The organism is Polaribacter butkevichii (assembly GCF_038024105.1).
In the GTDB taxonomy this organism is placed as follows: Bacteria; Bacteroidota; Bacteroidia; order Flavobacteriales; family Flavobacteriaceae; genus Polaribacter; species Polaribacter butkevichii.
Genome location: NZ_CP150661.1, coordinates 346,029 through 1,132,500, shown reverse-complemented (window position 1 = coordinate 1,132,500; position 786,472 = coordinate 346,029). Strand labels below are relative to the sequence as shown.

At 29.9% G+C, this 786,472-nt stretch carries 688 protein-coding genes, 5 tRNA genes, 1 rRNA gene, 1 other RNA gene, 2 pseudogenes and 3 riboswitches (1 of these 700 running past the window's edge); of the genes and pseudogenes, 409 read left to right on the top strand and 288 right to left on the bottom strand.

The genetic code is table 11. The features are described from left to right. Positions 1–174: 174 nt before the first annotated feature. A 5S ribosomal RNA gene (gene rrf / locus WG951_RS04565) occupies positions 175–284 on the top strand. Positions 285–1,170: 886 nt separating this feature from the next. Here the strand turns inward: rrf and WG951_RS04560 are convergent. The 10 genes from WG951_RS04560 to WG951_RS04515 form a co-directional block, all read right to left on the bottom strand. Then, a complete protein-coding gene (locus tag WG951_RS04560; RefSeq protein ID WP_245893507.1) occupies positions 1,171–3,315 on the bottom strand; it encodes a beta-glucosidase family protein in 2,145 nt (714 codons plus the stop codon). A 165-nt stretch (positions 3,316–3,480) separates the two neighbouring features. Then, complete coding sequence (locus WG951_RS04555; protein ID WP_105049016.1) at positions 3,481–6,111, bottom strand: glycoside hydrolase family 3 protein; 2,631 nt, start codon at positions 6,109–6,111, stop codon at positions 3,481–3,483. 30 nt (positions 6,112–6,141) lie between these two features. Continuing rightward, positions 6,142–7,521, bottom strand: a complete 1,380-nt coding sequence (locus WG951_RS04550) for an endo-1,4-beta-xylanase (RefSeq protein ID WP_105049015.1) — start codon at positions 7,519–7,521, stop codon at positions 6,142–6,144. Between the two features lie 69 nt (positions 7,522–7,590). Beyond that, the gene (locus WG951_RS04545; RefSeq protein WP_105049014.1) at positions 7,591–9,198 is read right to left on the bottom strand and encodes a carbohydrate binding domain-containing protein; all 1,608 of its coding nucleotides are present in this window, start codon (positions 9,196–9,198) and stop codon (positions 7,591–7,593) included. Positions 9,199–9,208: 10 nt separating this feature from the next. Next, on the bottom strand, positions 9,209–10,735 hold the full coding sequence (locus WG951_RS04540) for a RagB/SusD family nutrient uptake outer membrane protein (protein ID WP_105049013.1): 1,527 nt from the start codon (positions 10,733–10,735) through the stop codon (positions 9,209–9,211). Positions 10,736–10,754: 19 nt separating this feature from the next. After that, positions 10,755–13,838: a SusC/RagA family TonB-linked outer membrane protein gene (locus WG951_RS04535; RefSeq protein WP_245893506.1), complete on the bottom strand. Its 3,084-nt coding sequence runs from the start codon at positions 13,836–13,838 to the stop codon at positions 10,755–10,757. A gap of 260 nt (positions 13,839–14,098) precedes the next feature. After that, positions 14,099–18,214: a hybrid sensor histidine kinase/response regulator gene (locus WG951_RS04530; protein ID WP_105049012.1), complete on the bottom strand. Its 4,116-nt coding sequence runs from the start codon at positions 18,212–18,214 to the stop codon at positions 14,099–14,101. A gap of 373 nt (positions 18,215–18,587) precedes the next feature. Next, positions 18,588–20,363: an AMP-dependent synthetase/ligase gene (locus tag WG951_RS04525; protein ID WP_105049011.1), complete on the bottom strand. Its 1,776-nt coding sequence runs from the start codon at positions 20,361–20,363 to the stop codon at positions 18,588–18,590. Positions 20,364–21,079: 716 nt separating this feature from the next. Beyond that, a complete protein-coding gene (locus WG951_RS04520; RefSeq protein ID WP_105049010.1) occupies positions 21,080–21,874 on the bottom strand; it encodes a pentapeptide repeat-containing protein in 795 nt (264 codons plus the stop codon). A gap of 254 nt (positions 21,875–22,128) precedes the next feature. After that, positions 22,129–22,938 (bottom strand): helix-turn-helix domain-containing protein, encoded by an 810-nt coding sequence (locus tag WG951_RS04515; protein WP_105049009.1) that lies wholly within the window; start codon positions 22,936–22,938, stop codon positions 22,129–22,131. Positions 22,939–23,216: 278 nt separating this feature from the next. On the opposite strand from WG951_RS04515, the gene WG951_RS04510 reads away from it, so the two are divergent. The 5 genes from WG951_RS04510 to WG951_RS04490 all read left to right on the top strand — a co-directional run bounded on the left by WG951_RS04510 (position 23,217) and on the right by WG951_RS04490 (position 27,450). Then, complete coding sequence (locus WG951_RS04510; protein WP_105049008.1) at positions 23,217–23,960, top strand: head GIN domain-containing protein; 744 nt, start codon at positions 23,217–23,219, stop codon at positions 23,958–23,960. 235 nt (positions 23,961–24,195) lie between these two features. Next, positions 24,196–24,447, top strand: a complete 252-nt coding sequence (locus WG951_RS04505) for a carboxypeptidase-like regulatory domain-containing protein (RefSeq protein ID WP_105049007.1) — start codon at positions 24,196–24,198, stop codon at positions 24,445–24,447. Then, entirely contained in the window at positions 24,395–24,700 is a 306-nt protein-coding gene (locus tag WG951_RS04500; RefSeq protein WP_105049006.1) for a SusD/RagB family nutrient-binding outer membrane lipoprotein, read from the top strand. Before WG951_RS04505 ends, WG951_RS04500 begins: the two co-directional genes overlap by 53 nt. A 57-nt stretch (positions 24,701–24,757) precedes the next feature. Continuing rightward, a complete protein-coding gene (locus tag WG951_RS04495; protein WP_105049005.1) occupies positions 24,758–26,344 on the top strand; it encodes a purple acid phosphatase family protein in 1,587 nt (528 codons plus the stop codon). Beyond that, entirely contained in the window at positions 26,344–27,450 is a 1,107-nt protein-coding gene (locus WG951_RS04490) for an alkaline phosphatase family protein (protein ID WP_105049004.1), read from the top strand. The genes WG951_RS04495 and WG951_RS04490 overlap by 1 nt, the downstream gene beginning before the upstream one ends. A 60-nt stretch (positions 27,451–27,510) precedes the next feature. On the opposite strand, the gene xerD is transcribed toward WG951_RS04490, so the two are convergent. After that, the gene (xerD, locus tag WG951_RS04485; RefSeq protein ID WP_105049003.1) at positions 27,511–28,407 is read right to left on the bottom strand and encodes a site-specific tyrosine recombinase XerD; all 897 of its coding nucleotides are present in this window, start codon (positions 28,405–28,407) and stop codon (positions 27,511–27,513) included. 172 nt (positions 28,408–28,579) lie between these two features. Here xerD and WG951_RS04480 point away from each other — a divergent pair, with 172 nt between their 5' ends. From WG951_RS04480 to WG951_RS04300, 37 genes are all read left to right on the top strand, one after another. Continuing rightward, positions 28,580–29,083, top strand: a complete 504-nt coding sequence (locus tag WG951_RS04480; protein ID WP_105049002.1) for a hypothetical protein — start codon at positions 28,580–28,582, stop codon at positions 29,081–29,083. 78 nt (positions 29,084–29,161) lie between these two features. Then, positions 29,162–29,575: a type II 3-dehydroquinate dehydratase gene (gene aroQ, locus WG951_RS04475; RefSeq protein ID WP_105049001.1), complete on the top strand. Its 414-nt coding sequence runs from the start codon at positions 29,162–29,164 to the stop codon at positions 29,573–29,575. Next, positions 29,576–30,508 (top strand): glycosyltransferase family 2 protein, encoded by a 933-nt coding sequence (locus WG951_RS04470; protein ID WP_105049000.1) that lies wholly within the window; start codon positions 29,576–29,578, stop codon positions 30,506–30,508. After that, complete coding sequence (locus WG951_RS04465) at positions 30,505–31,176, top strand: GNAT family N-acetyltransferase (protein WP_105048999.1); 672 nt, start codon at positions 30,505–30,507, stop codon at positions 31,174–31,176. The genes WG951_RS04470 and WG951_RS04465 overlap by 4 nt, the downstream gene beginning before the upstream one ends. Continuing rightward, positions 31,167–32,288 carry a dTDP-4-amino-4,6-dideoxygalactose transaminase gene (rffA, locus tag WG951_RS04460; RefSeq protein ID WP_105048998.1) on the top strand — a complete coding sequence of 374 codons (1,122 nt, stop codon included), beginning with the start codon at positions 31,167–31,169 and terminating at the stop codon, positions 32,286–32,288. The genes WG951_RS04465 and rffA overlap by 10 nt, the downstream gene beginning before the upstream one ends. 1 nt (position 32,289) lies before the next feature. After that, positions 32,290–33,501, top strand: a complete 1,212-nt coding sequence (locus tag WG951_RS04455) for a hypothetical protein (RefSeq protein WP_105048997.1) — start codon at positions 32,290–32,292, stop codon at positions 33,499–33,501. Between the two features lie 288 nt (positions 33,502–33,789). Beyond that, complete coding sequence (locus WG951_RS04450) at positions 33,790–34,644, top strand: ABC transporter permease (protein WP_105048996.1); 855 nt, start codon at positions 33,790–33,792, stop codon at positions 34,642–34,644. 83 nt (positions 34,645–34,727) lie between these two features. Beyond that, entirely contained in the window at positions 34,728–36,008 is a 1,281-nt protein-coding gene (locus WG951_RS04445) for an ABC transporter ATP-binding protein (protein WP_105048995.1), read from the top strand. A gap of 19 nt (positions 36,009–36,027) precedes the next feature. Further along, positions 36,028–36,678 (top strand): acyltransferase, encoded by a 651-nt coding sequence (locus tag WG951_RS04440; protein ID WP_105048994.1) that lies wholly within the window; start codon positions 36,028–36,030, stop codon positions 36,676–36,678. After that, the gene (locus WG951_RS04435) at positions 36,668–37,546 is read left to right on the top strand and encodes a class I SAM-dependent methyltransferase (RefSeq protein WP_105048993.1); all 879 of its coding nucleotides are present in this window, start codon (positions 36,668–36,670) and stop codon (positions 37,544–37,546) included. Before WG951_RS04440 ends, WG951_RS04435 begins: the two co-directional genes overlap by 11 nt. Continuing rightward, complete coding sequence (locus WG951_RS04430; protein ID WP_105048992.1) at positions 37,543–38,439, top strand: NAD-dependent epimerase/dehydratase family protein; 897 nt, start codon at positions 37,543–37,545, stop codon at positions 38,437–38,439. The genes WG951_RS04435 and WG951_RS04430 overlap by 4 nt, the downstream gene beginning before the upstream one ends. Next, a complete protein-coding gene (locus WG951_RS04425) occupies positions 38,418–39,569 on the top strand; it encodes a glycosyltransferase (RefSeq protein WP_105048991.1) in 1,152 nt (383 codons plus the stop codon). Before WG951_RS04430 ends, WG951_RS04425 begins: the two co-directional genes overlap by 22 nt. Positions 39,570–39,574: 5 nt before the next feature. Beyond that, on the top strand, positions 39,575–40,459 hold the full coding sequence (locus WG951_RS04420) for a glycosyltransferase family 2 protein (protein WP_105048990.1): 885 nt from the start codon (positions 39,575–39,577) through the stop codon (positions 40,457–40,459). 16 nt (positions 40,460–40,475) lie between these two features. Then, positions 40,476–41,324, top strand: coding sequence for a glycosyltransferase family 2 protein (locus WG951_RS04415; RefSeq protein ID WP_105048989.1), 849 nt, complete (start codon positions 40,476–40,478; stop codon positions 41,322–41,324). After that, positions 41,302–42,303, top strand: coding sequence for a glycosyltransferase family 2 protein (locus WG951_RS04410; protein WP_105048988.1), 1,002 nt, complete (start codon positions 41,302–41,304; stop codon positions 42,301–42,303). Before WG951_RS04415 ends, WG951_RS04410 begins: the two co-directional genes overlap by 23 nt. A 70-nt stretch (positions 42,304–42,373) precedes the next feature. Further along, a complete protein-coding gene (locus tag WG951_RS04405) occupies positions 42,374–43,627 on the top strand; it encodes a glycosyltransferase (protein ID WP_105048987.1) in 1,254 nt (417 codons plus the stop codon). Next, positions 43,620–44,579, top strand: coding sequence for a glycosyltransferase family 2 protein (locus WG951_RS04400; RefSeq protein WP_340915608.1), 960 nt, complete (start codon positions 43,620–43,622; stop codon positions 44,577–44,579). The genes WG951_RS04405 and WG951_RS04400 overlap by 8 nt, the downstream gene beginning before the upstream one ends. A 4-nt stretch (positions 44,580–44,583) precedes the next feature. Continuing rightward, positions 44,584–45,747, top strand: coding sequence for a glycosyltransferase family 4 protein (locus tag WG951_RS04395; RefSeq protein ID WP_105048985.1), 1,164 nt, complete (start codon positions 44,584–44,586; stop codon positions 45,745–45,747). A 214-nt stretch (positions 45,748–45,961) separates the two neighbouring features. Beyond that, the gene (locus WG951_RS04390) at positions 45,962–47,122 is read left to right on the top strand and encodes a glycosyltransferase family 4 protein (protein WP_105048984.1); all 1,161 of its coding nucleotides are present in this window, start codon (positions 45,962–45,964) and stop codon (positions 47,120–47,122) included. 3 nt (positions 47,123–47,125) lie between these two features. Next, positions 47,126–48,292: a glycosyltransferase gene (locus WG951_RS04385; protein ID WP_105048983.1), complete on the top strand. Its 1,167-nt coding sequence runs from the start codon at positions 47,126–47,128 to the stop codon at positions 48,290–48,292. Beyond that, the gene (locus WG951_RS04380) at positions 48,289–49,509 is read left to right on the top strand and encodes a glycosyltransferase (RefSeq protein ID WP_105048982.1); all 1,221 of its coding nucleotides are present in this window, start codon (positions 48,289–48,291) and stop codon (positions 49,507–49,509) included. Before WG951_RS04385 ends, WG951_RS04380 begins: the two co-directional genes overlap by 4 nt. After that, positions 49,509–51,044: a glycosyltransferase family 2 protein gene (locus WG951_RS04375; RefSeq protein ID WP_105048981.1), complete on the top strand. Its 1,536-nt coding sequence runs from the start codon at positions 49,509–49,511 to the stop codon at positions 51,042–51,044. Before WG951_RS04380 ends, WG951_RS04375 begins: the two co-directional genes overlap by 1 nt. Positions 51,045–51,056: 12 nt before the next feature. Further along, positions 51,057–52,055 (top strand): N-acetylneuraminate synthase family protein, encoded by a 999-nt coding sequence (locus WG951_RS04370; RefSeq protein WP_105048980.1) that lies wholly within the window; start codon positions 51,057–51,059, stop codon positions 52,053–52,055. Then, the gene (neuC, locus tag WG951_RS04365) at positions 52,052–53,212 is read left to right on the top strand and encodes a UDP-N-acetylglucosamine 2-epimerase (RefSeq protein ID WP_105048979.1); all 1,161 of its coding nucleotides are present in this window, start codon (positions 52,052–52,054) and stop codon (positions 53,210–53,212) included. The genes WG951_RS04370 and neuC overlap by 4 nt, the downstream gene beginning before the upstream one ends. Next, a complete protein-coding gene (locus WG951_RS04360) occupies positions 53,212–53,907 on the top strand; it encodes a cytidylyltransferase domain-containing protein (protein ID WP_105048978.1) in 696 nt (231 codons plus the stop codon). Before neuC ends, WG951_RS04360 begins: the two co-directional genes overlap by 1 nt. A gap of 3 nt (positions 53,908–53,910) precedes the next feature. Next, positions 53,911–55,335 (top strand): MBOAT family O-acyltransferase, encoded by a 1,425-nt coding sequence (locus tag WG951_RS04355; RefSeq protein ID WP_105048977.1) that lies wholly within the window; start codon positions 53,911–53,913, stop codon positions 55,333–55,335. Positions 55,336–55,351: 16 nt separating this feature from the next. Beyond that, positions 55,352–56,299, top strand: coding sequence for a hypothetical protein (locus WG951_RS04350; protein ID WP_105048976.1), 948 nt, complete (start codon positions 55,352–55,354; stop codon positions 56,297–56,299). Further along, positions 56,300–58,003 carry an asparagine synthase (glutamine-hydrolyzing) gene (gene asnB, locus WG951_RS04345; RefSeq protein WP_105048975.1) on the top strand — a complete coding sequence of 568 codons (1,704 nt, stop codon included), beginning with the start codon at positions 56,300–56,302 and terminating at the stop codon, positions 58,001–58,003. A gap of 423 nt (positions 58,004–58,426) precedes the next feature. Next, the gene (locus WG951_RS04340) at positions 58,427–59,821 is read left to right on the top strand and encodes a hypothetical protein (RefSeq protein WP_105048973.1); all 1,395 of its coding nucleotides are present in this window, start codon (positions 58,427–58,429) and stop codon (positions 59,819–59,821) included. Further along, entirely contained in the window at positions 59,811–60,809 is a 999-nt protein-coding gene (locus WG951_RS04335) for a glycosyltransferase family 2 protein (RefSeq protein ID WP_105048972.1), read from the top strand. The genes WG951_RS04340 and WG951_RS04335 overlap by 11 nt, the downstream gene beginning before the upstream one ends. After that, on the top strand, positions 60,806–61,933 hold the full coding sequence (locus WG951_RS04330) for a glycosyltransferase (protein WP_105048971.1): 1,128 nt from the start codon (positions 60,806–60,808) through the stop codon (positions 61,931–61,933). Before WG951_RS04335 ends, WG951_RS04330 begins: the two co-directional genes overlap by 4 nt. Then, positions 61,926–63,002: a glycosyltransferase gene (locus WG951_RS04325; protein WP_105048970.1), complete on the top strand. Its 1,077-nt coding sequence runs from the start codon at positions 61,926–61,928 to the stop codon at positions 63,000–63,002. The genes WG951_RS04330 and WG951_RS04325 overlap by 8 nt, the downstream gene beginning before the upstream one ends. A 1-nt stretch (position 63,003) precedes the next feature. Continuing rightward, positions 63,004–64,347, top strand: a complete 1,344-nt coding sequence (locus WG951_RS04320) for an O-antigen ligase family protein (RefSeq protein WP_105048969.1) — start codon at positions 63,004–63,006, stop codon at positions 64,345–64,347. After that, a complete protein-coding gene (locus tag WG951_RS04315; protein ID WP_105048968.1) occupies positions 64,337–65,350 on the top strand; it encodes a glycosyltransferase family 4 protein in 1,014 nt (337 codons plus the stop codon). Before WG951_RS04320 ends, WG951_RS04315 begins: the two co-directional genes overlap by 11 nt. Beyond that, positions 65,347–66,675, top strand: coding sequence for an AMP-binding protein (locus WG951_RS04310; protein WP_105048967.1), 1,329 nt, complete (start codon positions 65,347–65,349; stop codon positions 66,673–66,675). Before WG951_RS04315 ends, WG951_RS04310 begins: the two co-directional genes overlap by 4 nt. A 9-nt stretch (positions 66,676–66,684) precedes the next feature. Continuing rightward, complete coding sequence (locus WG951_RS04305; RefSeq protein WP_105048966.1) at positions 66,685–67,857, top strand: glycosyltransferase family 4 protein; 1,173 nt, start codon at positions 66,685–66,687, stop codon at positions 67,855–67,857. A gap of 377 nt (positions 67,858–68,234) precedes the next feature. Next, complete coding sequence (locus tag WG951_RS04300; RefSeq protein ID WP_170062894.1) at positions 68,235–69,617, top strand: exopolysaccharide biosynthesis polyprenyl glycosylphosphotransferase; 1,383 nt, start codon at positions 68,235–68,237, stop codon at positions 69,615–69,617. Here WG951_RS04300 and WG951_RS04295 read toward each other — a convergent pair. The 3 genes from WG951_RS04295 to WG951_RS04285 form a co-directional block, all read right to left on the bottom strand. Beyond that, on the bottom strand, positions 69,597–70,778 hold the full coding sequence (locus WG951_RS04295) for a DUF4105 domain-containing protein (RefSeq protein WP_105048964.1): 1,182 nt from the start codon (positions 70,776–70,778) through the stop codon (positions 69,597–69,599). The two genes, WG951_RS04300 and WG951_RS04295, sit on opposite strands and share 21 nt — an antisense overlap. Before the next feature lie 5 nt (positions 70,779–70,783). After that, positions 70,784–71,854, bottom strand: a complete 1,071-nt coding sequence (locus WG951_RS04290) for a PorV/PorQ family protein (RefSeq protein WP_146105267.1) — start codon at positions 71,852–71,854, stop codon at positions 70,784–70,786. A 70-nt stretch (positions 71,855–71,924) separates the two neighbouring features. Continuing rightward, the gene (locus WG951_RS04285; RefSeq protein WP_105048962.1) at positions 71,925–72,908 is read right to left on the bottom strand and encodes a YheT family hydrolase; all 984 of its coding nucleotides are present in this window, start codon (positions 72,906–72,908) and stop codon (positions 71,925–71,927) included. A 235-nt stretch (positions 72,909–73,143) separates the two neighbouring features. Here WG951_RS04285 and WG951_RS04280 point away from each other — a divergent pair, with 235 nt between their 5' ends. Together WG951_RS04280 and WG951_RS04275 are read left to right on the top strand one after the other, a co-directional pair. Continuing rightward, complete coding sequence (locus tag WG951_RS04280; RefSeq protein WP_105048961.1) at positions 73,144–73,887, top strand: CDP-alcohol phosphatidyltransferase family protein; 744 nt, start codon at positions 73,144–73,146, stop codon at positions 73,885–73,887. Next, the gene (locus WG951_RS04275; protein ID WP_105048960.1) at positions 73,859–75,088 is read left to right on the top strand and encodes a sensor histidine kinase; all 1,230 of its coding nucleotides are present in this window, start codon (positions 73,859–73,861) and stop codon (positions 75,086–75,088) included. Before WG951_RS04280 ends, WG951_RS04275 begins: the two co-directional genes overlap by 29 nt. On the opposite strand, the gene lptB is transcribed toward WG951_RS04275, so the two are convergent. The 4 genes from lptB to WG951_RS04255 form a co-directional block, all read right to left on the bottom strand. Then, on the bottom strand, positions 75,085–75,822 hold the full coding sequence (gene lptB / locus WG951_RS04270) for an LPS export ABC transporter ATP-binding protein (RefSeq protein WP_105048959.1): 738 nt from the start codon (positions 75,820–75,822) through the stop codon (positions 75,085–75,087). The two genes, WG951_RS04275 and lptB, sit on opposite strands and share 4 nt — an antisense overlap. Before the next feature lie 138 nt (positions 75,823–75,960). Beyond that, the gene (locus WG951_RS04265) at positions 75,961–76,305 is read right to left on the bottom strand and encodes a carboxymuconolactone decarboxylase family protein (RefSeq protein ID WP_105048958.1); all 345 of its coding nucleotides are present in this window, start codon (positions 76,303–76,305) and stop codon (positions 75,961–75,963) included. Next, the gene (tatC, locus tag WG951_RS04260; protein WP_105048957.1) at positions 76,289–77,107 is read right to left on the bottom strand and encodes a twin-arginine translocase subunit TatC; all 819 of its coding nucleotides are present in this window, start codon (positions 77,105–77,107) and stop codon (positions 76,289–76,291) included. The genes WG951_RS04265 and tatC overlap by 17 nt, the downstream gene beginning before the upstream one ends. After that, positions 77,107–78,075 (bottom strand): KpsF/GutQ family sugar-phosphate isomerase, encoded by a 969-nt coding sequence (locus WG951_RS04255; protein ID WP_105048956.1) that lies wholly within the window; start codon positions 78,073–78,075, stop codon positions 77,107–77,109. The genes tatC and WG951_RS04255 overlap by 1 nt, the downstream gene beginning before the upstream one ends. A gap of 139 nt (positions 78,076–78,214) precedes the next feature. Here WG951_RS04255 and WG951_RS04250 point away from each other — a divergent pair, with 139 nt between their 5' ends. From WG951_RS04250 to WG951_RS04240, 3 genes are all read left to right on the top strand, one after another. After that, positions 78,215–80,398 carry an ATP-dependent DNA helicase RecQ gene (locus tag WG951_RS04250; RefSeq protein ID WP_105048955.1) on the top strand — a complete coding sequence of 728 codons (2,184 nt, stop codon included), beginning with the start codon at positions 78,215–78,217 and terminating at the stop codon, positions 80,396–80,398. A 108-nt stretch (positions 80,399–80,506) separates the two neighbouring features. Further along, complete coding sequence (locus tag WG951_RS04245) at positions 80,507–80,875, top strand: cupin domain-containing protein (protein ID WP_105049388.1); 369 nt, start codon at positions 80,507–80,509, stop codon at positions 80,873–80,875. An 80-nt stretch (positions 80,876–80,955) separates the two neighbouring features. After that, positions 80,956–81,975 (top strand): AI-2E family transporter, encoded by a 1,020-nt coding sequence (locus tag WG951_RS04240; RefSeq protein ID WP_105048954.1) that lies wholly within the window; start codon positions 80,956–80,958, stop codon positions 81,973–81,975. 66 nt (positions 81,976–82,041) lie between these two features. Here the strand turns inward: WG951_RS04240 and folD are convergent, their stop codons facing one another. From folD to msrB, 10 genes are all read right to left on the bottom strand, one after another. Further along, positions 82,042–82,917 carry a bifunctional methylenetetrahydrofolate dehydrogenase/methenyltetrahydrofolate cyclohydrolase FolD gene (gene folD, locus WG951_RS04235; protein ID WP_105048953.1) on the bottom strand — a complete coding sequence of 292 codons (876 nt, stop codon included), beginning with the start codon at positions 82,915–82,917 and terminating at the stop codon, positions 82,042–82,044. Next, entirely contained in the window at positions 82,914–84,335 is a 1,422-nt protein-coding gene (locus WG951_RS04230) for a hypothetical protein (protein WP_105048952.1), read from the bottom strand. The genes folD and WG951_RS04230 overlap by 4 nt, the downstream gene beginning before the upstream one ends. A gap of 61 nt (positions 84,336–84,396) precedes the next feature. Then, on the bottom strand, positions 84,397–85,725 hold the full coding sequence (ffh, locus tag WG951_RS04225; protein WP_105048951.1) for a signal recognition particle protein: 1,329 nt from the start codon (positions 85,723–85,725) through the stop codon (positions 84,397–84,399). Positions 85,726–85,886: 161 nt separating this feature from the next. Continuing rightward, positions 85,887–87,335 (bottom strand): hypothetical protein, encoded by a 1,449-nt coding sequence (locus WG951_RS04220; protein ID WP_105048950.1) that lies wholly within the window; start codon positions 87,333–87,335, stop codon positions 85,887–85,889. A gap of 337 nt (positions 87,336–87,672) precedes the next feature. Further along, complete coding sequence (locus WG951_RS04215) at positions 87,673–89,964, bottom strand: hypothetical protein (RefSeq protein WP_105048949.1); 2,292 nt, start codon at positions 89,962–89,964, stop codon at positions 87,673–87,675. A gap of 193 nt (positions 89,965–90,157) precedes the next feature. Further along, on the bottom strand, positions 90,158–90,886 hold the full coding sequence (locus WG951_RS04210) for a hypothetical protein (protein WP_146105266.1): 729 nt from the start codon (positions 90,884–90,886) through the stop codon (positions 90,158–90,160). Positions 90,887–91,008: 122 nt separating this feature from the next. After that, positions 91,009–92,142, bottom strand: coding sequence for a hypothetical protein (locus tag WG951_RS04205; RefSeq protein WP_105048947.1), 1,134 nt, complete (start codon positions 92,140–92,142; stop codon positions 91,009–91,011). A 3-nt stretch (positions 92,143–92,145) separates the two neighbouring features. Next, complete coding sequence (locus tag WG951_RS04200; RefSeq protein ID WP_105048946.1) at positions 92,146–92,856, bottom strand: hypothetical protein; 711 nt, start codon at positions 92,854–92,856, stop codon at positions 92,146–92,148. A 5-nt stretch (positions 92,857–92,861) separates the two neighbouring features. Beyond that, positions 92,862–93,380 (bottom strand): T9SS type A sorting domain-containing protein, encoded by a 519-nt coding sequence (locus tag WG951_RS04195; protein ID WP_105048945.1) that lies wholly within the window; start codon positions 93,378–93,380, stop codon positions 92,862–92,864. Positions 93,381–93,818: 438 nt separating this feature from the next. Continuing rightward, the gene (gene msrB, locus WG951_RS04190; protein ID WP_105048944.1) at positions 93,819–94,298 is read right to left on the bottom strand and encodes a peptide-methionine (R)-S-oxide reductase MsrB; all 480 of its coding nucleotides are present in this window, start codon (positions 94,296–94,298) and stop codon (positions 93,819–93,821) included. Between the two features lie 188 nt (positions 94,299–94,486). On the opposite strand from msrB, the gene WG951_RS04185 reads away from it, so the two are divergent. Both WG951_RS04185 and WG951_RS04180 read left to right on the top strand, forming a co-directional pair. After that, positions 94,487–95,299, top strand: a complete 813-nt coding sequence (locus WG951_RS04185) for a M48 family metallopeptidase (protein WP_105048943.1) — start codon at positions 94,487–94,489, stop codon at positions 95,297–95,299. A gap of 89 nt (positions 95,300–95,388) precedes the next feature. Continuing rightward, the gene (locus WG951_RS04180; protein ID WP_105048942.1) at positions 95,389–96,696 is read left to right on the top strand and encodes an MFS transporter; all 1,308 of its coding nucleotides are present in this window, start codon (positions 95,389–95,391) and stop codon (positions 96,694–96,696) included. A 105-nt stretch (positions 96,697–96,801) separates the two neighbouring features. Here the strand turns inward: WG951_RS04180 and WG951_RS04175 are convergent, their stop codons facing one another. The 6 genes from WG951_RS04175 to WG951_RS04150 are packed head-to-tail and all read right to left on the bottom strand — an operon-like array spanning position 96,802 to position 102,657. Continuing rightward, positions 96,802–99,084 carry a TonB-dependent receptor gene (locus WG951_RS04175; protein WP_105048941.1) on the bottom strand — a complete coding sequence of 761 codons (2,283 nt, stop codon included), beginning with the start codon at positions 99,082–99,084 and terminating at the stop codon, positions 96,802–96,804. 58 nt (positions 99,085–99,142) lie between these two features. Continuing rightward, positions 99,143–99,415: a hypothetical protein gene (locus tag WG951_RS04170; RefSeq protein WP_105048940.1), complete on the bottom strand. Its 273-nt coding sequence runs from the start codon at positions 99,413–99,415 to the stop codon at positions 99,143–99,145. 47 nt (positions 99,416–99,462) lie between these two features. Beyond that, the gene (locus tag WG951_RS04165; RefSeq protein WP_105048939.1) at positions 99,463–100,227 is read right to left on the bottom strand and encodes a TerC family protein; all 765 of its coding nucleotides are present in this window, start codon (positions 100,225–100,227) and stop codon (positions 99,463–99,465) included. Between the two features lies 1 nt (position 100,228). Beyond that, entirely contained in the window at positions 100,229–100,696 is a 468-nt protein-coding gene (locus WG951_RS04160; protein WP_245893505.1) for a hypothetical protein, read from the bottom strand. Positions 100,697–100,716: 20 nt separating this feature from the next. Continuing rightward, complete coding sequence (purB, locus tag WG951_RS04155) at positions 100,717–102,060, bottom strand: adenylosuccinate lyase (RefSeq protein WP_105048938.1); 1,344 nt, start codon at positions 102,058–102,060, stop codon at positions 100,717–100,719. Between the two features lie 45 nt (positions 102,061–102,105). Next, positions 102,106–102,657 (bottom strand): adenylosuccinate lyase, encoded by a 552-nt coding sequence (locus tag WG951_RS04150; protein WP_105048937.1) that lies wholly within the window; start codon positions 102,655–102,657, stop codon positions 102,106–102,108. 79 nt (positions 102,658–102,736) lie between these two features. Between WG951_RS04150 and WG951_RS04145 the strand changes: the two genes are divergently transcribed. The 7 genes from WG951_RS04145 to WG951_RS04115 all read left to right on the top strand — a co-directional run bounded on the left by WG951_RS04145 (position 102,737) and on the right by WG951_RS04115 (position 108,541). After that, complete coding sequence (locus tag WG951_RS04145; RefSeq protein ID WP_105048936.1) at positions 102,737–103,450, top strand: toxin-antitoxin system YwqK family antitoxin; 714 nt, start codon at positions 102,737–102,739, stop codon at positions 103,448–103,450. Between the two features lie 207 nt (positions 103,451–103,657). Beyond that, entirely contained in the window at positions 103,658–104,845 is a 1,188-nt protein-coding gene (gene mnmA, locus WG951_RS04140; protein WP_105048935.1) for a tRNA 2-thiouridine(34) synthase MnmA, read from the top strand. 40 nt (positions 104,846–104,885) lie between these two features. Beyond that, positions 104,886–106,544, top strand: a complete 1,659-nt coding sequence (locus tag WG951_RS04135) for a S8 family serine peptidase (RefSeq protein WP_105048934.1) — start codon at positions 104,886–104,888, stop codon at positions 106,542–106,544. After that, positions 106,544–107,485: an NAD(P)H-dependent flavin oxidoreductase gene (locus WG951_RS04130; RefSeq protein ID WP_105048933.1), complete on the top strand. Its 942-nt coding sequence runs from the start codon at positions 106,544–106,546 to the stop codon at positions 107,483–107,485. Before WG951_RS04135 ends, WG951_RS04130 begins: the two co-directional genes overlap by 1 nt. A 116-nt stretch (positions 107,486–107,601) precedes the next feature. After that, the gene (locus WG951_RS04125; RefSeq protein ID WP_105049386.1) at positions 107,602–107,793 is read left to right on the top strand and encodes a cold-shock protein; all 192 of its coding nucleotides are present in this window, start codon (positions 107,602–107,604) and stop codon (positions 107,791–107,793) included. A gap of 271 nt (positions 107,794–108,064) precedes the next feature. Next, a complete protein-coding gene (locus tag WG951_RS04120; protein ID WP_018943662.1) occupies positions 108,065–108,256 on the top strand; it encodes a cold-shock protein in 192 nt (63 codons plus the stop codon). A gap of 87 nt (positions 108,257–108,343) precedes the next feature. Further along, entirely contained in the window at positions 108,344–108,541 is a 198-nt protein-coding gene (locus tag WG951_RS04115) for a YwbE family protein (protein WP_105048932.1), read from the top strand. 8 nt (positions 108,542–108,549) lie between these two features. On the opposite strand, the gene WG951_RS04110 is transcribed toward WG951_RS04115, so the two are convergent. The 3 genes from WG951_RS04110 to mtaB are packed head-to-tail and all read right to left on the bottom strand — an operon-like array spanning position 108,550 to position 111,524. After that, positions 108,550–109,452 carry a lytic transglycosylase domain-containing protein gene (locus WG951_RS04110; RefSeq protein ID WP_105048931.1) on the bottom strand — a complete coding sequence of 301 codons (903 nt, stop codon included), beginning with the start codon at positions 109,450–109,452 and terminating at the stop codon, positions 108,550–108,552. Between the two features lie 45 nt (positions 109,453–109,497). Beyond that, positions 109,498–110,157 carry an alpha/beta hydrolase gene (locus WG951_RS04105; RefSeq protein ID WP_105048930.1) on the bottom strand — a complete coding sequence of 220 codons (660 nt, stop codon included), beginning with the start codon at positions 110,155–110,157 and terminating at the stop codon, positions 109,498–109,500. 32 nt (positions 110,158–110,189) lie between these two features. Beyond that, positions 110,190–111,524: a tRNA (N(6)-L-threonylcarbamoyladenosine(37)-C(2))-methylthiotransferase MtaB gene (mtaB, locus tag WG951_RS04100; RefSeq protein WP_105048929.1), complete on the bottom strand. Its 1,335-nt coding sequence runs from the start codon at positions 111,522–111,524 to the stop codon at positions 110,190–110,192. A 39-nt stretch (positions 111,525–111,563) separates the two neighbouring features. On the opposite strand from mtaB, the gene WG951_RS04095 reads away from it, so the two are divergent. Both WG951_RS04095 and WG951_RS04090 read left to right on the top strand, forming a co-directional pair. Next, a complete protein-coding gene (locus WG951_RS04095; RefSeq protein ID WP_105048928.1) occupies positions 111,564–112,058 on the top strand; it encodes a GNAT family N-acetyltransferase in 495 nt (164 codons plus the stop codon). Positions 112,059–112,111: 53 nt separating this feature from the next. Beyond that, a complete protein-coding gene (locus tag WG951_RS04090) occupies positions 112,112–113,281 on the top strand; it encodes an NAD(P)/FAD-dependent oxidoreductase (RefSeq protein ID WP_105048927.1) in 1,170 nt (389 codons plus the stop codon). Between the two features lie 5 nt (positions 113,282–113,286). Here WG951_RS04090 and WG951_RS04085 read toward each other — a convergent pair whose 3' ends face one another. From WG951_RS04085 to WG951_RS04055, 7 genes are all read right to left on the bottom strand, one after another. Beyond that, on the bottom strand, positions 113,287–114,294 hold the full coding sequence (locus WG951_RS04085) for an endonuclease/exonuclease/phosphatase family protein (protein WP_105048926.1): 1,008 nt from the start codon (positions 114,292–114,294) through the stop codon (positions 113,287–113,289). Between the two features lies 1 nt (position 114,295). Further along, the gene (locus WG951_RS04080; RefSeq protein WP_105048925.1) at positions 114,296–115,150 is read right to left on the bottom strand and encodes a rhomboid family intramembrane serine protease; all 855 of its coding nucleotides are present in this window, start codon (positions 115,148–115,150) and stop codon (positions 114,296–114,298) included. After that, positions 115,150–115,878, bottom strand: coding sequence for a rhomboid family intramembrane serine protease (locus tag WG951_RS04075; RefSeq protein ID WP_105048924.1), 729 nt, complete (start codon positions 115,876–115,878; stop codon positions 115,150–115,152). The genes WG951_RS04080 and WG951_RS04075 overlap by 1 nt, the downstream gene beginning before the upstream one ends. A gap of 2 nt (positions 115,879–115,880) precedes the next feature. Continuing rightward, the gene (mutL, locus tag WG951_RS04070; RefSeq protein ID WP_105048923.1) at positions 115,881–117,698 is read right to left on the bottom strand and encodes a DNA mismatch repair endonuclease MutL; all 1,818 of its coding nucleotides are present in this window, start codon (positions 117,696–117,698) and stop codon (positions 115,881–115,883) included. Beyond that, a complete protein-coding gene (locus WG951_RS04065) occupies positions 117,698–117,973 on the bottom strand; it encodes a riboflavin synthase subunit beta (protein ID WP_105048922.1) in 276 nt (91 codons plus the stop codon). The genes mutL and WG951_RS04065 overlap by 1 nt, the downstream gene beginning before the upstream one ends. A gap of 235 nt (positions 117,974–118,208) precedes the next feature. Next, the gene (gene ribH / locus WG951_RS04060) at positions 118,209–118,715 is read right to left on the bottom strand and encodes a 6,7-dimethyl-8-ribityllumazine synthase (RefSeq protein WP_105048921.1); all 507 of its coding nucleotides are present in this window, start codon (positions 118,713–118,715) and stop codon (positions 118,209–118,211) included. Positions 118,716–118,795: 80 nt separating this feature from the next. Next, positions 118,796–119,587: a tetratricopeptide repeat protein gene (locus tag WG951_RS04055; protein WP_317044721.1), complete on the bottom strand. Its 792-nt coding sequence runs from the start codon at positions 119,585–119,587 to the stop codon at positions 118,796–118,798. Between the two features lie 88 nt (positions 119,588–119,675). Between WG951_RS04055 and recF the strand changes: the two genes are divergently transcribed. The 3 genes from recF to WG951_RS04040 are packed head-to-tail and all read left to right on the top strand — an operon-like array spanning position 119,676 to position 122,247. Then, on the top strand, positions 119,676–120,755 hold the full coding sequence (recF, locus tag WG951_RS04050) for a DNA replication/repair protein RecF (protein ID WP_105048919.1): 1,080 nt from the start codon (positions 119,676–119,678) through the stop codon (positions 120,753–120,755). A gap of 59 nt (positions 120,756–120,814) precedes the next feature. Continuing rightward, positions 120,815–121,111 carry a DUF721 domain-containing protein gene (locus WG951_RS04045; protein ID WP_105048918.1) on the top strand — a complete coding sequence of 99 codons (297 nt, stop codon included), beginning with the start codon at positions 120,815–120,817 and terminating at the stop codon, positions 121,109–121,111. Between the two features lie 17 nt (positions 121,112–121,128). Further along, positions 121,129–122,247 carry a tetratricopeptide repeat protein gene (locus tag WG951_RS04040; RefSeq protein ID WP_105048917.1) on the top strand — a complete coding sequence of 373 codons (1,119 nt, stop codon included), beginning with the start codon at positions 121,129–121,131 and terminating at the stop codon, positions 122,245–122,247. Between the two features lie 76 nt (positions 122,248–122,323). Here WG951_RS04040 and WG951_RS04035 read toward each other — a convergent pair whose 3' ends face one another. Then, entirely contained in the window at positions 122,324–122,743 is a 420-nt protein-coding gene (locus tag WG951_RS04035; protein WP_105048916.1) for a nucleoside-diphosphate kinase, read from the bottom strand. 466 nt (positions 122,744–123,209) lie between these two features. On the opposite strand from WG951_RS04035, the gene WG951_RS04030 reads away from it, so the two are divergent. The 5 genes from WG951_RS04030 to WG951_RS04010 are packed head-to-tail and all read left to right on the top strand — an operon-like array spanning position 123,210 to position 127,232. Continuing rightward, a complete protein-coding gene (locus tag WG951_RS04030) occupies positions 123,210–124,238 on the top strand; it encodes a DHH family phosphoesterase (protein ID WP_105048915.1) in 1,029 nt (342 codons plus the stop codon). After that, the gene (gene gldI / locus WG951_RS04025) at positions 124,228–124,764 is read left to right on the top strand and encodes a gliding motility-associated peptidyl-prolyl isomerase GldI (protein ID WP_105048914.1); all 537 of its coding nucleotides are present in this window, start codon (positions 124,228–124,230) and stop codon (positions 124,762–124,764) included. The genes WG951_RS04030 and gldI overlap by 11 nt, the downstream gene beginning before the upstream one ends. 2 nt (positions 124,765–124,766) lie before the next feature. Beyond that, positions 124,767–125,492, top strand: coding sequence for an FKBP-type peptidyl-prolyl cis-trans isomerase (locus WG951_RS04020; RefSeq protein WP_105048913.1), 726 nt, complete (start codon positions 124,767–124,769; stop codon positions 125,490–125,492). A gap of 11 nt (positions 125,493–125,503) precedes the next feature. Further along, entirely contained in the window at positions 125,504–126,667 is a 1,164-nt protein-coding gene (locus WG951_RS04015; protein WP_105048912.1) for a peptidylprolyl isomerase, read from the top strand. Beyond that, a complete protein-coding gene (locus WG951_RS04010) occupies positions 126,657–127,232 on the top strand; it encodes a phosphatase PAP2 family protein (RefSeq protein WP_105048911.1) in 576 nt (191 codons plus the stop codon). Before WG951_RS04015 ends, WG951_RS04010 begins: the two co-directional genes overlap by 11 nt. Before the next feature lie 137 nt (positions 127,233–127,369). On the opposite strand, the gene WG951_RS04005 is transcribed toward WG951_RS04010, so the two are convergent. Then, positions 127,370–129,370: an LTA synthase family protein gene (locus WG951_RS04005; protein ID WP_105048910.1), complete on the bottom strand. Its 2,001-nt coding sequence runs from the start codon at positions 129,368–129,370 to the stop codon at positions 127,370–127,372. Between the two features lie 130 nt (positions 129,371–129,500). On the opposite strand from WG951_RS04005, the gene pheT reads away from it, so the two are divergent. Continuing rightward, positions 129,501–131,927, top strand: coding sequence for a phenylalanine--tRNA ligase subunit beta (gene pheT / locus WG951_RS04000; RefSeq protein WP_105048909.1), 2,427 nt, complete (start codon positions 129,501–129,503; stop codon positions 131,925–131,927). A 290-nt stretch (positions 131,928–132,217) separates the two neighbouring features. Here the strand turns inward: pheT and lipA are convergent, their stop codons facing one another. The 5 genes from lipA to WG951_RS03975 are packed head-to-tail and all read right to left on the bottom strand — an operon-like array spanning position 132,218 to position 136,228. Further along, positions 132,218–133,087, bottom strand: a complete 870-nt coding sequence (lipA, locus tag WG951_RS03995; RefSeq protein ID WP_105048908.1) for a lipoyl synthase — start codon at positions 133,085–133,087, stop codon at positions 132,218–132,220. Positions 133,088–133,112: 25 nt separating this feature from the next. Then, complete coding sequence (locus WG951_RS03990; protein WP_105048907.1) at positions 133,113–134,348, bottom strand: Nramp family divalent metal transporter; 1,236 nt, start codon at positions 134,346–134,348, stop codon at positions 133,113–133,115. Between the two features lie 3 nt (positions 134,349–134,351). Continuing rightward, positions 134,352–134,915 carry an RNA polymerase sigma factor gene (locus WG951_RS03985; RefSeq protein ID WP_105048906.1) on the bottom strand — a complete coding sequence of 188 codons (564 nt, stop codon included), beginning with the start codon at positions 134,913–134,915 and terminating at the stop codon, positions 134,352–134,354. Next, positions 134,906–136,009: a glycosyltransferase gene (locus tag WG951_RS03980; protein ID WP_211296712.1), complete on the bottom strand. Its 1,104-nt coding sequence runs from the start codon at positions 136,007–136,009 to the stop codon at positions 134,906–134,908. The genes WG951_RS03985 and WG951_RS03980 overlap by 10 nt, the downstream gene beginning before the upstream one ends. A gap of 15 nt (positions 136,010–136,024) precedes the next feature. Continuing rightward, positions 136,025–136,228: a membrane or secreted protein gene (locus WG951_RS03975; RefSeq protein WP_105048905.1), complete on the bottom strand. Its 204-nt coding sequence runs from the start codon at positions 136,226–136,228 to the stop codon at positions 136,025–136,027. Positions 136,229–136,368: 140 nt separating this feature from the next. Here WG951_RS03975 and WG951_RS03970 point away from each other — a divergent pair, with 140 nt between their 5' ends. From WG951_RS03970 to WG951_RS03925, 10 genes are all read left to right on the top strand, one after another. Next, positions 136,369–137,199, top strand: coding sequence for a mechanosensitive ion channel family protein (locus WG951_RS03970; RefSeq protein WP_105048904.1), 831 nt, complete (start codon positions 136,369–136,371; stop codon positions 137,197–137,199). 83 nt (positions 137,200–137,282) lie between these two features. Beyond that, positions 137,283–137,861 carry an RNA polymerase sigma factor gene (locus WG951_RS03965; RefSeq protein WP_105048903.1) on the top strand — a complete coding sequence of 193 codons (579 nt, stop codon included), beginning with the start codon at positions 137,283–137,285 and terminating at the stop codon, positions 137,859–137,861. Positions 137,862–137,921: 60 nt separating this feature from the next. Continuing rightward, complete coding sequence (locus tag WG951_RS03960) at positions 137,922–138,245, top strand: hypothetical protein (RefSeq protein WP_105048902.1); 324 nt, start codon at positions 137,922–137,924, stop codon at positions 138,243–138,245. 5 nt (positions 138,246–138,250) lie between these two features. Beyond that, a complete protein-coding gene (locus WG951_RS03955) occupies positions 138,251–138,739 on the top strand; it encodes a Spy/CpxP family protein refolding chaperone (RefSeq protein WP_105048901.1) in 489 nt (162 codons plus the stop codon). A gap of 229 nt (positions 138,740–138,968) precedes the next feature. Beyond that, a complete protein-coding gene (locus WG951_RS03950) occupies positions 138,969–139,262 on the top strand; it encodes an EF-hand domain-containing protein (protein ID WP_105048900.1) in 294 nt (97 codons plus the stop codon). Between the two features lie 43 nt (positions 139,263–139,305). Then, positions 139,306–140,772 (top strand): CotH kinase family protein, encoded by a 1,467-nt coding sequence (locus WG951_RS03945; protein WP_105049384.1) that lies wholly within the window; start codon positions 139,306–139,308, stop codon positions 140,770–140,772. A gap of 135 nt (positions 140,773–140,907) precedes the next feature. After that, a complete protein-coding gene (locus tag WG951_RS03940) occupies positions 140,908–141,993 on the top strand; it encodes a YHYH protein (RefSeq protein WP_105048899.1) in 1,086 nt (361 codons plus the stop codon). A gap of 60 nt (positions 141,994–142,053) precedes the next feature. Beyond that, positions 142,054–142,821 carry a YHYH protein gene (locus WG951_RS03935; RefSeq protein ID WP_105048898.1) on the top strand — a complete coding sequence of 256 codons (768 nt, stop codon included), beginning with the start codon at positions 142,054–142,056 and terminating at the stop codon, positions 142,819–142,821. A gap of 1 nt (position 142,822) precedes the next feature. After that, complete coding sequence (locus WG951_RS03930) at positions 142,823–143,443, top strand: toxin-antitoxin system YwqK family antitoxin (protein WP_105048897.1); 621 nt, start codon at positions 142,823–142,825, stop codon at positions 143,441–143,443. Then, a complete protein-coding gene (locus WG951_RS03925; RefSeq protein ID WP_105048896.1) occupies positions 143,412–144,086 on the top strand; it encodes an SCO family protein in 675 nt (224 codons plus the stop codon). Before WG951_RS03930 ends, WG951_RS03925 begins: the two co-directional genes overlap by 32 nt. 58 nt (positions 144,087–144,144) lie before the next feature. On the opposite strand, the gene murB is transcribed toward WG951_RS03925, so the two are convergent. The 6 genes from murB to WG951_RS03895 form a co-directional block, all read right to left on the bottom strand. After that, the gene (gene murB / locus WG951_RS03920) at positions 144,145–145,155 is read right to left on the bottom strand and encodes a UDP-N-acetylmuramate dehydrogenase (protein WP_105048895.1); all 1,011 of its coding nucleotides are present in this window, start codon (positions 145,153–145,155) and stop codon (positions 144,145–144,147) included. Positions 145,156–145,266: 111 nt separating this feature from the next. Further along, entirely contained in the window at positions 145,267–145,854 is a 588-nt protein-coding gene (locus tag WG951_RS03915) for a hypothetical protein (RefSeq protein ID WP_146105265.1), read from the bottom strand. 30 nt (positions 145,855–145,884) lie between these two features. Further along, on the bottom strand, positions 145,885–146,286 hold the full coding sequence (locus tag WG951_RS03910) for an ACT domain-containing protein (protein ID WP_105048893.1): 402 nt from the start codon (positions 146,284–146,286) through the stop codon (positions 145,885–145,887). A 107-nt stretch (positions 146,287–146,393) separates the two neighbouring features. Next, on the bottom strand, positions 146,394–146,813 hold the full coding sequence (locus WG951_RS03905) for a MoaF-related domain-containing protein (RefSeq protein WP_146105264.1): 420 nt from the start codon (positions 146,811–146,813) through the stop codon (positions 146,394–146,396). 23 nt (positions 146,814–146,836) lie between these two features. Further along, the gene (locus WG951_RS03900; protein WP_245893504.1) at positions 146,837–147,373 is read right to left on the bottom strand and encodes a GNAT family N-acetyltransferase; all 537 of its coding nucleotides are present in this window, start codon (positions 147,371–147,373) and stop codon (positions 146,837–146,839) included. A 64-nt stretch (positions 147,374–147,437) separates the two neighbouring features. Beyond that, on the bottom strand, positions 147,438–148,628 hold the full coding sequence (locus WG951_RS03895; RefSeq protein ID WP_105048891.1) for a pyridoxal phosphate-dependent aminotransferase: 1,191 nt from the start codon (positions 148,626–148,628) through the stop codon (positions 147,438–147,440). 140 nt (positions 148,629–148,768) lie between these two features. Between WG951_RS03895 and WG951_RS03890 the strand changes: the two genes are divergently transcribed. Further along, entirely contained in the window at positions 148,769–150,103 is a 1,335-nt protein-coding gene (locus WG951_RS03890; RefSeq protein WP_245893503.1) for an aspartyl protease family protein, read from the top strand. Here WG951_RS03890 and WG951_RS03885 read toward each other — a convergent pair. Beyond that, a complete protein-coding gene (locus WG951_RS03885; protein ID WP_105048889.1) occupies positions 150,100–150,504 on the bottom strand; it encodes a DUF1573 domain-containing protein in 405 nt (134 codons plus the stop codon). The genes WG951_RS03890 and WG951_RS03885 overlap by 4 nt on opposite strands. Positions 150,505–150,627: 123 nt before the next feature. Here WG951_RS03885 and WG951_RS03880 point away from each other — a divergent pair, with 123 nt between their 5' ends. Next, positions 150,628–153,264 (top strand): valine--tRNA ligase, encoded by a 2,637-nt coding sequence (locus WG951_RS03880; protein ID WP_105048888.1) that lies wholly within the window; start codon positions 150,628–150,630, stop codon positions 153,262–153,264. A 167-nt stretch (positions 153,265–153,431) separates the two neighbouring features. Further along, complete coding sequence (locus WG951_RS03875) at positions 153,432–154,298, top strand: OmpA/MotB family protein (protein WP_105048887.1); 867 nt, start codon at positions 153,432–153,434, stop codon at positions 154,296–154,298. A 60-nt stretch (positions 154,299–154,358) separates the two neighbouring features. Here WG951_RS03875 and WG951_RS03870 read toward each other — a convergent pair whose 3' ends face one another. Then, on the bottom strand, positions 154,359–155,345 hold the full coding sequence (locus tag WG951_RS03870) for an aldo/keto reductase (protein ID WP_211296711.1): 987 nt from the start codon (positions 155,343–155,345) through the stop codon (positions 154,359–154,361). Further along, positions 155,345–158,242: an FAD-binding and (Fe-S)-binding domain-containing protein gene (locus tag WG951_RS03865; protein ID WP_105048885.1), complete on the bottom strand. Its 2,898-nt coding sequence runs from the start codon at positions 158,240–158,242 to the stop codon at positions 155,345–155,347. The genes WG951_RS03870 and WG951_RS03865 overlap by 1 nt, the downstream gene beginning before the upstream one ends. Before the next feature lie 328 nt (positions 158,243–158,570). Between WG951_RS03865 and WG951_RS03860 the strand changes: the two genes are divergently transcribed. Beyond that, positions 158,571–159,638 (top strand): methyltransferase, encoded by a 1,068-nt coding sequence (locus tag WG951_RS03860; RefSeq protein ID WP_105048884.1) that lies wholly within the window; start codon positions 158,571–158,573, stop codon positions 159,636–159,638. Positions 159,639–159,951: 313 nt separating this feature from the next. On the opposite strand, the gene WG951_RS03855 is transcribed toward WG951_RS03860, so the two are convergent. Next, on the bottom strand, positions 159,952–161,127 hold the full coding sequence (locus WG951_RS03855; RefSeq protein WP_105049382.1) for an MFS transporter: 1,176 nt from the start codon (positions 161,125–161,127) through the stop codon (positions 159,952–159,954). An 85-nt stretch (positions 161,128–161,212) separates the two neighbouring features. Here WG951_RS03855 and WG951_RS03850 point away from each other — a divergent pair, with 85 nt between their 5' ends. From WG951_RS03850 to WG951_RS03820, 7 genes are all read left to right on the top strand, one after another. Then, entirely contained in the window at positions 161,213–162,070 is an 858-nt protein-coding gene (locus WG951_RS03850; RefSeq protein WP_170062893.1) for a hydroxymethylglutaryl-CoA lyase, read from the top strand. Positions 162,071–162,193: 123 nt separating this feature from the next. Next, positions 162,194–163,699, top strand: coding sequence for a bifunctional metallophosphatase/5'-nucleotidase (locus WG951_RS03845; protein ID WP_105048883.1), 1,506 nt, complete (start codon positions 162,194–162,196; stop codon positions 163,697–163,699). A 114-nt stretch (positions 163,700–163,813) separates the two neighbouring features. Next, positions 163,814–165,001, top strand: coding sequence for a porin (locus WG951_RS03840; RefSeq protein ID WP_105048882.1), 1,188 nt, complete (start codon positions 163,814–163,816; stop codon positions 164,999–165,001). Positions 165,002–165,187: 186 nt separating this feature from the next. Continuing rightward, positions 165,188–165,634: an FMN-binding protein gene (locus WG951_RS03835; protein WP_245893502.1), complete on the top strand. Its 447-nt coding sequence runs from the start codon at positions 165,188–165,190 to the stop codon at positions 165,632–165,634. After that, positions 165,634–166,125, top strand: coding sequence for a hypothetical protein (locus WG951_RS03830; protein WP_105048880.1), 492 nt, complete (start codon positions 165,634–165,636; stop codon positions 166,123–166,125). The genes WG951_RS03835 and WG951_RS03830 overlap by 1 nt, the downstream gene beginning before the upstream one ends. 224 nt (positions 166,126–166,349) lie before the next feature. Beyond that, positions 166,350–167,825 carry an IMP dehydrogenase gene (gene guaB / locus WG951_RS03825; RefSeq protein WP_105048879.1) on the top strand — a complete coding sequence of 492 codons (1,476 nt, stop codon included), beginning with the start codon at positions 166,350–166,352 and terminating at the stop codon, positions 167,823–167,825. A gap of 34 nt (positions 167,826–167,859) precedes the next feature. Then, positions 167,860–168,741, top strand: coding sequence for a hypothetical protein (locus tag WG951_RS03820; protein WP_105048878.1), 882 nt, complete (start codon positions 167,860–167,862; stop codon positions 168,739–168,741). Between the two features lie 117 nt (positions 168,742–168,858). On the opposite strand, the gene WG951_RS03815 is transcribed toward WG951_RS03820, so the two are convergent. Continuing rightward, the gene (locus WG951_RS03815) at positions 168,859–169,407 is read right to left on the bottom strand and encodes an acyl-CoA thioesterase (protein WP_105048877.1); all 549 of its coding nucleotides are present in this window, start codon (positions 169,405–169,407) and stop codon (positions 168,859–168,861) included. Between the two features lie 296 nt (positions 169,408–169,703). On the opposite strand from WG951_RS03815, the gene WG951_RS03810 reads away from it, so the two are divergent. Further along, a complete protein-coding gene (locus WG951_RS03810) occupies positions 169,704–170,879 on the top strand; it encodes a GlmU family protein (protein WP_105048876.1) in 1,176 nt (391 codons plus the stop codon). Between the two features lie 300 nt (positions 170,880–171,179). On the opposite strand, the gene priA is transcribed toward WG951_RS03810, so the two are convergent. Beyond that, entirely contained in the window at positions 171,180–173,624 is a 2,445-nt protein-coding gene (priA, locus tag WG951_RS03805) for a replication restart helicase PriA (protein WP_211296710.1), read from the bottom strand. Positions 173,625–174,013: 389 nt separating this feature from the next. Here priA and WG951_RS03800 point away from each other — a divergent pair, with 389 nt between their 5' ends. The 10 genes from WG951_RS03800 to WG951_RS03755 all read left to right on the top strand — a co-directional run bounded on the left by WG951_RS03800 (position 174,014) and on the right by WG951_RS03755 (position 186,115). Further along, positions 174,014–175,774: an APC family permease gene (locus WG951_RS03800; RefSeq protein ID WP_105048874.1), complete on the top strand. Its 1,761-nt coding sequence runs from the start codon at positions 174,014–174,016 to the stop codon at positions 175,772–175,774. A gap of 140 nt (positions 175,775–175,914) precedes the next feature. Next, positions 175,915–177,663: a TrkH family potassium uptake protein gene (locus tag WG951_RS03795; RefSeq protein ID WP_105048873.1), complete on the top strand. Its 1,749-nt coding sequence runs from the start codon at positions 175,915–175,917 to the stop codon at positions 177,661–177,663. Between the two features lie 4 nt (positions 177,664–177,667). Continuing rightward, positions 177,668–178,351: a potassium channel family protein gene (locus tag WG951_RS03790; protein WP_105048872.1), complete on the top strand. Its 684-nt coding sequence runs from the start codon at positions 177,668–177,670 to the stop codon at positions 178,349–178,351. Positions 178,352–178,394: 43 nt separating this feature from the next. Continuing rightward, positions 178,395–178,964 carry a helix-turn-helix domain-containing protein gene (locus WG951_RS03785; protein WP_105048871.1) on the top strand — a complete coding sequence of 190 codons (570 nt, stop codon included), beginning with the start codon at positions 178,395–178,397 and terminating at the stop codon, positions 178,962–178,964. 101 nt (positions 178,965–179,065) lie between these two features. Continuing rightward, complete coding sequence (locus tag WG951_RS03780; protein WP_211296709.1) at positions 179,066–181,279, top strand: heavy metal translocating P-type ATPase; 2,214 nt, start codon at positions 179,066–179,068, stop codon at positions 181,277–181,279. Positions 181,280–181,291: 12 nt separating this feature from the next. Continuing rightward, positions 181,292–181,504, top strand: coding sequence for a heavy-metal-associated domain-containing protein (locus WG951_RS03775; protein WP_105048870.1), 213 nt, complete (start codon positions 181,292–181,294; stop codon positions 181,502–181,504). Between the two features lie 342 nt (positions 181,505–181,846). Further along, complete coding sequence (locus tag WG951_RS03770) at positions 181,847–183,124, top strand: APC family permease (RefSeq protein WP_105048869.1); 1,278 nt, start codon at positions 181,847–181,849, stop codon at positions 183,122–183,124. Then, positions 183,125–183,742 carry a MarC family protein gene (locus WG951_RS03765; protein ID WP_105048868.1) on the top strand — a complete coding sequence of 206 codons (618 nt, stop codon included), beginning with the start codon at positions 183,125–183,127 and terminating at the stop codon, positions 183,740–183,742. It abuts the gene before it with no gap. Between the two features lie 404 nt (positions 183,743–184,146). Next, a complete protein-coding gene (locus tag WG951_RS03760) occupies positions 184,147–185,472 on the top strand; it encodes an AAA family ATPase (RefSeq protein WP_170062892.1) in 1,326 nt (441 codons plus the stop codon). Continuing rightward, a complete protein-coding gene (locus WG951_RS03755) occupies positions 185,456–186,115 on the top strand; it encodes an RloB family protein (RefSeq protein WP_105048866.1) in 660 nt (219 codons plus the stop codon). Before WG951_RS03760 ends, WG951_RS03755 begins: the two co-directional genes overlap by 17 nt. Positions 186,116–186,404: 289 nt before the next feature. On the opposite strand, the gene WG951_RS03750 is transcribed toward WG951_RS03755, so the two are convergent. Further along, positions 186,405–187,196: a sugar phosphate nucleotidyltransferase gene (locus WG951_RS03750; RefSeq protein WP_105048865.1), complete on the bottom strand. Its 792-nt coding sequence runs from the start codon at positions 187,194–187,196 to the stop codon at positions 186,405–186,407. Positions 187,197–187,496: 300 nt separating this feature from the next. Continuing rightward, positions 187,497–189,950, bottom strand: a complete 2,454-nt coding sequence (gene lon, locus WG951_RS03745; protein WP_105048864.1) for an endopeptidase La — start codon at positions 189,948–189,950, stop codon at positions 187,497–187,499. 237 nt (positions 189,951–190,187) lie between these two features. Between lon and WG951_RS03740 the strand changes: the two genes are divergently transcribed. Both WG951_RS03740 and WG951_RS03735 read left to right on the top strand, forming a co-directional pair. Beyond that, the gene (locus WG951_RS03740) at positions 190,188–190,481 is read left to right on the top strand and encodes a type II toxin-antitoxin system HigB family toxin (protein ID WP_105048863.1); all 294 of its coding nucleotides are present in this window, start codon (positions 190,188–190,190) and stop codon (positions 190,479–190,481) included. Position 190,482: 1 nt separating this feature from the next. Continuing rightward, complete coding sequence (locus WG951_RS03735; protein WP_105048862.1) at positions 190,483–190,839, top strand: helix-turn-helix domain-containing protein; 357 nt, start codon at positions 190,483–190,485, stop codon at positions 190,837–190,839. 1 nt (position 190,840) lies between these two features. On the opposite strand, the gene WG951_RS03730 is transcribed toward WG951_RS03735, so the two are convergent. Beyond that, positions 190,841–191,500, bottom strand: coding sequence for a class I SAM-dependent methyltransferase (locus WG951_RS03730; RefSeq protein WP_105048861.1), 660 nt, complete (start codon positions 191,498–191,500; stop codon positions 190,841–190,843). 125 nt (positions 191,501–191,625) lie between these two features. On the opposite strand from WG951_RS03730, the gene WG951_RS03725 reads away from it, so the two are divergent. From WG951_RS03725 to WG951_RS03705, 5 genes are all read left to right on the top strand, one after another. Then, complete coding sequence (locus tag WG951_RS03725; RefSeq protein WP_105048860.1) at positions 191,626–192,573, top strand: hypothetical protein; 948 nt, start codon at positions 191,626–191,628, stop codon at positions 192,571–192,573. An 88-nt stretch (positions 192,574–192,661) separates the two neighbouring features. Beyond that, entirely contained in the window at positions 192,662–193,228 is a 567-nt protein-coding gene (locus WG951_RS03720) for an RNA polymerase sigma factor (protein WP_105048859.1), read from the top strand. Then, positions 193,218–193,742 carry a hypothetical protein gene (locus WG951_RS03715; protein WP_105048858.1) on the top strand — a complete coding sequence of 175 codons (525 nt, stop codon included), beginning with the start codon at positions 193,218–193,220 and terminating at the stop codon, positions 193,740–193,742. The genes WG951_RS03720 and WG951_RS03715 overlap by 11 nt, the downstream gene beginning before the upstream one ends. Next, positions 193,723–194,799, top strand: coding sequence for a DUF4097 domain-containing protein (locus WG951_RS03710; RefSeq protein WP_146105263.1), 1,077 nt, complete (start codon positions 193,723–193,725; stop codon positions 194,797–194,799). Before WG951_RS03715 ends, WG951_RS03710 begins: the two co-directional genes overlap by 20 nt. A 33-nt stretch (positions 194,800–194,832) precedes the next feature. Then, positions 194,833–195,567 (top strand): head GIN domain-containing protein, encoded by a 735-nt coding sequence (locus tag WG951_RS03705; protein WP_105048856.1) that lies wholly within the window; start codon positions 194,833–194,835, stop codon positions 195,565–195,567. A gap of 16 nt (positions 195,568–195,583) precedes the next feature. Here the strand turns inward: WG951_RS03705 and WG951_RS03700 are convergent, their stop codons facing one another. Then, positions 195,584–196,399: a DUF1853 family protein gene (locus tag WG951_RS03700; RefSeq protein WP_105048855.1), complete on the bottom strand. Its 816-nt coding sequence runs from the start codon at positions 196,397–196,399 to the stop codon at positions 195,584–195,586. Between the two features lie 82 nt (positions 196,400–196,481). On the opposite strand from WG951_RS03700, the gene WG951_RS03695 reads away from it, so the two are divergent. Then, positions 196,482–197,153: a DUF2461 domain-containing protein gene (locus tag WG951_RS03695; protein WP_105048854.1), complete on the top strand. Its 672-nt coding sequence runs from the start codon at positions 196,482–196,484 to the stop codon at positions 197,151–197,153. A 111-nt stretch (positions 197,154–197,264) separates the two neighbouring features. On the opposite strand, the gene WG951_RS03690 is transcribed toward WG951_RS03695, so the two are convergent. Further along, positions 197,265–198,602, bottom strand: a complete 1,338-nt coding sequence (locus WG951_RS03690; protein ID WP_105048853.1) for an MATE family efflux transporter — start codon at positions 198,600–198,602, stop codon at positions 197,265–197,267. Positions 198,603–198,707: 105 nt separating this feature from the next. Here WG951_RS03690 and WG951_RS03685 point away from each other — a divergent pair, with 105 nt between their 5' ends. The 4 genes from WG951_RS03685 to WG951_RS03670 all read left to right on the top strand — a co-directional run bounded on the left by WG951_RS03685 (position 198,708) and on the right by WG951_RS03670 (position 201,423). Beyond that, complete coding sequence (locus WG951_RS03685) at positions 198,708–199,103, top strand: acyl-CoA thioesterase (RefSeq protein ID WP_105048852.1); 396 nt, start codon at positions 198,708–198,710, stop codon at positions 199,101–199,103. A gap of 30 nt (positions 199,104–199,133) precedes the next feature. Further along, positions 199,134–200,255 (top strand): DEAD/DEAH box helicase, encoded by a 1,122-nt coding sequence (locus tag WG951_RS03680; RefSeq protein ID WP_105048851.1) that lies wholly within the window; start codon positions 199,134–199,136, stop codon positions 200,253–200,255. 76 nt (positions 200,256–200,331) lie between these two features. Further along, positions 200,332–200,955 carry a trimeric intracellular cation channel family protein gene (locus WG951_RS03675; RefSeq protein ID WP_105048850.1) on the top strand — a complete coding sequence of 208 codons (624 nt, stop codon included), beginning with the start codon at positions 200,332–200,334 and terminating at the stop codon, positions 200,953–200,955. Between the two features lie 3 nt (positions 200,956–200,958). After that, positions 200,959–201,423 carry a MaoC family dehydratase gene (locus WG951_RS03670; protein ID WP_105048849.1) on the top strand — a complete coding sequence of 155 codons (465 nt, stop codon included), beginning with the start codon at positions 200,959–200,961 and terminating at the stop codon, positions 201,421–201,423. 46 nt (positions 201,424–201,469) lie between these two features. On the opposite strand, the gene WG951_RS03665 is transcribed toward WG951_RS03670, so the two are convergent. The 5 genes from WG951_RS03665 to WG951_RS03645 all read right to left on the bottom strand — a co-directional run bounded on the left by WG951_RS03665 (position 201,470) and on the right by WG951_RS03645 (position 207,099). After that, the gene (locus WG951_RS03665; RefSeq protein ID WP_105048848.1) at positions 201,470–201,904 is read right to left on the bottom strand and encodes a hypothetical protein; all 435 of its coding nucleotides are present in this window, start codon (positions 201,902–201,904) and stop codon (positions 201,470–201,472) included. Positions 201,905–201,973: 69 nt separating this feature from the next. Next, entirely contained in the window at positions 201,974–203,374 is a 1,401-nt protein-coding gene (locus WG951_RS03660) for a TolC family protein (RefSeq protein WP_105048847.1), read from the bottom strand. A 27-nt stretch (positions 203,375–203,401) separates the two neighbouring features. Further along, the gene (locus WG951_RS03655) at positions 203,402–204,754 is read right to left on the bottom strand and encodes an HlyD family secretion protein (protein ID WP_105048846.1); all 1,353 of its coding nucleotides are present in this window, start codon (positions 204,752–204,754) and stop codon (positions 203,402–203,404) included. A 6-nt stretch (positions 204,755–204,760) separates the two neighbouring features. Next, complete coding sequence (locus WG951_RS03650; protein WP_105048845.1) at positions 204,761–206,425, bottom strand: peptidase domain-containing ABC transporter; 1,665 nt, start codon at positions 206,423–206,425, stop codon at positions 204,761–204,763. A 2-nt stretch (positions 206,426–206,427) separates the two neighbouring features. Next, positions 206,428–207,099 (bottom strand): TetR/AcrR family transcriptional regulator, encoded by a 672-nt coding sequence (locus WG951_RS03645; RefSeq protein ID WP_105048844.1) that lies wholly within the window; start codon positions 207,097–207,099, stop codon positions 206,428–206,430. 301 nt (positions 207,100–207,400) lie between these two features. On the opposite strand from WG951_RS03645, the gene WG951_RS03640 reads away from it, so the two are divergent. From WG951_RS03640 to WG951_RS03625, 4 genes are all read left to right on the top strand, one after another. Beyond that, a complete protein-coding gene (locus tag WG951_RS03640; protein WP_105048843.1) occupies positions 207,401–207,853 on the top strand; it encodes a cold-shock protein in 453 nt (150 codons plus the stop codon). Positions 207,854–207,941: 88 nt separating this feature from the next. After that, a complete protein-coding gene (locus tag WG951_RS03635; protein WP_105048842.1) occupies positions 207,942–208,757 on the top strand; it encodes an AraC family transcriptional regulator in 816 nt (271 codons plus the stop codon). A gap of 193 nt (positions 208,758–208,950) precedes the next feature. Next, positions 208,951–211,491, top strand: coding sequence for an outer membrane beta-barrel protein (locus tag WG951_RS03630; protein ID WP_105048841.1), 2,541 nt, complete (start codon positions 208,951–208,953; stop codon positions 211,489–211,491). Positions 211,492–211,620: 129 nt separating this feature from the next. After that, entirely contained in the window at positions 211,621–211,824 is a 204-nt protein-coding gene (locus tag WG951_RS03625; protein WP_105048840.1) for a hypothetical protein, read from the top strand. A 177-nt stretch (positions 211,825–212,001) separates the two neighbouring features. On the opposite strand, the gene aroB is transcribed toward WG951_RS03625, so the two are convergent. Beyond that, entirely contained in the window at positions 212,002–213,060 is a 1,059-nt protein-coding gene (gene aroB / locus WG951_RS03620) for a 3-dehydroquinate synthase (RefSeq protein ID WP_105048839.1), read from the bottom strand. 89 nt (positions 213,061–213,149) lie between these two features. On the opposite strand from aroB, the gene WG951_RS03615 reads away from it, so the two are divergent. The 13 genes from WG951_RS03615 (at position 213,150) to WG951_RS03555 (ending at position 227,059) form a co-directional block, all read left to right on the top strand. After that, on the top strand, positions 213,150–214,313 hold the full coding sequence (locus WG951_RS03615; protein ID WP_105048838.1) for a proline dehydrogenase family protein: 1,164 nt from the start codon (positions 213,150–213,152) through the stop codon (positions 214,311–214,313). Beyond that, complete coding sequence (locus WG951_RS03610; RefSeq protein WP_105048837.1) at positions 214,313–214,615, top strand: LETM1 domain-containing protein; 303 nt, start codon at positions 214,313–214,315, stop codon at positions 214,613–214,615. Before WG951_RS03615 ends, WG951_RS03610 begins: the two co-directional genes overlap by 1 nt. A 78-nt stretch (positions 214,616–214,693) precedes the next feature. After that, positions 214,694–214,788, top strand: a riboswitch (TPP riboswitch). A 48-nt stretch (positions 214,789–214,836) separates the two neighbouring features. Next, a complete protein-coding gene (gene thiS, locus WG951_RS03605; RefSeq protein ID WP_100945111.1) occupies positions 214,837–215,040 on the top strand; it encodes a sulfur carrier protein ThiS in 204 nt (67 codons plus the stop codon). A 48-nt stretch (positions 215,041–215,088) separates the two neighbouring features. Then, complete coding sequence (gene thiC, locus WG951_RS03600) at positions 215,089–216,948, top strand: phosphomethylpyrimidine synthase ThiC (RefSeq protein WP_105048836.1); 1,860 nt, start codon at positions 215,089–215,091, stop codon at positions 216,946–216,948. A gap of 240 nt (positions 216,949–217,188) precedes the next feature. Further along, positions 217,189–217,785 carry a thiamine phosphate synthase gene (locus tag WG951_RS03595; RefSeq protein WP_105048835.1) on the top strand — a complete coding sequence of 199 codons (597 nt, stop codon included), beginning with the start codon at positions 217,189–217,191 and terminating at the stop codon, positions 217,783–217,785. A gap of 1,159 nt (positions 217,786–218,944) precedes the next feature. Further along, complete coding sequence (locus tag WG951_RS03590) at positions 218,945–219,709, top strand: hydroxymethylpyrimidine/phosphomethylpyrimidine kinase (protein ID WP_105048834.1); 765 nt, start codon at positions 218,945–218,947, stop codon at positions 219,707–219,709. Next, complete coding sequence (thiE, locus tag WG951_RS03585) at positions 219,706–220,311, top strand: thiamine phosphate synthase (protein ID WP_105048833.1); 606 nt, start codon at positions 219,706–219,708, stop codon at positions 220,309–220,311. The genes WG951_RS03590 and thiE overlap by 4 nt, the downstream gene beginning before the upstream one ends. Positions 220,312–220,461: 150 nt before the next feature. Continuing rightward, the gene (locus tag WG951_RS03580; RefSeq protein WP_105048832.1) at positions 220,462–221,232 is read left to right on the top strand and encodes a thiazole synthase; all 771 of its coding nucleotides are present in this window, start codon (positions 220,462–220,464) and stop codon (positions 221,230–221,232) included. A gap of 3 nt (positions 221,233–221,235) precedes the next feature. Beyond that, positions 221,236–222,345, top strand: a complete 1,110-nt coding sequence (gene thiH, locus WG951_RS03575; protein WP_105048831.1) for a 2-iminoacetate synthase ThiH — start codon at positions 221,236–221,238, stop codon at positions 222,343–222,345. A gap of 74 nt (positions 222,346–222,419) precedes the next feature. After that, on the top strand, positions 222,420–223,472 hold the full coding sequence (moeB, locus tag WG951_RS03570) for a molybdopterin-synthase adenylyltransferase MoeB (RefSeq protein WP_105048830.1): 1,053 nt from the start codon (positions 222,420–222,422) through the stop codon (positions 223,470–223,472). A 123-nt stretch (positions 223,473–223,595) separates the two neighbouring features. Next, positions 223,596–225,368 (top strand): translational GTPase TypA, encoded by a 1,773-nt coding sequence (gene typA / locus WG951_RS03565; RefSeq protein WP_105048829.1) that lies wholly within the window; start codon positions 223,596–223,598, stop codon positions 225,366–225,368. 109 nt (positions 225,369–225,477) lie between these two features. Further along, positions 225,478–225,855 (top strand): hypothetical protein, encoded by a 378-nt coding sequence (locus WG951_RS03560; protein ID WP_105048828.1) that lies wholly within the window; start codon positions 225,478–225,480, stop codon positions 225,853–225,855. A 403-nt stretch (positions 225,856–226,258) separates the two neighbouring features. Next, complete coding sequence (locus WG951_RS03555; RefSeq protein WP_105048827.1) at positions 226,259–227,059, top strand: SHOCT domain-containing protein; 801 nt, start codon at positions 226,259–226,261, stop codon at positions 227,057–227,059. 96 nt (positions 227,060–227,155) lie between these two features. Here WG951_RS03555 and WG951_RS03550 read toward each other — a convergent pair whose 3' ends face one another. From WG951_RS03550 to WG951_RS03525, 6 genes are all read right to left on the bottom strand, one after another. Then, entirely contained in the window at positions 227,156–227,551 is a 396-nt protein-coding gene (locus WG951_RS03550) for a hypothetical protein (protein ID WP_105048826.1), read from the bottom strand. A 40-nt stretch (positions 227,552–227,591) separates the two neighbouring features. Continuing rightward, entirely contained in the window at positions 227,592–231,245 is a 3,654-nt protein-coding gene (locus tag WG951_RS03545) for an AAA family ATPase (protein WP_105048825.1), read from the bottom strand. An 11-nt stretch (positions 231,246–231,256) separates the two neighbouring features. Further along, positions 231,257–232,459 carry an exonuclease subunit SbcD gene (gene sbcD, locus WG951_RS03540; protein WP_105048824.1) on the bottom strand — a complete coding sequence of 401 codons (1,203 nt, stop codon included), beginning with the start codon at positions 232,457–232,459 and terminating at the stop codon, positions 231,257–231,259. Between the two features lie 285 nt (positions 232,460–232,744). Next, positions 232,745–233,593, bottom strand: coding sequence for an SDR family oxidoreductase (locus tag WG951_RS03535; RefSeq protein ID WP_105048823.1), 849 nt, complete (start codon positions 233,591–233,593; stop codon positions 232,745–232,747). A 302-nt stretch (positions 233,594–233,895) separates the two neighbouring features. Beyond that, positions 233,896–234,426, bottom strand: coding sequence for a hypothetical protein (locus WG951_RS03530; protein WP_146105262.1), 531 nt, complete (start codon positions 234,424–234,426; stop codon positions 233,896–233,898). 103 nt (positions 234,427–234,529) lie between these two features. Beyond that, positions 234,530–235,390, bottom strand: a complete 861-nt coding sequence (locus tag WG951_RS03525; protein WP_105048821.1) for a helix-turn-helix domain-containing protein — start codon at positions 235,388–235,390, stop codon at positions 234,530–234,532. Between the two features lie 418 nt (positions 235,391–235,808). On the opposite strand from WG951_RS03525, the gene WG951_RS03520 reads away from it, so the two are divergent. Together WG951_RS03520 and WG951_RS03515 are read left to right on the top strand one after the other, a co-directional pair. Beyond that, positions 235,809–236,762, top strand: a complete 954-nt coding sequence (locus WG951_RS03520; RefSeq protein ID WP_105048820.1) for a carboxypeptidase-like regulatory domain-containing protein — start codon at positions 235,809–235,811, stop codon at positions 236,760–236,762. Positions 236,763–236,766: 4 nt separating this feature from the next. Continuing rightward, complete coding sequence (locus WG951_RS03515) at positions 236,767–237,291, top strand: hypothetical protein (RefSeq protein WP_105048819.1); 525 nt, start codon at positions 236,767–236,769, stop codon at positions 237,289–237,291. Positions 237,292–237,420: 129 nt separating this feature from the next. Here the strand turns inward: WG951_RS03515 and WG951_RS03510 are convergent, their stop codons facing one another. After that, complete coding sequence (locus tag WG951_RS03510; RefSeq protein ID WP_105048818.1) at positions 237,421–238,404, bottom strand: endonuclease/exonuclease/phosphatase family protein; 984 nt, start codon at positions 238,402–238,404, stop codon at positions 237,421–237,423. Between the two features lie 524 nt (positions 238,405–238,928). On the opposite strand from WG951_RS03510, the gene WG951_RS03505 reads away from it, so the two are divergent. After that, positions 238,929–239,834 (top strand): hypothetical protein, encoded by a 906-nt coding sequence (locus WG951_RS03505; RefSeq protein ID WP_105048817.1) that lies wholly within the window; start codon positions 238,929–238,931, stop codon positions 239,832–239,834. A 275-nt stretch (positions 239,835–240,109) separates the two neighbouring features. Here the strand turns inward: WG951_RS03505 and WG951_RS03500 are convergent, their stop codons facing one another. Further along, entirely contained in the window at positions 240,110–242,671 is a 2,562-nt protein-coding gene (locus WG951_RS03500; RefSeq protein WP_211296708.1) for a reprolysin-like metallopeptidase, read from the bottom strand. A gap of 725 nt (positions 242,672–243,396) precedes the next feature. On the opposite strand from WG951_RS03500, the gene WG951_RS03495 reads away from it, so the two are divergent. Then, entirely contained in the window at positions 243,397–243,825 is a 429-nt protein-coding gene (locus WG951_RS03495; protein ID WP_105049379.1) for an FKBP-type peptidyl-prolyl cis-trans isomerase, read from the top strand. A 135-nt stretch (positions 243,826–243,960) separates the two neighbouring features. On the opposite strand, the gene WG951_RS03490 is transcribed toward WG951_RS03495, so the two are convergent. The 22 genes from WG951_RS03490 to WG951_RS03385 form a co-directional block, all read right to left on the bottom strand. Then, a complete protein-coding gene (locus tag WG951_RS03490; RefSeq protein WP_394365379.1) occupies positions 243,961–245,274 on the bottom strand; it encodes a DUF3570 domain-containing protein in 1,314 nt (437 codons plus the stop codon). Between the two features lie 75 nt (positions 245,275–245,349). Continuing rightward, positions 245,350–245,562, bottom strand: a complete 213-nt coding sequence (locus WG951_RS03485) for a DUF4266 domain-containing protein (RefSeq protein WP_105048815.1) — start codon at positions 245,560–245,562, stop codon at positions 245,350–245,352. After that, entirely contained in the window at positions 245,559–246,539 is a 981-nt protein-coding gene (locus tag WG951_RS03480; RefSeq protein ID WP_245893501.1) for an FAD:protein FMN transferase, read from the bottom strand. The genes WG951_RS03485 and WG951_RS03480 overlap by 4 nt, the downstream gene beginning before the upstream one ends. Before the next feature lies 1 nt (position 246,540). After that, positions 246,541–246,981: a thioredoxin family protein gene (locus tag WG951_RS03475; protein WP_105048813.1), complete on the bottom strand. Its 441-nt coding sequence runs from the start codon at positions 246,979–246,981 to the stop codon at positions 246,541–246,543. A gap of 175 nt (positions 246,982–247,156) precedes the next feature. After that, positions 247,157–247,843, bottom strand: coding sequence for a haloacid dehalogenase type II (locus WG951_RS03470; protein ID WP_105048812.1), 687 nt, complete (start codon positions 247,841–247,843; stop codon positions 247,157–247,159). 7 nt (positions 247,844–247,850) lie between these two features. Further along, positions 247,851–248,510 (bottom strand): peroxiredoxin-like family protein, encoded by a 660-nt coding sequence (locus tag WG951_RS03465; protein ID WP_105048811.1) that lies wholly within the window; start codon positions 248,508–248,510, stop codon positions 247,851–247,853. A gap of 33 nt (positions 248,511–248,543) precedes the next feature. Beyond that, the gene (locus WG951_RS03460; protein ID WP_105048810.1) at positions 248,544–249,200 is read right to left on the bottom strand and encodes a DsbA family oxidoreductase; all 657 of its coding nucleotides are present in this window, start codon (positions 249,198–249,200) and stop codon (positions 248,544–248,546) included. A 3-nt stretch (positions 249,201–249,203) separates the two neighbouring features. Then, entirely contained in the window at positions 249,204–249,518 is a 315-nt protein-coding gene (locus WG951_RS03455) for an EthD family reductase (protein ID WP_105048809.1), read from the bottom strand. Positions 249,519–249,601: 83 nt separating this feature from the next. Beyond that, complete coding sequence (locus WG951_RS03450; RefSeq protein ID WP_105048808.1) at positions 249,602–250,153, bottom strand: carboxymuconolactone decarboxylase family protein; 552 nt, start codon at positions 250,151–250,153, stop codon at positions 249,602–249,604. Between the two features lie 74 nt (positions 250,154–250,227). Next, positions 250,228–250,791, bottom strand: coding sequence for a TetR/AcrR family transcriptional regulator (locus tag WG951_RS03445; protein WP_105048807.1), 564 nt, complete (start codon positions 250,789–250,791; stop codon positions 250,228–250,230). Between the two features lie 142 nt (positions 250,792–250,933). Then, positions 250,934–251,731 carry a tRNA 2-thiocytidine(32) synthetase TtcA gene (ttcA, locus tag WG951_RS03440; protein WP_105048806.1) on the bottom strand — a complete coding sequence of 266 codons (798 nt, stop codon included), beginning with the start codon at positions 251,729–251,731 and terminating at the stop codon, positions 250,934–250,936. 115 nt (positions 251,732–251,846) lie between these two features. After that, positions 251,847–252,536, bottom strand: coding sequence for a M949_RS01915 family surface polysaccharide biosynthesis protein (locus WG951_RS03435; protein WP_105048805.1), 690 nt, complete (start codon positions 252,534–252,536; stop codon positions 251,847–251,849). Between the two features lie 124 nt (positions 252,537–252,660). After that, positions 252,661–253,632: a tetratricopeptide repeat protein gene (locus WG951_RS03430; protein WP_105048804.1), complete on the bottom strand. Its 972-nt coding sequence runs from the start codon at positions 253,630–253,632 to the stop codon at positions 252,661–252,663. Positions 253,633–253,960: 328 nt separating this feature from the next. Continuing rightward, the gene (locus WG951_RS03425; protein ID WP_105048803.1) at positions 253,961–256,126 is read right to left on the bottom strand and encodes a peptidase domain-containing ABC transporter; all 2,166 of its coding nucleotides are present in this window, start codon (positions 256,124–256,126) and stop codon (positions 253,961–253,963) included. A 75-nt stretch (positions 256,127–256,201) separates the two neighbouring features. Then, on the bottom strand, positions 256,202–258,109 hold the full coding sequence (locus tag WG951_RS03420) for a prolyl oligopeptidase family serine peptidase (protein WP_105048802.1): 1,908 nt from the start codon (positions 258,107–258,109) through the stop codon (positions 256,202–256,204). Between the two features lie 60 nt (positions 258,110–258,169). Next, the gene (locus tag WG951_RS03415) at positions 258,170–258,364 is read right to left on the bottom strand and encodes a hypothetical protein (protein ID WP_105048801.1); all 195 of its coding nucleotides are present in this window, start codon (positions 258,362–258,364) and stop codon (positions 258,170–258,172) included. A gap of 98 nt (positions 258,365–258,462) precedes the next feature. Then, positions 258,463–258,798: an HTH domain-containing protein gene (locus tag WG951_RS03410; protein ID WP_105048800.1), complete on the bottom strand. Its 336-nt coding sequence runs from the start codon at positions 258,796–258,798 to the stop codon at positions 258,463–258,465. Between the two features lie 8 nt (positions 258,799–258,806). Continuing rightward, a complete protein-coding gene (locus tag WG951_RS03405) occupies positions 258,807–259,691 on the bottom strand; it encodes an HlyD family secretion protein (protein WP_170062891.1) in 885 nt (294 codons plus the stop codon). A gap of 30 nt (positions 259,692–259,721) precedes the next feature. Then, the gene (locus WG951_RS03400; protein ID WP_105048798.1) at positions 259,722–259,967 is read right to left on the bottom strand and encodes a hypothetical protein; all 246 of its coding nucleotides are present in this window, start codon (positions 259,965–259,967) and stop codon (positions 259,722–259,724) included. 350 nt (positions 259,968–260,317) lie between these two features. Continuing rightward, the gene (locus tag WG951_RS03395; protein ID WP_317044718.1) at positions 260,318–260,560 is read right to left on the bottom strand and encodes a hypothetical protein; all 243 of its coding nucleotides are present in this window, start codon (positions 260,558–260,560) and stop codon (positions 260,318–260,320) included. Between the two features lie 5 nt (positions 260,561–260,565). Then, on the bottom strand, positions 260,566–261,522 hold the full coding sequence (locus tag WG951_RS03390) for an alpha/beta hydrolase family protein (RefSeq protein ID WP_105048797.1): 957 nt from the start codon (positions 261,520–261,522) through the stop codon (positions 260,566–260,568). Positions 261,523–261,684: 162 nt separating this feature from the next. Beyond that, positions 261,685–262,215 (bottom strand): hypothetical protein, encoded by a 531-nt coding sequence (locus WG951_RS03385; RefSeq protein WP_105048796.1) that lies wholly within the window; start codon positions 262,213–262,215, stop codon positions 261,685–261,687. Positions 262,216–262,996: 781 nt separating this feature from the next. Here WG951_RS03385 and hisG point away from each other — a divergent pair. From hisG to WG951_RS03335, 10 genes are all read left to right on the top strand, one after another. Then, complete coding sequence (hisG, locus tag WG951_RS03380) at positions 262,997–263,854, top strand: ATP phosphoribosyltransferase (protein WP_105048795.1); 858 nt, start codon at positions 262,997–262,999, stop codon at positions 263,852–263,854. 292 nt (positions 263,855–264,146) lie between these two features. Beyond that, on the top strand, positions 264,147–265,430 hold the full coding sequence (hisD, locus tag WG951_RS03375; RefSeq protein WP_105048794.1) for a histidinol dehydrogenase: 1,284 nt from the start codon (positions 264,147–264,149) through the stop codon (positions 265,428–265,430). A 41-nt stretch (positions 265,431–265,471) separates the two neighbouring features. Then, positions 265,472–266,533 (top strand): histidinol-phosphate transaminase, encoded by a 1,062-nt coding sequence (hisC, locus tag WG951_RS03370; protein WP_105049377.1) that lies wholly within the window; start codon positions 265,472–265,474, stop codon positions 266,531–266,533. A gap of 95 nt (positions 266,534–266,628) precedes the next feature. Continuing rightward, positions 266,629–267,768 (top strand): bifunctional histidinol-phosphatase/imidazoleglycerol-phosphate dehydratase HisB, encoded by a 1,140-nt coding sequence (gene hisB, locus WG951_RS03365; protein ID WP_105048793.1) that lies wholly within the window; start codon positions 266,629–266,631, stop codon positions 267,766–267,768. 76 nt (positions 267,769–267,844) lie between these two features. Then, a complete protein-coding gene (gene hisH / locus WG951_RS03360; RefSeq protein WP_105048792.1) occupies positions 267,845–268,426 on the top strand; it encodes an imidazole glycerol phosphate synthase subunit HisH in 582 nt (193 codons plus the stop codon). Between the two features lie 154 nt (positions 268,427–268,580). Beyond that, positions 268,581–268,961, top strand: coding sequence for a RidA family protein (locus WG951_RS03355; RefSeq protein ID WP_105048791.1), 381 nt, complete (start codon positions 268,581–268,583; stop codon positions 268,959–268,961). A gap of 3 nt (positions 268,962–268,964) precedes the next feature. Next, the gene (hisA, locus tag WG951_RS03350) at positions 268,965–269,702 is read left to right on the top strand and encodes a 1-(5-phosphoribosyl)-5-[(5-phosphoribosylamino)methylideneamino]imidazole-4-carboxamide isomerase (RefSeq protein WP_105048790.1); all 738 of its coding nucleotides are present in this window, start codon (positions 268,965–268,967) and stop codon (positions 269,700–269,702) included. 79 nt (positions 269,703–269,781) lie between these two features. Then, positions 269,782–270,537 (top strand): imidazole glycerol phosphate synthase subunit HisF, encoded by a 756-nt coding sequence (hisF, locus tag WG951_RS03345; protein WP_105048789.1) that lies wholly within the window; start codon positions 269,782–269,784, stop codon positions 270,535–270,537. A gap of 171 nt (positions 270,538–270,708) precedes the next feature. After that, on the top strand, positions 270,709–271,308 hold the full coding sequence (gene hisIE / locus WG951_RS03340; RefSeq protein ID WP_105048788.1) for a bifunctional phosphoribosyl-AMP cyclohydrolase/phosphoribosyl-ATP diphosphatase HisIE: 600 nt from the start codon (positions 270,709–270,711) through the stop codon (positions 271,306–271,308). A 36-nt stretch (positions 271,309–271,344) separates the two neighbouring features. After that, the gene (locus WG951_RS03335; RefSeq protein ID WP_105048787.1) at positions 271,345–272,241 is read left to right on the top strand and encodes a polysaccharide lyase family 7 protein; all 897 of its coding nucleotides are present in this window, start codon (positions 271,345–271,347) and stop codon (positions 272,239–272,241) included. Between the two features lie 14 nt (positions 272,242–272,255). Here WG951_RS03335 and WG951_RS03330 read toward each other — a convergent pair whose 3' ends face one another. Then, positions 272,256–273,752, bottom strand: coding sequence for a hypothetical protein (locus tag WG951_RS03330; RefSeq protein WP_105048786.1), 1,497 nt, complete (start codon positions 273,750–273,752; stop codon positions 272,256–272,258). Positions 273,753–273,902: 150 nt separating this feature from the next. Between WG951_RS03330 and yiaA the strand changes: the two genes are divergently transcribed. From yiaA to WG951_RS03295, 7 genes are all read left to right on the top strand, one after another. After that, positions 273,903–274,388 carry an inner membrane protein YiaA gene (gene yiaA, locus WG951_RS03325; protein WP_105048785.1) on the top strand — a complete coding sequence of 162 codons (486 nt, stop codon included), beginning with the start codon at positions 273,903–273,905 and terminating at the stop codon, positions 274,386–274,388. A gap of 163 nt (positions 274,389–274,551) precedes the next feature. Next, positions 274,552–275,472, top strand: coding sequence for an EamA family transporter (locus tag WG951_RS03320; RefSeq protein WP_105048784.1), 921 nt, complete (start codon positions 274,552–274,554; stop codon positions 275,470–275,472). A 10-nt stretch (positions 275,473–275,482) separates the two neighbouring features. Then, positions 275,483–276,787, top strand: a complete 1,305-nt coding sequence (locus WG951_RS03315) for an MFS transporter (protein ID WP_105048783.1) — start codon at positions 275,483–275,485, stop codon at positions 276,785–276,787. Between the two features lie 79 nt (positions 276,788–276,866). After that, entirely contained in the window at positions 276,867–277,715 is an 849-nt protein-coding gene (locus tag WG951_RS03310; RefSeq protein ID WP_262510176.1) for a DMT family transporter, read from the top strand. A gap of 70 nt (positions 277,716–277,785) precedes the next feature. Beyond that, positions 277,786–279,813 (top strand): VWA domain-containing protein, encoded by a 2,028-nt coding sequence (locus WG951_RS03305; RefSeq protein ID WP_245893499.1) that lies wholly within the window; start codon positions 277,786–277,788, stop codon positions 279,811–279,813. Between the two features lie 14 nt (positions 279,814–279,827). Then, positions 279,828–280,214, top strand: coding sequence for an acyl-CoA thioesterase (locus WG951_RS03300; protein ID WP_105048781.1), 387 nt, complete (start codon positions 279,828–279,830; stop codon positions 280,212–280,214). A gap of 132 nt (positions 280,215–280,346) precedes the next feature. Next, positions 280,347–281,177 carry a prohibitin family protein gene (locus WG951_RS03295; protein ID WP_105048780.1) on the top strand — a complete coding sequence of 277 codons (831 nt, stop codon included), beginning with the start codon at positions 280,347–280,349 and terminating at the stop codon, positions 281,175–281,177. 445 nt (positions 281,178–281,622) lie between these two features. On the opposite strand, the gene WG951_RS03290 is transcribed toward WG951_RS03295, so the two are convergent. The 3 genes from WG951_RS03290 to WG951_RS03280 form a co-directional block, all read right to left on the bottom strand. After that, positions 281,623–282,426: a carboxypeptidase-like regulatory domain-containing protein gene (locus tag WG951_RS03290; RefSeq protein ID WP_105048779.1), complete on the bottom strand. Its 804-nt coding sequence runs from the start codon at positions 282,424–282,426 to the stop codon at positions 281,623–281,625. A gap of 167 nt (positions 282,427–282,593) precedes the next feature. Then, positions 282,594–282,677 (bottom strand) — tRNA-Leu (locus tag WG951_RS03285). Between the two features lie 48 nt (positions 282,678–282,725). Next, positions 282,726–282,798, bottom strand: a tRNA-Lys gene (locus WG951_RS03280). A gap of 97 nt (positions 282,799–282,895) precedes the next feature. Between WG951_RS03280 and WG951_RS03275 the strand changes: the two genes are divergently transcribed. Then, positions 282,896–283,411, top strand: a complete 516-nt coding sequence (locus WG951_RS03275) for a shikimate kinase (RefSeq protein ID WP_105048778.1) — start codon at positions 282,896–282,898, stop codon at positions 283,409–283,411. On the opposite strand, the gene WG951_RS03270 is transcribed toward WG951_RS03275, so the two are convergent. Next, a complete protein-coding gene (locus tag WG951_RS03270) occupies positions 283,403–283,912 on the bottom strand; it encodes a phosphoribosyltransferase family protein (protein WP_105048777.1) in 510 nt (169 codons plus the stop codon). The genes WG951_RS03275 and WG951_RS03270 overlap by 9 nt on opposite strands. Next, positions 283,909–284,289 carry an RNA-binding S4 domain-containing protein gene (locus WG951_RS03265; protein ID WP_105048776.1) on the bottom strand — a complete coding sequence of 127 codons (381 nt, stop codon included), beginning with the start codon at positions 284,287–284,289 and terminating at the stop codon, positions 283,909–283,911. The genes WG951_RS03270 and WG951_RS03265 overlap by 4 nt, the downstream gene beginning before the upstream one ends. Positions 284,290–284,368: 79 nt before the next feature. On the opposite strand from WG951_RS03265, the gene WG951_RS03260 reads away from it, so the two are divergent. After that, positions 284,369–285,241 (top strand): FKBP-type peptidyl-prolyl cis-trans isomerase, encoded by an 873-nt coding sequence (locus WG951_RS03260; protein ID WP_105048775.1) that lies wholly within the window; start codon positions 284,369–284,371, stop codon positions 285,239–285,241. A 515-nt stretch (positions 285,242–285,756) separates the two neighbouring features. Next, the gene (locus WG951_RS03255) at positions 285,757–286,653 is read left to right on the top strand and encodes a M12 family metallopeptidase (RefSeq protein WP_105048774.1); all 897 of its coding nucleotides are present in this window, start codon (positions 285,757–285,759) and stop codon (positions 286,651–286,653) included. A gap of 340 nt (positions 286,654–286,993) precedes the next feature. On the opposite strand, the gene WG951_RS03250 is transcribed toward WG951_RS03255, so the two are convergent. The 5 genes from WG951_RS03250 to smpB all read right to left on the bottom strand — a co-directional run bounded on the left by WG951_RS03250 (position 286,994) and on the right by smpB (position 291,154). Further along, positions 286,994–287,587: an outer membrane beta-barrel protein gene (locus tag WG951_RS03250; protein ID WP_105048773.1), complete on the bottom strand. Its 594-nt coding sequence runs from the start codon at positions 287,585–287,587 to the stop codon at positions 286,994–286,996. A gap of 51 nt (positions 287,588–287,638) precedes the next feature. Then, complete coding sequence (locus WG951_RS03245) at positions 287,639–288,592, bottom strand: transketolase family protein (protein WP_105048772.1); 954 nt, start codon at positions 288,590–288,592, stop codon at positions 287,639–287,641. A 504-nt stretch (positions 288,593–289,096) separates the two neighbouring features. Next, positions 289,097–289,675: a Maf-like protein gene (locus WG951_RS03240; protein WP_105048771.1), complete on the bottom strand. Its 579-nt coding sequence runs from the start codon at positions 289,673–289,675 to the stop codon at positions 289,097–289,099. Between the two features lie 43 nt (positions 289,676–289,718). Continuing rightward, positions 289,719–290,648, bottom strand: coding sequence for a geranylgeranylglycerol-phosphate geranylgeranyltransferase (locus WG951_RS03235; RefSeq protein ID WP_170062890.1), 930 nt, complete (start codon positions 290,646–290,648; stop codon positions 289,719–289,721). A gap of 38 nt (positions 290,649–290,686) precedes the next feature. Next, positions 290,687–291,154 (bottom strand): SsrA-binding protein SmpB, encoded by a 468-nt coding sequence (gene smpB, locus WG951_RS03230; RefSeq protein ID WP_105048769.1) that lies wholly within the window; start codon positions 291,152–291,154, stop codon positions 290,687–290,689. 101 nt (positions 291,155–291,255) lie between these two features. Here smpB and WG951_RS03225 point away from each other — a divergent pair, with 101 nt between their 5' ends. Next, positions 291,256–291,984 carry a DUF6503 family protein gene (locus WG951_RS03225; RefSeq protein ID WP_105049375.1) on the top strand — a complete coding sequence of 243 codons (729 nt, stop codon included), beginning with the start codon at positions 291,256–291,258 and terminating at the stop codon, positions 291,982–291,984. A 382-nt stretch (positions 291,985–292,366) separates the two neighbouring features. Here WG951_RS03225 and WG951_RS03220 read toward each other — a convergent pair whose 3' ends face one another. Together WG951_RS03220 and clpB are read right to left on the bottom strand one after the other, a co-directional pair. Continuing rightward, complete coding sequence (locus WG951_RS03220) at positions 292,367–292,864, bottom strand: SixA phosphatase family protein (RefSeq protein WP_105048768.1); 498 nt, start codon at positions 292,862–292,864, stop codon at positions 292,367–292,369. A 152-nt stretch (positions 292,865–293,016) separates the two neighbouring features. Further along, positions 293,017–295,626, bottom strand: a complete 2,610-nt coding sequence (gene clpB / locus WG951_RS03215; RefSeq protein WP_105048767.1) for an ATP-dependent chaperone ClpB — start codon at positions 295,624–295,626, stop codon at positions 293,017–293,019. 163 nt (positions 295,627–295,789) lie between these two features. Between clpB and ytxJ the strand changes: the two genes are divergently transcribed. From ytxJ to WG951_RS03180, 7 genes are all read left to right on the top strand, one after another. Beyond that, a complete protein-coding gene (gene ytxJ, locus WG951_RS03210; protein ID WP_105048766.1) occupies positions 295,790–296,191 on the top strand; it encodes a bacillithiol system redox-active protein YtxJ in 402 nt (133 codons plus the stop codon). Between the two features lie 60 nt (positions 296,192–296,251). Continuing rightward, positions 296,252–297,802 (top strand): DEAD/DEAH box helicase, encoded by a 1,551-nt coding sequence (locus WG951_RS03205; protein ID WP_105048765.1) that lies wholly within the window; start codon positions 296,252–296,254, stop codon positions 297,800–297,802. 526 nt (positions 297,803–298,328) lie between these two features. Then, positions 298,329–299,777 (top strand): arginine decarboxylase, encoded by a 1,449-nt coding sequence (locus WG951_RS03200; RefSeq protein ID WP_105048764.1) that lies wholly within the window; start codon positions 298,329–298,331, stop codon positions 299,775–299,777. 18 nt (positions 299,778–299,795) lie between these two features. Continuing rightward, positions 299,796–300,743, top strand: coding sequence for an agmatinase (gene speB / locus WG951_RS03195; RefSeq protein WP_105048763.1), 948 nt, complete (start codon positions 299,796–299,798; stop codon positions 300,741–300,743). 9 nt (positions 300,744–300,752) lie between these two features. After that, positions 300,753–302,285 carry a carbon-nitrogen hydrolase family protein gene (locus tag WG951_RS03190; protein WP_105048762.1) on the top strand — a complete coding sequence of 511 codons (1,533 nt, stop codon included), beginning with the start codon at positions 300,753–300,755 and terminating at the stop codon, positions 302,283–302,285. A 192-nt stretch (positions 302,286–302,477) separates the two neighbouring features. Further along, on the top strand, positions 302,478–303,446 hold the full coding sequence (locus WG951_RS03185; RefSeq protein ID WP_105048761.1) for a deoxyhypusine synthase family protein: 969 nt from the start codon (positions 302,478–302,480) through the stop codon (positions 303,444–303,446). A gap of 145 nt (positions 303,447–303,591) precedes the next feature. After that, positions 303,592–303,870, top strand: coding sequence for a hypothetical protein (locus WG951_RS03180; protein WP_105048760.1), 279 nt, complete (start codon positions 303,592–303,594; stop codon positions 303,868–303,870). 62 nt (positions 303,871–303,932) lie between these two features. Here the strand turns inward: WG951_RS03180 and blaOXA are convergent, their stop codons facing one another. Further along, positions 303,933–304,757: a class D beta-lactamase gene (gene blaOXA, locus WG951_RS03175; protein ID WP_105048759.1), complete on the bottom strand. Its 825-nt coding sequence runs from the start codon at positions 304,755–304,757 to the stop codon at positions 303,933–303,935. 31 nt (positions 304,758–304,788) lie between these two features. Then, on the bottom strand, positions 304,789–305,661 hold the full coding sequence (locus WG951_RS03170) for a LysR substrate-binding domain-containing protein (RefSeq protein ID WP_105048758.1): 873 nt from the start codon (positions 305,659–305,661) through the stop codon (positions 304,789–304,791). Between the two features lie 110 nt (positions 305,662–305,771). Between WG951_RS03170 and WG951_RS03165 the strand changes: the two genes are divergently transcribed. From WG951_RS03165 to WG951_RS03080, 18 genes are all read left to right on the top strand, one after another. Beyond that, positions 305,772–306,395 (top strand): LysE family translocator, encoded by a 624-nt coding sequence (locus tag WG951_RS03165; RefSeq protein WP_105048757.1) that lies wholly within the window; start codon positions 305,772–305,774, stop codon positions 306,393–306,395. Between the two features lie 544 nt (positions 306,396–306,939). Continuing rightward, positions 306,940–307,467 (top strand): UpxY family transcription antiterminator, encoded by a 528-nt coding sequence (locus WG951_RS03160; RefSeq protein WP_105048756.1) that lies wholly within the window; start codon positions 306,940–306,942, stop codon positions 307,465–307,467. Between the two features lie 375 nt (positions 307,468–307,842). Beyond that, positions 307,843–309,300, top strand: coding sequence for a lipopolysaccharide biosynthesis protein (locus WG951_RS03155; protein ID WP_105048755.1), 1,458 nt, complete (start codon positions 307,843–307,845; stop codon positions 309,298–309,300). After that, on the top strand, positions 309,293–309,859 hold the full coding sequence (locus WG951_RS03150; protein WP_105048754.1) for a serine O-acetyltransferase: 567 nt from the start codon (positions 309,293–309,295) through the stop codon (positions 309,857–309,859). The genes WG951_RS03155 and WG951_RS03150 overlap by 8 nt, the downstream gene beginning before the upstream one ends. After that, positions 309,849–311,171, top strand: a complete 1,323-nt coding sequence (locus WG951_RS03145) for a glycosyltransferase family 4 protein (protein ID WP_105048753.1) — start codon at positions 309,849–309,851, stop codon at positions 311,169–311,171. The genes WG951_RS03150 and WG951_RS03145 overlap by 11 nt, the downstream gene beginning before the upstream one ends. A 4-nt stretch (positions 311,172–311,175) precedes the next feature. Beyond that, complete coding sequence (locus WG951_RS03140) at positions 311,176–312,168, top strand: acyltransferase family protein (protein WP_105048752.1); 993 nt, start codon at positions 311,176–311,178, stop codon at positions 312,166–312,168. Positions 312,169–312,174: 6 nt separating this feature from the next. Further along, entirely contained in the window at positions 312,175–313,314 is a 1,140-nt protein-coding gene (locus WG951_RS03135) for a glycosyltransferase family 4 protein (RefSeq protein WP_105048751.1), read from the top strand. 4 nt (positions 313,315–313,318) lie between these two features. After that, positions 313,319–314,452 carry a glycosyltransferase family 4 protein gene (locus tag WG951_RS03130; RefSeq protein WP_105048750.1) on the top strand — a complete coding sequence of 378 codons (1,134 nt, stop codon included), beginning with the start codon at positions 313,319–313,321 and terminating at the stop codon, positions 314,450–314,452. Positions 314,453–314,538: 86 nt separating this feature from the next. Next, the gene (locus WG951_RS03125) at positions 314,539–315,831 is read left to right on the top strand and encodes an O-antigen ligase family protein (protein WP_105048749.1); all 1,293 of its coding nucleotides are present in this window, start codon (positions 314,539–314,541) and stop codon (positions 315,829–315,831) included. A 7-nt stretch (positions 315,832–315,838) separates the two neighbouring features. After that, a complete protein-coding gene (locus WG951_RS03120) occupies positions 315,839–316,765 on the top strand; it encodes a glycosyltransferase family 2 protein (protein WP_105048748.1) in 927 nt (308 codons plus the stop codon). A 4-nt stretch (positions 316,766–316,769) separates the two neighbouring features. Continuing rightward, positions 316,770–317,873: a glycosyltransferase gene (locus WG951_RS03115; RefSeq protein WP_340915403.1), complete on the top strand. Its 1,104-nt coding sequence runs from the start codon at positions 316,770–316,772 to the stop codon at positions 317,871–317,873. 208 nt (positions 317,874–318,081) lie between these two features. After that, a complete protein-coding gene (locus WG951_RS03110) occupies positions 318,082–319,347 on the top strand; it encodes an MBOAT family O-acyltransferase (protein WP_245893497.1) in 1,266 nt (421 codons plus the stop codon). 4 nt (positions 319,348–319,351) lie between these two features. Beyond that, positions 319,352–320,278, top strand: coding sequence for a hypothetical protein (locus WG951_RS03105; protein WP_146105260.1), 927 nt, complete (start codon positions 319,352–319,354; stop codon positions 320,276–320,278). 258 nt (positions 320,279–320,536) lie between these two features. Next, positions 320,537–321,643, top strand: a complete 1,107-nt coding sequence (locus WG951_RS03100; protein ID WP_245893496.1) for a glycosyltransferase family 4 protein — start codon at positions 320,537–320,539, stop codon at positions 321,641–321,643. Then, complete coding sequence (locus WG951_RS03095; RefSeq protein ID WP_105048744.1) at positions 321,640–322,359, top strand: WecB/TagA/CpsF family glycosyltransferase; 720 nt, start codon at positions 321,640–321,642, stop codon at positions 322,357–322,359. Before WG951_RS03100 ends, WG951_RS03095 begins: the two co-directional genes overlap by 4 nt. 43 nt (positions 322,360–322,402) lie before the next feature. Next, complete coding sequence (locus tag WG951_RS03090; RefSeq protein ID WP_105048743.1) at positions 322,403–323,503, top strand: MraY family glycosyltransferase; 1,101 nt, start codon at positions 322,403–322,405, stop codon at positions 323,501–323,503. Positions 323,504–323,620: 117 nt separating this feature from the next. After that, complete coding sequence (locus WG951_RS03085; RefSeq protein ID WP_105048742.1) at positions 323,621–324,379, top strand: polysaccharide biosynthesis/export family protein; 759 nt, start codon at positions 323,621–323,623, stop codon at positions 324,377–324,379. A 14-nt stretch (positions 324,380–324,393) separates the two neighbouring features. After that, on the top strand, positions 324,394–326,730 hold the full coding sequence (locus tag WG951_RS03080) for a GumC family protein (RefSeq protein WP_105048741.1): 2,337 nt from the start codon (positions 324,394–324,396) through the stop codon (positions 326,728–326,730). A gap of 111 nt (positions 326,731–326,841) precedes the next feature. On the opposite strand, the gene WG951_RS03075 is transcribed toward WG951_RS03080, so the two are convergent. Both WG951_RS03075 and WG951_RS03070 read right to left on the bottom strand, forming a co-directional pair. Continuing rightward, complete coding sequence (locus tag WG951_RS03075) at positions 326,842–327,507, bottom strand: HAD family hydrolase (RefSeq protein WP_105048740.1); 666 nt, start codon at positions 327,505–327,507, stop codon at positions 326,842–326,844. Between the two features lie 44 nt (positions 327,508–327,551). Then, positions 327,552–327,968, bottom strand: coding sequence for a thiol-disulfide oxidoreductase DCC family protein (locus WG951_RS03070; protein WP_105048739.1), 417 nt, complete (start codon positions 327,966–327,968; stop codon positions 327,552–327,554). Between the two features lie 284 nt (positions 327,969–328,252). Between WG951_RS03070 and WG951_RS03065 the strand changes: the two genes are divergently transcribed. Genes WG951_RS03065 through WG951_RS03050 form a run of 4 tightly spaced genes read left to right on the top strand, consistent with a single transcriptional unit; the run spans position 328,253 to position 332,536 of the window. Continuing rightward, positions 328,253–328,945, top strand: coding sequence for an ABC transporter ATP-binding protein (locus tag WG951_RS03065; protein ID WP_105048738.1), 693 nt, complete (start codon positions 328,253–328,255; stop codon positions 328,943–328,945). Between the two features lie 2 nt (positions 328,946–328,947). Next, a complete protein-coding gene (locus tag WG951_RS03060; RefSeq protein ID WP_105048737.1) occupies positions 328,948–330,177 on the top strand; it encodes an ABC transporter permease in 1,230 nt (409 codons plus the stop codon). A gap of 2 nt (positions 330,178–330,179) precedes the next feature. Then, the gene (locus WG951_RS03055) at positions 330,180–331,397 is read left to right on the top strand and encodes an ABC transporter permease (RefSeq protein ID WP_105048736.1); all 1,218 of its coding nucleotides are present in this window, start codon (positions 330,180–330,182) and stop codon (positions 331,395–331,397) included. A gap of 32 nt (positions 331,398–331,429) precedes the next feature. After that, positions 331,430–332,536 carry an efflux RND transporter periplasmic adaptor subunit gene (locus WG951_RS03050; protein ID WP_105048735.1) on the top strand — a complete coding sequence of 369 codons (1,107 nt, stop codon included), beginning with the start codon at positions 331,430–331,432 and terminating at the stop codon, positions 332,534–332,536. 114 nt (positions 332,537–332,650) lie between these two features. On the opposite strand, the gene WG951_RS03045 is transcribed toward WG951_RS03050, so the two are convergent. After that, positions 332,651–332,983, bottom strand: a complete 333-nt coding sequence (locus tag WG951_RS03045) for a DUF6508 domain-containing protein (RefSeq protein ID WP_105048734.1) — start codon at positions 332,981–332,983, stop codon at positions 332,651–332,653. A gap of 146 nt (positions 332,984–333,129) precedes the next feature. Between WG951_RS03045 and WG951_RS03040 the strand changes: the two genes are divergently transcribed. The 10 genes from WG951_RS03040 to WG951_RS02995 all read left to right on the top strand — a co-directional run bounded on the left by WG951_RS03040 (position 333,130) and on the right by WG951_RS02995 (position 344,374). Beyond that, positions 333,130–333,690, top strand: coding sequence for an RNA polymerase sigma factor (locus tag WG951_RS03040; RefSeq protein WP_105048733.1), 561 nt, complete (start codon positions 333,130–333,132; stop codon positions 333,688–333,690). After that, positions 333,677–334,480 carry a hypothetical protein gene (locus tag WG951_RS03035; protein WP_105048732.1) on the top strand — a complete coding sequence of 268 codons (804 nt, stop codon included), beginning with the start codon at positions 333,677–333,679 and terminating at the stop codon, positions 334,478–334,480. Before WG951_RS03040 ends, WG951_RS03035 begins: the two co-directional genes overlap by 14 nt. A 122-nt stretch (positions 334,481–334,602) precedes the next feature. Further along, complete coding sequence (locus tag WG951_RS03030) at positions 334,603–335,703, top strand: hypothetical protein (RefSeq protein WP_105048731.1); 1,101 nt, start codon at positions 334,603–334,605, stop codon at positions 335,701–335,703. Between the two features lie 206 nt (positions 335,704–335,909). Next, positions 335,910–337,010, top strand: a complete 1,101-nt coding sequence (ald, locus tag WG951_RS03025; protein ID WP_105048730.1) for an alanine dehydrogenase — start codon at positions 335,910–335,912, stop codon at positions 337,008–337,010. A 293-nt stretch (positions 337,011–337,303) separates the two neighbouring features. After that, a complete protein-coding gene (rpsF, locus tag WG951_RS03020) occupies positions 337,304–337,645 on the top strand; it encodes a 30S ribosomal protein S6 (RefSeq protein ID WP_105048729.1) in 342 nt (113 codons plus the stop codon). 3 nt (positions 337,646–337,648) lie between these two features. After that, the gene (rpsR, locus tag WG951_RS03015; RefSeq protein ID WP_068452452.1) at positions 337,649–337,945 is read left to right on the top strand and encodes a 30S ribosomal protein S18; all 297 of its coding nucleotides are present in this window, start codon (positions 337,649–337,651) and stop codon (positions 337,943–337,945) included. A gap of 14 nt (positions 337,946–337,959) precedes the next feature. After that, positions 337,960–338,406 (top strand): 50S ribosomal protein L9, encoded by a 447-nt coding sequence (gene rplI, locus WG951_RS03010; protein WP_105048728.1) that lies wholly within the window; start codon positions 337,960–337,962, stop codon positions 338,404–338,406. 98 nt (positions 338,407–338,504) lie between these two features. After that, complete coding sequence (locus WG951_RS03005; protein ID WP_105048727.1) at positions 338,505–341,678, top strand: TonB-dependent receptor; 3,174 nt, start codon at positions 338,505–338,507, stop codon at positions 341,676–341,678. Between the two features lie 62 nt (positions 341,679–341,740). Beyond that, positions 341,741–342,208 carry a DUF6495 family protein gene (locus WG951_RS03000; protein ID WP_105048726.1) on the top strand — a complete coding sequence of 156 codons (468 nt, stop codon included), beginning with the start codon at positions 341,741–341,743 and terminating at the stop codon, positions 342,206–342,208. 366 nt (positions 342,209–342,574) lie between these two features. Next, entirely contained in the window at positions 342,575–344,374 is a 1,800-nt protein-coding gene (locus tag WG951_RS02995) for an AMP-dependent synthetase/ligase (protein WP_105048725.1), read from the top strand. Between the two features lie 356 nt (positions 344,375–344,730). Here WG951_RS02995 and WG951_RS02990 read toward each other — a convergent pair whose 3' ends face one another. The 7 genes from WG951_RS02990 to lysA form a co-directional block, all read right to left on the bottom strand. Continuing rightward, complete coding sequence (locus tag WG951_RS02990; protein WP_105048724.1) at positions 344,731–347,106, bottom strand: type IA DNA topoisomerase; 2,376 nt, start codon at positions 347,104–347,106, stop codon at positions 344,731–344,733. A 57-nt stretch (positions 347,107–347,163) separates the two neighbouring features. Then, positions 347,164–348,441 (bottom strand): AbiH family protein, encoded by a 1,278-nt coding sequence (locus tag WG951_RS02985; protein ID WP_105048723.1) that lies wholly within the window; start codon positions 348,439–348,441, stop codon positions 347,164–347,166. Further along, positions 348,434–348,577 carry a hypothetical protein gene (locus WG951_RS02980; protein ID WP_170062888.1) on the bottom strand — a complete coding sequence of 48 codons (144 nt, stop codon included), beginning with the start codon at positions 348,575–348,577 and terminating at the stop codon, positions 348,434–348,436. Before WG951_RS02980 ends, WG951_RS02985 begins: the two co-directional genes overlap by 8 nt. Positions 348,578–348,595: 18 nt before the next feature. After that, positions 348,596–350,719 carry a Tex family protein gene (locus WG951_RS02975; protein WP_105048722.1) on the bottom strand — a complete coding sequence of 708 codons (2,124 nt, stop codon included), beginning with the start codon at positions 350,717–350,719 and terminating at the stop codon, positions 348,596–348,598. Between the two features lie 233 nt (positions 350,720–350,952). Then, entirely contained in the window at positions 350,953–351,465 is a 513-nt protein-coding gene (locus WG951_RS02970) for a GNAT family N-acetyltransferase (protein WP_105048721.1), read from the bottom strand. Positions 351,466–351,475: 10 nt separating this feature from the next. Then, on the bottom strand, positions 351,476–352,087 hold the full coding sequence (locus tag WG951_RS02965; RefSeq protein WP_105048720.1) for a fumarylacetoacetate hydrolase family protein: 612 nt from the start codon (positions 352,085–352,087) through the stop codon (positions 351,476–351,478). A gap of 96 nt (positions 352,088–352,183) precedes the next feature. After that, on the bottom strand, positions 352,184–353,440 hold the full coding sequence (gene lysA, locus WG951_RS02960) for a diaminopimelate decarboxylase (RefSeq protein ID WP_105048719.1): 1,257 nt from the start codon (positions 353,438–353,440) through the stop codon (positions 352,184–352,186). Between the two features lie 212 nt (positions 353,441–353,652). On the opposite strand from lysA, the gene WG951_RS02955 reads away from it, so the two are divergent. The 6 genes from WG951_RS02955 (at position 353,653) to WG951_RS02930 (ending at position 361,470) form a co-directional block, all read left to right on the top strand. Next, positions 353,653–355,515 carry a DNA topoisomerase IV subunit B gene (locus WG951_RS02955; protein ID WP_105048718.1) on the top strand — a complete coding sequence of 621 codons (1,863 nt, stop codon included), beginning with the start codon at positions 353,653–353,655 and terminating at the stop codon, positions 355,513–355,515. Then, complete coding sequence (locus WG951_RS02950) at positions 355,505–355,696, top strand: hypothetical protein (RefSeq protein ID WP_105048717.1); 192 nt, start codon at positions 355,505–355,507, stop codon at positions 355,694–355,696. Before WG951_RS02955 ends, WG951_RS02950 begins: the two co-directional genes overlap by 11 nt. A 643-nt stretch (positions 355,697–356,339) precedes the next feature. Then, positions 356,340–359,072, top strand: coding sequence for a DNA gyrase/topoisomerase IV subunit A (locus tag WG951_RS02945; protein ID WP_105048716.1), 2,733 nt, complete (start codon positions 356,340–356,342; stop codon positions 359,070–359,072). Between the two features lie 3 nt (positions 359,073–359,075). Beyond that, positions 359,076–359,405 carry a DUF2834 domain-containing protein gene (locus tag WG951_RS02940; RefSeq protein WP_105048715.1) on the top strand — a complete coding sequence of 110 codons (330 nt, stop codon included), beginning with the start codon at positions 359,076–359,078 and terminating at the stop codon, positions 359,403–359,405. Next, positions 359,402–360,133 carry an aspartate/glutamate racemase family protein gene (locus WG951_RS02935; RefSeq protein WP_105048714.1) on the top strand — a complete coding sequence of 244 codons (732 nt, stop codon included), beginning with the start codon at positions 359,402–359,404 and terminating at the stop codon, positions 360,131–360,133. Before WG951_RS02940 ends, WG951_RS02935 begins: the two co-directional genes overlap by 4 nt. A gap of 8 nt (positions 360,134–360,141) precedes the next feature. Continuing rightward, complete coding sequence (locus tag WG951_RS02930; RefSeq protein WP_105048713.1) at positions 360,142–361,470, top strand: LuxR C-terminal-related transcriptional regulator; 1,329 nt, start codon at positions 360,142–360,144, stop codon at positions 361,468–361,470. Between the two features lie 185 nt (positions 361,471–361,655). Here WG951_RS02930 and WG951_RS02925 read toward each other — a convergent pair whose 3' ends face one another. The 8 genes from WG951_RS02925 to WG951_RS02890 form a co-directional block, all read right to left on the bottom strand. Next, complete coding sequence (locus WG951_RS02925) at positions 361,656–362,216, bottom strand: cobalamin adenosyltransferase (RefSeq protein ID WP_105048712.1); 561 nt, start codon at positions 362,214–362,216, stop codon at positions 361,656–361,658. Between the two features lie 9 nt (positions 362,217–362,225). After that, a complete protein-coding gene (locus WG951_RS02920; RefSeq protein ID WP_105048711.1) occupies positions 362,226–363,356 on the bottom strand; it encodes an ABC transporter substrate-binding protein in 1,131 nt (376 codons plus the stop codon). After that, positions 363,353–364,393: a GMP reductase gene (locus WG951_RS02915; RefSeq protein ID WP_105048710.1), complete on the bottom strand. Its 1,041-nt coding sequence runs from the start codon at positions 364,391–364,393 to the stop codon at positions 363,353–363,355. Before WG951_RS02915 ends, WG951_RS02920 begins: the two co-directional genes overlap by 4 nt. A 350-nt stretch (positions 364,394–364,743) precedes the next feature. Continuing rightward, the gene (locus WG951_RS02910; protein ID WP_105048709.1) at positions 364,744–365,856 is read right to left on the bottom strand and encodes an ABC transporter substrate-binding protein; all 1,113 of its coding nucleotides are present in this window, start codon (positions 365,854–365,856) and stop codon (positions 364,744–364,746) included. 1 nt (position 365,857) lies between these two features. Next, positions 365,858–366,385 carry an alpha-ribazole phosphatase gene (cobC, locus tag WG951_RS02905; RefSeq protein ID WP_170062887.1) on the bottom strand — a complete coding sequence of 176 codons (528 nt, stop codon included), beginning with the start codon at positions 366,383–366,385 and terminating at the stop codon, positions 365,858–365,860. Further along, a complete protein-coding gene (locus WG951_RS02900) occupies positions 366,370–367,137 on the bottom strand; it encodes an adenosylcobinamide-GDP ribazoletransferase (protein WP_105048707.1) in 768 nt (255 codons plus the stop codon). The genes cobC and WG951_RS02900 overlap by 16 nt, the downstream gene beginning before the upstream one ends. Before the next feature lie 4 nt (positions 367,138–367,141). Next, positions 367,142–368,176 (bottom strand): nicotinate-nucleotide--dimethylbenzimidazole phosphoribosyltransferase, encoded by a 1,035-nt coding sequence (gene cobT, locus WG951_RS02895; protein WP_105048706.1) that lies wholly within the window; start codon positions 368,174–368,176, stop codon positions 367,142–367,144. A gap of 6 nt (positions 368,177–368,182) precedes the next feature. After that, positions 368,183–368,686 carry a bifunctional adenosylcobinamide kinase/adenosylcobinamide-phosphate guanylyltransferase gene (locus tag WG951_RS02890; protein WP_105048705.1) on the bottom strand — a complete coding sequence of 168 codons (504 nt, stop codon included), beginning with the start codon at positions 368,684–368,686 and terminating at the stop codon, positions 368,183–368,185. A gap of 236 nt (positions 368,687–368,922) precedes the next feature. After that, a riboswitch (cobalamin riboswitch) is annotated at positions 368,923–369,141 on the top strand. Between the two features lie 31 nt (positions 369,142–369,172). On the opposite strand from WG951_RS02890, the gene WG951_RS02885 reads away from it, so the two are divergent. Both WG951_RS02885 and WG951_RS02880 read left to right on the top strand, forming a co-directional pair. Beyond that, the gene (locus tag WG951_RS02885) at positions 369,173–371,053 is read left to right on the top strand and encodes a TonB-dependent receptor plug domain-containing protein (protein WP_105048704.1); all 1,881 of its coding nucleotides are present in this window, start codon (positions 369,173–369,175) and stop codon (positions 371,051–371,053) included. A 5-nt stretch (positions 371,054–371,058) separates the two neighbouring features. Continuing rightward, a complete protein-coding gene (locus WG951_RS02880) occupies positions 371,059–372,147 on the top strand; it encodes a YncE family protein (protein ID WP_105048703.1) in 1,089 nt (362 codons plus the stop codon). Positions 372,148–372,216: 69 nt separating this feature from the next. Here the strand turns inward: WG951_RS02880 and WG951_RS02875 are convergent, their stop codons facing one another. From WG951_RS02875 to WG951_RS02865, 3 genes are read right to left on the bottom strand one after another with little or no spacing between them, the layout of a single operon-like run. Next, the gene (locus WG951_RS02875) at positions 372,217–372,729 is read right to left on the bottom strand and encodes a hypothetical protein (protein ID WP_105048702.1); all 513 of its coding nucleotides are present in this window, start codon (positions 372,727–372,729) and stop codon (positions 372,217–372,219) included. 3 nt (positions 372,730–372,732) lie between these two features. Beyond that, positions 372,733–373,452: a DUF3307 domain-containing protein gene (locus tag WG951_RS02870; protein ID WP_105048701.1), complete on the bottom strand. Its 720-nt coding sequence runs from the start codon at positions 373,450–373,452 to the stop codon at positions 372,733–372,735. A gap of 1 nt (position 373,453) precedes the next feature. Further along, positions 373,454–374,068: a SatD family protein gene (locus tag WG951_RS02865; protein ID WP_105048700.1), complete on the bottom strand. Its 615-nt coding sequence runs from the start codon at positions 374,066–374,068 to the stop codon at positions 373,454–373,456. Positions 374,069–374,305: 237 nt separating this feature from the next. Between WG951_RS02865 and WG951_RS02860 the strand changes: the two genes are divergently transcribed. From WG951_RS02860 to WG951_RS02800, 13 genes are all read left to right on the top strand, one after another. Then, positions 374,306–376,627: an ATP-dependent helicase gene (locus WG951_RS02860; RefSeq protein WP_105048699.1), complete on the top strand. Its 2,322-nt coding sequence runs from the start codon at positions 374,306–374,308 to the stop codon at positions 376,625–376,627. Between the two features lie 140 nt (positions 376,628–376,767). Beyond that, the gene (locus WG951_RS02855) at positions 376,768–377,430 is read left to right on the top strand and encodes a DUF4290 domain-containing protein (RefSeq protein ID WP_105048698.1); all 663 of its coding nucleotides are present in this window, start codon (positions 376,768–376,770) and stop codon (positions 377,428–377,430) included. A 3-nt stretch (positions 377,431–377,433) separates the two neighbouring features. After that, a complete protein-coding gene (murA, locus tag WG951_RS02850; RefSeq protein WP_105048697.1) occupies positions 377,434–378,744 on the top strand; it encodes a UDP-N-acetylglucosamine 1-carboxyvinyltransferase in 1,311 nt (436 codons plus the stop codon). Between the two features lie 38 nt (positions 378,745–378,782). After that, a complete protein-coding gene (locus tag WG951_RS02845) occupies positions 378,783–379,331 on the top strand; it encodes an HNH endonuclease (RefSeq protein ID WP_105048696.1) in 549 nt (182 codons plus the stop codon). Between the two features lie 91 nt (positions 379,332–379,422). Further along, positions 379,423–379,971, top strand: a complete 549-nt coding sequence (locus WG951_RS02840; protein WP_105049373.1) for a nucleotide exchange factor GrpE — start codon at positions 379,423–379,425, stop codon at positions 379,969–379,971. Positions 379,972–380,037: 66 nt separating this feature from the next. Next, on the top strand, positions 380,038–381,180 hold the full coding sequence (dnaJ, locus tag WG951_RS02835; RefSeq protein WP_105048695.1) for a molecular chaperone DnaJ: 1,143 nt from the start codon (positions 380,038–380,040) through the stop codon (positions 381,178–381,180). A gap of 189 nt (positions 381,181–381,369) precedes the next feature. After that, positions 381,370–381,672: RNase P RNA component class A (gene rnpB, locus WG951_RS02830), an RNA gene on the top strand. A gap of 235 nt (positions 381,673–381,907) precedes the next feature. Next, on the top strand, positions 381,908–384,688 hold the full coding sequence (locus tag WG951_RS02825) for a bifunctional aconitate hydratase 2/2-methylisocitrate dehydratase (RefSeq protein WP_105048694.1): 2,781 nt from the start codon (positions 381,908–381,910) through the stop codon (positions 384,686–384,688). A 340-nt stretch (positions 384,689–385,028) separates the two neighbouring features. Further along, positions 385,029–387,299, top strand: a complete 2,271-nt coding sequence (locus tag WG951_RS02820; RefSeq protein ID WP_105048693.1) for an aconitate hydratase — start codon at positions 385,029–385,031, stop codon at positions 387,297–387,299. A 70-nt stretch (positions 387,300–387,369) separates the two neighbouring features. Continuing rightward, positions 387,370–387,930: a TlpA family protein disulfide reductase gene (locus WG951_RS02815; protein ID WP_105048692.1), complete on the top strand. Its 561-nt coding sequence runs from the start codon at positions 387,370–387,372 to the stop codon at positions 387,928–387,930. 169 nt (positions 387,931–388,099) lie between these two features. Further along, positions 388,100–388,795 (top strand): peptidoglycan DD-metalloendopeptidase family protein, encoded by a 696-nt coding sequence (locus tag WG951_RS02810; RefSeq protein WP_105048691.1) that lies wholly within the window; start codon positions 388,100–388,102, stop codon positions 388,793–388,795. Between the two features lie 70 nt (positions 388,796–388,865). Beyond that, positions 388,866–389,537, top strand: a complete 672-nt coding sequence (locus WG951_RS02805; protein WP_105048690.1) for a Crp/Fnr family transcriptional regulator — start codon at positions 388,866–388,868, stop codon at positions 389,535–389,537. 75 nt (positions 389,538–389,612) lie between these two features. Next, positions 389,613–390,503, top strand: coding sequence for an anti-sigma factor (locus WG951_RS02800; protein ID WP_105048689.1), 891 nt, complete (start codon positions 389,613–389,615; stop codon positions 390,501–390,503). A 103-nt stretch (positions 390,504–390,606) separates the two neighbouring features. Here the strand turns inward: WG951_RS02800 and WG951_RS02795 are convergent, their stop codons facing one another. The 3 genes from WG951_RS02795 to WG951_RS02785 form a co-directional block, all read right to left on the bottom strand. Next, positions 390,607–391,788, bottom strand: a complete 1,182-nt coding sequence (locus WG951_RS02795) for an aspartate aminotransferase family protein (RefSeq protein WP_105048688.1) — start codon at positions 391,786–391,788, stop codon at positions 390,607–390,609. A gap of 2 nt (positions 391,789–391,790) precedes the next feature. Next, positions 391,791–393,434, bottom strand: coding sequence for an OstA-like protein (locus WG951_RS02790; protein ID WP_245893495.1), 1,644 nt, complete (start codon positions 393,432–393,434; stop codon positions 391,791–391,793). Between the two features lie 72 nt (positions 393,435–393,506). Beyond that, positions 393,507–394,253 (bottom strand): DUF542 domain-containing protein, encoded by a 747-nt coding sequence (locus tag WG951_RS02785; protein WP_105048687.1) that lies wholly within the window; start codon positions 394,251–394,253, stop codon positions 393,507–393,509. 248 nt (positions 394,254–394,501) lie between these two features. On the opposite strand from WG951_RS02785, the gene WG951_RS02780 reads away from it, so the two are divergent. Beyond that, the gene (locus WG951_RS02780) at positions 394,502–395,938 is read left to right on the top strand and encodes a pyridoxal phosphate-dependent decarboxylase family protein (RefSeq protein ID WP_105048686.1); all 1,437 of its coding nucleotides are present in this window, start codon (positions 394,502–394,504) and stop codon (positions 395,936–395,938) included. Here the strand turns inward: WG951_RS02780 and WG951_RS02775 are convergent. Then, the gene (locus WG951_RS02775) at positions 395,907–397,127 is read right to left on the bottom strand and encodes a hypothetical protein (protein WP_105048685.1); all 1,221 of its coding nucleotides are present in this window, start codon (positions 397,125–397,127) and stop codon (positions 395,907–395,909) included. The genes WG951_RS02780 and WG951_RS02775 overlap by 32 nt on opposite strands. Positions 397,128–397,135: 8 nt before the next feature. After that, positions 397,136–397,570 carry an RrF2 family transcriptional regulator gene (locus WG951_RS02770; RefSeq protein ID WP_105048684.1) on the bottom strand — a complete coding sequence of 145 codons (435 nt, stop codon included), beginning with the start codon at positions 397,568–397,570 and terminating at the stop codon, positions 397,136–397,138. Between the two features lie 145 nt (positions 397,571–397,715). Here WG951_RS02770 and nirK point away from each other — a divergent pair, with 145 nt between their 5' ends. The 5 genes from nirK (at position 397,716) to WG951_RS02745 (ending at position 403,372) form a co-directional block, all read left to right on the top strand. Continuing rightward, positions 397,716–399,170: a copper-containing nitrite reductase gene (gene nirK / locus WG951_RS02765; RefSeq protein WP_105048683.1), complete on the top strand. Its 1,455-nt coding sequence runs from the start codon at positions 397,716–397,718 to the stop codon at positions 399,168–399,170. A 19-nt stretch (positions 399,171–399,189) separates the two neighbouring features. Beyond that, positions 399,190–399,960: a formylglycine-generating enzyme family protein gene (locus WG951_RS02760; protein ID WP_211296707.1), complete on the top strand. Its 771-nt coding sequence runs from the start codon at positions 399,190–399,192 to the stop codon at positions 399,958–399,960. Between the two features lie 4 nt (positions 399,961–399,964). Next, positions 399,965–400,681 carry an SCO family protein gene (locus tag WG951_RS02755; protein WP_170062886.1) on the top strand — a complete coding sequence of 239 codons (717 nt, stop codon included), beginning with the start codon at positions 399,965–399,967 and terminating at the stop codon, positions 400,679–400,681. A 1-nt stretch (position 400,682) separates the two neighbouring features. After that, positions 400,683–401,405: an iron-sulfur cluster repair di-iron protein gene (ric, locus tag WG951_RS02750; protein ID WP_105048681.1), complete on the top strand. Its 723-nt coding sequence runs from the start codon at positions 400,683–400,685 to the stop codon at positions 401,403–401,405. Positions 401,406–401,572: 167 nt separating this feature from the next. After that, positions 401,573–403,372: a hypothetical protein gene (locus tag WG951_RS02745; RefSeq protein WP_105048680.1), complete on the top strand. Its 1,800-nt coding sequence runs from the start codon at positions 401,573–401,575 to the stop codon at positions 403,370–403,372. Between the two features lie 79 nt (positions 403,373–403,451). On the opposite strand, the gene WG951_RS02740 is transcribed toward WG951_RS02745, so the two are convergent. The 3 genes from WG951_RS02740 to WG951_RS02730 all read right to left on the bottom strand — a co-directional run bounded on the left by WG951_RS02740 (position 403,452) and on the right by WG951_RS02730 (position 407,506). Next, entirely contained in the window at positions 403,452–404,723 is a 1,272-nt protein-coding gene (locus WG951_RS02740) for an adenylosuccinate synthase (protein ID WP_105048679.1), read from the bottom strand. Positions 404,724–404,762: 39 nt separating this feature from the next. Next, a complete protein-coding gene (locus WG951_RS02735) occupies positions 404,763–405,212 on the bottom strand; it encodes a Fur family transcriptional regulator (RefSeq protein ID WP_105048678.1) in 450 nt (149 codons plus the stop codon). 74 nt (positions 405,213–405,286) lie between these two features. After that, a complete protein-coding gene (locus WG951_RS02730) occupies positions 405,287–407,506 on the bottom strand; it encodes a RelA/SpoT family protein (protein WP_105048677.1) in 2,220 nt (739 codons plus the stop codon). A 106-nt stretch (positions 407,507–407,612) separates the two neighbouring features. Here WG951_RS02730 and WG951_RS02725 point away from each other — a divergent pair, with 106 nt between their 5' ends. Then, positions 407,613–408,089 (top strand): hypothetical protein, encoded by a 477-nt coding sequence (locus tag WG951_RS02725; protein WP_105048676.1) that lies wholly within the window; start codon positions 407,613–407,615, stop codon positions 408,087–408,089. Here the strand turns inward: WG951_RS02725 and WG951_RS02720 are convergent. The 11 genes from WG951_RS02720 to WG951_RS02670 all read right to left on the bottom strand — a co-directional run bounded on the left by WG951_RS02720 (position 408,086) and on the right by WG951_RS02670 (position 416,982). Continuing rightward, positions 408,086–409,318, bottom strand: a complete 1,233-nt coding sequence (locus WG951_RS02720; protein WP_105048675.1) for a M48 family metallopeptidase — start codon at positions 409,316–409,318, stop codon at positions 408,086–408,088. The two genes, WG951_RS02725 and WG951_RS02720, sit on opposite strands and share 4 nt — an antisense overlap. Before the next feature lie 66 nt (positions 409,319–409,384). Then, positions 409,385–409,837, bottom strand: a complete 453-nt coding sequence (locus tag WG951_RS02715) for a GNAT family N-acetyltransferase (RefSeq protein WP_105048674.1) — start codon at positions 409,835–409,837, stop codon at positions 409,385–409,387. Between the two features lie 31 nt (positions 409,838–409,868). Continuing rightward, the gene (gene ppgK, locus WG951_RS02710) at positions 409,869–410,615 is read right to left on the bottom strand and encodes a polyphosphate--glucose phosphotransferase (RefSeq protein ID WP_105048673.1); all 747 of its coding nucleotides are present in this window, start codon (positions 410,613–410,615) and stop codon (positions 409,869–409,871) included. A gap of 3 nt (positions 410,616–410,618) precedes the next feature. Then, positions 410,619–411,416, bottom strand: coding sequence for a TrmH family RNA methyltransferase (locus tag WG951_RS02705; protein WP_105048672.1), 798 nt, complete (start codon positions 411,414–411,416; stop codon positions 410,619–410,621). A gap of 310 nt (positions 411,417–411,726) precedes the next feature. Continuing rightward, positions 411,727–412,533 (bottom strand): type 1 glutamine amidotransferase domain-containing protein, encoded by an 807-nt coding sequence (locus WG951_RS02700; RefSeq protein ID WP_211296706.1) that lies wholly within the window; start codon positions 412,531–412,533, stop codon positions 411,727–411,729. A gap of 8 nt (positions 412,534–412,541) precedes the next feature. Continuing rightward, positions 412,542–413,702: an iron-containing alcohol dehydrogenase gene (locus WG951_RS02695; RefSeq protein ID WP_105048671.1), complete on the bottom strand. Its 1,161-nt coding sequence runs from the start codon at positions 413,700–413,702 to the stop codon at positions 412,542–412,544. A gap of 13 nt (positions 413,703–413,715) precedes the next feature. Then, complete coding sequence (locus WG951_RS02690; protein WP_105048670.1) at positions 413,716–414,714, bottom strand: NADP-dependent oxidoreductase; 999 nt, start codon at positions 414,712–414,714, stop codon at positions 413,716–413,718. A 7-nt stretch (positions 414,715–414,721) separates the two neighbouring features. After that, a complete protein-coding gene (locus WG951_RS02685) occupies positions 414,722–415,354 on the bottom strand; it encodes a nitroreductase family protein (RefSeq protein WP_105048669.1) in 633 nt (210 codons plus the stop codon). Between the two features lie 10 nt (positions 415,355–415,364). Then, positions 415,365–416,030: an NAD(P)H-binding protein gene (locus WG951_RS02680; RefSeq protein ID WP_105048668.1), complete on the bottom strand. Its 666-nt coding sequence runs from the start codon at positions 416,028–416,030 to the stop codon at positions 415,365–415,367. Between the two features lies 1 nt (position 416,031). After that, positions 416,032–416,616, bottom strand: a complete 585-nt coding sequence (locus WG951_RS02675) for a TetR/AcrR family transcriptional regulator (RefSeq protein WP_105048667.1) — start codon at positions 416,614–416,616, stop codon at positions 416,032–416,034. Between the two features lie 3 nt (positions 416,617–416,619). After that, entirely contained in the window at positions 416,620–416,982 is a 363-nt protein-coding gene (locus tag WG951_RS02670; protein ID WP_105048666.1) for a DoxX family protein, read from the bottom strand. Positions 416,983–417,175: 193 nt separating this feature from the next. Here WG951_RS02670 and WG951_RS02665 point away from each other — a divergent pair, with 193 nt between their 5' ends. The 7 genes from WG951_RS02665 to WG951_RS02635 all read left to right on the top strand — a co-directional run bounded on the left by WG951_RS02665 (position 417,176) and on the right by WG951_RS02635 (position 424,312). Next, positions 417,176–418,078 (top strand): helix-turn-helix domain-containing protein, encoded by a 903-nt coding sequence (locus tag WG951_RS02665; RefSeq protein WP_105048665.1) that lies wholly within the window; start codon positions 417,176–417,178, stop codon positions 418,076–418,078. A 159-nt stretch (positions 418,079–418,237) separates the two neighbouring features. Next, the gene (locus WG951_RS02660) at positions 418,238–419,047 is read left to right on the top strand and encodes a universal stress protein (RefSeq protein WP_105048664.1); all 810 of its coding nucleotides are present in this window, start codon (positions 418,238–418,240) and stop codon (positions 419,045–419,047) included. A gap of 228 nt (positions 419,048–419,275) precedes the next feature. Further along, positions 419,276–419,707, top strand: a complete 432-nt coding sequence (locus tag WG951_RS02655; RefSeq protein WP_105048663.1) for an RrF2 family transcriptional regulator — start codon at positions 419,276–419,278, stop codon at positions 419,705–419,707. A gap of 64 nt (positions 419,708–419,771) precedes the next feature. Then, a complete protein-coding gene (locus WG951_RS02650; RefSeq protein ID WP_105048662.1) occupies positions 419,772–420,107 on the top strand; it encodes a cupin domain-containing protein in 336 nt (111 codons plus the stop codon). 20 nt (positions 420,108–420,127) lie between these two features. Further along, positions 420,128–422,347 carry a nitric-oxide reductase large subunit gene (locus tag WG951_RS02645; RefSeq protein ID WP_105048661.1) on the top strand — a complete coding sequence of 740 codons (2,220 nt, stop codon included), beginning with the start codon at positions 420,128–420,130 and terminating at the stop codon, positions 422,345–422,347. A gap of 65 nt (positions 422,348–422,412) precedes the next feature. Continuing rightward, positions 422,413–422,802, top strand: a complete 390-nt coding sequence (locus WG951_RS02640; protein ID WP_105048660.1) for a group III truncated hemoglobin — start codon at positions 422,413–422,415, stop codon at positions 422,800–422,802. A gap of 232 nt (positions 422,803–423,034) precedes the next feature. Beyond that, entirely contained in the window at positions 423,035–424,312 is a 1,278-nt protein-coding gene (locus WG951_RS02635) for a porin (RefSeq protein ID WP_105048659.1), read from the top strand. Between the two features lie 16 nt (positions 424,313–424,328). On the opposite strand, the gene WG951_RS02630 is transcribed toward WG951_RS02635, so the two are convergent. Continuing rightward, a complete protein-coding gene (locus WG951_RS02630; protein WP_105048658.1) occupies positions 424,329–424,766 on the bottom strand; it encodes a TlpA family protein disulfide reductase in 438 nt (145 codons plus the stop codon). A gap of 150 nt (positions 424,767–424,916) precedes the next feature. Between WG951_RS02630 and WG951_RS02625 the strand changes: the two genes are divergently transcribed. Both WG951_RS02625 and WG951_RS02620 read left to right on the top strand, forming a co-directional pair. Continuing rightward, on the top strand, positions 424,917–425,921 hold the full coding sequence (locus WG951_RS02625; protein WP_105048657.1) for an LLM class flavin-dependent oxidoreductase: 1,005 nt from the start codon (positions 424,917–424,919) through the stop codon (positions 425,919–425,921). Positions 425,922–425,998: 77 nt separating this feature from the next. Beyond that, positions 425,999–426,778: a patatin-like phospholipase family protein gene (locus WG951_RS02620; protein WP_105048656.1), complete on the top strand. Its 780-nt coding sequence runs from the start codon at positions 425,999–426,001 to the stop codon at positions 426,776–426,778. Between the two features lie 339 nt (positions 426,779–427,117). Here the strand turns inward: WG951_RS02620 and WG951_RS02615 are convergent, their stop codons facing one another. Continuing rightward, on the bottom strand, positions 427,118–427,351 hold the full coding sequence (locus WG951_RS02615) for a hypothetical protein (protein WP_105048655.1): 234 nt from the start codon (positions 427,349–427,351) through the stop codon (positions 427,118–427,120). Between the two features lie 216 nt (positions 427,352–427,567). On the opposite strand from WG951_RS02615, the gene WG951_RS02610 reads away from it, so the two are divergent. From WG951_RS02610 to WG951_RS02575, 8 genes are all read left to right on the top strand, one after another. Beyond that, the gene (locus WG951_RS02610) at positions 427,568–428,899 is read left to right on the top strand and encodes a TolC family protein (RefSeq protein ID WP_105048654.1); all 1,332 of its coding nucleotides are present in this window, start codon (positions 427,568–427,570) and stop codon (positions 428,897–428,899) included. A gap of 11 nt (positions 428,900–428,910) precedes the next feature. Next, entirely contained in the window at positions 428,911–430,113 is a 1,203-nt protein-coding gene (locus tag WG951_RS02605) for an efflux RND transporter periplasmic adaptor subunit (RefSeq protein ID WP_105048653.1), read from the top strand. A 6-nt stretch (positions 430,114–430,119) separates the two neighbouring features. Further along, positions 430,120–430,863 (top strand): ABC transporter ATP-binding protein, encoded by a 744-nt coding sequence (locus WG951_RS02600; RefSeq protein ID WP_105048652.1) that lies wholly within the window; start codon positions 430,120–430,122, stop codon positions 430,861–430,863. Positions 430,864–430,865: 2 nt separating this feature from the next. Continuing rightward, positions 430,866–432,086 carry an ABC transporter permease gene (locus tag WG951_RS02595; RefSeq protein ID WP_105048651.1) on the top strand — a complete coding sequence of 407 codons (1,221 nt, stop codon included), beginning with the start codon at positions 430,866–430,868 and terminating at the stop codon, positions 432,084–432,086. Positions 432,087–432,288: 202 nt separating this feature from the next. Next, positions 432,289–433,329, top strand: coding sequence for a sensor histidine kinase (locus tag WG951_RS02590; protein WP_245893494.1), 1,041 nt, complete (start codon positions 432,289–432,291; stop codon positions 433,327–433,329). Positions 433,330–433,332: 3 nt separating this feature from the next. Beyond that, complete coding sequence (locus WG951_RS02585) at positions 433,333–434,061, top strand: LytR/AlgR family response regulator transcription factor (RefSeq protein ID WP_105049368.1); 729 nt, start codon at positions 433,333–433,335, stop codon at positions 434,059–434,061. Positions 434,062–434,806: 745 nt separating this feature from the next. Further along, a complete protein-coding gene (locus tag WG951_RS02580) occupies positions 434,807–435,109 on the top strand; it encodes a hypothetical protein (protein ID WP_146105259.1) in 303 nt (100 codons plus the stop codon). A 232-nt stretch (positions 435,110–435,341) separates the two neighbouring features. Then, positions 435,342–435,965 (top strand): DUF6515 family protein, encoded by a 624-nt coding sequence (locus WG951_RS02575; RefSeq protein WP_105048649.1) that lies wholly within the window; start codon positions 435,342–435,344, stop codon positions 435,963–435,965. 93 nt (positions 435,966–436,058) lie between these two features. Here the strand turns inward: WG951_RS02575 and WG951_RS02570 are convergent, their stop codons facing one another. From WG951_RS02570 to WG951_RS02560, 3 genes are read right to left on the bottom strand one after another with little or no spacing between them, the layout of a single operon-like run. Beyond that, entirely contained in the window at positions 436,059–437,309 is a 1,251-nt protein-coding gene (locus WG951_RS02570) for a mechanosensitive ion channel family protein (protein ID WP_105048648.1), read from the bottom strand. 55 nt (positions 437,310–437,364) lie between these two features. Continuing rightward, complete coding sequence (locus WG951_RS02565; RefSeq protein WP_105048647.1) at positions 437,365–438,003, bottom strand: thiamine phosphate synthase; 639 nt, start codon at positions 438,001–438,003, stop codon at positions 437,365–437,367. Between the two features lie 52 nt (positions 438,004–438,055). After that, positions 438,056–438,670, bottom strand: a complete 615-nt coding sequence (locus WG951_RS02560; RefSeq protein ID WP_105048646.1) for a DEAD/DEAH box helicase — start codon at positions 438,668–438,670, stop codon at positions 438,056–438,058. Positions 438,671–438,833: 163 nt separating this feature from the next. Between WG951_RS02560 and WG951_RS02555 the strand changes: the two genes are divergently transcribed. The 4 genes from WG951_RS02555 to WG951_RS02540 all read left to right on the top strand — a co-directional run bounded on the left by WG951_RS02555 (position 438,834) and on the right by WG951_RS02540 (position 443,710). Beyond that, positions 438,834–439,262: an MgtC/SapB family protein gene (locus WG951_RS02555; RefSeq protein WP_105048645.1), complete on the top strand. Its 429-nt coding sequence runs from the start codon at positions 438,834–438,836 to the stop codon at positions 439,260–439,262. Positions 439,263–439,634: 372 nt separating this feature from the next. Then, a complete protein-coding gene (locus tag WG951_RS02550) occupies positions 439,635–440,804 on the top strand; it encodes an FAD-dependent oxidoreductase (protein ID WP_105048644.1) in 1,170 nt (389 codons plus the stop codon). Between the two features lie 12 nt (positions 440,805–440,816). Then, on the top strand, positions 440,817–442,565 hold the full coding sequence (locus tag WG951_RS02545; protein WP_105048643.1) for a flavin monoamine oxidase family protein: 1,749 nt from the start codon (positions 440,817–440,819) through the stop codon (positions 442,563–442,565). A gap of 74 nt (positions 442,566–442,639) precedes the next feature. Then, positions 442,640–443,710 (top strand): peroxidase, FMP-type, encoded by a 1,071-nt coding sequence (locus WG951_RS02540; RefSeq protein ID WP_105048642.1) that lies wholly within the window; start codon positions 442,640–442,642, stop codon positions 443,708–443,710. Positions 443,711–443,819: 109 nt separating this feature from the next. Here WG951_RS02540 and WG951_RS02535 read toward each other — a convergent pair whose 3' ends face one another. After that, positions 443,820–444,701, bottom strand: a complete 882-nt coding sequence (locus WG951_RS02535; RefSeq protein WP_105048641.1) for an AraC family transcriptional regulator — start codon at positions 444,699–444,701, stop codon at positions 443,820–443,822. Between the two features lie 212 nt (positions 444,702–444,913). Between WG951_RS02535 and WG951_RS02530 the strand changes: the two genes are divergently transcribed. Then, positions 444,914–445,588 (top strand): NAD(P)H-dependent oxidoreductase, encoded by a 675-nt coding sequence (locus WG951_RS02530; protein ID WP_105048640.1) that lies wholly within the window; start codon positions 444,914–444,916, stop codon positions 445,586–445,588. An 86-nt stretch (positions 445,589–445,674) separates the two neighbouring features. On the opposite strand, the gene WG951_RS02525 is transcribed toward WG951_RS02530, so the two are convergent. The 6 genes from WG951_RS02525 to WG951_RS02500 all read right to left on the bottom strand — a co-directional run bounded on the left by WG951_RS02525 (position 445,675) and on the right by WG951_RS02500 (position 453,995). Next, positions 445,675–446,067: a heavy-metal-associated domain-containing protein gene (locus WG951_RS02525; protein ID WP_105048639.1), complete on the bottom strand. Its 393-nt coding sequence runs from the start codon at positions 446,065–446,067 to the stop codon at positions 445,675–445,677. A gap of 35 nt (positions 446,068–446,102) precedes the next feature. Beyond that, positions 446,103–447,881 carry an efflux RND transporter periplasmic adaptor subunit gene (locus WG951_RS02520; RefSeq protein ID WP_105048638.1) on the bottom strand — a complete coding sequence of 593 codons (1,779 nt, stop codon included), beginning with the start codon at positions 447,879–447,881 and terminating at the stop codon, positions 446,103–446,105. Positions 447,882–447,884: 3 nt separating this feature from the next. Continuing rightward, positions 447,885–449,123 (bottom strand): TolC family protein, encoded by a 1,239-nt coding sequence (locus tag WG951_RS02515; RefSeq protein ID WP_105048637.1) that lies wholly within the window; start codon positions 449,121–449,123, stop codon positions 447,885–447,887. Then, positions 449,123–449,476, bottom strand: a complete 354-nt coding sequence (locus WG951_RS02510) for a four helix bundle protein (protein ID WP_105048636.1) — start codon at positions 449,474–449,476, stop codon at positions 449,123–449,125. Before WG951_RS02510 ends, WG951_RS02515 begins: the two co-directional genes overlap by 1 nt. Before the next feature lie 39 nt (positions 449,477–449,515). Beyond that, on the bottom strand, positions 449,516–453,472 hold the full coding sequence (locus WG951_RS02505; protein ID WP_105048635.1) for an efflux RND transporter permease subunit: 3,957 nt from the start codon (positions 453,470–453,472) through the stop codon (positions 449,516–449,518). A gap of 109 nt (positions 453,473–453,581) precedes the next feature. Further along, a complete protein-coding gene (locus WG951_RS02500) occupies positions 453,582–453,995 on the bottom strand; it encodes an HYC_CC_PP family protein (RefSeq protein ID WP_245893493.1) in 414 nt (137 codons plus the stop codon). Positions 453,996–454,195: 200 nt separating this feature from the next. Between WG951_RS02500 and WG951_RS02495 the strand changes: the two genes are divergently transcribed. The 3 genes from WG951_RS02495 (at position 454,196) to WG951_RS02485 (ending at position 456,170) form a co-directional block, all read left to right on the top strand. After that, positions 454,196–455,059: a helix-turn-helix domain-containing protein gene (locus tag WG951_RS02495; protein WP_105048634.1), complete on the top strand. Its 864-nt coding sequence runs from the start codon at positions 454,196–454,198 to the stop codon at positions 455,057–455,059. A gap of 124 nt (positions 455,060–455,183) precedes the next feature. Then, positions 455,184–455,471 carry a CBU_0592 family membrane protein gene (locus tag WG951_RS02490; protein WP_105048633.1) on the top strand — a complete coding sequence of 96 codons (288 nt, stop codon included), beginning with the start codon at positions 455,184–455,186 and terminating at the stop codon, positions 455,469–455,471. Between the two features lie 150 nt (positions 455,472–455,621). Next, positions 455,622–456,170, top strand: a complete 549-nt coding sequence (locus tag WG951_RS02485) for a dual specificity protein phosphatase family protein (protein ID WP_105048632.1) — start codon at positions 455,622–455,624, stop codon at positions 456,168–456,170. A gap of 97 nt (positions 456,171–456,267) precedes the next feature. Here WG951_RS02485 and WG951_RS02480 read toward each other — a convergent pair whose 3' ends face one another. Together WG951_RS02480 and WG951_RS02475 are read right to left on the bottom strand one after the other, a co-directional pair. Next, the gene (locus WG951_RS02480) at positions 456,268–457,185 is read right to left on the bottom strand and encodes an outer membrane beta-barrel protein (RefSeq protein WP_105048631.1); all 918 of its coding nucleotides are present in this window, start codon (positions 457,183–457,185) and stop codon (positions 456,268–456,270) included. Between the two features lie 267 nt (positions 457,186–457,452). Next, on the bottom strand, positions 457,453–458,505 hold the full coding sequence (locus tag WG951_RS02475; protein WP_105048630.1) for a WD40/YVTN/BNR-like repeat-containing protein: 1,053 nt from the start codon (positions 458,503–458,505) through the stop codon (positions 457,453–457,455). Between the two features lie 46 nt (positions 458,506–458,551). Here WG951_RS02475 and WG951_RS02470 point away from each other — a divergent pair, with 46 nt between their 5' ends. Then, a complete protein-coding gene (locus WG951_RS02470; RefSeq protein WP_105048629.1) occupies positions 458,552–459,511 on the top strand; it encodes a patatin-like phospholipase family protein in 960 nt (319 codons plus the stop codon). A gap of 149 nt (positions 459,512–459,660) precedes the next feature. After that, positions 459,661–460,209 carry an REP-associated tyrosine transposase gene (locus WG951_RS02465; RefSeq protein ID WP_105048628.1) on the top strand — a complete coding sequence of 183 codons (549 nt, stop codon included), beginning with the start codon at positions 459,661–459,663 and terminating at the stop codon, positions 460,207–460,209. A gap of 842 nt (positions 460,210–461,051) precedes the next feature. Here WG951_RS02465 and WG951_RS02460 read toward each other — a convergent pair. Beyond that, the gene (locus tag WG951_RS02460) at positions 461,052–462,518 is read right to left on the bottom strand and encodes a S41 family peptidase (RefSeq protein WP_105048627.1); all 1,467 of its coding nucleotides are present in this window, start codon (positions 462,516–462,518) and stop codon (positions 461,052–461,054) included. Between the two features lie 148 nt (positions 462,519–462,666). On the opposite strand from WG951_RS02460, the gene WG951_RS02455 reads away from it, so the two are divergent. The 5 genes from WG951_RS02455 (at position 462,667) to WG951_RS02435 (ending at position 467,581) form a co-directional block, all read left to right on the top strand. Continuing rightward, positions 462,667–463,176 carry an RNA polymerase sigma factor gene (locus WG951_RS02455; protein ID WP_105048626.1) on the top strand — a complete coding sequence of 170 codons (510 nt, stop codon included), beginning with the start codon at positions 462,667–462,669 and terminating at the stop codon, positions 463,174–463,176. Further along, a complete protein-coding gene (locus WG951_RS02450; protein ID WP_105048625.1) occupies positions 463,163–463,585 on the top strand; it encodes a hypothetical protein in 423 nt (140 codons plus the stop codon). Before WG951_RS02455 ends, WG951_RS02450 begins: the two co-directional genes overlap by 14 nt. 40 nt (positions 463,586–463,625) lie before the next feature. Next, positions 463,626–464,141: a DUF4252 domain-containing protein gene (locus WG951_RS02445; protein ID WP_105048624.1), complete on the top strand. Its 516-nt coding sequence runs from the start codon at positions 463,626–463,628 to the stop codon at positions 464,139–464,141. An 88-nt stretch (positions 464,142–464,229) separates the two neighbouring features. Further along, positions 464,230–464,772: a DUF4252 domain-containing protein gene (locus WG951_RS02440; protein ID WP_105048623.1), complete on the top strand. Its 543-nt coding sequence runs from the start codon at positions 464,230–464,232 to the stop codon at positions 464,770–464,772. A 367-nt stretch (positions 464,773–465,139) separates the two neighbouring features. Next, complete coding sequence (locus WG951_RS02435) at positions 465,140–467,581, top strand: M1 family metallopeptidase (RefSeq protein ID WP_105048622.1); 2,442 nt, start codon at positions 465,140–465,142, stop codon at positions 467,579–467,581. 122 nt (positions 467,582–467,703) lie between these two features. Here the strand turns inward: WG951_RS02435 and WG951_RS02430 are convergent, their stop codons facing one another. Then, positions 467,704–470,073: an ATP-binding protein gene (locus WG951_RS02430; protein ID WP_105048621.1), complete on the bottom strand. Its 2,370-nt coding sequence runs from the start codon at positions 470,071–470,073 to the stop codon at positions 467,704–467,706. Positions 470,074–470,415: 342 nt separating this feature from the next. Here WG951_RS02430 and WG951_RS02425 point away from each other — a divergent pair, with 342 nt between their 5' ends. Further along, positions 470,416–471,195 carry a zinc-dependent peptidase gene (locus WG951_RS02425; RefSeq protein ID WP_105048620.1) on the top strand — a complete coding sequence of 260 codons (780 nt, stop codon included), beginning with the start codon at positions 470,416–470,418 and terminating at the stop codon, positions 471,193–471,195. 27 nt (positions 471,196–471,222) lie between these two features. Here the strand turns inward: WG951_RS02425 and WG951_RS02420 are convergent, their stop codons facing one another. The 4 genes from WG951_RS02420 to WG951_RS02405 form a co-directional block, all read right to left on the bottom strand. Beyond that, a complete protein-coding gene (locus WG951_RS02420) occupies positions 471,223–471,747 on the bottom strand; it encodes a thioredoxin family protein (protein WP_105048619.1) in 525 nt (174 codons plus the stop codon). A gap of 101 nt (positions 471,748–471,848) precedes the next feature. Then, entirely contained in the window at positions 471,849–472,454 is a 606-nt protein-coding gene (locus tag WG951_RS02415; protein WP_105048618.1) for a YbhB/YbcL family Raf kinase inhibitor-like protein, read from the bottom strand. 190 nt (positions 472,455–472,644) lie between these two features. Beyond that, on the bottom strand, positions 472,645–473,370 hold the full coding sequence (locus tag WG951_RS02410) for a tRNA-uridine aminocarboxypropyltransferase (protein ID WP_262510172.1): 726 nt from the start codon (positions 473,368–473,370) through the stop codon (positions 472,645–472,647). Positions 473,371–473,490: 120 nt separating this feature from the next. Continuing rightward, positions 473,491–476,982 (bottom strand): SMEK domain-containing protein, encoded by a 3,492-nt coding sequence (locus WG951_RS02405; RefSeq protein ID WP_105048616.1) that lies wholly within the window; start codon positions 476,980–476,982, stop codon positions 473,491–473,493. Between the two features lie 281 nt (positions 476,983–477,263). On the opposite strand from WG951_RS02405, the gene WG951_RS02400 reads away from it, so the two are divergent. After that, positions 477,264–479,123, top strand: coding sequence for a B12-binding domain-containing radical SAM protein (locus tag WG951_RS02400; protein WP_105048615.1), 1,860 nt, complete (start codon positions 477,264–477,266; stop codon positions 479,121–479,123). Between the two features lie 613 nt (positions 479,124–479,736). Next, on the top strand, positions 479,737–480,033 hold the full coding sequence (locus WG951_RS02395) for a GIY-YIG nuclease family protein (protein ID WP_105048614.1): 297 nt from the start codon (positions 479,737–479,739) through the stop codon (positions 480,031–480,033). Positions 480,034–480,578: 545 nt separating this feature from the next. On the opposite strand, the gene WG951_RS02390 is transcribed toward WG951_RS02395, so the two are convergent. Next, entirely contained in the window at positions 480,579–481,091 is a 513-nt protein-coding gene (locus tag WG951_RS02390; RefSeq protein WP_105048613.1) for a VOC family protein, read from the bottom strand. Between the two features lie 157 nt (positions 481,092–481,248). Between WG951_RS02390 and WG951_RS02385 the strand changes: the two genes are divergently transcribed. Next, entirely contained in the window at positions 481,249–481,524 is a 276-nt protein-coding gene (locus tag WG951_RS02385; RefSeq protein ID WP_105048612.1) for a winged helix-turn-helix transcriptional regulator, read from the top strand. A 727-nt stretch (positions 481,525–482,251) separates the two neighbouring features. Here the strand turns inward: WG951_RS02385 and WG951_RS02380 are convergent. The 5 genes from WG951_RS02380 to WG951_RS02360 form a co-directional block, all read right to left on the bottom strand. Beyond that, complete coding sequence (locus WG951_RS02380; RefSeq protein WP_105048611.1) at positions 482,252–482,767, bottom strand: PepSY domain-containing protein; 516 nt, start codon at positions 482,765–482,767, stop codon at positions 482,252–482,254. Between the two features lie 199 nt (positions 482,768–482,966). Further along, positions 482,967–483,797 carry a mechanosensitive ion channel family protein gene (locus tag WG951_RS02375; RefSeq protein ID WP_105048610.1) on the bottom strand — a complete coding sequence of 277 codons (831 nt, stop codon included), beginning with the start codon at positions 483,795–483,797 and terminating at the stop codon, positions 482,967–482,969. A 17-nt stretch (positions 483,798–483,814) separates the two neighbouring features. Next, positions 483,815–484,198 carry a DUF3037 domain-containing protein gene (locus tag WG951_RS02370; RefSeq protein WP_105048609.1) on the bottom strand — a complete coding sequence of 128 codons (384 nt, stop codon included), beginning with the start codon at positions 484,196–484,198 and terminating at the stop codon, positions 483,815–483,817. Next, on the bottom strand, positions 484,188–484,967 hold the full coding sequence (locus WG951_RS02365; RefSeq protein WP_105048608.1) for a HipA family kinase: 780 nt from the start codon (positions 484,965–484,967) through the stop codon (positions 484,188–484,190). Before WG951_RS02365 ends, WG951_RS02370 begins: the two co-directional genes overlap by 11 nt. A 77-nt stretch (positions 484,968–485,044) precedes the next feature. Next, positions 485,045–485,398, bottom strand: coding sequence for a helix-turn-helix domain-containing protein (locus tag WG951_RS02360; RefSeq protein WP_105048607.1), 354 nt, complete (start codon positions 485,396–485,398; stop codon positions 485,045–485,047). Between the two features lie 450 nt (positions 485,399–485,848). Between WG951_RS02360 and WG951_RS02355 the strand changes: the two genes are divergently transcribed. From WG951_RS02355 to WG951_RS02345, 3 genes are all read left to right on the top strand, one after another. Continuing rightward, positions 485,849–486,931 (top strand): M14 family zinc carboxypeptidase, encoded by a 1,083-nt coding sequence (locus WG951_RS02355; RefSeq protein WP_245893491.1) that lies wholly within the window; start codon positions 485,849–485,851, stop codon positions 486,929–486,931. A 76-nt stretch (positions 486,932–487,007) separates the two neighbouring features. Then, positions 487,008–487,487 carry an Lrp/AsnC family transcriptional regulator gene (locus WG951_RS02350; protein ID WP_105048605.1) on the top strand — a complete coding sequence of 160 codons (480 nt, stop codon included), beginning with the start codon at positions 487,008–487,010 and terminating at the stop codon, positions 487,485–487,487. 116 nt (positions 487,488–487,603) lie between these two features. Continuing rightward, entirely contained in the window at positions 487,604–489,592 is a 1,989-nt protein-coding gene (locus WG951_RS02345) for an alpha-ketoacid dehydrogenase subunit alpha/beta (RefSeq protein ID WP_105048604.1), read from the top strand. A 92-nt stretch (positions 489,593–489,684) separates the two neighbouring features. On the opposite strand, the gene WG951_RS02340 is transcribed toward WG951_RS02345, so the two are convergent. Further along, positions 489,685–490,548 (bottom strand): hypothetical protein, encoded by an 864-nt coding sequence (locus WG951_RS02340; protein ID WP_105048603.1) that lies wholly within the window; start codon positions 490,546–490,548, stop codon positions 489,685–489,687. A gap of 512 nt (positions 490,549–491,060) precedes the next feature. Here WG951_RS02340 and WG951_RS02335 point away from each other — a divergent pair. The 4 genes from WG951_RS02335 to WG951_RS02320 all read left to right on the top strand — a co-directional run bounded on the left by WG951_RS02335 (position 491,061) and on the right by WG951_RS02320 (position 493,999). Continuing rightward, a complete protein-coding gene (locus tag WG951_RS02335) occupies positions 491,061–492,065 on the top strand; it encodes an NADP-dependent oxidoreductase (protein WP_105048602.1) in 1,005 nt (334 codons plus the stop codon). A gap of 5 nt (positions 492,066–492,070) precedes the next feature. After that, complete coding sequence (locus WG951_RS02330) at positions 492,071–492,250, top strand: CPXCG motif-containing cysteine-rich protein (protein ID WP_233269947.1); 180 nt, start codon at positions 492,071–492,073, stop codon at positions 492,248–492,250. A gap of 385 nt (positions 492,251–492,635) precedes the next feature. Beyond that, positions 492,636–493,253, top strand: a complete 618-nt coding sequence (locus WG951_RS02325; protein ID WP_245893490.1) for an alpha/beta hydrolase — start codon at positions 492,636–492,638, stop codon at positions 493,251–493,253. Positions 493,254–493,372: 119 nt separating this feature from the next. After that, entirely contained in the window at positions 493,373–493,999 is a 627-nt protein-coding gene (locus WG951_RS02320) for a hypothetical protein (protein ID WP_105048600.1), read from the top strand. 33 nt (positions 494,000–494,032) lie between these two features. Here WG951_RS02320 and WG951_RS02315 read toward each other — a convergent pair whose 3' ends face one another. From WG951_RS02315 to WG951_RS02270, 10 genes are all read right to left on the bottom strand, one after another. Further along, positions 494,033–494,737 carry a pseudouridine synthase gene (locus WG951_RS02315; RefSeq protein ID WP_105048599.1) on the bottom strand — a complete coding sequence of 235 codons (705 nt, stop codon included), beginning with the start codon at positions 494,735–494,737 and terminating at the stop codon, positions 494,033–494,035. A 5-nt stretch (positions 494,738–494,742) separates the two neighbouring features. Continuing rightward, complete coding sequence (locus WG951_RS02310; protein WP_340915235.1) at positions 494,743–495,828, bottom strand: TlpA disulfide reductase family protein; 1,086 nt, start codon at positions 495,826–495,828, stop codon at positions 494,743–494,745. 133 nt (positions 495,829–495,961) lie between these two features. Continuing rightward, the gene (locus WG951_RS02305) at positions 495,962–497,155 is read right to left on the bottom strand and encodes a multidrug effflux MFS transporter (protein ID WP_105048597.1); all 1,194 of its coding nucleotides are present in this window, start codon (positions 497,153–497,155) and stop codon (positions 495,962–495,964) included. 106 nt (positions 497,156–497,261) lie between these two features. Beyond that, positions 497,262–497,666 (bottom strand): DUF805 domain-containing protein, encoded by a 405-nt coding sequence (locus WG951_RS02300; RefSeq protein ID WP_105048596.1) that lies wholly within the window; start codon positions 497,664–497,666, stop codon positions 497,262–497,264. A gap of 25 nt (positions 497,667–497,691) precedes the next feature. Then, positions 497,692–498,075, bottom strand: coding sequence for a DUF805 domain-containing protein (locus WG951_RS02295; protein ID WP_105048595.1), 384 nt, complete (start codon positions 498,073–498,075; stop codon positions 497,692–497,694). A 48-nt stretch (positions 498,076–498,123) separates the two neighbouring features. Further along, positions 498,124–499,458: a DUF58 domain-containing protein gene (locus WG951_RS02290; protein ID WP_245893489.1), complete on the bottom strand. Its 1,335-nt coding sequence runs from the start codon at positions 499,456–499,458 to the stop codon at positions 498,124–498,126. A 637-nt stretch (positions 499,459–500,095) separates the two neighbouring features. Further along, entirely contained in the window at positions 500,096–501,100 is a 1,005-nt protein-coding gene (locus WG951_RS02285) for an AAA family ATPase (protein ID WP_105048593.1), read from the bottom strand. Positions 501,101–501,103: 3 nt separating this feature from the next. Beyond that, a complete protein-coding gene (locus WG951_RS02280) occupies positions 501,104–502,315 on the bottom strand; it encodes a DUF4350 domain-containing protein (RefSeq protein WP_245893488.1) in 1,212 nt (403 codons plus the stop codon). Further along, a complete protein-coding gene (locus WG951_RS02275; RefSeq protein ID WP_105048592.1) occupies positions 502,312–503,028 on the bottom strand; it encodes a DUF4129 domain-containing protein in 717 nt (238 codons plus the stop codon). The genes WG951_RS02280 and WG951_RS02275 overlap by 4 nt, the downstream gene beginning before the upstream one ends. Then, complete coding sequence (locus WG951_RS02270) at positions 503,028–503,993, bottom strand: stage II sporulation protein M (RefSeq protein WP_105049365.1); 966 nt, start codon at positions 503,991–503,993, stop codon at positions 503,028–503,030. The genes WG951_RS02275 and WG951_RS02270 overlap by 1 nt, the downstream gene beginning before the upstream one ends. Before the next feature lie 22 nt (positions 503,994–504,015). On the opposite strand from WG951_RS02270, the gene WG951_RS02265 reads away from it, so the two are divergent. From WG951_RS02265 to WG951_RS02255, 3 genes are all read left to right on the top strand, one after another. Next, on the top strand, positions 504,016–504,828 hold the full coding sequence (locus WG951_RS02265) for an RDD family protein (protein ID WP_105048591.1): 813 nt from the start codon (positions 504,016–504,018) through the stop codon (positions 504,826–504,828). A gap of 163 nt (positions 504,829–504,991) precedes the next feature. Continuing rightward, entirely contained in the window at positions 504,992–506,248 is a 1,257-nt protein-coding gene (locus WG951_RS02260; RefSeq protein ID WP_105048590.1) for an ammonium transporter, read from the top strand. Between the two features lie 27 nt (positions 506,249–506,275). Continuing rightward, complete coding sequence (locus WG951_RS02255; protein WP_105048589.1) at positions 506,276–506,617, top strand: P-II family nitrogen regulator; 342 nt, start codon at positions 506,276–506,278, stop codon at positions 506,615–506,617. 104 nt (positions 506,618–506,721) lie between these two features. Here WG951_RS02255 and WG951_RS02250 read toward each other — a convergent pair whose 3' ends face one another. The 29 genes and pseudogenes from WG951_RS02250 to WG951_RS02110 form a co-directional block, all read right to left on the bottom strand. After that, positions 506,722–507,147, bottom strand: coding sequence for a hypothetical protein (locus WG951_RS02250; protein WP_105048588.1), 426 nt, complete (start codon positions 507,145–507,147; stop codon positions 506,722–506,724). A gap of 11 nt (positions 507,148–507,158) precedes the next feature. Then, positions 507,159–508,640, bottom strand: coding sequence for a cryptochrome/photolyase family protein (locus WG951_RS02245; protein WP_105048587.1), 1,482 nt, complete (start codon positions 508,638–508,640; stop codon positions 507,159–507,161). Beyond that, positions 508,641–508,772, bottom strand: coding sequence for a DUF2256 domain-containing protein (locus WG951_RS02240; protein WP_105048586.1), 132 nt, complete (start codon positions 508,770–508,772; stop codon positions 508,641–508,643). Beyond that, positions 508,769–510,229 (bottom strand): cryptochrome/deoxyribodipyrimidine photo-lyase family protein, encoded by a 1,461-nt coding sequence (locus tag WG951_RS02235; protein WP_105048585.1) that lies wholly within the window; start codon positions 510,227–510,229, stop codon positions 508,769–508,771. The genes WG951_RS02240 and WG951_RS02235 overlap by 4 nt, the downstream gene beginning before the upstream one ends. Before the next feature lie 108 nt (positions 510,230–510,337). Continuing rightward, positions 510,338–510,685, bottom strand: a complete 348-nt coding sequence (locus WG951_RS02230; protein WP_105048584.1) for a TIGR03643 family protein — start codon at positions 510,683–510,685, stop codon at positions 510,338–510,340. A gap of 6 nt (positions 510,686–510,691) precedes the next feature. Beyond that, positions 510,692–510,856: a Lacal_2735 family protein gene (locus tag WG951_RS02225; protein ID WP_105048583.1), complete on the bottom strand. Its 165-nt coding sequence runs from the start codon at positions 510,854–510,856 to the stop codon at positions 510,692–510,694. 986 nt (positions 510,857–511,842) lie between these two features. Continuing rightward, on the bottom strand, positions 511,843–512,025 hold the full coding sequence (locus WG951_RS02220) for a hypothetical protein (protein ID WP_105048582.1): 183 nt from the start codon (positions 512,023–512,025) through the stop codon (positions 511,843–511,845). A 13-nt stretch (positions 512,026–512,038) separates the two neighbouring features. Continuing rightward, positions 512,039–513,940 (bottom strand): HsdM family class I SAM-dependent methyltransferase, encoded by a 1,902-nt coding sequence (locus WG951_RS02215; protein ID WP_105048581.1) that lies wholly within the window; start codon positions 513,938–513,940, stop codon positions 512,039–512,041. After that, positions 513,937–514,701 carry a hypothetical protein gene (locus WG951_RS02210; protein WP_105048580.1) on the bottom strand — a complete coding sequence of 255 codons (765 nt, stop codon included), beginning with the start codon at positions 514,699–514,701 and terminating at the stop codon, positions 513,937–513,939. The genes WG951_RS02215 and WG951_RS02210 overlap by 4 nt, the downstream gene beginning before the upstream one ends. Then, entirely contained in the window at positions 514,702–515,859 is a 1,158-nt protein-coding gene (locus tag WG951_RS02205) for a hypothetical protein (protein ID WP_105048579.1), read from the bottom strand. Continuing rightward, positions 515,852–518,107: an ATP-binding protein gene (locus tag WG951_RS02200; RefSeq protein WP_105048578.1), complete on the bottom strand. Its 2,256-nt coding sequence runs from the start codon at positions 518,105–518,107 to the stop codon at positions 515,852–515,854. The genes WG951_RS02205 and WG951_RS02200 overlap by 8 nt, the downstream gene beginning before the upstream one ends. 1 nt (position 518,108) lies before the next feature. After that, the gene (locus tag WG951_RS02195; RefSeq protein ID WP_105048577.1) at positions 518,109–518,309 is read right to left on the bottom strand and encodes a helix-turn-helix domain-containing protein; all 201 of its coding nucleotides are present in this window, start codon (positions 518,307–518,309) and stop codon (positions 518,109–518,111) included. A 511-nt stretch (positions 518,310–518,820) separates the two neighbouring features. Next, positions 518,821–519,542, bottom strand: a pseudogene (locus WG951_RS02190) (type I restriction endonuclease subunit R, EcoR124 family). A gap of 65 nt (positions 519,543–519,607) precedes the next feature. Further along, on the bottom strand, positions 519,608–519,730 hold the full coding sequence (locus WG951_RS02185; protein WP_340916136.1) for a GIY-YIG nuclease family protein: 123 nt from the start codon (positions 519,728–519,730) through the stop codon (positions 519,608–519,610). A 235-nt stretch (positions 519,731–519,965) separates the two neighbouring features. Beyond that, positions 519,966–521,267: a hypothetical protein gene (locus WG951_RS02180; RefSeq protein WP_105048576.1), complete on the bottom strand. Its 1,302-nt coding sequence runs from the start codon at positions 521,265–521,267 to the stop codon at positions 519,966–519,968. A gap of 107 nt (positions 521,268–521,374) precedes the next feature. Continuing rightward, entirely contained in the window at positions 521,375–521,830 is a 456-nt protein-coding gene (locus WG951_RS02175) for a restriction endonuclease subunit S (RefSeq protein WP_105048575.1), read from the bottom strand. Between the two features lie 413 nt (positions 521,831–522,243). Further along, entirely contained in the window at positions 522,244–524,091 is a 1,848-nt protein-coding gene (locus tag WG951_RS02170) for a polysaccharide lyase (protein WP_105048574.1), read from the bottom strand. A 530-nt stretch (positions 524,092–524,621) separates the two neighbouring features. Beyond that, positions 524,622–524,703 (bottom strand) — tRNA-Tyr (locus WG951_RS02165). Between the two features lie 132 nt (positions 524,704–524,835). Next, positions 524,836–524,917, bottom strand: a tRNA-Tyr gene (locus WG951_RS02160). 57 nt (positions 524,918–524,974) lie between these two features. Then, positions 524,975–525,048: transfer RNA gene (locus WG951_RS02155), tRNA-Thr, on the bottom strand. 206 nt (positions 525,049–525,254) lie between these two features. Continuing rightward, positions 525,255–526,067, bottom strand: coding sequence for an SDR family NAD(P)-dependent oxidoreductase (locus WG951_RS02150; protein WP_105048573.1), 813 nt, complete (start codon positions 526,065–526,067; stop codon positions 525,255–525,257). A gap of 187 nt (positions 526,068–526,254) precedes the next feature. Further along, complete coding sequence (locus WG951_RS02145; protein ID WP_105048572.1) at positions 526,255–527,208, bottom strand: 2OG-Fe(II) oxygenase; 954 nt, start codon at positions 527,206–527,208, stop codon at positions 526,255–526,257. 247 nt (positions 527,209–527,455) lie between these two features. After that, positions 527,456–528,574, bottom strand: a complete 1,119-nt coding sequence (locus WG951_RS02140) for an L-dopachrome tautomerase-related protein (protein ID WP_105048571.1) — start codon at positions 528,572–528,574, stop codon at positions 527,456–527,458. A 224-nt stretch (positions 528,575–528,798) separates the two neighbouring features. Continuing rightward, positions 528,799–529,272: a cupin domain-containing protein gene (locus tag WG951_RS02135; protein WP_105048570.1), complete on the bottom strand. Its 474-nt coding sequence runs from the start codon at positions 529,270–529,272 to the stop codon at positions 528,799–528,801. A gap of 279 nt (positions 529,273–529,551) precedes the next feature. Continuing rightward, positions 529,552–530,559 (bottom strand): annotated as a pseudogene (locus WG951_RS02130) (zinc-binding alcohol dehydrogenase family protein). Positions 530,560–530,983: 424 nt separating this feature from the next. Next, positions 530,984–532,315 (bottom strand): BCCT family transporter, encoded by a 1,332-nt coding sequence (locus tag WG951_RS02125; protein WP_245893487.1) that lies wholly within the window; start codon positions 532,313–532,315, stop codon positions 530,984–530,986. A 257-nt stretch (positions 532,316–532,572) separates the two neighbouring features. Further along, complete coding sequence (locus WG951_RS02120; protein ID WP_105048568.1) at positions 532,573–533,367, bottom strand: SDR family NAD(P)-dependent oxidoreductase; 795 nt, start codon at positions 533,365–533,367, stop codon at positions 532,573–532,575. Between the two features lie 18 nt (positions 533,368–533,385). After that, complete coding sequence (locus tag WG951_RS02115; RefSeq protein ID WP_105048567.1) at positions 533,386–534,330, bottom strand: aldo/keto reductase; 945 nt, start codon at positions 534,328–534,330, stop codon at positions 533,386–533,388. 169 nt (positions 534,331–534,499) lie between these two features. Continuing rightward, positions 534,500–534,799, bottom strand: coding sequence for a putative quinol monooxygenase (locus WG951_RS02110; RefSeq protein ID WP_105048566.1), 300 nt, complete (start codon positions 534,797–534,799; stop codon positions 534,500–534,502). Positions 534,800–535,326: 527 nt separating this feature from the next. Here WG951_RS02110 and WG951_RS02105 point away from each other — a divergent pair. The 6 genes from WG951_RS02105 (at position 535,327) to pepT (ending at position 542,460) form a co-directional block, all read left to right on the top strand. Then, positions 535,327–537,666: an outer membrane beta-barrel protein gene (locus tag WG951_RS02105; RefSeq protein WP_245893486.1), complete on the top strand. Its 2,340-nt coding sequence runs from the start codon at positions 535,327–535,329 to the stop codon at positions 537,664–537,666. A gap of 84 nt (positions 537,667–537,750) precedes the next feature. Further along, on the top strand, positions 537,751–538,179 hold the full coding sequence (locus WG951_RS02100; RefSeq protein WP_105048564.1) for a hypothetical protein: 429 nt from the start codon (positions 537,751–537,753) through the stop codon (positions 538,177–538,179). A 36-nt stretch (positions 538,180–538,215) separates the two neighbouring features. Next, positions 538,216–538,803 carry a penicillin-binding protein activator LpoB gene (locus WG951_RS02095; protein ID WP_105048563.1) on the top strand — a complete coding sequence of 196 codons (588 nt, stop codon included), beginning with the start codon at positions 538,216–538,218 and terminating at the stop codon, positions 538,801–538,803. A 68-nt stretch (positions 538,804–538,871) separates the two neighbouring features. Further along, positions 538,872–540,287, top strand: a complete 1,416-nt coding sequence (locus tag WG951_RS02090; protein ID WP_105048562.1) for a COG3014 family protein — start codon at positions 538,872–538,874, stop codon at positions 540,285–540,287. 372 nt (positions 540,288–540,659) lie between these two features. Beyond that, positions 540,660–541,217: a hypothetical protein gene (locus WG951_RS02085; protein WP_105048561.1), complete on the top strand. Its 558-nt coding sequence runs from the start codon at positions 540,660–540,662 to the stop codon at positions 541,215–541,217. 1 nt (position 541,218) lies between these two features. Further along, positions 541,219–542,460: a peptidase T gene (gene pepT, locus WG951_RS02080; protein ID WP_105048560.1), complete on the top strand. Its 1,242-nt coding sequence runs from the start codon at positions 541,219–541,221 to the stop codon at positions 542,458–542,460. Positions 542,461–542,607: 147 nt separating this feature from the next. On the opposite strand, the gene WG951_RS02075 is transcribed toward pepT, so the two are convergent. Further along, positions 542,608–543,147: a 1-acyl-sn-glycerol-3-phosphate acyltransferase gene (locus tag WG951_RS02075; RefSeq protein WP_105048559.1), complete on the bottom strand. Its 540-nt coding sequence runs from the start codon at positions 543,145–543,147 to the stop codon at positions 542,608–542,610. Positions 543,148–543,355: 208 nt separating this feature from the next. Between WG951_RS02075 and rmuC the strand changes: the two genes are divergently transcribed. The 3 genes from rmuC (at position 543,356) to WG951_RS02060 (ending at position 545,301) form a co-directional block, all read left to right on the top strand. Then, positions 543,356–544,699 (top strand): DNA recombination protein RmuC, encoded by a 1,344-nt coding sequence (gene rmuC / locus WG951_RS02070; RefSeq protein ID WP_105048558.1) that lies wholly within the window; start codon positions 543,356–543,358, stop codon positions 544,697–544,699. A 97-nt stretch (positions 544,700–544,796) separates the two neighbouring features. After that, positions 544,797–545,000: a hypothetical protein gene (locus tag WG951_RS02065; RefSeq protein WP_105048557.1), complete on the top strand. Its 204-nt coding sequence runs from the start codon at positions 544,797–544,799 to the stop codon at positions 544,998–545,000. Positions 545,001–545,115: 115 nt separating this feature from the next. After that, the gene (locus tag WG951_RS02060; RefSeq protein WP_105048556.1) at positions 545,116–545,301 is read left to right on the top strand and encodes a CsbD family protein; all 186 of its coding nucleotides are present in this window, start codon (positions 545,116–545,118) and stop codon (positions 545,299–545,301) included. Positions 545,302–545,409: 108 nt separating this feature from the next. On the opposite strand, the gene glyA is transcribed toward WG951_RS02060, so the two are convergent. Beyond that, positions 545,410–546,684 (bottom strand): serine hydroxymethyltransferase, encoded by a 1,275-nt coding sequence (glyA, locus tag WG951_RS02055; RefSeq protein ID WP_105048555.1) that lies wholly within the window; start codon positions 546,682–546,684, stop codon positions 545,410–545,412. A gap of 200 nt (positions 546,685–546,884) precedes the next feature. Here glyA and fahA point away from each other — a divergent pair, with 200 nt between their 5' ends. After that, entirely contained in the window at positions 546,885–548,162 is a 1,278-nt protein-coding gene (fahA, locus tag WG951_RS02050; RefSeq protein WP_105048554.1) for a fumarylacetoacetase, read from the top strand. A gap of 96 nt (positions 548,163–548,258) precedes the next feature. Here fahA and WG951_RS02045 read toward each other — a convergent pair whose 3' ends face one another. The 3 genes from WG951_RS02045 to WG951_RS02035 form a co-directional block, all read right to left on the bottom strand. Further along, positions 548,259–548,585, bottom strand: coding sequence for a hypothetical protein (locus WG951_RS02045; RefSeq protein ID WP_105048553.1), 327 nt, complete (start codon positions 548,583–548,585; stop codon positions 548,259–548,261). Positions 548,586–548,595: 10 nt separating this feature from the next. Then, positions 548,596–549,444 carry a sulfurtransferase gene (locus WG951_RS02040; protein WP_105048552.1) on the bottom strand — a complete coding sequence of 283 codons (849 nt, stop codon included), beginning with the start codon at positions 549,442–549,444 and terminating at the stop codon, positions 548,596–548,598. Between the two features lie 67 nt (positions 549,445–549,511). After that, positions 549,512–550,837: a dicarboxylate/amino acid:cation symporter gene (locus WG951_RS02035; protein WP_105049363.1), complete on the bottom strand. Its 1,326-nt coding sequence runs from the start codon at positions 550,835–550,837 to the stop codon at positions 549,512–549,514. A 122-nt stretch (positions 550,838–550,959) separates the two neighbouring features. Here WG951_RS02035 and WG951_RS02030 point away from each other — a divergent pair, with 122 nt between their 5' ends. Next, the gene (locus tag WG951_RS02030) at positions 550,960–551,598 is read left to right on the top strand and encodes a DUF937 domain-containing protein (RefSeq protein ID WP_105048551.1); all 639 of its coding nucleotides are present in this window, start codon (positions 550,960–550,962) and stop codon (positions 551,596–551,598) included. Between the two features lie 59 nt (positions 551,599–551,657). On the opposite strand, the gene bshA is transcribed toward WG951_RS02030, so the two are convergent. Beyond that, on the bottom strand, positions 551,658–552,794 hold the full coding sequence (gene bshA, locus WG951_RS02025; protein WP_105048550.1) for an N-acetyl-alpha-D-glucosaminyl L-malate synthase BshA: 1,137 nt from the start codon (positions 552,792–552,794) through the stop codon (positions 551,658–551,660). A gap of 178 nt (positions 552,795–552,972) precedes the next feature. Continuing rightward, positions 552,973–553,818: a transketolase gene (locus WG951_RS02020; RefSeq protein WP_105048549.1), complete on the bottom strand. Its 846-nt coding sequence runs from the start codon at positions 553,816–553,818 to the stop codon at positions 552,973–552,975. A 318-nt stretch (positions 553,819–554,136) separates the two neighbouring features. Between WG951_RS02020 and WG951_RS02015 the strand changes: the two genes are divergently transcribed. Further along, complete coding sequence (locus WG951_RS02015) at positions 554,137–555,828, top strand: AraC family transcriptional regulator (RefSeq protein WP_340915179.1); 1,692 nt, start codon at positions 554,137–554,139, stop codon at positions 555,826–555,828. Here the strand turns inward: WG951_RS02015 and WG951_RS02010 are convergent. From WG951_RS02010 to dnaB, 3 genes are all read right to left on the bottom strand, one after another. Beyond that, positions 555,825–557,009: an asparagine synthetase B gene (locus tag WG951_RS02010; RefSeq protein WP_105048548.1), complete on the bottom strand. Its 1,185-nt coding sequence runs from the start codon at positions 557,007–557,009 to the stop codon at positions 555,825–555,827. The genes WG951_RS02015 and WG951_RS02010 overlap by 4 nt on opposite strands. Before the next feature lie 92 nt (positions 557,010–557,101). Further along, on the bottom strand, positions 557,102–557,860 hold the full coding sequence (locus WG951_RS02005; RefSeq protein WP_105048547.1) for a hypothetical protein: 759 nt from the start codon (positions 557,858–557,860) through the stop codon (positions 557,102–557,104). A 17-nt stretch (positions 557,861–557,877) separates the two neighbouring features. After that, the gene (gene dnaB / locus WG951_RS02000) at positions 557,878–559,398 is read right to left on the bottom strand and encodes a replicative DNA helicase (RefSeq protein ID WP_105048546.1); all 1,521 of its coding nucleotides are present in this window, start codon (positions 559,396–559,398) and stop codon (positions 557,878–557,880) included. 213 nt (positions 559,399–559,611) lie between these two features. Here dnaB and WG951_RS01995 point away from each other — a divergent pair, with 213 nt between their 5' ends. The 3 genes from WG951_RS01995 to WG951_RS01985 all read left to right on the top strand — a co-directional run bounded on the left by WG951_RS01995 (position 559,612) and on the right by WG951_RS01985 (position 565,038). Then, positions 559,612–560,688 carry a DUF3810 domain-containing protein gene (locus WG951_RS01995; protein WP_105048545.1) on the top strand — a complete coding sequence of 359 codons (1,077 nt, stop codon included), beginning with the start codon at positions 559,612–559,614 and terminating at the stop codon, positions 560,686–560,688. A 90-nt stretch (positions 560,689–560,778) separates the two neighbouring features. Next, the gene (locus WG951_RS01990) at positions 560,779–563,727 is read left to right on the top strand and encodes an amidohydrolase family protein (protein ID WP_211296704.1); all 2,949 of its coding nucleotides are present in this window, start codon (positions 560,779–560,781) and stop codon (positions 563,725–563,727) included. Between the two features lie 12 nt (positions 563,728–563,739). Further along, on the top strand, positions 563,740–565,038 hold the full coding sequence (locus tag WG951_RS01985; protein ID WP_105048544.1) for an amidohydrolase family protein: 1,299 nt from the start codon (positions 563,740–563,742) through the stop codon (positions 565,036–565,038). 96 nt (positions 565,039–565,134) lie between these two features. Here WG951_RS01985 and WG951_RS01980 read toward each other — a convergent pair whose 3' ends face one another. The 5 genes from WG951_RS01980 to WG951_RS01960 form a co-directional block, all read right to left on the bottom strand. Continuing rightward, on the bottom strand, positions 565,135–565,326 hold the full coding sequence (locus WG951_RS01980; protein ID WP_105048543.1) for a cold-shock protein: 192 nt from the start codon (positions 565,324–565,326) through the stop codon (positions 565,135–565,137). A 146-nt stretch (positions 565,327–565,472) separates the two neighbouring features. Beyond that, on the bottom strand, positions 565,473–565,739 hold the full coding sequence (locus WG951_RS01975) for a hypothetical protein (RefSeq protein ID WP_105048542.1): 267 nt from the start codon (positions 565,737–565,739) through the stop codon (positions 565,473–565,475). A gap of 176 nt (positions 565,740–565,915) precedes the next feature. Then, the gene (locus tag WG951_RS01970) at positions 565,916–567,451 is read right to left on the bottom strand and encodes an SDR family NAD(P)-dependent oxidoreductase (RefSeq protein WP_105048541.1); all 1,536 of its coding nucleotides are present in this window, start codon (positions 567,449–567,451) and stop codon (positions 565,916–565,918) included. Positions 567,452–567,455: 4 nt separating this feature from the next. After that, on the bottom strand, positions 567,456–568,766 hold the full coding sequence (locus WG951_RS01965; RefSeq protein WP_105048540.1) for a DEAD/DEAH box helicase: 1,311 nt from the start codon (positions 568,764–568,766) through the stop codon (positions 567,456–567,458). Between the two features lie 2 nt (positions 568,767–568,768). Beyond that, positions 568,769–570,109 carry a DEAD/DEAH box helicase gene (locus WG951_RS01960; protein ID WP_105048539.1) on the bottom strand — a complete coding sequence of 447 codons (1,341 nt, stop codon included), beginning with the start codon at positions 570,107–570,109 and terminating at the stop codon, positions 568,769–568,771. A gap of 174 nt (positions 570,110–570,283) precedes the next feature. Here WG951_RS01960 and WG951_RS01955 point away from each other — a divergent pair, with 174 nt between their 5' ends. Together WG951_RS01955 and WG951_RS01950 are read left to right on the top strand one after the other, a co-directional pair. Next, positions 570,284–570,853 (top strand): Crp/Fnr family transcriptional regulator, encoded by a 570-nt coding sequence (locus WG951_RS01955; RefSeq protein ID WP_105048538.1) that lies wholly within the window; start codon positions 570,284–570,286, stop codon positions 570,851–570,853. Between the two features lie 225 nt (positions 570,854–571,078). Then, positions 571,079–571,819, top strand: a complete 741-nt coding sequence (locus tag WG951_RS01950) for an acyl-CoA desaturase (protein WP_105048537.1) — start codon at positions 571,079–571,081, stop codon at positions 571,817–571,819. A 131-nt stretch (positions 571,820–571,950) separates the two neighbouring features. Here the strand turns inward: WG951_RS01950 and WG951_RS01945 are convergent, their stop codons facing one another. Further along, positions 571,951–572,547, bottom strand: a complete 597-nt coding sequence (locus tag WG951_RS01945; protein WP_105048536.1) for an NAD(P)H-dependent oxidoreductase — start codon at positions 572,545–572,547, stop codon at positions 571,951–571,953. 93 nt (positions 572,548–572,640) lie between these two features. On the opposite strand from WG951_RS01945, the gene WG951_RS01940 reads away from it, so the two are divergent. From WG951_RS01940 to WG951_RS01925, 4 genes are all read left to right on the top strand, one after another. Then, positions 572,641–573,543 carry a LysR family transcriptional regulator gene (locus WG951_RS01940; RefSeq protein ID WP_105048535.1) on the top strand — a complete coding sequence of 301 codons (903 nt, stop codon included), beginning with the start codon at positions 572,641–572,643 and terminating at the stop codon, positions 573,541–573,543. A 386-nt stretch (positions 573,544–573,929) separates the two neighbouring features. Next, positions 573,930–574,934: a methylmalonyl Co-A mutase-associated GTPase MeaB gene (gene meaB, locus WG951_RS01935; protein ID WP_105048534.1), complete on the top strand. Its 1,005-nt coding sequence runs from the start codon at positions 573,930–573,932 to the stop codon at positions 574,932–574,934. Positions 574,935–574,969: 35 nt separating this feature from the next. Next, positions 574,970–575,722: an acyl-[acyl-carrier-protein] thioesterase gene (locus tag WG951_RS01930; RefSeq protein ID WP_105048533.1), complete on the top strand. Its 753-nt coding sequence runs from the start codon at positions 574,970–574,972 to the stop codon at positions 575,720–575,722. Between the two features lie 196 nt (positions 575,723–575,918). Continuing rightward, entirely contained in the window at positions 575,919–578,321 is a 2,403-nt protein-coding gene (locus WG951_RS01925) for an erythromycin esterase family protein (protein WP_105048532.1), read from the top strand. 262 nt (positions 578,322–578,583) lie between these two features. On the opposite strand, the gene scpA is transcribed toward WG951_RS01925, so the two are convergent. The 9 genes from scpA to WG951_RS01880 all read right to left on the bottom strand — a co-directional run bounded on the left by scpA (position 578,584) and on the right by WG951_RS01880 (position 589,468). Continuing rightward, positions 578,584–580,716, bottom strand: coding sequence for a methylmalonyl-CoA mutase (gene scpA / locus WG951_RS01920; protein ID WP_105048531.1), 2,133 nt, complete (start codon positions 580,714–580,716; stop codon positions 578,584–578,586). Between the two features lie 51 nt (positions 580,717–580,767). Further along, entirely contained in the window at positions 580,768–582,570 is a 1,803-nt protein-coding gene (locus WG951_RS01915; protein WP_105048530.1) for a methylmalonyl-CoA mutase family protein, read from the bottom strand. Positions 582,571–582,643: 73 nt separating this feature from the next. After that, positions 582,644–583,933, bottom strand: a complete 1,290-nt coding sequence (locus tag WG951_RS01910) for an acetyl-CoA hydrolase/transferase family protein (protein ID WP_105048529.1) — start codon at positions 583,931–583,933, stop codon at positions 582,644–582,646. Positions 583,934–583,992: 59 nt separating this feature from the next. Next, a complete protein-coding gene (locus tag WG951_RS01905; RefSeq protein ID WP_105048528.1) occupies positions 583,993–585,324 on the bottom strand; it encodes a sodium ion-translocating decarboxylase subunit beta in 1,332 nt (443 codons plus the stop codon). 10 nt (positions 585,325–585,334) lie between these two features. Further along, positions 585,335–585,754, bottom strand: a complete 420-nt coding sequence (locus WG951_RS01900) for a biotin/lipoyl-containing protein (protein ID WP_105048527.1) — start codon at positions 585,752–585,754, stop codon at positions 585,335–585,337. Positions 585,755–585,757: 3 nt separating this feature from the next. Next, positions 585,758–586,117, bottom strand: coding sequence for an OadG family protein (locus WG951_RS01895; RefSeq protein WP_105048526.1), 360 nt, complete (start codon positions 586,115–586,117; stop codon positions 585,758–585,760). Further along, positions 586,117–587,676: an acyl-CoA carboxylase subunit beta gene (locus WG951_RS01890; protein ID WP_105048525.1), complete on the bottom strand. Its 1,560-nt coding sequence runs from the start codon at positions 587,674–587,676 to the stop codon at positions 586,117–586,119. The genes WG951_RS01895 and WG951_RS01890 overlap by 1 nt, the downstream gene beginning before the upstream one ends. Before the next feature lie 26 nt (positions 587,677–587,702). Continuing rightward, a complete protein-coding gene (mce, locus tag WG951_RS01885) occupies positions 587,703–588,107 on the bottom strand; it encodes a methylmalonyl-CoA epimerase (RefSeq protein ID WP_105048524.1) in 405 nt (134 codons plus the stop codon). 407 nt (positions 588,108–588,514) lie between these two features. After that, positions 588,515–589,468 carry a fatty acid desaturase family protein gene (locus WG951_RS01880; protein ID WP_105049360.1) on the bottom strand — a complete coding sequence of 318 codons (954 nt, stop codon included), beginning with the start codon at positions 589,466–589,468 and terminating at the stop codon, positions 588,515–588,517. An 858-nt stretch (positions 589,469–590,326) separates the two neighbouring features. On the opposite strand from WG951_RS01880, the gene WG951_RS01875 reads away from it, so the two are divergent. From WG951_RS01875 to WG951_RS01865, 3 genes are read left to right on the top strand one after another with little or no spacing between them, the layout of a single operon-like run. Further along, positions 590,327–593,659, top strand: a complete 3,333-nt coding sequence (locus WG951_RS01875; protein ID WP_105048523.1) for a DUF2126 domain-containing protein — start codon at positions 590,327–590,329, stop codon at positions 593,657–593,659. A 26-nt stretch (positions 593,660–593,685) separates the two neighbouring features. Then, the gene (locus WG951_RS01870; RefSeq protein ID WP_245893485.1) at positions 593,686–596,256 is read left to right on the top strand and encodes a circularly permuted type 2 ATP-grasp protein; all 2,571 of its coding nucleotides are present in this window, start codon (positions 593,686–593,688) and stop codon (positions 596,254–596,256) included. A 1-nt stretch (position 596,257) separates the two neighbouring features. After that, positions 596,258–597,178: a transglutaminase family protein gene (locus WG951_RS01865; protein WP_105048521.1), complete on the top strand. Its 921-nt coding sequence runs from the start codon at positions 596,258–596,260 to the stop codon at positions 597,176–597,178. A 66-nt stretch (positions 597,179–597,244) separates the two neighbouring features. On the opposite strand, the gene WG951_RS01860 is transcribed toward WG951_RS01865, so the two are convergent. Beyond that, positions 597,245–598,264 (bottom strand): alpha-E domain-containing protein, encoded by a 1,020-nt coding sequence (locus WG951_RS01860; protein WP_105048520.1) that lies wholly within the window; start codon positions 598,262–598,264, stop codon positions 597,245–597,247. Positions 598,265–598,270: 6 nt separating this feature from the next. Next, a complete protein-coding gene (locus tag WG951_RS01855) occupies positions 598,271–599,737 on the bottom strand; it encodes a circularly permuted type 2 ATP-grasp protein (protein ID WP_105048519.1) in 1,467 nt (488 codons plus the stop codon). Positions 599,738–600,221: 484 nt separating this feature from the next. On the opposite strand from WG951_RS01855, the gene WG951_RS01850 reads away from it, so the two are divergent. Continuing rightward, complete coding sequence (locus tag WG951_RS01850) at positions 600,222–601,121, top strand: EamA family transporter (protein WP_105048518.1); 900 nt, start codon at positions 600,222–600,224, stop codon at positions 601,119–601,121. A 76-nt stretch (positions 601,122–601,197) separates the two neighbouring features. Here the strand turns inward: WG951_RS01850 and WG951_RS01845 are convergent, their stop codons facing one another. From WG951_RS01845 to WG951_RS01830, 4 genes are all read right to left on the bottom strand, one after another. Beyond that, positions 601,198–602,088, bottom strand: a complete 891-nt coding sequence (locus tag WG951_RS01845; protein ID WP_105048517.1) for a carbohydrate kinase family protein — start codon at positions 602,086–602,088, stop codon at positions 601,198–601,200. Further along, positions 602,089–603,588 carry a mannitol dehydrogenase family protein gene (locus WG951_RS01840; protein WP_105048516.1) on the bottom strand — a complete coding sequence of 500 codons (1,500 nt, stop codon included), beginning with the start codon at positions 603,586–603,588 and terminating at the stop codon, positions 602,089–602,091. It abuts the gene before it with no gap. A 6-nt stretch (positions 603,589–603,594) separates the two neighbouring features. Then, a complete protein-coding gene (locus WG951_RS01835; RefSeq protein WP_105048515.1) occupies positions 603,595–605,310 on the bottom strand; it encodes a purine-cytosine permease family protein in 1,716 nt (571 codons plus the stop codon). Between the two features lie 87 nt (positions 605,311–605,397). Then, a complete protein-coding gene (locus WG951_RS01830) occupies positions 605,398–606,201 on the bottom strand; it encodes a hypothetical protein (RefSeq protein ID WP_245893484.1) in 804 nt (267 codons plus the stop codon). Positions 606,202–606,578: 377 nt separating this feature from the next. Between WG951_RS01830 and WG951_RS01825 the strand changes: the two genes are divergently transcribed. Further along, positions 606,579–607,316 (top strand): NUDIX hydrolase, encoded by a 738-nt coding sequence (locus WG951_RS01825; RefSeq protein WP_105048513.1) that lies wholly within the window; start codon positions 606,579–606,581, stop codon positions 607,314–607,316. A 62-nt stretch (positions 607,317–607,378) separates the two neighbouring features. Here the strand turns inward: WG951_RS01825 and fabG are convergent, their stop codons facing one another. The 9 genes from fabG to WG951_RS01780 all read right to left on the bottom strand — a co-directional run bounded on the left by fabG (position 607,379) and on the right by WG951_RS01780 (position 618,299). Continuing rightward, positions 607,379–608,122 (bottom strand): 3-oxoacyl-[acyl-carrier-protein] reductase, encoded by a 744-nt coding sequence (fabG, locus tag WG951_RS01820; protein ID WP_105048512.1) that lies wholly within the window; start codon positions 608,120–608,122, stop codon positions 607,379–607,381. A 121-nt stretch (positions 608,123–608,243) separates the two neighbouring features. Further along, positions 608,244–611,207: a M16 family metallopeptidase gene (locus tag WG951_RS01815; protein WP_105048511.1), complete on the bottom strand. Its 2,964-nt coding sequence runs from the start codon at positions 611,205–611,207 to the stop codon at positions 608,244–608,246. Between the two features lie 105 nt (positions 611,208–611,312). Then, entirely contained in the window at positions 611,313–612,185 is an 873-nt protein-coding gene (gene sucD, locus WG951_RS01810; RefSeq protein ID WP_105048510.1) for a succinate--CoA ligase subunit alpha, read from the bottom strand. A 61-nt stretch (positions 612,186–612,246) separates the two neighbouring features. Then, positions 612,247–613,173: a UDP-3-O-(3-hydroxymyristoyl)glucosamine N-acyltransferase gene (locus WG951_RS01805; RefSeq protein WP_105048509.1), complete on the bottom strand. Its 927-nt coding sequence runs from the start codon at positions 613,171–613,173 to the stop codon at positions 612,247–612,249. 63 nt (positions 613,174–613,236) lie between these two features. After that, positions 613,237–613,803 (bottom strand): elongation factor P, encoded by a 567-nt coding sequence (gene efp / locus WG951_RS01800; RefSeq protein ID WP_105048508.1) that lies wholly within the window; start codon positions 613,801–613,803, stop codon positions 613,237–613,239. A gap of 9 nt (positions 613,804–613,812) precedes the next feature. Beyond that, entirely contained in the window at positions 613,813–614,598 is a 786-nt protein-coding gene (gene lpxA / locus WG951_RS01795; RefSeq protein WP_105048507.1) for an acyl-ACP--UDP-N-acetylglucosamine O-acyltransferase, read from the bottom strand. Between the two features lie 3 nt (positions 614,599–614,601). Further along, complete coding sequence (locus WG951_RS01790) at positions 614,602–615,993, bottom strand: bifunctional UDP-3-O-[3-hydroxymyristoyl] N-acetylglucosamine deacetylase/3-hydroxyacyl-ACP dehydratase (protein ID WP_105048506.1); 1,392 nt, start codon at positions 615,991–615,993, stop codon at positions 614,602–614,604. Continuing rightward, complete coding sequence (gene lpxD, locus WG951_RS01785) at positions 615,986–617,029, bottom strand: UDP-3-O-(3-hydroxymyristoyl)glucosamine N-acyltransferase (protein WP_105048505.1); 1,044 nt, start codon at positions 617,027–617,029, stop codon at positions 615,986–615,988. Before lpxD ends, WG951_RS01790 begins: the two co-directional genes overlap by 8 nt. A gap of 46 nt (positions 617,030–617,075) precedes the next feature. After that, positions 617,076–618,299: an HD domain-containing protein gene (locus WG951_RS01780; RefSeq protein WP_105048504.1), complete on the bottom strand. Its 1,224-nt coding sequence runs from the start codon at positions 618,297–618,299 to the stop codon at positions 617,076–617,078. A 265-nt stretch (positions 618,300–618,564) separates the two neighbouring features. Between WG951_RS01780 and WG951_RS01775 the strand changes: the two genes are divergently transcribed. The 5 genes from WG951_RS01775 (at position 618,565) to WG951_RS01755 (ending at position 626,211) form a co-directional block, all read left to right on the top strand. After that, complete coding sequence (locus tag WG951_RS01775) at positions 618,565–620,112, top strand: bifunctional response regulator/alkaline phosphatase family protein (RefSeq protein ID WP_105048503.1); 1,548 nt, start codon at positions 618,565–618,567, stop codon at positions 620,110–620,112. Between the two features lie 174 nt (positions 620,113–620,286). Beyond that, the gene (tsaE, locus tag WG951_RS01770) at positions 620,287–620,694 is read left to right on the top strand and encodes a tRNA (adenosine(37)-N6)-threonylcarbamoyltransferase complex ATPase subunit type 1 TsaE (protein ID WP_105048502.1); all 408 of its coding nucleotides are present in this window, start codon (positions 620,287–620,289) and stop codon (positions 620,692–620,694) included. A 7-nt stretch (positions 620,695–620,701) separates the two neighbouring features. Further along, the gene (locus WG951_RS01765) at positions 620,702–621,898 is read left to right on the top strand and encodes an alanine dehydrogenase (RefSeq protein ID WP_105048501.1); all 1,197 of its coding nucleotides are present in this window, start codon (positions 620,702–620,704) and stop codon (positions 621,896–621,898) included. A gap of 70 nt (positions 621,899–621,968) precedes the next feature. After that, entirely contained in the window at positions 621,969–625,787 is a 3,819-nt protein-coding gene (locus WG951_RS01760) for a T9SS type B sorting domain-containing protein (protein ID WP_105048500.1), read from the top strand. A gap of 55 nt (positions 625,788–625,842) precedes the next feature. Continuing rightward, on the top strand, positions 625,843–626,211 hold the full coding sequence (locus tag WG951_RS01755) for a DUF4258 domain-containing protein (protein WP_105048499.1): 369 nt from the start codon (positions 625,843–625,845) through the stop codon (positions 626,209–626,211). Positions 626,212–626,319: 108 nt separating this feature from the next. On the opposite strand, the gene WG951_RS01750 is transcribed toward WG951_RS01755, so the two are convergent. Then, positions 626,320–626,997 carry a TrmH family RNA methyltransferase gene (locus WG951_RS01750; RefSeq protein WP_105048498.1) on the bottom strand — a complete coding sequence of 226 codons (678 nt, stop codon included), beginning with the start codon at positions 626,995–626,997 and terminating at the stop codon, positions 626,320–626,322. Between the two features lie 71 nt (positions 626,998–627,068). Between WG951_RS01750 and WG951_RS01745 the strand changes: the two genes are divergently transcribed. Continuing rightward, a complete protein-coding gene (locus tag WG951_RS01745; protein ID WP_105048497.1) occupies positions 627,069–627,752 on the top strand; it encodes an SIR2 family NAD-dependent protein deacylase in 684 nt (227 codons plus the stop codon). A 301-nt stretch (positions 627,753–628,053) separates the two neighbouring features. Here WG951_RS01745 and WG951_RS01740 read toward each other — a convergent pair whose 3' ends face one another. Together WG951_RS01740 and WG951_RS01735 are read right to left on the bottom strand one after the other, a co-directional pair. Continuing rightward, positions 628,054–628,275, bottom strand: a complete 222-nt coding sequence (locus tag WG951_RS01740) for a VF530 family DNA-binding protein (protein WP_068448094.1) — start codon at positions 628,273–628,275, stop codon at positions 628,054–628,056. Continuing rightward, on the bottom strand, positions 628,275–629,909 hold the full coding sequence (locus WG951_RS01735; RefSeq protein ID WP_105048496.1) for an aminopeptidase P N-terminal domain-containing protein: 1,635 nt from the start codon (positions 629,907–629,909) through the stop codon (positions 628,275–628,277). The genes WG951_RS01740 and WG951_RS01735 overlap by 1 nt, the downstream gene beginning before the upstream one ends. Positions 629,910–630,042: 133 nt before the next feature. On the opposite strand from WG951_RS01735, the gene gcvT reads away from it, so the two are divergent. From gcvT to corA, 15 genes are all read left to right on the top strand, one after another. Next, the gene (gene gcvT, locus WG951_RS01730) at positions 630,043–631,128 is read left to right on the top strand and encodes a glycine cleavage system aminomethyltransferase GcvT (protein ID WP_105048495.1); all 1,086 of its coding nucleotides are present in this window, start codon (positions 630,043–630,045) and stop codon (positions 631,126–631,128) included. Positions 631,129–631,307: 179 nt separating this feature from the next. Beyond that, a complete protein-coding gene (locus WG951_RS01725; protein ID WP_105048494.1) occupies positions 631,308–632,423 on the top strand; it encodes an SDR family oxidoreductase in 1,116 nt (371 codons plus the stop codon). Between the two features lie 22 nt (positions 632,424–632,445). Continuing rightward, the gene (locus tag WG951_RS01720; RefSeq protein WP_105048493.1) at positions 632,446–633,444 is read left to right on the top strand and encodes a metal-dependent hydrolase; all 999 of its coding nucleotides are present in this window, start codon (positions 632,446–632,448) and stop codon (positions 633,442–633,444) included. A gap of 132 nt (positions 633,445–633,576) precedes the next feature. Further along, positions 633,577–634,770 (top strand): hypothetical protein, encoded by a 1,194-nt coding sequence (locus WG951_RS01715; RefSeq protein ID WP_105048492.1) that lies wholly within the window; start codon positions 633,577–633,579, stop codon positions 634,768–634,770. A gap of 53 nt (positions 634,771–634,823) precedes the next feature. Continuing rightward, entirely contained in the window at positions 634,824–635,840 is a 1,017-nt protein-coding gene (locus WG951_RS01710) for a Gfo/Idh/MocA family oxidoreductase (RefSeq protein WP_105048491.1), read from the top strand. Between the two features lie 117 nt (positions 635,841–635,957). Further along, the gene (locus WG951_RS01705) at positions 635,958–636,824 is read left to right on the top strand and encodes a YkgJ family cysteine cluster protein (RefSeq protein WP_105048490.1); all 867 of its coding nucleotides are present in this window, start codon (positions 635,958–635,960) and stop codon (positions 636,822–636,824) included. Positions 636,825–636,917: 93 nt separating this feature from the next. Next, positions 636,918–637,712 (top strand): hypothetical protein, encoded by a 795-nt coding sequence (locus WG951_RS01700; protein WP_105048489.1) that lies wholly within the window; start codon positions 636,918–636,920, stop codon positions 637,710–637,712. 140 nt (positions 637,713–637,852) lie between these two features. Continuing rightward, entirely contained in the window at positions 637,853–638,158 is a 306-nt protein-coding gene (locus WG951_RS01695; protein WP_105048488.1) for an ArsR/SmtB family transcription factor, read from the top strand. A gap of 50 nt (positions 638,159–638,208) precedes the next feature. Continuing rightward, entirely contained in the window at positions 638,209–638,445 is a 237-nt protein-coding gene (locus tag WG951_RS01690) for a thioredoxin family protein (RefSeq protein ID WP_105048487.1), read from the top strand. A 14-nt stretch (positions 638,446–638,459) separates the two neighbouring features. Then, positions 638,460–638,867, top strand: coding sequence for an OsmC family protein (locus WG951_RS01685; protein ID WP_105048486.1), 408 nt, complete (start codon positions 638,460–638,462; stop codon positions 638,865–638,867). Next, on the top strand, positions 638,860–639,837 hold the full coding sequence (locus WG951_RS01680) for a permease (RefSeq protein ID WP_105048485.1): 978 nt from the start codon (positions 638,860–638,862) through the stop codon (positions 639,835–639,837). Before WG951_RS01685 ends, WG951_RS01680 begins: the two co-directional genes overlap by 8 nt. Positions 639,838–639,854: 17 nt before the next feature. Continuing rightward, positions 639,855–640,757 carry a cation diffusion facilitator family transporter gene (locus WG951_RS01675; RefSeq protein WP_105048484.1) on the top strand — a complete coding sequence of 301 codons (903 nt, stop codon included), beginning with the start codon at positions 639,855–639,857 and terminating at the stop codon, positions 640,755–640,757. Positions 640,758–640,768: 11 nt separating this feature from the next. After that, positions 640,769–641,206 (top strand): nitrophenyl compound nitroreductase subunit ArsF family protein, encoded by a 438-nt coding sequence (locus tag WG951_RS01670; protein WP_105048483.1) that lies wholly within the window; start codon positions 640,769–640,771, stop codon positions 641,204–641,206. Continuing rightward, on the top strand, positions 641,207–641,917 hold the full coding sequence (locus WG951_RS01665) for an aromatic aminobenezylarsenical efflux permease ArsG family transporter (RefSeq protein ID WP_105048482.1): 711 nt from the start codon (positions 641,207–641,209) through the stop codon (positions 641,915–641,917). It begins immediately after the preceding gene. A 241-nt stretch (positions 641,918–642,158) separates the two neighbouring features. Next, positions 642,159–643,091 (top strand): magnesium/cobalt transporter CorA, encoded by a 933-nt coding sequence (gene corA, locus WG951_RS01660; protein WP_105049359.1) that lies wholly within the window; start codon positions 642,159–642,161, stop codon positions 643,089–643,091. Between the two features lie 12 nt (positions 643,092–643,103). On the opposite strand, the gene WG951_RS01655 is transcribed toward corA, so the two are convergent. Next, complete coding sequence (locus WG951_RS01655; RefSeq protein ID WP_105048481.1) at positions 643,104–643,892, bottom strand: transglutaminase-like domain-containing protein; 789 nt, start codon at positions 643,890–643,892, stop codon at positions 643,104–643,106. 433 nt (positions 643,893–644,325) lie between these two features. Between WG951_RS01655 and WG951_RS01650 the strand changes: the two genes are divergently transcribed. Beyond that, on the top strand, positions 644,326–646,167 hold the full coding sequence (locus WG951_RS01650) for a cystathionine beta-synthase (protein ID WP_105048480.1): 1,842 nt from the start codon (positions 644,326–644,328) through the stop codon (positions 646,165–646,167). A 97-nt stretch (positions 646,168–646,264) separates the two neighbouring features. Here WG951_RS01650 and ychF read toward each other — a convergent pair whose 3' ends face one another. Continuing rightward, complete coding sequence (gene ychF / locus WG951_RS01645; protein WP_105048479.1) at positions 646,265–647,356, bottom strand: redox-regulated ATPase YchF; 1,092 nt, start codon at positions 647,354–647,356, stop codon at positions 646,265–646,267. 128 nt (positions 647,357–647,484) lie between these two features. On the opposite strand from ychF, the gene WG951_RS01640 reads away from it, so the two are divergent. From WG951_RS01640 to WG951_RS01615, 5 genes are all read left to right on the top strand, one after another. Next, positions 647,485–648,048: an RNA polymerase sigma factor gene (locus WG951_RS01640; protein WP_105048478.1), complete on the top strand. Its 564-nt coding sequence runs from the start codon at positions 647,485–647,487 to the stop codon at positions 648,046–648,048. 71 nt (positions 648,049–648,119) lie between these two features. Next, a complete protein-coding gene (locus WG951_RS01635) occupies positions 648,120–649,109 on the top strand; it encodes a FecR family protein (RefSeq protein WP_105048477.1) in 990 nt (329 codons plus the stop codon). Positions 649,110–649,417: 308 nt separating this feature from the next. Beyond that, a complete protein-coding gene (locus WG951_RS01625; RefSeq protein ID WP_394365381.1) occupies positions 649,418–652,060 on the top strand; it encodes a TonB-dependent receptor in 2,643 nt (880 codons plus the stop codon). Positions 652,061–652,220: 160 nt separating this feature from the next. After that, on the top strand, positions 652,221–654,863 hold the full coding sequence (locus tag WG951_RS01620) for a TonB-dependent receptor (RefSeq protein WP_105048475.1): 2,643 nt from the start codon (positions 652,221–652,223) through the stop codon (positions 654,861–654,863). Between the two features lie 122 nt (positions 654,864–654,985). Beyond that, complete coding sequence (locus WG951_RS01615; protein ID WP_105048474.1) at positions 654,986–657,694, top strand: TonB-dependent receptor; 2,709 nt, start codon at positions 654,986–654,988, stop codon at positions 657,692–657,694. A gap of 240 nt (positions 657,695–657,934) precedes the next feature. Here WG951_RS01615 and WG951_RS01610 read toward each other — a convergent pair whose 3' ends face one another. Beyond that, positions 657,935–658,285: a 4Fe-4S dicluster domain-containing protein gene (locus tag WG951_RS01610; protein ID WP_105048473.1), complete on the bottom strand. Its 351-nt coding sequence runs from the start codon at positions 658,283–658,285 to the stop codon at positions 657,935–657,937. A gap of 70 nt (positions 658,286–658,355) precedes the next feature. On the opposite strand from WG951_RS01610, the gene WG951_RS01605 reads away from it, so the two are divergent. The 7 genes from WG951_RS01605 to WG951_RS01575 all read left to right on the top strand — a co-directional run bounded on the left by WG951_RS01605 (position 658,356) and on the right by WG951_RS01575 (position 666,530). Further along, positions 658,356–659,417 (top strand): acyl-CoA reductase, encoded by a 1,062-nt coding sequence (locus WG951_RS01605; RefSeq protein WP_105048472.1) that lies wholly within the window; start codon positions 658,356–658,358, stop codon positions 659,415–659,417. 108 nt (positions 659,418–659,525) lie between these two features. Further along, the gene (gene serC / locus WG951_RS01600; protein WP_105048471.1) at positions 659,526–660,590 is read left to right on the top strand and encodes a 3-phosphoserine/phosphohydroxythreonine transaminase; all 1,065 of its coding nucleotides are present in this window, start codon (positions 659,526–659,528) and stop codon (positions 660,588–660,590) included. A gap of 79 nt (positions 660,591–660,669) precedes the next feature. After that, positions 660,670–661,623, top strand: coding sequence for a D-2-hydroxyacid dehydrogenase (locus tag WG951_RS01595; RefSeq protein ID WP_105048470.1), 954 nt, complete (start codon positions 660,670–660,672; stop codon positions 661,621–661,623). Between the two features lie 140 nt (positions 661,624–661,763). Continuing rightward, entirely contained in the window at positions 661,764–662,435 is a 672-nt protein-coding gene (locus WG951_RS01590) for a YggS family pyridoxal phosphate-dependent enzyme (RefSeq protein ID WP_105048469.1), read from the top strand. A gap of 23 nt (positions 662,436–662,458) precedes the next feature. Further along, positions 662,459–663,538 carry an exonuclease domain-containing protein gene (locus WG951_RS01585; protein WP_105048468.1) on the top strand — a complete coding sequence of 360 codons (1,080 nt, stop codon included), beginning with the start codon at positions 662,459–662,461 and terminating at the stop codon, positions 663,536–663,538. Next, positions 663,539–665,491, top strand: coding sequence for a transglutaminase domain-containing protein (locus WG951_RS01580; protein WP_105048467.1), 1,953 nt, complete (start codon positions 663,539–663,541; stop codon positions 665,489–665,491). It abuts the gene before it with no gap. A gap of 262 nt (positions 665,492–665,753) precedes the next feature. Continuing rightward, entirely contained in the window at positions 665,754–666,530 is a 777-nt protein-coding gene (locus tag WG951_RS01575) for a YoaK family protein (protein ID WP_105048466.1), read from the top strand. A 56-nt stretch (positions 666,531–666,586) separates the two neighbouring features. Here the strand turns inward: WG951_RS01575 and WG951_RS01570 are convergent, their stop codons facing one another. After that, positions 666,587–668,815: a TonB-dependent receptor gene (locus WG951_RS01570; RefSeq protein WP_105048465.1), complete on the bottom strand. Its 2,229-nt coding sequence runs from the start codon at positions 668,813–668,815 to the stop codon at positions 666,587–666,589. A 394-nt stretch (positions 668,816–669,209) separates the two neighbouring features. Here WG951_RS01570 and WG951_RS01565 point away from each other — a divergent pair, with 394 nt between their 5' ends. From WG951_RS01565 to WG951_RS01550, 4 genes are all read left to right on the top strand, one after another. After that, positions 669,210–670,037 carry an ion transporter gene (locus WG951_RS01565; RefSeq protein WP_105048464.1) on the top strand — a complete coding sequence of 276 codons (828 nt, stop codon included), beginning with the start codon at positions 669,210–669,212 and terminating at the stop codon, positions 670,035–670,037. Beyond that, a complete protein-coding gene (miaA, locus tag WG951_RS01560) occupies positions 670,038–670,961 on the top strand; it encodes a tRNA (adenosine(37)-N6)-dimethylallyltransferase MiaA (protein ID WP_105048463.1) in 924 nt (307 codons plus the stop codon). It begins immediately after the preceding gene. A gap of 54 nt (positions 670,962–671,015) precedes the next feature. Beyond that, positions 671,016–671,537: an OmpH family outer membrane protein gene (locus WG951_RS01555; protein WP_105048462.1), complete on the top strand. Its 522-nt coding sequence runs from the start codon at positions 671,016–671,018 to the stop codon at positions 671,535–671,537. A 331-nt stretch (positions 671,538–671,868) separates the two neighbouring features. Continuing rightward, on the top strand, positions 671,869–673,419 hold the full coding sequence (locus tag WG951_RS01550; RefSeq protein ID WP_105048461.1) for a hypothetical protein: 1,551 nt from the start codon (positions 671,869–671,871) through the stop codon (positions 673,417–673,419). A 112-nt stretch (positions 673,420–673,531) separates the two neighbouring features. Here WG951_RS01550 and msrA read toward each other — a convergent pair whose 3' ends face one another. Continuing rightward, positions 673,532–674,185 (bottom strand): peptide-methionine (S)-S-oxide reductase MsrA, encoded by a 654-nt coding sequence (gene msrA, locus WG951_RS01545; protein ID WP_105048460.1) that lies wholly within the window; start codon positions 674,183–674,185, stop codon positions 673,532–673,534. Between the two features lie 314 nt (positions 674,186–674,499). On the opposite strand from msrA, the gene dnaX reads away from it, so the two are divergent. Next, on the top strand, positions 674,500–676,188 hold the full coding sequence (dnaX, locus tag WG951_RS01540; protein ID WP_105048459.1) for a DNA polymerase III subunit gamma/tau: 1,689 nt from the start codon (positions 674,500–674,502) through the stop codon (positions 676,186–676,188). A gap of 222 nt (positions 676,189–676,410) precedes the next feature. On the opposite strand, the gene WG951_RS01535 is transcribed toward dnaX, so the two are convergent. After that, entirely contained in the window at positions 676,411–678,252 is a 1,842-nt protein-coding gene (locus WG951_RS01535) for a cation:proton antiporter (protein WP_105048458.1), read from the bottom strand. A gap of 126 nt (positions 678,253–678,378) precedes the next feature. Here WG951_RS01535 and WG951_RS01530 point away from each other — a divergent pair, with 126 nt between their 5' ends. From WG951_RS01530 to WG951_RS01510, 5 genes are read left to right on the top strand one after another with little or no spacing between them, the layout of a single operon-like run. Next, positions 678,379–679,212 carry a universal stress protein gene (locus WG951_RS01530; RefSeq protein ID WP_105048457.1) on the top strand — a complete coding sequence of 278 codons (834 nt, stop codon included), beginning with the start codon at positions 678,379–678,381 and terminating at the stop codon, positions 679,210–679,212. Further along, positions 679,213–681,402 carry a SulP family inorganic anion transporter gene (locus WG951_RS01525; protein WP_105048456.1) on the top strand — a complete coding sequence of 730 codons (2,190 nt, stop codon included), beginning with the start codon at positions 679,213–679,215 and terminating at the stop codon, positions 681,400–681,402. It begins immediately after the preceding gene. Positions 681,403–681,407: 5 nt separating this feature from the next. Continuing rightward, complete coding sequence (locus WG951_RS01520; RefSeq protein WP_105048455.1) at positions 681,408–681,989, top strand: tRNA-(ms[2]io[6]A)-hydroxylase; 582 nt, start codon at positions 681,408–681,410, stop codon at positions 681,987–681,989. A gap of 10 nt (positions 681,990–681,999) precedes the next feature. Next, on the top strand, positions 682,000–682,413 hold the full coding sequence (locus tag WG951_RS01515; RefSeq protein ID WP_105048454.1) for a hypothetical protein: 414 nt from the start codon (positions 682,000–682,002) through the stop codon (positions 682,411–682,413). A gap of 3 nt (positions 682,414–682,416) precedes the next feature. Further along, a complete protein-coding gene (locus WG951_RS01510; protein WP_105048453.1) occupies positions 682,417–682,848 on the top strand; it encodes a DUF4268 domain-containing protein in 432 nt (143 codons plus the stop codon). A gap of 414 nt (positions 682,849–683,262) precedes the next feature. Here WG951_RS01510 and WG951_RS01505 read toward each other — a convergent pair whose 3' ends face one another. Continuing rightward, on the bottom strand, positions 683,263–683,601 hold the full coding sequence (locus tag WG951_RS01505) for a DUF4870 domain-containing protein (protein ID WP_105048452.1): 339 nt from the start codon (positions 683,599–683,601) through the stop codon (positions 683,263–683,265). Between the two features lie 179 nt (positions 683,602–683,780). Between WG951_RS01505 and WG951_RS01500 the strand changes: the two genes are divergently transcribed. The 17 genes from WG951_RS01500 to WG951_RS01420 all read left to right on the top strand — a co-directional run bounded on the left by WG951_RS01500 (position 683,781) and on the right by WG951_RS01420 (position 700,566). Then, positions 683,781–684,281, top strand: coding sequence for a Dps family protein (locus WG951_RS01500; RefSeq protein WP_105048451.1), 501 nt, complete (start codon positions 683,781–683,783; stop codon positions 684,279–684,281). A 54-nt stretch (positions 684,282–684,335) separates the two neighbouring features. Continuing rightward, entirely contained in the window at positions 684,336–685,211 is an 876-nt protein-coding gene (locus WG951_RS01495) for a mechanosensitive ion channel family protein (protein ID WP_105048450.1), read from the top strand. A 95-nt stretch (positions 685,212–685,306) separates the two neighbouring features. Continuing rightward, entirely contained in the window at positions 685,307–686,701 is a 1,395-nt protein-coding gene (mnmE, locus tag WG951_RS01490; RefSeq protein WP_105048449.1) for a tRNA uridine-5-carboxymethylaminomethyl(34) synthesis GTPase MnmE, read from the top strand. 170 nt (positions 686,702–686,871) lie between these two features. Beyond that, positions 686,872–688,020, top strand: a complete 1,149-nt coding sequence (locus tag WG951_RS01485) for a site-specific integrase (protein ID WP_105048448.1) — start codon at positions 686,872–686,874, stop codon at positions 688,018–688,020. Positions 688,021–688,022: 2 nt separating this feature from the next. Further along, the gene (locus WG951_RS01480; protein WP_105048447.1) at positions 688,023–689,156 is read left to right on the top strand and encodes a hypothetical protein; all 1,134 of its coding nucleotides are present in this window, start codon (positions 688,023–688,025) and stop codon (positions 689,154–689,156) included. 175 nt (positions 689,157–689,331) lie between these two features. Further along, complete coding sequence (locus WG951_RS01475) at positions 689,332–689,619, top strand: helix-turn-helix domain-containing protein (protein WP_105048446.1); 288 nt, start codon at positions 689,332–689,334, stop codon at positions 689,617–689,619. A gap of 127 nt (positions 689,620–689,746) precedes the next feature. Then, the gene (locus WG951_RS01470) at positions 689,747–690,163 is read left to right on the top strand and encodes a helix-turn-helix domain-containing protein (RefSeq protein ID WP_105048445.1); all 417 of its coding nucleotides are present in this window, start codon (positions 689,747–689,749) and stop codon (positions 690,161–690,163) included. Positions 690,164–690,187: 24 nt separating this feature from the next. Next, entirely contained in the window at positions 690,188–690,874 is a 687-nt protein-coding gene (locus WG951_RS01465; protein ID WP_105048444.1) for a hypothetical protein, read from the top strand. A 230-nt stretch (positions 690,875–691,104) separates the two neighbouring features. Beyond that, positions 691,105–691,611 carry a BfmA/BtgA family mobilization protein gene (locus WG951_RS01460; RefSeq protein WP_105048443.1) on the top strand — a complete coding sequence of 169 codons (507 nt, stop codon included), beginning with the start codon at positions 691,105–691,107 and terminating at the stop codon, positions 691,609–691,611. Beyond that, positions 691,611–692,531 (top strand): DUF5712 family protein, encoded by a 921-nt coding sequence (locus WG951_RS01455; RefSeq protein ID WP_105048442.1) that lies wholly within the window; start codon positions 691,611–691,613, stop codon positions 692,529–692,531. The genes WG951_RS01460 and WG951_RS01455 overlap by 1 nt, the downstream gene beginning before the upstream one ends. Then, positions 692,485–693,075, top strand: coding sequence for a ParA family protein (locus tag WG951_RS01450; RefSeq protein WP_105048441.1), 591 nt, complete (start codon positions 692,485–692,487; stop codon positions 693,073–693,075). Before WG951_RS01455 ends, WG951_RS01450 begins: the two co-directional genes overlap by 47 nt. Before the next feature lie 18 nt (positions 693,076–693,093). Then, the gene (locus tag WG951_RS01445) at positions 693,094–693,324 is read left to right on the top strand and encodes a hypothetical protein (protein ID WP_105048440.1); all 231 of its coding nucleotides are present in this window, start codon (positions 693,094–693,096) and stop codon (positions 693,322–693,324) included. A 122-nt stretch (positions 693,325–693,446) separates the two neighbouring features. Continuing rightward, positions 693,447–693,812, top strand: coding sequence for a hypothetical protein (locus WG951_RS01440; RefSeq protein ID WP_105048439.1), 366 nt, complete (start codon positions 693,447–693,449; stop codon positions 693,810–693,812). Positions 693,813–694,012: 200 nt separating this feature from the next. After that, positions 694,013–695,467, top strand: a complete 1,455-nt coding sequence (locus WG951_RS01435) for a DUF3375 domain-containing protein (RefSeq protein WP_105048438.1) — start codon at positions 694,013–694,015, stop codon at positions 695,465–695,467. Further along, entirely contained in the window at positions 695,464–696,042 is a 579-nt protein-coding gene (locus WG951_RS01430; RefSeq protein ID WP_105048437.1) for a DUF4194 domain-containing protein, read from the top strand. Before WG951_RS01435 ends, WG951_RS01430 begins: the two co-directional genes overlap by 4 nt. A gap of 37 nt (positions 696,043–696,079) precedes the next feature. Beyond that, on the top strand, positions 696,080–699,421 hold the full coding sequence (locus tag WG951_RS01425; protein WP_245893481.1) for an ATP-binding protein: 3,342 nt from the start codon (positions 696,080–696,082) through the stop codon (positions 699,419–699,421). Beyond that, positions 699,418–700,566: a Wadjet anti-phage system protein JetD domain-containing protein gene (locus WG951_RS01420; RefSeq protein ID WP_105048435.1), complete on the top strand. Its 1,149-nt coding sequence runs from the start codon at positions 699,418–699,420 to the stop codon at positions 700,564–700,566. Before WG951_RS01425 ends, WG951_RS01420 begins: the two co-directional genes overlap by 4 nt. A gap of 44 nt (positions 700,567–700,610) precedes the next feature. Here the strand turns inward: WG951_RS01420 and WG951_RS01415 are convergent, their stop codons facing one another. Further along, positions 700,611–700,976: an HIT family protein gene (locus WG951_RS01415; protein WP_105048434.1), complete on the bottom strand. Its 366-nt coding sequence runs from the start codon at positions 700,974–700,976 to the stop codon at positions 700,611–700,613. Beyond that, on the bottom strand, positions 700,973–702,040 hold the full coding sequence (locus WG951_RS01410) for an HNH endonuclease domain-containing protein (RefSeq protein ID WP_245893480.1): 1,068 nt from the start codon (positions 702,038–702,040) through the stop codon (positions 700,973–700,975). Before WG951_RS01410 ends, WG951_RS01415 begins: the two co-directional genes overlap by 4 nt. A 978-nt stretch (positions 702,041–703,018) precedes the next feature. On the opposite strand from WG951_RS01410, the gene WG951_RS01405 reads away from it, so the two are divergent. From WG951_RS01405 to WG951_RS01310, 20 genes are all read left to right on the top strand, one after another. Beyond that, positions 703,019–704,698 carry a CFI-box-CTERM domain-containing protein gene (locus WG951_RS01405; protein WP_105048433.1) on the top strand — a complete coding sequence of 560 codons (1,680 nt, stop codon included), beginning with the start codon at positions 703,019–703,021 and terminating at the stop codon, positions 704,696–704,698. Next, positions 704,698–705,636, top strand: coding sequence for a hypothetical protein (locus tag WG951_RS01400; protein ID WP_105048432.1), 939 nt, complete (start codon positions 704,698–704,700; stop codon positions 705,634–705,636). Before WG951_RS01405 ends, WG951_RS01400 begins: the two co-directional genes overlap by 1 nt. Positions 705,637–705,646: 10 nt before the next feature. Then, on the top strand, positions 705,647–708,172 hold the full coding sequence (locus WG951_RS01395; RefSeq protein WP_105048431.1) for an Hsp70 family protein: 2,526 nt from the start codon (positions 705,647–705,649) through the stop codon (positions 708,170–708,172). 11 nt (positions 708,173–708,183) lie between these two features. Beyond that, positions 708,184–708,882, top strand: coding sequence for a cell envelope integrity protein TolA (locus WG951_RS01390; protein WP_105048430.1), 699 nt, complete (start codon positions 708,184–708,186; stop codon positions 708,880–708,882). Beyond that, complete coding sequence (locus WG951_RS01385; RefSeq protein WP_105048429.1) at positions 708,883–710,646, top strand: AAA family ATPase; 1,764 nt, start codon at positions 708,883–708,885, stop codon at positions 710,644–710,646. Between the two features lie 11 nt (positions 710,647–710,657). After that, positions 710,658–711,197, top strand: a complete 540-nt coding sequence (locus WG951_RS01380; protein WP_105048428.1) for a hypothetical protein — start codon at positions 710,658–710,660, stop codon at positions 711,195–711,197. Beyond that, the gene (locus tag WG951_RS01375; protein ID WP_105048427.1) at positions 711,187–711,498 is read left to right on the top strand and encodes a DUF6804 family protein; all 312 of its coding nucleotides are present in this window, start codon (positions 711,187–711,189) and stop codon (positions 711,496–711,498) included. The genes WG951_RS01380 and WG951_RS01375 overlap by 11 nt, the downstream gene beginning before the upstream one ends. Positions 711,499–711,615: 117 nt before the next feature. Next, entirely contained in the window at positions 711,616–713,172 is a 1,557-nt protein-coding gene (locus WG951_RS01370) for a type I restriction-modification system subunit M (protein WP_105048426.1), read from the top strand. After that, the gene (locus WG951_RS01365) at positions 713,162–714,391 is read left to right on the top strand and encodes a restriction endonuclease subunit S (RefSeq protein ID WP_105048425.1); all 1,230 of its coding nucleotides are present in this window, start codon (positions 713,162–713,164) and stop codon (positions 714,389–714,391) included. The genes WG951_RS01370 and WG951_RS01365 overlap by 11 nt, the downstream gene beginning before the upstream one ends. Before the next feature lie 7 nt (positions 714,392–714,398). Continuing rightward, complete coding sequence (locus WG951_RS01360; protein WP_105048424.1) at positions 714,399–716,186, top strand: ATP-dependent nuclease; 1,788 nt, start codon at positions 714,399–714,401, stop codon at positions 716,184–716,186. A 61-nt stretch (positions 716,187–716,247) separates the two neighbouring features. Beyond that, entirely contained in the window at positions 716,248–718,038 is a 1,791-nt protein-coding gene (locus WG951_RS01355) for a GmrSD restriction endonuclease domain-containing protein (protein ID WP_105048423.1), read from the top strand. A 10-nt stretch (positions 718,039–718,048) separates the two neighbouring features. Beyond that, positions 718,049–721,273 (top strand): type I restriction endonuclease subunit R, encoded by a 3,225-nt coding sequence (locus WG951_RS01350; protein WP_105048422.1) that lies wholly within the window; start codon positions 718,049–718,051, stop codon positions 721,271–721,273. Positions 721,274–721,299: 26 nt separating this feature from the next. Next, positions 721,300–723,093 (top strand): MotA/TolQ/ExbB proton channel family protein, encoded by a 1,794-nt coding sequence (locus WG951_RS01345; protein ID WP_105048421.1) that lies wholly within the window; start codon positions 721,300–721,302, stop codon positions 723,091–723,093. Between the two features lie 5 nt (positions 723,094–723,098). Beyond that, a complete protein-coding gene (locus WG951_RS01340; protein ID WP_105048420.1) occupies positions 723,099–723,797 on the top strand; it encodes an OmpA family protein in 699 nt (232 codons plus the stop codon). Beyond that, a complete protein-coding gene (locus WG951_RS01335; RefSeq protein WP_105048419.1) occupies positions 723,784–725,184 on the top strand; it encodes an EH signature domain-containing protein in 1,401 nt (466 codons plus the stop codon). Before WG951_RS01340 ends, WG951_RS01335 begins: the two co-directional genes overlap by 14 nt. Then, complete coding sequence (locus WG951_RS01330; protein ID WP_105048418.1) at positions 725,184–728,024, top strand: DEAD/DEAH box helicase; 2,841 nt, start codon at positions 725,184–725,186, stop codon at positions 728,022–728,024. The genes WG951_RS01335 and WG951_RS01330 overlap by 1 nt, the downstream gene beginning before the upstream one ends. A gap of 2 nt (positions 728,025–728,026) precedes the next feature. Further along, complete coding sequence (locus tag WG951_RS01325; RefSeq protein WP_105048417.1) at positions 728,027–728,422, top strand: hypothetical protein; 396 nt, start codon at positions 728,027–728,029, stop codon at positions 728,420–728,422. Positions 728,423–728,564: 142 nt separating this feature from the next. Further along, positions 728,565–728,993: a hypothetical protein gene (locus tag WG951_RS01320; RefSeq protein ID WP_105048416.1), complete on the top strand. Its 429-nt coding sequence runs from the start codon at positions 728,565–728,567 to the stop codon at positions 728,991–728,993. A 12-nt stretch (positions 728,994–729,005) separates the two neighbouring features. Further along, positions 729,006–729,311: a hypothetical protein gene (locus WG951_RS01315; protein WP_105048415.1), complete on the top strand. Its 306-nt coding sequence runs from the start codon at positions 729,006–729,008 to the stop codon at positions 729,309–729,311. 176 nt (positions 729,312–729,487) lie between these two features. Further along, a complete protein-coding gene (locus tag WG951_RS01310) occupies positions 729,488–730,567 on the top strand; it encodes a hypothetical protein (RefSeq protein WP_146105257.1) in 1,080 nt (359 codons plus the stop codon). A 312-nt stretch (positions 730,568–730,879) separates the two neighbouring features. Here WG951_RS01310 and WG951_RS01305 read toward each other — a convergent pair whose 3' ends face one another. Continuing rightward, complete coding sequence (locus WG951_RS01305) at positions 730,880–731,101, bottom strand: type II toxin-antitoxin system Y4mF family antitoxin (protein ID WP_105048413.1); 222 nt, start codon at positions 731,099–731,101, stop codon at positions 730,880–730,882. Positions 731,102–731,423: 322 nt separating this feature from the next. Here WG951_RS01305 and WG951_RS01300 point away from each other — a divergent pair, with 322 nt between their 5' ends. From WG951_RS01300 to WG951_RS01255, 10 genes are all read left to right on the top strand, one after another. Continuing rightward, positions 731,424–732,539 (top strand): hypothetical protein, encoded by a 1,116-nt coding sequence (locus WG951_RS01300; RefSeq protein ID WP_105048412.1) that lies wholly within the window; start codon positions 731,424–731,426, stop codon positions 732,537–732,539. Positions 732,540–732,681: 142 nt separating this feature from the next. Then, positions 732,682–733,800, top strand: a complete 1,119-nt coding sequence (locus tag WG951_RS01295; RefSeq protein ID WP_105048411.1) for a Fic family protein — start codon at positions 732,682–732,684, stop codon at positions 733,798–733,800. A 185-nt stretch (positions 733,801–733,985) separates the two neighbouring features. Continuing rightward, positions 733,986–734,276 (top strand): hypothetical protein, encoded by a 291-nt coding sequence (locus WG951_RS01290; protein WP_105048410.1) that lies wholly within the window; start codon positions 733,986–733,988, stop codon positions 734,274–734,276. 2 nt (positions 734,277–734,278) lie between these two features. Continuing rightward, on the top strand, positions 734,279–737,122 hold the full coding sequence (locus WG951_RS01285; RefSeq protein WP_105048409.1) for an AAA domain-containing protein: 2,844 nt from the start codon (positions 734,279–734,281) through the stop codon (positions 737,120–737,122). Positions 737,123–737,128: 6 nt separating this feature from the next. Beyond that, entirely contained in the window at positions 737,129–738,199 is a 1,071-nt protein-coding gene (locus WG951_RS01280; RefSeq protein ID WP_105048408.1) for a hypothetical protein, read from the top strand. A gap of 9 nt (positions 738,200–738,208) precedes the next feature. Further along, positions 738,209–739,693, top strand: a complete 1,485-nt coding sequence (locus tag WG951_RS01275) for a phospholipase D-like domain-containing protein (protein WP_105048407.1) — start codon at positions 738,209–738,211, stop codon at positions 739,691–739,693. Further along, complete coding sequence (locus WG951_RS01270) at positions 739,683–741,263, top strand: sigma-54-dependent transcriptional regulator (RefSeq protein WP_105048406.1); 1,581 nt, start codon at positions 739,683–739,685, stop codon at positions 741,261–741,263. The genes WG951_RS01275 and WG951_RS01270 overlap by 11 nt, the downstream gene beginning before the upstream one ends. 753 nt (positions 741,264–742,016) lie before the next feature. Further along, positions 742,017–742,235, top strand: a complete 219-nt coding sequence (locus tag WG951_RS01265) for a helix-turn-helix domain-containing protein (RefSeq protein ID WP_105048405.1) — start codon at positions 742,017–742,019, stop codon at positions 742,233–742,235. Further along, positions 742,232–742,555: a HipA N-terminal domain-containing protein gene (locus WG951_RS01260; protein WP_105048404.1), complete on the top strand. Its 324-nt coding sequence runs from the start codon at positions 742,232–742,234 to the stop codon at positions 742,553–742,555. The genes WG951_RS01265 and WG951_RS01260 overlap by 4 nt, the downstream gene beginning before the upstream one ends. Positions 742,556–742,557: 2 nt before the next feature. Beyond that, positions 742,558–743,544 carry a type II toxin-antitoxin system HipA family toxin gene (locus tag WG951_RS01255; protein ID WP_105048403.1) on the top strand — a complete coding sequence of 329 codons (987 nt, stop codon included), beginning with the start codon at positions 742,558–742,560 and terminating at the stop codon, positions 743,542–743,544. A gap of 340 nt (positions 743,545–743,884) precedes the next feature. On the opposite strand, the gene WG951_RS01250 is transcribed toward WG951_RS01255, so the two are convergent. The 5 genes from WG951_RS01250 to WG951_RS01230 all read right to left on the bottom strand — a co-directional run bounded on the left by WG951_RS01250 (position 743,885) and on the right by WG951_RS01230 (position 750,459). After that, positions 743,885–745,231: a DUF3526 domain-containing protein gene (locus WG951_RS01250; RefSeq protein ID WP_105048402.1), complete on the bottom strand. Its 1,347-nt coding sequence runs from the start codon at positions 745,229–745,231 to the stop codon at positions 743,885–743,887. Between the two features lie 2 nt (positions 745,232–745,233). Further along, positions 745,234–746,679, bottom strand: a complete 1,446-nt coding sequence (locus tag WG951_RS01245; protein WP_105048401.1) for an ABC transporter permease — start codon at positions 746,677–746,679, stop codon at positions 745,234–745,236. Between the two features lie 5 nt (positions 746,680–746,684). Further along, positions 746,685–749,189, bottom strand: coding sequence for a TonB-dependent receptor (locus WG951_RS01240; RefSeq protein ID WP_105048400.1), 2,505 nt, complete (start codon positions 749,187–749,189; stop codon positions 746,685–746,687). A gap of 24 nt (positions 749,190–749,213) precedes the next feature. Continuing rightward, entirely contained in the window at positions 749,214–749,906 is a 693-nt protein-coding gene (locus tag WG951_RS01235; RefSeq protein ID WP_105048399.1) for an ABC transporter ATP-binding protein, read from the bottom strand. Between the two features lie 220 nt (positions 749,907–750,126). Beyond that, positions 750,127–750,459 (bottom strand): hypothetical protein, encoded by a 333-nt coding sequence (locus WG951_RS01230; protein WP_146105256.1) that lies wholly within the window; start codon positions 750,457–750,459, stop codon positions 750,127–750,129. Positions 750,460–750,954: 495 nt separating this feature from the next. On the opposite strand from WG951_RS01230, the gene WG951_RS01225 reads away from it, so the two are divergent. The 22 genes from WG951_RS01225 to cobN all read left to right on the top strand — a co-directional run bounded on the left by WG951_RS01225 (position 750,955) and on the right by cobN (position 776,548). Then, positions 750,955–752,412, top strand: a complete 1,458-nt coding sequence (locus WG951_RS01225) for a cobyric acid synthase (protein WP_105048397.1) — start codon at positions 750,955–750,957, stop codon at positions 752,410–752,412. After that, on the top strand, positions 752,412–753,419 hold the full coding sequence (locus WG951_RS01220; RefSeq protein ID WP_105048396.1) for a pyridoxal phosphate-dependent aminotransferase: 1,008 nt from the start codon (positions 752,412–752,414) through the stop codon (positions 753,417–753,419). Before WG951_RS01225 ends, WG951_RS01220 begins: the two co-directional genes overlap by 1 nt. Further along, positions 753,410–754,342 (top strand): adenosylcobinamide-phosphate synthase CbiB, encoded by a 933-nt coding sequence (cbiB, locus tag WG951_RS01215; RefSeq protein ID WP_105048395.1) that lies wholly within the window; start codon positions 753,410–753,412, stop codon positions 754,340–754,342. The genes WG951_RS01220 and cbiB overlap by 10 nt, the downstream gene beginning before the upstream one ends. Before the next feature lies 1 nt (position 754,343). Beyond that, positions 754,344–754,871, top strand: a complete 528-nt coding sequence (locus WG951_RS01210; protein ID WP_105048394.1) for an AAA family ATPase — start codon at positions 754,344–754,346, stop codon at positions 754,869–754,871. Positions 754,872–754,889: 18 nt separating this feature from the next. Then, a riboswitch (cobalamin riboswitch) is annotated at positions 754,890–755,097 on the top strand. A gap of 91 nt (positions 755,098–755,188) precedes the next feature. Further along, positions 755,189–755,593, top strand: a complete 405-nt coding sequence (locus WG951_RS01205) for a hypothetical protein (protein WP_146105255.1) — start codon at positions 755,189–755,191, stop codon at positions 755,591–755,593. Between the two features lie 3 nt (positions 755,594–755,596). Further along, the gene (locus WG951_RS01200; protein WP_105048392.1) at positions 755,597–756,406 is read left to right on the top strand and encodes a (2Fe-2S) ferredoxin domain-containing protein; all 810 of its coding nucleotides are present in this window, start codon (positions 755,597–755,599) and stop codon (positions 756,404–756,406) included. Then, complete coding sequence (gene cobA / locus WG951_RS01195) at positions 756,399–757,946, top strand: uroporphyrinogen-III C-methyltransferase (RefSeq protein ID WP_105048391.1); 1,548 nt, start codon at positions 756,399–756,401, stop codon at positions 757,944–757,946. Before WG951_RS01200 ends, cobA begins: the two co-directional genes overlap by 8 nt. Further along, entirely contained in the window at positions 757,946–758,878 is a 933-nt protein-coding gene (locus tag WG951_RS01190; protein ID WP_105048390.1) for a sirohydrochlorin chelatase, read from the top strand. Before cobA ends, WG951_RS01190 begins: the two co-directional genes overlap by 1 nt. Then, entirely contained in the window at positions 758,875–759,585 is a 711-nt protein-coding gene (gene cobI / locus WG951_RS01185; RefSeq protein WP_105048389.1) for a precorrin-2 C(20)-methyltransferase, read from the top strand. Before WG951_RS01190 ends, cobI begins: the two co-directional genes overlap by 4 nt. Then, positions 759,582–760,958, top strand: coding sequence for a precorrin-3B C(17)-methyltransferase (gene cobJ / locus WG951_RS01180; RefSeq protein ID WP_105048388.1), 1,377 nt, complete (start codon positions 759,582–759,584; stop codon positions 760,956–760,958). Before cobI ends, cobJ begins: the two co-directional genes overlap by 4 nt. A 2-nt stretch (positions 760,959–760,960) precedes the next feature. After that, positions 760,961–761,602, top strand: a complete 642-nt coding sequence (gene bluB, locus WG951_RS01175; RefSeq protein ID WP_105048387.1) for a 5,6-dimethylbenzimidazole synthase — start codon at positions 760,961–760,963, stop codon at positions 761,600–761,602. After that, complete coding sequence (cbiE, locus tag WG951_RS01170; RefSeq protein ID WP_105048386.1) at positions 761,603–762,802, top strand: precorrin-6y C5,15-methyltransferase (decarboxylating) subunit CbiE; 1,200 nt, start codon at positions 761,603–761,605, stop codon at positions 762,800–762,802. Then, a complete protein-coding gene (gene cobM, locus WG951_RS01165) occupies positions 762,803–764,644 on the top strand; it encodes a precorrin-4 C(11)-methyltransferase (RefSeq protein ID WP_105048385.1) in 1,842 nt (613 codons plus the stop codon). It begins immediately after the preceding gene. A 25-nt stretch (positions 764,645–764,669) separates the two neighbouring features. Next, positions 764,670–765,458, top strand: a complete 789-nt coding sequence (locus WG951_RS01160) for a precorrin-6A/cobalt-precorrin-6A reductase (protein ID WP_105048384.1) — start codon at positions 764,670–764,672, stop codon at positions 765,456–765,458. Further along, on the top strand, positions 765,449–766,534 hold the full coding sequence (gene cbiD / locus WG951_RS01155; protein ID WP_105048383.1) for a cobalt-precorrin-5B (C(1))-methyltransferase CbiD: 1,086 nt from the start codon (positions 765,449–765,451) through the stop codon (positions 766,532–766,534). The genes WG951_RS01160 and cbiD overlap by 10 nt, the downstream gene beginning before the upstream one ends. A 26-nt stretch (positions 766,535–766,560) precedes the next feature. Further along, positions 766,561–767,247, top strand: coding sequence for a hypothetical protein (locus WG951_RS01150; RefSeq protein WP_245893479.1), 687 nt, complete (start codon positions 766,561–766,563; stop codon positions 767,245–767,247). After that, complete coding sequence (locus WG951_RS01145) at positions 767,244–768,896, top strand: AAA family ATPase (RefSeq protein WP_105048381.1); 1,653 nt, start codon at positions 767,244–767,246, stop codon at positions 768,894–768,896. Before WG951_RS01150 ends, WG951_RS01145 begins: the two co-directional genes overlap by 4 nt. 9 nt (positions 768,897–768,905) lie before the next feature. Then, positions 768,906–770,222 (top strand): cobyrinate a,c-diamide synthase, encoded by a 1,317-nt coding sequence (locus WG951_RS01140; RefSeq protein WP_170062881.1) that lies wholly within the window; start codon positions 768,906–768,908, stop codon positions 770,220–770,222. Continuing rightward, complete coding sequence (locus WG951_RS01135; RefSeq protein ID WP_105048379.1) at positions 770,219–770,803, top strand: cob(I)yrinic acid a,c-diamide adenosyltransferase; 585 nt, start codon at positions 770,219–770,221, stop codon at positions 770,801–770,803. The genes WG951_RS01140 and WG951_RS01135 overlap by 4 nt, the downstream gene beginning before the upstream one ends. A 305-nt stretch (positions 770,804–771,108) precedes the next feature. Continuing rightward, entirely contained in the window at positions 771,109–772,176 is a 1,068-nt protein-coding gene (gene cobW / locus WG951_RS01130; RefSeq protein WP_105048378.1) for a cobalamin biosynthesis protein CobW, read from the top strand. A gap of 3 nt (positions 772,177–772,179) precedes the next feature. Continuing rightward, a complete protein-coding gene (locus tag WG951_RS01125) occupies positions 772,180–772,695 on the top strand; it encodes a DUF6933 domain-containing protein (protein WP_105048377.1) in 516 nt (171 codons plus the stop codon). Positions 772,696–772,801: 106 nt separating this feature from the next. Further along, positions 772,802–776,548 (top strand): cobaltochelatase subunit CobN, encoded by a 3,747-nt coding sequence (gene cobN / locus WG951_RS01120; RefSeq protein ID WP_105048376.1) that lies wholly within the window; start codon positions 772,802–772,804, stop codon positions 776,546–776,548. Between the two features lie 278 nt (positions 776,549–776,826). Here cobN and WG951_RS01115 read toward each other — a convergent pair whose 3' ends face one another. Further along, positions 776,827–778,248, bottom strand: a complete 1,422-nt coding sequence (locus WG951_RS01115) for a purine-cytosine permease family protein (RefSeq protein ID WP_105048375.1) — start codon at positions 778,246–778,248, stop codon at positions 776,827–776,829. Between the two features lie 307 nt (positions 778,249–778,555). Between WG951_RS01115 and WG951_RS01110 the strand changes: the two genes are divergently transcribed. The 3 genes from WG951_RS01110 to WG951_RS01100 are packed head-to-tail and all read left to right on the top strand — an operon-like array spanning position 778,556 to position 781,243. After that, on the top strand, positions 778,556–779,302 hold the full coding sequence (locus tag WG951_RS01110; protein WP_105048374.1) for a (Fe-S)-binding protein: 747 nt from the start codon (positions 778,556–778,558) through the stop codon (positions 779,300–779,302). 2 nt (positions 779,303–779,304) lie between these two features. Next, positions 779,305–780,672: a LutB/LldF family L-lactate oxidation iron-sulfur protein gene (locus WG951_RS01105; RefSeq protein WP_105048373.1), complete on the top strand. Its 1,368-nt coding sequence runs from the start codon at positions 779,305–779,307 to the stop codon at positions 780,670–780,672. After that, complete coding sequence (locus WG951_RS01100) at positions 780,638–781,243, top strand: LUD domain-containing protein (protein WP_105048372.1); 606 nt, start codon at positions 780,638–780,640, stop codon at positions 781,241–781,243. Before WG951_RS01105 ends, WG951_RS01100 begins: the two co-directional genes overlap by 35 nt. Positions 781,244–781,320: 77 nt before the next feature. On the opposite strand, the gene aldA is transcribed toward WG951_RS01100, so the two are convergent. The 4 genes in view from aldA to WG951_RS01080 are tightly spaced (at most 42 nt apart) and all read right to left on the bottom strand, a layout consistent with a single transcriptional unit that may run on beyond the window. Beyond that, positions 781,321–782,760: an aldehyde dehydrogenase gene (gene aldA, locus WG951_RS01095; protein WP_105048371.1), complete on the bottom strand. Its 1,440-nt coding sequence runs from the start codon at positions 782,758–782,760 to the stop codon at positions 781,321–781,323. A 42-nt stretch (positions 782,761–782,802) separates the two neighbouring features. After that, a complete protein-coding gene (locus WG951_RS01090; protein WP_105048370.1) occupies positions 782,803–784,092 on the bottom strand; it encodes a class II aldolase/adducin family protein in 1,290 nt (429 codons plus the stop codon). Between the two features lie 37 nt (positions 784,093–784,129). Continuing rightward, positions 784,130–785,506 carry an FGGY-family carbohydrate kinase gene (locus WG951_RS01085; RefSeq protein WP_105048369.1) on the bottom strand — a complete coding sequence of 459 codons (1,377 nt, stop codon included), beginning with the start codon at positions 785,504–785,506 and terminating at the stop codon, positions 784,130–784,132. A 9-nt stretch (positions 785,507–785,515) separates the two neighbouring features. Then, positions 785,516–786,472, bottom strand: the 3' portion of a protein-coding gene (locus tag WG951_RS01080; protein WP_105048368.1) for a sugar isomerase. It continues 324 nt past the right edge of the window; only the last 957 of its 1,281 coding nucleotides appear in the window; the start codon falls outside the window, past its right edge — the gene reads right to left on this strand; the stop codon is at positions 785,516–785,518.

Sequence of the window (786,472 nt, the reverse complement as noted above, 5' to 3'; positions counted from 1 at the left end):
GCTTCCCGCCGAAAGGCGGGAGCACAGACTCTTTATTTATAAGACGATTTAGATATTATTTTACCATATGTTAACTTATACTTTAGCAAAAGCTAAAGAGTTATGAGTTATAAGTGTTGAGTTATGAGTTGAAAAACTTTAAAACTTGGAACTTTAAACTTAGAACTAAAATCTTAGGGTGGTTATAGCATTGGGGCTCACCTCTTCCCATCTCGAACAGAGAAGTTAAGCCCAATCGCGCCGATGGTACTGCATTTATGTGGGAGAGTAGGTCGCCGCCTTTCTTTAATACGGACTAATGTCCGTATCTTTAAACCTCAATTCTTAACGAATTGAGGTTTTTTTATGCATGAAAATTAAGGGTATATTAGGATTTTACACTACCAAAAATAGTTTGACTCCATTTTTTAGACTATTAAGGTGTATACTTGTGCGGTCTGTTACTTTTATAGGTGATTTGCAATAACTTAAGCATATATATAGTTTACATAATCGTAAAATTGAATACGGACTAATGTCCGTATCTATAAACCTCAATTCTTAATGAATTGAGGTTTTTTTATGCGATAAATTTAACGAAATTGTTGTAATTGTTGGAAATTAAAGAGATGTGGGTTTAGGTTTTTGTAGTTTAGACTTGGTTCTGGCTTTATTCTTTAGTTTACCAGGGTGTTTTCGTGTTTTTTTTTGTGCTTTTTATGGGAATAGATTTACATTCTTATAAAAGGATGTATTTAGTTTAGAGGGAAATACTTTTCTGTTTGTAGAAAACTTGTTTTATTAGCTTTTTTAAGTTGCTTCTGTTGTTCGTTTTTTGGATTTATATATTAAGAACTCTTCATGTTGCTTGCGTGAAGGATTGAAGTGAAAAGCCCACAGTGAGGTACGAACGAGGACTTGCAACGTAAAGCCTGACCATTTTTACGATAATGGTTCTTGATTTATCTGTGGGGGTTTAAAAATGGGCACGCCATAATAGTTATTTATTTTTATTCTTGTAATGTTTTTTATATGCTTAGTTGTAAATACCTTTTTTTTGTTTTTAAATGAGAAGCACCATTTTTAGATAACAAAAAAGCAGGTATTAGCTTAATTTGCTTGATACCTGCTTTATTTGATCCTTAATTTTTTATTGAATAAACAATTAAAAAAAGACTGGTCTTTTTAATCTTATTCGACTTCAATTTTTAATTTCGAAACGATGTTATTAGATGCATTACCAACATGTATTACATAATTTCCGTTTTCTATATTCCAATCTGATATTGATTCATCATAAAAAGCTAAATCACTACTTTTAATTGTAATTTCTATGTTTTTAGAATTGCCTTTATTTATAAAAACTTTTTGAAAACCTTTTAACTCTTTTAGAGCTCTGTTAACTTTAGATTTAGGTTTACCAACATAGATTTGAACAACTTCTGATCCATCATAATTACCTGTATTAGTTACTTGGCACGTAACTTTTATGATATCGTTTTTAGAAAAAGATTTTTTATTAACTTTAACTTCAGATATTTTAAACGTACTATAAGATAAGCCTTCACCGAATGCAAATAAAGGTTTAATTTTTTTTGTATCATGCCAACGATATCCAACCAAAATTCCTTCTTTATAAATTTGATTGATACTATCTCCTGGATAAGAAATTTTTCCGAAACTGTGTGCTGCATTATCTTCTAATTTTTTAGGAAAAGAAAATGGTAGTTTTCCGGATGGGTTAACATCTCCACTAATAATATCTGCAATTGCATTTCCTGCTTCGCTACCTAAGTACCATGTTTGCATAATTGCTTTTACTTTATTATGCCAAGGCATTTCTACTGCATTACCACTTACTAAAATGACACTTGTATTTTGGTTTACGTTTGTAATTTCATTAATTAATTCATTTTGACCGAATGGAAGTCCGTATGATTGTCTGTCTCCTCCTTCACAATCTTGATGATGACTTTTATTTAAACCTCCAAAAAAGAGGACTACATCTGCTTTTGAGGCAACTTCTATGGCTTCTTTTTTAAGTTTTTCTGCATTTAATGTAGCAGGAAGCACTTTTGCATATACAGAAGGTCCTGACTCATAACCCATAGCATGAATTATGTTAGCATTTTTATAGCGTGCTTTTAAACCTTCTAATGGAGAAATTTCGTTTTTTGCTTTTAGCTCAGAAGAACCACCACCAATTGTCATAGATCTGGTTGCGTTTTCGCCAATTACAGCAATAGTTATTTTTTTAGTATCATTAATAGGAAAAAATGAATTTTCATTTTTTAGCAATACAATTCCCTCTGTTGCAATTTCTCTAGCTACATCTAAATGTTCTTGATTATTTGCTTTACCAAATTGACGATTTTTATTCATGGTGGTTCTGTACATTAAACGTAAAATTCTACGTACTTTATCGTTTAAATAAGATTCTTCTATTTCTCCTTTTTTTAATAATTCTAAAAAAGGATTGGCTAAATAGTAGTAATCATAGGCGTTTTTTGTACTTATGGTTAATCCATCTGTACCTGTACCCATTTCTATGTCTAAACCATATAAAGCAGCTTCTTTTGTATTGTGTGTTGCTCCCCAATCTGTAATTAATGCGCCATCAAATTTCCAATCTTCTTTTAATATTTTGTTTAATTTTTCATTGTGGCTGCAATATTGCCCTTTGTATTGATTATATGCACTCATTAAAGACCAAACTTTACCTTCTTGCACAGCGGCTTTAAAGGCAGGTAAATATATTTCATGTAACGCTCGGTCACTTACTTCTACGTTAATATGATCTCGCCAGTGCTCTTGGTTGTTTAATACATAATGTTTTACACAAGCTGCAACTCCGTTACTTTGTACTCCTTGTATATATGGTACCACCATTTTAGAACTTAAGTATGGGTCTTCTCCCATATATTCGAAATTTCTACCATTAAGAGGTGTTCTATAAATATTTACACCAGGCCCTAAGAGTACATCTTTTTTTCTATATCTAGCTTCTTCACCAACATTAACTCCGTATTTTTTAGAAAGTTTAGGGTTAAATGTGGCTGCTAAACAGGTTAAAGCAGGAAAAGCAGTGATAGAATCATTGGTCCAACCGGCATATCCCCAATCGTCCCAATTTATTTCACCTCTAACTCCATGAGGTCCATCAGACATCCAGATTTCTGGGATTCCTAGCCGCGGAACACCTGGTGTACTAAACTTTGATTGTGCATGACACATGGCTACTTTTTCTTCTAAAGTTAATTGTAGCAAAATTTTGTCGATACTTTTTTCAATTGATTGGTCTAAATTATTTTGAGCAGTTACTTGTTGAGAATTCATTTTTGCACTCATAACAAATAGGTAACCCATCATTAGAAATGATAAGTACCGGTTAAAAATATTTTTTTGTTTTGTCATTTTATAGATGATTTATAGACGTTATTTTGATTAAAAGCACCTTTTTATTTCTAAAAAGGTGCTTAATAAAAGTCCCCCAACTTTTATTTAATTTTGTATGATATAAGTTTCTCCTGTTAAATTTATATTTTTAGCAATGATGTTTTTTTGATTTTCTCTTTTTACAGTATTTTGAGCACCACCAACAGAAATTTTAATATTTTCTGATTTCACTTCCATTTTATGGCTAGTTAAATTAACAGAAGCCATTTGTTTTGGTGTAATTTTAAAAGGAACACTTTTTGTTTCTCCTGCTTTTAGATGGATTCTCTCAAAACCAAGTAATGTATTGATTGGATTAAAACCATCATCATCTCTAGTTAGATATAATTGTACCACTTCATCACCAGCTAAATTACTTGTGTTTTTTACATCAACGGTTACATTAATTTCTTCGGATGTTTTACTTTCTGATACCACTTTTAAATTAGTGTATTCAAAAGTAGAATAGCTTAAACCAAAACCAAAGTCATACAGTGGGTCTCCTTTAAAATAACGATATGTTTTTCCTTTCATATTGTAATCATCAAAGGCCGGAATATCGTTAATATCTTTATAAAAGGTTAATGGCAATCTACCAGCAGGGTTATAGTCTCCAAATAATACATCCGCTATAGCGGTACCACCAGATTGCCCTGGATACCATGCTTCTACAATTGCAGGAATGTTTTCTTGTTCCCAATTTATTGCTACTGCACTACCGTTTAATAAAACTAATACCATTGGTTTGCCTAATGTTTTTAGTTTTTTCATTAAATCTGTTTGTGCTTTTGGTAATTTAATATCTAATCTATCTCCTCCTTTAAAACCATCTACTTTTACTTTCATTTCTTCTCCTTCTAATAAAGGACTTAATCCCATACATAAGATAATAACGTCAGATTTTTTTGCTAATTGAATTGCTTCTTTTTCTAAATTATTATTAGGAGCTTCCCAAAGCAATTGCATCATAGCGTGCTCTGTATTTTCTTGTACATACTCTAATTTAATTTCATAAGGAATACCTGCTTTTAAATCTACATATTCGTATTCTTTCTTTGGGTGATGTACATCTTGTCTTGCAACTAATAATTTGTTATTAATATATAATTTCATTCCAGAAAACGCTTCGCCACCAATAGCGTAACTACCTGTTTTATCTACCGATAAGTAACCAGACCAACGTACAGAAAATTCATCTGCATTCATATCTTTAAAAGGCGCTTTGGTTCCCCAAACAAAATCAACATTTTTATCGATTACTTTATGAATAGGTTCTCCTGATAAATCTGTACTATTAAAGTATTCTGCATTTAAACCATTAGCATTCATTTCTTTTGATGTAAAGAGAACAGATGATGGTACAATGTTAAAAATAGGTAGGCCTTTAGCCAAAGGAGTTCCAACTGCATAATTTACTGCTGCATTTGGTAATTTATTTTGAATACCTTTTAACGGAGTAATTGCGTTTGATGGAAATCCATTATAATTACCTAATAAAGTTTCTAAATCGTTTGCATTAGGGCCAATAACTGCAATTTTTTGAATGTCTTTGCTTAAAGGAAGTATGTTTTTTTCATTCTTTAATAAAACAATAGATTTACGAGCCGTTTGTAGTGCTAATAATTTGTGTTTTTCAGAATCTACAATATCGTACGGAATTTTTTCGTATTTAACAGCTCCTTTTGGTGCAAATAAACCTAATTTCATTCTTGCTTTTATCAATCTTTCAACCGATACTTCTAGTTCTTTTTCTGTGATATACCCGTTTTTTACAGCTTCTACTAATGATGGGTAAGAATCGCCACAGTTTAAATCTGTGCCTGCCTGAACAGCCATTGCAGATGCTTCTTGTTTATTTTTACTTATTTCGTGTGCACCTTCATTGTAAAAATCTTTAATAGCCCAACAATCGGAAACGATATAACCTTTAAAACCCCATTCTTTTCTTAATAAATCACTTAATTCTGAATTACCACAACAAGGTAATCCGTTGTAACTATTATAGGCGCACATTACAGAGTATACGTTTGCTTGTTTAATTACTTTTTCAAACTGAGGGCTATATGTGTTTAACATATCAAATACAGTTGGTTCTGCATTAAAGCTATGTCTGCTAGCTTCAGGTCCGCTGTGTACAGCAAAATGTTTTGCAGTGGCAATTAATTTTAAGTATTTAGGGTCATCTCCTTGTAAACCTTTAATAAATTGAACGCCTAATTCTCCTGTTAAATAAGGGTCTTCACCATAAGTTTCCATTCCTCGTCCCCAACGAGGGTCTCTAAAAATGTTAATATTTGGTGTCCAAAAAGTTAACCCTTGATAAATTCTTCTTTTACCTCTAGCGGCAAATGCTTGATGTTTAGCTCTAGCTTCATCTGAAATAGCATCGGCAATATTAAACATTTGTTTTCTATCCCACATAGACGCCATACCTATTGCTTGTGGAAATACGGTACTTACACCAGCTCTGGCAACTCCATGTAAACATTCATTCCACCAATTATAGGCCGGAATTTCTAGTCGATCAATAGCAGGAGACTCATACCCCATAAGAGATACTTTCTCATCTAAAGTCATTAATGAAACTAAATTTTTTGCTCTTTCATCGAATGATGCAGTATCATTTTTATAAAGAGGTATTTTATCTGTACAGGAAACGATAAGCGCTATAATTAGTATTTTTATTACTACCTTCATTTTTTATTTGTGTATTTGCTGTTTTATTTATTATTCTAAACCTTGTAAAAATCCGGTATGTGCTTTTTTAATTTCGAAGTTTGAATCATATAATAAAGGCCATTCATTGGTGTTATTATATTGATTTATAATCCAAGAATCATCATCTTTCATACCCCAAACTGTAATGGCATATTTGTTTTCTAAAGGAATAGCATTGTAAACAGATACCACTTCTTTAACTTTATTTTTTTGAGCTATGGCTCTTTCAGTTGTAAAAGTTGTAATATCTTTATTTGGGTTTACGCGCACATCTAGTTCAGAGAAATGAAGTTTTAAATCTCTTTCTACCGCTTTATCAACAGCAGTTTTAATTTCATCAACCGAAGGGCTATTGTATTTAATGTGCATTTGAAAACCTACACCATCTATTGGAGTGTTATTTGCTTGTAAATCATCTATTAAATTAAATATTGCAGTTTGTTTTGTTTTATTTGTTGTTACCGCATAATCATTATAAAATAATAAAACATCCGGATCAGCTTCACGAGCAAATTGGAAACATTTAGCTACAAAATTGTCACCCATTTTTTGTCTATAAATAGAGTTTCTTAAGGCACCATTAGAATCATTAATAGCTTCGTTTACAACATCCCAAGAAGCAACTTTACCTTTATATCTTGTTAATACAGCTGTAATATAGTTTTTTACTTCTTGTTCAAACTCGGCATCTGTACCTGTATAATTTGCCAACCAATCTGGTGCAGACTCATGCCAAACTAATGCATGACCGTGAACATTAATTCCGTTTGCTATGGCATAATCTACAATGGCATCTGCTTTAGACCAATTATAGTTTCCTTTTGTAGGTTCTATAATATTCATTTTCATTTCATACTCGGCAGAAATACTTGAAAATTCATTTTTTATAATTTCATCGTACTTAGAACCATTTGTAAGTTGTTCTGCTTTAACAGCCATACCTACAAAGAAAGTAGTTGAAGCTTCTTTTAAAGATGTAGTTGGTTCTGGATCATTTCCTTCTAAAGTTGTTACTTGAATAACTGCAGAGTTTTTAGAAGTTTCGCTACTATTAATAGCTCTAACTCTATAAAAATAGTTAGTAGCTTCTTTTAAACCAATTACTTGTTCGTTTAAAGTTGATACAGGTTTTGCTTGGTATCCTGTTACATAGCTTTCAAATGTATTGTTTGTTGCAACATCTAATTCGTAATTATCTGCATCGTAAACACGGGTCCAACTTACTTTAAAACTGTTAGAATTTACATCTGTTGCGTTATTGATAATAGGACTTCCTAAAGCTATTGCTTTGGCAATATTACTATCATCGCCAGCATCTGCACAACTAGTTAGCGAAAAAAAACTACCTATAATAAGGATATAGATTGCATATTTAAATTTAATTTTCATTTTATTATCTTTTAAAGAGTTGCCCCAAAAAAGGGCAACTCGAGTTTAACTCAGTTACTTTTTAATGAATTATATTTTTTCTTTAAGTTCTATATCATCTATATAAAATGTACCTTGAGATACACCCATATCTAACACTAATCTTGTAGAAGCATCATTTGCTACAAAGTCCCAAGTTACTTGTTGCCATTCTGTAGTGGTAGTATAATCTACACCATATAAAGCACCAGCATCTGCATTTGTAGAAAAACGAAGTGTTACAGTTTCTCCTTTAATCCACATTGATGCAGTATATTCTTTACCTACCTCTGTAGTTACAGCATCACTTACAAATTGAGCGTCCCAAGAATTTCCGGCAGCAGGATTTACAACTTTTAAAGCTCTTGCACCACCATGAATTTCAGTTGTTTCTGCTGTCATTCTATCTGCACCATTCCACATTCCCCAGTTTTCAAAGTTATCTGAATCGCCTAATTCTAAATCTCCATTTAAAAGAATGTTTTTAGGTCCTGTAGGAGGCAGCGTAGAAGGTTGAACTGTTTCAAAAACTTGCCATTTGATATTATCAAATTGTACGGTAGAAGGATTAGGTGTACCAGAATTTTGACCAATACCTACCTTAACTTGGTTAATTGCAGCAGGGTTTGCGTCTCCATCACTTTGATTGCTTGGATCGTAATTTTTACCAAAATCAGCTACTATAGCCTCTACAGTTTGCCAACCATCTGCAGCAATTGTGTAATTTATTGCCCAGTTTACACCATCAGTATCTACTATAAATATTTCTATAACAGTTCCAATAGCTCCGTTAGCGTTAACTTGCATTAAAAATTTTACTTTTTCTGGGTTTGTTTCATTTAGCATTAATGCCCCTGCATCAGATTGTGAACCGTTGTAACCGTTAGCCGTTGCACCTACCCAAGTTAGTTCTGCATAATTGCCAGAAATACCACCTGCATTTTTATACTCTAAAGTGTTATAATCTCCATAAGCGATCCAATTATTATTAGGTCTTAAACCACCACCATCAAAATCTGCAATAATTAATTCTTCGAAACCTAAGTATATGTCTAATTGTTTTACAACACTACCACCTTTGGTAATAATTTCTAATTGACCACCTTGTGTTAAGTTTGCAGGTATTGTAAAAGATAATTGGGTAGAAGAAATTGTTTCAAAATTCATTGATTCTCCTTGATAGATAACATCTAATACATTGTTAAACCATTTACCATTTACGGTAACTGGTGTACCTACTGTAGGTCTTTCTGGATTAAATTTATTGATAGTGGGAACAGGTTGTAATATTTCAAAATCTGTTTGAAATGATGTTCCGTTTTCTTTTGTAAACGTAATTTTTTGTACTCCAAATCTACTTCCTTTGTCTTCATCAAAAGGAATAGAAAAAGAAATTGCTAAATTAGAATTAAAGACTGGGTTAAATAAAACATCCACTTTGCCATCAAAAGTAATGGTTTTAACATCTTGCAAGTCTACACCTTCTGCCATAACAACATCATCAGGAAAACCTTGGTTTTTATCTAGATCTGTGTTAGAAGTGTAAATTGCGTCTATATTAGGTTGTAATTGCTCGTCTTCATCACACGAAGTAAAAAGGCTTGTACTTGCTACAAAAAGAAACAAATACTTTATATATTTTAATTTTATTGTATTCATAATTTTTTATTTAATTGTTAAAATCAAAAGCTACGGGTTCTTCTAATAAAAGTGGATTTTTAGCTGTTTCTGCACTTGGTATTGGTAATAAAAAATCGGCTTGAGAAGGGGTTACTTTTTTAGAAGCAATAGTGTTTATGTTTCTGTCTTGATATACTCCTCTTTCTTGATTAGAAAGAATTTCGATAGCTTCTGTTCTGTCTCTTCTTATCAAATCGAACCAATAATCTCCCTCTACAACAAACTCTATTCTTCTTTCATTAAAAATATCAGATGAAGTTATTTCTGTTTTAGCATCTAATCCAGCTCTTTTTCTAACCGCATTAAAAGCATCTAATGCTTCTTGATCTGTAGTAGAAGTACTTGTACCTAATATACTTTCTGCATGTATAAGTAGAATGTCTGCGTAACGTAAAATATTGGTGTTAACTTCTGTAGACATAAAGCAAACATTACCTTCATCTGGCGATCCTACTACGTATTTTCTAAAACCGGCAAGTGTACTTGTCATACCATCATCTGGTACTGTATAACCACCTTCTGCGGTAACCAATTCAGGATAAAAGTTTCCTGGTTCCATAATGGTTCTATAACGTCTTAGATCTCCATTTTCATAAGCATTCATTAAATCTATACTTGGTTGAAATGTAGCCCAACCATCACCAACTTGAGTTAATTTTGGAGAAGCTGCTAAGTAAGCTTGATTTGCATTTTGGAATCCCCAATCTCCACAAGCTACCCATTGTAAAGCAAAAATAGATTCTGCATTATTGTTAAAAATTGGGTTAAATAAATCTTGATAATTTGGTAGTAAATTATACAAACCACTGTTTATAACTTTGGTAGAGTAATTATTAGCTTTGGCATAGTCTCCCATAGTAATATATACTTTAGCTAACATACCATCACAGGCAGATTTTGTTACACGACCTGCATTATTAGCATCCCAAGTTGTAGGTAATAAGCTATATGCTTTTTCATAATCTTTAATTAAAAAGGTATAGATATCTTCTGTTTTGTTTTTGTAGATAGGCTCTTTTGAATTAATTTGATCTACAGAATATATAATAGGTACAGGCCCCCAGATTCTTACCAAATAGAAATAAGCAGTTGCTCTCATAAAATACGCTTCTCCCATTACCTTATTGATAACTTCTTGAGAGACATTACTGCCAACTTTTGTTTCTAAATTATGTATTAACACATTTGCATTTGCAATTACGTTGTATAAAGAATCCCAACCTTCATTAGAAAATTGATTAGATCCGTTTACGGTAAAATTTTCAAATTGTGCTAAATCAGAGTAGCTACCAATTGCATTTCCTGCATATAAGTCTCCTATTGTAATTAAAAATTTTTCGTTAAAGTAAAACCAAGGATAACCATATAAAGGGCTTCCAGAGCTTAAAACTTGCTGATCTGTATTAAAAAAATTATCAACAGTTATTGCGTCTTCAGGTGATTGCTCTACAAAATCTTCTGAACAAGATATTGCAAACAATAAGGTGAATAATAGTATTATTTTATTTAGTTTCATAATATGATGTTTTATTCAATTAAAATTCAACTTTTACTCCAAGCATATATGTTCTAGGAATAGGATACCTACCGTTGTCTATACCCATCATCATAGAATTTTGGTTATATGCACCAATTTCAGGATCGTACCCAGAGTAGTTTGTAAAAGTGTATAAATTTTGAATGGTTGTATAAAGTCTTACTTTACTTATTAAGTTTTGATTAGTTAGTAAATTAGAAGGTATTGTGTACCCTAATGTTAGGTTTTGAATTCTTAAATAAGAACCATCTTCAATAAATCTATCAGAAACGCCTGCATTTCCGTTAGGGTCTCCAAACACAAATCTAGGTGTGGTGGTATTTGTATTTACACCTTCTATAAATCTGTTTTTTATAACTTTAGATTGATTTCCGTTTAACTCTAGCATTCCTTCAGTTAATTTACGAGTCCAGTTATAAACATCGTTTCCGTAAGAACCATTCATAGAAATACTTAAATCCCAATTTTTATAGTTTAAATTATTAGAAATACTAAATGTAAAATCTGGATGAGGATTTCCGATAAAGGTTTTATCAGCATCATCAATTTTACCATCTTCATTTATATCTTTCCATTTAATATCACCTAACCAAATACCTGTGTCTTTATTAATATCTCCTTGAGATGGACTTGCGTATAATTCTTCTTCTGTTTGAAATAATCCGTCAGAAACATAACCATAATAAAGACCTACTGGTTGACCAACAGCTGTTTTGGTTATTGTGTTGTTAAATTCTATAGTTTGAAATATTGCTGAATTATCATTAGATAATGAAACTAATTTGTTTTTGTATTTAGAGAATACAAAAGAAGAAGTCCAATTAAAGTTTTCTTTAGCAATGTTTCTAGTAGTTAATTTAATATCGATTCCTTTGTTTTCCATTTCACCTAAATTAACAAAAGGAGGTTGTAGGCCTAAATAGCTAGCAACATTATAAGCACCTAAATAACTAGGTAAAGGCTCTTGAAATAAGAAATCTGCAGATGTTTTTTTGTATAAATCAACATCTAAAGAAATACGGTTGTCTATAAAACCTAGTTCTAAACCAAGGTTTGTAGATTTTGTAGACTCCCATTTTACATCTGGGTTTGCAATATTTAGTTGGGTAAAACCAGTACCATAAGCTGTATTAACATTTCTTAATGCAGCACCATATTTATAACCTCCAATATTTTGGTTTCCTACCTCACCATAACCAATTCTAATTTTAGCTAAACTGATGATGTCATTTGTAGTTTCCATAAATTTCTCTTTACTTAACACCCAAGCGGCAGAGAAAGAAGGGAAGTACCCCCATTTATTATTGCTACCAAAGTTAGATGAAGCATCGGCACGCATTGTAGCTGTTAGTAAATATTTACCATCAAAAGCATAATTTAAACGTCCAAAATAAGACATTAAGCTCCAGGTACCTTTAGCGTTACCATTTCTAGCAGTTTCTGCATCACCTAAATTTATGGTAGTAACATCATTTGTTAAAAAGTCTCTTCTACTTAAACTTACATTTTCGTATTTAGATTCTTGTGCTTCTTGCCCAATCATTGCATTAATAGAATGGAGTCCTAAACTTTTATTGTAGTTTAAATAATTTTTAAAGATCCAATAAAAACTATCTGAATTAGACTTAGCAGAAGTAGCAACTGTGTTAATTTCGGTTCCCATTTCGTAAGTAGGGTTAAATACAGCTACTTTACTTGTATTATAATCGTAACCTAATTCTGTTCTAAAGGTTAAATCTTTTTTTAAAGTAAGTTCTCCAAACAAATTACCATTAATTTTAAAACGATCTAATTGATTGTTTCTAATTTCTGACCATGCAACAGGATTTCTACCATTACCAACACCAGAAACATCTGTAGGACCACCCCAATTTCCATCGGAATATTTAACAGGTATTACAGGCGATTGCCTAACAGCACTACTAATTACACCACTTTCATCATCATTAAAAGTAATATGTTCTCTAGATTTACTAAAGGTAAGGTTGTTACCAACTTTAAACCAGTCATTTACTTTATGGTCTACATTTAAACGCATAGAAACTCTATTAAAATCAGAATTTATAACAATACCATCTTGCTCAAAGTAGTTGATAGAAGTATAAAATTTTGTTTTTTCATTACCACCATTAACAGATATTTGATGATTCATAATTGGTGCAGATCTAAAAATTTCTTTTTGCCAATTTGTACCACTCCCTAATAAAGCAGGGTTTTGCAATTCTAAAGGAACAGATTGTCCACGAACCGCTGCAATTTCTTTATAGAACTCAGCATATTCTTGTAGATTCATTAAATCTAAGTAAGTAGGAGTACTTTGAAAACCAATATAAGACTCATAACTTATGGTTGATTTACCATCTTTACCTTTTTTTGTTGTAATTAAAACTACACCATTAGATGCTCTAGAACCGTAAATTGCAGTTGCAGAAGCGTCTTTTAAAACTTGCATAGATTCTATATCTGAAGGATTTATGTTTGATAATGCACTTACTTTAGTTTGCCCATTACCACCTCCTAAAGAAGAGAAAGAAAAAGAATCATTATTAGAATCTGCTTCTACAGGTACACCATCTATTACATATAAAGGCTCATTATTACCTGTTAAAGAGGTTATACCACGCACCCTAACAGAAACACCCCCACCTGGAGCACCAGAATTTTGCATTACTGTTACCCCGGCAACTTTACCTTGTAAAGCTTGATCTGCACCTGTAAAAGGTTGATCTTCTAATGCATCAGATTTTACTGTTGATATAGCACCGGTTAAATCACTTTTCCTTACAGCACCATAACCAATTATTACTATTTCTTCTAAAGATTCTGCATCTTCTATTAAATTAAAATTAAGTATTTTTTTACCATTTACATTTTCTTCTTGAGTTTTATAACCTATGTAAGTAACGATTAATGTTGCTGTAGCAGAAACATTTTTTAATGTATAATTTCCGTCAAAATCAGTTATAGCTCCGTTATTGGTTCCTTTTACTAAAATACTAGCACCTGGTAAGGGTTCTCCTTTAGTACTAACCTTACCTGTTACAGTTTGACCAAAAATTACGCTTCCGGATAATAATATCATCAGAAAAAATAATTTTTTTACCATTTTTTTGTTCATAATTAAATTTTTACTTTTCATTAAATAAACTTGTTTTGAATATAGAATAGCAATTTTACTAAATCGTTTTCTTTAAATTCAGATTAAAGGTATATTTATTAAAAAGTAAATTTTAACATTTTTGATGCATTCAATGGTACTATTGTCTCTTTATTATTAAAGTGTTGTTGTATAGGTTGTTAAGGGTGTTTGTTGTTACTATTATATCCCTAAATAGTATAATTTTAAACTTCAGTTGGTAATTTTCTAAATCGTTTTTTAAAACATTTGGTAAAATAAGAAGGAGAAGAAAAGCCAACTTTAAAGGTAATTTCACTAATTGAAAATTGTTTTGTCTCTAGCAATTGTTTTGCTTTTTCTAAGCGTACATTTCTAATAAATTCATTTACAGATGTGCCTGTAAGTGTTTTTAATTTTCTATATAGTTGACTTCTACTTAAAAACATTTGTTTTGCAAGTATTTCTGCACTTAAGTCTGCATCATCTATATGGTTTTCTATGTATTTTAATAGTTTTTGTATAAACTTATTGTCTAAAGAAGTAGTTTTTTCTTGTGTTTTATTAGATACGCCTGTATAAAATTTATTAAACATTATTTGTCTACTAGATAGTAATTGACATAATGTAGATTTTAAGAATTCCATATTAAATGGTTTGCTAATATATGCATCTGCACCAGAATCTATTCCTTTTATTTTGTCTTCGATCATAGATTTTGCAGTAAGCATAAGTAACGGAATATGACTTGTTTTTATGTTTGTTTTAACGGCTTTACATAAAGCAATTCCATCCATTTCTGGCATAACAAGGTCTGTTAAAATAATGTCTGGTAATTTAGAAATTGCTTTTTCTAAACCTATTTTACCATTTGAGGCTGTTATTATTTTATAAAAAGGACTTAATGATGATTTTAAATAGTGAGATAATTCAATATTATCTTCAACAATTAAAACTGTATAAGATTTATTATCAGATTCTTGTATTTTTGCAATTTCATTTTCTGGAATGATATTAGTTTGATTATCATTAATGTTTTCTGTAAGTTCTTCGTTATTTATTTCTTCTTTAACTTCTACATGTTCTGTTATTAAAGGTAGTGTTACTTTAAACTTTGTACCCTCGTTAACTTTACTACTTACGTCTATTTTTCCTTTATGTAGTTCTACAAAATCTTTAACTACTTCTAAACCAATACCGGTACTACCGTAATAACCTTTATTTAATTTATTTAACTGATAAAAACGTTCAAATATTTTTGTGAGTTCTTTTTTATTTAATCCTGCTCCTGTGTCTTGCACTACAATTTCAAAGGCTTCTACTTTTTTAATTTCGTTAAACAGTTCTAAGTAAACTGGTTTTTTGGTTTTTTGAGCGGAAATAATAATTTTACCTTTATCTGGAGTTACTTTAAAAGCGTTAGAAATAATGTTAAACAAAACTTTTTCTATCATTTCTTTGTCTATGTATGATGTAAAAAGGTCTTCGTTAGAAGTAAACACTAAATCTATTTTTCTATGAGAAGCTTCTTGCTTAAAATGGCTAACTAAATCTTTAACAAAACTTACTATTTCTATATTTTTAGATTGTAAACTAATTTTATTAAATTTTAGTTTTCTAAAATCCATCAGTTCATTAATCAGTCTATTTAATCTATCTGCATTTTTTTGTACAATTTGTAGTTTTTCGTTTGCTGCCGTAGGTAAATTAAGATTTTTATCTTTTATTAAATCTTGTAAAGGGTTTAATATTAGGGTTAGTGGCGTTCTAAACTCGTGAGAAATGTTTGTAAAAAATTGTAATTTTTTATCGTTTAACTTTTCTTCTTGTATTCTTTTATCTCGTTCAAATTCAACGGCTTGTTTTTCTTTAAAACGCTCTTGTAGCAGCCAGTTTGTTAAAAACATCAAAGCTAAAAATACTAAAAAGTATAAAAAATAAGCAAAGTTACTAGCGTACCAAGGTGGTAATATTTTAATATAAAGTTTTAGAGGTGTTTTGTTCCACACACCATCATTATTGGCAGCTTTTACGTTAAAAGTATAGTTGCCGGGAGATAAATTAGTATAGGTAGCATTTTTAGCATTACCTACAAAATTCCATTCAGGATCTACTCCTTCCATAAAATAGGCATATTTGTTTTTTTCTGGTCGCGTATAATTTAAACCTATATAATCTATGGTAAATACAGATTGATTACTATTTAATACTATTTTTTTTGTGTAGGTGATAGATTTAGATAGGGGAGAGTTTTGATCACTTGGTTTAACCGATTTATTAAATAATTTAAAATCAGTAAAAAACAATTTAGGTTCTGTTGTATTCTTTTTTAATTTATCTGGATTAAAATAATTTACTCCCAAATAATTACCAAAGTAGAGTTTACCTTGGCTATTTTTAAAGACTGCATTATAATTAAAATCATTTGCTAACAAACCGTCATCTTTAGTAATATTAAAGGCGGTATTGTTTTTTCTGTCTAATTTTGTAATTCCGCCAGTACCCGCAACCCAAATATTATTATTATTACTTTCTATGATAGAGCTTACGTATAGTTCGTTAAAACCGTCTATTTTATTATACCAATTAAATTTTTTTGTGGTTTTATTGTAACTAAATAAGCCTCCGCCATCGGTTCCTATCCAGATAAGTTTGTCATTAGATTGATAAATAGATAGAATTCTGTGTGTACTTGTATGGTTTCTAAGCTTAACAGACATTTTATCTCGTAAAGAAATTACTTGAAATTTGTTGTCTTTAAGTTGTTTAATTTGAAATAACCCGTTTAGGGTTCCAAGCCATATATCATCATCTATGTCTACAAAAACTCTACGTATATCTTCATCATTTAAATTCCAATCTAAAAAAGGTTGGGTATTACAATGTGTAATTGTATTGGTTTTTGGGTCTAAATAATGCAGTCCTTTTAAAAAAGTACCAATCCAAATTTTACCTTTAGAATCTTCTTGTATACTTAAAACTCTATTTGATTTAAGATTACTATTTTGGGTAGAATAATTTATGTTTTGTTTGGTTTTTATATTAATCTTGGTTAAACCACTGGTCCAAGCACCTAACCACACCTGGTCTTTTTTGTCTATATAAATGGCGGTAACATCATTGCTTAAAATTTTACCATATTTAGAAGTTTCTTTGTTATTTATATGAATAAATTTGCCATTCTCTTTGTTAAAAACATCAACACCACCACCATCTGTGGTAATCCATAGTCTATGTTGTTTATCTTCTTTAATACCTGTAACAGAACTAGATTGTAAAGAATTTGTATTATTATTTAAACATTCTATTGTATTAAATTTAGTATATAATTTATCGATTACAGAAACACCTTGATTATAAAAACCTAACCAAATTCTTTGTTCTCTATCTACTAATAAAGACCAAACTGAATTAGATTTTAAACTAGTGTCATCAAATTTATTATGGAGGTATTGTTTAAGAATTTTACCATTTTTATTTACTATAATTAAACCTTCGTTTTCTGTTCCGCAAATAATTGTGTTTTCGAATTCTGTGATTGATAATATTCGTTTATCTGTAATATTATAGGTAGAAACTGTTTTTTGAGGCTTTTTTAAATCTATTTTTAATAGGCCATTTCTTTGAGTTCCAATCCACAAGTTATCATTACTATCAATGTATTGAGATTCAATTAACTGGTTTTTAGTTAGTTGTTTTGTGTTTGTTTTTTTTTCTTTAGGTAGAAAATTAAATTGATAAAGACCTTCTGAAGTACCTATAAAAAAATCTTTTTCTTTAAATTTAATAATTGAATTTACTAAAAAACCATTATGATGTGATTTTGTAAAAGGAAGTTTTTTTGATTTATAGGTAGATTTATTAAACAGAAATAAACCATGACCATAAGTACCAAGAATAAGTTCTTTTGTATTTGCTTCTGCAATAGATTTAATTTGAATGGAGTAATTTTCTGTTGCAGGAAAAGCACTGTTTAAATCTATTCTTTTAAAATTATCAGATTCTTTATTATATAAATTAAGTCCTTCATCGGTAGTTATCCATAATTTACCTGTACTATCTTCAAAAATAGCGTTTATAAATCCACTATTTATAGAGTTATAATTATCCCAATGGTATTCATACAATTTATAAGTAATACCGTCATAACGATACAAACCAGCTCCATTGGTACCAAACCATAAGAAACCTTCTTTATCTTGCTTTATTGCTGTTACAGCTCGTTTTGTTATGCCTTCTTTTATTTCAACAAATTTAAAATTAGAAATTTGTTGAGAAAAACAATAATTAAAAGAGCAAATAATAAAAATTAAAAAAGTTGTTAATTTAAAATATTTAATCATTTTAATTAATTGGTATTAGGTTGGTTGAGTTTAAAGAGTAAAAATATTAAAATATTAAAAAACAGCTAAAACAATTTACCCAAAAAGTATCACTAAAATCTCATTTAAATTATTTAAAGCGTTAATTTACAAAAGGTTTTGTAAAACTATAGCTAAAAAGTTGAATTAGACCTTTTTTCTAATGTAAGTTAAACAATTTACAGTTTTAATTAATTTATTTTACTATCTTTTTATAGATAGTATAATTTTTTATGCTCTAAAATAAATGTTTAAGTTAATTTCAAAAGAAGTATTATTAATTGCACAATACTTTATTTTGTTTCAAACAAAAAGCCTAGAATTTAATCTAGGCTATCTTTTTAAATAATAAATTTTATGATCTATAAATTTTATCGAATAAATCTTTATAGATTTCTTTAATAACTGCTCGTTTCATTTTCATGGTTGGTGTTAAATGACCATCTTCTATAGACCAAACTTCTGGTGTAAGTTCAAAACGTTTTATTTGTTCCCATTTACCAAAGTTTTTATTACATTTATCTACTTCTTTTTGAATACGTTTTATAACGATGTCAGAAGCTACTATTTCTTTATTTGTAGTACCAATATTTAAGTTTTTATGATGAATCCATTCTTTAATGAAATCAAAATTTGGTTGAATAAAAGCTGCGGGCATTTTTTCACCTTCACCAATAACCATTACCTGTTCTATAAATAAAGATTGTTTAAGTTCTCCTTCTAATAATGGTGGAACTACATATTTACCTCCAGAAGTTTTAAACATTTCTTTAGTTCGTCCAGTAATTTTTAAAAAGCCATCAGAATCAAATTCTCCCTTATCACCGGAGTAAAAATAATCACCTTTTATTACGTTTGCGGTTCTTTCATCGTCTTTGTAATATCCTAACATTACATTAGGGCCTTTTATTAAAATTTCGCCATTCTCTGCAATTTTTACATCAATACCATCAATAATTTTACCTACAGTTGCAACTTTAAAACCTCCATTTCTTTCGTCGTTAACAGAGATTACAGGCGATGTTTCAGAAAGACCATAACCTTCCATTATTGGCATTCCTGCTGCTGCAAAAACTCGTGTTAATCTTGGTTGTAATGCTGCACTACCAGATACCATTAATTTTAATTTACCACCTAAAACGGCTTGCCATTTAGAAAAAATTAATTTTCTAGCTAACTTTAATTGTAGTTCATACCACCAACCGTTTACTCCATACGGTTCGTATTTTAAACCTAAATTTACAGCCCAAAAGAACAACCCTTTTTTAAACCCCGTTAACGTTTCTCCTTTTAAAATTATTTTATCATAAATTTTTTCGTACAAACGTGGTACGGCGGTCATAACGTGTGGTTTTACTTCTTGTGCATTTTCGGCAAGTTTTTCAATAGATTCAGCAAAATAAATAGAAACACCACAATATTGATATAAATATAAAATCATGCGTTCAAAAATATGGCAAATAGGTAAAAAACTTAAACCTACAGATTTACCATAATCAAACGGTACCCGTTTTTCTGAACTTAAAACATTGCTAACAATATTTTTATGAGAAAGCATTACACCTTTAGGTTTACCTGTTGTACCAGATGTGTAAATTAAAGTAGCTAAATCATCTGTTTTTACATTGTTTTTTCTTTCGTCAAGGATATGTTGATTGCTTTTATCTTTTCCAGATTCTATAATTTCATTCCAACTTTTTTCACCTTTAATATCATCAAAAGTATAAACAGCTATTAAATTGGTTTCTTTTTTTATTTTATTTACCTTTTTTAAAACATCTTTATCTGAAACAAAACAATAAATTGCCTCAGAGTGGTTTAAAATATATGCGTAATCTTCTTCCGAAATAGTAGGGTAAATAGGTACATTTTGTGCTCCTGTTTGTAAAACTCCGATATCTAAAATATTCCATTCTGTTCTATTTGTAGATGAAATTACGGCAATTTTATCGTTAGGCTTTATGCCTAGATTAATTAATCCTCGACTAATTCGGTTGGCTTGATCTACATATTCTTGTGTTGTAATAGATTTCCAGCTACCATTTATTTTAGATGTAAACGCTTTTTCTAAATTATAGGTTTCTAATTGATAATAAGGAAAATCGAATAATCTTGTAATTTCTACTGCCATAGTTTATCATTTGAATAGGCAAATTAGGAATTTTTGATTGATTTAACAAATACTTATTATAAGAGTTCTTTATTGTGAATAATTTAATATTTATACTACATTATTTATTTATTAATAATGATTAATATATTTACTTAAATTGTTGTCTTATAGTACTAATTCTATTTTTAGAGAAACTTTGTTTAAAGAGTGTTACGTTACTTAAAAATGAGTTAAATATTAAAAAAGTGTTGTTTAAAAATGAAAAACTAGCTTTTTTGTTAAAAAAAGCTAGTTAGTGTTGGTGTTAGTTAGCCCCCTAATTCTAACTATTCCATTGTGGGTGCAATTTATAATTTATTAATGAATAAGAAATAGGTATAAATACCTGTTTTATAATAATTTTATTTGCTGCACTATTTTAAATGTTTTATGAGGCCATTTTGGTGCTTTTTATTTAGCAGAAAATTATAGGTTTTATAGTTATTACATAAGAAAAAAATGTAATTTTATAGGAAAAGAGAGTAAAGAAGAATAGTGTTTTTAAACCTTTAAAAGTTGTTTTACGTTATAATAATGTTGATAATTAATTGATAGTTTTCTAAAAATAAAAAACTAGCTTTTTTATTTAAAAAAAAGCTAGTTAGTTTTGGTTTTTGTTAGCCCCTTAATTCTAACTATCTCCATTATGGGTGCAATTTATAATTTAAAAAACAATAAAATACAGGTAGAAATACCTAATTTTTATCAATGGAAGTTTTATTGAAGCTTTTTCCGTTAATTTTGGTGTACTTAGCGTCTATTTCATAAGCTACGTGCATGTTTGTAATGTTAAAATCACCCGAAACTTTCATGTATTTAATATTTAAATCCTCTTTAAAAGTTGTGTTATTAAATGATACTCCATTAGAAAAGTTAGTATATTTAAAGGTTGCAGTGTCTTTAAATAAAGCATTGTTAAAACTTACATTATTACTAAATTTGGCATATTTAAAAGTTGCAATTTCATTAAAAATGGTATTCGAAAAGCTAATTTTATTGTCAAATTTGGCATACTTAAAGGTGCTGTCATCATTAAAGGAAGTTCCAGAAAAATCAGTTTTTCTTTCAAAACGAGAGTATTTAAACATGGCTTTATGCTTAAAAATGCAGTTTTTAAAAATAGTTTCATCTTTAAAACTAGCTGTATATGTAAGTCCAGATGCTTCATTGGGTATATAAGCTAAAACATCATCTTTAAAAGTGCAGTTTATAAAAGAAATACGAACGTCTATTATTTTTTTAATTTCGTTTGTAGAACTATTTGAGCTCCAATTAAACCAGCTACTTTTCTTTTTAATGGGCATTTTTTTTACAGCATCATCCATATAAGTAAAATCTAAAACACCAATAATAGTTGCGTTGTTTATAGAAATTGCTTTACCTGCTTTTATATCTTTCATAATATCAGAGGCTTTTACTTTTTTCTGAGCAAGAGCAACTGTAGTTATAAAAAGAAAAGAGAATGCTAGCAGTGTAATTTTATTTTTCATTTTTTAAGGCATTAAAAGGTTTACATTATAATGACCTATTTTTTTAAAAGTTGTGACACTATTTTAAATATTATTGAAAAATATTTTTTCTTAAACGTAAAAAAGACCAAATAATTAAATTTGATCTTTTTAGACTCATAGCAATCTATTAAAAATAAATTCACATAAATATTTCCCCCAAAACATTTATTATGTTATTAATAATGCCGCAAAAATAATAAGAGTTATTGCTATAATGTTGTAAAAAATCGTAATTATAAATCTTTAGAATATGACTTTATAAGCGGATACTCATTTTTAAAGTAAGACTTAGGAGATTCTGGCATAAATAACTTAAAGTCTTTTAAAAAATGAGAATGATCGTAATAATTGTATTTATGTATGAGGTCTTTTAAACTTAATTTTTTGTCTTCGTATTTACGCATAAGCTTTGTAAAGCGAGATAACCTAATAAATTTACCCGGAGTTATACCAATAATTTTTTTAAATTTTGTTTCTAATGATTTTTGTGAAAAAGGTAGTATTTTTAGTAAATCTAAAACATTAATCATGCCTTCATTTTTATCAATATAGGCAATTGCTTTATCTATATGTTTTACATCTTTATCATCAATTAACTCTAAACTTTCTATAAACGCTATAATGTTAGTTATAAAACTAGAAGGGTCTTGTTTATAATTTAAAAAAAATGGATTCATTCTTTTAAATAAATCTTTATCAATTTCTATTAAAGGAACAAGTCTATTGGTTAAGGTAGAAATATCTATTTGTAGTATTTTATATAAAGCTGTTGGGTGTAAATTAATGCCTACATTATAACTTTCGTCATTTACATGATAATGATAAGTGCTTGAAAATTGGCCACTTACTGTAAGTCCTTGTAAAGGTGTTATTTTCTTATTAAAAAGAACTGTTTGGTTTTTACTAAAAATATATACAAGTGATGGTAAGCCAATAGGTATTATAATTGTTTTAAAAGGTAAATCTTCTTTTGTAAAAGAGATACTAAATAAATTATTTACGATACCTCTAGAATCTTTTTTATCTAGAAATTTAAAATTCATGCTTTTTTAAGGTGATTTTTATTTAGGAAACTTTGTTTTTTAGAAAGGATATCTCTTGATTATTCTTTTTAAGAATGTATACATTTGTATCCAATTTATCATTGGCAAGTGCCCAACATAAAGTTTTTTAAAAGCTCATAAATTAATTAAATATTTAAATTAGTGGGTAAATATAAAAGAATTCGTCACAATTTAAAATAGGTGTAGTCTTTTACGTAGTAATAGCGTAGTTATAAAATTAGAACTAACAAGAATAAACGAATTATAAAATAGAAATTATGAAAATAAAAATTATCACTCTTGTAATCTCCTTACTATTTATAAATACTCATGTAAGTGCACAAACAACAATAAAGTTAGAGAATGATTTTGATAAAGTTATTGTTAGTCCACATATAGAAGCAATCTTTAAGAAAGGAGCTGTACCAAGCATTATAATTGAAGATATTTCAGTACCAATAGAAAAATTTAAATATGAATTAAATAAAGGAACACTGCAAGTGTATTTAGAAGGTGCTAAAACATATACTAAAAATAAAAAGGTAACTAATAATTATCAGAAGAAAGTACCTTTATATAATAATAGAGTAGTAAAAGTTATTATTACGTATGTAGATGTAAAAATATTTTCTTTACGAGGTGAAGAGAAAATTACATTTCAAACACCTCTTGTTCAAGATGAATGTAAATTACGTATATACGGTAAATCCGAAGTTACAATAAAGAAAATGGATGTAGATAAATTAGATGTTTCTATTTATGGTGATAGTTTTTTAAATATAGAAAAAGGAACCATTAATAAACAAAAAATAACTGCTTACGGACCTAGTAAAGTTATGGCTGTAGATGTAGTTTCAAAAGAAACTAAAATAACGGCTTACGGAGATGGAACTTTTCAGTTTAACGTGTCCGAAAAAATAAAAGTAAATTCTTACGGAGAATCTACAGTACTTTATAAAGGAGGTGCACAATTAAAAAAAGGAATTGTTATAGGAGAATCTACGATACGTAAACTCCTTTAGTTTAAAATTTTATTATAAAATAGTATAAAAAAAACCTTGAATTTAAACTCAAGGTTTTTTTATGCTTTCTAATTCTTAATTTAATGTTAATTATAGTTAAAAAAAGACCTTCTAGATAACATAATCTTACCCTGCTTTAGATTTTTAGAAGCAATATACTAACGTTCAAAACACGTTATTTTAACTTAATGTTTTTTGCTTTGTAGCCAATTGTAATACTAAACATAACTACAAAATGAAACACAAATTTTTAAGTGATTTTTTAATTTTAATCTTACTATTTCTGGGGACAGCAGTTTTTTCTCAGCAAGTTTTAAAGGGAAAGGTGGTAGATGAAACTGGAGCTTTATTACCGGAAGCAAGTGTTCGTGTATTAAAAGAAAATAAATGGACAACCACTGATTTTGATGGAAATTTTAAGATAGAGTATAAAGATGAAAAAAGTATCATTAGAAAAAGTGAACTTTTTAAATGCAACTACAGATGAAGAAAAATTAGAATTAATTTTAACTCAAAAGTATTTAACGTCTTTTTTACAAGGAGGATGGAAAATGTACTTTGATCATTTAAGAACAGGGGTTCCTGAGTTTCCTTATTTAGGTTCAGACACACCACCAACAAGATGGATTTATCCTTTAGACGAATACAATAACAATTCAGCAAATGTAACTGAAGCTATTGAAAGACAATTTGGAGGTTCTAACGACGGAATTAGAGAAATTACTTGGTGGTTAAAATAAAAGAATAAAAATAGAGAAGGTCGTAATTTTTACGGCCTTCTTTTAATTAAAAAAAAGATGAAAAAAAATAGAATGTTAGCACTTGCTGTTGTTATGTTTACACAGTTTTTGCTAGCTCAAAAAATAGAAATAAAACCTTATTTGCAAGATGCAGAACCAACTTCAATCAAAATTATGTGGCAAACTAATTCTGGTGAAGAGGCAATTGTGTATTGGGGTACCAAAAAGAACAAATTAAAAAACAAAACAAAAGGTATTTCTTTTGATGTTAATTTTACGGAAAAAAGAGTACATGAAGTTGCTTTGTCTGGTTTAGAAAGATTTACAACCTATTACTATAAAGTACAAACAGGTAAAGCAATATCAGAAATTTATCAATTTAAAACACCTCCATTTGCAGGAACCACCAAAAAAATAAATTTGGTAGCTATGAGTGATATGCAAAACGATTGGCAACATCCAACAAAGTTTAAAGAAGTAGTAGAAAAAGGGGTTTTAACGTATTTTGATAAACATTATAAAGGCGATATCTCAGACAATTTAGCCATGGTAGTTATTCCTGGAGACTTAGTAGAAAGAGGAACTAGTTTCAATCAATGGGAAGAAGATTTTTTTAAGCAATCAGAAAAATTATTTTCTAAAGTACCTGTATATCCAGTTCCTGGAAATCATGAGCGAAATTCTGATTATTTCTTTAAATATTTTAGTCTTCCAAAAAATGGGAGTCCAGAATATGCCGAACATTGGTGGTTTAAAGATTATGCAAATACTAGAATTATTGGTTTAGATTCTAACGATGGTTATAGAGATATAAAACAACAATTAGTGTGGTTAAAAGAGTTGTTAGAAAAAACAGCTAAAAATGATGAGATAGATTTTGTTTTTGCACAATTACATCATCCACATAAATCAGAATTATGGATTCCGGGAGAAGAAGATTTTTCAGGAAAAGTAGTAAAGTTATTAGAGGAGTTTAGTGAGAAATCTAACAAGCCAAGTTTGCACTTTTTTGGGCACACACATGGGTATTCTAGAGGGCAATCTAAAGAACACAAACACCTTTGGGTAAATGTGGCATCCGCCGGAGGCGCTATTGATAATTGGGGAGAATTTGAAGGTAGAGATTACGACGAATTTACCGTAACACAAGACGAGTATGGTTTTGTATTGGCAACGATAGACCCGAATAAAGAAAACCCTTCTTTTACCTTAAAAAGAATTAGTAGAGGGAATAACATTCAATTTAGAAATAACGAACTCAGAGATAGTATTACGGTTTTTAAGAAAACGATTCAACCCAATACCCCTCTTTTAAATGATTTTGATACAGAAAAACAACCTATTTATAAAGTTGTTTTAAAAGCAAATTCTTTTAAAACAGATAAGGATAAAGCGTTTCATGCCGCTTCTAATTGGCAAGTTTCTACTACCAAAGATTTCTCTAAAATAGTGTACAATTCTTGGAAACAACATGAGAATTGGTATTACAGAGAAAACAGACAAAAAGACGATGATTTAACTGATGAAGTTGTAGATAGAAAACTAAATAATGATACTACTTATTATGTGCGTGTACGTTATAGAGACCAGTTTTTAAATTGGAGTAATTGGTCGGCAGTAAAAACATTTAAAACCATTAAGTAATGAAAAATATAAAATTGGTAGCTATATTATTTTTATTGATATTGGCCGCGTGTTCATCCGAAGAAAAAAAGAAAAAAGAAATAGAACAGGCGGCACCTAAAGTTTTTGTAATTACGTTAGATGGTTTGCGTTGGCAAGAACTGTTTTCTGGTGCAGATTCTTTATTAATTGCTAATAAAGAGTATGTGGATGATACCATTGCATTAAAAAAACAATTTTGGAAAGATAAAGTTACCGAAAGAAGAGAAGTATTATTTCCTTTTATTTGGAGCGAAATTGCCGTTATGGGGCAAATTCACGGAAATCGTAGGCAAGGAAGTAAAATGAATTTAACCAACGGAATGCATTTTTCGTACCCTGGCTATAATGAAATTTTAACAGGTAAAGCAGATGATAAAAGAATTGATAGCAACCGTAAGATTCCGAATCCGAATACAACCATTTTAGAAATTGCAGAGAAAACACCCGCTTTTAAAGGTAAAGTTGCTGCTTTTGGTAGTTGGGATGTTTTTCCTTTTATTATTAATGAAGAAAGAAGCGGTTTGTATGTAAATGCAGGTTTTAGAGAGGCGAAAGGATTGGATTTATCTGAGAAAGAAAATTTTTTAAACGAGTTGCAAGCTGAAACTCCGAGTCCTTGGGGAGGAGTTCGTTTAGACGTTTTTACACATCATTACGCCATGGAAACCATTAAAAAGAAACACCCTAAATTGGTATATATTTCTTACGGAGAAACCGATGATTTTGCCCACAATGGTAAATATGATGCGTATTTAAAATCGGCAAACAGAACAGATCAATTTATTAAAAAGCTTTGGTATTTTGCACAACAAGATCCTTTTTACAAAGGAAAAACTACGTTTATAATTACAACAGATCATGGTAGAGGTACCGAGCCTTTAGAAACGTGGAAACATCATGGTAGTTCAATAAAAAACACAGATCAGGTTTGGGTAATTGCATTTGGTAAAAATGTTGCAGCCAAAGGAGAAATTGTAGTTAAAGAACAATTATATACCAATCAAGTAGCGGCTTCTGTAGCCAAACTTTTAAAGGTAGAAATACCAACAGATTCTATTGGGAAGCCGTTTTATTTTATAAAATAAATAAACAATTTATGGTATTTTAAAAGACTGTTTAAAAATTTACTTTTTAGACAGTCTTTTTTATTTTCTAGGATGATAGGTTTCTACAATTTCTTTTAAATAACTTTTATCTAAATGCACATATACTTCTGTGGTGGTAATACTTTCGTGTCCCAACATTTGTTGTATAGCTCTTAAATCTGCTCCGTTTTTTAATAAATGCGTGGCAAAAGAATGACGCAACGTATGCGGACTAATCTTCTTTTTTAAGTCTATCTCTGTAGCCAGATTTTTTAGAATGATAAAAATCATCTGTCTGGTTAATCCTTTACCGCGTCTGTTTAAGAAAACAGTATCTTCAAAACCTTTTTGTGGGTTTATGTGTGCTCTAATAGCTTTAATGTAGCTTAAAATATATTTTTGAGCATTATAATGAATCGGCACAAAACGCTGTTTATTTCCTTTACCAATAACACGTATAAAACCTTCTTCAAAAAATAAATCAGAAATTTTTAGAGTGATAAGTTCGCTAACACGCAAACCACAACTGTACATGGTTTCTAAAATGGTTCGGTTTCTTTCTCCTTGCGGATGACTTAAATCGATGGCAGTAATTAATTGATTAATTTCGTCTTCAGACAAGGTATCTGGTAATTTTCTTCCAATTTTTGGTGCTTCAATTAAATCTGTGGGATTAACTTCTCTATAATCTTCAAAAATGAGATAATCGAAAAAACTTCGTAAACCCGAAATAATTCGTGCCTGACTTCTAGGGTTTACTTTTTTAGCAATCTCATAAATAAATTGCTGAATGGAATCTTCATTTATAGTAATAGGAGAGTGAGAGATTTCGTTTTCTTCTAAAAACAAAATCAATTTCTCTAAATCTCGTGTATAACTATCAATTGTATTTTGAGATAAGCCTCTTTCTATTTTTAAAAATAGTTGAAAATCTCTAATTGCATTTTTCCATTTCATGATGTAAATGTATAAAAACATAATTATCAAATTGGTGGAATCTAATAATTATGAGATACTTTTTATGCCCAAAAGTCAAACTATTTCATTTGAGTCAACTTTTAAATCTTTACCGTTCATGTAAAAAGTAGTATCGACTTAGTTTTGTAGAGAACTTAAAAATTTAAAAATTATGAAGAAATTAATGGTAGTTGCTTTTTTAGCAATCATGAGTGTAAGTAGTGTAAATGCACAAGAAGGTGTTTTAAATGGAGGTTTAAATATAGGGATACCTACAGGTGATGCCAATGATTTTTATGGATTAACTTTAGGAGCAGAGTTAAATTATATGTTTCCTGTTGCAGAAGGCTTTACTTTAGGTCCATCTGTACAATATTCTCACTTTTTTGGAAAAGATGTAGATGTATTTGGAGGTGAATCTATAGAGGTTTCTGATGCTTCTTTTTTACCAATATCTGGTGCAGCAAGGTTTAATGTTTCAGAGAAATTTATTTTGGGCGCAAACCTTGGTTATGCAATAGGTTTAAGTGATGATTTAGATGGTGGTTTTTATTACAGACCAGTTGTTGGTTATAAGATAGGAAATACTACACAGTTAAATCTTTCATATTCTGGAATTACAAATGACGGAATAGATGTTAATAATATTAGTTTGGGCGTAATGTTCGGAATCTAAAATAGAAATATTGATTATATTTACGAACGGAAGCTGAAAAGCTTCCGTTTTTTTGTTTAAAAAATGTATTTTTGATGTATGAAGCTACTTATACTAAACGGACCTAATTTAAATTTATTAGGAAAAAGAGAACCAGAAATTTATGGTTCACAAACTTTTGAAGATTATTTTAGAACTCTTCAATTACAATATAATGATGTAGAGTTGTCTTATTTTCAGTCGAATAGTGAAGGAGCTATCATCGATAAATTGCACGAAGTTGGTTTTAGTTTTGATGGCGTTGTTATTAATGCAGGTGCTTATACACATACTTCTGTAGCTATTGCAGATGCTATAAGTGGTATTACAACACCAGTTGTAGAGGTGCATATTTCTAATGTACATAATAGAGAAACTTTTAGACATAAATCTTATTTATCTCCGGTTTGTAAAGGGGTTATTTTAGGTTTTGGTTTAAAGAGTTATGAATTAGGAATTGAGAGTTTTTTGTAGGTGAAAAAAGAAATAGAAATATCGGTTGTAATCCCTTTATATAGGTGTTCTAAAACTATAGAAGAGTTATGTTTAAGGCTAAAAAAGGTTTTTTTTAAGTTAGATATTTCTTATGAAATTATTTTAATAAATGATGCTAGTCCAGAAAATGATTGGGAGGTAGCTTCAAAATTATCCGAAGGAAATAACGAAATAAAATCTATAAATTTAAGCAGAAACTTTGGGCAACATCCAGCAATTTTTTGTGGATTAGAATTTTCAAAAGGAAATTGGGTTGTGGTTATGGATGGTGATTTACAAGATGTGCCAGAAGAAATCGAAAAATTATACAACAAAGCCTTAGAGGGATTTCCTATTGTTTTAGGAGCAAGAGAAGAAAGAAAAGACACGTTTACAAAAAAGTTAGGTTCGTTAGTGTTTTATAAGATTTTAAACTTTTTTACAGGTTCTAATTTATCACATCAAGTAGGTAATTTTGGGGTGTATCGTAAAGATGTTATTCTTTCTGTTTTATCGCTAGGAGATGCTATAAAGTTTTTACCTACCATGATTAATTGGGTTGGGTATCAGAAAATAATTGTACCTGTAAAACATGCAAAAAGGCTAGCAGGTACATCTAGTTACAGTTTTGGTAAACTATTAAGTTTGGCGTTTGATAATATTGTGTCATTTTCTAATAAACCTTTAAAGATTTTTGTAAAATTTGGTTTTTTACTAGTATTTATATCTGTTTTAATGATTGTGTATAATTTATATTTACACTTGTCTAATCATATTGTAGTGCAGGGATATTCGAGTATTATTATTTCAATATGGTTTTTATCGGGTTGTTTAATTTCTATTATGGGGGTTATTGGTGTGTATCTAGGTAAAGTATTTGACAAAGTAAAAGCAAGACCTTTTTACATTATAGATCAAAAAAAGAATCTATGATAACGGAATATTTAGAATGGGATTCGAATTTTTTTGGAGTTGATGTTTATAAAAATAAATGCAAAAATCTTGTAAAAGCAAACGAAATACAGCTTAAAAAAGGATTGACTTATTTGTTTTGTAAAGAAGAGATAAAGTTACAAGAGAAATCTTTATACGATGTTAAGATCACTTTTGCTAAAAGCCTCACAAAAAATAAACTAGAAATAGACCCTCAAATAATTTCTTATCCTTTACATAACAAGGTTTCTAAAGAATTACTTAATTTAACTTACCAAAGTGGTCAGTATTCAAGATTTAAAATAGATCCTAAAATACCTAATGATAAATTTTTAGAATTTTATAAATTATGGATTTTAAACTCTGTAAATAGAAGTTTTAGTGATGAGGTATTTACCTATAAAATTGACGGAATTGAAGTAGGTATGATTACCTTAAAAAAGGATAAAGAAATCTGTAAAATTGGTTTGTTGGCTGTTGATGAAGGTCAAAGAGGTAAAAAAATAGGGAGTAAGTTAATGTTGGCAGCAGAAAAGTGGGCATTAGAAAATGAATGTAAAGAAATATTGGTTGAAACTCAAGAACAAAATAAAATTGCTGTCGCATTTTATAAGAGAATAAAATATAACATTGTGCAAAAAGAATATATCTATCATTTATGGAGGTAAATACTGTAATTCCATTTAACAAACCTTATTTAACAGGTAACGAAACAAAATATATAGAAGAGGCGGTTGCTTCTGGTAAAATTTCGGGTAATGGAATTTTTACGCAAAAATGTCAACATTTTTTTCAAGAACGTTACGGTATTCAAAAAGCTTTATTAACAACTTCTTGCACAGATGCTTTAGAAATGTGTGCCATCCTTTTAAATATAAAAGAAGGAGATGAGGTTATTATGCCTTCTTACACATTTGTGTCTACCGCAAATGCATTTGTATTAAGAGGCGCTAAAATAGTGTTTGCAGATTCTAGAACAGATCAACCAAATATTGATGAAAATACATTAGAAGATTTAATAACATCAAAAACAAAAGCAATTGTTGTAGTACATTATGCAGGCGTGGCTTGCGAAATGGACACAATTATGGCATTGGCTAAAAAATATGGAATTTATGTTGTAGAAGATGCAGCCCAGGCGATAGAATCTTTTTACAAAGGAAAAGCATTAGGAAGTATTGGGCATTTGTCGGCATTTTCTTTTCACGAAACAAAAAACGTAATTAGTGGAGAAGGAGGTTTGTTGGGTATTAATGATGAACAATTTATAGAAAGAGCAGAAATTATTTGGGAGAAAGGAACCAATCGTTCTGCTTTCTTTAGAGGAGAAATAGATAAATATGGATGGGTAGATGTAGGGTCTTCTTTTTTACCATCAGAAATTATAGCGGCTTTTTTATGGGCACAATTAGAAAACTTAGACGATATTCAGCAAAGAAGAAAAGAAATTTGGAATACATATTATCAATTTTTTAAAGAAGAAGAAAAAGTATCATTACCAATGGTGCCAGATTATGCAACAAATAATGCACACATGTTTTATGTGCTTTTAGCATCTTTAAAAAAAAGAAATGAGTTTATTTCTGGGTATAAAGAAAGAGCAATAAATCCTGTTTTTCATTATGTAAGCTTACATTCTAGTCCTTATTTTAAAGACAAGCACGATGGTAGAAAATTACCTAATTGCGATAAGTATGCAGATACTTTGGTAAGAATGCCGCTGTTTTATGAGTTAGATCAAAAATGTGTTTTAAACATTAATTCTGATAGTTTAAAATAGGATGTTCGTAAAAATTTTCACACCAAAAAATACAAAGAGAGTTTTATATTTATTTTTGTTAGTTGGCGTATTATTAACCATATTTTGGAATTTCCCTTTTAATCTTAAGGTTGGCGAAAATGATGGTTATATTAAAAATTTTGCTATTTTTAATAACACTAATTTATATACCGGTATCGCTTCAGGTACTTCTGTGGTTTATTTTTTAGCTTTAAAATTTTTAAACTTCTTTTTAAATAATATCAATAATAGCTTCTTTCTATTAAATCTGATAAGTCAAGTAGCTTTTATTTTTATTGGTGTTAAAGTACTAAATAAAGAAAAAAGTAAAGAAAGTAAAATAATTTATGCTTCCGTTTTATCGCTTTTTTTAGTAAAAGCATTTCAAATGAAAGCCTATTCTGGGAGTAGTAATGATTATTTGTTATCCGTATTTATTATTTGGATTCTTTATGAAATTGTAAAATCTAGAAAAAACGTTATTTCAGATATAAAAATAGGGGTTTTAATGGCTATTTCATTATCAATTAGAAAATCTTTTATATTGTTTTTTCCGTTGTTTTTTATATTGGTATTTGATCAATACAAGCTTAAAAATTACATAAAAACAGGTGTGTCTTTTTTGTTGATTTTACTAGTATTTCATTTTCCTGCAATTATAGAAAATCATACATTAAGTTTTTACTCTAAAGAACCCAATTCTACTACTTATAATTGGATTACAAGAAATTACTTAGGTTTAAAACGAATTTTTGAACAAGGTTTAGTGTTTTCAAGTGATAGTGTTTGGTCATATTCTTGGACGATGGTAGAGGAATATACCCAAACAGCAAAATTTATACCTCAATCAATAACAAGTGTTATAACTAACGATCCTGCTGTTTTTATAAAAGCATTCTTTTATAATGTAGGTAGAAATTTAGTATGGACCCTTCGGTTTTCTGGAGTAATAGCGATAGTTCCTTTTTTCTATAAAATAAAGTTATTTAATAAGTATTTGGTAGCTTATTTTACTTTTTTAATGATTATTTCTGCTGTAGGTTTTACGGTAACCGAGTTTAGATGGTTTTGGGGATATGATATTTTAATGTTTTTAGGAGGATATATGTATTTAAAAAACATAAAAGAAAAACAACCAAAATTTTTAATTATAAGCATTTCGCTGATAACGGTTTTGTTATTTAATGTAAGAACAATTATTAGTTTACTTTAAGTTGTGTAGATTAATTAGTAATTTTAAGAAGAATTTTATAACTCTCTAAAAAATTAAGTAATACTGTTTAAAAGCTTTAGAGCATCAATCATTTTTATTACATTTGCATTGATATTAATTTTTCTAATATCATTCCCCAGCTGCTATTTGATAGTTTTTTTATACGTTGTTTTTTTATCTAACAAAGAAAATAATTTTCTTAAGCAGATAAAAAAATAGAATTATGGTTGATATTAAATGTTAAAATCATAAATTGAATTATATTTGTTTTCTTAGAAAAATTAATAAATGAAGAAAGAAAAATGGCTTTTTGAAATAACGCCAAAAACAAGTCTTTTAGACTTAAATTTAAAAGAAGTTTGGCAATATAGAGATTTGTTAATTTTGTTTGTAAAAAGAGATATTATTACTTTATATAAGCAAACAATACTAGGTCCGCTTTGGTATTTAATTCAACCTTTATTTACATCGGTAATATTTACCTTAATATTTAACAATGTAGCCAGTATCTCAACAGGGGCTGTTCCGCCGTTTTTATTTAACCTTGCAGGTATTACTATTTGGAATTATTTTACAGCTTGTTTTTCTGGTACTTCAAATACTTTTAGTGCCAATGCAGGTATTTTTGGCAAAGTTTATTTTCCAAGATTAATTATGCCTTTGGTTGCTATCATTTCTAATTTAGTAAAATTCGGAATTCAGCTGTTAATCTTTATGGTATTTTTTATCTATTATTATAATCAAGGAGCAGATATTAGTATTAATAAATATTTAATATTGTTTCCTGTAATGGTTTTAATTATGGGAATGTTAGGTTTAGGATTAGGTATGATTATTTCTGCAATGGTAACCAAATATAGAGATTTAAATATTTTAATTGGGTTTGGTATGCGTTTGTTAATGTATGTTTCTGCAGTTATGTATCCCGTTTCCTTTTTTGTAGAAAAGTTACCTAAATATGCATGGGTAGTAAAATACAACCCATTATCTTTTGTTGTTGAATCTGTAAGGTATATGCTTTTAAATACGGGTGTTTTTGATGTTAAAATGTTTATTTATACCATAATTACAACCGTAGTTGTTTTGTTTTTTGGAATTGTGGTTTTTAACAAAGCAGAAAAAAGTTTTATAGACACTATTTAACAAGTTAATATTTTAAAATTGTCATATTTAAAATATGACACTGAGCCTGTAAAAGTGTTTAGTTTAAAAATAAGAATAAAAGTATGAGTAACCCTATTTTAAAAATAGAAAACCTAAGTAAACAATACCGCCTTGGTTTGGTAGGTACGGGTACAATAGCAGATGATCTAAAGCGTTGGTGGTATGTTGTACGAGGTAAAGAAGATCCGTTTTTAAAAATTGGAGATGTAAACGACCGTGCTACTAAAGGAACATCTAACTATGTTTGGGCAATAAGAGATATCAATTTTGAAGTACAACCAGGAGAAGTAGTTGGTATTATAGGTAAAAATGGAGCAGGGAAATCTACCTTGTTAAAAATACTCTCTAAAATAACAAACCCAACTACGGGTAGTATAAAATCTCGTGGACGAATTGCTTCTTTGTTAGAAGTTGGTACTGGCTTTCATGGAGAGATGACAGGGAGAGAAAATATCTTTTTAAACGGTGCTATTTTAGGAATGACTAAAAAAGAAATAGCAAGTAAATTAGATGAAATTGTAGCGTTCTCTGGATGTGAACGTTATATTGATACACCCGTAAAACGATACTCTAGTGGTATGACGGTTCGTTTGGCATTTGCTGTTGCCGCTTTTTTAGAACCAGATATTTTAATTATAGACGAGGTATTGGCTGTAGGTGATGCCGAATTCCAGAAGAAAGCCATTGGTAAAATGCAAGATATCTCTAAAGGAGATGGACGTACCGTTTTGTTTGTAAGCCACAATATGGCGGCAGTAAAGAGTTTGTGTACTAAAACAATAGTTTTAGAGCATGGTAAAGTAGCTTTTGAAGGTCCAACCGAAGCAGGTATTGATTTTTATTTACAGTCTAATTTGTATTCAGGGTATCAAGGAGTTTATAAAAATGAAAACGAAAAAGAAAAAAAATCGTGTTTTGAAGAGATAAGAATTATAGACAAAAAGAATAGAGATAGAACAGAATTTGGTTTTGAAGAAGAAGTCTGTCTTAAAATTAAAATTAAAGTAGCAAATGAAGCACTAAAGGGAAATGTTGGATTTAGAGTCGTTGATGTTAAAGAGCAAGTCATTTTTTCTTCCGAACTAAAAATTTTAGATTTTGTAAATAAAGCAGGAATATATGAATTCAACGTTTCGATACCAAGTAAGGTTTTAGTGCCTAATTCTTTTAAAATGTCTTTTGGCCTTCATATACCCAATGTAGAAATTATTGAATATTTAGAAGATTGTTTATCCTTTGAAATTGCAGAAACTGGTTCTGAATTTCATGTACATGAAGGAAATGATTATGGATGTGTATTTATTGATTGTAAATGGGAGAATTTAACAACAATAAATATATAAATTATTTGTAATTAAAAATATGAGATTAATTAGAAAGTTTTTATTAAAATTAATTGGAATTAAAAACATTACAAGTTTAATTGATATAGAGTTATTAAATTCAAAATTTAATAAAATTAAAATAAAGAAATGTTTAGAGCAGATAACTATTGGTGAAAAATCTATTTTTTATGAGAATGCTATTGTTAATAATTATCAAAATGATAAATTAAAAATTAAAGTAGGTAATAATACCCATACTAGAGGAGAACTTTTAATATTTAAATATGGAGGTAGAATATCAATTGGTGATAATTGTTATGTTGGTGATAATACAAAAATTTGGTCTGGAGAAAATATCATTATAGGTAATGATGTTTTAATATCTCATAATGTCAATATTATGGATACTAATTCTCATGAAATTAATTATTTAGAAAGATCCAAAAGATACAAGGATTTATTAATCAATGGACATTGGCAGGATAAAGGCTTTATTAAAACAAAACCAATTACTATTTCGAATAATGTTTGGATAAGTTTTGGTGTTGTTATTTTAAAAGGAGTTACAATTGGAGAAGGAGCAATAGTTGGAGCTGGAAGTGTAGTAACAAAAGATGTTCCTGATTGGACTATTGTAGCAGGAAATCCAGCAAAAATTATTAGAGAAATACCAGAGAATGAAAGGTAGTATGACTTGGGAGGAAACCATAAAATTTATTCGTACTCAACCAGAGTATAAATATTTAGTTAAAAAAGCTTATTTTGAAGAAAATTTAGCCTTAAATGTAGAGCGTTTTAGAAAAAGTGAAGAGTTTATAGAGACCTTACAGTTATTAAAAAAACATCACCCCAATGCAAAAGAGATATTAGATATTGGTAGTGGAAACGGAATTAGTGCTATTGCATTAGCATTAGAAGGATTTAATGTAGTTACTGTAGAGCCAGATGAGAGTGATACCATTGGAGCTGGAGCTATCAGAAAATTAAAAGCTCATTATAATATAACCAACCTTGTAATTCATGAAGTTTTTGCTGAAGAAATTGGTTTTGCCGATGAAAGTTTTGATATTGTATATGCTAGACAATGTATGCATCATGCTTATGATTTAGAGAAGTTTGTGGCCGAAGCAAGCCGTGTGGTAAAAAAAGATGGTTTTTTTATGACCATAAGAGATCATGTGATTTTTAATAAAAAGGATAAAGAATGGTTTTTAGAAAAACATCCTTTGCATAAATTTTATGGAGGAGAAAATGCTTTTAAACCAGAAGAGTATAAAAATGCTATGGAAAAAGCAGGATTAGAAGTCGTTAAAGAACTTAAATATTATGATTCTATTATTAACTATTTTCCAAGTTCTAAAGAAGATATTATAAACATGTTTAAAGTTAAACAATCGAAAGCTATACTAAGTTTAGATAAAAAAATTGGGTTTTTATCTAAATTTTCTTTTATCCAAAAAATGTATTTCAGGAGAATAGGTCTTTTCAAAGAAAATGTTTATGATGAAAGTAGAATACCTGGTAGAATGTATTCATATATTGCTGTAAAAAAATGAAAATATTAATAATAGGAGCTAACGGTTTTATAGGAAGTCATTGCGTAGATTTTTTTGAATCTAAAGGAGATGAGGTATGGAAAGCAGATGTTAGGGTTTCGTCAGAGACACATAATCAATACAAAATAGCACGTTTTAATTCAGATTTTTCTAAACCGTTTAAAGAACACAAGTTTGATGTTTGTATTAATGCATCAGGTTCTGCACATGTTGGTTTTTCATTTGAAAATCCATCTAAAGATTTTGAACTCAATGTAGTAAATGTACAGAAAATTTTAGTGGCAATAAGAGATTACAATATTGATTGTAAGTTTATTAATTTTTCTAGTGCAGCGGTATATGGTAATCCAAAATCTTTACCTATTAATGAAAATAGTATTTGTAAACCCTTGTCTCCGTATGGTTTTCATAAATTACAAAGCGAGTTGTTGCTAACAGAATACCATAATTTTTTTGGTTTAAAAACCTGTAGTTTACGTGTTTTTTCTGCTTATGGACCTAGATTAAAAAAACAGTTATTTTGGGATTTATATAAAAAATCTGTAGAGAATGAAGTTGTTTTACTTTTTGGAACAGGAACAGAAACAAGAGATTTTATCTATATTGATGATTTATTACAAATACTAAATTTAGTTATCCTAAACTCTTCTTTCAAAGGTTCTATTTATAATGTTGCAAATCAAATAGAAACTAAAATTAAAGAAGCAGCAGAAGTTTTTGTAACTTCTTTTTTGCCTGGTAAAAAGATTATTTTTAATAATGAAATTAAAGTTGGTGACCCTAATCATTGGCTTGCAGATATGCAACTCTTAAAAGAATACGGTTTTAAACCTAAATTTAATTTAAATTCAGGAATTACTAAATATACAACATGGCTCAAAGAATTAAAGTAGGAATTATTTATTCTTATAATGAAAATTGGATTGGAGGTACATATTATTATCAAAATTTAATTCAATCACTTAATTTGTTATCAGACAACAAGAAACCAGAACTGGTTATTTTAAGTAGTAATACAACTTCTTTTGATTCTATAAAAACATTAAATTATCCATTTGTAACCTATAAAAATTTAAGTGATAATCGGCTGTCATTTTTCGAAAGAGGCAGAAATAAAATTTTAAGGATTTTTTTTCCAAGAAGCGTAATTCCTACTAAAAAAATAAATTTTGGAATTGATGTTTTATTTCATGCTAGTGAAGTACAGATACCAAATACCATAAAAAAGCATTTGTATTGGGTGCCAGATTTTCAAGAAGTTCATTTACCTCACTTATTTTCGAAAGAGTATTTGGCTTTTAGAAAGAAGTCGCAACAAGAATTGTTATCTAGTGATAAACATGTTTTATTTAGTAGTAAAGATGCTTGTACAGATTTTGAAAAATTATATCCATTTGCAAAAACAAAAAAACATGTGGTTAATTTCTCTGTTTTTCATCCTGATTTTTCAGGTGTTAATTTAGAACAACTTAAAGAAAAATTTAAACTAGAAGATATTCCATACTTTTTTTCTCCAAATCAATTTTGGAAACATAAAAATCATATAGTTGTTTTAAATGCTCTTAAAAAGATAAAAGAAGATTACAATTTTAATTTTCAAATTCTTTTTTCAGGTAAAGAATTAGATCCTAGAAACCCAAATTATTTTAATGAATTAAAAGATTTTGTTGAAAAAAATAAGTTACAAAAACAGGTGAAATTTTTAGGTTTTATTGATAGAAAAGAACAACTGTGTTTAATGAAGAATACTTTAGCAGTAATACAACCTTCTTTATTTGAAGGTTGGAGTAGTGTAGTTGAAGACGCCAAAGCGATGAATCAAAACCTTATTGTATCTTCATTAAAGGTGCATAAAGAACAACTAGGGGATAAAGGGTATTATTTTAGTCCAAAAAGTGAAGACGAATTAATTGTTAAAATGAAACTTTTTTTAGAAAATAAAATAGACAAACCAGAATTTAATTATAAAGAAAAATTGAATTTGTTTGGTGAAAATTTTTTAGAAGTTATAACAAAAATTTAATTAAAATGAATTACCCAAAAATATCAATAGTAACACCATCCTATAATCAAGGTCAATATTTAGAAGAAACTATTTTATCTGTTTTAGGACAAGGATATCTAAATTTAGAATACTTAATATATGATGCCGCTAGTACAGATAATTCTGTTGATATTATTAAAAAGTACCAAAAAGATATTTCTTTCTGGGTATCGGAAAAAGATAATGGACAGGCTGATGCAATTAATAAAGGTTTTACAAAGGCTACAGGAGAAATATTAATGTGGTTAAATAGTGACGATATATTAATGCCAAATGTTTTACATTATATTGCAGCACAGTATATAGAAAAAGGCGATGGGATTTATTTTGGAAATTGTATTCATTTTAAAGAAAGTTTAAACGGTAATTTATTAGCAAGAGGTAGTAATGTTAAGGCTTCATTTAATTCGATTCCTTTAGAGTTAGCAGATACTATAATTCAACCATCTTCCTTTTGGAGTAAAAAAGTATGGTTAAAAAATGGAAATTTAGCAGATAATTTTCATTTTGGATTTGATTGGGAATGGTTTTTAAGGGCTAAAGTAAAAAACATCCCTTTTTATCCCATTGATAAAGTGATTTCAATATATCGTATTCATGATGCTCACAAAAGTGGTGTAGGAGGAAAAAAAAGACAAGAAGAATTATTAGAAGTCTATAAGCTTTATAGTATAAAATATGCAACATTATATGAATTGGTAAGAAATCAAAATTTTAATATTTCATTTATAGAAAAAATAGTTTTACGTATTTGTAATTTACTTTATAGAAAAGGGGTTTCTAAAGTTAAGTTTATTAAAATGTTGAACTACAAAAAATATAAATTGTATTCTACTCACGAAATTAAGACAATTAAAGGGATGTTATAATTTGATAAAAAACACAATGACTAAAATATCAATAATAACAATAAATTACAATAACCTTAACGGACTAAAAAGTACTGTAGAAAGTGTTATAAATCAAACACACCAAGAGTTAGAATACATTATAATTGATGGGGGGTCTACAGATGGTAGTACTGCTTATATTAAAAGTCAAAATGCAGCTATAGATTATTGGGTAAGTGAATCGGATAAAGGGGTTTATAATGCCATGAACAAAGGAATTGAAAAGGCTACAGGAGATTATTTGTTATTTTTAAATAGTGGAGATTATTTGTATAATACAAAAGTTTTAGAATGTGTAATTTGTAAATTAACTAATACAGATGTTTTGTATGGTAACTTAGCCAAAGTTTTTACTGATGGTACTGTTAAAGTAGACAAAGGGCCAAATGGAATACCAATTACACTAAACACTTTTATACAAGGAACGTTAAACCATGGTTCTTCATTTATAAAAAGAGATTTGTTTTATAAATATAGATTTTATGATGAAACTCTAAAGATTGTTTCAGATTGGAAATTCTTTTTATTAGTTTTAGGGTTAAATACCTCTCGTGTAAAATATATTGATATTACAATTTCATATTTTGATATGACAGGAATAAGTAATAGTAATTTAAATTTAAGAAAAGTAGAACGCGAAAAAGTAATAAAAGAATTAATACCTACACCAATTTACAAAGACTATCAGAGGTTAAATCATTTAGAATCGTTAATGAAACGAAAGAGTTTTTTGATTTTTACACGCTTAGAGGATACTTTTCTTTTAAAAAAGTTAAACAGACAATGGCTAAAAACACTGATGTTTCTATTAAAAGCAAAAGATGTCTTTAAAAAAAGAAATTAGCATGAACAATCCTTTAGTAAGTATTATAATTCCTGCTTATAATTCTTTTGTTTTTTTGCCAGAAACGGTAGCAAGTGCACTTAACCAGAGTTATACGAATATTGAAGTTATTGTAATTGATGATGGCTCTACGGATAATACGCAAACTTTATTTGATAATTTTAAGAGAAAAGGAGTTCAATGTTATAAAATAAAAAATAAAGGAGCCTCTAATGCTCGTAATATTGGGCTTTCTAAAGCAAAAGGAGTTTACATTCAGTTTTTAGATGCTGACGATATTTTACATAAAAACAAAATTGAATTTCAGATTAAAAAGATGTTGCTAGAAAAAGCAGAATTATCTTATAGTACTTGGGCACAATTTTCAACAAACACCACAAAGCACGGTGTTTTTAGGTTCAAAGATTATAATTATTCTAAAACAAGGACAGGCAAAGAATTAATGGCCAGTTTTGGAATGGACAACTGGTTTATGCCTGTTTTTTGTTGGTTAGTACATAGAAGTCTTATAGAAAAGGCAGGAGCATGGAATGTAAATATTACAAATAATGATGATGGAGAGTATTTTTCTAGAATTTTGTATCATTCTAAAAAAGTAATTTGTATTGATGAAATTTTAGGTTATTACAGAGTATTACCTACAGATAGTTTAAGTAGTTTAAACTCATTAAATAAATTTGAGTCTGCTTTTAAAAGTTATCAATTAATAACAGAGTTATTAAAAAAGGATAAAAATACAGATTTATTAAGTTACTCTAAACGAATGTATTATTATTTGTACATGTGGGCAGAAAAGGAATACCCATCACTATCAAAAAAAGCAGCAAAAGAGTTTGATAAATTAAAAGCAAATAGTTTTTTAAGTAAAAAGAAAAAATATTGGATTTGTATTGAATGGTTTGGGTTGTTTTACGGAACAATTATTTATAAGAATTCTGTAAAAATATTAGTAAAAATAAGAAAGGTTTGTCGTTTTTAATAACGTTTATTGCCAGTAAATTACGATTTTAGTAGTCTATGATTCAAAAAAATGTAAAACTTTTTAACTAATGCAAAAAACAAGAATACTTTTTATAGTAGACAGTTTTCCTACATTATCAGAAACTTTTATTGTTAATCAAATTACTGGATTAATTGATGAGGGATATGATATCCGTATTTTTTCTATTGCAGAAAACAAAAAAGTAAAAATACATCAAGTAATTAAAGAATACCGTTTATTAGAAAAAACATATTATAATACAATACGTATTCCTGTAAAAAAATATAAGCGAATATTGTATGCGTTAACGTTACTTATTTCTAAGTTTTATAAAATACAATGGAGGATATTATTTAATACGTTAAATATTAAAAAACATAAAAAAGAAGCTTATAATTTAAACCTATTTTATAAAAGTATTTATTTTGTTTTTAATAAAATGCCTCATATTATTCATGTTCATTTTGGACATAACGGAATTAAATTTTCGGAATTAAAAGACCTAAATATTATTCCATCATCAGTTAAAATAGTAGTAACATTTCATGGCTATGATTTGTTTCCAAATAAAGAAACATTTTATCGAAATAAATATAAATTACTCTTTAAAAAAGCAACTGTTTTTACAGTAAATACGGTTTATCTAAAAAACCTTTTAAAGGCTGTAAACCCTCGGTTAAAAAATATAGAATTATTACCAATGGGACCTAATTTAAAGTTGTTTAAGGTAAAAAAAGCGAACAAAAGAAATACCGAAGAGCCTATTAATATTTCTTATTGTGGCAGGCTTATTAACTTAAAAGGGAGTTGTTTAATGATTGATATTGCTAAGGTTTTAAAAGAAAAAGAGATTTCTTTTAAAATGAATATTATTGGCGAAGGAGAATTAATGGACGAGCTACAACAAAAAACAAAAGATTTTAACCTTGAGAATTTTATTAAATTTTATGGAGGGCTGTCTCAAGAAAAAATAAAAAATATATTTAAAGAAAGTCATCTTTTTATATCACCAGGTATCGAAGATGAAGTTACTAAAAGAGCAGAAACACAAGGTTTGGTAATACAAGAAGCGCAAGCTATGGCATTGCCTGTTTTAGTGTCTGATGCTGGTGGTATGCAATATGGTATGATAGATGGTAAAACAGGGTATGTACTACCGCAAAAAGATATAAATGCTTTTGTAAATAAAATAATTTATTTGAAAGAGAATGAAGAAGTGAGGCAAATAATGGGAAATTACGGAATGAGGTATGTTAATAATCATTTTACAACAACTAAATTAACAAAAGATTTAATAGATAAAGTATATTACTATGAATAACCCATTGGTTTCTATAATTATACCAACGTATAACCGAGCTCATTTAATTACTGAAACGTTAGATTCTATTGTAGCTCAAACGTATACCAATTGGGAGTGTATTGTGGTAGATGATGGCTCTACAGATAACACATTGGCTGTTTTAGATGAGTATTTGCAAAAAGACAATCGTTTTCAATATTATAAAAGACCTAATGATAGCATTAAAGGAGCAAATGCCTGTAGAAATTACGGATTTAAAGTATCAAAAGGAGAATATATAAATTGGTTTGATAGTGATGATTTGATGCACCGAGAACACTTAGAAAAAAAAGTAACCTGTTTTATTAAAAATAAAAAGAATGATTTTGTAATTTGTAAAAGTCAAAATTTTGATGATAAAATAGACGAAAAAGGATGGAAGTCTAATATGTTAATGACGGGAGATTTATTTGAAAATTATATTTCAGGAAAAACAACCATACTTATGGTTAGCCCTATGTGGCGAAAATCTCTTCTATTAAAATATAACCTATTTGATGAAACCATTAAACAAAACCAAGACCTAGAGTTGTATTCTAGAATAATAGATAAAGAGCAATCAATTGATTTTATAGATGAGGTTTTAATTTATGTAAGAGAAAATAATGAATCAATTACAGTAAAAAATAATAAAAGACAGTATCATATAGCTTCCTTTTTAGAAGTAAAAAGAAGAATTTTAATACTTGATTCTTCATTAAAAAATAAAGAAATTTCAAAAATTATTCTAATACAAATTTTAAAAGTATTTAGATATTTAATTAAACAAAGAGAGTATCATAAAGCTACAGAAATTATAAAATTTATAAACGTAGAGTACAAAGAAACCATTTATCATAAAAATTTATACAAAATAAAAACGTATTATTATTTAATGAAGTGTTTAAAAAAAGGAGAATTTAAATTTAAAAAATTACTTCAAATAACGTAGTTAAATGGATTTAAGAAACAAAAATATTGTATTAATTATAAAAGCACCTGTTTTAGGAGGAGCAGAAAGACAAGCAATTGGTTTTGCTAAATTTGCAAAACAAGAGTTAAATTGTAATGTCTCTTTTATAGCTACCCATTCTGGAGAAATGTCTACAGAATTTAAAAATTTTTTAAATGAAATTGAACTTGATGAAGTTAGTTATTATGGAAAATTTATTCTAAAAATTGATAATCAATTTTCTATTAAAAATTTAAAAGACATTTTAAAAACAGTACGGTATTTAATTAAAATGATTTACCATGTAAGAAAGAAAAAACCTTATATGCTTGTCCCTTTTTTAAACCCACCATCTAAACTAGCGGTGTTAATTTATAAATTTACAGGAGCCAAATACACATTTTGGCATCAATTAGGCTTAGATTTTTTTACAAAAGATTTGTTAGAAAAATATGCTATTCGCAAAACACCTTTGTTTATTGCTAATGCTTACAATGGTTTAGATTTAATTACAAATGATTACAATGTACCGCCTTCTAAATTATTTTGTTTACCACAATATATTTCTATAGATAAACAGGTTTTAAATAAAATTACTTTAAAAAATGAATTTCAGATAGATCAAAAAGATCTTGTGATAGGAATGATATCTCATTATAGAAAAGAAAAGTTACATCAATTATTGTTAGAAGTATTTAATAAATTAAGTACTAAATATAATAACATACACTTGGTGCTTTTGGGAGATAAAAAAAGTGGCTTGGAAACAGAATTCAACTTTAATTTATTAAAAGATCAAATTAAAACTTTAAACGTTAACTCTAAAGTTAGTTTGTTATCTGATGTACCGGTAGAGAAAGTATTAAATATGTTAGATATTGCTGTATTAGTTTCTACCTTAGAAGGAACCCCAAATGTAGTTTTAGAGTACATGTTATACGGGGTACCTGTAGTTTCTACCAATCATTCTGGATGTGAAAAATTACTTAAGGATAAAGAAATGTTAATTACAAATAATTCAATAGAATTATATAATAAATTAGAATATCTTATAAATAATAGTGCAGAAAGAGAAAGAGTAGGTTTAAATAATAAAATAAAAATTAATGAGTATAGCAAAGAAAATTATTTTAAAAAATTTACTGCTATTTTTAATTCTTTAAGTTAATCTTATTTATCCTTCATAAGGATAAATAAGAGCTTCTCTACATCAATAAAAATTAGGTATGTTTTAACATAAAGAGGATTTCTAAAATATAATTATACTAGTATAGTATATAAGAAGTCTTTTGAAATCTGTTAAGTGAATATTATTTAAGTTGATTGTAATTAGTGGATAGAGTGTTTTGAGAAGTTAAAGTAAAATATAATGAAAATTGAAAATGAAAGAAAAAGCAACAATAGGTTTTTTAACTAGTTTAGACCCTAAAGACAAACGATCTTGGTCTGGCACACAATATAGAATGTTAACTGCTCTAGAAAAAGAATTTGAAGAGGTTGTTATATTAGGGCCAATACCAAGACCAAGAATAATTGGAGGTATAGTAGTGCGTATAGATAGGGTAACTCAGTTTTTTTTTAAGAAAAAGTATAATAGAGAACAGAATATCTTAAAAAGTATTTACTATTATTTTTTTGTAAAAAAGAAAATTAAAAACTCTAAAATAGATCTTATTTTTTCTTCTTCTGCAGGACCTGAAATTTCTTTTATTCAAACTAAAATACCAATTTGTTATTTAGCCGACGCTTCATTCGATCAATTATTGGGATATTATCCTAACTACTCAAACTTCGCTTCATTTTCTATATCAGAATCTAGATTTATTATGAAAAAAGCAATTGATAAATCTCATAGTTACGTGTTTCCTTCAGATTGGGCAGCAAATTTCGAAATAAAAAAATACAATCTAAAAAAAGAAAAAGTTCATGTAGTAAAATTTGGTGCTAATATGGATTATGTGCCCGATGTATCTAAGATTTTAAATAAAGCCTATAATTCTGAGATTAATTTGCTTTTTTTAGGTAGAAATTGGGAAAGAAAAGGGGGAGATATTGCATTTGAAACCTTAAAAATCCTTCTTGAAAAAGGACTAAACGTAACACTAACGGTTTGTGGTTGTGTACCTCCTGTTCAGCACACTAAAATGAAAGTAATTCCTTTTTTAAATAAAAATTTAGATAAAGAAATGGAAGAGTTTCACGAGTTACTTTATCAAAGTCATTTGTTATTTGTACCTACAAGGTCTGAGTGTTATGGTATCGTTTTTTGTGAGGCAGCCGCTTTTGGTATTCCGGTTATAACTACCGATACAGGAGGTGTAAGTACCATTGTTAAAAATGGGGTTAATGGTTATACCTTGCCTTATAATGCAACTCCGTTAGCCTATGCTAATCAAATTGAAAATTTATTAAATAACCAAAATTTAATAAATGAAATGGTAAAAAACTCTCTAGAAAAATTTAAAAAAGAATTAAATTGGGATGTTTGGGGAAAAGAAATGAGAGGAATTATGATGGAAACAATTCGTAATAAGGATAATTAAATTATGAAAATTCTCTTCGTTTGCCTTCAATATATTCATGCCGCTAGGTGGATCAATCAGTTAAAAGATTCTGGACATGAAATTTATGTTTTTGATTGTTTAGACAACAAAATTCATAAAGATTTATTATGGACAAATTATACTACAAATTGGAATAAGAGAAAAATTCCTTATTTGAAAGGAGAGTATTTTTTAGAAAAAAAAATGCCAAGAGTTTTTAAAAAAATAGAGCCTTATTTAAAAGTTACTGCTTCAGAAAAACTAGAAGAATTAATCAAAGAAATAAAGCCAGATTTGGTGCATTCTCTAGAAATGCAATCGCAAACTTATCCTTTGTTAAAAGTTAGACAAAAAATTGATTTTAAATGGGCATATTCGTGTTGGGGAAATGATATTTATTTTTTTAAGGATAAACAAGAGCATAAGTTAAAGATTATTAATTGTGTGCATACAATAGATTATTTTTTTCTAGAATGTAAAAGAGATAAGGAATTGATAAAATCAATTTCTATGCAATCTAATATTTTAGGAATTAATTTTCCTGGAGGAGGAGGATATGATATACAACACTATCAAAAATTTAATATACCTGTTAAACAAAGAAATTTAATCATTTTAAAAGGGTATCAACATAATTTTGGCAGAGCATTATTTGTTTTAAAAGCATTGGTTTTAATTATTGATAAATTAAAAGATGTTGATATTTATGTATATTCTGCCCATAGAAGTGTTGAAGAAGAAATTATACGAATCAATTTAAAATACAATTTAAATATTCAATATTCAACCAGAGACAATCAAATTAGTCATGATGAATTATTAAAAAAGTTTGGAAGTGCAAAAATTGCTATTGGTAACAATATTTCAGACGGTGTGCCAAATACACTTTTAGAAGCTATTATTTCTGGTGCTTTTCCTATTCAATCAAATCCAGGTGGAGCTTCAGAAGATTATATAAAAGATGGTGAAAATGGATTTTTAATTAAAAATCCAGAAGATGCTTTTGAAATTTCCCAACTTATAATAAAAGCATTAAATTCGCCAGATTTACTTTGTAAAGCTTATAAACTTAATCAAGAAATAAAGGTAAAGTTAGATAAAGAAATTATTAAGAAAAATACCTTAAAAGCGTATTTAAAAATCAATAAACAAATTATTGATAAAAAATGATGGTAAAAAAAACAATTCTCTACATTACAACAGATTTATTATTTTTAAAAAATGATTTTTCAGGCGGTTCTGTAGTGCAAAAAAGTCACTTATCAATACTATTGGGGTTAGGATATGCTATTAAAATTCTTTATGTAAACACAGGTAATTTCTCTAATAATGCTCCTCGTTTTGTTTCAAAAAATAAAACTATTTTTTTTAAAGATCATCCTATTTTAGTAGATGAAATTGCTTTAAGTTTAACAAATGTAAAAGTAAATATATTTACAAAAATTACTCAAATACTAGGCAATCCTACAGGGTATTATTATAAATTTATAAATGATCAAAACAATTCTTTTTTAAATAAGTATATAGAACAAAATAATTTTCATTTTGTTTGGGCACAGTGGTATTATGCCGGTTTATTAGCTGTAAATTTAAATATTACTTCTTTTTATGTACACCATGATTGGCAGTATAAATTAATGAAATTTAAAAATAAAAAAAGCTTTAAAACATCAATTATAACATTTTCTAAAAAAAGAATAGAAAATAAAATGATTAAAAATATTGATGCTATTATTTCTGTTTCTGATTCAGATAATCAGTATTTTAATGAGTTAAAATACAGCTCTATTTACCTGCCTGTAACTTATAGTTTTAATCATATTAAAAAAAGTACAGCTAAAAGTACCGCATCATTAGTGCATTTAGGAAGTTTAAATACAACCGCCAATAGAGTGGGGTTAAAAAACTTTTTACGAAACTGTTGGCCCAGTATAAAAAAACAATTGCCTAATGTTTTATTAGAAATAATTGGTGAAATGCCAGACAATGATAACGATTTGATTTGTTTAATTGATCAAGATAAAAATATTAAAGTACATGGTTTTGTAGAAGATTTAACTGCGGTTATGCATCCTTATGATATACATTTAATTCCTTGGAATCAAGACACTGGTGTTAGAACAAGAATTCCGCTAATTTTTTATAATAAACAATGTTTAGTTGCTATGAAAAATGGAGTAGGCGGAACTGCAGAAATAACAAATAATTTTAATGCAATATTAAGTGATAATTGGGCAGATTATGCTAAAAGTATTATTAAATGCTATAATGATACTAATTTTAGAAAGGAACTCTCAAATAATGGATTTAATAGTTATCAAGAAAATTTTTCACACGAATCGCAATTTGTAAGGGTAAAAAATTTTATTTTAAAGATGAAAAAATAATGAATAATGTAATTTTATCATATAATATTAAAACGCTTAAATGGCAGTATTTAAATAAAACATACAATTCTTTTTTTGAAGGGTTAAAAGACTTGTCTTTAACCAATAAGGTGGTAGCTTGGTGTTATAATGCTAAAGATCAAAAAGAATTAGATGCTTACTTAGATGAAAATAATTTTGGTGATATACCAGAATTAATCACTTTTGGGTCTCATTTGTTTTTAGAAAATACAGAGTATTTAGAGTTTAGTAATGTTTATTTTAATAAATTTAGTAAAAACGATACCAATACATTTGATACTTGGCGGGTTCGATCTAATATAGGTATTATTAGTGCCTCTGTAGTTAATGAATTAGCGGTTTATAGTTTTCCTAAAAACTACAAATCTGCCCTTGCTGTTTTAGGATATGCTTCTTTTTTTATAGGTGCTATTGTTAGTGTTTCAAATGATAAACGGTTTTCTAATTTTTTTATAGAGGGATTAACTAACAAAGAATATATAGATTTTATTAGTTACTCAAAAAAGAAAAAATGGGTTTTTTATTATCTTTTAAGTAAACTTATTTTTGATAAAAAATTAGTTTTACCTGGAACAAATATTTTTAAAAATAACTATCAAGGTTTTCAGCATAAGAAAGCAATTTGGAAAGAGATTCATCAGCAAGAAATTGATATGAATAAGATTAAGGTAGATGCCTTTATTCCTACCTTAGGAAGACCCAATTTTGTTTTAGAAACATTACAATCTATAGAGGATAATAATTTCCCAATAGATAAATTTTTTATTGTAGAGCAAAAATTACCAGGTCAAGAAAAAACATTATTAGATGCCGTTTTATCTAGAAAATGGAGTTTTAAAATAGAACATGTTTTATTAGATAAATTAGGCTTATGTAATGCTAGAAACGTTGGTTTATCTAGTAGTAATGCAGATTATATTATTATGTTTGATGATGATATTTTAATAGACAACCAACCTAATTTAATTGAAAATTTAATTAAAAAACTAGAATTTACAAAATCAAAAATGATTTCTTTTGCAACCAACAATATTCAAGGAAATATTGCTGCACAATTATCTTACACAGTAGCGGGTTGTTCTACTTTATTTAAAAATAAAGATATTTTGCCTTTTAATATTCAAATAGAAGGTTTTGGTTCTGATGATCAGGAATATAATTTTAATGTACATCATAATGCTCAACGTGTTGTTTTTACAAGTGAAGAGTATATGAACCATTTAAAAGCTCCGATGGGAGGTTGGCGTTTTGATGCAAGAGAATATTTACCTTGGTATAAGGATGATTTAATAGTACCGCTACCTGGTCCGGTTACCTTATATAGATACATAAAATATGCCTCTAAAAATCAATTAAAGGGATACAAAATGTTTGTTTTTTTTAAATATTATAAATTTAAAATTTGGAAACTTTCATTGTTTAACAAAAGGTGGAATAAATCTCTTTTCTGGGCAAATGAAATATTAAAAGATAAAGTAAAAATAAATATTGAAGAAGGAATTAAATCGATATAAAATAAATAGCATATGATATTTACAATTGCAGAAATAGGACAAGCACATGATGGCAGTTTAGGGGTTTTACATTCTTATATTGATGCAGTTGCTAAAACAGGAGTAGATGCAATTAAATTTCAAACGCATATTGCAGCAGCAGAAAGTAGTATTTACGAACCTTTTAGAGTAAAGTTTTCTAAACAAGATAAAACACGTTTTGATTATTGGAAACGTATGGAGTTTTCTTTAGAGCAATGGAAAGAAATAAAAGCACATTGTGATGAAGTAGGCTTAGAATTTATGAGTTCTCCTTTTAGCAATGCAGCTGTAGATTTATTAGAAAAAGTAGGGGTAAAAAGATATAAAGTAGGCTCTGGAGAAGTTAATAATTTTTTACTGTTAGAAAAAATTGCAAAAACAGGTAAACCTGTAATTATTTCTTCGGGTATGAGTTCTTTTAAAGAATTAGATGCTACGGTAGCTTTTTTAAAAACAAGAAATGTAGCGTATTCAATATTACAATGTACTACTTCTTACCCAACAAAACCAGCTCAATTTGGGTTAAATATTATAGAGCAGTTAAAAAATAAATACAAAGTTAAAGTTGGTTTTTCAGATCATTCATCTTCTATAGAAGCATGTATTGCTGCAGTAGCTTTAGGGGCCGAAATTTTAGAATTTCATGTAGTTTTTGATAAAGAAATGTTTGGTCCCGATGCAAAATCATCATTAACAATTAATGAAACTACACAATTAATAAAAGCTGTAAAAAATATTCATGAATCTTTACTTGCTCCGATTGATAAAAATGATAATTCTGCTTTTTTAGAATTAAAGAGTATTTTCGAAAAATCGTTAGCTATTAATAAAGATTTACCTAAAAACCACATACTTACTTTTGATGATTTAGAGGCGAAAAAACCGAAAGATTTTGGTATTTTAGCTTCGGATTATGAAAAAGTTATTGGAAAAAAACTAAAAAATTCTATGTTAAAATGGGACTTCTTAAATGAGTCGGATATTATATGAGCAAAAGAAAAATATGTGCTGTAGTAACAGCTAGACCTTCGTACAGTAGAATAAAAACAGCACTTTTAGCAATTAAAAATCACCCAGAATTAGAATTGCAATTAGTAGTTGCGGGTTCTGCTTTGTTAGGGCGTTATGGTAATGCTGTAGATTTTATAGAAAAAGACGGATTTGTTGTTGATGAAAAAGTTTTTATGGTTTTAGAAGGTGAAAATAAAACCGCTATGGCAAAAACTACTGGTTTAGGTGTTATGGAATTAGCAAATGTATTTTATAAATTAAAACCAGATGCGGTAATTACAATTGCAGATAGGTTTGAAACAATTGCAACATCTATAGCGGCAGCTTATCAGAATATTCCATTAATTCATATACAAGGAGGTGAGGTAACGGGTAATATAGATGAAAAGGTTAGGCATGCAAATACCAAGTTAGCAGATATTCATTTAGTAGCCTCTGAAGAAGCAAAAGAAAGAGTTATAAAATTAGGCGAAGAACCAGATTTTGTAATTAATACAGGCTGTCCATCAATAGATTTAGCGAAGGAAATAAAAGAAAATCCTAAATTAACATTTAATCCTCTAGAAAAATATGGAGGAGTAGGTGCTAATGTAGATTGGCAAAATAAAGGCTATATTGTTGTAATGCAACATCCCGTAACTACAGAGTATGAAGCGGCAAAAGAAGATGTTTTAAAAACATTAGAAGCGGTTACAGAGTTAGATATACCCACTTTTTGGTTTTGGCCAAATGTAGATGCAGGTGCAGACGGAACTTCTAATGGTATTAGAACTTTTAGAGAAATAAATAAACCGCAGAATATCCATTTTTTTAAAAATATGGAACCACAAGATTTTTTAAAACTTTTAGTAAATAGTAAATGTTTAATAGGAAACTCTAGTGTTGGTATTAGAGAATGTTCTTATTTAGGAGTACCTGTTGTTAATATTGGTACTCGTCAAAATAGAAGACAAAGAGGCAACAATGTTGTAGATGTTAGTTATGATAAAGAAGGTATTAAAGAAGCAATACTTAATCAAATAGAGAACACCAAGATCAGTTCGTCTACAATTTATGGAGATGGAGCATCTGGACAAAAAATGGCAGATGTTTTATCTAAAATACCTTTAAAATTTCATAAAACAATTACATATTAATGAGAATTTTAGGTTTAATTCCGGCTAGAGGAGGTTCTAAAGGAGTACCTGGTAAAAACATAAAGTTACTAGGTAATAAGCCATTGTTAGCGTATACTTCTGAAATAGCACTGCAATCTAACTATTTGGTAAAAACAGTATTAAGTTCTGATGATGATAAAATTATAGAAGTAGCTAAAAGTTTAGGAGTAGAAATACCCTTTAAAAGGCCTTCTAATTTGGCAGAAGATAGTTCGCCAACATTGCCTGTAATAAAACATGTACTAGATTATTACAAGGCTAAAGGAGAGTTTTTTGATGCCGTTTGTTTATTACAAGTAACAAGTCCTTTTAGAACATTAACGTTTTTAGATGAAGCTTTAAATAAGTTTATAAATTCAGATACAGATTCTTTAGTCTCGGTGCAAGAAGTACCTCATGAATATAATCCGCATTGGACATTTGAATTAAATAAACAAGGCAATCTAAAAATAGCTACAGGAGAAACCGAAATTATAACTAGAAGACAAGAGTTACCAAAAGCTTATCATAGAGACGGTAGTATTTATATCACTAAAACGGCTGTTATAGAAAAACAAAATTCGCTTTTTGGTAATAGTATTTCTTATATAGAATCTCCTAAAGAATTTTATGTTAATATTGATACCTTAAAAGACTGGGAAAAAGCAGAATTATTATTAAAAAATAATATTTAATTTATGTTGTTCAATTCGTTTGAATTTCTTGTCTTTTTAACTATTGTATTTATTTTATATTGGTTTGTTTTTAAAAAATTAAAAACTCAAAATATATTAATTTTAGTAGCCAGTTATGTTTTTTATGGATGGTGGGATTGGCGATTTTTATCTCTTATTTTTTTAAGCACTTTAGTAGATTATACATTAGGGTTAATGTTAAAAAAGACAGCTAATGTTAAAAAAAGAAAATTATTATTATATAGTAGTTTGCTTTTTAATTTAGGAATGTTAGGCTTTTTTAAATATTATAATTTCTTTATTCATAGTTGGGTAGAAGCTTGGTCTAGTTTAGGAGTAACAATGCACGTAAGCTCTTTAAATATTATATTACCAGTAGGAGTTTCTTTTTATACTTTTCAAACATTAAGTTATACCATCGATATTTATAAAGGTAAATTAGAACCTACAAAAGATTTTATTTCTTTTGCAAGTTTTGTGTCTTTTTTTCCGCAACTTGTTGCAGGACCAATAGAAAGAGCTACAAATTTATTACCTCAATTTTTTAGAAAAAGAGAATTCGATTATTCTTTAGCAGTTTCTGGAATGAAATTAATTTTATGGGGATTGGTAAAAAAAGTGGTTATTGCAGATTCTTGTGCAACTTTAGTAAATTTAATATTTGCAGATTACCAAAATGAATCTGGGTTAGCTTTAATTATGGGCGCTATTTATTTCGCTTTTCAAATTTATTGTGATTTTTCTGGGTATTCAGATATTGCTATTGGTACAGCAAGGTTATTTGGGTTTAAATTAATGAGAAACTTTAATTATCCGTATTTTTCTAGAGATATAGCAGAGTTTTGGAGGCGATGGCATATTTCTTTAAGTACTTGGTTTAGAGATTATTTATACATTCCTTTAGGAGGCTCTAGAGGCACTTTAAAATTAAAAATTAGAAACGTATTTGTAATATTTTTAGTTAGTGGTTTTTGGCATGGAGCAAATTGGACGTTTATTGCTTGGGGCGGATTGAATGCTTTGTTTTTTTTACCTTTACTATTAAGTAATAAGAATAGAAATAATTTAAATGAAGTTGCAGAAAATAGTTTGTTACCAAGTTTAAAAGAGCTTTTACAAATACTATTTACTTTTTTCTTAACAACTTTTGCATGGATATTTTTTAGGTCAGAAACCATAACAGATGCTATACACTATATTCAAAAAATAGTAGATTTTGGTAGTTTTTTTCCAACTGTAATTCGCCATAAAAAGGCCATACCTTTACTCGTAATTTTTATTATTATAGAATGGTGGTCTAGAAAAAAAGAGTATCCTTTAGTATTTGATAAAAAATATCGAAACTTTTTTTATGTTTTCTTTGTTTTTGTACTATTATATTTTATTTCTGCGGATGATAAATCTTCATTTATTTATTTTCAATTTTAAAAGGCAACTTAAGTAGATGAAAAAATTTATTTTTAAGGTAATTGTTAAAATCGTAATTTTTATTTCTCTGATAATATTACTTATTGGAGGGGCTATATTATTTAATTTTAATCATAAAGAAGATTATCCTGCGGCAATAAAAAATAAATACGAAAGATTAGATTCTTTAAAACACACCCAAAAACTTATAATTTGTGGTGGTTCTAGTTCTGCTTATGGTATTAACAGTGCATTAATTCAGAAAAACTTTCATATTCCCGTTGTAAATACCAGTCTAGCAATGAGTTTAGGGAGTAATTTTCAGTTAAACCTTACAAAAGATTATATAACAAAAAATGATATTGTTTTATATATTCCTGAATATGAATTTTATTATAGAAATGAAAACGGAGACGATTTTTTGTACACCACCTTTTTTTATTATCCAAAAATAGTGAAAGATTTTAATGCATCACAAAAAATAAATTTAAGAAATAAAATAACTAAACTTTCAATAGATTTTTATATTGGTGCTATTAGAAAGCTTTTTAAAGCTAAAAAAACAGCTACTTCTTTACAATACAATAGAGCTTCTTATAATTATATGGGGGATAATATTAGTTTAGTTTATAATAATGATTCTAAAATTAAACCTCAAGATAAAACACGTTACCAGGGATTAAACGGAATGAAAGTTAGCGGTAATTTTATAACTGCAATAAAAAAAATGAATGAATTCTGCATTCAAAAAGGAGCAAGGTTTATTATTGCTTTTCCCCCAATTGAAAAATCTCAATTTGATACAGGTTTCTTAAAAGATATAAATATTGTAAAAAAAGAAACAAATATTAAGTTTATGGGGTTACCTAGTGATAATGTGTATACGTCTGATTTTTTTTATGATAGTAGCTATCATTTAAATGGTAAAGGAAGAGTTATTAGGACTAAGAAATTAATAGAGAATCTAAAAAAAGAAATAGAATAAATGTGTGGAATTGCAGGGATAGTTGGTGATCTTTCGAGTAAAGAATTGCTGTTTAAAATGTTAGATTCTCAAAAACATAGAGGTCCAGATAATACAGGAAGTTGGTGTAATGATAATGTTTTTTTAGGTCATAATAGGTTGTCTATTATAGATTTATCAGAAGAAGCAAATCAACCATTTACAGATTCCTCACAAAGATATCAGATAATTTTTAATGGTGAAATTTATAATTATATCGAATTAAAAAAGGAGTTAGATTATAATTTTAGCACCAATTCAGATACAGAAGTATTATTAGCAGCATACATAAAATGGGGTACAAAATGTTTAGAACGCTTAAACGGTATGTTTTCTTTTGCAATTTGGGATACTTTAAATAAAACCCTTTTTGCGGCTAGAGATCGTTTTGGAGTAAAACCTTTTTTTTATCATTTAAAAGAAAATACCCTCTACTTTTCATCAGAAATTAAAGCACTGCATGCTGCCGGAATTGATAAGCTGCCAAATAAAAAAGTTTGGGCAAGTTATTTTGCCTATGGTAGTTATGGTATGCCAGAAGAAACTTTTTTTGATAAAATAAATCAATTACCAGGCGGACATTTTTTAGAGTTAAAACAAGGGAATTTACAAATAAAAAAATGGTATTTCTTTGAAGAGGAAATTAAAAAACACCAACAAATAGAACCTTATAAAATTGTAAAGAAGAAATATACAGCACTATTAAGCAATAGTATTTCTTTACGATTTAGATCAGATGTTTCTGTAGGTTTTAATGTAAGCGGAGGTTTAGATAGTTCTGCCTTACTTGCTTTTGTAAACCAACTGAATCCGCGTAAAAAAGAAGTTATAAAAGCATATAGTTTTTACACAGAAGATGAAAGGTATGATGAGTTACCTTGGGTAGAAGAAATGATTTCTTTAACAAAAAATCCATTAGAAAAAGTAAAATTATTGTCTGGTGAAGTTTGTGAGAGATCAAAAAAAGTATCGTATTTTCAAGACGAGCCTTATGGTGGTATACCAACAATTGCCTATGCTAAGATTTTTGAGCAAGCAAGAAAAGATAAAACGTTGGTTTTGTTAGATGGTCAAGGAATGGATGAGCAGTGGGCGGGTTACGATTATTATACACAAAATAATAATTCTATAATTCAAGGAGTAAATAAATCTCCTTTTAAAACAAATGTTCTGTCTAAAGAAATTCTAGATTTAGCTCAAAAACCTAAGTATCCAAAACCTTTTAAAGATGAGGTTTTAAATAAACAATATAGAGATTTGTTTTATACAAAAATACCAAGAGCTTTAAGGTTTAATGATAGAGTATCAATGGCATCTAGTACAGAATTAAGAGAGCCTTTTTTAGATTACAGGTTGGTAGAATATGCATTTGCACAACCCTTAGAATATAAAATTAAAAACGGTATTCAAAAATATTTACTTAGAAATATCGTGTCAGAACATTTAAGTGATTCTATATCTTATGCACCTAAAAGACCATTGCAAACCCCTCAAAGAGAGTGGTTGGGTACCGAGTTAGAAACATTTGTAGATCAGGAAATAGAAAAAATAGAGAAATCAGAATTTTCTAGTTGGTTTGATACCGAAGTTTTAAAGCAAGAATGGAAAAATTATGTAGACGGAGATAATCAATCTAGTTTTCATATTTGGCAATGGTTAAACTTTAGTTTGTTAATGAATAGTTAATTTTTATTGATGGTTCTTTTGTTAGTAAATGATAGAATAACTACCTTGCAAGCGATTTTTAATGAAGCCTCCACAAAGATTAAAAATAGATAAAAAATGCAATTATATAATTGTTTATAAGTGTTTTAGGGAGCGTAATGAAAGATCAGTTTTATAAAAAAGTAGTCGTTTTAGGAAGAGTAAATAAGGTTGGTAATCAATTTAATGGTATTGTTTTTAAAAAAACAAACATTTTTTGTTGCAAAGACGTAGCTTCCTTTCTTTATTCTTCAATTAAAAAAATAAAGGGATTTAGCATTCCTTTGGTAAAAATAAATATTTTTTTTCATCAAAAATTAATCCCATTTAAAGATGTCGTTTATCAAGTTTCTGTTAAACGGAATTCTTTTAAGGTAGAAAATTTATATATATAAACAATAGTGAATGCAAGAAGGTAAAAATATTTTTTTATTAGTACAATCTGGGTATAGCGCTAAAAACTTTGTGTTATCGGGTTTTTTAAACCAAGAGAAAGCCAAAATTACTTTTTGGTCAGATCAAGATTATATAGCTCAGTACAATATTGATAATAAAATTGTAAAATTACCCAAGTATGATTATGATGGGAAATTAAATTTTATTCAGAAAATAAAAAACAAAGCAGAGCTTTTTTTTAACGTTAAAACATTTAAAAATAAGGATTATTTATTTTATTTAATAGGAATTAATAAGAATAACAATCTTAAATTACGTTTAAAAAAAATAGTAATTACAATAATCGCTAAAGTTTTTTCTACCCAAAAAGGAATTGAATATTTAGACCAACCATTTTATAAAGCTACAAGAAAAACAAGTTATTATAAAGCCTGTAAAACGCAACTGTTAAAACACAAACCTAGTGTTGTTTTTTGTACGCATCAGAGAGCTAGTAGTGGGGTTGCACCTATGTTGGCTGCTAAAGATTTAGGAATAAGAACCATTTGTTTTATCCATTCTTGGGATAATATTCCTAAGGGAGTTCAATTAATTAAAGCAGATGAATATTTTGTATGGAGTTCTTATATGAAAAAAGAAATGTTAACGCATTATCCTTTTTTAGAATCAACTCATATTAAAATAACAGGAACACCACAGTTTGTACCTTATTTTGATAAAAATTATTTGTTACAAAGAGCTGATTTTTTATCACAATTTAATTTAGAAACCGCTAAAAAGTTTATTCTTTTCTCTGGAAACGATAAGACCACCTCACCTAATGATCCTGTTTTTTTACAAGATCTTTGTAAAGCAGTGTTACAACTTAACAGTAATGAGGACAACTATAGAATTATATTTCGTCCGAATCCTATTGATAGAAATGATGGGTTTGATGAAGTTTTAGCAGAGTATCCCAATCTTATAACAGAGCTAAAACCAGAATGGTTTGGAAGCGAAACTTTTTTATGGAATAAAGGAGGGCCAAGTAAAAGTGATCTTGTTTTATTAGTAAATACTATTTTTCATTCAGAATTAGTTGTAAATATGGGGTCTACAATGGCTCTAGACGCAGCTTTATTAGGTAAACCATCTTGTTACATTAATTATGATGTAGAAAGTAACTATAATTGGACGGTTAAAAGAATTTATAGATTTATCCATTTTGATATGATAAAAAAAATAAACCCTGTTTTTTGGATAAATAAAAGAGAAGATGTGTATAATGTAGTTAAGGATGCTTTAGAAAACCCAGTTAAAACCTTAGCAGGTAGGGAACAGTGGATAAAAACAATTACAACGTTACCAATTGAAGATACAAATAAAAGAATGTGGAATTTTATATTGAATAAGAATGAAGTTTAGCTTAATTATTTGTACATATATGCGTTCTGTTGCAATTATAAAATTGCTAAAATCTGTAGAAAAACAAGAATTGTATCCCAATGAAATTATTATTGTTGATGGTTCTACGGATGATAAAACAACCATTGTTTTAAATGAAAATAAGTTTAAAAATCTTAATTATTTTAAAGTTGATGATTCGGATAGAGGTTTAACAAAACAACGTAATTTTGGTATACATAAAGTATCAGAAAATATGGACGTTGTTTGTTTTTTAGATGATGATATTATTTTAGAAGAACCTTATTTTAAAAATTTAATAGCTACTTATAAAACATATCCAGAGGCAGGTGGAGTAGGAGGTTATATTTTAAATGAAGTAAAATGGAAGGCTTTAAAGAAAGGTGAAAAGCCAAGTTTTAAAGAGTATGAAATAGATGGATATGTTAGAAATTTAGGAAGTAGAAATGTTTTACGAAAGCAACTAGGATTACTATCTGATAAACCACCTTGTATAATGCCAGAATTTTCAAATGGATTTTCTGTGGGTAACTTACCTCCAAATAATAAAATATATAATGTAGAATATTTTATGGGAGGAGTATCTTCTTTTAAAAAGGATGTGGTAGATACTATCAAATTCTCGGAATATTTTGAAGGCTATGGTTTGTATGAAGATTTAGAATATTGTTTAAGAGTATCTAGAAAATATAAATTGTTTGTAAATACATCTGCCACTTTATATCATTATCATGAAGATGGTGGAAGACCGAATAAGTTTGCTTACGGAAAAATGGTAATTAGAAATGGATGGTATGTTTGGAGAACAAAATTTCCGAACCCATCTTTAAAAGCAAGACTAAAATGGAATGCTATTGTTTTGTTATTAATGACAATTCGTTTTACCAATTGTTTAAAAGGGGCTAAGAAAAAAGAAGCATTTACAGAAGCTTTAGGACGAAAAATGGGATGGGTTAGTTTAATCTTTAATAAACCTTTAAAAGTATGAAGTTTGCAATTATAACCCATACGAAGCATAAAAGTAAAAATCAACGGTTTTATGCTTATGAACCTTACGTTCGTGAAATGAATCTTTGGTTGCAAAATGTATCAGAAACTAGAATTGTAGCTCCTGTTTCTAGGGATGAAACTTCTGCAATAGAAGTAGCCTACAAAGCAGATAATATTACAGTAAAAAATATTCCTGCTTTTAATATGTTATCATTAAAAACCAAATTTTTTTCAATATTTAAAATGCCTCTTATTTTGTTTCAAATTGCAAAAACATGTTTATGGGCAGATCATATTCATTTAAGATGCCCTGGTAATGTAGGTTTATTAGGTTGTTTTGTACAGGTTCTTTTTCCATTTACACCTAAAACTGTAAAATATGCTGGCAATTGGGATCCTAAAAGTAAACAACCTGTAAGTTATAGAATTCAAAAATGGATAATTTCAAATACTTTTTTAACAAGAAATTGTAAGGTGTTAGTATATGGAGAATGGAAAAACCAATCAAAAAATATAGTTCCTTTTTTTACAGCGTCTTATAGTAATAATGAAATAAGAGAAATACCTGAAAAAGGTTTTTCATCTAAAATTAACTTTATCTTTGTTGGTGCATTTACAAAAGGGAAACAACCGATGTTAAGTGTTAAAGTTGTAGAAAATCTTTTATCAAAAAACATAAACGTTCAGTTAGATATGTATGGTAATGGATTGGAGTTTATGCAGGTTCAAAATTATGTAAAGTTACATAAGCTCGAAGAAAATATTATTTTACATGGTAATCAAACAAAAGAGGTTGTTAAAAAAGGGTTTCAAAAAGCACATTTTTTAATTTTTATATCAAAATCAGAGGGGTGGCCAAAAGTAGTAGCAGAAGCAATGTTTTGGAGATGTTTACCCATTTCATCTAAAGTTTCTTGTATAGAAAATATGTTAGGTTTTGGTACTAGAGGAACAATAGTAGAAAGTAATGTAGGTGAAAATGAAATTGTTACTATTGTTGAAAATTATATTAGTAATTATAATGAGTATCAAAAAGAAGCTCTAAACGCAAAAAATTGGTCGCAAGAATATACTCTAGAAAAGTTTTCATCAGAAATTAAAAAAACACTTTTAAATGCATAAAATAGGAGTTGTACAGCTTATAGATTCTTTAGATGCAGGTGGGGCAGAAGTGTTAGCGGTTAATATTGCTAATGCCCTTTGCAATAAAGGTATTAATGCTCATTTATGTGCAACAAGAAAAGAGGGAGTTTTAAAAACTAATTTAAAAGAAAATATAGGTTTCTTGTTTTTAGAAAGAAAAAAAAGTATCGATTTTTCTGCAATTATTAGATTTAAGAAGTATTTAAAGAAAAACAATATTGGTATTATTCATGCTCATACAACATCTTATTTTTTTGCCGTTTGCGTAAAATTGATCTACCCAAAAGTAAAGATATTTTGGCATAACCACACAGGGAATTATATTAAATTAAAAGGGTTTAAATTTTTTATAATTAAAAATATAAGTGTTTTTTTTGATGCAATTATTAATGTAAATGAAGAGCTTAATACCTGGGCTATAAAAAGACTAAAACATAAAAAATCAGTAAAATTAGATAATTTTCCACAATTTATTAATAAAAGTAGTACAACTAAATTATTTGGAAAAGAAAATAAAAGAATTGTAATTTTGGCTTCTTTAAGAGAGGTAAAGAATCATGTAAGTCTTTTAAAGGCATTTAAATTAATACATAAAAAACACCCTGATTGGACTTTACACATAATTGGAAAAGATTTTAAAGATAAATATTCTAAGAAATTAAATAAATTTATTTTAGAAAAAGAATTAGATAAAAACGTGTTTTTTTATGGCTTATGTTTAGATATAGAATACATACTTAAACAAGCTACAATTGGAGTATTATCATCTAAATCAGAGGGGTTACCTATTTCTTTATTAGAATACGGATTAGCTAAATTACCTGTTGTAGTTACAAATGTTGGGGAGTGTAGCAAGGTGATAATGAATGGTGAATCTGGTATTGTTGTAGAGAGTGAAAATAGTTTAGTATTAGAAAAAGCTTTAGAAGAGTTGATTAATTCAGAAGAAAAGAGAAAAGCTTATGGAGGGCAACATTATAAAAATGTAAATAAAAATTACTCTCAAGAAAGTTTTATAAATCAATTAGTAAAAATTTATACACAATAATTTGATTCAAAAAATATTAAATAACAAGTTATTATTCATATTTATTCATATACTATTTGGGTATTTAGGCACGTTTTCATTTTTTCCTAAAGCTTTTGGGTTGGTTTGTCTTATTGTACCTATTATTTTAATAATAAGTACAAATAATAGAAATGAAGAATCTTTTTTATTTGCTGCTTATATTGTAGGTGCAGAGATATTTGTACGGATGATTGGTGGTTTCTTTTTATATGAAACAGGTAAATATGGTGTTGTATTATTTTTAGCACTAGGTATTTTTATGGGACCGTTTAAGCAAAAATTTTCAATTCATTATCTTTTTTATATTTTATTGTTATTGTTAGGTATTGTTTTTACGCAAGTGCCAGAAGGAGAATCTTTAAGAACTAATATTGTTTTTAATTTAAGTGGACCTATTGTTTTAGGGTTTTCTGCATTATATTTTTACCTAAGACCTATTAGCAAGCAAAAATTAATGGACGGTTTGTTTTTTATGTTATTGCCCTTATTTTCAATGGTTACTTTTTTGTTTTTTAGAACTCCAGATTTAAAAGAAATTGTGTTTGGTACTGCAGCAATGTTTGAAACCACAGGAGGCTTTGGACCTAATCAAGTTGCTACAGCCGTTGGTCTTGGTATGGTAATTTTAACCATCTTTATTTTCTCTAAAGAAAAACTAACAGGTTATCTGTATTTAGATGCTTTTTTTCTAATTTATTTTACATACAGGGGGTTATTAACTTTTTCTAGAGGAGGTATTTTTACGGCGGTTATTGCATTAATCTTTTTTTCATTTTTTTTCATTTTATATAAAAAAATGAGCATGCAAGTTATTTTTAAGTACCTGCTAATTCTAGTTTTTTTTATTGTTGGTATTTGGGTTTATACTTCAAATATTACAGGGGGTATGTTAGATAATAGATATACAGGTAAAAATGCTGCAGGAAAACAAAAGGAAGATATAACTACAGGTAGAGGAGATCTATTATTTTTTCAATTTACAAGTTTCTTTGAGCACCCTTTGGGAATTGGTGTTGGTAATGGTAAATATGAACGAATGAAATCTAATCAAAGAATTACGGCAGCGTCTCATAATGAGGTAGGTAGGTTGGTGGAAGAGCATGGTTTAATTGGTTTTGTACTATTACTTTTGCTGTTAATTATGCCTCTCATTAATTTTTTTAAGAGCAATAACCTGCAAAAAGCATTTATCATTACATTTTATTTAATGTGGTTTTTAACGATAAATCACTCAGCAATGCGAGTAGCCTTACCTGGTTTTATTTATGCTTTAAGTTTGATAAGAATTACACACATAGAAAACGGTTTAATAGATGACAAATAAAAGAATTCTTTATATAGGTAATAATCTTTCAAAAAAATCTAAATATAAAACTTCTATAGCTATTCTTTCAGAACTTTTAGAAAAAGAACGTTTTCAATTAACAGTAGTATCTAACAAACCCAATAAATTAATTAGGTTGTTAGATATGATGTATAAGACTATATTATTAAGAAATAAGGTAGACTTTGTATTAATAGATACATTTAGCACACTAAATTTTTATTATGCTTATATAATAGCTTTAATATGTAAGTTTTTCTCTTTAAAATATATTCCTATTTTAAGAGGAGGAGATTTACCAAAAAGACTACTTAATAATCCAGTATTATCAAAAACTATTTTTAGTAACGCTTATAAAAATGTAGCTCCTTCAAATTATTTAAAAACAGCATTTAAAAAAGAAAACTTTAATTCAGAGTTTATAGCTAATACGATTCCTTTAAGTGATTATCTGTATGTAGAAAGAACTAACATAAAACCTAAATTATTATGGGTAAGATCTTTTAAACATCTGTACAATCCTACCTTAGCAATTAAGGTACTTTTAGAGTTAAAAAAAGAGTATCCAGAAGCTACTTTATGTATGGTTGGTCCGTTTTTAGATGGTTCATATCAGCAGACTGTAAGTTTAGCTCAAAAATATAATTTAGAAGATTCTGTTGAGTTTACAGGTGTTTTAACAAAAGAAGATTGGCATAAAAAAGCAAAAGAATATGATATTTTTATAAATACAACTAATTTTGATAATACACCTATAAGTGTAATTGAAGCGATGGCTTTAGGTTTAACTATTGTTAGTACCAATGTAGGCGGAATGCCATATTTAATTGATAATAAGGTAGATGGTTTGTTAGTAGATAAAGAGAATGTAGGTCAGATGACAAAGGCTATTATTGATGTTATTGAAGGTAAATACGCTACATTATCAAAAAAAGCAAGAGAAAAAGCAGAAACATTCGATTGGGAAATTATAAAGTATAAATGGTTTAAAATTTTAAAATGATTTATAATAAATTAATTGAAAATATTTTTTTACCTATTGGAGATTTTATAAATAAATCATCCTATTTAAAACAATTAAAATATTGGAGAAAGTTAGATACTTTCACTGAAATTGAATTAGAAAATCTTCAAAAAAAGAATTTAAAAAATATTTTAGAGCACACCGTAAATACCGTTTCTAAGTACAGTTCTATTCAATTAGAAGGGAAAGATCCTTATGGTTGGTTAAATAGTTTCCCTATTTTAACAAAAGATGATATTAGGGGGAATTCCGACAGTTTACTTTCTAATAAAGTAAATAAAGCTAATTTAATATCTTATTCTAGTAGTGGTTCTTCTGGTATACAAAGTACTGTTTTTATGGATAAAAAAGAACAGTCTATTATTAGAGCTATTTTATCTCATTGGTGGGAGTGGAGTGGTTATAGAATTGGTAGTTCTGTAGTACAAACCGGAATGTCTCCCAACAGAGGTCTTTTAAAATCGATAAAAGATGGTTTGTTTAAAACAAAGTATATAACCGCTTTTTCATTAACCGATACACAGTTAGAAAACCTCTTTAAAGAGTTACATAATACTAAAAATTATTATTTAGCAGGTTATGCTTCTTCTCTTAATATTATTGCAGAATATGCTTTAGCACACAATTACAAGGTACATTTTAAGGCTGCCATTAGTTTTGGTGATAAAATGTTTAATCACTATAAAAAAAATATAGAAAATGCTTTTAAAACCAAAGTATATGATACTTATGGTTGTAATGAAGGTTTTCTAATAGCGGCGCAAAAAGATTTAGAATATAAGTACATTATGTCTCCACATGTGTATTTAGAAATTTTAGATGATAATAATAAACCATTACCAGACGGAGAATTAGGGCATGTAGTTGTTACAAGATTAGATGGGTATTCGATGCCATTAATTCGTTATAAAATTGGAGATTTAGCTATGAAACTACCTAAAGAAAAATATCCGAAGAATAGAGAATTTAATTATCCTCTTTTAGAAAAAATTATTGGTAGAGATACAGATGTTGTTCTTTTGTCTGATAATAAAAAGCTTACCGTACATTCTTTTACCGGAATTTTTGAGTATGTTACAGAAATAAAACAATTTAAAGTAATTCAAGAAAAACAAGGTGAAATACTTATTGAATATATTAAAGATAAAGGATTTAATAAAGATGTTTTATTACGTGTTACAAAAGAATTACAAAAATATATTTTAGATAATGAGTTTAAAATTTTTTATAAAGAAGTAGATTTTATTGCTGCTGCAAAATCAGGAAAACCACAAATAGTAGAGTCTAAGCTTTTAAAAAAATAGAATAGAACTGTGAGTAAAAATATTGTAATTATATCTAATTATTATCCGCCAGAAATGGGGGCAGCAGCTAATCGCATAAAAAACTTAGCAGAAGGCTTAAAAAACAAAGGAAATAAGGTTACTGTTATTTGTCCGTTACCTAATTATCCTAAAGGAAAAATTTTTGAAAAATATAGCAGAAAGTTTTTTGTAAAAGAAAATATTGAAGAAATTACTGTAAAAAGATATTGGATTTTTCCTTCTAAATCTAAAAATGCCATTGTACGTTTATTTAGTATGTTATCGTTTGCTTGGTCTTTTTGGTTTTCTATTTTTAGCTTAGTAAGAAAAAAACCAGATGTTTTTATTATTCAATCTCCACCTTTACTGGTTGCGTTATCTGGTTTGCTTTTAAGTAAGGTGTTAGGTTGTAAAAATATTTTAAATGTTTCTGATATTTGGCCTTTATCTGCTTTAGAGTTAGAAGTGATAAAAAAAGGATTCTTTTATAGCTTCTTAGAAAAGATTGAAAAAACCAATTATAAATTGGCAGATAAAATAATAGGGCAATCAGAAGAGATTATAACCCATATAAAAGCCGTTATTACAAAAGAATTTTTGGTTTATAGAAATGTGCCCGTTTATAGAGAATATGACGTAAAAGAAAAAAGTAGAGGTAATTTAAAAATTGTATATGCCGGTTTATTAGGATACGCACAAGGAATTCTAAAAATTTGTGATGAAATAAATTTTAAAGAACTAGGGGTAGAGTTGCATATTTATGGAGCAGGTATGGAAGAAAATGAAATTAAAGAATTTGCAGCAAATGCAGATAATAATGTTTTTTTCTATGGTGTAAGAACAGCATCAGAAATTAAAGATGAAATAAGAAAATATGATATTGGTTTTGTGCCTCTTAAAAATAAAATATACGGAGCTGTACCTTCTAAAATATTCGAATTAATGCAATTAGGAATTCCTATTTTGTATGTTGGTTCTGGTGAAGCTGTAGAGTTGATAAAAAATCAAAAATTAGGTGTATTTTCAGATCCTAATGATGTTAAAAGGTTAAAAGCAAACATTTCATTTTTTAAAGAAATGAATAATAGTGATTATATTATGTATTCTAAGAATAACATTAATGCTCATTTAAACGAATTTAACTTAGAACTACAAATGGAAAAGTTTCAAAATTTTATATAAATAAGAAGAATGTTAAAATTTTAGTGTAGAAATTAAAAAAAAAAGAATTAAAGAAGTAGAAAATAATTTATATAAGAATAATAATAAGTTAATACTAAATAAAGCTGCTTATTCGTAAGAAAAGTTTACTTTTAATATTAAATTAGAATATTTTATAATAAACCATGTAGCCGTTTAAAAATAATATTTTGATAAGATATTTGTAAAGAAGAAAGAAATAGAACAGCGTACATTATTTTTTATAAATAATTTTAAATCACTTATAAATTAGTATTCTTTTTTATAGATTTGCCCTGTTCCTCAATATCTTTTAAATAATTTTTTCAATTGTATTTATGTACTAAAATGTACGCATAAATAAAATAAAATATAAACACTTGACAAAAAAGATATCCTACTTTAATTTATCAGAAAGAATCATTTTTTTAAGAATTATAGACATCATTATTCTTATTTCTAGTCTGTATTTATCATCATCATTTATTAATTTTAATTACATTAATTTTAAAAGCAGTGCCATTTTAAATTGGTTACTGTTATTGGTTTTTTATTATTTAATTTTTGGTCAAATTTTTCAAATTTACAATTTAAATGTATCTAACAATAAGTATTTAGTTGTTAAAGCAACTGTTCTTACCGCTTTTTCAACAACAATTTTATATGTTTTTACGCCTTATTTTTCGCCAGAATTACCCGCCAATAGGCTTCAAATAGTCTACTTTTTTCTACTTACGTTTATACCTATTTTACTTTGGAGGTTTATATATATGTCTGTAATATTCTCACCAAAGTATTTTAAATCTGTAATTTTTGTAGGCTGTTCAGAAAGAATTAAAAAACTACTTACGCAAGTACACAATGATGCTATTCATGATGTTTCTGCGTATTTATCAGATAAAGAAGTACAAGGTATAAAAGGTTATAATGATATTACAAAAACTACAATATCTTCTATTGTTGCAGAAAACCATATTACGGAAGTTATTGTTTCTAAAAGGGACCTATCTAAAGAGGTTGTAGAGGCAATTAACAAAGAACTCATTTTGTTATTTGAACAAGGTGTAAATATAATTAGTTACGAAACTTTTTATGAAAATGTAAATGTTAGAATACCAAGAGAGTATTTAAATCATGATTTTTATAGACATCTTAATTTTAGTGAAAATAATACCAATAACTTTTACCTTTTTGGTTTAAGGTTAGTAGATATATTTATTTCTATTATAGGTATAATAATATTTTTGTGTTTTCTACCAATTGTTGTTTTAGGGAACCTTTTTGCTAATAGAGGTCCTTTATTTTATACGCAATTAAGAGTAGGTGAGAACGGTAAGCATTTTAGGATTTTTAAGTTGAGGTCTATGATAAAGAATGCAGAGGTAGGTGGTGCAGTTTGGGCTAAGAAAAATGATGCAAGAATTACTTCTTTTGGTAAGTTTTTAAGACGTACTAGATTAGATGAAATGCCTCAGTTTATTAATATTATAAAAGGAGATATGAGTTTAATTGGACCAAGACCAGAAAGACCAGAATTTGTAAAAGACCTAGAAGATAAAATACCTTTTTATGCAATTAGGCACGTTATTAGACCAGGGTTAACAGGATGGGCTCAAGTAAATTATCCGTATGCAAATACAATAGAAGAACAAGAAACAAAACTACGCTACGATCTTTATTATATAAAAGAAAGAAGTGCTTTTTTAGACTTTAAAATTTTTATAAAAACGTTTACTACAGTTTTATACTTTAAAGGTCAATAATTTTTTTGATAAATAGAAATACCTAACAAATAGTAAGATTAATAAGGGGATTATTGTTATTGGAAAAACCTGAATTTTAATAATCCATAGAATAGGAATTATTAATAAAAAGGAGAGTAATATAAATAAATATTTCTGCATCCATTTTTTTTGATCTGATTTTAACAATAGAAAAGCAACAATTAAATTAGGAGCAAAAGTCCATAATAAATTAAAGTTATTTGGTGCGGTAGAATGTGTTGAGAAAAACCAAAGAAAAACAAGAATACAACCAATTAATCCGGTTACAAAGAATAAAATAAAATCGAATGATTTGGTTCTTTTATCATTTTTAAGGTCTTTATAAGTAATATAAATACCTAAAAGAGCCATAAGACTAAATATTAAAAAGGGATTAAAAATAGACGTTTTTGCTTCTTTTTCTTTAAAACTTAAAAGTACAACTTCTTGCTTTACTAATTCTCTAGGTTGATTTTTAATAAAAAGGGTTGCATTCTTAAAAGAACTATATACATAATCTGGTAAATACATATATTGTTCAAAAGTTGCTTGTTCATCTAATTTTGTGCCTGCAATTAAATTTAAACCAAAAGTACCCCAAGAATTCCAAGGGATTTCATGATTGGTTAATTCTCTAAAGGTTAAACCTTTTTCTATAGCATTTTCATTAAAAAATACTTTATCTCCTAAAACATTTTTTGTAATATCTCTTAATTTTGTGGCACAATTATCAAAATAGGGGTCGTATCTATAATTGCTGTTTTGTGGTAATGCATTATTTTCTAAAAAAGTAAAATAGGCTTGTTTTTCTTGTTGATTTAAATTTAAAATTTGCTCTTTTAACCAACGGCTATCTCTTCTGTAACTAGCTATAAAGTATTTAAAATCATAACGAGCTAAACTGTAAATCATGTTTCCTTTAGCAAAATTTGTATAAAAATTAGGCTGATTAAAATCAAACATTCCGTAGTTGTAAATTAAATCTAAATTTAAAACAGGGTCTTTAATTCTTATGGCAGAATGTCCAAAAGCTTCGTATAATTCTTCTCCTGGTCCTGCGGTAACAATACTTACGTCTGCAGATTTAGAGAGTTGAATTTGTGCCTTTAAAGGAGAATATATTGAAAGAAGAAATAATAAAAAAAAGAATTTTTTGTTCATAAAAACTAAGGTCTAAAAAAACTATAATCTATTGTAATTGAAAAAATATTTGAATATAAAGCATTACCAACACTACCAATATTGGTTAAAGCATAATCTATTTTAATACCATTATACTTAAAACCAAGGCCAAAGTTGGGTTGCATAGAAAGAGATTTAGAGTTGTCGAATTCTGTTATGTATTGAAAATTACCAACTCCGGCTCTTAAATACACTAACTCATCATAATCTAACTGAAAACCCATTGCAGGATCTATACTAACAACATCCGAAGAAAAAATATCATTTGTTTTTGCAAATCGCATATTTGCATTTGCCTCTGCTAATAGGTTAAATAAAGTGCCTACTCTCCAGTTTTTTGCAACACCTAATTGTAATTTTGGTTTTGTAATTTCTGTGGTTTCTGGTAAATCTTGATTTTGTCCAGGAATGGCATCTTTAATTTTATCAAATTCATTTTCATTTATTGCCCAACTATTAAAGGTTGTGGTAATATCTCTTGCCATCAATCCAAATTTCCAAGAATTACGTTCAAACTGAATACCCGCATCAAAACCAAATCCCCAAGAAGAAGCAAAATCTCCAATAACCCTTCTTACAATTTTTGCATTTACACCAAATTTAACATCCTTAAATATTAAATTTCTAGCATAGGCAAAGTTAAAAGCGTAATCTACCGAAGAAAAAAGTTGAATTCTATTATAATCGATATTCCCATCATTATCAATTAATTCGGTAGTATTTAAAATATCATCTACACCAAAACGAATTACAGAAACACCAACGGCACTTTCTCGGTCTATGGGCATTGCAAAACTTGCATGGTTATAATTGGCTATTCCTGCAAAGTAAGACGCATGCATTAATGATCCTTGATAATCTTCTATACCAACTAATCCCGCAGGATTCCAGTATATAGAATTTACATCATTTGTTGTGGCAACAACACTTTTACTCATTCCCAGACCTGCTGCATCAACACCAATGGTTAAAAACTCATTAGAGTAACTTCTAAATGCTTGTGCACTTAAAAGGAGTGGAGTAAGTAGTATAAAAAATAATATTTTGTGTTTCAAAGGCCTAAAATTATCAGTAACAAATATCTAAAAACATACTAAAATAACAGTAGTTTTTTAAAGATATTGTTTATAAGATGTTAATCTGAATGTTTTCTCTAATAAATCGTTCTATTCTATGCTCTAACCATGTGTTTTCTGAGGGTTTAAAAGATGTCATAAAACCACAATGACCACCGTAATTTGGAGCTTCAAAAAAGAAAAAATCAGAATTATGTGCCTCATCATAAGGATAACATTCTGTAGATAAAAAAGTATCATCTTTAGAATTAATCAATAAAGTAGGCCTTTTAATCTTTAATAAATGTGGTTTTGCACTTGCTTTTGCCCAATAATCTTCCGGACTCTCAAAACCAAAAACAGGTACTGTATATAACTTTTCTAAATGCTTAAATTTAGTAGCTTTAAACAACTTGTCTTTATCTAAATTAAATTCTGGAAATTTATGAGCCTTTTCTAAAATTTTATTTTTCATGGTTTTAAAAAATACTTCTAGATATAATTTATTTTTTAATCTTTCCATCTCTACTTCTCCAGAAGCAATATCAATAGGAACAGAAATGGCAATAGCACCTTTTATTTTAGGGGATATATTTTCTGATTGTTCACCAATATATTTTAAAGTTAAATTACCTCCAAGGCTAAAGCCGATAATAATAATGTTTTCATATTTGTAATTTTCTAAAATATGTTTTACTACAAAGTCTACATCTTCTGTTTTTCCACTATGATAGGTGCCTAAAAGTAAATTATCATCACCAGAGCAACCTCTTAAATTAAAACAAACAGTATCTAAACCTTTTTTATTTAGGTGTTTAGAAGTTGATGCTATGTATTTAGACTCAGAACTTCCTTCTAAACCATGAATTAAGATGACAATTGTTTTAGAACCGACTAAAGAAAAATCTAAATCTATAAAATCATGATCCCAAGTAGTAATTCTTTTTCGTAAAAAGCTACAAGTATCTTTCATAAAAAGAGGTCTGTACATGGTGTTAAAATGACCATTTTTAAAAGGTAAAGTAGGTGAGAAGTCTGATGTAAATACGGGCATTTATTTGTTTTAAACTATTAAATAAAATGTAAGTTACAAATTCACTTTTATGAATTTTGTTTTGTAACGAGAATACTATAAAAAATAATACGTTTTTTATTCAAAAAATAATTGAATCTGTAATATTATTTCTTGTAATTCTTTAAAAAGACATACAAATATCATAAAAAAATATAGAATAATTAAAACCACCCAAATTTGATTTCTTATTTTAGCTTTTCAATCAAACTAAAAAATGAATTTAAAAAAACACATTCCTAATTTAATAACACTTGGTAATCTTTTTTGTGGAACAGTGGCAACTATTTTTGCTGTTGAGGGTGATTATGTTTACGCTGGTTTATTTGTGGTTTTAGGAATCTTATTTGACTTTTTTGATGGCTTTGCAGCACGTTTATTAAAGGTTTCTGGTGAGTTAGGGAAACAATTAGATTCTTTGGCAGATATGGTTACAAGTGGAGTTGTACCCGGAATTATCGTTTATAAATTATTAATAGAAAGTACTGATAGTGTTCAAGATTGTAATCAACAAAGTTATTTACCTTTTATAGGGTTATTACTAACTTTAGGAGCTTGTTATAGATTAGCTAAATTTAATATTGATACAAGACAATCGGATTCTTTTATAGGTTTACCAACACCTGCAATGAGTTTATTTATCATTTCTTTACCTCTAATTCAAGAATACTCTACAATAGAGTTTGCTCAGGAGTTAATAACAAGTAATTACTTTTTAATTGCAGTTACTTTGATTTTAACCTATTTAATGAATGCAGAATTACCTTTATTTTCTTTAAAATTTAAAGATTATTCATTTAAAAAGAACATAATTGTGTATTCTTTCCTTTTTGCGTCTTTCATTTTAATTTACACTTTACATTTCATTTCTATTCCATTTATTATTATATTGTACATTATAATATCACTTATTAACAAAATAATTGTATTTAATGGAAATAGCCAGAATCCCCCAAAATGAAAAAGAAAGGTTAGATGTTTTAAAAAGTTATAATATTTTAGACTCTTTACCAGAAGAAGAATATGATGCTATTACAAAAATAGCATCTAGTATTTGTAACACTTCAATTGCCCTTGTTTCTATTATTGATAAAGATAGACAGTGGTTTAAATCTACACATGGTATAGAGGTAACAGAAACACCTAGAGAAATTGCTTTTTGTGCACATACTATTTTAGAACCAGACGAACTGTTTATTGTAAATGATACAACAAAGGATAAACGTTTTTTTGATAATCCTTTAACGATAAATGCCCCTAATGTTATTTTTTATGCTGGTGCAGCGTTAAATACTTCAGAAGGATATCCTTTAGGTACTTTGTGTGTTGTTGATAATAAACCAAGAATACTTACCCAAAATCAAAAAGATGCTTTAAAATTATTATCGAAACAAGTTGTTATTCTTTTGGAGCTTAGAAAAAAAAATAAAGAATTAGCGGCATCTAATAGTAATGTTATAAAGTTAAACGATCAATTAAATAACTTTGCATATCGATTAACTCACGATTTAAAATCGCCAATAAATGGCGTTAGTTTTTTGTTAGATGTTTTAAAAGAAGATCATAGCGCTCTCTTTAAAAACACGGGGGCAGAAGAATACATTGGTTTAATTGGAGATAGAATTGTTTATATAGAAACTCTAATTAATGAAATTTTAAATTATGCTAAAGTAACAAGTGAAAATATTGTTTTTGAACATTTTAATTTAAATGAGTTTTTAGATAGTATTATTGCTAATATCGATTTTGAAAAAAAGTTGTTTTTAGAGACCTCTGGTTTAGATTTAGATGTTTTTAGTTCTAAAATAGGTCTTTTACAAATTTTTCAGAATTTGATTTCCAATACAAGGAAGTTTTTAGATGAAGAAAAATCGATAATAACAGTAACGTGTAAAGAAGATAAAGAATATTATTACTTTACTTACGAAGACAATGGGCCTGGGATTGATGAAAAATATTTTACAAAGGTGTTTGAAATGTTTGAAACCTTAGGCAGTACCAACAGTAACAATACAGGTATTGGTTTAGCAACCGTTAAATCTATTGTAAAAAGATTAGGCGGAGAAATAGTGTTAAAGAAAAGAGGTAACGGTAAAAAAGGAGTTTGTTTCTATTTTAATATTTCTAAAAAAGAAGATAAATTATCAATCTGTAAAGATTAAAAAACTTTCTTCTTTTTCAATTCGAAATCTTTACCTAAATATACTTTACGTACCATTTCATCAGCAGCTAGTTCTTCTGGTGTTCCGCTTTTAAGGATACTTCCTTGATACATTAAGTAAGTTTTATCTGTAATGGCTAAAGTTGCTTGTACATCATGATCTGTAATTAAAATACCGATGTTTCGGTCTTTTAAATGCGCTACAATACTTTGTATATCTTCTACTGCAATAGGGTCTACACCAGCAAAAGGTTCGTCTAATAAAATAAAATTAGGGTCGGAAGCTAAACAACGTGCAATTTCTGTTCTTCGTCTTTCTCCTCCTGATAATAAATCTCCTCTATTTTTACGAACATGACCAATATTAAACTCTTCAATTAAAGACTCTAATTTAATTTTTTGTTCTTTTTTAGATAAATCTGTAAATTGTAAAACAGACATTATATTGTCTTCTACAGATAGTTTTCTAAAAACAGAAGCTTCTTGTGCTAAATACCCAATCCCTTTTTGTGCACGTTTGTACATGGCATCTTCGGTTATTTCTTCATCATTTAAAAAAATTTTACCAGAATTAGGTTTAATCATACCAACAATCATATAGAAAGAAGTTGTTTTTCCTGCTCCGTTAGGTCCTAAAAGCCCGATGATTTCACCTTGCTGAACTTCTAAAGAAATGCCAGTAACTACTTTTCTACTTCCGTAAATTTTTTCTATGTTTTCTGCTCTTAAGATCATATTTTAAAAAATGTGTAATCGTGTATTTGTTGAAATGTGTAATTGTAGGTTTGTGTAAAAGTAATAAATTCTGTTTTTTAAAATCTTAATAGATTCATAAGATTCTTTTTATTACTGGCCACTGCAACTGAAAATTAATTACTTATTTTCTAACATTTCCCAATATTCTACAGCTCTTCTTAAATGAGGAATTACAATTGTACCACCAACTAAAGTAGCAATAGACATGGTTTCCATCATTTCTTCTTTGGTAACACCATTTTTCATTGCTGCTTCTAAATGATATTGTACACAATCATCGCAACGTAAAACAGCAGAAGCTACCAAACCTAAAAGTTCTTTTGTTTTAACAGGTAAGTGCCCTTCTTTAAAGGTGTTGGTATCTAAATTATAGATTCTTTTAATTACTTTATTATCTGCTTCTAGAATTTTATCGTTCATTTTCTGACGATAGTCATTAAACTCTTTAACTTTGTCGTGCATCTCTTTGCTGTTTTTTTATTACTACTTTTGAAACTTTAATACTTACTTCATATAAAATAAGAATAGGAATTGCTACAATTACTTGGCTAGCAACATCTGGTGGTGTAATAATAGCTGCTAAAATTAAAACAACTACTAAGGCATGTTTTCTATATTTCTTTAAAAAATCTGGCGTTACTAACCCTATTTTTGTTAAAAAGTAAATTAAAACAGGTAATTCAAATAATATAGAAACTCCTAGTAGCATATTGGTTACGAGTCCTATATGTGAATCTAATGTAAAGTTATTCTGAATTAAATCTGTAATTTGATAATTATATAAAAAATGTATCGAAATAGGTGCAATTACATAAAAACTAAAAGCAATTCCACAGAAAAATAGAAAAGAAGCTATAAAAATAAATCCTCTAGATTTATTTATTTCATTTTTTGTTAAACCTGGTGCTACAAATCGCCAAATCTCCCATAAAAGATAAGGAAACGATAAAATAATACCCAATATAAATGAAGACCAAATAGAATTCATTAACTGTTGTGTTGGTTTTAAACTTATTAAGTGATCTTTAAAAGCCACATGACAAAACCCACTATCCAAACCAAAATAAGTAAAAAAATCACAAAATAATTGGTAAGTTATAAAGTCTGGTTTTCTATGTGCTAGTAAAAAGTTTTCATACACTTCTTTTTGAAACACAAATAATACAATAGCAATAATAAATATTGCTGATGCACTTCTTACCAAATGCCACCTTAATTCTTCTAAATGACCTAAAAAGGACATTTCTTTTTGTTTTTCTGCCATTAGAAAATTCCTTCTTTAATTAAATCATGTAAATGTACTACGCCCACATAATTATTTTTATTATCAACAACTAACATTTGGGTAATACTATTTTTTTCCATGGTATTTAAAGCATCTATTGCCATTGCATCTTCATGAATTGTTTTAGGACTTTTTCCCATAATATCTTTTGCTGTAAATTGAGATATTTGTGTGGTTTTAGAAAGCATTCTTCTAATATCACCATCGGTAATAATTCCTACCAATTTATCTTTAGTAAGAACCGCTGTAACGCCAAGTCTTTTTTCAGATATTTCTACAATTACTTTTGCAATACTATCGGTATCATTTACTTTAGGTATTTGGTTGTTTTCTACCAAATCAGAAACTCTTAAGTATAAACGTTTTCCTAATGCACCTCCAGGGTGATATTTTGCAAAATCTTTACTAGTAAAACCTCTTAGCTCTAATAAACAAACAGCCAACGCATCACCTAAAACTAATTGTGCAGTGGTGCTTGTAGTAGGAGCTAAATTATTAGGGCATGCTTCTTTTTCTACATAAGCATTTAGTGTAAAATCTGCATGTTCGCCTAAATAAGAATCAACATTACTTGTAATTGCCACTATTTTATTTCCATAATTTTTAATAAACGGAACTAAAACTTTAATTTCTGGCGTATTACCACTTTTAGAAAGACAAATTACAACATCATCTTTTTGTACGTTTCCTAAATCTCCATGAATAGCGTCTGCAGCATGCATAAAAATAGCAGGAGTACCCGTAGAATTAAAGGTTGCAACAATTTTAGTTGCAATATTTGCACTTTTTCCAATTCCGGTAACAATTACTCTACCATTAGAATTTAAAATAAATTTAACGGCTTCTTCAAAGTCAGCATCAATTAATTTTGCTAAATTAGCAATAGCATTACTCTCTGTTAAAATAGTTTCTCTGGCAGTATTTATAATTGTGTTTGTCTTTTTCAAATGTTTGGTATTTTATCAGAATAAAAAAAAGTTATATCTTTAGATTAAGAAACAAGCAAATTTACTATAAATTATAGTTAGAGCAAATATAATAGTATGTTTGTGCGTTGATTTTAAAGTTAAACGAATATTTATATAAATGGATTTATACAGCCCTCTAAAAAAATTCTTTGGATTTAGTAAATTTAAAGGATTACAAGAGCAAGTAATTAAAAGTATTGTAGAGAATAATAATACTTTTGTAATAATGCCAACAGGTGGAGGTAAGTCTCTTTGCTATCAGCTACCAGCATTAATGACAGAGGGAACTGCAATTGTAGTTTCTCCTTTAATTGCTTTGATGAAAAATCAAGTAGATGCAATTAGAGGAATTTCTGAGCATAATGGTGTGGCTCATGTTTTAAATTCGTCTTTAAATAAAACCGAAGTAGCTCAAGTTAAAGAAGATATTACAAACGGTATAACAAAACTTTTGTATGTTGCCCCAGAGTCATTAATAAAAGAAGAATATGTAGCTTTTTTAAGAACGCAAAAAATTTCTTTTGTGGCTATTGATGAAGCGCATTGTATTTCTGAATGGGGACATGATTTTAGACCTGAGTACAGAAATTTAAAGCATATTATTAAAGCAATAGACAATGTACCTGTTATTTGTTTAACTGCTACAGCAACAGAAAAAGTACAAGAAGATATTTTAAAAACTTTAGGCATACAAGAAGCCAATAGGTTTAAAGCGTCTTTTAATAGACCTAATCTATTTTATGAAGTAAGACCCAAAACTAAAGAAGTAGAGAAAGATATTATTCGCTTTGTGAAACAAAGAATGGGTAAATCTGGAATTATTTACTGTTTAAGTCGTAAAAAAGTAGAAGAAGTAGCACAAGTTTTACAAGTAAACGGAATTAAAGCAGTACCATATCATGCTGGTTTAGACGCAAAAACAAGAGTAAAACATCAAGATATGTTTTTGATGGAAGATTGCGATGTTGTTGTGGCTACCATTGCTTTTGGGATGGGAATTGATAAACCAGATGTGCGTTTTGTAATTCATCATGATATTCCTAAAAGTTTAGAGAGTTACTACCAAGAAACAGGTAGAGCAGGGCGTGATGATGGAGAAGGCTATTGTTTGGCTTTCTATGCCTATAAAGATATAGAAAAGTTAGAGAAGTTTATGGCAAGTAAACCCGTTGCAGAACAAGAAATTGGGCATGCATTATTGCAAGAAGTTGTAGGGTATGCAGAAACTTCTATGAACAGAAGAAAATATTTGTTGCACTATTTTGGAGAAGAGTTTGATGACGTAAATGGAGAAGGAGCAGATATGGATGACAATTCTAGAAATCCTAAGAAAAAACACGAAGCAAAAGAAGACGTTACACTTTTATTAAATGTTGTAAAAAAGACCTTACAAAAGTATAAAGCAAAAGAAATTGTAAATACAATTGTAGGAAAAGAAAATGCGCTTTTAACCTCTCATAAAACACATCTACAACCCTTTTTTGGAAGCGGTAAAGACAAATCATCTTTGTATTGGATGGCATTAATTAGACAGGTTTTGGTGATTAACTTAATAAAGAAAGAGATAGAACAATATGGGGTTATTAAATTAACTAAAAAAGGACAAGAGTTTTTAGATAAACCAACTTCTTTTATGATGACAGAAGATCATTCTTATAATGAAGAGAATGATAATGCAATCATAACAAATGCAAAATCGTCGGGAGGAGTTGCTGATGATAAATTGGTAAAACTTTTAAAAGATTTGCGTAAAAGAGTAGCAACCAAACAAGGGGTGCCACCATTTGCTGTTTTTCAAGATCCGTCTATAGATGATATGGCATTAAAGTACCCAATAACTTTGGCAGAACTTTCTACAGTGCATGGAGTAGGAGAAGGGAAAGCAAAAAAGTTTGGAAAAGAATTTATTAAAGTGATTGCAGACTATGTAGAAGAAAATGATATTTTAAGACCAGACGACTTAATTGTAAAAAGTACGGGTACAAACTCTGGGTTAAAGTTGTTTATTATTCAAAATACCGATAAAAAATTACCTTTAGAAGATATCGCCAAATCTAAAGGCCTTAAAATGGATGAGTTGATAAAAGAGATGGAAATGATTATTTTTTCTGGAACAAAACTAAATATCAATTATTCTTTAGATGATTTATTAGATGAAGATCAGCAAGAAGAAATACATGATTATTTTATGGAGGCAGAAACAGATAATATACAAGAAGCTTTAGATGAGTTTGATGGCGATTATGATGAAGATGAATTGCGTTTAATGCGAATTAAATTTATAAATGAAGTAGCCAATTAAAGTCTATAATAGTATAAAATAAAAAGATAAAAAAGGTTGAAATTTAGTTTTCAGCCTTTTTTGTTGATTGATAATAAAGCCAATAAGTATCAGTACAAAAACAATTTTATGAAGAAAAAATTTACAATTCAAAAAACACCCTTTGTGGTACCTACAACAGACGGTAAAGTTATAGAAGAGCATTTTGGTAATGCTACAGACGGTAATGCTCAATTAAGTATTGCACACATGGTTGCGCCTTCTGGTTGGAGTGAGCCTTTTCAAACGCCAGAATTTGAAGAATACACCTATATTATAAAAGGAAAAAAACAATTTATAATTGATGGAGAAACGATTGTTTTATCTGCAGGTGAATCTATTAAAATAGAAAAAAACACCAGAGTTCAATATTCAAACCCTTTTTCAGAATCATGTGAGTATATGGCAATTTGCACGCCTGCTTTTTCTATAGATTTAGTACATAGGGAAGACGAGTAAATTCCGTTTGTGGTAATTTATAAATTGATAGCGATCATTTAAACTCTATAATCTTTTTAAATTGCCACAAAACATTACATATGAAAAATACTATTGCACCAAGATTAATAAGACAAATATTTGTCTTATTACTTATTTTATTTATTTTTATTTTAATTTTTAGGGAATTAATTCCCTATTTATCTGGTGTTTTGGGAGCTGTAACATTTTTTGTTCTATTAAGAAAAGGCATGATTTTTCTGGTAAAGAAAAAATGGAAACCAAATTTAGCCGCAGCTTTTTTAATCTTAGTTTCTTTTATAGGGATACTTTTACCAATTTCTGGAATTTTACTAATGTTAGCAAATAAAGTTAGTGATGTAGTAGGTAATTCTGAAGAAGTTGTAACAGAATTTAAAACACAATTGACTTCTTTAGAAAGTAAAGTTGGGTATAGTTTTGCAGAAAGTATAGATGCAGCAAAAGTTTCTAGCTGGATTACAGATAGTTTACAAGGTTTTGTTGGTAGTACCTTTAATATATTTCTATCTGTTGGTTTAATGTATTTTTTGCTTTATTTTATGTTGATTAATGAAAACATAATAAGAAAATCTATATATAAATACGTACCAATAAACGAAGTTAATTTAAAAATTATTGGTTTAGAAGCGCAATCTATGGTGCGTTCTAATACCATAGGAATTCCGTTAGTAGCTGTTGCACAAGGTATAATTGCGTTAATAGGATTTCTAATTTTCGATATCAATAATCCTTTCTTTTGGTTTACCATTGTTACTGTAGGTTCTATGATTCCATTTATAGGAACCTTTGTTGGTATCTTACCTGTTTTTCTTTTAACGCTAGCCTCAGGAGATAGTTTTGCCGCTTGGGGAATTTTAATTTACGGGATTGTTGTAGTTGGGTCTACAGATAATATTATAAGGCTGTTGGTTTTAAAAAAGTTAGATGATGTTCATCCATTAATTACTTTAATTGGTGTTATTGTTGGTGTGCCTTTATTTGGGTTTATAGGATTGATTTTTGGACCGCTATTAATCAGTTTGTTTTTAGTAATTGTAAAAATTTATAGAAAAGAATTTGTTGAGAATGATATGCAATAAATTGTTTAATCATAAAAAAAGCGATGAATTTAATTCATCGCTTTTTTTTATGATTTATGAAAAAAACTAGCTTTTTCTTTGGCAAGCTAATAATGTGTTTTTTAATAACATTGCAATGGTCATTGGACCCACACCACCAGGAACTGGCGTTATAAAATCAGCTTTTTTAGCAACTTCATCAAAAGCAACATCACCAACTAATCTAAATCCACTTTTTTTGCTAGAATCAGCTAAACGCGTAATACCAACATCTATTACAGTAATATGATCTTTAACCATATCTGCTTTTAAAAACTCAGGAATTCCAATAGCAGCAACAATAATATCTGCTTGTAAAGTAATTTCTTTTAAGTTTTTTGTTCTACTGTGGCACATGGTAACAGTTGCATTACCAACCTTTCTTTTTTGAGATAACAAAATACTCATTGGGCTACCTACAATATGACTTCTACCTAAAACAACAACATGTTTTCCAGAAGTTTCAACATTGTATCTTTCTAATAATTCTAGAATTCCAAAAGGAGTTGCAGATATAAAAGTAGGTAAATTTAATGCCATTTTTCCAACATTTGTTGGATGAAACCCGTCTACATCTTTATCAGGATTTACAGCCATTAATATTTTTTGTTCGTCAATATGTTTTGGCAAAGGTAGTTGTACAATAAAACCATCAATATCATTGTCGATATTTAAAATTTCAATTTCATTTAACAACTCTTCTTCTGTGGTTTCCTCAGGCAATCTAATTAAAGTAGATTCGAAACCAACACGCTCACAGGCTTTTACTTTTGCATTTACGTAGGTAACACTTGCTCCATCATGGCCTACAATAATTGCAGCCAAGTGAGGTGTTTTTAATCCGTTGTCTTTTAATTCTCTTACATCTAAGGCAATTTCTTCTTTAATGTCTGCAGATGTTTTTTTTCCGTCTAGTAAAATCATTTTTTGTTTAAAGTATAAATGGTAATAGTTATGTTAAAGTTATCGAATTCTTTTAATATACTATAATTTTTATCTAAAATATCAAGTTCTTCGTCAGATAAATTGTAGATATTAGAATAAAAGACATAATTATTTTTGTTATTGAAAGTAGCAAAAGTACGTTTATCATTATTTAAATCTATATTATGTAAAGAGGTTATATTAGGAAAAAAAGTAGCTACTTCTTTAATAGGTATGTTGTTTTTGTCTAAATAATCTATTGCTGTTAAACGTAAATTATAATAAGGTATGTGTGCCAATGTAGCATCCCAACCTTGTGATATTTTTTTGGGATAAATCCATAAATTACCAGTTAATAAACCTATAAAAAGTAAGCTATAGATAATTCTTTTTTTTGGGTAAAAAGAATTTAAAATTATAAATGCTAATAATGTAAAACAAATATAAGAAACAATAAAATAACGATGTCCAATTGGATTTGTAAATGATAAACTGGCTATAACTATTGCTAAGATTGATGTTATTAAAATTAATATTAATTGTTTATTTTTTTTAGACTTAAAAAATTTCTTTCCATAAGATACTAATCCAACGATTATAAAAATAATTATAAAAACTCTTCCAAAGTCTAAATACCTATGAACTAATACAATACAGTTTTTTAAAAAACTACCTAAAGTAATAATTTCATGATTACTTTTCCAAGGAGAGTTATCGTGAGAATACAACCATCCTTTGGTTAGATAATGTGCTATTAAAAAACTAAAAGCAGGTATACTGCCAATAAAATAACTTAAAAGAAGTTTTTTTGTAATTACGGACTCTTTATTATTGTAGCGGTTTATAATGTCAAATAAAAAGACTCCAAAACAGAGCATCATACTTCTTATCGAAATAATACTTAAGAAAAAAAGTGCAATTATTTTAAGGGTATTATTACGATATAAAATTGAGTTAATAGCAAAGAAAAAGAAAAATAATTGTATAATTTCTGGACTAATTAAAACAAATTGTGCTGATAATGTTGGGTCTACAATAATTAAAAGAAATGCAAATAATGATTGTAAATTTGATTTTAAAAAATAGTTTACAAATTTAAAAATTTGATAAAAAAAACCTATTGTAAACGGTACCATTAATAGGTGAGAGCTAAATAAATTAACTCCAAATATTTTCCAAAAAATTGCCAATAGAAACCCAAATGTTGGTGGATGGGCAGCGTCTAAATTATCTGGCAATATCCAGTTAAAAAGAGAGTTGTTATAAAGATGGCTACCAATTTTAGAACTAAATAATACATTATCCCAAAAGATTCCATTTTTACGAGATATTAAAAAAATTAGAATAGCTAAAAATGAAAAAAATAATATTCTATTTTTTTTTGAATTTAATAATAAGTCACTTACTTTTTGAAGCATTATTTATAATTAAAAGATATAAATATTAAAAAAGGCTGCTAAAAAGCAGCCTAAACACTTGTTATTTCATGCCTTGCATCATTTGCATCATTTTTCGGCCACCACCACCTTGCATCATTTTCATCATTTTACTCATTTGATTAAATTGCTTCATTAGTTGGTTTACCTCGTTAACCGAAGTACCAGAACCTTTTGCAATTCTCTTTTTTCTACTAGCATTTATGGTTGATGGAGTGCTTCTTTCTTCTGGAGTCATAGAGTGTATAATAGCTTCAATACCTTTAAAAGCATCGTCATCTATATCTACATCTTTCATTGCTTTTCCTGCTCCAGGAATCATACCTACTAAATCTTTCATGCTACCCATCTTTTTAATTTGTTGAATCTGACTTAAAAAGTCATCAAAACCAAATTGATTTTTAGCAATCTTCTTTTGTAATTTTCTAGCTTCTTCTTCGTCGTATTGGTCTTGCGCTCTTTCTACTAAAGAAACAACATCTCCCATACCCAAAATTCTGTCTGCCATTCTATCTGGATGGAAAACATCAATTGCATCCATTTTTTCTCCAGTACCAATAAACTTAATAGGTTTATCAACCACAGATTTTATAGACAATGCAGCTCCACCACGTGTATCTCCATCTAATTTTGTAAGTACAACACCATCAAAATTTAAGATATCATTAAAGGCTTTTGCAGTATTTACAGCATCTTGCCCTGTCATAGAATCTACAACAAATAAAGTTTCTTGTGGGTTTACAGCTTTATGAATGTTAGAAATTTCATTCATCATTTCTGTATCTACAGCTAAACGACCAGCAGTATCAATAATAACTACATTTTTACCGTTTGCTTTTGCATGCTTTATAGCGTTTTGTGAAATTTCTACGGGATTGTTGTTACCAACTTCTGCATATACTTCTACACCAATTTGCTCTCCAACAACTTGTAATTGATTTATAGCGGCAGGTCTGTAAACATCACAACCTACTAATAATACTTGTTTAGATTTTTTATCTTTAAGAAAGTTTGCTAATTTTCCTGAAAAAGTAGTTTTACCAGAACCTTGTAAACCAGACATTAAAATTACGGTTGGCGAACCACCTAAATTAACACCTACAGTTTCTCCACCCATTAATTCTGTTAGCTCATCTTTAACTAACTTTACCATTAATTGGCCTGGGTTTAACGTAGTTAATACGTCTTGACCTAAAGCTTTGGTTTGTACTCTTTTAGTGAAATCTTTGGCAATTTTAAAGTTAACATCGGCATCTAATAATGCTCTTCTAACTTCTTTTAGCGTTTCTGCTACATTAACCTCTGTAATTTTACCATGACCTTTTAAGGTGTGTAAGGCTTTATCTAATTTATCGCTTAAATTATTAAACATAATTGGTCTTCTTTTTTAGGAAGCACAAATATAAGAATTAGAGACGATTTGTTTACTTAATAGGAACAGTTTTTTATGTACGCTGTTTTTAATTAATATGTTGATTTAGAAATTGATAAAATTTATGTATTATTTAGTGATTAAAGTAGATGGGGGAGTTGCTATTTGTAAGCGGTATATAAAACAACAAGACTTTCACTAAAAATAGCATTTCTTAGAGCTGTAGAGCCACTTGTGCCTTGAGTATGTGTTGTCTGTAGTTCAAAACCATCTGTAGTAAAAGTAGTAAAAGAAGCGGTTATTTTTCCTAAATCTAATGCGTCTTGGTTTCCGTAGCGAAGACCAATGCAATTAGAACTAGAGGCATAACGAGAAATATTATTGATAGATTCTCCACTACCACCTAAATAAATTACTTGTTGTGTTTTTGTACCATTAATAACTCTAGCAAATCCATTCATAGTTCCAAAAGAGTTATTTATATTATTAGAGCTAGATCCTATAGCATCTATATTGGTGCTCTCTACATTAGCATGAGCTATAAATGTTATTTGAGAAGGTTTAAAAGGTAATCCATTAATAATTAATGGAGTAGAGCTTGTGGCTGTGCCTCCTGGAGCTGCAATGATAAAAAAACCAGTGTATACTGTTGGACCTAAATAAGCACCACCATCTGTACCTACAGAAATTGTATTTGCTGCATTGGCACTAACAACTTGGGCTTTTCCGGTTGTGGCGCCGTTTTCATCTGTAAATGTAATTTCTCCTGTTGCAGCAGCATTCGTTGTAGTAGGTGTATTATCTTGAGATAAGGATGTTACCGTTTCGTTTATTGTAACTGGTGTTCCTCCATTTTCATTTGTGTAATCTGCAATTTTATGACCTACAATTGTATTTGTTATGGTTGATGTTGTTTCTAATGATGAAATATTATCCCAATTAGTACCTGTAGCAGTTGCTGTTAAAACTTGTCCAACTGTACCAGCAGTATTACTTTCGTCTAGAACTTGTCCGTCTAGTTTTAAGGTTTGTTTTATAGTAACAAGAGTTTCGTTACTATCTTCTTCTACCCGCATAGCTTCTATAGCTCCTACAATAAAACCAATTTCATCTGCAGCAGGGCGGTATAACCCGGTGTTTACATCGTTTTTAAAACGGTAAGAAGGTTCATTACTAGTTCCGTTAGAATTAAGTATTCCTTGAGCACCTATTGCTCCATCAACATCTAGTTTATAATCGGGGTCGTTTTTTCCTACGCCAAAACGTTTGTTACCTATATCATAAAATAATTCATCATTCTCTTCTGCTGGTTTACCATCTGTACCTGCAAAGAAAACAGAGCCTGTTGCGCCTATATGTTCATTTGATAAAGCAACCCATGCAGTGCCATTGTATATGCTTGTGGTGTTTGGTGTAGTACTTGTGTTTATCCAAACATCGTTTTCTAAGGCTATAACTGTTGGTAAATTTGGGTCTGTAGCAGCGGTGTAAACTTGGTTGTTATTTACATTTTTTACGGTTCCTTTATTGTCTATTACCCTAACTTTTTGACTAAAACTTACTTGTATACAGCTTACCAATAATAAAAATAATACAATTTTCTTTTTCATAACAGGAAAAGTTGTTTTTAAAAGTTTGCTAGTAATTAGCCTTTATAGGAACCTTAACGCTCTTCACTACTATTAGACTCATAAATACCTTTCAGGTCACATTTTATTATTTCAATATTTTTAAATACTAAAGATAAATATATTTATATAGCTATAATGTAAATAAAAAAAACATGTTACTAGTTATATTTTTTTATAAAAAGAAAGCCCTAAAGAAGTTTTACAAATAGAGATATCACTACTTAATAGTTGCTAATACTATTTTTAGTACTTTAAGTGTGTTTAAAATTATTTAAAAAAATAATTTTACGTATTTGCTTTATATGTAAAGAGGTACTTACCTATAAATTATTACTTGCAAGGCTCCTATACCAGAATCACTAGAGGAAATAAGTCTTGAGGATGTATTAACAAATTTCACTTGAATACCCATAGTTAATGTTCCGTTCCCGGTTACAGTAAACATTTGACTTAGTGTAGCTGCAGCAACGTAATTGTTATTAAGACCTCCAGCAAACAAGGTTTCTATCATTGTTGGAGATCCTACCAAACTTGGTGTATTTACATAAAGGCGTAAGAGATCTCCCATTTGATTATAGAAAGAGAGCTCTTCAGAGATGCTAACTCTAACATCTATAATATCACCAGCTTGTACATTTATAGTTGTTGACGGTAAAGCAAAATCTAAATTATACCAAACGCCAGCGGAGGGAATACTAACACCATTAATAGGAATTGCGGCTGTTGTAGTTACAGAGAATAAAGACTTACCAGTAGAAGCACTCGATTTATTTGATATTTGCTGCCAATTTGTGCCATCACTTTGCAACCATAAAGTAGAAGTGCTGTTTACTGTTGCTATACCTGTAACGCCTTGCTCATTTACATACCCAGAAATAGAAGTGGCATACGTATTGGGGTTTTTAATTACATATATACGTCCTTCACAAGTATTTGCTGTGGGTAGTGTTATTGTATGATTGCCTCCCAATACAATGGTGTGGTGATCTTCGTCTAATGTTAATGCAGCCGAAGTGGTAACAATAGACTTGGAGACGGAACCATTTACTTGAAATGTTGAATTTGCTGTATTTCCATAAGCAGTTGTGTTGTAAGTATCGTCTACTGCAACAGGAGCAGGGTTAATATTAATACCAAATCTAGTTTTGGCAAATTCCGAATCTTCATTACCCTGAACTCTAAATAATTCTTTGTGAAACCCGCTATTTCTATAATTGTAAGATTTAAAGATAATTGGCTCTGAGCCATCATCTCCTATAATAAGTTCTAAACGTCCATCATTAGTAGGTCCTGCAGAACCAATTTCAAATAAATCGGTATTACCAGAACTCCCTTTTAGTCTAAAACTACCATTTGTGGTTGTAAAAAACATGGGTTTGTAGTAACCCGCACCAGAAGCAGCAAATTGTAAGGCAGAAATATTACCATCTCCATTTAGGTGCACTAAGGGTTGGTTTGCATTTGTATAATCGGCATTACCAGTAACTAAACCTAATGTTGCTCTTCTTCCAAACTCTAACATGGGTAAATTATTAGAGCGTATTTGCATTCTTACATCATCTATGGTTCCTAAAAATTGAGATGCCGTAGTACCTATATTACCTGTAATATTCCAGTTTGTAGCTACTTTTGGTTGCCATTCTGAGGCTGTAGTATCATAAGTTAATATCTGTCCGTTTGTTGGTACTGTATTAGATACTGCAATGTTTTGTATTTTTTCTACTTTGCTTGCGGCTAATGTTCCTGTAACATCGCCAGCTATGTTTAAAGCAGATAAATCTGTTTGTTTTGTTGTTTCTGCATCACTTTCTAAAGATAAATCTAAATTTTTACCATCAGCATTTAAAGCGTACACATCTATTTTTTGATCGTCTGTATTTATAGAGGCGTTTACCCAATTAGTACCTGTTGCTGTAGAAGATAATATTTGACCATTTGTACCAGAATCTCCACTACTATCTTTGTATGCGCCAACAACACTTAAATTATAGTTAGCGTTTACTTGTTGGTCATCATCTATTCTTAACGCTTCTATACCTGCTGTAGTAAAAGCTAATATATCTGAGTCAGGTGTATACATACCTGTGTTTTTATCATTTGTAAATCTGTAGGAAGGTAGGCCTTCTGTACCATCAGAGTTATTTAAACCACTTGTTCTTGTAGATCCGCCAACGTTTAATTCGTTATTAATATCATTGGTAGCTCTGGGGCCAATAAATAGTCTTGTATTAGTGGCATCCCAAAATAATTGAGAATTATTTTCTGTTGGTTTGCCATCTGTACCTGCAAAGAAAACAGAACCAGGTGTACCTGTATGAGGTTGAGAAATGCTAGATAATGGAACGTCTAAACTTCCTTTAGCATCTGTAATTCTTAAATAATCGATACCAGAAACAGTAACAACACTAAAAGCTGTATTTGTTTCGTTTTCTGGGTCGTAATCTGCATCATTAATTGGTCTCCATACATTATCATCCCAAATTTTAATTTCGATAGGTGTAGCAGCAGTGTCAAACCAAACATCACCTTCTAAAGGTGTTGCAGGGGGAGCTCCGTATGTTACTCTATTGTTAATCGCCGTTTTTACAGTTCCTTTATTGTCTATCACCCTAAATTCTTGCGCATAACTTATGTGTGTAAAAAAAGTACAGAGAATAAAGAGAAAAAAAAGTAAGTGTCTTCTATTAAGCATTAATAATATATCTACTGTTTAATTAAGTGGGGGGATAATTTTTATTTTATTAAAAAGTGTTGGTCCTGTTTGAACCAACACTTTTTATATGTGAAAAAGAAATATAATGTTATTTGAAATATTGTACTTCAATAACATCTCCTGCATAAACAGTCCAGTCATTTGGAGCTGTTGTATTAGGTACTAAAGTTACTGTAGAACTAGCTGCAGCAATTGTATAATCTAAACCAGCAATTAATTTAGCTCCATTTCTATATACCCAAACTTTACTAAATTCTGGTAATGGAATTTGACTTCCAGTCATAGCTGTATTAGAACCAGCAGATGTTACGTCGTAAGCAAGTTGACCGTCAGTTGCAGTAAAGTATGTTTGACCACTAGTAATTAAATCTGTTGCTAACATTTTTTTAGTTTCACCTGTTGCTTCATCTCTTACTAATAAAGTCCATCCAGTTCCTGTTCCATGAGAAGACAATGTAGTTGCATCTGTAGAAGCAGCTTCTGTTGCAGGATCTATTAATGCGATACCATCTAAAGCAAAAGCTTTACCATCAACATCAATATATGTATTGTCTGTTAAAGTACCACCTAACTGCCAAGTTGTAGTTGTAAGGTTTCCTGGTGTAGTAGAAGTAATTGTTGTAATACCATTATTTGATTGAAAATACTTAATTGTACCTTTATTATCAATAACTCTAACCACAGCACCATCAGCAGGTGTATCTTTTAGAACAGTTGCTGCAGTTGGGTCTGTAGTTTGTGCATTTATGGCAGTACCTACCATCATCATAAGGCCTAATACGCCTAATTTTAAGTAATTTGTTTTCATTGTTTTCATTGTTTTTAATTTTAAAAGTTATTAGTTGTTTTACTATTTGTTATTCTTAATTTAATTATTAGTCATTCAGTTTTTGTTGGTTTAGCTCATATAATTTATTTAAAGTTTGGTTTTTTTTGTAATTAATATAATTGTACAATTCTTATTTTATCGTCCTGGTAACATTGTGCTTCTGGTTCTAGTTTTATAGTGGTATTGTTTACGGCAGTAAAATCGATACGAACTCCGTTTCTATATACGTCTATTTTATCTACACTAGTTATTGTTAATGGTGTTGTAAATTCTAACTGCCCGTCTACAGCAAAAACAACAACTTGCTTTTGTTGTGTTATAGAAGAAATTGGTTTTTGTTTTAATACACCTGTGTTTTTATCTGCTACCACAAGTAGGTCTTCATTACTTGTACTTTCTTGCAAGCCTTTTATGGCTAGTGTATTGGTAGGGTTTGTGGTAATGGCTGTAGGCTCTGTTAAGCTACCTCCTAATTTTATGGTGTTGCCGTCTTTGTAGACTCCGTTTTTGGCATCAGCAGGTAGGCTAATCCATTTGGCACCATTATAAACTTCTATACAACCACAGTTCTCATTCCAAACTTGGTCTCCTATTACGGGGTTTGGAAAACGAGTTGCTCTTGCAGTGTTGTCTGCCACTACTACCAAACCTAACTCGTTGGTTGGATCAAAATCATCATTAACAGGCACCCAGTTTGTGCCATTCCAAATCATTAAGGTTGGGTTGTTGTTATCGCCATATGAAGTTAACCAAATAAGGTCTCCCTTTTTATAAGGAGGTTCTAGCTCATTAAGACTGTTTACAATAAATACGTTTGCAGTTCCGTACTGTGGGTGAGGTATGTATAGTATTTTTTGAGAGTCTAAAAATACATAGCCTTCATTATTGCTAAGTACATTTAATTCTACATTTAAGTATTTTATTTTTCCATCCCAATAAATATCCTGAAAGGTAAAACTAATAGGATCTCCTTCACCAACAATTACAGAAACCATTCCGTTTTCATCAGTAGTAATTAAATGTTCTTCTATATATTCTACACCGGCTTCATTTGTAATGGTAAAACGCAAAGCAATATCTTCTAAACCTAAAGGAACACTGTTTTCTGATACATCAGTACCGGGAATTTGAATTTCTTCGGTATTTAAAATTAATGCTTGATAATTAAACCCAGGCGTTTGTGCCAGTACAATTGTACTGAACAGTGAAAACAACAAGCATAAAATTTTATTTTTAAATGTCATTAATTAAAACCTTAATTGTTCAATATTAAATAGTAACCCAAAAGAAAACGCATGTGTATGTAATGAATACTCTTCTTTTATTTTAGTATCTTTATTTTTTTCTTTAAAACTATCTGCTATATTATACTTTATGTAAATAGAGGTAATGTCTGATATAAGATATTCTGCATTTATTCCTCTATGGTATCTTAATAAAGTTCTGTCTAAAGAACGATCTCTATAAATGTCATTTACCACGTCTTTATATTCACTAGACCCAGAAACCAGCATGTCATAAGACAAGTGTCCGTGGATATATAATTTATACTCACGATGATTTATAATAGAAAAGTTAACACCTGTTTTTAAGCCAACATAAGTTAAGTTGTACGTTAAAGGAATACTTACATTTCCGCCGTAAAACCCGGTGTTAATTTTATAATTGTTGTAGCTAAAACCAGCATCTATTTTAGTTCTAAATCTAAAAAAATTCCATTTTTTGTCCCAAAGTCGATCACTTCTGAAGTTTAAATCAAATCTAATACCTGTTTCTATAAAAACTTGTTGAGATTTTGGGTAATTTAAATCTAGGGTGTTTTCTCCTAAATTATTTACATAATCTTTAAAATAGGCATTTTCAAAACCAGATTCTATATAAATTTGTTGTGCATTATTTATGTTTATCCAAAAGATAAAAAAGAATATAACACTATATATAGTCTTGTTTTTGAACATATTTATTATTCTGTTTTTAGAATTTTTCGTGTAAACTTGTCTTTACCACTTTGTATACGTATTAAATAAGTACCAATAGTATAGTATTTCATTGGAATATGTATACTGTCTGTTGGGTTATATTTTTTAGAAAATAAAACTTTACCATTTGTATCATAAATAAATATATGAATGTTATGTTTTGTTTCTCTAGTAAAATTTATTTTTATGTGATCTATAAAAGGGTTTGGTGAAATCACTAAATTTAGTGATTCATCAATAATTTCTATATCAGAGTTGTTGATTGTAAATATTTTAACATGATTTAAAAAACCTTGTTGTACAGTTGTTGTACCAGTGTTTTTTTTACCAATGATGCTAGATTGCCCTATACTTTGTTGTACACTGTAGTTTTTATTGTATACCGTAGAAGATCCTACCGTAGTAATTGTAGATTTTATTAGAGAATATTTCTTATTTGTTGGTTGCTGAGAAAAGGCAAAACAACTGTTTAAAAATAGTAAAAAACAAATAATTTTTTTCAATTCTTTTCTTTAGGGGGTTCGTTCTTAGTTAGTTAGACACGTTTTTTTAGAATAAGTCACTAAAAAATAATTTGGCTTTATATAGTGTATAGTTTAATTGATTTAAAAGCGAAAGTACAAAAATATTTATTACATATTACTTTGGATAATAACAAAAATAAGATTTTTTTAAAATTTGGGATAAACAGTATCAATAGGGAGGAAAGGTGTAGGTTTTAGTAGGGTAATACAATAAAGTAGTAGATCTATTTTAGATTAATAAATGCTTATAATATAAAGGTTTGTTTTAAAATTAAAAATATTAATTACCCTAAACGATTAAATAATGGCTATAGTTTTAAATATATTGTTAATTGTAAAATTTCACTGTTTTACACAAAAAAAACACTTAATACTAGTACAAAGTGTTTAAAAGTAATTAAAATTGTAAAAGATAAATTATTTCTGTTCAATAAATTCTAATGCAGCGCCATTAATACAATGACGTTTTCCTGTAGTGTTTTTTGGTCCATCATTAAACGAATGACCTAAATGACCGCCGCAAGTATTGCATTTTAATTCTGTTCTTGCATAGCCAATTTTAAAGTCAACATCTAGTTCTACATTTTTTTTGATAGCTCTATCAAAAGAAGGCCAACCAGAACCAGAATCATATTTATATTTAGATTTATATAATGGAGTTTTACAAGCAGCACAAACATAAGTACCTTTCATTTTGTTGTTATTAAGAGCGCTAGAAAAAGCTCTTTCTGTACCCGCTTCTCGTAAAACATAATATTGTATCGGAGTTAAAAGTTTTTTCCATTCTACATCTGTTTTTTCAATAGTATATGTTTTTTTTTCTTTGGATGAGGTTTGTGCCTTACTAGTACAGTTTATCAAAAAAAGAAGCGTTAGTAAAGAGAAAATATTTTTCATAAGTATGTATTGATTTTTATTTTGGACGAATGTTTTATCTAAAAATTACAAATATCACTTTCATAAGAAATTTATTTTTTTGATAAAGATAGAATATGTAGTTTTATAAATTGTAAAAAGAGACGCTGTAGTGACAATTTACTGATATATGTGTCTTATTAATTAGTGATGATAAAAAAATAAAATAGATGAAAAAAATAGTTGTTTTAGTTTTAACCGTTTTTCTTTTTGTAGAATGTAGTACGGTGCCAATTACAGGTAGAAGTCGTGTTAATTTTGTAAGTGATGCACAAGTGTTGCCGTCGAGTTTTGCACAATATAGTAGCTTTTTAAAAGAAAATAAATTATCTACAAATAGAGAGATGTCTAATGAGATTAAAAATGTAGGTAAAAATATTTCTGCAGCTGTAGATCGTTTTATGCGAGCAAATAATATGGTTGCCGAAGCAGATTCTTATAGATGGGAATTTAACTTGGTAGAAGATGAAACCGTAAATGCTTGGTGTATGCCAGGAGGTAAAGTTGTTTTTTATACAGGGATAATGCCTATTTGTGCAAATGAAGATGGAGTTGCAGCGGTTATGGGGCATGAAGTAGCGCATGCTTTTGCTAAACACGGACAAGAAAGAATGTCTCAAGGGCAATTACAACAACTAGGAGGAGTGGCTGTTGCTTTAGGTACTTCAGGAAAAAGTAGTGAATCGCAACAATTATGGAATACTGCCTTTGGTATTGGTTCTGGTTTAGGGATGTTAAAGTTTAGTAGAGTACATGAGCAAGAAGCAGATAGACTAGGTTTGGTTTTTATGATTATGGCTGGTTACGATGGTAGAGAAGCTGCAGAGGTTTGGGTTAGAATGAGCGAGAAATCTGGAGGAAGTTCTCAACCAGAAATGTTAAGTACGCATCCATCTAACGAATCTAGAATTCAAGATTTAAAAAATTATTTACCAACTGCAAAAAAATATGCAGCACAATATAATGCCAAGGTAAAGAATTAAATAAAAAAAATTAGAAAAGGAATAGATTTTCCTATATTGTAACCGTTCAAATATTTATTTGAACGGTTTTTTTATATAAAAAATATGCGATGTTAAAAATTGGAGATAAAAAATTAATTAATGCGTGGGCTTTTTACGATTGGGCAAATTCAGTGTATTCTTTAGTGATTAGTACCGCTGTTTTTCCTATTTATTACGCTGGTTTAACTGCCTCTGAAGGGTTTGCAAATGCTGATGGAAAAATCACTTTTTTGGGTACTTTATGGACGCCAACAACCTTGTATAATTATGCCTTGGCTTTTTCTTTTTTGGTAGTAGCTTGTATTTCGCCAATGCTTTCTGGTATAGCAGATTTTGCAGGGAATAAAAAGAAATTCTTAAAAGGATTTTGCCTTTTAGGTTCGTTATCTGTAATGTGTTTGTTCTTTTTTACAGGTAAAGAAACATTATGGGTTGGTATTGTTTTTACCATTTTAGCAAGTATTGGTTTTTGGGGAAGCATTGTTTTTTACAATGCATTTTTACCAGAAGTAGCGCATCCAGAACAACAAGATAATGTAAGTGCCAAAGGTTTTATGTTAGGCTATTCTGGGTCTATCTTATTACTACTTTTATGTTTGGTTTTAATAGAAACCGAAGTTTTTGGTTATTATGACAAACAATTTGGATCTCAATTATCATTTGTATTAGTAGGTTTGTGGTGGTTAGGTTTTGCACAAATAACGTACGCCAAATTACCTGATTCTGAAAAAACATCATTGCCAAAAGGAAATTATTTTATTAAAGGAATTCAAGAAATAAAGAAAGTTGCAAAAGAATTATTTGCTTATAGAGAGTTGAAATTGTTTTTAATTTCCTTTTTTTTATTAAGTATCGGTGTACAAACTATTATATTAATGGCAGGTATTTTCGGAACAATTTTAGGTTTAGAAACTTTAAATTTAATAGCTACAATTTTGTTAGTGCAGTTTGTAGGTATATTTGGAGCATTTTTATTTTCTAGATTATCTAATAAAATAGGGAATATTAAAACCTTAAAAATAGCAATAGCTATTTGGGGATTGGTTTGTTTTATTGGTTTTAACTTAACAAAAGATACGCCAAATATAGAAATGTATTTTTATATTTTGGGTTCTTTAATAGGTTTGGTAATGGGAGCAATTCAGTCTTTAGCAAGGTCTACGTACTCTAAATTATTGCCTAAAACAGAAGATCATGCTTCTTATTTTAGCTTTTTTGATGTAACTGAAAAAATAGCTCTCGTTATAGGTATGGTTACTTTTGGCGTATTAAATTCTATGATTTCTATACAAAGTAGTGTGTTGGCATTAGCTATTTTCTTTTTAGCTGCTTTTATTGTTTTAAGTAGTATAAAGAAAACAAAATATGTGCAATAAAAAAGAAGCTGTTTTAAAAATATAAAACTTGTCTTGTTGAACCTAAAATAAATTTAGGTTGACAAAATAATTACTTTTAAAACAGCCTCTATTGGTGCTCTCTTTTTATATTTTAAAATTAATTCCTAAAACAATATTTCTACCTTGGTTTAAAATTCCGTCTGCTTTTAATCTAGATAAGTGATCTATATATTTTTTATCTAAAATATTATTAGCAGATAAGTTTGCAGAAAATTTAATATCATTTATAGTAATATCACCACCAAAACCAAAGTTTAATAGATTATAACTAGGGGTTTTTGTTTCAAACTGACTAACATTATTTTGAGAAAATGTACTCTTTAAAGTTAAAGAAGCATACCCTTGTTGTAACCAATTTTTTACATCAAACTCAGTTCTTAAAGTATTTTTCCATGAGTTAGCAGGAATCAATGGTAAATAATTGCCATTATCTTGCTCTCCTATTACAGTTTCAAATGAACTTTCTAAATGCAACCAATCTAATGGATGTGGGTGTAAATGAAAACCAAATTCACCACCATATAATTTTGCATCTTCTTGTAAATACTCAAAAACAGGTGCTTCATCTTCAATTTCTCCAGTAGGAGAAATGTAAATATAATCGTTTAATTGATTGTAAAAACCGTTTGCAAACAACTCAATATGTTCTGTTTTATATTCTAAAGAAAGATCGAATTGCGTGTTTTTTTCATTGGTTAAATTATTATTTCCTTTTTCAAATCTACCCGTTCCGTGATGCACTCCGTTAGAAGATAATTCTGCTAAATTAGGAGCTCTAAAACCAGAGGCAACATTAATTCTTGCTGTAAAATTATCTGTTATGGCTGTTTTAAAACCTAAAGAGGTGGTAAAACTGTTGTAAGATTTATCGATAGCTTCAAAAATATGAAGATCTCCTTCATGAGAAATTTCGTGTCTTTCTGTATCTATATTTCTAGTATCGTAACGAACACCTGCTTGCAAACTATTTTTATTCCAAGAGTAATTTGCTGTTGTAAAAACACCAAAATCATTTATGGTTGCATTAGGTATTAATAATTCCTCTCCAAAATTAGTATTTGTTTGATGTAAGCCTTGTACGCCAGAAAGAATTTCTACGTTCCCAATTTTAGGGAAATGATATTTTGCGTTATAGCTAAATGTTTTTAACTTCATTCTTAATGCAGCTCCTTCTCCTTCTTCTTCGTGATCTTCGTCATGTTCATCTTCGTCATGGTCTTCTTCACCTTCATCATGGTCGTGATGTTCTTCAAATTCTTGACGGTCATTAAAAGTATAACCTAAATCTAAATCTAATTTAGAATCTCCAATAAAAAAATGATTGTGCGAGCTTAATATATGATTGTCGATAACTTGGTAAGGTTCTAAAAGTGATTTACTGGTAGATTGTTCGCCAATTCCTTCTTCAGGTAAACCAAGTTTAGATCTGTTAAAATTATAACGAATTTCTGATGTAAAACTGTTTTTAGAATAAGCTGCTCCGGTTTTAAAATCTTTTTCGTTAAAACGGGTATTGGTAACTCTTTGTTTTGTTGGAATTTTATAATCTGAATGATTTACATAAGTTCCTCTTGCTAAAAATTTCCAATTTTCTTTAGATAGTTTTGCTCCAATAGAAGTGTTTGTTCCTAAAGTATTGCCAAAATAACGATGACTAAAATTAATTTCTTGATCATTATCTGATGCAAATTTTTCAGGATTCAAATATAAAACTCCTCCCAAAGCATCAGAACCGTAGAGTAGAGATGCAGGGCCTTTAATTACTTCTACACTACTAATACCAGCATCATTAATACCCAAGCCATGTTCGCCTCCAAATTGCTGGTTTTCTAGCCTAATGCCTTGTGTGTAGACTAAAACTCTATTACCGCTTAATCCTCTAATTACAGGTTTACCTATAGATGCACCTGTAGAAATTTGAGAAACTCCAGCAATATTTGTAATTCCTTCGGCAAGTGTTGTGGCTCCTGTTTTTTGAATGGCTTTGGCAGACAACCTTTCTATTTTCATTACATTTTCTGATTGTAATTTATTAAAAGGCGCAGAAATTATTACTTCATCCATTTTAAAAGCAGTTTCTTTTAATTGAATATTTAACACAATGTTTTCTGAGCTAAAATCAATAATTTTTGAAACTGTTCTATATCCTAAATAACTAAAATTAATTTTTATTTTCCTTTTAGGAATGTTTTTAAGGATAAAGGTTCCGTCTTCTTTAGATGTAGTTCCTCTATGTAATTCTGGGGTGTTAATTTGTACGTCTGCTAAAGGATTATTAAGCATGTCTGTAATTTTTCCTGAAACGCTATTTTGAGCATTCACAGAAAATACAGCTACTAAAAGTAGCCATTTTATAAATGTTTTCATGAAGTATTATTTTACTAATTTAAAAATATGTGATGTCATTTAAAATGACAATTCGGCTTTAAACAGTAAAATAGGGTGGTCCTCTAGAAGTTCTTATAGATTGGCAAACCTCTTTAATTCTTTGAGGTTTATCAATAAAAATGGAAGTATAAAAATGAGGTGGAATTACATCTAAATTAGATGCAAAATCCATTGAGAAAATCGTTAAATGTTTGTGGAATTCAGCACAATTTAAATGTTGCTTATGTATGTGATGTTCACTAACAGAAGTACATACAGAGTGTTCATGATTGCCTAAATTATGAATAATTTCTATAGATGTTGGTAACATCAATAGTAAGAGAAAAAAAACGCTAAGTAGTTTTTTGAACAAAAGTTTTATTTTTTTCTAATTTTTAAATTCAGCATTTCTACTCCTAAAGAAAATGCGATCGCAAAGTACAAATATCCTTTAGGAATAGCCCCAACAGTTTTGTTAAAAATTTCTGTATTTGATAAATGAGCACTTTCTGTAATTAACATAAATCCTATCAAAATTAAAAAAGACAATGCTAACATTTGAATAGTTGGGTTATTGTTTACAAAATTACTAATCGGCTTCGAAAAAATCATCATAATTATAATAGAAACTATTACGGCTATAATCATTATAATTAAAGCGCCATCTATTCCGTTAGTCATACCAACTGCTGTTAAAATACTATCAAAAGAAAAAACAATATCAATAAGTATTATTTGAATAATAACATTTGTTAATGATATAACCTTTGGAGATTTTAACACTTCGTTTTCATTAGTATGTTCTACTTTTTCACGGATTTCTTTAGTGCTTTTATAGAGTAAAAAAAGTCCGCCTAAAAATAAAATGATACTTTGGCCTGTTAATCCTGTTTTAAACCAACCTATATTAATTTCTAAAAAAGGTGTTTTAAATGCAATTAAATAAGAAACACTAATTAATAGTACTATTCTAGTAATCATTGCTAAAGCTAATCCTAAGAGAGTCCCCTTTCTTACTTGATGTTTTGGGAGTTTATTGGCAGATATTGATATAAATATAATATTGTCTATTCCTAAAATAATTTCTAGAAAAGTAAGGGTAATTAATGCTACCCAAGTATCTATATGTAGAAAAATTTCCACTTTATTTTACTTTATATACGGTACCGTCTTGTTTAAATTTGCTAAAACCAATTTTAGCGGTAAAACTATAAGAGGTGTCTGTAACTTTAGTTATTTGTACGTAAATAGGATCTTTGTCTAATTCCTTTTTAGGTGATTTCATTTTTAAGGAATAAAAGAAATTATTTTTCCATTTAATGTAGAGCGTATCAATATGTTTAATTCTTTTTTCACTGGTAGTAGAATCATTAGAAATACTTACAATTTTTTCGTATTCTTCTATTTGTAGGCTGTCTTTTCTAATAATGGTTGTTTTACTATAACCTTCTCCTGCAGGAATTTCGAAGATTCCTTTTTTAAAACGATCAGAATTGTCTTTCATTTCTGATTTGCAAGAAGTAAGAAATAATAGTAAAGAGAAAAGCGCAAAGAATATAAGCTTTCCTTTATTTAAATTAAAAACAGAAACTTCTATATTCTTTACGCTCATAATATTACTTCTTAAAAAATTTATATTCCTGTATAATTAGCAGGTGTAATAGCCTTTAATTCTTCTTTAATTTCTGATGAAACCTCTAAAGTATCAATAAAATCTGCAATAGATTTTTGGTTGATTTTAGCATTTGTTCTGGTTAATCCTTTTAAGGCTTCATAAGGATTAGGGTAAGCTTCACGTCTTAAAATAGTCTGAATTGCTTCAGCAACAACAGCCCAATTATTTTCTAAATCATCTTCAAACTTTTGTTTGTTTAACAATAATTTATTCAATCCTTTTAAGGTAGATGTAAAAGCAATAATTGTATGTCCAAAAGGTACACCAACATTACGTAAAACAGTACTATCTGTTAAATCACGTTGTAAACGAGATACTGGTAACTTTGCAGAAAGGTGTTCGAAAATAGCATTTGCCAATCCTAAATTTCCTTCAGAATTTTCAAAATCAATAGGATTTACTTTATGTGGCATTGCAGAAGAACCAACTTCACCAGCCTTAATTTTTTGTTTAAAGTATTCCATAGAAACATAGGTCCAGAAATCTCTATCTAAATCTAGTACAATGGTATTAATACGTTTTAAAGTATCAAACAAAGCCGCTAAATGATCGTAATGTTCTATTTGTGTTGTTGGAAAAGAATGGTGTAAACCTAACTTTTCTTGTACAAAAGTACTTCCAAATTCTTTCCAATCAATATTTGGATATGCAACCTTGTGTGCATTGTAATTACCCGTTGCACCACCAAACTTAGCAGCACTTGGTATATCATTTAATAAATTGAATTGTTCTTTTAAACGAACTACATATACTTCTATTTCTTTCCCTAACCTTGTAGGTGATGCAGGCTGACCATGTGTTCTTGCTAGCATAGAAACATCTTGCCACTCAATAACTAATTCTTGTAACTTTTCTAAAAGTTCAAAATATTGAGGAACATAAACATCGTTCATCGCTTCTTTAATAGAAAGCGGAACAGCAGTGTTGTTAATGTCTTGAGAAGTCAATCCAAAATGGATAAATTCTTTATGAGCTTGTAAGCCTAACGCATCAAATTTTTCTTTGATAAAGTATTCAACAGCTTTTACATCATGATTTGTAATGCTTTCTATATCTTTAATTTTTTGAGCATCTTCTGCAGTAAAATCGATATAAATTTTACGTAAATCGTCAAATAAATCGTTGTTAAAGTCTGCTAATTGTGGTAAAGGAATTTCACACAAAGCAATAAAATATTCTATTTCTACACGAACTCTGTATTTTATTAAAGCTTCTTCAGAAAAATAGTCTGCTAATTTTGATATTTTACCTCTATAACGTCCATCAATAGGTGAGATGGCATTTAATTTTGTTAAGTTCATCTTTTAGTTATGTTGTTAATTGCAAAAATAGGTAAATAAACAGATTTATAAAGTCGATTTTTGATGTTTTTCTATCATTTCTAAAATGTATTTTCCACGAGCTTTGCAACCTTTGCTTTCGTGCATAATTTTATAGGTTATTAAGTGTTTTAATTCTGGATGAATCCACTCTTTTTCTAATCCAAAGAAATATAAAAAAGTCATTGTATAGGCTCTAACGGCAATTTTTTGAGGCGTAATTAACCAATCGAAACCTGTTTCTACAATCGCATCTATATGTTTGTTTGTCAGTTTTTTTTTGATTTCGTTTTCATCTTTAGCATAATACGCAGTAGCCAAATGTTCACATATTTTAGCACATGGTCTAATAGCGCTATCAAATTTTACATTTTTAATTTCTGATGTAAATACATCTAAATGAGGTAAAATCCATTCTAAATGATGGTGTGTGCAAATCCACTCTAAAATCCAAGCCGCTTTTATAGAAACTTTATTTTCAACATCAAAAGTAATAGCAACCAATTCTTTAAATAATTTCTGATTTTCTAATACAATATTTGCCACTCTTTGTCGGTTTTCCCTTTTAGGGTTTTCCATATTATGGAGTTGTTCTGTAACGAAAAGAAGATTTGTTTTTGGCACTATTAATGTATCTTTGCTTTAAAATTTTATTTAAATGATAAATATAAAAAGACTGTTTTTTATTTTACTGTTTTTTACTTGTTTTTTTACAAGTAAAACTACTTATGCTCAGAAAATTAATCAATTCGATCAGCATAAAAAAAGAACAGGTGTTTGGAAAAAGTATTATTCAAATAAAAGAATTCGTTACACAGGGCAGTTTAAAAACGGAAAAGAAGTAGGTGTTTTTAAGTTTTACGATATTACAAGCTCTAAGCACCCTGTCATTATAAAAACTTTTTATGAGAATTCAGATTCTTTATATGTTCAATTTTTTACGTTAAAAGGTACCATAGAAACAGAAGGTGTTTTAGTAGGAAAAAAACGAGTTGGTAATTGGAAATATTTTTACTCTGATGGCACAATCATGTCAGAAGAAAATTATAAAGAGGGTAAATTAGATGGTGCATTAATAAATTACTATCAAGATGGTAGGGTTACAGAATTTTCTACATATAAAAACGGCTTGTTAGATGGAGTTAGTAGTAAATATTCTAGTAAAGGTATTCTAATAGAAGAAATTACTTACAAAAATGGTGTCTTAAACGGATTGGCAAAATACTTTGAATTGAATGGTCAGTTAAAAGAAACAGGTAATTATAAAGACGGATTACGCGTGGGAAATTGGGAATATTATATGGATGGAGAAGTAGCTACTGAAAAAGAGCTAAAAGCAAAAAATTATTTTACTCGTAAAAAAGAAGATTGATTTTAAGGTTTATAGTTTAAATGTTGATGAATTTTAACGATTGTTAGACAGCGCCTGTAGAAGTCTTTTTATTCTTGCTAACTGCTAACTGCTAACTGCTAACTGCTAACTGCTAACTACAAGATAAATCAAAACAATGATTACATCAATTCTTTCAATCTATAAAACCATTTCTTATTTGTACCTTTGCATCCTTAAAAATTTAAAATGAAACGAGTAGTTGTTGGTCTTTCTGGTGGTGTAGATTCTAGTGTAACCGCACATTTATTAAAAGAACAAGGATACGAAGTTATTGGGCTTTTTATGAAAAATTGGCATGATGACTCTGTAACCATTTCAAATGAATGCCCTTGGTTAGAGGACTCTAATGATGCAATGATTGTTGCAGAAAAGTTAGGAATCCCTTTTCAAGTTGTCGATTTAAGTAATCAATACAAAGAACGTATTGTAGATTATATGTTCGATGAGTATAGTAAAGGTAGAACGCCAAACCCAGATGTTCTTTGTAATAGAGAAATAAAGTTTGATGTTTTTATGGACATTGCTTTAAAATTGGGGGCAGATTATGTGGCTACAGGGCATTATTGTAGAAAAGGAGAAGAGATTATAGACGGTAAACCAGTTTATAAATTATTAGCAGGTAAAGATGTTAATAAAGATCAATCTTACTTTTTGTGTCAGTTGTCTCAAGAGCAATTAACAAAAGCATTATTTCCAATTGGCGAATTAACAAAGCCAGAAGTAAGAAAAATAGCCAAAGAAGCAGATTTAATTACGGCAGAAAAGAAAGATTCTCAAGGTTTATGTTTTATCGGTAAAGTTCGTTTACCAGAGTTTTTACAACAAAAATTAGAACCCAAAAACGGAGTAATTGTAACAATTCCTTCGGATTTTGAGCAGTACACAAAACAAGCGCCTGTTTTTGAAAATAAAGAAGCAGAACTTGCTTATTACGCAACAAAATTTTCTTACAATAAAGAAGATGGTAAAGTAGTTGGTAAACATCAAGGCGCACACTATTTTACAAAAGGACAACGTAAAGGTTTAAATGTTGGTGGTACAAAAGAAGCTTTGTATGTGATAGAAACCGATGTGGTAGAAAATGTAATTTATGCTGGTGAAGGAAAAAATCACCAAGGTTTATATAGAAATGTGTTGTTTGTTTCCAATGAAGAAATGCATTGGATTCGTAAAGATTTAACATTAAAATCTGGAGAAACTATGCAAGTAGATGCTAGAATTAGATACAGGCAACCTTTAGAAAATGCAACCTTACATAAAGTAGAAACAGGTTTGTATGTAGAGTTTGAAAACAAGCAATCTGCCATACAAGAAGGTCAGTTTGTGGCTTGGTATATCAATGAAGAATTATTAGGTTCTGGAGTAATCTCTTAAATTATTTATAAAAATCATAAAAAAGTAGTAATTTCGAAATATGAAGAAATTACTACTTTTTTTATTTATAGCTACTTTTTTTAACGCTAAGGCCCAAGAAGACGCATGGGTTTTCTTAAGAGACAAACCAAACCAAGCTACTTTTTTAGAGAGTCCTTTAACAATGCTCACTCAAAGAGCATTAGACAGAAGGACTAAATTAAATATTCCTCTAGATATTAAAGATGTACCTGTTGATGAAAATTATTATAATCAGATTAAGAATGATGTAAACATCACTGTTTTAGCCAAATCTAAATGGTTAAATGCAATTCATATTAAAGGTGAAGTTGGTAATATTAATAATTTATTAGCTACCTATAGTTTTATCGATCATATAGAATTTGCTAATAAATCTTTAAATTTAAATGCTAAATCAAAAGGAAAAGCAATAAAACCTAATCATTATAATAAGTTTAAAGAAACGCTAACCGATTATAATTATGGTGCTACCGATAATCAAATTAAAATGCTACATGGAAATTATTTACATGAGCAAGGTTTAACAGGTGCAGGTCAAATAATAGCAATTATAGACGCAGGTTTTCCTAACGTAAATACTTTAGAAGCTTTTAAAAGAATTAGAGATAATAATCAGATTTTAGGAGGCTACGATTTTGTAGAAAGAAGCGAAGAGTTTTACGCTGGAGATAGTCATGGAACTCATGTATTATCAACAATTGGCGGTTATTTAGAAAATCAGTTTGTAGGTACTGCACCAGATGCTTCTTTTTATTTATTTAGAACAGAAAATGCGCCTGTAGAAGTCCCTTTAGAGGAAAGTTTATGGGTAGAAGCTGCAGAAAGAGCAGATAGTTTGGGGGTTGATGTTATTAATACTTCTTTAGGATATACAACTTTTGATAATCCGAATTACAATTATACGTATGCCGATTTAGATGGTAAAACCACCTTTATTTCTAGAGGAGCAGAAATTGGTGCTTCTCGTGGTATGCTTTTAGTAAATGCAGTTGGTAATGAAGGAAATGGATCATGGAAATATATGGGAGCGCCGGCAGATGCAGCTTCTGTAATAAGTGTTGGTGCTGTAGATGCATTAGAAAATATTGTTAGTTTTAGTTCTTTCGGACCAACATCAGACGGAAGAATAAAACCCGAAATTTTAGCCAAAGGAGCAAGTGCAGCGGTAATTAATTATACCACAGGTGGCATTGCAAGTTCTAACGGTACGTCTTTTTCGTCACCAATTATGGCAGGATTAATTGCGTGTTTAAATCAGCATGAAGGTTTTCTTTTAAAAGCAGCATCATCAAAAGCAACCACAAATAATTTTAATACGTATTTAAAACAAGCTGTTTATGAGTCTGCAGATAAATTTAATGCTCCTACAGATCAACATGGTTATGGAATTCCGAATTTTGAAGTAGCATTAAAAACCTATATAACTAGTTTATCTGTTTTAGACGATACCAATATCAATGTAAATGTGTATCCAAATCCTGCTAAAAACCAACTATTAATCTCTACAGATGCTTTAAATTTTACAATTAAAATATATACGATGCTTGGTAAAAAGGTGCTAGAAAAAACAGTTTCAAGCTCTAAAATTGTTGATGTTTCTTTTCTAGAAAGCGGTGTTTATTTACTTAAAATATCTAAAGGAAATCAACAAAAAACGATAAAGCTGATGAAACAATAATGAGAAATAAAATTACAGAATTATTTAATATTGAGTTTCCAATTGTTCAAGGAGGTATGATTTGGGTTTCTGGATGGAAATTAGCAGCGGCCGTTTCTAATGCAGGTGGTTTGGGCTTAATTGGTGCTGGCTCTATGTATCCAGATGTGTTACGAGAACATATTCAGAAATGTAAAAAAGCAACAGAGAAACCATTTGGAGTAAATATCCCAATGTTGTATCCTGATATAGAAAAATTAATTGATATTATTATAGAAGAAGGCGTAAAAATTGTTTTTACTTCTGCAGGAAATCCAAAAACCTGGACTTCCTTTTTAAAGGAAAAAGGAATTACGGTGGTACATGTAGTAAGTTCTGTTAAGTTTGCTTTAAAAGCAGAAGCTGCCGGTGTAGATGCTGTTGTTTGTGAAGGTTTTGAGGCTGGTGGACATAATGGAAGGGAAGAAACAACCACGTTTACATTGATACCTATGGTTAAAGAACAGGTTAAAATACCTGTAATTGCTGCTGGTGGAATAGGCACGGGGAGAGGAGTGTTAGCAGCCATGGTGCTGGGTGCAGATGGTGTACAAATAGGGAGTAGGTTTGCTGCATCAGAAGAATCTTCTGCGCATATTAATTTTAAAAACACCATTATTGATGTTAAAGATGGAGATACACAAGTAACTTTAAAAGAATTAGCACCTGTAAGGTTGGTAAAAAATAAGTTTTATAATGAAGTACAAGAATTATATAAGCAGCATCCATCAACAGAACAAATAAAAGAGCTACTAGGAAGAGCACGTTCTAAAAAAGGAATGTTTGAAGGAGATTTAGATGAAGGTGAGTTAGAAATAGGGCAAATAGCAGGGTTAATTCATGAAATAAAGCCTGTAAAAGACATTTTAAATGAGATTATAGACGAATTTAACGCAGTTAAAAGGTTTATATTGAGTGTTTAATGTATTATTTTTCAACTAAAACACTTATTTTAGTTCTTTTCTAAATTATTGGCATTATCTTTGCAATTCAATAAACGTTGTTAGGAATGAATTTAACAACACAATATTTTTTTATTATGAATAAAGGTACCGTAAAATTTTTCAATGAATCTAAAGGATTTGGATTTATCACTGAAGAAGGAAACAACACAGAACATTTTGTACATGTGTCAGGATTAATCGATGAAATTCGTGAAAACGATGAAGTTGAATTTGACTTACAAGATGGAAGAAAAGGATTAAACGCAGTAAACGTAAGAGTATTATAATATATATTTATTACTAGTTAATTTTTTATCTAAAAGCCTATCAATATTGATAGGCTTTTTTTATTGTTTAATGTTTTTAATATCAGTCTTTTAGGGTAGGTTGATGTGTGTATCTATAAGAACACATACTTTTTAAGCTGTAAATTATTGTTTATTTTAAAGGATATAGAAAGTAAAACAACATTTAATTTTATTATTCAATTATTGGCATTACATTTGTAATACAATAAATGTTGTTAGTAATTAAATTAGCAACGCAATAATTTTTATAATGAATAAAGGTACCGTAAAATTTTTCAACGAATCTAAAGGATTTGGATTTATCACTGAAGAAGGATCAAACAAAGAACATTTTGTACATGTGTCAGGATTAATCGATGAAATTCGTGAAAACGATGAAGTTGAATTTGACTTACAAGATGGAAAAAAAGGATTAAACGCAGTAAACGTAAGAGTATTATAATATATATTTATTACTAGTTAATTTTTTAACAAAAAGCCTATCATGATTGATAGGCTTTTTTTATTTTAGAATTTTAAAAATGTATTTATGAGTGACGGAAAGCTAAGAAAAAACGTAAAAATAGGTTTAGGTGTAGAAGTAGTTCAAAAACACCATCAAAGAAGTGGCGAATTAACAGAAGGTGTTATAGCAAAAATTCTAACTAAATCTCAAAACCATCCGCATGGAATTAAAGTTCAGTTAGAATCTGGTATTGTAGGTAGGGTTAAAAATATTTTAGCGTAAACATCGTTTTAGTTTACAGGTATCTTAATTTCGTAAACCTTTCTACTCTTATTGTTTAGTTTGTTTTCTCTTAACCAAGGGTTATGAATTTTAAATTCTTTATAATTCATTCCGAATTTTTTAGCAAAATGAGTAATATTAGAAATGGCAGTATCTACTTTAATTGTTCTTGTTTCTGCTAACGTGTATAAATCTTCATTATCAAACACAAAACCATATTTTTTAGGATTAGAAATTACTTCTTTTAAAGCAATAATTCTAAAAACATATCTCTCTGTTTCATTAGGTAGTTTAGCATCATAATAATTATCTACTTCCTGGGTATCTAACCTTTTACTAACACCGTAGTTACCTGCATTGTAAGAAGCCGCAGCTAAGGTCCAAGAATTAAAACGTTCTTTAGATTTTATTAAATATTCGGCAGCAACTTTTGTAGATTTTTCTATATTATAACGTTCGTCTACATTGCTATTTATTTCTAAACCATACTCTTTTCCTGTAGCTTTCATAAAATGCCACATGCCTGCTGCTCCTGCAGAAGAAGTTTCGTCTATAAAAGCACTTTCTGCCAATGCTAAAAATTTAAAGTCGTCTGGTAAGCCATATTTTTTTAGTAAAGGCTCTAAAACAGGAAAATATTTATTTGCTCTTTTTATAAGTAATAACCCATTAGATTGCCAATACGTGTTTACCAACAATTCTCTTTCCATCCTTTCTCTAACATCAGGTATTTCTAAAGGCACTCTTTCTCCAGCAAGATTTAGGTTGGTTGGCAGTTTTAAGGCTTTTATTTTATATGTTTTAGCCGTACTTGTTTCTGGGTCTGTTTCATTTTTATTGATTGCATTAAAAAATAAAAAAGTGACTATTAAGATGCTTAATAATGAAAGTATACGGAAAGGTTTGTTCATAAGATTGTAATTTTTTGTTTTTAAAAATAAGAAAAGCCAGTGGGTTTAACAAGTTAAAGCTTCGTCAATAATTTTAGATAATTTTTTTGCTTTTGTAATAATCATAACATGGCTACCACCTTCAATTTTTATACAATTGTTAATGTTTTTTATAGGAAACACATGGTCATCGGTTCCATGAATATGAGTAATGTTTGGGTTTTGTTCTGTTTGTTCCCATTTAATAATAGTACCAATAGACCAGTTTAGGTAAAGTTTTGTTCTAACAGAAAGATATTTTTTATAAATATGGGCTCTCTTTTTTAACGATTTTCCTAAAAAATATTGAGCATAATCTTCAAAATTAGAAACAATTTTTGTTGGAAATAATTTGTAGGCTTTTGTAAATTTTGCAAATCTAAACCTTTTAGGAAGCTCTTCGTGATGCTTTACACTAGAAATAATAAAAACCTTTTTAGTGTTTAGATATTTACTCATTTCTTGTACTATAATTCCCCCAAAAGAAACACCTATTAAAACAGGGTTTTCTGCCTTAACTTCTTCGCTCATTCTCATGGCGTAATTAGCAATTGTTTCTTCTAGGGCAATTGGTGTTATCCATTCTAAGTAATGTAGTTCGTATTTATCTTTTGGTAATTCTAGGTTTTCAAATATTTCTGGACCCGCTGCTAAACCTGGTACCAAGTATATAGCAATCTTTTTCATGTCTTTTTTTTTTTTTTTAGCAATATTATATTTTATGCTGTCACTTTATTTTTTTCAAAATTAAATCTTACCAATCCATCTTCATCAATTTTAGTAAGAGTAATCGTATGTAGTGTATTTACTAATTTCGGATTCCAAGGTGTTTTAACTTTAACGTAGTTTTCTGTAAAACCGTGTATAAAACCTTCTTTATTTTCACTTTCAAATAATGCTGTAAGTGTATTACCTATTTGGCTTTCATAAAAAGAACGTCTTTTCTTTGCAGACAAACCACGTAACATTTTACTTCGTTTTGCACGTACTTTTTTTGGAACAACACCTTCAAAATTAACTGCTTCTGTATTTGGTCTTTCAGAGTAGGTAAAAACATGTAAATACGAAATATTCATTTCGTTTAAATAATTATAAGTTTCTAAAAATAACTCGTCTGTTTCACCAGGAAAACCAACAATAACATCTACACCAATACAGGCATTAGGCATTACTTCTTTAATTCTAGAAACTCTATTTGTATACGTATCAGTTAAATACCTGCGCTTCATTTTCTTTAATAAAGCATCACTACCAGATTGTAAAGGAATGTGAAAATGCGGAACAAAAGAAGTAGATTTAGATACAAATTCAATTGTTTCATCTTTTAATAAATTAGGTTCTATAGATGAAATTCGCAAACGATGGATGCCATCAACTTTATCTAATTCTTTTACCAATTCTAAAAAAGTATGTTCGTGTTTTTTATTGCCAAACTCACCTTTACCGTAATCACCAATATTAACACCGGTTAAAACAATCTCTTTAATTCCTTTTGATGAAATTTCTTTGGCATTTTCAATTACATTCTCTAAAGTATCACTTCTAGATATTCCACGTGCTAAAGGTATTGTACAATAAGTACATTTATAATCGCAACCATCTTGTACTTTTAAAAAAGCACGAGTTCTATCTCCAATAGAATAAGAACCCACATAAAAATCGGCATCAGAAATTTCGCAAGAGTGCACCTCGCCAACATTATTTTTAGTTAAATCATTTATATAACTTGTAACATTAAATTTTTCTGTGGCTCCTAAAACTAAATCTACACCATCTACAGCAGCTAATTCTTCTGGTTTTAATTGAGCATAACAACCAACGGCAATTAAAAAAGCATCATCATTTTTCTTTAAGGCATTTTTTACAATGCTTTTAAAGCGTTTATCTGCATTATCGGTAACAGAACAAGTGTTTATAACATAAACATCTGCGGCTTCTTCAAAATCCACACGTTTAAACCCTTCGCTTACAAAATTACGAGCAATAGTAGAAGTTTCTGAAAAATTTAACTTGCATCCTAAAGTATAAAAGGCTACTTTTTTTTCTGCATTCATTCTTGTATATTTAAGGACTGCAAATTTACAATATTATTGATGATTTTTAGAACAGAAAGGTTAATTGTTAGAAAGCTATTTTTAAGTGATTTAAAATTGTTTCATAAAATGCAAAGCAACCCTAATGTAATGAAGTTTGCCAAAGGTGATATTAAAACTTTAGAGGAACATTTTAAAGAATTAAAAGAACTAATTTGTAAATATAAACAGCCTAATAACGATTTTTGGATTTATGCAATTGAACAAAAAAAAGATCAAAAATTTATAGGAACTGTAGCTTTGGTAAAAGATAACTTAGATGATGAAATTGGTTATCGTTTTTTAGAAAAATATTGGAACTTAGGTTTTGGATCTGAAATTTGTAAAGGTTTAATTTCTTATTGTAAGCATCTAAAAAAGACCGAAATTATAGCTTATGTGGTTGATGAAAATTTAGCATCAGCAAAAATATTAGAAAAAAACAACTTTGTTATTGTTGATAAATTAAAGAATGATAAAAACCAAGCAGAAACAAAATATAGATTAAAATTATAGCCTTTAAATATAAAGTTGCCTTAAAATATTTTTTATATTGCTCTTTTGTTGCTATGAATAAAATTGAAAAAACAACTGTTTGTATTATTGGCGCAGGACCTTCTGGTACTGCCACTTCTATACAATTATCTAAGTTAAAAATTCCGCATTATATTATTGATAAATCTAATTTTCCGAGAGATAAAACTTGTGGAGATGGCTTAATTTTATACGCCTACAAGGCGATGAAAATTTTGGGAGACGATTTATTTGCTAGTTTTTTAAAACATCCAAAGTTTATACATAGCAAAAAAATTACGCTGCATTTAAACAATCGCTCTAAAATAGAATTTAAAGAAACGGATGATAGAGATATGATTATTTCGTATGCAAAACGTATCGATTTTGATCAATTTTTGGTAAGTCACTTATCAGAAACCTATGCCAACCAGCATTTTGGAAGCGGAGTTAAAGAAATTAGGGACGAAGCAGAGGGGGTTTTTATCAAATTAAAAAATGGCAAAGAAATCCTATCAAAATTTGTAGTTGGGGCAGATGGTGCCAAATCTATTGTTGCTAGTAAATTAGCTAATAATAAAATAGATAAAAAACATGCGTCAACTTTTGTAAGTGCTTATTTTAAAGATGTAATAGATTTGCCTATAGGTAACGCAGCAGAAGTACGTATGATTTATAAAAAAATGCTTTTATTTTTTTATGTTTTTCCTTTATCTGACGGACAAGTAAATATTAGTTTGGGAGGGCGTGCAGATCATATTAAAAAATATGGGGTCAATTTAGTTGATGAAATTCAAAATATTATAAAAAACCACAAAAAGGTAAAAAATAAATTTAAAAACGCTACCAAAATAGGTAATTGGAGAGGGTGGTCTATTCCGTTTCATTTTGGAAATCATAAAATAACTGGAGAACGATTTTTATTAGTAGGAGATGCTGCAGGTTTGGCAAATGCTTTTTACAAAGAAGGCATTGGTACTGGTATGATGTCTGGCATAATTGCAGCAAAAAATATAGAAAGATGTTTAAATAAGGATGGTTTTTCTGAAGCTTCATTAAAAAAATACGATGAAGATTTACAAAAAGAGTTTGGTAGACTTTTAAAATTTAGTCATTATGCTCTAAGAGCAGCAAAGTATAAAGGTTTCTTTTTAGCGATGGCTGGTTTGTTAAAGAAAAAGATAGAACAGAAAGTTCATCGAATTATAAAAAAAAGAAGTTACTAATAAACTTACCAATTAATTTTTGCAAGAACAGGAAAGTGGTCTGAGTATTTTTCTGAAAATGTAGAAAATTTATTAATTATAGCATCCTCATCTGTTAAAATAAAGTCTATTCGCATAGGAAACCAGTAGTTAAAAGATTTACCAAAACCTTTACCAGATTCTATAAAAGCATCTTTTTTGTTTTTTGATATTTGATGATATACCCAAGAATAACTGGTGTTATTAAAATCTCCACAAACTATTTTTTTTCCTTTCCATTGCTTTTCATGTGCTAAAAATTGTACAGTTTGTTCTGCCTGAGTTTTAAAAGAACTACTAATTCTCTCTATTAGTTTTTCAGAATTTTCTTGCCCAAAATTTTCTTCACCTGGTTTTATTCTTAAAGATTCTAAGTGAACATTATAAATTCTAATGGTGTCTTTTTCTTTTAAAATATCAGCAAAAATAATATTATTACCTACGCTTTTTAAATCTAAAGAACCAGAGTTTATAATCTTATATTTAGAATAAATAGCCATTCCGTATTTATTGCTTTTAGGTCGATATTTTATAAATTTATGAGGATAATTTAATTTGTTTTTTTTACTGTGATAATATTCTTGTACGGCAAGAACATCTGGGGCTTTAGAAGCTATAAATTTATAACCATCTGGCGTTTTAGATTCTTTCTTTTTATGAAACAAATCAAAGCTTTTTACATTATAACTCATCACTTTTAAATCGTTATTAAAAGAAGAATTATTACCGTAAATTTTATAAAAAGGAGTTGAAAAGATATAGCCAATTACTAATACAGAAATAGATAATAGAAATTGTTTTTTTAATTTAATTAACCAATAAACACCAAAAATGAGATTGATAATCATTAAAAAAGGAACAAAAAGACTTAAAACAGCAAAAACAGGAATTGTAGCAGGTGATATTAATTGAAGTATATAAGACAACAATAAAAGCGCTGCTAATATTGAGTTTATGATGTATAACATCTTATCTATGGGGGATAAATTTTTCATGTTATTTTCTTCCTTGTTTAAATAAAAACTCTTTCTCTGCTTTTGTTAATGTATCATACCCAGATTTACTAATTTTATCTAAAATATGGTCTATTTGTTGTTGGTTTAAGGAAGTTTTTTTTACTGAATTAGTTGTTTTTTTAGGTGATTTATATACCGTTTTTAGTGGTTTCTTTTTTACTGAAAATATAGACGATAATTGATCCCAAAGTTTTATTTCTTTGTTTGCTGCTTTTTTTACATATAAAAAACCGAATAATGCGCCTCCTAAATGTGCAAAATGGCCACCAGCATTTCCGCCAGATAAAGCTAAAATGTCTAAACCAACCCAAATTGCAGCAAAATGCCAAAGCTTTACAAAACCAATAAAGCGAACTTTTAATTGATAGTTAGGTATGTAGGTGGTTATTCCTATAAATATGGCGGAAATACCGGCAGAAGCACCAACTAACATTGATGATTGTCCTTGAAATAAAGGAAAATAATTAAGACTAACCATAAATAAGAGACCTCCAAAAAAGGTGCCTAATAAGTAAAAAGTTAATAGTTGTTTTTGAGTAAAATATTCTATAAACAAATTACCAATAAAATATAAAGTAACAAGGTTTAAAAGAATATGTAAAAAATCTGCATGTAAAAAACCATAAGTAAGAAGTGTCCAAGGTTTATATAGTAAAGTAGAAAAGTTATCATCTAAAGAAAACCACTCTACAACCCAATTAATTTGTCCTTTATATAAATCTTGAAAAACAGAAATAAGTAACGTAAATATAAATACAGCAATGTTAACGTAGATTAATTTTTCTACGATATTTCCGTTTTTGTAGCGTAATTTTATGTCGTCTATAAAACTCATTAACTAAATTTAAATTGATTTTTTTTCCAATACCAAGCAATGATAAAACCAATTAATGCACCTCCAACATGTGCAAAATGGGCAATGTTTCCAATAGAATATTTGGTCATACCAAAAAACAAATCACCTAAAATCATTACAGGAATAAAATATTTTGCGGCTATTGGTACAGGGAAAAATATCAGCGCTAATTTAGCATCTTTAAAATAGATACCAAAAGCAACTAACACACCATAAACTGCACCCGATGCACCTACAGCAGGTGTATGATATAAATTATAGAATTTAATCATTTCTTCATTTGATATAGCAATTCTTGGATCGTTATAACTACCTGCATTTAAAATATTTTGTATGTCGCTAGCCGAAAGACCAAAATTTATCAATTGGTCATAAATACCATTAAATTGATAGTAATTTGCCAAGGTATAGATTAATCCGGCACCTAATCCTGCAGAAAAATAGAAGAATATAAATTTATTTTTTCCCCACATTTGTTCTAAAGGTGTGCCAAAAGCCCATAAACCATACATGTTAAATAAAATATGGCTAAAACTACCATGCATAAACATATGCGTAACGTATTGCCAAATGCCAAAATGTTTGTTTTCTGGAAAATGCAACGCTAAAACATTTGTAAAATCTAACTTTAAAAGTTGTGGCGCAACAAAAATAATAACGTTAATTATGATTAAATGTTTTATAGCACCTGTAATTTTATTATTCATTTTTAACTGTTAAATAGATTGTCTATTTCGTTTAATGTTAGTGTTTTAAAAACGGGTTTTCCAAAAGGAGATACATCAGGTTCTTTGCACGAAAATAAATCATTAACCAAACCTTCTTGTTCTCTTTCAGAAAGCTGTGTGCCTGTTTTTATAGATAATGTTTTAGCAAATGATTTTGCCATTACATCAAAATGACTAAAACTAGCGTCTGGTACTTCTAAATCGATATCATTTAATAATTCTTCTAATATAATCGTTATTTTGCTTTCTGTTACAGAAACGGGTATTCCTTTTATGGTAACGCTATCTTTTGTAAATTCATCAAAAGAAAAACCAGCATTTTCTAATTCGTTTTTAATTGTATAAATCATTTCTATCTCTGCGGATGAGTATGAAATTTTAACAGGAAACAATAATTGCTGACTGTTAGCTTCTTTTACAGTAATGCTTTCTAAAAACTCTTCGTACAAAATACGCTGATGCGCTAAAGATTGGTTGATTAAAACCACGCCAGATTTTATTGAACTTAGTAAATATTTACGCTGAATTTGAAATGTTTTTTGCGTTTTTATTTCTTGCTGATTGTCAAATAATTCCGATTGCTTTTCCTCCTCTGTAATTTCTATAGAAGAAGTGTATAGGGATTCCCAACTTTCTGTTTGAGGTTCTTTTTTAAACGGTGTATGAACCTGTTTTGTAGCTTCTTCTTTAAACGGATTAAAATCTGGATCAACAGAAATTCTAGGCGTTTTTGCTGATGTAGTTTTTGTGTTTAAATGATAAGGCGTATCTAAGTTAGCATCTCTATTAAAATCTAAAAGAGGCGCTACATTATACTGGCCTAAACTGTGCTTTACAGTGGCTCTTAACATGGCATACAACGCTTTTTCATTATCAAACTTTATCTCTGTTTTTGTAGGATGAATGTTAATGTCTATAGTATTTGCAGGTACTGTTAAGTATAAAAAATAGGAGGGATGCGAACCCTGTTCTAGTAAGCCATCAAAGGCATTTACTACAGCATGATTTAAGTACGAACTTTTTATAAAACGATCATTTACAAAAAAGAATTGTTCTCCTCTTTTTCTTTTAGAGAATTCTGGTTTTGCAACAAAACCTTCTATACCAACAATGTCTGTTTGTTCATTTATGGGAACTAATTTTTCATTCATTTTAGTTCCGAAAACACTTACAATACGTTTTCTTAAATTACTACCTTTTAAATGGTATACCTCATTGTTATTATGATGCATTAAAAAAGCTATGTTTGGGTGTGCCAATGCAACTCTTTGAAATTCATCTACAATATGACGGGTTTCTACAGTATCAGATTTTAAAAAGTTTCTTCTAGCAGGAATGTTGTAAAATAAGTTTTTTACAGCAATACTTGTTCCTTTGCTTGTAGAAACAAAATCTTGAGACACAATTTTACTGCCTTCAATTTTTATAGACGTACCAAGCTCTTCGTTGTCTTGTTTTGTTTTTAACTCTACATGTGCAATGGCAGCAATAGACGCTAATGCTTCTCCTCTAAAACCTTTGGTGCAAAGATTAAATAAATCTTCTGCTTTTTGTATTTTAGAAGTTGCATGACGCTCAAAACACAATCTTGCATCTGTAGCGCTCATTCCTTTACCGTCATCAATTACTTGAATTAACGTTTTACCGGCGTCTTTTAATAAAAGTTTTATGTTGGTTGCACCAGCATCAATTGCGTTTTCTAATAACTCTTTTACTACAGAAGCTGGTCGTTGAACGACTTCTCCTGCAGCAATTTGGTTAGCAACATGATCTGGTAATAGTTGAATAATATCAGACATTAATTTCTCTTGAAAATAGATAAATCGAAATCTATGATGTATAAAAAGATAAGTACTAAAATTGCAATGATGATAAAAAGTGTTCTATTTACCCCTTTATCTGAGTTTTTTAAATCTTCAATTGCATCACCAAATTTAGCTTTAATTCCTTTGTTTTTACCCGCAGTTTTTCTAAATTGATCTAATTTATGTTCAATTTTATAAGGACTTCCTTCTCCTTTATAATAACGGGGTTGGTAATCGAATTTGTTATGTGTACGTTTTAAGAATCCCATAGTATTAGAGTTATTGGTTTATAATGATTTAGAAAAAAATCAACAATTGTACCAAAGGTATAAGCAAATCAAATTTACAGAATTATACTTAATCCCTCAAATAAACCTGTTAAAAGTATTCTTAAAATCTACTATTGTATTTTTTAAAATAATATTGGTATAAAAATTACAGTGAATTTTAAAATACCAATATCTCTATAAAATTTTAAAAAAAATTGAAGCAAAGTAGCTCCAATTAATAGCCTATACTTTCTGTATTGGTATCAATATTTTTAAGAGCAGCCATTTTTATGGCAGCCACAGCACATTCTGTACCTTTGTTACCTAATTTACCTCCAGATCTGTCTAAAGATTGTTGTTTTGTGTTGTCTGTTAACACACAAAATATTACAGGTACATCGTATTTTACATTTAAATCTACTATACCTTGGGTAACACCTTCGCAAACAAAATCGAAATGTTTTGTTTCTCCTTGTATTACATTTCCAATAGCAATAATAGCATCAACTTGTTGTGATGCAATCATTTTTTTACAACCATAAACCAATTCAAAACTTCCTGGAACATTCCAAGAAATAATGTTTTCTTTAGTTGCACCGCAATCTAATAAAGTTTCAATTGCACCTTTTTGTAAATTCTCTGTAATCTCTGGATTCCATTCAGAAACAACAATCCCAAATCGAAAAGATTTCGCATTTGGGATTGTTGCTTTATCGTAAACTGATAAATTAGTTGTAGCCATGTTTTTTGTATTCAGTCTGTAGTATTCAGTGTGCAGTCAGTAATTTACTGCCAACCGCTACTGTTTTACTGCAAGCTATTTTAGTTAGCGTATTTAGCTGCTGCTATATATTTTTCTATATCTCTACCTTGATCAGAGTTAGAGTAGTTTTCTTTAATTTTTGTGAATAATGTTTCTGCTTTACCAAAATCTTTTAATTCCATAGCAGTTTGTCCTGCTTTAAATAAATATAAAGGTGATGTAAAATCATTATCTTTTTTATTAGCGGCTTTTTCATAATAGTCTAAAGCATCGTCTAATTGATTGATGTCTGCAAAAGCATCTCCAATTGCACCTATAGAAACAGGGCCCAACATTTCATCGTCAGAATTAAATTTACTTAAAAATTCAATTGCTTTGTCATATTTTTTCATTTGTAAGTAAGAAACACCAGCGTAATAGTTTGCTAAATTACCAGCATCTGTACCACTAAATGAATCTGCGATGTCTAAGAAACCGTATTTTCCATCTGCACCTTCTAAACCTAAAGTTAATAAAGAGTCTATTCCAGAACCAGCTGTTGCTGCTTCATCAAAATATTTTCTAGGAAAAGCTAACTCGTTAGAAGCTTCTAATTCATTTGGTTGTACTACATATTTATGATATCCTAAGTATCCTAAAAATATTACAACAACTGCTATTAATGCAAAAAACAAAGGTTTGTTATTTTTTTCAATCCATTGTTCTGATTTAGAGGCTGTTTCGTCTAATGTATTTAAGACTCCTGCTGTTTCAAATTCAGATTCATCAACTTGATTTTCTTCTTTTTTACCTTCTGCTTTATATTTCTTCTTGTATGTAGCCATGTTTTCCTTAAAAATTAGTGGCGACAAAAATAGTTTTTTTAATTGGATTTTAAAAGCGGATAATTCGCTAAATTTTCAATAATTTGCAAAACGTTTTCAATATCAAATTCTATTCATGTATTTACAGAAAATTTCTTTGCTTAATTTTAAAAATATAGAGTCGCAATCTTTTGATTTTCAGAAGAAAATAAATTGTTTTGTGGGTAATAATGGTATTGGAAAAACCAATGTGTTAGATGCTATTTATTACTTATCTTTTACAAAAAGTTACTTTAATGCTGTCGCTGTTCAGAATATTAGGCACGGAGAAGGGTTTTTTATGATAGAAGGAGATTACCTTTTAAATGATAGAAACGAAAAAATAGTATGCAGTCTTAAAAAAGGTCAAAAGAAGGTTTTAAAAAGAAATGGAAAAAGTTACGAGAAGTTTTCTGAACACATCGGTCAGTTACCTTTGGTTATTATTTCGCCTGCGGATAGAGATTTGGTTACCGAAGGAAGTGATACGAGAAGAAAATTTATTGATGGTGTTATTTCTCAACAAAACAAAACCTATTTAAAAGATTTATTGTCTTATAATAAGGTGCTTTCTCAAAGAAATGCATTGTTAAAATATTTTGCAGCTAATAGAACTTTTGATGCTTTAAATTTAAGTGTTTATGATGAGCAACTTTCTGAATTTGGTACTCGAATTTATGAGGTTAGAAAACAGTTTTTAGAAGAATTTATACCTATATTTAATGAAAAATATCAAATAATTTCTGGGGATAAAGAACTTGTTAATTTAGCTTATAAAAGTCAGTTGCATGATTTTGAAATGAAAGACTTATTGCAAAAATCTTTGGTAAAAGATAAGATTATACAGTATACAACATCGGGAATACATAAAGATGATTTGAGTTTTGATATTGGAGAATATCCTATTAAAAAGTTTGGGTCTCAAGGACAGCAAAAATCGTATTTAATTGCATTAAAATTGGCGCAGTTTGAGTTTATCAAACAACAATCTAAAGTGATTCCTATCTTATTATTAGATGATATTTTTGATAAATTAGATGAAAATAGGGTGTCTCAAATTATAGATTTGGTAAATAATGATGAATTTGGACAAATATTTATAACAGACACTCATTTTGAAAGAACAGAAAATATATTAAAACAAGGAAGTAAAGAATATCAGATTTTTAAGTTATAATGTCATTACGAGTAAAAGTGACGAAGTAATCTGTTAATAAATATCCAATATCCATAATAATGGCAAAAAGAGAAAACGATTCATTTTCAGTAAAAGATTTAATGCAATTTTTTATCAAGGAAAACAACTTGAGTAAGGGAATGCAAAAAATAAAGATAGAAGAAACTTGGAATAAAATGATGGGACCCGGAGTTGCTACTCATACAACTTCTGTGAAATTGCAAAATAAAACCTTGGTAGTTAACTTAAATTCTTCTGTTTTAAGAGAAGAGTTAAGTTATGGTAAAGATAAAATTGTAAAAATGATGAATGAAGAAATAGGTGATGATCTGATTTCTAAAGTGGTGTTGATGTAATTAAAATAAATAAGAATGTGAATAAATTTATAGTTAGTCTTTTTATATTATTATCCCCTTTATTTGGTTTTTCTCAAAGAGCTAAACTTTATAAAGATTTACCAGCTAAATCTTATTATGAAAATGGTAATTTAAGAGTTACAAGAAGTTTTAAGTCTGGAAAACTTTTAGGTTATAAAACTTTTTATAAAAGTGGTGCTTTAAGGTCTAACTACGTATTTAACGCTAAAGGGTATCATGATAGTATTGCTAATTTTTATTTTCCTAACGGTAAGGTTAAAACGGTTTGGAAGTATAAAAATGATAAAGTAAAAAAACGTGTTGATTATACTTTAGAAGGAGAAGTTGTTAAAGGTAAAAAAGCATATAAAAAAATAGGAATATGTAATGCTATTTTACCTTATGGAAAGGATAACTTAACATGGACCTTTAGAAGAGGTAAATTAAACTCTGGACTTGGTTTCTATGATGAATCTTTAGAGGATTTTAATTTTATTCTTTCTAAATTAAGTCCAAATAAAATAAGGTTTTCTGCAGAAAGAAGTATATACCATAGTTTAGCCATAGCTTATACCGCTATTGAAGATTATGAAAAAGCATTAATGTATAATTATAAGGCTTTAGCTATAGATGGAAATAATCAGGCTGTTTTAAATAACTTAGGTTGGTTATTATTAAAGATTAAAGAGTATGATTTAGCTTTAGAGTATTTAAATAAATGTCATGAAATTAACCCAAATAATTATTATGCCTTTTTTAATAAAGCGAAGCTTTACTTAGAAACAAGAGATTATGCGAAGGCTTTATATTTTATTGAAAAAACGATAGCAGATAAAAGAAGTCATAAGTTATTAGAAAAAGACATTTCGGTAGAAAAAACTATTTGGGCAACAAGAGGTGAAATATATCATAAATTAGGAAGAGCAGAAGAAGCTATTAAAGATTTACAAAAAGCATTGGAAGAAAATGAGGTTAATTCGTACGCTTATAGATGTTTAGCTTTAGTTTACATAGGGGGTAATCAATTGAATAAAGCTTGTAATGCCTTGTCTAAAGCCAAAGAACATAAGTACGATAAAACTTATAATACAAATGAAGTAGAAGGTTTGCGAAAGGAATATTGTTTATCAGAATAGTATAAGAACAAAAAAACTCACAACGAAAGTTGTGAGTTTTTTAAAATATAATTTTTCTAAGATTTTTGATAAACCCTTAAAATTGCTCTCTTCCAGAAAAGTGAAAGTTTCCTTCGATTTCTGCATTTTCATCAGAATCAGAACCATGTACAGCATTTTCTCCCATAGAAGTAGCATACATTTTTCTAATAGTTCCTTCAGCAGCATCCGCAGGATTTGTAGCACCAATTAAAGTTCTAAAATCTTCTACAGCATTTTCTTTTTCTAAGATTGCAGCTACAATTGGTCCACGTGTCATAAACTCAACTAGTTCTCCAAAAAACGGACGCTCATTATGCACTGCATAAAAAGTCTCAGCATCAGCTTTTGTCATTTGAGTTTTTTTAAGAGCTACGATTCTAAATCCTGCAGCATTAATTTTTTCTAATATAGCGCCAGTATGTCCGTTTTCTACAGCATCTGGTTTAAGCATTGTAAATGTTCTGTTTGTTGCCATTTTATTTTTTAAAATTTTGGCAAAAGTACATTTTTTAATGTAAACTACAAGTTATGCTTAAATTAGTAACATTTCTTGTTCTTAATTTAGTACTTCTATGATTTCATAACCCTTTTTTAATTTATTTATTATTTTAGAAATAAATATACCTGTTGTGCATTTAGACCTTTTAAACTCTAAAATGTCTGTTCGAGTGATTTTTAGGTATTAAAAATTGTATCGAGAACAATTAAATAACTTAAAACATGTATTCTGATAAAAATATTAAAAAGAACACTTTATTTTTAATATTTTATCAGAAACTATTTTCTGTGTTTTTTGTTTTCTGATAAAAAAAAGTACTTAATAATTGGTGTAAAAAAGCTTGATTTTATAGCCGTATTTAAAGCTTAAATGTTTAAGTTTAACAGAAATGTAAGACAAAATTTATTTTGAACAATGTTATTAAATTGTATATTCGCCACTTATGATTTTAAAAGGATTTGAAGACTTAAAAAGTTTTCTTGATCAATCAAGAAATATTGTAATTGTTGGGCATAGAAACCCAGATGGAGATGCTATGGGGAGTACCTTGGCATTAAAACATTATTTAGATAAAAAAGGACATCAAGCAACGGTTGTGGTACCTAATGAGTATCCAGAGTTTTTACATTGGTTACCAGGTTCAGAAACAACATATCGTTTCGATTGGCAAAATAGTCAGTCTCAAAAAGCAATAAATGCTTCAGACATTATTTTTTTATTAGACTTTAATGCTTTGCATAGAGTAGGTTCTGACATGCAGAAAACGTTAGAAAAATACCCAAACGATTTTGCAATGATAGACCATCATCAACAACCAGATGATGTAAAATACATGTATTCTGATGTGACTATTTGTTCTACATGCCAAATGGTGTATCAATTTATAGAATTAAATAACGATTTAGATTTAATTGATGCAGATATTGCTACTTGTTTGTATACAGGTATAATGACAGATACAGGCTCTTTTCGTTTTAGATCTACCACAAGCACAACCCATAGAATTATAGCTTCTTTAATTGATAAAGGTGCCCAAAATGATAAAATACACAATAATGTGTATGATGCGAATTCTTATAATAGATTATTGCTATTAGGACAAGCGTTAAGTAATTTACAAATTCTACCAACTTACAAAACAGCTTATATTACATTAACGTCCGAAGAAAAAAAGCGTTTCGATTTTCAAAAAGGAGATACCGAAGGTGTTGTAAACTATGCACTTTCTTTAAAAGGAATTATTTTTGCCGCAATTTTTATTGAAGATACAGAACAAGGAATTATAAAAATTTCTTTTAGATCTAAAGGTAACTTTTCTGTAAATCAATTTTCTAGAAATCATTTTTCTGGAGGAGGACATGATAATGCTGCCGGAGGAAGGTCTGACGTTTCATTAGAAGAAACAGTAACAAAATTTGTTACTTTATTACCACAATATCAAAAAGAATTAGAAGTTTCATATGAAAATTAAAATTTTAATTTTTACCAGTCTTTTGTGTTTAGCTTGTTCTAAAAAAGCAGAACCAAGAAGACCTATTATGGTAAAACCTTCTACCACTGTTTTAAAGGAAACCATTAATCAGTCTATTAGGTTAAATAAAATTGAGGAAGAAAAAATTTTATCGGTAATTAGAAAAGATTCTACAAACACGTATAAAGTTTCTCCCAATGGTTTTTGGTATACCTATATCAATAAAATAGAAGAAAATCTTCCAACTCCTAAAGCAGGAAACACTGTAACTTTATCATATAATATAACAGACTTACAGGATACTGTAATTTACAGTAAAAAAGAATTGGGTTTAAAACAGTACAAAGTAGATAAAGAAGATTTTATTTCTGCACTTCAAACAGGAATAAAGTTGATGAAAATAGGAGAAACCATTACATTTGTCATTCCGTCATACAATGCTTTTGGGCTTTCTGGCGATGGTAATAAAATAGGAATTAATCAATCAATAAAAAGTACAGTAACATTAATCAATATAAATAATTAAAAATGAAAGTAATAAAAAGTGTTTTAGCAATTGCAGTTGTAGCATCTATGGTTTCTTGTGGTAACCAAGTAAAAGAAGTAAAATCGTTAGAAACAGAAATAGATTCTGTTAGTTATGCTATTGGTTTAACAATGTCTAGTCAATTAAAACAAGGTTTTAAAGAAGTTAATGAAGATGTTTTAACACAAGCTATTAGAAACGGATTAGATTCAACTAACTTATTAATTGATATTAAAGATATTCAGAAAGTAATAAGCCCATATTTTCAAAAGAAACAAGCTGAACAAATGAAAGAGCAGCAAGAAAAAATGGCTAAAGAAGCAGAGGCTAAGTTTGGAGAAAACAAAAAAGCAGGAATAGCTTTTTTAGAAGAAAACAAAACTAAAGAAGGTGTTGTTACTACAGATAGTGGTTTACAATATATTATCTTAAAAGAAGGTAAAGGAGATAAACCAGCAGGACCAACTGCTAAAGTTAAAGTTCATTACCATGGTACTACTATAGATGGTAAAGTTTTTGATAGCTCTGTTGATAGAGGAACTCCAGCTGAATTTGGTTTAAATCAAGTAATTAAAGGTTGGACAGAAGGTGTACAATTAATGAAGGTAGGTTCTAAATACAAATTCTTTATTCCTCAAGAATTAGCTTATGGAGCACAAGAAAAAGGAGCTGATATTAAGCCATTTTCTACATTAATTTTTGAAGTAGAATTATTAGAAATTAAATAAGAATACCATTGATGAAGAATTTAAAATACTTAATTGCATTTGTTGTTTTATTAACAGCATGTAAAACTACACCAGAAAAGTACAAAGAACTTAAAGATGGTGTTTATGCTGAAATTTTAACCAATAAAGGAGAAGTTTTAGTAGAATTATATGCAGAAAACGTACCAATGACAGTTGCAAATTTTGTTTCTCTTGTAGAAGGAACAAATAGTAAGTTGGTAGATTCTTTAAAAGGGAAAGACTTTTATGAAGGTGTTATTTTTCATAGAGTTGTAGATAATTTTGTAATTCAAGGTGGTGGCTTTACAGCAAATGGTAGAAAAGATGCAGGTTATGTTTTTGGTGATGAATTTCCAAAGAGTGAAGATGGAAATTTAATGTATAGACATAATGATAAAGGTATTCTTTCTATGGCAAATGCAGGACCAACTACTAATAACACTCAGTTTTTTATAACACACAAAGCAATACCTCATTTAGATGGTAAACATACCGTATTTGGTAAAACTGTTATAAATTCTGTTCAGTTAAAAGAATTAAAAAGTAAAATTAAAGATTCTTTACAGTTAAAAAAAGCAATAGACTCTACAAGAATGGCTGTTGTAAATAGTATTGTACAAAAAGATACTATTTTAACTGTAAAGATTATTAAACTAGGAGCTAAAGCCAATAACTTTAACGCTGCAAATGTTTTTGACGCTGAATTGGTAAAATTTGAAAATTCAGAAAAAGATCATAAAAAAGCAGAAGAGGAAGTTGAAAAAGCTAGATATGCGAATTATTTGGTTGAAAAAGCTGCCTTTTTAGCTAAAATGGATGAGGCCAAAGCTGTAAAAACATCTTCTGGACTTCGAATATTAAAGTTAAAGAAAACTTCAGGTAAAAAAATAGTTGATAATAAACCATTGTCTATTCATTACACGTTGTATACGGCAGACGGTAAAAAAATTCAATCTACTTCAGATACTAATGCAGCTCCTTTTGTGTGTCAGTTAGATGATGCTCAAAGACCTATGATTGCTGGTTTTAAAGAAGGTGTTTTAACCATGAATGAAGGAGAAAAGGTACGTTTATTTATTCCATACTATTTAGGGTATGGAGAAGAAAAATACGGTCCTTTTCCTGCAAAATCAGATTTAGTTTTTGAAATTGAAGTATTAAAAATTGGAAAATAATTTGTTAGAAAGCATTATACATTTTGATAAGAATTTATTAGTTTTTCTAAACAATTTAGGAAGTGAACAATGGGACCCATTTTGGTTGGTAATTACCAATCAACTTTATTGGAGCCCATTGTTCCTTTTTATTTTTTATTTAACAATTAAAGCTTTTGGTTGGAAACGTGGTGGTGTTATGATACTTTCCATGATTTTATTGGTGGCATTTTCAGATCAATTTACAAACCTTATAAAAAATTCGGTACAACGTTTACGTCCTAATAACGATCCAGAAATAAAACACTTATTAAGAACGCTCATTAACCCTCAGAGTTATAGTTTTATGTCTGGTCACGCAACAACATCTACATTCTTTTCTGTATTTGTAGTATTGCTTTTAAGAGATAAATACAAATACATTTATTTTGTTTTATTTTGGCCCTTAATTTTTGCTTATAGTAGATTGTATTTAGGCGTACATTTTCCTATTGATATTTCTGTAGGAATTATTGTAGGAGTTACTTTTGCAAATATCTATTACTTCTTTTTTAAGAAGGTAGACAAGAAACTATTTATCCAGTAGATTAAAAAGTTAACTTTCTTAAATTAAAATTAAGGTTTGTTCTTAATTCTCAAACTAATTAAATAAAGCCAAATTACCTTTAGTATTAATAATTCAGCTTTATTTAAAGTTGGTTTTTTAATCAACAGAAAACAATATTATTGTTTCTTCTTTTTATTATTTAAGTATAAATATTTTGTAGAGTGATAATAGGCAGATAATAAACTATCCATCTTCTTTGAAATTAATGGATGTTCATTCTGAATATCTTTTACCTCTTTAGTATTTAAATTATACAAACCAGTTGTTTTACTAATATTGGTTTTAGAGTAATATAAGCTATCTTGAATTAAACCAACAGTAGGTTCTCCTTTACTTTTAAGATAAACAAAAGAAGCCGTATTTTTAGGAAGAGAATCTAGTAAATTATTACCAAGTGTATAATTTGTATGATTTACTTTAGCCAAACTAGCAATGGTTGGAAACAAATCTATTAATTTTCCATTCTTAGTCATTGTACCTGTTTTAACAAAGTTAGGTGCATTTATAAAGAAAGGTACATGTTGTAATTGAATATTTAAATCATATTCTTTGGTAAAATTTTCGGTTCGTTTCATAGCCGTGTTATGATCGCCAAAAAAAGCGAAAATAGTATTATCATAATAGCCAGAATTTTTAGCTCTTTCTAAAAATTTACCAATATTAAAATCTAAATATCTTAATGCATTTAACTGTGCTACAGATTTAAAACCAGACTTTTCTAACAAAGCATCGCTAACCTCATTTTCATTTAAAGGCTTATAGCTTTCTTGTTCATCTGGTACCGTAAAAGGCATGTGGTTAGAGGCCGTTTGTATATATGCTATAAAAGGTTTGTTTTCTTTAGATAATTTTTCTAATTCTTTATTAGATTCTTTAAATAATTCATAATCATCTATTCCCCAAACATCAGCTCTTTTTTCTGTTTTGTAGCTGCCTTCTTCAAATATTTTTAAGCCTTTTATATTCGATTGAAAAACACTTCTAATATTTGCCCAATTGGCACTTCCGCCTAAAAAATATAATTTTTCATAACCTTTAAATTGATCAAAAATTATACGCTGATCCTGAATTAATGGGTTTCTAGAAGCGGTTCTAACACCATCTATATCTGGTAAGCCAGTAACACTTGCAAAAACACTAGGTGCTGTTCCTGATTTATGAACATAGAAGTTAGAAAAAACCAAACTTTTTTTAATAATAGAATCCATTTTTGGAGTACTATGAATTGGATTTCCAAAATAACTCATTGGTTTAACGCCAACAGATTCCATCATTACAATAACTACATTTGGTTTTTTAGTATAAGTAGAATCAAAAACAACCTTTCTTTCAAAAGAAACTTTATCTTTAGGTAGGTTTAAATAATTAGCCATTACAGGATAATAATTTTTAAAACTTTTTAGATCTATTCCTTCATTACGATAAGCAAAACTATCAAAAAAGTATAAAACAGGATTTAGGGCAAATTGATTTACCTCGTTCTTTTTAGAAAAAAAAGCCTGACTCCATCGTAAAGGGTAGTGAGTTAAGCTGTTGTAGATTCCGTAAGATAAAAGTAAAACAGTACCAATAAAATAGAATGTTTTAATTTTTTTAGAAAGTGTGTTTGTTTGATTTGTATAAGCGTTATAAATAAATTTAGATAATTTATAAATAATAAAACAAAGCAATAACAATCCTAGAAGGCCTTTATAAATAGGGTAACTCTCAACTAAAACCTGGCTAGATATTTTTAAATTACTAAGAAAACGTAAAGAAGAAGCATCTAAACGGATGCTTAAATAATCATAATAGCCAAAATCAAAAAGGAAAAATAGTGTTAATATTAAATAACATAAAATTAAATATAGGTTGGCAATTTTTTTATAAATTTTCTTTTTAAAAAATTGATAATTAACAATCAATATTAAAGCAGCTAAAGGGAAAAAAGTAATTACAGCCAACTTTAAATCGAAACGAATACCAAGCCAAAAAGCTTTTTGAATTTCAGAAGAAGAAACTTCGTCTAATTGAGCGAAAAACTGATAAAAAAGGATTCTAAAAATAAGGATATATAGAAATAAAAATAAAACATTTGTAAAAATGTATTTGATATAATTAGGTATTTTCTGTAGCATTATTAATGATTAAGACTACAAAGGTATTTATTTTAAAATTGTTAAAAATATTTTTTCGTTTTTAAAATGAAAAAGGATAATAAAAACTAGATTTTAAGTAAATTTGCAGCTAACAAACCTAGAGAAGAACATGAAAATATCATACAATTGGTTGCAACAATTTTTACAGGTAGATTGGGAACCTATTAAAACAGGAGAATTGTTAACCGATTTAGGATTAGAGGTGGAAGGAATTGAAACCAAAGAATCGATTAAAGGAAGTTTAAAAGGAATTGTTGTAGGTAAAGTATTAACTTGTATACAACACCCCAATGCAGATAGACTAAAAGTAACTACAGTAGATTTAGGATCTGGAGGGCCAGTACAAATTGTTTGTGGTGCCCCAAATGTAGCAGCAGGACAAAAAGTACCTGTAGCCACAATTGGAACTACTTTATATGACGATAAAGGTGATGGTTTTAAAATTAAAAAAGGTAAAATTAGAGGAGAAGAAAGTCATGGAATGATTTGTGCCGAAGACGAATTAGGTTTAGGTAAAGGCCATGATGGAATTTTAGTTTTAGATAAAAAATTAAAAGTTGGAACTCCGGCTGCAGAAGTTTTTAAAATAGAAACAGATTATATTTTCGAAATTGGGTTAACACCTAATAGATCTGATGCTATGAGCCATTTTGGTGTAGCAAGAGATTTACGTGCAGGATTAATTCAAAAAGATATTAAATTAGAATTGATATCGCCTTCTGTAAGTAATTTTCATGTAGACGAAAGAACTTTGCGTTTAGATGTAGAAGTAGAAAATAAAGAATTAGTTCCTCGCTATTGCGGTATTACCATTACAGATGTAGAGGTTAAAGATTCGCCAGAATGGATACAAAATAGATTAAAAGCTATTGGTATTACGCCTAAAAATAATATTGTAGATATTACAAATTATGTATTGCACGAACTTGGGCAACCTTTACATGCATTTGATGCTCAGAAAATAAAAGGAAATAAAATTTTGGTAAAAACCTTAGAGCAAGGTACAAAGTTTACCACTTTAGATGAGGTAGAAAGAGAATTGTCATCAGAAGATATTATGATTTGTGATGCAGACTCTAACCCACTTTGTATAGCAGGTGTTTTTGGTGGTTTAAAATCTGGTGTTACAAATAATACTACCTCAATATTTTTAGAAAGTGCTTACTTTAATCCTGTCAGCGTTCGTAAAACGGCTAAAAGACATGGTTTAAATACAGATGCATCTTTCCGTTTTGAACGTGGTATCGATATTAATACTACAGAGTATGCTTTAAAAAGAGCCGCTTTGTTAATCGAAGAATATGCAGGTGGTAAATTAGCGTCGGATATTTCTGATTTTTATCCTTTAAAAATTCAAGATTTTCAGGTGTTTTTGTCTTATGAACATGTATATAGATTAATAGGGCAGGAGATTCCTAAAGAAACCATAAAAAATATTTTAGCTTCTTTAGAAATTAAAATAAACAGTGAAACTAATGGAGGTTTAGGATTAACAATTCCTTCGTATAGAACAGACGTGCAACGTGAAGCAGATATTATTGAAGAGATCTTAAGAGTTTATGGATACAATAATATTGAGTTTTCTCACAAATTAAATACATCAATTTCTTTTGATTCTAATAAAGAAACGAAGATAGAAAATGTTATTGCAAATCAATTGAGTGCATTAGGTTTTAATGAAACCATGGCCAATTCTTTAACAAAACCAGAATATGTGGAGTTGTCAGAGAATATTAATGAAGAAGCTAATGTAGCGATGTTAAATCCGTTAAGTAACGATTTAAAAGTATTACGTCAGTCTTTATTATTTAGTGGTTTAGAATCGGTAGCTTATAATATCAATAGAAAAAATAATTCTTTACAGTTTTATGAATTTGGTAAAACATATCATAAATACGGAGAAAAATATGAAGAGAACAAGCACTTAACGCTTTTTGTTACCGGAAACAGAACAAAAGAAAGTTGGAGTGTTGCTAACAAAACTTCTGATTTCTTTTATGTAAAAGGAATTATAACATCTGTATTAAGTAGATTAGGTATTGATAAATTAAAGTCTTCACCAACCAAACAAGATATTTTTTCTGAAGGAATTTCTTTAGGATTAGGAAAAATAAAATTAGTAGAATTTGGAGTGGTTAAAGGCGCTGTTTTAAAAGAATTTGGAATTAAACAAGAGGTTTTATTTGCTGATTTTAATTGGGATGCTATTTTAACTTTAGTAGGAAATAAGAAAATTAAAGTAATTGAAAACCCTAAGTTTCCTGCTGTAAAACGTGATTTAGCTTTATTATTAGACACTAAAGTAGCGTTTAATGAGGTTTATAATTTGGCTTTTCAATCTGAAAGAAAGCTATTAAAAGAGGTAGATTTATTTGATGTTTATGAAGGTGATAAATTACCTGAAGGCAAAAAATCGTATGCAGTGAGTTTCTTACTACAAGATGAAACAAAAACGTTAGCAGACAAACAAATTGATAAAATAATGCAAAAACTACAGCAATCTTTCGAAAAGAATTTAGATGCTGTTTTAAGATAATTATAAGGTATTCTTTAAATATAGTGTAATAAAAAAACCATCTCATTTTGAGATGGTTTTTTTATTAATTAATTCAAATTTATGCATAAAAACAGTATATCAAGTTGTTTTTAGGGTACCTTTTAAAGTACCCTACAAAAATAAAACATTAAATGCTGATATGATAATTTAAAAGTCTTTTTACGGTTATTTTATAAAAAAAACGACTATCTATTGAGAATCGTTAAATTTACTGGGTTATAATGCTAATATATTAAACTTTTAGCAAAAGTGTTATTAAGTTATAAGTGTTATACCGCGTGTTTATGTGCTTTATAAGAAGAACGAACTAATGCTCCACTTTCTACGTACATAAAGCCCATTTCTAAGCCTAAAGTTTCGTATTTTTTAAATTGCTCTGGAGTAATAAATTCTAGAACAGGTAAATGATTTTTAGTAGGTTGTAAATATTGACCAATAGTAAGAATATCGCAGTTTACTGCACGTAAATCTTTCATGGTTTGTATTACTTCTTCTTCTTTTTCTCCTAAACCAAGCATTAAACCTGTTTTAGTACGCATGCCTTTTTCTTTTAAGTATTTTAAAACACCTAAACTTCTATCGTACTTCGCCTGAATTCTAACTTCTCTCGTTAACCTTCTTACAGTTTCCATATTATGAGAAACTACTTCTGGATGCACTTCTATAACTCTATCTATTTGTTTAGTGTTTCCTTGAAAATCTGGAATTAAAGTTTCTAAAGTTGTCTTAGGGTTTGCTCTACGAATAGCATCTACGGTTTCTGCCCATATAATAGATCCACCATCTTTTAAATCGTCTCTATCAACAGAAGTTATAACAGCATGTTTAATGCTCATTAATTTTATAGAACGAGCTACTTTTTCTGGTTCATCCCATTCTACGGTTTCTGGTCTTCCGGTTTTTACACCGCAAAAACCACAAGAACGTGTACAGATATTACCTAAAATCATAAATGTAGCAGTTCCTTCTCCCCAACATTCTCCCATGTTTGGGCAGCTTCCACTAGTACAAATGGTATTCAGTTTATATTTATCTACCAAAGACCTTAATTCGGTGTATTTTTTACCCACAGGTAATTTTACACGTAGCCATTTGGGTTTTTTTTGTTTTTCTGGAAGTATTACAGATTCTATTGCCATTTTATTTCTAAATTGAAAAACAAATTTACGAAGAAAAGTTTGAAATACTGCTTAAAAACCAAATACTAAATCCGATTAAGAAGACAATGCCGGCAATACTTAAGATTCTTAAATAAATACCTGGTTGATGTTCTTTAGGAGTGTGTTTACCTGTAATTAATTTGTAGTTTAAAATGGCGTAAAAAGGCGCTGTTAAAAAAGATAAAATAGTGGCTATTTTTATAAGTAGCCCCATATCATCCATAAAATATTTTAAGATTAAAAAAGTGCCTAAAAACAAGGTGATGATCCAAAACCAATATCCAAATTTAAACGTCTTATTAAATAATAGTTTTGTAGTTCTATTCATTGCCCTAGGAGAAGCATCCATGGTTGTAATTGTAGTGCTAAACATGGTTGTAAAAGCAGCAATAGCAATAAGTAGATAAGAAAAATTACCTAAATTTTTTGTGTATAGATAAATCAATTGAGAAGCAAAGACACCTCCTTTATTAGAAAATGTTTCTCCGGATTTATACATTACCAAAGCACCTAAAAGCACAAAGCAAATACCTAAAAATAAAGTGGCTATATAACCAACATTAAAATCAAAAACAGCTGCTGTTCTTTTGGTTTTTATAACGTTTGTTTTGTCTTTTTCTACAGACCAAATAGAATGCCAAATAGAAACATCTAAGGGTGCAGGCATCCATCCTAAAAAAGCAATTAAAAAAGTAAGTTCTACGGCTCCAGATGGAATAATCTGAGTAACATCAAAAGTATCTTTAGTATTAAACAAAGCAATACTTACTGCCAAAATGGTGCTAAGAGTTAAAATAATGATGATAAACTTCATTAAATTATCTAACAATCTATATTTACCAACTACTAAGAATATCAAACTGATAAACATAATTAAGGTAGACCACAAAACTAAATCATTGGTAATGCCAAAAAGTTGCGATGCTAAACCAGCAGTAACAATTGTTACCGCTGCTTGTATGGTAAACATAGTTGCAAAATTAAGAATGTAGTATGTTATTAAAACACCTTTTCCTAATTTTTTGTAGCCTTCTAGTAGGGTTTCTCCTGTTGCAGCCGCATAACGTGGACCAAATTGAAAAAAAGGATATTTAAAGATATGCACTAGCAACAATGCCCATAGTAAACCAAAGCCAAATTCTGCCCCAGCTCTGGTAGACTGTACTAAATGAGAAACACCTATAGCAGCGCCTGCAAATAATAACCCTGGTCCTAAAGAGTGTAAGAAGGATTTTTTCATAGCTTAAGATTTTTTAATGATCTCCGCTAATAATTTTTTTGCTCTTAATAATTTTACTTTTACGTTATTCATAGGTTCGTTAATTTGTTCTGAAATTTCTTTGTAAGATAATTCTTGAAAATAACGTAACTGAATTACTTCTTGATATTTAGGTTTTAATTGTTTGATGTCTCTTAACAATTTTGCTAAATTTTGTTCGGTAATAATTTTGTCTTCTGGGGTAGGGCTTTCATCAACCACTAAATAAGCTTTTTCTTCTTGCTCTTTAGAAGTATCTGCAGCGATAGAAATATTTTTTTTCCGTAATAAATCGATATGAACATTTTTAGAAATGGCAATAAGCCAAGTTTTAAAAACATATTTTTCGTCAAACGTATTAATTTTATCAAAAGCTTTAGAAAAGGTTTGAATAGTAATATCTTCTGCTTCGTTTTCGCTTTGCGTACGTTTTAATTGATAATTATAAACTGCAGACCAAAAAGTATCTAATAAATACCTAAAAGCAGATTGATTTCCACTTTTGGCTTTAGATATGTTTATTTCTAGTTTAGAATCGTTTATTTCCAATGATTTGGTTTTGACGACAAATTAGTGATAAATATCGAAAATTGGAAAATTAGTAAGCCTATTTCTAAAAAAGGTAAAAAATAAGTAATGGTTGGTTCGTTCAATTTTTTTGAAGAAAATCCTATCACAATAAATTGAACCAGATAATAGGTTAAAAAGATGGGTAATATAATTTTCCAAGAATACAAGAAAAATAGAATGATTGCTAAAAGATAAAAGAAAACCTTTGTTACAAAAAAGAAACCTAAAAAGAATTTGTGTTTTGTTTTATAATGTTTAGATGTAGAAATGTGTCTTCTTTTTTGTTGAAACCATTCTGCAAAGCTTTTTGGGGCTAGTGATTCTGTAAAACTTTTTTTAGAGATAGAAAACGTGGTGTTTTCTTTAGTGGCAGCATCTTGAATAAATAAATCATCATCTCCAGATTTAATATGTATGTGATTTATAAAACCTTTTACATTAAAAAACTCAGACCTATGATAGGCTAAATTTCTACCAACCCCCATATAAGGAGCACCTAATTTTGCATAACTAAAATACTGAATGGCAGTTAATAGGGTTTCGAATCTTACAAAAAGGTTTACCAATGATTTTTCCTTTTTATATTTACCATATCCTAAAATAATGGTTTTTTCTTTAGTGAAATTTCTAACCATTTCAGAAATCCAGTATTTAGATACTGGTTTGCAATCTGCATCTGTAAATAGTAAATGATCATTTTTTGCACCTTTAATACCTAGAGTAAGTGCGTATTTTTTATTTCCCCAAAAAGCTTCAATGTTTTCAACACTAATAATTTTAATATTATCGTGTTTCTCTTTAAAAGATGCCATTACTTCAGCAGTTTCATCAGAAGAAGCGTCATCAATTAAAATAACTTCGAAATTGGTATATGCTTGGTTTAAAATTGAAGGTAAAAATTTTTTTAGATTTTCAGCTTCATTTTTTGCGCAAACAATAACGGAAATAGGAATATCAACGTCTTTTTTTTTATCTTTTTTTGTGTCAAATAAAAATGAAGAAAAAATAAAATAATAGACAAGCTGAATTCCTGTAAATACTACAAATAAGTAGAAAAGTACAGATAAAATCATTCAGAAAAAAAGGAATTAATTATGTTGTGGTTCGGCACAAGAATCAAACTGATCAGGAGCTTTTCCGCAAAAGCCACAAGGTTCTCCGGTTTTGTTTAACACTGGGTTTTGACTTGCACAAGTACCTGCAAATTTACCATCTTTTTTTGCCCAAATTTTAATAGCAATCCCAGCAACACCAACTGCTAATAAACCTATAGTAATAAATATTAATTTCATAATAAATAATTGTATTACAAAGATACATATTCTTATTTTTCTTTTTTAAAAATCTACTCTAAATATTTTGTAGAGTGACTTTTTAAAGAAAATAGGGTCATAATTTTGAAACAAATTTCAAAAAAATCAAAAAAAATAAAATGGAAACAACAACAGAAGCTTTAAAAAATTTTTACAATTCAATTTCTTCAGGTTTAGCAGATTGGGGACTTCAATTAATTGGTGCTATCGCAGCCTTAATTATAGGGTTATGGATTATTAGGATGATTATGAAAGGAATCTCTAAAGCGTTTGAAAAAACAAAATTAGACGAAACTTTACAACCTTTTCTATTAACAACTATTGGGTTTATTTTAAAATTATTATTAATTATTTCTATTGCAGGAATTGTAGGTTTACCGATGGCTTCTTTTGCAGCTTTATTAGCAGGTGTTGGTTTAGCAATTGGTGCGGCTTTTAATGGTTCTTTAGGGCATATTGCTTCTGGTATTATGTTGCTTATTTTTAAACCATTTAAGGTGGGAGATTTAATTAAAACAAATGGAGCATTTGGTTTTGTAAAAGAAATTTCTGTTTTTGTTACAGTTATAGAAACGTTTCAAAATGAAACAGAAATTATTCCAAACTCTGCAATTACATCAAATAAAATTACCAATTTAACTAAAATAGGTAATTTACGTATAGACATGCCGTTTGCTATTAGATATGGTTCGGATATTGAAAAAGCTAAACAAATTGTTTTAGATGTACTTAAAAAAGATAAAAATGTTTTACAAGAAGGGGCAAATGCACCAAGAGTTGCTGTAAATAATTTAGGCGTTAATAGTGTAGAATTGTTAGCATTACCTTATGCAAATTGTGAGAATTATTGGGATGTTTATTGGGATACAAGACAAGAAATTGTACAAGCTCTTGGTAATGCAAATTACGAAGCACCTTTACCACAACGTGTGGTTACCATGACAAAATAAATTTTATAGACATAATATTTAGAAAAGACTGTTTTAAGAAGCAGTCTTTTTTTGTATGTTTACTTTTTGATAAATTACCCCTTTTGAACGAAAAATCTTTTATCGTAGAATTACAAGCCGGAAAACAAGCCGCATTTGGTCAACTTTTAGATGATTATCAGCAGAAAGTTTTTGGTACCTGTATTTCCTTTATTCCTAATAAAGAAGATGCAGAAGATGTTGCGCAAGAAGTTTTTTTAGAAGTGTTTAAGTCGATAAATAAATTTAAAGGAGATTCTAAATTATCTACTTGGATTTATAAAATAGCAACCAATAAGTGTTTAGAATTTATCAGAAAAAAGAATACTAAAAAAAGGTTTGCGTTTATGCAAACAATTTTAGGTAATGAAATACCTTTAGATAAAACCAGTTATTTTACAGAAGTTAATCATCCAGGAATTTTATTAGAGAATCAAGAAAAATCTGCCATCATCTTTAAGGCTATAAATACCTTGCCAGAAGCACAAAGAGTTGTTTTTACCTTGGCAAAGATTGATGATAAAAGCTATCAAGAAATTGTAGGAATTACAGGTAAAAGCTTGTCGTCAGTAGAGTCTTTAATGTTTCGAGCAAAGAAAGGATTACAAGAAAAATTAGAAAATTTTTATAAATCAGAAAATTAGTGCAAGTTTTTATAATTTCTAGCATCTAAATAAATAGTATTGTTTTAAGAACACAAAAAAATGAAAACTAAAAAAGACATAAACCAGCAAGTAGATGATACTTTTAAATCATTAGAAGCTATAGAAAAGGTAGAGGTAAATCACTTTTTTAAGCATAAGGTTTTGCAAAAAATACAAGCTGAAAAGGAAGTGAAACAACCTGTTTTTTCTTGGTTTACACCGCAATTGCAATTGGCAACTTTGAGTGTTATATTGTTATTAAATTTCGGAACTATTTTTTATGCTTTTAACAATTCGTCACAAAGTACTAGTTCTAATTCAGACATTAAAACGTTTGCGCAAGAATACTCTTTACAATCAGATAGCAGTTCTATTTTAAATTAAAAGTTATGAAATCAAAATTACTTCCAATTCTTCTTATTTTATTATTACTATTAAATGGTGTATTAATTTTTATGGTGGTAAAAAAGCCCCATGAAAATCAAAGAAATAATCCGACAAGAAATTTTTTAACAGAGCAATTGAGGTTTACCGAAACTCAAAAAGCGGCATTTAGAACTTTAGATACAGCGCATAGACAGGTAATGAGAGGTCTAGAAGATCAGCTTAAAGATCAAAAAGATTTTTTATTTGATGGCTTTAATAAAGAAAACTTTACAATTGATTCTTTAACCACAAAAATTGGACTTATACAAGCCAAAAAAGATGCAGAAGTTTTTTCATTTTTTAAACAGGTAAGAGATATTTGTACAGCAGATCAAGTGCAAAAGTTTGATGAAATAATTAAAGAAGCAATAAGAGGCGGAGATAGAATGCCGCCAAATGATGGTAGGATGCCTCCTCCTCATGATAACGATAGAATGCCACCACCGAGATAATATATTTATCCGTATTTTAATTTTAAAAAAAAATCCAAATCTTAACTGCTTTGGATTTTTTTTTTTGACAATAATGAAGTTAATTTTTAAAGTGTTTTATAATAAAATTAATGCTTTAGTTTATAGGGCTACTATTTTTTAATTAGATATGTTAAAGTAAAGTTAACGTGCACAAGTTTTTAAAAGTGCTTGCATCTAAAGGTATATAAACTTAATAAATATATTTAAAATGAAAAAATCAACAAATAAAATTTTAGCAGTATTAATAGTTTCTTTTGGTTTATCAGTATCAACTTTTGCACAAGCAGGCAATTCTGATGAAAAACCAAAAGGACCACCAACATTTAAACAACTTTTAAAAGAGTTTGATGCTAATGAAGATGGTAAAATTTCTCAAAAAGAAGTAAAAGGGCCTTTGGCAAAAGATTTTAAAAAAATAGATACCAATGAAGATGGTTTTATCTCAGAAAAAGAACTGAAAGATGCCCCAAAACCAGAAAGAAGAGAAAGACCAAGAAATTAAGAATAACAAAAAGGAATCAAAAAAATCAATCAAACAATTAATTATGAAAAATTATAAAATTCAATTATTCTCATTTGTGATTACACTTTTTATTTTTTCGTGTACAAGTGATGATGTTTCTGATGTTACAGTAGATGACACAGATGATAGTAATGAAGTTGCTGTAGTAATAGATGATACAGATTTTGAAGCAATAGATTGGACCGAAGCTACACATAGTAAAGATGTAGACCCAAATATTAGCGAAGTTTTTGAAGACAACACAGTAAAAAGGTTAGACTTTGTAATTACTGAAGAGCGTTGGCAAACCATGTTAGATGATATGGAAAACCTTTACGGCACATTTGGAGGAAGTTCTGCTGGTGGACCTGGAGGAGCTGGTGGTCCTGGTGGAGCAGGGGGACCTGGTATTGTTACAACTGATATAGATGAAGACCCTATTTTTGTACCAGGAGAAGTGTTTTATGAAGGGAAAGAATGGTATCGTGTTGGTTTGCGTTTTAAAGGAAATTCTAGCTTAAAAAGCAGTTGGGAAGCAGGGATTTTAAAATTATCATTTAAATTAGATTTTGATGAGTTTGAAGATGATTATCCTCAAATAAAGAATCAACGTTTTTACGGAATTAAGAAATTAAGCCTTAAAAATAATTATGATGATAGCTCTATGTTAAGAGAAAAGGTAGCCACAGATGTGTTTAGAAATGCTGGTTTAGCAGCATCTCACACCGCATTTTACACCTTATATGTAGATCATGGAGATGGACCACAGTATTTTGGATTGTATACTTTAGTTGAAGAAGTAGATGGAAGTGTTTTAGATACACAATTTTCTGATGATGACGGAAACTTATACAAACCAGATGGAGATGCAGCAAGTTTTGCAAGCGGAACTTTTGATGAAGATGAATATGTGAAAAAGAATAATGAAGATGAGGCAGATTTTTCTGATGTACAAAGTCTTTTAACAATTATAAATGATGGTACAAGAACTTCAGATCCTGAAGCTTGGAGAACCAGTTTAGATGCTGTTTTTGATACAGACATCTTTTTAAAATATTTAGCAGTAAACACAGTGGTTCAAAACTGGGATACGTATGGTAGAATGACACATAACTATTTCTTATACAATGATCCGGCTACGAGTAAATTAACTTGGATTCCTTGGGATAATAATGAAGCTTTACAAACTGGTAAAATGGGAGGTTCTTTACCTTTAAATTTCTCAGGCTTAACAGCGTCTCAATGGCCTTTAATTGGTTACATGTATCAAGATGAGGTTTATAAAGAAAAGTATGATGCGTATGTAGAAGAGGTTATAAATGGTGCGTTTAATGAAAGTACAATTCAGGCTTTATATACAAGTTATGCTGCTTTGGTAGAAGAATATGCAACATCAGAAGTTAGCGGGTATACTTTTTTAAATAGTAGTTCAGATTTTCAATCGGCAGTTAGCCAGTTAAAATCACATGCAACTTCTAGAAAAGCTGCAGTATCAGCTTATTTAAATTAAAGAAAATAGTATTTGAATTTGGTTAGTTATTAAAAGCTTTATAAGAAATTGTGAAGCTTTTTTTGTTAAAATAAGTTAAAGAACACAAGTTATTTTATTAGAAGACATCTAAAGATTTATAAAACAATTAAAAAAATGAAAAAGTATTTCATACCCATATTAGCCAGTATTCTATTTATAGGCTGTAAAAGTCAAGCAACCAAGCATACGCATAATGGAGAAACAGAAAGTCACACACACATAGGTGCAGGCTACTTTGACTCTTATAGTTTGATCAGTAAAATTTTTGGAACAAAGACTATTGTTACTGTATCAGACAATGAGCGAAAAATGGTTACAAATGCATTGCCAGATCATAAAACAGGAGCTTTTCCAAGAAAAGGAAATCCGAATACAATTTCTGCACAGAATAAAACATACACCTTTCCTGTAAACCCCAAGTATACAGGGAAGTCAACTTGGGTTAGAGAACCAGGAGTTGCGTTAAACGGAGTAAAGTTTGAACCAGGAACCGCAGAAGTTGTTGTTTGTGAAACAGGAGAAAACTATAGAGTAGAAGCTTTTCAGGATGTCATAGATCTCGGGCTCGATTTTAATCATGCGCACGTACAGCCAACAGGAGAGTATCATTATCACGGAACTCCAACTTCTGTAATAGAAGAATTTGATACCGGAAAAGATTTGGTACACGTTGGTTTTGCTCACGATGGTTTTCCTATTTATTATTCTAAAAGTAATGCTTACAAACCGAGTTATAAATTATTAGAAGGTACGAGAGAGGGAGAAGATTGTGTTTATGAAAATCCGAAAGAAACCATAAAAATAGCTTTAAACGACGATCATGATGGAACGTACGGTTCAGATTTTGAATATGTAGCAAATTCGGGTGATTTAGATGAATGTAACGGAATTACAATAGATGGAAAATATATGTATTTGGTTACAAATGAGTTTCCGTATGTAAGCAGATGTTTAATGGGAGAGATTAAAGAAACTGAAAGAAGAGGTCCGCCTAGAGAGGGAAATGAAGGAAGAAAAGAAGGTGGACGTAAAGGTTTTGATGAACTATTAAAAATGATGGATACTAATAAAGATGGAAAGTTATCAGAAAAAGAAGTTAAGGGGCCATTAAAAGAACATTTTGCTAAGGTTGATAGTAACAAAGACGGATACATTTCTAAAGAAGAATTAGAGAAAGGTGCAAAACCAAATAGAAAATAAAACGCAAGTTTATTATAGAACTTGCATCTAAATATTAAATAACCCAAAACCACTAAAAAAATGAAAAACCAATTTATCAAAACCACATCACTTATTGTATTACTTTTTTCTGCCTTTGTTTCTTGTACTTCAGATACAGAAGAGAATGCGACAGATGTAGATGTTAGCGATACTGATACCGTAATTACAGAATTACATGCAGCGTATGCCGAGTTTAATACAGATGCTACAGATATTTATTTATCTAACGGAGGTACCACTGTTACCATAGAAACCACAGGTTTGCCAAATCATGAAACTGTTTATTGGGGAGAAGGAAATGAATTATATAGAGAAGAATCCGGTGTAGCTACAACGCCTTCTATTATTTCTAGTAATAATAATGCAACCACCATTACGGTAGATGCTACTCCAAATTTAACAGGTAGTACAGTTAGTACGCAATTAAACACAATAGGTATTGCAGTTAGTGGAGCTTCTATATTTAACGATCAAGAAGGAAACGGAGCTTTAGATCAAGCGGCAGCAAGTTTAGATTGGACAGGAGCACACATTGGACCTGGAGTATATCATTACCATTTAGAACCAAAAGCATTTTCTAATGATGATAAGAACTTAGTTGGTATTTTATTAGATGGAGTTTTCTTATATGGTAGAAAATGTAACGCTACCGGTACGTATCCTACAGATTTAGATACTTCTGGAGGTCATACTTCTGTAACACAACATTCAGATGGAATAGAGGAGTATCATTACCATATTATTAACGAATTATATGCTACTACAGGTTCTTATATTGCTTTTGAAGGTCCTTACCAAGGTTACTAAAATGAGGTTTTTAACATTATTATTTCCCCTTTTTTTAATTTGTGTTATTGGTTGTAATTCTTCAACCAATAGTGCAAAAAAGGATGCTGTTGTAAAAAAAGTAGAAATCAACAGTGAGATTGTTGTTCATAAAGACAGCTTAGTTTTAAATGGTAATGAAGGGAATTGGTATTATAAGAATACCCTTTTTAACGGATTTGCAGTAAAATATCACGCCAATGATACTTTAAAAGAAAAAACCGGTTTTTACAATGGTAAAAAAGAAGGTGTTTACAAAGTTTGGTTTAAAAGTGGTGTTTTAAAAATGGCTTCGCATTATCAACAAAACGTACTTGTAGGGAGTTATAAAGCTTGGTGGCAAAACGGAACTTTAGCTTTTGATGCAAACTATAAAATGGGTAAGTTAGAAGGAGTAGAGCGCCAATGGTACTCAGATGGAACAATGTCTAAAGAAAGACATTTATTAAAGGGAAGTGAAAATGGTTTGCAAAGAGCTTGGTTACAAAATGGTAAGATTTATGTAAACTATGAAGCTAAAAATGGTAGAACCTTTGGTATGAAGCGTGCAAATTTATGTTATCAATTAAAAAATGAAAAAGTTGAAGAAAAGAAAGATATATAGTTTTTTTATAGTGAGTTTACTTCTTTTTTTAAGTTGTAAAAAAACAGATCATAAAGAAATTTCAAGTAAAACGGACGTTTTACCTTATTATAATGAAGCTTCATTTACACCTAAATGGATAGCTGCTAAAAGTGATCAATTAAAAACTTTTCATACCATTCCAGATTTTAGTTTGACAGATCAGAACGGAGTAAATATTACTCAAAAAACATTTGAAAATAAAATTTATGTAGCCGATTTTTTCTTTACCACGTGTCCTGGTATTTGCCCGAAAATGACAAGTAATATGTCTTTAGTACAAGATGCTTTTAAAGATGATGACAATGTTTTATTGCTTTCACATTCTGTAACGCCTAGCATAGATTCTGTAGCGCAGTTAAAAAAATATGCTTTAGATAAAGAAATTGGTAAGAACTGGCATTTGGTTACAGGTGATAAAAAAGAAATTTACGACTTAGGCAGAAAATCTTATTTTGTAGAAGAAGATTTAGGGAAACCAAAAAGCATTGATGATTTTTTACACACAGAAAACTTTGTACTTATTGATAAAAATAAACATATTAGAGGCATTTACAATGGTTTAAGCAAGAACTCTGTAAAACAATTAATTGCAGATATTAAAACATTAAAATTAGAAATATAGTTTTCGGGGGAATATTATATTTCTAACTCTAACCTCATCGTTAATTTGATGAGGTTTTTTATGCAATAATATTCACTTCAATTTCTAAAGGAATTCCAAATTTTTTAAAGATGGTTTCTTTTATTTTTTCAGCAAGCTGATAAATTTCGTTCCCAGTAGCATTTCCGTAATTTACCAATACTAAGGCTTGTTTTTCATGAACGCCATAGTTACCAAAACGTTTTCCTTTAAAACCTGCTTGTTCTATTAACCAACCTGCAGGAACTTTCACTTCAGTATCCGATATTTTATAACTTGGTATGTTGGTATATTCTTTTTGAAGTTCTAAAAATTGAGAAGTTGCTATTACTGGGTTTTTAAAAAAACTACCACTATTTCCTATTTCTTTAGGGTCTGGAAGTTTCGATTTTCTAATAGCAATTACAGCATCAGAAATATCTTTTAAAGTTGGTTTTTTTATGTTTTTAGATATTAATTCTGTTTCTATAGCTCCGTATGAAGAGTTTAGGTTATGGTTGTTTTTTGTCAACTTAAAACTAACAGAAGTAATGATATATTTCCCTTTTTCTTCATTTTTAAAAATAGAGTTTCTATAACCAAAATTACAGACTTCATTAGAAAACTGAACTAGTTTACCTGTTTCAATTTCTAATGCTTCTACTTTTGTAATGGTATCTTTTACCTCTACGCCATAAGCACCAATATTCTGAATAGGACAGGTACCTACGTTACCAGGTATTAGTGATAAATTTTCTATACCACCATAGTTTTCAGAAACACACCAAAGCACAAAATCGTGCCAATTTTCACCAGCATTTACTGTAATGTATGCTGCATTGTCATCTTCATTATCAATAGAAATACCTTTAATATCAATATGAACAACTAACTTTTCAATATCTTTTGTAAGCAACATATTACTTCCTCCAGAAATTAAAAAGAGGTCTTTTTCAACCTTTAAAAGTTGCTGTAATTGATATACAGAATCTACAGAAATAAAACGTTTGGCATTTACAGAAATACCAAATGTGTTGTAGTTTTTTAGTGATATGTTTTTTAGTATATTCATTTTTTTTCTGTAAATTTATAACGTTATTTATTCTTTTACATCACTTTAAAGTAAGTGTTTTTGATGTATATTGGATTCGCAATTTTTTATCTAATATACTGCTTATAAGTTTTACTTTTTTCGTTTTATTTTCTTCTTATTTTCAAACCTAAATTCATATAGCTCTTTTAGGTCTTTAGAAATTTTTTCTTTCCACTCCAATAATTTTTCTTTATTTATACCACCTTCTGTTTCTTTAATTAGGATCATTCTTTGTTCGGAAAATTCGGCCATTATTTTATTACTAAGCTTTTTTAGAATGTCAAAACCTCTGGTTATTTTCCATTTCTTTAAAAATAATTGCTGTCTAAATTTCCGAGCGTGAATTTCGGCAAGATCAAATTGCATTTGCTGAAATTCTATTTGTTTATCAATATTCTTTACATTAGAGGTATCTATCCAAGAAGCGTTTCCTGAAAATAAATTTTCAACGTTTTTATTTAGATTTTTTTTCAAAAAATCAAATCCTTTTGCAGAATATGAAATTACAAATTGACTGTAAACATTTTGATTATTGTTGTCACTAGTTTTTATTTTAAAATCGTTTAAAGCTAATTTTTTATCAGTACTCCATCTTTTTTCTCCGTCTTGTAATTCTTGGCTAAAACTATAATTTAAACAAGTTATGCTTACTATAACTACTAAAAATATTTTTTTCATTTCCAATTTTTAACGTGTTGTTACTTGTTTTTATAGCTGCTTTTCAGATAATGCAATCAAAACTTTAATTGCTTTTTCTGCGTCTTTTTTATCTACAAAAATATGATCATGAAAATAACCTGCAATTACATTACAGCTAATATTATTTTTAGCTAATTCTGTTGAAAATATTGCTGTTAAACCAACTGCATCAAGAGACGAGTGAATGGTAAGTGTAATCCAAGAAGCAACATAATGGTACTTAAGGTTTAGTTTATCTGCTTTTTTCCTTTCTATAACAATTGTTGTCCCTTCTTTTTCTTTAAATTCACAAATGGTGTCTTTTCGATCTATAATATCGATCTCTTTTACGGTAGAAAACACATATTCTCCGTCATTTAACTTCGGAGTCATCCTTTTTATTAATTCGGCTAAATTTGTTTCTCCAGACATATCATTAGTTTTTTTAATTGACTTTTATTTAGTTTAAACTTTATCAAAAAGTCGGGTTGTGCGTTATTACCAAGTTTAAAATTATACTGCTCTAAATTTAACCAGTTTTATTTTTTTAACTCACGAATTGTTCCTGATATTGGTATAATTTCTTTTTGAATTGTTAAAAAAGTATTGACAGAGTTTTTCTTTAAATTAACCACTTGACTAACACCTAAGCCATCTTTTTCAATCCAAGAAAGAAATAAGGTATAATTATTAAGTCTTTGTTTAGAGTAGTTTTCATCTTCTTCTCTATCTTTTTCTTCTCCTTTTATACATTTCCAATGTAGAATGTTTTCTGATTTGAAATGCACTTCATACACAGAGTCTCCGTAATTATATTCAAATGTTTTTCCGGTTACAGAGATCACTGTTTCTTGAGACATATTTTTATCAACTACAGTTAGGTTATTTTCATTTCCATTATGTTTTTTACACGATATGATTGTTGTTAACATCATAATTGCGAATACTATGTTTTTCATTTTTTTTATAAATTTAATTATTACTACTCGTATTTAAGAAACATGATATGATTAGGATTTGATTTAGTTTCAGATATTTTGAAATTATATTTACCTACAATCATAAAACCTCTTTTTGTATAAAAATTTAGGGCTCTTAGGTTCTCTACCCAAACTGCCAACCAAATACCTTTCTGATGATGTTTTTTTGATAATTGAATATTAAAATCTAATAGTTTAGTACCTAATTTTTGTCCGTAAAACTTCTTTAAAAGATATATTCTATCTAGTTTAGTTACATTTAAATCATCAATATCTTTGTTTGCAGAGTTCAATTCAATTTTAGAAAACCCAGCAACTTTATCATCAACATAGATAATATGATACTGGGTTTTTATGTTTTTAAACTCCTTAGATATACTTGTTTTATTGTAAGTCTTAGAAATAAAACTATTCATGTCTTCTACGGAAGCACTATGTCCGTGAGATTCTAAAAATGCTTTTTTACCAATTTCGGCAATTAACTCAGCATGTTCAATACTAGCTTTTACTATTTTAATATTGATGTCAGCTTTTATCATTTTTTACTTAAAATCTTATAAATTAGTTTTTTAATTCGCTACTATTTTTATAGTACCAGTTAAACTAATCTTTATAAACTTTTAAAGCTTCACCTAAAATTTCTACAGATCTAATTAAATCGCTTTTGTTTAAAACATAGGCCATTCTAATTTGGTTTTTACCTTCACCTTCCGTAGAATAAAATCCACTAGCAGGGGCTACCATAACGGTTTCGTTATTTAAATTAAAATCTTCTAATAACCACTTTGCAAAATGATCAGCATCATTTACAGGCAATTGGGCAACACAGTAAAAAGCGCCTTTTGGATTTGCCACTTTTACACCATCAATTTTACTTAACTCAGCAATTAGTGTATTTCTTCTTTCTACATACTCTTCTTTTACATCATCAAAATATTGTTGAGGTGTTTCTAAAGCAGCTTCACTGGCAATTAATGCATACGTTGGTGGACTTAAACGTGTTTGTGCAAATTTAATAGCCGTTTTTATAAAGTCTTTATTTTTAGAAACAATACAACCAATTCTTGCACCACACATGCTGTAACGTTTAGAAACAGAATCTATAATAATAGCATTTTGATCTAAACCTTCTAAAGACAAAACAGAGGTATGTGTTAAACCATCATAAGTAAATTCTCTATACACTTCATCAGCAATTAAATATAAATCGTGTTTTAAAACAATTTCTTTTAATTTCTGAATTTCTTCTTTAGAGTATAAATATCCGGTAGGATTACCAGGGTTACAAATTAAAATTGCTTTTGTTTTCTTTGTGATTAATTTTTCAAATTCTTCAATTTTTGGTAAGGCAAAATTGTTTTCAATTTTAGAAATTACGGGAACAACTGTAACGCCAGAAGCGGTAGAAAATCCGTTGTAATTTGCATAAAAAGGCTCAGGGATAATAATTTCATCACCTGGGTCTGTAATACTACCAATAGAAAAAATTAAGGCTTCAGATCCTCCTGTTGTAATTACAATATTGTCTGCAGTAACATTTACATTGTGTTTTTTATAGTAAGAAACAAGTTTGTTTCTATATTCTTCAGAACCTTCAGAACGCGCATACGCTAATGTTGTAATTGTATTATTTTTTACAGCATCTAAGGCTACTTGTGGTGTTTTTATATCTGGTTGACCTATATTTAAATGAAATACTTTAACACCTCTTTTTTTAGCATCTTCGGCATATGGTACCAATTTTCTAATTGGTGATTCTGGCATTTTTAATCCTTTCTTAGATATTGCAGGCATAGTTATGTTTTAAATATTTGTTTATGCGAATTTCCGAAATATATTTTATTTAAAAGAGTATATTAAAGAAACTTTAACATGAGATGTTTTAGAAATGGTATCGTTTAAAATCTTATATTGTATTTGTAAAATAAATAAATTTGATAAAAACTTGCTTTCTTATTATTGTATCATTATTTTTTTCATTTGAGGCGATTTCTCAAACGGGGTTTTATTTTAATGGAGTAAAACATACAGAGCAAATTCGTTTTAGACTGATTAATAATTTAATTGTAATTCCTATAGAGATTAATGGTAAGGAATTGTCTTTTATTTTAGATACAGGTGTTAATAAAACGATTCTATTTAGTTTAACCGATAAAGATAGTATTGGTTTGTTAAATACTTCAAGTGTTCAGTTACGTGGTTTAGGTAGTGGAGATGCCGTAGATGCTTTAATTTCTAAAGAAAATACGTTTAAAATAAAAGGTTTAGAAAGTAATAGCGAGACTATTTATGTTGTTTTAAAAGATTTTTTTGATTTATCAAGCAAAATGGGAGCAACCATACATGGTATTATTGGATATAATTTATTAAGAAACGTAATTGTAAAGATTAATTATAAAACTAAAAAAATTCATTTTTACAATCCTAAAACATTTAGTTACAAAAAGTGTAAAAAATGTGAAACAATTCCGTTTCAGTTTTATAGAAAGAAACCTTATATTAATGCTAAAGTTAGCTTAGATACTATTGGTAATACATATACAGATGTAAAATTATTGGTAGATTCTGGAGGAAGTGATGCGGTATGGCTTTTCGAAAATTCTAAAAAAATGATTAGAACACCTAAATTATTTTTTAAAGATATTTTAGGCGAAGGATTAAGTGGATCTATTTTTGGAAATAGAAGTAGAGCCTCTAAATTTAAATTAGGTAGGTTTGTAATTAAAAATCCAACGGTTTCTTTTTTAGATTCAGTATCTACTCACAACGCTAGAAAATTTAAAGCAAGAAACGGCAGTATGGGAGGCGGTATTTTAAGTAGGTTTAAAGTTTGGATTGATTATCCGAATAAAAAAATTACTTTAAAAAAGAATGGTTCCTTTTCTTCAGATTTTAATTATAATATGAGTGGGCTAGATATTGGTTATAATGGCAAACAATTAGTAAAAGAAGAAACCGTAGAAAAGTTTACAGATATTTTTAATAACGAATTGTCAGATAAAAATACGGTGTCTTTTGGTACTAAATATTCTTTTAAATTTAAACCTGTTTTTATTATTAGGCATGTTGTAAAAAACTCAGCCGCAGAAAAAGCAGGTTTATTAAAGGATGATATTATACTAAATATCAACGGAAAACATGCCCATCAATTAGATATTGAACACATTATTCACAAATTTCGAGAAAAAGATAAAAAGAAAATTAGAATTACAGTTATGCGAAATGGAACAAAAATGAAATTTGAATTTCGTTTAGAAAAAAAAGTTTAATGCTCTGTAACCACACTTTTATCTTTTTCTAAAGAAATTTGTTTATTCACAAAACCTTTAATTTTAATTGGCTTTCTAGGGTTTTTTGCATTAGAAAAAACAGTAATTGTTTTAGAAAAACCACCAACTCTATTGGTATCATAAGAAACTTTAATTTCTCCTTTTTCTCCTGGCATAATTGGGTGTTCTGGTTTTTTAGGAACCGTACAACCACAAGAAGACTGAATGTTTTTTATAATTAATGGTTGGTCTCCAATATTTGTAAAAACAAATACCCTTTCTCCATTAGAATTTTTATCAATTTTACCATAGTTAATTGTTTCTTCTTCAAATTTAAATTCTTGCGCGTTTATAGAAAAAGAAATAAAGAAGATTACTAATAATGTACCAAAGGTTTTCATAATAAATATTTTATACTGTAAAATTAAGACTAATAATTTGTTTTAAAAAATCAACTACTAATTTTCTCTAGAAAATAGATAATTGTACTTTTGCTAACTATATTACAAAAACAATACCAAAGTATGACAATTCCATCTAAATATGATGCAAGCCAAGTAGAAGATAAATGGTACGACTACTGGATGAAAAACAACTATTTTCATTCTACGCCAGATGAAAGAGAGCCTTACACAATTGTAATTCCGCCGCCAAACGTAACAGGGGTTTTACATATGGGACACATGTTAAACAATACCATACAAGATGTATTGATAAGACGTGCACGTTTGTTAGGTAAAAATGCATGTTGGGTTCCCGGTACAGATCATGCATCTATTGCTACAGAAGCAAAAGTGGTTGCCAAATTAAAAGAACAAGGTATAAGCAAAAGCGATTTAACGCGTGAAGAGTTTTTACAACATGCCTTTGATTGGAAAGATGAATACGGAGGAATTATCTTAGAACAATTAAAAAAACTAGGAGCTTCTTGCGATTGGGAAAGAACTGCTTTTACTATGGATCCGGAAATGTCTGAATCTGTAATTAAAGTTTTTGTTGATTTATACAACAAAGGTTTAATTTACAGAGGTTACAGAATGGTAAACTGGGATCCGGAAGCAAAAACGACACTTTCTGATGAAGAAGTAATTCACGAAGAAAGACAAGGAAACTTGTATTATTTAGAATATAAAATTGAAGGATCTGATGCTACTTTAACCATTGCAACTACAAGACCAGAAACTATTTTTGGTGATACTGCAATTTGTATTAACCCAAATGATGAGCGTTTTACGCATTTAAAAGGGAAAAAAGCAATTGTACCTTTATCTAATAGAGTAGTGCCTATTATAGAAGATGAATATGTAGATTTAGAGTTTGGTACAGGTTGTTTAAAAGTAACACCTGCACACGATGAAAATGATAAAAATTTAGGTGATAAACACAATTTAGAGGTTATCGATATTTTTAATGACGATGCTACTTTAAATTCTTTCGGATTACATTATCAAGGAAAAGATCGTTTTGTTGTTCGTAAAGAGGTTGCTAAAGAGTTAGAAGAAAAAGGAATTTTAGTAAAAACAGAAGTTCACGTTCATAAAGTGGGTACTTCAGAAAGAACAAAAGCCGTTATAGAACCTAGATTGTCTGATCAATGGTTTTTAAAGATGAAAGATCTTGCGCAACCTGCAATTGATGCAGTTTTGGGAGAAGATGCAGAAATCAATTTATATCCAAAGAAATTTGAAAACACATACCGTCATTGGATGGAAAATGTGCGCGATTGGAATATTTCTCGCCAACTTTGGTGGGGACAACAAATTCCTGCTTTTTTCTACGGAGACGGAAAAGAAGATTTTGTAGTTGCAGAGAATATTGAAGCTGCTCTTGAGCTTGCGAAAGAGAAAACTAAAAACTCAACACTAACAACTAACGACTTAAAACAAGATGAAGATGCACTAGATACGTGGTTTTCTTCTTGGTTATGGCCAATGTCTGTTTTCGACGGAATTAGAAATCCAGAGAACGAAGAAATTAAATATTATTACCCAACAAACGATTTAGTTACCGGACCAGATATTTTATTCTTTTGGGTAGCAAGAATGATTGTTGCAGGTTATGAATATAAAGACGAAAAGCCTTTTAACAATGTGTATTTAACTGGTTTGGTTAGAGATAAACAAAGACGTAAAATGTCTAAATCTTTAGGGAACTCGCCAGATGCTTTAAAGTTAATTAGTGATTATGGAGCAGACGGAGTAAGAGTAGGGCTTTTATTAAGTTCTGCAGCCGGAAACGATTTAATGTTTGATGAAGATTTATGTCAGCAAGGAAAAGGATTTGCCAATAAAATTTGGAATGCTTTCCGTTTGATAAAAGGTTGGGAAGTAGATGCAAGTTTATCGCAACCAGAAACGTCTAAAATTGGTTTAGAATGGTATGAGGCAAAGTTTCAAAAAACGTTAGCAGAAATAGAAGATCATTTTTCTAAATATCGTTTAAGTGATGCTTTAATGGCAATTTATAAATTAATTAATGATGATTTTTCTTCATGGTTATTAGAGATTGTTAAGCCAGCATACCAACAACCAATAGATAAAAAGACATTTGATGCTATTATAGAAGTTTTAGAAAATAACTTAAAAGTATTGCATCCATTTATGCCATTTTTATCAGAAGATATTTGGCAATACATTGCAGATAGAAAACCAGAAGAAGCCTTAATTATTGCTAAATATCCAGTAATTAAAGATTTTGATGCAAAGATTATTGAAGATTTCGAATTTGCAACCGGAGTTGTATCAGGAATTAGAACCATCAGAAAAGATAAAAACATTTCTTTTAAAGATACGGTAGAATTGTTTGTAATTGATAATGATAAAAGCACTAAAAAATTTGATGCTGTTATTAAGAAATTAACAAATACTGCTGTTATAAACTACGTTTCAGAAAAAGTAGAAGGTGCATCCTTTAGAGTTAAATCTAATGAATACTTTGTACCTATTTCTATAGAAAATATAGATGTTGAGGCTGAAATTAAAAAACTAGAAGCAGAATTAAAAAGAGCAGAAGGTTTCTTATTTGGAATTACAAAGAAGTTATCTAATGAGCGTTTTGTATCTAATGCTCCAGAAAAAGTATTAGAATTAGAACGTAAAAAAGAGTCTGATACAATTGCAAAAATAGAAACAATAAAAAGTAGTTTAAGTTCACTAAAATAAATAGAACCCATATTTATTGTATAATATATTGAAAGAAAACCCCATAATTGAATGCTATTATGGGTTTTTTAACATTTTTAGTTAAAAAGAACTAAAACTAATATCAATTTATAATAATTAACCTTTTTTAGGGTTTAGAGTATAACTATTAAATAAAACGTAAAAGAATGAGAAAATTAATTATTCCAGTTGTTGCCATCTCTTTATTGGCAACCTCATGTGTTTCTAAAAAAAAGTATGTTGCTTTAGAAAATCAGTATGCAAATACTAAAGGAGCGCTTCAAAAAACAACTTTAGAAAAAGAAGCTTTAGAAGGTAAATTTGCAAAAATTGAAAGTAGAGTTGCTCGTTATAACGAAAAAATTAATTCTTTAAAAAGTGATAACTCTAGCTTACAAGACGCCAATGATGTAAAGTTAGATATGGTTGGTAAAACGGCCGTTATTTCTAATAATACTAGAGAGAGAATGAGAGCTACTTTATCTAAAGTAGATCCTGCGTTGCTTTCTAAGGCAGAAACTTTAAAAGATTCTTTAAACTTGGCAATATCTTATAATTTAAAAAATAAGATGAATACTTCAGATTTAAATAATTCTAATGATATTAATATAGATATTGATCAAACAGTGGTTATGATTTCTGTTTCTGATAAATTGTTATTTAATACGGCTAGTTATAAAGTTAAAAGAGGTGCTTATAGTTTAATTGAAAAATTAGCAAACGTTATTAAGTCAGAACCTAGTATGGATGTTATGATTGAAGGTCATACAGATTCTAGAACAATTAACAATGCTACTGTGCAAGACAATTGGGATTTAAGTGTAAAAAGAGCAACGTCTATTGTACGTCTTTTAGAAAGTAAATATAAAATAGAAGGAAGCAGATTAATTGCTGCCGGTAGAGGATCTACTGTGCCTTTAGTAGAAAATACAACAAGCGCTAATAGAGCTAAAAATAGAAGAACAAGAATTGTAATTCTACCAAATTTAGATAAATTCTTTGCTTTAATTGCAGATGATCAGCTTGCTGATTAATAAGTGGTTTTAAATAAATATAGCATAAAAAAAGCTCCTTTTAAAGGAGCTTTTTTTATGCTATAAAATAGCGTTTATTAATTTTAATTCTTCCTCAGAAAAAATAGTGTTCTCAGTTGCTTTTATACTATCTAAAATTTGAGAAGTTTTACTTGCACCAATTAATACAGACGTAATTCTATCATCTTTTAAAATCCAAGAAATAGCCATTTGAGCTAAATTCTGATTTCTGCTTTTAGCAACTTCGTTTAATGCTTTAATTTTAGGTAGCATTTCTAATACTTTATCCGTTTTTAAATAACGACCATCTTTTACGGCTCTAGAGTCTTTTGGTAATCCATCAATATATTTGTCGGTTAACATTCCTTGTGCCAAAGGCGAAAAACAAATAGCGCCAACACCAGAGTTTCCTAATAAATCTACCAATCCGTCTTCTATCCAACGATCAAATAAACTATATCTAGGTTGATGAATTAAACAAGGCGTTCCTAAATCTTTTAATATTTTAAAAGCTTTTTCTGCTTCTTTAGGTTGATAGTTAGAAATACCAACATACAAAGCCTTTCCTTGTCTTACTATTAAATCTAAGGCACCCATTGTTTCTTCTAAAGGGGTGTCTTTATCGGGTCTATGATGATAAAAAATATCAACATAATCTAAGTCCATTCTTTGTAAACTTTGGTCTAAACTAGAAATTAAATATTTCTTAGAGCCAAAATTTCCATAAGGACCTTCCCACATATCAAAACCTGCTTTTGATGAAATAATCAATTCATCTCTGTATTTTTTAAAATCTTTTTTTAAGATTTTACCAAACGTTTTTTCTGCAGCACCATAAGGAGGTCCATAGTTGTTTGCCAAATCAAAATGTGTAATTCCGTTATCGAAGGCACATTTTAATAAATTTCGAGCATTCTCAAAATCATCATTTTTACCAAAATTATGCCATAAACCTAAAGAAAGTTCAGGTAAAAGCAAACCGCTATTCCCTGTTCTTCTGTAGGTCATTTTATTATATCTTTCTGAATCTGCTTTGTATTTTGCCATTATGCTAATGCTTCTTTTAAAATAGTTATTGGGTGTTTTGCAACACGTTTTGTACCATCAAAAATTTGATGTCTACAACTTGTACCTGCCGCAACAATTTGCGTTTCTTGTGGGGTGTTTCTAATTTTTGGAAACAAAGTATCTTCACCAACTTGCATAGAAACTTTATAATGTTCTTTTTCATACCCAAAAGAACCTGCCATTCCGCAACAACCGGAATTGATAATTGTTACCGAATAGTTTTTAGGGATATTTAAAATTTGAAAACTAGCATGCGTGCCAGACAATGCTTTTTGATGACAATGTCCGTGTATTTTTAAAGTCTTAGCGTCATTTGTAAATAGAGATGTATCAATATTCCCTTTTTCTAACTCTTTGGCTAAAAACTCTTCGAACGTAAAACTATTTTTCGCAATTTTTTCTGCGGATGCTTTATCATCAGCTAAACGAATATATTCGTCTCTAAATCCTAAAATTGCAGAAGGTTCTACACCTAATAACGGAGTTTCGTCTGTTATAATATCTTTAAAAATAGCCACATTGTTATTACAAATTTGTTTCGCTTCTTTTAAAAATCCTTTAGAAATATGACTTCTTCCGCTTTCATCATGTGCAACGGTTTTTACTTCGTAGCCTAATTTTTCTAATAAAATAACGGCATCTTGTCCAATTTCTGCATCGTAAAAATTCGTGAATTCATCATTAAATAAATAAACCGCTTTTTTAGATGTTTTAGGATGATGCTTCTTTAACCAACTAGCCAACGTTTGATTGGCTAATTTAGGCACTGAACGCTCTACTGCTACACCTAAAACTTTTTTAGCAAGTGTAGAATTGGTAAAAAAGTTAGTAATAGCAGGAAAAGCACTTCCTAATTTATTGTATTTAGCATTGTTTGCAAATAATTTATTTCTAAAAGAATATCCGTTTGCTTCTTGATATTGATATAAAAATTCTGCTTTCATCGTAGCAATATCAACATTACTTGGGCATTCTGACGCACATGCTTTACAGCTTAAACAAAGGTCAAAAACTTGTTTTAACTCTTTGTGATTAAATTTATTTGCTTGGTCTGAGTTGGTTAAAAACTCACGCAAGGTATTTGCTCTTGCTCTTGTAGTATCTTTTTCGTCTTTTGTAGCTCTGTAACTTGGGCACATGGTACCGCCAGCTTCTACAGGTTTTCTACAATCTCCAGAACCATTACATTTTTCTGCTAATTTTAAAATTCCTTCACTATCAGAATAATCTTGAATGGTTTTTATTGTAGGTTCATCTCTACCAATTTCATAACGTAGGCTTTCATCCATCGCAAAAGCATCTGTAATTTTACCTTGGTTAAAAACGTTGTTAGGATCAAATGCTTTTTTTAATCGTCTTAATAATTGATAATTTTTATCACCAATCATTAAAGGAATAAACTCTGCACGCACAATTCCGTCTCCATGTTCACCAGAAAAAGAACCTTTGTATTTTTTTACTAGCTCTGCCGTTTCTGTGGTAATTTTTCTAAATAAAACTACATCTTCCTTTTTCTTTAAATTTAAAATCGGACGTAAATGCAATTCACCAGCACCAGCATGCGCATAATACACCGCATTTTGTTGGTATTTTGTCATAATTTGGGTAAACTCTTTAATATAATTTGGCAAATCTTCTAAAGCAACTGCGGTATCTTCTATACAAGCAACCGCTTTTTTATCGCCAACAATATTAGCCAAAGCACCTAAACCAGCTTTACGTAAATAATGCACCTTAGCAATATCTGCTCCGTACACTTTTGGGTGATGATAGCCAAAGTTATTTTTTTCTAAGTCTGCAATTAATTTATCTGCTAAAATTTCTGCTTCTTCAATAGTATTTGCAGAAACTTCTAACATTAAAACAGCTTCTGGATCTCCTTGTAAAAAGAAACGATTTTTAGCTAATTCTCTATTGTTTTTAGAACAATCTAAAATGGTTTTATCCATCAACTCACAATTATATAAATTGTGATTCATAGCAATAATGGTAGCATTTAAACTCTCGTTTATAGATTTAAAATGCGTACAAACCATAATACTTTCTGTAGGAGGAAGTTTGTCTAATTGCAACGTAATTGATGTTGAAAAAGCCAATGTCCCCTCACTACCCGTTAATAATTTTGCAACATTTACTGTTGGTGATGTTCCGCCAAATAAATCTGAAACTAATAACTCATCAACCGCGTAACCGGTACATCTTCTATGAATGGTTTTTTTAGGAAACTCATTTTTTATTTCTTGTTGATTTTCTGTGTTAGAAAGTTCATCAAAAAGATGTTTATAGATTTGCCCTTCTTGGGTGTTTTCTTTTGTTTTTTTGATAAAATCTGCAGAGGTAATCTCTTTAAAAACAGCAGTGCTTCCATCACTTAAAATAGCATTTACTTCTACTACTTTATCACGAGTTGCACCGTATTTTATAGAGGTACTTCCAGAAGAGTTGTTACCAACCATTCCGCCCATCATACATCGGTTAGATGTAGAGGTGTTTGGCCCAAAAAACAAACCAAAAGGTTTTAAATACACGTTTAAAGAATCTCTTACAACACCTGGTTGTAACGTAATTGTTTTTGCTTTTTCATCAAAAGAAAGAATGTTGGTAAAATGTTTAGAAACATCCACTACAAGTCCATCACCCACACATTGTCCTGCTAAGGATGTACCAGCAGTTCTAGGTATTAGTGTAATTTTATTTTTTGTAGCAAAATCAATTAAGGTTTTAATATCTTTTTCATCTTTAGGGTAAGCAACCGCTAAAGGAATTTTACGATATACAGAAGCGTCTGTAGCGTATAAAGTTTTGTGTAAATTATCGAAAAGGACATCACCAGAAAGTGAATTATGAAGTTGTTCTAAAACAGCGTTTTGAATCATTTTGTTGTGTAAATAAGTATTCTGTACACAAATATCTGAATAAAAAACTCATTATTTCTATCTGAAAAAACTTCTTTTATTATTTTTATTGATTCCATAAAAAATGATTTGAAATACTGATAATTTGAGAGATTTAAAAAGTATAAGTATTAATCTGTGCTATTTCTGTAATTGGCATGTATACTAGGTTTTAAAAAGTATCTTTGTCAAATATAAGTTTGTAGCTAATTAAATATAGATGGTTACTAAATTTTTTTAATTCTATTTTTAAAACACGGTTTTGCAAATACCATTTGTCTGCAATTCTATTTAATACATGATAATACGGATGAGTGCCAAATTAAAAATAAACAAACCAACACCAATTCGCCCAGGTGAAGAGCTATTAAAATTTGATAGCCATACAGATGTAAGAGAAACCTTGTATGCGATGAGAGATGGTAAATCGGTTTTAATTACTGAATTTTATAGCAACGGAATGTTACTTTTAAAAGAGTTACAGAAACATTTAAAAATTCGTTTGCCTAATAAAACCTTAAAAGAACAACATGCTTTTAGAGCAGAGTATCATAGACTATCTAATTTAATTTTATTAAAAATCACCAATCAAGAAGTAGCGGTAGATAAGGCTCCTAAAATTGGTTGGTTGCATACATTGTATACCGGTAAAAATGATTTTTTATTAACGTTTCCAGAAGTACAAAGACTAAATAGTGCATGGCAAAAGTTTCATAAGGGGGTTAAAGTGCCTGTTTTAAGAAACAAAGTACATCCTTATTATGGTGTGTATTTTCCTACTCGTTTCGATTATTTAACCTTGTTTGATAATTGGTTAAAACGTTACGAAGGACCTAAGAAATCTGCCATAGATGTTGGTATTGGTAGTGGAGTATTGTCTTTTCAGATGGTACAACATGGTTTTCAGAAAGTTTTTGGTACAGATACAAACCCGAATGCTATTTTAGGTTTAAAAGAATTTATGGGTGATACTAAGTTGTCTCGTAAAATTGAATTAAATTACGGAAACCTTTTTGCAACCATAGAAAAAGAAACCGAATTAATTGTTTTTAATCCGCCATGGTTGCCAGCAATTTCTAATGAAGAAAATATAGACGAAGCTGTTTATTATAACAAAAACTTGTTTCCTAAATTTTTTGCTGATGCAAGTAATAAATTGGCTGAAGGAGGAAAGTTAGTTGTTTTATTTTCTAATGCTGCAGAAATTAAAAATCTTACAAAAGAGAATCCGATAGAAAAAGAATTGGCAAAAGGAATTCGTTTTAAACTAGAAAAGTGTTTAAAGAAAACGATTAAACCTCCGGTTGATAAATCTAAAAGAAATAAAAAAGTAACTGCTTTAGAAGAAGCACAACTTTGGGTCCTGACTAAGGTTTAGAATATTATTTGTTATTTAGACTTTAGGAGAAATCACATAAGGATGATCACATTAAATGTGTCAGCTTTGTGTGATTTTTCTTTTTGATTGAAAAGATAAAACTACATGTTGGTTTTTTATTTTTAATCCTTTTGAGCAAGACATTTTTACGATTACCCTCATTAGAAGTTGTACCACTTTGAGTATTGATAAAAGCCTAAAGTATTACTTGTCATTTCGACGTTAGGAGAAATCTCATAACAGTGATAACACCAAGTTGATCAACCTTATGTGATTTCTCCCTTTGGTAGAAAAGACAAACCTCATGTAAATATTACGAAACAACTTTTTTTCTAGAAAAAGTAAGTAAACCTAAAATAGGCCCAATTGCTAATAGCAGATAAATAAGGTTAGAATCCGAAGTTTCTGTATAGCTGCTTATCAATTGAATACTAACAATAGTAATTGAAAAACCAATACAGTTTACTATGGTTAGTGCTGTTCCTTTGTTTTTTGCCTCTACATTTTGAGCCACTAGCGTAGAGAATAATGGCGAATCTGCAATAACAACCATTCCCCAAAAAAGTAAAAATCCTACAAATAGATTTTCATTTGTTAGCTGAAACATCAACGGAGCAACAAGACAACAAGCACAAGAGAAAAACAAAGCCAAGTAAGCAATGTTTTTAGGTCCATATTTTTCAGATAAATAACCTGCTATTACACAAGATAAACTGCCTATTGCAATAATAAAAAACGATAATAAAGGAATATTAAAATGCGTATCAGCATGTAAATTGGCATAGACTTTTAAGAGAATAGGTACAAAGGTCCAAAAGGTATATAACTCCCACATGTGACCGAAATAACCAAAAGCAGCTTTTCTAAAATTTATATTTTTAAATATTGAAAAACAAATGGTAATATCTAGTTTTTTTCCAGCAGTTCTATAGGGACCATTAGGTACAAAAAGCAACATTAGTAATCCGCCAAAAGCGGCTAAAGTAGAGATAGAAATTATAATTGTTTTCCAAGAATAGTCGTGCATTAAATCTTTTAATAAATGCGGTAAAGCAGTACCTAAAACCAAGGCACCCACTAAAAACCCTAAAGATTTACCCAATCCTTTTTGATAATAATCTGTGGCAATTTTCATCCCAACAGGGTAAATTCCTGCCAAGAAAAAACCTGTTAAAAAACGCATACCTATTAAAGTAAGAAAAGTTTGATTTTCAAAAATAAGTCTCAAATTGAAAAAAGCCCCCAAAATAGCACAGAAAAAAAACACTTTAGATGGCGAAAAACGGTCTGCGACGGTAAATAAGGCAAATACCAAAGTCCCCATAATAAAGCCAAATTGTACTGCAGAAGTTAAATAGCCTAATGCAATATCACTTAAATTAAAACTTGTAACTATATCAGTCATTACTCCGTTGCTTGCAAACCATAAAGAGGTGCAACAAAACTGAGAAATAATGATTATTGGAAGTATGTATTTTGATTTGCTCATAGAAGAAAACGAAAGTACCAAAAAGGAGACAATAATCAATAAAAAATATTTTGCCAGTTCATTAGAATCTCTATCTTTGATTCTGATGAAAAAAGTAAAAATCATAGAATGTCCTCGTGACGCAATGCAAGGAATAAAATCTCATTTTATTTCTACAGAGAAAAAAGCATTGTATATAAACTCCTTATTAAAAGTGGGTTTTGATACTATTGATTTTGGCAGTTTTGTCTCTCCAAAAGCAATTCCGCAAATGCGAGATACTGCAGCTGTTTTATCAAAATTAGATTTGTCTAGAACGCAAAGTAAATTGTTAGCCATTATTGCCAATATTAGAGGTGCAAATGACGCTTCTCAGTTTGAAGAAATTGATTATTTAGGATATCCTTTTTCAATATCAGAAAACTTTCAAATGCGTAATACACACAAAACGATACAAGAATCTATAGAAACCTTAGATGCAATTTTAAATATTGCCGATATAACCAATAAAGAAGTAGTTGCGTATTTATCGATGGGGTTTGGAAACCCATATGGAGATCCTTGGAATGTGGAAATAGTAGGTGAGTGGACAGAGAAACTTTCTAAAATGGGCGTAAAAACATTGTCGCTTTCAGATACTGTAGGTAGTTCTACCCCAGAAGTTATAGATTATTTATTTAAAAATTTAATTTCAGCATACCCAACTATAGAATTTGGAGCTCATTTACATACCAATCCAGATAAATGGCATGAAAAAGTAGATGCAGCATACAAAGCTGGTTGTTTGCGTTTTGATGGGGCAATTAAAGGTTACGGAGGTTGCCCAATGGCAAAAGACGAATTAACGGGTAATATGCCAACAGAAAAACTACTAAGTTATTTTACTGCTCAAAAAGCAGATACCAATATAAAACCAATGAGTTTTGAAAGTGCTTACAATAAGGCCTTAGAGACATTTATTTAGAAGTACTAGATTTTATCTTAAAATAACAAAGTTAAAATAAAGTCTCAATGTTTTGTCAAATTGTAAAATGTTACCTTGAGCGCAGTTGAAAGGTTATTTTTACTAAATTATAATTGAATTAAAATGAAATTCACAAAATCAATTCTATACTTTTTATCAATCTTATTTTTAGCATCTTGTTCTAAAGATGATCAGAAAATAGACTTTACATTTTTACAGTTAAATGATGTGTATGAGATTGCGCCGATACAAGGAGGAGAATATGGAGGAATGGCAAGAGTAGAAACCGTACACAAAGAATTACTGCAAGAAAACCCAAATACGATGCTTTTTATGGCAGGAGATTTTTTAAATCCGTCTTTATTAGGAACCATAAAAGTAGCAGGAGAAAGAGTACGAGGAAGACAAATGGTAGAAGTAATGAATGCTATGAATTTCGATTTGGTAGCGTTTGGTAATCATGAGTTTGATGTTTCTCAACAAGACCTTCAGAAAAGATTAAATGAAAGTAATTTTCCTTGGATTTCTGCCAACGTAAAACAAAAAACAAAAGAAGCAGCAATTCCTTTTTACAAAGAAGTAAATGGTCATAAAGAACATGTAGGAGAAACATTTATCAAAGAATTTTCTGATGCTGATGGAACAAAAATAAAAGTAGGTTTTATAAGTGTTTGTATTCCGTCTAACCCAAAAGAGTTTGTAGAATATGGTAATATGTTTGTAAAAGCAAGAAGTTCTTATGCAGCTATTAAAGATTCTGTAGATGTTGTTTTTGGATTAACACACGTTAAAATAGCAAATGATAAAAGAATTGCAAAATTGTTGCCAAATCTACCTTTAATTATGGGCGGTCACGAGCATACCAATTCTTATGATATGGTAGGAGATGTAGTTATTGCAAAAGCAGATGCCAATGCAAAAACCGTATATGTACATAGAATTACTTATGATAAGAAAACAAAGAAAACGATTGTAAAATCTGAATTAAAAGAAATTAATGCAACGATAAAATCAGATGAAAAAGTAGCTAAGATCGTTAGCAAATGGCAAACCATCTTAACTTCAAAAATAACAGAAATTATAAAAAACCCAGAAGAAGTTATTTTTGAAGCCAAAACACCTTTAGACGGTAGAGATACACCAATTAGAAGTACCCAAACAAATTTAGGGCAACTTATTACCAAGGCAATGTCTTTTGGTTTTAATGATGAGGTAGATTGTGCGTTGGTTAATGGCGGTTCTATAAGAATAGATGATCAACTAAGCGGTCATATTACCGCAGTAGATATTTTTAGAGTGTTGCCGTACGGAGGTGCAATTTTAAAAGTGAAAATTAAAGGGCGTTTATTAAAAAGAGTGTTAGATTATGGAAGTCTAGCTGTAGGAACAGGTGCTTATTTACAACGCTTTAATGCCGAAAAAGTAGGTGATAAGTGGATGATTAAAAACCAAGAGTTAGACATTAATAAAACCTATACGGTTGCCTTTTCTGATTATTTATTAAAAGGATTTGATATTCCTTTTTTATCCAAAGAAAACAAAGAAGTGTTATCTATTTATTCACCTAAATCAGAAGAACTAAATTTTGATATTAGAAAAGCTGTTATTTCTTATTTAAAAACCATCTAGTTTCTTCTTGATGAGTTAATTGTTATTTTATTTTAATTAAATCTAAATAATGTTTGTTAATGTGAAAATCAATTTTATATTTGCGGAAAATTATTTGTAATTAATCTAAATAAAATGAAAGTATTTTTAACTTTTGCTATTGCTGTAGCTACCACTTTTAGTTTTTCGGCACAAAACACACAAAAAGATTCAATTAATAATCCTAATAATCAGGTAAATACAGCACAACGTATTTTAAATGGTAATATTAACACAAAAGGTGTTACTGTAGGAGGTTATGGAGAATTGACTTACAATAGAAAAGAGAATAATAATGCAGAATTAGACGTACAACGTTTGGTTTTATTATTTGGTTATAAATTTGATGATAGAACACAATTTATTACAGAGGTAGAGTTCGAACACGTTAATGAAGTGTATGTAGAGCAAGCCTTTTTACAATACTCAGTTAGTGATAATGTAAACCTAAGAGCAGGTTTAATGTTAGTGCCAATGGGAATTATTAATGAATATCATGAACCAACAACTTTTAATGGTGTAGAAAGACCAAGTATAGATGGAGCTATTATACCAACCACTTGGAGAGAATTAGGTTTAGGAGTTTCTGGTAGATATAACGAAGCTTCATTGCGTTACCAAGCCTATATTTTTAATGGCTTTTCTTCTACAACTTCTGATGGAAATGGAAACATTACTGGCGGAAAAATTGGTGGAAGCAATGGTTTAAGAGGAGGAAGACAAAAAGGTGCAAAATCTACCATGAACAATGTTAATTTCTCTGGAAAATTAGACTATTATGGCTTACCTGGTTTACGTTTAGGATTGTCTGGTTATTTTGGTAGAACTCAATCTCCTGCAGATGTAGAAGATATTGATGGAGCAGATGTAGGTCTTGCTATGATTGGTTTAGATGCACGTTATGCATACCAACGTTTTACTGCAAGAGGTCAGTTTATTCATGGAAGTTTATCTGATACAGAAGCATATAATACTGCTACAGGTGCAAATTTAGGAAGTGCCTTACAAGGATATTATTTAGAAGCGGCTTATAATTTATTACCACAAAATAAAAGACAACAATTATTTGGTTTTGTTAGGTATGAAGATTTTAATACCCATGCCTCGGTAGCAGGTAATTTGGTAAAAGACCTAAGTTATGATAGACAAGAATGGACGCTAGGTTTAAGCTATAAAATTGCTCCTGGTGCAGTTGTTAAAGGAGACTATCAATTTAAAAATAATGCAGTAGCTGGTAGTGCTTCTGTAAACCAATTAAACTTTGGAATAGGGGTTTGGTTCTAATAAATATTTTTTATTAAATGTAGTTAAGTCAGTTTAAATTTTTAATTTGAATTGGCTTTTCTTTTTATTTAGATTAATTCTAATTATTTTTGCAGCATGATTTTAAAAAGATTTTTTTCGATATCAATAATTAGTGTAAGCTTTCTATTGGTTTCTTTTACTTTACCTAACAACCTTTTAAAAAAAGTGAATAAGGAAGTAAAGAGCGTTTTTGAAATAACTAATTTTGAATTGAAGTTGATAAAAATTGATGATTCGATTAATGCGCTATTACCAAAAAAAATAGGAGGTGATCATCTTTTTAAGATAGAAAGTGACTCGCAGTTAGTGGGTTATGCGTTTGTAGATACTGCAGCAAGTAAAACAGACCAATTTGATTATCTTATTTTATTAGACAAAAACCTGATTATTGCCAAAACCAAAGTGTTGGTGTATAGAGAAGATTATGGAGGAGAAATAGGAAGTAAACGTTGGTTAAAACAATTTATAGGGAAAACTTTTTCAGATAAATTACAATACGAAAAAGATATTATTCCAATTTCTGGTGCCACAATTTCTGCACTTTCTATGACCAAAGCAGTAAATTCATTTTTATTAGATTTGGATATTTTACATGACAATAAAATATTATAATGGTTTTAAAAGGACTTATTTATCAATTTCCAAAAGAAATAAAGTTACTTATAGTTGCTTTTATTTGCACTTTAAGTATTGGCTTTTATAGCGGAATTTCGTTTGTAAAGTCTACTACAAATGCCAATCCTACTGGTATTGAGCAACGTTATTTAGGAAATGAAGAGGATGAGAATGCTACTAAAATGTTATTTAAGAAATCGGAAGGTGAAATTATGACAACAGTTCATAGTCATATTTTATCACTGTCTGTAATCTTCTTTATGGTTTCATTACTTTTAGCTACAACAGATATTCCTCAAAAATTGAAACTATTTTTAATGATAGAACCTTTCTTTTCTCTCGTTCTTACATTTGGTGGTATATACTTATTGTGGAAAGATTTACACTTTATGAAGTATGTAATTATGGTATCTGGTTTCTTTATGACAGCAACTTATACAGCTTCAATCTTTATTATTTTAAAACAAGCTTTAAAGAAAACTAATTAAGTTTTAAAACTTAAGCAGGTATTTTTTTCTTGATATTAAATTAGAAAAAGTGAATGCACTAATAATTAAAATATTGATTTTTTTTGTGAAATTATATTTTATTTAGAGGATATAAAAAAAAATAAATGTAAACTAATTGTTATCATTATAGATACTAGGTTCTCTATAGTATAAAATTCATATATTAATTGTAAATTTGCACGCAATTATATCTTAATTGCAACATGACAGCACACGACAACAAAATTTTAGGAGAAGGATTAACATACGACGACGTTCTTTTAGTCCCAGCCTTTTCAGAAGTACTTCCAAGAGAAGTAAGTATTCAAACAAAATTTACTAGAAACATTACAATCAACGTTCCAATTGCATCTGCTGCTATGGATACCGTTACAGAATCTGCTTTAGCAATTGCTATTGCAAGAGAAGGTGGTATTGGTGTTTTACATAAAAATATGACTATTGAGCAACAAGCGAAAGAAGTTAGAAAAGTAAAACGTGCAGAAAGCGGAATGATTTTAGATCCGGTAACTTTGCCTTTAACGGCTGTTGTTTCTGAAGCGAAAGCAAATATGAAAGAACATGGTATTGGCGGAATTCCTATTATAGATAACGATGGTATTTTAAAAGGTATTGTTACCAATAGAGATTTACGTTTTGAGCATAATGGACAAAGACCAATTGTAGAGGTAATGACTAGCGAGAATCTAGTAACTGCTTCTGTAGGAACTTCTTTAGAAGATGCAGAAAAAATTCTTCAGAATTATAAAATAGAAAAACTTTTAATTGTTGATGAAGATTACAAATTAAAAGGATTAATAACGTTTAGAGATATTACCAAAGTAACTCAAAAGCCAATTGCTAACAAAGATTCTTTTGGTAGATTAAGAGTTGCAGCTGCCTTAGGTGTTACTGGTGATGCAGTAGATAGAGCAGAAGCTTTAGTAAATGCAGGTGTAGATGCTGTAATTATAGATACTGCCCATGGTCATACTAAAGGTGTGGTTATGGTTTTAAAAGCAGTAAAAGCAAAGTTTCCTAATTTAGATGTAGTTGTTGGTAATATAGCAACTGGTGAAGCTGCTAAATATTTAGTAGAAGCAGGTGCAGATGCTGTAAAAGTTGGTATTGGTCCAGGTTCTATTTGTACAACAAGAATTGTTGCCGGAGTTGGTTTTCCTCAATTTTCTGCAGTTTTAGAAGTTGCCGCAGCTATTAAAGGTAGTGGAGTGCCTGTTATTGCAGACGGTGGAATTCGTTATACAGGAGATATTCCTAAAGCAATTGCTGCTGGTGCAGATTCTGTAATGTTAGGTTCTTTATTGGCCGGAACAAAAGAATCTCCAGGGGAAACAATTATTTACGAAGGAAGAAAATTTAAATCTTATAGAGGTATGGGATCTGTAGAAGCTATGAAACAGGGTTCTAAAGATAGATACTTTCAAGATATAGAAGATGATATTAAAAAATTAGTTCCAGAAGGTATTGTAGGTCGTGTTCCTTATAAAGGAGAATTAGCAGAAAGTATTCACCAATTTATTGGAGGTTTACGTGCAGGTATGGGATATTGTGGTGCTAAAGATGTAGAAACCTTAAAAGAAACAGGACGATTTGTAAGAATTACCGCAAGCGGAATTAACGAAAGTCATCCTCATGATGTTGTAATTACTAAAGAATCACCTAACTATAGTAGAAGGTAATTAGTATTATAATCTATTTAAACATCTGATAGGAATGCAAAATCAAAATTTTATTGAATTTAAGAAAAAAAGGGACTTAGGATCTATCATCTCAGATACTTTTAAATTTTTGAGTACAGAATGGAAATCTTTTTTTGGAACCATTCTTAAAGCAGCAATTATTCCGATATTGATAGCTGTAGGGGCAGTAATTTATTATGTAATGTCTTCTACAGCTGTCTTTGGAGAGATGGCAAAAACAACCGATTTTGATAGTGCATTTGATTTAAATTTTGCAGAACTAATCATTCCGATATTTATTTTTATAGGTACTTATTTGGTTGCTTATGCCTTGGTTACGGTAAATGCTTTGTCTTATATAAAATCTTATATAGACAATAAAGGAGTTGTAAATTTAGAGCAAGTAAACATTTTAGCTAAAGATAAATTTGGAGCCTACGTAGGTTTATTTTTTTTAAATGGAATCATTTTATTTGTTGGGGCTTTATTTTGTTTTTTTCCAGCAATATATTTAGGGGTTGTTTTATCGGTATCTATCTGTTTTCTTATTTTTCAGAATAAAAGCGTTACAGAATCTATAACCGACTCTTTTAACTTTATAAAAGGACATTGGTGGGAAACTTTTGGAGTATTAATTGTTGTTCAATTAATAATTGGGCTTATTGGTTTTTTAGCAGACTTGCCAGCCACTTTTTATCAATTGATAAATACGGGGTTTGGTCTTAAAAATGAAGATGCTGTAGAGGTATTAAATATTTTTAAAGATCCTATTTATATTGCGTTAATGGTTTTTTCATACTTCATAAAATTTATTTTGTACACCGTAACAACTGTTGCAACGGTATTTATTTATTATGATATTAAAGAACAAGGAAATCCATCAACAACTATAATTAATCAGATTGGTGTAGAGTAAGATTATCAATTTTTATACTGTTGTAATTGCATTATAAAACTTAAAATATATTTTAATAAAAAAACCGAGTAAATTAATTTTACTCGGTTTTTTTAATTTTATAAATTTTGATAATTGCTATTTTAAGTCAATTTTAGAATTGCTTTCTTCTAATAAATGGATATAATCATTTATTTCAAAAACGTTGCTGCTAAAGCGAGATGTTCTGTGTCTTCCTTCATTTTGTCTAGTAATACTTCTAGCAAAACGTCTAACTTCGTCTTTGGTTGTTAATACAATTCCGGGTACAGGAGTACTTTTACCCTCGTCATCTTTTGCAACCATTGTAAAATAAGAAGAGTTACAATGTTTTGTTTTTCCGGTTCTAATGTTTTCAGAATCTACACGCAACCCAACAACCATAGAAGTTCTACCTGTAAAATTAATAGAAGCTTTCATGGTTACCAACTCTCCAACTTCTATAGGGTTTAAAAAATCTACTTTATTAACAGAAGCAGTTACACAGTAATTTCCAGAATGTTTAGAAGCACAGGCAAATGCAATTTGATCCATTAAATTTAAAATATAACCTCCATGAATTTTACCACTAAAATTAGAGTTAGAGGGTTTCATTAACTCCATTATTTTTACTTGTGATTCTTCTATAAATTTAAACTTTTTAGTCATATACTTAATTTAATTGGTAAAATAATACTATTAATTTAGACGCGAAATTATAATTTTATTTACGCTATTAAATAAAAAACAGTACTTTTTGCTTATTATTAAAGATTTGATATTAAAAATTGTTTTTTATTAGGTATAATTTATTTTTTTTAGCTTAAAATTATGACTATCAAGTAAAATATAAATGAAGTATTATTAATTATTTTTAAATTGATAAAACCTGAGGCAAATTATTAGAATTGGTTTTTTGTATGCCTATTTTAAAGTAAATTTGTAGTACTTTAAAAAAAGAAAAAATGAATTATATTCTATTTGATGGCGATGTTAGAAACGCGCTATTACCATTTACATACACAAGACCCGTTGCAGATATTAGAATAGGAATTTTAACCATTAGAGAAAAATGGGAAAAACACTTAGGCTTAACCACAACCACTGTTACAGAAGAATATTTAGAAGAAAAATATCCGATGGTAGAAATGGAAGAAAATATTTTGATAAACGCTTCTTTTTGTCCGACGGAGAGTTTGGTTGATAAAATCAAAGAATTATCAAAAAACGAAGCTATTTTTAAAGGAGAAGATGTTATTGCTTTTTACACTACAGATTCTCAAGAAGAAGTAAATTTTGATGAATACACACAAATAGAATTTGAAGAGGAAGTTTTACAGGTAAAAAACACTTGGGATATTTTTTCTTTAAACGCAGAAGCGATTCAACAAGATTTCGATTTAATTACAGAAGGAAGAGAATCGGAACCAATACCAGAAGGAACAAGATGTATTAATGCCGAAAATATTTTTATAGAAGAAGGCGCAGAAATTACTTTTGCAACCTTAAATGCTTCTGAAGGACCTATTTACATTGGTAAAGATGCAGTAATTTTAGAAAACAGTGCTGTAAAAGGTCCTTTTGCAATGGGAGAACATGCAGTACTAAAAATGGGAGCAAAAATATATGGAGGAACCACTTTAGGTCCTTATTGTAAAGTAGGAGGAGAAGTAGGTAATTCTGTTTTATTTGGCTATTCTAGCAAAGGACATGATGGATATTTAGGTAATTCTGTTTTAGGAGAATGGTGTAATTTAGGTGCAGATACCAACAATTCTAATTTAAAAAATAATTACGCAGAAGTAAAATTATGGGACTATCAAACTGGTCGTTTTGCTAAAACGGGTTTACAGTTTTGTGGTTTAATGATGGGAGATCATTCTAAATGCGGAATAAACACCATGTTTAATACAGGAACCGTAGTTGGCGTTAGTGCTAATATTTTTGGAAGCGGTTTTCCAAGAAACTTTGTACCTTCTTTTAGTTGGGGAGGCGCATCTGGATTTACAGAATACAAAACCAACAAAGTTTTTGAAGTTGCTGAGGTTGTTATGAAACGTAGAGATATTGTTTTTGATGAAATGGATCAAAAGATACTAGAACACGTTTTTGAAGAAACCAAACAATATAGAAATTATTAAAAAATTATAGTTTTCAGTTTACAGTTGCAGTAGGTAGTTAGTTTTTTATTAAAAAACTGCTACCAATTGAGCTGTGATAGTAACTCATAAGTGCGATTACGAGTAATGAGTTTTAAAATGAAAACAGTATGGTAGTATGTTTGTCTTCACGAGCGGGACGCTCGCGATAGCTAGTAAAGAGACTAAACATTATAGTATCTATTAATAGTTTATAATTGCACGGGGGAACTGAGTACCGTTACTGTAAACTGATACTGAACACTGCCCACTGAACACTGCCCACTAAATACTGCCAACTATTTAATACGCATCCACATCTGTTATAAAACGGATGGGTCTAAAATCTTTAACAGCTTCAAAAGTATCTTTTATCTTTTTTAGCTGTTTTTTTGTACTTGCTAAACTCTGTTTTGGCGGAATTTTAATAACAATATTTTTAATATATTGATTTCTAATTCTAGAAACAGCCGGAGCAGTTGGGCCTAAAACATGTTCTCCAAAAGAACTATATAAGGCTTTAAACAACCAATTTACACCAGTATCAACTTTATTATAATCTTTATGTTTTAACGTAATTTTTATCAACCTGTAATAAGGAGGATATTTATATTGCCAACGTTCTTGTAATTGTTCTTTATACATTTCTGCATAATTGGTTGTAGAAACTTGTTGCAATATTTGATGAAACGGATTGTAGGTTTGTATGGCTACATTTCCTTGTTTTTTACTTCTACCAGCTCTACCAGAAACTTGTACCATCATATCGTAGGCACGTTCATGCGCTCTAAAATCTGGAAAGTTTAGCATAGAATCTGCATTTAAAATCCCCACTAAAGTAACATTGTCAAAATCTAACCCTTTAGAAAGCATTTGCGTACCCACTAAAACATCTATTTCTCGGGCTTCAAAAGCACCAATTATTTTTTGATACCCATATTTACCACGAGTGGTATCTAAATCCATTCTTCCTATTTTATGATCAGGAAAAAGTTGGGTTAATTCTAATTCAATTTGTTCTGTACCAAAACCTTTATTATCTAAAGTATTACTTCCGCAAGCTCCACAACTATTAGGCATTGAGCGTTGATAATTACAATAATGACAACGTAATTCGTTTCTAAATTTATGATAGGTTAAACTCACATCACAATTTGGGCACTGAGGAGAAACACCACAAGTTTTACACTCTACAACAGGCGAAAATCCACGTCTGTTTTGAAACAAAATTACTTGCTCTTTTAAATCTAAAGCCTCTTGAATCAATTTTAGCAAACGATCAGAAAAATGACCTTTTATTTCTTTTTTTCGTTGCTTCTCTTTAACGTTAATCAATTCAATCTTTGGTAATTGCACATTTCCGTGTCGTCTATTTAAGGCAACAAATCCGTATTTTTTTTGTTGCGCATTAAAGTAGCTTTCTAAAGATGGAGTAGCAGAACCCAATAATATTTTAGCTGCGTGAATTTTAGCTAAAACAATAGCAGCATCTCTAGCATTGTATCTTGGTGATGGTTCAAACTGTTTGTAAGACGTTTCGTGCTCTTCATCAACAACAATTAAACCTAGGTTAGAAAAAGGTAAAAAGATAGATGAACGTGCACCTAAAATAATGCGTGCTTTAGGTTTGTTCTCTAAAACATTGTTCCAAACTTCTACACGTTCATTCATAGAATACTTAGAATGAAAAACAGAAATTTGTTCTCCAAAATAAAACTGTAAACGCGTAATTATTTGCGTGGTTAATGCAATTTCTGGCAACAAGAATAAAACTTGTTTTCCTTGGTCTAAAACTTCTTGAATTAACTTTGTATAAACCTCTGTTTTACCAGAACTTGTAATTCCGTGTAAAAGCGTTACGTCTTTTTCTGTAAAGGTTTCTTTAATTTCAGAAAGTGCTTTTTCTTGAAATTCATTTAGCTTTTTTAAATCGTTTGTATCTCCTTTAAACTGAATTCTATCTGTTTGAATATGGTAAAACTCAAAGATATTTTTATCAACTAAAGATTTTATAATACTAGATGATACGTTTGCTTTTTCTTCTAATTCTTTTGCTTTTATAGGTTTTTTAGAAGCTGATAATTGAAAAAAGCCTAAAACAGCTTCTCGTTGTTTTTTTGCTCTAGATAATTCTTCTAATAGGTTTCCTAATGAATCATCCGAGGAATAATTAGAATGTAAACGAACATATTTTACCAACTTAGGTTTGTACTGTTCGTAAATTTCTTCTTTAATGGTAATCGCTGTTTTTTTTATCAACGAATTAACAATAGGCATTACTTTTTTCTTACCTAAAATGGCTGCAACCTGATGAATGGTTAATTGAGATTGATGTTGCAAAGCCTCAAAAATTAAAAATTCATCATCTGCTAAAATATCCTCTTCTGTAAAAGCTTCATTTTTATTGATAATAGTTTCGCTTTCTAATAAAAAAGCAGAAGGTAGCGCAGCCCTATATACATCACCTAAAGAACACATATAATAGTTTGCAATCCATTGCCAATGTTGTAATTGCAATTCATTAACCAACGGAACTTCATCTAAAATCTGATGAATTTCTTTAGCTTCATATAACGTTGGTTTGGTCTGATGAATGTTTAAAACCAATGCAGAATACATCTTCGATTTTCCAAAAGAAACAGCAACACGCATTCCTTTTTGTAAAAAAATAGCCTCGTCTTCAGTAATAGAATACGTAAATGTTTTCTGGATAGGAATGGGCAATATGACGTCTATAAAATGTAGCAAATAACTTATTTTTAGGTGTTTGTCGTTTTTTAATTAAAAGAAGTCTATACATTTTAATGTAAGACTTCAATATTTCTTTTTATACTTAAGTAACAATGACTTTAAGAATCAAAATTACATAAAAATTGGTACATTTTTTTGATAAATAGTGAAAGTTCTATTTTATAATTGTTAGACTGATAAATCTTTATTTATGATGAACATCTAGTTTTTTTCTGTCTTTTAAAAAGATAACTTTGTACTTTCTTTTGGCTTTATTTATTTTTTTACTGAGATTTATCATTAAAACGATTTTAATTAAGGTTTAATTTTGATACGAGTTTCAAAAAGAATGAACTAAATTTAATCTCTAATACAGTTACAATTGTAAAAGATTAAGAAGGTTACTAATGAAAAAACATGAAAAATTATCTGTTTTAGCTTCTACTGCCATTTGTGGTAATGATATAAGCTCATCTGTTTTATATGTATCTGCTTTGGCCATCGCTTTTGCGGGGCAATATGCTTGGGTAACATTATTAATTGTATCTCTGGTTCTTTTTCTTTTTAGGAAAATTTATGGAGAAGTGGTTGGAGCCTTGCCTTTAAATGGTGGTGCCTACAATGCCTTATTAAATACAACAAGTAAGTCTATGGCTTCTTTTGCCGCAACATTAACCTTGTTGTCTTATATGGCTACAGCAGTTATTTCTGCCAATGAAGCCATACATTATTTGCACCATTTAATTCCTGGTATTCCAGTAATTATAGCTACTATTTTATTACTAACTTTTTTTGGTGTTTTAACCATAGGTGGTGTTTCTGAATCTGCTAAAGTAGCTATCGGAATTTTTCTTTTTCATTTGGCTTCTTTTGCGTTATTAAGTATTTTTATTATTTACTTTCTGTTGCATAGTGGGATAGGTATATTTATAGAAAATTGGCATTTACCAACTACGGGTGGAAGTATTATAAATGCTATTTTTTTAGGATTTGCAGCCTCTATGTTGGGTGTTTCTGGTTTTGAAAGTTCAGCCAATTTTGTAGAAGATCAACAAAAAGGTGTTTTTCCGAAGACCTTAAAAAATATGTGGATTGTAGTTAGTGTAATCAATCCTTTAGCAGCCCTTTTTGCTTTGGCGTTATTTGCAATGCCTTTGTTACAAAGTGATGCTTATCAAAATACATTATTAATTGAAATGGCTTCTCATGTTGGTGGCAACTGGTTGGCTATTTTAATAGCTATTGATGCATTTTTAGTATTAAGTGGAGCTGTATTAACAAGTTTTGTGGGGGTATCTGGTTTGCTAGAACGTATGGCATTAGATAGAATTTTACCACAATATTTTTTAAAGAAAAATAAAAAAGGAAGCTCTTATCGTATTACGATTGTTTTTTTACTTTTAACAATATCGGTATTATTAATTACCAACGGAAACGTAAAATTGTTAGCAGGTGTGTACACCATTTCTTTTCTTTCTGTAATGGCACTTTTTGGAATTGGTAATATTTTATTAAAAGTAAAAAGAGCAAGTTTACCGCGTCCAGAAAAAGCAAGTTGGTTTGCCATACTAGTAGCTATTAGTGCTGTTGTTTTTGCTCTTATAGGTAATGTAAGTATGGAACCCAAAGAAGGTTTGCCTAGTAATGTATCTGTTTTTCTAGAGTATTTTATACCTTCTATTATTTTTATCAGCATAATGTTAAATAGAACTTTGTTGCTAAAAGTGCTACTAAAAATAATACATTCTGTATTCGATCCTTTTAGAAAAGCAGTGCTAAATACAGATAAAAAGTTACTTTCAATTATAGATAAAATCAATTCTCAAGAGTTTGTGTTCTTTACGAAAGGAGATAATCTTGCAAACCTAAATCAGGTAATGATGTATATTTCTAAAAATGAGCATACCAAAAAATTAAAATTGGTGTTTGTGTCTAATGCAGATAATAAATTACCAAAAACTCTTAAGAAAGAAGTTGATTTTTTGGATAGAGAATATCCAGAAATTGCTATTGATTTTATTATTGAAGAAGGTCAATTTACTCCAAAATTAATTAAAAATTTATCAGAAAGATGGAATATCCCTATTAATTTTATGTTTATAGGTTCTCCTGGAGATCGTTTTCCTTATAAAATAGAAGAGTTGGGTGGTGTTCGTTTAATCATATAATAAAACAATTTTATATCAACCTATAGAAACGAGCATATTTGAAAAAATAATACACGTTTTTTTTTAAAAAGAGATAAAAAAACAAAATAAAACAATTTAAAATTGAATAGAATACTAATTATGAAGACTACTTTTGCCTAATGAATGTTGCTTTTAAAAAAATATATAATACTGCATTTTGGGCAAGTGTTTTAGGGTTGTTTGCTTTTATATTCCATTTTGGTTTTGAGCAATCTATTTTGGTACAAGAACTTATAGATGGGTTTTACTTTATTGTAATTGCTTTGGGGTTAATCTCTACTTTTATGAGGTATTTTGAAAGGCCACATCTTTTAAAAAGAAATGTAATTGTCTTTGATGTACTTTCTGTAATGTATCTATTAGGTATTTTTTATATGTACCTCTTTGTTGGAGAAGCTTTTCAGACAGATTTGGTTTTAGACAACCCGTTATGGCTTGTTTTTGCTGTTATTTTATCTTTTATTAGAGAGTTTTCTGAACTGAAATTAAACCTAAATAGAATTTATTTTAATCCTGCTCAGTTATTTATTTTAAGTTTTTTAACCATTATTTTTTTAGGCTCATTATTATTGATGATGCCAAAAGCAACGTATAATGGTTTGTCTTTTATTGATGCATTATTTACATCCGCAAGTGCGGTTTGTGTTACAGGGTTAGCGGTAGTAGATACAGGTTCTTATTTTACTGTTTTTGGGCAATCTATCCTTTTAATTCTAATTCAAATTGGTGGTTTGGGAATTTTAACTTTTGCGAGTTATTTTAGTTATTTTTTTAAAGGTGGTAGCACGTATGAAAACCAATTAACGCTAAGTGAAATGACTAATGCACAAAGAATAGGAAGTGTTTTTAATACCTTAAAAAATATTATTGTAATTACCGCAACGGTAGAGTTAAGTGCAGCCATACTTATTTATATTTCTTTAGATGATGCCTTAGTTACTAGCTTTGTTGATAAAGCCTTTTTTTCTGTTTTTCATGCTATTTCTGCTTTTTGTAATGCCGGTTTTTCTACATTAAGCAATAGTATTTACGAGGTTGGTTTTCGTTTTAATTACTCTTTGCAATTGGTTATTATTGCTACCTTCTTTTTAGGAAGTTTAGGGTTTCCTATTGTTGTAAATCTTGTTAAATATTTAAAGCATGTAATTCTTAATTTTTTCCGATTTCAAGCGTACAGAAAAGCATATAAACCTTGGGTTTTAAAAATTAACAGTCGTATTAATTTAATTACTACTTTATCACTTACAGGTGTTGCTTTTATACTTTTTTTTATAATAGAATATCATAATACTTTAGAAGAGTATTCGCTTTTTGGTAAAATGGTCAATGCTTTATTTATTGCAACAACACCTAGAACAGCCGGTTTTAATTCGGTAGACATGACTGCTTTGGCATCACCAACAATAATGATTACCTTTTTATTAATGTGGATTGGAGCTTCGCCTGCATCCACCGGAGGTGGTATAAAAACCAGTACTTTTGCCATTGCTATTTTAAATATACTCAGTTTAGCAAAAGGTAAAAACAGAATAGAAGTATACCGAAGAGAAATTGCAGATATTTCTGTAAAAAGAGCATTTGCTACCATAGCACTTTCATTAATTGTAATAGGTTCTGGTATTATGCTAATTACTATTTTTAACCCAGAATTAGGGCTTTTAAACATTGCTTTCGAAAGTTTTTCTGCCTATAGTACTGTTGGGTTAAGTTTAGGTATAACCGCAAGTCTTGGTACGGCTAGTAAATTAGTGGTAATTGCTATTATGTTTATAGGGAGGGTAAGTATGCTTTCTATAATGGTAGCCGTTTTTAGAAAAATTAAGCATAAAAATTATCGCTACCCAAGCGAAGAAATAACCATAAACTAATATTATGAAATATATTATTGTAGGACTCGGAAATTTTGGAGCTCCATTGGCAGAAAAACTAACTACACAAGGAAATGAAGTGATTGGGATAGATAGCAATATGGCAAAAGTGGAATTGTATAAAGAAAGAATTTCTCATACTATTTGTATGGATGCTACGGATGAATCTACCGTTTCCGGATTGCCATTAAGTGATACCGATGTGGTTATTATCGCCTTTGGGCAAGACCAAGGAGCTAATGTTATGACAACGGCATTGTTTAAAAATTTTCAAGTAAAACGATTAATTAGTAGAGCTATTAATCCGTTGCACGAAAAAGTTTTAAATGCCATTGGTATCGAAGAAATTGTACATCCAGAAGAAGAATCTGCAGAGCGTTGGGCTAAAAAATTATGTTTAACAAATGTGGTAGATTCTTTTGAGTTGAGTGCAGATTTTAGCATTATTGAGGTAAATATTCCCGAAAGATATATTGGCAGTACAATTAAAGAAATTCAGCTTCGTAGAAAATACAATATCTTAGCGTTAACTACCATTAAAAAAAGAAAAGTAAAATCTATTGTTGGTAGGTCTAGAAACGAAGAAGAAGTACAAGGTGTGATATCGCCAGATACTGTTTTAAACGAAAATGATATTTTAGTAATTTATGGGGCTAATAGAGATTTAAGAAACTTTACCAACCATTAATTCACCCTTAAATAAATAGTAATTATTTTTTAAATTTAAAAAAATGAACACCACTATTATCTATATAAAAAATATGGTTTGTCCGCGTTGTATAGATGTGGTAAAAGAAATTTGTGCAGATTTACAGATTGGTATTCACAACCTTCAGTTGGGGAAGTTAGAAAGTACTACAGCAATAAATGATGCTTTAAAATTGAAATTGGGGAGCCGTTTAAAAGAAAGAGGTTTTGAGTTGCTAGAGGATAAAAATCAAAAAATAATAACGCAGATTAAAGCCTTAATAATTGCACAAGTACATCACTCAAAAGAACCTTTACATATCAATTTTTCAGATTATATTTCTGATGAATTACAGCATGATTATGCTTCTCTTAGTAGGCTTTTTTCTTCTGTAGAAGGGATTACTATAGAACGTTTTATTTTAAAACAGAAAATAGAGCATGTAAAAGAATTGCTTTTTTACAAAGAATATTCGCTTTCAGAAATTGCTATTCAGATGAATTATAGCAGTGTAGCTCATCTTTCTGCACAGTTTAAAAAAGAAACGGGCATGTCTCCTTCTCAGTTTAAAAAAATGAAAGATCCTAAGCATCAATCGTTAGATGCACTTTAAATAAAATTTATAAAATCAGAATTATACAAATGGTACTCATAATTCTATAACAAATTTGGTGTACAGTAGCTGTACTTTTGTAGTACAATAAAAGTAATATCATGAAAGAAGAATATAAAGTAGCAGGTATGACTTGTGCCTCGTGTGCCATTAGCATAGAGACGTATTTAAAGCCGCAAAAAGGAATTCTTGAGGTTGCTGTTAATTACCCAAATCAATCGGTGACCATCTCATATGACGAGAATATTATTCCGTTGGAAACTATTGGGAATAAAGTTAAAGAAATAGGTTTTAAATTGATTTTAGGCACAAAAGAAGATACTAAAAAAGAGTTTGAAGCTTTAGAAGAAAAAAGATTAGCAACCCTTAAAAAGAAGTTGATTTTCGCTGCAATCTTTTCGGTGCCTATTTTTATCATGTCTATGTTTTTAATGGGTAAAATACCGTATGAAAATTGGATTATGATGGCGCTTGCACTACCTGTTTTATTTTATAGTGGTGCAGAGTTTTACACCATTGCGTGGAAAAGGCTAAAGAGTTTTTCTACAAATATGGATACATTGGTGGCACTAAGTACCGGAATTGCCTTTTTGTTTAGTGTATTTAATACGGTAAATCCGCAGTATTTTTTAAGCAAAGGTTTGGTGCCTCATGTGTATTTCGAATCGGCAGTAATTATTATTACGTTAATTTTATTAGGACGTTTTTTTGAAGAAAAAGCAAAAAGTAAAACCTCTTCTGCTATTAAGAAATTAATGGGTTTAAAACCTAAAAAAGTAACGGCAATTAGAAATGGTGAAGAAAAAGTAATCTCTTATGATGAAATTCTAAAAGGTGAATTGATCATTTTAAAACCAGGAGATAAAATACCTGTAGACGGAAAAGTAAAAAAAGGAACTTCTTTTATAGATGAAAGTATGATTTCTGGAGAACCGATTCCGGTAGAAAAAATGAAGGGAAGTAACGTTTTTGCAGGTACTATCAATCAGAAAGGATCTTTAAGAATTATTGCTACTAAAATTGGCGATGAAACCTTACTATCTCAAATTATTAAATTGGTAGAAGAAGCACAATCTAGCAAGCCTGCTATTCAGAAATTGGCAGATAAAATTGCAGGTATATTTGTGCCTATTGTAATTGGTTTAGCCGTTGTAACTTCTGTTTTATGGTATTTATTAGGGCCAGATCCTTCTATAACTTATGCTTTATTAACGCCAATTACTGTTTTAATTATTGCTTGTCCGTGTGCGTTAGGTTTGGCAACTCCAACCGCTTTAATGGTGGGGATTGGTAAAGGAGCACAACAAGGAATTTTAATAAAAGACGCGCAAGCATTAGAAACTGCTTATAAGATTGATACTTTAATATTAGACAAAACAGGAACCATCACCGAAGGAAAACCAAAAGTAACCGATTTAATTTGGGATAAAAATACAGTTTCTACCGAGTTAGAGAAAGTGGTGTTTGCTATAGAATCAGAATCAGAGCATCCTATTGCAGAAGCAATTGTAGCACATTTAAAAATGATAGATACAGAAAATGTTCCCATCGATTCTTTTACAAGTATTACTGGTTTAGGAGCAGAAGGAACCTTTAAAAACGAATTGTATAGAATAGGGAATGAAAGTTTAATGATTCAAAAGGAAATTACAATTCCTACCGAATTGAGTGTCAAAGCAAATAGCTTAAAATCAGAAGCAAAAACAGTGGTGTATGTAGCGCATAAAAATAGGGTAGTTGGTCTTATTGCAGTGGCCGATAAAGTAAAAGAAACAACGCTTGCTGCCATTGAGAAACTACAACAAATGGGCATAGAAATACATATGTTAACTGGCGATAATGAGCAAACTGCAAAAGCAATAGCCAACAAAGTTGGGATAAAAAACTACCAAGCAAATGTAATGCCTGCAGACAAAGGTGCTTTTGTGAAAGAACTACAAGCACAAGGAAAAGTGGTTGCGATGGCAGGAGACGGCATCAATGACTCGCATGCTTTGGCACAAGCAGATGTTGGTATTGCTATGGGAAGCGGAACAGATATTGCGATGGAAAGTGCAGGAATCACGTTAATGCATTCCGATTTAAAACAGATTTCTAAAGCCATTCAATTGTCTAAAGCAACGATGAAAACCATTAAACAGAATTTATTCTGGGCATTTATTTACAACCTTATTGTCATTCCTATTGCGGCAGGAGTATTGTTTCCCATCAACGGATTTTTATTAAACCCAATGATTGCTGGGGCAGCAATGTCTATGAGTTCTATATCTGTACTCTCTAACAGTTTAAGATTAAAAAATAAAAATATTAATTAAAAATAAAAAAAGATGACAATCGTAAAATACAAAACAAATATCCATTGTGGAAGTTGCATTAAATCTGTAACGCCTGTGCTAAACAATTTAGACAATATAGATTTATGGAAAGTAGATTTAGAGCACGATGATAAAATTTTAGAAGTAACCTTAGACGATGAAGATAAAAACAGCGTAGTAGAAGCTGTAAAAAGTGCAGGTTTCGAAATTGAAGAAATTCAATAACAAAACCAATGGCGCATTTGGACTTTTTGTAAATTTAAAATGTCAGTTCGAGTGATTTTGAGGTACGAAAAATTATATCGAGAACAATTTCATAACTTAAATAGGTATTCTCGATACAAATTTTACGCATTGCAATTGTAAAATTCACTCGAATTGATAGCCTTTTGTCAAAATAAACAACACTCTAGATGTTAAAGAAGAGTACGTATAAGTGCTATTCTATACAAATACATTGTAAAGGCTCAAAACACAATTACCTTGTTTTTGAGCTTTTATTTTTATAAGGAAATTTGATACTGAATCCTTTTATAAAATTTACCTTTATACTTTAAATCACCATAAATGAACAAAAAAATAGGATTAAAAGAAGCAATATCCATTGGCGTAGGCGGAATGGTAGGTGGTGGAATTTTTGCAGTTCTTGGTCTTGCGGTATCACTCGCAAAAGGAGGAACACCTATTGCTTTTTTATTGGCAGGAATTTTGGCTTTAATAACTTCTTATAGTTACGTAAAACTCTCAATAGCGTACCCAAATAGGGGAGGAACGGTAAAGTTTATCAACCAAGGATTTGGTAAAACGGTGTTTAGTGGTGCAATTAGTAATCTTTTATGGGTAAGTTATATTATAATGCTTTCTCTTTATGCTTCTGCATTTGGTTCTTATGCGCCTAATTTATTAGAAATTACACATCATAAAACCATCGACTTTCATATTTATGCGAGTAGCATCATTCTTTTGGCAACCGTAATTAATTATTATAGTGTTGCTGTGGTGGGTAAAATAGAAGCTTATGCTGTTGTTATTAAACTGATCATTTTAATTGCCTTTATTTTTATTGGAGGTTACGGGTTAATAGGGAATCCAGAACTGACACAATTGGCAGTGACTAATTGGGAAGCTCCTATTAAATTATTTGCAGGCGGAATGGTTATTTTTGTAGCGTATGAAGGCTTTGAGTTAATTGCAAATGCAGCGCCAGATATTATCAATCCAGAAAAAAATATTTCTAGAGCTTATTACATCTCGGTTATTTTTGTCATTATTTTGTACATTATTATTGCCATTGTTACGGTGGGGTCACTTCCTTTTTCAAAAATTGCTACGGCAGAAGATTATGTTTTGGCAGAAGCCGCAAAACCAATGTTAGGACAAATTGGTTTTTCTATAATTACAGTGGCTGCTTTAATTTCTACCTTTTCGGCAATCAATGCTTCTTTGTTAGGTGCTGGTCGTGTAAATTATGAAATTGCAGAAGATGACGAACTCGATCATCATTTTTTAGCAAAATTATGGAACCAACCTATAGGGTTAATGGTAACCGCCATTGCTACTTTAATTCTTGTAAATATTCTCGATTTAGAAAGCATCTCTACAGCAGGTAGTGTTGGGTTTTTACTTATTTTTGGTATTGTAAATTTTGTTGGTTATAAATTGTCTAAAAACACAGGAAGCAATAAAGTAATTCCGTTAATGGGTTTTATTTTATGCATGGTTGCTACCGTTATTTTAATACACCAACAGTACGAAACAAACCTATTGGGCGTGCTTATTTCTATTTCAATTATAGGGTTTTGCTTTATCGCAGAATGGATTTATAAAAACACAGAAAAAAAATAAATGGATAATCTTTTAACCTATTCAATTACCGTATTTACTGGTTTTTTAGCCATTATGAATCCGGTTTCTAATTTACCAATTTTTTTAACTTTATTAGACGGAGCAAGTAAAGAAACTAAGCAAAGAATAAATAAACGAGCAGTTATAATTGCTTTTATTATTGTTACTGTTTTTGTTATTTTAGGTAAGTTTATTTTCGAGTTATTTGGAATAACGATTCCTGCCTTTAAGATTACAGGTGGTATTTTAATCTTTTTTGTTGGTTTCGAAATGTTACAATCAAAGAAATCGAATATAAAGCATTTAAAAAGTATAGACATTGATGAAAACATTGCGGTTTCGCCTTTAGCGATTCCTATTTTAGCAGGACCAGGAACCATTGTAACTGCCATGAATTTTGTGTCTGATGCTAGTTATATTCACATTAGTTTGGTGATACTAATTTTTGGGATTATGTGCTTGTTAACCTATATTACTTTTGGTTTAAGCGATTATATTGTTCGGAAAATAGGGAATAATGTTATTTCTGTAATCGGTAAAATAATGGGATTAATCATTGCTATTATTGGTACAAGTATGATTATTGAAGGGATTAAAATTTCTTTTAATTTGGCTTAGAATAAAGGTGAAATAAAAAATACTTCTTCGTAAAAACGATATAAAAACCTCCAATTTCTGTAATATTTACAGTTAAATTGGAGGTTTTTGTTTGCGTTGTCGTTTTGTGGGGTTTTTGTTCCTGTAAAATTATAAATTTACTTTAAAAAAGTGTTATTTAAATGTTGATAAACAGTTCTTTAATAATTGATTTTTTTATGGTTAAAAAACTAACTTTGTTAACGTTGGTTATAAGTTATTAAAAAGGGGAGATGTTTTGATTTGTAGGTTAGATCTATTAATCGTGATATTTTCACCTAAATTAAATTAATTAACATTTTAGTGTTGCTTATTTAAAAACAAATCAATAACTTTACGTGAAATAATCACGTGAAGTTATGTTGATAAGGTTAGTAATAGAAAATATGTTCTCTTTTGGTGAAAGGAAAGAGTTTACAACAATACCGAACAAGAGATTAAAAACTCTTCAAGACCACAAGTATAATTTAGATGGATTTGAAATACTTAAACTTTCATCTATTTATGGAGCCAATGGTGCAGGAAAATCAAATTTGATTAAGTCTTTATTTCAATTTCAGAAATTGATTACAAGAGAGGTGATTCCATTTAGATTAAAGGATACACAATATAAATTCGGAAATAAAAAAGAACAAATTCTAGCGGTTGAATTTATTCAAGAAAACACAGCTCTATATTATGGAATTGTTCTTTCTGAGGACAAAATATCAACCGAAGAATTGTATATTTCTGGGTTGGGCAAAAAAGAAGACAAACTAATTTATGAAAGAAAAACAGTAGGAGATAAGACTACAATTAAATTTTTAGATGACTTTGAAAATGATGAAAAAAGTCAAGTTCTTAAAGATGTTCTTTTAGAAGAGTTTGTAAAACCAAATGAACCAGTATTAAAATTATTGTCAAACAGGGATAACAAATTTTTAAAAGATGTAAAAAAAGCTTTTGAATGGTTTTCTGAAACTCTTGAAATAATAACACCTGATTCAAAACCAAGAGCACTAGCTCATAAAATTGATACTGATATTGAATTTAAAAATTATGCAGAAGATTTAATGCGCTCATTTAACATTGGAATTAAATCTTTGGGAACAGAAAAAAAGAATATTCGAGAGTTTTTCGGAGAGGATAATGAGAATGAACTGGATAAACTGATTAAAGAGGTTGAAGATTCACCTAAAAAAATGTTAGGATTAAGGAGTAGACGTGGTGATGAATTGATTTTAGTAAAAGAAAATGACACAATTTGGGTTAAAACTTTAAAAGTTGAGCATACTTCAAATAAAAGTTCTGTTTTTTTTGATTTAGACGAAGAGTCAGATGGAACAGTAAGGTTATTAGATTTTGTACCTGCTTTTAAGAATGTAATTTCATCTGAAAAAGTATACATAGTAGATGAAATCGAAAGAAGCATTCATCCTCTTTTGATAAAAGAACTCGTTAAAAAATTCTCTTTAGATAATAAAACAAAAGGACAACTGATATTCACAACACACGAATCAAACTTGTTAGATCAAGAAATATTTAGACAAGATGAAATTTGGTTTGCTGAAAAAGATTTAAATGGCTCTACTGATTTATATTCATTGAGTGACTTCAAAGAGCATAAAACTATTGATATTAGAAAAGGTTATCTTAACGGTAGATATGGCTCAATTCCTTTTTTAGGAAATTTAGAAGATTTAAAATGGCACGAATATGATTTTAACAAATAGGCTTTTTGAAAGACAAGCACCAAGTAGAGAAGCTAAAAGTTTATACATTTTCTGTGAAGGAGCTAAGAGAGAATATCAATATTTTGAGTATTTCAGAGAAATTGATTCCCGTATTAAAGTTGAGGTTAATAAATTAAAACAAGATGACAACAATTCTCCTAAAGGTCTTTATGATTTAGCTATAAACTCATTTAGTGGTGATAAAGCAAAGTTTACAATACAAGAAAATGATGAGGTATGGATTGTATTGGATACTGACCCAGATAAATCTGATAGTCGAGAAGAACAAATAAGTAAAATTAAAGCAGAATGTAAGATTAAAGATAATTGGTTTTTTGTAGAAAGTAACCCTTGCTTTGAAGTTTGGTTATTTTTCCATCAAAATAAAAAAGTTGAAGAGTTTGAATCTGACGATATTTGTAAAAGTTGGAAGCAGAAAGTAAATGAAAACTATAGGGGAGGATTTGACTCAAGAAGACATCCAATTTTTATCGAAGAAGCCATTAATAATGCTGAAAGGAATTACAAAGCAGATGAGAACGAAAGACCATTGAAAGGTTCTTCTGAAGTTTATTTATTAGCAAAAAGTATGTTTTCTGTAATAAAGAATAAGATAAGAATTGTGAAAAATCAATTAAAATAAAGTATAATCGTACAACACCATATAAACGTTATTGTTAATTTTATCGTACTTGGTAAATACCAAAGGAATTTCGTTGTTCGTGTTTTGTTTGTTTATTGTTTAAATAAACAAACAAATCATCTGTAACTCCATTCGCAAGAAATAAAAAAAAACGTTACTAACTCATCAACCTCAACAAGCAAGTGTAGCCCTGATTGAAACGGCATCCTTTTTTCTTTCATTTTTTGCATTCGCAAGAAATGAAAGAAAAAAGATACAGTGAAAAGCAGGAAATAGCTTCTAAAAAAAATTAATAAAGAGCGTAGGTAACTTCTTCTTCAGCAGCTACTGGAAATAATTTTTCCGCTTCGGCTAAATCTAAAAGAGTATCTACTTCGTACCAAGGTTTTTCATCAAAAGAAACAGCTTCGAATGCTAGTTTTCTTTCGGCTACTAAGGTTGTAAAAACGGTTTCGTAATAGGCGTTTACGTTTCCGGCTTCAATATATTGATTCAGTTTTTTGGTAACTTCTTGCCAAGATTCTAAAGAGAAACTATAAATATTGACGGTTTTATAACGCGTTTCTGTATACGGCTCTGTGGTGCCTGGTTGAAACTGCATTACCTTGTTTTGGTCATTTAAAGTTACGGTAGTTCCGTTTAACCAAGGTTGCATTTTTGCTACGGCAATTCTATTGGGATACCTCATGTGGGTTAATAGAGCGGTGTCTAAAACCAAGTCGCTCTCTAGTAGTACAAAAGGTTCTTTGATGCTGTTACGGGCCATCCAAAGTGAGTAAATATTGTTGGTGGTTTTGTATAGCGGACTGTGTATGTACTCGATACTTAAACCCTCTGTTTGGTTGCCTAAAAAGTCTACAATACATTCTTGTTTATAACCGGTTACAATAACAAGACGCGTAAAACCTTGGTCTTTTAAATTGGTTACAAGGCGTGCCAACATTGGTTTTTCGCTGACTAAGGTTAAGCATTTTGGAGCGTCTTTTGTGATTGGAAAAAGACGACTTCCGGTGCCGGCAGCTAATAATAATGCTGTTGTAATGCGTGGGGTATTTGTATTGTTTTTAGAGGTAAGAGTCATGTACTATTTAGTATCAAAAAAAAACATAAAAGCACTTTGTAGCGCTTTTATGTGAGTTATGTTTAGTGTTTTGTGTTTTTACTTGTGTATAATGTAGTAAATAGGTGTAAATTTTACGAATGTAATTTTTTAGAGGCCTAAATAATCATTAAAATTGTTTTTTTGCAAATTTACTATGCTAAAACGGAACTAGCTATTTATATGTAATGTTTTACTACAGAAAGTAAAAACGTTGGTAAAAGGGCATAAAAAGGCCTCTAATTACCAATTAAAAATCAGCATATTAGAGGCTTTTTAAGTTTAGTTTAATTTTTTAGCATTCTTTACTTTTTGCTTTGTAAGTGCTATTTCTATAACTTCTTTCATTTCTGTAACATAATGGAACGTCATGCCTTTTAAGTAGCTTTCTTTGATTTCTAAAATGTCTTTTTCGTTTTCTTTACACAGAATAATTTCTTTAATATTTGCTCTTTTAGCCGCTAATATTTTTTCTTTAATTCCGCCAACAGGTAACACTTTTCCACGTAAAGTAATTTCGCCAGTCATGGCTAATTTGTTTTTAATTTTACGTTGCGTAAAAGAAGAAACTAAAGAAGTTAACATGGTAATACCTGCACTTGGTCCGTCTTTTGGCGTTGCGCCTTCTGGTACGTGAATGTGTACATTGTATTTTTCTAAAACCTCTTGTTTAATTCCAAATTCTTCTGCGTTTGATTTGATGTATTGTAGGGCAATGGTTGCAGATTCTTTCATTACCGTACCTAAATTACCTGTAATAGAAAGCGTTCCTTTTCCTTTAGATAAAATAGATTCTATAAATAAAATGTCTCCACCAACGCTGGTCCAAGCTAAACCGGTAACAACACCAGCAACATCATTGTTTTCGAATTTATCTCTAAATCTTGGTGTTCCTAAAATATCTTCTATTTTTTCTGATGAAAGAGCTACGTCATATTCTTCTTCTAAAGCAATAGATTTAGCTGCAAAACGTACCACTTTGGCAATTTTCTTTTCTAAACCACGTACACCAGATTCTCTTGTATAACCTTCTACAATTTGCTCTAATTGTTTTTTACCTAACTTTAAATCTTTGGTGGTTAAACCGTGTTCTTTTAATTGTTTTGGTAATAAATGTCTTTTGGCAATTTCTATTTTTTCTTCTATCGTATAACCGGTAACATTTATAATTTCCATTCTATCGCGCAATGCCCAAGGAATTTGACCTAAGTTATTGGCGGTTGCAATAAAAAGTACTTTAGATAAATCGTACCCAACTTCTAAGTAGTTGTCGTAAAAAGCTTCGTTTTGCTCCGGATCTAAAACTTCTAACATGGCAGAAGAAGGATCTCCTTGATGGCTATTACTTAGCTTGTCTATTTCATCTAAAACAAAAACCGGGTTAGAGGTTCCTGCCTTTTTTAAATTCTGAATTAAACGCCCTGGCATGGCACCAATATAAGTTTTTCTATGTCCTCTAATTTCTGCTTCATCACGCAAACCACCTAAAGACATACGTACGTATTTACGTCCTAATGCTTCTGCAACAGATTTCCCTAAAGAAGTTTTACCAACTCCTGGAGGTCCGTATAAACAGATAATTGGCGATTTCATATCTCCTCTTAACTTTAAAACCGCTAAGTGTTCTATAATTCTTTCTTTTACTTTTTCTAAACCAAAGTGATCTCTATCTAAAACCTTTGTAGCTAGTTTTAAATCGAATTTATCTTCAGAGTAAATTCCCCAAGGTAACTCTAGCAACAATTCTAAGTAACTTCTCTGAACACCATATTCAGCCGCTTGCGGATTCATTCTTTTTAATCGATTGATCTCTTTCTCGAAAGTAGCAGCAACTTCTTTATTCCATTTCTTAGTTTTTGCTTGCTTGCGCATTTCTTCTAACTCCTCGTCATTAGAAACGCCACCAAGTTCATCTTGTATGGTTTTTAATTGCTGATGTAAATAATATTCACGTTGTTGTTGGTCTAAATCTTCGCGAGTTTTAGACTGAATATCGTTACGTAATTTTAATTTCTGAAGCTCTTTGTTTAAGTTTTTTAAGGCTAACAAAGCACGTTCTTTTAGATTGTCTTTTTCTAAAATTATTTGTTTTTGCGCTACAGATAAATCCATGTTCGATGAAATAAAATTCACCAAAAACGAATCTGATTTTATGTTTTTAATCGCAAAAGAAGCTTCGCTAGGTAACATTGGGTTTTCCTTTATTACTTCTAAAGCTTGTTCTTTAATAGATTCTATAATGGCTTCAAATTCTTTTTCATCATCTACACTTCTGTCTTCAATAGCTTCTTTTACAGTAGCTTTTAAATACGGTTTGTCCTGAACGATGGTATCAATTTCGAAACGTTTTTTACCTTGTATAATAACGGTTGTGTTGCCATCAGGCATTTTTAAAACACGTAAAATTTGGGCAACAACACCTGTTGTATGAATGTCTGCTAAACCAGGTTCTTCTACTTCTTCATTTTTTTGAGCAACAACTCCAATTACTTTATCGCCTTTGTTGGCATCTTTTATCAACTGTATAGAAGCGTCTCTACCTGCAGTAATAGGTATTACAACTCCTGGAAACAATACGGTGTTTCTTAAAGGTAAAATAGCTAAAACTTCCGGAACGCTTTCTTTGTTAATAATCTCCTCATCTTCTGGAGTCATTAACGGAATTAATTCTGAATCTTCATTTAACATGCTATGTAGCGACAAATTGTCTAAATGCATTATTTTTGGTTTGCTCATCTGTTATATCTCTGTCATACTGACATTGATTTTTAAAAACTGTAAAATCAATGTCAATTCGTTATTTTTAGTTTGTTGATAATCAGTAAATTAATTATCTATTTTCTGAATCTCTAATATATAAAAACAATTGTTGTGCCAAGGTTTAAATTTAGTTTGATTCAGTTTTATTCATTGTATATATTTAAATATTCCCGTTTCGGGAACTTTTTGTATATTTGCTTAAAGAAAAAACATGTGAGAGTTATTGCAAAACGAACTTTAAGGGATTTTTGGTTAAAACATTCCGATTCGGAACAGCAACTAACAGCTTGGTACCGAGAAATGGAAAGAGCTAACTGGGAATCTTTCAATGAATTAAAAAAGGAATATCCAAGTGCTAGTATTTTAACGGATAACCGAGTAGTGTTTAATATAAAAGGAAATAATTATAGGTTAATTGTGAAGTTTAATTTAGAATACCAAATATGTTGGATTCGATTTCTAGGTACACACGCAGCATATGATAAAGTTAACGCAAACGAAATTTAAGATGAATATTAAACCAATAAAAAATGAAGTAGATTATCAAAAATCTTTAGATAGGTTAGAGGTAATTTTTGATGCTAAAAAAGACACAAAAACTGGTGATGAATTAGAGATTCTATCAATTTTAATTGATAAATATGAAAATGAGGTGTTCCCTATTGGCTTTCCAGATCCTATTGAGGCTATTAAATTTAGAATGGAGCAAATGGGGTTAAAGCAAAAAGATTTGGCTGAAGTTATTGGGTTTAAAAGTCGTGTAAGTGAAATTTTAAACAAAAAAAGAAAACTGACTTTAGAAATGATTAGAAACTTAAATTTAAAATTACATATTCCTACAGAGGTTTTGGTGCAAGATTATTAATTTAAAGCAAACTGTAGAGCGTAGTTATAATAATCCCTTTATTATCCTTTAAAACATAAGATAATAATTGTTTCTCATCTTTCACTTTTAAATTAAAAGGTGCTGCTAATAAGTCTATTCCGCTTTGTTTTTTAATTCGAATTCCTTGTCCGGATATTATATCTTTATTGGGTGTAAAGTTTCCTGAAGGCAAATGCTCTGTGAGGATAATGTATTTATAATTGTCTAATTTATTTACAATACTTTGTACTTCTTTATTAGATAAATGTTGCAATACTTGTCTTAAGATAACACAATCTGCAGCGGGTAAATTATCTACAGCAATATCTAAACAACGGAATTCTAAATTTGCTGCTTTAAAGGTTTTTGTATTGTGATCTATTAAATTTGAAACAATATCTACAGCAATATAATTCTTGGTAAAAGGAACCAATTGCTTGCCAATGTTAAAATCTCCACAACCTAAATCGCAAACCGTAATTGGTGTTTTAAATGTTTTTAAAAAGGCACGAACAACATCAATATAAGGTGTTATTATTTCTAGTTGATGAGAGCCAGAACCAGAATAAAATTCAGTGTTATTGCTTCCCCAAAGATTTAGTTCATATACCTGTTCCATGGCTTTTTTTGTAGGCCAAGGCTTCTTTATTTTTTTATCCATAGAAATTAAAAAGCAGATTTGTTCAGATTCAAAAGTACTATTAAAACAAATAATTATCTATTGTTAGTATCAATATAAGTACTTCCCTTTTTTTTTCATCATTTTTGCAATAGAAAATAACACAGATGTCTGCCATACAAATTAAAAATATCCTTTATAAAGGATGGAAAGAAACAATAGTCATTTCAAATGCTGAAATTAAAGTTTTAGTGGTACCAGAAACTGGACGCATTATGCATTATGGTTTTATTGATGGAGAAAATGTTCTGTATGAGAATAAAGCGCTAGAAGGTGTTGCATTTACTAAAGATGCATATTTTAAAAATGGAGCTAACATTGAGGCGCCAAATGTTGGTGGAAATAGAGTTTTACCATGTTCTGAAGATTATCTTCATTTAATAACAGGTTCTAGGCATGTGCCAGATCCTTATATAAATGCAAGTGCTTATTCAGTTACTTTTTTAGCGAATGGTATTGTTTTAGAAAGTCCGATTAGTACCTTATTAGGCATTCAGATAAAAAGAACCATCACAATTTCTAAACAAGGAACACGAGTTAACATTCAACAAGAATTGATTAAAAAAGTAGCTGCAAAGAATCAAGAATTAGAAAACATTCCGTTGACTATTTGGAGTTTATCAAAAATAAAAACACCCAATGTTAGTTTTGCAGGCATTAATAAAAATAGTGTTTTTAAAGATGGTTTTACAATTTCTAAATGGCCAGATGCAAAAAATTACGCAGAAGAAAATGTAGTACTAAATAATGATATTATCACCTTAAAATCGTCTGAAGAATTTCCACAAAAGATAGGTTTAGATGCTAAAAAATGGGTTGCAGGGTATTTAGAAAACACTTTATTTGTAGAGCAATTTAATTTTGAAGAAAAAGCTACGTATCCAGATAACGGAACATCTGTTACTATTTTTGGCAATCATTTGTTTACAGAGCTAGAATGTTTAAGTCCGGAAAAGAAATTGGTTCTTGGAGAAAGTATCCAATACGATTTACATTGGAGTTTGTGTAAAGTAGCAACTAAAAATGAAGCACGTACGGTATTGCAAAGTATGTAAAGTTGTTCTTTTCAAAAAAAGAGTAATTTTATTTATAGAAACTGTCACAAATTAAAAACATATTTGTCTATAGAATACAAACGTTTTATTGGAAACTAATCAACCACATATAACCAACCTTTTAAAACGCTGCAAAAAGTCGGATAAAAACGCTCAGTTAGATTTGTACAAAGCCTATTACCAAGCAATGTACAATACTGCATATCGTATTTTAAAAGATAATTTTGAAGCGGAAGATATTATGCAAGAAGCGTTTTTAACGGTTTTTACAAAGATGGATAGTTATAAAGGTGAAGTAACTTTTGGAGCTTGGTTAAAAAGAATTGTGATCAATAAAAGTTTAACGCAATTAAAAAAGAATAACCGATATCAAGAAGTAAAAATGGAAGTGATTCCTGATGATGATGTAGAAGAAGAAACTATTGATTATACAGGGTTACAAGCAAAAAATGTATTGCGTTGTTTGCAAAGTTTAAAAGAAAATTACAGATTGGTGTTAACCTTACATTTAATAGAAGGATATGATTATGAAGAAATTGCTCAGATTTTAAACTATACCAATGAAAATGTGAGAACCACTGTTTCTAGAGCAAAAAAGAAATTAAAGCAAGTATTACTTGCAGAAAATAGTAAAGCACAAGCGTATGGAAGATAAATTAAATCAATTTTTTTCTGAAAATGAATTCGACTTTCAAGAGCCGCATACAGGGCATTTAGAACGCTTTGAACGCAAATTAAATCAACAAAAGAAAACTGTTAAAACTTCTTGGAAATGGTTGTCGGTTGCAGCTTCAGTAGTTTTAATATTTGGCTTTTGGTTGGGAAGCAATCATCAAAAAAGACAAATGGACTTGGCAGATGTTTCACCTAAAATGGAAGAAGTACAAAGTTATTTTGTTTCTACCATAAGACAAGAATTAAAAACAGTAGAAAAAAATAGGAACTTAGATACAGAACGTATTATAGAAAGTGCTCTAGAGAAATTAGAAGAATTAGAAGAAGAATATACTTTTTTTATTATAGAATTAAATAAAAACGGGCAACAAAGAAAAATTATAAATGCCATGATTAGAAATTATCAACAGCGTTTAGATGTTTTAGAAAATACTTTAAAACAAATAGAACATATTAAAAACCCTAATCTTTTAAATGATGAAATTTATATATAAAATTACTTTATTATTTCTTTTTATCCCTTTGTTAGTGCAAGCTAATGAAGATACAAAGAGACATGAAAAAAATAAGGTTATTAAAAAGGTTTTTACCGTAAATGCAGATGCTAAAGTATCTTTAAACAATAAATATGGTAATGTAAATATTACTACTTGGAATAAAAGCACGGTAGAAATCGAAGTAGAAATTACAGTACAAGGAGATGATTTAGAGTATGTTGAAGAAAAATTTTCTACCATTGATATAGCGTTTAATGCAAATGCCTCTTTGGTAGATGTAAAAACAATTATCAGTAATAAAAAAAGTAGTTGGTCTTGGTTTGGTAAGAGTAAAAGTATCAACTATAAAATTAATTACGTAGTAAAAATGCCTAGATCTAATTCTGTAGCTTTAAACAATGATTATGGTAATATTTACTTAGATAATTTAGAGGGTAGGGCAGTTATTAATTGCGATTATGGTAAAGTTTCTATAGGTAATTTGTTTGCCAAAGATAATGATATTAACTTAGATTATTCTCCGAGTTCTACAATTCATTACATGAAAAGTGGTAATGTAAATATTGATTATTCTAAATTAACTATAGAAGCTTCTGAACAAATAAAAATCAATTCAGATTATTCAAACACAAAATTAGAAAAGGCAGGAAGTGTTAATTTTAATTGTGATTATGGTTCTATTTCTATTGATGAGGCGGATAATATTCATGGAAATTCTGACTATGTTAGTATGCGTTTTGGAGCAGTAAAGAAAAACCTTACAATTGATACAGATTATGGTTCTTTAACAGTAAAAAACTTAGTAAAGGGTTTCGAAAACGTTGATATCAACGGAGAATATGCTGGTATCAGAATTAATGTAGATCCAGATGCCGTTTTCGATTTTACAATCGATTTAGAGTATGCTAATTTTAGTAGAGATGATGATAAGATAGAACTTTTTAAAAGTATTTCTAAGTCGACAAAAAAATATTACGAAGGTAAATTCGGAAAAGGAAATACCAACTCTAAATTGAAGATTACTTCTCAGTATGGAGGCGTAAGTATTAAATAAGATTAAAAACAATCAACCTAAACAATAACAATCATGAATAAAAAAACGATTCTAACCAGTTTAATTTTAACCATCTCTTTTGCTGTAAATGCACAAAATTGGTTTGGAAATAGTACAAAAATAAAAGGAAACGGAAATGTAGTTACAGAAACAAGAACAACTGCAGATTATGAAGGCGTTTCTGTAGGTGGTTCTTTTGATGTAATTCTAGTAAAAGGAAAAGAAGGTAAAATTACCATTAAAGGAGAAGAAAACATTATTCCTTATTTAGAAACAGAAATTTCTAAGGGTGTTTTAAAAATTCAGTATAAGAAAAATACCAATATAAATTCAACAAAAAAAGTAACTATAACGGTGCCTTATCAGCATATAGAAAGTGTTGCTTTAGGTGGTTCTGGAAATGTTTCTGCAACATCGTTAATTAAAGCAGACAATTTTAAAGTGAATTTAGGAGGTTCTGGAAACATTGATTTAAAAGTAACTGCAGACGCTATTAAAGCTTCTATTGGTGGTTCTGGAAATATTAATTTAGAAGGAAATGCGAATGATTTAACTTGTTCTATTGCGGGTTCGGGTAGCGTTAGTGCTTATGGTTTAGAAACTGAAGAGGTGTATGCAAATGTTGCTGGTTCTGGAAGTATTAAAGTAACTGTAAAATCTAAAATTAGAGCAAAATTAGTAGGCTCTGGTAATGTGTATTACAAAGGAAATCCTAAACATGTAGATGCCAAAACGGTAGGTTCTGGAGATATTGTAGATAAAAATTAAACGGAAAGTTAGAGCATTACCACCAAACTAAAAATATTTTTACAAGTTCGCCATTTTGCTTTTTCATCCAGCAAAGTGGCGAACTTTTTCTTTGAAAATAGACCTCGGAAGCTTGGTTAAAATTGTCTAAAGTTAACCAGTTTACGTTTTTATGCGGAATTACAATCCAATCTTTTTTATTGGGAATAAAAAACTTACAACCTTTAAATTGTGCTAATTGGTTTTTGTTGATGTAAAACCCAACAATGCAATCTTTATTTAATACGGATAATTGAATGTTTTTATCTAAATAAGGAACAAATAACTGTCCTTTAAAATAAACTTGTTGTTCAATATTTGTAGTGTTTAAGTTGATGGTTTTTAAATAAGAAACACATTCGTTAGAGTAGAGCAGAGGTAATTGTTTGTCCTTTAATTTATTCAGTTTTTCTACTAAAGAGTCTTTTCTATTCGGACCAATAAAATGCTCTATTTCAGAAGTTCCAACAGAAATATCATACAAATAAAACTTGTAAATTACTTCTAAGTGAATTGGTTTGTCTTCTTTTAATAAGATGCAATCTAGCTCGCCTAAAGTAATTTTTTCTCTTTGAATTTGAATATTTTCACAAACAATAGAAATCTCTTTTTCTTGTGCTAGTTGATAAGAAACAAAACGTTCTATATATTTACCCAAACGGATTTTTTCATCGATTTTAATATCAATCTTTGTTGAATTTGATTCGATTTTAAGTTGATTTAAGCCATACACAGAATTACCGTTCCACAAGCAAGGTGTTTGCAGAAAACCGTCGTATCTTTTCTGAATATCTTTTGTTTTTTGATGTGTCATTATTTCTTCAAATTTACAATTTTATAATTTTCATTTATAGAATAATTTGTACATTGAAAATCTAAAAATAAACAGTAGCAAAATGCAGTTTCAAAAAGACAGTTTAGAGTTTTTAAAAGATTTACAAAAAAATAACAATAGAGATTGGTTTACAGAACACAAACCAACCTTTGTTGCTATGCAGAAACAGGTAAAAGAAATCTTTTTAGAAATGCAAACAGATTTAGAAAAGCATGATGAAATTGATAAAATGAAAATCTATAGAATTTATAGAGATGTTCGTTTTTCTAAAGATAAAACGCCTTACAACCCAAGATTTGCAGTTTCTTTTTCTAGATTAGGAAAACAATTACGTGGTGGCTATTTTTTGCAAATTAAACCCGGAGAATCTATGTTGGGAGGTGGGTTTTGGCAACCAGAAAAAGAGGATTTATATAGGTTAAGAAAAGAGATTGAACAAGATGCAGTAGAATTTAGAGAGATTTTAGAAGACAAAGATTTTAAAAAATATTTTGGAGGTAAATTCGAAGGAGACGAATTAAAATCGGCTCCAAGAGGGTTTGATAAAGAACATAAAGACATCGATTTATTGCGTAAAAAAGGATTTATAGCTATCAGAAATTTTACAGATGCTGAAGTTTTATCGCCTAATTTTTTAGAAGAATTAGATGAAAGTTTTAAAGCTTTACGTCCGTTTTTTAATCTGTTTAGTGATGTTTTAACCACTAATTTAAATGGGGAGAGTATTGTTTAGAGTTGGGGTGTTTCGTTGAGATTCATGGAGAAAGCACAGAGGTTCGCGGAGTTTTTAATTTGTTTCAAGTTTCAGGTTTAAAGTGCAATTGTTATTTCGAAATTCTTTTTGCTATTTCAAATTTCTATCCACTTCACATTTTAAAACCAATACGGTAATAATTGTAGATAAAACATCAGCAATAGGAAAAGACCACCAAATACCATTAATACCATAATATTTAGGTAAAAAATAAGCTAACGGAATTAAGAAGAACCCTTGTTTTAAAAGCGTTAAAAATAAAGCAGGTAAAGCTTTACCGGCAGCCTGAAAATAAGCAGAACCAATTAATTGCATGGTAATAACAGGTGTTGCTAAAAAGACAATGAGCATGGCGTTGGGTGTTTTATCTAACAAGGTGGCATCATTGGTAAAAATCCAAATAACTTCTTCTTTAAAAAATAAGATCGTTATAAAGATAATGGTACCTAAAACAGAACCATATAAAATAGATTTTTTAATGGTTTCTTTAACTCTATCATTTTCATTAGCGCCAATATTATATCCCGCAACAGGTAAAAAACCTTGAGAAACTCCCATAACAGGAGAAAGAGCAAACATCATTACACGATTAATGATTCCGAATACGGCAATCGATATTTCTCCTCCATATTTAAACAATGAATAGTTTAAAACAATCATTAATACGCTTATTGTACCTTGTCTAGCCACAGAAACACCACCTAACTCTACAATTTCACGAACAATTTTAAAATCTAATTTAAAGTTTTTAGGAATAATTTTTAATTCACTTTTAGAAGATAAAAAGAAGTACAAAATATACGATCCGGAGCTTAAAAAAGAAATAGTAGTTGCTAAACCAGCACCCCACATTCCCCAATTAAAATATTTGATAAAAATAATATCTAAAACCACATTTAAAACCGCAGGTACCATCATTGCATACATGGCAAATTTTGGTTTTCCTTCTGCTCTAATTGTTGGGTTTCCCATCATTGCAAAAGCCAAAAAAGGAACTCCGTATATAATAACACTAAAATATTCTGATGCAATTGGTAAAATATCTCCTTTTGCGCCAAATAAATTTAGAATAGGTACACTAAAAAAGTTACCAATAGTTACAAAAAGAATTGCTAAAATTACGGTTAAAGAAACCTGATTACCAAATGTTAAAAATGCTTTTTCAGAATTACCTGCACCTAAAGCTCGCGATATAATAGAACTACCTCCAATACCAATGCCCATTCCTATAGAAGAAATTAAAAAAGCAATTGGTAAAACTACGGTAATGGCAGCAATTGCTAAAACCCCAATCCATTGTCCCACAAAAATAGTGTCGACAATCATATTTAAAGACATTACAAGAATTCCTATAGTAGCAGGAAGTGCTTGTTTTACTATTAATTTACTTATTTTTTTGGTGCCTAGGTCGTTTGCTAATTCTGTCATAATATTTTACAAATATCGCCATAAACGGCAAGTTATTTGTAAATCTATCATCAATAATTGTTATAGATATCTTAAAATTTTTATGTTTGCTAAAATTGATAAAGTTTGAAAAACGTTTTTACACTTACCATTACCGTTTCATCAAAAGATATAGACAATTTACAACACGTAAATAACTTGGTCTATGTAACATGGATGGATAAAATAGCAACTACACATTGGGCTCATTTAACAAAAGATAATCCCTTACCGCAATATGTTTGGGTGGTAATGAGGCATGAAATAGATTATTTAAAACAAGCTAATTTAGGAGACGAAATCACTGTAAAAACGTGGGTAGGTGAGACCAAAGGGATTACTTCTATTCGTTTTATGGAGTTTTATAAGGAAGATCTTTTGTTGGTAAAAGCCAAAACAGTTTGGGCAATGTTAGACTCTAAAACATTTAAGCCAGCAAGAATTAGAGAAAATGTTTTAAAAGTATTACAACCTCCTAAATAAAAGTATCTTTGCATAAAATTTAAATACAAAATGTCAACTTTTTCTTCCTTAGGAATTACCAAAGAATATATTCAAGCAATTAAAGAATTAGGAATCTCTGAACCTTCAGAAATTCAAGAGAAAGCAATACCAATTTTATTGAATTCGCCAACAGATTTTATTGGTTTAGCACAAACGGGTACGGGTAAAACTGCCGCTTTTGGGTTGCCTATTTTACATCATGTAGATGCAAGTTCAGATCATATACAAGCGTTAATTTTATCGCCAACAAGAGAGTTGGTACAGCAAATAAAAAAACAATTATTTAAATTTACTAAGTTTAGTGAAAAACAAATTTTTGTAGAAGCTGTTTTTGGTGGAGAAAAGATTGACAGACAAATGAACAATCTTAAAAGAACTACGCATATTGTAGTAGCAACTCCTGGTAGATTAATAGATTTAATTGAAAGAGGAAGCATTGATATTAGCCATGTAAAAACAGTAATTTTAGATGAAGCTGATGAAATGTTAAGTATGGGGTTTAAACAAGATTTAAATAGAATCTTAAAGTTTACTACAGAAGGAGACAGAAAAACTTGGTTATTTTCTGCAACTATGCCAGAAGAGATTAAAAGAATTGTTAAAACGTATATGGATGCCAATGCTCCTAGAATAGAAATTAATAGAAGCGCTTTGGTAAACGCTAATATTCGTCATCATTACGCAAAAACTACTTTAAAAGAAAAAACGGCTGATATTGTTTCTTTTCTAGAAAAAAGACAAGATCAAAGAGGAATTATTTTTTGTAGAACAAAAGCCGGTGCACAAAACTTAGCAGCTCAGTTAATTGAAGAAGGTTTTTCTGCTGGGGCTTTAGAAGGAGACATGCAACAAAAAGAACGCGATAAAGTAATGCGTGCTTTTAAGAAAGAAAATTTACAATACTTAGTGTCTACAGATGTTTCTGCACGTGGAATAGACGTTAGTGGTTTAGAATTTGTAATTCACCATCAATTACCAGAACAATTAGAATACTACACACACAGAAGTGGTAGAACTGCAAGAGCAGGAAAAACAGGGGTTTCAATTGCTTTTATTTTACCATCAGAAGTGGTTAAAATTCATGAACTTCAGAAAGAATTAAACATAAAATTTTCTGAAGTAACGGTATAACAAAATTCTTAATCCGAAGTTTTTTTAAGAAAGACTTCGGGTTTTATTTTTACATTTTATAATTAAATTGATATAGATGGAGCTTATTTATGTTTTAGATATATTAGGTACTTTTGCTTTTGCTATTAGTGGAGCTTTAGTGGCTTTTGATAAAAAGTTCGATTTATTTGGAGTGTTAATTATTGCCTTTGTAACAGCAGTAGGTGGTGGTATGTTGCGAGATGTATTGATAGATGCACACCCTATAAACTGGATTGGAGATTTAAATTACCTATACACAATTTTTGCTGCCGTTATTTTTACCATTCTCTTTAAAAGTAAAATTTTTTATTTAAGCAAAACCATGTTTTTGTTTGATACCATTGGTATTAGTGTTTTTACTTTATTAGGTTTAGAAAAAGGTTTGTCTTTTAATTTACATCCTATTATTGCCTTAATAATGGGCATGGTTTCTGCCGTTTTTGGAGGGGTTTTACGAGATGTGTTAACTAATAAAATTCCATTGATTTTCGAAAAAGAAATTTATGCCTCTGCTTGTTTAGCGGGTGGAATTGTATATTTAATTTTAAACGAATGTAACGTTGCAGATAATATCATATTTGTAATTTCTGCGGTTGTTGTAATTGCTATTCGTGTTATTGCTGTAAAATTTCATTTGCAATTGCCTAAAATTAAAGACGATTTATTTACTAAAAACTAAGAGATGAAACCATTAGAGTTTGCAAATTTCGAAGATTTTATAAAGATAAAAGGGCAACAGTTACCTGTTGGAAATTGGTATACAATTACGCAGCAAATGATTAACGATTTTGCCAATGCTACATTAGACAAGCAATGGATTCATGTAGATGAAAAACGAGCAGCCAAAGAGAGTCCTTTTAAAACGACCATTGCACATGGTTTTATGTCTGTAGCCATGATATCTAAATTATTAGAAGGTTGTTTTTCTATTAAAAGTTTAAAAATGGGCTTAAATTACGGATTGAATAAAGTCCGTTTTCCAAATCCTGTTTTAGTAAATAGCCAATTAAGAATGATTGCTGTTGTAAAAGAAATTGAAGAGATGACAAACAACGGAATTAAAGTAACCTTTTCTTGTACTATAGAAATTAAAGGAGAAGAAAAACCTGCTTGCGCTGCAGAATTTATTGCTGTTTTTTATGAATAGAAGAATGCTCTCTAGGGTTTTTTAGGTGTATAAATTACCTTATCAACTAGGTTAAAATTCCATCATCTGCACATTTTTTAGAAAACCAAAATAAGAAGAGAGAAAATAACGGAATTAAAATTAGCATTGTATATTCTAAATATCCATAATATGCTTTACCCGGATTTATAAATACATTGTAAGTAGTCTGAATTACAACTGCTATGAGTCCGATTAAAAATAAGTATTTGGCTAATTTTTTCTTGAAAAACAATAAAATACAAGCTAAAACAGATGAAAAAACAGCAATAGCAAAAGCAGCCATTACCCAAGAAGGTGTATTAAAAATAAGATCTAATTGCGCTTCTGTATACATTAATTTAAAACGCTCTGTTTGATATGCTTGGTTTAAATAACCATCTACTCCCATAGCGTTCCAGATAAATCCAACAACAGCTATGATCCAAAAAGTTTTACTCGGTTTGTTTGGGTTATTAGACATATAGTTGTTTTTATAGTGATTCAATTGATTAAAAGTACAAAAAAACTTGTAAAGTGTTTCTATAAAGTTTTATTCATTAATAGAAATAACAATTGCTTTAAATAAACTAGCTTTGGTTTTAAAGAAAGCATTTTCTAAATCTATAGCCTTTAGTTTGGCTTCTATTAATTTAACTTCTCTGTAGTTTACCAAGAATAAAGAGCTTTCTCCTAAAAAAAACTTTCTATCTTCTGCTTTTAATAAGGTACCGTAATCTTTAACAATATCGGTTGTTAAACTATTTTGTAAAACATAAGAAGCTAATTCTTGTTCAATGGCTGTTACTTTATTTTTAATGGCAACTTTGGCAATTTCATTCTCTAGTTTTTTGTCTTGTAACTTTATTTTAGAGAGTTTCAAATCTCCTCTTTCTTTTCTTAAAAACAAAGGAACTTTAAAATTAATACCTGCTTTATAGTTTTGAGTATTTAAAGAATTTATTTGATGACCATTTTCTGTAAGAAAGTTGTACTGAACATCTAATTTAGGTAGTAAATTGTTCAATTTTAAATTTTTATCAATGGTTAAACTCTTTATTTTATATGCTAAAGATTTTATTTTAGGGTGGTTATTGATGTCAAAATTAGCATTATTAAATAAGGCAATATTAAAAGTAGTATCTACATTATCTATGGTATTTGTATCAGGAATAATATGATCTTGTAGCTCTACTGGCGTATTATCACTCAGCCATAAAAAGTTAGACAATTCTAAAGAAGATTTTATCAATTTAATTCTAGATTTCTCTAGATTTAGTTTTCTTGTTTTTAAAGTAATTGCTGCTTCTGTAGTATCTATAGCAGGTTTTTCTCCCTCTAAAAAAGCTCTTTTAGTGGCTTTAAAACGAGTTTTGGCATTGGTTAAAAACTCTTTATAAACACTATTTTGATGATATGTTTTTAGCCAATTAAAATAAGACAAGGCAGCGTTGTATAATATCTCATTCACTAAAATCTGTTGCTCTTCCTTAGCCTGATTTAAAAAGAATTTAGCTTGTTTTAAAGAAGCCATTCTTTTGTTAATGAGCAATCCGTTTAATAAAGAAACAGAAACCCCTGCACTATACAAACCATCTTCCGGAACCGTGTTTTCTGGGTTTAAGTAATAGCCATCATTATTTTCGAAATTTGCTTTAAATTCAATTCCGTAATAAGTGGGAATTTTAAAAGCTGCATTTAGTTTGTTATAATATTCTTTTTCTTTAAACTGTTTTTTATTAAAATCTACTTCAATTTTAGGATCAAAAGCACCTCTCGCTTTTAGTAATTTAGCTTCACTTTCATTAATTATCAGGTTTGCTTGTTTAACAATAGGATGGTAATTTTTAACATAGCTTAAGTACTCAGATAATGTCATTACAGAGGCTACCTTTTCTTGAGCAAAATATCCTGATGTAAAAGTTAGAAGGAATATTAAAAGATATTTTTTCATATTTCTGTTTCAATAATAAAATTGATATTATTTTTTCTTTGTATCACTTTTTGTTCCTTCTGGCTGATAGTAGTTAGGAGGGAAGCTGTTAAGTTGTCTCCACATTTCAAAATAAATAGGTACATCTTCTAAAAGTGCAATAGTTTTTGCGCCAGAACCAACTCTAATCCCTTCGGGCCAATTATAATCTGTAGTATCTGGAGCAATTAAAACTCTGTATTTACCATTGGGACTTATAAAGTTTTCGATAGCAATTACTTTTGCGCCATACGTACCGTAAGAAGCATTAGGCCAACCACTAAAAACAATTGCAGGCCAACCATCAAACTGAACACGCATTTTATCGCCAATATGTAATAAAGGTAAATCTATAGGTCGTACAAAAGTTTCTACTGCTAAATCATATTTTTCTGGCATAATACCAACCAAATCATCTCCAGCTTTAAAAGTGCCTCCAATTCCGCCTTTAATAGCTTTGTTTATAAAACCATTTTGTGGAGCTGTAATGTATAATAGGCTATTTCTAACACTATAATTGCTTCTGCTATTTTCTAATTTAGACACTTGTGCTTCTGCATCAAAACCACTAGATTGTGCTGTGTACATATCACTTTGTGATTTAGAAATTTTATCGGTGTACGTGGCGTTTATTCGAGATAGTTCTAATTGTGCATTTAAAATATTATTTCTACTTGCTAAAAGTTTATTTTCTTGAGAAATTAGTTTTGCTTGTGTAGCTTGTAATTTTAATCTTTTATCTTCTACATCTTTTACCGCTTTTAAGCCTTCGCTTTGTAAGGTTTGCGTACGATTGTACTGTTTTTCGGCAATTAAAGTATTTGTTTTAGCAGCTTCAAAATCAATGCTATCACTTTTTACTTTTAATTTAGATTGTAGTAATTTATTTTTTGTTTGTTCTATTTTTAAGCGTTGTTCTTGTTTTAAGGCATTTACTTGTCTTTTTAAAGCAGCTACTTTTCCTTGATACGCGTTTACAGAAGACGATTTTGCATTAATTTGATCGCTTGTTCTTTCAATTAAACGTTGGTCAAAATAATCGCTTTTTACTTCAGAAATTCTTAAAATAGTATCTCCTTTTTTTACAAAATCACCTTCGGTTACAAACCATTCTTCAATTCTTCCAGGAATTTGAGATTGTATGGTTTGTGGTCTTTGGTTAGGTGTTAGGGTAGTTACCAATCCCTTACCAGATATATTTTGTGTCCAAGGTAAAAAGAGGGCAATAAGGCCGATACAAGCAAAAACCAAAAGAAATTTGTTAAAAGCTTTGTAGTACTCTTTTGTAAAAATAATTTTGCCCGATTTAAAATCTTTTAAATCAACAGTTTTGTGTAATTGGTTGTTAGATATGTTTAACATTGCTCCTTAATTTATTGATTTAATTTCTCCTTTTTCTAAAGTAATTGTTTCGTTACATTGAGTTCTCCAACTTTTTTTACTACTTACTACAATTAAAGCCCAAGGTCTTTTAACGTCTGTTAAATAATTAATGATTCGAACAGTTTCTTCTAAATTAAATTGATCTAATGGGTCTTCTAGAATCAATATTTTAGGTTGCTTAATAATGGCTCTAGCTAAAATTAATTTTTTTGCAATGGTGTAAGACATTTGTCTTCCTTCTGGATATAAAACAGTTTCTAAACCTTTGGGTTGTTCTTTTAAAAATTGAGTTAAACCAACAATTTCTAAAACTTCATAAATAAGTTCATCCTTAATGTTTTTATTATTAAAAACTAAATTCTTTTTAATGCTACCTTCAAAAGGGGTTTCGTCAGACAATGATAAACCAAGTTGAGAACGGTAGTGATTTAAATTTAAGCTACTTAAAGATAGATTATTAACATATATGTTACCCGAAACAGGTTCTATAACTCCAGATATTAAACGTAATAAAGTAGATTTTCCTGCACCACTTTCTCCCATTACTAAAATTCTACTTTTAGGATTTAAAGTAACAGATACATTTTTAATAATGTGTTTTTCTCTATTTTCTACCCCATAAGAAACACCATCTAACTCTACAGTTAAACCGTTTTTAAATAAAGGTTTTTCTCCTTCTTGCGACTCTAGTTCTTTATCTACAACCTGACCTATTTTTTCTATAGATGTAAGTACATCATAAAAAGACTCTAAACCTATAATTAGTTTTTCTACAGATTGTATAACCAAAAGGATAATAATTTCTGCAGCCACAAATTGCCCAATATTCATTTCTTGATTTAATACCAAAGCCCCACCAATTAATAGCAAACTAGCAGTAACAATTACTTTAAAGCCAATCATTTGAATAAATTGTAGCATCAATATTTTAAAATGATTTTCTCTAGCTTCTAAATATTTATTGACCAAGTCATCATTTTTTTCTAATGCTAAACTGGTATTTCCAGACAATTTAAAGCTCACAACAGTTCTTGCCACTTCCTGTATCCAATGTGCAACTTTATATTTCTTTTTAGATTCTATTAAGCTGGTTTCTAGTCCTTTTTGAGCGGTAAATTTGAATACGATATAAATTAAAAGTAACAAAAGAATACCAAAAACAATAAAAAAGGCGTGGTAAAATGAGAGTAAAATCAGCGCAAAAATAATTTGTAACAAAGCGGTTGGTACATCAATTAATATTTTTGATAACCCTTTTTGTATGGTTAAAGTATCAAAAAAACGATTGGCCAATTCAGGAGGGTAGTTATTACGTAACTCATTCATTTTTATTTTAGGAAAACGAAAACTTAATTCAAAAGAAGCTCTGGTAAAAATTCTTTGTTGTATAGTTTCTATAATTCTTAACTGCATTAATTGCAATGCACCAGAAAAAACAACACCAATAGTAACAAGGATAACTAAAACGATCCAAGAAGTAGAAACCTGTGCTCCCTGTATTAAATTAATAATTGCCTGAATACCTAAGGGAAGAGAAAGTGCTACAAGACCACCAAAAATGGCATAGTAAAATATTTGAAAGATATCTTTTCTTTCTAATTTTAATACACCAACAAATCTTTGCCAAGGAGTTAATTGTTTGTTTTCCATATTTATTTGATTGTACTTTTAACTAAATGAATAAAAAAATTAGTAGGTGTTTCTTTAGGTTTGCTATCTGTTATTAAAGGAAAATGGTCTTTAAGATAATGTTGGTGCAAACTACCTTCTACAATAGTACTTGCTAAACTTAAAGCATAAGGGTAGTTTTTATTTACAGCCAATATCATGGTGCTAATTCGTGTAATTACCCGCTTGTAAACTTCAAAATAACCTTCTTTATTATCTGCGTCTACTTCTTTTCTTAAAAAAGATTTAGAGCTTTCATTAATAATAATTTTATGTAGAAAAGGTTTGTTTATATGTAAAAAGTTAGCCTCTTCTTTTACTGTTCTTGTAACCACTTGTATTGCTTTTTCTAATTTTTCGTTGTCTTCAGAAATACTAAAAGTTTCTATAACCAATTGGTATTCTAACCATGCCCAATACCAAGAGGAAAGGTACAAAAGTAATTTGTGTTTACTCTCAAAATATCTGTAAATAGAGCTTTCGTTAGATCCAATTTTAGTGCCTAGTTTTTTAAAAGTAAAGGCTTCAAAACCAATTTCATTAATTAGTAGAATACTATGTTCTATAATTTTTTTTCCTAAAACAGATGTTTCAGGATCTTTGATAAATATTTTATCTGGAACAGAAATTTTTAAAACAGATAATAAGTTTTTCATAGTAGCATAATTATTCAATTGCAAATATAATAGTATTACTATTAACTATGTAAGTGTTACTATATTATTTTACTATGTTAAGATTATTTTAACTTATCATTTATTACAGTATCGTTCTTGTAAATAAATATTTCTTAAATGTCTAACTATTTTGAAAACTTTTAAATTTGTCGTATCTTTGCGCCACTAAGAAAAAATACACTCCTCTAAATACACTAGTTAGCGTTAGTTTGATTTCGAATTTCCAGTTAGGTATTTTATCTTTTCAGAAATATTAATTTAAAAAACTCTTATATTTTTAATGGCAAAATCGCAGCAAACCTTTAGTAAAAGTGAAAAAGAAAAAAAACGTTTAAAAAAACGTCAAGACAAGCAAAAGAAAATGGACGCTAGAAAAGCGAACAAAGAAGAAAATGGATCAACAGGTATCCAATTTGCTTATGTAGATCATAATGGAAATTTAACAGATACTCCACCAGATCCAGATTTAAAAGTAGAATATGAATTGGAAGATATTCAGATTTCAGTAACCAAAAAAGAAGATTTACCAGAAGAAGATCCTGTTAGAAAAGGAAAAGTTTCTTTCTTTGATTCATCTAAAGGTTTTGGGTTTATTATAGACTTAGAAAATAACGAAAAATATTTTACACACGTAAGTGGTTTAATAGATGAAATTGCAGAAAACGATAAAGTTTCTTTCGAATTAGAAAGAGGTATGCGTGGTATGAATGCAGTTAAAGTTAAAAAAGTTTAGTACTTTATTTTACACTATAAAAAAAATCCTTCTGTTCAGAAGGATTTTTTTTATATCATTGTTTTACAACTTACTTTAAAAGATGTTGATGAAGAGCAAAATTGATACCTACAATAAAATAGCAGAATATAGCGACATTAAAATTGAAGAATTTGATGTTACAAAACGGTATACAAAACCACATAAGCATAATAAGTACCTAGAAATTGTGTACTTTATAAAAGGTACAGGATATCATCATGTAGATTTAAAGAGTTATAAAATAAAACCATCAACGGTTTTTGTAATTAAAAAAGATGAAGTGCATCATTGGGAAATTACAACCCAACCAAAAGGGTTTGTAATCATTATAAAAGAAGTTTTTTTAGAAAAAACCTTAGATAAGTTTATAAATCATCAGCTATTAAAACTACAACATACATCAAAAATAAAAACAACAAAAAAAGATGTTTCTTTAAAAGCTCTTTTTAAATCATTGGCATGGGAAAAGCAACAAGAAATTGTAAATAGAGAGGCGGTAGAAGGCGCATTAAAAGCATTGTTTTCTAAGTTAGTAGCGTATGCACATTTAAAAAAAGTAGAGAGTACAGATGTGGTTTTGCTTTTTACAGATCTTTTGTCTCGCACGCTAAAAAATAATGTCAATTTTTATGCAGAAGCTTTAAATACAACTCCTCAGAACTTAAATGCAATTTGTAGAAAAGAATATGGTAAATCTGCATCAGATATAATTGCAGATCATATTATAAAAGAAGTTAAAAGACGTTTGTTATATACAAATGAGACTATTAGCGATGTTGCGTATAGTTTAGGCTTTAAAGATTCTTCTCATTTTACAAAATATTTTAAACGCTACACAGGTGAAACTCCCAAACAGTTTAAGAAGCCTAAGAAAATTATTTAGACCATAAAATTTTCAAATAGACCATTTTAAAACAATACACTAAAGTACTTTTGCTAGAAAGTATGAAAGATGTTATTTTGCAGGCTTTTACTGTGGATAAAAATGAAACCCATGAAACCTTATTTGTTTATTTAGTCTAACCACTTCATAATATAATTAAACCAAATTATAACTTAGATAAAAACCAATTTCAATGAAATTTAAAAAATGTGTATTTTTAGTACTCGCGCTTATTGCAAGTCAGGTTGCTACTGCTCAATTAACTGGTAAAATAACAGATTCAGAAGACAATTCTCCTTTAGAATATGCAACATTAGCTTTGTATAACTCCAGTAATAAAACACTGGTAACAGGTGTTGTAACTAATTTAGAGGGTTTATTTTCTATAGAAAATGTTAAGCCAGGAAACTATTATTTAGAAGCTTCTTTTATTGGGTATCAAATTAAAACAATTAAGCCGGTTGTAATCAATAAAAAAGGTGAGAGAAAAAATGTAGGAACGATAGCGCTAATTTTAGGAACTGGAAATCAATTAAATGAAGTTGTTGTAAAATCCGAAAGAAGTGCAGTGGTACATAAAATAGACCGACAAGTTTTTGATACTAAAAAATACCAAAGCACTGTTGGTGGAAATGCGGTAGACGTGGTTAAAAACTTACCTTCTATTACTGTAGATGGTTTAGGTGATATAAGTGTAAGAGGTAGTAAAGGTTTTACGGTTTTAATCAACGGAAAACCAACGCAAGGTGATGCAAGTATTATTTTAGCACAATTGCCTGCAAATGCTTTAGAAAGTGTAGAGTTAATTACAGCGCCTTCTGCAAAGTATGATCCGGAAGGAAAGGGTGGAATCTTAAACATCATCACTAAAAAAGGGGCAATCAACGGAACATATGCACAAGTAAATGTTCGTGGTGGATTTCCTTCGATAGAAGAGTATGATACAAAGGTAGCGGCAAAGAGATACGGAATTGATGCTACTGTAAATAAAAGAACAGATAATTGGAATATTTCTGTGGGTGCTAGTTACCAAAGAAATGATAAAACGGGTAGAAGAGAAGGAGATATGTACATTGTAAATGCTCCAGAAAATAAAACAACTTTTTTACCTTCGGATGGTGAGCGTAGTTTTGATGAAGTTACTTATAACGGACGTTTTAATGTAGATTATACTCCAAATAAATCGGATAGTTATTCGATTGGTCTTTTTGCAGGGAAACGTACCAAAGATCGTTTGGCAGATATTATTTATACAGATAATCATGCTATTTCTCCGATTGGAAGTGACAATCGTTTGTATACTTTTTCTTATTACAACCATAACTTAAGAACAAGAAAAGGTGATTTTGCTTTGGGTAGTTTTGATTATGCACACAAGTTTGATAATGCATCTAAGCTTTCTGCATCAATTTTATATGAATATACTTTTTTAGGAGGTCCAACAGAAAATGATAATTTAGGGAATCCTGATAATAATATCGTTTATCAGAGAGAATATAATACCAATGATAATCCTTTATACGGAACACGTTTTAACTTAGATTACCAATGGAAACCTTTTTCTTTTGGAACTTTAGAAACAGGATATCAATTTAGAGATTTAGACCATACGGGTACCTTTGAATATTTTAGAAACTCAAATATAGTTTCAAATTTTACCGAAAGTGATATAGTTCCTGAATTTTCTAGTGATGTTAGTTTAAAAAGAACTATTCATTCTGGGTATGCACAAGTAACAGGTTCTAAAAGTAAATGGGATTATGCTGCGGGAGTTCGTTTAGAATCTATGGATAGAGTGTATAAGGAGGCTTTAAGAAGTGAAGCAAATGAGAATGTATATAATTACGATTTTGTAAAGTTATTTCCTTCTGCATCTTTACAATATAAAATTAACGATAAAACGAATATAAAAACGGCTTATAGTAAAAGGGTAGAAAGAACTACTACTTTTAAGATGAATAGTTTTGCAGAACGTGAGCATTCTGAAGTTTTTGAACAAGGAGACAATGAGTTGTTACCAGAGTTTATCGATTTAGTAGAATTAGGAATTACTAAAAAATTAAAAGGAGGGAACGCTGTGTATGCAACGGCTTATTTTAGACATGTAGATAACGTTATTAACCGTGTAAACACGTTGGCTTATGAGAAAAGTGGCGCAATTATAGATAGTGTAATTAATAGAGTATATTCTAATGTAGGTAAAAGTAATGCTGTTGGTTTAGAAATTGGAGCAACCATTAAACCAACTCATAACTGGACCAATACCATAGGTGTAAATGTGTATAATTATGCCATTGATGGTGTTTTAAACTTTAATCATAGAGATGGTATTGACAGAAGTTATGATATTGATTCTAAATCTACCATTTATTCTTTTAACTTAAACTCCACCTATAATTTCTGGGAAAATGCGATGCTACAGTTTACCTTTAATTATTTGTCTGATAGAAATACAGCAATGGGTGAAGATTCTCGTTTTTACTCTCCAAACTTAACGTTTAGAAAAAAGTTTATGGACGATAGATTAACAGCTACTTTACAATGGCAAAATATGGATATGGGCTTATTAAAAACCAATGAGCAACGTATAACAACATCGGGAAGTAATTTTTATACCACTACAAATTATAGATATGAAGTAGATATGGTTTCTTTAAATTTATCATATACGTTTAATGCAGCTAAAAATAAATCGAAATTTATTGATAGTGAATTTGGTAAGAAAGAGTTTTAAAGACTCGTATTAAAATAAATCATATTAATCCTTTCAGCTGTTAAAAAGTTGAAAGGATTTTTTGTGTTAATTGCCAATAGGAATAATTATTGATGAAAATTCTTATATTTACTAAATAAAACAATCGTTATGAGCACCTTAGAAATGCGTAAAGAAATGTTAGAGCTTATTCAAAATGAAGATGAAACTTCCTTACAGGGGTTATATAATATGTTTAAGCAGCAAATACATGCAAACAAAGACATAGCAGAAGCTGAAGAAGATATAAAAGCTGATAGAGTTTGTAGTATAGAGGTGGTTAAAGATTTTATTGACGATTGGAAAATTTCTTAAGACCCCTTGTTTGGACATACAGAGCAAAAAAGGATAATTAATTTTTCATATTAATTATCCTTTTTTGTTTTATCATTGAATATTGCAATTTGTCCTAAGTCCTAAGTCCTAAGTCTTAAGTCCTAAGTCCTAAGTCCTAAGTCCTAAGTCTTAAGTCCTCAAGTCCTAAAGTTATTTTTAAGAATTATAAAACTCCATACTCTCAATAATTAATTCTTCGGGTACTTTACAGTCTATTTTATAATCTTCATAATCGTTTAGTAAAACAAAATTTACTTGTCCGTTTACGTTTTTCTTATCATGTTTTAACATTTCCATGATGGCAGAAAAATCTTCTTTTAAAAGATTTGTTTTATTATAAATTGATAAAACCACCTCTTTTACTTCACTTACTTTTTCGCTAGGGAAACCTAATAATTTAGAAGACATAAAACACTCACAAACCATACCTATGGCAATTGCTTCTCCGTGTGTTAGGTTTTCTTTGTCTTCAGATTCTAGATAAAAAGACTCAATAGCGTGCCCTAAGGTATGTCCAAAATTTAAAATTTTTCGTAAGCCTTGTTCTTTCGGATCTTGTAAAACCACTTCATTTTTTATGGATACAGAACGGTGTATTAACTTATTTATATCCAGCTCTTTACTGTTCTTTATCTCTTTAAATAGTTTAAGGTCGTAAGTGATTCCGTATTTAAGTATTTCTGCGGTACCAGATTTAATTTCTCTTTTAGAAACAGTGGTTAAATAATCTGTATCAACAATCACCATTTCCGGATTTGCAAACAATCCTATCTGATTTTTTAACACGCCTAAATCAACTCCAGTTTTTCCTCCAACAGAAGCATCAACCATAGATAATAATGTAGTTGGTATGTTTATAAAGTCAATTCCGCGTTTAAAACAAGAAGCAACAAAACCACCTAAATCTGTAATTACGCCACCACCTAAAGTAATCATTAAACTTTTTCTATCCCCACCTAATTCGGTAATTGCATTCCAAACGCCAACACAAGTTTCTAAGTTTTTATTAATTTCTCCAGACTCAATTTCTATAAGTTCAATACGTTTATCGGTCTCTAAATTGGGTATAAATTTCGGATAACAATGCTCTAAAGTATTCTCATCAACCAAAATAAAGAGTGTAGAGTAGTTATTAGTCTCAATTAAATTAGAAAGTTCTTGGTATGCTTTGTTCTGAAAATGAACAGGATATGTTACTGCTTGAATAGTTTTCATTGCTAAATTATTAAGTGTGCAAATTAAAAATAAAATATTCAATTATTACCATTCTATAGTTATATTTGTTTCTACTAAAACGATATAGTATGAAACTTTTTGATAATACAGAAGTAGCTTTTGCTTTAAAATCAGATTCTCAATTAGAACGCGCTTATTTTTTGTTTAAAATGATACAAAACGAACCCATGGTAAGAATTGGTAGCGCGGTAACTAATTTTGCGTTAAAAGTTCATTTACCGGTAGAAGGTCTTATACGATCTACGGTTTTCGATCATTTTTGTGGAGGTGTAACAGAAGACGATTGTATGCCTATTATAGATAACATGTATGCAAACGGAAACGTACATAGTGTTTTAGATTATTCTGTAGAAGGGCAAGACAAAGAAGTAAGTTTTGATGGAGCTTTAGAAAAGATCTTAAAAATTCTTAATTTCTGTGAAGAAAAACAATCCATTCCTTATGCGGTATTTAAACCCTCTGGTTTTGGTCGTTTTGGGTTGTTTCAAAAAATATCCGAAGCAAAAGAGTTAACTACAGAAGAACAAGAAGAGTGGAATAGAGTAGTAGCACGTTTTCATAAAGTATGTGAATTGGCTGTAAAAAAAGACGTTCCTTTATTAATTGATGCAGAAGAAAGCTGGATGCAAAAAGCTGCTGATGAGTTAATAGAAGAATTAATGGAAATCTACAACAAAGAAAAAGCCATTGTTTTTAATACCTTACAAATGTATAAGCATGACAGAATGGACTATCTTAAAGCATTGCATGAAAAGGCAAAACAGAAAGGATTTTATATCGGCATGAAAGTCGTTAGAGGTGCTTATATGGAAAAAGAAAGAGAAAGAGCCGAAGAAAAAGGCTATCCATCACCAATTTGTAAAGACAAACAAGCTACAGATATCAATTATGATACCTGTATAAAATACATGATGGAGCATCCTAAAATGGCCTTATTTGCAGGAACACATAATGAAGAAAGTTCTTATTTGTTAATGGACTTAGCCAAAAAGTATGGAATTAAAGAAAATGATAATCGCCTTTGGTTCGGACAATTATTTGGTATGAGCGATCATATTAGTTACAATTTAGCCAATCAAGGCTATAACGTAGCAAAGTATCTTCCTTTTGGTCCTGTAAGAGATGTAATGCCTTATTTAATTAGAAGAGCAGAAGAAAATACATCGGTTTCCGGACAAACAAGTAGAGAGTTAAACCTGTTAAAAACAGAAAGAAAGAGGAGGAAATTATAATGACAAGTTTAGAAGAAATAAAACTATTGCTTATTAGAAATAAGCAAAGACTTGCGTTAGAACTAAGGCAAAGTAAAGAGGCTGTTTTTTTAATAAAGAAAGCAACACATTCTAATTTATCTGAAGAAGAAAAAGAGAAAATTAAAGTTCAGTTATTAGATATTTGTAAAGCAGTTCCTTCTTTAGCGGTGTTTTTATTACCTGGTGGGGCTTTGTTATTACCGCTTTTAATAAAATTAATTCCAGATATTTTACCTTCTGCATTTCAAGACGATTTGCCAAATGATAAAAAACAGGCTTAATTATAGTAGGTTTAAAAAATCTTTTAGAATTAAAGCTTAAAACTTCTTTTATATTCAAATAATACAATACATTTGTAAAGTAAACTTTAGGAGTAGCTATTAAATTAGTTTGAGAAAAATCCTTAGAACCTGATTTGGTTAATACCAACGTAGGAAAAAGTTGCTTAGATTTAGTTATACAAAACTACCTCTCTACGGTTTACAGTAAATATTTAAAAAATATGATTACTATAAAAGTAAACCAAGAAAATCATCAATTTTCAGAAACTTTAGCGTTAGCAGAATTAATTCGTTTTTTAGAAATAAAGACAAACGGAATTGCTGTTGCTATAAATGGCAGTGTAGTTAAAAAAAGCGATTGGTCTTTACGGTTACTTCAAAATAGTGATGAAGTTTTAATTATTAAATCCACACAAGGTGGGTAATAGTTAAACATTTAAAAAACAAACTATTTAATTGATCTAACTATAATTATGAAAAGTAAAGACACCGCACCAAAGCAAAACGGAATTACAAGAAATCCGTTTCCTAATTCTACAAAAGTGTATGTATCAGGTAAAATTCATCCACAGATTAAGGTGGCTATGCGAGAAATTGCATTAAGCGATACTACAGATTCTATGACAAAAAAGAAAACGCCAAATGAACCTGTAACTGTGTATGATACTTCTGGGCCTTACACAGACCCTAATAAAGAAATTAACGTTCATAAAGGAATTGAAAGAATTCGTGAACAATGGATTTTAGACCGAAACAACGTAGAGCAATTAGAAGAGTTTTCTTCGGAATATTGCAACCAACGTTTAAACGATAAAAGTTTAGACCACATGCGTTTTTCTTTATTAAAAAAGCCTTTACGTGCTAAAAAAGGAGAAAACGTAACCCAATTACACTACGCTAAAAAAGGAATTATTACGCCAGAGATGGAGTACATTGCTATTCGAGAAAACCAACGAATAGATGAAATGACAGAGATTAGAAAGCAGCACAAAGGCGAGCACTTTGGCGCTTCTATTCCAGAAAAAATTACTGCCGAATTTGTACGTTCAGAAGTAGCAAGAGGTCGTGCGGTAATTCCTTCAAATATCAATCATCCAGAAGCAGAACCTATGATTTTAGGTAGAAACTTCTTGGTTAAGATTAATGCAAACATTGGTAATTCGGCAACTACTTCATCCATAGAAGAAGAAGTAGAAAAAGCAGTTTGGGCATGTCGTTGGGGCGCAGATAATATCATGGATTTATCTACAGGACAAAATATTCACGAAACGCGCGAGTGGATTGTTCGTAATTCTCCAGTGCCAATTGGTACGGTGCCAATTTATCAAGCCTTAGAAAAAGTAAACGGCGTTGCAGAAGATTTAACGTGGGAGATTTTCCGTGATACGTTAATAGAGCAAGCAGAACAAGGAGTCGATTATTTTACCATTCACGCAGGTGTGTTGTTGCGTTACGTACCCATGACCGCAAAACGTGTTACAGGTATTGTTTCTCGAGGTGGTTCTATCATGGCAAAATGGTGTTTGGCGCATCATAAAGAAAGCTTTTTATACACACATTTCGAAGATATTTGTGAGATTTTAAAACAATACGATGTTGCTTTTTCTTTAGGTGATGGATTACGTCCGGGGTCTGTTGCAGATGCAAATGACGAAGCACAGTTTGCCGAATTAGAGACTTTAGGCGAATTAACTCAGATTGCTCGTAAGCACGAAGTACAGTGTTTTATAGAAGGTCCAGGTCACGTGCCAATGCACATGATTAAAGAAAATATGGAAAAGCAAATTGAGGTTTGCGACGAAGCTCCTTTTTACACATTAGGCCCTTTAACAACAGACATTGCACCAGGTTACGATCATATAACATCAGGTATTGGAGCCGCTATGATTGGTTGGTTTGGTTGTGCCATGTTGTGTTACGTAACGCCAAAAGAACACTTAGGTTTGCCTAATAAAGAAGACGTTCGTGTGGGGGTTGTTACCTATAAATTGGCAGCGCACGCAGCAGATTTGGCAAAAGGACATCCGGGGGCTCAGCATAGAGATAACGCCTTAAGTATGGCGCGTTTTGAGTTCCGTTGGCACGATCAATTCAATTTAGGACTCGATCCAGAGCGTGCTTTAGAATACCATGATGAAACCTTGCCTGCAGACGGCGCAAAAGTGGCGCATTTTTGTTCTATGTGCGGACCGAAATTCTGTTCTATGAAAATTTCTCAAGAAGTAAGAGACTTTGCTGCCGAAAACGACATTGTAGACAATGAAGTGATTGCAAAAGGTTTCGAAGAAAAATCGAAAGAATTTAAAGAAAAAGGATCAGAAGTGTATTTATAATATAATTAGGAAGTTCCCACGCTTAGAAAAAAAGCGTGGTCGGGCTTTCCGTTATATCTTTTGCTTGTTCTCGATACAAATTTATTCCGTTCCACTGTATAAATTCACTCGAACTGACAGCAAAAGGATGCCACTGTAATCCCTAACTCAACCAACGGATACGTCATTACTAGTAGTTAAAAAATATTGTCATTACGAGGAGGAACGACGAAGTAATCTGTTAATTCAATTATAAAAAATATGATAGTTCTTATTGCACCAGAAAAAGATATTCCTAATGAAATTGACATACTAAACCAGTTATTCGAACATGGTTTGCGTTTTTATCATTTTAGAAAACCCGAGAAAAACTACGAAGAACACGTTGCGTATTTAAATCGAATAGATAAAGAATACCACAACAGAATTGTAGTGCATTATCATCATGAATTAATAAACGATTTTAATTTAAAAGGCATTCATTTTCAAGAGCAAAAACGCATAGATTATATCGATAATCCGAGTGAGTACTTTAAAACGTTAAACATGTATGGTAAAACAATTAGTTCTTCTTTTCATGAGCCAAAAGTTTTAAAGGATTGTTATTTCGAATTCGATTACCATTTATTAAGTCCGGTTTTTTCATCGATTTCTAAAGAAGGATACGAAGGCAAAGGTTTTGATGTAAACGATATTGGTAAAAAAATTGTTGGCATGGGCGGAATTAATTCTGAAACAATACAAGAAACGTTACAACTAGGTTTTAAGGGTATTGGTGTTTTAGGTGGCGTTTGGAATGCAGAGAATCCGGTAGAGAGTTTTAAAAGTATAAAAGATAAGTATTATTCGTTAGTTTAATGAAATGTCATTCCGATTGAGGAACGAAAGAAGGAATCTGTTTGTTGTGTATTTGAATAATTGTCTGTCAGTTCGAGTGTTTTTATGCAGTGATAACGGAATAAAAATGTATCGAGAACAAGAATACAATTGTCAGTTCGAGCGCAGTCGAGAACTAAATAAATTAAAAGTCATTTAGATTGAAGAATTAGGAAGATGTATTAAATATAGATTGCCACGTCCTTCGTCCTCGCAATGACAGTTCATTGGAATTGAATGTTTGTCAGTTCGAGTGTTTTTATAAAGTGAGAGCGAAATAAAAATGTATCGAGAACAAGAATACAATTGTCAGTTCGAGCGCAGTCGAGAACTAAAAAAATTAAAAGTCATTTAGATTGAAGAATTAGGAAGATGTATTAAATATAGATTGCCACGTCCTTCGTCCTCGCAATGACAGTTCATTGGAATTGAATGTTTGTCAGTTCGAGTGTTTTTATAAAGTGAGAGCGAAATAAAAATGTATCGAGAACAAGAATACAATTGTCAGTTCGAGCGCAGTCGAGAACTAAAAAAATTAAAAGTCATTTAGATTGAAGAATTTGGAAGATGTATTAGATATAGATTGCCACGTCCTTCGTCCTCGCAATGACAGTTCATTGGAATTGAATGTTTGTCAGTTCGAGTGTTTTTATGAAGTGGTAACGGAATAAAAATGTATAGAGAACAAGAATCCAATTGTCAGTTCGAGCGCAGTTGAGAACTAAATAAATTAAAAGTCATTTAGATTGAAGAATTTGGAAGATGTATTAAATATAGATTGTCACGTCCTTCGTCCTCGCAATGACAGTTCATTGGAATTGAACGTTTGTCAGTTCGAGTGTTTTTATGAAGTGGTAACGGAATAAAAATGTATCGAGAACAAGAATCCAATTGTCAGTTCGAGCGCAGTCGAGAACTAAATAAATTAAAAGTCATTTAGATTGAAGAATTTGGAAGATGTATTAGATATAGATTGCCACGTCCTTCGTCCTCGCAATGACAGTTCATTGGAATTGAACATTTGTCAGTTCGAGTGTTTTTATGAAATGGTAACGGAATAAAAATGTATGGAAAAAACATTTGCAAAACACGAATTATTTTAAAAAAAACAAAACGGAATTAAAAGGAAGAAATAAGAAGTTTGAAAACTAAAAACTACATACTCACCATTGCAGGTTTAGACCCATCCAGCGGAGCAGGAATCACGTCGGATATCAAAACATTTGAGGCGCATCAGTTATACGGGGTATCGGTGTGTACTGCTGTTACGGTTCAGAATGATGTAGAATTTACAGACTGTGTTTGGATACCAAAAAAAGTAATATTAAGTCAGATACAACAACTTTTTAAACGCTTTTCAATTCCTGTTGTAAAAATAGGAATCATTCAATCTTGGAAAGTTTTATTAGCAATAATTCTGACTCTAAAAAAGTTAAATCCGGATATAAAAATAGTCTTAGATCCTATTTTAAAAGCAAGTGCTGGTTTTACTTTTCATACGATTCAAGATTTAGAGACTTTTGAAAAAGTATTACAAAACTGTTCTTTCATCACACCAAATTACGATGAAATAAAAGCATTGTTTCCAGATAAAAGCATTGAAGAAACCATCGAATTTATATCAGAAAAAACAAATATCTATCTAAAAGGAGGACACAGAATCGATAAAAAAGGTTGGGATGAGGTGTATTACAGTAAAATTGTAAAACTCAATATTCCTCCAATAACAACAAAACCCATTTTTGAAAAACATGGCAGTGGTTGTGTTTTATCCGCTGCATTAGCGGCAAATTTATCAAAAGAGATTCCTTTAGAAGACGCTTGTAAAAATACAAAATTGTACACAGAACAGTTTTTAAGTTCTAACGAATCTTTATTAGGAACGCATAATTATCAAAACAAATGATTCATAAATTACACTATATATCGCAAGGAGAAACGCCCAAAGAACATTTAGAAAACATACAAAAAGCGTGTGTTGCTGGTGCAGATTGGGTGCAATTACGTTTAAAAAACAGCGATGCTAAAACTATTTTAGAAACGGCAAAAGAAGCAAGAGAAATAACAACCCGCTTTAAAGCCAAATTAATTATAAACGATCATTACAAGGCTGCCAAAGAAATAAAAGCAGACGGCGTTCATTTAGGAAAAACAGATGAATGCCCTTCAAAAGTTCGTGCTTTTTTAGGAACGTCTTATATTATTGGAGGAACAGCAAATACATTAGAAGATTGCAGAAATCTACTAGATAAAAAAGTAGATTATATTGGTTTAGGCCCTTATCAGTTTACCGAAACAAAACAGCATTTAAGTCCGGTTTTAGGTGTCGAAGGATATAAAAATCTATTAGAAGAATTACAAACTGAAACTCCAATAATAGCCATTGGCGGAATTGTTTTAAAAGACGTTGCAAAAATTACAAATACAGGTATTTACGGAATTGCAATTTCTGGGGCAATCACAAAAGATGTAACTAGTATTGCTAAATTTCAAGAAATTTTAAACTAAAAATTGATATGTCTCCTCGAGCATTACTAAAATTAAAATATATTTTAATTGAAAGTAGAAAACGTAGTTTTTGAGCGGTTCTTAGTTTAACGGAATTATTAAGAGTTCTCAACTGCACTCGAACGGACATCAATTAAAAACAATAAAAAAATGAGTCAAAAATTAAAAATAGCAGACAAAGAATTTACTTCTCGTTTGTTTACCGGAACAGGAAAGTTTAGTTCATCAAAATTAATGAAAGAAGCATTATTGGCTTCCGAAAGTGAGTTGATAACAGTTGCTTTAAAAAGGGTAGATGTTCAGGATGAGGAAGATGATATTTTATCACATTTAAACCATCAACATATCAACTTATTACCCAATACCTCTGGAGTAAGAACCGCAAAAGAAGCCGTTTTTGCTGCCGAATTGTCTAGAGAAGCTTTAGAAACCAATTGGGTAAAATTAGAAATTCATCCAGATCCAAGATACTTATTGCCAGATCCTATAGAAACGCTAAAAGCAGCAGAAGAATTGGTGAAACTCGGTTTTGTAGTGATGCCGTACATTCATGCAGATCCTGTTTTATGTAAACGATTAGAAGATGTTGGTGTGCAATGTGTAATGCCTTTGGGAGCGCCAATTGGAAGTAACAAAGGATTAAAAACAGTCGATTTTTTAGACATTATTATAGAACAATCTAACGTGCCTGTAATTGTAGATGCTGGTATTGGTGCGCCATCTCACGCTGCGTATGCGATGGAATTAGGTGCAGATGCTGTTTTGGTAAATACGGCAATTGCGGTTTCTCAGAACCCAATAGCGATGGCAAAAGCCTTTAAAATGGCGGTTGAAGCAGGAAGAATGGCGTTTGAAGCAAAATTGGCTCCGAGAAGTGAAATGGCAATTGCCAGTAGTCCGTTAACGAGTTTTTTAAGCTAAACTATGAGTCATTTTAAAGAACTTTTCGATACCTATAATTGGGATTTTAGCCTAAAAAGTATTTTTGATAAAACAGCTGTTGAGGTAAAACAAGCTTTATTAAAAGATAAACTAGATTTAGAAGATTTTAAAGCCTTAATTTCTCCTGCTGCAAAACCATTTTTAGAAGAAATGGCGCATAAAAGTCAGTTGTTAACTAAGAAGCGTTTTGGTAATACTATGCAAATGTATGTGCCAATGTATTTGAGTAACGAATGCCAGAATATTTGTACGTATTGCGGTTTTAGTATGACCAACAAAATTCCAAGGCGCACGTTAACAGATGCAGAAATTTTAAAGGAAGTCGCTTTTTTAAAAGCGAAAGGATATGATCATATTTTATTGGTTACAGGAGAAGCAAATAAAACGGTAGGAGTTGAGTACATTAAAAATGCCATTCAAATCATTCGTTCTCAATTTTCTAATATTTCTATTGAAGTTCAGCCTTTAAACCAAGATGAATATGAGCTGTTGGTAGAAAACGGATTGTATGCTGTTTTGGTGTATCAAGAAACCTATCACAGAGACGAGTATAAAAAACACCATCCGAAGGGAAAAAAATCTAATTTCGATTATCGTTTAGATACGCCAGATCGTTTAGGGAAAGCAGGAATTCATAAAATTGGTTTGGGTGCTTTATTCGGCTTAGAAGATTGGCGAGCGGATAGTTTTTTTACAGCTTTGCATTTAAAATATTTACAAAAAACGTATTGGAAAACCAAGTATTCGATTTCATTTCCAAGATTACGTCCGCATTCTGGCGGATTAGAACCAAAAGTGGAAATGACAGATTCAGACTTAGTACAGTTAATTTGTGCGTTTCGTTTGTTTGATGAAGACATAGAATTATCGATGTCTACCAGAGAAAGTGAAGTGTTTAGAAATCATATTGTTAATTTAGGCATTACCTCAATCAGTGCAGAATCAAAGACAAATCCTGGAGGTTATACGGTAGAACCACAATCTTTAGAACAATTCGAAATTTCTGATGAAAGAAGTACTGAAGACGTTGTACAAATGTTAAAAAACCAAGATTTAGAAGTAGTTTGGAAAGATTGGGAACACTTTAAGTAATCAATTATCAATTATCAATTAGGAATTACGAATTACGAATTTCAAATTATGAAGTTCACGTTTAACGTATAATTATCATGCTAACATCAGAAGAAAAAAAGCAATACAATCGTCATTTAATTTTAAATGAAATAGGAGTGGAAGGACAATTGAAACTTAAAAAAGCCAAGGTTTTAGTCATCGGAGCTGGCGGATTAGGTTGCCCTGTTTTACAATATTTAACTGCTGCAGGTGTTGGCACTATTGGTATAATTGATGATGATGTGGTAGATCAAAGTAATTTACAACGTCAGATTTTATATACAGTTGATGATATTGGAGCGTCAAAAGCAGAAACTGCCGCAAAGCGATTATCAAAATTAAATCCGTTTGTGAATTTTAAGGTGTATCAAGAGAAATTGACCAAAGAAAATGCCATTTTAGTATTCACTAATTATGATATTATTGTAGACGGGAGTGATAATTTTTCTACACGTTATTTAGCAAACGATGCGGCTGTTATCACCAATAAACCTTTAGTGTATGGCGCTATTTTTAAATTTGAAGGTCAGGTAAGTGTGTTTAATTATAAAGGAAGTGGCACGTATAGATGTTTGTATCCAACACCACCAAAACCAAACGAATCTCCTAATTGTTCAGAAATAGGAGTTTTAGGCGTGTTACCCGGAATTATAGGAAGTTTACAAGCAAATGAAGTTATAAAAATAATATGCGGAATAGGAGCCATTTTAGCAAATAAATTATTGGTTTATGATGCTTTACAAATGAATCAAATGATACTGAAATATGAAAAAGAAAGTAAAACCAACGTTACTGCTTTAGAAACCGATTATGATTTTTTCTGCGGAATTTTATTCAAAGAAGAAATTTCTTTAGAAGAACTTCAAAAAAATAAAGAAAAATATAATTTATTAGATGTGCGAGAAATTTGGGAAAGAGAAAAATATCATATTGGAGGGCAACATATTCCTTTGGGCGAATTATTACAACGTTTAGATGAGGTGCCTCTAAATAAAGATTTAGTGGTATATTGTCAATCAGGTGTGAGAAGTGCTAAAGCAATTGAGGTTTTATCTAATCATCATTTTAAGGCAAAAATCGTAAATTTAAAAGGAGGTTGCTTTTAATAAATTAGAATAAAAATGAATTATCATATACCTTTTTAACGCTGAGATAGTTAAAGTTTTTTAGATTGAATGAAATCTTTAAACTAAAAACACTACTTTTGCACGAAATTTAAGAATACATAAATGCAACCAATTAGAAATATCGCTATTATAGCCCATGTCGATCACGGAAAGACAACGTTAGTAGATAAAATTATAGATCAAGCTAAAATCTTAGACGATCGTAAAGAACGTACAGATTTATTGTTAGATAATAACGACTTAGAACGTGAAAGAGGAATTACAATTCTTTCTAAAAACGTTTCTGTGCACTACAAAGAAACAAAAATTAACGTAATTGATACTCCTGGTCACGCCGATTTTGGTGGAGAAGTAGAGCGTGTATTAAAAATGGCTGATGGTGTTTTATTATTAGTGGATGCATTTGAAGGGCCAATGCCACAAACTCGTTTTGTATTAGGTAAAGCCTTAGAATTAGGGTTAACTCCTATTGTAGTTGTAAACAAAGTAGATAAAGAAAACTGTACGCCTGATATTGTTCATGAAAAGGTTTTTGATTTAATGTTTGCTTTAGAAGCTACAGAAGAGCAATTAGACTTTACTACAGTGTATGGTTCTGCAAAGAACAACTGGATGAGTACTGATTGGAGAAATGAAACTGATAACATCATTCCTTTATTAGATGCTGTTTTAGAATCTATTCCTGCAACAAAATACAACGAAGGTACAGCACAAATGCAAATTACTTCTTTAGATTTTTCTAAATTTACAGGAAGAATTGCTATTGGACGTGTATTTAGAGGAGATTTAGAAGTTGGTAAAGAATACATGTTATGTAAAGCTGATGGTTCTACTAAAAAAGTAAGAATTAAAGAATTACACGTATTCGAAGGAATGGGTAAATTACAAGTAGATAAAGTACCTTGTGGAGATATTTGTGCTATTACTGGTTTAGAAGGATTTGAAATTGGTGATACAATTGCAGATTTAGAAAACCCTGAAGCATTACCAAGAACAGAAATTGATCAACCTACTATGAGTATGTTGTTTACAATTAACAATTCTCCTTTCTTTGGTAAAGAAGGTAAATATGTAACATCTCGTCACTTAAGAGATCGTTTATTTAAAGAATTAGAAAAAAACCTTGCATTAAAAGTAGAAACTACGGATAGTGAAGATAAATTTAACGTTTTTGGACGTGGAGTTTTACACTTATCTGTATTGATTGAAACAATGCGTAGAGAAGGATATGAATTACAAGTGGGAAGACCACAAGTAATTATTAAAGAAATTGATGGTAAGAAACATGAGCCAATGGAAACATTGTCTATTGATGTACCAGAAGAAATGGCTTCTAAAGCAATTAACTTAGTATCTCTTAGAAAAGGTGATATGTTAGTAATGGAACCAAAAGGAGATTTACAACATTTAGAGTTTTCTATTCCTTCTAGAGGTTTAATAGGTTTAAGAAATAAAATTTTAACAGCTACTGGTGGTACTGCTATTATTAACCACCGATTTAGTGAATATGGACCTTATAAAGGAGACTTTACTGAAGAAGTAAAAGGAGCAATTGTTTCTTCTGCAGCAGGTAAAGCAACAGCATATGCATTAAACCGTTTACAAGATAGAGGTGTTTTCTTTATTGATATTAATCAAGAAATTTATGTAGGTCAGGTGATTGGAGAAAACTCTAAGTCAGATGATATGGCAGTAAATTTAATTAAAGGAAAGCAATTGACAAACATGCGTAAATCTGGTACAGATGATGCTATGAAAATTGCTCCGAAAATTGATTTCTCTTTAGAAGAAAACATGGAATATATTAAAGCTGATGAGTATTTAGAAGTTACTCCAGAAAGCTTACGTATGCGTAAAATTGTTTTTAAAGGATAATAACATTTTAAGTTGAGGTCTTTTTTCTTTTAATAAAGTAAAAAGTCTAAAACCAAAATATATACTACAGAAAACGCCACTTTATAGTGGCGTTTTTTATATTTGCAGTATGAACGATTTTAATAATTTTTTTGAAAGATTACAACAAAGCCTTCTCAATGATGAGTTTGTAAAACTAACATTGAGCAAGCCTATTAGAAAAAGTGAAGGGTTGTTAAATGTATATGTGCGTTTATTTAAGGTTGATGGTAAAGATGTTTTTGAATTAAAATACCGTCATGAAGAAGACAATACGTTTAAACAATTTTCTTTAGAAGAATTAAAATCAGAATTAGAAAGTTTACTATTAAATAAATTTAGAACAGGTTGCTTGTTTACTTTAAGTGAAGATTTAATTGTACTTGTATCTAAAAAGAAACTGGTTTCTTACAGAGACAATGCTCCGAGTTTTAAAAATAAATTACCAGAAATTCCACTACAATCGTAACTTAGACTATTATGATAGAAATTTTGTAATGTATTCCTTTTTTTTATAGAAAAAGTAAATATGTAGGCGAAATTTTTAACGTAAGATTGCAAAGTTTCATTTTAAATTCACCTTATTTTTAAAAACAACAGGTAGAAATTTATTTTCCTCTTTTAATTTGTGTGTAGTTTTATCTGCTTTTTTTCTTTAAATAGAGAAAGTATGGCTTTTTTCAATATATTTTATAAAAAAAGTAAGTAATAAAGTGAAATAGCTAACCTATTTAATACTACATAAATAGCCTTGTAAATCTGCTAATTATTGTAGTTAAAATAGTTCTATTGATTGTACTATAGTCTACCTTTGTAGTAAAATTGTTTTACAAAAAAGTTTAACTCAATTAAGGAAAATACCACATAGAATTATGAATACAATATTCACAGACGCTAGTTTTCAGAACATAATGAACGTAGCCAATAAATACGGCATAAGCGCGAATGCTGTTACAGATTTAACACAAAGACTTATGAGTAGCAATGGCTCTATGGCACAGTTTAATATACCTGAGTTAGGTGGAGGCGGACAGTGGATGCAAGGAGGTATGACCATGGTGGGTGATATGTTTAATAATAATCTTAAATATTTGGTAGATGGTCTTTGTGTAGATTTATCTAATCTAATACACCAAGGTGCTATACAATACAAACCTTTACCTAAATTAGAAAATCAACAAGGAGGATTTTCTGGCAATTGGTGGGGAGATTTAGGTTTTCCTAATTCTACTGGTAGTCAAAATGGAACGAGCTATGCCATTTTTAATGACATTCACCGTTTGGCAATTAAGGAAAACGGAAAAGTTACTGTATTTGATACTTTAGACAATAATATTGGTGGTGTAGGTCAACAACAAGGTGGTAACTATTCTGTAACCTTTACAAGTCAATATGGTAATGTAAATTTAGGTTCCTTACCAATTGTTTCGGGTGGAGATACCATTCAGAAATCACAACCAATTCAGAATAACGAAGCGCAAAAAAATGTTGTAGAAAATACGGTTGCACCAGTTATTGATGCTCCAATACAAGAAATTAATAATACAAACAACAGTGCTTTTGAAGAAGATATTTTTGTAAAAATTGAAAAATTAGCAGGTTTAAAAGACAAAGGAATTCTTTCTGTTGAAGAATTTGAAAATAAAAAAGCTGATTTATTAAACAGGTTATAAAAATTTGATTTCTTTTTTCTGAAGTAGAAATCTCATTCAATAAACAAAAAGCTCAAGTATTAAACTTGAGCTTTTTTTCGTTGATATAAAATTCAATTAATAACCTACATCTATACCAACAGAAACGGCCATTTGGCCTCTATCAGTTCTAATAGAAAAACCGATTGTTTTATAACCAGTAGTTATTGGGAAAACAATTACTTTAAATGTTAGTTTTTTAGAAGTAATAAGTTTGTTTTTTGTTAATCCTTCTATTCCTATATTTTTTATGTCTCCAGAAATTTCATAATCAAAAATGGTATAATTAGCATTACAATCATTTAAAATTTCAAATTCTATTTCATTAGCTTCATTTACTTTTAATTTTTTAGCAGGAAATGTTTTATCTACTACATTAGTAGAAACACAAGAAGGTGTAGTATCTTCTTTTTCACAAGAAATAAAAGTAAAAGAGGAAAGGATGATCATGAGGAAAATATATTTTTCTTTCATAGTTTTTTTATTTGTGATACAATTAATTTAAAATAATATTCTACAATATAGCAACCACACTAACTCCGTTATTCTTTTTTGTTATTTGAATCTGAGTAGGTATACGTTCTTTTAAGTTTTCTACGTGAGAGATAATTCCTATTATTTTACCTTGCGATTGTAACGTTTCTAGGGTAGAAATTACGGTTTCTAGCGTATTGCTATCTAAAGTACCAAAACCTTCATCAATAAAAAGAGAATCTATTTTTACATTTTTACTTGCTAAATCAGATAAACCTAAAGCCAAAGCCAAACTAATGATAAACTTTTCTCCACCACTAGAAGTATCTACCAATCTTGCTTGATCTGTTTGATAATGATCTATTAAATTAAAATTAAGCTCTTCTTTGGGTTTGTAATTATCTTCCATTTTTAAAGAATATCGCTTGTTTAATTTGTACAAATGCACATTGGCAAGGTCTAATAAATGTTTTAAAGTTAACCGTTGTACATATACATTAAACGCATCTTTAGAGTTACCGATAATAACAAATAGTTCTTTCCAAACTTTACAAATTTCTGCTTGTGCCTCAATCTTTTTATAGACCTCTTGATTTCTATCTCTAATTTCTTTGTCTTTTCTAAAAGCTTCTACTATTTTACCTTTTTCAGTTAATACGTTACTGTTTTTAGTTTTTAAAGCAGTTAATGTTAATTTACTTTCTGCTTCGGTAGTTTCAAACTTTTTAGATGTAATTAAGGCTGATTTTTCTTTTAAATTAGCCTCTTGTAATGTTTTTAAACGAAGTTGTTTATCTTCAATTAATTTTTTGTTTTTAATATATTCTGCTTGTTGTTCTTCTGTTAATAATGCTTTTTCAACATCTTCTTTTAAAGAGAAATCACTGTTTTTTAACTGAGAATTAAAAGTTGTTCCTATCGTTTTTAATTTTTCTTTTAAAATCTCTTGTGCTTTACTATTTTCTAATTTTAAAGCTTCTTGCTTATTTTTTAAATCTAAAAGTTCCTGCTGTTGTTTTTTTGATGCTTCAACTTTTTTAGATAAACCATTTCTAACGGTTTGTAATTGTGCTCGTTTGTTTTCTACAGAAATTGCTATAGGTAAAATTGCTACACGTTCTTTTTTTAGTAAATCAATTTTAGTGTTAGAATTTTTAATTGATGTGAAGTGCTCTTTTTGAGTTTTAAGTAGTGTTTCTTGTTGTTTTTTAGTGTTTTCTAACTTAGAGTTGGTTAGTTTTATATTTGCTCTTAATTGCTCTAAATTTTTCTCTTTTTTATTGAATTTAAGAATAGAACCTTTTAAGTTTTCTATAAATGAATGGCTGTTTTCTATAGAAGGTAATTCCAAATTAAACTTTGTCAGTTTTGTTTTTAAACTAGTTTCTAGTTGAATAACAGTTGCCTTTAATTGCTCAATTAGTTTATTCTTTTCTTCAATTTCTGTAGTTGCATTTTTATTCTTTTCAGTAAGCGTGGCAACACCCGTTTGAATTTGATTTAAATATTGACTTTGTTTTTTTAGATTTTCTTCTAATTTGTTTTTAACTTCCTGTAATTCTTGCGCTGTTTTTAGGCGTTTATCTAAAGCTAAAATTTGTTCGGTTATGTTTTTAAACTCCGTTTCAATTTTTGTAGAATTTGTTAAATCACAATTAAGCTCTAATTGATTGGCATTTAATTGGAGTACTTTTAATTCTTCATTTATAATAGCATCTCTCTTAATTAAAGTGTTTATCTCAGTCTTTAAGGCAACTTCATTTTTTTCTAATTCGGTTTTAGAGAGATTAAATAATTGAAGCTTTTCCTTTCTTTGTTGCAATTCTAGTTCAGATTTAGAAACACCAATAGAAACCAAATGTTCTGTAAAAGGATGTACTGTAGAACCACATAAGCCACAAGGTTCTCCCTCAATTAAATTTTTACGATCACTTTCATATTTAGAAATACTTTTTTCTAAATTTAAAATTTTATCGGCATCAGAAACTGCTTTTTCTTGTGTTTCAATTTCTTTATTTATAGCAGTAATTTGCTTTTTATTTTCTTCTGTTTTAATAGAAAATGTTTTTTTATTTTCTACTAAGTTGGTTTGTTCTTTTTTTAATTTAATTATTTGCTCAGAAAATTGTTTAAACTGTTTCCAATTAGTTTCTTTAGCAGCTAATTTTGTTTTTTCGGCTAATAAATTAGATAAATTATTTTTAGTTAATTCTAAAGTAATCTCTGTAAGCTCTTTTTCTGTTTTTTTGAATTCAATATTTTTAGCTTCAAGAATTTTATTGCCTTCGTTTAATCTATTTTTAGTTTTTTCAATTTCTTCCTTTTTAAGAATTACAAAAGCAGCAGCGTCTTTTAAGGTTTCTTTTTTATTCTTTAAAGAAGCAATTTCACTGGTCCAATTTGATATTTCTAAATCTACTTCTTTTAAAAATTTATTTTCTAAAACATAAGTTTCATCAACTTTAATTGCAGATGTTGTAGTAGCTAAAACCTTATTTAACTGAATTTCTTCTGTATTTAAAAGCTCAATTTCTTTGGTTTGTTTTTCTAAATCTAGTTCAATCTTTTGTTTGTTATCAACTTCATTTTTAATTTTACTATCTAGGTTTGTAATTTTATCAAACTTAGGCAACCAATTAGCAAAATCTTTGTCGGCAGTATGTAACGCTTCCGTATCTTTAGCAGTAAGTAGCGTTAATTTTTCAATTTCTGGTTTTAATGTTTTTAATTGATTTTCTAAAGCTTCTAATTGTTTCGATTTTTCTGAAGCTTCTAAGGTTGTTCTCTTTAAATTCTGAAGAACTTCTTTAAAAGGTGCCGCTTTTTCGTTTAAATCTAATAAGCTTAATTCTGCTTTATGCTTTTCAATTAATAAGTTAATGTCTTTAGATTCTAATTCTAGTTGTGCTGTTTCCGTAAGGATTTTCTGATATTTAACATACCATTCTACAATTTCTTGAGTCGTTTTTATTTCGGCATCAATCTTAATAATATCTGCATCTAAATCTTTGTCTTTTTGTAATAATTCTGCTTTAGCCTCTTCCGTTAATACATCATCTGCATTAATTTTAGATTGAATTTCTACTAATTTTTTTTCTTCTTTCGATTTTCGATCTAAAATACCTTGCCCAATTTTTTTATAAATCTGCTCGCCCGTAATCTGTTCTAATAAACGTCCTTTTTCAGGTCCTTTGGCAGTTAAAAAAGAAGCAAATTCACCTTGTGCCAACATTACAGACCGTAAAAACTGATTGTAATCTAATTGTGTAACCTGAATGATGTTTGCAATTAAGTCTCTTTTTTGAGTTGCTAAAATAGTATCTGTAGTTAAGTTTTTTAAACTAACTTCTTCTTTAGCATTTTTGTATTTTTTTCCTTTTTTATCGGCAATTCGTATTCCCCAAAAGGTTTCGTAAACAGTTAGGTCATTTTGAAACGTAATTCTACTAAATGCATCATTGGCACCATGGCTTACAACGTCTAATAAAGTTCCTTTTGTACCATTAAAACGTGGCACATTATGATACAAAGCAATAGTTATGGCATCTAAAATAGTTGTTTTTCCTGCACCAGTAGAGCCTGTAATTGCATACAAACCAACATCTTTAAATTGTTCACTTTCAAAATCAATAACAGTGGGAGCGTCTGATTTTAATGAATTTATATTTTGTAATTCTATCTTTAAAATTTTCATAGGAAGCTGCCTTATTGGTTTTTAACGGATTGTAAAATTTCATTAAAAGCATCTTTAACTTCTGGGTTATTTTTTAAATCATATCCCATTTCTTCACACTTTAATTCAAAAACTTCCATTGGCAAGAGTTCTTTTATCGATTTTGTTTCTGCTAACAATTCTTCAATACCTTTGGTGTTTCGTTGTTTTTTTAAAGCAATTTTTAAAATTTCAAAAGGATATTGTTCTGCAGCATTTTTTAAATCGTCTGTATTTACGGTATGTGCTTCTTTAAGTGCAATTTCTACCCAAGGTGTTAAATTGTATTCGTTATCTGTTATTGTTGTAAATTGAGCTATACATGCATCAATGGTTCCTTCTAGTTTATAAAAGTTTCTAAAATGCGGAATTATAGCATCTTCAATCGAACTAATTTTATTGTTTTCTATTGTTAAAACAATTATTTTTTTATCATATTTTAACTCACTAAAACTTAAAATATTGGGTGATCCAGAATACCGTATCTTATCATTATTACCAATTATTTGAGGCCTGTGTAAATGACCTAAAGCCACATAATCAAAATACGTAGGGAAATCTTGGGCACCAATATGTCCTAAGGTTCCAACATAAATATTTTGTTCGCTATCACTAATAGAACCACCTGTTGCAAATAAATGTCCCATGGCAATTACAGGGGCATTACTTTTATTTATGGTTTCACATTGTTTTGCTGCGGAATTGTAATGGTTAATTAATGCTGTTTTGTACTTATCGGTTAATTCATCAAAAGTTTCGCCAGCAACTGCACGTCTAATATCTCCATCTCGTAAATAAGGTACAGCTGCAATAATTACTTTTTCGTTATTGATTTCAATTTCAAAAACTTCATCTTCTATATGTTCCGTTGCTTTACCAACTACCTTAATAGAAAGTGCATTTAAAATATGTTTTGGGGCATTTAAGGTTCCCGGAGAATCATGGTTTCCGCCGGTAATAATTATCGATTTACATGTGGTACCGTTAAGTTTTACTAAAAAACTGTAATACATTTCTAAACTTTGGTTGGATGGAGAACCGGTGTCAAAAACATCGCCAGAAATTAAAAGTACATCAATTTTTTGCTCAATAATGTAAGTTTCAATCCAATTTAAAAATAAAGATTGTTCTTCAAATTGAGATTGTTCGTGCAGTCGATGTCCTAAATGCCAATCGGCAGTGTGTAGTATTTTCATTTTCTTTTCAATTTTTAACTTTTCTAGTCTATAGCATCCGTGTAAATTCCAGTTTTTAGATGGAATTTATAAGTAGATATCACAAGTAAAATACATAGAGCTAAAATACCTTTTTTGAGTGAAAAAAGCAGCAATCAAAAAGACCTTTTTATTCTGATTTATAAGTAGATTTTATAAAGTAGGAGAGAAGTTGGTATAAAAAAATAAAGCTCAAATATACTATTTGAGCTTTATTTTTGAAAATTGGGGGACATTAAATTTTGTGTTTAGCTTTTTAGAGCTATTTTATTTACTCTCTATAGCTTCTATTATTTCTAAAGGAGTTTTATGTGGTCTTCCTGTAGCTTTTTCAAAATCAGAAGGTATGTTATTAGCACCGTTACGAATACCTTCATAAATACCAGCAATAACAGTTCCTAAGAAATCGCCTAATTCTTTTTTTCTTTCGGTTGCATATTCATCAACAGAAACTCCGTTGTAAATAAGTTTTGTACCATATACTTGGTTTATGTAATCTGCTAATTGTGTTTGGGTAATAGGTGTGCCTACTAAATTGTAAACCTGTCCGTTGTGTTTAGATTCTAAAAGCATTTTTGTGTAAGCATATCCTAATTCACCTCTACTAGTATAGGTACATTTTCCATCCCCAGCACAATTTCTTATTTCTCCTTCTTTAACATAGGTGTCTATGTATTCTAAATCTGGTTCTATGTAAATTCCGTTTCTACCAATTACCCAATCTAATCCAGCGTTTTGCACATCTAGTTCTGTTTGTCTATTGCTTTGTACAATTGGGCTGAATGCGTTTTTTTCTGCATCGCCAACAATACTTGTATACACTATTTTTTTTACACCATTTGCTTTTGCTGCCTCAATAACATTTTTGTGTTGTTCAATTCTTTTTTGGGGTTCGTCCATTCCAGAAACTAAAAGTAAGGTAGTTACACCTTGCAATGCAGCATCAAAATGGTTACGATTATTATAATCTCCTTTTCTAATTTCAATGCCTAAATGGGCTACTTTTTCTGGAGTACGTGCTATTCCAATTACATTTTCTTTTCCTATTTCTTTAATGAGGTGTTTTGCGATAGACATTCCTAATTGTCCACTAACGGATGTAACTCCTATTTTCATACGATTAAATTTTAAATAGAATTAATGTACTGCAAAGGTGAGATTTCTAAAAATGAATTGGTAGGTAAATCTCTGATTAAAAATGGTAAAAGTGAGACTCGTTTTTATTGCAACTAATTATTTATGCTAGTTACTTTAGTAATAGATTTTTGTTTTTTTAGCAGTTAAAATTTTAGTTAAGAGTAATGTATGGCTTTTTTCTTTTATTAATTTTTATAAATACTTTAAAAAGTAAACTCCTACAGATAATTGGTGCAAACATTATCAGCAGGAGTGAGGTGGATTAAAAATTTTTACTTTATTTAATTTAAAGTGATTGTAAAACTTTGACCAGGCTTAAAATCATAACCTTCACCAATTTCAACAACCAAAACTGTATCAGAATCAATTCTTAGGTTTACAGACGAATTGCTTGATGTAAATCCGTTTATGTCTTGTGCGTTTTCAAAAGTAAAGTAGTATCTGTCATAAGTATCGGCTTCCATTACTCTAAATAAATCGCCGTAAGTAGCATCATCTGCCTTTGCAACTAGCTCAAAAGTAATACTGTTTTTATCGATATCAATATCATATAAATTTAGTAGATAAGAAGGGAATTCTACCGATTCGCTAATACTAGATGTTGCAGCTAAGGCACCTGCAGGTTGGTGAAATAAATCTTCGATTGCTAATTCAGCTCCTTGTGTAAATGCTGTAGATTGAAATGTGTTGGTTACTGTTACATTAGAACCTAATGTTATAGGGTCAGATATATCATCATTATTACTACAAGAATAAATTGTGATTGATAATAAGATTACAGCTAGAAATTTTAATTTAGAATAGTTCATCATTTTGTTTTTATATTGATTATTAATACTGCAAAATTGAAGTATTTCTAAAGTTATTTAATTGGCAAAATGATGATAAAAATGGTAAATTTGGGAATTACGCTAATTATTTATTTCTAAAGTTTTTAGGAGAAATACCCATTTTGTTTTTAAAAAACTTGGTAAAATTGGTTACTTCATCAAACCCAAGATCAAAGGCAATTTCTTTTAGACTTTTTTCTGTACTAACAATGGCGCGTTTTGCTTCTAGAATTACGTATGCGTCAATAAAAGATTTGGCAGTGTTTAAAGTAAAATCTCTAACTGTTTGGTTTAATAGTTTTGTAGAAATATGCAATTTATTGGCGTAGTCTTTTACGTTTCTAGTTTTAGTGTAATCAGATTCTACCAAATTTTTAAAATTGATAAAAGCATCGTATTGTTTTAATTTATGATTTTTTAACTCGCTTGTGTTAGATTTTCTTTCTAATTTTAATAAGTAAATGTTTAATAAGGATGCAATAATATTTTTTTTAGCAAAGCTATTTTCGGTTGTGAGTTCTTCTACAAGTTGATTCAAAAAAATATCATTACCTTCTTTATCATTGGCAATGGGTGATGTAGTATGATAATTATATAAGTGAGAAATTAAATTTATAGAAGATTTTGAAAAATAATTTAGCACAAAATCTTCAGTAAATATAATTAAGAAACCTTCGTATTTTGGATTTTTTTGAAACGCATGTACTTGTCCTTTCGCTATTTTTAAAACAGAACCAGCAGATAAATTGTAATCTTTTAAATCTATTTGATGTTTTCCAGAACCTTTAGTTACAATTAATAATGTAAAAAATGTTATTCTATGTGGTAATACAGGGTTATGATCTAAATTGGTAAATATTCTTGCAAATAGATTGGAGAGGTTAATAAATTCAAAATCTTTAGAGTTTGTGCTACTATTATATGATATGTTTGGAATGTTCTTCAAATTGTTTCTTTAAGTTCATTAACGGAATAATAAAATCTTTCTAAGTTTACTTTACTATGGAATTCCTGTTTTCTATTTTTTTAAATGAAGATAAATATACAAATTAAATTAGGTTGGTTTTCGTTTAGAAATATAATCGTCTTTAATATCTTGTATTTTTTTGATTATAAAGGTTTTTTATTTTACATAGTTGTCATAGATATTACTTAAAAATTAACAAAGTTGCGGATAAGAATCAATAGAATTCGTTTTTTTTTTTAGCTTAAATATTTTTTACTTGAAAAAAATGGGGCTTTAAAAAGTAGATAATCATCAGTAAATTAATATGTTATTTTTTTAAAACCTGACAAATGTCATAGAAATTACTAATACTATCCTATAGCTTTAAAAGAAAAAAAATAAAATAAATTTATATGATATGAAAAATAATATTCATTCTATTTCAACTATCGAAGGAGTAGGTTCTTCTTACGAGAAAATGTTTAAAAAAAAAGGGATATCATTAAGTGAAGACTTAATTATATTAAAGCCATCAACTTTAAAAAAACGATTTAAAGATAAAGTAGAAATTCAAAAAAAACTGAAAGGATTTATTACTCAAGCATCTTTTTTAGAGGTTACTAAAGATAAACAGTTAGCAGAAGTGTTTCAAAAATCTGGTTTACAGGGTTTAGCAGAGTTGTATTCTAGAAGCCCTCAAAAATTGGTAGATATTGTTGAGCAAGGAAAAAAGAAGGGTTTAATAAAAGTCAGTTTAACATTAGAAAATGCTTTTAATATTCAAAAAAGAGCTATAGAAACAAAATTTACAACCGTATTTTTTGGCACATTAAAAGATAAAAATAATAACCCAGTACCTAATGCAGCCATCTATATTAATAATAGAGAAACAGTAACAGACAAAAATGGTAAATTTTTTATTTCTAGAATAGAATATGGAAAACATAAAGTATTTATAGATGTAAAAGGGTTTAATCAAGTTTTACTTACAAAAGATTTTCAATTAAATAGAAAGGTTAGTAATACTATTATTCTAACAAAAGGAGATAGAAAAATAAACAGAAAAAATAGCAATACCGTAAACCCTGGAGATCAGTTTAAAACTTTAAAAGTAGCCATAGAAGATGTTAATATTGATGACCAATATTATATTACAAAATTATATAAAAATGGAAATATTGGTTTAAGATCGATACAGCAAAAACAAACTGATAATTGTATTTATACCAACAAAGTTAAAGTACTTCCTACTTTTTTTAAAGCAAAGGATATTCAATTAAAAAACACTTTTAAATGGGATGGAAATAAGTTTGTAAAGCTCTCAAAAACATTTTCGGAATTAAGATTATTAACAAAAAGAAATAAAATATAACGATATGGATTTTTTTTTAAAATGGGTATTTAACCCTGATGGCGAAGGTTGTGGTACTTGTCAAGATGCAAGTGGACAAATATATGATACAGAACCAGATAGACCACATCCAAATTGTGAATGTGAAATTCGTGAAGTTTATGTAGATGAAGATGATAATATTATTGATGAGTCAGAAGAAACGTGCGAAGAAGAAGAGAGTGGAGATGTCTCTGATACATATTTCTTAAATAAAGATTATATTAGAATTGGAGCAGATATTGATATAGATAAAACGTTTAATTCAAGTGAACTAGAAGGTTTAATAGAGTCTGAGTTAGACATAGTTAAAAATTTAAATTTTAGTCATGATGAACAGCAATTAAATGAAACTCATATACTTGAACCAGGTGAAACTGAAGATGATTTAAATCCATCTTTAACAATAACTTGGTCTTATACACAAAATGTTTGTAGAAATGTAGAAGGTAAAGTAACTTCAAATGATGTTAAAGTAAGCTTTTCAGACTTTGATTTTTCTTGGTATTAATTTTAGTGCACTATATACACATTTAATAAATCTTAGTAGCCTTTTTAAACCTACTAAGATTTATTTTTGGCTAAAGTAAAAACAGCTCTTCCTTTATAAATTTGTGCATAAAACCAAATACATAAAAACTTATTTTTCTATTAATTTTATAGAAACAGGTAGATGATCGCTATAACCATTTGGATTGTATTTTTTACCAGAAAGTTTAAACCTTACAGGCGTTTTATACTTGCCTTTAACCATTCCTTTAAATACTTCTATTTTGGCCGTTTCTTTTCCAATGGTAATATTACTATTATTAAATAAAAGTCCTTTAGAAACTAAAATTTGATCTAGAATACTCGAATTAGAACCATAAACGTAAGTACCTAATCTATTTCCTGCTAATTCCCACATTAAATTATATAAGTATGGGTTTCTGCCAGCTTTAACTTTTTCTAGGTTATTGGTAGAAAGGGCATATTCTTTTAATGATCTATCAAAAGGTTCATCGTTAAAATCGCCCAAAACTACAATCGGAATTTTGTCTCCAAGTTCTTGTTGAATTCTCATTATCCAGTAACTTAATGTTTCTGCAGATATAATTCTGTAAGGTTCAGATTCAAATTTGCCAGCCATTCTAGAAACCCAATGGTTTAGTAATAAAACCAAATCATTTCCTTTTATAGTTTCAAGTTCTACTTGTAAGATGTCTCTTGTTGGAGATCGTTTTGTTATTCTATATGTAAAAACTTTATTCTCACCATCTAGTTGTTTAATTTTATATTTATTAGAATCAAAAATAACACCAATATCAATACCTCTTTTGTCTTCCATACTATGATGAATTACTTTATACGCCCTTTGAGGTAATAATAGATTTAATTTATTTGATAATTGCTCAAGAACATAAAGATTTTCAACCTCACATAAACCGTAAATATCCGATCCTTTTTCTTGATTCATTTGTATCATTATAGAAACAAGATTGTTTAGTTTGTTCTCAAGTAAAGTACTATCCCAATATTTTAATTCTTTAGCTAGAGTTTTTGCAAGCCATTCTGGTCTTCTTGGAGATGTCTTTATATCAAATAAATTTTCTGTATTCCACCACGTTATATAATGTGCTACCATTAGCGTTATAATTAAAAGTTTTTTTATTTAGATTGTTGCCCCCAAATAGGTGCATCATTTAAACATCAGTTTTATCAATAAATATAAACATTTTTTTTGAGTAAATTTTCAGAGTTAAGTTTGTGATGTTATTGAAAATTAAAATTATTAGCTAGTTTTTAAAATTTAATTAGGATCTATGTTTTATGATTATACGGTTTTTCTTTTAGTATTATAATCTTTATTAAAGTTTTTATTTTTAATATTTATAAAAAAATAATTATGTTTTTTTAGTACTAGTTATTCTATTTGTAGATTTATTAAATAAGTGTTTTGTAGTTAAATTATATACTTATTAGTGCTTTAAATGGTTTTTTTAGAAGTAAAAAGGTAAATCAACACAGTTTAGAACAGAACAGGTTGGTACATGGTGGTACGGTATACCTCAGGATAGATGTAAAATAATTTCCTTTTATGTTTACAAAAAGAATGAAAGTTTATAGTGAACAAATCATTCTTATCAACTAACCTAAATTATAATTAAAATGAAAAAACAATTAAATTTAATGACTTTAAAAACACTGGCAATCGTTGCATTGTCAGCCGTTGCAATTTCTTGTTCAAACAATGACCAAGAAGTATTGGAAGATGACATGAATGCTATTCAGGATGAAAGTTCTGCTCCTGAAAGTAATAATTTAACTTCTGCTTGTAGTTTTGGGAATATGAAGTATACTTATTCTGGTGGTTTTGATGTTAACAAGAATGTTAATACAGAAATAGACGATAGATCTTGCCCTTATAATTATGTTCAAACAACCAATGGTACACCATATACTTGGGGTGTTTATAGATTAAGAGCAGGTACAAGTACTGATGGACTACAACCAAGAATAGAAAGAGCTAGTAGGGTAGTTACAAAAGTAAGAAGTGGAAACTATGTTAGTGTAAATGGAGTTGTTCGAATTAAAAAAGCAGGAGATGGAGCATCTACTTCTACTAATGGTAATTTAGGTAACAGTAACGGAACTTATTTTATACAAGCTAAAGGAACTCATAATGGTGGGGGTGGATCTCCAGATCCAGCAATTTGCTTGTTCGTAGCTAAGCCTATTACGGTAAATGGTGTGCAATATTATGATATTTACCGTGAGCAAATAACAGTTCGTGGTGGATCGGGTGCTGGCGGAAGAACATTGTATGGACCTATAACAAGAGTAAGACAAAATAGAGATTTTGCTGTTAATGTAACTACAGGTTTTCATCAAAACCCAGGACAAAGCATGTCTCATTATGTTAATGCTACCATAAATGGAGTAACTGCTAATTTTCAAGTTCCAAGACCAGATTTAGCAAAACAAGCTAAATTGCGTATGGGAGCTTACCGTTGTAAAGGTGGTGAAGCAGAAATTTTATGGCGTAGTGTAACTTCTGGTTTCAGAAACAATTAATAATTTATTATAATTAAATAAATGACTGCCTGAAAATTAATTTTCAGGCAGTTTTTTTATGTAATAGCTTTTATAAAAAACGGTTATTATGCTATAATATACAATAGGGCAGGTATTTTGTTTTTAGTGTAGTAAATGTAAATAACATACACTTTTAGAATGGGGCAGATTTAACTAAAAAGAGCTCTTTTATCACTAATTATAACTAGTTTAAATCTGGATAAATAGTGTGATGCAGAATAAATACTGTGTGTTTAATATCTATCTTTAGCAATCTAATTGATTATTATTTTTTTAGAATAGGAGTTATTAGAATCTGTAATTCTTAAAAAGTACACTCCCGGTTTTAGTCTTAATATAGAAATATTTTCATTTAAAAAGGTAACCTCTGGTAGGTATTTAGAATAAATAAGTTGACCGTTAATATTAAAAAGGTCTATATTAAGTTTCTTATAAGAATGAAGCGCTTTTGCTTTGATACTAAAATTTCCAGAATTTGGATTTGGAAATACCACAAAATCTTTAAAAACGTCATCTTTAAAAATAACATTTTTCTCTTCTTTTTTACATAATTCTATAAACCAAGAATTTAAAACGGCATAGTTTTCAAGTCCAATATCGGTAAGTTCAATAGTCCAATCTCCTTTAGCATCTTCATTATTAAAGGTTGATAATGCGTCGTTAAGTGATTTTTGACGAATATTAGAGCCACTTTTTAAACAGTTAAAAGCAATAGATTCATCATCAAAAACAGTAATTAAGTTTTTTTCAATAGAACAACTATTACGTGTTTTAAGTGTAATTTCGGTACCCTTTGGGCTTTTAATGGTTATTTTTAAATCTCCAATATTAGGGTGTGCTATATTTACACCTATATTAATGTCTGATATTATGATTGATTCTGGTACTGTTATAGTATGTGTTACAATAAAAGGTAAAATTTGATCTTCATTAAATATCTGTAAATCTAAATTTTGTTCAGATTCATAATTCGTACAATTACTAAAAAGAGCTACATTAATGGCAATGGTTTTTTTATTTATGGCAAAGAAATTGTTATTAGAAGCCTCTAGCATAAATCGGCATTCAGATGAAGTTATATTTGGAATATTAAAAGTGTAAGCGCCATTGTTGGGTATGTTTTTAGCAATAACTATATCATAAGAAATACCACCATTTGTAGAAAGTAGTAAATTTAACTGCTCCGCACCCAATAGTTTATTGGTGTTATTTACCTGCCATTTAATGGTTTGAGAGCTTCCTTTAGCTATTGTTATATTATCTTCTGCAAAATTTATAATTTTAAAGGGGCCATAGGCATCATCAAATGTAATTTTAATATCATCAAAAGTAGTTACTGCTTCTAAAGGAATATTTTCTCTAGTTGTTAATCTAAAATTTGCAGATCTAGAAACATTGGGTATTTTTTCCCATTGGGTACTATTTAAGCCAAATCTAAGGTCTGTAAGATTAGGAAAATACCTAACAGAATTTGTAGTTGGCGGATAACTTCTAAATAAAACAGCATCTGGGTCTTTTAAGTCTGGGTTTGGATATACTGTTTTTGCACCATTATCATTTATTTGCTCCCAGCAGTAGGTTTGTTTATTTTGATTATTAGGTAAAGCACTTAATTTAAAAGGAGTGCCAATGGGTAAAAGTAAATCTGTTCTTGTGTTTGTTGTATTTGAGTTGTTGTTTAATACGTTAGTAGTACCACAACTAGTATTGTTTAGCGTATTTTTTATTTGTTCAATTGATATGCCATGAAAATAAGCATCGTTTGCCAATTGAATGTTAGATGATTTTCCTAACCCAGAATATCCCATTATTGTAGATCCACTACCAGGTTCTACTTGTACTTTAGTTCCTTCGTTTCCTCCGGCAGTCCATGTGTGGTTGGCGCCTAATTGATGACCTATTTCATGTGCAAGCAAACTAAAATCAAAATAAAAACCAGTAGGTGTGTTGCTAGATGAATATGCGCTTCCTTTTTTACCACTTTCACATATACAACCTATGCAATTGGCATTTCCTTCTATGCCTACAGCAGATAAAAGGTGACCTAAATCGTAATTAGAATCGCCTATAACTTCATCAAGGTTTTGTTGTAACTCTTCTCCATACTCGGATGAGAAATCAGAATATGGATCGGTTTCTTCATCAAGATAAATAATAGCATCATTATTTTCAGCCAAAACAAAAGATACATTAAAATCTCTCTCAAAAACGGCATTTATATTCGTTAAACTAGCAACCAAAGCGGCATTTACATCTGCTAATGAGTTACCATGAAAACTAGAATATTCACCAGTTACAGACAATGCTAGAGTGAAAACTCTTTTTTGAGAACTATTCTTTTTTAATATGCCTTTTTGTTTTAAATTATTGTTTTTAACGCTTGTTTTGCATGAAAAAGGTAATAACATTTCATCTGAGGGGCTATGAAGAATAGAAAAACTATTTTTTAAATGAGTATTTGGTTGATAAAATACAGAATGATCACTTGCTAAAAGTACACCAGAAAAACCTTTGTTAGGAGAGAGGCTAAATCTTAAATAATTAGAAGGGGTATCTATACCGTAACCTACATAAGATTTTATAGCAGTATATTTTTTTTGCATTGCATTTTGCATAACAGATAACTCAGTGATTTTAAATCTTTCTAGTGTACCATTAGCATTCGGAAAATAAATAATATTTTTTTCTTTTTTTGAAAGCGTGTTTAAACCTTTTGTATTATTTAACGCAGTGCTCAGTTTTTTATAATCAAAACTATAAACAGTATCTTTTTTATTTTGTTTACTATTTCTTGATGTATTTAATTTAAAAAACAAATTATTTTGAGCCGTTCCTAAAAAAAAGGAAAAACAAAAAATAATAGTTATAAAAAAATGAAAATTAAGTTTCATTTGTTAGCTGTATAAGAGGTTAATATTAGTGTAACAAATAGTGATTAAAGCCATTTTTTTATTTAAAATAAATTGTCTTTTAAAAAAGGGAATCATCAGTTGGTTAGGTTTGGCTTGTAGTTAAAAAAAATATAGAATTATTTAGTTGAGGTAAGGTTAATTTAACAGCTTTCTTAAGGTGTTTTTAAAGAATAGACTAAATTATTTTATTTTTAAGTTCACATTATTTGTATTGTAAAAAGAGAAAATTTTATTAAGATAAATATACAAATTAATTGAGGTAAGTTTTCAACTTGAAAATAATTATTTTGGTGAAAGTTTAAATAAAACTTTAAAATAGGATGTTATTTTTAAAAATATAATATTGTATTTTACAAACTTGTCATAGATATCACCTTAAAACTGTTTAAAACTGACAAAGTTGCGGATACGTTGTGGGAATAAAAAATTATAAAAAAATAAGGCACTTAAGTTGGTTTTTGTTCTTATAAGCCAATCACAGCGTGTTTTTTTTCTTTTAAATGGAGTTGTTTAGGTGTTTTATTATTTTTTGGCTTGGTTTTAGCGGACAATCTTTCTGTAAGTTTAAACTAAAAGAGTTTTTGTGTAAGAATTATGCAAAAGCTATTTTTCAAATTAAAGAATATAGTATGAGTCAAGTAAAAGAGAACAATACCGTAAAAGTACATTATACAGGTAAATTAACTGATGGGCAAATTTTTGATACGTCTGAAGGAAAAGAACCAATTGAGTTTACTTTAGGAGAAGGAAAGTTAATACCTGGATTTGAAAAGGGTTTAATCGACATGAAAGTAAGTGAAAAGAAAACCATTACTATTGCTAAAGAAGAAGCATATGGTGAGGTAAACGAGCAATTAATACAAGAAGTTAATAAATCTGACCTTCCACAAGATATGGAGCCTCAAGTAGGTATGGGATTGGTTTCTAAATCGCCAGACGGACAAGAAATGAATTTAATGGTTGTAGAAGTAAAAGACGATAGTATTGTAATTGATGGTAATCATCCTTTAGCTGGTAAAGATCTTGTTTTTGATCTTGAAGTTGTAGAGATTAACTAAACTACAAATATTTATAAATTACAAAACACCCTTTGCAAAACATTGTTTCGCAAAGGGTGTTTTTTTATTACTGTAAATCCGTTTTTTATCCCAATTAAAAAATCTGTGGTTCACTTTTTTAAACTGATAAAGTTACTAATCCATTACAAATTTAAAGCCAGCTGTAATAATGCTAGAACTAAAAGATGTATCTCTATCATATTGATAAAATTTTAGGTCGATACTTTTTAAACCAAAGTTTCTAATATGCATTTTAGCAAAAATATCGGTGTAAGAAACTCCAAAACCAAATTGATTGGCGGTGTATTTAGATAAATCGTAATCAGAAGTATAATAAACGTCTGTAGAAAGTGCAGTCTCTTTAGGTTTAAAATAATCTGCAGCTGTTTGGTTGTAATACCTATATGATGGATACAACGTAAATTTATCTGTAATTTTTATAGGAACTTCTAAACTTGCGGTGTGAGACGAAATTCCCCAATCATCAGAATAATAACGATAAAAAGATCTAAGAGTAACAAATTCATTTAAATACCAATTTAAACGACCACCTGCTGCTACTTTAAATCTAGAATCTGGTAAACGTTCAATATCATCAGCAAGCTGAAAACTATCTATAAACGAATCGGCTACATCACTAAAATAAACTCTTTGAAAAGGGGTTGATAATAACCCGTTTTGTTTTACAAAATCTAAAGCTAAAGAACCTTGTACTTTTTTATGCAGTATTTGAGAAAATCCAAAACCGAATGAATATGAGTTTCTGGCTGTACCATCTAAAGGAACAAAATTAGGTGCGTAGTCGGTATTCCCTGTAATTGTATAATTACTGATATCAAAATGATCTTCATCACCTTTACCGCCATTTGCTTTTCTTAATTCTATCGGATACAATAATTTCCAAGAATCTATGTATACGTTACCATGTACACTTACTTCTGTGTTTTTCTGATTAAAAAGTTTGGTATAACTTCCGCCAACACCAACAGAAAAATAATCATACTCAGAAGAAATGGCAAGTTTGGTAGACCAAATATCATTTCTATCGTCTGAACTATGGGTGTAACTCCCTGTAATGTTTGCCCAAAGATCTCCACTAGAAGCACCGGAAGATGCCTGAAACGGATCTGCTTTACCGTCATCAAAAGGATTAATATTACTAGAAGATGCAGATGTATAGGCAGAAATACCTGCATCTATAGTTAGCACATCGTCATCGTTTAAAGGCATAGCAACCACAAAAGTTCCGGTAACATCTGTTAACGATTCTGAACCTTCACCACCACTTACAGCAGCGTTATTTCCGTCTTGAGAGTAATAACTTGTTAAGAAATCTACTTCTGTAGTTTCTAGGACACGTTTTTTGTAGACTTTAGCTTCGTCTTGTTTTGTTTGTGCATTTATTTTTATAAAAGCAAACACACATATAAAAAGAATTATTTTTTTCAATTGATTGAGACTAATTTGTTCTTAAAATCCGCTTTTAAGCGGGATAATTTTTAATTTTACTTAAAAAGTATGTGATTAATTGCAACCGCAACCACCACCAGTTTTACCTCCATTTGCACCAACAGCAGCTTCTCTATAAGAATGTGCTGTAGTAACATTACGGTCGCATTTCTTATCAGAAAGCAACATATCTGGGTCGTTTATATTTACTTTTTCATATTCTTTTACCACTACACAACTACTAAAACTAATTGTTATCAATGCAGCGTATATACATTTTTTAATCATAATTTATCAATTTCTATATTTTTTGATGTTGTAATATTTCCCTGATCATCAATGATGATGCATTCTATTTTTGGTAATTGATTGATGCGATCTAAACCCACTTTTTTTCCCATTACAAAAACAGAAGTAGCAAGTGCGTCTGCCAATTCTGCTTTAGGCGCAAAAACGGTTACGCTAATAATTCCGCTAGAAGGATACCCTGTTCTTGGGTCTATAATATGTGTGTATCGTTTGCCGTTAAAGTTGACGTATTTTTCGTAATTACCAGAAGTAACTACGGCCTTATCTGTTAACGGAAATAAAGCAAATACTTTATTTTTATTCATAGGGTTTGTAATGGCTACCGTCCATTCTTTACCGTTAGGTTGTGTTCCCCAAGTATTCATATCGCCAGAGGCGTTAATAATGCCAGAAACAACTCCCTTAGAAATTAGAAGTGCTTTTGCTTTATCTGCGGCATAGCCTTTTCCGATTGCTCCAAAACCAATTTTCATTCCTTTAAGCTTTAAAAAAACAGTATGATTTTCTTTATCTAAAACAATGTTTTGAAAACCCACTTTAGCTACGGAAACGTTAATTGTTTTTTGCGAAGGCATTTTTTTCATGCTGCCATCAAATTTCCAAATTTTATCCATAGAGGCATAGCTAATATCAAAAGCACCATCGGTAAGTTTAGATATTTGAATTGCTCTTTCAATTAAATTAAAAAGTTCTGTATCTACTTTTACAGGTTTGATTCCTGCGTTTTTATTGATGGAAAAAGTTTGTGAATTGGCATCCCAAGAAGAAATAAGTTTTTCTATTCTTGTAATTTCTGCAATGGCTGTATCTAGATATTTGTCTGCTTCTGCGGTGTTGTTTGCAACCACCGTAATATCAAACCGACTGCCCATTAATTTAAGGACTCGTTTGTAAGATTCTTGTGCCGTACAAACAATGGATAATAGGAGTAGGGAAGTAGTAAGTAGTGTTTTCACTTTATTTTGTAAAAGTATTCAATTCTGCGATGTAATTTTCTGGGGTAATTTTTTTATAACCTGTTTCGCCAAGTACTTTACCGTTAGCATTAAGGACAACTACAAAAGGAAAAACTCCATTTTTGTTGTACGTTTCTGCTAATTTAGCATTTGCAGCAGTTTGTGAGTCTGACAACGCATTTTTCTTTCTCTTCGGAAAATCTGCTTGTAACATTACGTAATGATCTTTTGCATACTTTTTAAAAACAGTTGTACCCCAAATTTGGTGATCTAATTTAATACAAGGCGCACACCAATCCGATCCTTGAAAAACCAGTATAATCGGTTTCTTTTCTTTTGAAGCAATTTCTTTGGCAAGTTTAAAATCTGTTTGCCATTCTTGCGCATGTATAGTACTTATACTTGTTACTAAAAGTATAATAATTGCTATTACTTTTTTCATAATGCTGTTTCTTTATTTCTTTTAATTGTTTGATAATAATGATACCAGAACAGAACAACGAATCTATTATTTTTTTGTTGTAATAAAATTGATTTTCCTCATGTTATTTTCAAGTGTCTTTATATAAAACATGAGTTTCTAGAAGTTAAAAGTAAGCCTCTAACATCATATAAATTTACGCATATTTCACTAGAATTTCAGCTACTTTTTTTAAATTATTTTCTACAATTTCTGTCTTTGGAGCTAACGGAAAAAGTTGTTGCCCAGGTCTGCTTATAAAAGCAGCGCGCCAACCCGCCCAAAGAGCACCAGCAACATCCCAACCATGTGCTGCAATAAGCATACATTCATCTAACTGAACGCCCATTTTATGAGCTCCCCAAACATAGGTGTTGGTAAATGGTTTAAACTTACCAGCATCTTCTACACTAAGTAAATCATCAAAATAATCCGTTAAGCCAGCGTTTTTAAATTGATTTTTCAATCCTTCGTTAGAAGAATTTGTAAACGCAACTAATTTGTATCCGGCCTTTTTTAATTGGGTTAAAGCTTCTTTTACTTCTGGATGCGCAGGTAAATTTTGCATTGCTGCTACAATAATTTTACGTGCTTCCTCTTCTGAAATTACAATATCATTGTTTGCGGCAACCATTTGTAACGTTGCCGCACCAATATGTGTAAAGGGTTTGTATTGTCCGCTTGCGGAAACCACTAAAGAATACTGCAACATTGTTGTAAACCATAAAGAAAGTAAATCTTCTCTACCACCTAAAGCGATGCCAATTTGTTTTTTTACAGGAGAAAGATCTAAAAGCGTTTCGTTAACATCAAAGAATAGTACTTTTGGTTTTAATGTATTCATAACGGTCTTATTTTAATTTTTCTAATGCAGTGATAATTTCTGTTGGTTCTGCTCTTTGTCTATAATCAGCATCTAAAAAAGCATACTGAATGATTCCGTTTGTGTTGATAACATACGTTGCTGCCAAAGGCAATTGGTTGTCATTATTTCCATTTTTTTCGCTTAAACCGAATCCAGCTTCGTAAATATCAGCCACTTCATCCGTTAATTGAAATACAACACCATATTCTTTTCCAATAACATTATCAAGATCACTTAAAACAGTGAATTCTAAATTGTTTTTTTCCGCAGTGTCTAATGAGTTGTCTGGTAACTCTGGAGTTAGAGCAATCAGTGTAGCACCTGCTTTTGTAAATTCGGGTAACTTTTCTTGTAAATAGTGTAGCGTAATGTTGCAATAAGGGCACCATCCGCCTCTGTACCAAGTTAAAATTACGGGACCATTTTCTAGCTCGTTGTATAAAGAAACCTCTTTGTTTAACGCATTTTTTAGGGTAAAGTTTGGTGCTTTATCACCTACATTTAAGGCGTTTTCAAGTACTCCAGAATTGGCTACACTGGTAATACCATCTGCGTAAATCTTGTTTTTCTCTTTGGTAAACTTAGTAGCACCTTCTTTACGTTTTACGTTTAGTAATGCGTCTAATTCTCCTTTATTTGCTTCCATGGTTTTTAATTTTTAAAGAAATTACCTAAACAACTATGCAGTTTGGTGTTCTTTGATTAATTCGGATAGTACTTGTTTAAAGGTAGCTACTGGTTGTGCACCAGTTACGGCACTTTTTATGTTAAAAACAATTGTTGGTACAGAATTAACCCCTAAATTTTTCCAATAATTTTGTTTGAATCTTACTTCGTTTCTGGCATCTTCATTATCTAACTTGGCCATTCCTTCATCAGCATTTAAACCGACAGTTAATAATGCTTGTTTTAGAATGTCTCTTTTAGAAACATCTTTACGGTTGCTAAAAAAAGCAGTTGTTAAACACATTTTTAATTCGGTTTGTTTCCCAAAATCTTTGGCATATTCTAAAAGAACATGAGCATCAAAGGTGTTTACCATACGCATTTCATCAAAATAATCAAATTTAAAACCGAGTTCCTCTCCAGCTTCAGTCATATTTTGTTTTGATTCTTCTTGCTGCTCTTTGGTAGATCCATACTTTTCTGTGATATGTTCATTTACATTCTGACCTTCTGCGGGCATATTCGGATTCAATTCAAAAGGTTGCCATTCAATTTCTACTTGGTCTTGAATACCTAGTTCTGTTATGGCTTTTTCTAAACGTTTATAGCCAATGGTACACCAAGGACAAACAACGTCTGATACGATATCTATTTTTAATTTTTCTTTCATTTTTTAGAATGTTATCAATTCACTAATTTGAAGTTCTCCTTGTACATTACTGTAATTTTTTACATCGTCTGCAAATACTTTTGCATGCGGACCAAATGAAGCCTGAAAAGCAGCAACATCATCAAATAATAAATGTGCAATTGCTACATAAGGAGCCGGTTCTCCAGGAACTCTACTCGCAATGCCTAAATCTAACTCTAAACCTTTTAAGGCAGTACCAACTGCTTTAGAAATCATTGGTAAGTGACTGTTTTTATAATAATCTACATCAAACTGTACATCTTTACTGTTTGGGTACATTACGGATACTTTTATCATAATGAGATTTTTTTTAATATGAATAACTACAAATCTCCGTTTTATTCGGAAGATTTGTAGTTATAATAATGTTATTTTATGAATTATTTTTTCTCCCAAGCAAATGGTTGAAAAGCTGCATCTACTGGCGTATTTGCAATATGATTTGTGTAATTACTAATTACTTTTTGAGATAATCCTAAGATGATATCTAAAACACTTCTTTCTGTATAACCAGCAGCATAAAATGTATTTAAATCTTCTTGAGATACATGACCTCTGTTACGTGTAATGATTAATGTAAAGGTACGTAAAGCTTCTAATTTTGCACTTTCTAAAGGAGTTTCGTTACGTAATGCTTCTATAATAGCATCATCTACTTTCATCATTTTTGCAATTCCTGTGTGTGCAGGTACACAATAATGACAAGCGTGTTCTACGTTTATTGTTTGCCAAACTACCGTTAATTCGTCTGCATTAAAAGCTGTTTTTGTAAATAAATCGTGTAATGTTTGGTATGCTTCAAAAGCCTGAGGAGATGTAGATAAAACACCATGTAAACCAGGAATCATTCCGTATGCTTTTTGAGAACCTTCTAATAATGCTTTGCTTTCTTCTGGTGCTGTTTCTATGTTGTTAATTTTTAATGTAGTCATAATTTCTATTTTTAATTTATTATTTATGTTAATTTTAACTAAACAATCGTTTAGTTATCGAGTAAAAAAAATGTTTATATGTTTTTAAAAGTCATTTCTATATAATCTTCAATTTCTTGTTTTGTATTTACTCTAGCTGCAGCAGCCAAACCATGTTTTGCCAAGAGTAAAAAATTGGCTTGTTTTTGTATGGTGTCGGCGTTTCTTGTTCCGTCCATTTTTAATTTTTCAATAAACAATGTTTTTAAGTTATTCATAAAAGCATTCATTTCTTGTTTGATCAATAAATCTTCGCTTTCAGAAAATTCATTATAGGTATTGGTTACAAAGCAGCCTTTTTGGTTATCTTCTTTAAAGTTTTCGTTTACAGAGTCATAGAAAAACTGTTTAATGTCTTCAACTCCGTTGGATGCATTTTTAAATTTCTCTAAAATTACACTTACTTTGCTTTTGTAGCATTTTAAACTTTCAAGAAAAAGACCGTGCTTATTGCCAAAACTAGCGTAAATAGAAAATTTGTTAATCCCCATTTCTTTTTCTAGCATTTGCATAGAAGTGGTTTCATAACCTTTTCTCCAAAAAAGCTTCATTGCTTTTTCTACTACTTCGCTTTCGTTATATTCTTTTTTTCTTGCCATTATTTTTAACTACACCACAAAACTAAACAATCGGTTAGTAATAGAAAAACATTTTTATTATTTTAACTTAAAATTATAATTTGAGCTAAACTGTAAAAAATGATTACTTGTTGAAAGTTAGCGTGTTGCTGCTTTTTTTAAGTTATTCTAACAAAGAAGTTTCGGGTATTTTAGATTCTAAATTCTCAAAATCATACAATTTTTGATCTAAAAGGTGAGAAGGAAATACGTTTTGTAAAGCATTCATCATAATGGCATTTCTATTTGGGAATTCGGTTTCCCAATCAGTAATCATTTGTTTTACCTTTTTACGTTGTAAGTTTTCTTGAGAACCACACAAGTTACAAGGTATAATAGGGAAGTCCATAAAGTCGGCATACGCTTCAATATCACTTTCTTTACAAAAAGCCAAAGGTCTTAGTACAATTAAATCTCCTGCATCGTTTTTAAACTTAGGCGGCATGGTTTCCATTTTCCCCGCAAAGAAAAAGTTTAAGAAAAAGGTTTCTATAATATCATTTCTATGGTGACCTAAAGCCAGTTTATTACAACCTAAATCTTTAGCGGCTTCATATAAAGTTCCTCTACGCAAACGAGAACATAAACTACAGGTTGTTTTACCTTCTGGCGTTTTGTCCATGACAATTTTATAGGTATTCTTTTCTATAATTTTATAAGCTACACCTAAATTCTGTAAATAGGTGGGGAGTACTTCTACCGGAAAACCAGGTTGTTTTTGATCTAAATTTACCGCAACAATTTCAAAAGAAATAGGCGCTACCTTTTGGAAATACAATAACATGTTTAACATGGCATAACTGTCTTTTCCGCCAGAAAGACAAACCATAATTTTATCTCCCTCGGCAATCATTGTAAATTGCTGAATAGCTTCTGCAACGCCACGCTGTAATTTTTTAGTTACTTGTTTTTGGTTTTCCATGGGCGCAAAAATAGTACTAAAATCATTGTTATTCAATGAGTTTTTTGCGTTTCAATATTTTATTTTAGGATTGAGGGCAGAAGGAGTAAAAGATACACCGTGTTTATGATTGTTTTTAATTATCATCAATTTCCAATTCTTTGTTTTTCATAGCCTTTTCCCAGTTGTATGGAAAAATTCCGTGACCATTTATATGTATGTTTTTAATGATTGTTTTTACATTTGTTTGAATATCAATTGGTAATTGGTAAAATTCTTTATCTACTTGCGTGTGTCTTTCTCCATCAAGTACCCCATTCTGATGTCTTATGGCTACTTTATTGTTCTTGTAATATATTATTATTTTTATTCTTCCATCTCCTGTATCGTTCATTCCGAAAGTTCCATAAATGATTATTGGGTCTGCAATACCATCTTTGTCATAGTCATTTATACTAAAATATTTCGTCCAATGAGAAATGGAATATTCGTTTGAATTTGGAACAATGAAATCGTTTATTTTCCATTGAATTTTATAATTGTTATTTTTAAATAAATAACAAAAAACTTTTATAGAATTAAAACATTTTTCGCGTTGTTGGCACTCAATTTTATTTTGAGTCATTACCATAAAGTATTTTCCAATTTTGTCAGTATACTCGTATACTCTGTAAATTGAATGCTCTATTTTTAATTGTTTTTTAATACGCTCTGTAAAAATAGCATCAATTTCCTGTTGAGATAATTGTTTACTTGTTACATTCGGTTTTTGTCCAAACGAGAAGTTGTAAATTAAAAGAAATAATATGATTAAGGTTCTGTTCATTTTTTTAATGGTTACCCGTGGTTTAAGCAACTAATTTAGCAAATAAAAACCGATTAGAAAATCTGTAAGGATTTTCGTAAGTAGGCGAGAACTAGCCATTAATTATACACGTTGTTGTAAACAGTTATTTGTTCAGTTTTTTATTAAATTCAGATATTATTTCTTTCAATTCTTTGCCATAAATTAATTCAGCATTCTCGTAAGTTTGATTTTTGCATAATTCAATAAATTTTTTCTGATTAATCAAAACTAGATTTTCTACAAATGCTCCAGCAACAGGATAAAATATTTTTTCGGAATAATTATTTCCATTTATCCAAAGTTCCTTAATATCTATTCTTTTATTTTCAAGTACTTTTTTAGCCTTTTTTAACCTATCCGTTCCTGTTTGGTCAAAATAAACTCCAATTCCTTCATTAATTAATCTGTTTCTGATGTTTGTTTTTTCTATCCAAAAGGAAATGTTGTGAGCTATTTCGTGTCCTTTAGTTTGGTTATCTCTATTATGAGAAATACAATATTTTGGATTTGTAAAACCTAAAGATTTGTTTAAAGTTTTAACGGCTTCCTCGTTTGATTTCCAAACAAAAAAATCAATTTTTTTAGGTAAATATGAAGAGAAAAGAATATTAATATTTAGAAAAGCATTTTCTCTTTCTTTAATGTAATTTTCTTTGTCAATGATTGATGTTCCATTTTGAAAATGAAAAGTAATATTATCAGTTTCTAATGTTTTCCAATTTTCGTAAACTTTGTCAAATCCAAACAATAAAGCTAAACCTTTTAACTTCTTATTTGAGTTTTTCGTTCCTTTATATTCTAACGATTTTTTATAGAATTCTTTAGCTTTTTCTATATTTCCAATGGCAAAATTAGATTCCATTAACTCAATATTCGACCAAGCAAATTGCCAATCATTTTCGGAACAATTAACTGCCTTTTCTAAATACGGAATAGCATTCTTAAATTCATTTAAAATATTATATGCTTTTCCAATTCCTAAAAGTCCATCAAAATCATTTGGTTCAGATTCAACTATTTGTTTTCCTAATTTAATAACTTTTTCAAATTCTTTATTTTTAAAAGCATTACTCATTTCAGACTTTTGTGAATAGCCTGAAATACAAAATACAATTAGAAATATTATTTGAAGCAGAATTTTTGTCATAATTGTTTACAACGTTGTTGTATAAGATTAGTTGCGTGTTTTAAGCACTAAATTTAGCAAATAAATCACAGATAGAAAGTCCGCGAGGACTTTCGTAAGTAAGCTAGAACTAGCAATTAATTTTATACGGTGTTGTACGCAGGCTATTGTCATTCGTTAATTATCTAAATTTTAATTATTTGTTCCTAAGTTTAAGCTCTTTGGCAAGCTTTTTTTTAAAAGTTTGCCAATGTGCTGATTTTATAGTTCCTAAATTTTATATTTGACTATTTAGATTTGGCATTTGTTGTTGCCAAAGATTATAATAATGCTCTTTTTTGGAGTATAATTCTTTATGATTTCCTTGTTCTAAAACTTCTCCATTTTCTAATACTACAATTTCATCTGCATTAATCACGGTACTTAATCTATGAGCGATAATGATAATCGTTTTATTGTCTTGACGTAATCTTTCTACCGCTTTTTGAATATAATTTTCTGAAGTAGAATCTAAAGATGATGTTGCCTCATCTAAAACCAAGACTTCGGGTTTTTTATATAAAGCTCTTGCGATAGCGATTCGTTGTTTTTGCCCGCCAGAAAGTGTTGCGCCATTTTCTCCTAAATAAGTGTTAAAACCGTTTGGTAAACTTTCAATAAATTCTAAAATGCCAATTGATTTGCAAATCTCTATAATCAATTCCATATTTGGCGCAAAATCTCCAACAGCAATATTGTCAATTACATTTCCTGCAAATAAATCTATCTTTTGAGGGACAACACTTACTAATTCTCGCAAACTTTCGTGCTGAATATATTTTAAATCTAAATCCCCAATAGTAATACCCCCTTTTTGTATTGGATATAAATTTTGTAACAAAGAGATTAAAGTAGATTTTCCTGAACCACTTTCGCCAACAATTGCAGTTATATTTCCTTTTTTAATTTTTAAATTAAAGTCTGTAAAAACTTGTACTCTTGTCCCATATCTAAAAGCTACGTTTCTAAATTCGATGTCGTCAATCTTCTCTTTTTTCAATACTACTTTTTCTGTGCTTTCTTCTCGTTCTAAATCCATAATTTCAAACAAACGGTCTGCTGCAATTAACGCATTTTGTATTTGTTTGTTTGCGCCAATTAAACTCGCTACAGGATTCATAAAATAACCGATAATTGCATAAAAAGATAACAATTCCCCAGGTGTAATTTCTCTTTCAATAACAAAATAAGAACCACTCCATAATAAAATAATGGTAAATAACTGAGCAATAAAAGTGGTAGAAGTACCTGAAAAAACTGAATTTAAAGCAGATTTATAACCAATGTGTAACAAATTTATAAAACGTGTTTCTGTTTTGATATTTGCAAAATTTTCTAAACCAAAACGTTTTATAGTACTTACCGAATTTAAAGACTCTACTAACTGACTTTCTAATTCTGCTGAACGCTCCATTATTTTTCGCTCTGTTTTTTTGTTGAATTTATTTATAATTATATAAACGACCAAATACAAGGGTATGACCAATAACATAATTAAAGCCAATTTCCAGTAATACATAAACATAATACCAAAAGAGAAAAACAGAATAAGAATATTTACTGTTAAACTTAAAGATACATCATTAATAAAGGCTCTAATTTTAACAGCGTCATTAATACGAGAAATAATTTCTCCAACACGCATCGTGTCAAAAAATTGTTGTGGTAATTTTAGTAAATGTTTGTAATAGCCTAAAATTAAACGAGCATCTATTTGTTGTCCGCTTTTAATTAAAAAAACATCTTTAAATACACCTATTACAATACGTAAAATCAATAATAAAAGCATTATAATGCTTAACAGGTTTAGCAGTTTTGTATTGCCACCTACTAAGACATAATCTGTTATCTTTTGTATATAAATTGAGGTAGAAAATCCGAATAAAGTATAAATAATTGCACCAATTAAAGCTTGTAATAAAACAAATTTATGTGGCTTTAATAAAAACCAAAAACGCTTTAAAACAGATACTTTTTCATTTGTTGGTGTAAATTCTTCTTTTGGCAATAGTAAAACCAAAACACCTGTCCATTCTTTTAAAAAGTCTTCGTGTGTTTTTTTATGGATTTTTCCATCTGCTGGATCCATAATTTTTATATATTCTTTGGTTACTTCGTATATAACTACATAGTGATGTAACTGTTCTTTTACGATAATATGTGCAATAACAGGTTTGGGTATTTTAAACAAACTATCTAATTCACCACGTACACCTTTAGCTTCAAAGCATAAATTTTCTGCGGCTTCTATAAGACCTAATACATTAGTGCCTTTTTTATCTGTACCCGCATATTGGCGAATACGTGCAATGGGAAGTTGCAAATTGTAATGTGCTGAAATGGAAGCCAAACAAGTTGCTCCGCAATCTGTAATATCGTGTTGTTTTATGGTGATTTTTGCCATTTTAAGAATTTAATATGGCAAAGAAAGGTTTGTTTACTGCAAATTTTTTGCAGGGAAAAATATTTTAAAGAATAATTAGTTGATGTTCATTTTTAAATGATACAAAATAAATGAGTAAATCTCTGACTGAGTTTCATAGTATTGTTTAACATTCTGAGAGCCGTGACCGATATTTTTCATATTGTAAAAATATACATTTTTAGACCCTTTATTTTGTAACTCTTTAACAAATTTATATGAATGTAAAGGTGATACTCTGTCATCTTTATCACCTGATACAATTAAGAAATTAGACTCAATCTTTTTTGCATTAATTAAAGGAGAGTATTCTTTTTGATAATTAAAAGTTTCAAACTGATTACTATTCCCATATTCTGTAGAATATCCTCTTTTTAAATATTTATGAAGATTTGTTACATCAGATATACTATTTATAGAAATAGCAGTATTAAATTTATCTGAATAATTAATTACAGAATAATTAATTAATAATCCTCCAATTGAATATCCGAGAATTGCAATTTTTGAAGGTTTAGAATATTTATTAATTATTAAATAGTCTAATGTTCTTTTAAAATCATTAAAACTTTCTTTTTTAGATAAACCTTTACCTTTAATATGCCATTCTTTACCCATTTCACCACCTCCTTTAACACCAGCTATTGCATAAATACCTCCATTATCAATAAAATATTGAATAAATGGGTTGTAATAAGGAGTGGAGCTAATTTTAAACCCACCATAACCATAAAGTATTAAAGGGGAACTACTATCTAGTTTTACGTTTTTCTTATGAAATAATAAAAGAGGAATACTATCCTTTTTGTTTATAACCCATTTTTGTTTAACTTCATATTGTTCACTGTTAATTAAGGTTTTATTAGTAATTTTTAGATTTTGTTCATTAGTATTAAAATTATATATTATTTGAGGAATTGTAAATGAAGAAAATTTAATAGTAATGTTAATTAAGTCTTTGTCAATTAAATCGATAGTTCCATATTTTGGTAAGTTTAAAACTTTAAAATCATTATTATTTTTTAAATCTACTTTATACAAATAATTTACTCCTTTTTTAATGATAGAAAGTAATAAATTTTCATTTTTTAAGAAAGCTTCTCTTATTGTTATTTTTTCATTTATCGTAAATACTTCTTTAAATTTAAAATTTCTATCAGATAATAATAGTTCAAAAATTTTTATTTTATTTTTTAATTCTTTAAAACCATAGATTTTCATATCTGACACTGCTATTGGTCTAATATTTTTTTCACCAAAAAGTTCTATGCTTTTATTTTTAATAACCGAAGTATTATCATCAATTAAAAAATATTCTTTAGATGAAAAATTACATATTTTATTTTTTGATAATACAGAAAATTGACCTTTATAATTTTTAACTTTATAAACTTGACCAGTAGAAAAATTATATCTAAATAAATATTTTACCTCATACTGATTTTCATACTGAGTATAAAATAAATTATTTCTAGTTGATTGGATTTTAGGGAAATTTAAAGCATTAATTTTTTTAATCAATTTCTTCTTATCTATATCCCAAATTTGAACTAAGTAATCATCGTTAGAAAATTGAGAGCTTTTAAGAATCAGATAATTGCTATGATTTTTTTCTAAAATACTTATTGGTCCGAAATTAACAGAATCTAAAATTGTAAATAATTTATATTTCTCTTTAGAGTTCTTGTTTTTGTAAAAAACCTTATTTTTTTTTATAAAAAATGAATATTTCCCAATATTCGTACACTTTGGAACCCATTCTTGAGCATTGATTATTTTTTGAGTATTCTTAATTATTTTTCTTTTATAATCTCTATAAGGAATACTTTGTTTGGAGAATAAACTATCTTGTGTTGTTTTCCAAAGTTTAAATTCTTTCTCATTTAAAGAAAATTCTTGTTCAGAAGGTGAAGAGCATCTGAGTATAAATATACTTGTTAAAAATAAAAATAAGTGTTTTTTCAAACTTACGTGTATTTAAAAGAGGCTAACTTTATTAATAAAAGAGTCTCTTTTTTATTTAAATTAATACTGATAACCATCTGGTGGTGGTGGTGGTCCGTCTGACTCTCTTCTTCTTTCACCTTCGCAACCATTAGCACAACCTGCCAGCAACAAACAGCACCCAATAACTATAAGAGTTCCTAAGAAACCTCCTTCAGTTTCTTTAATTTCTTTAGCACTCAATTCCTGAACACCAAAACTTTGTAAATTTTTCATAAAATTACATTTTTTAAGTTATTAATATATTTTTTGAGTGTAAACTTTTTACAACTCGTATCAAAACGTTATTATATGCATCTAATATTGTTTTAATCTTACAAACATAATTTTGTTCCCTGCAAAATCCTTGCAGTGAAACTATTTTCTTTTAAAAAGTAACTTCCACCATATAAATTTCTTGCAGTATCTTCAGTAATTACTTTTAATGAAATATTTAGTTCAATATTAAAATCATTACAATAGTAATAGGTTTTTCTTGTTCTACTATAATAAACTTCTGCTCCTAAAATTTTGAGTTCATCAATTAAAGTATAAACACTTCGTTCACTTATATTCATATACTTTGCTATCTCTATTGGTGTTCCAGTATTCTCATTTTTTACTCTTTGATAAAGCTGTTGTAAGCGTTCAAGGATTTTTAAATTTTTCATAATAATTTTTATTTTTCTGCAATTTTATTTGAAGGGTTTAGCCAGTCATCTATTTTATCATAAAGTAAATCAAAAAGAGAGCGTTCTGTAAGTTCAAATCGTGCATTTACAAGCATACCCTTTTTCAATTGTCCTTTAAATCCATTTTTTAGTTGTAAAAAATTTTGGTCAAGTGAGCACAATACTTTAAACGTTGGTATATTATTAATTATTTGTACGTCGTTTCCTATTTCTTCGATTTTACCATTGGCTAAACCCCATTGGTTATAATTAAACGCACTCACTTGAAAATTTACTTTATTTTCTTTTTTTAATAAACCAATATCTGCTGGACTTATATAACATTCTACAATTAAATTTGATTTGGGAGAAATTTCTGCTAATTGAATGCCATTTTGTATAAAACTTCCTTTTTCAATTCCTTTTACATTTAATAAAGTTCCTGAAAGAGGAGCCTTAATAACAGATAAGTTATTTGTTTCTTCTAATTGTACTTGGTTGTTTTCTAATTCTTTTAATTGGTTTTTTTGGTTAACTAATTCTGCTTGCCAACTACTGTATTGTTGTTTTTTGTATTGATGTATGGCATTTAAAGACAAATCGTATTCTAGTTTGCTATTATTCAGTTCTACTTTTGCTATTACTCCTTTATCGAATAATTTTCGACTCCGATTGTAGTCCTCTTTTATTTTTTGAAAACGAGTGTTTAATTCATTCAATTTTTGTTGATAGAAGTTATACTCTTGTTTATATTTTAAAGATTGTAATTTATTTGCAATTCTTTTTTGATTTGATAATAGTTTTAAATCTTCTACAAAATTTTTGGTTTCACTTATTAAGCTTGTTGTCGTATTTATTTGATGAGTAATTACTAAATTATTTATTAGTAACAAGGTGTCTCCTTTTTTTATTTGAAGATTGTTTTAAAGTTGATGAAAAATTACTTTTCCACTATTACTGCTTTCTAAAAGTATTCTTTCTTTGTCAGACCTAATAAGACCTTGAGAGGTGTTATATATAGTAACATTGATAAAAGGCAAAGAAATCAAGGCAGAAATTAAGGTCAACAAAATAATGCTGTAAATAATTTTACTTTTGTTAGTGTGTTTAAACTGATGTACTTCAAGAGTATTTTCAATAATCTCTTTTGGGAATATTTGTTTTTTCATATTTTTTCTTTTTCAATCTATAGGTTTATTGAGTGAAAGCTCTTTTAATTTTGTGAGGTACGAGCAAAATTAAATGTGCTTTTACAAGCTATTGGTTTCGGTCAGAGCTTGCGTACAACTTATTATAAAGTAATAATACCTCATTTTATCCCAAAGAAAACAACCAAAACTAGCTATTCTTTCAGGAATTATTAATACATAAAGATTTAGAAAACGTCTAGCAATTTTATTTTTTCATCAATCTGTTTCAAATTTATAGAATTCAAACCATATAAATAAGATATTTACAATCAACTTAGCAACTATTGTCAACTTTTAATGTTAATAACTCATTCAATGTAAAAAGGATACTATAAATCTTTCCACCAGTTATTGGTGTAAGTCTGTAGCGAGTCTTTCACCATAATTTCTTCACCAATTTTAGGCGTAATTACTTTTAAGTTTAATTCTTTCGCTTTTTTAGTAACACGCTCAATAGGATCTGTCCATTCATGCAGCGCTAATTTAAAACCTCCCCAATGAATCGGAATTATTTTTTCTGCTTGCACATCAATTCCTGCCTGTGCCGTTTCTTCTGGCATTATGTGTAACAAAGTTTTTATCTTCCGTGATATTTCATATTAGGTAATTGTTCACTGTTCTTTAAATAGCGATCAAACCATTTTATAACTTGTTTATGGGATTCTTTTTTATGTTCAGAAACACTATGGTCAGCACCTTCAAACATTATTAGTCTGTACGGAACTCTATTTTTTTCAAATTCTAAAGCAAGGTTTAGGCTTTGTTCTGGTTTTACTCTCCAATCAGAATTTCCGTGTAACATTAGAATTGGCACATTTTTAGGGAATTTATCCGCCCATTTTATTGCTGACCTTTTTTCTAATTCCATTTCTTTATTATCTGCATAATTTGGAATTAATTTTGCGTAAACACCAGATTCCATTATAGGTCTATCTTTTATAGAACTAAAACTATCAGAAACTGCGCCACCAACAACGGCTGCTTTTATGTTATCCATTTTAGTTAAGGCTATGTATGTCATCATTCCGCCACGGCTCCAACCATACATTCCAATTTTAGTAGTGTCGGCATCTTCTATTTCTTTTAAGACCTTTGGTAGAATAGTGATGTCATTAACATCTTTTCCACCAAACTCATCATTTTCTCTATAATTGCTAGCAATTACAACATAACCTTCCTTAGCAATTTGCCCAAGAACAATAGCTCCGTGGGCAATCTTTAATGCACCAAAACTCTTATTTCCTCCTCGATTGTATATTACACAAGGATATTTTCCTTTTTTCTTGGGCTGCACTAAAAAGCCATTTATTTTTAAACCATCACTTAAATAGGTAATCCTATAGATTTGAATACTGTCTATGTATTTAAATTTTTCTTGCCATTCTATTTCCCCATCTACATATTCAATTAATTTTGGGTAAATTTTTGTTTTAGATAAATCAGATATTAATTCTTGCTGAAGAAGAAGTTTTTTTTCTTGGGCTTCAATATTTGTAAATATTAATAAAAAAGCAATTACTGTAATAAATTTCATATGGTTTTTGTTTAGTAGTTTTATAACGTTGTTGTGTAAGTAAAATTGTGTGGTTTAAGTACCGAATTAAGAGAATACAAACCGAATAGAAAATTCGCGAGGATTTTAGTAAGTAAGCTTTTACCAGCAATTTTTTACACGGTATTGTGGGGCGTTTTTTATTTATTCACAATATACCCAACCATTGTTTTCTGTTTTTTTTATTAAAATAGTTTTATCGACGAATTCTGATTGATTTCTATTTAATAATTCATCGAATGGAGTTTTTTCTATTTTTTTTAATGTAACTTTTACTTCAGCAGTATTTTTTGATGGAATATTTTGGATATTTCCAATTTTTTCAACTTCATATTTACAAAGTAGAACTTTAGCAGTATACCCGTATTTTCCTTTTTTCTTAGCTTCAGATATATAAGGTTTCGCTTCTTTTGTTAATGAAATATCATATTTAGTAAAGAATTTTTCTTTCGTTTTTTTCACACTAATTAATCCTTTTTCCTCTAATTTTTTATAAATATTAAACTCTTTTTCAGACGTAAACATTGTTTTTCCTAAATTAATTGAGGAAATAGTTTCAAGAGGTTTACTTGTACATTGATTTATTAAATCTCGCACTTTAGATTCAGTTAGTTTGTCAGAACAAGATGTTACTATTAAATTTACTAAAAATAATAAAATAACTTTTTTTTTCATTTCTCTAATAATTAAATTTTACCTACTTCTAATTTTAAGTCTTATTCGGTATATTCTGACTTGTTATTCAGTTTGTTTAAAAAATTAATAAAACACCTTTTTCATAAATGTTTTAGATTAGAAGGACGTTTTTTAAAATTACCTATACCTCATTACACCCCAAAGAAAACAACCAAAATTAGCTACTCTTTCAGGAATTATTAATACATAAAGATTTAGAAAACGTCTAGCAATTTTATTTTTTCATCAATCTGTTTCAAATTTATAGAATTCAATCTATATAAAAGCAATATTTAAAATCAACTTAACAACTATTGTCAACTTTTAATGTTGATAACTTAAGCAATGTGCTATTTAAATGATTTTTTCATCAAGTTTACTGTTGTAGTAAAGCTATGCTGTAATAGAAATAAAAAGAACAGATACAAATGCTTGTTTTATGAATTGAAAAACTAAAAAATTAAACAGATACTAAGAATTTGATAAATATTTCACATAATTATCTTTTTTATTAAAATCATTTGGTTTATTAAAAATTTAATTTAGATATTTGCATAGATATAAAAAAAGACATGGCTTTTATTCAAAATCATCATCATCATTTTTACAATTGCAATCAAGCGATTTAAAAGTGTATTGAATAAAATCAAGATATTTATAAACCCGTTTGAGCAAATCAAACGGGTTTTCTATTTCTATATTTAGAAGTAATTCCGGTTTGATATCGGAATCTAATAAAATAATAAGAACCGTATTTGCTCAGGCATCAAACAAAAACAAAATGAGTAATTTAAGAATTGCAGTACAAAAATCAGGAAGATTAAACGAAGATTCAATGAGAATCTTAAAAGACATTGGTATTTCTATAGACAATGGTAAAGATCAATTAAAAGCATCTGCAAGAAATTTTCCTGTAGAAGTATTTTACTTAAGAAATGGCGATATCCCTCAGTATTTAAAAGATGGAGTAGTAGATGCAGCCATTATAGGAGAAAATGTTTTAATAGAAAAAGGAGCAGATATAGAGTTTGTAGAGCGTTTAGGTTTTTCTAAATGTAAGGTTTCTATAGCAGTGCCAAAAGAATCGAACGCAAATTCGTTACAAGATTTAGACGGACAAAGAATTGCAACTTCGTATCCAGAAACCGTTAAAAAGTTTTTAAAAGAAAAAAACATCAAAGCAGATATTCACATTATCAACGGTTCTGTAGAAATTGCACCAAATATTGGTTTAGCAGATGGTATTTGTGATATTGTTTCTAGCGGAAGTACTTTATTTAAAAATGGTTTAAAAGAAATAGAGGTTTTACTAACCTCAGAAGCTGTATTAGCCGTTTCTTCTAAAATATCAGCAGAAAGAAGAGCAATTTTAGAGAAAATTCAGTTTAGAATTCAGTCGGTTTTAAAAGGCCAAAACTCTAAATACGTATTGTTAAATGCACCTAATGATAAATTAGAAAATATATTAAAAGTGTTACCAGGTATGAGAAGTCCTACTGTTTTGCCATTGGCAGAAAAAGGTTGGAGCTCTGTACACACCGTAATTAGCAAAAACGAATTTTGGGAAATTATAGATGAATTAAAAGCCAACGGAGCAGAAGGTATTTTAGTGTGCCCAATAGAAAAAATGGTATTGTAAAACGTACGTCATTGCGAGGCACAAAGCAATCTGTGTTTTAAGTAAGAGATTGCTTCGTACCTCGCAATGACAGATAAAAATTAAAATTTGAATAATATTTTGGGCGTTTTAACGGGCTTTTCGCACTCGCTTTTTTTCTGAAAAAGAAAAAAGAGCTCAAACAAATGCTACAATCCCTAACGCAAATTGCAAGTTTGCAAACATACCGCAAGGTTTAAAGAACCTTGTAAGTATAAATTAAAAAGTAAAACACCTACAAGGTTTTAGAAATCTTGCAGGAGAAATTTAAAAGATGAAAACAATTATAAACCCATCAAGAAAAGATTGGAATAAAATATTAGAAAGACCCACAAAAACGGTTGATGATATTGAAAGTATTGTGAACGATGTTTTTGCAGATGTTCAAAAAAATGGAGATGCTGCCATACATAAATACACCCAAAAATTTGATGGTATTTCTTTAGAAAATAATATTGTTTCTGTTGCTGAAATTAAAGAAGCAATTACTTTAGTATCTGATGAGTTAAAGCAAGCTATTAACGTAGCTAAAGAAAACATTACCAATTTTCATACAGCACAAAAAACAGCAAAAGTTTTTGTAGAAACCGCAATCGGAGTTTCTTGTTGGCAAGAAAAAAGACCCATTCAAAAAGTTGGTCTGTATATTCCAGGAGGAACCGCACCTTTGTTTTCTACAGTATTAATGTTGGCAATGCCAGCTCAAATTGCAGGCTGTAAAGAAATTGTATTGTGTTCTCCACCAAATAAAGAAGGTAAAATTCATCCAGCCATTTTGTATACAGCCAATTTATGTGGTGTTACAAAAATTATAAAAGTTGGTGGTATACAAGCAATTGCAGGGTATACTTTTGGTACAGAAACCATTCCGCAAGTGTATAAAATATTTGGTCCAGGAAATCAGTTTGTAACAGTTGCAAAACAATTGTCTACAAAACATGGTGTTGCTATAGACATGCCTGCTGGCCCAAGTGAATTATTAGTGGTTGCAGATGATTCTGCAAACGCAAGTTATGTAGCATCAGATTTATTAAGTCAGGCAGAACATGGCGCAGACAGTCAGGTTATTTTGGTTTCAACATCAAAAAAGATGATTGCAGACGTAGAAAAAGAAATCGAAATTCAATTGGCTAAATTGTCTAGAGTAGAAATTGCTGAGAAAGCCATTCAAAATTCGAAGTCTATTTTTGTAGAAAGTGATGAAATAGCGTTAGAATTAATCAATGAATATGGACCAGAACACTTTATTGTTTGTACAAATAATAATGATTTTTACATAGACAATATAGAAAACGCAGGTTCTGTTTTTATAGGTAATTATACACCAGAAAGCGCAGGAGATTATGCTTCGGGTACCAACCATACCTTACCAACAAACGGATTTTCTAAATCGTATTCTGGAGTAAATTTAGATAGTTTTACCAAAAGTATTACGTTTCAGAAAATTACAAAAGAAGGGATTAAAACAATAGGAACATCTATTGAGTTAATGGCAGCAGCAGAAGGATTAGATGCACATAAAAATGCAGTTTCAATTCGTTTAAAAGATTTAAATTAATATATTAAATGTCTTCTCGAGCGCAGTCGAGAGGTTTTGTTATGAAAACTAAATTTAACATCAATAACCTAGTTAGAGAAAATATAAAATCTCTACAACCTTATTCATCTGCAAGAGATGAATATAAAGACGCCAATACTACAGAAATGATTTTCTTAGATGCTAATGAAAATCCTTTTGAAAACGGTGTAAATAGGTATCCAGATCCGCAACAGAATAATGTAAAAGATTTGTTGTCTGAGATAAAAGGAGTTGCTAAAGAAAATATTTTATTAGGTAACGGAAGTGATGAAGTTTTAGACTTAATCTACAGAGCTTTTTGTGAGCCTAATGTAGATAATGTAATTACATTACCACCAACCTACGGAATGTATAGTGTTTTGGCAAATATAAATGCTATAGAAAACAGAGCGGTATTGTTAGGCGATGATTTTCAGCCAAAAGTAAATAAAATCTTAAATGTAGCAGATGCACATAGTAAAATTTTGTTTTTATGTTCACCGAACAATCCAACAGGAAACAGTTTTACAGTAGAAACGGTTAGAGAATTACTTTTAAAATTTAAAGGTTTAGTGGTTATAGATGAAGCGTATATCGATTTTTCTGAGCAAAAAAGTTGGTTAGAAAGATTGGCAGAGTTTCCTAATTTAATCATTACACAGACTTTATCTAAAGCCTTTGGTTTAGCGGGTATTCGTTTGGGAGTTTGTTATGCATCCAAAGAAATTATTAAAATTTTAAACAACATAAAACCACCTTATAACGTAAACGAATTAAGTCAGCAAAGAGCAATTGCAAGATTGCAAAAAATGGATGAAGTTCAGAACGAAATTTCTCAATTAATCAGCGAAAGAAAACGGCTTAAAAAAGAGTTAGAAAGCTGCGATAGTTATATAGAAAAAGTATATCCATCAGATGGTAATTTTTTGTTGTTAAAGGTAGACGATGCTACAAAGCGTTACAACCAATTAATAGAATATGGTGTCGTTATTAGAAATAGAACAAACCAACCTTTATGTAAAAATACGTTGCGTATAAGTGTAGGTATTTGCGAGGAAAATCAACGATTATTAAGAGCCTTAAAAGCTATTAAAGAACAATAAGAATCGCTAGCAAGGTTTTATACCTTGTAACGGATTTGACAATTAATAAAACAAACCTACAAGGTTTTTAAAACCTTGTAGGAAAACAAGATAAGATGAGTAAAAAAGTATTATTTATAGATAGAGACGGAACCTTGGTGTTAGAACCACCTGTAGATTATCAATTAGATAGTTTAGAAAAGTTAGAGTTTTACCCGAAAGTATTTCAATACATGGCAAAAATTGCTAGCGAATTGGATTACGAATTGGTAATGGTAACCAATCAAGATGGTTTGGGAACCGATAGTTTTCCGGAAGATACTTTTTGGCCAGCACAAAATAAAATAATGAGTGCTTTCGAAAAAGAAGGGGTTGTTTTTTCTGAAGTTTGTATCGATAAAACTTTTCCACATGAAAATGCCGAAACTCGTAAACCAAGAACAGGTTTGTTAACCAAATATTTTTCTGAAGAATATGATTTGGCAAATTCTTTTGTTTTAGGCGATAGAATTACAGACATGGAATTGGCTAAAAATTTAGGTTCTAAAGGGATTTTCTTATCAGAAGACTCAGAATTAGGAGCTGATGAAATTGAAACTTCTAAACAAGAAATTTTAGATTGTATTGCTTTAACAAGTACAGATTGGAAAGAAATCTATGAGTTTTTAAAGTTAGAAGATAGAGTTTCTGAAATTACTAGAAATACCAACGAAACTAAAATTTACATCAAACTAAATTTAGATGGTTCTGGTAAAAATGATATTTCTACTGGAGTAAAGTTTTTCGATCACATGTTAGATCAGATTGGTCGTCATGGAGCGATGGATTTAACTGTAAAAGTTGATGGAGATTTAGAGGTTGATGAACACCATACTATAGAGGACACCATGATTGCTTTGGGCGAGTTATTCCACAAAGCATTAGGAAATAAATTAGGCATAGAACGTTATGGTTTTTGCTTGCCAATGGACGATTGTTTAGCACAAGCAGCCGTAGATTTTGGTGGAAGACCGTGGTTGGTTTGGGAGGCTGATTTTAAACGTGAAATGATTGGAGATATGCCAACAGAAATGTTTTTACACTTGTTTAAATCTTTTACAGATGGCGCAAAATGTAACTTAAATATTAAGGCAGAAGGCGCAAACGAGCATCATAAAATAGAAGGTATTTTTAAAGCTTTTGCAAAAGCAATGAAAATGGCAGTTAAGAGAGATGCAAATAAAATGTTTTTACCATCTACAAAAGGAGTGCTTTAAAAAAGTGTTGAATTGTGAATTTTTAGTTCTGAGTGATTTTAACTTAAAACTAAACGCTAAAAATTAAAAACTAATTATGAAATTAGTAATTATCGATTACGGAGCAGGAAACATTAAAAGCATTCAGTTTGCTTTTAAGCGTTTAGGTGTAGATGCTATTTTATCAAATAATATTGATGAAATTAGAGCTGCTGATAAAATAATTTTCCCGGGAGTTGGAGAAGCAAGTTCAGCAATGCAAATGTTGCAAGAAAGCGGATTAGACAAAGTGATTCCGACGCTAACGCAACCTGTTTTAGGGATTTGTTTAGGAATGCAATTAATGTGTAATTCTTCTTCGGAAGGAAATACAAAAGGTTTGGGTATTTTTGATGTTGATGTAAAGAAATTTTCGAAGGCTGTTAAGGTTCCGCAAATGGGTTGGAATGTGATCTATAATTTAAAATCAGATTTATTTAAAGGCATCAAAGAAAAAGAATTTATGTATTTAGTACATAGTTTCTACGCAGAATCTTGTGCTGAAGCAATTGCAACGACAGATTATGAAATTGAATATGCATCCGCATTGCAAAAAGATAATTTTTACGGAGTACAGTTTCATCCAGAAAAAAGTGGAGTAGAAGGCGCAAGAATTTTACAAAACTTTCTTAATTTATAAACTAAGTTCAATGTCATTCCGAAATGAGCCTTTTTTGGCGATTGAGGAATCTCGTTTTTAATGATGAGATTACTTCGTTCCTCGTAATGACAGAGATAAATATACAATAAAAAGACCCTAAAATAAATTCAGGGTACTTCATAAAAAAATAATTATGGCAAGAAAATTAATAAGTTCAGGTTCTTCATTCGAAAAAGAAATGGGATATTCTAGAGCTGTAGTGCAAGGTGATTGGGTTTTTGTTTCTGGAACTACAGGATTCAATTATGAGGATATGACGATTGCAGATGATGTTGTAAACCAAACGGAGCAATGTTTAAAAAATATTGAAGGTGTTTTAGAGCAAGCAGGTTCTAGTATGAGTAATATTGTACGCATCACTTATATTTTACCTGATGCTACAGAGTTTGAACAATGTTGGCCTGTTTTAAAGAAGTATTTAGGAGAAGTTAGACCCGCAGCGACTATGTTTGCAGCAGGATTGTCTGATCCAAGAATGAAAATTGAAATTCAAGTTACTGCCTTAAATAAATAATCAATGAGAATAATACCAGCCATAGATATTATTGACGGAAAATGTGTTCGTTTAACAAAAGGCGATTACAATACCAAGAAGATTTATAACGAAAATCCGTTAGAAGTTGCCAAAGAATTTGAAGCTGCAGGTATCGAATATTTGCATGTGGTAGATTTAGATGGCGCAAAAGCGAGTCAGATTATCAATTATAAAGTTTTAGAGCAAATTGCATCAAAAACCAATTTAAAGATTGATTTTGGTGGAGGTTTAAAGTCTGATAAAGATTTAGAAATTGCTTTTAATTCTGGTGCAAATCAAATTACTGGAGGAAGTATTGCTGTAAAAAATAGCGATATTTTTGAAAGCTGGATTGAAAAATATGGATCTGAGAAAATTATTTTAGGAGCAGATTTTTATCCTGATACAACAGGTGGAAAAATTGCTACAAATGGTTGGCAAGAGGAAAGTAGTTTAGAATTGATTCCGTTTATTGCTGGATATCAGCAAAAAGGAATTCAGTATATTATCTGTACAGACATTTCTAAAGACGGCATGTTACAAGGACCAAGTTTTGATATCTATCAACAGATTTTATCCGAAGTAAACAACGTAAAATTAATTGCTTCTGGAGGAATTTCTGCTTTTGAGGAATTGCCAAAATTAGCAGAAAATGGTTGCGAAGGTGTTATTATAGGGAAAGCTATTTATGAGAATAAAATTAGCTTAAAACAATTAGAGCAATTTATATTAACAAAATAAATGTCATTGCGAGGAACGAAGCAATCTCTTAATGAATAGACAGATTGCTTCGTGCCTCGCAATGACGAATTAGAATAAAATGTTAACAAAAAGAATAATACCTTGTTTAGATATTAAAAACGGAAGAACTGTAAAAGGGGTTAATTTCGTAAATTTAATAGATGCAGGAGACCCGGTAGTTTTAGCAAAACAATATGCAGATTTAGGGGCAGACGAATTGGTTTTTTTAGATATTTCGGCAACGTTAGAAGGTAGAAAAACCATGATAGAAATGGTGCATCAAGTTGCGGAGCAAGTAAATATTCCGTTTACAGTTGGTGGAGGAATATCATCTGTAGAAAATGTAAATGAGTTGTTAAAATGGGGTGCAGATAAGGTTTCTATCAATTCATCTGCAGTAAAAAGACCCGATTTAGTTAATGAATTGGCAGAAAAATTCGGGAGTCAATGTGTGGTTGTTGCTATTGATGCAAAACAAATTGACGGAGAATGGTTTGTGCATTTGGCAGGAGGAACAATACCTACAGATATTAAATTATTTGATTGGGCAAAAGAAGTAGAAGAGCGTGGAGCAGGAGAAATTTTGTTTACTTCTATGAATCATGATGGCACAAAAGCAGGATTTGCAAATGAAGCTTTGGCACATTTATCAGAAATATTAAATATTCCTATTATTGCTTCTGGTGGTGCAGGTAATGTGCAACATTTTGTAGATACTTTTACAGAAGGAAAAGCAGATGCCGCTTTAGCAGCAAGTGTTTTTCATTTTGGTGAAATACCTATTTTAGAGTTAAAAAAAGAATTAAAAAAGAATAATATTCCAGTGAGATTGTAAATGTCATTACGAGAAAGTATGACGAAGTAATCTTATTATTAAAAAATAACGTAATGTCACTTCGAGTGATTTTTGAGGAACGAAAAAATTGTATCGAGAAGTAATTATTAGTTCTCGATACAATTTCGATGAAAAATCGAAATCACTCGAACTGACAAAAAATAAAAAATTATGAATATCGATTTTAATAAAAACAATGACGGATTAGTACCCGCAATCATTCAAGATGCAACCACAAAAAATGTGTTAATGTTGGGGTATATGAATGAAGAAGCATTTGCTAAAACCCAAGAAACAAAATTAGTAACTTTCTTTTCTAGAACTAAAAAACGTTTGTGGACAAAAGGTGAGGAAAGTGGAAATGTATTGAATTTAGTAGATATAAAACTAGATTGCGATAATGATACACTATTGGTTTCTGTAAACCCAAACGGACCAACGTGTCATAAAGGTTCGGATACTTGTTGGAATGAGGTAAACAAATCTAACTATGGTTTCTTTTCTACTTTAGAAGATGTAATTACAGAAAGAGTTGCTAATAAAGACACTAAAAAATCTTATGTAGCAAGTTTGTTTGCTAAAGGAATTAATAAAGTTGCTCAAAAAGTAGGTGAAGAAGCTGTAGAAACGGTTATTGAAGCGATGGATAATAATGATGAATTATTTATCTATGAATCTGCAGATTTGTTATTCCACTATTTAATGTTATTACAAGCAAAAGGGTTTACCTTAAAAGACATTGAAGCAGAATTACAAAAAAGACATAAATAAGTTTAGTATCTTTAGAACATTGTAAACTTAAATATTATGAGTAAAACCAAAATTGTATTTTCTACTTTTTTGTTTATAGCGACTCTTTTTGTTACAAATTGTACAAAAGGAGATGATGCTGTAGTTGATAAAATTACAGAATCGGAAGAAGAAGATGAAGATGAAGTTGTAGTTGTACAGGAAGATGGGAACTTTGTTTGGAAAAACTGGTACTTATCTGTGCCAATTGATAAAGGCGATGGATCTAAAAAAGCAACGTCTATTTATGCTGATCAAATTATAAATGGAAGCCTTTCATCAACAGAAAAAAAATATTTTTATAAGAATACTGATGACAGCTATACTTTTTATACAAGATTTACGGGGTTTACTACTTCTGGAGGAGCCGATTTAAGTGATGGTAAATATTGTAGAACAGAGTTAAGAGAATATTGGAAAGGTGTACAAAATACTGATGATAATTGGTATATGAATGCTGGTACACATGAAATGGAATCTACTTTAAAAGTAAATTATTGTGAAGGAAATGGGCAAACGTATGTAGCGCAAATTCATGGTAAACAAAGTACAACTTTATCGGGGTCTCCTGCAACTGTAAAAGTTCAGTGGAAAAAAGGAGATATTGTGATAGAGTATTATGTAAAGCCAGAAAATGGAGTTTGGACGAGTAAATATGACGAAAAAATAACCATAGGAAAAGTAGATAATGAGAAATTTACGATTAAACTTCGTATTGCAGATGGTAAATTAGAATATGCTTTAGTTTGTGAAGCTAAAAACATAGCGCAAGAATATACCTTTTTATATGATTACGTAAGCAATGGTTATAATTTTGATAACTACTTTAAAACTGGTAATTATTTTAAATGGAATGATGATTATACAAAGGCTTCTGAAGTTGTTTTATATGGTGTAAAAACAGCTCATTATTAAAAAATAAACTCAACTTAATTGTTAATCAAATCTAGAGTGACCAAATAAATATCTTGTTTGGTCATTTTTGCTTTTAACCAAGCAAAGAAACTCATCATAAAAATATCTTCTTTTTTGATGTCAATCCAACTAAAAGAAGTTTCTACCTTGTTTTTAAATTCTTTTGATGTGGCAATTTCTGGGTTTTTATAATAAACTTCTACTAACTTTAAATAGGTAATTACCCTTTCTTGATTGATTTCTGATAGGTTAGAAAAATAGTTTCTTTTAAAACTTTTTAATCGAGAATCTACCAGGTCGATGTTTCCTAAATCTATTTGTAATAAGATTTCAATTAGGTTCTTTTTAATCGTCCAAACAATACCTGCTTTATCTATATACCATTTATCTGTATGGTAAAAAGACGTAAATAATTTTTGTGCTTTTTCTAATGATTTGTGTTGATAGTAAAAAACAATTAGCGTAAGTGCTATGTCTAATTGCGCAACCATATTAAGGTTTTTCTTATTTAAATAAGGTTCTAATAAGGTAATTGCTTTTTCTTGATTTTTACTGTAATTAAGGTTTAAGGCAAGTAATAAATGATGTTTCGCGGCAAAATCAGAATAATATTTTTGCTTATTCTCTTTCATATTCAATAACATCAAATCTAAATATTGTAAAGATTCGGTAAACTTTTTGTTTCTAAAAAGTACGTTTGCAATAAGATACAAAACCTCTATATGATAAAAAAGTTGTTTGTTTTTAGAGGTATGATTTTTAATTACTTGATAGGTGTTAATGATAAATTGTTCAATATTATAATAATCGAATTTTTGAGCAGAAGAAATGCTGGTAATTTGAACTATTTGATAGAGGGACTTAAAAGATAAAGAATCTGATATGGTAATTTGATGTTCTTGTAATACGTTTTCTATAAGTTGTTTTATGTCTAAATTAGATTTGTTCTGTTGATAATCTACTAGAGATTTTCTAATCTGAGCATAAGCAATATTTAAATGATCTTCTAATAATAATTGTTGTTGATTTTCTTTAAAATCAGCAATTAACCCCTCGAGATTTAAACTTTTATTTAAATGAGAAAACTGAATTTTAGTATGATAAATTTCATTTAAAATAGAAAATAGTTGGTGTTCGTTGGCTATCAGTATCGTTTTATCTAAAATTTGATACCCAACTTTAATTTGTCCTTTTTGTAGAAAATTTCTAGCAGAAAGAATATATTTTATCAATTTTATATCGATAGAATTTTCTTCTTTCATACTCATGTTTGCCGTAAAATCTATTAATGATTGAAACAAACGCTTTCTTAAAGCGTGTAATGCAGGCTTATTTTGTTTGCCGTAGAGTTTGTGAGCCAGTTCTGCAGACGATAAATTATCCGACACTATCAATTTTACTAACAGACTATCTTTAGCATCTTTTCTTTTGTTCTTTTTATCTAAGTATAAGATAAAATCTTGTTGTTGTTCCTCTGTAAAAGTGCTTATTACTTCTTTTAAGTTTATCATTATATCGTCAGTAAAATTGTTGTAAATATAAATATTTAAAGTAATATGTGTATTTGTTGTTAAATTTAGTCGTCAGTTATTGTTTTAAATAGAGTTTATAGAACTGTAAAACTGTTGCAAATTTGTATCATAATTATTAAACTAAATATTATGAATTATCAAACAACATCTTCTATTAACGAAGAAACTAAAAAAGAAAGTAAAAAGAACAAAACTAAAAATGAACCCAACCAAAAACCAACGTCGGCTTATGTTGGTGCTTCTTGGGGAGTTTTAATCATCGGACTCTTGTCTTATTGTATTGGTTTATGGAATGCTTCTATGGAGTTGAATGAAAAAGGGTATTATTTTGCCATTATTCTAATGGGAGTTTATGCAGTTATATCACTACAAAAAGTAATTAGAGATAAAGCAGAGCATATAAAAGTAAGTGATATTTATTATAGCATAAGTTGGGTAATTGTAATTGCATCGCTTTTATTATTAATTATCGGACTTAGAAATGCCGATTTACTTTTAAGTGAAAAAGGGTTTTACGGAATTTCATTTTTACTCAGTTTATTTGGTGCAATTACGGTACAAAAAAATACCCGAGATATTGATTTTATCAACAATAAAGCTACAGAAGAAAAATAGTTAGTTTGATAATGGTTTTTTTACCAAAACCTCACAAGTTTAGGCTTGTGGGGTTTCTTTTTTTAGAATAGAAATAACAAGTTAAAATAAATGCAAAATAGGTTAATCTGTAATTTTATTTATAACTTTTCTATTTCTACCTTTGAATAGAAATTACCATCATTTGAAAAAATCAAAATTACTTATAATATTGGCATTTATTTCCATTTATGTTATTTGGGGATCTACTTATGTGTTTAATAAAATTGCAGTAACAGAATTATCGCCATTTTTTTTAGCGGGTATTCGTTTTACTACTGCAGGAGTTTTAATGATCATTTTAGCTGCTGTTTTAAAACATAATTTATCTATTTCTAAAATACAGCTTAGAAATGCAAGCATTGCTTCTTTTTTCTTTTTGGTATACGGCAATGGTGTTTTTGTTTGGGCTTTAAAGTATGTAGATAGTGGTTTTGGAGCCTTATTAGCATCTACACAACCTTTGTTTGTTTTATTTTTATTAAGGTTGATAGATCAAAAACCGTTTCAAAAAAAATCGATGATTGGCGTGGTTTTAGGTATTTTAGGAATGTATTTATTGGTAAGTCAAAAAGAATTAACAACCTCAGAAGGAAGTTTATTAGGAGTTTTTATGATACTAACTTGTGTTTTAAGTTGGAGTTATGGTAGTGTTTTTGTTTCTAAAGCAGAATTACCCAAAAGTCATTTAGTAAGTACAGGTTATCAAATGCTGGTGGCAGGTGCTATTTTATTTATAGCAAGTTTAAGTTTTAATGAAGAATGGGTTACGCCATTATCTTGGAGCTTTAAAGTGCAAATTGCCATGTTTGTATTGATACTCTTTGGTGGAGTTATTGCTTTTACAGCCTTTAATTTTTTACTAAAAAATGTTGCAACAGAAAAAGTGTCTACTTCTGCATATGTAAACCCTGTAATTGCCTTGTTTATGGGGTGGTTTTTTTTAGACGAAGTTTTAACTCTTCAATCAATAATAGCATCTATGGTGTTACTAACAGGGGTTTATTTTATTACTTCTCGTAAAAGGGTTGTAAAAGTAATCGAAGAAGAAAGAATAAAACCTTAAAATAATGATGATGAAAAATATAAATTCATTTTCTTTTATCAACCCTAAAAAATGGCCTTTTTTTTACGGTTATGTAGTTTTAATTATAGGTAGTATTGGTATTTTATTTAGTATTCCAGGGCAGACTGTTGGGGTTTCTGTGTTTACAGATCCTGTAAAAGATGCTTTGGGCTTAACAAGAAACCAATTTAGCAACGCTTATTTAATAGGTACTTTAGTCAGTGCTTTTTTTGTAACAAAGGCAGGAAGGTTGTTTGATAAGTTTGGGGCAAGATTTGTAGCTTTTTTTGCTGCTTTTTTTTTAGGAGTCGCACTAGTTCTTTTTTCTTATTCAGAAGGCATTAGTAATCACTTAAAATTATTTTTAAACTTAAAATCTTGGTTAATTCCTTTTGTGTTGCTAAGTTTTTTGTTCTTTTTAGTCCGTTTTTGCGGACAAGGAGTATTAACCATGTCTTCTAGAAATATGGTAATGATGTGGTTTGATAAAAACCGAGGTAAAGTAAATTCTATTAGTAGTATTGCTGTTTCATTAGGTTTTTCTAGTTCGCCAATTTTGTTTAATTATTTAATTGATAAAAATGGATGGGAGGTAAGTTGGCAAATATTAGCGGTTTGTTTATTTATTTTTAGTTTTTTAATCCTTCAGTTTTATAGAAATAAACCAGAAGATTTTGGTTTAATTCCTGATGGATTTATTTCTATAAAGAAAAGTAAGAAGAAAATTAAAAGTTCTGAAATAAATTTTACCTTAAAAGAAGCTAAAAAAACAAGAGCCTTTTGGATGTTTGGTTTAGCGCTAGCTTTTAATAGTTTTTTTAGTACTGGGTTTACCTTTCATGTAGTTTCAATTTTTAAAACACAAGGTTATGAAAAAACAGATGCTATAGCTGTTTTTTTACCCATTTCTTTAATTGCTATTTCGGTTTCTACGTTAGCGAATATTCTAAGCGATTACATTCAGCATAAAATTTATCTTTTTGTAATGATTTTTAGTGGTTTTTTGGCTGCTGTTGGACTTTTAATTTTAGACACTACAATAGGCATTTATCTTTTAATTATTGGCTTAGGAGTTTATAGTGGACTTTTTGCAGTTGTAAATGCAGTTACTTGGCCACGGTATTTTGGAAGAAGTTATTTAGGGTCTATAACCGGTAAAGTAATGAGTTTTATAGTGGTTGCAAGTGCCTTAGCACCCAGTTTATTTAGTTATTGTTTTTCTGTTTTTGGTAGTTATAGTTTTGTAAGTTATATTTTATTACCCTTTTTAAGTTTTTTGTTTATTGGCTCTTTGGCAATAAAAAAAGTTGGATAATTTTTAGAATAGAATAATGCTTTGTTTTAAGTATTTGCGTAATGTTTTTGGTATCGTTATAAATAAATAGCTCTTAATTTTGAATGTAAAAAAAGCGATTAAATACATGTTAATAAGTACACTAGCTTTTGCTTGTATGAATACTACTGTAAAATATTTAAAAAGTGTTCCAACTTTCGAAATTGTATTTTTTAGGTCTTTAGGATCGTTATTTTTTACTCTTAGTTTTTTATTGAAAAATAAAATACCCATGATTGGTAAAAATAATAAATTATTAATCTTAAGAGCTTTAGCAGGTACCTCCTCTATGACATTTTTTTTTATGTCTGTAAAATATTTATCTATTGGCACCGCGGTATCAATACGATATATTGCGCCAATTTTTTCTGCAATTTTTGCGGTATTTTTATTAAAAGAAAAAATAAAACCAATTCAATGGAGCTTTTTTGTTATTTCACTTATAGGTGTTTTTATTCTTAAAGGGTTTGATCATCATTTAAATACAACAGGGTTAATTTTGGTTTTGCTTGCCTCTGTTTTAAGCGGTCTTGTGTTTGTTATTATCAACAAAATAGGAAAAACTGAGCATCCCATTGTTATTGTAAATTATTTTATGATGTTTGGTACTGTTTTGGGTGGTGTGCTTTCTATAAATAATTGGGTAACTCCTAAAGGAATAGAGTGGCTCTTTTTGGTGTTTTTAGGTGTTTTTGGTTATGTGGGGCAGGTATTTATGACCAAAGCATTTCAGACCGCTTCTACTAATATTGTGGCGCCTGTTAAGTATTTCGAAGTTATTTACACAGCAACTTTTGGGGTCTTTTTATTTGGAGAAGTCTATACCTTGTATAGTTTCTTAGGAATTGCTTTAATTATTGGTGGCTTAATTTTAAATATTTGGTATAAATCTAAAATGAATAATTCATAGAAAGACTCTAAAAAATTAGTATTTGTATTTCAATACTTATTTATATCTTTCACCATAAAATAAAAAATCATTGCAAACTATAACTGTTATTTACTGTATTCTAGCCTTGTTATTGAGTCTTTTTGTGGCTTATTTTCAGTATTTTTTTAAGCAAAAAAAGAAAGCAAAAATAGATGTGTTGCTGTTTGTTTTAAAAACAGTAAGTCTTTTTTTGTTGCTATTGTTGTTGATAAACCCGGCAATTAAGAATGTAGAAAATGAAAACACAAAACCTGTTTTGGCTGTTTTGGTTGATGATTCTAAATCTATTTCTTTTTTTAAGGAAGATAAAAGCATACAAGAATTTTTAGAGGCACTGCAAAAGGATAAAAGTATAGTGGAGAAGTTTAATGTAGAGGCTTTTTCTTTTGGGAACAAAATAACCCTTTTAGATAGTCTTTCTTTTTTAGACGGTAATACCAATGTATATAAAGCAATAAGTACAGTAAATCAATTGTATGAGGGTAAAATTGCGCCAATTGTAGTGTTGTCAGACGGAAACCAAACAGTAGGCAATGATTATGAATTTATCAATGCTAAGCAAAAAATATATCCAGTGGTTTTTGGGGATACTGTTTTGTACAAAGATTTAAAAATAAGTCAGTTAAATGTTAATAAATACAGTTACATCAAAAATAAGTTTCCGGTAGAGGTATTGTTAAATTATGAAGGTAAGGAAAACGTTACTTCTCAGTTTTCGATAGTTAAAAAAGGGAAAACCATTTTTACAAAAAAAGTTCAATTTTCTGCAACAAATAATTCTAAAACCATCACTACAAATTTAACCTCCACTAAAGAAGGACTGCAATATTACACAGCTTCTATTCGTAAAATTGAAGGAGAGAAAAACACAAAAAATAATACAAAAAGTTTCTCTGTAGAGGTGATAAACGAACAAACAAAAGTGTTGGTTTTAACTTCTGTTCTGCATCCAGATTTAGGGGCTTTAAAAAAATCGATAGAAAGCAATAAACAACGTTCTGTGTCTGTTTTTTTAGTTGATGAATTTAAAAATCAAATAAATGATTATCAGTTAATTATATTGTATCAACCAAATAATAGCTTTAATAAAATTATAAATGATATTAAAACGAGTAATAGTAACTATTTTTTAATTTCGGGAGCAAATTCAGATTGGAATTTCATCAATAAAAACCAATTAGGGATCTCTAAAAATGCCCTTCGTCAAACAGAAAATTATGGTGCATTATTTAGTAATTCTTTTTTAACTTTTTTGCAAAAGGATATTGGTTTCAATCAATTTTCGCCGCTTAAAGATCAATTCGGAGAGGTTTCAATCTCTAGAGAACATCAAACCTTATTATTTCAAAATATTAACGGATTAGAAACCAAACAACCTTTGTTGGCAACTTTAGAAATCAATAATCAAAAGTCTGCTATTTTATTTGGGGAAGGTTTATGGAGGTGGAGATCCGCTAGTTTTTTAAACTCTAATTCTTTTCAAGATTTTGATACGTTTATAGGGAACTTAGTGCAATATTTAGCCTCTACCAAAAAGAGAAACCGACTAGAAGTAGCTGTAGAAAACTTGTATTCTGATGCTTCTGTAATAGATATATCGGCCTTTTATTTGGATAAAAACTATCAGTTTGATGCAAGAGCTTCTTTAGAGATTTCAGTTACAAATACGGGTACTAAAAAAGTAATAAAAGTACCTTTTTCGTTAATGAACAATTCTTATCAAACAGAAATAGAGAATTTAGGTCCTGGAGATTATAGTTATACGGTATCGGTAATTGGGCAGCAAATAAAGAAACATGGTAAGTTTAAGGTAACAGAAAATCAAATAGAAGAACAATTTACCAATGCAAATTCAACTAAGCTCTTAAAATTAGCCGAAAAAACAGGAGGGAAGCTGTATTTTAAAGATGAAGTAGACAAATTAAAAAAAGAAATTTTAGCTGATAAATCGTTTTACACTACTCAAAAATCAATTATAAGAGAGCAAAGTTTAATTGATTGGAAATGGGTTTTATTTACTGTAATTACCTTGTTTACAGTAGAGTGGTTTGTTAGAAAATATTACGGAAAAATTTAAAAACAAAATTTTATATGAGATTTCACACAAGAAAATGGGTAAAACCAGAAGATTTAAACCCAAATGGAACTTTATTTGGTGGTAGATTATTGCAGTTTATTGATGAAGAAGTTGCAATTTATGCTATTATACAATTAGAAAATACAAGAACAGTTACAAAATATATGTCTGAAATAGATTTTGTAAGTTCTGCAAGACAAGGAGATATTATTGAAATAGGTATTGATGTTATAAAATTTGGAAATACCTCAATTACATTAACTTGTAGTGTTAGAAATAAGTTAACACGAAAAACAATTATTGAAGTAGAAAAAATAGTGATGGTTTCTTTGGATGAAAACGGGCATCCTAAAAAACATGGAAAAACAGAAATTGAATATGTAAAAGATCGATTAGAATAGTTGTTTTTTTATTTTAATTTTAGTAAAATTTGTAAGACTATTTCCAAAAACCTCTAAGGAAGATTGTATTGATATACATTGTTTTTGATGAAGTTATATTGTAAATTTGAAAGAATTTAAAAATAAAAATAAATGGCAAGTAATCAAGTTGATATTAAGTTTCCTAAGGGAGGCGTTTTTTTTATCATATTAGCAGTAATAGCAATAATTGTATTTTCTAAATCTACAATAACCATTGGTCCTGGAGAAGGAGGTGTTATTTTTGAGGCTTTAGGAGACGGTATAAATACAGAAAAAACATATAGTGAAGGATTTCATATTGTAGCTCCTTGGAATAGAATGATTGTAAGAAAAGTACGTCAGCAATCTATTTCTGATGAAATGAATGTACTTTCTGTAAACGGATTAGAGGTTAAAGTAAACGGAACTATTTGGTACGAACCAGAATTTTCTAATTTAGGTAAATTAATTAAAACTAAAGGAGAAGATTATGAGCGTGAGTTGTTAGATCCTGCAATTAATGCAGCAGCAAGAAGTGTTGTGGGTAGATACACACCAGAGCAATTATATTCTAGTAAAAGAGATGTAATTGAGCAAGAAATTTTAGATGAAATTAAAATTGTTTTAAAAGATCAATATTTATTAGTAACAAGAGTTTTGGTAGAAGATGTAAAATTACCAACAACTATTAGAACTGCTATTGAAACAAAGCTAAAACAAGAACAAGAGTCTTTAGAATACGAGTTTAGAATTGCAAAAGCAGAGAAAGAAGCTAAAAGACAAAAAATTGATGCAGAAGGAAAAGCAGTGGCAAATAAAATTTTAAGTGCTTCTTTAACTGATAAAATTTTACAAGAAAAAGGAATTCAGGCTACTGTAGAGTTGTCAAAATCTGCAAATAGTAAAGTAATTGTTATTGGTTCTGGAAAATCTGGAATGCCAATTATTTTAGGGAATCAATAATTATTGATTTCTGTTTTAAATAATATTTTAAAGGAGTTGAATGTAATTTCTTTACAAACCGAATACGAATTAAAAATCCAGCTTTTGCTGGATTTTTTTTATGCTTCTAGTTTAACTCTTAAAGTTTTGTTAAACTCAATTTTAAGATGTAACTAATTTGTTTCTCCTTTGTCTTATAGATGTATTTGATGATGAGAGGTAAGCATAAAAATAAAGTTTTATACAAGTGTATTTTATTGAAATAAAGATAAAATACCTTTACTACAAAGGGTAAAGTATCATTTTAAAGAAGTACAAGGTATTTTTAGTTATAGTTAGGTTAGTTTTTAATAGTTGATTAAGGTCAGAGACATTTGTGTTTTTGGCCTTTTTCAATAGGTATAAAAAAAGCCTTGAGTGAATTTACCTCAAGGCTTTTAAATATTTATAATTCTAGTTAAACGAATTAATTCTTTACAGGAATTTTATCACGCTCAATCTTTCCTTTTTTAAGTGCTTTGTAGTTTTCGTAGCAATCTAGTACGGCTTCAATCATTTGTAAATCAGAAGCCTTTTTAATAAAGTATTCAGAGTAGTTACAGTCGGTTAATAACTCAGTAAGCTCTTGTCTATCCATTTGTAGGTATTCCATCATAACCTCTCTGTCAAACTTACCAGATAGCATTTTACGTAAATTGTCTTCGTCTTTTAGTTTTTGTAATTTTTTTAATTGTTTTGGTTTTTTACCAAACAGATTGTATAAGAAATCAACTGGCTGAAATAAGGCAGCAATAGGTGATGAGAAGTCATTTCCTTTAGGTTTCCCAACTTCATAAGTTTGTGGTAGTCCATTGATTTTAATTCTTGTAAATCGATCTTTAGGCACTTGTTTTACATCTATTTCTAAAACACCAATTAATTGGGTAGATTTTATAACAACTTCTCTAATTTCTTCTGGTTTTTCATATAAAGCAATTAGTAACTCGTTACCTTTTAGTAAATCGTTTGTAATTTTTAATTTGATAGATGCAAAACCTAAATAAGAAACCAAAATAGTGTCATTAGCTTTTGTTGGTATTTCAAAAAAACCTCTATCATTGGTAATTGTACCTTGTACGCTGTTTAAATTTAATATATGTGCAGCGCTTAAAACTTTTTTAGTTTTTGCGTGAATAATTTGCCCTTTTAAGGTTTTAACACGTAGGGTGTCGTTTTGAGAGAATGTACTTAGCGATGCGAATAAGCACAAAATATATAATAGTCTTTGCATATTGCAATAATAGTAATAAAAGCGCTTAAAAAGGTTAATTTTATTGTAAAAACATACTGTTTTTTTACTGGTGATGAAATTATAGCGGTAAACTTATCTGCTTGTTATAAAATAAGATAGTGTTTAGTGTAATTAAAAAAGGCAAAGGTTTAGAAGAAGTGTAAAAGTGCGCACGAGAAGATTCGAACTTCCACGTTCTTGCGAACACAGCCCCCTCAAGGCTGCGCGTCTACCAATTTCGCCACGTGCGCATTTGTGTAAAGCAAAAATGTTAAGCATATTGCTTAACATTTTTTTTGTGACCGGGCTGGGGCTCGAACCCAGGACCCTCTCCTTAAAAGGGAGATGCTCTACCAACTGAGCTACCAGGTCTATTTTGTAAACCGGTTGCAAATATACAATCAAACATTGGAACTATTAGCATTAAATTGAAAAAAAATTACAGATATTTGCATAAAAATAAAAATCAATGAAAATAGTGTTATTAGGGTATATGGCTTCGGGAAAATCAAGTATTGGTAAACGACTTTCTAAAAAGTTGTCTATGAAGTTTTTAGACTTGGATGATTATATTATTGAGAAAGAAAAAATGTCGATTTCTAAAATATTTGAAACCAAAGGAGAGGTGTACTTTAGGTTGATAGAAAACACCTATTTGAAAGAAATTTTAGCTAAAGATGAAAATTTTATCCTTGCTTTAGGTGGCGGAACGCCTTGTTACGCTAATAATATGGAAGAAGTTAACAAAGCAGATACTTTATCGATCTATTTAGAAGGTAGCACTGCAACCATGATTGAACGCCTTATTAGAAAGAAAAGTAAACGACCTCTAATTGCTTCTTTAAGTGATGATAAAATACCAGAATTTGTTGCAAAACATCTTTTTGAAAGACGCCCTTATTACGAGCAAGCAAAAACAACCCTAAAAATAGATCACAAAACTAAAAAAGAAGTAGCAGAAGAATTAGAGCAATTACTAAACTAAATATGCTACAGCTTCAGTTTCTTTTGTAGAAAACTCAACTTGTATGTGTTCTTTTATAGAAGTAGATAAAGAAATGCCCTTAAAGTCTGCCTTTACAGGGTATTTTTTATGATTTCTATTTACTAAAACAGCTGTTTTAAATCTTTTTAACGGAACATCTAAAAAATGCTTAATTCCGTATATTAAAGTAGTTCCAGAACTTAAAACATCATCAACTAAAATTAAAGACTTATTTTTGTAGTCTGTCACGTCTAAAGAAGTAGAAACAGGTTTTAAAGGATGTTTTTTATCAATATTTACTTTACAAATAGTTACTTTTAAAGGAGATATTTCTTGTAAAACTTCTACTAATTTTTCAGCAAAAATATATCCATTACCAACAATACCTGCTAGTATTACTTCTTTTTCAGAACTATTTGTTTCGTATATCTGATATGCAATTCTTCTAATTTTTTGAGAAATTTGCAGTTTATTTAATATAATGCTACCTGATGTTGTCATATTTCTTCTGTTGTATCGTCTTGGTAATTATCAATATCTCTTCTGTCTTTTTTTGTAGGTCTACCAGTTCCTTTTTTTCTATAATAATCTTTTGCAAATTTTAAAAGATCTGTTTTTTCAAACTCTTCTTTTGGGGTAATATCTTTTCTATAAAGATCTACTAATTTTGCACCAACTCTACTTACGGGTAAATCTAAAACTTTTATTTGATAATTGATTTGATTTTTTCTAACTAAAATCAACTCATCACCAAAAATTTCTTTAGATGGTTTTACGCTACTGTTGGCTATCTTAATTTGTCCTTTTTTACAAGCTGTTGTTGCCAAACTTCTTGTTTTAAAAACTCTAATACACCACAAATATTTATCAATTCTCATAAAAATAGTTAAAATATAATGTTTGTCTTTTTACAAAGGTATAAAATTGGTAAATTGCGTGCTCAAATTTAAAGATTAAATGAATAAAATAAAAAATATTTTTGCTTTTGCAATTATTTCAATTCTGCTATATTCTTGTGGAAGTAGTAGTTCTACAGAGGTAGATAACTTTGATCATGAAGCTCAGGCTTTAATAGATAATGATACTTTAGTTCAATTTCTAAAAAAACATTATTTTGATGCTTCTACAAAAACTGTTACAACTTTGGTTGATGGAGAAACTGCCCTTTATGATGATGCTAAGTTAAAATCTATGAGCATTACCGAAAACGAAATTGATTACACATTATATTATTATGTAAATACAGTAGGTAGCCCAACAATAGATAAAGGTAACCCAACGGTAATGGATTCTGTTTTTGTAAACTATGATGGGCAAAGAATTGTGGATACAGAGAGTATTAGTGATTCTTTTGATAGTAATGATGGTATTTGGCTAACATTAAATGCAGTAATTAGAGGTTGGTCTCATGGTTTTACCAATTTTAAAGGAGGGGATAATATCACAGATAATGGTCCTATTACCTATGAAAATGGAGGGAAAGGAATTTTATTTATTCCTTCTGGTTTAGCCTATGCAAATATTGGTAGCGGAAGTATTGCTGCAAATGAATGTTTACTTTTTTACATCGATTTGTATGATTTTGTAAAAGGAACAGATCATGATAATGATGGTGTTGCTTCTATAAATGAAGATGCTGATGGTAATGGAGAGCCTAGAGATGATGATACCGATTTAGATGGAGTTCCTAATTATTTTGATACAGATGATGATGGAGATGGTGTTTTAACAATCAATGAAGATGCAAATAAAGATGGTAATCCTGCAAATGATTTTAGCGATACTAACAATCCAACTTTACCAGATTATCTAAATCCAGATATAAAATAAAGTATTTAAAAAACACTAAAATTAGATACTATACAAACCTAAAATAAATTCTGGTTTATAAAAAAAGACTCTTAAGAAATTAAGAGTCTTTTTTTTGTTATAAAGATGGCTTTTAAAAGATTTATTTTTTAAAACTTTAATATATAGCATTAAGATAGAGCTAGGGCAAATAAGCTTTCTTAAAAATGATATTTACTTCTATATTCTTTGTTAATTAGTAGTAAAAATTAGAATGTATAATTGCTGAAAAAGTACAATGTTTATTCATTAAAAAGTTCTTTAAAATTTTTAAGAGTTATTGATGATAATTTTTACGTGTTTTCTTAAAACAAATAATTTAAATGTTAATAATTAGGATACTTAAATTTAATGCTATTAATTTTGGTTTTTTAATAATTTTAGTTTTGATAGTTGTTTTTTTAAAACTTAAAATATATTATTTCTATTAAAATGTTTAAGTTTACATAATTATTAACCAGAAATTAACCAAACTATTAATTAAAAACAACTAAATCATGAAAATTCTTAAGAATTTATCAATTTTTTTAACTGTGCTAATTTTGGCTTCTTGCCAGTCAGAAGCAGGAATTGAAACAGAAAACCTAAGTGAATCAATGACTAATGAATTAAAATTAACATTAGCAGCCGAACAAGTTACATATGATGAAAATTTGCCAAAAGAATCTAAATTATTGTATGGAACTAAAGTTGAAATGATTGCTTTAGGCGATGGAAATTACGCCTTAGGAGATATGCTTTTTACCGATGAAGATTTTGCACAATCTAATATTAATGCAAAAGGACAAGGTGTATGGGATAGACGTGGTGGTAAATGGCCAAATAGCACTTTACTTTATAAGTACTCTGCTAGTATGCCTCAAGCTACTAAAAATAAAGTAGATAATGCTGCGCAATACATTACAAATAACACAGATCTTACTGTAAGAAAGTGGGTAAGTACAGATACTGCAGGATATGTATGGGTTAACTACAGTAACGATAGTGGATGTTCTGCTCAAATTGGTTATAGAAATAAAAAATCTCCAGGTCAATCTATGAATATCGCTTCAAATTGTTCAGAAGGTTCTACTATCCATGAATTTTTACATGCAGCTGGTATTGTTCATGAACAAAATCATTGGAACAGAGATGCTTATTTAACTGTTTTATATAATAATATTGATGATAACAAAGAGTTTAATTATGTAAAATTATCAGATGCAAATGGTTGGGAAATTTCCGACGTAGTAGATGTAAATTCTATAATGATGTATGGGTCTTATTTTTGGCAAACTGCTACAGCAAAAGCAAATGGTTGGAGAACTATGAAAAAGAAAGATGGTGGTACAATCGTTCCAAACAGAAGTTACATGACAACAAACGACAAAGCAATTATAAATGCTGTATACTAGTTATGTGTAAACATAATTTTTTATAAATTACTCAATAAAAATAGGTTAATAATTATAAAATTAAGCCAGTGAATTTATTTTCACTGGTTTTTTTATGGTTTGATATTTTAGATTGATTAAGAAAAAAATTTTTCTAAGAGAGGTTTTGTGTTACGCTATTGTTGTATTTACAATATATTTTTTAATTGGTCTGGTAAGGTGAATTGTTTTTAAATAGTTGTTTTGTTATTTCTAATAAACTCTTAAATAAGTCTATTATATTCTAAGAAGGTGTATTTTAATACAAAAAAAAGCTCTTGAAATTTTCAAGAGCTTTTTTAATATTAAATAATTTGTGTACTTATAACTTTAAAGAAAGTCCAAATATTATTTGATTCGTTCTGTTATCTACGGTAAATTTATCAGCAAACTTAGCTTCGTTTCCAGATAAACCTCTTTCCCAACGTACATCTATACCTATATTACCAAACTCTACTCCAGCTCCCATTTGAAGTCCTACAGAGAACTTATCAAGTTCATCAGAAGTCAAATCTTGAAAAGTAATTTCATCATCTAAAATGTATTGAAAAGAAGGACCAATAAAAACATTTGCAAATCCTAAGAATTTTTTACCTACTAAAACAGGTACATCTAACTTCTTAAATGAATAATCATCTGAACCGACTGCTTGCTCAAACTCTGTCTTAACTTGTGTATAAACAATTTCTGGTCTTACATACAAACCTAAAACAGGGATGTCTCCACGAAACCAAATTCCTGCATGATAACCAGATTTAGCTTTCGCTCCATCAATTACATCATTTCCTAAACTTTCAACAGAGTCGTCTCCACTATTATTGTAGTTTACACCAGCTTTAATACCAAAATCTACTTGAGCGTTTGACACTTGGTTAAAACCAAAAGCCAAAAACATCATTAAAATTACTTTTTTCATCATTTTTTTTATTTAAAGTTAATACAAGTACGCTTTAAACTTAAAACGCATTTATTTTCTAGAAATTACTTTTTTAACAGCTTTAACAACAGCAGCAGCATCTAAACCATATTTAGCCATTAACTGTTCTGGTGTTCCAGATTCTCCAAAAGTATCATCTGTACCAACAAACTCTTGCGGAGTAGGGGTGTTTAAAGCTAATGTTCTTGCAACACTTTCACCTAAACCACCTAATTTATTATGTTCTTCTGCGGTAACAATACAACCTGTTTTAGCAACAGACTTTAAAATAATTTCTTCGTCTAAAGGTTTAATTGTATGAATATTAATTACTTCTGCAGATATTCCTGCTGCTTCTAATTGTTCTGCTGCTTGTAAAGATTCCCAAACTAAATGACCTGTTGCAACAATTGTTACATCTGTTCCTTCTGTTAATTGAATTCCTTTTCCAATTTCAAATCTTTCATCAGTTGGCATAAATACAGGTACTTTCGGGCGACCAAAACGCAAGTATACAGGTCCATCAAAATCTGCAATTGCAATCGTTGCTGCTTTTGTTTGGTTGTAATCACACGTATTAATAACGGTCATTCCTGGTAACATTTTCATTAAACCAATATCTTCTAATATTTGGTGTGTTGCTCCATCTTCTCCTAAAGTAACTCCAGCGTGAGATGCACAAATTTTTACGTTTTTACCAGAATATGCAACAGATTGACGAATTTGGTCGTACACTCTACCTGTAGAAAAGTTAGCAAATGTTCCTGTAAAAGGTATTTTACCTCCAATTGTTAAACCAGCAGCAATACCAATCATGTTTGCTTCTGCAATACCAATTTGGAAAAATCTCTCAGGATTTTCTTCAATAAATTGATCCATTTTTAAAGAACCAATTAAATCTGCACATAAGGCAACTACGTTTGGGTTTGTTCTTCCTAATTCTGTTAAACCATCTCCAAAACCTGAACGAGTGTCCTTCTTTTCTGTGTACGTGTATTTTTTCATTATATAATTGTTGTATTGTGTTGTAAAATTTGCGTAAAAATAAACTTTTATTTTACTTTAGAGAAGAGAAAAGTTTATTAAGAAGTAAGACTTATTAAAATTAAACGATGAAGTCTTACAAAGAATCACTAAACGGTTAAAAAACGAATCTTAAGATCTTCTAAAAAGTGTTTTGCTGTTAAATCAGGATAAAAAAATAAGCTCCTTTATATAAAAGAAGCTTATTAATATTAAATTGATAGACTTTATTTATCTGTAACGTCTTTTTAAATTCCAAACGATAGAACTTGTTTGGCTATAATTTTTTGCTGGAGTTCCAACTTTGTTTTCTGCGTTTGTTTTTTGATTACTTCTGATCATTATTGTTTTTATTTTGCGGGTGCAAAATTAGTTGGTATCTAAGCCTTAAAAAACAATAGCTTTAATGAGTTTGTATAGTATGTTACCTTTTTTGGCTTTTATTTCGTAATTATTTGATTAATAGGTTGCAAACAGTTTTTTGTTTTATAAATTCATCAATTCTTTATAAAGTTTATGAACTGGTAAACCTACTACATTAAAATAACTGCCTTCTAAATTATCAATAGCTATAAAACCAATCCATTCTTGAATTCCGTATGCACCTGCTTTATCAAAAGGTTTATAATTCTTAATGTAATAATTAATTTCATCATCAGAAAGCTCTTTAAAAGAAACCGTAGTTACATCATTTATAATTTTCTGAAAGAACTTACTTTTTATGCTTATCGATGTAATAACTTCATGTTTTTTGCCAGATAAAGCTCTTAACATATTAAAAGCATCAGTTTCGTCTTTTGGTTTTCCTAATGCTTTTTCTTCTAACCAAACAATGGTATCAGAAGTAATTAATAAATCGTTTTCTGATAAATTACTAAATGCTTGAGATTTTAAGTCGGCTAAAAAATCGGTTATCTCGGTTCCTTTTAATTCAGGCGGATAAATTTCTTCAATCTCTTTAAGTTGAATTGTAAAATCGATGTCTAAATCTTTAAAAAATTGTTGTCTTCTTGGAGATTTAGAAGCGAGTATTACGTTGTATTGTTTTAATTTTTCTCTTAACATTTGTTTCTTTCGTTATTACTGCAAAGGCAGCAATCTGTTTTTATTATTTTAGTTTAAACAATACCATCGATAATATACCAAAAAGCATTACTATTTTCATCAAACTACTTAGTTTAGAAAAGTCTTTCTTCGTTTCCGAAATCCATAATTTATACATAAAATAAAGGAATGGAAGTAGAATAAACACAATTCCGTAACCTAAAAGTAAATAGTCTTCTTTTAAAGACTGAAGTACAATCAATAGAAATACTAATAGAATAGCACTAAAGAAAAAAGCGACTTTAGAAGCTCTTTTTCTTCCAATTAAAATGGGTAAAGTTTTTGCTTTTATTTTTAAATCACCATTTACATCTTCTATATCCTTTATAATTTCTCTAATAAAATTGGTTAGAATAGAAAATATAATATAGATAATAGCTGTCGCTAATAAATGAAAACTGGTACTAAGGTTACTAATTACTTCTAAAAGATTACTGCTATGAGCATTGGGTTCATTAAATAAGACGGTTATAAAAATAACCAACCCTAAAAGAGTAGAAACTACTAAATTACCAAATAGTAGTGTTTTTTTTAAATACTTAGAATATAAAAATAACACTAAAATGGTTCCTAAAAAGATAAAAATGTATTCTGTGTTTTCTGTAGTTATAGATACATATATGCTTAAAAATAATCCTAAAATACTAGTTAAAGCATAAAGAAACCAAGCTTTTTTTATAGAAATAGATTTGCCTATAATAACCTTTGTTGGTTTGTTTATTTTATCGGTATCAATATCAAAAATATCATTAATAATATAACCACCAGCCGTAATTAATAGAACGCTAAGAGTTAGTAATGTAAATTGATAATGGGTTAAAGTTATACCTGTATAAGTCGTGTGAATTAACGTGTAGTTTTTAAAACTAATGTTGCTAAAAAAAATAGAATCTATTAACGCGTACTTGGTTAAAACCATTGTTAATAAAACCATAAAGAGGTTTTTATAACGAATTAGCCTTAAAAAATCCATTATCCGTTAAAGCTCTTTTTAATACGTGCTAAATCTCGTTTGTTGTCTCTATCTTTTAAAACCTCTCGTTTGTCATGTGTTTGTTTCCCTTTTGCTAAGGCAATTTCTAACTTTGCAAAACCTCTATCATTAATAAACAAGCGTAAAGGCACAATGGTATTTCCTTTGGCTTCAACGTCTTTTCTTAAAGAACGTAATTCGCGTTTATTCATTAACAATCTACGCTCACTTTTAGGTTTGTGGTTAAAGTGATGCCCAAACATGTATTCTTGAATGTACATATTAACAATAAACAATTCTCCGCCTTCATTAAATTCACAAAAACTCTCTGTAATTCTAGCCTGACTTAAACGAATCGATTTAATTTCCGTTCCTGTTAACTGAATTCCAGCCACGTATTTGTCTAGAATTTCAAATTCGAAACGTGCTTTTTTGTTCTTTATGTTTATATTTTTCTGAACAGCCATTGACTGATTTTTATTTAAATAATTTTAACAAAGATACATTTTTACTTTGGTCAAAGAAATGTAATTTTGAAATCTATTACCCACTCAATAAAACAAAACCAATGAAGTATTTACCAATTCTTTTTTTAGCTTTTTTAATTTCTTGTAAACCGTCTGAAAACAAGTTAACTGCACAGCAAATTATAGATAAAACTATTGTGTATTCTGGTGCAGACAAGGTGGCTAATTCAGAAATTAAATTCAAATTTAGAGACAAAGAGTATGTTGCTTATCGAGAAAACGGTAATTATAAATTAATTAGAGAGTTCGATTCTGTTATAGATGGTCTAACAAATGAGGGGTTTAAAAGGTTTATCAATCTAGAAGAGCAAAAACTGTCTAAAGTAGATTCTTCTAAATATGCTAATGCCGTAAATTCTGTACATTATTTTTCTGTGTTGCCTTTTGGGTTAAATGACAAAGCGGTAAATAAAAAATTATTGCCATCAGCTACCGTAAAAGGAAAGGAATATTACAAAATAGAAGTTACATTTTCTGAAAATGGAGGAGGAGAAGATTTTGAAGATGTTTTTATTTATTGGATTGGTAAAGAAGATTTTTTAGTAGATTATTTAGCCTATTCATATCATACAAATGGTGGTGGAAAACGTTTAAGAGTTTTAAAAGAGCAATGTGTAAAAAACGGAATTCGTTTTGTAGATTTTCATAATTACAAGCCTTTAAATAAAGAAGTTTCTCTTGTTGATATTGACAAAGCTTATGAAAATAATGAACTTAAAAAAGTTTCTGAAATTGTTTTAAAAGATATTGAAGTTAAAGTTTTAGAGTAAAATTAAAAGGTGTTTTTTTTGAAGCTATTTCCTGCTTGGAGTTTATCTTGAGCGAAGTCGAAAGACACTCGCTTTTTTTACTTCTGTTCTCGATACAAATTTTTCATTCTTCAAAATTCATTCGAACTGACAGTAAAAAAGAGCTCAAACAAATGCTGCAAACAGGGCTATAAATTTGCTAATTTGTTTTAGAGTTAGCTAATAATTTATTTTTTTAGAAAGCATTTAAAACATAAATATTACTCAACGTTTTCTATAATACTCGTTTTTTATTTTGTCATTGCTAAGTTTACTTTTTTGTAAACTGTGGCAATCTCTAAATAATAATCAACAGATTGCTTCGTTCCTTGCAATTGCGCTAATTAATTTAAGAAATAAATAACTAATCTACTTTTATGATATTACAGTTTTTTTTATCACCAGTAATTGTTACAGTGTATAAACTAGCGTTGTCATTATCATCGATGTCTTTGTATTTTTTTTCTCCTAAAATTTTATTCACAAAAGCAGGAGTTGTATTGCTATGACCAACTACTAGAACTGTTTTTCCTTTTGTTTCTTGCTGAAAAATAGAATCGTACATTTTTCTAGGGTTGTACTTTATAATTTCTAAATTTTTACTTTCTGCTGTTGGTGTTGCTGTTTGTAAGGTTCTGTTGTAATTTGTAGAATAAATAGCATCCAAATGAATGTTTTTAAAATGATCTGCCCATTTTTTTGCTCTTTCCTGTCCTTTTTTATTCAAATTAGGATTTCTATTTGTGCCATTTGTTCTGTCTTTTTCTGCATGGCGAATTAAATAATACGTTGTAGTTTCATTAGAAGTACAAGAAGTTAGAAAAGCAAAAGCAAAAACAAAAAGGAGTAAAAATTTCTTCATAAAAGTTATTTTAAAGAACGAATATACTTAAAAAAGAAAAAGTGATGTTTTTAAACATCACTTTTTCCTTACGAACTTCACTATTAATAATGTCTGTTTTAGAGGCTCTAACAACTAAAAGATTGCTTCGTTCCTCGCAATGACATTAATTTTTAAGTACTCTCAATTAAATCAGACTGATTTCTAAACACCAACTGATCATCAAAAGCATCAATTAAAATAATACTATCTGTGGTAATTTTACCAGACAATATTTCTTTAGAAAGCTGGTTTAAAACTTCTTTCTGAATAACTCTTTTTACAGGTCTTGCTCCAAATTCTGGCTGATATCCTTTTTCAGCTAAATATTTAATAGCTTCGTCTGTTGCATCTAAAGTAATTTCTTGCTTACCAATCATTTTCTTTAAGTGTTCTATTTGTAATTTTACAATTTCAAATATATTACCCTTGGTTAATGGCGTAAACATAATTACGTCATCAATTCTGTTTAAAAATTCTGGTCTTACAGATTGTTTTAACAATGCTAAAACTTCTATTTTAGCCAATTCGGTTACTGAATCTAAATCTGCTTTTGGATCGCTAAATTTCTCCTGAATTATATGACTACCAATATTAGAAGTCATAATAATTATGGCATTTTTAAAATCGGCAACACGTCCTTTATTATCTGTTAACCTTCCTTCATCTAATACTTGTAACAACACGTTAAAAGTATCTGGATGCGCTTTTTCTATTTCATCTAAAAGTACCACAGAATAAGGTCTTCTTCTAACAGCTTCTGTTAATTGACCACCTTCATCATAACCAACATATCCCGGAGGCGCACCAACCAATCTACTTACAGAATGACTTTCTTGATATTCACTCATGTCTATACGTGTCATAGCGTTTTCATCATCAAAAAGGTATTCTGCCAAGGCTTTTGCTAGCTCTGTTTTACCAACTCCGGTGGTTCCTAAAAACAAGAAACTACCAATAGGTTTATTAGGGTTTTGCAAACCAGCTCTAGAACGTCTCACGGCATCAGAAACAGCAACAATAGCTTCTTCTTGTCCAACCACTCTTTTGTGCAATTGCGCTTCTAATCTTAACAGTTTTTCACGTTCAGACTGAATCATTTTTGTTACCGGAACTCCAGTCCATTTGGCAACAACTTCCGCAATATCATCATAGGTTACTTCCTCTTTAATTAAAGATTTTTCAGATTGATTTTCTGCCAATACTTTTTGAAAAGCTTCTAAATCTTCTTGCGCTTTTTTAATTTTACCATATCTAATTTCGGCTACTTTACCATAATCGCCATCACGTTCTGCTTTTTCTGCTTCAATTTTTAAATCTTCTATTAAGGCTTTTGCATTCTGAATATTATCTACCACCTCTTTTTCAGATTTCCACTTCGCATTCATTTCATTACGTTCTTCTTTTAGGTTTGCTAAATCCGAGCGTAAAGATTTTAACTTGGTTTCGTCTTTTTCACGTTTTATGGCTTCAATTTCAATTTCTAACTGCATCACTTTTCTGTCTAAAACATCAAGCTCTTCTGGTTTAGAATTTATTTCCATACGCAGTTTTGCCATCGCTTCATCCATTAAATCAATGGCCTTATCTGGTAAAAAACGATTGGTAATATAACGCTGAGATAATTCTACAGCACCAATAATAGCCTCATCTTTAATACGAACCTTGTGGTGTGTTTCATACTTTTCTTTAATACCTCTTAAAATAGAAATGGCACTTTCTGTATCGGGCTCATCTACAATAACTTTTTGAAAACGTCTTTCTAAAGCTTTGTCTTTTTCAAAGTATTTCTGATATTCATCCAACGTAGTTGCACCAATTGCACGCAACTCTCCACGCGCTAAAGCTGGTTTTAGAATATTAGCTGCATCCATAGCACCTTGTCCGCCACCTGCACCAACTAACGTGTGAATTTCATCAATAAAAAGTACAATATCACCATCAGAAGTAGTTACCTCTTTAATAACCGCTTTTAAACGCTCTTCAAATTCTCCTTTATATTTTGCACCTGCAATTAAAGCTCCCATATCTAAAGAAAAAATAAGTTTTCCTTTTAGATTTTCTGGCACATCTCCATCTACAATTCTGTGTGCTAAACCTTCTGCAATTGCAGTTTTACCGGTTCCTGGTTCTCCAACTAAAATTGGATTGTTTTTTGTTCTACGAGATAAAATTTGTAATAACCTACGGATTTCTTCATCTCTACCAATTACAGGGTCTAACTTACCATCTTCTGCTAATTTGTTTAAGTTTTTAGCATATTTATTTAAAGAATTATAGGTTTCTTCCTGACTTTGAGAAGTTACTCTTTCTCCTTTTCTTAATTCGTCTATTGCGGCTTGTAAGTGTTTTTCTGTAACACCTTGGTCTTTTAAAACTTGCGCAATATTACTTTTAGATTTAAAAATAGCTAGAATTAAATGCTCTATAGAAACATAATCATCTTTCATTTTTTTAGCAATTACAGCTGCTTCTGTTAATGTTTTACTTGCTTCTCTAGACAGCATTAATTCTGCACCAGAAACTTTAGGCAAACTCTCTAATTGTTTGTCTAAAATTTGTTCTACAATAGTAATATTGATGTTCAATTTTTTCAAAAGAAACGGCAAAACATTTTCATCTACTTGCGTTAAAGCTTTAAAAATGTGCTCGTTTTCTATTTGATTATGACCAAAACCTTGCGCAATCTGTTGCGCCATTTGTATGGTCTCTTGCGATTTTGTTGTATAATTGTTAAAATTCATTTTCTAAGTTTTTGTTTTTTTTTGATAACTATAAAGCAATTTTAATACCATCTATTTTTTAAGTTTAAAGTAAGTCAAATTGTCTGTAAAGCGTTGTTTTTACTGACTTTTTGTCTAATGAAAGTTTACTATATTTACACCGACAAATAACAAAAAACATCAAATGGGTATATTTAATAAGATTTTTGGAGGTAATGATGAAGGTAAGGAAAAAGAAGCAAAAGTGTCATACTTAAAGTGGATTCCTTTAACTTCTATGGAGCAATTAGAAGAAATAAAAGAAATTTCTAAAACCGAAAGCGTATTAATTTTTAAACATTCTACACGTTGCGGAATTAGTAGTATGGTAATTAAACGCTTTGAGGCTCTTTTTACCGAAGAACATCAAAATTTAAAAGTCTATTATTTAGACCTATTAAATTACAGAGATATTTCTGATGAAGTAGGGTATACGTTTCAGGTGATGCACCAATCTCCGCAATTAATTATCGTTAAAAATGGGGTTTCTGTAGAGAATGCCTCTCATTATGATATCACAATTACAAATTTATCAAGATTTATATAGCATAAACTTGCATTAAACCTTATTTAAGTCTTATTTTTGTCTTTTTAAATTTTTAATCGTTTGGCAGAAATAAACACTTCAGTAAAAAAAGTAGGTAAGGAATTATACGGATATCAAAAAGATGCTCTTCAAGAGATTTTTAGAAGGTTTGAAGACGCACCAAAAGATTATCATCTATTGTATCAATTACCAACAGGAGGTGGAAAAACAGTAATTTTTTCTGAAATTGTAAGGCGTTATTTAGAAACTTTTAAAAAGAAAGTTTTGGTTTTAACGCACAGAATTGAGTTGAGCAAGCAAACCTCTAAGATGTTAAATGAATTTGGTGTTTCTAACAAGATCATTAATTCTACCGCAGTATTAGACGACCAAGATGATTTTAATTGTTTTGTGGCAATGGTTGAAACCTTAAAAAATAGGTTGAATGATGATAAACTAGATATTTCTGATATTGGTTTAGTAATTGTAGATGAGGCGCATTACAATTCTTTTACAAAAATTTTTAAATTTTTTGATGAATCTTTTATTCTTGGTGTAACCGCAACTCCTTTAAGTTCTAACATTAAGTTGCCGATGTACGAGAATTATCAAGAATTATTTGTTGGTGAAACAATTCAGCATTTAATTGATAATGAGTATTTAGCAAGTGCAAACTTATATTCGTATAACGTAGGTTTAACCTCGTTAGAGGTAGGAGCAAATGGAGATTATACCGTAAAATCTTCAGAAGATTTATATACCAATTCAGACATGCTTTCTAAATTGGTTTCTGCGTATGAAGAAACTGCAAAAGGAAAGAAAACCTTAATTTTTAATAATGGTATTAATACTTCTATACAAGTATTTCATGCCTTTAAAAAAGCAGGATATCCAATTGCGCATTTAGACAATACAAATACAAAAGCAGAGCGAGAGCTTATTTTAAAATGGTTTCATAAAACTCCAGGTGCAATTATTACCTCGGTAAGTATTTTAACTACTGGTTTTGATGAGCCAACTATTGAAGCAATTATATTAAACAGAGCAACAAAATCATTAACCTTATACTACCAAATGATTGGGCGTGGTTCTAGGGTTTTAAAAGATAAACGTACTTTTGATGTTATCGATTTAGGTAACAACTTTCATAGATTTGGTCCTTGGGGAGCAGATTTAGACTGGGAAAAAATGTTTAGAGCCCCAGACTATTACTTAAATGCTATTCTTTCTGATGAAGATATAGAAAGTACTTTTAGGTATGAGTTAACTCCGGATGTTAAAAAAGAATTTGAAAAATCTACCGATACTTATTTCGACATGAAAAAAGTATATATAGATACTATTAGACAAGGAGAGTCTTCTAAAAGAGTGTTAGAGAAATCGATTGTACATCATGCAAAAATGTGTATAGAAAATAGTGAAGATGTTTTTGATGCATTAATCTTAGCAAAATTACTAGGCGAAGAAATTGATGATAGAATTAATAGATATGCCAAATGTATTTCTAAAAGTACACACAATTTTGTAACTTGGTTAAAAGATGATTACAGAAAGAAATTAAATGCCTATTTAAGAGCAAATTTTGATGAAGATTACGAAGAAATTCATGGTCATCCACCAATTGAAGAATAAAAAATAAACTAAAAAGCGCTGAAAAATCAGCGCTTTTTTTATGCAATAGGGTTTCCTTTTTTTACCAATAAAAAGTTGTTTTTAAGATTTGTTAATTTCTTTTTTTTGCATTTTTTTTAGAATTAAGGTTAAAATTATTGTTGTAAACGTCTGTAAGACCAATGTTTAAAAGGAAAAAAATAAATTGAAAAATAATTTTATTTTTTTTTGACTTTTGTTTTTTATATTCAAAAATAATATACATTTGCTTAACTTATTTAAGTAAAATGTTTAGTTTTTCTTATTTCGGAAATATCTTTCTATCGGAGAATGAAAGTTATATCGCATTTTGGAAATGCAACGAAAAAATTAAGGTATCTCCATTTTCAATTCTTCAAGAGTTGCAGCTTTTCTCAAAGTTGCACGTGGTTTACTTGCAAATATTACAGTGATAACATCCCTTTTTTTAAGGTTATAATTTCTATTCTAAAACAGGCATTTGTTTTAGTTCAGACGGATTTATCATACAAATAATTTAAAAATACAAGTGAACACAAAATATATAGATTTAGTCGAGCAAACGTTCGATTTTCCTCAGGAAGAATTCAAAACAGAAAACAACAAATTGTTTTGGCACGGAATTAATTTAATGGAGTTAATAGAGCAATACGGTTCTCCATTAAAATTTACATACTTACCAAAAATTTCAGAAAACATCAACAAAGCAAAAGGTTGGTTTCAAGAAAGCATTGATAAACATAACTATAAAGGGAAATATTTTTATAGCTATTGTACAAAAAGTTCTCATTTTAAACACATTTTACATGAAGCTTTAAAAAATGATATTCACATAGAAACGTCTTCTGCTTTTGATATTGACATTGTAAATAATCTTAAAAAAGAAGGTAAAATAAAAGAAGATACCTTTATTATCTGTAACGGATTTAAACGCGATCAATACATTAAAAATATTGGAGGTTTAATTAATTCTGGACATAAAAATGTAATTCCGATTATAGACAATTTCGAAGAAATCAATCTTTTATTAGATGAAACAGATAAAAAAATAAATGTAGGTATTAGAATCGCATCCGAAGAAGAGCCTAAATTTGAGTTTTATACGTCTAGATTGGGGATTGGGTACAAAAATATTGTTGCTTTTTATGAGCGCGAAATAGCAGGTAATAAACAAGTTGATTTAAAAATGCTACATTTTTTTATCAACACAGGTATCAAAGACAACGCGTATTATTGGAATGAGTTGATGAAATGTTTAAGAGTTTATATCAACCTTAAAAAAGTATGTCCAAGTTTAGATAGCCTAAATATTGGTGGTGGTTTTCCTATAAAAAACTCATTGGCTTTTGATTATGATTATCAATATATGATTGATGAAATTATCAATCAAATACAACAAGCTTGTGATGAAGCGGGAGTAGATGTTCCTCATATTTTTACAGAATTTGGTAGCTTTACAGTAGGAGAATCTGGTGCAGCTATTTACGAGATTTTATATCAAAAGAAACAAAATGATAGAGAACGTTGGAACATGATAAACTCTTCATTTATAACTACTTTACCAGATGCTTGGGCAATTAATAAGCGTTTTATTATGTTGCCAATTAATAAATGGAACAAACAATATGAGCGTGTTTTATTAGGTGGTTTAACTTGTGATAGTGATGATTATTACAATTCTGAGCAACACATAAACGGAATATATTTGCCTGTTTTCGAGAAAGAGAATCCGTTGTATATCGGTTTCTTTAACACAGGCGCGTATCAAGAATCTGTTGGTGGTTTTGGAGGGTTACAGCATTGCTTAATTCCGCATCCAAAACATCTTATTATAGATAGAGATGAAGATGGAAACATCACCACAAAAATATTTAAAGAACAACAAAAAAGTAGCGAAATGCTTTCTATTTTAGGATATGGAGAGGTTGTTACAAAAGTAAATGAGTTAGAAAAAATTGCAAATCAAGAAGTGTTATAGCACATCAACAAAAATAAAATGAACACAAATAAAACGTATGCAGGAATTCCACAGGAGTTTGGAAACCTGTCAACATCTAAAGTAGTTATTATTCCTGTTCCTTATGATGGAACAAGTACTTGGCAAAAAGGAGCAGATAAAGGGCCACAAGCTTTTTTAGATGCGTCAGAAAATATGGAATTGTATGATATTGAAACGGATTCTGAAGTATATAAAGAAGGCGTTTATTTAGCAGATGCAATTACAGAAAATTCTTCTCCAGAGGCAATGGTAGAAGAAGTTCATCAGATTACAAAAAAATACATCAACAGAAATAAATTTGTAACTGTTTTTGGTGGTGAGCATTCTGTATCTATAGGAACTATAAGAGCTTTTAACGAGTGTTTTAGTAGTTTAACGGTTTTACATATTGATGCACATGCAGATTTAAGAAAAGAATATGATGGTTCTAAATACAACCACGCTTGTGCTGTTTATGAAGCAAACCAAAACACAAATTTGGTACAAGTTGGTATTAGAAGCATGGATATTTCTGAAAAAAGAGAAATGAATTTGGATAAAGTTTTCTTTGCACATGATATGGCTGTAAATGAAGATTGGATGGATGATGTGGTAGATCAATTAACAGAAAATGTTTTTATTACGTTTGATTTAGATGCGTTAGATCCATCAATTATGCCTTCTACAGGAACTCCAGAACCAGGTGGATTGTTTTATTATGAAACTTTAGAATTTTTAAAATTAGTTTTTAAACAAAAGAATGTGGTTGGTTTTGATATGGTAGAATTGTGTCCTAATGAAAGCGAAAAATCATCAGACTTTTTAGCGGCAAAATTATTTTACAAAATGTTAAGCTACAAATTTGCTTCTAATGATGATAGTTATGATATTGGAGATGACGCTACTGATGTAAATCCATTTAGTAAATTGTCTAAGTTTAAAGGTGATGATAACGACGATTTTTAGTTCTATAAAATGATCAAAAACATCGAGAATATTGAGCTTCATTATTTAACGTTAACAGATTACAAACAGTTAAAGGAAGCGATGATTCAGGCATATTCAAGTATGCCAGGTTCTTATTGGAGAGAAAATCAAATTAAATCGTTGATTGATAAATTTCCAGAAGGACAAGTTATTATTAAAGTAAATGGTGAGTTAGCAGGTTGTGCATTGTCTATTAAATTAGATTATGATAGTTTCGACGATCAGCATACGTATGAAGATATTACGGGGAATTATACCTTTGATACGCATGATGAAAATGGAGATGTTTTATACGGAATTGATGTTTTTATTAAAAAAGAATACAGAGGTTTACGTTTAGGTAGAAGGCTGTATGACTATAGAAAAGAACTTGCCGAGAAACAAAATTTAAGAGGAATTGCGTTTGGAGGTAGAATTCCGAATTATCATAAATATGCAGCAACTTTATCGCCTAAAGAATATATAGAAAGTGTTAAACGTAAAGAAATTCACGATCCGGTTTTAAACTTTCAAATTTCGAATGATTTTCATCCTTCAAAAATTTTAAAAGGATATTTAGAAGGGGATGAAAATTCTGGTGAGTTTGCAGTTTTGCTTGAATGGGATAATATTTACTACGAGAAAAAATCTAAAAAAGCAGCTACAAAGAAAAAAGTAGTGCGTTTAGGATTGATTCAGTGGCAAATGCGTTTGTATAAAGATTTGGAAGAATTAATGCAACAAGCAGAGTATTTTGTAGACGCAGTTTCTGCTTACAGATCTGATTTTGCATTGTTTCCAGAGTTTTTTAACGCTCCGTTAATGGCAGATAATAATCATTTACCAGAATCGGAAGCAATTAGAGAATTGGCAAAATATACGCCAGAGATTGTTCAGAAATTTTCTGAGTTGGCAATTACGTATAACATTAATATTATTACAGGTAGTATGCCAGAAATTAAAGATGAATTGTTGTACAATGCGGGTTATATCTGTAAAAGAGATGGATCTACAGAACGTTATGAGAAATTGCATGTTACACCCGATGAGGCAAAAGTTTGGGGAATGCAAGGAGGAAATGAGTTAAAAACCTTTGATACGGATTGTGGTAAAATTGGTGTATTAATTTGTTATGATTCTGAGTTTCCAGAATTAAGTAGAATTTTAGCAGAAGAAGGAATGGATATTTTGTTTGTTCCGTTTTTAACGGATACGCAAAATGGATATTCAAGAGTACGTCATTGTGCACAAGCTAGAGCCATAGAAAACGAATGTTATGTTGCCATTGCTGGTAGTGTTGGTAATTTACCAAAGGTGAATAATATGGATATTCAGTACGCACAATCTATGGTGTTTACGCCTTGCGACTTTTCTTTCCCTGCAAACGGAATTAAAGCAGAGGCAACCACAAATACCGAAATGATTTTAATTGCGGATGTAGATTTAGATTTACTAAAAGATTTAAACCAGTTTGGTAGCGTACGAAATTTAAAAGATAGAAGAACAGATATATTTGAAGTTAGAAAACTTCTGAAAAAATAAAAAAGTATTACGATAAGTTGTTGTTAAATAACCAATTATAATGATTAACATCTCGATACAAAATTTCTGAAAAAGAAATTTTACTCGATGTGACAGTCAGAATTTTAATACTAATAACTATGATGTCAGTTCGAGTGATTTTCTATTTAGAAAAATCGTATCGAGAACATTAAAAAAATATAAAAAAACAAAATGAGCAAACCTATTACAAATTTTATAGAAAAATACTTTTTACACTTTAATGCTGCTGCTTTAGTAGATGCTGCAAAAGGGTACGAAGCACAATTAAACAAAGGATCTAAAATGTTAGTTTCTTTAGCAGGCGCAATGAGTACTGCCGAATTAGGGAAAATTTTCGCGGAAATGATTCGTAAAGACAAAGTACAAATTGTTTCTTGTACAGGTGCAAACTTAGAGGAAGATGTTATGAATCTTGTAGCACACTCTCATTACAAACGTGTACCTAATTATAGAGATTTAACGCCACAAGATGAGTGGGATTTACTTGAAAAAGGATTAAACAGAGTTACAGATACTTGTATACCAGAAGAAGAAGCTTTTAGAAGAATTCAAGAACATATTGTAAAAATATGGAAAGAAGCAGAAGCAAACGGAGAGCGTTATTTACCACATGAATACATGTACAAATTATTATTATCTGGTGTTTTAGAGCAATATTACGAGATAGATATTAAAGATTCTTGGATGTATGCAGCGGCAGAAAAAAACTTGCCAATTATTTGTCCGGGTTGGGAGGATTCTACCATGGGTAATATTTTTGCTTCTTACGTTTTAAAAGGAGAATTAAAAGCAAGCACTGTAAAATCTGGAATTGAGTACATGACATTCCTTGCAGATTGGTATACAAATAATTCTGAAAACGGAATTGGATTCTTTCAAATAGGAGGAGGAATTGCAGGAGATTTCCCTATTTGTGTGGTGCCAATGTTATATCAAGACATGGAAAAACCAGAAACACCATTTTGGAGTTATTTCTGTCAGATTTCAGATTCTACAACAAGTTATGGTTCGTATTCTGGAGCAGTACCAAATGAGAAAATTACTTGGGGTAAGTTAGATATCGATACGCCAAAGTTTATTATAGAAAGTGATGCTACTATTGTCGCACCATTAATTTTTGCTTATTTATTAGAAATGTAGCATTGCAGATGCTTTTATTATAAAAGCTGAATTGCTAATTTTTAACTTATAATTAAAAAATTACAAAATAAGTGAAGTGTCATTCCGAAATGAGTCTTTTTTGACGATTGAGGAATCTCATACTAATTGAATAAATGATTATAAAATGAAAAGAGTAATCGTAGAATACGCAAAGTTAACTACAGACATATTAGATATGTTGGTAGAAAAGTATCCTGACGGATATGACTATGAAGACATTATTTCCTTCAAAAATGCAAAAGGAGAAACTGTAAAAGCGGTAGAAGTGAAGACAGAAGATACTATTTATCTTGTAAAAATCAGTTCTAAACTAGAGCAAACGATGGAAGATTATGCAGAGGATGAAGATTCTTTTGACGAGGATGAAGATTTAAATGTTGATGATTTAGAAGACGAAATATAAATAGTGGATTAAAAATAGCTTGAAAATTTTTCAAGCTATTTTTATTTTAGACTACTGTGTTTTTATTCTATTAGTTCTAAAGCTTTCAACGTAATTTCTTTTCTTAATTTAGGGAAGCCCTTAATATCTGTAGTTTCTTTTGGCGATATATTAGTTGCAAAAAAGAGTGTATTTTCTTTTGATTGTGCATAACCAACAAACCAGCCATTTTGTTGCTTATTTCTAACAGACAAACCTGTTTTACCATATAAGCTGTACTTTTCGTTTTTTTCGATGAAAAGTATTTTTCTCATAATAGCTTCAGTTCTCTTTGATATTTTAAGTTCCGATTTGTAAAAACGTTTTAAGAAGTCTATTTGTTCAAATTGATTAATTTTAGAAGCACCTTCTAACCAGAACAGATCTAAGTTTTCAGAATTTACAACCATATTTAGATAGTTCAGTTTTTCTAAATAGGCATTCATTCTTTTTTTGCCTATTTTTCTAGCTATTTCCTGATAACACGGTACGCAAGAATATTTAAAAGCATCTTTTAAAATTAAATCTTGTTCCCAAACTTTATAAGCTCTTTTTTCACCATTCCATTTAAACAAAGTACTATCGTTGTCTACTACTTTTGTTTCTAAGGCAATCATAGAATTCGGAATTTTAAAAGTAGAAGCAGGTAAGCGACCCGTTTTTGCCCATTTAAAATCATTAGCGTAAAAAAGATCTTTGTTTAAGTTGTAAATAAGAATAGCGCCATGTACATTATGGGTGTCTATTATTGTTTGAAATGCGGGTTTCACAATTTCATTCTTTGTTATTTTATTTTTTTGCTCCTTTGCCGTTTTTTTGTCACAAGAATAAATAAACGTTAGTATTAAAATAATGTTTAAAATTTTCATTTATAATGATTTGGTTTGTTTAAAAGCGATTTTATTCTTCTATTGATTTTGTAAGATCAATAATTGTATTTATTGTTTTATTAGGATCGTTTTTTCTCCAATTGACAAATAAGTCTATTTTTTCATGTAGCTCAATAAATCGAACATTTTGAAACTCGGCATGTTTGTAAGAAAGCGGTAAAATAGAAATTCCCAATCCACGAGAGACTAGGTTTAAAATCATTCCTCCAAAATCAGATTCAATAATCGTTTTAGGTTCAAAACCATAGGTGTCGAAAAAATTTCTTAAAAGTGAAGCAAAAAACGTTGTTTGATGTAAGCCAGCAATAATAAATTTCTCGTTTTTTAATTCCTTTAAATTATCTAAAGATTCTTTAGTTAGCCAATGATTTTTAGGAACTACCAAACAGATGGGCTCTGATGATAATTTATGTGAACTTATGTTAATGTTTTTGATGGAATCTCTACTAAAAGCGATATCCGTGTCGTAATTTAATAATAGTTTTTCGTGCGTTTTGTCTGTGGGTTCTATCAATTCTAATTTTAAATCGGGTAAATTAGAGTTGATAATTTCAAGAAAATTAGGCAGAAATTTAAAAGCAATAGAGCCAGGGTAACTGATAGAAACAAAACCTGCTACACCTTCATCAATTTTTTTTGCTTGTCTATGAACTTGATCAAGTTCTTTTATGGTTGCTGTCCATTTTTTTTGTAGAAATTTACCCGCATCTGTTAGTTTTACATTTCTTTTATCTCTTTCAAAAAGCTGAATTCCTAATTCGTTTTCTAAAGCTTGAATTTGTCTACTTAAAGAAGATTGAGAGATAAACATTTTCTCGGAAGTTTTCCAGAAATGAAGTTCATTTGATAACGTTAAAAAATACTTTATTTGTTGAATCGTCATAGTCTAATGCGTTTTTTGCATTAATCAATCAAAAATAAGTATTTTTAAGATGTTAACATAATAGTTTCTTTGTACTTAGTTTTATTTTAATTATTTAAAATACATTAAAGATGGGAATAGAGAACTTTATTACTTTTATGTTCACGGCATTGATTTTTGTAATGACACCCGGAATTGATACGGTATTTGTATTAAATAAATCGATTCTACAAGGGAGAAAATCGGGCGTACAAGCTGCATTCGGAATAAATACAGGTGTCTTAGCACATACTGTTTTTGCTGCTTTAGGTTTGTCTGTATTACTATCTAAATCTGATGTTGCTTTTGCAGCTATTAAATATATTGGGTTTATTTACTTAATTTATTTAGGGTGTTTAAAGCTTAAAAATAATAAAGAAGTTTTAAATATTACCAAGGATGCAACCCAAAATAAAAAAGTAAAAAGCGATTTTTGGTCAGGATTTTTAACAAACACGTTAAACCCGAAAGTTGCATTATTCTTTTTAGCGTTCTTTCCTCAGTTTATTGCACCAGATCAAATAGAAAATCCAGTTCCTTTTATATTATTAGGTATCACTTTTGCGCTTATTGGTACCGTTTGGTATGTAGGTTTAACCTTTTTTGCAACTACTTTTACAGATAAAATTAAAAACAATCCTAGTTTTAGTATATACTTAAATAAGGTAAGCGGAATCGTTTTTATCTTAATGGGTCTTAAAATAATTCTCACTTAATACCACGTTGCCTATTATATGATATTATGGCTTATTTTAGTGAACAGAAGTAGTACTTTATATAAACCTCGTAAAAAGCAAGTTTGTAAAAGTGTTAAAATTGTCATAAAAATAAAATTTTAGGAACCTATTAGTTGTATTAATAAAAATACTATTTTTTTCTGTAATTAAACTTGTAGGACAATCAAAAAATTATAAATTAGCCGAGTATAAAATAAAAATAATTTCAACTTCAATTTACCTAGGTAAAAGAAGATATTCCTCCCGTAATTATTTTTTATACGTTTAGAAGATTTTTTTAAGTATCAATTACGTTATCGTATTTTAAGTGTTAAATTTTAAAATTTACTACTTTAAGTGTGATTTTCGATGGCGAAGCCATAAAATACCCCCAGATAAATACCCCAATTTTATACTATTGTATATACTCCTAATTGAAGGATGTATTCGTATATACAAATTTCCCCCCTAAATAACTTCTAAGTACCTGTTTCACTAGTATTTAATAGAATTATATTAATGGAGATAATAAGAATAAAATAGCGTGAATACATCAAAAAAAAGAAAAGAAGAAGTAAAGTGGTTTGCTGTTTATACAAGACCTAAAACTGAAAAAAAAGTAGAGGAAAGACTTTCTGCTGCTGGATTTGATACTTTTTTACCGTTACAAACGGTAGAAAAAAAATGGAGTGACCGGAAAAAAAGAATGAAAGTACCATTAATAAATTCTTATGTATTTGTAAAATCAACCTGTAAAAATTTGGGACAGATCTATTCAATACCTGGGGTTATTAATATTTTAAAATATTTAGGAAATTATGCGATTGTTAAAGATTCTGAAATTGAAAATTTAAGAATATTGTCTACAAACAGTCATTTTAAAACAACTATCCGTTCTACCCCCGTTCATGTTGTTAAAGGGGCAAAAGTTACGGTTACAGAAGGCCCTTTTAAAGGTTTATATGGGGTTTACCAAGATAAAGCAGGTAAAAATAAGGTAATTATTGTGATGGAAACTTTAGGTAGTTGTGTAGAAGTAACGTTGCCTTTAAAGTGCTTGCAAACAGTTTAGTTTATGTTTGTTATAAAGAAAATATTTTTTATTTAATAAAACATATTGTTATGAATTTATTTAAAAAAACGTTAAGAGTTGTATTAGTTTTTACTATTGGGGTTGCTCTAATTGCTGTAGTACAATTTGTAATGTTTACTTAAAGAGAATTGTTTTAAGTAAAAAAAGTTATGTCTAGATTTTTACTGAATTTACTAATTACAGAAATTAGTAAAGAGGACAGAATTTATCTATTTTTTTCTTATATTAAAGATAAAAATAAGTTTATTTTTTTATTGGTCTAATTGATATTATTAAGTCTTTTTAAAAGAAAAGATAAAAGTACTTCTACATAAATGTATTTAAACTTTATAGTAAAAAGTACTAAAAAAAAGAATGACGAGTTTAAAGAAAAAAAGTTTAACAGGTCTTATTTGGGATTTTGTTGGTAAGTTAGGATTACAAGGTGTTGGCTTTTTTGTTTCAATTATTTTGGCAAGAATTTTATTGCCAGAAGATTTTGGATTGTTAGCTATAATTACAGTTTTTATAAATCTAGCAAATGTGTTTTTAGATTTTGGATTTAGCACAGCGTTGGTACAACGAAGTAAGGTAACTGAAGAACATTATGCTTCAGTTTTTTTTATGAATGTAATTATGGGTTTTTTTTTAGGAGGACTCGTTTTTTTGGCGGCTCCTTTTGTTGCAAACTTTTATGAGAAAGAGGTATTAACAGACTTAATTAAAGTTATGTCTTTAAGTTTTGTAATAAATTCTTTTGGTAATGTAACAAGAGCTTATTTAAGAAGAGCAATGAATTTTAAATTAATGTCTATTACAAGTCTTATATCTGCTTTTATTAGTGGTTTTATTGCAGTATTTATGGCTTATAATGGTTTTGGTATATGGAGTTTAGTTACACAAATATTAATTTCTGAAATACTTAATAATACTTTAATTTATTTTTTAAGTAAATTTAGATTTAAATTAGTTTTTAGTATTACAGCAGTAAAAGAATTATGGGGTTTTAGTTCAAAAATTTTTTTAACAGGAATTCTAGATACAATTTTTATCAATTTAGATTCTTTGATAATAGGAAAAATTTTAAATCCTGTAACTTTAGGTTATTATTATAGGTCAAAGTCTTTAGAAAATTTTTCATTTAGATATACAGCAACTACTTTGTCTAATATATTGTTACCTAGTTTAAGTTCAATTAAAAATGAACCAATTTTTTATAAAACTACTGTTTTAAAACTTTTTAAACTTATATCATTTATATCTTTTTTAGCCTGTGGTTTACTATTGGTGGGAGCACATGAAATTATTGTACTGTTGTTTTCAGCAAAATGGGAACCTTCTGTTGTACTATTTCAAATAATTATATTTGGAGCTTTTGCTCCACAGATTTTTAATTTGTTTTATAATATTTTATTAAGCAAAGGATTATCTGGTTTGTATCTAAAGATTAACATATTTAATAAAGTGTTGTTTTTTGCAAATTTTGGTTTCTTATTTTATGCAAACTTAAATAGTTATTTAATAGGTTTTGTTTGTGCTCAGATTCTTGTTTTTATTACAGGTTTAATTATAATTTCAAATAAAATAAATTTTAAAAACCAACTCTATTTTATTTCTATTAAAAACATAGCCATTTATTTAATTTCGTTAGCAATTGTTCTTACGCTTAAGAGTTGTTTTTACTTGCAAATTTTGCTGTTAGATCTTATAATATTTACAACTACTTTTTTAGGTGTGTTTTTAGCTTTTTATTTTTTATTTATGAAGAATGATTTTATTCTAATAATTAATGAAATAAAAGAATTATTAAATATTAAAAAGAAGAATGCTTAAAAATAAGGCTAATCTTAAATACTTTCTTAACCAAGATGCTAAAGCTAATGATATTGTTACTTTAAGTGGTTACGAAAGGTTTTTAACAATATTTACTCCTAATTTGTTATGGTTATTTATTAAGTATTTAAGACATTATGAGTATTATTTAAATGCAAATAAAAAGGATATATTATCTAGAATAAAAAGAAAGTATTATTTAGTTAAATACAAAAAACTTAGCTATAAATTAGGTTTTTCTATACCACCAAATGTTTTTGGACCAGGTGTAAGAATACCACATTACGGAACAATAGTAATTCATCCTTTTGTAAAAATAGGAGCTAATTGTGTAATACAAACTGGGGTTAATATTGGTGTTAATAATGGTGGCGTTCCTACCCTTGGAGATAATGTATATATTGGTCCGGGTGTAAAATTATTTGGTAATATAATAATAGGTAATGATGTTGCAATTGGTGCAAATACAGTTGTAACAAAATCTTTTTCGCAATCGAATATAACTATTGTTGGTGTTCCTGCTAAAATAATAAAGAATCAAAAGGCAGATGAAAGATAAAGCATCCTTAAAAATATTAATAGTTACGGCATCCTATTTTCACTCTAATTATGGTGGTGGTCAAGTTTATGTAAAGAATATTGTTAATGAAATGATTGCACAAAATTTAGATGTATCTATTGCAACACCTGGTACTGATGCAAAAGTAGTAAGTTACTATCAAGAGCAACCAGTATATACTTTTACAGACAAAATGTTGGAAGATGGTTTAATGGGGTTAAAAAAACTTATAACAAAAATTAATCCATCTATTGTACATATCCATGGTTTTAAAGAACCTTTTTCTTTGGCATGTAAAGCATTAAGAATTCCTTGTATTGTTACAGCACATCATGGTGGTTTAATTTGTCCTGCAGGAGCATTATTAAATTCTAAAGATAAAATATGTAATGTTAAGGCATCAGATAGCAACTGTTTACCTTGTGTTTTAAGAAATGTAAAAGGAGGAACCTTTACTTTTTCTATACAAAAAATAATTCCTTTTAAACTAAGGTTAGCTATTGGTAAGTGGTTAAAAAAAATACCTTTTATTTATTTTATTACGCCTATTGGTACAACTACGCTTTCTATTGAGAATAAAAAAAGGGAATGGAAAAATATATATATTAATGCAAGTTTATTAATAGCTCCATCAATTGCAATTAAAGATGCTATGTTACGCAATGGAGCTTCTAAAAATAAAATAAAAGTTATTCCACATGGAATACCAATTAATATAAACGACAACAGCGCTATTTTAGAAGAGAATATAGAAGCTTCTAAAAAAAATAAACGTGTAAAATTCTTTTATGTAGGGAGAATTTGTAAAGAAAAGGGAGTGCATATTATGTTAGAGGCTTTTAGTGATTTAAAAGTACCAGCAGAGATTCATATTATTGGAGGAACAGGAAATAGTAAAGAAGAAAAGTATTATAGATTTTTGAAAAAAAAATATAAAAATCACGTTAATATTTTTTGGTACGGCAAAGTACCTCCAGAAAAGGTTAATGAAAAAATAAAAATGTTTGATATTATGATTCATCCTGCATTTTTTTTAGAGGTATTTGGTCTTACTATAGCAGAATCTTTATCAATGGGAAAACCTGTTATAGCAACAAAATGTGGAGGGGCAGAAATGCAAATTAAACATAAAGAAAATGGTTTATTAATACCCCCAAATGATGTTAATGCTCTAAAGGAGAAAATGAAAGAAATATTAGAATGTCCGGATTTATTAATAAAATTAAAAAAAAATACAGGTGTAAATGTAAATTCAATAAACAATCACGTAAAAGATTTGGTTAAAATTTATAAACCTTTGGTAAAGAGGTAAAGCATTGGCTAAGAGAGATATTAATATTGATATAGCTAAAGGATTAGGTGTTTTTTTAGTTATTTTAGGTCATAATTTAGCGAATGAAAAGTTAGGTGTTGGTAAATTAATTTATAGTTTTCACATGCCTTTGTTTTTTATGTTAGCAGGCATATTTCATAAACAAGATAATGGAATTGTAACTTTACTTAAATCAAAAGGTAAAAGGTTGTTATTACCATTTGTATTTTTCTCTTTATTTCATTACTTTTTTTATTTGGCTTGGGCTTTTTGTTTTACGGGAGTAGATAATTTTGAGTTTAATATAATTTATAAAATAATACCGTATAAAGACGCTATTTCTATTCCGTTATGGTTTTTTATATCGCTCTTTGAGATTTTAATTATTTACTTTTTGGTACTAAAAAAAATAAATACAATTTGGTTAAGAATGTTTGTTGTATTTATACTTAGTTGGCTTAGTTATTTTATTAGTCAAATGAATTTACCGTTTTATTATAACTATTTTCATATTTTTTCATCATTTTCTATGTTAATATTTTATGCAATCGGACATGATTTTTTTAATGTTTTAAAAACGAAATGGTTGCCAAAAAATAATTATTTAAAAGTTTGTTCTTTTTTTTTAATTAGTAGTCTATTATATTTTATTAATAGTTTTTTTAAAGGAATAGATATCAATTCTAATACATTTAAGACGCCCTTTTTTATTTATATAACTTCTGCTATTATGGGTATTTACGCATTATGGATTTTATCTAACTTAATAAATAAAACAGTCTTTTTATCTAAATTTTGGGCTTATATAGGAAAAAATTCTCTAGGCATTTTTGCTATTCATTTAGCGTTATTTGAGTTTTCTCGTCCATTAGTAAATTTAATAATATCAAAAGATATCTTTTTAAACAATTTAATGGGTGCTTTTATTACGTTAACCTTAGCAATTATATTAAACACAATTTTAAAAAAAGTTGTACCATTTGTTTATGGCTTATAAACGATTATGAAAAAGATTTTAATAGATATTAATTCTGTAGTACCTTATTTATTAACAGGTAAAACAACAGGAGTTGGTAGAACTACCTTAGAGTTAATAGATTCGTTTTCTAAAATGATAGAACAATTGCCTTTTCAAATTATTTTATATTCTCAAAACATGAAGGGGGTAGGAGCAAAACATTTTGTAGATTTCTATAAAACGAAGCATTTGTACTTGCCACATAGAGAATCTATAAATAAAATAATGGCAAAATTGCCTATAAAAGAAAGTTTTTCTAAATATGATTTAATGCATATACCGCATAATTTTGCTCATATTTATAAACCAGAAAAGGCTATTATTACTTTACATGATGCCTTATTTATGAGAATACAAGAAAAAGCATATAATCATAACCAAATGGTTCAAGACGTGCCTCCATTAATGCAGCAATGCAAAGGTATTATAACCTGTTCTAAAGCTTCTAAAAAAGATATTATTGAAACAATGCAGATAGCACCATCTAAAATTGATGTTGTTTATTGGGGAGTAAAGCACAATGTATTTTACAAATTACCAAATAATGAATTATTACAAAAAAGAATTAAGGCTGTAGTTAAAACAGAATCGCCTTACTTTTTAAGTGTTTCTTGTAATGCAGAACGTAAAAATACCCATAAATTAGTAGAAGCATATATACAATTGTCTAAGCAATTACCTATAAATGATTTAGTATTACTTTGGGGTAATCCACCTGATTTTGTCTTAGAAATGATAGACAAATCTAAATGTAAAGAAAGAATTCATTTTATTTCTAATATTACAGATACCGAGTTGTGTTTAGTTTATAACGGTGCAACAGCTTTGGTGTTTCCTTCTTCTTATGAAGGGTTTGGTTTACCTGTTTTAGAAGCTATGGCGTGTGGTTGTGCTGTAGTTACCTGCAATAATAGCTCTTTAAAAGAAGTAGGAGGTAATGCTGCTTTGTATTTAAAGTATTCAGAAACAGAGGACATTTTTGAAAAACTAGAACAATTTGAAAATAAGAATTTTGATTTAGATAAAATTAAAGAACAAGGTTTTTTACAAGCATCAAAATTTAATTGGACAGATACCGCATTAAAATATATTTCTATTTACAATAAATACCTTGATATTAATTAGTGTGATGAAAATTGTATATATAATTGATTCATTAGAAAATTCTGGAGGTATGGAGCGTGTTCTTACTTCTAAAGCAAATTGGCTTGCATCTAAAAAAGAGTTTGATGTAACCATAATATCTAGAAGAGCTAATAAAGATGGGTGTTTTTTTGAGTTAAATAAAAATGTAACTGTTGATAGTTTAAACTTAACACCAACTAATAACAAAATTTTAAATTTATTATTTAAAACAGATAAGAATAGGTTTAAAAAAGAATTGACAAAAAAGTTATTACAATTAAAACCAGACATTACCATAAGTCTGTTTGGTGATGAGTATGAGTTTTTACATACCATTAAGGATGGAAGTAAAAAGATACTAGAATTTCATTTTTCTAAAAATTATTTAACCCATTTAATGGATAATATTCCAAATTTATCCTTTAGAAAATTTAGAAAATTATATGCTCGTTATCTTCAGTATAAACAACAAAGAGTCGTTTTAAAATTTGATAAGTTTGTGTTGTTAACAGAAAAAGATCAGTCACTTTGGCAAAAACCATCCAATAGTTTGGTAATTTCTAATCCTTTGTCTTTTTCTTCTGATAAAAAGTCTGATGGGCAGCAAAAAGAAATTATAGCCATTGGTAGATTTATAGCTCAAAAAGGTTTTGATTTATTGATTAATGCATTTCGTTTAATTACAAAAAACAATCCAGATTGGAAATTAACAATTTATGGAGAAGGACAAGATAAAGACTATTTATTAGACCTAATAAATCGTTATCATTTACAAAAAGTAATTTTATTAAAATCACCATCAAAAAAAATAAAAGAAGCATTATTAAATAGTTCTATACTGGCTTTTTCATCAAGATACGAAGGTTTTGGGTTGGTATTAACAGAGGCAATGGAATGTGGTTTACCATGTGTTGCTTTTGATTGTGAATGTGGTCCTTCAGAAATTATTTCTCATAAGAAAGATGGTTATTTAGTAAGCGATTTTAACATAGATTTTTTTGCTAAAAACTTAGAATATTTAATGGTTAATAATAAAGAAAGATTGTTGATGGGGCAAAATGCATCCAAAAATGTAAAACGATTCCATATTGATAAAATCATGATAAAATGGACAGAATTATTTAAAGATATTATATGAATATTTTATTACTTAACAATATTTCTATAATTTATTATATGGTGTTATTGCTTTCTTTAAAACAGTTTTTATATCTACAAATTTAAATGGCTATAGGATTAAGTTTATTGGCATTTTTGCTTATAATTATTTATGGTTTTGAATATGCCTTTATGGGTAAAACGTATGCTGTAAGTACTACTTGGAATAAAAGAATAAAATTTAAGGTAAACGCTCAACAACGTTTTATTTTATTATTATTGGCAACAGCTATTGTACAGGCAGGTGCTTTTTCTGCGTTACTATTATTAGTTTGGATGGGGTTGTTGATAGGCATATTATTTAGGTATGGTATTCAAATGTTTACATCGCCAATGCTAAAAATTTATGCCTTGTATTTGTGTTGGTTATTGTTTTCATTGGTTTTAACCTCAGAAAAAGGATATGGTTTTCGTGTATTAGCAAAATATTTATTTCCTTTTTTAGTAGTATTAGTGGTTTCCTCTGTAAAAATTACAGACATATTTTTTATAAAAGCGCTAAAAGTTAGTTTTATAGCTGGTGTTATAATAAATAGCTGCATAGTATTAATGAAAATTTTACCAATCTATGCTATATACAATCCTATTTTGTGGTGGCAACCTGCGGTGATAGATGTAAATCCTTTTTTTATAGCTTCTGGTTTATTGTTGTATAAGTTTTCAAAAAAAAAACAGATACTATTTGCAATACTACTTTTTATTAGTATTCCAATAGTAGAGAGTGTAAGAACAGGGTTAATTGGTATAGGTGTCTTTTTTTTAGCAGTATCTTTTTTTAAGTATAAATTAAAGGCTTTACCTGTGTTTGTATTAATAGTTGCCAGTTTTATAGCTTCTATTTTATTTGTGCCTACGGTAAGAAATAAAATGTTTAGGCACACTTTTAATAGTGCAGAAGAGGTTATTAATATGAGTAGTAATTTATCGCCAGATAGTATTGATAGTAATGGACGTTTTGCTATGTGGGAATGGAGTTTAAATACTTTTTATGAAGGAAATGAGCTTATGGGAGCTGGTATAGGCCAAATGCAGGCTCGTTTTTATTCTGGCAACCATCCTTTCGGAATTATAAAAATAGCTCATAACGATTATCTACAAATTATTTGTGATACAGGCCAAATAGGATTGTTTTTATATACGCTTATAATTATAAGTTTTGTTTGGCATGCTTTTATAATTTATAATGATAAAAAAAATAATGTATTAGCAAGACAAGCTGCTTTTATTGCAGGTACTTCTTTGTGTGGTATTATGGCAACTGCGTTTACAGATAATGTTATCAATTATTCATTAATTACCTTAAGTTATCCTTATGCCTTTTTGGGTTTTGCATTGGTAATGAAATCTAAAAGAAAGTAATTCTACTATGAAAATAAGTGTAGTTATTCCTCTATATAATAAAAAAGATAGCATTATTACTACTATTCAAACAGTTTTAAACCAAACGATTCTTCCTGAAGAAATAGTGGTTGTTAATGATGGTTCTACAGATGGTTCTGATGCTATTGTAACTCAATTTAACCATTCTTTGGTGAGGTTAATAGATCAAAAAAATGCAGGTGTTGCTGCTGCTCGTAATAAAGGAATTGAAGAGGCTAAACATGAATGGATTGCATTGTTAGATGCAGATGATATATGGAATATAAATTATTTAAAAGAAATTAAAGCTTTGGCAACACAATTTCCTTATTGCAATGTTTTGGCAACAGCTTATGAAATGCAAGATTATAAAGGGAATAAAACGCCTCTAAAATTAAATAAAATTCCGTTTAAGGAAGATGCCGGAATTTTAATAAATTATTTTGAAGTTGCCTGCTGTTCACACCCACCACTGTGGTCTTCTGCAATTGTGATAAAAAAAAGGGCTTTACAAGATATTGATGGTTTTCCTTTAGGTATAAAATCTGGTGAAGATTTATTAACATGGGCAAAATTGGCAGTTAAAAATAAGATTGCTTATAATTTAAATCCATTAGCTGTTTTTGTACAAGATAGCGCCCATACATATGATGATAAACCTAATAGAATTCCAGAAAATATAGATGTTGTAGGTAAGGAGCTAAGTAGTTTATATAAAAAAAACAAGAATATAATTTGTTTGAAAAATTATATTTCTTCTTGGAAAAAAATGAGAGCTTCTATTTACTTAAGATTAGGTTTAAGATCTAAATCGGTAAAAGCAGCTTTAGAGGCTATATATTATAATCCATTTAATAAAATGGTATATGTTTATTTATGCCTAACAGTGATTCCTAATAAAATTTTACATAGAGTTTTAAAGATTAACAAATAATTTAATGAAAGCATTAATTTTTCATCCTGCTTTAGCGCCTTATAGAGTGGATTTTTTTAACTCTTTAAACGATTTTTATTCTACATCATTTTATTTTAGTTTAAAAAATGTTAGTGATCAAAAATTTGATCAAGAAAATTTAAAATCGCTTTGTAATTTTAAATGTAATTATATTTCTAATGGTTTTGAAATTTTAGGAAGATCAATAAGAACAGGTATTTTTTCAATCATAAAAAAAGAAAGTCCGGATATTATTTTTTGTTCTGAATATAGTCAAATTACATTATTAGCATTTCTATATTGTAAAATATATAATCCAAAAATTAAAATTTATACTTTAAGTGATGACAGTATAACTAACTCTAAAGACAGAAAAGGGTTGAGATTGTTTTTTAGAAATTTTATTTCTAAAAACATTAATGGAGTTGTATTTACAAGTAAAGAAGTTTCTACATGGTATAAAAACAATATTAGTAGTAAAACTACAACACTTAATTTTCCGGTTATTCATTCAGAAAAATCATTAAGAGTAAAATATTTAAAAGCCATAAATCAAGCAAATCTTAATATAGATACATATCAATTAAAAGAGAAAAAAATATTGCTTTATGTAGGGAGGTTAGTTGAGGTTAAAAATTTGTTTTTTTTAATAAAATGCTTTTCTAATATAAAAGGAAAAGATAAAAAACTGGTAATTGTTGGTGAAGGACCGTTGCAAGAAAAATTAGAACAACTTGCAGAAGAATTAAACATTTTAGACAAAGTATTATTTATTGGTAGAAAAGAAGGTGTAGAGTTATATAACTGGTATATTTTTTCTCAATTATTTGTTTTACCCAGTACTTACGAGCCTTTTGGGGCAGTTGTTAATGAGGCCCTAGTTGGTGGTTGTACCGTTTTGTGTTCTAATTTAGCAGGTGCATCTTCATTAATAAATGATAAAAACGGATTGTTGTTTAATCCTAAAAAAGAAAATGATTTATCAACCAAATTAAACAAAGCTTTTGAAAACACAGAGCCTATAAACAGCAATATTACTGCATTAAGAGAAAGTAAAATGCCATTTACTTTTAATCAAAAAATGCAAGAATTATTACAAAATATTTAATATTCTCTTTAGTACACTAAGAAAATAAAACTATAATTAAATTATGCTCTTTAATTCCTGGCAGTATATCTTCTTTTTTTTAGGGGTATTAGTTATTTACTTTTCAATAAAACATAAATGGCGAATACATTTTCTGTTTATTGCTTCTTATCTTTTTTATTCAGTTTGGAGTTGGAAATTTGCGTTGTTAATGTTTGGGGTAAGTATTTTGAATTTTTTTTGTGGCAAGAAAATATTTTACGCTTCTACTAAAAAAGCAAAAAAGAAATGGTTTACAATAGCATTGGTATTTTCATTATTACCTTTGTTTTATTTTAAATATGCCAATTTTTTTATCGATTCGTTTTCTAATTTGGCTTATTATTTTGGGGTAAATAGTAATAAATATGTTTTAAATGTAATTCTACCTGTGGGTATTTCTTTTTTTACTTTTCAGGCATTAAGTTATTCTATAGACATTTATAGAAAAAGAGTGGGAGTAGAAACGAGTTTAATTAGGTTTACAACCTATGTTGCTTTTTTTCCGCAATTGGTTGCAGGACCCATAGAACGTTCTACAAACTTGTTACAACAATTTTATGAAAAACACGAGTTTGATGTTAAAAGATTTGTAGAAGGTGGTAAATTATTTATTTGGGGACTATTTAAAAAAATAGTAATTGCAGATAGATTAGCGCTTTATTCAGACTCGGTATTTAATAACCCTGAAGCACATTCTGGTACAACATTAATAGTAGCAACTGTATTTTTTACTTTTCAAATTTATTGTGACTTTAGTGGTTATTCTGATATGGCAATTGGAAGCGCACGTATGTTGGGGTTTCGTTTAATGCAGAATTTTAATTTACCCTATTTATCTAATTCAATAGGTGAGTTTTGGAAACGCTGGCACATTTCCTTATCAACTTGGTTTAGTGATTATGTTTATATCCCTTTAGGAGGAAACCGTGTTTCAATAAAGCGTTGGGTATTTAATATTTTGGTGGTTTTTTTATTAAGTGGACTTTGGCATGGAGCCAATTTTACATTTGTTATTTGGGGAGCGTTACATGCATTTTATTATCTGATAGAATTTATAGGTAAAAAAATGTTAACGATTGCTGGGGGGAAGCATTTAATGGAAAAAGGGTACTATAAGTTTTTTAAAATTGTTATTGTTTTTACACTAGTTTGTTTTGCTTGGATTTTTTTTAGAGCAAATTCTGTTTCAGATGCTTTTTTAATTATTACAAAAATTGCTAGTTTTTCTGGACATTTATGGACGGGTGTATCATCTGTAACAACTGTTCTTTCTGTACTATTAATATTACTTTTAGTTAGTGTACAAATTTTGCAATTTTACAATATAGTACCAATTTATTTTTCTAAAACAAAATTGCCATGGTTTGTTCAATGGCTGTCTTATGCTTTCTTGTTAATTACAATTGCGTTGTTTGGCATGTCATCAAATGCTTTTATTTATTTTCAATTTTAAATTTATGATTAAAAAGCATAGTAGTAATAAATCTCTAAAAGAGTATTTAAAAAAAGGATTATTATTTCTATTACTACTTATAATTTTAGATAATGGAATTAACTATTTTTTATTAAATGGACTGTATCAATATTATGGTTTGTATAATAAAAATAAAATTGCGCTTGTTGGTCACTCTCATTTAATGTTGGGCATTGATAAGGTGAAAATGGAAAAAGAACTTCATGTAAATATTTCTAAATACACTAGAGAAGGTGTAAATATTGTTGAAAGAGATTTAATGATTAATCAATTATTAAAAAGCAATCAACAATTAAAACTAATAGTGTACGCTGTTGATGCTTGGATGTTTACTGGCGAAGGTTTAAGCAAGAACTCGTACAAACAGTTTTATCCTTTTATGGGAGAAAATACGATTAAGAACTATGTCTATAAAAATGCCTCGTTAGAAGATTATTGGCAACATCGTTTAATAAAATCATCAAGATATAATGAAGGGTTAGTTAGCGGTAGCTTTAGAGGGTATTTAAAAAGTTGGGATAATTTAAAAGTTGGTGCTGTAGATACAATTACTTTAGACTCTGATATTAAAAAAGGTAATTTTAGAAGGATTGTTTCTTCTTCTAAAAACAGAAGAATATTTGAGAACACCATAAAAAAAATATCAGAAAAAAACATTAAAACAATATTGTTATATGTTCCTACAACATCTAGATACAATAATGCCGAAATGGAAAAATTTAACTTAGAGATTGCGTATTTTAAAAGTATTGAATCTAAGTTTAAAAATGTTATATTTTTGGATTATAACGTTTTATATAGTTCTAATACTAGTTTGTTTTACGATAGAATACACTTAAACCCTGAAGGACAAAAATTAGTTACCAATAGTTTTATAGAATATTTACAAAAACATTTTACTACAAATTAACAAGAATTAAGGTTTCTTAAAACCACGTTTTAAGAAGTACACAATTTTATTTTAAAGCTATAATTTAACCTTTATATACATTATTTAGGCAATTAAAGTTACAAAACAGAACGCTAACTTTAAAAGTAAAGTTTTGGCATATTGTACAACATGCTAAGACTTAATTTAAAGATTTACAGAGGTTAAAGGTGTGCTTTCTTTTATTGTTGTGTTATAAAATGATGCCAAAGCAACAAGTCTTTTAAAAGAAAATAAATAATGATTAAAAAAATAGTATTCCTTTTACATCTTCCACCGCCAGTGCATGGTTCGTCTATGGTAGGTCAGTTTATAAAAGAAAGCAATTTAATTAATACACGTTTTGAAACCAAATATATAGACTTAGGTACATCAAAAACTATTGATGAAATAGGTAAAAATCCATTCGGAAAAATTTTAAGGTATTTGTCTATTGTTTTTCAGTCTTTTAAACAACTTTTAGTTTATAAACCAGACTTAATATATTTAGCAATTACTGCAAAAGGTTTTGGTTTTTATAAAGATGTTGTAATTGTTTTTTTAGTAAAATGTTTCAGAATTCCATTAGTACTTCATTTTCATAACAAAGGTGTACATACTAAACAAGATAAAAAGTTTGATGATTTTTTGTATCGAAAGGTATTTAAAAACACAAAAGTAATTCTACTATCTAAGTATTTGTATTATGATATTAAAAAGTATGTTAATGAAAGTGATGTATATTATTGTGCTAATGGTATACCTGCAATAGAAAAAGATATTGTTAGTAAATCAATAAAAAACGAAATACCCAAACTTTTGTTTTTATCTAACCTTATTGAGTCTAAAGGAGTAATTGTGTTGCTAAAGGCTCTAAAAATATTAGCTACTAAAAGTGTAGATTTTACATGCAATTTTGTTGGAGGAGAAGGAGATATATCAAAAGATATATTTACAGAAAAGGTAAAAGAACTTCAACTAGAAAAACAGGTGTTTTATCTTGGTAAAAAGTACAATAGTGATAAAACAATAATTTTTAACAATTCGGATATTTTTGTTTTGCCTTCATATAATGATTGTTTCCCTTTAGTCTTGTTAGAGGCTTCTCAGTTTGGTTTGCCAATGGTTGCTACTTTAGAAGGAGCAATACCAGAAATTATAGAAGATGGTATAAATGGCTTTTTGGTAACACAAAAAAATGTAGAGGATTTGGCAGAAAAGTTAGAAGTGTTAATAAGTAATTCTGCTCTTAGAAATAGTATGGGGATGGCTGCTAAACAAAAATATGAGCAGTCTTACACCTTAAAACAATTTGAAAATAATTTGCTAAATATTTTAAAATCCATTGATAAGAAAAAGAAGGTATGATAAAATTAAAAGACGTAATTGTAAAGGTCTATTCTAAAGACTTAGAAGAGCTGTCACTTTTTAACACAAAAAAAATAATCAATACTATAAACCCTCATTCTTATTGTGAAGCAAAAAAGGATAGCCTTTTTAGTAAAGCTCTTAATGAAAGTGATGTGATTTTACCAGACGGAACTGGAATTGTTTTGGCGGCTAAAGTAATTCAGGGTAAAACTATAAAAAAGATTGCAGGTGCAGATTTACATCAGTTTTTATTAGAAAAGGCACAGGCAAAAAAGTTAAATGTTTTTTATTTAGGAGCATCAGAAAATACATTAGGTTTAATTAGAGAGAGAGTGCGTAAAGAATTTCCTGCCATTACTGTAAATACTTATTCTCCTCCTTATAAGCCTGCTTTTTCTCTAGAAGATAATGAGAACATGATAGCAGCTGTAAATAAATTTAATCCGGATATATTATTTGTAGGTATGACGGCTCCAAAACAAGAAAAATGGGTAGATACCAATAAAGCATTTCTTAATGTAAAGGTTATTACTTGTATTGGTGCAGTATTCGATTTTTATGCAGGCACTGTAAAACGATCTAGTCCATTTTGGATAAAATTAGGGTTAGAATGGTTGCCCAGACTATTAAAAGAACCCAAACGTTTGTGGAGACGTAATTTTGTATCTACACCACTTTTTTTATTGGATTTGGTAAAAGCCAAAATTTTTTAAATTAGAAAGTAACCAAAAGAAAAATCAACTAAAACAACTAAAAATGCTACAACAAGTCTTGTCTAATTTAACGGTAGTAAGCATACTAGCTGTTATTAATTCGCTTTTATTAGTGTACTACGTAATACCTAAAATAAGTTGGGTAATTATAACCCGTAATTTAAATGAAAAACCAAATGAGCGGAGTTCTCATAAAGGAGCAACACCTACTATGGCAGGTGTAGCCTTTTTTATTACTTTAATTATGACATTGTTTTTTATTCAATATTACGACACAGAACATATTGGATTAAATTTAATAGCTAGTGCTACACTGATCTTTATGGTAGGAGTTAAAGATGATTTGGTGGTATCTTCTCCAAAAGCAAAGCTTTTTATGGAGGCATTAGCAGTATTGTTTCTGTTTTTTCATAATGCTTTAGAAAGTAGTAATTTAAATGGTTTTTTAGGCATTTTTGAAATACCATTATGGTTTGTGTACATAGCTAGCACAATATTGGTATTAACTATTATAAATGCTTATAATTTAATTGATGGTATAGATGGTTTGGCTTCTATTATTGCTATTATAATTTTTAGTGTATTTGCCTTAATTTTTTATAGCATTAACTTATTCTTCTATTATTTAGTTTGTTTAAGTTTTATAGGCATGCTATTCGCATACTTATTTTTTAATTTTTCAACAAAGAATAAAATTTTTATGGGAGATACAGGCTCTCTATTAATTGGTTTTTGTATTGCTTTTTTGTCTTTAAGGTTTATGGCGATAGACGTTAGTTTATATAGCCATTTTACTTTTAAGCCAGAAAACGGATTCTTTATTTTAATGGCTATTCTATGCATTCCTTTGTTTGATATGTTAAGAGTTATAGGAGTGCGGTTATTACATAATAAAAGCCCTTTTTACCCAGACAGAAATCATTCGCATCATGTTTTAATAGATTTTGGTATGTCTCACTTTAAAGCAACTATGTTATTAGGTTTTATAAACTACATGTTTGTAATCTTAATTATAATATTAGGAACCTTCTTAAATAGTTTTAAAATGTTAGCAGTGTTTTTTATTGCTTTCGGATTGTTTTTACTGCTTTTCTATAAATTAAAAAGAAGCATTAATGCAGCACGTTTAAAAGTAGTAAAGTAGATTAAGAAAACAGAAGTATATCTCTCAATAAAAAATAAAAAGGGAAACACAATAAAACTGTGTTTACAAGAAAAAAATAAATAACTTTTATCAACAATTAAATAAAAACAATAAAAAATGAAGTACATATATTTAACGTTTACCTTGCTTTTAATACTTGCAACCTCTTGTGTTTCTAAAAATAAGGTAGTGTATTTTGGAAATACAAATGGAATTGAAATAAATAATATACTGCAACAGTATGAACCTACTATTCAAAAAGACGATTTGTTAAGTATAACTGTATCTGCTACAAATGCAGAAGCCGTTTTACCATTTAATTTGTACGAAACTCCTGTTTCAGGAAATTCAGCAGTAGGTTCCAAACCTTTGGCTTATTTGGTAAATTCTAACGGAGAAATTAAGTTTCCTGTTTTGGGTCTTTTAAAAGTTACAGGGATAACTACCGATGCTCTAAGCACTTTGTTGTCTAATAAATTATCACAATACATTACCAATCCTATTGTAAATATTAGTACAACTAATTTTAAAGTAACAGTATTGGGAGAGGTAAATAAGCCAGGTACATACAATGTATCAAATCAGCGAATTACCATTGTAGAGGCTTTAGGATTAGCGGGAGATTTAACAATTAATGGAAATAGATTAAATATAACATTGATTAGAGAGAAAAATGGACAGCGTTTTTTTATCCCCATAGATATTACTAATAAAGAATTGTTTAATTCACCTTATTATTACTTATCTCAAAATGATCTTATTTATGTAGAGCCTAATAAAACTAAAATAAACTCCTCCGTTATTGGTGCAAATACCAGTATTATTTTTGCTTCAATTACAACATTAGTATCCATTATTGCCATTTTAACAAGATAAATAGGTTTTAAATTATGCAAAAAGAGACATCTTTAAATTATATATTTCAGGAAGAAGAACCTATAAATATACGAGAACAATTAGAAAAATATTTATTTCATTGGAAATGGTTTGTAGTAACTATAGTACTTGCACTCGCAATGGCGTATGCATATTCTTATTACATACCTAATAAATATAGAGTAGCTACTTCTATTTTAATTGGTGATGAAAGTATTGGCGGTTTATCTAGTGAGCTTTCTGCTTTTAAAGATTTAGGTTTAATAGGTGGCGGTAAAAAATCAATAGAAAATGAAATAGGTATTTTAAAATCGTATACGCTAATGGAGCGTGTTGTAAAAGAACTAGGAGTACATATTAATTTTTATAAAGAAGATAGAGTTCGTAATACAGAAATTTACAATACCGAAGTACCTTTTAAAATAGCTTTTTTTTCTAAAGAAAAAATGTATTCTTTAAATACTTCCTTTACCATTCGTTCACTTTCTGCTTCACAGTTTGAAATTGTTTTAGATGATGGAAGTGCACAAAAACATGTGTTTGGAGAAAATGTAAGTACAAAATTTGGAGACATAACAGTAACGCCTACTAACACCAAAAATATTCATATAAATGAAGTAGTAAGGGTTGTAATTTCACCACTAAAAAATGTTGTAGATGGTTTAAGAGGTGCTCTTCAAGTAGGTTTAATATTTGAAAAATCTAGTTTATTAGAACTTAGTTTAATTACTCAAAATAAAGAAAAAGCAACAGCTATTTTAAATGAATTAGTACAGCAATATAATAGAGACGCCGTTGCCGATAAAAACTTAATTGGTAATAATACAAGTACTTTTATTAATGAACGTTTAGCAGTTATTGAAAAAGATTTATCTGCCGTAGATAAAGGGGTAGAAGATTTTAAATCTAACAATAGATTAACAGGTATTCCTACAGAGTCTATGTTGGTTTTAAAAAGTAATGAAGAGTTAAGAAAAAAAATTATAGGGCTAAATACACAAATAAGATTAACGGATTATGTAATGGCATATATAACCGAAAATAAAGACAATTTAATTCCTCCTAATTTAGGTTTAAATGATGGTAGTGTAGATGCTAATACGGTACAATATAATGCGTTAATTTTAGAGCGAAATAGAATATTAAAAGGTTCTAGTGATATTAACCCAATAATTGTAAACTTAAATTCTCAAATAGCACAATTAAGAGCAAGTATTTCACAAGGACTTGTAAATTTAAAATCATCTTTAACAATTTCGTTAAATGATGCTAAAGAGGCAGAAAGTAAGGTAAACTCTAGAATGGTGTCTGTGCCAAAACAAGAAAGAGAGTTTAGAGATATTCAGAGACAACAACAAATTATAGAAAGTTTGTATTTGTATTTATTACAAAAAAGAGAAGAAAATGCCATTTCATTAGCTGTTACAGTTCCTAATGCTAAAGTTATTGATACCGCAAGAGGTAGTGATGTTCCTATAAGTCCTAAACGTAAAGTTATTTATATGATGGCACTGGCATTAGGACTCGCTATACCAATTGCAGTAATTTATTTGATGTTTTTATTTGATAATAAAGTACATAATAGTAAAGAGGTAGAAGCTATTGTTAAAGCTCCTCTTTTAGGTGAAATACCTAATACTAAAGATACAGAAAAAGTTGTAGTACATAAAGATGACAGAAGTGGTATTGCCGAATCTTTTAGAATGATTCGTACAAATTTAGATTTTATGTTAGCAGGCGTAAGAGGACGCGGAAAAACCATTTTTGTGTCTTCTACCGTTACGAATGAAGGAAAAACATTTATTGCTTTAAATTTAGCATCTGTATTAGTCCTTTCAAATAAAAAAGTATTGTTAATAGGTGCAGATATTAGAAAACCTCGTTTTGAAGAATATTTAAATATAAAATTAGGTAAAGGTCTTACGCATTATTTAACAGACAGCTCTTTAAAGGTTTCTGATGTTATTGAGCATGTAGAAGCTCTTAATATTGATGTTTTACACTCTGGAGTTATACCTCCAAATCCATCAGAATTATTAAGTAACGGACGTTTTGAAGATGTTTTAGCATACGGAAAAGAACATTACGATTTTGTAATTGTAGATACTGCTCCTGTAAAATTAGTAACAGATACAATGTTATTGGGTAAAAATGCAGATTTATTTATTTATACCATTAGAGCAAATTATTCAGACAAAAGATTGTTAGAAATTCCGGCAAAATTATACAAGGAAAAACGATTTCCTAATCTTGCTGTTTTATTAAATGATGTTGATGTAGAAAGGGGCTATGGCTATGGTTATGGTTACGGAGAAGTTGAGGTTAAAAAACCTTGGTGGAAAAAACGATGAAATAATTGCTTAACCAAAGACTAGAGTAGTAAAATTTTAATGTATTGTTGTTTAACAAAAAAAAGTTCAGTTTAACTGAACTTTTTTTTTGAATTAAAAATTTAAAGTACATTAAATAATTTTATGCAATCGTTTAAAATTATTGACAATAAAATTAGCATTTTTTAAAGTCTGATCTTCTGCCATTGGGTTTTTAAAACCAAAAACAAAAATACCAGCATCATTGGCAGCTTTTACTCCGTTATCAGAATCTTCAATTACTACACAGTTTTCTTTTGGGGTAGCACCTAAAACAGCTGCTTTTTCAAAAATTTCTGGATGAGGTTTAGATTCTGTTAAATCTGCACCACTAATTTTAGCTGTAAAATATTGATTTAAATTAAATCGATTAAAAACTCTGTCGATATTAACCATGGCAGATGAAGAAGCTAAAACTAAGGTTAAACCTTTGTTGTAGCAATGTTTTATCAATTCTTCTACACCTTTTACCAAATGTAAAGTTGGGTCATTTTCAAAGAAGTTTACATATCGTTTTCTTTTATCTAAAACCAATTCTTCTGGATCTAAGTCTAAGTTAAAATGTGCCACCAATCTCTGAAATGCATTAATGGTAGAAGAACCAGTTAAGGTTTTGTATAAATCATCAGAAACAGAAACACCAATAGAAGTAAAGGTTTCGTAATAGGCTTTTTTATGGATTTCTTCAGAATCTATAATTACACCATCCATGTCAAAAATAACACATTTTATTTCTTTTGGTAAATCCCTTTTTATCATTATATGTTTTTAGTTTGATTTTTAATTTGAGTAATAGATGTATTTTAATCTAAAAATTTCGCTTTTAATTCAGGTGTTGGTATCATGCAACTTTCTTTTTTGCCAAACCATTTGTATCTGTTTTTGGCAATATAATCATAGACGTAGTTTCTAAAACCTTCTGGTAACACTATAAAAATCTGACTTAAAGTCCAAATTCCGCCAAAAGCATTCATAATTTTTAAAGCAGCCGTAGATTTTATATCATAAGAAACACCAGGTTCGTATAAAATTATAGAATCTATTTTAGAAATATCAATACCTAATTGTTTAATTATTTTTTTTCCATTTTCAGACTGTAAAGCTGTAAATAAAAAGACGTTTTTTGTATCGTATTTTATCACTTTTAAAACAGCATCGTTGCAAAGGTTACAAACTCCGTCAAATAAAATAATTTTTTTGTTTTTTGGTAAATCAATCATTTAGGTACTTCTAAATTTAAGTAAAACAAAGATACTTTAACTTTCTCTCTAATTAAAAAGAATTTTACGATGGTTTATACAGAATTTTTTAAGAACTTTAAATTTTAATAGGCTTATTTTTTTTAAAAATAAAGTAGCTTTAAAAAAAAATATATTTTATTGTAACAATTAATTTAATTGCTCGTCTTATGTTTGTAATCAAATAAATTGGGTCTTTGTTTTAACAAAAAATTAATAAAGGCAATCAATAGCTTTCGATACTTTAGTTTAAAATTAACCAACCAATGATTAGAATAGAAAAACTACACAAATCTTACCCAATTGGTAAAGATTCTCTACACGTTTTAAAAGGTATAGATTTACATATAAAAGAAGGCGAATTTGTTTCTATTATGGGGTCTTCTGGTTCTGGTAAATCTACATTATTAAATATTGTTGGTTTATTAGACGAGCATGATGAAGGTGATTATTATTTAAATGGTCAATTAATAAAGAACTTAAATGAAAAAAAAGCGGCCATTCTAAGAAATAAATTTTTAGGATTTATTTTTCAATCATTCAATCTTATTTCCTACAAAACGGCTTTAGAAAATGTGGCGCTGCCTTTGTATTATAAAGGTATCAATAGAAAAGATAGATTAAAGTTAGCTTTAGATTACTTAGATAAAGTAGGGTTAAAAGATTGGGCAAATCATTTACCAAATGAGCTTTCTGGAGGACAGAAACAACGTGTGGCTATTGCAAGAGCTTTGGTTACAAAACCAAAAGTTGTTTTGGCAGATGAGCCAACAGGGGCATTAGATTCTACAACAACAGATTCTGTTATGGATTTATTAAAAGATATTAATAATGAAGGAATGACGGTTTTTGTAATTACCCATGAAGAAGAAGTTGCAGAACAAACAAAAAGAATTGTGCGTTTAAAAGATGGTCTAATTATTAGTGATGAATATACTAATAATACAAAAGCTGTTTAATTATGTTTGATTTAGATCGTTGGAGAGAAATATTTCAAAGTATCAGTAAAAATAAGTTGCGTTCTGCGTTATCTGGTTTTACGGTTGCGTTTGCTATTTTACTTTTTACACTACTTTTTGGTATTGGTAATGGATTGCAAAATACTTTTAAAAATGAGTTTGCTAAAGACGCCATGAACTCAATTTATATCTGGACAAACAATACTACAAAAGCATATAAAGGAAATCAAATAGGAAGAAAGGTTCAATTTAAAAATGAAGATTTTACCTACATTAAAGAAACTTTTGGAGATAAAATTCAAACCATAAGTCCGAGAATTCAGAGATCTGAAAATGTTGTTTATAAGGATGAAAAAGACAATTACTCGGTAAGAGGAGTATATCCAGAATATTATGTTTTAGAATCTGCAGAAGTTACCGAAGGACGATTTTTAAACTATAGAGATATTCATGAAAAAGCAAAAGTTGTAGTAATTGGTAGAATGGTTGAAAAGGATTTATTTGGTCAAATAAGTGCGTATGGTAAACAACTAAATATTGGAGGCATTATGTATCAGGTAATTGGTGTTTTCTCTGATCCAGGAGGAGATAGTGATGAAAGATATATTTACACACCTTTTACAACCATGCAAAAATTATATGGTAATAATGACCATATAGATGATTTTGGTATTACGTATAATCCAAATTTAAGTATCGATGAAGCAATTGCTTTTAGTAGTGAAATGCATAGAGAATTAAAGAAAAAACACAATGTTTCTCCTAATGATCAAAGAGGAATTGGGTTAGACAATTATGCTACAAATAACAAAGAAGTTTCTGGGATGATGTTTGGTTTAAGTATTTTAATTCTTGTAATTGGTTTTGGTACTTTAATAGCTGGTGTTGTTGGTATTAGCAACATTATGGTGTACATTGTAAAAGAAAGAACAAAAGAATTAGGAATAAGAAAAGCAGTTGGTGCTACACCAAAAATGATTGTTGGTATGATTATGCAAGAAGCTGTATTTATAACTGCAATTTCTGGTTATGTTGGATTGTTAATTGGAGTTGGAATTTTAAAACTTGCAGGTCCTAGTTTAGAAAAGTATTTTATTTTAAACCCTAGTGTTTCTCAGCCCGTAGTTATAGGAGCAACCTTAACACTTGTTTGTGCCGGTTTAATTGCAGGATATTTACCTGCCAAAAAAGCAGCAAGAATTAAACCCGTTGAAGCATTAAACGCAGATTAACTATGATATTTTTATTCGAAAAAGATACTTGGCAAGAAATTTATGGTAGTATTCGTAAGAATAAAACCAGAACTGCAATTACCATTTTTGGTGCATTTTGGGGAATCCTTTTATTGGTAGGTTTATTGGGTGCAGCTAAAGGAATTGAAAATAGTTTTAATAGCATGTTTGGCGATTTTGCTACCAACAGTGTTTTTATGTCTGGAAGTAGAACTTCTATGCCTTTTAAAGGTTTTCAAGAAGGAAGACAAATTAATTTAACATTGGGAGATGTAGATAAAATTAGAACAGAAGTAGATGGTATTCAGTTTGTAGTGCCAAGAAATGCAACTGGCGGACAAGTAATACATGGATTAAAAACTGGTAATTTTACCGTTTTTGGAGATTTTCCTCTAATAGACAGAGTTCAAAAAAAGAACTTAATAGAAGGCAGGTTCATCAACCAAAGTGATATTGATGAGAACAAAAAAATATGTGTAATAAGTGAAGGTGTTTATAAGGAGTTGTATGATAAAAATGAAGAAGCTATAGATACTTATTTAAAAGTAAGTGGCATCAATTATAAAGTAGTTGGTGTGTATACTGCTGGTAGATTTGAAGGTAAAAATAACGTTCATATTCCTTTTAGTACTTTTAAAATAGTGTATAATAAAGGAGACAAATTCGAATGGATGGTGGTTACTGGTAAAAAAGAATTCGACATTGTTCAGGTAGAGGCAGATGTAAAACTATTATTAAAGAATTTACATAAAATTCATCCAGAAGACAACAGAGCTTTTAGAGGTTTTAATTTAGGAAAAGAAATCTCTAAAGTAACCGGATTTTTAACAGGAATGCAGTTTTTAACTTGGTTTGTGGGTATTGCAACTTTAATAGCAGGGGTTTTTGCTATTGGTAATATTTTATTGATTACAGTAAAAGAACGTACAAAAGAAATAGGAATAAGAAGAGCGTTAGGAGCAACACCTAATAAAGTAAGACAACAAATTATATTAGAATCATTGTTTTTAACATTATTAGCAGGTTCTTTAGGAATCATTGCTGGAGGACTCATTTTAATGGTTATAGATTATTTTGAGTTATTAGTAAACCCAACCGTTAACATACCTATTGTTTTAATTGCGTATGGAGTTTTAGTAGTTTTAGGAACGTTAATTGGCTTTATACCTGCTTATATGGCAACTGTAGTAAAACCAATAGACGCATTAAGAGAAGAATAAAAAATCAACTAACAAGAATAAATAGAATATAAATGAAAAAAGTAATCATTTTTGGAGGAATAGCTGTCGCACTAATAGCGGTATTAATTTGGTTTGGTAAAAAGAACAGTGCATCACCAATAGAGTACAAAACAGAAAAGCCTTTTAAAGCAACTATTGTTAAAAAAAGTGTGGCTACAGGTAAAGTTACTCCGTTAGAAGAAGTAGAAATAAAACCACAAATAGCAGGTATTATAGATAAAATTGTAGTTGAAGAAGGTGCAATTGTTAAGGCAGGAGATTTACTAGCAACAGTAAGAGTTGTGCCAAACGAGCAATCTTTAACAAGTGCAAAAGGACGTATTAATTCTGTTCAAATTCAATTAAATAACACAAAAATACAATACGACAGAAATAAGAAATTATTTGAGAAAGGAGTCATTTCTCGTCAAGAATTTGAAACACTAGAGCTTTCGTACAATCAAGCAAAAAACGATTTGCGTAATGCACAAAATGATTATCAAATAATTAAAAAAGGATCTGCAGGTTCTTCTGGGGCAAATACAAATATTAGAGCAACAACTTCTGGTATGGTAGTAGAAATCCCTGTTAAAAAAGGGTATCAAGTTGTAGAAACAAATGGTTTTAGTGCAGGTACAACAATTGCTACCATTGCAGATATGACTAAAATGATTTTTGAAGGTAAAGTTGATGAGTCTGAAGTTGGTAAATTAGTAAAAGGTACAGAAATAGAAATCTCTTTAGGTGCTATAGAAAACAAGAAATTCCCAGCAGTTTTAAACTTTATTGCACCAAAAGGAACAGAAGAAGCAGGAGCAGTTCAATTTAAAATAAAAGCAGATGTTTCTTTAGATGATGAGCATTTTATTAGAGCGGGGTATAGCGCAAATGCAGAAATTGTTTTAGAAAGAAAAGACAGTGTTTTATCTATTAAAGAATCTTTATTGCAATTTGATAGAAAAACAGAATTACCATTTGTAGAAATTAAAAATGCCGAAGGAAAATTTGATAAGAAAGATGTTAAATTAGGTACTTCAGACGGTGTAAATGTGGAGATTTTAGAAGGAGTTACCAAAGATGATGAAATTAAAATTTGGAATAAAACCTCTAAAGAGGATGAAGAAAAAGACAATAATTAAAAATTATTAATAGTATTAAAAAAAAGGAACTCAATTTGAGTTCCTTTTTTTTGTGCTTAAAAACAAATGTTTAAGTAGTAAGATTGCTTTAAGTTTATTGCGTTCTAAGCAACATTAGATACTCTTTAATATATTAATAATTACTCCAGAATTCAAAGAACTTTCTAAAGCTCCATTGCAAAATCTATCATTTCTAAAAATAGCTGTTAAAAGCTTGCGTTTTGTTTCAAGATCTATTGTAGAATAATCAAATTCTTTATTTCTTAGGATGCTTCTTCCTTCATCCCAAGAACTCCAATTAAACCCAATCATCCAACCTTGTTGACGAAACAATTTTGTAAAATCACTTACTATTTTCTCATCAACTTTATATAAGTTAGGGAAAACACCATTTTCAATTTTAGTTAAATCAATAGATTCAATCACATTAGAAAGGTTAACTATCATGCTTTTTTTCAATAAAGATAAAGCTAAAAACCAGTCGCTTATAAGAATTCAGAAAAAAAACAAAAAACTTTTTTATCCAAGGCAACCTTTTTAAAACATCTGTAGTCTATATATTTGTAAGGCAGTTAAAAAACGAAACGAGAGGCTTGAAAATTATATCATTACATAACAAAGAAAAATCGTTAATTAAAAAAGCGATTGACAACAATAGAGAAGCGCAACAACAATTGTTCGAGCAATTTTCGCCTAAAATGTTGGGTGTTTGTAGGCAATATGTAAAAGATTTGCATCACGCAGAAGATTTAATGTTACAAGGGTTTCTAAAAGTTTTTACCAACTTAGATAAATTTAAACACGAAGGTAGTTTTGAAGGTTGGATTCGCAGAATTATGGTAAACACTTGTATTTCTTACCTCCGTAAAAAGAATTTAATCGATCTATCTGACGAAGAATTTGTTTTTAACGACGCAGCTACAGAAAGTTTAGAAAACACATCGGTAGAAGATATTCAGAAATTGATAGATCAATTGCCAGAAGGTTACAAAATGGTGTTTAATTTATTCGCCATAGAAGGGTATAAACATTCAGAAATTGCAGAGAAATTAGGCGTTTCTGAAAGTACATCTAAATCGCAATTATTTAAAGCACGTAAATTATTGCAAGAAAATTATTACAAAATGAATAAAAGAGTTCATGAAAACAAATAAGTTAGATAATAGTATAAAAGATAAGTTACAGCACAGAACGATCAATCCATCTGCTTCGGCTTGGGAGCGTTTGTCATCACAATTAGATGAACAACCAAAACAAAAGAAAAAAGGTTGGTTTTTTTATATAGGTGTAGCAGCAAGTATTTTATTGCTAATTAGTGTCGGTTTTCTGTTTTTAAATAAAAATGAAGTTGTAAAACCATCAGAAATTATTGTTGAAAACCCAATTGATACGATTTCTATTGATACTAAAATAGATCAATTTATCAATGAGATTCCTACTGAAAAAGCAATTGTTAAAGTGGATGAAATTGAAGAGAAGCAAATTGTAAAGTCTAATAGCAGAGTTATTGCAAGCAAAGTGAAGCAATCTGTTTCTATTGATAAGATTACTTCGTCGAAAACTCCTCGTAATGACATTGTAATAGCTAAAGTAGAGGAGAAATCAGAAAATCATCCGACGAAGGAGAAAACAATTAAAAAAGAATTCTTAAAACAAGACCCAAATAGTAGCATAAAAATTAATAGTGATGATTTGTTATTCGCGGTAACACATTCGTCTGCAGAGGTAAAAGAATACTACGCAAAGTATGATATTACGAGGGAAGATGTTTTAAGAACCATTAAAGGAGAACTTAAAAAAGGGAACCTTAAAGTGAATCCGAATGCTATTTTGGCCGAAGTAGAACGCTCAATCGGAGAAGAAGATTTTCAGAATAACTTCTTAAAATCTTTAAAGAAAAGAGTAACAGATATTGCAACTGCTATTGCAAGTAGAAATGATTAGTAAACGTTATTACTACAAAAATGTCATTGCGAGGAACGAAGCAATCTCTTAATTAATAAACAGATTGCTTCGTCGAAAATTCCTTGTAAAGAAGAAAATAATAAATTTTAAAAACATATAAGATGAAAAGAATACTACTAATATTAGTGTTGTTTAGCACAACTATTGCCGTATCTCAAGTAAAAACATTTGAAAAGGAAGTGAATAAAATTTCTAAAAGAATAGAACGAATTACAGAAAATCAGAAAGATTCTTTAAAGGTAAAAGTGATTGCTATAGATAAAAGATTAGAAAATGGAGAAATTACAAAATTAACTGCAAATACTTTAAAAAGCGAAGTTGCTTCGTATCATGCCAGAAGAATTGAAAAATTGGTGGGAGAGCAAGAGCGTCTGTTACAATTGTTGGTGCAAGATAAAACAAATGGAAAAATAGCAAGCTCTAACGAATTACATGATAATGATGATGAAAATACATTTACTGTTGGCAATAGTACTTTTCGATTAAATATAAATAAAAGCGATGACGATGATGACGATGATGATGAAAGCAAAGAGAAAAGAAATAGAAGATTACAAAGAAGAACAACATCTCAGTTTGTTTTTGCAATGGGGGTAAATAATGTATTGAAAGATCATGAGTTTTCTTCTTTAAATGATACTGAATACAAGTTTTGGCAATCTCATTTTTATGAATTAGGATGGACCTGGAAAACCCGTTTTTCTAAAGAACCTTCTCAATTGTACTTTAAATATGGTGTTTCTTTCCTTTGGAATAACTTACGTTTAGATAATAATAGTGTACATGTAAAAAATGGAGATTTAACGGAAATACAAGTTTTTGATGATAAATTATCTGAAAGTAGATTACGTCATGTACAAATGAATTTTCCGATGCATGTTGAGTGGGATCTTTCTAAAAATAAAATTTATAAAGACGGAGTTAAAAGAGATAGAACACATAATTCTGTTCGATTAGGAGTTGGTGGTTTTGTTGGGTTTAAATTAGGTACAAGACAGTATTTAGAATATAAGGATGCAAGCGGGGTGGATCAAAAATTGGTTCAAAAAGATAATTTTAATATGAATACCATTAATTATGGGTTAAGTGCTTATGTAGGGTATAAATCTACCAGCCTTTATGTAAAATACGATTTGAATCCGTTGTTTAAAAACACCGAAACAAGAAACATTTCTATGGGAATTCGTTTAGATTTAAACTAAAACGTTAAAGAATGTATTATTAGAATTGGTTTTTTGTGAGTTTTATTGAATATATGACAATTAAAGTAAATAGAAATTTGTATAAAATCATTTTAAATCAAAAAAAAATAGGGCATTAGTAAAAATAACAAATTTCGAATATTTTGTTAAATTATAAACAAAAAGACTGTAAATTTACTTGCTTAAAATATCTAAATTAAGCAATAATGAAAGTTGGAATTCCTAAAGAAATTAAGAACAACGAAAGTAGAGTTGGTATGACACCTGCAGGTGTTTTTGAGTTGACGAAAAAAAATCATACTGTTTTTGTACAATCTACAGCAGGTGAAGGAAGTGGTTTTTTTGACGCAGATTATATTAAGGTAGGAGCTACTATTTTACCTACCATAGAAGAGGTTTACAGTCAGAGTGAAATGATTGTAAAAGTAAAAGAACCTATTGCTTTAGAATACCCTTTAATAAAGGAAAATCAAATTATTTTTACGTATTTTCATTTTGCATCTTGCGAGCCTTTAACAAAGGCAATGATAGAAAGTAAATCTATTTGTATTGCTTACGAAACGGTAGAAGATAGCGACGGAACTTTACCATTATTAACACCTATGTCTGAAGTTGCAGGTAGAATGGCAATTCAGCAAGGAGCTAAATATTTAGAAAAGCCAATTAAAGGACGTGGTATTTTATTAGGAGGTGTACCCGGTGTTGCCCCAGGTAAGGTATTAATTTTAGGAGCAGGAGTTGTTGGAGTACAAGCAGCTAAAATGGCAGCAGGTTTAGGCGCTCATGTAACTATTATGGATATTAATATGAAACGTTTACGTTATGTAAATGATGTATTACCAAATCATGTTACAACAGCTTTTTCTAGTGAGTATAGCATTAGACAGTTAATTAAAACACACGATTTAATTATTGGAGGGGTTTTAGTAAAAGGAGGAAAGGCTCCAAAATTAATAACCAAAGACATGCTTAAAGACATGCGTCCAGGAACTGTTATTGTAGATGTAGCAGTAGACCAAGGAGGTTGTTTTGAAACAACAAAAGCAACTACACACGAGGATCCTACATTTATTATAGATGATGTAGTACATTATTGTGTGGCAAATATGCCAGGAGCTGTACCTTACACATCTACCATTGCTTTAACAAATGTAACATTACCTTATATTATAAATTTAGCCAACAAAGGTTGGGAAGAAGCTTGTGCTACTGATGCGTCTTTAGAAAAAGGACTAAATATTATAAAAGGAAAAATTGTGTATAAAGAAATTAGCGAAGCTTTTCAATTAGAAGCTTTTGAAGTTTAATTTATTTTTTTTAAAATATTTTTGATAAGTCTCCAGTGTTGTTTTTGTGTTGCAACCTGGAGATTTAATTATTTCACTTAAATTACAGATGCTATTTTTAACCATAGCTATTAAGGTTGATGTATTACGGCCAATACAGTGGTAAGTAGAAAAAAATAGAAGTATTTGTATCTTTTACTATAAAATAGATTCCTTTTTATTTTATAAAGTAAGAATAACTGCTATATATAACTCTAATTATAAAAAAGTTATTATATTTGCAGCCTTAAAAATAAACAATAAATATTTAATTTATGAATCATTACGAAACTGTTTTCATTTTGAATCCCGTTTTATCTGATACTCAGATAAAGGAGACAGTACAAAAATTCGAAGATTATTTAGTTTCCAAAGGAGCTGAAATGATCTCAAAAGAGAATTGGGGCTTAAAGAAATTAGCGTACCCAATCCAAAAGAAAAAAAGTGGTTTTTATCACTTATTTGAGTTTAAAATTGCTGGAGAAGAAATCTCTGCTTATGAGTTAGAATTTAGAAGAGATGATAGCGTTATGCGTTACCTAACTGTTAAATTAGACAAACATGCAGCTGCTTGGGCAAAAATTAGAACTGAACGTGTTAAATCTACAAAAAAATAAGAAATGGCATCAATAGAACAACAAGCAAAAGGCGGTAAATCTGCTGACGTTAGATATTTAACGCCATTAGATATAGACACTAAAAAAGAAGCTAAATACTGTAGATTTAAAAAGAAAGATATCAAGTATATCGACTTTAAAGATGCAGACTTCTTAATGTATTTAGTAAACGAGCAAGGTAAAATTTTACCAAGACGTTTAACAGGAACATCATTAAAATATCAACGTAAAGTTGCGCAAGCAATTAAAAGAGCGCGTCATTTAGCGTTAATGCCTTACGTTGGAGATATGTTAAAATAATAAAGAGGTAGAACATGGAATTGATATTAAGACAAGACGTAGAGAATTTAGGATTTAAAGACGATATCGTAGAAGTGAAAAACGGATATGGTAGAAACTTTTTAATCCCTACAAGACAAGCAGTTTTAGCTACTTCATCTGCAAAGAAAGTTTTAGCAGAGAATTTAAAACAACGTGCTTACAAAGAAGCTAAATTAATTGAAGACGCTAACGTAATTGCTGAAACAGTTAAAGGATATGAAATTAAAATTACATCTAAAGTTGGTTCAGGAGACAAATTATTTGGTTCTGTAAACAACATAGATTTAGCTGCAGCTTTAGCTAAAGCAGGAACAGAATTAGACAAGAAATTTATTAAAGTTGTTGGTGGTTCTGTAAAAAGATTAGGTAAATACGAAGCTACTGTAAGATTACACAGAGCAGTAGTTGCTGATATTATTTTTGAAGTTGTTGCTGAATAAGTAATAATTATTAAATAATTGTTAAGAAATAAAAGTCTACTTTAACGAGTAGACTTTTTTTTTGCTTTATTTTTGTTGAAATCAAATTCAAAAATAATATGAAGCAAAAATTACTTTTTTTATGTTCATTCATTTTAATGTTTAGTTTAAGTGCTCATGCACAAACAACTACATCAAAAATAAAAGGAACAATTACGGAAATTAGCGGAGAGCCTTTGTATGGTGCAACCATTGTTGCTACCCATACACCTACAGGTACAGTCTCTGGTACAACAGCTCAAGATAATGGTAGGTATAGTTTATCTAATTTAAGAATTGGAGGGCCTTATACGATTACCATTAGTTATTTAGGTTTTATATCTAAAAAAGTAACAAATGTATTTTTAACATTGGGTAAAACAACCAATATTAATGCTGTTTTATCTGAAGATAGCAATACTTTAGATGAAGTTGTAATTAGCTCTGGTAAAAACAGTGTTTTTAATAATGATAGAACAGGAGCACAGACAAGTATTAGAACAAAAGATTTAAAAACATTACCAACAATATCTAGGTCAGCGTCAGATTTTACACGTTTAGACCCTTCTGCATCGGGTGGTTCTTTTGGTGGTAGAAATGACCAATTTAATAACTTTACCTTAGATGGTTCTATTTTTAACAATCCGTTTGGTTTAGATGCAGCAACTCCCGGTGGGCAAACAGCTTCTCAACCGGTATCTTTAGATGCCATAGAACAAATTTCTGTTTCTACAGCACCTTATGATGTTACTTTATCTGGTTTTACAGGTGCGTCTGTAAACGCAGTAACAAAAAGTGGAACAAATACAGTAACCGGAACCGCTTACGGATATTATAGAAATCAAGATTTTACAGGTGGTAAAATAAAAGGAGAAAGTATTTTTGTACCAAAATTAACACAGTCTCAAATAGGGGCAAGTATTGGAGCACCTATTATAAAAGACAAATTGTTTGTTTTTATAAACTTCGAAAAAGACAATAGATCAGATTTAGGTCAGTCTTGGTTGCCAAATACAGGGTCTGGAGCTATTAATGAATCTAGAGTTTTAAAAGCAGATTTAGACGAAGTACAAAGTGCATTAGCAGGTATTGGTTACAAAACAGGTGCCTATGAAGGTTTTACACACGATTCTAATAGTACAAAAGGGTTGTTTAAATTAGATTGGAATGTTACTAAAGACAATCGTATTTCATTTGTGTACAACTTTTTAAATGCTTCTAGAGATTTACCAGCGCACCCAACGGCATTAGGTTTTAGAGGTCCAAGTTCTCAAATGTTACAGTTTGAAAATACAGGGTATCAAATTAATAATAATTTGAATTCTTTTTTATTGGAAATAAATTCTACAATTACAGATAACATTACCAATAAATTTCAATCAGGATACACACATTTTGATGATTTTAGAAAAGCTAAATCGGCACCTATGCCAGCATTTAGAATTCAAGATGGTAATGGTGGTAACTACATAATTGCAGGGCATGAGCCTTTTTCAATTAACAATACCTTAGATCAAAAGGTATTTCAAATAACCAATAATTTAAATATAAGTCAAGGAGACCATAATTATACCGTTGGTTTTTCTTATGAAAAATTTGAATTTGACAACTCGTTTAATTTAGGAGCGTATGGTTTTGGAGATGCAAGAGGTTATGTTGGTGCATTTGGAGGAGATTTTGCAAGTATGGATGCTTTTAGAACAGGCGTTACAAATGGTCTTTTAGCAGACGCAATGACTGCAGCTCAAAACACTTTTAAAAATAATAATGACAATGATTCTTGGGCATTGGCAGAAACAAATGTAGGTCAGTTTGCTTTTTATGTACAAGATGATTGGAATATCAACGATAATTTTAAATTGTCTTATGGTGTTCGTTTTGATAAGCCTTTATTTTTCGATTCTGCAGATAAAGCACAAGATGTTATCGACAAAAGCTTTTACTTACCTAACAATCCATATACAGATCCTTCTACAGGAGAAACTGTATTGTTTGATTCTACAAAAATGCCAAACAACAACTTCTTAATTTCTCCAAGAATTGGTTTTAATTGGGATGTTAATGGAGATAGCTCTTTACAATTACGTGGTGGTTCTGGGTTATTTACAGGACGTTTCCCTTTTGTTTGGTTAGGGAACCAAATAGCAAATCCTAATGTGTATTTCTATCAAGTAGTAGATCCCGATTTTAAATTTCCACAAGTATGGAGAACAAGTTTAGGTGCCGATGTAAAATTAAAGGATGGTACTATTTTAACTACAGATCTTTCTTATACAAAAGACATTAATGGTGCCCATGTACAAAATTGGGGTTTAAAAACACCAACCGGAACTTTAGCCGGAGGTATAGACAACAGGTTAGTCTACACAGATACAGACAGAAGTCCTAATTGGGGCGGGCCAAACGATAAATCAAATGCGTACGTATTTACAAACTCTAACAAAGGAAGAACTTTAAACGCTTCTTTAAAAGCTCAGAAAAATTTTGATAACGGTTTGTATTTAATGGCGGCTTATAATTTCTTAAACTCTAAGGATGTAAATTCTATTGAAGCAGAAATTACAGGAGATGCTTTTGATTTTAATCCGGTTTTATCTAATTCAAATGACGCTACTTTAGCGCACTCTAAATACGGAGATACACATCGTTTTATTGGTGTTGCTTCTAAATCTTGGTCATATGGTACTAATGATAAATGGACAACAACCATTTCTTCTTTTTACGAATTGGCAAAAGGAGGTCGTTTTAACTATACCTATGCAGGAGACATTAATAATGATGGCTCTAACTTAAATGATTTAATTTACATCCCAACAGACAGTCAAATTGATGCAATGACATTTAAAGCACCTGTTAATCCGGGAGATTTATCTATTGCAGATCAAAAATCAGGATTAAAAAATTATATAAATCAAGACGATTATTTAAACGGAAGAAAAGGGCAGTATGCAGAGCGTTACGGAGCATTATCTCCTTGGAGAGGAAAAATGGATGTAAAATTTATTCAGAATTTAAAATTAGCAAATAATAATTCATTAGAATTTACCATAGATATTTTAAACTTTGGTAACTTATTAAACTCTAATTGGGGCTTAGTACAACAACCAGATGCCGTACAATTATTAGGGGTAACTGTAGACAATGCAGGTTTACCAACCTATAGTTTTAATTCAGATTTAAAAGAAACATTTGTGTATAATTCTACATTATTATCTAGATGGCAAGCGCAAGTTGGTTTAAGATATTCTTTCTAAATCAATAAAGAATTCAGATATTTGAACCGCCCATAATTGGGCGGTTTTTTTTACTAGATATTATGAAATACAGACAACTTACCAAAGAGCAATTTGAAAGCTTACACGAAGATTTTGCACGTTTTTTAGCAACACAAAGTATCGATGCTAAAGAATGGAATCAAATTAAAAAAGAAACACCAAAAATAGCAGAAGAAGAAATGAATATCTTTTCGGATGTTGTTTGGGATGATGTTTTAACAAAAACAAACTATGTAGAGCATTTTTCTAAAACGTCTGTAAATTTATTTAAATGCGAAGCAGAAGAAATGCATAGAATTGCCATTAAAGTAACTTGGGATATTAATTTATTAGAACAAAAAGGATTTGAGTGGTTAATGCAAAATCCTATGGATAATTCTGTAGAAATTTTTAAAGGTACCAAGCCCTATAATTCAGAAAGAAATCCAGAAATTTTCGATTTAATAGAAAAAGGAAGCTCAATTTCTAAAGGAGAAATTTTTGAGTATTTTAATCAACTTGTTTCTTAATTTTTTTAGAAGCTATTTCCTGCTTTCACTACTCGCTTTTTTTACTTCTGTTCTCGATACAAATTTTTCATTCTTCAAAATTCACTCGAACTGACAGTAAAAAAGAGCTCAAACAAACCGTTCAATCAGGGCTAGACTTGTTTGCCGTTAAAGTTGTAAAGAAAAGCAAGCAAAGAGCAACTTTGGCAATTCTTATAGAAACTATAAAACAACATCACCATTATTTTAAAGAAACAAGAGCTACAATCCGTTTTTGTTTTTTTACAACAACCTTCACCTAAAAATCTAAAAGAGTATTTCTGTTTAAGCCGTTTAAATATTCGTAAATTTGGAGTGTGTAATACACATTTTAAAAAGAATCGAAAGATGAATTATAAACATTTATTAGAAGTAATAAAAGATAACACAAAGAAATTTACAACAAAAGAAGCTATTTTTTACAAAGATGAAGCTTCTAGTGCTTGGAAAGGAATTTCTTGGAATTCTTTTTACCACCAAATTCAACAGGTATCAAAGGCTTTACTTAATTTTGGAATAAAAGAGCAAGATAATATTGGTGTTTTTGCCCAAAATATGACAGAATGGATAATTGCAGATCTTGGAATTATGGGAGTAAGAGCTGTTACAATTCCAATTTACGCAACCAACTCTCAAAAAGAAGTAGAATACGTTGTAAACGATGCAGAAATTAGTGTAATTTTTGTTGGTGATCAAGAAGAGTTTGATAAAGTAGAACAAATTACAGAAGAAAATAAATACTTAAAATTAATAGTTGCTTTAACCCCAACTGTTGATCTAAGAAATCATAAAAATGCCGTTTATTTTAGCGATTTTATAAATGCCGAATTCCCAAAAAGTATAGATACAGCATTAGAAAAACGTTATTTTGAATCTGAATTAACAGATTTAGCTAGTATTATTTATACTTCTGGAACTACGGGAGAGCCTAAAGGAGTAATGTTAGATCACAACAACTTTGCAGCTTCTTTAAAAGTACATGAAGCCGAGTTAGATGTAGATGAAAATGATGTTTCTTTAAGTTTTTTACCTTTAAGTCATATTTACGAACGTAGTTGGGTGTTTTTTTGCTTACAACAAGGAATACAAGTTTATTTTAACCAAGATCCTAAAAAAATAGCCGATACTTTAAAAGAGGTAAAGCCCACTTTAATGTGTACGGTTCCAAGAATTTTTGAGAAAATTTTTACAGCCATTCAAGAAAAAAGAAAAGAAGCTTCTCCTACTAAAATGAAATTAGCAAGTTGGGCTTTAGGGATTGGTAATAAATATCATAACAAATACCGTCGTTTTAATAAAAAAGTACCTTTACTGGTAAAGCTAAAATATAAAATTGCCGATAAATTAGTGTTAAGTAAATTACGTGATGTATTTGGTGGTAATATAAAATTTATGCCTTGTGGTGGTGCACCTTTAGGTCCAGATTTAGTTTCGTTTTTTCATTCATTTGCATTAAACATAAAATGTGGTTATGGTTTAACAGAAACCACGGCAACAGTTACGTTGTTTGGAGACCATTATTTCCAATTTAATTCTGCGGGAAAACCAATTATTGGCTCAGAGATTAAAATTGGTAATAATAACGAAGTTTTGGTAAAAGGACCAGGGGTTATGAAAGGGTATTATAAAAAACCAGAAGCAACCGCAGAAGTATTTGATGAAGATGGTTGGTTTAAAACAGGAGATGCTGGTAAAATTGATTCATATGGTAATTTAGTGATAACCGATAGAATTAAAGATTTAATGAAAACTTCTGGAGGAAAATACATTGCTCCTCAAAAATTAGAAACAGCTTTAATTAGCGATTCTTTTATTGAGCAAATTGCGGTTATTGGAGATCAACAAAAATATGTAACGGCTTTAGCAGTGCCAAGTTTTGAGAATATTAAAAAATATGCAGAAGAGCATAAAATTAGTTTTAAAGATATAGAAGATTTGATTAATAATAATCAAATTAAAACGATGTTCGAAAAACGTTTTGAAGAGTTACAAAAAGAATTTTCTAAGTTTGAAAAAATTAAGAAATTTACCTTATTACCAAAAGAATTTAGTATTGAAGCAGGAGAAATTACAGCTACCTTAAAACTAAAACGAAAAGTAATTCAAAAAAAATACAAAGAACTTATTGATAAAATGTATGCTGAATAAATATACATTTTGTCATTCCGAAGAATTATGGAATCTAATTGTGATGTATTGAAAAGATTTCTCAATCGTAAAAAAACTCATTTCGAAATGACAGTTGAATGTTTATTGTAGTGGTTAAGTGAAAACAAATTTTGTCATTCCGAAGAATTGAGGAATCTCATTGTGTAAAATTTTAGTTTGATTTCTCAATAGCTAAAACGCTTATTTCGAAATGACAGTATTGGATTTATTATGGTAATTATATGAAAGAACGTTTTGTCATTCCGAAGAATTGAGGAATCTCATTATGTGAAAATTTTAGTTTGATTTTTCAATCGCTAAAACGCTCATTTCGAAATGACAGTAGTTAGAAAACTCTAGCTACTGATAATTTTTATAACCAATTCTTTAGTCAATGGTTTACCGTTGGCTATTTTTTTGATGTTTTCAAACGTAAAAACAAAATCGCAACCATTCTTGTAATTAGAACAACCATAAGCAGTTTTTCCTTTTAAAATACTACCTTTTTTACATTTTGGGCAAATAATTTTATCACTTTCATTACGAGGAGTTTTCGACGAAGTAATCTCATTATTATTAACAGATTGCTTCGTTTCACTCGCAATGACAGTTTGTTTTGGCTCTAATTTTAAAGTAAAATTATCATCAAAACGTATCAAACCTTCAATTGTACCTGCACCTGTTGTAAAACCTTTTAAATTGGTTGTACAGCCCTTATCTATCAATCGTATCAATTGATTTTCAGAAACTTTCTTTCCGTAGATTTCAAAAGGAATTTTTAAATCGCAATTATTTTTATATTCAGAACACCCAAATGCAGAAGAACCTTTTAAAATAGTTCCTTTTTTACATTTAGGACATGTTTTTCCGGCAACTTGTTTTTTTGTTATTGCTTTTTTAGGTTTTGGAATAGCAGATTGCTTGGTTCCATTAGCAGCGACAGTTGAGTTCGAAGAAATTCTTTTTTTAGAAGTGTTAGAACGTACTTCATACACCAATTCATCTACCATTTTCTTCATATTATTTATAAAGGTCCCGGCATTAAATTCTCCTCGTTCAATTTCTTTTAAACGTTTTTCCCAACGACCAGTTAACTCCGCAGACTTTAATAATTCATTGTCAATAATATTAATTAAATCAATTCCGGTTTGGGTTGGTAAAACTAATTTCTTTTTACGCTCAATATATTTTCTTCGGAATAAAGTTTCTATAATACTTGCCCTTGTAGATGGTCTTCCAATTCCGTTTTCTTTCATCAACTCACGCATTTCATCATCATCTACTTGTTTACCTGCGGTTTCCATGGCACGTAATAAACTAGCTTCTGTAAAATTTCTTGGTGGTTTGGTTTCCTTTTCTAAAAACGAAGGTTCGTGCGTACCTTTTTCTCCTTTCACAAAAGAAGGTAAGGTCATTTGCTCGTTTAATTCCTTTTTAATTTTGCTTTCTTTCGTTTCAAAAGCAACACGCCAACCTTTGGTTAAAATTTCTTTTCCGCTAGTTTTAAAAGGAACATCTGCAGCTTTACCAATTACTGAAGTATTAGAAACATCAGAATCGGGATAAAAAACCCCAATAAATCTTCGGGTAATAATATCATAGACTTGTTGTTGGTTGTATTGTAAATTTCCTTGAATTCCGGTAGGTATAATAGCGTGGTGATCGGTTACTTTTTTATCATCAAAAACACGTTTCGATTTCTTTATTTTACTTCCTAAAAGAGGCTGAGTTAATGCACTATAATTAGTTAATTTCGATAAAATTCCTCCAATTTTTGGATACACATCATTGGGTAGAAAAGTAGTATCAACCCTTGGATATGTAACTACTTTCATCTCATATAACTTCTGAACCATTTTTAGTGTTTCATCAGCAGAAAATCCGAATTTATTATTACAATATACCTGTAAACCTGTTAAATCAAACAATTTAGGAGCGTATTCTTTTCCTTTCTTTTTGGTAACAGAAACAATTTCGAAATCTGATTCTTTTACTTTATTAGCTAAAACTTGTCCGTCTTCTTGTTTTAAAAAACGACCATCCTCATAATTAAAAAGCGTATTTCTATATGTGGTTTGTAATTCCCAATAAGGTTGTGGCTTAAAATTCTGAATTTCAACAAAACGATTGACCAACATGGCTAGAGTAGGAGTTTGGACTCTACCAACTGATAAAACTTGTTTAAATCCGCCAAATTTTACGGTGTATAAACGGGTTGCGTTTAAACCTAATAACCAATCACCAATAGCTCTAGAATATCCTGCATAATACAAGTTATCATATTTTTCTGCAGGTTTTAAATTATTAAAACCTTCTTTAATGGCTTCTTCTGTTAAGGATGAAATCCATAAGCGTTGTACTTCTCCCTTATAGCCACATTGGTTAATTACCCAACGTTGTATGAGTTCTCCTTCTGTTCCAGCATCCCCACAATTGATAACAACATCTGCTTTATCAAATAAGGATTTTACAATATTAAATTGTTTTCTAATTCCTGCGTCGCCTGTCACTTTGGTATCAAAACGCTCTGGAAGCATTGGTAAATTGTTCAAATCCCAACTTTTCCAATGCGGTTTGTAATCTTTAGGCTCTAAAAGAGTACATAAATGTCCGAATGTATAAGTTACCGCATAACCATTTCCTTCGTAGTAGCCATCACGTTTTGTGTTGGCTCCTAGAATATTAGCAATTTCTCTTGCTACACTTGGTTTCTCGGCAATACAGACTTTCATATCTATTTTTTGGGAGTTCGAAATTAAGAAAATATATGGTAAGTTTTAATTAAAATTTTAAGTTAAACCATAACAGTAAGTTTTATTAACTACTTTATCTCTCATCATAACTTTACTATTAAAGTTTCTGGAAATATTTCTAATGATATCACTAAAATTGTCAGTTCCATCTTTCTTATCGTGATAAAATAGTTTAATAGAAGAACAATTGTCATTTTCAAAAAGAGTATTTAACAGAGTTCTATCAGAAATCCCACAGGAATGCCCAAAAATAAATATTTGATATTCTTCACTATTAATGAACTCTAAAAGTCTTTTATAATTATCAGATTCAAGATATTGTATTGATTTAATATTTTCTAGATATTCATTATTATTTAACTCTTCAATTGATTTATAGTCTTTATCAATTTCATCTCCAAATCCAAAGATGAAAGAACTTATTTCGGTATCATCTAAATTTCCATGAATATGTATTGTATCAGTAGGAATATGCTTTACGTCACTTTGAAAAGAAACTCTCTTTCCTGATGAATAAATAGAATCTATAGAAGTGTAGTTAAAGTTTAAAAACATAACCTCGTTTGGTCTTAAATCAAAGTAGTCAGAAGAATAATTAGATAACAAAAGTTCTTTTATTTCTTGTTGTGGATTCTTTTTGTCAATAATTTGAATTATCCTTTTTTCATATTCATCAAGGTTTTTTATATGGTCATAATATCCTTGTACAGATATAATACTTTTTTTCAAAGAATCATACTCTATTTTAGCTCTATTATTTAAAGAATCTTCTGAGAAATCTCTATAATTAAAAGTAGAATATATTTTATTAGAAATATCTTCTTGTGTTCTTAAAAGCTCTCTATCATCTTTCTCTTTAAAAAAATTGTGTTCAATTTTAATTAAATAATCTTTCAACAATTTTTTAATTTGATTAAAATCAAAATTTAATTTTGTAATATTTAATTTATTAGAATTTGAACTCTCGTCTTGATAAGATTTTTTTAACAAAATATAGTATTCGTTTTCTATATCAACCCAATTGTTTAAAGATGACTTATTTGTAATTTGTTTTAAAAATGAGTTTTTAAACCTAATTTCTGAACCAAAAGTATTAAGTCCTTTTTCTAAATCATTTAAAGTTTTTTCTTTAATAAAATTATCAGAAGGACAATTTTCTATAATTATTTCTTTATTTTCAAAAACGCGACCACCACCTGTTTTTTTTATTTCTTCAATAGTATTTAACCAATAATCATCTATGAAGTTATTATAACTTGTTTTTAAGCCGTGTGCTAAATCGAAGCCATTACCAATTAAAATTATTCTATTCATGAATTAATTGTTCTAAAACAGATTCATATGAAAACCTTTTTCCTTCATCTAGCTCCTTAATACCTTGTTTAATTTCAGCTCTTTGATGTTGATTCAATTCATCCCAAAAATCAATTTTTTCTGTTTTCTTAGTCATTTTATAAAGATAAGAATTTTACTTCACCAAAGCCAATTGAATTCTTTTTCTAACAACGTCAACTTCTAATACTTTTACAAGTATTTGCTGATTTAAAGAAACAATGGCATTGACGTCTTTTACAAAAGTATCTGATAAATTAGAAACGTGAATTAAACCACTTTCTTTAATTCCGATATCTACAAAACAACCAAAATTGGTGATGTTATTTACAATTCCGGGTAACGTTTGTCCGCTTATTAAATCTGTAATTGTTTTAATATTTTGATCAAAAGAAAACATTTTTGCTTTTTCTCGCGGATCAACTCCAGGTTTTTCTAATTCCTTAATAATATCTTCTAACGTAGGTAAACCAATGGTTTCAGAAATATAATTTTTTAAAGAAATCTGTTTAAGAAATTCTTTATTACCAATAAAATCACTTACTTTCTTTTTGTGTTCTTTCGCCATTTTATCAACCAACGCATAACTTTCTGGATGCACGCCAGAATCATCTAACGGATTCTTAGCATTTTTAATCCGTAAAAAACCTGCAGCTTGCTCAAATGCTTTTCCGCCTAAACGAGGCACTTTTTTAATGGAAGTTCTAGACGTAAAAGAACCGTTTTCGTTTCTATAATTCACAATGTTTTCTGCAATTTTTGGTCCAATTCCAGATACGTAACTCAATAAAGACTCACTTGCCGTATTGATATTTACACCAACCGTATTTACACAACTTTCTACAATCGTGTCTAAAGATTTTTTAAGTTTTGTTTGATCTACATCATGCTGATATTGCCCAACTCCAATCGATTTTGCGTCAATCTTTACCAATTCTGCCAAAGGATCTGCCAATCTTCTTCCAATAGAAACAGCACCACGCACAGTAACATCATAATTAGGGAACTCATCTCGTGCAATTTTAGAAGCCGAATAAATAGATGCGCCGGCTTCACTCACTACAAAAATTTCAATGTCGTTTTTAAACTGAATGTTCTTAACCAATTGTTCGGTTTCTCTTGATGCAGTTCCGTTTCCAATTGCAATGGCTTCAATTTTATAAGCATCGGCTAAAGAACTAATTTTATGAATAGCTTCTATAGATTTATTTTGTGGTGCATGCGGATAAATATTTTCATTATGCACTAAATCTCCTTGCCCATTTAAGCAAACCACTTTACAACCCGATCTAAAACCAGGATCGATTGCTAAAATTCGTTTTTCCCCCAAAGGAGCGCCTAATAATAATTGTTTTAAGTTTTTTGCAAAAACGGTAATTGCAGCTTCATCGGCCTTTTCTTTGGCAATAGATAGTGCTTCGTTAGCTAAAGATGGAAATAACAAACGTTTATAAGCATCAGCAATTGCCAATTGGAGTTGTGTTGAACATTCGTTTTGAGAACGAATAATTTTCTCTTCCATTTTTTGAAGCATTCTTTCTTTGTCAATTTCTATTTTAACTCGAATAAAACCTTCGTTTTCTGCTCTTAAAATAGCGAGTAATCTGTGTGATGGGATTCGCATTAAAGATTCGCTCCAATCAAAATAATCTTTAAATTTTTGCGCTTTTTCATCATCAGCTTTAGCTTTAATAATTTTAGATGAAATGGTAGAGTGACGCTCTAATTCTCTTCTAATATTATTTCTAATATCTGTACGTTCATTTATCCATTCTGCAATGATAAAACGCGCTCCTTCTAAAGCATCCTCAATAGTATCAACTTCGTTGGATGTGTATTTAGAAGCAGTATGTTCTAAATTATTAACACGCTGACTCATAATCATTTTTGCCAACGGTTCTAAACCTTGTATACGCGCTGTTTCTGCTTTTGTTTTACGCTTTTTCTTAAAAGGTAAATACAAATCTTCTAAAGCAATTAAGTTTCTAGAAGTAGTTACTTTTTGCTCTAATTCTGATGTTAAAACATTTTGTTCTTCTAAAGCTTTTAAAATGGCTTTTTTTCGTTTCTCTAAAGCCTCAAAGATTTCTTTAAACCTAACAATTTCTCCTATTTCTACTTCGTCTAAATTACCTGTCATTTCTTTTCTATATCTAGATATAAAAGGAATTGTAGCATCTTCATTTAACAATGAAATAGTGTTTTCTATAGATTTAGAAGAAAGTTGTGTTTGCTGAATTAAATATTGAAGTAATTGCATTTTTTAGTTGAATTTTATCAGAAAAAAGAAACCTCATAAAAATGAATTTATGAGGTTGTAAATATAGTTTTATTTTGTGTTTTGAGATGAAAAACTTCTCGATACAATTTTCTTCCTTTGTCAGAAAATCACTCGAAGTGACATTGCGTGATAATGTTTTAAGTTTGAGAATAAACAAACTGTCACTTTGAGTGAAATTCTTTTTTTAAGAATTTTGTATCGAGAAGTCTTTTTTAAAAAATCACTTTCTCAAAAGCCAATCTTTTTGCGTTGTAATTGGTGTAAATTATTCCACAATATTGATAACCTAATTTTTTGATTAAAGATTGCATTCCGATGTTTTCTTCATGTGTATCAATCTTTAAACTTTTTACGTTTTGTTCTAGTAGTTGTAAATGAAATTCATGAAACATAAATGTAGCCAACCCAAACTTTCTAAATTCTTTTTTAATTGCCATTCTATGTATAACTCCGTAGGCTTCCGTTTCATCAACAATCCAATTTCCATCAATAATTTTATAAGTGGATTCTGGGTTTGTGGTAAACATAGCGGTTGCTATCACTTGGTTTTCATCATTAACAACTACATAACTTTCTTTGTTTATAATGTCTTGTTCTACTTGAGCTGCATTTGGATATCCGTTTTGCCATTGATCAATATGTAAGGATGCTAAAAGTTCTTTTGCATCATTAATAATGGTCATAATTTCTGAAACGTCATCAATTTTAGAAAGTCTAATTTTCATCAATATAAAACTATATCATTTTAAAATCTAATAGTAATTCTCCATTAACAGAACACTGTAATTGATCTCCTTTAAAAATTTCTCCTTTACCTAGTGCTGGTGTTCCTGTAAAAATTAAATCTCCAGGTTGTAAGGTCATATATTTTGATATAAAAACAATAATATCAGCAAAATCGTTAATCATATATGCGGTATTACTTTTTTGTTTTTCTACACCATTTATTTTTAAATCGAAATCTATATCCCCTAAATTATAATCAGAAACCGGTTTAAAGCTAGAAATTGGTGCAGCACCATCAAAACCTTTGGCAAACTCCCAAGGATATTTACTTTCTCTTGCATCTTTTAAAATATCTGTTGCTGTATAGTCGATTCCTACAGCAATTTCAGAAATAAAAGAATTGGCATCTTCTTTTGCAATATTTTTTCCTTCTTTTCCTATTTTAATCACCAATTCAACCTCGTAAATTAATTCATTGGTAATGCTGCTTGGGTAGGCAACGTCACAATTAACAGCTAAACTAGATTCTGGTTTCGAAAATATAAATTTTTTCCCTTTCTTTTTTTCTTCAATATCTTTTAAATCAGTAACGTAGTTACTTCCTATTCCTAGAATTTTCATGTTTAATTTTGTTTTTATTCGTGTAAGTAAATATAAAAAAAAATCCACCAAAAAATATATTTTCTGGTGGATTTATCAGTTATAAAAATACGTTTTTTAAGCGTCTACTTTTTGATCTTTAGTTGTTTTTTTAGCGCTTTTTTCTTTAGAAAAATCTATAATTTCTTGGTTGTGTAAGATATCTTGTATTGTTTGTCTTTTTCTAATTAAATAATCTTTTCCTTTATGCACCATAACTTCTGCAGGTAAATAGCGCGAGTTGTAGTTAGATGCCATAGAAAAACAGTATGCACCAGCATTGTGAAAACATAAAATATCTTCTTCTGAAATTTCTGAAATTCTTCGGTTAGAAGCAAAAGTATCTGTTTCGCAAATATAACCTACCACAGAGTAATAACGATCTCTTCCTGTTGGATTAGAAATATTGGTAATATGGTGATAAGAATCGTACATCATTGGTCTTACCAAATGATTAAAACCAGAATCTACATGCGCAAATACCGTAGAAGTTGTTTGTTTTACAACGTTTACTTTAGCTAAAAACACACCCGCTTCAGAAACTAGAAACTTACCAGGTTCAAACATTAGTGTAATGTCTTTACCGTATTCTTTACAAAAACCATTAAAACGTTCAGAAAGTTGTACGCCTAATTGCTCAATATCTGTAGAAATATCACCTTCTTTATAAGGTACTTTAAATCCACTTCCAAAATCGATAAAATCGATATTTTCGAATTGTTTAGCCACATCAAACAAAATGTCAGAGGCACGTAAAAAAGTATCGATATCTAAAATATCAGAACCTGTGTGCATGTGTATTCCGTTAATGTTCATTCCTGTATTTTCTACTACACGTTTAATGTGTGGTACTTGGTGAATTGAAATACCAAATTTAGAATCGATATGACCTACAGAAATTTTAGAATTTCCACCCGCCATAATATGCGGATTGATACGCACACAAACAGGAATGTTAGGGTGTTTTTGTCCGAATTGTTCTAAAATATTAAGGTTGTCAATATTAATTTGAACGCCTAATTTTGCTACCGCTTCTATTTCCGATAAAGAAACTCCATTAGGTGTATAAATAATATCATGTGGTTCTATACCAGTTGTTAAGCACAATTGAACTTCTTGAAAAGAAACCGTATCTAAACCAGAACCTAAATTTTTAAAGAACTTTAAAATATTAATGTTAGAAAGTGCTTTTACAGCATAATTTAACTTTAAATTTTTAACGCTACTAAAAGCATTGGTTAATCGGTTGTATTGCGATTCTATTTTGTCTGTATCGTAAACATATAAAGGACTTCCGTATTTATTTGCTAACGCTATCAATTGAGTATTTTCCACTTTGTTTCATTTTATATGAGGCTTCAAAAGTACTAAAATTGTTGGGTAAACAATTACTTGTTTAAAAATATAACATATTGTTTTTTTCTGTGATTTTTACATTAAAAAGCTCGTTGAAATCCTGTTGATAACTAATTAACTTAGGTATTTTATTTTAGCGAGTTTAATGTTATTTTAGCGAGGCTTCAAACCTAACAACAGTAAGACATTTCATGAGTCAAGAAACAAAATATACCGAAGATAATATCAGGTCTTTAGACTGGAAAGAGCATATAAGAATGCGTCCAGGAATGTACATTGGTAAATTGGGAGATGGTTCTTCTGCAGATGATGGAATCTATATTCTTGTAAAAGAAGTTTTAGACAATTCTATCGATGAATATGTAATGGGCGCTGGTAAAACCATTGAAATTGCTATTCACGGAAGTAAAGTAACCGTAAGAGATTACGGACGTGGAATCCCTTTAGGGAAAGTTGTAGACGTGGTTTCTAAAATGAATACGGGTGGTAAATACGACTCTAAAGCGTTTAAAAAATCGGTTGGGTTAAATGGTGTGGGTACAAAAGCAGTAAATGCACTTTCTTCTTTTTTTAGAGTAGAATCTTCACGTGAAGGGAAGTCTGCTTCTGCAGAATTTAGCAAAGGAAACTTAGAAAATCAAGAGTTCTTAGAAGAATCATCTAGACGTAAAGGAACAAAAGTTTCATTTATTCCGGATGAAGAAATTTTTAAGAAATACAAATTCAGAAATGAATATGTAGCAAAAATGTTAAAGAATTATGTCTATTTAAACCCAGGTTTAACCATCATTTTTAACGGAGAAAAGTTTTTTTCTAAAAACGGATTAAAAGATTTATTGGAAGATAATAACAATATAGACGATATGTTGTATCCAATAATTCACCTAAAAGGCGATGATATAGAAGTTGCCATAACACATAGTAAAACGCAATATTCAGAAGAATATCATTCTTTTGTAAATGGGCAACATACCACACAAGGAGGTACGCATCAATCTGCCTTTAGAGAAGCAATTGTAAAAACAATTAGAGAGTTTTACGGTAAAGCTTTTGAAGCTTCAGACATTCGTAAATCTATTATTTCTGCCGTTGCAATTAAGGTGATGGAACCTGTTTTTGAGAGTCAAACAAAAACAAAATTAGGTTCTACAGATATGGGAGGAGACTTACCAACGGTAAGAACTTATATTAATGATTTCTTAAAAACAAAGCTAGATAATTACCTGCATAGAAATACCGATGTTGCAGATGCACTTCATAGAAAAATTGTTCAGGCAGAGAAAGAACGAAAAGAACTTTCTGGTATTCGAAAATTAGCAAAAGACAGAGCAAAAAAATCTAGTTTACACAATAAAAAATTACGCGATTGTAGAATTCATTTAGGCGATACAAAAAAAGAAGCATATTTAGAATCTACTTTATTTATTACAGAGGGAGACTCTGCTTCTGGTTCTATCACAAAATCTAGAAATGTTAATACACAAGCCGTTTTTAGTTTAAAAGGAAAGCCTTTAAATTCTTACGGATTAAGTAAGAAAATTGTGTATGAAAATGAAGAGTTTAACTTATTGCAAGCAGCTTTAAATATAGAAGATGGTTTAGAAGATTTGCGTTATAACAATATTGTAATTGCAACCGATGCCGATGTAGATGGTATGCACATCCGTTTATTGTTAATTACATTTTTTCTACAATTTTTTCCTGAGTTGATAAAAGAAGGGCATTTATATATTTTAGAAACCCCGTTATTTAGGGTTCGTAATAAAAAACAAACGTTTTATTGTTATTCTGATGATGAAAAACGAGAAGCAATTGATAAATTAAGAGGAAAACCAGAGATAACACGATTTAAAGGTTTGGGAGAGATTTCTCCCAACGAATTTGTGCATTTTATTGGAAATGACATTCGATTAGATCCGGTTATGTTAGATAAAGAAATGTCTATTGAGCAAATGTTAGAGTTTTATATGGGTAAAAATACTCCAGACAGACAAAAGTTTATTATAGATAATTTAAAGGTTGAATTGGATTATGTAGAGGAAGATGAAATTTAGTAAAAAACAAATTAAGAACATTTTTACCGGAATTTTTGCGTTGCTTTTATTGTTTTGGTTGTTTCAAATAGATTGGAATAATATGTCTAGCAAATCTAATTCAGGAGCATTCTTTGGCGTTTTATCGGGTGCATTGTTTATAATTTCTATGCAAATTAAAGATAAAGAACCCAAGGAGTAAGCATGAAAACAAGAGGAACCAATTTGGCACCTCAAGTTGTGGAGGAAATATATATTTATATGTAATCTTTACAGAACAAGGAGTTGCAATGTTATGGAGTGTTTTAAATAGTGATAGAGCGATTGCTGTAAATATTAAAATGATCTGGATTTTACCAAAAAGCGAGAATTATTAAGTAATAATTTAAGTTTACGATTGGAAATTGAGAAGATTAAAAAGAAAGTAACCAACAATAAAAGAGAATATATAGAATTAGTTTTTTCTTATTAAATGTCATTACGAGGAACGAAACAATTTCTTTAATAAAATTGAGATGGTCACAGAAAGTGAAAAACTTTTCTCAAAATGAAAAAACAGAAAGAACAAAAATTGGGTATCAAATAGATAAAGGTAAAAGCAAATAGTTTGCAAGTATGCCTGCGTTAGGGATTGAAGTGAAAATCCTTTTTTTTGTTTAAAGTATCATTGCGAGGAACGAAGCAATCTTTTTATTAAATTGAGATTGCCATAGGTAGTAAAAAAAAAATCTTAACAATGACTGATACAAAAAAAAGATTGTAGCGTAAAGCCCGACCTTTTTAGGGAACGCCCAAAATATAGAAATACACAGTTAAACGATTAAACAATTAAACGTTTAAAAAGAATGAGTGAAGATATAAACGAACACGAAGAAGAATTAACGAATCAGCATGAAGAATTAGATTCGCCCCAAGAAGAAACCATTACCAAGGTTACAGGAATGTACAAGGAGTGGTTTTTAGATTATGCTTCGTATGTAATTTTAGAAAGAGCGGTTCCGTCGTTAGAAGACGGATTAAAACCTGTGCAGCGTAGAATTATGCATTCTATGAAAGATTTAGATGATGGACGTTATAATAAGGTAGCGAATATTGTTGGTCATACAATGCAATATCACCCACATGGTGATGCTTCTATTGCAGATGCCATGGTGCAAATTGGTCAGAAAGAATTGCTGATTGATATGCAGGGTAACTGGGGTAATATTTTAACAGGAGATAGGGCTGCGGCTTCTCGTTATATAGAGGCTCGATTATCTAAATTTGCGTTGGATGTTGTTTTTAACCCGAAAACAACCGAGTGGAAAATGTCTTATGATGGACGTAGAAAAGAGCCGATAGATTTACCGGTAAAGTTTCCGTTATTGTTAGCGCAAGGTGCAGAAGGAATTGCGGTAGGTTTGTCTACTAAAATATTGCCACACAATTTTATAGAACTAATTGATGCTTCTATTAAATATTTAAAAGGGAGAAGTTTTAAGATTGTACCAGATTTTTTAACAGGTGGTATTGCAGATTTTACCCATTATAATGATGGTAAAAGAGGGGGTAAAGTTCGTGTACGTGCTAAAATTTCTCAGTTAGATAAAAAAACGTTGGTGATTAACGAAATTCCGTTTTCTACCACCACCACAACTTTAATAGATAGTATCTTAAAAGCCAATGATAAAGGTAAAATTAAGATAAAAAAGATAGAAGATAATACGGCAGCAGAAGTAGAAATTTTAGTGCATTTACCACCAAATGTTTCTCCAGATAAGTCTATTGATGCATTGTATGCGTTTACCAATTGTGAAACTTCTATTTCTCCTTTAGCATGTACAATAGAAGACAATAAACCGGTTTTTGTTGGAGTTTCTGAAATGCTAAAACATTCTACAGATTTAACGGTAGAGTTGTTAAAGAAAGAACTAGAAATTCAGTTAAACGAATTAGAAGAACAGTGGCATTTTTCTTCTTTAGAACGTATTTTTATTGAAAATAGAATTTATCGTGATATTGAAGAAGAAGAAACTTGGGAAGGTGTAATAGAAGCTATTGATAAAGGTTTACAACCACACATAAAACATTTAAAACGTGCAATTACTGTAGATGATATTACGCGTTTAACAGAAATAAGAATTAAAAAAATATCTAAATTTGATATTGACAAAGCCAAACAATTTATAGAAAGTTTAGAAGATAAAATTGCAGTGGTTAAAGACCATTTAGCCAACTTAATAGACTTTGCAATAGATTATTTTAAACGATTAAAAGATACTTACGGAAAAGGAAAAGAACGTAAAACAGAAATAAGAATTTTTGATGATATTGTAGCATCAAAAGTGGCCATGAACAATGCAAAACTTTATGTAAATAGAGAAGAAGGTTTTATTGGAACTTCTTTAAAAAGAGATGAATTTGTAACCGATTGTTCGGACATTGATGATGTTATTATCTTTAGAAAAGACGGAGGAATGATGGTGTCTAAAGTAGATGCAAAGACCTTTGTTGGTAAAGATATTATACACGTTGCAATCTTTAAAAAGAAAGATAAAAGAACAGTGTATAATTACATGTATAGAGATGGTGCTAGAGGACCATCTTACATGAAACGTTTTAATGTTACTGCTGTTACAAGAGATAAAGAATACGATTTAACAAACGGAAATAAAGGTTCTATTGTTCATTATTTTAGTGCAAATTTAAACGGAGAAGCAGAAGTTGTTACTATTAATTTGCGCTCTGTGGGGAGTGTAAAAAAACTAAAATGGGATATCGATTTTGCCGATTTAGCTGTAAAAGGAAGAGCGGTTAGAGGAAATAGAATTACAAAATATGCAATTAAAAGTGTCGATTTTAAATCTGAAGGAGTTTCTACGTTAAAGCCACGTAAAATTTGGTTTGATGATGCTGTGCAACGTTTAAATGTTGATGAAAGAGGCGAGTTGTTAGGAGAATTTAGAGCAGAAGATAAATTATTGATTATTACACAAAGTGGAAAAGCAAAAGCGGTAAAACCAAATTTAGCGATGCATTTTGAAGATGATATGATTGTGTTAGAAAAATGGAAACCTAACAAACCCATTTCTGCTATATATTTTGATGGAGAAAAAGAACGTTATTATGTAAAACGCTTTTTAATAGAAACACCAGAAAAAGAAGAAGAATTTATTTCTGATCATGCTAAAAGTCAGTTAGAAATTGTTGCCACAGATTATAGACCTATAGCAGAAGTAGTTTATTCTAAACGAAGTTTAGAGAATGAAGAAGTTAATTTTGAAGAATTTATAGCGGTTAAAGGGATAAAAGCACAAGGAAATCAATTAACAACAGAAAAAATAAAACAAGTTAATTTATTAGAACCTTTACCTTTTGAAGAGCCAGAAGAAAAAACATCTGAAGAAATAGAGGTGGTAGATGAAGAAGTTATAGAAGATGAATTGCCAATTGAGGTGCCAGAAACAGAAACTAAAAAACCTGTATTAGAAGAACTTTCTGCAGAAGAAAAAGCAAAAATTGCTTTGCAAAAATCGATAGCAAGAAAAAAAGCCGAACAGAAGAAAATAGATGATGAAAATCAAACGAAACTATTCTAAAAAATGAAAAAAATTTATTTGCTATTAGCTGTTTTCGGTATTTGTTATACGTGGTATTATAATATTCAATATTTTCAAACAGCAGATACCCCTTCTTTAATAAATTTTTTTAAAGATGCACAAAGTAATTTTGCGGGCAAATCTTTTGGAGCAGATTTAACGGTGGTAGTATTTACTTTTTTTGTTTTTATGATTTCTGAATCTAAGAGACTAAATATAAAATATTGGTATGTTTTAATTCCACTCACTTTTTTAATAGCAATAGCATTTACGTTACCATTATTTTTATATATGCGAGAAAATAGATTGGATAAATTAAAACCTGTTGTATGACAAAGATTGGTTTAATAGGAGGTATTACACCTGAATCTACCATTTTATATTACCGAATTTTAAATCAACTAAATGCTAATAATTTAGGGAAATCTCATTCTGCTAAAGTTATTATAAATTCTTTTGATTTTGGACAAATAGCTAAACTTCAAAAAGAAGGAAGATGGGATTTGTTAGATGAATTAATGGCAGAAGCAGGAAAAAGTTTAGAAAAAGCTGGGGCAAGTTGTATTTTAATTTGTGCTAATACTATGCATTTGTGCATTGATGCCGTTAAAAAAGTAGTTACTATTCCGGTGATACATATTGCAGAAGCAACTTCTAAAAGGATCCTAGAACAAAAGGTAAAAAAGGTAGCTTTATTAGGAACAAAATATACCATGGAAAAAGACTTTTTTATTGATGGTTTAAGTTCTTTTGGTATTGAAACTATGATTCCCGCTGAGGATGAAAGAGAAATAATTCATCAAGTAATTTATGACGAACTTTCTGTTGGAAATATCAATCCTGTCTCAAAAAAAGCGTACCTGAAGATTATTAATAGATTGATAGAAAATGGGGCAGAAGGTATTATTTTAGGTTGTACAGAAATTCCATTGTTAATTGAGCAAGAAGATGTTTTGGTACCTGTTTTTGATACAGCTACAATTCATGCCACAGCAGCTTTTAATTTTGCTATTAGAAATCAACAACAACAACAACAACAACAACAACAACAACAGCAGTAACATTTTGTATGAAGTTTAGATTACTTATTATTTTCTTATTTTTTGTTGGCACTACATTTTCTCAATCAGATATTTACTATTTTAAAGATTTAAACAGCACTTTAACCTATAAGGATATTGGTAAGGAAAAATTTAAACTTTTAAATAAAGAAATTTTAGAAGAAAAATCAAATGCTACTTTTTGGTTTAAAATACCGGCAAATGAAACAGATGTAAATTATGTTTTTAGAATAAATAGTATAAGAACAAATAATGTGCATGCATATCAAAATTTAAAAGAAATTAATAAATTAAATAATCAACGGTATGTTTCCTTTAAGTTTTCAAGAAAGTATCCTACCTATATAAAAGTAAATTCTAATTTTAGTTCTTATTTTCCTGTAGAGCTAAAAACAGAGGATGCTTCTTTATTTAAAGAAAAGTTAGTACTATTATTAAATGGTTTTTATTATGGTGCTGCTTTTTTAGTGATACTTTTTAGTTTGAGTTATTTTTATTTTTTTAAAGACATTGCATTTCTGTATCATGCTTTTTTACTAACCTGTATTTCTTTTAGTTTTGTAATATTTGATGGTTCTTTGCATTTATTTAATGTTGATGAAAAAGATATTGAGTTTTTAGTTTTATTAGATTATATTTTACTAAGTTTTAGTTCGTTAAAGTTTGGAAATAGTTTTTTGATGTTAGATAAATATTTTCCGAAGGCTAAAAAATATACGCTTATTTTATTTTTAAATATTGTTTTGTTTGTAGTGTTATTTTATTTTTCTAAAATAAACCTACTTTATACTATAGTAAGTATTACTACACTAATATTTTTATTTTTTTATTGGTTTTTGGGGGTCTTACTTTTTAGAAAAAATAAACACACTAAACTTTTTGTGTTTTCATATGTATTCTTATTATTTAGTGGTTTAGACTTTTTTGTATTAAAAAACTTTGGAATTTCATTTTTTGAAAGCAATCCATCTAATTTAAAAATTGGAGGTTTTTTACAAATTATAGTATTATCATATGCTGTATTGTATAGAGAAAAAGATTTAAGGAAATATAATTTTTACATGAAGAATGAGATTATAAAATACTCTAAAAAAATAAAGCAACTTACCACACAAGAAGAAGAAGAAAATCCTTTAAAAGAAAACTTAGAAAACTTAAGTATTAGAGAGCGAGAAATTTTTGATTTAATTGTATCTGGTAAATCCAATAAAGTAATAGCTAGTGAAATTCATGTCTCTGTAAATACGGTTAAATTTCATGTAAAAAATATATATGGAAAATTAGAGATAAAAAGTAGAAAAGAAGCTCTAACTATAGAAAACACTATTAAAAAATAGTGCTTACAGCTAGTACTACCCTATAAACTACCCAAATACTACCCATTAAATTGTTTAAAATTATTGCTAATTGTAGTATTTTTGAACAGAATTTATTATCCCCCAAAATAAATGTATATAAGGCCTTCTATAGAAATATAGAAGGTTTTTTTATTTCCGTTTTTATTAAAAAGTTAATTAAATTATTAATAGCTTTTACTAATAAAAGGAGTTTCTTTAAACCCTGTTATTTTATTGATTAGAATTGTGGCTGTAAAAAAATAGTTGCAAAGTAAATTCGCAAATTTGGGTAAAATATCTGCAACTTCTATTTTTTCTTTATTATGAATAATTACCATTAATCTAATTGCTCTTTTTGAAAGGGAAGAACATTGATTTAAAATCCCTACGGGAGATGTTCCTCCTGGTAAAACAAAACCAGAAATGTCATCTTTCACAATTATTTTCATATTTCTGTAATATGCTAACAATTGCTGATGATTGTTTTCTGTGATGGCCAATTTACCTCTTATAGAACCATTAAGATGATAGCAAAGTGGTAATAACCAATTAAGTTCCTGTGCTAAGTTTTCTAACTCTTTGTTATTGGAATACTCTAATTTTAATTTAGAAAGTTCATCAATAGCCCAAGCAACCATACGCGTAAGTTGGTCTGTTTCTATTTCGTAATCACAAAGTGATGATTCTTCGTACATAAAAGGGTAACAAAGTTCATCAATGTTAGATTTTGGTCGCAGTTTTTTCATGAAAAAATATTATTTTAATTTTCTATAAAAAGTAAATTGATACTCTTTAAGTACTTCTGGATGTACTATTTTAATTAAATCTTTTAATACTAAATCTGGTCTAGTAGGTGCCAATTCATAATAAATAATACCACCTGTTTTACCTTTTAAACTTGTTGGAGTGTAGATTTTATCATTTTTAAAAGCATCGAATTCTGTATACAAAGAATTACTTTTTATCATTTGTTCTTTAGAGGTAAAATGAGCAGGAGCAATCCAAAATTCAGCATTTAGTCCTTTCTCAAAAACACTCTCAAAACTTAAAGATAAACTTCCTTTTCCTTTAGTGTTTTTCCAGAGATAATCTAAATTAGCATCTTTAAAAAAAGTAGCAACAAAGCTTTCTCCTGCAGGTAAGTTCCAAATATCTTTACTCATAATAGCACCAGAAAGAATAGTTGGTTTTTTATTAGATTTTAAAGCAATTTTTTTTGCATCTAAATAATTGCTTTCTATAACTTTAAAAATACTGTCTGCTTGTTTTTCTTTGTCAAATAGAACGCCAAAAAATTTAATCCATTCAGCTCTTCCTAAAGGAGATTCTTCTAGCCAATCTCCATTATAAATTACATTTATGCCTGCCTTTTTAATGGTTGTTAAACTTTTGTCTGCCGAAGAAACACTATAACCCACCACTAATTCTGGTTGTAGATCTAATAAAATTTCTGTGTTTAAAGAGGTTTCTTTCCCTATTTCAGCTATTTTGCCAGCATCAATTAATTTTCTTGTTTTTTGTGATGAAATAAATTTTGCATACGGAAAACCTACAATGCTCGTTTCTTTATTTAACAACTCTACCATAGGTATATGAGTTGTTGAAGTCACCACAATTTTTTGAATAGGAGTGTAGATGGCATTTTTAGAGCTTACTTTTGGGTCACTTTTTTTTATTATACGATATTCAGTAACTTCTTTAGAGTTTTGGTATGCAGACTTTATAATGAGCTTTTTAATACCATTATCCTCTACAATATCAAACCCTTTGGCATATTTAACAGGACTTTCAGCTGTTGTTTTTTCATCAACTTTTACAACTTCTTTTTTACAAGAAATAGCAATGAACAAGAAACATATGGCCGAAATTAATTTTAATTTTTTCATGAAGAATACACTTGGTTTTCTTGTTCTTGAACACGGATAAAAGTGGTTCTTTTGGTTAATTCTTTTAATCTGCTAGCACCAACATAGGTACATGTAGATCTTATTCCTCCTAAAATATCTATAATGGTTGCTGCTACATTTCCTCTATAAGGAACTTCAACAGTTTTACCTTCAGAAGCTCTATAATTTGCAACACCACCAACATGTTTATTCATGGCTGTGGTTGAGCTCATTCCGTAAAAAGCTTTAAATTTTTCTCCATTTTTTTCAATTAATTCACCACCACTTTCCTCATGACCTGCAAGCATACCTCCTAACATTACAAAATCTGCACTACCACCAAAAGCTTTAGAAAGGTCTCCAGGAATTTTACAACCTCCATCAGAAATAATTTGCCCACCCATACCATGAGCAGCATCTGCACATTCTATAATTGCAGATAATTGAGGATAACCAACACCTGTTTTTACACGAGTTGTGCAAACCGAACCCGGACCAATACCTACTTTTATAATATCTGCGCCAGCTAAAAGTAATTCTTCTACCATTTCACCTGTAACAACATTACCTGCAATAATTACTTTATTAGGATGATTTTTGCGCATTTTTTGTACAAAGTTTACAAAGTGTTCAGAGTATCCGTTGGCAACATCTACACAAATAAAGTTTATTTGTGGAAATTTAGTTAAAATCTGTTTTACTTTTTCAGAATCTTCTTTTCCTGTACCAGTACTAACAGCTATGTTTTTTAATAGTTTAGCATCTGCGTTGGTAGCAAAATCAGTCCATTCTTCTAATGAATAATGTTTATGAATTGCTGTAAAAAGTCCGTGTTTAGAGAGTGCTTTTGCCATTTCAAAAGTACCAACAGTATCCATATTAGCGGCCATAATTGGTATTCCTTTCCAAACAACATCACTATGTAAAAAAGTAAATTCTCTTTCTAAGCTTACTTGCGAACGCGATTTTAAGGTAGATCGTTTAGGACGAATCATTACATCTTTAAAACCTAATTTTAATTCATTTTCTATTCTCATCTCTATCAAAATTATTAAGTGATAAAGGTATTAAATTTGAAAGTGAATTTATTAGATTCTTTATAAGAAAGAATGTGTAAAATTTATTGAACATCAAATTAAAAGAATATTTCTATGAACTTGTTGTGTATTTTAAGCTTTTTTAACTCTAAAATGTCAGTTCGAGTGATTTTAAGCTGCTAAAAATTGTATCGAGAACAATTTAATAACTTAAAATAGGTATTCTTGGTACAAATTCTATGCATTGTAATCGTTAAATTTGCTAGAATTGACAGATTTTTATCAAAATGCACAACAATTTTTATGAACTTAAAAGAATTAAGAAACCTTAATTAATGACGTTTATTTTTTTATTCCATTTTTTGAAAGAAAGTTAAACTATAGTTTGGTAACAAGTCTGAATTTGTAATTTTAATTATATCTTTTAAAACTAAATCTGGCCTTGTAGGTGCTTTTTCAAAGTAAATAAGTCCGCCAGTTGCTCCTTTATTATTTGCGTATGTGTAAATATTTCCCTTTTTAAAAGCAGAAAAAGAGTTGTATTTTTGGTTAGAAGTTAACATATCTGCTCTGTTTTCAAATAAACCACAACCTATCCAAAAATCGGCAGCTAGCCCCTTGTCTAAAACACTTTCTATACTTAACGCTAAGCTACCTGTTCCTTTGGTGTTTTGCCATAAAAAGTTGGTGTTGGCATCTTTAAAATAGGTGGCAATAAAACTGTCTCCTGCAGGCATATACCAAAGGTCCTTAAATAAGCTACCAGATATAATTGTTGGAATTTTATTTGCTTTTAAAGCAATTTTTTTAACAGATAAATAATTTGTTTCAATAACGTTAAAAATACTATCGGCTTCTTTTTCTTTATTAAATAGTACACCAAAAAACTTTATCCACTCAGCACGTCCTAAAGGAGTTTCTTCTAGCCAATCTCCATTATAAATAACAGGTATGCCGTTTCTTTGAATTGTTTTATATGTTTTGTTATTGCCATTTAAACCAAAACCAATTACCAGCTCAGGAGCCAGTTCTATAAGTCGTTCTGTATTCATGGTTTGCTCACTTCCTAATTCTATTACATGACCAGCATCAATACGTTTTCTTGTTTTTATGGATGAAATAAATTTTGTTTGAGGAAACCCAATTAAAAAATTTTCGGCACCAATTTCTTCTAACATTGGTATGTGTGTAGTACTTGTTACCACAATATTTTTAACAGGTACTTTTAACTCGTTTGTACTAAGGTTGGTTTTGTTACCTAAAATATATGTAAACTGTGTTTTTGCGTTTTGATAGGGTTGCTTTATAATTAATTTCTTTTGATTGCCTGTTGTAATAATGTCGAATCCTTTGGCGTATTTAATGTTGGTTTTTACTGGGGTTTTAACAGGTTTAATGGGTTTATTTTTCTGACAAGAAATAAAAAAAACACTAATTATTAAGAGAGGTAAAAGGTGTTTCATTTTAATAGTTTAGTTTTAAAACTTGTGCATATTGTAATTTTAAATCAAAAGACTTTTCTAAAGGTGTTTTATGAATAAAAGAATACAAGCTTCTCATAACTCCTGCATGGGTTACAATAACAACTTTTTTAAATTCTTTTTTTGCTATTTCTAATAAGAAATTGGTAGTTCTGGCATGTAAATCTAAATACGATTCACCATTTGTAACAGCAACCTTTACAAAGTCATTCATCCAGATATCTAAGGCTTCTTGGTTGATGTCGTTCCAGTTTTGTAATTCCCAATCTCCAAAATCTAATTCTTTTAAGCGATCATCAAAAAGAATAGTATTTGATAACTTTTCTGCCAATTTTTGACATCTTTTTAGCGGACTACTATAATATACAGTTTCTGCATCTTTTATAGAAACATCTGTTAAAATAGGTTTTATTTCTTCTAAAAAAGTATCGGTAACATCAATATCTGATTGCCCGTAGCAAATTCCTTTGGCTATTTTGGGCGTGGTGTGTCTAATTAATATAATTTCCATAAAACAAGTATAAAAAGATAAAAAACAACTTCTGCCACTTGTTGCAAAGCACCCGCGCAATCTCCTGTTTGACCTCCAATCCATTTTTTAAAAAAACGAGCTAAATACCAATAGGTTATTAATAGTGGAATAAGGCTTAGGAATACCCAATAATTTTTAAAAAAGAAAAGAGGTAAAACTCCAAAAATAAAAGAAATCACTAAAGATTTTGTACTCATTTGTGTGGTTGTTGGCTTTATTTTTGAGCTATCAATATCTCTAACATACGGATGCGTGTAGAGTAGGATAGTAGCTGTAAAACGACTAATAGCATGACCAGAAATAATAAGTAAAGGAATATTTATGTGTGCTACACTGAGTGTTTGTATTGCAGAAAACTTTAAAATAAGAATAGAAAACAATCCTATAACACCAAAAGTTCCTAATCTAGAATCTTTCATGATTAGTAATATTTTTTCTTTAGTCCAACCACCACCAAAACCATCGCAACTATCTGCAAAACCATCTTCATGAAAAGCTCCTGTAGTCCAAATAGAAGCAATCATACTTAAAATAATGGCAATTTCTGGGGTAAAAATAAAAGTAGCTAAGTAGTAAATAAGGGCCGCAATAGCGCCTACTAAAATACCCACTAAAGAAAAGTAACGGTTACTTTTATTCAGCATTTCAGACGAATGGCCCACCCATTTAGGGCATGGTATTCTTGTAAAAAATAAAATGGCAGTTAAAAAATAATGAAATTCTTTTTTCATAGGTTTAAGCTTCGCTTACATTGGCACTTTCAAAAGTTGCCATTTCGTTTAAAAACAGTGTTGCAGATTGTATAATTGGCAGTGCAACAGCAGCTCCAGTACCTTCTCCTAAGCGTAAACCTAAATTTAAAATAGGTTTTACCTTTAAAAAATCTAATATTTTTTGATGACCTTGTTCTCCAGACGAATGTGTAAAAATACAGTAGTCTAAAACATTTTTATCGATAGCATTTGCGGCTAATAATGCTGATGTTACAATAAAACCATCAATTAAAATTGTCATTTTTAAAGCGGCAGCTTCTAAAATAGCACCTGCCATCATTACAATTTCGAAACCACCAAAAGTAGCGAGTGCCTCTGTTGGCGAGTCTATATTTTTAATATGCTTTTGGTATACTTCTGTTAAAACATTCTTTTTTTGTTGCAATCCTTCATTGTCTAAACCAGTTCCTTTACCAACACAGTTTTCAATACCAATTTTTGTAAAATAACTCATTAAAAGTGCAGCAGAAGAAGTGTTACCAATGCCCATTTCTCCAAAACCAATGGTGTTGCATTTATTTTGAAATAAATTGTTTACAATTTCTTTTCCTTTTTCTAAAGCAGCTTTACATTGTAATGTTGTCATGGCTTTTTCTAAAGAAAAATCTTTGGTTCCTTTTGCAATTTTAGCAGAAATTAATTCTTTATTTTCATCGAAATTGGCATTTACACCAGCATCAACAATTTTTAGGTTGATTTTATTTTGTTTGCAAAAAACATTAATTGCTGCGCCTCCGTTTAAGAAATTAAACACCATTTGTTGTGTTACTTCTTGTGGATATGGACTTACTTTTTTTGATTTTGTTATTCCATGATCACCAGCAAAAACAACAATACTTGGTGCTGTAATTTTTGGTGTTAACGTGTTTTGAATACGACCTATTTTAATGGCAATATTTTCTAACATACCTAAAGAACCTATAGGTTTTGTTTTAAAGTCGATTTTTCTTTGAAGTGCTGTTTCAATCTCTTTAGAAAGTGCAGTTATTTTTGACATTTTGTTTTATTTTAGTTTTAAAGGCAGTCCAGAAACCATAAAAGTAGCCTTGTCAGCTTTTTTAGCAATAAATTGATTTACCCATCCTTGTAGTTCTGTAAATTTTCTTCCAGATTCTGTGGTAGCATGTAATCCCATACCAATCTCGTTAGAAATAATGATAATGTGAGCATCAATTTCTACCAGTTTTTCTATTTGTTGTTTGGCTAATTTTAAAGATTCTTTTACGTCGTATTTTGTGTCAACATAAAAATTTGTCAACCATAAAGTAACACAGTCAATAACAACTGTAGATTTATCAGGGATAACGGCACTAATATTTTTTTCCTCTTCAATGGTTGTCCAACGTTCATCTCTATCAGAAATATGTTTGTCTACCCTTGCTTTAAAATCTTTATCCCAAATTCTAGAAGTTGCCAAATAAAAAGGGTTTTTAGAAATGTCTTCCGCTATTTTTTGAGCATAACTACTTTTACCAGATCTTTCTCCTCCTGAGATATAATGAATCATAATTTAAAAAATATAAACACAAAGGTTAGAAACATTTTTTAATAAAGGAAAGAATATCTTTAATAGTATTCAAGTTTCTTTTTTTTTAAGAATGATTGTATTTTGTTTGATACCTGCTTTGGTAAATGGAATAAAATAGTTGTCTAAAAAATTACCTTTTATAGATTTTAAAATATCTAATGCATTAAACAAAAAAGTTTATAAAGTATAAGTATTGCAATACTTAAAAATAATTTACATTTGCTAAAAATTAAGGTTTTGTTCTTTCTGAGAACAAATTAAAAGGGAATTCGGTGAAAAACCGAAGCTGTTCCCGCAACTGTATGTTTGTTTCGAAACATTTTTTCGAAACCTCTTTTTTAGAGCTGTTATTAATTCTTTACCACTGACATTTTTGTTGGGAAGGTCTATAACAGGTAACAAGCCAGGAGACCTGCCTAATTTATAAAAATAAATACAAGCTTTCGGGATAAAGGTCAGGTTGTTATGAAGAATTATATTTTATCTTTTTTGTTTTTACTTTGTTGTGCTAACACTGCGTTTGCTCAAAAGGATACGATTATAAATAAGTTAAAAGAAATTGTTGTTATAGCAAAAAAAGAGCAAAAACATAAAATTCTTGGACTAAAAAAACTAAAAATAGTTACTAGTCAAATTATTAAAAACCCAATAAACCTTACTAATTTATTAAGATACAATAGCCCTATTTCTTTAAGAGATTATGGTAATGGAGGTGTAAGTACTGCTCGTTTTAGAGGTACTTCTGCATCGAACACAGCAGTATTATGGAATGGAATTTCTATCAACGCAGTAGGAAGTGGTCAAACAGATTTTAACTCTTTGTCTGCAAGTATTTCTGATGAAATTATAGTTAATAGTGGTGGAGGAAGTATCGATTATGGTTCTGGTGCTATTGGTGGTACTGTGCATTTAAATGATAATTTATCATTTAAAAAACATAAAGATTTTTATTTGTTTTCTTCTTACGGAAGTTTTAATACGACTTCTAATTTTTTTAAAGCCAATGTTGGAACAGGAAAATGGGCTGTAAAATTTGCTGCAACATTAAATTATTCTGATAATGATTATACATTTATTGATACTCGATATAAAAATAGTGACGGTAGTTTGTTGAAAAACGAAAATGGAGTTTATAAAAATTATGGCGTAAACTTTAGTTTAGGATATCAGTTCTCTAGTAAAAACAAACTGTATTTTTATACAACAGGTTATTATGGAGATCGTTTATTTTCTGATGGATTACCAAATCCTGCTGCAGGCAGCGAAAGAAATGAGGATTTTAATCAAAGGAATTTATTAAAATGGAAATACTCTTTTTCTAATTTTACACAAACCTTAAACGTGGCTTACTTAACACAAGAGTATCGATATTATGATGATAAAAATGCTACAGATTATGTTTTTGGAAAATCAAAAAATTATAACATCAATTATAATTTAAAATATCGTTTTTCTAATTATTTTAAAATGGAAACATCGTTAATTTATGATGAAAACAGAGGTACTACTAATGAGGTTTTTTCAAAAAAAAGAACATTGTTTGCAGGTATAGCTAAAGTTACTTTTAAGCCAACAGAGAAATTAACAACGGCAATTAACTTTAGAAAAGAGTCTAATTCAGATTTTGAAGTTCCATTATTAGTATCCGTTGCTGCAGAGCAGGAAATTACAGATAACTTAGCCTTAAAGGCAAATGTATCTACAAATTACAGGATACCAACTTTTAATGAGTTGTATTGGCCAGTTGTTGGTAATTTAGATTTAATACCAGAAGAATCTGTACAAGGAGAAATTGGTGCTTCTTTTAAGAAAAAAAATATAGCAATTACTACATCACTTTTTTATATTCATTTAAAGCATAAAATTTTATGGTTACCTACTGCAGCATCTAATTTATGGAGACCAAGAAATGTAGGTGATGTTACGCATAGCGGAGCGGAAACAGCTGTTAAATTATCTAAAAAAATTAATGAACATTCTTTTAATTTTTCTACGAATTATACGTTTACGTTAGCAAAAAATAAGGAAACAGATACGTTTTTACCTTATGCACCTAAGCATTTATTAAACTTTAATTTAGATTATGAGTATAAGAAAATCTCTTTTTTTATGCAGCATTTATATCAAAGTAAAGTGTATACAAATGAAATTAATTTAGATTTTTACTCCTTAGAATCTTTAAATGTTACCAATTTTGGTGGCGATTTTAAGGTGTTTGAAAATAAAAAGAATAAAATAAAAATAGGTTTTAAAGTAAATAATATATTTAATAATGTGTATTATTTTTCAAACTTACGTCCTATGCCTGGTAGAAATTACAATATTAATATAAACTATAAATTTTAATACAAATGAAGATTACAAAATCAATTTTTAAACTATTCATAATTAGTTTAGTTTTTACATCATGTTCTAATAATGACGAAGAATTTCCAGAAATTACAGGTAATTATAAAGACGGAATTATTGTAAGTGCAGAAGGAGGATTTGGTAATAAAGATGGTTCTATTTCTTATGTAAATGAAAATTTAAATAGATTAGCAACTAATTTTATCTATACGGGTGTTAATAATGCACAATTGGGTGGTTTAATTCAGTCTATATCTTTTACAGATACAGAAGCTTATATTATTTTAAATGATGTGAATACAATTGTTGTTGCAGATAGATATACTTTTGAAAAAATAACAGAAATTAATACAGGTTTAAATAATCCTAGATACATGGCAACTGCTAATGGTAAAGGATATATAACTAACTGGGGAAATCCTTCTGATACCACTGATGACTATTTAGGAGTAATAGATTTAGCGACAAATACAATAGAAAGTACAACGATTTCTTTAGACAATGGTGTAGAAAGAATTCTTGCAAAAGACAATAAATTATATGTTTCTCATAAAGGTGCATGGTCTTCTAATAATATTATTTCAATTGTAGATTTAGCAGCTAATAATACTGTTGAGAAAATTATTGTAAAAGATAACCCAGATGAATTAATTTTTGATGTTTCAGGGAATTTAATTGTATTATCTGAAGGGAAACCTTTAACTTATGGAGGTGCGCCAGATTATGCAGTGTTAACAAATACAACTTCTTCAATTTCATTTATCAACCTTAGTAATAATACAATAACAAAGGAGATTGAATTTAGTGATAATGAAAGAGCATCACAAATGTCTTATGTAAATGGAGAAATTTACTATTACATGGGATCAGAGCAAAAAGTATTTACTATTAATGAAAACGATACAACACTTGCTACAGATGGTATTGCTACAGGTAATATTTATGGTATGTCAGTTAAAGATAATAAGTTATTTACTACTAGTTATAGTTTTACTGCGCTAAGTAAATTAATAGTGACAGATTTATCTACAAAAGAAGTAGTATATAGCTCGCCTGTAGGTTTAGGAGCTTCTAAAATATATTTTAATTAATAAAGATCTTTTGAAAAAGGAAATTTAGTTAAAAACTCCTCTTAGAAAATTCTAAGAGGAGTTTTTTATTTATAACAGTTTTTTAACTTCATTCTTAATAAAGCTAACAGCTGTATCTGTTGGAGGTAGTGTTTTAGAATAGTAAACAATAACATTTTCTCTTAATTCATTTGCAGATTTTGAGGTTTCTGCTACTTGCCTTAATTTGTTAATAACAGTATTTTTAGCAGCTAATATGGCGGTCCAAGTATCATCAGAAATATAAATTTGTTGCACTAGGTTGTGTTCAAACTCTTGTTCTACATTGGCAATTAATAACTGTAAATAATCTTGTGTGTTTTCTGAAATTGGTTTTACTCTAACTAAAATTTTAACAGGATTAATACGCTCGCAAAATAACAACATACGCTCATAAGCCTGTAATTTTATAGGTAAAGTATCTTTGCTTTTTTGAGCTAGAATTTCCATTCTACTTTTAGGATTTTGTTTAGATATAAGCTTGTTAAACATATAATAGCTAACCAAACCTGTTACTGCAGCAGGTAAAATATACACAATACTTGCTATTAATTTTTCTTCCATAAATTAAAGTAAATTTAATAGATACAAATATAGAACTCCTAAAAAGATAGCAAAGCCAAAACTTAATAAAGTACCAATTAAAATGTATTCTGTAAGTTTTCTGTCTTTTGATGAAGTTAAATCTCCAAATCTAAAAACAGATTTTGCAGCTAATAAAAAACCAATAGCTTCCCAGTGGTTACTAATTACAAACGTAAATACAAACAAACGTTCTAGCATACCAATATAACGGCCTGCTTTTGCTAAAGATTCATCATTTTCTTTTTCACTTTCAGGATTCCATTGGGTAATTATAATTTTAATAACTATTGCCGAAACAAAAACAACTAACAGTAAAAATATAATTAATAATAAGATTTTATCTGTGATAAAATTTTCTATTGGTAAAGAAAAATCAACATAAAAAGACGTAGCAAAACCTAATGTAATTAGATGTAATACTTGATCTATAAAAAACCAAATTCGTTGGGTGTTTTTTGTTTGAAGATACAGTTTTAATAGATCTATTAAACAATGTGTACCTATTATGAACAGAAATGCTAGCCAATATTCTTGTAAGTTAAATTGAAGAACAAGTAATAGTAATAAGGCATGAATACCAATATGAAAGTATAGTTTTATAGATTTTATTTTCTTTTCTTCTTTGTTTTTTACCCATTTTTCTGATTGAAAAACAAAATCTCCTAAAATATGTGCCAATAAAAATTTTAAAAATAAAAGCATTTTACAGTTGTGTTTTCTGATGAATTAATTTTCTAAAGCGTTTTTCTAGTTTCATAATGGCATCAAAACCAGAACGTTTTTGTCTTTCGCTGACTCGTCCTTGAGTGATTCCTAAGATAGAGGCTATTTCTTTTTGAGTAATATTTTCAGACTCTAAAGACAGCTTAAAAACTTCTGCAGAATTTTTTGTCCAAGAATCCATTGTTAATAAAGCCAAATCAAAAGCAATATTTAATTCTTCATCAATTTCTTGCCAAGGTGTTTTTATAGCAATTGTTTGCTTTTTTAAATACGTATCAAATGCATAGCCAGAATTTATAAAAGCTTCGCCATTAGAGGCGGTAATTTCTGCCATATTAAATTCTTTTTTACCAATACCAATACCAATTCTTACATCAATATCTTCTGTAGATTTTAAGTGAGCTTTCAGCTTTAAAGCAGCATAAAATGCGTCTTCGCAATTCTTTATTTCTACCTGAAAGCTATCGCCTCTATAAACTTGCCAATATTTAGGTGATTCGCCAAAAGTAGCCAGCGTTTCTTTTAAGGTTTTTAACCAAAAATGATCGTCTTGTTTTCTAGAATCGATAATATCACCTGTTAAAATACTTGTCATTATTATTCTAAATTTTTAGCTAAGATATCATTTATTATCCTAAACAGCAAAATTATCTGTCTATGAGCAGATATTTTAAATTATCTGTCTATAAGCAGATATTTCTATTTATCTGCCTTTAAGCAGATATAATGATGATTCTAATAAATAATTTGTTGATAAAAAGGACGCTTCTTCTTTTTTAGAAACGAATAGTTTGGTTAATTTCACGTTTTTAAATTCTTTCAAAACAAACTATTGAGCACATATTTAGATTCTTTAAACGAAGCACAAAAACAAGCTGTCATTCAAAAAGATGGTCCCATGATTATTATTGCGGGTGCAGGTTCTGGTAAAACACGTGTATTAACCTACAGAATAGCGCATTTAATGCAGCAAGGTGTAGATTCTTTTAATATTTTATCACTTACATTTACCAATAAAGCGGCCAAAGAAATGAAGGCAAGAATTGCTGGAGTTGTTGGTAGTAGTGAAGCAAAAAACTTGTGGATGGGAACATTTCACTCCGTTTTTGCAAGAATTTTACGTACCGAAGCAGATAAGTTAGGTTTTCCAACCAATTTTACAATTTACGATTCGCAAGATTCTGTTCGTTTAATATCAGCAATTATTAAAGAGAAGAATTTAAATAAAGAACAATACAAACCAAAGCAAATTTTAGGAAGAATTTCTTCTTTTAAAAATAGTTTAATTACTGTTAAAGCCTATTTTAATAATGCCGATTTACAAGAGGCAGATTTACATGCAAGTAGGCCAGAGGTTGGTAATATTTATAGAGCATACGTAGATAGGTGTTTTAAAGCAGGTGCAATGGATTTTGATGATTTATTGTTAAGAACCAATGAATTATTGGCGCGTTTTCCAGAAACGTTGGCAAAATATCAAGATCGTTTTAGATATATTATGGTAGATGAGTATCAAGATACAAATCACTCTCAATATATCATTGTTAGAGCTTTGGCAGATAAATTTGGTAATATTTGTGTTGTTGGAGACGATTCTCAAAGTATCTATAGTTTTAGGGGCGCAAATATTCAGAATATCTTAAACTTTCAGAAAGATTATCCGGATGTAAAAACCTTTAAATTAGAACAAAATTACCGTTCTACAAGTAATATTGTAAACGCTGCGAACTCTGTAATCGAAAAAAATAAAACAAAATTAGATAAAGAAGTTTGGACCTCTAATGATCCTGGAGATGCCATAAATGTAATGCGCACAATTTCTGATGGTGAAGAAGGACGTTTTGTGGCGCAATCTATTTGGGAAAACCAAATGAATCATCAATTAACACCCGATGATTTTTGTGTTTTATATAGAACAAATTCACAATCTAGAGCCATTGAAGATGCGTTACGTAAAAAAGGAATTGACTATAAAATTTATGGTGGAATTTCTTTTTATCAAAGAAAAGAAATCAAAGATATTTTATCTTATTTACGTATTTTAATCAACCCAAATGATGAAGAAGCGTTAAAGAGGATTATTAATTATCCTGCTCGTGGAATTGGAGCAACCACTATAGATAGACTAACTATCGCTGCAAATCATTATAAAAAATCAATTTTTGATATTATAAAATATATTGATAAAATCGATTTAAAAATAAATGCCGGAACTAAAAATAAGCTTCGTAATTTTATGGATATGATGCAAAGTTTGCAAATAGAATCGCAAACAAAAAATGCATTTGAAATTGCAGAAACAGTTGTTAAAAAGACACAGTTAATTAAAGATTTAGAAAAAGACGGCACACCAGAAGCAGTTAGTAAAGTAGAAAATGTTCAAGAACTTTTAAACGGAATTAAAGATTTTATTACAGATAAAATTGAAGAAGGTGGAGACACTTCTTTAACTACTTTTTTAGAAGATGTGGCCTTGGCTACAGATTTTGATGCTAAAAAAGACGATGACAAACCATCGGTTTCTTTAATGACCATTCACCAATCTAAAGGATTAGAATATTTATACGTATATATTGTAGGCTTAGAAGAAAATTTATTTCCTTCTGCCATGAGTATGAATACACGAAGTGAGTTAGAAGAGGAGCGTAGGTTGTTTTATGTAGCAATAACAAGAGCCGAAAAAGTAGCCTATTTAAGTTATGCGCAAACTCGTTATAGATGGGGTAAATTGGTAGATGCAGAACCCAGTAGATTTTTAGAAGAAATAGATGATCAATATCTAAATTACATCACACCAAAAAGTACCAATCCAGCAATAAATAATTTTGTTGATAAGAGTATTTTTGATGATGCACCAAAAGGAATTCGTTTTCAAAAACCAATTCAGCGTAAAAAAATGGAGCGTGATTTGGTTAAAAAGAAAGAAATTATTATTCCTAAAAACTTAAAAAAAGTATCTCAAACAACTGCAAAAGCAAATTTATTTGATGGCAATATAGCCGTTGGTAATTTTGTAGAACACAATAGATTTGGTAGAGGGGAAGTAATTGCTTTAGAAGGAAATGGACCAAATAAGAAAGCAGAAATTAAATTTGGTACTGTTGGTAAGAAGAAATTATTATTACAATTTGCTAAATTAAAAGTGATTGGTTAAAAACATTCCTAAAACTAAAAATAAATTGTTATTTTGCAACATTAAATAACTACAAACTATAATTTTGTCAGTTCTAGTGTTTTCTTTTGATTAAAATGAAAAAGGAAAATGTATCGAGAACACTTCTCAAAAATAAATAAATGACATTCGATTTAGAGTACAATTCAGAAAGACCGTTAATGATAATACCAGAATACGGCAGACATATACAAAAATTAGTAGACCATTGCTTAGCATTAGAAACTAAAGAGGAACGCGATAAAATGGCAAGAGCTATTGTAGATGTTATGGGTAATTTACAACCACATTTACGTGATGTTCCAGATTTTAAACACAAACTTTGGGATCAGTTATATATTATGGCAGATTTTAAATTAGATGTAGAATCTCCATATCCACAACCATCAAAAGAAGAATTACAAGAAAAACCAGAAGGGTTGCCTTATCCAAAATCAGCATCTAGATATCGTTATTACGGTAACAATATTCAAACAATGATTGATATTGCTTTAAGTTGGGAAGAAGGAGAGAAAAAAGAAGCATTGGTGTTTACCATTGCAAATCACATGAAAAAGTGTTACCTAAACTGGAATAAAGATACCGTAGATGATGCTGTAATTTTTAAGCATCTATATGATTTATCTGATGGTAAATTAGATTTAAGAAATAGCGAAGAAGCACTTTCTGAAAGTAAAAACTTACTAAGAAAACCACGTACACAAGGGCAAGGTCAGAACAATTCTAAAACAGCTTACAAGAAGCCACAGCATAATAATCAGAATAAAAACAGAAAAAGATATTAGTATATGGCATCATTTAAAATTGAAGGCGGTCATAAATTAAGTGGAACCATTACTCCACAAGGAGCAAAAAACGAAGTGCTACAAATACTTTGTGCTGTTTTATTAACGCCAGAAAGAGTTGTAGTAAATAATGTTCCGGATATTATTGATGTCAATAAATTAATTTTTATTCTTGGAGAATTAGGCGTAAAGGTTGAGAAATTAAGTAGCAATTCTTACGCTTTTCAAGCGGATGAAATAAACTTAAAGTATTTAGAATCTGCAGACTTTAAAAGAGACGGAAGTTCTTTACGAGGGTCTATTATGATTGTTGGCCCACTTTTGGCTCGTTTTGGTAGAGGATATATACCAAGACCCGGAGGAGATAAAATTGGTCGTAGACGTTTAGATACACATTTTGAAGGTTTTATAAGATTAGGAGCAAAATTCCGTTATAATAAAGAAGAACATTTTTACGGAGTAGAAGCAGAAGAATTATTTGGTGTAGAAATGTTGTTAGATGAAGCTTCTGTTACCGGAACCGCTAATATTTTAATGGCGTCTGTTTTAGCAACAGGAACCACAAAAATATACAATGCTGCCTGCGAACCTTATATTCAACAATTATGTAAAATGTTGAACTCTATGGGAGCAAAAATCTCTGGAGTAGGTTCTAACTTACTAATTATAGAAGGAGTAGATGCACTTGGTGGTTGTGAGCACAGAGTTTTACCAGATATGATTGAAATTGGTTCTTGGATTGGTGTTGCAGTCATGACAAGATCTGAATTAACCATAAAAGATGTTAGTTGGGACAACTTAGGACAAATACCTAATGTATTTAGAAAATTAGGAATACAATTAGAAAGAAAAGGAGATGATATTTATATTCCTGCTCAAGAATCATATGAAATTCATAACTTTATAGATGGTTCAGTTTTAACCGTTGCAGATGCACCATGGCCTGGATTTACTCCAGATTTGCTAAGCATTGTTTTAGTAATTGCAACACAAGCAAAAGGAACTGTTTTAATTCATCAAAAGATGTTTGAAAGCCGTTTGTTTTTTGTTGATAAATTGATTGATATGGGGGCAAAAGTAATTTTATGCGATCCTCATAGAGCAACCGTAATTGGTATGAATTTTGAAAGCTCATTAAAAGCAACCAAAATGACATCGCCAGATATTAGAGCGGGAATTTCTTTATTAATAGCAGCATTATCTGCTAAAGGAACGAGTATAATAAATAACATAGAACAAATAGATAGAGGGTACGAAAACATAGAAGCTCGTTTAAAATCTATTGGCGCAAAAATTGAAAGAATTGCTGATTAAGAAAAAGTATTTTATTCATTTAAAAATACTTTTATATTATGATAAGAAGTTTGTGGAAAGAAGAGTGGAAGGATGTTAAATTTGATGAAAAAATTTCTGATGTAAAAAAATTTAAGATTTCCAATCACGGAAGAGTTCTTTATATTAAAGACGATAAAGAATTTTTAAGAAAAAAGAGTTTTATTAATGGTTATGAAACCATTTCTGTAAAACAAGTTGTAAATAATAAGCATACAAGTAGGTATGTACATAAACTAGTTGCCCAACATTTTTTAGAAAAAGAAAGTGAGGAGCAAGTTTTTGTTTTGCATCTAAATTATGATAAAACAGATAATACTGTAGGAAACTTAAAATGGGCAACAAAAAGAGAAAAAGAATTACATCAATTTAAAAACCCTGTATTTATAGAATCTAAAAAAAACAAAAAAACCAATTATAAACTTACCGAAGGAAAAGTAAGAATTATAAAAAAGCAATTAAAAAATAAAAGAACTAGAATTACTATGATTGCTAAACGGTTTGGAGTTTCGGATATGCAAATTCACAGAATTAAAACAGGTGAAAATTGGGGTCATGTTAAAATTTAAAGAAATAAAAAATAGTGTCAGTTTGACACTATTTTTTTGTTGGCAACGTTTTTGCTTTTTATTTAAAGACATTTTAACGACTACAAAGATAATGAGTAAGAAAGATAACATTAAAGAAGAAGAACTAATAAATGAGCAAGAAACTGCTCAAGTTGAAGAAAATCAAGAAGTTGAGGCGGAAGTTGTAAAAGAAGAGCCTACAGCAGAAGAATTAATTCAGACTGAAAAAGACAAGTTTTTACGTCTATTTGCAGAGTTCGAAAACTATAAAAAAAGAACATCTAGGGAAAGAATAGAATTGTTTAAAACTGCTGGACAAGAATTAATGACATCTTTACTGCCAATTATTGACGATTTTGAGCGTGCACTGACACATATCGAAGAAGATAAAGAAGCAGAAGAATTAAGAAAAGGAGTGTTGTTAATTTATCAGAAATTCTATAATACTTTAGAGTTAAAAGGACTTTCTAAAGTAGAAACAAAAGCTGGTGATACTTTCGATGCAGAAATTCATGAAGCTATTACACAAATTCCTGCTCCATCAGAAGATTTAAAAGGTAAAGTAATTGATTGTGTAGAAAAAGGATACAAATTAGGAGATAAAATTATTCGTTATCCAAAAGTGGTAATCGGACAATAAATTACAATTAACAATGTACAATTACCATTGATCATTGATTACTGTTAATTGATAATTGAAATAAAAATGGCAAAACAAGATTTTTACGAAATATTAGGTCTTTCTAAATCTGCAACCCAAGCAGAAATTAAGAAAGGGTACAGAAAAATGGCAATTAAATATCATCCAGATAAAAACCCTGATGATAAAACTGCTGAAGAAAACTTTAAAAAAGCTGCAGAAGCTTATGAAGTTTTAAGCGACGAAAACAAAAAAGCACGTTATGATCAATATGGTCATGCCGCTTTTGACGGTCCTCAAGGTGGAGGCGGTGGTTTCGGCGGTGGCGGTATGAATATGGATGACATATTCAGTCAGTTCGGTGATATTTTTGGCGGCGGAGGCGGCGGCTTTGGTGGTGGTTTTGGAGGCTTTAATGGAGGTGGCCAAAGACAAGCTAGAGTTAAAGGTAGTAATATGCGAATTCGTGTAAAACTTACTTTAGAAGAAATAGCCAAAGGTGTTGAGAAGAAAGTAAAAGTTAGACGTAAAGTTCAGGCAGCAGGTGTTACCTATAAAACGTGTACTACTTGTAATGGTTCTGGTCAGCAAATGCGAGTTACCAATACTATTTTAGGAAGAATGCAAACCGCTACTACTTGTAGTACTTGTGGTGGTGCAGGAGAAATTATGAATAGTAAACCAGCAGGTGCAGATGCACAGGGTTTAATCGTAAAAGAAGAAACGGTTTCTATCAATATTCCAGAAGGAGTTACAGAAGGTGTTCAATTAAAAGTAGGAGGAAAGGGTAATGAAGCTCCTGGTAAAAATTCTATTGCAGGAGATTTATTAGTTTTAATAGAAGAAATACCACACGAAACGTTAAAAAGAGAAGGTACTAATATACATTATGACTTGTATATTAATTTTTCTGAAGCTGTTTTAGGAACAAGTAAAGAGGTTGAAACTGTTACAGGTAAAGTGAAAATTAAAATTGATGCTGGTACACAATCTGGTAAAATTTTAAGATTAAAAGGAAAAGGTTTACCAAGTATAGAACGTTATGGTACGGGAGATTTCTTAATTCATATTAATGTTTGGACGCCACAAGAATTAAACAAAGAACAAAAACAGTTTTTTGATAAAATGTCTGAAAACGAGAACTTTAGACCAAGTCCTAACAAATCAGACAAGTCGTTTTTTGAGAAAGTAAAAGACATGTTTTCATAAAATAATGTTAATTTTTAATAAAAAATAACTATTTTTTATTAAAATAGTTTTTGGTATTATTATTTAATATATATTTGCAGTGTTGTTGATTTTATCAGCAACACTTTTTCTTTTTCATAGCAATTTTTCCCACTCATTTATGAGTGGGTTTTTTTATGATTATAGAAAAGTTTATAAAATAATATAGAAATTGCAGACTTATCTTATCGACTTGTGTTTACAAGTAGGAAAGTCCGGACACCAAAGAGTATCATAGCGGATAACATCCGTCCAGCGAGAGCTGAGGACCAGTGCAACAGAAAGAATGTACAGTTAGGCTGTAGTGAAACCAGGTAAACTCTATGAGGTGCAATGCCATGTATATTAGAGCTTGAGAGCTACTCGCTCGATTCTAAAGGGTAGGCAGATTGATTCTAAGAGCAATTTTAGAACTAGATAAATGATAAGAGCCTTTTTAAGGTACAGGATTCGGCTTATTAGTCTGCATTTTCTATATATTTATAAAATCTTCATAATTAATCAATAAAATCTTCTTTTTATTGATTAAAAATCAGTGTTTTGGCTAATAATTTTTTTTTATTCATTAATTAGCGCAATCTATTATTTATCTTTTAATTTTAATTTAAAAAATGTAAGTTTGTCACACTAAAATTTACAAACAACTTTTACAGTATTCCTTTTAATATGAAGATGGTTAAAATGTGTACAGTAACTAAAGATTTCTTTCATGAGTATTTATAAAGATTACCTTAAGCAGATAGAAGAACGAAAAGAACAAGGACTTCATCCGCAGCCAATTGATGGTGCAGAATTATTAAGCAAAATCATTGAACAAATTAAAGATTTAGATAATGAATATAGAGAAGATTCTCTAAATTTTTTCATCTATAATGTTTTACCTGGAACAACCAGTGCTGCTGGTGTAAAGGCTAAATTTTTAAAGGAGATTATTTTAGGTCAATCAATCGTTAAAGAAATTACACCTTCTTTTGCTTTTGAACAATTAGCACATATGAAAGGTGGACCTTCTATAGAAGTACTATTAGACTTAGCTTTAGGTAATGATATTGCTATTGCAAAAGATGCTGCAGAAGTTTTAAAAACGCAAGTTTTCCTTTATGAGGCAGATATGGCTCGTTTAGAAGCTGCTTATAAAGCTGGTAGTGCTATTGCCAAAGAGTTGTTAGAAAGTTACGCAAATGCAGAGTTTTTTACAAAATTACCAGAAATAGAAGAAAAAATAGATGTTGTTACATTTATCGCAGGAGTAGGTGATATTTCTACAGATTTATTATCTCCAGGTGGTGATGCACACTCTCGTTCAGATAGAGAATTACATGGTCAATGTTTATTCGAACATAATAAAGAACAACAAGCAGAATTAAAAGCTTTACAAGCACAACATCCTGATAAACGTGTGATGTTAATTGCAGAAAAAGGAACAATGGGTGTTGGGTCTTCTAGAATGTCTGGTGTAAATAACGTAGCGTTATGGACAGGTATTAAAGCTAGCCCATATGTACCATTTATAAATATTGCTCCGGTAATTGCTGGTACAAACGGAATTTCACCAATTTTCTTAACTACGGTTGGTGTAACAGGTGGTATTGGTTTAGACCTTAAAAACTGGGTACAACAAAAAGATGCTGAAGGCAACACTATTCGTGATGAAAATGGAGATCCAGTATTAAAAGAAGAGTATTCTGTAGCAACAGGTACAGTCCTTACAATTAATACAAAAGAGAAAAAACTATATAACGGAGATACAGAATTAAAAGATATTTCTGCAGCATTTACACCACAAAAAATGGAGTTTATGAAAGCAGGTGGTTCTTACGCTGTTGTATTTGGTAAAAAATTACAAACATTTGCATCTAAAGTATTAGGTATAGATGTAGTGCCTGTTTATGCACCATCAAAAGAAATTTCTATTGAAGGGCAAGGGTTAACTGCTGTAGAAAAAATATTTAATAAAAATGCCGTTGGTACTACGCCAGGAAAAACATTACATGCAGGTTCAGATGTTCGTGTAGAAGTTAACATTGTAGGTTCTCAAGACACTACAGGTTTAATGACTTCTCAAGAATTAGAAATGATGGCTGCAACCATTATTTCTCCAATTGTAGATGGTGCTTACCAATCTGGTTGTCATACAGCTTCTGTTTGGGATAATAAATCAAAAGCAAACATTCCTAGATTGATGAAATTTATGAATGACTTCGGATTAATTACCGCAAGAGATCCAGAAAACAAATACAAGCCAATGACAGATGTAATTCATAAAGTTTTAAATGATATTACAATTGATGATTGGGCAATTATTATCGGTGGAGATTCTCATACAAGAATGTCTAAAGGTGTTGCTTTTGGTGCCGATTCTGGTACTGTAGCATTAGCACTTGCAACAGGAGAAGCTTCAATGCCAATTCCAGAGTCTGTAAAAGTTACTTTTAAAGGTAACATGGCAGAATATATGGATTTCCGTGATGTTGTGCATGCAACGCAACAACAAATGCTTACGCAGTTTGGTGGAGATAATGTTTTTCAAGGAAGAATCATTGAGGTGCATATTGGAACCTTAACAGCAGATCAAGCATTTACATTTACAGATTGGACTGCAGAGATGAAAGCAAAAGCTTCTATCTGTATTTCTGAAGACGCTACTTTAATAGAATCTTTAGAAATTGCAAAAGGTAGAATTCAGATAATGATTGATAAAGGAATGGACAATCACTTAAACGTTCTTCAAGGATTAATCGATATCGCTAATAAAAGAATTGCAGAAATTAAATCTGGTGAAAAACCAGCTTTAACACCAGATGCAAATGCAAAATATGCAGCAGAAGTTGTTATCGATTTAGATTTAATCGAAGAGCCAATGATTGCAGATCCAGATGTAAACAATGCAGATGTTTCTAAAAGATATACACATGATATTATTAGACAATTGTCTTATTACGGAGGAACAAAACAAGTAGATTTAGGATTTGTTGGATCTTGTATGGTACACAAAGGCGATATGAAAATATTAGCTCAGATGCTTAAAAATGTAGAAGCTCAATATGGTAAAGTAGAATTTAAAGCACCTTTAGTAGTTGCGCCACCTACTTACAATATTGTAGATGAATTAAAAGCAGAAGGAGATTGGGATGTTTTAGTAAAATACTCAGGTTTCGAATTCGATGATAGCGCACCTAAAGCAGTTGCACGTACAGGATACGAAAACATGTTATATTTAGAGCGCCCTGGTTGTAACCTTTGTATGGGGAACCAAGAAAAAGCAGAACCAGGAGACACTGTAATGGCAACTTCTACACGTTTATTTCAAGGAAGAGTTGTAAAAGATTCTGGAGAGAAAAAAGGAGAATCTTTACTTTCATCAACACCAGTAGTCGTATTATCTACAATTTTAGGTAGAACACCTAATTTAGCAGAATACAAAGCTGCAGTAAAAGGAATTAACCTTACACAATTTACGCCTCCTCATAAATTATTAGTGAGAGCATAAATAATTAGTATATTATAATTTAAAAGCCTGAATCAATGATTCAGGCTTTTTTTATGCTCCATATTTTATTTTGGTAACCCATTTCCACATATTTTTCTTTTAGGGGGTTACCACGTCAAAAAAAGACGTGGTCGGGCTTTTTATTACAATCTTTTTGTTCATACTTCACAAAAAGGATTTCCATTTCAATCCCTAACCCAAAACAACTATTTACAATCAAAATTTTCTATTTCACTATCAGCATTAAAACTTCTCTAAGCGGTAAATCGATATTAAAACAATAAAATATTTTGTATCTTGTGATACACAAATTATAATAACAAAAAAAATATAAAAACTTATGGCTTTTGATATTGATATGATCAAAAAAGTATATTCAAACGTTGTAGAACGTGTTGATGCTGCTCGTAAACTAACCGGTAAACCTTTAACCTTAGCAGAAAAAATTCTGTACTCGCATTTATGGGATAAAACATCCAATAAAGCATTTGTAAGAGGTAAAGACTATGTAGATTTTGCTCCAGATAGAATTGCATTGCAAGATGCCACTGCGCAAATGGCATTACTACAATTTATGCAAGCAGGTAAAAGTAAAGTAGCTGTTCCTACAACTACGCACTGCGATCATTTAATTCAAGCTAAAAACGGAGCAAGTATGGATTTACAATCTGCTCTAAATACAAGTAATGAAGTTTTTAACTTTTTAGAATCCGTTTCTAACAAATACGGATTAGGTTTTTGGAAACCAGGAGCAGGAATTATTCACCAAGTAGTATTAGAAAATTATGCATTTCCAGGAGGAATGATGATTGGTACAGATTCTCACACAGTAAATGCTGGTGGTTTAGGTATGGTTGCCATTGGTGTTGGTGGTGCAGATGCTGTAGACGTTATGGCGGGTATGGCTTGGGAATTAAAGTTTCCTAAATTAATAGGGGTAAAGTTAACCGGAAAACTTTCTGGTTGGACAGCGCCAAAAGATGTTATTTTAAAAGTAGCTGGTATTGTTTCTGCAAAAGGAGGTACAGGTGCAATTGTAGAATATTTTGGAGAAGGAGCAACTTCTATGTCTTGTACAGGTAAAGGTACAATTTGTAACATGGGAGCAGAAATAGGAGCAACTACTTCTACTTTTGGGTATGATGAATCTATGGAACGTTATTTACGTGCTACAGATAGAAGTGATGTTGCAGATGCTGCAAATCAAGTAAAAGACTATTTAACAGGCGATGCTGAAGTTTACGCTAACCCAGAGCAATATTTTGACCAAGTTATAGAAATTGATTTATCTAAATTAGGCCCTTTATTAAACGGACCTTTTACACCAGATTTATCTACAGAAGCAGGTGCAGATATGACTAAAGCTGCAAACGCTAACGATTGGCCATTAAAAGTAGAATGGGGATTAATAGGTTCTTGTACAAACTCTTCTTACGAAGATTTATCGAGAGCTTCTTCAATTGCGCAACAAGCAATTGACAAAGGATTAAAAATGAAATCGGAATTAGGAATTAATCCTGGTTCGGAGAAAGTAAGATATACAGCAGATAGAGATGGTATTATTGGCATCTTCGAAAAGTTAGATGCAAAGATCTTTACAAACGCTTGTGGACCATGTATTGGGCAATGGGCGCGTTATGATGATCCAAAAAATGCACCAAAAAACAGTATTGTTCACTCTTTTAATAGAAACTTTGCAAAGCGTGCAGATGGTAACCCAAATACACATGCTTTTGTTGCTTCACCAGAATTAACAGCAGCTATTGCAATTGCAGGTCGTTTAGATTTTAATCCGATTACAGATAAATTAATCAACGAAAACGGAGAGGAAGTAATGTTTGATGAACCAACAGGATGGGAATTACCTCCAAAAGGTTTTGAAGTAAAAGATGATGGTTATTTAGCACCAGAAGAAGATGGAAGTCATGTACAAATTGCTGTAAAAGAAGATTCTGAAAGATTACAATTATTAGAACCTTTTACACCTTTAGGAAACAATTTAACAGGCGTAAAATTATTAATAAAAGCTTTTGGTAAATGTACTACAGACCATATTTCTATGGCAGGACCATGGTTACGCTACAGAGGTCATTTAGATAATATATCTAACAACTGTTTAATTGGAGCTGTAAATGCTTTTGGTAAGAAAACCAATTTTGTTAAAAATCAATTAACGGGAGAATTTGGTGGAGTACCAGATACTGCAAGAGCTTATAAAGCTGCAGGTGTAAAATCTATTGTTGTTGGTGATCATAATTATGGTGAAGGTTCTTCTAGAGAACACGCTGCAATGGAGCCTAGACATTTAGGTGTTGCTGCTGTTTTAGTAAAATCTTTTGCTCGTATTCATGAAACAAACTTGAAAAAACAAGGAATGTTAGGTTTAACATTTAATAATGAAGCAGATTACGATTTAATTCAAGAAGATGATACATTTAACTTTGTAGATTTAAATGAGTTTGCTCCTAATAAACCATTAACTATAGATGTGGTGCATGCAGACGGTTCTAAAGATACAATCATTGCAAACCATACCTATAACCAAGGTCAGATAGATTGGTATAATGAAGGCTCTGCTTTAAATTTAATTAAAAAGGAGAACGCAAAATAAAGCGTTTAAACTATAATTTAAAAAAGCGTTAATTGAAAAATTAGCGCTTTTTACTTTTATTATTAAAGGTATGTACAAAAAGAAAGGCGTAGTTAAGAATATAGTTTTTGTTATAATAATTGGCTTGTTAATTATTCCAACAACAAGACAGCAAATTCAAATAGGTTTACAGACAGTTATAGCAAAATTAAGTCCAAGTATTAACAAAGCAACTGATGTAAAATTAGTTAGTAGTTATGATTGGAATTTAAAAGATTTAGAAGGTAATAGCTATCGTTTAAATGAAGCAAAAGGTAAAGTTTTATTGGTAAATATGTGGGCTACTTGGTGTCCGCCTTGTATTGCAGAAATGCCGTCACTTCAAGCATTGTATAACGATTATGGAGGTAAAATTGAATTTATTTTGGTGTCAAATGAATCACAAGATGTGATTGCTTCTTTTTTAAAAAAGAAAAATTATAATTTTAAAGCTTATAGTCCCTTAACAGTGCCACCAACAACTTTTAAAGTAAAAAGTATTCCAAGAACTTTTTTAATAGATAAAGAAGGTAAAATTATTATAGATGAATCTGGTGCTGCAAACTGGAATAGTAAAAAGGTTAGAGAAACTATAGATGAGTTGCTAAAATAACATAGTTACTTTTTGTTTAAACCAAATGATAAAGTAGCAATTCTTAAAATTATTTAAAAATTACTGAAATGTTTTTTTAATAATATTATAACCTTGCAGAAAATACCTAGTTAAAATTATATAAATAAAAAACTTTTGATATATTTTGATCGTTTTTTTCCTTTTACTTATGAATACCGAAAAATTTAATCATTTTTTACGACAAATATCAAAAGAGCCCACATCCGTTATTGATGCAAGTATTTCTTTTGAAGACTATTTTCCGATAGCAATTTCATCAAAAAATAAAGATTTATTGCATTTTGATATTTCTTCATCCACAGAATGGGAACTATATATTGATTCTTTTCTAAAAAAAAATAAAGCCAACGTTGCATTTGGTGGTTATTTAGAAAAAAGAAATATCTACGACAGAAGTACTTATTTTAAGAATCAATCTAAAGAAAAACAGAGAAACATTCATTTAGGTATAGATTTATGGTGTGCTGAAAACACAAAAGTATTAGCAGCGTTAGATGGAGAAATTCATAGTTTTAAAAATAATGTGAATTATGGAGACTATGGCCCAACAATTATTTTAAAACATCAAATTAAAAAAGAAATATTCTATACTTTATACGGTCATTTATCTTTAAAATCTATAGAAAACATAAAAGTTGGAGATTCAATTTTACAAGGAGATACCATAGGATATTTAGGAAGTGCAGTGGTAAATGGAGATTATGCACCACATTTACATTTTCAAATTATTAGAGATTTAGAAGATAATTTTGGAGATTATCCAGGAGTTTCATCCGAAGAAAATATAGCATTTTATCAAAAAAATTGTCCAAACCCCAATTTATTGCTAAAATTAGTTATTTAAGTTCTGTGTTTTTGTAAGCTATCACTACATTTTTAGACTTATTAAAGAACCAAAACTAAATTGATTTTTTATGAATAACTTATGGTTTTTTGATAATGTAAACTTATTTAATCTACTTTGTCCACACAAATTTAAAGAATATAAAAAGTGTCATAATTTTGATGCTTATAAAAAAAGTGATTACATCTACTTTGAAGAAGATGCAGCAAGTAAAGTCTATTTAATAGAAAAAGGAAAAGTAAAAATTGGGTACTATAATGAAGATGGTACCGAAGTTGTAAAAGCAATTTTAACAAAAGGAGAATTGTTTGGAGAAAAAGCCATTTTAGGAGAAGAAACAAGAAATGAATTTGCCCAATCTGTAGATGCAACCACTTCAATCTGCCCAATAGGAGTAGATACCATGCATGATTTAATGCGAGATAATAAAACCTTTAGTTTAAAAATATATAAATTTTTAGGTTTTCGTTTTAAAAAATTAGAAAGAAGATTACAATTAATTTTATTTAAAGATTCTAAAACTAGATTTTTAGAATTTATGAAAGAATTGTGTGAGGAATATGGACATGATTGTGAAAAAACAGGAGATAAAATAATAGAACACCCTTATACTCAAAAAGATATTGCATCCTTAATTGGTACCTCTAGGTCTAATTTAAATGTGTTAATGAATGAGTTAAAAGAGGCAAATATTATCACATTTAATAGAAAAGAAATAAGATTACTTCAAAAAATTGCATAAGTGTTAGCTAGCTAACATTTCATGATTCATTAAGAATTTAACTTTGTCATCAACATTAACATAAATATTAATAAGATGAAAAAAATTTTAAATTTAGCAATCGCAATTGCAATCGCAACAACTTTTGTAGCTTGTAGTGATGATGACAACAACAACAATGTACCAACAACAGGAAGTTTAACAGTAGACTTTACAGGTTTAGAAGAATTAGGAGCTGATTTCGTTTACGAAGGATGGTTAATTGTAAATGGTAGCCCAGTAAGTACAGGAACTTTTACTAGTGTGTCTTTTCCGCAAACATATACTGTAGGAATTGATGATTTAGAAGCAGCAACAACATTTGTTTTATCTATTGAGCCAGCAGGTGAAACCGGAGCAGCAGCTTTAGCACCAGCAGCAACAAAAATTTTAGCCGGAGATTTTTCTGGAAATTCTGCAAGTGTTACTTCTACAGGAATTGTAGGTGATTTTAGTAATTCTTGGGGAAAATACATTTTAGCAACACCAACAGATGCTGATACTACGAATGAAGCAAGTGGAGTTTGGTTTTTAGATAATACGAATGAGCCAGCAGTTGCAGGTTTAAGTTTACCAACTTTACCTGAAGGATGGAAATATGAAGGATGGGTTGTTTTAAACGGAACACCAGTAAGTACAGGTACATTTACTGCAGTTGACGCAGCAGATGATAACGCAGCTACTTCACCTTACAAGGGTTCAGTAGGTAATGGACCAGGTTATCCAGGAGAAGATTATGTTACAGGATCTGCAGCAGGTGTAGATTTTCCTACAGATTTAAAAGGAAAAACAGTTGTAATTTCTGTAGAACCAAGTCCAGATAATAGTGCTGCACCGTTTGCATTAAAACCTTTAGCGCATGTTGTACCAGCAGACGCAGAAAACCATACAGTAATTTCTATGGGAGCAGGACCATTAGCAGTTTTATCAGGAAGTGTAATAAGATAACAGAAAAAAATAATCTACTATTATGTTAATGGTTGATTTATTTGAAGGGCAATTATGTAAATAATTGCTCTTTTCTGTTTTTAATAAGTAAAGATTAATATATTTATTCGATTACTTGATCAATTGTTTTTAATATAATTTGACATCCCTTAATAATATCTTCATCAGAAATAGTAAGTGGAGGCGTTATTCTCATAGCACTTGGTTCAAAAAGTAGAAAAAATAGTATTAATTGGTTTTCTAAACATTTCAAAACTACTTTAGAATTTAGTTCTGGAGTTTCTAAAATAGCAGCTAACATTAAACCTTTTCCTCTAATTTCTTTAATTGATGGATGAATTAAATGTTTTCTAATAAGTGTTTCTTTTCGTAAAGCTTCTTTTGTAAAGTTGTTCTCAGTAATTTCTTTTACAGTTGCTACTGCAGCAGCAGAAATAACAGGATGACCAGCAAATGTAGAAATATGCCCCAATTTAGGGTTGTCTTTTAATAGGCTCATCATTTCAAAGGATGAAATAAAAGCTCCAATTGGCATTCCGCCTCCTAAACCCTTTCCTGTAATTACAATATCCGGAATTACATTATAGTTTTCAAAACCCCAAAAAGTACCCGTTCTTCCAATTCCTGTTTGTATTTCATCTAAAATTAAAAGTGCACCAACTTCTAAACAACGTTGTTTTACTTTAGATAAAAACCCGTTTTTGGGTTCAATAAAACCTGCACCACCTTGTATGGTTTCTAGAATTACGGCAGCTGTTTTATTGGTGATTTTAACAAGATCAATTTCATTATTAAACTCAATAAAATTTGTACCGGGAATTAACGGTCTAAATGCTTGTTTTTGCTGTTCTATACCAGAAACACTCATAGATCCCATGGTGTTACCATGATAAGATGTTTTTGCAGCAATTATTTCTGACCTATTTGTAACTCTTTTGGCTAATTTTATAGCACCTTCCGTTGCTTCTGTTCCAGAGTTTGTAATGTATACGGCATTTAAATTCTTTGGAGAGTTTTGTGCTAAAAGTTTACATAATGTTACTTGTGGTTGCTGTATAAACTCGCCATAAACCATTACATGAGCATAAGCATCTAATTGTTTTTTTATGGCATCTGTAACCTTGGGATGGTTATGGCCTAAGCTATTTGCAGAAACGCCTGCTACAAAATCTAAATATTTTTTTCCGGAAGTATCATAAATATAACTTCCTTTTGCTGTAGAAACTTCTATAGCCAATGGGTAAGGAGAAGTTTGTGCTTGGTATTTAAAAAAATCTGTTTTCAAGATTATTGTTTTTTAGGAAAACTATTAGGTTTTAGAGCTTTCGGCTTTAGATTTGTAGTAAGCTTCTTTTTTTGATTAAGAATTACAGGTGCTTTTTTCTCTTTTGTATCTTCATTTAGAGGAATGTTTATTTTATCATCATGTATAAAAATATCTTCCATTTTTTTAGGTTGCTCTTCTTCACGCCAAATAAAACCTTGCAACTCTCTAACATCATCCGGAAGTTTTGATGGAGGATAGGTATTACCATCAGATTTTTTTAAATATTTTATGGTTTCAATTTGCCCTTTATCTAAGGTAAACTCAATATTACTAGATATTTCTTTGGTAATGGTTTCTAAAACTTGGGTTTCTTCATTTCTATTAAAATAAACCGACTCTGCATTTCCTTTTACTAAAAGTAAACGAAGTTTATTTTCTTTAAATTTACCAAACATGTTTCTTCCTTTAATTTGGTTAAAATCTTTAATAGACATAGAATCTTTAGAAACGATAAAGGCATTGTTTAATACTTTTAACGAATCTAATTTTTCTGTTTCTACATTAGAGAGTAGGTGAATGGTATCTCCGGTAATTTGATTTTGATCTGACCAAATTACAGGTTTTTTAAACATTTTTGTTAAACCAGTTTCTTGGTTTGTATGAATAGAATCGCACTTTCCTTGTAAATCAGATTTAAAGATTTTTACATTATGAAAAATTCTTACATTTCTTTTTTCTGGTTTACCTGTAACTAAAATGGTATCTCCATGAATAAACATAGAATCTTTGTCTATAATAGAAATGGCAACTGCTTGTTTAATGATGTAAAGAGAATCTTTTAATTCGAAAATTTCGGCATAGTTTCCTTTGGTAATAAAGTTTTGTACCGTGTCTATTACCTGAATATTATTAGTGGCAGAGGCAAACCCTTTTTGCTTATCATAATACAAACTGTCACCTTCTACAGTTCTTTCTTTTAAATATAGTTTTGCATTTTTAACAAAGTGAGAAACATCTGTTTTTGTATTGTAAAAACCTTTTTCGCAATAAATTCTATTATCGTTTTTGGTATTTGTAATGGTTGATGGTCCGTATAAATAAGTAAGTCCGGAGTTTGTATAATAATCTAAATGATCAGATTCTAAATGGTGTTCTGGGTTTACAACGGTTACTCTAGTGGTGGCTGTAAATTTTTTATCTTCTAAATAGAAGTTACCATTTTTACTTTTTAAGGTATTTGTTTCGTCTTTAATGGTAGCGTAACTGTTATAATACAATTTTTGATTTAATCTATCAAAATGTAATGTATCTGTAGTTAAGGTCATTGTTGGGTCTTTTAAAACCACATTTCCCCAAGAAAGTGCTTGCTTAGAATTGGCATCGTAATCGGTATAATTACTTGTTTGTGTAATGGTGTCTCCTTGCTTAATAATAACATTACCAATAGCTTTAAAGAAATTTTTATCTTTATAGTATAATGCCTGTTGACTTGTTAAAATAATGCCATCATGAGTCATTTTAACATTACCTATTAATAATGTGGCACCTGGATATTTTTCTTCATCAGCTTCTTGCTGTTCTGCGTAATATTGAATTTTTTTCTTTTCTTGAGAGAAAGAATTTAGCGAAGAAAAAATAATAAATAAAAAAAGTATTCTTTTCAAATTGACGAATTTGAAGCAAAAATAATGAAAAGAAAATGGCTACCTATTAAAGAAAACTAAAAATTAGCTTATTTAAAGATCTAAAAGTAAAGATTTTTCTAATTTTTTTGCTTTCGGAAATAAGATGTTATTTTCTATGTGCATGTGGTTAGAAAGTAATTCCTCAAATTGTTGTAATTTTAAATAAAGTACTTTGTACGAAATACATGTGTTTTCTGGGATTTTGTAGTTGTTTGTTAATTTGCAAATCTTTTTAAATATTTTACTCACTTTTTCATGTTCATCTTCAATAGATTCTATGGGGCTATTTAAGGGAGAATTGCTAATGTTTACAACAATTTTTTTATTTTTTGCCTCTACAAGTTTCTTGATATACGGAAAAATAGTTCTTTCTTCATTTTTCATGTGTTCTAGAATAGTATCTGCATTTTTTTGTATTAATCGATTAACCTTTAAAAGTTCTTTATATTCTTTGCCATATATTTTAGCAACTTTTTCGCCATATTCTTTTAAAAATAAGATGTTTTCTTCTTTATATTCATGTTGAATATTTACTAAAAAATCAATTAAAAAATCTAGATCCCAAGAATTATAATCTTTTAAATAATAAACTTTATTATTTACGGCCTTTAAATCATTAACAATATTTTTTATGTTGACCTTTTTTTTATCACATGCTTTAGTTAATAGCATGTTGCCATGAACACTAAAATCTATTTTATATTTTTTAAAAACCGAGGCTGTATTAATGTTTTTTGTAACAATAGTAGCAACACTTTTATTCATTAGATCTTTCACAATAAGAGACTTTGAATTCATTACAAATTTGGTGTAGTTATTAGTGATAAAAAATGACTTTTGTCACTATTATAAATAATTGCAAATAAATAAGTTAAAACAATATGATTTTCGGAAAATTGGCCTTTAAAACATGCATAAATAATAGTTATATGCAAAATAAAAAAAAGTGATTATTTGAGGTATAATAGATTAAAATTAGAATAAAATTGATTTTTATCTTCTTTAGAAATTTAAGTTCATGTAATTTGCAAAAAAATTATAATTTCATGAAATCACCTTTTTATTTAACAAAAGAAGAAATGCAATCTTATGGCTACAAAATAGTAGACCTAATAGTAAATCATTATGATGAAGAGGAAAATAAAAAGCCAGTAAGTAAAGCTTCTAGAGAAGAAATGGATTCTATTTTTTTAAGAGAAGCGCCAGATAGTGCAACGCCTGCAGATGAAGTGTTAGATTTTGTGGCTAAAAATGTATTGCCAAATACCAATATATCTACGCACCCTAAATCTTTTTCTTTTGTACCAGGTCCAAGTAATTTTATAAGTACCATGGCAGATTCTTTGGCAACAGGATTTAATATTTTTTCGGGTGGATGGATTGTTTCTCCTGCCGCTGCAGAACTAGAAATTGTTACTTTAAATTGGTTGTTAAAAATGTTCGACTTTCCGGTAACAAAAGGAGGTGGAATTTTTACAAGTGGTGGATCTATGGCAAATTTAACAGCTTTAACCACTGCTAGAAGAATAAAATGTGGCGATGATTTTTCGAATGCCGTTATTTATTTATCAGACCAAGCACATTCATCTAATATTAAAGCAATTAGAGTTTTAGGCTTTAAAAAAGAACAAGTAAAAATCATTCCAACAGATTTAGAATTTAAGTTTAGTATTAATAAACTTAAAAACGAAATCGCAAAAGACCAATTAGAAGGAAGAAAACCATTTTGTATTATTGCTTCTGCAGGTACTACCAATACTGGTACTGTAGACCCGTTAGATGCTTTGGCAGATATTTGCGAAAAAGAAAATCTTTGGTTTCATATTGATGGAGCATATGGAGGTGCCGCAATATTATCTAAAAAAGGAAGTAGAATTTTACGAGGTATAGAGCGTGCAGATTCTTTAACTGTAGATCCTCATAAATGGTTTTTTCAGCCTTATGAAATTGGTTGTTTATTAGTAAAAGACGCCTCTTGGTTAAGCAATACGTTTAGCGAAAAACCAGAATATTTAAGAGATATTGAAGGAAATGAATCTGAAATTAATTTTTATGATTACGGAATTCAATTAACAAGAAGGTTTAGAGCATTAAAATTTTATATGTCTATTAAAACCTACGGATTAAATGCTTTTAAAAAGGCAATAACGTACAATATAGATTTAGCAGATAAAACAGAAGATACACTTAGAAAAAGTAAAAACTGGGAAATTGTTTCTCCTGCAACTTTGGCTATTATTAATTTTAGGTACAATCCTTTAAATAAAGATTTAACAGAAGAAGAATTAGATAAATTAAATCAAGAAATATCGTCTAAAGTTGTAGATTCTAAAGAGGCACTTTTGGTTACCACTGTTTTACAAAATCAAGTAGTTATTAGAATGTGTTTAATAAACCCAAAAACTACTTTAAAGCATGTTACAGACACTTTAAATCAATGTGAAGTATTTGCTAAACAAGTTCTTTTGGAGTGGAATAAATAGTTTTTAAATTAGAAATAAAAATACCTAAAACACCTATAGGTAGTAGTGCTGAAACAAGTACTAAAATTACATAATAATTATTGATGATAGAAAGTTGCTGCCAATTACAAAAACCTTTGTAAAAAATAAATACTTCAGAAAGAATAAAACCAGTTAAATAAATTAGTATCCATTTTTTTGGAATGGATATTAATTTATTCTGATGTAAAAAAAACAAGATACTAAGACTAATAACACCTAAAAAAACCAAGTGTAAATATCCTATTACAAAATCTTTTATTTGGTAAGATAAGGTTGCAAAATACGGAATTGCAGTAATTGTTTGCATTATTATTTTTAAACAAAATAACACAAAAATTAAGTGGATTAATTTGAAGAAAAATCGACTTATTTTATCCTTTAAAAATGTTTTTTGTTCTTTAATTATCGAATAAAAAAAGAGTAAAGAAAAGATTTGAATAACACTTCCTAATATCGCTAATATATAGATAGTTATAGGTGGGTTTATCCATAAAAAAGATAAAGCTAAAGTAAAGATACAACTGGCAATCATCAACCTAAAAAAAGTAGAGATTTTTTTTGAAGAAATAACACGATTATTTTTTTCTAAAAAGTGGAAAAATAACCCAAGTAAACAAAAAATAAACCAACCGTTGTATTGAAAATGTAAGTAAAAATAAATTGCATTTTTATACCAATGAGAAGTGCTTCCTAATGTGTTCATAATAATTCCTAAAGCCCAAGGGCCAACACTAGAAATAATCATAAATATAAGTGATGTATTTATAAATTTATAAGCAAAACTACCTTTGTTAAAATTGTTGTTTTTTCTAAAGAAAGCATAAAACCAATAAGAACATATGATAAATAGAGTAGAAAAAATAATAGAAAATAATGCATATCCAGTTATTGGAAAGCTAACTAACATCCCTAAAATTGTAACCTGAGTGCTTAAAAATAATTTTGAATACTTTTTTTTAGCTTCTTCTTTTATAAATAGATAAAAAATTAAAGTTGTTAATCCTATATATACCCAGCCTAAAAGTGCCACGTGAGAATGCGTGTGAACAATAAATTTATAATTGGCATTTACATTTGTAGTAGGAAAAAGACGCAATAAAATACCTAAAGACGCAGCGATTAAAAAATAAAAAAGCGCTACAAAACTTTGTGTTTTAGCTTTAATCATATTAAAAACTATAAAGTATTAATAAGGTTATTGTCTTTAGCGTATTCTTTAGCCATTTCTAAGATTGTTTTATTTTTAAGTTTTTGTAGTAATTTATTTTTAAAAGGTACATATAAATGATGGATTACACAGGGGTTATCATCACTACATTCTGTTTGACCTAAATAACATTGATTAAATTTTTCTGCATCATCTACACAATCGATAATATTATACAGGGTATTTTTATCGTTTCTATCCGTTAGGTAAAAACCTCCATGAGGACCTTTAACAGAACTTATAATATCTTTTTTTGTTAATTCTTGTAATGTTTTGGCTAAAAACGGGGCAGGTATGTTTAATACTTTGGCTATTTTCTTAGAACCAATTTTATTGTCTTCGGATGAATTATTTGCTAAATAGAGAACTGCTCTAATGGCATATTTACTAGAATTGGTTAACATGTTTTTTTTACAAAAATATAAAGATATTTTTATCTTTTTATATGATAATTATCATTTTTACTTATTGCAAACTATAATATTTTTGTTGTAAATAATAAAAGACAAAACAATCTTTTATTTTAATCAACATTAAAACAAAGAAAAAATGAGACTTTTAAAAACAGTATGTTTATTATTCGCATCAGGCTTACTGCTAACGAGCTGTAAGAGTGAACCAAAAAAAGAAATGGCAGTGGTAGATAATTCTTCCATTTATATTAAAGGAACTATAGAGGCAGAATTAACTTCACCGCCTTTTGTACCTGCGCCAGTAGGTAATAGAACCGCAAAGAAATTATTAATAGATATGGAAATTCTTGAAAAAGAAGGAACCATGACAGATGGTGTACAATATGTGTATTGGACTTTTGGTGGTTCTGTACCTGGAAGTTTTATTAGAGCTAGAGTAGGAGACGAAATAGAATTTACGTTGTCTAATCACCCAGATAATAAATTACCACATAATATAGATATGCATGCGGTAACTGGTCCTGGAGGTGGAGCAACATCTTCTTTTGTAGCGCCTGGTCATAAAAAAACGTTTTCTTTTAAAGCATTAAACCCTGGTTTGTTTGTGTACCACTGTGCTACTGCACCTGTAGGAATGCATATTGCAAACGGAATGTATGGTTTAATTTTAATAGAACCAGAAGGTGGTTTGCCTAAAGTAGATAAAGAATATTACATTATGCAAGGAGACTTTTATACAAAAGGTGCCACTGATGAAAAAGGTTTACAAGCTTTTGATATGACAAAAGCAATTAAAGAAGATGCAGATTATGTAGTTTTTAATGGTAAAGTTGGTGCTTTAACTGGAGACAACGCTATTACTGCAAATGTGGGTGAAACAGTTCGTTTATTTGTAGGGAATGGCGGACCAAACTTAACATCGTCTTTTCATGTTATTGGAGAAATCTTTGATAAAGTACATATAGAAGGAGGATCTATGATTAATGAAAACGTGCAAACAACTTCAATTCCTTCTGGAGGAGCTGCTATTGTAGAATTTAAAGTAGAAGTTCCTGGTACATTTATTATTGTAGACCATGCTATTTTTAGAGCTTTTAATAAAGGGGCTTTAGGAATGTTAAAAGTAACCGGAGAAGAAAACAAAAAATTATATTCTGGTGTTAAGCAAGAAGGAATTTATCATCCAGAAGGAGGTACTATTCAAACAATGCCAAATAATGATAAGAAAAAAGTGGCTGTAAGTAACGTAGAAAAACCTTTAGCTAAAAAAATAGCTGATGGTAAACAATTATACATGACTACTTGTTTTGCTTGTCACCAAGCAGAAGGACAAGGAATTCCGAATGCGTTTCCTCCTTTAGCAAAATCAGATTATTTAAATGCAGATGTTAAAAGAGCTGTAGGTATTGTTTTAAACGGAAAAACAGGAGAAATTACTGTAAACGGAAACAAATACAATAGTGTAATGACCAAACAAACACTTTCTGAAGAAGAAGTTGCAGATGTGCTTACTTATGTTTATAACTCTTGGGGAAATAATAAAACCAATGTAAGTGTAAACACTGTAAAAGAAGTAAAAAGCAGTCATTAAAAACCTTAATTAAAAAAAGATGAAAACTATTTTAAGATTGACAATTTGTTTATTCCTCCTAAATGCAACGTACACAAGTTGTCAATCTAAAATGGTACAAATTAAGGGAGGAGAGTATTTGCCTTTGTATGGTAGAGATTCTTTAAATGTTAAAATAAAGGATTTTTTAATAGACGTATATCCTGCAACAAATAGAGAATATGTAGACTTTGTAAAGAAATATCCAAAATGGCAAAAAAGTAAGGTGATAAAGTTATTTGCAGATGAAAGCTATTTACGCGCATGGAAATCGGATACTATTTTAGGTGAAAACCAAAAAGAAAAATCGCCAATTACTCAAGTATCATGGTTTGCAGCAAAAGAATATTGCGAATGTCAAGGAAAAAGATTGCCAACAGTAGATGAATGGGAATATGTAGCAATGGCAAATAAAACCATACCCGATGCAAGAAGAGAAGAGGCTTATAATCAGTTTATTTTAAGTTGGTATGAAAAGCCAAAAACGTTTAATCAAACCATAGGATCTACATTTAAAAATTATTGGAATGTGTACGATTTACATGGTTTAGTTTGGGAGTGGACTATAGATTTTAATTCGGTATTGGTTTCTGGAGAGTCTAGAAAAGATGTAGATACAGATAATAATTTATTTTGTGGTAGTGCCGCTGTAAATGCAACAGATTTAATGAATTATGCTGCATTTATGAGATATGCCATTAGAGGAAGTTTAAAAGCAAAATATACCATGAAAAACCTTGGTTTTAGATGTGTAAAAGATATTAAAAAATAGAAAAATGAAAACACTTAAATATTTATTATTGCTGGTTGTAACCGCTACGTTATTAGTTTCTTGTGATAAAAAAACATCAAAAGAAACGGATAAAGTTGCATATCAATGTCCTATGAAATGTGAAGGGGACAAAGTCTATTCAGAAAAAGGAAATTGTCCTGTTTGTGAAATGAAATTAAGGCCAACATCAAAAGTAGCAACAAAAGTTCTGTCTAGTTTTATTTCTGAAGAATCTATTTTTAACCTAACAACAAAATGGAATACGCAAGATGGTAAAGAAATTGAGTTGAAAGAGCTAAAAGGTAAAACTTTAGTAATGGTGATGATTTATACAACTTGTAAAGCTGCTTGCCCGAGGTTAACAGCAGATATGAGAAATATTGAAGACAAAATTCCTGCAGATTTAAAAAATGAGGTTGAATTTATTTTAGTCAGTATAGATCCTGTTAATGATACTCCAGAAAAATTAAAAGCCTTTGCGAAAGAAAATTTTTTAGAAGGACCACAATGGACTTTGTTACAAGGTACAGAAAGTGGGGTTAGAGAATTTGCCAATGTTTTAGCGGTAAAATACAAACAGATTTCTCCTTTAGACTTTTCTCACTCTAACATTATAAGTGTTTTTAATCCAGGAGGAGAATTAGTGCATCAACAAGAAGGTTTAGGTGTTGATAATAAAGAAACAATTAAAAAAATTATAGAAACAATTAATACTCATTAAAATGAAAATTACAAAAGATAATACAGTGGCAGAAGTAGTTACCTATAATATTAAAACTGCAGATGTATTTAAAAAACACGGAATAGACTTTTGCTGTGGCGGAGGAATATCAATAGAAAAAGCATGTAAAAAACATAATGTTTCTTTTGAAGAAATGGAAAAAGAACTATTAAATATAAACAATCCAACGTCTAATGCTTATAATTATGATAGTTGGAAACTAGATTTTTTAGTAGATCATATTATAAATATTCATCATGCGTATGTTACAGAAAGTACTCCTATAATAATACAGTATGCTGCAAAAGTAGCAAAAGTTCATGGCCACCATTATACAGAAGTTGTAGAGATTAATAAATTGTTTATAGAGGTTGCAAATGAATTAGCTGCCCATCTAAAAAAGGAAGAAATGGTTTTGTTTCCTTTTATTAAGCAATTGGTAAAAGCAGAAAAAGAAGAAACAAAGGCACCTAAACAACATTTTGGTACGGTAAATAACCCTATTAGAATGATGGAAGAAGAGCATGAAAATGCAGGTGACATTTTAAAAGAAATAAAACGTCTTTCTAATAATTATACACCACCAGAAGGAGCTTGTAATACGTTTAAAGCCTTGTATGCAAAATTAGAAGAGTTTGAACAAGATTTACATCAGCACATACATTTAGAAAATAATATTTTGTTTCCAAAAGCTATTCTTTTAGAAAAGAAAAATAACCAATAACATATTATATAATTTCCCCTAAAGTGTAAAAGCTGAGTGTTAACTTCTTAATGCTCAGTTTTTTTATTTTATTTCTTAATTTTTTAATGACAACGGTCATGTTTTTTTGAAACAATTAAACATACATTGCAAGCTTAGTAAATTTAATTTAACATTTAAAATAAACAATGAAAAAGGCACATTCATTTCACATTCCTGTAATGGGAATTGGCTTTACAATAGACTCTCCTTTAAAAGTAGCACAATTTGGTATTGATTCTGTTATTTCTTTGGTAGATGATATTTTAGTAGAAAAAATGCGTAAAATTTACAGCGAAAAATTTGAAATACCTTATAAAGAAATTTCAGATAAAGTTGATGATTTTAGAGCAAAGAGAATTACCTCTTATTTAAATCTATTACACGATCAAACAGAAGAAAAATTTAATCAATTAAAAAATATTACTTCAGAAAAAAGTAAGGCTTTAAAAGATTACATTCATATGTTACCAGAATATTCTTCTTTAAAAAAAGAGTTTCATAAACTTACAGAAGAAGGTGTAGATTTTTCTAAGATAAAAGATTGGGCAAATAAAAATTTGTCTATGGGGAGTATCGATGTCAATATTATGACCAAAATTGATAAAGCAAATTATTTAGATAAAGAAATGTTACCTATAGAGTATAATGATGCGCATGCAGCTTTAAGAGGTTTTTCTGAAAGTAAATTAGCTTCATCATTAGTACTTTCTGCAGGTATGAATCCTAGATTATATGCTTATATGAGTAATTTTAAAGATTTTTTTCCTGATGAAAGCGGTTACATTAAAAAGAAAATTATTTTAAAGGTAAGCGATTATAGATCTGCTCTTATTCAAGGAAAATTTTTAGCTAAAAAAGGCTTATGGGTTTCAGAATATAGAATAGAATCTGGATTAAATTGTGGTGGACACGCCTTTGCAACAGATGGTTTTTTAATGGGACCTGTTTTAAAGGAGTTTAAAGAAAATAAAGAAACTCTAAAAAGTACAACATTATCATTATTAATGGAAGCTTTAAAAGATGCCGATAAAATTTTACCTGCTAAGAATTTAGAATTAAAGATTACCACTCAAGGTGGTGTTGGTACCGATGAAGAACATGCTTTTTTAATGGAAGAATATCAATTAGATTCAGTAGGGTGGGGAAGTCCGTTTTTATTGGTTCCAGAAGCTACAAGTGTAGATGCCAAAACGATGGAAAAATTGGCAAGCGCTAAAGAAGAAGACTTGTATTTAAGTAATACATCTCCATTAGGCGTTCCTTTTAATACGCTTAAAGGCAATACAAAAGATATTCAAAAACAACAACATATCGATAAAAATAGACCAGGTAGTGCTTGTCCTAATAAATTTATCGCTTTAAATTACGAATTTAAAGAAACAGGTTTGTGTACTGCATCAAGAGAATATCAGCATTTAAAATTAAAAGAATTAGATGCTTTAGAGTTATCCGCAGAAGATAAAGCACGCAAGTACAATGCAATTATTGAGAAATCTTGCATTTGTGTTGGTTTAAGTACTTCTACATTAATTTTAAATAATGTAAGTACCAAAAAAACGGGCGATGGTGTTTCTGTTTGTCCTGGACCTAATATGGCATATTATGATAAAGTAATGAGCTTACGTGGAATTACAGATCATATTTATGGTAGAAAAAACATGATATCTAGAATAGACAGACCTAATGTTTTTGTAAAAGAGTTATCGCTTTACGTTACGCATTTACAAGAAAAAGTGGCGGATGTTAAAGCTACAATAGATAAAAAACAATTGCGTTATTTATTAAAGTTTAAAAAGAATTTAGAAGCCGGAATTGAGTATTATACAGAATTGTTTTTAGAGAAAAAAGATGCCTTTGTAGATCAAAAAGAAGCGCTTTTAAATGCACTTCAGTTTCAGCAACATAAATTAATATTAATTAGTGAAGAAATTGAAAAGTTAAAGTAATTTTTTTTAGAATTGAACATAAAAAAAGCATCTTTCAATATTTTGAAAGATGCTTTTTAATTTTATAGTAAATTACTAATTATCTAGTAATTGTTTGTTTTCTATCTGGACCAACAGAAACAATAGATACTGGTACACCTGTTTCTTTTTCAATAAAAGCAACATAGTCTAGTAAATTTTGTGGCAATTGATCTGCAGAAGTCATTTTTGTTAAATCATCTTCCCAACCTTTAAATTCGGTATAGTTAACAGAAACATTTTCTGGCTCTATATTGTATGGTAAGTGAGAAATCTCTTCACCTTTATAATTGTAAGAAGTACAAACTTTTAAGGTATCAAATCCAGATAAAACATCACCTTTCATCATCATTAATTGTGTTACACCGTTTACATCTACAGCATATTTTAATGCTACTAAATCTAACCAACCACAACGTCTTGGTCTACCTGTTGTTGCACCAAATTCATGACCAATTCTAGCCATATCTTCACCATCTTTATCAAATAATTCAGTAGGAAAAGGTCCAGAACCAACACGAGTAGTGTATGCTTTAAAGATACCAAAAACTTCACCAATTCTATTTGGAGCAACACCCAAACCAGTACAAGCACCTGCTGCAGTAGTGTTAGAAGAAGTTACAAAAGGATAAGTACCAAAGTCAATATCTAATAAAGATCCTTGTGCTCCTTCAGCTAATATTGTTTTTTTATCTTTTATAGCTTGGTTTAAAAACTCTTCACTATCAATAAAAGCTAAAGTTCTTAATTTATCAATTCCTCTACAAAATTCTGCTTCTAATTCTTTTAAATCATATTCTACTTGAACATCAAAGAATTCTAACATTTTAATATGTTTAGCTGTTAAAGCATCATATTTTTCTTTCCAATCTTCTAATTCTAAATCTCCAACTCTCATTCCGTTTCTACCGGTTTTGTCCATATAAGTTGGGCCAATTCCTTTTAATGTAGAACCAATTTTAGCTTTTCCTTTAGATGTTTCTGAAGCTGCATCTAATAATCTGTGTGTTGGTAAGATTAAGTGTGCTTTTCTAGAAATTAACAATTTAGACGTATAATCTATGTTGTGTTTGTCTAGATTTTCTAATTCTTTTTTAAAGATTACTGGGTCAATTACAACTCCATTACCAACTACATTTAAAGCTGTTTTATGGAATATTCCAGAAGGTATTGTGTGTAAGACATGTTTATGTCCGTCAAAAATTAAAGTATGTCCCGCATTTGGACCACCTTGAAAACGTGCAATGATATCATAGTTTCTTGTAAGTACGTCTACAATTTTACCTTTTCCTTCATCTCCCCATTGTAATCCTAGTAATAAATCTACAGCCATTATAGTTGTGTTAATTGTTGTTTATTGTTGTGTTGTTAATTAAGATTTGTTCTTTTTTGTTCCGTAAAAATAAAGTGAATGATTATGAATATCAATATCAAAAACGTCTTCTATTGTTTTCTTTATAATTTGTATTCTTGGATCACAAAATTCTTTAACTTCTCCAGAATCGGTAAAAATAACGTGATCGTGATTTTTATCGAAATAACTTTTTTCATAACGCGCCATCGATTGTCCATCAAATTGATGTTTTCTAACCAAACCGCAATCTAAAAGTAGGTCTATGGTATTATAAAGTGTAGCTCTACTAACCCTATAATTTTTGTTTTTCATTTTAATATAGAGAGATTCTATATCAAAATGCTCGTCGGCTACATATATTTCTTGAAGTATAGCATAGCGTTCTGGAGTTTTTCTATGCTTATTTTCTCCTAAATAGGTAGTGAAAACTTTTTTTACTATTTCTTGATTTTCAAGAGGATTACTCATTTATGAATGATTTTTTACAAAAAGCAAATTTACAGTTATTTCTTAATAAAATAAGACTTTTAATCAAATGATATTTACAAAGTATTAACACGTTCTACTTTTTTTACGCCTTCTATTTTAAGAAGGTTTTTTATTAGTTTATCTAATTGTGAGCTATTTTTAACACTAATAGAAATTTTTCCTTCAAAAACGCCCTCATCTCCTTTAATGTTTATACTGTTAATAAAAACACCCATATTGTTAGAAATGGTACGAGTTACATCGTTTGCCATTCCTTGATTGTCAACTCCTGATATTTCTAAAATTACTTTAAAATCTTGTTTGGTAGAATCAATCCATTTTGCAGGCATAATTCTATATGCGTAGTTCGATTGTAATGAAATAGCATTCGGACAGTTCATTTTATGAACTTTTATCCCCTCATTTATTGTTAAAAAGCCAAAAACTTTATCTCCAGGTATTGGGTTACAACATTTAGAGAGTTTATAATCTAGTTTTTGTTCATCTTTTCCAAAAACTAAGGCATCAAATTTTTGAGTTACCGCATCGGTATCCGGATGTTCTTTTTCGGCAGTGTTTCTAGTTAATTTGGTTTTAAAGAAATTTAAAATTTTACTATTTCGTTGCGATACAAACGCTTTTAAAAGTGTATTGTCAATAGCACCATTTCCTATTCTATAAAATAAATCGAAACTGGTTCTTAATTTAAAATAGTTTACAAGCTCATTAACCGTTTTATCATTAAAAGTAATTTTTAAATGACGTAGTTTACGCATTAAGATGGCTTTTCCTTCTTCTGCAATTAACTTTTCTTCTTCATTTAAAGCAGCTCTAATTTTTGCTTTTGCTCTTGCGGTAATTACAAAATCTAACCATCTAGAATTGGGTTTGTTAGAGGCTGTAGTTATTACTTCTATTTGGTCACCACTTTTTAGTTGATGACTTAAAGGCATTAATTTTCCGTTAACTTTTGCGCCTCTACATTTTAAACCAACATCTGTATGTATAGAAAATGCAAAATCTAAAGCAGTAGCATTTTTTGGAAGCGATTTTAAATCACCTTTAGGTGTAAAAACGTAAATTTCTTTAGAATATAAATTCAGTTTAAAATTTTCTACAAAATCAACGGCATTTAAAGACTGCGTTTCTAAAGTTTCTTTTAATTTATTTAACCAATCTTCTAATCCGTTATCTTTTGTTTCTCCTTGCTTGTATTTAAAGTGTGCTGCATACCCTTTTTCTGCAATTTCATTCATTCTGCTAGAGCGAATTTGCACTTCTACCCATTGAGAATCTGGCCCAACTACAGTAATGTGCAAGGCTTCATAACCGGTAGATTTAGGTTGCGAAATCCAATCTCTTAATCGAGTAGGGTTTGGCTTAAAATAATCGGTTACAATGGTATAAATTTTCCAAGCATCAAATTTATCATCATTAGAGTTGGGTTCATATATAATTCTAATTGCATATTTATCATAAACCTCATCAAAAGTTACATTTTGATTGATCATTTTTCTACGAATAGAATAAATAGATTTAAACCTACCTTTTATTTCGTATTCAAAATTTTCTTTATCTAAACCAGATTTTAAGGTATCCTCAAAGCGTTGTAAATAATTTTTCTGATCTTCTTTACTTTCTTTTATTTTGCCTAAAATACCATAATAAGCCTCTGGCTCTGTATACTTTAAACCTAAGTCTTCTAGTTCTGTTTTTATATTATACAACCCTAATCGATGTGCTAAAGGAGCATAAATGTATAATGTCTCAGATGCAATTTTCACCTGTTTGTGTGCAGGCATTGCATCCATAGTTTGCATATTGTGCAGTCTGTCTGCAATTTTTATCAAAATAACCCTTACATCATCATTTAATGTTAAGAGCATTTTTCTAAAATTCTCTGCTTGTATAGAGGCGTCTTGCTCTTTGTTTAAGCGAGAAATTTTGGTTAATCCGTTTACAATTTTGGCAATAGTTTCACCAAAAAGATGTTCCATATCTTCTATGGTATACTCTGTATCTTCTACCACATCGTGTAAAAGGGCAGAAGCAATAGAAACGGCATCTAAACCAATTTCATAGGCAACAATTTTGGCTACAGCAATTGGATGGTAAATATAAGGTTCGCCGGTTTTTCTACGTTGCTGAGAATGTGCATCTACAGCAATATCAAAGGCTTTTCTAATAAGTTCTTTATCTTCTTTAGATAAAATCTCATAAGTTCCTTTTAGCAAATCTTTGTATCGTTTTGCTATCTCTTTATTTTCTTCTTCTATGGTTACTGTGTATTCCAAAAACTGAATTTTAAAATTGGGGTTAACTTAAAGTGAAATTAGCAATAAGTATTTTAACATACAAGTATTTCGTTTTCTAAATGCAATTATTTGCTATTTTTGTCCTATGAAAAACATTGGTCTCGCTTTATTACTCTTATTTTTTAGTTTTAACATCTATTCTCAAGATAAAAAAACAAAAAATGCTCTTTTTGAACTTCAAAAAAAGAAAGTTTCTATAAATATTGATAAGGATATTTTTACAAATGTTTACCAAAACATGTACGTATCAAAAAAACCAGAAGCTTTAGTTTTGGCGGTAATTATTCCTATTTCCTATGATGCTCAAAAAGAAAAGGTAAACAACAAAGCAATAAAAAAAGAGATTCCTTTTAAAGGAGAAAAAAAGTTAAATAAAGAAAATGTTTTGGTCTTTTCTGGTACTATAATTAAAAAAGGTATTGAATTTGCAAAACACATATATTACATTAAACAGCAACAAAATACTTGTATAGAATTAACTACAATGTTAGCTGTTAATGCACCTACTAAAGATAAAAATATGATAAAGGCTATTGTTAACTCTGTAATCGAAAAAAATTAACTTTCTAAATTTTCTATTCTTTCCAACAAAGTTGGATGTGAGTAATGCGCAAAAACGTATGCAGGATGCGGAGTTAAATTACTTAAACTATTTTTAGATAATTTTTTAAGTGATGTTATAAGTGCTCTTCCTTCAAATGTTTCTTTAGCAAAATTATCTGCTTGATATTCAAATTTCCGCGACATATAATTCATAAATAATCCTGTTATTTCTGAAATTGGCGAATATAAAATTCCGAAAGCAATTAAACCAATATGAAAACTTGGTTTAGCAACCCCTAATGCTTCTGATAAAATAGGTGTATTAATAAATAGTGAAAGAATAAAAAGAGTAAACCCTGTTAAAAGAATTGATGAGATTAGATTAAAAATGATGTGTTTTCTTTTATAATGACCAACTTCGTGTGCTAAAACAGCTACAATTTCATCTGTATTTAAATCGTTAATTAAGGTGTCATACAAAGTAATTCTTTTTTGAGAACCAAAACCAGAGAAATATGCATTTGCTTTTGTAGAACGTTTAGAGCCATCAATTACAAATATATTATTGATGGTAAAACCTACTTTTTTAGCATATTTTTCTATGGCAGCTTTTAATTCGCCATCCTCTAACGGACTTTGCTTATTGAATAAAGGAACAATCAGTTTTGCATAAAACATGTTCATAAACAAAGAGAATACTGCTACTAGAATCCAAGCGTAAATCCAGAAATTTTTACCTGTTAGTTGATAAAACCATATAATTAAAGCTAAAATTCCGCCACCTAATAAAGCACCCATTAACAAACCCTTTACTTTATCTAACCAGAAAGTTTTTATAGTAGATTTGTTAAAACCAAACTTTTCTTCAATAACAAATGTGCTGTAATAGGAGAGCGGCGTGGTCATAATTTCTGAACCTAACATAATGATTCCAAAGAAAATTAAAGCCACCAAAATAGGGTTCTCTGTATATGTCCTTGCAAAAGAATCTACATATTTAAAACCGTCTATAAAAAAGAAAATTAAGGTTAATAGTGTAGAAAATAATGTGGTTATGTTAGAGAATTTTGCACTTGTTTTTTTATAAGCCTGTGATTTTTTATATTCTTCTTCATCATAAACATCTTTTAGTTTTTCAGGAATTTTATCATCAAAATGTTTTTCATTTAAAACATCTAAGATTTTATCAACAATAAAACTGATAATTATAATGGAAATAATAATGTAAAATAAAGTAGTTGGTTGCATAAATATTTTGAAAACTTTGACTTATAATTTGTGTGTTATTTTTGGTAATAGGAAAGAATACTTTTATTAAAAATGTAATTTCATGCCTTCGTGCGTTCCTTTAAAACCTAAGTTTTCGTAAAATTGAATGGCTCTAGGTCTTTGTTTATCTGAAGTTAATTGCACTACATGTACTCCTTTTTCTTTGGCTTTTTGTATTGCCCATTCAAATACTTTTTTTCCGATTCCGAGTCCTCTTTGATCATTTCTTATAAATACATTTTCTATTTGTGCTCTTGTTCCGCCACAATAACTTAAATATTGAATATAGGTAATTTGTAAAGTTCCAATAACCTCTAAATTTTCATTTTCTACTACAATCAATTCTTGATTTTTATCGGCATCAATTATTTGAAATGCTTTTAGATAAGAATCTGGTAGAGGGGTTTGAAAGTTTTCTCTTTTTTTACCAAGTTCATCATCTGCCATCATTTCTACGATTATAGAAATATCTTTTTGAGTTGCTTTTCTAAAAATCATTACTTTTTACACTTTAATAGAAATACCTATTTTATTTTTTATGTTCTTTACTCGCGTAAATTGCAGCTCCAATAATACCCGCATTGTTTTTATATTCCGCTACTTTAACCTTTACTTCGGTTTGTAAATGTTCTTTAAAACCGTCATATCTTTTGCTAATACCTCCACCTAAAACAATTAAACTAGGTGTGTAAACAATTCTAATATATTCTAATAAAGAATCGAATCTTATTGCCCAATCTTTTAATTTTAAGTTCTCTTTTTTTCTTACGGAATCTGCTGTATGAAATTCAATTATTTCACCATTTGTATGCAACATTTTACCTATTTCTAAATTAGGAATTAAGTTACCGTTAAAAAATAAACCAGAACCTATTCCGGTACCAATGGTAATCATAATAACAACACCTTTTTCTTTTTTAGCAGCTCCTAAACTTACCTCAGCTAAACCTGCCAAATCTGCATCGTTACTAACATAAAAAGGTAATTTACATTCTTTTCTAAATAATTTATCTACTTTTATGTCTAACCATTTTTCACTTAAATTTCCTGGATGAATGCATTTACCGTTTACAATTGTGGTAGGAAAACTACAACCTACAGCCTTTTTCCAGTTAAAAAAAACGATCATTTGGTTTATAACCTTTGCAACAGCTTCTGGAGTTGCAGGTTTTGGAGTGTCTATTCTATGTCTTTCAGAAAGTAATTCTCCTGTTTTGGTGTTTACAATTGCGGCTTTAATTCCAGATCCACCTATATCAATTCCTAATACTTTCATTCTTTATAACTTAAAATTTCTTTGTCTTTTTGCTTCAAACAGAATAATTGCAGCAGAAACAGAAACATTCATAGAATCTATTTGTCCTTGCATGGGAATATTTATATTTTGAGAAGCAGCTTCTCTCCAAATTTCTGTTAAACCAGTAGCTTCTGTACCCACAACTATTGCAGTACTTTTTGTGTAATTTTCTTGATGATATTCATTAGAATTTTGCAAAGTAGCAGCATAAATATCAATATTTTTTTCTTGAAGAAACGCAATTATTTCTTCGGATGTGCCTACCGCAATTTGATTGGTAAAAACACAACCAACACTAGATCTTATAATATTGGCATTGTACAAATCGCTTTTAGGATTTGCTATAAAAACAGCATCAATATTTGCAGCATCGGCAGTTCTTAGTAAAGCACCAATATTTCCAGGTTTTTCAACACCTTCTGCAACTAAAATTAGTGGATTTTTGGTTTTAAATTGAATGTTTTTTAAGGAGAAGTCTTTCGCTTTTGTTACCGCTATAATACCTTCTGTAGAATCTCTATAAGCCAATTTTTGATAGACCTCTTTAGAAATTAAAATTCTATTTACATTGGCGTTAAAAAGGTGTAAAATTTCATTCTCTGAAATTAGATCAGGATTAAAAAGAATGGTATCAAACTCATAATTAGCAGAAATTGCTAATGTAATTTCTCGTTTTCCTTCAATAATAAAGAGTTCCTGTTTTTTTCGTTCACGAGCTTTATCTTGCAGTTTTAGCAAGTTTTTTACGTACGGATTTTGGATACTAGTTATTTCTTTCATTAGTACAAATATACCTAATTATAGGTATTGACTAAGTAGTAAATTATAACAATATTTGTAGCTTAATAAACCAAATTATTAATTTTAGAGTATTAAATGTATTTTAATTAAATTTTCTATGAAAAGGAAAGATAAAAACAGGTTTATTATAAATTATTTTTGATAAAAAGGCTCGCTAATAGTGAGTCTTTTTTGTTTACTGATATGGGGAATTTGCTAACTATTACAAAATATACAACGTTTTATAATTAAAAAAAGGTTGTCTTTTTACAGACAACCTTTTACATAAAACCAAACTAAAACTAACTAATTATTTTAAACTTTCTAATAGTTTTTCTGCAACTAATTCTGATGAAGCAGGATTTTGACCTGTAATTAAATTACCATCTTGTACAGCATACGGAGCCCAGTTTTCTCCATTAGAATAAAAAGCACCACTTTCTATTAACATGTCTTCTAATAATAACGGTACAACTTCTGTTAAACCAACGGCAGCTTCTTCTTTATTAGAAAAACCAGTTATTTTTTTACCTTTTACCAATGCTTTTCCTTCTGCATTTTTTACATCTCTTAATACTGCAGGAGCATGACATACAAATGCAATAGGTTTTGCTTGAGTATTAAATTTTTCGATTAATGCAACAGACACTTTATCATTGGTTAAATCCCATAAAGGCCCATGACCACCAGGATAAAAAACAGCGTCAAAATCATCTGGATTCATATCTGCTAATACTTTTGTGTTGGCAATTTTAGATTTAGCATCAGCATCATTATTATAACGATCTGTAGCTGCTGTAGCTGCATCTGGTGCATCACTACTTGGGTCTATTGGTGCAGCGCCACCTTTTGGTGTTGCAATAGTAATGTTGGCTCCTTTATCTAATAAAGTGTAATATGGAGTAGCAAATTCTTCTACCCAAAATCCTGTTTTTTTTCCGGTATCACCTAACTTATCGTGAGATGTTAATACAAATAATATATTCATTTTTTTATCTTTTTTAATTGTTGATTTTACTTCTAAAACTTTTTTAGAAGTTGTTTCTTTTTTTACATCCTTACAACCCGAGGCTGTAATAATAGTAAGTGTTAAAGCTATTATTTTTGTAATTTTCATACTTAAAATTAGTAAGACATTTTTACAATTTCTTTTACTTTATCTGGAGACAAGTTTTGGTGTTCACCTAAACCTAACCAACCACGATCTGTAAAACGTTTTGCTATTTCTTCTGCAGTTCCTTCATAATCATCTGTGTAATTAGATAATTTGGTGTCTATACCTAATTTATGAAAAAAGTCTACTGTTTTTTCTATAGCATCGTAAGCTTTATCGTCTTTACTTCCTTTTTTAATTTTCCAAACACGATCTGCATATCGAGCTAATTTTGCTTTTTTAGTATCAAAATTATACTTGTAATGACTAGGAGCAATAATTGCTAAAGTACGCGCGTGGTCTATACCAAATAAAGCGGTAAGTTCATGTCCCATTGCGTGAACAGCCCAATCTGTTGGTACCCCTTTTTGTATTAAACCATTTAAAGCCATTGTACAACTCCACATAAAATTAGCAGCAGCTTTATAATTTGTAGGGTCTTTTAAAACCTTAGGAGCAACTTTAATTAACGTTTGTAAAATACTTTCTGCAAAACGATCTTGTAACATAGCACCTACTGGGTAAGTCATGTATTGTTCTAAAACGTGCGTAAAAGCATCTGCAATTCCGTTTGCCAATTGACGTTTTGGAATAGAAGCAATAACTTGTGGGTCTAGAATAGAAAACTGAGGAAATAGACCTGGCCCCCCCATTGCTAATTTTTCTTTAGTTTCTCTTCTTGTAATTACTGCACCAGAATTCATTTCAGATCCTGTAGCTGGTAATGTTAACACCGTACCAAATGGCATTCCTTTTTCTGTTCTAATATTTTTGGTTAAAATATCCCAAGGAGTTTCTCCATCAAACACAGCTGCTGCAGATAAAAATTTGGTTCCGTCTATTACAGAACCTCCACCTACGGCTAATAAATAGGTGATATTTTCTTCTTTAACCACTTTTAAAGCTTCCATTAAAGTTGCGTATTCTGGGTTTGCAGGGATTCCTCCAAACTCTACAAGTTCAATATTTGCTAAGGCTTTTTTTACCTGATCGTAAATTCCGTTTTTCTTGATACTTCCGCCACCATATAATAATAATACTTTGGCATTTTTAGGTATTTCTGTTTCTAATTGTTTAATTGTGTCCTTTCCAAAAATAATTTTGGTTGGGTTTTTAAATTCAAAATTGTTCATCTTCTTTTCTTTTTTAAATTTTAACGATCATTTTTCCTTTGTTTTTACCTTCAAATAAATCGATAAAAGCATTGGGTATATTATCAAAACCATCTATAATGGTTTCTGTATATGTTAATTTTCCTTCTAATAACCAGGTAGATAATTGTTTCATTGCTTCAGGAAATTTATCCGCATAATTAGAAACAATAAACCCTTGCATTAAAGCACTGTTTTTAACTAAAAAGGGTTGTACGCTTAAACTTGTAGGTAATTCTGTTTCGTTATAAACAGAAATTGCACCACAGATAATAATTCTAGCAAAACGGTTGATATTGAAAAATACGGCATCAGATATTGGTCCGCCAACATTATCAAAATAAATATCTACCCCGTTTGGCGCTAGTTTTTTAATATCAGCATTAATGTCTTTACTTGTGTTGTAATTGATACCAGCATCAAAACCAAATTTAGTTTTAAGCATTGCAATTTTTTCATCAGTACCTGCAATCCCAATTACATTAAGTCCCATTATTTTAGCTATTTGCCCAACAATAGAACCAACAGCACCAGCAGCACCAGAAACTACAATGGTTTCTCCCGCAACAGGTTTCCCTATTTGATTTAAACCTAAATAGGCTGTTAAACCGGTCATACCTAACACACCTAAATAAGTACTTAAAGGAGCTTTAGAACCATCAACTTTTAAAAGACCTTCGCCATTAGAAACTTGTTGTGTTTGCCAATTTAACATTCCAGAAACAAAATCACCTTCTTTAAAATTCTCGTTTTTAGAAGCAATAACTTTAGCAATAACACCAGATTGTACTGGTTTATTCAATTCAAAAGAAGGAACATACGATTTTGCAGCACTCATTCTTCCTCTTAAATAAGGATCAACAGAAACGTAAGCTGTTTCTAAAAGAATTTCTCCTTTCTTAATTTCAATTTCTGTATTGTCTGTTAAGAATTCAAAATTAGAAACAGTAGGTTTCCCTTCGGGTCTATTGTTTAATAATATTGTTTTATTCATATTATTTTTATTCTATAACGGTTACTAAATCTGTCATTGGTTTTCTAACTTTTACTAAGTTTACCAACCAATCTTTATCTTCTGCTCTATAACCAATTGGTAATAAAACTGCACTACGTAAACCTTTTTCACGCAGGCCTAAAATTTCATCTACAGCGTTTGCATCAAAACCTTCTAATGGAGTTGCATCTACACCTTCATAAGCAGCAGCTGTAATAGCATTTGCAAAAGCAATATAGGCTTGTTTTGCAGCATGATTAAAGTTTTCTTCTGCATCTTTTTGAGGATACATGCCTAATAACATTTGGCGGTAAACTTCCCAACCTTCGTTTTTAAAACCACGAATTTCATTTGTTAAATCGAACATATAATTAATACGATCTTCCGTATAAGTATCCCAAGCAGCAAAAACAAGTAGGTGAGAACAGTCTGTTATTACAGATTGATTCCAAGCTACTGGTTTAATTTTTTCTTTAATATCTTGATTTTTAATGACAAAAATTTCAAACGGTTGTAAACCACTTGATGTTGGCGATAAACGTGCAGCTTCTAAGATACGTTCTATTTTATCTTCAGAAACTTTCTCTCCATTCATTGCTTTAGCAGCATATCTCCAGTTTAATTTATCTAATAATTCCATCTATTTAATTTTAATTGTTTATTGAAATTTGTTTTATATCGTTTGAGGGTATAATTACCTCGGTATTACTTTTATTGTTTGCTAAAAGGATCATTGCCTTTGCAATACTTTCAGCATTTATTATCTGATACTTTTTTAGTTTTCCTATAAATAATGGTTGAATGATTTTAAAAACCACTAAACCAATTTTTTCTAAGAACCGTTGCTCTTTTCGTTCTCCATCAATTAAAGAAGGTCTTAAAATAAAGGTGTTTTTAATGTTTTGCTGTAAAACACTTTGTTCCATTTCTCCTTTTGTTTTGTTATAAAAAACAGTACTATTTTTATTGGCTCCCATGGCAGAAATTACTAAAAAAGTGGGGATGTTGTTCTCTTTAGCTAATTTTGCTGCAGCTACAGGAATTCCATAATCTATCTTTTTATAAAGCGTTCTATCTGGTGTTTTTTTAGCAGTAGTGCCAATACAACAGTATACTTCGTCTGCTTTAAAATCGTCTTTAAATTGTTCTAAATTTAAAAGATCACCTGTAAATTGAATCACTTTTTTAGGTAGTCCTTCTATTTTAGAACGAGAAAACAGTTTTATGCTTTTGTATTGTTCATCTTCTATTAATTTTTGAAGAATATTGTTACCTGTTAAGCCGGTTGCACCTAGTATAATAGCCGTTTTTTTCATTCTATTTACTGACTTTTATACTGTTCCAAGCAGATTGATATGCTTCTTCTAAATGCGTTTCATCTAACTTAAAAGAACCTCTTTTTTCTGCCATCATTAAAAAAGATAAAGGATTGATTGCATAAGCATACAATAAATATTCTGACATAGGTTTTATAATGCCCTCTTTTTTACCTTTAATCCAAAGGTCGAGTAGGGGTTGTAAATGTTTAATTCCCTCTTGTCTACTTGGTTCATCAATCATTGGTGTATTGTCACATTGAGCTAAAAACATAGCGTTTTCACACTCCTTTAATTTAAAGTTTGCAATGCGATTCCAAATTAATTTAAAGCCTTCTTCTATAGGCATATTAGCATCATAAGTTTCAAAAGCATAATCTGTATATCTTGCTTTTACTTCTATATATGTTTTGTTTACCAAATCTTGTTTGTTTTCAAAATACAAGTAAATGGTTGCAGGAGAAACGTTAGCCATTTTAGCAATTTTACTCATAGGTGTTGCATGAAAACCGTTATTGTTTACCAACTCTATAGTTGCTTTTATTAAAGCGTTTCTTTTATCGATACTTTTTTGAAGTTTTGCCATTACTTATTTTTTTTGAAATTTATAGGCCAAAGCAATTAATATAAACTGTATTGGTAATCTTATAACAGCTGCTTTATGGCTACCAATAGCTGGTGTATCCGTAAATACATCCCAAATATGAATCGGTAAAAACAGTAGCATCAAAATTAAAATTCCGATTGCAGCTAACTTTGAGTATTTTGGTATTATTAAAAATACCCCTAAAAGTATTTCTACAATTCCGGATGCATAAATTATAAAGCTTTTAAATGGTAAAAAATCAGGAACAAACACTGAAAAAAAATCAGGTTTTATAAAATGTTGACTCCCTGCATATATCATAAATAAAGCGAACACGATGCGTAAAAGATTCCAAAAATGTTTCATTACTTTGTTTTAGACTTCAAAGATATGAATAAAAATGAATGTTCATTCTTTTTTAACAAATCTTTATATTTATACTATTATAAGATTAAATGATACCACACGTTATTAACTAATTAAAAAGGGGAGAGGCAATAAATAAGATCATAAAATGATAAATAGGTATCTTTGATATCTAATTTATAGATTTCCTTAAGTGCAAACACCTTCTATTAAAAATTATACCATTAACGATATTGTTGATCTACTTGGAGACAAACCACAAAAAGATAGTGATTTGCACATTCATTTGTCTAAAAATAATTTTGATGAAACCCCTTTTATAGAACCCTTTAGAGCTGGTAATTATACTTTTTTATTGATACTTAAAGGTACTTTTAAAGTACAATTAAATTTAATTACACATATACTGCAAGCTGGTGAGATGATTACTATAAAACCTCAAACGGTTTTACAGATTGTTGAAACGAGTCATAATTTAGAAATTATAGGCGTTAGTTTTACCATAGATTTTATTTTTAAAATACTTTTAAATAAAAACGAATTTAAAGGTGTCGATTTTTTAACAGCTAATAGTTATCCTAAGTTAAAATTAACAAAAGAAGAAGAAGCTACTTCTGTACTGCTCTCTAAATTATTAGCAAAAAACAACGATGCAGGTACTACTGATATGCCTTATAGAAATGAAATTATTATGCATTCTTTTGGTTTGTTGTTATATCATTACGGAGCTATTTTTAAAAGGGAACACCCTAATTTAGATGCACATTTATCTAGACAACAAGAAATAACACTTCGTTTTTTAAAAAAATTAAATGATCATTTTAAAAATGAGCGTTCTGTAAAATTTTATGCAGAAAGTATGTTTTTAACACCAGGGCATTTATCTAAAGTATTAAAAGATGTTTCGGGTAAAACTGCTGGTCAATTAATAGATGATGCCGTTATTATGGAAGCTAAATTGCTTTTAAGTAACCCTTTATTAAGTATTTCTCAAATTGCAAATGAATTAAAGTTTAGCGATCAATCTTTTTTTGGTAAATATTTTAAGAAAAATACAGGATTATCACCCTCTAAATTTAGAAAAATTACTTCTTAACTTTTTAAGAATTTAGAATTTTTTATTCAGAGAATACCAATATCAATAAGATAGCACTGTTTTTTATTATCATCGATTTAGACCAATATATCCTTTTTTTAGACTACTGTTTAGTGGGGTATATTTTTTACCTTTGATACAAACTAAAGATACTAAATTATGAGTATTATCGTAGCCACTAATTTTTCTAAGTTATCTGAAAATGCAGTTTTATATGCAGCGGCATTAGCCCAAGAATTTAATACTAAATTAGTGTTATTTAACACCTTTAGATTACCTGTGCATGTTGCAAACAGTAGATTGCCTGCATCTTCTGTAGATCATTTTTTTCAAATAAATAAAAACAAATTAAAAGAAAACGCTTTAAAAATAAGCAAAGAATTTAATATAGAAGTATCCTATAAAAGCAGTTATACCAATTTAGAGGAAGAAGTAGATTCTTTAATGAAACTGTATAAGGCGCGTTTTATTGTTATTGGTATGTCTCCTAAATCTTTAGAACAAAATTTACTTGGCAATCCTACAACTACCTTAATTAGTATGAAAGAATTTCCGGTATTGGCAATTCCTCTTTGTGCTAAGTTTAAGGGGATTAAAAACATCCTTTTTGCCTGTGATTTACTAGAAGGTGTTCCGTTAAAAACGTTGGCAAAATTACGTCAGGTTTCTCTTAGTTTAAAAGCAATTGTTACTGTTTTTTATGTTGATAAAAAAGTAGAAGAGTTGCAAACAGAAATTAATACTAATTTAGATAAAGAATTAGAAGACGTTACCCTTTTGTATAAAAATGTAAAATCGAATTCGGTTATAGATGCCATAGAAGCAGAAGTAAAAAAATCGAATTCAGATCTTTTAGTAATGATGCCCAAAAGGTATGGTTTTTGGGAATCTATCCTTCATAAAAGTAAAACAAGAATGATGGCTTCTGGCTTAAATATTCCTTTACTTTCAATACCTATTAAAAAATAAGTTTTTAAAATTAATCCGTTATTTAGACCAATATTAATAAGTGTCTATATATTAATTTTACTATTTTTTTTGTTTAAAAGCTATCTTCTTGATAGCTTTTTTTGTGTGTATCAGAAATAGGTAAATGTATCCTTTTTATAATGGAATGATATTCTAAATAATAATAAAAGATAAATTTGTCCGTTATAAAAAATGTAATATATTTGCGGTATTAAATAAAATATTAATATGTTTTCAAAAACTTGTGAATACGGTCTTAGAGCAGTGCTTTTTATTGCAGAACAGAGTTCTGATAATAAGAAGGTGAGTATGAGTACCATATCACAAGAAATTAATTCGCCACAAGCTTTTACAGCTAAAATTTTACAACAACTTACAAGAAACAAGGTTGTAAAATCTGTTAAAGGTCCTTATGGAGGCTTTACCATTGAAGCAGAAAAAATGGATACTAAATTAAGTGAAATTGTTAGTATTTTAGATGGAGATGCTATTTATGTGGGCTGTGGTTTAGGACTTAAACAATGTGACGCAAATTCACCTTGTCCGCTACATTTTAAGTTTGTTGATATTAGAAATAATTTAAAAAACATGTTAGAAAACACTTCTATAAAATCTATTCTTAATGATATGACTTTAGAAGGATTTATTTTAAAACGCTAAAATTTATCACAATAAAAGATATAAAGGTCTTTTAGTTCTTTATACCTTAATTAAAACAAAAATTATGAAACCAGCATCTTTAACAGAAAATCTTATCTACGGAGAAGATAAACCAACAGTAACCGTATTACTAAAAACAGCAACCACAAAAGAAATAAGAATCCTTATGAAAAAAGGACAACAAATGAAAGAACACAAAGCTCCGTTTCCTATCGTTATAGAATTATTTGAAGGAAGTATAGATTTTGGAGTAGCAGGAGAAAAACAAGTATTAAAAAGAGGAGATCTAATTGCGTTAGACGCAAATGTTCCGCATGATTTATACTGTAAAGAAGATTGTATTATTAGACTTACAGTTTCAGTTGCAGACAGTGTACAAAGAGTAAAAGACGTAGTATAATTTATAATAATAACAGAGAGATGAAAAAAGTTTGGATCGCATTTGCTAGTGTAGTAACCCTTTCCTTTATAGTACTTATATGGGTAGGTACAGAGGTATATCAAACACAACCACCTATACCAGAAACCGTTATCATACAAGAAACCGGAGAAATATTTTTAACCAAAGCAGACATACAAATTGGTCAGAATGTTTGGGAATCTATTGGAGGAATGGAAGTAGGTTCTATTTGGGGACATGGTAGTTATGTTGCACCAGATTGGTCTGCAGATTGGATACATAAAGAAGCTGTATTTATGTTGAATGCTTGGGCAAAAAAAGATTTTAATTCAACCTATGAAGATTTAGGTGTAGAAAATAAAGCAGCTTTAAAAGCACGTTTAATTAAAAATATTAAAACAAATACTTACAATGCTAAAACAGGAAGCATCACTATTTCTAAAGATCGTTATGCTGCTATTTTAGAGAATTATAAGCATTATACAGATATTTTTTCTAACGGACATGAAAAGTATGCAATTCCTAAAGGAGCTTTAGAAGACACCACTAAATTAGCACAATTAAATGCTTTTTTATTCTGGACTTCTTGGGCAGCAAGTACTAACAGACCAGAAAAAGAGTATACTTATACTTCTAATTGGCCGTTTGAACCATTAATTGACAATACAATTACGCCAGATTCTCAAATATGGTCAGGATTTTCTATAATACTTTTATTATTGTTTATTGGAGGATTAACTTATTACTACATTCGTAATCACGAAAAAGGTGAAGCAGTAAAGCACCCAGATAAAGATCCTTTAGATACTTTAATCTTAACGAGATCTCAAAGAGCCGTTTTAAAATATTTTATTGTAATCTCATTATTAATAGCTTTACAAGTAGTTTTAGGAGCTTTAACAGTACATTATACGGTAGAAGGACAAGCATTTTTTGGTTTTGATTTATCTAGTTTTCTTCCATATTCAATTACAAGAACTTGGCATACACAATTGGCTGTATTTTGGATTGCAGCAACATGGTTAGCAACAGGATTATTTTTAGCACCAATGATTAGTGGTAAAGAAATGAAGTTTCAAATTTTCGGAATCAATTTTCTTTTTATCGCCTTATTAATTATTGTATTAGGTTCTATGATGGGCGAGTGGTTAGGTGTACATCAATTTTTAGATTTAACTACCAATTTCTTCTTTGGTCATCAAGGATATGAATACATGGATTTAGGTAGATTCTGGCAAATATTTTTAGGTATTGGCTTGGTTTTATGGGTTCTTATGGTGGGTAGACACGTGGTGTATGCAATTAAGAAAAATGATGATTCTAAACACTTATTAATCATATTATTGATTTCTGTAATTGCCATTGGTATGTTTTTCTTCTCAGGATTAATGTACGGAGAAAACAGTAGCTTACCTGTAATTAATTATTGGAGATGGTGGTTGGTACACCTTTGGGTAGAAGGTTTCTTCGAAGTTTTTGCAACCGTTATTATTGCATTTATTTTCTTAAGAATGAAAATTTTATCAGCAAAAACAGCAGGAAAAGCATCGATAGCTTCTGCAACGATCTTTTTAGCAGGTGGAATTATAGGAACTTTACACCACTTATATTATTCTGGTACACCTGTGCAAGCAATTGCTTTAGGGGCTACATTTAGTGCTTTAGAGGTTGTACCGTTAACTTTAATGGGATTTGAGATTCGTGAAAATTGGAACCTTTTAAAATCTAATGAATGGATGCAGAAATACAAATGGCCAATATTTTTCTTTATTGCTGTTGCATTTTGGAACATGGTAGGTGCAGGTGTATTTGGTTTCTTAATTAACCCACCAATTGCATTGTATTATATTCAAGGGTTAAATACCACAGCAGTGCATGCGCATACCGCTTTATTTGGTGTGTACGGTTTATTAGGAATGGGCTTTATTATTATCTGTTTACGTTTTTATTCAGACAGAGTTTGGAGTTCTGTAAAACTAAAAAGAGCTTTTTGGTTGTTAAATATTGGTTTAGTTGCCATGGTGTTTTTAAGTATGTTACCCGTAGGTTTAATACAAGCGTATACATCAATTACAAAAGGATATTCTTTTGCTAGAGATGCCGAATTATTGTATTCTCCAACAGTACAAACGTTTAAATGGATGCGTATGATTGGTGATGTTATATTCTCTGGAGGTATCTTTTATTTCTGTTGGTTTACCATACAAGAAACTATTTATTGCATCAAAAAGAAAAATTAAGTTTAAATGTATAAATAATCCGCACAAGCTGAATTTCGGTTTGTGCGGATTTAATATTTTATAAAATGAAAGAAATAGAAAATAGAGAAGATATTTACGTATTGGTTACTACTTTTTATGATGCTATTAGAAAAAACGACCTTTTAGGCCCTATTTTTAATCATCATTTAAGTAAAGAGCAATGGCCACCTCACTTAGAAAAATTAACTGATTTTTGGGTAACAGCCTTATTAGGTGATGTTTGTTTTAAAGGAAGCCCTAGCAAAGCGCATTTAAAAGTAGATAAGTTTCTAAATCATACTATGAGTCAAGTTCACTTTGGCAAATGGTTAGAAATTTGGTTTACAACCATAGATTCTTTATACGAAGGAGAGGTTGCTCAAAGAGCCAAAGATGCTTCTAGAAGAATGGCTACAGGGCAATATTTATATGTTTTTAAAAATAGAGAGTCTTAAAATAGTTTCTTATTGTAAAATTATTTTTTATTCTAAATAAGAATTGTATCCATAAAATGATTGTCTTCACTTTTTTAAGCAATTGTATATATTTAAAAAGTCGAATTAATAATTCTACAAAAAAGCGTAACGTGATAAATGTCAGTAAGTATTTTTTAGAGTTGCTTTAGTTTCGCGTTTAGAAATATATTTGTTGATTTCATATAAATGATCGTCAGTTAAACAAAACCCAATGATAAATACAAAACATCTTCTTGTTATTTTAATTTTTATATCAAGTTTTAGTCATGCGCAAAGTAATAAGCTAAAACTAAACTTAGATGAAACAGGTAAAACCTATATAAAAGCTTCTCTTAGAATGCAATTATGGGCTAGATATATGGATACCAATCCTGGTACAACCATAAATAATGAAGCAGCTAATAATGTTTTTGATGTTTCTCTAAGAAGAGTTAGAATGGGCCTTTCGGCACAATTAACGCCTAAATTATATGTATATTCTTTGTTTGGCGGAAATAATATGAATAGTAAATCTGAAAAAGATTTTAAGTTTGGTGTTTTAGATCTATATGCAGAATACGAGTTTGCAAAGGTATTTGCTTTAGGTGTTGGAGAGTCGGGTTGGGAAGGTTTAAATAGATGGAATGTAAGAAGTAGTGTTACTTTAATGTCTGTTGATGCGCCTCTTTTTTCATTATTAACGGTAAACAAAAATGATGATATTGCTCGTACTTTAGGTATTTGGGCCAAAGGGCAAATACATAAATTCGATTATGTTATAGCTTTAAAAGATCCTATTCAATATGGTGTAGCTGCAACGGAAGGCAAAGTAGATTATGCTAAAAATAAACCTAGAAAAAGAATTTCTGGTTATGTAAAATATGAGTTTTTAGATAATGAAAGTAACAAATCTGCTTATAGCGGAGGCGCAGGAACTTATTTAGGTACAAAGAATATTTTAAACTTAGGAGCTGGTTTTATGAATCAACCTAAAATGACTTCTCAGCTTGTAAATGGTATCGAAAAATATTACGATTTTAAAAATTGGGCAGTAGATATATTTTATGATGCTCCTTTAAATAAAGAAAAAGGTACGGCAATTACCACGTATTTGGGCTATAATCATAATGATTTTGGTCCTAATTATATTAGAAACGTGGGTGCTAATGATATTACTTCTGGTGGGACTTCTTTTAATGGTAGTGGTAATGATTTTCCGATGATGGGTACCGGAAACACTACCTTTTTTCAATTAGGATATTTACTAGCAAAGGGTAAAAAAAGCTATCAATTACAACCTAATATTGCTATACAATATTCAGATTTTGAAGGGTTAGATGATGCCATGGTGGTGTATGATTTAGGGATAAATTGTTTCTTTAAAGGACACGGTAATAAATTAAGTTTAGGTTATCAAAACAGACCTGTTTATCAAAATATAAATAATCAAGTAAAAGTAGATGAACGTAAAGGAATGTTTGTGTTGCAATATCAAATAATAGTAAACTAAATACAGTAACAGTAACTTATTTATCAACCAAACTTTCTAGCGCATAAAATAACCGATTTGCAGCGTTTTCTTGCGACCCGAAAATAGAACGATATAATTCTCCTTTTTCAGTAATTAATAGCCACTGTGGCGTTCCTTCTGCTTTAAATTGATCGTAAACTTTGTGGTTTTTATCAATATAAATAGGAAAAGGATTCTCGCCACTCGTAAAAATACTTTTAATATTCTTTTTATTTCCTTCTCTGTTTATAAAATCGGCATGAATACCCGCCACTTGAATTGATGGAAATTTCTGATGAAAATCATAAGCCAATGGAATGGCACGTCCTGTACACCCCAAACAATCGTTGTTATAAATAATCAATAGTAAAACTTTATTTTTATAAGCAGTCATTAAATCTACCGGAACTTCATCTAAATCTAAAACAGGTATCGATTTTATAAAACTATGCATCTATATTTTTGGCTTTTAGAGTGATATACAAATTTAAGGTTTCGTTGTTTATTATTAACAAAATATTACCTTAAAAACGTACTGCTTTCTGTAATTTTGTTAGGGTAAAAAAGACTTTATATTTCTCATAAATTATTGATTAAAAGTATTATGAAAACTCAAAATACAGCGTATTCTATTTTAGATCTTGCCTTGGTTTCTAAAGATCATACTTTAAAAGAAACCTTTAATAATGTATTAGAATTGGCACAAAATGCCGAAACATTTGGGTACACACGTTACTGGTTGGCAGAACATCATAATTCTACAAATATTGGTAGTATTGCTACTTCTATTTTAATTGGGTATGCTGCACAAGGCACTAAAACGCTTCGTATTGGTTCTGGAGGCGTTATGTTACCCAATCATTCTCCTTTAATTGTTGCAGAACAATTTGGTACATTAGGTACTTTGTATCCCGATAGAATAGATTTAGGTTTGGGTAGAGCACCCGGAACAGACAGAGAAACTGCGCAAGCCATACGATCGGACTTTATGCAAGCGGCACAATCTTTTCCGCAGGAAATAGAAAAGATTCAAACGTATTTTTCAGTAGAAAATAAAGATGCAAAAGTACGTGCTACCGTTGCAGAAGGAGTAAACGTGCCGCTTTATGTTTTAGGTTCTAGTACAGATAGTGCACATTTAGCGGCCAAAAAAGGATTGCCTTATGCATTTGCGAGTCATTTTGCAACCGCCCATTTGTGGGATGCTTTGGCTATTTATCGTAAAGAATTTAAACCTTCGGATGTTTTACAAAAACCGTATACCATTGTAGGGGTAAATATTATTATTGCCGATACAGATGAAGAGGCAGCCAATTTATCAACCTCATTAATTCGGATGATTGTAGGTTTATTTACAGGAAAAAGAGATTTTGTACAACCACCTACAGAAATGACGGAATATTATAAAGAGATATTACAAAATCCGCAGGTACATCAAATGCTTAAATATTCTTTTATAGGAAGTAAAGCAACCGTAAAAGCACAAGTAAAAGAGTTTTTAGAACAAACCGAAGCAGATGAATTGATTGCAGTAACTAATATTTATGATATAAAAGATAGAGTACATTCTTATGAGTTATTTGCAGAAATAATGAAAGAGTTAAATTAATTTTTTTGACTAATAATAGTTTTCGATTTTTTTAAGAAGTATATTTACCTGTGTTTTAGAGATTAAAAAAGAATCTAGTGCTTAAAAATAACAGTGCCAAACTTTATAAATTAAATGTAAAAACACCGGTAAATTTAGTTTTATCAGGCGGAGGCATTAAATGTGCCGCACATTTGGCATTGATAGAAAAGATAGAAGAATTGGGTTTAAAAATTAATGCAATTTCTGGGAGTAGTGGTGGCGCTTTGGTAGCCTCTTTATATGCTTCTGGGATTTCTACGCAAGAAATTTTAGAGATTTTTAAAAGAACGAGTCTTTTTAAGTTTTCTTTTTTAAGCATTACAAAAGCAGGGCTTTTTGACACTTTTTTATTTAAATCGATTATTGAAAACAAGATAAAAAATAAATTTAGCGATTTAGAAATCCCTATTTATGTAGCTGCTTCTAACATGCAAAGTGGCAAACCTCGTTACTTTAGTAAAGGTAAATTATTAAAACCAGTGTTGGCATCTTGTGCTATTCCTGGTATTTTTAGCCCTATTATCATCAATAAAACTTTGTATTCTGATGGAGGAATTTTAGATAATTTTCCAATGAAACCATTTCAAAAATCAGAATTTCCAATTATTGGTAGTTATGTAGGAGAACCTGATGTAAAAACACCCCAACAACTAAATACAACCTTAAAAGTAATTGCACATGCATCTTATTTAAAAGCACATGCAGCAGAAAATTTTAAGTTTGCAAATACAAAAGTTACTATTAGTTTTCCGTTGTCTGAATATTCTGGATTGGATAATAAAGATTCAGAGAAAATTTACAACCTAGGAAAAGAGTATTTGAATACAACCTTGTAATCTATAAAATTATGATAAAGGATGTATTAAAAAGGACTTTATTTTGTTCGTTTTATTTTTATAGAATTTTGACGAGTATCAAAAATGTCAGTAATTTTTATAAAACCATTTTCTTTGTCAATAGAATAAATTAGTTTGTAGTTTTTAAAAACTAAATATCGATATTCTATTTTTCGCTGTTTTAAGTATTCTTCTACTTGTCCAATTTGCGGTGATTCTATTAACTTTTTGGATTCGTTAATACGTTCTTTTACAAGTTACCAGCTTTAGTTACATAATATTCATAGATTTCGTCAAGTTGCATTTCTGCAAATTCAGACCAAATAATTTTAAAGTTCATTATTCGTATTTCGCTAAAAGTTCAGAACTGCTTTTAAATCGATTATTTTTAAAATCAGCTTCCGATTGGTCAATTCGTTTATTAAGTTCTGCTTCAGACATTGGTTCAAATATTCTTTGTTCCGAATTATCTTTTTCTTTTCTTAACATTTTTTCGAGACGAGAAATAACATCTTCACTTTGAAGTTTTAAAAATTCTTGTACAAATTCTATTTTTCGAGCTTCTAAATTCATTTTATTGTACTTTTTATCAAAGGTACAAAATTTTCAATTTAATTTTTTCGTTTGTTGCTTAGATGATCTTTAAGGAAATGGTATTTGTAGTATCATAAAATCCCCATCCATAAAAAAACGGCTTTCGTATAGTCAATTCCGCCAAACGTCTATTCCATTCTTATATGATAGTATATAGTTTCACCTTTGAAGTGTTAATTTAAAACACTGATAAAAATGAAATTATATATACTCATAGCAGGCTTATTATTTGTGCAGTTTTCTTTTGCACAAGAGGCTGCTATTACCGCAACTCATAAAATATGGTCTTTACAAGACTGTATAGATTATGCGTTAGAAAATAATATTACGGTTAAAGATGCTGCACTTACTAAAAGTATTGCCGAAATAGATTATAGCAAAGCAAAATCATCTCGATTGCCAAATTTATTTGGAAGTGCTTCTCAAAGTTTCTCTAACGGAAATACCATTGACCCAATTACAAGTAGTTATGTAACAGATCAAATACATAGTACAAATGTGGGGATTAATAGTTCTATGACACTTTTTCAGGGAAATCAAATCAACAATCAAATAGCACAAAATAAAATTTTATTTGATAAAAGTGTATTTGAAGCAGAAGTAGCAGAAAACAACATTGTCTTAAATATTTTAGAGACGTATTTACAAACATTGTATAGCAAAGAAAGTATTGCAATTGCACAAAACAACTTGGCAGCTTCAGAACAAGAAGTAGTAAGAGCCAAGTCTCGTTTAGATGCAGGTACCATTGCTTTAAGCGATTATACCGAAGCTCAAAGTCAGGCTGCAACCAATAAATACAATGTTATTTCGGCTAAAAAAGATTATAACCAATACATCATTGCATTAAAACAGTTACTAGAATTATCACCAATAGAAGATTTAGAGATTGAAACTATTAATGAAAATATGGATTTGGTAAACTTGGAATTAAATAAGGTAGATGTGTATCAAAAAGCCTTGGGCATTTTACCAGAAATTCAATCGAGCAATTTAAGTATTGAAGCAAGTAAAAAAGAGTTAGACATTGCAAAAGGAGGTTTTTTACCAACCTTGTCTTTATCAGGAAGTTTAGGTTCTGGATATACAAGCATCAATACCAATACATTTTCAGATCAGTTTGATGTTAATTTCAATCAGAAATTAGGGTTGTCATTAACGATACCGATTTTTAATAGAAACCAAACAAAATCTGCAGTACAAACGGCAACCATCAACATAGAAAAAGCAGAAATACAAAAGTTGTCTACAGAAAAAGAAGTATATAAAAAGGTAGAAACTGCATATCAAAATGCAATGTCTGCACAAGAGCAAGTTGTGGCAGCAGAAGCCTCTAAAGTAGCAGCAGAACAAAGTTATAAGCTGGCACAAAAAAAATACGAATTAGGCGCTTTAAGTACTACAGATTTAGTGATTAGTCAAAACACATTTACCATTGCACAACAAAACTATTTACAATCTAAATACTTAAATATTTTATACCATCAATTATTACAATTTTATCAAGGAAACGATATCAAACTTTAATTAAAAACATCATGAAAAAAAATAAAAACATAATCATCATTAGCCTTGCAGTTGTTGTACTTGCGATTGTAGGATATTCTTTTATAAAAGGTGAAGATACTATGCTTATAGAAGCAAAAACAGTGCTAGCTAAAAAGGAAAATGTAACAACTATGGTTACTGCTACCGGAACCATAGAACCTATTACACAAGTAGAAATAGGGACACAAGTGTCTGGAGTTGTAGAAAAAATTTATGTAGATTATAACAGTGTTGTTAAAGAAGGACAGTTAATTGCAGAGTTGGATAAAACCAATTTAAATGCCTCTAAAACACAAGCACAAGCAGCGTATGACAATGCGGTAAGTCAAAGAAATTACTTAAAAACGATTTATGACAGACAAAAATCTTTGTTTGACAATCAAGTAATTAGTAAAGCAGATTTTGATGAGGCAACTTACAATTATCAAACGGCAAAAGGGACAGTAACACAACGTTATTCTGATTTGCAACAGGCAAAAACCAATTTAGGATATGCAAATATATATTCGCCTATAGACGGAGTTGTATTGTCTAGAGCAATTGATGAAGGACAAACGGTTGCGGCAAGTTTAAGTACGCCTACGTTATTTACCATTGCACAAGATTTAAAAGAAATGCAAGTAGAAGCAGATGTAGATGAAGCAGATATTGGGCAAGTTAAAGAGGGGCAAAGAGTAGAATTTACAGTAGATGCTTACATTGGTGAAACTTTTGAAGGTATTGTAACACAAGTAAGACTAGACCCAACTGTTACTTCAAATGTAGTAACGTATACGGTTGTAATTAAAGCAGATAATCCAGATTTAAAACTAAAACCAGGTTTAACAGCAACCATTTCTATTTTTACTTTAGAGTTAAAAGATGTATTAACCGCAGAAGCAAAAGCCATTAACTTTAAACCAGAAAGAGAAATCTTAGCAACGTATAATTTACAACATCAATTAGAAGCAAATAACAATAAATTATCTAAATCGGAAACAACACTTTGGGTATTGGAAAATAACGGAGCCATTACTAAAAAAGTAGTAAGTCTCGGTGCAAGTGATGGCGTACATGTGCAATTATTAAGCGGAGTGTCTGAAGGAGATAAACTTGTGTATAGTTTAAGCGGAATTAGCAAAGCAGCATCAAAAAAAGAAGGAACTAACGAAAGTCCGTTTATGCCACAACGTCCCGGAGGGAAGAAAAAATAAAGAGCCATGAGTAAAGAAATCATTAAAATAGAAGATTTAAAACGTGAGTTTACCATGGGAACCGAAACAGTGCATGCACTTGGAGGAATCTCATTTACCATAAAAGAAGGCGAATTTGTTACAATTATGGGATCTAGTGGTTCTGGTAAAAGTACTATGTTAAATATCTTAGGGTGTTTAGACCAGCCAACTTCTGGTATTTATGAGATTGATGGGGTAAAAGTGAAAGATTTATCTAGAAACGAATTGGCAACCATTAGAAATGAAAAAATAGGTTTTATTTTTCAATCCTACAATTTATTGGCAAGAACATCTGCCATAGAAAACGTAGAGTTGCCGTTATTATACAATAGTAAAGTTTCTACAGAAGAACGAAGAGAGCGTGCTATAAAAGCCTTAAAAATGGTTGGTTTAGGAGAACGAATGGATCATACACCTTCTCAACTTTCTGGAGGACAGCAGCAGCGTGTGGCTATTGCTAGATCTTTGGTAAATAACCCTGTAATGATTCTAGCTGATGAAGCTACAGGAAACTTAGATACTAGAACGTCTTACGAAATTATGTCCTTATTTCAAGAGTTGAATAAACAAGGTATTACGATCACTTTTGTAACACATGAGCCAGATATTGCCACTTTTAGTAACAGAACTATTATACTAAAAGACGGACATGTTATTAAAGATTATCAAAATGATAATATTCAATCTGCAGCAGTAGAATTAGCTAAATTACCTAAACAAGACGATTAATTATGAGACTATTAAATTTATTAAAAATCGCATTTAAAGCCATTGTTCTTAATAAAACAAGAACCCTATTAACCATGTTAGGTATTATCATTGGTGTGGCTTCGGTAATTACCATGTTGGCCATTGGTGAAGGCTCTAAAGAAAGTATTAGAACCACTATTTCTGCCATGGGTTCTAACATGATTACTGTTAGACCAGGATCTGATGTTAGAGGAGGTGTTAAACAAGATAGAAGTGCAATGGAAACATTAAAACTTAATGATTATTATGCTATTAAGGAGCAAGCAAACTTATTGACTTATATAACACCTTTGGTTAATGGAGGCGGACAAGTTATTAGTGGTTCAAATAATTGGCCAAGTACTATTTATGGGGTAAATCAAGATTATTTAAAAATTAAAGTAGTCGATTTACAAAGTGGAAGTATGTTTACTGATGCCGAAGTAAAAACAGCCGCAAAAGTAGCTTTAATAGGGCAAACAGTAGTAGATAACGTGTTTCCTGACGGAGAAGAGCCTGTGGGTAAAATGATTCGGTTTAACAATATACCATTTAAAGTAATTGGTGTTTTAGAAGAAAAAGGAGAAAATACGTTTGGTCAAGATCAAGATGATGTTGTAATTGCTCCCTATACAACAGTACAAAAAAGAATTTTAGCAATTACCCATTTAGAATCTATTGTAGCATCTGCTGTTAGTGAAGACAAAGCACCTGAAGCGGTTCTACAAGTTTCAGAAATTTTACGAGCACAACATAAAATAACAGCTACAGAAGAAGACGATTTTCATGTACGCTCTATGGAAGAGTTAATTTCTACCTTTAGTTCTACCAGTGAAATGTTAACCATTTTATTGGTTGCAGTTGCAGGTATTTCGTTATTAATTGGTGGTATCGGAATTATGAATATTATGTATGTGTCTGTAAAAGAACGTACCAAAGAAATTGGTTTACGAATGGCAGTAGGAGCAAAGGGAGCAGATATTTTAATGCAGTTTTTAATAGAAGCTATTTTAATAAGTATTACAGGTGGATTATTAGGAGTAATTTTAGGGCTTGCCTCCACAGTATTTATAGAAAAATTCTTAAATTGGCCTACAAGCGTTGCGTTATATTCTATTATTATTTCTTTTGCCGTTTGTGCTGTAACAGGTATTTTCTTTGGATGGTATCCTGCCAGAAAAGCATCGGCTTTAGATCCTATAACTGCTTTGCGTTATGAGTAAAAATGGTTGCTGTAATTTATTATAGAATTATATTAATACCTTTTAAAGATATAAAAAGGATACATCCATTATATAAAATTATTACAAATCTTTTTGCAAAATATATTAAAGATTTGTTTGATTCAATAATTTTAAAACAATTGGTGTTAATAGAGTAGGCGGTTTTATAAATATTTTAGAAGCTACTTTATCAAAATAAAAAATGATGTACAAGAATAAAACAATAACAATCTTATCACATTTACTTGTTTGGTTAACACTAGTCTGTTTGCCTTATTTATTGTCTTACGGACAAGAACAAGAATTTAATAGAGTAATTGCACATTTTTGGATTCCGTTAGTGTTTTCTGCAATTATATTTTACACGAATTATTTTGTGTTGGTAGATCGTTTTTTGTTTCCTAAAAAAATGGTGTACTTTATTGTGATAAACACAATAATGATTGTGTTTTTCTTATTTTTAAAAGAATATATTGAAGATAATTATATTCAGAATATTGCTAAAAAACGTATTGAAAACACCAATAGAGTACAGCCTCCGTTTAAAATGGCTATATACATACAAGTGCTGTCTTATCTTGCTCCATTATTCTTTTCTATAGCCTTAAAATCTACAAAAAGGTGGATTAAAACAGAAGCAGAACGCAAAGAAGCAATTAATTTTAAACTCAAATCAGAAATAGAACATTTGCGTTATCAACTGCAACCACATTTCTTTTTTAACTCCTTAAATAATATTTATGCTTTGGTTGATATTTCGCCGGATCAGGCTAAAAAATCGATACACAGTTTAAGTAAGTTAATGCGTTATATGTTGTACGAAACAAATGAAGAATCCATTTCTTTATCTAAAGAAATAGACTTTATGAAAAAATATATCGATTTAATGAAACTACGTGTTTCTGATAAAACTAAAGTAAATTATCATTTTCCATCAGAAGAAACAGGGGTAAAAATTGCCCCTTTATTATTTATATCATTAATAGAAAATGCTTTTAAACATGGGGTATCTGCAAGTAAATCAGGTACAATTGAAATCAACATGACTTGTAATAATAAAAAAGTAATGTTTGTGATAGAAAATGAAAATTTTCCAAAAAAGATAGATGATAAGAGTGGCTCTGGCATTGGGATACCTAATATAGAAAAACGTTTAGAATTATTATATCCAAATAAAAATAGTTTTAAAACGGCTGTAACTAACAATCGTTTTGTAGCGGAATTAGAAATTGAAACCAATTAAATGATGAGAAACTTAAAAATATCTTGTGTTATTGTAGATGATGAACCTATGGCACTTAATTTAGTGGAAAGTTATGTAGAAAAAACACCTTTTCTAGTGCTAAAAAAGAAGTGTAGTAGCGCCATTGAAGCCATGGAGTTTATTAAAAATGAGCCTGTAGATTTGTTGTTTTTAGACATTCAAATGCCCGATTTAACAGGTATTGAATTTTCTAAAATGTTACCTAAAGAAACTCGTGTTATTTTTACTACTGCTTTTGATCAATACGCATTAGAAGGTTTTAAAGTAGAAGCTTTAGATTACCTTTTAAAACCTTTTGACTATGCAGAGTTTTTAGCTGCTGCTAATAAGGCAAATACGTGGTTTGAGTTGGTAAAAGGAAAACAGCATAAGATGGTTTCTGAAGAAAAAGAGTTTCTATTTGTAAAGTCTGAATACAAACAATTGCGCATTAAATTGGCAGATGTCTTGTATTTTGAAGGCTTAAAAGATTATATAAAAATATGGGTAAAAGATAACCCAAAAGCTATTTTAACGCTTATGAGTTTAAAGTCTTTAGAAGAAGAATTACCGGAAACTAATTTTATGCGAGTGCATCGTTCTTTTATTATTTCACTAAAAAATGTAGAGGTTATAGAGCGTAGTCAAATTATTATCAACAACCAACGGATTACGGTTTCTGAACAATACAAACCTAAGTTTTTGGAGTTTGTGAATAATAATTCTTTGTAATGAATTACCATACAATTGTGAGTGTTTATTTTTAACTCCGTGAATCTTTGTTTTTTCTCTGTGAAACTCTGTGTAATAACTTTCTTTTCATTTTTCCATTGATGAAAAACGAAACAAAAAATCTAGATTTATTTTAAATTTCTACAATGCTACGTTTTATTCCATTCACGTGTCCAGACCACTGCGTTCTTTGGACACTAGCCATTCCATAAAACTTGAATTATAACGAAATTTAAAAGTAGGTCGGTTTTTAGATTCTGAATTATTTATTTCTATACTTTCTAATATCAGCATCCGTTAAAACCCTTAATTGTCATTGCGAGGTATTGAGGAATCACATCATCAGGGGAACATTTTAGGTTCCTTATGAGATTCCTCCTTTGTCGGAATGACAAGTTGTGTGTAGAATCTAACAGTATTATTCCAATTCACACTTGTCATTCCAAACTACATCTTTCTATTAATATGCATTCGAATTTGAAAATATCAATCTTAATTTTTGAACACTTTAAGAATTCCTTTATTAAAATATAAGTATGAAACTATTTCGTAAAATAAGAGGAAATTTAATTGATTTAAGTGATATTCAAAAAAACAATATGCTTGTTAAAATAAATAATGCTTAATTTTTCATCTATCAATTCACTTAATTAAGAGGTAAATGCGCTGTGTTTGTCTATTTCATTTTATCAACCTAAAGGTTAAAACTACATTTACGAAAACATAAAATAATAAACACAAAATCATGAAGAAAGTCGCATTATCATTACTTTTAGTAACTACAATGTTTAGTTGCAATAGTATTAAAAATATAGGGTCTGCATCAAACATTAAACAAGCTGCAACTTTACTTAGTTCTTTAAGTTCAAACTCTACAGTACAACAAATTTCTAGCCTTTTTGCATTACTAGATATTAATAAAGACCAAGCTATTAGTTCTACAGAAGCGATAGGCTCTGTAGCAGAAAACTTTAATGTTTTAGATACAGATAGTGATGCTAGTTTAAACCTTACTGAATTAACAGGTTTATTAGCATTATTGAAATAATAAAATAAATGTTAGTGGCTAAAAAGACATACTTTTAAAAGTATGTCTTTTTTTTTGCTATCAAATAAAGAGAAACTCTTTGTAAAACAAACCCCGTGTTGTCTATAAAATAATACTGTTTATAGATATAATAATGGCATTTGTCTATATGCTAAAAAAAAAATTAAACCCTAATGGTATTAGTTGGTCTTATTAGTATAGTAAACAAAGTTTAATTTAAAACACTAAAATTATGAAAGCATTTATAAAATCATTTGTATTACCATCGTTATTTATAGTTGCTGTTGCAACAAGTATTTCTGCACAAACACGTAGAACTACAACAACCAAAAAAACACCGGTAAAAACAACCAGAACTACAACAATAACCAGAACCACAACAGCTAAAAAAGGTACTTCTAGTAAACGAATTGCAAGTAAAAATGTAACGTATAAAAAACCAACCAAAAAAGTGGTTTCTGTAAGAAGCATTCCTAATAAAACTGTAGTAAAATATAAAAATCAAAATTATTACTATGCAAACAATAGATATTACACACAAGCTAGAGGTCGTTATATTGTGATAGCTCCAAAAATTGGCTTTAGAGTTAGAGTTTTACCAACAAACTATAAAAGAATTAGGTTTAACAATTACAACTATTATAATGTAAATGGTACTTTTTACATACATGTAAATAATGAATACGAGGTAGTAGAGCCAGAAGTGGGTACAGTTGTATATGAGTTGCCAAAAGATTATGAAAAAGTAGTAATAGACGGACAAACCTATTATGAATACGCAAATATTTTATACGAAAAAGTACAAGTAGATGGCACAAGAGCTTATGAAGTAGTGGGGGTTATAGATATGGATTAATACCCGTAAATTGATTCGAAAAAAGGAGTATAATTTTTAATTATACTCCTTTTTTTATGTTTTAAAATAATAGACTCCACTAAAATAGATGAACTATTTTTTAGAATTGTTAAAATTAGAACTATTAGGCAATTCAAAAATTTCTAAATTAAAATAAGGAACAGAGGCAATTACATGATCAAAAATATCAGACATAATGTACTCGTAATTTTTCCAACGTTTGTCATTACTAAAAGCATAAATTTCTATAGGAATTCCTTGTGTTCCGGGAGCTAATTGACGTACCATAATCATCATGTCATTATTAGTACCAGAATGATTTTCTATATAAGTTTCTATATATTTTCTAAAAACACCAATATTGGTAAGGTTTCTACCATTTAAAAGCAATTCTTTATTGATGTTATTTTTTTGATTATACTCATCAATATTAGCTTGACGTGTTTCTAAATAAGTGGTAATAGACTGAATTTTTTTCAATTCATTTACCTCTTCAGGTGATAAATGATGAATACTATCCATATTAATATTTAACGATCTTTTTATTCGTCTACCATCTGCGTCTGTCATTCCTCTCCAATTTTTAAAAGAATCAGAAATTAACGCATAAGTAGGGATTGTGGTAATTGTTTTATCAAAATTTTGAACCTTTACGGTTGATAAATTAATTTCGATAACATCTCCATCTGCACCGTATTTTTCAAAGGTTATCCAATCTCCAATTCGTACCATATCATTAATAGAAACCTGAATGCTGGCAACAAAACCTAAAATGGTATCCTTAAAAATTAAAAGAATAACTGCCGATGCAGCTCCAATAGTGGTAATAAATTTAATAAACTCGATGCCGGTAATTATTGCAAAAGCAGATAAGATTCCGAAAATCCAAGAAAAAATCATAAACACCTGTATGTAGCTATCTATGGGCTTATCTTTTAAACGAGGTACGGTTTTTAGGTAGTCTTTAAGCGCGTTTAAAACACTTCTTACAATCCAAAGTATTAAAACAATGGTAAAAACCTCTAGTCCTTTCTGAATGATGTTTTCTATATATTGAAAATCTATAAATACTAAAGGTGTAAATTCTAAAGCAAAAATTAACGGAATAATATGTGCTATATTTCTTGGTACTTTGTTCTTTACTAATAAATCATCAAAATTAGTTTTACTCCTAATAGCAAATTGGGTAAATAATTGTACTAAGATTTTTTTAATGACAAAATCGATTATAAAAGTAATAATGAGTACGCCAATTAACAGCGTAAACATATTAATATATGCAGCCCATGTTGTAGAAAAACCTTCAGTAACTAAATAATCGTATAATAAATGTTCAATATTCATGCGTGTACAATTTTTAAAGAAAGTCTATTCTATTTAAAATAGTACCTTTTAATGATTAAAATGTGTGGCGTTGTTCATCTATAGAAGAAGCACTTAACAATTGATTAAACGCTTTAATACTGTCAAAATTTTGTGTAATTGCAGTAGAAACAGCAACACCAGAAATACCGGTTTCTAATATAGCAGTAATATCATCTGTAGTAATTTCTCCTTCACCAATAATAGGGGGTTCGGTTTCTAAGGCATCTAAAATTACCGTAAAACCATCTATACCTAAAATGGTTGGTAAATTGTTTTTTTCTGATGAAATTCTAAACGGACTTAAAGTTATATAGTCTACTTTTTTACTAAGTAAGGTTTTGCAATCTTGCAAAGTGTTGGCGGTTGCACCCACAATTTGCCACGTATATAAATGCTCTAAAGCTGTGGTTGCACAAAAATCTATATTTTCTAAATGAACACCATCTGCTTTTACTTCTTTTGCTATTTTAAAATAATTGTTTAAAATTAACCTTGTTTGAAAGTGAGAGGTAATTTCTCTAGCTTCCTTGGCTAATTTTAAATATTTCTTTTCAGAAACACCATTTACGCGTAATTGTACCAATTCTGCACCAGATGAACACGCTTTCTGAATGTTCTCTATATGTTCTTTTGGAGTGTTTCCTTGAGATATATAATGTAATTTAGGAATCATTGTGTGCGTTTTTATAATTAAGAATGATTAAAAAAAAGGTACTTGCTTAAGATTACTTAACAGATACTACTTTAGCAAATTGCATAAAATAATCTTCGAATCGTTTTAACATCGGATTCATTTTTTCTGAATACAATACATACTGGCATTTATGAATACTTTGTGTAATAGCCATTACTGCAGCATAGGCTGTTTTATCAACTAAAAACTCAGCATCATCAATATTAAAAATCTTTAATTGTGTGGTATTTAAACCTTCTAATAAAAGCAATTTATTTACGGTTTTAGGTGTAGCGATTAAAATGTCTACACCTTCAAATATTTCAGATTTTAGCAAATCGATATGTTCTCTATCATCACAAGCGTAAACTCTTACTGCATCATATTTACTAAGTTTTATAAACTCATCATGTAATGCTAATGCTTTTTCTGAGTTTTCTACTAAAACTAAGGCTCTTGGCGCAACACCCACTTGTTGGCATTTTAGTTTATGTAAAGTAGTTAATACAAGTGTGGTTGTTTTGCCACTATCTTTTGGCGCCGTACAATAAATATTTGCACCACTTTTTATAACAGGTATACTTTTACTCTGAAATGGAGTAGGTATTGTTATTTCTAAAGATTCTAAAATCTCTTTAATATCAGCATGTAATTTTTTAAAAGGCATATCTAGTAAAAAGGTAATTATTTATGATAAAAATGAAGGCAAAGATACAATTAAATTGATGTACTTATTTCTTTGTGTGCAGCATTTTAAAAGAGAATTTAAGCTAAAGTATATATTGTGTAAAATGGAATTAATATTTTATCTTTAAGTTTTAATTTTTAATATGACAATTACAGATTTTACAATACGTCTTCTTACGGCATTATTTGCAGGATTAATCATAGGTTTTGAGCGTCAATGGCATCAAAAATCAGCAGGTTTAAAAACCAATATGCTCGTGGCAACAGGTGCTTCTATTTTTGTTTTACTATCATTTATATTAAAAAATGATGATGCAACAATTGATGTTACAAGAATTATTGCACAAGTAATAACAGGTATTGGTTTTTTAGGTGCAGGTGTTATTTTTAGAGAAGGTGTAAATGTACATGGTTTGGGGTCTGCAGCCACCATTTGGTGTAGTGCTGCAATTGGTTGCATTGCTGCTACGGGTTTATATTTAGAAACCTTAATTTGTACTTTATTAGTGGTTCTTATCAACTCTTTTATTACACCTCTAGATAATTGGCTAAAAGACCGAAAAATGAAGTAAAAACAGTTTCATTTTTCCAGAATCTTCTTTTATAAATAGCATTTAGAATTCAATAAACAGGCAAATTGAATACTGACAATTTTACTGTCTTTTTTAGTATTGATAAAATAAAACTCGAATTTATGGGGGTAAATTTATCAGTAATATACCTTAAAGTAAAACCTTAATTTAAATGGTTTTACTACTTCATTTAAAAAAAAACTAACAGATTATTTATTCATAAACACCTTATTATAAGTCACGTTTTTATAACGGTCTTAAAAAAAGGGTATTTATACGTAAAATTTAATGACTCCTGTTTTATAGTTTTATCGCATTGAAAATCAATTGATTAAATATTTTTTTTTGATTTAACTATAAAACATAAGTACTATGACAAAATATGATGTTATTGTTATTGGTGGTGGACCAATGGGGTTGGCTACTGCAGCAGAACTTTCTAATTCTAATAAACAAACTTTATTAGTAGATAAATATGGTTTTATAAATCAGAATGGAAGTTCAGCTGGATTATCGAGACAATTTAGAGTGCAATATGCGCAAAAATATATGGCTCAATTAGCGCTAGATTCCATTCCGTATTGGAATAATTTACAAAAAACAACAAAAGATACACTTATAGATCATGTAGGTTCTTTGTGGTTTGGAGACCCTGCATTAAGTTCTCAAGAAGGAGGAATAGGAGCAGCAATGACAGTAATGGATGAATTAGATATTCCGTATGAAAAATTAAATGCCTCACAAATACAAAATCGATTTCCTTTTAAATCTATTCCAGAAATTTATCATGGATTTTTTCAGAAAGATGGTGGTATAATAGATTTAGCTGCAACACAAAAAGCACTACTAAATATATGTATATCGGCACCAAATGTAACTTTATTAGAACATTCACCCGTAACTAATATCCAATCCTTAGAAAACGGAAATATCATTGTATCTATAGATGGAGTCGATTTTATTACAGAAAAATTAGTACTTACTCCTGGAGCTTATATTAATGAACTTTTAACGTTTTTAGGATTATCAATAGATATTGATATTTGGGAAATGTCATCTGCCTATTATAAAATAACCGAAGATATAAAATTACCTACTTGGTTTGTTTTTCAAAAGCCACAAGCAACAAGTTTGTTCTATGGTTTTCCAGAAGTAGATTGGGCACATCCTGGGTATGTGCGTGTGGCACCAGATATTCCGGATGTAATTATTCAAGATCCATCACAGAGAAGCCGTATTCCTAGTCAAAAAAGTTTAGAATTAAATGAAGCTTGGGTAAGAGATCACATGGTTGGTCTTGCGCCAAAATCAGAATTTACGTCAACCTGCATAATTACTTTAGTTAAAAATAGTAAAGAAGAGTTGTATTTAGACACACTTCCGCCTTCCATACCAAACAACAAAAACATCATTGTATACACAGGTGGTTGGGCTGCAAAATTTGTTCCTTTAATAGGAAAAATCCTTACAGACTTAGTTTTAACCGAAACAACATCTTATGATATTTCTAATTTTAAAATAACGTATAAAACTACTAACTAAACATAAAATATAATGAACTTAAAAAAACAAACATTTGAAACGAATGTACCCAGCAACACAGAAATAGAAGTTGCTATTATTGGTGCCGGAGTATCTGGTTTATATTCGGCATATCGACTAACAAATGATGAAAGTACTCCGTTACCCGCAAACCAAGTACAAATATTTGAAATGGGTGATCGTATTGGTGGACGATTAGAATCTGTAGAATTACCCGGTATGAGTATTACAGGAGAACTTGGTGGTATGCGGTATATGACATCACAAGAAATTGTTACATCATTAATAGAAAATGTATTTAAGGATGAACTAAATAACATCCCATTTCCAATGGGAAATGCTTCGCAACATTTTGGCTATTTTAGAAAACAGCGTTTAAAAATGAACGCTTGGGAAGAAGCTCAAAACCAGGGTAGTGTCTTAGAAACCAATTATATAATAAATAAAAATGATGAAGGCTACAGTGCCGATCAATTATTTAATAAAATTATTTATGATGTATTAATGGCAGATCCATGGTTTGTAAGTAACTATGGTAACCTTGTTGCTAACCCAAGTAAATATGAGTATACTTTTAAAATTACAAGAAGCCAGTGGAATAGTATTAAACCCCAATTAATCTACTATTTTATAGGGCCTTATAATGGGTTAAAAGTAAATGATATTGGGTTTTGGAACCTAATTAAAGATAGAGTATCTCAAGAAGGATATACTTTTTTGGCAGATGCAGGCGGTTATTTTTCTAATACAATAAATTGGAATGCTGCAGAAGCTTTTCCGTATATGGTTGGAGATTTTTCTAATGCAGGATCAGAATACAAAACAATAGATGGCGGTTACGATCTTATAGCATATGCAATTGCTAAAGGGTATTTAAATAACCAAGGAGCCAATATTTGGATGGGAAATCGTTTGGTAACGTTTAAAAAGCAAACTTCGGGTACTTATAAATACGAGTTAGAGTTTTTTAACAAAGAAACACAAAGTAGTTGGACGCTTAAGGCGAATAAAATTATACTAGCCATGCCTCGTAGATCTTTAGAATTGTTAGATCAAAACAACTTCTTTTTTAACCAAGATTCGCAAAAAGTATTACAAAAAAACATGGCTTCGGTAATAAAAGAACCTTCTCTTAAAATATTAATGGGGTTTGAAAATCCGTGGTGGAGAACAGATTTTAATACCATGGCAGGTCATTCTATTACAGATTTACCTTTACGTCAGTGTTATTATTTTGGTAAAGATCCAAACGATAGTCATTCTTTATTTTTAGGCAGTTATAATGATATGCAAACGGTTACTTTTTGGCAAGCTTTAGCCAACTCTAAAAGAGAAGGCGGAATCTTTAGAAAATTATTTCAGCCAAAAGCAACCGATAAAGTTGCAGCAACAGCATTTAGCAAAAGACTTTTATCAAATCAGGCAACACAAGTTATGGTTTCTGAAGCGATGAATCAGATAAAGGAATTACATGGACGCAAAGAAATTCCGATGCCTTATGTAACTTGGTATAAAGACTGGAGTATGGATCCTTATGGTGGTGGTTATCATGCTTGGAAAGCAAATTATGATATTGCAAACACCATGAAATATATGAGAAACCCAATAGCAGAAGAATCAATTTATATCTGTGGTGAGGCATATTCTGATCAACAAGGTTGGGTAGAAGGTGCATTTTGTGTTGCAGAAAGAATGTTACAAAGCTATTTTGAATTGAAAAGACCAACATGGATTTCTAATAACTATTATTTAGGTTGGTAATCTACCTAAAAAAAGGAATCTTAAAACGATTATTTATTTAACCAAATAAAGAATTTAAACTAAAATTATTACAGATGTCAAAACAGAAAGAATATTCTCCTGCCGTATTAAAATTACCAGCAGATTATGGAGTATTAAAACAATTAGAAGGTACTTGGGTAAATCATAATCCAGATAACAACACTACGAGTTGGGGATTGCATACTACTTGTATGCCTTCTCCAGGTACTAACTCAGAAACCATTCCCGGTAAATATCACTTTTTATGTGAAGATTATACAGAAGAACTTACATTTACTTTGGTAAAAGGTAGCGTACGTAATAGAGGAGGAGCAAACGAACAATTTGCAGGAGCAGTAGAATACAAAACAGCTATTAACGATTTAAACGGAAACCCGCTACATGCAGAAAATGGTATGTATTTGTGGTTGAGTGATATATACAATCATCCTGCGAGTGTAGAATCTGTAAAAACAGACATTGGTCAACCTGAATTAAAACCCGGTGATGGTGCTAACGGACCCAATTTTGTATCGTCTTATTCCGTTTCTAGAAGTGGTACAATTCCGCATGGTAGTACTATTTTACTATTCGGAAAAGATGAAGAAAAAGAAGGAAAACCTGTGTTTCCTTCAGGTACAAATACTTGGGAACCTGGTTTTTTAGCCATTTCGCAAAGTATGGGTGGTGCAGACATACCGCCAGATGCTCCAATAAATCTAGATAAACCAGCACCTGCTTGGGTACATGATACCAGCATTCCAATAAAGCAACCAAGTTCTAACAAGGCATATACACAGCGTATTTTGGCTCATAATTTATACCCATATTCTGTAAGACCAGATTTACGATTGCGTGATGCACTTAAAAATCAGGAAGTAAAAAAACATGTTTTTATAGAAATGAATACAACAGAAACTGGTGGTCCACAAGGTGGCGTTTTAAACAATCCTTTTGTATCTAGATTTGCTCCTGTACAAGAAATGAAAATGAGAATGTGGATTGAAACGATTGTAGAAAACGGAGAAGAAATTCTTCAATTGCAGTACGAACAGATTATGTTTTTTCAATTTCAATTTGGTACAGATGGTGGCGCAACACGTTGGCCACATATTCAAATAAATACACTACGTAAGAAAAAATAAGCTTTTTGTTTTTATAAAAAAGATAGTATCCAAAAGGTTGTTTTGGATACTATCTTTTATTTGTTAAGTCGCTTATTGTAAGCGTATTGTTGGTAGGGTTTTGATGTGTTTAACTAGCGCAAGCACTGCGTTTTAAAAGCATGTATTCTCCATTTTTTTTAAACTCACGTATCGATACTCCTTCATAACGTTTAAAGGTTTTAGAAAGGTGACTTACATCTGTAAAACCTAAATTTTCTGCAATTTGAGTTAAGGTGAAATTAGAATTTAACAAACGAATTTCTACCAATTTAAGTTTCGCTTTTATAATATATTCTCTTAAAGGCATGTTTACTTGTTTCTTAAAAAATTCGCTAACATAAGTAGGAGACATCATAAAAACATCTGCTAAATTTTCAACCTTTAAAAGTTCACTTTTGTCAATGTTTTTATTGATATAATTCAGCATATTGGTAATACGGTCATCAGAATGCTTAGGAAGTTCAAAAAAACGACCTTTATTAATATTTCTAATAAGTATTTCTAAAACACAGGTCATTAAGTTGATAATAAGATTGATAGAATCCTTACCGTAATTATGAGATTCCTGTAAAATCATGGTTAATAAACGATCTAAATGAGTTCTATCGATATCATTTTTAACAATATCTCCGGGTAGTTGATTGTAGTTCGATAAAACATAAGCCGCTTCTTTAAACCATTCATTTCTATCTATGGCTATTTGATTTGCATCTTTAAAAAAGGAATCTGTAAATTTTAAGAAAACAAATTTAGTAGGTTTTTCTATGGTAAAAGAATGGCATTTTAAAGGAGGTAATAAAAAAATACTTCCTTTACTATACTTGTATTCGTTATAGTTGATGCATTGAGTCCCTTCTCCTGATCTTACTAAAACCAATTCGAAAAAGTTGTTTTTAACAGGCCGTTGTTTCCATGCTGTTAATTCTATCTCTTGTATTTCAAAAGGTTTATATGTTTCTAATATTTGCATTTTGTACTTTATTAATGATAATCTGATGTAAAATTAGGTAAAAAGTAGTTGTGTTTCATGTATAATTGACAAAAAACCTTTTAAAATACATTAATTTCCATTTTAAATACATTATAAACACTTGGTTGTACATGTATCTTTGCAGTGTAATTGATAAAAAGATATCATTCCTTTTCATTAAGGAAATTAAAAATAAATTTAAAAAAACAAACATGAGCACACCAAACATTGCAAAAGAAGACATCCTTAATGCGTTTAACTTTAGACACGCAACAAAAGAATTTGATGCTACTAAAAAAGTTTCAGACCAGGACATAAAATTTATTTTAGAAACAGCACGTTTATCACCAAGTTCTTTTGGTTTTGAACCTTGGCATTTTGTAGTTGTTCAAGACAAAGAATTACGTGAATTATTAAAACCTGTAGCTTGGGGAGCACCTTTAAAATTAGATACTGCAAGCCATTTTGTACTAGGTTTAAGTATGAAAGCACCCATGGTAAAACACGATGCTGATTACATTATGCACATGATGAAAGATGTAAAGCAATTACCACAAGAGGTTATTGAAATGTATTCTAAATTTTATAGAGAGTTTCAAGAACGTGATTTTGATTTAGATACAGACAAAAAATTATTCGATTGGTCTTCTAAACAAACTTACATTGCTTTGGGTAATATGATGACTGCCGCAGCTTTAATAGGAATTGATTCTTGCCCTATAGAAGGATTTCATCAAGAAAAAGCAGAAGCATTATTAAAAGAAAAATTTGGTATTGATACTGATAAATATGGTTTATCATTTATGACTGCTTTTGGATATAGAAAAACAGATCCAGAATTTGGTAAATCAAGAAGAAATTTTGAAGATATCGTTACCTTTAAGTAAGATTTCAAAAGAATTTTTAAAACATAAAAAAACCTATCAATATCATTTATATTGATAGGTTTTTTACGCTTTTTATAAAATCAATTTTATTGATTCATAGCCATTTCGTGATCATATTGGCAACAAGCAGGCAAACCTTTGTATGCGTCTTCGCTTCCAGATTCTTTTTCTGTATCATAACCAGAAGCTGCAATAGCCTTATGAATGGCAGTAGCATCGGTTCTTGTATCATCAAAAGATACTTCTATTTTCTTTTCATCAATGCTCCAATTAGCATTAGCAACACCTTCTACAGCATTGGCAGCTTTTTCAATGGTGCTTTTACACATTCCACAGTTTCCTCTAACTCCAAAAGTTAGCGTAGCGTTTGCTACTTCTTTAGAAACTTCTGTAGTATTTGTTTTTTGTTTGGTTTCGTTTTTACAGCTTGTAAAACCGACTGTAGCTATAATAGCTAAACTTAAAATTACTTTTTTCATTGATTTAGATTTAATTATTAGTATTTAATTTTTTATTATTCTATTACTTGTTTTACTTCTCCGCAGGTTAACATAGTACCTCCAAAATAAGGATTTACTACTTTTTCTTCTCTACTTAACCAATAAGCCCCTTTGTTATTATCAGACATTGGGCAGTACAAATGATATACTTTTTCATGGATACCAAACACTTCTAACGCAGTGGCCATATTTGATGATAAATTCTTAAAATAGGTTCTTTGAACTTTAATATCGTCTGTATTAGAAATTAAATTAGCAGTTGCTTTTAGTTCTTTTTCTAAAGGCATCCAATGCTGATGTGCATTTTTACTCTTTAATAACTTCATATCTACTTTCCCTAAATCAGTTAATAATTGTTTCGATTGCTTTTTAAGGTTCTGAGTATTATCTATTGCCAAAGCATTCTTTAATTCAATATAAGTATTAAAAACGATGTTTAATTGATCTTGAAACTCTTTAGAAACGGCTATTCTTTCATTTTTATTTAAAGGTTTCTTAGTGTCTGAAGTATTGGTTTTCATATCCATATGTCCTTCATGACCTGTCATTACTTTACCACCTTTTTTATTCATCATCGATTTTTTGCCTTGTAATTGAGCAGCAGCATCTACCGTAAAGGTTCCATTAGTTACAATTTCATCACCATTATTTAGCCCTTCTAAAACCTGATAATTTTCGCCTATTTGTTTCCCTACAGTAATTTCACGCATTTCAAAAACAGGTTCATTTGGGTTTGTTTTTAAATAGACCACAGAGCGTTTTCCGGTCCATAAAACAGCCGAAGCAGGTATGGATAAAACTTCCTTTTTAGTTGAAGAATCAATTCCTTTAATTTTGCCTTCTACAAACATTCCTGGTTTAAAAAGATCGTTTTTATTATTTAACACGACTCTTAAATTTACCGTTCTTGTTTTACTATCTAAGATAGGATCAATAAAATCGACTTTCCCTTTAAATTCTTTATTTGAATAAGCATTTGTTGTGATTACAATATCTTGCCCTTCTTTAAATTGACTAATTTGATTTTCATACACATCAAAATTTGCCCAAACAGTATTTAAATTAGATACTTTAAAAATGGGTTTCCCATCCATAATATGAGAACCTTCATTGATGGCAATTTCTGTAACCACCCCAGCTACATGTGAGTATATGGTAAAACTATTTTTTACGTGTCCTGTTTGTTCTACTTCCGTTAATTGCGCGCCATGAATCATCCAATTTTTGAACTTAATTTTAACAGCTTTGTACAATTGAGGTTGCGATTCTTTTAATGTATACGCAGTAATTAATTCTTGTTGCGCTGCAATTAATTCTGGAGAATAAATTTGTGCAACGGCTTGTCCTTTTTTAACACGTTCTCCCAAAGAATTTACAAATAATTTTTCTACTCTACCATTAAAGTGAGCGGGCATAGTGGCTGTTTCGTTTTCGTTCTCTGTAATTTTCCCTGATAAAACAGTCCCAGAATCAATATTAGAACTATTTTCCCCAACGATAGATACTTGTATGTTCGCTAATGCCATGGCATTTTTAGAAAGCTTAAATTCATCTGCTAACAATCCTTCTTCACTGCTTGCAGCAGGAATTAAATCCATTCCACAAATAGGACAGTCGCCTGCTTCTGGTTGCATAATTTGAGGATGCATGGAGCAAGTCCACATTTTATTTGTTTCTGTAGCTGCATCATGTTTGTGCGCAGTTTCTGTAGGTGCTGTGTTTCCTCCAAAAAGCAGCCAACCTAAAGAGAGACCAAGAGCTAAAAGAACGATGTAAATGATATATTTTTTCATAATTTAATTGATTAAATAATTGATGTTTGTGGTTTGAACATAGTAGTTTTTTACTGCTTCAATCTGATTCATTTGAAATTTTAATTGCAATTCTTGAATGTCTAAAACGTCATTAAAATCAATCGTTCCGGTTTCATAGCTTTTAATTAAAATGTCTTCTGCTGCCTTAGCTTGTTTTAAGTTTTTAACTTGTGTATTGTAAGTGATTCTTGCCGAAATACGATCGTTTATTGCTTTCTCTAAAAAGGTTTCTAAAGTGTTTAAACGTTCTTGTTTTTGTGCTTCAATTTCTTGTTGTTGCAACTCATTTTGCTTTGTTTTCGATTTGTACTTCTTATTAAAAATAGGGATTGATAAGGCTACCGTTGGCATAAAAATATCTTTTCCTTTTTCACTAAAAGTGATGTCTGGACCTGCATGAATATTGATGTAATCGAATCCAAAACCAAAAGAAGGCTGACTTTCTTTTTGATTCATTAATTCAGATTGTGCTACCGACTGAAATAGTTTGTCGTATTTTAATAATTCAGGGTGTAAGTCTAAATTATTAGTGTTGATGTCAAAATCTTTAGAAGGCATTAACAAAGCATCTACAACATCAATTTTAATCCCTTTTTCTCTATTTAAAAGGTTGTTAAAAGTAGTTTGTTCCGTTAAAAACTGTTGTTCTAAAACCAACCTTAATTGCTCTAACTCATTCTGACGCATTTGCAATCTAAAAAGATCTACTGCAGAAGCTTTACCGACTTCAATAGACGTTAATGCTAAGGCTTCATAGGTTTTAAGCAGTTTGCTGTTTTCAACCAAAATAGCTTGTTTGGCTTTGTTTACATATAATTTATAGTATGATTGTGACACGGAAACCATTAATTTTCGTTTGGCAATTACAATATCTTCATACTTTGTATCGGCCAAAGAACTCGCATAATTTTCACGAGATGTAATGGTTCCAAACCAAGGCAACATTTGTTTTGCTGATACTTTAAAACGCTGTGTTCCTGTTCGTGTTTCTGGCTCTAATACAAAATAACCTGCACTAAATTCTGTATTTGGCAATGTGTTTACTTCATTTACTTTTTCTGAAGCAATTCGATACTGTAACTCAAATTTCTGAATTTCAGGATTGTTTTCTAAAGCGATGTTAATGTAAGTTTCTAGTTCTTGTGCATTTACAGAGTGAACAATGAAAAGTGAAAAACTAAAAATAATGAAATGCAGTACTTTTTTTATAGAATTCGTCATTACAATCTAGATTTTGATGTTTTTATGGAACTAACCAACATAGCTACCAATTCTTTATTTAATTGATAATGATTTTCATGTTGTTGTTTATCAATATAATTTGTGTCTTTTAATAAATCTATCCAATACAAAGTTTCATTTGCTTCTTTAAGAGAGATACTCATTTTATGAATAAAATCAGCTTTACTCTGTGCAAATTCCGCCTCACGAATTAATGCACCAATAGCGGTACCGCTTCTTAAGAGTTGTTTACTTAACACATACTCCTTTTTTTCTGTAACTAGTAACTGAGATAATTTCACAATTAAAATAGCAAAGGCATAACTTTTATCTTTTAAAATACTTTTAGCCATAATTTTAGTTTTTCACTTTTCACTTTTAACTTTTCATTATTAGTTTTTCACTTTTAACTTCATTTCTTCTCTCCAGCTATATAAAACCGGCACGATAAAGTAGGAGGTAATGTCTATAACCATTCCTCCAAAAATCGGTATAGCCATCGGAATCATAATATCACTTCCTTTTCCTGTGGATGTTAAAACGGGTAATAATGCCAAAATAGTAGTTACTGATGTCATTAAACACGGACGGATACGTTTCTTAGCGGCTTCTAATGCAGCAACTCTAATGCTTATTTTATCTGATGGTTTTTCACGATCAAAAGTCTGAGTTAAGTAAGTTGCCATGACAACTCCATCGTCTGTTGCAATTCCGAATAAGGCAATAAAACCAACCCAAACGGCAACACTTAAATTGATGGTTTTCATATTGAAAAGATCTCGCATATTCTCACCAAAGAAGCTAAAATTGAAGAACCAATCTTGTCCATACAACCAAATCATAATAAAACCACCTGCAAATGCCACGGCAATTCCCGTAAATACCATTAATGAGGTAGTAACAGATTTAAACTGAAAATACAGTATCAAGAAAATAATAGCCAATGCTAAAGGCACCACAACTGCTAATGTTTTTTCTGCTCTTAGTTGGTTCTCATAAGTACCCGTAAATTTATAACTGATCCCTTTTGGAACCGTTAATTCTCCTGAATCTATTTTTTGTTGAAATAAAGCTTGTGCATTTTCAACCACATCAACTTCTGCAAAACCGTCTATTTTATCAAACAAAACATAGCCCACTAAAAAAGTGTCTTCACTTTTTATCACTTGCGGACCTTGTTCATATTTAATAGTCGCTAATTCACTTAAAGGTACAGGGTTCCCTTTTTCTACAGGAATATAAATGTCTTTTATGTCTTCTGGATTGCCACGTAATTCTCTAGGATAACGCACTCTAACGCCATAACGTTCTCTACCTTCAACCGTTTGGGTTAAAGACATACCACCAATGGCAACTTTTAGTACACTTTGTACATCCTCTATAGAAATGCCATAACGTGCTATTTTTTCTCTATCAATGTCTATTAATAAATAAGGTTTACCAACAATTCTATCCGCAAAAACAGCTTCTATTTTAACGCCTTCCGCTTGTTTTAAAAAGCGTTCTAACTCTAAACCAAAAGCTTCAATTTGTTTTAAATCTTGTCCTTTTACTTTAATTCCCATGGGTGCGCGCATACCTGTTTGTAGCATCACCAATCGGGTTTCTATAGGTTGTAATTTTGGGGCAGAAGTAACACCGGGTAATTTGGTAACTTTAATAATTTCTTTCCAAATATCATCTGGACTTTTAATTTCTGGTCGCCAGTTTCTAAAGAATTCTCCGTCGTTGTCTTCTATTAATTGAGAGTTTTCAACAGATGTTCCGTCAGCAGTAAAACGTTTTGTTTTGTTGTTATTAGCAGGATTATGAGATTCCTCGTCGCTCGTTCCTTGCTCTGTCGGAATGACATTCATTTTCGATTCTAATAAGTCATTAGCATTTATATTATTTGTCACATCGAGCGCAGTCGAGATGTTTCTCGCTTTATTCTTGATTTCGAAAGGAATGACATTTGTTTTTAACTCAAACAAACCATCCGCATTTACTTTATAGCGTTGTCTTTTTCCTTCGGAATTACGCATGTATTCCGGTTTATACTGAATCATGTTTTCGTACATCGATAAAGGCGCAGGATCTAAAGAAGACTCTGTTCTACCAGCTTTACCAACCACCGTTTCAATTTCCGGAATGGTAGCAACCGCCATATCTAATTGCTGTAACACACGTTTGTTTTCTGCTACACCAGCATGTGGCAAAGATGTTGGCATTAGTAGAAAAGAACCTTCATTTAAAGAAGGCATAAACTCTTTACCTGTGTTTTTCATAATGTATATTCCAGAAATAAGAACCGTTATCGGAATCATTAAAAACAACATTTTGTTCGCCAAAGCCCATTGTAAAATTTGTCCGTAATATTTTCTGAAAATTGAGAATATTCCTAAAATTCCGAAGCAAATAATAGCCACAAAAATAAGGTTGATAAAAATACTACGATTAAAACCTAAAGGTCTCCAATATTCTGCCAATAGAAATACAATGGCAATTGATGAAATAATGATATTAAGGAGATTGACTTTTTTAGCATCTAGCTTTCCTAAAACACCTAATAAGGCAGAAATTCCGAAAGCGATTACTATAAGACCTAAATAATGTCCACTTATAACAATTACAATTCCAGCAAGAATTAAAACACCACTTACAATGTATTTAAACGAGTTTTTTAGCGTTGTTTTACGGAATAAAAAAGCTGCTAAAGGCGGAATTATAAACAAAGCAATCACTAAAGACGCTGATAACGCCATTGTTTTTGTAAACGCTAAAGGTCTAAACAATTTACCCTCGGCACCAATCATTGTAAATACAGGCACAAAACTGATAATAGTTGTTAAAACCGCAGTTAAAATAGCACCAGAAACTTCTGCAGTAGCGTTGTAAATAACTTCGTTTATAGATAGTTTGTTGTTCTGAGATTCCTCGCCACCCGTACCTCGTTCTGTCGGAATGACATTATCGCGTTCATTTTCACTTTCCACTTTTACCTTTTCACTCTTCACTTTCCACTTTTCACTTTCCTCGTCGAGATGGCGAATCATGTTTTCGGCGAGAATAACGCCAACATCAACCATGGTACCAATAGCGATGGCAATACCAGATAATGCCACAATATTGGCGTCCACATTAAAGAGTTTCATGGTTACAAACACCATTAAAATAGCTACAGGTAACAAGCCAGAAATTAAAATAGAAGCTCTTAAATTAAAAACCATCACAATAATTACCAAAATAGTAATTAAGATTTCAAGAGTCAATGCTTCACTAAGCGTGTCTAAAGTTTCTACAATTAATTCTGATCGATCATAAAAAGGAACGATTGTTAATTGCGATGTACGTCCGTCTGCTAAAACTTTAGAAGGTAAACCTCCTTTTAATTCTTCTATTTGGGCTTTTACATTCGTAATTACTTCCATAGGGTTTGCACCATATCTTGCCACTACAACACCACCAACAACTTCTGCACCTTCTTTGTCTAATATCCCGCGTCTAGCGGCAGGACCTAAAGTTACTTTGGCAATATCTTTAATTTTAATAGCCGTAAAATCTTTAGAAGTAACCACTGCATTTTCTATATCTTCAATAGATTTTACATAGCCTAAACCACGGACTAAATATTCAACTTTATTGATTTCTAAAGTCTGTGCGCCAATATCTTTATTACTGTCTTTAACGGCTTTTACAACTTGGTTTAACCCAATATTGTATTGGCGCATCAGTTCTGGATTCACATCAATTTGATATTCTTGTACATAACCACCAATAGAAGCCACTTCGGATACACCACTAGCAGAAGACAAACCATATTTTACATAGTAATCTTGTATGCTGCGTAATTCTTGTAAATCCCAACCACCAGTTACGTTTCCATCTTTATCACGGCCTTCTAAAGTGTACCAATAAATCTGCCCTAATCCTGTGGCATCTGGTCCTAAAGTAGGGTTAATTCCGTCTGGTAATAAATTGCTAGGTAAGGAGTTTAGTTTTTCTAAAATTCTACTTCTGCTCCAATAAAACTCAATGTCTTCTTCAAAAATGATATAAATACTAGAGAAACCAAACATCGATGAACTACGAATGGTTTTTACTCCTGGAATACCCAATAGAGAAGAGGTGAGCGGATAGGTTATTTGATCTTCTATATCTTGTGGAGAACGACCATCCCATTTTGTAAATACAATTTGTTGGTTTTCGCCAATATCCGGAATGGCATCTACAGCCACAGGATTACTTGGTAAAAAACCAGTATCCCAATTAAAAGGAGCGTTTACAGTTCCCCATCCTATAAAAAGGACCAATAATAAAACCGCTACGATTTTATTTTCTATTAAATATTTAATAATCTTATTTAGCATAAAGCCTGATATTTAAAACAATTAGAAAGTGATGTTAGAAAAACATCGAATACAAGAAATTATCCTAATGAAATACATCACAGGATAAAACATACTATTGTTAAAAAAATCAGATTAAATAAGTCTCGTCTAGCTTAAAGAGTTCTTTGTCTATGAGAGGTGATCGATATTCTTCGTATGAAGATACATTATTTTCTAAACCTTCAAAAAGGTTGATATACGTGTAAACAAATGAAGCTATAAAAAGTTGTTGTTCAAAAGAAATAGTATCTACTTGTAGTTGTAATTCGTCTTGACCATCTACAACTATTTGTTCATCATTACAGCAATCTTTTTTTGTAATTGAACAATCTTTGGTGGCAGGTTTTTGCATTTCCATGCCGCAACCTTCTGCTTTATGAAACATAGCAGTTTCTACTAAAGTTTCTCCACAATAATGCATGCTCACAGTAAAAGACATTGTAGAGAATAACACTACAATTGCCATAACAAAAGACATTATTTTATGGGATACTTGTTTCATAATTAAATACAAATTTAAGAATTATTTCTAAGAAGTATTTAAAATTGTGTTAATTAAATATCTTTTTTAAATTTAAGATACTAAAATTAAATTTTAGATTAATGGTAAGTCTCTCTAATATTGGTTCTATTAACAAAAAACAATTATTTTTTTTGATTCAAAATAACATACATTTGTTATCGTAATTAATGATTTAAAAAGTGATTTCGGAAATTAAAAAATATGTTTTTAAAAAAGGATTACCTCATGAATTTGAGCTTGTAAACTTAGCAGAATTATATACCAATTATTTTGATGATTTAACGATACCACACAGAGCAGATTTTTATCAAATTATATGGTTTAAAAAAGGAAGCCCTACACATATCGTAGATTTTAATCCTATTAAAATACAACCAAATTCTATCTTATTCGTTGATAAAAACAGCGTGCAATGTTTTGATGCTTCAGAGCCTATAGAAGGCATTGCGCTTTTATTTACAGATAACTTTTTTTGTAAAACGGATTATGATACTAAGTTTTTAAGAAGTAGTATGCTTTTTAATGATTTATACACCATTTCTACCATTGAAGTACATGATTTAACGCCTATTTTTACTAGTTTTTTTAACTTAATAGAAACAGAATTAACAACCAATTCAGATAATTATCAATCGGATATTCTTAGAAATTATCTTCAAAATTTGTTGCTTTTATCAGAAAGAGAACGACAAAATCAAAATAGCACACAAATTAATAAAGGAACAGATTTAGAATGCGTTATTAACTTTAGAGACTTGCTAGATAAACATTTTAAAGAACAAAAATCGGTTAGCAAATATGCACTTCAATTAAATGTTACTCAAAAGCGTTTAAGTAGTGCAACTTTAAAAATAATGGCAATTACACCAAAACAAATGATAGATGCCAGAATCTTATTAGAAGCCAAACGATTGCTTATACATACCACTGATAGTGTAAAAGAAATAGGATATACACTGGGTTTTGAGGAACCTACTAATTTTGTAAAATTTTTTAAAAAACATCAAACCATTACGCCTAAAGAGTTTAGAAATCGATTTTAATTTTCTTTTTATATAACGGCCAAAAATTACCATTTATAGCTGCTTTTTTATCATAAAATATTTATTGTGTTGCTGCAAATTTGCGGCATGTTACAATCACAATTATTGATAAAAATTAAAAGAAATGAAATTGTTAATTGATGTATTAGGATGGTCTGGATCGGGCTTTTTAATTCTTGCTTACGGGTTAACACTCGTAGAAAACAATAAATATGTAAATTATTCTAAATATTTAAATTTATTTGGAGCCCTTTTAATAGCTATTAATTGTTATTATTATAATGCCATACCGTCTTTTGTATCTAATTTAATATGGAGTGTAATGGCAACGTTTACTTTATACAGAACCAAAAGAAAAGAACGTGTTTTTAATCATCATAAAGTAATTACAAAGCGTTTTTTTAGATACTAAAATAGCACGCAATTAAATATTAAAAAGACAACCATTTGGTTGTCTTTTTTTTTGTTTTAAATAGTAGGTGCGCTATTGTTAACTTAAATTATTTAATGTTAAAAACAAGTTTAGCATCGTTTTTGATTAACTACAATCAAAATAATAAGAATGAAAAAATTAACACTACTCGTTTTACTGTGTTTGGGAATTGTACATACTCATAATGCGCAAGAAACACCTTTAAAAAAGGTAGCCTCAAAGCATTTTAAAAACCTTTATAAGATTAATGATGGTTTGTACCGAGCAGAACAACCCAGTAAAAAAGGGTTTAAAGAAATAGAATTGATGGGAGTAAAGACGGTGCTTAATTTAAGACGTCTTAGAAATAATACCAAAAAAGCAGCAGATTTTAATTTTAATTTGGTGCATCATTCTATTAAAACTAAACAGTTAAATGAAGAAGATATTTTAAATGCACTACGTGTGATAAAAAATGCTAAACAACCTGTTTTAGTACATTGCTGGCATGGATCTGATAGAACAGGAACAATTATTGCGGCTTACAGAATGGTGATGGATAACTGGTCTAAAGAGCAAGCAATTAAAGAGTTTCTAATAGATGATTTAGGATATCATAAGCATAGATATCCCAATTTATTGGTCTTATTAAGAAATTTAGACATCCAAAAAATGAAAAAGAAGTTAGCAATTACCTAGCAAACAGCACTTATAACTGAGCAATCTGTTCTAAAAAAAAACACCCAAGCATTATAACGAATTATAACACTTGGGTATTCTTAACTAGTGAAAATAATTATTTTTTAGCGGCATTTTTAAATTTGTAAGTAATACCAAAGTTAATACCAAAAGAAGAATAAGGTACTTTTTGTGATAATTCTGTTGAATGAGATGAATCCCCTGCCTCAATTGCCTGTTCTTGGGCTTGTGCTTCTGCAGGCGATATTTTATCTACATATGTTGTTGATAAGAAAACATTATTTTCATTATTAGTAGTCGGTTTTGGTAAGTTGTCTAAAGTGTATAAACCACTTTTAGCAACTGTACCATCAGGTAAAACAATATCTGTATTAAATTCTGTAATTTCAGAATCTTTACGTTTTAAACTGATGCCATAATATTCTGCTTCTACAAAAAGGTTAAGGTTGTTTGTTAAATTTATTTCGTACCCCAAAGCAGCCACAACACCTAATGGAAAATGACCGTGGTAATCTTCTACATAATTGGTTTCAGAATAAGACCCTCTAGGTAATCCTTGACCATCAGCTTGTGCATCACTAAAAACTGATTTACTATACACAACAGCTTCTGTTTTTCCCCCAACTTTTACCAAAGCACCTAAACGTCCGTAAAAATTATCTGTAAACTTATATACCATAGAAGTTGCTGCACCAAAAGCACGTGCTCTTGCAATGGCATCAATACTTGTATTTGGGATATTAACTTCAGAAACGGTTTTGTCCGCACCTCTTAAATACCCAAGGGCTAAGTCTATTCCAAATTTATTGGTAAAATAATAGGTTCCTCTTACTTGAAAATTTAAACCTTCACCATAACTTCCGTAGGTATTTTCGATTCCTGACGTATTAATTTTTTCTCCTAGTTTCATTCCGGCACTGCTCATAGAATATCCAGTACTTGCAGAAATTTGAAACTGACCATAAGTAATTGTGCTAATTAAAATAGCAGCTAAAACTGTAATTAATTGTTTCATAATAAATTGTTTTTAAATGATTTGTATTATAAAAAAAAATGAACGCTAAAAACATACTACTATTACATCCGTTTGTTAAGGGGACAGCAGTATTTAGTAGTGCCACAAATTTAAATCGACGGCAAATATACTTTTTTAATAAGATTGATTACGTATATTAAAGGTAAAGATTTTGAACTACATGAACTCCTTTTTTTTTGAAAAAAAATATTAAAAATGATGCCAATAAAAAGTGGATAAAAATTTAAAAATACCCCTTGTAGTTTTTTATTTTAAAATTAGTTTTCCTAATTTGTTATTACCAGATAACCACGCAATATTTCTATCTACAAACTGAATGGAATAATAGGCTTCTTTGCTAACATTTACCCAAGTTAAACCGCCATTATTAGAATATGAAATTCCGGTTTTACCCACAGCAAAAACCTCTTTACCATTGGTGTTGGGTACATATTGTACACAGCTTTTGTAATTAGGGGTTTGGTTATCTGCAACTAAAGTCCAAGTAAGGCCACCATCTTTTGTAATCGCTTTGTTTGCCTTGTTCTCTAGCGGTTTTGAGTAATCTCCACCAATGGCTATTCCGTTTTTATTATCAACAAAATCAATAGAATAGATTCCTTGTGGCCCAGAACCTTGCACAATTGGTGTCTCAATAACTTGCCAAGTATCCCCAAAATTATCAGATTTTAAAATACGTGCTTTATTTCCTCCAGAAGCAATCCAAACCGAACTTCCTATAGTTTTAATATTGGTATTACTGGCGGCAAAAAAAGCTTCACCTTCATCAAAAACGGGTAATTTAGAACACGGAATTTTGTGCCAAGTATTTCCTCCATCCGAAGTTAAAAGAATAGAAGCACAATTCTCTGTAGGATCTCCCACTGCAATTCCGTGTAAATTGTCATCAAAAAACTGTAAGGCATCATAAAATACTTTTTCGTGATTTTCGGTATATTGTAAGGTAGCTTTTCCATCAAATATGCGATATAATAAGGCAGGATTTGCAATACTTAAAGCAAAAACGGCTTTTCCGTTAGAAGCGATACTTCTAAAATTTGGGCGAATAGAATCTTGATACTTAATATCTAATACCATTGGTTTTAATTTAGAAGTTTCCACATCCGAAAAGTAACCGATGGTACCATTAGAACCTGCATACATTACTTCAAATTCATTTATAGCATAAATTGCACGAATGCTAACACTATCTATTGGATACTCTTTTACGTTAATTGTATTGATTTCTCTAGGTTGATAATCTTCTTTACAAGAGATTAAAAATAGGAAAGCAAAAATAAATATGATTATTCTCTTCATTTTTGATACTTTTATAGGACTAAATTAAACAAATCATTTTTAGATAATGAAAAAAGCGTTGGTAATTTCTGGAGGAGGGAGTAAAGGAGCATTTGCAGGTGGAGTTGCGCAATACTTAATGAAAAAAGAAAATAAAGATTATGATTTGTTTATAGGTACCTCTACAGGTAGTTTAATGGTGTCTCACTTGGCTTTAGGGAGATTAGATGATTTAAAAGAATTATATACCAATGTAAATCAGAAAACTATTTTTAGTAATAATCCTTTTCAAATTAAAAAAGTAGCCGGAGAAAAAGTAATTAGCATTCGCCACTTAAATACTTTTTGGAATTTTTTAAATGGAAGAAAAACCTTTGGGGAAAGTAAAAATCTACGTACTTTAATTAGAAAGAAGATTACCCGTGAAATGTATGAAGAAATTAGAAAAAACAATAAAGAGGTTGTGGTTACTGTTTCTAATTTAACGGCAAATCAAATTGAGTATAAATCTATAAACGAATGTACTTATGATGATTTTTGCGATTGGATTTGGGGTTCTTGTAACTATGTGCCTTTTATGAGTTTGTTAGAAAAAAACAATTGTCAATATGCAGATGGTGGTTTTGGGTCTTTAGTACCTATTAGAGAAGCAATTTTACGCGGAGCAACAGAAATTGATGCCATTATTTTAGAAACAGAAGTAACGCAGTTTAATAGATTACCAGCAACCAATCCTTTTTCTTTATTGTTTGATGTGTTCGATTTTATGTTAACCCATGTAGAACGTCATAATATTACTATTGGTAAATTGGCGGCAACCAATAAAGATATTAAACTAAACCTATATTATACACCCACTGTTTTAACGACTAATTCTTTAGTTTTTGATGAAACTTTAATGCGTAAATGGTGGAAATCTGGTTATAAATATGCAAAATCTAAACAAGAAGAATTAATGAGTGAGTTTAGACCAGATGTTTTAACAGATCAAGAAATAGATGTAGAAGTTGATGAAAATTTATCATAAGAGATCGATTTGAATTAGATTACTGTGTGAGTACGAGCGGGACGCTCGCGCTAGCAGAATAAAACAATTTCAAGACATTCCTCCTTTGCTGGCGCGAGCGTCTCGCTCGTGCAATATCCACATAAAAAAATAGCGTAAACAACATACAAATGAGCAGGAAATATAAATTTAGAGAAAAATCTGGAGCTTATTTTATTAGTTTTGCTACCATAAACTGGATAGATGTATTTACAAGAGACGCTTATTTTTGGTGTATTATAGAGTCTTTAGATTATTGTAGAAAGCATAAAGGAATGGAAATCTATGGATATTGTATTATGCCAAGTCATATTCATTTAATTTTTCGTTCTGCATTAAATAATCCTTCGGGATTAATTCGAGATTTTAAAGGGTTTACTTCAAAAAAAATGTTGAAAGCAATTGAAGAGAATCCACAAGAAAGTAGAAAAAAATGGATGCTTTGGATGTTTGAGCGAGCAGGAAAAAAGAATAGTAATATTACCCATAAACAGTTTTGGCAACAACATAATCATCCTATTGAGATTTGGTCACTAAAAGTATTTGAACAAAAACTAAAATACATACATCATAATCCTGTAGAAACCGGATTTGTAACTGATCCTATAGATTGGAAATATAGTAGTGCTAGAAATTATGGGAATGACGATTCAACAATTTTAGAGATTGATTTGAATTAGATTACTGTGTAAGCACGAGCGAGACGCTCGCGCTAGCGATAATAAACTTTAATCAAAATTTTTAATAAAATAACCACTCTAAAATCGCAGGAAGCTCACGTTAGTCGAATAAATTATCTTTTTAATAAATAATCTCCGCTAGCGTGAGCGTCCCGCTCGTGCAATATCCACATAAATAAATAGCATAAACAACATACAAATGATTAGAAAATATAAATTTGAAGAAAAATCTGGCGCTTATTTAATTGGTTTTATTATAATAAATTGGATAGACGTATTAGACTGGAAATGAAATAGCGTAAGAAATTACGGTAATAACTATTCAACAATTTTAGAGATTGATTTGAATTAGATTACTGCGTAAGCACGAGCGAGACCCTCGCGCTAGCGATAACAAACTTTAATCAAAATTTTTAATAAAATAACCACTCTAAAATCGCAGGAAGCTCGCGTTAGTTGAACAAATTATCTTTTCAATAAATAATCTCCGCTAGCGTGAGCGTCCCGCTCGTGCAATATCCATATAAATAAATAGCATAAACAACATACAAATGATTAGAAAATATAAATTTGAAGAAAAATCTGGCGCTTATTTAATTGGTTTTATTATAATAAATTGGATAGACGTATTAGACTAGAAATGAAATAGCGTAAGAAATTACGGTAATAATTATTCAACAATTTTAGAGATTGATTTGAATTAGATTACTGCGTAAGCACGAGCGAGACCCTCGCGCTAGCAGACGCGTTAGCTTATAAAAAATAACAACTATAAAGATAAACTTATTAGCATAAAAAAATCCAGTTTAAAACTGGATTTTTTTTTATAGGTATCATTTTAATTACTTTAAATCTACATACATTTCGTTTGCAAAAGGTTTTTGTAACTTAGAATTAGTAAGTTGTTCTTTTTTAATAGAAATAACAGATTTACCAGTAGATTTAGATCCTGAAACAATATAATTAATTGTTCTTTCTAATAAAGGTTCTGTAACATCACCTAAAACACCTAAGTTAACGTTACCAGAAATTTGCCCAAAATCTTCTGCAAGTTCAACCTCTGGGGTATATCCGTTAGGATTATTTTCTCCATTTGCATTTTTTATTTCTAATACAATCGGTTGCATAGCGTAGGTATGATTGGTGTTTAAGTCTGCACCATTTCTTCTATAATCTTCAGAATCATATAAAGTAATAGAACCTACTTGTTTTCCTACGGTTTGTGTACCTACTAAATTTACATCAATATAAGCACTTAAGGCATTTATAACCAATTCAGACGCAGAAGCTGTATCTTCTGTAACAATAAAATAAACGGTAGAAAGCCCCAAACTATTAATAGGTTCGTCTAAAATAACATTACCATTTTGATCTGTATTTGTAATATTGTCTGTAAAGTAATTTAAAAAATCACTAGCATTATTGTTTTCCATTACTTTCTCATTCCATACTTGTTGAGAATAAACGGCTGTATTAGGCTCTGTAGCAATCATACTACCTAAATAAGTGGCTGTTTGTACAGAACCACCACCATTGTAACGTAAATCTATAATTAATTCGTTAATGGCTTCTGCTTTAAAATTTGCAAAAGCAGCATTTAATTGTCCGTCAAAAGAACTTGCAAATTGATTGTACAATAAGTATCCAATTTTTTTACCACCTTCTGTAAACGTTTTGGTAAGTGCTATTGGGTTTTCTTGTAATTGAGATTTAGATAAGGTAATAGAAGTTCCGTTTGATGTAGGATTTCCACCGTTAAAATCGGCTAAATTAATGGTGTAATCTGTATTTGCACCAAATAATAAATCCATATAATTAGTAACTGTAATTTGAGATCCACCAACACTATTAAAAACCATGCCTCTTAAAACACCTTGTGTTTCTGCATCAGAACCAGGCACTACATATCTTACCACACCATAAACATTGGTAGCACTTCCGTTTTCAAAAAATAGCGAAAAATCCATTCCGTTGCTTTCTGTAATTCCCTGAAAAGCATTTTCTAGAGCAACATAATCATCAACAATCCAAGAAAAACGATCTGATGGTCTGTTTAATAAATTTTCGAATAAGTCTTCTGGTGATGAAAAACCTTTTAAGTACTCATTTAATTCATTTTGATTGTTAAAACGAAAATCAGCCAAATCTGGTTTATCACTTTGCCATAAATAAAATGCATTTAAACCTCGCCAAACAAAGTCTTGTACTTCTATATCTTTAGGTATGTTATCTTCTGTCTTAGAGCAATTGTAAAAAAGCGCAGAAATTATAAAAACGACTAGTATTCTAGGGAGAAATGTTAACTTCATATATTTTTTATTTATAAAAGAGAACGCAATATAAACAGAAATAGTATTATTATTAAAATATGTTGTAACAAAATAAATGTTGTATCGTCTTAATTATGTAAACCCGATAATAAAGATCTGTTTGCAACAAAAAAATCAACCAAACCAAATGAAACAGTCAGACTTTTTAAAAGTTGTTTTACCGTTTAAAGACAAGGTCTTTCGTTTAGCAAAAAGACTTTTAGTTTCTACAGAAGAAGCTGAAGATGCTACGCAAGAGTTGTTATTTAAATTGTGGAAAAGTAAAGAGAAGATTGCTGATTATAAAAATGTTGAAGCATTTGCAATGACCATGACTAAAAATTATTGTTATGATCGTTTAAAATCGAAGCAGGCAAGTAATTTAACATTAATACACAGTAATTATAAAGAAAAAGATACGTCTTTAGATAAACAAGTAGAACATCGAGACAGTGTAAACCAAGTACACCAATTGATAGAAAACTTGCCAGAGCAACAAAAAATTATTATTCAGTTAAGAGATATTGAACAATATGATTTTGATGAAATCTGTAAAATGGTAGATATGAAACCAACAGCAGTTAGAGTGGCCTTATCTAGAGCAAGAAAAACAATAAGAGAACAATTAATTAAAAAACATAACTATGGAGTTAGCTAACATAGAAAAATTAGTAGAAAAATACGAAAACGCGGAAACGTCTTTGCAAGAAGAAACAACCTTAAGAAACTATTTTACAGGAGGTAATGTTGCACCACACTTGCAAGAATATGAGTTCATGTTTAATTATTTTGCTATTAGCAAAGAAGAAACTTTTACAAAAACCATTCAGTTAGAACCTAAGAAATCTAAAAAGAGAAACTTAAAATGGTTATCTGTAGCAGCATCAGTAGTCTTATTATTTAGTGTATTTATTGGTAAAAATGAATACGATAGATACCAAGCAAAAAAACAATTCGATCAAATAAGTAAAGGGTTAAGACTTTTATCTGCAAACCTTAAAAAAGGAGAAAAAGCCGTTGCCACCTTATATACTTATGAGAACACCGTAAACAAGATCTTAAAATAAACCAAGTAGATAATAGTAAAATTAAGTAAACACAGAAATTATGAAAAAAATAGCAATATTAATAGCGTTAGTAGTTGCACCAATGGTAACCAGCGCACAGTCCTTTTTTGATTCTTTAGAAGATATGGACGGCATAGATATGGTAGTTGTTACCAAAGATGCTTTTGAGTTAATCTCTAAATTTAAAAATGTACAAGTAGATGATAATGAAGGTATGAAGGTCTTTCAGATGATTCAAGATTTAAAAGAATTTAAAATGTTTTCTACCAAAGATGTTGGTATCGCAAACAAAATGGAAGTAATGGCAAATACAGCCATTAAAAAACAAAATTTAACACAATTAATGAGAATTAAAGATGATAGTTCTCGTGTAAAAATTTATGTAAAATCAACCAAAAATAAAGACTTTGTAAGTGAGGTTTTAATGTTTATTAAGGGGATTGATAAAAAAACAAAAGGAAATGCAGAAGCTGTTGTGGTTTCTTTAACGGGTAACATCGATATTAACAAAATGTCTGAATTGGCCGATACTTTTTCTAAAGGAAGCAACAAGTAAAGAGATGTCTGTTCGAGCGTAGTCGAGAACTTATGACTGCGCTCAAGGAGACGACAATTTAATTTTTATCACCCCAAACTATACTATTATGAAAAACATCACCAAAATATTTTCTCTTTTATTGCTTGTTTTAATGATAACATCGTGTAAAAACGAAAAATCATTACAAGGATACTTAGTAGAAAGTCAAGAAAAAACTGGTTTTATTACTGTTGATATTCCTACTAGTTTTTTACAATTAAAGTCAGAGGCTGTTTCTGAAGAGGTAAAAGAAACGCTAAAAAGTATTCGAAAAATAAACGTGGTTGCATTGCCAATTAAAGGAAATGAACCAACGTATGAAATTGAAAAAACAACATTAAAAAGTATTTTTAAAGACAACAAAGAGTATAAATCTTTAATGTCTATGAAAACAAAAGGAATGCATGTAAACTTGTATTATACCGGAAATACAGATTCTATAGACGAAGTGATTGCTTTTGGTTATGGAGACGAAGTTGGAGTAGGTGTTGCTCGTTTATTAGGCGACCACATGAATCCTACTAAGATTATAGCAATGATGAATAATATTAAATTTAATAAAGACAATTTAGATTTAGAAAAATTCAGCGCTATTTTTAAAGGAAAATAATTTTTTTAATAGTTAATTTTAAGCTGTAATCTCTTATGAGGTTACAGCTTTTTTTTGCAATCTTAATAGAGTGTTTCGTTTTTAAATCATTAAAAAGCTTTTAAAAAAATGAATACTACTTGCCAATTGTTATTTCAATAAAAGGAGAAATCTCCGAATAAAGAAAACCAATGTATAGGTAACTTTATGTGATTTCTTTCTACCTTCTAAATGATAAAATTGCATATTTTCTATGTTGTATATTTATAATAAGCAGCTATTCTTTTTTACTAAAAACGGCTATTGTAACTGTCAACTATTTTTAACTGCTCATTAACAGCTACATTGTTAATATTTCTTATTTTTGGAACTTATGAAAATGCAATATATGATGATTAAAAAAGTGCTGTTTTTTGTTTTCCTTTTGATGAGTTTGGTTAGTTTTTCTCAAACTTATGATACCTACAAACCCGAAAGAGAAAAAATTAACGATCTGGTTCACACAAAATTAAAAGTCGATTTTAATTTTAAGGAAAAACAATTAAACGGAGAAGCTTGGGTTACCTTAAAACCTCATTTTTATGCAACTAGCAAACTTACGTTAGATGCCAAAGCAATGCTAATACATCAGGTTTCTTTAAATAATCAGAAATTAGAGTATCATTACGATGATTTGCAAATGATAATCGATTTACCAAAAACCTATAAAAAAGACGAAGAATACACCATTTATATAAAATATACTGCTCGTCCGGAAAAAGTGCAACAAAAAGGAAGTGCTGCTATTACCGATGCAAAAGGCTTGTATTTTATAAATGCTGATGGTTTAGACAAAAATAAACCTACTCAAATCTGGACACAAGGAGAAACGGAAGCAAGTAGCTGTTGGTTTCCAACAATAGACAGTCCGAATCAGAAAACGACGCAAGAAATTTATATGACCGTTCCAGATAAGTTTGTAACACTTTCTAACGGAAAATTAGTAAGTCAGACTAAAAACGGAACCAATAGAACCGATTATTGGAAAATGGATCAAAAACATGCGCCCTATTTATTCTTTATGGGGGTAGGAGCATACGAAGTTATAAAAGATTCTTACAAAAATATTCCTGTAAACTATTATGTAGAAAAGGAATACGCACCATATGCTAAAGATATTTTTGGTTTAACACCAGAAATGATGGGGTTCTTTTCTGAGAAATTAGGGGTTGAATATCCTTGGAACAAGTATAGCCAGATTGTGGGTAGAGATTACGTTTCTGGGGCAATGGAAAACACAACTGCAGTAATTCATGGCGAACAAGCGTACCAAACACCAGGACAATTAATTGATGAAAATGCACAAGAAAACACCATTGCACACGAACTTTTCCATCACTGGTTTGGCGATTTAGTAACGTCTGAAAGTTGGTCTAATTTAACGCTAAACGAATCTTTTGCCAATTATAGCGAGTATTTATGGAGAGAATATAAATACGGTAAATTAGATGCAGATATGCATTTATTTGAAGATAGTCAGGCATATTTAGATGGGCAAAATAACGACAAACATTTGGTACGTTTTAACTATGTAGATAAAGAAGATATGTTCGATTTAGTTAGCTATAACAAAGGTGGAGCAATATTACACATGTTACGAAAGTACCTAGGTGACGATGCTTTTTTCTTAGGCTTAAAAACCTATTTAACAGAAAATAAATACCAAGCTGCAGAGGTACATCAATTACGTTTAGTATTTGAAAAAATTACGGGTAAAGATTTAAATTGGTTTTTTAACCAATGGTATTTTGGAGCAGGACATCCAAGAATAGAAGTTTCTTATGATTATAACACCATTCAGAAAACGGTAACAATAAACTTACAACAACTAAATGCAAATGAGTTTAAGTTTCCTTTTGCCATTGATATTTTTGAAGGTGGTAAAAAAACAAGACACAACGTTTTTGTAGATAATAACGATGCTTCTTTTACCTTTCCATACACCAAACAGCCAACGTTAATTCAGGTGAATGCAGACGGTGTTTTATTATGTGAAATTACCGAAACTAAAATATTGAGTGATTATATTTTTCAGTTAAAACATGCAGAAAACTATGCACATAGAAGAGAAGCATTGTTAGAAGTAGCCAAAAAACAAGAAGAAAAAGATGCCTTTAACGCTGTAGAAGCAGCAATGAGTGATGCTTCTTATAAAATTAGAATATTAGCTTTAGAAAAAATAGATTTAATTAATAAGTTTTCTAAAAAAGATGCCATTGCCAAAATAATGCAGATTGCTAATAATGATAAGAAAACATTGGTACAAGCAACGGCTATAGAAACGTTAGGTAAATTAACAGACCCAGCGTTAAAATCTATTTTTGTAAAAGGATTAGAAAGCAAATCATACTCTGTAATTGGTAAAGCTTTAGTAGCTATGTATTATGTAGATAAACCTTTGGCAATAGCCAAATCTAGAGAATTACCAGATGAAATTAGAAAAATTTTAGCAACGCCTTTAACACGTATTTACATAGAAGAAAACGACGAAAAAGAATTGCCTTTTATTGCAAAAAACGTGTTGTCTGGTATGTTTTTAACGGGTGATGATGCTACCAAAAGTTTGTATCAAAAAGCTTTTACAAGAATCTCAGAGAATAATAATTCTGAAGCAATACAGAATATTGTAGACGATATGGTGGTAAAAGGAAACCAATACAAATCGTTTAATTTTGATAAAGTAGTCATTAATTTAATGAGAAAAATGATACAAGATCAAGAAGCTAAAAACACTCCAAATAAAATTAGAAATACAGAAATTATTAAAGAAGGTATGGCTAAGTTATTGTAAGAACTTATAGTTTAAGTAACCTTAGTTAAAGAACAACACCCTAGTTTATTACAATACGTTGTGGTAATCTAGGGTGTTCTGTTTTACAGCAATTATAATATCGGTTTTGTAGGTCTTTTTTTCTATTTATTTAATGTTTTTGTTTCGGCTTTAGGCAGTGTAAAATAAAAAGTAGTTCCTTTAGTAATCTCACTTTCTACCCAAACTTTTCCTTTATAAAAATGAATTACTTTCTTAACAATAGAAAGTCCAATTCCAGATTTTGTTTCACTGTCATCAATACTTTGAAAAAGCTCAAATATTTTTTTGAAGTATTTTTCTTCAATTCCTTTTCCGTTATCTTTTACATAAAATTCCCAAAATTCTAAGGTTTCTTTTACACCAACTTCTATTTGTCCTGTTTCATTGGTAATGCTTTTAATGGCATTCTGAATTAGGTTTTGAAACACTTGAAGAATTCGATGTTTATTACCTTTGATAACAGGAAGGTTGGCATCTATTTTAATTTGAATAGATTTAGGTACAAGAATTAATTTTACAATTTCGTTGACTAAATCGTAGGTGTTAATGTCGTATTCAGCCATTTTATCATCGTCTATACTTGAGTAACTTAAAATTCCGGTAATTAAAGATTCCATTTTTTCTAGATTTTCTAGAATTAATTGGCAATACATTTTACTTTCATCAGTTAAAGAATTCTCTGGTTCTTCTTCAACCCAATTTAATAAGGTATAAATGCTTCGTAAAGGCGCTTTTAAATCGTGAGAAACAATATGTGCATAGTTGTTTAACTCGCTATTTTTGTGCTCTAAATTGGTTAAAAGTTCTTCTCTTGCTTTGTTGGCTTTTAAAATATCTTCCGATTGTTTTTCTATGTATTTTACTAAATTGATAGATTCATTAATTTCAGAAATATTTTCTACAGAATCAATTTTTAAAACTTTTGCAATATAATCGAGGCTTTTAATTACTTTTTTAAGGTTTCTAGTTTCTCTTTGTGCGTCTTTACGTTCTGTAATATCACTAACAGCACCAATTACATTGATAATTTCATTTTCTTTATTCAACAATAAAGAAACATTTAAATCTCCCCAAATAACGGTTTTATCCTTACGTATATATCTTTTTTCTATATTATAAGAGTCAATTTTTCTTTGAATTAGTTTCTGAAATTGAGTCATGTCTTTTTCTAAATCATCTGGATGTGTAAAATCGGCAAATGTCAATGCGGTCAATTCTTTTTCAGAATATCCCAAAATATCATTTAATTTTTTATTTGAAAATACTGGTTTTCCTTTTAAATCTAGAAGTGTAATACCAATACCTGCGTTGTTAAATATCGAATAAAACTTATTTTCAGTTAATTTTAATTCTTCTAATTTAATTCTTAAAGTATCTTGTAACTTATTTTTTAGGGTTTCTAATTGGCTATTTTGATCTTGTAATGTTTTATTTTGAAGATGTACTTTGTGATTAAAATATTGAATTCCCAATAAAATCAAGAAAATTAAAATGGTAATAATTATAAAAGAAGCCCATTCATATATGGCGTAAATAGACTGAGATTGGTATACTTTTTTTAGATCTATTTTATGAATAAGAACAAATGTTTTTTGGTCTTTGTAATGACTATTTTTAATGCTTTTACTATTTATAGTTACTTTTTTATAGAGATAAATATTGTTTTTAAAAGCGTAATCTCCAGTGGGGTTTTGCTCTATTTTTTTCCATAGTTCTGGGTGTGTATGGTACAATGCCAAACTATCTGAATTAGAGGTAATGTGTTTAAAATTTTTATGTGCATCTTCAGATATTAAACTAAATCCTTCTGCTGTTCTTAATTCAAAGTTGGCATATTTAAGTTTACTCTGTCTAGCCAATCTATCAAAAAGATTATCCATAAAATAATTGATAATGAGTACGCCACTCCAATTGTTAGTAGGGGTGTATACTTTTTTAGCAACTCTAAGCACAGGATTATAAGGAATTTCAATTTTCCCATGCTCCATATTCAAATCAATATTAGAAAAATAAATATCGTCTTTTTGTAATTTCTTAGCATTTTTAAAATAGTAACGATTGCTTTTATTCTGAAGTTTATCAAACTCTGTAACTTTTGCTGCATTAATACTATCAAAATCTACACGAATAATTTCATGCCCTAGGGTATCTATAAATCTTACTTGATCGTATGTAGTTTGTAAATTTGCTAAATGAAGAAAAAAGTCTTTTAGTTTATCCTGATTCGGTTTTATGTCTTTTGCAAAATCCTTTTGATATTCCCAATTAATAATATCAAGATCCATTGCAAGATTTTTATACATATCATTAATTAAAATTCCTTTAGAATTTAAATCATTGGCAGCTCCATTTTTTATAATTTCTAGTTGATTTTTAGTAATAATCGTATAATAATTATGGATAACTAAATAGGTAATTATAGTTAGTGGGATGAAAAAAAGGAGTAGCTTTTTAATATTTATAAATTTCATTCTTACTATTTTACGGAAATACAAAAGTTTTGAGTTTTCTAAAAAGCCGAATTTACTTTAAAAGAATGTGAATTTAGCTAAATTTATAAATTATTAAAATTTTAAATCGATTGTAAAAATATTAAAAAGTTATGTAATTATTAGCCGTTTTTGTTGATGTTTTTACTGTAAATAGCTAAATATAACATCTAAAATATCATTTTTAATTTTGATGTATAAAAACCTAAAACAATAGAATTCATTAGTTTAGAAATTCAGTAAAGGTTTTTGCTTTTAGAATTACAAAATTAATGAAAGTAGAAGTGGAGAAGTTGTTGTAATTTTCCGTTTTTAAAAAAGACAATGCTTTATATAATCACCATTATTTTATTACTCTTTATTTTATACTTAAGTTTTAGGTTTAAGAAAAAAAGAAAAACAACATCACTAGAAAACGTTACAATTCCTACACATTGGCATGCAATACTTTTAGAAAATGTGTTGTTCTATAAAAATTTAACCACCAATGAGCAACAAGATTTTTGTGTTAAAATGTTCCGTTTTTTAGAAGTAACAAACATAGAAGCTGTTCATTTTAAGCTAGAAGAATTAGATTGTTTGTTAATTGCGGCAAGTGCCATAATACCTGTATTTCGATTTAAAAATTGGCAGTACACCAACTTAACTACGGTTTTAATTTATCCTGATTATTTTGATGAAGATTTACAATTTAGTGATAAAACTGCCGATAGAAATATAGGTGGTTTGGTAGGAACAGGAAGATTCGATAACCAAATGATTTTATCTAGAAAAGCCTTGCATCTTGGGTTTACTAATAAAACGGACAAAGGAAACACTGCTATTCACGAGTTTATTCATCTTTTAGACAAAGCAGATGGCGTTATAGATGGCATTCCTGCTGTTTTGTTAGACAAACAATATACCATTCCGTTTTTACAATTGGTACATAAAGAAATGGAAGCGATAAATAATGATAAATCAGATATTAGAAATTACGGTGGTACTTCTGAAATTGAATTTTTAGCTGTGGCAGGAGAATATTTTTTTGAAAGACCAAAGTTGATGAAAAGAAAACATCCAGCATTGTATAAAATGCTAGATGCTTGTTTTATGAAATCCTAAGGTTGTAAAATAGGGGGAGTTGCTCCTTTATTTTTTCATCACAAATTGATTTGTAATATTTTCTACATCGTTAGCCGTAACTTTTTTGGCAGATTTTTTTATCTTATTAATAAACACTTTTACTTCTTCTGGGGTTCCAGGACCGCCTAAATTCTGACCATTAGCATCATAAGAATTGGTAATTACCTTTAAATCGGCATCTAAAATCACCCAAAAAGGCAAACCTGCTGTATCTCCTTTATATTGTTTTAATAAAGCTGTAGAACCAGGGTTTTCCAAATGTTCTTTTCCTTTAGTTTCTTTTACAACAACGGGAACCATTACATAATTGTCTTCAAAAAACTTTTTAGTATTGGCCGCTTTCATGTCTTTGGTCATTTTACGACACCAACCACACCAAGAGGCTTCAAATTTTATAAAGATAGCTTTTCCTTCTTTTTTAGCGATTGCTTGTGCATTTTTTAATAAAACATCGGTACTTTCTTGTGCAGATGTTTGTAAACTAAAAGCGAATACTGTGGTGATAAAAAGTGTAATCAATTTAATTTTCATAAATAGTTTTTTAAGTGATTTTTAAATATATATAATTAAGACAGCTTTTTTAAAGCTACTCTAATTTCTAGTGGTTCAGAACGTGTTCTGTAATCTTTAAATTATTCGTTTAAATCTGTAAATGTTAAGCTTGTTCTGTCTAACACTTCAACTTTAGAAATGGCTTCCATAAATGTAGTGTAATTTACAAGTACAGAACTCTTTTTAGGAAGCGATTTTAAGGGTTCTTTTAAAGCAAACAACGCAATGGTATACGTATGTTTTCCTGGACCACGAGAACAAGGTGAGGTGTAAGAAATTGCGGTTCCGTCTTTATTTGCGCCCATTGCCCAATTTGGGTTGTTGGCCATTTTGTAAGGAATCGAAGTTACAGACGGATCAATGTTCCATAAAAGTAAATACGAGTTTACTTCTTCTTTATTATTTTTTTTAGGATAATGATACATTACCACCGCTAAAGATTTGGTGCCTTCTGGTACATTGGCCCAAGATAAAGGGATGGAATTTTCTACATCTTTTACTTTTTCTTCGCACTTGTAAGCGGCTAACAATTCGCCATTTACAATAGCTTTACTGTTTACTATAAAGTCTGCGTTTATGGTTTTAAAATCGTCGTAATTTTTATAGGAGGAAGTCTGTTTTTTACAAGATTGCATAGTAATAATGGCTATTGCAATTATAAATAGGATACTTTTTTTTGATGCCATTTTAATTTGTCTTATTAAAGTGATAAAATCCGTGAGGTACTATAAAACTGTGGTGCTAGCTAGTTGCCCGTAAGCATAAACGAATTTAAGGTTTTTCTGTTAAAAAAAGATAAGAATTCACAGTCTTAAGTAAGTTTTAACAAAGAAAAAATGGCGCAATCTATAAAAAGGTATAAATGCCGTAAAATGTTTATTCTTGTTCAAAAATAATGCGTCTTTCGGTTGTTTTTTTATACAGGTTTTTGGGAATAATAGGGGTATTTATCTTAGCACCATCGTTTTTAGGATTCGTGTCTAGCGTATATTCTAGTTGATAGGCAATCATTTTTTCAAACGGAATTAAAAAGTCTTTGGTATCGCATTGTTCTAAGTCGGCTTTATTTAATAAATTTAAAACTGTATAAACCGACTCAATAGTACTTAAACAAAGAGGATCTGGCTGCTGCTTAATAATAAATTTTGATATGATCTTGTTATCAAAACTCACTCTTTTTAAAGCTTGCAAGTTTTTGCTTAGTTTCAACATTTTTCGAGCGCAAGGCCAAGTACCATCTAGAATAAAAATGTTAGCATTGTTTCCAATAACCGTTTGTATTTCTGCACTTTTTCTAGTTGATAAATTAAAACTGTCCTTGCCAGGATACAATAAGAAAGACGTACTATTTTCTTGAGTTAATAGTTCATTGATACGTTCATTATTGGTAAAATCGACACCAACGATGATTTCTGAATTTTCAAGTTGAAGATTCGTCATGTAGCCCGTTCCTTTTTTTTCTTTTCGATACTCCTTTGGATGCATTAAAATAATAAAACGCGTCTTCGTTTGCAAAGAACTAATGTATTTGCAAATACACGTGCTTGAAGATCGCATGCATTTGTAACATTTTATTCTTGGTTGTTTTATGGTTAATGACAAGGTGTTTTTTTTTAAAATATTGGAGGTTTAATTACATAAATTCTTCTTGTTAATAGCTTTAACTACTCGTTTGTTATTCTTATAGTCACATAAAACATTAATTTAAAAATTCTTATAATTTTAAGAATTGGCATATTCGTACAAGGTTTTCCATATCTTCTCATCTACTTTCTTTATTTCGCCTAATGCTCCATTTATATTATTCTCATTATTTAAAATATTATCTATTCTATTTTTCAAATCTTCAATTGATAATTCACGAAGTAAACTTTGTGCGTAATCTATATTGAGTTTACCAAGTGTGTTTAAACCAGATGATAATTTTCTAAATCCAATATTTTTGTAGGATTCAATCAATAGTGGCTTGAAGTCGATTAGTAAATTTTGAGCTAGTTCCTTATCTATCTTTCCGAAACGATAAAGAGCATCACATAATTGAGGAAATTGTATTGAAATCTTTTTTCCCGATTTAAGTTTTTCTTGATAGATTTTTATCATTGAATTCGTTGCAGTTGGGCTTATTTTATGTAAAATCGAAACTGAACTAAAGAAGCCTTCAGCAGTACATTCTATTATTTTGCTTTTAAAAATGTTATGTGAATTTAGATTTATAATGATTTTATCTATTTTCTCTCCGTCATATTTTTTCAAAACATTAAATGCGTTTGCAAGTCCTGGAAGATTTACTTCACGAGCGAATCCTTTTTTAACAAATAAATAATTGTCTAAACTTGAAATGAATGACTGAGTTTTAACAAAATTGACTGAACTAAATCCGTCAAATATATTTGGTAAGTGAGTTAATAGAATTAGTTTAGATTCAAGTTTTTCTATTAAGTTAGTTTTAAAGTACTCATCTATATATTTTTCGGCAAGACTTTTATTAAAGTAACCAACTGACTTTATTATATGTGATGATATAGAAACACTTGAACTCAATATTCTACCATATATGATGTCTGAATGAGCTGTCTCAATTAAATGATTACCATATTCTTTGTCTCCAATTTTATGCAAAGATTCGAGTATATGAGAAATTTCCTTTCCTTTTATTTTTGTTGAGTTAAATCTTTCTTCTAATGGATTATACTCTTTTATCTTTAAAAGAATCTGAGTTGCAAGCCTTTCGCTTATGTTGTTTATTTCGACCAAAACTCTTCCAAAATCATTTAAATCACTTCTAACTAATTTTTGGTATAACAATTCTGGATTTAAGTTTTCGGCAATATCCTCACATATTGCTTTGTCAATTTTTTTTAGTCTTGATAAACCAATGCCAATTTGAGAAATAGGCACAAAACCAATTGACTTGTGAAGATTTTCTTGCGGAATTTTGTCTAAAATGAATTTAGCCTTCTGATTTCCGAGAACATTAATTTCACTTAATGTTTTTGTAATATTGTCAAAAGGTGTTTTTCCAATTCTTGAAGATATAAATTCTTCGTCAAGATTATTGTAAATGTAAAAAGCAAGTTCAGAGTCAATGGTCTTTATTTCAGTTAACGAATTCCCTAAAAGTTTGAAAGGTACTTTATTAAAAATATCTACCCATTCGTCTTTTGATATGAGTGAAATTAATCGATGTCGAATGTGATTATTTTGAAGATATTTAAATGCCAAAGTAAGCTTACTTATATTAGCATTTAGAATAATATCTGTTAACTCATCATCTGTAAAGACTTCATAAAGTTTATTTTTTAAAGCCTTATTTTTAGGATGAATAGAGTAGTGGGCATAAGATAAAGTAAATAGGTTGTTATTTCCTTGTTTTAAGACAATCGCACGTCTTTCATTTTCAACAATTAGTTTAGTTACTAATTTCTCATAATTTCTTTTTGCGAACAGTTTAGTTAATTGAAGTATGTTTTTTAGTTCTTCTGAATTTGCTGTGTCAGATTTTTGGAAATAACTCACAATTGCTTGAAAGCTATTCGCGTCATTTTGTAATTCACTAAAAATCCATTGTGTTTTGTTAATACCCAAGTTGTAAAATATCTGATATATGTTTTCGGGATAATCACAAAACTCTTTAGATAAGAAAAGATGTATGTAAGTTTTAATGTTTGAAACAATAAATCTATCTTTTTCGTTATTATATCGCTGTTTAAAGTCGATTTTATTACGAGAAAGATATGCATCAATAAGTAAGTCAGAAAAGCTCGAATGCATAAAAAGAGAATCGTTAAACTCCTCTGTGAAAAACAAACCATCTTTTTCTGAAGCATCATCTTGTTTTGACTTGGAAAAAGGTATCTCAAAAGAATACAAACAAGCATAAATCATTAATTCTTTTTGCTCTTCTGGATTTAAACCATTAAGAAAACGTGAATAAAGATTTTGATTTAATCGACTATCATCAATATCACTTAAAGTTAAATTACTCTCGTTCCAATCCTTTAAGATTAGTCTTAATTTGAAAAGATTCTTTTTTGTTAAATCGATTATTTTTAAAGGGTTTCCAACCTTTAATTCATTTCCTTCTTTTTGATTGTAGATTTTGTATTTTTCAATTATCCCTGATAATTTTTCCTTATAAAATTCATCAGAATTGAATTTCTCAAATGACAATTTTGAGTCTTTTAATATCTCGAAAACATCATCGATTTCTGAATATAAGTCCTTCCTTAATTCTTTTGATATGAAACGAGAAACAAAAAGAAAAATGATATTTGAGTATTGTTCACTTCTAGAAATTAATTCATTTGCTAGCTGAAAATTTAAGTGAATATCATCAACTATAAGAATAGCAGGATTTATACCAATCTTTTCTATGTCCTCATAAAAGTTTGAAAAAGATAAGTTGTCACTTGCCTTAATTTTTACATAAAAAGGATAATATGCTTTATTTTCATCTGCTTGTACTCTCTTTGCAATATCAAAAGCAACAGTTGTTTTACCAGTTGATGGATGACCTGTGATTAAAAATTTATTCTTGTTTTCAAAATCAATCTCTTTTACAAAATTGTCTATTAGCTTTTGTTCTTGATTTGTGTAATAGATTAGATTATTCTCAAACTCATTTTCACTCGTTTTTTCTTTATTTGTTATTGATAACTCAAGGTCTAACGCTTTAATCCATCTGAATGGCTGTCTGCTATTGTCTAAACCAAGTTCTCTCCATAGAATATTTCTAATTTCCTTTATTTCATTGTCCTCTAGCCCTTGTATTTGACTACTTAATTTTTCAGAATAATAAATATCTTCTTTCGGATTGAAAATATTGATTGGTAAGTCTCCAAAGTTAGTTTTGCCACTTGTCCTAATAGGATTTCTCGATGAAATAAATAGAAACTTGAGTTTATTGTATTTTTTGTTGTACTCTTTTTCTATAAAAGTTCTAACCGTGTTTCTAATTTTTTCAGGTGTTGCATCTGTTGAAATTTGAAATACAGTACTTTCCGAAATTAAATCAATTGACGGATGATTTAACGATATTATGTCTGCACGAGAGAATTTTGATTTAAATATAATTGTAAATAATTCCCCAAATATTTTTTCAGCAATTTGAGCTTTGTCAGTCAAATTTATGTGAGTGTCAAGCTTTATGTTTGTTGTTAATATTGCTAAAGCTCTATTTATTTCTTTTATGATTTGTTCTGATGCAAGATTCATTATCTTTTTCGGATTGAGTGTTGGTAAGAAGCAGCTATTTTGTTTTTTATTCTAATTTCAATGATTTAATCAATTTTAATATACTATTTAAGTGTTTAAATATTTAATAAAACCTAGCTAACAAATTTAACTTTTTCCCTTCAATAATCTCAAAAGTTAAAAAGCAGGTTATAACAACTTATCAACCAAAAAGCACCTTCCAAATCCCCATCAACAAAAACCAACAAAAGTTTTCTGTCCTTTTCCTAAAGGAGGTAGTATCTTTGCACTTTATTTTATTTATGTCTATAAACACACTTTTAATAACACCACCATTTACACAGTTAAATACTGCGTATCCTGCAACCGCTTACATTAAAGGATTTTTAGATGCTAAAGAGGTACAAACAACACAGATGGATTTAAGTATCGAGTTGTTTACCGCAGTGTTTACCAAAGAATTTATAGATGCCATTTTTAAACAAGCAGAAATGCTGGGTGGTAAAGAATTGCCTTTGGTTTGGAATCAAAAGGAAGAGTACATCAATAAAGTAGACTCTGTAATGAATTATTTGCGTGTGCAAGAAGTTACGGCAGCGTATCAAATTGTACATAAAGATTATTTGCCACACGGACACCGACGCATAAAATTAGACAAAGATTTAAGTACCGAGTTTGGCAAATTAGGAATCTTAGACAAAGCCAAACACATTGCTACGTTGTTTGTAGAAGAATTAGGCGATTTTATCAACCAAAATGTAGACGAGTTTTTCTCATTTACACGCTATGCAGAACAAATTGGTAGAGCAGCCTCTAGTTTCGATGAGTTAGACGAATGTTTACAGTTTGAAACTACGCTGATAGAAGATGAAATGTTGTATTTGTTAGACGAAAAATTACAAGAAGACAATTACGATTTAATCTGTTTTACAGTTCCTTTTCCTGGTAACTTATTTTCTGCGTTGCGATGCGCTCAGTTTATCAAAAAAAACTATCCAACCGTTAAAATCGGAATGGGTGGCGGTTATTGCAACACCGAATTAAGACGTTTGTCGGATCCTAGAATTTTCGATTTTGTAGATTTCATCACCTTAGATGATGGCGAAGGTCCGTTGTTAAGAATTACCGAATTTTTAGACGGAAAAATAGGCGAGGAGCAACTAGAAAGAACCTATATCTGTAGAAATAACGAGGTTGTGTATGCAAATAAATTGCCCAACACTATTTTTCATCATAAAAACTTACCAGCACCAAGTTATATAGGTTTGCCAACGGAAAAATATTTGTCTTTTCTAGATGTCATGAATCCGATGCACAGAATGTGGTCTGACGGAAAGTGGAATAAACTCACCATTTCTCACGGTTGTTACTGGAAAAAATGTTCTTTTTGTGATGTAAATCTAGATTATATCAGCAATTACCAAAACACCACCGCCGATGATTTGGTAGATAAAATTGAAAAAATAATCTCAGAAACCGGAATTACAGGTTTCCATTTTGTAGACGAAGCTGCGCCACCAAAAATGTTAAGAGCCTTGGCAAACAAGTTGCTAGAACGCAAAGTATACATTACTTGGTGGACCAACATCCGTTTCGAAAAAACCTTTACACCAGAACTGTGTGCATTATTATCTAAATCGGGTTGTATTGCAGTTACTGGCGGTTTAGAAGTAGCGTCGGACAGGTTGTTGGAAAAAATGAAAAAAGGCGTAGATATTGGTCAGGTTGCTCGCGTTACCAAAGCCTTTGCTGACGAAAACATTATGGTGCATGCCTATTTAATGTTTGGTTTTCCTACAGAAACGGCACAAGAAACCATCGATTCTTTAGAAGTTGTACGTCAGTTATTTTACAACAATTGTATTCAGTCTGCTTTTTGGCATCAATTTGCGTGTACAAGCCACAGTCCGGTTGGTAAAAACCCAGACGAATTTGAGATTAACATTATTGGTCCAGAATTTAAAGGATTTGCCGAGAACGATTTGTATCACGAAGATCCAACAGGAGCAGCCCATCACTTATATAGCCAAGGATTAAATACCGCTTTAAACAATTACTTGAATCACAAAGGCTTTGAAATTCCGTTGCACAAATATTTCGATTTTAAGGTTCCTAGAGTTACTGTTAATAGCACTATGATTGAAAAATGCTTGAAAGAGTAGTTTTATTAGAAGTTATTTCTTGATTTCCAATAAGTCTACTTGTCATTGCGAGGAACGAAGCAATCTGTTAATTTGTAACTCAAAAAAAACAGATTACTTCGTCCTATCGTCCTCGTAATGACGGTACGTTTGTCATTGCGAGGAACGAAGCAATCTCCTTATCCAAACAAAGATTACTTCATTCGTACCTCATTCGTAATGACACTCTAAACAAACCCCAATTGTCATTTCGACGATAGGAGAAACCACATAACAATAAACACAACAACGGCATCACTTTATGTGGTTTCTCCCAAAGGTCGAAATGACAAAACCCCATTTGTCATTGCGAGGTTACGAAGCAATCTGTTAATTTGTAATACAGAATAAAAAGATTACTTCGTCCTATCGTCCTCGTAATGACGGTAGGTTTAGTTATTGAGAGGAACGAAGCAATCTCATAATGTATCACTCAAAACAAACATATTACTTCATCCCATCGTCCTCGTAATGACAGTCTATTTGTCATTGCGAGGTAACGAAGTAATCTCATAATATGCTACTCCGAACAAACAGATTACTTCGTCATACTTCCTTGTAATGACAAAATTATTTATCTTAGAAGGAAAAAACTATGAAAAAGTACCACATTTACTTTTTAACCAATAAAAATAATACTGTTTTATATATTGGAGTCACTAGTAATTTATTAAAAAGAATTTATCAGCATAAAACGAAAGAGTATAAAGGTTTTACAGCAAAATACAATTGTGCTAAATTAGTGTATTTTGAAGAATACGATGATATAAATTCTGCTATAGCAAGAGAAAAACAATTAAAAGCTGGAAATAGAAAACGTAAAAATGAAATAGTAAATTTAGAAAATCCTAATTGGAATGATTTGTCTGATGGTTGGTTATTTCAGTTTTAATTATCATTGTGAAGTTACGAAGTAATCTCTTAATTTGTACTCAAAATAAACAGATTACTTCGTTCTTTCGTCCTCGTAATGACAGTCCGTTTGTCATTGCGAGGTTACGAAGCAATCTCTTTATCTAAACAGAGATTACCTCATTCGTAATGACATTCGAAACAATCCCTAATTGTCATTTCGACGATAGGAGAAATCACATAACAAAAAACACCATAACTTTATGTGATTTCTCCCGATGGTCGAAATGACAAAACTGTGTGTTTTAATTCTAACGCAAAATACCCTGATTGTCATTGCGAGGAACGAAGCAATCTCTTGATTGTAACTCATAATAAACAGATTACTTCGTCATACTTCCTCGTAATGACAGTCGTTTGTCATTGCGAGGTTACGAAGCAATCTCTTAATTGTAACGCAAAATAAACAGAGATTACTTCGTTCTATCGTCCTCGTAATGACAGTCCATTTGTCATTGCGAGGTTACGAAGCAATCTTTTATCCAAATACAGATTACCTCATTCGTAATGACAAACTGGTTTACCTTACTTCGCATAAGCACCAGAAGAATAGGTTAACTCGTAACTATGTGTGTACACTTCAAAGACAATCCCAAAAGGATCTTCTACATAACACATTTTAAATGGCTTGTCTTTTGGATAATACTCTCTAATTGGCATTCTTTGTTTTCCTCCGTTAGCAACAATTTTATCGACCAATTCTTCTATATTAGGATCTTGAATGCAAAAATGAAAAAGACCTGTATTAAAAGGACTAAATTCTGGCGCTTCTTTAATTCCGTTCGGAAAACAAAATAACTCAACACCAATACCATCTGAAGTAGATAAATGTGCAATTTCAAATTCGGTCCAATCTTCACCAAAAACATCAATACACATTTTACCAATGGCAGTTTCTGTTTCTTTTTTAACAGTAGAAGGTTCCATTATAATGTACCAACCCATTACTTCCGAATAGAATTTTACAGCCTCATTAATATTAGGAACGGTAAGACCAATATGTGAGAATGATTTAGGATATTCTTTATTTGTTTTCATAATCTATAATTTAGACTGCAAATTTAACTTATATTTGCCTTTATAGCAATAACTTACCTAAAAGTAGTATAGTTACCTAAATGAGTAAATTAATGATTATCAATATTATAAAAATAAAACTTTGATTGAAAAAATTACATGTCCGTTAAATTACACCATGAATTTAATAGGTACCAAGTGGAAACCTTTGGTCTTATTTCATTTATTAGAAGGTGGTTTGCGTTCTGGAGTGTTGCAAAAACACATAATAGGTATTTCTAACAAAATGTTTACACAAACGGTAAGAGAGTTAGAAAAAGACGGACTAATTTCTAGGAAAATATATCCTGTTGTACCGCCAAAAGTAGAGTATACGCTAACAGAAAGAGGGCAATCTTTAGAAACAATTCTAAGAAGCTTAGATGCTTGGGGATTAAAAGATATTGCAGAATAATTATAAGGGTTTTGTTTTATTTGTCTTAAAACTTAAAACAAAAACATCCCAATTGTCATTGCGAGGAACGAAGCAATCTGTTAATTTGTAACTCAAAAAAAAAAGATTACTTCGTCCTATCGTCCTCGTAATGACGGTAGGTTTGTCATTGCGAGGAACGAGGCAATCCCCTTATCCAAACAAAGATTACTTCATTCGTACCTCATTCGTAATGACACTTGAAACAACCCCAAATTGTCATTTCGATGATAGGAGAAATCACATCACAATAAACACAGCAACGGCATCACTTTATGTGATTACTCCCAAAGGGCGAAAAAACAAAACCCCATTTGTCATTGCGAGGTTACGAAGCAATCTCAGAATATGTAACTCATAATAAACAGATTACTTCGTCCTATCGTCCTCGTAATGACGGTAGGTTTGTCATTGCGAGGAACGAGGCAATCTCATAATGTGTAATTCAGAATAAACAGATTACTTCGTCCTGTCGTCCTCGTAATGACGGTAGGTTTGTCATTGCGAGGAACGAAGCAATCTTCTTATCCAAACATAGATTACTTCATTCGTGCCTCATTCGTAATGACACTCGAAACAACCCCCAATTGTCATTTCGAGCGCAGTCGAGAACTAAATGCTTTTATAATTTAAAAATTCGATTTTACCACTGCTTATATACAATAGTAAAACCGAATTAAAAGTTAAGTTGCTTAACGTTTGTTGGGTGTTAAATAAACAGTAGAATAATGGTTAGTACAATTCCACCAACAGCAAAATACATTCCTTTTTTAAAAACAGGCATTTTTGGGGTGTACATCCAAAAAGCAGAAAACACAAAAAATAACAATGCTACCCCAAAAAATACGTTTAAAAAATACAACGGAGTATTGGTGTTTGCTTTGTGCAGTTTTTCCATTTTATCTAACACAAATGGCAGTTGATTTCTTTTAATAATTGCTACCCCAGTAGCTTTATTGTAAGTACCATTTCTTAAATACAAAACATCTCCTTTTTGATCTACTACTTTTGCTCCTTTTTTAAATATAGGCGCCAGGTCTCTAGGAGCTAGATTTGGTGCTAATTTTTTTTCAGTGATAACTTCTGTCTTTAGAAAATCGGTATCTCTAAAAACCATTAAAATTCCACTTAACGCGTACACAAACATAATTCCGGCTAAAAAAAAGCCTAAATATCTGTGAATAATTCTAATTTGAAATGAGAAAGGAGTCTTTCTTTTTGCCATGACGATATGTAATTTAAATCTCTATAATATAGACATAAATTTACGATAAAGGTTTAACGTAAAAGTTACTTTTTTTTAAAAAATATGGCTTTTAGAAAATTGTTTTTAACTTAAATTGGTCTTGTTTTAGTACCAGATTTTATTATAAATAATTACACTATGTATAAAGTTGTTGGTTTTTAGTTAGTTAGGTTTTTTGTTAGTTCGATTTCATATGAACATCCACTTGTGGAAAAGGAATGGAAATATTGTTTTCTATAAATTTACGACGCATTACCCTGCGGATATCACTTTTCATTCTATCAGAACCAAAAATAGTACTGCTATAAAATAACACCTGAAAATTTAAGGAAGAATCTCCAAAGCTAACCAATCGTGCTTCTATGATTTTTTGATGATCTACTTCTGGATGTTCTTTGGCACTTTCTTCAAGAATTTTAATCACAAACTCAACATCGCTATCATAAGAAACACCAATATCTATTCTAAAACGATTTAAATGTGTTTGATGGCTCCAGTTAATTACTTTATTAGTGGTAATTAAAGAATTAGGAATGATAATAGAAATATCATCCGTATTTAGTCCTTTAGAAGTACGTAGGCCAATTTCTTGTATTTTTACTATATCGCCATCTATTTCTAAAACATCAGAAATTCTAATAGATCTTTCAGAAAGTAAAATAATACCCGAAATAATATCGTTAAAAGTTTGTTGCAATCCCAAACCAACACCTACTAATAATGCTGCAGAACCAGCAATTAATATGGTTAATTTAATTCCAAATGCTTCTAATATAAATCCAAAAGCAACTACCCAAACTACGTATTTTATAATCTGAAATAAGGAATAAATGTTTCCTTCATTAAATTCGTTAACACCTTTATTTCTAAATAAAGATTTTTTAAGCAACCATAAAATAACTTTAGTGATGATAAAAATAAGCAGTACCATAAATAAGGTACTTACCTTTAAGCTATAATTAGCAACATTAAATAGCTCGAATTCTAATATTTTTTGTAATAAATCCATTTACTTTTTATTAAAATTTATAACACATACTTTTCAAAAATATCTTTTAATTCCTTTTCTGGCTCGTTACACAAACCCGGATGTGTTTTAGAACTCTGTATAATAGTGCTTCTACAAGCTGCCAACCATCTAAAACGATCCGAAACTTCAAAAGCACCAATTTTACCACCAGATGCTTTTCCTTCGCAAATCAATTTCCAAGCGTTTAAATAGTTGTTTAAGACATCTAGTTCTAGCTCTGGTGCTAACGCTTTTAATTTATCTGGATTGATGTGATATTTAATGCCTAAGAATTTTTTACGCTTAGAAAATAGAATAACTCCTATATTAAAGAATTCTTCGCGTTCTACTTTTGGCACCAATCTAATAATGGCATATTCAAAGGTAACTTTATCTTGCATCTTCTGCTTCTTTAACTAATTCATCAATCATTAAGAGTTTTGCATTCAAAAACTGAGTGTATGCTGATCTTATTTCTTTTGGCGATAAAACTTCTCCTTCATTTAACAACCAATCTTCAGGAATATTAGCAATTATCTCATCTATAACAGTTGCATTTATCACTTTTTTAATTGCTGATGATGCTTCTTGTAAATGTGTTGCTTTAGGTAAAAGCACATGGTCTTTAATTAAAGGAAAGGTTCTTGTTAAATGATTTTCCCAAGTTGCCCAATTATGATGAAAATAGAAGCTAGCTCCGTTATCAATAATCCAAAGTTCATTATTCCAATTTAAAAGATTGGTGTTTTTTGCAGTCCTATCTATATTGCTGATTAAGCTATCTAAAATAACAACTTTAGAAGCTGTTAGTGAATCTACTTTAGAAACCAAAGGATCATAGGTAATTGCACTCGATAAAAAATGCAAACCTAAATTTAAACCAACGCTAAATTTTAGCAAATCCTGAATTTCTTCATCGGGTTCTGTTTTACTAAAAGAGTCGTCTAGATTCATAAAAACCAATTCAGGTACATGCAAACCCATTGCTCTGGCAAGTTCGCCACCAATAAATTCTGAGATTAATGCTTTTTTACCTTGTCCTGCACCTCTAAATTTAAGTACATATAAAAAACCATCATCTGCTTTTACAATTGCAGGCAAAGAACCACCTTCTCGTAAAGGTTGTAAATACTGAACAACATTTACAGTTCTAATATCAATTTTATTCATAAATACTAAATTATACTATTTATCTAAATTGAAGACAAAAATGAAAAATTTGTTTGAAGCCTTTTTTAAGGTTGTATCTATTTCTGATATTCTTCAAAAGTTCCATCAGAATAAAAAACAACAATACGCTGAATTTTTTTTACAACAGTTTCAGGTGCAGTTTCATTAAAAAAAGTTGGAGTAGCGGAAACCTTCGTTTCTGCATTTTTAGGAAAACTTCCTTTTCCATTTAACAACCAATACATATCTACATCTTTAAATTCTGTAGTTACTTTTAAAATAAAATCTAAACTTGGTTTATTTCTACCAGAGAGAATATGAGAAATACTAGAGCGTTGTACACCTACTTTATCTGCAAACATAGAGGCAGATAATTGATGAAAATCCATAACTTTTTTAAGGCGTGTTGTAAATTCAGATATGTTTACCATTGTAATGTAATTGTATTATACAAATGTAATCAAACTAAATATAGCAACAAAGTATATTGTTGTAAATAATAAATACCGTTGTTTTAATATTAAATAATAGCTTTAAGTAATGTGTGTAAAAATCTAAACAACAGTGTTTTATTAAATAACAATAAATGATTACTATCTGATTGTTAGTAGTTTGTTAGAATATAGGTGTGGTTACAATTTACAATTCACAATAGTAACATCTGTAAGCAATTTACATTGTTACAATTGTAATTTTTAAATGATTTACAATTGTAACTTGTAAACTAATAACAATTGTAAATGCTTTTATTCTAAAAATTATACAAGTTAAAAAAGGAGAAAAAATTAGAAATAATTTCGCCCTTAATAACTATTAAATTTTATTTTAATAATTATTTGAATACATATAAATGATTGATAGCTTTTAAAAATTATCTATTTTTGAAAAAAAATTATCATCCGAATATGAATACGTTACCCATCAATTTTTTAGAAAATATTTACAACCAGCAAAAAGAAAATACGTTGCATGGAAAATGGATTACTTATAAAGACATTGAAAATTTGTTTTCTAAATACGCTTCTAAATTTGAAGTTTCTCAAATTGGTACATCCGAAGAAAACCGACCTATACATCAATTAAAAATTGGGAATGGTTCTAAGAAGATATTATTATGGTCTCAAATGCATGGAAACGAAAGCACAGGTACAAGAGCTTTATTTGATCTTTTTAACTGTATTTTAAATAGTACAGACGCTGTTTTTACTAAAATATTAGAAGAATGCACCTTGGTTTTTATACCAATGTTAAATCCTGATGGAGCACAAGCGTTCACCAGAGTAAATGCTAACAATGTAGATCTAAATAGAGATGCTGTAGACAGAGTTGCTACAGAAAGTAAGCTTTTACGCAGTATTTTAGAAGAATTTAATCCGCAGTTTTGTTTTAACCTGCACGATCAAAGAACTATTTTTAGTGTAGAAGGCACTAAAAACCCAGCTACAATTTCATTTTTAGCTCCTTCAGAGGAGATTACAAGAGGTCTTACAAAGGGTAGAATTGCTACCATGGATGTAATTGTTAGTATGAATACTATGTTGCAAAATACAATACCTAATTTTGTGGGTAGATATACGGATGAATTTTATCCGACAGCTACAGGAGATAATTTTCAAAAACTAGGTTACAACACTATTTTAATAGAATCCGGGCATTATCCTGATGACTACGATAGGGAAGAGACAAGAAAATATACTTTTTACTCGATATTACAAGGTATACATCATATTGTAAATACGGATAGTTTTATAAATTATGAACCGTATTTTGATATTCCTAATAATGATAAAATTTTCTATGATGTTATTCATAGATATGCAGATTCAAAAAAGGACGTTGCGTATCAATTTGTAGATCAAATTATTCACGGAAAATTTGTTTCAAAATTAAACAAAGTAGATGAAAATAGTTTAATTTCTAAAATTGGACATAACGAAATCGTTTTCGGAGGTGAAATTATTTAAGTATTTGTTAGTTTAATGATGATTTAATTAAATTAAATTCATAAATTTGCATAGGAATTTGAATAATACGTAAAAAATGAAAAAATTTATATTAGACGAAATTGATCATCAAATACTAGATGTGTTAATTGAAAATGCCAGAACACCATTTACTGACATTGCAAAACAATTATTAGTTTCTGCAGGTACAATTCACGTACGTGTTAAAAAGATGGAAGATGAAGGTATTATTCAAGGATCTACACTTACTTTAAACTACGAAAAAATGGGCTATTCTTTTATAGCACATGTGGGTATTTACTTAGAAAAAACTTCTATGACTCAAAACGTAATTACAGATCTAAGAAATATACCAAATGTAACTGTAGCTTATGTAACTGCAGGTAAATACAATATTTTCTGTAAAGTAAGAGCTAAAGGAACAAACGACGCTAAAGACATTATCTATAGAATAGATGATATTAATGGTGTTAACAGAACAGAAACAATGATTGCTTTAGAAGAAAGTATCAACGATAAAAAGAGAATGATGCACGAAATTTTTCAGCAGTTGTAATACTTCTTTTTTATAATATGTATAATCCTTATCAATAAAATGATAAGGATTTTTTTTTGTAGATTATACACCTTTTACCACTATGTTAGTTTGTATAATTATGAAATCTGCAATTTATGTCTTCTAAAATTGATTTTAATAAAGATTCTTTCCGTAACGAAACGCTATTAAGCTTGTATAAAAGCATGCTAAAACCTCGCTTAATTGAAGAGAAAATGCTTATTCTTTTAAGGCAGGGAAAAATATCGAAATGGTTTTCTGGTATTGGGCAAGAAGCAATTTCTGTAGGTGTTACTGCTGCTTTAGACAAAGACGAGTATATTTTACCAATGCATAGAAACTTAGGTGTTTTTACAACGAGAGAAATTCCGTTATATCGATTGTTTTCTCAATGGCAAGGTAAAATGAATGGTTTTACAAAAGGTAGAGATCGAAGTTTTCATTTTGGCACCCAAGAACATCATATTGTAGGAATGATTTCTCATTTAGGTCCGCAATTAGGTGTTGCAGACGGCATTGCATTAGGCAATAAATTAAAAAAAAATAATAAGGTTTGCGCTGTTTTTACAGGTGAAGGTGGTACAAGTGAAGGTGATTTTCACGAAGCTCTAAACGTTGCGGCAGTTTGGAGTTTACCTGTGTTGTTTTGTGTAGAAAATAATGGTTATGGTTTATCTACACCCACTTCAGAACAATTTAAATGTAAAAATATTGCAGATAAAGGCATTGGTTACGGTATTGAAAGCTATATTATTGATGGAAACAATATTCTAGAAGTTTACGCAAAGGTTAGTGAATTGGCAAAAAGTGTTCGTATAGAACCAAGACCTATTTTATTAGAATTTAAAACCTTTAGAATGCGAGGTCATGAAGAGGCGAGTGGTGTAAAATATGTTCCGCAAGCGGATTTAGACTTTTGGGGAGCTAAAGATCCATTAGAAAATTATCAAGAATACCTTAAAAACGAAGGAATTTTATCCGAAGAAATAGAGGTTTCATATAAAGAAGCAATTATTCATGAAATAAATGAGCATCTTCAAAAAGCTTTTAAGGAAGAAAAGGTGATTCCTAATTTAGAAACCGAGTTAAAAGACGTTTATAAAAAACACCATTACAACGCAATAAATCCTTCAAACAAGAAGAAAAACATTCGTTTTATAGATGCTATTTCTCAAGGATTAGAGCAATCTATGGAAAAATATGATGATTTAATTATCATGGGGCAAGATATTGCAGAATATGGAGGAGCGTTTAAAATAACAGATCAATTTGTAAAGAAATTTGGCAAAGAGCGCGTTAGAAATACACCTATTTGCGAATCTGCAATTGTTTCTACGGGTTATGGTTTGTCTGTAAATAACATAAAATCTGTGATAGAAATGCAATTTGCAGATTTTGTATCATCAGGTTTTAATCCGATTGTTAATTTATTAGCAAAATCTCATTATAGATGGGGACAAAATGCAGATATTGTTGTAAGAATGCCTTGCGGAGCGGGAGTTGGTGCAGGTCCTTTTCATAGTCAAACCAATGAAGCTTGGTTTACCAAAACACCAGGACTAATTGTGGTATATCCTGCATTTCCACAAGACGCAAAAGGTTTATTAATTGAAGCGATTAACAATCCAAATCCTGTACTTTTTTTCGAACACAAAGCATTATATAGGGCTGTTTATCAGGAGGTTTCCGAAAATTACTTTACAACAGAAATAGGAAAAGCAGTGCTTTTAAAAGAGGGAGAGAAACTTACAATAATTAGTTACGGAGCGGCAATTCATTGGGTTTTAGATGTTTTAGTAAACTTAAAAAACATTTCAGTAGATCTTATAGATTTAAGAACTTTACAACCTTTAGATGTTGAGACCATTTATGCTTCGGTTAAAAAAACAGGTAAAGTGGTTATTGTGCAAGAAGATTCCTTATTTGGTGGTATTGCAAGTGATATATCCGCATTAATAAACGAGCATTGTTTTGAGTATTTAGACGCGCCTGTAAAGCGTATTGCAAGTTTAGAAACTCCAATTCCGTTCGACAAAGGTTTAGAAAATCAATATTTGGGTAAAAATAGACTAGAAAAACAAATTTTAGATTTGTTGAGTTATTAAAATTTATTTTAAAAAAAATAAAGCGCATAAAAAAAAGAGGAAAAATAAATTTCCTCTTTAAAAACAATTAACAAATTTGGTTAGTTTATAATTTATTTAGATTCTAAGTTAGAGAATTCTTCTTCAGAAATTTCGCCATTATTGATTTTAGTTAATTCATCAATTTTAGATAGAATAAAATTATCTAATTCTGGTGTAATTCCTTTAGGTTTAGCAACTTCTTGTTTAAGTAACCCTCCTAAAACATACTGATTGTAGTAGTAGAAAAAGTATTGATCAAGTTGTGCAGGAGTAAATGTACCATAAGTTTGGGCCATCCACCATCCTAATCTAAACGCAGAACGTCTTTGTGGAGCTGAACCATGAGATGAACCGCTTGCCCCAGCAATTGCTTGTGCAAAACTGTAAGCTGATGCTACACTATTCCAATTAGTTGAATATGTTTTGTAAAGCGCGTAACCAGAAAAACCGTCTGCTTCAAGTTCTAAAGCACTAACATTGTTGCTACTTGGTATTCCGTAGTTTCTAAACTGAACTTGGTGTCCCATTTCATGTGCTGCAACATAAGCTATAGCTGCATTTCCATAGTTTTTAGCAGCTTGTAAAAGCTCTTGTCCCCATACAATATAGTTGTTTGGTGGCCCGTAAGATAATGCATTGTAAGTACCAGGTCCTGCTGCAAAATAAATAGGCACATTACCTAAAGCAAATAAATTTGCTGAGTTATTATGGTAAGATTTTAATCGGTTTGTTGTATTTACATCAACAATCCAACTTGCCCAATAAGAGTTTTGTCCAAATTGACTCACGGTATAATTGGCAGACTCTCCTTCAAGGTTGGTTGGACTAGTGATTCCTTGAGGTTCGTTTACTTCGACGTTTCTTTCTTCATTTTCACAATTTTGAAATGAAAAAGCAATAGCAAGTACTATTGATAATTTTTTTAGGTAATTCATAATATATTAAGTTTGTGTTAATTGTTTTTCGTTTTCTTAAAACTCTTAAAAACAAGAAACTTCACAAGTATATTGCGAAAGTTAGTTGTTGTAAATAGTGGGGGGAGTTATTGGTTTTTTATTTGTAAAACAAAAGTTAAAAAAAAGCGGTATTCGTATTTTTTTAAAACTATTTTGAAATATTTTATAAAAAAACAATATTAAGTAAATTTATTTACAATTTTATATTTAACCATCCTGTAGTGTCAGGGTTCTTATTTATATCTCAATAAATAGAGAATTATAGGTTCTTTTTTTGAGCAAAAAAAAAGAAGATTTCACCAGTAAATAGAGTCTTTACAAGGAAGAATTGATGGACTTATTTTTTTTTAAAAAATATTTAATGTATATAAACTTGTGTTTTTTTATATTTTTTATTGAAATTTATATTTAATAAAAAAATAAATTAAAAGCGTATTTTAAATTTGATTGATTCTTAAAAAATACTATTTTTAGAATCTAAAATGTTAGTAATGAATAACAAACAAATTACCCTAAAAAATCGTCCGAAAGGAACACCAGATAAAAATACTTGGCAAATTCAAGAAACTCCAATACCTGAACTAGAAGAAGGAGAAATTTTAATTCAACAACATTATATTTCTCTAGATCCAGCAATGCGTGGTTGGATGAATGACACAAAATCTTACATTCCGCCAGTAGCTTTAGACAGCGTAATGCGTGCAGGTTCTGTTGGTAAGGTTATTAAAAATAACAACAATCCAAATTTTCAAATAGGAGACTGTGTTTCTGTTTGGGGTGGTGTACAACAATATATTGTTTCCGACGGACAAGGTTGTTTTAAAGTTGATGAAAAAGTGGCGCCAATGCCTACTTTTTTAGGCACATTAGGTATGCCAGGTATGACCGCTTATTTTGGAATATTAGAAGTAGCCAAAATTAAAGAGGGAGATATTGTATTGGTTTCTGGTGCAGCAGGTGCTGTTGGTAGTATTGTAGGGCAGATTGCAAAAATTAAAGGTTGTAGAGTAATTGGTATTGCTGGCGGAAAAGAAAAATGCAATTATATTAAAAACGAATTAGGTTTTGATGCAGCCATCGATTATAAATCTGAAAATATTTACACTGCACTAAAAAGAAAATGCCCAAAAGGGGTTGATGTTTATTTTGATAATGTTGGAGGTGTTATTTTAGACGCAGCTTTAAGTAAGTTAAGAATGCATGCAACCGTTGTGCTTTGTGGTGCCATTTCTCAATACAACAACAAAACAAAAATAAATGGTCCTAGCAATTATCTATCTTTATTGGTAACACGTTCTACCATGAAAGGAATGGTAGTAATGGATTATGCCAAAGATTTTGGAAAAGCGGCCAAACAAATGGCTATCTGGATGAAAGAAGGAAAATTAAAATCTAGAGAAGATATTTATGAAGGTATCGAAAACTTTCAGGAAACCTATAATCGATTGTTTACTGGAGAAAAAAATGGAAAATTAATTTTAAAAGTAATCGAATAGTGGAGTTGGAGCATTTTTTTCAATGTCCACATTGTTGGGAAGATATTTCAATGATTTTAGATCAAAGCGTGCGCCAACAAACCTATATAGAAGATTGCGAGGTTTGTTGTAATCCTATAGAAATTACACCTTCTTTTGAGGATGGAGAGTTAATTGGTTTTAATGCACAGTCTATAGAGCAATAAGTTTTGAAGTTTTTTTTGAAGCTATTTCCTGCTTGGAGTTTATCTTGAGCGCAGCCGAAAGACACTCGCTTTTTTTATTCCGAAAAAGAATAAAAAAAGCTCAAACAATTGCTGCAATCAGGGCTACACTTGTTTACTAACTATTTGTGATTATTATAAAATTCAGTTTTAACACATAAAAAAATAATGAAAAAACATATTTTTTACTTATTCATCATAATTATAACTGCTAGTTGTAAAAATAACGCAACAGTTTATAATGACCCTATTCCAAAACATGACAGTTTAAGGATAAACTCAAAATTCACAAATGAAGAACGAGTAATAAATATTTGGACGCCTCCAAACTACAATACTTCTAAAGATAGGCTTAACCGTAATCTATATGCCTGATGGTGGTATAAAAGAAGATTTTCCGCATATAGCAAACACATTAGATACGTTAATTAAACAAAATAAAATTCCTAATGTAATATTGGTTGGTATTGAAAACACGGAAAGAGGAAGAGATTTAACAGGACCATCAAACATTGAATACGATTTAAAATTTATTCAAAACCCTGGAGGAGCAGATAATTTCAGAAAATTTATCAAAAGTGAATTATTTCCTGTAATAGATAGAAAATATAGAACATCAAACAAAAAGGTAATTATAGGCGAGTCTTTGGCAGGTTTATTCGTTATTGAAACATTCATTTTAGAACCAAATATGTTTGACTATTTTATAGCAATGGATCCTTCTTTGTGGTTTAATGAAAATTATTTGGTTAAAAATTACGAAAACTTAACCAAAGAAAATAATTATGAAAACAAAAGACTTTGGTATGCAGGTTCAAGTGTCACGGATATATCAACTTTTACAAAAAGATTAAACCTAAAATTAAAAAATACTAAAGGTGAATTAATCTGGAAATATGAAGATGAACCAAATGAAAAACATAATACTATTTTTAGAGCAACAAAAGACAAAGCTTTAACATGGATTTTTAGCGAAAATAAATAACGTTTTATTTACCCCTTACTTCTGCATATAATCTCAGAATTTTTCTACGAGTCAGGTTTAGAGGTAATAAAATTGTTTAAAGAATAAAAAATAGTGATTAAACTGCATAATTAAAACAAATGCGATCAAATACAATACCAATTGAATTAAGGAATTTAATAAGTCCTGAACAAACCGACTTTATCGTTAAAAGTTCTAGAAATTACCCTAAAAAGAATGGTTTATTTCTTTTGTTTTTCTCATTATTTTGGAATGCTTTTGTCAGTATTTTTGTAATTGCCTTTATAATACCAGTACTATCGGGAAAAGAAGTTCATTTTAAAGAGAATGATGTGCCAACATCTGGAAGCTTAGAAAATTGGGAGTCAATATTAGTACCAAGTTTGGTAATTGGCTTGTTTGTAATTGTTGGTATTGGCTTATTTATTTGGGCATTCGTACAGCTTTTTCAAAAAGGAGGGTATTTTGTAGGGACAGAAACGAGGTTTATAAAATATAGAAATGGCAAAATAACTGTTAAAGATTGGGAGCAATTTTCTGGAAATATTAAAATGACTAACAAATCTAGGGTTGGAGATTTGGAACTAGAATTAAGAACAGGAAAAATGAAAAGCCGTAATAAAGGTACTGACAGATTTGTACCTGATATTATTTATATATCTGGAATAAAAAATGTGTTTGAAATTGAAAAGAAAATTAGAAAAAGAATCAAAGAAAACGACCCAACGCCTAAGATAACTACATAGGTTTTTATTTATAGAGATAAAAACCTATCAAAATTAATCCAAAGGGTTTTTCCAAGAAAAAGTTTTAAATAAAGCAATCCAATCCTTTGTAAAAGACGCTTTTAAAGTAAGTCCTTCTTCTGTAAAAGGATGTTTAAATTCTAATTTTCCAGCATGTAGAAACATGTTTTTCCAACCAAAATTTTCTTCAAACATTACATCATGATTCTTGTCTCCGTATTTTGTATCTCCAATTAAAGGGTGACTTATCTTATTAGAATGCACGCGTAATTGATGCATTCTACCTGTTTTTGGTGATAATTCCACCAAACTATAACGCGAAGAATCGTATGGTTTTACAGGAATGTCTAAAGTAACTTGTTCTAAGGTTCTTAAATGTGTTAAAGCTTCTTTGTGAACGTTTGCATCTCTTCCTTTTACAGGAGAATCAATAACTTTGCTCTCAGGAGAAAACCCACGAACAACTCCATAATACGTTTTCTGAATTTCGTTTGCAGTAAACAAATCTTGAAATTTAGAAACATACTGTGTTTCTTTGGCGAGTAGTATAATTCCTGATGTTTTTCTGTCTAATCGATGAATCGGATAAAATTTACCACCAATTTGTTCATCTAAAAGTTGCAAAAGAGATTTTTCATCAGCTACATTTCTAGAGTGTCGTGCATGATGCACTAATATATTGTTGGGTTTTGCTACACAAATGATAAACTCATCTTGATAAATGATAGGAATTTCCATAAAAATTATAATAATTTTTGAAGTTGATACTCTAATTCTGTAATTGAAATTTTTTCTTTAATAACGCCACCGTTTCCATCAATTAAAACCATATACGGTATGGTTCTAACACCGTGCATGGTAGAAATTCTGCCATAATCATCAAAAATATGGTACCAACTTAACATGCCGTCTTGCTCAATACCTTTTTTCCAATCTTCTTTGTTTTTGTCTTCCGAAACGGTAAGAATTGTAAATCCTTTGTTTTTGTATTTATGATAAAGTTGTTTAACTCTAGGTGTTACCAATCTACAAGGTCCACACCAACTTGCCCAAAAATCTATTAAAATTACCTTTTTACCTTTAATAATTGATTTTAAAGAGATTAATTCTCCTTTTAAACCGTCTCCACTAAACATAATAGCAGGTTTTCTAGATACTTTTTTAGCAGCTGCAATTTTATTTTTTTCAACCAGTTCTGCATCAACAATTTTCTGTAAGTTAGAAATTTTATCATCTAAAAGACTTGCTAAAGTACTTGTTTTAACTACTTCCGTATTGTTTTTAATTTCTTTAAAATCCTCTAAATTAAAGTTTTGAATGGTAGGGAATAGGGTAGAAGATAATACATTATTTGCATTGGATATTAAAAAACTTTTAGCAATTTCTTTCTTCTCTAATTCAATTTCTTGAATAGCTTTTTGCAAGCTATCTAGCTTTATATCCTTTTTTATAAAAGCATTTAGAGACTCTAATTTTTTAACGTCTAAGTCGTTCTGTAAAGTATTAAAATCGACTTGTTTATTATTTAGATTTCCACCAGAAATGGTTGCTTTATCATCATTTATAAGTATGGTATACTGACTATTTTCTAGAATAATAGTATGTTTTTTAGGTTGGTTTTTTAGTTGTAAATGATAGATTTTAGGTGCTGTAACAATCCCTTTAAAAATAAACGAATTATTAACAACAGTTGAAGAATCTATCTTTTTATCCTGTGTATTTACCAAATAAACAAGCGGAGAATTTGTAGTAGACAAAACACCTTTAATAGTATATCCTTTATGTATTTCTTCTTTTTTATCAACTGAATTACAAGAGGTTAAAAACAAAAAAAAACTGCAGATTAGGAGTATTAATTTACGCATAAAAACATATTTATTGTTCAAATAAATTTAAGAACCGTGCAAAATACTATAATTTTCACAGTTTTTATGTACTTTTTAAAGTAATAGCGTAGTTGAGTTAGTTTTTTCTAAGTTTTAAAAGTATGATTAAAAGCAAAGAAATAGTACCACAAACAAAAAAACCAATAAATAAAGGTAAAGCTGTTTGATTGATGAAACTTCCAATATACGTTGCAATAGGTACCGCCATAATTGTAGAAACAAAACCATTAATAGCAGCTCCAACACCTGCAATATGACCTATAGACTCCATAGCCAATGCTCTTGTATTTCCAAAAAGAAAACCTATAGAAAAGAATTGGATGGCAAAAAATGCGATAATAACATAGATACTTGGGTTACTTGCTCCAGAAAATAAAAACAAATAAATAAGCGGTACGAGGGTAAAAAGCACGGTAAAGATGGAAACTAATTTAAACATACCGAATCTTACTACCAATTTACCGTTTAAAAACGTAGCCAAACCAATACTAATAGCAAGACCTGCAAAAATATAAGGAAACTCTTCTTTTAAGTGATATTGCTCTTCAAATATTCGTTGACTTGCACTTAGATACACCATAAAAGAACCCGTTATTAAACCCGAAAAAACAGTAAAAATTACAGCATATTTGTATTTAAAAAACTCTTTAGCACCTTCTACAAAGAGAGAAATTTTAAACTTTTTTCGATCTTCTATTTTTAAGGTTTCTGGTTGTCGTTTCCAAACCCAAAGCATGATAAAAAAACCAATAATTAATTGACCGTAAAAAATAGATTTCCAACCATATAAGTCTAAAACAAGTTTTCCTACAGCAGGTGCAATTACTGGTACTAAAATAAAAATAACCACAATAAAAGACATCACCTTAGCCATGTAATTCCCGCTAAAACGATCTCTAACCATAGCAATACTTATGGTTCTTGGTGCAGAAAGTCCCATTCCTTGTAAAAGCCGACCAAAAATCATCATTTCTAAACTGTCTGCAAAAACACAAATAAGACTCGCAAGAGCAAATACAATAAAGCCTATGTAAATAACTGGTTTTCTACCAAAACTATCAGATAAAGGACCGGATATAAGTTGCCCAAAACCCAAGCCTAAAAAAATCATAGTTATAAATAACTGATTGTCTTTTGGATCTACTATATGTATTGTTTTACTAATATCTGTAATTGCAGGCAATAATGCGTCTATTGCAAAAGCAACGAGTGACATTAAAGATGCCATTACAATGATAAATTCCGATTCTGATTTTTGTCTAATTTTCACTGCACAAAAGTAAGTTTATTTAAAGGCTAAGAGAGTTTAAAACTCTTAAAAAAACTAAAAAAGGTTGCCATATTAGCAACCTTTTAACTTATCTTTTAAATATTTTTTATTCTCTACCTATTTGATCAATAGTACTGTTGTTTCCAATTCCTTTAGGGTTTTCTCCCCATTTATTGGCACCGTTTATAGAATCTGTACATAATATTACTAATAACCAGATTGGTCCTGCTATTGGGATAAGTGCAACTAAAAAGAACCATCCGCTTTTTCCAGTATCATGCAATCTTCTTACAAGAACAGCTAAACTTGGTACCAAAACAGCTAAACTATAAATATAACTTAAACTAGCCAATAATGGAGCTTCTATCGCTATGGCAACACCTGTAAAAACTACTGATATTGCAATAGAAAATATTGCATTGAATAAGGTAAACATCCAATATTCTTCTCTTCTTGCTCTTCCACTGAAATCTGCGTAATGTTCTTTTAATACTTTTAAATACCAATTCATTCTTTAAGTTTTATAGTTAGTTAAATTATTCTTGACCTATTTGATTAATTTCAGAGTTGTTTCCAATTCCTTTAGGGTTTTCTCCCCATTTGTTTTCACCATTTTCACTATCTATACAAAGTAAATATAAATTATAAAAAGGAATTAAAACAAACCATCCACTTTTTCCTGCATCATGTGTTCTTCTTACTGCAACAGCGATATAAGGAACTAACACGACTAAACTGTATAAAGTTTCAAGGTATCCATCTTCATTTAATTCACCATAGGTTGTGCCTAGAATTTTATCTAAAAACATTAAACCGATAGAAATAATAAGATTGATCAAAACAAACATCCAATATTCTTTACGTCTAGCTCGTCCTTTAAAATCCGAGTACTGTTTTAATACTTTTATGTACCAATTCATTTTATAATTGTTTGTTTAGTTTGATAAGCTCGCAAATATATGTTTTATTTAAAATAATCCTCTAGATTTTAACTCTAAATACTTATTGATCGTATCTCCTGTTAGGTTTTCTGGTTTTGTTAAAACAGACTGAATTCCGTATTTTCTGAGTTCTTTTACAATACTTTTCTTTTCGTACATAAATTTTTCAGCAATAATGCTGTCGTACACGCCCAAAACATCTTCACTTTTTGTTGTGGTTAAAGCTTCTAAGGCTGTGTTTTCGAAAAAGACTACCAACACCAAATGGTTTTTTGCCAAGGCTCGTAAATAGGGAAGTTGCCTATTTAATCCGTCCATAGTTTCGAAATTTGTATATAAAATAAGCAAACTTCTTTGTGTAATTTTTCGCTTAACAACTGCGTATAACGTACTAAAATCCGATTCTGAAAAATCTGTTTTTATATTATGTAGCGCTTCGGAAATTAAACTCATTTGCGAGTTTCTTCTTTCTGCCACCACCCAATCTTCTAACTTTGTTGAAAAAGACAACATACCTGCTTTGTCTTGTTTTCTAAGAACAACATTGCTAATTGCCAATGTAGCGTTGATGGCATAATCTAACAAACTTAAATTATGAAAATGCATTTGCATAGCACGACCTTTATCAATAATGGAATACACCGGTTGCGATTTTTCTTCTACATATTGATTGATCATCAACTGACTTCTCTTTGCCGTTGCTTTCCAATTTAAAGAGCGAATATCATCACCAGAAACATATTCTTTAATTTGCTCGAATTCTAAGGAATGTCCAATTCTACGCACTTTTTTGGTTCCGTAAGAAATAGCATCGTTATTAAAAGCTCTAAAATCGAATTCTCTCAGTTTTAAAAAAGAAGGATAACATTTTAGTTCTTTTTCCTCACCTAAAACATATTTTTTAGTAGCCAATTGCAAAGGTGAACTCGTATATACATTGATGTTTCCAAATAAATAAACACCTCTTTCAGTTGGAGTTAAATCGTAATGAATTGTTTTTTCTTCTTTATTGGCTAAAATTAAAGGAAAGATAAAATCTCTTTTTTGAAATTGATACGGAATTTCCTCAATAATAGAGATATGCGCATCAAATCCGTATGCATTTTTTAATTGCATCGATATTTTATTAGCATCTCCGTTAGATAGTCTTTCTGGTAAATATCTATTGACGGTAATAGCATCTTTTGTTTTATATAAAATAAAAATATCAACCAAAACCAAAACAACCACTATAAAAAGTAACACTTTAGAGACTTCAAAAAAGATAGGTAGAAAAAAGCCAACCACAAAAAGGAGGGCGATTCCTCCTAGAATGTAGAAAAATCGGTTGTTTAAGAATAAAGTGTTGTAAAAATGTTTCAATGTTTTGTGTAATTGTTTATTTGTTTAATCGTGTAATTGTTAACTTTCTTTTGTCATTCCTTTTAAAATAGGTATTCATGCTTGCTTGGTTATGGATTCCTGCCTGCGCAGGAATGACAAATTGTATTTATTTTATCTTCTCCTTGTCATTCCGAACGCTACTTTTAGATTTCTCAATCGTTCTTCATTTCGAAATGACATAAAGATTAACTCGTAATCTCTACATTGTTAATACTTGTTTTCCTTTTGTCATTCCTGTGAAAACAGGAATCCAGACTTACTTGGTTATGGATTCCTGCCTGCGCAGGAATGACAAACTGTATTTATTTCATCCAACGTCTGTCATTCCGAACGAAGTATGAGGAGGAATCTCATTTGAAATTACTTTCAATATTAGATTTCTCAATCGTTCCTCATTTCGAAATGACATAAAGATTAACTCGTAATCTCTACGTATTTAGCTGTTTGTTCCCTTTGTCATTGCGAGGAACGAAGCAATCTCTACTGAACAAAGAACTAAATAACAAACAGATTACTTCGTTCCTCGTAATGACGCGTGTTTTTTTCAATGTCAGTCTGAAATTTATCGAAGACTTTCTACTTGTTTTACTGATAATTGATTGCTGGTCAACAAGAACTACCTCGGAATCTCTACAGCTTCAATAATTTGTTCTATAATTTGTTTACTCGTTAAACCTTCCATTTCTCTTTCTGGCGTAACAATTACTCTGTGTTCTAAAACCGGAATGGTAGCTCTTTTAATATCTTCTGGGGTTACAAAATCGCGACCTTCTATGGCAGCAAACGCTTTTGAAGCCCCTAAAATAGCAATACTTGCTCTTGGTGAAGCGCCTAAATATAAAAACGAGTTAGAACGCGTATTCACCACAATATTTGCAATGTATTTGAGTAAATTATCTTCAATTTTAATCTGATTGACTAAATTTCTAAACTCAACAATTTTTTTACCAGTAATTACTGTTTCTATTTTACTTGCTTTGGTGGTGTTTTCTAAAGCTTGCTCTTTCAACAAAATTTCTAATTCCTCATCAGCATTAGGGTATTCTACATTAATTTTAAATAAAAAACGATCTAATTGTGCTTCAGGCAACCTATAGGTTCCTTCTTGTTCTATAGGGTTTTGCGTTGCTAACACCACAAAAGGCTCTTCCATTTTAAAGGTTTGTCCGTCTATAGTAATTTGCTTTTCTTCCATCACCTCAAACAAAGCTGCTTGTGTTTTTGCAGGCGCTCTATTAATTTCATCAATTAAAATCATGCTAGAAAAAATAGGCCCTTTTTTAAACTCAAATTCAGACGTTTTTACGTTAAAAACAGAAGTCCCTAAAATATCCGAAGGCATTAAATCTGGTGTAAACTGAATTCTACTAAAACCAACATCAATAGTTCTTGCTAGCAATTTAGCAGTAATAGTTTTTGCCACTCCAGGAACCCCTTCTATTAAAACATGACCATCTGCAAGGAGGGAAACGATTAGTAAATCCATCATGTCTTTTTGACCAACAATAACCTTTTGTAATTGCTTTTTAATCTTAAAAACACTCTCTTGTAATTCCGATAAATCTATTCTATTTTCGAATGATAAATTTTCTTGTACTTCCTCGTTATTTGGTACTTCCATATCTTATTTATTAAAGAAATTTTCAATCATTTTATGCAACACAACTAATTCTTCTTCAGAACATTCCAACTTCTTATTTAAAGCGATAATTGTATTTACTAAATATTTTGTTTTTTGCAATTCATTACCAGATTTAGATGCTAATTTCTCTATAAAATCAGCATTTAAATTAGCGGTACTTAGTAAGTATTTAGAACGAACTTTTTCTAAGAAGTAAGCTATTTTTTTATCAACCAAATTCTTATGATCTTGTTCTTTTAAATACAAATTGGCAATGGTTTGTGTAAATGCAACAGTAGAGTTTTTTAAAGGTTCTATAATAGGAATCGGACGTTGTTTTCTTCTAGCGTTAAAAAGCATAAACAATAATAACCCAATTAAAGAGACAAATAAAAACCAGGTTAAAGTTTTATGTGCTAAGAAAAATTTAAATACGTTGGTATTGTCTTCTTTTTCATCTTGATATTTACTCGATTTTATCTGTGGATCCCAAATAACAGGTGCATTTGGCAAATAAGAAAGCACATTTGCTGCATACGCTTCGTTTCCGTTTAATAAATTGTAATTGGTAAACGCAATAGGTTGTGTATGTAGGTAAAAAGCCCCTTTACCATGATGAATTTTAATAAAATTGGGTACTTTTTCTCCATCAACTTCCATAGTTCCCAAAACACTGGTAGAATTTTTATTGTATTGTAAAAAATAATTTCTGCGGATGTTTCTATCAAACGTAAAAGACGTTTTAGAAAATTGAGTATTCTTTAACTCAAAAGTACCTTTTAACTTTTTTAGCGCTTTTATAACATAAACGTCCTTATCTAAATTGTTGGTTGTAAATTTTAAAGATGTTTTTAAAGTATCTCTAAAATTGTTAAAAGCCAAAAAGACATTATTTCCTTTGGCTACAAAGTTTAAAAGCTCTGTTGTGGTTCCGTTTGTGTATTTATATCCACTGTGTTTTATAGATACATAATTTTGAGTTTTTGCACTGTCAATCAGAGATTCGAACATTAAATAATCGTAAATGTTCTGTTTTAATAAAGTAACGCGGTCACTATTAAAAAGTGTTGAGGCTTCGTTATAAATGATGTAATTACCAAACGGACTTTTCTCTTTTTCTTTAAAATTTTCATTCCAATCTGTTTTATTACAGCCTGTTAATGCAAAAAAGAGGAGGAGCGGAGCGTATTTTTTTAACTGTTGAAGTAGCATCATTTTAAAGAGTTTTTAAAAGATTTGTACTTGTTTTCAGCCAATTTAAAGTTGGTTTCATCTATAGGAAAATCTCCATACCAAACATACGAATAGACATACGATAAATAGGAAAAATCGGTTCTGGTTTGTGTATTTTCAATTTCAAAAAGGTATTCTGAATTGGTTTTATCTTTATGATAATCAATTAGTTTCTTGTTGGATAACACTTTTAAAACAGACAAATAGTAATACCGAATTGCCAATCTGTATTCTTTACTATTGATGGCTTTTTGTAACAAGCCATCAATATCTGTTTCATGAATATCTTCGTCTTCGTAAACTAATTTTTTAGCAACTTTCTTTTTTGTTTGTTTAAAGTTCCAGAAACTGGCATCTGTACCCAAGAATGTTTTAAGAATGATAAAAATGATAATTGCACCTAATAAAAAAGGAAAGATGTTACTAATAAAATAAAGGATGGCCCCAACAATAGCAGCACCTGCAGCGGAATCTTCTTTTTTATCTTCCTTTTTCTCTGCTTCTTCTGTATATACAAACTCTTTATCGTTGTATTTTTCTTTTAAATTTTTGTTAAACGATCTTTTTTGAGAAAATTCAATGGTTTTTTCATAGTGTATTGTGTCTTTTTCTAAAAGAAGAAGACTATCATTTTTAATCTGCCCAAAACCAATGGTTGCAAAAAAAAGTAAGAAAAGAAATATTCTTTTTTTCATCAACGTAAATGGTGTTTATTAGCTACCTTAAAAGGTAAAATTAGGTAGTAATAACTGATAGTTGCCAAACTAAAACCAATAATAGCAAAACAGATGATGGTAGGCATTGTATTAGAATATCTTGTAATATACCCTTCTAAAAAAGCCGCCATTAAGGTAAACGGAATGGTGCTTATAAAGATATAAAAGCCAGCTTTCATGCCACGTTTAAAAGACTCAAAACGTTTGTAAGCTCCCGGAAATAAAATACTTGCGCCAACAATATAACCTGCTGCAGCTTCTATAATCATTCCAAAAATCTCATAAGTTCCATGAATCCAAATTCCTTTTAAACTATCAAACAAACTGTTGTTTTGATAAAAAAATGCTTGAAAAACTGCCACCATAATGGCATTATAAACTACATAAAAACCAGTGCCTATTCCAATAAATAATCCAGATAGAAACATATTAAGGCCCACACGTTGGTTATTATCGTAAATACCAATAAAACTCCCCCAATTGCTACCGCCTTTGTAAATAGCCATGGCATCGCCACTTTCTATATTTTCTAACGTTTTGTCTATATAATTATCGCCTAAAATTTGACGTGCAAAAGAAGCATCATTTAAAGTAGATAATAAACCGATGAAAAAACAGGCAAAAAAGACAATAAAAGATAAATAAATATATTTTCTGTATTGGTAGGCGAGTAGTGGTACTTTATCAAAAAAGAAATATAAAAACACGTTTTTATCGCGCCTTTTAGAGTGGTACACCTTGTCAAAGCTAGACTTTGCTAACTTATTTAAATACACGGTAACTTTACTTTTTGGGTAGTAGGTTTGGGCATATACCAAATCGTTCATGATTTTTATATGCAGGTTGGCAATGTCATCTGGACTTTTTTTCTCTTTATTTGAAAAACCTTGTTCAAATTCGAGCCATTTTTCTTTATTTTGCTTTATAAAAGCGACCTCTCTCATTACGAGCGAATTTAAACATTGCATGAAAAGACTCCAAATAAAAACAGCACAAAATGTAAACATCAATTTTACCCTTGCAAATGTGGGGCAAAGGCTCTTGGCGTTTGGTTTAGACAATGTAATTAAATTTGCATATCTCTATTTTGCAATCAAGTTTTTAGACTTTAAAATGTTTGATACCGCTGTAAACGGAGATTCTTGGTCTATACGAGCATTAGATGTAATAGTTTTTTTACCTATTACATTTTATTCTTTGTACACAGAAATATGGTTAGACGGACAAACAGTAGGCAAGAAATTACTACACTTAAAAGTGATAAATATTGATGGTTTTAAACCTTCTACCACAGATTTTATGATGCGTTGGTTTTTAAGAATGGTAGATTTTAACTTATTTACCTTGTTGTTTGTGTATGTTGCCTCCTTAGGCTTAGACAGTGAAATAGCCTTATTAATGTTGCTTTTTTTCTTTGGAAAAATGATTGGTTTCTTTCTAATCTTATTTACCGATAATAACCAACGTTTTGGTGATATCATTGCCAATACAGTGGTTATTTACCTAAAGGATGATGTGAAATTTTCTGAAACCATTTTAGAAAATATTTCAAATACCTACGTGCCAACGTATCCGAATGTGATTAAATTGTCTGATAATGATGCTCGTATAATTAAAAGTACGTTTCGTTCTGCTAAGAAATTTAGTGACTATAAAACCTTAATAAAACTGCGTTCTAAAATTTTAGAAGTCACCGGAATTAAATCGGTTCATAAAAGTGATACCGAATTTATAGACGTTGTGTTAAAAGATTACAATTTCTACACACAAAACATGTAATTAGCGTTTTAAATTTCATAAAATTGAGTATATCTCATTATAAAGCCCTAAAAATAGTGTTATAATAAATATTAGCCGATTATCGCTTTTTTATTATTTTATTAAAAGAGACATTCTCTAACATCCATAGTATATTTAAAAACTTTAACAATTAAATATATTTATGTATTCAACTATTACCCCAGTAGTAACAGAACAACCAGAATTAGTTAACGCAATAGACACTATTTGGGTGGCTATTTGTGCAGCTATTATCTTCTTTATGGAAGGCGGTTTTGCCTTATTAGAAGCCGGATTTGTAAGATCTAAAAACGCCATGAGCATTATTGCAAAGGTTATTATTGATATCACTTTTGGAGGTATTGCCTTTTATATATTAGGTTTCGGAATTGCTTATGGAAACTCTAACGGTTGGTTTGCTTTTGATATTGGAATTACAACAGACGATTTAGGTTTAGGTTTAACGGTTTCTAACAAGCTTTTTTGGTTTATTCAATTAGGGTTTTGTATTGCTTCTATTTCTATCGTATCGGGCGCTGTGGCAGAGCGTATGAAAATTTGGAGTTATGCAATTTATGTTTTTATATTCTGTTCGGTCATGTATCCGTTAGTTGCCAATTGGGTATGGAATCCTAATGGTTGGTTGGCTTTAAAAGGTTTTAATGACTTTGCAGGTTCTGCAGCAGTGCATGCCATGGGTGGTTTTTCTGCTTTAGCAGCAGCCATTGTTTTAGGCCCAAGAATAGGGAAGTACCAAAAAAATGGAGAAGCTAATGCCATTCCTGGTCATAATTTACCGTTGGCAGCAGTAGGTGCTTTTATCTTGTGGTTTGGTTGGTTTGCCTTTAATCCAGGTTCTACTTTAGGTGCCGTGGGTAATTGGGAATTAATTGGTACCGTAGCAGCAAATACTTTTTTAGCTTCTGCAGCAGGTGGAATTTCTACCATGTTTTATACGTATTTTAAATACGGACAAATAGATATTACCATGACTATGAATGGTGTATTAGCTGGTTTAGTGGCTATTACAGCAGGTTGTAATGTTGTAGATACCAATGCTGCTATTATTATTGGTTTAATTGCGGGTGTTTTAGTAGATGTTGCCGTATTATATATTGATAAATTAAAAATTGATGATCCTGTTGGAGCCATTGCGGTACATGGTGTTAATGGTTTATTTGGTGCTTTAGCTGTTGGTTTATTTGCTACAGATGGTGGTTTGTTTTTTGGAGGTGGAGCTGCCATGTTAGGTGTACAAGCATTGGGTATTTTAGTAATTGGTGCTTTTTCTTTTACTTTAACATACATTATTATGATCATTATGAAAAAGACCATTGGAATTCGAATTTCTAAGCAAGAAGAATCTGCAGGAATCGATGCGGTTTCATTTGGTGTAGAAGCATATTCTACTTTTGAGTAATTATTAAATCAACTAAAAACGACAAACATGAAAAAAATTGAAGCAGTTATAAGACCCTCAAAATTAAAAGATGTGCAGCTTGGTTTAAAAGCAGCAGGAATTCCTTGTAATACGATAATTCCGGTGAAAGGAAGCGGAATGCAAAAAACATATACAGAACGTTATCGTGGTACAGAACAATCTATGATTTTACAAACTAGAATTATGATTATCTGTATTGTAAGTGATGCTAATTTAGAAATAGCCATCAATGTAATTCTAGACAATGCTTCTGAAGGGTTAGTAGGTGATGGAAAAATATTTGTGTATCCTGTAGAAGACGCTATCAGAATTAGAACAAGAACTAGAGGAATAGAAGCTATTAAATAAGTTATAGAATTTATCACAATTAATAATTATTGGTTGTGATAAATTTTATAAAGTGCAATTAGACTTAAATAGTAAAGGCTATTTTAAAGTTAATACCAATTCTTTTAATAATCGTAATAACTTAAATTTAAAGCATCGTTTTTAAGGTCTATCATTTTATTGATAAATTTTTTGTTATTTAAATAGTTCTTATTTTTAGTAAACTGAATACAATTTCCATTTGCGTGAATGCTAAAAAATTGAGCATTGTAAATTACCAATCGATAATAAGGAATAACCCAAGAACAACGTGCTAGTTTTTGGGTAAAATGCACAATAATTCCTTTTGGACGTAATTCTATATTACCATACTGTATTTCAGAAAATTGCTGCTTTGCCGTATTTAATTTCAGACTAATAGTCTTAATCATTAATCTACCAGAACCAATTCCGCCTAATTTTATACGTTTTAAGAAACTAAATTTTTCGCCTACTAACAGGGCACTTTCCGTATCATACTCTCTATTATTATATGTAGTATTAAATATCATTATTCTGTAATTTAAATAAGGGTTTCTAAGTAATTTTCGCCATTTTCTATATGCTGAATTCTTTTTTCTTGTGGCATTTTATCAAACATTGTTACCAACATACCTAATCTTGGGTTTTGTTTAAAAAAACCACGATGTGTATCCATAAATCGCCAAAATAGGCCGTCCCAAATTACTTGCCATTCGCCTTTTTTATAATTACTCATTTTCATTAAATAATTACTACCACTAATATAGGGTTTGGTAGCCATCAATCCTCCATCAGCAAACTGACTCATGCCGTATACATTGGGTACCATTACCCAATCATAGCTATCAATAAAAAGTTCCATAAACCATTTATACACTTCATCTGGGGCAAATTCGCACAACATCATAAAATTCCCCAACACCATTAAGCGTTCTATATGATGACAATACCCTGTTTGTAATATTTTTTTTATGGTTTGATCTATCGGATAAATTCCTGTGGTACCGTTGTAAAAAGAAGCGGGAATCTTCTTTTTAAAATTCCAGAAATTACAAGTTCTTTCATCACTTCCTCGGCTTTCATACATACCACGGATAAACTCGCGCCAACCAATAATTTGTCGCACAAAACCTTCTAAAGAATTGATAGGGATATTGTGTTCTTTTGCAAATGAAATACTCTGTACTATAATGGTTTTAGGCGTAATTAAACCCACATTAAGCATGGGCGTTAACACACTGTGATTTAAAATCGAATTTTCTGCAACAATTGCATCTTCATAAGTACCAAATTCTAAAAAGCGTTGTTCTAAAAACTGTTGAAACCATTGTTTACTCGCTTTAAAATTTGTTGGATATAAAGAGTTTTCAGTTAGTTGACCAATATTTTCTGAATAGTTTTTTTGTACATAGTCTAGCGCTTCTTTATAAAAATCATCTACATCTGGAAACTGAATAGCAGGTGGAATTTTCTTTGCAGGATATTTCTTTCTATTTTCCGCATCAAAAGTCCATTTTCCTCCTGTTGGTTTTCCATCAGCATCAATCAAAATATTTCTTTTTTTTCTTTGATCTGTATAAAATGAAGTTTGATGGTATTTCTTTTTATCTTTTCTAAAAAAGGGTTGTAAATCTTCTTTAGTATTTATAAATAAAGGTGAATTATAAACGGTTCTTTCAATCGCATTTGTAGTACAGCCTTGTGCTAAGCGTTTTTCTAGGTAATTGTCTACAGGATCTATATAATGTAGCATCGTAATTCCTTCTGATTTTAAAAAAGGAATGAGTTTTCTAGTATCAGAGATACTTTCTATGGATGCTATATAATGAACTGCTATATTTTTAGCGTTTAAAAAAGTTTCATACTGTTTCATCGTAGCTCTGTGAAATGCTATTTTTTGTTGATGAAAATTGTACTGTTTAAAAAACAAATATTCTTCTACAAGATACACAGGCAAACCATTTTCTAATAGAGGAGAGGTTTCAAATAATTGATGTGGAAAAATGATGTTTACTGCTTTCATTTATATTTTATTTCTTCTACAACGTTCGCTGCAATATTTTACTTCGTTCCAATTTTTCTCCCACTTTTTACGCCAAGTAAAGGGTCTTTTACAAACCACACATCTTTTTTCAGGTAAATGCTCTTTCTTCATCGGCTGTTATTTACATGAGTTGCTAAAAGTCGCTGTTTTTCTGCTAGTACAGCAGGATGCTTTTTATGTCCCCAAATTTTATCTCTTGCTTTTTTTGCACTTATTTTTAAATCTACAATGGGGTGCGGATAATCTTCACCCATAGTAACGCCACAAAAAGTTTGTTCCATTAAACTCATGGTCCAAGGTTCATGAATATACGTTTCTGGAACATTTGCCAATTCAGGAACCCATTTTTTAATAAAGGTTCCTTTTGCATCGTGTTCTTCCGAGTTTTTTACGGGATTGTAAAGTCTTACCGTATTAATTCCGGTGGTTCCTGCTTGCATTTGAAATTGCGGATAATGAATACCAGGTTCATAATCTAAAAATAAGCGTGCCAAATGGTACACACCATCTCGCCAATCTTGATCTAAATTTAAAGTCAAAAAGGAAACCACCATGGCACGCATTCTAAAATTGATCCAACCTGTTTGTGCAACTGCACGCATACACGCATCGATTAAAGGATATCCTGTTTGTCCGGTTTTCCAAGCTTTTAAAAAAGCTTCATTTTTTGTATGAGTTAATAATTCATACCCTTTATTAATACAATGTGTTTCATAAGCGCATTCTACTTCAAATTTTTGAATAAAATGACAATGCCAATGCAAACGCGTTAACATGCCAGAAAACGCACGATCATTTGCGGTGCCATTGGGATGTGTACCCACAAACTGAAAAACTTGTTTGATACTTAAATTCCCCCAAGCCAAATAAGGAGACAATCTGCTGCAAGCCATTCTACTTTCTGTAGGTTTAGAAATATGTCTGTGATAATTAAAACCTCTTTTCTGAGTAAAAGAATTCAGGTATTTCCAAGCATTTTTTTCTCCTGCAGGTTGATATTGTTTTGGATAATTCTCTAGTTTTACAACCAATTCATTTGGTAATTCAAAAGAATGTTCAATAGGGTTGAGGGTGTTTGTTGAATAGGTATTTTTAAGAATAGGAGCGTGCATCGTAGCGTGCCAACGTTGGTTCCAATTTTCTCTATTTTTAATCCCTCTTATAATTCCATCTTTTTGATTTTCAACCCAATGAACATTGTTCTCTAAACAAAAGTTTTGAATCCATTTATCACGATTCCAAGTAGTTTTTGTACCACTTTCTTGGTAGCTAAATAGTTCCTTTAGTTGATAGTTTGTGTGTAGGAAATTAAAAACCTCTAAAGCTTCACCATAGAAAACGGTAACTTTTCTATGACAAACTTCTAAATCTGTATTGAGCGATTTTATAGCGTGATATACAAATTGTAAATGCCGTAAACTTGTATCTGGATATTGCATCATACTAGGCTCAAAAAGATAAATAATGATATACGGAATACCTGCTTTTTCTGCTAAATACAACGATTTATGATCTTGCAAACGAAGATCTCTTTTTAACCAAACAATATTCACAGCTTCTTTTATCAAAATAGCAATTATTTTTTACATTTTCCCAAAAAGTGAAGAAAGAAGGGTAGTAGTCTTTTACAAAAAATAAACAAGCTATTTCTTCTTCAATTCTTTGATAATAATGGGTTAACGTTTACTTATTTTGTTACTAGAAATGATACGTTGCCTTGTGCATTTAAAACGAGTGATATCTTGACTTCTTTTTTTTAAGTGCTTTGTACTAACACCGCTGTTTACACGTTTTCGCCAGCGTTTAAAACTAGATTCTTTTAGATTTTTACGCATTAATTTAATAACCTCTTTTTCTGCAAAACCAAACTGGAATTTTATAGCTTCAAAAGGGGTGCGATCTTCCCAAGCCATTTCTATAATTCTATCTAGCTGCCTTTCTGTTAATTCTTTATTTACGTCCACAGTAGTAGCTGCGTTATTTATTAAAGATTGTGTTGTGGTTATTTTAGATGGTAAAATCATAAGCTATTATTGAATTTTCTCTAACTTTTTCATTATTTCTTCAGCCTCAAATACTTTTTGATCACTTAATTTTCTGTTGCTAGTAGATAATGCATGCGCTTCTTTAGTCAATTTTTGATATTGTTTATATAAAGTTTCTTTGTCTGTTTTCTTTTTAAATATTCCGAACATATCGATAAATTTTTATTGGATTCAATTTTATAGTGATATTGTAAAGATATAATATTTGTTTAACATTTTAATTATTAAGTTAAACACTTTTTAAAGGAGTGATAATAAGTTTTTTTTTATCGTTTTTTATTTCAACTTTCATTTTTACAATAAGAAGAGATAGTGGATAATATTATATGTCTGTAAATAACTTTTTTTTCATGTTTAAAATTAATGGTGGTTATTATAGAAAAGAGTGTTGTTAAAAACTCTATTTAACATAATATAAATTATAGTACAAATGTTATCATTGGTATTTTATGAGAGGAGTCCATTTGATAGCTATAATGTAGTATTATGTAAAATATCCCAGAAGCATTCGTTTTCATAAGAATAATTGGAACTTGGGTCATTAAACTAATAAGCGGTTTGCTTCGCAGAGTTTATAAAACATTTGTATCTATAATTAGCCGTTATGTAAAATAGCCGCTACCAAACGCTCGATTGCTTTTATAAAATCAAATTGCTTATTGCAATTTATTTATAACTCAATTTCCAGCCGCTTGCCAACGCCAAAATAAAAGCTAACCTTTTTACTCTTATTTAAAAATCGCGTATTCGATAAAATGTACGGAATAAAAAAATTTAGACGATTCTCGTAAGCTTGCCACAAGAGTATAAAATTACTCTGCGAGATAATTTCTATGCACTTGTTATATTTAGAACTTCAATTAATCCTTTTTTTAATGTTTCATTATCTTTTGTCTTGAAACAAAAGAAACAAAAATTCAAGGCTGCATATAATTTTGGAAACAATTAACGGCTCATTCGCTATATTTTAGGAAACATTGTAACTGGTTAAGACTGTTTTGAAATCCTTTATATAATTGAAACGCTTAAGAAACAGTATTACCAAACACCTAAAATATGGACGCTCATTTCTCCTATTGTTTTAACCAAAATTTTATGAGGCCAAGTATAACATCAAGATTCTATTTTACATAATATTAAGATGACCAATCTTTCTTCGATATCATTGCAATTCGAATCTCTTTAAAAGCACTTAACAGTTCCTTATCTAATGCATCTATTTCACCATTTGCATAATCCTTATATTTTTTTGAATCTATTATGTCTGTAATTATTCTCTTGTAAGTCTCATAAATTGGTTTGCGTTCTGGATAAGCCATATATTTTAATATTTTAAATTGGTACTGGAGTATTATTTTCTAACCTTAATTCATTTTCATAATTATCAAGTCTATTATAATATTTGGATTCAATTAAGAATTTTATATCATCTTTATTATTATGATTCAAGATATAATTTTTCTCATCTGCGGTAAACTTTGGTATTCCGAACTTCTTAATATAGTTTTTGCTTATTGATCTATGATTAGAAATATAATATTTACTTGTTTGTGATATGTAAAACCAAAATATATCTGTTTCTAAAATGGATTTTAATATTCTTAATTCATTTATATCTTCTGAAAACGCAGCTAAACCGTTATAAAATAGTAAATCTCTATCTTCCGTGATAACAAAATTTGGAGAATCTGTTATGTGTGGAAAAAACAGTTTAAGTCCTTTTATATCTAAGGATTGTGTTCTTCCGTATGCATACCAAGCTTCATAATCTCTTTTTCCCTTATCTCGTTTTGAAAGCAAACTTCTATTCGATTCTAAATAGCTATAAGCACTTGGGAAATTAATTCTAAAATCATCTTCTTCAATTACATTTCTGATTTCATTAGTATAATAGTAAGGAAAAATGATAACTTCTCTATTTGCTAATAATGATTCTTGACTTTCAATACTATTAGAATTAATAATCGAACGACAAATTCCTCTTTCAATTCTAACTTCCTCCTCCCCTTTTTCTTTTCTATAATAATACTCATTGTCTTCTCTAACTGGTGTGAACTTAAAAACTTTATTTTTAAGTGTAGCTATACCATTTCTTGTTTGGTATTTATCAAAAAAATGAATTCCTGTATTCTCTATAATCGATATTAACCTCTCCGCATATTCGTTATCAACTAAATTCCAACCGTTCCAATCATCAATACTTTCATATTCGATAAAATAGAAATCATTTTCGTTTATTTCAAATAATGATTTACTTTCCTTTCGCTTATAATAGATTCCATTAGAAGTATCATTTTGGATAAAACATAAACAGGTATAAGTGTTATATGCTTCAAATATTTGCTCGCCTCCAAAATCAACAATTTTAAATGATAGTTTTTTGTTAGAAATATATTTCCGTAATGCTCTACCATTTATACTTTTAAAGAAAGAATTGACTGTTATGTAGCCTAAAACTCCATTCGGAGATAGATTTTCAACACCAATTTCAAAGAAAGGAATATATAAATCTGGATGACCACTATTTCCAACACTCCAGTTTTTAACTAGAGATAAAGATTCTTCATCCATATTTCTAGAGCATACATAAGGAGGATTTCCAACGATAATGTCGAAACTATTAATAGTGTGATTAAATGCATTATTAATATCAAAACTTAAAGTGTTTCCCGTATGAAAGTTAAAATTAAAATTAGCGTCTTCTCCTTGTATTATGGCATTTAAACTTAAAAGTATTTTTGCTCTATTAATGCTATAATTTGCAATGTCAATACCAAATAAATTTTCATTGTAAATTTCATTGAAATCTTTATTACTATTATTTTTGATATAATTAGAAACTGTTAAAAGAAAACCACCACAACCACATGCAATATCAGCACAAATTACATCTTCAATATTTCCTTCCCATTTATTAAAAGTGCTTTCTATGATATAGTCTCGTATATTTTTAGGCGTGTAAACAGCTCCTGTAATAACTTTGTCTTCTGGCGATATAACAAATTCAAAAGCTGAAATTAAATCTTCAAGTGTGTTTATATTAATTTTTGAATTAAAATCTAGAAAATCAGAATAATCTTCGTCTATATAGCTGATTAAATAATTATTAATAAAATCATTGTGAACTATGTTAATATTATTAGTATTTAAAAAAGAAGAAACAAGCAATCTATCTACTTCCAAAATTTCTTTAGAGTAGTTATTTAAAAATTTATTTAATTTAGACTTATTCATATTATTTGAGGACAAATATCTTTACAGTTCCAATCTTTGTTTATTGTATGAAAACCAAAATGATTGGCTAAACTAGCCACAAAAGGCCTTATTGTTCTTTCTTGTGAACTCTTTAAAATCCTATTGTATGCATGGTCTTTTTTTAATTGACGCCATATAGTTGGTGAAAAATTAGATAATACAAAATCTAACCCTGATATAAAATCCATAGGATAATGCATAAATCTTGGATTATCTAATATCAATTGATTTCCAAAATTTTTACCATTACCATGATATCCATCTAACTTCCTTCCTCCCATTTGAAAATGATATATTGGGTGTACTTCATTTGAAGGATTACCTTCTTCAATATGCCTATCTAAATGATAAGAAAGAATATGATCTTTTCGTTTTCTAGATTTACCTTCAACAATTATATTAAATTCTAGGTGTTTAAAAGGGTCTTTAAACTCCTTTGTAAAATCATAATACTCTCCTTTTAAATTAATACTAAAGTCTAATATTGCTTTTTTTACAGTTTTTGGAAATTGGATATTATTAGAAACATCTATTTCCATAGCAAATCCACTAATTTTATATCCCCAGCTTAAATTAGTACCAAGAGGTAGGCTTTTCTCGTTTTTAAGTTCTTTTATAGCTCTGTCGATTGCTCCAATTGATTTAAGACTTATCGAGCATTTTTCTAAAGCTCTTTTCAACAAAGTTAATTCGTTAGCTAATTCTAATCGATATTTTTTATTTTTTGGATCGATTGTCATTTAATCTATTTTTTTTCTTTCAACTCTCATTCTTTCAGAATCTGATGGATGTATTTTTATTCCCTTTTTATTAATAGAATCTGGTTTAGTAACATACGCAAATAAAGATACATATGCATAATCTTGCCAAGGTTTTGGTTCTTCTTTTCCACTAATTTTAAACCCTTCAAAAGGGTCAAGTGGTTTTTTCGTTATTTCACATATATTCCAATAATTATTACTTTCAAAAAGTTTTATTGGTTCAGCAACTATTAAATCCTTAAATTCTGTTTTTTCAATTAATAACGAAACTCTTGAAGTAGCATCTAAACTAGCAAGGTTTTCATTAGTGATTTCTTCAAAAACATCATTTATTCTATCATTCCACCATCTATTCCAACTTGTATGAAAAACTCCATCATACTTTGTTTTAGAAAAATATTTATCAATAAATTTATTCCAATATTCTACATTTTTAGACATATCTACACCTAACCTAGCGGCTAGTGTACTTTCATTAATTAACAAACCTGTAGGTTGCACAATATCTTTGAATATTACTCTAGCTATTTCATGAGTAGGTGGATTATCTTCAATTATGAATCTTGATAAAATTCTTTGGTCTAATTCATTATAATCTCTACCTAAAGAAGTAGAAAAATCTTTTTTGTTTTTATTTAATGTCTGATAACCAACAATTAAAGAAACTATTTTATTAATAGTTTCTACATCAATATCATCTTTTAAAAAAGTCCAATCAAATAAATCATGACTAGTAAAATCTCTATTAAAAGAATCTTTCACTTTGTCTTCTGTTGAGCACAGTATAATTGGTAAATCAGGTATAGCACCTTCTGAAGCCAAGGTTCTTATCATTTGTGCTAAAGGAGGAGCTTGATATCTTACCTTAAATTTTTTTTCATCTTCATTAGCATTATTTTCTTTACCATCTTTTCCTTCTTTATTTGAATCATCTTCTTGAGGACCATCCAATTGTAAATCTAATATTAAAGCATCACAACTTTTAAGTTCTTCAATTAATCTATCTAACTCTTTTTCAAAATTATATGGTTTGTTTAAGCTGATATCTAAAAGATCTGTTATCTCTAATTTTTTTTTGTAAGGAATAGTTAAATCCTCTTTTTCATCATCTAAATAGAATACTTTATATTTACTCATAATCTTCTATGTTTGTTTTAGGCAATTCAATCCTTATAGTAGTTTTGTAATTTTCTTTTGGTTTAGTTACAAAAACTTCTCCTCCATAGCCTTCTATTATATCTTTAACTATTTTAAGACCTAATCCTGTTCCTGAAAGTTCTTCAAGTTCTGTTGAAGAACTTCCAGATGGATTACTAGTTGTATAAAATGCTTCAAAAATCTCATCCTCTTTATCTGGTGCAATACCAATACCATTATCTGAAAATTCAAGATATACTTTATCTTTAATTTTTCCAGCTTCTATAGCAATCTTACCTGTAGTAGCTTTTTTTGCAATTGCTTTTTTTGCATTTGTATAAAAGTTAAATAAGATTGAAGCCCATTCCGATGAATGCATAGGACAGGTAAATAAATTATATCCTATGAACTCTGGTTTTTCAAAATTAATATTGCTTCTTATTAAATCTGGTGTTATTATTTCTATAAAATTTGAAACGGGTTCTCTTAATTCTATAGGTTCTAATTCTCTATTTACATTTTTTGAAATAGCATCTTTAAAGAAAGAAGTATAAACAGTAAATGCTTCAAGATTTTTTTGCAATCGAATTCCAGCTTTTTTCCCTTCTGTATCTTTTATTAAATTGGTTAAAAATTCAGCATCATATTTAAAAGCAGGCTCATAATGATTAACTTCATGAACAAATTCGCCAATTGTAAGACCTAAGCTTGCTAAAATTCTTAGTAATTGTATTTCCTTAAGTAACTCTTTTGCTTTTGCTTCTCTTTCCAAAGTTTCCTTTTCCTCCACTTCCTCTAACTCTTCAAGCTTTTTGCTAATAGTTTTTAATTTAACAGTAATATTACCTTTGTCGTCTTTACTAATTTCATCAAATTCTTTCTTTACTTCCTTTATAACGTCTTTGGTAGTTTTCTTATCCCAACCTTTTTGTCCTGCAGTTCCTTTTCGTTCTCTTGCATGAGAAACTTTAATTGCAACATCGGTTAAAACTTTATAACCAAAATCTTTAAGTTCATCTAAAGACTCATTTTCTAATAGCCCTTCTCTACTTGATTGCTCTTGGAAATATTCTCCATCTCTATCAATAACTTCAACAAAACCAAAGAAATTGATATTAGCATGAGGAGCAATTATACTTCTTCGTGCAACAGATGCATCCAATCTTAACCAATCATTTTGAGGTTCACCATATGGCAATACCCTAAAACCATTTCGATATAAACGTACTCCACCATATTCACGAGCATTTTCTCTTATATGTTTTTCTACAGATCTTGAAATATAACCAGCATTCCACACAAAATAATATGCCTTAAAATGAACATTTTTAAGTGAATGAAATTTATCTTCTCTTTCTTTCTTCCCAATTAAATACACTTCTTCAGAAATGGAAAGTTTATCACTCTTAAAGGAATAATAACCTTGTCCTTCTTCGTCAACATATGCTTCAATTTCAGCTAATGCATGTTGAAAAAAAGCACTTTGTTCGTCAACTACTATAATGTTGTCTCTATAAAAGGTAACTTTAAATCCTGGATCATTAGTACTTTCTTCGAATCGGTCTGATAAAGGAAAAGGTTGAAGTAAATCTGTAATATATTTATATGCTCTTCTTATCATTGAATCTGACCAAGAATCTCTCACATTTTTAATAGTTAGAGTCGTACCTTCCTCTTTTTCTTTTTCTACTTCTTCAATAGTATTTGATATCAAAAGTAAATTAGAATCCATCTCATATTTATCCCAATCAATAGTCACCTTAAGTGCTTTATCTGATTTTAATGTTTGAGTAACGATTGTTAATTCTTGACCTATTCTTTGGGTTGCAAATCGTCCAATTCCTTTTTGTCCTGCTCTAGTCCTATTGTATCTTGGAGATTTAGGATTGTGTATTTTATCACTAGATGAAATAGTCATAAAGCCTTTAACCAACTGTTCTCTTGTCATTCCTAATCCAGAATCCTCAATTGTTAGTGTGCCTCCTGGTTTATCACAATCTTTAAAATATAAATCAACCGTTAATGCATCTGCATCATAAGAATTTTTGACTAATTCAGAAACAGCAGTTTCGTGTCTTCCAACAAGTTCTTTTCCAAGTCTATTTATAACACCTGCATCAACTGAAAACCTAACGTTCTCTTTATCAAATTCAGCTATAGACGAAGATAATTCAAGAATTTTTGAATAATTATTTGGCTCTTTTTCTAAAACTAACTCAAGCTTTTTTATTAATTCTTTCTCTGTCATTTTAATTATCAGTTTTGTTTGAAACTATTAAATCTGTAACATCAATATCCAGAATTTCAGCAACTTGATTTAGAACTCCTAAAGTAGGTTGTCTTCTGTTTTGCACGTAAGAGTTAACCATATTATAACTTTTACCCAACTTTTCAGCTAGCCAAACTTGTTTAATACCTTTCTCTTCAAGTACCTCTTTAATACGATTCATAATACACAGAAATTTGAAAAATAAAAATAGCAATATTATTTAAATATATATCACATTTTGAGATAAAATTAAATCGTTAGATAAATTAGCCATTTCATACACATTCCCACTTCGCTCCTATCGTCGCTTCGGGCAAAGAGTATTTCATTACATTTTTAAAGAAGCTTTTTAGAAGAAATTTTTTTAAGAAACAGTAGTAACAACTTTCGCTTTTAGCCAAAGCTCAAGTTACATAACGCAGAACATTATAGTACAGATTTATATAATGCAATTATACGATAATATTTTAATATCTAACAAGTTAATTGTGTTCTATGATTGTAGTATAAATGTTATGTATTCAATCCAATAACAAATAATGTATGAAATAACATAAAATCCGTTTTTCTAGTTGGCACTAGAATTGAATATTCGGTATAATGGTCAAATAATTTTCAAATACGAGATTCTACAGATAGTAATAATCTAACTTTATTTGAATAAAAACGAGTTCAATATTGAAGGTTATAAATTACGCAGTCATTCCTGTAACAAATACATCAATGAATTTTTTCATTATTGATATAATTCTTTCACCAATTTCACGAGCCTTTAAAATACTTGGTCTATTTTCTAAACATTTAAAAACGTCTTGTCTAATTGGTTCTTGTCCGTTATACACATAACTATCAATTAAAGCATTGAATTGTTGTTGGTCTAAATTTTCTTCTTCACAAATTTTTGATAATGCTAAAACTCGTTCTTGTTGCCAGAACTTTTCAAATTCATCAGTTATTGCATCTACATCATTAATAAGTGGTAAATTTTCCTCAATAACTTTTCTATCAATTCTCGTTTACTTCTTAACGTAATTTCACCGCCTAATAAATCTATGATAGCTTTTTTCTGTTTTTGCGCTTCAGATTTGTTTGTAGTTTTTAATCTGGCTAATAACTGTAAAATATAAACCACATTAATTTGATCTCTATGAATTAATTCTAATTCAAAATCAATATCGTTTAAAATTGAAGTTTTTTGAGCTGGATTATTTGTTTTTATGGTTTCGTGTAAATCTAAATATTTGCTTTTATAATCTTCAAAAGTTTGTTCATCAATTCCTAAATCTTCCCAATTAAAATCTACATAAGATTCTAATACATTTTTAGTTCTTAAAACTCTTCTAAATGCTTGTACAAAAGCCAATTGTTGCTCCTCTCCTAGCAAATTATCTACACTTTTATAAGTGGGTGTTATACCTAATAAATGCGTTAAAGCTTCATCAAATTTTGTAATAGTTTCCTATTCTTAGGTTCTCTTTCTTATGTTCTCACTCTTGTGTGCGATTGCTTCATTCTTCGCAATGACACTCTTGTGTTCTCAACTAAATTGGATGTAACACCAATATATAATATGGTGTTGTTTTTGTTAGTTAGTATGTAAATGAATCCTGGCTTTATAATAATTCGTCATTGCGAGGCACGAAGCAAACTGTTTGCTGGGTTTCCTACGTTTTATTTTAACTTAATTACTATTATTTTACTCTTGCGTTCTCACTCTTTTGTGGGAATGCTTCATACTTCGCAATGACACTCTTATGTTCTCACTCTTCCATTAAAACAAGTCATTGCGAGGAACGAAGCAAACTCAAGCAATCTGTTTGTTTTCTTACTTAAATTTTTAATTTATCAAATTTCCAAACAAGAAGTTGGTACTTATACCAAAAACATTTACACTTTTATCAAATGTACCAATATTTTTATATTGAAATTCAAAATTTATAGTTGGTTTACCTTCATTGTCTTTTAAACTAATTGGTAATCCAACTTTCCAGTTTGTTCTTTTGTATTTACCAAAATTAAATTCTACAGCAGGACTAAAACCAAAATCACCAAATTTTGAAGTGATAAAGAAAAAAGCTGGTTCCAAAATTAAAGAAGTAGTAATAAACTCATCATAACTTGTTACATAAACATCTTCTGTTGTAATTATTAAATTATTGTTTGTTGCAGCAGTTGAAGTTTGAAACTTTTTTGCTGATAAATTATTTACCATTATTGTATTGTTATTTTTAACATTAACAATGGCTTTAAAAAAAATACTTTTTCCGCTAGAATAAGCTCTCATATAATTACCAGAAAGAGATGCATTAATATTATAAAATCTGTTTTCTTGATATATAGTATTTTCATCTGGAGTAATGTTATAAGTTAATCCTCCAAAGGGTGTAAAAACTTCTAAAGAAACCCATCTGTTAGAAATAAAATTATACATTTTGTTTTCTTCTAAATAGTCTATTTCTTTTTGTGCTAGTTCTTCATAATCAGTATTATGTTTTTCTTTTAAAACTTTATCATAACATTCTAAATCATCATCAAACTTTCTACTTTCTTTATGTTCTTTTTTAAAATTATTTAGTTTTTCTTTATTATTTTTTACAGCTGCTTTATTATAGGTGTCAAAAAGTTTTTTTCTATTATTCTCAATCGCTTCTCGTCGTTTCTTTTTACTGCTAGATGTAAAATCTATAGTACCATTACCTATTAAGGTAACCTTGTAAGTTGCTCCAATATTATCATTTAAAAACTTACCTTCTCCATCAAAAATAGTAGCAAATTTATTTGTTGCTTTAAATTTTAAGGCACCAGAGAAAATCCATTTTAACTTGTCTAATTTTTCTCCTTTTCTAGAATCTATATTAAAACCTAAAGTAATAGATTTATCATCATTATCTAAACCAAAGAAATACTTTTGTAGTGAAAGATCGTTTGAACCACCAAAAGAAGTGCCTACTTTATCTGCAAATAAAAGATTTAACATTTTATCATTAAATAGTAGAGTGTCCTTATCAAAAATTCTATCTAAATTATATTGTTTTACAGGACTTGTATATTGCTCATATACCTGCGCTTTTGTGTTGAAACTAATTACTAAACAGGTTATTAATGTTAGTATTAATAACAAATAATTATTCTTTTTCATTTTAAGTAGGTTTTTTTGGTTAGCTATAAAGATATTCTTTTACTTTTCTTATTTTATACCTACAATTAAGTGTTTTTTTTAAACAAACATCTGCTGCAACAATCCTTTTAAACCCTTGTGTTTTTTCTATTTGTGGTTTGTACGTTTTCTGTTTTTGTATAAATAGTACTTAAATAATTAGCTGTTTTTTGTTGTTCTTTTAGGGATGAAATTTTTATTTTTTCTTTTGAATAATCCTTAAAATAAATATGTGGAATATTGCTTCCAATTGAATATTTTTTAAAATTGATATTATTTAAAACAGAGTATAAAAAATATAAATTAACTTTTATTTTTGGCTTAATTTCGTCTAAAACACCTAAAACAGAAGACTTTGATTCGCACAATAAAGTTCTTCCAACTCCAGCTCTATCTTTTACTATTGATATAAATTGGTCCTTTTCTCTATAAAAATCTACCCTTTTTATATAGCCAGAAACTCCATATAATTTATAATCTCCAAAATTTTCTTCTATCGCATTTGCAGAAATATTTGATGATTTTTTTGTTGCTATTCTTTCCAACTTCTTCTCTTCTCAATCAGGAAAATCCGTTTCATTTTGTGAGATTGCTTCGTCCTTTGTCCTCGCAATGACGTCTGGTTAAAACGCAATTTCTGACTAAACAATTGTTGCATTACTCCTTTTTTGTAATTTTCTAACTGCTTTTTAGTAACGTCTATAAATTAGTTTTATAAACAAGCAATTTATTTTTTGTTTAAAATTAGAAAAAATCAAACAACAAACAAGATAAAATTTGATTCCTTTTTTAGAGGTGTAAAAATAATAATTTTGGTATTTATATATTAACTAATAAGGAGTCTGCTTATACTGAACAATAGTATATAACAGACTCCTATTTATAAATAATACTTGTAAATTAATAAAAACTATTTTTTAATTTTATTAAAGGTCCTAACCACTTTTTAATTAAAAAATTATATTTTAATGATTCGTTTAGTTATTCTATTAGACTTAGATTCTATAACTAAAATGTAAGTTCCATTTTTAAGATTACTTATATAAAGTTTGTATGTTTTCTTAGGCCTACTACTAGGTGATAAAGTTTTTACTAAATTTCCTAAAATATCATAAATTAAAATATTGGATACATCTGCACTAATATTTGTAAGGTGTAAAATTCCATCTTCAACTGGATTTGGATATATTTTAACTTCTGCTGCACTAGTTTCTTCCAGAGTACTTTTAGAAAATGTAGCTTCTTTATTTAAAGCGCTACAACTTGGTGCTATATTACTATTACTACAGTAAATTGTATGCGTACCAGATTTAGAAACCAGTACTAAATTACCTGCATCTTCTGTAACCCAGTAATTATCATCAAGTCTTGCTACACCAGAACCTGAAATGGTAATATCTGGTTGAGCATTATTAAAATTTGCCGTACTTACATTTCTTAGATCAATATAAGATGAAGGTTGTCCGTTATTTGTATTCATAGAAAAAACATAAAGTCCGTTTGCACCAGGAATCCATTTAATTCTAATTTTTTTTATGTTTGATGAATCTGGACCTCCTGAACCTAAAACATAAATAGTATTAAATGTAATGTTATCATAAGCTGGTAAAGCATTTACCCTTGGCGTGTTAAATTTACAATCTGAAGTAGCATTACCATCACTATCTACTGTAACTTGCACTGTTGATGATTTTGTTGATGCTCCTTTATCATCTATAGCTACAACATTAAAAGTATAAGTTCCTGCAGCTATATTTGATAAAGTATATTTAAAAGGGAACGAGCTATCTTCTCCTAATTTAGCAGCCCCATTATAAAATTCTACCTTACTAATAACACCATCAGCATCATTTGCTAAAGCACTAATTTGTAAATTACTACCCGCATTTACTGGAGTGGTACTAGTTGGAGAAGTTATTGAAACCGTTGGAGATTGATTGTTATTTTCTGTATCCGAAGGCATACCTATTCTAGTTGTAGCTACTTTAAAATCATCAAAATAAGCATAGACATCTTTAGTAGGTTGAAAAGTTTCATCAGAGCCTCCAAAAAAGGAAGACAAATAGAATGAATTTATATGGATATCTTCTTCGCCAACTTGTCTGTAATCTTCGGCATTTGTAATGTTTAAGGCTAATTTACCATTTAACCAACCTTTCATTATACCATCTTTTTTACCTGGTGTATTCAGTTTGTAATACATTTCTACATGTTGCCAAGTACCCTTAGTAAACTTAACTTGATCTTCTTGCGGCTCATTATTAGGCTCTATAATAGGGTCTAATAAGCTCCAATTAATAGATGCTTTGTATCCTGGTCTGGTTGGTTTTGTATTATAATGAACATAAGTTTCTATAAGCCCATTATTACGCCACATTAAACGTAAGGACATGTTTTTTTCTCTAGTTTGATAAGATAAACCTGGTAGTTTTCCGCCCGCTCTAAATTCAAAATCTGATGGAAAATAAATCTTATAACTAAAATATAATTCGTCATGCTCCTTACCATCATTAAAATATACTTTCGTATGTATACCGCTTTCTCCTGTTTTTACTTTTCCTTTTGGATAGTTCACCTTTAAAGAATTGCCTTGATTTTCTAAGCTAACTATAGACACACGACCTTCATCTGCACCTTTGCAGAAAGAAACCGCTAAGGCCTCTTTTATTTGATCTTGGTTATATAGACCTGTAGTTAAATCATTTAAATTATTTTGGTATACATCTACTGTTTGAGCGTTTGCATTTGTTACTGTAAATAGTAACAAACCAAAGGTTATTACCGCAATTGAAATTTTTTCTTTCATAATAAGTTAAAGTTAGTTGATAGTTATTAGTCTGGTTTTTACTATTTTTAAGTTTGGACTGTAGTTAGGTTATTTGTAAAAAATAGTTTTTAATTTTTTAGACCAGTATTTTACAAAAATAATTAATTTCAAATAGAGCTTATGATTTTACTTTTTTAATTTTGATATATATATGAAAACTTTATTTAAACAATTTTAAAAACCTATTAAACAGCTAATTAGTTAAATTTATTAAACAAAAAAAGATAATATTACTGTATCTACAAATACTATAAAAAAACTCGAAACTCTCTAGATTATTTTCTTGTTTAAAAAGACAGCTATTATTAGTCTAGTATATAATAGCTAAAATGGTTGGCAATAAAAAAATAAAAATTTATTTCCATTTTTAGAGGTCTAAAAACTGGTAATTAGCTATTTTTTTTATTAAAAATAAGTTTTGAAGACAATAAAATACGTCGTGTAAGATGATTGAAAATTAAATGTAAAGTAACGCATTTAGTTTCTAATTTCATTAAATAGGTAAATTGTGGGGAGAGCAGGATTCGAACCTGCGAAGACGTAGTCAACGGAGTTACAGTCCGTCCTCGTTGGCCGCTTGAGTATCTCCCCTGTAATTTACTATTTTAATGAACTTCTAAATTACTGGCGTAATTTATTATTTTTAAAACCGATGGTAGGCTTTATATATTACAAATATTAATTTAGAAGTACTTATAAACAATATCATTAAAGAGTAAATTGTGGGGAGAGCAGGATTCGAACCTGCGAAGACGTAGTCAACGGAGTTACAGTCCGTCCTCGTTGGCCGCTTGAGTATCTCCCCTGTAATTTACTATTTTAATGAACCTCTAAATTACTTTCGTAATTTGTTGTTTTTTAGAGCCGATGGAGGGACTCGAACCCACGACCTGCTGATTACAAATCAGCTGCTCTAGCCAGCTGAGCTACATCGGCTTTTTGTTGTAAAAAACAACCCATTATTTCTAATGGCTTGCGAATATACAAAGTTTTAATAAATCAACTTAAAAAATTATATTTTTTTTCAACTTTTTGTTTAGACTGTATATTGGGTAGAAGTTGGTTGTTTTTCAAACACTTGATTTTCAGTAATTTTAATGAAAATTGTAAAAAAACATATTTTACTAAAAACTCGTAAAACCTTATACACCAATTAGTGCATCTGTTATTTGTAATAAATGTTGTCTTTTTCGTGTATCATAAGCGTCTGGATGCGCTGGTGCAAAATAACCTTTTGGATCCCCTTTATCATTATCAAAATACTTACCTGAATCATTTTTATAGTCATCAGACAATGCTAAATCTAATAAGATATCCACTCCTTTTTCTGCAGGAGACCAATGTTGTCCATAAGCTTCATTAGCCATCTTCGTGTTTAATAATGAACCAGGATTAACTGCTATAACCGTAATTTTAGGCTCTTGTTTCGCTAAATGAAAGCTCCACATGGTTAATGCTAATTTACTTTGTGCATAGGTGCTATTTGCTGAATCTTGCTCCTTCCCTATTAAAACAGCTTCAGAAACTGGTGCTTGTGCCGCAGAACTTAAATTGATAATTCTGGGTGCTTCGGATTGTTTTATGTTTTCTAATATGGCATTCGTTAACACATAAGGTGCTAAGTAATTTACCACTATTCTAATGTCTAATCCGTTTTTATTCTGAACCTCTTTCGTTTTAAAAATTCCTGCATTATTGATTAGTATATCTATTTTAGGAATGTCCTTTTTAATCTGTGCTGCTAATTTTGAAACAGCTTCTAAATCCGAAAAATCTGCTACCAAACCATGAATGCTCTGATTGTTTGTTGTTGTTTTTATTTCTGAAACAACCGCGTCTACTTTTGCTTCATTTCTTCCGTGTACATAAACCATATGTCCTTTTTCTGCCAAGTTGAAAGCGGTTAACTTTCCAATACCGTCTGTACTTCCTGTTACTATTATTGTTTTACTCATACTATTTTATTTTTTTTATTCTGATATCACCTTGAGCACATTCGAAAGGTCTTTTTATCCTCAACGATACACAAGGTGACATCTTCTTGTTTTTTTGAATCCTACTATAAAATTCTGATACTAGTTTTGCCACTATTCTTAGATATAACACAGTTAAATAGAGTAAGATAAACGATTTTTAGTCTTTTTAAAAAGGTGCAAAGGTATCTTTGGGACTCTTAGGCACACTCCAACGCTCACGAGCACTAATGTTTTCTGATGTAACAACGTTAGATGCTGAGTTATCAACACTACCGTAGCTACTTGCTCCTCCTCTTGGAATTTGCATACGGTCTCCGTATAACCACACAACCAAATTACTACGTTGCCCGCTAATAATCGGGTGCGTAGCATGTGCAACATCACCTCTGTGAATTATTGCTTTCCCTGCTTCAAAAGTAGTTTGCACCGTTTTCCCTGTGGTTTTATCGTAGAAATCAACTTGCGAACCTGTAAATGCTTCATCAGGTAAATTCATATTAATATTTAAGGTAGCAGCCGAGGCATCGGTATGGGCATGTAAATCCTTATCTTTATCTGGATTGTACTGAATAGAAAAACCAAATGTTTGGTTGTCATAACCATAAGTACATAATAACAAACGTGCAATCGGACGCATATAGCGGTCCATAATATCGTTATAAAATGCCTGAAAATTAGGAGCTGCAAGATAGCCTTCTGAGCGCGGATCAAGCATAATTCCATAACGATTCAATTGTATTCCGTATGGTGCTCGTTTAGGAATTTGTGAATTTACTACAGCTTCTAAATAGTTACGAAAATCCGCTAAGCGTTCAGGGTTAAAAAACTGTGCCACATAAACACCTGGAATAATTTCTTCCCATAAATCGGCAACAGCAGATTCTTTTTCTGGGTTTTCCCAAGCATCTTTAATGGCCTTTTGTAATCGTGGATCTAGTAGCGTTTCATCAGGAATTAGGATGTTGTCTTTGTTTTCAATTTCCCATTCTACCCATGCCTCTTCGAGTAAATCTCGGTTACTATTCCAAAATTGTGAAACTGAAGCTTCACGATTTAACGAGGCTTCACGAGAAGGTAAAGCAAGTGCACGAGCTTGTGCGAGTATATTTTTATTTGTCATTGTTTCTATATTTTTTACCAAAAACTGCCGCAATAGGATATTTTGGTTTTGTATACATTTTTGTTTGTTTTTCTATGAATGAATCGGTTTATGAATAATTTTAGAACAACTAATCTAACTACAATAGTTCTTGGCATAATTCGATTTTTATAAAATTAAACATTCTACAAATAGAAAAAGCCACTTTAAATTTGTGGCTTTTTCTTGCTTTCTATTAATAATTGGGGGTTATTAATCAAGACTTATATTATCTAAAAGAAACGCCTTTTGTAATTGGTTTAAATCTGAAAATGTAAAATGGTTTTGTAGATAAATCTTTGCCATCATTAAAAACAGCGCCTTTGTTTACTTGTGCGGCTGATACATACATATAACCATCTACATGATTGTAGCTTACACCATCTGGCCAAACCATATTAGCATCTTTTACCATGGTTTTTACGCTTTTATCTTTTGCTAAAACTACCGCTACACTATTGGTTTCTAATGCTGTTAAGTAAATATTACCAGCGATATCAATACTCATTCCTCCATTGTTTGGTTTTTCGGAATAAGTTTCAATTTTGCCATCTAATTCTGTTACCGTAAAATCTTCATTTACTAAATCTAACGTTTTAATTCTGTAAATTTTAGTACCGTTTAACGGACCATAATAAATGTATTCAAAATTAGCATCTGCAGTAATTCCGTCATTTCCGACTAATAAATCCGTACCATTAACCGCTAAATGTTTACCGTTAATTACTGTTGGCGTATTTTCTGGTAATGTTGTGCGTGTACCTTCTAATAATCTGCGCGTTTTACCTGTTTTCATATCCACAATAATAAACGCTGCATTGGTCCCGTCTCCCCCATTTCCAATACCTTCATCTGCAATTATAAAATAACCGTTTTTAGTATCTACCACCATATCATTGGGTTGTGCATGCTTTGGTACTACCGATTTTGGTAAATAATAAATACGTTCTAACTGATTGGTTTTTGTGTTCCAACCCACTATTTTAGGCGTTACATGATCACGTTGCGCCATATCTAGCATCCAAACAATTCCGTTTTCATCATTTCTAATTCCTAAAACATTACTTAAGTAATTATCGTCGGTAGTTCTTGGTGTATTCCACGCTTTATTAGGAAACGGTTTGCTTGTTTTTGTTTTAGCATCCATGATCATGACTCTGTTTTCTGGTGAGAAAAAAGGATGATGACTATATACTAAATCGCCAGTATCTGTAAATGTAATATTACCAACTGCTTGATTTGTTGTTGTAAAAACTTCGGTTTCACCTATTGTATTTTGTGAATTTATAGTATAAATGGCAAACACTATTGTAAAACTGAAGGATGTAATTATAGATTTGAAATTCATGTTTTGTATTATTTATTTCTTGTCAGTTCGAGTGAAATTCTTTTTCAGAATTTTGTATCGAGAACTTTTAGAGTTAATAAACTTCTCGATACATTTTTATTTTCATTGCATTTCAATAAAAACACTCGAAGTGACATATTATTTAAAATTCAGCTTTATCTAGACTTCTCGATATGAATTTCTCCTACCTTAAAATGCACTGGAAGTGACCATCTTTTAAAATTTTACTTGCTCTTTTTTAAATACTCTGGTAACTCTTTAGATAACCAATCTTCACGCACAGGAACATGTACATCTAAATCTACGGTTTCTTCTAAAGCCCAAAATTCATGTGGTACATTTTCTGGAAACACAATAACTTCTCCTGCTGCAACTTCTACAAACGTTTCTTTACCATCAATAATAGTTTTAATTTTTACTTTACCTGACATGATGTATGTAATCTGCTCGTTTGGATGGTGATGCCAAGGAATATGCGCTCCTTTTTCTAAATTGAAAATGGTCATTTGTCCTTTTTCACCATGAAACCATTTACGTTGGATCCCTTCTCCAATAGTTTCTGATTCCAAATCGTCAAAATTGAAATGCTGCACTTTTGAAGTGGCAATAGAATCTTTGGTGGTGACTTGCGCATTTGCTGTATTATTGACAAATATTGCTGTTACTGCTAATGCGGCTATAATGGATTTGAAATTCATTTTTTTAGTGTTTATTTTTTGTCAGTTCGAGTGAAATTCTTTTTCAGAATTTTGTATCGAGAACTTTTGTTTTAGTTAAGCTTCTCGATATTAATTTCTCGTACCTCGAAATTCACTCGAAGTGACAATTATTTTTATTTTGACTGTATTTCTATAAAAACACTCGAAGTGTCATTTTATTGATCATTCAATTTTATATAAGCTTTTCGATACAAATTTCTCGTGCCTCAAAATTCACTCGAAGTGACAATTCTATTTATGTTTTACTTCCTGAAAAGATTAAAACCCTTCTAAAACTATTTTGCCTTTTGCTTTTCCTGTCTCTAAGAAAGCATGTGCTTTACGAAGGTTTTCTGCATTGATAATTCCGAAGTTTTCACCTAAAGTGGTTTTAATGGTTCCGTTATCAATTAAACTAGAAACTTTGTTTAAAATATGGTGCTGCTCTATCATATCTTCGGTTTGAAACATAGATCGTGTGAACATAAATTCCTAATGTGTTGAAACCGATTTTAATTTAAATGGCATAATATTAAACGTTTTGGGATCGTCAATAAATCCGAATTTACCTTGTGGTTTAATTAGTTTAACGATCTCATCTGCGTGTTGCTCCGTTCCGTTTAAACTCACTACATAATCTGGCGCAGGAAGGTTGTATTTCTCAAACTCTTCACTTAATTTGTTTCTGTGGTTAATAACCGAGTCTGCACCCAATTCTTTTAACCAATCTGTAGTTTCTTCACGAGAAGCTGTACCAATAATATTCAGTTTTGTTAACTTTTTAGCTAATTGTACTAATATAGAACCAACACCACCAGCGGCACCAATAACTAGAATGGATTTGCTAGCATCCTCTTTTGCAACTTGTAATCTATCAAACAACATTTCATAAGCTGTAAGTGTTGTTAACGGTAAAGCTGCAGCTTCCGAATACGACAAACTAGATGGTTTTTTACCAACAATACGTTCGTCTACAACTTGGTATTGTGCATAACTTCCTTGACGTGTAAAATCTCCTGCATACCAAACTTCGTCACCAACTTTAAACAAAGAAACATCGTCACCAACTTCTTTTACAACTCCTGTTGCGTCCCAACCAATAACTTTCCAATCGTCACCTTCTACTGGCATTCCTGCACGTACTTTGTAATCTGCTGGATTTACAGAAATGGCTTTAATTTCTACTAAAATATCTTTTCCAGTAGCTTTTGGCGTATTTAATTCTATGTCTTGTAATGAATTTTTATCTTCAATTGGAAGATTCTCTTTATATCCTATTGCTTTCATTTTTATATGTTTTTATAATGAGTTCTTAATTTCAGACAAAGGTAATACGACAACACAGGTATATTAAAGTATAAAAAAAGGTGAATTAGGTATAATTAATGGTTTTACCATCTAAAAAGCATAAATATTTCTTATATTACATTGAAAAACGGAATTACTATCAACTATTAATACTTTTAAATCCTAATTAACCCTTTAATAATACCAATTATTATTTATTGAACCCATCTAAAAGTTAGGTTAATTCTTGGTAGCATACGTTTTACTGTTTTAGGAATTTTATGTTTCCAATTATTTGCACATGTAAATCAAATACTGTTTTTACGACTTGGTCTGTAGAAAATAAGTTGGATTGATGAAACACATCCATACTTTTATTGTTTATATATTAATCAAAAAAAAAAGGACTAAAAAGTTACAGTAATTACTGCTTTATTTTACGAGGTATTGCTTTGTTTTCCCTAAGATCTTTAACAAAAATAATCAACATAACTATGATAAAGAAAGAGAACGGTAAAGACGTGATTATTAGTAAACGTTGTACTGCTTCTAAAACATTGATATCAGCCTTAATATTACCCAACAATACTAAAGCTATTGTTGCTAATAAAATAAAAATAGACCAGATAACACGATGTGCTTTGCTTGGATTTTTAGCGCCTTTATCTGTAAACATACTTAATACAAATACTGCCGAATCTACAGAAGTAATTAAAAAGCTGATCAATAATATAATTGAAGTTATATTTAAAAATGTCGCAAACGGATAATGTTCAAAGAATACAAAAATGGAAGAAAACACGTTGCTAAATTCATTATTGTATGTCCCCCAATGTTCTATTAATTGAAAGGCAGACGTTCCAAAAACAGAAAACCAAAAAAAAGTGCCTAAAGACGGAATGATTAAAACACCCAATAGCAGTTGTCTAATGGTACGACCTTTAGAAATACGCGCAATAAATATACCCGTAAATGGTGCCCATGCTAACCAAAATGCCCAATAGTAAAAGGTCCAACCGGTTAAGAATTCTAAACCAGGATTATAATCGCCAAGCGCTAAACTCATGGGTACAAAATCGATTATATAATGATATGTAGACGTAAAAAATGCTATTAATATTTGTTTTACATCACTAGTAAAAAAGATAAACAATAAGATGGCAAAAGTGACAATGATATTTAGGTTCGAGAATATTTTAATTCCTTTATTAACACCTTGCCAAGCAGAATAACAAGCCACAGTAGAAATAAACACACATAGCAAAATTGTAGTTATTAGTCCAAAATCTTGGTTTGAAATATGATTTAAACCACCATTAATCTGCGTTGTTCCTAATCCGATTGCAGCCACTAAACCAAAGACAGTCGTTATAATAGTTATAACATCTACACTGTTTTTTAAGGTCTTGCTTTTAACATCGTCTTCTATAGTCGCACTAATTTTTACCTCCTTTTTCTTAACGTGTAATGCATAACCAACAATTACTGCAAAAAGTCCATAAAACGCCCAAGCTGTAAACCCCCATTGATAAAACGTAAACTCTAAAGCGACGGTTTGTGCAGATAAACCAGAAGTAAAAGGCGGATTTTGTTGCATAAAAACAGGCTCTTTCACTGCTCTTAATAAAATCCCAGATCCCATTCCTGCACTATATAACATAGCAGTCCAAGACCATAAAGAATATTCTGGTTTAGACGATGATTTTCCGAGTTTTATTCGTCCATATTTTGAAAAAGCAATTACCAATAATGCCAAAACACAACCAAAACCTAAATACAGATAAAAGTACCCAAAATAGTTTCTTACCCATAAAGAAGCAATTTAATAGCATTATAACTAGCTTCCGTAGCAAAAAACACAATCAAAGTACACGCAAATATGATGCTTACTGATATTGATAAAATGAAGTGTTTCTGAATATATTTTAACATTAAAGGTATTTTGATTTATTCAAAAATAGGGATTAGAATTTAAATTCTAATCCCTATTTGTTTTTACTTAAAACAATGATTTTATAGTATAGAACGAATTAACCCTCCTTCTACCCTAATAGCCGCTCCATTAGTCGCAGAAGCTAAATCACTAGAATAATATACAATAGTATTTGCAATCTCATCTACAGAAGCAAAACGCTCTAATAGAGAAGTTGGACGCATATTTTTAAAGAAATCTGTTTCAACCTTTTCTTCGGATATACCTTCTGCTTTTGCTAAATCTTTAATAAACCCCGTTACACCTTCAGATTTTGTTGGACCAGGTAAAATAGAATTAACGGTAACATTTGTGCCTTTTGTTAATTCTGCTAAGCCTCTACTAATTGCTAATTGTGCGGTTTTTGTCATTCCATAATGAATCATTTCATCTGGAATAAATACAGCAGATTCACTAGAAATAAAGATGATTCGCCCCCAATTTTTCTTCAACATTTTAGGGAAATAGTGTCGTGCTAAACGAATACCACTCATTACATTCACTTCAAAAAAGTGATACCAATCTTCATCGTTAATATCGGCAAAGGCCTTAGGTTCAAAAATACCCGTATTGTTTACCAAAACATCTACTTCTGGCACTTCTTTTAGTAGTCTATTAATATCGGCTACCTTAGAAAAATCGGCAACAACACCAGAAACATTATTGTTTTTAGTACTTGCTTTTAACCGAGCTACAGCAGTATTTACTCTATCTTTTGTTCTACCGTTAATAATAACCGTAGCGCCTTCGTTTAAAAAACGTTCTGCAGTTGCATAGCCTATACCAGCAGTAGAACCGCTAATTAATGCCACTTTACCTTTTATTTTTAAGTCCATTTACTTTAAAATATCTAATTATTTACTAGCTTCCTCCAATAAACCTAAATCTTCAGCATCCAAATTCAATTTTGGGGCATCAAATAAAGTTTGTAACTGGTGTTCACTTGTAGCACTTACAATTGGCGCAGCAATATGCGGTTGTGCTAATAACCAAGCCAAAGCCACCGTTGCTGGTTTGCTACTATGTTTTGCTGATATAGTATCTAATGCGTTGATAATAGCCAACCCTTTTGTATTTAAATACTGTTTTGCTCCTTCACCTCGTACACTTTTACCTAAATCAGATTCTGACCTATATTTACCAGTTAAAAATCCGCTTGCTAAAGAATAATACGTCATTACACTTAATCCATATTTATCTACAATATCTGCATATTTAGATTCATAATTTTCACGTTCTACCAAATTATAATGAGGTTGTAAAGCTACATATTTAGGTAGGTTGTTTTCTTCGGAAACTTTAAAAGACTCTAATAAACGTTCTGGTGATAAATTTGAAGCAGCAATATGACGCACTTTTCCTGCTTTTATAACTTCGTCATAAGCAGATAAAGTTTCTTCAACAGGAGTTACGTTATCATCAAAATGCGTGTAATACAAATCAATATAATCAGTTTTAAGACGTTTTAAAGACTCGTCAACCGATTTTAAAATGTGTTTTTTACTAATATCATTGGGGTGTTCTTTGGTTTCTGAACCTACCTTTGTTGCAACAACTATTTGGTCTCTGTTTCCACGTGCTTTCATCCATTTACCTATAATCTCTTCAGATTGTCCTCCAACACCATTTACCCACCAACTGTAAGTATCTGCTGTATCTATAAAATTGAATCCTGCTCCTGTAAAAGCATCTAAAATATCGAAAGATTGTTTTTCGTCTAAAGTCCAACCAAAAACATTACCACCAAAATTTATGCGAGATACTTCTAAATCTGTTTTTCCTATGTTTACTTTTTTCATGTTATTTTCTTTAATTTATAGTTACAAAGATCTTATAACATCATAAATAGTCCTTGGTATAAAAAAATACTATTTATGGTACATATTGTCCTAAATTAATTCATCTAATAACTTAATTAATTTGATCTAAGGTCTACCTATTTTCTTTTTTTTAAGATGCGTTTTTTATCTAATTGACTATTTCTGTCATTTCATTTAGAATGAACTCATCAACTTTACCTTCTGTTACTTTTAAATAATGAGCTAAATATTTATTACCCATATGTTTTTGCCACAACTCGCGGTTTATCCATTTTTCATGGAATAAAAATAAATTTGGATTTTCATTATCTTGATGTAAGTCATAACTAATATTACCTTCTTCAGCTCTTGTTACATCTAATAACTTTAATAATTCAGCTTTCACAAAGGCTCTATGCTCTTCTTTTACAACAATTCTTGCAATTATAGTCAAATATGATTTTTTCATAATAGTATATATTTTATTATTTTCTATGCAAAGTTACAGAGATAAGACAATCTTCTCTATGTATATAAAACGGATAATAATGTATATTTAAAGGTTAATCCGCAAAAAAAGCGGATGATAAATTACTTTTTATTCGATTTTCTATAAAATTATTATAAAACTAAAACACAACACTAATAAAGTAAGTCTTAAAACCTTTTTAAATACAAGTAAATATTTAAAGCTTTAGAAAAAGCGACGTGGTAAAAACATTTTTTAAATAAAGGTTTTGAAGGTAAATAATGTAGAAACACCACAAAGGCAGTAAATTTTTATTGGCTTCATAAGAGATTCATTTTCAACCATTACAATTACACTTTTATTTAAAAAAAAAAGATCAATGCATATATTATAAGCAATACGATTTATGTTAATTAATAAATCTCATCTAAAGAATTTATAATTAATATTGCATAAAAAAATAAATGTTTAGAAAAGTCATTTTACTTCTTGTTATTAGCTTTTTTTCTTCCCAACTTTTTTCTCAAATGGATATTACCATTTCTGGAATTGTAAAAGAAAAAGAAACACAACAAACCATTCCTTATGCAAATATTCTGTTAAAGACTGTAAAAGAAAATGCTTTTATTACCGGTACTGCAACCAATGATCTAGGGCGTTTTAGTATTGATAATATAAAACCCGGAAACTACATTTTAGAAGTGTCTATTATTGGGTTTAAAACCAAAGCACAAACTATTTATGTAGGTCGTCTTTCTAAATTTTTAGACATTAAAACCATTGAACTTTCAGAGGATAGTATTTCTCTTGATGAAATTGTGGTAACATCTGCACAAGATGAAATTAGCTCTAAAATGGATAAGAAAACCTATTCTTTAAAAGACAATATTAGTCAGAATGGAGGCTCTGTTTTACAAGCAATGCAAAATCTACCGAGTGTTACACTGCAAGAAGGAAAAGTACAATTAAGAGGTAATGATAAGGTTACCGTACTAATTGATGGCAAACAAACTGCCTTAACTGGTTTTGGAAATCAAACTGGGTTGGATAATATTCCAGCTTCAGCTATAGAAAAAATTGAAATTATTAACAATCCTTCAGCAAAATATGACGCCAATGGAAATGCAGGAATCATCAATATTATTTTCAAGAAAAATAAAGTACAAGGTTTTAATGGTAAAGTTGGTTTTACAGGCGGTCTAGGATCGTTATGGGAGCGCAAAGCAAATTTACCAGACATTAGACCACAGTACACGTTTACACCAAAAATTAATCCGTCTTTATCGCTTAATTATAGAAAAAATAAGGTAAATCTATTTTTTCAAGGCGATTATTTGTACACAGAAACCTTGAATAAAAATGAATTTGTTAATCGGGTTTATGATGATGGCACAATTATTAACAGACAAACCAAAAGGAATAGAGATACTAAATTTACAACTCTAAAATCTGGTTTAGATTGGAGTATCGATGACCAGAATTCTTTAACAATTTCTGGGTTATTTGGAAGTGAAGTTATTATTGATAATGGCGATGAACCTTTTGTTGATAAAAACAATGAACGCTTGTATTTATGGAGGTTTTTAGAAGATGAAGTTAAAACAACCATTATGGCAACTGCCAGTTATCAGCATAAATTTGAAGAAGCAGGCCGTTTATTAAACATCGGTTTTAACTACACGTTTCATAGAGAAGATGAAAAATATTTTTTCGAAAACATACGTCCCACTTTTACAGGTTTAGACTCTTTTGTATTGCTTTCTGATGAACAAGTTTATGATTTTAATATTGATTATATAAAACCGCTAAAACATGGTAAGTTCGAAACCGGAATTAAACTAAGAAAACGAAACATACCTATTAATATGGATTTTTTTCAAGGACAAAACTCACCAATTGATGCAGGTGCTGGTGGTTGGGCAGAATACAAAGAATTAATTCCTGCTGTGTATGGAAATTATAGTTTTGAAAACGAAAAATATGAAGCAGAAATTGGCTTGCGTTTAGAATATGTCGATTTAAATTACCTTGTAAATCCAGATCACAACACATACTCTAGCGACGGATACAATTATACAGAACCTTTCCCAAATATGCGATTTGCCTATAAAATGAATGAAAACAATAAGGTTTCTTTGTTTTACAATCGTCGTGTAGACAGACCAAATGAAGTAGATATCCGTATTTTCCCAAAATATGATGATGCAGAATTGATTAAAGTAGGAAACCCAGGATTGCGTCCGCAATTTACCAACCTTATTGAATTAGGTTATAAAACCAATTGGAAAAAAGGAAGCTTGTATACAGCCTTATATCATCGTTTTGCAGATGGTACTATTACTAGAATTTCTTCTACAGATGGTACAAGTAATATACTTTACGCCATTTTTCAAAATGCAGGAAAAAGTTATAACTCAGGCTTAGAAATGGTTTACGAACAAGATCTTACAGATTGGTACTCTATGAATATTAATGGAAACCTTTATCGAAATCAAATTAATGCTTTTTCAGTTGAAAATTTATACCCAAAACCCAATACCTTTTTTGCCGCCCAACAAGCCATTGCTTCAGGGAGTTTAAAAATAAATAACACCCTACAACTTTCTAATAAAGTAAACGCACAATTGAGTGCAGTATATTTAGCAGCTGATATTATTCCGCAAGGAAAAATAAAGTCTCGATTTTCTTTAGATTTTGGTATTAAAAAGAACATACAAAAAGGCAAGGGAGAAATTTTCTTAAATGCAACCGACCTTTTAAATACTATGGTAGTAAAAACAGAAATTACTGGAGATGTATTTAGTTATACAAGTGCCAATTATTCAGAATCGCAAGTAATACGATTGGGATATAGCTATAAGTTTTAAAATATTAATTGCCTAAAAAAAACCATATCCTTTTGTAAGTATTGGCACAGTATTTGGACTATTATCAATATAAAAACAGATACAATGAAAACCAAAATTTTAACAGTCGTCCTTATTACATTTGTTGGTTTTATAGGAATGGCACAGCAATCAGTAGCTTTGTTAGCGGATCAAAATCCGAACTATCAAACTAGTTTACAAAAATATACTGCAGCAAACGAGGTGAATTCTATAACCTTATTACAAGGTACTACGGTACAAGAAACGTACACCGCTATAGATCCTATGGAAGCAAAAAGGCAACGTAAAGAACTAAGAAAATATTTTAGATCTCAACGTCCGTTGTGGAGACATCAAGAACGTTTAGAACGTGCTAAAAACCCTGCTACATATTACCATAGTGGTTATAATGGTTTTTCTAATAATTACAGATATAACCGATTTAATAATGGTTATTTAAATAGCAATTCTTTATTAAATTTAGGGCTATTAGGGTATTTGATTTTTGATTAACTTTACATATTAAAAAAAAATATATTTTATAAAAAGATGAGAAAACAATTTGTTATTATAGGTTTAATTATAAGTGCATTAACCTTAGGTTCTTGTGCTAGAAAAGTAATTCGTGTAGATACTGATACACAAATAGATGTAAGTGGTAGATGGAATGATACCGATTCTAGATTGGCTGCAGAAGAGTTAACCGCAGAAATATTAAACGGCGATTGGCTAACCGATTATATGCAAGCAAATGGTGGTAAAAAACCAGTTTTAATTGTTGGTTTGGTTAGAAATAAATCTCATGAGCATATAGAGGCAGAAACGTTTACAAAAGACATAGAAAAAGCGTTTATAAAAAGACAAGTAGCTAGAATAGTTTCTGGTGGAGAAATGAGGGAAGAATTAAGAGCAGAACGTGCAGATCAACAAGACAATTCGTCTCTTTCTACCATGAAAAAATTTGGTTTAGAAACAGGTGCCGATTTTATGTTACAAGGTAATATCAACTCAATTGTAGATGCTCATAAAAGACAAAAAGTTACCTATTATCAAATAGATTTAGAGCTTACCAATATTCAAACAAACGAAAAAGTTTGGATTGGCGATAAGAAAATTAAAAAGTTTATTAAAAACTAAGACTGTTTAAATGGTTTTCCTAATTTTTTAGGAAAGCCATTTCTTATACGATAGCCGCTCATTTTTACATGAAAAAAGCATCTCTAAAAATTGCATACTGCATTTCTTTCTTTATCGTTTTCTTATTTTTTAGCAGTTGCGCTTCTTATAATACGAAGAGTCAAAAATTTCAAGCAGCGCTGCAACAAGGAAATATAGAAAAAGCGTTAAACGATATTGATAAAAATTCTTTCTTAAAAAAGAATAGAAATTCGCTGCTCTACTTTTTAGAAAAAGGAAAAATTGCTTACTTAAATGAGAACTACGAATTAAGTAATACCTTTTTAAATAAGGCCGATTTTTTTATAGAAGAAAACAAAAGAGCCGTTGGTAATGCTGTTTTAGGAGTCCTTTTAAATCCCGAGAAAGAAACGTATACAGGTGAAGATTTTGAAAAAATTGCGATTCATTATTACAAAGCATTAAATTATATTTTTCTACAAAAACCAGATGATGCTCTGGTAGAAGCAAAAAGAATTAATCTTCAGTTACAACAGCTTAATGACAAATATCCTGAAGGGAAAAAAAACAGATATAGTTCGGATGCTTTTGCGTTAAACTTACAAGGTTTTTTATACGAGGCTTCTGGTGATGTAAATAATGCCTTTATTTCGTATCGAAATGCGGCAGATTTATATTTGGCTAATAAAGGATCTTTTATGGGAACTCCCCTACCCGAACAGCTTAAAAAAGATGTGTTACGTACTGCTGCTTCTTTGGGGTTTATAAATGAATTACACAGATATGAAAACATATTTGGTATTACTCACCAAATAAATAAAACAACTACAGAAGGCGAATTAATTCTTTTTTGGGAAAACGGTTTGGTGCCATTTAAAGAACAAAATTTCTTTAGTTTTACGGTTTTGCCAGGTAAAACAGATGGTATTGTTTCTATTTATAATAAAGAGTTAGATTTAAAATTACCAATTCCGATTAGTAACGATTATAATAAAAAACAGTCGTTTTCTGATATCAATATTTTTAATGTTGCTTTTCCTAAATACATTGCAAGAACTCCTTATTTTTCTGGAGCAACTATTTTAAAAGATAGTACTAAAATTGGTAGCTTACAAATGGTACAAAATTATGAAGACATTGCTTTTAAAACTTTAAAGGATAGAACTTTAAGAGAAATTGGTAAAACTGCTATTCGATTAGGAACTAAAAAATTATCAGAATCACTTTTAAGAGATCAGAATAAAGATTTAGGTGCTGTATTAGGTATTTTTAATGCCATGTCAGAACATGCAGATACACGTAATTGGCAGAGTTTACCCAATGCAATTTATTATGCCAGAATTCCATTAAAAAAAGGAGAAAACACCATTTCTGTTCTTTTAAAAACTACGGATGGAACTACCCAAGAAGAAAAAATTAAGGTTCAAGGAGGAAAAGGGATCCAATTTAAAAAAATCATCACGCTCCAGTCTTTCAGTCGTTAAAAATAGACATTGACTTACTGCTATTTATCATCTATTCTTAGTTTATTTAACTCGGTACACCGTTGTTTGTATTTATCTATTCTAAGAAAATTATTAAAAATTAAATATAAAAAATTGATTGTCTTGGTATTGTAAAAAGGAAAAATAAAAAGAAAGAGAATTTTAAACTTTATCCTTATTTTTACAATATTCTTGTTAACTTGCAGTAAGAATATAAAGGCTATAAATTGACTTTTTAGTTCATTTAACAGTATTCTTAAAAAGCCAAACAGAAGTAAGTAAAACTTAGTTTAAAAATGATTCTTTCAAACAAAAAAAGAAAATATCAAATAGATCGTTTCTACGCTACTAAAATAATACTCAAATAGTTTTATGAAGAATATTTTAGTCATTTTTACAGCTATATTTCTATTCTATTCTTGTTCACAGCAATCTGAAATCAGCAAGCGTTTTAATTGTAAACCAATTAATTATAAAAATTTAGAAGTAGTAAAAGATGTTAAAAACTTGTTTTCTATAGAAATACCAAAAACATGGAAAACAAATTTATATTATGATACACTACAGTCTTCTATTTACACCGCAGACACCACAAAACAATTAACAGAATCTCTGTTATTGGATGTCACTTATGTTCAGAAAAATATTAATTTTGATACCTCTTTTAAATTAAAACAAGAGCAAGAAAATTTATCAAAAAATCTTATTCAAGTAAAATCTGAAGAGACTTCTTTCTTAGAAAAACCTTCTTATTACACCATTTCTAAAGGAAAAAAGGGAGCTTTTGATTATCAGGTTTGCCTTTTATTTATCAAACTTAATAAACAAAATTTTATACTTGCCAAGGCAGAAGTTTACGGAGACTCTGTTGTAAACACAAGGTTGTGCAATGCATTTGCACTCATAGAAAAAATTAAAATAATTCAATAAAATGATTGAAAAAAAACATATTACAGACAGATTTATAAAATACGTTACCATAGATACAGAATCAGACCCAAATAATCCTGCTTTTCCGAGTACCGAAAAACAATGGGATTTAGCACATGTTTTAGTGGAGGAATTGAAACAAATTGGTATGAAAGATGTAGATTTAGATGACAATTGCTACATCATGGCAACGTTGCCAAGTAATTTAGATTACGAAGTACCAACCATTGGTTTTGTTGCACATATAGATACAAGTCCAGATTTTACAGGAAAAAATGTAAAACCTCAAATTGTAGAAAACTATCAAGGAAATGTAATTGTTTTAAATGAAGAAAAAAACATTGTTTTATCTCCAGATTACTTTGATGATTTATTACAATACAAAGGGCAAACACTAATTACTACAGATGGTACTACTCTTTTAGGGGCCGATGACAAAGCAGGTATTACAGAAATTGTAACTGCTATGGAATACCTAATTCAGCATCCAGAAATTAAACACGGTAAAATTAGAATTTGCTTTACACCAGATGAAGAAGTTGGTAAAGGAGCTCATTTATTTGATGTTGCTAAATTTGGTGCAGAATGGGCTTATACTATGGATGGAAGTCAGATTGGTGAGCTAGAATATGAAAACTTTAATGCAGCAGGAGCAAAAGTGACGATTACAGGAAAAATTGTACATCCAGGTTATGCAAAAGGAAAAATGATCAATTCTATTTTAATTGCAAATGAATATATGGCTGCACTTCCTGCAAATGAAGTTCCTGAAAAAACAGCTGGTTATGAAGGTTTCTTTCATTTACATGATATTAACGGTAATGTAGAAGAAACTGTTTTAGAGTACATTGTTAGAGATCATGATTTAGATTTATTTGAAAAAAGAAAAAATTTAATGCAAAAAATTGCCCTAGATTTTAATGAAAAATACAATCAAGAACTTGTTAAAGTAAGTATTAAAGACCAATACTTTAATATGAAAGAAAAAATAACGCCTGTAATGCATATTGTAGATATTGCAGAAGAAGTTATGAAAGATTTAGAAATTACACCTTTAATTAAAGCAATAAGAGGTGGTACAGATGGTTCTCAATTATCTTATAAAGGTTTGCCTTGTCCTAATATTTTTGCTGGCGGACATAATTTTCATGGTAGATATGAGTATGTACCTGTAGAATCTATGGTAAAAGCAACCGAAGTAATTATTGGTATTGCAGAAAAAGTTTCTAAAAAGTTTGTATAAAAAAAAGAGTCTTCAGTATCCTGAAGACTCATATCATAGCATGATACTATTTATGCAAACTCATAACTAATAGAGCCCCTAATCTCGATTAGACAATTTTGTTTACAAACACAAAACTAAGCTTTTTTATAATGTAATCCTAATGTTTTAAAATAATTCAGGATTTTTCCCTTTTACACCTTTAAAAAAAGAGTGAAATACCTCAAAATCAGCTTCTTTACTCTCTGTTGTGTAATAAGGTTCAGAAATTTTTATTTTTTTATTTTTAAAGTCTAAGGTTGCCATAACAACGGGAACCTTAGCTCCTTTTGCTATATAATAGAAACCCGTTTTCCATTTGTCAACTTTCTTTCTAGTTCCTTCAGGAGAAATTCCCAATCTAAACTCTTCTTTTTTATTAAAAATGTCAATAACGGCATCTACCATATTATTGCTTTTTGTTCTATCTACAGGCGTACCTCCTAAAACCCGAAAGAAAGAACCAAAAATCCCTTTAAAAAGGGATGCTTTTCCAATAAAATGAATCATGGTACCAGAAGCCATTCTAGACAATATGGCAATAGGAAAATCTAGCCAACTGGTATGAGGAGCAGCAATAACTACGTATTTTTTAGGTTGTTGAGGAAAATCGTTTTCTAATCTCCAACCTAAAAGTGTAAATAATATAAATTTTGCAATTGCTTTCATTCTATTCTTTCATCAAAGTACGAAATTAAGCATTAATTAGCTCTCTTGATAGAATTAAATAAACTTTAGACACAAAGAATCGTTAATTTTTAAATAAAAGAGGTGAACAAAAACACTTTAAAAAACGTTAAAAATACCCGTTTTCAAATATTGATAAAGATTAAAGGGCTATAATATTTATTACATTTACAATATTAAAATTTAGAGGATGAACCAATTAATAATTTACGCTTTAATTGCACTAATATTTAGTGTGATAGGTTTTTTTATAGGAAAACTTTTAACCAAATTAAATTTTGAAAAACAGAAAGGAAATATTGAAAAAGAAAAATCGAATCTAGAATTTGAAATTTCTAAACTACATGAATCAGTTAAAAATGCTGAAACTAAAATAGAAGATTTACAAAGCGAATTACGATTTATTCAAAAAGAAAAAGAAAATCTAATTTCTGATAAAACGCGTTTAGAAACCGAGTTTAAAAACGTTACAGAAAAGTTAGAAAACAATAAAAATGAAGTCGAAAAATTACAGGAAAAATTCACCAATAATTTTGAGGTTTTAGCGAATAAAATATTAGAAGAAAAATCGACCAAATTTACCCAACAAAACAAAGAAAGTTTAAAAATAATTTTAAATCCATTACAAGAAAAAATTAAAGTTTTTGAAGATAAAGTAGATAAAACTCACAAAGAAAGTATCGATTATCATGCCGCTTTACGTCAGCAAATTTTAGGTTTAAAAGAGATGAATTTGCAAATGAGTAAGGAAACCATCAACCTAACAAAAGCCTTAAAAGGTGATAATAAAACGCAAGGAAATTGGGGTGAATTAGTTTTGGAACGAGTTTTAGAAAAATCTGGTTTAGAGAAAGATAGAGAGTATTATGTGCAGCAAAGCTTTACTAATGATGATGGCAAGAGAATACTACCCGATGTTGTTATCCATTTGCCAGATAATAAGAAAATGATTGTAGATTCTAAAGTTTCATTAACCGCATATGAGCAATTTGTAAATGAAGATGATGAAGTCTTAAAAGCACAATTTTTAAAAGAACATGTAGCATCGCTTAGAAGACATGTAGAACAATTAAGTGCTAAAAAATACGAAGATATTTATAAAATTGAATCACCCGATTTTGTCCTACTTTTTATACCAATAGAACCCGCTTTTGCAGTGGCAATTAATACAGATAATCACTTATACAATAAAGCATTTGAAAAGAATATTGTTATTGTAACTCCTTCTACCCTTTTGGCTACTTTAAGAACCATAGATTCTATGTGGAATAATGAAAAGCAACAAAGAAATGCCTTAGAAATAGCAAGACAAGCAGGTGCTTTATATGACAAATTTAACGGCTTATTAAGTGATTTAATAGGTATTGGAAAACGAATTGACGATAGTAAAAATGAGTACTCTAACGCTATGAACAAACTTTTTGAAGGAAGAGGGAATTTAATTACTTCTGTAGAAAAGTTAAAGAAAATGGGTGCAAAAGCTAAAAAAACCATTCCAGAAAATATAATAACACGTGCTAATGAGGTAGATTAATTGCTTATGAGTTACTATTTTGCTGATTGTAGTTAACCTTACGTTTTCTTATTTTTTATTTTTGAAGTAATTATTAAACTTTTTAAAATATAAAGATATGTCAGAAATAAAAAACGAAAGAGGATTACATCCTTTAAAAGGGACCGTAAAAACAGATGAAAAAGATTCAGATAGCAAGAAAAGTATCGTTGCAAAAATAGATAGCAGTAAAGTTAAGGACAAATTAAAAAATCAAATACAAAGCTCTACTGATGAGGCAAGTGAAATTGCAGGAAAAATTAAAAGTTCAGAAAAAAAATAGTTTTTATTTATATGAGTTAAAATATTAATTGATACCATTAATATACAAACAACCATCTCTTTAAATTTGTATTATTATTAACCAGTACTATTATAAGTACATAAATAAAATGAATATGAACTCGGATACAGCAAAAGGAAATTGGAAACAAATAAAGGGAGAATTTAAAGAAAAATTTGGTAGTATTACCAATGATAAAACTACAGAAGCAGAAGGTACTTTTAATAAACTAGTAGGAGAAATTCAAGAAAAATATGGTGAAACTCGCGAAGCCATAGAAAAAGAAGTAAAAAGTTGGTAAACAACTATTGCTATAAATTTAAATATAAAAAGCATCAAGATAATTCTTGATGCTTTTTATATTTCATATGTATTCGTAAGAGTGAATACTTAAAAACCACTGTGTGGTTTACATAACAAATAATCTTCTTGCACTCATCATATGAGCAACACGCTCACCAATTTTATGTAAAGCTTCTTCATTATCAGCATTTTGTATTGCTTCATCAATAAAGTTTACAACCGTTTTCATATCATCTTCTTCTAAACCACGCGTAGTAATTGCAGCAGTTCCAATACGGATTCCTGAAGTTACAAACGGGCTTTTATCATCAAAAGGAACCATGTTTTTGTTTACCGTAATATCTGCTTTACCAAGTGCAATTTCTGCATCTTTCCCAGAAATATCTTTATTACGTAAATCAATTAACATACAGTGGTTGTCTGTTCCGCCAGAGATAATATCATATCCTTTAGCAACAAATTCTTTTGCCATTTCCGCAGCATTAGCTTTTACTTGTAATTGATATTCTAAAAACTCATCTGTTAAAGCTTCTCCAAAAGCAACAGCTTTAGCAGCAATAACGTGCTCTAAAGGTCCACCTTGGTTTCCAGGGAAAACAGAAGAATTAATTAATGTAGACATTTTTTTAGGTTTACCATTTTTTAACGTTTCTCCAAAAGGATTGTCAAAATCAGTACCAATCATAATCATACCACCTCTTGGTCCACGTAATGTTTTATGAGTTGTAGTAGTTACAATATGACAATGAGGTATTGGGTCATTTAAAATTCCTTTAGCAATTAAACCTGCAGGGTGAGAAATATCTGCCATTAAAATAGCACCCACACTATCTGCAACTTCTCTAAATTTCTTAAAATCAATATCTCTAGAATACGCAGAAGCACCTGCAATAATTAATTTAGGTTTGTGTTCTTTAGCTTGTTGCGCTAAATGATCATAATCTATTCTTCCGGTAGCTTTATCTACACCATAAAAAACTGGGTTGTATAATTTACCAGAAAAATTTACGGGAGATCCATGAGTTAAATGTCCTCCATGAGATAAGTCAAATCCTAAAACGGTGTCTCCAGGTTTTAAACAAGCAGCATAAACCGCAGTATTTGCCTGAGAACCAGAGTGAGGTTGTACATTTACATATTCTGCACCAAATAATTCTTTAGCTCTGTCTATAGCAATTTGCTCAATAACATCAACTACTTCACATCCTCCATAATATCTTTTACCAGGATATCCTTCAGCATATTTATTGGTTAAAATAGAACCTTGGGCTCTCATAACATCATCACTTACAAAGTTTTCTGAAGCGATTAATTCTAATCCATTTAACTGTCTTTCTTTTTCTTCCTGAATAAGGTCAAAAATTTGGTTGTCTAATTGCATTGTTGTTGTTGTTTTAAAAGAAGCAGTAAAAATAATAAAATCAAGTTTGTAAAAAACATCTTTTAACGATATTTTATCATTTTTTGTTATTATTATATATTTGAGAGCAAAGTACTGTTAAAAATACATTTTTCGTTGTTTTTTTATTTTCAAATGAAAAAAAATTATGTAGGTTTGATAAAAAATAAATCTCATTTAAAATGATCATAACAGCAAATAACCCTAATAGAAAATCTTGGTTAAAAGTAGATAAGAATTCAGACTTCCCTATTCAAAACATTCCTTTTGGAGTTTTTATCACCAGAGATGATATAATTACCATTGGAAGTAGAATTGGCGATTTTGCAATAGACTTAGGTGCTTTTCATCAATTAGGTTATTTTGATGGTATTCCTTTAACTGACGACATTTTTCTACAAGATAACTTAAATGATTTTATTGCTGATGGTCGTAAAACATGGCGTTTGGTTAGAAATAGAATTGCAGAAGTTTTTGATGTTACCAATGGTGTTTTAAGAGATAATGCCAATCATAAAGATAAAATTATCTTTAGAATGGAAGAAGTAGAAATGTTGCTACCTGTTGCTGTTGGAGATTATACAGATTTCTATGCAAGTAAAGAACACGCTACAAATGTAGGCTCTTTATTTAGAGATCCAGAAAATGCTTTGTTACCTAATTGGTTACATGTACCAATTGGTTATCATGGTAGAAGCTCTTCTATTGTTCCTTCTGGTACAAAAATTAGAAGACCATACGGACAAACAAAACCTGCAGAAGGAACTACAACTCCAGGATTTGGACCAACAAAATTATTAGATTTTGAGCTTGAAATGGCTTTTATTACAACTGATGCAAATGTTTTAGGAGATAGAATACCAATTGACGAAACAGAAGAATATATTTTTGGTTTGGTACAATTTAATGATTGGTCTGCACGAGACATACAAGCTTGGGAATATGTGCCTTTAGGTCCGTTTTTAGGGAAAAGTTTTGCTTCAACAATATCTCCTTGGATAGTAACTTTAGATGCTTTAGAGCCTTTTAGAGTAGAAAGTCCTAAACAAGTTTACGAACCATTACCTTATTTAAAACAAAAAGGAAAAGGAAGTTATGATATTCATTTACAAGTAGGTATTAAACCAGAAAATGGTGAAGAAACTGTGGTGGCCAATTCTAACTTTAAATATATGTATTGGACCATGGCACAACAATTAGCGCATCATACCGTAAATGGTTGTCCTGTAGAATCTGGAGATTTAATGGGATCGGGTACCATTTCTGGACCAACAAAAGATAGTTATGGTTCTATGTTAGAGCTAACTTGGAGAGGGCAAAACCCTATTAAACTAAAAGATGGTACAGAGCGTAAATTTATTAATGATAATGATACCGTAATTATGCGTGCTCATTGTAAAAACGACAAAGTTCGCATTGGTTTTGGAGAATGTATAGGAAAAATATTACCTGCTAAATAATAAAACCATACATATAGTATTTTAAAGCCTCACTTTTTGTGAGGTTTTTTTGATTGAAAAAAACACGAAAAAAGATAAATGCAATTTTCTTTAAAACTATGCAATCATTTTTTTCAAAAACATAAAAACATTTCGTTCTAAAATATCGACAGTACCATCTGCAAAAAATACATTTTTAATATCTTTTAAAAGCTGTTCTTTATCCTTTGTAGAGTATTCGTTTTCTTTTAGATAACTTTTAATTTTTTCCATCGCTTGAAAATCATTATCATGTACTATTTCTGTATGAATACGATTAAATAAAGTTTCATTTACTTTAGATAAAATATAGTTACTTTCAGATTCCGTTTCTATGTAATTACTTTGTGCGGCATATAATAGCACGTACGTTTGAAATTCTTCTTTAGTCCAATTATTATCCATTTTATTTGTTTTATTTTTCTATTGGTAAATTTGCTGTACTTCCCCACTCTGTCCAAGAACCATCATAAACAGCATAGTTTTTATACCCAGCTATATCAGCGCCTAATGCCAATACAGAAGCTGTAATTCCTGTTCCACAAGAAAAAATGAAAGCTTTCTTTTTAGGATTAATTTGATTAAAAATTACTCTTAACTCTTCTTCCGATTTTAAATGTCCTTTTTTTATGATTTTACTAAAAGGTAAACTCACAGAATTAGGAATATGGCCTCCTTTAACATCACTTCTTGGTTCTGGTTCTGTACAATTAAAACGACCTTTAGAACGAGCATCGGCAATTATAGTTTCTTTATCTTCAATTGCTTTTAGCACATCCTCTGTAAATTTAACCTTTTCAGGTTGATAATCCACTTTAAAATCACCTTTTGTAGGTGTGTTATTTTTCTGTTTTTCAGTAGGGAACCTATTTTCTAACCACATAGGAAAACCACCATCTAAAACAGCGATATTTGTAAAGCCCATTAATTGAAACATCCACCAAACTCTAGGAGAAGAATAGATACCTAAATCATCATAACACACAATAATACTATCTTTATTGATTCCTAATGCTTGTACTTTTTCTTCAAATTCTTTGGATGATAATATGGTATTAGGAAACGGAGCTGTAACATCAGAGAATGTGTTTTTTATATCAAAAAAAATAGTACCCTTAATTTGAATTTTTTCATTAGAATTAGAGGTTTTAGATTTATCAGTTACTTTAGGAATGGTGCAATCTAAAATAACTAGATTTTTGTGTTCTAAATTAGCTTGTAACCAATCTACAGAAACAATGGGTGTATTGTTTATTAAAGACATTCTAAAAATTTTAAATAAGCGTTCTAATAAAATTAGAACGCTTAGATTTATATTTACTTACTAAAAACTATTTTACTTTTTTATAATTATCATCCCATTCTTTTGGTTTTGGTTCGTGTAATTTACCTAAAGATTTAGCTACTAACACAGATACCGTTGCATCACCAGTAACATTAACAACCGTTCTACACATATCTAATGGCCTATCTACTGCAAAAATAAGAGCAATTCCTAATGGTAACAATTCTGCAGGAAAACCAAGTGTTTCTAACACCACTACTAGCATAACAATACCTGCACTTGGTACTGCTGCACTACCAATAGAAGCCAAAACAGAGGTTCCAATAATTACCAATTGATTTGTAAACGTTAAGCCTTCTGGCCAAAGAACTTGCATAATAAATACAGCTGCAATACCTTGGTATAAACTAGTACCATCCATATTAACGGTTGCTCCTACTGGTAAAACAAAACCTGCAACTTCTGGGTCTACACCCAAATGTTCTTCTACACGTTCCATAGTAACAGGTAAAGTGGCCGCACTACTACTAGTAGAAAATGCTAATAATTGTGCCGGACTTATTTGTTTTAAAAACCAAATAGGCGATTTTTTTGCGTAAATTTTAATAAGCAAAAGATAAAAACCGATTAATAAAACCAAGCCTCCAAATACACAAAACGCATACCAAAGTAGTTTCAGTAAGATTTCTGTATCATCAAAAGAAATAATAACGTTAGCTAATAAAGAAAAAACAGCATAAGGAGCAAAAAGCATTATTAAATCTACCATTTTCATGACAACTTCATTTAGCGAGTCGAAAAAATTGATTAATGGTTTTGCTTTCTCTTCATCTATTAATAACAAACAGATTCCTACAAATAATGCAAAGAAGATAACTTGTAACATAGAAGCATCTGTTAATGATTTAAAAATATTGCTCGGAAAAATATCGACCAAAGCTTGTAAGGGTCCCGCCTGTTTTTGACTACTTGCTTCATTCAATTTATCTATTACACTCGAATTGTTACCGTATTTTAATTTAATTTTTTCTATGGTTTCTTGTGGCATACCATTTCCTGGTTTTACCGTATTTACAATACTTAAACCAATAACTACAGCAACTAAAGTGGTTATCATATAAAGACCTATGGTTCTAAGTCCCATCGATTTTATTTTAGAAATATCTTTTAAATCAGAAATTCCTTTAATTAAAGATGCTAAAATTAAGGGTACTGCAATTAGTTTTAATAAATTGATAAAAATGGTTCCAAATGGTTTTATCCAATCAGCAACAAATCCTTTACCTCCATCTATAGAATTCATTATAAAACCAAAGATGATTCCAAGAACCATACCTATTAAAATTTTCCAGTGTAATGCTAGTTTTTTCATTAAATAGTTTAAAAAATTAAGATTTTGAAAGGTAAAAAAAATATTAAAAATATGTGTGACTTTATTCGTATATTGTGTCATAAAATTAGAAAACATTCAAATTAATTATTAAAAACATAAAAATGGCAGGTATTTTAGATATATTAAATAGTGATTTAGGAAAACAAATTATTTCAGGAGTTTCTGGCTCTACAGGAAATGATTCTAGTAAAACAAGTAGTGTTTTAACAATGGCTTTGCCTGTTTTAATGAAAGCTATGGAAAGAAATGCTTCTACTCCAGAAGGTGCGGAGGGATTAATGGGGGCTTTAGCAAGCAAACATGATGGTAGTATTTTAGACAACCTTGGTGGTTTGTTTAATGGTGGAGTTGATGAATCTGTAAAACAAGATGGAGCAGGAATTTTAAGCCACATTTTAGGAAGTAAACAACAAGGTGTAGAACAAGTAATTGGTCAGAAATCTGGTTTAGATGCAGGTTCTGTAGCTAATATTTTAAAAGTTGCTGCTCCTTTATTAATGGGAGTTTTAGGAAAACAATCTCGTGAAAATAATGTTTCAGATTCTTCTGGTTTAGGTAATTTATTAGGTGGAATGTTAGGGGGGAATGAAACTGCAAACGAACAAAGTTTCTTAGAAAAAATATTAGATGCCGATGGTGATGGAAGTGTTATTGATGATGTAGCAGGAATGCTATTAGGTGGTGACAAAAAGAGCTCTGGTGGAATTGGAGGTTTACTTGGTGGACTTTTTGGAAAATAGATTTTTTCTAATTACTAAACATAAAAAAAGCTCAAACTTACTAGTTTGAGCTTTTTTAGTTATAACGCTTTACTTTTATAACAAGATTTATAAATTTCTTCATAAACGGGTAATATATTTTCTAAAGAAAATCTTTTTGTATGCTCTCTCGCATTCCTTTTAAAAGTTTCTAAAGTTTTATCATCTTTTAAAATAGAAATGGCATTTTTTGCCATGTCTTTTACGTCTCCTAAATCACTTAAATAACCGGTTACACCATGTATGTTAACTTCTGGTAAACCTCCTGTATTTGTAGATATTACAGGTGTTTTTGCAGCCATAGCTTCTAAAGCTGCCAAACCAAAACTCTCTGTTTGAGAAGGCAATAAAAAAACATCTGAATAACATAAAACCTTAGTTACTTCAGAACTATTTCCTAAGAAAAGTACATCATCAGAAATTTTTAATTCATTTACTAAATTTTCAGCGTGTATTCTTTCTGGTCCTTCACCTACTAATAATAATTTTGAAGGTATTTCTTTCTGAACTTCGTAAAAAACTTTAATAACATCTTCTACCCTTTTTACAGGTCTAAAATTACTTATGTGAGTTAAAATGCGTTCATGTGGTTTTGCAATGGCAATTCGATTACATTCTGTATCATGGGCAGTATCATACTTTTCTACATCAATAAAATTATAAATAACCTTTATATCTTTAGTGATGTTAAATAATGTATTTGTAGTTTCTTTTAAATTGTTAGAAACAGCAGTTACAACATCAGAATTATTAATACTAAACTCAACAGCTGTTTTATAGGTTGGATGACTCCCAACTAAAGTAATATCGGTTCCGTGCAATGTAGTTACTACTCTAACATCTAAACCTTTTTCTTTTAACATTTGCTTAGCCATGTAAGCTGCATATGCATGTGGTATTGCATAATGTACATGCAAAACTTCTAAATCATGTTTTCTAACAACTTCAACCATTTTACTAGACAAAGCTAACTCATAGGGTTGATATTCAAAAAGCGGATATTCTTCGATAACAACTTGATGAAAGTGTAAATTATGAGTTAAAAAGTCTAAACGAACTGGCTGGTTATAGGTAATAAAATGTACTTCATGACCTTTATCTGCTAACGCCATTCCTAATTCGGTTGCTACTACTCCACTTCCTCCAAATGTTGGATAACAAACAATTCCTATTTTCATTCTATATTCAAATATTTATGATTCAAAATTAAAAGACTGATGTGACATCAACTTGTTAGTGGTAAAGATAAAGGTATTCTTACAGTTCAAATCAAAATAAAATCATAAAAAAAAGAGCTTTTCAATATTAATGAAAAACTCCTTTTTGTATAATTTTTTTGAATCTTTTAATTCATTTTTAGTAATCCCCTAAAGTTACTGAGTTTTGAGCCAATGCATTTTCTAACTGCTCATCACTTGGTGCTTTACCATGCCATGCATGTGTGTGCATCATAAAATCTACACCATTACCCATTTCTGTATGTAATAAAATACAAACTGGTTTTCCTTTTCCTGTTAATGCCTTTGCTTCTGCTAAACCAGCTAATATTGCATCAATATCATTTCCTTTTTCTACATCTAAAACATCCCATCCAAAAGCTTCAAATTTTGCTCTAATGCTTCCCATTGGTAAAACTTGGTCTGTAGAACCATCAATTTGCTTTCCGTTTAAATCTATAGTAGCAATTAAGTTATCTACTTTTTTTGCTGATGCATACATAATTGCCTCCCAGTTTTGACCTTCTTGCAATTCACCATCACCATGTAATGTGTATACGATTTTATCATCACCGTTTAATTTTTTTGCTTGTGCAGCACCTAAACCTACAGATAAACCTTGACCTAGAGAACCAGAAGCGATTCTAACACCTGGTAAGCCTTCATGTGTTGTTGGATGCCCTTGTAAACGAGAATCTAACAATCTAAAAGTAGCTAATTCTTCTACAGGAAAAAAGCCACTATGCGCCAAAACACTATAAAATACTGGAGAAATATGTCCGTTAGAAAGGAAAAATAAATCTTCATTATTTCCATCCATTGTAAATTCTGTAGAATAGTCCATTACTTCTTGATATAAGCAAGTAATAAATTCTGCACATCCTAAAGAACCTCCTGGGTGACCAGAATTTACTTTGTGTACCATACGTAATATATCTCTACGAACTTGTTGCGTAAAATCTTGTAATTGTTGTGTCTTTGGCATTTTGTTATTTTAATTTGCACAAAAGTAATTTTTTATACACAATAGACAAAATAAAAATGAAAGTAAAAGAAAGGTTTGGTTATTTCTTTTTCACATAAATTTCCCACATTTATTATCTGTTGATAATTTAAACCTTTCTTTTTTACTTTGCTCTGTAAATATATTTTAAAAAAGAAGGTAATAAAAAAATGAGATGTCGTAATTCATGAATATAGCATAAGAGGGATAAAAGGGAAACCTAAAAGCTTGACTGTTAAAAATTAAATAAAAAGTACTTAAAAATATTAGAATAAAGTATTTTCGTAAAAAAAAAGAAAATTGAAATATTACCCTACTCTAACTATAGTTTTTCTATTAATTTATTCAATTAATACCTGTAGTCAAACAAAAGATTCTATAAACAACCTCAATTTTGATGAATTAACAAATAAGTATTATGAATATAAAGTTACAGATTCTTTAAAGGCAAGAAAATATGCGCAAGCCTTTTTTAACAAATCCATTAAAGAGAAAGATACTATAAATGTTATCAATGGAAAATATTATCTATGTGATCTTTTAAGAAAAGATTCTACTTACTTTAACTATATTGACTCAATAATTAGTAGAACAAAAAGGAAACCTAATAAAATGTTTCCAGCCTATCTATATTCTCTAAAAGGACGTTATTATTTAAATAGATATTATTTGAATAAATCTTTAAAAAATTATATTATAGCACTAAAGTATACTGAGTTATATAAAAATGATAGTTTAAAACATATTTTTAAACAGAAAATAAGTATTTTAAAATATAGAAATAAAAATTTTACTGAATCAAAGATGATAAATTTAGATTCTTATAATTTTTATAAAGAAAATCCTCATTTTATTAACCCTCGCGAATATTATACTCTATTATCTAATATTTCTTCCAATTATTTAAAAGAAAAAAAATATGATTCTGCTATTTTTTTTAATAAAGAATCATCTAAATATGCTTTAAAAAATAACTTTCTTTTTTTTATTCCTTATTCTATTTATAGAAAGGGTCAGATAGAATTAGATCAAAAAAAATACTCACTTGCAATAAGTCGTTTTAAAGAAGCGATACCAGGCATAATAGATGAAGAAAATTATTATATTTTATCAGAGTCATACAATTACATATCAAAAGCATATACAAGCTTAGGAAATAATGATGAAGCTTTAAAATATAATTTATTAATTGATTCTCTATATAGTAAAACTAAAATTATTCAAAAATCACAGAGAAATGCCTATCTATATTTAATAAATCATTATAAAGAAAAAAAGGACTTAAAAAAGCAATTAAATTATATTGAAAAGTTTTTAAAAATTGACAGCATTTTAAATTCTAGAGAAAAGAATCTTTCAAAAACTTTTTCTGAAAAATATGATAAAAAACGATTAATTGCAGAAAAAGAGAAAATTATTTATGAATTAAAAAATGATATATCGACATTTCAAAAAAGTAAAAACTATTTCTTAGTAATATTATTTATTGTAATTATTTTATTTTTATACCAATATAATAAGAGAAAAATTCAAAAAAAGAGTTTTGATAAAATTATAACTGATTTAAAAAACAAGAAGACTACAATATTAAATGAAGGTGAGAATAAAATTGAAAGTAGTAATATATCCAAAGAGATTATAAATGATATTTTAAGTAAATTACATTCTTTTGAAAAAAATAAAGGGTTTACAAATTCTGATATTACTTTAAGTAAACTTGCCAAAGAATTAAATACTAATTCTAATTATTTATCAAAAATAATAAATCAAAATAAAGGTGTAAATTTTTCTACTTATGTAAATAAATTAAGAATAAATTATATACTCTTATTATTAGAAGAAAATGAAGTAATTAGAAAATACACAATTGCTGCTATTGCTAATGAAGTAGGCTTTAAAAATGCAGAGTCTTTTTCTAAAGCTTTTTTTAAAGAAACCAAGTTAAAACCTTCTTTTTATATAAAAGAATTAGAAAACCAGAAAGTAACTTAAGTTTTTTGTTTCTTTTTCTTTGCAGCAGGAAACAAAACATTGTTTAAAATTAGTCGATAACCTGGTGACGTTGGGTGTAAATCTAATTCTGTTTTTGGGTCTCCCACTCTGTGTGTGTAATCTTCAGGATCATGTCCTCCATAAAAAGTAAACATTCCTTTACCTATGGTACCATGAATATAGCGAGCTTCTCTATTCGTTTTGTTTTCTCCTAAAACCAATACATTAGATTTAACGGTATTTCTATCAAAAGAAGTGGTTTGTCCCATAAAACCTTTTACCAAAACAGTATGATTTTGTGTTAACATTGTTGGCACAGGATCCCATTTTGCAGAAAATTCTCCTAAAGAAAAATAATCCGATGTTTTAGGAATTTTACGCTTGCTAGTCATATCAATTGTAGAAAACTCATATGTTGTTGGGTTTTTAATCAGTTGAAAGTCTTTAAATGCAAATGTTTTATTATAATTAATTTTTGATTGATAATTAGGTTCAGAAGCATCTCCATCAAACATAGATTCTGCAATATCTACTCCTTCTGCAGCCAAAGCTATATCAAAACTATCTGTAGCAGAACACATGGCAAACATAAACCCACCACCAACTACATAATCTCTTATTTTTTTGGCTACTGCTAACTTTTCTTCCGATACTTTAGTAAACCCTAATTCTTTTGCTTGTTTTTCTGCTCTTTGCTTACCTTCTATATACCAAGGAGCGCTTCTAAATGCTCCATAAAACTTTCCATACTGTCCGGTAAAATCTTCGTGATGCAAATGTAACCATTCATACAAAAGCAGTTTGTCTGCTAAGACTTCTTCATCATAAATTACATCAAACGGAATTTCTGCATAGGTTAAAACCATGGTTACAGCATCATCCCAAGGCATTTTGTCTTTTGGAGAATATACTGCTATTTTTGGAGCTTTTTCTAATGTAACTGCATCCTGGTTAGAAGATGGTGCTGATATTTCTTGCAAAATAAGCTGTGCTTTTGCATCAGAAATTACTTGATAAGAAACACCTCGTATTTTACATTCGTTCTCTACAATTTTATTATTTTCAATTAAAAAAGCACCTCCGTCATAATTTAATAGCCATTTAGATTTTAAGCCCGCTTCTAATGAAAAGTATACAATTCCGTAGGCTTTTAAATGATTTTTCTGATTCTCATAACTCATAGGTACATAAATAAAAGATGCCCAAATTGAGTTTGAGAGTAGGAAAAAGCTTAAGATTGATAAGAGTTTTTTCATTTAATAAACTTAAAAAATTATAATAATTCAATAAATTTATCAAAAAATGTATCATTATTCTTTCTTAATTCTTTTATAAAGTTATTTAATTTCACAGAGGAAGCAATCGTTAAAATGCTTGAAGCACTTTCATCAAATGATTTTGTGTTTGCAATTGTTGAATAATTTACCTCTGATATATTAAGACTTCCTTCATCTTTTAAAGAAGATTCATATAAAACTCCTTCTATGATAATCACAGGTATATAAATATTACAAAACTTTAAATTACTATTATTTGATTTTTCAACTAAATAATTACATGCATTAAGTAAACTTTTTGAAGCTGAATAAGCCAAATCTTTAGATTCTTTAAAAGCTGTAACTACATTATACCCGCATTCTGCAATTGAAGGAAAAATAAATTTAAGATTTTCATCTTTCCTTTTTGCTTCAGGTATTTTAGAAATTAATCTATCCGAATTTTTACTTCCTAAAATTTTATATCTTTTTGATTGTAAATTAAATAAATCTTTGTTTTTAAAAACAACCCAAGGTTTGTCTGTACTTTTTTTACATTCCACAACATAAGTCAAATTAATCCAAACTCCATTAACCAGTTTATTAGTATGAGCAATTATATCAATTTCTCTATATTTGTTTAAATCGATGTCTTTATAAAGAATTGATTGAGATACATGAAAACCTTCACTCTTAAAAGCTTTAGCAACCCTCATTTCAAATGGATATCCATTTTTTAAAATCCATTTTTCAACTTTTCTTTCTAATTCATTCATTTCATAAAAATATGAAATTAAAAAGGAACATCATCTACATCACTTCCAAAAGCATCTTTTGGATCAACTCCTCCTTGACCTGCAAAAGGATCTTCTGGGAAATCTGCATTCATCGATGATTGAAATTCACTACTAAAACCTTCTTCTAAATCTGAGAATTTTGCCAAATGCCCTGTAAATTTTAAACGAATATTATCTAAACCACCATTCCTGTGTTTTGCTACAATAAACTCTCCTTGTCCTTCACATGGTGTATGTTCATCATCATCCCATTCTGTCATTCCGTAATATTCTGGACGGAAAATAAAGGATACAATATCGGCATCTTGTTCAATTGCTCCAGATTCACGTAAATCAGATAATAAAGGTCTTTTAGAGCCTCCACGTGTTTCAACCGCACGAGATAATTGAGACAGTGCTATTACTGGTACCTCTAGTTCTTTTGCTAATGCTTTTAAGTTTCTAGAAATCATAGAGATTTCTTGTTCACGGTTTCCTCCTGCTTTACCTCCTGCTGTCATTAACTGTAAATAATCAATTACAAGAATTCTAACATTGTGTTGCGATACCAATCTTCGTGCTTTTGCACGTAAATCAAATACAGAAAGAGATGGTGTGTCATCTATAAAAATAGGAGCATCAGAAAGTCTTTTTACTTTTACATTTAACTGTTCCCACTCATGTGGTTCTAAGTTTCCTTTTCTTAATTTTTCTGAAGTTAAGCCTGTTTCCGAAGAAATCATACGCGTAATTAACTGTACAGAAGACATCTCTAATGAAAAAACGGCTACTCCATGACCAAAATCAATTGCCATATTTTTTGCCATAGAAATTACAAAGGCTGTTTTACCCATACCAGGACGTGCAGCAATAATTACTAAATCAGAAGGTTGCCAACCAGAAGTTAAGGCATCTAATTTGGTAAAACCTGTTGCCAAACCAGACATTCCTTCTTGATTACCTATTTCTTGAATCTTTTTTAAAGCTTGTTTTACAAGAGAACCTGCGTCTTCAGAACTCTTTTTTAAATTTCCTTGGGTAACTTCAAAAAGTTTTGCCTCTGCATCGTCTAATAAATCAAAAACATCGGTACTTTCATCATACGCATTTTCTATAATTTCACTAGATATTGAAATTAATTTACGCTGAATGTATTTTTGTAAGATAATTCTAGCGTGGAACTCAATATGTGCCGAAGAGGCTACTTTTTGAGTTAAACGAATTAAAAAGAAATCGCCACCAACAAATTCTAATTTCGACTTCTTTTTTAACAAGTTAGATACTGTTAATAGGTCTATCGGTTCAGAATTTTGAAACAATTCATAAATTGCAGCATAAATTTCTTGATGTTTTTGATCGTAAAAAGCATCAGAACTTAAGACGTCAATTACGTCGTCTATTCCCTTTTTATCAATCATCATTGCCCCTAAGACAGCTTCTTCCAACTCTAATACTTGTGGAGGAATCTTGCCTTTTTCAAGATTTACTAATCTTGATTTATCTATCTTTTTTCCTGCAACAGGAGTCGTTTTTTCCATTGTGACAAAGATACTTTTTTAGGTTGAAAATATTTTCTAAAACTTTACTTTAATTTGTGAACATTAATTGTAAACAAAAATGTTATTATCTTGTTAATAACCAGTCAATTTTCAAAATGAAATCTTATTTTTACCAACAAAGTTGGATTTTAAAAAAATAATTTGACTTCTTTTTAAATAGTAAAAACGTAATTTATCACTAAATTATTTTCCTTGAAGATACCTAAAAGACATATTTTTTTAACTCTTTTTTTACCCATTCAATTTTTTTTGATAAAATGGGCTGCCACACACCCTGAATTTATAGAAAAGTATTATTCAAATGGCATCTACCCGCCTATTTCATCCTTTTTAAGAATTATTTTAGGTTGGATTCCTTTTTCTTTTGGAGATGTTTTATTGGCTTTCGGTGTCTTTATTTTTATTCGTTTTATCTTTAGGTTGATAAAAACTCGGTTCAAAAATTTTATTCCTAAAATTATTCACTTTACAGCAATACTATCTGTTATTTATTTTTGTTTTTATCTTTTCTGGGGTTTAAATTATTACAGAGAACCTTTGGCTAAAAACTTAAATTATCAACAACAAAAATACACCACAGAGCAACTTAAAAAAGTAACAAAACAAGTTATTAAAAATTTAAATTATTATCAGCTTAAAATCACCAAAAACGATACTCTAAAAGTTAAAAACCCTTATTCTCAAAAGGAAATGTATGCCATGGCAATTTTAGGTTATCATCATTTATCTAAAGATTATCCGCAATTAAAATATCAACATAAATCAGTAAAAAGTTCTTTAATGAGTTTATTACAAACTTATAATGGAACGGCAGGCTATTTAAATCCTTTAACAGGAGAAGCGCAAGTTAATGATCGAATTCCTAAAACGGGTTACCCTACAACAACCTGCCATGAAATGGCACATCAAATTGGTTTTGCCGCAGAAAATGAAGCAAATTTTGTTGGTTTTTTAGCTGCAAATTATAATGAAGATTTCTATTTTAAATATGCCAGTTACAGAATGGCTTTTGGCTATTGTATTTCCGAATTAAGAAAACGAGATAAAACCCTTTCAAAAGAACTTTGGAAAACCGTAAACAAGGGAATTTCAAAAGATTTTAATGCAAGTTATACCTTTTGGCAACAATATAAAAACCCTTTTGAACCTATTGTTAAAAAAGGATATAATGCGTATTTAAAAGCTAACAAACAAGACAAAGGTGTACAATCATATAACTATGTTGTAGATTTATTTATTTCTTATTTTGAATCTTCTAAAGACATCTAATTTTCTTAATTTTTTGTTAAAAGATTGTGAATTAACATTCTTCAAAAATCATATTAATAAATTTAGCGCTCATCAATTAATTCAAACTACATGAAAAAACACTTTTTATTACTATTTTTCTTGTCCATTTCTTATGCAAATGCTCAAGATTATTTCCCTACGGATAGTGGCGTTAAAACAACAGAAGGCACCACTTTTGCTTTTATAAATGCAACCATTTTTGTTACACATAATGAAGTTATTGATAAAGGAACTTTACTCATTAAAGATGGTAAAGTTACTCGTATTGGTAAATCTGTTAAAATTCCTAAAGGCACAAAAACCATAGATTTAAATGGTAAAACAATCTATCCGTCTTTTATTGATATTTATTCAGATTTTGGACTTGCTAAACCATCTAAACAACCAAGTAGATCTAGAACAAGACAATATGAAGCAACCCGAGAAGGCTATTATTGGAACGATCACATTAGACCAGAAACCAACCCAATTACAGCTTTTAAATTTAATGCTAAACAAGCAAAAGAATTATTAGAAGCAGGTTTTGGTGTAGTAAATACACATTATAACGACGGAATTGTTCAAGGAAATGGTTTGCTAATTGCTTTAAACCCTAATTCGTCTGATGCTTACCGAATTTTAGACACTAAATCTGCTCAATATTTATCTTTTAATAAAAGTGCAAAATCTAACCAAGCCTACCCAAGTTCTAGAATGGGCGCAATGGCCTTATTACGTCAGGTTTTTAATGATGCAGATTGGTATGCTAAAGGAAACATGAAAAATAAAGATTTATCTTTAGAAGCTTTTAATGCAAATAAAAAGCTTTTGCAAATTTTTGAAACTAACACAGTTTTAGATGCATTAAGAGCAGATAAAGTTGGCGACGAGTTTGGCGTACAATACACTATTGTGGGTAGCGGAGAAGAATTTGAAAGAATTAATGATATTAAGGCAACTAATGCCAATTTTATTATTCCTATTAACTTTAGCAATGTTTATGATGTTTCAGACCCTTTACTAGCGCAACATATTACTTTAAGAGATATGCGAAAATGGAATCAAGAACCTTCTAATTTAAGTGTACTTTCTAAAAACGGAATTAACTTTGCGTTAACCACACACTCTTTAAAATCTTTAAGTTCTTTTCATAAAAATTTACAGAAAGCCATTAAATATGGTTTTGATAAAGAAAAAGCTTTAGCGGCGTTAACAACCATACCTGCAACTATTATAGGTAAAAGTACAGTTGGTAATTTAAAAGAAGGAAGTTATGCAAACTTTATTATTACTTCTGGTGATATTTTTGATTCTAAAACAACCATTTATGAAAACTGGGTTCAAGGTGATAAGAACGTAATTAATAACATGAATATCAAAGACATTACAGGTAATTATATGTTATATGTAAACAATACAAATTACAATTTAGCTATTACTGGTAAAGGCGCAAAACAAACGGCAACAATTACAAAAGGTGATAAAAAAATAAAATCTAAATTTTCTTATAAAGATGATTGGATTTCTATGACCTTAAATGATGATGGTCGTTTTACAAGATTATTAGGTAAAATTATAAACGCTTCTAATGTTATGCAAGGTGATGCTTTTGATACTCAAGGAAACAAATCTAACTGGTCTGCAAGTATAAAGGTAAGAAAGAATGCAAAGAAAAAATCAACAAAAAAAGAAAAGGAAGAAGCAATTATAGTTGTACCAGTAAGTTATCCTAATATTGGTTTCGGAAATTATGTTCAGCCAAAAGCAACAACAATTTTAGTGAAAAATGTTACTGTTTGGACAAGTGAGGATGAAGGTATTTTAGAAAATACAGATGTACTTTTAAAAGATGGAAAAATCACTAAAATAGGTAAAAACCTAAGAGCTAGTGGGGCAACAGAAATTGATGGAACTGGTAAACATTTAACAGCTGGTATTGTAGATGAGCATTCTCATATTGCCGCATCTTCTATAAATGAAGGTGCACAAAATTCTTCTGCAGAAGTTACTATAGAAGATGTTATTGACCCTAATGATATTAATATTTATAGAAACATTTCTGGAGGCACCACTACTTCTCAAATTTTACATGGTTCGGCAAATCCTATTGGTGGTCGTTCTGCAATTATCAAACTAAAATGGGGAGAAAATGCAGAAAACATGATTTACCATAATTCGCCTAAGTTTATAAAATTTGCTTTAGGAGAAAATGTAAAACAATCTCGTAGTACAAATGGTACTCGTTTTCCTCAAACAAGAATGGGTGTAGAACAAGTTTTTACAGATTATTTTACCAGAGCTCAAGAATATGATGCTTTAAAGAAAAGTGGAAAACCGTTTAGAAAAGATGCGGAAATGGAAACTTTAGTTGAAATTTTACACGGAGAACGTTTTATTTCTTGTCATTCTTACGTACAATCAGAAATTAATATGTTAATGAATGTTGCCGATAAAATGGGCTTTAAAATAAATACATTTACGCATATTTTAGAAGGATATAAAGTTGCTGATAAAATGAAAGTACGTGGTATTGGTGGTTCTACATTTTCTGACTGGTGGGCTTATAAATACGAAGTAAATGATGCAATACCTTACAATGCCGCAATTATGCACAATGCTGGTATTACAGTTGCTATTAATTCTGATGATAGAGAAATGTCTAGAAGATTGAATCAAGAAGCTGCAAAAACTGTTAAATATGGAGGAATGACAGAACTAGAAGCTTGGAAAATGGTTACAATTAATCCTGCTAAATTATTACATATTGACGACAAAGTAGGTAGTATAAAAGTGGGTAAAGATGCAGACGTTGTATTGTGGAGTCATCACCCAATGTCTATTTATGCGAAGGTTGAAAAAACAATTATTGACGGAAAAGTATTTTTTGATAGAATTGAAGATCTTAAAAAACGTGAAGCTATCAAACAAGAAAAAAGCAAGTTAATTAATATGATGTTGCAAGAAAAAATGAGTGGTGGAAAAACCCAAATTCCAACAAAAAGAAAAGATATTAATTTTCACTGCGATACAGAAATATAAAGCTACATAATGATGAAAAAAATAATATATAGTTTGCTATTTTTCTTCTTAGCAGGAAATAGTATAATTGCTCAACAAACACCTGCAAACAAACAAATTGCAGATTATTCGATACAAGGAGCAACCGCACACTTAGGCAATGGTAAGATTATAGAAAACTCTTTAATTATGTTTAGCAATGGTAAAATTGTTTTTGCAGGTAGTGCAAATGCAAAAATTGCAAGAAGAGGAACTGTAATTGATGCCAAAGGAAAACACGTATATCCTGGTTTTATTGCCGCTAATGCCACTTTAGGTTTGGTAGAAATTGACGCTGTAAAAGCCAGTGACGATGAAGATGAAATTGGTGCCAACAACCCACATATTAGAAGTTTAATTGCCTATAATGCAGAAAGCAAAGTTGTAGAGTCTATGCGCCCAAATGGTGTATTAATGGCACAAATTACACCAAGAGGTGGATTAATTTCTGGGACTTCTTCCGTGGTGCAATTAGATGCTTGGAACTGGGAAGATGCCGTTATTAAAACAGATGATGCAATTCACATGAATTGGCCAGGGAGTTTTACAAGTGGAAAATGGTGGTTAGGTGAAGATCCTGCTTTAAAACCAGACAAAAATTATGCTAAAAAAATAAGTGACATCAAATTATACTTTACAAATGCAAAAGCGTATTTGGCAAGTAAAAAGGATAAAAAACACTTACCTTACGAAGCTACAAAAGGATTGTTTAATGGTACTCAAAAACTTTTTGTTCATGTAAACGGACAAAGAGAAATAACCGATGCCATTTTAATGACCAAAGATATTGGTATAGAAAAAATTGTAATTGTGCATGGAAATGAAGCCGATAAAGTTGCAGATTTATTAGTAAAAAACAATATTCCTGTTGTTTTAGAAAGACCTCATAGAAATCCAGATAGCGAAGATGTTGCGTATGATTATACATATACCATTGCTAAAGTATTAACAGACAAAGGAGTTGTAGTAAGTCTTGGAATGGAAGGACAAATGGAACGTATGAATACGAGAAATTTACCTTTTTACGCAGGCACATTTGCTGCCTATGGTTTAGATAAAGAGGTAGCTTTACAATTATTAACCTCTAATACTGCTAAAATTTTAGGTATAGATGATATTGTAGGCACTTTAGAAGTTGGTAAAGACGCTACTTTGTTTGTTTCAGAAGGTGATGCTTTAGATATGAGAACCAATATTTTATCAGAAGCATTTATTCAAGGAAGAAAAATTAGTTTAGAGACCCATCAAACCAAACTTTGGAAACGATACTCTAATAAATATAAAACCAAATAGATTGTTTGATAACCGTAAAGGTTTAAGAACTTAAAAAGCACAAAAAAAGCCCATCAATTAATTGATGGGCTTTTTATAAAACTTGAAGTATATTTTTTAGATAACTTTTACGTTAACTGCATTTAATCCTTTGTTTCCTTCTTGTAAGTCAAATTCAACTTCGTCACCTTCTCTAATTTCATCAATTAAACCAGAAACGTGTACAAAATGATCTTTGTCTACTCCTTCTTCAGTAATAAAACCAAATCCTTTTGTTTCGTTGAAAAACTTTACTGTACCTTTACTCATAATAATGTTGTTAAATTTATAATACTAATTATATATGCAAAGATGGTTCCATTTTTCTGATATACAACCTTATAATTGTTTTCTTTTCAATTTATTATTATTTAACGCTAAGAAAAAGGAAAAAGACTCTTTAAAACAATCAACATTTATATTGCTGATTTTTCAAAATAAAGAGTTAAAAAAGCATCAACTTTATCTTTAATACTATTTATAGAGTGTTTTAAATCTCTAAATATAGTTACGTTCTCCTCTACTCTATTTCTACTGATACTCTCTTGTACTTCTACAATTCGAACACCTTTAATGTTTTCTAGTAACATTTTTAATTCGTGATCTAATGAAATGTCACTTAAATAAATTTTTAAGGTTTGTTCTCTTGGTGAGTTTCTAATTTCTGTTCTAAAAGCTAACATAATTGTATAAATTTAAAAGGTTCATAAATAATATTACTCTAAAGTAACTCCTCCTAAGTTACTGTTTTAGTTTCATTTATACAAAAAAAATCTTCTACCTGAATATAAAAAAAAGGAATGCTTTTGATTTATAACCATCAGCATTCCTTTTTTTCTGTAATAAAGCGATTAAAAAACTACCAGTCTATAGGAAAATAATCTTTTAAAAATTTACCAGACCAATGTTTACCTGTATTTATTCCATCAATTAACGGATCCATAACTCTTGCGGCTCCATCCACAATATCTAAAGGTGGTTGAAAATCGTGAGTTTCTACCTTTTTCTTTGATAATTCTGCAGGATCTTCATCGGTAACCCAACCCGTATCTACCGCATTCATATAAATACCAGACTTAGCAAATGTAGAAGCAGATGTATGCGTTAACATATTTAAGGCAGCTTTAGCCATATTGGTATGCGGATGTCTGTCTACCTTTTTAAATCGATGAAACTTCCCTTCCATGGCAGTTACATTGATAATATGTTTTTTACCCGTATTTTCTTTCATCATTAAATTAGACAAACGATTACACAACACAAACGGAGCAACAGCATTTACCAACTGTACTTCTACCATTTCTGTTGTTTCTATTTCACCTAATTTTAAACGCCAACTATTTGTTTTTCTTAAATCTACTTGTTGTAAATCTGCATCTAATTCTCCTTCCGGAAAAACTTCTGCTGTCTGTAAAGAGTTGTCAAAACTATACGGAATTTGAGATAATTCTGCCGAATTACGCAAACCAATTCCTGGTTCTGGACCGTGCCAAGTAACTGGTAACACGTTGTTTTTATCTGTTTTTGATGTAGACACACTTAAACTAGATAATTCTTCTAAACAGCTAGAATGATCTTTTAACAAAGTCTGCGCCAATTTAGGCAATTGATCTATTGGTTTCTTTTCATTTTCCATTAAATGGAAATAAAAACCAGAAGGTCTTCTTACAGTTTGCGCCGCATTATTGATTAAAATATCTAAGCGATCGTATTTTTGTTCTATATAATTACAAAAAATTTCTACACTAGGTATGTGTCTTAAATCTAAGCCATGGATATGCAAACGATCAGACCAATCTTTATAATCTTCTTCTTTAGAAAAACGGATTGCAGAATCTGCAGGAAAACGTGTGGTTGCCACAACAGTTGCTCCAGAACGCAAGCACATTAAGGTAATGTGATATCCGATTTTTAATCGAGAACCTGTAATTACCGCTACTTGCCCTTTTAAATCGGTCGTTTGAAAACGTTTTGCATAATTTAAATCGCCACACTCTTTACACATCGTATCATAAAAATGATGCAATTTGGTAAATACTTTTTTACATACGTAACAGTTTCTTGGTGATTCTAATTCTGGAGTATCTTCATTTATAGCTGCTGCTCCTAATAATTTAGGAGCCACAAACAAGGATGCTTCACGAGCTGAACGTATTCCTGTTGATTTTCGGGCATGTTTATCACCTTCTATCATTTTACGCTTTGCCGCTTTTTTAGCGTCTTTTCTTCTTCGCTGAAATTCATCACGATTGGGTCTAGACAATTCGCCAGCAACTTTAAAAAGCGCTACTCTTTGTTCTTCTGGCAATTCAAAAAGCTGATTTGTATCCTCCAATAATTTTTGAAGGGTAACGATACACGAATTTACTTCGGCATTTAATTCTTTATTACTCATATTCTTACACTTCGTAAATACGTACTTTTTTCTTTTTTAAACGAGAATTATTTAATTTCTCTATTAATTCTGCTGTTAATGTTGATGGAACTGCCACAAAAGCACAATCTTGTTTTAACTCAATGGCCCCTAACTGTTCTTTAGTTAATTTTCCTTGTTTTATAAACAAACCAGCAATATCTCCTTTAGAAATTTTGTCTTTTCTACCACCAGAAATAAATAAAGTTTCCCAAAAAACAGGACTTCTTTCTGCTTGTTTAGAAATATCTTGTACATCAGCATTTTTAATAAAATCTGGTAAACGTTCGTCTTTCCACTTTAAAACAAATGCTGTTCCTTCTGCAGAAACCCTTGCCGTACGTCCGTTTCTATGTGTAAATTCTTCTATTGCTTGTGGCAATTCATAATGAATTATAAAACTCATTTCTGGCACATCAATACCTCTTGCTGCTAAATCTGTAGCAATTAATAATTGATTGGTACCGTTTCTAAATTTAATTAAAGAACGCTCTCTATCCTTTTGCTCCATTCCACCACTAAAACAACCATGTTTTATGTTCTTGCTTTCTAAAAATGTACTAACATTATTTATAGAATCCTTTAAATTACAAAAAACAATCCCTTGCTTATTTCCTAAATGATTTAGTAAATGTAATAAGGTATTTAGTTTATTTTTAGCCGGAGAAACTACTGTTCTTATTTCTAATTTAGAAGTTACTGCTTTTAAATAATTAACCGTATTTGGCTTTCTTAAACCTACAAAATCAGGAATCTCAACTCCCTGTGTTGCAGAAGTTAATATGCGTTTATCTAAAGAAGATAATTGATTGATAATATTACGCATTTCATATTCAAAACCAACCTCTAGAGACTTATCAAACTCGTCTAAAATTAAGGTTTTAATATGATCTTTAGAAAAACGATCGTTTGCAAAATGGTCTGAAATTCTACCAGGTGTACCTATTAAAATTGCAGGAATATGTTTTAATTCTATTTTATCTTTAGACATTGGTCTACCTCCATAAACCGCGTTTACTTTAAAACCAGATCCCATAGAACGAATTACTTGTTCTATTTGAATGGCCAATTCTCTAGAAGGGACTAAAATTAACGCTTGTACTTCTTCTAAAGTTGGATCTAAAAATTCTAATAAAGGCAAAGAAAAAGCTAATGTTTTACCTGTACCTGTTGGCGAAAGTAATATTACATTGTCGTTTTTATGTATTGTAGCAATCGCTTCTTTTTGCATTTGATTTAATTCATCAATCTGCAATTTTGCTAATATATCTTGTTGACTTTTAATGTTATTTGCCATCGTTATTTCTTTTTCTTCTTTTTAATTACCTCTGGTTTTGTCTTTGCACTAGCGGTTTGTGCTAAATGATTTGCTAAGATTTTATCTACCAATTCTTCCTTGGTTAAATGATGAAATATTGTTTTAATCTCCCCCTTTAAACCTTCTGAAATTGCTCTATTGGGTTTTGTTTTAAATATTTTTTTTGCCCAAAGAATGGTGTTATTATTTTCAATACTTTGTGCATCTGCTTTTTTGTATTCTTTAAATACCAATCCTAAATCTTCTTCAAATTCAGGAATTTCTTCTAATTCTTCTGGCTGTATTACACTTAATGAAAGTCCGGTTGCTCCTGCCCTAGCCGTACGTCCGCTTCTATGAACATAGGTATCATATCTGTCTGGTAAATGATAATTTACAACGTAAGAAATTTCTTTAACATCAATACCACGAGCAGCCAAATCTGTAGCCACTAAAATATCAATATTTCCTTCTCTAAATTGCCCCATAACTCTATCACGAATCCCTTGGGTTAAACTACCATGTAAAGCACCAGATGAAAACTTATTAATGGCTAAATTTTTAGCTAATTTATTAACAGCAGCCTTGGTTTTACAAAAAATAATTCCGCGTTCTCCTTCTTTGGTCGATAAAAAATGCATTAAAACATTCAATTTTTCTATCGGTTCTACTACTACATATTGATGATCAATTCCTTTATGCCCAACAGAATCCATGTCTGTTTCTATATGTTCTACGTGTTTAGACATATAGTTTTGTATCAGTTGCTTTATCGTTCCTGGCATGGTAGCCGTAAACAACAACGTTCTTCTAACATTTGGAATTTCCTTAATAATAATGTCTACTTCTTCCTTTAAAGCACTCACCATTTCATCTGCTTCATCTAAAACAAAATAGCTGATTTCTTTAATGTTGATAGCCTCACGTTTCATTAAATCTACCAAACGACCTGGAGTTGCAATTACAATACTTGGATTCTTTTTGATAGCTTCAATTTGAGGTTTTATAGGGATTCCTCCACAAATAGATACTATTTTTTCTTTTTGCTCATCCGAAGCAAAAGAAATTAAATTGTCATATATCTGATGTCCTAATTCTCTTGTAGGTGCTAAAATTAAAACTTGTATATGTGTTTCATCAGCTTTAATTTTTTGCAATAAAGGCAACCCGAAAGCAGCTGTTTTCCCTGTTCCAGTTTTTGCTAAAACCACCATATCTTTCTTTTTATGTAAGATAAACGGAATGGTTTTTTCTTGAACTGTAGTAGGAACTGTAATTTCTAATTTTGCTAAACGTGCTTCTAGTTCTTTATGAATTCCTAAAGATGAAAAAGTTTTTGACATTAAATATATTTTTTGCAAAGGTAGCAATATCGTTCTTGTTAATTAAATAAATTATGGTTCGTGAATTTAAAATGTTTTAATTAAAAAAAAGCATCATTATATATCTAAATAAACCACAAAATAGGCTTTCTGAATCCGTATATTTGCAACTCTAAATTAGTAGTAATAAAAGATTTGCAACAGATAAAAGCCTACTTAGAACAAATAGCCTCCATATCTCAAGAAGATTGGGACTTTTTTACGTCTAAACTGCAACCTCGCGTCATTAAAAAGAAAACAGTTTTCTTAAAATTAAATGAAATAGAAAATCATATTTCTTTTATAGAATCTGGTGTAGTGCGTTTGTATATCCCTAAAGAAAATCCTGAAAAAGAAATTACTTTTGGTTTTAGTTTTAAAGACCAATTTATTAGTGCTTATGATTCTTTTTTAACAAGAAAACCATCTGCATATGAGTTACAAGCACTTACAGATACTACTATTTTAAGCATTTCTTATACAGATTTACAAGAAATTTATAGAACCACTCAAATTGGTAATTTAATAGGTCGATTAACCGCAGAACGTCTTTTTTTAATCAAATCTAGTAGAGAACAAAATTTACTAAACCTAACTGCTGAAGAACGTTATCTAAAATTATTTAAAGAGCGCCCAGAACTTTTAAAAGCAATTCCTTTAAAATACATTAGCTCTTATATTGGTGTTACAGCACAGGCTTTAAGTAGAATTAGAAAACGGATTTAAAAACATCAGCACATTTTATAACACTTTTAAAATGTACTTTTTATCAAAAAGATTACTATTGTTTCTTAATTCTTAATTCTTAGTACTTAGTTCTTAATTATTAGTTCTTAATTCTTGGTTCTTAGTACTTAGTTCTTAAAACACAGTGGTCATTTTTCTTTTTTTATTGATTTGGGTTCATTGTTTCCCTTAAAATAGCAAACTACCTTTGTAAAAATTACAAATATGGCAGTCGTTATTTTTATTATAGTGCTTTGGTATGGAGGTTTGTTTTTTCAATCTTTCTTTTTACACCGTTATGCAGCACACCAAGTATTTACCATGTCTAAAACCATGGAAAAAATCACCTTTATTTTAACGTGGATTTTTCAAGGATCTAGTTATTTAAGTGCTTACGGATACGGAATTATGCACAGAATGCATCATGCGTATACAGATACAGAAAAAGACCCACACTCTCCTTCTTACGATGCAAATATGTTTGCAATGATGTGGAAAACAAAAACTATTTATCAAGATATAAATGAGCAACGTATTGCTATTGATGATCGTTTTACTAAAAATGTACCTCAATGGAAAACGTTTGATGCTTTTGCTGGTTCTCGTTTTTCTCGTATCCTTTGGATTGCATTTTACATTTTATTCTTTGTTTTCTTTGTAACTTCTTGGTGGCAGTGGTTATTATTACCAATCGCTTTTTTAATGGCACCTATTCACGGAGTTATCATTAATTGGTTCGGACATATTTATGGCTATGTAAACTTCAAAATGAAAAATACCAGTAAAAACCTTTTTCATTTCGATTTTTTAATGATGGGAGAAGGTTATCATAATAATCACCATAAACATGCAAGTAGCCCTAATTTTGGTGTAAAATGGCACGAAATAGATATGACGTATTTAATTATAAGAGTTTTAGACTTTTTGGGTTTGATTAAACTGAAAGCCATCAAAGTAAAAAAATAATACTTTGTAAGAAAAGAGTTTGAGTTCTATTTTTTATCACCTAAAGTTGATAAAACCTAGTTCCAAGTAAATAAAAAGAAGTAACTCCAAATAAACGGAGTTACTTTTTTTTATACACGAAAACCATAAAATTACTGGTTCATCATTAAATCATTTAAAAAAGTACTGTAATTATTCAATTCTAAAGGAACATCTGCATTTTTTTCCATATCGTGAAAATGATGTGTGCCTAACAATTCCATTCCTGTAAAAGCATTCATTCTGTGAAACCCAAACATAACACCATCGTCCACACTTTTTTGATTAAAAAACTCATTTTCTAAAGTAAATGCTGTTTTAGGAGCATTCCAGCTTGTAGTAAGTATATATTTCTTTCCATGCAGTAATCCGCCTGTTCCGTAGTTAATATCTGGATTTAATCGACTTCTTCCATCGCTTTTATAAATTCCGTTTTGATGACCTTCTGTAAAAACTTCATCAATATATTTTTTAAACCCAAAAGGAATTTGAAACCACCAAATTGGCGTATGATAAATGACTAAATCTGCCCATTTAAATTTCTCCACCTCCTCTTTTGCATTATAAGTATCGCCTACTTGTGTACATTTTACTTCAAACTCCTCACGCGAATCAAAATATGAAACAGTAGTATTAAAAAGAGTTTCGTTAAATCTTCCACCAGAATGTGCAAATGGATGACTTCCGTTAATTATAAATATATTTTTCATTTATGTCTTGTTTTATTTGAGACAAAATTAAAACAACATTTACTATTGTAAAAATAATACAAATCATACCTTTGTATTAATAATATAATAGTTATGGTGAATTTAGAATGGTACAGAACATTTAAAGAAATATATGAAAACGGAACTTTAACCAAAGCATCGATTGCTTTATATGCTTCTCAACCCGGAGTTAGTGTACATTTAAATGCTTTAGAAGCCTATGTTGGTAAAAAATTATTTGAACGGACTTCAAGAAAAATGATTCCAACAGAAGATGGAAAATTTTTATATGAGTATATTATTGAATCTTTAAAAAAACTAGAAACAGCAGAACAGCATTTTAAAAGAACAACTCAAGAAAAAAATCCATCTTTAAATATAGGAATGTGTTCAGAAATGTTTCAACTTATTATTGAACCTGAAATACCCAAACTAGACTTTGACTTAGTAGCTAGATTTGGAGCGCATACCGATTTAATAAAAGACCTTAACAACGGTATTTTAGATTTAGTAATAACACCTAAAAAACAGCATGAAAAAAAATCTTTAGTAGAATATACTCCGTTTTCAAAAGAAAGAATCATATTAATAGCTGGCAATAAAACAGATACAACCAAAATACAAGAACACCTAAAATCTAACAACTTAAACAAATTAGAACACGAACTACTTAAAAACACTTGGTATAGTTCATCTAACGAAATGGAACATTTTAGACGTTTTTGGTTTGAAAACTTCAATAAAAAACCAGCCTTTAAACCCAACTATATTTTACCAAATATCACTTCTATTATTAGGTGTTTACACAATAGCAACGGACTTGCACTCGTGCCAGATTTTTTATGTCAAAAACAAATTTTAAGAAACGAGATAAATTTAGTTTGGGAAGGAAAAGTAAAAACCGAGAACACTTTATATTTTGCATCAAGAACAGATTTGAAATACAAAAAAGAATTAGATACAATTAAGACTATATTTACATCAAAAATGAAATAAACAAAAATAATAACAACCTGTTTTATATTTAGATCTTTTTTAATTATAAAATGTCAGTTCGAGTGATTTTGAGGTACGAAAGATTGTATCTAGAATAACTTAAAACACCTTTTCTCTATACAAATTTTACGCATTGCAACCGTAAAATTGACTCGAATTGACAGAATTTCATCAATAGTATAACCTCAATTCAATTTTCGACTAAACAACTATATTTTTTGCTGTCTTTTAATGAAAATCAACAACTATTTTACGTCATATAATTTGCAACCCTAACTAGAAAAATCACTTTAAAAAGCCCTTTAAATTCGTGTTATTTTTTTTCATTATTTGTATCTTTGTTATACCTGAAAGCTAACCAACAAATCTAGCTTTCTGTCTCTAAAATGAAAAACTATAAACCAAAAAAAAGATTACCTACACAAGCATATATAGATGGTATTTTAAGAGGAGATAGAGTTATTCTGTCTAGAGCAATTACAATCATTGAAAGTAATTTAGAAAGTGATAAAAAACTAGCAAAAGAAATTGTTCAAGAAATACTACCAAATTCGGGTAAATCAATTCGTATTGGTATTACAGGTGTTCCTGGTGTTGGTAAAAGTACCTTTATAGAAGTATTTGGCTTGTATTTAGTAAAACAAGGACATAAAGTAGCTATTTTATCTATAGATCCTAGTAGTCAGCGTTCTAAAGGAAGTATTTTAGGCGATAAAACTCGCATGGAAGAATTATCTGTTTTACAAGAAGCCTACATTAGACCGTCTGCCTCTGGCGATACTCTAGGAGGTGTTTCTAATAAAACTGGTGAAACCATGTTACTTTGTGAAGCTGCAGGTTACGATGTTATTTTAATAGAAACCGTTGGTGTTGGGCAATCGGAAACTGCTGTACACGGTATGACCGATTTCTTTTTATTATTGATGCTTGCTGGTGCTGGTGATGAGCTGCAAGGAATAAAAAAAGGAATTATGGAAATGGCAGATATGGTGGTTATTAATAAAGCCGATGGCGATAATATTACCATGAGTAATTTGGCTAAAAGACAATACCAAAATGCATTGCATATTTTTCCTGCATCAGAATCTGGTTGGACTCCCGTTGCAAGTACCGCTTCAGCCATAAAAAACATTGGAATTTCTAAAGTTTGGGACGAAATTTTAAAATTTAAAAAGCTAGTTGATGAAAATGGTTACTTTATAAAAAACAGAAATCATCAACAAATAAAATGGATGTATAATAATATTAATGAAGAATTGAAGCAGTTGTTTTATGGTTCTAATAATATTAAAAATGAACTTTCTACATTAGAAAAAGATATTGTTACCGCTAAAATATCACCTGTAAAAGCAGCGCAACAAATTATAGATCAATTCAAAAAATCTTTTTAAATAACTCTTATTCAATTCTTTTTAAAATGTGAAAAATGATTTTTGAAAATTATTTTGATAAACAGTTTGAATTAAGATATTTTGAAATGAATAAACTAGGACTAGCAACACCTACCACAATGTTGGCCTTATTAGAAGAAACTGCTGCAGAACATTCTCATGCTATAGGACTTAGTTTATTTAATCTTTTAAATAAAAATGTTGGTTGGATTTTAGTTTCTGGGATGCTACAAATGGATCGTTATCCCAATTATAAAGAAAAAATAACCATTAGAACTTGGTTGTCTAGCTACTCCTCTATAAAAGGTTATAGAGAAAATATTATTTTTGATGCACAAAACAATATCATTGGCAGTGCAAAAGGCTTGTGGGTTTTCTTTGATATTGAAAAAAGAAGACCGATTCTGATTTTTAATGAAATTAAAGAACGATGGTCTTGCTTTAGTAAAGAATCCATATACGGAGATATTAAGAAAAAAATAAATCCGGTTGATAGTGCAGATTATACCAACCACTTTAGAGTAAATCGCTATGATACCGATACAAATAAACATGTAAATAATATTAGATACTTGCAGTGGGTACTTGAATCCATACCAGAAGACATCTCTGAAAATTATTTTTTACATAAAATTGATGGACGCTTTATGGCAGAAGCAGCATATGGAGACACTGTTATATCATTAACAGAAAAAGGTAAAAAAGAAAATTATTTTACACATACGATCAAAATTAAAAGCAGTGATAAAGTTTGTGCTACTGCTAAGACTATTTGGAAGAAATATTAATAATTAGATTTTTCTGCGTTAATTAGTGAAATTAGCAGGAACACTTACACTCTTTTTATTATCTCCCGTAGTTGGCAATCATTTAACAAAATTAGCATCAAAATCCGTTTTTCATTATAATTTTTCGTTAATAAAAGAAAACAAAATCAGTTAATGAATAGAGAATATTATTATTGTAATTCAATTGTAATTTTTTATGAAAAAATTAATTCTTACTTGTTTTCTTCTTTTTGTAAACTTTATACAATCTCAAGAATTAAGAACAATAGAACTTCTTCAACCAAAATCAAAAGAACTTAATGATTTATCATTCCTAAAAGATGAATTAAAAGAAAAGCAAATTGTAATGCTTGGAGAACAAACTCATATGTATGGAAATATATTTGAGATGAAAGCAAGAGTTGTTGAATATCTACATAAAGAATTAGGATTTACAACTATTGCAATGGAATCTTCAATGTATGACATTTGGAAAATGAACAAAAGGGGTTTTAAATCTAAAGATTTTAACAATGCAATTTGGGGAGTTTGGTCAAATACTTTAGAATTTCAGAGAGTAGTTAATTATATAGATAAAAACAATTTAAAAGTTATTGGCTTTGATTCTCAAGTAAATAATACTTCTCAATTTGTAGAAGATTTTTATGATTATTGCGAAAGTCAAAATATAACTTTAAAATTAGATGAAGATGATTTCGGAATTATTATCGAAGGTGTTTTAGAAAATGTAACAGTTGAAGAAGATGATATTAAATATAAAATTTACGAAAAAGAGCTTAACAGAATTATTACACAAATAAAAAAGCTAGAAGACAACGATACTAATTATTATTGGAAACAATTTACAAAAAGTCTTTTAGCTTGTTCACAAGATGCATATTATAATAAAGAAGAAATTCTTACAACAGACTTTGGTAATAAAAATTATAATATTAGAGATAAACAAATGGCTGACAACCTATTGAGTTACATCAATAAAAATCCGAATGAAAAAATTATTTGTTGGGCAGATAATATTCATACTATCAATGACAATTCAAGTATAAAAAAACCGATTGCAAAAGAATTTATTTCAATGGGTTCATACATTAAAAAAGAACTGAAAGACAAATCCTATAGTTTAGCAACAATTCATGCAAATGATTCACTTTTAGATTTAGGAACAAAAAAATGGCACGCAACACCTATTAAAAAAAGTTCATTTGAATATGAATTGAGTAATTTAAATAAACCTTACTTGTTTGTAACTTCAAATCAAAAAGAAATGCAATCAATAAAAGAAACAAGATTATTAAACTTTGTCGATTTTACAAATGCTCGATTAGACCAATTACACGATGGTTATATATATTTTAAAAATGCGACATTACCAAAATTAGAAATTCCAATTGACAGCGTAAATGTTTCTAATAAGCAACAAGATTTAGGAAAAAAAATAGAACAAATTGAAATAGGTAAGAATGTTATTCTAAAAGGTCAACTTATTGACAAAGAAAGTAAAGAACCAATTCCATTTGCTACCATAATCTTAAAAAATGAAGAAATTTACAGAGTTGCAGATGAAAATGGTTTTTATCAATTGCCAATTAAAAAAACTATGATGGAAAACGCAAGTGTTGAAATTTCATCAATGGGCTTTGAAACTCGCACTATTCGATTAAAGGAACTAAAAGATAAAACCTATTTTAATCAAAAGTTTCAAACGTTAAATGAAGTTGTTATAACTAGCTTTTTATCACCAAAAACAGTATTAAAGAAAGCAATTTTAAATAAAAAAATAAATCACCCAACCAAGCCTTTTAATTTTTATAGATATGGTAAGGTTTTGATAAATAAAAATGACATAAATGAATTAGATTTGGAGTTAATAACAAAAGACTATGATTATGGTTATTTATCTCCTTACGTTATAACACAAAGGGTTGAACAAATAAAATGGAACAATAATAATAACCCGAAAAAATATAAATATTCTTCTGAGTTCTTCTCTTATCGTCAGAATGCTATTCGTTACGCAAATATCTTACACAAAAGAAAATATAAAAAATTCAATTTAAAATTTGTAAAATCAGACAATCCAATAGATGAAACTACATATATTATTTCATTCCAAACAGAAAGAAATAAATGGAATTACACAAATAAACCTTATCCAACAGAGTATTCTGGCAGAATTTATATTGATAAAAAAACATTTGCAATTGTAAAAGTTGTAGAAAATTGGAAAACAACTTTAAAATCTGAAGAAATTGAAAAACACTTTAAAGGATACGAAAGTTATAAACGCTTTATAAAGGCAAAACAAATAATCATTAAAGAGGAAAATACTTGTACTTATTCTGATATTTATAATGACGGAAAATATTACGCAACTAAATATTTTAATAGATCTTATGAAGAAATACAAAACATAGATGACAAAATAGAGAATAGAGTTTTAGAAATGGATTCCGACCTTTATGACTTTGAGCTAAATAATGTTGAAGAAATAGAATATGAATTTCGTAAAATGGAACAAACAGTATTAAATCGCGTAGAATATGACAAAACCTTTTGGAATTCATTTTACGAACGAAAGAAAAAAGAAAAATCTAAATAAAAAACTATTAACAACTCCGTGTAGTAAAAATTGCTTCTTTTTAGCTTAACTAAAGTTCGTTGTGTTTTTGTAAACTCCTATTTCCTTACGGAAAATAGCCGTTCATTTTAATAGCAATTTTCAATACTAATCTACGGAAACATTTATGCAATTTTCTTTTTTTCCTTTAGATTACACATATCACGTAGATTGTTATTATCAGATTGACAAAAAAAGCCCAAACAATTTAATGTTTGGGCTCTTTTATTTATAAATTTTAAACTTACTCTTGCTCTAAGTATTTTTCCATAATTGTAATCGCAGATTCAGAAATTACAGTACCAGGACCAAAAATGGCTGCTACTTTTCTTTCTAACAAATAATCATAATCTTGTGCAGGTATTACCCCACCAGCAAAAACCATAATATCTGGTCTTCCTAATTTTTCTAATTCTCCTATTAATTGAGGAATTAACGTTTTATGACCAGCAGCCAAACTAGATGCTCCAACAAAGTGCACATCATTTTCAATGGCCTGTTTAGCAACTTCTTCTGGTGTTTGAAATAAAGACCCCATATCTACATCAAAACCTAAATCAGCAAAACTAGAAGCCACCACTTTTGCTCCTCTATCGTGCCCATCTTGACCCATTTTTGCAATCATAACCCTTGGTCTACGTCCTTCTATTTCTGCAAACTTATCTGTTAATTTTTGCGCTCTGGCAAACGTATCATCACTTTTTACTTCTTTTCCGTACACCCCACTTATTAATTTAGTATCCGCTTTATGTCTTCCAAAATGAACTTCTAAAGCATCAGAAATTTCACCTAAAGTAGCAAAATTTTCTGCAGCTTCTACAGCCAATTCTAATAAATTACCTTTACCTGTTCCTGCACAGTCTTCTAAAGCTTTTAATTTAGTAGCAACTAGCTCAGAGTTACGTTCTGCTTTCATTTTATTGATACGCGCAATTTGAGAATCTCTAACAACTGTATTATCAACTTCTAAAATTTCAATATTTGATTTTTCTGTAGTTTTAAACTTGTTTACCCCTACTAAAATATCTTGACCAGAATCTAAACGAGCTTGTTTACGAGCAGATGCTTCTTCGATACGTAATTTTGGCACTCCAGTTTCAATGGCTTTTGCCATACCACCAAGTTCTTCAACTTCTTCGATGAGTGCCCAGGCTTTCTTAGCTATTTCTTGCGTTAAATATTCTACATAATAAGAACCTGCCCAAGGATCTACCGATTTGGTCATTTGCGTTTCATCTTGAATAAAGATTTGCGTATTACGTGCAATTCTTGCTGAGAAATCTGTTGGTAACGCAATCGCTTCATCCAAGGCATTTGTATGTAAAGATTGCGTTCCTCCCAAAGTAGCAGCCATTGCTTCTACACAAGTTCTAGCAACATTATTAAAAGGATCTTGCTCACTTAAACTCCAACCAGAGGTTTGACTATGCGTACGCAAAGCCATTGATTTTGGATTCTTTGGATTGAACGTTTTTATAATTTTTGCCCAAAGCATACGTGCAGCACGCATTTTTGCAATTTCCATAAAATGATTCATACCAACAGCCCAGAAGAATGATAAACGAGGCGCAAATTCATCAATTTTTAAACCAGATTTTAATCCAGTTCTAATATACTCCATACCATCTGCTAATGTATAAGCCAATTCAATATCTGCAGTTGCACCAGCCTCTTGCATGTGGTAACCACTAATAGAAATTGAGTTGAATTTAGGCATGTTTTTAGTGGTATAATCAAAAATATCACCAATAATTCTCATAGAAGGTAATGGTGGATAAATATATGTGTTACGCACCATAAATTCTTTTAGAATGTCATTCTGAATGGTTCCAGAGAGTTGATCTAAAGGTACACCTTGCTTTCTTGCCGCTGCTATATAAAAAGCCATAATTGGCAATACAGCCCCATTCATGGTCATAGAAACAGACATTTTATCTAACGGAATTTGATCGAATAAAATTTCCATATCTAAAATAGAATCGATGGCAACACCTGCCTTACCAACATCACCAGTTACACGTGGGTGATCTGAATCATAACCCCGGTGGGTAGCTAAATCAAAAGCAACTGAAAGTCCTTTTTGACCTGCCGCTAAGTTTCTTCTGTAAAAAGCGTTTGACTCTTCTGCTGTAGAAAATCCTGCATATTGACGAATGGTCCAAGGACGCATTGCATACATGGCACTATATGGTCCTCTTAAAAAAGGAGGCACACCAGCCGCATAACCTAAATGTTCTGCTTTGGCTATATCTTCTTTTGTAAAATGTTTTTTTACGGGGATTCCTTCAGGAGTATTCCAAACATCTTGATTATCTGAAGTTGCAGCAGTTTGTTTTACTGCTGAGTTTATTTTAATATCTGAAAAATCTGGTTTCATGTGTTTATTTTTATTGTTTCTCAATCGTCACATGTAATCGTAAATACGATTTCATACTTCTAAGGTTTTTAAGATTTTTTGAACTTTTTTCTGAATCGCTGAAAGTGTTACCAATACATCTGATCTCATATTAACAACACCATCTAAACCAGCAGCTGTTAATTCGTCCATGTTTTTTGGTGCACCTGCCAACAACAATACTTTTTCTGTATTTATAGCTCTAAATGTTTTAACAAAGTCTAATGCTGTTTCATCGTAATCTTGATCTGAACTACAAATAACGACAACTTGCGCTTCTGATTTTGCACTTTCTGTAGCAGCCACTGTAGCGCTTGCAAAACTTTCTTCTTGATGAACATCAAAACCACTTACACCAATAAAATCATACGCAAAAGCTGCTCTTGCTTTACGCATGTTTAAATTACCATAACTTGCTAATTGTACAATTGGACGTACGTTTGTTTCTGCAACTAACTCTTCTGTTACTCTTCGCATTGCTTCTATTTCTAAAGAAGCTCTTCTTGGAGTTAATACTTTAGAGTTAGTGGTATCTTCTTTTTTAGAAAGTAAATCTGCAGCCACTTTTTCCATTAAGTTAGGATACTTATTAATACCAACCATTGGTGTTCTACGTTGACTTATTAATTTTAACTTTTTTAAACGAATTTCTGCAATTTGTTGTTGAATTGTTTCGTTTTCGAAAGCCGTATAAAAGCCACCATTTTTTTCTATTTCTTTAAATAATTCTAAAGCTTTTTCTGCTATTTTAGAACTAACTTCTTCGATATAATACGAACCATCAACCGGGTTTGAAACTTTACCAAAGTAAGATTCTTCTCTTAAAATAGTAGTAATATTACCAGCTATTCTACTTGAAAAATCAGAAGAACTTTTAAATTCTTTATCATAAGCATCTATTAAAACACCATCTACATTACCCAATATTGCCGCCATTGCTTCTGTTGTACAACGCAATAAATTGGTTTCTGCATCTGTAATAGACTTACTCCAAATAGACGTTTTTGCAGTTATTGTATTTTTAAACTCTGCAACAGCATATTTGGCAGCTACTTCTGCTAACAAATTATTAAATGCTCTAAATTTACCTATTTCAACAAAATACTCTAGTCCAATAGCCAGATTGAAATTTAAATTATCGAAAATAGCTTGAACAGAAACTCCTTTTTCTGTAAGTTTTTCTGTTAAAAACACTAATGAATTTAACGTATAAGCAATCTCTTGAACTTGGTTTGCACCAGAATCTAAATATTCCGTTCCAGAAATTGTAAGTACTTTAAAGTTTGGAAAATCTGTTGTTAATTTTACCAACTCTGCAGTAACTTCTATAAGTTTTTCATTAAAAACACCAGTTGTTACATAACTAGAAATTAGGTCTGTATCAATATATCCTTTTAAGTTTTTACCCTTTGCAAAAGCTACTAATTCTTTAGTGAAAGTAATTGCGTTGTTATATAATTTAAATGATACCGAAATTTTATCTAAATCTATACCATTTAAAAGTTCTTCTACAGATACATTGGTTATCATTTGAAAAATGATACCATTTATACCTTCTTCTATTGCTTTTAAAGCTAAATCGTTTCCAGATTTACCACAGCAAGCTGCAATACTTCTATAATTAACTAATGATTGAGAATTTTCTCCGGTATTTTTAAGTTGTGTAATTTCGTTTTCAAGATTGTAACAAGGTTGAAAATTAATACCCGTTAGATTTTTCCAAACTAGTTTTTTATCAAAATCAGCTCCCTTTAAATCTACATGCACTCTTTCCATCCACTGCTCAGTAGAAACTGGAGGGAAATCAGAAAAAAGTGGTTTATTTTTATTGCTCATTATATGTTATTTTTTTTATCAAAAAGATTACAATTCATAAAAGTACAATTTATAGAATTGTAATTCAAAATGTTTATTTTGTCATTAAACTACTTCCAAATCTATCAAAAATAGCTTTATCTAATTCTTCTCTATGATCTGGATGTGCAATATCTCTAAGAGCTTGTGCACGTTGTTTTAGGTTTCTACCAAACAATTCTGCAATACCATATTCTGTAGCTACAAACCTTGCATGCGCACGAGTTGTTACTACACCGGCACCTACTTTTAAAACGGGTGTAATTTTAGAAACACCTTTACCTGTTGTAGAAGTAATTGCACAAATAGGTTTTCCTCCTTCAGATAAAGCAGCTCCACGCATAAAATCCATTTGACCACCAACACCAGAAAACATTCTCTGTCCGATAGAATCGGCACAAATTTGCCCTGTTAAATCTACTTCAATAGCTGAGTTAATTGCAGTTACTTTTGGATTCTTACGAATGATAGAAGTATCATTAACATAAGCAATATCATTCATTTCAATTTCTGGATTATCATCCATAAAATCATATAAACGCCTTGTTCCCATTGCAAAACCAGAAACTATTTTATACGGATTTGTTTTCTTTTTAGAACCATTTACCACTCCGTTTTTAACTAAATCTACCACACCTTCAGAAAACATTTCTGTATGTACACCTAAATTTTTATGGTTATGTAAAAATGTTAAAACTGCATTTGGAATCCCTCCAATACCCATTTGAAGCGTAGCTCCATCATCAATAATTTCTGCAATATTTTTACCTATTGATTTTTCGATTTCTGATGGTTCTACAAAACTCATTTCGTAAATTTCTTCTTCTACTTCTACGCATGCATCAAAATGTTTTAAATGAATTTGAGCATCACCAAAAGTACGTGGCATACGAGAATTAATTTGAGCAATCACTTTTTTTCCTTGCTCAATACCAGAAATAACAATATCTACAGAAACCCCTAAAGAACAAAAACCGTGTTTATCTGGAGGAGAAACGTTTACCATTACCACATCTAAATCCATATAACCTTGACGAAACAAACTTGGTATTTCACTTAAGAAAACAGGAATATAATCTACTGTATTACCCACCATTTTACGAATGTTTCCTCCAATAAAAAAAGCATTGGTATGAAAACTTTCTCTTAATTCTGGAGCAGTGTATCCACAAGCTCCTTCTGTATGTAAATGAACAAGTTCAACATTTCTTAATTCTGGTGCTCTTTTAACCATGGCATTAATTAGTGCTTGTGGTGTTGCAGAACCTCCTTGTATTAAAACTCTATCGTTAGATTTGATTAATTTAACAGCCTCATCTGCTGTCATCTTATTTGGTATTTTCATTTTTATCAAAATTTAAAAATTGTTGTTTTGTTCATTTAAATACTTAAAAGAACCTCTGTTTAACCTAAGAAACTTAGTATAATCCCCGCAGCAATTGCAGACCCAATAACACCAGCTACATTTGGGGCCATAGCGTGCATTAATAAGTAATTACTGGAATCATATTTTAATCCTTCTGTATGTACAACTCTAGCACTATCTGGTACTGCAGATACTCCTGCTGCACCAATTAATGGGTTAATTTTATTATCGCCTTTTAAGAATCTATTCATAAATCTTGCAAATAATAAACCTCCGCAAGTGGCAATTACAAATGATATAGCACCTAAACCAAATATTAATAAAGAATCTTTTGTAATAAAGATATCTGCTTGTGTAGAAGCACCTACTGTTACCCCTAATAAAATAGTTACAATATCTATTAATTTAGTTCTTGCTGTATCTGCTAATCTTTCTGTTCTTCCAGACTCTTTAAGTAAATTACCAAAGAATAACATACCTAATAATGGTAATGCACTAGGAGAAATAAAAGTTGTTAAAATTAAAGCCACCACAGGAAAAATCATTTTTTCTTTTTGTGTAACAGCTCTTGGTGGTTTCATTTTAATTTTTCTATCCTCTTTAGAAATTAGCATTCTCATTAAAGGAGGTTGAATTACAGGCACCAATGCCATATAAGAATACGCTGCAATTGCAATAGGACCAATTAGGTTTTTTACTGTTGTACCATCTGCTAATACGTTAACACCATTGGCTAATTTAGAAGAAAGGAAAATGGCTGTTGGTCCATCTGCACCGCCAATAATACCAATTGCACCTGCTTCTGGCAAATTAAAACCTAAATAAAGTGCTCCTAAAAAAGTTGCAAAAACACCTATTTGAGCAGCAGCTCCTAAAAGCATTAATTTTGGATTTGCAATTAAAGATGAAAAATCTGTCATTGCTCCAATTCCTAAGAAGATTAAAGGCGGATAAACACCTTTTACCACCCCAAAATAAAGGAAATTTAATACAGATCCTGTTTCATAAATACCTGTTTGATTTCCGGCTACAAAAGGAATATTTCCTATAATTACACCAGCACCAATAGGTATTAGTAATAAGGGTTCGTAATCATATTTAATACCTAAATAGATAAATATAATTCCGATGATAATCATTACTAAATTACCTGATGTTGCATTTGCAAAACCGGTATAGCCATAAAATGTTTTAATCCCTTTAAAAGCTCCTTCAAAAACACCATCTTGTTGCGATACCTGATCTACTTGTGTTGTAGCAACGGTATCGCCACTTAAGGTGTCTGTGGTCGAATTTGTGTCAAAACCTAATACTGGTCTAATAAAGATCAATAACGATAGAACACAAAATATTAAAATTACTTTTTTCATGTTTTGTATTTTATTCTAGTTCTATCATTAATTCATCATGCAATACTTGCTGACCAACACTAATTTTTATGGCTGTAATAGTACCTGCTTTTTCACAAACAATACTATTTTCCATTTTCATCGCTTCTAAAACAAGCATTCTATCCCCTACTTTAAGTGTATCGCCAACTTTAACATCGATAGATAATACAACTCCAGGAATTGGAGCTACAATTCTTGTTTTTTGAGATTTCGGATTTACTTTTAAAGGTTCTGCAGGTCTTTGAGATGCTGCACGAACTAAAGTAGGAGTTTTAGATTTTTTAACCTCCTCTTTCATTTTTACCTCATATAAAGTACCATTAACTTCTAAGTTAATAATATTGTCTTCATGCGATTTTATATTAACGGTATAACCGTTATCGTTTACTTTAAATTTATAGCTTTTCATTTGTTATAATCTATTTTGAATTCCGTAAATTTTAGAACTCCAAGGTGAATAAGTTTTTTTAACTTGCTTAATGGTTAAAATTGCGCTTTCATGATCATGCTGTTCACTTGTATACATATGAACGGCAGCCCCAATAACCGCAGAAATTTCTCCTGTGAAATTGCTATCTTTTTTGATTTTAATTTCACTAACCTTTTTGTCTTTACCTTTTGTAATTATTTTATACACATAAAGCATTACAGGCAATCCATAATTAAAAACAAGTGCTAGTGTTACTAATGCACTAAAAACAATGAATAATCCAGTAAATAAGATAACGTAACCTTCACTTATTGTGTCTGTATTTAATATTAAATATGTCATTATAATGGAATATTTGAGTGTTTTTTAGGAGGATTTACATCTTTTTTATTTTGAAGTAATTCTAAAGCTCTAATAATTCTGAAACGGGTGTTTCTTGGCTCAATTACATCATCAATAAACCCATATTTTGCTGCCATGTAAGGGTTGGCAAACTTTTCTGTATATTCATCTTCTTTTTTCTGAATGTACTCTAGTTTTTCTTCGGCATCTTCAATTTTTCTAATATTAGATCCCTCTAATACTTCTACAGCTCCCTTAGCTCCCATTACTGCAATTTCTGCAGTTGGCCATGCATAATTTACATCACCTCTTAATTGTTTACAACTCATAACATCGTGCGCACCACCATAAGATTTACGTAAAGTAATGGTTACTTTTGGCACAGTTGCCTCTCCATAAGCAAACAATAATTTTGCTCCGTGTAAGATAATTCCTCCATATTCTTGACCTGTACCCGGTAAGAATCCTGGAACATCTACAAGAGTTACAATGGCAATATTAAAAGCATCACAAAAACGTACAAAACGAGCCGCTTTTCTAGAAGCATCAATATCTAAAACACCTGCATAATACTTAGGTTGATTGGCAACAATACCAACCGGACGACCATTAAATCTAGCAAAACCTACACAAATATTTCTTGCATAATTTCTATGCACCTCTGTAAACTCTCCGTTATCTGCAAGTATTGATATAACATCAACAATATCATATGGTTGGTTAGGGTTTTCTGGAATTATTTCATTTAAAGCATCTTCTAATCGATCAATAGGATCACTACAAGGAAGTATTGGTGCTTCTTCTAAATTATTTGATGGTAAATAACTTAATAATTTACGTACTAATAATAAGTTTTCTTCATCACTGGTAGCTAAAAAGTGAGAAACACCAGATCTTGTAGAGTGAATTTTAGCTCCCCCAAGTTCTTCTGCCGTTACAATCTCTCCTGTAACCGATTTTACTACTTTAGGCCCAGTAACAAACATATAACTTGTTTCTTCTGTCATAATAGTAAAATCTGTTAATGCCGGAGAATAAACTGCCCCACCAGCACAAGGTCCTAAAATTGAAGAAATTTGAGGAATTACCCCAGAAGCCATAATGTTTCTTTGAAAAATCTCGGCATAACCAGCTAAAGATCTTACCCCTTCTTGAATACGTGCTCCACCAGAATCATTTAACCCAATAACAGGTACTCCTATTTTCATAGCCATATCCATTACCTTACATATTTTTAAGGCATAGGTTTCAGACAAAGAACCACCAAATACGGTAAAATCTTGTGCAAAGACATAAACAATCCTTCCATCAATAGTACCATGTCCTGTAACAACACCATCAGAAAGATAAATTTGTTTATCCAACCCAAAAGATTTTGTTCTGTGAGTTACAAACATATCAAACTCCTCAAAACTATCTTCGTCTAAAAGAATATCAATACGTTCGCGCGCTGTTAATTTACCTTTGGCATGTTGAGAGTCGATTCGTTTTTCTCCTCCTCCCATTTTAGCCTCTGCTCTTTTTTCTATGAGCTCATTAATTTTATCTTGATTTGCCATTATTATATATGTGTTTTACTTATCAATTATTCTTTAGAACAAAGTTCTGTAAGTACTCCTAGTGTAGATTTTGGATGTAAGAAACCAATATTTAATCCTTCTGCTCCTTTTCTAGAAACTTTATCAATTAATCGCACACCTCGTTCTTCTGCAGTTTTTAACGCTTCTGTTGCATTGGGTACTGCAAAAGCAATATGATGAATACCGGGGCCTTTTTTTTCTATAAACTTACCTATAGGGCCATCTGGAGAGGTACTTTCTAATAGCTCTATTTTTGTATTACCTACCAAAAAAAAGGCTGTCTTAACCTTTTGGTCAGCAACCTCTTCTATAGAATAACATTTAAACCCTAAAACTTCTTCATAGTATTTTATTGATTCTTCTAAATTATCAACTGCAATACCTAAATGCTCAATATGTGAAATATTCATAACTTCAATGATTTAATTTCCTTCAAATTTAGAGCACATATCGATTTTATTCTATGATAGTTGTCATGTTATTAGACATTTAAAAGAAGTGGAATATTTTAAGGATATAAAAAGTATTGAAATTGATTTTTTAGCTATGTAATTGTATCTTACATATTTACAAATAAGCTAGAAAAGGTAAATTGTTTAAAAAAATAAAAGCGTATTATTTTTATTTTTTATTATAAAATTATAAATGAAAAAAGAAAGGCCTGTTATATTATACCTAAAATGAAGTGTGTTTTTAGGTATAACGGGCTTCAATTAAAAAACTATTTAATGTTTTTTAATTGTTAAAATCAGAATTTATTAAAAAAAATACCAACGAAATGTATTCTAAAATTAGTATTCTTAAAAGAAAAAGTAAATTATGCCATTTCTTTTTTACCTAAAGAACGTAACATTTTTGTATGGTCTTTAACGGCATGGAAAAAAGATTTTTTAACATGATAAGGCATCCCAAATTCTAAAGCGGTTTCTGATACAATTTTGGTTAAATCTTTATAATGTACATGGCAAACATCTGGTAATATATGATGTTCTATTTGATAATTTAAACCGCCAATCAACCAAAATAATATTTTGCTTTTTGGAGAGAAATTAGTAGTGGTTGCAAATTGATGAGCATACCAATTATTATTCATCTCTCCTTCTGAATCCGGTAAAGGAAACTCGTTCGTTGGCATAATATGAGCAATTTGAAAAACAACACTTATCAATAGCCCTGTAATAAAATGCATACTTAAAAAAGCCACTAAAATAAGTCCCCAAGAAAAAGGCAACATTATCATAGGCAATACTAATGCATACAAATAATACAACAATTTCCAACCAGTCATACTTGCGAATGCTTTGTTATATTCGTTCTTTTTGCTTAAAAACCCTTTTCCTCTAAAGTGTTTTAAACGCACAAAATCTTTTGTAGTAATCCAAGATACGGTAGATAAACTATAAAAAAACCAGATATAAATATGCTGAAATTGATGTACCCAATAATGTTTTGCATGGGGACAAAATCTTAAAAAGAAAGGCGCATTTAAATCGTCATCTGCGTGCTCTATGTTTGTATAAGTGTGGTGTAATATATTGTGTTGAATTTTCCAAACGGTAGCATTGGCTCCTATCATATTTAAACTATATCCTAAAAGGGTATTGATCGTTTTGTTTTTAGAATAAGAACCATGTATAGCATCGTGCATTACACACATACCAATACCTGCCATTCCTAATCCACTTAAAATATATAATAAAAAAAGTAACCAAACCGAATTTATAGATCCCGATGCGAGTGTTAACAATGGAATAAAAAATAAACTCATCATAAAAAAAGTTTTTAGCACCATGTTAGTATTGGCTTTTCTACTTTTTTTATGTGTTTTAAAATAAGTATTAACTCTTTTTCTTAGGGTTTTAGAAAAATCCGGATGAATGTCTCTTGAAAATTTTGGGTTTTTGATAGTGTGTGTTTTTTAATTTAAAATGATGAATCAGTATATCTTTAAACTCATAAAAACAAGTAAGTAATATTACTTACAAGCTATGTTATAATTTAAAATTATAATACGGACATTGTTTATTAAAAGATGGAGAAAACTTGAATTCTTTAAAATTCGAATAAATTAAAAAAGCTATCTAAATAATTAATACGGCTAATTTAAGTTAAATAAGTAGCAATTCATTATAAATACTTGTGTAACCCTCTTTTAAAACCAATTTTGCTAACTTTAAACTTTAAAGAAAAACCAATTTAAAATAAAAATTTAGAAGACTTACCTGCCTAAATACCAACAAACTATTTTAAACAAAAAAGCAACTTTTACCTTTACATATTCTTAAATTAGTTGTTTTTGATAAAAGAGCTCTAAATAGTTAAATTACCATTTTATTATTTAATTAGTGAAAATATTATTATTTTGATAATTAAACCTCAAAATATATCATAATTAATGAGGGTTTTACGCTGTTTTATTATTAAATTTATAAAAAATAAAACACAAATAAAACGATACTAAAAATAGATTTATTATTTATAAAGAAGCCCTTTAAGACTCAATTTTATTAAAAAAGTTAAGCCGATTTGGAATAATAAATACTTAAATTTGTCCGCGTTTTTTTTCGCTTTATTTAAAAAAAGTTATCTAAAATTAACTCGCTAATTTGCACTCATAATATCTGTATATATGGCATTAAAAATCGTAATATCACACAAGACTACTTATAAGTATGATAGAAAAGTATCCTTATCTCCTCATATTTTTAGACTAAGACCTGCTCCACACTCTAGAACTCCCATAGAATCTTACTCAATTAAGATTACGCCAGAAGAACAATTCTTTAACTGGCAACAAGACCCTTTTGGTAATTATGTTGCGCGTTTGGTTTTTCCAGAGAAAACGGATGAAATGTCTATTGATGTTGAAATTATAGCAGATTTAAAAACCATAAACCCTTTTGATTTCTTTATTGAAGAATATGCAGAAGAGTACCCTTTTGAATATACAGAAACTGTAAAAAAAGAATTACAGCCTTATTTAGAAATTACAGATAAAGGCAAATTATTAGAAGAATTTATAAAAACAATAGATTATACACCAAGAAAAACCATTTATTTTCTAATTGATATCAATCAGAAAATTTATGAATTTTTAAATTATAATATTAGAATGGATCCGGGTGTTCAGAGTTGTGAAGAAACTTTGAATCAGAAAAATGGGTCTTGTAGAGATTATGCATGGTTATTTGTACAAACTTTACGACACTTAGGTTTTGGAGCACGTTTTGTTTCTGGATATTTAGTACAATTAAAATCTGATGAAAAGTCGTTAGATGGTCCTTCTGGTCCTGAAGAAGATTTTACAGACTTACACGCTTGGGCAGAAGTTTATTTGCCAGGTGCTGGTTGGATTGGTTTTGACGCTACTTCTGGTCTTTTGGCTAGTGAAGGCCATATTCCGTTAGCCTGTACTCCTTCTTTTGAAAGTGCCGCGCCAGTTTCTGGAATGACTGATAAGTGTGAAACTGAATTCTTTTTTGAAAATAAAGTAACCCGAATTTTAGAATCTCCAAGAGTTACAAAGCCATATACAGAAGAACAATGGAAAGCTGTAGACAAACTTGGTCATAAAGTAGAAAAGCAATTAGAAAAAGGGGACGTAAGGTTAACAATGGGTGGCGAACCTACCTTTATTTCTATTGATGATTTAGAATCTGATGAGTGGAACACCACTGCAGACGGTCCAAACAAAAGAAAATTAGCAGGTGATTTAACAAAAGGATTGTACGACAAATTTGGGAATGGAGCCGTTTTACATCACGCACAAGGAAAATGGTATCCTGGAGAACCTTTACCAAGATGGCAAATAGAAATTTGTTGGCGTAAAGATGGAAGACCAATTTGGTATAACAAAAAATATTTATCTAGTTATGCAAGTAATCCTATTGTTCCAGAAAATTCTGATAAATTATTTTTAGAAACACTTACCAAATATTTACGTGTTTCTACAGAACATATTTTACCAGGTTACGAAGATCCTTTTTATCATTTATGGGAACAAGGAAATTTACCTGTAGACATAGATCCTGCAAAGGACAAAGACGGTTCTTTAGCACGTAAAAAATTACAAGAAATTTACGAAAAAGGAGCCTCTACACCGGTTGGATATTTACTTCCTTTAAATAAAACAGAAGATAAATGGTTTACCAGTGCTTGGACTTTTAGAAGACAACATATCTTTTTAACTCCAGGGAATTCTCCTATGGGATTAAGATTGCCTTTAGATTCATTAATGGAAAAACCAGAACATGAGGTTTTTCCTATTTATGAACCCGATTTATTTTCTAAAAAGAAACGCTTACCGAGTTTTAAAAACATTGTTAAAAAAAGATACCAAGAGTTTTTAGACTTCGGATTAGAAACCAACCAACCAAACTATTTTGTACGTACTGCACTTTGTGCAGAAATTAGAGAAGGTAAATTGTATCTATTTTTACCGCCCCTAGAAACCGCAGAAATGTTTTTAGATTTAATTGCTGCTATAGAAATTACAGCAAGAGAATTAAATGTACCTGTTATTATGGAAGGTTATGAACCGCCAAAGGATAACAGATTAGAATCTCTAAAAATAACGCCAGATCCTGCTGTTATAGAAGTAAACGTGCATCCTGTTACTAATTGGGAAGACTTATGTAAAAACACATTTACGTTTTACAACGAGGCTAAAAAAGCAAGATTAGGTACAGAAAAGTTTATGCTAGATGGTAAACATACAGGAACTGGTGGTGGAAATCACGTTACTTTAGGAGGTACAAGTCCTGCAGACAGTCCTTTATTACGTAAACCAAGTTTGTTACGTAGTTTGTTAACTTTTTGGCAACATCACCCGGGATTAACATATTTATTCTCTGGTTCTTTTGTAGGACCAACAAGTCAGGCACCAAGAGTAGATGAAGCGCGTTTAGACAACTTATACGAATTAGAAATTGCGTTTAACCAAATACCGAAAGACGAAGAAGTTCCTTTTTGGTTAACCGATAGATTGTTTAGACATTTATTAACCGATTTAACGGGTAATACACATAGAGCAGAATTTTGTATTGATAAATTATACTCACCAGATTCTTCTTCCGGAAGATTAGGTATCTTAGAGTTGCGTGGTTTTGATATGCCTCCGCATCCAAAAATGAGTTTGGTACAAATGCTATTGGTTAGAACTTTAGTAGCTTGGTTCTGGAAAAAACCTTATGAACATAATTTAGTACGCTGGGGAACAGAATTGCATGATAAATTCTTAATAGAGCATTATGTAAGAGAAGATATTAAAGACATTGTAGACCAATTAAATAAAGCGGGTTATGACTTTAAAGAAGATTGGTTCGATCCGTTTTTTGAGTTTAGATTCCCACTTCATGGAATGGTAGATATTAATAATATTCATTTAGAATTAAGAGCCGGTATAGAACCTTGGAATGTTTTAGGAGAAGAAATGACAGGTGGAGGAACTGCAAGATATGTAGATTCATCACTAGAAAGATTACAAGTTAAAGTTTCTAATTTTAACGAAGACCGTTTTGTATTAAGTTGTAACGGAGTTAAAGTACAATTAAATAGTACAGGTGTTCATGGAGAATATGTTGCTGGTGTGCGTTATAAAGCTTGGGATCCGTTTTCTGCTTTGCACCCAACAATTCCTGTAGATACACCGCTTGTTTTTGATATTGTAGATACTTGGAATAAGCGTTCTATTGGTGGTTGTACTTATTTTGTGGCACATCCAGGTGGTAGATCTTATGATGAATATCCAGTAAATAGTTATGAAGCAGAATCAAGAAGAATTAATCGCTTCTGGGAATTTGGACATACACAAGGTGAAATTGCCCCTGTAGAAAGTATCAACCCAAATACTGAAAGCACAAGTAGAAGTGTAGAACCAAATAGCAGCTCTAAACGATTTAAGTTTAAAGAATTGCCAGTTAATTTTGAATTTCCTTATACCTTAGATTTAAGAAAAAAGTAAGGAAGTTTTTATAGGTAGTGTGAATTATGATGATAGAAGACAAAAAAGTTGAGAAGACAATTTTATATGATTATTTTTTAAATAAAACGAAATATGACGAATTATTAATCTCTAAGATGGACGAAAAATCGGATTGGAAAATTTTATTAGACAATTTACAAAAAATTGGTCCCAAAGAATTAGCTTCTAAACAAGCTGATATAGATTGGCTTTTAGCAGAAAACGGTGTTACTTACAATGTATATAATGATCCTAAAGGATTAAATAGACCTTGGAATTTAAATGTAGTACCGTTTATAATTCATCAAAAAGAATGGACAGAAGTTGAAAAAGGAATTCAACAAAGATCTGAGCTTTTAAACCTAATTTTAAAAGATTTATACGGAAAACGTGAATTGCTTAAAAACGGAATTATTCCGCCAGAAGTAATTTACGCCCATCGTGGTTTTTTACGTTCTTGTGATCAAATTGAATATAAAACAGCAAAACAATTACTGGTACATGCAGTAGATTTAGCGAGAGGTCCAGATGGCAGAATGTGGGTTGTAAATGATAGAACACAAGCGCCTTCTGGTATGGGATATGCTTTAGAAAACAGATTTTCTACAAGTAAAATTATTCCTGAGATATTTAACAATATCAATGTAAAACAACCCTCTACTTTCTTTAATGATTTTAACAAATTATTGTTGAATGTTGCTCCGTCGAATAAAGAAAATCCAATGGTGGTTATTTTAACACCAGGGCCACATAATGAAACTTATTTTGAACATTCCTTTTTATCTTCATTTTTAGGGCATCCTCTGGTAAAAGGAAATGATTTAGTGGTAAGACACGGTAAAGTTTGGTTAAAATCTTTAAAAGGATTAAAACAAGTTGATGTTATTTTAAGACGTGTAGATGATAATTTTATGGATCCTTTAGAATTAAAGGAAGATTCTTATTTAGGAGTTGCTGGTTTATTAGAAGTAGTACGTTTACAAAATGTTGCCATCGTAAACCCTATTGGAAGTGGTATTTTAGAAAACCCTGCCCTCATCCCATTTATGGAAAACATCTGTGAATTCTTCTTAAAAGAAAAATTGATTTTACCACAAATTGCTTCGTGGTGGTGCGGACAAGAAAAAGAACGAAAACATGTACTAGAAGACCTGCCTTCTTATGTGGTAAAAAGAATAGACAGATCGCATAGAGAACATATTTATTTCTGTGAATTTTTAAGTAAGGAAGAACTAAAAGATTTAAAAGCAGAGATTTTAGAAAATCCGAATAGATTTGTTGCTCAAGAAAAAATATCCTTTTCTACAGCTCCTAACTTTGTGGGAGAAAAATTAGAACCACGTAAAATTTTATGTAGAACTTTTTCTATTGCTAAACAAAATGGTTATAGCATAATGCCAGGTGGTTTGGTTAGAGTTGCTGCAGAACGAGAAGAACTATTTGTTTCTAACCAACGTGGAGGAACTAGTAAAGATTTTTGGATTGTTTCTGATAAAAAACAAAATTATCTGCAAAACTATTCTTGGAACAAAACAACCTCTAACCACACAGAAAGCATTAATGATGTGCCAAGTAATACAGCAGAAAACTTGTATTGGTCTGGTAGGTATTTAGGTAGAACGTTGTTTACTGCAAGGTATTTAAGAATGGTTTTAAACCAAATGACACATGTACAATACAACAATGATCGAAAATCAGAATCAGAAAGTTTAAAAATATTATTTCAATCTATTACCAATATAACATCTACTTTTCCTGGTTTTACTGGAGAAAAAGCAGAAGAAGCTTTAAAAAATCCGCTAAAAGAAATTAAAGCACTTACTTTAGATAACCAAAGAATTGGTGGTTTTGCACAGTCTATGCAAAGCTTTAACAACTCTTATTATTCTTTAAGAAACTTGTGGTCTAAAGATATGTGGAGAGTTTTTGATGGAATTCAGAAACAATTGGTCAAATTAAAAGAAGAAGAAAGTTACTCTGCTAGTACTTTATCTAAATTCTTTGATAAAATTATTACCAGACTTATTGCTTTTATGGCTTTATCAGAAGAAAGTATTTTAGTAAGACAAGGACTCCTACTCTACTTTATCGGTTTGCAGATAGAGCAAGCTTCTATGACCATCGAAAAATTTAGATCTTTAATCATTGTAAATTATAATGAAGAATTAGAATACGAAATTTTAGAATCACTTTTAAATAGTCATGAGAGTTTAAATATTTACAGATACAGTTACAAATCTTATTTAAGTATAGAAAATGTACTAAAATTATTACTTTTAGATAAAGAGTATTCTAGATCTTTAATGTATCAAGTACATCGAATTAAAAAAGATATTGATAGATTACCAAAAGCAAATGCATCTTTAGAAATGACCGCTTGTCAGAAAAATATTGATACCGTAATTACTAAAATACAAAGCTTATCGCTAAAAGAAATTTTAGAAATTGATGAAACTTCTAATATGCGTAAAAATTTAGATGAATTATTATCTGATTTAAGCGATTTATTAAATACTACTTCGTTGTCCGTTTCAGACACTTACTTTAACCACTCTCAACAACAGAAACAGTTGGTAGATAGAAAAATTTCTAATTAATATGATTTTTGATCTTTGGCATAAAACAAAATATAGTTATGAAAACGGCGCTTCGTTTTGTCATAATATAACCACCTTAAAGCCTAAAACTTTTAAAGGACAAACTGTTTTAGAATACAAATTAGAAATAAGCCCAACTCCTACAGACATTTCTGAAAGACTAGACTTTTTTGGTAATACGGTTACACGCTTTTCGATACAGCAAAATCATGAAGAACTAATTGTTATCGCACGTAGTAAAGTTGCTAGAGATTACAACCTTCAAATAGAAGGAGAAAATTTTGTGGAAGGAAAAAAAGTGACTGTAGCAGAATCTTTAGAATTATTAAAAGGAATACAACCAGACATTATTGAAGCAAGACAATTTGTATTAGTCTCTCCTTTAATTTCTGATATGAGTACTGTAATTAAAGAATATGCATTGGTTTCTTTTAAACCAGAAAGATCTTTATACGAGGCTTCTTATGAATTAATGCAACGTATTTTTACTGATTTTGATTTTGTTGCTGGTTTTACAAACATAGCTACACCATTAAAAGAAGTAATGAAAGAGAAAAAAGGTGTTTGCCAAGATTTTGCGCAAATTGCCATTGCTTGTGTTAGGTCTATGGGCTTACCTGCAAGATATGTTAGTGGTTATATAGAAACAGTAGCTCCAGAGGGTAAAGAAAAATTGATTGGTACAGATGCTTCTCATGCTTGGTTTTCTGTATTTATACCTACTTTGGGTTGGGTAGATTTTGACCCAACTAACAATCAAATACCAAAAAATCAACACATTGTAGTTGCACATGGTAGAGATTATTATGATGTACCTCCATTAAAAGGTGTAATTTATAGTACAGGTAAAAGTACTATGGATGTTTCTGTAGATTTAAGACCAGCTAAAAACCATCAAAGTCAGCAACAATCTCAATTTTAAATTCTAAAAAAGCTCTTTTTGTTTCTTTTTAAAACCTATTAAAAGAAACAAAAAGAGCCAAAATTATTATTTCTGTTCTTGTGTTTGAGTTTTTGTTTCTTCTTCTCCCTTATTTTCTTGTTCTTTTACAAAACTAGGGTCTGTAATATTAAAGTAGTTCTCTTCTAATTTTGATGCTATTAAAATTAATTTCTTTATTAAATCCGCAATAAACTCTTCTAAATTATCATCAATATCTGCAAATAATTTATACTCAAACTCTGCTTTTATTTTACCAATTAAAAAGGCCGCAGAATCATCAGAAATTACCTTATTCCTAGAAATAATACAAATATATTTATAGATTTGAAACAAACAGTTTTTTATAGACCTAGGACACTTTTTATTTAAAATAATAAACTCTAAGGATGTTTTTCTAGTCGGCGTTTTTTTATAGAAACGGCGCATCATATCGTGTGTAGAAACACATTTTAAAAGTGTAGACCATTGGTAATTACCCGCTAATTCTCCGTAAAGTTCTTTAGAAGCAGCAACATCACTTAGCTTAGAATTTATAATTCTTGATACTTGAATAGCTCTTTCTAAATAAACACCCAACATAATAATAGCATAAACTTCATCATGTAAAAGTGTACTTTTAATTTTACTTCTTGCATCTGATGCAGATTGCGTGATAATAGATGTAAAATCATACAACCCACTTTTTACAAACTGATCTATTGGATATGTTTTTATTCTATGATTTACAGTATTGATACATTCAAATAATTCTGTTGAGATTAAATCTCTAGAACTACGGGCATTTTCGTGTGCATTTATAAACGTATTTACTATGGAATAAGGCTTTTCTAAATTTAACCCAACATTAAACAAAACCGCTTCTTCGTCTAATATAATATCAGCATCTATAATTTCATCTGCAGACATATACATTACAGAACGCAATACAAATTGCCTAGATTGTGATAATTCATCTGGTGCATCTAAAGAAGAAAAGTAATTAACGTTTAAAAACCTTGCTAGGTGCTCTGAACGTTCAATATATCTCCCCATCCAAAAAAGGTTATTGGCTACTCTTGCTAACATATTTCTTTATTTTTTTAAAACCCAAGTGTCTTTAGAACCACCACCTTGAGATGAATTTACTATTAAATTTCCTTTCTTAAGCGCAACTCTAGACAAGCCTCCTTTTAATACAAAATCGATGTCTTTTCCCAATAAGGTAAAAGTTCTTAAATCTACGTGCCTAGACTCAAAAGATTCATTATCATCTATATACGTTGGGTGTGTAGATAAAGACATAATAGGTTGTGCTATATATTTTCTAGGGGCTGCTAATATTGTTTTTTTAACCGTTTCTATTTCTTCTTTTGTTAATTTACTACCAATAGAAATTCCATATCCACCAGACTCATCAACAGGTTTCACAACCAACTTATCTATATTTTCTAGCACATACTTTAATTCGTCTTTTCTACTACAATGATAGGTGTGTACATTGTTTAAGATTGGTTCTTCATCTAAATAATATTTAATAATTTGTGGCATATAGGTGTAAACAGCTTTATCATCTGCAACACCTGTACCAGGAGCGTTTACTAAAGTTACATTTCCTTTTAAATAGACAGAAAACAAACCAGGAACCCCCAACATAGAATCCTTTTTAAAAACCAAAGGATCTAAATACAAATCATCTATTCTTCTATAAATAACATCTACTTTTTCTGGTCCATAAATAGTTCTCATGTATACAAAACCATTTTCTACAAATAAGTCTCTACCTTCTACTAAAACAACCCCCATTTGTTTTGCCAAAAAGGAATGCTCATAATAAGCAGAGTTATAAACACCAGGCGTAATAATAACGCAAACAGGCGCATCTACTCCATTAGGTTTTACAGACTCCATTGTTTCTAATAACTTAGATCCATAATCTACCACTGTATGTGCTTTATATTGATTAAAAACACCAAACAACGCATGTTTTACAGCTGTTCTATTTCCTATAACATAACTTACTCCAGAAGGACATCTTATATTATCTTCTAAAACATAATAATTACCATCAGCATGCTTTATTAAATCGGTACCAGATATATGGTTGTAAATTCCTCCAGGAGGATCTAACCCTTTCATTTGAGGTAAAAAATTTACAGAAGAATCAATTAAATCTTTAGGTACAATACCTTGTTTTATAATTTTCTGATCATGATAAATATCCCAAAGAAAAAGATTTAATGCTTTGCTTCTTTGTAAAACACCTTTCTCTATGGTAGTCCATTCTTTATTATTAATAATTCTTGGAAATAAATCGAAAGGAAAAATTTTCTCTTTTACCTCCTTCTCACCATAAACCTGAAACGTAATTCCGAGATTAAAAAAAGAATCTTTTGCTTTTTTATTTAAACGATCAAATTCTGAAACAGAATAAGATCCAAATAAATTATACAAAGTTTTATAAACTTCTCTTATTTCATTATTCTTATTAAAGAGCTCATCATAAAATCTAGAATCTAATTCGTAAGTTGAAAATAGCGGTAGTGTTGTAGTTTTTTTCAAATCTTATAATTTTTTAGTAAATATAAATTAGTTTTATGAAAATGTCAATGATTTTTAAAATATGTTGCGATTATTGTAATAGTAATTTTATTTCATTTATTTTTTTACATTAATAACAATAAATTGATACCAAATCTTTAATAAATCAATAATAAGGATATAATTGATATGCATTTATTTGTTAAAAAGACGAAAACAATGGTGAAATCTATAAAAAACAACAATAAAAGAGCTTTTTTTAATTAAAAAACCTGCATTTAGGTACTTTCTTAAAATTCTTACAAAAGATAGCGTTTATTCTCCTAAAAGATTGAAAAAGTTTGTTATTAAAAAAATAACTTTTTAATAATAATCATTAAATAAAAAGTAAAATACTATCTCACAATAAGTTAACCAAAATTTTAATTGCTGTTTTTAATTTTAAATAAAATACTAATTATTAACTGTTTCATATTTTTTTGATTCTACTATCTTCGCGCGCATTATGTGGATGTACTTAGGACTTTTAGCTGCTTTATTTTTAGGATTACACAATTTATGTAAAAAACATGCCGTACAAGGTAATGAGGTTTTCCCTGTATTGTTGGGAACTATTTCTGCTGGTTTTTTATTGATACTTCCCTTCTATTTGGGATCTATTTGGAATCCAAATTATATGCAAAAGATAGGATTTTATATAAAAAATATTCCTTGGACTATTCATGGGTTTATTTTTATAAAATCGATGATAATGGCAGCTTCTTGGGTTTTAGCATATCAAGCATTAAAACATTTACCAATTACTATTGTAACCCCAATTAGATCTGCAGGCCCTTTTTTTACGTTTATAGGTGCCATTTTTATTTATCAAGAAAAACCAAATCCACTGCAATGGGTTGGTTTCTTTCTTATTATCTTTTCTGTTCTATTATATTCTAAAATTGGAAAAAAGGAAGGCATTAACTTTAAAAGAAATAAATGGATTTTTGCCATTATCGGTGCAACCTTTTTAGGAGCTTCTAGTGGATTGTATGATAAATTTTTAATTCAGAACTTAAGCTTAAACCCACAAACATTACAATTTTGGTTTTGCTTCTACACCATTCTAATTTTATTAATAATTTTATCTATAACTTGGTTTCCTTATGCTGATAAAAGAAAAGCCTTTAAATTTAGATGGTCTATACCCGCAGTGGGAATTTTATTACAAACAGCAGACTACTTTTATTTTAAAGCTTTACAAGATCCTGATGCATTAATTATGTTATTATCGGCCATCAAAAGGAGTCAGATTTTAATTGCAGTTGTAGTTGGTGGATTGCTATTTAAAGAACAAAATAAACGTAAAAAATTGGTTCCTTTATTCGGTATTCTATTGGGGGTATTTTTAATATTATATTCTTAAACAAAAAAGAGGCTGTCTAAAAAAGATATTCTTTTTAGACAGCCTCTGCTAATACTAATTATGTACAACGTTGCTTTTAAACAGTCTTTTGTGCAATAAAGTTTAAAATATCACTTTCTTTAATTTCAGGATTTGCGCCTTCACTACTTGCAACAATGGCACCAACAGCACAAGCAAAATCTAACGCTTCTTGAGGATCAACCTCTTTTAATAATTTATTTATTAAAGAAGCTAAAAAAGAATCTCCAGCACCTACTGTATCTTTAACTTCTATTGAATAACCACTATTATAATAAAATTTGTCATCATAATAAAGTATTGCACCTGCACTACCTTTTGTAACACAAATAGATTTAGTGTCTGTAGCTTCTGCTATAAATTGAATATTTTTTTCTAATGAATTTGATGAAAAATTTAATCCTTTTGAAATTTCAAAAATTTCATCATCATTAAATTTAATAAAATTAGCTTCCTTCATTAAATAACTTAAACCATCTATATTATAATAAGGTGCTCTAAGATTAACATCAAAAATTTTATAGTTTGCTATTTTTAAAAGTTCATACAGTGTATTTCTAGAGACTTCATCTCTAGCCACCAAACTACCAAAAACAAAAGCATCTGAAACCTTAACTATTTTCTTTGCACTTTCTGTCAATTCAATTTGATCCCAAGCCCTAGGAAACATAATGTCATAAGAAGCACAACCTTTATCATCTAGTATTACTTTAACTTTTCCTGTTTTTAGATTTTCATCTACTTGTAAGGCTACTTTGTTAACGTTATTTTCCTTAATAAAATCCTTAATTTTTTGACCATTATCATCTGCTCCAACCCTAGTTATTATATATACATTATTATCTAAAGATTGTAATCTTACTGCAACGTTTAAAGGAGCTCCTCCTATTTTTTTGTGCGTTGGAAACACGTCCAAAAGCACTTCGCCAAAACATGTAATATTTGCCATCTAAATTTTATTTAAAACTGTACTATTTATATCTTTTACCGATTTTTCTATTCCATTTTTAACAATATTTTGATATGCATCGGTATAAGCTTCTAAAAATATCTTAGAGTTTTTAAGCTGCCCAAAAATAGATTCTATTTCTAAAAAAGCGGCAGGGTTATTTCTTGATAAAATTGCTTTTTCAGTTAAAATTGCTTCCATAGCGTCTTTTATCATTAATTGCGAACCATTCTCATTTACTCCAACACTATATATTGCAAAAGCAGCAATGATAAAAGCGGCATGGTTTATTGTTCTATTATTCTCTAATTGCGCATAAACCGTTGGTAAAATAAAAATTGGAATTTTAGCAGAACTCTCAGAACAAATTCTTTCAATTTGATCTTTTATGTAAGTGTTTCCAAATCTTTGGATTAATGAAAACTTATAATTTTTTAAGTTTACACCTTCTAAATCTCCTAAAGTTGGTGTTACTTCATTCCCCATATATATTCTTAAAAAAGAACTGATATCAGCATCATTTGCTGCTTCATCAATAGTTGAATATCCATATAATGCGCCTAAAATTCCTAATACAGAATGACCGGCATTCAGTAAACTTAATTTCATTTTTTCATAGGGTACTACATCTTTTACAAACTGAGCTCCAACAGTTTCCCAAGCAGGTCTTCCTGCAGCAAAATTATCTTCTATAACCCATTGTTTAAAAGGTTCACAAACTACTGGCCAACCATCATCAATACCTGAAGTTTCTTTTAATTTTTCGATATCTAATGCTGATGTTGCTGGTGTAATTCTATCGACCATTGCATTCGGAAACGAAACGTTTTCATTAATCCAAGACACTAATGTTGGTTCAGCAACTTTTACATAACTCAACAACATTTTTTCTGCCATATGCCCATTTCCTTGAATATTATCACAAGATTGAATGGTAACACCTTTTAAACCTTTTTCTTTTCGTAATTTTAAGGCTTGTGTTAAATATCCAAAAATAGTTTTAGGTGCACTTGGCGTTTCTAAATCGTGCTGAATTAAAGGGTTTTCAAAATTGAATTCTCCTGTTGCTTCATTGTAATTATAGCCACCTTCTGTAATTGTTAAACTAATAATTTTAACATCCGGACTTGCCATTTTTTCAATGACTTTTATTGGGCTTTCAGGTGCATATAAAACTTCTACCATAGAACCGATAATTTGCTTTGTTAACGAACCATCTAATTCTTTTATAATCAACGTATATAAACCGTCTTGTTTTTTTAGTGTGTTGTAAATTTTAGTATCAAAATCTAGCAATGCAACACCACAGATACCCCAATCTTTCTGCGCTTCATTTTCTAATAATAAGTCCGTATAAAAAGCTTCATGAGATCTATGAAAACCACCAATACCCACATGTACAATACCTGTTTTAATTTCGCTTCTATTATAAGTAGGTGAAGTTATTTTAGTACTAATTTCTACTAAATTCTTTTGATTCAATTTAATTATATTTTCCATGATTTTTTATTTATTTAAAGAATTGCCTCTTCTAAGTGCCCAAATTGATGTTGCAAAATAAATTACAGTACATACAAATGCGTAGTTGTAAAATAGTTCTCTATTTTCTATATATATTTTTTCTGTTTCACTGCCAAATAACACAATACAAGCCAACACAAGCGTAATTGCTAATACAAGTAATGAAATAACTTTTAGCACCTTTGTAAATAGTGAATTATCGACTATGATAACAACTTCTTTTTCAGCCTTCTTTTCTTGAAATTTTTCTATGTTGATATTTCTTATTCTCTCTTTTTCTTCTTCTTGTGGATATTTATCTTTTGCACCATAACGTCCTGCTAAAAACGTGTAAATAAGTATTGTAAAAATCCAAGTTGGTATAAATAAATAATAAAAAGACATTACATTTAACATATTTAAACCAAACCCAAATAACAATCCTAATGCCCAAGAAGCAATAGCCGGAGTACTAAATGTTAATTTACGGTATTGAGACCAATAACGTGTATATCCTATTTTAGGAAATATTTGATGTTCTGCAAAAACAATACTACCAACTGGCACCACTAACAAACCAGCATACGTTAATAGTGGAAGCATTTGAGAAAACACAAACGGAAAACAAGCTACTACCATGGTTACTAAACCAACAATTATAGTAGTCTTTTTTCTTGAACTTTTAGTAAAAATTGCTTGAGCAGCCAAACCTGCTCTGTAAAGATTAGCTACAGCGGTGGTCCAACCTGCTACAATTACAATTACAAAACCAGACCAACCTAATGCATAATAAGCTACATCACCCGGATCTAATTCCACAATAGATTTACCGATAATAACGGCAGCACCTGCCCCCATTATTCCTGCAGAAATCCAAGCAACAAAATGACCAAACATCATTCCTGTACTAGTTGCTAAACCGTAAGACTTCTTTTTCGCAAAACGAAATAATGCCATATCAATAAGTCCAAAATGGGTAATTGAATTTGCTGCCCAAGCAAAACCAATTACTTCTAGCAATCCAATACCTGGTTCCCCATCGCTATTAAGTCCGGTCCAAATTGATTGATCTCCTAAATTTATAAGTTCCGTCCATCCACTTGGTAATGTTTCTCCTAAAACATCTAAAGAAAGCGCAGGTAAAAGTATAAATGCACCACTAATAAACATCACAAATAACCAAGGTGCACAAATTGCAGAGAATTTAGATACTGCTGTAAAACCATATATAGCAATAGAAACCACTACAATACCAACAAGTAAAACGATTAAAACAAACCAAAGGTTTGTTGGATACCAATCTAATTGTGCTGGTATATTAAAAGCAAACCTAACTGCAGTAGATGAAACGGTTATCATTGCCGCAGAAATAACTGTAAAAATAACAACGTTTGCCCAATTATAGAGCTTTGTCATAGAATCTCCTGCTATTTTATTAAGATAGGTATACAAACTTAACCTAGTATCTACAGCAATTGGCGATGCAATTAAAGTCCAACTTAAAACGGCTAATATATTACCAATCAATAAACCTAAAATAATATCTTTAGTAGTTGCTCCTAAAGCAACAAAAGTAGCACCAATTACAAATTCTGTGGCAGCAACATGTTCTGCAGCATATAAACCAGCAAAATGCGTCCAATTATGAAGTTTGTTTTTAGCAATTGGTAATTGTTCTATTTCTAAGTTTTCGAACTGCTGGTATTGATTGGATGTTTCCATGTAATGTTTTTTTAAAGTTAGTTCTTTTTAATTTTAGTTACAATGCGTGGCATGATAAACTGTAAATATTTAGTAATTATACTGATCTTAAAATAGCGCTATATCTAGTTGAAGTACCATTTTTTCTTGTTCCGGATTCCACATAGTAGTTACACCAATTGGCAACTTGTAGGTACCTATATTTACATTTTTACTTAACGTAGCTCCTACATTTATAATATTTCCTGCATTATTGGTATAAAAAGTTTTATCTGTAATAAAAGACCAAGCTCCACCTACAAAAAGTGATAAACTAGCCTCTTTTTTTTGCCATACTTTACTTTGAACTTCAAAATAATGTGTCCAAGAGTTCTTTAAAGAACCATCTGTCTGAATTTCATAATCTCCAGAACCACCATTTACAATGGTTGCCAAATACAATAATGTGTTTGGTGTAACATTATAACCAAAACTAACATCTACAAAATTATAGCCTTGTGTTTTATCATAACTCCAAAATTGTAATTTATCTCCCCTTTCTTCCACTCCTGTGTAATTATTATGAGATACAGCTTCAATAAAAAAAACATCAGAGAAGCGATATTTAGTATAAATTGAGACTTCTTTATAATAAGCACTTTCATTTTTACCTGTTGCATTGTTTTCTACATCTATTGTAGAAAAACTTGCACCACCCCAAAAACCAAAAGTAAATTTCTTGTTTTTAGAATTGTATTCTATACTCGTAGCAATCATTGCTCCCGGATGAACAACACTCCCGTGCCATAAGTGCATGTTTTTTAAATGTCCACCAATTATAAATGCTTGGTAATCGTCTTTTGAATTATTTTCCTGAGCATTCATCGTTTGAAGAGCCAATAGAAAAAGTGCAAAAACAAATAATGATTTCATATTTAATTTTGAAGTAAATATGTTTTTTTGTTTTAAATACTGAAATGCTAGTTTCATTCTTTTTAATTTATATAGTTAATTGAAAACCAACTTTTTCAAAAGCGTCAAAATGACGTTTGATAAGCAAATGTATATAAAAAAATAATACAAACTTAAAAAAAGAGTAAAAAAAATATTCTAAATTATCTTTATAGTACTCTAATTTAACACTACATCGTTATAGGTAGTGAATTTACACAATTATAAAAAGAACATAAATAAATTAATATTTATTCTTTATTGTGATAAAAGTTAAAATAGTTTTACTAATAATGTATATTTGACGTTTATTAGCGGTTTATAAAATATTAATGTAAATTTACATCCTAACTTATATTATGGAAATTAATAAAATCCCAAATTTATCGGTAGATTGTGTTGTTTTTGGTTACGATACAGAAACCAAATCATTAAATGTATTGTTGATAAAACGTTATTTAGAATCTGCATCTAAAGACAAAGTATTGGTAGATGATTACGTTTTAACAGGGTATCATGTGTTTGAAAATGAAGCTTTAGATGATGCTGCATCTAGAGTATTAAAAGAATTAACAGGATTAACAAACCTTTATAAAAAACAGTTTAAAGCATTTGGAAACCCTAACAGGTTAATGGGCAAAAAAGATTTACTTTGGATTGAAAATGAAAAATTTAACTTAAGAACAATTACCATTGCTTACTATTTTTTATTAAAAACGGAAGAAGTTTCCCTTACCGATAATAAATACCAAGCAAAATGGTTTTCTATTAATGATTTACCTGAATTAGGTTTCGATCATCAACAAATTATAGAAGAAGCTTATGAAGATTTAAAAATAAAATGTTTGCAAGAACCTATTATTTTTGAATTATTACCAGATAAGTTTACCATTAATGAAGTGCAAGACTTATACCAATCTATTTTGGCTATAGAAATTGATAATAGAAACTTTAGAAGAAAATTAATTAATAAAAAATATATTGTTCCTTTAGATGAGAAACAAGTTGGAGTATCAAAAAAACCAGCGCAATTATACATGTTTAGTAAAGACATTTATGATAAAATGTTTCAGAAAAATTATTTAATCAATATTTAAGACACAAAAAAAGCTTTAATAGTAGTACTATTAAAGCTTTTTATTTTATAAGAAGTGTTTTATTAATTCATTCCACCATCTACAGACAATGTTTGCCCAGTTATATAAGAACTCATATCAGAAGCTAAAAACACGCAAGCATTGGCAATATCTATTGGCTGCCCTCCTCTTTTTAAAGGAATTCCGTCTCTCCAACTTTGCACAGTTGCTTCATCTAACTTTTCTGTCATTTCAGTCTCTATAAAACCAGGAGCAACAACGTTACTTCTAATATTTCTAGAACCTAACTCTAAAGCAACTGATTTAGAAAACCCAACAATACCTGCTTTTGAAGCTGCATAATTAGTTTGACCAGCATTTCCTTTAATACCTACAACAGAACTCATATTTATAATAGAACCTTTACGTTGTTTCATCATCGGGCGAATAACGGCTTTGGTTAAATTAAAAACTGACTTTAAATTTACTTCAATTACTTTATCAAAATCGTCTTCAGAAATACGCATTAACAAATTATCTTTTGTGATACCTGCATTGTTTACTAAAATATCAATAGCTCCAAATTCTTTTAAAACTTCTTTTGCTAATTCTTGAGCAGCATCAAAATCTGCCGCGTTAGATTGATATCCTTTTGCTGAAACGCCAAAAGCTTTTAGTTCTTCTTCTAAAGCATTTGCAGCATCCACAGAAGAACTGTAGGTAAAAGCCACATTTGCACCTTGTTTGGCAAATTCAATAGCGATTCCACGACCAATTCCTCTTGTAGCACCAGTAATAATTGCTGATTTATTTTCTAATAATTTCATATTATTTAGTTGTTTTTAAGGCCGCAAAGATACTAAAAATAAAAAAACTCGTAAACCCAAATTGGGTCTACGAGTTTTTATTTATAATAAATTTAGATATTTATTTTTTCCGACGTAACAACTATTGTTTTACGTCCTTTTTATCTACGTAGTTAAATAGATAATCGATATCTAATTCTTTTATTTTTCCTAGTTTTTGTAAAGACTCAACATTTAAATCTTTTTTATTACCAATAACCATAACATTATACGATTCTCCTTTAATGTTTTTATTAAAAAAGGTTTTTAAATCATCTATAGTCATCTCTTTTATAGCATTGTACATTGCTTCTCTATTGTCATTATCAATACCTAATTTTTGTAATCTTTCATAAGACCAAAAAATATTAGATTTTGTAATTCTTTGAGCTGCTAATTTTTTTAAGGTTGCTTCTTTAGCTGCGTTAAATTGTTTTTCTGCTTCTGGCATATCATTCATCAATTCCATCATAGCATCTACAGCTTGCTCTAATTTATTAGCTTGTGTACCCACATAAGCCATCACATAATTAGCGTCTCCTTTTTTAGATGCGTTACTATAAGCTGCAAAAGCAGAATATGCCAAAGATTTAGATTCTCTTATCTCTTGAAATACAATTGATGATAATCCACTACCAAAATATGTATTAAACAACGTTGATGCTGCCATGTTTTCTGGCTTAAAAGGAGCGCCTTTTGCTAAAAACATCAATTCGGTTTGTACCATATCATAATCTGTAAAAAATACATTTCCACCTGTTTCAGTTTCTTTATATTCTTTAGCTACCGGATATTCTTTTAATTCTCCATATATTTTATGATTTGTATTTAATGCGGCAACAGCTGCTTCTACATCTTTACCATAATAAAAAATACGCTGCTTGTAGTTTTTCATATCTTTTACAAGTGCCACTAATTCTTCTGGATCGATTGCTTTTAATTCGTCAATTTGCATGATATCTCTTAGCGGAGAGTTTTCTCCGTATTTACCATAATTCATCAAGCCATTCCAAAGAATATTTCCTTTTTGAGTTTTTCCATCCTGACGCCCTTTGTAAATTTTTTCTACATATTTATTATAAGCATCTTTATCCGCTTTGGCGTTATCCCAAAGATGTTCTAATAACTCTAACCCTTTAGGTAAGTTTTCTTTTAAGCCATTTAAGCCAACATACGTTTTATCATTTGCAGTACTAACGTAATAAGAAATACCTAATTTGTAAAACTCTTTTTTAAGCGCTTCATTAGTATATTTATCTGTACCAATATATTCTAAATAACCTGCAGCTAGGGTTAATTTCTTATCATTATCACTACCCATATCAAAAATGATATTCATATCAAACAAATCATTTTTATCATTTAAAACATAAGAAACTTTAATTCCGTTTGCTGTTTTTGTTTCTTTAATTGCTGTTTTATAATCTACATATTTAGGTTGTAAAGGTTTCGACTCAACTTTATTAAAAGCTGTTAAATATGCAGAACTTTTATCTCTATTTAAATGAACTGGCGTAATACCTGGGTTTGCAACTTTTACAATATTTTTATCTTCTCCTTTTCTTTTATAGGTTACTACGTAATTATCTTGATAAAATTTCTTAGCAAATACAGTTAATTGCTCTTTTGATATTTTCTTTAAATCATCTAAAAATTGAACTCTTTTAGACCAATCTTGTTGATAAATAAAAGCATTTACATAAGTATCTGCTAAAGCCGAATTGTTTTCATACTCTTTTGTCTGACTTAATTTTAAGTCATTAACAACTGCTTCAATCATCCAGTCTTCAAACTCACCATTTTTTAATTTTTCTATTTGAGCTAATAATAATTCTTTTACTTCATCTAAGGTTTGTCCTGTTTTAGGAGAACCTGTAAAAGAATGATATCCATAATCATTTAAAAAAGTAGGAGAACAACCTGCTCTTTGCACCAATTGTTTCTGATTTAAATTTAAATCGATAATACCTGCATTTCCATTAGACATAATCATATCGCACAGCGTTACCATTTTTTCTTCTTCGGTATTAATTCCTTCAGATCTAAATGCTATAGAAATAGATTCTGATGTTGGCCCGAAAACTTCATTTACAATTGGTGCTGTAATTTTAGTTTCTTTTGCTAAAGTTGGGTGCGTTAATTCTTTTCTATCAAATTTACCAAAAGTGGCATTTATTTTTTTAATGGTTGGTTCAAATTCAAAATCTCCAACTAAAATTACAGCCATATTATTGGGCACATAATATTTATTAAAGTAGTTATGAATATCTACCATAGATGGATTTTTTAAATGCTCTGCTTTACCAATTGTTGTTTGTTGGCCGTAAGGATGATTAGGAAACAAGCCATCTAACATAGCAGCATAACGTTTTCTAAAATCATTGTCTTGTCCACGGTTAAACTCTTCAAAAACAGCTTCTAATTCTGTATGAAATAAACGCAATACTAAAGTACCAAAACGCTCAGCTTCTAAATCTACCCATTTATCTAATTCGTTGGCTGGTATTTTATTTGTGTACACCGTTTGCTCAAACCAAGTGTACGCATTGGTACCTGTAGCCCCTAAAGAGGCAGTCATTTTATCATACTCGTTGGCAATTGAATAGTTAGAGGCTTCTAAAGAAACTCTATCAATTTCTTTATAGAGCGCTAATTTTTTGTCAGCGTCTTTTTCTGCTCTATGTTGCTCGTACAAATTAGAAATTGTATCTAAAAATACTTTTTCTTTTTCCCAATCTGCAGTTCCTATTTTGTGTGTTCCTTTAAACACCATGTGCTCTAAGTAATGCGCTAAACCTGTAGATTCTTTAGGATCGTAATTAGAACCTGCTCTTACTGCAATGTAAGTTTGAATCTTAGGTTCATCAGAATTCTGACTTAAATAGACTTTTAATCCATTTTCTAAAGTGTACAATCGTAAGCCGGTAGGATCATTTTTTACGGTTTCATAAGATAATCCGTTGGCATCTTTTTTTGAAGTTACCTCGTAACTCGTTTTTGTTTCTGTTTTACAGCTCGCGGCTGCAACTAACAAAAAGCTAATACATAACAATTTAATCTTTTTCATAATAATAATTTTGGTTGAAATAAAAAACTCCGATGAATTTACGAATTCATCGGAGTTTATACTATTTTATCACAAAACTTTAACAGTTTGTTAATGAAAATTGATTTACTTTAATACTTTTGCAATCATTTCACCAATTTTAGCTGGAGAACTCACAACGTGAATTCCGTTTTCTGCTAAAATTTTCATTTTTGCTTGTGCTGTATCATCAGCGCCACCAACAATAGCACCTGCATGCCCCATTGTTCTTCCTGCTGGTGCAGTTTGACCTGCGATAAAACCAACAACTGGTTTTCTGTTTCCATCCGCTTTAATCCATTGTGCAGCTTCTGCTTCTAAATTACCACCAATTTCACCAATCATAACAATTGCTTCTGTTTCTGGGTCATTCATTAACAACTCAACGGCTTCTTTAGTAGTCGTTCCAATAATTGGATCTCCACCAATACCAATTGCTGTTGTAATTCCGTAACCTTGTTTTACAACTTGGTCTGCTGCTTCATAAGTTAACGTACCAGATTTAGATACAATACCTACTCTACCTTTTTTGAAAATAAAACCTGGCATAATACCAACTTTAGCTTCATCTGGAGTAATTACTCCTGGACAGTTAGGACCAACTAATCTACAATCTTTATTATCTATGTAAGCTTTTACCTTTACCATATCTGCTGTAGGAATTCCTTCTGTAATACAAATAATTACTTTAATTCCTGCATCTGCAGATTCCATAATTGCATCCGCAGCAAAAGCTGGTGGTACAAAAATAATTGATGTATCTGCACCTACTTTATCTACAGATTCTTTTACTGTGTTAAAAACAGGTTTTCCTAAATGTACTTGACCTCCTTTTCCTGGAGTTACACCTCCAACAACATTCGTTCCATAATCAATCATTTGACCAGCGTGAAAAGTACCTTCACTACCTGTAAAACCTTGAACAATAATTTTTGAATTCTTATTTACTAAAACACTCATTGGTTTGATATTTAATTTTGTTACGCAAAAATAGTTTATTGATTGTTTTTAAAAAAGGATTTTAAGAATTCTTTCTCTCTTTTAAAAATCGTTTTATTTCTGCCATTTCTTTTAACTTTTCTCTTGATTCTGAAACTGGTGTTCCAAAATAACTTTTTCCTCCTGCAACAGACTTTGTAACTCCTGTTTGCCCTAGAATTACAGCTCCTTTGCCTATTGTAATTCCGCTATTTGTACCTACTTGTCCCCAAATGGTTACTTCATCTTCAATAATTACACAACCAGCAATACCAGTTTGTGATGCTATTAAACATTTTTTTCCAATTTTGGTATCATGCCCAACATGAACCTGATTATCAATTTTGGTACCTTTTCCAATGGTTGTATCTCCGGTAACACCTTTATCTATTGTACAAGATGCACCTAAATCCACGTCGTCTTCTAAAACAACTCTTCCACCAGAAATTAATTTATCAAATCCTTCGGGTCTGTTTTTATAATAAAATGCATCTGCGCCTAAAACGGTATTTGCATGAATGGTAACATTATTACCAATTACAGAATGATCATAAATAGTAACATTAGGATGAATTACACAATTTTGACCAATAGTTACATGGTTACCAACAAAAACATTTGGTTGAATTATTGTATTTTCTCCAATAACCGCAGAATCCGAAATACTAACTTTAGAAGCTATAAAAGGATTAAAATGCTTTGTTATTTTATTAAAATCACGAAATGGATCGTCTGAAATTAACAAGGCTTTTCCTTCTGGACACGCTACTTCTTTATTAATTAAAATAGTAGTTGCTGCAGAATTTAATGCTTTTTCATAATACTTTGGATGATCTACAAAAACGATATCTCCTTTGGTTACAACATGAATTTCATTGATCCCTGAAATTTCAAAATTTGCATCACCTATATAATTTACATTAATTAATGATGCAATTTCTTGTAGCGTTTGTGGTTTTTTGAATTTCATTACTTGCTATATGCTTTATGCAATAAGCTTTAAGCATATTGCCTAAAACGTATTGCTAACAATCTATTCTTTAATACGTTCTTGGTAAGTACCTTTAGTGGTTTCTATTTTAATTTTATCACCTTCATTAATAAACAATGGTACATTTACTATAGCTCCTGTTTCTACGGTTGCAGGTTTTGTAGCATTTGTTGCTGTATTTCCTTTAACACCAGGTTCTGCATGTGTAACTTCTAAAATAACACTTGCTGGTAAATCTACAGAAAGTGGCATATTATCTTCAGAATTGATAATAATAGTAACAATTTCTCCTTCTTTCATTAATCCAGGATTATCTAGAGCAGCTTCTAATAAACGAATCTGAGAATAATCTGCTTCGTTCATAAAATGATAAAACTCTCCATCATGATATAAAAACTGAAACTTGTGTGTTTCTACTCTTACATCATCTATTTTTCTTCCTGCAGGAAACGTATTATCTACTACCTTACCATTGGTAACACTTTTTAATTTTGTTCTTACAAATGCAGGACCTTTACCTGGTTTAACATGTAAAAATTCTACTATTTTGTATATATCGTTATTGTATTTAATACACAATCCATTTCTAATATCTGATGTTGTTGCCATTTCTGTTTTTTAATTAGCTTTATAATATCCTTTCATAATTCCTCTATGCGAATCTTTAATAAATTGAATGATTTCATCGCGTTCTGGAGTTGCTTCCATTTCTGCTTCTATGATATCGATTGCTTGGGAATTATTATAATTTTTTTGAAAAAGTATTCTGTAAATATCTTGAATCTCTCTTATTTTTTCTGTGGTAAATCCTCTTCTACGTAATCCTACAGAGTTAATACCAACATAAGAAAGTGGTTCTCTTGCTGCTTTAACAAACGGAGGTACGTCTTTTCTAACCAAAGAACCTCCGGTTACAAAAGCATGATTACCTACAGATGCAAATTGATGTACAGCAACCATACCTGCCAACACAACGTTGTCTCCAATAGTTACATGACCTGCTAATGTTGTATTGTTAGAAAAAATACAATTATCGCCAACAAGAGTATCGTGTGCAATATGGCAATAAGCCATAATTAAACAGTTGTCCCCTATTTTTGTTTTCATTCTATCTGCCGTACCTCTATTGATGGTAACACATTCTCTAATAGTAACATTGTTACCTATTTCTACGGTAGTCTCCTCGTCATTAAATTTTAAATCTTGAGGTATTGCAGAAATTACTGCCCCTGGAAAAATTCTACAATTTTCGCCAATTTTAGCGCCTTCCATTATAGTTACATTAGATCCTATCCAAGTACCAGAACCGATGGTTACATTATTATGAATAGTTGTAAATGGTTCTATAACTACGTTTCTAGCTATTTTTGCTTGCGGATGTACATACGCTAGTGGTTGATTCATACTTTATTTTTTTCTAGCAATTTGTGCCATTAATTCTGCTTCTGCAACTAACTTTCCGTTTGCATAAGCATACGCTTGCATGTGACAAATCCCTCTTCTAATAGGAGTTATTAACTCACATTTAAAGATGATAGTATCTCCAGGTAAAACTTTTTGTTTAAATTTTACATTATCCATCTTCATAAAGTACGTTAAGTAATTTTCTGGATCTGGAACTGTATTTAACACTAAAACTCCACCACACTGTGCCATGGCTTCTACCTGTAAAACTCCTGGCATTACTGGTGAACCTGGAAAATGACCTACAAAAAAGTTTTCGTTCATGGTTACATTCTTCATTCCAACAACATGTTTATCAGAAAGTTCTATAATTCTATCAATTAATAAGAACGGTGGTCTGTGAGGAAGAATGTCCATAATTTGATGAATGTCCAATAAAGGAGGTAAATTCAAATCATACGAAGGGACATTGTTTCTTTTTTCTAATTTAATAATTTTTGCTAATTTTTTAGCAAATTGAGTATTAATTAAGTGTCCTGGTTTATTGGCAATTACTTTTCCTTTAATACGAATACCAACTAAAGCTAAGTCTCCAATAACATCTAATAACTTATGTCTTGCAGCTTCATTTGCCCAATGTAAAGTTAGGTTGTCTAAAATACCATTTGGTTTAATAGCAATATCTTCTTTTTTAAATGCTTTTTTTAATTTTTCCATGGTTTCGGCAGACAGTTCTTTGTCTACATAAACAATAGCATTATTTAAATCACCTCCTTTAATAAGGTCGTGCTCTAAAAGCATTTCAATTTCGTGTAAAAAACTAAACGTTCTTGCTGCAGCAATTTCTTCTTTAAAATCAGAAATCTTCTCTAAATTTGCATTTTGAGTTCCTAATATTTTGGTACCAAAATCTACCATAGCCGTAACTTGGTATTCATCAGATGGCATTAAAATAATTTCACTACCAGAAACTTCATCTTTAAAAGATATAATTTCTTTCACTACATACTCCTCAATATCAGCATCTTGTTCTTCGATTCCGGCTTTTTCTAAAGCTTCTACAAAGTATTTAGAAGAACCATCCATAATTGGAGGTTCAGAAGAATCTAGTTCTATTAAAAGGTTATCTATATCTAAACCTACAGCAGCTGCCAAAACATGCTCTGAAGTCTGAATTTGAACACCATTTTTTTCTAGATTTGTTCCTCTTTGTGTGTTGACTACATATTCTGCCTTTGCCGCAATAATTGGCGATCCTTCTAAATCTACTCTACTAAAAGCAAAGCCATGATTTATAGGTGCAGGTTTTATGGTCATGTTTACTGTATTACCAGTGTGTATACCAACACCAGATAAACTTACTTCTCTTTGAATCGTTTTTTGTTTCTTACTCATTTAAGATCGATTTTTGAGTCTTCAACTCTTTTTCTATATTGTTAATTTTCGAAGCCATTTTAGGTAAATTTCTAAAATAGACAGAACTTTTATTAAAATCTTGTATTTTAAATGCTGGAGATCCGTTTACAATCTCATCATCTTTTAAGTTTTTAGAGATACCGGCTTGTGCTAAAATTTTTACATTATTACCTACCGTTATATGACCTACAAAACCTACTTGACCACCAATCATACAATTTTCACCAATTTTTGTTGAACCCGCAATACCTGTTTGGGCAGCAATTACCGTGTTTTTACCAATTTCTACATTATGGGCAACTTGTATTTGGTTATCTAACTTAACACCTTTACGTATAATGGTAGATCCCATAGTGGCTCTATCTATAGTGCAAGCAGAACCTATATCTACATTATCTTCTATTAGAACATTACCTATTTGTGGTATTGCTTTATATTCTCCGTTTTTATTTGGAGCAAAACCAAAACCGTCTGCACCAATAATACTACCCGAATGTATTTTACAATTATTACCTATTATTGTATCAGAATAAATTTTTACTCCAGAAAAAATAACACAATTGTCACCTATTAAACTATTATCACCAATGTAAGCATTTGGATAAATCTTTACATTTTCTCCAAGAACCACATTTTCTCCTATATATGAGAAGGCACCAATATATTCATTTTTACCAATTTTTGCTGAATCAGAAATGAAATTAGGTACTTCTCTACCCGTCTTATTATTTTTTACATCATTATAGAATGCTAATATTTGAGAAAATGCTTCATACGCATTTTCTACTTTTATTAAAGTTGCTTTATAGTCTTTTTCTGGTTGAAAACTCCTATTAACAATAACAACTGAAGCATTTGTTGTATATAAAAAAGATTTGTATTTTAAATTAGAAAGAAAGGTTATAGAACCTTTTTCTCCTTCTTCTATTTTAGCTAATTTAGAAACTTCTATATTGGGATTTCCAATAACATCACCCTCTAAAATCTCTGCTATTTTTTGTGCTGTAAATTTCATTAAAGGCAAAAATATAAAAATTATAACGATTAGGCTAATATCCTTATTACTTTGGATAACAAATAAAATATTTTACAACAGGATTTGTAAGCGCTTGCAGATTTAATTGATCTGATGCTTTTGCAATATCCATTAATTTTCCTTTTTTATTTAAGATATAAATAGGTTTATTTGTACTATAAGCTTGGTTACTTATTTGCTGTGAAAAAACAAAGTAATTACTTTCTTCTGATGTAATATCAAACTTTTTAGAAACCTTATTTAATTTTTTATCTAAATAACTTTCTTTAAATGCATCTTGCTGTATTTCTATGCGTAACAATTTTCTATCTACAATCATTTTAGATAATAAAGATAAAACTTTATCACTATGATTAGTCCATTCTTTTATAGCAGACATAACATCATAATCATCTAGTTTAGAAAACATTTCTAAAGTTTCTATTGTAAAATTTTCTTGCGATATTTTGTTGTACAAAAAATAACCTAAAGAAGTACTAGTATATAACTCCACTCCTTTTTCTGCTAATTCTTTTGCTCTTCTTAAAACATTTACCAACATGTTTTCTGCCACCAAACCTGTTTTATGCAAATATACTTGCCAATACATTAAACGTCTGGCTATTAAAAAGTTTTCTACAGAATAAATCCCTTTTCCTTCTATTACCAACTCATCATCTTTTACATTCATCATGGCAATTAACCTATCTGAAGAAATATTACCTTCTGTAACACCTGTATAAAAGCTGTCTCGTTTTAAATAATCTAACCGATCTATGTCTAATTGACTAGAAATTAACTTACAAAGAAATTTTCTATGATACCTACCTTCAAAAATTTCTATTGCTAAATCTAATTTTCCGTTAAACTCATCATTTAACTTTTTCATAAATTTTAATGAAATCTCTTCATGAGAAATTCCATTTACAATACTATGCTCTAGTGCATGAGAAAAAGCTCCATGACCAATATCGTGCAATAAAATAGCAATATAAATGGCATTTTCCTCTTCATCAGAAATTTTTACCTGTTTAAAACGCAACACTCTTACGGCTTTTTGCATTAAATGCATACAACCAATTGCATGATGAAAACGAGTATGATTTGCCCCTGGATACACTAAATTAGAAAAACCCATTTGAGCAATTCTTCTTAAACGCTGAAAATAAGGATGTTCTATTAAATCAAAAATTAAAGTGTTTGGTATCTGTATAAATCCATAAATAGGATCATTTAGTATCTTTAATTTATTATGTTTTTTATTCTTCAAAAGAAACGTTTTTTATCAATCTGTGGCAAATTACAAATTAATACCACCAATTGGCAAATTTATAGTTTTAGAATTTCCTAACCGCTATTATCATTATAAAAAAGAAACATTTTAAAAAAAAAATTTAATTATTATGCATTAAAAAAAACATAAAATACTCTTATAGAAGTAAAAACAAAATTGGCAATATTTTATCACTTTTAAAACTAAAAAAGCATAACATTTAGTTACTTTTATCGTTAAATGTTAAAATTATAAACGAAATATGAGCAGTATACAAATTTTATGGGTTGATGATGAGATAGAATTATTAAAGCCTCACATTCTCTTTTTAGAACACAAAAATTACAAAGTAACTACTTGTACAAATGGTGCAGATGCTATAGATTTAGTAGGAGAACAAAATTTTGATATCGTTTTTTTAGACGAGAATATGCCTGGATTAACAGGTTTAGATACACTTGCAGAAATTAAACAGAAACAAGCAAATTTGCCTGTTGTAATGATTACTAAAAGTGAAGAAGAGTATATAATGGAAGAAGCAATTGGTTCTAAAATTGCAGATTATTTAATAAAACCAGTAAACCCAAATCAGATATTATTAAGTTTAAAAAAGAATTTAGACAATTCTCGTTTGGTATCAGAAAAAACAACATCTAGTTATCAGCAAGAATTTAGAAAAATATCTATGGATTTGGCCATGGTAAATTCTTATGAAGAATGGATTGACCTTTACAAAAAACTAGTACACTGGGAGTTGGAACTAGAAAACATTAGCGATCCCGGAATGTTAGGAATTTTAGAAAGTCAAAAACAAGAAGCCAACAGTCAGTTTTTTAAATTTATCAAAAAAAATTACGAAGATTTTTTAACAGCACACGATAAACCTACTTTTTCGCATACCTTATTTAAAGATTATGTAGTACCACAATTAAACAAAGACCACGGTGTTTTATGGGTGGTTATAGATAATTTACGTTACGATCAATACAAAGTTTTAGAACCATTAATTAATAACTTTTATAAAAAAGACGAAGAATATTCTTATTTTTCTATTCTACCAACGGCAACACAATATGCTAGAAACGCTATTTTTTCTGGATTAATGCCTTCTGAAATGGAAAAAAAATATCCAAATTTTTGGAAAAACGATACAGATGAAGGCGGTATGAACTTATATGAAAACGACTTTTTATCTGCACAAATAAAACGTTTAGGCTTAAATATAAAACACGAGTATTACAAAATTACCAACCTAAAAAATGGTAAAGATTTAGCCGATAATTACAACGGAACAAAACAAAACGATTTAACGGCTGTGGTGTATAATTTTGTTGATATGCTATCGCACTCTAAAACAGAAATGGAAGTTATTAAAGAACTGGCAGGAGACGACAAAGCTTATAGAAGTCTTACTTTAAGTTGGTTTAAAAACTCTCCTTTGTTCGATATTATACAAAAAGCACAACAATTAGGTCAGAAGTTAATTATTACTACAGATCACGGAACCATAAATTGTAAAAACCCAACAAAAGTAATTGGCGATAAAAACATTAGTGCAAACCTGCGCTACAAAACAGGTAAAAGCCTTACCTACGAAGACAAAGATGTATATGCTGTAAAAAATCCTAAAGACATATTTTTACCAACCATTGCAATGAATAGTTCTTTTGTTTTTGCAAAAGAAGACCTATTTTTTGCCTATCCAAATAACTTTAATCACTTTGTAAAATACTATAAAAACACCTATCAACACGGAGGCGTTTCTCTTGAAGAAATGATTATACCATGTGCGGTTTATAGCCCTAAGTAGAAATAATTAGAAGCTATTTCCTGCTTTCACTACTCGCTTTTTTTATCCTAAAAAGGAATAAAAAAGAGCTCAAACAAGCCGTTCAATCAGGGCTAAACTAATTTGCTAGCGTAAATTCATCATAAAAAAATCTGACAGGTTTAAATAACTTGTCAGATTTCTTATTTTTGTACTATGAACAAAAACTATTCTTTAGAAAACTTATCTGAAGTTGCATCAGAACTTATTGCATCCGTAGAAAATAAAACACTGTTATTTTACGGACAAATGGGCGTTGGCAAAACAACATTAATTAAAGAAATTTGTAAACAACTTGGTGTTTTAGACACCATCTCTTCCCCTACTTTTTCGCTAGTAAATGAATATCAAACCTCAAAAAACGAAAGTATTTTTCATTTTGATTTTTACAGAATTGAAGACGAAGAAGAAGCCTTAGACATGGGAATTGAAGAATATTTTGATAATAATGATTGGTGTTTGGTAGAATGGCCAGAAAATATAGAAAATTTATTACCTTTAGATGCTGTTCAAATTCATTTATCAATTTTAAATGATAACCAACGAAATATTCAACTAAAATAACCAAACTATGAGTTCATTTTCTCCTTTCAGTAAAGAAGAATTACTTCCGCAAGAAGAAATGCTAGAAATTAAACGACAAAAAGGAGAACTTTTTATTGGCTTACCCAAAGAAACTTATTTAGGAGAAAAGCGTGTTTGTTTAACGCCAGATGCTGTTTCGGCTTTATGTGTACACGGTCATAGAATTGTGGTAGAAACAGGTGCGGGAGATCATGCCAATTATGCAGATAGAGAATACTCTGAAGCAGGAGCAAAAATATCTTATGATATAGAAGAAGCCTTTAAATGCAATATTGTTTTAAAAGTAGCACCACCTACAGAAAGAGAAATTGAATATATGAATCCACAGGCTATTCTTATTTCTTCTTTACAACTTAAAACTCAAAATAAAAAATACTTTGAATGTCTTGCAAAAAAGCGAATTACAGCAGTGGCTTTCGATTATATAAAAGATGATCATAATACCTATCCTATTGTAAAATCTTTAAGTGAAATTGCAGGTACAGCTTCTGTATTAATTGCTGCAGAATTAATGAGTGGAATTAATAAAGGAAATGGATTGTTACTAGGTAATATTGGTGGTGTTCCGCCTTCTAGTGTTGTTATTTTTGGAGCAGGAACGGTTGGAGAATATGCCGCAAAAACAGCAATAGGATTAGGTGCAAGAGTAAAAGTTTTTGACAATTCTATTAGTAAATTACGCAAATTACAAAATTGCCTTAGTGCACCTATTTACACATCTACGTTACAGCCAAAATCTGTTGCAAAAGCATTAATGCGTGCCGATGTTGCTATTGGAGCTATTAGAGGTAAAAATAGATCGCCTATTTGTGCTACAGAAGAAATGATAGAAACCATGAAAGAAGGTGCCGTTATTATAGATGTTAGCATAGATAGAGGTGGCTGTTTCGAAACCTCTAATGTAACTACACATAAAACACCTACTTTTATAAAACATGGAGTTGTACATTATTGTGTACCCAATATTCCTGCTCGCTATGCAAGAACAGCTTCTTTATCTATTAGCAATATATTTACACCATACTTGTTAAATATTGCCGAAGAAGGTGGGTTTGAAAATGCAGCTCGTTTTGATAAAAGTTTACGAAACGGAATGTATTTTTATCACGGAATCTTAACCAATAGAACTGTTGCCGATTGGTTCGATTTACCTTTTAGAGATATAAACTTATTAATTCTTTAGGTTCTTTTTTTGCCATCTTGTTTTTATTGATTATTTTTAGATAATTATAATCATCAAACAAATAGCATAAATGAGATCCCCTCTAAATAGATTTTTTAAAACTATCGTTTTTGTTTTTACCGTAGTAATTACAACTCCTTTGTTTTCTCAAACAGTAAGTATAGACGATACCAGTTCTAAAGAACAAATTGTAAATCAACTTATTAACAATACTTGTATCTCTAAATCTAATTTCAACATTTCTCCAAACCAATCAGTTGCATCCTTTAATAACAATAATGGCAATTTTCCTATAGAAAAAGGTATTATTATTAGAACAGGAAAAGCAAAATATACAGAGGGTACATTTACCAATACAAATTTAAGTAGTCAAATTTCTACTACTGGAGATGCAGATTTACAAACAATTAACAAACAAGAAGGAGGAGAATCTGACATTACTGATGTAGGTTTTTTAGAGTTTAACTTTACACCAATAGCTAAAAATTTTAACTTCAATTACATATTTGCTTCAAATGAATATGGAGAGTTTCAATGTGACAGTAGAGATGTTTTTGCAATTATTTTAACGAATGTAAATACAGGAGAAGCTATTAATATTGCAAAAACAACCGACAACTCTAGTATTTCTGTTAAAAATATACGAGATACTCAATTTAACGGAATCTGTGCTTCTAGTAATGTAGATTTATTTGAGTCTTATTATGTTAACAATAGTACCAACTCTACCATTAACATGAGAGGTTTTACAAAAATACTTAATGCTAGTGCAACCGTTATTCCTAATAATGAATATAAAATAAAATTTGTAATTGGAGATTATAATAATTCAGGTTTCGACTCTGCTGTTTTTATAGAAACAGGTAGCTTTACAAACACGTTAGATTTAGGTACCGATAAAGAAATTTGTGATGGAGAAGAAATTATACTAGATTCTGGATTTTTTAAAACAGACAACTATAAATTTGAATGGACTAAAGATGATGTACTCTTAACTGAAATTGGAACAAAAATAACAGTAAATACCTCTGGTACATATAAATTAGTTATTACTTCTTTAACAGACGCTAGTTGTGTGCTAAGTGATGAAATAAAACTAAAAACAATTACAGCAACTAAACCTGATGACGTTGAAATTTGTGGGGAAATTTCAACATTTAATATTCAGAATACAATAGACTCTAAAGTACTAAACGGATTAAATGCTGCAAATTATAATCTTAATTATTTTACCACAGAAGAAAATGCTAATAATAATACAAATGCAATTACAGACCCTGCAAATTATCCCGTAACAAATAATACATTTACACTTTGGGCAAGATTATCTAATAAAGATAAAGCTTGTTTTGATGTGGTTAGTTTTAATATAAAAATTAGTGCAATACCTTTAGTAGATGACTTACCAGATGTGCAAGTTTGTGATGAATATACATTACCAACACTAACAAATGGAGAATATTTTACGGCTCCATCAGGAGCGGGTACAAAGTTATCTGCTGGTGAAAAAATTACAAAAAACTCAACGATATATATTTACAATAAAGACACTGTAAGTAATTGTTCTAATCAAACATCTTTTAAAGTTTCTTTAACTTCTAACTTTAGTATACCCTTAGAGCACTGTGAGTCCTATACAATTCCTGAAAATTCTTTTGGTAAATTCTATAGTTCACCAAACGGCGTAGACGAAATAGCTGTTGGTACAGTCTTAACAGAAAATACAACTGTTTATTTTTATTCTAAAGTAAATGGTGCGGTTTGTCAGGATAAACAATTCGATTTAATTATTCATCCATCGCCACCAACAGATACCCTAAACGATATAATTGCTTGCGATTCTTATACATTAGAAACATTACCAAACGGTGGTGAATATTTTACAGCATATCGTGGGGGTGGTACAAAATATTTACCAGGTGATGTCATAAACTCTTCAATTCGTTTATTTATTTATAATAAAGATGAAGTTACGGGCTGTACATCTGGTGGGCTGTTACCTAGTAGAGTATTTGTTACAATTATAAAACGTAGTGATTTTCCAGATATTATAGAATGTGGTAGTTATACCATTCCAACTAAAACTATTGGAAAATATTATACAGACAGTACGCTTGAAACCGAATTACCAGCAGGAACAAAAATTACTACATCACAAAATATATATTATTACGCCGAAGAAATAACAACTGGTACTAACTGTACTGGTTATGATATATCGGTTACAATTAATCCGCTTCCTGAAGCAGACACACTAAGCGATATTACAAGGTGTGAAGACGATTTACCTACACTACCTGCTTTAGTAAATGGTAATTATTTTACAGGAAAAAACGGTTCTGGAACCCCTTTATTTGAAGGCGATCAAATAAGTAGCTCACAAAGAATTTATATCTATAACACCAATGCATCTTGTAGTGCCGAAACAAGTTTTTTAGTAGTTATAAAACCGATACCAACTATCCCAGATTTTTTTGATATTTCTGTGTGTGAACCCTATATTTTACCAGAATTGAGTTTTGGTGGTAAGTTTTTTACAGAGGCTAACGGAGCTGGTACAGAATTAAAACCTGGTGATGCAATAGAGCAAACACAAGATGTTTACATCTTTAATCAAGACCCAGATATTGCAACCTGTGCCAATGAAAAAGTTTTTACTGTAAACATTTTAGATGTTAAAGTAGATGTTTTTGATGATGTAAAAGCCTGTGAATCTTACGTGCTACCTGCATTAACAAAACCAGGTAATTATTATCAAAATAGCGACAAAACAGGCATGTTAAATGCAGGAGACGTTATCAATACAACGCAAACTATATATATTATTGGTGATGACACACGATTTATTCCTTGCCAAAATAATAGTTTTTTTACAGTAACTGTATTTGCGAAACCAGATTTAGGAACTTTAAATGATATTGATAAATGTGGTGCAATTACACTACCAACAATAACAATTCCTAATATAATTGTAGAGTATTATAGAGGCCCTAATAAAACAGATTTAATAGATCCTACAGCATATACTATTAGAAATTTAAGTAAAGAAACCATTACACAAACTATTTATGTACATGCTTATCAAAAAGAAAATCCAGATTGTTTTATTGATGATCAATTTAACATTACAATATATCCTTTATTAAATTTAAATGTTCTTGGAGGCGCTATTTGTGTAAATCATGAAACCAACCAAACCAACAATCCTTTTTTAATAGAAACAGGATTAGACCCAACCATTTATAACATAAAATGGTATTTTGAAGGAAATTTACTAAACACAAATTCTCTTGCTGATTGGAACGCTACAGAAGCAGGTATTTACATAATAGAAGCTACTGTAATAAGCCCCAAAAATAATGCTGATTGTGACTATAATGCAACAGAAGTAACTATAGAAAGTTCTACACCTAAGTTTGAGGTTCGGTTTTTAACAGATAATTTTTCTGATTTGTATGCGGTAGAAATAGAAACTATTAATCAAGGATTAGGAAACTATGTGTATTCTTTAGAAAACGGACCTTTTCAAGATTCAAATGTATTTTTAAATATAAAACCTGGTACTTACACTGTTACAGTAAAAGATCTTACAGGAATTTGTAATAATATAACACTTGACTTTGTGGCTTTAAATTATCCTAAATTTTTTAATCCTAACAATAACCAATGGAATATTTATGATTTAAAAAACGATTTAAAAGCAACTATTCATATTTTTGATAGATATGGTAAACTCTTAAAAATAATAAAACCAAGTGAAACAGGATGGGATGGTTTTAATAATAATGGAAACAAAATGCCTAATACAGATTATTGGTTTGTATTAAAATATACAAAAGAAGGAAAAGAAGCAACTTTTAAATCTCACTTTTCTTTAATAAGATCATAACTTAAATTATTGATAACTGAATAAAAAAACTAAATTTGCATTTCAAAATTTTACAATGCTCATTAAAAGAATAGGTTATTATTTAGTAGGTTTATCATTAGGTTGTATTGGTGTGTATTTTTTCTGGCAAAAAAAACAAGCTACTTTTGATTACGGAATGGATGCAAGAACATTAAAAACAATTAGAATTAGAAAGCGTTTGTTTTCTGAAGATGCTAAAAATGCCATGCATAAATTTAATATAGATACTTTAAAAATCAACACCATTTTATATACCGGTGATGTTGATTTCGGAAAAAGTAACCCAAGACAAAAACCTTGTGCCGAATACTATATTACAGGAACAAAAGAGTTAGAAAAAGTAAGTTTATTGGTAAAACGTTGCGATTCTTCTGCAACTATACAAAAAGTAATTGTGGAGTAATATTCTTTAAAAGAATATTTTATAAATATTTTGTTGTCATTCCTGCGAAAGCAGGAATCTATTTTAAGCAATATTAATCTTTAAGAACCTTAGTTAAATAAAAAAAGATTATTCTTCTTTTAAATTTTGGTGATAATATTTTTCAATTTTATCAACATTTTTAATTGTTTTTTTAACCCAATTAAAATACAAAACGTCTTTTTCTTCTTTGGTTAATTGCCAATCAACATCAGAATTTCTTAATTTTGTGGTTACATCTTGTAAAATAATGGCTGCAGCTACAGAAATATTTAAACTTTCTGTAAAACCAACCATTGGTATTTTTAAAAAACCATCTGCCTGTTCTTTTACATAATCAGAAACCCCCTCTGCTTCTACTCCAAATACAAATGCCGATTTTTTAGTGATATCAAAATCTTGTAACAAGCAAGAATCATTATGAGGCGTTGTTGCAATAATTTGATATCCTTGTTCTCGTAAATTATCTAAACAAATTTTAGTGTTATCTCCGTCCTTTTTATAACGTCTAGAGGTAATCCATTTTTGAGAACCTTTTGCAACGTGTCTAGAAACTTTATTGATATACTTATTTTCTATAGCATGCACATCTTGTACACCAAAAATATCTGCAGTTCTAACCACTGCACTTGCATTATGAGGCTGAAAAATATCTTCTAAAACCACTGTAAAATGACGGGTTCTATCTTCTAAAACCTTTTTAAAAAGATCTTTTCTTTTATCTGTTAAATAGGTTTCAAAGTAATTTAATAGTTTTTCATCAATCATAATTACAAACTTAGAATTATTATTTTTATCTTCATTGTAGAATTTATAAAAATACAAAAATCGATACTCTCATGAAAAGATTAGTTGTTTTAACTGGAGCAGGAATTTCCGCAGAAAGCGGCATACAAACCTTTAGAGATGCAGATGGTTTATGGGAAGGTCATAATGTTATGGATGTTGCTTCTCCAGAAGGTTTTGCTGCAAACCCAGAATTGGTTTTAAACTTTTATAATGAACGTAGAAAGCAATTGTTAGACGTTAATCCCAACAAAGGCCATCTTAATTTAGTAGCATTAGAAAAAAAATATAATGTAGATATTATTACACAAAATGTAGATGATTTACATGAACGTGCTGGCAGTAAAAATGTAACTCATTTACATGGAGAACTTTTAAAAGTAAGAAGTTCTGCTGATGAAACTATTATTTTAGATTGGAAAAAAGATTTAGTTTTAGGTAATTTATGTCCTAGAAAAAGCCAATTAAGACCTCATATTGTTTGGTTCGGAGAAATGGTACCCATGTTAGATAAAGCCATAGAAATAACTAAAAAAGCAGATATCTTGGTTATTATTGGTACTTCTATGCAAGTCTATCCTGCAGCAGGTATAGTAGATTATGTAAAACCCAATACACCTATTTATTTTATAGACCCAAAACCAGCTGTTTCTAGTAGTCATTTTAATAATTTAACCATTATTAAAGAGCTAGCAAGTGTTGGAACTGATAAACTGATGCAATTATTGAAAGATTAAATTGCCACGTTTATTCTTTTTTCTCCTATGTCATTTCGAAATGAGTTTTTTCGGGGTTGAGAAATCTCATGATACTTCTAGATTCCTCTTCGTACCTCATTCGGAATGACATAGAGCCTCTTAATTTAAAATAGCTAACAAACAAGTTTAGCCTTGATTGCAGTGGCATCCTTTTTATAGCCTTTATAAAAAAAGTTATTACGATTCTAAATAATAAATTATCGCCGCTAACAAAAAACACCCTTCGTAATGACAGCTATAAAAAGATATAACGAAAAGCAAGAAATAGCTTCTAAAAAAATTATTTAATCATGTTTTTTAAATAAAAACGCTCTACTTTTTCTCTTGCCCAGGGTGTAGTTCTTAAAAATTTTAAACTCGATTTATAAGTAGGATTGTTTTTAAATGCATTAATATTTAAAATATCGCCTAATTCTTCCCATCCATATTCTTTAAACAATTGTTCTAACATGGTAGCTAATTTTATACCGTGTAACGGATTATTGGGTTGTTCTGTGCTCATTATTTATCTAAATTTGGTAATACAAAATCGTCTAAAACGGACTTTTTTGCCATCATTTTTTCTATTTCTTTTACGGTTCTAGGTGCTTCTGCAGAGAGGTTTACAGGCCCATTTTTGGTTATTAAAATATCATCTTCTATTCGAATACCAATTCCCCAATATTTTTTATCACAATTACTACCTTCTGGAATGTAAATTCCAGGTTCTATGGTGGCAATCATATTTTCTTCAAAGTTATTATAATTTCCTGGATCGTGCACGTCTAAACCAATATGATGTATGGTTCCGTGTGGCAAATAATTATGTCTTTCATTTACAGATTTAATAATGCCTAGTTGAAACAATCCTTCGTTTACTATTTTTACTGCCGCTCTGTTTGGTGCCTGCATGCTACCGCCTACAACATATAATTTAATAGCTGCTTCTTGTGCTTTATAAACAATATTGTAAATTTCTTTTTGAGCTTTTGTAAATTTTCCGTTGGCAGGAATTGTACGTGTTACATCTGCTGTATAACCTCTGTACTCCGCACCTAAATCCATCAAAACTAAATCGTTGCCAATTTTTGTTTTATTATTTTCTATATAATGTAAAATACACCCATTATTTCCGGCACCTACAATAGACGGATAACCTTCGTATTCTGCTCCGTATTTTTTATATACAAACTCATGAATTCCCTGTAATTCGGTTTCAGACATGTGCGGTTTCATTGCTTTCATTACTTCTATCTGCCCAATCGCAGAAATACGCACTGCTTTGGTTAATAGTTTTATTTCTTCTTCCGTCTTCACTTCTCTTAACGTAGCTAAATTATTGGGTAAGAAAGAAAAATCGAAATTATTCTCTTTTTTAGCTTTTAGGTTCAGACTAATTTTTTGTTGATAATCCTTTAACTCATTATCATTTTTTGCACTTGCAAAATCCATGATTAACTTATCTTTTTTTAATTCTGGATATCGCCTAAGCTCTTGATTGATTTTTTTTGAAAGTTCAATTCTATTTTTTTCAGGAACATTTGCAATAGCTTGATGCACTTTTTCTACATGTTCTGGCAAAAATTGTATTTTATGAAACCCTGATACTTCTTTAAAACTAGCTACTAAATCGTAAATTTCTGCTTTGTTTCTAGTTGAATTTCTATAATCGTCGTTAAACTTTTCTATAAACACTCGATTAAATTTCTTAAAATCGATTTGTGTTTTTATAAAATCTTCTCCAGTCATTACATCATTAAAACCCAATTCTTTTGCTGCTCCCACTGCTCCCAAACGCATTCCGTACCACATTTCTGCTTGCGCATCTTTTTTCTGAACATATAATATTTCATTATAAGAAGCTCCGTTTGCATTTGTTTGGTTTTCCGAAAACAACACTAAAACCGCATTGGGTTCTCTATAACCGGTTAAATAATAAAAGTTTGGATCTTGATGAAACACATAATCTACATCATTGGCTCTATTTCTAATAGGATTAGCAAATACAACCGCTACAGAATTTTGTGGCATTTTAGAACGCAAAATTTCGCGCCTTTCTTTATGAAATTCTTTCGATAAAAAATCTGTAGGTACTTGTGCTACAGTATTTAGGCTAACTAGTAAAAAAACGGTACATAAAAATTTAAAAACTTTCATAAAAGTGATTTTATTTTTTGAGAAAATCAAATGTAACATTTATTATTTTCTATCTAAAAATATTAACAAACTATTAGTGATAGATAATTCCAATTTTTTCAATAATTTAGCTGAAATTTTAAGAAATCTATACATGAAAAATATTGCATTAAATAATATTCACGTTGCTTTAGGTGCTAAAATGGTTCCTTTTGCTGGTTACAATATGCCTGTACAATATGAAGGAGTTACAGCAGAACATTTAACCGTAAGAGAGTCTGTTGGTGTTTTTGACGTTAGCCACATGGGAGAATTTTTGGTTGAAGGAGAAAATGCTTTGGCTTTAATACAAAAAGTAACTTCTAATGATGCTTCTAAACTTGCCATTGGCGATGCTCAATACAGTTGTTTCCCTAATGAAGAAAACGGAATTGTAGATGATTTAATTTGTTATAAAATTAAAGAAAACACGTATTTATTAGTGGTAAACGCTTCTAATATAGATAAAGATTGGAATTGGATTTCTACATATAATAAAGAGTTTAATGCTGATTTAAAAAACTTGTCTGAAGATTATTCTTTATTAGCTATTCAAGGACCAAAAGCTGTAGAAGCAATGCAATCTTTAACTTCTGTAGACTTAGCAAGCATCCCTTTTTATAAATTTAAAATAGGTGATTTTGCTGGTATCGAAAATGTAATTATTTCTGCAACTGGTTATACTGGTTCTGGCGGATTTGAAATTTACTGCAAAAACGAAGAGGCAGAACAAATTTGGAACAAAGTTTTTGAAGCTGGTGCAGACTTCGGAATTAAGCCAATTGGTTTAGCAGCAAGAGATACGTTGCGTTTAGAAATGGGATATTGTTTATACGGTAATGATATTGACGATACCACATCGCCTATTGAAGCAGGTTTAAGTTGGATTACTAAATTTACCAAAGACTTTGTAAATGCAGAAGCTTTAGCGAAAGAAAAAGAGCACAAGCCAGAAAGAAGATTGGTTGCTTTTGAACTAGATGAAAGAGGTGTACCAAGACATGGTTATGATATTGTAGACGGAAATGGAAACGTAATTGGTGTGGTAACTTCTGGTACTATGAGCCCTTGTTTAAATAAAGGAATTGGAATGGGATATGTACCAAGAATCTTGTCTAAAGCAGGTTCACAAATTCATATTCAGGTTCGTAAAAAAGCGATTCCGGCAACGATTGTAAAACTTCCCTTTTACAAAGGATAAAATAACATTTTAGAAGTTCTCTAAAAAAATATTAGTATGTCCGTTCGAGCGCAGTCGAGAACTTTATAAGTTATAATAACTATACCTTTCTACTTCGCTCAAGCGGAAAAATAGTTGTCTGTTTTAAGACAACTATTTTTTTTATTAAATCACCTATTGAAATTTTATCAAAAAAAAACATGAATTGTTTATTAACTGGAGGAACCGGAATTGTTGGGAGTCATATTATTTTTGAATGGTTACATAAAGCCATTGTAGATAAAACGGTACAGCATCTTTTTGTAGTAATAAGAGCCAATGAAAAAACAGCAGAACAACGTTTGTTAGCTGTTTTACAAGACGCGTCTCGTCCGGATTTTTTAAATGATTTTACTCTTGAAGCTTGTTTAGAAAAAATTACTATAATTCCGAATGATTTAGCTACAATTAGCAATGAGGTTTTAGATAAATATGATTTTAATACTGTAATTCATTGTGCAGGTTCTACCAATTTATCTAGCACAAGCGATTCTAAAAAAACAGTGCATTCTCAGAATTATTTGGTAACCAAGCAACTTTTAGAGCAGTTGCCTAAACGTGTAACTCGTTTTTTATACATTAGTACTGCCTATTCTTTTGGCATACAAAATGAAAAAGTAAACGATGCTATCGAAAACCACACGGTTACCAATTTTAGAAACCCATATGAGCAATCTAAATACGAAAGTGAACGTTTTGTAAAAGAAACCTGTGCTTCTAAAAACATTGCTTCTCAGATTTTAAGACCCAGTATTATTTGTGGTCGTTTAATTCACAAACCTTTTTTTGAAACGCCAAAATTTGATGTTTTTTATTCTTGGGCAATTTTTTTAGATAAATATGCTACCAAATCTAAAGATGCTTTTAGAATTTGGATTGATAAAGAAAGTGGTTTAAACATTGTACCTGTAGATTTTGTTTCTAAAGCCATTTTATACGCTTTTTTAAATCCGCAGATTAAAGAATTAAACATTGTAAACCCTACTCAGATATTGCATAAAAATTATGTAGGTGATGTTTTAGAATCTTTTGATGTTAAGTCTTACGAATATGTAACACAGAAGCCAAAAAACTTAAATACGTTTGAAACATTGTATTATAAAACCATAGGAGATATTTTTGAGAATTATATTTCCATTCCTGATTTACAATTTCATGCTCATTCAATATTAAAGTTTATAGAAGAACTAAAATTAGATCTTACCTTAGGTGTTCATGCTAATTTTATGAACCTAATTAATTTTTCTGTCGAAAAAAAGTTTAGAAAAAGTTACTAATTATTAAATACATTTTAAAACATTGGATTCATTAACGCAAATAGTTTTAGGAGCTGCAGTTGGAGAAGCTGTTTTAGGAAGAAAAATTGGTAATAAAGCCATGTTTTATGGTGCTATTGCTGGTACAATACCAGATTTAGATGTGCTTTCTGCTTTCTTTACAGATAAAGTTACCGCTTTAGAAATGCATAGAGGCTTTACGCATTCTATCTTTTTTTCGGTACTCTTCGCCCCTATTTTTGCTTTTATAGTTACACGATATGAGAAATACAAAAATCTTAAAGATTGGTCGTGGCTTTTCTTTTGGGCTTTTATAACACATCCTATTTTAGACGCACAAACTACTTGGGGCACACAACTTTTTTGGCCTTTAGATATTCGATTGGCTTTTAAGAATGTATTTGTAGTAGATCCTTTATATACCCTACCATTTATTGTGTTTTTAGTTTTGGCAATGCGTCAGAAAAAGGAATCTAGAAAAAGACGTTTTTATAATAATTTAGGGTTGATCATCAGCAGTTCTTATTTAGCATTAACATTGGTTTTAAAAGGAATTTCTTACCAAACGTTTACCAAAGAATTAGCTGCACAACATATTCAATACAAAGAAATAGAAACAAAACCAACGCCATTAAACACCGTTTTATGGACTGCCAATGTAGAAACAGAAAATGCTTTTTTAATTGGTCATTCTTCCTTTTTTGATAAAAATCCTATTGAATTTTCTAGTTATCCTAAAAATCATGAGTTGTTAGGTGATTTGATACATCAACCTAAAGTAAAACGCATGATTGCTATTTCTAAAGGTTGGTACACCATCAATAAAAAAGAAGGTGTTTTGTATTTTAATGATTTACGTTTTGGTGCTTTAAGCATAAAACCAAATGCAGAGAATTTTGTTTTTAAATATAAAATTGAAATTGATGAAAACGGAATTCCCTTTTTTATAGAAGAGCCCAAAGAAAAAAGTGATGGTAAAAAGTTATTATCAGAACTATGGGAAAGGATTAAAGGCTATTAAAAGCAGTCTTTTTTCAATTTGATATTTTAACTCAAAAAAGCTAATTTCGCTCACTTCTGATTAAAGGCATGAATTTTGAAGTTACATCAAAATTAATATTTTAAGGAACTTGAACCAAGAACAACCTATCTTATGAAAAAACTACTGACAATTATTATCCTTATTTCTACATCAATTGTAAGCGGACAAAATAATAAAGACTCATTAAATGTAATTTATAAAAACTATTTTGAACTTTTAAAAACAAAAGAAAAATTAGATACCATTGTTCTTAAAGTAAATAATTTTGAAGAATTAATGAAGTCTAATAACAAAATTATTAAGGAGTTTTCTGATGCAGAGCTTTTTAGTTTAAAGAAACAATTAGAGCAACGAAGAAAAAAAATAATAAACACAACCGAATTTGTTTTTGCATCAAACGCTAGTTTAAACGCGATAAAACAATTGGATGCCACTAGCGATTATCTTACTCAAATTTCTAGCTTAAACAATCCTGAAAACTCAGATTTAGGTTTTTCTTTATCCGAAGAAATTGCTGAAATTTTAGAAAATGAAATTATAAAAGGTAATCGAAAAATTAATGGTGTCAAAAAATCTAAATTTCTTCTATTTATAGACAACATTATAAAATCTCCTTTAACTGAAGAATTAACCAGTGCAATACCCGTGGTGAGTTCTATAAAATCTGTGGTAGATTTGGTCATGGGCAATGCACTTAAAGGAAATGATGTTTCCATAGACGATGTTATCGATTTAAAAAAATCATTAAATGTGTATTTGGTTCATTATGAAGGATTAGCAAAGGCACAAACTGAATTTGAACAAAATCTTGGCAATTTAGACATTAGAAAAGAAGGTTTGGTTTTACTTCTAACCCAATATACCACAGAGCGTTCTAATACTTTAAACCCAAATGCCATTTCTGAGCAAGATAAAAAATTAACCTTAACAAACGTAATAAATAAGCACTACACCAAAGGCATTGTACAGCAAAGTGTAGATAAAATAATTAGTGCAAAACCTTTAGATTACAATAATCATTTAACCAATAAAAAACTAATGTATCCTACTTATGCCTTAAATCAGGCAAAGTTTATACGAGATGAAGTAGAGTCATTAAGTAAGGAGTATATCTCAATTTTTAGCACTTACCAGTCTGCTTTAAAACAAGTTTTAGAAAAAAGTAAAGTAATTGGAGATAAAAATAAAATTGATAATAAAATTTCTGAATTAGAAACTAAACTACTGGCTGTTCAGATTGCATTTGATGATAATTTAAATATTTACAACTTAAATAGTAAGTTTAATGCATTAATGGAATATTAACTTTTTAACTACGACTTTCTACAAATAAATTACACGAATAAAAAATCAATTCTATGAGTAATAATGTAATAAAAACAGGGATTTTATCTTTTGGAATGTCTGGACAAATATTTCATGCTCCTTTTCTAGATGAACATCAAAATTTTGAATTAAGTGCTGTGGTAGAAAGGTCTAAAAAGAAAGCGCATCTTATATATTCTGATATAAATAGCTACGATACAATTGATGAAATTTTAGCAGATTCAGAAATTGAATTGATTATTGTGAATACACCAAATCCCACTCATTTTGAGTTTGCTTTAAAAGCACTGAAAGCAAAAAAGCATGTGTTATTAGAAAAACCTTTTACTGTAAATTCATCTGAAGCAAAGCAACTTTTTGATGCTGCAAAGAAATATAATTGTTCCGTATTAGCGTATCAAAACAGAAGATATGACAGTGATTTTTTATCCGTTAAAAATGTACTAGAGTCTGGTAAATTGGGTAAATTAGTAGAGTTTCATCTTCGCTATGACCGTTATAAATATGTGATAGGTGAAAAAATCACCAAAGAAACTCCCGTTGCTGGTAGTGGTTTATCTTATGATTTAGGTCCGCATTTGTTAGATGCTGCAATTTCTCTTTTTGGAACTCCTTTAGAATGGAAGAAAAGCTTAGGCCATTTTAGACCAAATACACAAGTAGACGATTATGCTCATTTTCATTTATTGTATCCAGAGGGCATGCAAGTTTTTATTACAACAAGTCTGTTAGTTTCCGAACCACAACCTGCATTTATTTTACATGGAACAAAAGGTTCTTACATAAAAAAACGTGCAGACGTTCAGGAACAACAATTGCAAGAAGGTATGAAACCTTCCAATCCTTTATTTGGTATTGAAAGCACTAATACCACAGGTATTTTGACTTATTTTAATGATGAAGGTGTTAAAAAACATGAAAATATCATTTCTAAAAAATCTTCTTATAAGCAAGTATTTGATGATGTTTATGGAACTATTAGAGAAGGGAAAACATATCCCGTAACAGAAAATCAAATTATACAACAATTAGAAATTTTAGAAAGTTAAAAAACAATTTCTTATAAATTTAAGATTGAAAAATAATACCTTTACAGCTCAATTCAATTATCCTTTTTAAAGATTATTGAATCGACATCAAACTAAAATTACTATAAAACTCTAAGAATGCAAACTACAAAACTGAGCACAAAAAGTATATTACCACTCACCTGCTCTCGCTCTGGAACTTGTTGTTTTGGAAAAGCTGTAATGTTAAATCCATGGGAGTTATTTAGTTTTAGTAAAGAGAAAAAAGTAAGTCCGAGAGAATTTCGTGATTTATATACAGATTTTGGTGGTATCCGATTAACTTTTAACGGAAAACAAGATAAAAAAGGACAAAATGCTTGTAGTCAATATATAGACAATCATGGTTGTAGCGTACATCAAGGTCGCCCGTTAGCATGTCGTTTATATCCATTGGGACGACAAATACAATTTGAAAAAGCACATTATATTTTTGAAGGTGCACAATTTCCTTGCTTAACAGACTGCGCAGAAGTTTTAGATTTACCCAAATTAAGTGTTGGAGAGTATCTAAAAGGACAAGGTGCAGAACCTTTTGAAAAAGCACAAGACGAGTATTTAATTGTGATGCAAAACATTGCAGATATTGCTTTCGAATTATTGTTAGATAGTGGTTTATCCGTCTCTGGCGACACAAAAACACTCTCTTTATGGAGAGAAATGGGCAGTGAATTTCCAGAAAAATTAGCAGAAAGAATTGGAAAAGATTGGATAGATGCATTAATGATTCCTAAAATAACAGAAGTTATTGAAGATCCTATCGATTTTGCACAAAAACACAACAATCTATTACAACTTAAAGCACAAGAAGAATTTGGAGCTTTAAAAACCTTAGAAGAAGTGCATAAAGCAGCTGTTTTAATGATGGGTGTTGCTTTACATTTGTCTAGAGGTTTAGGCGCAGATACCAAAGGAATTGCTGAACTTTGGATAGAAACTGCAAAAAATCATGGTGCAAAAGAATAATATTTTAAATTTCTTACAAAAAAATGTAAGGTTGCTACTTTTTATCCGATTACAATTAATCACAATCAATTAATATCTATTTAACCGAATTACATGAAAAAAACAATTATTACATTATTTGCAAGTTTATTACTTATTGTAAGTTGTAAGAAAGCTCCTGAAGCAACAAAAAAAATTGAAGAAAAATCAAAAGTAGTTGTAGAAAAAACGTTTTCTCAAAAAATTGAAACAACACATAATAAAGATGCCTTTTTAAAAAACGAAGCAGTTCAATTTGATGCTGCAATTGAATTTGGAGGAAATGAAATTTTTAATGCAACAATTACCGTTTCTACTACTTCTGATATTGCCAGAATAACGTATAAAAATGGAGATGAAATATTTGTAAACAAAGAAAACATTTTTGTTTCTCCTAGTTTAGATAAAAATCCAGGAGTTCGTTTTCATGCATATACCTGGAGCTATTTCTTCTTGTTTCCTTATAAATTAAATGACAATGGAACAAAATGGAACGACGACTTTAAAACAAATGAAACAACAAATACTTTTGATGTTGCAAAGTTAACTTTTGGTGCTAATATTGGTGATGCTCCAGATGATTGGTATATTGTTTATGCTGATAAAAAATCACACCTTTTAGAGCATGCAGCCTACATTGTTACCTCTGGTAAAACAAAAGAAGCTGCAGAAGCAGATCCTCATGCAATTAAATATGAAGATTACAAAACTATTGATGGCATTCCATTTGCTACAAACTGGGGTTACTACGGTTGGAACATCGAAACAGGCTTATCTGATAAAATAGGAAGTGCAAAAATTACTAATATCCACTTTGTGGAAGGTTTTAGAAAAAGCTTTGCCATCCCAGAAAACTATATTAAAAAATAAGCATTCTATTTTTTACACATATAATCCCACTGAGAAATCAGTGGGATTTTTGCTTTAATACTATTCTCACATAAATCTAAAAAAGGTGATAAATATCACATTTTACCACCTAATCCTATCGTAAATTTACGATAAGAATTATGGAAAAAAATTTAACTCCCTTAGCAACCAAAGAAAACACTGAAGCTCTAGCTAAATTTGCCAAAGCTTTGGCGCATCCTACACGTATTGCCATTTTAAAACATTTAGAAAACCAATCGTGTTGTTTTACGGGAGATTTGGTAGAAATTTTTCCGTTGGCACAATCTACCATTTCTCAGCATTTAAAAGAATTAAAAAATGCGGGACTTATACAAGGAGAATTAAAACCTCCAAAAATAAAGTATTGCATCAATCAAAAAAATTGGAACATCGCTAAATCATTATTTCAACAATTTTTTGAATGATATTTTTATGTAACTACATCGCTTATTTGCGATAAACAAATATTAAAATTATGAGTAAAGTAATTAAAGTTTTAGGTACCGGTTGTCCAAAATGTCAATCGATGACAGCAGTTGTTAAAAACGTAGTTTCAGAAAACAACATCGATGCTACTATAGAAAAAGTAGAAGACATCATGGAAATTATGAAGTTTAACGTAATGACTACACCAGCATTGGTCATAAACGATGTAATTACCATTAAAGGCAGAATTCCCTCTAAAGAGGAAGTACTAGCACTACTAAAATAAATAAATTTTAGATTATGAATTATCAAATTAAGGCCTCTTCTATATTCAATGAAGATGCTGTTATTCATATAAAAGAATCTAACATAAAATTTGGCACTACTGTAAAAACCTCTAAAATATTGCCAAATCCGGCCGAACTTTTTTTAAGCTCTTTTGCGGCATGCATGCTTAAAAATGTAGAACGTTTTTCTACAATGATGAAATTTACGTATTCTAAAGCTACGCTTGATGTTTTTGCTACTCGATTAGAAAATCCGCCAAGGATGGATAATCTTCTTTATCAATTAACTATTTATAGCAACGATAAAAAGTTAAATATAGACTTGTTAAAAAAGAATATTGAAAAACACGGAACAATTTATAATACCGTAAAATTATCTTGTAACATTACGGGTACAATTAAAACAATAGAAAATGTTTGATTGGATACAAATTATTGCAGATTGGTTTGTGTATGATGTTTTAAACTTAAACAAAGAACAACATTTAGCAGAAGCCTTAAATTTCTTTATTTACGACACCACAAAAATTCTGATATTACTTTTTGTAATCATTTTTTTAATGGGAATTGTAAATAGCTATTTCCCGATAGACAAGGTTAAAAATTATTTATCAAGAAATAAATTATATGGTTTAGAGTACTTAATGGCAAGTCTTTTTGGAGTGGTAACCCCTTTTTGCTCTTGCTCATCAGTACCTTTATTTATCGGTTTTGTAAGAGGTGGAATTCCGTTAGGTGTTACTTTTGCTTTTTTAATTACATCACCTTTGGTTAATGAAGTTGCTATTGGACTTTTTATAGGTTTATTTGGGGTTAAAACTACTATTATCTACGTAGTTAGCGGTATTTTATTAGGAACTATTTCTGGGTTTATTCTTCAAAAATTAAAACTAGAAACCTATTTAACTCCTTGGGTAAAAGAAGTGTTAGCCAACGCACAAAAAGAACAAGACCTTTTTATAGCAGAAAAACAAACCCTACAACAACGTTTACCTATAATTTGGGCAGAAGTACTTACTATTTTAAAAGGTGTTATTCCGTATGTTATAGTGGGTATTGCTATTGGAGGTTTCATGCATGGCTATATCCCTGAAGGCTTTTTTGAACAATATATAGCCAAAGACAATCTTTTTGCGGTGCCAATTGCTACTATTTTAGCAGTACCAATGTATTCTAATGCATCCGGAATACTACCAGTAGCGCAGGTTTTAGTTGCAAAAGGTATTCCTTTAGGAACCGCAATTGCTTTTATGATGGGAGTTGTTGGTCTATCCTTACCAGAAGCAATGCTTTTAAAGAAAGTAATGACCTTAAAATTAATTGCCATCTTTTTTGGAGTGGTAACACTCTGCATCATTATTTCTGGATACTTATTTAATATGATTTTATAAATTTTATAAAAAAAACAATGTCTCATTCTCATAATCACGCACCTCCATCATTAAAGTCAAACGATATTAACCGTTCTTTTATAATAGGGATCTCCTTAAACGTAGTCTATGTTATAATAGAACTCTTTTATGGTTGGCAAATTGGTTCTACTGCCCTACTTTCTGATGCAGTGCACAATATTGGCGATATTTCTGGTTTATTATTGGCTTTTTTAGCTTTTCGTTTACTTAATTTTAAACCCAATACATTATTTACTTATGGTTTAAAAAAAGGATCTGTTGTTGCTTCTTTTATCAATTCTATATTACTAGCTTTTGCTATTGGTGCCATTGCTTGGGAAGGTTTTAGACACATTCTTCATCCGAATATCATTAACGGAAATGTTGTAATGATTGTTGCCGCTATAGGAATTGTTATTAATTTTTCTTCGGCTCTTTTATTTCATCATAGAAAAAAAGAAGATCTAAATATAAAAGCAGCCTATTGGCATTTAATGGCAGATGCTTTGGTTTCTTTGGGTGTGGTAATATCTGGATTGATTATTAAATATACTGGGTGGAATTTTGTAGACGGAATTGCGGCCATTTTAGTAGCTATTGTAATACTTGCTAGTACTTGGAATCTTTTTAAAGATAGCATTATTGCCATGATGGACGGAGTACCTGCAGCAATAAACACCAACGAAATTAGCGCACATATTAACGAGGTTAATGGTGTTACAGAGGTGCATCATATCCATATTTGGAGTATGAGTACCAATGAAAATGCATTAACTTCTCATATTGTTGTAGAAAACCTTAATGAAATTCCAAGAATTAAACTAGACATCAAAAAAGAATTAAAAGCACATCATATTACACACAGTACTTTAGAGTTTGAATTAAAAGAAGAAAAATGTACTGAAAAAAATAAACTGTAAATCAATTTCACATGAAAACAAATAAAATTTTAGCTTTTTTAACAATCGGATTTTTGTTAATAGCCTGCAATGAGCAAACAAAAAGTAAAAACAAAACTATAGAACAGTCCATTTCTAAAATAGAGGTTTTAGACTTTCATTCTACCCATAGATGCATTACCTGTAAAGCTATTGAAGCTAATACAAAATATACCTTAGACACCTATTTTTCTAAAGAAATAAAAGCTAGTAAAATTACCTTTCAGGTAATTGATGTCGATAAAAAAGAAAACCAAACAATGGCCGAAAAATTTGAAGCTTCTGGTACTGCTTTAATTTTAAATGTGATAAAAAACGGAAAAGAAAAGAAGATAGATCTAACCAATTTTGCGTTTATGAAAGGAAATGATAAAGATGTATTTGCTAAACAATTAAAAGAAAAAATAGACAAAGAACTAAAAACTCTATAAATGGATTTTTTGCAATCTCTTTTAGAGAGTTATAATTTTCCTCTTTTAACGGCACTTATACTTGGCCTCATGACCGCTATTAGCCCTTGCCCATTAGCTACCAACATAACGGCAACTGCCTTTATATCTAAAAATATTTCGAGTAAACGAAACGTTTTTTTAAGCGGATTGCTATACTCTTTGGGGCGTGGTTTTAGTTATACTACTATTGGTATGATATTATATTTTGGTGCAAGCAAGTTTCATATTTCTCGTTTTTTTAATCAGAATGGAGAAAAATACTTGGGGCCTTTATTAATTATCATCGGTTTAATTATGTTAAATGTTTTAAAGCTCCATTTTTTAGGAAAATCTAATTTTCAGAATAAACTATCCGATAAATTTAAAGATAAAGGCTTGTTAGGTTCTTTTTTAATAGGTGTAGTATTTGCCTTAGCTTTTTGCCCTTACAGTGGTGCCTTATTTTTTGGCATGCTCATTCCTATAACTATTGCCTCTGCAGACGGATTATATTTACCTATAATTTTTGCAATAGGAACCGGATTACCAGTAATACTTTTCACCTATTTATTAGCCTTTACAGCAGGAAAAATTGGCGTATTCTATAATAAAATTACTAAAATAGAAAATGTAATGCGTAAAGTTGCCGGTGTTGTTTTTATTTTAACAGGCTTGTATTATGTGTTTATTTTTATGGGAATATTAGCATAGTTTACGCAGAAAATAAAGGATACTTTAAAAGTCTTTATTTAAACAAAACTATTCTTTTATTCGCATTAACAAAACTTATAAATACCGAGTTTTTCTTCATTTAAAAAAGGTAACTGATAGTTAATGTGTTTTTAATTCAAAAAAACTAACTTCGCCGCTTTACAGTACTTTTTTTAGTAGTAAAAGAACGTTTATACAGTTTACACATCAGGTGGTAGCTAAAAAAGACATCAAAAAACAAATGATTACATACGCAAGCATAGAAAACGGACAAATTATAGTGGAAACAGGAGCTAATTTTTCTCCTTCTAATATTCTTTGGATTGATCTTAAAAACCCCACTTTTGATGAAAAGAAAAAAGTAGAAGAAACTTTTGGTGTAGAGTTATTTACACCTCAAGAAAGAGAGGAAATTGAATCTAGTTCTAAGTTTGTAGAATCTGAAAGTGAAATTGGTATCAACCTTAATTTTTTAAGAGAAGAAAACGGAAATTACATTAATGAACCGATATCTTTTATTCTTAAAAACAACTTTTTAATTACACAAAGACAACATGATTACAGAACTTTTACAGATACATATCATAAAATTCGTTCTGTAAAAGCAAAAAACGGAATTGATGTTTTTTTAAATATTCTTGAAATACGTATCGATTTTGATGCCGATTTAATAGAAAATATTACTGAACAAATTACGACTATTAGTAAAGGGTTGGTTAAAAAAAATGATCTAGAAAGACAGTTGTTATTAAAAATTACTGCTTTTCAAGAATCTACCATCTCTATTCGAGAAAACATTGTAGAAAAACAACGAATTCTATCGGCTATTTTAAAAAGTAAGTTTTTTCCTAGAGAAAATTACGACACTCTTTGGGTGATGATTAAAGACATTGGTTCTTTACTAGACCATACTAGTTTTAATTTTGAAAGACTAGAATTTCTTCAAAATACCTTTTTAGGTTTGGTAGATATGGAGCAAAACAGAATTATTAAAATTTTTACGGTAGTAACGGTTATTTTTATGCCTCCAACTTTAATTGCCAGTATGTATGGTATGAATTTTAAATTTATGCCAGAATTACAACAATCTTGGGGATATCCATTAGCAATTTGTTTGATGATTACTTCATCAGCTGTAACACTTTTGTTTTTTAAGCGCAAAAGATGGTTATAAAAAACCTACAACTTAAATTTTAATTTGCTCTACAGTTACACGTTGCTCTAAAGAATGAGCCACAGGTCCAAATTGATTAAATATAGCAACATCTGCTGCATCTAAACCATAGCCTACCGCTACGTAACCTCCTTTTGCTTCTGTTTGTGTAGCATCAAAAGTATACCAACGCCCACCAACATAAGCCTCAAACCATGCGTGCATATCCATGGGATGTAATTTGTGCAAATAACCAACCACCATGCGAGCAGGAATGCTTAAACTTCTGCACAATGCAATACCTAAATGAGACAAATCTCTACAAACACCAGAACGTTTGTAGTTTACTTCGGTAGCAGAAATAGGAAAATCGCTACTACCAGGAATGTAACTAATATTTGTACGTAACCATTCTTCTATAGCAAACACTTGTTCATATCCTACAGGTTTATCTGCGGTAATTGTATTTGCTAAGTCGTTAAATCGGTCAGACTCACAATACCTGCTAGGTAATAAATAACAAAGTACTTCATTAGGTAAATTCTGAATTTCTACAAAAGGAGCTTCAAAATTCACATCAACAAATTCAGACGTTTTTACATCTGAACTTGTAAAAATGGTAAACTTACCAATTGGTGCTACCAAACGTTGGCAAAGATTTCCATAATCATCTGTAAACTCTACAATAGGTACATTGGGATATATTTTAAACTCATCGCGCTCAATCCACTGTTCTGCACCACTTCTGGGACGCAGCATCAAAATAAAAGGAGTTGGTGTTTCAATATCAAAAGCCAAATTACAACTTACACGTAACCACATAAATAATTTTATTTAAAATTATAACACCAAAATTGGTACCTTTTAAAGGTAACTGATTCATCATAGAATACTGATGATTTATATGTATTAATTGCATCATAAATTTACTTAAACCGCAATTGTACGTTCAAAAATCGATAATTAAAGAACATTTTACAGGTACAAACAAAGAGGTATAGCAACTAAAAATCATCAATAAATAGAAAATAAAAGGCTCCTTTTACAAAGGATATTTAACGATTTAAGTACCTTAAAAGAATCTAAATACATATTGTTAAAATTTAAAATGTAAGGTAATGCGCGTTGATTTATCAATTCAAAAAAACTAACTTCGCTAACTTATTATTTACATCTAAAAATTAGATAGAAGCAAGCCAATGTGCATTAAAACACTTCTAAAATAAAACCTAATTAATCTACAAAAGTGCTAATTATGGAAGACAATAAAACACTAAATTATATAAAAGTTGTATTAGAAAACTTACCAACAGATTGGTTAAATTTAACTACACATCGACTAGATATTTATAATGAAAACTTGGCTAAAACAGCGTTTTTAGATAAGTTTGATACTTTATATAACAACAATAATGCTACATCCGCCATGTTAAATGCATTGCCTACAGCTTATGATTATATACGTTTAGGGCATCCATTGTCTTGTGTTTTAGAGTGGGCAATTGCAAAATTAAATGCTATTAAACCAGAGAACGTAATTAGCTTTTCTTCACAAACGATTCCTGTTTTAGCTGTGTTAAGAAAGAATTTATTATCTCAAAAAAAAACTAGAATTATTTATTTAGATAAACCACCACAATCATTTAACAATAAGATAGTTAAAGAAATTTATAATTATAATTTTGAACTACAAAAAGCAACAAGTTTATCTGATATTTCTACTTTTAACGGAAGTACTATTTTTATATCACAAGAAGACCAAATTGGCACATTTAAGAAAAATAAAAACATTGATTTTGTTATCAATCTTTATGATTCTCTTGGTAGTGTTTTAATGGTAAATGGCGAACAAAATGAACATTATATTTCCGACATACAGCATGTAAGAAGAAGAGAAACTATTGCCATGACTCCTTCTAATTCTCTTACAGCTCTAAATGCCTTAGTAACTAAATCTTCTTTTAAAAATAAAAAGGATAACAGCACAAATAAAACAAGTGTTTTAAATGCTATAAAAGAAGTTACGGGCTCTAACACAAAACCTTTAGTTGCCACTAGCGGACTCTCAATTCAATATGCCATTTTAATGGGATTAATTGAAGATGCTAAAGAGAATCATAAAGGAAAAGCAATTAAAATTATTGTTCCTCCTAATTGTTATGGCGGTACAAATGACCAAGCAAGACGTGTTGCAGCTTGTATTGACAATGTAGAAATTGTAGATTTATTAGTTGATGGCGATAATGATATGGTGCAAAGTATAGATAGCGTTTTAAACAATATTGCTAAACAAGACGCTGTGCCTTATATTATTGCTGAAATACCAACAAACCCAAGAGTTGAAGTTCCGAATTTAGTTCAATTAAAAGAAGCATTAAGCAAAGAACGTATAACTACAACGGGAGAAATTGCTATAGATCCTGTTTTTATTTTAGACCAAACATTCTGTCCTAATGTTCATTTTTTAGGTGATGGTGAAATACTATCTACCGTTAGAACCATTTCTTTTGCAAGTGGCTCTAAATTTCCTAGTGGAGGAAAATGTACAGCAGGCTACTGCGTAGGAAATAAAAAAACGGTAACCTTGATCGATAAAATTGAACAACATTTAACCCTTTGTGATAATGAAGCTACTGATTTTCAGTATGAAATATTAGCCAAACAACTGCCTTCTATGAATCAAAGAATTAAAGATGCCTATACTAATACGCGTCAGTTTGTAAATTATATTCATGAAACTTTACCAGGAGCAAAAATAAATTTTGTGTCAGAAGAGTTAGCTGCACAAGGATTTACACCATCTGTTTTTTCATTAGACCTTCCTACAACAGGAAACTCAGAAGAAGAAAAAGAAGCTAACAAAAGAGCCTTAAATTTAAAGTTAATCAACTTAATGATTACAGAAATTCCTGATGAAAGTAAATTCTGTGTAAGTTACGGACAGTTAAAAGGCTGCTATTGGACGATACCTGCAACATCTACACAAGGAACAACCAAAGAAGGAGATAAAGACTATATTGTTCGTGCATCACTTTCTCCTACCATGAATTTAGAACTTCATAAAAAAGTATTTTTAAAATTTGTAGAGAGTATGTAAAATCAACTATATATTTAACCTAAAATAAATTTAGGTTGACAAAAAAATCCCAATGATTTCTCATTGGGATTTTTTTTATATTATCAAATATCCGTAATTACACATTAAATCTAAAGTGTAAGATATCACCATCTTTAACAATGTACTCCTTACCTTCTACCCTCATTTTACCCGCTTCTTTTACTTTTGCTTCAGAACCATAAGTTACAAAATCTTCATAAGCAATAGTTTCTGCTCTAATAAAACCTTTTTCAAAATCTGTATGAATTACTCCTGCAGCTTGTGGCGCAGTAGAACCAATAGGAATTGTCCAAGCTCTAACTTCCTTTACACCTGCAGTAAAATAGGTTTGTAAGTTTAATAATTTATATGCAGAACGAACCAATCTAGCCACACCAGCTTCTTCTAAGCCAATATCTGCTAAAAACATTTGTCTTTCTTCGTAATCATCTAATTCTGTAATATCTGCTTCTGTACCAACTGCCAAAACAATTACTTCTGCATTTTCGTCTTTAACAGCTTCTTTAACTTGGTCTACATACGCATTTCCAGAAACGGCAGAACCTTCATCAACATTACAAACATATAGTACTGGTTTTGATGTAATAAATTGTAAAGGTTTAACAAACTCCATTTCTTTCTCAGAAAAATCTAAAGTTCTTACAGAAACTCCTTTTAATAAAGTTTCTTCAATTTTTAATAAAACTACTAATTCTGCTTGCGCTTCTTTATTACCTGTTTTAGCAGTTCTTTTTACACGCTCTAAACGTTTTTGAACCGTTTCTAAATCTTTTAATTGCAATTCATAATCAATAGTTTCTTTATCTCTTACAGGATCTATAGAATTATCAACATGAATAATATTATCATTATCAAAACAACGCACTACATGTAAAATAGCGTCTGTTTCTCTAATGTTTGCTAAAAACTGATTTCCTAAACCTTCTCCTTTACTTGCTCCTTTTACCAAGCCAGCAATATCTACAATTTCTACAGTAGCAGTTTGAACTCTCTCTGGAACCACCAATTCTTCTAATTTTTTTAAACGAGAATCTGGCACATTTACAACCCCTAAATTGGGCTCAATGGTACAGAAAGGAAAGTTGGCACTTTGCGCTTTTGCGTTAGATAAACAGTTAAATAAAGTTGATTTTCCTACGTTTGGTAATCCTACAATTCCGGCTTTCATGTAAATAAATTTTGCGAGTGCAAATATAATGCAAGTTTCATTAAAATATAATTAAATCAATAAAGAAAGAGTAGAATCATCAATTTTATTTATTTTTAAAAAAATATTTGTCACATTTACACTCTTAAATGAATAAAATAACAGATCAATTTATTTGGAAAGCCTTAAAGGAAGGAGATCTTAGAGCATTTTCTACACTCTTTGAAATCTATTATCCTATGCTACATAATTATGGCTTAAAAATTTCTAATGATGTTGCTCTTACAGAAGATTCTTTACAGGATTTCTTTTTATACGTTTATGAACATAGAGAAAATTTAAGCGATTTAGATACGATTGCCCCTTATCTATTTACATCCTATAAACGGTTTTTATTAAAAATGATGCAGAAAAATGCAAAATTAAAACATACTGATTTTTCTAATGAAACTTTTGTAGACTTACAGTTTACTGCTGAAGAAATAATGACACATCAAGAAACAGAAAGTTTTAAAAATAAAAACCTCTCTAGATTATTAAATAAATTACCCAAAAGACAAAAAGAAGCCATTTATTTAAAATACTACAGTGGTTTAAAAGCTACCGAAATATCAGAAATAATGGGTATTAATTATCAAAGTGTTATAAACTCTCTTCATAAAGCCATAAAAAGTTTAAAAGAAGAAATTTCTATTCTAAAATTATTTAATTGAGTTTAACATAAAATTAAGAGTATAAAAAAACAATATTTGCCTTATACAAGTACAATGACCTATTTATTGAAATGATTAAGAAAGAATACAATACCATAAATGACTTTTTAGATGATGATTCATTTAAAAATTGGGTGCTTCAAAACAACGGAACTGATGTTGGTTTTTGGGATTTTTGGATTGCCAACAATAAAGATAAAGAAGAATTAGTAAGTACAGCTAAAGACCTGGTTTTAGGCATTTCTTTTAACCAACAAACTGTTGATAAAGAAAAAGTTAGTTTAGAATGGCAAAAACTAGAAGCTAAAATTAAAGCTAAAAACCCAGTTCCTAAGAAAAAAGTTAAATATCTTAAAACTTTTAGTGTAGCAGCTTCTATACTTCTACTAATTTCTATAGGTATCTATTTTTCTTTTAATAACACCAAAATGACCCATAAAACCAGTTATGGAGAAATTTTAAATATAAAATTACTAGATGGTAGCCGTGTTACTTTAAATTCTAATTCTAGTTTATCCTACTACAAAAACGAAAGCAGAAAAGTTTGGTTGTCTGGTGAAGCCTTTTTTCAGGTGGATAAAAAAGTAACTACAAACGCAAAATTTTGGGTAATAACAGACGATTTATCTGTAGAAGTTTATGGTACCTCTTTTAATGTAAATACAAAAAAGCAAAAAACAGATGTGTTTTTAGAAGAAGGTAATATTTGGTTAAAACTAAATAACGGAATTGATAAAAAAATGATTCCAGGTAACTACATCTCCTATTCCGCAGAAAAAAATAAAATATTAGAAGACATAAATACTTTTGATTCTACTCTAAAAACTTCTTGGAAAAATGGTTCTTTATTGTTTGAAAACCTATCTTTGGAAAAAGCGATGGAAAAAATAGAAGAATCTTATGGCTATTCTATCATTTTTAACGACGATGCAAGTAAAAATACCTTAATAACAGGAGCGGTTCCTATTACTAATATTGACATCTGTTTAAAAGCCATCGAAAAATCTGCTGATGTAAATATTATCAAAAAAGATAGTAGTTTAATTATTAGTAAAAAGTAGGTATAACTTTAAATTAGTAAATTATTCAAAAATCTGTATACATAAAGCTGTTATTACTTGTTTTTGTAACTTTTACGTATCAAACAATAATTGCTCAAGAGCATAAAAAAGAAAGAATCCCCTTAGCTACTTTACTCGATAAAATTAGTAACAAGCATAAAATATTCTTTACTTACAATGCCAACTTATTAGACAATAAATACATTCAAAAAGAAGGTTTTGTAAACTTATCTTTAAAAGAATCTATTTCTTTATTAGAAAAACTCACCCCTTTTCTTTTTGATGATTTAGGTAATAATTATTACGTTATTTATCTAAAAAACTTTGGCTCTAATAAAAAGCCGGTTTCTAAAGAGAGAACTACTGTTTCTAAAACAATAAATCGTACTTTTAAGAAAAACAAAACTGTTTTTAGAGGAATTATTTTAAGCTCAGACAATACACCTCTTAGTGGAGCAACGCTGCAAGAAGAAGGTTCTTTAGACGGCACAACTACCAATAAAGATGGTACTTTTGAAATTAAAATTCAACATAAAAATAACATTACCGTTAGTTTTATAGGTCATAATTCTAAAACGATACAACTAAAACCAAATGTATTTAATACCATTGTTTTATTGTCTGGTCAAGAATTAGAAGAAGTACAAGTTATTGGCTCTAGAAATAAAAATAGAGTTGCCAACGACACACCTGTTGCCATTGATTTTATAGACATCGAAGAAACCGCTACAAAAAGCAGTCAAGTAGAAATTAATCAGTTTTTACAATACGCTATTCCTTCATTTAACGCTACAAAACAATCTGGTGCAGACGGAGCAGACCATATAGATCCTGCCACAATTAGAGGTCTAGGACCAGATCAAACTTTAGTTTTAATCAACGGAAAAAGAAGACACCAAGCCTCTTTAATAAATTTATACGGAACAAGAGGAAGGGGTAATTCTGGTACCGATTTAAATGCAATTCCTATTTCTGCCATAAAAAGAATAGAGTTATTACGCGATGGCGCTTCTGCTCAATACGGTTCTGATGCTATTGCAGGTGTTTTAAATATTGTTTTAAAAGATACCGACAATGAGCTAAACATAAGTTCTACCTTAGGGTTTCACAATGCAAATAGCAATCGTTTTTTACCAAAAAAAGCTGATGGTTTTACTTATAAATTGGCTTTAAATTATGGTACAAAAATTAGCGAAGGCGGTTTTGTAAACTTTACAACAGAAGCTTTATCTGTAGACAACACACTAAGACCAAGTACATTTGCAAGAGAAAAATTTGGGCAAGCGGCAGTAAAAAATGTAAGTCTTTTTCTAAATTCTGAAATTCCTATTTATAAAAACACCAAATTATATATAAATGGCGGACTTAATTATAAGAATACAGAAGCCTACGCATTTACCAGAAGACCTGATACCGAAAGAAACGTATTAGAAATTTATCAGAACGGATTTAACCCTTTAATTACCTCTAATATTTTAGATAATTCTTTATCTTTTGGATTAACGACTTACTTTAAAGAATGGAATGTTGATGTAAACAATACTTTTGGTAGAAATAATTTTCATTATTTTATTAAAAACACTTTAAATGCAACACTTTTAGAAAATTCTCCTACAGAATTTGATGCTGGTGGTCATCAATTAATACAAAATACTACAAGCATTGATTTTTCTAAATATTTTGATACTACTACTTATGGTTTTAATATTGCCTTAGGTTTAGAGTACCGATTAGATAAATATAAAATTTTTGCAGGTGAAGAAGCCTCTTACGCTAGTTATGATGTAAATGGAAACACTATAACAAATCAAACGCCAATAGAAAATTATAAAACATACAATGGCAATATAAGACCCGGAGGCTCTCAAGGTTTTCCTGGTTATGCGCCAGAAAATGAAGTAAACAGAAACAGGTCTAACTTTAGTATTTATGCCGATACAGAAATAGATTTTTCTAAAAACCTTATGTTAGGTGCTGCCTTACGTTATGAGTATTATAGTGATTTTGGAAGTACCTTAAATTACAAATTAGCTTCTAGATATAAAATAAATAAAAAATTTAACCTTCGTAGTTCTTTTAGTACAGGTTTTAGAGCCCCCTCTTTAGCGCAAATTTATTATAATTTAACTTTTACTAATTTTATTGGCAATACCCCTACAGAATCACTTTTAGTTGCAAATAATAGCTCAATTGCAAGAAGATTTAATATTGATAATCTTAAAGAAGAAAAAGCTAAAAACTTTAGTTTTGGGGTAACCTCTAAATTAAGCGCAAACTTTAAAGCTTCTATAGATACTTATATTGTTTACATTAAAGATCGAATAATTTTAAGCGGAAATTTTGATGCATCGCCACTTGGTTTTGATGTAAATAATGTGCAATTTTTTGCAAACGGTGTAGACACAAAAACTACAGGTGTAGATTTAATTTTAAACTGGAAAAAAAGTATTGGTAAGAGTTTATTTTCTGTTGATTTATTGGGTAACATTAACCACATGAGTATTACCAACATTAAAAATAAAGAATTAGATAAAGAAACCTTTTTCGGTAAAAGAGATCAACAATTTTTATTAGCATCTGCACCAAAAAGCAAGTTTAACTTGGGTTTAAATTACGAGTATAAAAAAATAAAAACTTCTTTAAACTTTACTAGATTTAGTAAAGTAGAATTAATCGATTGGCAAATAACCCAAGACTTGTCTAATTTTAATAATTCAGAATTAGAAAGGTTAAAAGCTTCTACAGATTTCTATCAATCAAAAATAACCACAGATTTACACTTTAGTTATCAACTAAATAAAATAACAAATTTACAATTTGGAGCGAATAATTTGTTTAACATCTACCCCACTAAACAAAATAACCATACAGATAGTGGTGGTTTATGGGACGCTACACAAATGGGAACAAATGGCTCATTTTACTACACTAAACTAAATATTAAGCTTTAAATATTATCATAATATTTGCTTTTTAGCATTTTCTTTAAAAAAAACTCATTTTAAAAGAGTATACTTTTTTCCTTTCTTCCTTATATAATAAATGAGGTCTTAATAACCACATAAAATTAAGAGACTCAACTAACAGATTTATGAACCAATAATTATATTTATGAAACAAAAGTATTTATTAAAATTTTGCACAATTACTTTTTTGTTTATGCTTCCTTTAGGATTGATGGCACAAACAGTTAAAGGTAAAGTAACGGATTCATCTGGTGAAGGTTTACCATATATGAATATTGTTGAAAGAGGGAATCATTCTAACGGTATCGTTTCTGATGATAATGGAGAATTCTCTATTACAGTAAAAAGTTTACCCGCCATATTAATTGTATCTTCTATGGGGTTTGAAACTAAAAACGTAAAGGTAAAAAACACTTCATTCTTAAAAATTGTTGTGAATGAAGATAATGCTTTAGATGAAGTGGTAATTACAGGGAATAGAACAAAACCTAGAACAATATTAGATTCTCCTGTACCTATTGATAATATTAACGTAGCAGAATTAACTAAAAGTGGAAAACCAACTTTAGATAGAATGCTAACTTTTAAAGTTCCTTCTTTCAACTCTCAAAATCAAGCCATTGCAGATGCAACTGCGCATTACGATCCGGCAGATTTACGTGGTTTAGGCCCAAGTAGAACTTTAGTTTTAATTAACGGAAAACGTAAAAACCAAAGTGCTCAAGTATATTTAAATAGAACTCCAGGTAAAGGAGAAGTTGGTGTAGATTTAAAAAGTATTCCTACAGCAGCTATAGAAAGAGTTGAAGTTTTAAGAGACGGTGCTTCTGCTATCTATGGTTCTGATGCAATTGCAGGTGTATTAAACATCATCTTAAAAAAGGATGTAAACTACTCTACTTTTACATCTAAAGCAGGAATAACTTCTGAGCAAGATGGATTTAACTTTTCATCAGACTTTAATACAGCATTTTCTTTTGGTGATGGTGGTTTTGTAAATGTAACTTTAGGCTACTACAAACAAGCAATTACCAACAGAGCTGGTGATGTTCCTGTTTCAGACATAGGTGCAAATCCTTCTGCTAGAGATCTTGCTTGGTTAGAGGCAAACCCACAAGCAGGTATGAATGTTGGTCAACCAGAAATGGAAAAGAAAGATCTTTTTGTAAATATGGAACACCCTATTGGAGAAAACTCAACACTATATTCTTTTCATGGGTTAACTACTAGAAACGGACAAAGTTTTGCATACTACAGAGCTCCTTATTGGAGAAATGACGTTGCAGATGCTAACTTTTTAACAAGAAACCCAGATGATTTTATAGGATATCAACCTACTTTTGAAACCACTATTAATGACCACATCAATGCACTTGGATTAAGATTTCCAATAGCAGAAGGTTGGGATGCAGATGCAAGTGTAACCTACGGTTCTAATGATGTAGATGTAACAATAAACAATTCTTTAAACAGAGATTATTTAGCAGATCATGGTACTTCTCCTAGATCTTTTAATCCTGGTGGATATGTTTTTACAAACATTGTAGGTAATTTTGATATTAACAGTCAATTATCTGATGCTGTTGGTTTAGCATTTGGGTTAGAATTTAAACAAGAAAGTTTTAAAGCAATTGAAGGAAACCCTTTATCTTATTATGGTGCTGGTTCTGATTCTTTTGCAGGTATTAAACCTGATGAAGCAGGAAAATGGACTAGAAACAATTTAGGATTATACTCTCAATTAGAATATGATGTTACAGATAAATTATTATTAGGTGCAGCAGGAAGATATGAAGATTATACAGATGCTGGTTCTAATTTTTCTTGGAAAGTAAATGGGCGTTATAAATTAGGTAGTAACGGAGCTTTAAGAGGTTCTTATAGTACTGGTTTTAGAGCACCAACACTACATCAATCTCACATTACTTTAAGTCAGTATATTATTGTTGCCGGATCTTCAGAACCTTTATTACAAGGAACGTTAGCAAACGATAACCCTGCTGTACAAGCATTAGGAGTACCTAGTTTAACTCATGAAATTTCTAAAAATATTTCTGGTGGTTTAACATATAAATTTAATAGAAACTTTTCTGCCTCTGTAGATTTTTATCAAATTAAAGTTGATGATAGAGTTTTATTCTCTTCTCAAATTGGTTCTGATAGTGATGATACTACAACAAATCCTGTAGAACAAATTTTAGAAGATAACGGTGTGGTTGCAGTACAAGTTTTTATCAATGCAGGTGATACAAAAACAACAGGTACAGATATTGTTTTAAATTATAACAATATTGAAGTTGGTGAAAGCGGAAAATTAAACGCAAGTTTTGCAGCTAACTTTAACAAAACAACTATAGACGCAATTAATACACCAAAAACAATTGCTGATGCGGGTTATAATATTTTTGACAGACAAGAGCAAGGTTTAATTACAAACTCTAGACCAAAATCTAAAATGATTTTAGGATTAAACTTAATCACAGACAAATGGGATATTTCTTTTAACAACACTCGTTTTGGAGAAGTAATTATTACAGCACCACAATCTGGCGGTACAGATCAAACTTTGTCTTCTAAAATTTCTACCGATTTAGGTTTTGGATATAAATTAACAGATAGAATTACGTTTAATGCAAACATTAACAACATTTTTGATGTGTATCCAGATACAACCTTGGCTTCTACCAATACTGCACAAGCAGAATCTAGATTTAAATACTCTTCAGAAGTACAACAACTAGGTCAATTAGGTACTAATTTTAGTGTTGGAGTAAATGTTCAATTTTAACATCTACTTTATATAACCAAAGTAATTATTAAAACTACTCCTCAAAATAAAATATTTTTTTTGAGGAGTATGTTTCATTTAGAATAAAAACAAAACATTCTTTTTAATTAAAAAAAACTTTTATGAAACAACTCTCATTATTAAAAATATGTACGATAACTTTTGTGTTTCTACTTCCAATAGGAATTCTAGCACAAACTATAAAAGGAAAACTAACAGATTCATCTGGCTTAGGTTTGCCATATATGAATGTTGTAGAAAAAGGAAACACTTCTAACGGATTGGTTTCTGACGATAATGGAAACTTTTCTATTACTGTAAAAAAATTACCAACAACCTTAGTGATATCTTCTATGGGGTTTGAAACAAAATCTATACAAGTTACAAACAACTCTTTTTTAACCATTGTAGTTAAAGAAGACAATGCTTTAGAAGAAGTTGTGGTTGTAGGTTCTAGAAACTCTAACAGAACCGTAGTAGATACACCTGTCCCTGTAGATATTATTGATGTACAAAAATTAGCGGCACAAAATGGTAAAGTAGAAATTAATGATATTTTACAATTTGCAGCACCTTCTTTTAACGCAACCAAACAATCTGGTTCAGACGGGGCAGATCATATTGTACCTGCTTCTTTAAGAGGTTTAGGTCCCGATCAAACTTTAGTTTTAATCAACGGAAAAAGAAGACATCAATCTTCTTTAGTCAATATTTTCGGTACTAGAGGTCGTGGAAATTCTGGTACAGATTTAAATGCAATACCAGCTTCTGCTATTAAAAGAATTGAGGTTTTAAGAGATGGTGCTTCTGCACAATATGGATCGGACGCTATTGCTGGTGTTATCAATATTGTTTTAAAAGATAATACAGATGGTATTACAGCAGGTATTACGTATGGTGCATATAGTACAAATGTAGGTTCTGGTTGGGCAGAAGAAACAGGTGAAACACTGTGGAATGTGAATGGCAAAAATAGATTAGATGGTAAAAACAAACGTTTTGATGGAGAAACCGTAAAATTAGACCTAAATTTTGGTGCAAAAATTAATGACAAAGGTGGTTTTGTTAATTTTACAACAGAATTTTTATCAAAAAACAATAGCTTAAGACCTGGTTTTTCTTGGCGAAAAGGATACGGTAGTGCTGGTTTAGATGGCTTTAGTTTTATGGTAAATTCTATAATTCCTTTAAATGATAATACAGAAGTATATGCTTTTGGTGGTAGAAATTATAGAGATACAAACGCTTATGCATTTTCTAGAGATAGTTTTGATGAAGGTGATAATAGATCTGTACCTAGTATTTATCCAAATGGTTTTACACCAAGAATTACCTCTATAATTACAGATAGCTCGGTTTCTACAGGTTTAAAACATACTTTAGATAACGGATGGAAAGTTGATTTTAACAATACTTACGGAATAAATAAATTTCATTATTTTATTAAAGATACCAACAATGCTTCTTTAGGAAGCGCATCACCAATAGACTTTGATGCAGGTGGACATAGTTTATCTCAAAACACTACTGGATTAGACTTTTCTAAATACTACGAAGAATATGCAAAAGGAATCAATTTTGCTTTTGGTTTGGAATACAGAACAGAAAACTTTCAGATTTTATCTGGCGAAGAAGCTTCTTATGGCTTGTATGATACCAACGGTGTAATTATTACAAATCCGGCAATACAAACTGTAGCAACAGATTCTAATGGAAACGAATTACCGGGTGGTTCTCAGGGCTTTCCTGGATACAGCCCAGATAACGTAGTAGATAGAAGTAGAACAAATATTGGACTTTACTTTGATACAGAAGTTAACATCACTGATAATTTTTTAATCAACGCAGCATTGCGTTATGAAGATTATAGCGATTTTGGTAATACATTTAACTACAAATTAGCTAGTAGATTTAAAGTAAACGACAATTTATCTTTTAGAGGTTCTGTATCTAGTGGTTTTAGAGCACCATCTTTAGCGCAAGTTTACTACAATTTAAAATTTACAAATATTGTTGCAGGTAAATCGGTACCATCTTTATTATCTGCAAACAATAGTATTGTTACCAAAGCATTTGGTATTGGCGCTCTACAAGAAGAAAAAGCATTAAATACAAGTATTGGCTTTACTTATAAGAAAAACGGATTTACAGCTACAATAGACGCCTACTCTATTGCTGTTGATGATAGAATTATTTTAACAGATAATTTTACAGATCAAACCATTTTAGAACCTTTAAACGTAGATACTGCTCAGTTTTTTGCCAATGGTGTAGATACTAAAACTACCGGAGTAGATATTGTTTTAAATTACGCTACAACAATTGGTGCAGATAACAAATTAAATATTGGTTTAATAGGTAACTTAAATAAATTAGAAATTAAAGAAGTCCATAACGGAAATTTAAATCCGTATACTTTTTTTAGTGGTTTTTCTCAAGCTTATTTAGAAGCCGCTGCTCCTGACTATAAATTTGGGTTAAATTTAGGTTACACCAGAAAAAAGTTTAATGCAAATGTAACTTTAACCAAATTTAGTGAGGTACAACTGCAAGATTTTCAGTGGGTAGATGCACCTCCAACAACAAAAGCAGAAGCAGATGCACTGTATTTAACAGCAACCGATACTTATAATTCTTTAATTACAACCGATTTAAGTTTAAGTTATAAATTTTCTGATAAAATTAGCTTAACTCTGGGTGCAAATAACCTATTTAATGTTTATCCAACACCTCAATTTGATGGTTGGACAGATCAAGGAGGATTGGCAGATTCTGTACAAATGGGCTCTGACGGAGCTTATTATTTTACAAGAATTAGTTTTAATTTATAAACACAACAAGCTAACAGAAGTTTCAAATAAAAGAGGTTGTTTAAAAAAGTATAAAACTTGTTGTACTAACTTTATTTTAGGTTGACAAAAAAAAACTTTTAAGACAGCCTCTTTTTATTGTAAAAAGTAATTTCTATTATAGATTTAGTAATGATTAAAACCAAAAAATCCCGAATTTACTTCGGGATTTTTTATATCTAATTTTAAAAAAATAGAATTTTATTTTTAAAAGTTTAGCATCTATTCATTATGCATAAAACGTTGTTTCTCTAACAGCTCTTCTTCTGTTTCTACAACGTCGTCATCTGGCACACAACAATCTACAGGACATACTGCAGCACATTGTGGCTCATCATGAAAACCTTTACATTCTGTACACTTATCTGGAACGATGTAATAAATTTCATCAGAAACAGGTTCTTGATCTTCATCGGCGTTTATTGTTTTACCATTTGGTAAAACCGCATTTCCTTTTAAATCTGTTCCATCAGAATATTTCCAATCGTCAGCTCCTTCGTAAATTGCAGTGTTAGGACATTCTGGTTCACATGCCCCACAATTTATACATTCATCTGTTATTATAATTGCCATAATTTTCTGTTCTGTTTTTGTACCTTTGCAGTTGCAAAAATAAAGCCAATATTATAGACAACCAAAATAAATGAAGAGTATTCAAAACAGAATTACTGCATTCGCAAAATTAGGCGACTTTTTACGACAGTTTTCTATCGATAATATAAAAAAAATCGATAGTATTGAACATAATGAAATATTTTTTGATGGCTTTTTACATCAAATTAAATTAGCGCAAGAAAATAACTCTTGGTTTACAAAAGAAAATATTCGACTTACTTTTGAGTCTTGGAGTAAAGCGCTAACAGAAAGCAATTTAACACACTTTTCTAAAGATGTTAAACTAAACAACAATCCATCTAAAAAAGTTGCCATTATTATGGCGGGTAACGTTCCTTTGGTTGGGTTTCACGATTTTTTATCCGTATTAATTTCGGGACATGAGGTATTGGTAAAACAATCTTCTAACGACAAGCATTTATTACCCTTTTTAGCCAAGTATTTAGAGTATGTTGATCCTAATTTTAAAGGTAAAATTACTTTTACAGAAGAAAAACTAACAGATTTTGATGCCGTAATTGCTACAGGAAGCGATAATACAGCGCGTTATTTTGAATATTATTTTAAAAATAAACCAAATATTATAAGAAAGAGCAGAAACTCTGTGGCTGTGATTACCGGAAAAGAAACAGAAGAAGATTTTATTAAATTATCTGACGATGTTTTTCATTATTTTGGGTTAGGTTGTAGATCGGTTTCTAAATTATACGTACCAAAAGATTATAATTTTGATGCTTTCTTTACAGGAATGTATGCTAAGAAAGACATGATTAATAATGCCAAATACGCTAATAATTACGATTATAACAAAGCCGTATATTTAATGAGTTTGTTCGATTTATTAGAAAACGGTTTTCTAATGATTAAGGAAGATGAAAGCTACGCCTCCCCTATTGCAACCGTCTTTTACGAATATTATGATAACGAAATAGATTTAAAAATAAAATTACATCAAGATAGAGAAAAGATTCAATGTATTGTTGCCAAAGACTTTATAGAAAATGAAGTTGCTTTTGGGCAAACACAATACCCTAAGCTAACAGATTATGCAGATGGTGTAAATACATTAGAATTTTTATCAACCATTTAACCCTCGCAAAGAGATTTTAAAATTAATCGCGAAGACCCTAAGTTTTTCGCAAAGTTCGCAAAGTGTTACAGCTTTGAATCTAAAATATTAAACATTGAACTTAAGAGTATGAAAAAACATAATTTTAGTGCAGGTCCTTGTATTTTACCACAAGAAGTGTTGCAAAAAGCATCAGAAGCAATTTTAAATTTTAATGATGATAATTTATCATTAATAGAAATTTCTCACAGAAGCAAACCTTTTGTAGAAGTAATAGAAAAAGCGCGTTCTTTAGCTTTAGAGTTGTTAGGATTAGAAAATAAAGGATATCAAGCCTTGTTTTTACAAGGTGGTGCAAGTTTAGAATTTTTAATGGTTGCTTATAATTTATTAAATAAAAAAGCAGCATATTTAAATACGGGTACTTGGGCAGACAAAGCTATTAAAGAAGCTAAAGCTTTTGGTGAGGTTGTTGAAGTAGGTTCTTCTAAAGACAAAGGATATAATTATATACCTAAAGGATATACGATTCCTGAAGATGTAGATTATTTTCACTGTACAAGTAACAATACCGTTGCCGGAACACAAATGAAAAACTTTCCGGAAACCAATGTTTCTTTGGTTTGTGATATGAGTTCAGATATTTTTTCTCGTCAATTAGATTTTGAAAAATTCGACTTAATTTATGCGGGTGCTCAAAAAAATATGGGTCCTGCCGGAGCAACTTTAGTTATTATTAAAGAAGATATTTTAGGCAAAGTAGAAAGACACATTCCTTCTATGCTAAACTATCAAATTCATATAGACAAAGACAGCATGTTTAATACACCTTCTGTATTTGCCGTGTACGTATCTATGTTAACATTGCAATGGTTAAAAGATTTAGGCGGAATTAAATTTATTGAAGAGGTAAACAATAAAAAAGCAGCTCTTTTATACAATGAAATTGATAGAAATCCTTTGTTTAAAGGAGTTGTAGAAAAAGAAGATAGAAGTAACATGAATGCTACTTTTGTTTTAACGGATGAATCTTTAACCGAAAAGTTTAATAAAATGTGGGCAGATGCAGGAATTAGCGGTATAAACGGTCATAGAAGTGTTGGTGGTTATAGAGCTAGTATGTACAACGCTTTACCTTTATATAGCGTGCAAGCTTTGGTAGATGTTATGCAAGCTCTAGAAAAAAAGGCTTAAAGTTTTAAATTTAATATTCAAAATTTTGAGTATTAATAAACTTTGAACTATAAATTTTAAATTTTGAACATATTTAAGAATGAAGATATTAGCAAATGATGGAATTTCTAAAGGCGGAATTAACGCTTTAGAAAAAGCAGGTTTTGAAGTACTAAACATAAAAGTAGCTCAAAATCAGTTAGAAAATTATATCAATGAAAACAATATTGATGCAATTTTAGTAAGAAGCGCTACACAAGTAAGACAAGAATTAATAGAGGCTTGCCCTAGTTTAAAGTTAATAGGACGTGGTGGTGTTGGCTTAGATAATATTGATGTAGATTACGCAGAAGACAATGGATTGCAAGTAATTAACACTCCTGCAGCATCCTCTGAATCTGTTGCTGAATTAGTTTTTGCTCACCTTTTTGGGATGGTACGTTTTTTACATTCGTCAAATAGAGAAATGCCTTTAGAGGGTGATTCTCGTTTTAAAGAATTAAAAAAAGCCTATTCTGAAGGTATAGAGTTAAGAGGAAAAACGATTGGTATTATTGGTTTTGGACGCATTGGACAAGAAGTTGCCAAAATTGCTATTGGTATTGGTATGAATGTTTTGGCTACCGACGATAAGGTAACCAGCGCACCTATTACATTAGAGTTTTTTAACGGTCAAAAAACTACTTTTGTTATTGATACTGTAGATAAAGAAGAACTTTTAAAAGAGTCTGATTTTATTACATTACATACCCCAGATCAAGAAGATTATATTATTTCTGCATCAGAAATTGAAAAAATGAAAGATGGAGTTGGTATTATAAATACGGCAAGAGGAGGAATTTTACACGAAGTAGATTTAGTAAAAGCAATTGAAAGCGGTAAAGTACAATTTGCAGGTTTAGATGTTTTTGAAACAGAACCATCACCCGCTGTACAACTGTTAATGAATCCAGAAATTTCTTTAACGCCACACATTGGTGCAGCAACCAAAGAAGCACAAGATAGAATTGGTGTAGAATTGGCACATCAAATTATAGCTTTATTGAAAAATTAATTTTATAAATTAAAAACTTCTCGATACAATTTTTCGAAAAATAAAACTGCACAAAGTAACATTTAAGAATATGTTGGTTAGAGTGAGTTTTGAGAAACAAAAATTTGTATCGAGAATTACTTTTAAAAAAGATTCAATACATGATTAAAGAAAACCTATTAGCAATAAAAAAATCAATTCCAGAAACGGTAACCTTAGTTGCTGTTTCTAAAACAAAACCAATAGAAGACCTAAAGGAAGCTTACGCTGCTGGTCAACGCATTTTTGGGGAGAATAAAATTCAGGAAATGGTTGATAAATATGATGCTTTACCAAAAGACATACAATGGCACATGATTGGTCATTTGCAAAGTAACAAGGTAAAATACATGGCACATTTTGTAGATTTAATTCATGGAGTAGATAAATTTTCAACATTAAAAGAAATAAACAAACAAGCAAAAAAACATAACAGAGTTATTAATTGTTTGTTACAAGTAAAAATAGCCAAAGAAGAAACCAAATTTGGACTTTCTTTTGATGAAATTGAAGAAATTTTATCATCAGAAGAATTCGCTACATTAGAAAATATAAAAATTATTGGTTTTATGGGAATGGCAACATTTACAGACAATCAACAACAATTAAAAGAAGAATTTTCATCACTAAAATCCTTTTTCGATATCAAAAAAACACAAATTAGTGCTATAAACTGTAACTTAAAAACATTGTCTATGGGAATGAGCGGAGATTATTTGTTAGCAATAGAAAATGGTAGTACTATGGTAAGAGTTGGTAGCTCTATATTTGGTCATAGAAATTATAATGCGTAATTTTATCGTTAAAGAAGAAGACTTTGTACGCAATTTTAGATATAGAAACTACAGGAGGTAAATTTAATGAAGAAGGCATCACAGAAATTGCTATCTACAAATTTGATGGTCATACCACAGTAGACCAATTTATTAGCCTGGTAAATCCAGAAAAACCCATTCAAGAATTTGTTGTAAAATTAACGGGCATCAATAATAAAATGCTTAAAAATGCACCCAAATTTTATGAGGTTGCAAAACGGATTATAGAAATTACTTCAGATTGTATTTTGGTTGCTCATAATACCACATTCGATTACAGAATTTTAAGTACAGAATTTGATCGATTAGGTTATGATTTTAATAGAAATACTTTGTGTACTGTAGAATTAAGTCAGAAATTAATTTTAGACCAACCCTCTTACAGTTTAGGTAAACTAATACGTTCTTTAGGCATACCAATGACAGACAGACATAGAGCGTCTGGAGATGCTTTGGCAACTGTACAATTATTTAAATTACTTTTAGAAAAAGACACCAACAAAACCATTATACAAAGTTCTATAAAATATTTTGACAGAAGAAATCAGAAACAAAAACTAAGAACTTTAATAGAGGAAATACCTACTATACAAGGTGTTTTTTACATCCATGACAAAGAAGGAAAAGTTATTTATTTAGGAAAAGGAAAAAACATTAAAGCAGAAGTAAACAATCTCTTTTTAAAAGAAACAAGAAGGGCCATTAAAATTCAAGAAAGAGCACAAACAATTTCTTTTGATAAAACGGGTAATGAACTATTTACACGTTTAAAACACTCGATAGAATTAGAAACATTATTACCAAAATTTAATTTTAGAAAGAAACAAAAAACAACAACTCAGAACTTTAATAATGATAATTTTATCATTCTAGAAAAAGGTAGAGAACCAGAAGAAAATGCCATCATTTTAATAGAAAATAATGAAGTTTATGGATATGGGTATACAAATCTAAATTATCAAGAAAACCAATTAGATATTTTAAAAGCAGTTTTAACTCCTATCGAAAATAAATTACAAGCTAAAACTATTATTAAAAATTACATCAATAAATATAAAGTACAGAAAATTATACGCTTGTAAATGAAAAAGATTACCCTATTACTAGTACTCTCACTCCTATCAAACACATTAACTGCACAAAAAAGTAAATCAACTAAATTGGGTCAAACCACTTTAGACGAATTAAAAATGACGGTTTACGATAAAGATTCTACAGCAACTGCCGTGGTTTTATATGAACATGCAAATAGATATCCCGATAGAGAAAATGATGAAATACCAAGAACTGATTATTACTTTAGAATTAAAATATTAGACAAATCTTCTTTTGACTTAGCTAACATTACTGTTAATTTATATAAAAAACAAAAAATTGAAAATATAAGCGCCATTACCTATAATATTACAGAAAAAGGCACAATGAACACCACTTATCTTTCTGACAAAGATATTTTTACAACCAAAGAACGAGATACTTGGACGGTTAAAAAGTTTACATTACCTAATATAAAAGAAGGTAGCATTATAGAATACAAATACAGCGTTTTATCTCCTTACCTAGGTATTAATGATTGGTATTTTCAGTCTGATATACCAAAAGTAAAAAGTGAATTTGATGCATCCATTTTAGGAAATTACACATACAACATAAGAATTATTGGCTATTTAAAATTAGATAAAGACGAACCATCTGTAGACAAAAAATGCGTTATTATTGATGGTCTTGGAGAAGGTGCCTGTGCAATTTATTCTTATGGAATGAATAATATCCCTGCTTTTAAGGAAGAGGATTATATGCTAAGTAAAAAGAATTATATTTCAAGAATTTCTTTCGATTTAAAATCAAATACGGGCTATGATGGAGTTACCACAGACTTAACCACAACTTGGAAAAAAGCAGATAAAGCGCTGCAATCTCATTTCTTTAACAATCAAACTTCCAAAAAAAGTTTTTTTAAAAAATATATTCCTGAAGAAATTTTAACAACAGAAAACACCTTAGAAAGAGCTAAAAAAGTGTACCGCTTTATTTCGAATCATTTTACATGGAATGATAATTATTGGACCAATGAAGACGCCAAAGTAAAAAATGCATTTCAAGAAAAAACGGGTGATGTTGGTGAAATAAATATTTCTTTATACAATAGTTTAAAAGCAGCAAACATAGATGCTAATTTAGTAGTTCTATCTACCAGAAATAATGGTGTACCTACAAAACTATTTCCTGTTATTTACGATTATAATTATGTAATTGTACAAGCAGTTATTGATGGAAAATACTATTATTTAGACGCTACAGAAAAATATATTCCATTTGGTCAGGTTCCTGTTAGAACGCTAAATGGCGAAGCAAGAGTTATTAATTATAAAGATAAAAGCTTTTGGGTAACGCTAAAACCTAAAAATCAATCCGCTATAAATATTTCAGCTAAACTTACTTTAGATGAAGAAGGTGCATTTTTAGGGTATTTAAGAATAAGAAGAGACGGCTATTTTGCTTCTAAACAAAGAAAAAAGATTTCTTTAAAAAGCGAAGAAAATTACTTAGAAGATTTTGAAGCAAAAAATGAAAACATAGAAATAGAAGATTATAAAGTTAAAAACTTAGATGCTTTAGATAAAAGTTTAGAAGAAGACTTTACCATACGATTAGAAATGAATGAAAGTTTAGGTAATAAAATAAGAATTAATCCTTTTCTTTTTAATAGAATAAAACAAAATCCTTTTCAATTAAAAGACAGATACTACCCCGTAGATTTTGGATACTCTAGAAGAGATAATTATTATTTAACTTTAGAAATACCAACAGACTATAAAATCATAAAACTACCAAAAGACAAGGCTATATCATTACCTAATAATGGAGGTAACTTTATTGTTAAAACTATACAAAAAGGAAATAATATAAATATTTTAACTAGATTAAACATTGCTAAAAAATATTATTCGGTAAACGACTACTATGCCTTAAAAGAATTTTACAAGCAAATTATTATTTCTGAAAGCGATTATATCATCCTAGAAAAAAAATAAAATAATTAGCTATATTTTAGAAATAACAGGTTGCACTAAATAACACTCTTTTATATTAACAATTTTGTACTATTTAAAACACTTTATAAGCATTTGTCAGATATTTTGTATTTGCAAATAGGTATACTGTTTACCAATATTCTCATCCAAAAAAACTAACTTTGCCGCCTATTTTAAAATTCTGAATTCGGTTGCCTTTTCTTGTCTTGTTATAGGTTAGAATGCTACTTGCAATTTATAAATCAGAATAAATAATAAGCGAATGTTTAGACATCAAGGTAAAAGCAGAACGGTAAAACATAATTTAAGAATTGCAACAATTCTTTCTTTTGTAGCAGGTATGGTAAACGTTACAGGTTACCTTGCTTTTAAACAATTAACCACAAATGTAACAGGTCATTTTGCTTTATTTATTTATGATTTAGCTAATTTTAATTTTTGGAAAGGAACCATCTACTTTCTTTATATTTTCTCTTTTCTATTTGGTTCTTTTTTATCAAGTTTTTTAATAGAATTTTTTAGCGAAACTAAAAGGCTCAATGTTTTTGTATTACCAACCTTAATAGAATGTATTGTTTTAATTACAATAGGTATTATAAGTGATTTTATAGAAATGAGGTATGTAAATTTACTAATTTGTTTACTCCTTTTTGCCATGGGATTACAAAACTCTTTTGTAACCAAAATTTCTAATGCAGTAGTAAGAACAACACATTTAACAGGACTCTTTACCGATTTAGGTATCGATCTTTCTTTATTATGTTTTCCTAAATTAGAATCAAAAAGAAAAGAACTAAAAACCAATATTAAACTTCGTGTTTTTATTATTATATTCTTTTTTTCTGGTGGATTAACGGCTGGATTCTTTTATTCTAAATTAGATTTAAAATTAAATTCTTTAATTTTTGCAGCTCTTATTTTAATCGTTAGTCTATTTTTTGATGATTTTAGGTATCAAGTAATAAAAAGAAGAAGAAAATTTACTCAAAAAAAGACCGCCAAAAAAGCAAAAATTCACTTGCTAAAACACAATCAATAAAAAATGTCTATCACATTGCTGTAATAGACATTTATCTAACTAAAACTTTTTTTTATTTAAAAGGCATATGTAATGGTTGCTTTTGCAAAAAACGGAGTTCCTGGTGTAAAGTGAATTTCTTCTACAGATTCCGTTTCATTTTGTAATCTACTTTCTGTTGCAAACTGAGTTTCATTCCATGCTACATCAAAAATATTTTCTATCGCTACACCAAACGTGATATTTTTCATTTTATAGTTGATGTTAAAATCACTTACAAAATAACCATCTGCAACAATAGAATTATCTTCATTTGCAGGTCTATCATCTATAAAACGATAACGTAAACCGCCAGAAAAGTTCCCCAGATTAGAGAATGATAATCCTCCAGACATTGTAAAATCTGGCGATAAAGGAATATAATCTTCCCCAGAAATATTTTCTAAGCTTCTTGCTTTTGTAGCTGTTAAATCTGTATCTAAATACAACCAATCTGTAAATTGATATCTCAATCCAAAATCAAAACCAAATCTTTCTGATTTACCAGAAGGTTCTATCACACCAGCATCACCAACATAAACCAATTCTTCTTCAGATAACAAATACCAAACCGCCGTGTTTAACACTAAGTTTTTAGTCGGTTTCCATATATTACCAAAATCTGCACCGTAAGCTCTTGGTAAAATTTTATCTGTTTCTTGTTGTAAAATTACTCTTGCATCGTTAGAATGAAACCCAATTCCTGATTTTAAATACCATTGTAAATTATCTTTTTGTGTATATAAAAAATTTAATTTAGGACTTACAATTGCTTCCGATTTTGACAGCGTTGTATAAGTTGGATTTAAACGATCATTGTATAAAAACTTAAAATAATCTAAACGTACAGATGGTGATATTTTAAATTTACCAACTTCAAAATCAGCATTAAAAAAAGCGTACATATTTGTTTGTTTTACACTACCTAACTGAATTTGCTCTAACGTTTCTGACCTGTTTTTTGTGTGAGATAACTCAATATCATTTATTAAATCGTAACGTAACCCTACTCCTTTTGTATACGTAGCTTCTACGTTTCCGTAATTTACAATATTAGATAACTGTACATTCATTCCAAAAATATCTCTATCTTCAAATTGTTTAATTTGATCTCCATTTAAAGCATCCTCTAAAAAGAAAGTAAAGTTAGAATACAACTCGAAATTATAATGAGAGTAAAATGCATTTGCTTTTAATAAAGAAGCATCATCTAAGGTTTTATTTAACTCAATGTTAAAATTTGTTCTAGAAGTAAAACCTCCTTCGGTATCATCTATAGCGCCAAATCTGTTAATACTTCCGTTTGCTACTGCTCTTTCTGGTATTTGTCCAGAAGCATCCCAACTACTTGTAAAATGAGACGCAGTTAAAGAAATTCTGTCTGTATCATTTATAAAAGCGTTGTATTTACCAAAAATATTAACTCTATTAAAGTTTTGTGGCGACTCAAAAGCACCATCTGTTTCTATATACTCTACAGCAACATACGCATTTTGATCTTTCTTAGTATCTAACAAATTAAACATCCCTAAAGTTCTTAGAGAGTTAAAATCTCCAAAACCTACTGAAACCGAATTGTTATTTATGGCCTTTTTGGTAGAAAAATCTACATAACCAGCAGTATTAAAATCGCCCGTATTTGCATAATATGGTCCTTTACCAAAATTAATTTTCTGAATCGTTTCTGGAATTAGAAAATGCAAATCGCTATATCCTTGTCCGTGTGCATGAGAAACCATATTAATTGGCATTCCGTCTACAGAAAGAGAAATATCTGTACCATGATCGATATCGAAACCTCTTAAAAATATTTGCTCTGCTTTCCCTCCACCTGCATGCTGACCAATAATTAATCCTGGAACTTTTCTTAAAATTTCTTGAGAAGAATTTACCGGATTTAACTCTAAATCTACTTTTGTAATGGTTTCTAAAGCATTAATCTCTTTACGTAACACCAATTCATCTAACTGAAATATTTTAGAAACTAAGGCTATTGTAATTCCGTTTTCTATATCGGTTTTAGTAATAGTAATTTCTTTTTTCTCAAAACCTAAAAGACCAATTTCTAAAATATCATCAGCTACCGTATTTTCTAGAATAAAACTTCCGTTTTCATTAGTGTGTGTATGTGTGTTTTTTATCGAATTGTAGATATATACATTCTCTATAGGTTGTTTAAAATCATCTACAACACGCCCTTTTAAATGTTGAGCAAAAGATTGTAAACAAAGTGTAATTGTAAAAAAAAGTATTAGCTTTTGTTTCATTTTTATAATTTTTGCGCGAATTTAAATATTTTTAACCTCTTTTTATGTTAATTAACCTAATTCATATAAAGTACCTAATCATTCATTTTTTTAACCTTCTAGCAACTCTAATTACTCATTTGCTTTTAAAACACAAACCGCTACTATATGAAATTGATAATCGTTGCGATAACGGTTGCTATTAAAAATTTTACTGTTTTCATGCTATGAGTTTTTAAGTTTATTTTTAATTGAATCTCGTAGATAATTACAAGGATAAAGTAGTTTTGGTTTTAAAAAAGTTTGTTTTTTTTCATTATTTTTAAAACCCCTTGTAAACAAAGAGAAAAACAGTAGAAATAAAATGCTATATCAGTAAATATTTGTAGTATTGTAAAAGAAATTTATATAAAAATTGAATTCAACCGATAAGAAACCTTCTTGGAAACACAGACTCCATGAAATTATTTATGAAGCAGACACTAAAGAAGGGAAACTTTTTGATGTAATATTATTAGTTGCCATCATTGCTAGTATTTTATTGGTAATGCTAGAAAGTATCGAAAGTTTTGATGCCAAATATCATACCTATTTAAATATTTCTGAATGGATTATTACCATTCTATTTTCTGTAGAATATATATTAAGAGTTGTTGCCATCAACAAACCTTTTAAGTATATTTTTAGTTTCTATGGTATTATAGATTTTCTATCTACCATACCAAAATACTTATCGCTTGTAATTATAGGCTCTCATCATTTTGCTGCACTAAGAGCATTGCGCTTACTTAGAGTTTTTAGAATTTTAAAATTAGCAAGATATGTTGGTGCTTCTAATAAACTATTACTCGCTTTAAAAGCAAGTAAAGCAAAAATATCTGTCTTTTTATTTTTTGTAGTTATTTTGTGCATCATTTTAGGTACCATTATGTATATGGTAGAAGGTGCAGAAAATGGTTTTACAAGCATTCCTAGAAGTGTGTATTGGGCAATTGTTACTTTAACAACAGTAGGTTTTGGAGACATTGCTCCTCAAACACCTTTTGGGCAATTAATTGCTAGCATTATTATGATTTTAGGGTATGGTATTATTGCTATTCCTACAGGAATTGTAAGTTCTGAAATGACTAAAAATAACGACAATAACCTACATACCAACACACAAGCTTGCCCAAATTGCGGAAAAGAAAACCATAAAGATGGCGCAGAATTTTGTTATAACTGTGGTAGTAAATTAAACTAAATGACTTCTAATAATTTTTTAATTACCATTGTAGGTCCCACTGCAATAGGTAAAACAGCATTAAGTATTCAATTGGCTAATCATTTTAAAAGTGATATTATTTCTTGTGATTCTAGACAGTTTTACAAAGAAATGACCATTGGTACTGCTGTACCAGAAGCACATGAATTGGCGGCCGCAAAACATCACTTTATACAAAACAGAAGTATTTTTGAAGATTATAATGTGGGCTCTTTTGAAAGAGATACGCTTGCTAAGTTAGACGACTTATTTAAAGAAAATCCAATTCAGGTTATGGTTGGTGGATCTGGCTTGTATGTAGATGCCGTTTTAAAAGGATTGGATTATTTTCCAGAAGTAGATCCTAAAATAAGAGAAGCATTAACTCTACAATTAGAAAAAGAAGGTGTAGAAGTTCTTCAAGAACAGTTAAAAGAGTTAGATTTAGAAACCTATAATGTTATAGAACTGCAAAACCCAAAAAGAGTAATGAGGGCTTTAGAAGTTTGCATTGGTTCTGGCATTCCCTATTCTACTTTTAAAAACAAACCCAAAGCACCTAGAAATTTTACTTCTATTAAAATAGGATTAGACGCAGACAGAGAAATTATTTATAACAGAATAAATATGCGTGTAGACATTATGATAGAAAACGGCTTATTAGATGAGGCAAAAACATTATACCCTCATAAAACCTTAAATGCTCTACAAACGGTAGGTTATAGAGAATTGTTCTCTTATTTTGATGGTGATTTTACCAAAGAGTTTGCTATCTCCGAAATTAAAAAAAACACCCGAAGGTTTGCAAAACGACAAGGTACTTGGTTTAAGAGAGATAAAAATACCTTATGGTTTGATTACCAAACCGACATAAATACTATTATTGCTGAAATTTCTGATAAAATTAACATATCAAAACTATAAAAACTTTTGTAATTCACTCACTTTTATATCTTTGTTCCACAAAAAATCTAAAACATGAAATCAAAAATTATATTTATTGCTATTGCTTTGTTAAGCACCATTTCTATTGCACAATCTAAAGTAGGTACAGTAGATAGCGAATATATTTTAAGCCTAATGCCAGAAACTAAAATTGTATTACAAAGATCTCAAAATTACGGAGCAAAATTAGATTCTTCTTTTAATATTAAAGTAAAAACTTATCAAACCAAAGTAGATGCTTTTAAAAAAAATGAAAAAACACTCGGAGAACTTGCTAAACAAGCAGAATACAAAGAACTAGCTGCAATGGAAGCTGATATTCAAAAATATCAACAAAACGGAAACAAGCTAATGCAATTAAAGCAAGAAGAGTTAATGCGCCCTTTATATAAAAAATTAAGTGATGCCATTGCTACCGTTGCCAAATCTGGTAAATACACACAAGTTTTAACGGTTTCTGGTAACGAATTTGCTTACATAGATAACAATTTTGATATTACAAAATTAGTATTAAACAATTTAGGAATAGTAGCACCAACCGAAACTGAAGAATAAATTTTAATCAAAATATATTTTAAGAAGCCTCACTTTTTTGTGAGGCTTTTTTTTGTTTTCATTTTAAAATAAAATGACGTAACCTAACTTTATCAAAAAAAACAGTAAAATGAATAAACTTCTTTTAATAAAACTACACTAAAAAAATACTTTTAAACCTCTCATCAGAAAAAACAAATAAGTAACTAAAAGGAAAAATTATAGCAAATAAAAAACGAGGGTTTCTACGTGTTGATTGATACGTTAAAAAGAAACTAAGTTTACATAACTCTTTTTAAGTATAAAAAAGAGCACAACTTTATATTAAAAACTAACCTAAACCCTAAAACTTATGAGAAATTATTTTATGTATGCAAGTCTAGCATTATTGTTATTTGCATGTAGCCCTGCAAAAAAAAAGGAAGATAAAAAGATACTAACTTACACACCAATTACAGCAGTACCAATGCCAACTACATTGGTTTCTGGTCAAAAATTTCCTACAGATTCTACAACCATTAATAATTGGATAAAAAACAGTACTGTAATTGATAATCTAGAAACAAACACCAATATTATTACACATGGTTGGGATATTTGGGATGCATTAACAGCATATACCAATCAAGATAATAATGGTCAAAAATTAAGAAGATTCGAAACTTGGTATACTCCAGGAGATATTAAAACAGCGTTAAATGCTCAAAAAAAGAATAGTGCTTTTAAACTAGAAGATATAAATAGATCTCACACAGGTCATTTAGTTATCCCACATCAAAACATACATGGAGACCAAGTAAAAAGTGCCGATGTTGTTGGTTTTGTTAAATGTAATCCTACTTCTGCAGCACATATTTACAACAATCAATTGTATTATTTTGAAGTTTTAAAAAGTATGATAAAACCAGGAAAAATAGTAAACATTCCTGCTTTCCCAGCTTCAACAGTGTTGATAAAACCTGTTTTTCAGGTATTAACAGATACTATAACCGTAAAAATTGCTCCCGGAAAATATAGGCTTCCTACATGGCCAGGGTACCATAATCAAATACCAATGGATTCTGTAATCGCTCACGGATTTGGTCCTGAATCTTGGAAAAACGATATAACAATTACCACTACCGGAACAACAGATGCTGTAAATAAAGTGTTTTCTATTAACGAATTTATTCACTTTAAATTAAATAAAGAACAAGCAGAAGAATTAAAAGGAACCAATTTTGTTACTGGTGGAACTCCCAAAGCAGGACAATATGCAATATTGGTGGGTATGCATGTAAATACAAGAGAAAATAGAAGATGGACATGGCAAACTTTTTGGTGGTCAGAAAATCCTACCGCACCACAAAGTCCAAGTTCATCAATCATTGCTAATAAGCAACCTGCTAGTTTAGATATTGCAGCAAAACATTATGCAATGTCGGTAGCTTATAATATGATTAGTCCTGCACAACCTTACACTAACGGTACCAATGCAATTACAACTAATGAACCTATAAAAGAATCTATTTATGCTTTTAACCCTTATTTAGAAGCAGGTTTTAATGCAGCTACATTTGATGTTGCTCCTAAACCTAATCATAAAAATCAAAGTAATTCTGGCGGTAACGATAGTATTATAAAATATTATAGCGAAGGTTATCAGAAAATTGGTGCCTTTAGGAAATCAGAAAAAATATATGTGGGTGGTAAATTAAATAAAGTAGGTATAGAAACAAATTGCATGAGCTGTCATGGGCAAGCAAGGTTGTATAATGTAGCTCAAATAAAAGATGCTTTTCAATATTATATTACAGACCAATACACCGCTTTAGATGCTCCTTATTATAAAAACACCGTTGTGTTGGATTTTGCATGGAGTATTCAAGGAAATTTAATTTATAGAGATTCTATTAATAAATAAAAATAATTTCTTTACAAAAAAAAGGTTTGTAACTCTATTGTTACAAACCTTTTTTTATTAAACTATAATTGTACATTATTTTTTAATTTAAAAGAATCAAATTAACCAATACTTAATGCACATCATCTTTTAAAAGTTGAGGAAATTTCTTTTTAAATTTATTTAATCTAGGCACAGAAACCGCTTTAACATATCCTTGGTTAGGGTTTCTACGTTCAAAATCTTGATGATATTCTTCTGCTTTGTAAAACTTTTTAAACTTTGTAACTTCCGTTGCTATTTTTCCATTATAGACATCTTTATTTAATTGATTAATAGCCTTTTCTATAATTTGTTTTTCAGCATCTGTTTTATAAAAAGCGATAGACCTGTACTGCGAACCGTAATCTGGATGTTGTCCGTTTTTAGTAGTTGGATCTTGAGAACCAAAAAACACGGTTACCAAAGTTTTAAAAGAAACTTTATCGGGGTTATAATATACAGCAACCGTTTCTGCATGACCTGTTTTTCCTGTACCAATACTTCTATAACTTGGGTTTAGTGTAGTACCACCAGCATACCCAGAAACAGCCTCTTCTACTCCATTTACACTTTCAAAAATAGCCTCAACACACCAAAAACATCCACTAGCAAAATAAGCAACTTTAGTATTTTGGTTGGCAATATATGTGGCTTTAGGTTGTGTTTCTTTTTTATTAGTAAAACCAAAACAAGAAATTAATAATAGAGAGAAACTTATAATAGTAATAGACTTTAAAATATTCATTGTATAAATAATTATAATTGTTAAAAGAAAATTGCACAGAAAATAGTGGGCCTATTTTTAGTACAATTTTCCGAACTTTAATTTAATATAATAATAACCATTTTTATAGTCGTAACAAAATTCAACTATTTACAATATGTTTACAACTTTAGCATTTAATTAAGAAACCTACTTGTAAAAAAAGAAGTAGATACCTATTTTTGTTACTTTATTTAATAAAAACAAACTTGTCTCCTTGAGCACAGTCAAAAAGTTTATTTATAGTTTTCAACTGCGCTCGAACAGACATTAATCATATAAATACAAATCAATACATGGAGCATTTTATAGTTTCTGCGCGTAAATATCGTCCTCAAAACTTTGCGGATGTTGTTGGGCAACAAGCCATTACAAACACGTTAGAAAAGGCTATAAAAAATAATCACTTAGCGCAAGCCCTATTATTTACAGGTCCGCGTGGAGTTGGTAAAACTTCTTGTGCAAGAATATTGGCTAAAAACATCAATCAACAAGATGCAGAAGTTGCTGCAGATGAAGATTTTGCTTTTAATATTTTTGAATTAGATGCTGCTTCTAACAACTCTGTAGATGATATTAGAAGTTTAACAGAGCAAGTTCGTATACCGCCACAAACAGGTAAATACAAAGTATATATTATAGATGAGGTACACATGTTATCTCAGGCAGCTTTTAATGCTTTTTTAAAGACATTAGAAGAACCACCTGCACATGCTATTTTTATTTTAGCAACCACAGAAAAACATAAAATTATTCCAACAATTTTATCTCGTTGTCAAATTTTCGATTTTAAACGAATTGGTGTTTTAGATGCTAAAAATTATCTAAAAGTAATTTGTGAAAAAGAAAATATTACAGCAGACGATGATGCTTTGCATATTATCGCCCAAAAGGCGGATGGCGCAATGCGTGATGCTTTGTCTATTTTTGATAGAGTTATTAGTTTTTCTGGAAGTAATTTAACAAGAGAAGCCGTTACAGAAAACCTAAATGTATTAGACTACGAAACGTATTTTAATATGACAGATTTAATGCTAACAAACAAAATACCTGAGGTGTTAAATGCTTTTAATGTGGTGTTAAGTAAAGGTTTTGAGGGGCATCACTTTATAAACGGATTAGCAAGTCATTTTAGAGATTTATTAGTAGCCAAAGACAAAGCCACTTTAGAGTTGTTAGAGGTTGGAGATGCTGCTAAAAAGAAATATTTAGAACAAGCCACAAAAGCTAGTATTCCGTTTTTAATGCAATCTATAGAAAAAGCAAATCAATGCGATTTAAATTATAGAGCAAGTAAAAATCAGCGACTGCTGGTAGAATTAACCATTATGCAAATTGCCTCTATCACTTTTGATGGAGAAAAAAAAAAGTCAGCTAACTACATAATTCCTGCTACCTTTTTTCAAGCACTTTCTCCTGCAGTAAAAGAAATTGTAAAACCGATACAGAAAAAAACGGCAATTGAGCAACCACAAAAGGTAGAAACACCTAAACCCAAATTAGCTAAACCTATTTTAAAATCTGCTGGCAGAAGGGTTTCTTCTTTATCTCTAAAAAGTATCCACGAGAAAAAAGTTATAAAAAAAATAGCTGTAGAAGAAAACTTCGACAATCACCCAAAAGATCCTTTTACAGAAGAAACTTTACAAAATCTTTGGAGAGAATATGTTGCCTTATTGATCAAAAAAGGAGAACGAAGTATGGCATCTATTGTAGGTACCGATGTACCCAAATTAGGTAAAGACTTTAAAATTTCTTTTATGGTACCTAACAAGTTAATGGAAGATCAATTTAAAAAAGGAAGAGCTAAATTGATAAATTTCTTAAGAGCTAAACTTAATAATTACGGAATTAGTCTTACGGTTATTTTGAATGAAACCATAGAAAAAAAGTTTGCTTATACTCCACAAGAAAAATACAAGAAAATGAGAGAAATAAATCCTCTTTTAGATAAATTACGCCAAACTTTTGAATTAGATATGTAGCCTTTATTTTACTTATTTCATCGAAACGCCAAGAAAATAAATAATATTATAAAGATTTTTAAAGTTCTAAAGGAAAACACATAAATACTACCAACTATCTTTTTAGATTAGTAATATCCATGCATATTTCTTAATTAAAATCTAAAAGATTCCATCAATTTAAGACTGTAAAAGACGATTATAATTTTAACCTAAAACATTTAAGGTTTAAGCTGTTTTTTATTAATGTGAATTTAAATTGTCTTGTACATTTTTACCCAAATACACCAACGTGCAATTATCTTTGGTCAGTTTTTCTTTTTCAAATTCTGATATTAAATATAATTTATGATCTTTCTTAACAAATAAAAGTACCGATTTTAGTTCATTAAATAATTTAGAAAGCATAGTATCGTATTCTTCTTCCGTTTTAATTTCTACTTCGTATATTTTAGGATTATCCCTAAAAGCCTCACTTAAATTGATATAATCATCTTTTGGTGTAAAGAAACTACTTTGTTCTTCAATACTTACATCTGTTTTTAAAATCTCTTCCGAAGTAGCCAATCTATACGCTCCTTGCTCTCCAAAATCTTTGGCAAAACTATTTACAGCAAACTTATTTACATCTTCACTCCCCGTCATTGCAATTAAATAACCAACGTCATTTAACTCAATATTATCAGACAGAACCTCATTATAAATATCAATTCTAAAAGCTTCTAAATCTGCTTTTAATGCTTTTTTAATATAATCTTTATTAGAATCTATTAAAATAACACGTTTCCCTTTATCCTTTAAATATTTAGCAATTAATCTTGCAGGACTAGATGCTCCAACAAATAAAATAGATTCAGAACTTTTAAGAAAAACTCCCACCATTTTTGCAAATAATCGTGCCGTAGTTGCATTAAATAAAACGGTTCCTAAAACAATCATAAAAACCAAAGGAGTAATATACTCTGCTCCTTCTACACCTTGTTTCATTAACTTACTACCAAATAATGAAGCAATACCTGCAGCTACAATTCCACGTGGTCCAACCCAACTTATAAATAGCTTTTCATTAAACTTTAAATTAGAATTTCTAGTACTTGCAAAAACCGCTAAAGGTCTAATTACAAAAACTACAATGGCAAAAAGGGCTGCTGTTTTCCAGGTATACAATAAAAGTAAATCTTCTATATTGATGTTTGCCGCTAACAAAATAAACAAAATAGAAATTAACAAAACACTTAACGACTCTTTAAAATAAAGCAATTCTTTTAAGTTACTTAATTTACCATTTCCTAAAACCATTCCCATTACTACTACTGCTAATAACCCAGATTCATGTGCAAAAAGTTCTGACTCTACAAAAACCAATAAAACAGTAGACAACGAAACTACATTTAGTAAATAATGCGGAATTAATTTTTTATTAATTGCATAGGCAAGTGCATGCGCAAACGTAAATCCAAAAGTAGTACCAAAAAGTAAAATTTTACCAAACTCCATTAAAGCCGTTTTTGTAAAACCACTACCACCATCTACACTAATAAATTCGAAAACTAAAACGGCAACCAAAGCACCAATAGGATCTATTAAAATTCCTTCCCATTTTAAAACTGTAGAAATATCTTTTTTTAATGGAATGTTTCTTAAAATTGGAGTAATTACCGTTGGTCCTGTTACAATTATTAACCCAGAGAAGAGAAAACAAAGCTCCCATCCTAAATTAAAAATATAATGCGCAACAATACCAGCACCAAAAAAAGTAATTGCAGAACCAAGTGTAATTAATTTGGTTATTACAGGGCCTACATTTTTTATTTCATTTCTTTTTAAAGTTAACCCTCCTTCAAAAAGTATAATACTAATGGCTAAAGACACAAAATAGTACAAACTTTCTCCAGGAAAAAGTCCTTTTTCACCATTCCAAATAGGTTCTATCCATTTGGTACCATCTTCACTCAAAAATTCTGCAGCAATAGGTCCTACCAAAAGACCTATTAAAATTAAAGGTAAAATAGCAGGAATCTTAAATTTCCAAGCCACCCATTGTGCTAATATTCCTAAAATAATTATTCCGGCTAATTCTAACATATTTTAACGATTCTATTAAATGTAAATTTAAGAATGTTTAGGTATCATAAAAATAAAAATATAGTTTTTTTCTTTCTTATAAAGTTTACTATATTGTGCCTATAAGTAAACCTTTAAACATCTTTTTTGCAAAATATTCATAAAATTCTAATTGGTATTGCATTTTCCCCAAATTTAAAAGCAAATATATTTGAAGCCGTAAGACTAGCTAATATGTTTAATGCTGAATTAGTTGGGGTTCATGTAGGTGCAAAATCACAACAAAAAAAAACAGACTTAACAGCGCTTTTGTCTGCTGCAGATCCTTTAAAAAAATCCTTTAAAGCTATTTGGAAAGAAGGCAATCCGGTAGATATAATTATAGACACCTGTGCTACAGAGCAAATAAGCTTACTCATTTTAGGAGCATTGCAAAAAGAAAACCTCTTAAAATACTATGTAGGTTCTATTGCCAGAAAAATTACAAGAAAAGCTCCTTGCTCTGTTTTACTATTGATAAAACCCTCAATTACAAGAGTTCCATGCAATCATATTGTGGTAAATGGATTAAAAGATGACAGAACAGAAGAAACTATTAAAACAGCTTTCCTTTTTGCCAAACATATAAAATGTAGTAAAATTACCATTGTAGAAGAAGTAAGTCAGAATGAACTAAAAGTAAAAGTAAGTGATGATAAAACATTAAGACAATCTACCATAAAAAAAGAAAGGTTAAAAACAAGAGAAGACCAACGTGTAAAAACCATCTTAAAAGACATCAATTGTAATGATATTACCATAAACACACAAAGTATTTTTGGTAAAAGAGGCTATTCTATAGGCCATTATGCAAAAGTAAAAAGAGCCGATTTACTAATTATGAACGCACCAAATAAACTTGGTTTTTTAGATAGAATTTTTCCTCATGATCTTGAGTATATTTTATCTCAACTACCAACCGATGTTTTAATTGTTAAATAAATGCCGAAAAAAAATACTTTTAAAACGTTTCTTAGTGATATTCCTCAAAACCTTTTTTCTGGTTTTGTGGTTTCTTTAATTGCACTTCCTTTAGGTTTAGGATTGGCTTTAGCTTCTGGTGCTCCACCAATTTCTGGTGTTATTGCTGCCGTTATTGGCGGTATTGTAGTTTCTATAATTGGAGGCTCTAACGTAACTATTACAGGGCCTGGAAATGGTTTGGTAGTTGTTATTTTAGGCGCCATTACTACTTTGGGTGAAGGAGACATGCATCAAGGTTTTTTATACACACTTGCGGCCGTTGTAATTTCTGGTGTTATTATGATTCTTCTTGGTTTTCTAAGAATGGGGTCTTTGGGTGATTTTTTTCCGGCCTCTGCCATACAAGGGATGTTGGCTGCCATTGGAATAGGAATTTTTGCAAAGCAAATTCATGTAATGCTTGGTAATTTAGATGCAAAAGGAAGCATTATAGAACTTTTAATTCAGGTACCAGAAGGTATTTTAAATTTGATAAAAACAGACAATTCGAGCATGTTTTATGCAGGATTGGTAGGTATTGGTAGCTTATTAATTATGATTTTTTATGGAAAAATAAGAAATAGGTACTTAAGACTAATTCCGGCACCTATGTGGATTGTAGTTTTAAGTGTAGGTATGTATTATTATTACGACCTAGTTTCTATAGCAGATTACCCAATTGATAAAAGTTTATTAATAGCATTGCCAAATGATGTACTTTCTAATTTTGCTTTTCCAGATTTTGGTAAAATAACCCATGCAAGTTTTATAAATGTGGTGATATCCATTACGTTAATTGCCAGTATAGAAAGTTTACTAAGTATTAAAGCTGTTGATAAATTAGATCCATTAAAAAGACGATCTAATGTAAATAAAGACATACGTGCTTTGGGTTTAGCCACTGTTATTAGTGGTTTTTTAGGCGGATTAAATGTAGTTGCCGTTATTGCAAGAAGTTCTGTAAATGTAAATAATAAAGGAACAAATAGGTCTTCAAACTTTTTTCATGCTACCTTTTTAATTGCTTTTATTTTATTATTTGCTACCGAATTACGTAAAATTCCTTTACCTGCATTGGCTGCTATTTTAGTTTTTACAGGGTATAAACTAGCATCTCCAGACAATATAAAAAAGGTTTTTAGTATTGGTTCTGAACAGTTAATTATTTTTCTAATCACCTTATTTACAACTATTTTAACAAGTTTAATTACAGGAATTGTTGTAGGTATTTTAAGCACTTTTATTATTCATGTAATCATCAATAAAAATATCTTTTTATTCTTAAAAAATGTTTTAAAACCAAATGTTTTAATGTTTAAAGAAGATGATAAGTATTATGTAAGCGTAAAGAATTTTTCTAGCTTTTTAAATTATACAAAACTAAAAACCAAATTAGACCAAATTCCGGAATCTGAAGAAGCTATTATCGATTTTTCTTTGTGTGATTTTGTAGATCATTCTGTAATGGAAAACATGAGTAATTACACAGCATCCTTTCACAGAAAAGGTGGGCATTTTGAAGTAATTGGTTTAGACGATTCTAAATCTGGAAGTGAACATCCGTTTGCACTGCGAAAATCTTTACCTGCAAAAAGCAGCACTAAAGTAAATGTTTTAACTAAAAGACAAAAAAACATACAGTTAATTAGTGAAACAATGCATTGGAAATATTATGCAAACTCACCATTAGAAATGCAAGAGTTACCAACTTTTGGATATTTTAAAACACGCCATATAGATAAAGTTTCTAATGTACTTTCTAATGAAGATTGTACCATTTTTGATGTTCATTTTACAGAAGGTGCAATGATTGCTAAACAAGTGATTAAAACAACCATGTTACATATTCATCCTTTAAAACAGGTACCTAACTTTACATTAGATAGAGAAGGTTTGTTTGAATATCTTTTAGAATTTGCAGGTTATAAGGATATTGACATTGATAACCATCCGGATTTTAGTAAACGTTTTTATTTAGCAGGAAAAAATGAAGAAAAAATTAGAACCTTTTTTACAGATGAATTAATTTTGTTCTTTGAAAGCAATAAACAATATCATATTTCTGCTACCGAAAAAGGACTTTTAATATTTGGTAACGAACGATTAGCGAGTGTTAAAGAAATTAAAGCCCTAGCTTATTTTGGTATGGGGTTACAAAAAACAATATAATTAATATGTTAGGATTACAGTTTGAAACAGCAACTTCTTGGGCAGAAATTGCCAAAGATAATTTACAACAAATACTTACAGATCATGCTTTTTTAGAGCAAAAAGCAGCTTCTAATGCAGTTTCTATTATCATTAACTACTCAGAAGAAACAGAGTTGGTAAAAGAAATGAGCAATATTGCTATTGAAGAAATGCAGCACTTTAAAATGGTACATTTATTAATGGTAAAACGCGGAATGGTATTGGGACGTGAGCAAAAGAATGATTATGCTATTCGTTTGCAAAAATTCTTTAACAAAACAAAAGACAGAACAGATGCTTTAATTCAGCGTTTGTTAGTAGCTGCCTTAATTGAAGCTAGAAGTTGTGAGCGTTTTAAAGTGTTTTCTGAAAATATGGAAGATGAAGAATTGTCTAAATTCTACAACAATTTAATGATTTCTGAAGCAGGACATTATACTACTTTTTTAAAATTTGCTCGTGAATACCAAGACAAAGAAATTGTTGACAAAAAATGGAATGCATTATTAGCTTTTGAAGCAGAAATGATGAAAGAAAGAGGAAATACCGCAAAAATTCACGGATAAATACCAAATTATGGATATTGAAAATATTTCTAAAATTGAACATTTTTCTACTTTTGTTGATCTTAGTTTAAAAGAATTTTGCCTAAAGCTTAGTCTTATACTAGAATTGCCACAAATGACTTTTAATACCGAGAATGAAACAGAATACGCAGAAGTTAATTTTAACGGAATCGATTACAATATAAGCAAACCTTATAAACTTGGCTCTTTACATGAATGCGATGATAACGTACCTAAAGACCATAATTTTGGAATTATTTTAAGTATTGATAAAGTAAATACTGATTTTAACAACAACAAATTAGAAGTAATAGCCAATTTAATTTCTACAAGTTTTAATACAGATCTTTTATATTATAGAACTTGGTTTTCTAATGGCTTTAGTACAGAAAAGGCTCACATATTTACACCGAATAACAAATAACAAATGTTCTCTAAAGAAGAAGCTGCACAATTACGTAAAGAATTCTGGACTAGTTTTGGGAAATCTTTTCCAAGAAAATGGTTATTATACAACACCAAAATAAAAGGATTTTCTTTTAAGTTTGTTGCCGAAAGAAAAAAAGCAATGGTTTGTTTGGATATTGAAAACCCGGATGAACTGGTAAACCTACTCTACTACGACCAAATGTTGTCTTTAAAAACCTTGTTAGAAAATGAGTTACCAGAAGTTATTTATAATGATGAATACGAACTAGAAAGCGGAAAAAAAATTCATAGAATTTACGTACCGTTTGATGGAAAATTTAGTATTTATAATAAAAATTCTTGGAGAGATTGTTTTGAGTTTTACATGGAAACCATGCCTAAATTTGAGCTTTTCTTTTACGAATATGAGGATATTATTAAAAACATTTAACCTTTATATTTTAGAATTTAATTAAAATTTTTGCTTCTTTTTTTGTGATTAAAAGGGTATTTATCTCGATATAAGTGTCCTTATAAAGGTAATATTTTATCTAAGACAGCGCTACGAACAACAAAAAAAAACTTAAACCAAAACTTAACTAGAATACATTTAAAATATTGAATTTAAGTTAATTAAAATAAACACTTACAAAAATAAAACACAGTATCAATTTTTCTTATAGTCGATAATTTGCCTGCGTTAAGGATTGAAACGGCATCCTTTTTGTTTTTCACAAAAAGATATAGTGGAAAGCCTGACCTGAAAGGTAACGCCCAAAATACCTACAGTATATTTTACTTAATTATTAAAAAAAAAGAATCGCCCAAATGAGCGATTCTTTAATTCTATATTACTTCTCTTTTTCTATTTTATAAATGTAATGCTAAAAGGATATTTTGGTGTTTCATTGTTACTTACTTTTATGGCGTTTATAATAGGAAAAATGAGATAGAAAATCCCGATTACAATCATACCCACTACTCCTAACCCAAATAAAAATATTAACGGAATACAAAGCAAAAGGTAAATAAACATAGAGATTCTAAAATTTAGAATTGCTTTTCCATGTGCGTCCATTCCAAAAATTTCATCCTTTTTTGTTAACCATAAAACCAACGGAACAATAAAGCCGCCAATACCGGTTACAAAATCTAATAATTGACTTAAATGTGTAATTACCAATAACTGTTTGTCTTCTTTCATTTTTATATTTAAAGTTTTAATTGTGTACCTATTAGACGTTATTTAGCTAATTATGTTACAAACACCTAAATATTAATATTTTGTTAAATAGGTATTTGAGTTAAGATGAACTCTATTTGAGCAAAAGCAACCTTAGCATTCGTTGTAGTTTTGTAGTGAACTTAAAAACATATTATATTATGAACTACTTAAATATAGACAAAGACAAATTATTACCTATTGTAACAGAATTAAATGTGCTTTTGGCAGATTACCAATTACATTACCAAAAATTAAGAAATTTTCATTGGAATATTCTAGGTAAAAACTTCTTTGATTTACACGTAAAATTTGAAGAAATGTACAACGATACCAAAATTAAAATTGATGAAGTTGCCGAAAGAATTATAACATTAAAACACCACCCAATTAGTAACTTGTCTGATTATTTAGATGTTGCTAGAATTAAAGAATCTTCTTCTTTATTAACCGATGAAGAGATGGTTGCAGAGTTAATGAACGACCATAAAATATTGCTAGAACAGTTAAGCAAGGTTATAGATAGAGCCAATAAAGGTAAAGATGAAGGTACTATAGATTTAATTGGGGCTTATATTAGAGAATTAGAAAAATCTTCTTGGATGTTAAATGCTTGGTCTAAAAACACCAAAGCAGAGTTAGATACTAGTTTTGTAAAATAGTAATTTTCTCATCATTAAAGATTACATAAATTTTACTAATTATTAAAACAAAACATGGATAAGATAACAAACAAACTAGACACCTGGAAAGATATTTTTATAAAAAACATACCCAATATTGCTATTGCTTTGGTGGTAATATTTATTGCCTACTTTGCTTCTAGAGCTATAAACACTTTTATAAGTAAAACGTTAGGCAAAAAAATTAAACAAGAATCTGTTAGAAATTTGGTTTCTAGAGTTGCTTCGGCATTTATATTCTTATTAGGTTTATATATTGCAATGACCGTATTGAAGTTTGATGACACTTTAAAAGCAATCATTTCTGCTGCTGGTGTATCTGGTATTGTTATTGGTTTGGCGCTGCAAGGTACTTTATCTAACACCATATCTGGAGTTGTTTTATCTTTTAGAGAAAACTTAAATATTGGAAATTGGATTGAAACAAATGGTTATTCAGGCCAAGTAATGGACATCAATTTAAATTACCTTGTTATTAAAGAGGCAGATAACAATACGGTTGTTATACCAAATAAAACCATCTTAGAAAACCCTTTTAAGAATTACTCACTTACTACAAAAATGAGAATTGCTTTAGAATGTGGTGTAGAATATGGTGCCGATTTAGAAAGGGTAGAAACTTTAACTAAAGAAGTGATTAATAATACTTTTAATCAAGAGAAGTTAGGTAAAAATGTAGAGTTTTATTTTACCGAATTTGGCGACAGTTCTATTAATTTTTTATGCAGGTTTTGGATAGAATCTGAAGATGCTCTAGAACGATTAAGGGGAAAAAGTAATGCAATTATAAAAATAAAACAAGCTTTTGATAAAGAGAATATTAGTATCCCATTCCCAATGAGAACTTTAGAAATTCTACCAAACCAAAGCTTAGATATTCATAAACTTACAGAGAAAGAAGTTTCTTAAAACGTTTTTTATTTTTCCTCAATTACTTAAAAAGCTCATCACAATTTGTGTTGGGCTTTTTATTTTTCTGTAAAATCTTTATGTATTTTTGCAATATGATTAAAAACGATACTATTATTGCCTTAGCAACCCCTGCTGGTGTAGGTGCAATTTCTGTGATTAGACTTTCTGGTGAAAATGCTATTACTATTGTTGATGCTTTTTTTAAATCTATTAAAAAAGGAAAAACGCTAAAAAATCAGAAATCGCATACCATTCACTTAGGCCATATTGTACAAAACAATATACTAATAGATGAAGTTTTAGTATCCGTTTTTAAGAATCCGAATTCGTACACAGGAGAAAATGTAGTAGAAATTTCTTGCCATGGTTCTAGCTTTATTCAGCAAGAAATTATACAGTTATTTTTACAAAACGGTTGTAGAATGGCAGATAATGGTGAGTTTACCATGCGTGCTTTTTTAAATGGTAAGATGGATTTAAGTCAGGCAGAAGCTGTTGCAGATGTTATTGCTTCTAATTCTGCGGCGAGTCATCAAATGGCGATTCAGCAAATGCGTGGAGGAATTACCAATGAATTGAAAGATTTACGCGTTCAGTTATTAGATTTTGCAGCTTTAATAGAATTAGAATTAGATTTTTCTGGTGAAGATGTTGAGTTTGCAGACCGTACAAAGTTTAAAGAACTGGTAGCTAAAATTACCTTTGTTTTAAAACGTTTAATTGATAGTTTTTCTTTTGGAAATGCCATGAAAAACGGAATTCCGGTTGCAATTATAGGAGAACCAAATGTTGGAAAATCTACCTTATTAAACACACTTTTAAACGAAGAAAAAGCCATTGTTTCTGATATTGCAGGTACTACCAGAGATGCCATTGAAGACGAAATGATTATTGATGGTGTTGCTTTTCGTTTTATTGATACTGCCGGAATTAGAGAAACTGAAGATGTTGTAGAAAGTATCGGTATTAAAAAAGCGTATGAAAAAGCAGAAAATGCACAGTTAATTATTTTCTTAATCGACTCTAATAAATATGCGTACGCTAGTGAGGAATTTTTAACTGAAATTGAAACCATAAAAACACGTTTTCCTAACAAACGTTTGTTAGTGATTGCGAATAAAATTGACACGCTTTCTTGTCATGATTCTGCTATATTACAATCTGAAATTGATGATTTAATTTTACTTTCTGCTAAAAATAAAACAGGTATTGACGAACTTAAAAACGAATTGACTTCTTTAGTTAATATTGGTGCTTTAAGCAATAATGAAACTATTGTTACCAATTCTCGTCATTTTGAGGCTTTAAACAATGCTCTAATTGCTATTTCTTCTGTTCAAGAAGGAATAGATTTAGAAATTTCTACGGATTTATTTTCTATTGATATTAGAGAGTGTTTGCGCCATCTTGGTAATATTACAGGCGAGTACGATGTTGATAAGGATATTTTGGGTCATATTTTTGGGAATTTTTGTATTGGAAAGTAAATAAGTCAAACAAAGGAAGCTAAAGTAAAACAAACTCTTTAAAATCAATATTTTACAACAAAACCTTTTGAGATTATTTTCTTTTACTTTACTTTTATAGGAGATTTCTGGATGCCAGAATCCACCTCAAAACTTAATTTTTAATAGAGGTGTAATTAAATCCACCTTCTATGAAAATTACTTTAAAAAAGAAAAAACTAAATACAGGTAAATATAGCCTTTTTATAGAATACTATAAAGGTACAATTATAGACAAAAATGGAAAGTCTAAACACAACCGAGAGTTTGAGTATTTAAAAAAATATTTAATCATTGATCCTAAATCCAAAAAGGAAAAAGACAGTAACAAAGAAACTCTTGAATTAGCTGAAAAAATACTTTCAATAAGACAAGCAGATTACCACCAGGGTAAATATAAAATTCAGAATGGAAATAAAAGTAAACATAGTTTTCTTCAGTTCTATCGATTAAAAAAAGAAGAACGCTATCAATCTGAAAAGAATTACGATAACTGGGAAGCTGCTGAAAAACACATTGAAAAATTCTGTTCTATTAACACAACTTTTGAAGACGTAAATATTGATTTTATTAAGAATTTTCAAAAATTCTTACATACAAAAGCGGTTGCTAAATCCGGTTCTCCCCTAGCCCAAAACACAAAACATACATATTACAATAAATTTAAAGCTTGTTTAAATGCAGCCTTTGAAGAAGGATACCTCAATGAGAATATTGTAAGTAAAGTTAAAAGTATTCCTATGGGTGAAACTCATAGAGAATATTTATCTATTGATGAGCTACAAGCGCTATCAAAAACTGAATGTAAAATTCCTGTATTAAAATCCGCTTTTATATTCAGTTGTTTAAGTGGAATTCGTTGGTCTGATATAAATAAAATGATATGGAGTGAAATTAGAGACGAAGGAAAAGATGAAGACGGAAAAGACATTCATCGATTAGTTTTTTCTCAAAAGAAAACTAATGGAGTTGAATATTTATATCTATCTAAACAAGCCAGAGAATTATTAGGAGAAAGAAAAGATGAAAACGACCGAGTTTTTGTCAATTTACATTACAGCGCACAGATGAATTTAATTCTTTTACGCTGGTGTATGTTTGCTGGAATTACCAAGCACATAACTTTTCATTCTGCCCGTCACACCAATGCTGTATTACTTTTAGAGAATGGAGCAGACATCTACACAGTATCTAAAAGGCTTGGGCATAAAGAAATTAGAACTACAGAGATATATGCCAAAATTATTGATAAAAAAATGAAAGAAGCTGCAACCTTAATCCCTGAATTAAATATTTTATAATTATGAAAACATTATTGGAGTACATTATACACCACTCTATTCTTAAAAATAAAATTATAGCCTATAATTTCTTTAGAATCAGCTTGATAGTAGGAACTGCTTTAATTTTATTAATAAATAAAATTCCTGACATTAATTGGATTTTTATAATAATATCTTTAATTACTTGGAATTTATTCGAAAAAGGACAAAATAGCTTTAAAAACAACTTTCATCACATTAAATATATTAATTGTACAAAAAGAGCTTTCTCCTGGTACACCAAAAATAAAAAAGAGCTTTTTTATAATACTATAAAACAAAATATAACAAAAATAGATTTTCAAATTAAAAATATAGAACATAAAAAATTTGAAGAACTAATCGATTTTAAATTTATAGAAACTGTAACACATGATTTTAAATATGACATTTTCATATCGACAATTAAAGAATTAAACTCTAAAACATGGATTAAGGATGTTTTTGATTACAAAAAGTCTTTTTTACAATTTCTAAATATTTTAAGTTTCAAAATTGATTTTAATTCAAAAAATATAGAAAACATTAATTCTCAAACATTAGCTAACATTCTTTACAACAATTTGCAATTAACAAATAAAGGTGTAATACTTGATGAAAATAATTTAAAAAAAGAAATAGATATTTTTCTTAAAGAAATTAATCTACTAGATGAAATACATGAAGATGAAAAAATAGAATTTACGTACATCATGAATCAATCTACTATTTTAAAAATATTTTCAAAATACTTTGAAATTCATAATATAAGCCATACTACAAACTCTTTAGAAAGTCTCGTTTATCATTTTACCAGTATTGATAGATCTAAGAAAAAAAATCAAGGGTATTCGTCTAAATATATTGAATACACATCTTTAATATATATAGATTCAATACCGAAAAAAAATACTTCTGATATTATCAAAATTTTTCTAAAGATGCATGAATTAGGCCTAATTAAAACAGGTTTAAATAAAACGTATAAATTAATTGAAAATATGTTTTCTGCTAATATTGAAAAAGGATTTAGTAAGGATAATGTAAAATATTATTGGAAAGACAAAACAAAATTGAGAATAAAAAACAACGAATTTTGGCATTACTTCATTGGACAATTACCTAAAGTTGTTTAAAAATAAAAAAGCATAAAAAAAATAAACCCTATTAATAAACTACTTAACACTAGATTTTATTTACCTATCTAGAATAGGTAAAACTTACACCTAATTTTTCTTACTTTATTTGACCTTAGAAAACGGAATCTAAAAAACCCGTTATAAAAATTAACTCTAATTTAAATCTAAGAAAATGGTATCACCTGAATTAATTAATAGACTAGAACGAATAGAAAAACTTTTACTTTTTAATAAAAAAGTTTTAACAATTGAAGAGGCTGCTGACCTTACCGGATATAAACCCAGTTATTTATATAAACTTACTAGTGCTAAAGAAATCCCTCATAGCAAGCCTAATGGAGGAAGCATTTTCTTCAATAAAGAAAAACTAGAATCTTGGATGCTTCAAAATGAAGTAAAATCTAAACAAGATCTAGAATCTGAAGCCCTCTCTTACACTCTTAAAAACAGAAAATCTTAGAGTGACCGCTCTAAGGTTTTTAAATATTTTCTTTTTCTTTAAAACAGTATTAATCTATACCGAATCTACAATACAAAGGTAGGTTTAAAGCTCTATTCGCAAAAATAGATTTCCAAAAACCAAAAAAATGAATAATGTTAGGAATAACATACGAAAGAATTTTACGATAGCTCCTAATGAATTAATTAATGATAATAATATTACTGACAGAGCCCGATTTTTATTCATTTATATGAGTTCTAAACCTCATGATTGGGTTTACTACAATCGTCAGCTTTCCAATGCCTTAAACTACTCAATTGACACTTTAAGGAAATATTTAAAAGAATTGATTGTTTCTGGTTGGATAATTAAAGAAAAACAGAAAAGAAAATCTGGAAAATTTACATCAAACACATACATATTAAATTCTGAACCAGTAATGATTTTACCGTGTCGGAAAAACACCGACACGGTAAATTTCTGTGACGGAAAAAACAAGACACTTAGTAATAAAGAATATACAAAGAAAGAAAATATAAAAAGAAAGAATTTAATTATTTAAAAAATTAAAAATTTTAAGAAAATCATGAGTATAAAATCTGTGCACAAAATTCTTCAAAATATGATTGTGGAAAAAAGAAAAAAAGTTGCGCAAAAAAAAGAAAATTTTATGACGACAAATCAATTAAAAGAACTTTTCAATAAAGAGGCAAAAAAGCATTATGCTATTAAAAGAAGATCTTTCGAAGTAGATGATAATAATAAACAATTTTTGAACGCTTTTTGTAAATACTTTGCCCAAGATTCTACTTTTGAAACAAAACATAATGGAGATTTAAATAAAGGGTTATTTGTTTTTGGAAATAATGGTACAGGCAAAACTTCAAGTTTTAAAATTATTCAGAACATATCAAAACTATATACTATTAAACAATTATGGGTACCTATGATTTCTACCCAAAATGTAATTCAACAATTCAATCTTTCAGAAAGCAATAAAAAGGATTATATCATTAAATATTATACTAAAGGCACATATTTATTTGATGATTTAGGATCTGAAAAAGAAGCTTCAAACTATGGGAAAGAAGATATTTTTATAAGGATTTTAGAACATAGGTATAATGAATTTATAAGCAAAGGAACAAAGACTTTTATAACTTCAAACTTAAGCTTTGAAGAAATAAAGAAAAGATATGGAGTAAGAGTTTACGATCGTTTTTATCAAATGTTTAATCAAATTAAACTTGATGGAGAAAGTAGAAGGTTATAAAATATTCAAGATAAAATGCATTCTTAAGAAGCAGTTTTGGTTGCGTACTGAAATGTGTTAAGAAATTAAGCGAGTTGGTCAGGGGTGAAAAACCCCTAAAAAACTCGCCCTACGGGGTTTAAAACACTGATATTATTGACTTTAGATCAATAATAAAGAATATAACATTTTATAATAGAATTATAAAACAACAATCAACACACTAATTATCAGTAACAAAAAATATAAATATGAAGAAAAAAAGCATCTTAATTAAAGAATTTCATCATAAAGAACTGGTGAAGATTTCTAAAACTTTTGGCTCTCAATATGGTGATTTAATTGAATCTATGATTCTTTATTTTAAGAAAACAGGTATTAATCCTATAGAAGCAATTAATGAGAACCCTGCTGCTATGATAAAGGTTTTAGACAAGAGAATTGTATCGTTTTTAAAAGTACAAGAACGAGATATTTTAAAGCCTTTAAGAAGCGAGGTATTTCAGCAATCTAAAGAACAAAAAGAACAATTTTCTATTTTATCAAAATGGGTACAAGATGCTATAATAAAAGTAAATAATTTAGATAGAGATAGAACAAAAATTATTACAAAAGAGCTGAGCGAACTTAAAGAAGAGTTAAACAAAGTTGAAATAAAAATAAACAAACAACAAGAAGCTTTTATCGAAATAGCTCAACTAATAGATACTAAAAACAAGTCAGGAATAAAAGGAACTCTTAAATCTCTTTTTGAATAATGCCAATTAGTAAACCACATAGTACACTAGGCGCTACAAATACTTCTAGTTGTAGTGATCTAGCTATGTATCTAGAAAAAGAAAATAATGATTTAGATAAGCTTTTAAAAAAAACGAATTCAATTAATGATAAAAGAAAAATTGAAAGCAGAAAACAATTCTTTTTTTCACATTCAGAAAACAATATTAGTACCAACCAAGTCATTTCTACTATAGATAGTAATATTAAGAAATTAGGCAAAAAGGATGCTAAATATTTTGCACCAACAATCAACTTTAGTAAAGAAGAACTAAAACACATTATACAATCGGTTACAGATAAAAAAGATGCTAAAAATGTTTGGGAATTAAACATCCAAGAATATGAATTGTATAATAACAAAATTAAAGAGTATACAAAATTGATAATGACAAATTATGCAAAGAACTTTAACAGAGAAAACAAAGGACTAAAATCTGGTAACGACTTGGTTTATTTTGCCAAGATAGAACATTTTAGAAAGTTTAAAGGAATAGATGATGAAGTTCTAAAAGGTATTTATAAAACAGGAGATTTAAAACCAGGAATTAACTCTCACGTGCATTTAATTGTCAGTAGAAAAGACAAAACTCAAAAATTAAAATTAACACCTACAACCAAAGAGCGTTCTACAACAAGAACTATTGGAGGAAACACATATCATGTTGGTTTTGATAGAATGAAATGGATTAACATGAATGAAAAAAGTTTTGATGATTTTTTCCAATACAAACGAAAAGAACGAGAGAAATTTATCAATCAATATATTTTAAAAAATGGTTCTCCGAAAGAGAAAGCAGCACTTTTAAAAGAAATAGAAACGAAAGAACAAGTAATCGAAAATACTCAAAATTATGTCAAAAACAATACTCGTAACACATCAAAAAGGTGGCGTTGGTAAAAGTACACTTACTTTTAATCTAGCTCAAAATATTTCTAAAAATGCTAAAGTGGCTGTTTTAGATTTTGATTTACAAGGAAGTTTATCTCAATTAAAAGAATTAGTTACAGATTTTGAAATTATCCCTTTTAAGGATGAAATAGATGATATTCCAAAGCTAGATTATGATTTTATCTTTATCGACACACCTCCTTACCTATCTAATCACTTACCCAAATTGATTGCAATAGCAGATTTAGTAATTATACCTACTAAAGCAGGAATCTTAGATCTATTAGCTATAAAAGGAACTTTAGAACTTATAGAAGATGCAAATAAAACAGCAGATACATTGGTTGTGTTTAATATGATAAAAGCCAACACCACTTTAACCATAGATATCTTAATTGGTTTGGAAGAATACAATGTAAAAATAGCAAATACGCATATAAGTGACCTAGTTGCTTTTACCAGATCTGTTTTAGTTAAAGGAGTTAAAAATGATAAAAATGCTCAAAAACAATTAGATAAACTCACGCGAGAAATATTAAGAAGCCTTATATAATTATATAAACCTAGGACTATGGAAAAAGAAAACATAAATGATTTAATATCAAAAGTAAAGTCTAGTATTCAACCTAAAACGATACAAAAGATTATACCTATAATAAAAAATACCAAGGAGGAAGAAATTCAATTTTCATTTTATCTACCTAAATCGCTTTTAAAAAATATTAAGCAAAAAGCATTAGATGAAAATCAATCTATTAAAATCACAATAAATAAAGTCTTAGAAACTTACTTTAAACAGTAACTCTAGCCTGAAACATTCTCAGGTTAAAAAATCTTAATATCAAATTATTTATTGAACACATTTTAAAACCCTATAAAGAAGATCAAACTAATAAACAACAGAATATAAATCCATCAAAAAACATGAAACAAAAACAAATAGTTATTAAAGGAAAATTAAATCACAAAGTAATTGAATTAATTAAAGAATATTATGCAGTCAACAGAAAACATGAAATTGAGGGTTTTATTTATTCTGAAAAGGATCTTTTAAGCCGTCACAAAAACACTCAATTACACAAAAAATTCTTATCAGCCAACTATCAGTTAGTTTATACCATTGACAGTTGTGATTTATGCTTCAAGTCTTTTGACACATCAATAGAAAGCAGAGAACATTTAAGCAATTATCTTAATGCTACATATAAATTATGTAATGAATGTAAATCGTTTCAACTAGCTATACAATTTGGATTAGGTATCGGATTGGACGGAGATATTGCAATTTAATAGAACTGAAAATTGGCTATTTACTTTATGTCCTAAATCATCAATTAATTCAAAATAAAGAATGCTATAAAGTTTTATAGAAGATCAATATTTCTTATTTTAGTATTTCTATTAATTTTTTTCAAAAAAAATTAATTACAAAACCATTGAAAAAACATTAAGTTATTTTACTCCAAATTTTTAAAAAAAATTATTACCCAATGAACGAAAGTTCTAAAATAATAGCAATTCTAAACGACTCACCTAGTGTGGAATTGATACGCCTAAGGAATAGAGATGTTATTATTGAATTCCTGTTACAAACATTTTCAAATAGTCAAGGTGCTATATCTGATGAGAATATTCATAATCAATTAGCAGACTTTATTGAATATAAACAAGTGGAAAATGATGAAGATAGCGAAATTATTACCACAGATACCTATGAAGAAAAGTCTAAAAAGTATATCTCAAATTGGACAAACAGAGGGTTTTTAACTAACTTTTTTGATGATCAAGGAGATATATTTTATGAATTATCCACACACTCCAGCAAGACATTAGACTGGTTATCAAGCTTAAAAAAAGAAGAATTCGTTGGCACAGAATCTAAATTTAATAATATTCTAAATCAATTAAAAGAGCTGGTTGAATTTACTAATGAAGACACCACAAAACGAATTGAACTCCTTGAAGCAAAGAAACTAGAGATCGAACAACAAATTCAACGTATAAAAATCGGAGAAGATGTTAAAGTCTTTGAAGATTTTGAAATTGTCCCTCGATTCAACCAACTAAATCAATCAGCAAAAGAGCTGTTATCTGATTTCAAGGAAGTTGAAGATAATTTCAGAGAAATTACAAAGGAAATCTATCGAAAACATGCTGATGGCACTTTAAGTAAAAGTGACATCCTTGAGTTTACTTTTGATGCTCTTGATGGCATTAAAGAAAGTCAACAAGGAAAAAGTTTTTATGCATTTTGGTCATTTATTTTAAATCCTGAATTACAACACAACTGGGAAAACCTTACCAAAGAGCTATATCATACATTAGAAAAAAAATCGATTCCTGTAAACGACCTTTTCCTGAAAAGGATGAAGAAAAACCTCCATGGTTCTGGGCAAAAAGTATACAAGGCAAATGATAAAATGGCCGAAAAACTAAGTCGTATAATTCGAGAAAGTGAAAGTTCTAAATCTGAAGTGACAAAAAAAACGATTCAGGATATCAAGAAACTCCTTCTAGAATTCAATAAAAAAAAGTATAACATCTCATTTGAATTGGAAGTTGATATTGAAACTAACATACCCTTCGAACGAAAGCTCACTTTTGAGAAAAAAGAAGAGATTGTGTATACAGATAAACCTGTTGTTGCTAACGAAGACATCATAACTTCAAAACAATTAGGCAAACTATTTTCTCAATCAACAATAGACAAGAATGTTCTAAGAAAAAGAATCAAAGATATTTTAAAAACTAAAACTCAAGCAACGCTATCGGAAATTGTTAAAAACCAAGGAGGACTTGAAAAAGGGTTGCCAGAATTGTTTGGATATATAGGAATAGTTAATGAATTTAAGCATACCATAAACCTTGAAAAAAGCCAGAGTATTGTATTTGACGCGAAAAATAAAAAACAAATTAAAATACCTGAAATCATATTTACAAAATGAATCATTTAGAACAAAATAGAAAACCTTATAGTAAAGCTATAGTAAAACTGATTAAAGGTGTTGTCGAGCGTAAATCTAATGTTTGGGAAGACATCATTCTTTATCAAAATGAAATACAAGAATATATAAGTCAAATTGGTTTAGAACTTATTGTAAAAAAAGATGATGGATTTGCTTTTTTAAAACAATTCGAAGACAGCGAAGGTAAAACCCTTGGACTGATTACAAGACGTCAAATTGGTTTTGAAACATCCATTGTGCTTATGGTTTTAAGGCAAAGTTTAGAGGAGTTTGATAGCAACCCTACTCAATTGGCTTCCGATAAATTTATTACAGATTCCGAGATAAAAGATGAATTGGAGTTATTTCTTCAAGAAGGTTATAATAATCTGAAATTTCAAAAGGATCTAGACAGTTACATTAGAAAAGCTGTTGAGTTAGGCTATCTCAAAGAAGTCAGTAAAAAAGATCAGGAAACAAAATATAAAATACACCGTATCATCAAAGAAAAAATAACCCTGGATATTTTACAGGATTTCAAAACAAAATTACAAAAACATGTTGAGTCTGTTTAATACAAGCTCTGAAACTTCTGGTTTCAGACTCCAATATATGGAAGTGTATAATTGGGGTACATTCGACAAGAAAGTATTCCGTATAAATCCAAAAGGAAATAATTCTTTACTAACTGGAGGAAATGCTTCAGGAAAAAGCACCTATATTGACGCATTACTTACTTTGGTTGTTCCTGCCAAAAAGGATAGATTTTACAATCAATCTTCTGGTGTTGAAAAAAAGGGAGATCGAACTGAAGAAACCTATGTTCTCGGACATTACGGAAATATTCAGGAAGAAGGAAAAAACTCAACATCTACACAAAAATTACGTGACAAAAACGCATACTCGGTAATTCTTGCCCATTTTAGTAATAAAGACCAAAAGTTAATCACCATTTTCCAAGTACGTTGGTTTTCAAACAATGAAATGAGAAGACAATTTGGTATTGCTCATGTAGCTCTTTCTATAGAAACAGATTTTAAAGAGTTTGATGGAAAAGGATTATGGAAAAGACGTTTGGATAAAATGTATAATTCTAATAGCTCTAAAAAGAAGGTTGAATTTATTGATGGACCTAATGCCTATGCAGAACGTATGTCTAACTTATTTGGAATGCGATCTGTAAAAGCCTTAAGTTTATTTAATCAAGTTGTAGGAGTAAAAGTTTTGGAGGATTTAGATGAATTCATTAAAATTAATATGTTGGAAGAACGTGATTCCGAATCGGAATTCAAACAATTAAAAGAAAGCTTTTTAACCTTAATGGATGCCAAGACCAACATTGAAAAGGCAAGGGAACAAATTAAACAGCTTATTCCTATAGATGAAATCGCCAATACTTTAAATGAAATTAAAATAAAAATTGAAAACCTAGAAGAATCAAGAAGCTTGGCTTTGTATTGGTTTTCAAAAAAAGGTATTGAATTAGGAGAAAAAGAATTAAACAAAAGTAAAGTTGAGTTAGAAGAGCTTAATGAGAATTTAGAAGCCCTTAGAGACAAAGAAGATGAATTAAACAAGGAAGAAAGAGAAATATCTATCTCAATTGAAAAAGATGAAGTTGGAAGTAAAATAAAAACGTTAGAAAAAGAAATAACACAGCTTACTAAAGATAAAAATTTAAGAAGTAGAAAACTTGACAACTATAATAAAATTGCTCAACTTGTTAAATTAATTACCAATCCAGATGAAGATACTTTTCTTTCTAATAGGGAAAAAGCAAATGAGTTAAAACAAAGCACAGAACTTAAAATTGAAGATGAGAATGAAAACCTTCGTGCTTTAAAGAACAAGGCTGATAAGCTGGAATTACTAACAGATGATTTAGTAAAGACAATACAAACCCTCCAAAGGAACAAAAATAATATTACTGGTCGAGAGGCAGAAATAAGAGATGAATTAATTGATCATATTGGAGCTAGTAGAGAAGAAATACCATTTATTGGTGAACTTATAAAAGTAAAAGAGACCGAAGCGATTTGGGAGTCTTCTATTGAAAAAATCCTTCACAATTTCGCTCTACGTTTGATAGTCCCTTCTAAGTATTATTCAGAAGTTAATTCATATGTAAATAACAACAATCTACGAGGAAGAATTCGTTACGATAAGTATGAGCACCAAGATTATCTCAATAGCTTCCGTGCAAAAAATTTAAATAACCAATCTTTAATCAATAAGATTGAAATAAAACCTAAAACTCAATATGACGAGTGGATTGAGGCTTACTTAGAAAATCAATTTAATTTCACCTGCCTAGAAAGTTTATCTGAATTTGAACAATATTCTGAAATGGCTATCACCCAAAATGGACTGATTAAATATCGAAAAGGAAGACACGAAAAAGACGATCGCCCACATATTACAAGAAAAGAAAATTATGTCTTAGGTTGGGATAATAAAGAAAAAATAAAAGCATTAACCCTCGAATTAAAAACCCAACAAAACCTTCAAAAGGAAAACAAAGTCAATATCTCTAATAAAAATAAAGATATAAATGCACTAGGTACTTACAGGGACAATTGCCTTAATCTACATTCTCAATTTAAAAACTACGACGACATAAATTGGCAAACTTTCGCTAGTAAAATTCAAATTAAGTTAGAGGAAAAAGCAACTTTAGAAACGACTAATGACCGCATAAAGCAACTGCAAAAACAGTTAGAAAAAGTTAAGAACAATTTAAAGCAATCAAAAACAGAAATTGAGAAAAAAATAATCGAAAAAGGAAAAAAACAGACAGCAATAGACTCCATAACTACAACAGTAAATAGCAATATTAATATTGTTGAACAATTAGGCGAAGTTGATGTATCTGATTTTGAGATTCTAAATGAAGATTTATTACGTATTGATTTTAATGGACTAGAAAATGGACGTATAGATTTTCAAAATAAAATTTCAAAGGAAATATTAGAACTTAATAAGCAAAAACAACAAAACGAAAGGGATATTAGCCTTAAAATCAATACGTTTAAAAACCCTTCTCCAAAAATCGCAGACAGATTCAATGACTGGCGTTCTGATGTAAACCCATTACCAGATTCCACAAATTTAGAGTTCACAAGCGAATACCAGAAGTTTTTGAAAAGATTAGAGAAAGATAACCTTCCTAAATTTGAAAAACAATTCAATGATTACTTACAAGAAACCATCACCAACAAAGTAGGCGACTTTAGAATGTTTTTTGAAAACTGGTCGGATTCCATTAAAGATAACATTAAACATTTAAACGATTCATTACGAGCCATTGATTTTAAGAGCAAACCGAACACATATATACAATTGGTTGCCCCACCTAAAATCAACGAAGAAGTAAAAGAATTTAGAAAATTACTCGAAGCGGCAATTCCAAACATTAGAGAAATTAACGCATCATTAGACGGCAGAAAACACCATTTTCATAACAACATAGAACCATTAATTTCAAAATTAGATAAAGAAGAATGGCGTAAAAAAGTAATGGATGTTCGCTCTTGGTTTAGCTACAAGGCTGAAGAATTTTTTAAAGAAAACAATCAGAAGTTTAAAACTTATGAAAATATGGGACAACTCTCTGGAGGAGAGAAAGCTCAACTCACCTATACCATTTTAGGATCTGCAATAGCCTATCAATTTGGTCTAACAAAAGATGGTCTCCATAGTAATTCTTTTCGTTTCATTGCTATTGATGAAGCATTTAAGGCACAAGATGAAGAAAAAGCACGCTATTTAGTAACCCTATGCAAACAATTACATTTACAACTACTAGTTGTAACGCCAAGTGATAATATTCACATTGTAGAAAATGACATATCCTTTGTACATTTTGTAGAGCGAAAACAACAACGACACTCCTGGCTGTACGATATGCCAATTGAGCAATTTAAGGAAGAAAAAGCAAACTATGTCACCCCATGATTACACCTAAAGAAATTAAAATTAAAGCCAGTAGAAAATATACCTCTGTTTTACAATCACTAGTATTAAATAAGCCCTTTGAAAAGCTTATTATTCGCGGTGATAAAAAATATCAAAAAGATTCGTTACAAGAATTCGAAAAAGAAATACTACTAATAAACAGCTTATCTAAAGAGAAAAAAGGATTTGGATATACTTTAGAGTTTCAACAGGTAAAAACGAAACATTTAGGAACTCAAGATTTACCTACATCCATCTATTTTGAAACTAAATACGATTATTTAAAATTTCTTGGGAAAGAAAAAGAAGAAGTCCTGTTCCTTGAAAGTACTACTAAAATAAAAGAAGCGTTTCCTGAACTGGAACCATGGATACTAAAAAACCCGTTAAAAGTCATTCAAAATCAAGCAGAATGGGACGGTATTCTGAGTGTTTGCAGTTATTTCAAACAAACCCCTAATCCAAACATATACATAAGAGAATTACCCATTAATGTACACACTAAATTTATTGAAAACAATCAAGGTATAATTAAAGATTTACTTGATTCTATAATTTTAGATCATATTAAAGTTGATGAAAAATTATTTGAAAAAAGATTTAATTTAAAATATGCGGAGCCACAGATTCGATTTAAAATACTAGATAAAACAATTAGTGAGCGTTTCTTCAATGGTCTTGAAGACATAGCAACACCTATAAATCAATTTGAAACACTCAACTTACCAATTGAAAGAGTAATTGTTCTAGAAAACAAAACAACCTTCTATACAGCTTTAACGCTTCCTGAGATAGATAAAACTATCACTATTTTTGGTAGTGGTTTTAGCGTTTCCAATTTAAAGAACGTATCTTGGTTTAAAGATAAAACATTACTTTATTGGGGAGATCTAGACGCACAAGGTTTTGAAATCCTATCACAATTCAGAGGCTACTTTCCACAAACAAAAAGCATTTTCATGGACAAATTCACATTTGATAAGTACTATGAAAACGAAAAAGGTACAACCTCAAACATCACAACCTCACTCCACTTAACACATGAAGAACAAGAACTATATAATTATATAAAAGCGGGCACCTTACGCCTTGAGCAAGAAAAAATCCCATTTGACTACGTTAACGAGTATTTTAATAAAATGTAAGACTACTATAATTATATAAAATTAGAGTTATATAATTATAGAAATCAATAACTCATTTTATTCGGAATAACCCCTCTTACCCCTCCCCTTGGGCTTTCCACATCTCCCTTGTACCTAGGTATTAAATGACAATGAAAATGAAAAATAGTCTGTCCCGCAGTTTCACCGCAATTCATTCCAATATTATAACCAGAGGGGTTATAATCCCTCTTTATTATTTCTTTGGCAATTTCAAGAACTTCAGGTAAATTATTTTTCTCCTCAGGTGAAAGTGTAAAATAATCTACTCTTAATACATTAGAGATAATTAAAAGGTGACCTGGAGAGACAGGAAAAGAATCTTTAATAATGAAGAAGAATTCATTTTTAAAAATAATTGATGACTGAGGTATTTCTAGAAAGTTTTTCATAAGTTCATATATTGAAAACCATTATTATGAGCGATAGACAGCATTGGTTTTATATGTTCTTCATACTTCAATTTACTTAATTCTTGATCAGGAAAAATCGGCAAATAGTCTTGAAGAAATTTATTTTTAGGTTTCATGGATTTAACAATATCATAGCCTTCTTTTTGAAGCCTATAAAAGTCGTCAAAGTAAGTTTCAAATGGAGGTAGTTTATCACTCTTACTTGAATTAAAACTTGATTCTGCTGGGATTAAATTCCACATTAAATCGTGTGCTACAAATTGATGAGGAATAAAATGTTCAATAATATAACCTCCAACAACTAACTTCTCTCCTGTATATATACAATTTATGTATCCCAATTCTTTTATTACAAGATCCCAGAACATTTTTTTATGTTTATTTAAACTTCCCCTTATTATTGGCCTTAGTATTTTATTTGGGATATCGGGTACATTAGGGTTTCTCGCCTGTAAAAACAAGGTTAAATTCCAATAACAAAAGGTTTTTAGTATGCCACTATTTGTTTTAAAATAATTATACCATTTATCTTGTATAATAATGGAATCTTTCAATAATTTATAAGGCGCATTAAAAGTTACATCCAGAGATTTTGCATATACCTCCGATCTAGAACCAGAACCTAACCAAGGACTCAAGAACTTATATGGCACATTTTTATCAAAATGATGTAATAAAGAATTAGTTTCGCTATTTTCAGATTCTAAAAGCAGATTAAGAATCATACTTTTCTTAGTGTCAACATTAATATTTTCAACATCCTTTATCCTGCGAACTGCTTTCTGAATTAAGTCTTGCTTCCCAAACGATACTTGAAAATAATTTACCGTATACCAAGACAAGGTTAACATTCTAGAAAATAACTCCTTTTTATTAATCTCTTTCTTTCCTTCATCAACACACTCCAAAATTGCCCAAAACCAATAAAACTTATAGGTTGCACTAGTATTCTTAAAAACTGAAGTAAGTTTAAAATTGATATAGTAAGTTCTGTAGGTAATTGCATGTTTTAGTAGAAATAAAAAAGTATTTAGAAATAACAACTAAAGTTAATATATAAAAAACAAATTTAGCACATGAAACAATCAATTAATTAAATTCTTCTATAAATCTATAGTTATAGAAATATAGTTTTATATAAAAAAGGAAAACTATATTTCTACAATTAGGTTTTCCTACATCTAACTTTTACAAATTAGAATGAACAAATTTACAACCAGAAAAGAGTTAATAGATAGTAATTTGATTAATGATGGCTGGGACATAAATAGCTTCCAGATAACTCATTCTATTGAGACATGGTAAATTTCAAGGAAAATATTGTTATTAAACCTAATGTCTAATACATTTTTGCACAATGGAAACGAACCTATAATAGTCTACGCCAGACAATGATGCCAATTGATAAATTAAAAAAAACACCTACTCAAAAAAGAATATCTAAACTACCAATTCTAATAAAAAAAGACATCAACGATTTCTTAAACAACATGGGAAAGGAATATCCTTTTTAATCTTTATGTGAGCCTGCCGCTCGGGCTCATTTTCAAAATCAGTTAATAATTTCTAATTAAATGATAAAAATAATCAACTGATTTTGAAAATGGAAAAACTACGTGGGTGTATTTTACCCTTAAAATACAAACGAAGGTAAATTTTACAATAATTTACCTTCGCTTTTTTACAGATATAAATACACTTTTGTATAAATGTATTTTTGTACAAAAGTATAGTTAAACATTTGTATAATTATATCAAAATAGAGACTTCTTTAAAACCTCTAACTCCACTCATAACCCATTAAACATTTGAATAATACTATATTTTGAGTTTTGTTGTATGAATGTAATTCAGTCTAAAAAAATGAGTATCTATGGTGATTTTAGGTTGTAAAACAGACTTTTAGTTAATAATAGATATAAATACAACTCTTTTTTATGCGATTACGGAAACCCGTAACAACGAGTCAATTGTTCTCTATACTTTTATGCTTTAACATATTACTAACATAAATATTCTCTATGAATATAATAAACCACAATCCCTATCGAATTGCAGGAATTCTTTCAAATGCTACTACTAGAGAAATAGAAAGACAAAAAGGGAGAGTCAAGGCATATTCAAAAGTTGGAAAAGAAATAAAATCTGATTATGATTTTCAAATTTTAGATAGTGTTACAAGGACTGAAGATTCAATAAATAACGCTTTTTCAGATATTCAACAATCTCAAGATCAAGTAAACTACGCTTTATTTTGGTTTGCAGAGGCAAATCCTTTTGACAAGACAGCTATTGAATACTTAAAACAAGGTGACCAACAAAAAGCGATTGAAATATGGAAAAAAGTAACAAACAATAAAGAAGTTACCTCAAAAAATTTCTCATCCTTTAATAATTTAGGAACACTTAAACTGATAAGTCATTTTCAAGCAGATATACAAACCGGTATTGATGCAAAAATAAAACTAATTGAATCTGATTATTTCAAAAACTTTGTTCACGCAGTTGCTAACGAAACCTATACGATTGATAACGAGAAACAAATAGAGAAATTTATTGATGAATTACTTATTCAATTCAAAAATCAATATTCAAGTTCAGAAACCTTACAATTATTTAGTAATTGCAATGGTTCAACACAAAAGTATCTTTCTAAAAAGTTTACAGAAGAACCACTTCATAATATTGAAAGTCAAATTGAAAGCTCTAAAAAGAAAAGAAATCAAAACAAAGAAGAAGCATATGAGTTTGGATTAAGACTTTTCGTAAATTCTAAAGATGATTTGTCTCTATTAAGATCTTTATTAGGCACAAACGACTTAAAATACAAAATGATTGCCGACAATTTAGCTAAAGAGATAATGCAGTGTGGAATTGATTATTTCCAAAAATGGAAAGAAAAGAAAGACCCAAGTGAAGAAGGTTTAAAGTTACTTAAATATGCTAAATCAATAGCAATCGGAAGCCAAACAAAAGACAGAATTAAAGAAAATACAGAAGGAATACAAGAATGGGCTGAAACTGCACCGATAAAAGAAGATTTAGCTTTCATTACAAGGAAATTAAAATCATTTCAAAACTCAATGGACACTATATCTAATGCAAAATCATTGGTTAATTCTTGTAAAAGTAAATTACAAAATATTAGAGTTGTTTTAGGCTCAAATGATGAATTTTATTTAAATATTAGTAGTGCTGTTGTGAGCAATGCTCTTGGAATGGTAATAGACGTTGTTAATGAAGCTCAAAGTGGACTCGAATACAACAAAGCTAAATTAATTAGACTACCAGATATTGTTTCAGATGCAGTTTCAGTAATTTCAACAATGGGTTCACTTGATATGAATAGCCAAACTCGACATAGATATTCTGAAAATAAATCTACAATAAATGGCATTAATAGCCAACTCGAAAGTGTTAGAAGACAAATCCACTCCACAAATGGGTCATCATCATCATCAAGCAGTAATAGCGGCTGCTACATAGCTACAATGGCTTATGGAGATTATGATCACCCTCAAGTAATAGAATTACGAAATTTTAGAGATGATTTTTTAAGTAAAACCATAGTTGGAAGATATTTTATTAAATTCTACTATAAATATTCACCAAGTTTAGTTGAAAAGTTAAAAAACAAACAAAGTATTAATCTAATAATCCGAAAAGGTTTAGATCAATTTATTAAAACAATCAAAAAATAATGAAGAAAATTTTATTCATAGCTGTGTTTTTCGGAGCATCAAACCTTTTTGCTCAACAACAACAAGATTCTATTTTGGTTAAAGAAATACCAACTATAAAAAAAGATGTTTTTCAACAAAGACAAGAAATAAATTCTTTGACTAAAAAACTAAACAATCAACAATATATTCTAAATCAACAAAAAAAGGGTTTGAAAACATTAAACCTCAAATCAAAAAAACAAGAAAATATCATTGATAGTTTAAATCAATTGATAAAATACAACAGTCAAAATATTATAACCAACTCAACAGAATTAGGTACTAAAATTAAACAAACAGGCGAAAACGCAAATTCCAAATTTTCTGAACTAGATAGTAATTTGAGTAAAAATCGTTTGTATTGGATTATAGCCACCTTAACTACCCTTTTATTAGGAGGTTTAATTTATTGGTTACTTGGTAAACGAATTCAATCTAGCAAAACAGATGTTGAAACTCAAATTAAAAACACAAAAACAGCTTTAGAGGAAGAAAGTATAAAATTGGATAACAAATTGGTAGAAGTCTTAGAAACTCAATTGAAATTAAAACAAGAGCAAACCAAAGTACAACCAGCAGCAGCAAACGAAAAAGCAGATCATTCATTAGCTTTAAAAGTAGCCGATGAAGTTATAAGGATTCAAAAGAATTTGAGCCGAATGGACGAAAGTACCAAAGGATTAAAACAATTAGGCTCTTCTGTTCAACGTATTCAAGACAACTTTGCATCAAACGGTTATGAATTGGTTAAAATGTTAGGTAAAGAATATAATGAAGGGATGAAAGCAACAGTAAACTTTGTTCAAGATGAAGATTTTGAAGAAGGAAAAAGATTAATAACCAGAATAATAAAACCGCAAGTGAATTATAAGGGAACTATGATTCAAACAGCACAAATTGAAGTTACAGAAGCATAAAACATTAAAAATGGCAAGAACAAAAATTGACTACGGTATTGACTTAGGAACTACTAATTCCGCTATTTCTAGAATGGAAAATGGAGAACCTACCATAAAAAAAACTGATACATTAAAAGACACAATGCCTTCTTCTGTTTATATAAATAAGAAAAAAGCAATACAAGTTGGAGATAGTGCATACAATGCTTTAAAACGTGATAGGTTAAAATCGATGAAAGCTTCAGGTAATTTTGAATCTAATGCTTTTATCGAATTTAAAAGAACAATGGGAAGTGATAAATCCTATTCAAGTTCAAATCTTGGAAAAGATTTAACCTCTGAAGAGTTATCTGCCGAAGTATTAAAGACTTTAAAATCTTTTGTGAAAGATGAAAATGTAAATTCAATCGTAATTACAGTTCCTGCGGCTTTTAAAAACAATCAGAAAGAAGCAACTAGAGAAGCTGCGCAATTAGCAGGTTTTGACCATATAGAGTTATTACAAGAACCTGTTGCTGCAGCCATGGCTTACGGGTTAAGTTCAGATAAAAAAGATGGTTTTTGGTTAGTTTTTGATTTCGGAGGAGGAACATTTGATGCTGCACTTTTAAAAGTTGAAGAAGGTATTATGAAAGTAATTGATACCGAAGGGGACAATTATTTAGGAGGTAAAAATTTAGATTTTGCTATTGTGGATGAAATCATATTACCATATATAGAAGAAAACTTTGTAATAGATTCTATTTTAGCAGATGACTCTAAAAAGCAAATATTAAGAAACGCTATGAAGTTTTATGCTGAAGAAACAAAAATAAAACTTTCATTTAATGATACACACAATATACTTTCTGATTTAGGAGACATCCCTGGTGAAGATGATGAAGGTGAAGAATTTGAACTTGATATTACAGTTACTCAAGCAGATATTACAAAAGCACTAGGACCTGTTTTCCAAAAAGCAATCGATGTAAGTAAAAATCTTTTAGAACGAAACAATTTAAAAAGCTCTTCTTTAGATTCTTTAATATTAGTTGGAGGACCAACCTTTTCTCCTGTATTACGTAATATGTTAGAAGCCCAAATTTGTAAACCTGATACGAGTGCAGATCCAATGACTGTTGTTTCAAAAGGTGCTGCATTGTACGCTTCAACAGTTAATATTTCTGAAGAAGTAAGAGAACAAACAAGAGATAAAACTAAAATACAGTTAGAAATAGCTAATGAATCTTCTACAGTTGAAACAGAAGAATTTGTACCCATTAAAATTTTGGCTGATAAAACAGAAGGGGAAATTCCAGAAAAAGTATTTGCTGAAATAACGAGAGGTGATAAAGCTTGGTCTAGTGGTAAAGTAGAAATAAATACTATTGGTGATATTGTTGAAATTCAATTAAATGAAGGTAAAACAAATGTTTTCGACGTTGTTTTATATGATAATAAAGGAAATATTTTAGAGAGTGAACCTTCTAACTTTAGTGTAATTCAAGGTTCAAAAATTGGAAACGCAACATTAGCTTATAATATTGGAATAGAATTAAAAGATAAAATAACAAATAAAATACGTTTTAAATCAATTAAAGGTTTAGAAAAAAACCTATCTATTCCTGCCGTTGGCACAAAAAATGGTTTAAAAACTCAAAAACAAATTCGCCCAGGAATCGATTCTGATTTTATAAAAATACCTGTCTATGAGGGTGAACACAATTCTGATGGTACCAGAGCTATTTATAATGAACATGTTACAGATATCATTATTAGTGGGGTAGATTTACCTGCCTTATTACCCGAAAACAGCGATGTAGATTTAACAGTAAATGTTGATAGATCTGAAAAAATAATGGTTACAGCTTATTTTCCTTACTTGGATTTTACAACGGAGATAGAGGTTGATACCACCAAATCTTCTATAGAAACATCTTGGTTAGCGAATGAAATTAGAAAAGCTAAAGGTAGTGTAAGTGAATTAAGGGACGAAGGAAATCCTGATGAAGCTAAACTTCAAAAAATAGAAATCGAATTAGCGGAACTTGACAAGTCGTTTGAAAACAATAAAAATGATACTGATGCTAAATCAGAAGTCTTAAGTAATTTAAGAAAATCACTTAAAGTAATTGATGCCTTAAACGAAACTACAGAATGGCCAAAATTAGAAGAAGAGCTTAAAGCAGAGTTTTACAGGTTAGAAAAAGCGAATACTGATTTAGGAAACGAGAAAAGCACGAAATTAGTTAATGAATTTCGTTCACAATTAGAGGAAGTCATAAAAACCAAAGATGTAAAGCTAGCTGCCGTATTACTAGATGAAATTAGCGGATTCTTTTTTCAATTAACTTTCATATATCAACTTATAAATTTTGTAAGAAATCACAATGATCATTTTGGGTCATACCAATGGAGAGATACGAGTAGAGCTAGAGTTCTTTTAAATAAAGGATTACAAATTATAGGAGAAAGCCCAGATGTAGATGAATTACACCCTATTGTACTTTCGTTATTAGATTTACTACCTGATAACGAAAAACCAAGCGGTGATGAAACTATATTAGTAGGGTAAAATTAAATGATATGAAATTAAAAATTAAACTTCTTCTTCCATTCTTTTTTTTAGCATTAATTATTTCTTCCTGTGAAAGTAGAGTTGAAAAAGAACAACGTGAAGCAAAAGAGCTACAACAAAGAATTCAAATAAAAGCTCGAAAGGAAAAAGAAGCTAAAGAAGTTGCTTTTCAAAAAGAACAAAAAAGAATTGAACGAGAAAAAGAAGAAACAGCTAAACGAATAAAAAGAGAAGCCAAGCTTAAAAAGGAACGCGAAGAAAAAGCAATCTATGACAGGTATATAAACAACTCTTTACGCACAGGTGATACACCCTATGCTTACTGTTTTGGTTCTAATAATTCTTGTTCAAATAATGGATGCTCTCAAATTAAGGTAACTACACCTGTTAATTCTGATGTTTTGGTAACTATTAAAAAGAATGGAAAAGTATATAGACATGCTTATATAAATTCTAATAGTTCTTATACGTTTGAGTTTCCAAATGGCAGCTATCAAACCTACTTTTATTATGGAAAAGGATGGAATCCAAATAAAATAATGAAAAAAACTAATTGTGGTACTTTAAAAGGTGGCTTTATTACCAATGAGCATTTTGGAAAAGACAACCTACAGACATTAAATAATAACATTTTAGAATATGAATTGATATTACAACAGAATGGTAATTTTAGTACTAAACCTAGTAATTCAGAGGAAGCTTTTTAAATGAAAATATCAAAAAAAATATTATCCAAAGGTCAAAATATTGATAATAAATACAAGGTAACCTTCTTTCTTAAAAAAGGAAGTTACGCTGAAACCTATCGTGTAAAAGATTTAGAAGGAAAAACAAAACTTTTAAAGTTGTTTCGCTATTCTAGACTAGACAGAACACAGTTTGATAGTAATGATGATATTTTAGAAATTGAAATTTTAAAGCAAATTAAACATCCAAATTTGGTTAACTATCACGATAGTGGAGAATTGCTTGTAGAAAATCAAAAATATGCTTTTGTAATACTCAATTTCATTAGTGGAGAAACTTTGGCTGATAAAATGAAACGAGAGGAAACATTAAATCAGTATGAAACAAAAGATATAATTTCTGGTGTGTTAAATGGGTTAAACTATTTACATAACCTAGATAATCCAATTATCCACAATGATATTACGAACTTAAATATCATGACTGATTTATCAGGTAAAGTTCCCATTCCAAAAATAATTGATTTTGGTTATGCTCGCTATTTGAACCAATCAAACAAAGATTTTTTAAAGGACGGACTAAATCCATTTTATCAAGCTAATGAAAATTTTAATAAAATATTTTCGAAACAAAGTGATGTGTTTTCTGTAGGAGCCTTGTATTATCATTTACTTTTTGGCTTACCTCCTTGGTTTGTTGAGATTTCAAAATATAAATCTGATAAAATAAGTTTAGAAGATGCTGTTATACAAGAACGTAAAAAACCTTTAAAGTTTGACAAAAATATAGATGAGCAAACACAAAATATCATAGCCAAAGCTTTACAATCAAACGCTGAAAATCGTTTTAAAAATGTAAAAGAGTTTATACAGGCAATTAATGGCGAATTAGAGGTTAAACAGCTTTCAACTGTTACTGAAACTGTTAAACCAAAAATAAAAAATCTAAAAAACGGACAAGGATTTAAAGCTATTGCTGGAATGCAAGAACTTAAAGAAACCATACAATTAGATGTAATTGACGCTTTAAATGACAAAGAAAAATATGCCGAATATGGCTTAACAATTCCTAATGGAATGTTATTGTATGGTCCTCCAGGTTGTGGTAAAACTTTTTTTGCAGAACGAATGGCTGAAGAAATTGGTTTTAATTTTCATCAAATAAAACCTTCAGATATTCAAAGTAAATTTATAAATGAGTCACAAGAAAATATCAAACGTTTATTTGATGAAGCAAGAGCAAATGCACCTAGCATCATTTTTATCGATGAATTAGATGCTTTAATCCCTAATCGTAATAATACAGGTATTAACCACATGAATACAAGTGCTGTTAATGAGTTTTTAGCACAAATGAATAATTGCGGTGATGATGGTGTTTTTATTATTGGAGCTACCAATAGACCTAATGTAATTGACCCTGCAGTTTTAAGAGCAGGACGTTTAGATAAAACGATCTATCTACCACCACCAGATTTTGAAGCTAGAGAATTGATGTTTAGACTATATTTAGATAAAAGGCCTAGAGAAATAGGTTTAGATTATAAAGAATTAGCGAAAGCAACCGAAAACTATGTTTCTAGTGATATTAAATTTCTTAGTGATGAAGCGTCTAGAAAAGCTTTAAAAATGAAATCTAGAATCACAAAAGAAATTTTATTAGAAACTATTAATAACAATAGACCGTCAATTTCTCTAAATGAGTTAAAGAGTTACGTAACTATAAGAGCAAAGATGGAAGGAACATCTGAAAACACAAATAATCGACCGAGTATTGGTTTTTAAAAACATTTAATATGGAAACGATAAATTTTAATAAATTATTACTTAAAACTGCTTTTTCATGTATGGCATGCGATGGAGACATTGATAAAAGAGAAGTAAAACTAATTAAGCGATTACATCAAGAAAAAAAGACTTTTGGAGATATTGACATTAATTTAGAAATGGACAATTTACTAATTGCTATTAACAAAGATGGACATCAGTTTTTAAAACAATACTTTCAAGAACTTACAACTTCTAAGCTAACTGAAGCAAACGAGTTAAAAATTGTAAAAGTAGCTATTGAAACCATTAAAGCAGATGATAAAATAGAATACAGTGAAATTAAATTTTTTAAAGTAATTCGTTCAAAATTGAAAATAGGAAATCAACCTATTCTTGATAAATATCCTGATTTTGAAGACTATTTAGAGCAAGATATTATAAGTGATTCTTATTTATCTAGACTTCAAGAAGATTTTTTTGACACCCATATTTCAAATGAATTTCAATTAATTAATGAAATTGATAATGAACTTTTAAAGAGTCTAAAAGAAGATCATGAAGAATAACTTAACACTTATCAAAATTCCGTTAGCAATACTTTTATTGTTATGCTTATTAGATATGCCTTATGGATTCTACGAATTTGTAAGGTTTGTAGCACTTATAAGTTTTGGTTTTTTAGCATATCAATCTAAAGAAAAAAAAGATAAGACTGAACTGATAATTTTTATCTCTCTTGCCCTACTCTTTCAACCTTTTTTTAAAATTGCTCTTGGTAGAACTTTATGGAATATAGTAGACGTAATTACGGCGATCTACCTATTAATTAGCATTGTGAAAAAACAAAAGATAAACAAGGCTTTATAAAACTATATTTATAGAAATCTAGTTTTATATAAATATAGAAATCTGTAATTATATATCAGTTGGTTTCCTTACTTTTATTGTCCTTAAAAAAAATAAAAACTACACGAAAATACATAAATGGCTAAAAAAGAAGTAAAACAAAAATCTATAGAAGAAACACTTTGGCAATCTTGTGATAAATTAAGAGGTTCGGTAGAATCTAGCGAATATAAGCACGTAGTATTAGGCTTAATTTTCTTAAAATTTGCCAGCGATAAATTTGAAGAACGCAGAGAAGAATTAATTACAGAAGGACAAGAAAAATATGTAGAAATGAAAGATTTCTACAATATGAAGAACGTGTTCTTTTTAATGGAAACGTCTCGTTGGTCTTTTATCAAAGCAAACGCCAAACAAGACGATTTAGCTTTAAAAATTGATACTGCTTTACACCAAATAGAAAAAAACAACCCTGCACTGAAAGGTGCATTGCCAGACAATTATTTTTCTCGTTTAGGCTTAGACAAAACAAAACTAGCATCTTTAATAGACCAAATAAGCGAAATAAACACCATTGCCGATAAGCAAAACGACATTGTGGGACGTGTGTATGAGTACTTCTTAGCTAAATTTGCCATAAAAGAAGGAAAAGGAAAAGGAGAATTCTACACGCCTAAAAGTATTGTAAACCTAATTGCCGAAATGATAGAACCTTACCAGGGTATTATTTATGATCCTGCTTGTGGTTCTGGTGGTATGTTTGTACAATCTGTAAAGTTTATAGAACAACACTACGGTAATAAAAAAGAGGTTTCTGTATACGGACAAGAATACACCAATACAACCTACAAGTTGGCAAAAATGAATTTAGCCATACGTGGTATTTCTGCTAATTTGGGCGAAAAAGCGGCCGATACTTTTGGAGCTGACCAACACCCAGATTTAAAAGCAGACTTCATAATGGCAAACCCACCTTTTAACCAAAAAGATTGGAGATCCGAAAGCGAATTAACAGACGACCCACGCTGGAAAGGTTATGACGTACCTCCAAAATCTAATGCCAATTATGGTTGGATTTTAAATATGGTTTCTAAATTATCCGAAAATGGAGTAGCTGGTTTTATATTGGCAAATGGAGCGCTTTCAGGTGGTGGAGAAGAATATAAAATACGTAAAAAACTTATTGAAAATAATATGGTAGAAGCTATTATTATTTTACCGAGAAGTATGTTTTATACCACAGATATTTCTGTTACGCTTTGGATTTTAAATAAAAATAAAACTGAAAAAACAGTAAGTAAAGGAACGGAAACACGTAACTATCGCAAGCGTGAAGAAGAAATACTCTTCATGGATTTACGCCAAAAAGGCGAACCTTTCGAGAAAAAATACATTCAGTTTTCAGAAACGCAAATACAAGACATTGCTCAAACCTTTCATATGTGGCAAACCGATGTATCTACTTATAAGGATATACCTGAATATTGCTATTCTGCAAATAAAACCGAAGTAGAAAAAAAGGATTTCTCTTTAGTCCCAAGCAAATACATAGAATTTGTAAACCGAGACGAAAACATAGATTTTGACACAAAAATGAAGGCCTTACAAACCGAATTAAAAGATTTATTAGCACAGGAAGAACAATCAAAAACCGATTTACAGAACGTATTTAAAAACTTGGGTTATGAGTTATAAACGTTTGGGTGATTACATACAACCTGTAAATATTAGAAATACATATTTAGAGGTGACTACTTTATTAGGTGTAAGTGTGAAGAAAAAGTTTATTCCTTCAATCGCTAACACTGTTGGTACAGATTTTAAAAAATATAAAATTGTAAAAAAGCATCAATTTGTATATATACCAGATACTTCTAGAAGAGGAGAAAAAATTGGTATTGCCATGTTGGAAAGTCATAATATCGCATTAGTCTCTCAAGCCTATACTGTTTTTGAAATAGAAAACCAAAAAAAATTACTTTCTGAATATTTAATGATGTGGTTTAGAAGGCCAGAATTTGACCGTTATGCTAGGATTAAATCTCACGGAAGTGTTAGAGAAGTATTTGATTGGGAAGAATTATGCGATACACAATTACCTATCCCATCTCTAGAAAAACAACAACAGATAGTAGCTGAGTACAACACAGTTGCCAAGCGCATTAAACTCAACGAACAACTCAACCAAAAACTAGAAGAAACCGCACAAGCTTTATACAAACATTGGTTTGTAGATTTTGAGTTTCCTAATGTAGATGGTAAACCTTATAAATCTTCTGGTGGTGAAATGGTTTATAATGAGGAGTTGGATAAGGATATTCCTGTTGGATGGAGTGTGGAGAGGCTAGGGGAAATTATAGAAAGTCATTCTAAAAAACATGATTTCAAGAAAGAAGAACTTATTTTCTTCAATACTTCGGATATACTTGAAGGAGATTTTCTTCACAATAATTATATGAAAGTTGAAGAAATGCCAGGTCAAGCAAAAAAAACAATAAGTAAAAATGATATTCTTTATAGTGAAATAAGACCTGCAAATAAAAGGTATGCTTTAGTTAGAATTGATTCTGAGGATTATGTTGTTTCAACGAAATTAATGGTTTTAAGATTACTTACTGATAAATTTAATAGTGAAAGAATTTATCATTACTTAATCTATCCTGAAACAATAAAGGAATTACATCAAGCTGCTGAAGGGCGTTCGGGAACATTTCCACAAATTACGTTTGAAGAGCATATTGAAAACAGACAATTAATTATTGCTTCTGATAATATCGAAAAAAAATGGCAAGCTTATTTAACTCTTCATTTTGAACAATTTTATAATCAAAGAGACGAAAACAAAAAACTCAAAGAACTTCAAAGTCTCTTATTAGCAAAAATGACAAAGGTGGAATTAATAAATATAAATTAGTATCAAAATGTATATCTCCAATCTAGCCATAACCAATTATAGAGGGATTAAAGAAACCCGATCTATTCAATTAGACCAACTATCTTCCATAGTGGGTAAGAACGACGCAGGTAAAACCATAGTGCTTTTTGCAATCGCCTCTTTTCTTGATATTAAAAGCTTTCCAATAACATATTCAGATTTTAATGAAATAGACCAAACTATCATTTTTGAGTTTGATTTTAAGTCAGAAAATTTGGGAGAACTACTAATGACTAAACTTAAATCTAAGGTTAAGAAAACGGATGGTTTAGAAGAGTATGTGCAAGATTTTATTTTTAATGGAACGATAAAATATAAACGAGAAGCTGCTAAAGTGGATAAAAAGTTTTCAGCCGAGTATGTTTTAATTGAGGACTTTGAACAAGAAGATATTCAGCAATTATATTTCAAACCTGATGAAGAACTAAACGCTATTCTTGAAAAATACGGAATCGAAATACCTGTAGAAGGCAAAGGAAGAAACTCAAAGGTTGAAAAGATTAAATACATTAAACAACACTTTGTAGAAGCTAATAGAGTTAGCTTTTGGATAGAAGATGATAGTAAAATAGCTAGCCTATTCCCTGCTGTAGAAATGTTTAAAGCAGATTACGGTTTGGAGGCTGATACCAAATTCAAAACCAATTCAGTTAGTGAAATTCAAGATTATTTTAATCGTGAAGCTGCTGAAGCTGAGACCAAACTAAAAAAGGTTGAAGCTGAAATAGTTGAAGAGATGAAAAAAGAAGCTGAATCTGTTCAAGTTTATATGCAAGATTATGCTTCAACTCTAAAGTCTGTTCAAATTACGCCAACAGTAAATTGGAAAGATGCTATTAAAGGCGTAGACGTTAGTTTTCAATTTGATGGAGATGAAAAGTTTATTCCAATGAGTCATAAAGGTACTGGATACAGAAGACTTTTTATGGTAGCTCGTTTTAGATATTTGGCAGAAAAAAGCAAAGGCAATAATATTATTTATCTTATTGAAGAACCTGAAACATTCCTTCATCCAACAGCTCAAGCCGACTTATTAGGAGCTTTAAAAGAAATGTCGGTTGAAAATCAAGTCATCATTACAACTCATTCACCTATTTTTGCTGGAGCCACAAGTATTAACGGTGTGGTATTGTGTACTAAGGACGGGCAATCGAACTATTGCAATGCAACAAAAGATGATGATACTACTTTTTTAAGAAAGGTAATAGATGAATTGGGGATAAAACCTAATTACAACCTAAGAGATGATTTCGAAAGGATATTATTTGTAGAAGGACAAGATGATGCAACATTTTTTAAAGTGATTTGTAGTAAGGTGTTGGCTAGAAATCTTGAGGATAAGGTTCTTGTTTTACCTACTGGAGGCAGTAGTATTGATAGTTTTATAAATATATCTTACTTCAAGAAAAACGGCAGAGATTTATTTTTAATTGTGGATAGTGATAAAGGGGTATCCTTTAAAAACCCAGAAAAACCAGTCAAGCAGCAATCTACTGTAGATAATTTTAGTAAGAAATTTGGTAGTTCTTATCTTCTAAAGAAATCAAATATCGAAAGTTATTTTCACCCGAGAGCAATTGAAAGAAGATACAGACATTTAGAAGAAGGTTCTGTGCATTTTTTTGATGACGATGAGTATTTAGTTGACTTTTTTAAAGAGAAACGTATTTCAAAAAAGCATAATACTCAAATTTTTGATTTAATGACTAAAGAAGAATTTGAAGAAGTGGTAGAACAAGAATTTTTAGATTTTCTAACAGAAATCACAAATTAATAACTTTTATAAGTAGCATCCATAGACTTAACCTTGAAATTTTAATAGCAATAAGAAAATAATGGCAAAATATAGCGTACACCAACAACCTGTAGAAACTTTATTAAGTTGGATAAAATCTGGCGATATCGCCATACCAGAAATTCAGCGTCCTTTTGTGTGGAAAGCGGCAAAAGTAAGAGATTTAATAGATTCTTTATACCAAGGCTATCCTGTAGGTTATATTATTACTTGGCGTAATCCAGATGTGAAACTAAAAAACGGAGAATTATCAGCAGGTAAAAAAGTATTAATAGATGGGCAACAACGTATTACAGCTTTAACCGCAGCCATAGTTGGTCAAAGGGTATTAAATAAAAACTACAAAGAAATTAATATTCGTATTGCTTTCAATCCATTAACAGAAGCTTTTGAGGTTTTAAATAAAGCCAAAGAAAAAAGCCCTGAATGGATAAACAATATCAATCCTATTGTTAATGATGAGATTACAATTAGTAAAGCAAGAAAAAGTTATATAGCATTAAACCCAGACATAGATGAGGATTTAATAGAACAACGTATAGAAAAACTTAAAACAGTTAAAAACCAACAAGTCGGGATTATTGAGTTAGATGCAAGTTTAGATATTGATACAGTAACTGAAATTTTTATTCGTATCAATCAAAAAGGGGTGGTATTAAGTAATGCCGATTTTGTAATGTCTAAAATAGCTTCAGACGAACAACACGGCGGAAACAAAATGCGTAAAATGGTAGATTACTTCTGCCGTTTATTGGTAGATAAAGGTTTTATCAAACATATTGTAGATAACGATACCAATTTTACAGAAAGTAATTATTACAAAGGCATCAAATGGATAGCTACAAATAATGACGATTTGTATTGCCCGGATTATATAGATATGCTTCGTGTGGCATTTACTTTTAAATTTAGTCGTGGTAAGTTTAGTGATTTAGTAGCTTTATTATCTGGTAGAAATTTTGAAACTAGAACCTATGAAAATGATATTGCAGCAGCTAGTTATCAAAAATTATCAGATGGTTTAGAAGCTTTTGTCAATCAAACCAATTACCAAAGGTTTGTTATGATATTAAAGTCTACTGGCTTAATAAATAGAAAATTAATTTCGTCTCAAAACAGTTTAAATTTTGCCTACGCATTGTATTTAAAACTGCGTGATGATAATATGAGCGAACCAGAAATACAGGGTTATGTAAAAAGATGGTTGATATTATCCATATTTATTGGTCGTTATTCAGGTTCGGCAGAATCTAGAATAGATGAAGACATCAAACAAATAAACACAAAAGGAATTGCAGCGTATTTATTACAAATGGAGCAAGCTCATTTAGGCGAAGGCTTTTGGGATTTTGGTTTAATCAACGATTTAGAAAGCTCTAGTGTAAACAATAATGCGTACACCTTGTACTTAGCTGCTCAGGTAAATAAAAATTCGGTAGCTTTCTTATCAAAATCTATGACAATTACTAGTTTAATTGAACAAAGAGGAGATATACACCATATTTTTCCGAAACAATATTTGATAAACAACGGTTATCCACAAAAAGCCTATAACCAAGTAGCCAATTTTGTGTACACAGAGCAAGCTACCAATATAAAAGTGGGTAAAATGCCACCTACCGAATATTTAGGGAAAATTAAAGACCAGATAAACCAAGGTGTTAATGAAGTTAGCACATTAGATACTGAAACTGCTTTAGTAGATAATATTAAAACAAATGATATTCCATCATTTATAACAGAAGCTACACACAAAGATTACACCAAGTTTTTAGAAGAAAGACGTAAACTAATGTCTAAGAAACTAAAAGCTTATTACGAAAGTCTATAAAAGTAAAAGTATGAGTCAAAAATTTACAGAAGCCCAATTAGAAGCTGCATTTTCTGAGTTGATTGCCATTGAAGGATATCCACATCATTTAGGCGATACGCTTAACCGTGGTGAAGACGAAGTTATTTTAGCAGATGATTTACGTACTTTTTTACTTCAAAAATACAAGGAAGAAAACTTAACCAAACAAGAAGCTGATAGTATTATTTTACAAATAAAAACCTTGCCTGCTTCTGACTTATATGAGAGTAACAAGCGTTTTATGTCTTGGTTATCTGATGGTTTTATTTTAAAAAGAGAAGATCATACGCAGAAAGATATTTATATCAACCTGGTTGATTTTTCAGGTTTAGAAAACCAAACAATAAGTAAAAACATAGAAAGCTTGGTTGCAGAACCATCAACAAATTATGGAAATCTAAATATTTACAAATTTGTTACTCAATTAGAAATTACAGAAGCAAACCAAAAACGGATTCCAGATGGTATTTTATATATCAACGGATTGCCTTTGGTAGTGTTTGAATTTAAAACTGCTATACGAGAAGAAACGACTATACACAATGCATACGAACAATTAACAATACGTTACAAAAGAGATATACCACAACTTTTTATTTGCAATGCTTTTTGTGTAATTTCTGATGGCGTAAACAATAAAGCTGGTTCATTTTTTGCTCCTTATGAGTTTTATTACGCTTGGAGGCGTGTTGATGGTTTGGCCAAAGATGTAGACGGTATAAATTCTATGTTTACACTGGTGCAAGGCATGTTGCAGAAAAACCGATTACTAGATATTATTCGCAATTTTATTTACTTGCCAGACAGCAGTAAAAGGAATGAAAAAATTGTGTGTCGTTATCCGCAATATTATGCTGCAAGAGCTTTGTATGATAATATAAAATTAGCTCAAAAAAACAGAGATGGTTCTGGTGGTGATGGAAAAGGTGGAACTTATTTTGGAGCGACTGGTTGTGGTAAAAGTTTCACGATGCTTTTTCTGACACGTTTATTAATGAAGAGCCAGTATTTTGGAAACCCAACAATACTATTAATTACAGATAGAACCGATTTAGATGACCAATTATCGTCTCAGTTTACAAACGCCAAAAACTATGTTGGTGATAACGGAATTTTAAGCGTAGAAAGCCGTAAACAATTGCGAGAAAAATTACAAGGTTGCGAATCTGGTGGTGTATTTTTAACCACCATTCATAAATTTACAGAAGACTTGGCTTTGTTAACCGAAAGAACTAATGTTATTTGTATTTCTGATGAAGCACACCGAAGCCAAACCAATTTAGACCAAAAAGTTACTGTTACGGAAAAAGGAGTGAAAAAGACCTTTGGTTTTGCTAAATACCTACACGATTCTTTACCCAATGCTACTTTTGTAGGTTTTACAGGAACACCAATAGATGCAACACTTGATGTCTTCGGAAAAGTAGTTGACGCATACACAATGACCGAATCAGTAAAAGATGAAATTACGGTACGTATTGTGTATGAAGGAAGAGCAGCAAAAGTAATTCTAAATAATAGTGAACTCGCAAAAATAGAAGCTTATTATAATGAAGCTGCTAACGAAGGTGCAAATGAATATCAGGTAGATGAAAGTAAAAAGCAGTCGGCTAATATGAATGCAGTCTTGGGAGATCCAGACATTTTAAAGAAAATAGCCAACGATTTTATAACACATTACGAAAATAGAGTAAACGAAGGAGCTACGGTAAAAGGAAAAGCAATGTTTGTATGCAGTAGTAGACCAATTGCCTACGCTTTTTATCAAAATTTAATAGCCTTACGTCCAGAGTGGGCAGAAATAAAAATAGCCAAAGACGGAGCAGAATTAACTGATAAAGAAAAGAAAGAAATAAAACCAATGCAACGTGTTAAAATGATAATGACACGCGGCAAAGACGACCCAAAAGAAATGTATGAAGCTTTGGGTACAAAAGAATACAGGAAAGAACTAGACCGACAATTTAAAAATGAAAAATCAAACTTTAAAATCGCTATTGTAGTAGATATGTGGTTGACTGGTTTTGATGTACCGTTTTTAGACAGTATGTATATCTACAAACCAATATCACAACACAATTTAATTCAGACCATTTCTCGTGTAAATCGAAAATTTGCAGGGAAAAACAAAGGTTTAGTAGTCGATTATATTGGAATAAAAAAAGCAATGAATTTAGCTTTAGCTAAATATAATAAAGGAGACCAAGATAATTTTGAAGATATAGACGCTTCTTTAACTGCGGTGAGAGACCAATTAGATCTGTTAGATAAAATATTTCATAAGTTTGATAGTTCTAATTATTTTAATGGTTCGCCGTTGGATCAATTAAATACCTTAAATAAAGCTGCCGAATATGCTCAAATTACAAAAACCATTGAAACACGCTTTATGGGTATTGTGAAACGTTTAAAAGCTGCTTATGATATTTGTGCAGGAAGCGAAAAGCTAACCCAAACGGAAAGAGATTACACCCATTTTTATTTAGCAGTTCGCTCTATTGTGTTTAAATTGACTAAAGGAAATGCACCAGATACCGCACAAATGAATGCAAGAGTGCGAGAAATGATTAAAGATGCTTTGCAAAGTGATGGTGTAGAAGAAATATTTAAAATTGGAGAAGAAGCCGATAGTCATCAAGATATTTTTGATGATGAATATTTAGCGAAGCTGGATAAAATAAAAATGCCCAACACCAAAATAAAACTCTTACAACAATTACTTGCTAAAGCTATTGGAGAAATCAAAAAGGTAAACCAAGTAAAAGGCGTTGATTTCACTAAAAAAATGGAAGCTTTGGTAGCTAACTACAACGACCGTAGTGAAAATGACCTCTATCGTAGTGAGGTGTATGATGATATGGCTGAAGCATTAACAGATATGATTATGAAGGTTCGGGATGAATTTGATTCTGGAGAAAAACTAGGAATTGATTTTGAAGAAAAAGCATTTTATGATATTCTGTTAGAACTTTGTAAAAAATATGATTTTACGTATCCAGAAGAAAAACTAATTGAATTGGCTAAGAAGGTAAAAGAGTTAGTTAAAACCCAAGTTAAATATCCAGACTGGAATACAAGACCTGATATGAAGTCTGCTTTAAAAGTTGGTTTAATTATATTATTAGATGAGTTTGGTTATCCTCCAGTAGAAAGAGATGAAGTCTATCAAGAAATTTTTACCCAAGCAGAGAATTATAAGAAGAATAGGAAATAAAGAGAATATTAGAGATTAAAAAAGCTATGAAAATTTTAGAAAATTATTTTGCCTATCCAAAAGACGGAAGCATTCCTATTGGTACCATTGTGGTAGTTATATTACTTGCTAGTTTTATAGGAGCATTATTGTATTTATTTGTAAAAAGGAAAAAACTTTTTACTTCTATAGAGCAACAAAACATTACATCCGATAAAGAACTATCTCCTATTTGGTCAGCATATAAAAAAACCTTTGTTAATTATGGGAGCATTACTAAAACAAACCATCATGCCAAAGAGTTCTTTTCTGAATATGCCATTTTAAATGTAAAGTTAGATATCAGATTATTAAATAATGTAGCCAGCTCTTTAGTTGGTTTAGGGGTTTTAGGTACCTTTTTAGGATTAGCTTTGGGTGTTTCTTCAATTCAGTTAACAGATTCAGAAACTATAAAAGCAAGTATAGACACCTTATTAAAAGGAATGGGAGCTGCTTTTACAACATCTATTTGGGGAATGATTTTATCAATATTATTTACCCTCATATATAAATACAAGCAAGCTAAAATATCAAAAAAAATTAATGAGTTGTGTTTACTTTTAGACAGCGAAAATAAAATTGAATTGCAAGATTTAGAAGTGATTCAGGCGGAAAAACAAAAAGCAGTAATTCACGAGTTATTTAATGAGTATTTAGTAGCAGATACAGATGAAGGAAAACAATTACCAAAAAATGTGTTCAGACAATTGTTAGAAGAATCTATGAATCAAACAGTAGCATTACAAAAATTTGCCGACGATTTAGGAGAAAGTATTGCAGATACTTTAGAAGCTACTTTAGAAAAATTAACTGAAGAAAATGGAAAGCAATTAACCGAATTAATAGAAGGACAATTAGTGCCTGTATTAAATGAGTTAAAAGATATAAAACAAGATTCAGGTACCGCCATTATAGAAACTGCCATAGAAAACCTTTCGAATTCTATGAGAGAAATGATGCAGAATTTTAAGGAAGAGATATCTGGAGATACAAAAGAAGAAATGGAACAACTTTCATTAAGGCTTTCTACAGTATCGGATTCGTTACTATCAGTACCAGAAACTATGCAAAATGTATCTCATGAAATTTCTGAAACTATTGATTTATTAAAAAATAGTGTAATAGATAATATTACAAAGGCTAACCATGAGTCAAAAGCCAATAGTACAGAGAATAAAGAATTATTTGAGTCCGCAAATACTGTATATAAAGAAACGTTGGCTGAAGTAAATACTAGAATGGATAAAATTATTGAAGATCAAAAAAATAATTTAATGTTATTCTCTGATGTTACAAAAGAAGTACAAGCAACTCTAGATAATAACAAGAATCTTAATTTAGAGTATCAGCAGATTTTAAACGGTTCTAAAGGTGTGGTAGAAAAAATAAATAGTATTGCCACTAAGTTTCAATTAAACTCAGAACACCTAGATAATATAACCTATAGCTTAACAGCAAGTATTGAGAGCCACAAAAAAGACGTATTAAGTGTTTCAGAAGCTCAAAATAACTTATTGCTTGATATTAATAAATCAATTGATAAAACACAAGGAGTATCAGAAACCTATATTAATAAGTTTGAAACGATAGAAGAAGGTTTACAAGGTATTTTTAAACATTTACAAGAAGGATTGGTAGAATATCAAACTACTACAAGTGGTACTTTAAATGATTATTTAGTTAGCTTCTCTACCTCATTAAAAGATTCTCAACAAGGTTTATCTGCTATTTTAGGCAGCTTAAATGAAATGGTAGAAGATTTAACTGAATCTGTAGATAAACTAAGAAAATCTAAATAGAAATTATGGATTTTTCAGAGGAAAAAACAAATCAGTTTGATTTATCTACAGGAGATTTAATGGCTTCTCTTTTAATGGTTTTTGTATTGTGCTTAATTGGTACCATGTTACAGTTACAGGAAGAATTTGATGACAAAAGCAAAGTTGCAGAACGTTATAAGGAATTACAATCTCAGATATACATAGATCTACAAGAAGAGTTTAAAGACGATTTAAAAGAATGGGGAGCAGAAATAGACAAAGAGCAATTAATCTTTCGATTTACAGAACCAGATATATTATTTAGAGTAGGAAGAAGTGAAGTAAAACAAGAGTTTAAAGATATTTTACAAAGTTTTTTCCCTAGGTATATAAAAGTATTAAGTGGTAAGATTTATAAAGATCATATTGAAGAAATTCGAGTTGAGGGACATACATCTCTAGAAGGTCAAAATAATATGACAGATCAGCAAGCTTATTTTTATAATATGAAACTGTCGCAAGATAGAACCAGGTCTGTGTTATCCTTTGTTTTAGAACAATTAGATGAAAATGTATATCAATGGACAAAATTAAGAACTACAGCAAATGGGTTGTCTTCAGTAAAACCAATTGCAGAAAATGATACAGAAGCAAATAGAAAACTTAACAGACGTGTAGAATTTAGAATTAAAACCGATGCCGAACAACAAATAAGAGAAATGTTACTCTATGGCGAACATTAAACAACTTCTAAACTGGAACTTATTAAACTCTGTTATTAAAGCTAACGGACAGAAGTTGATTGCTCATAAAACAAAAGAAATTTTTAATACTAATATTGATACGTTAAGCAATATAGCATTACAGCAAACAATGAGAAGTGAAATACCTAAACAAGAGTTGGTAGAAGAAATTTACGATAAGTTTAAAAATTTAGAGGAACAACCAATAGCCGTTTTATTAGAAAGTTTCACAAAAAGAGAAGTCCGCTTATTGGTTTGGTCTTTAGATTATAAAGGAGAAGAATCTATACTTTTTAGTACACAATTTGGTAAATTTATCCGCTTGGTAAATGAATATTGGCGAGATTCTTATATAATTCCACTTTGGTATGTATTACTAAAAAACTGGTATGCTTTAAATAATAATAAATCGAGATTTCAAGAGTACATTATTCTTTTTAAAATAAAATGTGATGAATATGAAAAATCTAGAAAAGACGTTATCGCAATAAAAACTCATTTTAATTTTTGGAAACCTAACGGTATTAAATCTTTTGTTAATTATTTGAATGAAAACAACATACCTTTTAATGGTATTTGTACATACTTAAACTTTAATGCCAACATACTTGGTACCGATTATTATTACGAGAGTTTTATATTGTACTTAAAGATAATAGATAAAGAGAATATCTCTAAAGAGCTAGTAGAGGATGTATTAGTTGAAATAAAAGGGATAAATAGTAAAAAACATAAGCTAATTTTATTAAGTATTCTAATTACTTCTGGTCAGTTTTCAAGAACAATTAACATAATACAACAAGTAGCTTTTTCTATTATAGGAGATCCGATTGTAAAAAGACATTGGACTAGTGGTCATTTAAATGAAGAGGAAATTGAACTTGTAGAAAGTGCAAGAAAGAAGTTACTTGTTTTAATGAATAAAAAGTTTATTAAAATATTTTTCTCAAAACTAGTACAAGATCCAAGAAGAGAAAAGTACTGGTTAAAGTTTATAGACGATATTGAAGATGTGAAATTTGTAGGAAACCGATTAAATTATAGTATTCTTAAAAATAACCAAGAGATCTCTAAATATGTAGATGCTCGTTATACTGTTACTAGAAGTAACCAAAGTACATCTGCGCTTATTTTTTGGGCAAAAGATTATGTTTTTGTAGAATTTTCAGATAAAGGTGCTGTGTATATTTATAAAAGAGAAAGTTTTAATATAAAAACAAAACATATAGAAAACATAACAGAATTAAAAAGTTGGCCAAGAGGAATGGCTGTTATTAAATCTGTGGGTAATTATTGGGAGTTTATGCCAGAAGGAACACATGCTCACATAGGTGAAAGATGGGAATTTAGGCTAAGTATCTGGATGAAAAAATATTTTTATAACTAATGGAAATAATAAAAAACTACAAAGAAGAATGTATTGAGTTTTTCTACAAAAAAGAGTCCGGTAAAATCGTTTCATTTTCTAATTGGATAGACAATAATGTAGATCCTATTGCTTTTAATATTATTAACGATTTATTAGTAAATGGTATTGCAGAAGAAGTTGATGATAAGATTGTAATTAAGAATGCAGATATTTCTTTGATGGAAGAAGATTTAGGGATTTTAGAAATTCCTAATTGGTATCCTTACGAAATTTACATAACTCTAAAAGGGACAGGATTAAAAGATAAAAAAGGACTTTTAGAATATTCGTTTCAAGATAAAACTAATAAAAACGGAACAGGAAACATTGTTTTTAAAAATTCCGATAGAAAAGGAGTTTTATTAGAAAAAAGTAGTTGTTCTTATGTTTTAAACGTGATGAATTTAAATATGATTCACGCCATTGAAGAATTTAATAAAGCATCAGACTTACCCGAAAAAGAGCGTTTAAAATTAATTGCAGAAATACAATTGATAGCTTCTAAATGTAAGAATGTATTTTTATCGAGAATATTATCTGAAACGATCATTTTAAATCCCTCAACTTGTAAGTTAAACGTAACAGAAATCGGAGAAAATAAATATAGAATCACACCAGAATTTGAGGAGGTAAATCAAACAGTTTTTGAGAAAAAATTCAATTTATTAAATAGAGTAAAACCAGAATATAGTTATTCTGAAGAAGGAAAGAAAATTAGAGTTTTAATAGATGATTCTAAAGAAGGGGAAGGAATTAAAACAGAATTAGAAAAAGTAAAAAAACAAAGAACGTATTCTAAAGAAGAGATAAGTGAAATGGTGGAAACACCTTCAAAATTTTGGAATACGGATCTTTTAGATTTAGACGATTTTGGTAAAAGGGTTGCAGAATTGGGTATTTACAAACCAAAATTTTATCCTTTTATTAGTCCTTATAAATCAGAATGGATACCTGGTATTGCTATTGAAGATGTAGTCAACGGTACACGATTATTATCAATTGAAAATGAAGAACAACTAGAAAGTTTAAAGCAAGTCTTTGAAACCGCAAAAGCAAAGAAAGAAAGTGAAATTGTTTTTAAAGATGAAATCTTAGATATACATAAAATACAGCCTATTATTGATATTGCTGAGAAGCAACTAAAACAACCAAAAACACCAGTAGTTTCACCCAAAGAAGATCAAAACAAGGAAGTTAAAAAAGTTTTGATCATTAAGGAAAATACTGAGATTGAAGAATATGTTGAAAATATAGAAGTAATAAAAGACGCTGATTATCGCTTAAGTGAAATATCAAATCTTTCTAAAGGAATTCAATTAAAAAAACATCAAAAAGAAGGAGTTGCTTGGTTACAAACCTTATCAAAAAAACCTTATAATTTGCCAGGTGTATTATTGGCAGATGATATGGGGTTGGGAAAAACCATTCAAGTTTTATATTTTATGGAATGGTATTTTCAAAATGGAAATACAAAACCTAATTTGGTGATAGCACCTGTTTCTTTATTGGAAAATTGGGAACAAGAACACAAGAAGTTTTTTAACGATTCTGATATAGAAATTAAATTGTTATGGGGTAGTAATGTTAGAAATTACGTTCATGTAAATGACAAAGAGTTAACCATAAAAAGCTTAAGTAGTCCTGGTTTGTATTTAACAACTTATGAAACACTTAGAAGGCATCAAATACCATTTGCAATGGTAAATTGGGGTATTGTAGCGTTAGATGAAGCTCAAAGAGTTAAAACACCAGGAACTTTAGTAACCAATGCTGCAAAAGCTCTAAAAGCGCATTTTAAAATAGCCATGACAGGTACACCAGTAGAAAACTCTTTAGTTGATTTATGGTGTATTATGGATTTTTGCAACCCTGGTTTATTATTAGATGCCAGATCTTTTACAAAAGAATATGTAAAACCTCTAAATGATGCCAATACAGATTTTGAAACGCATTCAAAAAATTTACGGGGAAAAATAGGAGAAGCTTTTATGAGACGTATGAAGGTTGATGTAGCTAAAGATTTACCTACAATAACACCTATCGAAAACAGAGCACATGCCCAACAAATGCCTATTGAGCAATACAAAGCTTACATAAATGAGCTAAGAAATATTGAAGAGATAAAAAAGTCAGGGAACAGCGGAGCTGCTATCTTACAAGGTATTTTAAATTTAAAATCTATTTCAGACCATCCATTACTTAAAACGGACGATTTAGCAACTTTAGAAATAAAAGAAGTTGTTAGTAGCTCTGCTAAATTAATGAAAACAATTGCTCTTATAGAGGAAATTAACGAACGTAAAGAGAAGGTAATTGTATTTACAGATAATAAGAAAATGCAAAGAGTTTTAAGGCGCGTTTTTTTAGAAATTTATAATATAAATGTTGCGGTCATAAATGGAGACACACCGTCAAGTTCAAATAGCGTAAATCTTAAAAACGGAAAATTATCACGTCAACAAGAAGTCGATAAATTTCAAAATCAAATAGGTTTTAATATCATTGTGATGTCACCAATTGCAGCAGGTTTTGGACTAAATATTACAGGAGCAAATCATGTGATTCATTATACCAGACATTGGAATCCTGCGAAAGAAAATCAAGCTACGGATAGAGCGTATCGTATTGGGCAAACAAAACCAGTTCATGTATATTATCCGATGGCTATTGCACCAAATGAAGAATTAAAAACATTTGATATTATTTTAAATAAACTATTAGAAAATAAATCTCAATTAGCATCAAACACGCTATTTCCATCACAACAAATAGAAATTAAAAATGATGAATTTTTAGATGCTTTTTCTATAAAAAATTAAAAATGAATTTTAAAAAAATAGCTATATCCCCTTTTTCAGCTAAAATGACTTTAGGTTTGGAACTAGGGTACACCAAGAAGCGAATTAAAAAAGAAGAAGTAATAAAATACCTTCAAGAATACCAAGAGAAATTAATAAATGACAAGAATTTAGTTTTAAGTGTTTCAGTAACTGAATCTATAATTGTGTTGAGCGGTCAGGTTGAACCTCACCTGCAACTCAATTTTATAAATTATCCAAAATTTCAGTTAGAAGAAAATATACTTAAAATAGAAATTGAAAATTTAACACGATCTATAATGCAAAGATTTGAACAAAACAGAGTGGTTATTGAATATTTAAATGAAACAATTATGTTTGAAGATAGGGAGTTAATTGATCCTAGAATAAAAAAGTAATTAAAAAAATTGGTTATAAGAGAAGTGAAATTTTTCTTCTAGATAAAATCGTACGGATAATAATGTAATATGTTACCCAGTGCTTTTAAATAGGTTTAAAGTCCAATTATTATTTTAAATTAGTAAAATTATAAATATTGTTATGAGATTTGATATATTTTCAAAAATAAGTACACTATTAAATAGAGTAGTTGATATTATTACCCAAGGTGGTTTAGAAAGGGTTAGGGTTTTAAATGAATTTAATAGAGTTTTTAAGTCTGCCTTTGAAATAGGAGAGTTTGATAGGTTATGCAGTGTAACAACCTCTAAGGGTAATCAAAACTTTAAGCACGAGCTAAGTACTATTTACTTAAGAAGTGGTTTTAAAATTACAATTATGAATGATGACAATCTAAAAAAACAAGATTTTTCTAGGATTGCTAAATATTTTGTGATTAATAAAGCCTTCGCAAGAAAATTAATGGCATTAGGTTACGATACTCTTTTAATAAAAGGTAAGTCTAGTACAACAGGTTTAGAGATACCTCTTAAAGAAATTGCTAGCTTAAATGATTACATGGTTAATTAAAAAATATATAAAATGTCTATATTCTCTTTTGTAAAAGAATTTCTTTTAGAACGCCGGAAAAAGTCAGAACTCCGTAAAAAAATATTATCTGAAAAAATATCATATGCGGATACTGCAGAAAATATCAGTAAAAGTATTTCCCATAGTGATAAACTGTATAAAGAACTAATTACAAAGGTGCATCCAGATTTATTTGAGGAAGATATAAAAACGCATGCAACAGAATTGTCTTCTAAAATAACAAAAAACAAAAAAAATTACAACGAATTGCTAAAGCTTAAAATTGAAGTTGAAGATTTTTTACAAATTAAAAAATAGTGAATAACATCCTTCATAACATTATTAGCCTTTTTTTAATTTCCTGTATTCTTATAGTTCTATTCTATGAAACTCCAGTTGAGAATAAAATAGATTATAAAAAGGAAATTGTTGATTTTACAAATGCAGAAGATAGTAGAGATATAGATAAGGTTTTATCTTTTTATGAGTTTCCTGTGTTAGATTATTGGAAATATAAAGAAATAAGTAAAATTGATTTAAAAGAATTATATTTAAGTTATTGGAAGAGATATGAATATTCAGAAAATGAAATACAAAAAATAGATAAGATTAGTGATGATGAATTTGTACTTACAACAAAATATATCTATAGTAAATATTTCAATCATATTAATAATTATAGATTGTCAGAAACTAAATTTAAATTTAATAAGTTGGGTAAAATTGCCTCTATAACTAATTTAAGTTTAAAAAAAATAGATCATCAATACATTCTTGATAACAATTTAATTAGAGATTTTTCATACACAAAAAAGGTTCTTAAAAAAAATAACACAGACCTAACCATTGTTTTAACCATCTTTTTATTATTTAATTTACTTATACAAGCGTTTATTTCAAATGGTACGATAAGTAAATCAGTAAAAGTAACAAATACAAAAGATAATAATTCAAACAAACAAACAGATAAAAAAGTATCTAATGAAAATTTAAGAGACAAGTCAATTAACGAGCTAAAGTTAAAAGAACAAGTAGCATTAGGTGAATTAAATAATCGTATTGAAAAGGAAAAGAAAGTTTTAAAAGATAAAGCGTGGCAAGAAGCTTTAATTAAAGTTGAAAAAAAAAGAATTGAATCAGAAAAAAAAATAGAAGCACAAAATGAAGCTGAAAGAATTAGAAAAAATAAAATAACAAAAGAAAAAAGGCAAAATGACCTAAGATTAGAAAAAGAAAGGTTTGAAAAAGAAAAAAGATTAGCAGCAAAAAAAGAAGCTAGAAGAACAAAAAAAGAAGCGGAAGAAGCTAAAATAAAAAGAGAAAAGGCTGTAATACAAAAAAGACAAGATAGGGAGAGAGAAAAACGTAAAAAAGAAGAGAAAGAAGAAAAGCTGAATAATTCAAATATATCAATAGTTGAAGAAGAAGAAGATTCTTTTTTTGATGATAATTTAAGCCAATATATTACTGAAATCCCTGATGACGAAGAACAAGAAGATGAAAGTGACATAGGAGACTTTCTTACAGATAAATACATGCCTCAAAACTTAAAAAATAAACTTAAAAAGAAATAAATACAGCCGCTTTTTTCAAAACTAAATAAGCAACCTTATCTCATTCAACTGCGCAAAATTATCACTAAGTCGTTGTACTTCCTTATCTCAAATCTTTGCTTGTTACATTTCGTTAAGTTGGAAAAAAAAACAAACAGTGAATTAAAAGACACTTTTATAATAGATAGCTTACAATAAAAATATAATTGAGCCGATTAATTAATTTAATCGGCTTAAAAATTCTATCAGAATTTTATTATTTATAAAGTTATTAAGGAATAATTACTTCTCATCACAGCAATTTTAAAAAAAAGGAATGGATAAAAACACCTATTATCCTACCTCTTTATCATCTACTCTTTCTTCTCTAATAGGCATTAATGCATGACCAAACATACTTAAAACTTGGTTAACTTTATCTAGGTTTAGATTGGTTTTCCCCTGCTCTATTTTACGCACAACAGTTAGCGCTACTCCTGCTATATCCGCAAACTCTACTTGTGTTAAATTAGCAGATTTTCTACGTTCTTTAACAAATTCTGATAAACCTTTCATTATATGTAATTGAATATAAATTTAATCAAAATTAAACTTTTATATCTTAATACATATAAAAACGTGTATTTAATTAAATTTATACGGAAACACATATAAAATTAAAACTTCACATATTATTTGTACCCTCACATCAAAAAATTATAAATAAATTATAGAACATAAAATATAAGCTACTAATAAATTTAACAGGTAATATATTACCCAAATTTGGCCATTTTGAGTAATATATTACTCGTTATCAATACTGATAATCAATATTCTAAAAAAAATAAAATTATTAAATTGGGAGTAATTACTTTAAAACTTAATACAAAACCCAATGGAAAACAAATCATTAACAAGAATAGAATTATATAATTTAGTTTGGACAAAACCAGTTACTCATATTGCAAAAGAATATGGTTTTTCGGACACAGCAATTCGTAAAATTTGTATTAAACATAAAATACCATTACCTAAATTAGGCTATTGGTCAAAATTAAAATTTAATAAAAAAGTTCAAAAAACAAAACTTCCTAAACAAGACGAAAACCCCAAGATATCACTAATAAAAAAGAGCTATACTCCTAGTACTGAATTAACATTTATAAAAGAGAAAATTCAAAATAGTTTTGGAAATAAACTTGAAGTACCTAAAAAATTAAATAAGCCTCACAAATTTATAACTGCTACAAAAGTTTATCACAATAAGCTTAAAATAAGAAATAAAAAAAAAGATTGGACAATGAAAATAGATACTTTAGATGTAATAAGTATTGATGTATCTGATAAACTTTTTGCTAGAGCCTTAAAATTCATGAATACTTTAATATTTCTACTTGAAAAAAATGATTATCAGATTACTGCAAATCTTAAAACTAAAATTACAATTAGAGAACAACATTACACTATAAGACTAATAGAGAAACATAAACGAGTAAAAAAAGAAACAACATATAGTTGGGATTCATTTGACTTGGAACCTACAGGTAATTTATGTCTTAAATTAGAGCATTCATACCCTATTAAAGAATGGTCTGATAGTAAAACAAAACCTATTGAAGAAAAATTAATAGATATTATTTCTTGGTTAGAATTAAAGGTCAAAAAAGATGAACAACAAGCAATTAAGAATGCTATTAGGCATAAACAACAAGAAGAAAAACGCAAGAAAGCAGGAGAATTACAAAGGTTAAAAAACGAAGAACTATCTAAATTTGAATCTCTTTTCCTTACAGCTACTAGATGGCATAAATCACAATATATTAGGAATTATATTAAGGAATTTGAAGATTTTGCTATCAAATCAAACAATTTAAATATTAAAAAAAAAGAGTGGATAGATTGGGCTAAAGAAAAAGCCGATTGGTATGACCCTTTTATTGAAAAAGAAATAGATCTTCTAGAAAATATTGATAGAGATACTTTAAAAGAAAAAAGTCGTTATCATTATTAAATTACAATTATAAAAATAGGTTAATTTTTATAATTGTAATTTTAAAAATCTTTTTTAACATAATATTAAATGAGCTATAAAAAACACAATTATAGCTCAAAAATTTATTATATTTGAGCTATATAAATCATATTTATAGCTCATGGCTTATAAAAATTGGAATTGGTTACACAAAAAATGGCCACTGTTTACTTATAACAAAGAAGATCTTGAACAATTAGAAATGCAATTTTCTAAAAACTCAGGACTCGTATTAGGTGCCATAAAACATATAGAAGGAGTTTCTAAAAATGATTTATTAGTAGAAATACTTAGTGAAGAAGCTATAAAAACGTCAGAAATTGAAGGTGAAATTTTGAATAGGGAAAGTGTACAATCCTCTATTAAAAAAAATCTTGGTTTTGCCACAGATAAAAGAAAAATAGCTCCGGCAGAACTTGGAATTTCTGAAATGATGGTTGATTTGTATCATAATTTCAATAAACCATTAAGTCATGATCTACTGTTTGATTGGCATAAAATGTTAACCAATGGTAGAAGAGATTTAGCAAATATTGGAAGCTATAGAACACATACAGATCCAATGCAAGTTGTTTCTGGAAGACTGGATAGACCCAACGTCCATTTTGAAGCGCCTCCATCGGACAAAGTACCTGTTGAAATGGAACAATTTATTCTGTGGTTTAATACAGTTCATCATCCAAATAATATAAATATATTACCAATGGCAAAAGCTAGCATTACACATTTATATTTTGTTTGCATTCACCCTTTTGAAGATGGAAATGGAAGGATTGCCAGAGCATTAGCTGAGAAATCTATTGCCATTAGTTCTAAACAACCTACATTAAGCTCATTATCACACACAATAGAAGATAATAGAAAAATGTATTACACATCACTTGAAAACAACAATACAACATTAGAAATTACTAATTGGTTACAATACTTTAGTGAAACTATTTTAAGTGCTCAAGAAAACACTTTAAAACGTGTTGATTTTATTGTAGAAAAAGCAAAGTTTTTTGAACGACATAAAAATAAATTAAACAAGCGACAACATAAAGTGTTATTAAGAGTCTTTGAAGCTGGGCATACAGGTTTTATAGGTGGATTAAGTGCCGAAAAATATACCAAAATTGCTAAGACATCTGCTTCAACTGCTACAAGAGATTTAAAGGATATGGTTGAAAAAGGAGTTTTAACAAAAACAGGAACTTTAAAAAGCAGTCGTTATGAATTGAATATAAAAATAATGTAATCTTATATTTGTCTTATTTAGCTTGCTTTTATAGAACTTTATTTTCTTTAAAAATAGACTATATTATTTTAAAAATAATATATTAATAAAACTGCACTTATCAAATAATAAAAAAAACTGACTATCAATTAATTATAACCTGGAACAAACATTGTTTCTAACTAATCAAATTAAAAAGATAAGTTATGAAAACGATACTGAATTACCAACAAAGCGATCATTTTGAAGAAAGAATAGCCCAACGGCAAATAGATCCTTTTTTGGTTTCTATGTGTCTTATTAAAGGAACTATAAAAACTATGAAAAGAAATAAAATAGAATACACTTTAACTAAGGAAAGTATAAAACAAGCTATTGAACAAGGTTACATTTTTGCACGAGATTATCTTGGTTTAATCAGTTTAACGGTAGTTGCTCGAGAAAATATATTAATAACTGCTTTTGTTAAGTTTGGAGACACAGGGATAACTAGTTAGACATGATAGATAAAAATAAGACAAATTTACATTATCAAAATTCGGTAGCAACAGACGATAATGATTTTTCTAAAGGAAAAATTTTAGATGGTGTTCGATATGGATTAAGAGATTATGAAAATTATATAGAAAAAAGTATAAACGTTGTTCAAAAAACTGGAGCTATTAGAATCCCTATAAAAGTAAAGGAATTTAGGTATTATTTAAGGTTGAATAATTTTTCAAATAAAGAATCAGAAGAAATTAATGAAATAGTATTTAAAGAAAATTTGAGTAAAATTTCAATAAACAATTCAGAGAATAAAATTGAAATTAAGCATACAAGTAATAAAGAGAAATATATAGTTCTAAAAACTACTGATATTGCTAAAATAGCAAAAATAAAAATAAGTAATAAACCTATTACCATTTCATTAAAATGTGCAGTTGTTTATGGTGTTGAATTGGACAAACTTAAAGAGAAGGATTCAAAAAAAATTGAGGAAGAATTATTTGAAAGAGGCATTAAAACAATATATACAGAAAAACCAAGTGCTAATAAAAATAACAATAAAGCGAATGAATTATACATTAAATCTAGAAATGCCGTTGAAAAATATATTGTTTTAGATACTTCTGAGAAAATTGAGAATGTTTATTTAAAAGCAAATGACCACCAACTACGAAAGCAATTAGATGCTATTCAAAATTTAAAAAACAAACCTCTTGTTGAACATACACCTTTACAAAAGTTGTTTGATTTATCAAACAAGGCAGAATCTTATTTCGAAGACAACATTGAGTATTCCAATCAAGAATTAAACTTCGAAATTTTAAACAAACCAAATCAATTTGACGGAACTTTGGAGCAACAAAACTTTGTAAAAAAAGCCTTAAAAACTAAAGATTTTGCATTATTAGAAGGTCCACCGGGTTCAGGAAAAACTACAGCTATTATTGAGCTTATTATCCAACTAATAAAACAAAACAAACGTGTTTTATTGGTTTCTGCAACACATGTTGCTGTAGATAATGTAATTCATAGAATACTTACCTCTTATAAAGAACAATGCGAAGGCTTAGTTGTTCCTATCAGAATAGCTTCTGATTTGGGAAGCATCAGAAAAGAAAGTGTTGAACCTTATGAGCTTAATAATTTTATCGCTAAAACAAAAACTGAAATTGCTAAAAACTTAAGAGCTATAAATAACAAGAATAGTAGTAAAACATTATTAGACAGCATAACAAATAAAACTTCTGAATCTGGTTTTGATGATATTATTCTAAAATCTGCAAATTTAGTTGGTGGAACCATGATTGGTATTCTACAACACCCAGATATTAAGAGAGGTGGAATTCAAGAAATGTTTGATGTTATGATTGTGGATGAAAGTTCTAAGGTTACTTTTTTAGATTTTATAGTTCCTGCTTTATATGCTAAAAAATGGATATTAGTTGGAGATGTAAAACAATTATCACCTTACACAGAAGACGACTTTATTAATGAGAATATAGATGCGGTTATAAAAGATGTAGAGGAAAAGAAAAAAATATACTTTACTTATGAGTTAAATAAGAAATTACTTTCTAAAGAAAAATGGAATAAAAAAATTGTAAAAATTTTGTTTTCTAAAAACCATACTGAAAATGATTTCAAAAACTATGAAGTTTTTAAAATACCGTCTAATTTTGAAAATTCTGAAAAAAATATTTTAAGACTAAATAGTGTAGATCTAATAATTTGCGAACCAACTAGAACACATAAAAAAATTATAGCAAATCATCTTTATGTAAAAGCTCAAGTATTTGAAGGTAAAATAGATCAAACAGATTTTGGTAATAGGCAAAAATCATTTCATAAAAACAGTAAAAGTTCTAAAAAGAATGCGTTTTATTCATATGAATTTATAAGCGATAAAACTCAAGAATGGAAGGAATTAGTTGGTAGTAATTTAAGTCAAATGTATCAATATAGGCTTGAGCCCAATTTAAATGAAGAACTAATAAATGAGTTTAATACTTTGGTACCTTTTAAATATAGGAATGATATTGAAAAAATTAGAAGAGTTGCACTTCCTTCAATATTAGAGCTATTGCAAGTAGGAGTTGGAGAAAAATCTAGAGAAACAAAAAATGGTGAGCAATATATTGAAGATAAATTAATTTATAAAGGGTTTAATGATTTTAAAGGAATAAAAGAGAATAAGTTTCAATCATTATCCTACCAGCATAGAATGGAAAAAGAGATTGCCAATCTTTCTAGAAAATATTTTTATAAAAACGAAAATTTAGAAACAGCAAATACTGTTATCGATAGGAAAAACCTTATAAAATGGTATAAACCTAATGAAAGTAAAGTGATTTGGATGGCTAATAATGATGAGACATTTAGAAAACGAAATAAAAGAGGTCTTTCAAAAAACATAAACCCAACCGAAGTTAAGAACATAAAAGATGAATTAGAAGAGTTTATAGAGCAAGCAAAATTAAACCCCAAAAGCAGTAATGCCAAGTATGAAATTGCTGTTCTAACCTTTTATAGTGCTCAAGTTCTAGAATTAAAGTATATGTTAAGAAAACTGACAAATCAACATAGTAAGCATAAATTTTTCACTAAGAATAATGTAGAAATCACATTAAGTACTGTAGATAAATTTCAAGGCGATGAAGCAGATATGGTATTGTTGTCTTTTACAAAGGCAACTAGAAAAGCATTTTACAACAGTCCTAATCGATTAAACGTAGCATTAACTAGATCACGTTATAAGCTCATTCTTTATGGTAATAAAAATTGGTTATCAAAAAGAGCTCAATTAATGGCGCTTAAAGAAATTGCAAGTAGTGTGGATAATAGATTAAACAGGTAGAAAAAAATGGAATTAACAAAAGATATACGAATAAATAAATACAGAGTTTTAGCAGATTATAAAGTAAAAATAGCAAAATCTCCCTTTATGTCCGTTTTACAATTAGCAAATGAAGAAGGAGGACTATTAACTCCAGAAATTCTATTTGAAGAATTGATGCAACCTTTATCTTTAAGAGCATGCGAAAATCTATTAATAAGACTTACTTCCATGGAGTATTTTGAGGAAGATTATAATGGATCTATTAAAAAAAATGAAGAGGAATGGTTTATTGAAAATCAAAATACTTACTACAAATTAACGGAATTTGGTAGACAATCTATTGAAACTAATGATTTTTACGATAAAAGAAATGGGCTTTTAGAAATTTGGGTAACTGAAGAGAATGAGTTTACTCCTAAAATAATTAAGCTAACTGAATTAAAGTATGATGAAGATAAAAAGATAGAAACAACAAAAATTAATTATGAATTAGCTGATTTAATAAATAATACCGAAGTAATAAAACTTAAAAGTGGTGATTTTACAATAGATAAGATAGAAGATCAAATTAAATTTTTAGAAACAAGTACCGAGACTGTAATAATTACATTTTATGACACTTATAGCGAAATTACATTAGCAGATTTTAGAGCAAATGAAATAATAAAAAAATCAAAAGCTCTGGAGACTATTCTAATAAACGAATTTCAAGAAAACTATATACTTACAGAAAATATCATACTAACAGATTTTAATATTCAAGATCTCTCACTAGTAAGAAATCATATTATAGAAACACCTTTTTACAGAAACACTTATTTTAATGCTATTACCATTCCTAATATTTCCGTAAACCCAAAAAACATTAAAGAAGCTAGAGAGTGGTTTGAAAATTTGCTTAAAAAAAGAGTGAATAAATATTTTCTATCAGATGAAGATTACAATGCATTTGAAAATAAAATAGCAAATGAATTTCAATTGTATAAGGACGATTTAGTAAATACAATAAGCAGACAACAATTAATAGATGTGTTTGGAAAAGAAGATTTTTATAAAAAAGTAAAATTAGAAACTATTGATTATTTAAATTACTAAGAAAAAGGAATGAAAGAATTAATTTACAAAAAGAGTTTCGAAAATAAAAAGATATTGAAAAATATTTTTATCCCAACAGAAAAAAAGTGGATAAGTACTGAGAATAATAACTTATCAGTAATGGAATCTGGTAAAAACGGTGTTTTGTTTCATAAAATAATTACAGTTATAGAATTGGCTCAGGAAATGATTTGTTTACAGTCATTTTTAATTCAGGATACTCAAATAATAGATGCTTTATTAAAAGCAAAACAAGAAAGAGATGTAAGGGTTTTTATAATGGGGTGTGCTGAAGCAAAGTTAAAATTTAATCCGTATGAAGAAGAAGATAGTTTTATTACAAAAGAATATAAAACTATGCTAGAAGAAAAGTTTAAAAATAATTTTGTTCATAGACAAGCAGGTAATTTACATGCTAAATTTATTTTAATAGATCCTAAAAAAAATCCAAAAGGATATATTTTTACAGGTAATTTTAATAAAAAACCTTTTTATGAAAATCCAGAATTGGCTGTAGAACTTTCAATAGCTAAAACAAAAGAACTCTTTCAGGTATTCGTGCATCATTTTTGGAATCACACAACAGATGAGCAAACGCAATCATCACAATTTGATAAAGTTAAACCTATTAATAGATTTGAAACAGTTCAACCAAAAGAAATCCTATTAACCTCACCAAATAAAGAACTTTCAAAATTAAAAACAACTTTATTGAAAGCTGTCTCAAAAGCGGAACAAGAGATACAGTTTTCTACATTTGGTTTAGATATAAATCATAAATTATCACAATGTATTCTAGATAAACTAAAAACAGGCGTGAAAGTTACTGTATTTTGTAGACCAAGATTAAAAACCATAAAAGATCATATTGAAGTTTTAGCTAAACATGGTGCAAAGGTCTTCTGTCACCCCTTAATTCATGCTAAGTCTATAATTATTGATAATAAAGAAGCTTATGTTTTTTCAGCTAATTTTGAAGAACACGGAATGGATACAGGTTTTGAAGTTGGATTAAAATTAATTGTGGAGCAAAAAAATGATTTATTAAAAATATATGAAACTTGGAAAAATACGTTTCCTTATGAATATTTTTATGAAAGAAAGCTTGCCAAAATAGACTCTTATCAAAAATTGGATAGTACTAGTAAATTAGAACCTATAATTAAGATAAATGAAGAAAATATTGACAGAAAAAAACATCATGTAAAAACGCTAAATAAATTATTAACTTTACTATCAATTAAAGAACCTAAGGATTCTTTGTTTAAAATTGAAACTGTAGAAGTAATAGCTCAACTAGAAACAGTAGATAAATATACCAAAATTGAAACTATTAATGCTGAGAGTGAAATAGTCGAAATAAAAACAGGAAAAAATAAAAAACAAAAAACAGAAAAAGCATTATTGTTAAACACTTCTAAAATCAGTAATATTCGTAATTTCCTGTATAAACTAAATAAGCTCGATAAAAACATAAAAGTATATGCAAAATAAAAACAAACAAATACTTTTAACCTGGGATGCTTTTAATAATGGTTTTATTGTTACCGCAAAAGTTTTAAAATCATTATTATTAGAAAATAAAGTAGCTATAAGTAAAGTATATTATTTACAGAACCAGAATTTATCAAATGAAAATTTAGCTGAAATTGATGTTTTTTTTGAAAGAAAAAAATATAGAGAAGTTTTAAAGAGTTTTGACGACAAAAGGATTAGGGATAGACTAAGTGAAAATCGTAGAATTAGTGAGTCTATAAAATTAGAAACAGAAACATTACCTAAATTCGAAAATAAAAGAATATCTATTAGCGGAGTTACCAACTATCAATCTATTTATGATAGTTTAATTAAATTTATTAAAGATAATTTTTATAGCAAGGACAATATAGATTTACATATAAACATTTCTCCAGGAACACCTCAAATGCATGTGGTTTGGTTGATGCTTAATTCAGCAGGTTATTTACCTTTAAACACCACACTATGGTCTAGTCAATATGATAAAACAAAGGATAAAACATATTTAGAAGAGATTAAATTTAAACCTAATATCTTTTTAAGTGAATTATTAAATAAGAAACATATTAATAATACAGTTGAATTAAACACTAATGAAACAAAATCTATAAGAAGAAAGGAAGCGGAAGATAAACTTATGTTATTTTCACACATACCAAATACTTCAATACTACTATTAGGTGAAAGAGGTACTGGAAAATCTACTTATGTTAGAGAGTTAATTGTGAAAAAATATAATAAAGATTATCCTTTTTCAGAATTAGCATGTGGTACATTTTCAGAAGAATTAATGAAATCTGAATTGTTTGGTTACAAAAAAGGAGCGTTTACTGGAGCAGATAAAGATAAAGATGGAATATTATCAAACTTTAAAAACGGAGGTATCCTATTTTTAGATGAAGTTCAAGATTTATCTAAACCATTACAACGACAATTAATTCAAGTGTTGCAAACAGGTAAATATTTCCCATTAGGTTCATCGCAAGCAGAAAAAACAAATTTCAGATTGATAGCTGCAAGTAATAATAGTTATGAAAATCTTAGAAGCAATAAGTTAGATCTTGATTTCTTTGATAGAATCTCTAGATTTATTGTAGAAATCCCTTGCTTAAGAGAATGTAGAGAAGATTTTGTTCATAATTGGGAAAGCGTTTGGAATGATATAGCTAGTTTTGATAATGCTCCAAGCTTAATTTGGGATGAAAAAATTCATGCTTTTTTAAAATCAAAAAAACTACTAGGTAATTTTAGGGATATGCAAAAGTTAGCTTCTCACATACTTGCCTTTTATTTTGAAAGCCATAAAAAAGATATTGCTATTGACAAGGCTATTAATGAATTTGAAAAATGGAATATTGAGAGAATAGAAACTAAAGAAACTTATTTTGTTAAAGGAAAAACCTATAATGAAATAGTGGCCAAATTCAATAAAGAATTAGCTGAGTGGTCTATTGATACTTATGGTGATAAAAAAGAAGCTTCTATACGTTTAAATCGCTCAGAAAGCATGCTTTCTAAAGACATTAAAATGGATAGATTAAAATAGATAGATTAAAATAGATTAATGACAGAGAAAACATTTTCTAAATATAATATTATGGATACTTTTTTTTTCATTTCAGTATTATTACCTCAAATATTAAACAACTTAAAAATTCTGACACCTTCTTTTACCTGACTATATCAACTAAAAGAAAACAAAACCTTACACCTACACTCAACACCCAATAAATCCTTTAAGTAAAAGGAATAATACATATTGTAGAAAAGAATAAAAAAAAATCAGTAAAAAACTTAACTATTTTTTTTTATTTCCTCTATATTGAAGGGGGATAGTCGATTTTCTTTTTCTAAAAATATTAATTAACACTTGATGCTTTTAACAAACTAAACAATAAAAAAAACCACATAATTAATCAACTTGTGTCTATTCTTAAACGTTAAAAAAACTTGATTTTCAAATGATTAAGTAGTTGTAAAAATATAAATTTAAACATCTAATAGTTTAATTCGAGATTCGCGAATCGCGAATTAATGACTTTTGATTATATAACAAGAGAGTAATCTTATCTCATTCAACTACTCAAAATTATCACTAAGTCGTTGCACCTCCTTATCTCAAATCTTTGCTTGTTTCACTTCGTTAAGGTGGTGAAAAACATAAATAGTGCACTATACAGCACCTTTATTATCAATTAGGTTGTAAAAATCAAAATAAAACAAAAAAAGTGCACTAAAAAGCACTTATCATGTAATTTATAAAAAATAATGTATATATTTACATTAAAAGAGCCATATAATGCACTCACAAGATTTAATAAATGCAATAAAAACACGTAGAGATAATCTAGATGTAACGCAAGAAATACTTGCAGATCTTTCTGGAGTTGGTTTGCGAACATTAAAGAAGTTTGAAAGCGGCAAAGGAAACCCTACTCTAGAAACCTTAAACAAATTAGGTAATGCACTAGGTATGGAATTGATATTTACCGTTAAAGATCTAAATAATAAACCATGAGACAAGTAGAAGTATTATATAAAAAAGAAGCTGCTGGTCTATTAACACAGTTAGATAATGGAGGTTTTGTTTTTAAATATCATAAGCTATGGTTTAATGATACAAATAAACCTGCAATTAGTTTAACCTTACCTAAAACACAGCAAGAATATCAATCAAAATATCTATTTCCTTTTTTTTACAACATGCTACCAGAAGGGTCTAATAAACAAACGGTTTGTTTTGAAAACAGAATAGATACTAAAGATGAATTCGGAATCTTAATAACAACAGCTAAATATGATACTATTGGAGCTGTTACCATTAAAAAAATAGATTAACAATGTCTTTACCACAGATAACAAATTGTCCAAGTACACTTGCAAAAGATTATAAAACATATAGCAATACTGCTTTAAGACGGGTCTTTTATGGAAAAAAAGTAAGTCCTATTTTAAATTATGATTCACCTGCAAGTAATGAAAACACAGATGCTTTATTTACTGATAATAGAAAACGAATGTCTATTTCTGGTGTTCAAGAAAAATTTTCTGTTTTATTAGAAAAAAATAAATTACGATTAATACAAGAAAGTGAACAAGGTCAATATATTTTAAAACCCATACCAAACGTAGGTAAAAACTCAAATCAAATGCCAGCTAACGAGCATGTAACAATGCAAATTGCAAGACAAGTATTTGATATTGAAACCGCAGAAAATGCACTTATTTTTTTTAAAAATGGAAATCCTGCATATATTACTAGACGTTTTGATATTAAAGATGATGGTACTAAATGGGCTCAAGAAGATTTTGCTGCCTTAGCAAAAAGATCACCACAAACACATGGGGAAGATTTTAAATATGTTGGAAATTACTTAGAGCTTTTTACAATTTTAAAAAAATATACTCCTGCTTATACAATAGAGTCCATCAAATTATTTAAGTTGATTTTATTTAATTATTTATTTTCTAACGGTGATGCTCATTTTAAAAACTTCTCACTAATAGAAACTCCTTTGGGTGATTTTAAATTAAGTCCTGCTTACGATTTATTAAATAGTAGAATTCATATAGAGGATAACGATTTTGCTTTAGAAGAAGGTTTATTACCAACAAATTTAGCACAGGGAAAAATTACAAATCAATTCTATATTTTAGGTGAACAAGCAGGTATTTCAAAAAAACAGGTAGAAAAAGTTTTTGAAAATTTAACGTCAAAACAAAATAAAGTTTTAACACTTATTGAAGCTTCTTTCTTAAACGAAAAAATGAAACGAAATTACACGCAAGGTTACCAAACTAGGCTTAAAAAGTTATTACGTGATTAGCGTTTAGTTTTTATATATAGCTTACTTTCTATGAAATATTCTATCAAATCATAATAAAAAATGAGCTATATGAGTCGTATTTATAGCTCATGACGTATAAAAATTAGATTTTATTTATTTTCTTTTACTTAACTTAATCAAACAAAAGAAGATAAAACCTTACACCTACACTCCACCCCATCACCCATAAACCCTTTATTTAAAAGGAATCTTACATTTTGTATTGGGAAATAGCTTTGTTTTCCTTTAGGTTTCTTTGGTATGACTTTAATAAAAAAAATGATATTAAATTAGTATTATTTTTAATATCATTTTTTATGTACACATTTAGCTTTTTCTTTTATTTAAAATACTTCAGATTTTTAATTACACTAAAACCTATTAAAGACAAACTGATTATAAACATATAAAGAATATTATCAAAGAGATTAAAGCTATTGGTTGTTTTAAAAAATTCTGGTTTGTATTTCTTCCAATCTATTTTATTTGCAGGTACATTTTCAAAAATTTTAGGATAAAATTGCAAACGCATTTCTTCATGAAATTTAGTAGTTGCATTCAAAAAATTTACTTGATGTGTTAAACTTGTGTTTGCAATATCATTCATAGCCAATTGTACTTGTAATGGAGGAAAAAATTGAGCAATATTTTTACTTAATTTCTCTCTTTTTTCAATCTTATTATACATAGCATCTCGCTCCTGCTTAGATTCATCATCTCCCATTTGCTGCATAGCATAATACCATAACCAAGAAAAACCTTCTTCTTGTAATTTATATTCCGAAAACTGAGGGTAATGAGCATAAAACTTATCTAAAGTCTCTTTTTTATCTGTATCCCATTTTTTATGATACTCATCCCTTTGCTTAATTGTCATAGTAAAAGCCTCTTCTACGGGGTATTTATTGGTTACATAATTGTTTACCAAAACCGGCAAGAAAACAACTAAAATTAACCAACTACTTAACAATACAATTGCATTTGTATTTGATGATTTCCTTAGTAAAATAACAAAAAAGCAGATTGAGTACCAAAATAACACGTATAAATAGCTCATTATTACAATTTGTAAAAATCCTTTACTAAAAGGAATATCTAAAATAATTTTAGTTAATAGCAGCAAAACCCCTAAAATGGCAAGAACAAAAAACACTCTAATAGATAATTTCTTTAATAAATATTGAAACGATGATTTACCTTGAATAACAATCATTTTCCAAGTACCATTTTCTATTTCTTCTGATAAAATATTAAAATTTAAAGAGATTATAATTAATGGAAATAGGAAAATAATTAAAAAACTAATATCTAAATTACCAACATGTAAACGCATTGGGTTTACTAAATCTGTATCATATTTTTGACCTTCTAAATTTAAAATAGTTACATTTTGGATGTGTGAATTTAAATCACTTTGCCCAATAGATATTCCTGCCAAAGAATTTACTGGATTTATAAATGAAAACTTTAAATAGTATAATAATAGGCCTAAATCATCTTTATGAAGGTGGCTTTGTGTTTCTATATGTTTTTTTTGTTGAATCGTCGTTTTAGCAATTACTTCCTGCTTTTGAGTTAAAAATTGTTTTCCTGTTCCAATACTTAAAATTCCTAAAATCATAAGTATTCCAAAAGCTAATAATACCGTTTTTGATCTAAAAAATTGTTTGATTAATATAAAATACATAGCTAAATAATTTTAAATCGATTAGAAAATTTGGTCATAAATAATAGTGTTAATAACAACCATACAACAAGAGTTACAATAGCTATTAATTGCGTTTTTATGGTTTGATAAACTGATATAAACTCGTAGTTAAACTTAGGAGCAGCTTTCCAATAAGATTTATCAATTACATTAATTTTACCTTCACTACTTGTTGCTTTGTTACTGATAAATTTCATCTGTAATTCATTCATATATTGAGATTGTTTGTACCTGTAATCTTCTGTTTGCGACAAGAAATTTACGTAAGTATTAAAATCTGTTCCAGAAAAACTCATTGAAACATTTTTAATTGCCAAATAAGGATTTAACAATACTAAATTATTGGTAATACTATTTTGTTTTCGGTAAGTATCAATCAATTTATTATGTTGATTATTATAAATTTTTGCTGATTGTTCCTCACCTTTACTCATTAGAAAACCACTATAATTTATTGGTAAATCTTTTACGTCGGTAACATTATTTGCTTTTAAAATGGAATCTCTTAAACTATTAAAATAAGGATCATTTGGGTTATGACTATCCCCTCTTTTAGACGTTTCTAATTCAATAGCTTCTTTAAATGCTATTTTTGAAAGATTAGGATACATAGAATTACCAACAACTTGTGCTATTTTAGGAGTAATGATAAAAAATAGTAACCAAACTCCTAATAAGGTTAATAAAGCCTTACTTGAATTTTTACTTTTACCAGAAACAATTACAGTTATGCAACATAAAATTATATAAAATATGACATAACTTATACTAATCAACAAAGATCTAGATAGTATTGAACTGTTAATTATATCATTTTCTAAAAAAGAAATACTCCATAAAGACAATAAAGCTGGTAAAAAGAAAATTGCAGAAATAAAGAACAAACCCAACGATTTACCTAAAAGAATTTCTTTTATAGCAGCGCCTTGTACATGAATTATCTTTAAAGTTCCGTTTTCTTTTTCTGATGTAATTGAGGCATACCCTAAGAAAAATATTATTAAAGGTAAAATAAGTTGTAGTAACATGGTAATATTTAAATCACCAAAACGTACTAAACCTGTAGATAAACTAGCTTCAGAAAAATTAGCTGTATTTTGTTTATGTGCTTCTAAAAAGATAGTATTACCAGTATAACTTTCTATACCAGAATCAAAAATACTTAATGGATGTTGCAAACGAAATGTAAACGACCCAAAATGTGCCATTCTATGTGGATGCTTATCTGGGTTTTCATCCCAACTTTTTCTAGATTCTTCTTGATGATGTTCTACAACATGATGATGCTTTTCAAAAGCTATCCAACTATTTGTAGTTACATAAGCTAAAACAACCAAAAAAATAACTAAAAGAGGTAAAAGACCTTTATTACTAAAGGCCTTTTTAAAAAATTGTTTTGCTATTAAAATAACAACTGATTTTTTCATAAAATTTAAAAGTTATAAGTTGCATTTAATAATACATTTCTTGGCGTACCAGGACCTAGCCTAGAAGGATTTAAACCACCTAACCAATATGTTTTATCAAATAAATTATTTACTTTAAGTGTTAATTGAATACCTGTATTATCTGGCTTATAATATACAGCAGCATCAAAAACTGTATATTCTGGCAATAATACTCTATCTGTAGCATATGTTGGGTTGTACCATGTATATCTATCTCCTAAATATTGAGCTCCAAAACCAATACCAATTTCTTTTAAAGTTTTATTTACAAAATCATAACGTCCCCAAAAATTTGCATTATGTTTTGGTGAACCTCCAATTCTTTCTCCAATAAATTCTGCAATAGCATCTTCTTCAATAGTCGCATTTGTATATGCATAAGAAGCTGTTAGTTGTAAATTTGGTAAAACATAACCAGAAATATCTGTTTCAAAACCTCTACTACTTTGTTCTCCTCTTGTTGTTAAGTTATCCAAATCGTAAGTATCACCTAATAAAATATTTTTTTGAGTGATATTAAAAATTGCAAAGTTTGCAAATATTTTTCCGTTTAAAAACTCCCCTTTTGCTCCTATTTCATATAAGGTACTTTCTAACGGATCAAATTTTGCTGGTGAAGCTGACCAAAAGAAACCTTCTGCAGTTGGTGATAATGATACTGTATTTGTATGTGGTTGAAATCCTTCTAAATAAGTTGCGTAAGCACTAATATCTTTGGTTACTTCGTAAGTTAAACCTATTCTTGGTACAAAAGCACTTGTTTTAAATTCTTGCTCATCTCCTTTGTAATCAAAAATATCTGTAAAAGTTTCATATCTTAAGTTTAATAAAGCAGAAAATTTACCAACCTTAAACTGATTTTGAATATAAAAACCATTTGAACTATTTAAATTTGCTGGTAGGTATTGAGATAAATTAGAAATTCCATAACCGCTTGTATCTCTAGCTCCATTAAAAGGGTTTTCTAAATCAAAATAAGCACCTGCAGGCACAGGCATTGTTACACCATCTATAGTCATTTGCTGAAAATTATCTGCATTAGCAGGATCAAAATTAGCTTGCCCACCACTTACTGTTAAATATCTTCTAGCTCTAAACCAACCAGCACCAATTTTTCTTTCCCAACGTGAAGCATCATAACCTACTAAAAATTTATTAGTAATTTTTTCTGTTTTGATGTCATAATTAAAGTAAGCACTAAAATTATTTGTTTCCCAAAATTGTTGTCTTTCATCATATCTTAATCTTACTAGTGTAGGAATTACATTTCCATCAATATCTACCATTGATCCACCAACTCTATGTTCTGCTAAATCTTCATCCCAAGTTTGCTTCATAAACTGTGCGTTAAAACCAAAGTTATCAGTAAATTTTTGACTAAAGTTTGCCATAAATATTAACTCATTAGTTTTGTAATGATCGTTAGAAGCACTTACACTCATTGTAATAGGTGTGCTATCTATATCATATTCACCATTAATTGACCCAAAAATTGGCTGACCTCTATCTAAATTTCCTTCTGCATTATTATAAATCATTTCAACATTAAATGAAGTTTTTTCATTTGGAACATAACTTAAAGAAGGGTTAATTAAAATAGCATTATTATTTATTACATCTCTAAAAGAATCTGCATCTTGATAAGCTGCGTTAAAACGATATAATAAAGTTTTTTCTTCATTTAATGGTCCAGTGAAATCTGCTGTTGCTCTTAAAGTTCCAAAACTTCCTGTAGTAAAACCTATTGAACTTCTTTTTTCTGCCAATGGTTTTTTAGTTACCATATTTACAGTTCCTCCAGGATCTGCACTTGAGAATGTTACAGATGATGGACCTTTAATTACTTCTACACGTTCTAAATGTGAGGTTATTGGTTGTAGAAAATAATACTGACGAGTTCTCATTCCGTTAAGCACTTGTCCATCATCTGCTTGTGTAATACCTCTAATGTTGTAATGATTATATAAACCTGTAGCAGCAACACTACTTACAGTTTTTACAGCGTCTACTAATTGAAATGCTTGACGATCTGCTAGTAATTCTTTGGTTACTGATGCTACAGCTTGTGGTAACTCTTTATTCTTAATTGCGGTTTTTGTTGCAGAAAAAGAATAATCACTATTATAATCTTTTCGAACTCTACCTATTACTTCAATTGATTGTAGTAATTCAGCAGAATCTTCTAAAATAATAGTTCCTAAATCTATATTTTGATTGCTAGATAATGTAATCTCTTTACTATAAGTTTCAAATCCAATATAAGAGATATTTATGTTGTAAATTCCTGATTGATGTATTTCGATACTAAAATTTCCTTCAGAATTTGATGTAACTCCTTTTTGTTTATTCGCTTTATTTATTAAAAGAATGTTTGCTCCCTCAATTGCTATTTTTTCTGAATCTAAAATTTTTCCTTTTATTTTAGATTGAGAAAAACCTAGTTGTATAGTCAATAATAAAATTGCGAATACGATGTTTTTAAAATTCATTTTTAGTTTAGTGGTTTGTAATTGTTAAATTGTTTTAATGTATAAATCTTGTAATTCTTGCGCAGAAATATTTTTTGTTTCTGTTGTATGAATTAGAGTTCCCTCTTTCATAATCCCAATTTTAGAACCAATATTTACTGCATTAAAAATATCATGTGTAGCCATAAAAATCCCTACACCTTTAGAGGCTAATTCTCTGCACGTTTTTGCGAATTCTACAGATGCTTGTGGATCTAATCCAGAAGTTGGTTCGTCCATTAAAATATAAGAAGCATTTTTTGCCAAAGCCACTGCAATACCCACTTTTTGGCGCATTCCTTTAGAATAAGTAGATAGTTTTTTAGAATATGACTCTTCTTGTAAATTTGCTTGTTTTAAAAAACTTATTAATTCGTTTTTCTTATAATTAAAACCCGCTAATTTGCTAAAGAAATCTAAATTTTCTAAACCAGATAAGTTACTATATAACTGAACTGTTTCTGGAATATAAGCTATTGCACTTCTTTTAGATTTACTATCTGTTACCGAAACATTGTCTATTAAAGCTTCTCCTGATGTAGGCGCTATTAAGCCTAAAAAAATATTAATGGTTGTTGTTTTACCTGCTCCATTTTGTCCTAGTAGACAAAAAATTTCTCCAGGATTTACTGAAAGGCATAAGTCTTTAAGCGCAGATTTATCATCATAACGCTTACAAAGCATTTTTGCTTGTAGCATATTTAAATTTTTAATAAGTTAAATTGTAAGTTTTTCTATACCTAAAATTAATTGTAAACCTTTATATTAACTTTTTATTTTTAATTAGTCTAATTAAAAATAAAAAGTTAATAAATATAATTAGTATGTAATATTAAGTGAACACTAAAAAATAAAGAATAAATACTTTACACACTATTTAGTTTAAAATGGTGTGTAAGTAGTAGTAATGTTTATTATGTTAAGCAATAAAAATAGGTGGTGCTCTAGATTTTTTTAGATTTAAGATAACTGATGTAAAGCTATTATCTTTTCCTAAAATAGTATTTAAGATTAACTTAGGAGTTAATAAAGTATAAGTAAAGGTTGAGTCTTTAGAAAGTTGAATATTTAAATATATATCACATAAAGAGCAATTATTATTTATATCGATTACTTTTTCTTTGTTTAAAGAAAATAAAGAATGTTGTTTGTGTTCTGAATGATGTTCAAATGAATGATCAAGAGCAATAAGGTGAGTCATTAAAATGACAACAGATAGAAATAAACTTAATGTTCTTATTAAAAAATTCACGATGCAAATATATTAAGTTTCTTTTTATTTTTTAATAAAATAAAGTAATTTGTAAAAAAATAAAAAAATTATCAAGTACGATAACTCTAATAATATTTGTAAATTAATCCACTAAACAACAGCTAAAAGAATATAGCTTTAGTAAACTCAAACTGTTACAATCACTTTAAAATATAGCAATATTTTATCAGGAAGAAAATTTGTTCTTTTAAAGTTAATTATTAGATTCATACAATTAATGAACTATTATTTTTAAATCAAAATGACCAACAAACACCACTTATAAGATTAACATTAACACCCCATTACACAATATCCTGCAAACATTTCAGCAGTACTTTTTTTATCAAAAGAAACTTTTAATTGCTCAAATTCACATTAGATAAACCAACACTTTCACATAAGCAATCATTTTTAAATAAAAAATCTGTATTTAAATAAATATCTATATCTAAAGTATTAATAATTCAATATTTTTGTTTCCAAAAAAATAAGATGGAAAAACTACAACCTATAATGCTCGTTGGTACAGGTTCTGATGTTGGTAAGAGCTGGGTTACAACAGGTATTTGTAGATGGCTAAAACAAAAAGGCTACCAACCTGCTCCGTTTAAAGCTCAAAATATGTCTTTAAATAGTTTTTCTACACCAGATAACTTAGAAATAGGCAGAGCTCAAGCAGTACAAGCAGAAGCTTGTGGCATTCCGCCAACGGTAGAAATGAACCCTATTTTATTAAAACCGTCTTCGGTAAATAAATCGCAAATTATTTTACACGGAAAGCCTATTGGCGATCAAACTGCTAAAGAATATTTTTTAGGTGATAATAAAAAACACCTTTTCGAAGAAGCTAAAAATTCATTTAAACAATTAGCTTTAAAACACAATCCTATTGTAATGGAAGGTGCTGGTAGTATTAGCGAACTAAACTTAAAACATAGAGATATTGTAAACATGAGAATGGCCGAAGCAGCCAATGCTTGTGTTTATTTAATTGCAGATATCGACAAAGGTGGCGTATTTGGTAGTGTTTACGGTACTATTGAATTACTAGAACCTTGGGAACGTAAACTTATAAAAGGAATTATTATTAATAAATTTAGAGGAGACCCTGCTTTGTTTGTTGATGGAAAAAAAAAATTAGAAGAATTAACAGGGATTCCTATTTTAGGAATCTTACCTTATGCAAAAGATATTATAATTGAAGAAGAAGATTCCGTAGCTTTAAATAATAGAAACACAACAGCTGTAGAAAATAAATTAAACATTGCAATTATAAGATTGCATTATATGTCTAATTATACTGATTTTCAGTCTTTAGAACAAGAACCTTTAATCAACCTATATTTTACAAGAGATTCTGAGGAAATAAATAAAGCTGATGTTATCATAATTCCTGGAACAAAAAATACCATCGAAGATTTAATTAGTTTAAAAGAAGATGGTCTTGATACAATTATTAAAGATAAATACAACCAAACACCTATTATCGGAATTTGTGGTGGTTATCAAATGTTAGGAAAAAATATTAAAGATCCTTTTTCTGTAGAAAGTACTATTAAATCTGTAGACGGATTAGATTTATTCGATATAGAAACAACACTTTCTAAAACCAAACAAACTGTTCAACGTAATTTTCTTTTTAAAGATTTAAAAGAAATTTTTGAAGGTTACGAAATTCACATGGGAGAAACATCAGTTCCAATAAACAAACACCTGAATCTTATCAACGGAAAAGAAGAAGGTTATTTTGATGGAAATAAAAGTTGGGGAACCTATTTACACGGCATTTTTGATAATCAAGAAATAGTTACCGAATTACTACAATTAAAATACCCTAACGCTAAGGCCATAAATTACAAAGCTTTTAAAGCAGCACAATTTGATAAGTTAGCAGATTGGATAGATAATAACTTAGATATGGCAACCATCTTAAAAAATAGCGCACAATAATGTTAAACGGACATGGTGATGACCTTCATTTAATTGATGGAGAAATTAAATATAATTTTAGCTCAAATGTGTATTATAAAGGTTGTCCAAAAGCATTACTCAACGAGGTATCAAAAAACATTCATCAAATTGAAAGTTACCCCTCGCCTATTGCCAATGAATTAAATATTTTGGCGGCTAAGAAATTCCGACTTAATAGCAATCAATTTTTATTCACCAACGGTGCAACAGAAGCATTTTATCTTATCGCTCAATTATTTTCTGATAAAAAAGCAGCTATCGTAGCTCCTACTTTTGCAGAATATGAAGATTCTTGTAAAATCTTCAATTTAAATTATAAATTAATCTCTAGATCAGAAATAAAAGAGGCCAAAGCAGACCTAATATATATTTGTAACCCAAATAATCCTACTGGTCACATATTTTCTAATGATGAATTAGAACTTTTATTTCAACAAAAACCTGAGACTACCTTTATTATTGACGAAGCTTATATTGAATTTACGGATAAATTAACATCAATCGTATCGTTAACTAAAACATACTCGAATTTAATTATTGTCCGTTCGTTAACCAAAACATTTACAATTCCTGGTTTACGTTTAGGATATGTTATTTCAGATTCATCAAACATAGAAAAGCTATTGGAATTAAAAATGCCTTGGAGTGTAAATACGCTTGCTATAAAAGCAGGTGAATATATTTTCAATAACTACAAAAACATCCAGTTTAACGCTTCAAAATTAATAGCAGAAACTATTATTTTTAAAGGGCAGTTAGCAACATTAAAAGATATCAGAGTTTGTGACAGTAACACTTCTTATTTTTTAGTTGAATTATTACATCATTCTGCAAAAGAATTAAAGGAACACTTAATTGTCAACCATCAAATTTTAGTTAGAGATGCAACTAATTTTAATAAACTAGAAGGAGAATATATTCGTGTAGCTACACAAAGCAAAGAAGCGAATAGTATTTTAATTAAAGCCTTAAAAGAATGGATTTAAGTACTATTTACATATTAATTATTGCTTTTGTTTTAGATTTAATTATAGGAGACCCAAAAAAACTACCACATTTAATTATCGCTTTTGGAAATAGTATTTCTTTAGGAGAAAAATTACTCAATAAAAACAAGTCTAAGTTTTTAAAAGGTGCTTTATTAACCATTCTATTAGTTAGTACTACTTTTATTACGCCGTATTTCATCATAAAGTATCTAAACGCTTATGATTTTCAATTTATAGCAATTGCTTTTTCTGTACTTATGCTATTTTATTGTTTAGCCAATAAAACACTAGTAAAAGAAGGAAATGCTGTTTTTAATGTTTTAAAAAAGGAAGGTTTAGAAGCCGGTCGTAAACGTTTATCATGGATTGTAGGACGTGAAACGAACAAGTTAAGCGAACAACAAATTAGAGTTGCTACTTTCGAAACCATGGCAGAAAATTTAAGTGATGGTGTAATTGCTCCATTATTTTATTTTTTAATCTTAGGAGTTCCTGGTGCAATGGCTTATAAAATGATTAACACGCTAGATTCTATGATTGGTTACAAAAGTGACCGTTATTTCTTCTTCGGAAAATTTGCAGCAATATTAGATGATGTTGCTAATTATATTCCTGCAAGAATTACGGGAGTATTAATGTTAGTTGTTACCTTTAAATTAAAAGGATTCTCATTTATTTTTAAAGAAGGAAAGAAACATAGCAGTCCGAATGCAGGGTATCCAGAAGCTGCTTTAGCATATATTTTAGATTGCCAGTTTGGTGGGCCTAATTATTATCATGGTAAATTGGTTGACAAACCTTTTATAGGAAGTAACAATCGAACAATTAAACATGAAGAAATTAAAACAGTAAGTAACATAAATTACATAACAAGCATACTTTTTTTTCTTTTGATGATTGGATTGTTACTACTATTCTAATATGGTTAATTTTCAAAAAAAATATATTATTACAGGCGCACCTGGAACAGGTAAAACAACCTTAATAAATCTTTTAAAAGACACGTTTCCTTGTATGGATGAAGTTTCTAGAAAGGTAATTATTGATGAACAAAAAAACAACAGAGATGGAATGCCTTGGTCTAACATAAAGCGTTTTACTAATCTTGTCTTTAAAAAAACAAAACAAGAATTATTAAATACCGATACAAGAATTTGTGATAGATCATTACTCGATTTAGAAGCTTATTTAACTGTAGAAAACAAAATAGTCCCTAAATATTTACATAACTTTCCTTATTTAAAAACATACCATAAAACGGTCTTTTTTGCTCCAACTTGGTTTGATATTTACTGTCAAGATGCACAGAGATTACAAGAATTTGATTATTGTTTAAAATTAGAAAAAGCGTTGTTAGAACAATATAAAAAAAAGGGGTTCAAAATTATAATGCTTCCAAAATCTTCTCCTATTAAAAGAAAGCAACTCATTCTAGATTCAATCTTATAATTCAAAAAATTATCTATACATTTGTCTCGTTATATGGTTTCTTATTCTTTAGTAATTTTTAGAATATAGAATTAAAAGGGAATTTGGTGTAAATCCAAAACTGTTCCCGCAACTGTAAAGCTTATTAAAGGCTTCATTAATAAAAACCACTGTAGTAATTAAAACTATGGGAAGGTAAATGAAAGTTAAGCTAAGTCAGGAGACCTGCCAATATTACAATGATTTATAATAGTAACTCTCGGGTAAAGAGTTAGAGAATTATGTTTTTTTCATATTTTCTTTCCCTACCTGCTTAATTTCGTTTTTAAATGCAAAAATTGATTTTATGCAGTTTATGGATAACGTGTTTTTCACAATCCATATTCACGCAAAACAAAACCCTTAAAGGTAAGGTAACTGATGTTGAAACACAGTTAACAATTTTACAAGTACGTGTACAAACTACAAACAAAACACTTTTAACAACCACAAATGAAGTTAGTAAATTTTCTATAACACCAGAAAATTTTTATAATGATTATGCAACCAATTTTGTTGTAAAATACGCAATTCCTAAATATCAAATAGGTGTATCCCTGGAAAATTTATTTGATAAAGAATGGAGAGAAGCCCTTTTTTACAATTCTTCACTATTACAAGGAAAAACAATACCTGTAGATGATATTCATTTTACACCTGGAACTCCATTTTTAGCAAAAATAAGTTTAACACATTTCTTTTAAAATATGGGAAAAAATATAGCAAATACAACACATACTTTTTTCTTTTGTGACGGAGGTTCCTGTCAGAAAGCAGGAAGTGAAAAAGTTATAAGAACAGCAAGAGCTTATTTACGTAACAATGGGCATTGGAATGATACACACACTATTAAAACAAGATGTAATGGTAGATGTGAAGATGCACCAACTTGCATTGTGTACCCTGGGCAAAATTGGTATAAAGAACTTACACCAGAAAAAATTACGCCCATTGTAAAAAGGCATCTTGATAATGCGCCACTTGTTAATTCTGAATTGTTATACAAAAAAGGTTGGCAAGAACAAGCTTCGGATAATGAAATTGCTCCTATAAAACCAAAACCGTTCGAATTAAAAAATGATACCGAATTAGGTGAATGTTTTATAACCAAAGGTTTTAGTTCTGACCAATATTTATACCCATTGTTTTTATATCTATTAGAGAATCCTAAAGGAGTTTCTTTAATTTCTTCGGATGAAAAAAGAATTTCGTTTCAAGAGATCATCTCTTTAGACTATTCTAAAACATACACATTAGAATTACATACAGAAACAACAGCAATACCATTTACTATTGCAGCTGTTCCTAAAGAAAATAAAGAATTACAACAAGCTAAAATTTCTAGTACAGAATATTATTTTCAAAAAGAAACACAGCAAAAAGGTATTCGTTTTAAAAATAAATTTGGAAAAATTTTAGGTAAGATTGAATTCGATTCTCTAAATAATAAAGCTTGGGAATATTGTACTAAAATACAATTACAAAACGTACATCTAGATTTTAAAAATCATGAATAAACAACATATTTCCATATTAGGATTAGGCTGGTTGGGTTTGCCACTTGCTTTGAAGCTTCAAAAAAGTGGTTATTCAATTAATGGAAGTACGGCTACATTAGAACCTCTAAAATCCATATCTAAATATTCTTTTCATACTTGTAGAATAAACGTTGAATCTGATACTATTATTGGAGACTGGGAATCTTTTATTGCAGAAACAACAACGCTTATTATAAATTTTCCACCAAAACGAATTGATAATATAGAAACGATACATCCATCACAAATAGCTCAGATTATAGCGCACACGCCTAAAACTACAAAGGTTATTTTTGTAAGCTCTACATCGGTATATCAAAACAACAACGAGCTTATAGATGAAACTGTAACTTGTCTTCCAGAAAAAGCATCTGGACACGCATTAGTGAAAGCAGAAGAGTTATTACAAGAACATTTTGGTAGCAACTTAACTATTTTACGATTATCCGGATTAATTGGACCTAAACGTCATCCTGGGAGATTTTTAGCGAAAAAGAGGGAACTAAAAAACCCAAACATTCCTATTAATCTTATTCATCAAAAAGATGCTATCGGTTTAATTGAAACAATTTTAGAACAAAACTGTTTTGGAGAAATTATAAATGGTTGCGCAGATGTACATCCTAAAAGAAAAGACTTTTATGAAAACGCAGCTATTAAATTAAACTTACCTGCTCCTATTTTTGGTTCATCAAAAGAAACCTATTATAAAATAGTTGACAATTCTAAATCGAAATCATTACTTAATTTTAAGTATCAGTTTTCGAATCCTGAATGGATTTACACAAAAGAACATTTACCAGAAATATCTATTGTTGGTGCTGGTCCTGGTAATAAAAATCTATTAACATTAAAAGCTTTTAACGCCATTGAAAACGCGGAAATTATTTTACACGATAATTTAATTTCTGATGAAATATTAGAGATCAACACACAAGCTAAACGGATTTATGTGGGGCGTAAATTTGGCGATAAAGAAGATCAAGAAACACGCCAGAACAATATTAATAGATTGATGAAAATGCATTGTGAACAAGGAGATAAAGTTGTTCGTATAAAATCTGGAGACCCTTATATTTATGGAAGAGCCGCAGAAGAAGCACGTTTTTTAACAGCACATAAACTTCCTTTTACAGTTGTACCTGGAGTTACTGCAGCCTTAGCTGCTGCTAATTCATTAAACATACCAATTACCGAAAGAGGACACTCAAATGCTGTTTTAATTTGCACTGCACATACCGCAAATTATTCAACCGCACAATTTAGAGGAATTGGTAATATGCTAAAATCAGGAACAACCTTGGCGCTTTATATGGCCTCTAAAAGTTTAGCTAAAATGATACCTAAACTGATAGAAGTTTGTGGTACCGAAGACATTCCTATCAATGCAATTTCAAATGTTTCTAGAGAAGATGAAGTTTTACTTTCATCAACCTTAGGTAACATACAAGACGATATAATAAAAACACCACTACAAATGCCTGTCGTATTTTTAGTAGGTGTAAAACCAATTAGATAATGAAAAAAGGAATTTTACTTTGCGGACATGGTAGCAGAACAAAATCTGGAACCGAAGCTTTTAAAGAATTGGTATCTCAATTACAAGCTCGTTATACTGAATATGAAGTAGATTATGGCTTCTTAGAATTTAACCACCCTGTTTACGAAGCCTCAATTGAGCGTATGTATCAAAAAGGGATTCGTGAAATTTATGCATTGCCTATTATTCTTTTTGCAGGTTCGCATGCCAAGAATGATATTCCTTATGAAATGAATACTATTCAGAGTTACTATAGTGATTTAACCATAAAAATGGGAAAACACTTAGGCGTGAATTCATTTTTATTAGAATTAGCTCAAAAAAGAGTTTTAGAAGAAGAAAGTAAACATTCTGTAATGGACAGAAAAGACGTTTGTTTAATGGTGGTTGGTAGAGGAACAACCGATACCGATGCCAATTCTGATGTTCACAAACTAGCTTGTATGCTGGGTGAAGGAATGGGGTTTGGGTTTACAACCGTTGCCTACAGTGGTACTGCTTACCCAAGCGTTACCAAAAGTTTAGAACTCACTAGTAAAATGGAATTTAAACGTACTATTGCCATTCCTTTTTTCTTTTTCACAGGAATTCTTTTAGAACGTATTTATAAGCAAATAAGAGATTTTAGCGAAACCTCTCCGTTAGAACACGTTTACACACAAGCTTTTGGTAGTGACGAGTTAATTTTAAAAGCCTTTGATGAGCGTTTAGAAGAAGCCATTAACGGAACAGCAAACATGAATTGCCAAATGTGTAAATACCGTAAACAAATTGTAGGTCTAGAATCTGAAATAGGAAAAGAACAAATGGGACATCATTTAGGTGTAAAAGGAGTTCTGTTTGAAGAAGATGAAAAAGTAGGACAAAAAAATAGCGTATTTACTAAAATTAAAAAAGGTTTAGGAATATGATGGTAGGAAAAATACAAGGCGTTTCCTTAGGACCTGGTGATCCTGATTTGATTACCCTAAAAGGTTTAAAAGCATTACAGCAAGCTGATAAAATATACTACCCGGGCTCTTTGTTTAAAGGAGGAAGAAAGGCTAGCTATTCTTTATCAATCTTAGACCATTATAAGTTAGATTCAGAAAAATTAGTCGGTTTTTATCTAAAGATGGATTTAGGAAGAAACCATGTGAACGAGACTTACGAAACTGCTTTTCAGCAAATACTTGCAGATTATAACAAAGGGTTATCCATAGTAATAGTTAGTGAAGGAGACCTTAGTACGTTTAGCTCTTTTTCTTATCTATTAGAAAAAATTAAAACACACAAATTAACGATAGACTTAATTCCTGGCATTACATCTTATTTAAATTTAGCATCAGAAAGTAAAACACCGTTGTGCTTGCAAAATGAAAAAGTAACCATTATTCCACGCATACAAACTAAAGAAGAATTACAAGAAGCTATTGCTAATTTTGATACCGTAGTATTGATGAAAATAATATCTGTTATCGATATTATTACCGCTGTAATTGATCAAAAAAAACACAGTATTACCTATGCAGAACGCTTAGGAACAGACAAACAATTTATTACAAACAGTTGGCAAACCGCAAACCAAAGAGAAACCCCTTATTTTTCTCTTATGATTATTAAAAAAATAAACAAATGAAAATAACCGTTGCAGGCTTAGGTCCTGGAGATATCAATTATATGTTACCCGTAGTTAAAAATGCTTTACAAAAAGCAGATGTTGTTATTGGGTACGACTATTATTTTCAATTTGGTCAAACACTTTTTAAAGAAGATGCTGAGCTAATTTCTATGCCCTTAGGTAAAGAAGAAGCAAGAGCACATAAAGCTGTAGAAAAGGCGCAAGAAGATAAATATGTAGTAGTTATTGGTTCTGGTGATGCAAGTATTTATGCGATGGCAGCCATCGTTTACGAAGTAGTATCCAAAGAAAACCAAAACGATATAGAATTAGAAACGCTACCTGGAGTTTCTGCTTTTTTAGCTGCAGGAAGTAAATTGGGAGCTCCTTTAGGTCATGATTTTTGTTGTATTTCTTTATCAGATTTAATGACACCTTGGAACAAAATTGAACAAAGAATTAAGGCCGCTGCCATGGGCGATTTTGTTACTAGTTTATACAATCCTAAAAGTAAAAAAAGACATTGGCAGTTAGGGAAACTTCAAAAAATATTTTTAGAAGAACGTGCCCCTTCTACTCCAGTCGCTATCGTTAGACACGTAACGCGTCCTGAAGAAGAAATTAAAATCACCACTTTAGGAGAATTTAATCCTGAAGATGTAGATATGTTTTGTTTGGTGATGATTGGTAATTCACAAACCTATCAGTTTAAAAATTATTTAGTAACACCCAGAGGTTACCTTAACAGAAAACCACATACAGGTAAAGAAATTCAGCAAGAAAGTTTTAGAATTGTTACCCAACATATTAAAGAATTGCCTTTTTCTATTGCTAATAAATGGGCAATAACAAGAGTTATTCATACCACAGGAATTTTAGAAGATTTCAACCATTATTCAGCTTCTCCACAAGTTATTGAAAACTGGCATGAGTATCTTAAAAATGGTGGAGAAATTGTTACCGATGTTACCATGGTACAAGCGGGAATTACAAAAGCATTCATCAAAGAATATGATAATCAAATACATTGTTTATTAAATGATGAAGATGTACAAGAGTTAGCCAAATCAGCAAATATTACGCGTTCTCAAGCAGGAATTAGAAAAGCTATTGAAAAGCATCCGAATGCTTTATATGTTGTTGGAAATGCTCCTACTGCTTTATTCGAAATTGTAGACCAAATAAGAGATAACAACAATTTTAAACCTGCAGGAGTTGTGGGTGTTCCTGTTGGTTTTGTAAATGTTTTAGAAGCTAAAGAACAATTATCGCAAACAAATAACACAAATTGGGTAATTATAGAAGGTAACAGAGGTGGCAGTAATGTTGCTGCAGCAATTGTAAATGCTGCTTTTACATTACCTGAAGCTTTAACTTATTTTAAATCTTAAAAATGAACAAATTTACTCCAGAAAATATTGAAACCTTAGAGCAAATAATACTTGCTCGTAGAGATGTTAGAGGGAATCGTTTTATAGATAAAGCGATTGCTAAAGCAGATTTAGATAAGATATTGTTTGCTGGAGTAAATGCACCTTCGGTTGGTTTTTCACAGCCTTGGGAATTTGTTATTATTAAAGATTTAGAAATTAGAAATAAAGTTAAAAACAGTTTTTTTAAAGAAAATGAAAAAGCCAAAACGCTCTTTAAAGGAAAGAAAACAGATGCATATACCCAATTAAAACTAGAAGGTATTGTAGAGTCTGCTTTAAATATTGCGGTGTTTTATAAACCAAGCCAACATCCCGTTTTAGGGCAAACCGCAATGAAAGAAGCAGGTGTGTATTCGGTGGTTTGTGCTATTCAGAATATGTGGTTAATGGCAAGAGCTTTAGAAATTGGTTTAGGTTGGGTTAGTATTGTAAATCCGGATACGGTTAAAACCATATTAAACGCTCCAAACGACAGACAATTAATCGGTTATTTATGTTTAGGACATGTAGATGAATTTTATAAAAACCCAGAATTAGAACAATTACAATGGGAAAAACGTAAAAATATCAACGATGTAGTAATCAAAGAGATGTATTCGTAGATGAAACAAAATACTGAACATATCGATTTTTATTTAATTGGAATTAGCAACCATGCGATTCCCCTATTAAATGCGGATGTTTTAGACTTAATTGAACAGTCATCAATTTTTTCTGGCGGAAAACGTCATTATCAATTAGTGAAATCGTTTTTACCTAAACACCATACTTGGATTGAAATTTCAGGTAAAATGGATGCTCTTATCAAACAGTATAAAAACATGGATGCTTCTATTGTTGTTTTTGCTTCTGGAGACCCATTTTTCTATGGTTTTGGTAATACTTTACAACGATTAATTCCAAATGCGAAACTAAAAGCATATCCTTATTTCAGTAGCATTCAATTACTATGTCATAAAACGCAAACAAACTATAACAGCTTAAAATCGGTTTCTATTCATGGTAGAGATTGGTCGGCTTTAGATGAAGCTTTAATTCAAGGAAACGAATTAATTGGTGTATTAACCGATACAAAGAAAACGCCTTCAGAAATTTCTAAACGTATGCTTCAATATGGTTTTGATAATTATTCAATAACTATAGGCGAAGCTTTAGACGGAAACGAAGAACGTATTGAACAACTAGATTTAACTACTTGTTCAAATAAAACACATAATAATTTAAACTGTGTTTTATTAAAGCAAACAGCTACAAAAGACAAACCTTTCGGAATTGCTGACGATGCATTTATTCCTTTAACGAATCGGCCAAATATGATTACAAAAATGCCCATTCGTTTAAATACCCTTAACGCTTTACAATTACAAAATAAAAAAGTGTTTTGGGACATTGGTTCTTGCACAGGCTCTGTTGCTATTGAAGTGAAAAAACAATATCCGCATTTAAAAATTGTTGCTTTTGAAAAGCGAGAAGAATGTGGAACAATAATTCAAAAAAATACAGAGAAATTTTCCACTCCGGGGATTGATATTATTATTGATGATTTTTTTAATAGCAACTTAAAAGAATTCCCAATTCCTGATGTTGTTTTTATTGGCGGTCATGGCGGACGATTAAAAGAATTGATTCGGATTATTGATGCATTAAATCCATCAGTAAGAATCGTAACCAACGCAGTAAAAGAAAGCAGCACAGAAGTATTTGTTACAGAATTATCAAAATTAAATTACAAAATTCATACAAGCTCAATTCAAGTAAATGAGCATAATAAGATTAGCATTCACACAGCAGAAAAAATATAAATGAAAAAAATAGCCATTATTGCAGTTACTGAAAAAGGGTTAGATAAAGCCCTTACTATTCAGCAAGAATTCCCAAAATCGTTGGTAATAACAACTTTGCAATCTAGTAACGGAAATGTATCAAGCATTACCTCTATTTCAGACTATTTAAAAGACAATTTCGCAAAGTTAGACGGTATTTGTTTTGTGAGTGCCTTAGGTATTTGCGTGCGTTTAATTGCTCCGTACATTCAAGATAAAAAAACAGACCCAGCAGTTATTTCTGTGGATGATTTAGGGTTGAATGTACAATCTGTATTAAGCGGACATAAAGGTGGAGCAAATGATTTTGCATCAAAAATAGCAACTATTTTAGGAGGAAATGCAATAATTTCTACTTCTAGTGATGTACAAAATATCTGGCCTTTAGATACTATTGGTAGTCAATTTAATTGGCAAACAGAAAGTTCTATTTCTATGACTAAAACAATGGCGTTGTTTGTGAATAACAAACCAACGGCGTTACTTTTAGATATTAAAGATAAAGGAACTAAGCATTTAGAAGAAACAGCTCCTAGTTTTGTGACTGTTTTTTATAATATAGCAGAAATTGATTTTACAAAATTTGAATTATTTATTGCAGTAAGTTACAAAGTATACGAATCTTTAATACCTAGTTTATTTTTAGTTCCTAAAGTACTTTCTGTTGGTTCTGGATGTTCAAAACAATTAGACTTCAAACTTTTTGAAGATACTTTTAAAGTAAAATTAGCAGCTGAAGGATTGCGTTTTTCTGCCATTAAAAACTTTGGTTCTATTGATATTAAAGCAGAACAACAAGCCTATTTAGATTTCAGTAAAACAAACAACATTCCGTTTAGCACATTTACACCCGAAGAAATAAAAACCATTACCATTCCTAACCCAAGTAAAATGGTGTTATCAAAAATTGGTGTAGATGGTGTTTCAGAATCTTGTGCGATGCTCCTTTCTAATAATGATGAATTACTTGTTGAAAAACAAAAAATACATTTAGAAACTAATGAAAAATTTACTTTTTCTGTTGCTTTAGATGTAAACGTAAGACGTAAAACTGCCGTTGCCATTATTGGTGCAGGTCCTGGTGATGAAGAGTTAATCACTATAAAAGGTAAAAAATATTTGGAAAACGCAGACTGTGTATTATATGCAGGAAGCTTAATTCCAGAAGAAATGACCAATTGGTGTAAACCTGGAGCAATTGTAAGAAATTCTGCAATGATGACTTTAGAAGAGCAAGTTACTTTAATGCAAGAACACTACAAAAAAGGAAACGCAATTGTTCGTTTACAATGTGGTGACCCTTCTTTATATGGAGCAATTCAAGAACAAATGACCATTTTTGATGAGTTAAATATGGATTATTTTATTGTTCCTGGTATTTCTTCTTTTAGCGCAGCAGCAGCCGTATTAAAATCAGAATTTACAATTCCTGAAATTGTGCAATCTATTGTATTAACTCGTGGAGAAGGAAAAACACCAATGCCATCAAAAGAAAGTATTTCTGCTTTTGCAGCAACTAATGCTACCATGTGTATCTTTTTAAGTGTAGGAATTGCTAAAAAAGTACAAGCACAATTATTAGAACATTATGATGCAAATACTCCTGTAGCTGTGATGTACAGAATTAGCTGGAAAGATGAAGAAATTTATCAAGGGAAATTAGAAAATCTAGCAAAAATTGTAAAAGACAGTAAAAAAACAAGAACGGTATTAATTATAGTTGGTCATGCAATTGGCGCTCGTAAAAACAGATCTCAATTATACAGTCCAGATGTAAAACACATCTTTAGAACGAATAAGAAATTTGTAGTAAGAGAGTAATTATTCATTATAAAAAAGCAAAGAAATGATATTGGTATTTGGAGGAACAACGGAAGGAAATAAAGTAGCAAAATTACTACAAGGAAAAACGATGCCTTTTGTGTATTCAACAAAAACCAATATCCCTTTTAAAGAAAATAAGATAGCTAGTTATAGAAACGGAGCTTTAAATAATATTCAATTAAAAGAATATTTGTTAAAAAATAAAATTCATACAATTATTAATGCTTCTCACCCTTTTGCTGAAATATTACATAATACCATTGCAGAAGTGGCAGAAGAATTACAAATACCAGTAATAAGATTTGGTCGAAAATTACTTTCAAAAACCATCCATCCATCAGTAATTTATGTCGATTCTTATGAGAATGCTTTAGAACAATTTGAAGAAAAATCAACTTTATTAGCACTTACAGGAGTCCAATCCATAAAAAGACTAAAACCTTGGTGGAAAAACAATCTTTCCTATTTTAGAATACTCGACAGGTCTGAATCATTAGCAATTGCAAGAGAAAGTAATTTTCCTGAAGAACAATTGATTTTAGGTTTACCATCATCTAATTTAGAAAAGGAAATTGAAATTATACAACAGAAAAAAACAACTCTAATTTTAACTAAGGAAACTGGAAATAGTGGTTTTTTAAATACCAAAATTGAAGCTGCTTTAAAAACCGATTCGAAAATAATCATTATTACTCAACCCAAAACTCCTGCTTATTTTAAACAAGTATTTAACGAAACTGAATTACATCATTTGTTAATCAAAATCCAACCTTTGGAATTATTGACTAAAAATTCAGGTTTATGGGGTTAAGAGAAGTACCAAAAGGCCCTTTAAGAGATGGCTTTACAACCGGCACCTCAGCAACTGCAGCAGCAAAATCTGCGTTGATGGCTATTATTCATCAAAAGGAAATAGCAGCTGTAAAAGTGCATTTGCCTATTGATAAAATATTGGAAATTCCTGTACATCATTGCGAGTTTACAGAAAACACCGCAAAATGTTCCGTAATTAAAGATGCTGGTGATGATCCTGATGTAACAAATGGAGCAGAAATAGGATGTATTTTAGAATTAACACAACAAAAAGGAATTCAATTTATTGCTGGAGAAGGCGTTGGTACAGTAACTCTTAAAGGTTTAGAATTGGCCATTGGAGAACCTGCAATTAATCCTGTGCCTAGAAAAATGATTAGCAGTGCTATTCAAAAATTATTGCACAATTACGATTTAGAATGTGGTGTTTCTGTAACTATTTATGTTACTGATGGAAGAAAATTAGCAAAACGGACACTTAATGAACGCGTTGGAATTATGAACGGAATTTCCATTTTAGGAACTTCAGGAATTGTAAAACCATATTCTTCATCTTCATATATCGCAAGCATAGAACAAGGTATTGATGTTGCAGTAGCAAATAAAAACTCTGAGTTAGTTATCAATTCTGGAGCAAGAAGTGAAAAATTCTTATCAAATAAATTTAATCATTTACCAGAATACGCATTTATCCATTATGGTAATTGGATTGGAGAAACACTTGTAAAAATTAACTCCTCTCCTATTGATAAAGTCAGTATAGGAATTATGTTAGGAAAGGCTGTAAAATTAGCCGGTGGAGTTACAGATACGCATAGTTGTGTTTCTAGTTGGAATAAAGATTTTGTTGTACAAATTGCTAAAGAAGTTGGCTTTTATGAAGCTGATAAAATACGAGCATTAAATATGGCTGGTCGATTGATTGAGTTATTTGATTTTGAACAGAATTCGCCTTTTTTCCAATTGTTATTAGATCATTGTTACCAACATACGCATACAAAAATAAATAAAGTAAATCTTGATATTTACCTTATTCATAAAAATGGAACACTTATAAAATATATTAAAAAATGACAATAGTATCTTTAATTAGGCCTCTTATGGCTGGGATATTACATTCTTTTGAACCCGATCATGTTACTGCCGTTTCAGTATTGGCTACAGAAAACGCTATCAGAAAAGAAAAAGTAGGTTTTAAAACAGTTTTTAAAGCATCACAATGGGCGCTTGGTCATTCTGTTACACTATTACTATTTGGAGGAACTGCTTTAATCTTTAAAAGCATGGCTACTTTAGTGGTAGACGGAATTTCTTTTTATGCTGAATTAAGCGTAGGACCAATTATGATTTGGTTAGGAATTGTTGCCATCAAAAGAAACCATAAAATTAACAAAATGATTGATGAGCACAAGATCATTGAGGCTCATGAACACGAACTTTCTAACCCCATACATTTACACGGTACCAAAGGAGAAGAAATAGCTGTTAACCCAATGAATAAATCTTTTTGGGTTGGTATGCTGCATGGTTTAGCAGGTACAGGAGGCGCATTAACCTCAGCTTTAGTTTTAAGTAGCACAACCTTGGGAGAAGCAATTCTTATTCTAGCAGTAGAATCATTAGGAATAATCGTTGCTATGGGTGTTTATAGTTACGTTTTAATTCATGTAATGAGTCGTTTTTTAGAACGTAATCTATCCATTTTTAAATGGATGAACGGAGTTGCAGGTGCAGCTTCTATAGTTATCGGAATCGTATGGTTATATAATTGCACATCAAATTTATGATACAAAATACACAACAAATAAATTTTCCTTTTTCGGCAATTGTTGGTCAAGATAATTTTAAGCTAGCCCTTATATTAAATTTAGTAGATCCGCTTATTGGTGGCGTGTTAGCTATTGGTGATAAAGGAACAGGAAAAACCACATTAATACGTTCTTTAACCAACTTAATGGACACAGAACAAAAGTACCCTTTTGTGAATCTTCCTATCGGTGTTTCTGAAGACAGACTTATTGGTAGTATTGATTTAGAACAGCTAATAAACCATAAAAAGGAAGTGATCAACCTTGGGTTAATGGCACAAGCACACAAAGGTATTTTATATGTTGATGAGGTAAATCTTTTACAAGATTACCTTACAGATATATTATTAGATGCCGCTGCTTCGGGTACTTTTTATTTAGAAAGAGAAGGCGTATCTCGTAATTTTAAAAGTCGATTTTGCTTAGTCGGTTCTATGAATCCTGAAGAAGGGAATTTAAGACCTCAACTAAAAGACCGTTTCGGATTAAGTTTACAAATAACAACACCTACGGATGCTAAAATTCGTCAGACAATTATAAAACAGCGTTTATCTTTTGATGATAATCCTGCTCAGTTTGCTTCTGCATATATAGATAAAGACCTTGCTATTTCTAAGCAAATTACAAATGCCAAAGAAAGATTATCGTTTATCTCTATAAATGATGCTATTATTGAATATTGTAGCGAACTAGCCATTCAGCATCAGGTAGAAGGTTTGCGTGCAGATATTTTATTAGTAAAAACTGCTAGAGCTTTTGCAGCTTATAATAATGCATCAGAAATTACCACAAAAGATGTAGATCGTATTGCCGATTTTGTTTTAAACCATCGTAGTTTAAATAAAGACCCAAATCAGCAAAATCAATCTCAAAACGAAAACAAAAACGAGCAACAACAAGAATCTTCTTCAGAACCTAATAGTTCTTCAAAAGAAGAAAATATTGCTTTTTTAAATCCGAAGAATACCTTTCAGAAACAAAAAGAGGTAACAACAAATACGTTACAGCACGAAACGAATTCAGTTTATAGTTCTGAAGGGAATCTTACTGTTACTGATACTAAAAAAACTGTAAGTCAATATTTAGCAACAGATAAGTTTGATTTAAAAACCAAACGAAAATCGAATATTTTAAAACAGCATCATATCTTTTTAATAGACTCTAGTGGTTCTATGTTAAAAGACCAAATTATAGCCTACGCTAAAGGAACGGTAAACACCATCGCAGAAGACTCAAAAAACCAAAGCACGCAATTTTCTATTGTTTCTTTATTTGACGGAGAAGCACAATTGATTTTAAATCAAACAGGAATATTAAAAGATATTGAAATCGCTTTAACAGAACTTAAAACTGGTGGAAAAACGAATTTAACTGCTGGTTTTAAACAAGTAAAAGGTATTTGTAGTTCTGTTGATTTTAATCACAGTCTACATATAATTACGGATGGAAAATTAAATGCAGAAAGCAATTTAGATGATACGGTTTTGGCTTTTCAAACCTATTGCAAAGGAATACAAAAAACGCAGGTTATTGATGCAGAAAAAGGGATGGTAAAAATTGGAGAAGCAAAAGAACTAGCCAATCGTATTCGTGCCAATTATGAAATTTTAATTACAGAAAATATTTAAATCTTAATCTTGGCAAAACAACTCATCATATCGGCTCCGAGTAGCAACGCAGGTAAAACAACGCTTACTTTAGGTTTGTTGCGTTTATTGAAACGTAAAACAAAAGCGGTACAACCTTTTAAAGTGGGACCAGATTATATAGACCCAAAGTTTCATAAACTAGCTTGTGGACAAACAGGTGTCAATTTAGATTTGTTTATGATGTCTGAAGAAGATATTCATAACAATCTAAACTTTTACGGTAAAGATTCTCAAGTAAACTGCATCGAAGGTGTAATGGGGTTATTTGATGGTGCCAATAAAGACAAAGGTAGTACTGCAGAAATGGCTAAGAAATTAGAAACACCCGTTTTATTGGTGATTGATGCAAAAGCGGTTGCGTATTCTGTTGCTCCACTTATTCAAGGTTTTGTCAATTTTGATGCTGATGTAAAAGTAATGGGTGTTGTTTTTAACCGTGTAGGTTCTGAAAGACATTATACCATGTTACAAGAAGCTTGCGAGGATATTGGTGTACAATGTTTTGGGTATTTAGCTAACTTAAAAAACATTGAAATTCCATCTAGACACCTTGGGTTAAATATTAAGGAAATTGAAAAATTTGATATTCTGATTGATGAAATTGCAGATGCTTTAGAAACTACTATGGATTGGAAAGCAATATTAGACGCTGCTAAAGAAGTGGACGCTGCTCCTATTTCATCCGAAGAAAAAAAATTAACTAAAAAAATAAAATTTGCAGTCGCTAAAGATGAAGCTTTCAACTTTATATATCCTCAAAATATAACAGCCATGGAGCAATTAGGTGCTGTTACATTTTTTAGTCCTATTCACGATAGTGAAATTCCTACTTGTGATTTTATGTATTTCCCTGGTGGATACCCTGAGGTGTATTTAAAAGAATTATCTGTTAATAAAAACATGTTACATAGCATTAAAGAATTTGCTACAAATGGCGGACAAATATATGCCGAATGTGGTGGTATGATGTATTTAGGAAAATCTATAATTTCTGAAGAAAATGAATCTTTTGAAATGGTTAATTTCTTCGATTTCGAAGCTACAATTGCTGATAAAAAATTGCATTTAGGATATCGTACTTCTACTATTAACGAGCATATTTTTAAAGGACACGAGTTTCATTACTCGAGTTTAATAGAGGATAACGAAACAGCTACCGAAGCAACAATTACAAATGCGAGAGCAGGCGATACAACAACAAAAATTTATAAAAAACAGAACGTAATGGCTTCTTATGTACATCATTATTTGGGTACATCAGAAATACTTTTACAATTGATTAACGAAATAAATAATAAAGCATGAAAATTTACACAAGAAAAGGAGACAAAGGTACCACCGGAGTTTTTGGAGGAAAAAGAGAGTTTAAAAACTCTGCAAGAATTGAATGTATTGGTACTTTAGACGAGGTGAATTCTACCATAGGATTGATGCGTTCTAAACTAGGCAACGAACATGAATGGCAACCAAACCTGCACCGTATTCAAAAAGACATGATGAATATGATGTCGCATTTGGCACGTGCATCAGATTCTAAAAAAGTAAATCCGAATCCTGAACCTAAAGATGGTGCTGAATTCTGTGAAATTTGGATGGATGCTATGGAAGACAATATTAGTTCTCCTTCTGATTATTTTTTGTTACCTGGTGGAAATGAAATATCGGCACTTTGCCACGTTTGTAGAACACAAATGCGCAGAGGCGAAAGACAATTGGTTACTTTAATGCAAGAAGACCCAGAATGTGTGCACGATTATATTATGAGTTATGTAAACAGAATGTCTGATTTATTTTTTACAATGGCAAGAGCAGAAATGGATAAATATGGTGTTGCTGAAGAAAAATGGAATCTGTTTTTATACAAGAGAAAGAAAAAGAAAAGTTAAAGTGGACAAATAAATACTATTCAGAACAAAATGAAGATATAATAGAATGTCTGGTTGAGCGCAGTGGAAACCTAATTTTACACAAGCACAGTTCTCGACTGCGCTAGAACGAACAATTGAAATTATTTATATGTAAGAATATAATTTATTAACAATATATCATTTTGCGTTAGGGATAGCAGCGACATCCTTTTTTGTTCCGTCAGGACAAAAAAGATATAGCGTATAGCCCGACCCAAAGGGAAACGCCCAAAAACAATAAAGTAGCTTTATTATAAAAAAAATAACGACTTAAATTAAAAGAAATGAATAAAATTCCAATTACCATAGTTACCGGATTTTTAGGGGTAGGAAAAACTACCTTAGTACATAATATGTTAAAAAATGCCAATGGAAAGCGCATTGCTGTGTTGGTAAATGAGTTTGGAGAAGTAGATGTAGACGGACAATTAATAGCTTCATCTGAATGTGGAGACGACGATTGTAACTTAATTCAATTACCAAACGGATGTATTTGCTGTACAGTACAAGAAGAGTTTTTACCGTCTATGTTGCAATTATTAGAGCGTAAAGAAGAGATTGACCATATTGTTATAGAAACTTCTGGTTTATCGATGCCTAAACCTTTGGTAAAAGCAGTAAACTGGCCCGATTTAAAACCTCATATTACTATAGATTCTGTGATTACCGTTGTGGATGCTGTAGGAATTGCTACGGGAGAAATTTGTGATAGAGAGCGTGTACAAGCGCAACGACTGGCTGATGATTCTTTAGACCACGAAACGCCTATTGAAGAATTATTTTTAGATCAATTAGCTTGTGCTGATTTAGTTTTGGTGAGTAAAAGAGATTTGGTTGATGACAATAAGTTTGAAGAAATTACTAAAATAATTACGGATAAAGCGAGACCAAACACTAAAATTATTCCTGTTATAAATGGCCAATTAGACAATGCTTTGTTGTTAGGTATAGAAGCTTCTGCTGAGGATGATGTAGATAACCGCCATTCTATTCACGAAGAGCACCATAAACAAGGAAGCCATCACCACCATAATGATGATGTTAAAACGGTTTTACTAGAATATGCTGAAACAGCCGATATTAAAGCTTTGGTTAAAGATTTAAAAAAGTTGGTGGAAGACCACGAAATATACAGAATAAAAGGTTTTGTTAATATTTCTAACAAGCCAATGCGTATGGTTTTACAAGGGGTAGGTTCTCGTTTCGATTATTATTTTGAAAGAGCTTGGGGCGCTACTGAAACTCGTAAAACAAGTATTGTGGTTATTGGTAAAAATATAGAATTGACTGATAACAACCAAATAAAGACGCACGTACATCATCATAATCATGGACATTCTCATTCTCATTAACAGATGACACACATTTTCACAACAAAAAAACTGGAGAAAATAATCCACAAGAAAATAAATAAAGACGATTCTTTTGTTGAAAACAAGCTTGGGAACTGGAATGCAAATGTCTTTTTTATTGCTAAGAAGAAATGCATTCTTTTTGTAAACTCTAAAACTTTTTTTTCGGTTGTAATTCCACGATTTTCAGTAAAAGATATTAATAATCTAGACCAATTATTTATTGATAATTTACATGAGCAATTATTATATGAAAACATAGAAATTGATTACAAGGTTATGCTTTCAGAAATTGGTGAAATAAAATTCAATCCTACTAATAACAACAGAAAAACCATTGGTATTCTTACTTATAATATCGAAAAGATGAATTATTTTAAATATGATTATCCTGTTTTTAATAATCTTGTAATTAGAGAAATGACCGAAAAGCTAAACAACACGCCATTTAAACAATTAGACTGGAAAAACTCTGGTGAAAAAATGCTTTCACTTTTAAAAGAACAAAGCTTAATTTAAGAATACAAAGCCATGAGACCACACAGGTTTTTTTTTTTTTTAAGGCACCTAATAAAATTCAGAAAGTAATTCAACATTAAAAACTAATAATTAAAGATTATAAAGTGTGCATTTAATTTCTACCATACCAGGCGGCTGGAACCCAAATGATGAGGGTGTTTTTTACATCGATCAATCTCCAGGAGATATTATTTTTTTATCTTCTGCAGATTCTGATTTATTTATGATGAATAATGCCTACAAATTAATTTATAATTCTGTAGAAAACCCGCCTTCTTTTCGTTTTGCCAACCTTAGTTACTTTAAACAAGAATTAACTATAGATACCTATATTGATGAAGTGATTTCTTCGGCTAAAATTGTGGTGCTAAAACTTTTGGGAGGAAAAGGGTATTACAATTACTTATGTGAAGCACTCACTGAATGTTGTGAAGAAAACGATATTCAGTTAGTGTTTTTACCAGGTGATAATAAACCCGATTTAGAGTTGATGCAATCTTCTAACATCCCGTTAAAAGAGGTAGATTTAATTTGGAAATACATTCAGTCTGGAGGACTTGAAAATTGCCAAGCCGCTTTGCAATTAATTAGCAATAGAATTACAGATATAAAGGTAACTCCGAATGCTATTAAAACCATTCCTGATTTATTTTTGTATCACCCTGATGAAGGAATTTACAATGCATCAACCTTACAACAAGAAAAAAAACAAGCTATTATTTTCGGTTATAGAAGTTATTATTTATCTAATAATTTAGCTCCAGTACATAGTATTATTAACGCCTTAAAAGTACAAGGTATCTCTGCTATTGCCTTAATGGCTGCTGGATATCGTGAACAAGATATTCAACAACAAATTTTCGATTTATTAAAATCACATCACATAGAAAAACCGCAAGTAATTATAAATACAACTGGTTTTAGTGTGCAAGGCTTTCATGATACAACACAAAGTTTATTTGATGTATTTAATGTGCCTGTTATACAAGCCATCATTGGAAGCTGTAATCGTGAAAGTTGGTTAGAAGGTTCTTTCGGATTACCGCCTACGGATATTGCAATGAATATTGCCTTACCTGAAGTTGATGGTAAAATTATATCGAAAGTAATATCCTTTAAAGAATCTATAGAAAAAGATATTTTAACAGATTCTGAAGTAGTTTCTTATGTTCCTAATATGGAAGGTTGTGAATTTGTTGCACAAATGGCGAAAGCTTGGATAAACTTGCAGTACAAAAATAATTCAGCAAAGAAAGTCGCTTTAGTTTTGCCTAATTATCCGAATAAAAATAGTCGTTTAGCAAATGGTGTTGGTTTAGATACGCCGCAAAGCACCTTGCAAATACTAGCACAATTGGCAGATGAGAATTATAGCTTAGCAACTGATTATCCAAAAACCACTAAGGAACTAATCAATAAATTAACCAATGCTGTTACGAATGATTTAGAAACGATAAACACTTTAAATGAAAGACGTACCATTAAATTAGATATTGGAATATTTTATAAATACTATAATCAATTATCGGACGAACTTCGTGAGAAAGTAGAAGCGCAATGGGGAAATCCTGAAAAATCACCTAATTACAAAGACGGAAATTTTTTAATTCCAGGATTCCTTTCTGAAAATGTATTGATAAGTATTCAACCAAGTAGAGGTTATAATTTAGATTTACAAGCCAGTTATCATTCGCCCGACTTGCCTCCTACTCCAGCCTATTTAGCGTATTATATTTGGTTACAACACGATTTTAAAGCAGATGCTTTAGTACATATTGGTAAACATGGAAATTTAGAATGGTTGCCTGGAAAAAGTGTAGCGCTAAGTAAAGAAACATGTTTTCCTGCGGCTATTTTAGGCCCCATTCCTCATTTTTATCCTTTTATTATTAATGACCCAGGAGAAGGAACACAGGCTAAAAGAAGAAACCAAGCAATTATATTAGATCACTTGATTCCTCCAATGACACGTGCTGAAAATTATGGGGATCTTTTAAAGTTAGAATTATTAATTGATGAGTTTTATGAGTCTGCTTTAGTCGATAAAAAAAGAGCTACTTTAATTAAAACTAAAATTGAAAAGTTGGTTAACGAAAGTCATCTTAAATCTGATTTAAACGAAGATGGAAAAGATATTGATGCTTTATTAGAAGTTATAGATGGGTATTTATGTGAGCTAAAAGAATCTCAAATTAGAGGTGGTTTACATATTTTAGGAAGAATGCCTACCGATGAAAAATTAGTAGATTTAATTGTTGCTCTACATCGTTTACCGCAAGGAAATTTAAAAGGTATTACACAATCTTTAGCGGATGATTTACAACTCGACTTCGATCCTATAAATGTGGTTTATTCTGATGCTTTTGATAAAGAAATATTCGGCATTCATTGTAGAACTTTTGGACAAGCAGTTGAACTTTTAGAAAACAAAGCGAAAAATATCGTTCATCAATTGTTAAATGGAAATCCTATTCATAAAATTGGTGATGATACTTCACAAATTATAAAATACATACTACAACACACCGTACCTGTTTTGCAAAAAACTTCTAACGAAATTGGTAATTTAATTAAAGGTTTAAACGGACAATATATTCCCGCTGGTGGCTCTGGTGCGCCAACAAGAGGTCGCTTAGATATTTTACCTACAGGACGAAATTTTTATTCTGTGGATGTGCGCACGGTTCCGTCTGAAACGGCTTATCAATTAGGTCAAAAAAGTGCGCAAAATATAATTGACCGTTACCTGCAAGAAAACGGAGAATACCCAACTTCTATTGGTTTATCTGTATGGGGAACTTCTACAATGCGAACTAGTGGAGACGATATTGCACAAGCCTTGGCTTTAATTGGTGTAAAACCCGTTTGGCAAGGAAGTAACCGTAGAGTGAAAGATTTTAAAGTACTTTCTACCTTAGAACTTAGAAGACCAAGAGTCGATGTCATGTTACGAATTTCTGGATTTTTTAGAGATGCTTTTCCCGATTTAATTTCGCTGTTTAATGCCGCTATTGAAAAAGTATCTCAATTAGATGAAACAGATGAGCAGAACCCTATAAAAAAACGTGTAGAAGAAGAAACAAAGCAATGGCAACAAGAAGGTTTAGATGATAAACAAGCCAATGAAAGAGCTTTGTACAGAGTTTTTGGTTCGAAACCTGGTGCTTATGGCGCTGGATTACAAGGTTTAATTGATGGTAAAAACTGGACTACTTCCGATGATTTAGCACAAGCTTATATCAACTGGAGTGGTTATGCTTATTCTGGTAAAAACAACAGCGGTAAATCTGCACATGAAACCTTTAAAAAACGATTATCATCAATTGAAGTTGTAATGCAAAACCAAGATAATAGAGAGCATGATATTTTAGATTCTGATGATTATTACCAGTTTCAAGGAGGAATGACAGCAGCTGTGAATACCATAAAAGGTTCACAACCTGAAACGTATTTTGGAGATCACTCTCGCCCCGATAATCCGAAAATTAAATCTTTAAAAGAGGAATTATTAAAAGTATTTCGCTCGAGAGTTGTCAATCCGAAATGGATGCAAGGGATGCGAGATCACGGTTATAAAGGTGCTTTTGAAATGGCCGCTACAATGGATTATCTTTTTGCGTATGATGCTACTACCAATTTAATAGAAGATTTTATGTACGAACAAATTACCGAAACTTATTTGTTAGATGAAGAAAATAAAGCATTTATAGAAGAACATAATCCTTGGGCTTTAAAAGATATGTCGGAACGAATGTTAGAAGCGATTCAAAGAGGAATGTGGGAAAATCCATCCGAAGAAACTATTGAAGAATTAAAAGATATTTATAAAAATTCGGATGCTTTAACAGAGTAAAACAGGTATTTATTTTAAAACATTTATAAACCCTTATCTAACTTACGTAAAAAAAAAATAGCTGTATGAAATTCATACAGCTATTTTTTTCTAAAAGAAAATTAATTTTTTAACTACTCATAATATTTTTTTTGAAAAAACATGTAAAATTAAAAATTCATTAAGATACTTTTAATCCGTTTTTTCACTTTCCTTTTCTTGCCTTTAGTTAACTCAAAAGGAAGTGTTACTATTAAGAATATTAACTTAAAAGGAAGTACTAATTTTTTCATACAATATTATTTTTTATTTGTTTTTTTTTGATAATATTTACTAAATACCATAAATAAAAATCCACATAACAACCAAGATGGTAATGTTACAAAAGATAAGAAAACATCAAATTTTATAGAAATAAAGTAAAATAACCCAAAACTAATTGCCCATGCAAAAAGCACTGCTTTGTTTATTTGTAAACCTGCAACTTCTGCATAATTTTTTGTAATTCCCCATTTTTCATGGAAGAAATGCTCAAAAGCAATAATGGCACCAAATGGCGCTAATATAAACCCGTATAAAGCAACAAATCCTAATAATTTCATTGCAAATGCAGGGAATAAACCTGCAATTGTTGCAATAGCTCCTGCTAAGATTGTTACTTTAGCTGTAGATAGCTTAGGCAATATTGCCTGAAAAGCTAATCCTGCTCTATAAATTGTTGGGTTTGCGGTAGTCCAACCTGCCAATACCACAGCAATAATACCTAAAACTCCAATAGCATTATAAGCCATAGGTCCAGGAGCTACAGGAGGAGCTTGTCCGTTATTTAAAAAAGATAATGCTTCAGGAGATTTTACATATACTGCATAAAGTAAGGCTGCAGCTATCCATGCCATATAATGCCCCACATACATACCTGCCGCAGTTGCCCAACCAGCTTTAGCTTCTTTAGCAAATCTAAATACAGATAAATCAGACATACCAACATGCATTGCTCCATTTGCAAACCAAGACCAAATAACTACATGCCAAAATGTAAATTTAGTTTGCCCAGGAAATGGTTCTGCTCCTTCTCCCCAAATATTCCAAAAATCAGAAAAACTAGATACTCCTAATTGACTCAAAGCAACAACACCACAAGCTATAAATGCAATTACTATAATAGGAGACATCCAATTGGCTGCTTTTGTAACCGTATCATAACCTCTTGCTGCAATTATAGAAATAACTGCACCAATTATAATTACTATAATAATCCATGTCATTCCATTAGGTAATGTATCGTCTAGCTTTGGCATGGGCATATCAAAAGGAATACCAACTGCTGTTGCAGATACAGTTATCATAGATCCTGCTAAAAAACAAAATAAAATTCCGTTTGCTAAATTATATCCCGTTACTAATTTTTTTCCACAAATTTTTTCTAGTTGATAATATAAAGTTAGTCTATTTTTTACTGCAATTTCTGCTGTTAAATACCTCCAACTTAATACCGCTAAAATATTTCCAAATAACAAGCCAACAATCAAATCGAAAGCACTAACACCGGCCGTTAAAAATAATGGTCCAATCATAAACTCTGTACCCGCAGCATGTTCTCCGGCATACATTCCTATAAAACTTTTCCAATTTTTTAGTTTAGATTTTGGTACAGGGGTTCTTTCAAATTCCCCTCCAACCTCTTCTGTTAAAATGTCTTCTTCTTGGTGATATTGTGTCATACTTATAGTTCTAATTGTTTTTAAGATGAAGAAGTATGCTATATACTTCTACGAATTATTTTATTGTTTTGACGAAAATATACTGTAGCCTTTAAAATCCTATCCTGTACTATGTTGGTTAACGTAAATAACTTAATTTTCTATAAACAAAACCTTATTATATCAATAACAAAGAGTTCAAATTCTAATTTACAAAAAAATATAGAATTTATTATTGAAAAACATCCTCTTTTCAGGTTACAACAGGACAGCTAAACTATAAGAATAGTATAATTTTATCTCTGATTAGAAAATAATCAAAACAAAGATGAAAAAAACAAAAGTAGGTTTATTTATACCCTGTTATATTAACCAATTATACCCTCAGGTTGCTATTGCAACTTTAGAGTTATTAGAAAAATTAAATGTAGATGTTTATTATCCACAAGGACAAACTTGTTGCGGACAACCGCTGGGAAATTCTGGATATGAAGAAGATTCTAAAGGAGCCTGCAATCTTTTTGTAGAAAACTTTAAAGAATATGATTATATCGTTGGGCCATCCGGAAGTTGTATTTATCATGTAAAACATCACTTTGATATTTTAGAACAAACGCCTGAAGTTATTAAAGTAAGAAATAATGCTTATGAACTTTGTGAATTCCTTGTAAAAATTCTTGGTGTCACAGATTTAGGCGCTTCTTTTCCACACAAAGTTGGTCTACACAAAAGTTGCCATGGTTTACGAGGTTTAAAACTAGGCTCATGTTCTGAAGTGATGGGACCACATTTTTCTACAGAAGAAGATTTATTAAACAATGTTAAAGGACTAGAATTAATGTCTTTAAACAGAAAAGATGAATGTTGCGGTTTTGGAGGAACATTTTCTGTTTTTGAAGAAGCAATATCTGTAAAAATGGGAAAAGACAGAATTCAAGATCATTTAGATAGTGATGTAGAAGTAATAACCGGAGCAGATCATTCTTGTTTAATGCATCTAGAAGGCTTAATCAATAGAAACAAACAACCTTTAAAGGTTATGCATATTGCAGAAATATTAAATAGTAGTTTATAAGTATGAAGCACTCAGAAAAAGCAGAAATATTTAATAAAGATGAAGCGAAAGTAAACTGGCATGATAAGGCACTTTGGTATGTTAGAGAAAAAAGAGATAACTCTGCACATAAAGTACAAGGTTGGGAATATTTAAGAGAATTAGGTTCTGGCATTAAAGCTAATGTTTTATCTAATTTAGATGAATATTTAATTCAGTTTGAATCGAACGCTAAAAAAAATGGTATACATGTTCATTGGGCTTCAAATGCAGAAGAACATAATGAAATTGTAAACAGTATTCTTGTTAAACATGATGCTAAAAAAGTAGTAAAAAGTAAATCGATGCTTACAGAAGAGTGCCATTTAAATCCTTATTTGGAAAAAAAAGGCATTGAAGTTATAGATACCGATTTAGGTGAACGTATTGTACAATTAGCAAAAGAACCGCCAAGTCATATTGTGCTTCCTGCAATTCATAAAACAAAAGAAGAAGTAGATGTATTGTTTCAAGAACATTTAGGTACAAAACCAAGTCAAGGAAACCCAGAATATTTAGTAAGTGAAGCACGTAAACATCTTAGAAATAAGTTTTTAAAAGCAGATGTTGCTATTACGGGAGTTAATTTTGCTGTTGCAGATACTGGTGGGGTTGTTGTTTGTACAAATGAAGGAAACGCAGATATGGGTGTTCATTTAGCAAAAGCACATATTGCTTGTATGGGAATAGAAAAAATTATTCCGCAAGAAAAACACTTAGGTGTTTTCTTAAGATTACTTGCAAGAAGTGCTACAGGACAGCCAATTACTACCTATTCTTCTCATTTTAATAAAGCAGAAGAAGGAAAAGAAATGCACATTATTATTGTAGATAATGGTAGAACAGAACAATTAAGTAGAGAAGATTTTAGAGCTTCTTTACATTGTATACGTTGTGGTGCATGCATGAATACCTGCCCTATTTACAGAAGAAGTGGTGGGCATAGTTATGATTACACCATACCCGGACCAATTGGTTCTATTTTATCTCCTGGAAAGGATTTAAAAAAACACAGTTCATTGCCATTTGCATCTACCTTATGTGGCTCTTGTTCTAACGTTTGTCCGGTAAAAATTAATATTCACGAACAACTTTATAAGTGGAGACAAGTAATTGTTAAAGAAGAAAAACAACCAGTTATAAAGAAAGCTGTTTTAAAAACTGCTGGAGTTGTATTATCTAAACCTGGCTTGTACGATTTTGCAGGTAAATCTGCTAGATTTGCTTTAAAAAACTTCCCAAAGTTTATGATTTATAATAAACTAAATGCTTGGGGTAAAGCAAGGGATTTACCAGAAGTAAAGAACGATAATTTTGATGAATGGTTTAAAAAAAGAAATAAAGATGGGTAGAGAAGCTATTTTAGAATCGATAAAGAAAAACAAACCAGAACTACTTACAGTTCCTGAAATTAAAAAAGAAATTTTTGCAGAAGATATAAATGTAAAAGAAGTATTTAAAGATAATATTGTTTTAGTTGGTGGAAGAATAAAAGAAATTAATATAGAAACTATTGATGCTGAAATAAAAGAATCCTACGCAAAAGCAAAACGTATAGTTTCTACATCTTCTAAAACTACATTAGGTACTGTTTCTGTGTCTAAAGATACAGATCCTCATACTTTAGAAGATATTGATCTTGCTATTGTAGAAGGAGAATTAGGTGTTTCTGAAAATGGTGCTATTTGGGTTACAGCAGATACTAGCATTGTTAGAGCTTTACCTTTTATAACTAACGACCTAGTTATAATACTTGATAAAGAAAAAATTTGTTTACACATGTTAGAAGCATACGACATAATCAGTAACAGAGACCGTAACTTTGGGGTTTTTATTTCTGGTCCATCAAAAACTGCAGACATAGAGCAATGTTTGGTTGTTGGTGCTCATGGAGCCATGAGTTTAACCGTCTTTTTAGTTTAAAAAAACATCTTATTTTTATAAAATAAAAAACTCAACTAAATATAGTTGAGTTTTTTGTTTTGTATGTATAAATTCTACTAGTAGTATTTTGCATATACAACACGAGTATGAAGATATTCTTCCATACCATGTTTACCATCTGCTCCTCCTACTCCAGATTTTTTCCATCCAGCATGAAAACCTTGAATTGCTTCAAAATGTTCTCTATTTACATATGTTTCACCAAAATGTAAATTATTAGTAGCTTGCATAATATTGTTATAGTTTTCAGAAAATATAGAAGATGTTAATCCATATTGACAATCATTAGATAATGCAATTGCTTCATCTAAAGAACCAAATTTCATTACTGGTAAAACAGGTCCAAAAACCTCTTCTTGAATAATTTCCATTTGTTGAGTAACATTTGTTAAAAGTGTTGGGTTATAAAAATAACCTCTATCAAATTTATCAGGTCTGTTTCCACCGGTTAATACCTCTGCCCCTTCTTTTTTGGCAAACTCAACCATTTCAGAAATCTTATCTAATTGAGATTTAGAAACTAAACTACTCATATCAGCATCCGTACCTGTTAAAGCATCTCCAACAACTACTTCGCTCATTTTTTTAGTTAATTTCTCTACAAACTCATCATAAATACTGTCTTCTACATAAACTCTTTCTGCACAATTACAAACTTGTCCACTAAATATTACTTTAGAAGATACAATTGAATTTAAAGCAAGTTCCATATTAGCATCTGCACAAACAATTGCAGGTGCTTTACCTCCTAATTCTAAAGAAACTTTAGTAATGTTTTCTGCTGCTGCAGTCATAATTTTCTGACCAGCTCCTACACTTCCGGTTAAACTAATAATTCCTGTAATAGGACTTTTAGATAACGCGTTACCTACAGTTCTTCCTGCTCCACAAACAAAATTTAAAACACCATTAGGCAAATTTATTTTTTGAATAAAATCTGCAAACTCCATAATTGTATTTGGTGCTTCAGAACTTGGTTTAATAACACAGGTATTACCTGTTATTAAAGAAGCTGCCACTTTACGAGCCATTACAAAAAACGGAAAATTCCAAGGACAAATACCTACAGCAACCCCAATTGGAACTTTGTGTAAATAAATATGTTCTTTTGCACGATCACTTTGAATAATTTCTCCCTCAATTCTACGAGCCCAACCTGCGTTGTAATCAAAATAATCTGCAGTTACATCAATTTCTACTTGCGCTAAACCAATTACTTTTGCTTGTTCTTTAGATAGTGTTTCTGCTAAAAAAACACGGTTTTCTCTAATAACATCTGCCATTTTATGTAAAAACTGAGCACGCTGTATTGCAGGTAGAGCTTCCCAAGCAGGTTGTGCTATTTGAGCAGCTTCTAACGCATTATTTGCATCCTCTACTGTACCAGAAGAAATAGTACTAATAACTTCTTCTGTACAAGGATTTAGTATTTCTATTACTGAGGTTGCTTTAGAGTCTACAAACTGACCGTTGATATATTGCTTATAATGTTTCATGTAATTTTGTTATTGTTAATTCTATTTTACTAAAAAAAGTTATTATCCTAAAAACTTCTTTCTTAATTCTTCTACTTGATCATCATTAATTGGAACCATTTTCCCTAGAGAGTTTCCTAAAACTATTGATTTTGCGCTAAATTCTGCTACTTCTAAATAATCGAATGTTTGTAGTAATTTATCTCCTGTAATAATTACAGAATCATTTTCAATTATTAATGCTGTAGCACAATTGTCTACCATTTCAGAGTTGTTATTCTTTCTAAAATGATTACCATATTTTACCGTATTTATATCTTGTAAAAAGATCCAACTTTCGGGTATAGTTCTTACATTTAAATACTCTCCTGTTACACCAAAAGCCATTAAATATGGAGATTGCGTCATAATAATAGAGTTTACATCTGGATTACGATTGTAAATTTCTTGATGAATCCAAGAAGCTCTACTTGGTACTTTACCTGCTTCTCTTTTTCCTCCTTTAATTTGTACAATATCATCTACATCAATATCCCATCTATTTAAACCTGTTGGGGTAATTAAAAAGTCATTTTCATTCCATCTCATAGAAACGGTACCGTAAGAACTAATCATTAAACCTTGTTCACAAGAACGTTTAACAATATTACAGATTTCAAGTCTTTTTTCTACTTCTTCAGAAGTGTATACGGTTTCTTCCATTTCTGGTAAAACACCTTTTGCTTGCGTTTCAAATTCATCTATTTGTGCATCTGTTAAATACTTTGGTGTACCTATTTGAGAACCATATAAAATGGTACTTGCACAAAACTCTAAAGCTTCAAAACGCTCATAAGCATCTGTTAAATCACTTCCACCTAAAACAGTTCCGTGATTTTCCATAATAATAGCTTTAAAGCCTTTTTTAAACTCTTCTCCAATAACTTTTCCTAAATCATCACTTCCTGGTAATTCATATTTTGCATAACCAATTGGTCCACAAATATGTCTTGCCTGAGAAATAATATTTGTATTTGGTATTTGACGCACAATACTAAAAGAAACTAATGCTGGTGGATGTGCATGAATTACAGATTTAATATCTGGTCTAGATTCGTAAATTGCTTTATGAAAAGGAAATTCTGATGATGGCTTATGTTTACCTATAATAGTACCATCTTTTTTAACACAAATAATATCTGAAGATCTTAAAGATCCTTTGTCTACTGCAGATGGAGTTACCCAAATATCTCCTTGTTCATCTATAATAGAAATATTACCACCAGAAGTAGTAGTCATTCCTCTTTTATAAATTCTACTTATTATTTCTGTAATTTGATCTCTCGGGTGAATTAATTTTATGTTCTTAGACATTTTTTTTCTTTTTTGTTAGTTTAATATTTTAATAAACTTAGCCACTAATAATAAATGGCACATGTTTTTTTAATGCGTAATTTTCTCTTAAAAACTTAGAATTTAATTTGGTATCTGATATTGAAATTGCTGCACCCAAAGCAGATCCTAAAGACGCTTTAGTGGTTCTTAATTTCATACCTCTTAAATAATGTGATAGTAATTTTATATATAAATCATTATCTGTAAAACCACCATCAATATAAAGTCTATCTATTTTGTGTGTATCTGCAATTCTATTTATACTTTGTACTTGCAATTGCACTAACTCTATCATTAAATGATGATAGGCTTGCTCAAAATTAGGATAAGAATAAGATGTTTTTTCAGGCATATTTTTATCAGAAAAAGATTCCCATTTAAATGCATACTGAAAATTTTGCATGATTTCTGAATATACATCAAGATCAAAATCTACAGTTTTATGATAGTCTTTATCTACCTTATATTGTTCTGTTAATTTTGCTACCTGAATTTTATATTCATTACCTAAAAATAAACGAGAAGATTTTACTGGTTTTCCATTTATTCTCATGTAATTTATACAACCCAACGTTACATCACTTTCTGTTAAAGGAGTATCTGTAAAAGGGTTTAAAGCAATGCTCCAAGTTCCTGTAGATACTAATACAAAAGGTTTTTTTACGCTTCTAACATAAGGCAAAAGTGCCGATGAACTATCATGTATACCAACACCAATTTTAATTCTTTTACCATTGTAATTGATGTTTACGCTTGTTTCTGTAGAAACAAGTGGCGGTAGTATTTTATTAATTCCTTCTTTATATACCCAATCTTGATAATCTTTAGTTTCATAATTCCATAAAGAAGTATGGCAACCTATACTTGTATATTCACTTAACGGAATACCCGTAAAAATAAAACTTAAGTATTGTGGTAAATGAAGAGAATATTTAATTTTTTTAAAAATTTCTGGTTTTGTATGTTTTAACCAATACAATTGCATCCCAGAGTTTAATAAGCCAGATTTTGGTGCGCCACTTGTTCTTGTTAGCTCTAATTCTGGACCATATTTTTTATAAAAATCATCAACTACTTTTTCATCAATTTCTTTTGTATAATTATACAAAGGAGTTAATGCTTTACCATCTTCATCAATATGAACAAAACTGGCTCCATAAGTAGAAAAATTAATTGCTTTAACACTAAATTCTTTTGCCTTTAAAATTCTATCAAAAACATCTTTTAACCATTTTTGTAATGCAGGTAAATTTTCTGTAGGATGCCCATCTTCATCAAGAATTTCATCAAAAGAAATATATTCTTTATGAACTTCTTTAAAGTCTTTGTCAAATAGGAAAAACTTTTTATTCGTTTTTCCTATATCAAAAACAGCGGTTACTTTTTGTTTCATAATTAAATATTATAGACCAGTAGCAACTGTATTTCTACCTCTTTCTTTAATAAGCTCTTCTCTTACATTAAAACTTCTATAAGCATTAATAGGACTAATAACTCCACCTGTGTTTAAACGTGCTTTTTCTATTAATGGACGTACATCTGTTCTGTATGCTCCTTGAAGAATTTCTTGACATTTAACAACATCATTTGCTTCTTGTGCTGCTCTTAATAAATTTTGATCTACTAAAAGTGCTTTTGCATATGCTTCTTGAATTGCTTCTAAAGATTGAATTAAATCTTCTAATGGATCTTTAATATTATGACTTGCATCAATCATCCACGCTAAATCTGGGTTTTGAGGATTGTTTTCCATACCATAAACCAATTCATTAAAGATTAAGAATAATGCATAAGGTTTAATACTACCAACGGTTAAATCATCATCTCCGTATTTACTATCATTAAAATGGAAACCACCTAATTTTCCTTTTAACTGTAAAATAGAAACAATTTGTTCTATATTACTATTTGGTAAATGGTGTCCTAAATCTACTAACGTAAATGCTTTGTCTCCACAACCATTAGCTAACATTAAAGAAGCTCCCCAATCTTGTATAACTGTGCTATAGAAATTTGGTTCGAAAGGCTTGTATTCTATTAATAATTTCCAATCATCTGGTAAACCTTTGTAAATATCGATTAAACTGTTTTGTGTATTTTGAAATGCCGTTTGAAAGTTGTTTTGTCCAGGAAAACAAGAACCATCTGCCAACCAAACTGTTAAGCTTTTAGAACCTAATTTGTCTCCTATTTTTATAACATCTAAATTATGCTGAATTGCTTGCTCTCTAATAGCCTGACTTGTGTTACTTAATGAGCCAAATTTATAGCTTTCTTTTGCGTCTTTTTGATCTTGAAAAGTATTAGAGTTTATAGCATCAAATTTAATATTTAAGCTATCTGCTTTTTCTTTAATTGC

Excerpts from the sequence above, each read along its gene's own strand:
- WG951_RS04560 (WP_245893507.1), bottom strand. The coding sequence starts at position 3,315 with ATGAATTCTCAACAAGTAACTGCTCAAAATAATTTAGACCAATCAATT.
- WG951_RS04555 (WP_105049016.1), bottom strand. The coding sequence starts at position 6,111 with ATGAAGGTAGTAATAAAAATACTAATTATAGCGCTTATCGTTTCCTGT.
- WG951_RS04550 (WP_105049015.1), bottom strand. The coding sequence starts at position 7,521 with ATGAAAATTAAATTTAAATATGCAATCTATATCCTTATTATAGGTAGT.
- WG951_RS04545 (WP_105049014.1), bottom strand. The coding sequence starts at position 9,198 with ATGAATACAATAAAATTAAAATATATAAAGTATTTGTTTCTTTTTGTA.
- WG951_RS04540 (WP_105049013.1), bottom strand. The coding sequence starts at position 10,735 with ATGAAACTAAATAAAATAATACTATTATTCACCTTATTGTTTGCAATA.
- WG951_RS04535 (WP_245893506.1), bottom strand. The coding sequence starts at position 13,838 with ATGATATTATTATCCGGAAGCGTAATTTTTGGTCAAACTGTAACAGGT.
- WG951_RS04530 (WP_105049012.1), bottom strand. The coding sequence starts at position 18,214 with ATGATTAAATATTTTAAATTAACAACTTTTTTAATTTTTATTATTTGC.
- WG951_RS04525 (WP_105049011.1), bottom strand. The coding sequence starts at position 20,363 with ATGGCAGTAGAAATTACAAGATTATTCGATTTTCCTTATTATCAATTA.
- WG951_RS04520 (WP_105049010.1), bottom strand. The coding sequence starts at position 21,874 with ATGAAAAATAAAATTACACTGCTAGCATTCTCTTTTCTTTTTATAACT.
- WG951_RS04515 (WP_105049009.1), bottom strand. The coding sequence starts at position 22,938 with ATGAATTTTAAATTTCTAGATAAAAAAGATTCTAGAGGTATCGTAAAT.
- WG951_RS04510 (WP_105049008.1), top strand. The coding sequence starts at position 23,217 with ATGAAAATAAAAATTATCACTCTTGTAATCTCCTTACTATTTATAAAT.
- WG951_RS04505 (WP_105049007.1), top strand. The coding sequence starts at position 24,196 with ATGAAACACAAATTTTTAAGTGATTTTTTAATTTTAATCTTACTATTT.
- WG951_RS04500 (WP_105049006.1), top strand. The coding sequence starts at position 24,395 with ATGAAAAAAGTATCATTAGAAAAAGTGAACTTTTTAAATGCAACTACA.
- WG951_RS04495 (WP_105049005.1), top strand. The coding sequence starts at position 24,758 with ATGAAAAAAAATAGAATGTTAGCACTTGCTGTTGTTATGTTTACACAG.
- WG951_RS04490 (WP_105049004.1), top strand. The coding sequence starts at position 26,344 with ATGAAAAATATAAAATTGGTAGCTATATTATTTTTATTGATATTGGCC.
- xerD (WP_105049003.1), bottom strand. The coding sequence starts at position 28,407 with ATGAAATGGAAAAATGCAATTAGAGATTTTCAACTATTTTTAAAAATA.
- WG951_RS04480 (WP_105049002.1), top strand. The coding sequence starts at position 28,580 with ATGAAGAAATTAATGGTAGTTGCTTTTTTAGCAATCATGAGTGTAAGT.
- aroQ (WP_105049001.1), top strand. The coding sequence starts at position 29,162 with ATGAAGCTACTTATACTAAACGGACCTAATTTAAATTTATTAGGAAAA.
- WG951_RS04465 (WP_105048999.1), top strand. The coding sequence starts at position 30,505 with ATGATAACGGAATATTTAGAATGGGATTCGAATTTTTTTGGAGTTGAT.
- rffA (WP_105048998.1), top strand. The coding sequence starts at position 31,167 with ATGGAGGTAAATACTGTAATTCCATTTAACAAACCTTATTTAACAGGT.
- WG951_RS04455 (WP_105048997.1), top strand. The coding sequence starts at position 32,290 with ATGTTCGTAAAAATTTTCACACCAAAAAATACAAAGAGAGTTTTATAT.
- WG951_RS04450 (WP_105048996.1), top strand. The coding sequence starts at position 33,790 with ATGAAGAAAGAAAAATGGCTTTTTGAAATAACGCCAAAAACAAGTCTT.
- WG951_RS04445 (WP_105048995.1), top strand. The coding sequence starts at position 34,728 with ATGAGTAACCCTATTTTAAAAATAGAAAACCTAAGTAAACAATACCGC.
- WG951_RS04440 (WP_105048994.1), top strand. The coding sequence starts at position 36,028 with ATGAGATTAATTAGAAAGTTTTTATTAAAATTAATTGGAATTAAAAAC.
- WG951_RS04435 (WP_105048993.1), top strand. The coding sequence starts at position 36,668 with ATGAAAGGTAGTATGACTTGGGAGGAAACCATAAAATTTATTCGTACT.
- WG951_RS04430 (WP_105048992.1), top strand. The coding sequence starts at position 37,543 with ATGAAAATATTAATAATAGGAGCTAACGGTTTTATAGGAAGTCATTGC.
- WG951_RS04425 (WP_105048991.1), top strand. The coding sequence starts at position 38,418 with ATGGCTCAAAGAATTAAAGTAGGAATTATTTATTCTTATAATGAAAAT.
- WG951_RS04420 (WP_105048990.1), top strand. The coding sequence starts at position 39,575 with ATGAATTACCCAAAAATATCAATAGTAACACCATCCTATAATCAAGGT.
- WG951_RS04415 (WP_105048989.1), top strand. The coding sequence starts at position 40,476 with ATGACTAAAATATCAATAATAACAATAAATTACAATAACCTTAACGGA.
- WG951_RS04410 (WP_105048988.1), top strand. The coding sequence starts at position 41,302 with ATGTCTTTAAAAAAAGAAATTAGCATGAACAATCCTTTAGTAAGTATT.
- WG951_RS04405 (WP_105048987.1), top strand. The coding sequence starts at position 42,374 with ATGCAAAAAACAAGAATACTTTTTATAGTAGACAGTTTTCCTACATTA.
- WG951_RS04400 (WP_340915608.1), top strand. The coding sequence starts at position 43,620 with ATGAATAACCCATTGGTTTCTATAATTATACCAACGTATAACCGAGCT.
- WG951_RS04395 (WP_105048985.1), top strand. The coding sequence starts at position 44,584 with ATGGATTTAAGAAACAAAAATATTGTATTAATTATAAAAGCACCTGTT.
- WG951_RS04390 (WP_105048984.1), top strand. The coding sequence starts at position 45,962 with ATGAAAGAAAAAGCAACAATAGGTTTTTTAACTAGTTTAGACCCTAAA.
- WG951_RS04385 (WP_105048983.1), top strand. The coding sequence starts at position 47,126 with ATGAAAATTCTCTTCGTTTGCCTTCAATATATTCATGCCGCTAGGTGG.
- WG951_RS04380 (WP_105048982.1), top strand. The coding sequence starts at position 48,289 with ATGATGGTAAAAAAAACAATTCTCTACATTACAACAGATTTATTATTT.
- WG951_RS04375 (WP_105048981.1), top strand. The coding sequence starts at position 49,509 with ATGAATAATGTAATTTTATCATATAATATTAAAACGCTTAAATGGCAG.
- WG951_RS04370 (WP_105048980.1), top strand. The coding sequence starts at position 51,057 with ATGATATTTACAATTGCAGAAATAGGACAAGCACATGATGGCAGTTTA.
- neuC (WP_105048979.1), top strand. The coding sequence starts at position 52,052 with ATGAGCAAAAGAAAAATATGTGCTGTAGTAACAGCTAGACCTTCGTAC.
- WG951_RS04360 (WP_105048978.1), top strand. The coding sequence starts at position 53,212 with ATGAGAATTTTAGGTTTAATTCCGGCTAGAGGAGGTTCTAAAGGAGTA.
- WG951_RS04355 (WP_105048977.1), top strand. The coding sequence starts at position 53,911 with ATGTTGTTCAATTCGTTTGAATTTCTTGTCTTTTTAACTATTGTATTT.
- WG951_RS04350 (WP_105048976.1), top strand. The coding sequence starts at position 55,352 with ATGAAAAAATTTATTTTTAAGGTAATTGTTAAAATCGTAATTTTTATT.
- asnB (WP_105048975.1), top strand. The coding sequence starts at position 56,300 with ATGTGTGGAATTGCAGGGATAGTTGGTGATCTTTCGAGTAAAGAATTG.
- WG951_RS04340 (WP_105048973.1), top strand. The coding sequence starts at position 58,427 with ATGCAAGAAGGTAAAAATATTTTTTTATTAGTACAATCTGGGTATAGC.
- WG951_RS04335 (WP_105048972.1), top strand. The coding sequence starts at position 59,811 with ATGAAGTTTAGCTTAATTATTTGTACATATATGCGTTCTGTTGCAATT.
- WG951_RS04330 (WP_105048971.1), top strand. The coding sequence starts at position 60,806 with ATGAAGTTTGCAATTATAACCCATACGAAGCATAAAAGTAAAAATCAA.
- WG951_RS04325 (WP_105048970.1), top strand. The coding sequence starts at position 61,926 with ATGCATAAAATAGGAGTTGTACAGCTTATAGATTCTTTAGATGCAGGT.
- WG951_RS04315 (WP_105048968.1), top strand. The coding sequence starts at position 64,337 with ATGACAAATAAAAGAATTCTTTATATAGGTAATAATCTTTCAAAAAAA.
- WG951_RS04310 (WP_105048967.1), top strand. The coding sequence starts at position 65,347 with ATGATTTATAATAAATTAATTGAAAATATTTTTTTACCTATTGGAGAT.
- WG951_RS04295 (WP_105048964.1), bottom strand. The coding sequence starts at position 70,778 with ATGAACAAAAAATTCTTTTTTTTATTATTTCTTCTTTCAATATATTCT.
- WG951_RS04285 (WP_105048962.1), bottom strand. The coding sequence starts at position 72,908 with ATGCCCGTATTTACATCAGACTTCTCACCTACTTTACCTTTTAAAAAT.
- WG951_RS04280 (WP_105048961.1), top strand. The coding sequence starts at position 73,144 with ATGAATTTAAAAAAACACATTCCTAATTTAATAACACTTGGTAATCTT.
- WG951_RS04275 (WP_105048960.1), top strand. The coding sequence starts at position 73,859 with ATGGAAATAGCCAGAATCCCCCAAAATGAAAAAGAAAGGTTAGATGTT.
- lptB (WP_105048959.1), bottom strand. The coding sequence starts at position 75,822 with ATGATCTTAAGAGCAGAAAACATAGAAAAAATTTACGGAAGTAGAAAA.
- WG951_RS04265 (WP_105048958.1), bottom strand. The coding sequence starts at position 76,305 with ATGCACGACAAAGTTAAAGAGTTTAATGACTATCGTCAGAAAATGAAC.
- tatC (WP_105048957.1), bottom strand. The coding sequence starts at position 77,107 with ATGGCAGAAAAACAAAAAGAAATGTCCTTTTTAGGTCATTTAGAAGAA.
- WG951_RS04250 (WP_105048955.1), top strand. The coding sequence starts at position 78,215 with ATGGATTTATACAGCCCTCTAAAAAAATTCTTTGGATTTAGTAAATTT.
- WG951_RS04245 (WP_105049388.1), top strand. The coding sequence starts at position 80,507 with ATGAAGAAAAAATTTACAATTCAAAAAACACCCTTTGTGGTACCTACA.
- WG951_RS04240 (WP_105048954.1), top strand. The coding sequence starts at position 80,956 with ATGAAAAATACTATTGCACCAAGATTAATAAGACAAATATTTGTCTTA.
- folD (WP_105048953.1), bottom strand. The coding sequence starts at position 82,917 with ATGATTTTACTAGACGGAAAAAAAACATCTGCAGACATTAAAGAAGAA.
- WG951_RS04230 (WP_105048952.1), bottom strand. The coding sequence starts at position 84,335 with ATGCTTCAAAAAGTAAGTGACTTATTATTAAATTCAAAAAAAAATAGA.
- ffh (WP_105048951.1), bottom strand. The coding sequence starts at position 85,725 with ATGTTTAATAATTTAAGCGATAAATTAGATAAAGCCTTACACACCTTA.
- WG951_RS04220 (WP_105048950.1), bottom strand. The coding sequence starts at position 87,335 with ATGAAAAAGAAAATTGTATTATTTTTATTATTGGTAAGCTGTATACAA.
- WG951_RS04210 (WP_146105266.1), bottom strand. The coding sequence starts at position 90,886 with ATGAAAACAATGAAAACAAATTACTTAAAATTAGGCGTATTAGGCCTT.
- WG951_RS04205 (WP_105048947.1), bottom strand. The coding sequence starts at position 92,142 with ATGACATTTAAAAATAAAATTTTATGCTTGTTGTTTTCACTGTTCAGT.
- WG951_RS04200 (WP_105048946.1), bottom strand. The coding sequence starts at position 92,856 with ATGTTCAAAAACAAGACTATATATAGTGTTATATTCTTTTTTATCTTT.
- msrB (WP_105048944.1), bottom strand. The coding sequence starts at position 94,298 with ATGAAAAATATTTTCTCTTTACTAACGCTTCTTTTTTTGATAAACTGT.
- WG951_RS04185 (WP_105048943.1), top strand. The coding sequence starts at position 94,487 with ATGAAAAAAATAGTTGTTTTAGTTTTAACCGTTTTTCTTTTTGTAGAA.
- WG951_RS04180 (WP_105048942.1), top strand. The coding sequence starts at position 95,389 with ATGTTAAAAATTGGAGATAAAAAATTAATTAATGCGTGGGCTTTTTAC.
- WG951_RS04175 (WP_105048941.1), bottom strand. The coding sequence starts at position 99,084 with ATGAAAACATTTATAAAATGGCTACTTTTAGTAGCTGTATTTTCTGTG.
- WG951_RS04170 (WP_105048940.1), bottom strand. The coding sequence starts at position 99,415 with ATGTTACCAACATCTATAGAAATTATTCATAATTTAGGCAATCATGAA.
- WG951_RS04160 (WP_245893505.1), bottom strand. The coding sequence starts at position 100,696 with ATGAGCGTAAAGAATATAGAAGTTTCTGTTTTTAATTTAAATAAAGGA.
- purB (WP_105048938.1), bottom strand. The coding sequence starts at position 102,060 with ATGAACTTAACAAAATTAAATGCCATCTCACCTATTGATGGACGTTAT.
- WG951_RS04150 (WP_105048937.1), bottom strand. The coding sequence starts at position 102,657 with ATGGAAAACCCTAAAAGGGAAAACCGACAAAGAGTGGCAAATATTGTA.
- WG951_RS04145 (WP_105048936.1), top strand. The coding sequence starts at position 102,737 with ATGATAAATATAAAAAGACTGTTTTTTATTTTACTGTTTTTTACTTGT.
- mnmA (WP_105048935.1), top strand. The coding sequence starts at position 103,658 with ATGAAACGAGTAGTTGTTGGTCTTTCTGGTGGTGTAGATTCTAGTGTA.
- WG951_RS04135 (WP_105048934.1), top strand. The coding sequence starts at position 104,886 with ATGAAGAAATTACTACTTTTTTTATTTATAGCTACTTTTTTTAACGCT.
- WG951_RS04130 (WP_105048933.1), top strand. The coding sequence starts at position 106,544 with ATGAGAAATAAAATTACAGAATTATTTAATATTGAGTTTCCAATTGTT.
- WG951_RS04125 (WP_105049386.1), top strand. The coding sequence starts at position 107,602 with ATGAATAAAGGTACCGTAAAATTTTTCAATGAATCTAAAGGATTTGGA.
- WG951_RS04120 (WP_018943662.1), top strand. The coding sequence starts at position 108,065 with ATGAATAAAGGTACCGTAAAATTTTTCAACGAATCTAAAGGATTTGGA.
- WG951_RS04115 (WP_105048932.1), top strand. The coding sequence starts at position 108,344 with ATGAGTGACGGAAAGCTAAGAAAAAACGTAAAAATAGGTTTAGGTGTA.
- WG951_RS04110 (WP_105048931.1), bottom strand. The coding sequence starts at position 109,452 with ATGAACAAACCTTTCCGTATACTTTCATTATTAAGCATCTTAATAGTC.
- WG951_RS04105 (WP_105048930.1), bottom strand. The coding sequence starts at position 110,157 with ATGAAAAAGATTGCTATATACTTGGTACCAGGTTTAGCAGCGGGTCCA.
- mtaB (WP_105048929.1), bottom strand. The coding sequence starts at position 111,524 with ATGAATGCAGAAAAAAAAGTAGCCTTTTATACTTTAGGATGCAAGTTA.
- WG951_RS04095 (WP_105048928.1), top strand. The coding sequence starts at position 111,564 with ATGATTTTTAGAACAGAAAGGTTAATTGTTAGAAAGCTATTTTTAAGT.
- WG951_RS04090 (WP_105048927.1), top strand. The coding sequence starts at position 112,112 with ATGAATAAAATTGAAAAAACAACTGTTTGTATTATTGGCGCAGGACCT.
- WG951_RS04085 (WP_105048926.1), bottom strand. The coding sequence starts at position 114,294 with ATGAAAAATTTATCCCCCATAGATAAGATGTTATACATCATAAACTCA.
- WG951_RS04080 (WP_105048925.1), bottom strand. The coding sequence starts at position 115,150 with ATGAGTTTTATAGACGACATAAAATTACGCTACAAAAACGGAAATATC.
- WG951_RS04075 (WP_105048924.1), bottom strand. The coding sequence starts at position 115,878 with ATGAATAATAAAATTACAGGTGCTATAAAACATTTAATCATAATTAAC.
- mutL (WP_105048923.1), bottom strand. The coding sequence starts at position 117,698 with ATGTCTGATATTATTCAACTATTACCAGATCATGTTGCTAACCAAATT.
- WG951_RS04065 (WP_105048922.1), bottom strand. The coding sequence starts at position 117,973 with ATGGGATTCTTAAAACGTACACATAACAAATTCGATTACCAACCCCGT.
- ribH (WP_105048921.1), bottom strand. The coding sequence starts at position 118,715 with ATGGCTACAACTAATTTATCAGTTTACGATAAAGCAACAATCCCAAAT.
- recF (WP_105048919.1), top strand. The coding sequence starts at position 119,676 with ATGTATTTACAGAAAATTTCTTTGCTTAATTTTAAAAATATAGAGTCG.
- WG951_RS04045 (WP_105048918.1), top strand. The coding sequence starts at position 120,815 with ATGGCAAAAAGAGAAAACGATTCATTTTCAGTAAAAGATTTAATGCAA.
- WG951_RS04035 (WP_105048916.1), bottom strand. The coding sequence starts at position 122,743 with ATGGCAACAAACAGAACATTTACAATGCTTAAACCAGATGCTGTAGAA.
- WG951_RS04030 (WP_105048915.1), top strand. The coding sequence starts at position 123,210 with ATGATTTTAAAAGGATTTGAAGACTTAAAAAGTTTTCTTGATCAATCA.
- gldI (WP_105048914.1), top strand. The coding sequence starts at position 124,228 with ATGAAAATTAAAATTTTAATTTTTACCAGTCTTTTGTGTTTAGCTTGT.
- WG951_RS04020 (WP_105048913.1), top strand. The coding sequence starts at position 124,767 with ATGAAAGTAATAAAAAGTGTTTTAGCAATTGCAGTTGTAGCATCTATG.
- WG951_RS04015 (WP_105048912.1), top strand. The coding sequence starts at position 125,504 with ATGAAGAATTTAAAATACTTAATTGCATTTGTTGTTTTATTAACAGCA.
- WG951_RS04005 (WP_105048910.1), bottom strand. The coding sequence starts at position 129,370 with ATGCTACAGAAAATACCTAATTATATCAAATACATTTTTACAAATGTT.
- pheT (WP_105048909.1), top strand. The coding sequence starts at position 129,501 with ATGAAAATATCATACAATTGGTTGCAACAATTTTTACAGGTAGATTGG.
- lipA (WP_105048908.1), bottom strand. The coding sequence starts at position 133,087 with ATGGCAATAGAATCTGTAATACTTCCAGAAAAACAAAAAAAACCCAAA.
- WG951_RS03990 (WP_105048907.1), bottom strand. The coding sequence starts at position 134,348 with ATGAAAAAATCCTTCTTACACTCTTTAGGACCAGGGTTATTATTTGCA.
- WG951_RS03980 (WP_211296712.1), bottom strand. The coding sequence starts at position 136,009 with ATGATTTTATCTGTACTTTTCTACTTATTTGTAGTATTTACAGGAATT.
- WG951_RS03975 (WP_105048905.1), bottom strand. The coding sequence starts at position 136,228 with ATGAAATTAATATTTATTACTATAGGTTTATTAGCAGTTGGTGTTGCT.
- WG951_RS03970 (WP_105048904.1), top strand. The coding sequence starts at position 136,369 with ATGGAAACAACAACAGAAGCTTTAAAAAATTTTTACAATTCAATTTCT.
- WG951_RS03960 (WP_105048902.1), top strand. The coding sequence starts at position 137,922 with ATGAAAACTAAAAAAGACATAAACCAGCAAGTAGATGATACTTTTAAA.
- WG951_RS03955 (WP_105048901.1), top strand. The coding sequence starts at position 138,251 with ATGAAATCAAAATTACTTCCAATTCTTCTTATTTTATTATTACTATTA.
- WG951_RS03950 (WP_105048900.1), top strand. The coding sequence starts at position 138,969 with ATGAAAAAATCAACAAATAAAATTTTAGCAGTATTAATAGTTTCTTTT.
- WG951_RS03945 (WP_105049384.1), top strand. The coding sequence starts at position 139,306 with ATGAAAAATTATAAAATTCAATTATTCTCATTTGTGATTACACTTTTT.
- WG951_RS03940 (WP_105048899.1), top strand. The coding sequence starts at position 140,908 with ATGAAAAAGTATTTCATACCCATATTAGCCAGTATTCTATTTATAGGC.
- WG951_RS03935 (WP_105048898.1), top strand. The coding sequence starts at position 142,054 with ATGAAAAACCAATTTATCAAAACCACATCACTTATTGTATTACTTTTT.
- WG951_RS03930 (WP_105048897.1), top strand. The coding sequence starts at position 142,823 with ATGAGGTTTTTAACATTATTATTTCCCCTTTTTTTAATTTGTGTTATT.
- WG951_RS03925 (WP_105048896.1), top strand. The coding sequence starts at position 143,412 with ATGAAAAAGTTGAAGAAAAGAAAGATATATAGTTTTTTTATAGTGAGT.
- murB (WP_105048895.1), bottom strand. The coding sequence starts at position 145,155 with ATGAATATACTAAAAAACATATCACTAAAAAACTACAACACATTTGGT.
- WG951_RS03915 (WP_146105265.1), bottom strand. The coding sequence starts at position 145,854 with ATGAAAAAAATATTTTTAGTAGTTATAGTAAGCATAACTTGTTTAAAT.
- WG951_RS03910 (WP_105048893.1), bottom strand. The coding sequence starts at position 146,286 with ATGTCTGGAGAAACAAATTTAGCCGAATTAATAAAAAGGATGACTCCG.
- WG951_RS03905 (WP_146105264.1), bottom strand. The coding sequence starts at position 146,813 with ATGAAAAACATAGTATTCGCAATTATGATGTTAACAACAATCATATCG.
- WG951_RS03900 (WP_245893504.1), bottom strand. The coding sequence starts at position 147,373 with ATGATAAAAGCTGACATCAATATTAAAATAGTAAAAGCTAGTATTGAA.
- WG951_RS03895 (WP_105048891.1), bottom strand. The coding sequence starts at position 148,628 with ATGCCTGCAATATCTAAGAAAGGATTAAAAATGCCAGAATCACCAATT.
- WG951_RS03885 (WP_105048889.1), bottom strand. The coding sequence starts at position 150,504 with ATGAAAACCTTTGGTACATTATTAGTAATCTTCTTTATTTCTTTTTCT.
- WG951_RS03880 (WP_105048888.1), top strand. The coding sequence starts at position 150,628 with ATGACAATTCCATCTAAATATGATGCAAGCCAAGTAGAAGATAAATGG.
- WG951_RS03875 (WP_105048887.1), top strand. The coding sequence starts at position 153,432 with ATGAGAAAATTAATTATTCCAGTTGTTGCCATCTCTTTATTGGCAACC.
- WG951_RS03870 (WP_211296711.1), bottom strand. The coding sequence starts at position 155,345 with ATGGCAAAATACAAAGCAGATTCAGAAAGATATAATAAAATGACCTAC.
- WG951_RS03865 (WP_105048885.1), bottom strand. The coding sequence starts at position 158,242 with ATGATTCAAAACGCTGTTTTAGAACAACTTCATAATTCACTTTCTGGT.
- WG951_RS03860 (WP_105048884.1), top strand. The coding sequence starts at position 158,571 with ATGAGTGCCAAATTAAAAATAAACAAACCAACACCAATTCGCCCAGGT.
- WG951_RS03855 (WP_105049382.1), bottom strand. The coding sequence starts at position 161,127 with ATGAGCAAATCAAAATACATACTTCCAATAATCATTATTTCTCAGTTT.
- WG951_RS03850 (WP_170062893.1), top strand. The coding sequence starts at position 161,213 with ATGAAAAAAGTAAAAATCATAGAATGTCCTCGTGACGCAATGCAAGGA.
- WG951_RS03845 (WP_105048883.1), top strand. The coding sequence starts at position 162,194 with ATGAAATTCACAAAATCAATTCTATACTTTTTATCAATCTTATTTTTA.
- WG951_RS03840 (WP_105048882.1), top strand. The coding sequence starts at position 163,814 with ATGAAAGTATTTTTAACTTTTGCTATTGCTGTAGCTACCACTTTTAGT.
- WG951_RS03830 (WP_105048880.1), top strand. The coding sequence starts at position 165,634 with ATGGTTTTAAAAGGACTTATTTATCAATTTCCAAAAGAAATAAAGTTA.
- guaB (WP_105048879.1), top strand. The coding sequence starts at position 166,350 with ATGACAGCACACGACAACAAAATTTTAGGAGAAGGATTAACATACGAC.
- WG951_RS03820 (WP_105048878.1), top strand. The coding sequence starts at position 167,860 with ATGCAAAATCAAAATTTTATTGAATTTAAGAAAAAAAGGGACTTAGGA.
- WG951_RS03815 (WP_105048877.1), bottom strand. The coding sequence starts at position 169,407 with ATGACTAAAAAGTTTAAATTTATAGAAGAATCACAAGTAAAAATAATG.
- WG951_RS03810 (WP_105048876.1), top strand. The coding sequence starts at position 169,704 with ATGAATTATATTCTATTTGATGGCGATGTTAGAAACGCGCTATTACCA.
- WG951_RS03800 (WP_105048874.1), top strand. The coding sequence starts at position 174,014 with ATGAAAAAACATGAAAAATTATCTGTTTTAGCTTCTACTGCCATTTGT.
- WG951_RS03795 (WP_105048873.1), top strand. The coding sequence starts at position 175,915 with ATGAATGTTGCTTTTAAAAAAATATATAATACTGCATTTTGGGCAAGT.
- WG951_RS03790 (WP_105048872.1), top strand. The coding sequence starts at position 177,668 with ATGAAATATATTATTGTAGGACTCGGAAATTTTGGAGCTCCATTGGCA.
- WG951_RS03785 (WP_105048871.1), top strand. The coding sequence starts at position 178,395 with ATGAACACCACTATTATCTATATAAAAAATATGGTTTGTCCGCGTTGT.
- WG951_RS03780 (WP_211296709.1), top strand. The coding sequence starts at position 179,066 with ATGAAAGAAGAATATAAAGTAGCAGGTATGACTTGTGCCTCGTGTGCC.
- WG951_RS03775 (WP_105048870.1), top strand. The coding sequence starts at position 181,292 with ATGACAATCGTAAAATACAAAACAAATATCCATTGTGGAAGTTGCATT.
- WG951_RS03770 (WP_105048869.1), top strand. The coding sequence starts at position 181,847 with ATGAACAAAAAAATAGGATTAAAAGAAGCAATATCCATTGGCGTAGGC.
- WG951_RS03765 (WP_105048868.1), top strand. The coding sequence starts at position 183,125 with ATGGATAATCTTTTAACCTATTCAATTACCGTATTTACTGGTTTTTTA.
- WG951_RS03760 (WP_170062892.1), top strand. The coding sequence starts at position 184,147 with ATGTTCTCTTTTGGTGAAAGGAAAGAGTTTACAACAATACCGAACAAG.
- WG951_RS03755 (WP_105048866.1), top strand. The coding sequence starts at position 185,456 with ATGATTTTAACAAATAGGCTTTTTGAAAGACAAGCACCAAGTAGAGAA.
- WG951_RS03750 (WP_105048865.1), bottom strand. The coding sequence starts at position 187,196 with ATGACTCTTACCTCTAAAAACAATACAAATACCCCACGCATTACAACA.
- lon (WP_105048864.1), bottom strand. The coding sequence starts at position 189,950 with ATGAGCAAACCAAAAATAATGCATTTAGACAATTTGTCGCTACATAGC.
- WG951_RS03735 (WP_105048862.1), top strand. The coding sequence starts at position 190,483 with ATGAATATTAAACCAATAAAAAATGAAGTAGATTATCAAAAATCTTTA.
- WG951_RS03730 (WP_105048861.1), bottom strand. The coding sequence starts at position 191,500 with ATGGATAAAAAAATAAAGAAGCCTTGGCCTACAAAAAAAGCCATGGAA.
- WG951_RS03725 (WP_105048860.1), top strand. The coding sequence starts at position 191,626 with ATGTCTGCCATACAAATTAAAAATATCCTTTATAAAGGATGGAAAGAA.
- WG951_RS03715 (WP_105048858.1), top strand. The coding sequence starts at position 193,218 with ATGGAAGATAAATTAAATCAATTTTTTTCTGAAAATGAATTCGACTTT.
- WG951_RS03710 (WP_146105263.1), top strand. The coding sequence starts at position 193,723 with ATGATGAAATTTATATATAAAATTACTTTATTATTTCTTTTTATCCCT.
- WG951_RS03705 (WP_105048856.1), top strand. The coding sequence starts at position 194,833 with ATGAATAAAAAAACGATTCTAACCAGTTTAATTTTAACCATCTCTTTT.
- WG951_RS03700 (WP_105048855.1), bottom strand. The coding sequence starts at position 196,399 with ATGACACATCAAAAAACAAAAGATATTCAGAAAAGATACGACGGTTTT.
- WG951_RS03695 (WP_105048854.1), top strand. The coding sequence starts at position 196,482 with ATGCAGTTTCAAAAAGACAGTTTAGAGTTTTTAAAAGATTTACAAAAA.
- WG951_RS03690 (WP_105048853.1), bottom strand. The coding sequence starts at position 198,602 with ATGACAGAATTAGCAAACGACCTAGGCACCAAAAAAATAAGTAAATTA.
- WG951_RS03680 (WP_105048851.1), top strand. The coding sequence starts at position 199,134 with ATGTCAACTTTTTCTTCCTTAGGAATTACCAAAGAATATATTCAAGCA.
- WG951_RS03675 (WP_105048850.1), top strand. The coding sequence starts at position 200,332 with ATGGAGCTTATTTATGTTTTAGATATATTAGGTACTTTTGCTTTTGCT.
- WG951_RS03670 (WP_105048849.1), top strand. The coding sequence starts at position 200,959 with ATGAAACCATTAGAGTTTGCAAATTTCGAAGATTTTATAAAGATAAAA.
- WG951_RS03665 (WP_105048848.1), bottom strand. The coding sequence starts at position 201,904 with ATGTCTAATAACCCAAACAAACCGAGTAAAACTTTTTGGATCATAGCT.
- WG951_RS03660 (WP_105048847.1), bottom strand. The coding sequence starts at position 203,374 with ATGAAAAAATATCTTTTAATATTCCTTCTAACTTTTACATCAGGATAT.
- WG951_RS03655 (WP_105048846.1), bottom strand. The coding sequence starts at position 204,754 with ATGTTAAACATATCTAACAACCAATTACACAAAACTGTTGATTTAAAA.
- WG951_RS03650 (WP_105048845.1), bottom strand. The coding sequence starts at position 206,425 with ATGGAAAACAAACAATTAACTCCTTGGCAAAGATTTGTTGGTGTATTA.
- WG951_RS03645 (WP_105048844.1), bottom strand. The coding sequence starts at position 207,099 with ATGAAAAACTTATTATCTGTTTTAAAAATTTCTGTTCCAGATAAAATA.
- WG951_RS03640 (WP_105048843.1), top strand. The coding sequence starts at position 207,401 with ATGGCAAAATCGCAGCAAACCTTTAGTAAAAGTGAAAAAGAAAAAAAA.
- WG951_RS03635 (WP_105048842.1), top strand. The coding sequence starts at position 207,942 with ATGAAGAGCAAAATTGATACCTACAATAAAATAGCAGAATATAGCGAC.
- WG951_RS03630 (WP_105048841.1), top strand. The coding sequence starts at position 208,951 with ATGAAATTTAAAAAATGTGTATTTTTAGTACTCGCGCTTATTGCAAGT.
- WG951_RS03625 (WP_105048840.1), top strand. The coding sequence starts at position 211,621 with ATGAGCACCTTAGAAATGCGTAAAGAAATGTTAGAGCTTATTCAAAAT.
- aroB (WP_105048839.1), bottom strand. The coding sequence starts at position 213,060 with ATGAAAACTATTCAAGCAGTAACATATCCTGTTCATTTTCAGAACAAA.
- WG951_RS03615 (WP_105048838.1), top strand. The coding sequence starts at position 213,150 with ATGAAACTTTTTGATAATACAGAAGTAGCTTTTGCTTTAAAATCAGAT.
- WG951_RS03610 (WP_105048837.1), top strand. The coding sequence starts at position 214,313 with ATGACAAGTTTAGAAGAAATAAAACTATTGCTTATTAGAAATAAGCAA.
- thiS (WP_100945111.1), top strand. The coding sequence starts at position 214,837 with ATGATTACTATAAAAGTAAACCAAGAAAATCATCAATTTTCAGAAACT.
- thiC (WP_105048836.1), top strand. The coding sequence starts at position 215,089 with ATGAAAAGTAAAGACACCGCACCAAAGCAAAACGGAATTACAAGAAAT.
- WG951_RS03595 (WP_105048835.1), top strand. The coding sequence starts at position 217,189 with ATGATAGTTCTTATTGCACCAGAAAAAGATATTCCTAATGAAATTGAC.
- thiE (WP_105048833.1), top strand. The coding sequence starts at position 219,706 with ATGATTCATAAATTACACTATATATCGCAAGGAGAAACGCCCAAAGAA.
- WG951_RS03580 (WP_105048832.1), top strand. The coding sequence starts at position 220,462 with ATGAGTCAAAAATTAAAAATAGCAGACAAAGAATTTACTTCTCGTTTG.
- thiH (WP_105048831.1), top strand. The coding sequence starts at position 221,236 with ATGAGTCATTTTAAAGAACTTTTCGATACCTATAATTGGGATTTTAGC.
- typA (WP_105048829.1), top strand. The coding sequence starts at position 223,596 with ATGCAACCAATTAGAAATATCGCTATTATAGCCCATGTCGATCACGGA.
- WG951_RS03560 (WP_105048828.1), top strand. The coding sequence starts at position 225,478 with ATGAACGATTTTAATAATTTTTTTGAAAGATTACAACAAAGCCTTCTC.
- WG951_RS03555 (WP_105048827.1), top strand. The coding sequence starts at position 226,259 with ATGAATACAATATTCACAGACGCTAGTTTTCAGAACATAATGAACGTA.
- WG951_RS03550 (WP_105048826.1), bottom strand. The coding sequence starts at position 227,551 with ATGAAAGAAAAATATATTTTCCTCATGATCATCCTTTCCTCTTTTACT.
- WG951_RS03545 (WP_105048825.1), bottom strand. The coding sequence starts at position 231,245 with ATGAAAATTTTAAAGATAGAATTACAAAATATAAATTCATTAAAATCA.
- sbcD (WP_105048824.1), bottom strand. The coding sequence starts at position 232,459 with ATGAAAATACTACACACTGCCGATTGGCATTTAGGACATCGACTGCAC.
- WG951_RS03535 (WP_105048823.1), bottom strand. The coding sequence starts at position 233,593 with ATGAAAATAGGAGTTACATCCGTTAGTGGACAATTAGGAATGTCTATC.
- WG951_RS03530 (WP_146105262.1), bottom strand. The coding sequence starts at position 234,426 with ATGATGAACTATTCTAAATTAAAATTTCTAGCTGTAATCTTATTATCA.
- WG951_RS03520 (WP_105048820.1), top strand. The coding sequence starts at position 235,809 with ATGAAAAATAATATTCATTCTATTTCAACTATCGAAGGAGTAGGTTCT.
- WG951_RS03515 (WP_105048819.1), top strand. The coding sequence starts at position 236,767 with ATGGATTTTTTTTTAAAATGGGTATTTAACCCTGATGGCGAAGGTTGT.
- WG951_RS03510 (WP_105048818.1), bottom strand. The coding sequence starts at position 238,404 with ATGGTAGCACATTATATAACGTGGTGGAATACAGAAAATTTATTTGAT.
- WG951_RS03505 (WP_105048817.1), top strand. The coding sequence starts at position 238,929 with ATGAAAAAACAATTAAATTTAATGACTTTAAAAACACTGGCAATCGTT.
- WG951_RS03495 (WP_105049379.1), top strand. The coding sequence starts at position 243,397 with ATGAGTCAAGTAAAAGAGAACAATACCGTAAAAGTACATTATACAGGT.
- WG951_RS03485 (WP_105048815.1), bottom strand. The coding sequence starts at position 245,562 with ATGATTAAAAAATGTATATACGCTGCATTGATAACAATTAGTTTTAGT.
- WG951_RS03475 (WP_105048813.1), bottom strand. The coding sequence starts at position 246,981 with ATGAAAAAAGTAATAGCAATTATTATACTTTTAGTAACAAGTATAAGT.
- WG951_RS03470 (WP_105048812.1), bottom strand. The coding sequence starts at position 247,843 with ATGAATACATTAAAACCAAAAGTACTATTCTTTGATGTTAACGAAACG.
- WG951_RS03465 (WP_105048811.1), bottom strand. The coding sequence starts at position 248,510 with ATGGAAGCAAATAAAGGAGAATTAGACGCATTACTAAACGTAAAACGT.
- WG951_RS03460 (WP_105048810.1), bottom strand. The coding sequence starts at position 249,200 with ATGAAAGAAAAATTAAAAATAGATATCGTATCAGACGTTGTTTGTCCT.
- WG951_RS03455 (WP_105048809.1), bottom strand. The coding sequence starts at position 249,518 with ATGATAAAAGTATCCGTAATGTACCCAAACAGTAAAGATGTACAGTTT.
- WG951_RS03450 (WP_105048808.1), bottom strand. The coding sequence starts at position 250,153 with ATGACTACATTAAAAATTAACAACATAGAAACAGCACCAGAAGAAAGC.
- WG951_RS03445 (WP_105048807.1), bottom strand. The coding sequence starts at position 250,791 with ATGGCAAGAAAAAAAGAATATAACGAAAGCGAAGTAGTAGAAAAAGCA.
- ttcA (WP_105048806.1), bottom strand. The coding sequence starts at position 251,731 with ATGGAAAACCAAAAACAAGTAACTAAAAAATTACAGCGTGGCGTTGCA.
- WG951_RS03435 (WP_105048805.1), bottom strand. The coding sequence starts at position 252,536 with ATGAACAGAACCTTAATCATATTATTTCTTTTAATTTACAACTTCTCG.
- WG951_RS03430 (WP_105048804.1), bottom strand. The coding sequence starts at position 253,632 with ATGAGTAATGCTTTTAAAAATAAAGAATTTGAAAAAGTTATTAAATTA.
- WG951_RS03425 (WP_105048803.1), bottom strand. The coding sequence starts at position 256,126 with ATGGCAAAAATCACCATAAAACAACACGATATTACAGATTGCGGAGCA.
- WG951_RS03415 (WP_105048801.1), bottom strand. The coding sequence starts at position 258,364 with ATGAAAAATTTACAAAGTTTTGGTGTTCAGGAATTGAGTGCTAAAGAA.
- WG951_RS03410 (WP_105048800.1), bottom strand. The coding sequence starts at position 258,798 with ATGAAAAATTTAAAAATCCTTGAACGCTTACAACAGCTTTATCAAAGA.
- WG951_RS03400 (WP_105048798.1), bottom strand. The coding sequence starts at position 259,967 with ATGAAAAAACAAATATTCCCAAAAGAGATTATTGAAAATACTCTTGAA.
- WG951_RS03390 (WP_105048797.1), bottom strand. The coding sequence starts at position 261,522 with ATGAAATTTATTACAGTAATTGCTTTTTTATTAATATTTACAAATATT.
- WG951_RS03385 (WP_105048796.1), bottom strand. The coding sequence starts at position 262,215 with ATGAAAAAAAAAGTTATTTTATTATTTTTAGTAAATTTAATAGTAACA.
- hisG (WP_105048795.1), top strand. The coding sequence starts at position 262,997 with ATGAGTAATTTAAGAATTGCAGTACAAAAATCAGGAAGATTAAACGAA.
- hisD (WP_105048794.1), top strand. The coding sequence starts at position 264,147 with ATGAAAACAATTATAAACCCATCAAGAAAAGATTGGAATAAAATATTA.
- hisC (WP_105049377.1), top strand. The coding sequence starts at position 265,472 with ATGAAAACTAAATTTAACATCAATAACCTAGTTAGAGAAAATATAAAA.
- hisB (WP_105048793.1), top strand. The coding sequence starts at position 266,629 with ATGAGTAAAAAAGTATTATTTATAGATAGAGACGGAACCTTGGTGTTA.
- hisH (WP_105048792.1), top strand. The coding sequence starts at position 267,845 with ATGAAATTAGTAATTATCGATTACGGAGCAGGAAACATTAAAAGCATT.
- WG951_RS03355 (WP_105048791.1), top strand. The coding sequence starts at position 268,581 with ATGGCAAGAAAATTAATAAGTTCAGGTTCTTCATTCGAAAAAGAAATG.
- hisA (WP_105048790.1), top strand. The coding sequence starts at position 268,965 with ATGAGAATAATACCAGCCATAGATATTATTGACGGAAAATGTGTTCGT.
- hisF (WP_105048789.1), top strand. The coding sequence starts at position 269,782 with ATGTTAACAAAAAGAATAATACCTTGTTTAGATATTAAAAACGGAAGA.
- hisIE (WP_105048788.1), top strand. The coding sequence starts at position 270,709 with ATGAATATCGATTTTAATAAAAACAATGACGGATTAGTACCCGCAATC.
- WG951_RS03335 (WP_105048787.1), top strand. The coding sequence starts at position 271,345 with ATGAGTAAAACCAAAATTGTATTTTCTACTTTTTTGTTTATAGCGACT.
- WG951_RS03330 (WP_105048786.1), bottom strand. The coding sequence starts at position 273,752 with ATGATAAACTTAAAAGAAGTAATAAGCACTTTTACAGAGGAACAACAA.
- yiaA (WP_105048785.1), top strand. The coding sequence starts at position 273,903 with ATGAATTATCAAACAACATCTTCTATTAACGAAGAAACTAAAAAAGAA.
- WG951_RS03315 (WP_105048783.1), top strand. The coding sequence starts at position 275,483 with ATGAAAAATATAAATTCATTTTCTTTTATCAACCCTAAAAAATGGCCT.
- WG951_RS03300 (WP_105048781.1), top strand. The coding sequence starts at position 279,828 with ATGAGATTTCACACAAGAAAATGGGTAAAACCAGAAGATTTAAACCCA.
- WG951_RS03295 (WP_105048780.1), top strand. The coding sequence starts at position 280,347 with ATGGCAAGTAATCAAGTTGATATTAAGTTTCCTAAGGGAGGCGTTTTT.
- WG951_RS03290 (WP_105048779.1), bottom strand. The coding sequence starts at position 282,426 with ATGCAAAGACTATTATATATTTTGTGCTTATTCGCATCGCTAAGTACA.
- WG951_RS03275 (WP_105048778.1), top strand. The coding sequence starts at position 282,896 with ATGAAAATAGTGTTATTAGGGTATATGGCTTCGGGAAAATCAAGTATT.
- WG951_RS03270 (WP_105048777.1), bottom strand. The coding sequence starts at position 283,912 with ATGACAACATCAGGTAGCATTATATTAAATAAACTGCAAATTTCTCAA.
- WG951_RS03265 (WP_105048776.1), bottom strand. The coding sequence starts at position 284,289 with ATGAGAATTGATAAATATTTGTGGTGTATTAGAGTTTTTAAAACAAGA.
- WG951_RS03260 (WP_105048775.1), top strand. The coding sequence starts at position 284,369 with ATGAATAAAATAAAAAATATTTTTGCTTTTGCAATTATTTCAATTCTG.
- WG951_RS03255 (WP_105048774.1), top strand. The coding sequence starts at position 285,757 with ATGAAAATTCTTAAGAATTTATCAATTTTTTTAACTGTGCTAATTTTG.
- WG951_RS03250 (WP_105048773.1), bottom strand. The coding sequence starts at position 287,587 with ATGAAAAAAGTAATTTTAATGATGTTTTTGGCTTTTGGTTTTAACCAA.
- WG951_RS03245 (WP_105048772.1), bottom strand. The coding sequence starts at position 288,592 with ATGAAAAAATACACGTACACAGAAAAGAAGGACACTCGTTCAGGTTTT.
- WG951_RS03240 (WP_105048771.1), bottom strand. The coding sequence starts at position 289,675 with ATGTTAAGAGAAAAATTAAAACAATACAACGTAATACTCGCTTCTAAA.
- WG951_RS03235 (WP_170062890.1), bottom strand. The coding sequence starts at position 290,648 with ATGGTTTTATTAACAATGGTTTTAACCAAGTACGCGTTAATAGATTCT.
- smpB (WP_105048769.1), bottom strand. The coding sequence starts at position 291,154 with ATGGCTGTTCAGAAAAATATAAACATAAAGAACAAAAAAGCACGTTTC.
- WG951_RS03225 (WP_105049375.1), top strand. The coding sequence starts at position 291,256 with ATGAAGTATTTACCAATTCTTTTTTTAGCTTTTTTAATTTCTTGTAAA.
- WG951_RS03220 (WP_105048768.1), bottom strand. The coding sequence starts at position 292,864 with ATGAAGAAATTTTTACTCCTTTTTGTTTTTGCTTTTGCTTTTCTAACT.
- clpB (WP_105048767.1), bottom strand. The coding sequence starts at position 295,626 with ATGAATTTTAACAATTATACAACAAAATCGCAAGAGACCATACAAATG.
- ytxJ (WP_105048766.1), top strand. The coding sequence starts at position 295,790 with ATGGGTATATTTAATAAGATTTTTGGAGGTAATGATGAAGGTAAGGAA.
- speB (WP_105048763.1), top strand. The coding sequence starts at position 299,796 with ATGAACACAAATAAAACGTATGCAGGAATTCCACAGGAGTTTGGAAAC.
- WG951_RS03190 (WP_105048762.1), top strand. The coding sequence starts at position 300,753 with ATGATCAAAAACATCGAGAATATTGAGCTTCATTATTTAACGTTAACA.
- WG951_RS03185 (WP_105048761.1), top strand. The coding sequence starts at position 302,478 with ATGAGCAAACCTATTACAAATTTTATAGAAAAATACTTTTTACACTTT.
- WG951_RS03180 (WP_105048760.1), top strand. The coding sequence starts at position 303,592 with ATGAAAAGAGTAATCGTAGAATACGCAAAGTTAACTACAGACATATTA.
- blaOXA (WP_105048759.1), bottom strand. The coding sequence starts at position 304,757 with ATGAAAATTTTAAACATTATTTTAATACTAACGTTTATTTATTCTTGT.
- WG951_RS03170 (WP_105048758.1), bottom strand. The coding sequence starts at position 305,661 with ATGACGATTCAACAAATAAAGTATTTTTTAACGTTATCAAATGAACTT.
- WG951_RS03165 (WP_105048757.1), top strand. The coding sequence starts at position 305,772 with ATGGGAATAGAGAACTTTATTACTTTTATGTTCACGGCATTGATTTTT.
- WG951_RS03155 (WP_105048755.1), top strand. The coding sequence starts at position 307,843 with ATGACGAGTTTAAAGAAAAAAAGTTTAACAGGTCTTATTTGGGATTTT.
- WG951_RS03150 (WP_105048754.1), top strand. The coding sequence starts at position 309,293 with ATGCTTAAAAATAAGGCTAATCTTAAATACTTTCTTAACCAAGATGCT.
- WG951_RS03145 (WP_105048753.1), top strand. The coding sequence starts at position 309,849 with ATGAAAGATAAAGCATCCTTAAAAATATTAATAGTTACGGCATCCTAT.
- WG951_RS03135 (WP_105048751.1), top strand. The coding sequence starts at position 312,175 with ATGAAAAAGATTTTAATAGATATTAATTCTGTAGTACCTTATTTATTA.
- WG951_RS03130 (WP_105048750.1), top strand. The coding sequence starts at position 313,319 with ATGAAAATTGTATATATAATTGATTCATTAGAAAATTCTGGAGGTATG.
- WG951_RS03125 (WP_105048749.1), top strand. The coding sequence starts at position 314,539 with ATGGCTATAGGATTAAGTTTATTGGCATTTTTGCTTATAATTATTTAT.
- WG951_RS03120 (WP_105048748.1), top strand. The coding sequence starts at position 315,839 with ATGAAAATAAGTGTAGTTATTCCTCTATATAATAAAAAAGATAGCATT.
- WG951_RS03115 (WP_340915403.1), top strand. The coding sequence starts at position 316,770 with ATGAAAGCATTAATTTTTCATCCTGCTTTAGCGCCTTATAGAGTGGAT.
- WG951_RS03105 (WP_146105260.1), top strand. The coding sequence starts at position 319,352 with ATGATTAAAAAGCATAGTAGTAATAAATCTCTAAAAGAGTATTTAAAA.
- WG951_RS03100 (WP_245893496.1), top strand. The coding sequence starts at position 320,537 with ATGATTAAAAAAATAGTATTCCTTTTACATCTTCCACCGCCAGTGCAT.
- WG951_RS03095 (WP_105048744.1), top strand. The coding sequence starts at position 321,640 with ATGATAAAATTAAAAGACGTAATTGTAAAGGTCTATTCTAAAGACTTA.
- WG951_RS03090 (WP_105048743.1), top strand. The coding sequence starts at position 322,403 with ATGCTACAACAAGTCTTGTCTAATTTAACGGTAGTAAGCATACTAGCT.
- WG951_RS03085 (WP_105048742.1), top strand. The coding sequence starts at position 323,621 with ATGAAGTACATATATTTAACGTTTACCTTGCTTTTAATACTTGCAACC.
- WG951_RS03080 (WP_105048741.1), top strand. The coding sequence starts at position 324,394 with ATGCAAAAAGAGACATCTTTAAATTATATATTTCAGGAAGAAGAACCT.
- WG951_RS03075 (WP_105048740.1), bottom strand. The coding sequence starts at position 327,507 with ATGATAAAAAGGGATTTACCAAAAGAAATAAAATGTGTTATTTTTGAC.
- WG951_RS03070 (WP_105048739.1), bottom strand. The coding sequence starts at position 327,968 with ATGATTGATTTACCAAAAAACAAAAAAATTATTTTATTTGACGGAGTT.
- WG951_RS03065 (WP_105048738.1), top strand. The coding sequence starts at position 328,253 with ATGATTAGAATAGAAAAACTACACAAATCTTACCCAATTGGTAAAGAT.
- WG951_RS03060 (WP_105048737.1), top strand. The coding sequence starts at position 328,948 with ATGTTTGATTTAGATCGTTGGAGAGAAATATTTCAAAGTATCAGTAAA.
- WG951_RS03055 (WP_105048736.1), top strand. The coding sequence starts at position 330,180 with ATGATATTTTTATTCGAAAAAGATACTTGGCAAGAAATTTATGGTAGT.
- WG951_RS03050 (WP_105048735.1), top strand. The coding sequence starts at position 331,430 with ATGAAAAAAGTAATCATTTTTGGAGGAATAGCTGTCGCACTAATAGCG.
- WG951_RS03045 (WP_105048734.1), bottom strand. The coding sequence starts at position 332,983 with ATGATAGTTAACCTTTCTAATGTGATTGAATCTATTGATTTAACTAAA.
- WG951_RS03035 (WP_105048732.1), top strand. The coding sequence starts at position 333,677 with ATGAAAACAAATAAGTTAGATAATAGTATAAAAGATAAGTTACAGCAC.
- WG951_RS03030 (WP_105048731.1), top strand. The coding sequence starts at position 334,603 with ATGAAAAGAATACTACTAATATTAGTGTTGTTTAGCACAACTATTGCC.
- ald (WP_105048730.1), top strand. The coding sequence starts at position 335,910 with ATGAAAGTTGGAATTCCTAAAGAAATTAAGAACAACGAAAGTAGAGTT.
- rpsF (WP_105048729.1), top strand. The coding sequence starts at position 337,304 with ATGAATCATTACGAAACTGTTTTCATTTTGAATCCCGTTTTATCTGAT.
- rpsR (WP_068452452.1), top strand. The coding sequence starts at position 337,649 with ATGGCATCAATAGAACAACAAGCAAAAGGCGGTAAATCTGCTGACGTT.
- rplI (WP_105048728.1), top strand. The coding sequence starts at position 337,960 with ATGGAATTGATATTAAGACAAGACGTAGAGAATTTAGGATTTAAAGAC.
- WG951_RS03005 (WP_105048727.1), top strand. The coding sequence starts at position 338,505 with ATGAAGCAAAAATTACTTTTTTTATGTTCATTCATTTTAATGTTTAGT.
- WG951_RS03000 (WP_105048726.1), top strand. The coding sequence starts at position 341,741 with ATGAAATACAGACAACTTACCAAAGAGCAATTTGAAAGCTTACACGAA.
- WG951_RS02995 (WP_105048725.1), top strand. The coding sequence starts at position 342,575 with ATGAATTATAAACATTTATTAGAAGTAATAAAAGATAACACAAAGAAA.
- WG951_RS02990 (WP_105048724.1), bottom strand. The coding sequence starts at position 347,106 with ATGAAAGTCTGTATTGCCGAGAAACCAAGTGTAGCAAGAGAAATTGCT.
- WG951_RS02985 (WP_105048723.1), bottom strand. The coding sequence starts at position 348,441 with ATGAATAGAATAATTTTAATTGGTAATGGCTTCGATTTAGCACACGGC.
- WG951_RS02980 (WP_170062888.1), bottom strand. The coding sequence starts at position 348,577 with ATGACTAAGAAAACAGAAAAAATTGATTTTTGGGATGAATTGAATCAA.
- WG951_RS02975 (WP_105048722.1), bottom strand. The coding sequence starts at position 350,719 with ATGCAATTACTTCAATATTTAATTCAGCAAACACAACTTTCTTCTAAA.
- WG951_RS02970 (WP_105048721.1), bottom strand. The coding sequence starts at position 351,465 with ATGAAAATTAGACTTTCTAAAATTGATGACGTTTCAGAAATTATGACC.
- WG951_RS02965 (WP_105048720.1), bottom strand. The coding sequence starts at position 352,087 with ATGAAAATTCTAGGAATAGGAAGTAACTACGTTACTGATTTAAAAGAT.
- WG951_RS02955 (WP_105048718.1), top strand. The coding sequence starts at position 353,653 with ATGAGTCAAGAAACAAAATATACCGAAGATAATATCAGGTCTTTAGAC.
- WG951_RS02950 (WP_105048717.1), top strand. The coding sequence starts at position 355,505 with ATGAAATTTAGTAAAAAACAAATTAAGAACATTTTTACCGGAATTTTT.
- WG951_RS02945 (WP_105048716.1), top strand. The coding sequence starts at position 356,340 with ATGAGTGAAGATATAAACGAACACGAAGAAGAATTAACGAATCAGCAT.
- WG951_RS02940 (WP_105048715.1), top strand. The coding sequence starts at position 359,076 with ATGAAAAAAATTTATTTGCTATTAGCTGTTTTCGGTATTTGTTATACG.
- WG951_RS02935 (WP_105048714.1), top strand. The coding sequence starts at position 359,402 with ATGACAAAGATTGGTTTAATAGGAGGTATTACACCTGAATCTACCATT.
- WG951_RS02930 (WP_105048713.1), top strand. The coding sequence starts at position 360,142 with ATGAAGTTTAGATTACTTATTATTTTCTTATTTTTTGTTGGCACTACA.
- WG951_RS02925 (WP_105048712.1), bottom strand. The coding sequence starts at position 362,216 with ATGAAAAAACTGCGACCAAAATCTAACATTGATGAACTTTGTTACCCT.
- WG951_RS02920 (WP_105048711.1), bottom strand. The coding sequence starts at position 363,356 with ATGAAAAAATTAAAATTAATTTCGGCCATATGTTTCTTGTTCATTGCT.
- WG951_RS02915 (WP_105048710.1), bottom strand. The coding sequence starts at position 364,393 with ATGAGAATAGAAAATGAATTAAAATTAGGTTTTAAAGATGTAATGATT.
- WG951_RS02910 (WP_105048709.1), bottom strand. The coding sequence starts at position 365,856 with ATGAAACACCTTTTACCTCTCTTAATAATTAGTGTTTTTTTTATTTCT.
- cobC (WP_170062887.1), bottom strand. The coding sequence starts at position 366,385 with ATGGAAATTATATTAATTAGACACACCACGCCCAAAATAGCCAAAGGA.
- WG951_RS02900 (WP_105048707.1), bottom strand. The coding sequence starts at position 367,137 with ATGAAAAAAGAATTTCATTATTTTTTAACTGCCATTTTATTTTTTACA.
- cobT (WP_105048706.1), bottom strand. The coding sequence starts at position 368,176 with ATGTCAAAAATAACTGCACTTTCTAAAGAGATTGAAACAGCACTTCAA.
- WG951_RS02890 (WP_105048705.1), bottom strand. The coding sequence starts at position 368,686 with ATGATTCATTATATCTCAGGAGGAGAAAGATCTGGTAAAAGTAGTTAT.
- WG951_RS02885 (WP_105048704.1), top strand. The coding sequence starts at position 369,173 with ATGAAGAATTATATTTTATCTTTTTTGTTTTTACTTTGTTGTGCTAAC.
- WG951_RS02880 (WP_105048703.1), top strand. The coding sequence starts at position 371,059 with ATGAAGATTACAAAATCAATTTTTAAACTATTCATAATTAGTTTAGTT.
- WG951_RS02875 (WP_105048702.1), bottom strand. The coding sequence starts at position 372,729 with ATGGAAGAAAAATTAATAGCAAGTATTGTGTATATTTTACCTGCTGCA.
- WG951_RS02870 (WP_105048701.1), bottom strand. The coding sequence starts at position 373,452 with ATGCTTTTATTTTTAAAATTTTTATTGGCACATATTTTAGGAGATTTT.
- WG951_RS02865 (WP_105048700.1), bottom strand. The coding sequence starts at position 374,068 with ATGACAAGTATTTTAACAGGTGATATTATCGATTCTAGAAAACAAGAC.
- WG951_RS02855 (WP_105048698.1), top strand. The coding sequence starts at position 376,768 with ATGACATTCGATTTAGAGTACAATTCAGAAAGACCGTTAATGATAATA.
- murA (WP_105048697.1), top strand. The coding sequence starts at position 377,434 with ATGGCATCATTTAAAATTGAAGGCGGTCATAAATTAAGTGGAACCATT.
- WG951_RS02845 (WP_105048696.1), top strand. The coding sequence starts at position 378,783 with ATGATAAGAAGTTTGTGGAAAGAAGAGTGGAAGGATGTTAAATTTGAT.
- WG951_RS02840 (WP_105049373.1), top strand. The coding sequence starts at position 379,423 with ATGAGTAAGAAAGATAACATTAAAGAAGAAGAACTAATAAATGAGCAA.
- dnaJ (WP_105048695.1), top strand. The coding sequence starts at position 380,038 with ATGGCAAAACAAGATTTTTACGAAATATTAGGTCTTTCTAAATCTGCA.
- WG951_RS02825 (WP_105048694.1), top strand. The coding sequence starts at position 381,908 with ATGAGTATTTATAAAGATTACCTTAAGCAGATAGAAGAACGAAAAGAA.
- WG951_RS02820 (WP_105048693.1), top strand. The coding sequence starts at position 385,029 with ATGGCTTTTGATATTGATATGATCAAAAAAGTATATTCAAACGTTGTA.
- WG951_RS02815 (WP_105048692.1), top strand. The coding sequence starts at position 387,370 with ATGTACAAAAAGAAAGGCGTAGTTAAGAATATAGTTTTTGTTATAATA.
- WG951_RS02810 (WP_105048691.1), top strand. The coding sequence starts at position 388,100 with ATGAATACCGAAAAATTTAATCATTTTTTACGACAAATATCAAAAGAG.
- WG951_RS02805 (WP_105048690.1), top strand. The coding sequence starts at position 388,866 with ATGAATAACTTATGGTTTTTTGATAATGTAAACTTATTTAATCTACTT.
- WG951_RS02800 (WP_105048689.1), top strand. The coding sequence starts at position 389,613 with ATGAAAAAAATTTTAAATTTAGCAATCGCAATTGCAATCGCAACAACT.
- WG951_RS02785 (WP_105048687.1), bottom strand. The coding sequence starts at position 394,253 with ATGAATTCAAAGTCTCTTATTGTGAAAGATCTAATGAATAAAAGTGTT.
- WG951_RS02780 (WP_105048686.1), top strand. The coding sequence starts at position 394,502 with ATGAAATCACCTTTTTATTTAACAAAAGAAGAAATGCAATCTTATGGC.
- WG951_RS02775 (WP_105048685.1), bottom strand. The coding sequence starts at position 397,127 with ATGATTAAAGCTAAAACACAAAGTTTTGTAGCGCTTTTTTATTTTTTA.
- WG951_RS02770 (WP_105048684.1), bottom strand. The coding sequence starts at position 397,570 with ATGTTAACCAATTCTAGTAAATATGCCATTAGAGCAGTTCTCTATTTA.
- nirK (WP_105048683.1), top strand. The coding sequence starts at position 397,716 with ATGAGACTTTTAAAAACAGTATGTTTATTATTCGCATCAGGCTTACTG.
- WG951_RS02760 (WP_211296707.1), top strand. The coding sequence starts at position 399,190 with ATGAAAACTATTTTAAGATTGACAATTTGTTTATTCCTCCTAAATGCA.
- WG951_RS02755 (WP_170062886.1), top strand. The coding sequence starts at position 399,965 with ATGAAAACACTTAAATATTTATTATTGCTGGTTGTAACCGCTACGTTA.
- ric (WP_105048681.1), top strand. The coding sequence starts at position 400,683 with ATGAAAATTACAAAAGATAATACAGTGGCAGAAGTAGTTACCTATAAT.
- WG951_RS02745 (WP_105048680.1), top strand. The coding sequence starts at position 401,573 with ATGAAAAAGGCACATTCATTTCACATTCCTGTAATGGGAATTGGCTTT.
- WG951_RS02740 (WP_105048679.1), bottom strand. The coding sequence starts at position 404,723 with ATGGCTGTAGATTTATTACTAGGATTACAATGGGGAGATGAAGGAAAA.
- WG951_RS02735 (WP_105048678.1), bottom strand. The coding sequence starts at position 405,212 with ATGAGTAATCCTCTTGAAAATCAAGAAATAGTAAAAAAAGTTTTCACT.
- WG951_RS02725 (WP_105048676.1), top strand. The coding sequence starts at position 407,613 with ATGAAAAACATTGGTCTCGCTTTATTACTCTTATTTTTTAGTTTTAAC.
- WG951_RS02720 (WP_105048675.1), bottom strand. The coding sequence starts at position 409,318 with ATGCAACCAACTACTTTATTTTACATTATTATTTCCATTATAATTATC.
- WG951_RS02715 (WP_105048674.1), bottom strand. The coding sequence starts at position 409,837 with ATGATTTTTAGAAAAGCAACTCAAAAAGATATTTCTATAATCGTAGAA.
- ppgK (WP_105048673.1), bottom strand. The coding sequence starts at position 410,615 with ATGAAAGTATTAGGAATTGATATAGGTGGATCTGGAATTAAAGCCGCA.
- WG951_RS02705 (WP_105048672.1), bottom strand. The coding sequence starts at position 411,416 with ATGAAAGAAATAACTAGTATCCAAAATCCGTACGTAAAAAACTTGCTA.
- WG951_RS02700 (WP_211296706.1), bottom strand. The coding sequence starts at position 412,533 with ATGAAAATTACAAAAATAATAGCTTTAACACTTACTATTATTACAGCC.
- WG951_RS02695 (WP_105048671.1), bottom strand. The coding sequence starts at position 413,702 with ATGAACAATTTTGAATTTAAAAACCCAACCAAAATTATTTTTGGAAAG.
- WG951_RS02690 (WP_105048670.1), bottom strand. The coding sequence starts at position 414,714 with ATGAATAAAACAATATTATTAAACAATAGACCCGAAGGGAAACCTACT.
- WG951_RS02685 (WP_105048669.1), bottom strand. The coding sequence starts at position 415,354 with ATGGAATTATTAGATAAATTAAACTGGAGATATGCTGCTAAAGCAATG.
- WG951_RS02680 (WP_105048668.1), bottom strand. The coding sequence starts at position 416,030 with ATGAAAAAAACGGCTATTATACTAGGTGCAACCGGCTTAACAGGTAAC.
- WG951_RS02675 (WP_105048667.1), bottom strand. The coding sequence starts at position 416,616 with ATGGCAAAACTTCAAAAAAGTATCGATAAAAGAAACGCTTTAATAAAA.
- WG951_RS02670 (WP_105048666.1), bottom strand. The coding sequence starts at position 416,982 with ATGAAACATTTTTGGAATCTTTTACGCATCGTGTTCGCTTTATTTATG.
- WG951_RS02660 (WP_105048664.1), top strand. The coding sequence starts at position 418,238 with ATGAGTATTATCGTAGCCACTAATTTTTCTAAGTTATCTGAAAATGCA.
- WG951_RS02655 (WP_105048663.1), top strand. The coding sequence starts at position 419,276 with ATGTTTTCAAAAACTTGTGAATACGGTCTTAGAGCAGTGCTTTTTATT.
- WG951_RS02650 (WP_105048662.1), top strand. The coding sequence starts at position 419,772 with ATGAAACCAGCATCTTTAACAGAAAATCTTATCTACGGAGAAGATAAA.
- WG951_RS02645 (WP_105048661.1), top strand. The coding sequence starts at position 420,128 with ATGAAAAAAGTTTGGATCGCATTTGCTAGTGTAGTAACCCTTTCCTTT.
- WG951_RS02640 (WP_105048660.1), top strand. The coding sequence starts at position 422,413 with ATGAAAGAAATAGAAAATAGAGAAGATATTTACGTATTGGTTACTACT.
- WG951_RS02635 (WP_105048659.1), top strand. The coding sequence starts at position 423,035 with ATGATAAATACAAAACATCTTCTTGTTATTTTAATTTTTATATCAAGT.
- WG951_RS02630 (WP_105048658.1), bottom strand. The coding sequence starts at position 424,766 with ATGCATAGTTTTATAAAATCGATACCTGTTTTAGATTTAGATGAAGTT.
- WG951_RS02625 (WP_105048657.1), top strand. The coding sequence starts at position 424,917 with ATGAAAACTCAAAATACAGCGTATTCTATTTTAGATCTTGCCTTGGTT.
- WG951_RS02615 (WP_105048655.1), bottom strand. The coding sequence starts at position 427,351 with ATGAATTTAGAAGCTCGAAAAATAGAATTTGTACAAGAATTTTTAAAA.
- WG951_RS02610 (WP_105048654.1), top strand. The coding sequence starts at position 427,568 with ATGAAATTATATATACTCATAGCAGGCTTATTATTTGTGCAGTTTTCT.
- WG951_RS02605 (WP_105048653.1), top strand. The coding sequence starts at position 428,911 with ATGAAAAAAAATAAAAACATAATCATCATTAGCCTTGCAGTTGTTGTA.
- WG951_RS02600 (WP_105048652.1), top strand. The coding sequence starts at position 430,120 with ATGAGTAAAGAAATCATTAAAATAGAAGATTTAAAACGTGAGTTTACC.
- WG951_RS02595 (WP_105048651.1), top strand. The coding sequence starts at position 430,866 with ATGAGACTATTAAATTTATTAAAAATCGCATTTAAAGCCATTGTTCTT.
- WG951_RS02590 (WP_245893494.1), top strand. The coding sequence starts at position 432,289 with ATGATGTACAAGAATAAAACAATAACAATCTTATCACATTTACTTGTT.
- WG951_RS02585 (WP_105049368.1), top strand. The coding sequence starts at position 433,333 with ATGAGAAACTTAAAAATATCTTGTGTTATTGTAGATGATGAACCTATG.
- WG951_RS02580 (WP_146105259.1), top strand. The coding sequence starts at position 434,807 with ATGAAGAAAGTCGCATTATCATTACTTTTAGTAACTACAATGTTTAGT.
- WG951_RS02575 (WP_105048649.1), top strand. The coding sequence starts at position 435,342 with ATGAAAGCATTTATAAAATCATTTGTATTACCATCGTTATTTATAGTT.
- WG951_RS02570 (WP_105048648.1), bottom strand. The coding sequence starts at position 437,309 with ATGAATATTGAACATTTATTATACGATTATTTAGTTACTGAAGGTTTT.
- WG951_RS02565 (WP_105048647.1), bottom strand. The coding sequence starts at position 438,003 with ATGATTCCTAAATTACATTATATATCTCAAGGAAACACTCCAAAAGAA.
- WG951_RS02560 (WP_105048646.1), bottom strand. The coding sequence starts at position 438,670 with ATGCCTTTTAAAAAATTACATGCTGATATTAAAGAGATTTTAGAATCT.
- WG951_RS02555 (WP_105048645.1), top strand. The coding sequence starts at position 438,834 with ATGACAATTACAGATTTTACAATACGTCTTCTTACGGCATTATTTGCA.
- WG951_RS02550 (WP_105048644.1), top strand. The coding sequence starts at position 439,635 with ATGACAAAATATGATGTTATTGTTATTGGTGGTGGACCAATGGGGTTG.
- WG951_RS02545 (WP_105048643.1), top strand. The coding sequence starts at position 440,817 with ATGAACTTAAAAAAACAAACATTTGAAACGAATGTACCCAGCAACACA.
- WG951_RS02540 (WP_105048642.1), top strand. The coding sequence starts at position 442,640 with ATGTCAAAACAGAAAGAATATTCTCCTGCCGTATTAAAATTACCAGCA.
- WG951_RS02535 (WP_105048641.1), bottom strand. The coding sequence starts at position 444,701 with ATGCAAATATTAGAAACATATAAACCTTTTGAAATACAAGAGATAGAA.
- WG951_RS02530 (WP_105048640.1), top strand. The coding sequence starts at position 444,914 with ATGAGCACACCAAACATTGCAAAAGAAGACATCCTTAATGCGTTTAAC.
- WG951_RS02525 (WP_105048639.1), bottom strand. The coding sequence starts at position 446,067 with ATGAAAAAAGTAATTTTAAGTTTAGCTATTATAGCTACAGTCGGTTTT.
- WG951_RS02520 (WP_105048638.1), bottom strand. The coding sequence starts at position 447,881 with ATGAAAAAATATATCATTTACATCGTTCTTTTAGCTCTTGGTCTCTCT.
- WG951_RS02515 (WP_105048637.1), bottom strand. The coding sequence starts at position 449,123 with ATGACGAATTCTATAAAAAAAGTACTGCATTTCATTATTTTTAGTTTT.
- WG951_RS02510 (WP_105048636.1), bottom strand. The coding sequence starts at position 449,476 with ATGGCTAAAAGTATTTTAAAAGATAAAAGTTATGCCTTTGCTATTTTA.
- WG951_RS02505 (WP_105048635.1), bottom strand. The coding sequence starts at position 453,472 with ATGCTAAATAAGATTATTAAATATTTAATAGAAAATAAAATCGTAGCG.
- WG951_RS02500 (WP_245893493.1), bottom strand. The coding sequence starts at position 453,995 with ATGAAACAAGTATCCCATAAAATAATGTCTTTTGTTATGGCAATTGTA.
- WG951_RS02490 (WP_105048633.1), top strand. The coding sequence starts at position 455,184 with ATGAAATTGTTAATTGATGTATTAGGATGGTCTGGATCGGGCTTTTTA.
- WG951_RS02485 (WP_105048632.1), top strand. The coding sequence starts at position 455,622 with ATGAAAAAATTAACACTACTCGTTTTACTGTGTTTGGGAATTGTACAT.
- WG951_RS02480 (WP_105048631.1), bottom strand. The coding sequence starts at position 457,185 with ATGAAACAATTAATTACAGTTTTAGCTGCTATTTTAATTAGCACAATT.
- WG951_RS02475 (WP_105048630.1), bottom strand. The coding sequence starts at position 458,505 with ATGAAGAGAATAATCATATTTATTTTTGCTTTCCTATTTTTAATCTCT.
- WG951_RS02470 (WP_105048629.1), top strand. The coding sequence starts at position 458,552 with ATGAAAAAAGCGTTGGTAATTTCTGGAGGAGGGAGTAAAGGAGCATTT.
- WG951_RS02465 (WP_105048628.1), top strand. The coding sequence starts at position 459,661 with ATGAGCAGGAAATATAAATTTAGAGAAAAATCTGGAGCTTATTTTATT.
- WG951_RS02460 (WP_105048627.1), bottom strand. The coding sequence starts at position 462,518 with ATGAAGTTAACATTTCTCCCTAGAATACTAGTCGTTTTTATAATTTCT.
- WG951_RS02455 (WP_105048626.1), top strand. The coding sequence starts at position 462,667 with ATGAAACAGTCAGACTTTTTAAAAGTTGTTTTACCGTTTAAAGACAAG.
- WG951_RS02450 (WP_105048625.1), top strand. The coding sequence starts at position 463,163 with ATGGAGTTAGCTAACATAGAAAAATTAGTAGAAAAATACGAAAACGCG.
- WG951_RS02445 (WP_105048624.1), top strand. The coding sequence starts at position 463,626 with ATGAAAAAAATAGCAATATTAATAGCGTTAGTAGTTGCACCAATGGTA.
- WG951_RS02440 (WP_105048623.1), top strand. The coding sequence starts at position 464,230 with ATGAAAAACATCACCAAAATATTTTCTCTTTTATTGCTTGTTTTAATG.
- WG951_RS02435 (WP_105048622.1), top strand. The coding sequence starts at position 465,140 with ATGATGATTAAAAAAGTGCTGTTTTTTGTTTTCCTTTTGATGAGTTTG.
- WG951_RS02430 (WP_105048621.1), bottom strand. The coding sequence starts at position 470,073 with ATGAAATTTATAAATATTAAAAAGCTACTCCTTTTTTTCATCCCACTA.
- WG951_RS02425 (WP_105048620.1), top strand. The coding sequence starts at position 470,416 with ATGCTTTATATAATCACCATTATTTTATTACTCTTTATTTTATACTTA.
- WG951_RS02420 (WP_105048619.1), bottom strand. The coding sequence starts at position 471,747 with ATGAAAATTAAATTGATTACACTTTTTATCACCACAGTATTCGCTTTT.
- WG951_RS02415 (WP_105048618.1), bottom strand. The coding sequence starts at position 472,454 with ATGGCATCAAAAAAAAGTATCCTATTTATAATTGCAATAGCCATTATT.
- WG951_RS02405 (WP_105048616.1), bottom strand. The coding sequence starts at position 476,982 with ATGAATCTTGCATCAGAACAAATCATAAAAGAAATAAATAGAGCTTTA.
- WG951_RS02400 (WP_105048615.1), top strand. The coding sequence starts at position 477,264 with ATGTCTATAAACACACTTTTAATAACACCACCATTTACACAGTTAAAT.
- WG951_RS02395 (WP_105048614.1), top strand. The coding sequence starts at position 479,737 with ATGAAAAAGTACCACATTTACTTTTTAACCAATAAAAATAATACTGTT.
- WG951_RS02390 (WP_105048613.1), bottom strand. The coding sequence starts at position 481,091 with ATGAAAACAAATAAAGAATATCCTAAATCATTCTCACATATTGGTCTT.
- WG951_RS02385 (WP_105048612.1), top strand. The coding sequence starts at position 481,249 with ATGAATTTAATAGGTACCAAGTGGAAACCTTTGGTCTTATTTCATTTA.
- WG951_RS02380 (WP_105048611.1), bottom strand. The coding sequence starts at position 482,767 with ATGGCAAAAAGAAAGACTCCTTTCTCATTTCAAATTAGAATTATTCAC.
- WG951_RS02375 (WP_105048610.1), bottom strand. The coding sequence starts at position 483,797 with ATGGATTTATTACAAAAAATATTAGAATTCGAGCTATTTAATGTTGCT.
- WG951_RS02370 (WP_105048609.1), bottom strand. The coding sequence starts at position 484,198 with ATGCAAGATAAAGTTACCTTTGAATATGCCATTATTAGATTGGTGCCA.
- WG951_RS02365 (WP_105048608.1), bottom strand. The coding sequence starts at position 484,967 with ATGAATAAAATTGATATTAGAACTGTAAATGTTGTTCAGTATTTACAA.
- WG951_RS02360 (WP_105048607.1), bottom strand. The coding sequence starts at position 485,398 with ATGGTAAACATATCTGAATTTACAACACGCCTTAAAAAAGTTATGGAT.
- WG951_RS02350 (WP_105048605.1), top strand. The coding sequence starts at position 487,008 with ATGAAAAAATTTATATTAGACGAAATTGATCATCAAATACTAGATGTG.
- WG951_RS02345 (WP_105048604.1), top strand. The coding sequence starts at position 487,604 with ATGTCTTCTAAAATTGATTTTAATAAAGATTCTTTCCGTAACGAAACG.
- WG951_RS02340 (WP_105048603.1), bottom strand. The coding sequence starts at position 490,548 with ATGAATTACCTAAAAAAATTATCAATAGTACTTGCTATTGCTTTTTCA.
- WG951_RS02335 (WP_105048602.1), top strand. The coding sequence starts at position 491,061 with ATGAATAACAAACAAATTACCCTAAAAAATCGTCCGAAAGGAACACCA.
- WG951_RS02325 (WP_245893490.1), top strand. The coding sequence starts at position 492,636 with ATGCCTGATGGTGGTATAAAAGAAGATTTTCCGCATATAGCAAACACA.
- WG951_RS02320 (WP_105048600.1), top strand. The coding sequence starts at position 493,373 with ATGCGATCAAATACAATACCAATTGAATTAAGGAATTTAATAAGTCCT.
- WG951_RS02315 (WP_105048599.1), bottom strand. The coding sequence starts at position 494,737 with ATGGAAATTCCTATCATTTATCAAGATGAGTTTATCATTTGTGTAGCA.
- WG951_RS02300 (WP_105048596.1), bottom strand. The coding sequence starts at position 497,666 with ATGAATTGGTATTTAAAAGTATTAAAAGAACATTACGCAGATTTCAGT.
- WG951_RS02295 (WP_105048595.1), bottom strand. The coding sequence starts at position 498,075 with ATGAATTGGTACATAAAAGTATTAAAACAGTACTCGGATTTTAAAGGA.
- WG951_RS02285 (WP_105048593.1), bottom strand. The coding sequence starts at position 501,100 with ATGGAAGTACCAAATAACGAGGAAGTACAAGAAAATTTATCATTCGAA.
- WG951_RS02280 (WP_245893488.1), bottom strand. The coding sequence starts at position 502,315 with ATGATGCTACTTCAACAGTTAAAAAAATACGCTCCGCTCCTCCTCTTT.
- WG951_RS02275 (WP_105048592.1), bottom strand. The coding sequence starts at position 503,028 with ATGAAAAAAAGAATATTTCTTTTCTTACTTTTTTTTGCAACCATTGGT.
- WG951_RS02270 (WP_105049365.1), bottom strand. The coding sequence starts at position 503,993 with ATGAGAGAGGTCGCTTTTATAAAGCAAAATAAAGAAAAATGGCTCGAA.
- WG951_RS02265 (WP_105048591.1), top strand. The coding sequence starts at position 504,016 with ATGAAAAGACTCCAAATAAAAACAGCACAAAATGTAAACATCAATTTT.
- WG951_RS02260 (WP_105048590.1), top strand. The coding sequence starts at position 504,992 with ATGTATTCAACTATTACCCCAGTAGTAACAGAACAACCAGAATTAGTT.
- WG951_RS02255 (WP_105048589.1), top strand. The coding sequence starts at position 506,276 with ATGAAAAAAATTGAAGCAGTTATAAGACCCTCAAAATTAAAAGATGTG.
- WG951_RS02250 (WP_105048588.1), bottom strand. The coding sequence starts at position 507,147 with ATGATATTTAATACTACATATAATAATAGAGAGTATGATACGGAAAGT.
- WG951_RS02245 (WP_105048587.1), bottom strand. The coding sequence starts at position 508,640 with ATGAAAGCAGTAAACATCATTTTTCCACATCAATTATTTGAAACCTCT.
- WG951_RS02240 (WP_105048586.1), bottom strand. The coding sequence starts at position 508,772 with ATGAAGAAAGAGCATTTACCTGAAAAAAGATGTGTGGTTTGTAAAAGA.
- WG951_RS02230 (WP_105048584.1), bottom strand. The coding sequence starts at position 510,685 with ATGATTTTACCATCTAAAATAACCACAACACAATCTTTAATAAATAAC.
- WG951_RS02225 (WP_105048583.1), bottom strand. The coding sequence starts at position 510,856 with ATGTTCGGAATATTTAAAAAGAAAACAGACAAAGAAACTTTATATAAA.
- WG951_RS02220 (WP_105048582.1), bottom strand. The coding sequence starts at position 512,025 with ATGGCTTATCCAGAACGCAAACCAATTTATGAGACTTACAAGAGAATA.
- WG951_RS02215 (WP_105048581.1), bottom strand. The coding sequence starts at position 513,940 with ATGAATAAGTCTAAATTAAATAAATTTTTAAATAACTACTCTAAAGAA.
- WG951_RS02210 (WP_105048580.1), bottom strand. The coding sequence starts at position 514,701 with ATGACAATCGATCCAAAAAATAAAAAATATCGATTAGAATTAGCTAAC.
- WG951_RS02205 (WP_105048579.1), bottom strand. The coding sequence starts at position 515,859 with ATGAGTAAATATAAAGTATTCTATTTAGATGATGAAAAAGAGGATTTA.
- WG951_RS02200 (WP_105048578.1), bottom strand. The coding sequence starts at position 518,107 with ATGACAGAGAAAGAATTAATAAAAAAGCTTGAGTTAGTTTTAGAAAAA.
- WG951_RS02195 (WP_105048577.1), bottom strand. The coding sequence starts at position 518,309 with ATGAATCGTATTAAAGAGGTACTTGAAGAGAAAGGTATTAAACAAGTT.
- WG951_RS02180 (WP_105048576.1), bottom strand. The coding sequence starts at position 521,267 with ATGAAAAAGAATAATTATTTGTTATTAATACTAACATTAATAACCTGT.
- WG951_RS02170 (WP_105048574.1), bottom strand. The coding sequence starts at position 524,091 with ATGAAAGAAAAAATTTCAATTGCGGTAATAACCTTTGGTTTGTTACTA.
- WG951_RS02150 (WP_105048573.1), bottom strand. The coding sequence starts at position 526,067 with ATGAGTAAAACAATAATAGTAACAGGAAGTACAGACGGTATTGGAAAG.
- WG951_RS02145 (WP_105048572.1), bottom strand. The coding sequence starts at position 527,208 with ATGACAAATAAAAATATACTCGCACAAGCTCGTGCACTTGCTTTACCT.
- WG951_RS02140 (WP_105048571.1), bottom strand. The coding sequence starts at position 528,574 with ATGAATTTCAAATCTATAATTACATCCTTCAGTTTTACAATAGTGTTT.
- WG951_RS02135 (WP_105048570.1), bottom strand. The coding sequence starts at position 529,272 with ATGAATTTCAAATCCATTATAGCCGCATTAGCAGTAACAGCAATATTT.
- WG951_RS02120 (WP_105048568.1), bottom strand. The coding sequence starts at position 533,367 with ATGGACTTAAAAATAAAAGGTAAAGTGGCATTAATTAGCGGTTCTACT.
- WG951_RS02115 (WP_105048567.1), bottom strand. The coding sequence starts at position 534,330 with ATGAAAAAAGTAAACATAGGAAAAACAGATTTAGAAGTATCTCGCATA.
- WG951_RS02110 (WP_105048566.1), bottom strand. The coding sequence starts at position 534,799 with ATGAAAAAATCATATTTGACTATAATTGCAAGAATTGTTGTAAAAGAA.
- WG951_RS02105 (WP_245893486.1), top strand. The coding sequence starts at position 535,327 with ATGGATATTACCATTTCTGGAATTGTAAAAGAAAAAGAAACACAACAA.
- WG951_RS02100 (WP_105048564.1), top strand. The coding sequence starts at position 537,751 with ATGAAAACCAAAATTTTAACAGTCGTCCTTATTACATTTGTTGGTTTT.
- WG951_RS02095 (WP_105048563.1), top strand. The coding sequence starts at position 538,216 with ATGAGAAAACAATTTGTTATTATAGGTTTAATTATAAGTGCATTAACC.
- WG951_RS02090 (WP_105048562.1), top strand. The coding sequence starts at position 538,872 with ATGAAAAAAGCATCTCTAAAAATTGCATACTGCATTTCTTTCTTTATC.
- WG951_RS02085 (WP_105048561.1), top strand. The coding sequence starts at position 540,660 with ATGAAGAATATTTTAGTCATTTTTACAGCTATATTTCTATTCTATTCT.
- pepT (WP_105048560.1), top strand. The coding sequence starts at position 541,219 with ATGATTGAAAAAAAACATATTACAGACAGATTTATAAAATACGTTACC.
- WG951_RS02075 (WP_105048559.1), bottom strand. The coding sequence starts at position 543,147 with ATGAAAGCAATTGCAAAATTTATATTATTTACACTTTTAGGTTGGAGA.
- rmuC (WP_105048558.1), top strand. The coding sequence starts at position 543,356 with ATGAACCAATTAATAATTTACGCTTTAATTGCACTAATATTTAGTGTG.
- WG951_RS02065 (WP_105048557.1), top strand. The coding sequence starts at position 544,797 with ATGTCAGAAATAAAAAACGAAAGAGGATTACATCCTTTAAAAGGGACC.
- WG951_RS02060 (WP_105048556.1), top strand. The coding sequence starts at position 545,116 with ATGAACTCGGATACAGCAAAAGGAAATTGGAAACAAATAAAGGGAGAA.
- glyA (WP_105048555.1), bottom strand. The coding sequence starts at position 546,684 with ATGCAATTAGACAACCAAATTTTTGACCTTATTCAGGAAGAAAAAGAA.
- fahA (WP_105048554.1), top strand. The coding sequence starts at position 546,885 with ATGATCATAACAGCAAATAACCCTAATAGAAAATCTTGGTTAAAAGTA.
- WG951_RS02045 (WP_105048553.1), bottom strand. The coding sequence starts at position 548,585 with ATGGATAATAATTGGACTAAAGAAGAATTTCAAACGTACGTGCTATTA.
- WG951_RS02040 (WP_105048552.1), bottom strand. The coding sequence starts at position 549,444 with ATGTCTTTAATAAACAATACACCCATTGTTTCTGTAGATTGGTTACAA.
- WG951_RS02035 (WP_105049363.1), bottom strand. The coding sequence starts at position 550,837 with ATGAAAAAACTAGCATTACACTGGAAAATTTTAATAGGTATGGTTCTT.
- WG951_RS02030 (WP_105048551.1), top strand. The coding sequence starts at position 550,960 with ATGGCAGGTATTTTAGATATATTAAATAGTGATTTAGGAAAACAAATT.
- bshA (WP_105048550.1), bottom strand. The coding sequence starts at position 552,794 with ATGAAAATAGGAATTGTTTGTTATCCAACATTTGGAGGAAGTGGAGTA.
- WG951_RS02020 (WP_105048549.1), bottom strand. The coding sequence starts at position 553,818 with ATGCCAAAGACACAACAATTACAAGATTTTACGCAACAAGTTCGTAGA.
- WG951_RS02010 (WP_105048548.1), bottom strand. The coding sequence starts at position 557,009 with ATGAGTTATGAGAATCAGAAAAATCATTTAAAAGCCTACGGAATTGTA.
- WG951_RS02005 (WP_105048547.1), bottom strand. The coding sequence starts at position 557,860 with ATGAATGAATTAGAAAGAAAAGTTGAAAAATGGATTTTAAAAAATGGA.
- dnaB (WP_105048546.1), bottom strand. The coding sequence starts at position 559,398 with ATGGAAAAAACGACTCCTGTTGCAGGAAAAAAGATAGATAAATCAAGA.
- WG951_RS01990 (WP_211296704.1), top strand. The coding sequence starts at position 560,779 with ATGAAAAAACACTTTTTATTACTATTTTTCTTGTCCATTTCTTATGCA.
- WG951_RS01985 (WP_105048544.1), top strand. The coding sequence starts at position 563,740 with ATGAAAAAAATAATATATAGTTTGCTATTTTTCTTCTTAGCAGGAAAT.
- WG951_RS01980 (WP_105048543.1), bottom strand. The coding sequence starts at position 565,326 with ATGAGTAAAGGTACAGTAAAGTTTTTCAACGAAACAAAAGGATTTGGT.
- WG951_RS01975 (WP_105048542.1), bottom strand. The coding sequence starts at position 565,739 with ATGTTAGCTTTTAGAACAGAAATTAGAAACTCACCAAGAGAACAAACC.
- WG951_RS01970 (WP_105048541.1), bottom strand. The coding sequence starts at position 567,451 with ATGAGTAATAAAGAATTAAATGCCGAAGTAAATTCGTGTATCGTTACC.
- WG951_RS01965 (WP_105048540.1), bottom strand. The coding sequence starts at position 568,766 with ATGGCAAATAACATTAAAAGTCAACAAGATATATTAGCAAAATTGCAG.
- WG951_RS01960 (WP_105048539.1), bottom strand. The coding sequence starts at position 570,109 with ATGTCAAAAACTTTTTCATCTTTAGGAATTCATAAAGAACTAGAAGCA.
- WG951_RS01950 (WP_105048537.1), top strand. The coding sequence starts at position 571,079 with ATGGCAGTCGTTATTTTTATTATAGTGCTTTGGTATGGAGGTTTGTTT.
- WG951_RS01945 (WP_105048536.1), bottom strand. The coding sequence starts at position 572,547 with ATGAAAAATATATTTATAATTAACGGAAGTCATCCATTTGCACATTCT.
- WG951_RS01940 (WP_105048535.1), top strand. The coding sequence starts at position 572,641 with ATGGTGAATTTAGAATGGTACAGAACATTTAAAGAAATATATGAAAAC.
- meaB (WP_105048534.1), top strand. The coding sequence starts at position 573,930 with ATGAAAAACTATAAACCAAAAAAAAGATTACCTACACAAGCATATATA.
- WG951_RS01930 (WP_105048533.1), top strand. The coding sequence starts at position 574,970 with ATGATTTTTGAAAATTATTTTGATAAACAGTTTGAATTAAGATATTTT.
- WG951_RS01925 (WP_105048532.1), top strand. The coding sequence starts at position 575,919 with ATGAAAAAATTAATTCTTACTTGTTTTCTTCTTTTTGTAAACTTTATA.
- scpA (WP_105048531.1), bottom strand. The coding sequence starts at position 580,716 with ATGAAACCAGATTTTTCAGATATTAAAATAAACTCAGCAGTAAAACAA.
- WG951_RS01915 (WP_105048530.1), bottom strand. The coding sequence starts at position 582,570 with ATGAGCAATAAAAATAAACCACTTTTTTCTGATTTCCCTCCAGTTTCT.
- WG951_RS01910 (WP_105048529.1), bottom strand. The coding sequence starts at position 583,933 with ATGAAAATACCAAATAAGATGACAGCAGATGAGGCTGTTAAATTAATC.
- WG951_RS01905 (WP_105048528.1), bottom strand. The coding sequence starts at position 585,324 with ATGAAAAAAGTAATTTTAATATTTTGTGTTCTATCGTTATTGATCTTT.
- WG951_RS01900 (WP_105048527.1), bottom strand. The coding sequence starts at position 585,754 with ATGAAAAGCTATAAATTTAAAGTAAACGATAACGGTTATACCGTTAAT.
- WG951_RS01895 (WP_105048526.1), bottom strand. The coding sequence starts at position 586,117 with ATGACATATTTAATATTAAATACAGACACAATAAGTGAAGGTTACGTT.
- WG951_RS01890 (WP_105048525.1), bottom strand. The coding sequence starts at position 587,676 with ATGGCAAATCAAGATAAAATTAATGAGCTCATAGAAAAAAGAGCAGAG.
- mce (WP_105048524.1), bottom strand. The coding sequence starts at position 588,107 with ATGAATATTTCACATATTGAGCATTTAGGTATTGCAGTTGATAATTTA.
- WG951_RS01880 (WP_105049360.1), bottom strand. The coding sequence starts at position 589,468 with ATGATGAGTTTATTTTTTATTCCATTGTTAACACTCGCATCGGGATCT.
- WG951_RS01875 (WP_105048523.1), top strand. The coding sequence starts at position 590,327 with ATGGCATTAAAAATCGTAATATCACACAAGACTACTTATAAGTATGAT.
- WG951_RS01870 (WP_245893485.1), top strand. The coding sequence starts at position 593,686 with ATGATGATAGAAGACAAAAAAGTTGAGAAGACAATTTTATATGATTAT.
- WG951_RS01865 (WP_105048521.1), top strand. The coding sequence starts at position 596,258 with ATGATTTTTGATCTTTGGCATAAAACAAAATATAGTTATGAAAACGGC.
- WG951_RS01860 (WP_105048520.1), bottom strand. The coding sequence starts at position 598,264 with ATGTTAGCAAGAGTAGCCAATAACCTTTTTTGGATGGGGAGATATATT.
- WG951_RS01850 (WP_105048518.1), top strand. The coding sequence starts at position 600,222 with ATGTGGATGTACTTAGGACTTTTAGCTGCTTTATTTTTAGGATTACAC.
- WG951_RS01845 (WP_105048517.1), bottom strand. The coding sequence starts at position 602,088 with ATGGCAAATATTACATGTTTTGGCGAAGTGCTTTTGGACGTGTTTCCA.
- WG951_RS01840 (WP_105048516.1), bottom strand. The coding sequence starts at position 603,588 with ATGGAAAATATAATTAAATTGAATCAAAAGAATTTAGTAGAAATTAGT.
- WG951_RS01835 (WP_105048515.1), bottom strand. The coding sequence starts at position 605,310 with ATGGAAACATCCAATCAATACCAGCAGTTCGAAAACTTAGAAATAGAA.
- WG951_RS01830 (WP_245893484.1), bottom strand. The coding sequence starts at position 606,201 with ATGAAATCATTATTTGTTTTTGCACTTTTTCTATTGGCTCTTCAAACG.
- WG951_RS01825 (WP_105048513.1), top strand. The coding sequence starts at position 606,579 with ATGGAAATTAATAAAATCCCAAATTTATCGGTAGATTGTGTTGTTTTT.
- fabG (WP_105048512.1), bottom strand. The coding sequence starts at position 608,122 with ATGAAATTATTAGAAAATAAATCAGCAATTATTACTGGTGCTACAAGA.
- WG951_RS01815 (WP_105048511.1), bottom strand. The coding sequence starts at position 611,207 with ATGAAAAAGATTAAATTGTTATGTATTAGCTTTTTGTTAGTTGCAGCC.
- sucD (WP_105048510.1), bottom strand. The coding sequence starts at position 612,185 with ATGAGTGTTTTAGTAAATAAGAATTCAAAAATTATTGTTCAAGGTTTT.
- WG951_RS01805 (WP_105048509.1), bottom strand. The coding sequence starts at position 613,173 with ATGAAATTCAAAAAACCACAAACGCTACAAGAAATTGCATCATTAATT.
- efp (WP_105048508.1), bottom strand. The coding sequence starts at position 613,803 with ATGGCAACAACATCAGATATTAGAAATGGATTGTGTATTAAATACAAT.
- lpxA (WP_105048507.1), bottom strand. The coding sequence starts at position 614,598 with ATGAATCAACCACTAGCGTATGTACATCCGCAAGCAAAAATAGCTAGA.
- WG951_RS01790 (WP_105048506.1), bottom strand. The coding sequence starts at position 615,993 with ATGAGTAAGAAACAAAAAACGATTCAAAGAGAAGTAAGTTTATCTGGT.
- lpxD (WP_105048505.1), bottom strand. The coding sequence starts at position 617,029 with ATGAAATTTACAGCACAAAAAATAGCAGAGATTTTAGAGGGTGATGTT.
- WG951_RS01775 (WP_105048503.1), top strand. The coding sequence starts at position 618,565 with ATGAGCAGTATACAAATTTTATGGGTTGATGATGAGATAGAATTATTA.
- tsaE (WP_105048502.1), top strand. The coding sequence starts at position 620,287 with ATGAACAAAAACTATTCTTTAGAAAACTTATCTGAAGTTGCATCAGAA.
- WG951_RS01765 (WP_105048501.1), top strand. The coding sequence starts at position 620,702 with ATGAGTTCATTTTCTCCTTTCAGTAAAGAAGAATTACTTCCGCAAGAA.
- WG951_RS01760 (WP_105048500.1), top strand. The coding sequence starts at position 621,969 with ATGAGATCCCCTCTAAATAGATTTTTTAAAACTATCGTTTTTGTTTTT.
- WG951_RS01755 (WP_105048499.1), top strand. The coding sequence starts at position 625,843 with ATGCTCATTAAAAGAATAGGTTATTATTTAGTAGGTTTATCATTAGGT.
- WG951_RS01750 (WP_105048498.1), bottom strand. The coding sequence starts at position 626,997 with ATGATTGATGAAAAACTATTAAATTACTTTGAAACCTATTTAACAGAT.
- WG951_RS01745 (WP_105048497.1), top strand. The coding sequence starts at position 627,069 with ATGAAAAGATTAGTTGTTTTAACTGGAGCAGGAATTTCCGCAGAAAGC.
- WG951_RS01740 (WP_068448094.1), bottom strand. The coding sequence starts at position 628,275 with ATGAGCACAGAACAACCCAATAATCCGTTACACGGTATAAAATTAGCT.
- WG951_RS01735 (WP_105048496.1), bottom strand. The coding sequence starts at position 629,909 with ATGAAAGTTTTTAAATTTTTATGTACCGTTTTTTTACTAGTTAGCCTA.
- gcvT (WP_105048495.1), top strand. The coding sequence starts at position 630,043 with ATGAAAAATATTGCATTAAATAATATTCACGTTGCTTTAGGTGCTAAA.
- WG951_RS01725 (WP_105048494.1), top strand. The coding sequence starts at position 631,308 with ATGAATTGTTTATTAACTGGAGGAACCGGAATTGTTGGGAGTCATATT.
- WG951_RS01715 (WP_105048492.1), top strand. The coding sequence starts at position 633,577 with ATGAAAAAACTACTGACAATTATTATCCTTATTTCTACATCAATTGTA.
- WG951_RS01710 (WP_105048491.1), top strand. The coding sequence starts at position 634,824 with ATGAGTAATAATGTAATAAAAACAGGGATTTTATCTTTTGGAATGTCT.
- WG951_RS01705 (WP_105048490.1), top strand. The coding sequence starts at position 635,958 with ATGCAAACTACAAAACTGAGCACAAAAAGTATATTACCACTCACCTGC.
- WG951_RS01700 (WP_105048489.1), top strand. The coding sequence starts at position 636,918 with ATGAAAAAAACAATTATTACATTATTTGCAAGTTTATTACTTATTGTA.
- WG951_RS01695 (WP_105048488.1), top strand. The coding sequence starts at position 637,853 with ATGGAAAAAAATTTAACTCCCTTAGCAACCAAAGAAAACACTGAAGCT.
- WG951_RS01690 (WP_105048487.1), top strand. The coding sequence starts at position 638,209 with ATGAGTAAAGTAATTAAAGTTTTAGGTACCGGTTGTCCAAAATGTCAA.
- WG951_RS01685 (WP_105048486.1), top strand. The coding sequence starts at position 638,460 with ATGAATTATCAAATTAAGGCCTCTTCTATATTCAATGAAGATGCTGTT.
- WG951_RS01680 (WP_105048485.1), top strand. The coding sequence starts at position 638,860 with ATGTTTGATTGGATACAAATTATTGCAGATTGGTTTGTGTATGATGTT.
- WG951_RS01675 (WP_105048484.1), top strand. The coding sequence starts at position 639,855 with ATGTCTCATTCTCATAATCACGCACCTCCATCATTAAAGTCAAACGAT.
- WG951_RS01670 (WP_105048483.1), top strand. The coding sequence starts at position 640,769 with ATGAAAACAAATAAAATTTTAGCTTTTTTAACAATCGGATTTTTGTTA.
- WG951_RS01665 (WP_105048482.1), top strand. The coding sequence starts at position 641,207 with ATGGATTTTTTGCAATCTCTTTTAGAGAGTTATAATTTTCCTCTTTTA.
- corA (WP_105049359.1), top strand. The coding sequence starts at position 642,159 with ATGATTACATACGCAAGCATAGAAAACGGACAAATTATAGTGGAAACA.
- WG951_RS01655 (WP_105048481.1), bottom strand. The coding sequence starts at position 643,892 with ATGTGGTTACGTGTAAGTTGTAATTTGGCTTTTGATATTGAAACACCA.
- WG951_RS01650 (WP_105048480.1), top strand. The coding sequence starts at position 644,326 with ATGGAAGACAATAAAACACTAAATTATATAAAAGTTGTATTAGAAAAC.
- ychF (WP_105048479.1), bottom strand. The coding sequence starts at position 647,356 with ATGAAAGCCGGAATTGTAGGATTACCAAACGTAGGAAAATCAACTTTA.
- WG951_RS01640 (WP_105048478.1), top strand. The coding sequence starts at position 647,485 with ATGAATAAAATAACAGATCAATTTATTTGGAAAGCCTTAAAGGAAGGA.
- WG951_RS01635 (WP_105048477.1), top strand. The coding sequence starts at position 648,120 with ATGATTAAGAAAGAATACAATACCATAAATGACTTTTTAGATGATGAT.
- WG951_RS01620 (WP_105048475.1), top strand. The coding sequence starts at position 652,221 with ATGAAACAAAAGTATTTATTAAAATTTTGCACAATTACTTTTTTGTTT.
- WG951_RS01615 (WP_105048474.1), top strand. The coding sequence starts at position 654,986 with ATGAAACAACTCTCATTATTAAAAATATGTACGATAACTTTTGTGTTT.
- WG951_RS01610 (WP_105048473.1), bottom strand. The coding sequence starts at position 658,285 with ATGGCAATTATAATAACAGATGAATGTATAAATTGTGGGGCATGTGAA.
- WG951_RS01605 (WP_105048472.1), top strand. The coding sequence starts at position 658,356 with ATGAAGAGTATTCAAAACAGAATTACTGCATTCGCAAAATTAGGCGAC.
- serC (WP_105048471.1), top strand. The coding sequence starts at position 659,526 with ATGAAAAAACATAATTTTAGTGCAGGTCCTTGTATTTTACCACAAGAA.
- WG951_RS01595 (WP_105048470.1), top strand. The coding sequence starts at position 660,670 with ATGAAGATATTAGCAAATGATGGAATTTCTAAAGGCGGAATTAACGCT.
- WG951_RS01590 (WP_105048469.1), top strand. The coding sequence starts at position 661,764 with ATGATTAAAGAAAACCTATTAGCAATAAAAAAATCAATTCCAGAAACG.
- WG951_RS01580 (WP_105048467.1), top strand. The coding sequence starts at position 663,539 with ATGAAAAAGATTACCCTATTACTAGTACTCTCACTCCTATCAAACACA.
- WG951_RS01575 (WP_105048466.1), top strand. The coding sequence starts at position 665,754 with ATGTTTAGACATCAAGGTAAAAGCAGAACGGTAAAACATAATTTAAGA.
- WG951_RS01570 (WP_105048465.1), bottom strand. The coding sequence starts at position 668,815 with ATGAAACAAAAGCTAATACTTTTTTTTACAATTACACTTTGTTTACAA.
- miaA (WP_105048463.1), top strand. The coding sequence starts at position 670,038 with ATGACTTCTAATAATTTTTTAATTACCATTGTAGGTCCCACTGCAATA.
- WG951_RS01555 (WP_105048462.1), top strand. The coding sequence starts at position 671,016 with ATGAAATCAAAAATTATATTTATTGCTATTGCTTTGTTAAGCACCATT.
- WG951_RS01550 (WP_105048461.1), top strand. The coding sequence starts at position 671,869 with ATGAGAAATTATTTTATGTATGCAAGTCTAGCATTATTGTTATTTGCA.
- msrA (WP_105048460.1), bottom strand. The coding sequence starts at position 674,185 with ATGAATATTTTAAAGTCTATTACTATTATAAGTTTCTCTCTATTATTA.
- dnaX (WP_105048459.1), top strand. The coding sequence starts at position 674,500 with ATGGAGCATTTTATAGTTTCTGCGCGTAAATATCGTCCTCAAAACTTT.
- WG951_RS01535 (WP_105048458.1), bottom strand. The coding sequence starts at position 678,252 with ATGTTAGAATTAGCCGGAATAATTATTTTAGGAATATTAGCACAATGG.
- WG951_RS01525 (WP_105048456.1), top strand. The coding sequence starts at position 679,213 with ATGCCGAAAAAAAATACTTTTAAAACGTTTCTTAGTGATATTCCTCAA.
- WG951_RS01520 (WP_105048455.1), top strand. The coding sequence starts at position 681,408 with ATGTTAGGATTACAGTTTGAAACAGCAACTTCTTGGGCAGAAATTGCC.
- WG951_RS01515 (WP_105048454.1), top strand. The coding sequence starts at position 682,000 with ATGGATATTGAAAATATTTCTAAAATTGAACATTTTTCTACTTTTGTT.
- WG951_RS01510 (WP_105048453.1), top strand. The coding sequence starts at position 682,417 with ATGTTCTCTAAAGAAGAAGCTGCACAATTACGTAAAGAATTCTGGACT.
- WG951_RS01505 (WP_105048452.1), bottom strand. The coding sequence starts at position 683,601 with ATGAAAGAAGACAAACAGTTATTGGTAATTACACATTTAAGTCAATTA.
- WG951_RS01500 (WP_105048451.1), top strand. The coding sequence starts at position 683,781 with ATGAACTACTTAAATATAGACAAAGACAAATTATTACCTATTGTAACA.
- WG951_RS01495 (WP_105048450.1), top strand. The coding sequence starts at position 684,336 with ATGGATAAGATAACAAACAAACTAGACACCTGGAAAGATATTTTTATA.
- mnmE (WP_105048449.1), top strand. The coding sequence starts at position 685,307 with ATGATTAAAAACGATACTATTATTGCCTTAGCAACCCCTGCTGGTGTA.
- WG951_RS01485 (WP_105048448.1), top strand. The coding sequence starts at position 686,872 with ATGAAAATTACTTTAAAAAAGAAAAAACTAAATACAGGTAAATATAGC.
- WG951_RS01480 (WP_105048447.1), top strand. The coding sequence starts at position 688,023 with ATGAAAACATTATTGGAGTACATTATACACCACTCTATTCTTAAAAAT.
- WG951_RS01475 (WP_105048446.1), top strand. The coding sequence starts at position 689,332 with ATGGTATCACCTGAATTAATTAATAGACTAGAACGAATAGAAAAACTT.
- WG951_RS01470 (WP_105048445.1), top strand. The coding sequence starts at position 689,747 with ATGAATAATGTTAGGAATAACATACGAAAGAATTTTACGATAGCTCCT.
- WG951_RS01465 (WP_105048444.1), top strand. The coding sequence starts at position 690,188 with ATGAGTATAAAATCTGTGCACAAAATTCTTCAAAATATGATTGTGGAA.
- WG951_RS01460 (WP_105048443.1), top strand. The coding sequence starts at position 691,105 with ATGAAGAAAAAAAGCATCTTAATTAAAGAATTTCATCATAAAGAACTG.
- WG951_RS01455 (WP_105048442.1), top strand. The coding sequence starts at position 691,611 with ATGCCAATTAGTAAACCACATAGTACACTAGGCGCTACAAATACTTCT.
- WG951_RS01450 (WP_105048441.1), top strand. The coding sequence starts at position 692,485 with ATGTCAAAAACAATACTCGTAACACATCAAAAAGGTGGCGTTGGTAAA.
- WG951_RS01445 (WP_105048440.1), top strand. The coding sequence starts at position 693,094 with ATGGAAAAAGAAAACATAAATGATTTAATATCAAAAGTAAAGTCTAGT.
- WG951_RS01440 (WP_105048439.1), top strand. The coding sequence starts at position 693,447 with ATGAAACAAAAACAAATAGTTATTAAAGGAAAATTAAATCACAAAGTA.
- WG951_RS01435 (WP_105048438.1), top strand. The coding sequence starts at position 694,013 with ATGAACGAAAGTTCTAAAATAATAGCAATTCTAAACGACTCACCTAGT.
- WG951_RS01430 (WP_105048437.1), top strand. The coding sequence starts at position 695,464 with ATGAATCATTTAGAACAAAATAGAAAACCTTATAGTAAAGCTATAGTA.
- WG951_RS01425 (WP_245893481.1), top strand. The coding sequence starts at position 696,080 with ATGGAAGTGTATAATTGGGGTACATTCGACAAGAAAGTATTCCGTATA.
- WG951_RS01420 (WP_105048435.1), top strand. The coding sequence starts at position 699,418 with ATGATTACACCTAAAGAAATTAAAATTAAAGCCAGTAGAAAATATACC.
- WG951_RS01415 (WP_105048434.1), bottom strand. The coding sequence starts at position 700,976 with ATGAAAAACTTTCTAGAAATACCTCAGTCATCAATTATTTTTAAAAAT.
- WG951_RS01405 (WP_105048433.1), top strand. The coding sequence starts at position 703,019 with ATGAATATAATAAACCACAATCCCTATCGAATTGCAGGAATTCTTTCA.
- WG951_RS01400 (WP_105048432.1), top strand. The coding sequence starts at position 704,698 with ATGAAGAAAATTTTATTCATAGCTGTGTTTTTCGGAGCATCAAACCTT.
- WG951_RS01395 (WP_105048431.1), top strand. The coding sequence starts at position 705,647 with ATGGCAAGAACAAAAATTGACTACGGTATTGACTTAGGAACTACTAAT.
- WG951_RS01390 (WP_105048430.1), top strand. The coding sequence starts at position 708,184 with ATGAAATTAAAAATTAAACTTCTTCTTCCATTCTTTTTTTTAGCATTA.
- WG951_RS01385 (WP_105048429.1), top strand. The coding sequence starts at position 708,883 with ATGAAAATATCAAAAAAAATATTATCCAAAGGTCAAAATATTGATAAT.
- WG951_RS01380 (WP_105048428.1), top strand. The coding sequence starts at position 710,658 with ATGGAAACGATAAATTTTAATAAATTATTACTTAAAACTGCTTTTTCA.
- WG951_RS01375 (WP_105048427.1), top strand. The coding sequence starts at position 711,187 with ATGAAGAATAACTTAACACTTATCAAAATTCCGTTAGCAATACTTTTA.
- WG951_RS01370 (WP_105048426.1), top strand. The coding sequence starts at position 711,616 with ATGGCTAAAAAAGAAGTAAAACAAAAATCTATAGAAGAAACACTTTGG.
- WG951_RS01365 (WP_105048425.1), top strand. The coding sequence starts at position 713,162 with ATGAGTTATAAACGTTTGGGTGATTACATACAACCTGTAAATATTAGA.
- WG951_RS01360 (WP_105048424.1), top strand. The coding sequence starts at position 714,399 with ATGTATATCTCCAATCTAGCCATAACCAATTATAGAGGGATTAAAGAA.
- WG951_RS01355 (WP_105048423.1), top strand. The coding sequence starts at position 716,248 with ATGGCAAAATATAGCGTACACCAACAACCTGTAGAAACTTTATTAAGT.
- WG951_RS01350 (WP_105048422.1), top strand. The coding sequence starts at position 718,049 with ATGAGTCAAAAATTTACAGAAGCCCAATTAGAAGCTGCATTTTCTGAG.
- WG951_RS01345 (WP_105048421.1), top strand. The coding sequence starts at position 721,300 with ATGAAAATTTTAGAAAATTATTTTGCCTATCCAAAAGACGGAAGCATT.
- WG951_RS01340 (WP_105048420.1), top strand. The coding sequence starts at position 723,099 with ATGGATTTTTCAGAGGAAAAAACAAATCAGTTTGATTTATCTACAGGA.
- WG951_RS01335 (WP_105048419.1), top strand. The coding sequence starts at position 723,784 with ATGGCGAACATTAAACAACTTCTAAACTGGAACTTATTAAACTCTGTT.
- WG951_RS01330 (WP_105048418.1), top strand. The coding sequence starts at position 725,184 with ATGGAAATAATAAAAAACTACAAAGAAGAATGTATTGAGTTTTTCTAC.
- WG951_RS01325 (WP_105048417.1), top strand. The coding sequence starts at position 728,027 with ATGAATTTTAAAAAAATAGCTATATCCCCTTTTTCAGCTAAAATGACT.
- WG951_RS01320 (WP_105048416.1), top strand. The coding sequence starts at position 728,565 with ATGAGATTTGATATATTTTCAAAAATAAGTACACTATTAAATAGAGTA.
- WG951_RS01315 (WP_105048415.1), top strand. The coding sequence starts at position 729,006 with ATGTCTATATTCTCTTTTGTAAAAGAATTTCTTTTAGAACGCCGGAAA.
- WG951_RS01305 (WP_105048413.1), bottom strand. The coding sequence starts at position 731,101 with ATGAAAGGTTTATCAGAATTTGTTAAAGAACGTAGAAAATCTGCTAAT.
- WG951_RS01300 (WP_105048412.1), top strand. The coding sequence starts at position 731,424 with ATGGAAAACAAATCATTAACAAGAATAGAATTATATAATTTAGTTTGG.
- WG951_RS01295 (WP_105048411.1), top strand. The coding sequence starts at position 732,682 with ATGGCTTATAAAAATTGGAATTGGTTACACAAAAAATGGCCACTGTTT.
- WG951_RS01290 (WP_105048410.1), top strand. The coding sequence starts at position 733,986 with ATGAAAACGATACTGAATTACCAACAAAGCGATCATTTTGAAGAAAGA.
- WG951_RS01285 (WP_105048409.1), top strand. The coding sequence starts at position 734,279 with ATGATAGATAAAAATAAGACAAATTTACATTATCAAAATTCGGTAGCA.
- WG951_RS01280 (WP_105048408.1), top strand. The coding sequence starts at position 737,129 with ATGGAATTAACAAAAGATATACGAATAAATAAATACAGAGTTTTAGCA.
- WG951_RS01275 (WP_105048407.1), top strand. The coding sequence starts at position 738,209 with ATGAAAGAATTAATTTACAAAAAGAGTTTCGAAAATAAAAAGATATTG.
- WG951_RS01270 (WP_105048406.1), top strand. The coding sequence starts at position 739,683 with ATGCAAAATAAAAACAAACAAATACTTTTAACCTGGGATGCTTTTAAT.
- WG951_RS01265 (WP_105048405.1), top strand. The coding sequence starts at position 742,017 with ATGCACTCACAAGATTTAATAAATGCAATAAAAACACGTAGAGATAAT.
- WG951_RS01260 (WP_105048404.1), top strand. The coding sequence starts at position 742,232 with ATGAGACAAGTAGAAGTATTATATAAAAAAGAAGCTGCTGGTCTATTA.
- WG951_RS01255 (WP_105048403.1), top strand. The coding sequence starts at position 742,558 with ATGTCTTTACCACAGATAACAAATTGTCCAAGTACACTTGCAAAAGAT.
- WG951_RS01250 (WP_105048402.1), bottom strand. The coding sequence starts at position 745,231 with ATGTATTTTATATTAATCAAACAATTTTTTAGATCAAAAACGGTATTA.
- WG951_RS01245 (WP_105048401.1), bottom strand. The coding sequence starts at position 746,679 with ATGAAAAAATCAGTTGTTATTTTAATAGCAAAACAATTTTTTAAAAAG.
- WG951_RS01240 (WP_105048400.1), bottom strand. The coding sequence starts at position 749,189 with ATGAATTTTAAAAACATCGTATTCGCAATTTTATTATTGACTATACAA.
- WG951_RS01235 (WP_105048399.1), bottom strand. The coding sequence starts at position 749,906 with ATGCTACAAGCAAAAATGCTTTGTAAGCGTTATGATGATAAATCTGCG.
- WG951_RS01225 (WP_105048397.1), top strand. The coding sequence starts at position 750,955 with ATGGAAAAACTACAACCTATAATGCTCGTTGGTACAGGTTCTGATGTT.
- WG951_RS01220 (WP_105048396.1), top strand. The coding sequence starts at position 752,412 with ATGTTAAACGGACATGGTGATGACCTTCATTTAATTGATGGAGAAATT.
- cbiB (WP_105048395.1), top strand. The coding sequence starts at position 753,410 with ATGGATTTAAGTACTATTTACATATTAATTATTGCTTTTGTTTTAGAT.
- WG951_RS01210 (WP_105048394.1), top strand. The coding sequence starts at position 754,344 with ATGGTTAATTTTCAAAAAAAATATATTATTACAGGCGCACCTGGAACA.
- WG951_RS01200 (WP_105048392.1), top strand. The coding sequence starts at position 755,597 with ATGGGAAAAAATATAGCAAATACAACACATACTTTTTTCTTTTGTGAC.
- cobA (WP_105048391.1), top strand. The coding sequence starts at position 756,399 with ATGAATAAACAACATATTTCCATATTAGGATTAGGCTGGTTGGGTTTG.
- WG951_RS01190 (WP_105048390.1), top strand. The coding sequence starts at position 757,946 with ATGAAAAAAGGAATTTTACTTTGCGGACATGGTAGCAGAACAAAATCT.
- cobI (WP_105048389.1), top strand. The coding sequence starts at position 758,875 with ATGATGGTAGGAAAAATACAAGGCGTTTCCTTAGGACCTGGTGATCCT.
- cobJ (WP_105048388.1), top strand. The coding sequence starts at position 759,582 with ATGAAAATAACCGTTGCAGGCTTAGGTCCTGGAGATATCAATTATATG.
- bluB (WP_105048387.1), top strand. The coding sequence starts at position 760,961 with ATGAACAAATTTACTCCAGAAAATATTGAAACCTTAGAGCAAATAATA.
- cbiE (WP_105048386.1), top strand. The coding sequence starts at position 761,603 with ATGAAACAAAATACTGAACATATCGATTTTTATTTAATTGGAATTAGC.
- cobM (WP_105048385.1), top strand. The coding sequence starts at position 762,803 with ATGAAAAAAATAGCCATTATTGCAGTTACTGAAAAAGGGTTAGATAAA.
- WG951_RS01160 (WP_105048384.1), top strand. The coding sequence starts at position 764,670 with ATGATATTGGTATTTGGAGGAACAACGGAAGGAAATAAAGTAGCAAAA.
- cbiD (WP_105048383.1), top strand. The coding sequence starts at position 765,449 with ATGGGGTTAAGAGAAGTACCAAAAGGCCCTTTAAGAGATGGCTTTACA.
- WG951_RS01150 (WP_245893479.1), top strand. The coding sequence starts at position 766,561 with ATGGCTGGGATATTACATTCTTTTGAACCCGATCATGTTACTGCCGTT.
- WG951_RS01145 (WP_105048381.1), top strand. The coding sequence starts at position 767,244 with ATGATACAAAATACACAACAAATAAATTTTCCTTTTTCGGCAATTGTT.
- WG951_RS01135 (WP_105048379.1), top strand. The coding sequence starts at position 770,219 with ATGAAAATTTACACAAGAAAAGGAGACAAAGGTACCACCGGAGTTTTT.
- cobW (WP_105048378.1), top strand. The coding sequence starts at position 771,109 with ATGAATAAAATTCCAATTACCATAGTTACCGGATTTTTAGGGGTAGGA.
- WG951_RS01125 (WP_105048377.1), top strand. The coding sequence starts at position 772,180 with ATGACACACATTTTCACAACAAAAAAACTGGAGAAAATAATCCACAAG.
- WG951_RS01115 (WP_105048375.1), bottom strand. The coding sequence starts at position 778,248 with ATGACACAATATCACCAAGAAGAAGACATTTTAACAGAAGAGGTTGGA.
- WG951_RS01110 (WP_105048374.1), top strand. The coding sequence starts at position 778,556 with ATGAAAAAAACAAAAGTAGGTTTATTTATACCCTGTTATATTAACCAA.
- WG951_RS01105 (WP_105048373.1), top strand. The coding sequence starts at position 779,305 with ATGAAGCACTCAGAAAAAGCAGAAATATTTAATAAAGATGAAGCGAAA.
- WG951_RS01100 (WP_105048372.1), top strand. The coding sequence starts at position 780,638 with ATGAATGGTTTAAAAAAAGAAATAAAGATGGGTAGAGAAGCTATTTTA.
- aldA (WP_105048371.1), bottom strand. The coding sequence starts at position 782,760 with ATGAAACATTATAAGCAATATATCAACGGTCAGTTTGTAGACTCTAAA.
- WG951_RS01090 (WP_105048370.1), bottom strand. The coding sequence starts at position 784,092 with ATGTCTAAGAACATAAAATTAATTCACCCGAGAGATCAAATTACAGAA.
- WG951_RS01085 (WP_105048369.1), bottom strand. The coding sequence starts at position 785,506 with ATGAAACAAAAAGTAACCGCTGTTTTTGATATAGGAAAAACGAATAAA.